We start from the raw sequence: 922,746 nt of genomic DNA, 5'->3' as shown, positions 1-922,746 counted from the left end.
GAGGCCGCGGTCGTCGCCGACGGCGCAGTCGTCCAGGGGCCGGTGGCCGAGGTGCTCGCCGACCGGGATCTGGTGTCCCGGGCCCGGCTGCGGCATCCCTGGCAGGTGCAGGCGACCGAGCTGCTCGCCCGGGCGGGGCTGCTCGACCCGGACGTCCGGGTGCGCAGCGTCGAGGAGCTGGTGGCAGCCCTGGCCGTGGCCCGGCAGGGGACCTGAGCTCTCAGCCGGTCATCGACTTGATGATGGTGATCGCCTGGGTCACCCGCTCCTGCCCGGCCGCTGCCCGGGCGGCGTGCCACGCGTTGTCCAGCTCGCGCAGCACCACCCAGCGGCGGGCACGCTCGGGGTCCACACCCATGGGCTCGCAGGCGTAGTCGACGCGGAACCGCAGGTGGTTGCGCAGGCTGTGCGCCCGGGTCGCCTCATCCCACCGGTTCCACAGCAGGGGAGCGACGGTGAGCGCTGGCTCTCCCGCGAGCGGCTTGGGGTCGATGGCCAGCCAGCCGCCGACCGCACCGGGTCGCTGCCCGGCCAGCACGTTCTCGTAGTGCAGGTCCGCGTGGACCAGACGGGCGTCCACCTGCGGGTCGGCCGCCAGCTCCCGCGCGAGGTGTCGTCCCTGGTTGACCAGTCGGCGGGGGAGAGACGGGGGAGCGTCCTGCAGCCGGGCGGCGATCCGGCCGCACCAGGCGGACGCGGTGCCGATCCGGGCGAGCGCAGGTCGGTCGAGGGCGGCGTGGAGCGCCCCGATCGCCTCGCAGGCGTCCAGCACCGGCTCGGTGGTCAGGTCGCGCTCGTGGTCGAGGCGTTCGAGCAGCATGGCCCAGCGCGCGGGGTCCGCGGCGAGGAGCCGCACCGCGCCCCGCCCGTCCCAGGCCCGCAGGGCCAGGTGCTCGTGGCGTGCTTCCTCGTGGGGCCAGGTGACCTTGAGGATCCCTCGGGTGCCGGGGCGGCTCACGGGCAGCACGAGCGCGCACCCGCCGTGCCGGGGCGGCCCGTCGACCCGCAGCCGCCAGTCGGCGAGCAACCCGGCCACCAGGGTGGGCAGCCGGTCCAGCCAGGCGTCGCCGTCCGGCAGCGGGCGCCCGTCACCGTCGCGGACGTCGTCGGCCGGTCGGCCGCGCACCGCCGCGACCAGTCCCGAGGGCAGCACGACGGGGCCGGGTGCCCCGGGCGAGGCCACGGCGCCGGCCTCTGAGGAGGTCACGGAGCCAGCCCCGGGAAGGCACGCAGCGGCACGCCCCAGGCGGCGCCCGCCACCACCGTGTCGTGGACCAGCCGACTCACCGACAGCACTGCCTCGCGAGAGCCTGCGGCGGAGGGCCAGCAGGCCCCCAGGCGCAGCTCCAGGGTGCGCAGCGCGTACGTGACCAGCCGGCGGCCGTCCGCCGCATCGGTGACCGGGAAGGGCAGGGGCCAAGCGGCGCGGATCCCCGGGACCGCAGCCGTTGTCGCGTCGCCGGACGGGGACGAGTCCTCGCGCGCCGCGCGGCCAGGTCCGAGGCCGTCGCCGTCGCCGTCGCCGTCGCCGCCGTCGCCGCCGTCGGGGGCGGCGGGGGCCGCAGGGTCGGTGCTCGCCGAGCTCGTGGGCGCGGCGCCGGGGGCCGCGGTGCTCGACGAATCGCCGGGAGGCCCCTCGTCGGCCGGCGCAGGGGCCGCGCTCGCGGCCCGGCCCTGGAGCAGCACGACCAGGGACGTCACCCGGTCCAGCTCGCGCTGCACCGGCGCCCGCGAGGCCTCTGGTGTCCGGGCCGCCGCGACCTCCAGGTAGAATCTCGCCTCCCGCAGGGCGGCGACCAGCGCCCCGTCGGCGGGCGAGGCGCCGACGCCCCAGGCCGGCCACGACACCGGGGCGCCTCCCAGCCCGGCGAGCCGGGCCCGGCAGACCGCGACGGACGCGAGGAGAGGCAGCTGCGGCGCCTGGGCGCGGGCGAGCGCGTCGACGGCGGCGGCCGACCAGGCGGCCCCTTCGGCAGCGGCGAGCCCGAGGGACGAGGGGGCCGTGGCGCTGCCTGCGCCGGCCGTCGTCGGCGCAGCGCTGCCTTCGGTCGTGGGAGACCCGTCCGTGGGAGACGCGGGAGCGGTGCCGGTCGTGGGGGACCCACCCGCGGTGGTCGTGGCGGCGACGGTCGCTCGGGTGCGGATGTCCTGCGGAACCCGTCGATCTCGCAGCACCTGGTCCAGGGCGGCGGCTTGGGCGGCGTGCAGCCTCGCCGCCGCCGCGCCGGAGGTGCCGGTCGCGGACGCCATACGACCCAGCTGCACCGCGTCCGCCCAGGCCCGCACCAGCAGCCCCTCGTCCGGCGTGGGCTCGCGGGTCGGCAGCAGCGGCAGGCGCGGGGCGTCGTCCTCCAGACGCACCCGACAGCTGCGCATCGTCCCGGTGAGGATGACGGTCCCCAGCGCAAGCGCACCGAGGCCCAGCACCCCTCGCCGAGGAATCCGTCGCTCCGGTGCGGGTGGCCCCATCGGGGCGGCGGCCGGTCGGGGCTCCTCGAGGATCTGCGGCTGGGACGCCGGTGTGGTGTCCGGGGTGGGGGTTCCTGCGTCGGGGGGTGCCTGGGTGGTCCTGCCCGCAGGGGTGTCGGGGGTGTCGTTCGTGGTGGGTGCGGCCGTCTCGGCCGTCGTGGTGGGTGGCTCGGTGGCTGGTGCTTCGGGTTCGGGGGTGTCTGCGGGGGAGGGCGCTTCCGGGGTGGGGGTGGGGGTCTCGGGGTGGGTGGTGTCGGTGCTCGGCGCGGTTCCACCGGTCTCGTGGGGTGCGGCGTCGGGGGCTGGTGTGGGTGCGGCGTCGGGGGGTGTCTGGGTGGTCTTGCCCGCAGGGGTGTCGGGGGTGTCGTTCGTGGTGGGTGCGGCCGTCTCGGCCGTCTCGGCCGGTGACCCGCCCGCCGGTGGCGCGGGAGTCGGGGCCGTCGTGGTGGGTGGCTCGGTGGCTGGTGCTTCGGGTTCGGGGGCGTCTGCGGGGGAGGGCGCTTCCGGGGCAGGGGCCGGTGCCGCGGCGCGCTCGTCGCCATCCGCGTCCGATGAGGTCGGACCGGCCTCCTCAGGCGTGGTCTTGGGGTCTGGGGCGGTCTCGGCGTTCCCCGTGCCCTCGGTCCTTCCCGCGTCCTCGGCGCCGGCGGTGGGCTCGGTTGCCGGGCGGGGAGCCGGACGACCGGGGCGCGGTGGCGTCGCGGGGTCAGGGTCGGCCATGCGGTGATCTTCCCACCCCGGTGCGGTAGATCGGTGGGACGGCCGCGCCGTGGCGCCCCGGTGGTGCCCGGATCCAGCCGATACTGTGGTGGCGCCGAGATGGCATAAGGTGTGGACTTTGCCGGGAGCCCAGCGCATTCCGGCGACGGCGCCCGACGACCAGGTCTCGGCGCCCGATCCGGCACGGGTGACCCGGCGCGACCGACTCCCGGGCACCCAGCCAGCGACACATCACGAGGCGGAGGCATTCCCATGGTCACCAAGGGCACCGAGCAGTCCCTGCGGGAGCTGCTCGCACCCGCGCTCGCCGATCTCGGCCTCATGGTCGAGCAGCTGACGGTCCAGCAGGTGGGTCGTCGGCGCCTCGTGCGGTTGACGGTCGACACCGACCTGGTCACCGCCCCGCCGGCCGACGACACCACCCCGATCGAACCGCTCAACCTCGACCTGGTGGCGGATGCGACCCGCGTCGTGGGCGACGTGCTGGACGAGTCCGAGGTGATGGGGGAGCAGCCCTACGTGCTGGAGGTGGGCTCGCCCGGCGTCGACCGCCAGTTCACCGAGCCGCGCCACTACCGGCGCAACGTCGGGCGTCTGCTCAAGGCCACCACGGGCGAGGGATCCGTGACCGGACGCATCGTCGCGGCCGGTCCGGCGACGGTCACCCTGGAGGTCACCACCAAGGGCACGACCACCACCCAGCAGCTGTCCTACGCCGACGTCACCCGCGCCCAGGTGCAGGTCGAGTTTGCCCGCACCACCGAGGAGAAGAACTGATGGACATCGACATCGCCGTGCTGCGGATGCTCGCCACCGAGCGCGAGATCCCCATCGACGTCCTCTTCAAGACCCTCGAGGACGCGATGCTGCTGGCCTACTCCAAGACCGAGGGCGCCGCGCGGCGTGCCCGCGTCGAGCTGGATCGCAAGACCGGCAAGGTCACCGTCTGGGCCACCGAGGACCTCGGTCCCGTGGTCGAGGGTGAGCCGCGCCCCGAGCCGAGGGAGTATGACGACACCCCGGCCGACTTCGGGCGGGTCGCGGCAGCCACGGCCCGCCAGGTGATCACCCAGCGGATGCGGGACCTGGAGGACGAGAGCGTCCTCGGCGACTTCGCGGGCAAGGAGGGCGACATCCTGTCGGGCGTGATCCAGCAGGACGCCAACCCGCGCGTCGTCAAGGTGCTCCTGACCGGCGGTGTCGAGGGTGAGCTGCACGTGTCGGAGCAGGTGCCCGGCGAGCGCTATGTCCACGGCGAGCGGATCCGCTGCTACTGCGTCTCGGTCAAGCGCGGCCCCCGCGGCCCGCAGATCATGCTGTCGCGCACCCACCCCAACCTGGTGCGCAAGCTGTTCGCCCTCGAGGTCCCCGAGATCGCGGACGGCACGGTCGAGATCGCCGCCCTGGCCCGCGAGGCCGGGCACCGCACCAAGATCGCCGTCGCGGCCAAGACCCCCGGGGTCAACGCGAAGGGTGCCTGCATCGGGCCGATGGGGGCCCGGGTGCGGGCGGTCATGGCCGAGCTGCACGGCGAGAAGATCGACATCGTCGACTACTCCGACATCCCCCAGGAGTTCGTGGCCGCGGCGCTGTCGCCGTCGCGGGTGGTCTCGGTGGAGGTCGTGGACCCCAAGGCCCGGGCGGCCCGGGTCGTGGTGCCCGACTACCAGCTGTCCCTGGCCATCGGCAAGGAGGGGCAGAACGCCCGGTTGGCGGCCAAGCTCACCGGGTGGCGCATCGACATCCACCCGGACACCGCCGCGGCGCCCGCCGCCGAGCACGACACGCAGGGGCAGGGTGACTGAGCCCGAGGCAGTGCGGCGACACGCCCGGGAGCGCGGTAGACTGTCTCGGTCCGGTCCTGCGACCGCGCCGACTCCGCGCACCTGTGTGGGCTGTCGGCAGGTGGCTGACCGGGCGGCTCTCCTGAGAGCGGTCGCCGTGGTCGGCGACGACGGGCGGCTGCTCGTCACCCCCGACCCGCGCAAGCGACTGCCGGGACGTGGTGCCTGGCTCCACCCCGACATCGCCTGCCTGGACCTCGCCCTGCGACGCAAGGCGTTCTCTCGTGCCCTCCGAGCGGAGGTGCACGTGGACGTCGAGCTGGTGCGGGCCTGGGTCCAGGGCGCCCGCGAGCAGCAGGAGGCGGGTCGGTGACCACCGGCGCGCGACAGCACCGTCCAAGAACCGAAAGCGGGTTTGACGCTATGAGCACCCGATGAGTACTCAGCGATGAACAGCCCCCAGCAGTAACGGCGGTCCGCGACCGGCGGAGGATCACCTCCGCGCCAGCCCGGACCGAGATCAAGGAGAATTGTGGCTAAGGTCCGGGTCTACGAGCTCGCGAAGGAGCTCGGAGTCGAGAGCAAGGTTCTGCTCGAGCACCTGAAGAACCAAGGAGAGTTCGTCCGCGCGGCGTCCTCGACGATCGAGGCGCCCGTCGTGCGTCGTATCCGGGAGTCCTTCCCGGCAGAGCTGGCCGACGGCAAGCAGCCGTCCGCGTCGGCCCCCTCCGGCGGCAAGCCCGCCCCCGCGCCGAGCACCTCCTCGTCGCGTCCCACCCCCGGTCCGGCCAGCAAGCCGGCCGCCCCGAGCGTCCCGGCCGCCGAGACGTCGGCGCCCGCCAAGCCGACCGCGCAGCCGAGCACGCCGGCCCCCGCCGTGGCGCCTACCGCCGCCCCCGCGGCGCCGGCGACCCCCGCGCAGCGACCGACTCCCGGCCCCCGGGCGACCCCGGCCGCCCCGTCGCCGGTCGTCCCCGCGGAGCCCGCTGCCGAGGCTGCCCCCGCTCCGGAGAAGGCTGCGCCGCAGAAGAAGGCCGCTCCGGTGTCGAAGGACGCCGCGCCTGCTGCTCCGGCAGCTGGGGCGGCCACCCCGCGCCCCGGCGCCACCCCCGGCCCGCGCCCCGCCGCCAAGAGCGCCCCGGCCGCTCCCGGGGCTCGTCCCCAGGCCGGCACGCCGCGCCCCGGCGCGCGTCCCGGTGCTCAGGGCGGGTCCCCGCGCCCCGGCAACAACCCCTTCGCCCCCTCCCAGGGCATGGGGCAGCGTCCCGAGCGGGGTGAGCGTCCCGCCCGCGAGGGTGGCGCCGCCCCCCGCCCGGGTGCCCCGCGTCCGGCCGGCGGTCAGGGGAACGCCCGTCCGGGCAACAATCCCTTCGCCCCCTCCCAGGGAATGCCCCGCCCGCAGGCGCCGCGTCCCGGCGGCTCTGCCGGTGCTGCGGGTGGTGCCGCCGGCGCCCCCGCAGCGCCGGGCGGCCCGCGTCCTGGCGGACCTCGTCCGGCCGCGCCGCGTCCCGGTGGCCCCCGCCCGACCCCCGGCGCGATGCCGAGCCGGTCGTCCGTCCCCCGTCCCGGCGAGCGTCCCGCCCGCGGTGGCGGTGGCGGTCATCCCGGCGGCGGTCCCGGTGGCGGTGGCTTCCGCCCCGGTGGCGGCGGTGCGCCTGGTGGCGGCTTCGGCCCGCGTCCCGGTGGCGGTCGCCCCGGCGGTGGCGCCGGTCGTGGCGGCACCCAGGGTGCCTTCGGTCGTGGCGGCAAGCCGGCCCGCGGTCGCAAGAGCAAGCGCGCGAAGCGCCAGGAGTTCGAGCAGATGCAGGCTCCGTCGCTGGGTGGCGTCTCCGTCCCCCGCGGCAACGGCACGACGGTCGTCCGCGTCCGTCGCGGCTCGTCCCTGACCGACTTCGCCGACAAGATCAACGCCAACCCGGCCTCGCTGGTCACGGTGCTGTTCCACCTCGGCGAGATGGCCACGGCCACCCAGTCCCTCGACGAGGACACCTTCAAGGTGCTCGGCGCCGAGCTCGGCTACGACATCCAGGTCGTCTCGCCGGAGGAGGAGGAGCAGGAGCTCTTCGCGTCGTTCAACATCGACCTCGAGCACGAGGAGGACGAGGACGACCTGCAGGCCCGGCCCCCGGTGGTGACGGTCATGGGTCACGTCGACCACGGAAAGACGAGGCTGCTGGACGCGATCCGCAACGCCAACGTCATCGCGACCGAGGCCGGCGGCATCACCCAGCACATCGGTGCCTACCAGGTGGCCGTCGAGCACGAGGGCGTGGACCGCAAACTCACCGTCATCGACACCCCCGGTCACGAGGCCTTCACGGCCATGCGTGCCCGCGGTGCCAAGGTCACCGACATCGCCATCCTCGTGGTCGCGGCCGACGACGGCGTCATGCCCCAGACGATCGAGGCGCTCAACCACGCCCAGGCGGCCGACGTGCCGATCGTGGTGGCCGTCAACAAGATCGACGTCGACGGCGCCAACCCGGCGAAGGTCCGCCAGCAGCTGACCGAGTACAACCTGATCGCCGAGGAGTACGGCGGCGAGACGATGTTCGTCGACATCTCGGCCAAGCAGGGGCAGAACATCGACGCCCTGCTCGAGGCCGTGCTGCTGACCGCCGACGCCGCCCTCGACCTGCGGGCCAACCCCGACACCGACGCCCGCGGCGTCGCCATCGAGGCCAACCTGGACCGCGGTCGCGGTGCCACCGCGACCGTCCTGGTCCAGCAGGGCACCCTGCGCGTCGGTGACGCGATCGTGGCGGGCTCCGCCCACGGGCGTGTCCGCGCGATGCTCGACGAGCACGGCAAGCAGGTCAAGGAGGCCACCCCCTCCCGACCCGTCCAGGTGCTTGGTCTGGCCTCCGTGCCGCGGGCCGGTGACACCTTCGTCGTCGCCCCCGACGACCGCACCGCCCGCCAGATCGCCGAGAAGCGTGAGGCCGCGGACCGCCAGGCCAGCCTGGCCAAGTCCCGCAAGCGCATCTCCCTCGAGGACCTCAACGAGGCCCTCGCGGCGGGCAAGGTCGAGACCCTCAACCTCATCCTCAAGGGTGACGCGAGCGGTTCGGTCGAGGCCCTGGAGGACGCCCTGCTGCAGATCGACGTGGGCGACGAGGTCGACCTGCGGATCATCGACCGCGGCGTCGGCGCGATCACGATGAACAACATCAACCTCGCCGTCGCGTCCAACGCCGTGATCATCGGCTTCAACGTGCGCGCCGAGGGCCAGAACGCCGAGTACGCCGACCGCGAAGGCGTGGAGATCCGGTACTACTCGGTGATCTACCAGGCCATCGAGGAGATCGAGGCCGCGCTCAAGGGCATGCTCAAGCCGGAGTTCGAGGAGGTGGAGCTCGGCACCGCCGAGATCCGCGAGATCTTCCGCTCCAGCAAGTTCGGCAACATCGCCGGATCCATCGTCCGCAGCGGCGAGATCAAGCGGGGTGCCAAGGCGCGGATCACCCGCAACGGCGTGGTCGTCGCCGAGAACGTCGAGGTCGCCGGCCTGCGGCGGTTCAAGGACGACGTCACCGAGGTCCGCGAGGGCTTCGAGTGCGGCATCAACCTGGGGTCCTACAACGACCTCCAGCTCGGCGACCTGATCGCCACGTACGAGATGCGCGAGAAGCCGCGCGACTGACGCGCACCGCGCCACGTGATCGAGGGGCCCGGACCTGCTACGGCCCGGGCCCCTCGGCCACCTCCACCCTGTCCCGCGCGCCCGCGGCCTTCCCGGGCGAGCCAGAAGGATCAGCATGTCGTCCTACCTCGCCCTCGTGTCGCCGTCGCACAACCGGGTCTACGCCGCCGACGCCCCGCGCATCATGGCGGCGGAGCTCACCTGCGTCGCCGACGCGCTCGTGCCCGGGATCGACGAGGTCGCGATCCGCACCCTCGCGGGGGTCGACTACCTCGGCTTCCGCACCCCGGAGCCCCTCTGCGGGACCGCGCTGCGAGCGGTCGGCGTGCTGTCCGGCATACAGGCGCTGTATGCCGTGGAAGCAGCAGAGCCGGACCCGCCCGCCGACGCCATGCCGCTGCTGCGGCCCGTCGCCCTGGACCGGCCGGACCGCTTCCCCTCCGACCTGGTGACCATCCAGAAGTACCAGGGCAAGACGAACGAGCAGTTCACCCGAACCCTCCTGACGGTCACCGCCATGGCCACCGCCTGGCCGGAGCGCCTCCTCGACGGCACCCTCACCGTCCTGGACCCGATGTGCGGACGAGGCACCACCCTCAACACCGCGATCACCCTCGGGCTCGACGTCACCGGCGTCGACGTGGACGCGAAGGACCTGGAGGCCTACCAGGCCTTCCTCACGACCTACCTGCGCCAGCACCGGCTCAAGCACAAGGCCACGGCCGGGCAGGTGCGGCGCCACGGCAAGACCCTCGGGCGCCGCCTGGACGTGGAGCTTGCCGCCAGCAAGGACGACCACCAGGCCGGATGCACCCAGCGGGTGACCTTCCTGGGCGTGGACACGACCCGTCTGGAGGGTCTGCTGCCCGCGGCGCAGACCAACGTCGTCGTCGCGGACACGCCCTACGGCGTCCAGCACGGCTCCCACGGCCCGCGGCTCGACCGCAGCCCGCTCGAGCTGCTCGACCGGGCCCTGCCCGGGTGGCTGCGCGCGCTGCGCACCGGCGGCGCGATCGGGCTGGCCGTCAACCGGCACGTCGCTCCGGTCGACGACACCCGCGCGCTGCTGGAGCGTCATGGTCTGACCGTGGTCGACCACGATGGCTACGGTGGACTGCGGCACCGCGTGGACGCATCCATCGACCGAGACATCGTGGTCGCCCGCAAGGGCTGACAGTCCTCTGCCCGGAGGCACCCACCTCCGGGCCCGACCCGACAACGAAGGGGCATCCCCATGGCCGACCCGGCACGCGCACGCAAGATCGCCGACCGCATCAAGGTGGTCGCTGCCGAGTACCTCGAGCACCGGCTCAAGGACGAGCGCCTCGGCTTCGTCACGCTCACCGACGTCCGCGTCACCGGTGACCTTCAGCACGCCTCGGTGTTCTACACCGTCTTCGGCAGCGACGAGGAGCGTGAGGCCACCGCCGAGGTGCTGCAGGAGAACCTCGGCCGGATCCGCTCGCACGTGGGCAAGGCGCTCGGCATCCGGCTGACGCCGACCCTGGAGTTCATCGCCGACGCCCTGCCCGAGACCTCCTCCCAGCTCGAGGAGGCTTTGCGCAAGGCTCGAGAGCGCGACGCCGAGCTCGCCCGGGCTCGGGAGGGCGCCATCCCCGCCGGTGACGCCGACCCCTATCGCAAGCCCGTCTCGGGCGACGAGGCCGGTGACGACCCGGCTGACCGGGTGGTGGAGATCGACGGCGAAGAGGACGAGCGCGCCTGATGGCCAAGAGTGCTCGCGAGGACGAACCGGACGGGCTGCTGGTCGTCGACAAGCCTGCCGGCGTCACGTCGCACGACGTGGTCGCCCAGGTGCGCCGGCTGGCCGGCACCCGCAAGGTCGGCCACGCGGGCACCCTGGACCCGATGGCCACCGGGGTGCTGCTGCTCGGGCTGGGGCGGGGGACCAAGCTGCTGACCTTCCTGGTCGGCTGCGACAAGACCTACGACGCCACCATCCGGCTCGGGCAGGCCACGGTGACCGACGACGCGGAGGGCGAGGTCGTCTCCTCGTCCCCGGTCGCCGAGCTCACCCCGGAGATCGTCTCGGCGGCCGTCGCCCGGCTCACCGGCGAGATCCAGCAGGTGCCGAGCGCCGTGTCGGCCATCAAGGTGGACGGGCAGCGGTCCTACGCCCGGGTCCGGGCCGGCGAGACCGTCGAGCTCCCGGCCCGGCCGGTGACCGTCTCCCGCTTCGAGATCCACGACCAGCGGGTCGCGGGCGAGGTCGCCTACGACCTGGACGTCTCCGTCGACGTCTCGTCCGGCACCTATGTCCGCGCGCTCGCCCGCGACCTCGGCGCCTCTCTCGGCGTGGGTGGCCACCTGACGGCGCTGCGGCGCACCCGGGTCGGCGGCTACGACCTCACCCGGGCGCTGGTGCCGGCCCCGGTGCTGCTGGAGCACGACGCCGCGCTGGCCCGGGTGCGCGAGAGCGACCCCGAGGTCCGCCGCCTGCCCCGGGAGCTGCTCCCGCCGCTGCCGCTGCTCGACCTGGCCACCGCGGCCCGGGCCCAGTTCCCGGTGCACGAGCTGACCGACGACGAGGTCCGCGCGGTCGGCCACGGGCAGCGGGTGCCGTCCGCGCTGGTGGGCACCCCGGTCGTGGCGGCCTTCGCGCCGGACGGGCGGCTCGTCGCGATCCTCGACGAGACGCGGGCCCAGGCGCGCAGCCACGTCGTGCTGGCGCCGGCCTGACCCGCGTCCCCTCCGGCGCCAGGGCCACCCGACCCCGGCGGCCCGCCAAGGCCAGCGAGGTCCCGTCTGACCTCGCAGGCCTTGCCCGGCATACCAGCGCCGCGAGGAAGGGTCCCGCTCAGTGGAAGTGCGCAGCCACCATGGCGCTCTCGGCCTGCACCAGGTGCTGGCGCATGACGGTCTCGGCGCGCTGTGGTTCGGCCGAGCGGATGGCGTCGAACACGTCCTGGTGAGCCGCGACCTCGGTGTCGGCGATGGCCGCGGCCAGGGGCGGCAGCAGGGCGTGCGCGCGCTCGCTCTCGGCAAACAGGCGGTCCAGCGTCGCCTGGGCGCGGTGGTTGCGGGCGGCCTGGGCGATCCGACGGTGGAAGGCCGCCGCGGCGCTGACCGCGCGGGCGTGGCTGGTGGCGGCGCGCTGACCGTCCAGGAGTCGCGCCAGGTCGTCGACCAGGTCACGGGTGACGGTGGCCGCGGCGCTGGCGGCCACCGTCGGCTCGATGGCGCGGCGCAGCTCCATCACCTCGCGGATGTCGTGGAACCCCATGTTGCTGACGGTGTAACCGCGACGGGGGATGACCTGCACCCACCCCTCGACGGCGAGCATCTGCAGGGCCTCCCGCACCGGCGTCTTGGAGACGGCGTGCTCCTCGGCGAGGACCTTCTCCAGCAGGACGGCCCCCGGGCGCAGCCGGGTGTCGACGATCCGCGACCGCAGCTCACCCCGCAACCGCTCGGCCAGGGACGGAGCGCTGCGATGTATGTCGGTCATGGGTGGATTGTCGCAGGTCGTAACGGGTTTCGGCCAATGCCCCGGGGGTGGGCGGCCGCCGCCGGGCGGGCCGCACGACGCCCGCGCCGACGCGATTCGGCATACGGGTGGATCTGCGCCCGCTGACACGGCTCGCCGGGCTCCTGGGCTGCGCCGACGGCGCGCACCAGGCACGATCCCGACACCGGCGCGGCGGCGCCCGATCCGCCCCTCCCCGTCGAGGAGAGCCCATGCCTGAGGACTGCGCCCGGGACGAGGCCGTCGACTGGCCGGTCATCGAGGGTCGCGCCGAGAGCATCGGCCACCTCCTCCGGGAGCCCGTGGCGAGCGACGCGAGCCGCCCGGCCCTCCAGCACGTCCGGGGGAGGAGCTGGTCACCCTCACCTGGCAGCAGAGCAGGTCGAGAACCGCGCCCGGGAGCTCGCGGCCGGCCTGCTCGACCGCGCTGGCAGCCGACGTGGCCTTCATCCTCGCTGACTCGGGCGCCAGAAGGACGTCTTCGAGACCCCCGGCGGCAGGTACGTCGCGCCGTCCCTCATCGAGACCCAGCTCGAGGGCCTGTGCCCCTGCACGAGCCAGTCCCTCGTGCTGGGTGCCGGGCGCAGCCGTGCGACCGCGCTGGTCGCCCTGGACCCGACCGCGATCCTGCCCTGGGCGTAGCGTCACGGTCTGCCGACGAGATCGAGGCCGACCACCGCACCTGAGGTGAGGTGGCGGGCGGGCGTGGTGGTGGGCCGGGTGCGTCGGCGTGCGGCCGGGCTGCCACGATGATCGGCATGTACGTTCCTGCTCACTTCGCCCTCTCCGACGACCAGGTCCGCGCGCTGCTCCACCGGCTGAGCTTCGGCGAGCTCGTGACCCAGGGGGACCAGGGTCTGGAGGCGACGCCGCTGCCGTGGCTCTACGACCCCGGGGCGGGGGAGCGCGGATCGCTCGTCGCCCACGTCGCGCGCACCAACACCCAGTGGCGGCACGCGGGTGCGGGTGAGGCGCTGGTGCTGCTCCGCGGCCCGGACCACTACGTCTCGCCGGCCTGGCTGCCGTCGGCGACCGAGCACGGGCGGGTGGTGCCGACCTGGGACTACCTCACGGTCCATGCGTACGGCGAGCTGGTCGCGCACGAGGACCCCGCCTGGCTGCGCGACGCCGTCGAGCGGCTCACCCGGCGTCACGAGGGCGGCCAGGAGCGGCCGTGGACCACGGACCGGGCGCCCCAGCGGTGGTTCGACGGGCAGCTGCGAGCCATCGTCGGGGTGGAGGTCCGTCTCACCCGGTGGGTCGCCAAGGCCAAGCTCTCCCAGAACAAGTCGCCCGCAGACGTCGAGGCCGAGATCGCGGCGCTGACGGCGCTGGGTCGCGCCGACTCCGCGGACCTCCTGCGCGAGCTGTCGCTGCCCGCCGCCACCCGCCGCGCGCAGGTGCTCGCCGACCTGGGTCGGCGGCACCGCGACGGCGACTAGAGTTGGCCCGTGCATCGATGGAGCTCCCTGTCCCAGATCCCCGCTGACCTCGGCCCGACCGTGGTCACCCTGGGCAACTTCGACGGGGTGCACCGCGGTCACCGTGCCGTGCTGCAGGCCGCCCTGGAGCTCGCCGCCGGGCGGGACGCGCAGACCGTCGCCGTGACCTTCGACCCGCACCCCGTCGCCGTCCTGCACCCGGACCGGGCCCCCGCGGCCGTCACCTCCCTGGACCACCGCCTCGACCTGCTCGAGGAGGTCGGCCTGGACGCGGTGCTCGTGCAGGAGTTCACCCGCGAGCTGGCAGCGATGGCCCCCGAGGAGTATGTCGAGACGGTGTTCGTCGACGCCCTGCACGCGTGCGCCGTGGTCGTGGGCGAGGACGTGCGCTTCGGCCGCCGCAACTCCGGCGACGCGGGCACCCTGCGCGAGCTGGGGGAGCGGCACGGCTTCGAGGTGGTCACCCTGTCCGACCGGGGCGACGATCGCCGCTGGTCGTCCAGCATGGTGCGGGAGCAGCTGCTCGCCGGGGACGTGGCGGGCGCCGCCGCGGTGCTCGGGCGGTCCCACCGGGTGGTCGGCACCGTGGTCCACGGCGACCACCGGGGCCGCGAGCTCGGCTATCCCACGGCCAACCTCAGCCCCGACGCCTACGGCCTGGTGCCCGCCGACGGGGTCTACGCCGGGTGGTTGGTGCGCCTGGACCGGGCCGCGGGCGACGTCGACCGGGCGCTGCCGGCCGCCGTGTCCGTGGGCACCAACCCGACCTTCGACGGCACCGAGCGCCGCGTCGAGGCCTACGTCCTGGACCGCACCGACCTGGACCTCTACGGCGAGCGCGTGGCCGTCGAGCTCGTCGAGCACCTGAGGCCCACGCTGCGCTTCGGCTCGGTCGACGAGCTGCTCGCGGTGATGGCCGACGACGTCGCCCGCTGCCGGGAGGTCCTCGCCCCGGTCGTGCCCGCCTGACGGGCGGTGCTGCGGGCCGTCATACGGCCTGGCTAGGGTCGGGACCATGCGCCTGCCCCGGAACTATGCCGACGTCGCGACCCTGGTCCAGGGTGCCGAGACGATGCGCCGGGTGATGAACCTCTGGCCGCCGTTCCTGTGCTCGGGCATCCACGTCACCGAGATCGGCGAGGACTTCCGGCACGTGCAGGTGCGGCTGCGCAAGCACCGGGTGACCGCCAACTACGTGGGGACGCAGTACGGCGGCTCGCTGTACTCGATGACCGATCCCTTCTGGATGATCATGGTGCTGCGCAACCTCGGCAGCGACTACGTGGTGTGGGACAAGGCCGCCGAGATCGAGTTCGTGTCACCCGGTCGCACCGAGGTGCGCGCCGAGTTCACGCTCACCGACGAGCACCTCGCCGAGATCCGCCGGCAGACCGAGGGCGGGCGCAAGGCGCTGGTGTGGTTCGACAACGACGTGGTGGCCCCGGACGGCGCCGTCGTGGCGCGGGTCCGCAAGCAGGTCTACGTCCGTCGCAAGCCCGGGCGCCGAGGGGTGCCGGGCCGATGACCCGCGCCCGGCTCAGGACAGGGCGCGGACGATCTGGTCGGCGATGAGCTGCTGCCCGGCCGGGCTGGGGTGGTCCCCGTCCTCGGCCAGCAGGGGCGTCGGATCCCCGCCGGCCTTGAACGGCGCGTAGAGGTCGACGCAGGTGGCGCCCTCCTTGGCGGCGGCCTGGCACAGGCGCTGGTTGACGGCGCGGGTGAGCCGGTCGGTCCAGGCGTACATCTGCGGGGTCTCGGCCTGGCGGGCGACCTGCCCGTCGAGGCCGACGTTCCAGTACGTCGTCACCACGGCGCGGGCGCCCGGGCGGCTCTGGAGCGAGCGCACCTCGTGCAGCGCCGCGGCGATGTGCTGCTGCACGCCCTGGGCCCCGCGGTCGATGCACGCGGCGCCGCAGTCCTGGTCCGCCGTCTCGCCGAACAGGTCCAGCACGTCGTTCGCCCCCGAGGTGATCACCACCAGGTCGGAGGTCGTCACGGCTCGACGGATCGCGGGGTTGCGGCGGACCATCTGGAGGAGGTCGGCCGCGGTCTGCCCGTCCACGCCCAGGTTGAGGGCCTTGACCGGGGGGCCACTGCGGGAGAGCCGGTCGGCCAGGCGCTGGGGGAACGCGGGGCTCTCCTGGCCCTCGCCGACGGTGACCGAGTCGCCGAGGGCCACGAGCGTGCGGCCTGTCGCCTCCGTGGTGACGGCGGACGGCGCGGGCCGGAGGGGGAACGACAGGGCGCCGGTCAGGGCCCCGGCGGGCAGGTGCGCGGGCACCACCCACGCGCCCACCGCGAGCAGGCCGGCGCCTGCGAGCAGGGGGGTCCGACGACGACGCACCCGGTCCAGGGCGAGGACCAACCCGGCCCGGGGACCGGTGGCTCCTGGGCGGCTCAGTCCACGCTCAGGTCCACGCCGTCGCGGTCCTCGAGGTCCTGCGGCTGCAGGGTCCGCAGCTGCTCGACGGTGGGCTCCTCCTCGTCGCGCAGCCGCCACGCGTGCCTCCCGATCGCCGCCTCCAGGGCGTTGCGGACGAACCTCCCGTTCCCGAAGGCCTCGCCCCTCGGGGTCGCGGCCAGGATCTCCCGGAACCTCGTCACGGCCGCCTCGCCCAGGTCGTAGTCGTTCTTGCACGCCAGCTCCTGCAGGATGCCGACGAGCTCGTCGTCGGTGTAGTCCTCGAACTCTACGGTGGTCGAGAACCGGCTCGCCAGACCGGGATTGGTGGCGATGAACCCGCGCATCGGCTCGGGGTAGCCCGCGACGATGACGACGAGGTCGCCCCGATTGTCCTCCATCTCCTTCACGAGCGTGTCCACGGCCTCGGTGCCGTACTGGTCGCCCCCGAGGGAGTAGGCCTCGTCGATGAACAGGACGCCGCCGAGGGCGCTGCGCACGACCTCCGCGGTCTTGGTGGCCGTCTGACCGAGGTAGCCCGCGACGAGCTCGGAGCGGTCCACCTCCACCAGCTGGCCCTTGCTGAGCAGGCCGAGGGCGCGATAGATCCCCCCGACCAGGCGGGCGACGGTGGTCTTGCCCGTGCCCGGGTTGCCCGTGAAGACCAGGTGGCGGGTGATGGTGGCGCTGCGCAGCCCGGCCTTCGCGCGCTTGGCCTCCATCTGCAGGATCGCGACCTGGCGGTGGACCTCACGCTTGACGGCGGCGAGCCCGACGAGGGCGTCGAGGTCGGCGAGCAGCTCGTCGAGGGACTTCTCCGGCTCCGCCGGAGCCGGGGGTATGCCGGCTGCGGTGGCCGGGTCGGTCCCGGGCGTGGCCGGAGCGGCGGGTGGAGCGGCACCCGGGTCGGCGGGTGGGGTACCGGGCAGGCCGGGGACTGCGGGAGGGCCCGGCAGCCCGGGAGGCGCCGCAGGCGGGAGGGGCCCGGCGCCCACGGGCTCGCCGAGGTGGGGGGCGGGGGATCCGGGAGCCCCTGGGTGGAGCCCGCCGGGCAGCCGCCGCAGGGCCTCCAGGGTGGCGTCCTCCAGCGAGCGCAGCTGCTCGCGCAGAGCGTCCGAGGTGGTGGCGGGAGCCGGTCCGGTGCCCGGGTCTGCGCCACCCACGGGGCCAGGCTGGCCCCGTGGCACGTTCGCAGCGGGGCCTGGACGTACCGATCGGGGCCAGCCTGGCCCTGGGAGGGCGGGCGAGGAGGGGTCGGGCGAGGAGGAGGCACCCGCCGCGGCGAGCTGCGCCTGACCGCTCGTCGTCGCCCGGCCGACCGCGGCGGCGTCCGCGCCGGGCACCGTGCACGCCGCCGCCGCGACCTCGGCGAGCGCGCGCGCATAGGCGCCCGCCTGCGGGTGAGCCTCCCGGCCCAGCCGGTCGAGCAGGGGGGTGGGGCTGACGGCATACCGCCGCCCGCGGGGCGCGAGGTCGAAGAAGTCGGCGGTGGTGCGCCCCGTGCTGCTCGCCCACGCGGTGTGGACCTGGCTGGGGGAGGCGGTCTGCAGGACGGCGGCGGACAGGGCGAGCGCCTCCTCACGGACCTGGCCCTCGTCCAGACCGGCCGTGCGGCCGACACCGACGAGGGCGTTGACCGCGGCGGCGAGGGAGGCGCCGGTCACCGGCCCAGCTCGAGGGAGCCGGAGGCGCGGCGCTCGTCGGTCTGCTTCACGCGGGCGAGGTACTCCTGGGACTTGGCGACCTCGCCCTCCAGGGTGCCGATGGTGGTGGCCATGGTGTCCAGCGCCTGGCTGCGGAAGGTGTCGATGGAGTCCATGGTGGCGTAGATGTTCTGGAAGGCCGCCTGCAGCTGGGGGAGCCCGATGGTGGCCGAGGCCGCCTGCTTCTGGATCTCCACGGAGTTGTCGCGCAGCAGCTCGGAGGTGCGCTCGATCATCATCGAGGTGGTCTGGTTGAGCGCCGTGATCTGCTCCAGGACGAGCTTCTGGTTGTTGAGCGCCTGAGCGACGATCACGGCGGTGCGCAGCGCGCTGACCGTGGTGGTGGACGCGCGGTCGACACCCTTGATGAGCTCGATGTTGTTCTTGATGACGATGTCGATGGCCAGGTAGTTCTGGATCGACACGGCGAGCTGGGTGAGCAGGTCCTGGTGCTTCTGCCGAACGTAGAACAGCACGTCCTCGCGCAGCGCCTTGGCCTTGTCGGGGTCGGACAGGTCCAGCTCGGCGATCTGGGCGGAGACCTTGGCGTCGAGGCGCTCGGCGACGTAGATGTACTGGTTGAGCATGCCCATGGTGGCCCAGAGCTGCTGCTTCTCCTGGTTGAGCGCGGCGTTGTCCTGCTGCAGCTCGGCCTGGCCGTTCTTGAGCGACTGCAGGATGCCGTCGAGGTGGCCCTGGGCGGACTCGTACTTGCGGAAGTAGTCGGTGACCTTGTCGCCGAAGGGGATCATCCCGAGGAACTTCTTGGGGCCCTTGGCCTGGCTGGGGTCCAGGTCCTCCACGGTGCGGCGCAGGTCCTGCAGGGTCTTGCCGACGCCGGACTCGGCGGACAGACCGCCCTCCTGCAGCGCCTTGACGGGCGTCTTGAGCAGGCGGTTGGAGGACTCGGCGGCCTGGCGGATCTCGGTGTCACCCATGGTGCGCACGTCGGCCGCCTTGGCCTCGAACTCCGGGCTCTTGGCCTGGGCGCTGGTCAGGGCGGCGAGGTAGTCCTCGACCTTGGCGTCGAGTCCGGGCATGGCCTCCTGCGGGACGGCGGGCGCCATCGTGGGGGCCTGGGTGGCCGGCACGGGGGCAGGGGCCGGGGGCGCCTCCAGACGCAGGGCCGGCTCGGGGGCGGTGGCAGGCGGCGGGGTGAGCGGCTCGGTCATCGGGATCTCCTCGCGTGCATGGCGGTTGCGGTCGGGCTCGGGCCTGTGACGTCCCCCTCGCCCCGTCGGCTCCCACCTTGTCAGACTCGTGCGGCTTCTGGGGAGTGTCCAGGAGTAGGTCGCCCTTACCCTGGAGGGCATGACCGTGACCCACATCGCACCCGGCGCCTCTTACTACGAGGCCCTCGAGCCGCTGCTGGAGCAGGTCAGCAAGCCGATCCAGTATGTCGGCGGCGAGCTCAACTCCCAGGTCAAGCACTGGCACTGCGGCGGCCACGGCCCCGACGGCGCCGAGCTGACCGTCCGCTGGGCGCTGATGTACCCCGACGCCTACGAGGTGGGCGTGCCCAACCAGGGGATGATGATCCTCTACGAGGTCCTCAACGAGCGCCCCGACGCCCTCGCCGAGCGCACCTACTCGGTGTGGCGCGACATGGAGGAGCGGCTGCGCGAGGCCGGCATACCGCAGCTGACCGTCGACGGGCACCGCGCGGTCCGCGACTTCGACCTCTTCGGTGTCTCCTTCTCCACGGAGCTGGGCTACACCAACCTGCTGGCGGCGCTGGAGCTCGCGGGCATCCCGCTGCACGCGGCGGACCGCACCATCGACGACCCGATCGTGGTCATGGGCGGGCACGCGTCCTTCAACCCCGAGCCGATGGCGGACTTCGTCGACTGCGCGATCGTCGGCGACGGCGAGGAGGCGGTCCTGCGCGTCACCGACCTGGTGTCGGCGTGGAAGGCTGCCGGCCGACCGGGTGGGCGCGAGGGGATCCTCCTGGAGCTGGCCCGGACCGGAGGGGTCTACGTGCCGAGCCTGTATGCCGTGAGCTACCTGCCGGACGGCCGCATCGAGGCGGTGACGCCCACCGCGCCGGGCGTGCCCGAGCGGGTCGCCAAGCACACCGTCATGGACCTGGACGCCTGGCCCTATCCCAAGAAGCCGCTCGTGCCTCTCGCCGAGTCGGTCCACGAGCGGATGAGCGTGGAGATCTTCCGCGGGTGCACGCGCGGGTGCCGCTTCTGCCAGGCGGGGATGATCACCCGCCCGGTGCGCGAGCGGTCCATCACCGGCATCGGCGAGATGGTCGAGCGGGGCCTGGCGGCGACGGGCTTCGAGGAGGTCGGGCTGCTGTCGCTGTCCTCGGCGGACCACACCGAGATCGGGGACATCACGCGGGGACTGGCGGACCGCTACGAGGGCACCAACACCTCGCTGTCGCTGCCGTCGACGCGCGTCGACGCCTTCAACATCGACCTGGCCAACGAGCTCACCCGCAACGGGCGCCGCTCGGGCCTGACCTTCGCCCCGGAGGGCGGCTCGGAGCGGATCCGCAAGGTCATCAACAAGATGGTGTCCGAGGAGGACCTCATCTCGACCGTGTCCGCCGCGTATGGCGCGGGCTGGCGCAACGTCAAGCTGTACTTCATGTGCGGTCTGCCGACCGAGACCGACGAGGACGTCCTGCAGATCGCCGAGCTCGCCAAGCGGGTCATCGAGACCGGGCGAGAGGCCAGCGGCCGCAAGGACATCCGCTGCACGGTGTCGATCGGCGGCTTCGTGCCGAAGGCGCACACGCCCTTCCAGTGGGCTCCCCAGCTGTCGCCGGAGGGCATCGACGACCGCCTGGCCAAGCTGCGCGAGGCGATCCGGTCCGACCGGCGCTACGGCTCGTCGATCGGGTTCCGCTACCACGACGGCCAGCCCGGCCAGGTCGAGGGTCTGCTGTCCCGGGGCGACCGGCGCGTCGGCGCGGTGATCGAGGCGGTCTACCGCGACGGCGGGCGGATGGACGGCTGGAGCGAGCACTTCTCCTACGACCGCTGGATGCGGTGCGCCGCCGAGGCGCTCGCGGGCACCGGCGTGGACGTGGAGTGGTACACCCAGCGCGAGCGGGACGAGGACGAGGTCCTGCCCTGGGACCACATCGACTCCGGGCTGGACAAGCAGTGGCTGTGGGACGACTGGCAGGACGCGCTCAGCCTCACCGAGGTCGAGGACTGCCGGTGGACGCCGTGCTTCGAGTGCGGGGTCTGCATGACCATGGGGACGGTGATCGAGACCGGTCCGACCGGGCGCAAGCTGCTGCCGCTGTCGGTGGCCAACCCGGCGACCCAGGCGCTGCGCGGCTGCGGCGACCCGCTCGCGGCGGCGGCGTCCGGCGCCCCGGCGCAGGTCGAGGCCGACGCGGTGTCGGCGACGAACGGACCCGGCGACCTCAACGACCCCGATCGCGAGTCCCCCACGCGCTGAGCGCGATCCGTGCCCGGGGCAGGCGGGCGCGGGCAGAGAGCCAGGGCCGGGGGAGCCGCCCGGGCGCTCAGTCGCCCGGCACGATCCCGAGCACCTCGGCCCCCAGGGGCGCCCCGGGCAGCGGCGTCCGGGGTCCGGTGGCGAGCGCGTCGAGCACCATCCCCTGGAGTCGCTCGCGCGCCCGATCCGCGTCCGGTCCCGGAGGCAGGACCCCGCGGCGGACCGAGCCGATCAGCAGGGACACGTCCGCGATGTCGACGTCGGGCCGCAGCGTCCCCTCGGTCTGGGCGGCTGCGACGACCCGGCCCAGGAGGACGACGAGGTCGGTTTGAAGCGCGCGGATCCGGTCGTCCGCACGCACCGCCTCGGCGAGGACGGGGTGCAGCGCGAGCTGCCGTCGCATCGTGAGGATCTGGGCGGGCCCGCCCAGGAGCGCCACCAGGGCCTCCCAGGCAGACGGCGCCTGGGCGACCGCGGTCCGGGCGGTCGCGACGACGGCACCGAGGTGGTGCTCCGTCACGGCGACGACCAGGGACGTGCGGTCGGGGAAGCGTCGGTAGAGCGTGCCGACCCCCACGCCGGCGGCTCGGGCGATCTGGTCCATCGGGACGTCCAGCCCCTGCTCGGTGAAGGCCTCGTAGGCCGCGTCGAGGATGGCGCGGCGGCGCCGCTCGGCGTCCGCGCGCAGCGGGTGGTCCTCGATGATGTCGCCCTCCCTGGTCGGTGCTGGTGGGGTCGTCCCGGCGGGACGACCCCACCAGCCTAGGCGGACGGGGCGACCCCTCGCCCGTGAAGTGGAAGGATTTCTTCCGGTGGGTGTACGGTTGTTCACGCCATACGGGCAGCCCTCGACGACGCGGGCCCCACCCTCGCCACGTCAGCAGGAAAGCGCAGGCCCCGTGACCCAGACCACCCGGTCCCAGACCCCCTCCCCGTCGGCGGCCCCGCCGTCGCCGCCCGCCGCCGCGCACCGGGCGACCCCCGCGCCGACCACCCTCGAGTCGGGCATGACCCACAAGGAGGTCCTGGAGGCGCTGAGCGGCCTGATGCTCGGCATGTTCGTCGCGATCCTGTCCTCCACGGTCGTCTCCAACGCGCTGCCCACCATCGTCACCGAGCTCCACGGCTCCCAGTCGGGCTACACCTGGGTCGTCACCGCCACCCTGCTCGCCACCACCATCTCCACCCCGATCTGGGGCAAGCTGTCCGACCTGGTCAGCAAGAAGCTGCTGGTGCAGCTCGCGCTCGTGCTGTTCGCGGCGGCCTCGATGGCCGCCGGCCTCTCGCAGAACATGGGCACCCTGATCACGATGCGCGTCTTCCAGGGCCTGGGGGCAGGCGGCCTCACCGCGCTCAGCCAGGTCATCCTCGCCATGATCGTGTCGCCGCGCGAGCGCGGCCGCTACTCCGGCTACCTCGGCGCGACCTTCGCCCTCGGCACTGTGGCCGGTCCCCTGATCGGCGGCGCGATCACCGAGCACCTGTCCTGGCGCTGGTGCTTCTACGTCGGGGTTCCCTTCGCCGTCCTCGCGATCCTCGTGCTGCAGAAGACGCTGCACCTACCCACCGTGCGGCGCCGGGTGCACATCGACTACCTGGGGGCGATCCTGCTCGCCGGGGGAGTCTCGTCGCTGCTCGTCTGGGTCACCCTCGCCGGCGACAGCTTCGACTGGTGGTCCTGGCAGACGGGCGCTATGGTCGGCGGCGGCATGGTGCTCCTCGCGCTGACCGTCATGGCCGAGCAGGTCGCTCCCGAGCCGATGATCCCGCTGCGGCTCTTCCGCAAGCCGACGATCGTCCTGTCGTCCCTCGCCAGCCTGTTCGTCGGCATCGGCATGTTTGCCGGCACGGTCTTCCTCGGGCAGTACTTCCAGCTCGCCCGGGCGCAGTCGCCCATGGAGGCCGGCATCGCGACGATGCCCATGATCCTCGGGCTGTTCCTGTCGTCCATGATCTCCGGCCAGGTCATCACCCGGACCGGGCGGTGGAAGGCCTGGCTGTGCGCGGGCGGCCTGCTGATGACCTCGGGCCTGGGGCTGCTCGGCCTGCTGGCCTACGACACGACCTACTGGATCGTCGCGGTGTGGATGTTCCTGCTCGGCACCGGTCTCGGCATGATGATGCAGAACCTCGTCCTGGCCGTGCAGAACGAGGTGCCCCCGAGCGACCTGGGGGCCGCCTCCTCCTTCGTGGCCTTCGCCCGGTCCATGGGCGGCGCCATCGGCGTCTCCGCGCTGGGCGCGTTGCTCGGCACCCGGCTCAAGGACCACCTCGTCGAGGGCTTCGCCGCGGCGCGGATCAACCCGGGCTCGGCGCTCGGCGGCGGCCTGCCGCACGTCTCGGCGCTACCCGTCCCCGTCCGGTCGATCGTGCAGGTGGCCTACGGCCAGGGGCTGTCCGAGGTCTTCCTCGCCGCGGCGCCGTTCGCGCTCGTCGCCTTCCTGATCACCCTGTTCATCCGCGAGACCGAGCTGCGGCGCACCCCGCTTCCCGAGGCAGGTCAGCAGGCGGCGGAGGAGTCCGGGGTGGAGCAGGTGTGGAACGCGCCGGCCGACCACGACCACGAGGAGCGGCTGACCCGCGCCGAGTGGCGCGAGCGCGAAGGCATGGCCGGGTCCTGGACCGCGGGTGCCACGCGGACCCTCGTCGAGGTGTCGTCCGCGGACGACACCGAGGAGGCGCCGTCCCCGGACTCGACCCTGGCGGCAGCCGGCGAGGACGCCGTCGCCGTGGTCGGACACGCACTGGTGGGTGTCGTGCGTCGGACGGGCGGACTCCCCGTCCCCGGCGCCTGGGTGACGGTCACGGACGCCTCCGGCGGCCAGGTCGGGCGCACCCGCACGGACGACGACGGTTCCTTCCACCTGGCGCTCGGGTCCGGTGGTGCCTACCTGGTGATCACGTCCGCCGACGGCATCGCGCCGACCGCCTCGCTGCGCGAGGTCGGGTCCCGTCCGGTGCAGCACGACGTGACGCTGCGGGGGACGGCCCGCCTGGCCGGTCGCGTCCTGCAGCGGGGCACCGAGGGCGACCACACCTGGGCGGTCCCCGACGCGCAGGTCATCCTCACCGACGCCACCGGCGAGGTCGTCGACCGCCAGGTCGCAGGGGCCCAGGGGGAGTACGCCTTCGGCGAGCTCGACGGCGGGTCCTACGTCCTGACCGTCCGCGCCGGGGCGCACCGGCCGGCCGCGCACGCGATCACGGTCGGCAGCTCGCAGGGCGCGGTCCACGACGTGGTCCTGGCGCCGCGGGGAACCCTCGAGGGCCGCGTGGTCGACGCCGCCGACGAGCGCCCCGTCGACCGGGCCGTCGTCACGCTCACCGACGGGTCCGGTGCGGTCGCCGCCCGCACCGAGACGGCGCCGGACGGGGGCTACCGGCTGGCCGACGTCCCGGCCGGTCGTTATCTGCTGACCGCGTCGGGCTACGCCCCGGTCAGCTGCGAGGTGACGTCGTCGACGGCGGCTCCGCCGAGCACACGATCCAGCTGGGCCAGGTCTCTCGGGCCTGAGCGTGTCCCGGAGGTCCCCGCCCGTCCGCGCCGGGCGGGTGGGGACCTCCGCCTGTCCCCGCGGTCCGGCGCGGCGGCATGCCGCAGCAGCCCCCCACGCACCGCGGCCCCGGACATGCGCCTCGCCTTCGGGGACCTTCTGCAGGTCAGGGCCTCATCGGGCGTCGTGGGGCCTATCGTGTCGGTGTCACCGCCACCCGGGAGGCCGCGCCCGGACCGTCCCCGAGGAGCACCCGTGCTGGGGTCCATCGCCACCGGATTCGAGATCGCCGGATCGGCTGTCCTGGTCGCGGGTCTGGTCCTCGCCACCCTCATCGCCGTCCGCGTCCTGCTCGTCGCCCGGGACGGTCGCCAGGCCTACCGGTTGTTCCGCGAGGCCTTCGGCGGGGGGATCCTCGTGGCCGCCGACCTGGTCCGCACGGTCGCCGTGGAGCCGACGCTGCGGTCCGTGGCCACCCTGGGGCTGATCGTGCTGATCCGCACCTTCCTGTCGTTCTCCCTGGAGATCGAGATCGACGGCGTCCCGCCGTGGAGGCGCGCGCTCGTCAGCGGCGCGGAGGTCGCCGGACGGGCCGTGCGCGAGGGTGCGGCCGTCCGTGCGCCCCAGCCCTGAGCGGGTGCCCCGCCCGGTCCGGCCCGATCCGGCGCAGCGGCGGCCCCGCCGCAGACGTCCGCCGCGCACCAGGACACGCAGGTCGTGTCGCCCTGCGTCCGACGACGGCCCGACATAACCTGCGGTCACCTCACGGCGACCGGACGGAGCACGGGACATGAGCACGGACAACTCTCACGGACGGGGCATCTGGCGCCGCAAGCGGGTCGACCAGCTCACCGAGGACACCGAGGCCGGCGGCCTGCGCCGCTCGATCGGGCTCTGGCAGCTCACGGCCATCGGGGTCGGGGGCATCATCGGGGCCGGCATCTTCACCCTCGCCGGCACCGTCGCCAGCGGGGCCGAGGGCGGCCTCGGGGTCGGCCCCGCGGTGCTGATCTCCTTCCTGATCGCCGGGGTCGCCTCGGCCGCCGCCGCCCTGTCCTACGCCGAGTTTGCCGGCCTGATCCCCCAGGCCGGCTCCGCCTACACCTACGGTTATGCGGTGCTGGGGGAGGTCGTCGGGTGGGCGATCGGGTGGGACCTGCTGCTCGAGTACACCGCGATCGTGGCGGTGGTCGCCATCGGCATCTCGGGCTACTTCAGCTACCTGCTCGCCCAGCTCCACCTCACCCTGCCTGCCTGGATGATGGGCGCCCCCGGCACCGGACCCGGTCACCGGGTGGACCTGTTCGCGATGCTCCTGTGCCTGTTCACGGCATACTTGCTGACCCGCGGGATGAAGAACGCCGCCCGCTTCGAGACCGTCGTCGTCGCCCTCAAGGTCGCGATCGTGCTGCTCGTGGTGGTCGTGGGCGCGTTCCAGATCCGGACCGCCAACTACACGCCCTTCGCGCCCGCCGGTCTGGGCGGTGCGATGACCGGCGCCGCCACGGTCTTCTTCGCGGTCTTCGGCTACGACGCGATGTCTACGGCCGCGGAGGAGTCTGTCGACGCCCGGCGCCACCTGCCCCGGGCGATCATCTACTCGCTCGCCATCTCGATGGTGCTCTACGTCCTCGCCTGCCTGGTGCTCACCGGCATCCAGAGCTACACCGAGATCGATCCCACGGCGGGCTTCTCCGCGGCCTTCGCCCATGCCGGGATGAGCGGGCTCGGCACCGTCGTCGCGGTCGGCGCGGTCGTCGGCATCCTCAGCGTGCTGTTCACCTTCATGCTCGGCGTCACCCGGGTGTGGTTTGCCATGAGCCGTGACGGGCTCCTGCCGGCGTGGTTCGCCAAGACCGACCCGGTGCGTCACGTCCCCGCCCGCGTCACCTGGATCGTCGGCGTCGCCTCCGCGCTCATCGCGGGGCTCATGCCGATCGCCGAGGCGGCCGAGCTCACCAACATCGGCATCCTGCTGGCCTTCGTGGTGGTCTGCTTCGCCGTCGTCCGGCTGCGGCGCACCCGGCCCGACCTGCCTCGCACCTTCCGCTGCCCGTGGGTGCCCGTGGTGCCGCTCGTGGGGATGGCCTTCAGCCTGTGGCTGATCACCTACCTGCAGTGGCAGACCTGGGTGCGGTTCGGCGTGTGGTTCCTGGTCGGCATGGCGATCTACCTCGCCTACGGCCGCACCCACTCGGTGCTGGCCCGTGACGACGGCTGAGCCGTCCTCGGGAGGTGAGCCGCCCACCGGACCGGTCCGTCGCCCGGGTGCCGGCTCCCCTCCTACGGGCCGATCCGGGAGGATGAGGGCATGACCGCCGTGCCCACCGCCGAGCTGCTGCAGGACCTCGCCCGGGCGGGGGTGCGTGACGTCCGGGCCGACGACCTCACCCGGGGGATCTACGCCACCGACGCGTCGCTCTACCGCGTGGCACCCCAGGTGGTCGTCCTGCCGCACGACGCCGCTGAGGTCGCAGCCGTCCTGGACGTATGCCGTCGCACGGCGACTCCCCTCACCAGCCGCGGGGCGGGCACCTCGTGCGCGGGCAACGCCGCGGGTCCTGGCGTGGTGCTGGACTTCTCGCGGCACATGGGGCGGGTCCTGTCCCTCGACCCGCAGGCCCGCACCGCGGTGGTGCAGCCGGGCGCCGTGCACGCCACCCTCCAGCGGGCGGCGCTGCCGCACGGCGTGAGGTTCGGTCCGGACCCGTCCAGCCACACCCGGTGCACGGTCGGCGGGATGATCGGCAACAACGCCTGCGGCAACCGGGCGCTGGGCTACGGCCGCACCTCGGACAACGTCGTCGGGCTGCGGGCGCTGCTCGCCTCCGGTGACGAGCTGCGCTGCACCACCGGGGTGCTCGGCGACCCGCCCACGGTCGCGGGCGCGCCCGACGTGGTCGCCGGCCTCCGGGAGGTGACCGGGCAGCACCTGGCCACGATCCGCACCGAGCTGGGGCGCTTCGGTCGGCAGGTGTCCGGCTATGCCTGCGAGCACCTGCTCCCCGAGCGGGGACTCGACGTGGGCCGGATGCTCGTGGGCTCGGAGGGGACCCTCGCCGTGGTCACCGAGGCGACCGTGCGGCTGGTGACCGACCCCGCGGCGCGGACGCTGGTGGTGCTGGGCTTCGACGACATCTACGCCGCGGGCGACGTGGCGCCGCTGATGCGTGAGCTGGGGGCCGTCGCCTCGGAGGGGATCGACCGGCGGATCGTGGACGTGGTGCGGGCCCGGCTCGGGGACCAGGCCGTGCCGGACCTGCCCGACGGCGACGCCTGGCTCTTCGTGGAGCCCGTGGGCGACAGCGCCGAGGAGGTCCGCGAGCGCGCGCTCGCCCTGGTCGCGCGGGTGGGAGCACGCTCCCACCGGATCGTCGACGACCCGCGAGAGGCTGCGGCCCTGTGGCGGATCCGCGAGGACGGCGCCGGGCTGGCAGGCCGCACCCCGCGCGACCGCCCGGGCCACGCCGGGTGGGAGGACGCGGCCGTGCCGCCGGAGTGCTTCGGGGCCTACCTGCGTGACGTCGACGCGCTGCTCGCCGAGCATGACCTGACCGGGCTGCCCTACGGCCACTTCGGCGACGGCTGCCTGCACGTCCGGCTCGACTTCCCGCTGGACCGCCCGGGCGGGACGGGGGCTTTCCGCGCGTTCCTCCTGGCCTCCGCGGATCTCGTCGCGCGGTATGGCGGCTCGGTGTCCGGCGAGCACGGCGACGGGCGGGCGCGCTCCGAGCTGCTGCCGCGGATGTACTCCCCGCAGGCCATCGACCTCTTCCGCGGCGTCAAGGCCGCGATGGACCCCACGGGACTGCTCAACCCGGGCGTGCTCGTCGACCCCGACCCGGTCGACGCGCACCTGCGAGTCCCTGCCGCCCAGGTGATCTCGACCCGGACCGAGCGACTCGCCTTCGGCTATGCCGCGGACGACGGGGACTTCACCCAGGCGGTCCACCGCTGCACCGGTGTGGGGCGGTGCCGGGCCGAGCACCCCGCCGGATCGGCGTCGGTGATGTGCCCGTCCTACCTCGCCACCCGGGAGGAGAAGGACTCCACCCGTGGGCGGGCGCGGGCGCTGCAGGAGATGCTGAGCCCCTTCTCCCAGATCCAGGACTGGCGCTCGCCCGCGCTGCACGAGGCGCTGGACCTGTGCCTGTCCTGCAAGGGCTGCGCGTCGGACTGCCCCACCGGCATCGACATGGCGACCTACAAGGCCGAGGTCCTGCACCAGACCTATCGTGGTCGCCTGCGGCCCCCCGCGCACTACGCCCTGGGGTGGCTGCCGGCCTGGAGCCGGATGGCGGCTCGCGCCCCGCGGCTGACCAACGCCCTGATGGCCGCGCCCGGGGTCGCCCGCGTCGGCACGAGGGCCGCGGGCGTGGACCCGCGCCGCTCCCTGCCGCGCTTCGCGACCCAGACCTTCCGGGCGTGGTTCGCCGAGCAGGAGCCACCCGCCGGTCCGGCGCCGCACGGGCAGGTCGTCGTCTTCGTGGACTCCTTCGTCGAGCACTTCGCGCCGCAGGTCGGGCAGGACGCGGTGGCGGTGCTGCGGGCGGCGGGATACGAGCCTGTGGTGACCGGCCGCCAGGTGTGCTGCGGGCTGACCTGGATCTCGACGGGTCAGCTCGACGCGGCGCGTCGCATCCTCGGCGGCTCGGTGGCCGAGCTGGAGCCGTGGGTGGCGCGCGGGGTGCCCGTGGTGGGCCTGGAGCCCTCGTGCACCGCCGCCCTGCGCCACGACGCCGTCGAGCTGCTCGGGACGGAGGCGGCCGCCCGCGTCGCCGGGGGAGTGCTCACCCTGGCCGAGCTGCTGCAGCGCACCGAGGGGTGGGCCGCGCCGGACCTGTCGGGCCTGGAGGTCGTCGCCCAGCCGCACTGCCACCACGCCTCGGTGCTCGGGTGGTCGCCGGACGCCGAGGTCCTGCGCAGCTCGGGGGCGCGGGTGACCCGGCTCGGAGGGTGCTGCGGGCTGGCGGGCAACTTCGGGGTCGAGCAGGGGCACTACGAGGTGTCCGTGGCGGTGGCCGAGCAGCAGCTGCTGCCCGCCCTACGGGCTGCCGCCCCGGGCGCGATCCTGCTCGCCGACGGGTTCTCCTGCCGCACCCAGGCCGCGGACCTCGCCGGGCGCGAGGGGGTGCACCTGGCGACCCTGCTCGCGGCGCACCTGCCCGACGCCTGACCCGCATCCGCTCGGCGCGCGGACCACGGGCAGCACGCCGCCGCTCCCGTACCCTTGGGCCTCATGGCTCGTCAGCGCACCCCCGAAGGCCCTCCTCCGCCGCCCGCGGTCCAGAAGATCCGGCTGCGCTACGCGAAGCGGGGACGGCTGCGGTTCAGCTCGACCCGGGACTTCCAGCGGGCCCTGGAGCGGGCGCTGCGCCGGGCGGGCGTGCCGATGGCCTACTCCGCGGGCTTCCACCCGCACCCCAAGATCAGCTATGCCAACGCCGCGCCGACGGGAACCGCGTCCGAGGCGGAGTACTTCGAGATCGCGGTGACCGAGCGTGTCGACCCGGACCGGGTCCGCGCCGCCCTGGACCTGGCCCTGCCCGAGGGGATCGACGTCCTGGAGGCCGCGGACGCGCTGCCCGGATCGCTCGCCGACCGGCTGCTGGCCTCGGAGTGGATCGTCGAGCTGCGTGGCCTGTCGGAGGAGCAGCGCGGGCAGGTCGAGCGCACCGTGGCGGCCTTCCGGTCGGCCGAGCAGGTGGAGATCAGCCGTATGACGAAGTCCGGGCTGCGGACCTTCGACGTGCGCTCCGCGGTCCTCGACCTGGACCTGGACACCGCCGCCGGCCGTGCCCGCAGCGCGGGGGTGGCCACGAGCGAGGGCGCGGTCCTGCTGCGGGCGATCGTCCGTCACACCACGCCCGCGGTGCGACCCGACGACCTCGTCACCGCCCTGCGGGCGACGGGGGAGGGGCTGCCCGAGGTGACCCCCCTGATGACGCGGCTGGTGCAGGGGCCCCTCGACGAGGCCGACCTGGCGATCGGAGATCCCCTCGTCTGAAGACCCGGGCGCCACGCCGAAGGTGACCGTGCGTGGTCGCCGACGGGCTGGACGGAGGTCGTTGTGCGATACTGACCGCGGTCACGATGCGTTCACCCCGCATCGCCGACCCGACGACATCACAACGGACGACGCGGTGATGCGGCCGCAGGCCGCCCGTCCCGCCGAGACCCAGCCACGTGGCGGTCTCGTGAGGCCCGTTGCGGATCGCCGGCACCGGAGGTGACGCGCCTGGCGCGAGCCATGCCGGTGTAGCAGACGACTTCCGTCGTCGGGGCAGCCGCCTCGTCGACGACGACGACCGCGCACCACGCGGTGGCGAGGCGCATCCTGCGCCACGGGTGGACGTCATCCGTGGTCGAGAAGGGATCGCCGCATGGCACCCGACCAGCAGGACGCACCCGACACCACCACCGAGGTGCACGAGGGGCTGCCCGTCGACCGGCAGCCCGGCCAGATCGCCGAGACGGGCACCAGCCCGGTCGTGCAGACGCAGGCGGCGCCCGAGTCCACCGGCGCCGAGCCGGGCACCGACCCGACCACCACCGGTGAGGACGGCGCCGCGGAGCCGGCAGCCGGCGAGGCCCCGGCGGCCGAGCCTGCCCCCGCCAAGCGCGCCACCCGCGCCCGCAAGACCACCGCCACCAAGCGCGCCCCGCGCAAGACCGCGGCCAAGAAGGCCGCGGCGGCCCCCGTGCCGGTCGAGCCCGACGCTGCCGAGGACTCCCTGGGCACCCCGGGCACCGAGGTCGACGGTGGCGACGCCCGGGCCACCGCCGCCACCCTCCCGGACGAGCAGCCGCCCGTCCGCAAGCGCGCCCGCCGGGCGACCAAGAAGGCCGCGGCCGTCACGAGCACCATGACCGACTCCCTCGCCGGGGCGGACTCCCCCGAGGCCCCGGTGCCCGGTCTGACCTCGGGGACCGCGACCGACGAGGTCGTGCCCGCCGCCGCGGACGAGGCCCGGCCCGCGGCTTCCGCCGAGCACGAGTCCCCCGCCGCGCCCGACGAGGCACAGCGGGTCGCGCAGATCGCCGTCGAGGTCGATGCGGAGGAGTCCGACGACGAGGTCGCGGATCTGGCCCTGACGGTCCTGGGCGACGACGAGCTCGACGACCTGATCGCCACGATCCCGGTCACCCCCGCCGGGGACGAGTCCCCGGCGCCGTCCTCGCCGTTCGGTTTGCTCTTCCAGGCTCCCGACACCACCGCCGTGCGTCGTCACCGCCGCGCCACCTCGCCGAGCGTCGACCCCTCGACGGTCCAGCGTGACGAGGTGGTCGAGCGTGCCGACCGCGACGCTCCCCGCGACGACGTGTCGCCGCAGACCGCGGCCGAGCCGGCCGTCGAGGACGGCGACGACGAGTCGACCCCCCGGCGCCGCCGTCGCGGGGGCAAGGGTCGCCGCCGTGGCGGCGAGGACGAGCTCGAGAGCTCGGGCACCGACGAGGCCGGTGACGAGTCGACCGACGACGTCGCCGAGCCTGAGGCGTCCGACGACGGGGACGACGACGAGACCGCCGGCGGGTCCCGCCGGGGCCGCCGGCGCCGGGGCCGCAAGGGCCGTGGCGACCGGGCCGGCGAGACGGACACCGACGAGACCGAGACCGAGACCTCCGAGGGTGACGAGGACGACGAGGGGACCAGCTCGAGCCGTCGTCGGCGCCGTCGTCGCCGCTCCGGGGCCGGTGGCGGCGACGAGGACCCGCCGGGCACCGTCACCAAGGTGCGGGACGCGCGCCGCGGGGAGGCCACCGGCATCAAGGGATCGACCCGCCTGGAGGCCAAGAAGCAGCGCCGCCGCGAGGGCCGCGAGGCCGGTCGTCGCCGCACGATCATCACCGAGGCGGAGTTCCTGGCGCGCCGCGAGAGCGTGGAGCGCACCATGGTGGTCCGGGACGCGGGCGACCGCACCCAGATCGCGGTGCTGGAGGACGGCGTCCTCGTCGAGCACTACGTCTCCCGTGAGCAGTCGGCGAGCTCGACCTCGATCGCGGGCAACATCTACCTCGGCCGGGTGCAGAACGTCCTGCCCTCGATGGAGGCGGCCTTCGTCGACATCGGCAAGGGGCGCAACGCGGTCCTGTATGCCGGCGAGGTCAACTGGGATGCCGCGGGCCTGGAGAACGGTCAGGCCCGCCGCATCGAGAACGCCCTGCGCTCCGGCGACACCGTGCTCGTCCAGGCCACCAAGGACCCGATGGGTCACAAGGGCGCGCGCCTGACCTCGCAGATCTCGCTGCCCGGCCGCTACCTCGTCTTCGTCCCCGGCAGCTCGATGACCGGGATCAGCCGCAAGCTGCCCGACAACGAGCGCGCCCGGCTCAAGAAGATCCTCAGGGAGGTCATGCCCGCCGACGCCGGCGTGATCGTCCGCACGGCGGCCGAGGGGGCGAGCGAGGAGGAGCTGCGCGCCGACGTCGCCCGCCTCACCCACACCTGGGACGAGATCCAGGCCAAGGCCAAGGCGCCCCGCACCAGCGCCCCGTCGCTGCTGCACGGCGAGCCGGACCTGACCGTCCGGGTCATCCGGGACGTCTTCAACGAGGACTTCTCCTCGCTGGTCGTCTCCGGCGAGCAGGTATGGCGGACGGTCTCGTCGTACGTCGAGTCCGTGGCCCCGGACCTGGCGCCGCGCCTGGAGCGCTGGACGGGGGAGAAGGACGTCTTCGCCGGGCACCGCATCGACGAGCAGCTGGCCAAGGCCATGGATCGCAAGGTCTGGCTGCCCTCGGGCGGCTCGCTGGTCATCGACCGCACCGAGGCGATGACGGTCATCGACGTCAACACCGGCAAGTTCGTCGGCCAGGGCGGCAACCTCGAGGAGACCGTCACCAAGAACAACATCGAGGCGGCCGAGGAGATCGTCCGTCAGCTGCGGCTGCGCGACATCGGCGGCATCATCGTCGTCGACTTCATCGACATGGTCCTGGAGTCCAACCGCGACCTCGTGGTGCGCCGCCTGGTCGAGTGCCTGGGCCGCGATCGCACCAAGCACCAGGTCGCCGAGGTCACCTCCCTCGGCCTGGTCCAGATGACCCGCAAGCGGGTGGGCACGGGGCTCATCGAGTCCTTCTCCACCACCTGCGAGCACTGCAACGGCCGCGGCATCCTCATCTCCTCGACCCCGGTCGCCCCCGGCACCGAGTCCGGTGTGGACCACGGCGAGGAGCGTGGTGGCCGCCGCGGGCGCAAGGGCAAGGGGCAGTCCGCGCAGGCTGCCCAGCCCGCGCGGTCCGAGGCGCGCCCGGAGTCCCGCTCCGAGTCGCGGAGCCGGGTGGAGGACGCGGGCCCGACGCCGGCGCAGATCGCGGCGGCGGCCCACGCCGCGGCGATGGCGGCCGCCCAGCCGGGAGCCGACGACGACGCGCCCGCCAGCGCCGACGAGGTCGCCCGCGCGATCGACGAGGCCATGTCCACCGCCCTTGGCACCCCCGCGGGCGGACAGCCCGACGTGACCCCCGTCGACGGCACGGAGGCGGCCGAGGTCTCCGGGCCGGACGCGCCCGGGGGGCCGACCGAGGACGAGGGGGTCGCCGTACCGGCGAGCCCACTCCTCGCCCAGGAGCCGGCCCCGGAGAAGCCGCGCCGTCGCAAGCGGGGCCGCGTGGTCGCCCCCGCCGGCCCTCCGAAGCCGCTCGCGACCGACGACTGAGCACGATCGACCACCCGTGGGGCCCCGGCCGGAGATTTGGCCGGGGCCCCACGGCGCGGGTACGCTAGATCTTCGGTGCGTCCACCGTCCCCCGCGCGACCTCGACACAGTGTCAGGTCCCGGCCGAGCCCCGCTCGGCCCTGCGATCGGGGGCCGGTCAACGAAGTGGCTGCCGTGCACATCCTCAACAGAAGCGAGTCTGCAACATGTATGCGATTGTTCGCGCAGGCGGGCGCCAGGAGAAGGTCTCCGTGGGCGACGTCCTCATCGTCGACAAGGTGACCACCAAGCCCGGCGAGTCCATCGAGCTCCAGCCCCTCCTCGTCGTCGACGGCGCCACCGTCACCAGCGACGCCGACGCGCTGGCCAAGGTCACGGTCAAGGCCGAGGTCGTCAAGGCGACCAAGGGCCCCAAGATCGTCATCCAGAAGTACAAGAACAAGACCGGCTACAAGAAGCGTCAGGGTCACCGTCAGCCGACGACCCAGATCAAGGTCACCGCGATCGAGGCCTGAGCCTCCTCGCCCACCCCAGCTCACACGGATTCGAAGGCAGGCTTACTCATGGCACACAAGAAGGGTGCTTCCAGCTCCAAGAACGGTCGCGACTCCAACGCGCAGCGCCTTGGCGTCAAGCGCTTCGGCGGCCAGCTCGTCAACGCCGGCGAGATCATCGTCCGCCAGCGCGGCACGCACTTCCACCCCGGCGCCAACGTCGGCCGGGGCAAGGACGACACGCTGTTCGCCCTCACCCCCGGTGCGGTCGAGTTCGGCACCAAGCGCGGCCGCAAGGTCGTCAACATCGTCGCCGGAGCGTGACGATCCCGGGCTGAGGCCCGCAGCGCAGACCCACGCGAGGGTGCAGGCCACGTGCCTGCACCCTCGCGGCCTGTCACGGGCGAGAAGCGTCCGTCGTTACCCTGGGAGCCGGACCGGCTGCCACCTGGAAGGACACACCTCATGGCGAGCTTCGTCGATCGCGTGACCCTGCACGTGCAGGCCGGCAACGGCGGGCACGGCGTCGCGTCCGTGCACCGCGAGAAGTTCAAGCCGCTGGGGGGCCCCGACGGGGGCAACGGCGGCCGCGGCGGCTCGGTCGTCCTGCGCGTCGACCCGCAGAAGACCACGCTGCTCGACTACCACCACGGCCCGCACCGCAAGGCCGGCAACGGCAAGCCCGGCGAGGGCGACGAGCGCAACGGCGCCGACGGCGAGGACCTGGTGCTCGGCGTCCCCGCCGGCACCGTCGTCAAGGACAAGGACGGCCGTCTGATCGCCGACCTGGTCGCCATGGGCGAGGAGTTCGTGCTCGCCCGCGGTGGCCGCGGCGGGCTCGGCAACAAGGCCCTCGCCTCGACCCGGCGCAAGGCCCCCGGATTCGCGCTGCTCGGCGAGCCGGGCGACGAGCTCGACGTCGTGTTGGAGCTCAAGACGCTCGCCGACGTGGCGCTGATCGGCTTCCCCTCCGCGGGCAAGTCCTCCCTCGTGTCCGTCCTGTCCAGCGCCCGGCCCAAGATCGCCGACTATCCCTTCACCACCCTCGTGCCCAACCTCGGTGTCGTCACGGCGGGCTCGGCGCGCTACACCATCGCCGACGTCCCCGGCCTGATCCCCGGCGCCCACGAGGGCAAGGGCCTGGGTCTGGAGTTCCTGCGGCACGTGGAGCGCTGCTCGGTGCTCGTGCACGTCGTGGACTGCGCCACCCTCGAGCCGGACCGCGACCCGATGAGCGACCTCGAGGCCATCGAGCGCGAGCTGTCGCTCTACGTCCCCGACGAGACGCTCGGCGGCCGCCCGCTGACCGAGCGCACCCGCATCATCGTGCTCAACAAGGCCGATGTCCCCGAGGCCGAGGAGCTCGCCGAGTTCGTGCGCCCGGACCTGGAGGCCCGCGGCCTGGAGGTGCACGTCGTCTCCGCGGTCGCCCGCACCGGGCTGAAGGACCTGACCTACTCCCTGGCGCGTCACGTCGAGGCCAGCCGGCGCGAGGTCGAGGCAGTCGTCCCGCAGCGGATCGTGCTGCGCCCCAAGGCCGTCGACGACCAGGGCTTCACCATCCGCAAGGAGAACACCTCCGACGGCGTGGTCTACCGCATCGTCGGCGAGCGACCGACCCGCTGGGTGCGGCAGACGGACTTCAGCAACGACGAGGCCGTCGGCTACCTCGCGGACCGGCTCGGGCGCCTCGGGGTCGAGGAGGAGCTCTACAAGGTCGGCGCGGTCGCCGGGGACACGGTGCTCATCGGTGCCGAGGACGACGCCGTCGTCTTCGACTGGGAGCCCACCGTCGCGTCGGGTGCCGAGCTGCTCGGCCGCCGCGGCACCGACCTGCGCCTCGAGCAGGCCGAGGGTGCCTACCGACCCACCCGCGCCGAGAAGCGCGAGGAGCTCGCCGACCTCAAGGCCGCCCGCCGCGCCACGGCCGCGGAGCTGGCCGCCGAGCGGCGCGCCGGCCACTGGGCCACGGTCCGGGACGACGAGGACGACTGAGCCGATGCCGCGGGAGCTGATCACGCGGGCGGGCCGGATCGTCGTCAAGGTCGGCTCGTCCTCGCTCACCGGGGCCGACGGCGACCTCGACCTGGCGGCCATCGACCGCCTGGTCGGGGCCATCGCCGCGCGCCGCGCCGCCGGCGCCCAGGTGGTCCTGGTCTCCTCGGGCGCCATCGCCGCCGGGCTCAACCCGCTCGGGCTCTCCCGGCGCCCCCGCGACCTGGCGACCCAGCAGGCGGCCGCCGCGGTGGGGCAGGGCGCCCTGGTGGCGGCCTACACCGCAGCCTTCGCCGATCACGGGGCCCGGGTCGGGCAGGTGCTGCTCACCGAGATGGACGTCACCCGGCGCTCGCACTACGTCAACGCCCGGCGGACCCTGGTGCGGCTGCTCCACCTCGGGGTGGTCCCCGTCGTCAACGAGAACGACTCGGTGGCCACCCAGGAGATCCGGTTCGGCGACAACGACCGGCTGGCCGCGCTGGTGGCGCACCTGGTCAAGGCCGACGCCCTGGTGCTGCTCTCCGACGTCGACGCGGTGTATGACGGACCGCCGACGCGGCCGGGCGCCCGCCGCATCCCCGTGGTGGCGTCGCCCGCCGACCTGGAGGGGATCGTGGTCGCCGGCTCCGGCAGCTCGGTCGGCACGGGCGGGATGACCACCAAGCTCGAGGCCGCCCGCATCGCCGCAGGCGCCGGCATACCCGCCGTCGTCACCTCGGCAGCCCTCGCGGGCGAGGTCCTGGCGGGCGAGGAGGTCGGGACCCTGTTCACCGCGGCCCCGGTGCGCCCGCGGGGGCGGCTGCTGTGGCTGCAGCACGCGTCCGACGCCAAGGGGCAGCTGGTCCTGGACGCGGGGGCCGTGGCGGCCGTCGTGCAGCGGCGCACCTCGCTGCTGCCGGCCGGGATCGTCGCCGTGTCGGGGTCCTTCGACGAGGGCGACGCCGTGGACGTGGCCGACGAGGCGGGGCGCGTCGTGGGTCGTGGGCTGGTCAACTACGCGTCGACGGAGCTCCCCGCCATGCTCGGCAAGAGCACCCGGCAGCTGGGGGAAGCCCTCGGCGAGCACTACCGCCGCGTGGTGATCCACCGCGACGACCTCGCCCTGCTCTGACGCCGACCGCGGACCTCCTGGGTCAGCGGCAGGGGTGGACGACGCGACCCCCGCGGGACCGACAGCCGTGCCACCACGGCCTGCTCCGGCCGTGAGCAGCGTGGGCGATCGGGCGCGGCATACGGTTGGATGGCCCTCATGACGACGCCCCTCGACCCCGCGGCCCGCGAGCTCGTCTCCGGGCTGGCCGCCCGTGCCCGCACCGCCGCCCGCGAGCTCGCCCTGCTGCCACGGGGCCGCAAGGACGCCGCGCTGCGCGCCATGGCCGACGCGCTGGAGGCTGCCACCGACGAGATCGTCGCCGCCAACGCCCAGGACGTGCGGCGCGAGTCGGCCGCCGGGATGCGCGCCAACCTCGTGGACCGGCTCACGCTCACGCCGGAGCGGGTCGCGGCGTGCGCCCAGGGCCTGCGCGACGTGGCCGGCCTGCCCGACCCGGTCGGTGACGTGGTCCGCGGGTCCACGACGCCCACCGGGTTGCAGGTCCGCCAGGTGCGGGTGCCGATGGGGGTGGTGGGCATGATCTACGAGGCCCGCCCCAACGTCACCGTCGACGCGGCCGGCCTGGCCCTCAAGTCCGGCAACGCCGCGATCCTGCGCGGCGGAAGCGCCGCCGAGCACAGCAACCGGATCCTCGTCCAGGTCCTGCGAGCAGCCTTGCGGGACCAGGGGATCGCCGAGGACGCGGTGCAGCTGCTCGACGCGCCCGGTCACGACCCGGTGCGGGCGCTGATGACGGCCCGCGGCGAGCTGGACCTGCTCATCCCGCGCGGCGGGGCCGGGCTCATCCAGACCGTGGTCACCGAGTCCACCGTGCCGACGATCGAGACGGGCGTGGGCAACTGCCATGTGTACGTCGATGCCGGCGCCGACCTGGACATGGCCGAGCGGATCGTCGTCAACGCCAAGACGCACCGCACCAGCGTGTGCAACGCCGCCGAGTCGCTGCTGGTCCACGAGGCCGTGGCGCCCCAGGCCCTGCCGCGGCTGCTGACGGCGCTCGCCCGGGCAGGCGTCACCATCCACGCGCCCGCCGAGCTGCGGGAGGTGACCGAGGCCGCCGGCGCCCCCTGGGTGGAGGCGACCGACGAGGACTGGGCCACCGAGTACCTCTCCCTCGATCTCGCCGTCCGGGTCGTTCCCTCGCTGGACGCGGCGTTGGAGCACGTGCGGCGGTGGTCGAGCGGGCACACCGACGCCATCGTCACCGAGGACCGCGCCGCCGCGCGTCGTTGGGTGCAGGAGGTCGACTCGGCGGCGGTGATGGTCAACGCGTCCACGCGGTTCACCGACGGCGGCGAGCTCGGCTTCGGCGCCGAGATCGGCATCTCCACCCAGAAGCTCCACGCCCGCGGCCCGATGGCGCTCGAGGAGCTCACGAGCACCAAGTGGGTCGTCGAGGGCGACGGCCAGGTGCGCGGCTGACGTGGACCGCAGCGAGGTCAGCAAGCTCACCAGGCTGGAGGAGCGGCACTGGTGGTATGCCGAGCGACGGCACATCCTGGCCCGGTTGATCGAGGGCCTCGCGCCGGGCCGGGCCCTGGACATCGGGGCCGCCGGTGGTGGCAACACCCGCGTGCTGCGTGACCGCGGCTGGCAGGCGGTGGCCCTGGAGTACACCCGCGACGGCGCCGCGGAGGCGGCGACCCGGGGGCTGCCGGTGACCCGTGCCGACGCCACGTCGCTGCCCTTCGCGACCGGGTCGCTGGACCTGGTGATGGCCTTCGACCTGCTCGAGCACCTGGGCGACGACGCCGCCTGCGTGCGCGAGGTGCACCGGCTGCTGCGGCCGCGGGGGACCTTCCTCGTGGCGGTGCCCGTCGACATGGCGCTGTGGTCCGAGCACGACGTCGCCGTGGGCCACGTGCGGCGCTACACCCGCGGGCAGATCCGGAACCTGCTGCAGGCCGGGGGCTTCCAGGTCGAGCGCAGGTTCGCCTGGAACGTCCTGCTGCGCCCCGTGGTGGCGATCCGGCGCCGCTCCAGCCGGGGCAGCGACCTGGAGGAGCTGCACCCGCTGGTCAACCTCGCGCTGCGGGCGGTCGTCGCCGTCGAGCGGCACCTGCCGGTGCGGGACCTGCCGGGCGTGACCGAGTTCCTGGTCGCCCGGCGCCGCTGACGGGGGCGGGTCGCGTCGGTCGCCAGAGCTCGGCAGGCCGGCTCCTCGGGAGACCGAGCCCTCAGGAAGCGGCGTCGGTGGGCACCTGACCGGGGACGCGGGTGTCCTCGACGACCGCGTGCTCCACGCGGGTGGCGCCCCCGGCCGACGTCGAGGCGGGGGGCAGGCTCCCGGTCGCCGCCCGGGCCGACCGGGGCAGCGCGAACCGGTGGTCGTCCGGGTCGTGACCCGAGTCGTAGGCGATGAAGTAGGTCGGGCGGTCCTGCATCTGCTGGTACATCCGCCCGAGGTACTCCCCGAGGATGCCGAGGCAGAGCAGCTGGAGGCCGCCGACGAGGGCGATGAGGGCCAGCGTCGAGGCCCACCCCGCGATCGCGTGGCCGCTGAGTCGGCCGATCACGGCATACAGGATGAAGAACAGCGAGAGCACGAAGCCGCCGAAGCCGAACCACGTGGCCAGGCGCAGGGGCTTGAGGCTGAAGCCGATGATCGAGTCGATCGACAGCATCACCATCTTCATCAAGGGGTACTTCGACTCGCCGGCCGCTCGCTCCTCCCGGCGGTAGGACACCGTGGTGGACGGGAAGTTCAGCGCCGGCACCACGAAGCGCAGCACCCGTCCGTGCTCGGGCAGCGCCTTGATCGCCTCCACGGTGGCGCGCGACATCATCCGGAAGTCGCCGGCGTTGCCCGCGGTCTGCATGCCGGTGAGGCGGGAGTGCACGGAGTAGAAGGCCTTGGCCGTCTCCCGCTTGAAGACCGTGTCCGTGGAGCGGTCCGCGCGCACGCCGTAGACCACGTCCACGCCCTCGTCACGGGCCGCGTGCAACATGTCCGCGATGGTCTCCGGCGGGTCCTGCAGGTCGGCGTCGAGGGTCACCACGTAGTCCCCGGCCGCCGACTCCAGACCCGCCGAGATCGCCGCCTGGTGGCCGGAGTTCGCGCGCAGCCGCACGACCCGCAGCTGCGGCCACTCGCGGCGGTAGCGCTGCAGCAGCACCGCCGTCTGGTCGCGCGAGCCGTCGTCGACGGCCACCACCTCGTAGCTCGCGCCGAGGCCGTCGAGCACCGGACGGAGCCGCTGCACCAGCAGGGGGAGCACCTGCTCCTCGTTGTACATGGGGATGACGACGGACAGCTCGGGCACCATGGCCCCAGCCTAGGCCCGGGCGCGTCCGCCCCCGCACAGCCCCCGCCCGAGCGGGTAGCATGCCCGCATGATCTCTGCCGCGCTCCTCGCCGAGGGTGAGTCCCACCACTCCGAGCACGCCTTGACGCTGCCCTTCGCCGACTTCTGGTTCGGGGTCGTGGCGCTCGTCCTCTTCCTGGCCCTGCTGGGCATCACCTACGCCTTCCGCAACACCGCGGCCAAGCTCGCCCCCGGCATCCCCACCGACGCCACGCACGGCAGCCACACCGGTCCCGGCGCGCAGGGCACGAGCCCCGGGACCGCGCACTGAGCCTGCGGATCGGGGTGATGGGTGGGACCTTCGACCCCATCCACCACGGGCACCTCGTCGCGGCCAGCGAGGTCCAGTCCCTCTTCGACCTGGACGAGGTCGTCTTCGTGCCCACCGGGCGTCCCTGGCAGAAGGACGCCGAGGAGGTGTCACCCGCCGAGCACCGCTACCTCATGACGGTGATCGCGACCGCGTCCAACCCCCGCTTCTCGGTGTCCCGCGTCGACGTCGACCGCGAGGGCCCGACATACACCATCGACACCCTGCGGGACCTGCGCCGGCTCAACCCCGACGCCGAGCTGTTCTTCATCACCGGAGCGGACGCGCTGTCCAAGATCTTGTCCTGGAAGGACGTCGACGAGCTCTGGGGGCTCGCGCACTTCATCGGCGTCACCCGACCCGGCTATGTCCTCAGCGAGTCCGGGTTGCCTCCCGAGCGGGTCACCCTCACCGAGGTGCCGGCCATGGCCATCAGCTCCACCGACTGTCGCGACCGCGTGGCGGCGGGCAAGCCGGTGTGGTACCTCGTGCCCGACGGGGTCGTGCAGCACATCAACAAGTACACCCTGTATGCCGCCGCGGCTCCCGCCGTGTCCGGCGACCTCGGCCTCGCCGCCGTGGTGACCGAGCCCGAGGCCGTCGAGCCCGACGCACCCGCCTCGTCCGAGGCCCAGCCTCGCCCCACCCACCTGGAGGACCCTGCGTGACCGCCACCCCGCGCGCCATCGAGCTGGCCAAGGCCGCCGCTCTCGCCGCCGACGACAAGCGCGCCCGCGACGTCGTCGCGCTCGACGTCAGCGACCAGCTGGCCCTGACCGACGTCTTCCTGCTCGCGTCCGCGCCCAACGACCGCCAGGTCCGGGCCATCGTCGACGAGATCGAGGACAAGCTGCGCCCGCTCGGCGCCAAGCCCGTCCGCCGCGAGGGCGAGAAGGACGGCCGCTGGGTCCTCATCGACTTCGTCGACATCGTCGTGCACGTGCAGCACACGCAGGAGCGCGAGTTCTACGGCCTGGAGCGGCTCTGGAAGGACTGCCCCGAGATCGACCTGGCGCTGCCCGACCCCGCGGGTCGCGAGGACGAGGACGACGCCTACGCCGACAACCCCACCCGCGTCACCGGCTGGCCGGGCCTGCGAGACTGACCCGGCGGGCGCGTCGTCGGGAGCCCGTGGTGGTGCGACCGCAGGAGTGGGACATGGGCAAGAGGATCATCGTGCTGCGTCACGGCGAGACCGGGCACAACGCGGCCGGGATCTGGCAGGGGCAGCTGGACGTCGAGCTGTCCGAGGTCGGTATGGCGCAGGCCCGTGCGGCCGCACCCGTGCTCGCCGCCCGGCGACCAGACCTGATCGTCTCCTCCGACCTGGCCCGCGCCGCCGCCACCGCCGACCTGGTCGGTGAGCTGCTCGGCGTCCAGGTCGAGCGGGACGAGCGTTTCCGCGAGATCCACGTGGGGGAGTGGCAGGGCCGCTCGGGCGCGGAGATCCGGGCCGAGTATCCCGAGGACGCGGACAAGCTGCTGACGGGCGAGGACTTCCGCCGGGGTCGGTCCGGCGAGTCCGTGGCCGACGTGGCCGCGCGCGCCCTGCAGGGCGCCCACGAGGTCATCGGCCGGCTCGGGGACGAGGGTCTCGCGGTGATCGTGTCGCACGGCGTCGCGGCGCGTGCCCTGGCGGCCGAGCTGGTCGGCATGCCCCAGCAGCAGGCCTGGCTCACCCTCTCGGGGCTGCGCAACTGCCACTGGACCGAGCTGGGGCAGGCGCGGTCGGGCTCCTGGCGCGTCGACACCTGGAACGTCGGGGCACCGGACGCCGTGGAGGGTGCGCCGTGGCCGACCGAGCGGTGATCTCGACCGGGGCCGGGGCGGGCGCCGTGGCCGATTTGGTTGCCGCGGTGAACTCTGGCTAAAGTAATCCAGTCGAACGGCGCAGACACGGCCGGGGAGACACCACGCGGAACGTGTTCCGTGAGGGGCTGTAGCGCAGTTGGTAGCGCACCTCCATGGCATGGAGGGGGTCAGGGGTTCGAATCCCCTCAGCTCCACCAAAGAAGGGCCAGGCACCGAGTGCCTGGCCCTTCGTCGTCTGCCGGAACGCCCGTGGTCCGCCTCGAGATGCCACTCGTGGCCACGACACGCCGCGTGGTCCCCGCCACGTGCCCCTAGCGGCGGGCGAGGAGGTGGGTGAGCACCTGCACCACGCCGTCCTCGTCGTAGGCCGGGGCGAGGTAGCGGGCGGCCGCGAGCAGGTCGGGGTGGGCGTTGGCCATCGCGAAGGAGTAGTCGCCGGCGTCGAGCATCTGCAGGTCGTTGAGGTAGTCGCCGAAGACGGCGGTCTGCGCGGGCGACACGCCCAGCCGCTCCTGCAGCGCCCGCACCCCCTGGCCCTTGTCCACGCCGCGGGCCATGACGTCGATCCAGTGCTTGCCGGACACGACCACCTGGTGGGTCTGCGCGACCGCGCCGAAGACCGGCTCGACGTGGCGCTCGGCGTCCACCATGTCGTAGGCCGCGAGCTTGAGCACCCCATCGTCCACGGCCGTCAGGTCCTCGACGACCTCCAGCCGGGCGTAGTAGGTGCGCACCTCGGCGAGGAAGGCCTCGTCCGTCCGCTCGACGTAGGCGCTGCGGACCCCGCACAGCACGAGCCCCAGGTCGGCGCCCTCGGCGACGGCGTCGCGCACGGTGCCGATGACCTCCCGCGCGACGTCCGCCGAGACGGTCGTGGTGGACACCACCTCGTCCTCGTGCACGACCAGGGTGCCGTTCTCCGCGACGTACGACAGCCGCGCCGGCGCCCGCTCGAAGACCCGCTGCAGCGTGGCCAGCTGCCGTCCGCTCGCGGGGACGAAGGTCACGCCCCGACGACCCATCTCGTCGAGGAGGGGCCAGAAACCCTCGGGCACCTCGCCGGCCGCGGTCAGCAGGGTGCCGTCCATGTCGGCGACGACGAGCCGGACGTCGTGCGGGCCGTCACCGACGGTGGTCCAGGGCTGGGCAGGCATGGGGCGCCTCTCGGGTAGGGGGTGGGGACAGGTCGATGCTACGGGGGGTGACGGCGCGGCCTGGCACACGCGCGCGGCGAAGGACGCAGGCCGTGCTGCGGTAGCCTGGGTGCGTGGCTTCCCAGCAGCAGCGCCTTATCGGGCCGCGCTGAACCAGTCGGACATCGGCGCGGCTGCCCCTCCCTGCGAGGGGCCTTTGTGTGTCCGGGCACGCTGCGAGACCACACGAGGACGAGGAGAGACATGAGCGACGCGGCCGAGGCCACCCGAGACGAGCACCCCCACCGCTACACCGCCATGCTGGCCGGGCAGATCGAGAGTGCCTGGCAGGACCGCTGGCAGGCCGAGGGCACCTACCACGCGCCCAACCCGGCGGGCCCCTGGGCGGAGCCGGACAACCCGCTGACCGCGGCCCGCAAGCTCCTGGTCCTCGACATGTTCCCCTACCCGAGCGGGGCGGGCCTGCACGTCGGGCACCCGCTGGGCTACATCGCGACCGACGTCTACGCGCGCTACCACCGGATGACCGGCAAGAACGTCCTGCACTGCCTGGGCTACGACGCCTTCGGCCTGCCGGCGGAGCAGTACGCCGTCCAGACCGGCCAGCACCCGCGCACCACCACCGAGGCCAACATCGAGATCATGGCCCGCCAGCTGCGGCGCCTGGGGCTCGGGCACGACGACCGGCGCGCGATCCGCACCATCGACCCGGACTACTACCGCTGGACCCAGTGGATCTTCCTGCAGATCTTCGACAGCTGGTACGACGAGTCCGCCGTGCGCCCCGACGGTGGCCTGGGTCGGGCCCGCCCGATCGCCGACCTCCTGCCGCAGCTGCAGGACGGGTCCCGCGCGCTGCCCGAGGCCTTCGCCGGGCGCACCTGGGACCAGCTGACCGTGGCCGAGCAGGCCACCGTGGTCGACGGCTACCGCCTGGCCTACGCCGACGAGGCACCGGTCAACTGGGCTCCTGGTCTGGGCACGGTCCTGTCCAACGAGGAGGTCACCAACGACGGCCGCTCCGAGCGCGGCAACTTCCCGGTCTTCCGCAAGAACCTGCGCCAGTGGAAGATGCGGATCACGGCGTATGCCGACCGGCTGGCCGACGACCTGGACCGCGTGGACTGGCCGGAGAAGGTCAAGGCCATGCAGCGCAACTGGGTAGGCCGCTCGCACGGCGCGCGGGTGACCTTCACCGGGCCGGGCGGCGAGGCCATCGACGTGTTCACCACGCGCCCCGACACGCTCTTCGGCGCGACGTTCATGGTTCTGGCGCCCGAGCACCCGCTGGTCGAGGCGCTCACCACCGACGAGTGGCCGCAGGCCATCCCGCTGCAGTGGACCGGCGGGGCCGAGTCCCCGCGGGCCGCCGTGTCGGCATACCAGCAGGCCGCCTCCCGCAAGTCCGACGTCGAGCGGCAGAGGGACGACAAGTCCAAGACGGGGGTCTTCACCGGCTCCTACGCCACGAATCCCGTGAACGGGCGCCAGGTGCCGGTGTTCGTCGCGGACTACGTGCTGATGGGCTACGGGACCGGCGCCATCATGGCCGTGCCCGCGCACGACACCCGCGACTTCGAGTTCGCCACCGAGCTGCGGATCCCGATCGTCGACGTGGTCGCGCCCGAGGGCGACGACTCCTGGCCGGGCTCGGTGACCACGGGCGAGGCCTACACCGCGCCGGGCGTGGCGATCGCGTCGAGCAACGACGAGATCTCCCTGGACGGGCTGCGCCTGGACGAGGCCAAGGCCGCGATGATCGCCTACCTCGAGCGCACCGGCAAGGGGCAGGGGACGGTGTCGTACCGCCTGCGCGACTGGCTGTTCAGCCGGCAGCGCTACTGGGGCGAGCCCTTCCCGATCGTCTTCGACGAGGACGGCGTGGCCCACGCTCTGCCCGAGTCGATGCTGCCGCTCGAGCTGCCGGACGTGCCGGACTACTCGCCGAAGACCTTCGATCCCGAGGACGACTCGTCCGCGCCGGAGCCGCCGCTGTCACGCGCCACCGAGTGGGTCGACGTCGAGCTGGACCTGGGCGACGGGCGCGGCCTGCGGCGCTTCCGCCGCGAGACCAACACCATGCCCAACTGGGCGGGGTCGTGCTGGTACTTCCTGCGCTACCTGGACCCCGCCAACGACCAGGCCCTGGTGGACCCCTCGGTCGAGCGCTACTGGATGGGTCCGCAGTCCGCGCCCGTCGCGGGCGCGCCCGAGGGAGCCAAGGACCCCGGCGGCGTCGACCTCTACGTCGGCGGCGTCGAGCACGCCGTGCTGCACCTGCTCTATGCGCGCTTCTGGGTCAAGGTGCTGCACGACCTGGGCCACCTGAGCTCGGACGAGCCCTTCCGCAGGTACTTCTCGCAGGGCTACATCCAGGCCTATGCCTATCGGGACGACCGTGGTCAGCCCGTGCCCGCGGCCGAGGTGGCGGAGAGCGCCGACGGCGTCTTCACCTGGCAGGGCAAGGTCGTCCACCGCGAGTACGGCAAGATCGGCAAGTCGCTCAAGAACGTCATCTCCCCGGACGAGATGTGCGACGAGTACGGCGCGGACACCTTCCGCGTCTACGAGATGGCCATGGGCCCGCTGGAGCTCAGCAAGCCCTGGGAGACGCGCGCGGTCGTGGGCTCGCAGCGCTTCCTGCAGCGGCTGTGGCGCGTCGTCGTGGACGAGGAGACCGGCGCCTGCCGGGTGTCCGAGGACCCGATGCCCGCCGACGTCGAGCGGCTGCTGCACCGGACCGTCGACCAGGTGGGCCGCGACTACGACGCACTGCGGTTCAACACCGCGATCGCGCGGCTGATCGAGCTCAACAACGCGCTGACCAAGCTCGACGTCGTGCCCCGCGCGGCCGCCGAGCCGCTGGTCCTGATGATCGCGCCGGTCGCGCCGCACCTGGCCGAGGAGCTGTGGCACCGGCTCGGGCACGCGGACTCCGTGGTGCACCAGCCCTTCCCGCAGGCCGACCCGGCGCTGCTGGTCGACGACACGGTCACCTGCGTGGTGCAGGTCCTGGGCAAGGTGCGGGACCGCCTCGAGGTCGCCGCAGACATCTCCGAGGCCGACCTGGAGGCCGCGGCGCTCGCGCTGCCCCGCATCCAGGAGCTGCTGGCCGGCAAGACCGTCCGCAAGGTGATCGTCCGGGCGCCCAAGCTGGTCAACGTGGTGGCCGGCTGACGACGATGCCTCTCCTCGTGCCCCGCGTGGGCCTGGTCACCGACTCGACGGGTTGCCTGCCCGCCGCGTCGCTGACCGAGCGCGGCATCGACGTGGTGCCGCTGGTCCTCGTCGCCGACGGGGTCGAACGTCCCGAGGGCGAGATCGCGGGGGAGGAGCTCACCGAGGTCCTCACCCGCGCCAAGAAGCTCGGCACCTCCCGCCCGTCGCCCGCGGCCTTCCTCGAGGCCTACCGCCGGGCGGCGGCGCAGGGCTGCGAGGAGATCCTGTCGATCCACCTGTCCGCGGACCTGTCCGGGACGACGGAGGCCGCGGTGCTCGCGGCGACCCGCTCCCCGATCCCGGTGGAGGTGGTCGACAGCCGGTCCATCGGCATGGGCCTGGGGTATGCCGTGGAGACGGCCGCCGAGGTCGTCGGGGAGGGCGGCAGCGCCGCCGAGGCGGGGGCGGCCGCCCTCGCCCGGGCGCAGGACACGACGCTGACCTTCTGCGTGCAGTCGCTGGACTACCTGCGCAAGGGTGGGCGGGTCGGGGGCGCCGCGGCCCTGCTCGGCACCGCGCTCGCGATCAAGCCGTTGCTGGCCCTGGAGGACGGGCGGATCGAGGCGGTCGCCAAGGTGCGCACGGCCACCCGTGCGGTCACGCAGATGGTGGACCGGTCGGTGCGGGCCGTGGAGTCCGCAGCCGCCGGCGCCGACGTGACCGTGCACCAGCTCGACGCCGAGCTGCGCGCTGACCAGGTGGTGGAGGCGCTGCAGGCCCGCTGCCCCGAGGGCACCTCCGTCCAGGCGGTCGAGCTCGGCGCGGTGACGGCCTGCCACGTCGGTCCGGGGACCACGGCGGTGGTCGTGGCCCCCCGCCGGGCCTGAGACGCGGGGCGGTTCCCGCCGGGCGCGGGATCGAGAACGCCCGCCCTTCGACATACCTCTGGGTGAGGTGCGGCGGCGCACGAGAGGCCCGCAGGAGCCTCGCAGGGCCCACAGAACACTCCTTCGGCTCAACCTGAGCGTACGACGGGTGAAGAGGGGGCTCTGGGTGAAGGCCCGTGACTACCGACGAGTAACCTGGATGGCGAGCGGGGTCGAGACGCCGGTCCCCATCGACGAGAGGTGCGAGATGTACTACAGCAGCGGCAACTACGAGTCCTTCGCCCGCCCGAGGCCGGTGCCCGGCGCAGAGCGCAAGCACGTGTGGTTCGTGGGTGCTGGTCTGGCGTCGCTGTCGTCGGCCGTGTTCATGATCCGCGACGCCGGAGTGCCCGGCAGCAACATCACTATCCTGGAGAAGCTGACCCTCGCCGGCGGTGCCCTCGACGGCATCAAGGAGCCCGAGCGGGGCTTCGTCATCCGCGGTGGTCGTGAGATGGAGGACCACTTCGAGTGCCTGTGGGACTGCTTCCGGTCGATCCCCTCGCTGGAGATCGAGGGTGCGTCGGTGCTCGACGAGTTCTACTGGCTGAACAAGGACGACCCCAACTACTCCCTGCAGCGGATGACCGAGCGCCGTGGCGAGGACACCGGCACGGAGGGGAAGTTCACGCTGTCCAAGAAGGCCCAGAAGGAGCTGCTCAAGGTCTTCCTCGCTCCTCGGGAGCGGATGGAGGGCAAGCGGATCGACGAGGTCTTCTCGCAGGAGTTCTTCGACTCCAACTTCTGGCTCTACTGGCGCACCATGTTCGCCTTCGAGACCTGGCACTCGGCCCTGGAGATGAAGCTCTACCTGCACCGCTTCATCCACCACATCGGTGGCCTTCCGGACTTCTCGGCGCTGAAGTTCACCAAGTACAACCAGTACGAGTCGCTGGTGATGCCGATGACCCGGTGGCTGATGAACCAGGGCGTGCGGTTCGAGTTCCAGACCGACGTCACCGACATCGCCTTCGACATCACCGCGCAGCGCAAGCGCGCCACCCGGATCGACTGGGTGCGGCGCGGCGAGGCGGGCGGGGTCGACCTGGGCGAGGACGACCTGGTCGTCACCACGATCGGCTCGTTGGTCGACAACTCCGACAACGGTGACCACCACACCCCGGCCAAGCTCGACCGCGGACCCGCGTCCGCCTGGGACCTGTGGAAGAAGATCGCCCGCAAGGATCCGAGCTTCGGCCGGCCCGAGGTCTTCTGCTCCTCCATCGACGAGACCAAGTGGGAGTCGGCGACCGTCACCACCCTGGACGAGCGGATCCCCGAGCACATCCGGCGCATCTGCAAGCGCGACCCGCTGAGCGGTCGGGTCGTCACCGGCGGGATCGTCACCTGCAAGGACTCGGCCTGGCTGCTGTCGTGGACCGTCAACCGCCAGCCGCACTTCAAGGCGCAGAAGCCCGGACAGGTCGTGGCCTGGGTCTACGCGCTGTTCGTGGACGTGCCGGGCGACTACGTCAAGAAGCCGATGTCCGAGTGCACCGGCGAGGAGATCACCGCCGAGTGGCTGTACCACATGGGGGTGCCGGTCGAGCAGATCCCCGAGCTGGCGGCGACCGGTGCCAAGACGGTGCCGTGCATGATGCCCTACGTCACGAGCTTCTTCATGCCCCGCAAGGCCGGCGACCGACCCCAGGTCGTGCCCGAGGGGGCCGAGAACTTCGCCTTCATCGGGCAGTTCGCCGAGACCGGGCGCGACTGCATCTTCACCACGGAGTACTCCGTGCGGACCGGCATGGAGGCGGCCTACCGGCTGCTCGGCGTCGAGCGGGGCGTCCCCGAGGTCTTCAACAGCACCTATGACGTCCGCACCCTGCTCAAGGCGTCGTCGGCGCTGCGCGAGGGCGAGAAGGTCGACCTGCCCGGCCCGGCCCGGGTGCGCGGGGCGATCCGGCGCCGTCTGGACTCGACCGTGGTGGGCGGGCTGCTGCGGGACGCCGGACTGATCTGACGCTCTCCCGCCGGCGCTGGCCAGTGGCGAGCGCCGGCGGCCGGAGCCGGCGGCGCTCAGGGGCCAGGCTGGCCCCGTGGCACGTTCAAAGGGGCGTCATACCGTGTCGTTCGGGGCCAGCCTGGCCCGGTATGGCGCGTCCGGTCGGGCCCTCGCGGTCCGCACGCCGGGTCCCCGGCTCCGGCCCTCACCCTGCTCGGGTGGGGGCCGGACCTCGTCCGGGGGTGGGCTTGTCCACAGCGCGCCGCGATCGCGTCGGCGTCGTCCACAGGCCGGCGCTCGCCGGCGGGGCTGCTTCGCCGCGCTCCCTAGCGTGGCGGCATGGCCCGTCGACCCGCTCCCCCGAGGACCAGCCCGTATGGCGGCTGGCCCTGCCCGAGCCGGACCCCGGCGTGGACACGCGCCCCGACAACGAGATCCGGTGGGCCGAGGGGCCCGAGGCGCTGGAGGCCCGCGGGCTGCGTTCCCCGCAGCCGCCCCGTCCGACGGCCTCGGCGCCTGGGCCCACCCTGTCGCGCCCGTCCGTCCTGGGGCGCGGACCTGCCTTGGGCCGAGGAGCGTCCGTGGGGCGCAGGGCGGCGCCAGGGCCCGATCGTCGGTCGTCGACCGATGCCGAGGGTCACCCCGAGTCCGCGAGGTCCGGTGAGGCCGGCGCCCGGTCGACGTCGGAGGCACCCCCGCTCCTCAGCCTGCCGGAGCGCCTCGTCGATGCCCGCTGGCAACCCCGCTGGACCGCCGTGCTCGCCGTGCTCCTGCTGCTGCTCGTGGCGGGGGCGACCTTCGGGGTGCGGGTGGCGCTCGCCCGCGGGGAGGCCGAGCCGCGCCCCGTGGAGCGGGTGACCGGCGCCGATCGCGAGGACGCGAGCGGGGCGGTCGCGCAGCGCGACTCGGGCGGTGGGCTCACGCGGGGGAGCGCCCCGGGCTCCGGGGTGAGGGCGACCGGATCGGGTGCTGTGGTGCCGGGGCCGGGGCCGGGTTCGGGTGCTGTGGGCCCGGGACCGGTGGCCGTGCCGTCCGGGGCGGGAGCTGGTGGCGTCGACGCAGCGGCCGGTGGGCCGGCAGCCGCCGGTGTCGTCGTGGACGTCCAGGGCCAGGTACGCCGCCGCGGGGTGGCCCGGCTGGGGCCGGGCGCCCGGGTGATCGACGCGCTCACGGCGGCCGGCGGACCCCTTCCGGCGGCGGACCTGTCGACCCTGAACCAGGCGCGGGTGCTGACGGACGGAGAGCTGGTCTACGTCCCCCGGCCGGGCGAGACCGCACCCCCTGCGGCTGCGGGCGGGACCGCGGTCGCAGGGGGTGCGGCCCCGCCCGGCTCCACCAGGGCCGCCCTCGGTGGCGGGGGAGCCGCTGCCGGTGCGGTCGTCGACCTCAACCGTGCCACGGTCGAGCAGCTCGACGCGTTGCCCGGCGTGGGTCCGGCCATCGCCGGACGGATCCTCGAGTGGCGTTCGCAGCACGGCAGGTTCAGCACGGCCGACGAGCTCGGCGAGATCCAGGGCATCGGCCCCAAGCTGCTCGAGCGGTTGCGACCGCTGGTGCGGGTGTGAGCAGGCGCGGGCCCGAGGACGGCGCATCCGTCTCCGGCGCTCCCGACGACCTGCCCGGCTCCGGTCCCCGCCGCGACCTGTCCCTCGGCGCGGCCGAGCTCGACGAGGTCGTGCGCCGGGAGCGGGTGGCGCGGGCGAGGCGGGCGGTCGGCCTGGGCGGTGGCGGCGCCGGGGGCGCGCGTCGTCCCTCGCACTGGTTGCACGACGTGCGGCCGACCCAGCGTGCCGACATACGGCTGCTCCTGCCCGCCTGCGTCGCCTGGGCGGTGCTGGCGTGGGCGCTGCCCCAGCCGGGTTGGGCGCTGACCTTGCTCGTCGTGGGCTCCGTCGCGTGGTGCCTCGCGGCGGCGAGGTGGGGCCGACGGCCGCGGCGCCCGGTCTGGGTGCAGCGGTGGGCGCCGAGCGTGGCGCTGTGCGGGGTGATCACCGCGCTGGTGGTCACGGCGCTCGCGGGCCACCGAGCGGTGCGCACCGCCGGGACCGTCGACGAGCTGGCCGCCCGACGAGCCGTGGTCCGCCTCGTCGCCGAGGTGGCCTCGGACCCGCAGGTGCTCGACGGCGGCAACGAGCGCGCCCCGTCCGTCATGCTGCGGCTGCAGGTGCGGTCCGTCGAGGGGCGCGGCAGGGCCAGCCGGGTGACCACCCCGGTGCTGGCCTTCGCGCGGGACCCGGCCTGGCGGCAGATGCGCTGGGGGCAGACGGTCGTCCTGTCCGGGCGCCTTGCCGCCGCCGCACCCGAGGACGAGGTCGTCGCCCTGGTGCAGGTCCGGGGGCACCCCGACCGACCGGCGAGCCGGATCCGGTGGCCCAGGTCGCCGAGCACGTCCGCGGAGCCTTCCGCGCCGCGGTCCGGGGGCTTCCCGCCGACGGTGCGGGGCTCGTGCCGGCCCTGGTCATCGGCGACACCAGCCTCACCCCACCGGACCTGACCCGCGACATGACCGCGGTCCAGATGAGTCACCTGTCCGCCGTCTCGGGGTCCAACGTCAGCGTGGTGCTGGCCGTCGTGGTGGGTCTGTGCGGTCTCGTGGGGCTGCCTCGGCGGCTGCGACCCGTGATCGCGCTCGTCGGGCTCGCCGGCTTCGTGGTCCTGGCGCGTCCCGAGCCGAGCGTCCTGCGCGCGGCGGTGATGGGCGGGGTCGGGCTCGTGGGCATCTCCGCCGACCGGGAGAGGGCGGCGTTCCCGGCGCTGGGAGCGGCCGTCGCGGGTCTGCTGGTCTGGGATCCCTGGCTGGCGCGGTCCTACGGCTTCGTGCTGTCGACGCTCGCGACGCTCGGGCTGCTGCTCTTCGCGACGCCCTGGGGCGAGGCCCTGGGGCGACGGCTGCCCGGCCGGGTCCGAGGCTGGGGGCCGGCGCTCGCCATACCGGTCGCCGCGCAGGTGATGTGCGGGCCGGTGACGGTGCTGCTGCAGCCTGCCGTCTCGCTCGTGGGCGTCCCGGCGAACCTGCTGGCCGCGCCCTTCGTCGGGCCGACGACGGTGCTGGGGATCGCCACGGCGCTGGTCGCCGCGGTGTCGGTGCCGCTCGCGCACCTGCTGGCGTGGCCCGCAGTCGTGCCGGCGTGGCTGATCGCCCGGGTGGCGCGGGTCGCGGCTGACGTGCCCTACGGCTCCATCCCCTGGGCCGAGGGCGCCGTCGGGGCCGGCCTGCTGACCGCCCTCACCGTGCTCCTCGTCCTCACCGGCCGACGCCTGGCCTGGTGGGCCCGGCTGCGACCGGTCCTCGCCGCTGCCGTCGTGGTGGCGCTCCTGGCCTGGTGCCTGCCGACGACCGGGGCCGCCTGGCCGGTGCCCGGTTGGTCGGCCGTCGTCTGCGACGTGGGCCAGGGCGACGGGATCGTGCTGTCCTCCGGACCCGGCCGGGGCGTGCTCGTCGACGTCGGACCACCTGGTCCGGCAGCCCGGGACTGCCTGTCCCGACTCGGGATCCACGAGCTGGACGCCGTCGTGGTCACCCACTTCCACAACGACCACAGCGGGGGTCTGGACGAGGTTCTCGACGCCTGTCCGACCGCCCGGTTGATGGTCACCGCCACCCGCGACCCCGAGGGCGAGGCCCGCCGGGTCGAGCGCTCGGCGGCCGCGCACCACCTGACCGCCCAGGTGGCCCGCGCCGGCGACCGCCTCGACGTGGGCGACGTCCACGCCCAGGTCCTCGGCCCGCGCCGGGAGATCCACGACGGGTCCGTGCCCAACAACGCCAGCCTGGTGCTGCTCGTCGAGGTGCGGGGGACCCGGCTGCTGCTCACCGGCGACATCGAGCCGGAAGCCGCCGCCGACGTGCGCCGCACGATGGGTGCACGCTGGCCCGACGTCGACGTGCTCAAGGTCGCCCACCACGGCTCGGCCAAGCAGGACCGGGCCCTGCTCCGGTCCGTGCACGCGCCCCTGGCTCTCATCAGCGTGGGGCAGGACAACGACTACGGCCAGCCGGCGCCGTCGGCGCTCACCGCGCTGCGGGAGGTGGGGAGCACGGTGGCTCGCACCGACCAGTCCGGCGACCTGGCCGTGCTCGGCCACGGCGCGGACCTGCGTCTGGCCCGGCGAGGGCGCTGACGGAGGTGGGACCCTCGGGCGAGGGAGGTCGGTGGAGCCGCGACGGCGAGGCCGACGCGAGCTCGACGGTCGGCTCGTCGTGGCGGCGCAGGTCGGTGTCGACGCGGATGGGTGTCGACACCGATCCGCGCGTCGGTCGTGACGCGCCGGTCCGCGTCAGCGGGAGGCCGGGCCCGGGCCGTGGGCGAACTCCTCGGCGCTGCTGCGCAGGGCGGCGATGGTGGCCGCGACCGCCGGAACCTTGTGCAGGTCGGGGGTCGTGACCGCCTGGATGTGGCGCCGGGAGGGGGGATCCAGGGGCCGGATCGCCACGCCCGGGTTGCTCGCCCGGCGCAGCATGAGGTCCGGGATCAGGGCGACGCCGAGCCCGGCGCCCACGAGCCCGAGCTGCGCCACGTAGTCCTCGGTCTCGAAGGACAGGCGCGGCATGAAGCCCGCGTCGGCCGCCATACCCAGCATGTGCACCCGGCAGCGGGGACAGCCTGCGATCCAGTCGTCCTCGGCCAGGTCGGCCAGGCGGACGACCTCCTCCTCGGCGAGCGGGTGGTCGACCGGGAGGGCGAGCCGCACCTCGTCGACCAGCAGGGGAGTGGTGCCCAGCTGCTCCAGGTCGGCGTCCTCGGTGGGAGTCCGGGTGCCCTCGTAGGTGAAACCGACCACCAGGTCGCAGTCGCCCCGGCGCAGCGCCGCGATCGCCTCCGGCGGTTCGTCCTCGCCGAAGGTCACCGTCAGACCGGGGTGCTGCCGGTGCACCTGGGCCAGCGCACCCGGCACGATCGTGGCGGTCGCGGACGGGAAGGACCGGATCCGGACCCGGCCCGCCCGCAGGCCCGCGATGGCGGCGACCTCCTCCTCGGCGGCGTCCAGAGCGGCCAGCACACCGTGGGCGTGGCGCGCCAGCACCTCGCCGGCCTCGGTCAGCCGCACCTGGCGGCCGATCCGCTCCACGAGGGCGGTGCCGGTGCGCTGCTCCAGCCGCCGCACCATCTGGGAGATCGCCGGTTGGGTGAAGCCCAGCGAGGACGCGGCCCCGGTGAAGCTGCCCTCGTCGGCGATGGCCTTCATGACTCGCAGACCTGCGGCGTCGATCATGGCGCTGATGCTATAACGGCTAGTTATCCAAGCGTTCCTTTGGCCTACCTGCGCCTATGGATGAAACGTTGTCGGGTCGGCGGCTCGGTGGCCTGGCGACCGCATACTGGAGCCGTGGAGCCGATGATCCTCGACCAGATCGCCCGCGCCGTGCACGGCGGCGGGGTCGTCGCCCTCACCGGGGCGGGGATGAGCACCGAGTCCGGCATCCCCGACTACCGCGGCCCGGACGGTCGGCGTCGCGTCCAGCCCATGACCTATGCCGAGTTCACGGCCACCCCCGACGCCCGCCGGCGGTACTGGGCACGCGCCTACGTCGGGTGGGAGCGCTTCGCCGCCGCTCGGCCCAATGCCGGCCACCGCGCCGTCGCCGCCCTCCAGGGGCACGGCATGATCACCGGGCTCGTGACCCAGAACGTCGACGGCCTGCACCAGGAGGCCGGGTCGACCGACGTGCTCGAGCTGCATGGCACCCTCGCCGTCGTGCGCTGCCTGACCTGCGAGGACCGCACCTCGCGGGAGGTGGTCCAGCGCCGGCTGGCCGAGGCCAACCCCGGCTTCGGCGCGACGACGGACGAGGTCCGCCCGGACGGCGACGTGGCGCTGCCGGACGAGGTGGTCGCGGGCTTCCACCTCGCGCGTTGCCTGGTCTGCGGGGCCGACACCCTCAAGCCTGACGTCGTCTACTTCGGCGAGTCGGTGCCCCGCGAGCGGGTCGACGAGGCCTACCGCCGGGTGGAGTCCGCGTCGGCGCTGCTGGTGCTGGGGTCCAGCCTGAAGGTGATGAGCGGCTACCGCTTCGTGCGCCGGGCCCACGCCCTCGACATACCCGTCGCGATCATCACCCGGGGACGCACCCGGGGCGACGACGAGGCCACCTGGCAGCTCGACGCCCCCCTCGGAGCGTCGCTGACGGCTCTCGCGCACCGCCTCGGGATCGAGGAGGACCTGGGGCCGGTCGTGGACGGGGAGTACGCCACCGGCCTGCCTCTCGGACTGACCTGAGCACCTGACGAGGCGGCCCCGCCGTCCATGACCGGCCCGCAGGCTCAGATGGAGCGCAGGACCGCGGTGACCTTGCCCAGCACGGTGGCGTGGTCTCCGTCGATGGGCTCGAAAGCAGGGTTGTGGGGGAGCAGCCACACGTGGCTGTCCTGGCGCTTGAAGGTCTTGACGGTGGCCTCGCCGTCCAGCATGGCCGCGACGATGTCGCCGTTGTCGGCGTCCGGCTGCTGGCGCACGACCACCCAGTCGCCGTCGCAGATCGCCGCCTCGATCATCGAGTCGCCGACCACCTTGAGCAGGAACAGCTGGCCCTCGCCGACGACCTGGCGGGGGAGGGGGAACACGTCCTCGACGGCCTCCTCGGCGGTGATGGGTATGCCGGCGGCGATCCGACCCAGGACGGGCACGTAGGACGCCGCAGGACGTCCCTCGCTGCCCTCACCCGCGTCGACGGAGCCGAGCGCCTCGGCGTGGAAGGTCTCCGGGGTCCACTCGGGGGCGACGACCTCGATGGCGCGGGGTCGGTTGGGGTCCCGGCGCAGGTAGCCCTTGCGCTCCAGCGTCAGCAGCTGGTGGGACACGCTGCTGACGCTGGCCAGTCCCACGGCGTCCCCGATCTCGCGGATGCTCGGCGGGTAGCCCCTGGTCTCCACGGTGCTGCGGATGTGCTCCAGGATCTTGCGCTGACGCATCGTCAGGGCCGGGCGGTCGTCCCGCTCGGGCAGGCTCGTGACCTTGGCCATGGTGGTCTTCCTCTGCTCTGTCGCGGGCGGTGACCTGCGTGGATGGCGGGCGATCGCGGCCCGGCCCAGGGGGTGTGTCGGTGCTCCCTGGTTGAGTCTCTCCCGTGGTCACGAGGCTACCGGGGTCGATCGGGTGTTTCAAACACGGATTCGACGCGAGTCCTTCCCTCTGCCACGACCATGCTGTAACTTCGTACATACGTTCTATCGAACACACGAGCGAGTCGCTTGGCTGGCTCGGAGAAGGAGGAGACGATGAGTGCAGCACCCGTGCGGGGTGGGGCGGTCACCACGACCGACGCGCCGACGCGTCCGCACCTGCGTCTCGTGCCCACGGGGGCAGCAGTCCCCGCCCCGCGGCGGCCGCTCCGGCTGACGCGTCGAGGCCGGCGGGTGCGGCTCGTCCTGATGGTCCTGCTGCTCGCGGCCGCGGCCCTCTCCACCTGGAGCGCCGTGGCTCACGCAGCACCGGCGGCCACCCATCGCCACACCGTGCAGGTCGCAGCCGGCGACTCCCTGTCGTCCGTGGCCGCCCGCGAGCTGCCCGGCATGCGCAACGACCTGGCCGTCCTGGAGATCGTGCGGGTCAACGGCCTGCCCACGGATCAGGTCATGGCCGGCCAGGAGCTCGTCATCCCCGGCCGCTGAGCCGGGCTCCCCGGCCGACAGGCCCCCTCGGCCGTTGCGGCCGCTCCACCATCCCGCGGTGCGGGCCCTCGAGGCGTGAGGGCGTGCCGGTCACGTGCTGCTGCAAGACCTGGAGGCGCGCACCTCGCCTGTCGCAGCAGGCGGCGGGAGCAGTGACTGCATCGTGGCGGCCCGGGTCAGGGGGCCTGGGCAGCCACGAGGCACACCGTGACGAGCCGCCTCTGCCAGGCGCCGGGCTCAACCGCCCTGGATCAGCTCGTTGCGGCTGGTCCGGACGTCGAGCGGCGTTCCCGGCCCAGGGATCGGGACGGTCGTGGCGACAGGCGTCCACGGCCCGCCGTCGACGGAGAACTCCCCGGTGTAGGTCGCCGTGATCCGGATCTGGTAGGTCCCGGCATGGCGGTAGGCGAAGGTGACGTCCCCCGTCGGGTAGGGACCACCCCTGCGTGTCGTCGGGCCCACGACCCGTCACCGAAGTCGTAGAGGTAGCTCGCCCCGACAGGTCGGATGGCGACGGCGTGCCCGAGCAGCTGGGTGGTCCTGGTCTCACCCGGCTCGTAGCCCTCGTCCTCCCACCCCAGGGAGACGTAGGTCGGCAGGGTGACCAGCGTGCGGCCGCCAACCGGTTGGACCTGGGCCGTGGGCTTGGCGAAGGGCGTGTTGACGAACGCGGCCAGGATCATCGGCAATGTCAGCTGGGGCTGCGGCGGAGGCGGCGCGCCGGGTGCCGGCGGTGCGGATGGTGCTGCCTCGGCGGGGGCCAGGGGAGCCGGATTGGCAAGCGGGGGCGGCACGAAGAGCGTGCGCACGAGGACGTCCGCATTCGCCTCAGAGGAACCCGCGATCCGGGAGGGGCCGTAGTAGCCGTGGCCGATGGCCTGACGGAAGATCGGACCAGCGGTGGAAGTGTCGTGTGGGGCTGCCTCTCGGGGTGCGGGGGCAGCGCTGATTGGTCGAGGCAGCGTTATCGCTGCGGGCGCCGGAAGGGGCAAACGGGCACGTTGGGAGGGCTGACCCAGCGCGCGCGGTGGTCGATTGAATCGGGCTCGAACGCGAATTCCACCGCTAGCAATCTGACCGCGAATGTCAATGGGTGCGGGGGCCTCCGAAACCAGGGTGAGGATCATCGGACCAAGTCAATTTCGCGCAACATCCAACGGTCTACCTTCCACTGGAGTACGAAGGCTCGCTCGTCTACCTGCACTCCTCGGGTTGGGGATACCTCCTGACCTTCCCGAACGTATCTTGCGGGCGTATCCACGATGTGGGCGGTGACCAACTCCGAATTATCGCCAGTATCGACTGCGTAGCTAACATTGAGGTTTTCTCACCAGGCGATCGAGACACCGCGCGGGCAGCGCCGTGACCTGGTGCAATAGCTCTCGGAACGGTTCGGGAGAGGTGCCGCGGACCAGGGTGATTCACAGCGGGGTTTCCATGTCGCATCCCAGCAGGTCAGGATCCTGCCCCGCTACCGGAGCCCCTCTCCTGGTGAGAAAACCTCATTCTTAAGGGTGAGCATCGGCTTGGCGTAGTGGGAGTCCGCGGCAGCCATGTCCGCGGCGCCCTTTTCGAGGTTGGTGCAGCTCTTGCAGGTGGGGAGGCTCAGGGAGGCGATCAGCCCGGTGCGTGGGGTGGTCCAGGCGACGTTGACCTGGTCGATGAAGTACCGCACGAAGGCCTCGGCGCCCTCGGGGGTGTGGGCCCTGGCGGCGGCGGGGATGCCGGCGGTGGCGTCCCCGCGGATGGGTGGCGCAGCGGAGGCGGGGGCCGTGCTCGTGGGCTGTGCGGGGGTCGACGGCGGCGCGGGGACCGTGGTGCCGCTGCTCAACGGCGGCGGCAGCTCCCGGGTGGCCGTGGGGGCGGCGACCGGCGTGGCCGAGCAGCCGGCGACGGCGAGGGTCAGGAGTGGTGCGGCCAGTCGGTGTCCACGCATGCTTCGACGCTAGCCACCGCGCGCGGTCGCGCGCGGAGCGTCATACGAGTGGCTGTGGACAAGGAGGCCGGCGGCCCGAGGGCGGGTCCGGTCAGCGGCGCGAGCGCGAGTAGGAGTAGACGCCGTAGACGACGAACGCGACCGCCGGGACCATCAGGACGGTGACCTTGGTCCACAAGGCCACCATGACCAGGAGAAGGCCGAGCAGGATGAGGGCGAGATCGCGGCGGTTCATGAGGGCCAGGGTACGGATGGCGGGGGATCCCCGGACCGGCGGCCCCGGGTCAACCGACAAGTAACTCTAAGTATCTGAAAAGACACGCATGGTTCAACACGCCGTGTGACCTGCGGTGACGCGTCACCGGGGTGAACGTTGTGGATCATTGGGGCGTCGCGGCCGTAGGATCACTACATCTAGTGGTTACATGGGTGTAAGTCATCCACATGTAGTCCACGGGCGGCACGCCTCTGTCAACAGGGGCGGCTGGGTTGACCACAGGTTGTCAACAAGATCGTCCACAGGCCCAGGGAGGAGGAGTCGTCGTGCACTGCCCGTTCTGCCGCAACACCGACTCCCGGGTGATCGACAGCCGCACCGCCGACGACGGCTCCGCGATCCGGCGCCGGCGCCAGTGCCCCGCCTGCCAGCGCCGCTTCACGACCGTGGAGTCCACCAGCCTGACGGTCATCAAGCGCTCCGGCGCGAGCGAGCCGTTCAGCCGGGCCAAGATCCAGGAGGGCGTCTCCAAGGCCTGCCAGGGTCGCCCGGTCGGCGAGGACGACCTGGCTCGCCTCGCGCAGAAGGTCGAGGAGCACATCCGCTCCCAGGGCCACGCCGAGATCGAGGCCCACGAGGTGGGTCTGGCCATCCTCGGTCCGCTGCGCGAGCTCGACGAGGTCGCCTACCTCCGCTTCGCCAGCGTCTACCAGGCCTTCGACTCCCTCGAGGACTTCGAGGCCGCCATCGCCGTGCTGCGCGCCGAGCGCGAGCCCACGGGCGCCGAGCCTGCGCGTGCAGGCTCCGACAGCCCGCCCACCACGCCCTGACGGGCCGGCGGGTCCGTCGGCGGCCGCCTGCACGACGGCCGGACGACGACGCGCCGTGCCCCACCCCCAACTCCATCACCCCCGCACGCCCGTGTGCCGGGGACCCACCCCCGCCATACGGCAGAAGACTCCCCATGGAAGGCAGGACCATGACCGAGACCGTCGGCGCCCGCTCCGGTTCGCGCAAGTCGGCCAAGAAGGGCCTCACGATCGAGCGCATCTTCACCACCCCCGGGGTACACCCCTACGAGCAGGTGACCTGGGAGAAGCGCGACGTCGTCCAGACCAACTGGAAGACCGGCGAGACGATCTTCGAGCAGCGCGGCGTGGAGTTCCCCGACTTCTGGTCGGTCAACGCCTCCACGATCGTGACCACCAAGTACTTCCGCGGCGCCTTGGGCACCGACCAGCGCGAGACCGGGCTCAAGCAGCTCGTCGACCGGGTCGTCCTGACGTACGTCAAGGCGGGCAAGGACCACGGCTACTTCGCGACGCCCGAGGACGCCGAGGTCTTCGAGCACGAGCTGACCCACGCGCTGGTCCACCAGGTCTTCAGCTTCAACTCCCCGGTGTGGTTCAACGTCGGCACCGCCAGCCCGCAGCAGGTCAGCGCCTGCTTCATCCTGTCCGTCGACGACTCGATGGACTCGATCCTGAACTGGTACAAGGAAGAGGGCTTCATCTTCAAGGGTGGCTCCGGCGCCGGCCTCAACCTCTCCCGCATCCGCTCCTCCAAGGAGCTGCTGTCCTCCGGCGGCACCGCGTCCGGCCCCGTGTCGTTCATGCGCGGCGCCGACGCCTCCGCCGGCACCATCAAGTCCGGCGGCGCCACCCGCCGCGCGGCCAAGATGGTCGTCCTGGACATCGACCACCCCGACATCGAGGAGTTCGTCGAGACCAAGGCCCGCGAGGAGGACAAGATCCGGGCCCTGCGCGACGCCGGCTTCGACATGGACCTCGGCGGCCGCGACATCGTGTCGGTGCAGTACCAGAACGCCAACAACTCCGTGCGCGTGTCCGACGAGTTCATGCGCGCCGTCGAGGAAGGCACCGACTTCGGGCTGCGCGCCCGCATGACCGGCGAGATCATCGAGCGGGTCGACGCCCGCGAGCTCATGCACAAGGTCGCCAAGGCCGCCTGGGAGTGCGCCGACCCGGGCATCCAGTACGACGACACGATCAACCACTGGCACACCAACCCCGAGACCGGCCGGATCACCGCGTCCAACCCCTGCTCGGAGTACATGTCGCTCGACAACTCCTCCTGCAACCTCGCCTCGCTCAACCTTCTGAAGTTCCTGCGCGACGACGACACCTTCGACGCCGAGACCTTCCGCAAGGTCGTCGAGCTGGTCATCACCGCGATGGACATCTCCATCTGCTTCGCGGACTTCCCCACCGACCCGATCGGCGAGACGACGCGCAACTACCGCCAGCTCGGCATCGGCTACGCCAACCTGGGTGCCCTGCTCATGGCCACCGGCCACGGCTACGACTCCGAGGGGGGCCGGGCGCTCGCCGCCACGATCACCTCGCTGCTCACCGGCGCGGCATACAAGCGCTCCGCGGAGCTGGCCGCCGTCGTCGGGCCGTATGCCGGCTACGCCCGCAACGCCGAGGCCCACAACCGGGTGATGCGCCAGCACCGCGACGCCAACGCCGCGGTCCGCACCCTCGACGAGATGGACGGCTCGATCCACGCCCTCGCCACCCAGGCCTGGGACCAGGTCATCTCCCTCGGCGACGCCAACGGCTTCCGCAACGCCCAGGCCTCGGTGCTCGCCCCCACCGGCACCATCGGCTTCATGATGGACTGCGACACCACCGGCATCGAGCCCGACTTCTCCCTGGTGAAGTTCAAGAAGCTCGTCGGCGGCGGCTCCATGCAGATCGTCAACCTGACCATCCCGCGCGCCCTGAAGAAGCTGGGCTACCAGGAGGAGTCGATCGAGGCGATCGTGGAGTACATCGCCGAGCACGGTCACGTCGTCGACGCCCCCGGCCTCAAGCCCGAGCACTACGAGGTCTTCGACTGCGCCATGGGTGCCCGCGCCATCTCGCCGATGGGCCACGTGCGGATGATGGCCGCCTGCCAGCCCTTCCTGTCCGGCGCGATCTCCAAGACCGTCAACCTCCCCGAGACCGCCACGGTCGAGGAGATCGAGGACGTCTACCTGCAGGGCTGGAAGCTCGGCCTCAAGGCGCTCGCGGTCTACCGCGACAACTGCAAGGTCGGCCAGCCGCTGTCGGTGCAGGAGACCAAGAAGCAGGCCGACGACCGGGCCGCCGACAAGGCCGAGTCCCTGGCCGACGCCGGCGAGGCCACGGTCCTGGAGAAGGTGGTCTACCGCCCGACCCGCCGCCGCCTGCCCAAGCGCCGTCAGTCCCAGACCACGTCGTTCACCGTGGGCGGCGCCGAGGGCTACCTCACCGCCGGGGCCTACCCGGACGGTGGGCTCGGCGAGGTCTTCCTGAAGTTCGGCAAGCAGGGCTCGACCCTCGCCGGGATGATGGACGCCTTCTCGATGGCGATCTCCGTCGGTCTGCAGTACGGCGTGCCGCTGTCCACCTATGTCGACAAGTTCACCAACCAGCGCTTCGAGCCGGCCGGTCTGACCGACGACCCGGACATCCGCATGGCGCAGTCGATGATGGACTACGTCTTCCGTCGCCTGGCGCTGGACTACCTCGACTTCGAGACCCGCTCCATGCTGGGGATCTACTCCGCGGAGGAGCGTGCCCGTCAGCTCGAGACCGGCTCCTACGAGCCCGTGACCGACGACGACGAGGAGGAGTACGACGACGAGATCCAGCAGGACGTCGCCACCTCCAAGACGCCCCAGGAGAAGGCCCGCGAGGCGGGGGAGAAGTTCGGCTCCCGCGCACCGGCCATCCGCCCCGACGACGTCAGGTCCGGCGCCGGTGCGGCCGACGCCCGTGAGGTCTCCCAGGAGATCCACTCCTCCGCCGAGCTGATGGAGAAGCTCCAGGGCATGGCCTCGGACGCGCCGATCTGCCTGACCTGCGGCACCAAGATGCGGCCCGCCGGCTCCTGCTACGTCTGCGAGGGCTGCGGCTCCACGAGCGGCTGCAGCTGATCGGTCCGTATGCCGAGGGGCCCCGCCGGGATTCGTCCTGGCGGGGCCCCTCGGGCGTTCCTGGGCGACGCGGGGCCGCGGTGCCAGGAAGCCCCAGCTCCAGGACGAGGAAGGCGTCCGGGTCTTCTCCGGCGAGCCGGAACATGCTCAGGTCGTGCGACCAGCACGGCGGCACCGGACGCACCTCGTAGGAGTCGTCGCTGGTCACCGCTCCCAGGCCACGCTCCACGCAGGCAACCGGGTCCAGACCCTCGGCGTCGAGCACGATCTGTGCGACGTCGTCGAGCTCCACCCTCGTCCGCAGGAGGCACTCGCGCTTCGGGCGACCGGTCGCCGCATCGGTCGTGTCCACCTCGACCTCGACGTGGATCCACTCCGACAGGTCGGGCGGCAGGGCGTCGAAGAGCTCGGAGAGGACGCGCAGACCCACGCCGGCGATGCAACGGCGGTAGAGCGACCTCCGCTCGGCGGCGGCCCGCAGGGTCTGCTTCAGTCCGGTGACCTGCGAGAAGGTGTAGCCCTTCTTCCCTGGGCACGGCGCTCGGGGGCAGGGCCGTGACGCGCGCCGGCACGGCAGAATCCACCGCGTGCGGGGTCACGGTCGGTCGGTGCAGGTCACCGGATCGCTCGGCGCACCGGTTGAGAGGGCTCTCGACGGCGACGCACGCCTCCACGAGGTCGGTGCCGGTGCGGATGGCGGCGCCGCGGGTGCGCCTGGCGAGGACCGCGGACATGGCGGGGACCTCATCCTCCAGGTCTCGGTCTCGGCCCCTTTCGCGGCGGCCAGCTCGGCGGCGCTGCTCCGCCTGGGCCTGGACAGCCTTGACCGATCGTCCGAGGACGTTGCTGTCGCTCATCAGGCCCGATCCCTTCTCCCTGGCGGTCGTGGGGCCGTCGCCTGGCGTCGTTCACTGCAGGCGTATGGCGTTGGTCCCGTTGCGCCGAAGAGAGCCCACGAGCTGGTTGTCGCCGGTGGGCCCGACGGCGCAGCGGTAGGTGCTGCCCTCGCGCAGCATCGTCGTGGTCACCGACCCCTGCCAGCTCTGGGCCGGAGCGGCGAGGCAACGCTCCGCCAGGTCCAGGCACTCCGCGTCGGAGGGGCGGGCTTCGTGCACGCCCGAGACCAGCTCCAGGTCGTGGCGCTGGGTGCAGGGGACGAAGCGGGTGCCGGACCTGTCCGTCAGGCAGGTGCGCAGCGACACCCCCTCGGAGCGACCCAGCGCGCCCGCCAGGGGCCCGGTCAGCGGCGTCACCCAGGCGACCGCGCACCCGTCCTCGGCGCCGCGGGTGTGCAGCTCCGGGGCAAGCGAGTCCAGGCTCGGGTCACCTCCGGCATACGTCAGGATGCCGGAGCGGTCGCAGCTGGTGACGGCGGTCGCGGGCAGGTCCTCGCGGGCGTGGGCAGACTCGCACGAGACGGGCTGGCCGTCCTGCCCGCAGACCGCCGCGGCGACGGCTGTGCTGGTGGTGGGAGGCGTGCTGGGGGAGGACCCGGTCTCGGACACCCGTGGCCGGGCCGTGGGGAGAGCCGCGGTCGATGGTGGTGCTGCCGGCTCCGGTCGCACCGTGACGTCGACGAGGACCGCGTCGGCTCTGGACGTGCAACCCTGGACCTTGTCGTCCAGGAAGAGGCGGATCGTGACGGCATGCGCGTCCTTGATCGGAACCTGGAACTCGTGCGTGTGGCTGAAGTCCACGGTGCTGATGTCCGCCTGCTTGCCGTCCACCACGACCTCGGCGGTGACGCGCTGGCCGGAGGACTCGGACGTCCTCCCGCTCTGCCCGGCGCCGAAGGACAGCTGGGAGAAGGCTGCGAGGAGCGGGGCGCCAGGTCAGGCGCCTGGAGGGGCCTGTCACCGGGATGGTCTACTTGGCAGTAGCATTCGGCTGACGGCCGACTTGTGGAGTGGGCCGTCGGGCGCGCTGCCGGGGGTTGGTAGCCGTCCACATCCCTCTCGTGATCCAGGAGATCTCGTGCGTCGTCGTCTTTCGTTCGCTCTCGCCGGTGGGCTCGTCGCCTGCGCGGTGCCTGTCCTTGCGCCCACGTCCCAGGCCGCGTCAGCCCTGGACGGTGAGCTCCTGAGCCGGACCCTGGCCGCCTCGGTCGTCACGCGTTACCAGGAGGAGCGCGTCGCCGGTGCCGTCGGGCTCCAGCGCGTCGGGCTCCCGCTGTCCAAGGACCGTTTCGCCCCCACGCTGCTCAAGAGCCTGGCCGCCGAGAAGGCCAAGATCGCCGAGACGCACCGCCGGGCCGGTTCCCCCCGTGCCTACGACCGGGGCATGGTCCTCGTCACGGTGGACAAGGTGAACCGCACCGGTGACACGGCCACGGTGACCACCAAGGACTCCACCCGGCTGCACCTGCGGGGCGCCGGCATCGGGCTGGAGGACTACGCCACCGACGTGGCTCCGCGGTCCTACACCTTCCGTCTGGTCGGCGGCCGGTGGCAGGTGCAGGGCGTCAAGGACCTGCAGGAGCTCACCCCCCAGCAGCGTCGTGACGCCGGTGCCGCGGCTGCCGACATCCTCACCCCGCTGCCGAGCGTCAAGGGCAAGGGCGCCTTCGCCGGGGTGACCGACTCGCCGGAGGTGACCGCCAAGCTCAAGGCGCGGCCTGCGGCCAACACCCTCACCGCCCCCTACAACCGCGACAAGGCGTCGGCGTACGCCTGGCGGCACGTGTTCTTCCACAACGACCAGAAGTACCCGACGTGGGGCGGCGCCGACTGCACCAACTTCGTCTCTCAGGTGCTCGCCGCCGGTGGGTGGACCAACGTCGGCAAGGGTGCGATGAAGCCCGGCGACCGACGCGCCTGGTACTACGCGGCGGGCGCCTACCCCAACACGCGCAACGCTGCCACCAGCATCAGCTGGATCAACGCCCAGAAGCTCGCCGACTTCTTCCGGGCCAACCCTCAGCGGGTCGTGGAGTACCGCAACCCCGCCAACGCCCGGGTGGGCGACATCGTGCAGTTCCAGTGGGGCGGGCAGAAGCGCATCAGCCACAGCGCCGTCGTCACCGGCGTGATGCCCTGGGGGCTGCACCTGACCTACCACACCACGGACAAGCTCAACGAGTCGCTCAACCTGATCATGCTGCGCGACCCGGGCGCCAAGGCCTACTTCTTCTCGCCGCGCTGACCTGACGCCGGCACGCCGACCGCTTTCGCGGGCCTGGAGGTTTGGGGATCTCCGGGCCCGCGAAAGCTCTGTCACGGCACGCGGATCAGGGCCTGGACGGGTGCGTGGTCGCTGGGTGCCTGCCCCGTGCGGGTCCAGGTGTTGACGGCAGCCGCGAGGACCGTCGCGCCGTCGACCAGGATCCAGTCGATGCGCTCGCCTCCGACCCGCGGGGCGCGGTAGTCCGTGAAGGTGCCGTAGGCCGGGGTGAGGCGCCGCTGCGCGGCCGACCACGCGTCGGTGAGCCCGCCCTCGGTGACCAGCGTGGTCCAGGCGACGGAGTCCCCTGCGGCCGAGTTGACGTCGCCGGTGACGACGACCGGCAGGCCGGGGTGCTCGGCGACGACCTGCAGCATCATCTCGGCGCCGCGGCGCCGGGACTCGTCCGACACGTTGTCCAGGTGGGTGTTGAGCCAGAGCAGGTCCCGGCCGGTCGCGGTGTCCGTCAGGGTGGCCCAGACGATGATGCGCGGCAGGGTGTTGCCGTATGTCGGCGACGGGACGTCGGGGGTGTCGCTGATCCAACGCTGCCGCCACTCGCCGACCGTGAAGCGCGCCGCGTCGTAGAACATCGCGGAGTACTCGCCCTCGGTGCCGTTCCCCAGCATCCGGTAGGTGTCGGGCAGCGCGTCCCGGATCGCGGGCAGCTGGTGGTCCAGCGCCTCCTGGGTCCCCAGCAGGTCGGGTTGCTCGGCGCGCAGCAGGTCCTGCAGCGCCGGGACGCGACGGGGCCAGTAGTCCGGGCTGGTGCGCCGGGTGCCGGCCTTGTCGTAGCGCACGTTGCAGGTCATGACGTGGACGTCGGGCCCGGTGGCGGGGCCGATCAGCGGGAGCGTGACCGCGGGCGTCGCCGCCTCGGCGGGGGAGGCGGCAGTGGTGAGGGTGAGCGCACCGGCGCCGGTGAGCAGGGCGCGACGGGAGACGGGGCGGCGGGGCGCCGGGCGTGGGGGCAGGGAGTCCATGCCTCGACCCCAGCAGGGCTGGTCCACCAGGGGCCGACGCGCTTGCGTCCGGCGGGTGAACGTCACCCGGCCGCACCGTGCCCCGACGCTGCCGGGGTCGGTGATGCCTTGCGGCTCAGGCGATCTCGCCGCAGAACTTCTCGGGGAGCGAGCGTCGTGGGGCGCCGGCGCGCAGGTCCCGGACGGCCTCGCGGGCCAGGGCGATCAGGTCCGTCTCGGCGAGCGCCGGCCCGCGCCAGGTGTCGTCCTCGCGGATCAGCTCGTGGACCACGATGATCGGCATCCCCGGTCCCTCGAGCTGTCCACGGACCGCGAGGACGGTCCCGGGCAGGTAGACGACCTCCTGCTCCTGCGGGTCCGTGGACACGGCGGTCAGGTCGCGACCGCTCTCGCCCACGACGAGGAAGACGCCGATCGCTCCGGGCTGCACGGCCAGGGCCAGGTCGCGGGTGGTGGCGGTCAGCCCGACCGTGCGCAGTGCCGCGAGCTCGGTGCCGAAGGGGGTGGAGCCGTCATACCCCCGCCAGGTGATCGCGGGGGTCGCGGGCAGCTGGGCGAGGGCGGCGGTGAGCACCTCGAAGCGGGTGCGCAGCTCGTCGGAGGTCATGGCCTCACCGTAGGGCCCGGTCGGGCTGGAGGCAGATCCGGCGGATCGCGTGGGTGTAGGCCACGCGGGCGACGGCGGCCGTCAGCGGGTCCGCCCAATGGGGGATGCCGATCACCGAGATGCTCTGGCGCCACACGAGATCCGTGACGGAGCCCGCCTCGGCAGGGGAGAGGACGGCGTCCACCGACCCGCGGATCACGGTGCCGATCTTGACGATCCGGTAGCGCCACGGACCGTCCTCGGGGCAGGACACGTCCAGGACGAGCATCCGGTCGTCGACGGCGAGGGGCCACCACCCGGTGCGGGCGAGGATCTCGGCCCCCACCTGGTCCAGGCGACCGTTCCCGGAGGTCGACACGGTGGTGAGGGGGATCTCCTCGGTGTGCCGGTCGGCGCACCACAGGCGCTCTCGGACGATCTCGCGCGGCAGGGGAATTCGCAGGGTGAGCACCAGATCGGCCATGCCCCGAGCCTAGGGCTCCGAGAGCACCGTCAGCGTCGGCCGCGCCAGCCGTGGTCGGGGTCGAGGGCGGCGCGCACCACCTTGCCGCCGAAGGCCGGAAGGTCGTAGTCGTCCAGCTGCTCGTCGGTGATGATCAGGTCGGCTCCGGCGACCTCGCTGATGAAGCCGACGCAGCGCACGCCGAAGGCGGCGGAGAGGGCGAGCACGCAGCGCCGCTGCCCGGCCGCGAGCATGGCTCGGGCGGTGGCGACCGACCACGGCGTGGAGGTGGTGAACCCGCCGAAGGGGTGGATGCCCTCCACCTCGACGAAGGACCAGTCCGCCTGCTGCTCGGCGAGATACGCTGCGGTGACCGGCCCGGAGGTGGTGGCTCGCCCGGGGGCGTCGCGCAGCTCGCCGCCGGCCGCGAGGACCGTGATCGTGGGGTGCTGGGCGAGCTGGTCGGCCGCCCGCAGGTCGTTGGTGACGACGGTGAGCGAGGGGACGTCGTACAGCAGCGGCACCAGCTGGTCGGTGATCGGTCCGCCGCCGATCAGGATGCGCTCGCCGCCCCGCAGCATCCGCCGGGTCGCCCCGGCGATCGCGAGGTACTCCTGGGCGCGGACCGCGCGGGGCACCGAGACCCGGTGCAGACGCACCCCGCCGTGCAGGCGCTCGACCAGGCCCTGCCGGGTGAGGGTCTGCAGGTCCCGGCGGATGGTGGAGACGTCCACGTCGAGCTGGGAGGCCAGGTCCTTGACCTCGACGTAGGTTCCTCCGCCGAGGGTGGACAGGATGAGCTGCTGGCGGCTGGTGAGCCCCATCGCACCTCCCTGCCTCGCGCCTGTCGGCCCGATCGTATGCCGCCCCCGCGGACCCGCCGTCCGCGGTGCGGGAGGGGGCGCCACCACCCTAGGGCGATCTCCGCCACATCCGTGCACGAATTCGTGCACCCTCTCGGGTGAATGCGTGCAGAACGGTTGACACCGCAGGAAGAGCGGGGTCAGGCTGCCGAGCAGGCGTTGCACGAATTCGTGCACGAGTCGACGTGGTCTCGTGCGCAGCAGTCGCCACCGGTAACTCGAAGGAGAGTGGATCAGATGCGCGCTCGTCGCACGATCACCATGGCGGCCGGGCTGAGCGTCCTCGCCCTCAGCGCCTGCGGCACGGTCAACAACACCTCGGCCCCCGCAGGAGGGGGCTCGACCGGCGCGTCCGCGGCCGGCAGCGCTGCCGGGGGCGCGCCGGGCGCCGCGGGCGGTGGCGCCGCCGTCGCCCAGGGCGCCTACGTCAACGTCGTCAAGCTCACCGGCATCGCGTGGTTCGACCGGATGAAGACCGGCGTCGAGGAGTTCGGCAAGGAGTCCGGCAAGTCCGCGACCCAGACCGGACCCGCGACCAACAGCCCCGAGCTGCAGGTCGGCATCATCCAGGGCCTGATCGCCAAGAAGCCGTCCGTGCTCGCGATCATCCCCTCCGACCCCGGCTCGCTGGACGCGGTCATCAAGCAGGCGACCGGCGCGGGCGTCAAGGTGATCACCCAGGAGGCCCCGGAGCTCTCGAGCCCCGACGCCGACATCGAGGCCTTCGAGAACGCGAAGTACGGCCAGGCGATCATGAAGGGCCTCGGCGGCTGCATGAAGGGCCAGGGGCAGTACGTCCAGTTCGTCGGCTCGCTCACCGCGGCGACCCACATGGAGTGGTCCAAGGCCGCCCTGGAGGAGCAGAAGAAGTCCTTCTCCGGCATGAGCCGCATCGGCACCGAGGTCGAGTCCAACAACAACGCGGACGTGGCCTACCAGAAGACCAAGCAGCTGCTGCAGGCCAACCCCAAGCTCACAGGCTTCGCGGGCGCCAGCTCCGAGGACGTCATCGGCATCGCGCGGGCCATCCGGGAGGCCGGCCTGCAGAACGACACCTGCGTCTACGGCACGGGCGTCCCGTCCCAGTCCAAGCAGTACCTCACGGACGGGTCGATCGACGAGATCTACTTCTGGGACCCCTCGGCCGCCGGCAAGGCCATGCTCAAGGCGGGCCAGCTGCTCGTCGACGGCAAGAAGATCGCGACGGGGACCGACCTGGGCGTGGAGGGCTACACCAAGCTCACCCAGTCGCCCACCAACCCCAAGATGTTCACGGCCGACGCGATGCTGACGGCGACCAAGGACACCGTCGACAAGTTCCCCTTCTGATCCGTCCGACGCTGCCGAACGAGTAGGTCCCATGCCCTCCACCACGCACCACCCCACGGCGGACGTCCCGGACGTCGTGCCCCTCGTGTCCGCCCGCGACGTCACCAAGTCCTTCGGCGGGGTCCACGCCCTGCGCGGGGCGTCGATCGACTTCTACCCGGGCGAGGTCCACTGCCTCGCCGGGGAGAACGGCTGCGGCAAGTCCACGCTGATGAAGGTCATCAGCGGCGCCCACGCCCCGACGTCGGGGCAGGTCGTGGTGGAGGGTCGGACCTACGACCACCTCACCCCGCGCACGGCATACGGCCTGGGCCTGGAGGTGATCTATCAGGACTTCTCCCTGCTCCCCAACCTCTCGGCCGCCGAGAACATCGCCCTGCCAGGACATCTCGTCACGGGCCGCCGCCTGATCCGCCGCAAGGAGGTGATGGCGACGGCGGAGGCCGCCGTCGCCCGCCTCGGGATCGACCTGGACCTGCGCACCCCCGTCGGCGAGCTCACGGTCGCCGAGCGCCAGCTCACCGCCGTGGCCCGGGCCCTGGCCCACAGCGCCCGGTTCATCGCCATGGACGAGCCGACGACCGCGCTCACCTGGCGCGAGGTCGACGCGCTCTTCGACGCGGTGCGGACCCTGCGCGCCGACGGCGTGGCCCTGGCGTTCATCAGCCACAAGATGCAGGAGGTCTTCGCGATCTCCGACCGGGTGAGCGTGATGCGCAACGGCCAGGTCGTGTCCACCGGGCGCCCGGACGAGCTCACCCACGCCTCCCTCGCGGAGCGGATGACCGGCCGCCGCTCCACCGAGAGCGAGCGCACCACCCCGATCGAGGTCACCGGGCCCCCGGCCCTGGAGGTGCGCGGGCTCACCCACGAGCCGTTGTTCGCCGACATCTCCTTCACCGTGCGCCAGGGGGAGATCGTCGGGTTGTCCGGCCTGCTCGGCTCCGGCCGCACCGAGATCGCCGAGGCCGTCGCCGGGATCAACCCCGCCCCCACCGGGGAGGTGCTCGTGCACGGCTCCCCGGTGCCGGTGCGCTCGATGCCCGACGCCGTGCGTGCCGGCATCGGCTACGTCCCCGAGGACCGGCTCACCCAGGGACTCTTCCTGGACCAGCCGATCGCCGACAACCTCGTCGCCGCGCACCTGGACCGGGGCTCCCGCCGCGGCCTGCTCAAGCGGGGCGCCCTGCGCCAGATGGTGGACGACTCGGTGCGCGACCTGCGGATCAAGGTCGGGTCGGTCGACGACCCGGTCCGCAGCCTGTCCGGCGGCAACGCCCAGCGGGTCCTGCTCGCCAAGTGGCTGCTCGGCGAGCCCAAGGTCCTCATCCTCAACGGGCCCACCGTCGGTGTCGACGTCGGCTCGAAGTTCGACATCCTGTCCGTCCTGCGGGTGCAGTCGCTCAAGGGCCTCGGCGTGGTCGTCATCTCCGACGACGTCCCCGAGCTCGTCTCGACCTGCCACCGCGTCCTCGTGGTCCGCAGCGGGCGCATCGTCGGCGAGCTCGCCGGCGATGCGCTCAGCGAGCCCGCCATCGTGAAGGCCATCTCCGCATGAGCGCCACCAGGTCCACCGTGCCGACCAGCCCCTCGGCCCACCCCGCCACCACCGCCCCGACAGCCCCGCGCGCGAGCCTGTCGCACCGGCTGCTCGCCAACTCCGAGCTGCTCCTCGTCGTCCTGATCCTCGCGATCCTGGCCGCCGTCGTCGTCAAGGTCCCCGACTTCCTCAACGTCGAGACCCTCTTCAACATCCTGCGCGCGTCGATGGTCAACGTCGTCTTCGCCCTCGGCGTCCTGCTCGTCCTGGTGGCGGGCGGCATCGACGTCTCCTTCCTCGCCATCGGCATCGTCGCGGCGTACGTCGCCTGCCGGGTGACCCCGCAGACGGGGTCGCTGGGGATGGCTGTCGTCCCCTTCGCCGTCGCCATCGGCATCGGCGTCGTCCTCGGGCTGGTCAACGCCGCCGTGGTCATCGGCGCCCGTGTCATCACCCTGATCGCCACGCTGGCGACCTCGGCGATCTTCACCGGGGCGCTGTTCGCCCTCGGCGGCGGCGACATCATCAACACCCTCCCCGAGCCGCTCCAGCAGCTGGCGACCACCAACCTGATCACCGCCAAGGGCGCCGTGCGCGGGACCACCCGGCTCAACGTGCTCGTCCTGCTGGTGCTGCTGGTGGCGCTGCTCGTGTGGGCCTTCCTGCGCTGGACCGTCGCCGGACGCAGCGTCCTGGCCCTCGGCGGCGGCGAGGAGGCCGCGGCCCGCGCAGCCGTGCCCGTCCGGCGGATCAGGGTGCTCGTCTTCTGCCTGGCCGGTGCGCTCGCCGGCCTGGCCGGGATCATGCACGTCACCCTCGCCGAGCGGGCCGACCCGACGACCTTCATCGGCCAGGAGCTCAACGTCATCGCCGCCGTCGTCCTCGGCGGGGCTGCGATCACCGGAGGCAAGGGCACCGTCCGCGGGACCGTCCTCGGCGTCGTGCTGATCTCGCTGATCCAGACCTCGCTGGTGCCCCTCGGCGTCCCCAGCATCTGGCAGCAGGCCGTCGTCGGGCTGCTCCTGCTCCTCGGCGTCACGCTGCAGGCCCTGTCGGCCCGCACCCGTCCCGCCCGCCCGATCCTCGACCACGGTCCCGTCGCGACCGCCGAGCCCACCACGGAAGGCGCCCACTGACATGGCGACCCTGACGTCCCCCCGAGACCTGCTGCGCGCCATGGGGACCCGCGCCAGCTTCACCCGACTCGTCCTGGTCACCCTGGCGATCTTCGTGACCTTCAGCCTGGTCAACCCCGGGGTCTTCCTCTCGGGCGCCAACTTCCAGTACATCTTCCTGTCCGCCCCCGAGCTGACCCTGCTGAGCCTGGCCATGTCCCTGGCCATGCTCACCGCGGGCATCGACCTGTCCGTCGTCGGCATCTCCAACGTCTCGGCGATCGTCGCCGCGCAGCTGATGCTCGGCGGCCGGCCCGTCGGCGTCGCGGTCCTCGCGGCGCTCGCCGTCGGGGCGCTGTGCGGGCTGGTCAACGCCGCGCTGGTGGCGGGTCTGGGGGTGCCCCCGATCCTCGCCACGCTCGGCACCCAGCAGCTCTTCAGCGGTATGGCGCTGGTCCTGTCCGGCGGCACCGTGCTCATGGGCCTGCCGCGGTCCTTCACGGACGTGGCGCTGACGACGGTCGCGGGGATCCCGCTGATCTTCGAGATCATGCTGCTGATGGCGGTGCTCGTGGCCGTCGTCGTCGGCCGGACCACGCTGGGGCTGCGGATGCGCCTGGTGGGAGCCAACCCGCGGGCGGCGGACTACAGCGGGATCCGTCGGGGCCGGGTCCTCACGCTGACCTACCTGCTGTCCGGCACCCTCGCGGGCGTGGCCGGTCTGATCATCAGCTCGCGCGCCAGCGGCGCCAACTCGCAGTACGGCACGTCGTACGTCCTGCTCGCGATCGTGGTGGCGGTGCTCGCCGGGGTCAACCCCGACGGCGGCTACATGACCGTCGCCGGCGTCGTCATCTCGGTGCTCGCGCTGCAGATGCTCGCCACCGGCCTGCTCTCGGTGCAGGACAGCCCGCACGTCGTGACCATCGCCCAGGGTGTGCTGCTGATCGTCATGGTGCTGTGGAACACCTGGGGCGCGGGCCTCGGGCGCTGGTGGCGCTCGCGCGCCGGGCGCCGCGAGGAGGTGGCGGCATGACCGCCCGCACCCCGGTCACCCTGGGCATCGACATCGGGACCGGCAGCGCCAAGGGCGTGCTGGCGACCGCCGACGGTGAGATCCTCGCGGACGCGCGCGTCGACCTGGCGATGCGGCTGCCGCGGCCCGGCTGGGCCGAGATGGACGCCGTCGACGACTGGTGGGGGAGCGTGGTCACCATCGCCCGCCGGCTCACCGACCGGCTCGCCGAGCTGGGCCGGCACGAGCTCGTCGCGATGTGCGTGTCCGGTCTCGGTCCGGCGCTCGTCGCCTGCACCGACGACCTGACCCCGGCGCACCCGGGGATCCTCTACGGCATCGACGCCCGCGCCGAGGTCGAGATCCAGGAGCAGACCGCCCAGCTCGGCGCCGACGCTGTCCTCGCCCGCTGCGGCAAGCACCTGTCCAGCCAGGCCGTGGGACCCAAGCTCGCCTGGTTGCGTCGCCACGTCCCGGCCTATGACCCGGCCATGCGGTGGTACTCCGCCCACAGCTACGTCGTCGCCCACCTCACCGGTCGCTGGGTCCTCGACCACCACACCGCCAGCCAGTGCGATCCCCTGTACGACGTCGCGCGGCAGGACTGGGCGCGGGACTGGGCCGAGCAGGTGCTGCCCGGGACGCCGCTGCCCGAGCTGCTGTGGCCGGGCGAGGAGGCCGGGCGGGTCACCGCCGCAGCCGCCGCGACGACCGGCCTGCCCGAGGGCCTGCCCGTCATGGCGGGCACGGTCGACGCGTGGGCGGAGGCCTTCAGCGTGGGCGTGCGACGGCCGGGCGACCTGATGCTCATGTACGGCTCCACGATGTTCCTCGTGCAGGTGCTGCCCGCCCCGACCGTCGACGCCCGCCTGTGGACCACCTCCGGGGTCGTGCCCGGGTCGCACACCCTCGCGGCCGGCATGTCCACGTCGGGGAGCCTGACCACCTGGCTGCGCACGCTCATGGGTGACCCCTCCTTCGAGGACCTCGTGGACGAGGCCCGCGCCGTGCCCGCCGGCAGCGACGGGCTGGTGCTGCTGCCCTATCTCGCGGGCGAGCGCAGCCCGCACTACGACCCCGACGCGCGCGGGGTGATCAGCGGCCTGACCCTGCGGCACACCCGCGGCCATCTCTTCCGGGCGGGCTACGAGGGGATCGGTTACGGCATACGGCAGGTCGTGGACGTGCTCTCCGAGGTCGCCGGGCCACCGGCCCGGGTCGTCGCCGTCGGCGGCGGCACCCAGGGCGGGCTGTGGACCCAGGTCGTGAGCGACATCTGCGGGATCGAGCAGCAGGTGCCTCGGGTGACCGTGGGGGCGAGCTACGGCGACGCGCTGCTGGCCGCCACCGGGGTGGGGCTGGTGCCCGTCGGCACCTCCTGGGCCCAGGTCGACCGGGTCGTCTGCCCCGATCCCGCGGTGCGGGCGACCTACGACCGGCTGTACGACGTCTACCGCGAGCTCTACCCGGCCACGCGGGACCTGGTGCACACCCTCGCCCGCCTGCAGGGGGACGCCGCGGCCGGGTGATGGCCCGCGGGCGAAGCCCGGACGGCGGCCCGGTGCGCGCGGGCCGCCGTCGAGGTGCTTCACTGATCCCGGTCATGCCCGTCCGTCGCGCCGAGGAGTCACCATGACGCAGACCGCTCGCCCCACCCTCGTCCGGACCCTGGTGGTCCTGGCCGCCCTGGCCGCCGCCCTGGTGGGCCTGGTGGCCTGGATCTACGCGCTCGCGCTGACCGCGACCCTCGACGAGGAGTTCCTCCCGCTGCCCAGCCACGTGCCGCTGCTCACCTGGGCCGGGATCGCGCTGATGCTGCTCGGTGGCGCGACGGCGCTCACCACGCTGCTGCTCCGCCGCCGGGCCCTGGCCGCCGCCTGACCCGGGTGACCCGCACCCGCACCCCCGTCGTCGTCCTGTCCGGACGCCTCGGCAGCGGCAAGACCACCCTGCTCAACCACCTCCTGCGTGCCGGCGCCGGTCGGATCGGCGTGATCATCAACGACTTCGGTGCGATCAACGTCGACGCGCTGTTCGTGGCCGGGCACGTCGACGCGGCCCGCTCCATCGCGGGCGGCTGCCTGTGCTGCCTGTCGGACACCAGCGAGCTCGACCGGGCGCTGCGCGGTCTGGGCGCGCTCGACCTGGACGCGATCGTGGTCGAGGCGAGCGGGCTGGCCGAGCCGCGCGAGCTCGCCCGCCTGGTCATCAGCAGCAGCGTGCGCGGCGTGCGGTTCGGTGGCGTCGTCGAGGTGATCGACACGGCGGCCTGGGCCGAGGAGGGCCGGTACGACGAACCGCCCGTGGCTCTCGACCACCTGCGGGTGGCGTCGCTGGGCGTCGTCCACAAGACCGACCGGGTCGCCCCCGACCAGGTGGACCGGCTCGAGGAGCTCCTCGCCCGGCTGGCGCCACCGCTTCCCCTCGTCCGGGCCGAGCACGGACAGGTGGACCCGGAGCTGTTGTACGACAAGGGCGCTCGCGGCCTGCGGGCTGGGCAGCTGAGCTTCGCGGAGGTCCTCGCGGACGTCCACGACCCGCACCGCTCGCACTCGCACGCGACCGCGATCGCCGTCGACGACCCGCGCCCGGTGGACCCGGGCCGGCTCCTGGCGTGGCTGGAGGCGCGACCGACCGGGGTCTGCCGTGTCAAGGGCACCACGTGGATCGACGCCCCGGGCCACCGCGGGCGCTGGGTCGTGCAGGCCGTGGGCGGCTGGGTGGCCTTCGAGCGGGGCCCGTGGCCCCGGGGGCAGGAGCCCGGCACCCGGCTGGTCGCCATCGGCACGGACGTGGACGCGGCGGCCGTCGAGCGGGAGGTGCGCGCGCTGCTCGACGACGAGGGGGAGCGGGGCGAGACGGACGTCCTGCCGCTGCTGCGCTACCTGCGCGCCTGACCGACCCTGCGCCGTGGCGATCCTCCGGCTGCCCGTGGGCCGCGCACCGGTGCCGGCGCGCCCGGCCGGCTCCTCTGTGCACCCGGTCGGCCGGGCTCCTGCGGGGCAGCACCGCGGGTGGCGCTCGGGTGAGCGGGGGTGTGGCAGGGTGCGGGCATGACCGAGGATCCCCCCGCCCCGCGCCGCGCCGTGCTGGTCGTCAACCCCGTCGCGGGCCGGGGGCGGGCCCTGCGCCTGAGCGCCCCCGTCGCCGACGTGCTGCGCGGTCACGGCTGGTCGGTGCAGGTCGTGGTCTCCCGCGACGAGGACCACGCCACCGCCACGGCCGCCGCGGCCGGTGCCGACCAGGTCGTCGTGTCGCTGGGCGGGGACGGGCTGCACCGGCTGCTCGCCCTCGGCTGCCTGGACGGGGGAGCCGCGCTGGCCCCGCTGCCCGGCGGCCGTGGCAACGACCTGGTGCGGGCGCTCGGGCTGCCCACCGACCCGCTGGCCGCCGCGCGGGCCCTCGGGCGGCCGGGCGAGCGGCGCCTCGACGTCGGGGAGGTGGATGGCCGGCCCTTCCTCGGGGTGGCGACCGTGGGCATCGAGGGGGCGGCCGGGCGACACGCGAACTCCGCTCGCCTGCTGCGCGGCTCGTCGGTCTACGTCTGGGGCGCGGTGCGCGCGCTGGTCGAGCACCGACCGGTCCCGCTGCGGGTCACGGTCGACGGCGTCGGGGCAGACCTGCTCCTGCACGGCCTGTCCGTCGGCCAGTCCGGTCGCCACGGAGGTGGGATCCGCGCCTGTCCGGACGCGGAGCTCGACGACGGGCTCCTCGACGTGACCGCGCTGCAGGCCTGCTCGGTGCCGCGGCTCGTCGCCCTCCTGCTGCGGGCCTTCGGGGGTGACCACGTGCGGGACCCCTGGGTGAGCACGGGCCGCGGCCGCGTCGTCCGCGTCGAGGGCCCACCCCTCACGGTGCACGCCGACGGCGAGCACGTGGGTGTCCTCCCGGCCACGGTGACGGTCCGTCCCGCCGCCCTGCGCGTCCTCGTCCCACGAGGGTGAGGCCACGGACCACCTGGCCCGACCGCGGCCGGGGACCACCTGGCCTGACCATTGGGGGCGACATGGCAGCATGTGGCCATGATGCGCAGCGAGACCGGCCCCGGACAGGTCCTGGCGGTGCTGCGCGAGCTCGGCCCCACCACCCGCAAGGACCTGGTCGACGCCCTGGGGTGGTCCCGGATGACGGTGGGCAAGCGCCTGGAGGAGCTGATCGGCGCCGGGCTCGTGATCAGCACCGGCACCGCCGCCTCCGAGGGCGGCCGGCCGGCCGAGATCTTCGGGCTGCACGAGGCGCACGGCCTGGTGCTGGGGCTCGACATCGGCGGGGCCTACACCCGGCTGGCGATCGCAGACCTGGGCGGCACCTTCCTGGCCGAGGACGCCGCCGCCATCGGGCTGGCCACCGGACCCCGAGACGTGGCCGCCTGGGCCGACGAGCGCTCCCTGCGGCTGCTCGCCCAGCTCGGGAAGGGGCCGGACGACGTGCTCGCCGTCGGCGTCGGCGTGCCCGGCCCGGTCGACATGCGAGCCGGTGTGATCGGGGCGCCGCTGCGCGAGTCGGCCTGGGAGGGCGTGCGGTTCAGCGACCTGCTCTGCGTGCGTGGTCAGGTCCAGGTCGTCGACCGCGACGTCAACCTCATGGCCGTCGCCGAGCACCGGGCCATCGACGGGGGCGAGCACACCGTCGTCCTGCGTGTCGGCATGGGCATCTCCTGCGCCTTCGTCCTGGACGGCCAGGTCTACCGCGGCGAGCGCGGCGGTGTCGGTGTCCTCTCCCTGCCGGGCCCCGACGGGCGGTGGCAGCGCCTGGACGAGGTCGTCAGCGGCTACACCATCCGGGAGCGGCTGGCCGCCGAGGGGGTCTCGGCGGGCACCAGCCTGGAGATCCTGGACCTGGTCCAGACCGGCCACCCGCTGGCCTGCGAGCTCGTGGGCGAGCTGGGGGAGAGCCTCGGCCGGGCGCTCGCGGAGGTCGTGCGCCTGCTCAATCCCTCGACCGTGGTGGTGGGCGGGGCGCTGTCGGACGCGGGGGAGGTGCTGCTCGCGCCGCTGCGGCGATCGGTCGCCGAGGGTGCGGGCACCTATGCCCTGCAGACCCTGACGATCCGGCTGTCGGCCCACGGGACGCGTGCCGGCACGACCGGCGCGGTGCGGCTCGCCGTGGACGCGCTGCTCGAGCCCGGCCGGGTCAACCGGCAGCTCGCGAGCGGGACCTGAGGCCGCACACCCACTTTAGTCTATCTGTAGACAAAAGCGGTGGATCGCCATACGGTGGGGACCGAGGTCGTCCCCCACTCACGGATGGAGCACAGCATGCGCACCGAAGCCGCCGTCATCCACGGCAAGGGCAAGATCAAGGTCGCCGAGGTGGAGCTTCCGCCGATCGGCCCGGACGAGATCCTGATGAAGGTCATGTCGGACAGCATCTGCATGTCCACCTACAAGGCCACGATCCTCGGGGAGGACCACAAGCGCGTGCCGCCGAACATCTCCGAGGTCCCGGTCATGGCCGGGCACGAGTTCGCGGGCGAGATCGTCGAGGTCGGTGCCGACCACGCGGGGGACTACCACGTCGGCCAGCGCATCGCCATCCAGCCCGCCATGGGCCTGGCCAACGGCTACTCGAGCGGCTACTCCTATCCCTACTTCGGCGGGGACACGCACTACACGATCATCCCCAAGATCGCGATCGACAAGGGCTGCGTCCTGCCCTACGACGGGACCTACTTCGCCAACGCCGGTCTCGCCGAGCCGATGTCGTGCATCATCGGCGCCTTCCACGCGCAGTACCACACCACGCCCTTCGTCTACGAGCACGTCATGGGCCCGGTCCGGGGCGGACGTATGGCGCTGCTCGGCTGCGCCGGCCCCATGGGCATCGGGGCGATCGACTACGCCGTCAACGGTCCCTACCACCCGGCCCAGGTCGTCGTCGTGGACATCGACCAGGCCCGCCTGGACCGCGCCGCGTCGCTGCTCACCGTCGAGGACGCCAGGGCCAAGGGCGTCGACCTGCGGTACGTCAACACCTCCGAGGGCGACCCGGTCCAGACGCTGCGCGCCCTGACCCCCGAGGGCAAGGGCTACGACGACGTCTTCGTCTACGCGCCCGTCAAGGCGCTCGTCGAGCTCGGCGACCGGATCCTCGGCTTCGACGGCTGCCTGAACTTCTTCGCCGGCCCCACCGACAAGAACTTCGTCGCGGACTTCAACTTCTACAACGTGCACTACGAGTCCACGCACATCGTCGGCACCTCGGGCGGCTCCACCGGCGACATGGTGGAGTCCCTGGAGATGTCCGCGCGCGGCGAGCTCAACCCGTCCTTCATGGTGACCCACGTCGGCGGCCTGGACGCGGTGCCGGAGACGGTGCTGACCTATCCCTCCATCCCCGGCGGCAAGAAGCTCATCTATCCCTGGGTGCGCATGCCGCTCACCGCGATCGACGACTTCGCCCGCCTCGGGGAGCAGGACGAGTTCTTCCGCGGCCTGGCCGAGATCTGCGGCCGCAACAACAACATCTGGAACGAGGAGGCCGAGCGCTTCCTGCTGCAGCACAAGGCCCCCGACCTCGATCTCTGAGCACCTCCGGCCCGTGCGACAGGGCGAGAGCCCGGTCGTCCCCCCCGAGGTACGACCGGGCTCTCGCCTGGTCGAGCGTGGAGCCGCTGCCGGCTCCACGCCGCGGGTCAGCGCTTGACGGGGGCCTTCGCCTGGGCGAGAGCCTTGGCCTTGGCCTGCGGGGCCTGGTTCAGCGGCATGAACTGCGACCGGGTGAGCCACTCACCGTCGTCGTCCCAGTCGCCCCAGTCCTCGTCACCCGGGTCCCAGGTGGGCTCGTCGGTCGGCTCGTCCGTCGGGTCGTCGGTCGGCTCGTCCGTCGGGTAGTCCGTCGGGTAGTCCGTGGGCTCGTCCGTCGGCGCGGGGGCCGGGCCGGTCGTCGGAGCGTCGGTCGGGGCGGGGGCCGGGCCGGTCGTCGGAGCGTCGGTCGGGGCGGGGGCCGGGCCGGTCGTCGGTCCGTTGGTGGGGGCCGTGGTCGGTCCGTTGGTCGGGCCGGGGGCGGGCGCGGCCTGGACGACGGAGTCGACCCAGGTGCGGGTGCCCTCCTCGCCCGCGAAGCCCTCGTAACGCTTGGCGTTCTTCATCTCGGCGCCCTTGGAGAAGGCGATCATCGTCGGGTAGCCCTTGGCCCCGAACTCCTTCTCGGCGCCGCCGGCCTTGTCGACGTCGATGATGGCGAGGACCCACTTGCCCTGGCCCTCGGCGTTGAGCTTGCGGATCACCGGGTCGAGCTTCTTGCAGTAGCCGCACCACGCGGGGGCGGTGACCAGGAACACGACAGGCTTGCTGTCGGACATCTTCTTGGCCTCGGCCAGGTTGGCTGCGGTCACGTCGATGACCGAGCCACCCGCGGTGACGGACTTGGGGGCCGGAGCGGGGGTGGCGTTGCCGGCGATGGCAGCGCCGGCGGGGGCGAGGGTCAGGGCCGCGGCCAGCGCGGAGGCGGCCAGGGCGCTGCGGTGCTTGTGACGGAGGTTCATGTGTGTCCTCGTTCGCAGATCGGGGATCGGATCCCACCACGGTCAGGTCCCTCGGACGACACTCCAGGTAACGAGACTTCGTCGTGGTTACCCGACGTGCCGCCTGACATCCACCTCCGGTGGAGGAGGTGCATTCACGGACCGTGCGGCAGGACCTGGCAGACGCTAGGACAATCGGGTGAGCCAAGGGAAGGGTCACAGGGAGGTCTCGGCCCGGTGTTCGACCGCTCGGGGCATCGGCGTGTCGGAGAGCGCATGCTCATGCGACTCAGGGTCATCGACCACCGGCCGGTTCAGCGGGGCGCCCCCGAGGCGGGGCGCAGCAGCCGCAGGTCGTACGGAGTGCGCTGGTAGACATGGTGGTTGAGCCAGTTCGCGTAGAGCAGGAAGGCGTGGCTGCGCCAGGTCACCCGCGGCTCGCGGGCCGGGTCGTCGTCGGGGTAGTAGCCCACCGGCACCTCGATCGGCAGTCCCCGCGCCAGGTCCCGGGTGTACTCCAGCGCCAGGGTGTCCGCGTCGTACTCCGGGTGGCCGGTGACGTAGACCTCGCGCCCGTCCCGCGACACCGCGAGGTAGAGCCCGGCCTCGTCCGACGTCGCGAGGACCCGCAGCGCCGGGCAGGCCTCGACCTGCTCCAGCGGCGTCCCCGTGTGCCGGGAGTGCGGCGCGGTGAAGCGCTCGTCGTACCCGCTCAGCAGTCGCGCCCGGGGGTCGTGCACCCGGTGGGTGAAGACGCCGAAGGTCTTGGCGGGCAGCTCGACCTTGTCGATCCCGTGGCGGTGGTGGAGCCCGGCCTGGGCGCCCCAGCACACGTGCATCGTCGACCAGACGTGGGTGCGGGACCAGTCCAGCAGGGCGCACAGCTCCGGCCAGTAGTCGACCTCCTCGAAGGGCAGGAGCTCCACCGACGCCCCGGTCACGACCAGGCCGTCGAAGTGGTCCTCGCGCACGTCGTCCCAGGTGCGGTAGAACGCGTCCAGGTGGTCCGCGCAGGTATGCCGGGCCGCGTGGCTCGCCATGTGCAGCAGCGTCACCTCGACCTGCAGCGGCGTGGCGCCGAGCACCCGCAGCAGCTGGGTCTCGGTGACCACCTTGGTCGGCATGAGGTTGAGGATCGCGATGCGCAGCGGCCGGATGTCCTGGCGGTCGGCCCGCTCGCTCGACATGACGAAGACGTTCTCGTCCTCGAGGGTGCGGCGGGCGGGCAGGGCGCGCGGGACGGTGACGGGCACGGGCGGGACCTCCTGGATCGGCCCTCCACGGTGCCACGACCTGCGGCGCGACCACCGGGCCGTCCGGCATCCGACCCGGGCGAGGAGCGCCCAGGCGGGCGACCCCGGGCGCGCGAAGCGCCTCCTGACGCGCCGGGCGAGGAGCTGAGCAGGACCCTGGCAGGTGCGGCCGCAGGCGAGGGCGGCGAGCCGGCACCACACGCTGAAGTGGTACCGGTCTGTGCCGGAAGGGCTAGGGACACTAGCCTGTTCACCCGGAGCCTCACGGCGTCCCCCGGTGGGGCGACGTGCGCCACACCTGGCGTCGGTCCCGTCGCCGTGCACCCGCGGCGCCCTTCCCTGATCCTAGGAGCAGAAATCGTGACCCCACCTCGTCGCGCCCTCGCCCTCACGCTCGGCGCCACCACGATGCTGTCCGGCATCGCCGTGTCGACCCCGGCGGGCGCCGCCACCACCCCCGACCAGGGACCCACCAGGCAGGTGCTCGTCCTCGCCAAGGACGGGGCCGCGGACAAGGCGGTCCGAGAGGCTGTGGCCACCGCCGGCGGCACGGTCACCTCGGCCACCCCGGCCGTCGGTCTCTACACCGTCACCACGACTCGTCCGGACTTCACGACGGCCGTGCGGGCGTCCGCCGTCGTGGACACCGCGGCCGCCGACCGTGTCGTCGGCCGGGCGCCCATGAGCACCAGGCCGGACCGGTACGCGATCGAGAGGTTCGTCGGCGCCCACGGTCTCGTCAAGGGCCGGGGCACGGTCGTCCCGTCGCGGAAGGCGACCCCCGCCGGCTCGGGCGTGGACCCGACCGGTGAGCCGCTGTGGGCCTCGCAGTGGGACATGGCGATGATCCACACCCCCGAGGCCCTGAAGGTCGCGACCGGCAAGGGCGTGCGCGTAGGCATCATGGACACCGGTGTGGACGCCTCGCACCCGGACATCAAGCCCAACTTCGACGTCGCGCTGTCGCGCAACTTCACCAAGGACATCCCCGAGATCGACGGCCCCTGCGCCGAGGACCCGGACGGCTCCTGCGACGACCCCGCCACCGTCGACGAGGGTGGTCACGGCACCCACGTCGCCTCCACGATCGCCTCCCCGGTCAACGGGCAGGGCATCGCCGGGGTGGCGCCCCAGGCGGACATCGTCAACCTGCGGGCGGGTCAGGACTCGGGCTACTTCTTCCTGGAGCCGACCGTCAAGGCGCTGGTGTATGCCGGTCTGAGCGGCATCGACGTCGTCAACATGAGCTTCTACATCGACCCGTGGGCCTTCAACTGCGCCGACAACCCGGCCGACAGCCCGGAGGAGAAGGCCCAGCAGCGTCTGACCATCGAGGCCACCAACCGCGCCCTGCGCTTCGCTCGCGGCCGTGGTGTCACCCTGATCGCCGCCGCCGGCAACTCCGCGACCGACCTGGACAACCCCACGGTCGACGACGCCTCGCCGGGCTACCCGGCCGGACGGGCGAAGAAGCGCACGATCGACAACTCCTGCCTGGACATGCCGACCGAGGGCGACCACGTCCTGACGATCACCTCCGTCGGCCCGTCCACCCGCAAGGCCTACTACTCGTCCTACGGCCTGACGAGCGTCGACGTGGCCGCTCCCGGCGGTGACCGCCACGACGCAGGCGATCCCCAGCACGCGAAGGCGCCCACCAACATGGTCCTCGCGGCCATGCCCAAGGTCGTCGGTCTCGCCGAGGGCGTCATCGACCCGAAGACCGGCGAGCCCACCAGCCCGGCCGTCGTCAAGCAGGGCGAGGGTTACTACCAGTACATGCAGGGCACGTCGATGGCCGCGCCGCACGCCACCGGCGTGGCTGCCCTGATCGTCGGTCGGTGGGGGAAGGCGGGCTCCACCGGACCCTCGCTGCCTCCGGCCCGCACCGAGGCCACCCTGCTGAGGTCGGCGACCCCGCACGCCTGCCCGAACCCGCCGACCATGGTCTACCCCGGCCTGGACGCGAAGTTCACCGCGACCTGCACCGGTACCACGGAGCACAACTCGTTCTACGGCGACGGGATCGTCGACGCCGCTCGTGCGGTGACCAAGCGCTGACGCGACACCACCGCTGCCCGCGAGCCGCCGGTCCCCGGACACGGGCCGGCGGCTCGCGGGCAGCACGCGCACGGCTCACCCGGGCCGGGGAGCGGCAGCGCTGGTGCTCTCGTGCCGGTCGGCAGGCAGGGTGACGGCCTCGGTCGGATGGCGGACGGCACCGTCACCCCTGGTCCCGGCACTGTCACGATGTGCCCATGAAGGCCCTGCTGCTCGAGAACGTCCACCCCATCGCCGTGTCCCTGCTGCGGGAGGCCGGGATCGAGGTCGACCACCGGCGGGGCGCCCTGGACGAGGACGAGCTGGCCGCGGCGCTGCGGGGGGTGCAGCTTCTCGGCATACGGTCCACGACCCAGGTCTCCGAGCGCGTCCTGGCGCAGGCCGAGGACCTGCTCGCCGTCGGGGCCTTCTGCATCGGCACCAACCAGGTCGACCTCGCCGCCGCCGCGCACCGGGCGGTCCCGACCTTCAACGCGCCCTACTCCAACACCCGCTCGGTCGTCGAGCTCGCCCTGGCCGAGATCATCGTGATGGCCCGTCGGCTCACCGAGAAGGACCGCGCCCTGCACGACGGCACCTGGCTCAAGGACGCCAAGGGCTCGCACGAGATCCGCGGCCGGCGTCTCGGCATCGTGGGCTACGGCAACATCGGCTCCCAGCTGTCCGTCGTCGCCGAGATGCTGGGCATGGAGGTCTACTACCACGACATCCAGGACCGGCTCGCCCTCGGCAACGCCCGCCGCTGCGACAGCCTGGAGGAGCTGCTCGACATCGCCGAGTGCGTCACCCTGCACGTCGACGGGCGCGAGAGCAACGCGGGCTTCTTCGGGCGGGAGCAGTTCGCGCGGATGCGGCCGAGGTCCTTGTTCCTCAACCTCGCTCGCGGCTTCCTGGTCGACGAGGCGGCGCTGCGGGAGGCCCTGGAGTCCGGGCACCTGGCGGGCGCGGCGGTCGACGTGTTCCCCACCGAGCCCAAGGTCTCCGGCGACCGCTTCACCTCGCCGCTGCAGGGTCTGCCCAACGTCGTCCTGACCCCGCACGTCGGCGGCTCGACCGAGGAGGCCCAGGAGGACATCGGCCGGTTCGTGGCGGGCAAGCTGCGGGACTTCGTCGAGCTCGGGACCACCACCCTCGCGGTCAACCTCCCGCAGCTCACCCTGCAGCACGTCCCCGGCGACCACCGGCTCACCCACTTCCACCGCAACACCCCGGGCGTGCTCGCCAAGGTCAACCAGATCCTGGCGACGCACGGGGTCAACATCGGCGGCCAGCTGCTCGGCACCCAGGGTGAGATCGGGTATGTCGTGACCGACGTCCAGTCCGAGCTCAACGAGCGGGCGCTCGCCGAGCTGCAGGCGCTCCCGGAGACGGTGCGGCTGCGCGTGGTCGACTGACCGACGCCGCCCCGCGCGTCCCCGTTCTTCCCGCCGTACCTGACTGATGGTGAAGCGAGCTCGACGGGCTCACGGGGTGATCGTGGGATCGCCGGGTCCGCTGCCTGGACCATCTGCTCGGGATCCCTCAGGCACCACCCTCCGGCTGGTTCGCCCGGCAGGTCAGACTGCCGATCGTCTGGACGATGGGAATTGTCGTGACGGTTATGTCGTCGGCCCTGGTCTCCGTCGTGACCTCGGCGGCGCCCGCCGTGTTGCTCGCCCCAGCAGCCACGCGCCGACAGCGCCTCGGCTGCGGGGCCCTCAGGGGCTGGCGTGCGTCGCTGGGTCGGCCTACCTCCACGCCCTCCTGGCTCGGACGGCCCAGCCAGGTGGGGGTCACGGTGGGTGAGGACGATCGGGCGGTATGGCGGGAAAGGCCCCGACTGATCACCCCCGAGGGTGACGGTCATTCGCGTGAAGCAGGCCGCCCGGCGTAACTAGTTGCTCGTTCAACGGGTTGTACCTCGTGACTGTCGGTCGATCGTCGACCACCCCGAGGAGGACTTCCTGTGAACGCCGCCCGCGCCACCGTCCGGACCCGCGCCGCCGCCGTCTGCCTGGCCGCCGTCACCCTGGTGACCGGCGCGAGCACCAGCGTCCACGCGATGCCGGCCCCGGCACCGACCGGCGCCGCCTCCTCCGCGGCCCAGACCGCCCGCCCCTGGCACGCCAAGGACGCCAGCCTTACCACCGACGCCGACACCCTGGTGCGGCGGGCGCCCCGCTCGGCCGTGGCCAAGGACGGCACCGTGCGGGTCACGGTCACCACGAACGTGGCCGGGCGGCCCGTGGTGTCCGCCCGCCGCGTCCCGCAGGGCCGTGCCGCGGCGCTGGTCCGCCAGGCCCAGGCCGACCCGGCGGCGGTCGCCGTGAGCATCGCCACGCCGGTGCACCTCGCCGCGACGTACGACGATCCCCTGCGCTACGCCCAGTGGCCGCTGGACACGCTGCACGGCGAGCAGCTGCGGGCCCAGGACCCTGCTCGCGGGATCACCGTCGCGGTCGTCGACACCGGTGTGTCCGGCACCCACCCCGACCTGGCCGGTCGCCTGCTGCCCGGGCTGGACCTGGTGGATCCCGCCAACGACGGCCGGGTCGACGCGAACGGCCACGGCACCCACGTCGCCGGCATCGTCGCGGCGGACGCAGGCAACGCCACCGGCGTCGCCGGGCTGGCCCCCGACGCGTCGATCCTGCCGGTGCGGGTGCTCGACGCCGACGGCAGCGGCTGGACCGACGACATCGCGAGCGGCATCGTCCAGGCCACCGACCGCGGCGCCACGGTCGTCAACCTGTCCCTCGGCGGGGAGTACGACGACCCCACCATGAGGTCCGCCGTCTCCTACGCCCAGTCCAAGGGCGTCACCGTGGTCGCCGCCGCGGGCAACGAGCGGGCGCAGGGCAGCCCGGTGGAGTACCCCGGCGCCTATCCCGGCGTTGTCGCCGTCGCCGCCACCACCAAGGCCAACACCTCGGCGAGCTTCTCCAACATCAACCCCTACGTCGCGCTGGCGGCCCCGGGGGAGGAGATCGCCTCCACCTACGCCGACTGGACCTCCGGCTCCCTGGTCAACAGCTACTGGTCCCTCTCGGGCACCTCCATGGCCACGCCCTACGTCGCGGCCGCCGTCGCGTCGCTGCGCGCGGCCTTCCCCGCCGCCACCTCCGGCCAGGTGGTCCAGGCCCTGGAGAGCACCGCCACCGACCTCGGCACGCCGGGCCTCGACCCGGAGTTCGGCCACGGCCTGATCAACCCGCTCAAGGCCTCCGACCAGCTGCGCCCGACGACCAGCCTCACCTGGTCGTCCACCACCTCGACCCGGATCTACGGCGTCTCCACGACCGTGTCGGCCACCCTCAAGACCGGCACCACGCCGGTCGCGGGCGTGCCCGTCACCGTGTGCGCCCAGGCCGTGGGGCTGAGCCGCTCCTGCGCCACCCGCACCACCGACGCCACCGGCCGCGCCGTCTGGTCCGGCGCGCTGTGGCGCACCACGGCCTTCTCCTGGTCGTATGCCGGGAGCACGCGCCTCAAGCCCGCGGCCCTGGCCTCGCGGACCATCCCGGTCGCGTCGCGGCTGACGGCGACCGGCGGCACCCGCGCCCTCAGCCTGACGATGGCCCCGCGGCAGGCGTCCGTGACGATCGACCGCTGGAACGGCTCCTCGTGGGTCGCCACCCGCACGGCCTACACCACCTCGACGGGCGCGGCCACGGTGACCGGGCTCTACCCGGGCTCCTACCGGGTGCGGTCCGCGCCCTACGTCTCCGGTGGGGTCACCCAGCTCGTCGCGGCCGCCAGCGGCGCCGTGACCGTCCGCTGACCCCGCCCACGCTGCTCGCCGCCGGTCGTGCCCTACGGGGCGCGGCCGGCGGCGCGGCACACCGCCGTCGTCGCCCGCTCCGGCACACGCCCGGCAGCCGGACCTCGGATGCACCCCGGCCCGGTCCCTCGCGTGGGGGCGGGACCGACGCCACCCTCGCGGCGCGGCCCGCAGCCTCGGGCGACGCCATGCCCACCACCGCTCCGTCGTCGCGCCCCCGCCCTGACCGGGGTGCGGCACGTCTGCTGCCGCGTCGTCGTCGGGCACGCCGGGGAAGAACCGCTCGCTCGCACCGGAGCCCTGGTGAGAGGATGTCGCGGTGCAGCCTCTGAGCGAGCAGCAGATCCGGGACTCCTTCGTCAACGCCACCCGCCGCGAGGTGAGCCAGGCGACGATCCCCGACCTGACGACCCTCGCCTGGGACCGGCTGGACTACCTCGGCTGGCGCGACGAGAAGCGCCCTGGCGCCTACGTCGTGCTGGAGACCGAGGACGGCCCGGTCGGGGTGCGCCTGCAGACCACTCCCGCCCAGGGCCGCCGCAAGGCGATGTGCGCCTGGTGCCAGGACATCACCGTCTCCGACCCGGCCCTGCTGTGGGTGGCCCGCCGGGGCGGCGCCGCCGGGCGGCGCGGTGACACCGTCGGCACCCTGATCTGCGCCGACCTGTCCTGCTCGCGCAACGTCCGGCGGGTCCCCACCGTGGAGGAGGCCGGCAGCAACGACCCGGCCGACCGGGCCGCCGTCGTGGAGCGACGCATCGGCGTCCTGCGGGAGCGGGCCCGCGCCTTCGCCCGCGAGGTGCTGCACGGCGATCTGCCCGACCAGGTCTGACCACGGGGCCCACCGGCCGGGCGGTGCTGCGGGCGTCGTCGCCGCGGCCTATCCCCACCCCGGCCGCAGGCCGGGCCCGGCCACCTAGCACGATGGCTCCTGTCAGCAGTCGCACAACGTCGTGGACAGCCATCAGGAGCACACCATGCCCGACATCTCGCTCACCCCTCACCTCCTCGTCCGGGAGATCGGCAAGCCGGCGGCGGAGTTCACCAAGTCCGACCTCGTCGAGCTCGTGGAGCGCCGGGGGATCCGGATGCTCAACTTCCGCTACGTCGCCGGTGACGGGCGGCTCAAGAAGCTCAACTTCACCATCAACTCCCGCGAGCACCTGGACCGGGTCCTCACCCTCGGCGAGCGGGTCGACGGGTCGAGCCTGTTCCCCTTCGTGGCGGCGAGCGCCAGCGACCTGTACGTCGTCCCGCGCTACCGCACGGCCTTCCTCAACCCCTTCGCCGAGGAGCCGACGCTGGACCTGATGTGCTCCTTCTACGACGTCGACGGCAACCCGCTCGCGTCCGCGCCGGAGCAGGTGCTGCGTCGGGCCCAGGCCTACCTGGAGGAGACCACGGGGGCCCGCCTCGAGGCCCTCGGCGAGCTGGAGTACTACCTGTTCAGCGAGGTCGACTCGATCTACCCGATCGTCGAGCAGCGCGGCTACCACGAGGCGCACCCCTACTCCAAGTGGGGCTCGGTGCGCCGGGAGACGATGATGCGGCTCGCCGAGATGGGCGCCCAGATCAAATACGGCCACGCCGAGGTCGGCAACATCGTCAGCGACAACCAGGAGATGGTGCAGCACGAGATCGAGTTCCTGCCGGTCCCGATCGAGGAGGCCGCGGACCAGATGGTGCTCGCCAAGTGGGTGCTGCGCGAGGTGGCCTACCGCCACGGGCTGCAGGTGTCCTACGCGCCCAAGATCATCGTGGGCCAGGCCGGCTCGGGCATGCACTTCCACACCCGGCTGTCCCGGGACGGGCGCTACACCTTCAGCGACGGGCAGGGCCTGACCGAGGACGCCCGCAAGGTCATCGCAGGCTACCTGCAGCGCGCGGCCTCGCTGACGGCGTGGGGCAACACCGTGCCCACGTCCTACCTGCGGCTCGTCCCGCACCAGGAGGCGCCCACGTCGATCTGCTGGGGCGACCGCAACCGCTCGGTGCTCGTGCGCGTCCCCCTCGGCTGGCGGGGCGTCGGTGACCGGATGGTCCACGACGCCAACCCGCTCGAGCCGCGGCAGGAGGTGGACGCCACGGCTGCCCAGACCGTCGAGGTCCGCTCGCCCGACGGCTCGGCGCAGGTGCACCTGCTGCTGGCCGGGCTCGCGGTCGCGGCACGCACCGGTCTGGTCGGTCAGGACTCCTTGGAGATCGCCGAGCGCCTCTATGTCGCCGAGGACGCCTCCGGGCGGGACGACCTGGCCCAGCTGCCGGCGTCGTGCACCGCGTCCGCCGAGGCCTTGCTCGCGGACCGTGCGGTCTACGAGGAGGGCGGGGTCTTCCCGCCCGGGCTGATCGACGCCCAGGCCCGGATGCTGCGCGGGTATGGCGACGACCAGCTGTCCGAGCGCCTCTTCGGCAACGCCGAGGCGCTGTCCGCGCTGGTCGCGGAGCACCTGCACGTCGGGTGACGAAACACCACCCGGACGCATCCGCTACCCCCGAGCGGGTGCGTCCGGGTGTCCGGGGCGACAGCCTGTCTCAGCCCGGTCTAAGGTCAGACCCGTGAGCACCAGGGGAACCGGCCGAAGCCGGACGGACGCGCTCGCGGCGACGAGCGGACATCCTTCGCACGAGGGCGCGCTGGGCACCTTCCGCGAGGAGCTGGGGGACATGTGGCCGGCCGTGCGACCGCTGTGTCGCGCGCTGGACGACGACGGAGTCGTCACCCTGAGCAGACGGCTCGAGCAGCACATGCTGGCCCACCCCGCCTGCCAGGACCGGGTCGGCGAGCTGGCGGCGGACCTGATGGCCCTGATGGCCGGGTGGCCCCACCTCGACCGGGACGCCCGAGCGGTGCTCGTGGCGGCCATGAGCTATCTCGCCGAGGGCGACGACTCCGTGCCGGACCACCTGCCCGGTGGCCTCGACGACGACGACCGGGTGGTCGGCGCGGCCGTGCGGGCCATCCTGCGAGCCCGTCGTAGCGCCGCCTGAGCGGCGACGCAGCGCAGCCGAACTGCGACTTTCCGCAGTCGCGCCCGCTGCGCCGCGTGACGGCTGTCCAAGACGTCCGTACTTGACACCCCCGACCGGATGAACCCGTCCGTCGTACCTCGATGCGCGCTCGCGCAGTTCGCGAAGATGACCTCTGGCGCGGTGGGCGACATCGCTCCGGCCGACCTCACCGGTCGACCCCCGGACCTGGTCCGGGACCCGGCAGCGGCCTCACGAGGGCCGCGGCGAAGGGGGCCTCGGCCCCGAGGAGAGACGATGAGCAGCGCACCCTGGTGGGCCGAGGACGCCGATGGCGCGTCCCCCGGCAGCCACGTGGAGGTGCTCCGGCCCCATGTCGAGCTCCACGTGCCGCAGGCCGAGCCCGAGGCCGGCACCACCCGAGGAGTCGTCGTCGGGGCAGGTGTCCTCACCACGGCCGTGCTGCTGACCGGGATCCTCGGCGCCGTCGCGGCCCGGGACCAGATGGCCCAGCTGCAGGCCGCCGGTCTCCCGGCCCGCACCAGCCCCCCCGTCGCACCGGCCGACCTCCCCGCCGTCGAGCCGACCGCCGAGATCGCCGGGGGGCGGGCGGCCACCCCCGCCCCGGTCGACGTCCCTACGGCCGCCACCCGGCAGGCCACCGTGGTCGTCGCCCCGCCCCGCCCGGCGCCGACCCGCCAGGCACCCAGCCACCGGGACTCCGACCACCCCGCACGCCGTCCCGCGACGTCGGGTGGCAAGACCCCTCGGCCCAGGCCCTCCGCCCCCGCGGAGCCGCCGGCCGAGACCGACGTCCCGCCGGTGATGGCCCTCTCCGGGCCGGCGTCCCCGCGTCCCCGCGCCACCACGCGCCGCACCACCGCGAAGCGCCCGCGCTCGGCCCCGGCCAAGGACGGGGTCCGGCGCAGGACCGGTGCCACCCGTCCGGCCACGAGCACGCGGTCCGGCGCCACGCGGCCGTGATGCCCGGGTGAGGGCGGCAGCGGACTTCGGCGAGCGGGCGAACGCCACCGGCCCGCACCCCGACGCCGGTCCGGACCCCGACGTGCCCTGGGCGATGCAGCTCGTCGTGCGCTACGACAAGCGGGCGCTGCCGGACGCCGACCTGGTGTGCGCGACCGCCGCCCGCGCCGTCGTGACCCTGCTCGCCGACCCGCGCTCGGCCGACGGGGAGTGGGCCGCGCCCGTGACCCACTGGCGGGACGGACGCATCCGCAAGCTGGTCCGCCGGGCCCGCGGCACCCGGTGGGACCGGGTCCAGTCCGTGCCGGGAGTCACCGTCGAGGAGGGACGCGCCGCCGTCCGCGCCTGCGTGCCCGGCCCCGCACGCCCACTGCCGCCCGAGCTGGACGTCCTGCAGGTGAGCGGCACGACCTTCCCCCAGCCGGAGCCGGAGGACGGCGACGTCAGGGAGGTGGGGCGGGTGGCGCCCGTGGTCACCCTGGCGACCAGCCCCCACGCCGACATGACGACCGGCAAGGCCGCCGCCCAGTGCGGGCACGGCGCCCAGCTCGTCCGCGAGGCGCTGCGGTCGGCCCCGGAGCTGGCGGCCGTCCTGCAGACCTGGGCGGCGGACGGCTACCGGGTGCAGGTGACCCACCCCGACGAGGCCGGGTGGGCCCGGCTCGCGGGCGCGCCGGTGAGCGTGACCGACGCCGGGTTCACCGAGCTCGACGGCCCCACCGAGACGATCCGCGCCTGGTGGTCCTGAGCGGACCAGGACCCTGCGGGCGGGGCGGTCAGCGTCAGCGGCGTCGGGCGCGCTCGATCGCGGCATAAATCCGGTCGAGCTGCTCGGCGCACCGCTCCTCGACCGCCCGGCGCCGGACCTTGAGCGTCGGGGTGAGCAGACCGTCCTCCATGGTCAGCTGCAGGTCGAGGGGCTCGACCGCGCGGATCTGCTCCTGACCGGGCAGGTCGGCGTTGAGCTCGTCGACGTGGGCGCGCACCTGCGTCAGCGCGTCGTCGCCGGCGCCGTCGGCCAGCTGCACCAGCACCACCAGGCAGGGGCGACGGTCGCCGATGACCACGGCGTGCTCCACGGCGGGGTGCTCGGCGATGCGCCCCTCGATCGGCGCAGGGGCGATGTTCTTGCCCTGCTGGGTGACCACCAGGTCCTTGAGCCGGTCGGTGATGGTGACGAAGCCGTCCTCGTCGATCTCGCCGACGTCGCCGGTGCGCAGCCACCCGTCGACGACGGTCTCGCGCGTCGCCTCCTCGTCGCGCCAGTAGCCGTCCATGACGTTCGGCCCGCGATAGAGCAGCTCGCCCTCGTCGCCCACCCGCATCTCGCCGCCCTCGATGACTCGCCCCACCGTCCCGAAGCGCGTCGCCCCGGGTGAGTTGAAGGTCATCAGCGGCCCGGTCTCGGTCATGCCGTAGCCCTGGGACACGAGCAGGCCGCCGGCCCAGAAGAACTCCTCGACCTCCTGGCGCAGCGGGGCACCGCCCGCGGCGAGGACGGACTTGGTGCCGCCCACCGCGTCCCGGATGTTGTGCAGCACCAGACGATCCGCGACGGCGAGCCGGGCCCGCAGCCCGTGGGGGAGGGGCTGCCGTGCCATCCGCAGCCGCCCGGCCTCGGCACCGACGCCCAGGGCCCAGTCGAACAGCCGGCGGCGGACCGGGGTGCGGGAGGCCATGGACTGGGCGGTGGCGTAGACCGTCTCGTAGAGCTTGGGGACGGCCACCAGCCCGGTCGGGCGCGCCTCGACGAGCTGGGTGGCGACGGTCTTGGGGTCGCGGACGTAGGTGTTGAGCGCGCCGTGGGAGAGCACGAAGAAGGTCCAGGCGCGCTCCAGGGCGTGGGACAGCGGCAGGAAGGCCAGGCTGCTGTCGTCGGGGCCGAAGGCGAAGAACGCGTCCACGGCGTGGATCTGGTGGATCATCGCGCGGTGGCTGAGGGCCACGCCCTTGGGGGTGCCGGTGGTGCCGGAGGTGTAGATGATCGTCGCCAGGTCCTCGGGGCGGCCCGCCGCGGTGCGCCGGTCGACCTCCGCGGACAGCGCCTCGTCCTCCGTGGCGAGCAGCGAGCGCCAGGGGACGTATGCCGGGCCCGGCCGGTCGGAGCGGGCTGTGCCGTCGGGATCGCCTGCGTCGTGGGGACGGGTGTCGTCGGCCGCGTCGAGGTCGGAGACCAGCCGGACGTCCGCGAGGTCGGCGGCCAGCTCCAGCGCGGTGGCGCGGGTCCGCTCGCCGCCGCCCACGACGATCGCGACGGCTCCGCTGTGCTCGACGACGTGGCGTGCCTGGCCGGCGGTGGCGGTGGGATAGATCGGGACGGGCACCGCGCCCACGGCGTGGCAGGCGAGGTCGACCACGGTCCACTGCGGGCAGTTCGGAGCCCACAGCGCCACACGGTCGCCGGCCCGCACGTCGTGGGCCACGAGAGCCTGGGCGAGCGCGCGGACCCGTCGGCCCAGCTCGGCATAGGTCCACACCATGGACCCCTCGCCGAGGACTCGCGCCGCGGGGCGGTCGGCGTGGTCACGCACGACCCGGGCGTAGACGCGAGCCAGGTGATCCTCGGACAGGCGTGGCGATGTCATTGCGGCACAGGCTCCCTGCGGGTCGGGGTCGGCACGGTCACGCTATCGGACTCGTGGTCGCGCTCATGGGTGCGACGGGTCCGTCGCCACGCTGGCATAGATCGCGTCGACGATGTCGGCGAACTCCCGCTCCAGCCGCTGCCGCCGCACGACGGACGAGGCCGTCCGCTGCCCGAGCGTGCGCAGCGAGGTGGGGGTGAGCCGGAAGGCCCGGACCTGGTGGTCGTGGGCCAGGCTTGCGTTGGCCGTGCGGACGGCGTCACCGACGGCGCGCACGACGAGCGGGTCGCCGAGGATCACGGCGTCGTCGGGGTCGTCGGGGAGCCCGCCCGCCGAGCGGATGGACCGGGCGACCGCCAGGTCCGGCTCGATGATCGCCGCGATGCACGGCCGCCCGTCACCGACCACCACCACGTCGGCGACGACGGGGTGCCCGCGCAGCCGGGACTCCACGAGGTGGGGCGCGACGTAGTGCAGGGACTCGGTGACGATCATGTCGTCCAGGCGGCTGGTCAGGTGCAGGTAACCCTCGGCGTCGACGCGCCCGATCTGACCGGTGTGCAGCCACCCGTCCTCCAGGACGCGCTGGGTCTCGAGCGGCATGCCGAAGTAGCCCCGCATCAGCCCCGGGCCCCGCAGCAGCACCTCGCCCTCGTCGTCCAGGCGCAGCTCGACGCACGGCAGCGGGCGGCCCACCGAGCCGGCGCGGGTGGCCTGGGGGACGTTGACCGTGGCGAGGACCCCGGCCTCCAGCGTGGTCCAGCCCCGATGCGCCGGTATGCCGGCCAGCTCCAGCAGGTGCATCAGGTCCGGCGGGGCGCCGGTGCCACCCACGACGAACAGGTCCTTGGGTCCGCCGAGGGCTCGGCGGACCCGGCGCGCCACCAGGGCGCGCGCCAGCGGGACCCGCAGGTGCTCGACCGTCGAGCGCGACCGACCGGCGCCGACGCGCTGCCCCTCGACGGTGGCGACCTCGCGCGCCCAGGCCACCCAGCCGCGTCCGAAGGTCACGGAGCGGGCCAGGTCCTCCAGGGCCCCCAGCACCAGGGACCGCAGCACCGGCATGGTGGTCATCAGCATCGTCGGCCGGGTGGTGCGCAGCACCTGGGGCACGTCCTCGAGGCGGGGGACCAGCGTGGTCGAGCCGCCCGACAGCAGGGCGAGGAGGGTGCTGCCGTGCTGGAGGCTGTGGTGCAGGGGAAGCGTCGCCACCTCGTGCAGGGGGTCGACGACCTCGAAGGCCGCGGCGATCGCCTTGACCGTCGCCAGCGTCGATCGGTGGCTCAGGACCACGCCGCGCAGCTCGCCGGCCCCGCCGACGGTGTAGTCGATGACGGCGATGTCCTCCGGGCTCCAGGTGTCGCACCGCCGCTGGGCCTCGGCCGCCGTCGCGATGTCGAAGGGCGCGGCCATGAGCCGGGCCCAGGAGAAGGTCCCCTGGGTGCCCACCTCCGCCCCCAGCTCGTCGACGGCGGTCCCCATGGTCAGCACGCCCAGGTCGTCGAGCAGCGGCACCACCGAGGGGTTCTCGTCGAAGCAGACCACGACGCGCAGCGACGGCAGCCGCTCTGACAGCTGGGCGAGCTGGTCGCCGAGCACCTCGCCGGACACGAAGGCCGCCCGCGTCTCGGTGGCCCGCAGGATGGCGGCGAGCTCCTCCACCGGGGTGCTCGGCCCGAGGTGCAGCGCCACCCCGGAGGCGGCCATGATCGCGAGCTCCGCGACGAGCCACTCGGCGCGGTTGTCGGACACGATGACCGCGGAGTCCCCAGGGTGCAGACCCGCCGCGATCAGCGCGTGACAGACATGACGGACCTGCGCCGCGAGGTCGGCATACGTCAGCTCGACCCACCCGTCGGTCACGCGCGACCGCACCGCCACGGCGTCCGGGTGCTCGGCGGCGCGGGCGAACACGTGCGCGGCGACGTGGTCGATCATGCCGCGGCCGGGGTTCCTGGGGTCACGCTGCCGCAGCGTAGTGCGTCGGGCCTGGTCACGCGGGCAAGACCCGGAGCACCTGCTCCCAGGCGCCTGCCGGGAGGAGGTGGCCGCAGCCGTCCACCACCACGACCCGGGCACTGGCCCGCCGCGCCACGGCGGCGGTGAGGGCGGCCGGGGGCGCGAGGACGTCGTCCTCGCCGACGGCGACGACCAGGGGCTTCTCCTCGATCCGGTCGAGGTAGTGCTGGGGCAGGGGGCGGGGGGTGCGGATCGTCTTGCACCCGCGTCCCACGAGGACGGTCCACGCGACGGCTCGGTCGGTGATCGGCTCCCCGGGAGCGTGGAGCTGGCGCAGCAGGGCCCGGGCGGCGGCGTCCGAGGCGTGCAGCGACCAGCGGGTGTGGTCCCGGGCCAGCGCGGGGGAGGCGGTGGGCGCGAGCAGCCCGCCGGGGGAGACGAGCAGCCGCGACCGGACCCGCCGGTGCGCCGTGGTCAGCGCGACCCGGGCGCCGAGCGAGGTGCCCACGAGCAGCACCTCGTCGTCGCCCTCGGTCAGGTCGAGCATCGCGTCGAGCCAGGCGGAGTACCACCCCGTGCTGTCGCGGCGCGGCCGGTAGTCGTGGGACAGTCCGGGCTGCCCGGGCAGGTCCAGGGCCCACACCGTGCCGCGCCGCGCGAGCGCCTCGAGCGGGCCGCGGGTGACCGCGGCGCACGCGCCCGTCCCCGGCAGCCACACGAACCGCGGCGGCCCCTCGCCCAGCACCGTGACGTGGGTGGGCACCGGCGTGCCCGCGACGATCGGCTCGACGACGAGGGTGCGGTGGGGGTGCTGCCAGTGGGCGAGAGCCTCGACGCACCACCGGGTCACGGCCTCGCGACCGGCGGGCGAGCGGTAGGCGTCCATCACGGGAGGGAACACTACCGGCGGCCGGGGGACCGGTCCGGACCGGTCCGGACCGGTCCGCGCCAGGTCCCCACTAGGCTGGTCACCTGCGCGCCCCCGTAGCGAACCCGAAGGAAGACCCATGGCTGTCGACAGCACCCCCACCACCCCGACGCCCCGCGAGGACAACCTCGCCCTCGCCCGGAGCGCCGGCACGATCGTGGCGGAGCTCATCGGCGCCATCGGCGAGGCGGACGCCCAGGCCTTCGGGCAGGCCCACGCCGACCTGGCCACCTGGTGCCAGTTCGAGCTGATCACCGCCGCGGTCGCCAAGGAGCAGGTGCTCTATCCCCTCGCGGCGCAGGCCCCCGATGCGGCGCTGCTGGTGCAGGCGCTCGTCGCCGACCACCGGGTCATCGCCGGTCTGGTCGACGCGATCAACGCCGCCCAGGACGCGGCCCGGCTCGCGGGCGACGCCCAGGCCCTGGCGGTCCTGCTGCGTGCGCACCTGGCCAAGGAGGACCAGCTGCTGCTGCCCGTCCTGCAGGCCCGGCCCGAGTTCCCCGAGGCTTATGCCGAGATGCGGCGCGCCGCCGACCAGCTCGCCCAGGACTACGCCGCGAACGTGGCCGCCGACGTCGAGGCCGCCCACGCCCGGCCGAGCAGCTGCGGCTCGGGCGGCGGCGGGTGCGGCGGCTGCGGGTGCGGCTCCGGCGGTGGGGGCTGCGGCTCCGCCGCCGACGACCGCAGCGAGGAGCAGCGCGCCGCGGACAAGGCCGCCGTCACGGTGACCAAGGTCGACTGATCCTGTTCCATCCCCTCGCCTCCTGGTGGGCCGCAGCGCCGGTCGTCCTGGCCTCGCTGGCCCTGCTGGTCCTGCCCGGCCTCGTCCTGCTGATCCCGGCCCGGGTCCCGGCCTGGCTCGCCGTCGGGGCCTCGCCCGCCGCGTCGGCCGGGGTCGCCGCCCTCGCGATCACCTCGACCTCGAGCCTCGGGATCGGCTGGGGCATCGGGCCTCTCGTGCTCACCGCGCTGGCCGGGGGAGGGGCGCTGTGGGCCCTCGGGCGCCGCTGGACCCGGCTGGCCAGACCGGCCCCGGCCGACGCCGGCCGGGTCGTGACGTACGCCCTGGTCACGGCGGGCACGGTCGCCGCCTCCTGGGTGATCCTCGCCGGCGCGGTCGGGCGCCCCGACGCGCTGCAGCAGTCCCACGACGCGGGCTTCCACGTCAACGCCCTCGCCCGGGTGCTGGCCACGGGCGACGCCGGATGGTTCACCGTCGGGGCGACCGCGGCTCCCGGGTCGACGCGCACGTTCTATCCCAGCGGGCTGCACGCCCTCGGTGCGCTCGTCGCCCAGTTCACCGGCGCCCACCCCGTGGTCGTCATGAACACCCTGGTCCTGGTGCTCGCCGCGACGGTCTGGCCGGTCGGGATGCTCACCCTGCTGCGCACCACCAGCCGAGACGCGCGGGCGGCGGTCGCCGTCGCCGCGCTGCTTCCCGTCACGCTGGTGTTCCCCACGCTGCTGCTCAACTTCGGCGTCCTGTGGTCCAACCTCGCCGGCCTCGCGCTCGCCCCCGCCCTGATGGCCCTCGCGGTGCGCGCCTGCCGCCCCGGCTACCTGCGCCCCCGGGCCGTCCTCGCGCTGGTGGTGGTCGTCTGCGGGCTCGGGGTCGGCGTCGTCCATCCCGCCGCCCTGCTCAGCGCGCTGCTGCTCGTCGCCCCCCTCGTCGTCGGCACCGTGTGGACCGGCACCGTGCGCTCCTTCGTCGGGCACCCCCGACGGCGGCGCCGGCTGCTGCAGGTGCTCGCCGTCGCCGCCGTCGGGCTGGTCGTCGGTGCCGCGCTGGTGGCCCGGACCCCGACGGTGCGCTCCCTGATGCGCAGCCGCTCGCGCACGGTGACCACCGCCGACGTCGCCGTGCGCGAGATCCTCACCCTCGGGACCCACCTCAGCCCCGGCTGGCTGGTCCTCGCCCTGCTGGTCCTCGCCGGCGTCGTCGTCAGCCTGTGGCGGGGACGACCCTGGCTGCCCGTCGGGCTGGTCCTGGTCGCCGCGTGCTACGTCTGCGCGGCGTCGATCGGCTCCGGCTGGGGGACGCTGGTCACCGCGCTGTGGGACCGCGAGCCCTACCGGGTGGCCGCCGCGATCGCCATACCGGCCCTGCTGCTCGCGGGCCAGGGGGCCGCGGGGCTGGTCGACCTCGGCCGGCGGCTCCCGGGCCTGGGCGGCCGCCCGCTCGTCGGGCAGGTCGCCGCCGCCGTCCTCGTCGCGACCCCGGTCCTGCTGGGCTGGCCCTCCGGCGTCGCCTCGGCCCAGCGGCTGGTCGGCCACAACTACGGCGACCACGAGTGGTGGCGCACGGTTGTCTCCCGGCGCGAGGCGCAGACCTATGCCGACGTGCTGGGCCCGCGGGCCGACGGGCGGGCCGTGGCGGGCGATCCCTTCGGCGGGGGTCAGTGGGCCGGGGTGCTCTCCGGGCACCCGGTCACCTTCGCCCACTTCGGCGGGAGGTACGACGGCGACCACGGCGTGCTGCGGATGCACCTGCGGGAGCTGACGCCGCAGGTCTGCGCGGCCGCCCGCCGCCTCGACGTGGGCTACGTCGTCGAGGACACCGACCTGGTGTGGGACGACGACCCGCGCCGCGCCCTGTTCACCGGGCTGCACGGGCTGGCCGGGGTGCCCGGGCTCACCCGCATCGGCGGCGCGGGCACCGTCTCGGTCTACGCGCTCACCGGCTGCTGACCGCGGGCCACGCGGGCGACCTATCCTGGAAGGCGTGCCCGAGCAGACCCCCTACCGTCGTCGCCCCCGCCGTGGCGGCGGACGCCCCCCACAGACCCCCGAGGAGCGCGAGGCGTCGCGGACCCGTCGGCTGGAGCGGCACGCGCGCCGCCGGGCGCTGGTCCCCGAGATCACCTATCCCGAGCACCTGCCCGTCGTCGCGCGCAAGGACGACATCGCCGCCGCGATCCGTGACCACCAGGTCGTCGTCATCGCCGGCGAGACCGGGTCGGGCAAGACCACCCAGATCCCCAAGATCTGCCTGGAGCTCGGCCGCGGGATCCACGGCACCATCGGCCATACCCAGCCCCGGCGGATCGCCGCCCGCAGCGTCGCCGAGCGCATCGCCGAGGAGCTCGGCCACCCGATCACCGGCGAGCGGCTCGACGGCGAGGAACGGCCGATCGGCTACCAGGTGCGTTTCGGCGACCACGCGACCCGGGACACCCTGGTCAAGGTGATGACCGACGGCATCCTGCTCGCGGAGATGCAGCACGACCGCGACCTGCGGCGCTACGACACGATCATCATCGACGAGGCCCACGAGCGATCCCTCAACATCGACTTCATCCTGGGCTACCTCAAGCAGCTGCTGCCGCGCCGCCCGGACCTGAAGGTGGTCGTCACGTCGGCGACCATCGACCCGCAGCGCTTCGCCGCGCACTTCGCCGCCGCCGACGGCACCCCGGCCCCGATCATCGAGGTCTCCGGCCGCACCTATCCCGTCGAGGTTCGCTACCGTCCGCTGGAGCGCGAGCTGCCCACGGGGCAGACCGAGTCCGTCGACCAGGTCACCGGCATCGTCGACGCGGTCACCGAGCTGTGGACCGAGGCCGGGGCCGGCGACGGCTCCGACCAGGACGTGCTCGTCTTCTGCTCCGGCGAGCGCGAGATCCGCGACGCCGCCGAGGCGCTGGAAGGACTGCGGCTGCCGGGCACCGAGATCCTCCCGCTGTACGCCCGCCTGTCCAGCGCCGAGCAGCACCGCGTCTTCTCCCGGCACCAGGGGCGCCGCGTGGTCCTCGCCACCAACGTCGCCGAGACCTCCCTCACCGTTCCCGGCATCCGGTACGTCGTGGACACCGGGGTCGCCCGCATCTCGCGCTACAGCCAGCGCACCAAGGTCCAGCGGCTGCCGATCGAGCCGATCTCCCAGGCGAGCGCCGCCCAGCGGGCGGGACGCTGCGGCCGCGTGAGCGACGGCATCTGCATCCGGCTCTACTCCGAGGAGGACCTCGCCGCCCGGCCGGAGTTCACCGACCCGGAGATCCTGCGCACCAACCTCGCCAGCGTCATCCTGCAGATGATCTCCCTCGGCCTGGGCGACGTCGCGCGGTTCCCCTTCGTCGACCCGCCGGACTCGCGCCAGGTCGCCGACGGGCTCAACCTGCTGCTGGAGATCGGCGCCATCGACGCCGCGTCGGCGGGGGCCGGGGCGGGCCGGGAGGGGCGCGGCGGGCGCCGGCTCACGGCATACGGCCGCCAGATCGCCGCCCTGCCGCTGGACCCGCGGCTGGCCCGGATGATCCTCGAGGCCCACGAGAACGGCTGTCTCGCCGAGGTCCTCGTGATCACCGCCGCCCTGTCGATCCAGGACCCCCGGGAGCGCCCGGTCGACAAGCAGGCCCAGGCCGACCAGCAGCACGCGCGGTTCAAGGACGAGCACAGCGACTTCATCACCTGGCTCAACCTGTGGGGCTACCTCAAGGACCGGCAGCGCGAGCTGTCCGGCTCGGCCTTCCGCCGCACCTGCAAGCAGGAGTACCTCCACTACCTGCGGATCCGGGAGTGGCAGGACCTGCACCTGCAGCTGCGGCAGGCCTGCAAGACCCTGCGCCTGGAGCCCAACAAGAGCCCCGCGTCGGCCGACGCGATCCACCAGGCCATGCTGTCCGGGCTGCTGTCGCACATCGGCCTGCGGGACGCCGAGAGGCGCGAGTACGCCGGGGCCCGCGGTGCCCGCTTCGCGATCCAGCCGGGGTCCGTGCTGCACCGCCAGCAGCCGGACTGGGTGATGTCGGCCGAGCTCGTCGAGACCACCCGGCTGTGGGCCCGCACCAACGCGCGCATCGACCCCGCCTGGGCCGAGCGGCTCGGCTCCCACCTGGTCAGGCGCTCGTACGCCGAGCCCCACTGGTCCCGCAAGCGCGCCTCCGGGGTCGCCCTGGAGCGGGTGACGCTCTACGGCGTGCCCCTGGTCGCCGGGCGCACCGTCGGGCTGGGCCGCGTCGACGCCGAGCTCGCCCGTGAGCTCTTCATCCGGCACGCCCTCGTCGAGGGCGACTGGGACACCCACCACGAGTTCTTCCACGCCAACCGCGCGCTGCTCGCCGAGGTGGCCGAGCTCGAGGAGCGGGCCCGCCGCCGCGACATCCTGGTCGACGACGACGAGCTGTTCGACTTCTACGACGCCCGGATCCCCGAGACCGTCGTCTCCGGGCGGCACTTCGACTCGTGGTGGAAGCAGGCGCGCCGCGAGCAGCCCGAGCTGCTGACCTTCACCGAGGACGTGGTCGTCGCCGAGGGCGCCGACACGAGCGTCTCGGCGGACTTCCCGCAGCAGTGGGTGCAGGGCGACCTGACGCTGCGGCTGACCTACCAGTTCGAGCCGGGCGCCGACGCCGACGGCGTGACCTGCCACATCCCGGTGGAGGTGCTCAACCAGGTCCGCGACGAGGGCTTCGACTGGCTGGTGCCCGGGATGCGCGAGGAGCTGGCGACCGCCCTGATCCGGGCGCTGCCCAAGGCCACCCGCAAGCACGTGGTCCCCGCCCCCGACCACGCCCGCGCCGCCCTGGCCGCGGCCGACCCCGCGGCCGGCGACCTGACCGACGAGCTGGCCCGGGTGCTGCGCGGGCGGGTGGGGATCGCCATACCGCCGGGGGAGTGGGACTGGGACAAGGTCCCGGACCACCTGCGGATGACCTTCCGCGTGGAGGACCGCCGGGATCGGACGCTGGGCGAGTCCAAGTCGCTGGAGGGCCTGCGTCGCCAGCTCGCGCCGAAGGTCCGCCAGACCATGGCGTCGGCGGCCGCGTCCATCGAGCGGACCGGGCTGACGACCTGGGACTTCGAGTCCCTGCCCGCGACGTTCGAGCAGCGGGTCAGGGGCGGGCGGACCCTCCACGGCTATCCCGCCCTCGTCGACCGCGGGACCTCGGTCTCCGTGCAGGTGCTGGCCACCGAGCGGGAGGCCGCCGTGGCCTCCCGGCTGGGGCTGCGTCGCCTCCTCCTGCTCGACATCACCCCGCCGTGGAAGCGCGTGCTCGCGGTCCTCAGCAACCAGCAGAAGATCGCCCTGGGTCACAACCCGCACGGCTCGGTCCCGGCGCTGCTCGACGACTGCCTCGCGGCCGCGGTCGACTCGATCGTCGCGGAGTCTCCCGAGCTGCGCGACCAGGCGACCGGCATCGTCCGGGACAAGGCGGCGTACGACGAGCTCCTGCGCCGGGTGCGCCAGCTCACGTCCGCCCGGGTCGTCGAGGTGATCGAGCTCGTCGAGCCGATCCTCGTCGCCGCCCGGGAGGCCCGGCTCGCCCTCGACCGGCTCTCGCCCGCGGCCCGGCCGATGCGGGACGACATGGCCGCCCAGCTGGACGCGCTGGTCCACCCGGGCTTCGTCGCCGAGATCGGCCGAGCCCGGCTGCGCCACGTCGCCCGCTACGTGCGGGCCATCTGCTGGCGGGCGCAGAAGGGCCCGGAGGACATGCGCCGGGACGCCGAGCGTCAGGCCGTCGTGGCCACCGTGGAGCGGGAGCGGCGGACCTTCGTCGAGGGCCTGCGCCCGGCGCGCGTGGACGACCCTGACGTGCGGGAGATCCGGTGGATGGTCGAGGAGCTGCGGGTGTCGCTGTTCGCCCAACCCCTGGGGACCGCCCACCCGGTCAGTGAGCAGCGCATCTACAAGGCCATGGATGCTGCGGAGGCCCGCCACCCAGGTGAGTGACGCAGAGTGTTGAGGTTGGTCCGAAGGCATGACTCTGACGGGGAAATCCTTGCCGGTTCCCACCCCCTGCGAGACCCATCTTCGCAGGTGAAGCCACCCAAGGTGGTCGATCCGACTCGCTGAGTGACACGGGTATGGCGTCCAGGGCGAGTCGTGGTGCCTGCCGAGGGGTGTCCTGCCTCGGATCATCACCCGTGGCACGTCGACGCGCACCGTCCGCTGTCATTGCGCTCCGCAGCGGCCCGTGCGCAGGGGCTTGCCGACCCAGTACCTTGCGGTCCGGCAGTGGCACCAGTGCACCCATCGCCCTGGACCTGACCTCGGAAGGTGGAAATGTGACGCAGCGCCGAACCTCTCAGGCAGCGCCCGCGACCCGTGCGGGACTCCGGGCCCAGCGCGGTCGCCGCCGAGACCGCCAGCGCAAGGTGGCCGGGATGGCCGCCCTGAGCATCGCGCTGGCCGGAGGCGCCGCGGCAGGGGCGCCTCACCTGATGCGCCTGGCGAAGTCCGGTGACAAGTCAGTCACCAGCCAGGTCGCCAGCGCCCAGACGGCCTGCGCCAGCATGACCTCCCTGGACGTGGCCGTGCCACCGGCCCTGTTCGCCGCCACCCAGGAGGCGGCCGACGAGGCGTCGGACCGCAAGGGCGGCTGCATCACCTATCGCCTTCGTCCCGTGACGGCGGCACTCGCCGCCCAGCGCGGCGGCACGGGCGGTGCCGGCGGTGCGCCCGCCCAGCCCGCCGCGGCAGCGACCTCCGCCGCACCCCCCGCGGGGGCACCTGCCACGGGTGCCGCTCCGGCACCCGGCGCGGCTGCTGCCGCGCAGGAGCCCGTGGTCGGCGCCGTCGACGCGTGGTTCACCGACTCCGAGGCCTGGGTGCCCGCCGCCGAGCGCAACCGCGTCTCCCGGCCCGTCGCCTACTCCCCGGTGGTCCTCGCGGTCCCGCAGGGCGTGGGCGCGTCCGGTCAGCTCACCCCGCAGCAGGTGGGGATGCTGGCGCAGGGCCCGATGCGCTTCGCCGAGCCCGCCGAGAGCACGCCCTCCCTGCTGTCCCTGCTGGCGCTGCGCCAGAGCAGCGACCCCACGGTCGGAGAAGCGGTGCGTGCCCTGAGCCGCCGGACCGTCTCGGAGTCCGAGCTCGAGTCCTCCCTGACGGCCCCGCCGACGCAGGCACTGGTCTTCCCCAGCACCGAGCAGCGCATCGCCCAGCTTGCCAAGCAGACCGGGCGGCAGATCACCGCGGCCTCGCTGCCCGGCGCGGTGCCCATGGAGAGCTACTCGCTGGTGACCCGCACCCAGGACCCCGCCCGCGTCGCGGCCCTGGACGCCCTCGTCGAGGCCTTCGCGGGAGACACGGTGCGCAAGTCATTGGTCGACCAGGGATTCCGGACAGCACCGCAGGCCGCGCCGGCCGGGGCGGCACCCGTCACCGGGGTGCCGGCCTCGCTCGCCCCGCCCGCCCCCGTCGACCCGGGCAAGATCGCCGGGACGATGGACGCGTGGGCCGGGGCTCGCCGGGACGGTCGCTACGTCATCGCCGTCGACACCTCCGGCTCGATGCAGGCTGCCGCCGAGGGGGGCAAGCGTCGCATCGAGCTGGCGACGGGCGCCCTCGCCGTCGCCCTGCGGTCGGTCCCCGTGACCAGCGAGGTGGGCCTGTGGTCCTTCGCCGCGGCCAGGTCCCAGGGCGGGCAGGACTGGAAGGAGCTCGTGCCGATGGGCTCGCTGGAGCTCCCCGCCACCCGGGACGCCCTCGCCAAGGCCGGGGCCACCCTGGTCGACCCGGCCACCCCGCCGCGAGGCGGGACGGGCCTGTACGACACGACCGTGGCGGCCTACCAGACGGTCCGGGACCGCTCCGACGCCAAGCACGAAGGCATCGCGCTCATCCTCACCGACGGCAAGAACGACGACGACAGCGGTGGTCGTACCATTGAGCAGGCGATCGCCGACCTCGGCCGACTGCAGGACCCCGCGCGCCCGGTGCGCCTGGTCCTCGTGGGCGTCGGCGAAGAGCCTGACAAGGCCACGCTCGACCGACTGGCGGCGAGCGTCGGGGGGCTGTCCTACACCAGCGAGACGGTGGAGGCACTGGGACAGATCCTGCCCAAGGCCCTCACCCTGCAGCTGACCGATGGGACGAAGTGATAGATCGATGACCGCCGCTACAGTGCCGGACCTCTCCCGGCGCACCTTCCTGCTGGGCCTTGCCGGCGCCGGACTCCTCACGGGGTGTGCCTCCGGTGGCGACAAGGACGCCGAGTCCGCCAAGGCCGCCAAGGGCGTGGTCGGCCTCTCCGTCTCCAGCCTCGCCAACCCCTTCTTCATGACCCTCGTCGACCGTGCCCAGGACGAGGCCGCCAGGCTCGGGATCCGGCTCAAGATCACCGACGCCCAGGACGACGCCTCCCGCCAGGCCTCCCAGCTCCAGGACCTGGCGGTCAAGGGCATCGGCCAGCTGGTCGTCAACCCGGTCGACTCCGACGCGCTCGCGACCCCGGTCAAGCGCCTGCGCGAGCGCGGGACCAAGATCGTCGCCATCGACCGGCGGATCACCGACGTCCAGGGTGTCACCTGCATCGCGAGCGACAACGTGCGCGGCGGGGCGATCGCGGCCCAGGCGCTCATCAAGGCGCTCGGGGGCAAGGGCGAGGTCGCGGTCCTGCAAGGCGTCGTCGCGACCTCCAGCTCGCGGGAGCGGCACAAGGGCTTCGTCGCCGAGCTCGCCAAGCACCCCGGCATGCGGGTCGTGGCCACCCAGCCCGCCGGCTTCCGTCGCGTGGAGGGCCTGGACGTCGCCACCAACGTGCTCCAGGCGCACCCCCACCTCAACGGGATCTTCGCCGAGAACGACGAGATGGCGCTCGGGGCGCTCCAGGCCCTCGGCGGCCGAGCCGGTCTCGGGGTCAAGGTCGTCGGTTTCGACGGGACCCGCGAGGCCATCGAGGCCGTCGCGCTCGGCCGGATGACCGCCACCATCGGTCAGGACGTCGCCGCCATGGGAACCCTCGCCCTGCGAGCCGCCGTGGAAGCCAAGGGCGCCCCCGCCGCCGGCAGCACCGTCGACCAGGCCGTGGTGGCCATCACCCGGGCCAACGCTCGCTCGCTGCTCGCCCACGCCTGACGTGGTGGCCTCGACCATCGCCCACCCGTCAGCCGGCATGCCGCCCCGGCTCGAGGTCGCGGGGCTGAGCCGGACCTTCGGCACGCTGCGCGCCCTGCAGGACGTCGACCTGGCCATCGCGCCCGGCGAGGCCCATGCCCTGCTCGGCGAGAACGGCGCCGGCAAGTCCACGCTGATCCGGATCATCTCCGGCGCCGAGCGGCCGACCGGGGGCGTCGTGCGGATCGACGGCCAGGAGGCGGTGCTGTCGGAGCCCTCCGCCGCCGTGCGGCGCGGCATACGCACCATCCACCAGCACCCGACCCTGATCGAGCAGCTGAGCGTCGAGGACAACCTCGCGCTGCCCCGACCCCCGGTGCGCCGGGGGCTGATCGACCGGGTCGCGGTGCGCCGGCAGGCCGAGGCGGCCCTGGCGATCCTGGGCCTGGACCTCGACCCGGCCACCCCCGTGGCCCGGCTGCGGGTGGACCTGCGACAGCGGGTGGAGATCGCCCGCGCCCTGGCCCGGGGAGCAGGGCTGCTGATCCTCGACGAGCCGACCGCGGTCCTGTCCGACGAGGAGACCGCGGCGTCCTGCAGACCTTGCGTGGCGTGACCGAGCAGGGTGTCTCCCTGCTCTACGTCACGCACCGGCTGGAGGAGATCGCCCAGCTGTGCGACCGGGTCAGCGTGCTGCGCTCCGGGCGCATGGTGGCCACCCTCCCGGCTGATGCTCCCGTGACCGACCTGGCCGCCGCCGTGACCGGACGTCCCTTCGCCGGCCTCTATCCCGCGATCCGCCCCCAGGCGCCCGCCGGGCAGGCGACGACCCGACCGCTCCTCGTGGCCGAGGGCCTGGCCGTCCCGGGCATCCTGGCGCCGACCACGGTCGAGGTGCGCGCGGGGGAGGTCGTCGGGGTCGAGGGCGGAACCCCGACGACGCGCAGCGCACTGCTGCGGGCCCTCGTCGGGGGGATTCCCCAGGCGCAGGGACGGGTGCAGATCGGCGAGTGCACGATCCGCCCCGGCCAGGTGCAGGAGGCGATCCGGGCGGGGGTGGGCTACGTGCCGGCCGACCGCCAGGGCGCAGGCCTGGTGCCCCAGGCCTCCGCGGCGGACAACCTCTGGTACGGCGTCCTCACGCGGGGCCGGACGGGGCCGAACGGCCCGTCGCGCACCGAGCAGATCGCGGTGGTGCGGGAGCGGCTCGCGATCGCCGCACCGTCGATGGATGACCCGGTCGCCCGACTGTCCGGGGGCAACCAGCAGAAGGTCGTCGTCGGCCGGTGGGTCGCCGCCCGGTCCCAGGTCCTCGTGCTCGACGAGCCCACGCGCGGCGTGGACGTCGGTGCGCGCGAGGTGATCTACCAGGTCGTCGCAGAGATCGTCGCCGGGGGTGGGGCGGTGGTCCTGGCCAGCAGCGACCGCCAGGAGATGGACGCCCTGTGCACCCGCACGATCAGCGTGCCCGCCCAGGAGCCTGGCGCCCTCATGGGCTCCGGGGCAGAGCTGAGGAGCAGCCCATGAAGGCGACCAAGGACGACACCGGTCGCGGCGATCTCGCCGCGACCGGCGCAGCCCCCGTACCCGCCGTCCCGCCCGAGGAGCGAGTGACCCAGACCGTGGCCAAGAAGTCGATGAGCAAGGCAGCCCGCAAGGCCGCCGCCAAGAAGGCAGCCGCCATCACGTCCACCGCGCGTCGCGTCGCGGTGCGTCCGGCAGGGGCGCTACCCGTCGTGACCGACGGACCGCCGGACGCCGTTCCGGCCCCGGCGCCGACCGGCACCCCGCAGACGCCGCCCGCCGCGGAGGGGACCGCACCTGCTGCGACGGGCACGGCGCCCGCCCCGAAGGAGGCTGCGTCGACCGCGGGGGGGCAGCCGCGAGTCGCGCGCACGCCCGGGGTTCCGCCAGGGCCGCCCCCGACCGCTCCCGCTGCGACCCCTCCTGCGGCGGCCCCGGCGAAGGCCGCGGCGAAGCCCGTCGCGACCCCGCCTGCGGCCCAGGATGTTCCGACCACTCCGGCCCCGAGTGCCCCTCCTGCGGCCCCGGCTCCTGCTGCCGCGCCGCAGACCCCGGGGGTCAAGGCTCCGGCTGCCTCGGCCAAGCCCGCGGCGACCCCTCCGGCGGCGACCCCGGCGAAGGCCACCCCGGCCCCTTCCTCATCGGCTTCGGGTCCGGCTGCGACGCCGAAGGCCGCGGCGAAGCCCGTCGCGACCCCTCCTGCGGCGAAGCCCGCCCCGGCCCCGAGCGCCCCTCCTGCGGCCCCGGCTCCTGCTGCCGCGCCGCAGACCCCGGGGGTCAAGGCTCCGGCTGCCTCGGCCAAGCCCGCGGCGACCCCTCCGGCGGCGACCCCGGCGAAGGCCACCCCGGCCCCTTCCTCATCGGCTTCGGGTCCGGCTGCGACGCCGAAGGCCGCGGCGAAGCCCGTCGCGACCCCGCCTGCGGCCCAGGATGTTCCGACCACTCCGGCCCCGAGTGCCCCTCCTGCGGCCCCGGCTCCTGCCGCCGCGCCGCAGACCCCGGCGCCTGGTGCCACGGCGGCGTCCTCTCCCTGGTCGCAGGGCGGGCGTCTCGCGGCCTGGGCGCGGGGCGCCGGGAGCCAGGTGCTCGCCGCCCCCGCCGGCCTGCTCGCACTGTGCCTGGTCCTGGCCGTGGTGTCCCCGGACTTCCGGACCCTCGGCAACCTGCTCAACGTCGCCGACCAGACCGCGACCACGGCGGCGCTGGCCCTGGGCCTGACCTTCGTGCTCGTGGTGGGCGGCATCGACCTGTCCGTCGGGGCGGTCGCCGGCCTGTCCGGGATCCTCGCGGCCCAGTGCGCCCTCGGCCTGGGCCTGCCGTCACCCTTCTGCGTGGTCGCGGCCCCGCTCGTCGGTCTGCTCGCCGGCCTGGTGACGGGCCTCGCGGTCACCAGGCTCGTCATACCTCCCTTCATCGCCACCCTCGCGGGCATGGCGATCTGGCGGGCGGTCGCCGAGATCGCCTGCGACTCGCAGACTCTCGTGGCTCCCGCCGCCATGGCCGGCGTGGGGGAGCGGGTCGCGGGCGTCCCGGTGACCTTCATGGTCATGGTGGCGCTCGCCGTCCTCACCCACGTGCTGCTGCGGCGCACCGTCCTGGGCCAGTGGCTGTATGCCGTGGGAGGCAACCCCGAGGCCGCCCGTCTGGTGGGCATCCCGGTCGAACGGACCCAGGTGGCGGCCTATGCCCTGTCGGGGCTGTGCGCCGGTGTCGGCGGACTGCTGATCGCCGGACGCCTGGCCTCCGTCCAGGCCGGTGCGGGGGCCGGGATGGAGCTCGATGCGGTGGCCGCCGCCGTCGTCGGTGGCGCCAGCCTGGCCGGCGGACGCGGGAGCGCGGTGGGGACGGTGGTCGGTGCCACGGTGCTCGCCGTCATGCACAACGGCCTCAACCTGCTGGACGTCCCCGCCATGTGGCAGCAGATGGCCCTGGGCGTGGTGATCGCCGCCGCGGCCTCCCTCGACGCGCGACGCCGCGCCCGGGCCGGCGATCGCGTGAGCGTGTGAGCACGGCCCCCACCGACGGGCAGCGGCTCGCGGTCTACGGCACCCTGCGCCCCGGCCGGTCCAACCACCACGAGGTCGCCGCCATCCCCGGCAGCTGGACGCAGGGGGTCGTCCACGGGCACCTGCTGCCCGAGGGCTGGGGAGCCGCGCTGGGCTATCCCGCGATCGAGCTGGACGAGGACGCGCCGGCGGTCCCGGTGCACCTGCTCACCAGCGACGCCCTGCCCCGGCACTGGGCGCGGCTGGACGAGTTCGAGGGGCCTGGCTACCGGCGGGTGGCCTGCACGGTCCGCACCGAGGCGGGGCCGGTCCAGGCGCAGATCTACGAGCTCGACCGCTGACCGGTCCCGCCTGACCAGGGCGACCTCAGCAGAGCTCGCCGTCCGTGGTGCTCCGGCTGTGGTGGGTCGGCCGGCGGTCTGCCCCCGGGCCGCTGCGGACGTCGGCCCCCGACCGTGCGTCAGCGGACCTCGACGATGCCGTGGGCGCCTCGCTCGGCGTCGCTCATCTGGTGGTCCACGAAGGGATAGTGCCCGGCCTCGGGGAAGGTCAGCTCCACGAAGCCGCCCTGCGCCGCGGTCAGGTCGAGCACCTGGGAGCCGCCGGGTGCGTCGGGCTCGCCGGGTCCGGCTCGCAGCAGCCAGCGGCCCTCCTTGTAGACCCGGTCGAACTGTCCGCCGACGACGTGGAAGCTCGTCCCGTCGTCCGGTCCGACGTCGAGCACCCAGATCCGCACCCGTTGCCCGGGGCGGGCGGTCAGCGGACGGGCGTCGTACTGCCCGACGACGCCGTTGAAGGTCACCCCGTCCGGGCGGCCCCGGGCCAGCTTGGCGCCGTCGACGGGGGCCGACCCGGCGCCGAGGTAGAGCTCGGACTGGACGAGGAGGTACTCCCGGTCCACGGGCGGCAGCCCGGGCGGGTCGATCACCACCGCCCCGGCCATCCCCGCGGCGATGTGCACGGACATCGGATGGGTGGAGCAGTGGTACACCCAGATGCCCGCACGGGTGGCGGTGAACCGGTAGACGAGCGACTCGCCCGGCCGGATGGTCCGCATCGGCTGGTCGGGCGCGAGGGCACCGGCGTGCAGGTCGAGCGAGTGACCCATCGACCCGTCGTTGACCAGGGTGATCTCGAAGCGGTCGCCGACGTGGCCACGCAGCGTGGGCCCGGGGGCGGTGCCGTTGAAGGTCCACCGCCGTCGGGTCTGGTCGGCGCCGACGGGCAGCTCGACCTCCTGGGCGCGCAGCGTCACCCGGTGCAGGGTCCCGGTGGGGGCGGGAGGCAGGGTCGCGTCGCGCGCGACGAACCCGGCCGGGAGATCGCCGTGCAGGTCGACCGGTGGGGCGGCGTCCCCGGACGCGGCGTGCTGGTGCCCGCCCGGGGTCGCGGAGGCCTGCCCGTCACCTCCGGTCGTGCGTATGCCGAAAGTCATCCCCATCTGCCGGTGGCCGACGACCGAGCACCAGCCCTCGATCGACCGTCCGACCACGCCGACGTCGAGGACGCCGGTCTCGCCGCCGCCGAGGCGGCCGGTGTCCTGCCCGGTCTCCAAAGTGAGGTCGTGGACGTCGGCGTCGGCGTTGGTGACCCGCAGGACCAGCCGGTCGCCGGGCGTGACGGTGGCGCTGCCGGGGGTGAACCTCATGCCGCGGGCGGTGACGTCGACGGTGACCGTGCGACCGGTGGGGGTGACGCCGGTGCCTGCGTCGCCGCGCCGGAGCGCGGTGGGGTCGACGGCGAGACCACCCGCGACGGCCAGCGCCACCAGCGCGCAGCCGGCCGCCGTGCCGGGAAGCCAGGGGCGCTCAGGGGGTGCCGGGCTCGCGGGGGCGGCGGTGGCCTCCCGGCGCAGCTGCCGGGCCACGAGCACGGCGCGGACGTCGAGCGCGGGGGCGGTGGCGAGCGCCCCGAGGACGAGCGCCGAGCAGGCCACCCGCACCCAGGAGGGGACGGGCAGCAGGCATACCAGCAGGGCGAGGTTGGTGACGGTGACCCGCAGGGCTCCCTGTGCCTGGGTGATCGCGGTGATGCGGCGCACGGCCGCCGGCCCGCCGCCGAGCATCACGGGCAGCAGGTAGGCCAGGGCCCCGAGCAGGACCTGGGCGACCCAGCCGACGGCGAGGGCGGTCACCACCTCGTCGAGGCGGGTGGGCACGTGGGCCAGCCTCGGAGTGGCGGCGAGGAGCCCGACGAGCAGGCCCAGGCCGAGCAGCAGCCAGGTGCTGCCCGCCGCGACGGACCAGGTGGCGAAGTCGGCAGGGGCTCGGCGCAGCGCGGTCCGGGCGAAGGGCACCGCGTGGGTCAGCGCAGCTGCGGCATACGTCAGCAGACCGAGGACGGCGACCCAGCGCAGCCCGAGCAGGGCTGCGCCGACGGTGACCAGGACGGCGCCGAGGAGCACGGGGAGCAGGCGTGCGGCGGTGCGCTCGGAGCCGTCCTCGAGCCGGGTGCGCAGCATCGTGGGCCACAGCGTCACGAGCGTGCCGAGGACGGTCAGGCCGACGAAGCCCAGCAGGTTGAGGGTGAGGTGGGCCAGGACCAGACGACCGTGCCACTCGGCGCTGCGGCCGGCCGCGAGGAGGGCGCCCAGGGTGGCGCCCACCGGCAGCAGCAGGCAGGCCGCGACGTAGTGGTCGACGGTGCGGCGGAAGCGGCCGCCGAGCGAGCCGCGGGTGCGCGCCGCCAGGGCCAGGCCGTGCCAGGCGAGGACCGACCCCACGACCAGCGCGCCGGCGACGGCCGTGGCGGGTCGGTGCCCCACGACACCGGCGACCACCGCGACGGCGCCCAGGTTGTGACCCACCTGCCGCAGGACCTGCGAGCGCATCTGCCCGGGCGAGGCCGGGCTGCGCACCAGCGCGCCGGTGAAGTGCCAGGACCAGGTGATGATCGCGTTGCCGACCCCGCCGAGCAGGAGCAGGTGGACCAGCAGCCAGCGGGCGTCGGGGAGCATCCGGTGGACCAGGGAGACCGCCGTCGCCGCGCCCAGCCAGGCCACCACGGGCAGGAAGGACCGGACGTGCCAGGCCGCACGGGCCGAGAAGGCTCCGGCGCCAGGGCCGGGGGGATGTTGTCGGCTGGGTGGTTCGAGCGGCACCTACGCACTGTAGTCGCCGGGCCGGTCGGGGGCCGGCCCGGCGAGCGGGTCGCCGTGACCTGGGTGGACGCCCGCGGGCGTCGTCACGCGGGCACGGCGACCCTGGGTGTCGGTCCTGTGGGCCGACCCGCTCGCCTCGGCGAGCACCGGGGCGGTGGAATGCCTCTGGCTACCCGTGCGTTGCCCAGGGCAGACCACTCCGACCGACCTGGAGGCAACCGTGCAGGACCCCACCGGGCTCTACCGCTTCGAGAGCGACACCGATCCGCACCACCTGCGGGCCTCCGCGCTGGTCGTGGCCATGGGCGCCTTCATCGACGCGGGTCACACCGGTCGCCTGCTCAGCGATCACCTGCTGGCCACCCTGGACCACTCGGTGGTGGCGACCTTCGACGTGGACCAGATGCTCGACTACCGCGGGCGCCGACCGGCGATGACCTTCGACCGGGACCGCTACACGGCCTACGACGACCCGGCGATCGTGCTCTACCGGGTGCTGGACGTCGACGGCACGCCCTTCCTGATGCTCACCGGGCCGGAGCCGGACTACCAGTGGGAGCGCATGGTCGAGGCCGTCCGCGGGCTCGTGCGAGCCTTCGGCGTCACCCTCACCGTGGGTGTGCACGGCATCCCGATGGGGGTGCCGCACACCCGCCCGATCGGGCTCACCCAACACGCCTCCAGCCCGGCCCTGATCCCGGACAACAACCCCGTCTTCGGCGAGGTGCAGGTGCCGTCGTCGTTCGCCTCGCTGCTGGAGCTGCGCCTGGGCGAGTCGGGCTACGACACGGTGGGGTTCAGCGTCCACGTCCCGCACTACCTCGCACAGACGGACTTCGCCGACGCCGCCCTGACGGGGTTGCGGGCCGTCGCCGGGGCGACCGGGCTGGCGTTGCCCACCGCCGAGCTGGCGGCGGTCGCGGGCGTCAACCGCGAGGCCGTCGATGCCGAGATCGGGGACAACGAGGAGGTCCTCACGGTCGTGCGGGCCCTCGAGGCGCAGTACGACCAGTGGACCCGGGGGCTCGACAAGCCCACCCTGCTCGCCCCTGCTCCGGACGAGCTGCCCACGGCCGACGAGATCGGCGCGGAGTTCGAGCAGTTCCTGCGCACCCACGACGGTCGCCCGGAGGACCGCGCCTGACCGCCGCGCGCCCGGCGCCGGGTCGTCACGCCTAGGCCTTGGCCTCCGACCAGCGGTGGACGACCGACACGTCGGCGACGAACCGCACCCGGTCGGTGCCCGTCCAGCGCCGCGCCGCCTCGTCCAGGCTCCGGTGCACCAGCGCCTCGGCGGCGGCGGCGTGCTCGGCCGGGACGTGCACCAGCAGCTCGTCGTGCAGGCACAGGACGATCTCGGCGTCGATGTCGCGCCCGCCGGCCCGGACGGTCGCGGCCCAGGCCTTGAACAGTTCTGCGGCTGCGCCCTGGATGACGGCGTTGCGGGCGAAGCGTCCCCGTCCGGCCCGCTGCGCCTCGGTCAGCTCGCCCTGCCACATGGGTACGAGCCGCCCGCCCCAGGTGACCACCGGGTCGCCGCGCACCCCGGCCTGGTGGGCCCGGTGCAGGTAGGCCATCGCCGTCGGATAGGCCCGGTCCAGCCGTTCGAGGGCCGCGCCGGCCGATCCCGAGGTCTGGCCGTACATCGCGGCGAGGACCGCGACCTTGGCGACGGGCCGGTCCACGCCGAGCTCGGCGCCGACGGGGGAGTAGAGGTCGTCCGCCCGGGTGGCCTGCGCGAACGCCGCGTCGCGGGCCACGGCAGCGAGTACCCGTGGCTCGATCTGGCCGAGGTCGGCGCGCACCAGGACCCGGCCCGGGTGGGCGGCCACCGCTGGGCGCAGCTCGGCCGGGAGGTTGTGGAGGCCGTTGGCGGCCGTCATCCGTCCTGCTCCGCCGTCGCAGGCCGTCCACTCGCCGCGGAGCCGGTCGTCCGGACCGACGTAGGTGTCCAGCCAGTGCCAGCCGTAGGTCGTGGCGACGCGCTCGGCCTTGCGCCACGCGAGCAGCGCCTCGACCACCGGGTGGGAGCTGCGGTGCGCGGCGAGGGTCCACTTGCGGGTGTCGTCCACGAGGATGCCGACGGAGGCGAGCAGCTCCTTGACCTGCAGGGGATTACGCAGGTCGGTGCGTTCACGGCCGGGCACGTGCCGGAGGACCTCCTGGTCGCGGCGAGCACGTATGCCGGCGGCCTGCGCCTCGTCCGTGGGGCGGGGACCGGCTGCGGCGGTGATCAGCTCCTCGGCGACCACCCGGTCGATGGGCAGGCCGGTCACCTCCAGCTCGGCGCACAGCAGGGCGGCTGCGGACTCGGAGGCCGCGGTGGCGCGCAGCCGGTCGGGGGTGCGTCGGGTGCCGCCCGCAGCCGCAGGGGAGGGCGCGGCGTCGACGTGGGCGCGCTGGCGCGCGGCGACCTCGAGGGCGGCCCGGGTCCAGGCGACGAGCCGCTCGGGGGTGCGCTGCCAGGTGCGGTCGGCGGCGTCCGGCCGCAGGTGCCCGTCCTGGGTGACGAGCGCCTCCGCGTCGGGCTCGGGGTCGCCCGGGCGTGCCTGGGCGGCGGCGAAGGCGAACAGGTCCGGCGGGCCCGGTCTCGGGGCGGAGCGGGGGTCCAGGTCGTGCATGACCGCCCAGACCGTCGCCGGGTCGGCCAGGTGACCGCCGCAGAGCACCCGGTGGACCTCGGCGAGGTCCCAGCACCGGGACAGGCGGGCGCCTCGCGCGACGAGCGGCCCGGCGTCCTCGCGGGCCTGCCACCAGACCCAGCGGGGCCGGTGCTCCTGCTCCAGGCGGGCGACGTCGGCCACGAGCCGGTCCACGGGGCAGGGCGCCACGAGCACCGAGCCGTCCTGCGCCAGCACCGTCCCGACCCCACCCGCAACGCCGAGCGCGTGGAGGGTGTCAGGAGCGCGCCCGTGGGGTAGGACTGTCACCGATCAAGTGTGCGTCACACCAGGAAGGAAACCCCTCATGGGTCTCATGGACAAGATGGCCGGGATGGCCATCGACAAGATCGCCGGCAAGAACACCGTCGACCAGCGCACCGGCCAGGTGGCCGGCAGCTCCGCCCTCAACGGTCCGGTCGAGGACCTCGTGCAGAAGCTCCTGGACTTCGGCATCGACGGGCTGGGCCCGCTCGAGGGTGCCGCGGCGTTCGCCGACAAGTCGGGCAGGGGCCGCTCGACCGAGCAGACCGTGGACGAGATCATCCGGGCGCACAAGAAGACCGCGGCCGCGGGTGGCTTCGTCACCGGGCTCGGCGGCTTCGCCACGATGCTGGTCGCGCTGCCGGCCAACGTCGTCGAGTTCTACATCGTCGCGACCCGCATGGTCGCCGGCATCGCCCGCGCCCGCGGCTACGACATCGACAAGCCCGAGACCCGCTCGGCGATCCTGCTGACCCTCGTCGGCGCCGACTCCGGCGAGGACCTGCTCCGCAAGGCCGGCGTCCTGACCACGGGTCGCATGTCCAGCCTGGCGTCGCAGCACCTGCCGGCCTCCGCCGTCATGATGATCAACAAGGGCGTGGGCTTCCGCCTCATCTCCACCCTGGGGGAGAAGGGCCTGGCCAAGATCGTCGGCAAGGGCCTGCCCGTGGTCGGCGGCTTCGTCGGCGGCGGCATGGACTACTACCTGCTCGGCAAGATCGCCGACAACGCCAGGCAGCAGTTCCCGGCCACCACCACGGGCGCGCTGCACGCCTGAGCCACTCCCGGTCGGGCGCCCCGACCTGACCGGCGCGGCGCCGGGGACCCTCCCGCGGGGAATCCTCCGGCGCCGCGCCGTGGTGCACCACGCGGGCGCGGCCCCGGGGGCCCGACCGCCGACCCTGGCGCGCAGAGACCCCGCTGCCGGTGAGCCCCGCGACACCGCGCCCGGCGATGTCGCGGCCGGCGCCGGCGGCACGAGAGCAGGGAGATCCTCATGATTCGCCGTCGCACCCGCGTGACCTCGCTGCGGGACGTCGCCCAGGCCGCCCGCGCCGCCCGCCGTCCGGGCTCCCCCGGCTGGCTCGAGCGGGTGCGGTCGATGCCGCGCCTGGTCCAGGCGATGAGCAGCGGGGAGTATGCCGGCGCCTCGATGGGGACGGTGGCGGCGATGGCCGGGGCGCTGGCCTACGTCGTCAGCCCGGTCGACCTCGTGCCGGAGGCCGTCGTACCGCTGCTGGGGATCGGGGACGACACCCTGGTCCTGGCCTGGCTGGCCGCCCAGCTGGTCTCGGTCACCGAGGACTTCCTCGGCTGGGAGAAGTCCCGCGACGACGGCCCCGGGGGCCCGGTGCCGGGTCACGTCATCCGCTGAGCTGCAGGTTCCCGGTCGTCCCCAGCCGCAGTCGGGCCGGCGCCAGGATCTGCGCGGCGCCGTCCACAGGCGACGGGTGCCCCCCTCGACCGCAGGTCGCCGCCGCGGCAGGGTCGGACGTATGTCGACCTCCGCCCCTCCTGCCGACCGTCCCGCCCTGACCGCCGTCGTCCGCGACGTCGGGCAGCTGGTGACCGTGGTGCCCTACGTGCTCGGGTTCACCCCCTCCGACAGCCTCGTGGTCCTCGGGCTGCGCTCCCGGCCGGGTGCCCGCCGCCCCACGATCGGCCCGGCCGTCCGGATCGACCTCCACGACCCCGCCGGCGACCCGCAGCCCCTCCGTGCAGGACCGGCCTGGGACGCCGTGGCCGTCCGGATGCTCCCGCACGTGGACGAGGTGGTCCTCGTGGCCTTCACCGACCGTGCCGGTCCCGGGGCGGGCAGGGGCGTGGCCCTGGGCGGGTCCCCGCGGGAGGCATCGTCGCCGGATCCCCTCTCGGTCGCCGAGGCCGAGCAGCTGCTCGCCGAGCTGCTCGCCCTGGCCACCGCCGCCGGGACCCAGGTCCGTGACGCGGTGATGGTCAGCGGCGGCACGTGGTGGCCGGTGACCTGTGACGATCCCGTGTGCTGCCCGCGGGACCCGGTGGCCCTGCCCCGGCCGGAGCAGGTCCCCGCCGTCACCGAGCTGGTGGTGGCGGGGGAGGCCCCGGCCGCGACGCGCGAGGCCCGCCTGGCCGGGACGCGTCCGGACCGGGATCACCCGGTGGCGCGTGCGGTGGCCCGGACGCTCGGGCGGGCACCCACGTCGGGCACCGCCCGGCCAGGGCCGCCGTCCCCCGAGGACGTCGAGGCCGGGCTGCGTGCCTGGCGGGTCCTGCTCGGGTTGGGCGGGAGCGCCTGCGTCGCCGTCGACGGCGGTGGCTCCGGCGACGTCGAGCAGGTCGCCGGGCTGGTGGCGGCGGCGGTGCACGCCATCGAGGACGTCCACGTGCGCGACGGGATCTACGCCTGGGTCGTGCCGGGTCTGTGCTCCCCGGACGACGTCCGGGCAGACGTGCGGGAGACGTGCCGGGCGGTCCTGGGATCACCGGTCCGTCGGGACCACCGAGAGCTGCGTCGCTCGCTGGGGCGGCGGCTCCTCGACGTGGCACGGGTGCTGCCGGACGACCATGCCGCGCCCACCCTGACCGCGGCCGCGGTGGTGGCCTGGTCCTTGGACGACCACATGGTCGCCACCGCGGCCTGCGAGCGGGCGCTGACCTGCGACCCGGGCTACGGCATGGCCCGGCTGACGATGTCCGCGCTGCGCGGGCTGGCGAGGTTCGACGAGGTGGTGGGGGGCTTCCGCCGCATGAGATAGGTTGCTGCCGTCCAGCGGGGGATCCCGCCGTCACCACCCCTTTCGAGGAGCACCATGACCGTCGTCGTCGGGCTCATGGCCACGCCCGAGGGGCGGGCCGCGCTGGAGCGCGCCGCGGACGAGGCCGTCGTCCGGTCCCTGCCCCTCGTCCTGGTCGAGACCGCCCGCCCCGCTCCGGACGAGGAGAGCCGGGCCGTGCTGGAGTCCCTCGTCGCCGAGCTCACGGCCACCGTGCAGGCCAGCGGGCTCGCCGTCGAGCGCCGCCGCCCCGAGGGCAAGGACCTGGCCGAGCAGCTCGTCGGCGTGGCCGAGGTCACCCAGGCCAGCTGCCTGGTGATCGGCCTGCGTCGTCGTTCACCGGTCGGCAAGCTCATCCTGGGGTCGAGCGCACAGCGCATCCTCCTGGACGCCACCTGCCCGGTCCTGACCGTCAAGCCGGTCCGCTGAGCGGCCGTGGAGCCCACTCGTGGGCTCCACGGCGTTATAATGGCGGGCACAGCGCATCGGAGGCTCCGGTCAGCCCCTCGCAGTCCCTGCCACGCCAGGCTGCACCAGCCCATCGCGCACCAGCCGTCTGTGGTCCCGTGCGTCCGTCGTCCGACGTCGTCCTGGGCCCCTCGTCATCGTCATACGACGAAAGGTTGTTGTGACCACCGTTCCCAACGCAGCCTCCCTGCCTCCTGAGTTCGCCCACCCTGCCCTCCAGGCCCTCCTGGAGATCGGCGCGAGCAAGGGGTCGATCGACTCCCAGCAGCTCGGTGCCGCCCTGAGCGAGGTGGCTCTGGAGCCACGGCGGATGAAGGCCGTGCTGCGCGCCATCGACGCCGCCGGCATCACCGTCACCCTGGACCCCGACCACGCCCGCGCCGTGGCGGCCACCACCGGCGCGCGGTCCACGTCCACCCGCAAGGCTGCCGCCAAGAAGTCTTCGGCCAGGAAGTCCGCGACCAAGGCCGCCCCAGGCGCGGACACGACGGACGAGAGCGCCCCGGCGACCAGGACCACCACCCGCAAGGCCCCGGCCAAGAAGGCCACGACCACCCGGGCGGCCGCCTCCGCGGCCGAGAAGCCCGCTCCGGTCAAGAAGGCCACGACCAAGAAGGCCGCCGCGAAGAAGGCCGCCGCGAAGGACGGTGACGCGGTCGCCGCCGGCGTGGCCAGCGGCGGCGACGACGTGCAGGACGTCGACCCCGAGGCGTTGGAGGAGGTCGACCTCGAGGCGGACCTCGTCGAGGTCGTCACCGAGAGCCCCGACGAGGGGTCCGCAGAGGCGCCCGAGGACGTCGAGGAGTCGGACGACGCCGACGAGGACCCGGCCGTCGGGGCCGGGGATCCCAAGGCCACCAAGGTTGCGGCCAAGGGCGGCAAGAAGGCCGAGGCCGAGGAGGAGACCACCGACGGTGGCTTCGTCTACCGCGAGGACGACGAGGACGACGCCCCGCCGCAGCAGGTCGTCACCGCGGGTGCCACCGCAGACCCGGTCAAGGACTACCTCAAGCAGATCGGCAAGGTGGCCCTCCTCAACGCCGAGCAGGAGGTCGAGCTCGCCAAGCGGATCGAGGCCGGCCTGTTCGCCGAGGAGCGGCTCAACTCCGGCGACAAGATCGACATGAAGCTCAAGCGCGAGCTGTGGTGGATCGCCCAGGACGGCAAGCGGGCCAAGAACCACCTGCTCGAGGCCAACCTTCGCCTCGTGGTCTCCCTGGCCAAGCGCTACACCGGGCGCGGCATGCTCTTCCTGGACCTGATCCAGGAGGGCAACCTCGGCCTGATCCGCGCGGTCGAGAAGTTCGACTACACCAAGGGCTACAAGTTCTCGACGTACGCCACCTGGTGGATCCGCCAGGCCATCACCCGCGCCATGGCCGACCAGGCCCGCACCATCCGCATCCCGGTGCACATGGTCGAGGTCATCAACAAGCTCGCCCGCGTCCAGCGGCAGATGCTCCAGGACCTCGGCCGCGAGCCCACCCCGGAGGAGCTCGCCAAGGAGCTCGACATGACCCCCGAGAAGGTCGTCGAGGTCCAGAAGTACGGCCGCGAGCCCATCTCGCTTCACACCCCCCTGGGCGAGGACGGCGACAGCGAGTTCGGTGACCTCATCGAGGACTCCGAGGCCGTCGTGCCTGCGGACGCGGTGAGCTTCACGCTGCTGCAGGAGCAGCTCCACTCGGTCCTCGACACCCTCTCCGAGCGGGAGGCCGGCGTGGTGTCCATGCGCTTCGGCCTCACCGACGGGCAGCCCAAGACGCTCGACGAGATCGGCAAGGTGTACGGCGTGACGCGCGAGCGCATCCGCCAGATCGAGTCCAAGACGATGTCCAAGCTGCGCCATCCCTCTCGCTCCCAGGTGCTCCGGGACTACCTGGACTGAGCAGCCCGACGCCGCCGAGAGTCCGGTCGACCCCCTGGGGACGGCCGGACTCTCGGCCTACCCGGGTCTGGCCCGGACCGGGCGCCTCGCCGGGGCCGCCCCCGCAGGCACGGGGGTCAGCGCAGTCGGCCCGCCCGGGGGAGCAGCACGGCACGGACCCGATCGCCGAGGGTCCGGGTGGCGCCGACGCCGCGCAGGACCGTCCGGGCGTCGCGCTCCACCTGGGTCGGTGACGCGCTCACCCCCGGCGGGGCATATCGGGCACGCTCCACCGCCCCGAGGACCCGGGACAGGGCCCGCTTGGTCTCGGGCGACAGCATGGGGTGCGCCTCGTAGTGCTCGCGCAGGGTCCGCGGGGTCGTCCCCGGCGGCGGAGGCATCCCGAGGTCGGCGAGCTGCTCGGCCAGGATCGCCCAGCGCACCTCCACCTCGGCGGGAGCCGTGCCCGCGGCCCGCAGGCGGCGCCGCCGCGAGGCCGCGGCCCGCACGGGGGTGGTCAGCAGGGCCGCAGCCACCAGAGCGAGCAGCCCCAGCGCGACGAGACGGTCGCGGGTGAACCACGCAAGCACCTGATCGGCCAGGCCCTGGCCGGTCCGGGAGGTCGCGGTCGGGGTGGCGGTCGGCCGGCGGTCGGGCCGGGTGGGTCGGGCCCGCGGCTCGTCGGCGGGCCCGGACGGAGCCGCCGTCTGCGGGGGGTTGGCCCAGGTCGGGGGCAGCCCCGCGCGCCCCCCCGGGGTGGGCTCGAAGCGGGTCCAGCCCACGCCCGGCAGCATCAGCTCGGGCCAGGCGTGGGCATCGGATGCCCGCACGAGGTGCGTCCCGTCGGGCAGCTGGCTGCCGGGCAGGAAACCGAGCACCACTCGCGCGGGGATGCCCTCGGTGCGCGCCATCAGCGCCATGGCCGTGGCGTACTGCACGCAGTAGCCGCGGCGGGTCCGCAGGAAGTGGGTGACCGCGTCGGGGGTGGTGCCCTGCGCGCGCTCCTGCGGGGTGACCGGCGGCAGCGTCAGGGTGTACGTGAAGGCGGGGGAGCGCAGGTACTGCTGGATGGCGATCGCCTTGGCGTAGGCGCTGTCCCGCGGCCCGTACGCGGCCGGGGCCGACTCCAGCACCCGGCGGGTGGCGTCGGAGACCGCCCTCTCGGACGCTTGGTCCACCGTCAGGTCGACCGGGTCGACTGTGGTCGCGAGCACGTCGGAGCTCGCGGCGACGCGGGTGCGCTCCTGGAGCTGCTTGGGGGTGAGCGTCGGGACGGCATAGCTGACGACATACCGGTCGGGGCGCCGCACGATGGCGACGAGGCCGGTGGCGTCGTCCCGGCGCCAGGGGACCTCGGTGTCGACGTGAAGCGGCAGCGCGGGGACCGCCAGCTGTGGCGGGTGCAGCGAGGTGTTGTCGAAGAGCTCGGACCGGGCGACGGTATGGGGCAGGGCCGGATCGACGCCGGTCGGCAGCGGCAGCAGCCCCCGCGGGGACGGGACCGCGGCAGACGTCGCCACGACCCGGGCGGTGCGCCAGTGGCCACCCGCGTACTCGCGCGCGACGGCCACGGCGAGCGGTGGCGGGTCCTGGTCCCCGGTCGTGCGGTAGCGCAGGATCGGACGCGGGTCGCGCGAGCCCAGGCTGCGGGCCACGTCGACGTCCGTGGCGAAGCTGATCGCGGGTCCTGCCTCCCGGACCTGCCGTCCGAGCTCCCGCCCGAGGAAGCGGGTCGGCACGGGCGGCAAGGACAGCTGCACCGCCACGGCGGCGGCGACGGCGAGCGCCGCGAGGACCCGGCCCGCGCGCGCGAAGCCGGCCTCGGGTCGGGCGGTGCCGACCGACCCTCGTGCCCGGCCCTCGAGCAGGCTGGGGGTCACCGTGCTCCAGTGCTCCAGCCGCGAGCGCTGCTGCTCGACCAGGAGCAGCAGCCAGGTCAGCGCGAGGGCGGCGAAGTAGCGCAGGGGCAGGGCACCCGCGGTGTTGACGATGGAGACGAGGGAGACGAGCAGGAGGGGGAAGCCTGCCAGCGTGGCGGCCCGGCGGGCGACGACCAGGTGGTCGACGACGACGGCGACCAGGCCCCCCAGGGCTCCGATGGTCATCACCAGACCCGGCGTGGCGGGGGCGGGAGCGGCATAGCTGCGGATCGTCGTGGCTGCCTGCGCGGCGCCGGCGACGAGCCGGGCGGGCAGGTCGGGGCCCGGCAGGCCGTAGGGCCCGGACCCCAGCCCGTGCAGCAGCGTCACCGCCACGACCAGCGCGAGGACCTGGGCCAGCACCACGATCCAGGCGGGGGTCCGCAGGGCCCGCGACGTCAGGCCGGTGACGGCCACCACGGCCAGGGCGACCAGCGTCGGGTTGATCCAGGCCGTGCCCCGCAGCAGCGTCTCGATCGGCCACAGGGCGACGGCCACCGTGAGCACCGCCAGGAGGGTCTCCAGCGGGCGGACGCGTCTCATCGCCGACCCCCGCAGGACGCAGCCTCGCGCCAGCACTCCCCGGGGGTGGCGCCGCGACCCGCGACGGCTGCCCGCCAGCCGTAGGCCCGCAGCCCGTCGGCCACCTGGGCCGCGGCCCCCGCCACGGGGGCCGGGCCCCCGCGCCGGCGGGCGGCCTCACCGCCCCGCTCCGCGGAGTCCACGACCAGCGCCACGGCGGTCGTGCCGGGGCGTCGCGCGACGGCGAGGGCGGCCAGGCCCTCGGGGTCGGCGCCCAGCACGGCCACCACGAGACCGGCCGTCCCACGCCCGACGGCCCGGGCGCCGTGCTCGAGCGGGACATCGCTCGTGGTCGCCCGGGCCAGGCGGTCCAGGGCCGCGTCCAGGGTGACCGGATGCTCCTGGTCGGCGGCGGGATCGGTGATCAGGCTGACGTCATACCCGTGCTGCTGGAGATGGGCCACGACCGACGCCGCCGCCACCACCGCCCACTCGAAGGACGCCTGCGGCCCCTCCCCGGCGTGGGCGGAGGGGCGTCGGTCGAGCAGCACGACGGCTCGGCGCCGCGAGGGCTGCTCCTCCTGCCGCACCATCAGCGAGCCCGTGTGGGCGCTCGCTGCCCAGTGGATCCGCCGCAGCTCGTCGCCCTGGCGGTAGGGACGGATCGTCACGTCGTCCTCGCCGTGCAGGGCCACGGTGTCGGCGACCTCCTCGTCCCGGCCCTGACCGGACCCGGGGACGCCCCCCTCGGCGAGGGGCAGCACCTGCGGGACGACCAGCACCCGGTGGGTCCCGGTGCCCCGGGTCAACCGGCTGGTCAGCCCGAAGGGATCGCGCGCCCGCACCGACAGCGGGCCGAGCTGGTGCTCGCCGCGCATGGACCCTCGGACGGGATAGACCACAACCCGCGAGGACCGGGGAGCCATCGGGGAGAGCACGAACCGCGGCCGGTCCCCGAGGGCATAGCCCAGCTGCTCCTGCGCGACGACGAAGGGCGACCGCCAACGGCCACCGTGGCGCACCGTCAACCGGACCGTGCCGTGCTCGCCGACGGTGAGCCGCGAGGGGGTGACCGTCCGCTCCACCTGCACCCACCCGGCGGGCCGGCGCACCAGCAGCCAGGCCACGAGGGTGAGCAGCCCGAGCAGCAGCCCCAGCCGCACCAGGTCCCCGAGCCCCAGGACCAGACCGGCAGCGAGCAGCACCACGCCGGCAGCCACGAAGGACTGCCCGCGCGTCGTCAGCACCCCGGCCCGGCGCACCGTCGTCCGCTCAGCGCCGGCGCCGGCTCGCGACGCCCGCCACGGGGACCGAGCGCAGGAGCTGGTCGATGGCGTCGGCCGCGGCGTCCGGCCCGGCGGCCGAACCACCGGTCGGCATGACCCGGTGCGCCAGCACGGGTATGGCGAGGGCCTGGACGTCGTCGGGCAGGACGTGGTCGCGCCCGTCGACGGCGGCGCTCGCCCGGGCGGCGCGCAGCAGGTGCAGGGCGGCGCGGGGCGAGGCACCCAGCCGCAGGGAGGAGGTCGTCCGGGTCGCCCGCACGAGGTCCACGACATACTGCTGGACCGGCTCGGCCGCGTGCAGGAGACGCACGGCCTCGACGCAGTCCTGCACGGTCCGGGCGTCGGTGACCGGCGCCAGCTCGCGCAGCGGCAGGTGCTCGCCGTGGGACCGCAGCATCGCCAGCTCGGCGTCCGCCGTCGGGTAGCCCATGGACAGGCGTGCCATGAACCGGTCGCGCTGCGCCTCGGGCAGGGGATAGGTCCCCTCCATCTCGATGGGGTTCTGCGTCGCGATGACCATGAACGGGCGCGGCAGCGGCATGGTCTCGCCGTCCGCCGTCACCTGGGCCTCCTCCATGGCCTCCAGGAGCGCGGACTGGGTCTTGGGGGAGGCGCGGTTGATCTCGTCGCCGATCACGACGTTGGCGAAGACCGCGCCCGGGCGGAACTCGAAGGTCCGGGTCTCCTGGTTGAACACCGAGACGCCGGTGATGTCGCTGGGGAGCAGGTCCGGGGTGAATTGCACCCGGCGGACCGCGGTGTCCATGGCCGCCGCGAGGGACTTGGCCAGCATCGTCTTGCCGACCCCGGGGACGTCCTCGAGCAGCAGGTGGCCACCGGCGAGCAGGACCGTCACGGCCGTGCGCACCTGCTGGTCCTTGCCCTCGATGACCGTGCCGACCGCCAGGTGGAGTCGGTGGGCGACGTCCGCCACGTCGTCGGGCTCCGGCCGCCACCCCTGGCTCGGACGGGTCACGCTGCCTCCTCGATCGAGCGTCCGGGCCCGGCCCCCGGGACGCGTCACCCCACTCTAGGGGCAGGGGCCGGACCGGGGAGCCGGAGACCGGTGACCGCCGCGGGGCCCTGGCGCACCCCGGCCGGCGGCACCGGACCGGACCCGACCGGCACGGGGGTCCGCCGTCCTCCCCACCGTTCCCCACCGAGGGTCCCCGGAGCTCCCCATCGTCCCCCACCACGGCCCGGTGAGGGGACCGCAGTGGGGTCGGGGGTCGTCCTGCGCCGTCGCATCTGGGCTCGTCGGGGGCATATGTCCTGGTCTGGGTCGATCCTGGGAGCAAACTGTGCATCTGCTCCCACCCCACTTCGCCCCACCGGCTCTGACCAGCAGAAATATCAGGAAGGCAACAGACTTTCCGGCAAATCTCCCCCGGGGTGGTGGAGGGTGGAGTAAAGTGGGGGATAGCAGAGGGTGATGGAGTGGCCACCGCGCGTGGGGGCCGCCGCCCATGGGCACGACCCGGACCGAGGGAGGGGAGATGAGCCGATGTTCCTCGGGACGCACACCCCTCGGATGGACGACAAGGGCCGCCTCTTCCTCCCCGCCAAGTTCCGCGAGCGGATGGCCGACGGGCTCGTCGTCACCCGAGGGCAGGAGCGCTGCCTCTACGTCTTTCCCATGGACGAGTTCGTCCGGGTCTCCCAGCAGCTGCGGACCGCGCCCATGACGAGCAAGGCGGCCCGTGACTACCTGCGCGTGTTCCTGTCCGGGGCCTCCGACGAGACGCCCGACAAGCAGGGACGCATCACCATCCCCGCCAACCTGCGCGAGTACGCCGGACTCAGCCGCGAGTGCACCGTCATCGGGGCGGGCGACCGCGTCGAGGTGTGGGACACCACGGCCTGGGACCGCTACCTCGCCGCGACCGAGCAGGCCTTCAGCGACCAGGCCGAGGAGGTGGTCCCCGGACTCCTGTGACCCCCTGCGGTTCGGCCTCCACCCGCTCCCCGTGCCCCGAGGCACCTTCCCCGGCAACGGGACACGTCGAGCGGAGCGGTTGGGGACCGGACCACAGGGTCCACACCCGAGGACCACCTCCCAGCGAGCCGGCACCCCACCACCACCCACCCGCACACCCACCCGAGAGGAGGCACCCGATGACCGAGCAGCAGCGCACCGGCGCCGAGGGACGGCACGTCCCGGTCCTGCGCGACCGCATCCTGGACCTGCTCGAGCCGGCGCTCACCGCCACCGCCGCGGTGCCGACCCCGGTCCACGTGGACGGGACCCTGGGGATGGGTGGCCATGCCGAGGCGGTCCTGGAGCGCTTCCCCGACGTCGTACTGGTCGGGATCGACCGGGACACCGAGGCGCTGCGCCTCGCGGGGGAGCGGCTGGCTCGCTTCGGCGAGCGCGTGCACCTCGTCCACGCGACCTACGACCAGGTCGGGGTGGTCCTGGCCGACCTCGGCCTGCCGGGCGCCCAGGGGATCCTGCTGGACCTGGGGGTCTCCTCCCTGCAGCTGGACGAGGAGGACCGGGGCTTCGCCTACCGGGTCGACGCCCCCCTGGACATGCGGATGGACCAGACGGAGGGCATCACCGCCGCCGAGGTCCTCAACACCTATGCCCACGGCGACCTCGCGCGCGTCCTGCGGGTGTATGGCGAGGAGCGCTTCGCCAAGCAGATCGCCTCCGCCGTGGTCCGGGAGCGGGAGAAGCAGGCGTTCACCACCTCCGGGCGTCTGGTGGAGCTGTTGCGCCGGGTCATCCCGATGGCCTCGCAGCGGCAGGGTGGTCACCCCGGCAAGCGGACCTTCCAGGCGCTGCGGATCGAGGTCAACGGCGAGCTCGAGTCGCTGGAGGCCGCGCTGCCCGCCGCCGTCGACGCGCTCGCGGTCGGTGGCCGGCTCGCCGTCCTGTCCTACCACTCGCTCGAGGACCGGCTCACCAAGCAGGTGCTGGCGGCCGGTGCCCGGAGCACGGCACCCCCGGGCCTGCCGGTCGAGCTGCCGGAGCACGCGCCATACCTGCGCCTGCTCACCCGAGGTGCCGAGGAGCCGAGCGAGCAGGAGACCGCCGCCAATCCTCGGGCCGCCTCCGCCAAGCTGCGCGCCGCCGAGCGGCTGCGCCCCAGTCCCGCCACCAGCCCCCACCAGCCCAGCCCGACTCGGAAGCCCCGCCGGAACGGAGTTCCCTCATGAGCCTCCTGCAGCCTCTCGCCCCTCGTCCGAGCGGGGCCCGGGTCGCCGAGAGCCCCCCGCAGCGCCCGCACCTGGAGGTCGTGCGCCAGGCCCGGCGACGCGCCACCCAGGTGCCCTTCGTGGTCCTGGGCGCGACCCTGCTGACCCTCGGGCTGCTGGCGCTGCTCGTGCTCAACCTCACCCTGTCCCAGGGCTCCTTCCAGCTGCACGACCTCCGGGAGCGCTCCGCGGCGCTCAAGGACACCTCGATCGCGCTGCGCCAGGACCTCAACGCCGTCTCCTCGCCGGGCACCCTCGCCACCAAGGCTGTGGAGCTCGGCATGGGCCCGGCGAACGCGCCGGCCTTCCTCGACCCTGCCACCGGCACCGTGTCCGGCGTGGCGGAGGCGGCGAGCCGGACCGGCGAACTTACGGTGGTGTCGGGCAGCCAGGCCGTCGCGCCGCAGCTGCGCCCGGAGGGATCCATGGCCGCCGCGGCCGAGCAGGTCGCCGGCCTCGCGCTCGGCAACGGGCTGCTCGGCGGTCTCGCCGCGTTGCCCGCCTCCCGCTGACCATCCGCCCCGGAGCCACGACCGCCGGAGCCCGGGCCCACCCGCCGGCGGCACCGGACCTGACCGCGCCGTCGACGCACCACGAAGCGAGGTGACCGCATGCCCGCCGCCGGAGGCCCTCGGGAGCCCGGTGACCGGACCCCGCCGCGTCCCCCGCGCCTCGCGCGACCGGGGCGCCGACCGCTGCGGGACCGCAGACCCGGCGGCAGCACCCGGGTCGCCGCCTCGGGCCTGGCCACCAACCGGGCCGCGATGCACCCCACCCGTCGGGTGCGGACGATGTTCCTCGTCACGCTGCTGGTGCTCACGATCTTCGCCGCCCAGCTGGTGCGGCTGCAGGGGCTGGACGCCTCTGCCATGTCCGCCAAGGCGCTCAAGCAGCGCAGCGTGGTCCGGGTGCTCCCGGCCGCCCGTGGTCAGATCACCGACGCCGACGGCCGGGTGCTCGCGGACTCCCTGGAGCGCTACACCCTGATCGTCGACCAGGTGGCCGTCGCGGAGTACACCAAGCGGGAGGGCAGGACCAGGGTCAAGGTGGGCGCCCAGGGCGCGGCCTCCGACATCGCCCCGATCCTCGGGCTCGCCGTCGGCGACGTGCTCGGCCGCCTGTCCGGGAAGCGCCGGTGGTATCCCGTGGCCACCGACGTCACCCCGGTGGCCTGGCGCAAGATCCGCGGGCTGGGGGTCCCCGGGCTCAGCACCGAGCTGACCTCCAAGCGGTTCTACCCGGCGGGGACCTCCACCGCCTCCGTCGTCGGGGCCATGACCAAGGCCGGGGCGCCCGCCGGTGGCGTCGAGCAGCTGATGAACGCCACCCTGGCCGGCAAGCCGGGGGAGCAGACCTACGAGCGCACCCCGGCCGGGCTGCAGATCCCCACCGGCATCCAGTCCCTGCGTCCGGCGGTGCCCGGCCGCAACGTCCAGCTCACCATCGACGCCGACCTGCAGTTCGTGGCGCAGAACGCGATCTCGCAGGCGGTGATCACCCGCGAGGCCACCAACGGCTACGTGGCGGTGATGGACGTCCAGACCGCCAAGCTGCTGGCGGTGGGCAACTACCCGACCTTCGACCCCAACGACCTGTCGACGCTGGGCAAGGGCGGGACGATGTCCAACAAGGCCTTCCAGGAGCTGTTCGAGCCTGGTTCGACCGCCAAGGTGATGACCATGGCGGCGGTGCTGCAGGAGGGCGTGGCCACCCCGTCGACCCCGGTGACCGTCCCCGCCGAGCTGCCGCGCGCCGACCGGGTCTTCCACGACTCCGAGGAGCACGGGGTCCAGCAGCTCACGCTCGCCGGGGTCCTCGCCACGTCCTCCAACATGGGCACGATCCTCGCGGGCGAGAAGATCCCGGTGGACCGGCTGATGGGCTACTTCCGATCCTTCGGCCTGGGGCGCCCGACGGGCATCGGCTACCCGGGCGAGCAGCCGGGAATCGTCCCGCCCGCCCCTACCGGGTCCCAGCGCTACACCGTGATGTTCGGCCAGGGCATGAACCTCGACCTGATCCAGTCGGCGGGGGTCTACCAGACCATCGCCAACGGGGGCGTCCGGATCCCGCCCTCGCTGGTCGCGGGCCAGACGGGCGCGGACGGCAGGTTCGTCCCGGCCAAGGCACCCGAGCCCCAGCAGGTCGTCAGCCCGGGGGTCGCCAAGCAGCTCACCGAGATGATGGAGGCCGTGGTCTCCGAGGAGGGCACCGGCAAGGTCGCGGCGATCCCCGGCTACCGCGTCGCGGGCAAGACCGGCACGGCCAACCGGTACGACGAGCAGGCCGGCACCTACAAGGGCTACACGGCCTCCTTCATCGGCTTCGCCCCTGCCGACAAGCCGCGCTTCGTGGTGGCGTGCACCCTGCAGAACCCGGTGCGCGGGCACTACGGCGGCCAGACCTGCGGCCCGGTCTTCACCGAGGTGATGAAGGCCGCGCTGTCGCGCTACCAGGTCGCGCCGAGCGGCACGGAGTCGCCGAACCTGCCGGTCACCTCGGACGGATCGAGCCTCAAGCCGGAGAAGAACCAGCGGACCCGGGGCCCCCGGACCCAGACCGCGTCCCCGGTTGCGGGCGCGACGCGATAGGTTCCTGGTCCGTGGTCACCTTCCCTCGCCCCGAGTCCGTCCTGCCGGTGCCCCTGCGCGACCTGGTCGCCGACCTGGAGGAGGCGTCGCTCGTCGCGGTGACGGCGTCCGGCCCCGGCCCGGAGGCGGACGACCGGTCCGTCACGGGCGTGACCCTGGACTCCCGTCAGGTCCGTGACGGCGACCTGTATGCCGCCCTGCCGGGAGCGAACGTCCACGGCGCCCGCTTTGTGGCGCAGGCCGTGGCCGCCGGAGCCGTGGCGGTGCTCACCGACCGGGTGGGCCTCGAGCTGGCCCGCCAGGCCGGCGGCGCGTCGGACCAGGTGCTCCCGGTGGTCGTGGTCCCGGACCCGCGGGCGGCGCTGGGCCGGGCGGCCGCGCGGATCTACCGCCCTTCGGCCGGGCAGGACGCCTCGATGGCGGTCTTCGGCATCACGGGCACCAACGGCAAGACCACGACGGCCTACCTGGTCGACGGTGGGCTTCAGGCGCTGGGGCGCACGACGGGCCTGATCGGCACCGTGGAGACCCGGATCGGCGACGAGCGGATCAAGAGCGCGCGGACCACGCCGGAGGCGAGCGACCTGCAGGCGCTGCTGGCCGTGATGGCCGAGCGCGGGGTGCAGCGGTGCACGATGGAGGTGTCCAGCCATGCCCTGGTGATGCACCGGGTGGACGGGCTGGTCTACGACGTGGCGGCGTTCACCAACCTCTCCCAGGACCACCTGGACTTCCACGGGACCATGGAGGATTACTTCCTGGCCAAGGCGTCGTTGTTCACGCCCGAGCGGTGCCGCCAGGGGGTCGTGGTCGTCGACGACGCGTGGGGCGTACGCCTCGCGGCCGAGGCGACGGTGCCGGTGGTGACGGTCGCGGCCCGGCTGCCCGACGCCGACTGGCAGGTGCGGGACCTGGGCGACCAGCGCTTCGAGCTCGTCGGGCAGGGTCGGACGCTGCAGCTGCGCAGCCCGCTACCCGGAGACTTCAACCAGCTCAACACTGCCGTGGCGGCGCTGGTGCTGCACCTGGGCGGCGTCGACCTCGAGGAAGCGGCCCGCGCCGTGTGCGCGGACCCGCGTGTGCCCGGGCGGATGGAGCGGGTGGACGCGGGTGGTGACGACCCGATGGCGGTCGTCGACTTCGCGCACACCCCGGACGCCGTCGAGGCCGCGCTGGCCGCGCTCCGGTCGCAGACCGCGGGCCGGCTCGTCGCCGTGGTCGGGGCGGGCGGGTCCCGCGACGCCGGCAAGCGACCCCTGATGGGTGCGGCCGCGGCCGCCGGGGCCGACCTGGTGGTCATCACCGACGACAACCCGCGCGACGAGGACCCCGCCGCGATCCGGCAGGCCGTGGCCGCAGGCGTGGGGGCGCAGGACCGGGAGCGGGTGCAGGTGGTCGCCGGCCGGGCGGACGGCATCGCCGCCGCCGTGGCGCTGACGACCGGCCCGCAGGACACCGTGGTGGTCCTCGGCAAGGGTCACGAGCAGGGGCAGGAGGTCGCGGGGGAGATCCATCCCTTCGACGACCGGGACGAGCTGCGTCGGGCGCTGGCCCGCCGGCATACGACGAACGACGAGAGAGCAGGTGCACCTCAGGTGGACGGTCAGACCGAGCGCGGGGAGGGTCGTCCGTGAAGGCCGTCCTGATCGCCGCCACGATCTCCCTGCTCGTCGCCCTCCTGGGCACCCCGAGCTACATCAAGCTCCTGGTCCGGCGACACTACGGCCAGTTCGTCCGCGACGACGGGCCCACCTCGCACCACACCAAGCGCGGCACGCCCACGATGGGCGGGGTGATGATCATCCTGGCCTCGGCCCTCGCCTACGCGCTGGCCCACCTGCTGACCTGGTGGCCGCCCACCGCGTCCGGCCTGCTCGTGATGTTCCTGATGCTCGGTCTGGGCCTGGTCGGCTTCCTCGACGACTACATCAAGATCTCCAAGCAGCGCAGCCTGGGCCTGCGCTCCTGGCAGAAGCTCCTCGGCCAGGGCATCGTCGGCCTGATCTTCACGGTGCTCGTGCTGCGCTTCCAGAACGATGCCGGGGTGACGCCCGCGTCGACGATCATCTCGACCGTCCGCGACACCCGCTTCGACCTGGACATCAGCCCGAGCATGCCGTGGATCGGCGTGCTGCTCTTCGTGATCTGGGCCAACCTGATGATCGCGGGCACGAGCAACGGCGTGAATCTCACCGACGGCCTGGACGGCCTGGCGACGGGCGCGAGCACCATGGTGATGGCGGCCTACGTGCTGATCGGCACCTGGCAGACCAACCAGAGCTGCGCGATCAACGCCGGCCCCAAGTGCTACGAGGTGCGCGACCCGCGGGACCTCGCCGTGGTCGCTGCCTGCGTGATGGGCTCGTGCTTCGGCTTCCTGTGGTGGAACGGCTCGCCCGCCAAGATCTTCATGGGGGACACCGGCTCCCTGGCCCTGGGCGGGGCGCTGGCCGGCCTGGCCATCTGCACCCGCACCGAGCTCCTGGTCGTCATCCTCGGCGGCCTGTTCGTCCTGGAGACCCTGTCGGTCATCATCCAGGTCGGGTCCTTCAAGGCGACCCGCAAGCGCGTCTTCCGGATGGCGCCCCTGCACCACCACTTCGAGCTCCTCGGCTGGCAGGAGATCACGGTGGTCATCCGGTTCTGGATCATCGCCGGGCTCTTCGTGGCCTTCGGCATCGGACTGTTCTACGCGGAGTGGGTGGTGGGCTGATGAGTGACGGCCGTACGACGGAAGACCCGGCCTTCGACCCGGCCTACGAGCCGCGGCCCGGGCTGACCCACTCCGGCGCCGACTGGGCGGGCCTGCGGGTGCTCGTGGTCGGCCTCGGTCGCTCGGGCTTCGCCGCCGCCGACGCGCTCAACGAGCGCCGCGCCCAGGTCACGGCCTGCAGCCCGGACGTCACGGACCAGATCCGGGAGCACGCGCGGATCCTGGACATCCTCGGCGTCGACTGCCGGCTCGGCGACGACGCCCCGGACGAGATCCCCGAGGGCACCGAGCTGGTCGTGACCTCGCCCGGCGTGCCCCCGCACAACCCCCTCCTGGTCAGGGCCGCCGAGGCGGGCATCCCGGTGTGGGGCGAGGTGGAGCTGGCCTGGCGGATGCGGCCCGCGACGGGCGCCGCGCCGTGGCTGGTGGTCACCGGCACCAACGGCAAGACCACGACCGTCACGATGCTCGAGTCGATCCTGCGCCACGGCGGGGCCCGGGCCGTCGCCGCCGGCAACGTCGGCACCCCGATCATGGAGGTGATGCTCGACCCGACGCCCTACGACGTCATCGCCGTCGAGCTGAGCTCCTTCCAGCTGCACTGGCAGCGCTCCGTGTCCCCGCTCGCGTCGGCCTGCCTCAACGTCGCCCCCGACCACATCGACTGGCACGGCTCCTACGACGACTACCTTCGCGCCAAGGGTGCCGTCTACGACAAGACCCAGGTCGCCTGCGTCTACAACGTCCAGGACCCGCAGACCGAGCTGCTCGTCATGGAGGCCGACGTCGTGGAGGGCTGCCGGGCGATCGGGTTCACCGTCGGCGTGCCCGCGGTCTCCATGGTCGGGCTGGTCGAGGACGTCCTCGCCGACCGGGCCTTCGTGGAGCAGCGGCACACCTCGGCCGTCGAGCTGGGGACCCTGGCCGACCTGCGCGGCGATGCCCCGGACGTGGCCCCGCACTACGTCGCCAACGCCCTGGCGGCGGCGGCCCTCGCCCGGGCCTACGGCGTGGGTCCGATCGCGGTGCGCGACGGCCTCAAGGCCTACCGCCCCGAGGCCCACCGCATCGCCCATGTCGGGGAGGTCGACGGCGTGCGCTACGTCGACGACTCCAAGGCCACCAACCCGCACGCCGCCTCGGCGTCGCTCGCGGCCTTCGAGCACGTCGTCTGGATCGCAGGTGGTCTGCTGAAGGGCGCCGACGTCGACCAGCTGGTCGCGGACCGTGCCGACCGGCTGCGGGGCGTGGTCCTGATGGGCCGGGACCGGGAACGCATCGCCCAGGCCCTGGCCCGACACGCGCCCGACGTCCCTGTGGTCGACGTGGACAGCACGGACACTGGGGCGATGGCGCGCGTCGTGCGGGAGGCGACGTCCCTGGCCCGCCCGGGGGACGTGGTCCTCCTCGCCCCGGCGGCCGCGTCCATGGATATGTTCGCCAACTACGGCGCCCGCGGCGAGGCTTTCGTCGAGGCGGTGCGCCAGCTCGGAGGGTTCACCGCATGACCACCCGCACCGGAGCCACCAGGTCGGGCGCCGACCGCTCCGGTCGGACCAGCCAGCGGTCGCCCGAGTCCGTGCCGGCCCGCCTCGAGGCCTTCCTCGAGCGGATCGACACGCCGCTGACGACCTTCCACCTGCTGGTCAGCACCACCACGGCGCTGACGATCTTCGGCCTGGTGATGTACCTCTCCGCGTCGAGCATCCGCAGCTACGACTACTTCCTCAAGCAGCTGATGTATGCCGCGATCGGGGCCGTCCTGTGCGTCGTCGCCTCCCGGATCCCGGTGCGCGCCTGGAAGCGGCTGGCCTGGCCCGGCATCGGGCTCGCCGTGGTGCTCCAGGCCCTGATCTTCGTCCCCGGGCTGGGCGACGACTTCCAGGGCAACCGCAACTGGCTGCTCATCGGCGGGCAGCGGCTGCAGCCGTCGGAGTTCGCCAAGCTGGCGATCGTGGTGTTCGGCGCGGGCATCCTGGACCGCAAGCGCCACAAGCTCGCCAACATCTGGCACGTGATCATCCCGCTGGTGCCGGTCACCGTGCTGCTGCTCGCGCTGCAGCTGGCCGGACAGGACCTCGGGACCGGCCTCGTGCTGCTGTCGATGGTGGCCGGCATCCTCTTCGCCGCCGGTGTCCCCAGCCGGCTCTTCGCCGCCGCGGGTGCCGTCGGCGCCCTCGCCGTCCTGCTGATGACGCTGACGAGCCGCAACCGGATGGGCCGCATCAGCACCTGGCTGGGCGGCTGCACCGACATGGTCGACGTCTGCCGGCAGGTCATCAACGGGCAGTACGCCCTGGCGGACGGCGGCTGGTGGGGGCGCGGGCCCGGCATGAGCGCCGAGAAGTGGGGCTGGCTGTCGGAGTCCCGCAACGACTTCATCTTCGCCATCATCGGCGAGGAGCTGGGCATCGCGGGCACCTTCATGGTGCTGGCCCTGCTCGCCGTGCTGGCCTATGCCTGCTACCGCCTGGTCTTCCGCACCCAGGACCTCTTCGTCCGGCTCGCGACCGCCGGTGTCATGACCTGGCTGATGGTCCAGTCCTTCATCAACATGGGGGCCGTGACGGGTCTGCTGCCCGTCATCGGCGTCCCGCTGCCGCTGGTCTCCGGCGGCGGTACTGCCATGATCTCCACCCTGCTCGCGCTGGGCATGCTCATGTCCTTCGCCCGCGAGGAGCCCGGCGCGCCCGAGGCCCGGGCGCTGTCCAGGCTGCGCGCGACCACCACCGACCCGAGGAGTTCCCGATGACCACGCCCCCGTCTCCCGCCCCCGCCACCGGACCTCGTGGTCCGCGCTCGGTGGTCCTCGCCGGAGGCGGCACGGCGGGCCACGTCTCGCCGCTGCTCGCCCTCGCCGACGAGCTGCGCCGCCGCGACCCCCAGGTCCGGATCACCGTCCTCGGCACCGCGGCGGGTCTGGAGGCCCGGCTCGTCCCCCAGCGCGGCTACGACCTGCGGACGATCCCCAAGGTCGTCTTCCCCCGCAAGCCGTCCACCGCGCTGCTGCGCCTGCCCGCCTCCCTCAAGGGCGCCGTCGACGCGGCCGGGGCGGTGCTCGACGAGGTCGGCGCCGACCTGGTGGTCGGGTTCGGCGGCTATGTCTCGAGCCCGGCCTACCTCGCCGCGCGGCGTCGCGGCCTGCCGATCGTCGTCCACGAGCAGAACGTCCGCCCGGGGCTGGCCAACCGCCTGGGCGCCGCGCTGACGCCCTACGTCGCCACGACCTTCGCCGCCACCACCCTGCGCGGGGCACGCCACCTGGGGATGCCGCTGCGCCGCGAGATCACCGGGCTGGACCGGGCCGCCCTGCGCGCCGAGGCGCTGTGCCACTTCGGGCTGCGGGAGGACCGGCCGGTCGTCCTGGTGACGGGCGGGTCGAGCGGGGCCAAGCGGCTCAACGACGCCTTCGCCGCGCGGGTGCGCGAGCTGTCCGCGGCCGGGGTGCAGGTCCTGCACGTCACCGGGCGGGGCAAGAGCTTCGACCCGGAGCCGCACGACGGGGCGGCCTATGTCGTCCAGGAGTACTGCGACCGGATGGACCTGGCCTTCGCTGCCGCCGACCTGGTGGTGTCGCGCGCCGGGGCCGGCATGGTGTGCGAGCTGACAGCCGTGGGCCTTCCGGCGGTCTACGTGCCCCTGCCCATCGGCAACGGCGAGCAGCGGTTCAACGTCGCCGAGGTCGTCGCCGCCGGCGGCGGGCTCGTCGTCCCCGACGAGCAGCTGCTCCCGGAGTGGGTCGACCAGACGCTGGTGCCGCTGGTGCGCGACGGGGACCGGCTGAGCCGTATAGCGGCTGCCGCCCAGGCCGTCGGCACCCGCGACGGTGACGGCCGGCTGGCCGACCTGGTCCTGGAGGCCGCCGGCGCCAGGACCGCCGGCGCCAGGACCGCCGGCGCCGGGACCGCCGCCGCCACCGAGGTCGACGTCACGGAGACCACCCGATGAGCGCCACCGACCGCTTCGACTTCCGCGCCCCCGTCGTCCCGCTGGGGGAGCTCGGCCGGGTCCACGTCACCAACGTCGCCGGCGCCGGGATGTCCGCGGTCGCCCGGGTGCTGCTCGACCGCGGGGTCGCCGTCAGCGGTTCCGACCCCAAGGACCTGCCGATCCTGCAGGCGCTGCGCGACCAGGGCGCCGCCGTCCACGCCGGCGCCCGGCCCGACTCCGTCGCGGACGTCGACACCGTGGTGGTGTCCTCGGCCACCCGGGAGACCGACCCCGAGCTGGCCCGCGCCCGCGAGCTCGGGCTGCGGGTGCTCCACCGCTCGCAGGCGCTGGCTTCCGCGGCCACCGGCCGCCGGGTCGCCGCGGTCGCGGGCGCCAACGGCAAGACGACGGCCACCTCGATGCTGACGGCCCTGCTGGTCGACGCGGGGGAGGATCCCTCCTTCGCGATCGGCGGCGAGCTGGCCGGGCTCGGCACCAACGCCCGGGCGGCCGGTGGTGCGGCGTTCGTCATCGAGGCCGACGAGTCGGACGGCTCCTTCCTCGTCTATCACCCCGAGGTGGCGGTGGTCACCAACGTGCAGCCCGACCACCTGGACCACTACGGCACCTACGAGGCGGTCCAGGCGGCCTACCTCGACTTCGCCCGCAGCATCCGGCCCGGCGGGTTGCTCGTGGCCTGCGCCGACGACGAGGGCTCGGCCCGGCTGGCCGGCCAGGCCGCGGCCGAGGGGACGCGGGTCCTGACCTACGGCACCGACGAGGACGCCGATGTCCGGGTGCTCGGCCACACGGCGGAGGGCTTCGGCACCGTCGCCCGGGTCCGGGACGTCGACGGGACCGAGCGCGAGCTGCGCATCGCCATACCCGGGCCGCACAACGTCCTCAACGCCACCGCCGCCTTCGCCGCCGCCCACCACGGGCTGGGCGTCGACGCGGACCGGGCCGCCGCGGGCGTGGGGGCCTACACGGGCACCCGTCGCCGGTTCGAGCTCAAGGGGATCGCCGGCGGCGTGACCGTCGTGGACGACTACGCCCACAACCCCGGCAAGGTGCATGCGGTGGTGGGCACGGCGGCCGCCCTGGTCGAGGCGCCCGCCCGCGTGGTCGTGGTCTTCCAGCCGCACCTGTACTCCCGGACCGCGGACTTCGCCACCGAGCTCGGCCGGGGCCTGCGCCCCGCCGACGTGGTGGTCGTCATGGACGTCTACGCCGCGCGGGAGGACCCGGTGCCCGGGGTCTCCGGCGCCCTGGTGGCCGACGCGGTGCGGGAGCTGGTCGCCCGGGACGGGGGACCGACGTGCGAGGTGCACTACGTGCCCGAGTGGGACCAGGCCGCTCCGACGGTCGCCGGCCTAGCGCGTCCGGGTGACCTGGTGCTCACCGTCGGGGCCGGGGACGTGACCCACCTCGGTCCGCAGGTGCTCGCGCTGCTCGAGTCGTCCGGGGACCGCGACCGGTGACCCCGGCAGGTCGGGGGCGGGGAGCACCGCCGTGCGGCCGGGCAAGGGCACGGCCCGCGAGACCAACCGCTTCGAGGAGCGAGCCCGCCGGGCCCGGCTCAACCGGCTACGCACCGTCCTGCTCGTCCTGCTCGCGCTCGCGCTGGTGGGGGGGCTCGGCTACCTCGTGTGGTTCAGCCCGGTCCTGACCGTCAAGAAGGTCGAGGTGCAGGGGGTCTCGGGCGCCCAGGCCGACGAGGTGCGGCGGGCGGCGGACATCCCCATGGGTGTCCCCCTGGCCCGGCTGGACCTCGAGGGCCCCGGCCGGCGGATCACCAGCTCGCCGTTGTATGCCGAGGCCGAGGTCGCCCGCAAGTGGCCCACGACCGTGGTGCTGGAGGTCGCCCCGCGCCGGCCGGTCCTCGCCCTGCGGACGGGTGAGTCCTACCAGCTGGTCGACGAGGACGGCGTGGCCTACCGGTCCGTCGACCGGGCCCCCTCGGGGGTCGCGGTGGCGGCCGGCCGGGGGCAGGTCCCCGCGCGGGGCCTGCGCGCCGCCGTCGCCATGATGCGTGCGCTGCCCGACGACCTGCGGGCGCAGGTGGGGTCCGTCGAGGTCGAGGGCCCGAGCATGGTGTCCTTCAAGGTGGGCCGGTCCCAGGTGCGGTGGGGCGATGAGTCTGAGCCTCGACTCAAGGTCAAGGTCATCAAGGCGCTGCTGCCGCGGGCGCCCGGCACCCTGGACGTGAGCGCCCCGCACGTGCCGGTCACGAGGTAGGGGGTGTCGCCGCTCTGCGGGCCCATCACCTGGGTACAGTCGCCTGGATGGACCTGAACGTGAAGGCGGAGGTCACCTTTCCGAACGCCTCGCAACACGCCGCGGCAAGGGTTGCTCCGTCCGTGGAGCACGACGTACGTTTTACCCAACGCTCGGTAACAGAACTATAACCCTGCAGTCCAACTTGAGGGTCTGACCTCCTCCAGGAGGGGGCCCGGACAGCCCTGCTGCATCCCTGAGGAGAGGCCCCCACCGTGGCAGCACCACAGAACTACCTCGCCGTCATCAAGGTCGTCGGCATCGGCGGCGGCGGTGTCAACGCGATCAACCGGATGATCGAGGTCGGCCTCAAGGGGGTCGAGTTCATCGCGATCAACACCGACGCCCAGGCCCTGCTCATGAGCGACGCGGACGTCAAGCTCGACGTGGGTCGCGAGCTCACCCGCGGCCTGGGCGCCGGCGCCGACCCCGAGGTCGGCAAGCGTGCCGCGGAGGACCACGCCGAGGAGATCGAGGAGGTCCTCCGCGGGGCCGACATGGTCTTCGTGACGGCGGGCGAGGGTGGCGGCACGGGCACCGGTGGTGCCCCCGTGGTCGCCAAGATCGCGCGGGGCCTCGGCGCCCTGACCATCGGTGTGGTCACGCGTCCGTTCACCTTCGAGGGGCGCCGACGGGCCAACCAGGCCGAGTCGGGCATCGGCAACCTGCGCGAGGAGGTCGACACCCTCATCGTCATCCCCAACGACCGGCTGCTCTCGATCAGCGACCGCAACGTCTCGATGCTGGACGCCTTCCGCAGCGCCGACCAGGTCCTGCTCTCCGGTGTCCAGGGCATCACCGACCTGATCACCACGCCCGGTCTGATCAACCTCGACTTCGCCGACGTCAAGTCGGTCATGCAGGGTGCGGGCTCCGCGCTCATGGGCATCGGCTCGGCGCGCGGCGAGGACCGGGCGGTCCAGGCCGCCGAGCTCGCGATCTCCAGCCCGCTGCTCGAGGCGAGCATCGACGGGGCCTACGGCGTGCTGCTGTCCATCCAGGGTGGTTCGGACCTCGGCCTCTTCGAGATCAACGAGGCTGCCCGACTGGTCCAGGAGGCCGCGCACCCGGAGGCCAACATCATCTTCGGGTCCGTGATCGACGACGCCCTCGGGGACGAGGTGCGCGTCACCGTCATCGCGGCCGGCTTCGACGGGGGTGACCCGCAGCCGCGTCGCGAGGAGCCGACCCCGGTCCAGCAGCGCGCCCCCCAGGCGCCCACCCAGCCCGCCCGTCCGGTCCAGGCAGCTCCTCAGCCGGCCCAGCCCCAGCCGCTCCGTCCGGTGCAGAGCCCGCCCCAGGGGCAGCCGCTGCGCCCGGTGCCGGCGGCCGAGCCGCAGCCGGCCCAGCCGGTGGTCCGTCCGGTCCAGCCCGGTCAGCTGCCGCAGCCGGCCGGGAGCCAGCCGGGTCAGCACGCCCCCGGTCAGGTGCCGACGCAGCCGCAGGGCCAGCCCCAGCAGGCCCCCGCCGCTCCGGGCCAGGTGCGCCCGACCGAGCAGCCCCAGCGTCCGCCGCGGCAGGTGACCTTCGACGACAACGCCGACCTGGACGTCCCGGACTTCCTGAAGTGACCGGTGCCGGCGCGAGCCGGCGACCGAGCGAGACGACGCCCCGACCTCCTGGTCGGGGCGTCGTCGTCGCCACGGGCGGCAGAGCGCCGGCGGTGTCGACGGTCCGGGGACCGTGAGCGCGCTAGCCTCTGAGACGTGTTCGTCCACCAGCATCACGAGGGCCCCGTCCGACTCGCCTTCACCGACGCCCTCGGCGGCGTGAGCGAGGGTCCGTATGCCGCGCCGGCGGGCGGGTCGGGTCTCAACCTGGGCTCCCACGTCGGCGACGACCCGGCCCACGTGGCCGCCAACCGTGCCCGGGTGGCCGAGGCGCTGGGGCTCGCCGCGGACCGGCTGGTCCTGCTCGACCAGGTGCACGGTGCCGACGTGGTCCGCGTCGACGGCCCCTGCTCGGGCCCGGCCGGCAGCGCCGACGGCCTGGTCACCACCACCCCTGGCCTGGGCCTGGTCGTCCTGGTCGCCGACTGCACGCCGGTCCTGCTGGCGGACCCGGCGGCCGGGGTCGTCGGGGCCGCCCACGCCGGCCGGCCCGGGATGCTCGCCGGGGTGGTGCCGGCCACCGTGGGGGCGATGCGCGACCTCGGGGCGCGCGAGATCACCGCGCACGTCGGCCCGTCCGTGTGCGGTCGGTGCTACGAGGTGCCGCTCCCGATGCAGCAGGACGCCCTGGCCCGGGTGCCGGAGAGCGGTGCGCGCACCTGGACCGGCACCCCCGCGATCGACGTGGCGGCGGGCGTGGTCGCTCAGCTCGCCGCCCTGGACGTCGCGGTGACCTGGGTCCCCGGGTGCACGCGCGAGGACGACCGCTTCTACTCCTACCGTCGCTCCGGCACGACGGGGCGCTTCGGCGGGGTCGTGGTCCTGCAGGAGCGTCCATGACTCCCGGCAGGTATGACGAGTCGCCGCCGCTCACCCCCCAGGGCGCGGTGGAGGACCGTCGCGCCGAGCTGGCGGCCCGCCTCGCCGCCGTCGAGGACCGGATCGGGCAGGCCTGCCGCACCGCGGGTCGCCCGCGCGCGGACGTCACCCTGATCACGGTGACGAAGTTCTTCCCCGCCCGCGACGTCGAGCTGCTCGCGGGCCTCGGGGTGGTCGACGTGGGGGAGAACAAGGCCCAGGAGGCCGCCGCGAAGGTCGCCGCGCTGGACCCGGCGCTGCGGGCCGGGCTGCGGGTCCACTTCGTCGGGCAGCTGCAGACCAACAAGGCCCGGCAGGTCGTGGGCCTCGCCGACCTGGTCCACGCCGTCGACCGGGACCGGCTCGTCACAGCGCTGGACCGCGCGGCCGCCGAGGCCGGGCGCCGCGTCGAGGTGCTGCTCCAGGTCGACCTGGACCCGGGCAGCGGCGCCGACGGGGGGAGCAGGCGTGGGGGTGCTCGTCCGGACGCCATACCCGCCCTGGCCGACCTGGTGGAGGACGCCGCGCACCTGGAGCTGCGGGGCCTGATGGCGGTCGCGCCGCTGGGCGCCGACCCCGACGAGGCCTTCGAGCGACTGGCTCGCACGGCCGAGCGGGTGCAGGCCGGGCACCCCCGCGCGACGTTGCTCTCGGCGGGCATGAGCGGCGACCTGGAGGCTGCGGTGCGTCACGGAGCGACACACCTGCGTGTCGGATCGGCAATCCTGGGAGCCCGTCCGGTGCCCCGGTAGCGTCGGTCCTGACCGCGATCCACCACAGATCAGGAGCACGCGATGGCTGGGGCGCTACGCCAGGCGATGGTCTACCTCGGGCTGGCCGAGGACGACGAGTACGACGACAGTTATCACGACGACCGGGACCCCGGGCGCGATCACCGCTCCGAGGTCGCACCGCGGGAGTCCCCGCGGCCGGAGTCGCACCTGGTCGACGCCTCTCGCGGCCCGGTCGGCCCCTCCCGCACCGAGGACGAGCCTCGAGGTGCCACCTCCGTGCGCGAGGAGCGTCATGCCTCCGTCGCACACCTGCCGCAGCGCACGCCCGTCGCGCGCGTCGTCCGTGACCCGGAGGTCGGTCAGATGAACCGCATCACCACGATCCACCCGCGCACCTACAACGAGGCGAAGACGATCGGTGAGGCCTTCCGTGAGGGCATCCCGGTCATCATGAACCTCAGCGACATGGCCGACGACGACGCCAAGCGTCTCGTCGACTTCGCCGCCGGTCTGGTCTTCGGGCTCAACGGCTCGATCGAGCGGGTCACGAGCAAGGTCTTCCTGCTCACCCCGCAGGACGTCGAGGTCTCGACCGAGGAGTCCGAGACGCCGACCGAGACCCGCGGCTTCTTCAACCAGAGCTGACGCGCAGCCCCAGCGTCGTCGCGCAGGCCCGTCGGGAACACCCGGCGGGCCTGCCCCGTTGTCCAGACCGAAATCGTTTCACCCGAAGGGACCCGGATGCCCGCCGTCAAGACCCTGATCCTCGACATCCTGTGGGTGTTCTGGGTCCTCCTCCTGGCCCGGATGGTGCTCGGGTACGTCGTGATGCTCGCCCGGGACTGGCGTCCCACCGGGGTGATCCTCCTGGTCGCAGAGGGCATCTGCACGGTCACCGATCCTCCGCTGCGAGCCTTACGCAAGGTAATTAAGCCACTACGCATAGGTGGGATCGCGCTCGACCTCGCGTTCCTGGTGCTGCTGTTAGTGGTAGTGGCTCTGATGCAGGCTGTCGCCAGGGTGTAGGTTGCTGGGCGACCGTCGCGCCCGCGCCCTCAAGCGGAAGCGACCTGGACGATCGCAAAGGAAGACTCATGGCGCTCACGCCTGATGACGTGCTGAAGAAGAGCTTCGGAGCCACCCAGTTCCGTCGGGGTTACGACGAGCGCGAGGTCGACGACTTCCTCGACGAGGTCGTGAGCGAGCTGCGCGACCTGATCGCCGAGCGGGACGACTACAAGCGCAAGTACGAGGAGTGCGCGCGCAGCAAGGGCCAGGCCCCGGTCGCCACCAAGGGTCGCCGCGAGAGTAGCGCCGAGGTCGCCAAGCTCCGCACCGAGCTCCAGGCCGCGCTCAAGCGCGCCGACGACGCCGACCGCCGGGCCGAGGCCGCCGAGCGCGGCGCCGCCGGGCACAGCGACCAGGCTCTCGTCGCCGCCCGTGACGACGCCTCTGCCGCCCGTGCCGAGGCCGGACAGCTGCGGGACCGCCTCATGCGGGTGGAGAACGAGCTGGCCGCAACCCGTTCCGAGCTGTCCAAGGCCCAGAGCGCTCCGCGCCAGGCGCTCGCCGCCCCGGCGTCCGTCCACGACGCCTCGGGCGCCGCCGGTCTCATCGAGCTGGCCCAGCGTCTGCACGACGAGCACGTCGCCAAGGGTCAGGCCGAGCAGGACCGCCTCGTCGCCGAAGGTCGCAACCAGCGCGAGGCGATGATCAACGAGGGCTCGCGCAAGCGGGACGAGCTGGTCGGCTCCGCCCAGCTGCGCCACGACGAGCTCATCGCCGAGGGCCAGCAGCGCCACAAGAAGCTCATCGCCGACGGCACGGCCCAGCACGAGACGCTGATCGCCGAGGCGACCAAGCAGCGCGAGGGCATCCTGCAGGGCCTCGCCGGCGAGAAGGCCCAGCTCGAGCAGGCCGTGGCTGCGCTGCGCGCCTTCGAGGCGACCTACCGCGACAACATCTCCACCTTCCTCAAGTCGCAGCTGCACGAGGTCGAGCGCACGCGCCTGGCCCCGAGCCACGCCTGACGACCGGCAGCGCCGGCTCCCTCCGGCGCCCCGGGAGCGGGAGGTCCACCTCACGGCGACCTCCCGCTCCGGCGTGCCAGAGGTCCTCGGCGTGTCACTCGCGGAGCGCCAGCTTTCCCGCGGGTGACGAAGGGGCTACCCTGTGCACACCTCGGCGCGGCTGTGCGCCGTCAGTCGTCCGGTGCGGGGGCACCCGACGGCCCGTTCGAACTCAGTGAGGGCAGCATGGCTGGCAAGTCCGCAGGGTGGTCCACGACGTCCGGCTCCATCGACGTCTCCGGCGACGACAGCGCCTGGTCGCCGGCGGAGGTGGCCGAGCTCAAGGAGACCCTGCGCTCCGAGATCGCCCGGTTGCGAGGCGACCTCGCCGCGGCCCAGGAGGACCTGGTCGACCTGGTCCAGGACACCCAGGACATCGTGGGCGACGACCAGGCCGACGTGGGCTCCAAGGCCATCGAGCGCGAGCACGAGGCCGCCATGGCCGCCAACACCCGCGACGTCCTCGCGCAGTACGAGCACGCCCTGGAGCGGGTCGAGTCCGACCTGCACGGCGTGTGCGAGGGCTGCGGGGGCACCATCCCCAAGCTGCGGGTCCAGGCCTTCCCGCGGGCGACCCTGTGCGTGACGTGCAAGGCCGCGCAGAAGCGTTGACCCCGACGACCCGGGCGCGCCGCACCTGGCCCCTCATCGCCCTGCTCACCACGCTCACCCTCGCCGCCGACCAGGGCAGCAAGGTGTGGGCGATCCGCACCCTGACGCCCGGCGACCCGCACCCGCTCGTCGGTGACTGGCTGCGGCTGCTGCTGATCCGCAACTCCGGCGCGGCCTTCTCCCTCGGGTCCGGCCAGACCTGGGTGCTGACACTCATCGCCGTCGTCATCGGGATCCTGGTCGTGTGGCACGCCCGACGCATCGTCTCGGTCAGCTGGGCCGTGGCCGGCGGCCTCGTCCTCGGGGGCCTCCTGGGCAACCTGTGGGACCGGCTGTTCCGCCCGCCGTCCTTCGGCCAGGGCCACGTCGTCGACTTCATCGACTACGGCGGCTGGTTCATCGGCAACGTGGCCGACATCGCCATCGTGGCGGCCGCCGCCCTGATCGCCCTGCTGTCCGTCCTCGGCATCACCCATGACGGATCGGTCCCCGAGGACCGTGACGCCGACCCGGCCGCCGCGCGACCGGACGGCGGACCGACGACCCCGACGAGCCCTGGAGCCACCCGTGCCTGACGTCCGTATGCTGCCCGTCCCCGACGGGCTCGAGGGGGAGCGGGTCGACGCCGCCGTGGCCCGGTTGTTCGGCGTGTCCCGGTCCAAGGCCGCCGACCTGGCGGGCGAGGGGCTGATCCAGGTCGACGGCGCCGCCGTGGCCAAGTCCGAGCGGGTCACCGCGGGCGCCTGGCTCGAGGTGTCCCTGCCCGACCCGGTGCGGGAGGACGCCCCCGCCGTCGAGCCGCGCGAGGCCCCCGGTCTGCGGATCGTGCACGACGACACCGAGATCGTGGTCGTCGACAAGCCGGCGGGTTGCGCCGCCCACCCCAGCGTGGGCTGGGACGGTCCCGACGTCGTGTCCGGACTCATGGCCGAGGGCTACCGCATCACCACGTCCGGCGCCGCCGAGCGCCAGGGCATCGTCCAGCGGCTCGACGTCGGGACGACCGGGCTGATGGTCGTGGCCAAGTCCGAGCGGGCCTACACCGTCCTCAAGCAGGCCTTCCGCGACCGGACGCCGGAGAAGGTCTACCACGCCGTGGTCCAGGGGCTGCCCGACCCGATGGAGGGCACAGTCGAGGCGCCGATCGGTCGGCACCCCCACCACGACTGGAAGTTCGCGGTGCGGCAGGAGGGGCGCCACTCGGTGACGCACTACGCCGTGCTGGAGGCGATGCGGCACGCGTCCCTGCTGGAGATCCACCTGGAGACCGGCCGCACCCACCAGATCCGGGTGCACTTCAGCGCCCTGCGTCATCCCTGCGTCGGCGACCCGCTCTACGGCGCCGACCCGGTGCTGGCGCGCAAGGTCGGCCTGGACCGGCAGTGGCTGCACGCGCACCGGCTGGGGTTCACCCACCCCGGCAGCGGCGAGTGGGTGAGCTTCGAGTCGCCATACCCGCCGGACCTGCAGCGCTCCCTGGACCTCCTGCGGGCGGGCTGAGCCCGGTCGCTCAGGGGCGCCCGGGCAGCCGTTCGACGGTTGTCGCCGGACGTGGCCCGGCTCGTCGCCCGGGGGCTGGCACCGGGCCGCCGTAGACTGCCGCCGATGTCCTCGCCAGCAGCCTCCAGCAGCTCCTTCGTCCACCTGCACAACCACACCGAGTACTCCATGCTCGACGGTGCGGCGCGGATCGACGACCTCTTCCAGCGGGCCTCCGAGATGGGGATGCCCGCCATCGCGACGACCGACCACGGCTTCATCTTCGGGGCCTACGAGTTCTGGAAGAAGTCGACGAGGTACGGCGTGAAGCCGGTGATCGGCATCGAGGCCTACCTCACGCCCGGCACCCACCGCACCGACAAGACCCGGGTAAAGTACGGCGACGGTGGCCGCGACGACGTGTCCGGCTCCGGCGCCTACACCCACATGACGATGTGGGCGCGCAACAACGAGGGCATGCACAACCTCTTCCGCATGTGCTCGCTGGCGTCGATCGAGGGCTACTACTTCAAGCCGCGCATGGACCGCGAGCTGCTGGAGACCTACGGCAAGGGGATCATCGCCACGACGGGTTGCCCGTCGGGCGAGATCCAGACCCGGCTGCGCCTGGGGCAGTATGCCGAGGCCAGGCAGGCGGCGAGCGACTTCCGGGACATCTTCGGGCGGGACAGCTTCTACTGCGAGCTGATGGACCACGGGCTCGACATCGAGCGGCGGGTGCAGAAGGACCTCTTCCGGCTGGCCAAGGAGCTGGACCTGCCGTTCGTCGCCACCAACGACCTGCACTACACCGACGCCGCCGACGCCAAGGCGCACGCGGCGCTGCTGTGCGTGCAGTCGGGGTCGACGCTGATGGACCCCAACCGGTTCAAGTTCGACGCCGACGACTTCTACCTCAAGTCCCCCGAGGAGATGCGCCACCTGTGGCGCGAGGTGCCCGAGGCCTGCGACAACACGCTGCGCATCGCCGAGATGTGCGACATCTCCTTCCACGAGGGGGAGGGGCAGTTCATGCCGCGCTTCCCCTGCCCGCCGGGGGAGGACGAGACCAGCTGGTTCGTCAAGGAGGTCGAGACGGGCCTGCACGCCCGTTTCCCGGAGGGGGTGCCGGACTACGCCCGCAAGCAGGCGGAGTACGAGTGCGAGGTCATCATCGGCAAGGGCTACCCCGGCTACTTCCTCGTCGTCGCCGACTTCATCAACTGGGCCAAGGAGAACGGCATCCGGGTGGGTCCGGGCCGTGGTTCCGGAGCCGGCTCGATGTGCGCCTACGCCATGCGGATCACCGACCTGGACCCGGTGCCGCACGGTCTCATCTTCGAGCGCTTCCTCAACCCTGAGCGCAAGTCGATGCCCGACTTCGACGTCGACTTCGACGAGCGTCGTCGCGGCGAGGTGATCAAGTACGTCACGGAGAAGTACGGTGCGGAGCGCGTCGCGCAGATCGTCACCTACGGCACCATCAAGGCCAAGCAGGCGGTCAAGGACGCCGGGCGGGTGCTCGGTCACCCCTTCGCCGTGGGCGAGAAGCTGACCAAGGCCATGCCCCCGGACGTCATGGGCAAGGGCATCCCGCTGTCCGGGATCTTCGACCCCGAGCACAAGAGGTATGCCGAGGCCGCGGACTTCCGGGCGCTGCACGACTCCGACCCGGTCGCCCAGGAGGTGGTGGGGACCGCCCGCGGGCTGGAGGGTCTGAAGCGGCAGTGGGGTGTGCACGCCGCCGGTGTGATCATGTCCAGCGAGCCGCTGATCGACGTCATCCCGATCATGCGGCGCGAGGCCGACGGGCAGATCATCACCCAGTTCGACTACCCGAGCTGCGAGTCGCTCGGCCTGGTCAAGATGGACTTCCTGGGGCTGCGCAACCTGACGATCCTCGACGACGCCATCACGAACGTCGAGATGAACCGCGGCGAGACCGTCGATCTGGACGCCCTGTCCAAGGACATGACCGACAAGGCGACCTACGACCTGCTCGCCCGCGGCGACACCCTCGGGGTCTTCCAGCTCGACGGCGGCGGCATGCGCTCGCTGCTGCGGCTCATGCAGCCGGACAACTTCGAGGACATCTCCGCCGCCCTCGCGCTCTACCGCCCGGGACCCATGGGCGCCAACGCCCACACCAACTTCGCGCTGCGCAAGAACGGCAAGCAGGAGGTGGACTACATCCACCCCGAGCTGACCGAGGCGCTCGAGCCGATCCTGAAGATGACCTACGGCCTGATCATCTATCAGGAGCAGGTCATGGAGATCGCCCAGAAGCTCGCGGGCTACACCCTTGGCAACGCCGACCTGCTGCGGCGTGCCATGGGCAAGAAGAAGAAGGAGGTCCTGGACGCCGAGTACGCCAACTTCGAGAAGGGCATGCTCGACAACGGCTTCTCCAAGGAGGCGGTCGAGAAGCTCTGGAGCATCCTGCTGCCCTTCTCGGACTACGCCTTCAACAAGGCGCACACCGCGGCGTACGGCGTCGTGTCGTACTGGACCGGTTATCTCAAGGCCAACTACCGCGCGGAGTACATGGCGGCGCTGCTGACGAGCGTCCGTGACGACAAGGACAAGTCCGCGCTCTACCTCAACGAGTGCCGGCACATGGGCATCCAGGTGCTGCCGCCCGACGTCAACGACTCGATCGGCTTCTTCGCCGCCGTCGGGGAGGACATCCGCTTCGGCCTGGAGGCGATCCGCAACGTCGGCGCCAACGTGGTGGTCGAGATCGTCAAGGCCCGTGAGGAGAAGGGCGCCTTCACGTCCTTCAAGGACTTCCTCAACAAGGTGCCCGCCGTCGTCTGCAACAAGCGCACCATCGAGTCGCTCATCAAGGCCGGGGCCTTCGACTCCTTGGGGGAGTCGCGCCGGGGCCTGGTCGAGGTGCACGAGGGGTACGTCGAGGCGCTCGTGGACGTCAAGCGTCGCGAGGCCGCCGGCCAGGACTCGCTGTTCGCGGCCTTCGGGATGCCCGGGGACGACGAGGACGCCGGCGGTGCGGACGCCTTCGCCGGCCTGCCGCCCGTGCCGACCCACGGCTGGGACAAGCAGGTGACCTTGCAGTACGAGCGGGAGATGCTGGGACTGTATGTCTCCGACCACCCGCTCTTCGGGATCGAGCACATCCTGCACCAGCACGCCGACACCTCGATCGCGGCCCTCAACACCGAGGACGGCAAGCCCGACGGGGCCACGGTCACCATCGCCGGGCTGATCACCGGCCTGCAGCTCAAGCGCACCAAGAAGGGTGATCTGTGGGCGATCGCCACCGTGGAGGACCTGGACGGTGCGATCGAGTGCCTGTTCTTCCCCTCGACCTACATGACGGTGTCGACGGTGCTGGCACCGGACGCGGTCGTCGTGGTCCGCGGCCGGGTCAACAGGCGTGACGAGTCCACGTCGATCTATGCCCAGGACCTGCACCTGCCGGACCTGGTCGAGGGCCCGCGCGGGCCGGTGCTGCTGACGCTGCCGATGGTGCGTGCCACCAACGGGATCGCCGAGCGGCTCAAGGACGTGCTGCTCAACCACCCCGGCACGACGGAAGTGCAGGTCAAGCTCACCCAGCCCGGCCGGGAGGTGGTGATGCGGCTGGAGCCGCACGTCGATCCCACCTCGGCGCTCTTCGGCGACCTCAAGGCCCTGCTCGGCCCGGCCTGCCTCAACGCCGGCTGAGTCGTGGGCGGGCCCGGGATGCTGGTCCAGGTGGTGCAGGGCACCGACGCCGACCGCGTCGCCACCCGGCTGCGCGAGCGCGCCGCGGCCGCGGCGCCGGGCGAGGGGATCACCGTCGAGGGACTGCTGCGCTGGGTGCAGGCTGCCGCGACGTCGGTGCCGCCGTCCCGGTGGTCCATCGACTAGCGTTCGTCCGTGACCTCCGCATCCTTGCCCGAGCCCCCGCGCGCCCGCCGGGTGGAGACGACCCGCATCCACCACGGGGAGAGCGTGTCCGACCCCTACGAGTGGCTGCGGGACAAGTCCGCGCCGGAGGTCATCGCCCATCTGGAGGCGGAGAACGCCTACACCGCCGCGATGACCGCCGACCAGGAGCCGCTGCGACAGGCGATCTTCGAGGAGCTGAAGGCGCGGGTCCAGGAGACCGACCTGTCGGTGCCGGTGGCCTACCGCGGCTGGTGGTACTACTCGCGCACCACCGAGGGCGAGCAGTACGCCCGCGAGTGCCGGGTCCTCGTGGCCGACACCCCCGGCGGGGTCCCGGGACCGCCCCCGCAGCTCGTCGACGGCACCCCGCCCGAGGGGGAGCAGGTGCTCCTGGACGGACCCGCTCTCGCGCAGGGCCACGAGTTCTTCGCCGTCGGGTCCACCGACGTCAGCCACGACGGCACCCGGTTCGCGTATGCCGTGGACACGACGGGCGACGAGCGCTACGACCTGGTCATCACCGAGGTGCCCACCGACCCCACGGTCACCGGGGTGGTCGGGCGGGTCATCGACAACCAGGTCACCGGGATCGGCTACGGCCTGGTCTTCTCCCTCGACGGTCGGCAGGTCTACTACACCCGCAACGACGACGCCTGGCGGCAGTTCCAGGTCTGGCGGCACGAGATCGGCACCCCCGTCGAGCAGGACGTGCTGGTCCACGACGAGACCGACGAGCGCTTCTGGGTGGGGGTCGGGTCCAGCCGCGACGACCGCTGGATCGTCATCGTCACCGGGTCCAAGACCACCTCGGAGACCTGGCTCGTCGACTCGGCCGACCCCGACGCGACCCCTCGGGTGGTCGCCCCCCGCGAGGAGGGCGTGGAGTACGACGTCGAGCCCGCCGGCGAGGTGCTGCTGATCACCCACAACGCCGCCCACCAGGACTTCGAGCTGGCCGTGGCACCCGCCGACGCCACGAGCCGGGACCGGTGGCGGACCGTCCTCACCCCGGGCGAGGGGGAGCGGGTGGTGGGGGTGGAGGCCTTCTCGGCATACGCCGTCGTCGTGATGCGCAAGGACGGGCTCACCGCCCTGTCCGTGCTGGACCGCCCCCGGCCCGACGAGCTGGCCGCGCCGCGGCCGTTGGAGTTCGACGAGCCGATCTACACCGTGCACCCCGGTGACAACCTCGACTACGACGCGACCTGGCTGCGGATCTCCTACCAGTCGCTGGTCACCCCGCCGTGCGTCTACGACGTGGACCTGGCCACCCTCGGGCGGACCCTGCGCAAGCGCACCGAGGTGCTCGGCGGGGTGGACCTGGACGACTACGAGCAGCGCCGCGAGTGGGCGACCGCGCCGGACGGCACCCGGGTGCCGATCTCGCTGGTCTACCGCAAGGGCACCCGGCCCGACGGCACGCACCCCGGGATGCTCTACGCCTACGGCTCCTACGAGGCCTGCACGGACCCGTGGTTCTCCTTCCTGCGGTTCAGCCTCCTCGACCGCGGCTTCGTCTGGGCCCTGGCGCACGTGCGCGGCGGCGGCGAGATGGGGCGGGCGTGGTACGACCAGGGCAAGACGCTCGCCAAGCGCAACACCTTCACCGACTTCGTCGCGTGCGGCGAGCACCTGGTGCAGACCGGGTGGGTGGCGCCGGACCGGCTCGTCGCCGAGGGCGGCTCGGCCGGCGGGCTGCTGATCGGGGCCGTCGCCAACATCGCCCCGGACCTGTTCCGCGCGCTGCACGCCCAGGTGCCCTTCGTGGACGCCCTGACCACCATCCTCGACCCCTCGTTGCCGCTGACGGTGGGCGAGTGGGAGGAGTGGGGCGACCCGCTGCACGACCCCGAGGTCTACCGCTACATGCGCGGCTACTCGCCCTACGAGAACATCGCCCCGCGCCGCTATCCCGCGATCCTGGCGACCACCTCGCTCAACGACACCCGGGTGTTCTACGTCGAGCCCGCCAAGTGGGTCGCCCGGCTGCGCGAGACCGTCACCAACGACCCGGCCGAGCGCCCCGTCCTGCTGCAGACCGAGATGGTGGCCGGGCACGGCGGCGTCTCCGGGCGCTACGACGCCTGGCGGCAGGCGGCCTTCGAGTGGGCCTGGCTGATGACCCAGGCGGGGGTGACCCGATGACCCCCACGCCCGACCCGCGGGTGACCGTGCGCGTCTCCCGCGACACCCAGCTGTGCGTCTCGCTGTCCGGGCGACCGTCCGACATCGGCACCCGGTTCCACAACTACCTGTATGCCGAGCTCGGGCTGGACTACGTCTACAAGGCCTTCACGGCGACCGACATCCGCGACGCCGTCGCCGGGGTGCGGGGCCTGGGGATCCGCGGCTGCGCGGTCTCGATGCCGTGGAAGGAGGACGTGATCGCGCTCGTCGACGAGATGACGCCGTCCGCCGCGGCCATCGAGTCGGTCAACACGATCGTCAACGACGACGGACGACTGGTGGCCTACAACACCGACTACCTCGCGATCCGCTCGCTGCTCGACTCCCACGAGGTGCCCCGGTCGCTGCCGTTCGCCGTGCTGGGCTCGGGCGGTATGGCGAAGGCCGCTGTCGCCGCGCTCACGGACGCGGGCTTCGCCTCCGGGCACGTCGTGGCCCGCAACCCCGAGACCGGCCCGGCGCTCGCGTCCCGCTACGGCCACGCCTGGGCGTCGTCGCTGGACGGGATCGCCCCCGGCCTGGTGCTCAACGCGACCCCGGTGGGCATGGCCGGCGGGGCCGGGGAGGGCGAGCTGTCCGCACCCCGGGAGGTCGTCGAGGGGGCCGAGGTGGTCTTCGACGTGGTGGCCTTCCCGTCCGAGACGCCGCTGGTGGCGCTCGCCCGCGAGCTCGGCCGCGAGGTGATCACCGGGGCGGAGGTGATCGCCCTGCAGGCGGCCGAGCAGTTCGTGCTCTACACCGGGGTCCGCCCCACCGACGAGCAGGTGCGCCGGGCCTCGGAGTTCTCCCGCGAGGCCTGACCTGCGCGCCCGGACGGGGCGTCCGAGGTGACCGGCGACCGGCCTGCTGCCTAGGGTGGCGCCATGCCTGAGCAGCCTGCCCTCGTCGCCCTCCTCGAAGGCGTCTCCGACGTCGCCGCCGTCCGCGCCGCCCTCACCACCGCCGGCGTCGACCTCACCAAGGTCGAGCTGGTCGACCTGCAGGGGGTCACCAACGTCGGCCGGGTCCTCGCCGAGATCCGCCAGCTGCGCCCGGAGGCGGAGGTCGTCGGGATGTGCGACGCGGGGGAGGTCCGGCACGTGATGACCGCGCTCGCGGCGGACGGCTGCCCGGCCACCGACGCGTCCGACCTGCCGGCCTACGGCTTCTTCGTCTGCGAGCCCGACCTGGAGGACGAGCTGCTGCGCGCCCTGGGGACCCCGCGGGCGGTCGAGGCGATCCGGCGGTCGCCGCTCGGCGGCAAGCTCCAGGCGCTGCAGGTCCAGCCGGCCTGGCGGGACCTGGAGCTGGACGAGCAGCTGCGGCGGTTCACGCGCACCCCGGCCGCGCGCAAGGAGCGGGTGGCGGGGGTGCTGGCCGAGGCGCTGACCCGCGAGGAGCTGCCCGAGCCGATCGCCATGCTGGTCGACCGGATCTCCTGGAGCGTCTGAGGTCTCGCCGCGCCGGGAGACCTTCCGGCCTGCCGGAGGGAACCGGCGGGCTCCCGCCCCCGTCAGAAAAGTGATATCAGTTAGATGTCACATTCTGACGCACCCCAGGGGGAGAGCATGAGCACGCAGCACACGCCCGGCGGATCGGCCGACCGCAGCGACGACACCGTGGACCCGATCCAGGCCCCGCCGTCCACGAGGCCCGTGGGTCACGAGGGAGCACGGGTCGGGGTCAACGAGCGACCGGCCTTCGCCATGGACGGCTTCCTGGCCCTCGCGCTGGCGCTCCTGCTGCTCGTCGGCGGCGTGGCGTGCGTCGCGCTGGGGGTCGACCAGGCCGCCAAGGCCGGCTCCGTGACGGCGACGCCCTTCGTCGTCGGGGTGCTGCTCATGCTCGTCGGGGCGATCGTCGCCAGCTCGGTGGTGGTCATCCAGCCCGGCCAGACAGCGGTGATCCAGTTCTTCGGGCGGTATGTCGGCACCGCCCGGCGCACCGGCCTGACGATGGTGCTGCCGTTCACCAGCAAGCGACGGGTGTCGGTGCGGGTCAACAACTTCGAGACCAACACGCTCAAGGTCAACGACGCCGACGGCAACCCCGTCGAGATCGCCGCCATCGTCGTCTGGCAGGTCGCGGACACCGCTCGGGCGTGCTTCTCGGTGGAGTCCTACGACAACTTCGTCCGGGTGCAGTCCGAGTCGGCGCTGCGCCACGTGGCGATCTCCCATCCCTACGACGCGCCCGACGAGGTCGAGAGCGCGGTCGAGTCGCTGCGCGGGTCCACCGACGTCGTGTCCGGGGAGCTGGCCCGCGAGGTGGCCGAGCGGGTCGCGGTCGCCGGCGTGGAGATCGTCGAGGTCCGCATCTCCCACCTTGCCTATGCCCCCGAGATCGCCCAGGCGATGCTGCAGCGCCAGCAGGCCTCGGCCATCGTCGCGGCCCGCGCGCGCATCGTCGAGGGCGCGGTCGGCATGGTCGACATGGCCCTCGCCCGCCTCGAGCAGCAGGACATCGTCGAGCTCGACGACGAGCGCAAGGCCGCCATGGTCTCCAACCTGCTCGTCGTGCTCTGCGGCGAGTCGCGGGCGACGCCCGTCGTCAACACGGGGTCGCTCTACCAGTGACGCCGCCACGCGAGCGTCGCGGCGGGGCCGAGCGCAGGCAGGTGCTCCTGCGCCTCGACCCCGCCGTCCACGACGCCCTCGCCCGGTGGGCGGCCGACGACCTGCGCAGCGTCAACGCGCAGGTCGAGATGGTGCTGCGGGAGGCCCTGCGCAGGGCGGGGCGGATGCCCCAGGACGCCGGGCCGCTCCCGCGGCGCGGGCGCCCTCCGGCCGAGGGCTGAGCGGCCGGAGGGGCAGGTCGGGGGACCGTCGAGATCGGCTGGTGACTCACGCCGCCCGTCGGCCGTGGTCGCCGACCCGCCCCCGGGCCACGAGCTCGACCGTCACGACGACGGCGAGCGCCTGGACGAGGAGCAGGGCCGCGAGGACGACGAGCTGCACCGCGGCCGCCTCGAGCGGGGACGCGCCGCCGAGGAGGGTGCCGACGAAGGCGCCCGGCAGCGTCACCAGCCCGACGGTGCGGGTCTGGTCCAACCCCGGGACCAGGGCGAGCGCGGCGTCGTCGCGGCCGACCAGCAGCGCGGCGTCCCGGTCGAGCAGCCCCAGCGACAGGGCCGCCTCGAACTCGCCGTGCCGTTGCCGCAGCGCGTCCAGGGTGCGCTTGCCGGCCAGGGTGGTCGCGGTCATCGCGTTGCCGATGAGGATGCCGAGGATCGGCACGACCGCGATGGGGCGCAGGGGGACCAGGCCGGACGCCGCGAGCGCCATACCGACCGGGACGGCTCCCGCGCAGACCGGCAGCACGGTCCACCAGGTGCCCCCGTCCGGTACGACGCGCCTGCCGGCGGTCAGCGAGGCCACACCGAGCATGAGGACGATGAAGGCCAGGGTCAGCCACCACGAGCGCAGCACCGCGGCGATCAGCATCCCGACGACCGCCAGCTGGAGGGTGGCCCGGGCGGCCGCGGTGACGGTGGCGCCCGTGTGGCCGAGGCGTCCCCAGTGGTGGACCGCGGCCGCGGCGAGGGAGAGGATCAGGACGACCGCCACCAGCCGGACGACGTCGGCGGTCGTGGCGACGGAGACGAGGGAGGAGCCGGTGGTCACGGGCTCCATCAGACCACGGTGGTGCGTTCGGGTGGCACGGGGCGCCAGACCTGTCCTTCCATCACTCTCCGATCAATGATGGTCGCAATGCGGTGACTACCTGTCACCGATCGTCCCTGGAGGGGTGCATGTCCTTCGTCGCCCGCACCATCGCTGCCGCCGTGGCCGTGGCCGTGGCCCTCCCCGCCACGGCCACGGCGTCCGGCAGCCCTGCCCGGCGAGCCGTCGCCCCGGAGGCGGCCGCCCGGCAGGCGGGGGCCACGCCCGCCCTCGCGGCGGTCGCCGGCCCGGTCCGCGAGACCCGCGTCATCGGCCGCACCCGCCGGGGCCGCCCCATCCATGCCTACCGGCTGGGGGAGCCCGGCAAGCCCGTGGTCGCCGTGATCGCCACGATGCACGGCAACGAGCGGCTGAACCACTGGGTCGTGAACGGCCTGCGCACCGGTCGCCCGGTCAGGGGCGTGGACCTGTGGGTCGTGGAGTACGTCAACCCTGACGGCTGGGCCCGGAGTTCGCGCTACAACGCCGCCGGCGTCGACCTCAACCGCAACTTCCCGACGGCCTGGAGCTCCCGGGTGCCGCGGGCGGGTCGCGGGCCGGCGTCCGAGCCGGAGACCCGCGCGCTGATGGCCTTCCTGGACCGCACCGACCCGCGCCACGTCGTCAGCCTGCACCAGCCCTTCGACGGCGTGGACACCTATGCCCTCAAGGACCGGGCCCTGGCCGCCCGCCTGTCCCGTCAGCTGGGGCTGGCCACGAAGTCCTTCGCCTGCTCGGGTGGTTGCCACGGCACGATGACGCAGTGGTTCAACGCCCGGCACCGCGGCGCGGCGATCACCGTGGAGTGGGGTCGCTCGCCGACGCGCGCACAGCTCGCGCGCGCCTGCGACGGGGTGCTCCGAGCGATCGGGGGCACCCGCTAGACCCGGGTGGGGCTCAGTCCCACCCGGTTCCCGTCGTCCGGCCCGGCCCTGCAGGGGGAGCGGGCGGGCCGGACGGCGGCGGAGGAGTCGTCCCCTGCGGGGGCACGTCGCCCCGCGAGGGCACGACCCCGGGCGAGGTGGGTGCAGGCGCCGTCGTCACGGGCGTCGTGGCCGGCAGCCAGACGACGGGCGGCGGGGGGATCTGCGGCTCGGTGCGACTCACGATGCCCGCCCGTCGCGCCTGCCAGGCGACGAGGGCGTAGGCGATCGGCATCATCACCAGCGAGGGGACCAGCGCGGCCGGAGAGCTCGTCGTGCCCTGGTCGATGAAGCCCTCGTCGAAGCCGCCGAGCACCAGCGAGATCCCCATGACCAGCATGTTGTTGGCGCAGTGCAGCGCAATGGCCGCCTCCAGGCCCCCGGTCCGCCAGGTCATCAGGCAGGCGGTGACGGCGAAGATCGACAGGTCGGCCATGACCCAGGGGTCCTTGCTGCCGTGGGCGAGACCGAAGAGCAGGCACGAGGCGACGGTCGGCAGGACCAGAGCGACCCAACGGTGCCGGGCCCAGGAGCCGAGGCTCTGCAGGATCCACCCGCGGAAGGCGAACTCCTCGCCCGCGCACTGCAACGGCGTGGTCAGCACCATGACGAGCAGGAGCACCACCCACTGCTGTGGGCGTCCGCTCGGCGGCGGGTCCAGGGCGGACCCCAGACCGACGTACAGCGCCCAGAGCGGCACGAGCACCAGCAGGCAGCGGGCGAACCACCGCCAGCGGAAGCGCCCGGTCACCGAGGACAGGTAGCGCCCGGGGACCCCGTGCCCCAGCCAGACGGCGAACGCCGCGCACGGCACCAGCGCCGCCAGCGTGAGGTTGGTGACCAGGAAGCCCCCCGGCTCGGAGGTGATCGATCCCGCGTCCTGGAGCCAGCGCTCCGGGTCGCCACCGGTCGCGGCCACCACCCCGAGGGCCGCGGCCCAGCCCACGATGTTGACGAGGACGAACGACAGCACCATCACCACGAGCGACGCGAGCGGCCGCCACTCCCGGTGGCGCGGGCCCCGCAGCACCTGCTGGTAGTCCACCGCCCGCGGGGGCAGGTCCGGGATCCGGGGTGGTCCGACCGGGGGTGGTGGGGGGCCGGGTGCCCAGCCGGGCGGCGGCGGAGGAGCGACGGAGGACATGGGGTCCATTGTGACCGAGAGGTCCGACAGACCGTCGGACGCCGCTGAGACGACCCAGGGGCCTGTCGGTGGTCGGACCTAGACTTCGCCCATGCTGTCGATCGAGGACCTGCGGGGGCGTGAGCTGAGCGCCCGTGCCCTGCGCGAGACCCTGCCCCGGGCCGAGCTGGACGTGGAGGCCGCGCTGGACGTGGTGCGCCCCATCTGCGAGGACGTGCGGCATCGCGGTGCCGCGGCCCTCCTGGAGCTGGGGGAGCGCCTCGACGGGGTGCGTCCCCCGAGCCTGCGGGTGCCGGTCGAGGTGCTGGCCCTCGCGGCCGAGCAGCTCGACCCCGACGTCCGGCGTGCCCTGGAGGTGGCCATCGAGCGCGCCCGCCTGGTCCACCGGGCCCAGCGGCGGCAGGACGTGACGGTCCAGGTCGTCCCGGGCGGCACCGTGACCGAGCGGTGGGTGCCCGTCGAGCGGGTGGGGCTCTACGTCCCCGGCGGACTGGCCGTCTATCCCTCGTCCGTGGTGATGAACGTCGTGCCCGCCCAGGAGGCCGGCGTCGGCTCCCTCGCCGTCGCGAGCCCGCCGCAGCGCGAGGGGATCGGCCGCTTCGCGGGGCTGCCGCACCCCACCATCCTCGCGGCCTGCCACCTGCTCGGCGTCCAGGAGGTGTATGCCGTCGGCGGCGCCCAGGCCGTCGCGATGTTCGCCTACGGCGCGGCCGCCGACGAGGCGCTGGACACCGAGGCCGTCGAGCCCGCCGCCCTGGTGACCGGCCCCGGCAACGTCTACGTCGCGTCCGCGAAGCGGCTGCTCCAGGGGGTCATCGGCATCGACGCGGAGGCCGGCCCGACCGAGATCGCCGTGCTCGCCGACGACTCCGCCGACCCCGAGCACGTCGCCGCCGACCTGATCAGCCAGGCCGAGCACGACCCGCTCGCGGGATCCGTGCTGGTCACCGACTCCGCGGAGCTCGCGCGGCAGGTGGTCGCGGCCGTCGAGCGGCGCGTCCCCGACACCAAGCACGCCGAGCGGGTCCGCACCGCCCTCACCGGCAGCCAGTCCGGGATCGTCCTCGTCGACGACCTGGACACCGGGCTGCGCGTCGTGGACGCCTACGCCGCCGAGCACCTGGAGATCCAGACCCGCGACGCCGCCGCCGTCGCCGCCCGCGTCCGCAACGCCGGGGCCGTCTTCGTCGGCTCCTACGCCCCGGTCTCGCTCGGCGACTACGCCGCCGGGTCCAACCACGTGCTGCCCACCGGCGGCTCGGCGGCCTACGCGAGCGGGCTGTCGGTGCAGTCCTTCCTGCGAGGCATCCACGTCGTCGACTACTCCCAGGACGCGCTGCGCGAGGTCGCGCACCACGTCGTCGCCCTCGCACAGTCCGAGGACCTGCCCGGACACAGCCAGGCGATCACCGCCCGCTTCGGCGACGAGGTGCCCGAGCCCGGACCGGCGGGGGAGCCGGCATGACCTCGCGAGCGGTTACCCAGGTCGAGGCGCTGCTGCGGCCGGACCTGCGCGGCCGGACGGCCTACGGCGCTCCCCAGCTGGACGTCCCCGTCCAGCTCAACACCAACGAGTCGTCATACCCGCTGCCGCCGGTCGTGGTGACCGCGACGACCGAGGCCGTGGCCGCGGTCGCTCCCCACCTCAACCGCTATCCCGACCGCGAGTTCTCGCAGCTGCGCGACCGGCTCGCGGGCTACCTCACCCGCACCGGCGGGGTCGACATCGCCCCCGAGCAGGTCTGGGCCGGCAACGGCTCGAACGAGGTGCTGCTGCACCTGGTCCAGGCCTTCGGCGGGGTGACGCGGCGGGCGCTGGGCTTCACGCCCGCCTACTCCATGCACCCGATCATCACCGAGACCACGGGCACGACCTTCGTGCACGGCTACCGCGGCGAGGGCTTCCACGACGAGGCGCACCGCTTCGACCTGTCGATCGAGTCCGCGGTCGCCCAGGTGCAGGAGCAGGACCCGCACCTGGTGTTCCTCTGCTCGCCCAACAACCCCACGGGCACGGCGCTGTCGCTGGACCTGGTCGAGGCGGTGCACGACGCCGCGCCGCACGCGGTGGTGATCGTGGACGAGGCCTACGCCGAGTTCGCCCGCCCCGGCACGCCGTCCGCGCTCACGCTGCTGGCCGGGCGCCCCAGGCTCGTCGTCACCCGCACCCTGAGCAAGGCCTTCGCCCTCGCCGGCGGTCGCCTCGGCTACCTCGCGGCCGACCCCGCCCTGGTGGACGCGTTGCGGCTGGTGCGCATGCCCTATCACCTGTCCTCGGTCACCCAGGCCGTCGCGGTGGCCGCGCTCGACCACGCCGACCTCATGCTCGCCACCGTCGAGGCGATCAAGGACCAGCGCGACCGCATCGTCGCCGAGCTGTCGACCCTGGGTCTGAGCCCGGTGGCCAGCGACGCCAACTTCGTCTTCTTCGGGGGTGTCGCCGACTCGCACGTGTTGTGGCAGGCCCTGCTCGACCAGGGTGTCCTGGTCCGTGACGTGGGCATTCCCCACTATCTTCGGGTGACGGCGGGGACGCCCGCCGAGACCGACCGCTTCCTGACCGCCCTGCGCGAGCTCGCCCCGACCCACCGACTGGAGCCTCGATGACCGACCGGCCCACACACCGCACCGCCACGGTCTCCCGCGCCACCTCCGAGTCCCGGATCGAGCTCACCCTCGACCTGGACGGCACGGGCCGAGCCCAGGTGTCCACGGGCGTCCGGTTCTACGACCACATGCTCGAGTCCTTCGCCAAGCACTCGCTGATGGACCTCACGGTCCAGGCCGACGGGGACATCGACGTGGACGCCCACCACACCGTGGAGGACGTCGCCATCTGCCTCGGGCAGGCGCTCCGGCAGGCCCTGGGCGACAAGCGCGGCATCTCCCGCTTCGGCGATGCCATGGTTCCGCTCGACGAGGCTCTGGCCCAGGCCGTGGTCGACGTGGCGGGCCGGGCCTACGTCGTCCACGAGGGCGAGCCCGAGGGGCAGGCGTATGTCCTCATCGGCGGGCAGTACGTCGGGTCGCTGACCCGACATGTCTTCGAGTCGATCGCCCACAACGCCCACATCGCCTTGCACGTGCGGGTCCTGTCCGGTCGCGACCCGCACCACCTGGTCGAGGCCCAGATCAAGGCCTTCGCCCGGGCCCTGCGCGCCGCCTGCGCGCTCGACCCCCGGGTCCAGGGCATCCCCAGCGCCAAGGGAGCGCTCTGACCGCCATGGATCGTGGGCTGCTGCTCGTCCGTGGTCGCCGCGACCGGGTGCTGCGCTGGGTGCGTCGCGGGACGCTTCCGGTCTACGTCGTGCCCGGCCGGCCGTGGACGACGCTGGTCCCTGCGGGGGACAGCCGGACCATGGCCCCCTACACCGGCGGCGTCACGATGCTGGCCGCTCACCCCTTGCGGGTCACCCTCCGGCCGGCGATCGGGCTGTGGCTGCACGACGGTCGGGCCGTCATCACCTGCTGGCGTCGACGGCTGCGCGGCGGCCAGCTGTGGGTGCAGTGGACGCCTGGTGTGGGAGCCGCGAGGGTCCCTGGCATGCCGCTGGCTCGCCCGTCCGACCTGGCCGCCGTGACCGGGTTCCGGCGCAACGGTGCAGCCCCCGGCGCGATCCGCGACCTGCTGGCCGACCCCGGGGGAACGGCCGAGGAGATGCTCACCGACCTGTGCCTGCTCCTCGGTCTCCCGCACGCCGAGATCATCGGCGGCACGTCCGGGGCGTCGCTGCCACGCGCGGAGCTGGTGGCCCCCGCGGACGCCTCCGTGGCGGGATTCGACAAGCTGGTGGCGGACGAGCATCGGCTCGCCACCGAGGTGGAGGAGGGGCTGTGAACGCGCCGGACGTGGTGGTGCTGGACTACGGCAGCGGCAACGTCCGCTCGGCGGTGCGAGCACTCGAGCACGTCGGTGCTCGAGTGACGCTGACGGCCGACGAGCACCGGGTGCTCGAGGCGGACGGGTTGTTCGTGCCGGGGGTCGGCAACTTCCACGCCTGCCTGCGTGGTCTGCGGGCGGTGGACGGCCACCGGCTGATCGACATCCGCCTGGCCGGGGCCCGCCCGGTGCTGGGCATCTGCGTCGGCATGCAGGCGATGTTCGAGGCCTCGGTGGAGCCGTCGACCCAGGGCGCGGTCCCGGGGCTCGACCAGTGGCCCGGCACGGTCGAGCGTCTGCCGGCGGCGGTCGTCCCGCACATGGGCTGGTCGAGGGTGCAGGCACCCGCTGACACCGCGCTGTTGGCGGGGGTGGCGGACGAGCGCTTCTACTTCGTCCACTCGTATGCCGTCCGTGAGTGGACCCTGCAGCCCCACGGTCCCTTCGAGGTGGTCACGCCGAAGGTCACCTGGGCCGAGCACGGGGTGCCGTTCGTCGCCGCGGTGGAGAACGGGCCGCTGTCCGCCACCCAGTTTCACCCCGAGAAGTCGGGTGAGGCCGGGCTCCACCTGGTCGAGAACTGGGTGCGCTCGCTGCGCTGAGGATCGGCCACGGGGGCGGTCTCCTTGGACCCGGTGACGAGATCAGGGTGGCTCCGGGGCGAGCGGGTCTACCACGAGCCCGGGTGGCGCCGGGAGGCATGCGCGGGCGGCAGGTCGCCGTCCCGTGACGTCGCCCGCCGCTGTGGTGTTTGGCTACGGACAGGGGATCACAGAACGTGCCCGAATCGCGGCGATTTGTCGCTACTGTCGCAACCAGCCATCACATTTCGTGTCTTTGGCTTTCTGAACGGGCGAACCTTGGCCCTGGTCACGAATTCGTCTCGTGCAGGGCTGTTGCGCTGTTCGGGCGATGATTAGGGTCGGCCACGACGACGACTTCTCCTGGAGGTGGACATGACCGCTCCGACCCGCTGGTGCATCCCCCTGACCCTGGCCCTGCTCCTGGCCGGCTGCTCCGGCGGCGACACGAGCACGACCACCGGCAGCGCCGCGAGCACCTCGCAGGTGGCGGCCCCATCCGCGACGGATGCCGCCGCCACCGGCCAGGCGGCGGCGCCGACGTCAGCCGCCGCTCCGGAGGCCATGAACACCTTCGTGCCCAAGGCCACCGCGGTCGACGACGCCGTCGCCGAGGTGCGCAAGGGTCCGGGCGGCGCCTCGCTCAAGCCTGACGTCGTCACCAAGAGCCTGAAGTCCGCCTGCGCGGCCCACCTGGCGGGGCTTCCCGCCTCCGACCTGCTCTCCGCCGTCCGCGGCGAGCTCGAGGCGGACAAGACCCCCGGCGCCGCGGCCGTCGCAGCGCGCATCGTGGCTGCCTCCCAGCGCCACATGTGCCCCTGACCGAACGCCCTCCACCCGACTCTTGCCCCACCCTCCAGGCAAGACGCCGCGCTCGTCGCGGTGCCCGATCGATCCCCGAAGGAAACCCACATGAAGCTGTCTCGCACGACGGCCCGCGCGCTCACCGCGGGCGCTCTGGTGGCCGCAGTCGGCAGCACCGGCCTGTCCGGTGTCGCCTCTGCCGCTACCTCCGCCCCCATCCGCACCACTTCGGTCTTCGCGACCGTCTCGGCCGAGTCCTCCGTCGTGGAGGTGAACATGAGCAACCTCGAGGCCGTGAAGAAGATGGCCGACACCCGGCCCGTGGTGTTCCTGGTCACCGCTCCCTCCTGGTGCGGTGCCTGCAAGCAGCTCGACCCCGTCATCCGGGCCATGAACGCCAAGGACGGCGGCTCCTGGGTCCTCGCCATCATGGACAGGGACAAGGACGGCGGTGCCGGCAAGAAGATGTTCACCGGCATCACCGGCCTTCCCACGGCCATCGCCTACGGTCGGGGCGCCGAGATGACCAACCCGAAGCGCATGATCGGGTGGGGCGGCGAGAGCACCACCCGCACCTGGATCGACAGCGTGGTCAAGGCCTACGGCCCGGTCACCCCCGCCCCCACCGGGACCCCGGCCCCGACCTCGACCCCGGCCCCCACCCAGACGACACCGGGTCCGCTGCCGACGAAGCCTGGCCCGACGGGTACGACCCCGGCCCCTGAGCCGACGAAGCCTGGCCCGACGGGTACCACCCCGGCTCCCGAGCCGACGAAGCCTGGCCCGACGGGTACCACCCCGGCCCCTGAGCCGACGAAGCCTGGCCCGACGGGTACCACCCCGGCTCCCGAGCCCACGACCACCACCCCGGCTCCGGACGGCGCGGTCGTCACCGTGGCCAGCGAGGAGGAGTGGAAGGCCGTCATCGAGCTGTCCAAGCAGCGTCCGGTGGTCGTTCGGGTCCACCTCGACGGCCAACTGCCCATGCTGTCCGGCCAGAACGGCAAGATGGCCGCCGCGGCGGTGGCCAAGGACGCGGGCCGGTGGACCCTGGCCAACGTCGACCTGGAGAAGCTGGGCATGGCCGGTCTCGCGAAGCTGGGGATCCCCATGAAGGGCATGCCCAGCATGACCGTGCTGAAGGACGGGAAGTTCGTCGGGGAGTCCCTCGCCGGGCACTCCACCGAGACCGAGATGCGCACCTGGATCGACGCGAACGTCGGTCGCTGACCGGTTCCTCTCTTCGACCGCCGCGGCGGGAGCCGTCCCTCACCGGGACGGTCTCCGCCGCGGCGGTCCGCGTCCCGGCGACCGGGTGCGACGCCATACCGGGGTCGTGGTCGCGATAGCGTCGTGGCGTGACTGACGCACCGCGCCTCGAGCTCCTGCCCGCCGTCGACGTCGTGGACGGCCGTGCCGTCCAGCTGGTGCAGGGGGTGGCGGGCTCCGGGGGCGAGTTCGGCGACCCCTGGGAGGCTGCCCGCACCTGGCAGGAGCAAGGGGCCGAGTGGCTGCACCTGGTCGACCTGGACGCGGCCTTCGGGCGGGGCTCCAACCACGAGCTGCTGCGCGACATCGTCGGTCGGCTGGACCTGCGGGTGGAGCTGAGCGGCGGCATCCGTGACCAGGACTCCCTGGTGCGGGCCCTGGCGACGGGATGTCGTCGCGTCAACATCGGCACCGCCGCCTTGGAGGACCCCGAGTGGACCCGTCGGGCCATCGCCGAGTTCGGTGACCGGGTGGCCGTGGGTCTCGACGTCCGGGGTACCACGCTGGCCGCTCGCGGGTGGACCCAGGAGGGCGGTGACCTGTGGGAGACGCTGGCGCGCCTGGACGCCGAGGGCTGCGCCCGGTATGTCGTGACTGACGTCAACAAGGACGGCATGATGTCCGGCGCCAACGTCGATCTCCTGCGCGAGGTGTGCGCCCGCACCGACCGGCCCGTGGTCGCCTCCGGGGGCGTCTCGACCCTCGACGACGTCCGGGCGATCCGCGGGCTCGTGCCCGAGGGGGTCGAGGGAGCCATCGTCGGGTCGGCGCTCTACCGCGGCGCCTTCACCCTGCCCGAGGCCCTCGAGGTCGCGGGCCGACCGGCCTGACCGCCATGCCGAGCCGACCGATCGATCCGCAGCTCCAGCGCCGTATGGCGGGTCACGACGCCGCCCACGGCCGCGACACCGGCGGCGTCCCCTGGCGCGGGCGCGACCTCGCCCCCAGCCCCTTCTCCCAGGACACCGGCGCCGTCGACCCGGCTCTCGCGGCGGCGCTGGCGACGGACGAGGTCGACGAGCGGGCCCTGCTGCGCGCCGTCGCGGGGGCCCGGACCTTCGTGCCGGTGGTCGCTGCGCCCGGGGAGGCGGCCGAGGCCGGCACCGACTCGGTGGCGGACATGGCGACGGTGGTGCTGACCGGACCGGACGGGCAGCGCGCGTTGCCGGCCTTCTCGAGCCTGCAGACCCTCGCGGCGTGGGACCCCTCGGCCCGCCCGGTCCCCGTCACCTCGGTGACGCTGGCGCAGGCAGCGGTCCAGGAGGGGTGCGACGCCATCCTGCTGGACCTTGGTGACGACCGCGGGAGGGTGCTGCGCGCCTCGATGGTCTATGCGCTCGCGCAGTCGCGGGAGTGGGTGCCCGCTCACGAGGACGCGGTCGTCCTCGGTGCCCTGCGACGGGCGCGGGTCGAGGTCGGCTCCGCCCGGTTGCACGACGTCCGGGCAGCGGGCCTGACACCGTCCGGCGCGCTGCGGGTCGACGTCGTCCTGGATCCCGGGCTGCCCGCGCCCGAGCTGGACGAGCTGCTCGGTCGCCTCGGTGCGCTGCTGGCCGAGGACGTGGAGCTGCGTGCCCGCCTGGACGGGCTGACCTTCACCCTCGTCCCCTTCGTCCCGCCCACGACCTGACGCCCGGCGCGCAGGCGGGGGAGGCCTCCGGCGTCCGCACGCGCGGTGGGCCCGCCCCCGCTAGAGTTGCCCGCACCGACAGGGGAGGGACGGCGTGGACAAGGTCATCGAGCTGGGTGCGGACATGGCGGCGGCGATCGCCGCGTCGACGGCGTCACCGGTCCCCTGGGAGGACGGGCGCGCGGGTATGCCGGGGCAGACCTCGGCCACCTGGCTGGACGTCGACGGTCGGGCCGTCCTCACCCGGATCCATCACCCGTCCGACGGCCGGGCCCGCGGCGCCGTGCTGGTCCTGCTCCCCGGTGGCATGGAGGAGCTGGTCACCCACCGGTTCGCCATGGCCCAGGCCGCCCGGCTCGTCCGGGAGGGCTTCGTCGTGGCCCGCATCGCGTGGTCGGGGGCGTCCGCCTCCGGGACCCCGGCCGTGGACGCGCCCCCGGCCCCGACGCGCTGGCGCCAGGAGATCCTGGCGGTCCTCGACCTGCTGGCCCAGGTCGTGCCCGGTTGCCCCCCTTCCGTCGTCGCCCTCGGGGTCACCGGGGCGCTGGCGGCGCAGGCCGTGGGCGAGGCCGGCCGGAGCCTGTCCTCCCTGGTCCTCGTGGCGCCCGTCGGGCGCGGACGCACCTACCTGCGGTCGCGGGCCGCGCTGCTGCGGGTATCCGCGCAGTCCGAGGGCGTGCCGGAGGTCGACCCGCTGGGCGCCCCGGGCTCGGTCGCCCTCCCCGGGGTGACCTTCGACGCGGCGGAGGTGGCGGACTGGGCCGCCGTGGACCTTGCCCGCTGCTGGTCCGACGGGCTGGCCGAGGACGTGGTCGTCGTCGCCGGTCCTGACGCACCCGCCGACAAGCCCACGCGCACCTTCCTCGAGGCGGCCGGCGGGCACACCTGGACCGCTGACCACCTGACCGTGCAGCTCGATCGCCCGAGCCTGTTCACGGTGGCGCGGCTGGACGTGGCCGACGCCGTCGCCGAGCACCTGGCCGGGCGTGCCGGTGAGCCGCGTGACGTGGTGCTGCCTGCGTTGCGGGGGCGTGCTGTCGTCATGACGGCGGACGGCGTCGAGGTCGAGGACGAGCTCGTGACCGTCGCGGGCCTGCCCGCCGTCGTCACCCACGCCGTGGGAGATCCCCGGCGCGTCCTGGTCTGGGCCACGAGCTCGACCGAGCCGCACTCGGGTGCGGGCGGGGTCTGGGCGCGGCTGGCCCGGGAGCTGGCCCTCCGGGGCGTGACGACCGTGCGCGTCGACATCCAGGGGTATGGCGAGCTGGTGCTCGTCGACGAGCCTCGGGACCCGGCCCCGCACGACATGCGCGCGGTGGAGCAGTACACCGCCGTGACGCGGTGGGCCGCCCAGGAGTTCGGCCTGGTCCCGGACGTCGGGGGCATGTGCAGCGGCTCCTGGATCGCCATGGGTGTGGCCTCCCGCGTCCCCTGCCGGTCGGTCGTGTCGGTGAGCCACGGCTCGTGGACCGACGACGCGGGCCTGATCGCGCCGGACACGCTCCCCGGTGCCGGCCCGATGGTCAACGAGGAGGCGACCGGGGCGGACGAGTCCGGTCGGCCGATGGTGTCCCGGGTCGTGGGCTCGGTGCGGTCGCGGGCGAAGTCCTCGCAGGCCCTGCGCCGCGTCCTGGCCGCCCGGGGGTTGGTGCAGAGCGTGGAGAAGTCGGTGTCGCAGGCTGCGGTCGGCGGCGCGGAGCTGCACTACCTGATGGGGGACGTGGACGCGGCGATCTACGACGAGCGGGGCGGCGACGCGGCCTGGCGCCGGCTGCAGGCGCGGGGGGTCACGATGTCCGTCGAGCGCGACCATCTGGTCGACCACGCCGTTCTCACGCCCTATGCCCGGTCCCGCAGCATCGCCTTCGTCGTGGGGCACCTCGGGGGCTGACCGGCACGGCAAGGTCGGGTCGCGGTCACGGCGGGTCGTGACAGGTTCGCGCAGAGTCTGCGGCTTCGACGCTGGGTGGCTGTCCGAGCACCCTCCGGGGCCAAGGGGTTTCACGCCACGCCGGAATGCGCGGTCGCCCTTGACCAGGGCAGATCCCCCGGCCTACGTTTCGACCATCCCCCTGCCTGGGGGACATCGCCCGGTCGCCACGGCCATCCCCCGCTCGAGGACCTCATGCCTGCCATCCCCTCTCGTCGTGCCCTCGTGGCCACGGCGACCGTCGCCGTCGCCGGTGCCGCCTTCGGGCTGCCCACCGGTGCCGCGACACCGACCGCCACGGCGGCCCCCTTCCAGCCCCGGACCACCCAGGACGCCCACCCGGTCCTGCACCTGCGCGGCGGCGACGTCGTCGTCGGCCGGTCGCGCTCCGTGGCTCCCGGTCTCGCCCCGCGTCCCCTCGCCGCGGGGGAGAAGGGCGCCTACGTGGTCCAGCTGTCCGGTCCGGTGACTCCCGCGGCCCGCAGCGCGCTCGAGTCCGCCGGGGCCCGCGTCCTCGGCTACCTGCCCGACTTCGCCTTCAAGGTCCGTCTGGCCGCCGACCGGGTCGAGGCCGTGCGCGGCCTGCCCGGTGTGGTGGGTGTCGAGCGCATGTCGCCGCAGTGGCGCCTGGCCAAGGACGCCCGGGCGGCGATCGACGCGGGCCGGCCCACGCTCTACACCGTGACGATCGACCCCGACATCACCCCGGCCGCCGGTCGCGCGGTCGTGGCCAAGACCGGGGCCGTGGCCACCGGCCGGGGCCGGGTGCTCACCGTCGCCGCCACCCCCGCGCAGCTGCGCGCCATCGCCCAGCGCGACGAGGTCGCCGACCTGACCGTGTGGGAGCTGCCGACGTCCCAGGTGCTGGCCCAGCAGCCGGCGGGCGCGCCCGGTGTGGCTTCTCGGCATACCTCCGCCGCCCTCGTCGCCAACGACAAGGGCGGCGGGGACGACATGTCGGCCAAGGTCGCGAACGGCCGTGGCTACGACGGTTCCTCCCAGACCGTCGCGGTCGCCGACACCGGTCTGGGGACCGGGGAGGCAGCCACCGCCTTCAAGGACCTGGCTCCCTCGCGGATCACCGCGATCCTGGACTACCCCAGCCCGGCACGCCCCGGCTGCATGACCCCGGAGAACGACGGTCCGCGCGACGTCGCCTCCGGTCACGGCACCCACACGGCGATCTCGGTCTCCGGCGGTGGCGATGCGTCCGGCGTGGGCAAGGCGCCGGCGCCGGCCGTGCACCTGGTGTTCCAGGCGGTCGAGAACTGGACCAACACCGAGGGCAACTGTGCGCTGGTGACCAAGTCCGGATACCTGCTGACCGGCATCCCGGAGGACATCGGCGAGCTCTTCCAGGCGGCCTACGACAAGGGGGCCCGGATCCACTCCAACTCCTGGGGCTCGGCCAAGCTGGGGGAGTACAACGACCAGTCGGTCGAGGTCGACACCTGGACCAGCAAGCACCGCGACATGCTGGTGACCTTCTCCGCGGGGAACAGCGGCAAGGACGCCGACAAGGACGGGGTCATCGACCCGGACTCCGTGGGCGCGCCCGCCACCGCCAAGAACGTCCTGTCGGTGGGTGCCTCCGAGAGCTCGCGCACCAGCTTCCCCTGCGACAAGGCGCTCACCTACGACGCGCAGACGCCCAAGGAGAAGTCCACGATCGGCGCCAACTGCGCGGCCATCAACGGCGCGCAGAAGCCACCCACCTGGGGGGCCTGGTGGCCGGACTCCTACCCGGCGGCGCCCGTCAAGGACCAGAACCAGACCGGGAACGCCGAGCAGATGGGCGCCTTCTCGGGCCGCGGCCCGACGGACGACGGCCGGATCAAGCCCGACGTCGTCGCCCCGGGCTCGTGGATCCTGTCGGGCTACTCGCCGTTGTTCCAGCAGGGCTACTCCTCGGGCCCCAACCCCAAGGGCGGCGAGTACCAGCACGACGGCTACGGCTTCCCGTACAACAGCTCGTACAAGTACCTCTCGGGCACCTCGATGTCCAACCCGCTCGCGGCCAGCGGCGCAGCCGTGGTCCGCGACTTCTACCACAAGAAGTGGGGCATCGACGCGTCGGCGGCGCTGGTCAAGGCCACGCTGATCAACTCCGCGCACGACATGCTCGACGAGGACGAGAACGGCAGCAACGACAACAAGCTGCCGATCCCCAACATCCACGAGGGCTGGGGCCGGGTCGACCTCGCCGCCGCCACCACCGGCACGGCGCGGTATGTCGACGAGGGGGCGGGCCTGACCACCGGGACCTCGGCCGAGCAGAGCGTGTCGGTGACCGCCGGCGCACCCTTCAAGGTGTCGATGGTGTGGACCGACGCGCCCGCGGCGGCCGCGGCGGCCACCACCCTGGTCAACGACCTCGACCTCGAGGTGACCTCGCCCAGCGGCAAGACCTACCGGGGTAACGTCTTCTCCGGCGGGTGGAGCCAGACGGACGGCTCGGCCGACCGCAAGAACAACGTGGAGAACGTCTACGTCCAGGCGCCCGAGGCGGGCACCTGGAAGGTCAAGGCCGTCGGTCACAACGTGCCGCAGGGTTCCCAGCCCTTCGCGCTGGTCATGAGCGGTGGCGTCGGCGACGGAGGCACCACCAACCACAATCCGGTGCTGACGGCGATCGGTCGGCAGTCCGTCGCCCCGGGAGCCCCGGCGTCGATCCAGGCCAAGGCCACGGACGCGGACGGCGACGCGATCACCTACTCCGCGACCGGTCTGCCCGCGGGCCTGACGATCGACCCGCGCACCGGTCTGATCACCGGATCGACGACGGCCGCGGGGTCCTCCCAGGTCACCGTCGTCGCGGCCGACGGCAAGGGCGGTGAGGCGCGCCAGACCTTCACCCTCGACGTCGGCTGGACGACCGCGGACAACCTGCTGACCAACCCCGGCTTCGAGCAGGGGGCGACCGGCTGGACCGGCACCACGTCCACGATCGGCGCTGTCGCCAAGACCCACGAGGGCACCAAGGCCGCCACCTTGAACGCCGGAGGTCAGACCCTGACCTCCGCCGCGGTCACCGTGCCGGCCTCGGGCACCGCACCCAAGGCCTGGGCCTGGATCGACGTGACCTCGACCGATGGCGCGGCGCGGGCCTACGACACCCTCAAGGCGGAGGTGGTCGACTCCTCCGGCGCGGTCGTGGCGACGATGGGCACCCTGTCCAACGTCGACCAGAAGAAGGGCTGGATCCAGGTCTCCGCCGACCTGTCCTCCCAGAAGGGCAGGTCGGTGGCGCTGCGGTTCACGTCCACGCAGGACAAGCCGCTACCCACGACCTTCGTGATCGATGACACCGCGGTGACGGCGGCTCCCGGCGCACCCGGCCCCGGGCCCGCGCCCACCGCGACGCCGACCGCGACGATGACGGCCACGCCTACTGCCACCGCGACGCCGACCGCGACGATGACGGCCACGCCTACTGCCACCGCGACGCCGACCGCGACGATGACGGCCACGCCTACTGCCACCGCGACGCCGACCGCGACCCCGACGGCGACCGCAACGGCCACCGCGACGATGACGGCCACGCCTACTGCCACCGCGACGCCGACCGCGACCCCGACGGCGACCGCAACGGCCACCGCGACCCCGCAGCCTGATGGGGTGCTGGTCAACGGCGGCTTCGAGGCCGGCCAGAAGGGTTGGACCGGTTCGCGCGGCCCGATCACCGACAACTCGGGTCGTCCGGCGCGCACCGGGAGCTGGAAGCTCTGGCTGGGAGGCAACGGCTACCCCACGAGCGAGCACGTCCAGCAGGCCGTCACCCTTCCCGCCGGGAAGAAGGCCACGCTGACCTACTGGATCGCGGTGGACACCGCCGAGCGGACCACGACGATCGGGTACGACACCCTGCGAGTCCAGGTGACCAGCAGGGGGGCAGGCAAGATCGTCGATACGGTGACCAACCGTGACAAGACCTCGGGCTACGTCAAGCGCACGGTGGACCTGTCGGCATACGCCGGCAAGGCCATCACCCTGCGCCTGCTCGCCACCGAGGACGTCAAGGCGCAGACCAGCTTCGTCGTGGACGACATGGACATCGCCCTGAGCTGAACGGCAGGGCAGCACGTCGGCTGGGCGGGTCGTCCCTCGGGACGACCCGCCCAGCCGTGTCTCGGGACGGGCGCGAGGACCGAGAGGGCCGAGAGGGGTATGTCGGACCCGGCTGGCATCCTGGTCAGGTGCTCACCGCTGCCGTCCACCGCTATCGCGAGGTTCTCGCGGTCCCTGCCACCCGTGACGTGACGGTGATCGGCACCCTGGTCCGGCTGCCGATCTTCGCGGCTGGTCTGGCCCTGACCTTTCACGCCGTCCTGACGCTGCACGTCTCGTGGTTCCAGGCGGGCCTGCTCACCACGGCGACCACGCTGGCGGGGGCGGTGAGCTCACCGATGCGAGGCCGCCTGCTCGACACGAGGGGTCTGCGCCGCACCCTCCTGCCGTGCGTGGTCGTGGGGGCCGTGTGCTGGTCCGTGGCTCCGTTCGTGGGCTACTGGACCTTGCTGGCGCTCGCCGTGCTGGCCGGGTTGTTCCAGGTGCCCGTCTTCTCCATCGTGCGCCAGGGCATCGTCGCGACGACGCCGCGCGACCTGCGCCAGACCGCCCTGGCGCTCGACGCCGTGCTGGTGGAGCTGGCCTTCATGGTGGGCCCGGTGGTCGGCACCTGGCTCGCCACGACACAGTCCACCCGGTGGACCGTCCTGGGCCTGCAGTGGTCCTGCCTGCTCGCCGTGGTGGCCCTGATGGTCTGGGACCCACCGCTGGTCGACGAGGAGACCACCGGACAGGGCCACGTGCCTCGGCGGCAGTGGTTCACCCCGGGCTTCGTGGTGATCCTCCTCGCGTCCTCGGCGACCACCATGACCCTGTCGGGCACCGACGTCGCCATCATCGCCATGCTGCGCGCCTGGGGGCAGACCCCGGCCACGGGTTGGGTGATGGCGTCGTGGGGGCTGGGGTCCCTGGTCGGCGGGCTGGTCTACGGCGGCCTCCGGCGCACGGTTCCGGTGCTGGGGATGCTGGGCGCCCTGGCGCTGGTCACCATCCCGGCCGCCTGGGCGACGGGCGTCCCGTCCCTGGCGGTCCTGGTCACGGCGGCCGGGCTGCTGTGCGCGCCCACCATCACGGCGTCCTCGCACAGCCTGGCCGAGGGAGTCCCCGGGCAGGCCCTGGGTGAGGCGATGGGCTGGCACGGCTCGGCGATGACGCTGGGCTCCGCGCTCGGTGCCCCGCTCGCGGGCCTGGTCATGGACCGGGCCGGTCCGGGGGCGGGCTTCCTGACGGTGGGGCTGCTGAGCCTCCTGGTGGCGGTGCTGGGCTCGCTGGCCGTCCGCGGACGCCGGGCGCGCTCCGCGGCGCAGGCGGCAGCATGAGCACCAGGCAGGGGTGTCGGATCGTCGGGGAGGACTGGTATGCCCGGGATCTCGCGCAGGAGACGTTCACCGACTGCGAGCTCGTGGACTGCGACCTGACCGAGGTGACGACCACCGACTGTGCCTTCGACCGCGTCGTCTTCCGCAACGTCCGCCTCAACGCCACCCGCCACGAGCGCACCCGCTTCGTCGGCTGCTCCTTCGAGGGGACCTCGCTGTTCGACGCCGCGCTGCTGGGGTGCAAGCTCACCGGGTCCAGGTTCGGCGGCTGCACCCTGCGGCCCCTCACCGTGGACGGCGGGGACTGGAGCTATGTCGAGCTGCGCGACGCCGACCTGCGCGGCCTGGAGCTCACGGGGGTGAGCCTGGAGGAGGCCGATCTGTCGGGCGCCGTGCTGGAGGGCGCGAGCCTGCTCTCCTGCCGTCTCGCCCGCGCCACCCTGGACCGGGCTCACCTGCGGGGCGCCACGCTCGTCGGCTCGGACCTGTCCGGGGTGGACCTGCGGGCGGTGGACCTGCGCGGGGTGACCATCGATGTCGCCCAGGCCGGGACCCTCGCCCAGTCCCTCGGCGCGATCGTCGTCCAGGTGCCCGGTCAGTAGCCGCCGAGCGAGTCGTGTCATGGACATCGCGCCCGCCACCCCAGCTCCTCCGCTGACCGTCGCGGCCGCGAGCCCACGCCTGGGACTCGCCGATCTGGCTCCCGGTCTCGCCGCCCGGATGATGGTGGTCGCGGTCCGTCTCGCGGGTGCCCGGCGAACTGCGTCGTCGCCCCAGGGGATCCCCCTGTGGCCGGCTGACGGGCAGGTGGCCGGGCCCCGAGGATTCCCGGCACGGCGGATCCGGCCTCTCGCGGGGACCCGGCCCGCTGGAATCCCGCGCAGCTGCTGGTCGCGGCTCCGGGGCAGGATCCCATGCTCGGATACCTCCACCTCGCTGCGACGGCGGGCGTGATCGTCAGCGGTGCCAGGACCCCGCTCATGGGTCTTGACGCAGGACCACACCGGCCGTGGTCGGTCCGAGTCGGTGACCCTGCATCCCCGCGTCGCCATCCGCGCGGGGAGCGACCCCGAGGCTGCGAGGCGACTCCACGCGAAGGCCTCCGAGGTCTGCTTCATCGCACGCTCGGTGACCTTCCCGGTCCGTCCCGAGCCGGCCACCCCGATCGCCGCGGACGAGACGCACGGCGACGCCGCCACCTGACGGGGACGCCGCCCCGCGCCAGCCCCGCGTCCGTGGCGGAGAGGTCACGTGGAGTCCACCCGCACGTCCACCCGCGGCGTCTGTGCCCGAAATCTCCCGTTTCCTGCCGGTTTTGGCAGGAGGCGTCCCTACTGTGGGCGCCAGCTCCCGCCGCGTGGCGGGACCGGAACTGAAGGAGATGCCCATGGGTTTCCTGGACAACATCAAGGACGCGCTGACCACCGACGACAAGGAGCGCGCGGACAAGAAGGCCGCCGAGGCCAAGCACAACGCGGAGGAGGCCCAGAAGCAGGCCGCTGAGGCGCAGGCCAAGCTCGACGCCGCCCGCAAGGACGAGGCCACCGCCGCCGAGGCCGCGATGAGCGACGAGGAGAAGGCCGCCCGCGCCAAGGCCGAGGCCGACAAGGCTGCCGCCGAGAAGGCTGCCGCGGACAAGGCTGCCGCGGACAAGACCGCTGCCGCCAAGGCCGCCGCCCCGGCGCCGCACGCCGCCGTGACCTACACCGTCAAGCCCGGCGACACCCTCTCCGGCATCGCGGCGAAGTACGGCGTCAGCTACATGGACATCGCGCGCGCCAACAACATCCCCAACCCTGACCTGATCTACCCCGGCCAGGTCTTCACGATCCCGGGCAAGTGACCCGCTGACGTGATCCGGGGCGGTCCGCGCGCCGCGGGCCGCCCCGCGCAGGTCCAGAGCGGCCCCTGGGACCGTCCCCAGGGCGGCCCGACGACCTCGGGTCAGCCCAGGGCGAGCGCGGCCACGCCGGCGCCGACGGCGAGGGGCGTCAGCATCAGGCCCTGCCGGGCGAACTCCCACGCGTCGACGCGGTGCCCCGCGGCCCGCACCCGGTCTCGCCACAGCAGCGTGGCGACCGAGCCCCACAGCAGGACCTGGGGTCCCGCCCCGACCCCGACCAGGACCGCGAGCAGGTGCGTCCGGTCCTGGGTGGAGCCCTCGATCAGCAGGTATGCCGGGAGGTTGTTGAGCAGGTTGCCCGCCAGGGCCGCCATACCGCCCGCAGCCAGCAGCGGGGTCAGCCCCTGGCCGTGGCCTCCGACGGCGGGGGCCACCAGCGGCCGCAGCAGGGGTCCGGCGGCCTCCACGGCGACGAAGAGCGCGGCCGTCTGCAGGATCGTCGCCCACGGCACCATGCGCACCAGCCGGCCCGGCCGCACGGCGTGAGGACGCCGCCACCCGAAGGCCACCACCAGCAGGCCGGTCGCGGCGGCCGCCGCCTGCCACGCCGCCAGTCCCGCCACGGTGCCCGCCGCGACGACGCCTGCGGCGACGGCTCCGACGCCGGTGAGCACCCGGTCGTGGGCCGGGGGCTCCACCGGCACCTGGTAACGACCGGCGAGGGACGCCCGGTGGCGCAGCACCAGGACGGCGAGGGTCACCACGAGCACCGCGAGCTGGGGCGCCCACATGCGGGCGGCGAACGCGGCGGACGACAGCCCGAGCCGGTCCTGGGCCAGCAGCCCGGTGAGGTTGGCGATCGGTAGCAGGAGGCTGGCCCCGTTGGCCAGCCACACGCAGGCGTAGGCGAAGGGAGCGAGGGGGAGGTCCAGGCCGGCCACCAGCGCGAGCGCCACCGGGGTCACCAGCACCACCGTGGTGTCCAGGGAGAGGCCGACGGTCGTGACCACGGCCAGGCCGCAGACCAGGCCGAGCAGCCCGAGCACCGAGCCGCGTGCGGCGCGGGCCGCGTGGTGCCCGGCCAGCTCGAAGATCCCGGCCTCCTGGCACAGCTCGGCGACCAGGGTCACCAGAGCGAGGAAGGCGAGGATCGCCCAGGTCCTGGCCAGAGCCGTGGTCGTGGCGTGCAGCAGGGCTGCGCAGAACGCGCTGAGGTGGGTCACGCGCCCAGGATGGCAGTCGGGTCCGCCTCCCGGGATTAGGGTCCAGCACCTCCTGCTGGTAGAGTTGACCCCTGACCGGTGACCCCACATGGGGGTCACGTGCAAGAGAAGCTCCGCTTCCACCCGCTACCGCCGACCGAGCTCGCTCGACAGGCAGTCGGGTCCTGAGGTCCCGTCGCGACGTGCGACGGTCGTCGTCGCCGTCCTGGACGGATGGTAGACGTCGATGTCGGCGCCCGCCTCGTGCGGGTCGGCGGCGTCCTCTGGTGGTGCAGGCTCCTCGCGCAGGTTGCGAGGAGCCTCTTTGCTTTTCCGGCCGGTCCACCACCTGTTCGACGAAGGAGCATCACATCAGCGAGCCTCGTATCAATGAGCGCATCCGGGTCCCCGAGGTGCGCCTTGTTGGACCTAACGGTGAGCAGGTCGGCATCGTCCGTGTGGAGGATGCCCTGCGTCTGGCCGCGGAGGCCGATCTCGACCTGGTCGAGGTGGCTCCGATGGCCAAGCCTCCCGTCGCCAAGCTCATGGACTTCGGCAAGTTCAAGTACGAAGCGGCGCAGAAGGCACGTGAAGCCCGCAAGAACCAGGTCAACACGGTCATCAAGGAGATCAAGCTCCGCCCCAAGATCGACCCGCACGACTACGGCACCAAGAAGGGCCACGTCGTCCGCTTCCTCAACGGCGGGGACAAGGTCAAGGTGACGATCATGTTCCGCGGTCGCGAGCAGTCCAAGCCCGAGCTGGGCTTCCGCCTGCTGCAGCGTCTCGCGGAGGACGTCGCCGAGCTGGGCTTCGTGGAGTCTGCGCCCAAGCAGGACGGGCGCAACATGGTCATGGTCCTGGGGCCCGTCAAGAAGAAGGCCGACGCCAAGGCCGAGCAGCGCAAGCGCCGCGAGGACGCTGCGCGTCCGGGCCTGGAGGACGAGGGTCCGGACGACGGCGACCCGGCCCACGCCGCCCCGGCGTCGGAGACCCCCGACGGTGTGGTCGCCGATGCCGAGACCCCGGCCGCGCAGGTCGCGGTCGTCGAGTGAGGCTCTCGCCTCCACCCACAGCTTTCCAGAGCCCGTCAACGAGCAAGAGGAGATCGGCACCATGCCGAAGAACAAGACGCACTCCGGTGCCAAGAAGCGGTTCCGCCTGACCGGCTCGGGCAAGGTCATGCGCGAGCGTGCGCACCACGTGCACAAGTTCGAGGAGCGCGCCAAGCGTCAGACGCGTCGCCTGGTGCCTGACGTCGTCGTGGCCAAGGCCGACGAGAAGAAGATCAAGCGCCTCCTGGGCAAGTGAGCCCCTTTCCCTTTCTGCAGCTTTCCCTGAAGGAGTAATCACGTGGCACGCGTGAAGCGGGCAGTCAATGCCCACAAGAAGCGCCGGGTCGTCCTCGAGCGCGCCAGCGGCTACCGCGGTCAGCGGTCCCGCCTGTACCGCAAGGCCAAGGAGCAGGTCACCCACTCGCTCGTCTACGCCTACCGCGACCGTCGCGCCCGCAAGGGTGACTTCCGTCGCCTGTGGATCCAGCGCATCAACGCTGCGGCCCGCGCCAACGGCATGACCTACAACCGTTTCATCCAGGGCCTCAAGGCCGCGGGTGTCGAGGTCGACCGTCGCATGCTCGCCGAGCTCGCCGTCAACGACGCGCCGGCCTTCGCCGCGCTGGTCGAGATCGCCCGGGCCAACGTCCCGGCGTCGACCACCGCCGCCTGACCGTCCGACCGGACGCACCGCTCCGTATGCCGCACCACGGCTCCCGCGAGCACCAGCCCTCGGGGGGCGACCAGCCTGCTGGTCGCCCCCCGAGGCATGCCCGTGGCCCCGTGCTCACCAACCCGCGCGCCGATCGGGTGCGCGCCGTGCACGCCCTCACCCGCCGGTCGGTCCGGGAGCGGGAGCAGGCCTTCCTGGCCGAAGGGCCCCAGGCGGTGTGGGAGGCGGTCGCGTTCCGCCCGGACCTGGTGCGGGAGATCTACGTCACCGCCTCCTCCTTCGAGCGGCACGAGCCGGTCCTCACCGCCGCCCGGGACGCCGGCCTCACGGTCCGCGAGGTAGGCGACGAGGCGCTGGCGGCCATGGGGGACACCCAGGCCCCCCAGGGCATGCTCGCGGTCTGCCGGCACGTGGACGTGGACCTCGGGACGGTCCTCGCGGCCCGGCCCCGCCTCGTGTGCGTGCTCACCCACGTCCGGGACCCGGGCAACGCCGGGACCGTGCTGCGGGGGGCCGATGCCGTCGGGGCCGACGCGGTCGTGGTCAGCGAGGCGAGCGTGGACGTCTACAACCCCAAGGTGGTTCGCTCCACCGTCGGGTCGCTGTTCCACCTGCCCGTCGTCACGGGGCTGCCGGTGGACGAGATCCTGGACCGGCTCCGCGCAGCCGGCATACGCCTGATCGCCGCGGACGGGCACGGCGACCTGCTGCTCACCGACCCGGCTGTGGAGGACCGGCTCGTCGAGCCGCACGCCTGGGTGATGGGCAACGAGGCCTGGGGGATGCCCGAGGAGACCCGACGCCGGTGCGACGATGTCGTGCGGGTACCGATCCACGGCCACGCGGAGTCGCTCAACCTCGCGATGGCGGCCACGGTGTGCCTCTACGCCTCGGCCCGGCGGATCCACATCTCGTGAGCGTCGGAATGTCCTCGTTCGGACGCGATGTCCGCTCCGCCGTCTATGGTTCTGCCATGACGACGGAGACGACCGGAGAGCGCACCTTGCCCCCGGCCGCGATCATGGCGCAGGACCCCGCGCCCCGGCCGGACCTCGATCTCCTCCCGGACGGTGTGGTCGTGGTGGGGGCCGGGGGCCGGATCACCTGGGCCAACCGTCGTGCTGCGCAGATCCTCGGCGCGCCGGCGGGGTCGCTCCCGGGTCAGGACGCCCGCCAGGCCATGCGGCTCCAGGACCTCGAAGGACGCTCCTGGTGGACGTGCGCCGACCCCCTGGGCGGGCTCCCGACCCGCGCCCGGCTGACCGAGGCGCATCTGGTCCTCCCTGGCGGCCACGAGGTCTTCGTCACGGCCACGATCGGGCGCGAGCGGCCGCGCGGGCCGGTGCAAGAGCTGGTGATCTGCCTGCGCGACGGGACCTCCCGGCGCCGGGCCGAGCAGAAGACCTCGGCCCTGATCTCCACCGTGGCGCACGAGCTGCGGTCCCCGCTGACGGGCATCAAGGGCTTCACCTCCACGCTGCTGCGGCGCTGGGATCGCTTCACCGACGACCAGAAGCGGCTGATGCTGGAGACCATCGAGGCGGACACGGATCGCGTCACCCGGTTGGTCGCCGAGCTCCTGGACGTCTCCCGCATCGACAGCGGCCGGCTCGAGATCCATCGCCAGCCGGTGGATCTCCCGCGGCTGGTCGAGCGTCACTTCGAGGGTCTGGTCGCCTCCGGCCACACCCCGGACCGCTTCCGGCTGCAGGTGCGTGGCGAGCTCCCCGAGGTGTGGGCCGACCCGGACCGCATCGACCAGGTCCTCGCCAACCTCGTGGAGAACGCCCTGCGTCACGGCGCGGGGACCGTCTACGTCGATCTGGAGGGCGACCCGGCGGGCGAGCACCTGGTCGCCTCGGTCTCCGACGAGGGCGAGGGCATCGCCGAGGAGAACTACGCGATGGTCTTCACGCGGTTCTGGCACTCCACCCGGCGCGGGGGCACGGGCCTGGGGCTGTATGTCGTCCGTGGCCTCGTCGAGGCGCACGGCGGCCGGATCACCGTCGGCCGGGCCGACTGCGGCGGGGCCCAGTTCCGGTTCACCCTGCCCGCGGGTGTGCCCGAGCACGTCGTCTGAGCGACCCCCGGGTCGGAGCGCCGCCTGCGGACGACCGGCGGGACTCGGCATACGCCCGCACTAGGATGGCTCACGATGCCGGCGCGAGGTGTGCGCGGCGTGACGAGCCGACGTGAGTGGGAGCGATGTCCGGACCCAACACCCAGTACGACCCGGTCGAGGTGTCTACCCTCGACCCGGCAGTGATCGAGGCGAACGTCGCCGACGCCCTGGCCGCGATCGAGGGGGCGCAGTCCCTGGACGAGCTCAAGGCCGTCCGGCTGGCGCACGCGGGCGACCGCTCGCCCCTCGCCCTGGCCAACCGGGAGATCGGTGCGCTGCCCCCGCAGGCCAAGGCCGACGCGGGCAAGCGGGTCGGTCAGGCCCGCGGCCGCGTCGGATCCGCCCTCAAGGCCCGCCAGCAGCTCCTGGAGGAGCAGCACGAGGAGCGGATGCTGGTCGAGGAGCGGGTGGACGTCACCGTCGTGCCGGAGCGCCGGCGGGTCGGTGCCCGCCACCCGATCTCGCTGACGATCGAGCGGATCGCCGAGATCTTCACCGGCCTGGGATGGGAGGTGGCCGAGGGGCCCGAGATCGAGGCGGAGTGGTTCAACTTCGACGCCCTCAACTTCGGGCCGGACCACCCGGCCCGGGCGATGCAGGACACCTTCTTCGTGGAGCCGGCCGACGCGGGCCTGGTGCTGCGCACCCACACCTCTCCGGTGCAGATGCGCGCCATGCTGACCCGGGAGCTGCCGCTGTTCATCGTCTGCCCCGGCAAGGTCTTCCGGACCGACGACCTGGACGCGACCCACACCCCCGTCTTCCACCAGATCGAGGGTCTGGCCGTGGCCGAGGGCCTGACGATGGCCCACCTCAAGGGCACCCTGGACCGTTTCGCCGCGGAGCTGTTCGGGCCGCAGGTGACGACCCGGCTGCGCCCGGCCTTCTTCCCGTTCACCGAGCCGAGCGCCGAGATGGACTTCCAGTGCCCGATCTGCCTGGGTCGCGACGACGCCTGCCGGGTCTGCGGCGGCACCGGGTGGATCGAGTGGGGTGGTTGCGGGATGGTCAACCGCAACGTCCTGTCCGCGGCGGGGATCGACCCCGACCGCTTCACCGGCTTCGCGTTCGGCATGGGCATCGAGCGGGCGATCATGCTGCGCCACGGCGTGCCGGACATGTTCGACATCGTCGAGGGTGATGTCCGCTTCAGCGAGCAGTTCGGGATGGAGATCTGATGCGCGCACCGGTTTCGTGGCTGCGGGAGCTCGTGGGGGAGCAGGCCGTCCCCCCGTCGATGACGGGTGCCGAGATCGCGGCCGCCCTGGTCAAGGTCGGCCTGGAGGAGGAGGGCCTGCACGGTGGTGACATCACCGGGCCGCTCGTCGTCGGCCAGGTCCTCGACTTCACCGAGGAGCCGCAGCGCAACGGCAAGGTGATCCGCTGGTGCTCGGTGGACGTCGGCGAGCACGGGCAGCGGGTCACCGAGGGCAAGCCTCAGGAGATCGTCTGCGGGGCCCACAACTTCGCCGTCGGCGACCTGGTCGTCGTGGTGCTGCCGGGCGCGACGCTGCCGGGCGGCTTCACCATCTCCGCGCGCAAGACCTACGGCCACGTGTCGCACGGGATGATGTGCGCGGTGGACGAGCTCGGGCTCGGGGAGGACCACAGCGGGATCATCCTGCTGCGCGACCACCTCGCGGACGACCCGGAGCGCCTGGCCCGGTGCGTCCCCGGGGCCGACGCGATCGAGCTGCTCGGTCTCGGCGACGAGGTCGTCGAGGTCAACGTCACCCCCGACCGCGGCTATGCCTTCAGCATGCGGGGGGTGGCGCGGGACCTCGCCCTGAGTCTTGGTGCGCCGTACGTCGATCCGGCGGCTGCGCCGGCAGCGGCGGCTCCCGCGGCCGACGACTCGGGCTACCCCGTGCGGCTCGCGGACGAGGCGCCACCGGCCGGCCGGCCGGGCTGCGACCGCTACGTGGCGCGGATGGTGCGGGGCATCGACGTCTCCGCGAGCACCCCCCGGTGGATGGCGACCCGGCTCACCCAGCTCGGCATGCGCCCGATCTCGCTGACCGTCGACGTCACCAACTACGTGATGCTGCTCCTCGGCCAGCCGCTGCACGCCTTCGACCTCGGCAAGCTGTCCGGGTCGATCGAGGTGCGTCGGGCCCGCCCGGGGGAGCGGCTGACCACGCTCGACGGGGTGGACCGTGCCCTCGACGCCGAGGACCTGCTGATCACCGACGGCGGCACGCGCCCCTTGGTCATCGCCGGGGTCATGGGCGGCGAGGACTGCGAGGTCGACGAGCGGACCACCGACGTGCTCGTGGAGGCTGCGCACTTCGACCCGGTCACGGTGGCCCGGTCGGCGCGGCGCCACAAGATCCCCAGCGAGGCGGCCAAGCGCTTCGAGCGCGGGGTCGACCCGGCACTGACCGCGGCGGCCGCCGAGCTGGCGGTGCAGCTGCTCGTCGAGCTCGGCGGCGGCACGGTGGACACCGGCGTCACCGACGTCGGCCAGGTGGCGGCGCTCGAGCCCTTCACCGTCGACGCCACCCTGCCGTCCCGGCTGGTGGGCCTGGACTTCCCGACCGACGAGGTCGTCCGCGTGCTCGGCGAGATCGGGTGCGAGGTCGAGCAGCTCGAGGGCGACACCCTCCGGGTGACGCCGCCCAGCTGGCGACCGGACCTGCGCTACGGTCCCGACCTGGTCGAGGAGGTCGCCCGGGTGCGCGGCTTCGACGCCATACCGTCGGTGCTCCCGCATGCCCCCGGCGGCCGTGGGCTCGGCCCCGAGCAGCGCGTCCGCCGCCTCGCCGCCCAGACCCTGGCCCAGCAGGGCCTGGTCGAGGTGCTGAGCACTCCCTTCGTGTCGCAGGCCCGGTTCGACGCGCTGCGCTACGACGCGACGGACGAGCGTCGGCGGACCGTCCGGCTGGCCAACCCGATCAACGACGAGCAGCCGCTGATGCGGACCGGCGTCCTGGACACCCTGCTGGACGTCCTGCGCCGCAACGTCTCCCGCGGCCGTCGCGACGTCGGGATCTACGAGCTGGGCCTGGTGACCCGCGCCGCCGCGGAGCCCACGCGCGCTCCCGTGCCCGGCCTCGGTGCGCGACCGACCCAGGAGGTGCTGGACGCCATCCACGACGCGGTGCCCGAGCAGCCCTGGCACGTCGGTCTGGCCCTGTGCGGGGACGCCGAGCCGGCCGGGCCCGGGGAGCAGGCCCGCCCGGTGGCCGCCGGCGACGCCATCGCGGTCGCCCGCGAGCTGGGGCGTGCCCTGGGGGTGCCGCTGCGGGTGGAGCAGGCGGAGGTCGCCCCCTGGCACCCCGGTCGCTGCGCCCGGCTGACGCTGGCGGACGGCTCGGTGGTCGGGCACGCCGGCGAGCTGCACCCCAAGGTCGTCGCGGCGCTCGAGCTGCCCGAGCGCACCTGCGCGGCCGAGCTCGACCTGTCCGTCCTCACCCGCGCGGCGGCCGGCACGGTCGCCGAGGCGCGCAAGCTGTCGACCTACCCGCTCGCGCACTCCGACGTCGCGCTGGTCGTGGCCGAGGCGGTGCCCGCCGCCGAGGTCGAGCAGGCCCTGCGCACCGGTGCGGGAGCGGATCTGGAGTCCGTGGCCCTGTTCGACGTCTTCCGCAGCGAGCAGGTGGGCGAGGGGCACAAGTCCCTGGCCTTCCGGCTCAGCGTCCGCGCGGCCGACCGCACCCTGACCACCGCCGAGGTGAGCGAGCTGCGCGACCGGGCCATCGAGGCGGCGCGCACGGCGACCGGCGCGGTGCAGCGATGACCGTCCCGACCCGCCCCGCAGGCGCGCCGGGCGCGAGGCCGGTCGCCCTGGTGACCGGGGCCTCTCGCGGGATCGGCGCCCACCTGGCACGGGGCTTCGCCCAGGCGGGGTATGCCGTCGAGCTGACCTCTCGCGACGGAATCGGTGCGCGCCGGGTGGCGGACGAGCTGTCGGCTGCCGGCCTGGACGCCACCGGCTCCCCGCTGGACGTCGTCCACCGGGACCAGGTCGAGGTGCTGCTCGCCGAGGTCCTGGAGCGGCACGGGCGCGTCGACGTCCTCGTCAACAACGCCGGCGTCATCGAGCCACCCCGACTGCTCTGGGAGGCCGACGTGGACGAGTGGTGGGCGGTGCAGCAGACCAACGTCCTCGGGCCCTTCCTGCTGTCCCGCGCCGTGGTCCCCGTGATGATCGCGGGCGGGGGTGGCCGGGTCATCGACGTTAACAGCGGCTCCGGCACCCGGGCCGACGGTCTGCAGAGCGCCTATCACGTCTCCAAGACCGCCCTGGCGCGGATCACCGGCGCGATCCACCTGGCAGGGGCCGAGCACGGCGTCCGGGCCTTCGACCTCGCCCCCGGGGTGGTGCGCACGGACATGACCGCGGCGATGCCCCAGCACGAGGGGCGCGAGGAGTGGACCGACCTGCAGGACGTCGTGGAGCTGGCCCTCGCGCTGGCGTCGGGCGAGCTGGACGCCTGGTCCGGCCGGATGGTCCGCGCGGGTGCCGACACCCCGCAGAGCCTGGCGGTCCGGGCCGCGCGTGGCCTGGACGACCGGGCCCGGACCATCGGCCTGATCGGTTACGGCGAGGGGGACCCGGTCACCGGCTGAGTCGCTGCGCGTCCCGGCTCGCATATTGAATCAATGAGTCGTATTATTATGCAATGACGTCGGTGGTCGTGGCAGGAGCCAGCGGGTATGCCGGAGGGGAGCTCCTCCGGCTCCTGCTCGGCCACCCCCGGATCGAGATCGGCGCCCTGTGCGCCGGCGCGCAGGTCGGGGCACGCCTCGGGGACGTCCACCCCCACCTGAGCCCCCTGGCCGACCGCATCCTCGAGCCGACCCGCCCCGAGGTCCTCGCCGGTCACGACGTGGTCCTCCTGGCACTGCCGCACGGGGCCTCCGCGGAGCTGACCGCCGCGCTGCCCGCGGACGCGGTCGTGGTGGACTGCGGGGCCGACTTCCGTCTCACCGACGCGCGCGCCTGGGCGGAGTTCTACGACTCGCCGCACGCCGGGACCTGGCCCTACGGCCTGCCCGAGCTGCCCCTCGCCACGGGCGGTCGGGGACGCGATGCGCTCCGGGGAGCCCGCCGGGTCGCCGTGCCCGGTTGCTATCCCACCGCCGTCGGTCTTGCTCTGGCGCCGGGCTTCTCGGCCGGGCTGCTGGAGCCGACCGACGTCGTGGTCGTGGCGGCGAGCGGCACGAGCGGAGCCGGCAAGGGGCTCCAGGCGCACCTGCTGGGGGCCGAGGTGATGGGCTCGCTGTCGCCCTACGCCGTCGGTGGGGTGCACCGGCACACCCCCGAGATCGAGCAGAACCTCACCGTGGCCGCGGGCGAGCCGGTCGCCGTCTCGTTCACCCCCACCCTCGCGCCGATGGCCCGAGGGATCCTCGCCACCGCCACCGCCCGCCTGCGCCCCGGCGTGGCGGCGAGCACGGTGCGGGACGCGTGGGAGCGCACCTACGCCGACGAGCCCTTCGTGCACCTGCTCCGCGAGGGTCGGTGGCCGCGCACCGCCGACGTGCTGGGCAGCAACCTCGTCCACGTCCAGGTGGCCGTGGACGAGCGGCTGGGCCGGGTCGTGGCGGTCGCCGCCATCGACAACCTCACCAAGGGCACCGCCGGCGCGGCCGTGCAGTGCCTCAACCTGGCCTTGGGTCTGGACGAGACCCTGGGCCTGCCGCGGACGGGGGTGGCGCCATGAGCGTGACGGCGGCACGGGGATTTCGGGCCTGCGGGGTCGCCGCCGGCCTCAAGGCGAGCGGGCGTCCCGACGTCGCCCTGGTCGTCGACGACGGCCCGGACCACCACGGTGCCGCCGTCTTCACCACCAACCGGGTCGAGGCGGCGCCGGTCACCTGGAGCCGACAGGTGGTCCGGGACGGGCGCGTCGACGCCGTGATCCTCAACTCCGGCGGAGCCAATGCGTGCACCGGGCCCGAGGGCTTCCTCGACACCCACCGCACCGCCGAGCAGGTCGCGGGGCTCCTGGGCATCAGCGCGAGCGATGTCGTCGTCGCCTCCACCGGCCTGATCGGCGAGCGCCTGCCCATGGATCGGCTGGGCGCCGGCGTGGCCGAGGCCTCGCGGCGGCTCGACCGGGCGGGTGGCGAGGACGCTGCCGTCGCGATCATGACGACCGACACCCGACCGAAGCAGGCGGTCCGCACGGGGGCGGGCTGGGTGGTCGGTGGGATGGCCAAGGGGGCCGGGATGCTGGCGCCCTCCCTCGCGACGATGCTCGTGGTGCTCACCACCGACGCGGTCGTCGACCCCGAGGTCCTCGACCGGGCGCTGCGACGGGCGACGGCACGGTCCTTCGACCGGGTCGACTCCGACGGCTGCCGGTCCACCAACGACATGGTGCTGCTGATGTCGAGCGGAGCGAGCGGCATACGGCCGTCGGAGGAGGAGCTGACCGCGCTGATGACCGACCTGTGCCTGGACCTGGCCCGCCAGCTCGTGGCCGATGCCGAGGGCGCGCACCACGACATCGCCGTGGAGGTCGTCGGGGCGGCCGGGGAGGACGACGCGCTCGAGGTCGCCCGCGCCGTCGCCCGCAACGCGTTGCTGAAGTGCGCGATCTTAGGTCAGGACCCCAACTGGGGGCGGGTGGTGGCCGCGGTCGGCACCACGGGCGCGACCTTCGACCCCCAGCGGATCGACGTGTCCGTCAACGGGATCCAGGTATGCCGTGCCACCGCGCCGGGCGACCCGCGCAAGCTGGTGGACCTGTCCGGACGGGAGGTGCACGTCCTGGTCGACCTGCACGCCGGCACCGACGCGGTCGTCGTCTGGACCAACGACCTCACCCACGACTACGTCCACGAGAACTCGGCCTACAGCACATGACCACGCACCCCGGCCCGCGCCGCCCGGCCCCGCCCCGGCTCCTGCACTCCCACCCCGAGCTCCTGGCCAAGGCCCGGGTGCTCACCGAGGCCCTGCCGTGGATGGAGCAGCTCCGCGGCGCCCTCGTCGTCGTCAAGTACGGCGGCAACGCGATGGTCGACCACGAGCTCAAGTCGGCCTTCGCCCAGGACGTCGCCTTCCTGCGCTACGCCGGGCTCCGACCGGTCGTGGTGCACGGGGGTGGCCCCGGCGAGGCCCCCGGCACCGTGCTCGTCGGCCGACCGGTCGTGGTGCACGGGGTGGCCCCCAGATCGGGGCGATGCTCGGCCGGCTGGGGATGTCCAGCGACTTCCGCGGGGGTCTGCGAGTCACGACGCCCGAGGTCATGGACGTGGTGCGGATGGTCCTCACCGGACAGGTCGGTCGCGAGCTCGTGGGCCTGCTCAACCAGCACGGTCCCTTGGCGGTCGGCCTGTCGGGGGAGGACGCCCACCTCCTGGGCGCACGCCGCCGCGGGACCGTCGTGGACGGCACCGAGGTCGACCTCGGCCTGGTGGGGGAGGTGGTGGAGGTGAGCCCGGCGGCGGTGGAGGACATCCTGGACGCCGGGCGGATCCCCGTCGTCTCCACGGTGGCGCCGGACCTGGACGGCGACGGTCGGGTGCTCAACGTCAACGCCGACACCGCGGCCGCGGCGCTGGCGGTCGCCCTCGGCGCCACCAAGCTCGTGGTGCTCACCGACGTCGAGGGGGTCTACCTCGACCACCCGGACCCGGACTCGCTCGTCGCCCACCTGGACGTCGACCAGGCCGCCGAGCTGGCCCGTCGGGTCGAGGCCGGGATGATCCCCAAGCTGGAGGCGTGCGTGGCGGCGGTCCGTGGTGGGGTGCCGCAGGCGCACCTGATCGACGGGCGGGTGGCGCACTCGTTGCTCCTCGAGGTCTTCACCAGCGAAGGCGTCGGCACGATGATCACCGCGGCTCGGCCGGAGGGGACCGCATGACCACCTCGCAGGGCACTCTCGACCGGTCCCAGGAGGTGCTGCTGGGCGTCTTCGGACGGCCCCGGCTCACGCTCGTGCGGGGCGCGGGCTGCCACGTCTGGGACGCGGACGGGCGACGCTACCTCGACCTGCTCGCCGGGATCGCGGTGAGCAGCCTGGGCCACGGCCACCCGGCGCTGGTGGCGGCGATCGAGCGTGCGGCGCGTGAGCTGGTGCACGTCTCGAACTTCTTCGTCACCCCGGACCAGGTGCGGCTGGGGGAGCGGCTGCTGACCCTGGCGCAGGCGCCTGCGGGTTCGCGGGTCTTCTTGTGCAACAGCGGGACCGAGGCCGTGGAGGCGGCCCTCAAGGTGGCCCTGCGGACCGGTCGGCGCCGCGTCGTCGCGATGGAGGGCGCCTTCCACGGCCGGACCCTCGGGGCGCTCGCGCTCACCCACCGGGTGGCCTACCGTGAGCCCTTCGTGCCGTTCGGCGTCGACGTCACGTTCGTGCCCTTCGGGGACGAGGCGGCCCTGCGCGCGACGGTCGACGACACGGTGGCCGCCGTCGTCGTCGAGCCGATCCAGGGCGAGGCCGGGGTCCTCCCGGCGCCGCCCGGCTTTCTGCGTGCCGTCCGGGAGACCTGTTCTGCCACGGACGCCTTGATGATCGTGGACGAGATCCAGACCGGTGTCGGGCGCACCGGCAGGTGGTTCGCCCACCAGGCGCACGGGGTGCAGCCGGACGTGATGACCCTGGCCAAGGGCCTCGCGGGCGGCGTGCCGATCGGGGCGGTCCTGACGTATGGCGACGCGGTCTCGGGCCTGCTCGGGGCGGGCCAGCACGGCACGACCTTCGGCGGCAACCCGCTGGCCTGCGCCGCTGCTCTGGCCGTGCTCGACACCGTGGCGGGCGAGGACCTCCTGGCACGGGCCACCGCGACCGGCGACCACCTCGGGCGCGCCCTGCTCGGCCTCGGCCACCCGGCCGTCACCGAGGTGCGCGGGGTCGGGCTGCTCCGGGCCGTCGGGCTGGCGGACGAGCGCTCGACCGAGGTCACGGCGGGGCTCCAGGGAGCAGGCGTTATCGTCAACCCCGTGCGGCCGGACGCCTTGCGTCTAGCGCCCCCGCTCATCCTGACCACCGACCAGGCCGACGAGCTCGTCCTCGCGCTGCCCCCGGTCCTCGACCAGACCACCGCCTTTCAGGGAGGACCCCGATGATCGCCCAGACCCGCGGCGCCCGGCACCAGCTGATCGCCGACATCCTCGCCCGGACCACCGTCCGGTCGCAGAACGAGCTGCTCGAGCTGCTCTCCGCAGAGGGGGTCGAGATCACCCAGGCGACGCTGTCCCGCGACCTGGTGGACCTCGGCGCCGTCAAGGTCCGCCAGGGCCGCACCCTCGTCTACGCCCTGCCGGGGCTGGGCGGCGACCAGACGCCGCGCATCGCGCCCGACGACGCCGAGGTGTCGGGTCGTCTGCGCAAGGTCTGCGAGGAGCTCCTGGTCTCGGCCCGCCCCTCCGCCAACCTCGTCATCGTGCGGACCCCGCCGGGTGCGGCCAACTTCCTCGCCAGCGCCATCGACATGGCCCGCGAGGGCGACATCGTGGGCACCATCGCCGGTGACGACACCATCCTGGTGATCGCCGCCGAGCCGGACGGCGGGCAGGCCGTGGCGGCCAGGCTCCTGCGGCTCGCAGGCGTCCACGAGGACTGACCCGGGCGGCCACGAGGGCCTGACCGGCCCTGGTCCCCAGGCCCGCCGCGGCCCGGCCCGAGGACCGACCCGGCACCCCACGAGGACCGCGCCGTCCTGACCGGACGGCGACGGGTCGCTCCGACCCCCTTCCCCCGACGCACGGCGGGCCCGGACCGGGCCCCTACCCCGAGGATCCACATGAGCTCCGAGCGCACCAGCCTGTGGGGCGGCCGCTTCGCCGGCGGCCCCGCCGACGCCCTGGCCGCCCTGTCGGTGTCCACCCACGTCGACTGGCGGCTGGCTCCTTACGACCTGGCCGGATCACGGGCCCATGCCCGGGTGCTGCACCGCGCCGGCCTGCTCGACGACGCCGCCCTGGAGACGATGCTGGGGGCGCTGCGGCAGCTCGGCGCCGACGTGGCGTCGGGTGCCTTCGTGCCCGCGCCGGAGGACGAGGACGTGCACACGGCGCTCGAGCGCGGGCTCATCGAGCGGGCCGGGGCCGACGTGGGTGGGCGGTTGCGGGCCGGTCGCTCCCGCAACGACCAGGTCGCCACCCTCGTCCGCATGTACCTGCGCGACCACGCCCGCACCATCGCCGGACTGGTCCTCGACGTCGTGGACGTCCTGGTCGCGCAGGCGGACTCGCACCCCGCGACGGCGATGCCTGGCCGCACCCACCTGCAGCACGCCCAGCCGGTCCTGCTGGCGCACCACCTGCTTGCCCACGCGTGGGCGCTGCTGCGCGACGTGGAGCGGCTCGTCGACTGGGACGCCCGCGCCGCCGTGTCTCCCTACGGGTCGGGGGCGCTGGCCGGGTCGTCGCTGGGTCTGGATCCCGAGGCCGTGGCCGCCGACCTGGGATTTGCCGCCGCCGTGGACAACTCGATCGACGGCACCGCCTCGCGGGACGTCGTCGCCGAGCTCGCCTTCGTCTGCGCGATGACCGCGGTCGACGTGTCCCGGCTCGCCGAGGAGGTCGTGCTGTGGGCGACGAAGGAGTTCGGCTTCGTCACCCTGGACGACGCCTACTCGACCGGGTCGAGCATCATGCCGCAGAAGAAGAACCCCGACGTCGCCGAGCTCGCCCGCGGCAAGGCCGGTCGCCTGGTGGGTGACCTGGCCGGCCTGCTGACCACCCTCAAGGGTCTCCCGCTCGCCTACAACCGCGACCTGCAGGAGGACAAGGAGCCGGTCTTCGACGCGGTGGACACCCTGGAGCTGCTCCTGCCGGCGTTCAGCGGCATGGTGGCGACCCTGGTCTTCCACGAGGACCGGCTGGAATCCCTTGCCCCGCAAGGTTTCTCGCTCGCGACGGATGTCGCCGAGTGGCTCGTGCGCGAGGGCGTGCCGTTCCGGGTGGCGCACGAGGTGGCGGGGGCCTGCGTGCGGGTCTGCGAGGAGCGTGGCTGCGAGCTGTGGGACCTCACCGACGCGGACCTGGCGGGCATCAGCGAGCACCTGACGCCCGGGGTGCGGTCGGTGCTGTCCGTGGCCGGCTCGCTCGCCTCTCGTGACGCCAAGGGCGGCACGGCCCCCGCGCGGGTGACCGAGCAGCGTGACCTCGTCCGCGAACGTGCCCTCCGGCTGCGGGAGTTCGCCGGCTCCACCCTGCCCCTGCGGGACTGACCCGATGGTCCTCGACCGCGCGTTCTACGCCCGTCCGGTGCTGGAGGTCGCCCCAGACCTCCTCGGCTGCGTGCTGCGGCACGGTCCGGTCGCGCTGCGTCTCACCGAGGTCGAGGCGTATGCCGGACCCCAGGACCCGGGGTCGCACGCCTTTCGGGGACCCACGCCGCGCACCGAGGTGATGTTCGGGGAGGCCGGTCACCTCTACGTCTACCTCTCCTACGGCATGCACCACGCGGTCAACGTCGTCACCGGACCGACGGGCGAGGCCTCGGCGGTGCTGCTGCGTGCGGGTGAGGTGGTGGGTGGGCACGAGGTCGTGGGCGAGCGGCGAGGGCCCGGCATACGGCCTCGGGACTGGGCTCGCGGGCCGGGGCGGCTGACCCGGGCGCTCGGGCTGGACCTCGGTCACGGCGGCCTCGACCTGGTCGCCGGGGGAGAGGTCACCCTCGAGCGAGGGGCCTCTCCGGCGGGGGAGATTCGCACCGGGCCACGGGTCGGGGTGTCCGGGCCCGGTGGCGACGGCGAGAGCTATCCGTGGCGCTTCTGGCTCGCGGACGAGCCCTGCGTGTCGACCTATCGGCCCGCGACGTCACGGCGGCGCCGCTCACGGACCGGGTGACGGCGCCACACGTGGGACGTGGATGACCGCGCGGCGACGGCGGATCGGCACCTACTCTTGAGTCGGCAGGGAGACGACGACGGGGTCATGGACGCCGAGTGGGAGCGCAGCAGGTGAGCAACGACAGGCCGGTGTCGGCCGTGAGCGAGGCCGTGGAGACGTCCCGGCTGCGGCTGCGGCCGTTCCAGGAGGACGACTTCAAGGCGGTGCGCAGCTATCTCGCGGACCCGCAGGTGATGCGCTTCGTCGACGACACCTACTCCGAGAAGCAGGTGCGCCGGTTCCTGTCCCGCTGGGTGGGGGACGACCCGCCGGTGCTCGCCCTCGTGCGCAAGTCCAAGGATCGGGTGGTGGGGCACGTGGTCTTCCACCGCTACGAGCACCCGGACGTCTACGAGTTCAGCTGTGTGCTGCACGCGAAGTACCACCGGCGCGGCTACGCCTCCGAGATCGGCCGGGCGCTGCTCGACCACGCCTTCCGCGACCTGCGCGCCCACCGGGTGTTCGCGATCACCCTGGAGGGCAACACCGCCGCCAGCCGCCTGGTGAGGTCCCTGGGCATGACCCAGGAGGCCGCTCTGCGCAAGGCCACCCAGCTCGACGGCACCTGGGTGGACGAGTACCACTTCGCGATGCTGGAGGGGGATCCGGCGGCGCCCCGGCGCTGACGTCCGGACGCGCCCCGGCCCAGCCACCTGGCACGATGGGCATGCCCCGGCGTGTGCCGGGGCGACGACGAGCAAGGAGACGAGACCTGTGAGCGCGATCCTCGACGAGCTGCAGTGGCGAGGCCTGGTGGCGCAGTCCACCGACGAGGCGGCCCTGCGTCAGGCCCTTGAGGACGGACCGATCACGGTCTATTGCGGTTTCGACCCCACGGCGCCCTCGCTCCACTTCGGCAACCTGGTCCAGCTGATCATGCTGCGGCACCTGCAGCGGGCGGGACACCGCGTCATCGCCCTGGTGGGCGGGTCGACCGGTCTGATCGGTGACCCCCGGCCCACCTCCGAGCGCGTGCTCAAGACCAAGGAGCAGACGGCCGAGTGGACCGCCGCCATCCAGCGCCAGGTCCGCCCCTTCCTGACCTTCGAGGGGGACAACCCCGCCCTGATGGTCAACAACCTGGACTGGACCGAGCAGATCACGGCGCTGGACTTCCTGCGGGACGTGGGCAAGCACTTCCGGGTCAACCAGATGATCAAGAAGGACGCGGTGGCCGCCCGCCTCGCCAGCGACGAGGGCATCAGCTTCACCGAGCTGAGCTACCAGATGCTCCAGGGCCTGGACTACCTCGAGCTCTACCGCCGCCACGGGTGCACCCTGCAGACGGGCGGGCAGGACCAGTGGGGCAACCTCACGGCCGGCTCCGACCTGATCCACCGGGTGGAGGGGGCGTCCGTGCACCTGCTGACGACACCCCTCGTCACCGACTCGGCCGGCAACAAGCTCGGCAAGTCCGAGGGGAACGCCGTCTGGCTGGACCCGGCGATGACCTCGCCCTACGCCTTCTACCAGTACTGGCTCAACGTCGAGGACGCCTCGGTGGTCACCCTGCTCAAGGTCTTCACCGACCGCACGAGGGAGGAGATCGCCGAGCTGGAGCGACAGGTGGCGGAGGAGCCCTTCCGGCGTACCGCCCAGAAGACCCTCGCGGCGGACGTCACCACCCTGGTGCACGGGGCCGCGGCCACGGCCTCGGTCCAGGCGGCCTCCGAGGCGCTGTTCGGCAAGGGGGACCTCGGCACTCTGGACGAGCAGACCCTCCTGGACGCCACGGCCGAGCTGCCCGGGGGAGAGGTGCGCCCCGGGGACACCGTGGTGGACGCCCTCGTGTCCTGCGGGCTGGTCGCGTCCCGCAACGAAGCGCGTCGCGCGCTCAAGGACGGTGGGGCGTCGGTCAACGGCGTCAAGGTCTGCGACCCGGAGGCCATCATCGGTGCGCCGGACTTCCTGCACGGCCGGGTGGTCCTGCTCCGCCGCGGGCGCAAGTCGATGGCAGCAGGTCGTATGCCGGCCTGAGCCCGTCCGGGTCGCCGAGGTGGCCCCGGTAGCCGCTCCCCTCGGGGGCCGCTACTGGGGCCACACCCGTTCTGACCAGGGGACTTGTACTCACCGGTCACCTTCCCGTAATGTTCTCGATGTCGCCCGGACAGGGAGCAACGGACACCACTGCTAGCAGGGAAACCTCGCAGCGAAGTAGGCCGGTCTCGCGGACGACAACACCTCGACTGGTTCAGGTCGATTCGTGATGCCAGATCGCAGCGGAAACGCTCGATTAGGAAGAACGAAGAAGGCCTGATAAAGTAGAGGAAGAGCAAGCCAAGCGCGCACCGCAGAGTGGAAACACTCTGGTCCGAGAAGCCCAAGATCTTGTTCGCAATCGAAGCCCTCATCAGCAAGGACTCGTCAGAGTCCCGACGGTGTTGCGCGTCCGATGTTTGAGAACTCAACAGCGTGCCTAAGTTTGATGCCAATTTTTTACCTCGTTTGAGGTTCCTTTGGTAGACGGACAGCAACGTCAGGTTGTTGTTCTGTTTGCTGGGATTGTACAAATTTTCTACGGAGAGTTTGATCCTGGCTCAGGACGAACGCTGGCGGCGTGCTTAACACATGCAAGTCGAACGATGAAGCCCAGCTTGCTGGGTGGATTAGTGGCGAACGGGTGAGTAACACGTGAGTAACCTGCCCTTCACTCTGGGATAACTCCGGGAAACCGGGGCTAATACTGGATACGACCCACGCAGGCATCTGCAGTGGGTGGAAAGCATTGTGGTGGAGGATGGACTCGCGGCCTATCAGCTTGTTGGTGAGGTAGTGGCTCACCAAGGCGACGACGGGTAGCCGGCCTGAGAGGGCGACCGGCCACACTGGGACTGAGACACGGCCCAGACTCCTACGGGAGGCAGCAGTGGGGAATATTGCACAATGGGCGAAAGCCTGATGCAGCGACGCCGCGTGAGGGATGAAGGCCTTCGGGTTGTAAACCTCTTTCAGCTCTGAAGAAGCGAAAGTGACGGTAGGAGCAGAAGAAGCACCGGCTAACTACGTGCCAGCAGCCGCGGTAATACGTAGGGTGCGAGCGTTGTCCGGAATTATTGGGCGTAAAGAGCTTGTAGGTGGTTTGTCGCGTCTGCGGTGAAAATCCAACGCTTAACGTTGGACTTGCCGTGGGTACGGGCAGACTAGAGTGTGGTAGGGGAGACTGGAATTCCTGGTGTAGCGGTGAAATGCGCAGATATCAGGAGGAACACCGATGGCGAAGGCAGGTCTCTGGGCCATAACTGACACTGAGAAGCGAAAGCATGGGGAGCGAACAGGATTAGATACCCTGGTAGTCCATGCCGTAAACGTTGGGCGCTAGGTGTGGGGCTCATTCCACGAGTTCCGTGCCGCAGCTAACGCATTAAGCGCCCCGCCTGGGGAGTACGGCCGCAAGGCTAAAACTCAAAGGAATTGACGGGGGCCCGCACAAGCGGCGGAGCATGCGGATTAATTCGATGCAACGCGAAGAACCTTACCAAGGCTTGACATACACCGGAAACATCCAGAGATGGGTGCCCCGCAAGGTCGGTGTACAGGTGGTGCATGGTTGTCGTCAGCTCGTGTCGTGAGATGTTGGGTTAAGTCCCGCAACGAGCGCAACCCTCGTTCTATGTTGCCAGCACGTGATGGTGGGGACTCATAGGAGACTGCCGGGGTCAACTCGGAGGAAGGTGGGGACGACGTCAAATCATCATGCCCCTTATGTCTTGGGCTTCACGCATGCTACAATGGCCGGTACAAAGGGCTGCGATACCGCGAGGTGGAGCGAATCCCAAAAAACCGGTCTCAGTTCGGATTGGGGTCTGCAACTCGACCCCATGAAGTCGGAGTCGCTAGTAATCGCAGATCAGCAACGCTGCGGTGAATACGTTCCCGGGCCTTGTACACACCGCCCGTCAAGTCACGAAAGTCGGTAACACCCGAAGCCGGTGGCCTAACCCTTGTGGGGGGAGCCGTCGAAGGTGGGACTGGCGATTGGGACTAAGTCGTAACAAGGTAGCCGTACCGGAAGGTGCGGCTGGATCACCTCCTTTCTAAGGAGCATATGCCTCTTCACCACCGAACGTGTGGTGGGGGTGCTCAAGGGTGGAACATCGAACGGATGGCGCCGGCTGGTGCTGGTGGCGAGTACGGCTCGGGACTCCTTTCGGGGGGTGTCGGGTGGGGAAAGTTGCTGGTGGTGGTGGGTGTCGTGGCGCGCTGTTGGGTCCTGAGACATCGGGCTGCCCCTGGTATGGCTGGGTCTTCCTGTGTGGAGGAGCTGGTCGGGGGTGTGTCGGGTTGTTTCTCCTGGACTGTCGAAGCCATGCCTGTGGGTGTGGTGATGTGGTGGTCACGGGTTTGTGTTTTGAGAACTACACAGTGGACGCGAGCATCTTTGTGGCCAAGTTTTTAAGGGCGCACGGTGGATGCCTTGGCACCAGGAACCGACGAAGGACGTAGGAATCTGCGATAAGCCTCGGGGAGTCGATAACCAGACTGTGATCCGAGGATTTCCGAATGGGGAAACCCGGCTGGAGGTATGTCCAGTCACCTGCACCTGAATATATAGGGTGTGTGGAGGGAACGTGGGGAAGTGAAACATCTCAGTACCCACAGGAAGAGAAAACAACAGTGATTCCGTCAGTAGTGGCGAGCGAACGCGGAAGAGGCTAAACCGGTCGTGTGTGATACCTGTCAGGGGTTGCACGGCCGGGGTTGTGGGACTTTCCTACCAGCACTGACATGCTGGTGAGCAGTAAGAAATCCATGATGTAGGCGAACGGTCTTGAAAGGCCGGGCACAGAGGGTGTTACCCCCGTAGCCGAAACGTCGTGGACTGCTGGAGAGCATCCCAAGTAGCACGGGGCCCGAGAAATCCCGTGTGAATCTGGCAGGACCACCTGCTAAGCCTAAATATTCCCTGGTGACCGATAGCGGACAAGTACCGTGAGGGAAAGGTGAAAAGTACCCCGGGAGGGGAGTGAAATAGATCCTGAAACCGTGCGCTTACAATCCGTCGGAGCCTCTTTGTGGGGTGACGGCGTGCCTTTTGAAGAATGAGCCTGCGAGTTAGTGCTCAGTGGCGAGGTTAACCCGTGTGGGGAAGCCGTAGCGAAAGCGAGTCCGAACAGGGCGATAGAGTCGCTGGGTCTAGACCCGAAGCGAAGTGATCTACCCATGGCCAGGTTGAAGCGCGGGTAAGACCGCGTGGAGGACCGAACCCACCTAGGTTGAAAACTGGGGGGATGAGCTGTGGGTAGGGGTGAAAGGCCAATCAAACTTCGTGATAGCTGGTTCTCCCCGAAATGCATTTAGGTGCAGCGTCACGTGTTTCTTGCCGGAGGTAGAGCTACTGGATGGCTGATGGGCCCCACCGGGTTACTGACGTCAACCAAACTCCGAATGCCGGTAAGTGAGAGCGTGGCAGTGAGACTGCGGGGGATAAGCTCCGTAGTCGAGAGGGAAACAGCCCAGATCACCAGCTAAGGCCCCTAAGCGTGTGCTAAGTGGAAAAGGATGTGAAGTTGCTGTGACAACCAGGAGGTTGGCTTAGAAGCAGCCACCCTTTAAAGAGTGCGTAATAGCTCACTGGTCAAGTGATTTTGCGCCGACAATGTAGCGGGGCTCAAGCACACCGCCGAAGCTGTGGCATTGACACATTGCTAAGCCCTTGTGGTTCAGGCGTGTTGATGGGTAGGGGAGCGTCGTGTGGCGAGTGAAGCGGCGGAGTGATCCAGTCGTGGACGCCACACGAGTGAGAATGCAGGCATGAGTAGCGAATGACGGGTGAGAAACCCGTCCGCCGAATAACCAAGGGTTCCAGGGTCAAGCTAATCTGCCCTGGGTAAGTCGGGACCTAAGGCGAGGCCGACAGGCGTAGTCGATGGACATCCGGTTGATATTCCGGAACCGGCGCAGTACCGCCCCTAGCGAGGCTGGTGATACTAAACCTGGTGAAGCGGCTCTAACCACCTTCGGGTGGGTGAGTCGTGGATGAGGTGACCTGAGCCAGTAGTAGTTAAGCGATGGAGTGACGCAGGAAGGTAGCCTCCGCGTGGCGATGGTTGTCCACGTCTAAGGATGTAGGCCGGCATGTAGGAAAATCCGCATGCCATGTGGCTGAGATCTGATAGTGACCGCGTATGCGGGAAGAGGGTGATCCTATGCTGCCTAGAAAAGCTTCTAGCGAGGGACTGAGCCGCCCGTACCCCAAACCGACTCAGGTGGTTAGGTAGAGAATACCAAGGCGATCGAGTGAATCGTGGTTAAGGAATTCGGCAAAATGCCCCCGTAACTTCGGGAGAAGGGGGGCCATGAGCGTGACGCACCTTGCGTGTAGAGCGTGAGTGGCCGCAGAGACCAGGGGGAAGCGACTGTTTACTAAAAACACAGGTCCGTGCGAAGAAGTAATTCGATGTATACGGACTGACGCCTGCCCGGTGCTGGAACGTTAAGGGGACCGGTTAGCCTCACGGCGAAGCTGAGAACTTAAGCGCCAGTAAACGGCGGTGGTAACTATAACCATCCTAAGGTAGCGAAATTCCTTGTCGGGTAAGTTCCGACCTGCACGAATGGCGTAACGACTTCCCTACTGTCTCAACCGCGAACTCGGCGAAATTGCACTACGAGTAAAGATGCTCGTTACGCGCAGCAGGACGGAAAGACCCCGGGACCTTTACTATAGCTTGGTATTGGTGTTCGGTACGGCTTGTGTAGGATAGGTGGGAGACTGTGAAGCATGCACGCCAGTGTGTGTGGAGTCAACGTTGAAATACCACTCTGGTCGTTCTGGATATCTAACCTCGGTCCGTGATCCGGATCAGGGACAGTGCCTGGTGGGTAGTTTAACTGGGGCGGTTGCCTCCTAAAGGGTAACGGAGGCGCCCAAAGGTTCCCTCAGCCTGGTTGGCAATCAGGTTTCGAGTGTAAGTGCACAAGGGAGCTTGACTGTGAGACAGACATGTCGAGCAGGGACGAAAGTCGGGACTAGTGACCCGGCGGTGGCTTGTGGAAGCGCCGTCGCTCAACGGATAAAAGGTACCCCGGGGATAACAGGCTGATCTTGCCCAAGAGTTCATATCGACGGCATGGTTTGGCACCTCGATGTCGGCTCGTCGCATCCTGGGGCTGGAGTAGGTCCCAAGGGTTGGGCTGTTCGCCCATTAAAGCGGTACGCGAGCTGGGTTTAGAACGTCGTGAGACAGTTCGGTCCCTATCCGCTGTGCGCGTAGGAAACTTGAGAAGGGCTGTCCCTAGTACGAGAGGACCGGGATGGACGAACCTCTGGTGTGTCAGTTGTTCTGCCAAGAGCACCGCTGATTAGCTACGTTCGGGAGTGATAACCGCTGAAAGCATCTAAGCGGGAAGCACGCTTCAAGATGAGGTTTCCATGCCCCTAGAGGGTGAGAGGCTCCCAGCTAGACTACTGGGTTGATAGGCCGGATGTGGAAGCACGGTAACGTGTGGAGCTGACCGGTACTAATAAGCCGATAACTTGACCCGAAGATTGCTCGCGTCCACTGTGTAGCTCCCGACACACAAACCTTCCTGGTTTGTTGACAAGTCGATAGAGTTACGGCGGTCATAGCGTAAGGGAAACGCCCGGTCTCATTCCGAACCCGGAAGCTAAGCCTTACAGCGCCGATGGTACTGCACTGGTGACGGTGTGGGAGAGTAGGACGCCGCCGGACAATCATTCACGTGTAGCCCCCAACCACAGGTTGGGGGCTACACGCATTTCTGTTTCTGCCCCGGACGCCGGCCCCTGGGCTGGCGGCTGGGGCATACTTGTGTCCAGACCCATGTGCATAGAGACCTACCGGCTTGCCTGGCCGGCGACGTGAGGAGAATCCGATGAACGACGACGCGCCCGAGAGCGAGTCCGGACAGCCACGTCGTGAGCCCAGGCGCGAGGAGCGACGGCCGTACGGTCGCGACCAACGGTCACCCCGCGGAGACAGGAGTGGGGACCGTGGGGAGCGGCGCCCCTACCAGCCACGCGATGGTCGCCCGTCGGACCACCGCGACGACCGGGGTGACCGTCGACCGTACGAGTCTCGTGACGACCGCGGTGGCCGGCCTCAGCACACCCGCGACGACCGCTCGCGAGGAGGGGATCGTCCGAGATTCGGGGAGCGCCGGGGGCACGCGCCTCGTGGCGGGCAGGGCCCCAGGGGGATGCGCTTCGCCGACCGGGACGAGCGCCGCGCCGGACCCCAGGACGAGGAACGCCACTCCGGCTCACGGCTGGTGCGTCTGGAGGGGCGCAAGCTCGAGCCGCTGATCGACGAGGACGTGACCGGCTTCGAGCTCGAGCGTCCGGTCAAGAACCAGCTCCGCACCCTGAGCAAGGAGAACGCCGAAGGCGTGGGCCAGCACCTGGTCATGGCCGCGCGGCTGCTCGGCGTCGACGACGACAAGGCCCTGGAGCATGCCGAGACCGCGGTTCGCCGGGCTGGTCGCGTCCCGGCGGTGCGCGAGGCCATGGGCCTGGTGCTCTACCGCCGGGAGGAGTGGGCCAAGGCCCTCGCCGAGTTCCGCACGGCCCGCCGGCTGTCGGGATCGCACCACCTGCTCCCCTTCATGGTGGACTGCGAGCGTGGTCTCGGTCGCCTGGACAAGGCGCTGGAGTTGGCGACTTCGCCGGACGCCCAGAGCCTGCCTCAGGAGGATCGGATCGAGCTCCTGATCGTCATCTCCGGCGTCAGGCGGGACCTGGGGCAGCTCGAGGCCGCCAAGGTCGAGCTCGAGGTACCGGCCCTGCGCCAGGGCATGAACCGGCCCTGGTACGCCCGCCTGGCCTACGCCTACGCGGACGCGCTGCTGGCCCTGGGGGACGAGGACGGCGCCGTCGAGTGGTTCCACCGGGCTGCCCAGAGCGACAAGGATGCCGAGACCGACGCGGACGAGCGTCTGGCCGAGCTCGAGGGCTTCACCTTCACCGACCTCCTGGAGGGCGAGGAGGACGACGAGGAGGCGGATGGCGCGGGTGCCCGCGAGGCCGAGGCCCCCCGCGAGACGCCCGCCGCCCAGCCGGAGACCGAGGCGGAGGGCCCCCACGGCGACACCGCTGCGAGCACCGACACCGCCGAGGCCCGCCACGACGCGTCGCGCGGAGGCGCCGCGGACCTGGGGGCCGAGTCCCCTGAGGCGCCGAAGACGACGCCAGTCCCGACCCCGCAGGAATCGACACCGACCGACGAGGCGACCGGGCCGCGTGAGGGAGGCCGCCGATGAGCGGCAGCTCGCTGCTGGACACCTGCGCCGGCCTCGTCGTCGATCTCGACGGCGTCGTCTACCGCGGGGCGGGTCCCGTGCAGCACGCCGTCGACGCGCTCAACCTCGCAGCCGAGCGGGGCCTACCCGTCATGTACGCCACCAACAACGCCAGCCGCCCGGCCGCGGAGGTCGCGTCCCACCTGACCGAGCTGGGTGTCCGCACGGATGCCGAGCACGTGGTCACCAGCGCCCAGGCCGGGGCGGTCCTGCTTGCCGAGCAGCTGGCACCGGGCGGTGTGGTGCTGGCCGTGGGCGGGCCGGGTGTCGCGCTGGCGTTGCGCGAGGTGGGGCTGTCCCCGGTCACGCCCCAGCAGCGGATCGACGATCCCGCGGTCGCCGAGCAGGTCGAGGCCGTGCTGCAGGGCTACGGCACCGAGCTGACCTGGACGGACCTCAAGGAGACGGCGTATGCCGTCAACGCCGGGGCCGCCTGGATGGCGACGAACGTGGACCTGACGATCCCCACCGACCGGGGCATCGCCCCGGGCAACGGCTCCGCGGTCGCCGCTGTCCGCAACGCCGTCGGCGAGGAGCCGCAGGTCGCGGGCAAGCCCTACCCGCCGCTGTACACCCGCTGCGCGGACCGCGTCGGCGGGGACGTGACCACGATGCTGGCCGTCGGGGACCGACTGGACACGGACATCGAGGGGGCGAACCGGACGGGCATGCCCAGCCTGCACGTGCTGACGGGCGTGGACGGGCCGGTGGCCCTCGCGGAGGCCGACCGCCTGCTCCGACCGACATACCTGGGCCTGGACCTGCGCGCCCTGCAGGAGCCGTATGTCGCACCGTCGGTGGACGGCACCGAGAGCGCCACCTGCGGTGAGGCGACGGCCCGGCTGGACGGCGACACCCTGGAGGTGTCCGGTGGCTCGCCGATCGAGCAGGTCCGCGCCGCGGTGACGCTCGTGTGGGTGGCGACCGACGCGCAGCGGCTGGAGGTGCCGCTGCCGGACGGCGTGCGCGCCACCCTGCAGCGGATCGACCCGCGCTGAGCCCCGCCGGCCGGTGCCCGGGGTGGTTCGTGCGCCGACCGGTCCCGCTGACGGGTGCGCCTGTCCACCAGGGGTCTGTCGGTCCCCGCGACTAGGGTGGTCGCGACAGGGGCACCCGTGGCGGCGCAGCGAGAGGCAGCGACATGACCGGTGAGATCGACGTCCCGACACCGGCGACCCTCGGTCCTGGTGGGGGACCCGATCCGGCCGTGGAGTCCGCCCTGCGGGAGCTCGAGCTCGCCGGTGAGCGCGAGGACGGACAGGCACAGATCGAGGCGGCCGCGCGGGTGCACCAGGTGCTGCAGGGACGGCTCTCCGGGGTCGCGGGCGCCTGAGGCCATGACGGGGTCAGCACCACGACGAGCAGGCAGGAGCGCGCGATGACGGACCAGGAGCCGACCACCGACGCCCCCGTGCGCCTGGACGTCGCCCTCGTCCGTCGCGGTCTGGCCCGCTCGCGTGGTCAGGCCCGGGAACTGGTCGACGCCGGGCGGGTGAGGCTGCGGGGCGCGACGTGCACCCGGCCCGCCTCGCCCGTGGCACCGCAGGACGACGTCACGGTGGAGGGCGAGCGGGACCCGTGGGTGAGCCGGGCGGCCCACAAGCTGCTCGCGGCGCTCGAGGACTTCCCCCAGGTGCGGGTCGAGGGCCGCCGCTGCATCGACGTGGGGGCCAGCACCGGTGGCTTCACCCAGGTGCTGCTCGCCCGAGGCGCCGCCGGCGTCTGCGCGCTCGACGTGGGCCACGGTCAGCTCGCGCCGACGGTCGCCGCCGACCCACGGGTGACCGAGCGGAGCGGGCTGTCGGTCCGCGACGCCGAGCCGGAAGCGCTCGGAGGCCCCTTCGAGCTGCTGGTCACCGACCTGAGCTTCATCTCGCTGACCCTGGTGGCCGAGCGGCTCGCCGACCTCCTGGTCCCTGGCGGGGACCTGGTGGCGCTCATCAAGCCGCAGTTCGAGGTGGGCCGGGGGCGGCTGGGCAAGGGTGGCATCGTCCACGACGCCGGCCACCGGCAGGAGGCCATCGAGTCGGTGCTCACCTCGCTCGCCGCCGCGGGGTTGCAGGTGCGTGATCTCGCGGGCAGCCCCATCCTCGGCACCGACGGCAACAGCGAATACCTTGTGTGGTGCGTGCGTTCCCCCGACGCGCGCCACGACCCGGCCGCGTGGACCGCGCGCGCCCGCCGACTCGCACAGCGAGGAGCCACCCCGTGAGCCGCAGGATCCTGCTCGTCGTCCACCACCGGCGGGCCGAGGCCCGCCTGCTCGCGCGCACGCTCGCCGAGCACCTCGCGGCGGCGGGGATCACTCCGGCGGTCGACGTGTCGGACCGTGCGGCGCTGGACCACGACCTCGGTGGCTTGGCCACCTGGGTCACGCCCGACCAGATGGGTGACTGCGAGCTGGTCTGCGTCCTCGGCGGGGACGGGACCATCCTGCGGGGCGCCGAGCTGGCCCGACCGTGGGCGACCCCCGTGCTGGGCGTCAACCTGGGGCACGTGGGCTTCCTGGCGGAGGCGGAGCGCGAGCACTTCGCCGACGTCGTCGAGCGCATCCTCGTCCGCGACTACGACGTCGAGGAGCGGCTGACGCTGGAGGTGGTGGCCCACGTCGGTGACCAGGAGCTGATCCGCACCTGGGCGCTGAACGAGGCCGCCGTGGAGAAGGCCTCGCGTCAGCGCATGCTCGAGTTGGTGCTGGGCATCGACGGCCGGCCGCTGTCGACGTGGGGCTGCGACGGCGTGGTGATGGCGACGCCGACCGGGTCCACCGCCTATGCCTTCTCCGCGGGCGGCCCGGTTGTGTGGCCTTCGGTGGCGGCCGTGCTCGTGGTGCCCCTGTCGGCCCACGCGTTGTTCGCCAGGCCCCTGGTGCTGTCGCCCGACGCCGAGGTGTCGGTGGAGCTGCTGCCCGACCAGGAGGGATCCGGGATCCTGTGGTGCGACGGGCGACGCTCGCTGGACCTGCCGCAGGGGGCCCGCGTCGAGGTGCATCGCAGCGCCACGCCCGTGCGGCTGGCGCGGCTGTCGGCGGCTCCCTTCACCGACCGCCTCGTCCGCAAGTTCGACCTGTCCGTCGCCGGCTGGCGCGGGCGCGGTCCCCAGCAGGGAGGCTGACCATGCTGCGCGACATCACGATCCGTGACCTCGGGATCATCGACGAGGCCGTCCTCGAACTGTCCCCGGGCCTCAACGTCGTCACCGGTGAGACCGGAGCGGGCAAGACGATGGTGGTGACCGGCCTGGGCCTGCTGCTCGGCGGGCGCGCCGCCGCGGACCTGGTGCGTGCCGGGTCGGACCGGCTGAGCGTCGAGGGGATCGCCGAGCTCGCCGTCGACCACCCGGCCGTGGTCCGCGCGGTCGAGGCGGGCGCCGAGGTGGACGAGGGTCTCGTCCTCGCCCGGACGGTCGCGGCCCAGGGACGGTCCCGCGCGCACCTCGGGGGCCGGACCGTCCCTGTCGGGGTGCTGGCCGAGGTGGGGGAGCGGCTCGTCGCGGTGCACGGCCAGGCCGACCAGTGGCGCCTGCGCTCCGCCGAGGAGCACCGCGTGGTGCTGGACGGCTTCGAGCCCCGCGTCGGCCAGCTGCTCGCGGCATACCAGCAGACCTATGACGAGCACCACCGCCTCGCCGCCGAGCTCCAGCAGCTGCGCACCGCCGCCCGCGAGCGGGTCCGCGAGGCCGACGCCCTGCGGGTCGCCCTGGAGGAGATCGAGGCCGTCGACCCGCAGCCGGGCGAGGACGAGGAGCTGCGCCTGGAGGACGACCGGCTCTCGCACGCCGACGCCCTGCGCGACGGCGCCTCCCGCGCCCACGTCCTGCTGTCCGGCGACGAGCAGGCCTGGGAGGCCGGCTCCCAGGGCGCCTTGGCCGCGATCGGGGAGGCCGTGACCGCCCTGGAGCCGTGGACGGCGCACGACCCGGCGCTGGCGGAGCTGCACCGGAGGCTCGCCGACCTGAGCTACCTCGCCTCCGACCTGACCACCGACCTCGCGGGCTACCTGGCGGACGTCGACGTCGATCCGGCGCGCCTCGCCCAGGTCCAGGAGCGCCGGGCGGCGCTCGGGCGGCTGCAGCGCAAGTACGGCGAGACGGTCGAGGACGTGCTCACCTGGGCGCAGGAGTCCAGCCGCACGCTGCTCACCCTCGAGGGCGCCGACGCCCGGATCGAGGAGATCGAGGCGCGCCTGGCCGAGCTCACGCCGCGGCTGGGCGCTCAGGGGGCCGAGCTGCACGACGCCCGGGCCGACGCCGCGCAGCGCCTCGGGTCGGCGGTCACGACCGAGCTCGGCCGGCTGGCCATGCCCCGGGCCCGGCTCGTCGTCGGCGTCACCACGCAGGCCCACGAGCACGGGCTGGAGCTGCCGTCGGGCGGGCGGGTGAGGTACTCCCGCAACGGGATCGACGAGGTGGAGATCGCCCTCGCGGCCAACGCCGGCGCCCCGCCCCGCAGCGTCACCAAGGCGGCTTCCGGCGGTGAGCTCTCCCGCGTCATGCTCGCGCTGGAGGTCGCCACCCACGGCGGCTCCACGGTGCCGACCTTCGTCTTCGACGAGGTCGACGCCGGCATCGGCGGCAAGGCCGGGGTCGAGGTGGGCGCCCGGCTCGCCGAGCTGGCCCGCACCGCCCAGGTGATCGTGGTGACGCACCTGGCGCAGGTCGCGGCATACGCCGATCGGCACCTCGTGGTCCGCAAGGCCGACGACGGGCAGGTCGCCGCCAGCGGCATCGTGGAGGTGACCGGGGATGAGCGGGTTCGAGAGCTCGCCCGGATGATGAGCGGCGACGACGGCCCCGCCGCCACGGAGCACGCCCAGCAACTGCTCGACAGCGCGCAGGGAACCGGGGCGGCGCGCCCGGGAGGTCGCCGCCGCTCGCGTTGAGACGCGCTGACGGGGCAGGTGGGTCCCGCCGGGGGGCTGCCCGCCGGCGGGACCGCGGCGTGGTCGGCGGGCCCCGCCGTGCCGACATGGCACCATGGGTGCCGATGTCCACCTACCAGGCCCGAGGCCGCGCCGCGCGCGACGGCTCCCAGCCGGTCGGGCGCCCGGTGCGGGTGGACCGGCGCACCAAGGACCTCACCAAGCGGCTGCGCCCCGGCGACCTGGCGGTCATCGACCACGCCGACATCGACCGGGTGAGCGCCGAGGCCCTGGTCGCCTGCCAGCCCGCAGCCGTGCTCAACGCCGCCCGCTCGACCACCGGTCGCTATCCCAACCTCGGACCGCAGATCCTCCACGACGCCGGCATCCTGCACGTCGACGACCTCGGCCCGGAGGTGATGGCCCTCACCGAGGGAACCCTGGCCGAGGTCCAGGACGGTGCCCTCGTCGTCGACGGCCGCCAGGTCGCCTCCGGCACGGTGCAGACCGCCCAGACCATCGAGGCCGACCAGACCCTCGCCCGCATCGGGCTGTCCCACCAGCTGGAGGCCTTCGCGGCCAACACCATGGAGTACCTCAAGAGGGAGCGGGCGCTCCTTCTCGACGGGGTCGGCATCCCGGACATCGTCACCCCCATCAAGGGGCGGCACGTGCTGGTGGTGGTCCGCGGCTACCACTACAAGGAGGACCTGCGGACGCTCCAGCACTACATCCGCGAGTACAAGCCCGTCCTCATCGGGGTGGACGGCGGTGCCGACGCGCTGCGCGAGATCGGCCGGCGGCCCGACCTGATCGTGGGCGACATGGACTCGGTGAGCGACGAAGCCCTGCGCTGCGGCGCCGAGGTCGTGGTCCACGCCTACCGCGACGGCCGCGCCCCCGGCCTGGACCGGGTGCGCTCGCTCGGGGTCGAGCCGGTCGTCTTCCCGGCCACCGGCACCAGCGAGGACATCGCCATGCTCCTGGCCGACGACGCCGGCGCCGAGCTCATCGTCGCGGTCGGCACCCACGCCACGCTCGTGGAGTTCCTGGACAAGGGGCGAGCCGGTATGGCGAGCACCTTCCTCACCCGCCTGCGCGTCGGCAGCAAGCTCGTCGACGCCAAGGGCGTGTCCCGGCTCTACCGGTCCCGGATCTCCGCGGCGTCGCTCGTCTTCCTCGTCCTCGCCGGCCTTCTCGCCCTGACCGCGGCGCTCGCCGCGACGCCGGGCGGCCAGGCCATGCTCCAGGCCGTCTGGGCACGCTGGGACGACTTCGTCTCGTGGCTCGGGAGGCTGCTCACGTGATCGACTTCCGTTATCACCTGGTCTCGATCATCGCCATCTTCATGGCGCTGGCCGTCGGGATCGTCCTGGGCGCCGGTCCCCTCAAGGAGGACATCGGGGCCACCCTGACCGCCGAGCTGACCAAGCTGCGCCAGGACAAGGTCGTGCTCAACGACCAGCTGGCCCAGAGCCGCAAGAACGTCGCTGCCGGCCAGACCTATGCCACGGCCACCCGGTCGGAGGTCCTCAAGGACCGGCTGTCCGGCCGCCGCGTCGACGTCGTCGTCGCCGCCGGTGCGGACGAGCCCACCGTCGGCGCCGTCCAGTCCGCCCTCGTCGACGCCGGGGCCACCGTCCCCGCGGTCGTGCGGCTCGACGAGCAGTGGACCCACCCCGAGGTCTCGGGTGACCTGGCCGCGACGGTCTCGGACCTCGCGCCCACCCTCGGGCTCAAGGTCGACTCCGTCCCCGCGGAGCAGCTGCCCGGGATGGTGCTCGGCCGGGCGCTGCTCACGAGCCCGGCCAAGGACGGCTGGAGCCGGCAGGGTCCGGCCGCGCAGGCCGCCCCGAACGCGCTCTCGGTGCTGCGCTCCAAGGGCCTGCTCAGCCTCCGGGGTGCCGCCGTCGAGCCCGCGACCCTCGTGGTCGCCGTGGCCGCGCCGATGACCCGCGCGGGCACCCAGCCCACCGACCCGCAGACCCAGGCCTATGCCGGGCTGGTCCAGGCCCTCGACCTGGTGGGGGAGGGGGCCACCCTGGTGTCCCCCAGCCGGCCCGCGGAGGACCCGGACAGCACCAGCGCCGCGGCGGTCGTCAGCGCGGTCCGCAACAACCGGGCCGTGGCGGCCGCCGTCACCACCGTCGACGACGCCGACCTCGCCATGGGCCAGGTCGCCACCGTCGTCGGGCTCCAGGGCCAGCTCACCGGCGAGGCGGGGCGGTACGGGATCGGGCCGGACGCCGAGGCCGTCGTGCCCGAGCTCACCCGCTGACCGGCCGGCCTGCCGACCCCGTGACCCGCCGACCCGTCCGAGCAGCCGCCGCCGCTTCCGGCAGCACACCTCGAAGGAGACCCGTCCGATGACCACCCGCGCCGCCTCCTCACCGGCATCCGCCCTGATCGCCGCCGGGTGCGCCCGGGCCGCGCTGGAGGGGCTGCGCCGCACCCAGCCGGGCGGCCGCGCGCTCTGGGACCGCACCAACCACGCCGGCCGGACCGTGAGCCTGCTCGAGGGCCCGGCCTGGGCGCTCGGGGCGATCGGAGGGCTGCTCGCCGGGGGCCGTGCCGGGACGGCCGGGGCCCTGGCGGTCGCCGGGGCCGCCGCGGTGGGGGCGCTGGACGACCACGTCGGGACCACGACGATCAAGGGCCTGCGGGGCCACCTCGGCGCCCTGCGGCAGGGACAGGTGACCACCGGCGTCCTCAAGATCGTCGGGCTCGCCGCCACAGGACTCGGCGCCGTCGCGGTCCTCGACGCGGCCGAGGGCCGCGGCCCCGGAGCGGGCACGCTCCTCGGCGGCGCGGTGGTCGCGGCTGCCGCCAACCTGGCCAACCTGTTCGACCTGCGGCCGGGCCGGGCCCTCAAGGTCGTCCTGCTCACCACCCCCGTCGCCGCGTGCGGGGGCACGCAGTCCTGCCGCCTGGCCGCGGTCACCGCCGGCGCCGGCGTCGCGCTGCTCCCCGAGGACCTGGCCGGCCGGACGATGCTCGGGGACACCGGCGCCAACGCCGCGGGAGCGCTCGCCGGGCTGGCCGCGGTGGCAGGGCGGGGGCCGCTCGGTCGCGCGGCCACCCTCGCGGTGCTCGGCGGACTGATCCTCGCCAGCGAGCGGGTGAGCTTTACCGCGGTCATCGCCCGGACCCCCTGGCTGGACGCGGCGGACCGGTGGGGCCGCAGCCGGTGACCGGCCGGGCCGCCCGCGGCCTCGCGGCCGCCGGGGCCGTCGTCGCCGTCCTGACCCTCCTGAGCCGGGTCGTCGGCTTCGGCCGGTGGCTGGTCTTCTCCCACGAGGTGGGGGCCGGGTGCGTGGGCAGCGCGTATGCCACGGCCAACACCGTCCCCAACGTGCTCTACGAGGTCGCCGCCGGAGGTGCCCTCGCCGCCGTCGCCGTCCCCCTCGTCGCCGGACACCTGGCCCGGGGGGACGACGCGTCGGCCGACCAGGTCGTCTCGGCGCTGCTCACCTGGGCGCTCGTCGTGCTCGTCCCCGCGGGCGTCGTCCTCGCGCTCCTGGCCGACCCGGTGGCGGGAGCCCTCACCGGGAGCGTCGGGTGCGCCGGGCAGCGCGAGCTGGTGGCCCGGATGCTGTGGTGGTTCGCGCCGCAGATCCCGCTCTACGGCATCGGCGTGGTCGCGGCCGGGGCGCTGCAGGCCCGGCGACGCTTCACCGGACCGGCCCTGGCCCCGCTGCTGTCCAGCCTGGTCGTGATCGCGGCCTACCTGACGTATGGCGCGCTGACGCGACCGGCCGAGCCGTCGCCTGCCTCCGGTGCCCTCGTCGCCCTGGCCGGCGGAACCACCCTCGGGGTCGTCGCCCTGAGCCTGCCGCTGCTCGTCCCGTTGGTGCGCGACGGGGTGCGGCTGCGGCCCACCCTGCAGCTCCCGGCCGGGGAGGCGGCCCGGGCCCGGGCCCTCGCGGGGGCCGGGCTCGTCGCGCTGCTCGCGCAGCAGGCCGCGGTCCTCGGCACCGTGTGGCTGGCCCAGCTCCGCGGCGGCGTCGGCGCGCTGAACGCCTACCAGTACCTCCAGGCGGTCTATGTCCTGCCCCATGCCGTGCTCGCGGTGCCCGTGGCCACGGCGATCTTCCCGGCGCTGTCGGGGGCATCTCGCGCGCCGGGGAACGTGGACGAGCCGGACGCCGCCGTGGCCGCCCGGCTGGCCGGGGCGCTGCGGGTGATCGTCGTCGCCGGGTCGCTGGGCGCGGCGGTCCTGGTGGGAGCCGGGCCGGCCGTCGGCCGGTTCTTCGCCGCGGTGGACGCGAGCCGCCACCAGGCTCGCGCCGACCGCGCCATCGACCTGGCCGCCGTCGTCGGACCGGGCCTGACGGCCTTCGCGCCCGGGCTCGTGGGCTTCGGGCTGCTGGCGCTGCTCACGCGGGCGACGTACGTCCGGGGGCGGGCCTGGACGGCGGCGGGCTGGAGCGCGGCGGGGTGGGCGCTCGCCCTCGTCGTGCCCCTGCTCGCGACCAGGACCGGCGCGGGCGCGACCCAGGTCCTCGTCGCGCTCGGCGTCGGGAGCTCGGTGGGGATGACGGTGGCCGCGCTGGGGCTGCTCGCCGCCGTCCGTGCCGCCTGGGGAGAAGCCGGCGTGCGCGGCGTCGGCCGCGGACTGGTGGCCGCCGTCCCGGTCGTGGCCCTGGGTGGTCTGGCCGGTCGGGCCCTGGGCTCCGCGCTGCCCGCCCCGACCGGCGCCTGGACCGCGGTGGCGATCGGGATCGCCTGCGCCGCAGCGGCGTCGGCCGTCTGGGCCACCATGGTCTGGCTGCTCGACCGGGAGGCGGCCCGGTCCCTCGTCCGTCGGGTGAGTCGAGCACGCGGCTGACCCCCGGCCCGTGATGGGATGACGCCATGCGCATCCTTCTCGTCATGGGCACCAGCTCCGGCGGCATGGGCCGTCACGTCCACGGTCTCGTGCAGGGCCTCGTCGCCCGCGACCACGAGGTCCTGGTCGCCTGCCCGCAGAGCGCGGACGAGCACTTCGACTACTCCGGGACCGGTGCCCGCGTCGTGCACCTGCCCATCTCCGACCGCCCCCACCCGGCCAACGACATGCGCGCCCACGCGACGCTGCGGACGCTCATCGAGGGTGCCGAGGTCGTGCACGCGCACGGGCTGCGCGCCGGTGCCCTGTGCTCCCTGTCGCGGGTTGGTCACCAGGCGCCCCTGATCGTCACCCTGCACAACGCCACCCCCGACAGCTCCTGGCTGGCCGGGGTCTACAACACCCTGGACCGGCTGGTGGCGAGCAAGGCCGACCTGGTGCTGACCGTCAGCCGGGACCTGGAGGAGCGCCAGCGACAGCTGGGGGCCCGCCGGGTCGAGCACGCGGTCATCCCGGCCCCGCCGTTCCCGGATCAGGTGGCGGACCGCCGCTCCGTGCGGGCCCGCCTGGGGGTCGCCGACGAGACCCGGCTGGCCGTGTGCATCGCCCGGCTGACCCGGCAGAAGGACCTGCCCGTCCTCCTCGACGCCGCCGCCCGGCTCAAGGACGACCCCGACGTGCGGTGGATGATCGCCGGCGACGGACCGCTGCGCCACGACCTGGAGACGGACATCGACGAGCGGTCCCTGCCCGTCGAGCTCCTCGGCGACCGCCGGGACGTGCCCGACCTGCTGGCGGCCGCCGACGTCGTCGTCTCCAGCGCCCAGTGGGAGGGCCAGCCGCTCGCCCTGCAGGAGGCCCTGGAGGCCGGCGCGGCGATCGTGGCCACCGACGCGGGCGGCACGGCGGCCGTCGTCGGCTCCGGCGGCATCCTCGTGCCCGTCGGCGACAGCGCCGCCCTCGCCCGCGAGGTGCGCCGCGTCCTGGACGACCCGGCGCTCGCCGAGGACCTGCGGACCCGGGCCCGGGCGCGCGCCGCGGCCCTGCCCACGGTGGACGACGCGGTCGACGCCGCGCTGGGGCAGTACGCCCTGTGCCTGGAGGACGTGCGCAGCCGCGACCGCGCCCAGGCGTGACGGCCCGGCCTGCGGAGGTACGACGGGTCTCGGTCCGTCCACGTGCCCGGCCCCGTCGGCGCGGCAGGCCCCGTCGGCGCGCCCGGGCCAGCCGGCCGCGCGCGGGCGTGGCCCCCGCTGCAGGGGGTCCGGGAACCGCCCGCAGGGCGCGGCATACCCCCGGAGAAGACCGAGGTCATGACGCCATGACGTAGGATCGAACTCCGTGGTGGACACCAAGCACATCTTCGTGACCGGAGGCGTTGCCTCTTCGCTCGGCAAGGGCCTCACGGCCTCCAGCCTCGGACATCTGCTCCGCGCACGAGGACTGCGCGTGACGATGCAGAAGCTCGACCCCTACATCAACGTCGACCCCGGCACGATGAATCCCTTCCAGCACGGCGAGGTCTTCGTCACCGAGGACGGGGCCGAGACCGACCTGGACATCGGCCACTACGAGCGCTTCCTGGACGTCAACCTCGTCGGCCGCGCCAACGTGACGACCGGGCAGGTCTACAACAACGTCCTGGCCAAGGAGCGGCGCGGGGAGTACCTCGGCGACACCGTCCAGGTCATCCCGCACATCACCAACGAGCTCAAGGACCGGATGCGCGAGCCGGCGACGCTCGGCAAGGACGCGCCCGACATCATCATCACCGAGATCGGTGGCACCGTCGGCGACATCGAGTCGCTGCCCTTCCTGGAGGCGGCCCGTCAGATCCGCCACGAGATCGGCCGGGACAACAGCTTCTTCCTCCACGTCTCGCTGGTGCCCTACCTCGCGCCGAGCGGGGAGCTCAAGACCAAACCGACCCAGCACTCGGTGGCCGCGCTGCGCCAGGCCGGCATCCAGCCCGACGGGCTGGTGCTGCGCGCCGACCGCGAGCTGCCCGAGGGGATCAAGAACAAGATCTCGATGATGTGCGACGTGGACCGCGAGGGCGTGTGCGCCTGCGTGGACGCGCCGTCGATCTACGACATCCCCAAGGTCATCCACCGCGAGCAGCTCGACGCCTACGTCATCCGCCGGCTGGGTCTGAAGTTCAAGGACGTCAACTGGCGCGACTGGGACCAGCTGCTGCAGCGCGTCCACAGCCCGGCCCACGAGGTCGAGATCGCCCTGGTGGGCAAGTACATCGACCTGCCGGACGCCTACCTGTCCGTCACCGAGGCGATGCGCGCCGGCGGCTTCCACCACGACGCCAAGGTCCGGATCCGCTGGGTGGCGTCGGACACCTGCCAGAGCCCCGCCGGTGCCGAGGCGGCGCTGCGCGGCGTGGACGCGGTGCTGGTGCCCGGCGGCTTCGGCGTGCGCGGCATCGAGGGCAAGCTCGGCGCCCTGCGCTGGGCCCGGGAGAAGCAGGTCCCGACCCTGGGCATCTGCCTGGGCCTGCAGTGCATGGTGATCGAGTACGCCCGGCACGTCGCCGGGATCGAGGGCGCGTCGTCCTCGGAGTTCGACCCCGGCACCCCGGCGCCGGTGATCGCGACCATGGCCGAGCAGAAGGCCTTCGTCGAGGGGGCGGGCGACCTGGGCGGGACCATGCGGCTCGGCGCCTACCCCGCCAAGCTGGTCAAGGACTCCGTCGTCGCCCAGACCTACGGCTCGGTCAAGGTCAGCGAGCGCCACCGCCACCGCTACGAGGTCAACAACGCCTACCGCGAGCAGCTGGAGAAGGCCGGGCTCGTCTTCTCCGGGACCTCCCCGGACGGGACGCTCGTCGAGCACGTGGAGCTGCCCCGCGAGGTGCACCCCTACTACGTCGCGACGCAGGCGCACCCGGAGTTCAGGTCCCGCCCCCACCGGGCCCACCCGCTCTTCGCCGGGCTGGTCGAGGCGGCGCTGCAGCGGCGCGGGGTCACCTCCACCGCCGCCAAGCCCGCGCGCAAGGCCTGAGCCGGTATGCCGGACCAGGACTTCCGGGGCACGACGGTCGCCCGGGGCGAGGACCTGCGCGACCGCATCGAGCCGCGCCCGGTGCTCGCCACGCGGACGATCCACGAGGGCAAGGTCTTCGACCTGGTCGCCGAGGACGTCGACCTCGGCGAGGCCGGTCGGGTGATGCGGGAGTTCCTGCGCCACCCGGGCGCGGTCGCGATCCTGGCGCTCGACGCCGACGAGCGGGTGTGCCTGATCCAGCAGTACCGTCACCCGGTCGGCGCCCTCGACTGGGAGATCCCCGCGGGCCTGCTCGACGTGGTGGGCGAGGACCCCGCCGCGGCGGCGGAGCGCGAGCTTCACGAGGAGGCCGACCTGCGCGCCGCCCGCTGGGACGTGCTCCTGGACTACTGGACCACGCCGGGCGGCAACGACGAGGCGATCCGGATCTTCCTGGCGCGTGACCTGTCACCCGTCCCCGAGGGGGAGCGGCACGAGCGCGAGGACGAGGAGCGCGGGATGCCCGTGGCCTGGCTCGACCTCGACGAGGCCCGGCAGGCGGTGCTCACCGGTCGGCTGCACAACCCCTCGGCCTGCCTGGGGATCCTCGCGGCCCACGCGGCGCGGGCAGGCGGGTGGACGACCCTGCGGCCGGCGGAGAGCCCCTGGCCCGAGCACCCGGCCTACCGGTGAGCGGGACGGCCTTCGGGATCGCCCGGCCGCCGGCGCCGGGGGAGTGCCCCTGCGGCAGCGGCTCCGCATACACCGACTGCTGTCGTCCGCTGCACCTCGGGCGCCGGGCCGCCGCGTCGCCGGAGCAGCTCATGCGCTCGCGGTACGCGGCCTTCGTGGTCGGTGACGCGGACTACCTGTTGCAGACCTGGGACCCGCTCACCCGGCCCGGCGACCTGCGCCTGGACGCCCGGGAGTGGCTGGGGCTGCGGGTGATCCGCGCCTCCGGCGACGTCGTGGAGTATGTCGCGAGCTCGTCCGTGGGCGGGCGCCGGCAGGAGCTGCACGAGGTCAGCCGCTTCCGGCAGGTGCTCGGCCGGTGGGTCTACGTGGACGGCGACTTCCTCGGCTGACCGCGCGCCGCCGTCCTGGCCGCCCTACGGGTGAGCACCTGTGCACCGCAAGCGTGTTCGGATCTGGCAGGATCGGCTCCGGCGTGGCGCAGGGCCACGCGTGGAGCAGACCGCCGGCAGTCGGCGGGCGAGGAGCGGTGCGTCGTGATGGGTTACAACCACGCCACCCTGGCCACCGGGCTGGGGATCCTGGCGTTGCCGGCCGTGCAGCTGCCCAGCATCACCTCCCAGGTGGCGTGGGTGCTGTGCTGCACGGGGATGGGGCTGTTCCCCGACTGGGACAAGGACGGGTCGCACGTCTCGCGGATGTGGGGCTGGCCCAGCCGGATGATCGCCCGGGCCATCAACGCGCTCTCCGGTGGCCACCGTTGGGGCACCCACGACGTGGTCCTGTGCCCGCTCGTCTGCGCGGCCCTGCTGACCCTGGCCGCCCGGCACCCGCTGTCCCAGATCGCGGCGATCGCCGTCTGCATCGGTCTGGCGGTCCGGGCCTGCATCGCCAAGCGGCTCTGGCGCGTCGGCGAGGTGATGACCGCCGCCATCTCGTGGGGCGGCGCCTGGCTCCTGGTGCGCGACGGGCACGGCGCCGTCGTCGACTGGCTGCCGGCGGCGGCCGCGGTCGGCATCGTGGCGCACGCGCTCGGTGACGTCCTCACCGAGGAGGGTGTGCCGGTCCCGGTCGTGTGGCTGTGGCGCAAGCAGCGCGTCCACCTGGAGCTCTTCGTCACCAACAGCGCCGTCGAGCGTCGGGTGGTCGCCCCGGTGCTGTCCGTCCTGGTGGTGCTCGCCGCCTACCAGGTCAGCGGGATCCGCTCCTGGGACGGGCTGTGGGACGCGCTGGCGCACCTGGGTCGGTCCCTGCCCGTGGCCTGAGCGCCGCTCGCCCTGAGGCTCGGTCTCCTCTCGCCCCGGCGGGTGCGGCCGTGCCGTTCGGGTCGCCCGGGAGGCGGGGGATCAGTCGCCGACGGGCTCGCCCGCCAGCGCCTTGGCGGCCACCCGCTCGTCCTCGGCGACCTCCCAGACCTCGTGGGCCGCCGTGAGGTTCAGCGCGATGATCAGGACGCCCAGGGCCAGGTCCGGCCACCCCGAGCGGGTCCAGGCCGTGACCGCACCCATGACGACGATCGCGGCGTTGACGATCATGTCGTTGCGCGCGGCCAACCAGGCGGCGGCGGTCAGCGACCCGCCGTGCGCCCGGTGGCGGACCAGGATCCCGGTGCACACGGCGTTGACCAGCAGCGCGCCGCCGGCGGTCAGGACCAGCGAGGTCACGTCCGGCGCCGTCGGGTGGCGGAACGTGTCGACGGCCTCCCAGGCCGCGGCGAGCGCAGGGACGCAGATGATCGCCGCCATGACCTTGCCGGCGACCGAGCGGGCCGGCAGCGACCACCCGAGGGCCAGCGCGATCAGCAGGTTGACGCTGGTGTCCTCCAGGAAGTCCACCGAGTCCGCCAGCAGCGAGACCGAGCCGATCGCGGCGGCCACGGCGGCCTCCACGACGAAGTAGGCGAGGTTGAGGCCGGCGACGAGGAGCACCACCCGGCGCAGGGCCGCCGCCGAGGGCGCCGCAGGGGAGGACGGGCTGGGGAGGGCATGGTCGGCATACCCGGAATTGTCGTGCAGGGGGACGGCAGGGAGTCCGTAGGATGGTCCGGTGCGCCACGACCGGCGCCCGCGTCACCCAAGAGAACAGGATCCATCGTGCTTCGTACCCACGAGGCAGGCACGCTGCGTGCCTCCCACGCCGGACAGACCGTCACGCTCACGGGCTGGGTCGCCCGTCGGCGCGATCACGGCGGGGTGGCCTTCCTGGACCTGCGGGACGCGAGCGGCGTCGCCCAGGTCGTGGTCCGCGACGAGGTCCTCGCGGCCGGTGACGCGCACGAGCTGCGCAACGAGTACGTCGTCAAGATCGTCGGCGAGGTCCGCGAGCGCCCCGAGGGCAATGCCAACACCGACCTGCCCACCGGCGAGGTCGAGGTCGTGGCGAGCGAGATCGAGGTGCTCAACCCGAGCGCCCCGCTGCCCTTCCAGATCGACGAGCGCGTGACCGTCGGCGAGGAGGCCCGCCTCAAGCACCGCTACCTGGACCTGCGTCGCCCGGGCAAGAGCGCCGGCGCGGCCCTGCGGCTGCGCTCCAAGGTCAGCGCCGCCGCCCGCAAGGTCCTCGGCGAGCGCGACTTCGTCGAGATCGAGACCCCGACCCTGACCCGCTCCACGCCCGAGGGCGCCCGCGACTTCCTCGTGCCCGCGCGCCTCGCGCCCGGCTCGTGGTACGCCCTGCCCCAGTCGCCGCAGCTGTTCAAGCAGCTGCTCATGGTCTCCGGCATGGAGCGCTACTACCAGATCGCCCGCTGCTACCGCGACGAGGACTTCCGCGCCGACCGCCAGCCGGAGTTCACCCAGCTCGACATCGAGATGAGCTTCGTCGAGGAGGACGACGTCCTCGAGCTCGGCGAGGCGCTGGCCAAGGAGATCTGGGCGCTGATCGGCGTCGATCTGCCCACCCCCTTCCCGCGGCTCACGTATGCCGAGGCGATGCGGCGCTTCGGCTCCGACAAGCCCGACATGCGCTTCGGCCACGAGCTGGTCGAGTGCACGGAGTTCTTCGATGACACCACCTTCCGCGTCTTCCAGGCGGAGTACGTCGGGGCCGTCGTCATGCCCGGCGGCGCCTCGCAGCCGCGCAAGCAGCTCGACGCCTGGCAGGAGTGGGCCAAGCAGCGCGGCGCCAAGGGCCTGGCCTATGTGCTGGTGCAGGACGGTGGCGAGCTGGGCGGCCCGGTCGCCAAGAACCTCACCGACGCCGAGAAGGCCGGCCTCGCCGACCACGTCGGCGCCCGGCCCGGCGACTGCATCTTCTTCGCCGCCGGCGCCACCAAGGCCTCCCGCGCCCTGCTCGGGGCCGCGCGCCTGGAGATCGGCAAGCGCTGCGACCTGATCGACGAGTCCGCCTGGTCCTTCCTGTGGGTCAACGACGCTCCGCTGTTCGAGCCCACCGCCGACGCGGAGGCCGCGGGCGACGTGGCCGTCGGCGGCGGCGCCTGGACCGCCGTGCACCACGCCTTCACCTCGCCCAAGCGGGAGTTCCTGGACACCTTCGACACCGACCCGGGTCCGGCGCTCGCCTATGCCTACGACATGGTGTGCAACGGCAACGAGATCGGTGGCGGCTCGATCCGTATCCACCGCCGCGACGTGCAGGAGCGCGTGTTCAAGGTCATGGGCCTGACGCAGGAGGAGGCGCAGGAGAAGTTCGGCTTCCTGCTCGACGCCTTCGCCTTCGGCGCCCCGCCGCACGGTGGCATCGCCTTCGGCTGGGACCGGATCGTCATGCTCCTCGGCGGCTACGACTCGATCCGCGACGTCATCGCCTTCCCCAAGTCCGGTGGCGGCTACGACCCGCTGACCGAGGCGCCCGCCCCGATCACGCCCGAGCAGCGCAAGGAGGCGGGCATCGACGCCAAGCCCGCCGCGCCCCAGGGCGAGCAGGCAGCCACCCTCGACACCGGCGCCGTCGCCCCGACGCGGTCGTGACCTCCCGGCGGCCGGGTCCGACCGGGCCCGGCCGCCGGCGCGTCCCGAGCCGCCCTCCCGCCATACCTCTGTCTGCCCAGGAGATGCCATGACGAGTCCCCTCCAGGTCCTGCTGCTGGACGCCGACGGGGTGCTGCAGTACCTCCCGACGTCCTGGGCCGAGCAGGTGCTCGCCGACCCGGCCTGGCCCGGCCTCGAGGCGCTCCTGAAGGTGGAGGCGCCGTTCCTGCGGGGCGAACGGCGCGACGGCTTCCCGGAGGCCGTCGCGCAGCTGCTGCACGAGCACGGCTGCGCGGTGACGCCGGAGGAGTTCTTCGCGCCCTGGTCGGACATCACCGCCGAGCCCCGCGCCCTCGACCTGGTGCGTCAGGTGCGGTCCCGGGGCGTGCGGGTCTACCTCGCCACCAACCAGCAGGCCATGCGGGCGGCCGTGATGCGCGAACGGCGGTTGTACGACGACCACCTGGACGGCGGGTACTACTCCTTCGAGCTCGGGGTGACCAAACCGAGCTGGGACTACTTCGACCACATCGTGCGTGACCTGCGGGTGGCTCGGGACCGGGTGCTCTTCGTGGACGACACCGCGGCCAACGTCGCGGGGGCGCGGGCGGCCGGGCTGCGGGCGGCGCACAAGCCGTATGCCGACGGGGTGGCCGGGCTGGAGCGGGTGCTCCGGTGGCACGGCCTCCTCTGACGTCCCGGATCTCCAGGGGTGGCCGGGCCCGTCGGGACGCCCGGATCGGTCGCCGTGGTCACGCCGCGGGCAGCAACGTGCAGCTGTGCCACCGCTTGTCCGCGACATAGCCGAGCGAGGTGTACAACGCGCGGGCGACGTCGTTGTCGGCATACATCCCGAGCGTGGCGACAGGCTCGTGCGCGAGGACGTCACGGGTCAGCGTCGCCGTCATCGCCCGCCCCAGTCCCTGACCGCGGTGGGTGGACGCGACGATGATCCCGGACAGGTGCGCGGTCCCGCTGGACAGCCGGTGCAGGGCCGCGCACGCCACGATCCGGCCCTCGTCCCGCACCCCGACCCAGCGCTCGCTGCGCCCGGTGCCGGGGTATCCCTCGGACAGCGGGTTCTCCCGGTCCGCGAGCGCGGTGAGCTCGGCGGCGTCGGCCTGGTCGTCCAGCTCCACCAGGCGGTCCTCGGCACTCGTCCGCGGCGGTACGACGTGCGTGGCGAACCAGTCCCACCCGTCGCCATCGGTCGTGGGGTGCCTGTCGGTCAGCAGGGCGGCGTGCTCCCGGGGGACGGTGACGTGGTCCAGGGCGGGGGAGAGCTCTCCGGCGTCGGCCAGACCGGCCAGCAGGACGGCGAGGTCCGGTGCCGGCCCCCAGGCCGTGAGGTTGGCCCTGCCGGAGCGGCTCTCGCGCAGGTAGCCCACGCGCGGCCCTCCGCCCAGGCCCGGTGCGGCCGATCCGGCACGGCGAACCGGGCGAAGACGTCGCCCGGCCCGACGACGGCGACGAGCGCGTTCCTGGAGGAGAGGGGACGCACGGCTGTGCTCCTTGCTGGTGCTGGCGGCGGGTGGGTGCGAGGCAGGTCTCGTCGTTCGGGGGCAGCCGCGTCCCGAGGCGCGGCGGGTGAGCCCTCGGGCGGCCTCGACGGACGTGAGGGCCCGGCCGCGCGTGGCGGTCCGGACCCTCACGGTCAGGCGTCGAGCAGGGGTAGGGTCACCAGCCCTGCTGCTTGTTGGCGTTGTCGGCGATGGCCCGGGCCTCGCGCACGTTGGACGCCTCGCCGCGGTCCGGGCGGAAGGGACGGGCGGCCTGGTGGTCCGGGTCGTCCTGCTCGTCGCCCAGCCCGACCTTCTCGGCCACCTTGTGGATCAGGTCGCCGACACGGGAGTGGTGCTCCACGGTCCGCGTCGCGCCGTCGGTGACGAGGGGGCCTTCGCCCGACAGGCCGGAGTCCACCTCGGCGCCGGTGGCCACGAGCACCTCGGGGAAGTGGCAGGCGCTGCGGTGGCCGTCGGAGCCGTCGGGTCGGGTGACGAAGTCCGGGGACTCGGTCGCGCAGATCTCCTGAGCCTTCCAGCACCGGGTGTGGAACCGGCACCCCGTCGGTGGGTTGGCGGGGGAGGGGACATCGCCCTGCAGGACGATCTGCTCCCGCTTGCCGCGCAGCGTCGGGTCCGGCACCGGCACGGCAGACATCAGCGCCTGCGTGTAGGGGTGCGTGGTCCGCTCGTAGATCTCGTCCTCCGTGCCCAGCTCGACCATCTTGCCGAGGTACATCACGCCGACCCGGTCGGAGATGTGACGAACGACCGACAGGTCGTGGGCGATGAAGATGTAGGACAGACCCAGCTCGTTCTGGAGCTTCTCCATGAGGTTGACGACCTGCGCCTGGACGGAGACGTCCAGCGCCGAGACCGGCTCGTCGCAGATCAGCACCTTGGGGTTGAGCGCGATGCCGCGAGCGATGCCGATGCGCTGCCGCTGCCCCCCGGAGAACTGGTGGGGATAGCGGTTGATGTGCTCCGGGTTGAGCCCCACCAGGTCGAGGAGCTCCTGGACCGCCTTGCGCCGGCCGCCCTTGGGCACCACGTCAGGATGGATCTCGAAGGGTTCCCCGACGATGTCGCCGACCGTCTTGCGCGGGTTGAGCGAGGTGTACGGGTCCTGGAACACGATCTGGATGTCGCGACGCAGCTTGCGCATCGCGGCACCGGACTGCTTGTAGACGTCGATGCCGTCGAAGTCGAGCGTGCCGGAGGTGGGCTCCTCGAGCCGCATGATGAGTCGGCCCAGGGTGGACTTGCCGCAGCCGGACTCGCCCACGATGCCCAGGGTCTCGCCCTTGAGCAGCTCGAAGGAGACTCCGTCGACGGCCTTGACGTGACCGGTGGTCGTCCGCAGCAGGCCCCCACGGATGGGGTAGTGCTTGACCAGGTCCTTGGCGACGAGGATCGGCTCAGCCATGGAGGACCTCCTGGGAGAAGTGGCAGGCGGACAGACGACCGGGGGCGACCTCGAGCAGCGGAGGGCGCTCCTGGCGGCAGATGTCCTGCGCGTAGCGGCAACGGGGGTTGAACGCGCAGCCGGAGGGGATGCGCATCAGGTTGGGCGGCAGACCGCCGATGGCGGAGAGGGTCTCGCCCTTCTGGTCCAGGCGCGGGATGGAGTCCAGCAGGCCCTTGGTGTAGGGATGGGCCGGCTTGCCGTAGAGCTGGTAGACGTCCGCCTGCTCGACGATCCGCCCGGCATACATCACCGCGATGCGGTCGGCGACGTCGGCCACGACGCCGAGGTCGTGCGTGATCAGGATGAGCCCCATCTGGCGCTCCTCCTGCAGCTCCTCGAGCAGGTGCATGATCTGCGCCTGCACGGTGACGTCCAGGGCCGTGGTCGGCTCGTCGGCGATCAGCACGGCCGGGTCCAGCGCGATGGCCATGGCGATCATGATGCGCTGACGCATACCCCGGAGAACTGGTGCGGGAAGGACTTCACCCGCTCCTTGGCGGCGGGGATCTGCACCCGCTCCATGAGTCGGACGGCGTTGGCGATCGCGTCGGACCGGTTCATGCCCCGGTGCTGCCGGAACATCTCGGCGATCTGCCAGCCCACGGGGAACACGGGGTTCAACGAGCTCAGCGCGTCCTGGAAGATCATCGAGATCTCCGGGCCGCGGACGTGCCGGCGCTTGTCCTCCGGCATCGTCAGCAGCTCCTGCCCGCAGTAGCGGACCGAGCCCTGGGGGATCGTGGCCGGGGGCATGTCCAGGATGCCCATGATGGCCTGGGCGGTGACGGACTTGCCGGAGCCGGACTCGCCGAGGATCGCCAGGGTCTCGCCCTGGTCCAGCGTGAAGTTCACGCCGTTGATGGCCTTGGCGACGCCGTCAGGCGTGTGGAACTCGACGTGGAGGTCCTCGACGTCGAGGAGACGCCCGTCGTGGGGCTGGTAGGCGGTGGTGCCCTCGGTGGGCGCCGGGCGCCGGTGGGAGGTGGTGGTCATGAAAGGTCAGCCCCTCATCGCGTCTTGGGGTCCAGGGCGTCACGGATGGCGTCACCCAGGAGGATGAAGGCCAGGACCGCGAGGCTCAGGAACAGGCTGGGGAAGAGCAGGAGGTGAGGCGCCGTCCGGACCATGTCGAGGGCGTCGGAGATCGCGACACCCCACGAGATGGTGGGCGACACGAGCCCGATACCGAGGAAGGACAGCGCCGCCTCGGTGGCGATGTAGGCGCCCAGGTTGATCGTGGCGACGACGATGACCGGGGCGACGGCGTTGGGGAGGATGTGCCCCAGGATGATGCGGCCAGGACGGGCACCGAGGGCGCGGGCCGCCTGCACGTACTCCAGGGACTTCACCTGCAGCACGGCCGACCGCATCAGCCGGGCGATGCTCGGCCAGCCGAAGACGGTCATCACGAGGACGACCTTGCCCACGACGGTCCAGTAGCCGGTGTTGGCGTCCGACGGGAAGGAGGCCATGAACAGGATGCCGCCGAGCAGCATCGGGATGGCGAAGAACACGTCGGTGACGCGCATGAGCAGCGCGTCCAGCCAGCCGCCGAGGTAGCCGGCCATGATGCCGAAGGTCGCGCCGACCAGGGTGGTGGCGATGGTGGTCAGGACGCCCACGATGATCGAGGCGCGGGCGCCGTAGATCGTACGGGCGTAGATGTCGCGGCCCTGCTTGTCGGTCCCGAACCAGTGCTCCGCGCTCGGCGCCTTGCGGACCTGGCGCAGCGACCCCGACTGGGGGTCGAGCTGGGTGAACAGCTGCGGCAGGATCGCCATGAGCAGGAACACGAGGATGAGCGCCAGCGAGATCCAGAAGACCGGGCTGCGCCGGAGCATGCGCCAGGCGTCGGACCACAGCGAGCGGGCCTCGCCGTCGGACCCCTGCTGGGGACCCGGTGCCACCTCGGCGGCGGCGACGGTGGCGGTGTTGGCGTCAGTCATGGCTGATCCTTGGGTCGAGCAGACCGTAGAGCAGGTCGATGAGCAGGTTGACGACGAGGAAGACGAGCACCAGCATCGTCACGGCGGAGACGACGGCGATGCCGTCGCGGTTGTGGATGCCCGTGAAGATGTAGCCACCGACCCCTCGGATGTTGAAGATGCGCTCGGTGATGATGGCGCCGCCGAGGAGGCCGCCGAAGTCGGCCCCCAGGCGGTGACGACCGGGATCATCGAGTTGCGCATCGCGTGCAGGCCGATGGCCCGCTGGCGGGTGAGGCCCTTGGCGATGGCCGTCCGCACGTAGTCGGCGCGGAGGTTCTCGACGAGGTTGGTGCGCATCAGGCGGGCGACGTAGGCGATCGACAGCGACCCCAGCACGAAGCCCGGCAGGATGAGGTCGTACAGCGTCGGGTCGTTGGCCGCCGTGACGGGGAACCACTTGAGCTTGACGCCCAGGAAGTACTGCAAGGTCGAGCCGATGACGAAGCTCGGGATCGAGATCGCGACGAGCGTGGACACCATGACCAACTGGTCGATGAACTTCCCCTTGCGGATGCCTGCGAGGACACCGGCGGTCAGACCGATGAGGATCTCGAAGACGATGGCGATGCCGGCGAGCTGGGCGGTCACCACGTAGCGCGTCGACAGGTCCTTGGCCACGGGGATGTTGTAGAAGTTCGTGCCGAGGTCGCCCTGGGCGAGCTTGCCCATGTACTTGCCGTACTGGACGACGAGCGGGTCGTCGAGGTTGTGCTCCGCCCGGAACTTCTCGATGTACGCGGGGGAGCAGGGGCGTTCGCCGCACTTGCCGGCGGTGGGATCGCCCGGCAGGGCGAACACCATGGCAAAGATCAGGAACGTCGCTCCGATGATCACCGGGATCATCTGCAGGAGCCGGCGAATGATGTATTTGGTCACGACACCTCCTCAGGTGGTCGTGCCTGCGGCTGGGCCGCAGACGGCCCGGAGCGTGGGGCTCCGGTCGTGGCTCGACGTCCTGCGGACGACAGGGGGATGCTGCCGCCTGGCCCCAGAGGCGTCGTTGCACGTGATGGCTGGGTCTGAGTCCCGCATGGGACCGATGGGAGAGCTGGGCCGCCCCGAGGCTAGCGCCCTTCCGAAGGGCATCGACCGGCGGGGTATGCCGAGTGGGGCATACCTACGCATCGACCGCGGGACAGGCATGGGTGCCCGGCTCCTGGAGCCGGGCACCCACGATCTGGTGCTCACGTCAGCGCCGAGGCGCCGAGGGTCACTTGAGGGTGACGCCCGCGTAGTCCGGCTTGCCGAAGGCCGTGATCTTGACGTTGGTGACCTTGTCCGACCAGCCGACGGTGGCCTTGGGGTACCACAGCGGGATCGCCGGCATGGTCTCCTTCAGCATGCCCTCGGCCTGCTGGTACAGCTCGTTGGCCTTGGCCGGATCGGTGGCCGCGGCGGCCTCCTTGAGCTTGGCGTCGAAAGCCGGGTCGGTGTAGTCGCCGTCGTTGGAGGACGCACCGGTCGCGAAGATCGGGGTGAGGAAGTTCTCGATCGACGGGTAGTCCATCTGCCAGCCGGTGCGGAACATGCCCTTCATCTCGCGGCTCTTGACCTGGGTGCGGAAGGTCTTGAAGTCCACCACCGGGGTGGCGACGCAGTCGATCTGCAGGGCGTCCTTGATGGACTGGCAGGTCGCCTCGGACCAGTCCTTGTGCGAGGCGTCGGCGTTGTAGGACAGCGTCAGCTTTCCCTTGAAGCCACCGGCCTCGGCGAGCTTGGCCTTGGCCTTGGCGGCGTCGAAGGTGCAGTACTCGCCGCATGCACCGGCCTTGTAGCCGTTGACGGTCGGGGAGACCCAGCCGGTGGCGACGGTGCGCGAGCCGTTGAACTGCGAGTCGATGATGGCCTGCCGGTCGATGGCCATCGAGATGGCCTGGCGGACCTTCGGGTTCTGGACCGAGGGGTCGGCCTTCGGGGAGGCGAAGGTGACCGAGGAGAAGCCGCCGTACTCCTTCTGCGCGTTGCGGTCCGGAAGGTCCTGCTTGTACTTGTCGCCGGCGAGGGCCGAGGTGGGGACCTCGTCCGTGACGTCCAGGTTGCCGGCCACCACGTCGTTGTAGGCGGCGGTCGAGTCCTGGTAGATCTTGAAGGTGATCTGGTCCACGCCGGGCTTGCGGGAGCCCTGGTAGTTGGGGTTCTTCTTCAGGACGATCGACTGGTTCTTGGTCCAGGTGTCCACCATGAAGGGACCGGCACCGATCGGCTTGTCGCCGAAGGCCTTGGGGTCCTTGAAGAACGCGTCCGGCAGCGGGGCGAAGGCCGAGTAGCCGAGGCGCTCGGGGAGGTTGGAGATCGGGTCGGTGGTGGTGACGGTGAAGGTGTAGTCGTCCACGACCTTCAGGCCCGACATGACCTTGGCCTTGGGGGTGGAACCCTTCTCCGCCTGCAGGTCGGCGTAGCCCGCGATGGGCTCCATGAAGTACGCCGCGCCCTGCGCGTTGGTCGACAGCGCGGTGTAGTTCCAGGCGTCGACGAAGTTCTTGGCCTTGACCTCGGTGCCGTCGGAGAACTTCGAGCCCTTCTTCAGCTTGACGGTGAAGAGCTTGTTGTCCTTGGTCTCGATGGACTCGGCCAGGTCGTTCTCGGGCTTGGCCGTGTCGACGTTGTAGTGCACGAGGCGCGAGGTGGTCGCGTCGATCACGTCGCCGCCGCAGGTCTCGGTGGTGGCGCCCGGGACGAGCGGGTTCTCCGGGTTGCAGCCGCGGACGGTGATCTGGCCGCCCTTGGCGCCGGATCCCGCGGCGCCGCTGCCGCCCGCCGACGAGGTGGACTCGCTGGAGCCACCGCCGCACGCCGTCAGGAGGACGGCGGTCGCGGACAGGGTCGCGGTGAGGGTGAGGCGAGTGGTGGCTCGCATGGTGGTTGACCTCCTCGATGGGCCCGGTGATGGGACGGGCCATGCTCTGGCCCTGGCTGATGGCGGCCAAGGCGGATCTCGGTCGGCCGGAGCGACGCTGCATCCGGAACCAGCCGAAACCTTGGGCGTCACTCTAGGGCCGGAAGTCCTCAGGTCCAGATCAGGAACGACGTCGATATCGTTTCGTGACCATGCGTGACGCATCGATACACACGTCCGCGATCTCCCAGGTTCGGTGCCGGTGGGGACCCCCGGCGACCTGCGCGTCTGGGATCATGACGAGGTGGACGAGCCCGATCTGTTCAGCGGAGCCCGCTCGGCGCAGGAGGCGGGCGACCGCGCGCCGGCGGCCGGACCCGAGCCTGCCCCGGCCGTCGCAGGTGACGGTGCGTCCGGGGCGCAGCCCCCGGCATACGCCGCGACGCTCGCGCCGCTCGCCGTGCGGATGCGCCCGCGCTCGCTTGCGGAGGTCCGGGGTCAGGGTGCCGCGCTGCGGCCGGGCAGCCCGCTGCGGCGCCTGATCGAGGGGCACTCCGGTGCGGTCGGACCCCTCTCGGCGATCCTGTGGGGTCCTCCGGGCACCGGCAAGACCACGCTCGCGCACCTGGTCGCCACGGCTGCCGGTCGCCGGTTCGTCGAGCTGTCGGCGATCACGGCCGGCGTCAAGGACGTCCGTCGCGTGGTGGAGGAGGCGGTGCGCGAGCGCGATCTCTACGACCGCACCACCGTGCTCTTCCTCGACGAGATCCACCGGTTCACCAAGGCTCAGCAGGACGCCCTGCTGCCCGCGGTGGAGAACCGTCTGGTCGTCCTGGTGGCGGCCACGACCGAGAACCCCTCCTTCTCCGTCGTCGCCCCGCTGCTGTCCCGGTCGGTGCTGGTGACGCTGACCTCCCTCTCGGACGCCGAGGTAGGCGAGGTCCTTGCTGCCGCACTCGTCGAGGAGCGCGGCCTGGCCGGGGAGTTCACGCTGGACGACGACGCGCGCGAGCACCTGGTGCGGACCAGCGGGGGAGACGCCCGGCGGGCCCTGACCGCCCTGGAGGGGGCCGCGGGAGTGGCGCTGGGCGACCAGCCGGCGGGTGCGGTCGAGGAGGGACCGGTCCTGATCACCGCGGCTCACGTGGAGCAGGCGGTCGAGCGGGCGCCGGTGCGCTACGACAAGACCGGTGACCAGCACTACGACGTGGCGTCCGCGCTGATCAAGTCGATGCGGGGGAGCGACGTCGACGCGTCCTTGCACTACCTCGCCCGGATGCTCGAGGCGGGGGAGGACCCGAGGTTCATCGCCCGGCGCATCGTCATCGCGGCCTCCGAGGAGGTCGGTATGGCGGACCCCACCGCCCTCCAGACCGCGGTCGCGGCGCTGCACGCCGTTGCCCAGATCGGCATGCCGGAGGCGCGGATCGTCCTGGCCCAGGCCGTGGTCCACGTCGCGCTGGCCCCCAAGTCGAACGCCGCCTACCTGGGGATCAACGCCGCGATCGCCGACGTCAGGGCCGGGCGCGGGGGTGCGGTGCCGGCTGCGCTGCGCGGGAGCGGCTACGCCGGGGCCACCCGGCTCGGTCACGGGGCGGGGTACGTCTATGCGCACGACCAGCCCGACGGGGTGGCGCCGCAGCAGTACCTCCCGGACGACCTCGACGGGACCGCCGACTACTACCACCCGACGCACCGCGGCTTCGAGGAACGACTGGCGCCGCGGTGGGAATGGTTGCGCAAGGTCCTGCACTCGCGTCGCTGAGTGACACCATAGCCCGGCTGTGGTCTCCAAATGGCTGCATGCCTGATCCGTTCATGCATCGTTCGTGACCGTCACGAAGCGTGCTACTAGGGTGACAGCACCATCGAGCCCTCACCGATGGTCCCCGTCTTCCCAGGAGTCCGTCATGCGAGTCCCTCTGCGCCGTCCCGGCCGCGCTGCCCTCGCGCTCGCAAGCCTGGCGACCGTCGTCGCCTGCTCGTCGCCCCTGACCGCGCTGTCCTCCGGGGAGAACGGCGCCCCCACGTCCTCCCAGACCAGCGCCTCCCAGCTGGACCCGCAGGCCAAGGGCCCGGCCGCCCCGATCGAGGGCGCCCGCCGCGGGGGTCACCTCACGGTCCGTAGCCAGGGAGTGCCGGAGACGCTCGATCCTACGCGTCAGTACTACGTGGACAGCCAGGCCATCCTCAAGCTCACCAACCGCACCCTCACCACCTTCGCCATCCGGGACGGCAAGCCGGTCCTGGTCCCCGACCTGGCGACCGACCTCGGCCGGGTCTCCGCCGACGGGCTGACCTGGACCTTCACCCTCAAGGAGGGCCTCGCCTACGAGGACGGGACCCCGGTCAAGGCGGCCGACGTGGTGTACGCGGTCCAGCGGTCCTTCGCGCAGCAGGAGCTGCCGGGCGGTCCGACGTACCAGATCGACCACCTCAAGGGCGGCTCGGCGTATCGGGGCCCGTACCAGGGCGGGACGTCCTTCCCGGGCGTGGAGGCCAAGGGCGACAAGGACGTCGTCTTCCACCTCTCCGCGCCGTGGTCCTCGCTGCCGTACTTCGGCACCTTCACCGTGACGTCGCCGATCCCGGCAGCCAAGGACACCCGGGACAAGTACGGACTGCACCCGCTGGCGACGGGGCCGTACAAGTTCGAGACGTACAAGGACAACAAGCTCACCCTCGTGCGCAACACCCAGTGGAAGGCGGAGACGGACCCCGCCCGGCGGGACCTGCTGGACTCCTTCACCTTCGAGTGGGGCGGCGAGCCCAAGGACACCCAGGGCCCCATCCTGGATGATCCCAACGCCAGCGGACTGCTGAGCTACGACCCGGTCGACTCGACGCTGGTCCTCAAGGCCACGGCCGCCAAGGGACAGCTCACCGCCGGCGACTCGCCCTGTGTCTCGCTCGTGACGATGGACACCCGGCAGATACCGCTGTCGGTGCGCAAGGCCATCGCGCGCGCCTATCCGTGGGACCAGGTGCGCGAGGCTGCCGACATTAACCAGGTGACGGTGCAGACGATGCGCTCGATCGCTCCTCCGCAGCTGCCGGGTGCGGTCGCCCACGACATCGCGGACCTGCCGGTGTCCGGCCGTGGCGACCCGGCCGCCGCGCGCAAGCTCCTGGAGCAGGCCGGGAAGCTCGGCTTCGAGCTGTCGTGGTACTTCGCGACGGACATGCCCACCTCGCGAGCAGTCTCCGAGGCCCGGGCCCGAGGGCTGCGCGCGGCCGGCTTCACGGTGCGCCCGCACGGGGTGCCCAGGAACAAGCTGCGCGAGATGGCCAGCAACCTGGACGCCCCCGTCAACATGCTCCAGGGACCCTCGGGCTGGTGCTACGACTGGCCGAGCGGGGACGCGATCTACCTGCCTCTGTTCAGCTCCACGGCAGCCCGGGAGACCATGAGCGCCGGAGGGTTGGCGGACCCCGACCTGGACGCGCGCATGAAGGCCATCGCGGCCAGGCCCCTCGCCGACCAGGCGTCGGAGTGGGCGGCGCTGGACAAGGACCTGCTCACGAACTACCTCCCGGTCCTCCCTGGAGGGATGGACCGAGCGATCTTCCTGTCCAGCAAGGACGTCGGTGGCGTGGTGGACGACCCCAACCTCGGGATGCCGGACTTCTCCTCGATCTATTTGCGCAACTGACTCGTCCTGGCCGCAGATCGCGCCAGCGTCCACCACGCAGCGTCAACCGTCCCACGGCCTCAAGGCCGTGGGACGGGCTGTTTTGTCGGCATACGGTGACGAACGGCAACTCGCCGCGACCTATTTGTCTCGGCAAGGTCACGATCTGCATCCGGTCAGGCGGTGGAGCACCCCGCCACTCGGCGCCGCGGCGCGGGATGCGTAGGCTGCTGCTCACGCCGAACCGTCCGCGGCAAGCCCTTTATCCGCGGACGCGGCGACCGACCGCCGCCCTCACCGTCGAGGGCGCCCAGCAAGGAAGATCGAGATGCCATCGACACTCCTGCAGGACCGGGCTGCTCACCCGTTCCTCGCGTGCAGCGGAGGAGAACCTCCATGCTGATCTACATCGTCCGGCGCCTGGCCAACTACCTCGTGCAGATCTTCGTGGCCACGACCATCGCGTACTTCGCGGCGGTCAGCTTCCTCAAGCCCGAGGTCCTCATGCTGCAGGCCACCCCTCGGCCCACCCGCCAGCAGGTCTACGACCGGCTCACGGCCAACCAGCTGGACCCGACGATGAGCTCGTTGGGGCGCTACCTCCAGTGGCTGCAGAACGTCGTGCTCCACTGGGACTGGGGCAAGAGCCCCAACGGCCAGCCGGTCAGCCAGGAGTTCATGAGCCGGGCGCTCATCTCCGGCCGGCTCGTCTTCCTCTCGATGATCCTGTCGATCATCGTGGGCGTCTCCCTCGGCATCTACACGGCCTCCCGGCAGTACAAGGCGGGTGACAAGGTCGTCACCTACCTGTCGTACTTCATCCAGACGATCCCGGCCCCGGTGATCTACCTGGTGGTGCAGATGACCGGCATCAAGATCAACGAGACCGCCGGGCAGCGCATCTTCTTCGTCGGTGGCATCGAGAACGCCGACGGTGTGGCCGACGGTTTCTTCCCCCACCTGGTCGACCAGCTGCAGCACCTGATCCTGCCGACGCTGGCCCTGACGATCCTGGGGTATGTCGGCTACCAGCTCCTGCAGCGCACCCTGCTGCTCGACAACATCAACGCGGACTACGTCCGGACGGCGCGGGCCAAGGGTCTGACCAAGGCCCAGGCGGTCCGCAAGCACGCGCTGCGGACGTCCTTCATCCCGGTGGCCCAGACGATCGCGTTCGCGGTGCCCGGCATCTTCGCCGGCACCTTCATCGTCGAGATGGTCTTCGCCTGGCCGGGCCTCGGTCGCTACACCCTGCAGGCCATCACCCTCACCCAGGACGTCAACGTGACCGTCGCCTCGATCGCCTTCGGCGGTCTGCTCTTCGCCATCGGCGCGATCATCGCCGACGTGTCCATCGCCGTGGTCGACCCCCGAGTGCGGGTGAGCTGACATGAGTGACCAGCACCGCGACCCGACGCTCGCGACCGACCACCCCGACCCGGCTGACGGGGACTACCGCGGGGCCCACGCCCGCGTCGAGGACCCCGCAGCCACGGAGCAGGCCGCTCCGGCCACGCACGGCCGCCTCGACGCGGACCCCACCGTGTCGGTGCGGGACGCGGCGGGCAAGGAGGACGTCCTGCGCGGCGACCCCGGCCAGTTCGGCGGCAACCCCGTCGGTCCGGCAGCACCCACCGTGGTGGAGACCGGCGCGACCGAGGGCGACGTGGCCATCACCGGCAAGACCGCCCTGATCGTCAAGCGCCTGCTGCGCAACAAGGGCGCCGTCATCGGCCTGGTGATGCTCGCGATCGCGATCCTCTTCGCGCTCCTGGGCAACCTGCCCAACAAGTGGTCCTACACCGACCAGGACTTCATGAACATCGGCTCCGGCCCCTCGTCCGAGCACTGGTTCGGCACGGACGTCGGCGGCGTGGACCTCTACTCGCTCATCGTCCGGGGCACCGGGAAGTCGCTCATGATCGCCTCGGTCGTGGGTGTCGTCGCCCCGATCATCGCGGCGATCTACGGCACCGCCATCGCCTTCTGGGGCGGCTGGCGCGAGAAGGCCGGCATGTGGCTGCTCGACATGCTGATCCTGATGCCGTACTTCCTGCTCATCGCCGTGTTCATGGGCCAGTTCGGCGGCAACGCCTTCATCCTGGCGCTGCTGCTCACGGCCTTCGGGTGGATGGGCATGGCCCGTGTCATCCGGGCCACCACGCAGTCGCTGCGTGAGCGTGAGTACGTCCAGGCCGCTCGCTACATGGGGGTGTCCGACCTGGGCATCATCCGCAAGCACATCATCCCCAACATCGGGTCCTACCTGATCCTGCAGATCGTGCTCGGCACCTTCGGCGCCATCATCTACGAGACCGCGCTGTCCTTCCTCGGCGTCGGTGTGCGCGCGCCCGACGTCTCGCTCGGCATGCTCATCGGACAGTCGGCCAACCAGCTCAGCGGCTACCCGTGGCTGTTCTGGATCCCGACGATCGCCCTGCAGTGGATCACGGTCTCGCTCGCGCTGATCGGTGACGGCATGCGCGACGCGCTCGACCCCAACTCGAAGTCAGGTGGCACGGCATGAGCCCGTCAACCAGCGCCAACGCCCTGGCGCACGAGACCAAGCCCGTCCTGTCGGTGCGCGACCTCCACGTGCGCTTCCCCTCCGAGGCGGGGTCGGTGCACGCCGTACGCGGGGTGAGCTTCGACCTGCATCCCGGCCGCGTCCTGGCCATCGTGGGTGAGTCCGGGTCCGGCAAGTCCGTGACCTCGCTCGCCGTGATGGGACTGCTCCCGGAGTACGCCAAGATCGACGGCTCCATCACGTACAACGGGGCCGAGCTGCTCGGCCTGTCGGACACGCAGATGACCAAGCACCGCGGCTCGGACATCGCGATGATCTTCCAGGACCCGCTGTCCTCGCTGACCCCGGTGTTCACGGTCGGCAACCAGATCATCGAGGCGCTCCAGGCGCACAGCGACATCAGCGACAAGGCCGCCCGCGAGCGGGCCATCGAGCTGCTGGACCTGGTCGGCATCCCCAGCCCCACGACGCGGGTGGACTCCTACCCGCACGAGTTCTCGGGAGGCATGCGCCAGCGCGTGGTGATCGCGATCGCGATCGCCAACAACCCGCGCGTGATCATCGCCGACGAGCCGACCACGGCGCTCGACGTGACCATCCAGGCGCAGATCCTGGACGTGCTCAAGGTCGCCCAGCAGGAGACGGGTGCCGCGGTCATCATGATCACGCACGACCTGGGCGTCGTCGCCGGCATCGCCGACGAGGTCATGGTGATGTATGCCGGGCGCCCGGTGGAGAAGGGCCCCGTCGACGAGGTCTACTTCCGCAGCCGGATGCCCTACACCATCGGCCTGCTCGGCTCGATCCCGCGGGTCAACCGCCGGGTCAAGACCGCTCTGGTGCCGATCGAGGGCAACCCGCCCAACCTGCTGCACGAGCCCACCGGGTGCGCCTTCGCCCCCCGGTGCCCGCTGGCGAGCCAGGAGTGCCTGGACGGGGAGCCGGCCCTGGAGATGGTGGGCCCGGCCCACGAGGCCGCCTGCCTCAAGAAGCACCGCTTCGGCGACGACGTGAGCGTCACCGACATCTACCCGGTGCCCGAGCTGCCGGTGTCGCCCTTCGACGCGGTGCCCCGCGAGGAGCGGCAGACGGTCCTGCAGGTGGCCGATCTCAAGAAGCACTTCCCGCTGATGAAGGGCGCGCTGATGAAGCGGCGCGTCGGCACCGTCAAGGCCGTCGACGGCCTGTCCTTCGACGTCCGTGAGGGCGAGTGCCTGGCCATCGTGGGCGAGTCGGGCTGTGGCAAGACGACCACCCTCCTCGAGATCATGGAGATGAATCCCAAGGCCGACGGCCGGGTCGAGATCTTCGGCCGGTCGCCCAAGGACGGGGGCTCCAAGGCCGACGTCAAGACGCTGCGGCGGGACATCCAGCTGGTCTTCCAGGACCCCATGGGTGCCCTGGACCCGCGGTTCACGGTCTACGAGGTCATCGCCGAGCCCCTGCTCACCCACGGGATGAAGGAGGAGGACGCCAAGGCGCGGGTGCGCGAGCTGATGCGGACCGTCGGGCTCATGCCCGACCACATCAACCGTTTCCCCGGGCAGTTCTCCGGCGGCCAGCGGCAGCGCATCGGCATCGCCCGGGCGCTCGCCCTCAACCCCAAGGTGCTCATCCTCGACGAGCCGGTCTCGGCCCTGGACGTGTCCATCCAGGCCGGCGTCATCAACCTGCTCGACAAGCTCAAGGCCGACCTGGGGATCTCCTATCTCTTCGTCGCCCACGACCTGTCCGTCGTCCGTCACATCAGCGACCGCGTCGCGGTGATGTACCTCGGGAAGATCGTCGAGATCGGGCACGTGGACCAGGTCTTCGACCACCCCACCCACCCCTACACGCGCGCGTTGCTGTCCGCGATCCCCATCCCGGACCCCGACGTGGAGCGCTCCCGCGAGCGGATCCTGCTCAAGGGAGACCTTCCCAGCCCGCTCGACCGACCGCAGGGGTGCGACTTCCAGACCCGCTGCCCGGTCTTCGCGCTGCTGGGTGAGGACAAGCGGCAGCGCTGCCGCACCGAGGAGCCGCCGCTCACCCTGGTGGGCGCGGCCGATCACCACCAGGCGTGCTTCTTCCCCGACGAGGAGCTCGCCACCACGCACGCCAGTGCGACCTCTCAGGAGCCGAGCGTCGACGCCGACCGGCTCTGACCCGAAAGGAAATTCCCATCATGAAGAACCGCACGTTCTACGGCGCACTGGCCGTGGCCCTCACCGCCTCCATCACGGTGTCGGGCTGCTCCGGCGGCTCGGGCGACAAGGGCTCCGGCCTGGAGAAGCAGGACTCCAGCTCGGCCGCCAAGATGGTCAGCACCAACAAGCAGGACCGGGCCAACCTGGAGCAGGGTGGCTCGTTCACCTCCTTCTTCGACTCCCTGCCGGTCGACTGGAACGCCTGGAACGGTGACGGCAACAACGTCGACAACAGGTCGGTGTCCACCGCCACCGACCCCAACTTCTACGACGTCACCCCCGACGGCACGGTGACCAACAACCCTGACTACCTCGAGGCCATGCCCAAGGTCGAGGACAAGGGCGGCAAGCAGGTCGCGACCTACACGGTCAACCCCAAGGCCAAGTTCAACGACGGCACGCCGATCGACTACCGCGCCTTCGAGGCCACCCGCAAGGCCATGAGCTCCACCATGCAGAAGGGCGGCTACAACACCGTCTCGACCGCGGGCTACGAGGACGTGGAGAAGGTCGAGAAGGGCGCCAAGGACAACGAGGTCGTCGTCACCTTCAAGAAGAAGTACAACCCGATCACCGAGATCTTCGGTGGCGTGATGCACCCGAGCGTCGGCAACGACCCCAAGGTCTTCAACGCCGGCTTCAAGAACAACCAGGTCCACAACGAGTGGCGCTCCGGAGCGTTCGTCATCGACAAGGTGGACGCCACCGGGAAGACCGCCACGCTGGTGCCCAACCCGAAGTGGTGGGGCCAGAAGCCGCTGCTGGACAAGATCATCTTCCGCGAGATGGAGGACTCGGCCACCATCCCGGCGTTCAAGAACGGCGAGCTGGACATGGTCCGGACGCAGAACAAGGCGCGCTACCAGCAGATCCAGGGCGCCAACCAGCTCGACATCCGGCGTGGTCAGCTGACCACGACCCGCGAGCTGATCTTCAACGGCAAGGACCCCTCGCTCAAGGACGTGAACCTGCGCAAGGCGATCTGGCAGGCCATCGACCGTGAGCAGTATCGGAAGATCGCCTTCGACGGACTGAACTGGACCGAGCCGGCCGCCGGCTCCAACCTCTTCTACAGCTTCCAGAAGGAGTACGAGGACAACTTCCCGGTGAAGTTCTCCAAGGAGGACGCGCAGAAGACGCTGACCGACGCGGGCTACACCAAGGGCGCCGACGGGATCTTCGCCAAGGGTGGGCAGAAGGCCACGGTCAAGATCACCTACTTCGGTGACGACCCGACCCGCGTGGCGCTGGCCCGCACCCTGCAGTCGATGATCAAGGCTGCCGGGATCGACGCGCAGCTCGACCAGCGGGCGAGCGGCGCGTTCAACGACGCCATGGTCAAGAAGGACTACGGCATCGTCTCCATGGCCTTCCAGTCCGGCAGCTCCTCGCCGCTGGTGTCGGTCTGCCAGTTCATGTGCTCGGACAACGAGAACAACCTCTCCTTCTCCGGCACCCCCGAGCTGGACGCCCGGATCAAGAAGGTCGGCGAGATCGCCGACCACGCCGCGCAGGCCAAGGAGATCAACGCGATCGAGAAGGACTGGTTCAAGGCCACCTACGGCATGATGCCGCTCTACAACGGCCCGCAGATCGAGGCCTACCGCAAGGGCATCGCCAACATCGGCCCGTCGCTGTTCCAGTCCCTCAACCCGCACTGGGAGAACGTCGGCTGGCAGAAGGGCATGAAGAAGGGCTGACCGCCCACCTGCCGACCTGACCAGCACCGTCACCGAGGCCCCCGTCGCACCCTGCGGCGGGGGCCTCGGCGTGCTCCCGGTCGCCCGGCACCAGGGGGTAGGGTGGGACGCCGACGAGACGACTTCCTGGAGGAGCTGTGGCGATCCGCGAGGCGGCCCACCTCAGGCCGGTGGGCCGAGAGCGAGCTATCTAGGGGCGCACGCCCCCGCCTCGCTGCGTCGCGCCCAGGCGCGCGGCCGGTCCCTCCCGCCATACCACCTCTGACCAAAGGACTGTCCCACCATGGAAACTGCCGAGATCCGTCGCCGCTGGCTCGCGTTCTTCGAGCGTCACGGCCACACCGTCGTCCCCAGTGCGCCGCTGCTCTACGACGACCCCAACCTGCTCTTCGTCAACGCGGGCATGGTGCCCTTCAAGCCGTACTTCCTCGGCCAGGAGACCCCGCCCTACGCCCGCGCCACCAGCGTGCAGAAGTGCGTGCGCACCGGGGACATCGAGGAGGTCGGCAAGACCACCCGTCACGGCACCTTCTTCCAGATGAACGGCAACTTCTCGTTCGGCGACTACTTCAAGAAGGGTGCCATCGAGTTCGCCTGGGAGTTCGTCACCGGCTCGCGCGAGGAGGGCAACCTCGGCTTCGACCCGGAGAAGGTCTGGGTGACCGTGCTGGGTCCCGGCTTCCACCCGGACTACCCCGACGGCGACGTCGAGGCGATGGAGCACTGGCGGGCGGTGGGCATGCCCGCCGAGCGGATCCAGGGCCGCAGCCTCAAGGACAACTACTGGCACATGGGCGTCGAGGGGCCGGGCGGCCCCTGCTCGGAGATCTACATCGACCGCGGCCCGCAGTACGGCGCCGACGGTGGCCCGGAGGCCGACGAGGACCGCTTCCTGGAGATCTGGAACCTCGTCTTCCAGACCGAGGAGATCACCGACGTCAAGGCGAAGGACGACTTCCGGGTCGTCACGCCGCTGCCCGCGAAGAACATCGACACCGGCATGGGGCTGGAGCGCGTCGCCTTCCTGCTCCAGGGCGTGGACAACCTCTACGAGATCGACGAGGTCTTCCCGGTGATCCGGGCCGCCGAGGAGCTGTCCGGCAAGAGGTATGGCGCCAGCCCCGCCGACGACGTGCGCTTCCGCGTGGTGGCCGACCACGTCCGCTCGTCGCTGATGCTCATCGGCGACGGCGTCACCCCGGGCAACGAGGGGCGCGGCTACGTCCTGCGTCGCCTGCTGCGCCGCGCGGTCCGCTCGATGCGACTGCTGGGCGTGCAGGACCCGGCGCTGCCGACGCTGCTGCCGGTGTCGATGGCGCAGATGAGCAAGTCCTATCCCGAGCTGGAGCGCGGCTTCTCCCGGATCAGCCAGATCGCGTACGCCGAGGAGGAGTCCTTCCGGCGCACCCTGTCCAGCGGCACCACCATGCTCGACTCCGCGGTGGCCGCCGCGAAGTCCGGGGGAGCGGGGATCCTGGGCGGCGACAAGGCCTTCCAGCTCCACGACACCTATGGCTTCCCGATCGACCTGACCCTGGAGATGGCGGCCGAGCAGGGCCTGACCGTCGACGAGGAGGGCTTCCGCCGCCTGATGGGCGAGCAGCGGGCCCGGGCCAAGGCCGACGCCAAGGCCAAGAAGCAGGGGCACGGCGACGCGCACGCCTACCGCGAGGTGGCCGACTCGATCGGGCACGGCGTGGAGTTCACGGGCTACGAGGAGGTCACCTCCGAGGTGCGCGTCGCCGGTCTGATCGTCGGCGGCGAGGTCGCCCGGACGGTCTGCGCCGGCGAGGACGTCGAGCTGGTGCTCGACCGCACACCGTTCTATCCCGAGGGCGGCGGGCAGCTCGCCGACGGCGGGCGCATCGAGCTCGACAACGGCGCCGTCGTCGAGGTCCGCGACGTGCAGAAGCCCATCAACGGACTGATCGTGCACAAGGCGACCGTCGTGTCCGGCGAGGTCACCCCCGGTGCCGCGGCGCACGCCCTGGTCGACCTGCAGCGTCGGCGGGCGATCTCCCGGGCGCACACCGCGACCCACATGGTGCACAAGGCGATCCGCGAGGCGCTGGGGGACACGGCGACCCAGGCCGGCTCGGAGAACGCCCCCGGGCGCTTCCGCTTCGACTTCAACGCGACCTCCGCGGTGCCGGTCTCGGTCCTGCGGGACGTCGAGGCCAAGGTCAACACCATGCTGCTGGAGGACCTCGAGGTCCGGGCCGACGTGATGAGCCAGGAGGAGGCCGTCGCGTCCGGTGCCATGGCGCTCTTCGGCGAGAAGTACGGCAAGGAGGTGCGGGTCGTGTCCGTCGGCGACTGGGCCCGCGAGCTGTGCGGCGGCACCCACGCCCAGCGCTCCGGCCAGCTCGGCGTGGTCAAGCTCCTCGGCGAGGCGTCCATCGGCTCGGGGGTCCGTCGCGTGGAGGCGCTGGTGGGCTCGGACGCCTACGACTTCCTGGCCCGTGAGTCCGCGATCGTGGGGCAGCTGACCGGGGACCTCAAGGTGCGCTCGGAGGAGCTGCCCGAGCGGATCTCCTCGATCCTCACCAAGCTCAAGGACGCCGAGCGCGAGATCACCCAGATGCGCCAGCAGCAGGCCCTCGCCATGGCCGGGCAGCTGGCGGGTGCGGCCAAGGACCTGGGCGGGGTGAGCCTGGTGGCCCACCACGCCGAGGGACTCACCGCCGACGACGCGCGCGCCCTGGTCCTGGACCTGCGCGGCCGGCTCGGCAACGAACGTCCCGCCGTCGTGGTCGTGGCGACCGTGGCCAAGGAGCGTCCGGTGGTCATCGTCGCCACCAACGAGCGCGCCCGCGAGCTCGGCATCAAGGCCGGAGCCCTGGTGCGCGTGGCGGCGCAGGCCCTCGGCGGCGGCGGTGGCGGCAAGGACGACCTCGCCCAGGGCGGTGGCCAGGACGCCGGCAAGATCGGTGAGGCCCTGGCCCAGGTCGAGGCGACCGTGTCCGCGCAGGGCCGCTGACGCCGAGCTGCGACCTACCGTGTCCGACATCGCCGCGGGGCAGCAACGCCCGCCCGACCCCGCCCGCGGGACCTCGGCGGGCGCCCGGCTGCCCCGCGGCGTGCGGCTCGGCGTCGACGTGGGGACGGTGCGGGTGGGGGTGGCCCGCAGCGACCCGGACGGACTTCTCGCCACGCCCGAGACGACGATCACGCACGTCCCGGGCCGCCACGACGACGTGGCCGCCGTCACCCGGCTCGCGGGGGAGCTCGGGGCGGACGTCGTCTACGTCGGGCTGCCCCGCACCCTGGCGGGCGGGGACAGCGGGTCCACGCGCCTGGCTCGGGAGTTCGCGCGGTCCCTGGCCGGTACGACGGGGGCCTGCGGCCCCGAGGTCCGGGTGGTGGACGAGAGACTCACCACCGTCGACGCGGCCCGACGGCTGCGCGAGAGCGGCCGCCGGGCCCGGTCCCAGCGCCAGGTCATCGACCAGGCCGCCGCCGTGCTGATCCTGCAGGTCGCGCTGGACCAGGAGAGTGCCACGGGCCGCCGCGCAGGCACCCCCGTGGCCGGGTCGGGGGAGCCCGGCGCCGACCCGGCGCAGCACCCGACGGCTGCTGGTGACCAGACGCGCGACGGCGAGCCGACCCCCCGCCGCAAGCCCAGGCACCGCAAGGTCACCTAGTCTCTCCTGCGAGATGTTCAGCCCCCACTGACGCGAAGGACCCCCCTGTGAGCGAGCCGCACCTGACTGACGCGATCCTCGGTGGCGACGCCGGGGGGCGAGGCGCCTGGGACGACGGCGCGACCCGAGTCAGCACCCGACGGGAGATGCGGGCCCGGCAACGGCCACCCCGGCGCAACCGCAAGGGCCCGATCCTCATCCTGCTGACCCTGCTGCTCGTCGTCGGCGCGCTCGCGGCCGCGGCGTTCGCCCTGATGCCCATGGTCAAGGGCCTGCAGGGCGAGGACGCCTCGGACTACGTCGCCGCCGACGCCACGGGCAAGAAGGTCCCCGTGGTCGTCCCCGAGGCCGCCAACGGTGCGACGATCGCCAAGGTCCTGCAGAAGGCCGGGGTGGTCAAGTCGGTCAAGGCCTTCACGGAGGCGGCCAAGAAGGACGCCCGCTCCCAGGGGATCCAGCCGGGCGACTACCTCGTCCCGGAGCGCATCCCGGCCGCCCAGGCCGTGACCTACCTCGCTGACCCGGCGCACCGCGTCGTCAAGCGCGTGACCATCCGCGAGGGCATGCGGGCGACGGAGGTCTACGCCGCCCTGGCCAAGGCGAGCGGTCGACCGGTCTCCGACTACACCGCCGCGGCCAAGGATCCCGCCGCGATCGGGCTGCCCGCCTACGCCAAGGGCAACGTCGAGGGCTATCTGTTCCCGGCGTCCTACGAGTTCGGGCCCAAGGTGACGCCCGCCGAGCAGCTCGCGCAGATGGTCGGCAAGACCAAGGACGTGCTGGACACGCTGGGCGTGTCCCCCGAGAAGGCCGAGCGCACCGTGATCCTGGCCAGCATCATCGAGTCCGAGGCCCGCCTGGACGCGGACCGGGGCAAGGTGGCCCAGGTGCTCGAGAACCGTCTCAAGCGTCCGATGCGGCTGCAGCTGGACTCCACCGTGGCCTACGCGACCGGCAAGCGGGTCATCACGACCACCGACAAGGAGCGTGCCCAGGTCAACGGCTACAACACCTACACCCGCGACGGGCTGCCCGTCGGGCCGATCGGCAACCCCGGCGAGGCCTCCCTCAAGGCCGCCGCGGAGCCGACGCCCGGCCCCTGGCTCTACTTCGTCACCATCGACCCGGCGACGGGCGAGACGGTCTTCACCACCAACCTGCAGGACCACAACAAGGCCGTCGAGAAGTTCCAGTCCTGGTGCCAGGCGCACAAGGGCCAGTGCTGAGCGACGGCAGCGGCGGCGCGGCCGAGCAGGGTGCCGGCGGCCGGGCAGGGGACCCGGTCGCGGGCGAGGTCCGGCGCGCCGCCGTCGTGGGCAGCCCGATCGGTCACTCGCTCTCCCCGGTGATGCACCGCGCCGCCTACGCCGGCCTCGGGCTCGACGACTGGTCCTACCACCGGGTCGAGGTGACCGAGGGCGGGCTGGGGGCCTTCGTCGCCGAGCTGGACCCCTCCTGGCAGGGGCTGTCGGTCACCATGCCCCTCAAGGAGGAGGCCCTCGCGCTGGCGGCGTGCGCCGACCCGGTCGCGCGGGTGGCCGGGGCCGCGAACACCCTGGTGCGCGCGGGAGACGGCTGGTCGGCATACAACACGGATGTCCCCGGGATCCGCGCCGCGCTGGGGGACCACGGCATCGACGGGGTCGGTCGCGTCGCCGTCCTGGGCGCGGGGGCGACCGCGCGCTCGGTCCTGCTGGCCGCGGCCGAGCTGGGGGCCCGCGAGGTGGTGGTGCTGGTGCGGTACGGCGTCCGTCCCGAGACCGAGCAGCTGGCCCGCACCCTGGGGCTCGGGTGGGCCACGGCCTCCCTGGGCGCCGCCGACGTGGCGCAGGTGGTGCCGGGCGTCGACCTCGTCGTCAACACCCTGCCGGGTGACGCGGGCGACGTCGTGGCCCCCGTCGTCGCCACGCTCGCCGCGACGGGCGCGCAGCCGCCGGGCGCACGGGTGCCGCCGCTGTTCGAGGTGGTCTACGAGGGGTGGCCGACCGCCCTGGCCCAGGCTTTCGCCGCCGCAGGAGCACCAGTGGTGTCCGGTCTGGAGATGCTCGCGCACCAGGCCGCCCGGCAGGTGACACTGATGACGACGCGCGAGATCCCGGCCCGGGTGCTCCTGGACGCAGCCCGCGCCGCCCTGGCCTGACGTGGGAGGATCGGCGCCATGCTGCGATGGTTGACCGCCGGTGAGTCCCACGGCCCCGCCCTGGCCGCCACCATCGAGGGCCTGCCCGCCGGGGTGCGGGTGACCGGCGAGGACATCGCCGTCGCGCTCGCGCGCCGCCGGCTCGGGCACGGGCGGGGCGCGCGCCAGACGTTCGAGCAGGACGTGGTCACCGTCCTCGGCGGCCTGCGCCACGGGGTGACCCTCGGCAGCCCGCTCGCCCTCACCATCGGCAACTCGGAGTGGCCGCGCTGGCAGATCGTGATGAGCCCGGACCCGGTGAGCGAGGACGCCTACGCCTCCAGCGACGACGTCAACGCGCCCAAGGAGCTGGCCCGCAACAAGCCGCTCACCCGGCCCCGCCCCGGGCACGCCGACCTGGTCGGGATGCAGAAGTACGCCTTCGACGACGCCCGTCCGGTGCTGGAGCGGGCCAGCGCTCGGGAGACGGCGGCGCGGGTGGCCCTGGGCGCGGTCGCCGCGGCCTTCCTCGAGCAGGCCTACGGCATCCGCCTGGTGTCGCACACGGTCGCCGTCGGGGCGGCCGCCTCGCCCGAGGAGGCTCCGGTCCCCACCCCCGACGACGTGGCCCGGCTGGACGCGGACCCGGTGCGGGCTCTCGACCCGCGCGCGAGCGCCGCGATGGTCGCGGAGATCGACGCGGCCCGCCGCGACGGCGACACCCTCGGTGGGGTCGTCGAGGTCGTGGCGACGGGGCTGCCCCCGGGGCTCGGGTCGCACGTGCACTGGGACCGACGCCTGGACGCGCGGCTGGCCGCGGCGCTCATGGGCATCCAGGCGATCAAGGGGGTCGAGGTGGGGGACGGCTTCCGGACCGCGGCCCGTCGCGGCAGCGTCGCCCACGACGAGCTCGAGCGCGACGCCCACGGCCGGATCGTGCGGCGCACCAACCGGGCCGGGGGCACCGAGGGCGGCATGAGCAACGGTGACGTCCTGCGGGTCCGCGCCGCGATGAAGCCCATCTCCACGGTCCCGCGCGCCCTGGACACGGTGGACGTGCGCGACCCGCAGGGCCAGGCCACCGCCATCCACCAACGGTCCGACGTGTGCGCGGTCCCGGCGGCGGGGGTCGTCGCCGAGGCGATGGTCGCCCTGGTGCTCGCCGAGGCCTGCCTGGAGAAGTTCGGCGGCGACTCGGTCGCCGAGACCGCCCGCAACCACCGGGCCTACCTCGACGCGATCCCGAAGGCGATGCGCTGATGCTCGTGCTGGTCGGTTTCATGGGCGCCGGGAAGTCCACCGTCGGGGCGCTGCTCGCCGAGCGCAGCGGGCTGCCCCTCGTCGACAGCGACGAGGTGCTGACCCGTCGGCTCGGGTGTGACATCCCGACCTACTTCCGCGAGCACGGCGAGGCGGCCTTCCGGGAGGCGGAGCGGGACACGATCGTGGAGCTGCTGCGCGGCCCGGACGGCGTGCTGGCCCTCGGCGGCGGCGCCCTCGGCTCGCCGGAGGTGCGGGCGGCCCTGGCCGGCCACGACGTGGTCCACCTCGACGTGGCGCTGGACGAGGCCCTGGGTCGTGCGGGCGACCCCTCCGTGCGGCCCATGCTGGCGCGCGACGACCTGCCCCAGCTGCACGCCCGGCGTCGACGGGTGTATGCCGAGGCAGCCGACCTGGACGTCCCCACGGCGGGACGCACCGCGGCCGAGGTGGCCGAGGCCGTGCTGGCGGCCGGGCTGCCCCGGGCGACCCAGGCCGCACGCCCCGCGGTGGTGCTCGTCGGTCCGCCCGGGGCCGGCAAGGCCGCCGTCGGCGCCCTGGTGGCCGACCGGCTCGGCATCGCCTGCGTCGAGACCGACCTCGAGGTCGAGCGGCTCGCCGGGGCACCCGCCGCCGAGGTCTTCGTCGACGCCGGCGAGGAGCGCTTCCGCGAGCTGGAGCGCACCGCCACCGTCGCCGCCCTGCGGGCCCCCGGGGTGGTCGTGGTCGGAGGCGGTGCGGTCACCGATCCCGCCGTGCGCGAGGCGTTGCGCGACCAGGTCGTGGTCTTCCTCGACGTCGGGATCGCGGACGCCGCCAAGCGGATCGGCTTCGACGCCAGCCCGTCCATGGTGACCCTGCTCCCGCGCCGCGCCTGGATCCGGCACATGGAGGCGCGGCGACCGCTCTACGCCGACGCCGCGACCTGGACCGTCGACACCGCCGGGCGCAGCGCGCAGGACGTCGCCGACCAGGTCCTCGAGCTCCTGCAGGGAGGCAGCGCATGACCGCGACCACCACCATCGCCGTGGGGAGGGCCTACGACGTCGTCATCGGGCACGGGGTCCTGGACCGGGTGCCCCGGCTGCTGCGCGAGGGAGTCCTGCGCGTGCTCGTCGTCTCGACCCCCGCGCTCGCGGCCTACGCCGACCGGGTCGCCGCCGGGCTCGACGAGGCCGGCCTGCAGGTCCATCGCGCCGACGTCCCCGACGCGGAGAGCGCCAAGACCGCCGACGTGCTCGTCGGCCTGTGGTCGCGGCTGGGGCAGGCGGGCTTCACCCGCTCCGACGCCGTGGTGTGCGTGGGCGGCGGGACCGTCACGGACCTGGGCGGGTTCGCGGCCGCCTCGTGGCTGCGCGGGGTCGACGTGGTGCACGTCCCCACGACGCTGCTGGCGATGGTGGACGCGGCGGTCGGCGGCAAGACCGGGATCAACACCGCCGAGGGCAAGAACCTCGTCGGCGCCTTCCACGAGCCCCGGGGCGTGCTGTGCGACTTGTCCACCTTGGCCTCCCTGCCCCGCGCGGACCTCGTCGCGGGTCTGGCCGAGGTGATCAAGGGTGGCTTCGTCGCCGACCCGCGCATCCTGGAGCTCGTCGAGACCGACCCGCAGGCTGCGCTGGACGCGACCGGGCCGGTGCTGCGCGAGCTGGTGGAGCGCAAGGTCGCGGTCAAGGCGCGGGTCGTCGGCGCGGACCTGAAGGAGTCCTCGTTGCGCGAGATCCTCAACTACGGGCACACCTTCGGCCACGCGATCGAGCAGGTGTCGGGCTACTCCTGGCGGCACGGCGACGCCGTGGCCGTCGGCATGGTGTATGCCGCGGAGCTGGCCCGGACGGCCGGGCTCCTCACCCCGGAGGTGGTGGAGCGGCACCGGAGCCTCCTGGCGTCGGTCGGCCTGCCGACGAGCTATCCCCTCGGGGGTCGCTCCACCGACGAGGCCTGGCCGCCGCTGCGGGCGGCGATGGGTCGGGACAAGAAGTCCCGCGGCGCCACCCTGCGCTTCGTCGCCCTGGAGGACGTCGCGCGCCCGACCCGGCTGGAGGGGCCCGACGAGGAGCGGCTGCGCGCGGCCTTCGAGGCCGTTGTCGGCTGACGGGCTGCTCGGCGCCCGGGCGATCAGACGAGACCGGCGTCGTGCATCCGGATCGCGATCTGCACCCGGTTGTCGGCCTCCAGCTTGACCAGCAGGTGGGTGACGTGGGACTTCACGGTCGCCACCGAGAGGTACATCGTCGCGGCGATGTCGGCGTTGGTGCGTCCTTGCGCGACCGCCAGGGCGATCTCGCGCTCGCGCGGCGTCAGGGTCCGCACCAGGTCCGTGGCGCGGGCCGCCCTCGGGTCGGTGGTCTGCTCGGCGACGGCGGCGATCAGCTGCTGGGTGACGCTGGGGGAGAGCATCGGCTCGCCAGCTCGCACCCGATGGATGGCCTGCACGATCTGGGCCGGCGGCGTGTCCTTGAGCAGGTAGCCGCCGGCGCCGGCGCGCAGGGCCCGCAGCACCAGCTCGTCGGCGTGGAAGGTCGTGAGCACGATGATCGCCGGGCGGTCCGGCTGGGTCGCCAGGTGCTCGGTGGTGACCAGACCGTCCTGGCGGGGCATGCGGATGTCCATGAGCACCACGTCGGGACGCAGGGCCCGCACCTGCTGCTCCGCGTCGACCCCGTCCCCGGCCTCACCGACGATCTCCAGGGTGGGGTCGCCGCCCAGCATGAGCCGCAGGCCGGCTCGCACGAGCGCGTCGTCGTCGACGAGCAGCAGCCGCACCGGCGGGAGCGGGGCGTTGCCGCCCGGGTCAGCAGCGGGCGCCTCGGGGGACGCAGGGTCGGGGGAGTCACGGGGCCTCCTCGGGCCAGGGGAGCGAGGCGACCAGACGATAGCCGCCCTCGGGGGTGGGGCCGTGCTCGATGGACCCGCCCACGATGTGGGCCCGCTCGGCGACCCCCACCAGGCCCAGCCCCGCGCCGGGCAGCGGGGCGCCGGGCGGGCGCCAGGCCGGGACGGCGGAGTTGACCACCTCCAGCCGCAGCTCCCTGCCGGGGGCGCCGGTGAGGTCGATGCGGGCGCGGGCACCGGGCGCGTGCTTGCGCACGTTGGTCAGGGCCTCCTGCAGGATGCGATAGGCATGGCGTCCGAGCTGCGGCGGCACCGACGCGACCCCGAGCTCGTCGCGCACCTCCACGCGGAGCCGGGCGGCGCGGGCGTCCTCGAGCAGCTCCGGAAAGTCGGCCAGGGTCGGCTGCGGCGTGTCGGTGGAGGCCTCGAGACCGGTCCCGCGCAGCACCCCCAGGATGCCCCGCAGCTCCTGCAGCGCCTCGGAGGAGGTCCGCTGGATGAGCTCGGCCTCGGCGCGGATCTCCTCGGTCGACAGGTCCTCGCGGTAGGCGAGCGCCCCGGCGTGCATCGAGACCAGGGAGATGCGGTGCGCCAGCACGTCGTGCATCTCCCTGGCGATGCGGGTCCGCTCGTCCTGCTGGGCGGCCAGGACCCGCTCGGCCTGCTCGCGCTCCGCGGTCTCCGCCCGCCACTGCCAGGTGGCGAACAGGTCGCGACGGGCCCCGATGTACATCCCCCAGCCGACGTTGATGGCCAGGATCAGTATCGCGGCGGCGGCCTCCACCCCCACGGGCAGCGGGTCGATGGAGGGGTAGAGCCCCCGGGACAGCCAGGAGGCCACGACGGCCACGACCAGGTTGACGACGAGCGGTCGCCACCGCCGCCGGGTGGCGACCGAGGCCAGGGCGACGGCCGCCGGTCCGACGGCCGACACCGAGACGGCGGTGGTCGCCTGCAGCACCACCGGGACGACCGGGTGCCGGCGGTGCAGCGGGAGCAGGAGCAGCGCGAGCACCCCTACGAGCAGGTCGCGGAGGTACACCTGCTCGCGGACCGGCAGGCTCACCGTCGGGTCGAGGGCCATCCCCAGCAGGACCACGCCGGTGCCCGCCGCCATCAGCGCACGCCAGAGGTGACCCCACGCCGTGATCGGGGGCCAACGATCCACCTGGCTGCTGCTCACCGCACCAGCCTAGGGATCCCGGTGCGCCCCGTCCTCCGTCCTTGGTCGATGTCGCCCTGGCCGATGGGCGGGCCCGGACCGGAGCTCCGCACGATGACGAGGGCCCGGAGCGGGCGCCAGGGTGGAGCCATGATCCAGATCGATCACCTGACCAAGAGATACGGGGCCTTCACCGCCCTGGACGATGTCTCCTTCTCCGCCCGGCCCGGTGTGGTCACCGGCTTCCTCGGACCGAACGGCGCCGGCAAGTCCACCGCCATGCGGATCCTGTGCGGACTCACCCCCGCCACCAGTGGCCAGGCCCGGCTCCTCGGCCGGCGGTATGCCGAGCTGCCCAACCCCGCAGCCCGTGTCGGTGCCCTGCTGGACGCCTCCGCACAGCACGGCGGCCGCAGCGGTCGGGAGATCCTCACCCTCGCCGCGATCGCCATCGGCGTCCCGCTCGGTCGCGTCGACGAGATGCTGTCCCTCGTCGGCCTGAGCCCCGACGAGTCCCGCCGTCGCCTGCGCGACTACTCGCTCGGGATGCGTCAGCGCCTCGGCATCGCCGGCGCCCTGCTCGGCGACCCGCAGGTGCTGATCCTCGACGAGCCCGCGAACGGTCTGGACCCGCAGGGGATCCACTGGATGCGCGAGCTGCTGCGGGGCTATGCCGCGCAGGGCCGCACCGTGCTGCTCTCCTCCCACCTGCTCCACGAGGTCGAGCAGACCGCCGACGAGATCATCATGATCGGCCGCGGCCGCATCGTGGCCCAGGGCAGCAAGGCCGAGCTGCTCGGCGCCCAGGGCGTGGTCGCCCGCTCCCTCGACGACGGTCGGCTGGGGGAGGCCCTGGAAAGGGCCGGGCTCACCGTGCGACGCTCCGGCGAGGACCTGCTCGTCGCGGGGACGACGGAGCAGGTCGGCCGGGTCGCCCTCGACAGCGGGGTCGTGCTCGTCGCCCTCCGGCCGGCGCAGGGGGCCGGCCTGGAGGAGCTCTTCCTGGAGCTGACGGCGGACGCGGACCGCGCCGGGCGCCCTGCGACCGGGACCGGGGCGGCGGCATGAGCACCGCTGCCCTCGCCCCGGACCGCCTCCCGCAGGACCGCACCGAGCCCTACGAGATGACCGGCGCTCCCGGCATACCGCTCGGTCGTCTGCTGCGGGTCGAGCTGCGCAAGCTGGTCGACACCCGCTCCGGCTGCTGGCTCCTCGTCGCCATCGCCCTGGTCACCCTGGCCGTGATCGCCCTCACCCTGACCTATGCCGACCGGGACAGCCTGTCCTTCGGCCTCTTCCTCGGGGCGACCACCACCCCGCAGATGCTCCTGCTCCCGGTCCTCGGGATCCTCACCGTCACCGGCGAGTTCAGCCAGCGGACCGGGCTCGTGACCTTCGTCCAAGAGCCACGCCGGGTGCGCGTGGTGCTGGCGAAGCTGATCGCCGCGAGCTTGGTGGGGCTGCTCGCCGTGGCGCTCGCGATCGTCCTCGCCGCGGTCGCCAACCTGATCGCGATCTCCGTGCGGGACGCCCCCGCCGTCTGGACCTGGTCGGGGGGCGCGGTCGGCGGAACTGCCCTGGCCGAGCTGTTGAGCGTGTGGCAGGGGGTGGCCTTCGGCCTGGTGCTGACCAGCCCCGGCGCGGCGATCGCGGCCTACTTCATCGTCCCGGTCGTCATGACCATCGCGCTGTCCACGGTCAGGTGGCTCGCCACGGTCGCCCCGTGGTTCGACCAGGCCGCGGCGTCCGCCCCGCTGCTCAAGGGCACCATGACCGGCACGGACTGGTCCCACCTGGCCGTCTCGCACGGGCTGTGGGTGCTGCTGCCCCTGCTGGTGGGGACCTGGCTGCTGCAGCGCCGCGAGATCAGGTAGCCCCGCGACGGACGTGGCTGCGCCCACCCGGGGGGCGCAGCCACGTCGTGGTGCCGGTCAGGCCGGCCGCTGCACGGTGATCGACCATCCCGCGGCGCCGTCCCGGTCGAAGGCCGTGACGGGATAGCCGTTCTCGGCGGCCCACCGGGGGAGGGCGTCGGTGGCCTGGGTGCAGTCGAAGTGGATGACCAGCTCGTCACCGGGATCGATCTGCTGGATCGCCTGCTTGGCCTCGACCAGCGGGAAGGGGCAGACCTGGCCCTCGGTCTCCAGGACGTACTTCATGTGGGCTCTCCTCGTGCTGTCGGGGATGTCGGGTGGGGGGTAGGTCGGTCAGGGCGCCGGGGTGAGCCGCAGCGGGCGCGCCGGGGCGGTGTCGTCGTCACCGGCGGGCGACCCGCCGGTGAGCGCATGGGCGTCGACGGCGGCTGCGCCGGTCAGGGCACCCTCGCGCCGGTGCGTGGTGACGAATGCGCGGGAGGCCAGGCCGACGCCGAGCACCATGGCCACCAGGGCCACCCAGCCCTGGTAGGTCAGCTGCGCGGTCTGCACCATGGCGTTGCCGATGGTGCACCCGCCGGCGAGGGAGGCGCCCACGCCCATGAGCGCCCCGCCGACGAGCGAGCGGGTCGCCTGGCGGGCGTCCGGCACCCGCACCCGGAACTCCCCGGACGCCTTGGCGGCGGCATACGACCCGACGAGGATCCCGAGCACCAGCCAGACGCCCCAGTCGATCGCGTCGGCACGGCCGGTGGCGAGGTAGCGCACCAGGTTGGCGGACGGCGTGGTGATGCCCAGACCGTCCTTGCGACCGGCGGCGAAGGACAGCGGCCAGGCCGCGATGGCGATGGCACCGATCACGAGGGCGGTGGCGAAGGCGTGCCAGGGCTTCTCGAGGAGCAGGTGGGCCAGGCCCCGGCGCGTCGGGGGAAGGGTGACCAGGGCGGGGCGACGGGCCTCCCGGGCGAGGTGCCGGGCTGCGAGCGCGCCGACGGCCGCGACGAGCACGAGGACGAGGACCCAGGGGGAGACGCCGAGGGTGGCGGGGATCGTCGTGACCGGGACGGTCCAGGACCGCACGGTGTCGTTGACCGGCTTGAGCGGGCCGTACTTCATGACGGCCGCGAGCAGGGCGTACGTGCCCAGGGCGATCCAGGAGCCCACCAGGCCCTCGCCGGCGCGGTAGTAGGTGCCGGTGGCGCACCCGCCGGCCAGGACGATGGCGACCCCGAAGACCAGGCCCCCGACGGCGGTCGCCACCAGGGGGAGGGGCTTGGCGACCAGCGTGATGACGCCGAGCGACTGGAGCGCGAGCACCCCCACGCTCTGGACCGCCACCACGATCATGAAGGCCGTGAACCAGCGGCTGTCACGGGCGACCCACAGGTCGCGGAAGGCGCCGGTGACGCAGAACCGGCCGCGTTGCAGCACGAGTCCGAGCAGGGCACCGAGCAGGAGGCCGGTGAGGGCCATGGCTTCTCCTTGGGTGAGTCTTGATGTTGGGAAAACCATAAGGCTCAATTATGTATGCCGGTGGCCCGTCCATTCCTCGGACGGCGCCCCCGCCGGCCACCTCCCAGGTCCGAGGGGAGCCGCCAGGGGGAGCGCCCGCCGGACAGGTGCTCCCTCTCGAGGTGGTCGGCCGGGCCGCCACCGGGTGAAGGTCCGGTCTCGGCGGAGCGGATAGACTGCCCCGGACAATCTCTGACCCTCGATCCGGAACGGACGGCCCTGTGGCAACGACGAACGACCTCAAGAACGGCATGGTGCTCAACCTGGAGGGCCAGCTGTGGTCCGTGGTGGAGTTCCAGCACGTCAAGCCGGGCAAGGGGCCGGCCTTCGTGCGGACCAAGCTCAAGTCGGTCCTGAGCGGCAAGGTCGTCGACAAGACCTTCAACGCGGGCACCAAGGTCGACACCGCCAACGTCGACAAGCGCACGATGCAGTACCTCTACAAGGACGGCTCGGAGTTCGTCTTCATGGACGGCAAGACCTTCGACCAGACGAATGTCTCCGAGGACGTCGTCGGGAAGGCCGCCGACTACATGCTGGAGAACCAAGAGGCCATCGTCGCCACCCACGACGGTGTCCCGCTGTACGTCGAGCTGCCCCCGTCGGTCGTCCTGGAGATCACCTACACCGAGCCTGGCCTGCAGGGCGACCGCTCCACCGGGGGCACCAAGCCCGCGACGCTGGAGACCGGCGCGCAGATCGCCGTCCCGCTGTTCCTCGAGACCGGCACCAAGGTCAAGGTCGACACCCGCGACGGCTCCTACCTCGGCCGCGTCAACTGACGTGTCCGCTCGTGCGAAGGCGCGCAAGCGCGCGCTCGACATCCTCTTCGAGGCGGAGTCCCGGCGCGTCAACGCCGCGGACCTGCTGACCGAACGGGTCGCCTCGCCCGTGCGGGCAGGGCAGGAGGACCACCCGGTGCCGGACTACACCCGCGTGCTCGTGCGCGGGGTGGTCGAGCACTGGGCCGCCATCGACGACGCCCTCGCCACCTATGCCCAGGGCTGGACGCTGGACCGGATGCCCGCGGTGGACCGTGCGATCCTGCGGCTCGGCGCGTTCGAGCTCCTGTACGGCGCGGACGTCCCCGAGGGCGTGGCCATCGCCGAGGCGGTCGGTCTGGCCACGGAGCTGTCGACGGACGAGTCGCCGGGCTTCGTCAACGGGCTGCTCGGCCGGCTGCAGCAGGTCAAGCCCAGCCTGGTCTGAGCAGGCCCGGCGCCTCCGGGCGCCTGCCCGGGGTCCGGCAGGGCATGACGAAGGGGCCACCACCCGCACGCGGGTGGTGGCCCCTTCGTCATGCCCTGGGCGGGCGGGTGAGGCTCAGCTCTCCGGGATGCCGCGGCGGGCGGCCGGGTCGAGCACGCCCCACCCGACGAGCTCGTCGGCGAGCTGCCCCGGGGAGGTGTCGTAGATGACGGCGAGGGTGCGCAGGTCCTCCTGCCGGATGGACAGCACCTTGCCGTTGTAATCGCCACGCTGGGACTGGATCGTGGCGGCGTAGCGGGCGAGGGGGCCCGCACGCTCGGCGGAGACCTGGGACAGGGCCTCCAGGTCGATGATGAGCTTGGCCGGCGCCTCGGTGGCCGGAGCGACCTCCGAGTCGGGCATCAGGGCCGAGACGGGTACGCCGTAGAAGTCGGCGAGCTCGGAGAGGCGCTGCACCGTGACGGCACGGTCCCCTCGCTCGTAGGAACCCACCACGACGGCCTTCCAGCGTCCCTGCGAGCGCTCCTCCACCGCGTGCAGGGACAGTCCCTGCTGGGTGCGGATGCTGCGCAGTCGGGCGCCGAGGGCCTTCGCGTAGTCGCTGGCCACGATTGACTCCGATCCACGTAACTGTCTGTAACACGAGAATGGTCACGCACCGTGATGCGGGCGGCAAGCATAATGGCGAATTGACCGTACGGATTCATTCGTATGGGCAAATTATTCACTCAGAGTGCGTATTTTGTCCGTGAGTGTGACGGGCCTGAGCGGCCCCACCCGCACCACCACATGGGGGACCCTAGCGCGGTCCGGGCACTGCTGAGAAACAGGCTAGGATCAGTCCGATCGGCATCCTTTAACCCCGTCCCGTGAGGCGAGAAGGAGGTCAGACGTCATGACGCCTGCCCCGGAACTTTCCCAGCCACCCACCGACCTGCCCCCCGCAGGCAGCGACGATCCCGGCACCGACGCCCGGATCGTCATGAGCGACACCGAGATCGCTCGGGCCCTGCGACGCATGGCCCACGAGGTGCTCGAGCGCAACAAGGGAGCCGAGGGCCTCGTCGTCCTCGGGATCCCCACGCGCGGAGTGCCTCTCGCCCGCCGGCTCGCGGCCATCCTGGCCGAGGTCGAGGGCGTCGACGTCCCGCTCGGGGCGATCGACATCACGATGTACCGAGACGACCTGCGCAGCCAGCCGATCCGTGCGGCAGAGCGTCTCGACATCCCCGCCGGCGGCATCGACGGCAAGACCGTCGTCCTGGTCGACGACGTGCTCTACTCCGGCCGGACGGTTCGCGCGGCTCTGGACGCGCTCACCGACCTCGGCCGCCCCCAGGCGGTGCGGCTCGCGGTCCTCGTCGACCGTGGCCACCGCGACCTGCCCATCCGTGCCGACCATGTCGGCAAGAACCTCCCCACCTCCGCCGCCGAGCGAGTCTCCGTGAAGCTCGCCGAGCGGGACGGCAGCGACGAGGTCGTCATCTCCGGAGGACACCGGTGAACAAGCACCTGCTCTCGATCGACGACCTCAGCCGCGAGGACGTCGTCCAGATCCTCGACACGGCCGTGCAGATGCACGAGGTCCAGCACCGCGACATCAAGAAGCTGCCCACGCTGCGCGGCCGCACCATCGTCAACTTCTTCTTCGAGGACTCGACCCGCACCCGCGGGTCCTTCGAGCTCGCCGAGAAGTGGTTGTCCGCGGACTCGCTCAACATGGCCGGCAAGGGCTCCTCGCTGTCCAAGGGCGAGTCGCTCAAGGACACCGTGCAGAACCTCCAGGCCATGGGCGTGGACGGCTTCGTCATCCGCCACATGGCCTCGGGCGCGCAGAAGCTCATCTCCGAGTGGGTCACGGGTGTGGTGATCAACGCCGGCGACGGCACCCACGAGCACCCCACCCAGGCGCTCCTGGACGCCTACACGATGCGGCGCGAGCTGGGCGACCTGGACGGTCGCCACGTGGTCATCTGCGGCGACCTGCGGCACAGCCGGGTCTTCCGGTCCAACGTCCTGTGCCTGAAGAAGCTCGGCGCCACGGTCACCGTCGTCGCCCCGCCCACGCTGATGCCGGACGGCATCCGCACCTGGGCCGAGCGCGACGGTTTCGGCTGGTCCTACGACTTCGACGCCGAGATCCCCCGGGCCGACGTGGTGATGATGCTGCGCGTGCAGAAGGAGCGGATGAGCGGCGGCTTCTTCCCCACCCCGCGGGAGTACACCGAGGGCTACGGCCTGACCCCGCGCCGGCTGGAACTCATGCGCGACGACGCGCTGATCTGCCACCCCGGGCCGATGAACCGCGGCCTGGAGATCTCCTCGGATGCCGCCGACGGCGCCCGGTCGGTCATCCTCGACCAGGTCTCCGGCGGCGTCGCCGTCCGCATGGCCGTGCTCTACCACCTGTTCGCCGGCGAAGGAGTCGACGCCTGATGTCCACCACCCTCATCACCGGTGCCAGCCTGCTCGGCGAGCGCTCCGCCGACGTCCTCGTCGTCGACGGCGTGATCCGCGAGATCGGCTCGATCGACACGGGCGCGGCCCAGGGCGCCGAGGTCCTCGACGCCGACGGCCTGGTCCTGCTGCCCGCCTTCGTCGACCTGCACACCCACCTGCGCGAGCCGGGCCGCGAGGACGCCGAGACGATCCGCACCGGCTCGGCCGCGGCGGCCGTCGGCGGCTACTCCGCGGTCTTCGCGATGGCCAACACCACCCCGGTCACCGACACCCCGGAGAAGGCCGTCGAGGTCTGGCGGCGCGGGCAGGAGGTCGGCCTGGTCGACGTCATGCCGGTCGGGTCCGTCACCAAGGCCCTGGCGGGCGAGGAGATCTCCGAGCTCGGCCTGATGGCGCGCTCGCAGGCGCGCGTGCGCGTCTTCTCCGACGACGGGCGCTGCGTCCACGACAGCCAGCTGATGCGCCGCGCGCTGGAGTACGTCACGGCCTTCGACGGCGTCATCTCCCAGCACAGCCAGGACCCGGCCCTCGCCGGTCCCGCGGCCTGCTGCCACGAGGGCGAGCTCTCGGGCCGCCTGGGGCTCCCTGGGTGGCCGGACGCGGCGGAGGAGGCGATCGTCGCCCGCGACGTCATGCTCGCCAAGGCCACCGGCGGCCGGGTCCACGTGGCGCACGTGTCCACGCCGGGGTCGCTGGAGGTCATCCGCTGGGCCAAGGCCAAGGGCCTGCCCGTGACGGCCGAGGTGACCCCGCACCACCTGGCGCTGACCACGGACCTGCTCGAGGGCTACGACACGGTCTACAAGGTCAACCCGCCGCTGCGCCCGAGCGAGTATGCCGAGGAGCTGCGGGCGGCCCTCGCCGACGGGACGATCGACGTCGTGGCCACCGACCACGCGCCGCACGTCTCGCACGACAAGGAGCACGCCTTCGCCGACGCGGCCTTCGGGATGCTCGGGCTGGAGACCGCCCTCGGCGTCGTCAGCGAGCTGATGGTGCAGTCGGGCCGGATGTCCTGGGCCGACGTCGCCCGCGTGATGTCCACCCGCCCGGCCGAGATCGCCCGCCTCGAGGGCCACGGCCGTCCGATCGAGGTGGGCGAGCCCGGCAACCTCGTGCTCGTCGACCCCAGCCGGTCTCTGACCGTGGACCGATCTGCGAGTCTGTCGCGATCGCGCAACAATCCGTGGCACGGGCGCACCTTCACCGGTGCGGTCCGCGCGACCCTCCTGCGGGGCCGCGTGACCGCGCGCGACGGCGTGCTCGCCTGATCTGCGGTCCGACGACGGGCCCCCGCTCCTCCGGGAGCGAGGGCCCGTCGGCATACGGCCGCAGGCCTGACCGCCAGCAGCCGACGAGCGGAGCCGCCCGTGAGCCAGTCATCTCCCAGCCAGCCGCGTCCGGTCGCCCCACCCGGCCCGCGTCGCCTCACCGACCGGCTCCCGGCCCTGCTGGTCCTGGAGGACGGTCGCACCTTCCGCGGGCGGTCCTACGGCGCGGTCGGACGCACGGTGGGGGAGGTGGTCTTCGCCACCGGCACGACCGGCTACCAGGAGACGCTGACCGACCCGTCGTACCACCGCCAGGTCGTGGTGATGACCGCACCGCACGTGGGCAACACCGGGGTCAACGGCGAGGACGACGAGTCGAGCCGGATCTGGGTGGCGGGGTTCGTGGTCCGCGACCCTGCGCCGCGGTCGTCGAGCTGGCGCGCCACGGGTGAGCTGGAGGACCGGCTGGAGCTCGAGGGCGTCGTCGGCATCTGCGACGTGGACACCCGCGCCCTGACCCGGCACCTGCGCGAGCGCGGCACCATGCGGGCGGGGATCGTCTCCGGCGCCGAGGCGGCCCGGCCCGAGGACGAGCTGCGCGCCGAGGTGGTGCGCCACCCGGCGATGGCCGGCTCCGCGCTGGCGGGCGAGGTGACCACGAGCGAGCCGTACGTCGTGCGGGCGCACGGCGATCCGATCGGCCGGGTCGCCGCGGTCGACCTGGGCATCAAGGGGACGACCCCGCGCCGTCTGGCCGAGCGGGGCCTGGAGGTGCACGTCCTGCCCGCCTCGTCGACCTTCGCGGACGTGCAGGCGGTGCGGCCCGACGCGGTGTTCCTGTCCAACGGGCCGGGCGACCCGGCGACCGCCGAGCACCAGGTGGCCCTGCTGCGCCAGGTGCTGGACGCGCGGATCCCCTTCTTCGGCATCTGCTTCGGCAACCAGATCCTCGGCCGAGCGCTGGGGCTGGGCACCTACAAGCTGCGCTACGGCCACCGGGGGATCAACCAGCCGGTGATGGACCTGAGCACCGGCAAGGTCGAGATCACCGCGCAGAACCACGGTTTCGCGGTGGACGCCCCGATCGGGGAGGAGCTGCGGACGCCCTACGGCCGGGCCCGCGTGTCCCACGTCGGGCTCAACGACCAGGTGGTCGAGGGGCTGGAGTGCCTGGACGTGCCGGCCTTCTCGGTGCAGTACCACCCCGAGGCCGCCGCCGGTCCGCACGACGCGGCCTACCTCTTCGACCGCTTCGTCGCGCTGATCCGTGACACCCAGACCGGCAAGGACGGTGCCCGCTGATGCCCCGCAACCCCGACATCACCAGCGTGCTGGTCATCGGCTCCGGGCCGATCGTCATCGGCCAGGCCTGCGAGTTCGACTACTCGGGCACCCAGGCCTGCCGGGTGCTGCGCGAGGAGGGGATCCGGGTGGTCCTGGTCAACTCCAACCCCGCGACGATCATGACCGACCCGGAGTTCGCGGACGCGACCTACGTCGAGCCGATCACCCCCGAGGTCGTCGAGGCGATCATCGCCAAGGAGCGACCCGACGCGATGCTCGCCACCCTCGGCGGGCAGACGGCGCTCACCTGCGCGATGGCCCTGCACGACCGCGGCGTCCTGGAGCGCTACGGCTGCCCGCTGATCGGCGCCGACGTCGAGGCGATCCGGCTGGGGGAGGACCGGGAGCGGTTCAAGGGCGTGGTGGCGCGCTGCGGCGCCGAGTCGGCACGCTCCACGATCTGCGGCTCGATGGACGAGTGTCTCGCCGCGGCAGCCGATCTCGGCTATCCGGTCGTGGTCCGCCCGTCGTTCACCATGGGCGGTCTCGGGTCCGGCTTCGCGTACGACGAGCAGGACCTGCGCCGCATCGCCGGGGCCGGGCTGTTCGCCTCGCCCACCAGCGAGGTGCTCCTGGAGGAGTCGATCCTGGGGTGGAAGGAGTACGAGCTGGAGGTGATGCGCGACCACGCCGACAACGTCGTGGTGGTCTGCTCGATCGAGAACCTCGACCCGATGGGCGTGCACACGGGCGACTCGATCACCGTGGCGCCGGCGCAGACGCTGACCGACCGGGAGTACCAGCGGCTGCGGGACATCGGCATCGCCGTCATCCGCGAGGTCGGCGTGGACACCGGCGGGTGCAACATCCAGTTCGCCGTCAACCCGCAGGACGGTCGGGTCATCGTCGTCGAGATGAATCCGCGCGTCTCGCGCTCCTCCGCCCTGGCGTCCAAGGCCACCGGCTTCCCGATCGCCAAGATCGCCGCCCGGATGGCGATCGGCTACACCCTGGACGAGGTGCCCAACGACATCACCCAGGTGACGCCGGCCGCCTTCGAACCGACCCTGGACTACGTCGTGGTCAAGGTGCCGCGCTTCGCCTTCGAGAAGTTCCCCGCGGCCGACCCGACCCTCACCACGACGATGAAGTCGGTGGGGGAGACCATGGCCATCGGCCGGTGCTTCACCGAGGCCCTGCAGAAGGCCCTGCGCTCCCTGGAGCGGGCCGACGCGGCCTTCCACTGGCGCGGGGAGCGGCCCGGGCGCGCCGAGGGCGCGGCCTGGCTGGAGCAGGCCCGGACGCCCACGGACGGGCGGATCCTGCTGGTCCAGCAGGCGATCCGTGCGGGCATGACGGTCGAGGAGGTGCATGAGGCGACCCGGATCGACCCGTGGTTCCTGGACCAGGTCGCCCTGATCGACGAGGTCGCGCGGGCGGTTGAGGGGGCGCAGACCCTCACCCCGGAGCTGTTGCGCCTGGCCAAGCGGCACGGCTTCGGCGACGCCCAGCTGGCGCAGCTCACGGGGATGAGCGAGCCCGTCGTGCGGGGGGTCCGGCAGGCCCTCGGGGTGCGGCCGGTCTACAAGACCGTGGACACCTGCGCCGCGGAGTTCGCGGCGAGCACGCCCTACTACTACTCGTCCTACGACGAGGAGACCGAGGTGCTCCCGCGCGAGCGTCCGGCGGTGCTCATCCTGGGCTCGGGGCCCAACCGGATCGGTCAGGGCGTGGAGTTCGACTACTCCTGCGTCCACGCGAGCTTCGCGCTGCGCGACCAGGGCTTCGACACGGTGATGGTCAACTGCAACCCGGAGACGGTCTCCACGGACTACGACACCAGCAGCCGGCTCTACGTCGAGCCGCTGACCCTCGAGGACGTGCTGGAGGTGTATGCCGCGGAGCGGGCGGCCGGTCCGGTCGCGGGTGTGGTGGTGCAGCTCGGCGGGCAGACGCCGCTCGGCCTGGCGCAGTCGCTCAAGGACGAGGGTCTCCCGGTGGTCGGCACCTCCCCCGAGGCGATCCACCTGGCCGAGGACCGCGGCGCCTTCGGGCGGGTGCTGCACGAGGCGGGGCTGCCGGCCCCGCGGTTCGGGACGGCCTGCTCCGCGCAGGAGGCGCTCGACGTCGCCCGCGAGATCGGCTACCCGGTGCTGGTCCGTCCGTCGTACGTGCTCGGCGGCCGGGGCATGCAGATCGTCTACGACGACCGGACCCTGACGGACTACGTCACCCAGGCCGCGCTCGCGGGACCGGACCGTCCGATCCTGGTGGACCGCTTCCTCGACGACGCCGTCGAGATCGACGTGGACGTGCTCCACGACGGCCAGGAGATGTACGTCGGCGCGATCATGGAGCACATCGAGGAGGCCGGCATCCACTCCGGGGACTCCGCGTGCGTGCTGCCGCCGATGACCCTGGGCCGCGCCGAGATCGACCGGGTCCGCGAGTCCACCCGTCGCCTGGCCGAGGGGATCGGGGTGCGGGGCTTGATGAACGTGCAGTTCGCGCTGGCCCAGGACATCCTCTACGTCCTGGAGGCCAACCCGCGGGCGTCCCGCACGGTGCCCTTCGTCGCCAAGGCGACGGGCGTCCCGATCGCCAAGGCCGCGGCGCGGATCATGCTGGGCGCCACCATCGCCGAGCTGCGGGCCGAGGGGCTGCTGCCGCGCGAGGGCGACGGGGCGACGCTGCCGATAGAGGCCGGCACCGCGGTCAAGGAGGCGGTGCTGCCGTTCAAGCGCTTCGTCACCCGCGAGGGGGAGTTCGTGGACACCATCCTCGGGCCGGAGATGCGCTCCACGGGTGAGGTCATGGGCCTGGCGGACGACTTCGGGACGGCCTTCGCCAAGGCCCAGCTGGGAGCCTTCGGCGGGCTGCCGGACTCCGGGACGGTGTTCGTCTCCGTCGCCGACCGGCACAAGCGGGCGATGATCTTCCCCTGCAAGCGGCTGTCGGACCTGGGATTCCGGATCCTCGCGACCGAGGGCACGGCGGACGTGCTGCGACGCAACGGGGTCCGGGCAGAGGCGGTGCGCAAGCACTCCGCGGGACCGGGGTCGCAGGGCGAGCCGACGGTCGTCGACCTGATCCTCGCCGGGCAGGTCGACATGGTCGTCAACACCCCCTCCGGCCAGAAGGCCCGGGCCGACGGCTACGCCATCCGCACCGCCACGACGGGGATGGACAAGCCGATCATCACCACGGTGCAGCAGCTGGCCGCGGCGGTCCAGGGCATCGAGTCGCTGCGGGCGGCCCCGCTCGCGGTGCTGTCGCTGCAGGAGCATGCGGCCCGGCTCGCCGAGCACGAGGCGCACGCGGCAGACTGAGCCGCCGCCTCGGACGGCATACCGCCGCCCGATCCCCACCCGCATCCCAGGAGACCTGATGACCGCGACCTTCGGAGCCCGGCTGCGCGCCGCCATGGACGAGCACGGACCCCTGTGCGTGGGCATCGACCCGCACCGGGCCCTGGTCGAGTCCTGGGGCCTGACCTACGACCTCGCCGGGGTCGAGCGCTTCGCGCTGACCTGCGTCGAGGCCTTCGGCGGGCAGGTCGCGGCGGTCAAGCCGCAGTCGGCCTTCTTCGAGGTCTTCGGCTCGCGCGGGGTGGCCCTGCTCGAGCGGGTGTGCGCCGGGCTGCGGGAGGCGGGCACCCTGACGGTGCTGGACGTCAAGCGTGGAGACATCGGCTCGACGATGACGGCGTACGCCGAGGCCTTCCTCGGCTCCGACGCGCCCGAGGCGGTCGACGCGATCACCGTGTCGCCCTACCTCGGCTACGGCTCGCTGCGACCGGTGCTGGACCTGGCCGCCCGGACCCGGCGCGGGGTCTTCGTCCTCGCGCTCACCTCCAACCCCGAGGGCGCCTCGGTCCAGCACGCCCGCACGACGGGAGCCGGCTCGGTGGCGGGGGAGATGGTGGCCGGGGCCGCGGCCGACAACGCCGAGGCTCGCGCCTGCGGCGAGCTCGGCTCCGTGGGGCTGGTCGTCGGCGCCACGGTGGGTTCGGCGGTGACCGACCTCGGTCTGGACCTGGCGGCCACGGGCGGTCCGTTGCTCGCCCCGGGGGTGGGCGCTCAGGGCGGCACAGCGCAGTCCCTGCGGGAGGTCTTCGGCCCCGCGCTGGGCCAGGTGCTGCCCTCGAGCTCGCGCGAGGTGCTGGCCTGTGGGCCGGACGCGGGAGCGCTGCGGCGCACGGTGACGATGACTGGTTCTCGTATGCGGGAGCTGCTGAGCAAGGATCACTGAACGTCGATGGCTATGCCCCGTACGGCGGTGATGACTAGTCTGTTATGACCCAATTCGTCCCAAGTGGAACCTTCAACGCACTAGGGTCGTCTGGACGCCCGGAGGGTGGCGGATCACCCGTTGCCCCCCGGTCGCGTCCCGTAGATACGTTGTCCGCACGCCTAGCCAGTCCGGCGCCCCCTCCTGGGTGCCGGCACTACCTCAAGGAGACCCCCGTGGCTCTGCCTACCCTCACCCCCGAGCAGCGAGCCGAGGCCCTGGAGAAGGCCGCCGTCGCACGCCGTGAGCGTGCCGCGGTCAAGAACCAGCTGAAGTACGGCCAGGGATCCCTGCGCTCCGTGCTCGACCAGGGCAAGACCAACGACGTGATCGGGAAGATGAAGGTCTACGTGCTCCTGGAGTCGCTGCCGGGAGTGGGTCAGGTCCGCGCCCGGCAGATCATGGAGGATGTGGGTATCTCGCGCACCCGCCGCGTCCGTGGTCTGGGCGCCAATCAGATCGCCGCGCTCCTCGCGCGCTTCGAGGGCTGATCGACATGGCGCAGGACACCAGCGCGGGCGTCGCCGGGCACCCTGCCGGACCGACGTCGCGGCTGGTGGTCCTCGCCGGGCCCACCGCGGTGGGCAAGGGCACGGTCGCGGCCTACGTTCGGGAGCACCACCCCGAGGTGTGGCTCTCGGTGTCGGCCACGACTCGCCCGCCCCGCCCGGGCGAGATCGACGGGGTGCACTACCACTTCATCACGCGCGAGGACTTCCTGCGACGCCGTGAGGCGGGGGACTTCCTGGAGTGGGCCACGGTGCACGGCACCAACGACTACGCCACCCCCGGGGTCCGGTGGAGCAGGTGCTGGCCGAGGGCCGTCCGGCGCTGCTGGAGATCGACCTGCAGGGCGCGCGGCAGGTGCGTCGGACCATGCCCGAGGCGCTGTTCGTCTTCCTGGCCCCACCCAGCTGGGAGGAGCTGGTCCGCCGGCTCGTCGGCAGGGGGACCGAGGACGAGGCCGAGCGGGCCCGACGCCTGACCACGGCCCGGGCCGAGCTGGCGGCGCAGGAGGAGTTCGACGTGACCATCGTCAACGACGATGTTCGCCGCGCGGCGGAGGAACTCGTATCATTGATGAGATCTGACCTCCAACCGAAGCGAGACTGACTGTGCCTGGCACCGTTGCTGCCCCCATCGGGATCACCAACCCCCCGATCGACGACCTCCTGGAGATCGCCGACTCGAAGTACGCGCTGGTCATCTACTCGGCCAAGCGCGCCCGGCAGATCAACGCCTACTACTCGCAGCTGTCCGAGGGCCTCCTGGAGTACGTTGGGCCCCTGGTCGAGACGCAGGTCCACGAGAAGCCCCTGTCGATCGCGCTCCGCGAGATCAACGAGGGTCTGCTGACCTCCGAGCCCACCGAGGGCTGATCCCCCGTGGCCCCCCAGGCCTCGCACCGCCCCCGTCACGTCGTCATCGGCGTCGGCGGGGGCATCGCTGCGTTCAAGGCCGCGTCCCTGGTGCGCCGGTTCACCGAGAGCGGGGACGACGTCACGGTGGTGCCGACCGAGGCAGCCCTGCGGTTCGTGGGCGAGCCGACCTGGTCGGCCCTGTCCGGCAAGCCGGTCACCGCCGAGGTCTTCGACGGGGTCGAGCAGGTCCGCCACGTCGCTCTCGGGCAGGGGGCCGACCTCGTCGTCGTCGCCCCGTGCACCGCCGACCTCCTGGCCAGGGCCGCGTGCGGGCTCGCCGACGACCTGCTCACCAACGTCCTGCTCACCGCCCGCTGCCCGGTCGTGCTCGCCCCCGCCATGCACACCGAGATGTGGCAGCACCCGGCCACCGTCGCCAACGTCGCCACCCTCCGGTCGCGCGGCGTCCACGTGATCGACCCCGCGTCCGGACGCCTGACCGGCAAGGACACCGGGCCGGGCCGGCTGCCCGAGCCCGAGCAGATCCACGCCGCGTGCCTGGAGGTGCTGACGTCCGCCCAGGGCGAGGCCCGCGCGGCTCGCCACGACCTCGCCGGCGTCCGCGTGCTCGTGACCGCGGGCGGCACCCGGGAGGCGCTCGACCCCGTGCGCTACCTCGGCAACCGGTCCAGCGGCAAGCAGGGCGTCGCCCTGGCCCGCGCCGCGGCCGACCGCGGGGCCCGGGTGACCCTCGTCGTCGGTGCCGTGGAGACGCCGCTGCCCGACGACCCGGCGATCGTCCTGCACCGCATCGAGTCCGCCCGCGAGCTGCAGGAGCGGGTCGACGTGCTCGCCGCGGAGGTGGACGTGGTGATCATGGCCGCCGCGGTCGCGGACTTCCGTCCGGCGAGCGTGGCGGACCACAAGATCAAGAAGTCGCACACCACCGCGGACGACGACACCGCCCCCACGATCGAGCTGGTGCGCAACCCCGACATCCTGCGCGGACTCGTGGAGGGACGCGACGCCGCCGGACGCACGCGACCGCTGCTGGTGGGCTTCGCCGCCGAGACCGGCGACGCCGAGCACGGCGTCCTGGAGCTCGGGCAGGACAAGCTGCGCCGCAAGGGCTGCGACCTGCTCGTCGTCAACCAGGTGGGGGTCGGCGTGACCTTCGGGCAGGACCACAACACCGTCACCGTCCTGCGTCGCGACGGCGGCGAGCCGCGCACCACCGGGCCGGCCGACAAGGGGATCGTCTCGCACGCCGTCCTGGACGCCGTGGTCGAGGCGCTGGCGATAGACTGAGCAACCCTGCCCGGGCCTCGGCTCGCAGGTCACTCGAGCCATCACCACAGCACAGGAGCACAGCCGTGTCGCGTCTGTTCACGTCCGAGTCCGTGACCGAGGGTCACCCCGACAAGATCTGCGACCAGATCTCCGACTCGATCCTGGACGCGATGCTCGCGCAGGACGCCCACTCCCGCGTGGCCGTGGAGACGATGGTCACGACCGGTCTGGTGCACGTCGCGGGCGAGGTGACGACCAGCGGCTACGTCGACATCCCGCACATCGTGCGCGAGACGGTGCTGGGGATCGGTTACGACAGCTCCACCAAGGGCTTCGACGGCGCGTCCTGCGGTGTGGAGATCTCCATCGGGCAGCAGAGCCCGGACATCGCGCAGGGCGTGGACACCGCCGTCGAGTCGCGCACCGGTGCCGTCGACGCGATGGACAAGCAGGGCGCCGGCGACCAGGGACTGATGTTCGGCTACGCCTGCGAGGACACCCCCGACCTGATGCCGCTGCCGATCCACCTGGCCCACCGCCTCGCCGAGCGGCTGACCGCGGTCCGCAAGGACGGGACGCTGCCCTACCTGCGTCCCGACGGCAAGACCCAGGTGACCATCGGCTACGACGGGGACCGGGCGGTCCGCCTGGACACCGTGGTCGTCTCCAGCCAGCACGCGGGCGACGTCTCCCTGAGCGGGTTGCTGGAGCCCGACGTGGTCGCCCACGTGATCACCCCCGTCCTCGCCGAGCACGCGCCGACGCTGGACTCGACGGACTTCCGGGTGCTGGTCAACCCCACCGGTCGCTTCGAGATCGGCGGGCCCATGGGCGACGCCGGCCTGACCGGCCGCAAGATCATCGTGGACACCTACGGCGGGATGGCCCGCCACGGCGGAGGCGCCTTCTCCGGCAAGGACCCCTCCAAGGTCGACCGGTCGGCGGCCTACGCCACCCGCTGGGTCGCCAAGAACCTCGTGGCCGCCGGTCTGGCCGGACGGTGCGAGATCCAGGTCGCCTATGCCATCGGCAAGGCCCAGCCGGTCGGGCTCTACCTCGAGACCTTCGGCACCGAGAAGGCCCCGCTGGACGTGCTGCAGCGTGCCATCGACGAGACCTTCGACCTGCGCCCGGCCGCGATCATCGAGGAGCTCGACCTGCTCCGTCCGATCTACGCCACCACCGCGGCCTACGGCCACTTCGGTCGCTCGGGTGCCGAGGGCACCTTCCCCTGGGAGCGCACCGACCGCGTGGAGCAGCTGCAGCGCGCGGCGCACCGCTGAGGGGCCGCTGCCCACGAGGCGGTATGCCGGTCGGCGCCCGGGGTCACCCCCGGGCGCCGACCGGCATACCGGGGCCGCTCAGGAGGGCTGACGCAGCATGCACCGGGCGTGCAGGTCGCCGTCGTGCAGATGCCCGACGACCTCGAAGCCGTGCCGGGCGTAGAACCGCACGTTCTCCTCGCGATGGGTCTCCAGGTAGCCGGGCGTGCTCGTCGCGTCGAGGCGGCCCAGACCGTCCCGGAGCAGGGCCGAGCCGACGCCCTGGCCCTGGACGCGAGGGAGGACCCCGAGGGCGTGCAGGTGGACGTGCCGCGCCGGCGCGAGCTCCTCGTGCAGCCGCTCGTGCCGGGCGTTCAGCCGGTGCAGCCGCACGATCGCGGGCAGCCCCACGGTCGGGACCAGCGGCGCCATGCCGGACCGGACCGCCAGCGGCACGGTGATCCGGTGGTGCGGCGCGGGCACCCAGGTCGCGATCCCCAGCAGCTCGCCCGTGCCGGGGTGCTGCGCGACCCGCACGGTGCCGTGGCGCCGGCCGTTGGCCAGGACCGTGGCGAAGACGTGGGGCAGACCTCGCAGGCGGCGCGCGCGGTGCCGCAGGGGATGGGCGAGGGAGGGATCGTCGGCGAAGGCCTCGGCGAGCAGCTGCCGCGCCGAAAGGGCTTGCGGGGTTTGCAGATCGGTGATGAGCACGTCCACGGACACCCAGTGTGCCAGGCGCGTCACCAGGGGTGTGTCGGGTGCCTGCGGTAGGAATGGGCCCCATGGAGGCGCAGGACGGGCAGGTCCCGGTGCAGGGCTCGGCGGCGGCGAGCACCGGTGAGCAGCTGTCCCTGCTGCGCGCCCACGTGCGGGGGGAGCGGACCCTGCCCGCGCGCGATGCCTCGCTGGCGCTGACGGACCCGGTGGCCGAGGTGCTCGTCGACGTGCCGCTGGCGCACCTGGACCGCCCGTTCGAGTACTCCGTGCCGGTCGAGATGGCCGACGCAGCGGTGCCGGGTGCGCGGGTGCGGGTGCGCTTCGCCGGGCAGGACGTCGACGGCTATGTCATCGCGCGCAAGGACCGGGCCGAGCACGCCGGGCGGCTGGCGTCGCTGCGGCGCGTCGTCAGCCCGGAGCCGGTGCTGACCCACGCGGTGCTGGCGACCTGCCGGGACGTGGCCCGGCGGTATGCCGGGACGGTGTCGGACGTCCTGCGGCTGGCGGTGCCCCCGCGGCACGCCGCCGCCGAGAAGGCCCTGACGGCCGCGCACCCGCAGGGGGCGGAGCCGGTGCGACCGCCCCGGCCCGAGCCCGGTGGGTGGGGCGCGCTGCGGGCGGGCGAGGCGCTGCTGCGGCACCTGGCCGAGGGAGGCACGCCCTTCGCCTGCTGGACGGCCACCCCGGCGGCGGCCGACCCGCTGCAGGACTGGCCGACGCTGCTCGCCGTCGCCGCCACCACCACCCTGTCGGCGGGGCGCGGGGTGATCCTCGTCGTCCCCGACCACCGGGACGTCGACCGGGTGGACGCGGCGCTGACGGCGGCGCTGGGCACGGGATCCCACGTCCGGCTGACCGCGGCCCAGGGTCCCCAGGCGAGGTACACGGCGTGGCTGAAGGTGCTGCGCGGGCACGTGCGCTGCGTGGTGGGGACGCGGGCGGCGATGTTCGCGCCCGTCCAGGACCTGGGGCTCGTGGCCTGGTGGGACGACGGCGACGACCTGCTCGTCGAGCCCCGAGCCCCCTACCCGCACGTGCGGGAGGTGCTGCTCGGGCGCGCGCGCCGGGAGGGGGCCGCCCTGGTCGCCGGGGCCTACGCCCGCTCCGCGGAGGTGCAGCAGCTCGTCGAGGACGGGGTCGTGGCGGTCGTGGCCGGGGACGGGCCGGCGCTGCGGCGGGCGGCGCCGCGGGTGCTCGTGGCCGGCGAGGGACCCGAGCCCGAGCGGGACCAGGCCGCCGCCGCGGCCCGGCTGCCGTCCGTGGCCTGGCGCACCGCCAAGACCGCGCTGGCCACCGGGCCGGTGCTGGTGCAGGTGCCGCGGCGCGGCTACGCGCCCTCGCTGGCCTGCCAGACCTGCCGGGCCCCCGCGCGCTGCCCGTCCTGCCACGGGCCCCTCGCCCTGGGGGGCCGGGACACCCCACCGCGGTGCCGCTGGTGCGGGACCGCGGTGACGGCCTTCGAGTGCCCCCGCTGCGAGGGGACCCGGCTGCGCGCGTCGGTGATCGGCGACCGGCGCACCGCCGACGAGCTGGGCCGGGCCTTCCCCGGGACGCGGGTGATCACGTCCGGGGCCGGCGAGGTGGTCGCGCGGGTCGAGGGTGGTCCGGCCCTGGTCGTCGCCACGCCCGGCGCCGAGCCGGTCGCCGAGGGCGGGTATGCCGCGGCACTGCTCCTCGACGCCTGGGCCAGCCTGGACCGCCCCGACCTGGACGCCCCGCTGGAGGCGCTGCGCCGGTGGCTCGGGGCGGCCGCCCTCGTGCGGGGGGCCGCTGCCGGTGGCGCCGTCGTCCTGTGCGGGGCGCCCACCGACGCGCCCCTCCCGCCCGTCGAGGCCCTGGTGCGCTGGGACCCCGGCTGGCTCGCCGCCCGCGAGCTGGCCGAGCGCCGGGAGCTGGCCCTGCCGCCCACCACCGTCATGGCCCGGGTCGACGCCGAGCGCCACGCTCTCGCCGACGCGATGACCGCGATCGGGCTGGGCGACGTGGTCGAGCGGCTCGGCCCGCTGCCTGCCCCGCCGCCGCCCGCCCGCGGGCCCCGCGCGCAGGAGCCGGCGCCACGGCACCGGATGCTGCTGCGCACCACCCCGGACCACGTGCTGGAGCTCACCGACGCGCTGCGGGCGATGCGCGCCACCCGGGCCGCGCGCAAGGAGCCCGAGCCGGTCCACGTCGTGGTCGACCCGCGCGACGGTCTCGTGTGAGAGCCCCGGACCGGCATACGGTGCAGGGGTGGACGAGCAGGTGAGGCGCAGGCGCACGAACGCGATGGTCTTCGACCTCGGGCAGGTCCTGGTGGCGCGGGACCCGCTGCCGGCGATCGCCGCCGGGGTGGGGGAGGAGCGCGCCCGGGCCTTCCTGGCCGACGGCGAGGTCTTCGCGACCTACCACCGCGACCTCGACCTGGGCGTGCCCGTCGAGCAGGCGCAGCAGCGCGCGATCAGCGCCCACCCGGGGTATGCCGACGAGATCCGTTCCTACGTCACGCACGTCGACCGGTCCCTGACCCACCAGATCGACGGCACGGTGCAGCTGCTGCGCGAGCTCTACGACGCGCGGGTGCCGCTGTTCGCCCTGACCAACTGGTCGGCCGAGCTGTTCGAGGCCCACGCCCGGCCCCGATTCCCCTTCCTGGCGGGCTTCCTCGACATCGTGGTGTCGGGCGCGGAGGGGGTCGTGAAGCCCGACCCCGCGATCTTCAGCGTGCTGGAGCAGCGGATGGGGATCCCGCTGACCGAGTGCTGCTACACCGACGACAGCCCGCGCAACGTCCTGGCCGGGCGGGCCTGCGGCCTGGACGCCATCACCTTCACCACGCCGGAGCGGCTGCGCGTCGATCTCGGCAGCCGCGGGGCGCCCGTCCGGCCCGCGTAGACTGACCCGAGCCAGCACCACCCCCCACCTCGAGGTCCCGCGCATCGTGTCAGTCATGGACATCCGCCTGTTCGGCGACCCGGTCCTGCGCACGCCCGCAGCCCCGGTCACCGACTTCGACGCCGAGCTGCGCGGTCTGGTCCAGGACCTGACCGACACCATGCTCGATGCCCCGGGCGCCGGGCTGGCCGCGCCCCAGCTGGGCGTGGGCCTGCGGGTGTTCACGTACGTCGTCGACGGGGTCGTCGGTCACCTCGTCAACCCCAGCCTGGACCTGTCCGAGGAGCAGCAGGAGGGCCCCGAGGGCTGCCTGTCGCTGCCCGGGCTGCAGCTTCCCACCCGCCGGGCGCTGCGCGTCGTCGACCGGGCAGGACATGCACGGGGAGCCGGTGCGGCTCGAGGGCAGCGAGCTGCTCGCGCGCATCGTCCAGCACGAGACCGACCACCTCGACGGCGTGCTCTTCATCGACCGGCTCGACCCCGAGCAGCGGCGTCTGGCGATGCGGGCGATCCGCGAGGCCGAGTGGTCCGGCCTCGCCACGCCCACCGTCAAGGTCAGCCCCCACCAGCAGCCCTCGCCGACCTCGCGGACCACCGCGGGCTCGGCCTTCGGACTCTAGGAGAGTCACCATGCGCGTCGTCTTCGCCGGCACCCCGGCCGTCGCCGTCCCGAGCCTGGAGGCGCTGCTGGGCTCGTCGCACGACGTGGTGGCCGTCCTCACCCGCCCCGACGCGCGGGCCGGACGCGGCCGCACGCTCGTGTCGTCCCCGGTGCGGCAGGCCGCCGAGGCGGCAGGCGTGCCCGTCCTCACGCCCACCTCGCTGCGCGCCCCCGAGGTCCAGCAGGCGCTGCGGGACCTCGCCCCCGACTGCTGCCCGGTCGTGGCCTACGGCACCCTCGTGCCACCCGAGGCGCTCGGCATACCGACCGCAGGGTGGGTCAACCTGCACTTCTCGCTGCTGCCCGCCTGGCGCGGCGCCGCCCCCGTGCAGCGCGCCGTCATGGCCGGCGACGAGATCACCGGCGCCACGACCTTCCTGCTCGAGGCGGGGCTGGACACCGGGCCCGTGCTCGGCCGGATGACCGAGGCCGTGCGCCCCGACGACACGAGCGGGGCGTTGCTGGAGAGGTTGGCCGTCGCCGGCTCCGGGCTGCTCGTGGAGACCCTCGACGCCATCGAGGCGCGCACCATCACGGCGGTGCCGCAGACCGAGGACGGCGTCTCCCACGCCCCCAAGATCACCGTCGACGACGCACGCGTGGACTGGGCACGACCGGCCTTCGCCGTGGACCGGCGGGTCCGCGGCTGCACGCCCGCGCCCGGCGCCTGGACGACCTTCCGCGGGGAGCGTCTCGGCCTCGGTGTCGTCTCCGTCGACCAGCGACCCGACCTGCGCGCCGGGGAGATCGAGGCCGGCAAGCGTGAGGTGTGGGTCGGCACCGCCACCGCCGCGGTGCGCCTGTCCACCGTGCGTCCCCAGGGCAAGAAGGAGATGGCCGCCGCCGACTGGGCACGGGGTGTGCGCATCACCGTCGAGGACGTGATGGGTCGATGAGCGGCGCACGTGACGACCGGGGCGGGCAGCGACCGCCGGAGCGAGGCGCGGACCGCCCGCGCGGGCCCCGAGGCCCACGGGCCCGCAGCGGCCAGCGCCCGGCGGAGCGCACCCGCACGGGCGACCCCGCACGGTTCACGGCATACACCGTCCTGCGCTCGGTCGACGAGGGCGGCTATGCCAACCTCGAGCTCCCGAGGCTGCTACGCGGCAGCGGCCTCCGGGGGCGCGACGCGGCCTTCGCCACGGAGCTGACGTATGGCGCGCTGCGCTGGCGCGGGCTCTACGACGCGATCGTCGTCGACGCCTCCGGTCGAGGCGTCGACGCGATCGACGCGCCCGTCCTGGACACCCTCCGCCTCGGAGCCCACCAGCTCCTCGGCATGCGGGTGCCCTCGCACGCCGCGGTGGGGGAGACCGTCGGCCTCGCCCGCGAGGTCAACGGTGCGGGCGCGGCGGGTTTCGTCAACGCCGTGCTGCGGCGGATCAGCGAGCGGACCCGTGAGGAGTGGCTCGCCCGGGTCGTGCCCCCGGGGGACGGACCGGACGCGCTGGCCGTGGCGCACTCGCACCCCGAGTGGGTCGTCCGCGGGCTGCGCAGCGCCCTCGTGGGTCACGGCGTCTGCGGGCCGGAGGACGTGGCCGGCGAGCTCGCCGCCCTGCTGCGCGCCGACAACGACCCGCCCGAGGTCACCCTCGTCGCCCGGCCGGGGCTCGTGTCGGTGGCCGATCTCGTCGACCTGGGCGCCCGCCCGGCTCCCGTCTCGCCCGTCGGGGCGGTGCTCCCCGCGGGCGACCCGGGCTCGTGGCACCGGTCCGGGACGGCCGGGCCGCGGTGCAGGACGAGGGATCCCAGCTGCTGGCGCTCGCCCTGGCGGCGGTGCCGGTGGACGGCGACGAGTACGACGAGGAGTGGCTCGACCTGTGCGCCGGCCCCGGCGGCAAGGCCGGGCTGCTGGCGGCGCTGTCGGTCGACCGAGCCTTCCTCACCGCCAACGAGATCAGTCCCCACCGCGCCGACCTGGTGGACCAGGCGCTGCGGGCTGCGCGGTCCGCCGGTGCCCGGGTCGAGGTGCGCGTCGGCGACGGGCGGGACGTGGGCGAGGACGAGCCGGGCCGCTACGACCGGGTCCTGGTCGACGCCCCGTGCACCGGCCTGGGGGCGCTGCGGCGGCGGCCGGACGCGCGCTGGCGACGCACCCCCGGCGACCTGGCCGACCTGGCCACCCTGCAGCGGCAGCTGCTCACGTCCGCGCTCGACGCCGCTCGACCGGGCGGGGTCGTCGGCTATGCGACCTGCAGCCCTCACGTCAACGAGACGGTGTATGCCGTGGCCGACGTCCTCAAGGGTCGCGACGACGTCGAGGTCCTCGACGCGCGCGACGCGGTCCAGGAGGTCGCGCCCGGCATCGAGCTGGCGGGGGAGGGGCCGCACGTGCAGCTGTGGCCGCACCGCAACGGCACCGACGGCATGTTCCTGGCCCTGCTGAGGCGACGCCCCTGAGGCCACCGGGCGGGGGTCTGGCTGCCGGGGCGGAAATTGACCCCCAACCAATCGCTAGGCATGCGGCGTCTCAGGGGTATGACAGCAGTTAGCCTCGCCCCCGAGTGCCGAACGTGGATGGGGGGTAGGACCGTGACGCTCCGCGGCGCCAGCGCGGCCGAGGTCGCGGTGCACGATGCCTACCGGGCGCACTACGGGATGCTCGCCGGCTGGGCGGCGCGGCTGGTGGACGATCCGGACCTGGGGCACGACCTCGCGACCGAGGCCTTCGTGCGGCTGCTGCACCACATCGACTCGGTGTCCGAGCCCCGGGCCTGGCTGTACACCACCACCGGCAACCTGGTCCGTGACCACTGGCGCAAGCGTGGCCGGGAGGCCGAGGCCTACGAGAAGATCCACCACGCCCCCGGGGCTCCGCAGCCGGACGGTGCCTGCGTGCTCACCGTCCGGGACGCCGTCCTGTCGCTGCCCGACCGCCTGCGCATGGTGGTCCTGCTGCACTACTTCGCCGACCTGCCCGTGGCCGTCGTCGCCCAGCAGCTCGGGAAGTCCACCGGTGCCGTCAAGCGTGATCTCTACGACGCCCGCGGCCGCCTGGCCCCTCTCCTGGACGGTGTGCGATGACGCGTGAGCCTGCCGGAAGCACCCCCGACCCCCGCTGCGACGACCCGATCGCGGCGTTCTTCCGCGAGGAGCGCGAGCAGGTTGCCCCGCTGCCGGGCGACGACCTGCGGTGGCGGCGGATCCTGGACGCCGGTCGCCGGGCCCGCCTCGGCCGGTGGAGCCCCTGGGCGGTCGCCGCGTCCACCGCGGCGGCCGTGGCGGTCGCGGTGACCGGCGGCGGGTTCCTGCACCGCGAGCCCCTGGAGACCGCTCGAACCGTCGCGGTCGCAGACCAGGCCCGGGTCGGGCAGCGACCACCCACCGACTTCGTCGTCACCTCGGTGAGCCGTCCTTCGGAGGGCACGACCTATGCCCTCGGTCATGCCGTGTGCTCGGACTCCGGTGCCCGTTGCCCCGTCGTGGCCGTGGGGTCCGAGGGCGGGTCGTGGCAGGTGCGGGCGGTCCTCGCCGGCCGTCCTGCGCCCTCGGCGGCGACGAGTGCCGACCGGTCCGCCGTCACCACCATCACCTTCGCCGACCCCCAGCACGGCTGGGTCTTCGGCGGCGATCTCCTCGGCACCACCGACGGGGGCAGGACGTGGCGATCGCTGGAGCATCCCGACGGGGTGGTGACGGATCTGTCGGTGACGCCCTCGGCGCCCGACCCGCTGGTCGTGGCCTCCCTGGACACCTCCGACGGCTCCGCGTCGCCGGTCGTCCGGCTGCGCCGGAGCGGCCTGGACGGTGCCCGCAGGACCTCCGACGTGGTGGTGCCCCTGGCCGCGAACGGCTCGCCCCTGACCTGGGCGCGGATCGTCCGGCGCGGCGACGAGGTCGTCGTGCTGCCCACTCCGGCAGCGAGCACCTCCGGCGTGGGTGGGGGTGTGATCGACGCCCAGGGACGCTATCGCTCCATCGCCCCCTCGGAGCAGGCCACGGGGTGCGGGCGCCCCACCGTCTGGGCGGCCTCGCCGACCGGGCAGCGGGTGTACGCCCGCTGCGGCCTGCCCGCCGGCGCCCGGCCCAGCGACCAGGTGGCGCTGATGGTCAGTGCCGACGGCGGTCGCACCTGGGACTTCAGTGGGATCCCCACCCCGCCCGCCGGTTCGGTCGCAGGCGAGCGCCGCCAGCTCATGGCTGCTCTCGACGACGGTCTGGTCCTCGTCGCGGCGAGCTCCTCCGGCCGCCTGCAGGTCCTGCGCCAGGCCCCGTCCGGGGTCACCGAGGTGCCCGGGGCGCCACGTTCGGCGAGCGGGTGGCAGGCGCTGCGCGCCGAGGGGTCTGTCCTGACCGCCGTCCCCGCGGACTCCGGAACCTTCCACCTGAGCACCGATCGTGGGCGCACCTGGCACGCGGTCACGGTGGCCGGGAGCAGCCCCTCACGCCCGCGGTCCTGATCGGCCCGCCTCCATCCTGTCCTATCCCTTCGCACAGCAAGGATCGTCCGAACACATGAGCTCCACACCTTCCCTCTCTCCGGCACGCACCCGCCGTCCTGGGCGCGCCATGGCCGTATCGGGCGTCGTGCTCGTCAGCCTCGGGCTGCTCCCGGGCGCCGTGGCCGCGCCTGCGCCCACGGCCGCGCCCACGGACGCACCTGCGGCTCCCTCCCCGCTCGCCAAGGGCCTGCCCTCGCTCTGGCCCGAGGCCGGTGCTCCGATCCCGGCAGTGCCGACCATCTCGTGGAAGCCGTGCGAGGAGGCCAGCCAGCAGAAGCTGGGGCTGCAGTGCGCCACGGCCAAGGTTCCCCTGGACTACGCCCACCCGAGCAAGGCCAGCATCCTGCTCAACCTGGTCCGGCACAAGGCCACGGCCCCGAAGTCCAAGGGTGCGGTCTTCGTCAACCCCGGTGGCCCGGGCAACGCCGCGACCGACAGCATGGGACGGTTCCTGGAGGTGCTGGGCAAGCCGGTCACCTCGCAGTACGACGTGATCGGGATGGATCCCCGCGGCATCGGGGTCGACAGCCTCGCCGCGTGCTGGAGCAGCAAGGAGGCACCGGACAAGCCTGCGGGCTTCCCCGTCACGCAGGCCGAGGCCAAGCAGCAGATCGCGCGCGACACCTTCGAGCGCAAGGCCTGCGACAAGGTCGGGCACCCCATCATCGACCACATGACCACCGGGGACGTCGCGCGGGACATGGACCTGGTGCGACAGGCCGTGGGGGACTCCAAGATGTCCTACTACGGCGTGTCGTACGGCACCGTCCTGGGGGCCACCTACGCAGCGATGTTCCCCACGAAGGTCCGTGGCCTGGTGCTGGACGGCGTGGTCAACCCGGTGGACTGGACCACCGGTCAGGGCGACCAGGGGACGCGGATCCCCAGCAGCATGCGCACCGGGTCCGGGGTCGGGGCGGACGAGTCCTTGAAGGCGGCCTTCGCGGCCTGTGCCGCGGCGGGCAAGTCCCGGTGCCGTCACGGGGCGACCATCGCCAAGGAGTGGGACCAGCTGATCGCCACGCTGTCGAAGGGGCCGGTGACCTCCGGGGGGGCGACATACACCAAGGCCGACACGATCACCTCGGTGATGCCGAGCCTGTATGACGCGGCCGCCATCCCGGCCCTGCTGGACTGGATCCACGACGAGTACCTCGCCGTGGTCAAGAAGTCGGCGCGCAAGGTCAACAAGCCGCGCGTCGAGGGCCTGGTGCCGCCGGGGCTGGGCACCCCGAAGCCGGGGCCCGCGAAGCCGGGGCCGGTGGTCAGCCCGACCACGGGCAACAGCGACGACTCGGTATGGCGGGATACCTTCAAGCAGGCCGGGGTGATCTGCTCCGACGCCGTCAACCCCAAGGACCCGATGGTCTGGCACCAGACGGCGACGGCCGCCGCCAAGACGTCGTGGTTCGCCCCCCTGTGGGTCTGGCAGAGCTCCCTGTGCGCGGGGTGGCCGGGATCGCACGCGGACGCCTACTGGGGTCCCTTCGACGTGAAGCCGGCTCACCCGCTCCTCGTGGTGGGCAACATCCACGACCCCGCCACGCCCTATGCCAACGCCAAGGCGGTAGCGGCGATGTCGCCCGGGGCGCGCCTGCTGACCGTCGACACCTTCGGCCACGCCGCAGGGGACCAGAGCCCGTGCGCGACCAAGGCGATGCAGGACTACCTGCTCACCGGAGCGCTGCCGGCGCCGGGGACGGTCTGCAAGCCCGCCAAGCCGTTGTTCTGATCCCGTCCTCGATCCATCGGTCGGGCCTGAGGTCCTCAGGCCCGAGACCCCTTCGACAGGAGCCTCTTCCATGGTCCGACCCCGTCCTGCAGCACTTCTCGCGGCTGTGGCCCTCTCCCTCGGCGTCGCGGGCATCGCCGGGTGCGACGTGCCGTCCAGGGCGAGCGCTCCTGCCCGGACCACCACGGGCCCGGCGGTGCGCACGACCGTGGCCAGGGGCCCAGGGTCCGCGGACGCGGTGGGGGTCCTCGCCACCACGGCCGGCTGGGAGAGCGGGCCCCGCATCCCCGCGCTCGCGGTTCCGGGGGTCGTATACCACCAGGACTCCAGCGAGAGCACGGACCACCCCTATGCCATGCGGTGGCCGCAGGTCCCGTCGGCGACCGCTCTCAACCAGGCAGTCCAGGCGCGGGTGGACGCGCTGCGCAAGGAGCACCTGGACCTGGAGGACGGTGAGGCGGAGCTGCACGTCAACGGCGCTGTCGTCGCCTGGTCCGCCCAGGTCGTCGCGGTGCGGCTGACCGCCCTGGTCCCGCAGGGGGCCAAGGCGGCGGTCACGCACACGACGACCTATGGCGACCGTGGCGGCTCGTGGGTGGCGTCCTCCCAGGACCTGATCGCCCCGTCGCAGCGCGACACCCTGCTGTCCGTCGTGCGGCGGCAGCTCGCGCTGACCGACGAGCTGAAGGACACCACGGCGCAGGACGCGCTCACCGACATCACCGTGACCCCTCAGGGCGGACTGCGGGTGGTCCTGGACGAGGGAGCCGTGGCCTCGCTGGACCGCGGGATCCTCACGACCGAGATCCCTGCGGCGCAGGCGGCCCCGATGCTGTCCGACCGGGGCCGGGAGGTCGTCGCCGCCGTGCGGACCGCCCCCGCGCCGGTGACGACCACCGCGGCGGACACCACCACCTCGGCACCGGAGCAGCCCTCGAGCCCGGTCGTCCCGGCGCCCGCTGCGAGCGCGGTCGACTGTCGGCAGCTCTCCTGCGTGGCGCTGACCTTCGACGACGGTCCGGGACCGTACACCGCCCAGCTGCTGGACGAGCTGTCGGCCGCGGGGGTCCGAGCCACCTTCTTCGCCCTCGGCCAGAACGTGCAGGCCCAACCCGACGTCGTCCGCCGGGCCGTGTCGATGGGGATGGTTGTCGGCAACCACACGTGGGACCACCGGGACATGCGTCGCCTCGGCGAGCCCCAGCAGAGGCGGGAGATCGAGGACACCGACCGGGTGCTGGGTGCGATCACGGGGGCGCCCGGTCCCACCCTGGTCCGTCCGCCCTACGGCTCCTTCGACGCCACCACCAAGGCCCTCGGTCATCCCCTCGTCCTGTGGGACGTGGACACGGAGGACTGGAAGAACCGGGACGTGGCCGAGACGACGCGGCGGGCGGTCGAGGGCGCTCGGGCAGGGTCGATCGTGCTGATGCACGACATCCATCCCAGCACCGTCAAGGCCGTCCCGGGCATCGTGAAGGCGCTCAAGGAGAAGGGGCTGACCCTCGTCACCGTCCCTGAGCTGATGGGTCCCATGGCTCCCGGTTCCGTGATCTTCCGTCAGGCACGGGGGCACTGACCGGTGGCGGGCATCCCTGTCGGCGTACGGGGCTCGTCGGCCGCACCTCGGTAGGCTGAGGAGGTGCAGATCTCGCCCAGCATCCTGTCCGCCGACTTCGCCAACCTGCAGACCGAGCTCGACCGCATCAGCAGCGCGGACTGGGCACACGTCGATGTGATGGACGGCCACTTCGTGCCCAACCTCACCCTCGGGCTCCCGGTCGTGGAGGCGATCTGCCGGGTCAGCCCGGTGCCCGTCGACTGCCACCTGATGATCGAGGACCCCGACCGCTGGGCCCCCCGCTACGTCGAGGCGGGGGCGCGGTCGGCCACCTTCCACGTGGAGGCGGCGCGCGACCCGCGGGCCCTGGCCCGGGCGCTGCGGGCCGCGGGCGGGCGCGCCGGGATGGCGCTCAAGCCGGCCACCCCGTGGGCGCCCTACGCCGAGCTGCTGCCCGAGCTGGACATGGTGCTCGTGATGACCGTCGAGCCGGGCTTCGGGGGGCAGGCCTTCATGGCCGACCAGCTGCCCAAGGTGCGCCAGGTGCGCGAGGCGGTCCGGCGTCACGGCGGCGAGGTCTGGGTGCAGGTCGACGGCGGGGTTTCGGCCCGCACCATCGAGGAGTGCGCCGAGGCGGGGGCGGACGTCTTCGTGGCGGGTTCCGCGGTCTACGGCGCCGAGGACGCCGCGGCGGCGGTGGGGGAGCTGCGCGATCTCGTGGCGCAGCACCGGCACTGACCGCTGGACCGACCCCACCGATCTGTCACCCTGTGCGGTGGTATGCCTACTGTTGGTTGATATAGGCTTGACGTCCGGATCGTGCCGACCGACGAGGGGGCTCTGTGGGCAAGCGCGAGGAGGACCTGCGCCGCCTGCCGGTGCCGGTGCGCATCCCGAGGCCGGGCGAGGGACGCATCCCGCTGGTCCCGCCTCTCGGACGACGCCGCAACCGCGTGACGGTGAGCCGTAGGGTGTAGCGGATGAAGACCTTCGACCAGCTGTACGCCGAGCTCCTCGACAAGGCGGCCACCCGCCCGGAGGGCTCCGGGACGGTCGCGGAGCTGGACCGCGGGGTCCACTTCATCGGCAAGAAGATCGTCGAGGAGGCCGCCGAGGTGTGGATGGCCGCCGAGCACGAGGGCGACGCCCGGGCCGCCGAGGAGATCAGCCAGCTGCTCTACCACCTACAGGTGCTGATGGTGGCCAAGGGCATCACCCTCGACGACGTCTACGCCCACCTCTGATCCGGAGTCCTGATGCTGCGCGTTGCCATCCCCAACAAGGGGTCCCTGTCCGAGTCCGCGTCCACGATGATGCGCGAGGCCGGCTATGCCCAGCGGCGGGACACCAAGGAGCTCGTGCTCACCGACGCCGACAACGGCGTCGAGTTCTTCTACCTGCGTCCCCGCGACGTCGCCGTGTACGTCGGGGAGGGCACCGTCGACCTGGGCATCACCGGCCGCGACCTGCTCCGGGACTCCGGCTCCACGGCCGAGGAGGTGCTGCAGCTCGGCTTCGGGGGGTCGACCTTCCGGTTCGCCGCACCGGCGGGGACCATGACCTCGGTGCAGGACGTCGCGGGCCGGCGCGTCGCGACGTCGTACGCCGGGCTGGTGCAGTCCCACCTGAGCGAGCTGGGGGTCCAGGCCTCGGTCGTCCGGCTGGACGGTGCCGTCGAGACCGCTGTGACCCTCGGCGTCGCCGACCTGATCGCCGACGTCGTGGAGACCGGGACCACGCTGCGCAACGCCGGGCTCGAGGTCTTCGGCGAGCCGATCCTGCGCTCCGAGGCCGTGCTCGTGCGCCGCTGCCAGGGCGGCACCGCGGACCCCGGCGCCGTCGAGACGATGATTCGTCGGCTGCAGGGGGTCCTGGTGGCGCGGCAGTACGTGCTCGTGGACTACGACTGCCCCGCCGACCTCGTCGACGCCGCCACGGCGATCACCCCCGGCCTGGAGTCGCCCACCGTCTCCCCGCTGCGCGACCCTGCCTGGGTGGCCGTGCGGTCGATGGTCCCGCGCAGGCGCACCAACGCCGTCATGGACGAGCTCTATCGCATCGGCGCGCGCGCCATCCTGGTGACCGACATCGCCGCCTGTCGGCTCTGAACCCGACGGGCCGTGTGCGGCCCCAGGACCGCTGCGCCGCGTGGCGGCCCTAGGATCGAGGGGTGCCGAGCCTCGAGGACCCCGCCCCCTCGCCATACGATCCCTTCGTCCCGCGTGCGGGACGACTGATGGCCCTCGCGGCCGGTGCCGCCGGGCTGCTGCTGTTCTGCGTGCTCGCCGCGCTGGTGCCTGGCGGCCCCCGAGGCTTCGGCGTCATGGACCGGCTGCTGCTCGTCGCGTGCGGCCTGGGCATCGCGCTGCTCCTGGCGCGGTATGCCGCGATCCGCGCCGATCCGAGCGAGGAGGGGCTGCGGGTCCGCAACCTCTTCGCGGCCCGGGACATCCCCTGGAGCGACATCGAGCAGGTGCGCTTCGGGCACGGGGACCCCTGGGTGCGGGTGCTGCTGCACGACACCGAGGAGGTCGCGGTGATGGCCATCCAGCGCGCCGACGGCCTCGGATCCCGGTCCGAGGCAGCGCGACTCGCCGCCCTGGTCCAGGCCCACCAGGGTCGCGGCGACACCCTCTGAACGCCGTTCGCACCTTGGTCAAGTCGCCTCGCGCGCCTCGCGCTCGTGGATAGGGTGACCGCGTGGATCGTCTCGAAGCAGTAGTCCAGCCCTACGACTGGGGCTCCCGCTACGTCATCGCCGAGCTGCAGGGTCGCCAGACCCCCTCCCCGGGCCCCGAGGCGGAGCTCTGGGTGGGCGCGCATCCGGCCGCACCGGCGCTGCTGGAGCGGGAGGAGGGACTCACCACCCTCCACCGGGTGATCACGGCCGACGCACCCGGTGAGCTCGGCCCGCGCTGCCAGGAGCGGTTCGGCGACCGGCTGCCCTTCCTGCTCAAGATCCTCGCCGTCGAGAAGGCCCTGTCCATCCAGGTGCACCCCACCCGCGAGCAGGCCGCCGAGGGCTACGCCCGCGAGGAGGCCGCCGGGATCGCCCTCCGCGACGCCACCCGCAACTACAAGGACGACTGGCCCAAGCCGGAGATCCTGATGGCGCTCACCGCGTTCGAGGCGCTGGCGGGCTTCCGCCCTGCTCAGGAGAGCGCCCGGCTGCTGGCGCTCCTGGAGGTGCCCGAGCTCGACGAGGTCGTGCAGTTGCTGCGCGACGGCGGGCAGGACGGACGGGACGGCCGGTTGGAAGCCCTGACCCGACTCCTCCACTGGCCCGACGCCCAGCGCCAGCAGCTGACCGCCGACGTCGAGTGGCGGTGCGGCGAGCTCGTCGACGGCGAGGGCCTGGACGCCGAGGACCACGCCACCTTCGCCGCCGGGGTCCGGATCGCCCGGCAGTATCCCCGGGACATGGGGCTGGTCTGCGCGCTTCTCCTGCAGCACGTCACCCTGCAGCCGGGTGAAGCGGTCTACCTCGCGGCGGGCGGGCTGCACTGCTACCTGCAGGGGACCGGGGTCGAGCTGCTCGCCAACTCCGACAACGTCGTGCGCGCCGGCCTGACCAGCAAGCACATCGACGTCGACGAGCTGCTGCGCCTCCTCGACCCGGCCGTCGAGGTGCCGCGGCTGCAGCCGGTGCCGGTGGCCCCTGGCGTGATGCGCTACGAGACGCCGGCGCCGGAGTTCGAGCTCGACCGCTGCCTGGTCGACGGCGAGTGCGTGGTCCCCGGCGACGGCGGCCCGCGGCTGCTGCTGTGCCTGGCCGGCGACCTGGTCCTCGTCGACGACGACGGCGAGGAGCTGCACCTGTCCCGCGGGGACACGGCGTATGCCGGCGCGGCCGACGGCGGCTTGCGGCTGTGCGGCCGCGGCGACGTGGTCGTCGGCTCCATGGGCGCCTGACTCCCGGCATACCTGCTGCTCGTCGTCTCGGGGACCCGCTGCACCTGTGGACGGGCGCCGGGGTGGTGGTCCTGGCGTCGCTAGGATGACTCGGGCCGGAGGGACTGGCCGGCGAGGAGCATGCTGATGGCGCTGTGGACGCTGCACAACGACGGGGTTCTGGAGCCAGGGGCGGTGGTCGCTCCGCACGAGCGGCTCAGCTGGGGCAAGACCATCGGTCTGGGCGCCCAGCACGTCGTGGCGATGTTCGGCGCGACCTTCGTCTTCCCGATCCTGATGGGGCTCAACCCGCAGCTCGCGGTGATGATGAGTGGTGTCGCCACCCTGATCTTCCTGGCCGTGGTGCGCGGGCGGGTGCCGAGCTATCTCGGGTCGTCGGCTTCCTTCGTGGGGGTCGCGACCGCGATCTACGCCGCGGGCGGGTCGCCGGCGCACGTGTCCGGCGCGATGCTGTGGTGCGGCGTCGCCCTGCTCGTCGTGGGCCTGATCATCCACCTGGCCGGCGCCTCGGCGATCCACCGCACGCTGCCGCCCGCGGTGACCGGCGCGGTGGTCATGCTGATCGGCTTCAACCTCGCGCCCGTCGTCGCCCGGACCTACTGGCCGCAGGACCAGTGGGTGGCGCTCGTCGTCATGCTCGTGGTGGTGCTGCTCGACGTGGGTGTGCGGGGCTTCCTGTCGCGGATCGCGATCTTCCTGTCGCTCCTGGTCGGCTACCTGCTGTCGTGGGTGCTGGACCGGGTGAGCGGGCCGATCACGAGCTTCCAGCCCGGGGCCGTCTCGCCCAGGAGCCCGACCGGTGTCGTCGAGCACCTGCGCGTCGACTGGTCGGCGGTGTCGGCGGCGCCGTGGTTCGGCTTCCCGCCGCCCACGTCCGGCACGGTCGTCGGCTGGCACCTGCCCCAGCTGTCCTGGACCTACGCGCTGCTCGCGCTGCCCGTGGTCATCGCCCTCGTCGCCGAGAACACCGGGCACGTCAAGGCGGTCGCCGAGATGACCGGTGCCCCGCTCGACCGGGAGATGGGCCGCGCGATCATGGCCGACGGCCTGGGCTCCGTGCTCGCCACGGGGGTCGGCGCCGGTCCCACCACGACCTATGCCGAGAACATCGGTGTCATGGCCGCGACGCGTGTCTACTCCACCGCGGCGTACGTCGTGGCCGCGCTGGTGGCCATCGGGTTCGGCTTCTCCCCGAAGTTCGGCGCCGTCGTCTCCGCGACGCCCGGCGGGGTGCTCGGCGGGATCTGCGTCGTGCTCTACGGCATGATCGGCCTGCTGGGCGCCAAGATCTGGAAGGAGAACGGCGTCGACTTCGGCAACCCGGTCAACCTCGTGCCGGTCGCCGCGGGCATCATCATCGGCATCGGAGACACCTCGCTGCGGATCACCTCGGACTTCACCCTCGGCGGCATCGCCCTGGGCACCGTCGTCACCGTGGTCCTCTACCACCTCGCCCGCGCCGTCGCGCCGAGCGCGCTGCGGGAGCAGGCGGACCGGGCAGGCGGCACCAACCTGGTCCTGGACACCCCCGGCATGTATGTCGACGAGGACTACGTCGACGGCGCCGCGTCCGCCCGGGCCACCGGGGCCCCGCCACGGTCGTCCGCGGCAGGAGCCGACGACGCACGCTGACCGTCCGCGACCTCACTGCGGCAGCGGCGGCGCGGCGTCGTCGCCGAGATCGGTGACGAGCACCTGTCGGATGTGGTGCTGGGCGTCGTCGAAGCTCAGCCCCAGCACCTGCAGCAGGTCCACCACGATGGACCGCAGCTGGGCACGGATCACCTCGGCCGACAGGGTCGCGTCCGGGTCGGGCGTGCGGGTGAGCCGGCCGATCTCGAGCAGCTCGGGCTCCAGGGTGTCCGAGAGGCGGCCGGCGCTGAGGGCGTCGGCCATGTGGTCCACGGCGTCCGCGAGCCGGTCGATGGCGTCCACGTAGGGGTCGGGGACGTGCTCGCCGTTCTGCAGGGCGACGGTGGCCCGGCGGATCAGCACCCGCGCGTTGCGGATGGCCCGGTCCATGGGCTCCATGAGGTTGGCGACCTCCGCGACGGCCGGGCGGTGCTGCCGGTGGAAGGGCGTCACCCGCATCACCTCGAGGCTGTCCGCGGAGAAGCCGCGCAGGGCGGTGAGGTCCTTCTCCGTGGAGCGGGCAGCCCCGAGGGCGTCCTCGCAGGCCTCCAGGTCGTCGTCGCGCAGCGCGGTGGAGGTCTCGTGCAGCAGGTCGCCGAGCGCGTCGAGGATCTTGCTGGCCTGGCTGCGGGGACGTATCAACGAGGAGCTGGGCACGAACGACGCGAACACCAGCGCGACCACGGATCCGAGCAGCGCCTCGAACCACCGTCCGAAGGCCCCGCCGGGTGCCGCCGCGAGCAGGGCGACGATCATGCCCTGGATGCCGGCCTGGTTGGCCATGAGCTGCCCCGCCCCGAGCAGGGTGGCCGTCATCATCCCGACCGCCACGATCAGGAAGACCTGCAGCGGTCCGATGCCGAAGAGGTGCACGAAGCTCTCGCCGACGAAGGCCCCCACCGCCACGCCGATGGTGATCTCCACCGCGCGCCGCAGCCGCTGGCCGTAGGTCATGCCGAGGGCGACGATGGCGGCGACGGGGGCGAACAGCGGCGACCTGATGTGGAAGACGTAGTGCGCCAGGGAGTATGCCGTGGCGGCGCCCACGGAGCACTGGGCGATGAAGAACAGCCGCTGGCGCAGCCGCCGCCCGCTGCGCAGCAGGCCGTGGCGGGTCACGCGGGCGGAGGAGCGACCCACCCGGACGGCGCGGTCACCCCAGTCGGGTCTCAGGTCGCGCTGCATGGTCAGATCTGCTCCTGGGCGGTGCGCACGAGGGTCGCGAGGGTGTCGATCTGCCCGACGGGGGTGCCGGTCGCCCGGCCCGGCACCTGGAGGTCCGGGCCCTGGTCGGTCATGTCCTTCGGTTCGTCGCCCACCTGCTCAGTCTCGCGTATCCACCTGGACGTCGGCGTGATCGTGGACCGGGTCGCCGGCCAGCAGCGCGTCCTCCTGCCGGGCCCACCGCTCCCAGTGCGGGGCATAGCTCTCGCCGTCGCGGTCCAGACCTCGGCGTCGGCGCACCGGCGTGGGGGCCTCGAGCCACGCGAGCGCGCTCAGCCAGGGCCGGATCGGACGGGTGCCCGCACCCACCCCCTCGAGGACGAGCCAGGCCGTGTCGCGGGGGATCTCGACCAGGCCGCCCGGGCGGTCCGCGATCCAGTCCCACCGTCGGTAGCATCCGGCGCGGCCCCGACCGAGCGGCCGCAGCAGGCTCTCGGCGAGCGCCGGTGGGGTCTGGGACAGACCGTCCCAGCCCGGGTAGGCGTCGTCGAGGTGGAGGACGACCGGGTCCGTCCCGTCCGCCCGCAGCCGGTCCGTGACCACGGCGGCGAGGGTCGTCTTGCCGGACCCGCTACGGCCGTCGACGGCGAGGACGGTCACGGCGCCGCACCGGGGCCCGCGCGCACGGGCGAGGGCGAGCAGAGCGGTGACCGCCTCGGTGACGGGCTCGGCAGTCATGGTCGTCAGGCTAGTCGCGCCTCCTGGTCCGTGCCGGTCAGCAGCGCCTGCACGGGGTCCGCCCCCGCGCGGCGCCCACCTGGACGTACGACGTGCGAACGCGTCCTGCGAGCACCTGCCCCACGAAGCTCCCCTGTCCCACGACGGTCCGCCGTCGCCGGGGGCGACCCGCGACGACGCTGGGCGTGACCGGCGCCGCCGGAGGGTGTTCCCGAGACGGTGCCGAGGTCCGGTCGTCGACGACCTAGCATCGGACCATGAGCGTCGCGACCCGTGTCATCCCCTGCCTCGACGTCGACGCCGGCCGCGTCGTCAAGGGGATCAACTTCGACGACCTGCGGGACGCGGGCGACCCGGTCGAGCTCGCTCGCACCTATGACGCGCAGGGGGCGGACGAGCTGACCTTCCTCGACGTGACCGCGAGCAGCGGGGACCGGGCGACGACCTACGACATGGTCAGTCGCTGCGCCGAGCAGGTCTTCATCCCGCTGACCGTCGGCGGGGAGTGCGGACCGTCGACGACGTGGACCGGCTGCTGCGGGCGGGCGCGGACAAGGTGGGCATCAACACCGCCGCCATCGCCCGGCCCGAGGTGATCGCGCAGATCGCCGACCGTTTCGGCGACCAGGTGCTCGTCCTGTCGGCCGACGTCCGGCGGCGGCGCGACGAGCAGGACCGCGCGACGGGCGGGTTCGAGGTGACCACCCACGGCGGGCGGCGGGGCACCGGCCTCGACGCGGTCGAGTGGTGCGCGCGCGCCGCGGACCTGGGAGCCGGGGAGATCCTGCTCAACTCCATGGACGCCGACGGCACCAAGGACGGCTTCGACCTGGAGCTGGTGCGGCTGGTCCGCGAGGCGGTCACGGTCCCCCTGATCGCCAGCGGTGGGGCAGGCCGGCTGGGGCACTTCGCGCCGGCGGTGGACGCCGGGGCCGACGCGGTGCTGGCGGCCAGCGTCTTCCACTACGGCGAGCTGACGATCGGTCAGGTCAAGGCGGCGCTGCGCGAGGCGGGTCACCAGGTCCGCTGAGCGCCCGCGCGGGTGGTGCGACGAGCGGGTATGGCGCAGAAGGGCATCTGGCATACCCGCTCGTCGGCTCAGGTCACAGCCCGAGGGAGGTGGCGCGGTAGGCCGCGTCGGCGGCCGGTGGACCGGTGACCGCCACGTCGGCAGCCTCGCCCCGCCCGGACAGGTGGAGCAGCAGGTCGCCGGGGCGGCCGGTGAGGGTCACCGTGCCCGCGTCGGTGGGGGCGTGCAGCAGCTCCTCGCCGAAGCCCTCGCAGGCCAGCCGCACGCCGACCTTGGCCCGCATCAGGAGCAGCCGACCCATCACGGGCAGCAGCGCCCACAGTGCCCGCTCCAGCTCGGGGGTGACCGGCACCGACGACGCCGGGGTCTGGGCGCGCAGGACGTCCTCGTGGTGGATGTAGTACTCCGCCAGGTCGACCCGCTCGCCGACCGCGGGGATCCGGGTCACGGCATAGGCCGGCGGCCCGAACCGCACCAGGTCCACCAGCTCGGGCCAGGGGCGCGCGGCGTACTCCGCCTGCACCTTGCGGGTCCAGGAGGCGAGCAGGGGCAGGCCGATGCCGGGGACGGCGTCGGGGCGGCGGTCGCGGGTGGCGAGGTGGGCCGCCAGGTCGCGCGTCGTCCACCCCTCGTCGAGGGTGGGCGCGTCGGGCCCGAGCCGGTCGAAGGCGTCGCAGAGGGCCTGGCGCTGGGCGTGGGCGAGTCTCGTCATGCGTCCACTCTCGCACCGCGGGGACCACCCCGGCACGGTGAGCGATCGCGAGCGTCCCCGGGCACCCCCAGGGTCGGGCGTGATCCCCGTGAGCCACGACCACGAGGCGGCGACGGCACGAGACGATCACCGGCCCGGGGCGGGCGACTTGGCACAATGACGTTCGTGCACCCCGACCCGCAGCCCTCCGGCACACGTCCTGACGTCCTCCCGGCCGACCTCGCCGCCCGCCTCAGGCGTGACGACCACGGCCTGGTCGCCGCCGTCGTCCAGCAGCACGACACCGGCGAGGTGCTGATGCTCGGGTGGATGGACGACGAGGCGCTGCGCCGGACCCTGAGCGAGGGACGGGTGACCTTCTGGAGCCGCAGCCGCCAGGAGTACTGGCGCAAGGGCGACACCTCCGGGCACTCCCAGTGGGTGCGCAGCGTGGCCGTGGACTGCGACGGGGACGCGCTGCTGGTCCGCGTCGACCAGGTCGGCGCGGCCTGCCACACCGGGGACCGGACCTGCTTCTTCACCGACCTGGGCGCGGTCCAGGGCACCCGACCGGAGGCCACCGCATGAGCGCACCCACCCCCGACCTGTCCTTCGGCGTCACCTGGCCGGACCTGGCGACCTTCCGCGAGCTCGCCCGGGACCGCCGGGTCGTCCCGGTCGTGCGCCGGCTGCTCGCCGACGCCGAGACCCCGCTGTCGGTCTACCGCAAGCTCGCCCAGGACCGCCCCGGCTCCTTCCTGCTCGAGTCGGCCGAGCACGGCGGCGTGTGGAGCAGGTACTCCATCGTCGGCGCCCGCGCCCTCGCGACCTTGACCGAGCGCGCCGGCGAGGCCCGGTGGCTGGGGGACGTGCCCGCGGGGCTGCCCACCGAGGGGATCCCGGTCGAGGTGCTGCGCGACACCCTCGCCCTCCTCGGCACCGAGCCGCTGGCCGGGCTGCCGCCGCTCACCGGTGGGCTGGTCGGGTTCATCGGCTACGACGCCGTCCGCCGCTGGGAGCGCGTGCCCGACCGGGCGCCCGACGAGCTGCACCTGCCCGAGCTGGCCATGATGCTCGCGACCGACCTGGCGGTCCTCGACCACAGCGACGGCTCGATCCTGCTGGTGGCCGACGCGATCAACGTCGACGGCACCGACGAGCGGGTCGACGAGGCCCACGCCGGGGCCGTCGCCCGCCTGGACCAGATGGCCCGCGACCTGGCGCAGCCCGCGCCCTCCACGGTCGCCGTCGTCGAGCCGGTCCGGCCCGAGGCGACCAGCAACGTCGCCGAGGCGGACTTCCTGGCCATGGTCGAGGCCGGCCAGGAGGCGATCCGCGCCGGGGAGGTCTTCCAGGTCGTCCTGTCCCAGCGGTTCACCGTGCCCTGCCCGGCCGACGCCCTGGACGTCTACCGCGTGCTGCGCGCCTCCAACCCCAGCCCCTACATGTACCTCCTGCGCTGCCCCGACCCCGACGGCGGCAGCTACGACGTGGTCGGCTCCAGCCCCGAGGCGCTGGTCAAGGTCACCGGCCGCCGGGTCATCACCCACCCCATCGCCGGCTCCCGCCCCCGCGGCGCCACCCCGGAGGAGGACGTCCAGCACGAGCAGGACCTGCTCGCCGACCCCAAGGAGCGCTCCGAGCACGTCATGCTCGTCGACCTGTCCCGCAACGACCTCCAACGGGTCTGCGACGCGGGATCCGTCGACACGGTCGAGTTCATGCAGGTGCGCCGCTACAGCCACATCATGCACATCGAGTCCACCGTCGTCGGGACGCTCCGGGACGGGCTCGGGGCGTACGACGCGCTCGCCGCGACCTTCCCCGCCGGCACCCTGTCCGGGGCGCCGAAGCCGCGGGCGCTCGCCCTCATCGACGAGCTCGAGCCCAGCCGGCGCGGGCTGTACGGCGGCGTCGTCGGCTACCTCGACCTGCACGGCGACCTGGACATGGCGATCGCGATCCGCACCGCCCTCGTCCGCGACGGGGTCGCCCACGTCCAGGCCGGCGCCGGGATCGTCGCCGACTCGGTGCCCGAGACCGAGCGCCGCGAGACGGTGACCAAGGCCGCGGCAGCGCTGCGCGCGGTGGCGGCCGCGACCGGGCTGCGGGCACCGTGAGCGACCCGCAGCCCTCCACCCGGCCTGGCGGCCCGGGGCCCCGCGACGACGGCCCCGGGACCGCTTCTCCCGGCGCAGCCGGGCGGCATACGACCCGCTCAGTCCTGCTCCTCACCACCCTCGGCGCGGGCCTGGTGCTCGCGCTGATCACCCAGACCTGGGCCACCGGCAGCTCCCGCGAGGCCCTGGTGGCCGGGTCGGCGGTCAGCGCCACGGGCTCCGCGCTCGTCCCGCTGGCCGGGGCCCTCGGGCTCGCCGCCGCGGCCGCCGCGGTGGTCGCCGTCACCGCCGGCCCGGTCGTGCGCCGCCTCGCCGCCGCCCTCCTGCTGCTCGCCGGGCTCGGCTGCGCCGTCGCGCTGGGGTGGTTCCTGCGCGACCCGGCCGCCCCTCTGGCCGCCGACCTCGCCGCCCGCACCGGCCGCACCTCCCCGCCCCAGGTGAGCGCCCACCCGACCTGGGCGGCCTGGACCGCGCTCGCCGCCACCGCGCCGCTGCTCCTCGCGGGCGTCCTCGCCCTGACGCGGGCGGACCGGACCCGCGGGCTCTCCCGGCGCTACGACGCCCCCACCGCACGGGCGGTGAGCGACGCCACGGGCGCCGCGGCGGCCCGGGAGCTGTCGCTGTGGGATCGTGTGACCCAGGAGCACGACGACGAGCCACCCCCGCACGCGACCTGACACAATGACCCTCGGCGACGGCGACCGCGGAGGCGACGGCGGCCCGTCCGAGCAGCCCGCACCACCCAGCCCGCACCAGAACGCACGAGCAGGAGCCACGATGCCCGACCGTCCCGATTCCGTCCCGTCCGTCAACGAGCGGGTCACCCACGACAACCACGGTCAGTCGATGGCGTCCTGGGCGGCCGTCGGGGTCCTCCTGCTCGGCGCCGTGATCCTGGCGATCGCCGTGGTGCTGCTCAATTTCTGGCTGATGGGTCTGGGCGTGGTGCTGCTGGCCCTGGGCCCGGTCGTCGGCATCGCCATGGCCAAGGCGGGCTACGGCGCCGGCGGCGCCAAGGACTCCTTCACCAACAGCCCGCACCACCACTGACCGCGCCGCCCCGATCCTGGCAGGTATCCCCCCAGGTCGTGGGCCGGTCCGTGGAACGATTGGGTGTCCACCCGAGCGCGTGGCTAGCCTGACCCCGTGGCCTCCGTACTCGATGACATCATCGCCGGCGTCCGTGCCGACCTCGCCGGGCGGCGCGAGCGGATCCCGCTCGACGCCCTCCAGGAGCGCGTGGCCGGGCAGCCGTGCGCCAAGGACGCCCGGGCCGCGCTCGCGGTCGGCCGCACCGAGGGCGTGCGGGTCATCGCCGAGGTCAAGCGGTCCAGCCCGAGCAAGGGTGCGCTGGCGCTGATCGCGGACCCGGCCGGGCTCGCGGCGGACTACGAGGCCGGCGGCGCCACCGTGATCTCGGTGCTGACCGAGGAGCGCCGTTTCGGGGGCAGCCTGGCCGACCTGGACGCCGTCCGCGCCCGGGTCGACGTGCCGCTGCTGCGCAAGGACTTCATGGTCGACCCCTACCAGGTGTGGGAGGCGCGGGCCCACGGCGCCGACGTCGTCCTGCTCATCGTCGCCGCGCTCGACCAGGACGTGCTGGTCTCGCTGCGCGAGCGCGCCGAGTCGCTCGGCATGACGGTGCTGGTCGAGGTGCACGACGAGGAGGAGGCCCGCCGGGCCCTCGACGCCGGGGCCTCGGTCATCGGCGTCAACAACCGCAACCTGAAGACCCTGCAGGTCGAGCGGTCGACCTTCGGCCGGGTCGCACGCCTGCTGCCCGACACCGTCGTCCGGGTCGCCGAGTCCGGCGTCCGCGGCCCTCACGACGTGATGGACTTCGCGCGAGCGGGCGCCGACGCCGTCCTGGTGGGCGAGTCGCTCGTCACCGGCGGTCAGCCTCGCGAGGCCGTCGCCAACCTGCTGGCGGCCGGGGCCCATCCCGCGCTGCGTCACTGAGCCGGCGAGGAGGACCCCGCATGCCGCGCACCCACCGCTCCCCGAGCGACGCCGACCCCGGCGAGCCGATCGGCCGCTTCGACGAGTTCGGCGGACGCTATGTCCCCGAGGCGCTGATCGCCGCCCTGGAAGAGCTCGACGAGGAGCGCCGCAAGGCCTGGGCCGACCCCGAGTTCGTGGCCGAGCTGCAGCACCTGCAGCGCACCTACACCGGCCGCCCCAGCATCATCACCGAGGTGCCGCGCTTCGCCGAGCACTGCGGGGGAGCGCGCGTCCTCCTCAAGCGCGAGGACCTCAACCACACCGGCTCCCACAAGATCAACAACGTCCTCGGACAGGCCCTGCTCACCCGCCGGATGGGCAAGACCCGCGTCATCGCCGAGACGGGCGCCGGCCAGCACGGCGTCGCCACCGCCACGGCGGCCGCGCTCATGGGGCTCGAGTGCGTGGTCTACATGGGCGAGCGGGACACCGAGCGCCAGGCGCTCAACGTCGCCCGGATGAAGCTGCTCGGCGCGACCGTCATACCCGTCAAGCACGGCTCGCGCACCCTCAAGGACGCCGTCAACGAGGCCTTCCGCGACTGGGTCGCCCACGTCGACAGCACCCACTACGTCCTGGGCACCGTCACCGGGCCGCACCCCTTCCCCGAGATGGTGCGCGACTTCCACACGGTCATCGGCCAGGAGGCCCGCGCCCAGGTGCTCGAGCTCACCGGACGCCTGCCCGACGTGGTCTGCGCCTGCGTCGGCGGTGGGTCCAACGCCATGGGCATCTTCCACGCCTTCGTCCCCGACGAGGGGGTCCGGCTCGTCGGCCTGGAGGGCGGGGGAGAAGGCGTCGAGTCCGGCCGCCACGCCTCACGGTTCGCGACCGGCACCCCAGGCGTCCTGCACGGCGCGTTCACCTACCTGCTGCAGGACGACGAGGGGCAGACCATCGAGTCCCACTCGGTGTCCGCGGGCCTGGACTACCCCAGCGTCGGCCCGGAGCACGCGGCCCTGCACGCCTGCGGCCGGGCGACCTACCTGCCCGTGACCGACGAGGAGGCGATGGAGGCGTTCTCGCTGCTCGCGCGCACCGAGGGCATCCTGCCCGCCATCGAGTCCAGCCACGCCCTCGCCGGGGCGATGCGCCTGGGTCGCGAGCTCGGCCCCGAGGGGATCGTCCTGGTCAACCTGTCCGGACGCGGCGACAAGGACGTGGACAGCGCCGCGCGCTGGTTCGGGCTGATGGACGGCGACGACTTCGCCCGGGCCGAGGAGATCAAGGCCGCCGAGCCCGTCACCGACAACGAAGGGGTGGGCCAGTGACCAGTCACCTGAGCCAGGTCCTGCGGTCCTGCCGCGACGAGGGCCGCGCCGCGCTCGTCGGCTACTTGCCCGTCGGCTTTCCCGACGTGGAGCGTTCGATCGAGGCCATGGTGGCGCTCGTCGAGTCCGGCTGCGACGTGGTCGAGGTCGGCATCCCCTACAGCGACCCGGTCATGGACGGGCCCGTCATCCAGGATGCGGCCGTGACAGCGCTCGCCGGAGGCGTGCGACTCGCCGACGCCTTCCGCGCCGTGCGGGCGGTGCACGAGGCCGGGGCCGCCGCCGTCGCCATGACCTACTACAACCCCGTGCTGCGGTATGGCGTCGACCGCTTCGCGGCCGAGCTCGCCCAGGCGGGCGGATCCGGCCTGATCACTCCCGACCTGATCCCCGACGAGGCCGGCGACTGGCTGCGGGCGGCCGACGTCCACGGCCTGGACCCGATCTTCCTGGTCGCCCCCTCCACCACGCCCGCGCGGCTGACGAGCACCACGGCCGCCTGCCGCGGCTTCGTCTACGTCACCGCGGTCATGGGCGTCACCGGCGCCCGCGCCGCGGTGGGTCCGCAGGCCGCCGCCCTGATCGAGCGCACCCGTGCGGTGACCGACACGCCCCTGTGCGTGGGCCTCGGGGTGTCCACCCGGGCGCAGGCCGCCCAGGTCGCAGGCTACGCCGACGGCGTCATCGTCGGCTCGGCCCTGGTCCGCGCGCTCGGCGAGGGCCTGCCCCAGCTGTGCGAGCTCGTCGGCGAGCTCGCCCGAGGAGTACGAGAAGGACGGCGATGAGCACGATCTCCACCACCACCGACGCCGGCACGAGCGAGGACCCGGAGCCGCACCGGTCCTGGCAGTCCTGGGCGAGCCTCGTGGCCCGACTGGTCCTCGGCGGGGTCCTGGTGTGGTCCGGCCTGAGCAAGATCACCGCGCTGGAGACCTCCGCCGAGGCTGTCCGGGCCTACCAGATCCTGCCGTACGACGTCGCCAACGTCGTCGGCTACGTGCTGCCCGTCCTCGAGCTCGCCCTCGGCCTGCTCCTGCTGCTCGGCCTGTTCACCCGGCTGTCGGGGCTGGCCGGCGCGGTGCTGATGCTCGTCTTCGTCGGCGGCATCGCCAGCGTCTGGGCCCGCGGCATCTCCATCGACTGCGGCTGCTTCGGCGGCGGGGGGACCATCGACCCGGGCGCGGCCACCGCGAAGTACCCCTGGGAGATCGCCCGCGACCTGGCCCTCGCCGCCTGCGGCGTGTGGCTCGGGCTGCGCCCGGACAGCCCTGTCAGCATGGACCGGTGGCTGCACGGCGGCCCGCGCCGCTGATCGGTCCGACCTGCTTCATCCCCCCATCCCCACCGACGAGGAGCCCCAACGATGAGCACGAGCTACGAGGACCGCCGGGCCCAGGCCCAGGCAGCCGCCCCGAAGGACGGCAAGGGCAAGGTCGTCCTCGCCGCCTCCCTGGTCGCCCTGCTGGTCCTGGCCGCGGTCGCCTGGGCGGTGCTGTCCCAGCGCTCGCACCAGAGCGCCACCCAGGCCACGATCGCCGGCGCGACCAACCCGCCCCACGCCAACAAGGACGGATCCGGCATCGTCGTCAACCCGGGCAAGGCCAAGCCGGGCGCGCCGACCCTGGTGGTCTACCAGGACTTCCAGTGCCCGATCTGCAAGCACGTCGAGGACGTGGTCGGCCCCACCATCAACGAGATGGCCGACAAGGGTGAGATCTCGCTGGAGTACCGCATCCGCAGCTTCCTGGACGGCAACCTGGAGCGCGGTGGCCAGGTCCCCAACCCCAAGTCCTCGCTGCGCTCCGCCGCCGCCGCGAGCTGCGCGGACGCCGCGGGTGTCTTCGTGGCCTACCACGACCAGGTCTTCAAGGCGCAGCCCGCCAAGGAGGGCGACGGCTACACCGACCAGCAGCTGACCGAGACCTTCGCCAAGGGCGCCGGCCTGTCCGGCGACCAGCTCGCCGGCTTCCAGGCCTGCGTCAAGGAGAAGAAGATGGAGGGCTTCGCCACCAAGATGGAGGAGGCGGGGACCAAGGCCGGCAACACCGGGACCCCGCAGTTCCTCGTCAACGGCAAGGACCTCAAGGACACCCTGCTCATGCCGGCCATCCAGGCCGCCCAGGCCGACGGGAAGATGGACCCGGCCGTGATCCGCAAGGCGATCCTCGGCACGTGAGCCTCGTGACGATGCCCGCCAGGGTGATCGCCACCATCCCCAGCCCCGAGCAGGGGGTCTGGCACCTGGGCCCCTTCCCGCTGCGGGCCTACGCCCTGTGCATCCTGGCGGGCATCCTCACGGCGGTCTGGCTGACCCAGCGCCGGCTGGCCGCCCGCGGCGGCGACCCGGAGGCGGTCGTCGACGTCGCCATGTGGGCGGTCCCCTTCGGCATCGTCGGGGGCCGGCTCTACCACGTGGCGACCTCGTGGCAGCCGTACTTCGGGCCCGGCGGCAACCCCGCCAACGCCGTCAAGATCTGGGAGGGCGGGCTCGGCATCTGGGGAGCCGTGGCCCTCGGCGCCGTCGGGGTCTGGATCGGCTGCCGCCGCTGCGGCGTGAGCTTCCTGGACATGGGCGACGCGATCGCCCCCGGCCTGGCGCTGGCCCAGGCGATGGGTCGGTGGGGCAACTGGTTCAACAACGAGCTGTACGGCGGGCCGACGGACCTGCCCTGGGCCCTGGAGATCCACCGCTGGGACGCCGCCCAGGGCGCAGCGGTCCGGGACGCGGGCGGGCACGCGGTGGTGGCCGGGACCTATCACCCGACCTTCCTCTACGAGTCGCTGTGGTGCGTCGGGCTGGCGCTGCTGCTCATGGTGGTCGACCGCCGGGTGGTGCTCCGCCGGGGGCAGGTGTTCGCGCTCTACGTCGTGGGCTACACCGTCGGTCGCCTCTGGATCGAGCTGATGCGCATCGACACCGCCAACACCATCATGGGGCTGCGCCTCAACGTGTGGACCTCGATGATCGTCATGGCCTTCGGGGCCGGGTGGTTCCTGCTCGCCCGCCACGAGCGGTCCCGTCCGCGACCCCGAGACGTGCAATCTCATCCTGCGGACTGAATAGGTCTGCACTCTGACCCGTCCGCCACTCTGGACGCACGCACGCTGCAGGGCCACCGTCGTCCCCGCAGCGTGGCGACCCGACCGGACGGCGACCGTCGTCCGGCCAGCGTGCGAAGGACGGTGCCAGATGACAGCGATGCCCGACCCCACGGCGGTGATCCCGCCCACCTTTGCCCGGTTCGGGGCCCAGCCCGCCGACCAGGGCCTGTACCGCGGGGACCAGGAGCACGACGCGTGCGGCGTGGCCATGGTGGCCACCCTGCGCGGGCACGCCGGCCACGACATCGTCGACCAGGCCCTGCTCGCCCTCACCAACCTCGAGCACCGTGGTGCCACCGGTGCCGACCCGCTGGTCGGTGACGGTGCGGGCATCCTCACCCAGGTCCCGGACGAGTTCCTGCGGGCCGTGGCCGGGTTCGAGCTCCCGGCGGTGGGTCGGTATGCCGTCGGTACGGCATACCTCCCGATGGACCAGGACCAGCGCGCCGAGGCCGTCCGCACCATCGAGCGGATCGCCGCGGAGGAGCACCTGGAGGTGCTGGGGTGGCGCGAGGTGCCCGTGGAGCCGGGCTGCGTCGGCCAGGTCGCTCGCGACTGCATGCCCTCCTTCGCGCAGCTCTTCGTCGCCGATGCGGCGGGGGAGCGGTCGGGGATCGAGCTCGACCGGGTGGCCTTCTGCCTGCGCAAGCGGGCCGAGCACGAGGCGCACGTGTACTTCCCGTCGCTGAGCTCGCGGACGCTGGTCTACAAGGGGATGCTGACGACCGCGCAGGTCGAGCAGTTCTACCCCGACCTGTCCGACGAGCGCTTCGCCACCGAGCTGGCCGTCGTGCACTCGCGGTTCTCCACCAACACCTTCCCCAGCTGGCCCAAGTCGCACCCCTACCGCTACATCGCGCACAACGGGGAGATCAACACCGTCAAGGGCAACCGCAACTGGATGCGCACCCGCGAGTCCATGCTGGCCAGCGACCTGGTCCCCGGTGACCTCTCCCGGCTCTTCCCGATCTGCACCGAGGACGGCTCGGACTCGGCGTCCTTCGACGAGGTGCTCGAGCTGCTGCACCTGGCGGGGCGGTCGCTGCCGCACGCGGTGCTGATGATGATCCCCGAGGCGTGGGAGAACCACGCCGAGATGGACCCGGCCCGGCGCGCGTTCTACGAGTTCCACTCGATGTTCATGGAGCCGTGGGACGGCCCGGCCTGCGTGACCTTCACCGACGGCACGCTCGTCGGCGCGGTGCTCGACCGCAACGGCCTGCGCCCTGGGCGCTACTGGGTGACCGACGACGGGCTGGTCGTCCTGGCGTCGGAGTCGGGCGTGCTGCCGATCCCCGACGAGCGGGTCGTGCGTCGCGGGCGGCTGCAGCCGGGGCGGATGTTCCTCGTGGACACCGCAGCCGGTCGTCTGGTCGAGGACGAGGAGGTCAAGGGGAAGCTCGCGGCCGCGCAGCCGTACGCCGAGTGGCTGCGCGCCGGCGTGATCCGCCTGGCGGACCTGCCCGATCGCGAGCACATCGTGCACACCGCGGCGTCGGTGACCCGGCGCCAGCAGACCTTCGGCTACACCTTGGAGGAGCTGCGGGTCCTGCTGACCCCGATGGCGGTCGACGGCGCCGAGGCGCTCGGCTCGATGGGTACGGACACGCCGATCGCGGTGCTGAGCAGCCGGCCACGGATGCTCTTCGACTACTTCACCCAGCTGTTCGCCCAGGTCACCAACCCGCCCCTGGACGCCATCCGCGAGGAGCTGGTGACCAGCCTCGGCACGGCGGTCGGGCCGGAGGGCAACGCCCTGGTGCCCGACCCGGCCCAGGCCCGCCAGGTCGAGCTGTCCTTCCCGGTCATCGACAACGACGAGCTCGCCAAGATCGTCCACATCAACGCCGACGGCGACCTGCCGGGCTATGCCACGCACGTGGTGCGGGGGCTCTACGCCGTCGACGAGGGCGCCGAGGGGCTGCGGGCCCGCCTGAGCGAGATCTGCGCCGAGGTCGCCGAGGCGATCCGCGGGGAGCGCGGTTCGTCGTGCTGTCCGACCGGGACTCCGACCACGAGCTGGCCCCGATCCCTTCGCTGCTGCTCACCTCGGCCGTCCACCACCACCTGATCCGCGCGAAGCTGCGCACCGAGGTGGGTCTGGTCGTCGAGGCGGGCGACGTCCGCGAGGTGCACCACGTCGCCCTGCTCATCGGGTATGGCGCGGCGGCGGTCAACCCCTACCTGGCGATGGAGTCCGTGGAGGTGCTCGTCCGGCAGGGGATCGTCACGGGGGTCACCCCGGAGCAGGCGGTCCGCAACCTCATCAAGGCCCTCGGCAAGGGCGTCCTGAAGGTCATGTCCAAGATGGGCATCTCCACCGTCGCGTCCTACCGCGGCGCCCAGGTCTTCGAGGCCATCGGGCTCGCCCAGGAGCTGGTGGACGAGTACTTCGTCGGCACGGTCAGCCAGCTCGGCGGCGTCGGGCTGGACGTGGTGGCCCGGGAGGTCGCGGCACGCCACGCCACGGCCTATCCCGTCACTGGGGTGCAGCCCGCCCACCGCACCCTGCCCGTCGGCGGGGAGTACCAGTGGCGGCGGGAGGGCGAGCCGCACCTGTTCGACCCGGAGACGGTCTTCCGGCTGCAGCACTCCACCCGGCAGCGGCGCTACGACATCTTCAAGCAGTACACCCGCCGGGTCAACGACCAGGCCGAGCGGCTGATGACGCTGCGCGGGCTCTTCGAGCTGACGCCCGACCGGCCTGCCGTCCCGCTGGACGAGGTCGAGCCGGTGAGCGAGATCGTCAAGCGCTTCTCGACCGGGGCGATGAGCTATGGCTCGATCTCCCAGGAGGCCCACGAGACGCTGGCGATCGCCATGAACAACCTCGGCGCCCGTTCCAACACCGGCGAGGGCGGCGAGGACGTCGACCGGCTGCTGGACCCGGCCCGTCGCAGCGCCATCAAGCAGGTGGCCTCGGGCCGGTTCGGGGTGACCAGCCTCTACCTCACCCAGTCCGACGACATCCAGATCAAGATGGCCCAGGGCGCCAAGCCGGGCGAGGGCGGCCAGCTGCCCGGCCACAAGGTCTATCCCTGGGTCGCGAGGACGCGACACTCCACGCCCGGCGTCGGGCTCATCTCGCCGCCGCCGCACCACGACATCTACTCCATCGAGGACCTCGCCCAGCTGATCCACGACCTGAAGAACGCCAACCCGCAGGCCCGGGTCCACGTCAAGCTGGTCTCCGAGATCGGCGTGGGCACGGTCGCGGCCGGCGTCTCCAAGGCGCACGCCGACGTGGTGCTCGTCTCCGGCCACGACGGCGGCACGGGGGCCTCGCCGCTGACCAGCCTCAAGCACGCCGGAGCACCCTGGGAGCTGGGCCTGGCCGAGACCCAGCAGACCTTGGTGCTCAACGGACTTCGCGACCGGATCGTGGTGCAGACCGACGGCCAGCTCAAGACCGGCCGCGACGTGGTCGTCGCGGCGCTGCTGGGGGCCGAGGAGTTCGGCTTCGCCACCGCTCCGCTGGTGGTCAGCGGCTGCGTCATGATGCGTGTCTGCCACCTGGACACCTGCCCGGTCGGCGTGGCCACCCAGAACCCCGAGCTGCGCGAGCGCTTCTCGGGCCGGCCCGAGTTCGTGGAGACCTTCTTCGAGTACATCGCCGAGGAGGTGCGCGAGCTGCTCGCCGAGCTGGGCTTCCGCAGCCTGGACGAGGCGATCGGTCGGTCGTCGGTCATCAACGCCCGCAAGGCGATCGAGCACTGGAAGGCGTCGGGCCTGGACCTGTCGCCCGTCCTCGCCGAGGCCGTGCCCGAGGACGGTGGCGCCCGCCGCTGCACCCAGGCCCAGGACCACGGCCTGGAGCACGCGCTCGACAACACGTTGGTCGAGCAGGCGGCCCCGGCCCTGGAGCGCGGGGAGCGGGTGACCATCGACGCCGGCATACGCAACGTCAACCGCACGGTCGGCACCATGCTGGGGCACGCGGTCACCACGGCCCACCCGCACGGGCTGTCCGACGGCACCATCACGGTCCGGCTGCACGGCTCGGCCGGCCAGTCGCTGGGCGCCTTCCTCCCGGCGGGGGTGACCCTGGAGCTCTTCGGCGACGCGAACGACTATGTCGCCAAGGGGCTCTCCGGTGGTCGGGTCGTCGTCCGGCCGAGCGAGTCGTCCACCCTGACCGCGGCGGACAACGTCATCGCCGGCAACGTCATCGGGTATGGCGCCACGACCGGCGAGGTCTTCCTGCGCGGCACCGTCGGGGAGCGCTTCTGCGTCCGCAACTCCGGCATCACCGCCGTGGTCGAGGGCGTGGGCGACCACGGGTGCGAGTACATGACCGGCGGTATGGCGATGATCCTCGGCGAGGTGGGCCGCAACTTCGCGGCCGGCATGTCCGGCGGCGTGGCCTACCTGCTCGACGCCCGCGCCGACCGGGTCAACACCGAGCTCGTCGACGTGTCGCCGCTGCGCGACGTGGACCGTCCGGTGGTCGAGGGGTTGCTGCGCGACCACCTGCGCTGGACCGACTCCGACGTCGCCCGCGAGCTGCTCGCGGACCTCGACGCCGCCTACCCCCGCTTCACCCTGGTGCTGCCGCGGGACTACCAGCGCGTGCTGGACGTCCGGGCCCAGGCCGAGACCGACGGACTGGACCTCGACGGCACCGAGGTCTGGGAGCGCATCATGGAGGCTTCTCGTGGCTGACCCTCGTGGATTTCTCAAGCATCGTGAGCGGGAGCTGCCGCAGCGCCGGCCGGTCCCGGTCCGGATCCAGGACTGGCGCGAGGTCTACGAGGCCCAGCCGGTGGACCAGCTGCAGCGCCAGGCGAGCCGCTGCATGGACTGCGGCATCCCCTTCTGCCACTCCGGCTGCCCCCTGGGCAACCTCGTCCCCGAGTGGAACACGCTGGCCTGGCGCGGGGACTGGCGCGACGCCATCGACCGGCTGCACGCGACCAACAACTTCCCGGAGTTCACCGGGCGGCTGTGCCCGGCGCCGTGCGAGACGGCGTGCGTGCTCGGGATCAACTCCGAGCCGGTGACCATCAAGCAGGTCGAGGTCACGACCGTCGAGCGGGCCTTCGACGCGCAGCGGGTCGACCCGATGCCGCCCGAGCGGCTCACCGGCAAGCGGGTCGCGGTCGTGGGCTCGGGACCGGCCGGTCTCGCCGCCGCCCAGCAGCTGACCCGCGCGGGGCACACCGTCGCGGTCTACGAGCGGGCCGACAGGCTCGGCGGACTGCTGCGCTACGGCATCCCGGAGTTCAAGATGGAGAAGTCCGTCGTCGACCGCCGGCTCAACCAGATGACCCAGGAGGGCACGATCTTCCGCACCGGCGTGGACGTCGGGCGGGACCTCACCGGCGACCAGCTGCGCGAGCGCTTCGACGCCGTGGTCCTGGCGATCGGGGCGACCGTGCCCCGGGACCTGCAGGTGCCCGGGCGCGAGCTGGGCGGCATCCACCAGGCCATGGACTTCCTGCCGCCCGCCAACCGGGTGGCCGTGGGGGAGCGGGTGGCCGACCAGGTCACCGCGACGGGCAAGGACGTCGTGGTCATCGGCGGCGGCGACACCGGCGCCGACTGCATCGGCACATCCCTGCGCCAGGGTGCCCGCTCGGTCACCAGCCTGGAGATCATGCCGCAGCCTGGCGAGCACCGGCCTCCCCACCAGCCCTGGCCGACCTACCCCATGCTCTTCCGTGTCGCGTCCGCGCACGAGGAGGGCGGCGACCGGGTGTATGCCGTGTCCACCAAGGAGTTCCTCGGCGACACGGACGGCCAGGTCGCGGGGCTGCGGATCTCCGAGGTGGCGCTGCGCGAGGGCCGCTTCGAGGAGGTGGCGGGCACCGAGCGCGTCATACCCGCTCAGCTGGTGCTCCTCGCCATGGGCTTCCTGGGTCCCCGCCGCGAGGGTCTGCTCGAGCAGCTCGGGGTGGAGCTGGACGAGCGGTCCACCGTGCGCCGCGACGCGAGCTTCATGTCCTCGGTGCCTGGCGTCTTCGTCGCCGGCGACGCCGGACGGGGACAGTCCCTGATCGTGTGGGCGATCGCGGAGGGGCGCAGCGCCGCCCACGGCGTGGACGCCTACCTGAGCCAGGCCGGCTCCCGCCTGCCCCGCCCGATCCACCCGACCGACCGGCCACTCACGGTCTGAGACCCTCGGGGACTCTGGGAAACTCCCCCGAGGGTCCCCGAGGTGTGCGTGTGGCGTGCGCCACTCCCGATAGGATGGGGGCCATGCGCCGAGCCAAGATCGTCTGCACCATCGGGCCGGCCACCTCCTCCATCGAGCAGATGCGCAAGCTGGTCTCCGCCGGCATGGACGTGGCACGCCTGAACTTCTCCCACGGTGATCACGCCGACAAGAAGGAGGTCTACGACAACGTCCGTACCGCCTCCGACGAGGTGGGTCGTGCCGTCGGTGTCCTCGTGGACCTCCAGGGTCCCAAGATCCGCACCGGCCGCTTCGCCAACGGCCCCATCCTGCTGACCAAGGGTGACCGCTTCACCATCACCACCGACGACGTCCAGGGCGACCAGGAGCGCGTCGGGACCACCTACAAGGGTCTGCCCGGCGACGTCACGCCCGGTGACAAGCTGCTGATCGACGACGGCAAGGTGACCCTGCGAGCCGTCGAGGTGACGGCCACCGACGTGGTCACCGAGGTCGTCGAGGGCGGCTTCGTCTCCAACAACAAGGGCATCAACCTGCCCGGCGTCGCCGTGAGCGTCCCGGCCCTGTCCGAGAAGGACGAGGACGACCTGCGCTTCGCCCTGCGTCTCGGCTGCGACATGGTCGCCCTGTCCTTCGTGCGCTCGGCGGCCGACGTCGAGGACGTGCACAAGATCATGGACGAGGAGAACCGCCGCGTCCCGGTCATCGCCAAGATCGAGAAGCCCCAGGCGATCGAGAACCTCGAGGAGATCGTCCAGCGCTTCGACGCCATCATGGTCGCCCGCGGTGACCTCGGGGTGGAGCTGCCCTTCGAGGACGTGCCGATCGTGCAGAAGCAGGCGATCGAGCTGTGCCGCAAGTACGCCCGGCCGGTCATCGTCGCCACCCAGGTGCTCGAGTCGATGATCGAGAACTCCCGGCCGACCCGCGCCGAGGCCTCGGACTGTGCCAACGCCATCCTCGACGGCGCCGACGCGGTCATGCTGTCCGGTGAGACGTCGGTGGGCAAGTGGCCCATCGAGACCGTCCAGGCCATGGCCCGGATCATCGAGTCCACCGAGGAGCACGGCCTGTCCCGCGTGCTGCCGACCCCGGAGCCGCGCTGGCACATCGGTGACGCCGTCACCCAGGCCGCGGTGGACATCGCCCGTCACCTGGACGTGAAGTACCTCGTCACCTTCACCCAGTCCGGCAAGTCCGCCCGCCTGCTGTCCCGGCTGCGCTGCAACATCCCGGTGCTGGCCTTCAGCCCCGAGCAGGCCACCCGCTCGCGGCTGTCCCTGTCCTGGGGCGTCGAGACCTTCCTCGTCCCCGGTGCCACGCACACCGACGAGATGGTCAACCAGGTCGACCTGGCGCTGCTCGCCGCGGGCCGTGTCGAGGAGGGCGACTACGTCGTGATCGTCGCCGGCACGCCGCCGGGCGTGTCCGGATCGACCAACTCCGTGCGGGTCCACCGCATGGGCGACATGGTCCACCACCGACTGGGACGCACCGCCGACCACACCTTCGGCTGAGTCGACGAGCCCGCCCGTGCTGCCGCTAGCATGGGCGGGCTCACCCACGCCGGGGTGGTGGAACGGCAGACACAGAGCACTCAAAATGCTCCGTCCGCAAGGGCGTGCGGGTTCGAGTCCCGCCCTCGGCACCAGCAGCACGGGCCGCGATCCCTCAGGGATCGCGGCCCGTGCCGTGCCGTCTCGCGTCCGCTCGGCGTCGCGGTCTAGGGTAGGTCGGGTGACTGACCACTCTGCACCGACCGGCCGCCGCATCCTCGTCGCCGAAGACGAGGCCCTCATCCGCCTAGACCTCGTGGAGATGCTCCGCGACGCAGGGCACGAGATCGTCGGTCAGGCCAGCAACGGTGAGCAGGCGGTGGAGCTCGCCCAGGAGCACCGGCCCGATGTCGTCATCATGGACGTGAAGATGCCGGTGCTGGACGGCATCTCGGCCGCCGAGCAGATCGGCAACGCCAAGATCTGCCCCGTCGTCATGCTCACCGCGTTCAGCCAGACCGAGCTCGTGGAGCGAGCCCGGGACGCCGGGGTCATGGCCTACATCGTCAAGCCCTTCACCGCCGCCGACCTGGCCCCCGCCATCGACATCGCGGTGTCGCGCTGGGCGGAGTACCAGGCGCTCGAGTCCGAGATCGCGGACCTGTCCGACCGGCTCGAGACCCGCAAGGCCGTCGACCGGGCCAAGGGGGTGCTGATGGCCAAGCTCAAGCTCAGCGAGGCCGACGCCTTCCGCTGGATCCAGAAGACCGCGATGGACCGTCGGATGGGCATGCGGCAGGTCGCCGACGCCGTCATCACCGGCATGGGCGACGACAAGGCCAAGAAGTAGCCCCGGCCGGCGCATCTCGGCCGTCGGCGGGAGCCGGCGTCACCGCAGGGCGACGACCACCTGGGTCAGGAGCGGGGCGACCAGCAGAGCCGGGAGCAGGTCGCCCACCGGGATGTCCCGGATCCGCAGCAGCCGCAGCGAGATACCCACCAGGAGCAGCCCGCCCGTGGCCGTGAGCGCGGCGATGTGGGCTTCGGGCAGCACGGACCCCAGCAGCACCCCCACCAGCGTCAGCAGGCCCTGCACGAGCGCGATCGACGCGGCGGACGCCAGCACCCCCACCCCGAAGGTCGACGCGAAGGCGAGCGCCGCGAAGCCGTCCAGCGTGGCCTTGAGCACCAGCTGGTCGATGCCCCGCCCCAGGCCGTCGTTGAGCGAGCCCAGGATGGTCAGCGGTCCGACGCAGAACAGCAGCGAGGCGGTCAACCAGCCCTCGATGAAGCGCTCCCGCTCGGCGCCGGTGTCCCCGGCGGCGGTATGCCGGGCCACGAGGGCCTGCACCGAGCCCGCCAGGCCCTCCAGGCGCCGCTCGATCCCCAGGGCCGAGCCGATCAGCGCCCCGCCGACCAGCGAGCCCAGCACCACCAGCATGGGGGCGCCGGTGCCGACAGCGGACTGCAGCCGGGGGTTGGACACCTCCCAGGCGGACAGCAGCGCCATGATGACCGTCGTCAGGCCCAGGCAGTCCGTGACCAGCGATCGGGTGCGCTCCGGGAGCCGGTGTCCCACGAGCATCCCGAGACCCCCTCCGACCAGGACGGTGAGCACGTTGACGAGCGTTCCGAGTCCGGGGAAGGCAGCCTGCATGGGTGCAGCCTAGGGCGCGCCGGCAGGCTGCCGTCCCGCGGGCCGGGCCGGTCGCCGACCCGCGGGGGGTGGGGCTACCCAACCGGGGCGAGAAGTGCCATATTGGGGCGCGGAGAGCTTCGGGGGAGGCTTCGCCAACGGCCGGCGACGTTCGCTGTGTGAGCACCCTGGAGGTAGTGATGGCTCGGTCCTGGACCGGGGTTCGCCCCGTCGAGAGCTGCGACATCGACGAGCTCTACTCCCTGTGGAACGACGCCCTCGCCGAGGGCGGCCCGGGCTTCGAGCTCGGTGCCCGTCCCGTGTCCCTCGAGCGTCTCGCCCAGGTGCTGGGCCGCTCCTGCGTCCACGCCTACGCCAGCCACCAGGACGGCCACCTCGTGGGCTTCATGCTCGCGACGACCAATCCCCTCAGCCCGTTGACGGACTCCACCACGGTGACCGTGGAGGCCCTCTACGTCCACCCGGACTACCGCAACCGAGGCCTGGCCCGGGCCTTGCTCGCCCGCGCCGCCACCCTGTCCGAGCAGACGGGCGCCACCCAGGTCGTCTCCAACGTCCCGAGCCAGGCGCGGGACCTCAACCGCTTCTTCGCCCGGCTGGGCTTCACCGCCACCGTGACCCGGCGGATCAGCACCCCGGCCTCGCTGCGGCGCCGGCTGGCGGGCGAGGACGTGCGTCCCTTCGACCGGGTGCTGGCCCGGCGCCGCACCCAGCGGGCCCGCACCGGCCTGACCCAGCCGCTCGAGGTGCTCCCGGCCCACACCAACGTCGGCTGACCCACCGACCTGCGGGCCGGTCGGCTCAGGCCGGCCCGGACAGGTGGTCTGCGGCGGGCTCGGCGTCGCGCAGCGCGCAGGTGAGGCGCGAGGTGCACACGCGGCGGTCGCGCTCGTCGGTGATAACGATCTCGTAGCACGCGGTGGTCCGTCCCAGGTGCACGGCGGTGGCGACGCCGGTGACGACCCCCTCGCGGGTGGCGCGGTGGTGCGTGGCGCTGATGTCCACGCCCACGGCATACCGCCCTGGTCCCGCCGCCAGCATCGCCGCGACGCTGCCCAGGGTCTCCGCGAGGACGACCGATGCCCCGCCGTGCAGCAGGCCGTAGGGCTGGGTGTTGCCCGCCACCGGCATCGTCCCGACGCAGCGCTCGGGCGCGGCCTGGAAGATCTGCAGCCCCATCCGCTCGATGAGGGTGCCGTCGGCCATGGCGCGCAGCTCCTCCGGGCCCAGGGAGGGCCCGCTCCCCGGCTCCGGGTGGGCCTGCTCGGCGGCGGACTCGTGGGCGGCGGTGCGCCGGGCGGGAGGTGTGTCAGACATACGGCCTAGGCTGCCATGCGTGACCCGACTCCTGCTCCTCGACGGACACTCCCTGGCCTACCGCGCGTTCTTCGCCCTGCCCGCCGAGAACTTCTCGACGAGCACCGGACAGACCACCAACGCCGTCTACGGCTTCACGTCCATGCTCATCAACCTCCTGCGCGACGAGCAACCGACGCACGTGGCGGTGGCCTTCGACCTGTCGCGGCAGACCTTCCGCATGGCGGAGTACGCCGAGTACAAGGCCGGGCGTTCCGCGACGCCGGACGAGTTCAAGGGGCAGGTCTCGCTGGTGCAGGAGGTCCTGGACGCCCTGAGGATCCGGCACCTGTCGGTCGAGGGCTTCGAGGCGGACGACATCATCGCCACGCTCACCACCCAGGCCCGCGAGGCCGGCATCGACGAGGTGGTCATCTGCTCCGGGGACCGTGACGCCTTCCAGCTGGTGGACGACCGCACGACCTTGCTCTACCCCGTCCGGGGGGTGTCGGAGGTATGGCGGATGGACCCCGCCGCGGTGGAGACGAAGTACCTCGTGCCGCCGTCGCGCTACAGCGACCTGGCCGCCCTGGTGGGGGAGACCTCCGACAACCTGCCCGGCGTGCCTGGCGTAGGTCCCAAGACCGCCGCCAAGTGGATCACCGCGTACGGGGACCTCGCGGGCATCGTCGAGCATGTGCACGAGATCAAGGGCAAGGCCGGCGAGTCCCTGCGCACCCACCTGGACCAGGTCCTGCGCAACCGGCGCCTCAACCAGCTGGTCCGCGACGTCGAGCTCCCGATCACGATCGACGACCTCGCCCGCGCCAACTGGGAGCGCGACGAGGTGCACCGGGTCTTCGACGGCCTGGAGTTCCGGGTGCTGCGCGACCGCCTGTTCGCGACGGTCGAGTCGGCCGCGCCCGAGGCCGAGAGCGGCTTCGCGATCGACGGGGCGACCCTCGCCCCCGGGGAGCTGGGCGGCTGGCTCGCCGAGCATGCCGCCACCGGCCGCTGCGGCCTGGTCGTCGTGGGTCGGTGGGCGAGGGGGACCCGTGACGTCGACGGTCTGGCCCTCGCCGCGCCGGACGGCTCCGGGGCCTACGCCGCCGCCCAGGACCTCACGCCCGACGACGAGACCGCCCTGGGACGGTGGCTCGCCGACCCGGCCGCCACCCTGGTGCTGCACGAGGCCAAGGGCCAGCTGCAGGCCCTGTGGGCCAGAGGATTCCCCGAGGTGGCCGGGGTGGACGTGGACACCGCCCTGGCGGCCTACCTCGTGCGCCCCGACCAGCGTTCCTACGACCTGGCCGACCTGGCGCTGCGGCACCTGCACCGCGAGCTCACCGTGGACGGCACCGGCTCTGCGCAGGGCATGCTCGACTTCTCCGCCGACCAGGACGCCGAGGCGCAGACCGCCATGGTGCGGGCCCGTGCCGTGGTCGACCTCGCCGAGGTCCTCGAGGCCGAGCTGGAGCGCACCGGCCAGCGGGCGCTGCTCACGGACGTGGAGCTGCCCCTGCTGCGGGTCCTCGCCGAGATGGAGCGTGACGGGATCGGCGTGGACCAGGAGGGGCTCGCCACGCTCGAGAGCGAGTTCGGTGACCAGGTGCGCGCCGCCCAGCAGGACGCCCACGACGCCATCGGCGACGACACCGTCAACCTGGGCTCGCCCAAGCAGCTGCAGACGGTGCTGTTCGAGACCCTGGGCATGCCGCGCACCAAGAGGACCAAGACCGGCTACACCACCGATGCCGAGGCGCTCAAGGACCTGTACGAGCGCGAGCCGCACCCCTTCCTGGAGGCGCTGCTGCGGCACCGGGACGCCGCCAAGCTGCGCTCCACCATCGAGGGCCTGCGCAAGTCGGTGGCCGAGGACGGCCGCATCCACACGACCTACCTGCAGACCGTCGCGGCGACCGGCCGGCTCAGCTCCACCGAGCCCAACCTGCAGAACGTCCCCATCCGCACCGAGGAGGGCCGCCGGATCCGGTCGGTCTTCGTGGTGGGCCGGGGACGCGAGGGCGGGGAGCACGTCGAGTTCGAGTCCCTCATGTCGGCGGACTACAGCCAGATCGAGATGCGGATCATGGCGCACCTGTCCGGCGACGCCGGCCTCGTCGAGGCCTTCCGGTCGGGGGAGGACCTGCACCGTTTCGTCGGGTCGCGGGTCTTCCAGGTCGATCCGGGCGACGTGACGCCGGCGATGCGCGCCAAGGTCAAGGCCATGAGCTACGGCCTGGCCTACGGGCTGTCCGCCTTCGGGCTGTCCAAGCAGCTGCGGATCTCCACCGGCGAGGCGCAGGGGCTCATGGACGGCTACTTCGAGCGCTTCGGCGGGGTTCGCGACTACCTGCGCGAGATCGTGGCGGAGGCGCGCACCACGGGCTACACCGCCACCATCCTCGGGCGCCGGCGCTACCTGCCGGACCTGACCAGCGACAACCGCAACCGCCGCGAGATGGCCGAGCGGATGGCGCTGAACGCGCCGATCCAGGGCTCGGCGGCCGACATCGTCAAGCTCGCCATGCTCGGCATCGACCGGGCGCTGCGCGCCGAGGGCCTGCGCTCGCGGATGCTGCTGCAGGTCCACGACGAGCTGCTGCTCGAGGTGGCACCGGGCGAGCGGGAGACCGTGGAGGCCCTGGTGCGTCGGGAGATGGGCGCCGCCGTCGAGATGGACGTCCCCCTCGACGTGCACGTCGGCGTCGGGCGGTCCTGGCAGGACGCGGAGCACTGATCCGGTGACCGGTCGCGTCGATCCCCTTCTCACCCGTCGTCCCGAGGCCATGCGCGGGGTCGAGGAGCCGCTCCTGCCCGGCCTCGCCGACCTGGCCGAGCCCGCTCCCGAGCCCGCGCCCCTGCCCGAGGAACCGCCCGGTCCTCGCCCGCTCCTCGAGCTGTCACCGCCCTCGGCGCGGGCCAACCGGGTGTGCGCCTGCGTGGTCCGGGACGGACGTCTGCTGGTGGTGGAGCGCCGAGGCGGGGGATGGACCCTGCCCGGCGGCGGGGTGCAGCGCGGCGAGAGCCGGATGCGTGCCGCCGCCCGGGAGACCTACGAGGAGGCGGGCGCCGTCGTCGAGGTCGGTTCCCGCGGGGTGACCGTCACCGGCACCACCGGCACCCGCTCGTCGTGCTTCCCGGCGATCCTCACCCGGCAGCTCGACAGTCCTGAGGGCCGCGCCGTCCAGTGGGTCGACCCGGCCGCCGAGCCGTGGTGCGACGACCCGCAGGTGGAGCAGCTGCGGGAGCGGGGGCTGCTGCCGACCCTGCTCTTCTGAGCCGCGCCGCCGGCGCCCGTGGCCCCGCCCTCCGCCTGGCCTGGCCGGGGCTGGGGCGCCCGGTTCGGCCAGGTCGGGCCCTGGCCAGGACCCCGTGGCTGGCGAGGGCCCGACCGGGCCTCGACGGGGCTCCGGACGCCTCGCGGTACTGGTCGATCCCCTGGAAGACCCGACGGACGCCGAGTGCCCAGGACCGACGGGAGATCAGGGATTGGCAGCGAGGAAGACGTAGGCCGCGAGCAGCGCCAGGTGCACGCCGCCCTGCAGGCGGGTGGCCCGCCCAGGCACCACGGTGAGGACGGCGACGACCGCCGTGACGGCCAGCAGCGCCAGGTGCAGAGCCCCGAGGCCGAGGTGCAGCGGCCCGCCGGTCCAGATGGTGACCAGGGCGATGGCCGGGATCGTCAGGCCGATGCTCGCCATGGCCGACCCGAGGGCCAGATTGAGGGCGATCTGGGTGCGTCCACGGCGCGCGGCGTTGGCGGCCGCCAAGGTCTCCGGGGCCAGGACGAGCAGAGCGATCACCACGCCGGAGAACGACGCCGGGAGCCCGGCGGAGCGGATCCCGGTCTCGAGCGCGGGGGACTCGACCTTGGCCAGGCCGACGACGGCGACCAGGGCCGCGAGCAGCAGCCCCAGCGAGGTCCAGGCCGCTCGCGTCGACGGCGGTGCCGCATGCTCCTCCTCCTGCGCCTCGCCGTCGTCGTCGACCGGCAGGAAGAAGTCGCGGTGGCCCCGGGTCTGGGTGGCCACGAAGAGCAGGTAGAGCACCAGCGACGTGATGGCGGCGAAGGCCAGCTGTGGTCCGGTGAACTCCGGGCCGGGGGTGCTGGTGAAGGTAGGCACCACCAGCGAGAGCACGGCGAGGGTGAGGACCGTGGCCAGGGCCGCCCCGGTGCCCTCCGGGTGGAAGTTCGCGATGCCGTGCCGCACCGAGGCGGTGAGGAGGGAGAGCCCCAGGATGCCGTTGGTGCAGATCATCACGGCGGCGAAGACGGTGTCGCGGGCCAGGGTGCTGGTGCCCTTGCCTCCGGACGCCATCAGGGTGACGATCAGGGCCACCTCGATCACGGTCACCGCGACGGCGAGGACGAGCGAGCCGAAGGGCTCCCCGACCCGGTGGGCCACCACCTCGGCATGGTGCACGGCCGCGAGCACGGCGGCGCCGAGCAGGACCGCCACGATCGCCACCAGGACCGGGGTCGGCTCCCGCCCCCAGACGGCGGCCAGCGCGAGCAGGCCGAGCGGGGTGTGCCGGTGGTCCAGGAGAGTCTGCAGGAGCGGGGGGCGGCCATGGGCCCAGGCTCGCACATCCGGCCGGACCCCGGAGTGCTGCGGCGGGACGCGAGGTGGGTGCTCGGCCGACGCTGCGGGTGAGCACCGGGACAGGCCGCGCGCCCGTCCGCGGGGATCCGCGGACGGGCGCGCCGTCATACCTCTCGGGCCCAGACCCGGTGACCGGTCAGAACAGGCCGACCGTGTCGCCGTTCTCGTCGATGTCGATCCGCATGGCCGCGGGCGACTTGGACAGGCCGGGCATCGTCATCATGGAGCCGCAGATGGCATAGACGTAGCCGGCGCCGGCCGCGAGGCGCACCTCGCGCACCGGGAGGGTCCAACCCGTCGGCGCACCCTTGAGAGCGGCGTCGTGGGACAGCGACATCTGGGTCTTGGCGATGAGCACCGGCAGGTGGCCGTAGCCCTGGTCGGTGTACATCGCCAGCGCCTTGGCGGCCGCAGGCTCGAGCTTGATGTCGGCGGCGCCGTAGACCTTGGTGGCGATCTTGCGGATCTTGTCCTGCAGCGAGTCCTCGAACTCGTAGGTCGGGGTGAAGTTCACCTCGTCCTCGCAGGCCTCGATCAGCGTCCTGGCGAGCTCGACGGCGCCCTCGCCGCCGTCCTTGACGTGCGTCGAGACGGCGCACCGGGCGCCCATCTCCTCGGCGACCTCACGGATGACGTCGTGCTCGGAGGCGTGGTCGGTGGGGAAGGCGTTGATCGCCACGACCGGCTGCACGCCGAAGTCCCGGATGATCGAGATGTGCTTGCGCAGGTTGTCGCACCCGGCGCGTACGTCGTCCGGGGACTCCACGAGCATGCCCTCGGGCAGCGGCTTGCCTGCCTTGACCTCGTAGCGACCCGAGTGGGACTTCAGCGCCCGCACGGTGACGACCAGGACGGCCGCCTGCGGGGTCAGACCCGCCGCGCGGCACTTGACGTTGAAGAAGCGCTCGGCGCCCATGTCGGCGGCGAAGCCCGCCTCGGTCAGCAGGATGTCGCCCGCCTTGATGCCCACGCGGTCCGCGATGATCGAGGAGTTGCCCGTGGCGATGTTGCCGAAGGGGCCGGTGTGGATGAACGCCGGCGTGTGCTCCAGGGTCTGCATGAGGTTGGGCTTGAGCGCGTCCTTGAGGAGCACGCACATCGCGCCCGCGGCGCCGATCTGCTCGGCGGTGACGGGCTGCTTGTCCTTGGTGAAGCCGACCACGATGCGGCCGAGCCGCTCGCGCAGGTCCTTGAGCGAGGTGGCGAGGGCCAGGATGACCATGACCTCGGACGCGGCGGTGATGTCGAAGCCGGTCTGCCGCGTGACGCCGTCGGTCTTGGCGCCGCAGCCCTCGATGATGTTGCGCAGCGAGCGGTCGTTCATGTCCATCACACGACGCCACTGGATGTCGTCCAGACCCAGCTCGTTGCCGAAGTGCAGGTGGTTGGCCACCATGGCGGCGAGCAGGTTGTGCGCGGCGGTGACCGCGTGGAAGTCACCGGTGAGATGCAGGTTGAGCATCTCCATCGGGACGATCTGGCTGTAGCCGCCACCGGCGGCGCCACCCTTGACGCCGAAGACCGGGCCGAGGGAGGGCTGGCGCAGCGCGAGCACGGGCTTGCGGCCGATCTTGGCCAGGCCCTGGGCCAGACCGACGGCGGTCGTGGTCTTGCCCTCGCCGAGCGGGGTGGGGGTGATGGCGGTGACCACGACGTACTTTGCGTCGGGGCGGTCCTTCATCTCCTCGATGACGTCCAGCTCCACCTTGGCCACGTGCGGGCCGTAGGGAATCAGGTGCTTGGCGTCGATGCCGACCATCGCGGCGACGTCGGGGATCGGGGCGAGATCGGCGGCGCGCGCGATCTCGATGTCAGAGGGGAACGGCTTGGTGTCCACGTGGCGAGTATGCCGGACCGTGTCCCTCCGTCCGAGCCCGGGGCCAGGTGGGCCGGCCAGCAGGGCTGCGCCGGGCCTGCCGCGCCGGGCGTCAGCGCGTCGGTCGCTCGCAGACGAAGATCGCCGTCCCGGGCAGCAGGCGACCACGCAGGGGGCTCCACCCACCCCACGTCTGGTCGTGCCCCTCGGGCCACTCCGGCTCGACGAGGTCCACCAGGGTGAGGCCTGCGGCGACGATCTCGCGCACCCGGTCGCCGAGGGTGCGGTGGTGCTCGACGTAGAGCGCCTGCCCGGCCTCGTCCTCCTCCACGTAGGGGGAGCGGTCGAAGTAGGAGCTGGCGGCGGTGAGCCCGGCCTCGCCGGGCACGTCCGGGAAGGCCCACCGGATCGGGTGGGTGGTGGAGAAGACGAACCGCCCGCCCGGCCGCAGCACCCGGGCCGCCTCCCGCACCACGGCCGCGGAGTCCGCGACGAAGGGCACGGCGCCGTAAGCCGTCATGACCAGGTCGAAGCAGGTGTCCGCGAAGGGGAGCAGTGCCGCGTCGCACGCGGCGAGGGGGAGTGCCGTCGCCGGTGTCCGGCGCCCGTCGATCCTGCGGGCCTGCGCCAGCATCCCGGTGGACAGGTCGGTGGAGACGACGACGGCGCCCTGGTCCTGCAGCCAGCGGCCGCCCTGGCCGGCGCCGCCCCCGATCTCGAGCACCCGCAGCCCGGGGAGCGCCTCCGCGGGCCCGAGCAGGCGGGCGTCGACCTCGCGCAGGCGCTCGGGCCCCCAGACCAGGTCGGCGTCGCCGAGGAAGTCGCCGTGCTCGGCGTAGTAGTCGGTCGCCTCGGCGTCCCACCATCCCCGGTTGGCCCGGGCCGACTCGTCCTGGTCGCTGCCGCGTCGGGACACCCCCGCGAAGCTGCCACGCTCCGGTGCCGTCATACCGTCTCCTGACCCTGACCTGCTTTGACCGGCCCGTGACCGGACCGTTAGGGTAGACAGGCTTGCACGTGGGTGAACCGTGCCCGACGCGCAGGCGAGCACCATACCCACCTATTCACCCTGTCCATCATCGGAGTTCCTACTACATGACTGCCAGCCCGGTCGAAAAGACCGCTCCCCAGGTCGCGATCAACGACATCGGATCTGAGGAGGACTTCCTCGCCGCGATCGACGAGACCATCAAGTACTTCAACGACGGAGACATCGTCGAGGGTGTCATCGTCAAGGTCGACCGGGACGAGGTCCTGCTCGACATCGGTTACAAGACCGAGGGTGTCATCCCGAGCCGCGAGCTCTCGATCAAGCACGACGTCGACCCGTCCGAGGTCGTTACCGTGGGCGACGAGGTCGAGGCCCTTGTCCTTCAGAAGGAGGACAAGGAGGGGCGTCTGATCCTGTCCAAGAAGCGTGCGCAGTACGAGCGCGCCTGGGGGACGGTCGAGAAGGTCAAGGAGGAGGACGGCGTCGTCACCGGCACCGTCATCGAGGTCGTCAAGGGCGGCCTCATCCTCGACATCGGTCTGCGCGGATTCCTGCCCGCCTCCCTGGTCGAGATGCGTCGCGTCCGCGATCTCCAGCCGTACGTCGGCAAGGAGATCGAGGCCAAGATCATCGAGCTCGACAAGAACCGCAACAACGTGGTCCTGTCGCGCCGCGCCTGGCTGGAGCAGACTCAGTCCGAGGTCCGCACCACCTTCCTCAAGGAGCTCGGCAAGGGCCAGGTCCGGTCCGGTGTCGTGTCGTCGATCGTCAACTTCGGTGCTTTCGTCGACCTCGGTGGCGTCGACGGTCTGGTCCACGTCTCCGAGCTGTCCTGGAAGCACATCGACCACCCCTCCGAGGTCGTCGAGGTGGGCCAGGAGGTCACCGTCGAGGTGCTCGACGTGGACATGGACCGCGAGCGTGTCTCCCTGTCGCTGAAGGCGACGCAGGAGGACCCGTGGCAGCACTTCGCCCGCACCCACGCCATCGGCCAGGTCGTGCCGGGCAAGGTCACCAAGCTCGTTCCCTTCGGTGCGTTCGTCCGCGTCGAGGAGGGCATCGAGGGTCTGGTCCACATCTCCGAGCTGGCCGAGCGTCACGTGGAGCTCCCGGAGCAGGTCGTCAACGTGGGCGACGACATCTTCGTCCGCGTCATCGACATCGACCTGGAGCGTCGCCGCATCTCGCTGTCGCTCAAGCAGGCCAACGACCCCTCGGTCGTGTCCGACGAGTTCGACCCCACGCAGTACGGCATGGCGGCCGAGTACGACGAGGCCGGCAACTACAAGTACCCCGAGGGCTTCGACCCGGAGACCAACGAGTGGCTCGAGGGTTACGACAAGCAGCGCGAGGCCTGGGAGAAGCAGTACGCCGAGGCCCACGCCCTGTGGGAGGCCCACAAGACGCAGGTCGAGGAGGCCCAGAAGGCCGACGCCGAGGCGGCCGCCTCGGGCGACGTCGCCCCGACCACCTACTCCTCCGGGGGTGCCTCGGAGAGCGTCTCCTCGTCCACCGGTGAGGGCACCCTTGCCTCCGACGAGGCTCTGGCCGCGCTTCGCGAGAAGCTGACCGGCGCCAACTGAGCCCACCCCGCGGAGGGGATGATCCGGCGGGCTGAGAGCCCGCCCGGCCCACTGCGCGAGGCCCCGTCCACCAGCTGGTGGACGGGGCCTCGCGCGTTGGCGTGCCGGAGCCAGGTCGCGCCGTGCCGGGGATGACCCGACCAAGGTTCATGCCGACCCATGCGGGGTACGCCGCACATATCCATGGGGTTCACACGCCGTTCACCGGAGGCCGCGAAGGTCGGACCTCGTGCCCGCATCCCCCACCTCCCGCCCCGCCGAGCAGCGTCGCCCGGCCTCGCGACGCCCGGCAGCGCTCGACGGCCGCGAGGGTCTCCTCGCCGCCGCGCTGCTCCTGCCCAACCTGCTCCTGCTGGTGATCTTCACCTGGCGTCCCCTGATCGACAACATCAGGTTGTCGTTCACGGACTGGAACATCTCCTCGCCCATCGCCCATGGCGTGGGTCTGGCCAACTACCGCGAGTGGTTCGGTCGGGAGGACACCCGGACCATCGTGGGCAACACCCTGATCTTCACCGTCTCCACGGTCGTCGGCTCGCTGCTCATCGGCCTCGCGCTGGCCCTGCTCCTCGACCAGCAGCTCAAGGGACGCAACCTGGTGCGCTCGCTGGTCTTCGCGCCGTACGTGATCTCCGGGGCGGCGATCGGGGTGGCCTTCCAGTTCGTCTTCGACCCGACCTTCGGCCTGGTCCGCGACCTGCTGGCCCGGATCGGGGTGTCCTCGCCGAACTTCTACCAGGACGCCCCGTGGGCGTTGTTCATGGTCACGGTGACCTACATCTGGAAGAACATCGGCTACACCTTCGTGATCTACCTCGCTGCGCTCCAGGGCCGGCGCTCGGACCTGGACGAGGCCTCGGAGATCGACGGCGCCTCCCGCTGGACCCACCTGACCAAGGTGGTCCTGCCGCAGCTGCGCCCCACGACCTTCTTCCTGTCGATCACGGTGCTCCTCAACAGCGTCCAGGTCTTCGACATCATCAACGTGATGACCCGCGGGGGTCCGGTGGGCACCGGCACCACCACCCTGGTCTTCCAGGTCTACCAGGAGACCTTCGTCAACCAGCGCGCGGGCTACGGCGCCACCGTCGCCACGATCATGTTTCTCGTGCTGCTGCTCGTGACCATCGTGCAGGTCCGCGTCATGGACAAGGAGCACGTCTGATGCCTGCCACCACCAGCGACCACGCCGTCGGCACGCCCGACCTGGCCACCGACCGGCCCGCCCGCACACCACGGCGGCCCCGCCAGGCGGCGGGGGTCAACACCTCGAGCACGGGCATGAAGGCCCTGGGCTACCTCGGCATGCTGCTGGTGTTCCTGGTCATCGGGGTCCCGCTGTTCTGGATCGTCATCACGTCCCTGAAGGAGCGCGGCGACATCTACACCCGGCCGGCGATCTACTGGCCGAGCCCCGTGACGGGGGAGAGCTATCACGCCGCCGTGACCGAGATCCCCTTCGCGGACTACCTGCGCAACTCGCTGATCATCACGGCCGCGGTGTCCGTCGCCAAGATCGTCCTGGGGGTCCTGAGCGCCTATGCCCTGTCGCTGCTGCGCTTCCGCGGCCGCAACCTGGTCTTCCTCTTCGTGGTCGCGGCCCTGATGGTGCCCAACCAGATCACCGTCATCTCCAACTACGCCCTGGTCAGCCAGCTCGGCTGGCGCAACACCTACCTGGGCATCATCGTCCCCCTGGCAGGGGTGGCTTTCGGGACCTTCCTCATGCGCAACCACTTCCTGTCGTTGCCGACCGAGATCATCGAGGCCGCCCGCATGGACGGCGCCGGCCCGATGAAGCTGTTGTGGCGCGTCGTGCTCCCGCTGTCCTGGCCCACCCTCGTGGCCTTCTCGCTGATCACCGTGGTCAACGAGTGGAACGAGTACCTCTGGCCCTTCCTCATGTCCGACGACGAGCACACGGCACCGCTGCCGGTGGGGCTCACCTTCCTGCAGAACAACGAGGGACTCAACAACTGGGGGCCGGTGATGGCGGGCACCGTCCTCGCGGTCCTGCCCGTGCTGGTGCTCTTCCTGTTCCTGCAGCGGCACATGATCAAGGGCCTCACCTCCGGGGCGGTCAAGGGCTGACCCCTCCCACTACCGCTGGACCTCCCTTCCCTTCCCCCATCGTCGACGAGCACCCAGCAGCGCCGACCCATCCCCCAAGGAGCTACTCATGACGACCTTCCCCCGCCGGGGCTTCCTCGGCCTGACCACCGCCGTGACGGCGGCCGTCGCCCTCGCCGGCTGCGCGGGCACCGGCAGCTCCTCCGCGGGCAGCGCCGGTGGCACCACCACCATCGATTTCTGGAGCAACCACCCCGGCAAGTCCAAGGACACCGAGAAGAAGCTCATCGAGCAGTTCGAGAAGGCCAACCCGGGGATCAAGGTCAAGCTGACCGACGCCGGCAAGAGCTACGAAGAGGTGGCGCAGAAGTTCAACGCCGCCCTCGCCGGCGGCAACCTGCCGGACGCGGTCGTCGTCTCCGACGTCACGTGGTTCACCTTCGCGCTCAGCAAGCAGCTGGCGCCGATCGACGACCTCGTCAAGGAGGCCGGCCTGACCACCACGGACTACGTCGAGTCGCTGTACACCGACTACACGCTCATGGGCAAGCACTACGCGCTGCCGTACTCCCGATCGACCCCGCTCTTCTACTACAACAAGGACCTGTGGGCGAAGGCCGGCCTGCCCGACCGCGGCCCCAAGACCTGGGACGAGTTCGCCGCCTGGGCCGCCAAGCTGCAGCCCGTGATCGGGTCCGACAAGGTCGCCATCGACCTGGCCGACGGCTCGAACTATCTCGACTGGTACTTCCAGTCCATGGCGTGGGGCTACGGCGGCGGCTACTCCAAGGAGTGGACCCCCACCTTTACCGACCCGGGCACCATCAAGGCCGGGGAGTACCTCAAGATGCTCTTCGCCAAGAAGTACGCCCGCGCCTCCGCCGACCCGGCCACGAGCTTCGCCTCCGGCATGTCCGCCGCGCTGGTCGAGTCCACCGGCTCGCTCAAGGGCATCACGAAGGACGCCAAGTTCACCCTCGGCACGGCCTTCCTCCCCGCCCCCGACGGCATCAAGGCCTGCCCGACCGGCGGCGCCGGCATCGGCATCCCGGCCGGCATCTCCGCCGAGCGCAAGAAGGCCGCGGCGAAGTTCGTGGAGTTCATGACCAACGCGCAGAGCACGGTCACCTTCACCCAGGCCACGGGCTACATGCCCGTCCGCACCTCCGCCATGGACGTCCCCGAGGAGAAGGCCTACCTCCAGGGCAACCCCAACGCCAAGACCGCGGTGGAGCAGCTGCCGCACACCCGCTCCCAGGACAACGCCCGCGTCGGCGTCCCCGGTGGCGGCAAGCGCATCGGCACCGCTCTGGACCAGATCGCCCAGGGCGGCGACGTGAAGTCGATCTTCGAGGGCCTCCAGAAGGAGACCCAGTCCGTGATCGACGCCCAGGTCAAGTCCAAGCTGTGACCCCCGTGCGGCGCGCGGGCACCGTCCCGCGCGCCGCGACCGACCGGGACCGGCGGGTCCGCCCGCCGGTCCCGTCCCGCACCCCCCTTCACCTGCAGGAGAACCCCGTGGCCACCGTGGCTTTCGACGGCGCGAGCCGGATCTACGACGTCGGCGTCCGACCGGCCGTCGACGCACTGACCTTCGACATCGCCGACGGCGAGTTCCTCGTCCTCGTCGGTCCCTCCGGCTGCGGCAAGTCCACCTCGCTGCGCATGCTGGCCGGTCTGGAGCCGGTGGACGAGGGACGGGTCCTGATCGACGGCGCCGACATGACCGGGGTCCGCGCCCGCGACCGCGACGTCGCGATGGTGTTCCAGAGCTACGCCCTGTATCCCAACATGACGGTGGCCGACAACATGGGCTTCGCCCTGCGCAACGCCGGCGTCTCCAAGGCCGTGACCGCCGAGCGCGTCGCGGAGGCCGCCCGGATCCTGCAGCTCGAGGAGCTGCTCGACCGCAAGCCCGCCAAGCTGTCCGGCGGTCAGCGCCAGCGCGTCGCCATGGGCCGTGCGATCGTCCGCCGCCCCAAGGTCTTCTGCATGGACGAGCCGCTGTCCAACCTCGACGCCAAGCTGCGCGTGTCCACCCGCTCCCAGATCGCCTCGCTGCAGCGCCGGCTCGGGGTCACCACGGTCTACGTCACCCACGACCAGGTCGAGGCCATGACCATGGGCGACCGGGTCGCCGTCCTCAAGGACGGCATCCTGCAGCAGGTGGCGTCCCCCGAGGACCTGTACGAACGGCCCGTCAACACCTTCGTCGCGAGCTTCATCGGGTCGCCCGCGATCACCCTCCTCGACGCCCCGGTCCGCGAGGGAGTGGCCGACCTGCACGGCGTCCCCGTGCCCCTGCCGCGCCAGACCGCCGCCGGGATCACCGGCGGCCGGGTCACCGTCGGGATGCGTCCCGAGGGCTGGCGTCTCGCCGGCGAGGACCGCACCCACGCCCTCCCCGTCGCGGTCGAGCTCGTCGAGGCCCTGGGCAGCGAGTCCTTCGTCTACGGCCGCCCCCAGACCGGGCCCGGTGCGGACGAGGAGGCACCGCGGGTCGCCATACGGCTGGAGCGCGGGGTCCGGGCGCAGCCCGGTGAGGTCCTCCACGTCACGGCCCAGCCGGGGGAGGCGTACTTCTTCGACGCCGAGACCGGCCTGGCCCTCGGGGAGCGTTGACCCGGCCATGAGCGACCGCGACTGGCAGCCGCTCGCCCGGGGCCCCTGGGACTCGCCGGGCCTGGACGTCCAGGGGCACCGCGGCGCACGCGGGCTCATGGTCGAGAGCGTCGTCGAGGGCTTCCTGCTGGCCGGGTCCCTGGGCTGCCGGTCGGTGGAGCTCGACGTCCTGCTCACCGCGGACGGCGTGCCCGTCGTGTGGCACGACCCGGTACTCCTCGCCGACAAGGTGTCCGGCTCCGCCGAGCTCGTCGGCCGTCGGGTCGACGAGCTCGAGCTTGAGGAGCTGCAGGGCATCGACGTGGGCTCGCGCACCCTGGTGTGTTTCCCGGACCAGGAGGCCGTCCCGGGTTCCCGGATCAGCACCCTGGAGGACCTGCTGCTGACCGTCGGCGGGGCCTATCCGCGGCTGTGGTTCACGGTCGAGGTCAAGGTCGACGCCCGCGACGAGCGGATGACGGCCCGCCGCGAGGAGCTGGTCCGCGCGACGATCCTGGCGATCCGGCGGGCGGGGGTGGCGGAGCACGCCATCATCCACTCCTTCGACTGGGCCGTGCTGGACCTCGCCCGGCAGCTCGACCCGGAGCTGACCCGGTCGGCCCTGCTCGTGCAGGGCGAGACGTGCGTGCCCGGGAGCCCGTGGACGGGCCAGGTCGACCCCGCGAGGTATGGCGAGGACGTGGTGTCGGCGGCCCGCGAGGCCGGCGCGCACATGCTGGCACCCCACTACGCCAGGGCGGAGGACCCGACCCCGGACGCCGAGCTCTACCTCACCCGGGGGCTGGTCCAGGCCGCCCACGCCCAGGGCCTGGCCGTGGTGCCGTGGACCGTCAACCATCCCGAGCACCTGCGGGCCGTGGTCGCTGCCGGCGTGGACGGTGTGGTCACCGACTACCCGGACCGCGCCCTCGGGCTCGACCGGGCCGTCGGATAGCGTTCCCGCACCACAACCCGGTCCGTCAGGAGGTCGTCGTGCCCGCGCTGCCCGTCGTCGCCATCGGTGCCCTCGGGGGCACCATCGCCATGCGTCCCGCGGCGCCGGGGGAGCCCGTGGCACCCGGGCTGACCGCGGACGACCTCGTGGCCGCCGTCCCGCGGCTGGAGGAGATCGCCCGGATCCGCACCCACACGATCTGCAACGTGGGGTCGCCGTCGATCACCTTCGACCACCTGCTGGCGGCGCTGGAGTGGGCGGACGAGCAGGTCCGGGCGGGCGCGGCCGGGGTGGTGCTGACCCACGGCACCGACACCATGGAGGAGTCGGTCTACTTCCTGGACCTGCTGTGGCGCCACGAGGCACCCCTGGTCCTGACCGGGGCGATGCGGTCCGCGCAGGAGCCGGGCGCCGACGGACCGGCCAACATCGTGGCGGCCGCCATCGTCGCCGCGTCGCCCGGTGCCCGGGGGCTGGGCGCGCTCGTCGTCATGGACGACGAGGTGCACCTCGGAGACCGGGTGACCAAGACCCACGCGACCGCCCTGGCGCCGTTCGACAGCCCGTACGGCGCGCCCGTGGGGCGGGTGGAGGAGGGGCGGCTGCTCCTGGACTACCTCCCGGCCGAGACCCGGCCGCCGGCCCTCCCGACACCGGAGCGCCGAGACGTGCGGGTGGCCCTGCTGGAGGCCTTCGTCGACGACGACGGCCGGATGCTGCAGCTGGCCCTGGAGGACGGCTACGACGCCGTGGTGGTCGCGGGCGCCGGCTCGGGCCACGTCTCCCAGGAGGCCGCCGACGTGGTGGAGCGGGCGGCCCGTCGGATCCCCGTGGTGGTGGGCACCCGCAGCGGCGGCGGGCGGACGACCACGCGGCTCTACGGCTACCCCGGCTCGGAGTCCGACCTGATCCGCCGGGGCGCGGTCATGGCCGGCAGCCTCAACCCGCTCAAGGCCAGGCTGCTGCTGTGGGTGCTCCTCGCCACCGGGGCCGATCGGCAGGAGATCGCCGAGGCCTTCCTGGTCCGGGGGCGTCAGGCGCGCTGAGCGACCTGGGGGTAGCCTCAGGCCATGTTGCGCATCGGTCTGACTGGAGGCATCGGCTCGGGCAAGTCCACCGTGTCGCGGCGGCTCACCGAGCTGGGCGCCGCGGTGGTCGACGCGGACCTGGTCGCCCGCGAGGTGGTCGCGCCGGGCAGTCCCGGGCTGCAGGCGGTGGCGGACCGCTTCGGTGCGGCGGTGGTGCGTGCGGACGGCACCCTGGACCGGGCCGCGCTGGGGGCCGTGGTCTTCGACGACGAGCGGGCCCGCCGGGACCTCGAGGCGATCACCCACCCCCTGATCGCGGCGCGCACCGAGGCGCTGATGGGGCAGGCGGGTCCTGACGCGATCGTGGTGCACGACGTGCCGCTCCTGGTCGAGAAGCACCTCGGTCCGGCATACCACCTGGTCCTGGTGGTGGACACCCCCGCCGAGACCAGGGTGGGGCGCCTCGTCGAGCAGCGGGGGATGACCGTGGGCGAGGCCCGGGCCCGGATGGCGCACCAGGCCACGGACGAGCAGCGGCGGGTAGCCGCGGACGTGCTCCTGGACAACTCCGGCTCCACGCAGGAGCTGACCGACCAGGTGGACCGGCTGTGGCGGGACCGGATCCAGCCTTACGCCGATAACCTGCGCACGCGCACCCGGGCTCGCCGCGCCGACGTGCCGACCCTCGTGGACTACGACGACACCTGGCCGGAGCAGGCCCAGCGGCTGATCGAGCGGATCAGCCACGGGATGGGTGCGCTGGCGCCGGAGATCGAGCACATCGGCTCCACGGCGGTGCCCGGTCTGGCCGGCAAGGACGTCGTGGACCTGCAGATCGGCGTGGCCGACCTGCGCGACGCGGACGCGCCGGAGTTCCTGGAGCGGATGGAGGCCCTGGGCTTCCCTCGGTCGACGGGCAACACGATGGACCAGGTCAAGGACGAGGTGCCGGACCCCTCGATGTGGGTGAAGCGGTTCCACGGGACCTGTGATCCTGGCCGCATCGTCCACGTGCACGTCCGGGAGACCGAGGGCGCGGGCTGGCAGTACGCCCTGCTCTACCGCGACTGGTTGCGCGGCGACGCGACGGCGCGGGAGGACTACCTCGCCGAGAAGCGCCGCCTCGCGGGCTCGTGCGAGACCACCGACGCCTATGCCGTGGCCAAGGAGCCGTGGTTCAACGCCGTGTGGCCGCGCATGCAGGCCTGGGCCCAGCGCACCTCCTGGCACTCCTGAGTCCCGTCCTGCGCCGGCAGGGGTATGTCGGTGGTCGGTCCTAGGCTGGGTCCATGCGACCGACCACCGACATCCAGCGCCGGGTGGCACCCTTCGACGTGGTGTCCGAGTTCTCCCCGAGCGGGGACCAGCCCACGGCGATCGCCGAGCTGGCGCGGCGCATCGAGGCGGGCGAGCAGGACATCGTGCTGCTGGGCGCCACGGGCACCGGCAAGTCGGCGACCACGGCCTGGCTGATCGAGCAGGTGCAGCGCCCGACCCTGCTGATGGCGCCCAACAAGACGCTGGCGGCGCAGCTGGCGAGCGAGTTCCGGGACCTGCTGCCCAACAACGCGGTCGAGTACTTCGTGAGCTACTACGACTACTACCAGCCCGAGGCCTACATCGCGCAGACGGACACCTACATCGAGAAGGACTCGTCCATCAACGAGGAGGTCGAGCGGCTGCGGCACAGCGCGACGAACTCGCTGCTGACGCGGCGGGACACCGTGGTGGTCGCGTCGGTGTCCTGCATCTACGGCCTGGGCACCCCGCAGGAGTACGTCGACCGCATGGTGCGGCTCAAGGTCGGGCAGGAGATCGAGCGCGACGAGCTGCTGCGCCGGTTCGTCACGATGCAGTACACGCGCAACGACCTGGCCTTCACCCGCGGCACCTTCCGGGTGCGCGGCGACACGGTCGAGATCATCCCGCAGTACGAAGAGCTCGCCATCCGCATCGAGTTCTTCGGTGACGAGATCGAGCGGATCTACACCCTGCACCCGCTGACCGGCGAGGTCGTGCGCGAGGAGCAGGAGATGTACGTCTTCCCGGCCACGCACTACGTGGCCGGCGAGGAGCGGATGGAGCGGGCCATCACCGGGATCGAGCGCGAGCTGGAGGAGCAGCTGCGGACCTTCGAGCAGCAGGGCAAGCTGCTGGAAGCCCAGCGCCTGCGCATGCGCACCACCTACGATATCGAGATGATGCGTCAGGTCGGCACCTGCTCCGGCATCGAGAACTACTCGATGCACATCGACGGTCGCGCCCCGGGGACGGCGCCCAACACGCTGCTGGACTACTTCCCCGAGGACTTCCTCCTGGTCATCGACGAGTCCCACGTGACGGTCCCGCAGATCGGCGCGATGTACGAAGGTGACATGTCGCGCAAGCGGCAGCTCGTCGACCACGGCTTCCGGCTGCCGAGCGCCATGGACAACCGCCCGCTCAAGTGGGAGGAGTTCCTCGAGCGCATCGGCCAGACGGTCTACCTGTCCGCCACGCCGGGGGCGTACGAGCTCGCCAAGTCCGACGGCGTGGTGGAGCAGATCATCCGCCCGACCGGTCTGATCGACCCCGAGATCGTGCTCAAGCCCACCAAGGGGCAGATCGACGACCTGCTCCACGAGATCCGCGAGCGCACCGCGAAGGACGAGCGCGTCCTGGTCACCACGCTGACCAAGAAGATGGCGGAGGACCTCACCGACTACCTCCTCGACAAGGGCGTGCGGGTGCGTTACCTGCACTCCGAGGTCGACACCCTCCGCCGCGTGGAGCTCCTGCGCGAGCTGCGGATGGGGGAGTACGACGTGCTCGTCGGCATCAACCTGCTGCGCGAGGGCCTCGACCTGCCCGAGGTGTCGCTGGTGAGCATCCTGGACGCCGACAAGGAGGGTTTCCTGCGGTCGACGCGGTCGCTGATCCAGACCATCGGACGTGCGGCGCGCCATGTGTCCGGCCAGGTCCACATGTATGCCGACACGATCACCCCCTCGATGCAGGAGGCGATCGAGGAGACCAACCGCCGCCGGGAGCGGCAGGTCGCCTACAACACCGAGCGGGGGATCGACCCGCAGCCGCTGCGCAAGCGCATCGCCGACATCACCGACCTGATCGCCAAGGAGGAGGCGGACACCGAGGCCCTGCTGGGCAGCGCTCGTGGTCAGTCGCGGGGCAAGGCCAAGGGGCGGGGCGCAGCTGCGGCGGCCGGCGCCGACAAGGGCGCACTGCTCGACCAGGCTCGGTCGATGCCGGCCGCCGAGCTGGCCGAGCTCATCCAGGAGGTCACCCAGCAGATGCACCAGGCCGCGACCGAGCTCCACTTCGAGCTGGCGGCCCGGCTGCGCGACGAGCTCGGTGACCTCAAGAAGGAGCTGCGGCAGATGACGGAGGCCACTCGCTGACGGGGTCCGCGGCGGTCGTGACGGCGGGACCTCAGGGGCCTGAACCGGGTGCCTGTGTGGGACACTGGGCCTCATCACGGAGGGGAGTATCCCCACGCGGTGGCCTCGTCATCACGGAGGGCCGACCTGGTCGGCGCTCCCGGGGCGCCGGTCCGCCTCGGGCGGGAGAGACCTCCAGCACGCGCGGAGCCCGGCCCCGGCGCGAGCTCCGGTCTCTTCCCGCACCGCGAAAGGTCCCCCTGCCGTGAACGTTCCGCTGTGGGTCTGGGTTGCCTCCCTGGCCGTCACCATCGCCTTCCTGCTCGCCGACGTCGTCCACATGGTGCGCTCCCCGCACACCCCCACGATGCGGGAGTGCACCCGTCACCTGGCCTTCTTCGTCGGCGCGGCGGTGCTCTTCGGTCTGGGCGTGTGGTTCTTCGCCGGCCCGACCTACGGCCTGCAGTTCTTCGCCGGCTGGCTGACGGAGTACTCGCTGTCCGTCGACAACCTGTTCGTCTTCCTCATCATCATGGCGAAGTTCTCGGTGCCCGAGAAGCTCCAGCAGACGGCGCTGATGGTGGGCATCATGATCGCCCTCGTGCTCCGCGGGATCTTCATCGCCGTCGGCGCGGGCCTGATCAACCAGTTCTCGTGGGTGTTCTACCTCTTCGGCGCCTTCCTGATCTACACGGCCGTCAAGCTGGCGCTGGAGGGGGAGAGCGACGACGACGAGTACGAGGACAATGCCTTCACCCGTTGGGTGGCATCGCGGTTCCCGGCCACCCAGGAGTGGCATGGGCCGGCGATGTTCGCCCAGGTCGACGGCAAGAAGGTCATCACGCCGATGTTCCTCGTGATCCTGGCGCTGGGCACCACGGACCTGTTGTTCGCCCTGGACTCGATCCCGGCGATCTTCGGGCTCACCAAGGAGCCCTTCCTGGTGCTGATGGCCAACATCTTCGCGCTGATGGGTCTGCGCCAGCTGTACTTCCTCATCGGCGGCCTGCTCAAGAAGCTCGTCTACCTCGGCATCGGCCTGTCGATCCTGCTCGCCTTCATCGGCGTCAAGCTCATCCTGCACGCGATGCACGAGAACACGCTGCCCTTCGTCAACGGCGGTCACCACATCGGGTGGGCGCCGGAGATCCCGATCACGGTGTCGCTGGGCGTGATCGTGGGCATCCTGGGGTCACCACGGTGGCGAGCCTGTGGAAGTCCCGCCGGGACGAGCGCCTCGGCCTCGACGGCTGAGGATCGCGGCGGGGGTCAGGTCGGCGCCCCCGGTTCCGGTGCTGACCGCCCGCTCATGACGACCACGCTGGCGGCGACGACCAGCGCCATACCGGAGATCTGCAGCCGGTCGAGTCGCTGCCCCAGGACGAGCAGTCCGGCGGTCGCGGCCGCGGCCGGCTCCAGCGACAGGAGCACCCCGAAGACGCGGGCGTCCAGGTCGCGGAGCGCGAGCAGCTCGAGGGAGTAGGGGATCACGCTGGACAGCAGAGCGATCCCGAGGGCGGCGCCCCATCGTCCGGGCGTCAGCGCGGCGGGATCGGCCTGGGCCAGGCCGAGGGGTAGGACGAGCGTGGCGGCGACCAGCATCGCCAGGGTGAGACCGTCCACGGCGGGGAAGTTCCTGCCGACCTGCCGGCTGCACAGGATGTACGCCGCCCAGCAGGCCCCCGCCGCGAGCGCCAGGCCGATGCCCAGGTGGTCCAGCTCGGCCCAGGGGGCTGTCACCGCGCCCGAGACGAGGACGACGCCGACGAGCGCGGCGACGACGGACAGGGCGTCGACCAGCCGTCGCGACAGTGCGCCGGCGAGGGCCAGCGGGCCCAGGAACTCGATGGTGACGGCGACGCCGATCGGCAGTCGCGCCAGGCAGGCGTAGAACGTGGAGTTCATCAGCGCCAGCGCGACGCCGAAGGCCACGACGGCCAGCCATCCCGCACGGTCGTGGCCGCGCACCTGGGGCCGCGTGCCCAGCAGGAGGACGGCGGCGCCGAGGCCGAGCCGTAGAGCGACGGTGGGAAGCGCGCCGAGGACGGGGACCAGGGTGGCGGCCAGAGCCCCGCCGAGCTGGACCGAGACGATGGAAGTTACGACGAGTAGTAGTGGTGTTGCACGGCGTTGCAGTCCCATGGCGGTCATACTGCCTCACATGACCATGGACCCCACCCGTCAGCTCGAGCGGGACCTCAAGGACATCGTGCGTCACGCGCCGGGGCGGTTGTCGATCCAGGTGGTCGGTCCGCAGGGGATCCTCGCGGGGTGGGATGCCGACCGTCAGGTGCCGGCCGCCAGCCTGATCAAGGTCCTGGTGCTCCTGGCGACGCTGCACGAGGTGGACCGGGGCCGCCTGAGCCTGGACCAGCAGCTGCAGGTGCCCGCGCGGCGGGTCGGTGGCGCCGGGGCGCTCAGCCTGCTCCCCACGATCACCGAGCTGAGCGTCATCGAGCTGCTGCGGCTCATGATCACCCTGTCCGACAACGACGCGGCCAACCTGCTGCTCCAGCTCCTCGGCCACGAGCGGGTCACCCGCTGCGCCACCGATCTCGGGCTGACGCAGACGGTCGTGCAGCGCGACCTCATGGACCCCGCGGCCGCGGAGTCCGGCCGGGACAACCTCACCACCGCCGCGGACCAGGCAGGCCTGCTCGCGGTCCTGCGCAGCGGCCACGCCGTGGGGGAGTCCTCGACCCGGCTCGCGCTGGCGCTGCTGGGTGAGCAGCAGCATGCGTACGGCGTCACGGCTCTGCTCCCGGACCAGGTCGTCCGGGGCTCCAAGCCGGCCGACCTGCCGGGGCTGCGTCACGACGTCGCGCTGATCGAGGCGCACGGGTCCTGGCGCTGCGTGGCGGTGACGGCGACGGACATGTACGACCGCCGCCACGAGCAGGACTACTCGGTGAGCGTGCTGCCCGCTCTCGCCGCGGTGGGCGAGGCCGTGCTGAGCACGCTCGTGCCGCCGCCCCCGCCAGAGGAGTGAGCCTGCGTGGCGCGGGCGGCGGTACGAGCCAGCCGAGGTCTCGGTCAGGCGCCGGTGACCTGCTCCCGCGCGGCGACGAAGGCGTCCACGCAGGCGCGGACGTCGTCCTCGGAGTGCGCAGCCGACATCTGGACCCGGATCCGGGCCCGGCCCTGCGGGACCACGGGGTAGCTGAACGGGATGACGTAGACCCCCCGCTCGAGCATGGCGTCGGCGATCTGCCCGGCCTGGCGGGCGCCGTCCTCGCCGGGGAACATCACGGGGATGATGGCGTGCTCGCCCGGGAGCAGCTCGAAGCCGGCCTCGGTCATCAGGCGCCGGAAGAGCTCGGCGTTGCGGCGCAGCACCTGGCGGGGCTCGGCGGAGTCGCGGGCGATCTCCAGGGCCTTCAGGGAACCGGCGACCACCGAGGGGGCGACCGCGTTGCTGAACAGGTAGGGGCGGGACCGCTGGCGGAGCAGGTCGACGATCTCCTGGTGGGCGCTGATGTAGCCGCCGGAGGCGCCACCCAGTGCCTTGCCGAGGGTGCCCGAGATGATGTCGACCCGGTCCATGACCCCGAAGTGCTCGGGCGTGCCGCGACCGCCGTCGCCGACGAAGCCCACCGCGTGGGAGTCGTCGACCATGACCATGGCGCCGAACTCCTCCGCCAGGTCACAGATCTCGCGCAGGGGAGCGAGGTAGCCGTCCATCGAGAAGACGCCGTCGGTGACCACGACGACCCGCTTGGCGCCCGCCTCTCGGGCGGCCTCGAGCTGGGCCCGCAGGTCGGCCATGTCCGCGTTCTTGTAGCGGTACCGCTTGGCCTTGGACAGCCGGATCCCGTCGATGAGCGAGGCGTGGTTGAGCTCGTCGCTGATGATGGCGTCGTCGGTGCCGAAGAGCACCTCGAAGACCCCGCCGTTGGCATCGAAGCAGGAGGAGTACAGGATCGTGTCGTCGGTGTCCAGGAAGTCCGACAGGGCCTTCTCGAGCTGCTTGTGGGTGGTCTGGGTGCCGCAGATGAACCGCACCGAGGCCATGCCGAAGCCCCACTCGCGCAGCGCCGCGGCCGCGGCCTCCTCGACCTCGGGGCGGTCCGCGAGGCCGAGGTAGTTGTTGGCGCAGAAGTTCAGCGCGTCGGCGGTGGCGGTGGTGACGTGCGCGGACTGGGGGCTGGTGAGCTGGCGCTCGGCCTTCCACAGCCCGGCGTCCTTGATCTCCTGCAGCGTGGTGGTCAGCTCGTCCTTGATGGCGTACATGCGGATCTCCTTGGGTGGCAGGGCAGTCAGTCGGCGATCTCGAGGATGACCTTGCCGCACTCGCCGGAGCGGGCCGCGGCCCAGGCCTGCGGCCAGTCGTCGAGGCCGACCCGGTGGGTGATGACCGAGCGGACGGCGTCCCGCAGCTGGGGGCTGGACTGGAGCATGAAGCTCATGTGGTACCACGTCTCGAACATCTCGCGGCCGTAGATGCCCTTGATGGTGAGCATGTGGGTGATGATCTTGCCCCAGTCGACGGGGAAGCCCTCCTTGGGCAGCCCGAGCATCGAGATCTTGGCGCCGAAGGTGCAGTTGTCGATGAGCTGGCGCATGGCGGCAGGGGCGCCGGACATCTCCAGGCCGAGGTCGAAGCCTTCCGTCATACCGAGCTCGCGCTGGACCTCCCGCAGGTCCTCCTGCGCGACGTTGACGGTCCGGGTCGCCCCCGCACCCTGAGCCAGTCCGAGGCGGAAGTCGCTCATGTCGGTGACGACGACGTGCCGCGCCCCGGCGTGCCGGGCGATGGCGGCGGCCATGACCCCGATCGGACCGGCGCCGGTGATCAGGACGTCCTCGCCGACCATGGGGAACTGCAGGGCGGTGTGGGTGGCGTTGCCGAAGGGGTCGAACAGCGCGCCCAGCTCGGGGTCGATCCCCTCGGGCTGCGCCCAGACGTTGGTCGCCGGGACGACGACGTAGTCGGCGAAGGCGCCGTCGCGGTTGACCCCGATGGAGCTGGTGTTGGGGCACATGTGGCGGCGGCCGGCGCGGCAGTTGCGGCACATCCCGCAGACGATGTGTCCTTCGACCGAGCAGCGCTGTCCCACCTGGAGGTTCGCCGAGCCGGTGCCGGTGACCACGTCGTCGGCGAGGTCGACGATCTCGCCGTAGAACTCGTGCCCGATCGTCATCGGCGGGTGCACCATCGACGCCGCCCAGTCGTCCCACTGCTCCAGGTGCAGGTCGGTGCCGCACAGGCCCGCTCGCAGCACCCGGATCTTGACCTCGCCGGGCCCGACCTGGGGCTCCGGCACCTCCCTCAGCTCGAGACCGGGGCCGGCGTGAGGCTTGACGAGGGCGCGCATGGAACCACTTCCTGGGACTGCGGAGGATGAACCGATTCCCGCCCAACCTAGCGCCAGCGGTGCCACCGCTCGCAGGCGCCCCTCCTCACCAGCCGCGGGCGCGCCACTCGTCGAGGTTGGGTCGCTCGGCGCCGAGGGTGGTGTCTCCGCCGTGGCCGGGATAGACCCAGTCGGCGTCGTCGTACTCCCCGAAGATGCGCTCCTCGACGTCGTCGATGAGCTGCGGGAAGGACTGGCCGGGGTTCTTGGTGTTGCCGACGCCACCGGGGAAGAGGCTGTCTCCGGTGAACAGGTGCGAGTCCCCCTCGGGGTCGTCGTAGGCGAGCGCGATCCCCCCGGGGGTGTGGCCGCGCAGCTCGATGACCCGCAGGACGGACTCGCCGAGCTCGATGGTGTCGCCGTGGGCGAGCTCGCGGTCGGGGCGCACCGGCAGGGCCTTGCCGTCCACGGCACTGGCGGCGGTCGGGACGCCGGTGTCCGCGACGACGTCCTTGAGGGCGCGGGTGTGGTCCCAGTGCTGGTGGGTCGTCACCAGCAGGTCCAGGCGGCCGGTGCCCTCGCGGACCAGGCGGCCGATCCGGGCGGCGTCGTCGGCGGCGTCGACGAGCAGCTGTCGGCCGGTCGCCTTGTCCGTGAGGAGGTAGACGTTGTTGTGCATCGCCGACACCGCACACTTGCGGATGGTCAGGTGGGGCAGCTCGCGGACGTCGGACGGGCCGTCGGGGGCGACGTCACCGGTGTAGGTCACTGAGGGTCCTCCTCGTGGGTGGGGTTGGGGGTGGTGGGGCGGAGCCGGGGGAGCCGGTCCTGGGCCGGCGCGTCGATCTGGTCCGCCCGGTCGCGCAGGAGCCACCGGAGCATCCCGGCGCGGGAGGCGCTGACCGTGGGCCGTCCGTCGCCGAAGGACACGACGTCGCGCTCGTCCGTCCGCAGGCACATCGAGGGGGTGTCCGCGTCCGCGCGCAGCGCCGCGACCTCCTCCTCGAACCACCTCCCGACGAGCTCGGCGGGGGCGTCGGCGAAGGAGTAGCCGGCGTCGAGGTCCACGTGGTGCCAGGCGACCTCGCGCAACCGGTGCCAGGGCAGCTGCGCGCCCGTCAGGGTGTGGCCGCTGCCGACCTGCGCCGTGGCGGCCCGGGCGGCGTCGTCCAGCCCGGCCAGGACCTGGTCCAGCTCCTCCGCGGAGGTCCGCAGCTCGGCGAGCAGCTCGTCCCGGGACTGGCGGGCGCCCTGCTCGATGTCCGCGTCGCGAGCCTGCCGGGAGGGATACATCGGCGTCGGCGTGCCCTGGACGGTGGCGACCAGGTTGCGCATCGCGCGGGCGTTGCGGGTGACGTGGGCGAGGACGTGGGCCCGGGTCCACCCGGTGCACAGGGAGGGGCCGCGCAGCGCTTCGTCGTCCAGGCTGGACGCGGTGTCGAGGAGCCGGGCGGTCTGGGCGCGCAGCGCGCCGAGATCCGCGTCGAAGGTGGCGTCCGTCATACGGACGACCCTAGACGAGACCACCGGTTCGTGCCTCTCGGCAGCCGTCCGGGCACGCAGAGTGTCAGCAGGGGGTATGTCGGTAGGCGCCCCTACGATGACGCTCGTGTCTGACACCTCCCTCGCGTCCCGCTCGTCCGACCGCACCCCGCAGCCTCGCGCGCAGCACGACCGGCTCGTGGTCGGCGGGGCTCGGGAGCACAACCTGCGCGACATCTCGGTGGACCTGCCGCGCGACGGGCTGGTCGTGTTCACCGGTCTGTCAGGGTCGGGCAAGTCCTCCCTGGCGTTCGACACGATCTTCGCCGAGGGACAGCGGCGGTATGTCGAGAGCCTGTCCGCCTACGCCCGCCAGTTCCTGGGGCAGATGGACAAGCCCGACGTCGACTTCATCGAGGGCCTGTCGCCGGCGGTGTCGATCGACCAGAAGTCCACCAACCGGAACCCGCGGTCGACGGTGGGCACCATCACCGAGGTCTACGACTACCTGCGGCTGCTGTTCGCCCGCGCCGGCCGGCCGCACTGCCCGACCTGCGGGGAGCCGGTGGGGCGCCAGACGCCGCAGCAGATCGTGGACCAGCTGCTCGCGCTCCCCGACCGCACCCGCTTCCAGGTGCTCGCCCCGGTGGTGCAGGGTCGCAAGGGTGAGTTCGTGGACCTCTTCGCCGAGCTGCAGACCAAGGGCTTCTCCCGCGCGCGCGTGGACGGCGAGGTCGTCTCCCTCACCGAGCCGCCGACGCTGGAGAAGCAGCGCAAGCACACCATCGAGGTGGTCGTGGACCGGCTCGTGGCCAAGGGCGGGGACGCCACCGGCAAGCAGCGGCTCACCGACTCCGTGGAGACCGCGCTGGGTCTGACCGGCGGCATCCTCACCGTCGAGCTCGTCGACGTCCAGGAGGGCGACACCGACAAGGACGGGCGTCCCGTCGCACGCGAGCGCCGCTTCTCGGAGCGCATGGGCTGCCCCAACAACCACCCGCTCGCCATCGACGAGATCGAGCCGCGCACCTTCTCGTTCAACGCTCCCTACGGCGCCTGCCCCCACTGTTCCGGCATCGGCACCGAGCTGGAGGTCGACCCCGACCTGGTGATCCCGGACGAGGAGCTGAGCATCCGCGACGGGGCGATCGCCCCCTGGGCGCAGGGGAGCGGCTCCCAGGACTACTTCCTGCGCGTCGTCGGGGCACTGGCCAAGGACCTGTCGTTCAGCCTGGACGTGCCGTGGCGCTCGCTGCCGGACCGGGCCCGCGAGGCGCTGCTGCACGGTCAGGACCACAAGGTGCACGTGAAGTACCGCAACCGGTGGGGGCGGGAGCGGTCCTACTCGACCGGCTTCGAGGGGGTCCTGCCGTTCGTGCGACGTCGGCACTCGGAGACCGACTCGGAGTGGTCGCGCGAGCGCTACGAGGGCTACATGCGCGAGATCCCCTGCCCGGTCTGCGCCGGAGCCCGCCTCAAGCCGGAGGTCCTGTCGGTCCTGCTGGGCGGCAAGAACATCGCGGAGGTGTGCGGCCTGTCGATCGGCGACGCCGCGTCCTTCCTGCGCGGCGTGGAGTTCACCGAGCGCGAGCAGCAGATCGCCGAGCGAGTGGTCAAGGAGATCCACGCCCGCCTCGGCTTCCTGCTGGACGTCGGCCTGGACTACCTCTCCCTGGACCGTCCGGCCGGCACCCTGTCCGGCGGCGAGGCCCAGCGCATCCGGCTGGCCACCCAGATCGGGTCCGGTCTGGTGGGCGTGCTGTATGTCCTGGACGAGCCGTCGATCGGCCTGCACCAGCGGGACAACCACCGGCTCATCTCGACCCTGACCCGGTTGCGCGACCTGGGCAACACGCTCATCGTCGTGGAGCATGACGAGGACACCATCGCAGCCGCGGACTGGGTGGTCGACATCGGACCGGGGGCGGGCGAGCACGGTGGCAAGGTCGTCCACAGCGGCCCGGTCGCCGAGCTGCTGGCCAGCGAGTCCTCGCTCACCGGCGCCTATCTCGCGGGACGGCGGGAGATCCCGATGCCCGCGGTGCGGCGTCCTCAGGAGCCCGGCAGGGAGCTGACCGTCATCGGTGCGACCGAGCACAACCTGACCGGCGTGGACGTCACCTTCCCGCTCGGCAACCTCGTCGCCGTGACCGGGGTGTCCGGGTCCGGGAAGTCCACGCTGGTCAACGACATCCTCTACACCGTCCTGGCCAACAAGCTCAACGGCGCCCGGCAGGTGCCGGGTCGCCACCGCACCGTCACCGGCCTGGAGCACCTGGACAAGGTGGTCCACGTCGACCAGTCACCCATCGGCCGCACCCCCCGGTCCAACCCCGCGACCTACACCGGCGTCTTCGACCACATGCGCAAGCTCTTCGCGCAGACCACGGAGGCCAAGGTCCGTGGCTACCAGCCAGGTCGGTTCTCGTTCAACGTCAAGGGCGGTCGCTGCGACGCGTGCAACGGCGACGGCACCATCAAGATCGAGATGAACTTCCTCCCGGACGTCTACGTCCCCTGCGAGGTGTGCCACGGGGCGCGCTACAACCGCGAGACCCTCGAGGTGCACTACAAGGGCAAGACCATCGCCGACGTCCTGGACATGCCCATCGAGGAGGCGGCGACCTTCTTCGAGGCGGTCCCCGCCATCTCGCGCCACCTGAGCACGCTGGTCGAGGTGGGGCTGGGCTACGTCCGGCTCGGTCAGCCGGCCACGACGCTCTCGGGCGGTGAGGCCCAGCGGGTCAAGCTCGCCGCGGAGCTGCAGAAGCGCTCCACCGGGCGGACCATCTACGTCCTCGACGAGCCCACGACCGGGCTGCACTTCGAGGACATCCGCAAGCTGCTGCTCGTCCTGCAGGGCCTGGTCGACAAGGGCAACACCGTGCTCGTGATCGAGCACAACCTCGACGTCATCAAGAACGCCGACTGGATCGTGGACATGGGCCCGGAGGGGGGCTCGGGCGGCGGCACCGTCGTCGCCACCGGCACCCCGGAGGAGGTGGCGGCCAGCGAGGCCTCCCACACCGGTCGCTTCCTCGCCCCCGTGATCGCCAAGACGACGGAGACCTTCGACGCCAAGGTCGCCGTGCCGATCGACCGACCCGTGCGCGCGGGCATCCGCCGGGCGGCAGCCGCGGCGACGAAGTCCGCCGCCGCGGGCCGGGGCGACGCCGACTCGCCCGCGGGCCAGGCCACCACGAAGAAGGCAGCCGCCAAGGCCCCGGGCAAGAAGGCAGCCGCGAAGAAGGCGGCCTCGTCGAGGGCGGCGGGCAAGGCGGCCACGAAGAAGGCCGCGACCACCACCGCGAAGGGGTCCCCCGCGTAGGCCTCGCCCGGTCGGGGTGAGTACTCCTACTCTCACCAGCGGTCGGCCCGGCAGCCAGGCTGGGGCGATGGCCGCGATCACCCGCTCCTCGACCCCCGTCGCCCCACCACCGGTCGCGTACTTCGACCCCACGCACTGCCCCGTCTGCGGTTCTCCGCTCGCCACGGGTGCTCCTCGCTGCCAGGGGTGCACCCTGCAGCTCGATCACCCGCTCGTCGCCCGCCTCGCCGCCACGCTCCACGAGGCCGACCGCACCAAGGCCGCCCTGGTCACCGACCGGGCGGCCTTCGGCGTGCCGGTCGACCGGGCCGGTGCCGCGACCGCTGCCGTGGCAGGACGGTCCGCGCACCCCACCCGGCCCCGGGACGTGCCGCGGGCCGGGCTCGCAGCCGCGGGCCGAGGGCGCGCAGTCCTGCTCGCGGTCGGGGCCCTGTGCGTGACGGCGGCGGGCAGCGTCTTCGCCTTCGTGGGCTGGGCCCTGCTGGGCCGGGTCGGTCGAGCCGTCGTGCTCCTGCTCCTCGCGGGCGCCTCGATCGCCGGCGCCAGGGCCCTGGACCGACGCCGCCTCGTGGGCTCCGCGGAGACCCTCGGGGCACTGGCCGCCGCACTGGTCATGGTGGCCTGGCGCATCCTGGTGGCCGAGGTCGACCTCCCGGGCGAGGACGCCATCGGGTGGGCCGCGCTGGGCGTCGCGGGTGCGGTGGCGCAGCTGCGGACCACGCGCCGGTGGCTGGCGGCGGACGCGGTGACCGGACTCGGGACTGCCACCGCCCTCGTGATCGCGTGCGTCCAGCTGGGGGACTGGCAGCCGGTCACCCTCGTGGCTCTCCCGGTGGTGGCCGTCGTCGCGGCCTGGCGCCCGCGGCTGGTGCGCGCCACCCCCCTGGCGCTGACGGGCGCTGCTCTCGGCGGCGTGGCCTCGGTCCTCGTCGTGATCGCCGACGCGCTCACCGCGTCCTCGTGGGCCACGACGCCGACGGCTGCGCTCCGGGATGCCTGGCAGCTGCCGGCGGTCGCCGCCGCCCTGGCCCTGGCGGCCGTGACCACCTCCCGGGTGCCCTGGCCCCAGGACATCCGGTGGCTCCCGGCCGAGCTCGACCCGACGTCGCCCCAGCCCGAGAGGGCATGGCCTGACCACCCCGGTCCCGACCGGACCGGGCCCGGGGAGCAGCGGCACGACCGGACGAGTGCGGCGTCGTGCGCCGCGGCCGCCCCGACGCTGCTGCAGGCCGCGGCCGCCGCGGCGTTGGCCGCCTGGGTCGTCGGCGCGGTGCGGGTGCTCCCGGCCGGCCTCGGGCCGTGGACGTCGCTGGCCCTGGCGGGCTGCCTCGCGGGTGGCCTGACGCTGCGGTCGCGCCCGGCGCAGGAGGGCGCAGGAGCCGCACCACGCGTCCTCGCCACGGCCTCGGTGGTGCTGCCCGCCACCGCCGTCCTCGCCATACCGCTGCTCGGGGCCCTCGGGGACGGGCTGAGCCGCGCCGTGCTCTCCCAGGCCGTCGGTCTGACCGCAGGCGACCTGACCGGCCGCGGGTGGCACCGGCCCCCGCGACCCGGCGTCGCCTGGACCTGGCCGGCCACGGTGCTGGTGCTCGTCGCCTGCCGCACCCTGGCACGGAGGCGCCGGTCGTCCTGGATCGACGGCCTCGGCCCCGTCCTCGCCGCGGGCGCCGTGCCGTGGACCGCCCACCAGCCCGGACTGACGTCGGCCACGGCCACGGCCGTCGGCGTCACCGTCGCCGTGGCGATCGTCCTGGTCGGCGCGGCGGCCCCGCAGCCCCGGGGACGAGCCCTGTGGAGCCTGCCCTGGTGGGCCACCGCGGTCTCCACCGCCTCTCCCGACCTCCGGCTGCTCGCGGGCGTCCTCGCCGGCGCCACCCTGGTGAGCCTGGCGCGGGCCGGGACCGCCTCGGCCGCGGCCCGCCGCACCTGGGCCGTCCTCGCGACCGCCTGCGCGACGGGCACCGCCTGGTCGCTCCTCCTCGACCTGCGGGTGAGCATCCCGGAGGCCTACTCGTTGTCCGCCGCGGCCGCCCTCGCCCCCTGGGTCTGGCGCGAGCTGGTGACGTCGCGCGTGCCGTCCGCGCCCGCGCTCCCCGTGCTCGGGATCGCCCTGGGCACCAGCGCCCTGGTGTCCCTCGCCGACCTGTCCTCGGGGCGGGCGCTCGCCGTGGTCGTCGTCGCGGTGGGCCTGGTCGTGGTCGGGGCCGCCCGGCGGACCGCGGCGCACCTGCACGTCGGCGCGACGGTGCTGGCGGTGCTGGCGCTGGTCCGGGTGGCCCCGTGGGTGGGCTATCTCCCGCCCTGGCTGCCGCTCGGGGCCGGGGGAGGGGTGCTCCTGGCCCTCGGGATCACCTGGGAGGCGCGGCTGGAGGACCTGCGACACCTGCGCCGACGCGTGGCCGTGCTGCGCTGAACCGATCGCGGCTCCCGCCGGGCGGACCGGCCCGGCGGCCGGGAGGGCGGCGGCACGGCCCGGCATACGGGCTGGTCCTCCCCACCAGCACCGGCATGCCCGTGCCGTCCGTGACCCCTCTCCCTGTGGTTCGACGGCGACGCCCTCGACGTCGCCCGCCCGCGGACCTCGGTGGTCCCGAGCCTGCGGATCCTCACCGACGTCCCCCCGTCCCGACGGCGGCGACCGGGGCGAGCCCAGCGCGTTCACGGCGGTGGAGCTCGGGCGCGACGTGACCGCCCTGGAGGCCGCGACGCGCGGCTGACCAGGAGGTGTCGGCACCGGGACATACCCTGTCCCGGTGGCTGATCCCTCGACCTACCGACCGCGACCCGGAGAGATCCCGGTCGACCCGGGCGTCTATCGCTTCCGCGACAAGGAAGGGCGGGTCATCTACGTCGGCAAGGCGAAGTCCCTGCGCAGCCGCCTGAGCTCGTACTTCCAGGACATCTCGGCCCTGCACCCGCGCACCCGCCGCATGGTCACCACCGGCGCCTCCGTCGAGTGGACCGTCGTGCGCACCGAGGTCGAGGCCCTGCAGCTGGAGTACTCCTGGATCAAGGAGTTCGACCCCCGCTTCAACGTCAAGTACCGCGACGACAAGTCCTATCCCTACCTCGCCGTGACCATGGGGGAGGAGTTCCCCCGCGCCCAGGTCATGCGCGGCGCCAAGCGCAGGGGCACCCGCTACTTCGGCCCCTACGGCCACGCCTGGGCGATCCGCGAGACCCTGGACCTGCTGCTCAAGGTGTTCCCCGTCCGGACCTGCTCCTCAGGGGTCTTCCGGCGGGCCGCGCAGGTCGGCCGCCCCTGCCTGCTCGGCTACATCGACAAGTGCTCCGCCCCCTGCGTCGGCTCGGTGAGCGCGCAGGAGCACCGGGCCATCGCCGAGGACTTCTGCGACTTCATGGCCGGCTCGACGACGAAGTTCGTCAAGCGGGTCGAGCGCGAGATGCTCGCCGCGTCGGACGCGCTGGAGTTCGAGCGGGCGGCGATGCTGCGCGACGACCTCCAGGCGATGAGCAAGGCGCTGGAGAAGTCCGCGGTCGTCCTCGGCGACGCCACCGACGCCGACGTCTTCGCGGTCGCCGACGACGAGCTCGAGGCCGCCGTGCAGGTCTTCCACGTCCGCGGCGGCCGCATCCGCGGGCAGCGCGGCTGGGTCGTCGAGCGCGAGTCCGAGGACACGGCCACCCCCGCGCTGCTCGTCGCCCGACTCCTCCAGCAGGTGTATGGCGGGGAGAGCGGCGACGGGGTCCCCCGCGAGGTGCTGGTCCCGGTGCTGCCGGACGACCACGCCTCGGTGCAGGAGTGGCTCACCGACCTGCGCGGCTCGGGCGTGGAGGTGCGGGTCCCGCAGCGCGGCGACAAGCGCGAGCTGATGGCCACCGTCCGGCGCAACGCCGACCAGGCCCTCGCCCGCCACAAGGTCGCCCGCGCCGGGGACCTCACCGCCCGCAGCCAGGCCCTCCAGGAGCTGCAGGACGCCCTCGGCCTCACCGAGGCACCCCTGCGGATCGAGTGCTACGACGTCTCCCACGTCCAGGGCACCAACGTCGTCGCGTCCATGGTGGTCTTCGAGGACGGGCTGCCCCGCAAGGGGGAGTACCGCCGCTTCGTCGTCCGCGGCGACGCGCCCGAGGGCGAGGACCCGCAGGTCGACGACACCGCCGCCATGCGCGAGGTGCTGACCCGCCGGTTCCGGCGCCACCTCGCCCAGCAGGCCGACGCCGCGGAGGCGCTCGCGTCGGGCGACGCCGAGGCTGCCGCCGCCGTGGCCGCGGTCATCGACCCGCAGACCGGGAAGCCCCGGCGCTTCGCCTATGCGCCACAGCTCGTCGTGGTCGACGGCGGCCTGCCCCAGGTCAACGCCGCCCAGGCGGTGCTGGAGGAGCTGGGCGTCGACGACGTCGCGCTCGTCGGGCTGGCCAAGCGGCTGGAGGAGGTGTGGCTCCCGGGTGACGAGTTCCCGGTGATCCTGCCGCGGTCCAGCGAAGGGCTCTACCTGCTGCAGCGGGTCCGTGACGAGGCCCACCGCTTCGCGATCGCCTTCCACCGGCAGCGCCGCTCCAAGGCGATGACCGCGAGCGCCCTGGACGGCATACCCGGGCTGGGGGAGGCCCGGCAGAGGGCCCTGCTCAAGGCCTTCGGCTCGGTCAAGCGCCTGCGCGAGGCCGACGTGGCCGAGCTGCAGACCGTCAAGGGTGTCGGCCCGGCGCTGGCCCAGACGGTCCACGACCGCCTGCGTGGCGGGGCGGCCGCGGTCCAGCCGGACATCAACCTCACCACCGGCGAGGTGCTCGACTGACGGATCGCCCCACCGGGCATCATGACTGGCAAGGGCGCCACAGCGGGCGCGCCTAGACTGAGGCCCCCATCCCCCTGCCGAGGAGCCTGCACCGTGGCCGAGCCCACCGCCCCCCGTGCCGCGTCGTCCCCCGAGCCCCAGGGCGCCGAGCCCCGAGCCACCGAGCCCCCGACCGCCGACATGCCGGTGGTGACCGCCGGCCACGAGTTCGTCGTGGTCACCGGTCTGTCCGGGGCCGGGCGCTCCACCGCCTCCAACGTCCTGCAGGACAGCGGCTGGTTCGTCACCGACAACATCCCCCCGCAGATGCTCGCGCCGATGGCCACCATGCTGCGCGAGCAGCAGCCCGAGGTGATGCGCGTGGCCGCGGTCGTCGACGTCCGCACGCGCAACATGTTCGAGCAGCTGTCCGAGGCCATGCAGGAGCTGGGCGACCACGGCTGGAAGCCCCGCATCGTGTTCCTCGACGCCACCGACGAGACCCTCGTGCGTCGCTTCGAGAGCGTCCGGCGGCCTCACCCGCTGCAGGGCGACGGTGGCCTGCTCGAGGCGATCCAGGCCGAGCGGGAGCGGCTCGGCGACATCCGCTCGGTGGCCGACGTCATCGTGGACACCAGCGGCTTCAACGTGCACCAGTTCTCGGCCAAGATCGCCCAGATCTTCGACAGCGAGCGAGGCCCCCGCCTGCGGATCGCGGTGATGAGCTTCGGCTTCAAGTACGGCATACCCCTGGATGCCGACACCGTGCTGGACATGCGCTTCCTGCCCAATCCCTTCTGGGTGCCAGAGCTGCGCAGCAAGACCGGGCGCGACCCCGAGGTGTCCCGGTTCGTCTTCGACCAGCTCGGCGCCGACGAGTTCGTCGACCGGGTCGTGGCGATGATGGACGCGATGATCTCCGGCTACGTCCGCGAGGGGCGTCGCTATGTCACCCTCGCCGTGGGGTGCACCGGCGGCAAGCACCGCTCCGTGGCCGTCGCCGAGCGGCTGTCCCGCGAGCTGCAGGGCCCGGAGGTGGGCACCCTCACCGTCCACCGCGACCTGGGGCGCGAGTGAGGGGCCCCCTGGTCGTCGCGCTGGGAGGCGGGCACGGGCTGGCCGCCTCCCTGGCTGCTCTGCGTCTGGTCACCGACCGGATCACCGCGATCGTCACCGTGGCCGACGACGGTGGGTCCTCGGGTCGGTTGCGTCAGGAGTTCGACGTCCTGCCGCCGGGAGACCTGCGGATGGCGCTCGCCGCCCTCTGCAACGACGACGAGTGGGGGACCACCTGGGCGTCCGTGCTGCAGCACCGCTTCGCCGGGCAGGGACCGCTCGGGGGTCACAGCCTCGGCAACCTGCTGATCCTCGCCCTGTGGGAGCACTTCGGCGAGCCGGTCCAGGGCCTGGACATGGTGGGACGGCTGCTCAACGCCCGCGGCCGGGTGCTGCCCATGGCGGCGGTCCCGCTCACCATCGAGGCCGTCGTCCAGGGCCTGGACGACGCGGACCCGCAGCGCCCCCTCGTGGTCCGTGGCCAGGCCCGCGTCGCCACGACCCCCGGCGAGGTCCGGTCCGTGTCGGTGCTGCCCGCCGCGCCTCCCGCGCACCCCGAGGCGCTCCGGGCCGTGCGGGAGGCCGAGTGGGTGGTGCTGGGCCCGGGCTCGTGGTTCACCTCGGTGATGCCGCACCTGCTGGTGCCCGAGCTGCGCGAGGCGCTGCTGCAGACCCCCGCGCGTCGCCTGCTCAACCTCAACCTCGTGCTCAACACCGGGGAGACCAGCGGATTCTCGGCCGAGCGCCACCTCGAGGTGCTCGCGGACCATGCCCCGGGCCTGCGGCTGGACGTCGTGCTGGCCGACCCCTCGGTGGTCGGGGACGAGGCCGCGCTGCGGGCCGCAGCGCGAGCCCTGGGCGCCGAGCTGCTGCTGGCCCCCGTGGCCGAGCCGGGCCGCGACGGCCACCACGACTCCTTGCGCCTCGCTGCTGTCTACCGCGACATCATGACCTGACGCGATTGGCTACCCACCGTTGCCGATTTGGCACGATCTGTGGCACATTTGCCGAGATTACCCCGTTAGGGCCACCTTTGGTCTGCTCACTGTCAGGATGAATCGCATGTCGATGACGGCCATGGTCAAGGACGAGCTCAGCCGCCTTCCCATCACCAAGCCGAGCTGCCGCAAGGCCGAGGTCTCCGCGATCCTGCGCTTCACGGGTGGGCTGCACATCGTGGGTGGCCGCATCGTCGTGGAGGCCGAGGTCGACACCGGGTCCGTGGCCCGGCGACTCGTCAAGGACATCACCGACGTCTACGGCTACACCAGCGAGATCGGCGTGCTGTCCGGCGGCGGGCTGCGCAAGGGGAGTCGTTATCTCGTCCGCGTGGCCAAGGACGGCGAGGCCCTCGCGCGCCAGACCGGCCTGATCGACGGCCGTGGCCGCCCCGTCCGCGGGCTCCCGCCCAAGGTCGTCTCGGGCGCGGCCGAGGACGCGGTCGCCGCCTGGCGCGGGGCCTTCCTCGCGCACGGGTCGCTCACCGAGCCCGGCCGCTCCAGCGCGCTCGAGATCACCTGCCCGGGGCCGGAGTCCGCGCTCGCTCTGGTGGGCGCCGCCCGCCGGATCGGGATCCAAGCCAAGGCCCGCGAGGTGCGGGGGATCGACCGGGTCGTCATCCGCGACGGCGACGCGATCGGGGCGATGCTGACGCGGATGGGCGCGCACGACGCGGTCCTGGCCTGGGAGGAGCGGCGGATGCGCCGCGAGGTGCGGGCCACGGCCAACCGCCTCGCGAACTTCGACGACGCCAACCTGCGCCGGTCCGCCCGGGCCGCGGTCGCGGCCGGGGCCCGGGTCGAGCGCGCGCTGGAGATCCTCGGCGACGAGGTCCCGGACCACCTGCGCCAGGCGGGCACCCTGCGCCTGGAGCACAAGCAGGCGAGCCTGGAGGAGCTGGGGCAGCTCGCGCAGCCGCCGATGACCAAGGACGCCGTCGCCGGCCGGATCCGCCGGCTGCTCGCCATGGCGGACAAGCGAGCCCAGGACCTGGGGATCCCCGGCACCGAGGCCAACCTGACACCGGACATGCTCGACCTCTGAGCAGGGGCTTTCCGTATGCCGGGACGCCCGACCGGAGAGCAGGACGGGTCACGCCCCGGTAACGCAGGTCACTCTTGGCTGCACTAGGGTGGACAGCGCCAAGTTGAAGACCCTCTAGGAAGGCTCAAGACGTGACTGTTCGCGTTGGGATCAATGGCTTCGGCCGCATCGGCCGCAACTTCTTCCGTGCCGTGGTGGCCTCCGGTGCCGACATCGAGGTCGTTGCGGTCAACGACCTCACCGACAACAAGACGCTGGCCCACCTGCTGAAGTACGACTCGATCCTCGGCCGCTTCCCCGGTGAGGTGACCTACGACGACGAGTCCATCACCGTCGACGGCAAGAAGATCATGGCCTTCGCCGAGAAGGACCCGGCCGCGCTGCCGTGGAAGGACAACGACGTCGACATCGTCGTGGAGTCCACCGGCTTCTTCACCGACGCCACCAAGGCCAAGGCCCACCTCGACGCCGGCGCCAAGAAGGTCATCATCTCCGCGCCCGCCAAGAACGAGGACATCACGATCGTGATGGGCGTCAACGACGACAAGTACGACGCCGCCGCGCACAACATCATCTCCAACGCCTCCTGCACCACGAACTGCCTGGCCCCCATGGCCAAGGCGCTCAACGACGGACTGGGCATCGAGCGTGGTCTGATGACCACGATCCACGCCTACACCCAGGACCAGAACCTCCAGGACGGCCCGCACAAGGACCTGCGTCGCTCCCGCGCCGCGGCCCTCAACATGGTCCCCACCACCACCGGTGCGGCCAAGGCCGTCGCCCTCGTCCTGCCCGAGCTCAAGGGCAAGCTCGACGGCTACGCCATGCGCGTCCCGACCCCGACCGGCTCCGCCACCGACCTCACCTTCGAGGCCGGCCGCGAGACCACCGTCGAGGAGGTCAACGAGATCGTCAAGAAGGCCGCCGAGGGCGCCATGAAGGGCAAGCTCGTCTACACCGAGGACCCGATCGTCTCCAAGGACATCGAGACCGACCCGGCCTCCTGCATCTTCGACGCGCAGCTGACCAAGGTCATCGGCACCACGGTCAAGGTCGTCGGCTGGTACGACAACGAGTGGGGCTACTCCAACCGCCTCGTGGACCTGACCGCCCTGGTCGGCTCCAAGCTCTGAGCCTGACCTGCCTGCTGACCAACAGATTCGGAGATCACAGATGAAGACCATTGCCGACCTGGGTGACCTGCGCGGCAAGCGGGTCCTCGTCCGCTCGGACCTCAACGTGCCCCTCGACGGTGACCGCATCACCGACGACGGCCGGGTCCGTGCCTCAGTGCCCACCATCACGGAGCTGACCGGGGCGGGTGCGCGCGTCGTCGTGTGCGCCCACCTCGGCCGCCCCAAGGGCGCGCCCGAGGACAAGTACTCCCTCAAGCCGGTCGTCGGTCGCCTCGGCGAGCTGCTCGGCCAGGACGTCGCCTTCGCCACCGACACGGTGGGGGAGTCTGCCAAGGCCACGGTCGCGGGCCTGCAGGACGGCCAGGTGGCCCTCCTGGAGAACCTCCGCTTCAACGCCGGCGAGACCAGCAAGGACGACGCGGAGCGCAAGGCCTTCGCCGAGGAGCTCGCCTCCCTGGCGGACGCCTATGTCTCCGACGGCTTCGGTGTCGTGCACCGCAAGCAGGCCTCCGTCTACGACGTCGCGCAGATCCTGCCCGCCGCCATGGGCGGTCTGGTCAAGGCCGAGGTCGACGTCCTCGAGCGCCTCACCGAGGACCCCGAGCGGCCCTACGCCGTCGTCCTCGGCGGTGCCAAGGTCGCCGACAAGCTCGCGGTGATCGACAACCTCCTGGGCAAGGCGGACCGCCTCCTCATCGGCGGCGGCATGGTGTTCACCTTCCTCAAGGCCCAGGGCCACGAGGTCGGCAAGAGCCTGCTCGACGAGGACTCGATCGAGGCCTGCAAGGGCTACCTCGAGCGGGCCGAGAAGTCGGGCGTGGAGATCGTCCTGCCCGTGGACGTGGTCTGCAACGCGGAGTTCAGCGCCGAGGGTGACGTCACGACCGTCGCCGCCGATGCGATCCCCGCCGACCAGATGGGCCTGGACATCGGCCCCCGGAGCTCCGAGCTCTACGCGTCGAAGATCGCCGACGCCCGGACCGTCTTCTGGAACGGCCCCATGGGTGCCTTCGAGATGGCGCCCTTCGCGGCCGGCACCAAGGCCGTGGCGCAGGCTCTGGTCGACGCCACCGCCAAGGGTGCACTGACCGTCGTCGGTGGTGGCGACTCCGCCGCCGCCGTGCGTCAGCTCGGCTTCTCCGACGACCAGTTCGGCCACATCTCCACCGGTGGCGGCGCGAGCCTGGAGTACCTCGAGGGCAAGGACCTCCCGGGCATCTCCGTCCTCGACTGATCCCGGTCACGCAGCATCACGGGAGCGGCCCCGCGACCCACGTCTGGGACGCGGGGCCGCTTCTCGACGTACGACCCGAAACCTCGCGGCCACCCGCCACCCGGCGGCAAGCCGCTCAGCGACAAGGAGCCTCACATGGCCAACCGCACACCCCTCATGGCCGGCAACTGGAAGATGAACCAGGACCACCTGCAGGCCACCCACCTGGTGCAGAAGCTCGACTGGACCCTGCGCGACGCCAAGCACGACCACTCGGCCGTCGAGGTCGCCGTGCTCGTCCCCTTCACCGACATCCGCTCGGTGCAGACCCTCGTCGAGGGCGACAAGCTCGACCTGCGGTATGGCGCGCAGGACCTCTCCCAGCACGACTCCGGCGCCTACACCGGCGAGATCTCGGGCGCCTTCCTCGCCAAGCTCGGCTGCACCTACGTCGCCGTCGGGCACTCCGAGCGCCGTGAGTACCACCACGAGAGCGACGAGCTGCTCAACGCCAAGGTCAAGGCGGCCTACAAGCACGGCCTGACCCCGATCCTGTGCTGCGGCGAGCCGCTGGAGGTCCGCAAGGCCGGCAAGCAGGTCGAGCACGTCCTCGCCCAGATCGAGGCCGACCTGCAGGGTCTGCCCGAGGAGCAGGCCAAGAGCATCGTCATCGCCTACGAGCCCATCTGGGCCATCGGCACCGGCGAGGTCGCCACCCCCGAGGACGCCCAGGAGGTCTGCGAGGCCATCCGGGGCAAGCTCTCCGAGCTCTACTCCGCCGAGCTGGCCGACGGCGTCCGCATCCTGTACGGCGGCTCGGTGAAGTCGGGCAACGTCGCGGAGATCATGGCCAAGCCGGACGTGGACGGTGCCCTGGTGGGTGGTGCCTCGCTGGACGCCGAGGAGTTCGCCAAGATCGCCCGCTTCCAGGGCTGATCCGACGGGTCGGAGGCTCTCCCCGGCCGGACCGCGAGACCGGTCGCCCTCGTGGCGGCCGGTCTCGCGCGTCCTTCGGGCGGGGACACCGGTGGGATGATGGAGCCATGAGTCTCAAGCCGCAGCAGCACCACCGCCCCAGCCCCGCCGAGGTGCGGGCCATCAACGACTCGATCCGCTACACGATGTGGTCGGTGTTCCAGGTGACGGAGCCCCTGCCGGAGGAGCGCGAGGAGATCCTCGCCGAGACCCGGGCCTTCTTCGACGCCCTGGCGGCCGACGGCCTGGTGACCGTCCGCGGGATCTACGACGTCGCCGGCCTGCGGGGCGACGCGGACTTCATGGTGTGGTGGCACGGCGAGTCGGTCGAGGCCGTGCAGCGGGCCTACCACGGCTTCCGGCGCACGACGCTCGGACGGGCCTGCGACCCGGTGTGGTCCAACGTCGCCATCCATCGCCCGGCGGAGTTCAACAAGAGCCACATCCCGGCCTTCATGGCCGACGAGACCCCGCGCGCCTATGTCTGCGTCTACCCCTTCATCCGGTCGCTGGAGTGGTACCTCCTGCCTCACGAGGAGCGTCGCGACCTGCTGGTCGAGCACGGCCGGATGGCGCGGGACTATCCCGACGTGCGGGCCAACACGGTCGCCAGCTTCGCGCTGGGCGACTACGAGTGGCTGCTGGCCTTCGAGGCCGACGACCTGCACCGGATCGTGGACCTGATGCGCCACCTGCGCGGCGCCGCGGCCCGCCGGCACACCCGCGAGGAGGTCCCCTTCTTCACCGGGCCGCGGGTCGAGCTGGAGCAGCTGGTCGCCGACCTCCCCTGACCGCGGGAGAACGGGCGGCCGGAGTCGTCACACCGCCGGTGGAGCCGGGGCCGGGCACAGACCATCCTCGGGGTGGATCTGCGAACGGCCCCGGAGCGGCCGGGGACACCCTGCTCGGCGGAGACGGACCGGTGGGTCAGGGAGCCTCGGAGGTGCCGCGGAGTCCTGCGTCGTCGCGCGACGGTACGAGATCGAGCGCTCCTGACTCGCGCGGCGGGGTGCGGGCCGGTCGTCAGGCGCGGGGCTGCAGGCGCATCGAGATCGAGTTGATGCAGTAGCGCTGGTCGGTGGGGGTGGGATAGCCCTCGCCCTCGAAGACGTGCCCGAGGTGGGAGCCGCACCGGGCGCACCGCACCTCGGTGCGCGTCATACCCAGCGAACGGTCTTCGAGCAGCTCGACGTTCAAGGCCTCGGAGGGGGCGTAGAAGGACGGCCACCCGCAGTGGGAGGGGAACTTCTCGGTGTGGGTGAACAGCTCGGCACCGCAGGCGCGGCAGGAGTAGACGCCTTCGGTGGTGGTGTCGGTGTACTCCCCGACGAAGGGCCGCTCGGTGCCGGCCTGGCGGAGCACGGCATACTCCTGCGGGCTGAGCTCGGCCCGCCACTGCTCGTCGGACTTGGAGACGGGATAGGCGGACGCGTCCTGCTGCTCGGTCATAGTCTGGTCAACGACGGGGTCCGGCACGGGATTCCGCCCGCGCCGACAGGAGCTGACGTGGCGAGCAAAGCGATCCAGATCGAGGTGCCGGCCCCGGACGGCTCCAGCCGGCAGGTGCGCCTGTCCAGCCCGGACCGGGTGATGTGGCCGGACGAGGGGCTCACCAAGCAGGACCTGGCGGAGTACGTCGTCGCGGTCGGCGACCACCTGCTGGCGCGGCTGCGCGACCGGCCGGTCACGCTCCAGCGGTTCCCCGAGGGCATCACGGGGGAGGAGTTCTACTCCAAGAACCCGCCTCGCGGGGTCCCGGACCACGCGCGGACCACGCCGTGCACCTATCCGAGCGGGCGGTCCCACCCCCAGCTGGTCGTGGACGAGCTGGCGACGGCGGTGTGGGCGGTGCAGATGAACACCGTGACCTTCCACCCCTGGCCGGTGCGGACCGCGGACAACGACGACCCGGACGAGCTGCGCCTGGACCTGGACCCGCAGCCCGGGACCGGCCTCGCCGAGGCGGTGGCCGCCGCCGAGATGCTGCGCGAGGTGATGGCGCAGGCGGGTCTGACGGCATACGTGAAGACCAGCGGCAACCGCGGCCTGCACGTCTTCGCGCCCATCCGGCCCACCCACGAGTTCCTCGACGTGCGACACGCGGTGATCGCGATCGCCCGCGAGCTCGAGCGCCGTGTGCCGGACCTGGTGACCACGGCCTGGTGGAAGGAGCAGCGCGGCAGCCGGATCTTCGCGGACTTCAACCAGGCCTGCCGAGACCGCACGCTGGCGAGCGCCTACAGCCCTCGCCCGCTGCCGGGCGCGCCCGTGAGCATGCCCGTCACCTGGGAGGAGCTCGGCGACGTCCGGGCGGGGGACTTCACCGTCCGCACGGTCCCGGGGCTGCTCGCCGGGCGGCCGGACCCGTGGGCGGGGTTCGGCGACGAGCCGAGCACGGTCGACGTCGCGCTGCAGTGGTGGCAGCGGGACCTGGACGACGGGCTGGGCGAGCTGAGCTTTCCCCCGGACCACCCGAAGATGCCGGGGGAGCCACCGCGGGTGCAGCCCAGCCGCGCCCGTGCGACGGACTGACCGAGGACGGTCCAGCGGACCGCGCTGCGCTCAGCTCGCGATCCCGGCCTCGGCCTCGGCCTCGGCCTCGATCGTGAGCATGGTCGCGCCGATGGCGGTCAGGTGGGTGACCCGCAGGTCCTGCCCCGGGAGACCGGCCAGGTGGACCGCGCGCACACGCTCCAGCACGAGGAGGGCGGCGTCCGCGTCATCGACGGAGAGGCCGGCGCGCGCGGCTATGAGGTCGTCGGGGTGCGGGCCGTCCTGGACCAGGTCCAGCAGCTCGACGGCGCGCAGGACCCGGAGGTCACGTGTGGGCCAGGTGTCGGAGCGGGTCGGCATGACCCCAATCTCACACGCCGGTACTCGGAGGTAACAGGACCGCCACTCGGGTGCGTGCGGTATTCACCTGAGTGCGGTGTTGGAGGTTACGAAAGGTATGGAACAGGTCATCGAGCGTGGCGAAATGTGACCCATTCGCCGGGCGCGGCATACGACATGAATCATGCTGCGCTCACACGTCATACGAGAACGCGCGCCAGGTCGTAGGCCGGGGCCCGGTCCACCTGGCTCAGGGCGCAGGACTCCGGGTCGCGCTCCGGCCGCCAGCGCAGGAAGGTCACGGCGTGCCGGAAGCGGTGCTTCTCCAGCTGGTCGAAGGCCACCTCGACCACGCGCTCCGGCCGCAGCGGGACGTAGGACACGTCCTTGCCGGAGCTGAACCGGGACCGGTCGGTCTCGGCCGTGGTGACCTCGCCGGCCTCGTCTCGGACGACCAGCGGGGCCAGCTCCTCGACCAGCTCGAGCCGGCGGGCCGCCGTGAACGCCGCGATCCCCCCGACCCCCACGAGACGGCCGTCGTCCGTGAACAGCCCGAGCAGCAGCGAGCCCACCCCCTGCCCGGACTTGTGCACCCGGTAACCGATGACCACGGCCTCGGCGGTCCGCTTGTGCTTGACCTTGAGCATCGTCCGCCGACCGGGCTCGTAGGCCGCGGCCAGGGGCTTGGCCACCACCCCGTCCAGCCCGGCCCCCTCGAAGTCCTCGAACCAGCGATGCGCCTCCACCGGGTCCCGTGTCACCCGGGTCAGGTGGATGCCGGCGGCGCCGGGCACCGTGGCCAGGATCGACTCCAGCGCGGCCCGCCGCGTCTCGAAGGACTCGTCCAGGAAGGAGCGGTCCTCGAGGGCCAGCAGGTCGAAGGCCACGATCTCCGCCGGGGTCTCCCGGGCCAGCCGCTCCACCCGCGAGGCAGCCGGGTGGATGCGCTGCGACAGCAGGTCCCAGTCCAGGTGCTCGGCCCCGGGAGCGCCCGCGCGGACCACGATCTCCGTGTCCACGACGCACCGCCGTGGCAGGTGGGCGAGGACCCGCTCCACCAGCTCGGGAAAGTAGCGGGTCAGCGGCTTGGAGCCGCGCGAGTCCAGGTCCACGCGATCCCCGTCACGGACCACGAGGCAGCGGAAGCCGTCCCACTTCGGCTCGTACGACAGCCCGCCCGGGACCGAGTCGGCGGCGGGGACCGCGGCCACGGCCTTGGCCAGCATGGGGGAGACCGGGGTGGCGATCGGTAACGTCATACGGTCATTGTGTGGTCACCCTCTGCACGGAGGCGCGCCACGCGCCGTCTGCTGGCGGCAACCATCAGCAACCGGTGCCACGATGAGAACGTGAGCCCGACGCCCGTCCCGCCCTCGCTCTCGGCGATCCGCCGTCACCCCCGCGCCACGATCGCGATCGTCGCGACGGGGGCCCTGGCCGCGAGCGCGGCGACCGGGTGGCTCGGGGCCGCGGTCTACCTCGCCAAGAAGGTCGTGACCCCGGACCGGCGGCGGCCGGACGACACCGAGGTCGTGGCCTTCGACGACCGGTCGGTCACCCTGACGCGCACCCCGGAGACGGTCGTGCCGGGGCGTTACGGGCTGTTCCAGGACGGTGGGGCCACGCACGTGAGGTACGGGCGGATCCTGCGCGAGGACAACGCGCGCGGCACGGTGACCCGGCGTCTGCACGGCGTGGACTCGGGCTCGCTGCGCGTCGGTCCGGCGCGCTTCCACTCCTACTACTACGCGACGGACCCGCAGACCGCGCTGGGCATCCCGACGCACGAGGTGTCCGTCCCCAGCGCCATCGGGGACCTGCCGAGCTGGCTGGTGCCGCCGCCGTCGGGGGAGGCACGCGGCACCCGTTGGGCGGTGCTGGTGCACGGCCGGGGGGCCGGGCGCGAGGAGACCGTGCGCGCGGTCCCGGCGCTGCACGCCGCCGGTCTGACCTGCCTGATCCCGTCGTACCGCAACGACACCGTGGCTCCCGCCTCCGCCGACGGGCTCTACGGCCTCGGCCTGTCCGAGTGGCACGACGTCGACGCCGCCGTCGCGTACGCCGTGGCGAGGGGTGCGAGCGACGTGGTCCTCGTCGGCTGGTCCATGGGTGGTGCCATCGTGCTGCAGACGCTGGTCTGCTCCCCGTACGCCGATCGCGTGTCCCAGGTGATCCTGGACGGTCCCGTGGTCGACTGGCCGGACGTGCTGCACCACCACGCGCGCGCCATGCGGGTGCCCGGACAGCTGACCACCTTGAGCCTGCGGCTGCTGGGACTGCCGCACGGACGGCACCTCGTCGGGCACGCCGACACGCTGGACCTGAGCGCGACCGACATGGTGCACCGGGCTGGCGAGCTGCGGCACCCGATCCTGCTGATCCACTCGGTGGACGACGAGTTCGTGCCCTCGGGGCGGTCGGAGGCGCTGGCCGAGGCGCGCCCCGACCTGGTCCGCCTGGAGCGCTGGCGCACCGCCCGGCACTGCAAGGAGTGGAACGTCGACCGGGAGCGATGGGAGCGCTGCGTCGCAGAGTTCGTGACCGAAGGTATTCGTCCTGCCACCTAGTGGTGGCACGATGGGGCCATGGGAAAGACGAAGACGTCGTCCAAGGACGAGCCCGACCAGGGCAGGAAGGCCGCCAAGGGCGGCAAGGCGGGCCAGGACCCCACGCGCGACAAGGACGTCGCGGGTTCGAAGGCCGACAAGGCTGCGAAGAAGGGTGCCAAGGGCGCCAAGAAGGTAGGCAGGGCCGACAGGACGGTGGCTCCCGCCCAGGAGCACGAGGGCGCTGGCGCGCAGTTCGGTGACGAGGACTTCACCTTCTCCGCCGAGCTGCAGGTCGGGCGGGACACGGTGCTGACGCAGATCGACCCGCGCTCCACCCCGGGCTACCCCGGTGGCAAGAAGTCCGCCGTGCTCGACCTGGCCGCCGGTCAGGCCGAGCTGTCGGACCTGCAGGAGCGCCTCTTCGCCAACGGCAAGGACGGGCGCGGCCCCTCGATCCTGCTGATCGTCCAGGGCATGGACACCTCCGGCAAGGGTGGGATCATGCGCCACGTCGTCGGCTCGACCGATCCGGGCGGCGTGAAGTACACCGCCTTCAAGGCGCCGAGCGCCGAGGAGCGGCAGCACGACTTCCTCTGGCGCATCGAGCGAGCGCTGCCGGAGCCCGGTCAGATCGGCGTCTTCGACCGCTCGCACTACGAGGACGTGCTGGTGGTCCGGGTGCACGACCTGGTGCCGCAGGAGGAGTGGAGCAAGCGCTACTCGCTCATCAACGCCTTCGAGCGCAAGGCGGTCGCGCGGGGAATCACGATCGTCAAGGTGATGCTGCACATCTCCGCCGACGAGCAGCGGGAGCGGCTCGGCGAGCGGCTGGACCGTCCGGACAAGCACTACAAGTACAACCCGGGCGACATCGACGAGCGGGCCCGGTGGGACGACTACATGCAGGCCTACCAGGCGGTCCTGGACCGGACGAGCACCAAGGGTGCGCCCTGGCACGTCGTGCCCGCCGACCGCAAGTGGTATGCCCGGCTCGCCGTCCAGCAGATCCTGCTCGAGCACCTGCGCGGCCTGGACCTGCAGTGGCCGGAGGCGACCTTCGACGTCGCGGTCGAGAAGCAACGGCTGGCCGAGAGTTGAGCCTCGCCCTGGTCCACCGACCGTATGCCGCAGCCCCGCACCTTCTCGGGAAGGTGCGGGGCTGCTACCGCCCTCGTCGCCCGCGGGCCGGGTCGGTGGTCCTGCCGGACCCGGACCTCCGCGCCCTCGGTCAGGCGAGGGGGTCGGGCCGGGCGCCGGTGGGGGCGCCGGCCGAGGTGCCGCTCGCGCTGGGCATGCGCGGGTGGGTGGCCGGGTCGGGCGCGCCGGAGGCGGCGACGGACGGGCCGGAGGCGGCCGTCAGCGGGGTGGCGACGCCGGGGGAGGGCTCCTCGGTGGTGGCCGAGGAGCGCAGGACGACCACGGTGCGGCCAGGGACCGGGTTGACGCTCAAGGCCTCCCAGGTCCGGTGCTCGGCCGGGGTCGGCTGCGAGGTGTCGAGGACGACCTCCCACTCGACGGCATAGTCCTCGGGCGGCATCGTGAAGTCGATGACGTCGTGGTGGGCGTTGAACAGCAGCAGGAAGTCGTCGTCGACGACCATGCGCCCGCGCTGGTCGGGGGAGGCGATGGCGTGCCCGTTGAGGAAGACCGAGAGGGTCTTGGCATAGCCGGAGGCCCAGTCATCGTCGTCCATCACCGACCCGTGCGCGGTGAACCACTGGATGTCGCCGAGGTCCGAGGTGCCGCCGTGGCTGGCGTCGCCCTTGAAGAAACGACGCCGGCGGAACACCGGGTGGGCCGCGCGCAGGGCGGTCAACCGCGAGGTGAAGTCCAGCAGCTCGCGCTGGTCCGGCGTGAGCTGCCAGTCCACCCAGGTGATCTCGTTGTCCTGGCAGTAGCCGTTGTTGTTGCCGAGCTGGGTGCGGCCGAGCTCGTCACCGTGGGCGAGCATGGGCACCCCCTGGGAGATCAGCATGGTGGTGAGCATGTTGCGCTGCTGCCGGGCGCGCAGCTCGTTCACCGCCGTGTCGTCGGTGGGGCCCTCGACACCGCAATTCCAGGAGCGGTTGTGCGACTCGCCGTCGTTGTTGCCCTCGCCGTTGGCCTCGTTGTGCTTCTCGTTGTAGGACACCAGGTCCCGCAGGGTGAAGCCGTCGTGGGCGATGACGAAGTTGATCGAGGCGATCGGCTTGCGCGCCGAGTGGGCGTACAGGTCGCTGGACCCGGTCAGGCGGGAGGCGAACTCGCCGAGGGTCGCCGGCTCGCCGCGCCAGAAGTCCCGGACCGTGTCGCGGTACTTGCCGTTCCACTCGGTCCACAGGGGCGGGAAGTTGCCGACGTGGTAGCCGCCGTCGCCCACGTCCCAGGGCTCGGCGATCAACTTGACCTGGCTGACGATCGGGTCCTGCTGGATCAGGTCGAAGAAGGCCGACAGCTTGTCGACCTCGTGGAACTGCCGGGCGAGGGTGGCGGCGAGGTCGAAGCGGAATCCGTCGACGTGCATCTCGGTGACCCAGTACCGCAGCGAGTCCATGATCAGCTGCAGCACGTGCGGGTTGCGCATGAGCAGCGAGTTGCCGGTGCCCGTGGTGTCGTAGTAGCTCGCCAGGTCGTCGCTGACCAGGCGGTAGTAGGCGTTGTTGTCCAGGCCGCGGAAGGCGAGGGTCGGCCCCATGTGGTTGCCCTCGGCGGTGTGGTTGTAGACGACGTCGAGGATGACCTCGATGTCCGCCTCGTGCAGCGCCTTGACCATGGACTTGAACTCGGTGACCTGCTGGCCGCGGGTGCCGGAGGCGGAGTACTCGTTGTGGGGCGCGAGGAACCCGATGGTGTTGTATCCCCAGTAGTTCTTCAGGCCCTTCTCCTGCAGGGAGGTGTCCTGGATGAACTGGTGCACCGGCAGCAGCTCGATGGCGGTGACCCCGAGCTGCTTGAGGTGGGCGACGACCGCGGGGTGGGCGATGCCGGCATAGGTCCCGCGGATGCCCTCGGGCACCTCGGGGTGCGTCATCGTCAGGCCCTTGACGTGGGCCTCGTAGATGATCGTGTCGTGGTACTCCCGCCGCGGGGGACGGTCGTGACCCCAGTCGAAGTAGGGGTTGATGACGACCGAGAGCATGGTGGCGCCCAGCGAGTCCTCGTCGTTGAACTCCGAGGGGTCCTCGAAGCGGTAGGAGAACAGCGACTCGTCGTTGCGGATCTGCCCGTCGATGGCCTTGGCGTAGGGGTCGAGCAGCAGCTTCGCCGGGTTGCAGCGGTTGCCCGCAGCCGGGTCGTAGGGGCCGTGCACGCGGAAGCCGTAGCGCTGGCCGGGCTGCAGCTGGGGGATGTAGCAGTGCCACACGTAGCCGTCGACCTCGGTCATCGGGACGCGCTGCTCGCCCCCGTCGTCGTCGATCAGGCAGAGCTCCACCATCTCCGCAACCTCGGAGAACACGGCGAAGTTGACGCCACTCCCGTCGAAGGTGGAACCCAGGGGATAGGGCTTGCCGGGCCAGATTTCCATGAAGGATGTCGTCCTCGCTGTGGGGATCGGATCGCGCCCTCACTGTAGTGGGGCGCGAGTGCTCCCTGTGACGACGCCCCGCGCCGCAACCGGACACGATCGGACCGCTGAGACGCCCAGGTCATGGGTGTCTCGCGAGCCCAGCGCCCGCGAGCGCGTGGTCACCCGCGACCGGTCGGTCGCGCCGGTCGCGCCGACGGCGCGTTCTCCCTGGGGCCGGTCGCCGCCGGGCTCGGCCCGGCGGCGACGCGCGGTGCGGGGAGATTGGACTCCCTGCGCCGCCATCGGTTAATGTCATTCAGCACGCACGGGGCTTGAGGCGCACTGCTTCGGGCCACGGATTCACCAAGATCCCAGGCCAGTTCGGCCCGGTGTGGCACGCGGACATAGCTCAGTTGGTAGAGCGCAACCTTGCCAAGGTTGAGGTCGCCGGTTCGAGCCCGGTTGTCCGCTCCGAGACTGCTCCCGGCGGGAGCCGAGTCTCCGCAGATGCGTTTGTTAGTCTGGACGACGCATCGCACGGTGGAGTGGCCGAGAGGCGAGGCAACGGCCTGCAAAGCCGTGTACACGGGTTCAAATCCCGTCTCCACCTCGGGCGATTGGCGCAGCGGTAGCGCGCTTCCTTGACACGGAAGAGGTCACTGGTTCAAACCCAGTATCGCCCACCAGCAGCGGAGGGCCCCGACCACATGGTCGGGGCCCTCCGTCGTGCCGGGCGGCACGCGCTGCCGGCGCACTCGTCCCTGCTGCTCGTCCGCCCCCGGACCCATCCTCGGCCCCGGCCGTGCGCTGCGTGGTGGAGCGGCGGTCCGGCTCGATGCCGAGTCCCTCGGGCGTGCGGTCAGGCTCTCGTCGTCTCCCAGGTGCCTGGTCAGGCGTCGTGAGGGCAGTCGACGGGCACGTGCCTGCCCGGGCCTGGAGCACACCGCATCGGGTCGGAGGTCGGACGAGGGATGCCGCAGGTCATCATCCGGATGCCCCGGTCCGGCCCCGGTCGTGACGGTCGGTGATGACGCTCTGCGCCCGTCCTGATTGATAGCGTGACGTCACGCCGAACTCTGAGCCACTCGGGGGCTCGGCACGAGCTGTCAACACTGTGAGCGACATCTGGAGGTCTGCGCTGGCTGCCGACCGGCCCCGCCATACCGACGACGCCCGGCGCGCCGCCGGCCGCCGCCGCACGCCCTCGCGCTCCCGCGTGCCGTCACGGCGCGGTGGTTCGTCACGGCGCGGCGGACGGCGCAACGCTGCGTCCGCGACGAGCTCGGCCGTGGCGGCCCGGACCATCGCCGCCGCCTCCGTGGCGGGTGTCGTCGTCGGTTCCCTGGTGTGCGTGCTGCTCATCTCCCAGTTCTTCCCGGTGCTGCGGCTCACCGATCGTCGGCCCACCCCGACCACCACCGTGTCCCGGGTCGCGACGACCGCCCCCCAGCCCACGGCGGCCCGGGCACCGGCCGCGCCCGCGGCCGCCGTGGTGACCAAGCTCCTGCAGAGCGCGCCGGCCGGGCTGCCCCCGGGCCTGGACGACTCGGCCTCGGTGCCCGGCACCGTCGCGCCGGCCGTGGCACCGAGCTGCGACACCCCCGTCGCGCCCGTCCTGTCCCGCTCGCGGACCTGGGCGGCGCCGCCTGGCTCCCCGGGCGCTGGTGGCGGCGTGACGATCACGGCGACGGTCTACTCCGCCGGCGCAGGCGCCCCCGCCATGGACGCGATGCTTCTGGCCCGCAAGCAGTGCATCGGGGACGCCACCGTGACCAAGGCGCCGGGCCCCGGCGTGCAGGCGGTGCGTGCCTCGCGGACCAAGGGCAAGATCGACACGCGCTCGGTCGTCTTCCGGCGGGGGGACGTCGTCGTGTCGGTCTCCGGGACGGGCATGCCCGTGCCCGAGGACGTGGCCACCGACGTGGACGAGCGGCTGCAGCAGCTGCTCGGTGGCGGTGTCTGTGCCGACCCGGCCGCCACGACGGCGGACTTCAGTCGTTCCCCCCTCGTCGAGCGGCGGCGGTGGACCGGTCTGCAGGTGGCTGCGTCCGTCGACCTGCCGGGCCAGGGCACCCCCTTGCCGGAGCTTGCGGTGGCCCACGCCGCCACCCCGCTGCCCGCGCCCGTCACCCCGACCCCGCCGGCGGCGCCCTACTGGCCGGAGTCCGCGCCCGCACCGGTGCCGAGCCCCTCCGAGCCGACCGCGCCCGCGCCCTACCCCGTGCGCACGACCTATCCCTCGCCGGCACCGGACCGGACCGGCCCTGGGTGCGGGTGGGCGTTCACCGGGATGACACCGCCGACGTACGACGAGCAGGCCGCCGCCCGGACCGTGGCCGAGCGGCGCGACGCGGCCATCGCGGGCATGCGCGACGCGGTGGCGGCCTATCCCGCTGCCGTCCAGGCCTACGAGCAGGCGTGGACGGCCTACCAGGCGCAGGCCCAGGCGTGGACGACCTACGCCACGCAGGCGCAGCAGGTGGAGACGGCGTGGGCGGCCATCCGGACCCAGCAGGAGGCCTACCGCCAGGCCCTCGCGGACTACCAGAAGGCCGTGACGGCATACGACGAGGAGATCAAGCGGCGGACCGCCGCCCAGCAGGCGTACGACGCGGAGGTCCTGCGCTGCAGCCAGGGACCGACTGGCCTGCCCTGGCCGCCGGGACCCTTCCCCCCGCCGCTGCCCCCGGGCTGCCCGCCCCAGCGGGACCCGATCCTCGACGAGCCCATGCCGACCACGCCGACGTCGCCGGCGCCGCCTCCCGACCCCCGACCCACCCCGAGGCCGTGACATGAGCAGGAGCTCCACTCGCGCGCCGCTGCGGCGCACCCGCCGGCGCACCACCATGTCCCCGATCGCCGCAGGCCTGGCCATCCTCGGGCTCGCGACCACGGGTGGCCTGACGACCGCTGCCGCCCTGACGCCGGTCGTCGCCGTCGCGGGCGGCACCGCCAACGCGGTGGCGGACTACTGGGCCTCGCTGCCCTCGGCGATGCCGATCGAGCCGGTGCCCCAGCGGTCCACGATCCTGGCTGCGGACGGCTCGGTCATCGCCACGTTCTTCTCCGAGAACCGCGTCGAGGTGCCGCTCGCGGCGGTCTCGCCGATCGCCCGCAAGGCGGTGATCGCGGTGGAGGACGACCGGTTCTACCACCACGGCGGCGTCGACCCCCGGGGCATCCTGCGCGCCGCCCTGCACAACGCCGGGTCTGGCGGGACCCAGGGCGGCTCGACGCTGACCCAGCAGTACGTCAAGAACGTCCTGGTCAACAACGCCGACTCCGCCGAGGAGCGAGCCCGGGCGACGGCCTCGACCATCCCGCGCAAGGCGCAGGAGGCCAAGATCGCCGCCTCGCTCGAGCAGACCATGACCAAGGACCAGGTCCTGCAGGGCTACCTCAACATCGCCTACTACGGCGACGGGGCCTACGGCATCGGCACGGCGGCGCAGCACTTCTTCTCCGTGCCCGCGTCCCGGCTGTCCCTGCCCCAGGCCGCCATGCTCGCCGGGCTGGTCCAGAATCCCGTGGGCTACAACCCGATGCGCCACCCCAAGCAGGCGATGACCCGCCGCAACATCGTGCTGGCGCGGATGCGCGACACCGGAGCGATCACGGCGGACCAGGCGGCGCAGGCCCAGCGCCTGCCCCTGGGGCTGAAGCCCTCCGAGGCGGCCAACGGCTGCACGGCGAGCCGTTATCCCTTCTACTGCCAGTGGATCCGCCAGACCCTGGAGACCGACCCGGCCTTCGGGGCGACGGCCGACCAGCGTCGCCGGTTCATGAACTCGGGCCTGACGATCCGCACCGCGCTGGTGCCCTCGATCGCGGACGCCGCCCAGCGGGCGGTCGACGAGGCCCTGGGCCGGGACAACCCGTTCGCCGCCGGGGTCGCGGTCGTGCGGCCGGGGACGGGCGAGGTCGTGGCCTTCGCGCAGAACCGGTCCTTCGGCCTGGGGGAGGGGCGCACCAACCAGATCTACCCGGTGCTCCCGGCCTTCCAGCCGGGCTCGACCTTCAAGCCCATCACCTACGCGGCGGCGCTGGAGAGCGGCTTCCCCGTCGACGGGGTGCAGGACGCGCCCCCGCGGTACATCCCCTCCGCCCCGCCGTATCCGCCCGGGGGCTATCGCAACTCGATGCCCGAGGACGCGGGCCGGCTGACCGCCGGCCAGGCCCTCGCCCGCTCGTCGAACACGTGGTTCGTGATGCTCGAGGAGAAGATCGGCGTCAAGAAGGTCGTCCAGATGGCCAACCGGCTCGGCCTGTCCCTGCCCACGAGCATCGGGAAGCACGAGTGGTCGACCACGCTGGGCACCCGGGATGCCTCGCCGGTGCAGATGGCCTCGGTGTATGCCGCCTTCGCGGCTCACGGCAAGGTCTGTCGCCCGATCGGGATCGTGGGGATCGCCGGACCGGACCGCAAGCCGCGCAAGGCCCAGGACCCCGCCTGCCGTCAGGAGATCCGCCCGGGGATCGCCGACGCCGTCAGCCAGGGCCTGGCCGAGACGGTCGACGGCAAGGACCCCTTCCGCACGGGCAAGAAGCTCTCGATCGGCCGTCCGGTCGCCGGCAAGACGGGGACCATGGACGGCAACGCGGCGGTGTGGTTCGCGGGCTACACCCCCCAGCTGGCGACCGCCGTCTGGGTGGGTGACCCGCGCGGCGGTCAGCGGCACCCGATCAACTCGGTCCGGCTCTACGGTCGCCGGATCGGCTCGGTGTTCGGCGCCACGGCGGCCGGCCCGATCTGGCAGGCCACCATGAAGGCGGCGCACGAGGACCTGCCGGTGCAGCGGTTCGAGCCGGTCGGCCCCGCCGAGCTGTCGGGGCTGCGCTCGGTCATGCCGGACGTGCGCGGGCTGTCCCGCGACCAGGCGGTGCAGGTCGTCCAGGCGTCGGGCTTCGACGTCCGGCTCGCCCCGACCACCGCCACCGCAGACCCCTTGCTGCGCAAGGACGTCGTGGTGGCCCAGAGCCCGACGGCCGGGTCGTCGGTGGGCCTGTCGGGGACCGTCACGCTGACCCTGTCGGCGGGATCGGACCTCACGGTCCGGCTGCCGCCCCGGCGCTGAGTCCCGGCGGCGCCTGCCGGACACCTCGATTTGGGCTGCGCGTCATCTATCGGATAATATTTCCAAGCGCACCGCACGCGGTGCAGGCGGACATAGCTCAGTTGGTAGAGCGCAACCTTGCCAAGGTTGAGGTCGCCGGTTCGAGCCCGGTTGTCCGCTCCGACGAGGGGCGCGAGAGATCGCGCCCCTCGCTCTAGGGCGATTGGCGCAGCGGTAGCGCGCTTCCTTGACACGGAAGAGGTCACTGGTTCAAACCCAGTATCGCCCACCACCACGAAGGCCCCCGGGTTCCCCGGGGGCCTTCGTCGTCATGCCGGCCCCCGATCCCTCGGCTTGCCGGGGACGGGGGAGCGTGGCGACGGCGCCGCCGCCCGGAGGCAGCGGCGCCGTCGACGCGGGGCGGGGATGGGTCAGGCCACCGACTCCGAGGGGATGCGCAGCGCGCGCGTGGCCCCGGTGGGGGCGTTGATCGGGGTGACCGACGGGCGCTGGACCTCCAGCACGTTGCGCAGCTTGTTGAGGATCTGGGTCAGCAGCCGGGAGACCTGGACCTGGCTCACCCCGATCTCGTCGGCGATCTCCTGCTGGGTCATCTCCGAGAAGTAGCGCAGCTCCACGATGCGGCGCTGGCGCGGCGTCAGGCAGTCGAGGAGGGTGTGGACGGTCATCTCGTCGATGAGGTGCTCGAGGTCGTTGTCCTCGTCCGGGATGAGGTGGCCGAGCGTGGAGCTCGCGCCCTCGCCCGTGGGGTGCTCGAGGGAGAGCGGCTGGTAGCCGGTGGCCGCCTGCTCGACGTCCGCCAGCTCGCGCGGGGTCAGGCCCAGCGCGTCGGCCACCTCGGTGGAGGTGGGGACCCGGCCGTAGGCCTGCTCCAGCTCCTGCTGGACCTCCCGGACGCGTGGCCGCAGCTCCTGCAGCCGACGCGGCGGGCGGACGGACCAGCACTTGTCCCGGAAGTGCTTGCGCAGCTCCCCGATGATGGTGGGGGTGGCGAAGTCGACGAGACCGACGCCGTGGGAAGGGTCGTAGCGCAGCACGGCCATGACCAGGCCGAGGTTGGCGACCTGCTCCAGGTCGTCCTGGGGCTCGCCGCGGTTGCGATAGCGCGCGGCCAGGCGCTTGGCCAGACCGATGTTCATGGCGATGACCCGGTTGTAGACCTCCTGGCGCTCGCCCGCGGGAAGGTCCGCGATGCCGGCCAGGAGTCGCTCGGACTCTCCGTCCTCGGTCGGCCGGACGTGCGGCAGGCCGAAGACCACGTGATGCGAAGACGCGCTCAACGAGTACTCCATAGAGTTGTTGGTGGCTCAGGCCGTCTTCTAGACCCTGCGGCCCCTCATGGTGGAGGGGGCAGCCACCCTGCAGGGTGGCCCCGTGTCGGCGATATTACTCACGCCCGACCGGAGTTCCTGAGGTTTGCCGAAAACAACCGCGAGTAGCGGGGGGACGGGCACGAACGGGCCCTAACCAGACAAATGACGCCATCGCGCATGACTCACAGTGAGTAGGGTCGGGGGTCGGCCCACCGCCCATCGGGACCGGCCCGGGAGCGCCGGATTTCTCCTGCGGCCCTGGCTGCGGCTATCATTCACGAGTTGCCGCCGCGGACGACCGCGAGGCATAGCACGGACGTGTAGCTCAGTTGGTTAGAGCGTTCGCTTCACACGCGAGAGGTCAGGGGTTCGAGTCCCTTCACGTCCACCGGCAAGGGCCAGGAGTTCACCTCCTGGCCCTTCTTCGTGCCAGGTCCCTCATGCCTGGGCGATTGGTCCGGCGACGGGGGTGCAGGGCACCCTGGTCCCATGGCATCTTCCGACTCCGCGACCTGGCCGCTCACCGCCCTGTGGGTCTACCCCGTCAAGGGTGAGCCGGGACGCCCCCTGCGCCAGGGCGTCCTCACCGACAGCGGACTGGTCGGCGACCGGGTCAAGCGCCGCCCGCTCCTGGTCGCCACCACAGGCCAGTGCGCGGACGGGGAGCTGCGGGCCAACCTGGTGCTGGACATGCCCGACGAGACCCTCGACGCCCTCACCGGGCAGGAGCTGCAGGTGGGCGACGTCACGATCCGGCTCGGGCGTCGGCCGAGCTCGTGCGCCGGGCTGTATGCCGAGACGGTGCTCGGCGGTGACGTCCTCGTCGGCGACCGCGCCCACGTGGTGCGCTGCTGCGCCTCCTTCTGACCGGGCGGGCAGCCCCGCCGGCTGCGGGCGGTGGTCGACCTGAGCCGACCCGGTTGCGGCGACCGATAGCCTAGTCTCCGACCTCGCCACCGGTGGCGAGGTCGGATCCCGCGCCTGCGCGGCGGCATACGGCCCTCGTGCCGGACCGCCCGGGGTGCACCAGCCCAGACGAAGTGGAGACGACCGTGCCAGCCGACATCACCGTGAGAATCGCCGGGGACGAGCGATCGGTGGCGGCAGGCACCACTGCCGCCGACCTGTTCGCCGACGACAAGGGCATCGTCGTGGCCCGCGTGGGCGGCGAGCTCAAGGACCTCGCCTACGAGCTGCGCGAGGGCGACGAGGTCGAGGGCGTGCACGTCAGCAGCGAGGACGGGCTGAACGTCCTGCGCCACTCCTGCGCCCACGTGATGGCCCAGGCCGTCCAGCAGGTCAACCCCGACGCCAGGCTCGGCATCGGACCGCCCGTGCGCGACGGCTTCTACTACGACTTCCAGGTGTCCGAGCCCTTCACGCCCGAGGACCTCAAGGCCCTCGAGAAGGTCATGCAGCGGATCATCAACGAGGGCCAGACCTTCCGGCGCCGCGTGGTGTCCGAGACGGACGCGCTCGAGGAGCTCGCGGGCGAGCCCTTCAAGTGCGAGCTCGTGGGCCTCAAGGGCAACATGTCGCACGACGACGAGGAGGCCGGCGCCTCGGTCGAGGTCGGCGCGGGCGAGCTGACGATCTACGACAACGTCCGCCGCGACGGCTCCGTCGCCTGGGGCGACCTGTGCCGCGGCCCGCACCTGCCCAGCACCAAGATCATCGGCAACGCCTTCAAGCTGATGCGCTCCGCCGCGGCCTACTGGCGCGGGGACCAGGCCAACGAGCAGCTGCAGCGGCTCTACGGCACGGCCTGGCCGAGCAAGGACGAGCTCAAGGCCTACCTCGACCGCCTCGCGGAGGCCGAGAAACGCGACCACCGCAAGCTCGGCGTCGAGCTCGACCTGTTCTCCTTCCCCGACGAGATCGGTTCGGGGCTGCCGGTGTTCCACCCCAAGGGCGGGATCATCAAGCGGGAGATGGAGGACTACGTCCGTCGGCGGCACATCGAGGAGGGCTTCGAGTACGTCGGGACGCCGCACATCGCCCGCGACGGCCTCTTCCACACCTCGGGTCACCTGCCGTACTACGCCGACACGATGTTCCCGCCGCTGCACGTCGACGAGGTGCTCGGCGAGGACGGCGAGGTCGTCAGGCCCGGGCAGAACTACCGCCTCAAGGCGATGAACTGCCCGATGCACAACCTCATCTACCGTTCCCGCGGCCGGTCCTACCGCGAGCTGCCGCTGCGGCTCTTCGAGTTCGGCTCGGTCTACCGCTACGAGAAGTCCGGCGTCATCCACGGGCTGACCCGGGTGCGGGGCTTCGCCCAGGACGACTCGCACTCCTACGTCACCGAGGAGCAGGCGCCCGCCGAGATCAAGCACCTGCTCGACTTCGTCCTCGGGCTGCTGCGCGACTTCGGGCTGTCCGACTTCTACCTCGAGCTGTCCACGCGCGAGACCGAGGGCTCCAAGAAGGACAAGTTCATCGGGTCGGACGAGCAGTGGGAGGTCGCGACCCGCGTGCTCGAGGAGGTCTGCCTGGAGTCCGGGCTCGAGCTCGTCCCCGACCCGGGCGGCGCGGCGTACTACGGCCCCAAGGTGTCCGTGCAGGCGCGCGACGCCATCGGCCGCACCTGGCAGATGTCGACGATCCAGTACGACTTCAACCAGCCCGAGCGCTTCGGCCTGGAGTACCAGGCCAGCGACGGCAGCCGCAAGCGCCCGGTGATGATCCACTCGGCGAAGTTCGGCTCCATCGAGCGGTTCATGGGCGTCCTCGTCGAGCACTACGCCGGGGCCTTCCCGGTGTGGCTGTCGCCGGTGCAGGTGCTCGCGATCCCGGTCGCGGAGGACTTCGCAGACTACCTCGAGGACGTCGCCCGCCAGCTGCGCAGGCGCGGCGTGCGCGTCGAGGTCGACCACAGCGACGACCGCTTCCCCAAGAAGATCCGCAACGCCTCCAAGTCCAAGGTGCCGTTCACGCTCATCGCCGGTGGGGAGGACATGGAGGCCGGGGCCGTGTCCTTCCGCTACCGCGACGGGTCGCAGCGCAACGGCGTGCCCGTGGCCGACGCGATCGAGGAGATCGTCCACGCCATCGAGTCCCGCGCCCAGGTGACGACCGCCCCCGGAGCGGGTGTGGACGAGCCGGCCGGGTCCGAGGGCCTCGGCCACGCCTGATCCTTGGCCGTATGCCGAGAAAGGCGGCGCCCCACCCGCGCGGGTGGGGCGCCGCCCTTCGGCTTCTCGGCATACCGCCTCCCGGGCCAGGGCCGGAGGGGTTCTGGAAGACTGGCGGGGTGGACGTCATGCAGCGGATTCGTGCGTATCTCGGCCTGGAGAAGCAGCAGGCGCCGGAGGGTTATGCCTTCCCGGACGGGCCGTGGCCCAGCCTGCCCGTCTGCCTCACCTGCGGCGCGGGCGTGCCGCCCTCGGGGATCGCCCAGCACGACCGCTGGCACGCGGAGCACGAGACGCGCTGATCCGGTTGGGCAGGCCTGCCCCCAGCCCGGTCAGGGCGCGGGGAGGTCCTCGTCGGCCCTGGGCTGGGCGCGACCGCTCTGCCGGACCTCGAGTCGTCGACGCTCCCGCTCCACGACGACGTGATGGTGCGCAGGGTCGAAGGCTTCCAGGAGGGGCCCATCGCGGCGGGACGGTCGCCGGCGTCCTCCTGCGCGTCGCCGTCGTGGCCTTCCAGATGGATCGAGCCTCGAAGGGCTGAAGCGGCTCTCCTGCTGATCTCCGCCTGACGCGGCGCGGCGTCAGCCCCGCTCCACGACCTTCCCGGCCCCGCTCGGACCGGAGCCAGGGCGCTCCTGGTCCTGGTGGACGCCGGTTCGGGGGCGGACACGTGGGGCGGGGCGAGGGGGCGGTCAGATGCCGACGCGGGCAGCCGCCGCGAAGCCGCGGTCCAGGTCGGCGAGGATGTCGTCGACGTGCTCCAGCCCCACGGACAGGCGGATCAGGCCGGGGGTGACGCCCGCGCCGCGGCGGTCCTCGTCCGAGCCCTGGGAGTGGGTGGTCGAGGCGGGGTGGATCACCAGGGATCGCACGTCCCCGATGTTGGCGACGTGGGAGTGCAGCTCGAGCGCGTCCACGAACGCCCGTCCGGCCTCGATCCCGCCCTCGATCTCGAACGAGAAGACCGACCCGGTTCCCCTGGGGCAGTAGCGATCCGCGTTGGCCTTGCTCGGGCTGGAGTCGAGCGACGCGTAGTTGACCGAGGCCACCTGCGGGTGCCCGACCAGGTGGTCCACGACCGCCCGCGCGTTCGCGCCGTGCCGCTCGATCCGCAGGCTGAGCGTCTCCAGCCCGAGGCCGACGAGGAAGGCGTTGAACGGCGAGCAGGCGGCCCCGAGGTCGCGCAGCAGCTCGACCCGGGCCTTGAGGACGAAGGCCAGGTTGGCGCCGAGCGGGCAGCCGACGCCGAGGTCCCGGGCGTAGACCAGCCCGTGGTAGCTCTCCGAGGGGGTGTTGAGCTGCGGGAACCGCTCGGGGTCCGCCGCGTAGTCGAAGGTCCCCGCGTCCACCAGCGCCCCGACGACCGAGGTGCCGTGGCCGCCGAGGAACTTCGTCGCGGAGTGGATCACCACGTCGGCGCCGTGCTCGATCGGGCGCAGGAGGTAGGGCGTGGCGACGGTGTTGTCCACGAAGAGCGGCACCCCCGCCTCGTGAGCCACCCCGGCGACGCCCGCGACGTCCAGCACCCGCTGGTCGGGGTTGGAGATCGTCTCGCCGAAGAACAGCCGCGTCTCGGGGCGGACGGCAGCGCGCCACTGGTCCAGGTCGTCCTGGTCCTCGACGAAGGTCGTGGTGATGCCCAGCTTGGCCAGCGTGTACTTCAGCAGGTTGTAGGTGCCGCCGTACAGCGCGGGGGAGGCGACCACGTGGTCACCGGCCTGAGCCACGTTGAGGATGGCGAAGGTGGTCGCCGCCATACCGGATCCGAGCAGGAGGGCACCGACTCCGCCCTCCAGGGCCGCGATCCGCTCCTCGACGACGGTGTTGGTCGGGTTGCCGAGGCGGGAGTAGATCGGGCCGAGGTCGGACAGGGCGAACCGGTCGGCCGCGACCTGTGCGTCGTCGAAGACGAAGCTCGTGGACTGGTAGATCGGCAGCGCCCGGGCGCCGGTCTCGGCGTCAGGGGTCTGGCCGGCGTGGATCTGCTGGGTCTCGAAACGCCAGGTGGGGTCGCTCACGGGAAGGCTCCTTGCGAAGATCGCGCTTGCCGCGGGTCGGTCGACCGGCGGCCTGGTCGTCACCCGGGGCACCCCGCCGCGTGGGAGGGTTGCCGGTCAGCCGGCCGGGGCCGTGCAGCTGACACTCATGACCTGCCGAGCACGGTATGACGGTGGTCGGACCGTTCGCCCGGGCCTTCCGTCATCCGAGACGCCGCGCTCCACGTGACCGCCACGGCAGGCTCAGGCTGCTGGCCAGGAGGAGGGCGGCGGCGACGCCGATGGTGCCGCGGGTGCCGACGACCATGGCCAGCGCTCCGCCGATCAGGACGAACGCCGGCTGCACGACCTTGGCGGTGATCGACCAGGCGGCCGTCACCCGCGCGAGATGGTCGTCGCCGGTCTCCCGCAGGCGGCAGCTCACGAAGGTCGGGTTGAACACCCCGGCGCACAGCAGCAGGGCGGTGTCGGCGCATACCACGGTCACGACGCCTGCGGTGCCGGGCGGCGCGAGCGCGACGGGAGCCAGCCACAGGGTGCGGGCCACGCCGGCGCCCAGCAGGACGCGATGCTCGCCCAGGCGTGCCACGAGGTATGGCGCGAGCACGGCGCCCAGCAAGCCGCCGAGCCCGGGCAGTCCCAGGGCCAGGCCGTACTGCCACGGGGCGAAGCCCAGGTCCCGCAGCATCAGGACGGCCTGCAGGGGAGAGACCGCCGTGATCGCCCCGCCGAACATCATCGCGTTGACGAACAGCGCTCGCAGGCAAGGGTTCTCCCAGACGTGCCGCCAGCCGGCGAGGATCTCGGTCGCCCATCCCCGCCCGGCGTCCCGGGCGGGTGGCTCCGGCTCGGGGGGAGCGGATCGCGCCGATACCCACGGCCGAGGCGAGATAGCTGACGGCGTCGACCGCCATGGTGGCGGTGGCGCCCAGCCAGCTGATCAGCAGGCCGCCCAGCGGCGCGCCGAGAGTGGTCGCCGCCCAGCAGGTTCCGTCGAGGCGGGCGCTGGCGGTGACCCGCTGCTCGGCGGTCACCAGCGCCTTGAGGTGAGCCCCGGAGGCCGTCGTGAACGCGATCGTGGCCATGGTCGTCAGGATCCCCACCAGGCACAGGTGTGCGTAGGTGAGGACCCCCAGGCAGGTCGCCACGGGGACGCTGACCAGGGCGGCGGCGCGCACCAGGTCGGCGGCGACCATGACCGGGCGCTTGCGGCGGCGCTCGACGGCGGGCCCGAGGGGGAGGGCCAGGGCGGCCGCCGCCGCACCGGACAGCGCGGCCAGGAGGCTGACCTGCCAGGCCGAGGCGTGCAGCACGACCAGGGCGACCAGCGGCAGTGCCCCCGCGCCGACCGCGCTGCCCAGGTCGCTCGCCGCGCACGCGCCCCACCACCACCGGAAGTCCGGCTTCGGGGTGGCTGCGGTTCTCGGGGCGGATCTGCCTGAACGGCCGCCACCTGCGCCGTTCGGTGACGGTTCAGCCACAGGAGATGCCTCCACCCTCACGTGATGGTTGACTGTGGCCATGCCCGCTGCAGCCCACGTCCGCCGAGCACGACCGGACGACGCGTTCGCCGTCGCCGCGATGATGCTGCAGCTCGGCCGCGAGCAGGGCGCCGGGCCGGACCCGGAGTTCCTCGACGGCTTCGCCGACGCCTGGCTGCGGGACAGCGGGGACCGGCCCTTCTGGCTCGCCGAGGTCGACCGCCGGCCGCTGGGCGTGGCCGGCCTGACGCTGGTGGCCGGGCTGCCGGTGCTGGGCGGGTCGCGCCGGGCGCGGTGGGGCTGGCTCGACACGGTCTTCGTGACCAGCACCTTCCGCCGGTGCGGCATCGGCGGACAGCTGGCCCGCGAGGTGCGCGCCTGGTCCGCGGCGGAGGGGCTGACCCACCTGCGGGCCGACCTGAGCGCCCTGGGCCCGGCGGCGCCGGGGATCGCGCGCCGGCTGGCTGCGCGGCCCGCCCCGGACGGCACCTACGTGGCGAGCCTGCGGGCGCCGGCGGGCGTCACGAGCATCGCGGGCTGACTGCGCGCGTGGCCGGGCACCTAGTCGGCGAAGGGTGAGGGGTCCTGCGGCCTCGGGGGCGCCAGCTCGTCCATGAGGGACAGGTAGCGGTCGCCGACGGTGAGGCGGGTCAGGTCCCGCAGCCGCCAGGTGGACAGGGCCTCCCAGGCGGGCTCGGTGGTGAGCTCCTGCAGCATCAGGGTGCCGTCGGCGAGGAGCACCGGCGCCCCGACGAAGAGCTGCTCGGTGGCGCCCTCCACCTCCATCCCCAGCAGCGGGAAACGCTCGGCGAGGTCGGTGACCAGGCCCTCGGTGCGGTCCAGGTCGATGCCCTCGACCGGCAGGGGCGGCCAGGCTCCCTCCCGCTCGAAGGCGAACCGCTCGACGGCCTGGTGGTCCTCGTGCCGGATCCGCTCCAGGTCGCGCAGCCGGACGGCCACCAGCCCGTCGGGCCAGGGGGCAGCCACCCGCACCAGGGCCCAGCGCCGGCCGACGCCGATGCAGTAGCCCTTGGTGGTGTCGTCGCGCATGTCGAGGTTGAGGCAGATCTGCTCGGCCATCGCGTCCTGCAGCTTGGCCCGGACCCGATGGAGCCGCTCCTGGCGGGTCACGGGCGCTCGAGCAGGAAGAGAGGGATGGTGCGCCCGGCCTTCTCGGCATACTCCGCGTAAGGAGGGAAGGCCTCGACGCACCGCGGCCACCACTGCTCGCGCTCCTCGTCGGTGGCGAGGCGGGCGACCCGGCGGGTGGTCTCGGAGCCGTCCTGCAGCAGCAGCTGGGGGTGGGCGACGAGGTTGTGGTACCACGCCGGGTGCTCGGGCGCCCCGCCCTTGGAGGCGACCGCGACGTAGACGTCGTCGTGCTCGACCCGCATGAGCGGGACCTGGCGGACCTTGCCGGACGAGCGGCCGAGCATGGTCAGCACGACCACGGCACGACCCTGGACGCCGGCGACCGCGGTGGTGCCTGCGGCCTCGATGTCGGCGAGCTGCTGGCGCACCCACTCGGTGGGGTTGGGCTCGGCGGGCTGGTGGAGCGCGGTCCACACGTCGCCGGCGGGGGCGGGAGGTGGGGTGGCGGGCGTCGTCATGGCCCCGAGTCTAGGATCGTCGGGTGACCGACCACCAGGACCACGCCAGCGCGGAGCGTGCGCGGCCCGGCTCCCTCCAGGACGCGGGCGAGCTCGTCGGCGTGACCGACGGTTTCGAGCGGCTGTGGACCCCGCACCGGATGGCCTACATCACCGCCGAGCGCCCGAGCGCCGACGCGGGGGACGGGTGCCCCTTCTGCGCGGCCCCGGAAAAGGACGACGCGGCCGGCCTGGTCGTGCACCGCGGCGAGCTGTGCTTCGTGGTGCTCAACCTGTTCCCCTACAACCCCGGCCACCTGCTGATCTGTCCCTATCGCCATGTGCCGCTCTACCTCGACCTCACCGACGAGGAGACCGCGGAGTTCACGGCGCTGACCAAGCAGGCGATCCGCGCGCTGCAGGCGGCCAGCCGTCCGATGGGCTTCAACCTCGGCATGAACCAGGGGGCCGTCGCGGGTGCCGGCGTCGCGGCCCACCTGCACCAGCACGTCGTGCCCCGCTGGGGCGGCGACATGAACTTCCTGCCCATCGTGGGGCAGACCAAGGCCCTCCCGGTGCTGCTCGAGGACACCCGGCAGCAGCTCGTGGCCGCCTGGCCCCAGGCGTGAGCCGTATGCCGGAGGCAGGGACCGACCTCGTTCCGCTGCCCCTGCTGATCTTCGACGGCGACCGCGGCTTCTGCACGGTCGCCGCGCGCTGGACCTGGCGGTGGGTCTGCCGGGACCGGTACGAGATCCGCCCGTGGCAGCAGCTCGGCGGGGCGGTGCTCGCCCGCTGGGGGCTGACGGAGCAGGACTGCCAGGCCGAGGTGCAGCTCGTCGACCGGGAGGGGCGGGTGAGCTCCGGGCACCGCGCGGTCGTCGCCGCCGTCGAGCTGGGGCACCCCGTCCTGCGGCCGGTCGCCCGGGTCCTGAACGCCCCGGCGCTGGACGGTCCGCTGGCCGCGGCATACGGCTGGGTCGCCGAGCACCGGCACGCGCTGCCGGGCGGTGCCCCCGCCTGCAGGATCGACCCGCGGTGGCCGGACTGGCCTGGGCGCCCTGAGCAGACGGGTCCGACGACTGCCGGTAGGTCGTGAGCGCGGATAGGATCGTCGGTCGGCGCGTGCGCGCCGTCCCCCCTAGCCTCTGGAGCCCCCCGTGCTCGATGTCGGCATCGTCGCCACCGTCTTCGCCCTGATCTTCGTCGGGGAGCTGCCGGACAAGTCAGCCCTCGCCAGCCTCGTGCTGGGGACGCGCTACCCGTGGTTCTGGGCCTTCAGCGGGGTGGCCGCGGCCTTCGCGACGCACGTGGTCATCGCCGTGGCCGCGGGCTCGGTCATGACCCTGCTGCCCCAGACGCTGCTCAAGCTCCTGGTGGCCGGGCTCTTCCTGCTCGGGGCCGTCCTCATCTGGCGGGAGGGCGCCGAGGACGAGGCGGCCGAGCTCGCCGAGGAGGAAGCCGTCGTGGGCGCCACCGACGCCAAGGCCGGGTTCGCCAAGGTCGCGTCCATGGGCTACGGGATCATCTTCCTCGCGGAGTGGGGCGACCTGACCCAGATCATGACCGCCAACCTCGCCGCGAAGTACCACTCGCCGGTGTCCGTCGGTATCGGTGCCGTCCTGGGGCTGGGGTCGGTGGCGCTGCTCGCGATCCTCGGCGGCCAGGCGCTGCTCACGGTGATCCCCATGCGCGCCATCACCAGGATCGCCGCCGTGGTCATGGTGGCCCTGTCCGCACTGACCCTGTGGGAGGCCTTCGGCTGAGCGGGCCACCGGTCTGCCCAGGGATGCCAGGGGCCCCGCACCAGGTGTCGGTGCGGGGCCCCTGGCATCCCGAGAGGTCAGCCCGAGTAGGGGCTGCCCGACGGCGGCTGGTCGGCCGTGCCCGGCTGCGGCTGACCGTAGGCCGGGGGAGCGGGCGGCGTCTGACCGTACGACTGGCCCTGCGGCTGGCCGTAGGCCGCGCCCGGATAGCCACCAAGACCGGCGTCGTCGCCCACGCCCTTGGGGTTGGGGCCGTAGCTGTTGACGCCGGGCTGGGAGTCCTTGACCTCCCAGAACAGCAGGACCAGGCCACCGAGGATCGGGATGAGCGCCAGCAGCTGCCACCAGCCGGAGCGGCCGGTGTCGTGCAGACGACGGGCCGTCACGGCGATCGCCGGCAGGAAGAACGCCAGCGCCGCCAGGGTCTGGACCGGCGTCATGTCACCTGCCTCGCCGCGGAACCCGAGCAGGTGATCCAGCGCCGTGGCCAGGAGCGAGACCAGGACGGTGAAGAGCGTCCAGAACCAGAACTCCCGGCGGCGGGCGCGGCCGGAGAAGTCGACGTACTTGCGGAAGCAGGTCTTGACGGCGTCGCCGAAAGACATGAATCCCCCCTTGTCATCAGGCCCCGGACCGTCCGGGGCACCAGGTCTCACCCTAGGGAGCAAGGTCGGACCGGCCCAGGGGGAGGGCCGGTCCGACCTCCAGATCGTTGTGTCTCGTGTCCTGATGGTGACCTGGCCGGGCCCCGACCGGCTCCGGGATCGCCCGGGTCAGGCGTTGATCAGGTCGGTCTCCAGGTGGCGCACCCGGTTGACCCACAGGACCCGCCACTGCCCGTCCTCGTGGCGCAACGCGGTCACCGACGAGTTGGACAGCTCGAACTTGCGGCCGGCCTCGCCGATCCCCGCGACCTCGCCGACGAGCAGCTGGCCGAAGTGCTGGTGGGTGAGGATGCCGACCTTGGCGTCGTCGGCGTGCTGGGCGGCCAGGTCCGCCAGGACCGCAGCGGCGCGACGCTGGGCCTCGGCGTGCTCCTCCTCGAAACCGCCGTCCCACTCGCCGGCCTGCTCGACCTCGGCGGGGATCTGCAGCTCGGGGATCATGTCGCGCATCTCGCTCACCGGCAGGCCGGGGTAGTGACGACGGACGCCGGTGGCGGGGTGGGCGGCGTACAGCCCACCGACCTCACCCAGGTCGGTGCGACCCACGGGCGTCAGGCCCAGGGCCTCGCCGAGCGGGCCCGCGGTCTGCAGGCAGCGGTGGGTGAGCGCGGTGTAGAGGACGTCCACGTCGAGGTGGCTGCGGTCGCTGCGGACGGCGTCGGCCAGGCGTCGGGCCTGCTCGTGCCCGGTCTCGGAGAGCTCGGAGTCGGGGGTGCGTCCGACGCGGCTGCCGGTCTCGGCATACAGCTTGTTGTTCTCGGACTGACCGTGACGGATGACGTAGAGGTCCATGGGGTCAAGTCTGCCATCCCCGCGGTCCGACCACGGGGCGAGGGCGCCGCTGCGCAGACTCGGGAGCGGCACCCGAGCAGGCCGCAGGGCCGCCACTGCCTCGGTGACGGCCCCGCGGACCGCTGCCCTCGCGCGACGCCCGACGGGTGCCGGTCAGCCGGTGACGACCTGCTGGGCCAGGTGCTGCGGCAGCGGGTCGTAGCGCAGCACCTCACGGTGGAAGCGCCCGGTGCCGTGGGAGACCGACCGCAGGTCGATGGCATAGCGCGTGAGCTCCAGCGCGGGCACCTCGGCGTGGATGACCGTGCGTCCCTCCTCGGCCGGATCGGTGCCGACGACCCGGCCGCGCCGCGTGGACAGGTCGCTCATCGCGGCGCCCACGAACTCGTCGGCGACGGTGACGTCCACGGTGTCCACCGGCTCCAGCAGGGTGACCGTCGCCGAGCTCGTCGCCTCCTTCAGCGCGAGCGCCCCCGCGGTCTGGAAGGCCATGTCCGAGGAGTCGACCGAGTGGGCCTTGCCGTCGGTCAGGGTGACCCGGATGTCCACCATCGGGTAGCCCGCCAGCGTCCCCTTGGCCATCTGGGCGCGGATGCCCTTCTCCACCGAGGGGATGAACTGCCGCGGCACCGACCCGCCGACGACCTTGTCGACGAACTCGAAGCATGCCCCGCGCTCGAGCGGCTCGATCTCCACGTGGCACACCGCGAACTGCCCGTGCCCCCCGGACTGCTTGACGTGCCGGCCGACGGCCTTGGCCGGCGCGACGAAGGTCTCCCGCAGCCGCACCCGCAGCGGCTCCGCCTCCACGGCCACCTGGTAGCGCTCGGCCAGCCGCCCGAGGAGGAGGTCCACGTGCGCCTGGCCCATGGTCCACAGCACCGTCTGGTGCGTCTCGGCGTCGTGGTCCAGCCGCATCGTGACGTCCTCGGCGACCAGGCGCGCCAGGGCGCTCGCGAGCTTGTCCTCGTCGGCCTTGGCCACCGGGTGGATCGCGACGGGCAGCAGCGGCTCGGGCAGCAGCCAGGGCTCGACCACGACGGGTGAGTCCTTGGCGGACAGGGTGTCCCCGGTCTCGGCGTGCGCCAGCTTGGCGACCTCGACGACCTGGCCGGCCACGGCGGACCTGATCGCCGTGTGCGTCCCGTCGCTGCCGGGCAGGGACAGCGGCCCCACGCGCTCCTGGGAGTCGTGGTCCGGGTGGCCCTCCACGGTCTTTCCCGCGAAGGTCGACAGGTGCCCGGACACGTGGACCAGGTCGTCGGCGTGCAGGGTGCCGTTGAAGACCCGGACCAGCGAGATCCGCCCGACGTAGGGATCGGTCGAGGTCCGCACGACCTCCGCGACGAGCGGGCCGTCCGGGTCCCCGACGAGCGGCTCGACCGGGTCGCCGTCGACGGTCGTCACCATCGGCAGGGGATGGCGGCGCGGGTCCGGGAAGGCGTCGCTGACGATCTCCAGCAGCTCGGTGACGCCGGCGCCCGTGAGCGCGCTCAGGGGTATGGCGGGGAAGAAGGAGCCGGTCGCGATCGCGGCCAGCAGGTCCTCGCGCACCTGATCCACGGACACGTCCTCGCCGTCGAGGTAGCGGTCGAGCAGGGTATCGTCCTCGGACTCGGTGATGATCGTCTCGACCAGGTCCGGCCGGGCGGCGTCGATCTCGGCGAGCTGGTCGCCGGTGGCCGCGCGCAGCACGAGGGTGCCGGTGCTCAGGTCGTAGACGCGCCGGCTCAGCAGCGCCAGCGTCCCGGTGATCCGCTCGCCCTCCAGGACGGGCAGGTAGAGCGGCTGCACCGAGCCGAACACCCGCCGGCAGTCGGCCACGGTGTCCTCGAAGGAGGCACGACCGGTCTCCAGCTTGGTCACCACCAGCGCCCGTGGCATGCCCACCGCGGCGCACTCGTGCCACAGCAGCGCCGTCGCCGCGTCCACGCCGTCGGCCGCGCTCACCACGAACAGCGCGGCGTCGGCGGCGCGCAGGCCCGCGCGCACCTCGCCCACGAAGTCGGCATACCCGGGGCTGTCGAGCAGGGTGACCGTCGTCCCGTCGACCTCGAGGGTCGCCGCCTCCAGCCCCACGGACCGGGTGTCGGACCCCTTGGTCTGCTCCTTGGCCCGGTGCCCCGGGACGCGGGCCGCTATCAGGTGCTCGAAGATCGTCGACTTGCCCGACCCCGAGGGACCGACGAGGACCACGTTGCGGATGTCCTCGGGGCGGGCCGGGGCGGGGGAACCGGCTCTCTGACCGTTGGCGGTGTTGGCGGCCATGTCATCTCACCTGACCTCATCGTTGGTGGATCGTTCACCGCGCCGTTGCGGTGATCCCGACATCATCGACCCGCCGGGGCCGCACCTGCGAGTCGGGAAGCGCCTACCACTAGGGTGGAGCCACCATGCTGAACCGTTTCCGCGCCCTCGCCACCCGGATCTTCACTCCCGTCGCGCGGGTCCTGCTGAGCCTCGGCGTCAGCCCGGACGCCGTGACGGTCGTCGGCACCCTCGGCGTCGCCGCGAGCGCGCTGTGGTTCTTCCCCCGCGGCGAGTTCCTGTGGGGCACGCTGGCGATCGTGCTGTTCGTGTTCAGCGACACCATCGACGGGGTGATGGCCCGGCACAGCGGGCGCACCTCGAGCTTCGGGGCCTTCCTCGACTCCAGCCTCGACCGGGTCGGCGACGCCGCGATCTTCGGCGGGCTGGTCCTCTACTACTCCCGCGACGGGCGCCAGACCATGACCGCGGTGGCCCTCGCCGTCCTGGTCCTCGGCATGCTCGTGTCCTACGTGCGCGCCCGCGCCGAGGGCCTGGGGATGCGGGCCGACGTGGGCATCGCCGAGCGGGCCGACCGGCTCGTGCTCATCCTCGCGGCCACGGCCCTGGCCGGGGTCGGGGTCGGCGACCGCGCCGTCACCTGGGCGCTGTGGCTGCTCGCCGTCCTGTCCGCGGTCACCGTGCTGCAGCGCATCGTGGTGGTCCGTCGTCAGTCCCTCGGCTGACCCGACCCGAAGGAGCCGTCATGGGTGACCGGCTGACCCTGTGGGGCTTCCTCCTCGCGTGGCGCGTCGTCCGCCTGCTCCCCGCGCGGGTGGCCTACGCGCTGTTCGACCGCGCAGCGGTCGCGTCGTACCGCCGGGGTGGCCGCTCGATCGACCGGATGCGCGCCAACTATCGCCGGGTGCGCCCCGACCTCACGGACACCCAGCTCGAGCGGCTCGTCGAGGCCGGGAGCCGGTCCTACCTGAGGTACTGGTGCGACGCCTTCCGGCTGCCCGACCTGACCGCCGACACGGTGGTCACCTCCGTGCGGTGCGTCGGCGACGAGCCGGTCCGGGCCGCGCTCGTCGAGGGCCGCGGGGCCGTGGCCTTCCTCGGGCACCTCGGCAACTGGGACCTCGCCGGCGCCTGGTCAACCCACCAGCTCGCCCCCGTCACCACCGTCGCCGAGCGGCTGCGACCCGAGGGGCTGTACGACGCCTTCGTCGACTTCCGCGAGCAGCTCGGGATGACGATCCTGCCGCTGACCGGGGCAGGACCGGTGTTTCCCGCCCTGGTGCGGGCGGTGCGCGCCGGCGCCTTCGTGCCGCTGCTGGCCGACCGCGACCTCACCGACCAGGGCGTCACCGTGACCTTCTGCGGCCGCGACGCCCGGATGGCCGCCGGACCCGCCGCGCTGGCGGTCGCGACCGGGGCGCCGCTGCACCCGGTCTCGGTACACTACGAGCGCCGTACCGGCCCCGGCGGCACCGGCAGCGGCCACGACATCGTCATCACCTTCCACCCCGAGGTGCCCGTCCCCGCCACCGGCACCACCCGGCAGCGCGCCGAGACCATGAGCCAGGCCTGCGCCACCGCCCTCGAGGGGGCGATCCGGGAGCACACGCAGGACTGGCACATGATGCAGCGCGTCTTCGCCGAGGACGTGCGGTGAGCCTGCGCGTCGGGATCGTCTGCCCCTACTCCTTCGACGTGGCGGGCGGCGTGCAGCTGCACGTGCGCGACCTCGCCGAGTGGCTGATCGACCAGGGGCACGAGGTGTCGGTGCTCGCCCCCGCGGACGAGGACACCGCCCTGCCGCCCTACGTCGTGCCCGCCGGTCGAGCCGTGCCCGTGCGCTACAACGGCTCGGTGGCCCGCCTGAACTTCGGCCCCGTCACCGCCGCCCGCGTCGCCCGCTGGCTGGAGGACGGCGACCTGGACCTGGTGCACATCCACGAGCCGGTCACCCCCTCGATCGGCACCCTCGCCCTGTGGCAGGCCGAGTGCCCGATCGTCGCGACCTTCCACTCCTCCCAGGTGCGCTCGCGGGCCATGCAGACGGTCTACCCGGCGTTCCGTCCCTCCCTGGAGAAGATCCTCGCCCGCATCGCCGTCTCCGAGGACGCCCGCCGCACCGTCACCACCCACTACGGCGGCGACGCCGTGGTCATCCCCAACGGGGTGTATGTCGACCGCTTCGCGGCCACCGCGCCACGACCCGCCTGGCAGGGCGCCCCCGACGCGCCCACCATCGCCTTCCTCGGCCGCCTCGGCGAACCCCGCAAGGGGCTGCCGCTTCTCCTGGAGGCGCTGCCCGCCGTCACCCGCGCCGTCCCCGGCGTCCGCCTCCTGGTCGCCGGCCCCGGCGACCAGGAGGCGGTGCGCGCGCAGGTGCCCCCCGGGTGCCGGGTCGAGCTCCTCGGCGCCGTCTCCGACGAGGACAAGGCCGCGCTCCTCGCCTCCGCCGACCTCTACGTCGCCCCCAACACCGGCGGCGAGAGCTTCGGGATCATCCTGGTCGAGGCCATGGCTGCCGGCGCCTGCGTGCTCGCCTCGGACCTGCCCGCCTTCCGGCGGGTGCTCGACGGCGGGCGGGCGGGTGCGACCTTCACCAACGAGTCCGCCGGGGCCCTCGCCGACGCCGTCGTGGCGCTGCTGCGCGACCCGGCCCGCCGCGCCGCGCTCGCCGCCCGCGGCCGCGAGCGCGCCCGGGCCTTCGACTGGTCCGTGGTGGCCGAGCAGGTGCTCGCGGTCTACGAGACCGTCGTCGTCGGCGCGCCGGAGGTGCCGGCCGGGCGCATGGCGCGCCGGTGGGCGGCGCTGGGGGAGCGGCTGCGCGGTCGCGGCGGGTCGACCGGACCCGGCCGGAGCACCAGGTGACGGCGCAGGTGCCGGCATACGGCCGGGTGGTGGTGGGCTCTGGCCCGGACGTGCCGCTGGTGCTGGTGCTGGTCGGGCTGGCCCTGGTGCTCCTGGCCTGGCGGCTCACCTACCAGGCGGCGCGGCTCGACCGGCTCCACGCCCGGGTCGAGGGGGCCCTGGTCGCGGTCGACGCCCAGCTCGTCCGGCGGGCCGAGGCTGCCCAGGAGCTCGCGGCGAGCGGCCTGCTGGACCCGGCCACGTCGCTCTTCCTGGCCGCCGCGGCGGCGGAGTCCCTGGAGGCCGAGGACGAGCACGCCGTGGGCCGGGCGGACGTGGAGACCGATCTCACCCAGGCCCTGGACCTGGCCCTGCCGCCGGAGACCGTCGAGGCGCTGCGGCGCGACGAGGTGGGACGCGGGCTGCTGCTGCGGGTGCGGTCGGCGGGCTCGCGGGTGCAGCTCGCGCGGCGGTTCCACAACGACGCGGTGGTGGACGTGCAGCGGGTGCGGCGCACGCGGACCGTCCGCGTCTTCCACCTCGCGGGGCACGCGGAGCTGCCGCGGACCATCGAGTTCGACGACCGCCTGCCGACGGCGGTCGAGTGACGCCGATGACGGCCCGGCGGGGGGCTCGTCCTACAGTGGACGGGTCCCACACCGACGTTCGACAGGCACGCGCACGCACATGAGCACCAACGAGCCCACCAGCACCACGTCCACCACCGGCACCTCGCGCGTCAAGCGCGGCATGGCCGAGATGCTCAAGGGCGGCGTCATCATGGACGTCGTCACCCCCGAGCAGGCCAAGATCGCCGAGGACGCCGGCGCCGTGGCCGTCATGGCCCTCGAGCGGGTCCCCGCCGACATCCGCGCCCAGGGCGGCGTCTCTCGGATGAGCGACCCCGACATGATCCAGGGGATCATCGAGACCGTCTCCATCCCGGTCATGGCCAAGGCCCGCATCGGTCACTTCGTCGAGGCCCAGGTCCTGCAGTCCCTCGGCGTCGACTACATCGACGAGTCCGAGGTGCTGACCCCCGCGGACTACAGCAACCACATCGACAAGTGGCAGTTCACGGTGCCCTTCGTCTGCGGCGCCACCAACCTGGGCGAGGCCCTGCGTCGCATCACCGAGGGCGCGGCCATGATCCGCTCCAAGGGTGAGGCCGGCACCGGCGACGTCTCCAACGCCACCACCCACATGCGCACGATCCGTGCCGAGATCAACCGCCTGCGCTCGATGGCCCCCGACGAGCTGTACGTCGCGGCCAAGGAGCTGCAGGCGCCCTACGAGCTCGTCGCCGAGATCGCCGAGACCGGCAAGCTGCCCGTCGTGATGTTCACCGCGGGCGGCATCGCCACCCCCGCCGACGCCGCGATGATGATGCAGCTCGGTGCCGAGGGCGTCTTCGTCGGCTCCGGGATCTTCAAGTCCGGCAACCCCGCCCAGCGCGCCGAGGCCATCGTTAAGGCCACGACCTTCTACGACGACCCCGACACCATCGCCAAGGTCTCCCGCGGCCTGGGCGAGGCCATGGTCGGCATCAACGTCGACGACATCCCGGTCCCGCACCGTCTCGCCGAGCGCGGTTGGTGACCAGCGGATCTCGTCACCTCGCACCCCGAAGGCCCCGGGTCGCTCCCACCGAGCGGCTCGGGGTCTTCGCCGTACCGGCAGGTGCCGATGGAGATCCCCCAGGTCAGGTCGGCATGACCACCCGGTAGAGTGCATTGGTCCAACCACTTCACAGCAAGGATGCGCGATGACGCCTTCCAGCACCCCGGCGGACAAGGTGTCCGCAGCCCCGGCCGATCCCGGCGGGTTCGCCCTCACGGACGCAGGCGACGAGGGCTACCACCAGTCCCTGTCCAACCGTCAGGTCCAGATGATCGCCATCGGCGGCGCCATCGGTGTGGGGCTCTTCATGGGCGCCGGCGGCCGGATGGCCAAGGCCGGCCCCTCCCTGGTCCTCGCCTACGCCCTGTGCGGCGTCGTGGCCTACCTGCTGATGCGGGCCCTCGGCGAGCTGGTCATGCACCGGCCGTCCAGCGGGTCCTTCGTGTCCTACTCGCGCGAGTTCTTCGGCAACAAGTGGGCCTTCGTCGCCGGCTGGATGTACATGGTCAACTGGATGACCTCCGGCATCGCCGAGATCACCGCGATCGCGCAGTACGTCAACAAGTGGCTGCCCCACCTGCCCCAGTGGATCCCGGCGCTGGTCGCGCTGGCCGTGGTGCTGGCGATCAACCTCACCAGCGTCAAGGCCTTCGGCGAGTTCGAGTTCTGGGCCTCGCTGCTCAAGGTGCTCGCCCTGGTGACCTTCATCGTCGTCGGCATCGGCCTCGTCGCGATGCGCACCGAGGTCGTCCCCGGCCACCCGGCGGGGCTGGGCAACCTGGTGCAGGGCCCGGGCGGGTTCTTCCCCAAGGGGGTCCTGCCGCTGGTCATGGTGCTGCAGGGCGTGATCTTCGCCTACGCCACCATCGAGCTCGTCGGCACCGCGGCCGGGGAGACTCAGAACCCCCGCGAGGTGATCCCCAAGGCCATCCGCGCGGTCATCTTCCGGATCGCGTTCTTCTACGTCGGATCGGTGCTGCTGCTCGGCTGCCTCGTGCCCTACACGACCTACCACGCGGGCGAGAGCCCCTTCGTGACGGTCTTCTCCCGGCTCGGGCAGCCCTGGATCGGCGACGCGATGAACGTCATCGTCCTCACCGCCGCGCTGTCCTCCTGCAACTCCGGCCTCTACTCCACCGGCCGGGTGCTCAAGTCGCTCGCCGCCGAGGGCGAGGCGCCGGCCTTCACCGGGCGGATGAGCAGGCACCACGTGCCGTACGGCGGGATCCTGCTCACCGCGGCCGTGTACTTCCTCGGCGTCGTCCTGAACTACTTCGTGCCCGCCCAGGCCTTCGAGCTGGCGCTCAACATGGCCGCCATCGGCATCATCTGGACGTGGGGGACGATCTTCGCCTGCCAGATCGCGCTGCGCCGCAAGATCAACCGCGGCGAGCTGCCTGCCACCAGCTTCCCGATGCCGGGCGCGCCCTTCACCTCGTGGCTGGGGATGGCGGCGCTGGTCTTCGTGCTCGTCACGATGTGGTTCGACGCCGACGGTCGCAAGACCCTGCTCGCCACGCCGGTGATCGTGATCGCCCTCGTGCTCGGGTGGCTGGGGGTCCGGCGGCGGGCCACCCAGGCGGAGGCGCTGCGCCGGGGCTGAGGCAGCCCGGGGTGGTCGGTCGTCGTACCCACGTCGTCGGCGGGACTAGGGTGGACGCCCGTGACCACCTCCCCCCGCATCGGAGTCCTCGCCGTCCAGGGCGACGTCCGCGAGCACGTCCAGGCCCTGCACACCCTCGGCGTGGCGACCTCGACCGTCCGTCGCCCTGCCGAGCTGGAGGGGCTGGACGGGCTCGTCATCCCCGGCGGGGAGTCGACCGTCATGGACAAGCTGGTGCGGGCCTTCGACCTGCAGGGGCCGCTGCGCGAGCGGATCGCGGGCGGTATGCCGGTCTACGGCTCGTGCGCGGGCATGATCATGCTCGCCGACCGGGTCGCCGACGCGACGAGCGACCAGCAGACCCTGGGCGGGATGGACCTGCTCGTGCGCCGCAACGCCTTCGGGCGGCAGGTGGACTCCTTCGAGGTGGACCTGTCGATCCCGGCGGTGCGCGACGGCGAGTCCGAGCCGGTGCGAGCGGTCTTCATCCGGGCACCGTGGGTCGAGGAGGTCGGCGGGGCCGTCGAGGTGCTCGCCGAGGTGCCGGCCGACGGGTCGTCGGGGGAGCGGGGCGGCAAGGTCGTGATGGCCCGGCAGGACAACCTGCTGGTCACGAGCTTCCACCCCGAGGTCACCGGCGACCTGCGCGTCCACGAGTACTTCGTGGACCTCGTGCGGGGCGCATAGACTAGGGAAGTTGCCAGGGCAGAACCAGCGAGGAGACTCTCATGAGCGGCCACTCCAAGTGGGCCACCACCAAGCACAAGAAGGCTGCGATCGATGCCAAGCGTGGCAAGCTCTTTGCCAAGCTGATCAAGAACATCGAGGTCGCGTGCCGCAACGGTGGGGCTGACCCCGCGGGCAACCCGACGCTGTACGACGCGGTCCAGAAGGCCAAGAAGAACTCCGTCCCCAACGACAACATCGACCGCGCCCTCAAGCGCGGCTCCGGTGCGGAGTCCGGCGGCGCCGACTGGCAGACGATCATGTACGAGGGCTACGCCCCCAACGGTGTCGCCGTGCTGATCGAGTGCCTCACCGACAACCGCAACCGCGCCGCCACCGAGGTGCGCGTCGCCCTGACCCGCAACGGCGGCAACCTCGCCGACCCGGGCTCGGTGGCCTACAACTTCTCCCGCAAGGGCGTCGTCGTGGTCCCCAAGCAGCAGAAGGGCAAGGAGACGACTGAGGACGAGCTGCTCGAGATCGTGCTCGACGCCGGCGCCGAGGAGGTCAACGACGAGGGCGACACCTTCGAGATCATCTCCGAGGCCACGGACTTCGTGGGCGTCCGCAAGGCGATCGAGGAGGCCGGGCTGGAGTACGAGTCGGCCGAGGCGAGCTTCGTGCCCAACCTCAAGGTCGACCTGGACGCCACCGGCGCGACCAAGATGATGAAGGTCGTCGACGCCCTCGAGGACTCCGACGACGTGCAGAACGTCTGGACCAACGGCGACATCTCCGACGAGGTCGCCGAGGAGCTCGGTCTGAACGACGAGGACTGACCCGGTCCGGGCACCGTCCGGCGTGAGGCCGGCTGACGAGGGGCCGGTCACCTGAGGGTGACCGGCCCCTCGGGCTGCCCGGTTCACCGGCCGGTGGGCCGCGCGGCGCGCCGCAGCCCGGCGTGCCCCGAGGACGCTGCTACGGTGAGCGTGCGAACGTGTGTTCGTCCCAGCAGCAGGGCCGGCCGGGTCGGAAGGGGAGGGTGGCATGCGCGTCCTCGGGGTCGACCCCGGCCTGACCCGGTGCGGCATCGGCGTGGTCGAGGGGGTGCCGGGTCGGCCGCTGCGCATGGTCGCCGTCGGCGTCATCCGCACCCCCAGCACCGATCCCGTCCACCAGCGGTTGCTCACCCTGCAGGTCGAGCTGGACGAGTGGCTGCACGCGCACGACCCCGACGCGATCGCGGTGGAGCGGATGTTCGCCCGCGGCGACGTCGCCAACATCATGGGCACGGCCCAGGCGAGCGCGGTGCCGATGCTCGCCGCGGCACGGCGGGGACTCCCGCTCGCCCTGCACACCCCCAGCGAGGTCAAGGCCGCGGTGACCGGCAACGGCCGCGCCGACAAGGCCCAGGTCACCACCATGGTGATGCGGGTGCTCGGGCTGGACGAGCGGCCGACCCCGGCGGACGCGGCCGACGCGCTGGCCCTGGCGATCTGCCAGGTATGGCGAGGAGGCGCGGCGAGCCGGCTGGAGAGCGCGGTCGCCGACAGTCGGGTGGCCGAGGCCCTGGACGCCGCCCGCCGACGCCAGGGCGAGGCGCCCAACCGGTGGCAGCAGGCCGTGGCGCAGCACCGCGCGAGCGCGGGCGGGTCGGACCCGGCGCGGGCGGCCGCCGTGACCGCAGTCCGGCGACAGGGCGTCACGCGGGGGACCGGGTGAGGAGGACCGAGGGGGCCGCGGTGCGCGCCGTCGCAGGTGCGCCCACCCGGGGGCGGCAGCCCCGTCATACCAGAAGCATCGTGGTGGAGGAGAGCTCATGATCGCGTCGGTGTCCGGAACCGTCCTGGCCGCCCGCCTGGACGGCGTCGTCGTCGAGGTCGGCGGTGTCGGGATGCTGGTCCACACGACGCCCGCCACGGCGGCCTCGGTGCGCCCCGGGCAGGAGACCCGCCTGGCGACGACCCTGGTGGTGCGCGAGGACTCGCTGACGCTCTACGGCTTCGGCGACGAGGACGAGCGGGTGCTCTTCGAGCAGGTGCAGACCGTGTCCGGGGTCGGGCCGAAGGTCGCGCTCGCGATCCTGTCCGTCCTCGCACCCGACGCCGCCCGGCAGGCCGTCGCCACCGGCGACCTCACGACCTTGACCAAGGTGCCCGGCATCGGCCGCAAGGGCGCCGAGCGGATCGTCCTGGAGCTGCGGGACAAGGTGGGCGTGCCGTCGGGGGACACCGCGCCGAGCGAGAGCGCCACCGCGGCGCCGGCCGGTGCGCAGCCGCAGGTCGTCGAGGCGCTCGTCGGGCTGGGCTGGTCGGCCAAGCAGGCCGAGGACGCGGTCGGCCGGGTGCTCACGGCCGGGGGAGCGGGCACCACCAGCGAGATGCTGCGCGCGGCCCTGCGCGAGCTGGGGCGCTGACCCGTGGCAGAGAACCAGACCAGAGGAGACGAGCCGGGCCACGGCGAGGGGGCCTTCGACGACGCTGCCTGTGACGACTGGAGCTTCGACGCCACCGCGCGGGTGGTGGACGCGCGCGGCACCGACGACGAGCAACGGGTCGAGGCAGCGCTGCGACCCAAGCGGCTGAGCGAGTTCCCCGGCCAGCCGCGGGTGCGCGACCAGCTGTCCCTCGTGCTTGAGGCCGCCCGGCGCCGTGATGCGGTGCCCGACCACATCCTGCTGTCCGGCCCGCCCGGCCTGGGCAAGACCACGCTCGCGATGATCGTCGCCGCGGAGCTGGAGCGCCCGATCCGAGTGACCAGCGGGCCGGCGATCCAGCACGCCGGCGACCTGGCCGCGATCCTGTCCAGCCTGGCCGAGGGGGAGGTCCTCTTCCTCGACGAGATCCACCGGATGGCGCGTCCGGCCGAGGAGATGCTCTACCTCGCGATGGAGGACTTCCGGGTCGACGTCATCGTCGGCAAGGGGCCGGGAGCCACGGCGATCCCGCTGGAGCTGCCGCCCTTCACCGTCGTGGGGGCCACGACCCGGGCCGGGCTGCTCCCCGCGCCGCTGCGGGACCGTTTCGGCTTCACCGGGCACCTGGACTACTACGCGGCCGCCGACCTGGCCGCGATCCTGGGGCGGTCCGCCCGGCTGCTCGGGGTCGAGGCCGTGGATGACGGGATCGCCGAGATCGCCGGGCGGTCGCGGGGGACGCCGCGCATCGCCAACCGCCTGCTGCGCCGGGTCCGCGACTGGTCGCAGGTGCACGGGCGCGGTGTCGTCGACCTCGAGGCCGCGCAGGAGGCGCTGGCGCTGTTCGACGTCGACCCGCGAGGCCTGGACCGGCTCGACCGTGGCGTGCTCGAGCTGCTCTGCACCCGCTTCGGGGGCGGGCCGGTCGGGCTGTCCACGCTCGCCGTCGCGGTGGGGGAGGAGCCGGACACCGTGGAGACGGTCGCCGAGCCCTATCTCGTGCGGGAGGGCTTCATGGTGCGCACCCCGCGCGGGCGCGCCGCGACGGCCCTGGCCTGGGAGCACCTGGGCCTGCGGGCACCCGCGCAGGCTCCCGGAGCCGGTATGACGCAGCTGCCGCTGGAGGGTGGGGACGGCCGCTTCTCCTGACCGGCACGCTCCTGCCCGCTCCCCGAGACGCCGTGGGCGCGGGTCCGGACAGCTCGTCGTGGGCGGCTGCGGTGGCGGGACGGGCGGGCGTGGTGGTTGGCTGCAGGAGCGGCACGCCCCGTAGACTGCCGAAAAGGAACATGTACCGTCGCCCACAGTGTCCCCATCGTCACCCAAAGTGGCGACTGCGGGGGCTGCGGGCCGCCATACCGACCGAGAGCAGCCGATGACCCCACTGACTGTGCTCGCCGTGGCCACCGCCGCGGCGGACGACGGTGGCCTGCTGCCGATGCTGATGTTCCTGCTGTCCCTGCTGCTCCTGGCCTGGCTGTGGTTCGCCGCGCGCCGCCGGCAGCGGGCGGCCGAGGCCGAGTCCGCGGCGACCCTGGCCTCCTTGCACCCCGGCCGACAGGTGCTCACCACCTCCGGCCTCGTCGGCACCCTGAGGTCGCGCGAGGACGGGTTCGCCCGCCTCGAGGTGGCCTCGGGCGTCGTCCTGACCTTCGACGAGCGCGCCCTGCTGGGCGAGGCTCCGGAGAACGCCCCCCAGACGGGCGGCGTCCTGCCCGTCCCGACCGCATCACCCAAGGAAGCCGACTGATGGCCCGCAACCCCCGCACGAGAGGAGCGCGCCGGACCCTCACCTGGTTCTTCGTGCTCCTCCTCGGCCTCTATGCGCTGCTCGCCGGCGTGACCACCTGGAGCTCCGCCCAGTGGACCCCCAAGCTCGGTCTGGACCTCGCGGGAGGCACGCAGGTCGTGCTCGCCCCCCAGGTCCAGGGTGGGCAGGCCCTCGACGAGTCCCGGATGAACGAGGCCGTCAACATCATGCAGAAGCGTGTCGACGGCTCCGGAGTCGCCGAGGCCGAGGTGTCGACGCAGGGTGGCCGCAACATCGTGGTCAACCTGCCCAAGGGCACGCCGCAGGAGACCGTGGACTCGCTGAAGAAGTCCTCGATGATGCGCTTCCGTCCGGTCCTGATCGAGGCGGCCGGCACCGCCACGCCGCAGCCCACGGCCACGGCGAGCGGGGTGCCGGTGCCTGGCGCGACCGTCCCGGCGAAGCCCCCGGCCACCCCGGCCAAGCCCGCCGCGACCCCGGCCAAGCCCCCGGCCACCCCGGCCAAGCCGGCCAAGCCCGCCGCGACCCCGGCCAAGCCGGTGGTCACCCCGGCGAAGCCCACCGCGAAGCCCGCCAAACCGGCTGCCACCGCCACGCCGAGCGCGGCCGGTGCCCTCGTGCCCCCGGCCGCCGCCCAGCTCGCGCCCCAGGCGACGGTGACGGCCAAGGCGACCACCGTCACCCCGGTGACCCCGGCCACGACAGCCACGCCTGCCGCTCCCGCGGCCCCGACCCCGGCCGCCACCGCCCCTGCCGCCCCGGCTGCCACGGCCCCAGGAGCCACCCCCGGTGCGGCGCCCAAGGACGCGAGCGACCCGGCGTGGATCACCCCGGAGCTGCAGGCGCAGTTCGAGAAGCTCAACTGCACCGACAAGAACCTCGACCTGAAGATCAACGACGACCCCAAGAAGGCGATCGTCACCTGCTCCACAGACCGCACCGCCAAGTACATCCTCGGCCCGGCCGAGCTGGAGGGCGCCGACATAGCCGACGCGACCGCCGGCCTGCAGCCCACCCAGGGCGGCGGCACCGGCACGGAGTACGGCGTCAACCTCACGCTGACCGGTGACGGCGGCAAGAAGTTCGCCGACCTGTCCAAGCGGCTGCTCACCCTGCCCCAGCCGCGCAACCAGTTCGCCTCGGTGCTCGACGGCGAGGTCATCGTCGCCCCCCGCATCACGGTCCCGATCTACGACGGCAAGTCCTCCATCACCGGTGGCTTTACCGATGTCTCGTCCCAGTCGCTCGCGCAGCAGCTGAAGTTCGGTGCCCTGCCGATGTCCTTCCGGGTGGAGACCCAGGACACCGTCAGCCCCACCCTGGGCGCGGACCAGCTGCAGAAGGGCCTGCTCGCCGGGCTGGCGGGCTTCCTGCTCGTCTGTCTCTACGCGCTGTTCCAGTACCGCGCGCTGGGCCTGGTGACCATCGCCTCCCTGCTCATGGCCGCGGCGCTGACCTACGTCTCGATCACCCTGCTCGGGTGGTCCCAGAACTTCCGCCTCTCGATGGCGGGAGTCACCGGTCTGATCCTGTCGATCGGTATGACGGCCGACTCGTTCATCATCTACTTCGAGCGCGTGCGCGACGAGATCCGTGAGGGGCGCTCGATCCCCGCGGCCGTCGAGGCCGGCTGGCAGCGGGCCAAGGGCACGGTGATCATCTCCGACCTGGTCAACCTGATCGCCGCGGTGGTGCTCTACCTCCTCGCGTCGAGCAACGTGCGCGGCTTCGCGTACACCCTCGGCCTGACGACGCTCATCGACGTGGTCATCGTGTTCTTCTTCACTCACCCCATGCTGGCGCTGCTGTCCCGCACCCGCTTCTTCGGCGAGGGTCACCCGATGTCCGGCTTCGACCCGAAGGCGCTGGGGGCCAAGCCCGCTCGCTACCGCGGCCGTGGTCAGTTCCGTGACCCGGACGCGGAGCTGGCGGCCCTCGACGCCGAGCGCGAGGCGGCCCGCGGGCGCGACGCGAGCTACTCCAAGGAAGGCGGGGCCGTGCTGTGAGCAAGGTTTCCGATCTCGGCAACGACCTCTACACCGGTCGCCGCGGCCTCGACTACGTCGGCCGCCGCTGGCTGTGGTTCGCCATCTCCGGCCTCGTGCTGGCCCTGTGCGCGGGGTCGCTGGCGCTCAAGGGGCTCAACCTGGGCCTGGAGTTCCGCGGCGGCTCGGAGTTCCGGGTCGCCAGCATCTCCGACACCAGCAACTTCGAGACCCGGGCCAAGGACACCGTGGAGGCCGCGGCCGCCAAGGCCGGCTCGAAGGCCGGCAACGTCACGGTGACCAAGGTCGGCGGCAGCTCGATCCGGGTCCAGACCGAGAAGCTGGAGGAGGGCCCCACCCAGGCGGTGTCCAAGGCCCTCGCCGACCAGTTCAAGGTGGGCCGAGACGCCGTCTCCAGCACCTTCGTCGGCCCGTCGTGGGGGCAGACGGTCAGCCAGCAGGCGCTCCGGGCGCTGCTGATCTTCTTCCTCATCGTCTCGATCGTGCTGGCGTTGTACTTCCGCACCTGGAAGATGTCGTTGGCGGCGCTGATCGCCCTGCTGCACGACATGGTCATCACCGTCGGGCTCTACACGCTGCTCGGCTTCGAGATCACCCCGGCGACGATGATCGGCTTCCTCACCGTCCTGGCGTACTCGCTCTACGACACCGTGGTGGTCTTCGACAAGGTCAAGGAGAACGTCCGGGCGGCCGAGCACTCGGGCCGCCAGTCGTACAGCCAGGCCGCCAACCTCGCGGTCAACCAGACGCTGGTCCGCTCGATCAACACCTCGATGATGTCGGTCCTCCCGGTCACCGTGGTGCTCATCGTGGGTCTGCTGATCATCGGCCCGGGTGTCCTGCTCGACCTGGCGCTGGTGCTGCTGGTCGGCATCCTCGTGGGTGCCTACTCCTCGGTCTTCATCGCCACCCCGGTGCTCGCGCTGCTGCGTGAGCGCGAGCCGGGGATGCGTGATCAGGCCCGGCGGGCCCGCCGGTTCCAGGAGGCCCGGGGCGGCGCGAACTTCTCCGGCGTGCTCAGGTCCGACCTCGGCCGGCGCGACACCCACTCCACGACCCGCGACGAGGCGCAGCTCGTGTCCGCAGGTGCCGCCACCCGCTCGGCCGGTGGCGCCACCCGGGCCGGGGCGGAGGGCACGCGCGAGCGGCCGGTCCACCCGGCGGCCTCGGGCGGGCGCCGCCCGCTGCACCCGAGCGCCACCCAGACGGGCCCGCGCAACCAGCCCCGGCGGACGCCGCGGTCCAAGCGGTGACCCGAGCGGCCACGACGCGATAGGTTCTCCCGCGTGACCCACTCCGACACCGAGCCGCGCGACCAGGAGCTGCAGGAGACTGCGGCCCTGGTCGCGCGGCTCATGCGTGACATCCCCGACTTCCCCTCCCCGGGCGTGCTGTTCAAGGACTTCACGCCGCTGCTCGCCGACGGACCGGCGCTGCGGACCGTGGTCGACGACATCGCCCGCCGCCACCGCGGTGACTGCGAGGTGGTCGTCGGCATGGAGGCCCGCGGGTTCATCCTCGGCGCGGCCGTCGCCTACGCCCTGGGCGTGGGCTTCGTGCCGGTGCGCAAGGCCGGCAAGCTTCCCGGCGCGACGGTCGGTGCCGACTACACGCTGGAGTACGGCCAGGCCACCCTGGAGATGCACGTCGACGCGCTGACCCCCGGCCAGCGGGTGCTCGTCCTCGACGATGTGCTGGCGACGGGCGGGACCGCGGCCGCCACCTGCGGTCTGGTGGAGGACTGCGGCGGGATCGTCTCCGCGTGCGAGTTCGTGCTGGAGATCGACGCCCTCCGGGGACGCGAGCGCCTGGCTGGGCGTCGGGTGATCTCGCTCGTCCACGCCTGAGCACACCCTAGGATGACGGGATGACGAGCCCCGCCGAGGACGCCACCGCGCTGCGCCCCGAGCCCGACCCCTCGGTGGCGGGCCGTCGTCCGGCCACGTCGGCGACGAGCGCCGCGGTCGACGAACCGACCCAGCCACTCCCGGCGCCGGCGCGCATGCGGGCCCGGCTGGCCCGCCTCGGAGGCCGTTCCTCGGCGCACCCGGTGCTGGAGCCGATCCTGCGGTCGGTGCGGCTGACCCACCCCAAGGCCGACATCACCATCATCGACCGGGCCTACGTCGTCGCCGAGCGCTGCCATCGCGGGCAGATGCGCAAGTCCGGCGACCCTTACATCACCCACCCGCTCGCGGTGTCCACGATCCTCGCGGACCTCGGCATGCCGCCGACCACCATCGCCGCCGCGCTGCTGCACGACACGGTCGAGGACACGGCATACAGCCTGGACGAGCTGCGGCGGGAGTTCGGCGACGAGATAGCCCGCCTCGTCGACGGGGTGACCAAGCTCGACAAGGTGACCTACGGCGACGCCGCGCAGGCCGAGACGGTCCGGAAGATGGTCGTCGCCATGGCGCGCGACATCCGGGTCCTCGTCATCAAGCTCGCCGACCGCCTCCACAACGCCCGCACCTGGCGCTACGTACCCGCCTCCTCGGCCGCCAAGAAGGCCCGCGAGACGCTGGAGATCTATGCTCCGCTGGCGCACCGCCTGGGCATGAACACCATCAAGTGGGAGCTGGAGGACCTCGCCTTCGCCACGCTGTACCCCAAGGTCTACGAGGAGATCGAGCACCTGGTCGCCGAGCGCGCCCCGGCGCGCGAGGAATACCTCGCCAGCGTGCGCGAGCTGGTGCTGCACGACCTGGACGCAGCCAAGATCAAGGCGAAGGTGACCGGGCGGCCCAAGCACTACTACAGCGTCTACCAGAAGATGATCGTCCGGGGGAAGGAGTTCGACGAGATCTTCGACCTCGTCGGGGTCCGGGTCCTCGTGGAGTCGGTCCGCGACTGCTACGCCGCCCTCGGGGCGATGCACGCCCGCTGGACGCCGGTCCCGGGGCGGTTCAAGGACTACATCGCCACGCCGAAGTTCAACATGTACCAGTCGCTGCACACCACGGTGATCGGCCCCGGCGGCAACCCGGTGGAGATCCAGATCCGCACCCACGCCATGCACCGGCGGGCGGAGTTCGGCGTCGCGGCCCACTGGAAGTACAAGGAGGACGGTCCGCGCGGGGCCATGCCCACCGAGGACGGCCAGACCGACATGTCCTGGCTGCGCTCCCTGGTGGACTGGCAGTCCGAGACCAGCGACCCGGGGGAGTTCCTGGACTCGCTGCGCTTCGAGATCAACACCCAGGAGGTGTTCGTCTTCACCCCCAAGGGTGAGGTCATCGGGCTGCCGGCCGGGTCCACGCCGGTCGACTTCGCGTATGCCGTGCACACCGAGGTGGGTCACCGCTGCATCGGTGGTCGGGTCAACGGACGGCTCGTGCCGCTGGAGTCACGGCTGGAGAACGGCGACGTCGTGGAGGTGCTCACCTCCAAGGCGCCGGACGCCGGGCCCAGCCACGACTGGCTCAACTTCGTGCAGAGCCCTCGAGCGCGCAACAAGATCCGCGGCTGGTTCTCCAAGGAGCGGCGCGAGGAGACCGTGGAGGCGGGCAAGGACGCCCTCGCCAAGCAGCTGCGCAAGCAGGGGCTGCCCGTGCAGCGGCTCACCTCGGTCGAGTCGTTGACCGCCCTGGCCCGCGAGCTGCACCTGTCGGACATCGCGGGGCTGTATGCCGCGGTCGGCTCCGGCACCGTCTCCGCCCAGCACGTCGTCGGGCGCATGCTCGCCCAGGCCGGGGGCGAGGAGGGGCTGACGGAGGACGCCGCCGAGACGGTCTCGCCCGCCTCGCGACGCACCCGTCGCGTGCGCGCCACCGACCCCGGCGTGGTGGTCGTCGGGACTGACGACGTGTGGGTCAAGCTCGCCAAGTGCTGCACCCCGGTGCCGGGCGACGACATCATCGGCTTCGTCACCCGCGGCCACGGGGTCTCGGTGCACCTGCGCGACTGCACCAACGCCGCCGACCTGCTCACCGAGCCCGAGCGGCTCATCGACGTCCAGTGGTCGCCGACGGCATCCTCGGTCTTCCTCGTGCAGATGCAGGTCGAGGGCCTGGACCGCTCGCGGCTGCTGTCCGACGTGACCCGGGTCCTCGCCGACCTGCACGTCAACCTGCTGTCGAGCGCCTCCTCGACCACGACGAACCGGGTCGCGATCTTCAAGTTCACCTTCGAGATGGGTGATCCCGCTCACCTGGAGCACGTGATGCGGGCGGTGCGCAAGGTCGACGGCGTCTTCGAGGTGAGTCGCGTGGGTGGTTCGCGCAAGATGGAGCAGCAGTAGTCCGCGGAATCCTTCCGCCATACCCGCTCCGGCGCAGGCCGGTCGCGTGACAAGGAGTCGTCGTGCGCAGCAACGAGCGTGACCAGCCCATCGGGGACGACGTCTGGGGTTGGCACCCGGTCGTCCTCCCGCGCGGGGTCCGGCTCGTCGGGCACGAGGTCACCCTCGTGGACCTGACGGCGGACCACGTGCCCGACCTGTTCGAGCTGACGTGCGGCGAGGGCGACGAGGGGTTGTGGACGTACATGACGGCCGGGCCCTTCCGCACCACCACCGAGCTGGCGGCCCACCTGCGCACGCTGATGGACAACCCGACGCAGATCCCCCTGGCGATCGTCGGCAACGAGACGGGCCGGGTGGTCGGCACCGCGTCCTGGCAGCGGGCCAACGTGGTCGACGGGGTCATCGAGGTCGGCACCATCCTCTACTCGCCCGAGATGCAGCACCACCGTGGCGGCACCGAGGCGATGTACCTCATGGCGCGGCACGCCATCGACGAGCTCGGCTACCGGCGCTACGAGTGGAAGTGCGACGACCTCAACGCCGGATCCCGGGCGGCGGCGGAGCGCTACGGCTTCACCTACGAGGGCACCTTCCGCAAGCACATGGTCTACAAGGGCCGCAACCGCGACACCGCGTGGTACGCCATGACCGACGACGACTGGCGTCGCCTGCGGCCGGTCTACGAGCAGTGGCTGGCCGACGACAACTTCGACGAGCAGGGGCGCCAGCGGACACGGCTGTCCGAGCTCACGGCGGCGGCTCTGGGACGCTGAGGGACGCCGACCGTATGCCGGAGGGAGCGGCGCCTGGGCACCGCTCCCTCCGGTCTGTCTCCTGATGGATCAGTGGGCGCGAGCCGCCCGCGCGGAGTCGGCGGCCTCGCGGCGCATGTCCTCGACGTCCTTCATCTTGCGCTGGGTCCAGGGGACGAGCCCGAAGAGGATCAGCGAGCAGACGAGGGTCATCGCACCCAGGGTGTAGTAGAACGTCGCGTCGGAGAGCGTGGCCATGCCCTTGATGAGCAGGGCCGCGACGCCCTGACCGACGGCGGACGTCAGCAGCCACAGCGCCATGGCCTGGCTGGCGAAGGCCTTGGGAGCGAGCATCGTCGTGGCGGACAGGCCGACGGGGGACAGGAAGAGCTCGGCGACGGTCTGCACGACGAAGACCATGGCGAGGAAGTAGGCCGGCGAGAGACGGTCGCCGCCCGGCCACATGGTGTAGGCCCAGCCCATGAGCAGGGCGCTCAGGCCGATGAGGGTGACCGCGAGGGCGAACTTCGCCGGGGTCTGCGGGAAGCGGCCGGCGCGGCGGGTGAAGAACCACCCGACGAGGGGGGCCAGGATGACGATCGCGAAGGGGTTGACCGACTGGTACCACTCGGGGTTGATCTTCATGCCCCCCAGGGACAGCTGGGTGTTGTCCGAGGCGAAGGTCGCCATCTTGACCGAGGCCTGCTCGAAGATCATGAAGAACATCACGCCGCCGACCCACATCGGCAGGTAGGCCGCCAGGTGGCTGCGCTCGTTGGCGGTGACCTGCGGGCTGCGGAACATCATCCAGAAGTAGCCGATGCCGGCCAGGATCGACAGCGCCGCGACGGTGTCGACGATCGCGGAGGTGGTCTCTCCGCCCTCGAGGGCGGAGAACAGCAGGTACATCAGCCCGGTGCACACGACGACCGCGACGGTGACCAGGGCCAGGCGGGACCGGTCCTTGCCGGTCAGGGGATTCGGGACGGTCATCCCGATGCCGTGGAGGGTCTTGCGGCTCAGCAGGAAGGTGACCAGGGCGAAGGCCATGCCCACGGCGGCGGCGGAGAAGCCGACGTGGTAGCCCCACCGCTCCTTGAGCGCGGCCACGACCAGGGGGGAGAAGAACGCGCCGATGTTGACGGCCATGTAGAAGATCTGGAAGCCGCCGTCGCGACGGGGGTCGTCCTGGTCGTAGAGCTCACCGACCATGGTCGACAGGTTGGGCTTGATGAAGCCGGTGCCGAAGGCCACCAGGCAGATGCCCAGCCAGGCGGTCGCCGTGGCGGGCAGGGCCAGGCAGATGTGGCCGAGCATGATGATGACCCCGCCGTAGAACGTCGACCGCCAGGCGCCGAGGAGCCGGTCGGCCGCGAGCCCGCCGGGGATCGCGAGCAGGTAGACGGCCGCGCCGTACGTCGCCACCACGGCCTCGCCGGTGGACTTGGGGATCCCCAGGCCACCGTTGGCGATCGTGTCGACGATGAAGTACAGCAGGATCGCCTTCATGCCGTAGTAGGAGAAGCGCTCCCACAGCTCGATCTGGAAGATCCAGGCGAGGCCACCCGGGTGACCGAGGAAGCCTCGGTCCTCCCGGGACGAGCGGGTCGGTGGGCTGGCGGGGGATGGGTCGTGGACGGTGGCCATGGCTGGCTGCCTCTCCTCGGTGGCGTGCACCGCGCCCGGTCGGGCGGCGGGCGGCCGCCCGGGCCTCGGGCCCACGTCGATGGGGAGCCCGAGCTGCCGGTCCCCACGGGGGATCCGACGAGCGGGGGCGAGACGGCCGGGCTCGATCCTAAGGAGCGCCCCGGGGCCGTGGTGCGTGGGGGGCGGGCAAGGGCCGCCGGAGCCGTGCGGCACCGGTCCGGACATGGGCGTGTGCCGCACGCCGGACCCGGCATACGCCCAGCAGTCAGGACCGTGCGGTGAGGGCCTGCAGGAGCGAGGCGCCGGTCGCGGCGTCGTCGACCGTGATGGTGAGGCACCGGCCGGAGGTGGCCGTGACCCGCAGGGCCGCGCCGTTGCGGATGACCACCGCCGGGCCGCGAGCACCGATCCGGTAGCCCCAGCCGCCGTGCTCGCCGATGGTCACCTGGGTCGCCTCGGCCGAGGCGACCCGGTCGAGGGGCATCCGGCCCCGGGGCCAGCCGAGCGGGGTGTGCCAGGTGAGCCCGCGCCCGTCGACGGTGACCGTGACCGCGGAGGTCATCGCCCCGACGAGCAGGATGACGACGGGCGCCAGCGCGCTCTCCCAGCTGCGGGTGACGACCGGGGTGACCAGGCCGATGACGAAGGCGACGGCCAGGACGACCAGCAGCCAGCGCGGCGCCTCGGCGCGGGAGGTCCACACGGCCCGGGCGCCGGGACGCAACGTGGTGGGGCGGGCGGGCTGGAGGGTGTGGATGCCAGGCGCGCGGTCCGGGCACAGGCGCCAGACGGCCAGCCCGACCACGAGCGCGGGAAGGACCCACAGCAGGCCGCCGAGCATGGGGTTGCGGACGTCCTCGGCGTGGGCGACGTCCAGGTGGACGACGAGCTGGCGGACGAGCAGGGAGGCCATGACCAGGGTGAGGCCGACGACGGCGGCCACCAGGGAGCGGGAGGCGCCGCTCAGGCCCGGTCGACGACGCGCGAGGTGGGTCAGCAGCGTGAGCGCGGGGACGACGACGAAGGTCAGGAGCACGCCGGGGGAGAGGGGCCGGGGCTCGAAGCCGTTCGGGACGCCGTGGACGTCGAAGTGGTTGGCCATCCGGGCCGGCACCCGGCCCCACCACAGGGCGACGGCGCCGACGCTGCCGAGGACGGCGAGCAGGAGGGGTGGACCCGCGACGAGCAGCTGTCGACGGCGGGCGGCGTCGTCGGTGGTGCGGGTGGGCTGGACGGGCTCGGCGGGCGAGGCGCCGGCGTGGGCGGTGCTGGTGCTGTCGTGGCTGGTCATGACCGGGCCTCCTGATCGAGGAGATCGTGCAGCTGGGGGAGGGTGAGACCGTGCCGGCGCCCGGCCTCGAGGAAGGTGCGCGCCGACTGCTCGAGCTCGGCGGTGTCCAGGCCCTTGGTGGTGACGACCGCTCCGCGGCCGCGGCGCAGCTCGATGGCGCCGTCGTCGCGCAGGGTGTTGTAGGCCCGCAGGACGGTGTGCATGTTGACCCCGAGGCCGGCGGCGAGGTCCCGCGCGGCCGGGAGCTTGTCGCCGGGGCCGACCTCGCCGCGCAGGATCGCGCCGCGGATCGCGCCGACGAGCTGGCCGTAGAGCGGCTCGGCAGATTCCGGATCGATGGTGATGAGCACGGCACCATGGTAGTTGTTCTAGAGCAACTAGAACAATGTAGTTCGAGAACTTCTCTCTCGGGTCCGAGCAGCCCGGGGTGGGAGAGCATCCGTGGTGAGGGATCGACGGTCAGGAGTCGAGGAGCGCGGGCCGGCGGGCCACCCGGACGAGCGCCGCGCACAGGCGGCCCAGGTCCTGGGCAGGCACCAGGGCCGCCAGCTCGGGTGCGGTGGTCGGCAGGCCCGCCGCCGTCGCGCCTAGGCGCACCAGGGCGTCCACCTGGGGGCCGACCTGCGGCCACACCACCTGCACCTCGCGCAGGAAGATCGCGGCCGCCGTGGGTCCGATGCCGGCGAGCTCCTGCAGCAGCCGGGCGATCTCGCGCGGGTCGTCTCCGGCCTCGGCACGCAGCCGTCTCAGGTCCCCGCCCCACCGCTCGATCAGCAGCGCGGCGTTCTCGTCGAGGCGGGTCGCGGTGCTGACGTCGTAGCGCCGATAGCCCCCGCGCCCCAGCGCGTCGACGCGCCCGCGCCAGGTGCTCGCCCGCAAGCGCTCCGGAGCGGTCCACCCGGCGGCGTAGATCTCGCGGGCCGCCCGCACGGCCACCCTCGAGGCGATGCGGGTCGAGAGCAGCTGGGTGAGCACGAGCAGCTGCCACAACGGCTCCGGCTCGTCGGCCAGGACGATCCCGGCCTCCTCGGCGAAGGTCCGGCCGTGCCCGGCCACCAGGCGGCGAGCGACCTGCGTCTGCGTCATCGTGCCTCTCCGGTCGGGGCGGGTATGACGGCCGCGGCGCCCCCTCCGGGTGGGAGGAGGCCCCGCGGCTCGGCATGCACCTGGGGTCTGTCGGAGGGCTCGGGCCACTCGATCGCCGGGGGTGCGCGGACCCGCCTGTGCAGCGAGGCCCGGCGGACCCGACCACCGCCGGCAGGTCAGGACTGCGCGCGCTGCACCATCTCGAGGAGCTGGCGCCGCGCCGCGAGGTTCTCCTCGGCCTTCTTGATCCTGGTGGCGTCGCCGGTGGCCTTGGCCCGCTCGAGCGCCTTGTTCTCCTTCTCCAGAGCCTTCTCGATCTGCTCGGCAAAGGCGGAGGCGCGGTGGTTGACCTCCGGGTTGGACTTCTTCCAGCGCGCGTCCTCGGCGTCGCGGACGGCCTGCTCGACCTTGCGCAGCTCGCCCTCGATGCGACCCATCTCCGAGCGGGGGACCTTGCCCGCGGCGTCCCACCTGTCCTGGATGGTGCGCAGCGTGGACTTCGCGGCGGCCAGGTCGGTGATCGGCAGGAGCGCCCTGGCCTCGGCCAGCAACCCCTCCTTGACCTCGAGGTTGGCGCGGAACTCCTTGTCCTCCTCGGCCGACTGGGCGTCCTTGGCGTTGAAGAACGCGTCCTGCGCGGCCTTGAACCGGGCCCACAGCGCGTCGTCGTCCTTGCGGCCCGCGCGGCCGGCCTGGCGCCACTGGTCCATGAGGCGCTTGTAGGCGCCCGCCGTCTGGCCCCACTCGGTGGAGGTGGAGAGCTTCTCGGCCTCGGCGACGAGGCGCTCCTTGGTGGCCTTGGCCTCGGTCTGGGTGGACTCCAGCTCGGCGAAGTAGACGCGACGGGCCTTGTCGAAGGAGTTGCGGGCGTGCGAGAACCGCTGCCACAGAGCGTTCTCCGTCTCGCGGTCGAGCTTGGCGGAGGTGCGCTGGTGCTGCTTCCACTCGTCCAGCAGCTCGCGGATGCGGGTGCCCGAGGTCTTCCACTGGGTCTTGGCGGGGTCCTGGGCGGCGATCCGCTCGGCCTCGGCGACGATCGCCTCGCGCTCGGTGCGGGCCTGCTCCCGTGCCGCGGCGCGCTCGGTCGCCTCGACCTGCCTGCGGGCCTCGATGGCCGTCGCGATCGACTCGATCTTGGCGTCCAGCTGCGGCAGGTCACCCACGACGTTGGCCTCGCCGACGTGCTCGCGCAGCTTGGTCAGGTCGTCGGTGGCCTCCTTGGCGGACAGGCCGGTCTGCAGGACGCGGTGGTAGAGCAGCTCGGCGGCCGCCCACATCTCGTCGTACTTGCGCGCGAAGTAGGCGAGCGCGTCCTCGGCGGAGGCGCCGGGGTAGGACCCCACCGCGCGCTCACCGTCGGGGGTGCGGACGAAGACCGTGCCGTCCTCGGCCACCCGGCCGAAGGTCGCGGCGTTGCTCGGGGTGGTCGTCGGGGGAGCGGTGACCGTCGCCGGCGTGGCGGCGGCCGGACGCGGCATCGCGGCCGGGCTGGGCTTGATCGCCGCGGGCGAAGGGACGCCCGGGCGGGCGACCGAGGCCGACCGCGGCGCGGGCTTCGCCTCGGACGTGCTCTCGGCCTGCGCCTGGGAGCCGTCGGCGGTGGCGGACCCGTCGGGCGTCGTGGGCGAGCCGGCGGGCTGCGGGGACGTCTCGGCGGGCCTGGTCCCCGCGGGCTTGGCATCGCCCCGGGGCGCGGCCTCCTCGCTCGCGTCCTGGGTCGCGACGACGACCGGCTCGGCGCCCTCGGAGGACGCGACGCGCTCGGCCTCCTCCTGGGTGTCCGGGGAGATGTCGTCCGCGCCGCCGGCCACCGGCGCCGGAGCGTCCTCGGTCCTGTCACCGCCGGACACCAGACCTCCGAGGGCGCCGGTGAGCGCCCCGAGGACCGCGCCGCCGACCTTGGCGACCGTCTCGACGGGGCGAGCCTTGTCACCCTCGTCGGTGCCGACGGCCTCGGGGAGGCTCGAGTCGGCGGCCTCGGTGGCCGCGACCTCGGTCTCGGGGGCGCCCTGGACGGTCGTCCGGGCGTCGGTGGACGGCCGGCCGGCCTCCCCACCCGGGGCGGTGGCGGGCGTCTCCACGCCGACCTCCGCGGGTGCGGCCTCGGGCGAGGCGGCCGACACGGCGGCGTCGACCTGGGGGTCGGGGTGGGCGGAGGTCTGCTCGGGCTGGTTGGACACGGTCATGCCTTCTTCTCTGTGACGGAGACCTTGAGGATGGAGATCGCGGTCTTCGGATGGCCGTCGCCGGGACCCACGAAGTCGTCGACGCCGGTTGCGGCGATGCGGTCCACCATATCCAGCCCGGCAGTCACCCTGCCGAAGATGGAGTAGCCGCCGCCTGCGGTGGGCAGCTGCGTGTCCTTGTAGACCACGAAGAACTGCCCGCCGTTGCTCTGGGGGTCCTGGGTGCGTGCCATCGCCAGGGTGCCGCGGGGATAGGTGCTGTCGGCCGGCGCGTGCTCGACGCCGTAGCCGTAGCCCGGGCCGCCGTTGCCCTTGCCGGTGGGGTCACCGCACTGCAAGACGTAGATGCGGGACGTGGTCAGGCGGTGGCAGGGGCTCGGCGCCCAGTAGCCCTGCTGCGCGAGGAAGAGGAAGGACGCCACGGTCTGCGGGGCGACCTTGCCGTCCAGCTCGACGGTGATCGGGCCGCAGTTCGTCTCGATGGTCGCGACCCAGGTCTTGCCCGCGGCGGTGGCCGCGTCCGGGACCGAGGTCCAGGTCTTGGGGGTCGCCTGGGGCGGGGGCGGGGTGGAGCAGTCCAGCCCGGCCGCGGCAGCCCCGCTGCCGGAGCCCGTCGGGGCGACGGTGGCCTGCGGCGAGGGATCGATGGTGCGGGTGCCGCCGGTCGACGGGGCGGCGGAGGGAGCGCCCTCGCCCAGAGACATCGTCACCCCGACCACCATCGCGAGGACCAGCGCCACCGTGGCGAGCACCGCGAGCACCTGCCGTCGCCGGGCGGTCCGGGCGGCCTGCTGGGCCCGCTTGGCCTCGACCCGGGTGGCGCGTCGTCGCGCTCTGGCCTTCTCCTGCTCCTTCGTCACGCTGTGCAGTCTAGGGATGACGTATGGCGAGGTGCGCGGCGACAGGCCCGGCTTTCGCGGCCGGATGCGGCGCCCGACTAGGCTGGGTCGGTGCTCCTACTCGGATTCCCGGCGCAGGCCTATGCCACCAACTGCTACGTCGTCGCCCCGGCGGCGGGGGAGCAGTGCCTCGTGGTCGACCCCGGTTTCGGCGTCGTCGACCAGCTGGAGGCGCTGCTGCGAGAGCACCGGCTCAAGCCCGCCGCGGTGCTCCTCACCCACGGCCACCTGGACCACGTGTGGTCGGTGACGCCGGTCTGCACGACCGGGGACGACGCGGACCTCACGGCATACATCCATGCCGACGACGCCTATCGCCTCGCCGACCCGGCCAAGGACCTGGAGCCGCAGCTGGTGCGGATGTTCGAGCGGCAGTTCGGCGCGGCGATGACCTGGCGGGAGCCGAGCGCGGTGCAGACCGTCGCCGACCGCCAGCACCTCGACCTCGCCGGCCTCGGGGTGGACGTGCTCCACGCCCCCGGGCATACCGAGGGGTCGGTGATGTTCACGCTGCCCGGCGTGCCCGACGGGGTCCCCGTCGAGGCCCAGCAGACCCTGCTCGCGGGCGACGTGCTCTTCGCCGGCTCCATCGGCCGCACCGACCTGCCCGGCGGCAGCCACGACGCGATGATGCGCTCCCTGCGTGAGGTCGTGCTGCCCCTGGCCGACGACACCCTCGTCCTCCCCGGCCACGGCCCCGCCTCCACGATGGCGCGCGAGCGCGTGACCAACCCCTACCTCAAAGGACTCTGACCACCAGTGAGCACCAAGATCGCCCCGCTGTCCGGCTTCCCGGAGTGGCTGCCCGCCGAGCGCGTCGTCGAGCAGGCCTTCCTCGACGTGATCCGTGAGACCTTCGAGCTGCACGGCTTCGTCAGCGTCGAGACCCGCGCGGTCGAGCCCGTGTCGCGCCTGCTCGGCAAGGGCGGTGACGCCGACAAGGAGATCTACGGCGTGCACCGGCTCGCGGCCGACGCGGACGACAAGGACGCCGACGACCCGGACAAGGCGCTCGGCCTGCACTTCGACCTCACCGTGCCGTTCGCCCGCTATGTCCTGGAGAACGCCGGCAAGCTGACCTTCCCCTTCCGCCGCTACCAGATCCAGAAGGTCTGGCGTGGCGAGCGCCCGCAGGAGGGTCGCTTCCGCGAGTTCACCCAGTGCGACATCGACATCGTCGACGTGGGCGAGCTGGCCGCGCACTACGAGGCGGAGATGCCGCTGGTCATCGCCGACGTCTTCAGCCGGCTGCCCATCGGCGACTACCGGATCCAGGTCAACAACCGCAAGATCCCCGAGGGCTTCTACCTCGGGCTGGGGCTGACCGACGTCGTCGGCACCCTGCGGATCGTGGACAAGCTCGACAAGATCGGCCCGGAGGGCGTCACCGAGCTGCTGGCCGCCGCCGGCGCCACCGACGAGCAGATCTCGCAGTGCCTGCGGCTGGCCGAGATCTCCTCGCAGGACACGTCCTTCGCCGACCGGGTGCGCGCGCTCGGGGTCTGCCACCCCACCCTCGACGAGGGCCTCGCCGAGCTCACCGCCGTCATGGAGGCCGCGATCGCCGAGCGGCCCGGCGTCCTCGTCGCCGACCTGCGGGTCGCCCGCGGCCTGGACTACTACACGGGCACGGTCTACGAGACCCAGCTGGTCGGGCACGAGTCCTACGGCTCGATCTGCTCCGGCGGGCGGTACGACGCGCTGGCCTCCGACGGGCGGACCACCTATCCCGGCGTGGGCATCTCCATCGGCCTGTCCCGGCTGCTCGCGAAGCTGATCGCCGGGGGCCTGGTCACCGCCACCCGGCCGACGCCGACGTGCGTGGTCGTCGCCCTGGGCGTCGAGGAGGACCGGCCGCGTGCCCGGGCCGTCGCCGCCGAGCTGCGGTCCCGCGGCATACCCACCGAGATCGCTCCGAGCGCCGCGAAGTTCGGCAAGCAGATCAAGTTCGCCGACCGGCGGTCGATCCCCTTCGTGTGGTTCCTCGGGGCCGACGGCGCGTCCGACTCGGTCAAGGACATCCGCTCCGGCGAGCAGGTCGAGGCGAGCTCGGACACCTGGGTGCCCCCGGCCGAGGACCTGCACCCCACCCTGCAGCGCGTCGAGGCCTGACCCCGCCTCGCCCACCCGTCGTCCTGGATCGTGGGCGATGCCCGCCGGAATCCGGCTGAGGACGCACCCGATCCTGCGACGGTGAGAGGGCCGGGCGGCATACGCTCGGACGTATGACGCAGGTGGGGGAGACCTGGCAGGTGCGCGAGCGTCGCCGCGCCGAGGTGGCGCGCACGGCACGGGGGCTGCCGCGGGAGCCGATGGAGCCGCTGGCGCGGGTCCTGGCGATCCTGGCCGTCAGCGCCTGGGTCGGTGTCCTCGTCTGGTCCTGGCGGGTGCTGCCCGAGCGGGTGCCGCTGCACTGGGGTGACGGGTCGGGTCACCCGGACCGGTGGGGCAGCCGCACCGAGTCGCTCCTCGTGTCGCTGCTCGTCGGGCTCCTGGTGCTCTCGATGCCCTTCCTCTCGCGGCTGGCCCTCGTGTGGCCCGACGGGATCAACGTGCCGCACAAGGAGTGGTGGCTCGACGAACCCCGCAGGCTGGTGACCTTCGAGCGGCGGGTGCGCGAGGACCTGTGGCTGCTCACCGCGCTGACCCTGGCGTTCGTGACCGCGATGGAGCTGCTGACGGTGGTGTCGGTCCGACGCGGCGACGGCGTCCTCCCGGAGGGCTGGTTCTGGGGACTGCTCGGCGGCTACCTGCTGCTGGTGGGTCTGACGACGCTCCGGATGGCGCGGGGCTCGCGCTACCGCCCCACACCGGACCCGACCTGACCAGGCCTGAGTCGACCAGGATCGGGTGCGTCACCCGCCGGATTCCGGCGGGTGACGCACCCGATCCGCGGAAGGTGGGTCGGGGAGAGGTGGGGGGCGCTCAGGCCAGGGGGTTGACGAGCAGCAGCTCGGTGTTGCGATCGGCGGGGGTCCCCAGCTGGCCGAGGTCGGCGTGCAGGTCGTTGAACGACATCTCTCGATAGACCGAGGCGAGCGCCTGCGGCGATCCGTCGGTGTAGGACGCCTGGTAGGGCGCGTCCGACTCCACCAGCGTGGTGAAGATCGACAGCGTCCCGTCGGCGTTGTCCGCCACCTCGATCAGCCGGGCGTGCTGCGGGAAGTCGATGTGGCTGGCGGTGTTGATCTCCCAGAAGGAGTGCGCCGGCGTCCGACCCCGCTGCGCGGTGATCTTGTTGGCGTGGGTGTGGCCGTTCACCCAGGCCAGGACGTTGGGATAGTGCTTGAGCATCGTCACGAGCTCGACGCCGGCGTGCCGGATGCCCGTGCCGTCGAGGGGCAGCGCGAGGTTGCCCATCGTCCCGGACGTGTGGTGGCTGAAGAGAACGAACAGCTCGTCCTGCACCTGGTGCCGGCGCTCGACGCCCGCCCAGTCGTCGTACCGCGAGCTGCCGCGGGTGAGCACACCGGCCAGCCAGCGCCACTGCACGTCGTCGATGGAGCCGTCGGTCCAGCCGGCGCGGTTGGTGGAGTCCAGGCAGATGCCGGTGATGCCGGGCGCGAGCGGGAAGGTGTAGTAGCCGCGCCCCGAGTCCACCGACTCCTGGGTGAAGCCGTGACCGACGGGGCCGGGTCCGGTGGCGTCGGCTCGCAGGTGGGCGGCCATGAACTGCCCTGGCGTGAACGGCGCCCGGCGCGCGTCCGGCGTCACCCGCCAGCTGCTCGTGGGCTGGGTGTCCGCGGCGGCGGGGGCGGCCACCCCGGGGCGGGTGACCGCCGTCTGCAGGGCGGAGGCGGCCGCGGGGTCGGGGAAGCCGTTGAGCTTGAAGGAGCCGGTGTATGCCGCCGCGAGCGGAGAGGCGCTGGGCAGGACCCCGCAGACGGAGTCGTCGTGGTTGCCGAAGACGGCATACCAGGGCATCGACAGGCCGGGGGAGGAGTGCGTGGCCATGGCTCGGTCGAGGAACCCGGGCAGCTGTGGGAACCCGGCGGCCTTGTAGCGGTCGACGACGGGCAGCTCGGGGTTGTAGTAGCGCTTGTCGCCGCTGGCCTGGACGCCCTCCCAGCGGGTGGCCGAGCCGGTGTTGGGGGTGATCTCGCCGCCGGACAGCACGCGGATGAACCAGTCCAGCTCGACGTGCTCGTGGTTGTCGGTGTTGTCGCCGGTGGAGACGGCGCACGACAGCGGCAGCCCGGTCCAGGGGGCGGCGGTGATCGCGTTGAGCCGGCGCACCAGGCTGACGCCGCCCTGCGTGCCGAGGGCCTCCTGCGGCCGGAAGGCGCTGCCGTTGACGAGCGTGAGCCACTCGAAGCGGACCGGTGACTGGGCGTCCAGCATGTGCAGGTCGGTGAGGTGGGCGAAGGCCAGGCGACCGGTGCGGCGCTCGTCCCGGCCCGGCTGCGCGGCGGCCAGCTCCTCGCGCACGACGAGCGGATAGCCGGGTCCGGCGGTCAGTCGTCGATAGCCCGTCGCACCGACCGGGGCGGCGGCCGCCTCCAGGGTGGTCCCGGCGGTCGTGACCGCCCGGGCGGTCGTCAGCGAGAGGGCCGCGGCGCGGGCGGAGGGGGTGGTCGTGAGGCCCACGAGCGCGGCGGCGGTGCTGCCGAGGACGGCGCGGCGGGAGACGGGTCGGGACTGGTCGGGCATGCGGTCACGTCCTGGGCGGCAGGGTCGGGTCCTGTCCAGTGTGGGTCTCGGGGGTTCGTGACACGGCGCCGGGGCGCACCTCGTGACCCGGCCGCGGGTGGTGCGGTTACTCGGGGGTGTGACTCGTCACGCTGCGCACGGGATGAGCCGGTGCGTGGTCCGACGACGCGCCCGACTGGCCTACCCCCGCCGCCCCCGGCGTCCCCGTGGCCCGCGGCGGACGCAGCCCGTGCTCGCGCAGCTCCAGGGTCGCGAGCCGGCGGATCACGTCCAGGTCCCGCCGTCGCCAGGCCCCGGCCGGGTCGTCGGACACCCGGGCCAGCACCGGCAGCGGCTGGGCGGCCATCGCCCGCAGCGCGAACAGGTCCAGGTCGGCGTCCGCGTCCACGAACCGCTGCGCGGCGGCCGACTGCCGGACGAAGGAGAACCGCCGGGAGAGCCACCAGGCCGCGGCGAGCACCACGGGGATGGCGGTGACCACGATCCCGAGCATCGTGGCGACCTGGTGGATCTGGTCGACCAGCGCCGTCGAGGACTGGGCGATCCCGTCCCCGGTGCCGGACGCCTTGTCGAAGGGCACGCGCAGCTTGTCGCCCACCATGGGCACGTCCCCCACCGACGCGCTGGCGTCGTGCATCGACCGACTCAGGTCCCGGGCCCGGGTGCTGATGCCGACGACCGGCTCGGCGAGGGCGCCGACCATGTCCGTGACCAGGCGACCTGCCCACCACCACAAGGCGATCCAGAGCAGGAGACCCAGGTCGCCCAGGACCTGACGGGCACAGCGGGCGGGGGCGGCGGCATACAACCTCATGGGCACAGTCTGGCCCTGCCCACCCCGCCAGGACGCCCGACCCGGCCGTGCGTAGACTCGCAGCTGCGTCCGCCGCCCGCACCCCTGGCGGCACCGGGACGGGGACGACGAGGTCCCCGCGATGACAGGAGCAGTCATGAAGGTTGGCATCCCCCGCGAGATCAAGAACAACGAGTTCCGGGTGGCCATCACCCCCGCCGGTGTCCACGAGCTCGTCACCCACGGGCACGAGGTCGTCGTCGAGAAGGACGCCGGTCTGGGCTCCTCGATCACCGACGAGGAGTACACCTCTGCGGGCGCCACGATCATCGACTCCGCGGACGACGTGTGGGGCCAGGCCGACATGGTCCTCAAGGTCAAGGAGCCGATCGAGGCGGAGTACCACCGGATGCAGGAAGGCCAGACCCTCTTCACCTACCTGCACCTCGCCGCCGACCGCCCGCTGACCGAGGAGCTCAAGAAGCGCAAGATCACGGCCGTGGCCTACGAGACCGTGCAGCTGGCCGACCGCTCGCTGCCGCTGCTCGCCCCGATGTCCGAGGTCGCGGGCCGCCTGGCCACCCAGGTCGGCGCCTACTACCTGATGAAGACCAACGGCGGCCGCGGCGTGCTCATGGGCGGCGTCCCCGGCGTCCAGGGCGCCAACGTCGTCATCCTCGGTGCCGGTGTGGCCGGCCTCAACGCCGCGCAGATCGCCGTGGGGATGCACTCCCGGGTGACCCTGCTGGACATCAACATCGCCCGGCTGCGCTACCTCGACGCGATCTACCAGGGCCACATGCAGACGATCACGTCGAACTCCTTCGAGGTCGCCAAGGCCGTCCGCGAGGCCGACCTGGTCATCGGCTCGGTCCTCATCCCCGGCGCGAAGGCCCCCAAGCTCGTGTCCAACGAGCTGGTCTCGCAGATGAAGCCGGGCTCGGTGCTCGTCGACATCGCCATCGACCAGGGCGGCTGCTTCGAGGACTCGCGGCCCACCACGCACGCCGAGCCGACCTTCCAGGTGCACAACTCGACGATGTACTGCGTGGCCAACATGCCGGGCTCGGTGTCCATGACGTCGACCTACGCGCTCACCAACGCGACCCTGCCGTATGCCGTGGCCCTCGCGGACAAGGGCTGGCGCGACGCGCTCAAGGCCGACCACGCGCTGGCCCTCGGCCTGAACACCTACGACGGCGAGGTCACCTTCCAGGGTGTCGCCGACGCGTTCGACATGTCCTGCGTGGACCTCGACGAGGTCCTGCGCTGACGCCGGAGCGCGCGACCCGCGGGTGGCTGGACCACCTCGGCGTGGAGCGGGGCCACTCCCGCAACACGCTGGCGTCCTACGCCCGCGACATGCGCCGCTACCAGGACTTCCTGGCGGGGCGCGGCATCACCGACATCGCGCAGGTGCGCGAGGAGGACGTCTCGTCCTTCCTCGCGCACCTGCGCACGTCCGGGCCCGGCGTCGACGGCGCGCCGGGACGAGCGGCGCTGTCCGTCTCGTCCGCGGCCCGCACCCTGATCGCCGTGCGCGGCCTGCACAGGTGGCTCCTGGTCGAGGGGATCACCTCCCAGGACCCGGCCCGCGAGGTGCGTCCGCCCCAGCCGGCGCGGCGCCTGCCCAAGGCGATCGGGATCGGCGAGGTCGAGCGGCTGCTGGCGGCGGCGTCGCTGGGGGACACCCCGGTCTCGCTGCGGGACCGGGCGCTGCTCGAGGTGCTCTACGCCACCGGCGCGCGGATCAGCGAGGCCGTCGGGCTGGACCTGGACGACCTGCCCGGACCGGGCATCCCGGACGACCAGGCGGCCGTCCGGCTCCTCGGCAAGGGCGGCAAGGAGCGCCTCGTGCCGCTGGGCTCCTATGCCCGAGAAGCCTTGGCGGCGTATGTCGTCCGCGGCCGACCGGCCCTCGCGCAGGCGGGCTCGGGCGGGGCTGCGGTGTTCCTCAACCAGCGCGGTCGGCGCCTGTCCCGTCAGAGCGCGTGGGCCGTCATGCAGACAGCCGCGCAGCGGGCGGGGCTGACCGAGCACGTCTCCCCGCACACCCTGCGGCACTCCTTCGCCACCCACCTGCTCGAAGGCGGGGCGGACGTGCGCGTCGTGCAGGAGCTGCTCGGGCACGCCGACGTGACGACGACGCAGATCTACACCATGGTCACCGTGCAACGGCTGCGCGAGGTCTGGGCCGAGGCCCACCCGCGCGCCCGCTGACGCGAAACCGGCACGCGCACACACCAATCCTGGCGAGGTGCTGCCCTGACTGTGCGTAGTGACGGTATGGTCACGCTTGACCGATCTGCGCGAGGCAGACCGCAGCACCAGCGTGGGAGTTGATCGACCGGATGAGTCACCCGGAGCAGACCCAGCAGCAGCCGACCGCCTTCGAGTCGCCGCGCCACGACGTGCTTCCGGGCACGACGGGCGCCTTCGAGGGCACGCTCGGGCCGACGGGTCGGCCGATGCCGGAGTTTCCGCAGCCGCAGCCGCTAACCAGCCACGGTCCGGCCCGTGTCATCGCCATGTGCAACCAGAAGGGTGGCGTCGGCAAGACCACGACGACCATCAACCTGGGGGCGGCGCTGGCCGAGCTCGGGCGCAAGGTGCTGATGGTCGACTTCGACCCGCAGGGGGCGCTGTCGGTCGGTTTCGGGATCCGCCCCAACGACCTGGACACCACGATCTACAACCTGCTCGTGGACCGCCGGATCGACATCCGCGACGTCGTCCAGCCCACCCGCACCGACAACGTCGACGTGGTCCCGGCCAACATCGACCTGTCGGCCGCCGAGGTCCAGCTGGTCGGCGAGGTCGCCCGCGAGCAGATCCTGGCGCGGGTGCTGCGCCCGGTCCTGGACGACTACGACGTGATCCTCGTGGACTGCCAGCCCTCGCTGGGTCTGCTGACGGTCAACGCCCTCACCGCCGCGCACGGCGTGATCATCCCGCTGGAGTGCGAGTTCTTCGCGATGCGCGGCGTGGCGCTGCTCGTCGAGACGATCGAGAAGATCGTCGACCGGCTCAACCCGCGCCTGCAGATCGACGGCATCCTGGCGACGATGTACGACGGTCGCACGCTCCACTCCCGCGAGGTCGTCCGCTCGGTCGTGGACCACTTCGGCGACACGGTCTTCCACACCGTCATCTCCCGCACCGTGAAGTTCCCGGACGCGACGCTGGCCGCCGAGCCGATCACCTCCTACGCCTCCGCCCACTCCGGGGCCGAGGCCTATCGCCAGCTCGCGCGGGAGCTCATCGCCCGCGGTGGTGCCGCCTGAGCGTCATGACCGCGGACGTCCCGGGCGTGCTGCCCGAGGGTTCGGTCCCGGGAGGGGTGCTCACCCGGCGAGGGGCGCCCACGCCCTTCGAGGTGCACCTCGACGTCTTCGACGGCCCCTTCGACCTGCTCCTGGGTCTGATCAGCAAGCACAAGCTGGACATCACCGAGATCGCGCTGGCCCAGGTCACCGACGAGTTCGTGGCGCACATCCGGGCGGCGCAGCGGGCGGCCGACGAGGGTGGCGCCGAGTGGGACCTGTCCCAGGCGTCGGAGTTCCTGCTGGTCGCGGCCACCCTGCTGGACCTCAAGGCCGCCCGGCTGCTGCCGAGCGCGGGCCCGGACGACGAGGAGGACCTGGCGCTGATCGAGGCCCGGGACCTGTTGTTCGCCCGGCTGCTGCAGTACCGCGCCTACAAGCAGATCGCCGGTGCCTTCGCCGAGCGGATGGACGTGCACGGGCGGGCGCGGCCGCGGCAGGCGGGCCTGGAGCCGAGGTTCGCGGCGCTGCTGCCCGAGCTGGTGATGACGGTGACGCCGGAGCAGCTGGCGATGATCGCGGCGCGGGTCCTCACCCCGAAGGCGCCCCCGCAGGTGGGGCTCGCCCACCTGCACGCGCCCCAGGTGTCGGTGCGCGAGCAGGCGGCGCTGGTGGCTGCGCGACTGCGTGCCCGCGGCACCATGAGCTTCCGCGCGCTCGTGGCGGACGCCGACTCCACGCTGGTGATCGTGGCCCGCTTCCTCGCGCTGCTCGAGCTGTTCAAGGAGCGGGTGGTGGCCTTCGACCAGGCCGAGGCGCTGGGCGATCTGACCGTGCGGTGGACGGGGGAGGAGGGCCAGGAGGTGCAGATCTCCGGCGACTTCGACGAGCCGGCGCGCCCCGACGGTCCGGTGGTCGCTGGTGACCCTGTGACCGAGCGGGAGGGTGACCCCTCCGACGAGGAGCTCGCGACCCTCGCCCGGCAGCGCAGGCGGGCGGACGACATACCCCCTGGTCAGGAGGTCGATCAGTGACTGACGCTCAGGTCGATATCGAGGCCTCGGACCCGGCGTCCCGGCCGCCGGAGGAGGACGCCGTCGACGTGCGCGCCCTGCCCGGTGGTCTGCGCGCCGCGCTGGAGGCGGTCCTCATGGTGGTCGAGGAGCCGATCGACGAGCCGACGCTCGCCGCCGCCCTGGAGGTGTCCCTCGACGAGGTGCACCTGACCCTGCGGGGACTGGCGCGCGAGTACGACGAGCAGGGGCGGGGTTTCCAGCTGCGGGCGCTGGCCGGCGGGTGGCGCTACTACTCGCGGGCCGAGCACGCCCCGGCCGTGGAGAGGTTCCTCCTGGACGGGCAGCGGGCCCGCCTGACCCAGGCCTCGCTCGAGACCCTCGCCGTCATCGCCTATCGTCAACCGGTCTCCCGGGCGCGCGTCAGCGCGGTGCGCGGGGTCAGCGTGGACGGGGTGATCCGCACGTTGATGACCCGCGGCCTGATCACCGAGATCGGCCACGACGAGACGACCGGTGCGGTGCTCTACGGCACCACGCCATACTTCTTGCAGCGGATGGGCCTCACGAGCCTGGACGAGCTGCCGGCCCTGGCGCCGTACCTGCCAGACACCGACATCCTCGACGAGATCGCAGAACAGGGGCGCTGACCACATGAGTCCGCAGCAGAACAGCAGAGGTGGCTCCGGCCGGGGCCAGGGCGGCGCGCGCCGGGGGTCGGGCTACACCGGCGCCGGGGGCGGTCGCGCGGGCGGCCCGACCGGGGGCCCGCAGCGCAAGCCGGGGGCGCGTCGCGTCGCCGGTCAGCGCCCGGTGCGCGGCCAGGGTGGGCAGGGCTCCGGCGGCGCGGGCGGCCGGGGCCGGGGTCCGGCGCAGCCGTACGTCGACGTGCACGACCCGGACGGCACCCGCCTGCAGAAGCTCCTCGCCTCGGCCGGCATCGGCAGCCGCCGCACCTGCGAGAACCTCATCGCCGAGGGGCACGTCCAGGTGGACGGCCAGGTCGTCACCGACATGGGCGTGCGCGTCGACCCGGCCACCGCCCAGGTGCACGTCGACGGCGTGCGGGTGATCTTCGACGAGACCAAGGTCTACTACGCCTTCAACAAGCCGCTCAACGTCGTCACCTCGATGAACGACGAGCTCGGCCGCGTCGACATCGGCGACTACCTCGGCGAGGGCCGCAAGACGCGGCTCTTCCACGTCGGGCGCCTCGACCAGGACACCGAGGGGCTGCTGCTGCTCACCAATGACGGCGAGCTCGCCCACCGGCTGCAGCACCCGGCCTACGGCGTGACCAAGACCTACCTCGCCCAGGTGCCCGGACCGGTGCCGCGCGACCTCGGCCGCCAGCTGCGCGAGGGCGTGGAGCTGGAGGACGGGCCGGTGCGGGTCGACTCCTTCAAGGTGATCGACTCCTCGCCGGGCAAGGCCGTGCTGGAGATCGTCATCCACGAGGGTCGCAAGCACGTGGTCCGCCGCATGCTCGAGGCCGTCGGCCACCCGGTCATCAACCTGGTGCGGGTCAAGGTCGGCGAGGTCGGCCTCGGGCACCTCAAGGCCGGCAAGATGCGCCCGCTGACCCGGCAGGAGATCTCCTCGCTCTACGAGGCCGCCCAGCTGTGAGCGGCGCCGCTGGTGCACCGCGCGCCCGGATCGTCGGCACCGGCCTGATCGGCACCTCGATCGCGCTGGCGCTGCGGGCCGCGGGCTGGCCGGTGTCGCTGGAGGATCCCTCGCCGACCGCCGCGGCGCTGGCCCGGGACCTGGGGGCGGGCACGATCGACGAGCTCGCGCCCGACGTCCTCGCACCCGACGTAGTCGTGGTCGCCGCGCCCCCGGACGTGACCGGCGCCGTCGTCGCCACCCAGCTGGCGCGCTGGCCGTCGGCGGTCGTCACCGACGTGGCCTCGGTCAAGTCGTCGGTGCTGGCGACGGTGCGGTCGCTCGGCGGCGACCTGCGGCGGTATGTCGGCAGCCACCCCATGGCCGGGCGCGAGCGCTCCGGCGCCGTCGCGGCCCGACCGGACCTGTGCGCCGGGCGCCCCTGGGTGGTCGTGCCCTCGCCCGAGTCGTCCGCCGAGGCGGTGGCGCTCGTGGTCTCCCTCGCGCGGGCGGCCCGCGGCGAGGTCGTCACCCTCGGGCCGCAGGAGCACGACGCGGCCGTCGCCGCCGTCTCCCACCTGCCCCAGCTCATGGCCACGCTCACCGCCGCCCGCCTGCGCCACGAGCCCGACGACGCGGTCGCCCTGTGCGGCCAGGGGGTGCGCGACGTCACCCGGATCGCGGCGAGCGACCCCGGCCTGTGGACCCAGATCCTCGCCGGCAACGCGGCGGGCGTCGCGGCGCTGCTGCGGGCGGTGCGGACCGACCTGGACGACGCGGTGGGCGCGCTGGAGGCGCTGGCCGCGGGCGGCGACGCCCCCGGCGCGCGGGCGGTGCTGGCCCGGCTGCTCGACGACGGCAACCACGGTCGCGCCCGCGTGCCCGGCAAGCACGGTGGCGCTCCGACGCCATACACCGTCGTCACCGTGGTGGTGCCGGACGAGCCCGGGGCGCTGGGCAGGTTGTTCGCGGCGATGGGGGAGGCGGGCATCAACCTGGAAGACCTGCACCTCGAGCACGCCGTCGGACACCCCGTCGCCCTCGCCGAGGTGTCGGTGCTCCCGGGGGTGGCGGATCGGTTGCGCACCCACCTCGGAGCCGGTGGCTGGACCATCCACTAGGGTCTGCCCCATGACCGAGCCCAACCTGCTGCCGACCTCGCCCGAGGACCAGATGAACGGCCCCGACCTGGTGGCCGTCGCGATCGACGGCCCCTCGGGCTCAGGCAAGTCCACGGTCTCCCGGATGGCCGCCCAGCGGCTCGGTCACGGCTATCTCGACACGGGCGCGATGTATCGCGCGGCCACCTGGTGGTGCCTGCACGAGGGCATCGACCTGGCCGACCAGGCCCGCGTCGCCGAGGCCGTGCGCGCCCTCCCGCTGGAGATGGGCACCGACCCCGTCGCCCCCACCGTGCACGTCGACGGCACCGACGTCGCCGAGGCGATCCGCACCACCGAGATCGCCTCGGTCGTCTCCCAGGTCGCCACCAACCTCGACGTCCGCGCCGAGCTGCGCCGCCGCCAGCGGGAGATCATCGGCCGCGTCGGTCGCCGGCGCGGCGGGATCATCGCCGAGGGCCGTGACATCACCACCGTGGTCGCCCCCGACGCCGACGTGCGCATCCTGCTCGTGGCGTCGCAGGAGGCGCGGCTGCGCCGGCGCGCCACCGAGCTGCACGGTCAGGCGTCGGCCGAGTCCGTCGCCGCCACCCGCGACCAGATCGTGCGCCGCGACCGGGACGACTCCACGGTGTCGAGCTTCATGACCGCGGCGCCCGGCGTGATCACCATCGACACCTCCGACCTGACCCTGCAGGGGTCCGTGGAGGCCGTGCTCGACGAGATCGCCTCGGCCATGGGCCGCATCCGCGACTGAGGTCGGGTGGGCGAGGTCGCGCGGCCTCGTCAGGACGTGCCCGCCTGCCGGCCGTCACCTCACCTCGCCGAGGCAGGCCTCGCGCGGCTCGTGCGGCTCGTGGGGCAGCGTCCGGATCAGAAGCCTCCTTCATCTGGGGGTCTGCCCTGTGGTGATGAGGATCCAGACGGTAGTGGTGATGGTGCTCAGGCGGTGTGGGAAGCCGCGGTAGCGGCGGAGGGATCCCCGATGACGAGTAGCCGCCACAGGACGGCCGGCACGCTGATGGCGAGCTGGGGTCCCCCGCATCATGGACCCAAGCGATTGCGGGACGTCAGGGTGGAAGGCCAGGTCAAGAGCGCCGGTTGCCATGCCCACCGCATCTGATCCAGGGCAAGTCGATAGCCATTGAAGAGAGTTGTGACAATGAGTAGCAGAAGAGTCGCAGCAGGACTACTCGTGATGGCAGTGTGCTCGCTGGCGGGATGCGCCTCAGAGCCAAAAAAGAGAATTTCCTTACCCCTAATTCAGCAACCCCGCAAGTGGTTGCTGATACTTTCATAAAAGCCGTCTTGGCCGGTGACTGCGAAACTGTTGATGCGCTCTTTCCGAAGCGGGGAACGGATGGTTATACACAATGCTCAGACAAGGAGAAGTACAAGCAATACACGATAGGACACGTCTCCGCGGGTGTTCCGAAGTCCTATGCCAAAAATCCCAAGAACGAGTTGCGAAAGGTCTACATCACGCGCAATGGTCAGATCTGGGGATTTTTCCTCGAGCGATCTTCTAAAAATGATCCTTGGCGCATTACTGACGAGGGGGTTATTTGATGCGAGGCGCCCGTTGAGGTTTTCTCACGAGACTTAGTTGTTTGGCGATTCTGCGGGGGTGTGCCCTGCGGTGACGGTGTGTCGGACAGGTAGCAGAGGAGCCCGGTGGGCAAGGTCGGTTTCATCGCCGTCTCCTCGCCCGAACGGAGCCCCGCGTGCTGTCCTGACGTGGCGCCCTGCACCTCCCTCCTGCCATCGGGCGTAGCGTGTCGGCCAACCTGGTGCAGCCCACGACGAGTAGTGCTGGGCTGCGCCTGGGGCCCGGTCGGCAGGAGGGGACACCGGCTCCCTGATCCCGACGGGGGAGCCGGTTACCGCCATCGCCTCGCCATGGCGTCTTCGTCGTGGTCGGGATCACGCTGGGTCCTGGCGTCGGGGATCCTTCGTCCCGACGCCAGGACCGGCGCCGGTCCTGGCTGCGTCGTGGCATGGTCCAGAGGAGTCGGCGGTCGGCCGGTGGCGCGTGCGTCGCGAACAGGCTTCGGGGGCGCTGCCCAGGGAAACGACGTGTCGAGGCCAGCGGAGTCCTTGGGCATGGCGAACGGGCCGAGCGGAGTCATGAGGCCGATGCGGAGGCACGGCTCGGAGCGGGCAGGAGGGTAGCGCGGCTCGATGGGGGACAATGGGTGGTGGTGTGCCCGCTCCGCGGCATACCGGATGGCGTAGCGAAGGACCTCTCAGGTGAGCGATCACGACAACCAGCCCCTCGACCAGGTGGCGGCCGACGCGCCGCTGGACCTCGACGAGGGCGTGGAGCAGGCGCTGCGCGCCGGGCTCGAGGACTTCGAGCTGACCGACGAGGACCTCGCCCTCATCGACGCCGAGCCCGACAGCCAGTCCGACGAGGAGGGATCCGCCCCGCTGCCGGTCCTCGCCGTGGTGGGCCGGCCCAACGTCGGCAAGTCCACCCTCGTCAACCGCATCATCGGTCGCCGCGAGGCCGTCGTCGAGGACGTGCCCGGCGTGACCCGCGACCGCGTGGCGTATGCCGCGGAGTGGACGGGCCGCAAGTTCACGCTCGTCGACACCGGCGGCTGGGAGGTCGACGCGACCGGCATCCACCTGCGCGTCGCCGAGCAGGCCGAGGTGGCCGTCGAGCTAGCCGACGCGGTGCTCTTCGTCGTCGACGCGACCGTCGGCGCCACCGACACCGACGAGGCCGTCGTCAAGATGCTCCGCCGCTCCGGCAAGCCGGTCATCCTCGTCGCCAACAAGGTCGACGACCAGCGCGGCGAGGCCGACGCGGCGATGCTGTGGGGTCTCGGGCTCGGCCAGCCCTGGCCGGTGTCGGCGCTGCACGGCCGTGGCTCCGGCGACGTCCTCGACGAGGTGCTGCGGGTGCTGCCCGCGGTGTCCAAGGTGGGCGGCGCCTACGAGCGGGGCGGGCCGCGCCGGGTGGCGCTGCTCGGACGGCCCAACGTCGGCAAGTCCTCCCTGCTCAACCGGCTCGCGGGGGAGGAGCGCGTCGTCGTCGACAACGTCGCCGGCACCACCCGCGACCCCGTCGACGAGCTGATCCGCCTCGGGGACACCACCTGGCGCTTCGTCGACACCGCCGGCATCCGGCGGCGCGTCCACCAGACCCGCGGCGCCGACTTCTACGCCTCGCTGCGCACCCAGTCCGCCCTGGAGAAGGCCGAGGTCGCGATCGTCCTGATCGACGCGGGCGAGCCCATCAGCGAGCAGGACATCCGCGTCATCCAGCAGGTCGTCGACGCCGGCCGCGCCCTGATCGTCGCCTACAACAAGTGGGACCTCGTCGACGAGGAGCGCCGCTACTACCTCGAGCGCGAGATCGAGCGGGAGCTCGTGCAGATCCAGTGGGCGCCGCGCGTCAACGTCTCCGCCACCACCGGGCGCAACACCGGCAAGCTCGTGCCCTACCTCGAGACCGCCCTGGAGTCCTGGGACACCCGCATCCCGACGGGCAAGCTCAACTCCTTCTTCGGCGAGATCGTCGCGGCGCACCCGCACCCCGTCCGCGGCGGCAAGCAGCCCCGCATCCTGTTCGCCACGCAGGCGGCGACGCGCCCGCCGCGGTTCGTGATCTTCGCCAGCGGCTTCATCGAGGCGGGCTACCGGCGCTTCCTGGAGCGGCGGCTGCGCGAGGAGTTCGGCTTCGAGGGCACGCCGATCGAGATCTCGGTGCGAGTCCGCGAGAAGCGGCGCCGCCAGTCCCGCTGAGTCGGCGCTCCGGCAGCAGCCGGAGGCGACGGTATGCCGGACCGGGCCGCCCGGACCGGCATACCGTCGCGTCGGCAGCCGGGCAGCCACGACCACGGCAGATCCACATGCACGACGGCGCGGGGCCGCACCGGGGTGCGGCCCCGCGCCGGGTCTGCGGGGCGGAGGCGGTCAGTCGCCGGTCGGGGCCTCACGCCGGGGAGGCCGGGCGATGACGCCCCTCAGCTCTCCATGGGTCTGCTGGTGCTTGCGCAGCATGGTGCGGGCGTCGGTCCAGGCCTTCGTGCGACGAGTGTCCATCGGGTCCTCTCGTAGGGGTTCGTACCTGGTGCAACGTCCTTGAGGCCAGGGATGTTCCGGGGTCGACCACGCGGATTGGAAGATCGCGTCGTGAGTGCGCTAAGGTGACGTGTCGCTCACCGCGGTGGGCAACGGGCTGTAGCGCAGCTTGGTAGCGCACTTGACTGGGGGTCAAGGGGTCGCAGGTTCAAATCCTGTCAGCCCGACCGCACGAAGGGCCGGATCTGTCATCACAGATCCGGCCCTTTCGCGTATGCCGTGGACGGTGGGCGTCGGGCGATTTCGGGGCCCCTGCCCCCGTTACCTTCTTCGTGCCCTCGGTGATGGGGGTGCTGGTCACCAGGTCTGGTATGACTCTTTGCCCCTGTCGCGCATGATCCGGGGGGTGTTGTCGCCGGGCTTGGTGGCGTCGGTGTGACCGCTGATAGGGACACGGCCCCCGCGCTCGGGAGGTCTCTTCGTAACGTGGCTGCCGGCTGCTGACGCCCGACCTGTGGCCAGCGGATCATGAGTCCGTCGGTCAACGAGGAGGACAGGATGCACGGGCTACCCGACCGCACCTACGCGGTCTACCTGGGGTTGGACGTCGGCAAGGAAACTCACCACGCCACCGCCCTGGACCCGTCCGGAAAACGGCTGCACGACAAGGCGCTACCGCAAGACGAGACCAAGCTGCGCGCCCTCTACGAGCACCTGTCCACGCACGGCCCGGTCCTGGTCGTGGTGGACCAGCCCGCCTCGATCGGGGCCCTGCCGGTCGCGGTCGCCCGCGCCGTCGGGGTCGACGTGGCGTACCTGCCGGGCCTGGCGATGCGCCGCATCGCGGACCTACACCCCGGCGCAGCGAAGACCGACGCCCGCGACGCGTACGTCATCGCCGACGCGGCCCGCACCATGCCCCACACCCTGCGGCGCGTGGACATGAACGACGACGCCCTGGCCGACTTGGAAGTCATCGTCGGGTACGACGACGACCTGGCCGGTGAGGTCACCCGCGTCACCAACCGCCTGCACGGCCTGCTCACCCAGATCCACCCAGCCCTGGAACGAGCCCTCGGACCCCGACTGCACCACAAGGCTGTCCTCGAGCTCCTGACCAGGTTCGGCGGACCCGCCGGGCTACGCACGGCCGGTCGGCGGCGGCTGACGAGCGTGGCCAAGCCCCGCGCGCCGCGCTCCTACGATCGGATCGTCGACGAGGTCATGACCGCCCTGGACGCCCAGACCGTGACCGTGCCCGGCACCCGCGCGGCCGAGCTCGTCATCCCGAAGCTGGCTTCCCAGCTCGCCGACCTGCTCGAGCAACGCGCGACCGTCGCGGCGCAGGTCGAGGAGATCCTTGATGCCCACCCTCTTGCCCCGGTCCTGACCTCGATGCCCGGCGTCGGTGTCAGGACCGCCGCAAGGATCTTGCTCGAGGTCGGCGACGGCAGCGCCTTCCCCACAGCCGGGCACCTCGCCGCCTACGCAGGCCTCGCCCCCGTCACACGTCGATCCGGGTCCAGCATCCGCGGCGAGCACCCCTCCAGGTCAGGCAACAAGAACCTCAAACGCGCGCTGTTCCTGTCCGCCTTCGCAGCCCTGTCCGACCCCACCAGCCGCGCCTACTACGACCGCAAACGAGCCCAAGGCAAGAAGCACAACGCCGCCCTCATCTGCCTGGCCCGCCGACGCTGCGACGTTCTCTACGCCATGCTCAGAGACGGCACCACCTACCAAGCCCCGACGGCCGCCGCGGCTTGACGAACCCCATAGGGACACCCCACGAGCGTCGGGTGAGCGGACACCCCGCACCCCGCGGGCGGCTCCTTGAGGCCAGGCTGGCCCCGTGGCACGTTCAAAGAGGGGGCCAAACGTACCCTTCGGGGCCAGCCTGGCCTCGGTGGCCTCGGTGGCCTCGGTGGGGCGCGGGTGACCCGACCGTCGCCCCTGGGGCCTGGCCGCGGATCCCGGGCGGTGTCCCGGCATACCGATGATCAGCGGGGGAGCAGCCGCCCCACATCGCGGCGGTCGGCCTCGTCGCTCACCCAGCCGGCGAGGACGAGGTCGCAGGCGCCGCTGCCGAGGTTCTGGCAGACGAGGCGGCCTGCCGGGCGTGCCCCCTGGAGCGCGTCGCCCGTCCAGCCGGTGGCCGCGGGATAGTCGGGCGAGAGCTTGTCCGGCGCGACGGCGGTGAGCTGGTCGACGTCGTCGCTGACCACCGTGGCGGTGCGGGCGAGGTCCGCGCCCACGGTGCTGGCGTAGTCCAGGGGCAGGAGCAGCACGTCGTCGCGCACCCGGGCCGGGTCCAGCTCCTGGCCCTGCAGCCCGATCGGCAGGCCACTCACGACGGTGCCCGCGTCGGACACCGCGTCGTAGGGGTCGTCGACCAGGGTCACCGACAAGTCGGGGACGTGCTCGGCGCACCACCGGCCCAGCTCCTCGCGTGCCGTCGCCCGCCGACCGTAGACCCGCACCTGGGCAACCCCGAGGGCCGTGAGCACGGTCAGGTGGGAGCGGGCCTGCACCCCCGTCCCGAGGAAGGCGACCGGGGCGTCCAGGTCCGCGAGTCGCCGCACGCAGGCCCCGGTCACCGCGGCGGTCCGCAGGGCCGTCAGGGGACCGGCGTCCATGACGGCGCGGACCTGGCCGGTGCGGGCGTCGTTGACGATCATCAGGCCCTGGATCGCGGGGAGCCCGCAGGCGGGGTTGTCGGGCAGCACGGTCAGCCACTTGCACCCGACCAGGCCCTGGTCGGCCAGGCCGGCCGGCATGGCGTTGGCGAAGCCGTCGCCGGGCAGTGCGACGGCGGGCTTGGGCGGCACGTCCGCGCGTCGCCCGGCGAGAGCGACGAGGGCCTGCTCGGCCAGGTCGGTCGCGGTCACGGGGTCGGGCAGCAGGGCCGTGACCTCGTCGGCGGACAGGTGGCGCCAGGTCTGGTGAGGCATGGGGGTCAACCTATCGGCCGGCCCCGTCGGCGGGAGCGTGTCTTCCGCCACGTCCTGTCCTGTGCGACAGTACTTTCCTCGGAATCCGTTTAATGAGGAGTTCACATGAGCCACAGGGTGTCTCGACGCGACCGGCGATGGTGGGCAGCCCTCGTCGCGGTCGTGCTCGGGTCGTTCGCGGTGCTGCTGTGGATGGGCCAGCAGATCGACACCTCCAAGCCGCCGATCCCCGCCCGGGTCGTCGCCGACGGCACGGAGCTGTTCACCGGCGACGACATCGTCCACGGCCAGCAGGTCTGGCAGTCGCTGGGCGGCCAGGAGATCGGCTCGGTGTGGGGACACGGCGCCTACGTCGCGCCCGACTGGACCGCCGACTGGCTGCACCGCGAGGCCACCACCCTGCTCGACGGGTGGACCCGCGAGGAGGGCGGCACGACCTACGACCGGACCACCACGGAGCGCCAGGGAGCCCTCAAGGCCCGGCTCAAGCAGGAGCTGCGCACCAACACCTACGACCCGCGAACCGGCACCGTGGAGCTGTCCGCCGCCCGCGCCCACGCCTTCACGCTGAACGCCACCTACTACACCGCGATGTTCGCGGGCGGGCACGAGCACTACGCGATCCCCCGTGGCACCCTCACCGACGCGGCCGCGGCCCGCGACCTGACGGCGTTCTTCTGGTGGACCAGCTGGGCAGCCTCCACCAACGCGCCCGGCAGCGACGTGACCTACACCCAGAACTGGCCCCACGAGCCGCTGATCGACAACGTGCCGCCCCCGGACAACGTCCTGTGGAGCATCCTCAGCTTCGTCCTGCTCCTCGGCGGCATCGCGGGGATGGTCTTCTACCACTCCTCCCAGGACGCGGAGGACACCGAGCACCCTGAGCAGGTGCCGACCAAGGATCCCCTGCTCGGCTACCGGCCCACCCCCAGCCAGCGCGCCACGCTCAAGTACTTCTTCGTGGTGGGGTTGCTGTTCGTCCTGCAGATCGCCTGCGGCATCATCGGCGCCCACTACGGCGTCGAGGGCGGATCCCTGTTCGGCATACCGATCGACCGGGTCCTGCCGTATGCCGTGGTCCGGACCTGGCACACCCAGCTCGGCATCTTCTGGATCGCCAGGGAGTGTCAGAACAACGGTGGGTGGGGGTTCGGCCTGACGCGCTGAGCGGTGCTCGGCGGGAGAGCAGGCAGCATGACGAACACGATTGGGGTCGTGGACCTCAACGATGACGACAAGCAGGCGCTGGCGCAGCGTCTGGTGGACCAGGCCCGCGCTGAAGGAGTCGACCTGGTCGGCCCCGACGGTGTGCTGACGGGCCTGACCAAGCAGGTGCTGGAGACCGCTCTGGAGGAAGAGCTGACCGAGCACCTCGGCTACGAGCACTCGGATCGGCACGCGAAGCCGGCGCCGGTCGACGGGGGCGGGAACGAGCGGAACGGCACCCGATCCAAGACGGTGCTCACGCAGATCGGGCCGGTCACGATCGACGTTCCGCGGGACCGGGACGGCACATTCGACCCGAAGATCGTCCGGAAGCGGCAACGCCGTCTGGACGGCGTCGACCAGCTCGTCCTGTCCTTGTCGGCGCGCGGGTTGACCACCGGTGAGATCGCGGCGCACTTCGCCGAGGTGTATGGCGCGTCGGTGTCCAAGGACACGATCAGTCGGATCACCGAGAAGGTCGCCGCGGAGATGTCTGAGTGGCAGCACCGGCCCCTGGACCGCGTGTACCCGGTGATCTTCATCGACGCGCTCGTGGTGAAGGTCCGTGACGGGCAGGTCACCAACAAGCCCTTCTACATCGTCATCGGCGTGACGACCGCCGGGGAACGCGACATCCTCGGGATCTGGGCCGGCGACGGTGGGGAGGGCGCAAAGTTCTGGCTGGGCGTGCTCACCGAGATCAAGAACCGCGGTGTCGAGGACGTGTGCATCGCCGTGTGCGACGGGCTGAAAGGACTGCCCGAGGCGATCACCACGACATGGGAGCTCGCCGCCGTACAGACGTGCGTCGTGCACTTGATCCGGAACACGTTCCGGTACGCGGCCCGCCAGCACTGGGACGCGATGGCCAAGGACCTGCGGCCCGTGTACACGGCCGTCAACGCCGAGCAGGCCGCCGCACGGTTCGAGGACTTCGCCGCCACGTGGGAGCCCGTCTGTCCCGCCGCGATCCGCATGTGGCGAGGCGCGTGGAACGAGTTCGTGCCCTTCCTCGACTACGACGTCGAGATCCGCAAGGTCATCTGCACGACCAACGCGATCGAGTCGTTGAACGCCCGCTACCGGCGCGCCGTCCGTGCGCGAGGGCACTTCCCGAACGACGCCGCCGCGTTGAAGTGTCTCTACCTGGTGACCCGTTCCCTGGACCCCACCGGGAGAGGCAGGGCACGATGGGTCATCCGGTGGAAGGCACCCCTGAACGCCTTCGCCATCACCTTCGAGGGACGCATCACCCCCTCGACCACCTAAGAACGCTGGGCACCCCGCCCACCGATAATCCGACAGTCCCGCTGGCGGGTCCTAGCGCTTGGTGGAAGGTTTCGACGTGGAGATGTTGGTGCGGTGCGTGGACGTGGTTCACCGTGTGGGAGAAGGAGCAGGGGAGCGCCTCGTGCTCGATGAGGTGTCGTGTGCCCTGGCGCCGGGGAGGATGGTGGCGCTCATGGGTCCCTCGGGTTCGGGTAAGTCGACCTTGCTGAACATCATGGGTGGGTTGTTGCAGCCGTCGTCCGGGCGGGTTGTGGTCAACGGGACAGCCATCGAGGCGATGTCGGCCGACGAGCTGACGGAGTTCCGGGGAACCAACGTGGGGTTCGTCTTCCAGGAGTGGAACCTGGTGCGGGACCTCACCGTGATCGAGAACGTCGCTCTGCCGTTGCGGCTGGCGGGTGTCCCGCGACGACGGAGCAACCAGCTGGCCCTGGCCGCCCTGGAGCGAGTCGGGGTGGATCACCTGATGGGTGGCTTCCCCGACAAGATCTCCGGAGGAGAGCAGCAGCGGGTGGCCATCGCCCGGGCTGTGGTAGACGACCGTCGGCTGATCCTGGCCGATGAGCCCACGGGTGCGCTGGACCAGGCGAACGGTGCCCGGGTGCTGACGCTCCTGCGCTCCCTGGTGGACGGCGGTGAACGGGGATGCATCATCGCCACCCATGACTCCGCGGTCGCGGCCAGGTGCGACACGGTGTGGCGGATCGTCGACGGTCGTATCGAGCAGCGGGACGCCGCCCGATGAGGGCCCAGATGCGGTTGCTGGGGTGGCGCCTGGCGACGCGACATCGGGTGCGGACCGCGCTCCTGGTCCTGGCCGTCGCCCTACCTGTGCTGATTTGTTCCTGTCTGTCCAGCCTGGCGGCGACCGCAGCCGTCTCCGAGGACGAGGCTCGGGCCCTGATGGTCGGGCAGTCCGAGGGTCGTCTGACAGCCCTGTCACGAAGCGCCGATCCTCGCCCGGCGCTCCTGCCCGGCACGCACCTCGTGCCGGACGTCTCCTACCAGGACATGCCCATCACCTCGCCCGGCGGACGACGCACGGATGTCAAGGGGCGAGCCCTGGACCTGACAGACCCCGCGACCGCCGGCATGTTCGTGGTCGAGGAGGGCCGCCCCGGCGTCGACCCCGGGACGATCGGTCTGTCCCGAGCGCTGGCCGCCAGGCTGCAGGTGGGCGTGGGTGACCACGTCGGTGTCGGCCCGCAGGGCGTCCCTCGGCGGGTGAGTGCCCTGCTCGTCTATGCGCCCACCGCCGACGACGTGTTCTTCGTGAGCGCGTCGCCGATCCCCTTGGCCGGCCCGCGGGCCAAGGACATCGAGGGATCTCATCGCTGGCTCGTCGTCGGTGGGGTGGACAGCGGGCGCCTCGAGGCAGCTCGCCTGCTCTACGAACCACGACAGACCTTCGATGGGCACGTGTCCGGCACGCAGGAGATGCAGGCGTTGTCCCTCGGGGTGGGCGTCGGTCTGCTGGTGGAGTGCCTCCTCCTGGTCGGAGCCGCGATGACCATGGTGGTGCGTGCCGAGACCCGGTCCGCCGGTCTGCTGGCGGCCATGGGAGCAGGACCTAGGATCCGCTGGTCCTTCCTGCAGTGGTACGTCCGGGTGGTCACCGTCACGGGGATCCTCGTCGGATCCGGTCTCGGGATCGGACTCGCCTACGTCTTGCAAGGCCCGGTCCAGGACCGCGCCGCCGCGGACTGGGGACGGTTCACCCCTGCCTGGTGGGTTCTGGTGGCAGTGGCGGTGATCGCCTGGATCGGCGTGTCGGCCACCTGTGCTGCACCGCGGCGCAAGATGCGCCGAGCGCCCCTCCTCCACCTTCTCGGGCAGGCACCTCCCACCGTTCGGGAGGGGAGCAGAGGGGGCTGGGTGGTGGTGGTCGCGCTGCTCGTCCTCGGACTCCTGGTAGGAGCAGCCAGCGTGGTGTGGTCCTACTGGTCACCCCTCCTTGCTCTCGTCGCGGCCCCCCTGATCTGCGCCGGTCTGGTCCTGGCCTGCCTGCGACTCGTGGCGCGCCGGGGAGCGTCCCCGACCCTGCCGGGCCCCGCGGCCGCCGGAGTCGCGTTCCGTCACCTGGCGGCGGCCCCGGCCCGGGCTGCGCTGACCGCCATGGCGATCGCTCTCGTGGTGTGCATCGCGACATACCTTCAGATGGCGTCGCAGGCCTTCGTCGAGTCGGCGGAGCGCAACCCGGTCACCCCCGTCGTCCCGGGCTACGCGCTCGTCGAGACGCGCCGCCCCCTCACGGCGGGTGAGGTGCGAGACCTTGGCGGCACGGTGCGGTCGATCACCCCCGTCTCGTCTGCCGCCCAGGGCGAGGGCGAGGTCACGCTGGACACCGATCTGATGCGGTGTCTCTCGGCCACCGTGGTCTTCTCCACCTCCGGTGCCGGGGGCTTCGACGCCGTGCCGTGCGTGTCGCGCTCCACGGCCAAGGTGGTCTTTCCCTCCGTCGCGGTTGCGACGCCGGACGACGCCTCGGCGTTCGCTCGGCGTCCTTGGCTGCCCGGGGAGGCTGCTGCGTATGCCGAGGGACGGCTGGCGGTGGTGACCGACGACCCCGGCGTTCCGGGCCCGCTGACCCTGGCAGTCCAGTCGTTCACGGCCGGCGGCAGCCACCTCCAGCTGCATCCCCTCGGTCGAGTTCCCCGCCGGGTCGCTCCGGGGGGCGCCCGCTTCGGCCGGATGCCCGTGGCGTACCTGTCGCCCGCCGGTGCGAGGCGCCTCGGCCTCTCGCCGGGGGACCCGCAGTACCTCGTCGCGGCGGCCGGCCCGAGACAGATCCAGAGCCACCTGCCTGCCGACGTCCAGGCAGATGCACGCATCACCGTCAACGAAGAGTCCCCCCAGCTGGGGCCAGCCCGAGCCATGAAGGTCATAGCCACGGTGGGGGCCTGTCTCACGGCGGCCGCGATCTTGGCCGCCATGATGGCGCTGTGGAGCGACGACCTGCGCTCGTCCCGGCAGATGATGGCGGCTCTGGGAGCGTCGCGACGATGGCTGGGGAGCACCGGGGCCCTCCTGGGCGGATCGATCGCTCTGGTGGCCACCGCGCTCGGCGCCCTGTGCGGGGTGGCGGGTGGGGTCACCCTTGCCCGAGCGGCCCGACTGCCGATCCCCACGACCTGGACGCCGCTGCTGACCTTGTCGGTCAGCGTGGCTGTGGCCGTGCTCGTGGGTGCCCTGTCGGTGCCGAGGCGCTGGAAGGTCCTCCGTCGAGGGTGAGGAGAAACCCACTGACGGACCCTCCCGGTCGGTGCGCCCGAGGTGTCTCGGCTCCTGCGGTCGGTCTCGGGCTGAAGCCCGAGACCGACCGCAGGAGCCGTCCCGAGGGGCGGCGCCTGCCAGGGCCGGGTCACCCCAGGCGGTAGCGTCACCGGCGTGACGAGAGCGACCGGGATGGGATCGTGGCCGGGCACGGACGTGCGCGAGACGCAGCGGGCGGTGCGCTCGCTGCTGGCCGACGAGGGGTTGCCCTACCTGCCCGAGCTGCCCGACCGCGGTCCGGGCGCAGACCTGATCGGGCGGGCGGCGGCGCTGCTGGTGGACCTGCACGTCGACCTGCAGCCGCAGGGCTGGCGGTTCGTGGACCGGGCGGGTCGCGACGCCGAGCGGGCGGCCGCGTGGTGGCGCCAGGACCTGGACGAGCTGGCGGAGACCTTCGACGGCTACGAGGGCGAGCTCAAGGTCCAGGTCGCCGGGCCGCTCACCCTCGCCGGGTCGGTCTGGCTGCACCGCGGCGAGCGTGCGGTCGTCGACGAGGGCGCGCTGCGGGACCTGACCGGCAGCCTCGCCGAGGGGATCAGGAACCACGTCGCCGAGGTCGAGCGGCTCGTGCCCGGCGCCCGCGTGGTCGTCCAGCTCGACGAGCCCTCGCTGCCCGCCATCCTCGCGGGGCGGCTGCCCACCGCGAGCGGCTTCGGCCGGATCCGGGCGATCGACTCGTACGTCGGCGCCAACCTGGTCGGTGAGGTCCTGCGCGCCGCGGGCGAGGTGGGGGGACGAGCCGCAGGCGAGCGGCATACGGTCGTGCACTGCTGCGCCAAGGGTGCGCCGCTGCCCCTGCTGCGCGCCACGGGCGCCGGCGCCCTCGCGGTCGACGCGACCGTCCTCGGCCCCAAGGGCTGGGAGTCCCTCGCGACCACGCTGGAGGCGGGCACCGACGTGTGGCTCGGGGCCTATCCCTCGGCTGCCCCGCTGCCCGGGGTCGGCGCCGTCCGTGACACCGTCGTGCGCCGCTGGTCCGATCTCGGTCTGTCCGCGAGCACCCTGGCGGACGTGACGATCTCGCCCGCCTGCGGACTGGCCGGACTCGCTCCGGCCGACGCGGTCGCCGCCCAGCGGCTCGCGGGACAGGTCGCCGAGGCCGTCCGCGAGGCCACCGGCTGATGACCCGGCCGCGGTGGCCCTGGCAGGTCAGCTGGCTGGTCCTGGTGCTGGTGTGGGGGGCGAGCTTCCTGCTGATGAAGGTCGGCCTGGACGCCCTCGTCCCGCTGCAGATCTCGACCCTGCGGGTGCTCACCGGCTGCCTGGTCGTGGTGACGCTGCTGCGGCTCACGGGCGGCCGGCTGCCCCGCGGACGTCACGTCTGGGGTCACCTGATGGTCGTCGGACTCTTCCTCGCCACGGTGCCGTTCACCTTCTTCGCCCTGGGGGAGACCCGGGTCTCCTCGGCCCTGGCGGGGATCGGCAACGCGATCACGCCCATCGCCACCGTGGGCCTGACCATGGTCTTCGTGCGGGACGAGCACTTCTCCCGGCCCAAGCTCCTCGGCGTGCTGCTCGGCTTCCTCGGGGTCGTGGTGATCATGCAGCCCTGGGCGGCGGCCGAGCGACCGGACCTGCTCGGCTTCGCGATGACGCTGCTCGCGGGCTCCAGCTATGGCGTCGGGCGGACCTGGCACCGGCTGCACCTCAAGGAGCACGACCCCGGTGGGCTGGCCGTGCCGGCCGCCCAGCTGCTGTGCGCCTCGGGACAGCTGGTGGTGATCCTGGTGGGGGCGTGCGCCCTCGGTCTGGCCGGCGTCACCAGCCCCTGGGAGGTCCACCTGCGCCACGGATCCGGCTCGGTGCCCTGGTCGCTCGCGGCGGTGCTCGCCCTCGGGGCGGTGGGCACGGGCCTGGCGTTCTCCCTGCAGTTCCAGGTGGTCCGGGCCGCAGGCGCCACCGTGGCCACGACCGTCACCTACCTGATCCCCTGCGTGTCCATCCTGCTCGGGGTGCTCGTGCTGGGCGAGGCCATGGACGCGTGGACGCTCGTGGGCTTCGCGATCGTGCTGGCCGGCGCGGTGCTGGTCGGGATGGGCAACCGGTGGGCCGCCTCCTGGGCCGCACGTCGCCAGGGCCGGTCGTAGGTCAGGTCGCTGGCAGGATGACGGGCATGGAGCTCGCGCAGTGGCAGGACCGGATCGAGTACGTCTCGGCGGGCTACGCCGACCACTACGGCGTGGACCGCACCACCGAGTGGGTGCTGCTCAAGCTCGCCGAGGAGGTGGGCGAGCTCGTCCAGGCGCACCTGTCGTCGAGCGGCCAGGGGCGCGACCGCGGGCGCTCGCCGGACGAGCTGGCCGAGGCGGTGCGCGGCGAGGTCGACGACGTGCTCGCCATGACGCTCGTGGCGGCGCAGCGGCTGGGCGTCGACGTCGAGGAGGCCCTGGCCGACAAGTGGCTGCGCTACGAGTCCTTCCACCAGGAGCGGGGATTCGTGGCGGGCGGCGCGCCGGCTGCGGGCTGAGGGGCGCCTGAAGCAGCCGACATACGGCCTGGACGGCTCGGTGTCGTCGCCGAGGGTCTGTCGGCCCCGCGTGGCACCATGCGCGTATGCCGAGAAAGACCACCCCCCAGGCCCCCGCGGTGGCCGACGCCGACGGAGCCGAGGTCCCGACCAGCGACGCCGAGGTCGCCGACGCCTCCGTGGCGGCGCGGCACGAGTGGACCGAGGTCGCCGAGCGGGTGCGGGACGCGCAGGAGCGCTACTACGGCACGGACTCGTCGACGATGTCCGACGCGGAGTACGACCAGCTGATGCGCCGGCTGCAGGCGCTCGAGGACGAGTTCCCCGACCTACGGACGCCGGACAGCCCCACCCAGCAGGTCGGGGCGGCGCACCGGGCCACCGACTTCGCGCCGGTCCAGCACCGGGAGCGGATGCTGAGCCTGGACAACGTCTTCAGCCCGGACGAGCTCGCCGAGTGGCTGGCGCGCGTCGAGCGCGGTCTGGAGGGCGCGCCGCACTACCTGTGCGAGCTCAAGATCGACGGCCTGGCGATCGACCTGGTCTACGAGCACGGAGAGCTCGTGACGGCGGCGACCCGCGGCGACGGCCGGGTGGGGGAGGACGTCACCCCCAACGTCCGCACCATCGAGGGGATCCCGCACCGGATCACCGGTGACGACGTGCCCGCGCTGGTCGAGGTGCGCGGCGAGATCTTCTTCCCGATCGAGGCCTTCGGCGACCTCAACGCCCAGCTCGTCGAGCAGGGGCGGGCTCCCTTCGCCAACCCGCGCAACGCGGCAGCCGGATCCCTGCGGCAGAGGGACTCCCGCGTCACGGCGACCCGCCCGCTGCACATGCTGGTCCACGGCATCGGCGCGCGCGAGGGGCTCTCGCTCACCCGGCAGAGCGAGGCCTACGAGCTGCTGCGCGGGTGGGGCTTCCCGACCACCACGCACCACCGGGTGCTGCAGACGCCGCAGGAGGTGCTGGACTACGTCGCCCACCACGGCGAGCACCGCCACGACGTGGAGCACGAGATCGACGGCGTGGTGGTCAAGGTCGACGAGCTCGCGCTGCAGGGGCGGCTGGGCACCACCTCCCGCGCGCCCCGCTGGGCGATCGCCTACAAGTACCCGCCCGAGGAGGTCAACACCACGCTCCTCGACATCCGGGTCAACGTCGGCCGCACCGGCCGGGTGACGCCGTACGGCGTGATGGAGCCGGTCAAGGTCGCGGGCTCCACGGTCGAGATGGCCACGCTGCACAACGCCTTCGAGGTGCGGCGCAAGGGCGTGCTGATCGGCGACACCGTGGTGCTGCGCAAGGCCGGCGACGTGATCCCGGAGATCCTCGGCCCGGTCGTGGACCTGCGCGACGGCAGCGAGCGGGAGTTCGTGATGCCGACGCACTGCCCGGCGTGCGGGACGGCCCTGGCGTACGAGAAGGAGGGCGACAAGGACATCCGCTGCCCCAACGCCCGCTCCTGCCCCTCCCAGCTGCGCGAGCGACTCTTCGGGCTCGCCTCGCGGGGCGGCTTCGACATCGAGGCGCTCGGGTGGGAGGGCTCCCTCGCGCTGCTCGACTCGGGCGTGATCGCGGACGAGTCCACGCTGTTCGACCTCACGCCCGAGGCCGTCGCCCGGGTCCCGCTCTACACCCGGGCGGCCAGCCGCAAGGAGCAGGCCGACCCCGACGCCGTTCCCGCCCCCGGCATCGTCGACGGCCGGGTGCTGTCCGCCACGGGCCGCAAGCTGGTCGACAACCTCGCCAAGGCCAAGCACCAGCCGTTGTGGCGCGTCCTGGTGGCCCTGTCCATCCGCCACGTCGGCCCCACCGCCGCCCGGGCGCTCGCCACCCACTTCGGGTCGCTGGACGCCATCCGGGCCGCCTCGGTCGAGGAGCTCGCCGGGGTCGAGGGCGTCGGCGGGGTGATCGCCGAGTCCGTGATCCAGTGGTTCGAGGTCGACTGGCACCGCGAGATCGTCGACCGCTGGGCGGCGGCCGGCGTGCGGATGGCGGACGAGCGCGACGAGTCCGTCGAGCGGACCCTGGAGGGCCTGACCGTCGTGGTGACCGGCTCGCTGGAGGGCTTCACCCGCGACAGCGCCAAGGAGGCGATCATCGCCCGCGGTGGGAAGGCCTCCGGATCGGTGTCCAGGAAGACCGACTTCGTCGTCATCGGCGAGGGCGCGGGCACCAAGGCCGCCAAGGCCGAGGAGCTCGGGCGCCCCGTCCTGGACGAGGCCGGCTTCGTGCGGCTGCTCGCGGGCGGGGCCGCGGCCGTGCGCCCGGCCGACGAGACGGAGCCGACCGCGGACGAGCAACCGGACGGCGGAGAGCCGGGGGACGGGCAGCCGGACAGCACTCCGGCGTAGTCGCACGCTGCCGCCGGCCCCGCCCGGTCGCGGCCGCGATCGCGCCAGGCTGCGACCGGGCAGGGCCTGCGACGCCGGCGATCAGCCGAGCGCGTTGGCGACGGTGACCCGGCCCTGACTGTCGGCATACGTCATCCGGGCCACGTGGTAGATCCGGTTGGCGTAGGCGTAGCCGGTGGTGGACCTGTTCCAGGCGGCATACATCATCGCGATCTTGCCGCTCGGATCGACGAAGGCCGAGGCGCCGCCCGGCCCCCAGATCCCGAGGGTCGAGCTGGTCCTGAGGATCGGGTAGGTGAAGATCCGGCCGCACGTGGAGCGCGGGGACGCGCAGTGGGTCTCACCGGTCGCGTAGCTCGCCGTCTGCCACAGGTTGCCGGAGTGGAAGAGGAAGTAGCGGCCGCCCCAGAAGACCATCGAGGGGTTCTCGACCAGCGTCCCCTCCCAGGTCTGGGAGGTGCGCAGCAGCAGCGCCTGGCTCACCCCGGGCACATAGCTGGTCGCGGCGTCCCGGAAGGTGCCCGCGTCGTTGATCGGGATGCTGTAGATCTCGGTGGGCTTGCTGCCCGGAACACCCTCGTTCTTGAAGATCAGGTGCAGCTGGCCGGTCTTCGGGTCACGGAACAGGTCCGGGTCGATCGAGCCGTGGGGGTCCCCCGAGCACACGACCGGCTTGGTGGTCCGGTCGATGAAGGGGCCCTCGGGGGACGTGGCGGTCGCGAGCGAGATGCACTGGCGGCCGGTGGCATAGCTCTGCTGGGCGACGTAGGCCAGGAGGTAGCGGCCGTCCTTCAGCCGCTCCACGGAGGGGGCCCAGGCGCCGACGCACCACTTGTCCTCGGCAGCGGTGGTGCCGGGCGTGACCACCTTGCAGCGGCTGCGGTCGGCCCAGGCGGCCACGTCGGGCAGGGCGTCGTGCAGTAGTAGGGGTCGACCCGCAGCGTGCCGTTGTAGACCTTGCGCAGGCCGGGGTAGTAGGTGCCGGTGCGGGGGTTGATGCCCTTGTTGGGCAGCGGGTCGCCGACGGCGCCGTAGGCACGGCGGGCGATCCACGACTTCGTGTCGACCGAGTGCATCACGGGCAGGTAGGCCCCGCCGGTGTTGGTGCCGTAGGCGTAGTAGGTGCTGCCGACCTTGAGGACGTCGGGGTCGGCGAACTCGCCCACGTAGGTCGTCGCCGGCTTGAACCAGCCGGTGTCGGTGGCGGCCTGGGCGGTGGGCGCGGCGGGCTGGGACACCACCGAGCCGGCGGCGGCGCTGGCCGCGAGGACGGCGATAGCAGCCGCCCGCAGGAGGCGGTGTCGTCGGAGAGAGGTGGAAGTAGTCACGCCGCGTACTCAACGGTAGTTGAATCATCCACGGAGAGTTACCTTGACTCGTTACCTCGGGTGGCGGACCGAGGGGTGCGCCATCCGCGTGGAGTCACCGAACCGGTCGGAGCAAGGCCGTAACGCCCGGGGTCCGGCTCCTCCGGGCCCGCACCCCGGGCAGGCGACGTGGCGGATCACGCAGCGCCACTAGACTGCGGCGCATGTCTTCCCTGTCCCGCGACCAGGTCGCCCACCTGGCCAGCCTCGCGCGCATCGAGATGACCGATGCCGAGCTCGACACGACGGCCGGGGAGCTGGCCGTCATCCTCGACTCCGTCGCGCAGGTCGGCGAGGTCGCCGCCGACGACGTCCCGCCGATGTCGCACCCGATGCCCCTGACCAACGTGACCCGGCCCGACGAGGTCAAGCCCGGCCTCACCGCCGCGCAGGCCCTGTCCGCAGCGCCCGAGCAGGAGCTCGACCGCTTCCAGGTGCCCCGGATCCTGAGCGAGGACTGACCATGACGACCACCGACCTCACCCGGCTCACCGCCGCCCAGATGTCCGAGGGCCTCGCCGCCGGCGACTTCACCGCCGTCGAGCTGACCCAGGCCCACCTCGACCGGATCGCCGCCGTCGACGGCGCGGTCCACTCCTACCTCCACGTCGACGCCGAGGGCGCTCTCGCCACGGCCCGCGAGGTCGACGAGCTGCGAGCCCGGGGCGAGCAGCTGCACCCCCTCGCCGGCGTCCCGATCGCGGTCAAGGACGTGATGACCACGACGGGCATGCCCACCACGTGCGGCTCGAAGATGCTCGACGGCTGGGTGCCGCCCTACGACTCGACCGTCGTCGAGCACATCAAGGCCGCGCGGATGCCGATCCTGGGCAAGACCAACATGGACGAGTTCGCCATGGGCTCCTCCACCGAGCACTCGGCCTACGGCCCCTCTCACAACCCCTGGGACCTGGAGCGGATCCCCGGCGGCTCAGGCGGTGGCTCCTCCTCGGTCGTGGCGTCCTTCCAGGCCCCGCTCGCGACCGGCACCGACACCGGCGGCTCGATCCGTCAGCCCGCGGCCGTGACCGGCTCGGTCGGGACCAAGCCGACGTATGGCGGAGTCTCGCGCTACGGCCTCGTCGCACTCGCCTCCTCCCTCGACCAGGCGGGCCCGTGCGCGCGCACCGTCCTGGACACCGCCCTGCTCCACGAGCTCATGGGCGGGCACGACCCCCGCGACTCCACCTCGATCGACGCCCCGGTGCCGCCGGTCGTCGAGGCCGCCCGCAACGGCGACGTCCGTGGGATGCGGATCGGCGTGGTCAAGGAGCTGTCGGGCGAGGGCTACCAGGCCGGGGTGCAGCAGCGCTTCGACGAGACGGTCGCGCTGCTCGAGGCCGGGGGCGCCGAGATCGTCGAGGTCTCCTGCCCCCACTTCCGCTACGCCCTGGCGGCGTACTACCTGATCCTGCCGTCCGAGGCCTCCAGCAACCTCGCGAAGTTCGACGCCATGCGTTACGGCATGCGGGTGGCGCCCCAGGGCGTCGACGCCCCCAGCGCCGAGCAGGTCATGGCGGCCACGCGCGACGCAGGCTTCGGCCCGGAGGTCAAGCGCCGCATCATCCTCGGCACCTATGCCCTGTCCAGCGGCTACTACGACGCCTACTACGGCCAGGCTCAGAAGGTCCGCACCCTCATCGCGCGGGACTTCGAGGCGGCCTTCGAGCGGTGCGACGTGCTGATCAGCCCCACCGCGCCGACCACGGCGTTCAAGCTGGGCGACAAGATCGACGACCCGATGGCGATGTACCTCAACGACATCGCCACCATCCCGGCCAACCTCGCCGGCACCCCCGGCATGTCGGTCCCCACCGGCCTGGCCCCCGAGGACGGGCTGCCGGTCGGCATGCAGATCCTCGCCCCCGCGATGGCCGACGACCGGATGTACCGCGTCGCCGCCTACGTCGAGCGCGAGCTCGAGCAGACCTGGGGCGGGCCGCTGCTCGACCAGGCGCCGGCGCTGCCCGGCGACGAGACCCGGAAGGACCGCTGACATGGCCACGACCCACGTCGAGGAGGTCCTCGGCTACGACGAGGTCCTCGAGCGCTTCGACCCCGTGATGGGGCTCGAGGTGCACGTCGAGCTGAGCACCGCCACCAAGATGTTCTGCTCCTGCGCCACGACCTTCGGGGCCGAGCCCAACACCCAGGTGTGCCCGGTGTGCCTCGGCCTGCCCGGCGCCCTGCCGGTGGTCAACGCCAAGGGTGTGGAGTCCGCGATCCGGATCGGCCTGGCCCTCAACTGCGAGATAGCCGAGTGGTGCCGCTTCGCGCGGAAGAACTACTTCTACCCGGACATGCCCAAGAACTTCCAGACCTCGCAGTACGACGAGCCGATCGCCTACGGCGGCTATCTCGACGTGACGCTGGACGACGGCGAGGTCTTCCGGGTGGAGATCGAGCGCGCCCACATGGAGGAGGACACCGGCAAGTCGCTGCACATGGGCGGCGCCACCGGGCGCATCCACGGCGCCGACTACTCGCTGCTGGACTACAACCGGGCGGGCATCCCGCTTATCGAGATCGTCACCAAGCCGGTGACCGGCGCGGGCGAGCGGATGCCGGAGGTCGCCAAGGCGTACGTCTCCGCCATACGTGACCTGATGCGTGCGCTGGATGTCTCGGACGCGCGGATGGAGCAGGGCTCGATGCGCTGCGACGCCAACGTGTCGCTGATGCCCAAGGGCGCGGACCGCTTCGGCACCCGCACCGAGACCAAGAACGTCAACTCGCTGAGGTCGGTCGAGCGGGCGGTGCGCTACGAGATGCAGCGCCACGGCGCGATCCTCTCGTCGGGCGGGACGATCCTGCAGGAGACCCGGCACTGGCACGAGGACACCGGGGTGACGACCTCGGGTCGCGAGAAGTCCGACGCCGAGGACTACCGCTACTTCCCGGAGCCGGACCTGGTGCCGGTCGCCCCGAGTCGCGAGTGGGTCGAGCAGCTGCGGGCGACCCTGCCCGAGCCTCCCGGTGAGCGGCGCAAGCGGCTGCAGGGGGAGTGGGGCTACTCCGACCTGGAGATGCGCGACGTCGTCAACGCCGGCGCCGTCGAGCTCATCGAGGCCTCCGTCGCCGCCGGGGCGACCCCGCCCGCCGCCCGCAAGTGGTGGATGGGTGAGGTCTCCCGCCGCGCCAACGACCAGGCCAAGGACCTCGCCGACATGGGGGTCACCCCGGAGCACGTCGCCGAGCTGGACACCATGGTCCGCGACGGCCGCCTCAACGACTCCATGGCCCGTCAGGTCATGGACGGGGTGCTGGCCGGCGAGGGCTCGCCCCGTGAGGTCGCCGACGCCCGCGGGCTGGAGCTGGTGCAGGACGACTCCGCGCTGGAGGCCGCCGTCGACGAGGTGCTCGGCCGCAACGCCGACATCGTCGCCAAGATCAAGGACGGCAAGGTCCAGGCCGCGGGCGCCCTCATCGGCCAGGTCATGAAGGCCATGAAGGGTCAGGCCGACGCGGCCAAGGTGCGCGAGCTGATCCTGGCCAAGTGCCAGTGACCGGATGACGAACGACGGCGGCGCCCGTCGCGTCCGGGGACTGCCCCGGGTGCGGCGGGCGCTGCGGCGTCTCGGCGTCGGGGTGCTCGGGGTGGTCGCGGCCCTCACGGTCCTGGCGCTGGTGACCTGCTGGGCGATCTCGCCGCCGGACACGCTGGCCGCACCCGACGGGGCGGACGTGCAGGTGGCGGGCACCCGGGTGCACTTCCGCGAGTGGGGCGGCGGCCCGGGGCGGCCGATCCTGCTGATCCACGGCTTCGCCGAGCACACCGCCGTCTGGGAGACCAGCGCCCGCCTGCTCGCGGGCAGCCGGCGGGTGGTGGCGGTGGACCTGGAGGGGCACGGCTACACCGGGCGGACCGGGCGCCACGACCTGGACCACCAGGTGGCGCTGGTCGACGGCCTGATCGCGCGACTGGGCCTGGATCGCCCTGCGGTGGTGGGGCACTCGATGGGCGCCGCCGTCGCTGCCGGGCTCGCGCTGCAGCACCCCGACCACGTGGGCGGGATCGTCCTCGCCGACGGGGACGCGCTGCCCTTCCGACGCGAGGACGGCTCGGACGAGCCGCGCTCCGGCCCGCCCTCGTGGCTGCTGCACAGCCCCTGGGTCCTCGCGGCCTACCGCGTGGGCACCCGCTGGTCCTGGCTCGACGAGCGGATCGTCCGGCAGCAGTGCGGCTCTCGCTGCCTCGCCGTCACCCCCGAGCTGGTCGAGGCCTGGCTGCGACCCATGCGGCAGCGGTCGACGGAGCAGGCCCTGCCGGCGATGGCGGGGTCGGGGGTGCTGCACCTGACGCCGGACGAGCTGCGCCGGATCACGGTCCCACGCGCCATCGTCTGGGGCGCCGAGGACGCCACCTCCGGGGGTTCGCTCGCGCTGGCGCAGGACTACCTCGGCCGGCCCCGGACGATCGAGATCCCCGGCGCCGGGCACCTGGTGATGGTGGCCGATCCGGCGGCCTTCGCGCGCCGTCGAGCAGCTCGTCGCGGGCTTCTGACGGCCGTGGAGCGTCTCGGGTGCGCCGACGGGGACCCGGGCCTTCCTGAAGGCAGCCCACCCGGGGCTCGACCTGCTGACGCCGGACTCCTCCCGACAGGCCCTCGCCGGAGGCGAAGGAGTCCCCGAGGGCGACCACGCGGGGCGCGACGGTGGCCGCGACCGGCGACCGGTGGCGACGCCGCCGACCGAGGATGCCTGGGCAGCGGTGGTGGTCGGAGCGGTCGCGAGCGCGGCCACGGAGCAGACGACGGCGGCCATGACGGACGGGTGCCTCGGCATGGCGATCCCCCCTGGATCCACCGAAGGTGTCGGGGAGAGCCTCGGTTCCCCTGACCTGCGTGAACGGCGGTCCACCCGGACACCTACGTGGGAATGCCCGCAACGCCGAGGACGACTGCGCACGGTGCTGCGGCCGGTGCGGAGCGTGCCCGCGTAGGGCGCGGTCCGCGCCGGCCGCGTCGCGGGTGGGGCGCGACGGCACGTGGCGTCGCGTCCCACCCGCTCGACCGGGACGGTCCCGGGTCAGCGGCGGCCGCCGCCGAGCAGGCCGCCGAGCACCTCGGTGATGATCCGGCCGGTGTCCAGGCCCTGGCCGGACTGCGGCGGCAGGTCCTGCTGGACCGGGGCCTGCCCGGGGATCGTCTGGGTCTGCGGGGTCTGGGCGCCCTGACCGGTGGCGCGGCCGAGGACCGAGCCGAGGATGTCGGTGAGGATCGATCCGGCCGCGCCGCCCTGGCCGGTGGTCTGGCCCTGCGGCAGGCCCATGCTGCCGCCCGCGCCGGCCTGGCCGAGCACCTGGCGGGCGAGCCAGGCCATGACGATCGGGGCCAGGATCGGGATGAGGCGCTGCACCAGCGGGCCGGCGACGCCCTGCAGGCCGCCGAGCTGCTGGGCCACGGCGCCCTGCTGGTCACCGAAGATGTGCTGCGCGATCGCCTCGCCGTCGCGGGTGTCGACCTGCCCCAGCTCGACCGGGCCCTCGCCCAGCCGGCCCTCGTGCTGCGACAGGGCGTCGACGATGGACGCGGCGCCGGAGGGGTCGGCGGCGTTGGCCTGGAGGCCGCCGAGCAGGGCGGGCAGCGCGGCCGCGGCGGCCTGCTGGACCTCCTCGGGGCGGGCGTCGAGCTGGCGGGCCAGGTCGGCCACGGGAAGGGAGCGAAGGATCTCGTCGACAGCGGACATGGGGTCTCCTCGTGCGGGGATGGTGCTGGGTCGACCACAACCTAGCGCCCTCGTGGACGCACGGGTCCGGTTCGCGGACATCGCCATACGCTGACCCCATGGCTGTGATGACCGTCGCCGACCGGGAGTGGATCGAGCGCGTGGGGCAGGTGCCGGGCGTCGAGCTCGTGACCTGGGACCTCGCGGGGCCGTGCCCGCGCGCGGACGAGGTGGAGCTCGTCGTCGCGCCCTACCGGCTGAGCACCGAGGGCTTCGAGCACCTGGCTGACCTGCCGCGGCTGCGGGCCTTCCAGCTGCTGTCAGCGGGCTACGAGCACGCGATCCCCTTCGTCCCGCCGGGGGTGCAGCTGCTCAACGCCCGCGGCGTGCATGCCGCCGCCACCGCCGAGCTGGCGCTGGCGCTGACCCTGGCGATGCAGCGGGAGGTGCCGTGGTTCGTCCAGGGGCATCGCGAGCAGCGTTGGCAGGACAAGCACTTCACCCCGGGCCTGGCGGACCGGCGGGTGCTCGTCGTGGGGTATGGCGACATCGGGCGGGCGATCGTGCGTCGGCTGCTGCCCTTCGAGTGCGCGGTCACGGTGGTCGCCAGCCGCCCGCGCGCGGGGGACGACCTGGTCGCCGAGGTCCACGGCATCGACGAGCTGCCGCTGCTGCTGCCGGACCACGACGTGGTCGTCCTCGTCGTGCCGCACACCCCGCGGACGGACCGGCTGATGGACGCCGCCATGCTGGCCCGGATGCCGCAGGACGCTCTGCTGGTCAACGTCGCTCGCGGCAAGGTCGTCGACACCGAGGCCCTGCTCGAGGCCACCCGCGCGGGCAGGATCCGTGCGGCGCTGGACGTCGTGGACCCGGAGCCGCTGCCCGACGGGCACCCGCTGTGGTCGACGCCGGGGGTGCTGGTGGCGCCGCACGTGGGTGGTCTCGCGGAGGGCTTCTGGGCCCGGGCGGCCCGGCTGGTCCGGGCCCAGGCGGAGCACCTGCGGGCGGGCGAACCGTTCGACAACGTGGTGCAGCTCGCTCGCTGAGCGTGCGTGCCGCCCCAGTGGCAGACTCACGTCATGGCTGAGGACCCCATCGTCACGCGCAACGACCACCTGCACCGCTACGAGGTGCGCCACGACGGTGAGCTCGCGGGTTTCGCCGACGCCCACCTCGACGGCGAGGTGCTGGTGGTGCCGCACACGGAGGTCGACCCGGCCTTCGGCGGCATGGGCCTGGGCAGTGCTCTCGTCAGGGGCATGCTCGACGACGTCCGCGAGCGCGGGCTGCGGGTCGAGCCGGCCTGCTCCTTCGTCGCGTCCTGGCTGGACAAGCACCCGGAGTATGCCGACCTGCGGGCCTGATCAGCTCGGCTCGGCCACCGTGCCCGGCCGGGTGACCAGCGCGCTCTCCAGGAGGGTGACCAGGCTGTCGGACAGGTCGTCGGGGGCCACGTGCCCGGGGTCGAGGAGGTGCTGCAGCGCCCCGCCCTGGAAGGTCGCGTAGAGCAGCCGGGCCAGGCCCAGGCTGTCGATGGGCAGCCGGACCCCCTGGTGGCCGAGGTAGGCCTCGAGGATGGCCGCGATCTCGCGCAGGTTGTGGGTCACGACCTCGCGCCAGGCCGCGCCGGCCGCGGGCTCGCGGATCGCGTGCAGCATCAGCTCGGTCTGCAGCAGCAGCCACTGCTCGCGCTCGCCGGGCTGCTCGGTCCAGGTGGTGAGCACCTCGTGGAGCAGCTCGCTGGGCGTCAGGCCGGCGCGCCGGGTCAGCTCGGTGACCCGCTCGCGCAGCGCGGTGCTGCGCTCCTCGACCAGCGCGATCACCAGGTCGTCCCGCGAGGTGAAGTTGGAGTAGAACGCGCCCCGCGTGAATCCTGCTCGCTCGCAGACGTCCTCGACCGTCGTGCCGTGCAGCCCGCGCTCGGCGAAGGCCTCCGAGGCGGCGGCCAGCAGGCGTCGCCGGGTGGCCTCGCGACGGGCGGATCGCGGTGTCTCAGGGTGGGGCATGGCCATGGCTCCAGACTACTCGCGAGTTTTGGATACGGAGATGTATCTGCGTACGGTGGTGCATCGAAAGCCGGGAGGTCACCTCCCCACCGCGCGCAACGGGGCGAGCGGCCTACCGCACCCACGACCGGCCCCGGTCACCAAGGAGACACGCGCATGGCACTCGTCGCGCACGCAGCGCGGGTGGACGGACCCCACGGTCCGCTCCTGCTGCCCACCTCCCTCGAGGCCCGCAAGGGCGAGATCGGGCTGGTCGCGGGGGATCCCGGCCCGGCCCTCACCACCCTGGCCCTGGCCCTCGGTGGCCGGGTCGCCCTCGACGGGGGACAGATCACCTGCAACGCCGACCCCGACCCGGCGCTGCGCCGCCGGCGGGTCTGCCTCGTCGACGTCCCCGGCATCACCGAGCCCGAGCCGGCCCTGCCCGTGGAGGTGGTCGTGGGAGAGGAGCTCGCCCTCGCCGGTCTGCCGTCACGCCGCCAGGACATCCACGACTTCCTGGCCGAGCGGGACGCGGCCGGTCGCGGCTCGCAGCGCTGGGAGGCCCTCGACCCGGCCGAGCACGTGCGCTGGCTCGCCGACATCGCCTCCCGCCGTGCGGACGTCACCGCCGTGGTGCTCACCAGCCCCGACCGATGGGGCGGGGACCCGCACACCTGGATGACCACCGCCCGCGAGCTGGCCGACCGGGGGCTGATCGTCGTCGTCCTGGCCACCCACGCGAGCCTGCGCCTGCTGGGCGCCCACTCGCCCTACGAGGTCGGGGTCGTGTCGTGAGGGCCCACCGACTGGCCCTTGCCGAGCTGCGACGGCTCACCTCGGGGCGGCTCCTGCGCCTCGCCCTCACCGCGATGCTGCTCATCCCCTCGCTGTATGCCGGGCTGTACCTCTACGCCAACAAGGACCCCTACGCCAACCTCAAGAGCCTCCCCGTCGCCGTCGTCGACGAGGACCAGGGGACCACGCTCGCCGACGGCAAGCGGCTGCAGGTCGGGGACCAGGTGACCCGGACCCTCGTGGACCGGCACACCTTCGACTGGCACCGGGTGTCCCGGCAGGAGGCGACCAAGGGGGTCGACGAGGAGCGCTTCGACTTCGCGCTCATCGTGCCCAAGACCTTCTCCGCGGACCTGGCGAGCGCCGGGACCACCCACCCGCGGCGGGCGACGCTGGAGCAGTACACCAACGACACCAACGGCTACCTCGCCCGCACCATCTCCAACACCGTGGTCGGGGAGGTCACCCGCTCGGTCGCCCAGCAGGTCGCGAGCAGCGCCTCGGCGCAGATGCTCGACGGCTTCGCCACCATCCACACCAAGATGCAGCAGGCGGTCTCCGGCGCCACCACGCTCGCCGACGGCAACGGCCGGCTGGCCTCGGGGACCGCCGAGCTGGTGAGCGGCGTGACCCGGCTGCGCGACGGCACCACCCAGCTGCAGGCCGGCGCCACGAAGCTCGCGGCCGGCGCCGACCAGGCCCACACCGGCAGCACCCGCCTCGCCGCGGGCGCCCAGCAGCTCGACGGCGGGCTGGCGACCATGGACGCGAGGACGGCGGCGCTGCCGGGCCAGACCGCTCAGCTCGCGTCCGGCGCGCACCAGGTGGCGGACGGCAACACCCAGCTCGCGTCGGGAGCCCAGCAGCTCGCGACCGGCGCCACGGCGGCGTCCTCCGGCGCCGGCAAGCTGCGGGCCGGGGCCCAGAAGCTCAACGCCGGTGCCTCCGCCCTGGCCTCCGGCGCCCACCAGGTGGCCGACGGCAACGCCAAGATCGACGCGGCGGGCCGGCTGGCCGCCGACGCCGCGGTCCAGATCGACGCGACGCGCAGCCGGCAGCGGGCGGCCATCGAGGCCCGGCTCACCCGGCTGCAGCAGCGGATCGACCAGCTGGGGGCGCTGGCCGCCGACGTCCGGCCCACCAACCCGCAGCAGGCCGACCTGCTCGTGCGGGTCCAGCAGGACCTCGCCGTCCAGGTGGCCACCGCACGGGAGCAGCTCGCCTCGCTGGACGCGCAGCTCGACGGGGCCTCGGCCAAGGTGACGGGGGCCGCCAGCTCGCTCGGGAAGCTGGCGAGCGGCTCCCAGCAGGTGGCGGACGGCGCCGACAAGCTCGTGGCCGGGAGCGCGACCCTCGCCGACAAGCTGGGCGAGCTCCAGTCCGGCACCGCGCAGCTCGCGTCGGGCGCGACCCGGCTGGGCGCCGGTGCGACCAAGGCCGCCGGCGGTGCGTCGCAGGTGGCGGCCGGGGCCGACAAGCTCGCCGCGGGCAGCGCCCAGCTGCACGACGGGATCGTCCAGGCGCACACCGGGAGCACGAAGCTGACGGCCGGCGCCGCGCAGCTCGACGGCGGGGTGGCCCAGCTCGCCTCCGGCAGCCACACCCTGGCCACCAAGGAGCAGCAGGCCGTGGACGGCGCCGTCCAGCTCGTCACGGGCACGGCCAAGCTGCGTGACGGGGCGGCCCAGGCCCGGGACGGCGCCCGCCGGCTGCACGACGAGATGGCCAAGGGGGCCGGCCAGGTCCCGGCCTTCACCACCGAGCAGCGGACCGCCGCGGCCCAGACCGTCGGCAACCCGGTCACGGTGCACGCCACCAACGCCGCCAAGGCCGACAGCTACGGCGCGGGGCTCGCGCCGTTCTTCGTCAGCTTGGCCCTGTGGATCGGCGCCTACGTGCTCTTCCTGCTGGTCAAGGCGCTCTCCTCGCGGGCCCTCGCCGCCCAGCAGCCCGCCTGGCGGGTGGCCCTCAGCGGCTGGATGTCGCCGGCGCTGCTCGCGGCCGGGCAGAGCTTCCTGGCCTACTGGCTCGTGCTCAAGGGCCTGGACTACCACGTCGACCACCCCGTCGCGGCGATGGCCTTCATGGCCTTCGTGTCCCTCACCTACGCCGCGATCCTGCACGCCCTCGCCTCGCGGTTCGGCGCGGTCGGCAAGTTCCTCGGCCTGGTCCTGCTGGTCGTCCAGCTGGTCTCCGGCGGGGGCACCTTCCCGTGGCAGACCCTCCCGGACCCCCTGCAGGCGCTGCACCGGGTGCTGCCGATGAGCTATGCCATCGACGGCCTGCGGCACCTGATGTACGGCGGGCGGATGGCCTTCGTCGCCCTGGACGTCGCGGTGCTCGCCGGCTACCTGGCGGTGGCGCTGGTCGCCTCGACCTACGCGGCGCGCCGGGCCCGGGTCTGGACGCCGTCGCGGATCAAGCCCGACCTGGTGCTCTGACCCCCGTCCCCTGGCCCGGGGCGCCGAACGGGTGGCCGGTCCCGCGACTCCTCGGGCGGGGTCGGGGTGGCAGACCGCCGCGAGGCGTGCGGTCCTGAGAGGGTATGGCGCACGTCCTCGCGCCATACCGCCGCCGCACCAGCCGGGAGCTGACCATGACCGCATCGCCCTTCGTCGTCGCACCCTGGACCCTCGTCGAGGAAGCCGTGGACCTGGACCGGCTCGGCCTGACCGAGGCCCTGCTGGCGGTGTCCAACGGCCTGATCGGGCTGCGGGGCAACCTCGAGGAGGGGGACCCGGCCGCCGAGCCCGGGGTCTTCCTGGCGGGGGTGCACGAGACCTTCCCGATGAGCTATCCGGAGCGGGGCTACGGCGACCCGGAGATCGGTCAGGCCCTGGTCAACGTCCCGGACGGGCTCCGGGTGCGGCTGCTCGTGGACGACGCGCCCCTCGACGTGCGCGCCGGGCAGGTGCACGCCCACCGGCGGTGCCTGGACCTGCGTGACGGGGTGCTCGCCCGCGACCTGGACTGGACGGCTCCCGGGGGCGCGCGCCTGCGGGTGTCGACGGCCCGGCTGGCATCCTTGGTGGAGCGGTCGGTCGCGGCGCTGCGCTACGAGGTGCGCTGCGAGGAGGGGCCGGTCAGCCTGGTGCTCGAGTCCGACCTGGTCGCTAACGACAGCGACCCTGTCGTCGAGAATCCCGACCCCCAGGTCGACGCCGCCCTGGGCCGGCCCTACGACGACCGGCGGCAGGATCCGAGCCGGGGCGGCGGGGTGCTGGTGCACGCCACCCGCCACAGCGGGGTGGTCGTCGGCTCGGGGATCGACCACCGGGTCACGCTGGTGCGGGCCGACGGCCGCGAGGAGCCCGTGACCCCGCAGGTGGAGGTCACCGCCGACGAGGTGCGGGCCACGGTCGTGACCACCCTGGAGCCGGGAGAGCGGCTCGTCGTGGTCAAGCTGCTGGCCTACGTGCGCTCGGGGACCGCCCGGGACTCGGTCCTCGCCGACCACGTGCGGGCCCACCTGGCCGCGGCCCGGGCCCTGGGCTGGGCGGGGCTGCACGAGGCGAACCGCGCCCACCTGGACGACTTCTGGCAGGTGGCCCGCGTCGACGTGGCGGGGGACCCCGCCCTGGAGCAGGCGCTGCGCTACGCGATCTTCCAGACCTACCAGAGCGCCGCCCGGATCCAGGACGCGCCCGTCGGCGCCAAGGGTCTGACCGGCGGGGGCTACAGCGGCCACACCTTCTGGGACATCGAGGGTTTCGTCATCCCCACCCTGACCATGCTGGCGCCGGACGCGGCCCGCGAGCTGCTGCTGTGGCGGGCGTCGACCCTGGACGAGGCGCGGCGCCTGGCCCGCGAGCTGGGGCTGCAGGGTGCGGCCTTCCCGTGGCGGACCATCGACGGGCACGAGGCGTCGGGCTACTGGCCGGCGAGCACCGCGGCCATGCACGTCAACGCCGACGTCGCCCGGGCCATGGACCTGTTCCGCCATGTCCGCGGCGAGGACGAGTTCGAACGGGTGCACGGGCTCGTGGTCCTCGTCGAGACGGCCCGGCTGTGGGTCTCCCTCGGCCACCACGACCGACGCGGGGCCTGGCACCTGTTCGGCCTCACCGGCCCGGACGAGTACACCGCCGTCGTCGACGACAACGTCTTCACCCTGCTCATGGCGGCGCGCAACCTGCGGGCCGCGGCGCAGGCCTGCGCGCGGCACCCCGAGGTGGCCCAGGAGCTCGGGGTCACCCCCGAGGAGACCGCGCGCTGGCTGCGGGCGGCCGACGCCGCCCACGTGCCCTACGACGAGGAGCTCGGCGTCCACCCGGCCTGCGCGAGCTTCACGTGCTACGAGGAGTGGGACTTCGAGGGGTGGGGGGATCGCTACCCGGTGCAGGAGCATGCGCCATACATGGAGATCTATCGCCGTCAGGTGATCAAGCAGGCCGACCTGGTGCACGCGCTGTGGTGGTGCGGGGACTCGTTCACGGACGAGCAGGTGGCCCGGGACCTGGACTACTACGAGCGCCGCACGGTGCGCGACTCCTCCCTGTCGGCCGCCATCCAGGCCGTCGTCTGCGTGCAGGCCGGGCACGTCGGCCTCGGCCGGGACTACCTGCGCGAGGCAGCGCTCGTGGACCTGCAGGACCGCCAGGGCAACACCGAGCTGGGGCTGCACCTGGCGTCGCTCGCGGGAGCCTGGCTGGCGCTGACGGCCGGGCTGGGCGGGCTGCGCGAGGACGCCGAGGACCCCCGGCTGTCCCCGCGGCTGCCGGAGGGGATCGATGCCTACTCCTTCGGCTTCCGGTGGCGGGCGGGCTCGGTGCGGGTCACCGTCGGCGCCGAGGTGCGGATCGAGGTGACCGGGCTGCCCCAGCTCGCCGTCGTGGTCTACGGCGAGCGGCACGTGGCGAGCCCCGGGGAGCCGCTCGTCGTCGCGCTGCAGGAGGCGGCACCGCTGCTCGGCACTCCGACGCAGCCCCCCGGACGCTCGCCCCGCGAGCTCGCCGATGGGTGAAGATGGCCGTATGACGACCCCCACGCGCACCCTGGTCCTGATGCGTCACTCCGAGGCGGCCACCGGCGGCCCCGACCACGAGCGGCCGCTCACCGAGGAGGGACTCGCGCACTCGCGGGCCGCGGGGGAGTGGCTGGCCCAGCAGGTCGGGGAGATCGACCTGGTGGTGCTCTCCGACGCGGTGCGCACCCGGCAGACCTGGGAGGCGGCCGTCGAGGGCGGCGCGTCCGCGCGGGAGGTGCGGGCCACGGAGACGATCTACGAGGCGTCGCTGGACCACCTGCTCGCCGAGGTCACCCACCTGCCCGACGAGGCGACCACCGTCCTGATCCTCGGCCACGCGCCGGGGATGCCCATGCTCGCCAGCACCCTGGCCTCGTCGGACAGCCCGGTCGAGGTGGCCGAGGCGCTCGACCAGGGCTTCCCGACGTCGACGATCTGCGTGCTGGAGGCCGACCGCGAGTGGCTCGAGGTCGGCGCGGCGACCGCCGACCTGGTGGCGGTCGCGGTGCCGCGGGGCTGACCCGGGTGCGGCCCGGCCCGGAGACGACTCACAGTCCCAGGGACCGGTAGCGGTCGAGGCGCCGCCGCCGGCGCTCCTGCTCGTCCAGCGCCAGCACCGCCAGGATCTCCTCCCGCAGCGCCTCGCCCATGGCCCGGCAGAAGGCCACCGGCGCCTCCGCGGCCTCCGGGTCCTCCGGCACCACCCGGTCCACGATGCCCGCGGCCAGCAGGTCCCGGGAGCGGACCCCCTGGGCCTGCGCCATCTGCGGGGCCCGGCTGGTGTCGCGGTGCACGATGGCGCTCGCGCCCTCCGGCGGCAACGGCGACAGCCAGGCGTGCTGGGCGGCCAGCACCCGGTCGGCCGGCACGAGGGCCAGGGCGATCCCGCCGGTGCCCTCGCCGAGCAGCACGGACACCGTGGGGGAGGGCAGGGTCACCAGGTCGGCCAGGCAGCGGGCGATCTCGCCGGCGAGACCCCCCTCCTCGGCCTCCTTGGACAGCGCGGCACCGCGGGTGTCGATGACGGTGACGAGCGGCAGGTGCAGCTCGCTGGACAACCGCATCCCCCGGCGAGCCTCGCGCAGCGCGCCCGGCCCGAGCTGCTGGGACTCGGTCTGGCCGCGCCGGCACTGGCCGAGGACCACGCACGGCGCCCCGCCGAAGGTCGCGAGCGCCAGCTGCAGCCCCGGGTCGGACTCGCCCGCGCCGGTGCCGTTGAGGGGCACCACGTCCGAGGCGGCGTACTTCAGCAGCCGCCGCAGCCCGGGGCGGTCCCGCTTGCGGGACAGGGTGATCGAGTCCCAGGCCGGCAGGTCCGGCAGCTCCGGCTGCGGCTGGGGGTGCTGCTCGGGCAGGCCCTCGGTCTCGGCGAGCATCACCGTCAGCGTCCGGTCGGCGATGTCCGCGAGGTCCTCGGGGGCGAGCACCGCGTCGACGATGCCCTTGTCGTGGAGGTTCTCGGCGAGCTGCACACCCTCGGGGAAGCGCTCGCCGTGCAGCGCCTCGTAGACCCGCGGCCCGAGGAAGCCCACGAGGGAGCCGGGCTCGGCCACGGTGATGTGGCCGAGGGAGCCCCACGACGCGAGCACCCCGCCGGTCGTGGGGTGTCGCAGGTAGACGAGGTAGGGCAGGTGGGCGGCCTTGTGCGCCATGACGGCCGCGGTGATCTTGACCATCTGCAGGAAGGCCGTGGTGCCCTCCTGCATGCGGGTGCCGCCCGAGACCGGGGCGGCCAGCAGCGGCAGCCGCTCCCGCGTCGCCCGCTCGATGGCGAGCACCAGGCGCTCGGCGGCCGCCACGCCGATCGACCCACCCAGGAAGCCGAACTCGCACACCACCACGGCGACCCGGCGCCCGCGCAGCAGGCCCTCGCCGGTGACGACCGACTCGTCCAGCCCGGTCCGCTCGCGGGCGGCCCGCAGCTCCTCGGCATACTCCTCGGTCAGGGGGACGGGCACGGGCTCGACGTCCCAGCGGCTGAAGGTGCCGTCGTCCAGGACGAGGTCGACGAGCTCGAGGGCGGTGCGGCGGGTCTGGGTGGCCATGGGTCCTCCTGGGGTTCGCGCCCAGTCTCCCAAGGCGCGCCACGACCGTGCGGTCGGTGCGGTGCAGGTCACAGCGCGTGCGGGCGACCTTCCCTTCCGTGACCGTATGTCGAGACGACGCCGCCCGCCCTTTGACGGGAGGAGGGGTCCGGGGGACTGTTGTCCCGTGGCCACCCTCCTCGTACTTCCCTGAGCGCTCAGCCGACCCGCACCGCTGCGGCCGTCGACCGAGCGCCACCCCTGCGTCCCCTCCCCGGGGCAGGGGTTTTTTCGTGTCGGCGTCACCCGACGCCGTGCAGCCACGATCCAGACCGAGCCGAAAGAGGTGAACGACCGTGACCGACACCTCGTCGTCCGCTTCGCCCACCCGCCCGGGCGCGTCGCCCGCGCCCAGCCCGTCGAGTCTCGCCGCGTCGCTGCGGCAGCGCCACCCCGTCGAGGTCACCGGCGCCCAGGCGCTCGTCCTCGCGCTCGAGGCCCTCGACGTCGACACGGTCTTCGGCATCCCCGGCGGAGCGATCCTCCCGGCCTACGACCCGCTCCTCGACTCGGCCACGGTGCGCCACGTGCTGGTGCGGCACGAGCAGGGCGCCGGCCACGCCGCCCAGGGCTACGCGGTGGCCACCGGCAAGGTCGGGGTGTGCCTGGCGACCAGCGGCCCCGGCGCGACCAACCTGGTCACCGCGATCATGGACGCCCACATGGACTCGGTGCCGATCGTGGCGATCACCGGGCAGGTCGGCTCGGGGATGATCGGCACGGATGCCTTCCAGGAGGCCGACATCCGCGGGATCACCATGCCGATCACCAAGCACAACTACCTGGTGACCGACCCCGCCCGGATCCCGCAGTCCGTCGCCGAGGCCTTCCACATCGCGAGCACCGGCCGCCCCGGACCCGTCCTGGTCGACATCACCAAGGACGCCCTCCAGGCTCGGACCACCTTCTCCTGGCCCCCGACCTTCGAGCTGCCCGGCTACCACCCGGTGACCCACCCGCACCACAAGCAGATCCGCGAGGCCGCCCGCCTGATCCGCCGGAGCGAGCGCCCGGTGCTGTACGTCGGCGGCGGGGTCATCCGCGCCGAGGCCCACGAGGAGCTGCGCCGCCTGGTCGACCTCACCAGCATCCCCGTGGTCACCACGCTCATGGCACGTGGCGCCTTCCCCGACAGCCACCCCCTGCACCTGGGCATGCCCGGCATGCACGGCTCCGTCGCCGCGGTCACCGCGCTGCAGAAGGCCGACCTGCTCATCACCCTCGGCGCCCGCTTCGACGACCGGGTCACCGGGCAGCTGTCCACCTTCGCCCCCGGCGCCGCAGTCATCCATGCCGACATCGACCCCGCCGAGATCGGCAAGAACCGCCTGGCCGACGTCCCCATCGTCGGCGACTGCAAGGAGGTCATCACCGACCTGCTCACCGAGCTGCAGAGCACCGGCGACACCGGCGCCCCCGACGTGGGGGACCACGCCGCCTGGGTCGCGACCGCGCAGGGCTGGCAGGAGACCTACCCCGTCGGCTACGTCCACGAGGACGACACCACCATCGCCCCCCAGCGGGTCATCGAGCGTCTCGGCGCCCTCGTCGGCCCGGAGGCGATCTACTGCTCCGGCGTCGGGCAGCACCAGATGTGGGCCTCCCAGTTCATCGGCTACGAGCGCCCCCGCCAGTGGATCAACTCCGGCGGCGCCGGGACCATGGGCTTCGCCGTGCCGGCCGCCATGGGCGCCAAGGCCGGCGACCCCGCCCGCACCGTGTGGGCCATCGACGGCGACGGCTGCTTCCAGATGACCAACCAGGAGCTCGCGACCTGCCTGATCAACGACCTCCCGATCAAGGTCGCCGTCATCAACAACTCCTCGCTCGGCATGGTCCGCCAGTGGCAGACGCTGTTCTACGACGAGCGCTACTCCAACACCGACCTGCACACCAGCCACGACCAGGTGCGCATCCCCGACTTCGTCAAGCTCGCCGAGGCCTACGGCTGCGCCGGGCTGCGCTGCGAGGATCCCGCCCGCATCGACGAGACCATCGAGGCGGCCATGGCGATCCACGACCGGCCCGTCGTCGTCGACTTCGTGGTGAGCCGCGACGCCATGGTGTGGCCCATGGTCCCCGCCGGCGTCGGCAACGACCAGATCCAGATCGCCAAGGGCCTGGCCCCGCAGTGGAGTGATGACGAATGAGCAAGCACACCCTGTCCGTCCTGGTCGAGAACAAGCCCGGCGTCCTCACCCGGATCGCCGCGCTGTTCTCCCGCCGCGGCTACAACATCGAGGCGCTCGCGGTCGGCGAGACCGAGCACCCCGAGATCTCCCGCATGACGATCCGCGTCGACGTCGACATGCTCCCGCTCGAGCAGGTCACCAAGCAGCTCAACAAGCTCGTCGAGGTGCTCAAGGTCGTCGAGCTGCAGCCCGACCAGTCGGTCCAGCGGCACATCATCCTGGTCAAGGTGCGCGCCGACGCCGGCCACCGCGGCCAGGTCATGCAGGTCGTGGAGATGTTCCGCGCCAAGGTCGTCGACGTCGGCCCGGACACCATGGTGATCGAGGCGACCGGCAACGTCCTCAAGCTCGAGGCCCTCCTCGGCCTGCTCGAACCCTTCGGCGTCAAGGAGCTGGTCCAGTCCGGACTCGTCGCCATCGGGCGGGGTTCGCGCAGCATCACCGACCGCTCCGGACGCTGAGGCGCCGGCATACCGCCCGCGTGTCCGCGGCCCCGGACCGCCACCGACGGGACAATCGTCCTCGGACCTGACCCACCGCCTCCCCCGAGGCCCCACCCAGCGAAGGAGACCAGCCCCATGGCTGAGATGTTCTACGACGACGACGCCGACCTGTCCGTGATCCAGGGGCGCCGCGTCGCCGTCATCGGCTACGGCTCCCAGGGTCACGCCCACGCCCTCAACCTGCGCGACTCCGGCGTCGACGTGCGCATCGGCCTGGCCGAGGGCTCCCGCTCGCGCGCCAAGGCCGAGGCCGAGGGGCTGCGGGTGCTCACCGTCGCCGAGGCCGTCGCCGAGGCCGACGTGGTCGTCGTCCTCACCCCCGACCAGGTCCAGCGCACGGTGTATGCCGAGCAGATCAAGCCGCACCTGCGCGACGGCGCGGCCCTGGTCTTCGGCCACGGCTTCACCATCCGCTACGGCTACATCACCCCCGAGGCCGGCTCCGACGTGATCATGGTCGCGCCCAAGGGCCCCGGCCACCTGGTGCGCCGCGAGTACACCAACGGCCGCGGCGTCCCCGTGATCGTCGCCGTCGAGCAGGACGCCTCCGGCTCGGCCTGGGAGCTCGCGAAGTCCTACGCCAAGGCCATCGGGGGGCTGCGCGCGGGCGGGATCAGGACGACCTTCACCGAGGAGACCGAGACCGACCTCTTCGGCGAGCAGGCCGTCCTGTGCGGCGGCGCGTCGCAGCTCGTGATGTACGGCTTCGAGGTGCTCACCGAGGCCGGCTACCAGCCCGAGGTGGCGTACTTCGAGTGCCTGCACGAGCTCAAGCTGATCGTCGACCTCATGGTCGAGGGCGGCATCGCCAAGCAGCGCTGGTCGATCTCGGACACCGCGGAGTTCGGCGACTACGTGTCCGGGCCGCGCGTGATCTCCCCGGAGGTCAAGGAGAACATGCGGGCCGTGCTCAAGGACATCCAGGACGGCACCTTCGCCAAGCGCTTCATCGACGACCAGGACAAGGGGGCGCCGGAGTTCACCGCGCTGCGCGAGCGCGGCGCCCAGCACCCGATCGAGCGCACCGGCCGCGAGCTGCGGTCGCTGATGAGCTGGATCAAGGACGACGGCACCGCGGACTACGTCGAGGGCTCGGCCGCCCGCTGACCCCGCCGCGCCGGGCGGGCTCCCTGCAGGGGCCCGCCCGTCCGCGCCGTCCTCCTGCGTGCCCGCCCGGCGCTCCCTTGCCGCGCTCGCAGCGCCCACGGGGCACGAGAGCGAGCCCGTCACCGGTCGTTCTCGAGCGACGAGCGGTGACGGGTCCGCGGCGGCGACGGCCCGGTCTCGGCGGCGGTGGTCCGTCTCGGTGCAGGCCGAGGGACTTGCGTGCGGCGTGCCCGTCCGTGGCCGGGCCGCAGCCAGGTGCGGGGACACGAGACGGGCCCACCCGCAGCCCTGCCGGTCAGCCCCAGGTCAGCTCGTCGAGCACCTCGGCCACCAGCGCCCGCCCCGCCATGGTGGCCGGTTCGCCCCGCTCGCTGCCGCCCCGCTCGACCCCGCCCCGCCGGGCCAGGCACCGCTCGATGACGGCGGCGTGGTCCGGCAGCCGGGTCCGCGCCCACTCCCCGCCCTCGACCTTGCTCACCAGCTCCCTGGTCTCGGCGAATCGCCAGGCGCGGCAGGCATTCAGCACCGCACAGCACTCGTCCGCCTCGTCGACGGCCCACTGCAGCTCCTCGACGAGCTGGGCCACCACGGCGTCACGGTCGACCTCCCCGACGAGGGCGTCGGGGGAAGGGCCGAGCAGCGTGACCCCGTGCTGGCGGGTGACGGCGAGGTGCAGCAGGAGGTCGATGTCGCCGCGTCCGTCGTCCAGCACGACGCGCGAGTCTCGTTGCTGCCCGGGCTGGGTCGCCACGTGCACCGCGAACGACCAGGGCTCGCGCGGGGTCTCGGCCAGCGACCGGCGGATGATGCTGAGCTCCAAGGGGATCGACTCCCGGCCCCGGTCCGTCGCCGCCGCGGCGATGGCGCGACCGACCTCGCCCCAGTCCGCCTCGGCGTGGTCGGGGACGACGACCAGGACGTCGAGGTCGCTGCGCCCGAGGACGAACGCGCCCTGGGCCGCCGACCCGTGCACCCACACCGCCACCAGGTCCTCACCCAGGAGGTGGCGCAGCGTGGTCAGCACACGGTCGACGAGAGGCTGCCAGGGAGTCGTCATGCCGGACAGTCCATCACAGGTCGTGACCGCGGGGACGGGCGCAGGCGCACCTGCCGTCGAGGGGCAGCGATCAGGTGGTCGGGGGAGGACGGGTCCTGGCCCGGTCTCCTCCCACGGTGGGAGAGGACCGGGCCAGGATGCCGACCGCGCGGTGGCGGACGAGACCGGCCGCGCCGGCCGGACCGCGCGTGCGATGCGGCGCAGGAACCCCGCGCGGGCCGGCGGGGTCGTCAGCGGACGTCGTCGGTCGGCGCGACCACGGCCTGCGGCTGCGGGGCGAGCCCGAAGTAGGACGCGAGCCCCACGCCACCCGCCATGAACCCGCCGTTGCCGCAGACGAAGGTGTCCTTGAGCGACTCGCCGGCCGTCTCGTTGCCCTCCGGGGTGCCCTTGGGGGCCGCCGGGGTGGCGGGGGAGGTGGTCGTGGTGGCATCGACCTTCGCGGCCCCGTGCAGGCGCAGGTCCACGGCGCTGTCGCCGACGTGGACCGGGTAGCTTCCGGCGGACCGCACCCAGCGGTGCTGCGCCACGTCCCAGTGGGACAGGTCGCGGGTGGTCAGGGTCATCGTCACCTGGCGCGACTCGCCGGGAGCCAGCGCGACCTTGGCGAAGTCCTTGAGGGCTCGCGGGGTCGCCGGGGCGCCCGCCGGCTGGTCGACATACACCTGCGGGACGACGGATCCGGCCCGGGAGCCGGTGTTGCGGACCGTCACGGTCACCGGGAAGGACCCGTCGGCGGTCTCGGCCCCGACCTTGAGTCCGGAGTAGTCGAAGGTGGTGTAGGACAGGCCCGACCCGAAGGCGCCGAGCGGCGTCTTCTTCTCCTGGGCGTACCACCGGTACCCGACGGCCAGGCCCTCGGAGTGCTCGCCGCCGGGGAAGCGGTCCCGGGCGGCGGCCGGCAGCTGGTCCTGCGACGCGGGCCAGGTGACGGGCAGGCGGCCGGAGGGGTTGGTGCGGCCGTAGAGCACGTCGGCCAGGGTCACGCCGTAGGACTGGCCGGGGTACCACGCGGCAAGGACGGCCCGCGCCGTGGCGGCCGGTGAGAGGTCCACGGGCGCACCGGTGTTGACGACGACGACGGTGTTGGGGTTGGCCTTGGTGACCGCGTCCAGGATCGCCCGGTCGGTGGCGGAGAGCAGCAGGTCGCCCTCGTCCTTGGACTCGGACACGAGCTTGCTGACCACGACCACGGCCACGTCGGCGCCCCGGGCCTTGTCGGCGGCGGCCGCCGGGATGGCTCCGGTGTAGGACGAGAAGGTCGTGCCGTTGTGGGCGGCCTCGGCGGCGAGAGCCTCCAGGGGGGTGGACACCTTGTCCGCCACCACGTGGGCCGAACCGCCACCGGAGCCGAGGGTGTTGCGGCCGGCGGCGGAGCCGATCACGGCCATGCTGCGGGTGCGGGCAGGGTCCAGCGGCAGCAGGCCGTCGGTGTTGCGCATCAGCACCATGCCGGCGGCCGCCACGTCCTGGGCGACCTTGGCGTTCTTGTCGTTGGTCACCCGGGTGTCGGGCGTGCCGGTGACCTTGCGGTCGAAGAGTCCCCGCTCGAACATCTGCGTGGTGATCCGGCGGACCATGTCGTCCAGCCGCGCCTGCGGCACGAGCTTGTCGTTGATCGCCGCCCGCAGTCGCTTGTCGTAGTAGCAGGTGTCGGGCATCTGCAGGTCGAGCCCGGCGTTGGCCGACGCCGTGGACGCGTGCATCCCGAACCAGTCGCTGATGGTGAAGCCGCGGAAGCCGAGCTGGCCCTTGAGGACCTGCGTCATCGTGTAGGTGTCGTTGCAGGCGTGAACACCGTTGACCTTGTTGTAGGAGCACATGACCGAGTCCACGCCGCCGGCCACCAGCGGCTCGTAGGGCGCGAGGTAGAGCTCCTGGAGGGTGCGCTCGTCGACCTTGGCGTCGCCCTGGGCGGTGTTGCGACCGGTCTCCTGGGTGTATGCCGCCAGGTGCTTGGCCACGGACAGCGAGCCCTGGGACTGGATGCCCTGGGACTCCTGGAGGGCGAGCTGCCCGATCAGGTCGGGGTCCTCGCCGAGGTCCTCGAAGTGGCGGCCGGCGCGGGGGTCGCGGGCGATGTCCAGGCCCGGCCCGAGGGCGTAGTTGGCGCCCTTGCCCACGGTCTCGGCGCCGATGACCTCGCCGTACCGCCGGGCCAGGGCCCGGTCCCAGGTCGCGCCGAGGGCGATGGGGGCCGGCAGCTGGGTGACGCCGGTCTTGCCGTTGCCCACCCCGGCCGGCCCGTCGGTGGGGCTCAGGGCGGGGATGCACAGGCGGGGGTTGGCCTTGACCTGACCGGCATAGGTCGGGCCGTAGGGCTGCAGGATGCCGGCGGACCCGTGGACCATCTGCAGCTTGTCGTCCAAGGTCATCGCGGCGAGGAGCTGCGCGGCGCGCTCGGCGGCGGGGGCGTCGGACCCGACCCACGGACAGGCGGGCGCCGGATCCTCGGCCGCGGCCGCGGGGACGGACACCCCCGCGGCCAGGGCAGGCACGAGAGCCAGGAACAGAGCGGGACGCAGGCGCATGAGAACTCCTCGGCAGGAACGGTGGTACGGACCCTACCGAGCCCGCCTGCGCAGGTCGCCTGCGGCCGGCGTCGAGCAGCCCGAACGGGTGGTGGTCAGCTCTGGCAGCGTGCGGTGCTGTGCCGTGAGTAGCGACCGCGGTCCCTCGCGAGGCCGCACAGGACAGGCAGGTAGCGCTGGTCCTGGTCGACGTACAGCTTCAGCCAGGCCGTGGTCAGCTCGGTGAGACGCGGGTCCGGGAGCAGGGGCCGCAGGTGCCCGGCGCCGGTCAGCTCCACGTAGGCCTTGTCCGGTCCCAGGGGGAGGCTGTCGTACATCGGCACGGAGTGCCAGGCGTTCGGCGCGGTCAGGTCCAGCTGGGCCGCCAGCACCAGCGAGGGCACCCGGGTCCCGGGGAAGGCCTTGACGGTGTCCCACGGGAAGACGTCGACCTGCGCCTTGAGCTCCGGGTGATCCTGCGCCTCGCGCAGCGCCCCGCCCCCGGACATCGACCAGCCCCAGATCGCCAGCCGATCACGGTCGAGCGCACCCTCGACCCGGGGGGAGGTGCGCAGCCACCGCAGCGTGGCGTCGAACACCGTGGCCCGCCTGGCCACGTCGTCCAGGATGGTGGGGGTGTCCGCCAGCAGGACCACGAAGCCCTGGGAGGCGAGCTGCGGCGCCAGCCAGGAGAGGGTCGACCGGGTTCCGTTGAAGCCCGGCAGCAGGACCACGCCGCCGAAGGCGCCCTGGGAGCGGTCCTGGGGCAGGTAGAGATCGCCGCCCTTGAATCCCGGCGTCTCCGCGGCGGGGACCACCACCTTGTCCACGGCGAAGGCGCCCTGGCCCCGGGCCGAGGTCGCGGTGGGTGCCGGGCCTCGCTGGTAGGGGCTCGTCTGCTCGGCCCGGGCCGCGGGAGCGAGGCCCAGGCAGCCGATGGTGGCGAGCGCCAGGGCGGCGGCGAGCAGGGGGTGGCGGGACGCGGTGCGGGTCATGGGGGTCCTGGGAGGCGGGGGTGGGTGGACGCGAGGACGGTCGTGCTCAGGTTACTGATGGGTAACCCTCCGGTCCAGGGTGATGGCGCTCTCACCACAGCGGGAAGCTCCCGCGCTCGACATGCCGCGGTCGCCCGCCCGGTCCCTGCCCCAGGTGCGACTCCACGAGCTGCACCTCGGTCACGGTCCACGTCGCCGAGGTGAAGGTGTCCAGGACCTCCAGCCACCGGCGCACGTCCTTGGCCCGGCCCAGCCGAGCCAGGGTCAGGTGCGCCTGGAAGGGGCCGCCCTCGACCTGCGTGCCGGCGGCGTTGGCGGCATTCCGCACGCGCCGGGCCAGGGGGGCCAGCCCGGCCAGCGGGTCGTCGACGCCCAGCCACAGCACCCGGGCGTCCGCGGTCCCGGGGAAGGCCCCGCCCGCCCGCAGCGTCAGGTCGAAGGGCTCGGTGGTCAGGGCGACCTCGTCGAGCCGCTCCTCCAGGCGCTGGAGCGACCCCGGGCCCACCGACGGCAGGAAGGCCAGCGTCAGGTGCCACTGCTCGGGCCGCGCCCAGCGCAGGTCCGGGTCGGCGTCCAGCCGGGGCTCGAGGAAGGTCTCGACCTCGGCCAGCACCTCCGGCGGCGGTATGACGGCCACGAACATCCGGCTCCCACGCGACATGTGGCCCAGCATCGCAGACCCGGGTCGCACGGTCCCCGGCGCCGGAGGGGTCCCCGTCACCCGCGGATCCGTCGGGCTCGCTAGCGTCGTCCTCGTGAGCATCACGGCGTCCTGCGAGTCCTCCGCCACCACCGCGCAGCTCTGGGCCAAGGTCGGCGACTTCGCCCAGTGGGGCACGGTCCTGCCCACGGTCATGGCGGTGCGCCCCGTCGACAAGGCCCAGGGGGTCGGGGCGCACCTGCAGGTCATCCGCTACGGCAAGGCCCCCGACGTGCACGAGATCACCGCGTGGCAGGACGGTGCGTCCTTCACCTGGCGCCGCGGCGGCCGGCTGGCGACGACCACGACCTACCGGGTCGAGGCGGTGGGCCCGGGGTCGCGCCTGGAGATCACGAGGTCCTGGAGCGGGGACGGCGCGGCCCTGGTTGCCCTCGCGTCGGCGGGGTCGGCGAGGGCCGACCTCGAGGCTCAGGCCTTCGCCTTCGTCGCGGCCGCCACGGGGGCGTGAGCGACGCGCCGCGGCAGCAGGTCCGGTCCGTCGGCGGGGGCCGGGTCCGGTCGCGTAGGGTGACCTGCGTCGAAGGAGGACCGATGGACGCCAAGAAGACGTTCCTGTCGTGGCCGGTCGTGCGTCAGCTGACCGGTGGCGACCCGCTCGGACGCGGGCGCGCCGCCCGGTCCGCCACGACCGCCGCGCTGCAGCCCCGCACCGTCACCGCCGACTCGGTGGCCCACAGCGTGTGTCCCTACTGCGCGGTCGGTTGCGCGCAGAAGGCCTACGTCAAGGACGGCAGGATCGTCCAGGTCGAGGGCAACCCGGACTCGCCGATCTCCCGGGGCAAGCTGTGCCCCAAGGGATCGGCCACCGAGCAGCTCGTCAACGCGCCCAACCGGCAGACCCAGGTGCTCTACCGCCGACCCGGCGGCACCGAGTGGGAGCCGATGAAGCGCGAGCGCGCGATGGACCTGATCGTCGACCGCGTCCTGGACACCCGCCGGCGCACCTGGCAGGACCGCGACGAGCACGGTCGTCCGCTGCGCCGCACGATGGGGATCGCGAGCCTCGGAGGGGCCGCCCTCGACAACGAGGAGAACTACCTCATCAAGAAGCTCTTCACCGCGATGGGCGCCATCCAGATCGAGAACCAGGCGCGTATTTGACACTCCGCCACGGTTCCCAGTCTGGGAGCCTCGTTCGGTCGTGGCGGTGCCACGAACTTCGTGCAGGATCTCGCCAACTCTGACTGCATCGTCATCCAGGGTTCCAACATGGCCGAGGCCCACCCGGTCGCCTTCCAGTACGTCGTGGAGGCCAAGCGCCGGGGTGCCAAGGTCATCCACGTCGACCCACGCTTCAGCCGCACCTCGGCGCACGCCCACCGCCACGTGGGCATCCGCGCCGGCAGCGACATCGTCTTCCTCGGCGCGATCGTCAACCACATCCTGTCCAACGACCTCTACTTCGAGGAGTACGTCCGGGCCTACACCAACGGTCCGGTGATCCTGCGCGAGGACTTCCAGGACGTCGACGAGCTGGACGGCGTCTTCTCCGGCTACGACCCGCAGACGGCGACCTACAACTCCGAGACCTGGATGTATGCCGACGCGGGCGAGGGCCCCGGCGGGGACCAGGACGGGGACCAGGACGACGACGGCAGCACCGACGGCCACGAGGAGTCCCACGCGTCCAAGCACGAGCGCGCCGCCGGGGACGAGCACGGCTCGGGCGGACCGACGCTGCCCGGCGCCCACCGCGTCCGCCGGGACGACTCGATGCAGGACCCGCGCTGCGTGCTGCAGGTCCTCAAGCGGCACTTCGCGCGCTACACCCCGGAGATGGTGGAGGAGGTCTGCGGGGTCTCCCGCGAGGACCTCGCCTACGTCGCCGAGGCGATGACCAGCAACTCCGGTCGCGAGCGCACCACGGCCTTCTGCTACGCGGTCGGCTGGACCCAGCACTCGGTGGGGGCGCAGTACATCCGCACCGCCTGCATCATCCAGCTGCTGCTGGGCAACGTGGGACGACCGGGCGGCGGCGTCATGGCGCTGCGCGGCCACGCCTCGATCCAGGGCTCGACCGACATCCCGACGCTGTTCAACCTGCTGCCGGGCTACCTGCCGATGCCCAAGGCCGGGGTCCACGACACCTTCGAGGACTACCTCGGGACCATCTCCACCACGGACCAGAAGGGCTTCTGGACCAAGGCGGACACCTATGCCGTCAGCCTGCTCAAGTCCTGGTGGGGGGACGCCGCCACCAAGGACAACGACTGGGCCTTCGACTACCTGCCGCGGCTGACCGGTGACCACGGGACCTACCGCACGACGATGGACATGATCGACGGCAAGGTCGAGGGCTACTTCCTCCTCGGCCAGAACCCCGCCGTCGCCTCGGCCCACGGCAGGCTGCAGCGCGACGGACTCGCCCACCTGAAGTGGCTCGTGGTCCGCGACCTGCGCCTCATCGAGTCGGCGACCTTCTGGAAGGACTCGCCCGAGATCGAGACGGGGGAGCGCCGGCCCGAGGACATCGACACCGAGGTGTTCTTCCTGCCCGCCGCCTCGCACCTGGAGAAGGCCGGCACGTTCACCCAGACCCAGCGCATGGTGCAGTGGCGCGAGCAGGCGGTCCGGCCGCCGGGGGATGCCCAGAGCGAGCTCGACTTCTTCCACGAGCTGGGGGTGCGGCTGCGGGCGCGGCTCGCGGGCTCCACCGACGAGCGCGACCGGCCGCTGCTGGACCTGACCTGGGACTACCCGCTCGACGAGCACGGGGACGTCCAGGCGGAGGCCGTGCTGCAGGAGATCAACGGCCGCCACCTGACCGGCGACAAGGCCGGTCAGCCGCTGTCGCTGTTCACCGAGATGAAGGCCGACGGCTCCACGAGCGGCGGCTGCTGGATCTACACCGGCGTCTACAAGGACGGCGTCAACCAGGCCGCCCGCCGCAAGCCCAAGGAGGAGCAGGACGAGACCGCCTTGGAGTGGGGCTGGTGCTGGCCTGCCAACCGGCGGATCCTCTACAACCGCGCCTCCGCCGATCCCGACGGCAAGCCCTGGTCGGAGCGCAAGAAGCACCTGTGGTGGGACGAGTCGGCGGGCCGGTGGGCCGGACCCGACGTGCCGGACTTCCCGGCCGACCGCGCGCCGTCATACCGCCCCCCGGAGGGCGCGACGGGTCCCGACGCGATCGCGGGTGACGACCCCTTCATCATGCAGGCCGACGGCAAGGGCTGGCTGTTCGCTCCCAAGGGGCTGCTCGACGGGCCGCTGCCCAGCCACTACGAGCCGCAGGAGGGGCGCGTCCGCAATCCCTTCTACACCCAGCAGGCGAGCCCGACCCGCAAGGTCTACGAGCGCGAGGACAACCTCACCGCGCCGTCCGAGGGCCACCCGCCCGAGGACGACCACGCGGGCGAGCACCCCGAGGTCTATCCCTTCGTGTTCACGACCTATCGCCTGACCGAGCACCACACGGCGGGCGGGATGAGCCGCTGGCTGCCCTACCTCGCCGAGCTCCAGCCGGAGATGTTCTGCGAGGTCTCCCCGCAGCTCGCGGCCGAGCGCGGCCTGGTCAACGGCGGCTGGGCGACCATCGTGTCGCCGCGGTCGGCCATCGAGGCGCGGGTCCTGGTCACCGAGCGGATGAAGCCGCTGCTGGTGGAGGGCAAGGTCTTCCACCAGATCGGGCTGCCCTATCACTGGGCCCAGGGTGGCGGGGGAGCCGTCGTCGACGGCGACTCGGTCAACGACCTGATGGGCGTGGCCCTGGACCCCAACGTCCTGATCCAGGAGTCCAAGGTCGGGGCCTGCGACATCCGCGAGGGTCGCCGGCCGCGCGGCCCCGGGCTCGCCGACCTCGTCGAGGACTACCGCCGCCGGGCGGGCGTCACCGCCGAGACCGGCAACGACCTGCGCTCCGGCGCCGACGCCGGTGACGTCCAGCAGCACCGCGAGGTCGACGTCGAGGAGCGCGACGACGCAGGCGCCGACGTCGAGGGCGCGAGCGAGGCCGGCGGCGACGACGGCACGAAGGATGATGCCTGATGCCCAACTCCCTCTTCGGACCGCTCGACCCGGCGCCCGACGCCGGGTGGGTGGACGCCCCCGAGCGCAAGGGCTTCCTCACGGACACCTCGGTGTGCATCGGCTGCAAGGCCTGCGAGGTGGCCTGCAAGGAGTGGAACCGCGTCCCGGAGGACGGGTTGTCCCTGCTGGGCTCGTCGTTCGACAACTCCCGGTCGCTCGGGGCCAGCACCTGGCGGCACGTGAAGTTCATCGAGCAGCCGGGCCGGGCGGACGACGCGGTCCTGTCCCGCCAGCCCGTCGACCTCGGCATGCCGGGCCTGCGGCCGCAGGACGCCCCGACCGCCGGCGACGCGCCCCAGGCGGCGGACGCGCCTGCTCCGGAGGCCGTGCAGCCCGACTTCCGGTGGCTGATGAGCTCGGACGTGTGCAAGCACTGCACCCACGCCGGGTGCCTGGACGTGTGCCCGACCGGCGCGCTGTTCCGCACCGAGTTCGGCACGGTCGTGGTGCAGGACGACGTGTGCAACGGGTGCGGCTACTGCGTGGCCGGCTGCCCCTTCGGCGTGATCGAGCGTCGCGAGGGTGACAAGGGCACCGTCACCAACGCCGGGATCGCCCAGAAGTGCACGCTGTGCTACGACCGGCTCAAGGCCGACCAGACCCCGGCGTGCGCCAAGGCCTGCCCGACCGAGTCGATCCAGTTCGGGGACGTCGCCGAGCTGCGCGAGCGGGGCAAGGCCCGCGTGGCGCAGCTGCACGAGCAGGGCTACACCTCGGCCCGGATGTACGGCGACGACCCGCACGACGGGGTCGGTGGCACCGGCGCGATGTTCCTGCTCCTCGACGAGCCGGAGGTCTACGGCCTGCCGCCGGACCCGGTCGTCACCACCCGCGACCTCGCCGACATCTTCCGCAAGGGCGGGGTCGGCGGACTGACCCTGCTGGTCGGGGTCGCCCTGTCCTTCCTCGGAGGCCGTCGATGACCAACATCGCCCAGCAGGAGAGCCGCGAGGGCCTGTGGCCCGAGGAGGCGCGCGGGCCCCGCAAGCACCGCCGCGAGCGCGCCGGACGAGGCGGCGGATCGGGGCTGTTCGGCTTCCGCCGGTTTGCGGGCAACGGCGACCGTGGCGAGCAGACGATGGTCGGGGACGCGCAGTTCACGTCCTACTACGACCGCCCGATCGTCAAGCCGGCGCCGTGGAGCCACGACATCCCGGAGTACCTCTTCGTCGGCGGCCTGGCGGCCGGGTCCTCGCTGCTCGCCGCCGGCGCCGACCTGGCCGGCCTGCCGGGGCTGCGCCGCCAGGGCCGGATCACCGCGCTGGTGTCCATCGGCGCCGCGACCTACCTGCTCATCCACGACCTCGGCCGCCCCGAGCGCTTCCTCAACATGATGCGCGTCGTCAAGCTGACCTCACCGATGAGCGTCGGCTCGTGGATCCTCGCGGGCTACGGACCCTGCGCGGGCTTCGCGGCCGCGGCGGAGCTCGCCGAGGTGCTGACCCCGCACTCCCCGGAGGCGATCCAGCCCCTCGGGCGCCTGGTGACCTGGCTGGGACGTCCGGCGGGTCTGGCCGCGGCGTTCTTCTCCCCGCCGCTGGCGGCCTACACCGCGGTGCTCCTCGGCAACACCTCCACCCCGGGCTGGCACGCGGCCTACAAGGAGCTGCCGATGGTCTTCGCCGGCTCGGCGGGTGCCTCCGCCGCGGGGCTGGCGATGATCGCGGCACCGCACGAGCAGACCTGGCCCGCACGGCGGCTCGCCGTCGGCGGCGCCCTGTGGGAGATCGGCTCGGCGCGGCTCATGGAGCACTCGATGGGCCTGTCCGCCGAGACCCTCCACCAGGGGCGACCCCGCCGGTGGTACGACGCGAGCAAGGCCCTCACGCTCACCGGCGCGGCCCTGACCCTGCTGGGTGCCCGGCGCAGCAAGGCCGTCTCGGTCGCCGCCGGGCTCGCCCTCGCGGCCGGCTCCGTCTGCACCCGGTTCGCGGTCTTCGAGGCGGGCATCGCCTCGGCCGAGGACCCGAAGTACACCGTCGTCCCGCAGCGCGAGCGTCTCGAGCGTGGCCTGCGGACCCTGGGCTGAGGGGTGCGGCATGCTGGTCCGTGGCCGTCCGGCATACGCTCCGGCCTGTCCCACCTGATCCCACCCACCTGACCGTCGCGCCCGCAGCGCCGCGGCCGACCGACAAGGAGCCCTCCGATGAGCTCGTCCACCGCAGCCGGGGCTCCGGCGCTCGCCCACGACCGGGTGCCCAACCGTTGGTTGCTGCTGGTCGGCGCCGTCCTCGTGCAGCTCGCGCTCGGCGCGGTCTACGCCTGGAGCGTCTTCGGCAAGGCGCTGCAGGCGCCGGCCTCGGCGCTGCACCTGTCCAAGACCGAGGCGGCGGTCCCCTTCGAGACGGCGGTCGCGATGATCTTCGTCGCGTCCTTCCTCGCCGGCCGCCTGCAGGACAAGCGGGGGCCGCGCACCGTCGCCCTCGTCGGTGTCGTGCTCTACGGCCTCGGCATCATGCTCAGCTCCTTCGCCCGCGACGCCGGCCAGCTGTGGCTGCTCGTCCTCGGGTACGGCGTGATCGGCGGCTTCGGTCTCGGCATGGCCTACATCGTCCCGATCGCCATGCTGCAGAAGTGGTTCCCGGACAAGGCCGGCCTCATCACCGGCATCGCGGTCGGCGGCTTCGGCTTCGGCGCCGTGATCACCGCCCCGCTCGCCACCGCCATGATCGAGAAGGACCCGGCCCACCCCACCGCGCCCTTCCTGTGGCTCGGCCTGGCCTACCTCGTCGCCGGGCTGATCGGCGCCGCGATGTTCCGCAACCCGCCGCAGGGCTGGTCGCCGGTCGGCACCCCGGCCCGCTCGGTCGGCCTCCCGCAGGCCAGCACCGACCAGGTCACGCAGTTCACCCAGGCCGAGGCGCTGCGCACCCCGCAGTGGTATCTCCTGACGGCCATCCTCACCCTCGCCGTCGTCGCGGGCATCTCGCTGATCTCCGTGGCCGCCGCGAGCGCCACCGACATCGCGGGCTTCAGCAAGGCCGGCGCCGCCGCCCTCGTGGGGATGATGGGCCTGTTCAACGGCGCCGGCCGGATCCTGTGGGCCGCCGTCTCGGACAAGATCGGCAAGATGCCGGCCTTCATCGGGATCCTCGTCCTGGAGGGGCTGGCCCTCGTCGCGCTGCCGCACGCCACCAGCGCCGTGACCTTCGCGATCCTCGCCGCGATCGTCTACACCTGCTACGGCGGGGCCTTCGGCACCATGCCGTCCACCGCCGGGAAGTTCTTCGGCACCAAGTACGCCGGCGGGATCTACGGCCTGATGCTCGTCGCCTGGTCCATCGGCGGCGTCGTCGGTCCGCTGCTCGCCGCCCAGCTCATCGGGGACGGCAAGAACTACACGCTGGCCTACACCACGCTCGGCGTCGTCGCCCTCGTCGGCGCCGTGATCCCGCTGATCACCAAGGCGCCGCGCAAGGTCATGCCGCGCGCCTGATCCCGGCATACCGCTGCCGCGCGCAGCGCAGCGTCCCGACGGCCCCCGCCTGTCTCACCAGGTGCGGGGCCGCTGGCCTGCCTGCGGCCTAGAGTGGCGTCCATGTCCCCGTCACGGCCGATCGGACGCCGCAGCCTGCTCGTGCTCGCCGGTGTCGGCGCCCTGGCCGGATGCTCCCAGCGCGGGCCGGGCGCCCCTTCCTCGACGGGAGCAGGGGGCACCTTCGGCAGCTTCGGGGCGCCGGCGGCGACGACGGGTGCCGGGCTCGAGGGCACCGACGCGGCGGTGGCCCTGTCCAAGCAGGTCTTCGCAGCGCTGCGCACCGCGGACCGGGCGCTGCTGCTGCGCTCCTTCGCCCCGGCAGCGCAGCCGGTGGCCGGGCGGTGGTTCGACGCCGTCCGCAGCGTCCCGATGACGATGCACGGGGTGGTGCCGGTGTCGGGCGTGGACGGCGAGGAGCCACCGGCGCCGGGGAAGCCCTGGGTCTTCGCCTACCTGCACCAGGTCGAGGGACTGGACGGGGCCTTGTCCGAGGAGTGGTATGCCGCGCCCCTGGTGCGGCACGGCAGCGACACCGTCCTCGGTGCGTGGACGGGGGTGCAGGACGAGGACCCGCGCAGCCGGCAGCGATATCTCGGGGCCTATCCGCAGCTGTGGGACGAGGGCCCGGTGCGCTACACCCCCGGTCGGGGCATGGGGCTGCTCACGCCCGCCGCGTGGTCCGCCGCCCGCTGCCGCAAGGCCCTGCACGGCCTGGAGCCCGGGGTGCTGCGGACCACCCAGCTGCTGCGCGAGGGCGGGGTGCGGCTCCCGGCGGGGGAGGGGCTGCTCGTGGGGATCGTCGACGGTGCGCACGGCCGGTTCATGGACTACCTCGGTGGGGTGCGCACCACGCCCCAGGCCGACTTCGGGGCGGCGACGGTGCCGCTGCTGGCCCGGGACCAGCTCCACCGGCCGCTGGGCGACGGGCAGGTCTCGGCCAGCCGCATCCTCGTGCCTGCCGACGTGTTCGCCGAGGACGACGACGAGGCCCAGGCGACGATCCGGCACGAGTCCGTCCACGCCCTGCTGACGCGGCTGTGGGGAGCCTCCGACCCGACGGCCCGCTGGACGGTCGAGGGCATGAGCCAGTGGGCCGAGCTCGACGGGGACGCGGAGCTCGAGGAGGGGATCCTCGCCGACGCCGCGGACGCCTTCCCCGCCCGGATCAAGGCGGCCGACGACGTGGACTTCTGGACGGGGGACGACCCCGCGGTGCGGGACGCCTACGCCGTGGCCTACGCGGCCTTCGCCTTCGCCGTCGACCGCAAGGGACTGGCGGCGGCCCTGGAAGCCACCCACCGGGCCACATCCTCCGGTCATGGTGACGTCTACTCGCCGCTCGGTCTCGACAACGGTCCGGAGTTCGACAAGGCGCTGGCGGCCTGGCTGGCCGAGCGCACCTGACCCACGCCGGCGGCAGGACGACCCGGCTGCGGCGAGCCGCCGCCCGTCAGCGCACCTGCACGGTCACCCCGTCGACAGCGGGGACCACCTCGCCGATCACCGGGGCGCCTGGGACCTCGCCCACCACCAGCAGGCCGCCCGAGGTCTGGGCGTCGGCGAGCAGGAGCAGGGTGTCCTCGTCGACCGTGGCGTCCAGGGACGGACGCACCCAGTCCAGGTTGCGCCGGGTGCCCCCGCTGACGTAGCCGTCGCGCAGCGCCTCGCGCGCCCCTTCCAGGACCGGGACGCCGGCCGCGGACAGCCGCGCCGTGACGCCGGACGCGCGCATCATCTTGTGCAGGTGGCCCAGCAGGCCGAATCCCGTGACGTCCGTGGCAGCCTCGGCGCCCGCGGCGACCGCGGCCCGCCCGGCCTCGGCGTTGAGCGCCACCATGGAGGCGATCGCCTGCGGGAACACCTCCCCGGTGGTCTTGTGGCGGTTGTTGAGCAGGCCCACGCCGATGGGCTTGGTCAGGCTGAGGGGCAGGCCCGCCCGCGCCCGGTCGTTGCGCAGCAGGCGATCCGGGTCGACCAGCCCGGTGACCGCGAGGCCGTACTTCGGCTCGGGGTCGTCGATGGAGTGGCCGCCGCCGACGGGGCAGCCCGCCTCCCGGGCGATGTCGAGCCCGCCGCGCAGGACCTCGCGCAGCAGCTCAAGGGGGAGCGAGTCCCGGGGCCAGCCCACGAGGTTGACGGCGACGACCGGCCGCCCGCCCATGGCATAGACGTCCGACAGGGCGTTGGCAGCAGCGATCCGCCCCCAGTCGTAGGCGTCGTCGACCACCGGCGTGAAGAAGTCGGTCGTCACCACCACGGCCTGGCCGGGGCCGATCCGCACCACGGCCGCGTCGTCCCCGTCGTCCAGCCCCACCACCAGGTCCGGCGAGGTGACCCCGCGCAGACCCGCCACGACGTCCTCCAGCTCGCCCGGCGGGATCTTGCAGGCGCACCCCCCGCCGTGGGCGGTCTGGGTGAGGCGCACGGCGGCGCCGGAGGCGGGGTCGGAGGTGGTGTCGTCATACCGTCAATCTAACGACTGCAGCGGGTGACTCCGTGGTTGCGCACTGCGTCGACCAGCTCGGCCTCGGCCATCGAGGAGCGTCCCTCGACCTCCGGGGATGTCCGGCGTCGCTGCCCGCTCGTGGTCATCAGGTAGGTCTCGTAGGCCCGGTCCCCGTGCCGACGCGAGTACTCTCGGTGGTGGAGGCGTACAGGTGCCTGGTGGTCCTCGCGGTCTTCAAAACCGTTGTACGGCGGTATCCGTCGTAGGCGGGTTCGATTCCCGTCCGCCTCCGCCAGACCTGGCACCCGGCCCCGGACACCGCCTGGCAGCGGGTCCGGGGCCGGGTGGGTCAGGCCTTGACGACGATGACCGGGTGCCGGCGCGGGTCCAGCCACCGGACCGTCGCGGTGAGCTCGGCCATGTTGTCGATCCCCACGCAGCCGCCGGTGTAGCTGCGGGCGTGGTGCAGGAAGATCCCGGACCCCGAGCCGTAGCCGTACCGGCGCACGTTCCAGTAGTTGTAGCCGATGACCACGGCCTGGCGGTACAACCCCGAGGCGACGTAGGTGGCCAGGCGCTCGCTGTTGGCGGCGGTGGTCCGCGGCACCGCGCAGGACTGGCGCCAGCGGTTGTAGTCCCAGGCGTGCGGGTCCTGGATCCACCACGAGCAGGAGGTCACCGTGCGGTAGGCCATCCGCGTCCCGGGGTTCCCCTGGCCGAAGGCGCTCACCAGCGTGAACGCGCCGGCCGGGGTGGTGCTGGTGCCCTGTCGCCGCGCGGCCGCCGGCACGACCCCGCCGCGACCGAAGACCGCGGTGGCGGGCGCGTTGACCTTGATCCAGCGAGACCCGTTCCAGGAGTAGCGCGCCCAGGTGCCCTTGGTGCCGGCGACCCGGTCGGCGACGAGCACCTGGGTGGAGTCGAGCTGGCTGATCGAGGTGCCGGGGGCATAGACCCGCCGGACGGCGGCGGGTGTCGCGGCGGGCACTGCGGCAGGTGCCGTGGACCGGGCGACGGGCGAGCCGGGGGCGGGGCTCGCGGAGGCTGCGGGCGCAGAGCCCAGGGTGGTGAGCGTGGCCAGGGCGGCGGCCAGGAGGCGGGGGCGGGTCACGATCGTCCTTCGGGGGTCGGGGGTCGGGGGTCGGGGCAGGCGGGTGGGGGTCGGGTCGGCAGCGGCGGTGCGCCGCCGGTCGGGTCAGGGCAGCGAGCTCGCGGCCCTGGCGACGGCGTCGCGATAGCGCTCGTAGGCCTGGTGGTAGTCGGCCCACGCGGTGTCGAAGACGGTCTTGTCCCGGACGTACGCCGCCCGGGCGGTGGCCTCGGCGGCGAAGGCGCGCTCGAGGTCCTGGCAGCTGAGCCGGTAGCCGTAGCGCGCGTTGTCGGCGCCGTGGCAGCGGGCCCAGGTCGAGGCGGCCGCTTCGACGACCCGGTCGAAGTAGGGGCCCTCGTTCCACCCGGAGCGGGTGGTGCCCATCCGCCTGACCAGGACGTCGCCGCAGGCCCAGGTGGAGCAGCGCTGGCGCAGCTCCTGGTGCCCGCGCTCGTGCATCGCGACGAGGTAGGTGTCCAGCGAGCTCATGCCGCGCTGGACGTAGACCACCTGGTCGTCGTCGGTGAGGCCGACGGTGGACTCGCCGTCGACGGACAGGGCCTGCAGCGCGGGGTCGCCCGCGGCCAGGCAGCGGGCGGCGGCGCCGTTGACGGCCCGCACGACCCGGTCGCAGGACCAGGTGGCCACCTGACCGCGGGTGGGCCACTCGGGCAGCGGGGCGGGCGGCGCTGCCACCGTCGGCAGGGGAGCGGGCGGGGTCAGCGTGGGGCTGGCCGGGGCCTCGGGGATCGGCAGGGGGGTGACGGCGGCGGTGCGCCCGGCCTGGGCGGGGGGCGCCATGCCCTGCGTGGTGGACGTGGCGGCGCTCGTGGCGCACCCGCTCACCGCGACGGCGAGTGCGGCGAGTGCGGCGACGCCGGCGAGCGCGCCGGCGGCGCGTCGGGCGGGGGGCGTCGGGAGCATGCGGTCCTCTGCGGGGTGGTGGGCGGATCGCCCCCACGATAACTTCAGAGAGTAATTAGAGGTGACAGATTGTAGTAATCCGGCCGGATGTGGTGGTCACCGGGCCGGGAGCCCTGGGGCAAGGGCGACCGGCGCCCGACGCCATGCATCGATCCGGGCCGCAAGCCGCGGTCGGGCGACGACCACGTCGTAGGGTCTGACCATGAGCGCGGAATCCGAGGATCCCCGGCGTCGCATCCCGCGGACCGACACGCTGCTGGCCTCCCCGCTCCTCGCCGGGGCGCTCGCCCGCCACGCGCGGGACCACGTGCTCGCCGCCGTCCACGACGCCCAGGACCGGGCCCGGGCCGGGCAGGTCGCCCCCGACGCCGTCGCCGCCACGGCGGCCGCGCTGCTGACCGAGCGTGCTGCGCCCTCGGGCGTCCTCAACGCCACCGGAGTGGTGCTGCACACCAACCTCGGCCGCGCCCGGCTCGCCCCCGCGGCGGTCGACGCCGTCGTCACCGCGGCCGGGAGCACCGACGTCGAGCTCGACCTGCGGACCGGCACCCGCACCCGGCGCGGCCGGCGCACCGTTGACGCCCTGCTGCGAGCCGTCCCCGAGGCCGGCGGCGCCCTCGTGGTCAACAACGGAGCGGCGGCGCTCGCCCTCGCCGCGGTCGCTCTCGCCGGGGGTCGGGAGGTCCTCGTCAGCCGCGGGGAGATGGTCGAGATCGGCGACGGCTTCCGCATCCCCGAGCTCGTCGAGGCGACCGGCGTGCGCCTCGTCGAGGTCGGCACCACCAACCGCACGCGCCTCGGGGACTACGCCGCGGCGCTCACGGACCGGACCGCCGCGATCCTCAAGGTGCACCCCAGCAACTTCCGCGTCGAGGGCTTCACCAGCGAGGCGACCGTCTCCGAGCTCGCCACCCTGGGCCTGCCCGTCGTCGCCGACACCGGCAGCGGGCTGCTGCGGCCCGACCCGCTGCTGCCCGACGAGCCCGACGCGGCGGCCGCCCTGCGGGCCGGTGCCGCAGTCGCCACCTGCAGCGGGGACAAGCTGCTGGGCGGCCCCCAGGCCGGGATCGTCCTCGGTCCCGCGGAGGTCGTCGAGCGGCTGCGTCGTCACCCCCTCCACCGGGCGCTCCGGGCCGACAAGCTGACCCTCGCGGCCCTCGCCGCGACCCTCCAGGCGCCGCGGACTCCGACGTACGAGGACCTGCACGCGCCCTCGTCGACCCTGCGCGAGCGCGCCGAACGGCTCCGGACCCTCGTCGACCTGCCGACGGCCGAGGTGGTCCCCTCGGCCGGTCGCGTGGGCGGCGGGTCGGCGCCCGGGCTCGACCTGCCCGGCTGGGCGCTGCGCCTGCCCGAGCCGTATGCCGCTCGGCTGCGCCGAGGGCGAACCCCCGTGGTCGGCCGCGTCGAGGGCGGCCACACCCTGCTCGACGTGCGCTGCCTGCCCGACGACCGGCTCGACGTGGTGGCCGCCGCGGTCCGGGCCGTCGTGGCCGAGCTCGGGGACGCCGACCGGCCGGCCGAAGCCTCCGAGCTCGGGGAGGGTGCCCGATGAGGCACGTCGTCGCGACCGCGGGCCACGTCGACCACGGCAAGTCCACGCTGGTGCGCGCCCTGACCGGCATGGAGCCCGACCGCTGGGCCGAGGAGCGGCGCCGCGGGATGACCATCGACCTGGGCTTCGCGTGGGCGACGCTGGGGTCGGGGGATCGCCTGGCCTTCGTGGACGTGCCGGGGCACCAGCGGTTCATCGGCAACATGCTCGCGGGCCTGGGGCCGGCTCCGGCGGTGCTCATGGTGGTGGCCGCCGACGAGGGCTGGCGGCGCCAGAGCGAGGAGCACCTCGAGGCCGTGGATGCCCTCGGGCTGCGGCACGGCCTGCTCGCGGTGACCCGCAGCGACCTGGCCGACCCGACGTCAGCCCTGGCCGAGGCCCGGGAGCGGATCGCCCGGTCCAGCCTCGGCGCCGTGGAGGCCGTGGCGGTCTCGCCCGTCTCCGGCGAGGGACTGGACCCGCTGCGGGCGGCGCTGGAGCGCCTCGTGGCCCGGCTCCCCGCACCCGACCCGACCGGCCGGGTCCGGCTGTGGGTGGACCGGGCCTTCACCGTCGCCGGGGCGGGCACGGTGGTCACCGGCACCCTCGGCTCCGGGACGCTCTCCGTCGGCGACGAGCTCGAGCTGTGCGGCCGCAAGGTGCGGGTGCGCGGGCTGCAGTCGCTGGGCGAGGACCTCACCACCCTTCCGGCGCGGGGTCGGGTCGCCGTCAACCTGCGCGCGGTGGCCACCGCCGACGTGTCGCGCGGCAGCTATCTGCTGACCCCGGGCGCGTGGCGGCTGACCCGCGAGCTGGACGTGCAGCTGGGGACGGGCGCGGCCGAGGAGCTGCCCGGCGAGGTCATGGTGCACGTGGGCGCCGGCGCCTGGGCGGCCCGGGTCCGGCCGCTGGGGGACCGCTTCGTCCGGCTCCGGCTGCCCGAGGAGCTGCCGCTGCAGGCGGGCGACCGGCTCATCCTGCGCGACCCGGGTCGGCAGTCGGTCCTCGGCGGCGCCACCGTGCTCGACTCCGACCCGCCCGCCCTGCAGCGCCGTGGTGCTGCCCGGCGCCGGGCCGAGGTGCTGGTCGACGCCCGGGAGGGGGTCGACGTGGTCGCCGAGGTCCGCCGGCGCGGGCTGATGCACCCGGAGGACCTGGCGGTGCTGGGGGCCGACCCCGACGAGGTGCGCGGCGAGCTCGCCGGGGTCTTGCGGGTGGGGGACTGGCTGGTCCACGAGGACCGTTGGGCCGCAGGGGTGGCCGAGCTGCGGCGCCTGGCGATGGCCCGCGAGCGCGAGCACCCCATGGACCCCTGGCTCCCGCTGGAGCAGGCCCGGCGGCAGCTGGACCTGCCCGACCTGACGCTGGTGCGCTCGATGGCGGATGGTGCCGGGCTCGACAGCTCCGAGGGGCGGCTGGGCCGGCGCGGGCTGGTGCCGACCCTCGGGGACGCCGAGGCCGGGATGTGCGCGCTGGAGGCCCAGCTCGGCGCGGACCCCTTCGCCGCGCCGGAGCGGTGGCAGCTCGACGAGTGGGGGCTGGGCGCCCGGGAGCTGGCCGCCGCCGAGGCCGCCGGCCGGGTGGTGCGCCTCGTCGACGACATCGTGCTGCTCCCCAAGGCCCCGGCGCTGGCCATGCGGTCGCTGGCCGCTCTGCCGCAGCCGTTCACCACCAGCGCCGCCCGGCAGACGCTGGGGACCACCCGGCGGGTCGTCATACCGTTGCTGGAGCACCTGGACGCCCGGGGCTGGACCCGGCGGACGGACGAGAACCACCGTGAGGTCGCCCGGTGACCACCAGGTGAGACTGGTCGTCCATCAGGAGAGATGATCGCGCATCCTGGGGCCATGTCCGACGAGCAGAACGCCATCCGCCGTGCCCTCCAGGAGTCCATGGACCTGCGTGAGCAGGGCCGCACCGACGAGGGACGCTGACCCCGCCGTGCCCGCTCCCACCCCGCCGACCTCGCTCGATCTCGCGATCGTCCCCGGTGACGGCATCGGCCCCGAGGTGGTCGCCGAGGCCGTCCTGGTCCTGCAGGCCGTGGCCGCCGACGCCGGCGTGACGCTCGCCACGACCGAGCACGACCTCGGGGCCCGCCGGTGGCACGCCACCGGCGAGACGCTCACCGAGCACGACCTGGACGCGCTGCGCGCGCACGACGCCATCCTCCTCGGCGCGATCGGGGACCCCACCGTGCCGTCCGGGGTGCTGGAGCGGGGCGTCCTGCTGCCGCTGCGGTTCGCCCTGGACCACTGCGTCAACCTGCGGCCGTCCCGGCTGTTCCCGGGCGCCACGAGCCCGCTGGACCTGGACCGGGTGGCGCCCGAGGGCTTCGACCTGGTGGTGGTGCGCGAGGGGACCGAGGGGCCGTACGTCGGCAACGGCGGCGCCCTGCGCGTGGGGACCCCGCAGGAGATCGCCACCGAGGTCTCCGTCAACACGGCGTACGGCGTGGAGCGGGTGGTCCGGGCCGCCTTCGCCCACGCCGCCGAGCGCCCGCGCCGCCGGCTCACCCTGGTGCACAAGCACAACGTCCTCGTCCACGCCGGGGACCTGTGGCGGCGGATCGTGGAGGCCGTGGCCGGCGATCACCCCGACGTGACCGTGGACTACCTGCACGTGGACGCGGCGACGATCTTCCTCGTGACCGACCCGGGCCGCTTCGACGTGATCGTCACCGACAACCTCTTCGGCGACATCCTCACCGACCTGGCCGCGGCCGTGTCCGGCGGCATCGGGCTGGCCGCGTCGGCCAACATCGACCCCTCGCAGGCCAATCCGTCGATGTTCGAGCCGGTCCACGGGTCGGCCCCGGACATCGCCGGTCGCGGCATCGCCGACCCCACGGCGGCGATCCTGTCGGCGGCGCTGCTGCTCGACCACGTCGGGCTCCCCGACCAGGCGCACCGGGTGACCGAGGCCGTGGCCGCGGACCTGGCGAGCCGGGGGAGCGAGCCCCGTGGCACCAGCCAGGTGGGGGCCGCGATCCGTGCCCGCCTCTGAGCGCTCCTGCGGGCTCGGAGACCGGCCGTCGTCGCCGGCGGGCGCGAGGGGTAGCCTCGGACGCGAACCCCACCTCCCACCAGGAGCACCCATGACAACGTCGTCCCTGTCCTTCCCGGTCGAGCGGTCCACCTCCCCGGCCACGGAGGCCGAGCGCCGGCGGGTGCTCGCCGACCCCGGCTTCGGCAAGCACTTCACCGACCACATGGTCCTGGCCACGTGGACACGCGACGCCGGCTGGCACGACGCCAAGGTCGTGCCCTACGGCCCGTTCACGCTCGACCCCTCCACCGCGGTGTTCCACTACGGCCAGGAGATCTTCGAGGGCATGAAGGCCTACCGGCACGCCGACGGCTCGGTGTGGACCTTCCGCCCGGAGCAGAACGCCGCCCGTTTCGCCCGCTCCGCGCACCGCCTGGGCCTGCCCGAGCTGCCCGAGGCCGACTTCCTGGAGTCCATCCGTGCCATGGTCGACGTCGACCAGGTGTGGGTGCCCGAGCACGGCGGCGAGTCCTCGCTCTACCTGCGGCCGTTCATGATCGGCACGGAGTCCGGGCTGGGCGTCCGTCCCTCCATGCACGTGACCTACTGCGTCATCGCCTCCCCGGCGGGCGCGTACTTCGCCGGTGGGATCAAGCCCGTCTCGCTGTGGGTCACCCCGCAGTACACGCGGGCGGCTCCTGGTGGCACCGGCGCCGCCAAGTGCGGCGGCAACTACGCCGCGTCGCTGGCGGCCCAGCTCGAGGCCCAGTCCCAGGGATGCGACCAGGTCGTCTTCCTCGACGCGGTCGAGCGCCGCTACATCGAGGAGCTCGGCGGGATGAACCTCTTCTTCGTCAGGCGCGACGGCACCGTGATGACCCCGCAGCTCAGCGGCTCGATCCTCGAGGGCGTCACCCGCTCGTCGATCCTCGAGGTCGCCCGCGAGCTCGGCCACGAGGTCGAGGAGCGTCGCATCTCCCTCGACGAGTGGCGTGAGGGCGTCGGCTCCGGCGAGATCACCGAGGTCTTCGCCTGCGGCACCGCCGCCGTCGTCACCCCCGTCGGCCGCCTGGCGTGGCTCGACGGCGAGGTCGTCGGCAGCTCCGAGCCCGGCGAGGTCACCATGACCATCCGCAACCAGCTCCTCGACATCCAGACCGGCCGCGCCGAGGACACGCACGGCTGGCTGCACCGACTCGTCTGAGCGACAAGGGCTCTCGCGGCCCCGCCACCTCGACAGGTGGCGGGGCCGCGGTGTCTTCCGGACGTATGCCGACCAGCCCGGCGCCGGGACGCCGGCGCGTGAGGCCGCCGGTGCATCGGCACCAGTCCCTCGCCGCCTCCCAGCGGCGCGGTGCCGCCGTCAGCGGGCGGCGTCGATCAGGGCGTCGCACGCCGCGATCAGGCGCGCCCGCACCGGCGCCGCAGCCTCGGCGATCGCCCGCTGGCGGCGCACGTGCTCGGCCTTGCCCTCGGGCGTCTCCACGGCGATGTCCGGTACCCCGAGCGAGGCGGTGGCGTAGGGCGAGGAGGCCATGTCCAGGACCCGCGCCTCGCGGGCCACGTCGAAGCAGTCGAGGACCAGCTCGCCGGGGATGCCGGGAGCGAGCTTGAAGGCCCAGCGATAGAGGTCCATCGCCCCGCCGTGCAGGCAGCCGGGCTGCTCGTGGACCTGGATCGTCTCGCGGGTCGGGCGCAACGTGTTGCGGTCCACCGCGTCGGGGGTGAAGAAGCGGTAGGCGTCGAAGTGCGAGCACCGGATCTCGTGCGCCTCGACCACCTCGTCGGTGCCCCGCGCCCCGAGTCGCAGAGGGAGCGAGCGGTGCCGGACGTCGTCGGGGGAGAGGCGATAGACCATCGCCCACTCGTGCAGCCCGAAGCACCCGAAGGCCGGCGTCCGGCCGTGGATGCCGGCGAGGAGGTCCCGCACGAATCGCACGGTGGCGCCGCGCTTCTCGGCATACGCCTGGACGTCCAGCCGGGTGCGGCCCCCCTCGGTGCGGTAGTAGGGCCAGGCCTCGTGCGGGGCCGGACCCTCCAGGGTGACGCCGGGGCCCACGTGCCAGCGGGCGAGGTGGCCGGGGCGGAAGCCGTAGTACTCGAACAGGAAGTCCTCGAGCGGGTGCTTCTGCCCGCGCGCCCGTCGCTCCAGGTGCGCCGCGGTCGCCGCGGAGGCCCGCGCCCGGTGGGCGGCCTCGAGCGGCTCCCACTCGTCGCGGGCCAGCACGATCACCCGAGGATCTTAGGTCCGCCCGGGCCGGACCCGGCGCCATGATGGATGTCATGGCTGACGAGCAGACCGCTGGAGACCAGGGATCCCGCCGCGGGTGGCGCCCGCCGCCGACCTATGTCGAGTCCATCGCCGAGAAGCGCATCCGCGAGGCCCAGGAGCGCGGCGAGTTCGACAACCTCAAGGGTGCCGGCAAGCCGTTGCCGAGCCTGGACCGCCCTTACCGCGAGGACTGGTGGATCAACGGTCTCGTCGAGCGCGAGCAGCTGGACCTGACCGGGGCGATGAACCCGACGATGGCGCTGCGACGCGAGGCCCACGACATCCACGACACGGTGCGCGACGTGACCCGGGAGGAGGCGGTCCGCGAGATCGCCGAGGATCTCAACCATCGCGTCCGTCAGGACCGGCTGCGTCCGGCGAGCGGTCCGCAGATGCCACCCGTCGCACCGACGGTCGACGTCGACGAGGTCCTGGCCGTATGGCGCGAGCACCGGCGCCTGGCGGTGCGGGCGGCCGAGGAGTCGGCCGAGCGGGAGCGTGCCCGGTCCGCCAGGCTGGCCCAGGAGCGGAGGGAGAACGTCTGGTGGCGGAGGCTCGGCCGCCGGAGGTCCTGATGCCCCGCGCGCCCCGGCCCGGACCCGCCTCGGTCAGGGCGCCAGGTCGGTGACCATGGCCGCGATCTCCTCGTAGGCGCGGCGGGTGCCGGGGGCCAGCGCGCTGTAGGTGACCTGACGACCGTCGGCCACGTGCGGGTCGTGGGGCACGACCACCAGACCGCGGGTGTGCCGGCTGAGCCACCGGACGACGCGGTCCTTGGACAGCTGACCGGAGGTGCGGTCCTTGTCCGCGAGGGCGATGACCGCGTTGTCCGCGAGGTCCTCGTGCCCGTGGCGGCGCAGCCACTCGAGGGTGTCGATGGCGCGGCGGGCGCCGGTCAGGGAGTGGCTGGCGCAGACGACCGCGACGTCGGCGTTGGCGAGCACCCCGCTCATGATCGGCTGGGCGAAGCTCGTGCCGGCGTCCATCCCGATGACGGTGTAGTAGCGCTCGAGGGTGGCGACGGCAGCGTCCACGTCGTCGCGGGAGACCGTCCGTCGCGGGCTGGGATCCTCGTCGCCGGGCAGCACCGCGAGCCGCCCCTCGGTGACCACCCAGCGGCCCAGGTCGCCGCGGCGCTGCACCTCACGGCAGGACTTCGCGAAGTCGTAGATCCCCGAGAGCCGCTCGCCGAGGAGCCGCTCGGCGAGGTCTCCCGCGTCGGGGTTGAGGTCGGTGACGACGACGCCGTCGGCGCGGTTGTTGGCCATGGCGAGCATGACGCCGGCCGCGGTGGACGTCTTGCCGACACCGCCCTTGAAGCACAGGAAGGCGACGTGCAGGGGGCGGTCGAGGTGGCGCTGGATGCGGTGCACCCGCTCCAGGTCCTCGACCTCGGCGGCGCTCGGGCCGAGGTTGATCCGGCCACCGCTCAGCTCGAAGAGGAGCGCTCGCAGTCCGCTGCGGGGCGGGGCGGCGCTCTCGGCCTCCTCCACGCGCAGGGCCGGCTCGGCGAGGTCGAGGTCCTCGTCGCTGCTCTCGGGCTGCTCGTCGTGTCCCGGATGATCGCTGCCGGGCCCGTGCCGCCTGGTCCCCGGGCGTGGTCGGCTCTCCGGGCGTGGTCGGCTCTCCTGGTGCGGTCGGGGCTCCGGCCCGGGCTCGGGGGCCCGGCCCCAGGCACGCTCCCACGCGAGGTCGGGGTCGGTCTCGGGGCCGCGGCCCGGGTCCGGCTCGGTGGCGACCGGCTCGAGGGTGGGGTGCCCGTGGTCGGCGCCGGTGCGGCGCGTCAGGCGGGCGGTGGGGCGCCGCGGGTCCTCCTCGCGCTCGAAGCGGTCCTGGCGGTCGAAGCGGTCCTGGCGGTCGAAGCGGTCCTCGCGGCCGGGGCGGGAGTCCTCACGGCGGTCCACGCGGTGCTCGGCCCGCCGCTCCTCGCGGCGCCCCTCCTGCCGCCCGAAGCGATCGGCGTGCGGGAAGCGGTCGGCGCGGGTGTGGGCCTCGTGCTCCTCGGGCCGGTGCGCGGGCGCGTCCGCGGAGCGGTCCTCGTCGATCCCTTCCGGGGCGCCCCCGGCGAAGATGTCCCGGATGGAGACCGTCATGGGCTCGTCCTCGTCGGCGTCGACGGGTGACTGCTGCACCAGGTCCGTGGGGATAGGCTGGGGCGGTCCCTCGGGGGAGGGCACGGCGCGCACCGGGGTGGGCGCGCTGTATCGGCGGGTGGATGAGCTGGGCATGCTCGGACCTCCGGGGTCCATCCAGGGACGGGGGAATCGCAACGTAGCCCGACCGGGTCGAGGTCGTCACGGTATGAACCGTCCGGGCTGAGCCGGGCGGGTGGTATCAACACAGCCTGTTGCGAAGCAGGCGGTTTCCGCGTGCCCACCTTTACCCGCACGTCACGGCCTCCGAGCAGCGGAGGCCCGGACCACGGCGGTAGGTTGACACCGTGCGTATCGCGAGATTCACCCTTGGAGAAGACCCGGCCTACGGCGTCGTGGAGCGCGACGGGGACGACCTGGTGGTCGCCCAGATCGGCGGCGACCCGATCTACCAGCAGCTCGCCTTCGCTGGACCCCGCCATCCCCTCGAGGAGGTCCGGCTGCTCAGCCCGGTGATCCCGCGCAGCAAGGTCATCGGCATCGGCAAGAACTACGCCGACCACGCCGCCGAGATGGGCGGGGAGGCCCCGGCCGAGCCGCTGATGTTCCTGGTGCCCAACACCGCCGTCTCGGGCCCGGGCGACCCGGTGCCGATGCTGGCTGCCAGCAGCGACATCCACTACGAGGGCGAGCTCGCCGTCGTCATCGGCAAGATGGTGCGCAACGTCCCGCCCGAGCTCGCGCTCGCCACGGTGTTCGGCTACACCTGCGCCAACGACGTGACCGCTCGCGACCTGCAGCGGTCGGACGGGCAGTGGTCCCGGGCCAAGGGATTCGACGGGTCCAAGCCCTTGGGGCCGTGGATCGAGACCGAGCTCGACCCCTCCGACCTGCGGCTCACCACCCGGCTGGACGGCGAGGTCGTCCAGGACGGTCGCACCAGCGACATGATCCACGACGTCGCACGCCTGATCTCCTATGCCTCCCAGGCGTTCACGCTGCTGCCGGGGGACGTGATCCTCACCGGCACCCCCGCCGGGGTGGGCCAGGTCCAGGAGGGCCAGCGCGTGGAGGTCGAGGTCGAGGGCATCGGCACGCTGAGCAATCCCTTCGTCCGCTCCCGCTGACCCGGCCAGCCGGCGGCTGCTGCGTCCGTCCGGCGCCGGAGGGGTCCGCCCGTCAGGCGCCGGCGAGCGCCAGGCCGAGCAGCGCCGCCGCGAGCGACAGCACCAGGGTGGCCGCGGCGTGCAGCGTGGCCCGGCCGGGCCCGGCCGCGGGCACCAGCCGGGCGGTGTCCAGACTCGCCGTCGAGAAGGTCGTGAACCCTCCGCACAGTCCCGTGCCGAGCACGAGTCGCCAGGCGGGGTCCAGCAGCTCGCGCGACGCGAGTCCCACGACCAGGCCGAGGGCGAGCGACCCGGCGACGTTGATCAGCAGGGTGCCGAGGCCGTATGCCGACAGGCCGTATGCCGCGTCGCGGGCCGCCCGCTCGCGCACCCAGGTGTCCACGGTCAGCCGCAGGGCCGCGCCCAGCCCGCCCGCGAGGGCGACGCCGAGGAAGAGGCCAGGAGTCATGGCGCCTCCTCGGCCCCGGGGGCGTGGGGTTGCGGTGCACCCCGCCGGCCCGTTGGCCGGATGCCGAGCAGCCCCGTCCCGCAGCGGATCCCCAGGAGCGAGGCCGCGGCGCCGAGGCCCACGGTGAGGAGGGCGTAGCCGGCCGCCATACCGGCATCACCGCTGCGCAGCAGCATCGCCGTGTCCACGGCCAGGGTGGAGTAGGTCGTGAAGCCGCCCAGCACACCCGTGCCCAGCAGCAGCCGCGCGTCCCGGCGTCGGCCCTCGTCGGGGCCGGTCCCGGCCAGCCAGGTGAGCAGCACCGCCAGGGCGAAAGCGCCGACCACGTTGATCGTCAGCACGACGGCATCCCACCCGTGCGGCGGCCAGGCCAGCACCAGCGCCTGGCGCAGGCCCGCTCCGACCGCGCCGCCGAGCGCCACCGTCAGCAGGTGGCGAGGTGGGGGAGTCACCTGCTCATCGTGCCGGATCCGCCGAGCCGCCCCGACCAGGCGGGGCCGAGGGGTGGGGCCGATAGGCTGGCCCCACCATGACTGACGCCGCTCACACCCCTGCCTCCCTCACCCCGGCGCGCACCCGCGTCGCCCCCTCGCCGACCGGTGACCCGCACGTGGGGACCGCCTACATGGCGCTGTTCGACCTCGCCTGGGCCCGCAAGACGGGCGGCCGGTTCGTCCTGCGCATCGAGGACACCGACCAGGCGCGCTACGTCGAGGGCAGCGAGCAGCAGATCTTCGACACCCTGACGTGGCTCGGTCTGACCTACGACGAGGGCCCGGACGTGGGCGGCCAGCACGGTCCCTACCGCCAGTCCGAGCGGCTGGACACCTACAAGCCGTACGTCGAGCAGCTCATCGCCGACGGGCACGCGTACTACTGCTGGTGCTCCACCGAGCGCCTCGCGGCCATGCGCGAGCTGCAGCAGAAGACCAAGCAGCCCACCGGCTACGACCGCCTGTGCCACGGCAAGACCCGCGAGGAGCGTGCCCAGCTGCCGGGATTCACCGACAAGCCGGTGGTGCGCATGCTCATCCCCGACGACGTGGAGCTGCGCTTCCAGGACGTCATCCGCGGCTGGGTGAGCGCTCCCCGCCCGGACGACCAGGTGATCCTCAAGGCCGACGGCTTCCCGACCTACCACCTGGCCGTCGTGGTCGACGACCACCTGATGGGGATCACCACCGTGGTGCGTGGCGAGGAGTGGATCTCGTCCACCCCCAAGCACGTGCTGCTTCACCAGTGGCTGGGCTGGGAGCTCCCGCAGTTCGCGCACATGCCGCTGCTGCGCAACCCCGACAAGTCCAAGATCTCCAAGCGCAAGAACCCCGCCGCCCGCCTCACCTGGTTCCGCGAGGAGGGCTACCTGCCCGAGGCGCTGCTGAACTTCCTGCAGCTGGTGGGCTACCCGCCGGTGGCGGACGGCCAGGAGGTGTCCACCTTCGAGGAGTTCGTGGAGCGCTTCGACTGGACCAAGGTCAACACCGTCGGCCCGATCTTCGACATGGACAAGCTCAACTGGCTCAACGGCCACTACATCCGCGCCCTGTCGCCGGAGGACCTGGCCGGCCGGATCGTCGAGCACCTGGTGCGCCGCGGCGAGCTGCCGGGGCAGCCGACCGAGGAGCAGATGCGCCTGGTCACCGCGGCCACCCCGCTCGTGCAGGAGCGGATGCAGACCCTCGCCGAGGCGGGCCCGATGCTCGGCTTCCTGTTCGTCACCGACGACGAGCTGGCGTATGACGCCGACTCCGTGGCGGCGCTCAAGGAGGACGCCCCGCAGGTGCTGGACGCCTCCATCGAGGCGCTCACGGCCCTGGAGGACTTCACCGCCGCCCCGATCCAGGCCGCCCTGCGGGCCCGGCTGTGCGAGGACCTCGGGATCAAGCCGAAGTTCGCCTTCGCCCCCGCTCGCGTCGGGGTGACCGGGCGCCGGGTGTCGCCGCCGCTGTTCGAGTCGATGGAGATCCTGGGCAAGGACTCGACGCTGACGCGCCTGCGTCGTCTGCGCGCCCAGCTCTGAGCGCCTGACGCACGACGAGTCCCCGCCGCCCCCCCTCGAGCGGCGGGGACTCGTCGTCCTCTACCCGGTCCCGCCGAGCGCATCACCTCGCGCAGAGGTCGCGCACCCGCCCGGCCACCCATGCCAGGGACCCCAGGACCGCCACGTTGGCCGCCCACCCGACGACGGCGACGACGGTCATGTGCCCCCAGGCGGGCACCTCGCCCAGGCCCGGGATGCTCCGCAGCGGGGGGAGCAGCACGCTCCACGGCATCGTCGTCAGGAACAGGGGTACGAAGGCGAAGGATGCCCCCACCTGGTCCGGGTCGGGGAAGAGCTCGTCCCACACCCCGACGGCCCAGCACCCGGTGACGAGCAGGGTGTAGGCACCGACGAGAAGGCGGACGACGTGGCGTTCGCACCCGGGCCGGGCCGGGGGTGGCAGGTCGCTCATGGCCGGGAGCCTAGGCAGCGGCGGATGTCCGCACCTGAGTACTTCTCCTCGGTCCCTGCGCCGCGCGACCGGACGATTTGGGAGAGCGGGCGGGCTCCGGTAAAGTTCTTTCTCGGTTCGCCCACGCTTCACCGCCCCTCACCAGGCGGTCGATGAAGGGGTTGAATACCCTTGGGGTATGGTGTAATTGGCAGCACGACTGATTCTGGTTCAGTTAGTCTAGGTTCGAGTCCTGGTACCCCAGCAAGATCGTCGGTCTTCCCTCGTGGAGGGCCTCGATTTGGGAGAAGCCCACTGGTTCGAGTAAGGTTTCTCCTCGTTGCGAATCACCCGGGAGGGTGAGTGCGCATCAGTTTTGCCCCCGTTGTGTAGCGGCCTAGCACGCCGCCCTCTCACGGCGGTAGCGCCGGTTCGAATCCGGTCGGGGGTACAAACACCACGAAGGGCCCTTCCCGCGGGAAGGGCCCTTCGTGCGTCCGTGACCGGGAACACGCCCCCGGTGGTTGAAGCGTGAACGACCAGGTGCACAGTGGAAGGGTCGACCGATGCCGGTCGTCTCTCACCGCAAGGAGGCACCCCATGCGCCGCAAGACCCTCGACACCCTGCTGTCCTCCCTCGGGCTCCTGCTCGCCCTGCTGCTGCTCGTGGGGGGTGGCCTGCTGACCTGGGCCTCCTCCTTCGCCCAGGGTCAGGTCCACGACCAGCTGGCCGCCCAGAAGATCACCATGCCCTCCGGCAAGCAGCTCGAGGACCCGGCCATCAAGCCTTACCTCGAGAAGTACGCCGGCCAGGAGATGACGACCGGTGAGCAGGCCAAGGCCTTCGCCGACCACTACATCCAGGTCCACATGGACAAGCAGTCCGGCGGGCGCACCTACGAGGAGGTGTCCGGCGAGTTCATGAAGAAGTCCAAGGACCCCGCCGCGGACCAGACCGAGCTCAAGAAGCTCGGCGAGCTGCGCCAGAGCCTGTTCATGGGCAACTCGCTGCGCTCGATGCTGCTGACCGCCTACGCCTTCGCCACGATGGGCACCATCGCCAGGTTCGCCGCGATCGCGGCCTACGTCGGCTCCGCGCTGATGCTCCTGCTCGGCCTGCTCGGTCTGCGGCACGCCCGCCGGGCCGGCGACGCGACCGTCTGAGCGAGCGCACCAGCGGCACGAGCACCCTCGGCGGTCTCCGGGCCGCAGCGTCCCACCCTGGGCCCGCCTCGGCGGGCCCAGGGTGCTTGCGGGGTGACACCGGGGTGCGCTCCGACCCCGGGAGCATGAAGAGCCCACGGTCTGATCCGGCACCCGCTGGTCGTCGTGCGGGGGACTCGGGTGCGTGGTGGCGCTCCCGGCCTTCCGCCGGTGTCTGACAGGTCACATCGGCAACCAGGGGGGTCGCGTTGTCGGCTCCGCCCCGGGCCGGGAGGATGGAGCGACCCACCGGCCGCCTCGATGGAGAGTGACGATGACGACGAGCCTGACCGCCCAGGATGCTTACCGCCGCAAGCTGACGAGCGCGCACGACGCGGTCCGTCTCGTGCAGGACGGCGAGACGATCGTCGTCCCCACCGGGGTCGGTGAGCCGCCCTCGCTGCTGGAGGCCTTGTCCGAGCGGCGCCGAGAGCTCCACGGGGTCGCGGTGGAGCAGATCATCCCCTTCCGGACGTTCGACTACTACGACCCGGAGACCGTCGACCACGTGCGGCACACCGCCTACTTCTATGGCGGTCCCACGCGTCCTGGTGGGCAGGCCGGCTGGATCCCCTACCGCCCCAACTACTTCACCGAGATGCCCTCGCTGATCCGCGAGGGGCTCTTCCCCTGCGACGTGGTCTTCGCGATGGCCTCGGAGATGGACGAGCACGGCTACTTCTCCATCTCGCTCAGCACGGACTACACCATGGCCGCGATCGAGAAGGCCCGCTGCGTAGTGCTCGAGGTCAACCCGCGCGTGCCCTACGCCTACGGCGAGTGCCACGTGCACGTCGACCAGGTGGCCGCCGTCGTCGAGGACGACCGCCCGCTGACGACGGTGGGGCTGCCGGAGATCGGCCCGGTGCAGCAGGCGATCGGCGCGTACGTCGCCGACCTGATCCCCGACGGCGCCACCATCCAGATCGGCTTCGGCGCGATCCCCGACGCCGTGGTCATGCAGCTCACCGACCGCAAGGACCTGGGCGTGCACACCGAGATGATCGGCGACGGGATCCTGTCCCTGGTCGAGGCCGGCGTCGTCACCAACCGGCTCAAGAACCTCCTGCCCGGCCGCTCGGTCGCGACCTTCGCGCTCGGGTCGGAGCGGCTCTACTCCTGGATGCACCGCAACCGCGCCCTGGAGATGCACCCGGTCGACTTCACCAACGACCCCTACGTCGTCGGCGGCATCGACGACATGCACACGATCAACGCCACCGTCGAGATCGACTTCATCGGCCAGTGCTGCTCGGAGTCGATGGGGTGGATGCCCTACTCCGGCACCGGTGGCCAGAGCGACTTCGTGCGCGCGGCCAACCGCTCCAAGGGCGGCAAGTCCTTCATCGTCACCCCGTCCACGGCCAAGGGCGACACGATCTCGCGCATCGTGCCCACCCTCAAGCCGGGCGCGCACGTCTCCACCTCCAAGAACGACGTCAACTACGTCGTCACGGAGTATGGCGTGGCCCAGCTGCGCGGCAAGACCAACCAGGAGCGCTGCCGGGCGCTGATCGACATCGCCCACCCCAAGTTCCGCGAGGAGCTGGGGATCAAGGCCCAGGAGATGCGCATCCTGTGAGCCGCCCCGCCGACGGAGCCTCGCACCCGGTGTCCAGGCGCGAGGCTCCGTCGCGGGCGGGGGGTCCGGGGTGGGGCAGCCCTTGAGGTCCGGGAAGCCGTCCTCGTGCACGTCACCCGCAGGTCGGGCGCCCTCGCCCGCGTAGCCCTGCTGCTCGGCGTTGCGCAGCTCCCCCGGCGGATCTTGCCGGAGACGGTCATGGGCAGCTCTTGGCACCGGGCTCGACCGGCTGACCGGGGGAGCTGGACACCGCGAGGGTCGTCTCGGTCTGGCCGAGGCCGTCGCGCACGGTCGCGCCCCAGCCCCGCTCCACCTGCTCGATGACCGCGGGGTCGAGCGGCTCGCCGGCCCCGACGACCTTGGTCGGGGGCATGCTCGGCGAGGAGGGGTCGCCGCCACGAGCCGCGGGGTCGGGGTGGGTCAGGACGCGGAGCGCCGCAGGATCTCGGTGAGCTTGTTGGCGCCGGCGACCACGGTGGCGGCGTGGAGCCGGCCGGGCTGGCGGGAGATCCGCTCGATGGCGCCGGAGATCGACACGGCGGCGACGACCCGGCCGGAGGGACCCCGCACGGGGGCGGACACCGAGGCCACGCCGAGCTCGCGCTCGGACACCGACTGGGCCCAGCCCCGGCGCCGCACCCCGGACAAGGTGGTGGCGGTGAACTTCGCGCCCTGCAGGCCGCGGTGGAGCCGGTCGGGCTCCTCCCAGGCGAGCAGCACCTGGGCGGCCGAGCCGGCGAGCATGGACAGGGAGGCGCCGACCGGGATCGAGTCGCGCAGACCCATCGGGCGCTCGGCGGCGGCGACGCAGATGCGGTGGTCGCCCTGGCGCCGGAACAGCTGCGCGCTCTCGGAGGTGTGGTCGCGCAGGGCGTTGAGCACGGGGCCCGCCGCGGCCAGGAGCCGGTCCTCCCCGGCCGCGCTGGACAGCTCGGCGAGGCGGGGTCCGAGAACGAAGCGGCCCTGCATGTCGCGGGCCACGAGGCGGTGGTGCTCCAGGGCGACCGCGAGGCGGTGCGCGGTGGGCCGGGCCAGCCCCGTGGCGGAGACGAGCTGGGCGAGCGTGGCGGGTCCTGCCTCGAGGGCTCCGAGCACGATGGCGGCCTTGTCGAGGACGCCGACGCCCGATGTAGAGGTGTCCATAGCATGATACTGCCGTCTCGTAGCCTGAGACGCAAATCCGCTGCGTAGCCATCCTGCGACAGCCTGCCAGCAGAGAGGGCCAGCGGCCCGCCGACATACCCGACCAATCGCGCCCAGCCCATCGGAGGAGACCGTGAGCGTCAGCCCGAACCACGGCGGCACCCTTGCCGAGAAGGTGTGGGAGTCCCATGTCGTGCACCGCGCCGACGGCGAGCCCGACCTGCTCTACATCGACCTGCACCTGCTTCACGAGGTGACCAGCCCTCAGGCCTTCGACGGACTGCGCCTCGCGGGGCGCACCGTGCGCCGCCCGGACCTGACGCTCGCCACCGAGGACCACAACGTCCCCACCACACCGGGCCCGATCACCGACCCGGTGAGCCTGACCCAGGTGGAGACCTTACGCCGCAACTGCGCCGAGCTCGGCATCCCGTTGCGCCCGATGGGTGACCCCGAGCAGGGGATCGTGCACGTCGTGGGCCCGCAGCTCGGCCTCACCCAGCCGGGGATGACGGTCGTCTGCGGCGACTCCCACACCTCCACCCACGGCGCCTTCGGGGCGCTGGCCCTCGGCATCGGCACGTCCGAGGTCGAGCACGTCCTGGCCACCCAGACCCTGCCGCTCAGGCCCTTCCGGACCATGGCGGTCACCGTCGAGGGCGAGCTGCCGGCCGGGGTCACGGCCAAGGACCTGGTCCTCGCGGTCATCGCCCGGATCGGTACGGGCGGGGGGCAGGGCCACGTGATCGAGTACCGCGGCCCCGCCATCCGCTCGCTGTCGATGGAGGCGCGGATGACGGTCTGCAACATGTCGATCGAGGCCGGGGCCCGAGCGGGCATGATCGCCCCGGACCAGGTGACCTTCGACTACCTGCGGGGACGTCCGCACGCCCCCACCGGTGCGGACTGGGACGCCGCCGTCGCGGCCTGGTCGCGACTGCGCTCGGACGACGACGCGACCTTCGACCGCGAGGTCGTCATCGACGCGACGACGCTGTCCCCGCACGTCACCTGGGGCACGAACCCCGGCCAGGGGCTGCCCCTGTCGGCCGAGGTGCCGGATCCGGACGCGCTCGGGGACGACGACGCGGCGGCCGACGCGCGCCGCGCCCTCGACTACATGGGTCTGCGAGCAGGTATGCCGCTCAAGGACATCCCGGTCGACGCGGTCTTCGTCGGGTCGTGCACCAACGGCCGCATCGAGGACCTGCGGGAGGTCGCGGAGGTGCTGCGGGGCCGTGAGATCGCCGACGGGGTGCGGATGCTCGTCGTCCCCGGATCGGCCCGGGTGCAGCAGCAGGCCGAGTCCGAGGGCCTGCACGAGGTGTTCACCGCGGCCGGGGCCGAGTGGCGCCTGCCCGGGTGCTCGATGTGCCTGGCGATGAATCCGGACCGCCTCGGGCCGGGGGAGCGCTGCGCCTCCACCTCCAACCGCAACTTCGAGGGGCGGCAGGGGCCGGGCGGGCGCACCCACCTGGTCTCACCCGCCGTCGCCGCCGCCACCGCCGTGCGCGGCACGCTCGCCGGCCCGGCCGACCTGCCAGCCCGCCCTACCTCGACCGAAGGAGCGTGAGCCGTGGAGCCGTTCGTCGTCCACACCGGAGTCGGGGTGCCCCTGCGCCGCAGCAACGTCGACACCGACCAGATCATCCCGGCCGAATACCTCAAGCGGGTGTCGCGCACGGGCTTCCAGGACGGCCTGTTCGCGGGCTGGCGCTCGGACCCGGGCTTCGTGCTGGCCGATCCGGCGTATGCCGGCGGGACGATCCTCGTGGCCGGCCCCGACTTCGGCACCGGCTCCTCGCGCGAGCACGCGGTGTGGGCGCTGATGGATCACGGCTTCCGGGTGGTGATCTCGTCCCGCTTCGCCGACATCTTCCGGGGGAACTCCGGCAAGGCGGGCCTGCTGACGGCGGCCGTCGCCCAGTCCGACGTCGAGCTGCTCTGGAAGCTGCTGGAGCACGACCCGGGCACCGCGGTGACGGTGGACCTGCAGGAGCGGCAGGTCCGTTGCGGGGAGCTGGTCGCCCCCTTCGAGATCGACGACTACACCCGCTGGCGGCTCCTGGGGGGTCTGGACGACATCGGCCTGACCCTGCACCACGAGGCGGCGATCACGGCCTTCGAGGCGCGTCGGCCGGGCCGTCTCCCGAGCACGCTCACCCGATCGGCGTAGCAACACGCCGAGAGGCCGAAAGTTATTTTTCGGCGCCTCGACCCGACCTCTGGGAGCCGCCCCGAGATCCCCTGGCGCATCCGTTCGTTCGGCCCGACGGCCGGTTATCTATACGTGTTCATTCGACTACTCTGAGTGAAGTATGTTGTGTCGCAGTGCTTTCGGTCGGAGGGCCGAGAGGGGGCCCCGCCCGGACGGGATCTGCGCAGGCCAGGGGCCACGTGACCGAGGCTCGTCCCACCGGCTCCCCCCGCCCCCCAAAGTCCTTGTCGGGCAAGTGGTCCAACTTCCCGAATTCGTAGACGTGGCCCCGCCGATTACCTACCGTCGAGGACAGGTCGAGCCTTGGCAGGGCGCAGGGGTCCTTCCCTCGACCGACGCGGTGACGACCGGCAGCCTGCCGGACGCAACGGACATGTGGAGGGAATGTGAACAAGGCAGATCTGCTCGATGCCCTCGAGGGGCGCCTCGGCAGCCGCAGGGCCGCGTCGGAGGCCGTCGAGGCCATCGTCGACGTCATCATCCGCGAGGTCGCCGGCGGCGGCAGCGTGGGCATCACGGGGTTCGGCACCTTCGAGCGGGCCGCGCGCGCCGCTCGGACCGGTCGCAACCCCCGCACCGGTGAGACGGTCCGCATCGAGAAGACCAACGTGCCGAAGTTCCGCCCGGGCGCGCAGTTCAAGGACGTCGTCGCCGACCCCAGGAAGCTCCCGAAGTCGGGTATCGCCGGGGCGCGCGCCAACTCCGCCTCCGCGCTGGGCGCCCGCACCCCCGCCACCAAGGTCGCCTCGGCCGCGGTCAAGAAGGCCGCGGTCAAGAAGACCGCCGCGGCCCGGCCCGCCGCGGCCAAGACCCCGGCCCCGGTCACCAAGGCTGCCCCCAAGAAGGACGCGCCCGGCACCACGGGCACGAAGGCCGCCAAGGCCACGCCCAAGGCGTCGGGCAAGAAGAACGGCAAGAAGTAGGGCCCGCCTCGCGTCTGGATCGCCCGCCGTCTCCCTCGGAGGCGGCGGGCGATCCACGTCCCGCGGCGGTGCGGTCCGCGTCGACGCCCGCAAGGCGTGCGCCGGCCCCGCGCCGGCCTCAGTCCGGGGCGCCGAGGGACAGGACCATCGCGGTGTGCCGCCCCACCCCGAGCTGCGCGACCCGCGCCAGGTCGGCCCGGACGTCGACGTCCAGCCGCAGCCGCTCGGGAACCTCGACCAGCGTGGTGAGGTCGACCGCCTGCTCCCCGTGGCGCCCGGCGGACCCGGGCCCGAAGGCCGGGGCGAGCGCGAGACCGGGGGCGGCGGTGAGGAGCACGGTTCCCGTCCCGTCCCGGTCGGGCACGTAGCCGCGCGGCACCCCCGTCGCCGCCAGCAGCACCGATCGCAGGTCGTCCGGGTGCATCCCCGGCAGGTCGCCGAGCAGCGCGGCCACGCCGGGCTCCTCGTGCCCGGCCGTGCGGGCCGCCGTCACGGCATACGACGCACCGGCCCGCAGAGCCGCGTCCAGATCACCCCCCGGGTCGGGCAGGACCGGCACCCCCCACGAGCCCATGTGGGCCTGCAGCGCCTCGTCGCCGGTCACCACCACCAGGGCAGCGGCACCCAGGCAGTGCCGGGCGGCGTTGATGGTGTCCAGGGCGATGCTCATCGCCAGGAAGTTGCGGGAGATGCCCTCCGGGGGCACGAGACGGGACTTGCCCGTGACCGTGTCCTTGACGGGGATCACGACGCGCCAGGGGAAGGGCTGGGGTGCGGAGGAGTCGGACATCGGACCCATCCTCCCAGGTGCGCCACGCCGGGTCGCGCAGGTCGACAGGACGCAGGTGCTGCACGATCATGGCCCCTGCGGGTCAGCCGTCCGGGATCCTCCCGGCCGACCGCAGGGCGAAGGGATCACCGTGGGCCGAGCGCCGAGGATCAGGCTGCCGTGGGCATATCGGGCGTGCGTGGTGATCGCCAAGACTGCCGTGGTGCCCCTGACCCGGCGGGTATGGCGGGGGACCGAGCACCTGGACCGCCCCGGCGGGGTCGTCGTCTGCGCCAACCACCTCTCGCACGTGGACTTCCTGGTGCTCGCGCACTTCCTCTACGACAACGGGCGACCGCCGTTCTTCCTCGCCAAGGAGTCGGTGTTCCGCACACCCGTCCTCGGTCGTCTCGCCGCGCTGGCCGGCCAGATCCCCGTCTATCGCAACACCGGTCGCGCCGTCGAGGCCTATCGCGCCGCCGTGGGAGCGATCCGGGCGGGCAAGACGGTGCCGATCTACCCGGAGGGGACCATCACCCGGGACCCGCAGCTGTGGCCGATGACCGGCAAGACCGGTGCGGCCCGCATCGCCCTGGAGACCGGCTGCCCGGTGATCCCCGTGGCGCAGTGGGGACCGCAGGAGATCATGGCGCCCTACTCCGGCCGGCTGCGGCCGTTCCCACGCAAGACGGTGACCGTGCTCGCCGGCCCGCCGGTGGACCTCACGGACCTGCAGGGCCGGCCGGTCACGGGTGAGGTGGTGCGTGAGGCCACCGACCGGATCGTCGCCGACATCGTACGCCTGCTGGAGGAGCTGCGCGGTGAGCCGGCTCCCGTCGAGCGCTACGACCTGCGCCGTCAGGGCGACGGCCGCGGGCCCGGCGCCGTCGCGGGGGGTCGCGCGTGAGCCCGCGGGTGGCCGTGCTGGGCACCGGCAGCTGGGGCACGGCCTTCTCCACGGTCCTGGCGGACGCCGGGTGCACGGTGACCATGTGGGGCCGGCGCACCGAGGTCACCGACGAGATCCGCGAGCGCCACACCAACGCGCAGTACCTGCCGGGTCTGCCGCTCTCCGCGGCGATCTCGGCCACGTCCGACGTCGCCGAGGCCGTGGCCGGTGTCGAGGCCGTGGTGCTGGCGGTGCCGTCCCAGAGCCTGCGGGCCAACCTCGCCGGGTGGGCGGGCACCCTGCCGCGCGAGGCGACCTATGTCTCGCTCATGAAGGGGATCGAGCGCGGCACCGGCCGACGTATGACGGAGGTCATCAGCGAGGTCGGCGCCATCGACCCCGCGCGGGTGGCCGTCGTGACCGGTCCCAACCTCGCCAAGGAGATCGTGCGTCACGACCCCGCCGCGAGCGTCGTGGCCTCCGCCTCGCGCGAGACCGCCGAGCGGGTGGCCCACCTGTGCGCGACGCCCTACTTCCGTCCGTACACCGAGACCGACGTCGTCGGCTGCGAGCTGGGCGGGGCGACCAAGAACGTCGTGGCCCTCGCGGTCGGCATGGCCGAGGGGCTGGGGCTGGGTGACAACTCCAAGGCCTCGATCATCACGCGGGGCCTGGCCGAGACCACCCGGCTCGGGGTCCGGCTCGGGGCCGACCCGCTGACCTTCTCCGGGCTCGCGGGCGTGGGAGACCTCATCGCGACGTGCATGTCGCCGCTGTCCCGCAACCACTCCTTCGGGGTCAAGCTCGGCCAGGGCCTGTCCGTGGACGAGATCGTCGCGGAGACCCGCCAGGTTGCCGAGGGCGTGGAGTCGGCCGAGTCGATCCTGGCGCTCGCCCGTTCGGTGGCGGTGGACATGCCGATCGTCGAGCAGGTCGCGGCCGTCGTCCACGACGGGCGCGAACCGCAGGAGGTCGTGACCGCGCTGATGTCGCGGGCCCGCAAGTCCGAGCGGCGCTGACCCGACCGGACCGGCTGGCCCCGCCTGCCGTGCCCGGGTGGGCGCGGTTCAGCCGAGTCTGTCCAGGGCCTGCTCCAGGTCGCGCCACAGGTCCTCGACGTCCTCGATGCCCACGGAGAGACGCACCAGGTCCTCCGGCACCACGGTGGGCTCGTTGGCGTGCCGGCGGCGCCGCTCCAGCAGCGACTCCACCCCGCCCAGGCTGGTGGCATCGGTCCACAGCCGGGTGCCGCCCGCGAGCCGGTCGGCGGCCTCCGTGCCGCCGCGAACCTCGATCGACACGATCGCGCCGAGCCCCGGATAGCGCACCCGGGACACCGCCGGATGGGCCGCCAGCCGCTCGGCCAGCACCCGCGCCGAGGCCTGGGCCCGCTCGACCCGCAGCGCGAGCGTGCGCATCCCGCGCAGCGCGAGCCAGGTCTCGTGCGGCCCGGGCACGGCGCCGTGCAGCGTCCGGTGGGTGTGCAGCCGCTCGGTCAGGGCGGGGTCGCGGCTCACCGTGGCGCCCAGCAGCACGTCGGAGTGGCCGGCGAGGTACTTCGTGGCCGAGTGGACCACCACGTCGGCCCCGAGGTCGAGGGGTCGCTGCAGGATCGGCGTGGCGAAGGTGTTGTCGCACACCACCACCGCGTCCTGCGCCCGGGCCGCGGCGGCGATCTCGCCCAGGTCGGCGACCACGAGGAGGGGATTGGTCGGCGACTCCAGCCACACCAGGTCGGCGCCGTCCAGCGCCCGCCGCACGCTCCCGGTGTCGGCCGGGTCCACGCGCCGCACCTGTCCCAGCCGCCCTGACCGCTGGAAGGACTCGAGCAGCGACAAGGTGGTGTTGTAGGCCCCGTCCGGCACCACGACCACACCCGCGACCGGGGCCAGGTCGAGGGCCGCCGCGACAGCCGCCATACCGCTGGCGAAGGCGAGCGCCGAGCCTCCTTCGAGGGAGCCCAGGGTCTCCTCGAAGGCCGTCCAGGTGGTGTTCCCGGCTCGGGAGTAGGCGATCTCCCCACCCGTGACGAAGGTCGTGGACAGCTCCACGGGCACGTTGACGGGTGCTCCGGGTTCGCGCGGCGGGCGGCCGAGGGCGACGACGCGGGTGGCGGGGCTCCAGTCCATGACGACACGGTATGACGGGCCGCGCCCCTCACCTCGACGGGCGGCGCAGTGCGTGTCGGGCGCCGCGCGCCTCATGACCTCGGGGCCTCGCGGTAGTGGTAACGGTGGTGCACCTGCCACCCGAGAGAGGCGTAGAGCCCGCGGGCGACGGTGTTGTCCTCCAGCACCTGCAGGTAGCCGAATCGTCCGCCGCAGCGCCGGGTCTCGCGGACGGCCTCGTGGATCGCCGCGCGCCCCCACCCGCGCCCCCGCAGGTGCGGGGCGAGCACCAGGTCGGTCAGCCCGCCCCAGTCCACCACGAGCGCGACCCGGGCCCGGCCCACCGGCGTGCCCTCGTGCCCCAGCGTGAGGTAGCGCGCCCGGGAGGCCGCCATCACCGCCGCCTTCTGCGGATGGACCGGGTCGGACGCGGCCAGCCAGTCCGGATCCGGCCGGTCCGACCAGGTCACCGAGAGAGCCGCGGGCACCGGGGAGTCCGCATGCCGCCGCAGGTCGGTCACCAGCGTCAGCGAGGGCGCGCACCGGACGAGGCCTCGCTCGTCGAGGATCCGGTCCACCGGCCCGGACGAGTCGCTGTCCGGCGTCACCTGGAAGGTCGGGACGAGCCCGCGCTCGCGGTAGCGCTCCTGCGCCAGGTCGATCGCGGCCGCCACGTCGCATCCCGGATCACCCGCCACCAGGGCGGAGTTCGCCCGCCGGGTGTGCCCGCCGGCATACCGCAGCAGCCAGCCGCCCAGCCGCTCCTGCTCCAGGCCGGGCCAGCCCCGGGCCGCGAGGCGCTGCAGGTCGTCGGGGGAGGAGGTGGGGCGCACGGCGCGCGGCGGGACGGCCCGGGCGGCGCGCACCTGGCTCACCGGCACCAGGACCGGACCCCGGTCCTCGGGCAGCAGGGTCCACCGGTCCGCGTCCGCGGCGACGAGCAGGCCCACCACGTCCCGCACCTCGCCGTCCGAGTGCACGCGCACGGCATACCGCTGACCGATGACCATGGTGGGCAGGCTCATCCGTCGACCCTAGCGAGCGGGGTCGGGGCGCACCGGCCCAGGCCGGTCCGAAACAGGCCGGACCAGGCGCTCGTGCCGCCCGCGGGGGAGCGCCGCGCGCGGGGAGACCGACAGCGCCGAGGGCCCGGACCGCCGCCGCGGTCCGGGCCCTCGGGTGGGGTGCGCCGGCTCAGACGAGCGGGACCCGGACGTAGGACAGGACGTCCTGGTCGCCCAGGTGCGCCTTGGCGTTGACGGTCACCTTGAGGTAGTCGTCGGCCTTGTCGGACCCGTCCACGGTGATGCGGTGGAGCTTGGGGGCCGGGGTGGTCAGGCCGTAGCGCTGCAGCCACACCGAGCCTGCCGCGAGCGGGCTGTCGTCGTTGTAGACGTGCGAGTCGCCGTCGAACAGGTAGCTCGCACCCCGGAAGGAGTTGGACTCCTCGGTGAGGGCCTTGATGACGGGGACGAAGGAGGTGTTGTCCGTGAGCGTCCAGCCGTCGTAGCTGCCGTCGAACATGTCGGCCTGCATGGCGATCACGACGGCGTTGGCGCGCGAGGCCCGGGCCTGGGCAAAGGCCGCGTGGATCTCGGCGACGGCGGCGGCGGTGCGGTCGACGACCTCCGCGGCCTGCTCCGGCGTGGGAGCGGTCTTGCCGGTCCACGGCGCCATCGAGTTGTCGGAGCCGACCACGTGGGTGGTGGCGACGACGACGCCGGCCTGCTGCCGGCGCACGTTCTCCGGGAAGCCGATGCGGGTCTGGGCGTCGACGGCCAGCTTGCTCCTGCCCAGCGTCAGGCCCGGCTGGCCGAAGAAGGTCTTGCGGATGGTGGCCAGTCGCTCGAGGGGGTCGTAGCCGCCGTTGTTGGCCCGGTGGCAGTCGGTCCACTCGTTGTCGCCGGGGGTGTAGACGAGGGGGTCCTCGAAGCGGTCGAACTGGCCCTTGACCCACCGGAAGTACTCGTCGGAGCAGACCGTGGAGCCGTTCTTGATGTCGCCGACGTGGATGACCAGGCGGACGTCCTGGTCTGCGTTGATCTTCGCGACGTCCTGGGGGAAGCGGGCGATCTTGGCCGCGCCGTACGGCGTGTCGCCGATGACGGCGAAGGTGTAGCCCTGGTCGCGGCCCTTGTGGTGACCGTGGTCGGGACCGGCGGCGGATGCGGGGGCGGCGGTGAGAGCGAGGGCCAGGGCGGCGGAGCCGAGCCCGGCGAGGAGGCGGGTGCGCATGGGGGTTGACCTTCCGGTGGGGGTGCGCAATGTCCGGATCATCCCCCGCGCGGGTGTCTCGCGCTCGTCTCCCGGACGACGTCCAGACCAACAGGCCGTATGCCGACGCGCCTGGCCAGGGACCGGTGTCAGCGCGGCAGCAGGGCCGGCCGGTCCGGCGTCGCCAGCGTCAGCACGGCCTCCTCGACCATCTCGTGGGTCCGCAGCTCGGTGGCCAGGCGGTCCAGGACCAGGGCGACGTCGTGCTCCGCCTGGTCGCCGACGAGGTCGACGGCGGCCACGAGGAAGACCTTGTCCGGACCCACCCACTCCAGGTGCAGGTAGGTCACCCGCTCGATCTCGGGGTGCGCCAGCAGCGTTCGCAGCGCTCGGTCGCGGGTCTCGACCGACACGGCCTGCCCGGTGAGGAAGTCGCGGTTGCGGCCGATCAGGAAGACCGCGACGACACCGAGCAGCAGGCCGACGAGGATGGAGCCGATCGCGTCCCACACGGGGTTGCCCGTCAGCTGGTGCAGCAGGATCCCGGTCCCCGCGACGACCAGGCCGACCAGGGCGGCGGTGTCCTCGGCCACGACGGCCCGCAACGTCGGGTTGGGCGTCGTCCAGATGTAGCGGATGGGGGTGAGGCCGCGCTCGGCGGCCTCCCTGCGGGTCTGGCGCACGGCCTGGGCCCAGGAGACGGCCTCGAGGGCGAAGGACACCCCGAGCACGACGTAAGCCCAGAGGTAGTCGGCCTCTTCCTCCCCGTGCTGCAGGGAGGTGATGCCGTGCCAGATGGAGACCACGGCCCCGGCGGTGAACAGCCCGAAGGCCGCGAACATGGACCAGACGTAGGCCTCCCGGCCGTAGCCGAGCGGGTGCGACCTGTCCCGCGGCTGGGCGGACTTGCGCTCGGCGAGGACGAGGAAGACCTCGTTGCCGGCGTCCGCCCACGAGTGCGCGGCCTCGGCGACCATGGAGGCCGACCCGGTCATCATCGCGACCACGGACTTGGCGATCGCGATGAGGGTGTTGGCGCCGAGGGCCACCAGGACGGTGAGCATGCTCTCCCCGCCCTTGGCCTGCTCGGTGGCGGGGGAGCGTCCGTCGGTGTCGTTCACCGGCCCATTGTCACCCTGGCGCCGGGTCGGTCAGCGGCAGCGGTGCCCGTTGCCGGGCAACGTCCGCACGGCCGGCGCGAAGGCCCCCACCCGCAGCGGCGCCGGGGCGTAGCGGCGGGGGACGAGCACCTCGACGGCCGGGTCGGTCCCGTAGGACGTCAGCCGCTGGCCGTCGCTGAGGTCGCGGACCACCCAGTCCACGCCGTCGGCGGAGACGCACTGGTCCGTCGTCGGCGCGAGGGCCGGGACCCCGCACCGCGCGATCACGGCGGGCTCGCCCCAGGCCGCCGCCGCCCGGGCGCCGCCGCGGAGGTCGTCGCGCCGGGTCAGGCCGGCGACGACGTCCGGCCACCGGGCGGCGACCCGGGCGCAGGCCGCAGAGCCGTCGGCCGTGGCCGGAGCCACCTGCAGGGCGCGGGGGTGCAGCAGCCACAGCGTCACGGCCACCGCTGCGAGGGCGCAGACGGTGGCCGTGACGATCATGCGTCGGTCGACGCGAGCAGCCATGGGACGGTGCTCAGGCGTGCACGACCGTGCAGGTGAGGGTGCGGGTGATCCCCTGGATGTCCTGGATCCTGGCGATGACGAGCTGACCGAGCTCGTTGACGTTGTCGGCCTCGACGCGGGCGATCACGTCGTAGGGGCCGGTGACCTCCTCGGCCTTGACGACGCCGGGGATCGCGCCGACGGCCTCGGACACCGCGGACGACTTGCCGACCTCGGACTGGATCAGGATGTAGGCCTGGACCATGCGAATCCTCCACTCGTGCAGGGGTGCCCGCCGCGGCGTGCGGCGGGGGCGGGACCTCGGGCGGTGCCGCGTCCTCGTCACGGTAGCGTGCAGACCTCACTCGAGCGCCACGGAGGTCCGCATGTCAGATGGTCCGGTCCCGGTCGACGCGAGCCCGACGCGCCCGCTGCGGCTGCGGGACCTGTCCGAGGAGGACCTGCTCGCCCGCATCGTCCCGGTGTATGCCGCGGCCTGCGGCCGGGAGGGCGACGTGCTGCTCGGCCCCGGTGACGACGCCGCGGTGGTGGCCGCCCCCTCGGGGTCCGTCGTCGCCACCACCGACACGATGGTCCTCGGCCACGACTGGCGCGACGACTGGTCCTCGCCGCAGGACGTGGGCGACAAGCTGGTGACCCAGAACGTCGCCGACGTCGCCGCGATGGGTGCCCGCCCCACCGGGCTGCTCGTCACCCTGGCCGCGCACCAGGACCTGGAGGTCGCCTGGGTCGAGGGCTTCGCGCACGGGATCGCCCGGGCGGCCGCGGCCTACGACGTCGCCGTGGTCGGCGGGGACCTGTCGGGCGCGCCCGAGGGGGTGGTGATGGTGACCGTCACCGCGCTGGGCGACCTGGAGGGCCGGGAGCCGGTGCGCCGCAGCGGCGCCCGCCCGGGCGACCTGCTCGCGGTGCACGGCTCGCTGGGCGAGTCCGGTGCCGGGTGGTGGTTGTACGAGCACGGCTACCGTCCGGACCACGCCGGCCCGTGGTCCGGCGACGGCGAGCCGACGCCGCAGCGGCGTCGGGCGGGGGCGATGGACCACCTGATGTGGGTGCACCGGACTCCCGTCACCCATCCCGGGTCGGGTGCCCTGGCGGCCCGGGCCGGGGCCACGGCGATGATCGACCTGTCCGACGGGCTGGTGCGCGACGCCGGCCGGATCGCGCGGGCCTCGGGGGTGCGCATCGACCTGGACCGGGAGGCGCTGCAGCGCGACTTCGTGGCCGCGCTGCCGGTCTCGGTGCTGCCCGAGCAGGTCGCCTGGCAGCAGGTGCTGACGGGCGGGGAGGAGCACTCGCTGGTCGCGACCTTCCCGGCCGGATCTTCGCTGCTGCGTGACCAGGACGACCCGGACGGCCGCTGGTGGGTGATCGGCCGGGTGCTGCCCCGTGGGGAGGAGGAGCCGGCCGTCACCCTCGACGGCGCGGCGGTGTCGGGGCAGGGCTGGGACCACTTCGGCGGCTGATCACCCGCGTCGCCCACTCCAGCGGTCCCGCCGACGGCGGGTGGGGCAGCCACGCCCGCCAGGCGCCCAGGACGGCGGCGAGCACCACCACGTGCCCGGCATAGGTCGGCCACCCGGTCAGCTCGGGACGGGCTCGCAGGACCGTCTCGGTTCCCGGCAGCAGCAGGACGTGCAGGGTGTATGCCGACAGGGTCATCGACCCCAGCGCCGCCACCGACCGCACCGGCCACGACCCGCCCCACGCCGCGGAGCGACCGATCGCCAGGCACGCGGCGAGCACCAGCAGGGCGGCGCCCGCGCTGACGAGCAGGCTGGGCGTCGACGGCAGGTAGGGGCCGACCAGCAGCAGTCGCTCCGGCTCGTCCGGCAGCGGGGTGTGGTGGCGGGCCGCGGCGGCCTCCGCGTCGAGCAACCCGGGTCGTCCGGCCAGGAGCACCGCGAGGATGCCACCGACCCGGCCGACGAGCAGCAGCGTCATACCCGCCGCCAGGATCGGGCGGACGTCGGCGGGAGCGTCGGGGCGCAGCCAGGCCCGACCCGCGAGGACGCCGAGCAGGCCCAGGGCGGTCCAGGTCAGCGCCGGATAGCTGGTGGCGCACAGCAGCGTGACCAGGGCGCGACCCGGCTCGGCAAGCTCGGACCAGCCCACGTCGGGGGACCACGGCCGAGGGGCGAAGGGACGGCGGCCCAGGTGCGCCACCACCGGTCCGGCCAGGGCCAGGGCACCTCCGACGCCCGCCACCGCCGAGGTCCGGGCGCGGGCGGCCCAGGTCGCGGCGGCGCTCACCACGGCGAGAGGCACCAGGACGATTGCCGCGCGGGTGTCGAGCTGGGCCAGGGTCAGGCCCACGGCCGCCAGCACCAGGGCGCGCACGCCCCCGTCGCGGATGGTGGCACCGCGGGCGATCGCCAGCTGCGCGCCCACGCCCACCAGCACGGCGAAGAGCACCGCGTGGACGTCCCACAGCACCTGGCTGGGCAGGCCACCCACCAGGTGGTTCACCAGGATCCCCAGCAGGGCGACGCCGCGGGCGAGGTCGACCCCGACGAGGCGGGCAGGGGGCGGGGTGCCGGCCGACGAGCGTCCGCGACCGTCCCTGCCCTCGTGGGACCGGCGACGCGAGAGGGCGACACCCGTCATGGGTGCCGCCCTCTCGCGGTGGTTCGTGGGCGCGTCAGCGCTTGACCTTGCCCGCCTTGAGGCAGGAGGTGCACACGTTGAGGCGCTTGGGGGTCATGCCCGCCTCGCCGACCTTCGCCTTGACGCGCTGGATGTTAGGGGTCCAGGTGCGCTTGTTGCGACGGTGCGAGTGCGAGATGCTGTGCCCGAAGGACGGGCCCTTGCCGCAGACATCGCAGTTGGCAGCCACGGGAGTTCTCCTACGTTCGTCGACAGTCGGTTCGCGCCCCGTGGCCGCGCCGGAGGGCGCAGCTGTCCGGCGCAGGAAGGCGCCAGGCAGATGGGGCAACCGCTCTAGCGTATCCGACCTGCACCCCAGGGCCAAACCGCCTCGGCCGAGCCTCCCGACCCGGCGTCACCGGACCCCGCGACGCGGCCCGGTCCGGACGCGCCCTGCCGAGGGGTCGCCTTCCTCCCGTAGGCTCCGAGGACCTCGACCCCCCCACGGAGGTGCACGATGTCGCCACGCCGGCCCCCGGCCGCGCCCCTGGACGTGCTGGACGGGCACGCCCTCCGCCGCTGGGCCGTGCGGGCCCAGCACGCCCTGCGCGAGGAGCGCGAGGCCATCGACGCCCTCAACGTCTACCCGGTGCCCGACGGCGACACCGGCACCAACATGTTCCTCACCCTCGACTCGGCCGTCGCCCAGACCGCGGTCGCAGGCGAGGAGGAGCGACTCACGGTCTTCGCCCGGGCCGCGGTCCTGGGGGCGCGCGGCAACTCCGGGGTCATCGTGTCCCAGCTCGTGCGTGGGCTGCTCGACGTCCTCGAACGACCCGCCCGGTCCGGCGGCGCCGACGCGGGGGTGCTGGCCCGCGCCTTCCGACGCGCCTCCGACCTGGCCTACGCCGCCGTGGGCGAGCCCGCCGAGGGCACCATCCTGACCGTCGCCCGGTCCGCCGCAGAGGCCGCCGAGGCCCGGGCCCGGCAGGCCCAGGCCACCGTCGCCGCCGTGGTCGACGACGCGCTGCGCGCAGCCGAGGAGGCGTTGGAGCGCACCCCCGACCAGCTCACCCCGCTGCGCACCGCCGGCGTGGTCGACGCGGGCGCCTCGGGGCTGGTGGCCGTCCTGGGCGCGCTGCAGCAGGTCGTCCACGGCCACGCACCCCAGCAGCGACCGGGTCCCGGCGGGCCGGCGTCCGACCTGGACTACGGCGTCGCCCACGGGGAGGAGCTCCCCGCGGACTGCTCCGGGCCGCGCTACGAGGTCGTCCACGTCCTGCACGGCGGCACCGCCGACGAGCTGCGGGACCTGCGGGGCGCCCTGGGGCGTCTCGGCGACAGCGTCGTGGTGGCATCCGCGGGCGCCCTGGCCCGCGTCCACGCCCACGTCGACGACGTCGAGGAGGCCGTCCGCCTGGCCGGGGCGGTCGGGGTGGTCGGCGACCTGGTCGTCACCGACCTGCACGCCCAGGTCAGCGAGCAGCGGGGCGCGCGGCTGCGCGAGAGCGGTCCGGTCGTCCTCGTCCACGCCGAGGGTCGGGCGCTGCGCGAGCTGTATGCCGGGGAGGGCGCGGTCCTCACCGACGAGCCGCACGCCGCCGCGGCCGAGCACCCGGGCCGCGACCTGCTGCTGCTCACCGGATCTCACGAAGGGGTCGAGCCCCTGGCCGAGCTGCTGCGCCGCGAGGGCCGTCGCGCGGAGGCCGTGGACGCCGGCTCGGACCTGGCGGCGCTCGCCGCCCTGGCCGTGCTCGACCGGGAGGCGCCGCTCGCCGAGGCGGCCGAGGGCCTGCGCGAGGTGGTGGCCGCCATCCGCAGCGGCTCGGTGACGACGCGCGCCACGGACCCCGGCGCCCTCACCCCCGAGGGCGAGCTGCCCGCCCTGGTGGCGCGGGCCGAGGACGTCGAGATCGCCACGGGCGACGACCCGGTCGAGCTCGGTCTGGCCGTGATCGCGCACCTGCTGGCCTCCGGGGGCGAGCTGGTCTCGCTGCTGGGCGGCACCGTCGAGGCCGCCGCGCTGCGCACCCTCGCCGCCCGCGTCCAGGCCGAGCACCCGGGGGTCGAGGCCGTGGCCCACGAGGCTGGTTCTCCGGCATACCTCCTGCTCGTGGGGGTGGAGTAGGTGACGGGCCGGGTCAGCTGGTCCGACGGACCCGCCGAGCCGGGCGCCTCGCGCAGCACCCCCTTGCGGTCGCTGCTCGGCGACAAGACCGCGACCGTGCTGGCGCAGGTGGGGCTGGAGACGGCGGGCGACCTGCTCGGGTGGTTCCCCCGCACCTACCTCGAGCCACGCCTGTCCACGAGCCGGCTGGTCGAGGGGGAGCACCTGGTCGTCGTCGCCCGCGTGGTGCGCGCGTCGGTGCAGCCGATCCGCTCCAACCCGCGCAAGAAGCTGCTGCGCGCGACCATCACCGACGGCACCGCCGAGATCGACCTGACCTTCTTCAGCCACTGGGGGCCCGCCAAGGACCTGCAGCCCGGGGTGCTCGCGGTGTTCTCCGGCAAGGCCGGCACCTTCAACGGCCGCTGGCAGCTCGCGCACCCCGACTACCAGGTGATCGGGGAGGAGGGCGAGGCCCGCCTCGACGGGCTGCTGCCGGTCTATCGAGCTGTCGACAAGCTCAGCTCCTGGAACCTCGCCACCGCCATGGGGATCGTGCTCGACGCCGTGGGGGAGATCCCGGACCCGGTGCCGGCCGACCTGCTTGCCCGGCACGAGCTCGGCGACCTGACGAGCGCGCTGCGCGCCATCCACCAGCCCGCCGGCTGGCCCGACGTCGAGAGCGCCCGCCGCCGGCTGCGCTACGACGAGGCCCTGCTCCTGCAGACGGCCCTCGTGCAGCGCCGGCTGGCCGCCGTGGCCGACGAGGGCACCGCCCGACCCGGCCGCCCGGGTGGGCTGCTCGCGGCCTTCGACGCCGCGCTGCCGTTCGCCCTGACCGCGGGGCAGCGGCAGGTGGGGGAGGAGCTCGCCCGGGCGCTCGCCGAGCCGACGCCGATGCACCGGCTGCTGCAGGGCGACGTCGGCTCCGGCAAGACGGTGGTGGCGCTGCGGGCGATGCTGCAGGTCGTCGACTCCGGCGGCCAGGCGGCGCTGCTCGCCCCCACCGAGGTGCTCGCCGCCCAGCACGAGCGGTCGATCCGCGCCCTGCTGGGTCCGCTCGCGGAGGGCGGGTTGCTCGGCGGCGCCGAGGACGCCACCCGGGTGGTCCTGCTCACCGGGTCGATGTCCGCCGACGCCCGGCGCCGGGCGCTGTCGGAGGCGGCCTCCGGGCAGGCCGGGATCGTCATCGGCACGCATGCCCTCATCCAGGACGCCGTGTCCTTCGCCGACCTGGGTCTGGTCGTGGTCGACGAGCAGCACCGCTTCGGCGTCGAGCAGCGGGACGCCCTGCGGGCCAAGGCCGCCCGCCCACCCCACGTGCTGGTGATGACCGCGACGCCCATCCCGCGGTCGGTGGCGATGACGGTCTTCGGCGACATGGACACCGCCACCCTGCGCGAGCTTCCCGCGGGCCGCACCCCGATCACCACCCACGTCGTCAAGCAGCAGGCGGCGGCCTGGATGGACCGGGTGTGGCAGATCGTCGCCGACGAGGTGGCCGCGGGACGCCAGGCGTACGTCGTCTGCTCGCGGATCGGGGGCGACGACGCCGGGGTCGCCGACGACGCGCCGGAGGCGGCGTGGGACACGGAGGCCGACGAGGCCGGCGACTCCGAGCCGCGCCCGGTCGCCGTGAGCCTGCTGGACGCCCACCAGCGGCTCGTCGACGCCACGCCGCAGCTCGCGGACGTGCGGATCGGCCTGGTGCACGGCCGCCTGTCCGGGGAGGACAAGGACGCCGTGATGCGGCGCTTCGCGGCGGGCGAGATCGACGTGCTCGTGGCCACCACCGTCGTCGAGGTCGGGGTGGACGTGCCCAACGCCACCGTGATGGTGATCCTGGACGCCGACCGCTTCGGGATCAGCCAGCTGCACCAGCTGCGCGGCCGGGTGGGGCGGGGCGGACACCCCGGCACCTGCTTCCTCGCCACCCAGGTCGACCCGGACGCCGGGGGAGCCGCCCAGCTGCCCGGCGCACCCGCGGACGAGGGACAGCCGCTGGCCTGGCAGCGGCTGTCGGCGGTCGCCGGCACCACCGACGGCTTCGAGCTCGCCGAGCGCGACCTGGAGCTGCGCGGCGAGGGCGACGTGCTCGGCGCGGCCCAGAGCGGGCGGCGGCGCCGGGTGCGGCTGCTGCGGCTCACCCGCGACGCCGGCCTCGTCGCTCAGGCCCGGGAGGACGCCCAGGGTCTGCTGGGCGAGGATCCCGACCTCGGGGGCCACCCCGTGCTGGCGGCCTGGCTGCGGGAGACGCTCGACGACGAGAGCGCCGCCTATCTGGAGCGCGGCTGACCTAGGGTGCTGCCGTGACCCGCATCATCACCGGCAGCGCCGGAGGCCGCCGCCTCGCCACCCCCTCCGGTGCGGGCACCCGTCCGACCAGCGACCGGGTGCGCGAGGCCATCTTCAGCCGGCTCGACCACCTCGACGTCCTGCCCGGCGCCCACGTCCTCGACCTCTACGCCGGGTCCGGTGCCCTCGGGCTCGAGACCCTGTCCCGCGGCGCCGCGAGCGCCCTGCTCGTCGAGTCCGACCGCGCCGCCGCGCAGGTGATCTCGCGCAACGCCGCCGACCTCGGGCTGCGCGGTGCGACGGTGCGCCGCGACACCGTGTCCCGGGTGCTCGCCGCCGCGCCCCCGCAGCCGATGGACCTGGTGCTCGTCGACCCGCCGTACGCCGTGGACGACGACGCGCTCGCCGCCGTGCTCGCGGCACTCGTGGACCAGGGCTGGCTGGCGCCGGGTGCGGTCCTCGTCGTGGAGCGCTCCTCCCGGTCCGCGGCGCCGCGCTGGCCGGAGGGGATCGAGCCGCTGGCCGACAAGAAGTACGGCGAGACCACGATCCACTACGCCGAGCACCCCGACGACCCCGCCGCGTAGGGTCGTCCTCGTGACCACGCGACGCTGCATCTGCCCCGGGTCCTACGACCCCGTGACCCTGGGTCACGTGGACGTCGTCGAGCGCGCCAGCCGGCTCTACGACGAGGTCGTGGTGGGGGTGCTGTTCAACCCCGCCAAGGCGGACTCGGGGATGTTCCCGGTGCCGGAGCGCACCCGTCTGGTCGAGCAGTCCGTCGCGCACCTGCCCAACGTGACCGTCGGTGCCTACGGCGAGAGCCTGCTCGTCGACCTGTGCTCCCGCCTGGGGGTCACCGCGATCGTCAAGGGGCTGAGATCGGGCACCGACTTCGCCTACGAGCTGCCCATGGCGCTGATGAACAAGCACCTCACCGGGATCGAGACGGTCTTCCTGCCCGGCAACCCCGCCTTCGAGCACGTCTCGTCGTCGTTGGTCAAGGAGGTATGGCGGCTCGGCGGCTACGGGCTGGACCTGGTGCCGGAGCCGGTGGCCGCCGCGCTGCGGGAGCGCGGTCGCTGACGCATTTGGGCGGGACCACCGGGTCCGGTAGTCTTGTGCGTCGGTCTGCGTGTGTGCGTTCGCCCCGGTCTCGTGCGGGGCGCCCGGACGTGCGTCGACCGAGCAGCACGTCCTAGCCTCACCGCCATACCGTCCCTCAGACCGCCCGGTTGGAGCCATGTCCCCACTCGACCCCCGCTCGCCCTTGGTGTTCGACACCAGGGAGCTCGGGCGTCGGCCTGGGTCCATGCACACCGAGCACCGCGAGGTGCCGGCCCCCGAGGACCTCGGGACGGACGTCATCGCCGTCCCGACCGACAGCCCCGTCGACCTCGACCTGCGCTACGAGTCCGTCCTGGAGGGCGTGCTCGTGACCGGGAGCGTGACCACGACCGCGACCGGCGCGTGCGTGCGGTGCCTGGACGAGGTGAGTCTCCCCGTCGAGACCGCCTTCCAGGAGCTGTTCGCCTACGCCGACCGCGCTCGTCACCACGAGGAGGTCGCCGGTGAGGACGACGACGACCTGCGCGAGCTGGAGGGTGACCTCCTGGACCTCGAGCCGGTGCTGCGGGACGCGGTGGTGCCCACGCTGCCGTTCCAGCCGGTGTGCCGGGCCGACTGCCCGGGGCTGTGCTCCCAGTGCGGAGAGCGCCTCGCGGACGACCCGGACCACCAGCACGACGTGATCGACCCACGGTGGTCGGCACTGCAAGGCCTGACCATCAACGAAGAGAAGAGGAACTGACGTGGCTGTCCCGAAGCGGAAGATGTCGCGCTCCAACACGCGCTCGCGTCGCGCCAACTGGCGCACCACCGCCACCCCCCTCACCACGTGCCCCCAGTGCCGCTCGATGAAGCAGCCCCACGTGGCCTGCCCGTCCTGCGGCACCTACAACGGCCGGCACTACGCGGTCGCGGAGCGCACCGAGCTCCAGGGCTGAGCCGGGTCACCGAGCGCATGAGCAGCACGCCTCGCGCCGGGACCGGTTCCGACGGCACGCCGCAGCGGCCCGTCGGCGCCCTCGTCGACCACCTCGAGCAGGTGGTCGGAGAGCGCGTCGACGAGCCGCTGCTCGTGCGTGCCCTGACCCACCGGTCCTATGCCTACGAGCACGGCGGCCTCCCGCACAACGAGCGCCTGGAGTTCCTGGGCGACGCGGTGCTGGGGCTCGTCGTCACCGACACCCTCTACCGCGCCCACCCCGACGAGGCCGAGGGCCAGCTGGCCAAGCTGCGCGCCGCGGTCGTCAACATGCGGGCGCTCGCCGACGTGGCGCGCGGCCTCGACCTCGGCGCCTATCTCCTGCTCGGACGCGGGGAGGAGAGCACCGGAGGCCGGGACAAGACCTCGATCCTGGCCGACACCACGGAGGCCGTCATCGGTGCGGTCTACCTCTCCTGCGGGACGCGCCAGGCAGAGGCCCTCGTCCACCACCTGCTCGATCCCCTCATGGCCTCCAGCGCCCGCCTCGGCGCCGCGCTGGACTGGAAGACCTCCCTGCAGGAGATGACGTCGGCCCTCGGCATCGGTGTGCCGGAGTACGCGCTGACCGACGAGGGGCCCGACCACCTCAAGGTGTTCACCGCCCGTGCCGTCGTCGGCGAGGAAACCCTCGGCGAGGGCGTGGGCCGGTCCAAGAAGGAGGCCGAGCAGAAGGCCGCCGAGATCGCCTGGACCGCCCTCAGCGCCCGCGCCGTCCGACGCGGGCGAGGAGACGGCAACACCTCTCCCCAGCTCGACCAGGTGACGACCACCGACGCCGACGGCACGCCGTCCGGCGAGGTCCCCGACCGCGGCTGACCCCGTGCCCGAGCTGCCCGAGGTCGAGGTCGTCCGACGCGGACTCGCGGACCACGTCGTCGGGCGCACCCTGCAGGCCGTGGAGCTGCGGGGGACCCGGGTCGCACGTCGCCATGCGCCCGGCCCGCGGGACCTGGAGGACCGGCTCACCGGGCAAGGGGTCCTCGCGGCCGACCGCCGGGGCAAGTACCTCTGGCTGGTCGTGGGCGCCGGTGACCCCGTGCCCGAGCCCGCCGGGGCGCTCGTCATACACCTGGGGATGAGCGGGCAGCTGCTCGTGGAGCCCACCGACGCGCCGCCCGAGAAGCACCTGCACGCGACCTTCGACCTCGGGGGTGGTCGCCAGCTGCGGTTCGTCGACCAGCGGACCTTCGGCGGTCTGGCGTGGGCGGACCTGGTGCCCGACCCGGCCAGGAGCCCCACGGCGGTGCCCGGGCCGGACGGCGCGCCGACGGGGCCGGTCCATCCGCACGGGGTGCCGGGCTCGGTCGTCCACGTCGCTCCGGACCCCTTGGAGGGGGCCTACGACCAGGGGGAGGTCGTGCGCCGGCTGAAGGCCCGCCACGTCCCGGTCAAGCGCGCCCTGCTCGACCAGAGGATCGTCAGCGGGATCGGCAACATCTATGCCGACGAGGCGCTGTGGCGCGCGGAGGTCCACGGCATGCGGCTCACGTCCGCGCTGAGCAAGCCCGCCCTGGGACGGATCCTGGACCACGCCGCGACGGTGATGCGCGAGGCCCTGGCGCAGGGCGGCACGAGCTTCGACGCGTTGTACGTCAACGTGAACGGGGCGAGCGGCTACTTCGACCGGTCGCTGGCGGCCTACGGCCAGCAGGGGCGGCCCTGCCGACGGTGCGGCACCCTGATCCGCCGCGAGCCCTTCATGAACCGATCGAGCCACTACTGCCCGACGTGCCAGCCGCGACCGCGCGGCGGAACACGTCGATGAGAGCGATTCTCGCCAGACGGATGGTGGTCGCGCGGAGTTCATGCAGGGTTCAACGCGTGGGTCCTGGGGGTTGAAGGTGCAGGAGTTGGCTGGGGGCGCTGACCGGGACCGCCCCCGGCGACCCACCCCGCCCGTGCGGACGGGATGGTCCTGACACCACTGGAGGACACACCCTCATGGGTCACCACCACTCGCACGACCACTCGCACCCCCACACGCACAGCCACGACCACGACCTGCCGGTCGCCCCGGCCGAGGACCTGCGCGTCCCCGACACCGAGCTGGCGCCGGCCGACCTGGGCCGCCGCAACTTCCTGCGCGCCGCGGGGGTCCTCGGCGCCGGCGTGGCCGCCGCGGGCTTCGTCACCGAGAACGGCACCGGCACCGCAGCAGCCGCCGCGCACGAGCTGTGGCACCTCGGGCGTCCGCACGGCAAGGGCCAGCACTGGCTCGCCGGTGACCACCACATCCACACCCAGTTCTCCTCCGACGGCAAGTACCGCGTGATCGACCACGTGCAGCACGCCTCGGCATACGGCCTGGACTGGATGGTCATCACCGACCACGGCTCGGAGCAGCACGCCAAGATCGGTGTCGACAAGGTCAACCCGCTCATCAAGGCGGCCCGCCAGGAGTTCGACGACATGCTCGTCTTCCAGGGCCTGGAGTGGAACATCCCGGCAGCGGAGCACGGCACGGTCTTCGTCCACCCCGGCGCCAACGAGGTGGCGGTCCTCAAGGCCCTCGAGAACACCTTCGACGGTGCGGTCAAGAAGGCCACCGGCTCGACCCCCGCCAACGAGGCCCTGGCGCTGCAGGGCCTGGCCTACCTCGCCTCCGCGGTCGGCTCCCACCAGGTGCGCGACGCCCTGATGCTCGCCAACCACCCCGCCCGCAAGGGTCTGGACAGCCCCCACGAGATCCGCGGCTGGCGCGACGCCCCCGGCCGGATCGCGGTCGGCATGGAGGGTGCGCCCGGGCACCAGGCCGCCGGGCTGACCAAGCCGCTCGGGCCCGGCTCGGCTCGTGGCTACTACGACAACGCGCCGGGCAAGGACTCCTTCGCGGCCTACCCGCTGGAGTCCTACCGCACCTACGGCGGCTTCGACTGGATGACCGCCACCGTCGGCGGCCTCTGGGACAGCCTGCTCGCCGAGGGCAAGCCGTGGTGGATCACCGCCAACTCCGACAGCCACAGCATCTACCTCGACTCCGCGGTGCGCGGCGGTCCGGACGGCGACTTCGCCAAGCAGGGCTACTATGCCGACCCGGTCGTCGGCAAGCAGCCGGACACCGAGAGCGGCGACTACTGGCCCGGTTACTACAGCCGCACCCACGTCGGCGCGGACCGCCGCGACTACGCCTCGGTCATGCGGGACCTGCGCGACGGGCGGGTCTGGGTCGACCACGGCCGTCTCGTCAAGGACCTCGACGTCCGCGTCGCCGTCGACGGACACCAGGTGGGCCTCGGCGGTGTCATCACGGCCCGCCGCGGCGCCCGCGTCGACCTCTTCGTGCGCGTCCAGCAGCAGAACCTGCCGAGCTGGGGCGGTCTGCTGCCGCACGTCGCCAAGGTCGACCTGATCTCGGGCCCGGTCACCGGCCCCGCCAAGGACCGTGACTCCTTCGTCGCGCCGGACACCAAGGTCGTGCGCAGCTGGGACGTGTCCACCACGGCCGCCGGCCAGTGGGCCGTGCTGACCTGGACCACCACGGTGGGCGACCAGGGGCTCTACGTCCGCCTGCGCGGCTCCGACGGCAAGCGCGGGTCGCTCCCGGTCTGCGGGGGGCGGCCGTGGACCCGGCCGGACCCGCCCTCGACGTCGTCGGCGACGCCGACCCGTGGAACGACCTGTGGTTCTACACGAACCCGATCTGGGTCCTGCCGCGCGCGTGAGCGCGACGGACCCGACGGTCGAGCCCGACCCCGCCGGCGCGCCGGTGGTGGTCGGGCTCGACCCCGTGGTGGCCTCGGTGCGCGAGGCGGACCACCTCGCCGAGCTCCTGGCCGAGCGGCTCGACGCACTGCTCGGGGACCCCGCGCAGGCGGCGGTCGTGTCCACGCACCCGGTCCGGGGGCCCGTTCCGCACGTGGCGCTGGGCGTCCGGCTGGACCCGCCGATCGGCATACTGCTGCCGGACCTGCTGGACGCCCTCGCCGAGACCCTGCTGCCGCACTGCGGCGCCGAGGGGACTGGGGAGGTCGGCGTGGCGTGCGGGCCGCACCGCCGGGGGCTCGCGGCGCTCGCGTCCTGGGCCGCGGCGGTCGAGGAGGAGAGCCGCCGTGGGATGGGCGGCCGGGCCGTGGTGTATCCCGGGCGTGCCGCACTGGTGGGGACGCTGGCGGTGCGGGACCTGGTGCGGCTCAGCGCGATCGACGGGGTCGTGGGTCTGGCAGGCAGCGCCGCGGGGTCGCAGGACCAGGTGCGGACCCGGGACTTCGTCCGGCCGGTATGGCGCGACGGGCGGCTCCTGCTCCCCGTGCAGCCGGCCGACGGCGGGGTGCTCGTGCCCTACGAGACCCCCAGCCCGACGCCCTGCTGCGCCGACCACTGACGTCCTGCCGGGGGGCGGGCGGAACCGCCGGGCCTGGTCGCCCAGGCGAGTCCGCTCGCCCCGGCGGGTCTCAGGACTGCAGCCAGCGGCGGAAGGCGTCCTCGGACCGGGGCCGCTCGAGCAGGGTTTCGACCAGCTCGGCGGCGGGTCGGTGACCGCCTCGCTCGAGGACCCGCTCGCGGTAGCGCCGGGCCGGGCCGGCGGCCATCAGGTCCTGCTGCTCGAAGGAGCTGAACATGTCCTCGGCGATCACCAACGACCACATGTAGGTGTAGTAGCCCGACGAGTAGCCGTTGAGGTGACCGAAGCTCGTGTGGAAGTGCGTGTCCGCAGGGTGGGCCACCAGGTCGTAGCGCGCGGTGAGCTCGTCCTTCTGGGCGTCCAGGTCCTCCGCCGGTCGGGCGTGCATCCAGTAGGACATGGCGGCCAGGCTCATCTGCCGGCGCACGTGCAGGCCACGACCGAGGCCGTCGGCGTCGTGCATCCGCTCCACGAGCTCGCGCGGGATCGGCCTGCCCTCGTCGTCGGTGGCGAAGGTCGCGAGCACGTCCGGTTCCCAGGCCCAGTGCTCGAGCATCTGCGAGGGGGCCTCCACGAAGTCCCACTCGGTGGCCACCCCGGAGTGCCGGGCGAAGGGGCCGCGGCCGCCGAGGACGTGGTGCACGAGGTGCCCGAACTCGTGGAACAAGGTGGTCACCTGGGAGTGCTCGAGGTAGCCCTTGCTGAAGTTGCAGGCCAGGGCGCCCTGGGCCAGGGCGCCGCCGCGGACCCCCGCCACCAGCTCGAACATCGCGGCGTGGCCGAACTTGCCCTCCCGCGGGTGCAGGTCGAGGTAGATCCGTCCGATCAGGTCGCCGTCGACGTGCGCGTCGTACGTCAGCACCTCCTCGTGCCAGACCGGGGCGTCGGGCACCGGCGTCCAGTCGATGCCGAGCAGCCGGCTCGTGACGTCCAGGACGCCCGCGAGGGCCTTGTCGAAGGCGAGGTAGGAGCGCACCTCCTGCGCGTCGACGGCGTGCAGCTCCTGGGACAGCACCTGGGTGTAGTAGAGCGTGTCGGCCGTGGTGAGCCCGTCGGCGTGGGGTTCGTCCTGGCGCAGCCGCGTCAGCAGCTGCTCGCGATCGGCGAGGGCCCGGTCCTGGGCGAGCACGCTGATCCGGTCGATGAACTCGGGGATCGCGTCGCCGCGCCCGATCATCTTGACCTCGGCGTCGTACGACGGCCAGTCCGCGTAGCCCAACGTGCGCGCCAGCTCGTCCCGGGTGGACAGCAGGTCCGCCAGGGTGCGCTGGTTGTCGGGCCACCCGCGGCGCATCCAGGCCTGGGTGATGGCGGTGCGGGCGCCTCGGTCGCGGGCGAAGGTCCGCACGGGGACCAGGTCCGGGTAGTCCGTCGTCAGGGTGATCAGCCCGTCGGCGTCGGGGGTGTGCGCCTCGATCCAGTCCTGGGGCAGACCCTCGAGCTGGTCGGGACGCACCCGCACGGTGCGCACGTCGTCGCGGACCGTGCGGTCGAAGTCCTGCCCCAGCTCCACGGCCCGGCGGGCGAGCTCCTTGACCCGCTCGCGGGTCCGGTCGTCCCGGTCGACCGCGGCGCGGCGGAACTCGCGCAGCGCCCGGTCGAGCAGCACGAGGTGGTCCTCGTCGAGCCCCTCGCGGTCCAGGGCGCCGAGCAGGGCGTAGATCTCGCGGTCCTGACCGATCTCGGTGTCCAGCGCCACAACCCGGGCGGAGGCCTCCTCGCACCGGGCCCGGACCTCGGGGTCGGGGTGCACGTTGACGAAGAGCTCGGCGGGGGCGGCAGCGCCCCGCAGGTGCCCCCCGATCTCGTCCCAGAGACGCAGCACCCGGTCGCGGCCTGCGGTGTCGCCGGGGGCGGGAGCGGGCAGGGCACGCAGCTCCTCGCGCAGTCGGGCGGCATCGGTGAGATGGCCGTCGAGGAGATCTCGCACCCAGTCGGGCCAGGCGGTGGCGTCGGCGGGCAGGGTGAGGAGGGCGGAGGCGGCGATCACCCGCTCAGACTAACGGCGAGGTCGGGTAGGCCGTCGAGCCGTGAGGCTCCGTCCGGTCTTGGCGCCACGCGTGCTCGCACCTGGGACAGCGGTGGCGAGGTAGGCGGACCCGCATGATCGTCGGCCGCCGACCCAGGGGTGCGTGGGCCAGCTCACGCACGAGCGTGTCGCGCACGCGCCCTTCGCAGCCAAGACGCAGCTCGGTGAAGGTCGTCAGCTCAGGATCAGTGAGGGTAGCGCCAGGAACGTCGAGGTCTTCCAGATGGTGAGCGTCAGAACTTCCACCCTCGGAAGACCTCGACCCCCACCTCCCACCGACGCGCCGACGTCCCACCCAGTCAGGCCGAGCAGCGACCTACACCCTCATTCGGGAAGAGCCCGTCTATGCACATCTCACCCGGGCTTGAAGACCTGTCAAAATCTTGGCTAGACCTAGCACATGAGGAATTACCCAGATCGTCACGCCCTAGGTCGGATCGATGTCACCACCCTCGAAGACCTGCCTGCTCTGAGTCGAGACGTCCCCCTGGACCTTCCGAGCATCCAGGCAGGGTGGCCCGACTTCGAGCATGGCTTCGACTCTTTGAAGGGGCGGCGCATGATGGGCCTCATCTATGGCGGTTCGCAGATCTACCGTATGTGCTCGACGCGTCTGGAACGCGATGCCGACAACCCCCTCGGCCTCGACGAGACGGTGATCCCCGGTGGGGCATACCTGCGATTGCGCCTGCGAGGTGAGGCGCTGGAGGCATACGGACAAATCGGTGACGCTTTCGACGTCCTCTTCTCGCACGCGGAGCATGACTCCACGCGCCCCCAGATCGAGAGCTACCGGCGTGAAGGCGAGATCGACTGCCTCGTGCCGATCCTCGTGTAGCTCAAGCGGCCGTTTCCGTGCGACCCAGAGGCGCCCACCCACGGCGCGTGCACAGCCGACGTGCGCAACGGCGGCGCCGTGAGGTCACGCCCCCGGCGTCGTCTGCGAGACCGTCGTCGGGGCCGGGCGGCCACCTATGCTCGGCGCATGACCGAGGAGACGGTGCGCACGACCTACTTCGTGCGAGGGCGGGTGCAGGGTGTGGGTTTCCGGTGGTGGACCCGCTCGCGGGCGCTGGAGCTCGGGCTGGTCGGTCACGCCCGCAACATGGACGACGGGCGTGTGGAGGTCGTCGCCCAGGGCCCGGCCGACGCGGTCGCCGAGCTCGGACGCCGGTTGTCTCCGACCGCGGCGGTGGACCCCACGAGCCCGCGCCGCCGCCCCGGACGGGTGGAGGCGTGCGTGGCGCTGCCCGGTCAGGTGCGCCCGGACGTGACGGGCTTCGTCGAGAAGTAGTCGACGGTCCGCCCGATCCCGCAACGCGAGCCCGGCCGAGGCACCTCGGCATACCCCTGGTGGTATGCCGAGGTGCCCCGAGCAGACCCGCAAGCCTGGTTGCCTCACGATGAGTGTAATTGTCATACAAAGAATTTGATGCCGCTAGGCTGGTCAGGTGACATCGACTGACCTGGTCGAGGCCGTGCTGGCCTCGGAGCGTGCCCTCTTTCCCCGGACGACGATCCTGCAGGACCCCCATGCCGTCGGCAAGGCCCTCCTCGCCCTCGAGGAACCGGGCTGGACCCCCGCCACCACGGGCGAGCCCGGGACCCGGGTCCAGCTCACGCCGATCGTCTCCGGCGAGGACTGGGCGGCCTACTTCGACCGTCGGATGGGGGTCGCCACCGAGCTGGGCAAGGCGCAGCACCACGTCTTCTCGATGGTCGGTGTGCTGCACGAGCGCTGCACGCGGCTGGGCCTGCGGATGTACTTCGCCACGGTCGGCAGCACCCGGGTGGGAGCGGTCGGCATCTTCCGCGTCAAGGAGCAGGGGGTGACCTGTGCCCGGATCCAGGAGGTCGACATCTTCCCCGGGCACCGCGGCAAGGGGTATGGCGATCTGCTCATGGCGGGGGTGACCGCCCAGCTGCGTCAGGACGGGGTCGACACCGTGGCCGTCGGGGCCGACGAGGACGACTGGCCGGTCACGTGGTACGAGCGGCACGGCTTCCGACGCATCGCCCGGGTGGCGCTCACCCGCTGAGGCCGAGGGGCGACCTGGCCCCGGTCCGGCTCCCGCCGCCGAGCCGCGGCCGGGCGCCCCGGTGACCGAACGGGGATGGCGACTTCCGACATACGCACTCACCCAGCGTCACACGTCTGGCTGGATCGGGCCGATAGGGTGACCGCGTGTATGTCAAGCAGCTGACGATGAAGGGCTTCAAGTCCTTCGCGTCCGCGACGACCTTCCGGCTGGAGCCGGGGATCACCTGCGTGGTCGGCCCCAACGGCTCCGGCAAGTCGAACGTCGTCGACGCGCTCGCCTGGGTGATGGGGGAGCAGGGCGCCAAGACGCTGCGTGGCGGCAAGATGGAGGACGTCATCTTTGCGGGCACGGCCGGTCGGCCGCCCTTGGGGCGGGCCGAGGTCAGCCTCACCATCGACAACACCGACGGTGCCCTGCCGATCGACTACACCGAGGTGACGATCCGTCGGACGATGTTCCGCAACGGCGGGTCCGACTACGCCATCAACGGCACCCCCTGCCGGCTGCTCGACATCCAGGAGCTGCTGTCCGACAGCGGCATCGGCCGGGAGATGCACGTCATCGTCGGCCAGGGGCAGCTGGACGCGGTGCTTCGCGCGACCCCCGAGGAGCGACGCGGGTTCATCGAGGAGGCAGCAGGGGTCCTCAAGCACCGCAAGCGCAAGGAACGCGCGCTGCGCAAGCTTGACCAGATGCAGGGCAACCTCCAGCGGGTGCAGGACCTCACGGGCGAGATCCGGCGCCAGCTGGGGCCGCTCGGGCGTCAGGCCGAGACGGCCCGGCGCGCCGCGACCATCCAGGCGGATGCCCGGGACGCCCGGTTGCGGCTCCTGGCCGACGACCTCGTGCAGCTGACGAGCACGCTGGAGCAGGAGGTCGCCGACGAGACGGCGCTGCTGCGGCGGCGGTCCGAGGTCGAGGAGGCGCTCCGCCTGGCGCAGGCCGAGCTGACGACCCTCGAGGCGGGGGTCGCCGAGCTGGCGCCGCAGGTCGCCCGGGCGCAGCAGGAGTGGTTCGAGCTGAGCTCCTGGCGCGACCGGATCGGCGGGACCGGACAGCTCGCGGCCGAGCGTGCCCGGCTGCTCGCCGACGACCCCCACCAGGCGGCCCCGTCCGGACGGGACCCGCAGGCCCTGCGGGTCGAGGCCGCCGAGGCGCGTGCCACGGAGCAGGCCCTGGCCGCCGAGGTCACCCAGGCCAAGGCCGACCTCGACGAGGTCGTCGCCCGCCGAGGAGAGCTGGAGCAGCAGCACGCCCAGGAGGTGGATCGGCTCGCCCGGCTCGCGCGGGCCGCGGCCGATCGCCGCGAGGGGCTCGCCCGCCTGCAGGGGCAGGTCGCCGCTCGGCGGTCCCGGATCGAGGCGGCCGAGGGCGAGCTGTCGCGTCTGGACGAGGCCATCGCCGCCTCGCGGGCGCGGGCGGACGAGGCGGACGGGCAGTTCCGGGCCCTGGAGGTGTCCATCGCCGATGCGGAGGCGGGCGAGGAGGACCTCGACGAGGCCTACGAGCAGGCGGAGTCCGTGCGCGAGGCGGCCCAGGCCGAGGTGCGCCGGCTGCGGGAGCAGGCCCGGGCCGCCACCCAGGAGCGAGCGGCCCAGCAGGCGCGTCTGGGGGCGCTGGAGATGGGGCTGCGGCGCAAGGACGGAGCCGGGTCCCTCCTCGACGGTATGCCGGAAGGGGTCCTGGGGTCGCTCGCGTCCCTGGTGACCGTCCGGGCCGGCCGGGAGGCGCAGGTCGCCGCGGCGCTGGGCTGGGCGTCGGACGCCGTGGCCGTCGCGGGCCGGCCGCAGGCGGTGGCGGCGCTCGCCCGGCTGCGATCGCAGGACGCCGGGCAGGTCACCCTGCTCGTGGCGGACGCCGGCGCGCGGCCGAGGGCCGAGGCGGACGCCGGTGGCGACGCCGCTCTCAGCGCGGGCCCGGGCGTCGAGGTCGGCACCGAGATCGGGTCGGGCGCGGACTCCGGCGCCGCCGTGACGGGTCGACCGACCCTGCCGCCCGGCGTGGAGTGGGCCGTCGCCTGCGTCGAGCAGGTCCCTGCCGAGCTGCGGCCCGCCCTCGACCGTCTGCTCGACCGGGTGGCGCTGCTCCCGGACGACGCCTCCGACGCCCTGGTCACGCAGGTCCTGGCGCGGGGGGTCACGGCGGTCACGGCGGCGGGCGACGTGCACGGGCCGGGCTGGGCACGAGGGGGATCCGGCAGCGCCCCCAGCCAGCTGGAGATCCAGGCCGCCGTCGACGAGGCACGGGCTGCCGTGGCCACCGCGACCGCGGCAGGGGAGCGGGCGGCCTTCGCCCTCCAGGGGGCGACGGCTCGGCTGGAGCAGGCGGGTGCCGCCGTCGATGCCGCGCTGGACCGGCTCAACGACAACGACGCCCGGCTCGCCGCCGTCGCCGAGCAGCTCGGCTCGCTCGCGGCCACCGCACGCTCGGCGCGCGCCGAGGCGGAGCGCACTGCCCGCCGCGGCGGCGAGCTGCGGTCGGGCATCGAGCGGGACCAGGTCGAGCTCGCGGCGCTGGAGCAGCGGCTGGCCGACGCACGCAGCACCGCAGCCGAGGACGAGGCCGAGCCGAGCACGCACGAGCGGGACCGCCTCGCCGCCGAGGCCCAGGCCGCCCGCGCTCAGGAGACCGAGCTGCGGCTCACGCTGCGCACCACCGAGGAGCGGGTCCGGGCCCACGGCGGCCGCGCCGCCGGCCTGGAGCGGGCTGCCGCCCAGGAGGAGCTCGCCCGCCGCCAGGCTGCCGAGCGCCTGGCCCGACGTCGCCGGGAGGCCGCCGCCGCACGCGCCGTCCACGCGGGGGCGGAGCGGGCCGTGACGATCCTCGAGGGGCTCGTCGCTGCCGCGGCCGGGAGGCGACAGCAGGCGGAGCAGGCCAAGGCCGAGCGGGAGAGCGGGCTGGTCGCCATACGGGCCGACGTCGCCCGCCTCGCGGACGAGCTGCGCGTCCTCACCGACTCGGTGCACCGCGACGAGATGGCCCGCGCCCAGCAGCGGCTGCGGATCGAGCAGCTGGAGACCAAGGCGCTGGAGGAGCTGGGCGTCGACCCTGCGGTCCTGGTGGAGGAGTACGGTCCTCACCAGCCGATCCCGGTGCTCGCCCCGCCCGCCAAGGACGCCGACGACAGCACGCCCACCCAGACCCACACCGTGGCCTTCGTCCGGGAGGAGCAGGAGAAGCGCCTGCGCAAGGCCGAGCGCGGGCTCGCAGCCCTCGGCCGGGTCAATCCTCTCGCGCTGGAGGAGTTCGCGGCCCTGGAGGAGCGGCACACCTTCCTCACCGAGCAGCTGGACGACCTGCGCCGCTCCCGGCGCGACCTGCTCGACATCGTCAAGGAGGTCGACGAGCGGGTGGAGCGGGTCTTCGCCGAGGCCTTCGCGGACACCGCCCGGGAGTTCGTCGGGGTGTTCGCGCGGCTGTTCCCCGGCGGCGAGGGAAGGTTGCTGCTCACCGACCCGACCGACATGCTGACGACGGGCATCGAGGTCGAGGCCCGTCCGCCGGGCAAGAAGATCAAGCGGCTGTCGCTCCTGTCCGGAGGTGAGCGCTCGCTGGTGGCGGTGGCCCTGCTGGTGTCCATCTTCAAGGCCCGGCCGAGTCCCTTCTACATCATGGACGAGGTCGAGGCCGCGCTCGACGACGCCAACCTCGGCCGGCTGATCGCGATCTTCGAGGAGCTGCGGGACTCCTCCCAGCTGATCGTCATCACCCACCAGAAGCGCACCATGGAGGTGGCCGACGCCTTGTATGGCGTGACCATGCGTGGCGACGGAGTCACGACCGTTGTGTCGCAACGCATTCGAGATCTGGCCGATCGTGACGTCATGCCTGGTGACGACCTGATAGAGGAGACGAACGAGGCGCACCCGGTCGGAGCAATCTGATCACAGTCCTGTCGCGACGGCCGGGATCACATAGGTCTCGGGCGTCTCAACCGTCACACTGGACCCATGGTCGTCGTCATCCTCGGAATGCTCCTTGCCCTGTCCCTCGCCATCGTCATCCTCGCCCTGGTGGCCATCCCGGCCGCGCAGGACGGCGCCCTCGCCCTGACCGCCCAGGGCCAGGAGATCGCCCGGACCACACCCGCCTCCACGACCACCCTCTCCCGCCCCGCCGGCTCCGGTCGAGAGGCGATCGGCGCCAGCGCCTGACGCCCCGCCGGGCAGCGAGCCCGGCCCCAGCGACGCCGCCGAGCGGCCCTCTGCCCGTCCGGGCCGAGGGCCGCTCGGGTCGTCCCGCCGCTCTCCGGCCGGCCGCCGAGACCTCCGGACCACCCGTGCGAGGTGTGCCCGGCCCCGAGGTTTGCGAGGATGGCGACGTGCACACGCTCCAGGACTATCTGCTGCTGATCGTCGGCATCCTCGTCCTCGCCGTCGTCGCCGTCGTCGGACTCGTCCGCGGCCGCGGTGGGCGGACGAAGGAAGCCCCCAAGCCACCCGCTCCCGCACGCCCGGCGCCGCGTCGGGACGCGCCCGCCCCGACGTGGGGCGACGTGCTGGAGCCCAAGGCGCCCAGGCCTGCGCCGGCCGAGGACGCCCCCGCAGGGGCCGCGGCTGCCGGCACCGCGGACGTCACCACCGGCCCGGACACCGACGGGCAGGGGTCGGGCGGGGCCACCCGGGTGACCGGCGCCGACGCCGTGCCCGACGTGGACCCGGCAGGGCTGCGGAGCAGCACCGCAGCCACGACGGCCGGCGATCCCCTGGCCGCTGTCACCCCGCAGGCCGACGGCCTGGACGTGGGCACCGCCCGCCCGGAGTCGGCGCGCGGACGGCTCTACAAGCTCCGCAGCCGCCTGGCCCGGTCCAACACCGCCTTCGGACGCGCGCTGCTCAACCTCCTGGCGAGCGGCAAGCTCGACGAGGAGGCCTGGGAGGAGGTCGAGGACACGCTCCTCGCGTCCGACCTCGGGGTGCAGGCCACCACCGAGCTGGTGGCCCAGCTGCGCACCCACGTCAAGGTCGACGGCACCACGAGCGAGGCCGAGGCCCGCGAGTGGCTGCGCTCGGACCTGCTCACCCTCGTCGACCCGACCATGGACCGCCGCATCGCCTCGACCCGCCGCGGCGACCGCCCGGCCGTGATCATGGTCGTCGGCGTCAACGGCACCGGCAAGACCACGACCGTCGGCAAGCTCGCCCGGGTCCTCGTCGCCGAGGACCGCGAGGTGATCCTCGGCGCCGCCGACACCTTCCGCGCCGCGGCCGCCGACCAGCTCCAGACCTGGGGCGAGCGCGTCGGCGTCGCCACCGTGCGCTCCGACCGGGACGGGGCCGACCCCGCCGCGGTGGCCTTCGACGCGGTCAAGGCCGGCATCGAGCAGGAGGCCGACGTGGTCATCCTCGACACCGCCGGCCGGCTGCACAACAAGGTCGGCCTGATGGACGAGCTCGGCAAGATCAAGCGCGTGGTCGAGAAGACCTCCGAGGTCGACGAGGTCATCCTGGTCCTGGACGCCACCACCGGTCAGAACGGTCTGCGCCAGGCCGAGGCCTTCGCCCAGCAGGTCGCCATCACCGGCATCGCCCTCACCAAGCTCGACGGCACCGCCAAGGGCGGCATCGTCGTGGCCATCCAGCGCACCCTCGGCGTGCCGGTCAAGCTCGTCGGGCTCGGCGAAGGACCCGACGACCTGGCGCCCTTCGACCCGGTGGCTTTCGTCGACGCCATCGTCGCGTGAGGCCACCGCGCTGATGGTGTCCGAGCACCCCGAGCCCGCCGCCCGCCAGGGCGGTGGGCTCGCGGCATACGTCAGGGGCCGCAGGCCCACCGCCGCCGGGCTGGAGCAGGCCCGGGGGAGGGCCATCACCGACCTGCTCCCGGAGCACCTGGCCCTGCTGGTCGTCGGCATCAACCCCTCGCTGTGGTCCGCCGCCGTGGACGCGCACTACGCCCGGCCGGGCAACAGGTTCTGGCCGGCGCTGCACCGGGCCGGGCTGGCCAGACACGTCATCGACGTCAGCTGCGGGATGCGGACCGAGGACCGGGCGCTGGTCGAGGACCGCGGCATCGGTATGACGAACCTCGTGCCGCGGGCCACGGCCCGGGCCGACGAGCTGGACCCCGAGGAGCTGCGTGCCGGGGTGGAGCGCCTCGCCGCGCTCGTCGACGAGCGGCACCCTCGCGTGGTGGCCTTCGCCGGGATCTCGACCTATCGGATCGCGTTCGGCGTCAAGCAGGTCCATCGCGGCCGGCAGCCGGAGCCCTGGTACGGCGCGATCGTGCACGTGGTCCCCAACCCGAGCGGACTCAACGCGCACGACGACGTGGACTCCATCGGGCTGGCGCTGCGGGCCGCGGCCGCGGACGCCTGGCTCGTTCCCCCGATGGGCGGCCACTGGGGCTGACCTGACGGCGTCATCCAGGGTTTACGCGCGGTCGCCGGGGTTTACGCCACGGAAACACCGGGAGACCCGCCGGCGAAACACCCCTCCCGCAGGGTGGTGGCATGGACACGATCGACACCGGTGACACCGTCTGGGTGCTGGTCAGCGCCGCGCTGGTGCTGCTCATGACCCCCGCGCTCGCCTTCTTCTACGGCGGGATGGTCCGCGCCAAGAGCGTGCTCAACATGATCATGATGAGCGTCGCCGCCCTGGCGATCGTCGGGGTCCTGTGGGTGCTCGTGGGCTACTCCATGGCGTTCGGGGACTCCTTCGGCGGGCTGGTGGGCGATCCGCTGCAGTTCGCCGGGCTGCGGCACCTCCTCGACGCCTCCGCCCACGTCGGCCGCGTCCCGTCCCTGGCCTTCGCCGGCTACCAGGGGGCCTTCGCGGTCATCGCGGTCGCCCTCGTCTCCGGTGCGATCGCCGACCGCGCCCGGTTCGGGGCCTGGTGCGCCTTCGTCGCGGCGTGGTCGCTGCTCGTCTACTTCCTCGCCGCCCACTGGGTGTTCGCCGTCGACGGTCTCACCGCCACCCACGGGGGCTGGATCGTCAACGGCCTCAAGGCGGTCGACTTCGCGGGTGGCACGGCCATCCACATCGACGCCGGGGCCGCCGGACTGGCGCTCGCGCTCGTCCTCGGGCCCCGCGAGGGCTTCGGCCGGGACCCGATGCGGCCGCACAACCTGACCCTCGTGATGCTGGGCGCCGGCCTGCTGTGGTTCGGCTGGTTCGGCTTCGACGCCGGGTCGGCGCTGTCCGCCGGGCCGGTCGCCGCGCTCGCCTGGATCAACACCTTCGTGGCGCCGGCCGCCGGCATCGTCGGCTGGCTCGCCACCGAGCGGCTGCGCGACGGCCACGCGACCTCCCTGGGCGCTGCCTCAGGCATGGTCGCGGGGTTGGTGGCCATCACCCCGGCCTGCGCCGTCGTGACCCCGCTCGGCGCCGTCGTGGTCGGGCTCGTCGCGGGAGCCCTGTGTGCCCTTGCCGTCGGTCTGAAGTTCCTCGTCGGCGTGGACGACTCCCTGGACGTCGTCGGCGTGCACCTGGTCGGCGGGCTCTGGGGGACCCTGGCCGTGGGGCTCCTCGCCACCGACGAGGTCCCGGGCAGCACCGTGCGCGGGCTGCTGCACGGCGGCGGCCTGGACCAGCTGTGGCGCCAGGGGGTCGGTGCCCTCGCCGTCTTCGGCTACTCCCTGGTCGTGTCCTACGCGATCGCCCGGGTCCTCGCGGTCACCCTGGGCTTCCGGGCTCCGGCCGGCGACGAGCTGGAGGGTCTCGACCAGGCCGAGCACGCCGAGACGGCCTACGACCTCACCCCCGAGGCGGTGGGCAGCCGCACCGGCCGGCGCCCGCTGGCCGACGCGATCGGTGCCACGGCGCACTGGGGAGCGCGGACGCCCGACGAGACCACCGCGCAGCCCTCCGACCCGGCGGGGACGGACGATGTCCGGGGGCACGAGGGTCAGCCGGTAACCTTGTCCGGTGTTCACCAGCCTGTCTGACCGTCTGACCGACACCTTCAAGCACCTGCGCTCCAAGGGGCGCATCACCGAGAAGGACGTCAACTCCACGGTCCGCGACATCCGGGTCGCCCTGCTCGACGCCGACGTGGCGCTGCCCGTCGTGCGTCACTTCACCGCAGCCGTGCGCGAGCGGGCGCTCGGGGCGGAGGTGCACGAGGCGCTCAACCCCGCCCAGCAGGTCGTCAAGATCGTCAACGACGAGCTGGTCGAGATCCTCGGCGGCCAGACCCGCCGGATCGAGTTCGCCAAGCAGCCGCCGACGGTCATCATGCTGGCCGGTCTGCAGGGCGCGGGCAAGACCACGCTCGCGGGCAAGCTGGCCTACTGGCTCAAGGAGCAGGGGCACACCCCGATGCTCGTCGCGGCCGACCTCCAGCGCCCCAACGCCGTCACCCAGCTCCAGGTGGTCGGCGAGCGCGCCGGCGTGCCCGTCTATGCCCCCGAGCGGGGCAACGTCTCGGGCTACGACGCGGCGATCGAGACCGGCTCCGGCACCCGCGGCTACGGCGACCCGATCGGCGTGGCCCGCGACGGCGTCACCGAGGCCCGTCGTCAGCAGCGCGACGTGGTCATCGTCGACACCGCCGGACGCCTGGCCATCGACGAGGTGCTGATGCAGCAGGCCGCGGACATCCGGGCGGCCATCGACCCCGACGAGGTCCTCTTCGTCATCGACGCGATGATCGGCCAGGCCGCGGTCGAGACGGCCGAGGCCTTCCAGCGAGGCGTCAACTTCACCGGCGTGGTCCTGTCCAAGCTCGACGGCGACGCCCGTGGTGGCGCTGCGCTGTCCGTGGCCCACACGACCGGCAAGCCGATCATGTTCGCCTCCACGGGCGAGGGCGTGAAGGACTTCGAGGTCTTCCACCCCGACCGGATGGCCAGCCGGATCCTGGACATGGGTGACGTCCTCACCCTGATCGAGCAGGCCGAGAAGGCCTTCGACCGCCGCCAGGCCGACGAGATGGCCCGGAAGTTCCTGGCGGAGGAGGACTTCACCTTCGACGACTTCCTGCAGCAGATGTCCGCCATCAAGCGGATGGGCAACCTCAAGTCGATGCTCGGGATGATGCCGGGCATGAACCAGATGCGCGACGCCATCAACGCGCTGGACGAGCGTGAGTTCGACCGGGTCGAGGCGATCGTGCGGTCCATGACCCCCTTCGAGCGGACCCACCCCAAGCAGATCAACGGCTCTCGCCGCTCGCGCATCGCCAAGGGTTCCGGCGTCACGGTCAGCGAGGTCAACCAGCTGCTCGAGCGCTTCGGCGAGGCGCAGAAGATGATGCGTCAGCTGCGCCGCGGCGGCGGTATGCCGGGGATGCCCGGGGTCCCCGGCGGCAAGAAGGCCAAGCAGCAGCCCGCCCGCAAGAAGGCCAAGTCCGGCAACCCCGCCAAGCGCGCCGAGCAGGAGCGCGCCGCGGCCGAGAAGGCCAGAGTTGCCAAGGAGAACGCCTTCGGCTCGGCCTTCGGCGACGGGGCGATGCCCGACCCCTCCGAGCTAGACCTGTCCCAGCTGCCCAAGGGCTTCGGCGGCACGCTGGGCAGGTGAGCCCTCGACCGACCCGGCAGGTATGACGAGAGGCCCGGTGCACCCGGGCCTCTCGTCATACCTGCCGATCGCGAGGGCAGGGGACCGCGACACGGGTCAGCCGAGGCGCGGCTTGTAGATCGGGGAGCTGACTGCGGTGCGCAGCCCGCCGAGGGCCTCGGCCGAGCTCGCCACTCGCCAGTCGCGCTCCTTGTCGACGTCGAAGACCACCACAGCCTGGACGTTGCGGTAGCCGGTGCGCAGGTGGGCGAAGGTGTCCTGCCACCACAAGCCCTTGGTCTGCCCGGTCGGTGCGCTCGCCCGCACCGTCGAGACCCCCGCGCTGGCGGGGTCGGCCGAGGAGATCTCGCACAGCCAGACGGGCTTGGCGGGTGCGAGTCCCACGAGACGGGCGTACTGGGTGGCGTAGACGTCGTCGAAGGTGCGCCAGCCGAGGTTGGGGGTTGCGGTGGTGCCCCAGTTGTAGCCGTCCAGGCCGAGGACGTCGACGACGTCGTCGCCGGGGTAGAACGCCCGCACGTCGCTGGTGCCGGCGTAGGTGTCGGTGGTGGGGTTGAAGGCCCAGCGCACGTTGCTGGCCCCCTCGCGACGGAAGACGTCGACGGCGCGGCGCCAGGCGGCCCGGAACTGGTCGGGGGATCCGCCCGCGGGCTTCGGGGTGCCGGTGGTGACCTGGTGCGCCACCCAGTCGGCGTTCATCTCGGCCCAAGGGCGCAGCACCACGGGGCGTCCGTAGGCGCGCAACGTGCGGGCCTTGTCGCGCAGGACGGCGTCACCCTGGCCGGAGGCCCACCAGGCATAGCTGCCGTAGTCCTCCAGGGACCAGGCCACGAGGAGCGTCCGGCGAGTCCCGAGGGCCCGATCCGCGGGGTAGGGCCACCAGGCGTCGTCACCCTTGCCGCGGAAGACGCTCGCGATGGCCATGGGGCGGCCCAGGGCGGAGGCCGTCCGGTCCAGGACCGTGGGGTCCTTGTCCATCCCCTGGCTGTAGGCGCCCAGGGCGAGCGGAACCGAGGAGGGGGCCAGCGTGCGGGGAGCGGTCGTGGGCCGAGGTGCGGGGGAGATCGCCTCGGAGCTGCCCGCGGTGGCGGTCATCGCGGCGGCCCCGAGGGCGACGGACAGGAGGGCACGGCGGGGGAGACGCATCCCCTGACGGTACGAAGAGTGACCATCAACTACTCTCTGTATCTACATGGGTCTGCCCAGACGGACCAACGGCCGGCCCCGCGGAAGCGGGGCCGGCCGTCGACGCCGGCCGTCGACGCCGGGCGGTGAGGCCGGGAGCGCCCAGGATCAGGCGCTCTCGGAGATCATGGCAGCCCGGGCGCGGGCCGACCGGGTGCGGTAGACGGGCACCATGCGCTTGACCGCGGAGGCCGCGGCCACGAGCGCGAAGGCGCCCATCGCGTAGTAGAGGTTCTCGAACCCGGCGTAGGTCAGTCCACCGGTCACGCCGGCGGCGAAGACCGGAGCGGGGTTGTTGTACATGTCACCATTTCCTTTCGGTTCCGATGAGCGCGTCGGCGTAGGCCTTCGCGTGGGTGGCTTGCAGGAAGAAGTCGAACGGGAGCTCGTACATCGTGGCGCTGAGCGCCATCTGCCTGATCCCCTTGTCCCGGATCGTCACGAACCGTTCCAGGCAGAAGATCCCGGTCACCGCCGCCCAGAGGGGCTGGAGGGCGAAGTGGCCGAGCACGAGGGTGAGGGCGAGGTCGGACAGGTAGAGGATCGTGACTAGGACGCCCAGCATCGTCAGCAGCTGACGACCCCAGTAGGGCCGGGTCACGGCGGTGAGGCCGTACTGCACGCAGTTCTCGACGGCGCCGCGCTTCCAGCGCAGCCGCTGTTGCCACAGCTCGCGCCAGGTCGGCATCGCCTCGGTCGTCAGCAGGCAGTTCGGGGGCGCCAGGAGCTCGAAGCCCAGGTGCATGATCGCGAACGACAGCTCGTTGTCCTCGGTGAGGACCCGGGGGTCGTAGATCCCGCCCTTGCCGTCGCCTTCGGGGAGGCGGCCGTCGAGCCGCGCCCGGCTGAGGTCCTGCAGCATGGTGGCCTTGAACATGGCCGCGGTGCCGGTGACCACGAGGCACTTGCCGTCCAGGCGCCGCACGTCGCGGGCGTAGCGGGCGTACTCGTTGTCCTGCAGGTGCCGCAGGAAGCGTGAGTTGAGGTTCCAGGCCTGGCGCTGCCAGCGCTCGGTCGACGGCTCGCGGCGGCGGGTGCGCTCCCGCTGCAGGGCGGGCTGGGCGCGGAAGGTGCCGCCCACGGCGCCGAGATGGTCGTGCCGGGTGAGGTAGCGCGCGGCGTTGGCGAGGAAGTGCCGCTCCAGCGCCGAGTCCGCGTCCTGCACGAAGATGAGGTCCGACTCGCCCAGGGTCGGCAGCAGGGTGTCGAGCACCTGGTTGAGGGCGCCGGCCTTCTTGTGGGTGTTGCCGACGGTCTCGACGACCGTGACGCCCATCCCGCGGGCGATCTCGACCGTGCGGTCGCTGCAGTTGTCCGCGATGACCGTCACGGACCACGGCTGGTAGGTCTGCTCGCGCAGAGCCTCGAGGGTGTGGGCGATGCCCGCCTCCTCGTCGTGCGCCGGCACCAGGACGTGCACGCGGCCGTAGCCGGGCTCGGGGGGCAGGGGGCTCGGGGTCGCGGCGCCGTCCGGCTCATGGCCGAGGACGTCGAAGGACGTCGGCGCGAGGGTGGCTGGCATGGTGGACTCCGGGATGCGGGGGAAGGGTCGTGGGGTGGCGACGCTGCCGATGACCGGGCCTGTCGGACCCTCATGTCACATCCAGGAAACGGGCCGTCACCGGGCCTGGGGACGGCTCCGGACGCTTGTCTACCGCATCGGCCTGCCACTACTTCGTTGAGTGATTTGTCCTGGTCTCACAGTAATGAAGGAAGTGAGACTAAAATTACGAAGAGTTACAACACGCCACTGGGCCCGAACGTGATTCACGAACGGCCGCCGGGACGGTTCCGCCGCTAGGGTCGCCACCATGAGCGCCGCAGCCCTGCACCTGTCCGGTCCGGTCCTCGTCGGCCCCGAGGAGGTCCGGGACGAGCTGTGGGTGGTGGACGGCAGGGTGACCTTCCAGCGACCGACCGGCGACGTGGAGACCCTCGCCGGCTGGGTCCTGCCGGGGCTGGTCGACGCCCACTGCCACGTCGGGCTGGACGCCCATGGCGCGGTGGACGCCGAGACCGCCGAGCGCCAGATCCTGGGGGATCGCGCGGCCGGGACCCTGCTGATCCGGGACGCGGGCTCGCCTGCCGACACCCGCTGGATCGACGACCGGTCCGACCTGCCCGTGGTGATCCGCGCCGGGCGACACATCGCGCGCACCCGTCGATACCTCCGGGGCTATGCCGACGAGGTGGAGCCGGAGATGCTCGTCGCCGCCGTTCGCGAGCAGGCGGCGCGGGGAGACGGCTGGGTCAAGCTCGTCGGGGACTGGATCGACCGGGACACCGGCGACCTGGCACCCTGCTGGCCGGAGGAGGTCGTCGCCGCTGCCGTCGCCGCCGCGCACGAGGCCGGAGCCAGGGTCACCGCCCACTGCTTCGGCGAGGAGGTCCTGCCGCAGCTGGCCCGGGCCGGCATCGACTGCGTCGAGCACGCCACCGGGCTGCGCGGCTCGGTCGTCGACGACTTCGCCCGCCAGGGGATCGCGATCGTCCCGACCCTGGTCAACATCGCGACCTTCCCGCAGATCGCCGAGCCGGCCCGGACCAAGTTCCCGGCGTACCACCGGCACATGCTGGACCTGCACGCCGCCCGGCACGAGACGGTCCGGGCCGCGCACGAGGCCGGAGTGCCGGTGTACGTCGGCACCGACGCCGGGGGGGCGCTCCCGCACGGGCTCGTCGGGGCCGAGGCGAGGGAGCTGCGGGACGCCGGCCTGACGCCGCGCGAGGTGCTCGAGGCCATCAGCTGGGGCGCCCGTCGTTGGCTCGGGAGGCCTGGCCTGGAGGAGGGGGCGCCGGCGGACCTGTGCGTCTATGCCGCGGACCCGCGGGCGGATATCGACGTGCTGGCGTTCCCCCGAGCGGTGGTACTGCGCGGGAACATTCACTAGGTATGTAACTGTACGTACAAGTTGTGTTGACGCAAAACTACATTGTCTTCACTTCTTGACGACAGCGCCGCGGAGGGCCACAGTGGGCCCATGGTCAACGACGACACCTCGGTCCCCGGCCGAGCCCCGCGGGGCGCCGGGTCGCCCAGCGCACTACGAAGGGCCAACTACGAGAGGGTGATCGACGCCCTGAGGTCCCGGGGGGCGATGACCCAGGCGGCGCTCGCGAGGGCCACCGGCCTCTCGCCCGCCACCGTCTCCAACCTGGTCCGGGCGCTCGGCGACGAGGGTCTGGTGACGACGGGTCCCACCACCTCGTCCGGGCGTCGTGCGGTCCGGGTGGCCCTGGCCCGCAAGGAGCTCGCCGTCGCCGTCGGCGTCGACGTGGGGCGGCGGCACGTGCGCCTGCTCCTCGCCGCCGAGGACGGGTCGGTGCTCGCCGAGTCCTACGAAGGCATCGCGGCAGGTCATGGGCCCGAGCGCTGCATGGCGCTCGTGGATCTGATGCTCGATCGCACCCTGGCCGACGCCGGCGTGCGCAGGTCCGAGCTGGTCGGCGCGGGGGTCGGCATCCCCGGACCCATCGACTCGCGGACCGGCGTCGTGGGCCACGCCGCCGTCCTGCCGGAGTGGGTGGGGCTGGAGCTGCGTCCCGCGCTGGCCGAGCGCCTGGCCATGCCGGTCGTCGTGGACAACGACGCCAACCTCGGAGCCCTGGCCGAGCACCGCTGGGGCGCCCATGCCGGCGCCGAGCACCTGGTGTTTGTCAAGGTCGCGAGCGGGATCGGCGCCGGGCTCGTGCTCGGCGGGCAGGTGCATCGCGGACAGATCGGCATCACCGGCGAGCTCGGACACCTGCAGGTCCAGCCCTTCGGACCGGTGTGCCGCTGCGGCAACCGGGGGTGCCTGGAGACCGTCGCCGCCATACCGACGATGCTCTCCGCGCTGGCCGCCTCCAGCGGTCGCACCCCCCGGACCTCCGAGCTGCTGCAGCTCGTGCAGGCGCAGGACCTGGCTGCGCTGCGGGTGCTCGAGGACGCCGGCCTGGCCCTCGGGCAGGTCCTCGGCGGGCTGTGCAACCTGCTCAACCCCGAGGTCGTCCTGCTCGCCGGTCCGCTCACCGAGGTGGGAGGGCTGCTGCTCGCCGCCACCCGCCGGGGGCTGGAGCGCGCGACCCCTCCGGTGGTCGCGGCGTCGACCACGCTGGCCCTGGAGACCTTGGGTGCCCGGGCTGAGGCGCTGGGTGCCGCGGGGGCCGCCCACGAGGCGGCCCAGGTACCGCTGCGACACGCGGAGTAGTTGACGAATCCAGCAATCCAGAGTTCACTTCCTGAACATGAGACGGTGACGATGCCGTCAGGTCGCGAAGAAGGGACCACGATGAGCACGACCTTCAAGCCCCCGGAGGACCGGCCGGTTCTCCTGGAGATGGTCCGCATCACCAAGGAGTTTCCCGGCGTCAAGGCGCTGGACGAGGTCTCCATGTCCGTGCGCGCCGGCGAGGTCCACGCGATCTGCGGGGAGAACGGCGCCGGCAAGTCGACGCTGATGAAGGTGCTGTCCGGGGTCTACCCGCACGGCAGCTACGAGGGCCGGATCATGTATGGCGGCGCCGAGGTGGCCTTCCGGGACATCCGCGCCAGCGAGCGCGCCGGGATCGTGATCATCCACCAGGAGCTCGCCCTCATCCCCGAGCTGTCCATCGCGGAGAACATCTTCCTCGGCAACGAGGCCAGCCGCGGGGGCGTCATCGACTGGGTGCGCACCAACCAGCGGGCCCGCGAGCTGCTGGACATGGTGGGTCTGCGCGACGACCCCGAGACCCCGGTCAAGAACATCGGCGTCGGCAAGCAGCAGCTCGTCGAGATCGCCAAGGCGCTCAACAAGAACGTCCGGCTGCTGATCCTGGACGAGCCCACCGCCGCCCTCAACGAGGAGGACTCGGCCCACCTGCTCAACCTCATCCGCGGCCTGCGCGAGCGGGGCATCACGAGCATCATGATCAGCCACAAGCTCGGCGAGATCGCCGCGATCGCCGACTCGATCACCATCATCCGCGACGGTCGGTCGATCGAGACGCTCGACGTCCACGCAGGCGGGGTCGACGAGGACCGGATCATCCGTTCGATGGTCGGCCGCCCGCTGGACTCCCGCTTCCCCGAGTACACCCCGCAGATCGGCGAGACCCTGCTGGAGGTGCGCGGCTGGACCGTCGAGCACCCGCAGATCCCCGGCCGGCTCGTGTGCAAGCGCTCGAGCTTCACGGTCCGCCGGGGCGAGATCGTCGGCTTCGCCGGGCTCATGGGGGCCGGTCGGACCGAGCTGATGCGGTCGCTGTTCGGCCATTCCTACGGCATCTTCCGCGGGGGCGAGGCCTTCCTGGACGGGCGTCGGCTCAGCCTGACCAATGTCCCCACGGCCATCCGCGAGGGCCTGGGCTACGTCACCGAGGACCGCAAGTCGCTGGGGCTCAACCTGCTCGACGACATCAAGCGCACCACCGTCTCGGCCAAGCTCGGCAAGATCGCGCCCGCGGGCGTCGTCGACCGGGACAAGGAGTACGAGTGGGCCGACAGGTACCGCCTGTCGATGCGCACCAAGACCCCCTCGGTCGACGAGGGGGTGGACAAGCTGTCGGGCGGCAACCAGCAGAAGGTCGTCCTGGCCAAGTGGCTGTTCACCGACCCCGAGGTGCTTATCCTCGACGAGCCCACCCGCGGCATCGACGTCGGCGCCAAGTTCGAGATCTACGGGATCATCCAGCAGCTCGCGCTGGAGGGGAAGGGCGTCATCGTCGTCTCCTCCGAGCTGCCCGAGCTCCTCGGCCTGTCCGACCGCATCTACACCATCTGCGAGGGAGCCATCACCGGCTGCCTCGACCGTGAGGAGGCGACGCAGGAGAGTCTCATGCGTCTGATGACTCTCACGTCCTCCGTCCATGCACCGGCCGCCACGGCCTGACCTGGGAGCAGCAGCACCATGACCAAGCTCAAGAACGTCTTCGGGGGGGACCTGCGCCAGTTCGGGATGATCATCGCCCTGCTGGCCCTGATCGCCTTCTTCACCTGGCAGACCGACGGCCTGGCCCTCGACCCCACCAACGTCATCAACATCCTCCAGGGCAATGCCTATGTCCTGGTGCTCGCCATCGGCATGGTGCTGGTCATCATCGCCGGGCACATCGACCTGTCGGTGGGCTCGGTGGCCGCCGCGGTCGGCATCATCGTGGCGATCGCCATGCGGGACTGGCACCTGTCCTGGCCCCTGGCGATCCTCCTGGGCCTGGCCATCGGCGCCCTGATCGGCGCCTGGCAGGGCTTCTGGGTGGCCTACGTCGGGGTCCCGGCCTTCATCACCACGCTGGCGGGCATGCTCGTCTTCCGCGGCGTCAACCAGTGGATCGGCAAGTCGCTCACCATCCCGGTGCCCGAGGGCTTCCAGCAGATCGGCTCGGGCTACCTGCCCGAGGTCGGCCCCACGACCGGCTACAACAACCTCACCGTGCTCCTCGGCCTGCTCGCGTGCCTGGCCATCGTCGGGGGTGCCCTGCGCAACCGGGCCAACCAGCGGCGCATCGGCCTGCAGCGCGAGGACGCGCTGACCCTCGGGATCCGGCTGGCTCTCGTGTGCGCCGCCATCATGGGCGTGGCCATGCTCATGGCCTCCGGGCGCCGCGGAACGTCCTTCCCGGTCTCCGGTCTGATCCTCGTGGCGCTGGTGCTCCTCTACGGCTTCATCTCCAGCCGCACCGTCCTCGGTCGTCACGTGTATGCCGTCGGCGGCAACAAGCACGCCGCCGAGCTGTCCGGCGTCAAGGCCAAGAAGGTCAACTTCCTGGTCATGATGAACATGTCGATCCTTGCCGCCCTGGCCGGGATGATGTTCGTCGCCCGCTCCACCGCCTCCGGGCCGGCCGACGGCCTCGGCTGGGAGCTGGACGCCATCGCCGCCGTCTTCATCGGCGGGGCCGCGGTCAGCGGAGGCGTGGGCACCGTGGTCGGGTCGATCATCGGTGGTCTGGTCATGGCCGTCCTCAACAACGGACTGTCGCTGCTGGGCGTGACGGCCGAGATCACCGCCATCATCAAGGGGCTCGTCCTGCTCGCGGCCGTGGCCTTCGACGTGATCAACAAGATGCAGGGCCGCCCTTCGATCATCGGCCTGCTCACCAACCGCGCTGGTGGCGGCAACGCTGCCCCCACCACCGCGGAGCGCACCGAGACGACCGACGCCGTCGTCCGCTCCGAGGCCTGAGCCGGCGACGGCTCAGGACCCCCACCACGCGCGACGGCGACCCCGGCGTGCGCCATACGCCCCCAAGAATCAGCACAGACAGGAACACCCATGCGCAAGCTCACCACCTCCGTCGTCGCCCTCGCGGTCGTCGGCCTGGCCCTGACCGGCTGCGGTCGCGCCGAGGAGAAGACCACCACCTCGGCTACCACGTCGGCCCAGGCCTCCGGCGGTGCCGGCGCCTCGGGCTTCGCCAAGGACGCCCTGATCGGGGTCGCCCTGCCCAAGAAGACCTCGGAGAACTGGGTCCTCGCGGAGAACATCTTCAAGACCGACCTGGCCAAGGAAGGCTTCAAGGCCGACGTGCAGTTCGCCAACAACGGTGTGGCCGAGCAGCAGAACCAGATCCAGTCCATGGTCACCAAGGGCGCCAAGGTCCTGGTCGTCGGCGCCGTCGACGGCTCCCAGCTGGGCAGCCAGCTCAAGGCCGCCAAGCAGCAGGGCGTCACCGTGATCGCCTACGACCGCCTGCTGACCAACACCGACGCCGTCGACTACTACGTCGCCTTCGACAACTTCAAGGTCGGCGTGCTGCAGGGCACCGCCCTGCTCGACGGCCTCAAGGCCAAGAAGCCCAACGGTCCTTACGATGTCGAGCTCTTCGCCGGCTCGCCCGACGACGCCAACTCCAAGGTCTTCTTCGACGGCGCCATGAGCGTGCTGCAGCCCAAGATCAAGGACGGCACCCTCAAGGTCGTCTCCGGCCAGTCGACCTTCCAGCAGGCCGTCACCCAGGACTGGAAGGCCGAGAACGCCCAGAAGCGCATGGACAACCTGCTCGCGGCGAACTACGCCTCGGCCGCGCTGGACGGCGTCCTGTCGCCCAACGACACCCTGGCGCGCGCCGTCATGACCTCGGTCAAGCAGGCCGGCAAGCCGGTCCCGGTCGTCACCGGCCAGGACTCCGAGGTCGAGTCCGTCAAGTCGATCCTGGCGGGGGAGCAGTACTCCACCATCAACAAGGACACCCGCAAGCTGGTGGCTGCCGCGATCGAGATGACCAAGGCCCTGCAGGCCGGTCAGAAGCCCACCGTCAACGACGAGAAGTCATACAACAACGGTGTCAAGATCGTCCCGGCCAACCTCCTGGAGCCGGTCATCGTTACCAAGGCGAACGCCAAGGAGGCCTACGCCAACGACCCGACCCTCTCGGCCCTGGTGAAGTGACCTCGGTCTGAGCCGTCGCCGACGGCACGTGAACGCCTCCCCGCCTTGGCGGGGAGGCGTTCACGCTACTCCCGGTGACCGAGGGCGGCAGCACCCGAATATAACTACTAGTGACAATCCATCACTAGGAGTGCGCATCGTCGGGCATGATGTGCCCTGTGAGCCTGCACGATCCTCAGCAGAGCCGAGTCCGCGACGACTCGGCTCTCCTGCGTGTCGGGCTGGCGGCCAGCGACGCCGCGCTGCGGATCCGCCGGGCCGCCCGGGCGGCACGTCGCCTGGAGCGACTCACCCGCAACGACCCGGACCTCGCCCACGACGCCACGGTGCAGTGTGCCGTCGACCTCACCGCGGAGCTCGGCTACCTGGGGGAGAACGACCCAGGGTCCGCCCTCCAGGTCGCGGCGGGGGCGCTCCAGGTCGTCGACGACCTGCCCCCGGGCCCGTGGAGCCTGGTCGTGGAGGTCCAGGCCCAGGTCAGCCGCGGTGAGGCCCTGCTGGCCGTCGGGGACGTCGGCCGCGCCCGCGAGTGCGCCCAGGCCGCCCAGTCCTCGCTCGGACTGCCGCTGCCCGACCACCCGCTCGTCCGGCGCGCCCTCGCCGCGCACCATGCCCTCGAGGGACAGTGCGCAGCGACCGCGGGCGACGCCGAGGCGGCGATGCTGGCCTTCGGCGCCGGCCTGGACCTGGACCCCGACGGCGGCGTGCGCGGGCTGCTCCTCGCCCGCCTCGCCCAGCTGATGCTCACCCTGGGCAAGCCCGAGCTCGGCCTGCCCTATGTCGACCGCGCCCTCCAGACGGACGGACAACCGCGCTCCGACGCGGCCGACGCGCGCCTCCACGGCATTCGCGCCGAGCTGCTCCTCGCCGCGGGCCGCGGCGAGGAGGCCCTCGCCGAGAGCGAGCGGGCCGCGGGGCTCGGCGTCCGGGCCGGCCTCAACCCCAGCGAGCACCTGCGCCGGGTGGCCACCGTCAAGGCGACGATGGGTGACCCCGAGGCCCCCGACCAGCTGCGCCGTCTCGCCCACGACGAGGCCCGGACCGCGGGGGACCCCACCCTCGCCACCGTCCTCGCCCTGGCCACGGCCCACCTGCGCGCCGGGGACCCGCAGGCCGCCGTGCGCGCGCTCGCGCCGTACGCCCCCGCCCGGGCGCTGCCGAGCGCCCACCGCGAGGCGGTGTACGACGTGCTGACCGAGGCGGTCGAGCGCGCGGGTGACGAGCACGCCGCCCTGGCGCTGCTCAAGGAGCAGCGGGAGGCCAGGCGGGCGGAGCAGCGTGCGGAGTCTGCGGACCGGGCCCGCACGCTCGCCGAGCAGCACCAGGTCGACCTGCTGCGGGCCGACCTCGAGCGCTCCCGCCGCCGCGAGCAGGAGCTGCGGCTGCTCGTCCGCCAGCGCACCGCCGAGCTCACCTGGCGAGCCGCCCACGACGAGCTGACCGGGCTGTACTCGCGCGAGGCGCTGCTCGCCCGCCTGCGCATCCCCGTGGGCCCGGGCACCTGGCGGACCGTGCTCTACCTCGACCTGGACCGGTTCAAGGTGGTCAACGACGCGCACGGGCACGACGTCGGGGACGCGCTCCTGTCCGTGGTCGGGCGCCGGCTCGAGACGGCGGCCCTCGCCCTGTCCGGCAGCACCTGCGTGGCCCGCCTCGGAGGTGACGAGTTCTGCGTCCTGGTCGACAGCGAGGGCCAGCTCGACGCCGTCGCCCTGGCCCGCACCCTCGTCCTGGAGCTGGGCAGCCCCATCGACCTGCCCGGCGTGGGCGCGGTGCGCCCCGAGATCAGCATCGGGGTCGTCCAGACCGGCCCCGGCTCGCTGAGCAGCTCCGGGGGCACCGACCTCGACCTCCTGCGAGACGCCGACGTGGCGTTGCACCGCTCCAAGTCCGAGGGCGGGGGCGGGATCTACGTCTTCGGCCAGGCCGACCGCGAGCAGGCCCTGCGTCGCTTCGAGGTGGAGCACCGGGTCCGCCGCGGGCTGGAGGACGGGCGCATCCTCCCGGCATATGACCCGATCGTGGACCTGAGCACCGGACGGGTCGTCGGGGTCGAGGCCCTGTGCCGCCTGGAGGAGGACGGCCGGCGGGTGCGGGCCGCCGAGTTCATCGAGATCGCTGAGGAGTCCGGGCTGATCGACCAGCTCGGCCGGGTCGTCATGGCGGCGGCGATCCGCGACCTCGCGTCCAGCACACGCTCTCACTTCGTGGCCATCAACCTGGGGCCGCGCGAGCTGCGCCGTCCCGGGCTGCTGGCCGACCTGACCCGACGACTCGACGAGGCCGGCATCTCCCGGGAACGGCTGGTCGTCGAGGTGACCGAGCGGTCCTTCGTCGACGTGGCCTCCACCGAGGCCGAGGTGCTGCGCAGCCTCGCGGACGCCGGGGTGCGGCTGGCCATCGACGACTTCAGCACCGGCCACAGCTCGATGGTCCACCTGTCCTGGATGCCCGTGCAGCTGCTCAAGATCGACCGCTCCCTGGTCGTGCGCGCCGCCCGCAGCGACCCCGACCGCACCCTGGTCGCCGCCGTCATCGGCATGGCCCAGACGCTCGGCCTCCAGGTCGTGGCCGAGGGGATCGAGCAGGCCTGCGTCGGGCGGGTGCTGCGTGACCTGGGCTGCGACTACGCGCAGGGGCACCTCTTCGCCGAGTCCGAGACGATCGCGCAGATCCCCGAGTCGTTCGACCTCGAGCGGCTGCTGGCAGGACCCGACGACGGAGGTATGCCGGAGGGTGGGTGAACCCCGACGGCGGATGTCACGCCCCGGGCGCCGGTCTGGCATGATGGACCCTTGTATGCGTCGGGTGCGGACCCTCTCGCCGAGCCTGTCGTGTCCACCCGAGCCCGTCCGCGCCTGTCCCCACGGTGCCGTGAGCGGTCTCACCCACATCACATCCAAGGAGACACCACACTCGTGGCCGTCAAGATTCGCCTGAAGCGCATGGGCAAGATCCGTGCACCGTACTACCGCGTCGTCGTCATGGACTCGCGCGCCAAGCGCGACGGTCGTGCGATCGAGGAGATCGGTCTCTACCACCCGACCGAGCAGCCCTCCCGCATCGAGATCGACTCAGAGCGCGCGCAGTACTGGCTGGGCGTCGGCGCCCAGCCGACCGAGCAGGTCGCCGCGCTGCTGAAGATCACCGGTGACTGGCAGAAGTTCAAGGGCCTGCCGGGCGCCGAGGGCACCCTGCAGGTCAAGGAGCCCAAGCGGTCCAAGCAGGAGCTCTACAACGAGGCCCTCGCCAAGGCCGAGCTCGAGCCCAAGGAGGCTCCGAAGGCCAAGAAGGCCAAGGAGGAGCCCAAGGCCGAGGAGCCGAAGGCTGACGCCGCTCCGGCCAAGCCCACCACCGAGGCCCCCACCACGACCGACGCGACGGAGGCCGCCGAGGCCGCCGGTTCCGCGGAGGCCGAGGAGGTCCCGGCCGGCGAGTCCGTCGAGGGCGCGGCGACCGACGAGAAGGCCGAGGCCTGATCGTGCTCGAGGAGGCTCTCGAGCACCTCGTCAAGGGCATCGTCGACCACGATGACGACGTGGTGGTGCGCCGCAAGGAGCTCCGCCGCGGTGAGGTGCTCGAGATCCGCGTCCACCCGGACGACCTCGGGCGTGTCATCGGCCGATCGGGCCGCACGGCCAGCGCCCTGCGCACCGTGCTGGGCGCGCTGGCCGGTGGCAAGCAGGTCCGCGTCGACATCGTCGACACCGACCGCGTGCGCTGAGCACGCAACAGCACTGACGAGGGGCGTGTGCCGGTTCCGGCACACGCCCCTCGCGGTCTGTCCGCACCCGGGCAGGCCACAGCACCGACTGCAGGAGGACCCCATGGACGTCGTCGTCGCCCGCATCGGCAAGGCCCACGGCCTGCGCGGTGAGGTCACCGTGGAGAGCCGCACCGATGACCCGCGCTCGCGCTTCGTGCCCGGGGTGCGCTTCGCCACCGAGGCCCGTCCCGGCTCCGGGGTGCCGCGCGAGCTGACCCTGCGGTCGGCGCGCCTGCACAACGGCGTCTGGCTCCTGGCCTTCGAGGAGATCCCGGACCGCACCGGCGCCGAGTCCTTGCGCGGCACCCTGCTCGTGCTCTCCACCGACGCCATCGCGCCTGCGGACGACGAGGACGGCGAGGACGGCTACTACGAGAGCGATCTCGTGGGTCTGCGGGTCGAGGACCCGCAGGGACAGGTCGTCGGCGAGGTCGTCGGGCTCGACACCCGCGCGGTGCAGGACCTGCTGGAGGTCCGGCTGAGCGACGGGCGTGAGGCTCTGGTCCCCTTCGTCGAGGCCATCGTGCCCGTCGTCGACGTGCCGGGAGGCCGGATCGTCATGGATGCGCCGGCGGGGTTGTTCGACCTCGCGCAGGGGTGACCGTGCGCCTCGACGTCGTCTCGATCTTTCCCGACTACCTCACGCCCCTGGACCTGTCGTTGATCGGCAAGGCACGCCGGGAGGGCCTGCTGGACCTGCACGTCCACGACCTGCGGGGCTGGACGACCGACCGCCACCGCACCGTCGACGACACCCCCTACGGCGGGGGCGCCGGGATGGTCATGACGCCCGAGCCGTGGGCGCGCGCGATCGACCACCTCGCCGAGGTGGGGGACGAGAGCTATGCCGGGCGCCGGCCCCTGCTCGTCGTGCCCGGTCCTGGGGGACAGCGCTTCTCCCAGCCCATGGCCCACGAGCTCGCCGAGGAGCCCTGGCTCGCGTTCGCGTGCGGGCGGTACGAAGGGATCGACGAGCGCGTCTACGACTACGCGGCCGAGCGACTCGACGGGCGGGTGCGGATCGTCTCCCTGGGTGACTACGTCCTCAACGGCGGCGAGGTCGCGGTGCTGACCATCACCGAGGCGGTGGCCCGGCTGCTGCCGGGCGTGGTCGGCAATGCCGAGTCCCTCGTGGAGGAGTCCCACGAGGACGGCCTGCTCGAGTACCCGGTCTACACCAAGCCCGCCTCCTGGCGCGGCCGAGAGGTCCCCTCGGTGCTGCTGTCGGGCGACCACGGTGCCATCGCGTCGTGGCGGCACCAGCAGCGGCTGGAGCGGACTGCGGCCCGTCGCCCCGACCTGCTGCCGCCCGCCGCCGCGCTGACCGGCACCGACGCCGTCCCCGAGCCGGCCGTGGCAGCCGACGCGGCGGAGCTGTGGGTGCTCCGCGCCGCCGCCCGAGGGGCCCGCGACGGCGACCTGGCCGAGGGTGCCGCGTCGGCAGGTGAGCGGGCGCGGCTCGACGGCTGGCAGACCTGGGTGGTCCGCGTGGGGGGCCGCCTGGTGGCGTCGGTCGCGGGTCGCGCGCTCGACGCCGAGACCTGGCAGGTCGGCCGCCTGGTGGTCGCCCCCGACCTGACCGGACGCGGGCTCGGCCGGGCGCTGCTGGGGTATGCCGAGACCGCCGCTCCCACCGGGACCCGTCACCTCGTCGCAGACCTCGCCGACGCGGACGAGCGGGCCCGGCGCGTCGCCCGCAAGGCCGGCTATCGGCCGGCCCGGCGTCGGCGCCTGCCCGAGGGAGCCGACGAGCACGCCCATCCGGCGCCTGCAGCCCCACCGCGGACCGCCCCGGGCGGCCGCTGAGCGACCCGCTCCCCCCGGGCGGCGTGGGCCTGCCGGGGCCGCGTGCGACGACCTTTTGAGGTCAGCCCCTCGGGTCTGGCACAATTGCTCCTTGCGTTCCCGACAGACATCACGCCCCTGCCACAGGGGGAGTGGCCACCGCTGCGCGGTGGGCACGTGGCGGTCGGGGACGTCATACCGCCCACGCCCTCCTCGCCCCGGCGAGGCTGACGGCAGGACGACCTGTGGCGCCCTGCGAGAAATGGAACTCTCATGAAGAAGCTGGCCGAGTTCGACTCCGCGAGCCTGCGCTCCGACGTCCCCGACTTCCGCGCGGGGGACACCCTCAAGGTCCACGTCAAGGTCATCGAGGGCACCCGCTCGCGTGTCCAGGTCTTCCAGGGCGTCGTCATCCGCAAGTCCGGCGGCGGCATCGGCGAGACCTTCACGGTCCGCAAGATCTCCTTCGGCGTCGGTGTCGAGCGCACCTTCCCGCTGCACACCCCGGTCATCGACCGGATCGAGGTCATGACCCGTGGTGACGTCCGCCGCGCCAAGCTGTACTACCTGCGCAACCTGCGTGGCAAGGCCGCCAAGATCCGCGAGAAGCGCGAGAACATCCCCAGCAAGTGATCGCGGCCGCTGCTCCCAGGCGGGGCCGCTAGGCTTCCCTGGTGCAGCCCCAGGACCACGACAGGACCCCGGCCGACAGCACGTCGGCCGGGGTCCTGTCGTCCCGGCGCACCCGGCACCTCCTGGCGGCGGTCCTGGTCGCCTGGCTCGCCCTCGTGCTCGCCCGCACCCTCCTCGTCGACTGGTTCGCGGTGCCCAGCGCCTCCATGGAGCCCACCCTGCGGCCGGGCGAGGTGATCCTCGTCGACAAGCGGCCCGCCGCGGTCCGTCCGGGCGACGTGGTGGTCGTGGACGGCCAGAGCTTCGGCCTGGAGGACCGACGCCCCTGGGCGCGTCGGCTGCTGGGCCGGATCGCCGGGGAGTCACCGGGGCAGCACCTGGTCAAGAGAGTGATCGCCACGGCCGGGCAGCAGGTCCGGTGCTGCGACGCACAGGGGCGTCTGTTGCTGGACGGCGTCCCGCTGCGCGAGGAGTATGTCGCGAGGGGGGACACGCCCAGCGAGGTCGCGTTCTCCGTCACCGTCCCAACGGGCACACTGTGGCTGATGGGTGATCACCGCAGTCGTTCGGCCGATTCCCGGTCCCGGCTCGGCCGACCCGGCGGCGGCTTCCTGCCCGCGCGGGACGTCACCGGCCACGTGGTCCAGGTGATCTGGCCGCCCGGGCACCGCCGTGAGCTGTCCGCCCTACCCACCCCCACCCTCGGAGGAGATCGATGAGCGACGACCTGACGCCCCCGCGCAGGGACGCCGGTGAGCCGGACGAGGTCCGCAGCTCGCGAGAGCGCGGCCGGGTGACGGCCCCGGCACCCGACGAGGCGCGGCCGGGTGCCACTCGTGCCGAAGCCCAGGCCGGGCGCCGGCCAGGCCAGGACATCCTGCACGCCCTGCGGGAGTTCGTCGTCGTCGTGGTCCTCGCCATGGTGCTGTCGCTCGCGGTCAAGACCTGGCTGATGCAGGCCTTCTACATCCCCTCCGGCTCGATGGAGGACACGCTCGTGCGGGGCGACCGGGTCGTCGTGTCCAAGCTGACGCCCTCGCCCTTCTCCCTGGAGCGCGGCGACATCGTCGTCTTCGAGGACCCGGACCACTGGCTGTCGACGCTCCCCCCGACGGAACGCACCGGGATGTCCAAGGCCGTCCACGACACCCTGGTCTTCGTGGGCCTCATGCCCAACGACTCGGACAACCACCTGATCAAGCGGGTGATCGGGCTGCCCGGCGACAAGGTCAAGTGCTGCACCCCCGACGGCAAGCTCTCCATCAACGGCACTGCCGTCACCGAGCCCTACCTCAAGCCCGGCGACGCCCCCAGCAACCAGCCCTTCGACATCACGGTGCCCCCGGGCAGGCTGTGGCTGATGGGCGACCACCGCAGCGACTCGGGCGACTCCCGCCTGCACGACCCCCAGCACGACGGCTCGCAGGGCTCCGTGCCCGTCAGCAAGGTCGTCGGGCGCGCCGTGACCGTGGTCTGGCCGCTGTCGGACCTGACCTGGCTCGGTCAGCCCAGCGAGGTCTTCGCCTCGGTCCCCGACCCCAGGTGACCGGCACCGGCGCCGCTCCGCTCGCCCACCCGCCCCGTCGGGTCACGGCGGGAGCGACGACGACCCGGCCGACGCTGCGGCTGGAACGCTCTCTGCTGCGCGAGCTTCCCGAGGGGCGCCGGGTGATCGCCGCGGTGGACGAGGTGGGCCGGGGCGCGCTCGCCGGGCCCGTGAGCGTCGGGGTCGTCCTGGTCCACGAGCAGGTCGGCGCCGCGCCGACCGGCGTGCGGGACTCCAAGCTCCTGACGGCCGCCGCCCGCGAGCGCCTCGTGCCCCGGCTGCGGCGCTGGGCGCCGGCATACGGCGTGGGCCATGCCTCGCCGGCCGAGATCGACGAGCACGGGATCATGGCCGGGCTCCGCCTTGCTGCGAGGCGCGCGCTCGACCGCACCACGGCTGCGGGGCTGATACCCACGCTGGTCCTGCTGGACGGCAACCACGACTGGTTCACCGAGCCGGACCGGGTGGGCCTGCTGGGTGCCTGGGACGACGAGGTCCTCCCGGTCCGGACGATGGTCAAGGCGGACGTGCGGTGCTCGTCGGTGGCCGCCGCGAGTGTGCTGGCCAAGGTCGAGCGGGACGCGATCATGGTCGGTCTCGCGGCGTCCGGGGACGTGGCCGAGGACTACGGCTTCGCCGACAACAAGGGCTACGCCGCCCCCGGGCACCTGGACGCGCTGTCGCGGCTGGGGCCCACCGTGCACCACCGGCGCTCCTGGCGGCTGCCGGGCGTGCTGCCGCAGGGTGGTGTGATGGAGGATGATGGGGGGCCGGCCCGCGTGCCGGACGTCGACGACGAGGAAGAGCAGGGGCGATGAGCGCAGAGGACCTGGAGCGCTACGAGACCGAGATGGAGCTGGCGCTGTATCGCGAGTATCGCGACGTCGTCGGCCTCTTCTCGCACGTCGTGGAGACCGAGCGGCGGTTCTACCTGTGCAACTCGGTGGACGTGCGGGTCCGTTCGGACGGCGGCGAGGTCTACTTCGACGTCACCATGTCCGACGCCTGGGTGTGGGACGTCTACCGCCCGGCCCGGTTCGTCAAGAACGTGCGGGTCGTGACCTTCAAGGACGTCAACGTCGAGGAGCTCGCCAAGTCCGAGCTGGACCTCGCCAAGGACCCCGGCTTCCCGCGCTGAGCCCCGGAACCCCCCTCCGGCGGGGCTTTGTCCCCAGCTCGTCGCGGTCCCCCGGGACTGTCCACAGGCGCGATGGGACGTCCGTCCCGACGGTGCGGGCCGCGTCACCCTGGAGCCCCCGGTCATGGTGGCCGGGCGGAGGTCGAGGTGGACGATGGGTGCTGGGACGGGGCCTGCGCGGCATCGCGCGGTCGGTGAGTATGGCGAGAAGGTGGCGGCGCGCCACCTGGAGGCGTGCGGCCTGCGGGTGGTGGACCGCAACTGGCGGTGCGACCTGGGCGAGGTCGACATCGTGGCGGTGGCCCCCGGCGAGCCGCCGACCCTGGTGGTGTGCGAGGTCAAGACCCGCACGTCGACAGCCTTCGGCGGGCCGCTCGACCAGGTGACCCTGCGCAAGGCCGCCCGCCTGCGGCGGCTCGCCGTCCGCTGGCTGCAGGCGCATCCCGAGGTCACGTCTCCGCACGTGCGCGTGGACGTGGTCGGGGTGACGGTGCCTCGGACGGGTGCGGCGCAGGTCGAGCACCTCGAGGCGGTGCTGTCGTGAGCATCGGCCTGACCCGCGGAGTCACGCTGGACGGGCTGGAGGGGCTGGTCGTCGACGTCGAGGCGGACGCCAGCCCGGGGCTGCCCGCCCTGACGGTGACCGGGCTGGCCGACGCGACCGTCGGCGAGGCCAAGGACCGGATCCGCGCGGCCACCGCCAACGCCGGCGTGCCGCTCCCCAGCCGGCGGCTCACCGTCAACCTGTCTCCGGCCTGGCGACCGAAGGCCGGCTCCTCGCTCGACCTGCCCATGGCCATCGCCCTGCTGGCGGCCGACGGCCAGGTCCCGCGTCGGGTGACCGAGACCGTGCACCTGGGCGAGCTGTCGCTGGACGGCAGCATCAAGGCCGTCCGAGGCGTGCTGCCGGCGGTGCGGGCTGCGGTGTCCGAGGGCCGCACCCGGGTCGTCGTGCCGGCGGCGAACCTGAGGGAGGCGGCGCTCGTGGAGGGTGCCGACGTGCGTGGTGCCTGGCACCTGGCCGAGGTGGTGGCCTTCCACCGGGGGCAGGGGACCCTGACGACCGGGGCGGACGAGGAGGAGCCGATGCCGAACGAAGCGCCGGACCTCGCCGACGTCGTGGGGCAGACCCAGGCGCGGTTCGCCCTCGAGGTCGCAGCCGCCGGGGGTCATCACCTGCTCCTGTGCGGGCCGCCGGGAGCCGGGAAGACCATGCTCGCCGAGCGCCTCCCGGGGCTCCTGCCACTCCTCCCCGACGACCACGCCCTCGAGGTCACCGCCATCCAGTCGGTCATGAGCGCGGACGCGGCCCCGCTGGGGCTGGTGCGCCGGCCGCCCTACCGTGCCGTCCATCACGGAGCCTCGATGGCCTCGCTCGTGGGGGGCGGGATGGGGCACCCGGTGCCGGGGGCGGTCACGGCGGCGCACCGTGGGGTGCTCTTCCTGGACGAGGCCCCCGAGTTCGCGACCAATGTCCTCAACGGCCTGCGCCAGCCGCTGGAGGCGGGGTGCGTGACGGTGGGTCGGGCACGCCGCACCACCACCTTCCCGGCACGCTTCCAGCTCGTCCTCGCCGCCAATCCCTGCCCCTGCGGCCGGGCCGTCGGCAAGGGTCTGGCCTGCGACTGCACGCCGCTGCAGCGACGCACCTATCTGTCGCGCCTGTCCGGGCCCCTGCTGGACCGCATCGACCTGCGGCTCACGGTGCCGGCGGTGACCAGCCTGCACCGGGTCGACACCGAGCCGGAGCCGAGCGCCGCCGTCGCGGGGCGGGTCGCCCGGGCACGGGCGGCTGCCGCGGACCGCGCGGCCGGCGAGCCCTGGCGCACCAACGGCGAGGTGCCCGGGCGAGCCCTGCAGCACGGTGCCTGGCAGATCCCGGGGCCGGCGCTGCGCTCCCTGGACGCCGCCCTCGAGCGGGGGGCGCTGACCTTGCGGGGCTACGACCGGATGCGGCGCGTGGCGTGGACCATCGCGGACCTCGCCGGTCACGACGTGCCCACCCGCGACGACGTGGACCAGGCCCTGACCCTGCGCCAGGCCGAGGGGATGGCGGCATGACCCCGGGTCGGCTCCCGCAGGACGACCGGGCCGCGCGGGCGCTGTGGAGCCGCGTGGCCGAGCCCTGTGACCGCCGCGTGCTCGCGCTGCTCGACTCCTGCCGCGGGGATCACGCCGATGCGCTGGAGGCGCTGGCTGCCAGCCGGGACGCGCGCCACCAGCCCCTGCAGGCCAGGCTGCGCGACGCCGACCCGGCGCGCGACCTCGACCTCGCCGAGCGGTGCGGGGCCCGACTCGTCGTCCCCGGCGACGCCGAGTGGCCCTCGGGGCTGGACGACCTGGGGCGGCTCGCCCCCGCCTGCCTGTGGGTGCGGGGTCCCGCCCCGCTGCACCTGGCGCTGCGCCGGTCGGTGGCGCTCGTCGGGTCGCGGGCGGCCACGGCGTACGGCGAGCACGTGGCGCGCGAGCTGGCCGTGGGCCTGGTGGGGAGGGCCTTCGGCGTGGTGTCGGGTGCAGCCTTCGGCATCGACGCGGCGGCCCACCGCGGCGCCCTCGGGTCGGACGGGACGACGGTGGCGGTGCTGGCCGGCGGAGTCGACCGGCCCTATCCGGCGGCCCATGCCCGGCTGCTCGAGCTGGTGGCCGAGACCGGCGCGGTGGTCAGCGAGGTGCCCCCGGCGTGCGCCCCGACCCGCTCGCGGTTCTTGCAGCGCAACCGGCTCATCGCGGCCCTGACCGACGGCGCCGTCGTGATCGAGGCGGGTTATCGCAGCGGCGCCTTGAGCACCCTGCGCCACGCGGTCTCGCTGGGGCGACCCGTCGGTGCCGTGCCGGGCCCGGTCACCTCCGCGGCGAGCGCCGGGTGCCACCAGGCGATCCGGGACGGAGCCGCCCTGCTCGTGACCGACGCGGCCGAGGTCGCGGAGCTGTGCGGGCGGATGGGGGAGGACCTGGCTCCCGAGCCTCGCGGGCCGGAGTCCGAGCGGGACCAGCTGGCTCCTGTCGACCAGGCCCTCCTGGATGCCCTGCCGTACGCCCGGGGCAGGGCGCTGGAGGGCGTGGCCCGGCGAGCCGGTCTGCCGCTCGCCGAGGCTCGGGCCGCCTTCGGTCGGCTCGTGATGCGCGACCTCGCCGAGACCGACGAGGGCCTGTGCCGGCTGAGCGGCCGGGTGCGGTCCGAGCGGCTGCAGGCGGGCCGGCGCCGCCGTGAGCTCGTCGAGGCCCGGGCCGCGGACGGCGAGGTCGACGCGCCTCGCCTGGACCTCGCCCCCTGATCGAGGGGGCGACCCGGACCTGACGGACCAGCCGGCGGCGCGTCGGCGGCCGGGTGCGCGCGGGCCCCAGGCGGTCTTGGGAGGGTGGCTCCATGGCGCCCGACCCCCTGGACGAGTTCGCCCGGCACCTGCTCGTGGAGCGCGCCCGCTCGGAGCACACCGTGCGGGCCTATGTCGCAGACCTGCGGCACCTGGACGGCTATGCCCGGGAGGTGGGGGCCGGCGGTCTGCTCGCGCTCGCGCTGCCGGACCTGCGCGCCTGGCTCGCCCGGCACGCCGAGGCGGGCGCGGCGCGCTCCACGGTCGCCCGTCGTGCGGCGGCGGCGCGGTCCTTCTACGCCTGGGCCACCCGCCGCGGGCTCGTCACCGAGGACCCGGCCGCTCGGCTCGCGGCGCCTCGTCGTCGGCGAACCCTCCCGGAGGTGCTCGACCGGGGTCACGCGCAGGCCATGCTCGACGCGGCGGCCGCGCCCCGGGAGCAGCCCGACGACCCGCTCCGGCTCCGGGACCTGGCGATGCTGGAGCTGCTCTACGCCACCGGGGTCCGCGTGAGCGAGCTCGTCGGCCTGGACGTCGACGACGTCGACCCCGCGTCCCGGACCGCCCGGGTCCTGGGAAAGGGTGCCAAGGAGCGCACGGTGCCCTACGGGGTCCCCGCCGAGCGGTCGCTGGCGGCCTGGCTCGAGCGGGGCCGCCCACAGCTGGTGACTGACGCGAGCGGGCCGGCGTTGTTCCTCGGGCGCCGGGGCCGCCGGGTGGATCCGCGCCAGGTCCGGGAGGTGGTGCACCGGGCGGTCGCCCAGGTGGAAGGCGCGGGCGACCTGGGCCCGCACGGCCTGCGGCACAGCGCTGCCACCCACCTGCTCGACGGGGGGGCGGACCTGCGGGTCGTGCAGGAGCTGCTGGGCCATGCGAACCTGTCGACCACGCAGATCTACACGCACGTGTCCGTCGATCGGCTGCGACGGGCCTACCAGCAGGCGCACCCCCGCGCCTGAGGCCCTCACCGCAGGGGGAGCAGCACGATCTCCGGCGGCGCCAGCAGGCTCATCGGGTCGAGATAGTTCTCGCCCTGGAGCGCACCCCAGTGCAGGCACCCCTGCGGGCAGTGCCCGGGCCCGGCCAGCGTGCCGAGGAGCTCTCCGGCCGCCACGGTCCGTCCGACCGACACCACCGGCCGGACGGACTCGTAGGTCGTCCGGATCCCGGTGTGGTCCACCGCCACCACCGGACGGCCCGCCACCTTCCCCGCGAAGGCCACGACGCCGGCTCCCGCCGCACGCACCTGCCCGTCGACCGGCAGGGCCAGGTCGACGCCACGATGACCGGGCGACCACCGGTGCGCCGGGGCGACGAAGGGGTGGAGCACCACCGGCGGCGTCACCGGTGACACCCATCTCGTCCGAGCCACCGGGGGCGCGGGGGCGGTGGCGGCCACCGGCGGCGTCGGCAAGGAAGTGCCCGGGTCGGCGGTGCGGGCGGGCGCTACCAGCGGAGCCAGCCCGAGGACGAGGGGGAGGATCGTGAGCAGGGGAGCGGGGATCGGCATACCCCTGAGCCTGGACCCCGGACGCCGGGACCGTCCTGGTGCCGGCGCCTCCTGTGGACGAGCACGTCCGGACCGTGGGTGTTCCTTCTCGTCTGGGGACGAAGCCCCTTCCACCGGAGAGGAGTACGCAGGAGCGTCGCCTAGGGTGTGGGCGTGCGCGAGTCTCGACATCAGGTGCCCAGCCACGGCCGGCACGAGGGGCTCCCGCCGGTCCACCGGTCCGGTCGGCGGTGGAGCACCCGCCGGCGCCGCCGCTTCCTGCGAACCCTGGCGGTCACGCTCGTCCTGCTCGTCGGCGTGCTGGGGGCATGGACCCTGCGGCCTCGCCCGGCGAACCAGGCAGCCGCTCCCGCCCCGAGCACCTCGTCGCCCGTCCCCGCACCACCGTCTCCCACGACCGCGTCCTCCCGGGCCACCCCCGCTCCCTCGACCCCGACCCCGACCAAGGGCGCCGACGACGACCAGGGCGGCTCCCACGGGGTGTATGGCGACATCTCGCCCCACGTCCCGCAGCACGGCCGGGGCACGTTCACGACGCTGGCGAGCCGCAGCGCACCGTCGACCGCTCCGGGGCGCGTCGTGACCTACTCGATCGCCGTGGAGGACGGGCTGCCGCAGGACGCCGAGGCGTTCGCGACCGCGGTGGCCGCCACCCTGCTGGACCCGCGGGGATGGCAGGGGGCCGACCACGTGCGGTGGGTCGGTCTGTCCCCCCAGCAGGTGGCAGCCGGGATCCGGCCGCAGATCCGCGTGGCCCTCGCCAGCCCGGGGACCGTGGACGCGGGCTGTCGACCGCTGCGGACGAACAGCGTCGTCTCGTGCTTCAACGACGGAACGGCCTGGATCAACGCCCAGCGCTGGGTGACAGGGGCCTACACCTACGGCAAGGACCTCGCGCGCTACCGCATCTATCTCATCAACCACGAGGTGGGGCACGGCCTGGGCCACGGGCACGTCGGCTGTCCGGGCCCGGGACGGCCGGCGCCGGTGATGCTGCAGCAGACCAAGACCCTGCAGGGCTGCGTGGCCTGGCCCTATCCCTGAGCCGGCAGCAGCTCGCGGGCGCCCGGCCCTCGTCGGGTGAGGCGGCGCACCGCCTCCTGCAGGACCGGCTCCTGCTTGCAGAAGGCGAACCTGGCGAGGGTCCGGGCCTCGTGGTCGTCGCTGTGGAAGACCGCCACCGGGATGCCCACGACGCCGAGGTCCTGCGCCATCGTGCGGGCGTCCCGGGCGGCGTCGCGCCAGCCGAGCGGGGCGAGGTCGGCCACCACGAAGTAGGTCCCCGCAGGCATGCTGACGGGCAGGCCCGCGTCGCGCAGCCCGGTGACCAGCAGGTCCCGGCGCCGCTGCAGACGGGAGGCGACCTCCTGGACGCGCTCGTCGGGCAGGGCGAGGGCGGCGGCGACGCCCAGCTGGAAGGGCGCGGCGTGGGCGAAGGTGAGGAACTGCTTGACCTGGCGGATGCCGGCGACGGCGTCGGGGGGCCCGGTGAGCCAGCCGACCTTCCACCCGGTGGCGGAGAAGGTCTTGCCCGCCGACGAGATGGTGATGGTCCGTCGTGCCATGCCGGGCAGGGTGGTGATCGGGACGTGATCGACACCGTCGAAGGTGAGGTGCTCGTAGACCTCGTCGGAGACGACCCAGGCGTCGTGCTCCTGCGCGAGGTCGGCGATCGCCTGCAGCTCGGTGGTGTCCAGGACCCGCCCGGTGGGGTTGTGCGGGGAGTTCACGAGCACGACGCGGGTGCGGGACGTGAAGGCCGCGCGCAGCTCCTGCGGGTCCAGCCGGAAGTCGGGGAAGCGCAGCGTCACCGGGCGCGCCACCCCGCCGGCCAGGGCGATGCAGGCGGCGTAGGAGTCGTAGGCCGGCTCGATGACGACCACCTCGTCGCCCGGGCGGACCAGCGTGAGCAGGCAGACGGCGACCGCCTCGGTGGCCCCGACCGTGACCTGCACCTGGTCGGTCGGGTCGAGGTCCAGCCCGTACCACCGTCGTTGGTGCTCGGCGATCGCCTCCCGCAGCACCGGCAGACCGGCCGCGGGCGGGTACTGGTTGGCCCCCTCGTGGATGGCGCGGGCGGCGGCCTCGAGCATCTCGCCAGGACCGTCCTCGTCCCGGAAGCCCTGACCGAGGTTGACGGCGTCGTGCTCCTGGGCGAGGCCCGTCATCTCGGCGAAGATCGTGGTGCCGAAGGATGCGAGGGCCGGGTGCTGGGGGAGCGGCATACCGCGGAATGTAGCGCGGCGGCCGGCGAACGCCACCCATCCGTCCAGGGACGATCCGGTATGACGATTAGGAGGGCCCCGGTCGGAGCCGTACCATGGCAGGACGGGAGATGTGCCTGCGCGCACGCTCCCGAATTCGCGCGCCTTCTCGCCGGAGGTCACCCGTTGGGGTGAGCACCGGGGCGCACCACGGCAGTCCGGGGACACCCGGCGGGGTGCGTACGCAGGCGCCAGGCACGGCCGCGGCACCCGTCGTCGGTCGTGGGTAACTGACAACGACAAGAGAGCGAGACCTCGGCATGGCCGTCGTCACCATGCGCCAGCTCCTCGAGAGCGGCGTCCACTTCGGGCACCAGACCCGTCGCTGGAACCCCAAGATGAAGCGCTTCATCCTCACCGAGCGCAACGGCATCTACATCATCGACCTGCAGCAGTCGCTGACCTACATCAACGACGCCTTCGAGTTCGTCAAGGCCACCGTCGCCCACGGCGGCACGGTGCTCTTCGTCGGCACCAAGAAGCAGGCCCAGGAGCCGGTCGCCGAGCAGGCCACCCGCGTGGGGATGCCCTACGTCAACCACCGTTGGCTCGGCGGCATGCTGACCAACTTCCAGACGGTCTCCAAGCGCCTCACGCGCCTCAAGGAGCTCGAGGAGATCGACTTCGACGACGTGGCCGGCTCCGGTCGCACCAAGAAGGAGCTCCTCGTCCTCAAGCGCGAGAAGGACAAGCTCGAGAAGACCCTCGGCGGCATCCGGAACATGGCCAAGGTCCCCTCGGCCGTGTGGATCGTCGACACCAAGAAGGAGCACCTCGCCGTCGACGAGGCGCGCAAGCTGGGCCTGCCGGTCATCGCGATCCTGGACACCAACTGCGACCCCGACGAGGTCGACTACAAGATCCCGGGCAACGACGACGCCATCCGCTCGGTCACCCTGCTGACCCGCGTGATCGCCGACGCCGTCGCCGAGGGCCTGGTCGCCCGCTCCTCCGGCCGCTCGTCGAGCGAGGAGTCCACCGGCGCCGAGCCGCTGGCCGAGTGGGAGCGCGAGCTCTACGCCGAGGCCGCCGCCGAGCAGCCCGCAGCACCCGCCGAGGCCCCCGCCGAGCAGGCCACCACCGAGGCCGACGCGACTCCGGCCCCGCAGGCCTGAGCCCCAGCAGTCACCGCACGCGTACACCCACCACCTGCGTAGAAAGTAGCTACGAACATGGCTAACTACACCGCTGCTGACATCAAGGCGCTCCGCGAGAAGACCGGCGCCGGCATGCTCGACGTCAAGAAGGCCCTGGACGAGGCCGACGGCGACCAGGCTCGCGCCACCGAGATCCTGCGCGTCAAGGGCCTCAAGGGCGTCACCAAGCGCGAGGGTCGCGCGACCTCCAACGGTCTGGTCCGCGCCCACGTCGACGGTGGCGTCGGCACCCTGGTCGAGGTCCTCTGCGAGACCGACTTCGTCGCCAAGGGCGACAAGTTCGGCCAGCTGGCCGACACCGTCCTGCAGGCCGCCGTGGACGCCAAGGCCGCGGACGCCGCGACCCTGCTCGCCCACACCGTCGACGGCAAGACCGTCAAGGAGCTGCTGGACGAGGCCAACGCCACCATCGGCGAGAAGATCGAGGTCAAGCGGGTCGCCCGCCTCGAGGGCGAGAAGGTCACGTCCTACCTGCACAAGACCAGCCCCGACCTGCCCGCGCAGATCGGTGTCCTGCTGGTGACCGAGGGCGGCGACGAGTCCGTGGCCCACGACGTGGCGCTGCACATCGCCGCGTTCTCCCCGAACGTCCTGTCCCGCGAGGACATCGACGCCGAGACGGTCGCCAACGAGCGCCGCATCGCCGAGGAGACGGCGAAGGAGGAGGGCAAGCCCGAGGCGGCCCTGCCCAAGATCGTCGAGGGCCGCGTCAACGGCTTCTTCAAGGAAAACGTCCTGCTCGAGCAGGCCTTCGCCAAGGACGCCAAGAAGACCGTCGGCAAGGTCCTGGAGGAGGGCGGCGCCACGGCGAAGTCCTTCGTCCGCTACCGCGTCGGCAGCTGATCCACACCGGCGACCACCGTCGTCGAGCACCCCGGGCCCGGCCCACCCTCGTGGTGGGCCGGGCCCGGTCGCAGTATGAAACACTGAACCCTGGCCGACGATCCGGCCACGAGCCCGTGACGAGGAGCCGACATGACCGCAGCCACCACCCGCCCCGAGCCCCAGGCGCCCGACGGGAACCGCGGCTATCAGCGCGTCCTGCTCAAGCTCTCGGGCGAGGTCTTCGGCGGCGGCAAGGTCGGTCTGGACCCGGACGTCGTGCGTGGCATCGCCCGACAGATCGCCGAGGCCGTGCGCAGCGGCGTGCAGGTCTGCGTGGTCATCGGCGGCGGCAACTTCTTCCGCGGCGCCCAGCTGCAGGAGAAGGGCATGGACCGCTCCCGCGCCGACTACATCGGCATGCTGGGCACCGTGATGAACTGCCTGGCGCTGCAGGACTTCCTGGAGAAGGAAGGCATCGAGACGCGGGTCCAGAGCGCGATCGAGATGACCCAGGTCGCCGAGCCTTACATCCCGCGCCGCGCGATGCGACACCTGGACAAGGGCCGGGTCGTGATCTTCGGCGCCGGCGCCGGCATGCCGTACTTCTCCACCGACACGGTCAGCGCCCAGCGGGCCCTGGAGACCCGGTGCGACGCCGTCCTGATCGCCAAGAACGGCGTCGACGGGGTGTACGACGCCGACCCGCGCACCACGCCGACGGCCAAGCGCTATGACACGCTGTCCTACGCCGAGGCGCTCTCGCGCAACCTCAAGGTCGTCGACGCGGCGGCCTTCAGCCTGTGCATGGACAACAAGCTGCCGATGATCGTCTTCGGGATGGAGGGCGCGGGCAACGTCGCCGCCGCCGTCCGCGGGGACCGCATCGGCACGCTCGTCACCGCCTGAGACACCCGCGGGTCTGCGGGTGACCCCGTGCGGCCCGGAGCCAGATCTGCCCCGTATTTTTCTTCGCCATACCGAAAGACGCTGGAGGACACCATGATCGACGACATCATGCTCGAGGCCGAGGACAAGATGGACAAGGCCGTCGAGGTCGCCAAGGAGGACTTCGCGGCGATCCGCACCGGCCGGGCCAACCCCGCCCTGTTCCAGAAGATCATGGTCGACTACTACGGCGCCCCGACCCCGCTGCAGCAGCTCGCCTCGATCCAGGTCCCCGAGGCCCGCATGGTCCTGATCACCCCCTTCGACAAGGGTGCGGTCCGCGACGTGGAGAAGGCCCTGCGCGCGTCCAGCCTGGGGTTGAACCCCTCCGAGGACGGCGGTGTCCTGCGGATCAACCTCCCGGAGCTGACCCAGGAGCGCCGCAAGGAGTACATCAAGATCGCCCGCGAGAAGGGCGAGCACGCCAAGGTCTCGATCCGCAACGTGCGTCGTCACGCCAAGGACCAGCTCGACAAGCTCGTCAAGGACGGCGAGGTCGGCGAGGACGACGGCAGCCGCGCCGAGAAGGAGCTCGACGGCCTGACGAAGAAGTACACCGACCAGGTCGACGTGCTGCTCAAGGGCAAGGAGTCCGAGCTGCTCGAGGTCTGAGCCAGCTGGTGCGGACGACCATGACGACGCCCGACCTCCCGCACGCCCGCGAGGGCTCGCGCCTGCAGCGCAGGATCCAGCGAGCCCTCGCGGACGCGCGTCGAGCCCGCACGCCCGGCAAGGCGGGCCGAGACCTGCCCGCCGCCATCGGCGTCGGCGTGGCCCTGGCGGCCGCCATCGTGGGGACCCTGGTGTGGGACCCACGGGCCTTCCTGGCCCTGGTGGCCGTGGCCATCGTCATCGGCATGACCGAGGTCGTCCGGGCCGTGCGCAACGGCCACGTGCGGGTCCCGGTGATCCCCACCGTCGTGGGCGGGCTCGCGATGCTCCTCAGCGCGTATGCCGGTGGGCCCCGCGCCCTCACCCTCGCCTTCACCGTGACCCTGGCCGTGGTGGTCGTTTGGCGGACCCTGCTGGGAATCCGGGACGCGATGCGCGACGTCGGGGGAGCGGCGCTGACGCTGGCCTACGTCCCGCTCCTCGCGAGCTTCTGCATCATGCTGCTCGCCCAGCCCTCGGGCGAGCTCAAGGTGGTGACCTTCATCGCCGTGACGGTGTTCAGCGACATCGGCGGCTATGCCGTGGGCGTGCTCAAGGGAAGGCACCCGATGGCGCCGTCGGTCTCGCCGAAGAAGTCCTGGGAGGGCTTCGCCGGGTCCATGGTGACCTGCATGGTCGTGGGGGCCGTCTGCGTGGGGTGGCTGCTCCAGGCGCCCTGGTGGGCGGGACTGCTGCTCGGGGCGGGCGCCTGCGTGACGGCGACCGTGGGCGACCTGTGCGAGTCCGTCATCAAGCGCGACCTCGGCATCAAGGACATGGGAGACATCCTTCCCGGCCACGGCGGGATCATGGACCGGCTGGACTCGCTGCTGCTGACGGCGCCGATGTGCTGGCTGGTCATCACCTATCTGGTGTGAGGGCTGCGACAATGGGGGGGCGATGAGTGACTCCCAGCCGCAGGACCTGCCCACGCCGACGACCCGACCCGAGCCGGGCCGGCTGACTTTCGACGCCCCGCGCCGCGGCAAGCCTCCGGTCCACCTGGCCGACCTCGCCCCGGCCGACCGCAAGGCCTGGCTCACCGAGCTGGGGCACCAGGGCTTCCGGGCCCGGCAGCTGAGCGTGCACTACTTCGACCGGTTGGTGACCGACCCGGCGGACATGCCGGACCTGCCCAAGGCGCAGCGGGAGGACCTGGTCGCCCAGGCCCTGCCCCGGCTGCTCACCCCGGTGACGACCCGCGTCGCCGACGGCGGCCTGACCCACAAGAAGGTCTGGCGGCTGCACGACGGCGCGCTCGTGGAGTCCGTGGTCATGCGCTATCCGGGCCGGGCGACGATCTGCATCTCCAGCCAGGCCGGCTGCGGGATGAGCTGCCCCTTCTGCGCGACCGGCCAGGGCGGGCTGCAGCGCAACATGAGCACCGCGGAGATCGTCGAGCAGGTCGTCGGCGCCGCCCGGGCGCTGCGGGCGGGAGAGCTCGGACCGATGCCCGAGGGGGACGAGGGGCCCTTGCGGGTCTCCAACGTCGTGTTCATGGGGATGGGGGAGGCGCTGGCCAACTACCGGCCGGCGGTCGACGCCATCCGCCGTCTCGTCGACCCGACCCCGGACGGCCTGGGCATGAGCGCTCGGGGCATCACCATGTCGACGGTCGGGCTGGTCCCGGGCATCGACCGCCTGGCGGGGGAGGGGATCCCGGTCACCCTCGCGCTGTCGCTGCACGCCCCCGACGACGAGCTGCGCGACGAGCTGGTGCCGATCAACACCCGGTGGAAGGTCGACGAGGCCCTGGACGCGGCCCGGCGCTACTTCGAGGCCACCGGGCGACGCGTCTCGATCGAGTACGCCCTGATCAAGGACGTCAACGACCAGGCCTGGCGGGCCGAGCTGCTCGCCGACAAGCTCGTCGCCCTTGGCGGGACGGGCTGGGTGCACGTCAACCCGATCCCGCTCAACCCCACGCCGGGCAGCCGGTGGACGGCGAGCCGCAAGGGGGTCGAGCAGCAGTTCGTCGAGCGGCTGCGCGGGCGCGGCATCTCCACGACGGTCCGCGACACCCGGGGCCAGGACATCGACGGCGCCTGCGGGCAGCTCGCGGCCGCGACCGCCTGACGCGCACCACCGGGCCCGGGCCCGGGCCGCGCCGGACCGACAGGCGGCACCGGCCGCGGCGCCACGCTGCCGCGGTGGGTGGAGCGGAGCCCGCGCCAGGCGTCGCGTCAGGCGTCGCGTCGGTCTGCCCGTCGTGCCCCCAGCCGCTGCCAGACCCACCGAGCGACGAGGACGACGAAGAAGGCCACCAGGGCGTGCTGGAACCACCCCGCCCACCGCTCGATCCGAGACCACTGGGTGCCCAGGGCATAGCCCCCCACGATCAGCGCGGAGTTCCACACCAGCGAGCCGGCGGTCGTCAGCAGGCAGAACAGCACCAGCGGCATCCGCTCCACCCCGGCGGGGACGGAGACCATCGAGCGCACCATCGGCACCATCCGCCCGAAGAAGGTCACGGTGCGCCCGTGCCGCTCGAACCACGCGAAAGCCCGGTCGATGTCGTGCACGTCCACCAGCGGGATCCGTCGGGCGACCGAGGTCAGTCGGGCCCGGCCCAGCGCGGCGCCGGCCCAGTAGAGCAGCAGCGCGCCGATCAGCGACCCCAGCGTGCTCCAGCCGATCGCGGCCCACAGGGTCATCCCGCCGCGATGGGCGGTGAAGCCCGCGAGGGGCAGGATCAGCTCGCTCGGGATCGGTGGGAAGACGCTGTCCAGGACGGTGGCGATCATGGCCCCGGGCCCGCCCAGGGTCTCCATGAGCCCCACGGCCCAGTCGGTGACGGTCGACCCGCCGCCGGCTGCGGGGCCGGCTGCGGGGCCGGTGGCGGGTGCGCCGGCGAGGGTGGGTGCGCTCGGCAGGACGGTGGTGACGGTGGTCAGGGCGATCTCCTCGGGTCGTGGTCTCCCTGGGGTGACGTCCGGGGGACCCGGGATGTTCCGGATCCGGCCGGCGGCGGCTCCGGGGACGGCGCCAGCAGCGGGGCGACCTCGTCGACGTGGTCGACCAGGCGGATCTGCCCGCCCATCTCCCGGCCCGCGCCGAGGGCCTGCAGCAGCGGCCAGACGGGCAGCGTGTCGGTCCACTGCGCCCGGTCGACGAGCACCAGCGGCAGGGTGGCCCCGGCGGGGGCGTAGTAGAGCCGGGTCGACAGCTGGAAGACCTCCTGGACGGTGCCGGCGGCGCCCGGGAGCACCACGACGCCGTCGGTGCAGCGGGCGAGCAGCAGGTCCTCCCGCAGCGCGTTGGAGAAGAACTTCGCGACCTGCTGGGCGAAGACGTTGGGCGGCTCGTGCCCGTAGAACCAGGTGGGGATGCCTACGCTCGACATCACGGTCGCGGGTGGCCAGGACTGCCGTATGCCGAGAGCCAGGCGGGCCCAGTCGGACACGGACGGCTGGAAGCCCGGCACCCGGCCCAGCCGGCCCAGCGCCGCGTCGAGAGCCGCCGCGTCGGGGGCGGCCGCGCCGAGGTTGGCGGCCTCCATGGCCCCGGGGCCGCCACCGGTGAGGACCACCGTCCCGGACCGGGCCAGGGCGTGGCCGAGCCGCGCCGCGTCGGCATACTCCGGGGTGCCTCGCGAGACCCCGTGGCCGCCCATGACCCCGACGATCCGCCGATCCTCGAGCAGCTCGTCGAGGGCGTCCTCCATGGCGTCGTCGTGCAGCGAGCGCAGGACGGCGACGTAGGGGTCGCCCGCGAGCGCCGCGTCCTGGGACCAGGCATAGGCCAGGGCGTCGGGCGTCCGGTCGTAGCCCGCGTCGAGCCCGGCGTAGAGCTCCTCGGGGGTGTAGAGCGCGGAGCGGTAGACGTCGACGGGTGCATCGGCGACGGTGGGGAAGACCACCGCCCCGGCCCGGACGAGGTGCTCGGTGAGGGCCTCGGTGCGGGCGCCGCCGAGCACCACGAGCCCGCTGAGATCGTCGCGTCGCATGAGGGATTCGCTGCAGCGAGTAAGATCGACCGACTGCAGCCGGACACCCTGGAGCGGCAGGCCCTGGTCGAGGAGCATGGTCAGTCTGCGCGTATCAGAGATCTCCACCAGGTCATCATGTCCGACCACACGGGTGATGTTGCCGTCGGTCCTGCCACCCGGGGGCAGACGGATGCGCTCCCGCAGTGATGTAGTGGCTCCGTCGCCTCCTCGTCCGGTCTGCAAAGGAATATCTCTATGCCTCGTCGCTCCACCCTCGTGGCCGCCGCCGCTTCCTCGCTCCTCGCCATGAGCGTGGGCCTGTCCGGTCACGCCACTGCCTCGTCCGCCGCGCCGACCCGCACCGTCGCCGCCGTGCGCCAGGTTCCCGTCTCCCGCGCGACGGTGTCCAAGATCTACTGGGCCATCGCCACCGACCGCTCCATGCGTGGGTGGAAGCGCGCCGACTGGCGCGTGCAGCGCGTCCAGGTCGTCTCCGGCGGCTGGGCCCGCGCCACCGTCCACGCCACCAAGGGCCAGACCGACGACGCGGTCGTCGTGCTGCGCATGGTCAACGGCCGCTGGACCGTGGCCGACCTCGGCACCGCGCAGGTGGGCTGCGGCATCGCTCCCGCCGCGGTGCTCAAGGCTCTGCACCTGGGCGGCTGCTGACCGCTCGCCGCACCCAGCGGTCCGACGACCGCACCAACGCCGTGTCCCGGTGGCCCAGGCCACCGGGACACGTGTTGTATGTATCCATGAGCAAGGGTGCTTACGCAGCGGCGTACGACAAGAGCAGGCAGGACCCCACGGCCTTCTGGGCCGAGGCGGCCGCGGACATCGACTGGATCACCACACCGTCGGAGGTGCTGGACGACTCGAGGGCGCCGTTCTACACCTGGTTCCCGGACGGGCGCCTCAACGTCTGCTACAACGCGCTGGACCGTCACGTCGTCAAGGGCCGCGCGGACCAGCCTGCGCTGCACCACGACTCGCCCGTCACCGGGACGAGGCGCACCTACACCTACGCCGAGCTGCTCGACGAGGTCGCCCGCTTCGCGGGGGTGCTGCGGGACCTGGGCGTCACCAAGGGCGACCGGGTGGTGGTCTACATGCCGATGGTTCCGGAGGCGGTGATCGCCATGCTGGCGTGCGCGCGCATCGGCGCGATCCACTCGGTGGTCTTCGGCGGCTTCGCCCCGCAGGAGCTCGCCGCCCGCATCGACGACGCGGCGCCCAAGGTCGTCGTCAGCGCCAGCTGCGGCATCGAGCCCAAGCGCGTGGTGAAGTACAAGCCCTATCTCGACGAGGCCATCCGCCGGGCCGAGCACAAGCCCGAGCACTGCGTCATCCTGCAGCGCGAGCAGGAGCCCGCGCAGATGGGGGAGCGGGACCTGGACTGGGCCGAGGTGATGCGCCCGGGCGTGGTGCAGCCGGCCGAGTGCGTGCCCGTCGAGTCCGCGCACCCGCTCTACATCCTCTACACCTCCGGGACGACCGGGAAGCCCAAGGGCATCGTCCGCGACTCCGGCGGCTATGCCGTGGCACTGCGGTGGTCGATGCCCCACCTCTACGGCGTGAACCCGGGCGACACCATGTTCACCGCGTCCGACGTCGGGTGGGTGGTCGGCCACTCCTACATCGTCTATGCCCCGCTGCTGACCGGCGCCACGACGATCGTCTACGAGGGCAAGCCCGTGGGCACCCCCGACGCCGGGGCCTTCTGGCGGATCGTGCAGGACTATGGCGCGAGCGCGCTCTTCACGGCACCGACGGCCTTCCGGGCGATCAAGAAGGACGACCCGGAGGCGATGCTGCTCGCGGACTACGACATCTCCTCGCTGCGGACCGTCTTCCTGGCCGGCGAGCGGCTCGACCCGGACACCTACCACTGGGCCCACGACAAGACGGGCAAGCCGGTGGTGGACAACTGGTGGCAGACCGAGACCGGCTGGCCGATCGCGTCGAACCCGCGCGGCATCGAGGACCTGCCCGTGAAGCCGGGTTCGCCCTCGACCGCGGTGTGCGGCTACGACGTGCAGGTGCTCGACGACCAGGGCCGGCCGGTGCCGCCGGGCACCGAGGGCGCGATCGTCATCAAGCTGCCCATGCCGCCCGGCACGCTGCCGACGCTGTGGCAGGACGACGAGCGCTATGTGTCCAGCTACCTGTCGGCCTTCGACGGCTACTACCTCACCGGTGACGGCGGCTACATCGACGAGGACGGCTACATCTACGTCATGGGCCGCACCGACGACGTCCTCAACGTCGCCGGCCACCGCCTGTCCACGGGGGCCATCGAGGCGGCCCTGGCGGGCCACCCCTCGGTTGCCGAGTGCGCGGTCATCGGCGTCGCCGACTCCTTCAAGGGGCAGATCCCGCGGGCTCTGGTGATGCTCAAGTCCGGGGTGGACGCCTCGACCGAGCAGGCCCAGGAGCAGCTGCGCAAGGAGCTGGTGCAGCGGGTGCGCGAAGAGGTCGGCGCCGTGGCCGCGCTCAACCGCGTGGACATCGTGGACGGGCTGCCCAAGACGCGATCCGGCAAGATCCTGCGCAAGACCATGCGGCAGATCGCCGACGGCCAGGAGGCCCAGGTGCCCTCCACGATCGAGGACCGCGGCGTCCTCGACGCGCTCACGGCGGTGCTCCAGCGCAAGCAGTGACGCGGACCTGGGCCGTCACCAGCAGTCATCACCGATCGTGGAGAGACGTCACGATCAGGCGCGGGGCCGATCGCCATACGGGTGGTCGGCCCCGCCGCTGAGGCGACCCCGGGCGGACCGGCAGGCCAGGTCCGCGACACGCTGCTAGCCTCTGGCAGGTTGCCTGGCGGTCGGACCGACGACGGCCGGGCCGACGTGTCTTAGCCCGGCGCCCGCCCGGGCCCAGTCGGAGGTCCTTTATTGCGCGCTCGCCCCCACCCGGCCGTGGCCGGCAGCCCGACCCACCAGCACCGCACCCGCCCCTCGATCACCCGGCGGGGACTTCTGGGATCGGCCGCAGGGGCAGCCCTCCTCGCCGCGTGCGCCCCGCCAGAGCCGCCCGCGTCCGTCCGCACCACCCGGGCCCTGCCCGCCGACCGCTCGGCCACCGACCGGGTCGTGCGCTTCGCGAACTGGACGCAGTACCTCGACCAGGACGAACGGACCAGGCGTTTCCCGACCCTGGACGCCTTCGTCAGAGCCACCGGGATCCGCGCGACGTACGTGGAGGAGATCGACGACAACGACCTCTACGTCAACAAGATCGCCCCCCAGGTCCGCGCCGGCCAGGACATCGGCCGTGACCTGGTCGTGCTCTCGGACTGGATGGTCAACCGGGTGATCGCCCAGGACCTGGTCCAGCCGCTCGAGCTGATCCGGATGCCCCACGCCGGCAACGTCCTGCCCGCCCTGATGGACGCCCCCTTCGACCCCGGCCGCCAGCACTCGCTGCCGTGGCAGTCGGGTCTGACCGGCATCGGCTACGACGCCAGCAAGGTCCGGCCCCTCGAGGCGGTGGCCGACCTCTGGCGCCCCGACCTCAAGGGCAAGGTGGTCGCCCTGTCCGAGTGGCGCGACACCCTCGGGCTGATCATGCGGGCCCAAGGCGTCGACCCGGCCAAGGCCTTCGGCCACGACCAGGTCACCGCCGCCGTCGAGGTCGTCGACCGGCAGCTGAGCAGCGGCCAGATCCGCCGGGTCAAGGGCAACTCGTACGTCGAGGACCTCAAGAGCGGCAACGCCCTCGCCGGGATGGTGTGGAGCGGCGACATCGCCACCCTGCGCGCCGAGACCGGCAACGAGCACTGGACCTTCGTCGTGCCCGACTCGGGCGGGATGCTGTGGAGCGACAACGCCATCATCCCGGCCACCAGCCCGCACCGCCGCAACGCCCAGCGGCTCCTGGACTGGTACTACCAGCCGGAGATCGCCGCCCAGGTGGCCGCCTGGGTGAGCTACATCTGCCCCGTCGCAGGCGCCCAGAAGGCCATGGAGAAGGTCGACCCCGAGCTCGTGGCGGACCCGCTGATCTTCCCGACCGCGGACTTCCTCGCCACGCAGACCAGCGTGTTCCGCGCGCTGGACCCCCAGGAAGAGGCGGACTACGCCGCGATGTGGACCAAGGTGGTGGGCCAGTGATGCTCCGACGCACCCGACAGCCGGAGGCGGCCGCCCCCCGCGGCGAGGACGGCCCGACCGGCGACCTGCGCCTGGTGGGGCTGACCCGACGCTTCGGGCGGCACACCGCCGTCGACGGGCTGGACCTGGTCGTCCCGCAGGGCACCTTCTTCGCCCTCGTCGGCCCCTCCGGCTGCGGCAAGACCACCACCTTGCGCATGGTCGCGGGCCTGGAGCAGCCGGACGAGGGAAGGGTGCTCATCGGCGAGCGCGACGTCACCGCGCTGCGTCCCCACCGACGGCCCGTCAACACCGTCTTCCAGTCGTACGCGCTCTTCCCGCACCTGTCCGTCGCCGACAACGTGGCCTTCGGACCGCGCCGGCGCCGGCTGCCGCGCGAGGTCGTCGCCGAGCAGGTGCGCGAGGCCCTCGCCCTGGTCGAGATGGGTGGTATGGCGGACCGACGCCCCGCCCAGCTGTCCGGCGGCCAGCAGCAGCGGGTCGCCGTGGCCCGAGCCGTCGTCAACCGTCCCGAGGTGCTGCTCCTCGACGAGCCGCTCGGCGCGCTCGACCTCAAGCTGCGCCGCCAGATGCAGGTCGAGCTCAAACGGCTGCAGTCGGCCACCGGGCTGACCTTCGTCCACGTGACGCACGACCAGGAGGAGGCCATGAGCATGGCCGACTCGGTGGCGGTCATGCGCGACGGGCAGATCGAGCAGCTGGGCGCCCCCGCCGAGCTCTACGACCTGCCGCGGACGAGCTTCGTCGCCAACTTCCTCGGCCAGTCCAACCTCGCCCCGGCCAGGGTCGTCGGCGCCGAGGGCGACCTGCTCGTCCTCGAGCTCGCCGGCCAGCGGGTGCGGGTGCTGCGCTCGCGCACCGCGGCGCAGGACGCCCGTCGCGTGCTGCTCGGCGTCCGCCCGGAGAAGGTCCGCGTGGTGGCCGCGGGCGACAAGGTCCGCAAGAAGTCCGTCGCCAACGCCCTCACCCGCGCCACCGTCCGCGACGTGTCCTTCACCGGGGTCGCCACGCAGTACCTCGTCGACGTGCCCGGCGCCGGCGCGTGGACGGTCTACGAGCAGAACGTCGACGTCGAGAGCACCGCGCGACCCGGCGACCAGGTGACCATCGCGTGGGACCTGCGGCACAGCTTCACGCTGCCCGGGGACGACGACCCGCTGGCCGGCCTGTCCGCCGACGTCGTCGACCTCGCCGAGATCGCCGCCGAGGAACGAGCGTCGTCCGACCTCGGGGCCGGCCCCGGCGGGGCCACGGTGGGCGTCGCGCCGCGCGGCGCGGGGGACCCGCGCTCGTGAGCAGGCGCTCGGCATACCTGCTGGTCCTGCCCGGGATCCTGTGGCTGGCGGTGTTCTTCGTCGCCCCACTGGTCCAGCTCGCGAGCGTCAGCCTGCAGTCGGACTACCCGGGCCACCCGGGGTACTACTACCGGGACGTCAACGTGGGCAACTATGCCCACGCCCTGACGACCTTCGCCCCCCAGCTCGGCCGGTCCTTCCTGCACGCGGCGCTGGCGACCCTGCTGTGCCTGGTCCTGGCCTTCCCGCTCGCCTGGACCATGGTCTTCCGGGCCGGTCGGTGGCGGGGCCTGCTCATGGTGCTCGTGGTGGCGCCCTTCTTCACGTCGTTCATCCTGCGCACCGTGGCCTGGCGGCAGATCCTCGCCGACGACGCGCCGCTCGCCCGGGGACTGCGGGCGCTGCACCTGCTGCCCGGCGGGCACCTCACCGAGACCTGGGTGGCCGTCGTGCTGGGGCTGACCTACACCTTCCTGCCGTTCATGCTGCTGCCGCTCTACGCCTCCCTGGAGCGCGTCGACCCGGCCCTGATCGCCGCCGGGGGCGACCTCTACGCCACCCCGTGGCAGACCTTCCGGCTGGTCACGGTCCCGCTCGCGATGCCCGGCATCGTCGCCGGGACGCTGCTGACCTTCATCCCGGCGGCGGGCGACTACGTCAACGTCGACCTGCTCGGCGCGGATCGCGGCACCTCGATGGTCGGCAACGCCATCAACGCGGAGTTCTTCCGCGTCATCGGCGGCTATCCCACCGCCGCGGCACTGTCGTTCACGCTCATGGCGCTGATCCTGGCGCTCGTCACCGGCTACGTGCGGCGCTACGGCACCCAGGAGCTGGTATGAGCCCCGCGCCCCGCCCACGCCCGGGGAGCGCGACCCGCACCCCGCGCCGCGCCGCCGACCTGGTGGTGCCGGCCGTGGCCGGGCTGGTGCTCGCCTACCTCTTCCTGCCGATCGCCTACACCTTCGTGTTCTCGTTCAACTCCTACACGAAGTCCAACATCTCCTGGTCCGGTCGACCCACCCTCGACCACTGGCGCGACCCCTGCGGCGCACCGGGCGTGTGCGAGGCCCTCGGCACCTCGGTGCAGGTCGGGCTGGTCGCCACGGCCGTCGCCACCGTGCTCGGCACCATGCTCGCGCTCGCACTGGCCCGAGGCCGGTTCCGCGGGCGCGGGCTCGTCGAGCTGCTCGTGCTGCTGCCGATGGCCACGCCCGAGGTCGTGCTGGGGGCCTCGCTGCTGACGATCTTCGTCCAGGGCTTCGCGCGCGCGGGGCTCCAGCTGGGCTGGTGGACGGTGGTCCTCAGCCACGTGATGTTCTGCCTGAGCTTCGTGGTCGTCACGGTGCGGGCGCGGCTGCAGTCGCTCGACCCGCGGCTGGAGGAGGCGGCCGCCGACCTGTATGCCGGGCCGTGGGCGACCTTCGCCCGGGTGACGCTGCCGACGATCCTGCCCGGGGTCGCCGGGGCGGCGCTGCTGTCCTTCGCGCTGAGCTTCGACGACGTGATCATCACGACCTTCGTGTCGGGGGAGGTGCAGACCTTCCCCACGTACGTCTACACGGCCTACCTGCGCGGGATCCCCGCCGAGGCCAACGTCATCGGGATCGCGATGTTCCTGCTCGCCGTGGTCTGCGTGGTCGGGGCGCAGACGCTGGGGCGCCGCCGCGGCTGAGCCGACACGGCCTACCTCCGCCTCGCGGAGCGCCCCGGCCACGCGCCAGCCCCGATCGCTCGACACCCGCCCCGAGCCGCCCATCCGGTCACACCCCGGCCTCTTCCCGCCCCGCTCAGCTCGACCCCGCGCGGCTCGACCCCGCTCAGCTCCTCGGGGCCAGGCTGGCCCCGGAAGGTACGTTATGCGGCCTCTTTGAACGTGCCACGGGGCCTGCCTGGCCCCAGGTGGCCGGGTGGCCGGGTGAGGGGGGAGCCGGGTGGCCGGGTGGGGGGGGAGCCGGGTGGCCGGGTGACGGGGGAGCCGGGTGGGGTGGACGCCCGGCATACGACCGGCGGAGCTGGGGTAACCGGGAAGGCATGACCGACAACACCGCTCCCACCCTGACCGACGAGCAGCGCGAGCAGATCCGCAACGGCGCGTTCGGTGCCATCGCGCTGGTGTCCAAGGCCGACCCGGGCTTCCTGTCGATGTTCCGCGAGTCCATGGCGGGCTCCCAGGAGCTCGCCGCCGCTCCCGCCGACGTGCGCGAGCTGCTGGCCGGCACCGGCGGTCTGCCCAAGCCGCCCACCGGTTCCCCGGAGGAGGTCGAGGCCCGGGTGCTCGCCGACCTGCAGGCGGCGATGACCGCTCTGAGCACCGCCGCGCCGGCCCAGGCGCAGGGTTACCGCCAGGTCGTCCTCGCCGCCTGCGCCAAGGTCGCCGATGCCGCCGACGGCGTGGCCCCCGCGGAGCAGGCCGTGATCGACAAGATCGGCGCGGCGCTGCAGGCCTGACGCCCGGCCGCTGAACAAGCCGCTGCCGCCGGCACCACGGACGAACCCTGGGCGAGAGCCCGGTCGATCCTGGTGCCGGCGGCAGCAGTCGTGCGCGTGGCCGGCGGCGGCCCGTCGACGACCCGCGTCAGCCCTTGGGGGTGGTGCCGGCCGCCGCGTGCGCCGCGGCCACCTTGCGCCGGCGCTCCCTGATCAGGTTGTCCTTGGGGTCGTTGTCCGGGTCGAGCTGCGCGGGACCGAAGACCGACACCCCCAGGTAGCGAAGCTGCCACATGATGCGGTAACCGAGGCTGAGCCCGGTGTTGTCCTTGGCCATGGTCGGGAGGACCTTCTCTCTGGGTCGATGGCGTGCTCGTGAACCACGCACCACCCTAGTCCGCCCTGCTGTCCCGATGATGGACACTGGCCCCGTGACGCAGACCTCATCGAGCCCCCACGTCCTGCCCGAGGGCCACCGCACCGTGGCGCTGCTCGGCTCGACCGGCTCCATCGGCACCCAGGCGATCGACATCGTCACCCGCAACCCGGACCGCTTCACGGTGACCGCGCTCTCCGCGGGAGGCGGGCAGCTCGACCTGCTCGCCCGGCAGGCGGTGCTGCTGCGGGCCGAGCTGGTCGGCGTCGCCCGCGGGGACGCCGACCAGGTGCGGGCCGCGCTGCGGTCCGCGGCCGATGAGGCGGGCCTTCCGGCATACGACCCGCAGGTCGTGGTGGGCGAGCACGCCTCCACCGAGGTGGCCGCGCACGGCGCCGACGTGGTGCTGAACGGGATCACCGGCTCCATCGGGCTGCGGCCCACGCTGGCGGCCCTGGAGGCGGGCAGCACCCTGGCCCTGGCCAACAAGGAGTCGCTGATCGTCGGCGGCCCGGTCGTCACCCGGGCCGCGGCACCCGGCCAGATCGTGCCCGTCGACTCCGAGCACAGCGCCCTGGCCCAGTGCCTGCGCGGCGGGCGCGCCGAGGAGGCCCGGCGGCTCGTGGTGACGGCGAGCGGCGGTCCCTTCCGCGGTATGCCGAGGGCGGTGCTGGCGCAGGTCACGCCCGAGCAGGCCCTGGCCCACCCGACCTGGGACATGGGCCGCGTCGTCACCACCAACTCCGCCACCTTGGTCAACAAGGGGCTCGAGGTGATCGAGGCGCACCTGCTCTTCGGGATCGGCTTCGACCGGATCGAGGTCGTGGTGCACCCGACCAGCGACGTGCACTCCATGGTGGAGTTCACCGACGGGTCCACGCTGCTGCAGGCGAGCCCGCCCACCATGCTCATCCCGATCGCGCTGGGGCTCGCCTGGCCGGACCGGGTGCCCGGCGCCGCGCCGGCCTACGACTGGAGCGTGCCGCGAACCTTCGAGTTCCAGCCCCTGGACCGCGAGGCCTTCCGGGCCGTGCCGCTGGCCTACCGCGTGGGGGAGGCGGGGGGCACCTATCCCGCGGTCTACAACGCGGCCAACGAGGAGTGCGTGGAGGCCTTCCACGACCGGCGGATCGGCTTCCTGGACATCGTGGACACCGTGGAGCGGGTCGTGGACGAGCACAACGCGGGCGACGAGACGGTCGGCAATCTCGGGAACAACCCGGTCGATCTGGACGTTGTGGCTGTGCTGCGGGCCGAGCGCTGGGCGCGCACCCGCACCCGCGAGATCCTGGGGCTCGCGCCGCACCACGGCTGCCCCGACCCGACCGGCAAGGAAACCGCATGACCGTGCTCTCGACGATCCTCGGCATCCTCTTCGTCGCTGTCGGCGTCGGAGCCTCGATCGCCCTGCACGAGATCGGGCACCTGCTGCCTGCCAAGACCTTCGGCGTCAAGTGCCCGCAGTACATGATCGGCTTCGGGCCGACCGTGTGGGCCCGGCGGCGCGGCGAGACGGAGTACGGCCTCAAGGCGATCCCGCTCGGCGGCTACGTCAAGATGATCGGCATGTTCCCGCCCAAGCGAGCCGGGGAGGACGAGCGCCACCTGCGGCCCTCGGGCACCGGGCGGGTCGGCGCCCTCATCGACGACGCCCGCGCCCAGTCGATGGAGGAGATCCAGCCGGGCGACGAGAACCGCGTGTTCTACAAGCTGCGCACCTGGCAGAAGATCCTGGTGATGACCGGCGGCCCGCTGATGAACCTGCTGATCGCCACCGTCCTCGTCGGCGGGGTGATGGTGGGCTACGGCATCCCCGTGGACCGCGGCGCTCGCGTCGGGTCGATCCAGCAATGCGTGCGCCCGGCGGGTGCCGACACCACCACCCCGTGCACCGACCAGGACCGGCCGACCCCGGCGGTCCAGGCCGGCATCGAGCCCGGTGACCGGCTGCTCTCGGTGGCGGGCAGGCCGATCGAGCGCTCCACCGACGTGTCCGCGTCGCTGCGGCCCCGCGCCGGACAGGCCACGCCGGTCGTCGTCGAGCGCGACGGCCAGCAGCTCACCCTGACCGTCACCCCGATCACCCATGCCCTGCCCAAGCTCGACGCCGACGGCGCGGTGGTGGAGGGACCCGACGGCAAGCCCGTGCTGGAGCAGACCGGCTTCGTCGGTATCGCTCCCGCCCGGGTCTACCGGCGGGAGCGTCAGCCCGTCACCGCCGTCCCCGGGGCCGTCGGGGACGCCGTCGCCCAGACCGCGGGGGTCGTCGTGAAGATCCCGCAGAAGATGGTGGGCATCGCGCAGGCGGCCTTCGGCTCCGGCGAGCGCGACCCCAGCGGGCCGATCTCCGTCGTCGGCGTCGGACGCATCGGCGGCGAGGTCGCCAGCGGACAGATCGCCGGGCTCGGGGGCGTCGGGTCCCGCCTGATCACCCTGATCTCGCTGATCGCCTCGCTCAACGTGGCGCTGTTCGTCTTCAACCTCGTCCCGCTCATGCCGCTCGACGGCGGGCACGTGGCCGGCGCTGTGTGGGAGGGGCTGCGCCGGCAGGTCGCCAAGGTCGCGGGCCGCCCCGACCCCGGTTATGTCGACATCGCCAAGGGCCTGCCGATCGCCTACGCGATGTCGCTCGTCCTGATCGTCATGGGCGGTCTGCTGATCTACGCCGACATCGTGCGGCCGGTGAAGCTCGGCTGAAGCCGCCACCCGAGGCCGGCGCGGGGTGGGTCGAGCGCGGCTGGGCCGGGCGCCCAACGGTCCAGCACCGGCCGAACCCACCCCGTCCGTCCCGACCCACCACCCCGCTGGGAGATACTGACCACATGACCGTCTCGCTTGGCATGCCCTCCGGCCCGGCCCCCGTGCTGGCGCCCCGCCGCCCGACCCGCAAGATCACGGTCGGCAAGGTCGAGGTCGGCGGCGATGCCCCCGTCTCCGTGCAGTCGATGACGACGACGCTGACGTCCGACGTCAACGCCACCCTGCAGCAGATCGCCCAGCTCACCGCGGCCGGCTGCGACATCGTGCGCGTCGCGTGCCCCAGCCAGGACGACGCGGAAGCGCTGCCGCAGATCGCCCGGCACAGCCAGATCCCGGTGATCGCCGACATCCACTTCCAGCCGAAGTACGTCTTCGCCGCCATCGAGGCGGGCTGCGCCGCGGTGCGCGTCAACCCCGGCAACATCCGCAAGTTCGACGACCAGGTCAAGGAGATCGCCCAGGCTGCCAAGGACCACGGCACCTCGCTGCGCATCGGCGTCAACGCCGGCTCCCTGGACAAGCGGCTGCTGGAGAAGTACGGCAAGGCCACGCCCGAGGCCCTCGTCGAGTCGGCCGTGTGGGAGGCGAGCCTGTTCGAGGAGCACGACTTCCACGACTTCAAGATCTCGGTCAAGCACAACGACCCGGTCGTCATGGTCCGGGCCTATGAGCTGCTGTCCGAGCGGGGCGACTGGCCGCTGCACCTCGGCGTGACCGAGGCGGGGCCTGCCTTCCAGGGCACCATCAAGTCCGCCACGGCCTTCGGCGCCCTGCTGAGCAAGGGCATCGGCGACACCATCCGGGTCTCGCTGTCCGCGCCGCCGGTCGAGGAGGTCAAGGTCGGGATCGCCATCCTGCAGAGCCTCAACCTGCGCCCCCGCAAGCTCGAGATCGTCTCCTGCCCCTCCTGCGGGCGCGCCCAGGTCGACGTCTACACCCTCGCCGAGCAGGTCACCAAGGGCCTGGAGGGGATGACCGTCCCGCTGCGCGTCGCCGTGATGGGCTGCGTCGTCAACGGACCGGGCGAGGCCCGCGAGGCCGACCTCGGCGTCGCGTCCGGCAACGGCAAGGGCCAGATCTTCGTCAAGGGCGAGGTCATCAAGACCGTCCCCGAGGCGGCCATCGTGGAGACCCTGATCGAGGAGGCCATGCGCCTCGCCGAGGAGATGGGCGAGCCGGTGGACGAGGAGTCCGCGGGCGGCCCCACCGTCAGCGTGAGCTGAGCGGCGTCCCCCAGGCCGTAGGTCGAGAGGCCGTCCCACGCGGACGGCCTCTCGACCTACCTGCGCCTGGTCGCGGGTCCCCGCCGCCGCCTCTGCGCCACCGCCCCGCTCCGGCAGCCGCCGCCCTCCCCTGAGCCCGCCGCCGTTCCCACCTCTCCCCGTCCTGGGCTGCCGCCGCCCCGCGCTCGTGGCCCGCATCTGCGTTCGGAGCTGAGCTCGGCGCGCCCTGGCTCCCCGGACGCGCCTCGGCGGAGCTGCGAGCGCGGGAGCGGGCGGGGGGGCTGCGCGGTGCCGGGAAGGGATCCTGGGTAGGCAGGAGGGCGTCAGCGCGTGGAGCGAGGCGCGAGCCGCGGCCGCAGGACGGGCTTCGGCCGGGTGGTGGGCGCCGAGACAGGGTGCAGCGGTGCCACCGACGGCGGTCCGCTCACGATCTCGACCCCGGCGAGGACGGCGCCACCGACCCGGGGGACGAAGCCGAGGTCGAGGCGGCCGTCGGTCACGGTCACGGTGAAGGTCGGCTCGTAGGCGCGGTAGCGGCCGCCGGTGCGTGCCACCAGGTCCACCTGGCTCGCGACGACCCGCCCCTCCGCGGTGACGTCGAAGACCCGCTGCCCGGCTGCGGTGTAGTAGTCCTCGGCCTGGTAGAGCCGGACGGTGTACGTGCCGTCGGGCACCGGTCGGCTGTAGGACCGCACGTCGAAGGCCTGGGTGCGGTAGACCGAGTCGGACGTGGTGCCGAGCACGTCCTTGCCGGTCAGCTCCGTCGAGGTCGTGGTGGTGTCCACGTGGTGACGCGGCTCCCAGGCCCGGCCGGTCTCGTCGAGGAAGGATGACCAGGCCATCGCCTCCCGCGCCGTGGGGGTGCCCGCGGTGTCAGGCTGCGGGCCCGGGGTGGTCGTCTCCGGCGCGGAGTAGTTCATGGGTAGGACTTGGAGGAGCTCGAGGGGGAAGGCTCGTTCGCCCTTGGTGGGGTCGCCGAGCATCTCCTGCCAGTCCGCGCGGCCGCGGAAGAGGGTGGGGTAGGGGTTCGTGGCCAGGGCGAGGGGGTTCTCGGCGCGGAAGGACACGCTCCCGGCGGTGTCCCAGACGATGAGGCCGTACTCCTGGGCGGCCTTGGCGATGGTGCGGGCGGTGGGGGAGAGCTTCATCGCGTCGAGGTTGACGTTGGCCGGGATGCGCAGCATCTGTCCCTGGGCTGCGACGGGACGGCCGGTGGGGTTGTAGCCGTCGGTGCGGTTGGCGGGGGTGCTGATGGTGGGCCAGGGGGCGATGTTGGGTAGGGCGATGCCGACGACGTGGTCGATGTGTCCGGCGGCGAGCTCGCTGGCGCGGATGGTGCCGCCGGCGAAGGACAGGCCGGAGGCGGTGGTGCCGAAGGGGGCGGGGAAGACGCCGTTGGAGGAGGCGGCGCCGCGGATGGTGCCGCCCCAGCAGGCGGTCCACCGGCCGTTGGTCTTCTTGGTGATCCAGGTCTCGGTGAGCTCGCCGGTGTCGGCGTTGTAGATCGTCATCTCCTGGTCGGTGCCCTCGGCCGGGATCGCGCGGTCCGGGATGTGCAGGTTGGACAGGTGCCCGGAGATCAGGCCGGTGTCGCCGTACGTCTTGCCCTGGCAGTTGTCCCAGCTGAAGGACGTCACCGGGTCGCTGTTGCGCGCGACGTAGAGAGGGGAGGAGTACTGGGTGGTGTTGACGCCGATCGCGGGCTCACCGGGCTTGCCGTAGAACTCGATGGACTGGTCGTAGATGTTCTTGGCGATGGTGGCGCTGTTGGCGTCGGTGGGGGTGGTGGTCGGGAGCCGGCGGTACCAGAAGGAGTCGGGGGCGAACAGGCGCGTGGGGAAGGGCTCGGGGGCAGCCGTGACCGCCGCAGCCGCCGTCGGGAGGGGGGAGGAGCTGGCGACGGCCAGACCCGCCGTGAGCACCATGCCCAGCCTGCCGAGGGCGGTGGACCGCCGGGCGCCGGGGGCGCGGTCACGGGGGCGGCGGTGGAGAGGGCGGAGGCGCAGACGCATGGGAATCCTCGCAGGACGTGCCGACGGTGCGGCTGGGCTCGGGGAGGGCGAGCGGCGGCTACACCCGGTCACGAAGTGTTACCCGAATTGACTAGACCGGACCCTGCTCGGGGGCGGTCGGCACTCTTTCGGTGGACCCAAACCGGGCATCGGGCGCTCGACCGGCCGAGGCGGGCCAGGCACGCCGGCTCAGCCTTCGCCCAGGTGGGGCGGCTGCTGGGCGTCGTCGACCGGACGCGCTCGGTGAGGTCGGACCCCGTGTCATTTCGACGTCGAAGTCTCCGATATGATCGCGGTGCACGCGGGTCGGCAGATGGGGCCGATCGGGGGCATCAAGGCGAGATGGGCGCCGCTCCCTTCGCGAGCACCAGGTGGGGGACGAGCACCCCGCCACAGGCAGGAAGGGCCTCGTCGACACGTCGGCGGGGCCCTTTTCTGCGCTCGGCGCGGACGGCCGAGGGTAGGCCGCGACCAGCCCGGACGACGGGGACCCGCCGGCCACGAGGGCGGGCGGGTCCCCGTCGAGGTCGTCGCCGAGTCAGCGGGTGCGGGGCGCGATCGGGGTGGTGGCGCGGGTGCCGGTGTTGGTGGTCGTGGTGAGGCTGGTGGTCGCGCTGGGCGCGCTCAGGACCTCGACCGCGGCCAGCAGCGGGGAGTCGACCTTGCGCGGGAACCCGAGGTCCAGGCGGCCGTCGGTCACGGTCACGGTGAAGGTGGGTTCGAAGGCGCGGTAGCGGCCGCCGGTGCGGGCGAAGACGTCGACGTTGGCGGCGACGGTCCTGCCCTCGGCGGTGATGTCGAAGACGCGCTTGCCGGGGGCGGTGTGGTAGTCCTCGGCGGTGTAGAGTTTGACCGTGTACGTGCCGTTGGGCAGGTTGCGGCGGTAGCTCGTGAAGTTGTAGGCGGTGATGCGGTACAGCGCGTCGTCCTGGGTGCCGGCGACGTCCACGGAGGCCATCGCGGTGGAGGTGTTCAGGGAGTCGAGACCGGTGCGGGCCTTCCAGACCAGGCCACGGCGGTCGGTGACGGGGGAGAAGGCCGTGACCTCACGGGCGACACTCGTGCCGTTGGTGACCGGGGCGGGAGCCGGGGTCGGCGTGGTGGGCGCCGGGGCGGGAGCCGGGGTGGTCGTCTCCGGCGCGGAGTAGTTCATGGGTAGGACTTGGAGGAGCTCGAGGGGGAAGGCTCGTTCGCCCTTGGTGGGGTCGCCGAGCATCTCCTGCCAGTCCGCGCGGCCGCGGAAGAGGGTGGGGTAGGGGTTCGTGGCCAGGGCGAGGGGGTTCTCGGCGCGGAAGGACACGCTCCCGGCGGTGTCCCAGACGATGAGGCCGTACTCCTGGGCGGCCTTGGCGATGGTGCGGGCGGTGGGGGAGAGCTTCATCGCGTCGAGGTTGACGTTGGCCGGGATGCGCAGCATCTGTCCCTGGGCTGCGACGGGACGGCCGGTGGGGTTGTAGCCGTCGGTGCGGTTGGCGGGGGTGCTGATGGTGGGCCAGGGGGCGATGTTGGGTAGGGCGATGCCGACGACGTGGTCGATGTGTCCGGCGGCGAGCTCGCTGGCGCGGATGGTGCCGCCGGCGAAGGACAGGCCGGAGGCGGTGGTGCCGAAGGGGGCGGGGAAGACGCCGTTGGAGGAGGCGGCGCCGCGGATGGTGCCGCCCCAGCAGGCGGTCCACCGGCCGTTGGTCTTCTTGGTGATCCAGGTCTCGGTGAGCTCGCCGGTGTCGGCGTTGTAGATCGTCATCTCCTGGTCGGTGCCCTCGGCCGGGATCGCGCGGTCCGGGATGTGCAGGTTGGACAGGTGCCCGGAGATCAGGCCGGTGTCGCCGTACGTCTTGCCCTGGCAGTTGTCCCAGCTGAAGGACGTCACCGGGTCGCTGTTGCGCGCGACGTAGAGAGGGGAGGAGTACTGGGTGGTGTTGACGCCGATCGCGGGCTCACCGGGCTTGCCGTAGAACTCGATGGACTGGTCGTAGATGTTCTTGGCGATGGTGGCGCTGTTGGCGTCGGTGGGGGTGGTGGTCGGGAGCCGGCGGTACCAGAAGGAGTCGGGGGCGAACAGGCGCGTGGGGAAGGGCTCGGGGGCAGCCGTGACCGCCGCAGCCGCCGTCGGGAGGGGGGAGGAGCTGGCGACGGGGGTGGCGGCCACGAGAGCCGAGACGGTGCCGACCGCGAGCGCGGCGGCGGTGGCGCGAAGGGTGATGGCGACAGACATGTGGGTTTTCCTTGGATCACGTCGGGGATGGGGAGTCGGCGCTGAGCGACACCGGCAGCACTGGTCACCTGAATCGGCCGATCGGCCACTCTCAGTGATTGGCCTCACCATTTTTGACTAGTGAAAGAGGGCTAGATAGGCCCGTTCAGGCGTTGATACTCGACACAAAGTGACCAAATGCCGTGTCGCGCCCCGGCATGTGAGCGATCGAATGTCGGACTTCAAACCCACTGACCCAGATGTCCGAGCTCGCGCCTCCCCGACCACAGCGGCACTCGCCGCTGTGGCGACGTGACAACGGGCGAGCGAGCGGCCACAGTGTCTGCATGCTCCGATCCCGCTCGCCCGTGCTCCAGCTGGGGCCGGCCGACGCGGAGGCCGCCTTGGCCACCTGCGCCGAGGACCCCGACGCCAACGTCTTCGTGGCCGCCCGCATCCTCGACGGCGTGCTGGGCGGCGGTGGCGGGCTGCTGCTGGGGCACCCGGACGACGGCACCCCGGGACGGTGGCGGAGCCTGGTCTGGGCCGGCGCCAACGTCGTTCCCGTGCAGCTGGACCCGTCCGAGGCCCCGGCCTACCTGGCGCGGCTGCGCCGCCGGCAGCGATGGTCCTCGTCGGTCTTCGGCCCGGCCGCTGCCGTCCAGGCCTTGTGGGGCGACCTGTCCCACTGGTGGGGCCGGCCGCGGGCGGTCCGCGAGCGCCAGCCGGTCATGGCCACCACGACGCCGCCCAGCCTGCTCGGGTGCGCCTTGGACGAGCGGGTCCGGCTGGCCCGCCCCGAGGAGGTCGACGCGGTGGTCCCGGCCGCGGCGGCCATGTTCACCGAGGAGATCGGCTACCCGCCCTACGTCGGCTCGGTCGCGGCATACCGCCAGGCCGTGGCCCTGCTCGTGGAGCAGGGCCGGACGTATGTCGTCACCGAGGGCGACGAGGTGGTCTTCAAGGCCGACGTGGGCTCGGTGGCGCTCGGGGTCGCCCAGGTCCAGGGGGTGTGGCTGACGCCGCGGCTGCGGGGCCAGGGTCTCGCCGGTCCGGCCATGGCCTCCGTCGTCGAGGCCGTGCTCGCGACCACGGCGCCACGGGTCTCGCTCTACGTCAACGACTTCAACGCCCGGGCCCGGGCGACCTATGCCGGGATCGGGATGGAGCACGTCGGCGACTTCCGGACCGTCCTGCTCTGAGGGTCCCGCTCACCCGTCGGCGGAGCGCTCGGGGGAGGTGGTGCCATCGGTTCGTCGGTGCGACATACGGCCGATATCCTGCAGGGACCAGGGAGGGCCGCCCCGCCCTCCGCACCCCCGCCCCGAGGAGCCCCACCGTGTCAGGTGCCGTCATGCGCATGTCGTCCCTCTTCCTGCGGACCCTGCGCGAGGACCCGGCCGACGCCGAGCTGCCCGGCCACAAGCTGCTCGTGCGCGCCGGCTACATCCGTCGCGCCGCGCCCGGGGTCTACACCTGGCTCCCGCTCGGGCTCACGGTGCTGCGCCGCGTCGAGGGCATCGTCCGCGAGGAGATGGACCGGATCAGCCAGGAGCTGAGCTTCCCCGCGCTGCTGCCGCGCGAGCCCTACGAGGCGACCGGCCGGTGGACGGAGTACGGCGACAACCTCTTCCGGCTCAAGGACCGCAAGGGCGCCGACCTGCTGCTCGGCCCCACCCACGAGGAGATGTTCACCCTCGCCGTCAAGGATCTCTACAGCTCCTACAAGGACCTGCCGCTGTCGATCTACCAGATCCAGACGAAGTACCGCGACGAGGCTCGCCCCCGTGCCGGGCTGCTGCGTGGCCGCGAGTTCGTCATGAAGGACTCCTACTCCTTCGACGTCTCCGACGAAGGTCTGCAGAAGTCCTACGACGCCCACCGCGCGGCCTACGTCAGGATCTTCGACCGCCTCGGCTTCGACTACGTCATCGTCCAGGCGACGTCCGGCGCCATGGGCGGCTCCGCGTCGGAGGAGTTCCTGGCGGTCAGCGAGGTCGGCGAGGACACCTTCGTCCGCGACGAGGCCGGGTATGCCGCCAACGTCGAGGCCGTGCAGGTGGCCGAGGCCGCACCCGTGGACTTCGCCGAGGTGCCCGCTGCCCAGGTCGTCGCCACGCCGGACACCCCCACCATCGAGACCCTCGTGGAGGTGCTCAACGCCGAGCACCCCCGCCACGACGGCCGCCCCTGGACCGCCGCCGACACCCTCAAGAACGTCGTCGTCATGCTCCGTCAGCCCGACGGCACCCGCGAGCCCCTCGTCGTCGGTCTCCCCGGTGACCGCCAGGTCGACACCAAGCGGCTCGAGGCGCAGGTCGCCCCGGCCGAGGTCGAGGACTTCACCGAGGCCGACTTCGCGGCTCACCCGCAGCTGGTGCGCGGCTACATCGGGCCGGAGGTCCTGGGCCAGCGGGTCACCCGCGACGACGACGGCCAGGTGCTCTCCGTCGAGGGCATCCGCTACCTGCTCGACCCGCGGGTCGGCGTCGGCTCGTCCTGGGCGACCGGCGCCAACCGGGAGGGCCACCACGTGGTCAACCTGGTGCGTGGCCGCGACTTCGAGGCCGACGGGATCATCCAGGCCGCCGAGGTGCGCGACGGCGATCCCTCCCCGCAGGGTGAGGGCACGCTGAGCACCGCCCGCGGCATCGAGATGGGCCACATCTTCCAGCTCGGGCGCAAGTATGCCGAGGCCCTGGGCCTGAAGGTCCTGGACGAGAACGGCAAGCTGGTCACCGTGACCATGGGGTCCTACGGCATCGGTGTGTCACGTGCCGTGGCCGCGATCGCCGAGGCCAACCACGACGACCTCGGGCTGGTCTGGCCCCGCAACGTGGCCCCCGCCGACGTCCACGTGATCGCCGCCGGCAAGGGTGACGAGCTCTTCGCCGAGGGGGAGCGGATCGCGCGTGAGCTCGCCGACCAGGGCCTGACCGTGATCTACGACGACCGTGCCGGCAAGGTCAGCCCCGGCGTGAAGTTCAAGGACGCCGAGCTCGTCGGGGTGCCCACCATGGTGGTCGTGGGCAAGGGCCTGGCCCAGGGCTCCGTCGAGATCAAGGACCGTCGCTCGGGCGAGCGCCGCGAGGTCTCGCCCGCCGACGTCGTCGCCGAGGTGGTGCGCGAGGTCCGCGGCTGAGACCTGCGGCCGAGCCTTCGGTGGCCGCCCGGTCCGCGAGGTCCTGGACCCTGCCCGTCGGCCCCACCACCCCGACCGCGCCACGCCGCCCCTGGACGGGTCGTCCCCGCGGGGACGACCCGTCCTAGCATGCCACCCATGACGTCTTCCCCGGTCGAGAGCCCGCGACGACCCGTGGACGCGGTGATCTTCGACTGGGGTGGCACGCTGACCCCTTGGCACGACGTCGACCTGCGCCAGCAGTGGGTGGAGTTCGCGCGGGGCTACGGCACGATGGCCTGCTCCCTCAACGAGCTCACCGGCCGGCTCCTCACCGCGGAGGACGAGCTGTGGCGCCGCTCCCGCACCACCCACGAGTCGGGCCGGATCGCCGAGCTGCTGGCCGGGGTCGGTCTGGACCCGGACGGCGAGGCGACCCGCGCTGGCCTCGCGGCCTACGAACGCTTCTGGGAGCAGCACACCGTCACCGACCCCCAGGTGCTGCCGCTGTGGGAAGGGCTGCGGGAGCGGGGGATCAAGGTCGGGGTGCTGTCCAACACCATCTGGACCCGGGACTACCACCGCGCGGTCTTCGCCCGCGACGGTGTGGAGCACCTGCTGGACGGCGACGTCTACTCCAGCGAGATCGCCTGGGCCAAGCCGCACCCCGAGGCCTTCCTGGCGGCGGCCCGGGCGGTGGGGGTGGCGCCGGAGCGCTGCGTGTATGTCGGCGACCGGTCCTTCGAGGACGTCCACGGACCGCACCAGGTGGGGATGCGGGCGATCTGGGTGCCGCACTCGCGGATCCCGGTGGCGCAGCAGGTCGCCCACGACGCCGAGCCGGACGCCGTGGCGCGCGAGCTGCTCGACGTGCTCGCGATCGTCGACGCCTGGCGGGCGGGCCCGGCCCCCAGGCGGCGGGCCGATGGGTGACCTGTCGGCACCGGTGCTCGCGGGACTGGTGGCGGCGGCCTTCTGCGCGGGCTGGGTGGACGCCGTCGTCGGCGGCGGGGGACTGATCCAGCTGCCGGCGCTGCTCCTCGGCCTGCCCGGTGCCACGCCGGCGCAGGTGCTGGCCACCAACAAGCTGGCGTCCATCTGCGGCACCACGTCGAGCGCGGCGACCTACTACCGCCGGGTGCGCCCGGACCTGCGCACCGCCATACCGCTCGCGCTCGCGGCCTTCGCCGGGTCCCTGCTCGGGGCCGTCGTGGCCACCCGCATCCCCAAGGCGGCGTTCAACCCGATCATCCTGGTCGCGCTGGTCGTCGTGGGGACCTGCACGGTGCTCAAGCCGAGCCTGGGGTCGGCCACGCGGCTGCGGTGGTCCGGGCGCCGGCACCTGGCCGCCGCCCTGGCCGTCGGGGCGCTCATCGGGTGCTACGACGGGGCGCTGGGTCCCGGGACCGGCTCGTTCTTCGTCTTCGCCCTGGTGGGGCTGCTGGGCTATGCCTTCCTCGAGGCGAGCGCCAAGGCCAAGATCGCCAACCTGGCCACCAACCTCGCGGCCCTGGGGGTCTTCGTCCCCCGCGGCGCGGTGATCTGGCCGGTGGGGCTCGCCATGGGGGCCGCGAACGTCGCCGGCGGCTACCTCGGGGCTCGGACGGCCGTGGCCCGGGGGACCGGTTTCGTCCGGGTCGTCTTCGTCGTCGTGGTCGGCGGCTTCGTCATCCGCATCGGGGGTCAGCTGCTCGGTCTCTGGTGAGCCGGTGACCCCTCAGGGGCGGTCCCTCGGCGTGGGCCCTTCAGCGTCGGCGCCGCAGGCGCGGGAGCCGCAGCCGGACCCGGCGCCGGCGCTCGGCACGGACCACCGCCCAGCGGCCGGCCCCGGCGGCCAGCCCCAGGAGCATGCCGGGGACGAGCAGGAAGGTGCCGTCCATGGCGTCGGCCCCGAGGTCCCGGTGGTGGTCGGCCATCCCGGCCAGGATGCCGATCACCACCCCGGTGAGGAGCCCGAGCAGCGCCCCGCCCATGGTCAGCGGCCACACGTGGGCCCGGCTCGCGGGTCGCCCGGCGAGCCGGGCCGCCCGCTCCCGGGGCCTCAGCCGGCCGGCAGCCAGCCCCGCCGCGGCGAGCATGCCGGGCAGCAGGAGCAGCAGGACCATCCGGTTGCGCACGGCTCAGCCCCGCACCCGCTCGTAGGTCACGAACGCGAACGCCGGGTGGTCCGGTCCCGCGGGGCGCTCCTCGCGGGCGGTCTCGCGCCAGTCCGCGGGGTCCACCTCGGGGAAGAAGGCATCGGCCTGCGGTGAGTCGTCGACCTCGGTGAGCTCCAGCCGGTCGGCGTGGGGGAGGGCCAGGGCATAGATCTCACCGCCGCCGCCGCAGGTCACCTCGCCGGGTCCCGCGAGCGCCAGGGCCTGCTCGATGGACCCCGCGGTCTCGGCGTCGTCGCGGTGCCAGCCGTCGTCCCGGGTGACCACGATGGTCCGCCGCCCCGGCAGCGCCCGGCCGATCGCGTCGTAGGTCCGCCGGCCCTCGATCATCGGCCGGCCGATCGTGAGCGCCTTGAACCGCGGCAGATCGCCGGGCAGGTGCCAGATCAGGCCGCCGTCACGGCCGAGCGCGCCGTTGCGGCCGACGGCGGCGACCAGGGTCAGGGTCTGCCCCGGCACGGGCGAGGCAGGGGGAGGACCGGGGTTCGTCATACGGCGATCGGAGCCTTGATCGTGGGGTCCGCCTGGTAACCCTCGAGGGTGAAGTCCTCGATTTCGTAGGCGTCGATCGACTCGCGCCGGCGGATGTGCATGGTGGGCAGCGGCTTGGGCACCCGGGCGAGCTGGAGCCGGGCCTGGTCGAGGTGGTTGAGGTAGAGGTGCGCGTCGCCGAGGGTGTGCACGAAGTCACCGGGGACCAGGTCCGTCTGCTGGGCGACCATCATCGTGAGCAGCGCGTAGGACGCGATGTTGAACGGTACCCCGAGGAAGACATCGGCCGACCGCTGGTAGAGCTGGCAGGACAGCCGACCGTCCGCGACGTAGAACTGGAACATCGTGTGGCACGGCGGGAGCGCCATCCGGTCCACGTCCGCGACGTTCCACGCGGAGACCACGTGCCGGCGGGAGTCGGGATGGGTGCGCAGCTGCTCGAGGACCTGGGCGATCTGGTCCACGTGCCCGCCGCCGGGGGTGGGCCAGCTGCGCCACTGGTGGCCGTAGACCGGACCGAGGTCACCCTGCTCGTCCGCCCACTCGTCCCAGATGGTGATGCCGCGCTCCTGCAGCCAGCGCACGTTGGTGTCGCCGCGCAGGAACCACAGCAGCTCGCCGATGATCGAGCGCAGGTGCAGCCGCTTGGTCGTCAGGACGGGGAAGCCCGCGTCCAGGTCGAAGCGCATCTGGTGGCCGAAGACGCTGCGGGTGCCCGTGCCCGTGCGGTCGGTCTTGACGGCTCCCTCGTCGAGGATCCGCGCGAGGAGCTGGTGGTACTGCTGCATGGCCCCACGCTAACGGCCAGGACCGACCAGCCCCGGGCAGCGCCATACCGGCGTCCTCACGGACCGGCCATGGATGTGACGCAGGACACATCACCTTCCGCAGCTCCGGTGTAACGATCACCAGCGCTCGCCCGATGTCACTCCCGGATCGCGCAGCCACCCGGACCCCCGAGCGGGTGGCTGCGCGATCGCCATGTCCGCCCCACCGCTGCCCCCGCCGACGGCGGCCACCCTCGCCCGTCAACCTGTCCAGGTGTCTGTCGGTGGCAGGAGATACATTGACCGTATGACCACCGCCCCACCCTTCGGTCGGATCCTCTCGGCCCTGGTGACCCCGATGCTTCCCGACGGTTCTCTCGACCGCGAGGGGGTCCAGCAGGCGGCGCGACACCTGGCCGACCACGGCCACGACGGCATCGTCGTCAACGGTACGACCGGGGAGTCGCCGACCACCAGCGACGAGGAGAAGCTCGAGCTGCTGCGCCTCGTGCGCGAGGCCATCGGCCCGGACCTGCGCATCGTCGCGGGCGTGGGCTCCAACGACACCCACCACACCGTGGAGCTCGCCCGGCAGGCCGCCGGCTCCGGCGTCGTCGACGGGCTGCTCGTGGTGACGCCCTACTACAACAAGCCTCCGGTGGCCGGGCTCGAGCGGCACTTCACCACGGTGGCCGACGCGACGGACCTGCCCGTGATGCTCTACGACATCCCCGGCCGCTCGGGCGTCCCGATCCCCACGGAGCTGACGCTGCGCCTGGCCGAGCACCCCCGCATCGCGGCGGTCAAGGACGCCAAGGGCGACCTGTGGGCGGCCACGCGCCTCATGCGGGACACCGACCTGCTGTGGTACTCCGGCGACGATGCCGCCAACCTGGCGCACCTGGCGCTCGGCGCCGTGGGCATCGTCAGCGTCGTCGGCCACGTGGCCGGGTCCGACTACCGCGCGATGGTCGACGCCGTCGACGCCGGCGACCTCGCCGGCGCCCGGGAGATCCACCGACGCCTCGTCCCCGCCGTCGACGCGGTGATGAACGTGACCCAGGGCGCCATCATGACCAAGGCGGCCCTCGTCGAGCTGGGCGTCATCGCGCACCCCACGGTGCGACTGCCCCTCGTCGAGGCCACCCCCGACCAGGTCGAGATCCTCCGATCCGGCCTCCGCGACTCAGGACTGCTGTGACCGCCACTGACACCGAGCTGCCGACGGACACCGTCGCGGCTCTGCCCACCCTGCCCCCCGACGGCCTCCGTGTGGTGGCCCTCGGCGGCCTCGGCGAGGTCGGCCGGAACATGACGGTGCTGGAGCACCGCGGTCGGCTGCTGATCATCGACTGCGGCGTGCTCTTCCCCGAGGAGCACCACCCCGGCATCGACCTGATCCTGCCGGACTTCGACTACCTCGAGGGACGCTACGACGACATCGACGCCGTCGTGCTGACCCACGGCCACGAGGACCACATCGGGGCACTGCCCTACCTGCTGCGCCGCAAGCCCGACATCCCGCTCGTCGGCTCCCAGCTCACGCTTGCCCTGGTCGAGGCCAAGCTCAAGGAGCACCGGATCCAGCCGTTCACCCTCGGCGTCCGTGAGGGCGACGTGGAGCGCCTCGGCTCCTTCGAGTGCGAGTTCGTGGCGGTCAACCACTCGATCCCCGACGCGCTCGCCGTGATGGTCCGCACCGCCGCGGGCACCCTGCTGCACACCGGCGACTTCAAGATGGACCAGCTGCCGCTGGACCACCGACTCACCGACCTGCGGGCCTTCGCGCGGCTGGGGGAGGAGGGCGTGGACCTCTTCCTCACCGACTCCACCAATGCCGAGGTCCCCGGATTCACCACCCCCGAGCGGGAGATCGCCCCGGCGATCGACAAGGTCTTCCGGCACACCTCCGGCCGGATCATCGTGGCGTGCTTCTCCTCGCACGTGCACCGTGTCCAGCAGGTGCTGGACGCCGCGCACAAGGCCGGTCGCCGGGTCGCCATGGTCGGTCGCTCGATGGTGCGCAACATGACCATCGCGGCCGAGCTGGGCTACCTGCACGTCCCGGCCGGCGTGCTCATCGACGTCAAGAAGGTCGACTCGCTGCGCGACGACCAGCTGGTGCTGATCTGCACCGGCTCCCAGGGCGAGCCGATGGCAGCGCTGTCCCGGATGGCCAACCGCGACCACCGTATCGAGGTGGGTCCCGGGGACACCGTGCTGATGGCCTCCTCCCTGATCCCCGGCAACGAGAACGCCGTCTACCGCGTGATCAACGGCCTGATGCGCCTGGGCGCGGACGTGGTGCACAAGGGCAACGCCAAGGTCCACGTCTCGGGGCACGCGAGCGCCGGCGAGCTGCTCTACTGCTACAACATCGTCAAGCCTGGGCACGTCATGCCGGTCCACGGCGAGTGGCGTCACCTGGTGGCCAACGGCAAGCTCGCCGAGGCGACCGGGGTGCCGACCGACAGGGTGCTGCTCTGCCAGGACGGGACCGTGGTGGACCTCGTCCGGGGTCGGGCGCGCATCGTCGGGGAGGTTCCCTGCGGCTACGTGTATGTCGACGGCTCGGCCCTGGGCGGCGAGACCAGCGACGAGCTGCTGCGCGACCGTCGGATCCTGCGCGACGAGGGCTTCATCACCTGCATCGTCATCGTGGACACCTCCACGCGCGAGGTCGTCGCGGACCCGGAGGTCACGGCGCGTGGCGTCGCCGAGGGCCAGGAGGTCTTCGACCGGATCCGGCCGCAGGTCGAGCAGGCCGTCGTGGACGCCATGGCCAAGGGAACGCTCGACACCTACGCGCTGCAGCAGGTCGTCCGCCGCACCCTCGGCTCCTGGGTGGGGCAGAAGCTCCGCCGTCGCCCGATGATCATCCCGGTGGTCATCGACGCCTGAGCCGCTACCCGGCCCGACGACGTGGGCGGGGCCCCGACCGGGATCCGGTCGGGGCCCCGCCCACGTCGTCGGTGTGCGGCGTCGGGCGGCTTCGGGCGACGAGGCCGGAGAGACCGGGCAGAGGAGGGCAGGCGCGTGGTGATCGGACAGGGTTGATCAGGCCTGGGTGGCCGACGTGGCTCCGCCCTGCCGAGCTGTCCGGGCGTTCTCCGCCAGGGCTGCCTGGTCCTGCTCGTCCTGCTGGTGTCGCGCGGAGATGACGCTCAGGGCGAAGACCGAGCACAGCAGGATGGCCAGGCCGATCCCCTCCAGGAGCAGGTCCTTGGGGGCGCTGTGCAGCCGCTCGTCGTACACCGCCCGGCCGATGGCGAGGCTGAAGAGCGGGTCGAGGCTGGCGATGACGGGCAGGCTCGAGACGAGCGGCCCCGCCTGGAAGGCCATCTGGTTCAGGACCAGGCCCAGGCCGCCGACGACCAGCAGGGTCCACAGCTGCCAGGACATCATCAGGTCGGGGATGCCGCGCTCGACGATGTGGGTGCAGGTCTTGATCAGGGCCGCGGTGCAGGCGAAGACGGCGGCGACGGCCGTGCCGAGCAGGGCGGCCTTGCGGCGGGGACCCACCCGACGCGCGACGGCCACGCAGCCGGCGACCAGGACGGTGGCGACGACCCCGACGGCGATGGCCGGGATCTTGGCGCCCTTGGCGGCGGCGCCGTGCGGACCCACGGCGCCCGAGGCCCACAGGAAGAGCACCAGACCGGCGACGAGCGCCAGCGCCAGACCGATCTCGCGGCCCGACGGCCGCTGACGCAGGAGCAGGGCGTTGAGCACCAGGGAGAAGACGAGCGCCAGCGTGAGCATCGGCTGCACCACGGAGATGGCGCCCTTGTTGAGCGCCAGGACCTGCAGGACGATCGCGCCGCCGTCGCACAGCAGGCCGCCGAGCCACCAGGGGTTGCTCACCATCGCAGCGACATAGCTGCCGGCCCGGCGCACGCCTCGCCCCTCCGTGGCGGGAGCCATGGTCTCGGCGCTGCGGTGCTTGAGCACCGTGCTCGTCGCGAAGACGAAGGTCGCTGCCACGGCGAGCAGCACGACCGAGGTCATCGGCGCCCTCGAGCGCGACGCAGGGGGGCGTCGACCGTGCGGTCGTGGCGCACCTCGGCGAGCTCGTCCAGGTCGACGTCGGGGAGCAGCGACACCTCGGGGATGCCCGCCTCCTCGTAGACCGCGGCCATCAGCGTCAGCGTGTGCGGCCAGACGACGGAGGCCTCGTGGTTGCGGTTGTAGGCCTGCAGGTCGTGCAGCAGGTCGCGGTCGCGGGCCAGCCGCTCCAGCGCGACCGTCATGTCCCCGTCGGTCTCGCAGATCAGACCCTCGCGCCCGTGCGCGATGAACTCCGGCAGCCCCCCCGAGGCCTTGGCGACGATGGGCAGACCGGCGCAGCGCGCCTCCAGCGCGGCCAGGCCGAAGGACTCGAGGTTGGCGGGAGCCACGAAGGCGTCGCTCGCCTCGAGCATGGCGCGTACCCCGTCGCGGTCGAGCCGACCGTGCAGGGTGACCTGGTCGGCCAGGCCGTGGCGGCGCAGGTAGCGCTCCATGGCGCGCTGGCGCGGGCCGCACCCGGCGACCTGCAGGCGGATCAGGGTGCGGGAGCCGGCCCGGTCCTGGGCCTCGCGCAGCATCCGCAGCAGGGGCAGGGGGCGCTTGCGGGCGCTGAGCCGCATGACTGCCGCGACGGTGATCTCGCCGTCGCGGTCGGGATAGCCGGTGCGGCGCGTCCACCGACCCGGGTCGATGCCGTTGGGGACGACGTGCACGGTGGCCCCGTCCGGCAGGACGCGACGGACGTGACGAGCGGCGGTGTCGCTGACCGCGGTCCACACGATGGGCAGCTCGGTCCAGCGCCAGATCAGGTCGCAGAGACGGAAGATCCCGATCGCCCAGGCCCACAGCGAGTGCACGGTGACCACGGTGGGGATACCTGCGCGGGCCGCGGCGCGGGCGACGAGGAAGCCCAGGGGGCTGCCGACGCCGACGTGGCAGTGCACCAGGTCGAAGTCTCCGTCCAGCACCGCCCGGCAGCCGCGGGACCACGCAGCCGGATGGCTGGCGTCGTGGATGCGCAGGTCGTCGGTGAGCCGAACCACGCGGTCCGGGCCGAAGGGGATGCCCGGAGCCGTGTGAGTGGCCGAGTAGGGGTCACCCGAGTCGGGCCCGTCCTTGTCGGAGGGGGAGCTCGTGATGACCACGACCTCGTGCCCGGCCGCGCGCTGGCGTCCCGTGAGCTCAGCGACCTGCATCTCGATCCCGCCGAGGCGGGGAAGGTAGAAGTCGGTGACGTGAGCGATCTTCATCTCGTGTCCTTGTCCTGCCCGCCGTACCTTGCCGTGCCGTGACGGGGGCGGGTTTCCCGGGTGACGCCGAGGCGTCCGTTCGGCGATCATGCCGCACCCCCACGATACGTGCGGCTCCTGATGACGCGTGTCGTCTGACCCGTGTGGCCCTGTCACGGGGTCGTTCGGGTGACCGTGGCGCGGCGAGAACGTGCAGGTCGGTCACAGAGTGGTCACCTGCCCGCGTGTGCCGCAGGGCGTCGGCGAGTCGGTCCCGTACCGTGCGCAGCATGGCGACCCGTGGCTCTTCCAGCACCACTCGCTCGAGCTCGACGAGCCGAGGGGGTTCGACGCGGCCCGCGAAGTCCTCGGGCGGAGCCTCCCGGCGCCCGGCGCCCGCCAAGGCCCGCGACGGCGGTGTGCCGCTGCCCGTGCGAGCCATCCGCGGCACCTGGATGGGAGTCGCCCACGCGGTGGGGGGCGGGGTGCGCAGCGTCGCGGCCACCCCCGAGACCGTCGCGCCCGAGCACCGACGCGACGGCTCCGGGCTGCTGCTGGTCGCCCTCGCCGTCCTCGTCGCCGCCCGCGAGTGGTGGGGCCTGCCCGGCTGGGCGGGCCTGGCCGTCCACTCGGTCGTGGCCGGCACCTTCGGTTGCCTGGCGCTCGTCCTCCCGCTCCTGCTGCTGGCCTTCGGGGTGCGGTTGATGCGCGCGCCCGACCAGCCCCAGGCCACGAGCCGGATGGCCATCGGGACCGTGCTGCTCCTCGTCGCGGCGTGCGGCATCGCCCACGTCGTCAAGGGCCTGCCCGACCAGACCCGGACCGCCGCCCTGCAGGGCGCGGGTGGGATCTTCGGCTACCTGGCCGGCAACCCCCTCGCCGCGGCGATCGAGGGCGGCGGGGCCCTCGCCGTCCTCGGGGCCCTGGCCTTCCTCTCCCTGCTGATCATCACCGCCACCCCGCCGCACCTGCTCGGCAGCCGGCTGCGCGAGGGCTACCTGCGGCTCTTCCTGGGCCCCGACCGCGACGAGCAGGACAGCCCCGGCTCGCGCCGCCGGCGCCGGTTCGGGGTGGAGCTGGACGAGCGGGAGGGCGACGAGGCGTACAAGCAGGCCGCGGTCGTCGAGCCCACGGGCCGCGAGGCCGCCACCGGCCCGCGGCCCGGTCAGAAGCGGCCCGTGGGAGCCGAGGCCGCCGCGCTGCTGCGAGCCAAGGCCAACGCCGCCGCGCAGGGCGCCCGGCCCACGGGCGCGGAGCGCAGCGACCGGCATACGACCGGGTCGACCAAGGCCCTGCCCGCCGCCCAGGTGCCGTCCAAGCCGGTCCTGGAGGCCCCGCCCACCGAGCCGCTCCCGGCCCGCGTCGAGCAGCTGGCCCTGGCCGGGGACATCACCTATCACCTGCCCGAGGACTCGATCCTCAAGCCCGGACCGCCGCACAAGGAGCGGTCGGCCGCCAACGACCGGGTCGTCGAGGCGCTCACCGGGGTGCTGGAGCAGTTCGACATCGACGCCCAGGTCACGGGCTTCACCCGCGGCCCGACGGTCACGAGGTATGTCGTCGAGCTCGGCCCCGGCGTCAAGGTCGAGCGGATCACCGCGCTGTCCAAGAACATCGCGTATGCCGTGGCCAGCGCCGACGTCCGGATCCTGTCGCCGATCCCCGGCAAGTCCGCGATCGGGGTGGAGATCCCCAACACCGACCGCGAGAACGTCTGCCTCGGCGACGTCCTGCGCAGCCAGGTGGCCCGCAACAACACGCACCCGATGGTCATGGGCGTCGGCAAGGACGTCGAGGGCGGCTACGTCATCGCCAACCTCGCCAAGATGCCGCACCTGCTCGTCGCGGGGGCCACCGGTGCCGGCAAGTCCAGCTTCGTCAACTCGATGATCACCTCGATCCTGATGCGGTCCACGCCGGACGAGGTGCGGATGATCCTGGTCGACCCCAAGCGCGTGGAGCTCACGGCGTACGACGGCATCCCGCACCTGATCACCCCGATCATCACCAACCCCAAGAAGGCCGCCGAGGCCCTGCAGTGGGTGGTGCGGGAGATGGACCAGAGGTATGACGACCTGGCGAACTTCGGCTTCAAGCACGTCGACGACTTCAACAAGGCCGTCAAGGCCGGTCAGGTCAAGCCGATGGCGGGCTCGGAGCGGGTGCTGCAGCCCTATCCCTACCTGCTCGTGATCGTCGACGAGCTCGCCGACCTGATGATGGTCGCTCCGCGCGACGTCGAGGAGTCGATCGTCCGGATCACCCAGCTGGCCCGCGCCGCCGGCATCCACCTGGTCCTCGCCACGCAGCGGCCCTCCGTCGACGTGGTCACCGGCCTGATCAAGGCCAACGTCCCCTCGCGCATGGCCTTCGCGACGTCCTCGCTCTCCGACTCCCGCGTCGTCCTGGACCAGCCCGGCGCCGAGAAGCTCATCGGCCAGGGTGACGCGCTCTTCCTGCCGATGGGCGCGAGCAAGCCGATGCGTGTCCAGGGCGCCTGGGTCACCGAGTCCGAGATCCACGAGGTCGTCAAGCGGGTCACCGACCAGCTCAAGCCGTCCTACCGCGAGGACGTCACCGTCCAGGCCTCGCAGAAGCAGATCGACGACGACATCGGCGACGACCTGGAGCTGCTGCTGCAGGCGACCGAGCTGATCGTCACCTCGCAGTTCGGCTCCACCTCGATGCTGCAGCGCAAGCTGCGCGTCGGCTTCGCCAAGGCCGGGCGGCTCATGGACCTGCTCGAGTCCCGCGGCGTGGTCGGCCCGTCCGAGGGCTCCAAGGCCCGCGACGTGCTGATCAAGCCGGACGACCTGCCGGCCACGCTGGCGCTGATGCGCGGCGACGACCCGCCGCCGCCGGTGGCCGCCCCCGCTGGCGACCCCTACGCCGGGGCGAGCGGCGCGATGGCCGAGGGCTACGTCGCCGACGAGGCCGACGAGCCGGAGTCCGAGGATGCCTGGGAGCTCACCCAGCAGGGTCGCGCGGGCGGCGGGGGCCGCTGACGGCGACGTATGACGAAGGCCCCGGTCACCACCTCAGGCGGCGACCGGGGCCTTCGTCATGCGGAGCCCGCGGTCAGCTGACCGCGATCTGCCCGTGGGCGAGCTGCCAGACGCCGGCGAGCGCGGCGACCGTGACCACGGCGAAGAGGACCCACTCGACCCGGGAGAACAGCGCCAGGCCCCGCTCGCGCCGGCCCCAGACGTACAGGATCGTCCCGAGGAAGAACGCGAGGCACGCGACGAGCAGGTAGGGCAGCCCGGCCGCGAAGTAGATCAGGTAGACCGCGAAGATCACGGCCAGCACGCCGAGGGTGATCTCCCGGACGCGGGTGCCGGCGCTGTCGCCCCGGTGGTCGCGGACCGCGATGAGCACCTGGTAGGCCGCGGTCCAGAAGTACGGGAGGAGCACCATCGCTCCGGCCAGGAGCGTGAGCTTGGTGTAGGTGTTGCCCATCAGCAGCATCACCTGCATGCACAGGCTGGTCAGCCACAGGCCGGTGACGGGCACGCCGTGGGAGTTCTCCTTGCCGAAGACGCGGGGCAGGACGCCGTCGTGGGCGGGGTACAGGAGGATCTCCGAGCTCAGGAGCATCCAGGACATGTAGGCCCCGACGAGCGAGACGACGATGGCGGCGGCGATGAAGTGCTCGCCCCAGGGTCCGACCGCGTCACGCAGCACACCCGCCAGCGAGGGCTCGGGATAGCCGGCGAGCTCGGCCTGGCGCACGATGCCGTAGGACAGCACGTTGACGCCGACCAGCAGGGTCAGGACGGTGAGGAAGCCGATCATCGTGGCCTTGGCCGAGTCGGCGCGGTCGCGGGCGCGCGCGGCGTAGACCGAGGCGCCCTCGATGCCGAGGAAGTACCACACCGCCAGCAGCATCATGCCGTTGACCTGCGCGCCGACCGACCCCAGGCCGGCACCCTCGACCTGGACCCCGTGACCCCACACGTCCGCCGTGAAGACGTCCCGGCGCCAGGCGATCACGCCGAGGGCCAGGAAGGCGACGAGGGGGATGACCTTGCAGGCCGAGACGATGGCGTTGATGACGGTCGCCTGCCGGATGCCCGCGAGGATCAGGCCGTGGACCAGCCACAGCACGACGGAGGCGCCGAGGATGGCCTGCCAGGTCTGCCCGTCCTTGAACGGCGACAGGTAACGCCCGAGCGTGGAGAACAGCAGCACCAGGTAGCCCACCGACCCGGTCCACGTGGAGAACCAGTAGCCCCACGCCGAGGTGAAGCCGACGTAGTCGCCGAAGCCGTCCTTGGCGAAGCCGTAGACGCCGCCGTCGACGGTGGGGGCGCGACGCCCGAGGTTCTGGAACACCAGGGCCAGCACGAGCATGCCGGTGCCGAAGATGCCCCAGCCGATCAGGGTGGGGCCGGGCGCCGCGGTCCCGGCCATCTGGGCGGGCAGGTGGAAGATGCCGGCACCGATCATCGAGCCGATGATCAGACCCACCAGGGGCCACAGGCCCAGGTTGTGGTCGGCGTCGGCGACGCGGTCGGGGTCGGCGCCTGCGTAGGTGACGCGGTCGGCCGCGGGGCGGAAGGGTTCGCGGTCGGGGACCGCAGGGCTGGAGGGTGACATCGTCGGCACCACCTAGATCGGGTCTCGGGACGGCTCCACGATAGGGAGGCGGCCCGGCCCTCCCGGGGCCGCCCCGGTCCCAACGCCGGGTCGTTCGGCTCATCGGGTGTTGGCCGAGGGGACGTGGACCGACCAGAACTGCGCCCGCAGCCCGCCGCGCCGGGCCCCGGGCCGGTCGCTGCGCAGCCCGGGGGCCCCGGCGCTCAGGTCCGCGTCCACGTCGCCGTCCCACCGCTCGGCCGGCGGCCAGGCAGGTCGTCGTGGGTGCCGGGCACCGCGGGGTCACGCTCCGGAGTGGACATGACGTCATTCAACCGTGGGGCAACTAGGGTTGTCCGCATGACTTCACCGGCGACCGAGCACGCGCACCAGTCCCGCACCGTCGCCGTCGTCACGCTCGGCTGCGCCCGCAACGAGGTGGACTCCGAGGAGCTCGCCGGCCGGCTGGCCGACGGCGGCTGGACCCTGGTCGAGGACGCAGCCGACGCGGACGTGGCCGTGGTCAACACCTGCGGCTTCGTGGAGCAGGCCAAGAAGGACTCGATCGACGCCCTGCTGGAGGCCTCCGAGCTCAAGGAGCAGGGCCGCACGCAGAAGGTCGTCGCGGTGGGCTGCCTGGCCGAGCGCTACGGCAAGGACCTGGCGGCGCAGCTGCCCGAGGCCGACGCGGTGCTCGGCTTCGACTCCTACGCCGACATGTCGGGTCACCTGCGCGCCATCCTCGCGGGGGCGTCGCCCGAGGCGCACGTCCCCGGCGATCGGCGGCGCCTGCTGCCGCTGTCGCCCGCGGCCCGGCAGGACGCGGCCACGGGGGTCGCGCTGCCCGGCCATGGCGCTGGTGCCCCGGTCGGCGCTGCCCCGGTCGCACCCGCGTCGGTGGCCGAGGGGCTCCCGGACGCCGGGGTGCCCCAGGTGCCCGACCTGCCCGAGGGGATGGCGCCGCAGACCGGTCCGCGCGTGGTGCGCCGTCGCCTGGACGGACGCCCCTGGGCGCCGCTCAAGATCGCCTCGGGCTGCGACCGACGGTGCGCCTTCTGCGCGATCCCGGCCTTCCGCGGGTCCTTCGTCTCGCGGCGGCCGGCGGACGTGCTGGCCGAGGCCCGCTGGCTGGTCGACCAGGGCGTGCGGGAGGTCTTCCTGGTCTCGGAGAACTCCACGTCGTACGGCAAGGACCTGGGGGACCTGCGGCTGCTGGAGTCCCTCGTGGAGTCGCTCGGCGAGATCGACCGGCTGCCCCGCATCCGGGTGTCCTACCTGCAGCCCGCCGAGATCCGGCCCGGCCTGATCGAGACCCTGCTCGCCGTGCCCACCGTGGTGCCGTACTTCGACATCTCCTTCCAGCACGCCAGCGAGCCGCTCCTGCGCCGGATGCGAAGGTTCGGGTCGACCGAGTCCTTCCTCGCCCTGATCGAGCAGATCCGGGCGATCCGGCCCGACGCGGGCATCCGCTCCAACGTCATCGTCGGCTTCCCCAGCGAGACCGAGGAGGACGTGGCCGAGCTCGAGCGCTTCCTCACCGAGGCGCGCCTGGACGTGGTCGGGGTGTTCGGCTACTCCGACGAGGACGGCACCGAGGCCGAGACCTATGCCGACAAGGTCGACGAGGACGCCGTCGCCGAGCGGGTCGGCCGGGTGCAGGCCCTCGTCGACGAGCTCATGGCCCAGCGCGCCGAGGACCGCATCGGCGACACCGTGCAGGTGCTGGTGGAGGAGATCGACCGCGACGAGTCGCTGGGCGACGGGGCCGAGGTCGTGGGGCGGGCGCCCTTCCAAGGGCCGGACGTCGACGGGGTCACGCTGCTGACCTACGCGCAGGACGACGAGCTCCCGCGGGTGGGCGACATCGTCACGGCGGTCGTCGTGGCCACCGAGGGCGTCGACCTGGTGGCCGAGCCGACCGGCGCCGTGGACCCCGCGCCGGCGGGTGAGGCGCGATGAGCTTCCGGCATACGCCCACCGAGCAGCCGACCCGTCAGGTCAGCGCGTGGAACATCGCCAACGCCCTGACCGTGCTGCGGATCCTGCTCGTGCCCGTCTTCGTGTGGCTGCTGATGCGCCACCACGGCACGGACGTGCCCGACCGGTGGTGGGCCTTCGGGGTGTTCGTGCTCGCGTCCCTCACCGACAAGGTCGACGGGGACATCGCCCGGTCCCGCGGCCTGATCACGGACTTCGGCAAGCTCGCCGACCCGATCGCCGACAAGGCGCTCATGGGCGCGGGCCTGATCTGCCTGTCCCTGCTCGGCCTGCTGTGGTGGTGGGTGACGATCGTGATCCTGGTGCGCGAGCTCGGGATCACGGTGATGCGCTTCGTCGTCAAGCGGTACGGCGTGATGGCGGCCAGCCGCGGCGGCAAGCTCAAGACGACGCTCCAGGCGATCGCGCTGGGGATGTACCTCGTGCCCGGACCCACCTGGTGGCTGTGGCTCGCCGGGGCCGTCATGGCTGCGGCCCTCGCGGTCACCGTGGTGACCGGGGTCGACTACGTCCTCGCCGCGCGCCGGCTGCGGGCCGAGGGGCGGCGTGGCTGACCCCGCCCGCCTGCTGGGGGCGCTGGAGGCGCGGGACCTGTCCGTCGCGGCCGCCGAGTCGCTCACCGGGGGCCTGGTGTGCGCGGCGCTGGTCGACGTGCCCGGAGCCTCGCGGACCGTGCGCGGCGGCGTCGTGTCCTATGCGTATGCCGTGAAGACCGACCTGCTCGGCGTCCCGGCCGACCTGCTCGCCAAGCGGGGTGCCGTGTCCGAGGAGGTCGCCCATCTCATGGCGCTGGGGGTCCGGCGCGTCTGCTCCGCCGACGTGGGGCTGGCCACGACCGGGGTGGCGGGTCCTGATCCCGCCGACGGCCGGCGCGTCGGGACGGTGTGGATCGCCGTGGCGCTCGGTCCGCAGGTCACGACCCGCCGGCTGATGCTGCCCGGTGACCGGGCCGCCGTGCGGGCCGGTGCAGCGCGCGAGGTGATCGCGCTCGCCCACGCCGTGGTATCGGCGACCCCGACAGGTCCAGGTCCAGCCGGTCCACGGCCGACGGGCCCAGGTCGGTCATCGGCCGACCCGCGGAGGGCTCCGTCGAGGAGCGCCCCGCCCGGTCCGCCGGCCGGGTGAGCCTGGTCATCGGGTGCGTGCCTGCGCACCACCCGCGGGAGTCGCCCGCTATGGTGGAACCAGCCGTCGACCACGACCTGACGAGAGGGGCTTCTGGTGATCTTGCTGCGCCGTGAGCTGGGTCAGGTCCTGCGGGACCGGCGCCGCTACCTGGGCCGGACCCTGCGCGACGTGTCGGCCGATGCCAAGGTCTCCCTCGGCTATCTCTCCGAGGTGGAGCGCGGAGAGAAGGAAGCCTCCTCCGAGCTGCTCTTCTCCATCTGCGCGGCGCTCGGGCTGCCGCTGTCCGAGCTGCTGAGCCACCTGTCGGCCCGGGTCTGCGAGACCGAGCGGATGACCGCGCCGGTCACCCTCCCGGTGAGCCCCGCGGCCTGCGAGACGGTCATCGCCGACCGTCCGGCGGCCTGACCCGGGGCCCCTCGGCCGGGCCGTCTCACCGCCGCTCCCGGCCCCGCTCGCCCATGGGTCGCTGCCGTCGCCCGTCGTCCTCCGGCCCCAAGCCGCCCTGGCAGGTGGGGCAGTAGAACATCGCCCGGTCCTGGGGTGGCTCGCCGATCGTGCTGAGCCGGATCGTCCCGTTGCAGCGCCGACACTCGCGCCCGGCCCGCCCATGAGCCCACAGCTCCTGTCCCGGCGCGTCGATGCCGGTCGAGACCGACCAGCGCCGCTCCCTGCACCCGTCGACGAGCCGCTGCACGTGGGTGGCGATCTCCCGGAGTCGATCCGCGCCCAGCACCGCCACCGGCGTCCACGGCCACACCCGCTCCAGGAAGAGCACCTCGGCGTCCCACATCGTCCCGACCCCGGCCAGGTTGCGCTGGTCGAGCAGGGCGGCGCCGACGTGCCGGTCGGGATCGGCGAGCAGGTTGGCGACCACGCGGTCCGGGTCCCAGTCGGGGCCCAGCAGGTCCGGGCCCAGGTGGCCGACGAGGCGCGGCTCGTCACCGGTGCGGACCAGGTCCATCATCCCGAGGCGCAGGCCGAGCGCGGTCGCGGTGGCGCACCCCAGCACCGCCCGCACGTCCGGGTCGCGCAGCTGCCGCAGAGTCAGGGCGGCCGGGTCGTGGACCCGCCAGGAGCCCTCCATCCGCAGGTGGCTGTGCAGGGTGAGACCGCCATCCAGCCGGTGCAGCAGGTGCTTGCCCCGCGAGACCACCTCGATCGTGGTGCGTCCCCGCAGGTCGCAGGTGGCGAGGGAGGGCCAGCGCAGGTCGCAGTCGGTGACCACGTGGCCGGCCAGCCCGCGGTGCAGGCGGCGTGCGGTGCGCCATACGGCATCTCCCTCGGGCATGCGGCGATCCTGCCACGGGTGGTGGCCCCTGCCGCCTTCTGCGAGCCTGGCCGTACGACGACCCTCGCGCCGCAGGACGCCCTCGTGGCGGGGTGCTGCAGCTCGTCCACGACGTCCCCGCCCGCGGCAAGCTCGCGGAACCACCGGTGCGAGGTCTCCGCGTCACCGGCCCCCAGGAGGGCCGGCATCAGGCCCTCGGAGCGGACGGGGCGCTCGCCCTCGGCGACGGCGGCACCGTGGATCGTCGCGGGCCCGCGCAGCACCCCGTGACCGATCGCGTCGAGGGGCTCGTCGGTGCGCTGCATGTCGGCGCGGGTGCGCAGGACGAGCTCCCCGTCAAGATCCGGTGATAGGTCGTCATGGCCTCCCGGCAGGTGCCCGGGAAGAGGACGTAGGGCCTCGGTGCACTCGTGCGGACAGGGTCGACATGTCCCCGACGGCACCGCAAGGGGGACGCGTCCGGCCGGGACGGACCGACGCAGGCTGCCGCACCCCGGCAGACGTCAGCCGTCGGCGGAGCGGGCGAGGTAGACCCGCTCCTGACCGGGCCGGTCCGCGGCCTCCCGACACGCGACCACGCTCAGCCCGGCCTGCCGCAGCAGATGGCGGTTCTCCTCGTCGTCGCGGAAGCGCACGGTCGAGTCCGAGTCGATCCGCTCGCCCCCGGGGAGCTCGTAGCGCCAACGGAACCGCACGAGCGGCAGCGTCACGTCGAGGAGCTCGCGTCGCTGCCGCACCAGACCGACGCCGGCCACCGTCCAGCTCGCCTCGAAGGGAGCTGCCCACCCCTCCCAGGCGCGAGCCTCGGGCCGCCGGGTCTCGAAGGCGAACCGCCCGTGCGGGGCGAGCCGGTCCCGGACCGCAGCCAGGGTCGTCAGCCACTGTGCGTCGTCCAGGAAGACCTGCGCGACGTTCCCGGTCATCAGCGCCAGGTCGACGAGATCCGGCGGGGCCGTCGTGACCGGGCCGGCGTGCCAGGTGACCCGGTCGGCGCCCGGCTTGCCGCGGGCCACCTCGAGCGAGGCCACGGCGGGATCGACGCCCGTGACCCGGGCCCCGCCCGCGGCAGCCAGCACCGCGAAGGTCCCGGTCCCGCACCCGATGTCGAGCACGGTCCGGGCTCCCAGCTCGTGCATCAGCGCGAGGTAGGGCGCCAGGTCGGTCCGGTCGCCTTCGAAGGTGTCGTAGAGCGGGGCGAGACGCGGGTCCGCGAAGAGAGGATCGGGCACCCGCCGACGCTAGGACGCCGGCCGCCCCACGGCCACCGGGTTTCCGGCACGGGTGGGCGGTGGCTCACCGGCGCAGCCGCAGACCGCGCGGCGTGTGGTGGAAACCCGCGTCAGCGAGGGCCTGGACGAGCGGGTGACCCGAGCCGAGCAGGTCGGCCCCGTCGGCCTTCTCGACGCTGAGCCTGCCGAGCGCGCCGCGGTGGACCGCTGCCGCCAGGGCGCGGGCGGCGGCCCCCAGGTCGCCGGTGCCCTCGGTGAACGACAGGAGGGTCTTGCCGCCGCGCTCGACGTACAGCACCAACCGGCCCTCGACGAGGACCACGAGGGCACCGGCCTTGCGCGCCGGCCGGTGGCCGCCTGCGTCGTCGGCCCGCTCGGGCCAGGGCAGGGAGGCGCCGTAGACGTTGGCGGGGTCGGTCGCGGCGAGCACCAGACCCTCGGGCTCGGACGGCGGCCGGGACGCCGTCCCCCGCCGGGCCGACACCGACCACGAGTCGCCCAGGTGCGCCAGGGGACTCGCGGGAAGGGCCGCGGCGGCCTCCTCCAGGGGGTGGCTGGAGGCCCGCAGGCGGTCCACGGCACCGGTGGTCGCGAACTGCGAACCCCCCAGTCCCTCCACGAAGTAACCCCTCCGGACGCGGCCCGTCTCCTCGGCGGCGGCGAGCACCTTGTAGACCGCGGCGAAACCGCCGGTGACCTCCTCGGCGACGGCGCTGCCCCGGGTGACCACGCCGTAGCGGTCCAGCAGCAGCTCCGCGGTGGCCCAGGCGCGCACCGTGGGGTCCGGGTCGATCGCAGGCAGCAGGCTCCACCGCCCCACCCCGCGCGGGTGGGTGGGCGCCACGACGGCGCTCGCGGGCCGGGCCAGGCCGCTGCGGCCGCGGAGGGACCCCAGCGTGCCGCGCCGGGTCCGTCCGGTGGTGCGCGCGGCCGGCCGGGTCTTGTGCGCCGACCGGCCACCGGAGAGCAGTCCTCGCAGCGGGGCAAGGGTGTCGCCGCTGACGTGGCCCGCCCAGACCAGCGCCCACAGGTCGTCGACCAGGCCCGGAGCCACCGACCGCCCGGTCGCGCCGGCCAAGGAGGCGAGGAAGTGAGCGCCCCCGGCCTCCAGCACCGCCAGCAGCTCCTGCTGCTCGGGCGTGAGCGTGGCATCCGGGTCGGGTGGCGCCAGGGTGAGCGCGGCCGCGTCGGCGAGGTGCAGCGAGACCCAGCCGTCGTCGCCCGCCGTCGCGCCGTGGCCCTGCCACACCACCTCACCCGCGGCGGCCAGCTCGTCGAGCATGGCGGGGGCGTAGTCCGGCACGCGCGCGGGCAGCACCAGCGTCTCCAGCGCGCTCGCGGGCAGCAGCGCGCCGGTCAGCTGCTCGACCGCCCGGACCACGGCGTCGAGCCCGTGGCTCCGGTCGCCGATCCCGTGCCAGGCGGGGACGAAGCGGGCGAGGTCCTCGGGCGGCACCGGCTCCACCTCGGCCCGCAGCGCCGCCAGCGACCGTCGACGCAGCAGCCGCAGCACGCCGGCGTCGGCATACTCCTGCCCGTGTCCGCCGCCGAGCTGCTCGGGCAGCAGCTCGCCCTCGACCACCTGGCCGCTGCTCACGAGCCGTGCCAGGGCGTGCGACGCCACCGAGACGCCGAGGCCGAAGGTTTCGGCCAGGGCCTGGGCGGTGAACGGGCCGTGGGTGCGGGCATAGCGGTGGACGAGGCCGGCCAGGGGATCGTCCCCGCCGGCGAGCAGTGCGTCGGCGACCCCCACGGGGATGGCGCACCCCAGGGCATCCCGCAGCCGGCCGGCGTCCTCGACCACGGCCCAGCACTCGCGATCGGCGATCCGGACCGAGATCACCCGCCGGGCGTCGGCCAGCCCGCGCAACCAGGCGTCCGCCGTCGTCAGGCCCGGCTCGGCTCCCTCCGCGTGCTCGCAGCGGGCGGCCACCTCCGCGGTGGTGAGCGGGCCCACCACCCGCAGCAGGTCGGCGACGGCCTCGGCGTCGCGGCAGCGGCGGTCCGGCGAGAGCCGTTGCAGGTCGGCCTCGGTCGCGGCGATGACCTCAGGGTCCAGCAGGTCGCGCAGCGCGGCGCCCGCGTCGGTCCCCAGCAGGTCCGAGAGCAGCCCGGCGTCCAGCGACAGGGCCGCGGCGCGGCGCTCGGCGAGCGGCGAGTCACCCTCGTAGAGGTACTGCGCGACGTAGCCGAACAGCAGGCTCCGGGCGAACGGCGACGGCGAGGGCGTCTCCACGTCGAGCACCCGCACCTCCCGGGACCGGACCCGGGCCATCAGCTCGACCAGGCCGGGCACGTCGAAGACGTCCTGCAGGCACTCCCGCACCGCCTCCAGGACGATCGGGAAGCTCGGGTAGCGGCTCGCGACCTCCAGCAGCTGGGCCGAGCGCTGCCGCTGCTGCCACAGGGCCTGCCGCTTGCCGGGGTTGCGGCGGGGGAGGAGCAGGGCCCGTGCCGCGCACTCGCGGAAGCGCGCGGCGAAGACCGCCGACCCGCCGATCTCCTGGGTGACGATCTCGTGCACCTCGTCCGGGTCGAGCAGCACCAGCTCCTGCAGCTCGCGCGCCCAGTCCCGGCGCGCTCCCGACTCCTCGTCGTCGCCGTAGGGGTCCAGGTCAGGCACCCGCAGGATGATCCCGTCGTCGGCGTTCATCGCCTGCACGTCGTAGCCGTACCGCTCGCGGAAGCGGGCGGCGATCGCCAGGGCCCAGGGGGCGTGCACCTGCTGGCCGTACGGCGAGTGGACGGCGATCCGCCAGTCGCCGATCTCGTCCCGGAAGCGCTCCACCACGATGGTGCGGTCGTCAGGCACGGCCTGGGTCGCCTCGCGCTGCTCGCCGAGATACCCGAGCAGGTTGTCGGCGGCCCACTCGTCCAGCCCGTCGCCGGCGAGGCGGCGGTGCGCGTCGTCGGTGGGGAGCCCGACGAGCTCGCGCACGTAGGCGCCGACCGCGGCTCCCAGCTCGGCGGGGCGGCCCAGCTGGTCGCCCTTCCAGAACGGCAGCCGCCCGGGCTGGCCGGGCGCCGGCGTGACCAGGACCCGGTCGTGGGTGATGTCCTCGATCCGCCAGGCCGTGGACCCGAGGGTGAACACGTCACCCACCCGCGACTCGTAGACCATCTCCTCGTCGAGCTCGCCCACCCGCCGCCCCGGGCCGTCCCCGGTGGCGAGCATCACGGCGTACAACCCGCGGTCGGGGATGGTGCCGCCGCTCGTCACGGCGAGCCGCTGGGCCCCCGGCCGGCCGGTGAGCGTGTCGGTGGTGCGCTCCCACACGATCCGGGGCCGCAGCTCGGCGAAGTCGTCGCTCGGATAACGGCCGGACAGCATGTCCAGCGTGGCCTCGAGGACCGTGCGGGGCAGCGAGGCGTATGGCGCAGCCCGGCGCACCAGGGCCTCCAGGTCGTCGACCGTCCAGTCGTCGACCGAGCACATGGCGACCACCTGCTGGGCGAGCACGTCGACGGGGTTGGTCGGGATCCGCAGCGACTCGATGCCCCCGGAGCGCATCCGGTCGATGACCACGGCGGTCTGGACGAGGTCGCCGCGGTGCTTGGGGAAGAAGACGCCCCGGGACACCGCACCGACCTGGTGACCGGCGCGGCCGACACGCTGCAGGCCGCTCGCCACGGAAGGCGGTGACTCCACCTGCACCACCAGGTCGACGGCGCCCATGTCGATGCCCAGCTCCAGCGAGCTGGTGGCGACGACGGCGGGCAGCCTGCCGGCCTTGAGCGCCTCCTCGATCTCCGTGCGGTGCTCCTTGCTGACCGACCCGTGGTGGGCGCGGGCGAGGACGGGCGCGGCCCCGGAGCTGTGCCCGGCCTGGCCCATGAGGTGGGCGGGCGTGGTGCCGCCCGTGAGCCGGGAGGGCGCCGGGAGCCCGTCCGCGGCGGGGGCGGTCAGGTCCTTCGGCATCCGTCCGACGGGCTCGACCAGCGGCGCGAGCCGGTCCGGCGGGCCCGCGTCCGCGGACGTGCCCGACTCCTCGTCGAGACGCTCCTCCCACACCTCGTTGAGGCGCGCGGTCAGTCGCTCGGCCAGCCGCCGGGAGTTGGCGAAGACCAGCGTGGAGCGTTGCTGCGCCACCAGGTCGACGACGCGCTCCTCCACGTGCGGCCACACCGAGGAGGCTCGGCGGGGGTCCACCTCGCCGGGCCCGTCCAGGTCGACCTCGGCCGCCCCCAGGTCACCCAGGTCCGGCACGGGGACGACCACCTGCAGGTCCCACTCCTTGGTGGACGGCGGCTGCACGACGGTGACGGGTCGGCCGCCGGCGAGGAACCGGGCGACCTCCTCGACCGGCCGCACCGTGGCACTGAGCCCCACCCTCGTGGCGGGCCGGTCGAGGACCGCGTCGAGGCGCTCGAGGGTGAGGGCCAGGTGGGCGCCACGCTTGGTGCCGGCCACGGCGTGCACCTCGTCGAGGATGACCGTCTCCACCCCGCGCAAGGACTCCCTCGCCTGGGAGGTGAGCATCAGGAAGAGCGACTCGGGGGTGGTGATCAGCACGTCGGTCGGGCGGCGCTGGAAGGCGCGACGGTCGGCCGTGGGGGTGTCTCCGGACCGGACCGCGACGGTCACGTCCGGGCGGGGGAGACCGAGCCGGTCGGCGGCGTGCCCGATCCCCACGAGGGGGGAGCGCAGGTTGCGCTCGACGTCCACGGCGAGCGCCTTCATGGGTGAGACGTAGAGCACCCGGCAGCGGCGCAGGGGCTCCTCGGGCAGGGGCTGGGAGGCCACCTGGTCCAGGGCCCACAGGAAGGCGGAGAGAGTCTTGCCGGAGCCGGTGGGGGCGACCACCAGGGTGTGCTGCCCCCCGGACACGGCCTCCCACGCCCCGGCCTGCGCGGTGGTGGGCGCGGCGAAGCTGCTCCGGAACCACGCCTGGGTGGCGGGGGAGAAGCGGTCGAGGACGTCGGTGGTCATGATGCGCTCAGCCTGCCACCTGGGTCCGACATACCCCGGGAGCGACGGACCGCCCCGGCCTCCGGAAGGAGACGGGGCGGTCCGTCGAGGCGTGGTTCAGCTGCCCGGAGCTCAGATGCGGCGGTCGTTGTGTCCGTCGAGGTCGCCGTCGCGAAGGTCGTCGCGCAGACCGTTCGCACGGGTGGCGTCGGTGGTGCGGGCGTCGGTCGCGAGGTTCTCGTGCTCGGAGACGTGGCCGCGCGTGACCTTGGTGTCGTGGTCCGGCGCGATGCGCTCGGTGTGCGCGGAGCGGACGTCGTGGCGCTCGACCACGTGCTCCTCCTTGCGCTTCTTGGGCATGAGGCCGGCGAGACCGAGCAGACCCAGCAGGCCCCACAGGCCGGTCTTGTCGGACTCGGTCGTGGTGGTGGTGGTGGTCACCTTGGTGCTGGTGGTGGGGGTCGGCGTCGCGGTGTCGGCGTTGGCGGCGGCGGCGGGGGCCAGCACGAAGGTCGCGGCGATGGCGGTCGTGGACATGAGCTTGCGCATGAGGATTCCTCTCGTCGAGCTGAAGTCTGTGGGTGACTGGTGCAGTCAGGGTCAGTGGCGGGCGGTGGCGTTGGTGGCACCGCTGCGCGAGGTGGCGGTGTGGCGACGGTCGTCGACGGCCTTCTTGCCACGGACGAGACCGGCCAGGCCGAGGGCGCCGAGCAGACCGGCGAGACCCCAGTTGCCGGTGTCGTCGTCGGCCTCCTGGCTGTCCGGGACGTTGTCCTCGGCCACGACAGCGGCGGTGACGCTGTGTGCCGGGGCCATCGCCTGGGCAGAGGTAGCGCTCAGACCGAGGCCGGCGGCGCTGATCGCCGCGGCGGTGCCGACGCGGATCATGATGGGACGCATGGTGTTCCTTTCGCAGGACGTCGTTCGAGGAACGAGATGCCCCATGGTGTGCCTGTCTCAAACCCCCGAAGCGATGCAACACGATGTGACGCACATCACGGTATTTCAGGGGGCATTGTGGTTAGTCCCTACAAAAGCCCAGGTCAGCGGCGTATCCGATGGTCTCGGAGAGTGACCTCGCGGTTAGCCCGAAAGAGGGTCTCGTTGCAGGCTTGTGACCTGCTGGGAGAGGGTGTAGCGCATGCGGATCTCTGAGCTCCGGCGACTGATGGTGGACGAGTTCGGGGAGCGGTATGCCGGATCGGTCGCCGCCGACCACCACCTGGCGGCGCTGGGCGGCCGCACCGTCGACGAGGCGGTGGCGGCCGGCCAGGACCCCCGGACGGTGTGGCTGGCCCTGTGCGACAGCGTCGGCATCCCCGAGTCGCGCCGGCTGGGCAAGGACCGGCCGCTGCGGCGCGACGGCCGGATCGACTGAGGCGCCGGCGATGCACACCTCCAGGCCGGACTGGGACGAGTACTTCATGGGGATCGCGGCTGCGGTCTCGGTCCGTGCGGACTGCCGCCGGCGTCAGGTCGGCGCGGTCATCGTGTCGGGAGACCGGCGCGTCATCTCGACGGGCTACAACGGCGCCCCCTCGGGTCACCCGGGCTGCCTCGAGGGCCACTGCCCCCGCGGTCTGCTGTCGTATGACGAGGCGCGCGAGTTCACCGACTACGACAGCGGGCCCGGGCGGTGCGTCGCGGTGCACGCGGAGGCCAACGCGCTCCTCTACGCCCGCGCCGACTGCCGGGGCTCGACGGCCTACGTCACGGCGCGCCCCTGCCCGACCTGTCGCAAGCTGCTCGCCGGCGCCGGGGTGCTGCGCGCCCTGCACCCCGGGGCGGACGGCGCGCTGGTCGTCGACGACCTGTCCCGCCCGCTGTCCCTCTGACCGGGGCTCGCCGACGCACCCGCCGCCGGTGGTGGGCCCTCGCGACCCCGGACGGGTGGCGTGTCGAGGCACGCTCTCGAACGGATGTTCGGTAGCTTGGTCCACAGGTGCCGCACCCCGTGCAGCGCTCTCCACAGGCCCTCGGGCCCAGGGAGGGTCTGTCAGTGGTGGCGCCTAGCGTCTGACCCGAGACATTCCGTCGCGGGTTGCCGGTGGGCGCGACCCGATCACGAGACCCAAGGACACACCATGGCGACCACGACCCAGAGCAAGACCTCCAAGTCCGCGAGCGCGGACCCGCAGGACGCGAAGTTCCAGGCTTTGTCCGCGGTTCTCGGTCAGATCGAGAAGTCGCACGGCAAGGGCGCGGTCATGCGCCTGGGCGACGACCAGCGACCCCCGATCCAGGTGATCCCGACCGGGTCGATCGCCCTCGACGTGGCGCTCGGCGTGGGCGGCCTGCCGCGCGGGCGGGTCATCGAGGTCTACGGCCCCGAGTCCTCCGGAAAGACCACGGTGGCGCTGCACGCGGTGGCGAGCGCCCAGCGTGCGGGCGGCATCGCGGCGTTCATCGACGCCGAGCACGCCCTCGACCCGGACTACGCCAAGAAGCTCGGCGTCGACACCGACGCGCTCCTCGTGTCCCAGCCCGACACGGGCGAGCAGGCGCTGGAGATCGCCGACATGCTGATCCGCTCGGGTGCGCTGGACATCATCGTCATCGACTCCGTCGCCGCGCTCGTGCCCCGGGCCGAGATCGAGGGCGAGATGGGTGACAGCCACGTGGGTCTGCAGGCCCGCCTGATGAGCCAGGCCCTGCGCAAGATCACCGGTGCCCTCTCCCAGAGCGGCACGACCGCCATCTTCATCAACCAGCTCCGCGAGAAGATCGGCGTCATGTTCGGCTCGCCCGAGACGACCACGGGTGGAAAGGCGCTGAAGTTCTACGCCTCGGTGCGCCTGGACGTGCGGCGGATCGAGACCCTCAAGGACGGCTCCGACGCGGTCGGCAACCGCACCCGCGTCAAGGTGGTCAAGAACAAGGTGAGCCCGCCGTTCAAGCAGGCCGAGTTCGACATCATCTACGGCGAGGGCATCTCCCGCGAGGGCGGCCTGATCGACATGGGCGTCGAGCAGGGCTTCGTCCGCAAGGCGGGTGCCTGGTACACCTACGAGGGCGACCAGCTCGGCCAGGGCAAGGAGAACGCCCGGCAGCACCTCAAGGAGCACCCGCAGATCGCGGACGAGATCGAGCGCAAGATCAAGGAGAAGCTCGGCATCATCAAGCCGGCCGACGTCCCGGTCTCCGAGCTGGCCACGGCCGAGCCGCCCGTCGAGTTCTGAGCCGTATGCCGCACGACCACACCGGACCTCCTGGCAGGGGGCGGCGTCGTGGGACGACGACCCGCCCGCGGTGCGTCCGCGGGCGGGTTCGCCGTCCCCGGCATCGACAGGGTCGGCCGGATCCGAGCCGACGCCCGCGGCACCCGATCGGTTGGCGCGCGCTCGCGAGGCGCTGCGGCTGGCCGAGTCCGGGATCCCCCCGGAGCAGGCGCCCTGGGCCTGGTCGTCCCCGGGCGCCTCGCCGCCGGCCCCCGCCGCTGCCGGGCGGGCGTGGGCGGGGCCGGCGCCCGCTCCTGGGCCCGTCCCCACCTCGGGGTCGACGACGGCGCCCCACCCTGCGGACGCCTCGGCCCAGGAGGCCGAGGCGTCCGTCGGACCCGGTCGTGCCGGGGTGCCCGACTTCCTCCCGGCCGATGTCGCCCCCGCGACCTGGGAGGACCTCGGAGCCGCCGACGCACCCGACTCGCCCGCCCCCGGCACGGCCCGGGTCGGCGGGGGCGGAGGAGCGGACCGCCGTGGTGGGCGAGGGACCCGACGCGGGCGCCCGGCGCAGGAGCCGCCCCACACCGGCGCGGCCGCGGTCGACGCCGAGCCCGACCACGAGGACGTGGCCAGGCAGATCGTGCTGCGACAGCTCGCCATGGCCTCGCGCAGCCGGGCCCAGCTCGCGGCCAAGCTGCGGCAGCGGGACTGCCCCGAGGACGTCATCGAGCGGGTGCTGGACCGGATGACGGAGGTGGGGCTCGTGGATGACGAGGCGTACGCCGGCATGCTCGTGCGCACCCGGCAGGCGACCAAGGGTCTGGCCCGACGTGCCCTGGCCCACGAGCTGCGGACCAAGGGCATCGACCAGGAGCTGGCCGTGGCCGCCCTGGAGGAGATCGACCCGGACGAGGAGCGTCGGGTCGCACGCCGCCTCGTGGACAAGAAGCTCCGCACCATGGGCGGGCTCGGCGCCGACGTCCAGACGCGGCGGCTGGCGGGGATGCTCGCGCGCAAGGGCTACTCCGGGGACGTCGCCTACGCGGTCATCCGCGACGCCATCGCGGACGCTCCCGAGCACCGTCGCGACTGATCCTGGCGGCCCGGCCGGGCCCCTGTGGCCCGGGCGATCCCGCGTCGGACGGGGTGCGGGGTCCCGGGACCGGGCCGGTGCCGGCTACGGCACGTCCACGATCTCCTTGCCGTACGGGAAGAGGGTCACCGGGATGAGCTTGATGTTGGCGACAGCCAGGGGGATCCCGATGATCGTCAGGGCCTGGGCGACGGCGGTGATCAGGTGGCCCAGCGCCAGCCACCACCCGGCGATCAGGAACCATACGAGGTTGGCGACCCCGGAGACGGGACCGGCGTCCTCGGTCGGGACCACGGTGCGACCGAAGGGCCACAGCGCATAGCTCGCCATCCGGAAGGACGCGACCCCGATGGGGATCGTGATGATGAACAGGCAGGCGATCAGGCCTGCCAGCAGATACGTCGCCCACAGCCACACACCGCAGAAGACGAACCAGATCAGGTTGAGCAGGGTGCGCATGGGCTCCTCCGTGGGTCAGGGTCTGTTCCGCTGCGACGGCGCCCCCGGGGCGGAGGTTCCTGCCGCGGCCCGTCCCGTCGGTGTCGGACGGTCTCCCGCTCTCCTCGGCGCCTGCGCGAGCGCCACCACGCAGGTGACCAGGACTTCACCGAAAGTCCACGAAGCAGGCGGGACGAGGGACGCAACGGCCGTGGTGGGTGGGACGGTGCTGACATCTTCACCCGACCGGCCTATCGTCGGTCCATCGCACCCGTCTGCATCAACGGGTAACCCACCCCCTGTGAGGTATGAATGCGCACCCGACTTCTCGTGGCGGGCCTCGCCGCCGCCGCGGCCTTCTCCGGCGGCACGGCCACCGCGAGCCCCGCCGTCACGGACCCCACTCCCGTGAACCCGTCGATCGTCGGCGGTCGCGACGCCACGGAGACCTATCCCTGGAACGTCGTGTGGGGAGAGTTCTCCAACGAGTGCGGCGGTGCCCTGATCGCGCCCGGGTGGGTGCTCACCGCCAAGCACTGCACCGTCGGCGCCCGACTGGAGAAGTCCTGGGTCCGGATCGGTTCCAAGGACTGGTCGACCGGTGGCGAGACCGTCAAGCCTTCCTCCTGGATCAAGCACCCCACCTTGGACGTCGCGCTGATGAAGCTGCAGACCAACGCGTCCTCCGCCGTGGCACCGATCACTGCTCTGCCGCCCGTCGGCACGGATGCCCGTCTCGTCGGCTGGGGCGCCATGTCCGGCGCCGACCACAAGAGCCCCAAGCTCCTCCAGGAGCTGGACCTCAAGGTCGTCGACAACGCCCAGTGCTCGGACGGCGGCATCAAGGGCGACTCGGAGTTCTGCGTCGCCACCGCCGCCGGCATGAGCGGGGCCTGCGTGGGTGACTCCGGCAGCCCGGCCATGCAGAAGGTCGACGGTCGGTGGACGCTTCTGGGCGTCACCAGCCGCGGCCCGAGCGACTGCGCGCAGGGCGGATCGATCTACACCAGCGCCTCGGCGATCGCCCAGTGGATCAACGAGAACGCCGGCACCTCGATCCCGGTCCCCACGCCGGCGCCCACCCCCACCCCTACGGCCACGCCGACCAGCACCCCGACCGCGACGCCCACCTCCGCTCCTACGGTCACCCCGACGAGCTCCTCGACCGCGACGCCCACGGCCACGCCCACGGCCACGCCGACCAGCACCCCGACCGCGACCGCGACGCCGACCAGCACCCCGACCGCGACGCCGACCCCCACCAGCACCTCTGGCCCGGTCGTCATGCGGCCCGGTGACACCCGCGCCGGCCTGTCCGCTGCCCGCGGCGCGCGCACCGACGTCGTGGTCGAGATCCCGGCGGGCCGCCCCGTCACGATCGCGACCTCCGGCGGCACCGGCGACGCCGACCTCTACGTCAAGAAGGGCGACGTGTCCTTCCCGACCACGACCGACTACGACTGCCGCCCCTACCGCTACGGCAACGTGGAGCGGTGCACCTTCGCCTCCCAGCGCACCGTGGCGCGCTACCGGGTCTCCCTGCTCGGGTTCGCCGGCTTCAGCGGGGTCACCCTGCGGATCAGCTGACGGCTGCCGCCTCCCGGACCTGACGGCCGCGGCACCCCCACGAGGCGGGTGCCGCGGCCGTCGTCGTCCGGGTCTGCGGTCGTCCTGGCCACCCGGAGGCCGGCTGCTCGACCGCCCGCGGGCACGACCTAGTCGCCCTTGACGTTGACGACCTGACGCAGCGTGTGGCGCACCTCGACCAGCTCGCGCGAGTCGGCCATGACCTGGTCGATCGGCTTGTAGGCCGCCGGGATCTCGTCGATCAGCGCGGCGCTGTCGCGGAACTCGATGCCGGCCATGGCCTCCCGCAGCTGCTCCTGGGAGAACAGCTGCCGGGCACGGGTGCGCGAGTGCGCCCGGCCGGCCCCGTGCGGGCTGGAGTGGAGCGCCACCGGGTTGCCGAGCCCGCGCACGACGTACGACGCCGTCCCCATGGAGCCCGGGATCAGACCGGTCTCGCCCGCTCGCGCCGAGATGGCGCCCTTGCGCGAGACCCACACCTGCCGGCCGAAGTGGGTCTCCTGCTCGGTGTAGTTGTGGTGGGTGTTGACCAGCTCGCGCTGCTCCACCTCGCGGTCGAGCCACCGTGCGACGCACGCGACGACCCGGTCCATCATCTCCTCGCGGTTGAGCAGGGCGAAGGACTGCGCCCAGCGCATCGCGCGGATGTAGGCCCAGAACTCGTCGGTGCCCTCGACGAGGTAGGCCAGGTCGCGGTGGGGGAGCGAGACGTAGGCCCGCCGGCACCACTCCTGGGCGACCTTGATGTGGTGCTGGGCGATCTTGTTGCCGACGCCACGCGACCCCGAGTGCAGGAAGATCCAGACCTCGTCGGACTCGTCGAGGCACAGCTCGATGAAGTGGTTGCCCGAGCCGAGGGATCCGAGCTGCATCCGCCACTGTCCGGCGTAGGAGTCCGGGTCGACGTCGTCGCGCTCGGCCTGCGCCTCCAGCTGCGCGACCCGAGCCTGGGTGTGCTCGTGGGTGATCCGCTTGTTGATGCCGCCCTTGGACGCGGGCACGACGCGCTCGATGTCGAGCCGCAGCGGCCGCTTGTCCGCGGGGAGGTCGTCGGCGGTCAGCTGGGTGTGCAGGGCGATCATGCCGCACCCGATGTCCACGCCCACGGCGGCGGGCATGACCGCCCCGAGCGTGGGGATGACGGACCCGACCGTGGCGCCGAGGCCCAGGTGGGCGTCGGGCATGAGTGCGATGTGCGGGTGGATGAACGGCATCGTCGAGCTGACGATCGCCTGCTCGCGGGCGCCGTCGTCGAGCTGGGAGGCCCAGCTGACGAGCCGCTGGGTGATCTTCTCCACGGCCTCTCCCTTCTCTGCAGGGGCCGTCCGGATCGGCGACCGCCGCAGAGTCTGCCCGGCGACGAACCGGTTGCGCACCTGCGTTTCCAGGATGTGCGCCGCAGCGGCCGGGCTCGCTCGTGGGGTGGCGCCGACCCGGCTGCGATACTCGACACCATGCTGCTGATGCTGACGTCCACGGCCACGTCTGCCACCGACCTCGGCTTCCTGCTGCACAAGCACCCCGACCGGGTCCAGAGCACGACGTTGAGCGTGGGGCGGGCCACGGTCTACTACCCCGAGGCGACACCCGAGCGGTGCACCGTGGCTCTGCAGGTCGACGTCGACCCGATCGCCCTGGTGCGCCGACGCGGCATCAAGGCGCCGCCGGGAACGCTCGGGCAGTACATCAACGACCGGCCCTATGTCGCGGGCTCGATGATGTCGACGGCGATCGCCCAGGTCTTCAAGACCGCCATGAACGGCCGGTGCGACGCCTGCCCCGACCTGGTCGGGCAGGCGCTGCCGCTGACGGTGCGGGTGCCGGCCATGCCATGCGGTGGGTCGCGCGAGCGATCCGGACCGACGCTCGTGCGCGCGCTCTTCGAGCCCCTGGGGTGGCGCGTCGAGGCCACCACGACCCCGCTGGCCGGGGACGACGCGGCGCTCGACTGGGGTGATGCGCCCGCGGCCGACGTGACGCTCACCGGCGACCACCGCCTCGCCGACGCGCTCACCCACCTCTACGTCCTGCTGCCGGTGCTCGACGGCTCCAAGCACTACTGGACCACCTCCGACGAGGTCGACAAGCTGCTGCGTCGCGGCGAGCGCTGGCTGCCCGGCCACCCCGAGCGCGAGCTCATCACCCGCCGCTATCTCGGGCTGCGGGGTCTGGTGGACGACGCCACCGCGCGACTGACGGAGCTCGACGGCAGCCGGGACGACGCGGATGCACCCGAGGCGCCGCCGGTCGCTGCGCCGCTCAAGGAGATCCGCCGCACCACCGTCCTGGACCTGCTGCGGCGCCTGGGGGCGCGCACGGTGGCCGACGTCGGCTGCGGCGAAGGCTTCTACCTGCGCAGCCTGCTCGCCGACCCGACCTTCGCCCGCGTGATCGGCGTGGACGTGTCGGCCCGCGAGCTCGACCGCGCCGAGCGCCGGCTGCACCTGGACCGCATGCCCGACTCCGTCCGAGAGCGGCTGACCCTGCGCCAGTCGTCGGTGACCTATGTCGACGACGCGCTCGCGGGGCTCGACGCGATCCTGCTCGTCGAGGTGATCGAGCACGTCGACCCCGAGCGGCATCCCTCGCTGGAGGCCGCCGTGCTCGGCCAGGCTCGTCCCCGGCACGTCATCGTCACGACGCCCAACCGCGAGCACAACGCGGTCTACGGCCTCGGGGAGGGGGAGCTGCGCCACCCGGACCACAGGTTCTAGTGGACGCGCGCGGAGTTTCGCGCGTGGGCGCAGCGCGCGGCCGCTGGTCACGGCTACGCGGTCGAGCACCACGACGTGGGGGAGGCCGACCCGGTGGCGGGGCCACCGACCCAGCTCGCGCTGCTCACGCGTACCGCCGCACCGGCCGCCGCGGCTCCCACCACCACGGCTGCCGACCCCGCCGCCGTGACCGCCACCGCTCGCACCGAGGAGGCTCGCCGTGGCTGAGATCCACGTCCCCGAGCTGTCCCTCGTCGTGCTGATCGGCGTCTCCGGATCGGGCAAGTCCAGCTTCGCCCGCGAGAAGTTCGGGCCCTACGAGGCGGTCAGCTCCGACACCTGCCGGGCCCTGGTCTGCGGCGACGAGAACGACCAGTCCGCCTCCGCCGACGCCTTCGAGCTGCTCCACCACCTCGTCGGCACCCGTCTGCGCCGCGGGCTGCTCACCGTCGTGGACGCGACCAGCACCCGCAAGGAGGCCCGCGCCGACCTGGTCCGCGTGGCCCGCGAGCACGACGTCCTCCCGGTGGCGATCGTCCTCGACGTCGACCCGTCGGTGGCGATCGAGCGCAACCGCCACCGCCCGGAGCGCGACTTCGGCGAGGGGCCGGTGCGTCGCCAGCACCGCCAGCTCAAGAGCTCCCTGCGCGCGCTGCAGCGCGAGGGCTTCCGCCAGGTCACGGTCCTGTCCTCGGAGCAGGAGATCGCCGGTGCGAGGATCGTGCGGGATCGGCTGCTCAACGACCGCACCGACCTGCACGGGCCGTTCGACGTGGTGGGCGACGTCCACGGCTGCCTCGACGAGCTGCTCGACCTGCTCGACGTCCTCGGTTACGTCATCACCCGGGACGAGCGGGGCGGCCCGTCGACGCGACCCACCCCGACGGGCGCACCCTGGTGCTGCTCGGCGACCTGGTCGACCGGGGACCGGACTCGGTGGGCGTCCTGCGCCTGGCCATGGGCATGACGGCGGCGGGGCACGCGCTCGCCATACCGGGCAATCACGAGGCCAAGCTGGTGCGAGCCCTCGACGGGGCCAAGGTCACGGTCAGCCACGGCCTGGAGACGACCCTCGCCGAGATCGAGCGGGCCGGCGTGGACGACCCGGACCTGCGCCGCCGCATCCGCGACTGGTGCTACGGGCTCGTGTCGCACCTGGTGCTGGACGACGGGCGACTCGTGGTCGCGCACGCCGGGCTCAAGGAGGCCTACCACGGCCGTGCCTCAGGGCGGGTGCGCTCGTTCGCGCTCTACGGCGACACGACGGGCGAGACCGACGAGTTCGGCCTGCCCGTGCGCTACCCGTGGGCCGAGGACTACCGCGGCCGCGCCAGCGTGCTCTACGGCCACACCCCGACGACGCGACTGGAGTGGGTCAACGGCACGCTGTGCCTCGACACCGGCGCGGTCTTCGGCGGGCACCTGTCGGCGCTGCGCTGGCCCGAGCGCGAGACGGTGCAGGTGCCCGCGCGCGCCGTGCACTACGAGCCGGCCAGGCCCCTCGCGGCGTCCGGGCGCGCGGCCGACGAGCTGCGCCTGGAGGACGTGCTGGGCGTGCGCTCGATCGAGACCGAGGACCTCGGCCGGGTCACGATCTCCCCGCAGGACGCGGCCGGGGCGCTGGAGGTCATGAGCCGCTTCGCGCTGCCCCCGGTCCACCTGCCCTACCTGCCGCCCACGATGTCGCCCGTCGCGACCTCACCGCTGCCGGACGTGCTGGAGCACCCTGCCGAGGCCTTCGGGCAGTACCTCACCTGGGGCGCCGACCGGGTCGTCTGCGAGGAGAAGCACATGGGCTCGCGCGCCGTCGTGCTCCTGCACGAGGGCGGCGACGTGGTCTACACCCGCACCGGGCGCGCCTTCTTCGCCGCGGAGCAGCAGGTCGAGCTCACCCGCAGGATCCGTGTGGCGGCCCGCGCCGCCGGCCTCTTCGACGAGCTGGGCACCGACTGGCTCCTGCTCGACGCCGAGCTGCTGCCCTGGTCGGCCAAGTCGGAGCCGCTGCTGCGCGAGCAGTACGCCCCGGTGGGTGCTGCCGCGCGGCTGACCCTGCCGGTGGAGGTCGAGGCTCTCGAGGCGGCGCAGGCGCGCGGGCTCGACGTCGGCGAGGCGCTGGCCACGGCCCGGGCCCGCCGTGACGCCGCCGCGGCCTACGACCTGGCCTGGCGGCGCTACGTGTGGCCGACCGACGGCATGGCGGGGGTGCAGGTCGCGCCGTTCCAGGTGCTGGCCGCGCGCGGTGCGACCTTCGAGCGGCGAGATCACCTGTGGCACCTGGCGATCGCCGACCGGCTGGTCGAGGCCGACCCGGAGTTGTTCCGGTCGACGCGGCGCCTGGTGGTGGACGTCGCCGACCCGGACTCCGTCGCCGAGGGCACCGCCTGGTGGGAGGACCTGACCGCCGCGGGCGGGGAGGGGATGGTCGTCAAGCCTGTGGCCAACCTGTCCCGCACCGCCCGCGGGGCGCTCATGCAGCCGGGGCTCAAGGTCCGCGGCCGGGAGTACCTCCGGATCATCTACGGCCCTGACTACACCCGGCCCGAGCACCTCACCCGGCTCAAGGACCGCAGCCTCGGCACCAAGCGCTCCCTGGCCCAGCGCGAGTACGCCCTGGGGCTGGAGTCGGTGCGGCGGTTCGTGCGCGAGGAGCCGCTGTGGCGGGTGCACGAGGCGGTCTTCGCCGTGCTCGCACTGGAGTCCGAGCCCGTCGACCCGCGCCTGTGAGCGCGGGCGACGCAGGCACGCAGGGGCCGCGGGCCTCCGCGCTGCCGGGAAGCTGCGGAGGGGGCCAGACCACCACGCACGCTGGTCGTGGGGTCAGGCCCGGTCGCTCGGCTCGCCTATCCTGGTCCGCACGATGAAGACCTACGACGTGCGCACCCACGGGTGCCAGATGAACGTGCACGACTCCGAGCGCCTGGCGGGTCTGCTCGAGACCGCCGGCTACGTCGACCTCGCGAGCCTGCCCCTCGACCAGCGCCCCGAGACCGCGGACGTGGTGGTCTTCAACACCTGCGCGGTGCGGGAGAACGCCGACAACAAGCTCTACGGCAACCTCGGCCAGCTGCGCCCGGCCAAGCTGCGCAACCCGGACCTGCAGATCGCCGTCGGTGGCTGCATGGCCCAGAAGGACCGCGACACCATCGTTCGCAAGGCCCCCTGGGTCGACGTGGTCTTCGGCACCCACAACATCGGCTCGTTGCCCGCCCTGCTCGACCGGGCCCGGCACAACCAGCAGGCGCAGGTCGAGATCCTGGAGTCCCTGGAGACCTTCCCCTCGACGCTGCCGACGCGCCGTGACTCGGCCTATGCCGGCTGGGTGTCGATCTCGGTGGGCTGCAACAACACCTGCACCTTCTGCATCGTCCCGAGCCTGCGCGGCAAGGAGCAGGACCGACGCCCCGGCGACATCCTGGCCGAGGCCCGCGCGCTGGTGGAGCAGGGGGTCGTGGAGATCACCCTGCTGGGGCAGAACGTCAACTCCTACGGCGTGGAGTTCGGCGACCGCGGGGCCTTCGCCAAGCTGCTGCGGGCGATGGGCGAGGTCGAGGGTCTGGAGCGGGTGCGCTTCACCAGCCCGCACCCGGCGGCGTTCACCGACGACGTGATCGACGCGATGGCCGAGACGCCCAACGTCATGCCGAGCCTGCACATGCCGCTGCAGTCCGGCTCGGACCGGGTGCTCAAGGAGATGCGCCGGTCCTACCGCTCGGAGAGGTTCCTGGGCATCCTGGACCGGGTCCGGGCGCGGATCCCGCACGCCGCGATCACCACCGACATCATCGTGGGCTTCCCGGGGGAGACCGACGCGGACTTCGAGGAGACCTTGCGCGTCGTCCAGGCGTCACGTTTCTCGTCGGCGTTCACCTTCCAGTACTCCATCCGCCCCGGCACCCCCGCCGCGACGATGGCCGACCAGGTGCCCAAGGCCGTGGTGCAGGAGCGCTTCGACCGGCTCGTGCAGCTGCAGGACCAGATCTCCTGGGAGGAGAACCGGCTCCAGGAGGGGCGCACGGTCGAGGTGCTGATGGCTCCCTTCGAGGGCCGCAAGGACACCGAGACGGCCCGCATGTCGGGCCGGGCCAAGGACAATCGTCTGGTCCACCTCGCGGTGCCGGAGGGCGCCGAGCGCGGTCGTCCGGGCGACGTGGTCGAGGTCGACGTGACGTATGGCGCGCCGCACCACCTGGTCGCGGACGGCGCCCTGTCGGGCGGGACCTACCGGGTGCGCCGGACCAGGGGCGGCGATGCCTGGGCCGCGCTGCAGGACGCCCCCGTGCCGGGCAAGCCCGCCGTGGCGCTGGGCATGCCGTCGATCGGCCGGCCCGAGACCACGCAGGCCGCCGCGGGGGCCTGCGGCGCCGGCGGGTGCGCCTGACCGGCATACGGCCGAGAGAGGTCCAGTGGCCTCCCGCGAGAGGCCACTGCCGGCGGGCGCACGGGAGCCCGTTCGCCCGCAGCGATGGCCCCTGGTGCGTGGTGGGGGGTCGGCTCAGCCGGGCATCCCGCTGTCGGTCACGGCCCCCGTGCCGGTGCCGGCGTCCGTGGAGCCGGTGATCCCGGCCTCGCCCATCTGACCATGTGCGCCGTCGGCGGAGGCATGCTCCAGGTCGGTCTGGCCGGGAGCGGCCTCGGCGGCGGCCTCCTGCGCGGCGCGGGCGCCCTCGGGCCGCTGCTCGTCGGACACCTGGGTCATGTCGATCTCCTTCGTCGGTGCGGGTCAGGGCCTTCACCCCAGGCGGACGTCCCGGGGATCGAGGTGATGGGGCGAGGCCGCCGCCCCCGCAGGGACGACGGCCTCGGCCGGTCGGACGTCGGGGGAGGCGGTGGGCCTCATCCCACGATCGTCACTGGCTGTTGTCGCCGACTCGCTCGTCGGCGGCACGCTGCGCCATGTCGATCTTCTCGGAGTACTCGCCGCCGGTGCGCGAGTCGAGCACGTCGCCGGCCCGCTCGATGCCCTGGTCGGAGAGCTGCTCCACCTTGTCGGGGTGCCGCTCCATGGCCTCGGTGGCCTTGTCCTTCAGGTTGTCGAACATGCTCATGCGGCAACTCCTTCCGTGCGGGGACAGGTCGACCGCCGCAGCGGCCTCGGCACCACCATGACGCACTCGGCCCGGGTTTGCACATCCCTTCTGGGAGGATCGGCGTATGACGGACCCCGCAGCACCCCCCGTGGTGGCCGTCGTCGGCGCCACCGCCACCGGCAAGTCCGACGTCGGGGTCGAGCTCGCCCGGCGACTCGGCGGCGAGGTGGTCAACGCGGACGCCATGCAGCTCTACCGCGGGATGGACGTGGGCACCGCCAAGCTCACGCCGGCCGAGCGGCGCGGGGTCGCGCACCACCAGCTCGACGTCCTGGACCTGGTCGACGAGGCGAGCGTCGCGGCCTACCAGCGCGAGGCGCGCCGTGACATCGACGCCATCCGGGCTTGCGGGGGCGTCCCGGTCCTCGTGGGCGGCTCGGGGCTCTACGTGCGTGCGGCGCTGGACCTGCTCGACATACCGCCGACGGACCCGGCCGTCCGCGCCCGGCTGCAGCAGGAGGCCGAGCGGCGCGGGCTGCCCGTGCTGGTCGAGCGGCTGCGCGTCCTGGACCCGGTGGCCGCCGAGCGGATCCTGGCGACCAACGCCCGCCGCGTGGTGCGGGCCCTGGAGGTGATCGAGCTAACGGGCCGACCCTTCAGCGCCAGCATGCCCGAGCGCACCCACCGCCTCCCGACCGTGATGATCGGGCTGCGCGCCGACCGCGCGGTGCTGGACGAGCGGCTCGCCGCCCGGGTCGCGCGGATGTGGGAGCAGGGCCTGCTCGACGAGGTGCGGATGCTGGAGCCGCGGGGATTGCGCGAGGGGCGCACCGCGGCCAAGGCGATCGGCTATGCCCAGGCCCTCGGTCAGCTCGACGGGCGCCTGGACGAGCAGCAGGCCCAGGAGGAGACGACCGCGCTGACCCGCAGGCTCGCCCGGCGCCAGGAGGCGTGGTTCCGCCCCGACCCCCGGATCCGGTGGCACGACACGACCTCGGTGCTGACCGGCGATCGGGCGCCCGCGGAGCTGCACGAGCAGGTCCACGCGGACCTGCTCGACGGCATCGCGGCGCTCGGGGGAGACTGGGCACCATGACGACTCGCGCGCTGCGCTTCACCAAGGGCCACGGGACCGAGAACGACTTCGTCCTCCTCCCGGACCCGGACGGCTCGATCTCCCTGGCGCCCAGCGAGGTCGCGCGCCTCGCGGACCGGCGGGCGGGGCTCGGCGGCGACGGTGTGATCCGGGTGGTGCCGACCGCGCTGGCGGGTGTCCCCGAGGTGCTGGACCAGGCCGCGGAGGCGCACTGGTTCATGGACTACCGCAACGCCGACGGCTCGCTGGCGCAGATGTGCGGCAACGGCACCCGCGTCTTCGCGGCCTACCTGCGGCGCGAGGGTCTCGAGCGGGCAGGGGAGTTCGCGATCGCGACCCGGGCGGGGACCAAGCGGGTGCGGGTGTCGACCGGTCCGGACGGCGAGGAGCTGTATGCCGTCGACCTCGGCCCCTGGCGCCTCGCCGAGCCGGACGTCGCCGCGCGGGACGGCTCGGACGCCCTGGTCAAGGTGGACGACCACGAGGCGGTGCCGGCGCTGTCGCTCGACCTGGGCAACCCGCACACCGTGGTGGTGCTGCCGGACGGACGCGAGCTCGACGACCTGGACCTGACCCGGGCGCCGCACGTCCAGCCGGCGCCGCTGGAGGGCACCAACGTGGAGTTCGTCAGCCCGCTCGGCGACGGCCACCTGCGGATGCGGGTGCACGAGCGCGGGGTGGGGGAGACCCGCTCCTGCGGCACCGGTGCGGCGGCGGCGGCGCTGGCGGTGCGCTGGTGGGCCGGGGTGCGCGAGACCGGTGACGTATGGCGGGTGGACGTCCCGGGCGGCACCGTGCACGTACGTCCCCTGCCGGAGGGCCGGGTCGAGCTCAGCGGGCCGGCGGCGCTGGTCGCGGACGGGGTCGTCCGCCTCTGACGGGCGACCTTTTGGCGGCCCGACCAATGACTGAAGGTGATCGGGTTGCCGCGGGGAGTCCTGCTCCGGAGCATTCTCGTGCAGAGTGGGCGACCGGGGTCGAGTGCACATCCGCCATGCCCTACGGTAGGTCCGCTGCGCGCGCGACCTGTGCGCGTGGGAGAGAGCCGCATGGTGCTCTTTCCGGTTTGGATACTTGGAGGTTTGCGTGCCGGAGCAAGCTGCTCAGAGGCCGCCTTCGCGCCCTGAAGCCGTCATCGGCTCCACCGTCAAGCACGAGGTGGCTTTCTGCGGCCCCCTGGGAGTCGGCAAGACGACTGCCGTACGAGTGAGCTCGACCATCGACGCGGCCAGCACGGAGGTGCCGTGGAACGAGGCGCCGGCGATGCCGACGACTCCCAAGCGCACCACCACCGTCGGCATCGACTACGGCGAGTGGTCCAGCGAGGACCTGGGCTCGGTGGCCATCTACGGCACCCCCGGGCAGGCGAGGTTCGACCTGACGCGAAAGGGTGCTCTTCACGCCCGTTGTGCCGTGGTGCTGTGGCTCTACGGGCAGAATGACTACGCACTCGGCGAGGCCCGGGAGTGGATCGAGTACATCTCTCGCGGCGTCCCCGACGTGCTCCAGCGTCTGACCGTGGCGGTCACCAGGCTCGATCTGCCCGACAGTCCCTTCGAGCTGAAGGACTTCCGTGGTCTGCTGGACGAGTTCGACCCCGGCATCCGCCTGGTGGCCGCCGACCCTCGTAAGGCTGAGGACGTGCGCCAGGTGGTTCGCACCGCTCTGCTCAAGCTGGAGGAAGGATGACCCCGCAAGCGCAAGGAAGTCTGCCCGGCGTCGCCCCTGAGCTGCGGGAGGACTGGGATGCCTGGTCGCACCTGCTCGGCGCCGCCATCTCTCCTCGCCTCGAGCGCCTGTACGACTCCCTCCCCACGCTCATCGGGGCGATGGCGTGCACCGGCGACGGCCTCAACATCGCGGCGGTGGGGGTGGATGTCAGTCAGGTCGGCAAGGTCGCGGCGCTCAGCAGCTCGGTCTTCGCGGTCGCCGCGGCGCACCGGGAGGCGATGAGCCCGGGTGAGGACGTCAGCTCCACCATGGTCAACATCGGCGGTGCGGACTTCCAGTGCGTCCTGCAGCGCCTGGACGTCGCTCACCTCGGACAGCTCCTCTTGGTCGTTGCGGCTCGAGATGTCACTCTAGGGGTGCTCCTGGTCGCGACCCGATCGGTGGGCGAGGACATCAGGCGCTACCTGGAAGGTCACGCATGACACGAGCTTCAGGCCACGAGGGGGGCGAGACTGCTCCGCTTCGTGGCCGACTGGCACGTTGGTGGAACGCCGGCATCGCCCCCGCCCATCACCAGGCAACGCAGCCTGCCCGCACCCCCGGTCAGCTCGTTGCGCCACCCCCCGAACCGCCTGCCCGGCTCCACGGTCCTGGCCACGGCACGGCGTCGCCCGATCTGCGGGCACCAGGAGGAACAGGACCGGACAACCCGGAGCCGAAAGGCACGTCAGAGCCACCCGGCTCAGAAGGAGCAAACATGGCTGACTACAACGCCATCATCGATCAGGTCGCTGCGGACATCAATGGATTCATGGGTGCCTCGATCGTCGATCTGTCCAGCGGCATGACCCTGGCCGCTCGGAGCGACCGCCCCAACTTCGATCTCGAGGTTGCGAGCGCCTACAACTCCGAGATGGTCAAGGGCAAGTACAAGACCATGCGCGCCCTGGGCATCGAGAGCGAGCTCGAGGACATGCTCCTGACCCTGGGTGACCAGCTTCACCTGATCAAGACGATCAACGACGAGACCTTCCTGTACCTCGCCGCGGAGAAGGACAAGACCAACCTCGCCCTGATCCGCACCACGGTCAAGCAGGTGTTCGCCAAGAACGGAGTTCGATCGTAACCGGTATTCACCGGTATGGCTGCACCGCAGGGGATCTCGTCCGAGCAACGAGGTCCCCTGCGGTGCTCTTCCCGGGGGTGGCCAGGCCTGCCTCGGTGTCGGGGCGAGCGACCCGCAGCACGCGAAAGGCCTTGGCACTCGCGTGCCGACTCACCTGCAGGTCGGGCAGCTCGGCGGCGAGCCACCGCTGCAGCGAGTCCGAGCCGAGGTTGCGCTGCACCACGAGATAGGCCTCGCCACCGGGCAACAGCCGCGGCAGCCAGGTCCGCATCAGCTCGTGCAGCACCTGCTTGCCCACCCGGATCGGCGGGTTGGACCAGATCAGGTCGTAGCCCACGTCGGCGGGGACCTCCTCGGCGCGCAGGGCCTGGACGCCGTGGAGTCCCAGGGCGGCGGCGTTGCGGCGGGCGAGGTCCAGGGCGCGCTCGTTGACGTCGACGGCGTGGACGGTCGCGCCGGGGGCCAGGAGCCCCAGCGCCAGGCTCACCGGGCCCCAGCCGCAGCCCAGGTCGAGGAAGGTGCCGGTGGCGGGCGGCGTGGGGGCCTGCGCGAGCAGCACCGCCGTCCCCTTGTCCAGACCGTCGGGGGAGAAGGTGCCCCGAGCGGTCTCCACGTCCACGGTGTGCCCCACGAGGCGGATCCGGATCGAGCGGCGCTCGGCCTCGCCGGCCGGCGCGCTCGACGTGAAGTAGTGCTCCTGCTCGCTCATCGCACGAAGCGTAACCACCTCACGCAGCTCAGCCCAGCAGGCGGCTCGTGCGCCGGGCCGCTCGTCCTGCTTGACCGGTTCGCTCGTCGCACCACGCGCCCGGGAGCCTCAGCGCAGCGGCGAGCAGCTCGGCCTGCTTCTCGCCATACCGGCTGAGCAGCGGATCGGGCACCCGGCCGACGCGGGCGCCGGTGCGGGCGCAGAGGTCGTTGTCGGTGGACTCGGCATGCCGGACGAGGACGAGACGGCGCAGGGTGCCATCCTCGTGCCTTCGCGCGTTCACCCGTGCCCACCCCCCGTGTTCACGCGAGACCCGCACAGTGGCAGGCATGCCCACGGTCTCTCGTCGCTCCCTGCTGACCGGCGCCCTCGGCGGTGCCGGTCTCGTCGCCCTCGGCCAGTCCACCGCCTCCGCCACCGGCGCCCCGGCCCTCCTGCGTCCGCGCGGGGTCCTGCCGAGCGGCGTGCAGTCCGGGGACGTCACCTCCCGATCGGCCATGATCTGGTCGCGCTCGGACCGTCCCGGCCGCATGGTCGTGCGGGTCACCTCCGGTGGCCGACGCGGCTCCTGGCGCGAGGTCGCCGGGCCGTGGGCCACCCCCAAGACCGACCTGACCGCCAAGCTCGAGCTCAAGGGCCTGGCCCCGGGCCGCGACTTCGAGTACCGCGTGCAGTTCGAGGACCTCGACGGTCACCGCGGCGACGTGGGCGTCGGCCACTTCTCGACGGCCCCGGTGCACGACGCGCCGCAGTCCTTCGTGTGGACGGGCGACACGGCCGGCCAGGGCTGGGGCATCAACCCCGACCTCGGCGGCATGGTGGCCTACCGCGCGATGCACCGGCTGCGCCCCGACTTCCTGATCCACTCCGGCGACACCATCTATGCCGACGGACCGATCGCCGAGCGCGTCGTCGAGCCCGACGGCCAGGTGTGGCGCAACGTCGTCACCCCCCCAGGTCGCCAAGGTCGCCGAGACGCTCGACGAGTTCCGCGGGCGCTACCGCTACAACCTCATGGACGCCAACATCCGTGGGATGTATGCCGACGTGCCGGTCATCAGCCAGTGGGACGACCACGAGACCCACAACAACTGGTACCCCGGCCAGGTCCTCGACGACGCGCGGTACACCCAGGAGAAGCGCGTCGACGTCCTCGCCACCCGCGCCCGGCAGGCCTTCTTCGACTTCATGCCGATCGCCGACCGCCACGGCCGGGGCCTGCCCGACCTGGGCCGCGCGCCGCAGATGTACCGCACCGTCGAGCGCGGCTCCCACCTGGACGTCTTCTGCCTGGACATGCGCACCTACCGCCACGCCAACACCCCCGGCCTGGAGACGCACCGCACGGCCTTCCTCGGCACCCGGCAGGTGGAGTGGCTCCTCGACTCGCTGCAGCGCTCGCGGGCGACCTGGAAGGTCGTCGCGGCGGACATGCCGATCGGCATCATCGTCCCGGACGGCAAGAACATCGAGGCGATCGCCAACGGCGAGCAGGGTACGCCGCTGGGTCGCGAACTGGAGCTGGCCTACCTGCTGAGCGAGATCAAGCGTCGCAAGATCCGCAACGTCGTCTGGCTCACCGCGGACGTGCACTACTGCGCGGCGCACTACTACGACCCGGCCAGGGCGAGGTTCACCGACTTCGACGGCTTCTACGAGTTCGTCGCCGGCCCCATCTCGGCGGGCGCCTTCGGCCCCGGCACGATGGACGCGACCTTCGGCCCGCAGGTGCTCTTCCAGGGCGTCCCGCGGTACCAGAACCAGTCGCCCCGGGACCAGAAGGCGATGTTCTTCGGGTATGTCGAGATCGACCGCGCCGGCACCTTCTCGGTGAGCCTGCGCAACGGCCTCGGCGAGACCGTGTGGAGCAAGGACCTGCAGCCCGCACCCTGCTGACCCGTCAGGGGCTCTGCGTCACCCCGGCGCAGGTCTCCCGGGCGGCCTGCGCGCAGCGGGGAGCCACCGCTCTCGGGCGCGGTGGCCGGCACGGGGGACACCTGTGGGGGAGGCGGTCGTGCCGGACGGAGGCCCGACGATCGAGGTCGTGGACGTCCTGCTCGACGGCCGCACGCCGGACGAGCTGCTGGCCCGCCTGCTGGCGGAGAACCCGCGTGACGAGCGGATCGGCGTCAGCCCGCAGGATCTGCTCGCCGCCCTCCGTGGTGAGCCCGCGCAGGACGACGGCCGGGTGGCGATCCGGGAGTGCATCTGCACCTGCGAGGGCTGCGACCCCTTGCGGGTGTGGATCCGGGCCGGCACGGACGAGGTCGTGTGGGACGACCTGACCGAGGGCTGCCTCGACGACCCGGTCCCCGAGATCGCCTTCCGGTTCGACCGGGCCGAGCACGACCGGGCGATCGCCGCGCTCGTCGCCGACCTGGAGGGGTGACCGTCGGGGCCGTGCGGCGGCCGTGCGGCCGGCGGCGCCCGCGTCCGATGCCGACGAGACGTCGCTCCGGCATACGACGGGCGCCGCCGGCGTTGACGCAACAAATGGTTCGCCCGCCCGGGCGGGCGCGTGCGACCCTAGAGGGGATATGACTTCTACTTCACGCTTCGACCTCTTCCGCTCCCGCGCCGAGGCGCTCGCGGACGACCAGGTCGACTCCCCATGGCTCGACGACGAGCAGACGTATGACGGAGAGCAGCTCGACCGCGAGGAGCGCGCAGCCTTGCGCCGCGTCGGTGGGTTGTCCACCGAGCTCGAGGACGTCACCGAGGTCGAGTACCGCCAGCTCCGCCTGGAGCGCGTGGTGCTGGCCGGGGTGTGGACCGAGGGCTCGGCCGAGGACGCGGAGAACTCCATCCGCGAGCTCGCCGCCCTGGCCGAGACCGCCGGCTCGACGGTGCTCGACGGCGTCATCCAGCGCCGGATGCGCCCCGACCCGGGCACCTTCCTCGGGTCCGGGAAGGCCCAGGAGCTCGCCGAGATCGTCCGCGCCGAGGGTGCGGACACGGTGATCTGCGACGGCGAGCTGACCCCGAGCCAGCGCCGCGCGCTGGAGGACGTGGTCAAGGTCAAGGTCATCGACCGGACCGCCCTGATCCTGGACATCTTCGCCCAGCACGCCAAGTCCCGGGAGGGCAAGGCGCAGGTCGAGCTGGCCCAGCTGCAGTACCTCCTCCCGCGCCTGCGCGGCTGGGGCGAGTCGATGTCCCGGCAGGCCGGTGGCCAGGCCGCCGGTGGTGTCGGCATCGGCTCCCGCGGTCCCGGTGAGACCAAGATCGAGCTGGACCGGCGCCGGATCAACACCAAGATCAGCCAGCTCAAGCGCGACATCGTCAAGATGAAGACCGGCCGCGACGCCAAGCGGTCGAGCCGCCGGGCCAACGAGGTGCCCAGCGTCGCGATCGCCGGCTACACCAACGCCGGCAAGTCCTCCCTGCTCAACCGCCTGACCGGCGCGGGCGTCCTCGTCGAGAACCAGCTCTTCGCCACCCTGGACCCGACGGTCCGTCGCGCGCAGACGCCGGACGGGCACCCCTACACGCTGGCTGATACCGTCGGCTTCGTGCGGGCGCTGCCGCACCAGCTGGTCGAGGCCTTCCGCTCCACGCTGGAGGAGGTCGGAGACTCCGACCTGCTGCTCCACGTCGTGGACGGCTCCCACCCCGACCCCGAGGGCCAGATCTCCGCGGTCCGTCAGGTGCTCGCCGAGGTCGGGGGCGACCGGCTCAAGGAGATCGTGGTGGTCAACAAGGCCGACGCGGCCGACCCCGAGACCCTGATGCGGCTGCGCACCAACGAGAAGCACTCGATCGTGGTCTCCGCGCGCACGGGGGCGGGCATCGAGGAGCTGCGGCAGCTGATCGCCGACGAGCTCCCGCAGCCCGAGATCCCGGTCGCGGTGCTGCTGCCCTACGATCGGGGTGACCTGGTCAGCCGCCTCCACGCGGAGGGTGAGATCGAGGCCGAGGAGCACACCGGCGACGGCACCCTCGTCCACGCCCTTGTCCACCCCAAGCTGGCGGGCGAGCTCCAGGCGTATGCCGTGAGCCGCGCCTCCTCCTGACGCCGCCAGGCAGCGGGGCTCACGCGGCCGGTCAGCCCGGCCGCGTGAGCCCCTGCCGGGCGTCGTCCAGGCAGGGGGCCCGCCTGCCCCGCGGCGCCCCGAAGGACCGCAGGCAGGTGCACCGCCGGTCGTCCTTGACCGCGGACGGCAGCCGGGACCACACGAACCGCTCCATCGCGAGGTAGTCCCCGAAGTCCAGCACCGCGCCCGCCAGCATCGGCGCCAGCTCGGCGCTCACGGTCACCCGGGTGCTCTCGGGCCGCTCGGCCAGCGCCGCGAGCGCCTCCTCGGTCCACTCGCGGGCCTCCCAGTCGACGGTGTCCCACACCGACTCCTGCGGCAGCTCGCAGTCGATCGCGCCGCGCGGCTCGTCGGTGGTGAACGTCAACGACCGCGCCCGGCAGCCCTCGCCACCGACATACGCATGCAGGTGCCCGCCCAGGACGGCGATCATCTCCCAGGCCGCGTCGGTGATCTCGAAGGTCACCTCACCTGCGGGGAGGGGGACGCGGGCCGGTCGGGTCATGGGTCGGCATGCTAGTGCCATGACCTCGCGCCTCGTGCCTGCCGCCGCCCCGACCACCGTGCAGACGCGGCGGCTGCGGCTGCGACCACCGACCCTGCAGGACCGGGACTTCCACCACGCGCTGCACGGCGACCCGGCGACGTACGCCCATGCGCCGTGGGCGATCACGACCGATCGGACGGCCCACCTGGTGACCCTGCAGACCTGGGTCGAGGCCTGGCAGGACCTCGGCGTGCACTACTGGCTGGTCGAGGACCGGGAGTCCGGGCGCCCGCTCGGCTTCGCCGGGGTGCGGGTCACGGACGGCGGGAGGGCGAACCTCTACTACCGCCTCGTGCCGCAGGCCCAGGGCACCGGCCTGGGCCGCGAGGCCGCCCGGGCAGCCGTCGCCTGGGCCGCCGAGTGGCTGCCGACCCACCAGGTGCTCGCCGTCGCCCGCGACACCAACGCCGCCTCCCAGCGCACCGCGGAGGCGGCCGGGCTGGTGCGGGGCGAGCCCCACGAGGTCCCCTCCGACCCGCCGGGGGTCGGCCCGTCGCGGGCCTTCTGGCTGCCCCGGACCACCGTCGTGCGCGGCGCGGACCACGCGCCGACCTCCGCGCTGCGGGACGAGATGCTCGACCTGTGGTGCGCCGTCAACGCCGCGGGCGGCTCGGTGGGCTTCACCCGCGACTCACCGCGCCAGCAGGTCGCGGCGCTGCTCGACGACACCCTCGCGGGCACCGACGACGAGGTCCGCACCCTGGCGGTGCTGCGCGACCACGAGGAGCGGTTGCTCGGTTTCGGATGGTGGATCCGCCGGGAGGGCAGGCTCTTCCGGCACACGGCGACGCTCAAGAGATTCATGGTCGACCCCACCTGGCAGGGGCGCAACCTCGGCCGGGTGGCGCTCGCGGGGCTGCACGCGGTGGCCCGGGACCTGCCCGGGGTGGAGACCCTCGACCTCACCTACCGCAGCGGCTCGGGCCTGGGGCACTTCTACACCGCGATGGGGTGGGTCGAGGTGGGCCGGGTCCCCCGTGCCATCCGGGTCGGGGCGCAGGACTACCGTGACAGTGTCTGGATGGTGCGTGGCAACGACGCCCGCGCGGTCATACCCGAAGGATCCCTGTGAGCATCACCGACATCCGCGAGGCACGCGCCGACGAGCTCGCCCTGCTGCCTGCCCTGGACCAGTCCGGGTCGGCCCACTTCCGCCGCGCCGGGATGCACCTGGTCGCCGACATGCCCGCTCCGCCGCCGGAGGCCTACGCCGAGGACCAGGAGGCCGGACGGCTGCTCGTGGCCTGCGACGAGCACGACGAGCCTCTCGGATTCGTCCAGCTCGCCGTGGTCGACGGCGACGCGCACGTCGCCCAGCTGAGCGTCCACCCCCGCCACTCGGGCCAGCGCATCGGCGCCCGGCTGCTCGAGGCGGCCGAGCAGTGGGCCCGCCGCCAGGGCCTGCAGCGGCTCAGCCTGACGACCTACAGCGGCGTCCCGTGGAATGCGCCCTACTACGCGCGTCTCGGCTGGCGCACGCTGCCCGAGGCCGAGTGGGGCAGCGAGCTGCGGGCCGTGCGCGACCACGAGCGCGAGCTCGGGCTGGACGCCTGGCCTCGGGTCGCGATGGTCCGGGAGGTCCCTCCCGGCCGCGGCCGCCCGGTGCTGCGGACCGAGCGGATCGAGCTGCGCCCCATGACGATCGAGCACCTGCCGCTGCTGCACCGGCTGGACTCCGACCCCGAGGTGATGCGCCACCTGCTCGGTCGGGCGCGCACCCCGGAGGAGATCGACGCCTTCTGGGCGCCCCGGTGCACCGAGACCGTCGCCGACGCGGTGGGGCTCGGCTGGTGGGTGGGCTTCGCCGGTGACGACTTCCTCGGCTGGTGGGACCTCGGCCGCAGCGACCACGACCCCTGGGTGACCGTCGATCCCGACTCCGCCGAGATCGGCTGGCGGCTCGAGCGCCGCCACTGGCGGCAGGGGCTCGCGACGGAGGGGGCGCAGGCCCTCCTCCGGCACGGCTTCGAGACCGTGGGCCTGCAGCGGGTGTATGCCGAGACGATGGCCGTGAACGCCGCCTCCCGCGGGGTCATGCGCAAGCTCGGCATGAACCACGTCCGCACCGACGTCCGCGCCTTCGACGACCCGCTGCCTGGCGCCGACCAGGGCGAGGTGGTCTACGAGATCACCGCCGAGCAGTGGCGGGGCAGGTCCGCGACCGGTGCCGGCGCACGAGGCTGCGCACCCACCGTCCCTGAGCGGCCGCGGGCGCTCAGGCCAGGGCGAGCTTGAGCCCGTGGTGGCTGGTCTCGTAACCGAGCCGGTCGTAGAACCGGTGGGCGTCCTCGCGTCGGACGTCCGTGGTGAGCTGGGCCATGGTCGCGCCGTGGTGGCGGCCCCAGCGGTGCGCCCAGTCGAACAGCGCGGTCCCCACCCCGCTGGAGCGCAGGTGGGGTGCCACCCGCACCGCCTCGATCTGCAGCCGGGTGGCCCCCTGGCGGGCCAGGCCGGGCAGCAGGGTGAGCTGCAAGGTGGCGACGATGCGCTCCAGGTCGTCCAGGAGCACGGCCAGCATGTGGGCCGGGTCCGCGTCGATCCGCTCGAAGGCCTCGTAGTAGATCGTCAGGTCCTCGCTCTCGCGGGAGGATCCGACGGTGTCGTCGCGCAAGAGCTCCACGATGGTGGGCACGTCGCGCCGCTGGGCGCGCGCTACGACGTAGAGCTGGTCGTCGACCGCGAGCGTCGCCAGCTGCCGACGCTCCACCGGCGTCACGAAGACGCAGAAGGGGTGCCCCGCCGGGTCGCCGAAGACGTAGAGCGGCTCGTCCTCGGCGTCCGAGCGGTCCATGATCAGGGTCGCGCCGAGCGACTCCGCCCGCCGACGCGCCTCGGTCAGGGAGTCCAGGCAGGGGACGGTCATGTCGATGTGCAGCTGCATCGGGACCTCCGCCGACGGCCAGGTCGTGGGCGTCAGCTCGCAGACCTTCTGGAAGGCGAGAGCCGGTGCGCCCTCCGGGGTCCGCAGGACGAGCCAGTCGGCGTCGTCGGGGCCTCCGTCCATGGGCGGTTCGTCACCAGGGCGGTAGACGAGCCCCAGGAGCTCGCGGTAGAACTCTGCGAGGCCTCGAACATCGGTGGTGTCCAAGGCGGTCTGGCACAGGCGCGGACGCGGTGTCATGGCGCCAACCTAACTGGCTGTCGATCACTCGTCTCGTCATGCGGTCATGTCCTGGGCGTCGAGGAACCCCTCGGGGGGGCCGGTTCGGTCTGGTGGTCGTGCCAATGGCCTGATCAGGCCGCTGACGCCAGCCGCTGGTCCGGTCCGGAGGGGAGCATCGCGTCGAATCGCTCACCTGGACGGCCCCATCAAGTCGTGGACAGGGACCGGGGAGTTCACCCCAGATGGCGCCGCACGTGCTCGGCGACCTCCGCCGCCCAGGGTTCGCGCAGCAGCGTGAAGTGGTCGCCCGCGATCTCGACCTGCTCCCAGGGGCCCGTGAGGTGCGGCGCCCACCGGCTGCGCCGGTCCTTCTCGGGGGTCTGGGCGAGGACGACCAGGGTGGGACCGTGCCAGGGGGTGGGGGTGTAGGAGCGGGCCATGCTGTCCGCGTGCACCGCGAAGCGCCAGGCGTCGGTCGCGCCGGCGCTGTCCTTGAGCGAGGCCCGCAGGACCCGCACGAGAGACCGGACCCGGTCGACCGGGGAGGTGCCCTCGACGGGGGCGGGCTGCAACGCCGGGTCCGGGGGAAGGAGTCCAGGACCACCAGCCGGGACTCCTGCCCGGCGGCATGCAGCTGCTTGCACATCTCGTAGCCGAGGATCCCCCCGAAGGAATGCCCGGCCAGGTGGTAGGGCCCCTCCGGCTGGATCGTCCGCACGGCCTTGACGTAGCGCCGGGCCAGTCCCCGGACGCTCAGCGAGGGGAGCCCTCGGCCCTCGAGGACGGGGTTCTGCAGGGCGTAGGCCGGGCGCCCGTCCAGGCGCAGGGCGATGGGCCGCAGGGCGATCCCGATGCCGCCCGCGCCCGCGACGAAGAAGACAGGTCGCTTGCCGGTCCCGTCGTCCCGCACCAGGGTGATCACGCAGGGGTCCGGCTCGCTGCGCTCCTCGCGGATGGCGGCGGCGAACTCCCCCAGCGTGGGCGCCTGCGCGAGCACGGAGGTCTTGGCGCGGTCCGGGGCGATCCCGAGCTCGGACACCAGGCGGGCCATGAGCGCCTCCGCCGCCAGCGAGTCGCCGCCCAGGCCGAAGAAGTCGGACTCCGGCTCGACGACCACGTCCTGCTCCAGGGCCGCCGCCCACTGCTCGGCGACGAGCTGCTCCCAGCGGGAGGTCCGCTGGGGTCCGGGATCGACGGCGGGCACGGCGGGCAGCTCGGACCGGTCGAGCTTGCCCCGGTCGTTGCGGGGCAGCGCGGCCACGAGCACGAAGGCCTCGGGGACCATGTGCGCGGGCAGGTGGGCGCGCAGCGACTGCCGCCAGGTCGACGCGAGGTGCGGGTCGGGCACGATCGGCTCGTCCTGGGCCAAGGAGGGGTCCTGCGGGACGACGTAGGCAACCAGCCGGGGACGGCCGTCGGTCGGTCGAGGTCGGCTGACGACCACCGACTCGCGGATCGAGTCGATCGTGGACAGGGCGGCGTCCACCTCCCCGGGATCGACGAGGTAGCCGCGGACCTTGACGCTGTGGTCGGAGCGGCCGACGATCTCCAGGATCCCGTCGGCTCGCCGCCGGCCGAGGTCGCTGGTGAGGTAGGTCCGGGTGCCGTCGGGGTTGGTGGTGAAGGCCGCCTCGGTGGCCTCGGGCAGGCCCCAGTAGCCGAGCGCGACGTCCGGCGCGGTGACGCTCAGCCGCCCGACCGCCGGGTCGCCCTCGGGGTCCGGGACCACGGACAGGATGGTCCAGCCGACACCGCGTCCGATGGGGAGCGGCCCGTCCAGCGGCGGGTGGCCGGGGGTGACGACATACTCCGCGATGAGACCGGTCTCGGAGGAGCCGTAGCGGTTGCGGACGAAGCACTCGGCGGGGAGCAGGGGGCGGACCGCCTCGACGTCCCGGCCGTACGACGGCTCCCCGGCGACCGTCAGGTTGCGCAGGGTCCGCAGGTGGGCCGGGTCCGGCTCTGAGGCCACGAAGGCCCGCAGGATGGCCGGGCTGGTGATCATCAGCGTGCACCCGTGCTCGGCGATGAAGGCCGGCAGCGCCGCGATCCCGCGGCTGCGGGTGTCGTAGAGCCGCATCGGCGCCCCCACGAGCAGGCCGTGCACGGTGGTGGTCAGGCCCGCGTGGAAGGCGATCGGCAGGGTGTGCGCGATCGTGTCCTGGGAGGAGTAGCAGTGGGTGGCGACCGAGGAGTTCCAGGCGTCGCGGACGAGCAGGCGGTGGTCGTTGGCGACCGGCTTCGGGGCGCCCGTGGAGCCCGACGTGAAGGCGAGGCAGGCCACGGCCGAGGCCTCGGGCGGGTTCGCCCACAGGACGTCCGGGTCGGTCGGGCCACCCTCGCGCAGCGGCACCGCGACCGCGCCGACCTGGGAGACCAGGGTCTCGTTGTCGGCGTCGACCAGCACCAGGCGTGCACCCGCCCGCTCCACGAGCTGGGCGAGCCGGGGGCCGGGGGTCCGCGGGTCGAGGACCAGCACCGGGTGGCCGGAGGCGATCACGGCGACCAGGGTGGCGACGGCGTCGACGGTGTGACCGCAGCACATGGCGACCGGCTCCTGCCCGCCGAAGGCCTCCGGACCACGCGGGGTCGGCGCGGGGTCCAGGCCGGCGAGCCGGCGGCGCAGCAGGACCAGCGTCCCTGCGGCCCGGCGGGCGAGCTCGGCGTTGCAGAGCTGCTCCTGCTCGTCGGACACGGCCAGCGCGTCCGGTCGGGCGCGCACCACCTGCCGCAGCCGGGGGATCACGCCCTCGGTGATGTCGGCCTCGGCCAGCTCCGTCCACGCGCCACCGTCGGTGGCGGGCGAGTTGTCCTGCACCTGCGTCATCGGCCAGATCCCCCCGGGCCTCAGGCGCCGACGATCGACGCACCTGGGTCATCACGCTACGGGCGCAGGAACGCCCCGTCAGGGGGCTTGCAGGGCGCGCGGTCCGATCGGAGTAGCCGAGCCCGGGGAGTCCTGTTCCGAAAGTCACGGAACCTGACTCTCCGTGATATCCCTCAGTCGCCGAAGTCCATCCGCATCTGCGGGGGCGCATAGGCCGGGTCCACGCCGTCGAACAGGCTGGAGATCGAGGCGCCCGCGTGGATCCGGTCGATGGCCTCGGCGAAGAGCCCGGCCGTGGAGCAGACCTGCAGCCGGGGCCAGTCCTGCGGGGAGGGCACGGTGTCGGTGGTGACCACCTCGGTGACCATCGGGTGGTCCCGCAGCCGCTCCACGGCCTTGCCGGTGAACAGGCCGTGGGTGCAGGCCACGGCCGCGCGCTCGCACCCGGCCTCCTGGAGCCGGGCGAGCAGCTCGACGATGGACCCGCCCGTCGCGATCTCGTCGTCGAGCACGATCGCGGTGCGCCCGGCGACGTCGCCGACGATCATGTCGATGACCACCTTGTCGTCAGCCTTGCGCTGCTTGGAGCCTGCGGCCACGGGCAGTCCGAGGAGCCGGGCGAGCAGCGACGCGGTCTTGGCGTTGCCGAAGTCGGGGGAGACCACCACGTGGTCGGTCAGGTCCCGGCCGCGGAAGTGGTCGGCGAGCAGGCCGGTGGCGGTCAGGTGGTCGACCGGCACGCCGAAGAACCCGTGCACCTGCGGTGCGTGCAGGGTCATCGTCAGCACCCGGTGGGCGCCGGCGGTCTGGATCAGGTCGGCCACCATCCGACCGCCGAAGGAGATGCGGGACGCGTCCTTCTTGTCCGAGCGGGCGTACGCGTAGTGCGGCATCACCGCCGTGACGCTGGCCGCCGAGGCCCCGCGGGCCGCGTCGATCATCAGCAGCAGCTCGAACAGGTGCTCCTGGGTCGGCGGCACCAGTGGCTGGATCAGGTACACGTCCTTCTGCCGGCAGTTCTCGAGCAGCTGCACCTGCAGGCAGTCGTTGCTGAACCGGACGACGTCGACCCCGGAGAGCGGGACCCCCAGCTCGTCGCAGATCCGTCGGGCCAGGGCGGGATGGGCGCTGCCGGAGAAGACGACGATGTCGCGCACGGGTCACCTTCGCGGGTGGGGGGCGGGAGGCGGCACCAGTCTAGGCGGGACCCGCACGCCGACGGCGAGCGCGCTGCGCTCGAGAGGTATGTCGCAGGCGTGTCCTAGGGTGAGCGCGTGCCGCACCCAGACCTGGATCGCTATCTCACCGCCGCCGTCGGGGGAGTGGGTGGCAGCACCCGGCCCGGGCAGGTGGCCATGGCCCGGGCGGTCTCGGACGCCATCGAGCGCGACGAGCACCTGCTCGTCCAGGCAGGCACGGGCACCGGCAAGTCGCTCGCCTATCTCGTGCCCAGCCTGCTGCACGCCCTGGACAGCGACCACCCGGTGGTGGTGGCGACGGCAACCCTGGCGCTGCAGGCCCAGATCGTGGACCGGGACCTGCCCCGGCTCGCCGAGGCGGTGACCCCGCTGGCGGGTCGGCGCCCGACGTACGCGCTGGTCAAGGGTCGCCGCAACTATGTCTGCCGGCACAAGCTCGACGGCGGGATGCCTGACGACGACGAGAGCACGCTGCTCGGGGTCGGTGCCGTCGACGCGCAGGCCGGACGCCTCGGGCAGGAGGTGCTGCGGCTGCGCGGCTGGGCCGAGCAGACCGCCTCGGGCGACCGGGACGAGCTGGTGCCGGGCGTCTCCGAGCGGGCCTGGCGGCAGGTGAGCGTGAGTGCCCGCGAGTGCCTGGGGATGCGCTGCCCGCAGCGGGCCGAGTGCTTCGTGGAGCAGGCGCGCGAGGCGGCCAAGGAGGTCGACGTCGTCGTCACCAACCACTCGTTCATGGCGATCGACGCCTTCGAGGGACGGGTGATGCTGCCCGAGCACGACGTGCTGATCGTCGACGAGGCCCACGAGCTGGTCGACCGGGTGACGGCGACGGTCACCGACGAGCTGTCCGCCGGGATCGTGGCGACGGCCTCGCGACGCGCCAACCGGCTATCCGACGACGCCCCCGTGCTGGCGGAGGCGGGAGACCTCCTCGGCGAGGCGCTCGACGCCCTGGAGGAGGGCAAGATCGACGACCCGCCGCAGTCGCTCGTGCAGGCCCTGATGCGGGTGCGCGACGTGGCCCGCGCGGTGCAGTCCGACCTCAAGCCGGACAAGGGCGAGGAGGACGCCGACGCCGGTGCCCGCAAGGTCGCCCAGGCCGCGGTCGGCGAGGTCTTCGACACCGCCGAGCGGATCCTGGAGGGCCGCGAGCTCGACGTGGTGTGGCTGGGCAAGGATCCGCGCCGCGGGGGCGTGCTGCGGGTGGCTCCGATGAGCGTCGCCATGGACCTGCGCGAGCACGTCTTCGGCGAGCGGACCGTGGTGCTGACCTCGGCGACCCTGGAGCTGGGCGGCAGCTTCGACGCCGTCGCGGGGACGCTCGGGTTGCGCGGCAGCGGCGCGCCCGCCTACACCGGGCTCGACGTGGGCTCGCCGTTCGACTACCCCCGGCAGGCCATCGCCTACGTCGCCCGCCACCTGCCACCACCCGGCCGCGACGGGGCCGCGCCGGAGACGTTCGACGAGATCGAGGCGCTCGTGCGGGCCTCCGGCGGGCGGGCGCTGGGGCTCTTCTCCTCGATGCGGGCGGCGCAGGCGGCCACGGAGGCGCTGCGCGAGCGGTTCGCGGCGGACGGGACGCCGATCCAGGTCCTGTGCCAGGGGGAGGACCAGATCACCACGCTGGTGCGACAGTTCGCCCGTGAGCCGCACACCGCGCTGCTCGGCACGCTGACGCTGTGGCAGGGCGTCGACGTGCCCGGGTCCTCCTGCCAGCTGGTCATCATCGACCGGATCCCCTTCCCGCGGCCGGACGACCCGCTCGCGTCGGCGCGCACGCAGGCGATCGGGCGGATGGGCGGCAACGGCTTCATGGCCGTCTCGGCGACCCACGCCGCGCTGCGGCTCGCCCAGGGCGCAGGGCGGCTGATCCGGCGGGCCGACGACCGTGGCGTGGTGGCCTTCCTCGATCCCCGGATGATGACCGCGAGGTATGCCGGTTTCCTGCAGAAGTCCTTGCCGCCCTTCTGGCCCACCACCGACCGCGAGCTGGTGCTCCAGGCACTGCGCCGCCTCGACGAGACCGCCGCACCGGTGACCCCTGTCCTGGAGCCCGGGCTGCGCTCGCTGACCGGTGAGGTGACGACCGACGCCGTGGCCGCGACGCCGCGCCCGTCGGCCGACCCGCACCCGGCCCCGCCGTCGACCCGGTCGGCCGTGACCTCCGGCCACCCGTGGACCGACGACGAGGACGAGGAGCTGCGCGAGGGCGTCGACGCGGGCCTGGGCCTCGACGAGCTCGCCGACCACTTCGAGCTGGAGCCCGAGGTGGTCGAGGCGCGGCTGGCCGCGCTGCGCCTGTCGCTGCAGCCGCAGGCCGGCTTCGACCTGGGGTGACGCGACCGAGGCGCTCGGCCCCGGTCGAACGCCCCACGACCGGCGGACGTCCCGGGGGTCCGTCGGTGGCTCGTGGCAAGGTGTATGCCGTGACCGCCGCCCCCGCCTCGCGCATCCCGCCGTACGTGCTGATCGCCGGCCCGGAGACCGTGCTCGCGGACCGGGCGGTGCGGGCCACGCTCGACGAGGTCAAGGGGCTGCACCCGGACCTGGAGACGATCACGCTGCGGGGCGGGGCCTACGAGGGCGGCGAGATCGCGATGCACGCGAGCCCCAGCCTGTTCGGCAACGCCAAGGCCATCGTGGTCCGCGACCTGGAGGAGGCCACCGACGAGCTGCAGACCGACCTGCTCGCCCACCTCGGCGCCCCGCCCGTCGAGGACGTGTGGCTCGTGGTCACCCACCGGGCCGGCAACCGCGGCAGGAAGGTGCTGGACACCCTCAAGAAGGCCAGGGCGCGGGTGATCGACTGCCCGGCCATCAAGACCGACGCGGACAAGGCGGCCTTCGTCACCAACGAGTTCCGCGCGGCCCGGCGCAAGGCCACCCCGGACGCGGTGCGGGCCCTGGTGGAGGCCGTCGGCAAGGACACCGGCGAGCTCGCGTCCGCGTGCGCCCAGCTGGTGCAGGACACCACCGGCACGATCGACGAGGACGTCGTCGGGACCTACTACGCGGGTCGGGTGGAGGCGACGGGCTTCAAGGTGGCCGACGCGGCCGTGGCGGGCAACGCCCCGGAGGCGCTGCGGCTGCTGCGGCACGCCATCGCCGGCGGGGACAACCCGGTCCCGATCGTCGCGGTCCTGGCCCTCAAGCTGCGCCAGCTCGTCAAGGTCGGGTCCGCCGGGCGGGGGCCGTCCGGTCAGCTCGCGTCCGCGCTCGGGATGGCGCCCTGGCAGATCGACCGCGCCCGCCGAGACCTGGCCGGGTGGGACGCGGAGGCGCTGGGGCGGTGCATCCAGGCGGTCGCGCAGGCGGACCACGACGTCAAGGGCGGGGGTCGCGACCCGGTGTATGCCGTGGAGCGGGTGATCCTCACCATCGCGCGCGAGCACGGCTGACGCTCGCCCTGGCCGCGGGGCGGGCGACGGGACGCTGTCAGTCGACCCGCTCGAGCAGCTCCACGACCCGCTGCACCATCAGGTCGGTCGCCTCGGCGTCGTACTCCTCGGCGAGGTCCTTGTCGTTGAAGAGGTGACCCTTCCCGGCATACGTGAAGACCTCGACCTCGGCGCCGCCTGCCCGCAGCGAGCCCGCCGCCTCCTCGCGCTCGTCGTCGGTCAGGAACTCGTCCTGCTCCTTGGCGTGGATCTGGACCGGGCAGTCGCCGGGCCAGGTCGTGTCCTCGCCCCACGTGCTCGTGGGCGAGGCGCCGGCGACGAGGATCGCGGCCCGCGCCTGCATCTGCAGCGCCACGTGCTGGGCCATCGCCGACCCCATGGAGAAGCCCGCCACCACCAGGCCGGTGGGCAGGTCGTCCTTGGCGAGGGCGAGGGCGTGGCCCATGACGGTCTGCCGGTCGTGCTCGTCGGCCTCGGCCAGCGCGGACTCGTAGTCGTCGAAGGTGCGGCCGTCGGTGTAGTCGACGATGCGGACGTCGTGGCCGGCTGCGCGCAGGCGGTCGGCGAAGTCGTAGATGCCGGCGCGGACGCCGAGGACGCTGGGGAACACTGCGACGGTGGCCATGCGCGGACGCTATCGCGGGGCCGCCGGGGCTGACCAGAGGTGTCTCCCGCTCTGGTAATGTTGACCCTTGCGTGCGCGCTCAGGTCGTGCGCGCATGCAGCACCACCCAGCCGCTCCTCATCCCACGGGTGCCCCACGCCCGGTCCCGAGGACGGCTGCCGCCCTCAACGGCAGATATTCGACCTTCCAGAAGGATTCTCGTGGCAAACATCAAGTCCCAGATCAAGCGGATCAAGACCAACAACGCCCGCACCGAGCGCAACAAGGCGTACAAGAGCGAGCTGCGTACCCACATCCGCAAGTTCCGTGCCGCGGTCGAGGCCGGCAACGTCGAGGAGACCACCACTGCGCTGCAGGCGGCCTCCCGCAAGCTGGACAAGGCCGTCAGCAAGGGCGTGATCCACAAGAACCAGGCCGCCAACAAGAAGTCGGCGATGGCCAAGGCTGCCGCGAAGCTCGGCTGAGCGACCGGCACCACGACGAAGGGCCGCCACCCCCTGGGGTGGCGGCCCTTCGCGCGTCCTGCGGCGGCAGGGCGGCGGGTCAGCGCGCGTGCGCTCGCACCTGGGCGGCGACCTGCTCGAAGCGGTCCTGGGGGAGCACGGCGCCGATCCGGCGCACGGTGCCCGGGTCGAGCTGGAGGATCCGGTCGACGCGCACCTCGCTGGGGCGCCCGCGCCCGTCCCAGGGCCCGCAGCCCACGTCGCACCAGTGCCGTCCGACGGAGGCCTCCTGGGCGTTGTCCCGGTCGTGGTCCTTGCTCGTCATCGGCAGCGCCAGGAGCAGGCCCTCGTGCCGGCCGATGACCAGGGCGGGACGGTCCTTGCCGCGGGAGTGGGCCTCCTCGTAGGGGATCCACGCCCAGACGACCTCGCCGGGGTCGGGTCGGTCGTCGGGGATCGGGGCGTAGCTCAGGGTCGGCACCCCGCGGAAGTCGCCGGCGTAGCTGCCGCGGCTCGTGGCGTGCGGGGTCGCGCCGCCGGGCTGGTGGGACTGCCCGGACCGGGGGAGCCGCCCTCGACCCGCGTCACCGGCCGGGGCGGCGGCGGGCGGCTCGGCCACGGGACTCCGCCCGGGCCCGTCCGTGTCGCGTCGGTGTCCCTCCGTGTCATGGGCGCGCCCGTCACGGAGCCGATCCAGCGCAGGAGCGAGCACGAGCCGTCGGAGCGCCCGCACGAGGCGCTGGGGGTGTGGTGCCATGATGGGACGCTACCGCCTGCCGACGTCGCCCGGCGACCGCACCCCGTCCCGCCGACGCCCAGGAGCCGCCCCATGCCGTCCCGCCGAGCCCATCACCCCGGTCTGGCGGTCGCCGCCCTTGCGGTGGGCGGGTTCGCCATCGGCACCACGGAGTTCGCGTCGATGGGGATGCTGCCCGAGGTCGCCCGCGGCATCGACGTCGACATCCCGACCGCCGGGCACCTGGTGTCGGCCTACGCCCTGGGAGTCGTCGTGGGCGCCCCGACGCTGGCGGTCCTGGGCTCGCGGCTGCCGCGCAAGCTGCTCCTCGTGGCGCTGATGGGCCTCTTCGCCGTGGCACACCTGGCGAGCCTGGCGGTGTCGACCTATCCCGCACTGATGGCGGTGCGCTTCGTGGCGGGGCTGCCGCACGGGGCGTACTTCGGGATCGCCTCCCTGGTCGCGGCCTCGCTCGTCGACGAGCGGCACCGGACCCAGGCGGTCTCCAACGTGCTCATGGGCCTCACCGTCGCCAACGTCGTGGGGGTGCCGGTGGCGACCTGGCTGGGGCAGCACGTCGGCTGGCAGACGGCGTATGCCGTGGTCGGCGCGCTCGGGCTGCTGACCATGGCCGCGGTGAGTCGGCTCGTCCCCCACCAGGAGGTGGACCCGGACACCTCGGTGCGGCGCGAGCTGGGGGCGCTGCGCCGCCCGCAGGTGTGGCTGGCGCTGCTCATCGGCACGGTCGGCTTCGGCGGCATGTTCTCGACCTATGCCTACATCTCGCCGACCCTGCAGACGGTCGGGCACTGGTCGGCGGGCGCGGTGCCGTGGATCCTGTCGCTCTACGGCATCGGGTCGACGGCGGGCGCCGCGGTGGCCGGGCGGGTGGCGCGGGTCGGCATCCTGCGCGGCATCGCGATCCTGCTGGTCCTCATCGCGCTGCTGCTGGCCGTGTGGGCACTGCTCCTGCCGTACGTCGTGGTCGGGCTGGCGGCGACCTTCCTGCTGGGGGCGCTGCCGAGCATGCTGGTGCCGCTGCTGCAGACCCGCCTGATGGACGTGGCCCACGAGGGTCAGTCGCTGGCCGCCGCCCTCAACCACTCCACCCTCAACGTCGCCAACGCGCTCGGTGCCTGGCTCGGGTCGGTCGTGCTCGCCGCGGGCTGGAGCTATGCCTGGCCGTCGCGGGTCGGCGTGGTCCTGGCCGTGCTCGGGCTCGGGGTCACCGCCTGGAGCGCGCTGCTGGGCAGGACGACGACCGGCCCTGGACCTACGAGGTAGGCGGAACCGGTCGTGACGACGTCACCCTGGCGCGCCCACCTCGGCCGCCGGTCGGGCGCGGGGGTGAGGGGCGTGCGGGTCGTCATACCGGCTGGTGCTCGTGTGGGAGACTGGGCCGCTGACGAGTCCGCCACCCCAGACGAGGTAACCGCATCGTGTCTCCCATGGCCCGCACCGCGCTCACGCCCCACGCGACGCCACCGGAGCTGATCCGCAACTTCTGCATCATCGCGCACATCGACCACGGCAAGTCGACGCTGGCCGACCGGATGCTGCAGAAGACCGGCGTCGTCGAGGAGCGTCTGATGCGCGCGCAGTACCTCGACCGGATGGACATCGAGCGCGAGCGCGGCATCACCATCAAGTCGCAGGCCGTGCGCATGCCCTGGGAGCTGGACGGGGCGACCTACTGCCTCAACATGATCGACACCCCCGGGCACGTGGACTTCACCTACGAGGTCTCCCGCTCGCTCGCGGCCTGCGAGGGTGCGGTCCTGCTGGTCGACGCGGCCCAGGGCATCGAGGCGCAGACCCTCGCCAATCTCTATCTCGCGATGGAGAACGACCTGACGATCATCCCGGTGCTCAACAAGATCGACCTGCCGGCCGCGCAGCCGGAGAAGTATGCCGCCGAGCTCGCCGGCCTGATCGGCTGCGACGAGTCCGACGTGCTCAAGGTGTCCGGCAAGACCGGTGTCGGCGTCGAGGAGCTCCTCGACCAGATCGTCCGGCTGCTGCCCGCTCCCGTGGGCGACGCCGACAAGCCCGCCCGCGCGATGATCTTCGACTCGGTCTACGACACCTACCGCGGCGTCGTCACCTATGTCCGGGTGGTCGACGGCAACCTCAACCCGCGCGAGCGGATCCAGATGATGTCGACGCGGGCGACCCACGAGCTGCTGGAGATCGGCGTCATCTCCCCGGAGCCGATGCCGTCCAAGGGTCTGGGCGTGGGCGAGGTCGGCTATCTCATCACCGGCGTGAAGGACGTGCGCCAGTCCCGCGTCGGCGACACGATCACCAACATGGCCAAGCCCGCCGAGGAGGCGCTCGGCGGCTACCGCGACCCGCGGCCGATGGTCTTCTCCGGGCTCTACCCGATCGACGGCACGGACTACCCGCTGCTGCGCGACGCGCTGGACAAGCTCAAGCTCAACGACGCGGCCCTGGTCTACGAGCCGGAGACCTCGGCGGCGCTGGGCTTCGGCTTCCGCGTCGGCTTCCTCGGCATGCTGCACCTGGAGATCGTGCGCGAGCGCCTGGAGCGCGAGTTCGGGCTGGACCTGATCTCGACGCTGCCCAACGTGGAGTACGACGTGACCCTCGACGACAAGCGCGTCGTGGAGGTCACCAACCCCAGCGAGTTCCCCGACGGCAAGATCGCGGAGGTCCGCGAGCCCGTGGTGCGGGCCACGATCCTCGCGCCGAGCGAGTTCATCGGCTCGATCATGGAGCTGTGCCAGGCCAAGCGTGGCACCCTGCGCGGGATGGACTACCTGTCCGAGGAGCGCGTCGAGATGCGCTACACCCTCCCGCTCGCCGAGATCGTCTTCGACTTCTTCGACCAGCTGAAGTCCAAGACCCGCGGCTACGCCTCGCTGGACTACGAGCCCGACGGCGACCAGGTGGCCGACCTGGTCAAGGTCGACATCCTGCTGCAGGGCGAGCAGGTCGACGCTTTCAGCTCCATCGTCCACAAGGACGCGGCCTACTCCTACGGCGTGATGATGGCGACCAAGCTGCGCGAGCTGATCCCGCGACAGCAGTTCGAGGTGCCGATCCAGGCCGCCATCGGGTCGCGCGTCATCGCCCGCGAGACCATCCGCGCGATCCGCAAGGACGTGCTCGCCAAGTGCTACGGCGGCGACATCAGCCGCAAGCGCAAGCTGCTGGAGAAGCAGAAGGAAGGCAAGAAGCGGATGAAGATGGTCGGCCGTGTCGAGGTGCCCCAGGAGGCCTTCATCGCGGCGCTGTCCAACGACGGCGAGAGCAAGGGCAAGGGCAAGAAGTGACCGACCAGCCCTCCCCGGACGGGACGGCGCCCGACCAGCCCGCGCGACGGACGACATACACCGTCGGCATCGCCGAGCCCGTCACCGGCGAGGGGGTGCGCCGGATGGTGAGCTTCGCGCGGGTCGACCAGCGGCTCCAGGACAAGGACGCGCGGGCGATCGAGCGGTACGGCGACCGCTGGCTGCTCGACCTCCCGCGGTCGACGAACCGCTCGGACGTGCACCCGGACGCGCGGCTGGACCCGGTCGCGGTCTTCGGACGGCGGGCGCCCCTGGTCGTCGAGGTGGGCGCCGGCTCCGGTGACGCCACGACGGCGGGCGGGGAGCAGCTGCCCGACCACGACCTGCTGTCGCTGGAGGTGTACCGGCCGGGGCTCTACGACATGCTCCGCAAGGTCGGCTCCCGCGACCTGCGCAACGTGCGGCTGCTGGAGGCCGACGCGGTGCCGGTCTTCGAGACCCTCCTGCCGGCGGGCTCGGTCCGCGAGGTGTGGACCTTCTTCCCCGACCCCTGGCCCAAGACGCGGCACCACAAGCGCCGCATCGTGCAGCCGGCCTTCGCGACCCTCGTCGCCCGCGTCCTGGAGCCGGGCGGCGTATGGCGCCTGGCCACCGACTGGCCCGACTACGCCGCCTGGATGCAGCAGGTGCTCGACGAGCACCCGGACTTCGAGGGCGGGCCGGACGAGCGCTTCGCCGTGCGGCCGATGACTCGCTTCGAGCGGCGCGGGGTCGCGGCCGGGCGGCCGATCACCGACCTCACCTATCGCCGCCGCTGACGCGGTGAGCCAGGGCGTGCCACCACGCCCGGAGGACCAGGAAGGTCAGGCAGGCCAGGGCGAGCCATGAGAAGACTCGGGCCGGCCAGGAGCGCGAGGCGTCCAGGAGCAGGTCGCTCGCCGGCCAGGCGCACAGGGCCAGCACGGCGGTCCGATGGATCGCCGACCGCCGGGACCGCACGATCGGGCGCGGGCAGACCTGCGCGGCATACGCCGCCGGGCTCCCGAACTCCTCCACGAGCGGGGCACCGGTCTGCTGGCCGTGGGCGCGGGCGTCCTCGAGGACGCGGCCGACCTGGGGCTCGGGGAGCTCGCCGCGGGTGCGCAGGATCCGGGCGAGGTCGTGGACCCACGCCTCGTCCGTGAGCGGGCGGGCCTGCTCGGGACCGGGATCAGGTATGACGCGCCCCAGGAGCCAGGCCAGGGCGGCATGGGCGGCGGCCAGGGGCAGGTGCCAGCCGATCGAGGCGTGGGCGAGCGGACGAGGATCGGTGACCGCGAAGAGCGCAGCGATGCCCAGCGACCCGGCCGCGATGACGACGAGGACGGCCGCGGCGCCCCAGGTGGTGGACCACCTCGTCACGACGCTCTCCCACGTCGTGATGGCGCCGAGGGCGACGACCGACCCCAGGAAGGGGAACAGCACCCAGGCCAGGGTCCAGTCGATCGACCACTCGGTCCGGAGCACGCACACGAGGGCGCAGACCAGGGTCACACCGACCGCCGCGACCGCGGCCACCTGCGGCAGGTCGCGCCAGCGGGTGGGCGGGTCCTGGATCGCGTCGGACCCCTCGGCCGCCCACCGCCGCAGCGTGTCCTCGGCCCACCGGTCGGGCGGCCCGTAGAGCTCCTCCGGCCCCTCCCCGCTGCTGCGGACGAGCTCCAGCACCTCGCCCAGGGCGTGCTCGGCGGCCGCCACCTCCACGTGGCCGCGCAGGACCAGCGCCAACCACGCCTCCGTTGCCCACTCCTCGTCCTCCGCACGGTCCCGTACCGCACGGAACCGGGCCGGCTGAGCGCCTGCCTCGGACCGGTCAGACACGCCCTGCTCCTCCTGGTCGCCCCTCATGGCTCTTCCTTCGCGTCTGGGTCCGGATCCCCCGTCGCGGACTCCCAGTGGTGCAGGACGTGGACCAGGGCGGTGAGCTCGGCCAGCTCCTGGGCTCGCCGGGCGCGCCCCTTGGCCGTGATGGCATAGGTCCGTCGTCCCGGACCCCCCGCACCCTCCTGCCAGGTCGTCGTCACGTCGCCGGCGTCCTCGAGGCGCGCGAGGACCGGATAGAGCGACCCTCCCCGCAACCGCCCGAAGCCGGCATCGGCCAGCGCCTCGGCCAGGGCGTAGCCGTGCGCCGGTCCGGTGGCGAGGACCGTCAGGAGGGCCGGCTCGAGCACTGCCCGGACCCAGGCCTGGGGCCACCTCGCATCGACGTCCTTCATGTATCTAAGTACGTCACGTATCTAGTGAGGCGTCAAGCGGCCGAGCCCGACACCGGGCGTGCCGCCGCCATGGCGGGCCGCGGTCGCTGCTCTAGCGGCGCCGCTGGGTCGTGGACCGCAGAGCCCCGCCGATCGAGCCCAGGGTGCCGCCGAGCGCCCCGCCGAGGCGGGTCGCGTCGGCCCGGGGTGGCTCGGCCGCGGGCGTCGGCTCGGTCGCGCGCACGGCCTCCAGCCGCAGCACGCAGGAGTCGCCGACCTTGCGGAAGCCGATGCGGTGGTAGAGCCGTGAGGATTCCGGGTGGTCCAGGTCGGTGTAGAGCAGGCACCGGTGGCCGGCGCGGCGCTGCCGCAGGCTCACCTCCGCGACGGTCGCCGCGGCATACCCGTGGCCGCGGTGCTCCGGCGGCGTGTAGACCCAGGACACCCGCGACACCCCGCCGTGCGGGCGGGACGCGTGGGCCATCGAGACCGGCTCGCCGTCGACCTCCCACAGCTGCATGCCCCCGCGCTCCACCCACTTCTCCAGCGGGAAGCGGGCCGGGGCCGGCGTGCGGGTGTCGTCGAGGTATGCCGCCGCCCAGGTCTGCAGCATCGGCAGGTCCGTGCCGGTGGCGGGACGCAGGGCACCGGGCACGCCGCTCGGCATACGGGGAAGGCCGGGCAGGTCGTGCATGCCCTCGCGCCGCACCACCCGGATGTGACTGCCGCGCTCGAAGGCCAGCGTCTCGGCGAAGGCCAATGCTCCCGGGATCAGCCCGCCCACCAGGGGAATCTCCAGCTGGTCGATCATCGCGCGCCGGGCCAGGGCTCGGGAGACATGGGGGTCGACGGTGGCGACGTGGAAGGGACGTGGCGGGGTGTGCATGGCCAGCGCCGTGACCCGCCCGTCGCGCCTGGCCCAGTACCACGACGCCTGGGGGTAGTCGTGCGGAGCCTCCAGGGCGTGCGCGAGGGTCGTCGCGATGACCGAGTGGATGACGGGGGCGGCGGAGATCCGCGTCGCGGACAGCTGCCGGAAGTCGTCGGCGACAGCGGTGCGGGAGACGGTGATTCCCTTGGCGGCGCTGCGCATGCGGCCCACTGTGCCACAGCCCGCCTGTGCAACCGCTCAGCAGGACGGCGGCCCCTCGAAGCGCAGCGTGACGCTGTCCCCGATCCGGCGGTAGCCGAGCGCCTGGTAGATCGCGTTGCTCGTCGGGTTGGCGAGGTCGGTGTAGAGCAGGCACCGGTGGCCGCGCTCCTGCTCGCGGCGCGACCAGCGGGCGACCACCGCGCTCGCGTAGCCGTGGCCGCGGTGCTCCGGCGGAGTCCACACCCAGGAGAGGCGCGTCACCCCGCCCGCGGGCACCGAGGACGCGCACATCGCCACGGGCACGTCGCCCGCGAGCCACAGCCCGATCCGGCCGTCCTCGAGGGGCTGTCGCGCGTCGACCTCGGGGCGGGCGTCGTCGACCGACACCTCGTCCCGGAAGTCCCGCATCCACCCCTCGACGAGCTCGCGGTCCTGCGGGTCGGCGACCCGCATCGACCCGTCGACCGGCCAGGGGAGCGCGGGCTCCACCGGCAGGTCGTAGATCCCGAGGTCGACCTGCACCCGTGCCTCGAGATCCCGCTCGGCGCACCAGCGGTCGGCGAAGGCCAGGGCGCCGTCGCGCAGGCCGCCGACCCCGGTGAGGGTCCGCCCTGTCGCGCCCGCGTGGTCGGCCAGGGCGACGGCGCACTCGGGATCCGTGAAGGCCAGGTGCGGCGGGTGGGGCGGGGTGTGCATCGCGGTGGCCACGAGACGGTCGTGCCGGTGCAGGAGGTAGAACCGCGCGTCGCCCGGGGCGGGGGCGCCAGCGAGCCGCAGCGCGTTGGTGGCGATCACCGAGTGGATCACCGGCTGCGTCTCGATCACGGTGGCGGCTGCCCGCAGGAAGGCGGCGGCGTCGGTGGTCTCGGTCACGGACACGTGGGGGTGCATGGCACCACTGTCCCAAGGGTGCAGGTGACGCCGCCAGCGCATCGGGTCACGCTCGCACCGGGCACGTCCTGAGCTGCGAGGTCGGGAAGGGCACGGAAGGGGGCCCGGAAGGTGCGTGAGCTGAGCTCCGAGCGCCGGTCAGCAGGAGGGGTGTGCCGGGGTCGCGGCGGGACGAGGGCGGTGGCGTGGGACCCTGGAGGGGTGAACGCCGACTCACCCGCTCAGCCCCGGTCCGGCCTGCTCAGCCGTACGGCGCCCGGCCTCCTGCTCGCCGCCTGCGCGGTCGCGGTCGCCATGGTGGTCAACCACCGGGTGGCGACCGCCTCGCCGCTGCTGATCGCCATACTCCTCGGGGCGGCACTGGCCAACCTGGTCACCCTGCCCGCCTCGACCGCACCCGGGCTGCAGGTCGCCTCCAAGAAGCTGCTGCGCCTCGGCATCGTGCTGCTCGGGCTGCAGGTGATGCTCCACGACATCGCCGGCCTGGGGCTCGGGATGATCGCGGTGGTGGTCGCCGTGGTCGTGGGTGGCATCCTCGCGACGCTCGCGATCGGCCGGGCGCTGGGCATCGGGCCCGGGCTGCGCCTGCTGGTCGCGTGCGGCTTCTCGATCTGCGGGGCCGCCGCGGTCGCCGCCGTGGACGGGGTGGTCGACGCCGAGGAGGAGGACGTCGCCACCGCGATCGCGCTCGTCGTGCTGTGCGGCACCCTGATGATCCCGCTGGTGCCGCTGCTGGTCACGCTGACGGGACTCGACCACCACACGGCCGGGCTGTTCGCCGGGGCGTCGATCCACGAGGTGGCCCAGGTCGTAGCCGCGGGCGGCGCGATCGGTGGGGGCGCCCTCACCGTCGCCGTGATCGTCAAGCTGGCCCGCGTCCTGATGCTCGCCCCCGTCATGGCCACCATCTCCTGGCAGCGCCGCCGGGCGCTCGCCGGGCAGGAGGTCACCGGGACGCTCCCGCCGCTGGTGCCCGCCTTCGTGCTCGGCTTCCTCGCGATGGTGCTGGTGCGCTCGTTCCTGCCGATCCCGGCCGACGTGCTGGGCGGGGCCAAGCTGCTGCAGACGATCCTGCTGACGGCGGCGATGTTCGCGCTCGGGTGCGGCGTGCGGCTGCGGACGATCGCCAGGGTGGGTGCGGCGCCGTTCTACCTCGCCGCCGCGTCGACCCTGTGCGTCGCGCTCATCGCCCTGGGCGGCGTGCTGCTCGTCCGCTGAGGACCGGGCGCCCGCGTCAGCGGGCCCGCCGCAGGACCGCCCACACCGCGAGGTGGTCGGTGCCCGGGATCGCCACGGTGCCCGACGCCACCGGCTCGAGGTCGCGGGCGATCACGTGGTCCAGCGCCACGAAGGGCGGGTAGGGCCGGCCCTCGTGCGGCCACGTGCGCAGCCACAGGTGATGGTCGTCCGGCAGGACGGTGGTGTCGCGCGTCAGCCGTCGGAAGACCGGGTGCACCCGCCCGGCGTTGAGGTCGCCCGCCATCACCCATGGTCCGGTATGCCGGTCGGCCCAGCCCACGAGCGCGCCGAGCTCGGAGCGCCACCGCCCGGTGGTCCCCGGCAGCGGGGCGAAGGGGTGCACGCCCGTGAGCACGACGCCGCCCGCCAGCCGCACGGTCGGCGCCTGCGCCGGGCCCGAGCCAGACCCCGGCGAGCGGGTGACCTGGCCGCAGACGGCGACCCCCTCGACGCAGTCGTGCGGCGCCCGGGTCGCGACCAGGGTTCCTCGGCTGCCGGGCTCGACCTGGCCGGAGGCGTGGGGGAGCAGCGCCCCGAGGCCGGCCCCGCGTAGCCGCTGCCACAGGGCGGGGGTGGCCTCGGTGAGCACGAGCGCGTCGGGGCCGGTCCGGCGGACGGCCGCGACCACCTGGGCCGCGTCGGCGGAGCCCAGCTCGGTGTTGAGCGCCAGGACCCGCAGGTCGCCGGGCTGCTCGGGGCGCTGCCGCGCGTGCGGCAGCAGCGGCTGGACGAGGGCGGCGGCGAGCGCGAGGCAGACCAGCGCCGAGACCCACCGACGATGCATCAGGGCGATCAGCGCCCACGCCACCCCGACGAGGCCGACCAGCGGCAGCACGGGCTGCACGATCGGCAGCGGCCCGGCCAGGTCGAGGTGCTCACCGACGAGGGCGACCGCCCCGAGCAGCGGCCCGATCAGGTGCAGGCGTCCACGTCCGGGGCAGAGCACGCGGTCACTGTAACCACCGTGCCCCGAGCACACGTGGAGCCTGGCACCCGACGTCCGGGTGCCAGGCTCCACGACGGTCGGAGCAGGGGCGGTCAGCGGGTGGTGGCTCCCCGGCCCACGTCGGACATCTTCGACTGGGTCCACGGCGCGATCAGGGCGAGCAGGACCGCCATCACCATGGTCACGGCACCGAGACCGTAGTAGTAGGTGGCGTCGCCCAGCTCGCGGGTCTGGTCGATGATCACCGCGGCGCAGCCCTGACCCGTCGCGGCCGCCAGCAGCCACAGGGTCATGGCCTGCGACGCGAACTGCCGGGGTGCCAACGAGGTCGTGGCCGCGAGGCCCACAGGGTTCATGAACAGCTCGGCCACGGTCTGCACGATGAACACCAGGCCCAGGTACCAGAACGGTGACAGGCGCTGCCCGCCCGGCCACTGCTGGAAGCCGTACCCCATCATCAGCGCGGAGAAGCCGATGATGGCGACCGCCATCGCGAACTTCATCGCCGTGCTCGGGAAGCGCCCGGCGCGACGCATGAAGAACCACCCCAGCACCGGCGCCATGATCAGCACCGCGGCGGGGTTGATCGACTGGTAGGCCTCCGGGCTGAGAGCCAGGGAGCCGATGCCGAGCGAGCCGTCGGTGTTGTCCTTGGCGAAGGTCGCCATCTTGCCCGAGGCCTGCTCGAAGATGATCGTGAACAGCACGTTGCCGAGCCACAGCGGCAGGAAGGCCCACAGGTGCTCGCGCTCGTGGGCGGTGACCTGGCTGCTGCGGAACATCATCAGGAAGTAGCTGATGGACGCCAGGGTGGCGACGGTGAAGACGACATACGCGATGGCCTCGGCCAGACCGCCGAAGATCGGCTGGTAGGCCAGGGTCAGCAGCACCACCAGCACCACGAAGCCGGCCGCCCCCAGGAGCAGCCGCCGCCCCTCGCCGGGGCCGAGCGGGTTGGGGACGTCGTAGGCGAACTGGGACAGCCGCCCGCGGCCGTACGCGAAGGCCGCGAGCCCGAAGGCCATCCCGACCGCGGCGGCGATGAAGCCGACGTGGTAGCCGTAGTGGTCCTTGAGGTAGCCGGTCACCAGCGGGGAGAACAGCGACCCGAAGTTGATCGACATGTAGAACAGCTGGAAGCCGGCCTCCCGGCGCGGGTCGTGCTCGTCGTAGAGCCCACCCACGATCGTGGACAGGTTGGGCTTGATGAAGCCCGTGCCGAAGGCGATCAGGAACAGGCCGGTCCACGACGTCGCGACGGTCGGAACCGCCAGCAGCACGTGGCCGGCCATGATCACCATCCCGCCGTAGAGCGTCGACCGCCAGGGGCCGGCGATGCGGTCGGCGAAGATGCCGCCGGGGATGGTCAGGAAGCACACGGCGGCCTGGTAGGTCGCCAGCACCACCTGACCGGTGTTCTTGTCCAGGCCCAGCCCGCCGTGGGCGAAGGTGTCGGTGATGAAGTAGAGCAGGATCGCCCTCATCCCGAACCAGCTGAACCGCTCCCACATCTCCACCTGGAGCATCCAGGGCAGACCTCGGGGCTGGCCCATCAGGCCGATGTCGTCGGCCGATGGCCCGGTCCGCACGCTGGCAGGCCGCCAGCGGTTCGGCGCGGGGGCAGGTGGCTCCTTGGTGCTGGTCACGTCGTCGTGTCCTCTCGGTGATGGCGGGACAGGTCGTGACCGTCCCGTCGACGGGGTGGTCTCGTGGACCAGCCCGACCCTAAAGGGTTGCTACTCGAAGGTATTCAGGGGTCCCGGTCGGAACGTGTCGGGTGCAGGTGTGCTGCCGCGACGCCGGGGCCGCCCGGGCCACCGGTGGCGGCTCGTCGGTGGCGGCGCGCCCGGGCGTCCAGCCGCGGGACCGGGTGGGCGCGCCCGTCATACACAATGAGCCCCATGCCGAGCGCACTGCCTGACGGACTGCCCGCCCCCGCCGACGGCTCCCTGCCGAGCGAGGCGCTCGACCGGCTCGGTCTCGGGCCCTTCGGCGTCTACGTGCACGTCCCCTTCTGCCGGACCCGGTGCGGCTACTGCGACTTCAACACCTACACGCTGCCCGAGCTGGGGGCCCCGGGCAGCACCGTGTCGTCCTATGCCGACACGGTGCTCACCGAGCTCGACCTGGCCCGACAGGTCCTCGGCAGCGACGCCCCCGCGGTGGAGACGGTGTTCATCGGCGGGGGGACGCCCACGATGCTCGCCGCCGAGGACCTCGCCCGGATCGTCGAGGGGATCGGCGAGCGCTTCGGCTACGCCGGCGAGGTCGAGATCACCACGGAGGCCAACCCGGACACCGTCGACGAGCACTACCTCGACTGGATCGCGGCGCGCGGGTTCACCCGGGTCAGCCTGGGGATGCAGTCGGCGGTGCCGCACGTCCTCGCCACCCTGGACCGCACCCACGACCCGCGCAACGTCGAGCGCGCCGTCCGCGGCGCTCGGCAGCACGGCCTGGACGTGTCCCTGGACCTGATCTACGGCACGCCGGGGGAGTCCCTGGCCGACTGGCGGACCTCGCTGGAGTCGGCGATCGAGCTCGCGCCCGACCACGTCTCGGCCTATGCGCTGGTGGTGGAGGACGGGACGAAGATGGCCGCCCAGGTGCGCCGCGGCGAGCTGGCGATGCCGAGCGACGACGACGAGGCGGAGAAGTACGAGCTCGCCGACCAGCTGCTCACCGCGGCCGGCTACGGGTGGTACGAGGTGTCCAACTGGGCCCGCTCGGAGGAGAAGCAGTGCCGTCACAACCTCGGCTACTGGGGCGACGGCGACTGGTGGGGCGCGGGTCCCGGGGCGCACAGCCACGTCGGCGGCGTGCGCTGGTGGAACGTCAAGCACCCCAGCGCCTATGCGGCCCGGCTCGCGGCGGGCGAGTCTCCCGCCGCGGCCCGGGAGGTCCTGACGGTCGAGCAGCGGTATGACGAGAGCGTGCTGCTGGGGATCCGGATCGCGGCCGGTCTGCCGGTCGACGAGCTGGACGACGAGGGGCAGCACGCGGTCGCGGGGCTGGTGGCCGACGGGCTGGTGGACGGCACCGCGGCGGTGCGCGACCGGACCCTGGTGCTGACCCGCCGCGGGAGGCTGCTCGCCGACACCGTGGTGCGGCGCCTGCTCGCCGTCTGACCGGTCTCGAGGGGCCGGTCGGCGTCGACGGGCGGCTCCGCGCCCGGGGCGCGTCACCGGGACGAGCCGCTCGCGTCTCAGGGGCGGATCAGGGGCGGGTCAGGGCTGCATCGGGCATCGCCGGGGGATCCGCGCCGGGCACGATGGCGTCGGAGCAGCGAACCCACTCACGAGCAGGAGCACGACATGAGCGACCACCGCGACCAGACCCCGATCCACGACCCGGCCTCCGGCGCCCCGCTGCACACGCCCGGCCCCACCCCCGCCGCGCCGGGGCACGGCGCCCCGGCCTACGGTCAGCCCGCGTCGGCATACGCCCCGCCGTCGTCCATGGACCCCCGGCTCGAGCGGCAGCTGACGGCTGCGGCGCACTGGAGCCCCCTGCTGGCAGTCTGGGCCGTGGGCATGACCTGGGTGGGCCCGCTGATCGTCCTCCTCGCGGGCGGTGGCCGCAGCCCTCGTGTCAAGAGGCACTGCTACGACGCGCTGAACTTCCAGATCACCGTGTGGCTGGCCACGATCGTCGCGACGCTGGTGAGCCTGCTGCTGATGGTGGTGCTCGTCGGCTTCCTGCTGATCTGGGCGGTCCCGGCGATCCCGCTGGTGGCGCTGGTGTTCCACGTGCTGGCGGCGATCAAGGTCGCGGGCGGCGAGGACTACCGCTACCCGATGACCATCCGTTTCCTGAAGTGACCTGAGCGGACGCGCCGGCCCTCGGGCCCCGCTCGACGTGTCGGCGCGTCAGCCGACGTGGTCCAGCCCGACGTCCAGGACCGCCGCGCTGTGCGTGAGCCGCCCGACCGAGATCAGGTCCACGCCCGCCTCGGCGATCGGCACGATCGTGGTCTCGTCCACGCGTCCGGACGCCTCGGTGATCATGCGGCCGTCGACGAGGGCCACGGCCTCGCGGAGCTCCTGGGGCGTCATGTTGTCGAGCAGCACCGCGTCGGCGCCGACCTCCAGCAGCTCGCGCAGCTGGTCGAGGGTGTCCACCTCGCACTCGATCTTGACCAGGTGGCCGACCTCGGCGCGCGCGAGCCGGACGGCGGCGGTCACCGACCCGGCGACGGCGACGTGGTTGTCCTTGACCAGGACCGCGTCGTCCAGCCCGAAGCGGTGGTTGCTGCCCCCGCCCGCCCGCACCGCTGCCTTCTCGACCGCGCGCAGCCCGGGGGTGGTCTTGCGGGTGCAGCAGACGCTCGCGGACGTGTGCGCGATGGCGTCGGCGAGGCGCGCGGTCGCGGTGGCGATGCCGGACAGGTGGCCGAGGAGGTTGAGGCCGACGCGCTCGCCGGTCAGGAGGGCGCGGGCCGGGCCGGTGGCCTCGCCGATCACCTCGCCGGGGGTGACGCGTGAGCCGTCCGGGCGGTCGATGCGCACCTGGACGCGCGGGTCGAGCAGGGTCCAGGCGAGGCGGGCCAGGTCGGTGCCGGCGACCACGCCGGGGTCGCGGGCGACGAGGCGGACGGTGGCGGTGGCGTCGGCGGGGATGATCGCGTCGGTCGTGAGGTCGCCCGCGCGGCCCAGGTCCTCGAGCAGCGCGGCCCGCACGAGCGGCTCGAGCATGACGTCGGGCAGGGCCCTCATGAGGCGATCCTCTCGGTGGTGGTGGCCAGGACGTCGTCCTGGGTCAGGTGGGTGTGGTGCGGCGCGGCCGTGGCAGGCGCGTCGGTGCGGGTGTGGCCTCCGCGGGACTCCTGCCGTCGCAGGGCCCCGGCGCAGAGCAGGGCTCCGACCAGGGCTGCGTCGTCGTGGCCGGCGAGCGGGGCGAGCAGGTCCAGCGCCGACTCCAGCCCGGTCGCGTCGCGCAGGACCCCGGCGGACCGCTCGACGGTATGCCGGACGAGCGTGAGGGTGGCCGGGTCGGGTGCGGTCGGCACCTCGGCCAGGGCGGCCGCCCGGGCCGTCAGGTCCTCCAGCGCCGGCATGGCGGGGAGATCCGCTGCTGCGCGGGCGAGCTCGTCGGCCACCCATCGGGAGCAGACGGCCGCCTCGAGCAGCGAGTTGCTGGCGAGCCGGTTGGCGCCGTGCAGCCCGGTGGAGGCGCACTCGCCGACGGCGTGCAGGCCGGGGACGGTGGTGCGGCCGGCGAGATCCACGGCGATCCCGCCCATGTGGTAGTGCGCGGCCGGCCGGACCGGCAGCAGGTCGCGGGCGGGGTCCAGGCCGGCGGCGCGGCAGTGCTCCGCGATGGCGGGGAAGCGCTGCGCGAAGCGGTCGCCCAGCGCGGCGCGGGCGTCGAGGAGCACCTGGTGCCCGTCGTCGAGGGCGGCCCACTCGGCGCGCGACACCACGTCGCGGGCGGCCAACGGGTCGTCGATCACCCGGGCGCCGGTCTCGTCGACGACGATCGCTCCCTCGCCGCGGACCGCCTCGGACACCAAGGGCATCGGGTCGAGCCCGACGTCGAGGGCGGTGGGGTGGAACTGCACCAGCTCGACGTCGCGCAGCGTCGCGCCGGCGCGCGCGGCGAGCGCCAGGCCCTGCCCGCGGGAGCCGAGCGGGTTGGTGGTGTGCGCGTAGAGGCCACCGATCCCGCCGGTCGCCAGCACCACCTGGCGGGTGGCGAGCACGCGCCGCCCGGCGGGCCCGTCGACGAGCACCCCGCAGACGCCGTGGGCATCGGTGAGCAGCCGCACCGCGCGGGCGCCCTCCAGCAGGGTCACCGACGGCAGCGCGCGGGCCGCGGCCAGCGCGGTGCGCTGCAGCTCGGCGCCGGTGCCGTCGCCGTGGGCGTGCACGATCCGGCGCCGGGAGTGCGCGCCCTCCAGGCCGAGGACCAGTCGGCCGTCGTCGTCGCGGTCCAGGCGGGCCCCGAGGTCGACCAGCTCGGCGACGGCCGCGGGGCCCGCCGCGGTGATCGCCCGCACCACACCGGGGTCGCAGAGCCCGGCGCCCGCGGCGAGGGTGTCCCGGGCGTGCCGCTGCGGGTCGTCGTCCGGGCCGACCGCGGCGGCCAGGCCACCCTGCGCCCACGCGGTGGAGGTCTGGGTGCCGAGGGGCACGGCGGACAGCACGATGACGGGGGAGGGGGCGAGCCGGACCGCGGTGAGCAGCCCGGCCAGCCCGGCCCCGACGACGACCGGGCTGCCGTCGTACGTGACGGGCGGCATGTCAGTGCACCGCCAGCATGCGCTCGACCGCGGCACGGGCCCGGTCCGCGACGTCCTCGGGGACCGTGACCTCGTGGGTCATCGTCTCCAGCGAGCGACGGATCGTGGCGAGGGTGTTGCGCTTCATGTGGGGGCACAGGTTGCAGGGCCGCACGAAGTCGACGTCGGGGTGGTCCGCGGCGACGTTGTCCGACATCGAGCACTCGGTGATCAGCGCCACCTGGCGGGGCCGCCGCTCGGCCACGAAGCGGCTCATGTCGGCCGTGGACCCGGCCAGGTCCGCCTCGTCCACGACCTCGGTCGGGCACTCCGGGTGCGCCATGACGACGACGCCGGGGTGGTCGGCGCGGATCTGGCGGATGTCCTCGGGGGTGAACCGCTCGTGCACCTCGCAGGCGCCGGGGTGGGTGATCACCTCGACCCCGGTGAGGCGGGCGACGTTGGCGGCGAGGTGGCGGTCCGGGATCATGATCACCCGGTCGGCACCGAGGGACTCGATGACCGTGACGGCGTTGCCGGAGGTGCAGCAGATGTCGGACTCTGCCTTGACCGCCGCCGAGGTGTTGACATAAGTCACGACCGGTATGCCGGGGTGCGCGGCGCGCAGGGCCCGCACGTCCGAGGCGGTGATCGACTCGGCCAGGGAGCAGCCCGCCCGCAGGTCGGGGACGAGCACCGTGCGCCCGGGGTTGAGCAGCTTGGCGGTCTCGGCCATGAAGTGCACGCCGGCGAGCACGACGACCTGGGCCTGGACGTCCTGCGCCTCACGGGCGAGCGCGAGGGAGTCGCCGGTGATGTCCGCGACCCCGCCGAAGATCTCGGGGGTCATGTAGTTGTGCGCGAGGACCACGGCGTCCCGCTCGGCCTTGAGACGCCAGATCGCCTCGACGTCGTCGGTCATCGCGGCCCACTCGACGGGCGGCACGTGGTGCCTGACCCGGTCGTACAGCGCGGCGGTGTCGGGCAGCTGGAGCGTCATGCGGATCCCCTAAGGATCAACGTGAGCATATCTAGATGCTGAACGTGAGCATAACCCTCGGGCAGGGCCTGTCAACCGCAGGACGGCACGGGGGTGAGTCAGCGGGGGGAGCGGGCCGGGAGCTTGGTGCCCGCCGCCTGACGCTCCAGGAGCACGCTGCGGCGGAAGCGGTAGGTCTTGGCCGGGCGACCGCCGGTCCCGGACGACATCGACCCGGTCTCCTCGACCAGGGCCTGCTGCTCCACGAGCCGGCGGAAGTTCTGCTTGTGCAGGTGCTGCCCGGCCAGGGACTCCACGCAGCCCTGCAGCTCCCCGAGCGTGAACTCCGGCGCCATCAGCTCGAAGACGACCGGGCGGTACTGGATCTTGGCGCGCAGCCGGGCCAGCCCGGTCGCGAGGATCCGCCGGTGGTCGCCGACCATCCGGGCGCCGGGCACGAGGTCGGCCGCGGGCAGCCGCCACGCGGGCCTCGACTCGGGCAGCAGCCCCACCTCGTAGAGCAGCTCGTAGCGTTGCAGGGTCCCCTCGGGCAGCCAGGCACGCCCGCCCCGGCCGAAGGCCGCGTCGCAGCGCTGCCGCCGCTCGGAGCGGGCGGCGTCGGTGCGGGCCGCTCCCACCCAGTGCGTCAGCTGCGGCGCCACCACCTCGTCGACCAGCCGGGTCCCCGCGCGCTGGTCCTCCCACGGCAGGTAGTCGTAGATCCCCACCCAGGTGCCTGCGTCGGTCGCCCTGTCGGCGCCCCGCCGCGCGCCCGGCTCGTCGCCCGCGGTGGTCAGCCCGAGGTAGGAGATGGAGATCCGGTGGATCGCGTCGTCGAGCCCGCGATCGGCGTCCGCGAAGGTGTAGAGCTGCTCGACATACCCCAGTCGTCGCCCGGTCCGGGAGGCCACCCAGCTGCGCAGACCCGCCTGCAGGGAGCGCTCGCCCGCCTCGAGCGGACCGGCAGGCAGGGCCGGCGCGGCGGTCCCGCCCTCGGCCCGGCCGTCCACCGTGAGCACGCACGGGCGCTCGGCGGCGACGGCGACCACCACGGCCACCAGCTCGGCGACGAGCCCGCCGGCAGCGGCCCCCGGGGCGCCGGCGGCGTCCCCCTCGGTCGTGGCGTTGACGCTCTGCTCCACCTGCTAGTCCTCCAGCGGCACGGTCACGAAGTCGATCAGCTCCTCCACGCTGGCCAGCAGCGTGGGCTCCAGGTCGGCGTAGCTGCGCACGGTACCCAGGATCTGCTTCCAGGCGCGGGCGATGTCGGCCTGCGACTCGTGCGGCCAGCCCAGGTGGGCGCAGATGCCGTGCTTCCAGGAGGTGCCGCGGGGGATCACCGGCCACCGCTCCAGCCCGAGGCGCGCGGGCTTGACCGACTGCCAGACGTCGACGTAGGGATGCCCCAGGATCTTGACGTATGGCGCATACCGCGGTGTGCGCCGGGCATCCTCGACGATCCGGGCCTCCTTGGTGCCGGGCACGAGGTGGTCGACGAGCACGCCCATCCGGCGGTCCCGGTCCGGCGCGAAGTCCTCGATCGCGGCACGCAGGTCGTCGACGCCGTCCAGCAGCTCCACGACCACGCCCTCGATGCGCAGGTCGTCGCCCCAGACCCGCTCGACCAGCTCGGCGTCGTGGCGGCCCTCGACGAAGATCCGAGACCCGCTGGCGACCTTGGCCGGCACGCCCTGCACGGCCCGGGAGCCGGAGGCGGTGCGGGAGGCGGCCTGCCGGACCTCGCGCAGCTGGGCCTGGGCCTTGCTCCTGTCCGGCACGAGCGTCACCGGGGCCCCGTCGACCCAGAAGCCCGGGCCCATCTCGAAGCCGCGCACCCGCCCGCCGCGGTCCTCCAGGTGGACGACGTGGACGCCGCCGGCCTTCTCCACCCGCACGACGGCGCCGCACCACCCCGACTGGACATCCTCGACCACCAGGCCGAGACAGGCGGGCACCTCCTGGGAGCGGCCGCGCGGCGGGGTGCGCCAGTCGCCGGCGAGCGGGTCGGTGCCGTAGCGGTCGGCCACGAGGTCCTCCTGCGGGTCGGTGCGTCCGGGCTTGTGCCGGGCTGCAGGCTAGCCCTCGGGGGGACGGGAGTTCGTGGGGGCGCGCGAGCGGGCGTAGAATTGGCACTCAGAGTGGGAGAGTGCCAGCCGAGGACGGGGTAGGAGGTGCGAGGCATGAGCCAGACCCGACGGCTGCAGGTGCTGCGCGCCATCGTGCAGGACTACGTGGCGACCTCCGAGCCGGTGGGCTCGCGGTCGTTGCTGGAGCGACACGCCCTGGGCGTCTCCGCCGCCACGGTCCGCAACGACATGGCGGCCCTGGAGGAGGAGGGCCTGATCGCCGCCCCGCACACCAGCGCCGGGCGGATCCCCACCGACGCGGGCTACCGACTCTTCGTGGACCAGCTCTCCGAGATCAAGCCCCTGTCGCCGGCCGAGCGCGCCGCGATCCGCGAGTTCCTCACCGGCGCGGTCGACCTCGACGACATCGTGGACCGCACCGTGCGGCTGCTGTCCGGGCTGACCCAGCAGGTCGCGGTCATGCAGTACCCCTCGCTCACCCGCTCCTGCGTGCGCCACATCGAGCTGGTCCCCATCGGTGGCCCCCGCCTCATGGTCGTGCTCATCGTCACCACCGGCCGGGTCGAGCAGCGCGTCGTGGACGCCGGGCGTGACCTCGACCAGGGGGAGGGCGAGGGGCTCGTCTTCACCCTGCGGGGCTCGCTCAACACCCTGGCCGCGGGGCGCCCCTTCGCCGAGGTGGCCGCCGGGCTGGGCTCCCTGTCCGACAGCTTCGCCCCCGCCGATCGCTCCGCCGTCGAGGCCGTGGCCCGGGCCCTGTCCGAGATGGTCGTCGAGGAGCGCGAGGAGCGGGTCGTGGTCGCCGGTACGAGCCACCTGGCCCGCGCGGGCGGCGACTTCCCCCTGACGCTCGGCCCCGTCCTGGAGGCCCTCGAGGAGCACGTCGTGCTGCTCGGGCTGCTCGACGCCCTGCACGGCGACCCGGTCCGGCCCTCCGACGCCGACGTGGTCAGCGTCCGGATCGGCCACGAGCTGTCCCACGCCGGGCTGGTGTCGACCTCGGTGGTCTCCACCGGGTACGGCGCGGGCCCGGACCACGTCGCCGGACTCGGCGTGGTGGGCCCGACCCGGATGGACTACCCCACGACGATGGCCGCGGTGCGCGCCGTCGCGGCCTACGTCAGCCGCCAGCTCGGCGGGTGAGCCCGTGAGCCCTTCCGGCATACCTGATCGTCTGCTCTGCCTGTCCCTCGACCACCCACGACGCCAAGGACATTCGTGAACGACTACTACGCCGACCTCGGGGTCGACCGCGGCGCCAGCGCCGAGGAGATCAAGAAGGCCTACCGCCGGCTCGCGCGCAAGCTGCACCCGGACGTCAATCCCGGCCCGGAGGCCGAGGAGGAGTTCAAGAAGGTCTCCCGCGCCTACGACGTGCTCGGCGACCCGGACAAGAAGCGCGCCTTCGACATGGGCGCCGACCCCTACGCCCAGGCAGGCTCGGCGGGCTACGGTCCGGGCTTCACCTTCAGCGACATCATGGACCAGTTCTTCGGCGCCGGTGCGGCCGGAGCCCCCGGCTCCCGCGGGCCCCGCAGCCGCACCCGCCGCGGCCAGGACGCGCTGGTCCGCGCCGACATCGACCTGCGGACCGCGGTCTTCGGCGACACCGAGGAGCTCACCCTCGACACCGCGGTGGAGTGCACCACCTGCCACGGGGAGTGCTGCCAGCCCGGCACCACCTCCGAGACCTGCTCGGCCTGCCAGGGACGCGGCGAGGTGCAGCAGGTCCAGCGCTCCTTCCTCGGCCAGATCATGACGACCCGCCCGTGCGGGGTCTGCCAGGGCTTCGGGACCGTCCTGCCGCACCCCTGCTTCGAGTGCTCCGGCGAGGGCCGGGTGCGCACCCGCCGCACGGTCACCATCAAGGTGCCCGGCGGCGTCGACACCGGCACGCGCATCCAGCTGCGCGGCGAGGGCGAGGTCGGCCCCGGCGGCGGCCTGCCCGGCGACGTCTACGTCGAGATCGTGGTGACGCCGCACCCGACCTTCCAGCGCCACGGCGACGACCTGCACTGCACCCTCGACGTCCCCATGACCGCGGCCGCCCTCGGCGCCACGATCGCCCTCGACACCTTCGACGGCACCCAGGACGTCGAGGTGCGCCGCGGCACCCAGTCCGCCGACACGGTGACCCTGGACGGCCTGGGCGTCACCCACCTGCGCGGCACCGGCCGCGGCGACCTGGTCGTCCACCTCAACGTCCTCACCCCGACCCGCCTGGACGCCCGCCAGGAGGAGCTGCTGCGCGAGCTCGCCGGCCTGCGCGGCGAGGAGGCCCCCGAGGCCCACCTCACCTCCATGGACAAGGGGCTGCTCGGCAAGCTCCGCGACGCCTTCCGCTGACATGACCGCGCCGCTCTTCCTGCTCGCGCCGGGCTCCCTCGACGGGATCACGGCGGGCGGCTCGGTGGTGGTCGACGGCGCCGAGGGGCGCCACGCCGCGGGCTCCCTGCGGCTGCAGCCGGGGGAGGATGTGCTGCTCTCCGACGGCAGCGGACTGCAGGTCCAGGGCACGGTGCACCAGGTCGGCTCCGGCGAGCTGACGGTGTCCGTCACGTCCGTATGCCGCACCGAGGCGCCCGACCCCCGCTTCGTCCTCATCCAGGCCCTGGCCAAGGGCGACCGCGACGACCAGGCCATCGAGGCCGCCACCGAGCTCGGTGTCGACGAGGTCGTGCCCTGGGGCGCCGCCCGCTCGATCGTCCAGTGGCGCGGCGATCGCGCCGCCAAGGCACACCGCAAGTGGCAGCAGGTCGTCACCGCCGCCACCAAGCAGTCCCGGCGCACGCGCACCCCGGTGGTGGGGGAGCACGTCACCAGCCGCCAGCTCGCCAGCCGGGTGGCCGCGGCGACGTGCGCGCTCGTGCTCCACGAGGACGCCACCACCTCCGTCAACGAGGTCGAGCTGCCGGCCGCGGGCGAGGTGCTGGTCGTCGTCGGCCCGGAGGGCGGCATCTCGCCGGACGAGCTCGCCACCCTCGCCGAGGCGGGCGCCCACGTGGTGCGCCTCGGGCCCCACGTGCTCCGCTCCTCGTCCGCAGGGCCGGCCGCGCTGGCCGTCCTGCTCGCCCGCGCCCGTTGGTGAGCGCCAGAGGCAGGACTGTCGCAGGAAACGGTGTAAGCGGCCCGTTGCCCGGTAGGGCAGGAAGGGGCCGATGGTGGCCGAGACACTGGTGGGCGTGAGCCTGATGGAGCCGCAGATGCTGGACCCGCAGGAGCCGGGACTGGACGCCGTCGCCGACAGCGAGGACGCCACTTCGCCTGACGAGCCGGCGCAGCCGGTGGCGCCGGTGTCGGGGCGCGCTCCGTCGAAGCAGGACCTGGCCGCGTTGCAGCGCCTGGTCCGTCAGGCGCAGGAGGACGGCGTCGCGTTGACCGGCCCGGACGGGTTGCTGAAGATGCTGACCAAGACGGTGATCGAGGTCGCTCTGGACGAGGAGATGTCCTCGCACCTGGGGTACGACAAGCACGCCGTCGAAGGACGCGGGAGCGGGAACTCGCGCAACGGGGTCCGCTCGAGGGAGTGTCAGAACAACGGTGGGTGGGGGTTCGGCCTGACGCGCTGAGCGGTGCTCGGCGGGAGAGCAGGCAGCATGACGAACACGATTGGGGTCGTGGACCTCAACGATGACGACAAGCAGGCGCTGGCGCAGCGTCTGGTGGACCAGGCCCGCGCTGAAGGAGTCGACCTGGTCGGCCCCGACGGTGTGCTGACGGGCCTGACCAAGCAGGTGCTGGAGACCGCTCTGGAGGAAGAGCTGACCGAGCACCTCGGCTACGAGCACTCGGATCGGCACGCGAAGCCGGCGCCGGTCGACGGGGGCGGGAACGAGCGGAACGGCACCCGATCCAAGACGGTGCTCACGCAGATCGGGCCGGTCACGATCGACGTTCCGCGGGACCGGGACGGCACATTCGACCCGAAGATCGTCCGGAAGCGGCAACGCCGTCTGGACGGCGTCGACCAGCTCGTCCTGTCCTTGTCGGCGCGCGGGTTGACCACCGGTGAGATCGCGGCGCACTTCGCCGAGGTGTATGGCGCGTCGGTGTCCAAGGACACGATCAGTCGGATCACCGAGAAGGTCGCCGCGGAGATGTCTGAGTGGCAGCACCGGCCCCTGGACCGCGTGTACCCGGTGATCTTCATCGACGCGCTCGTGGTGAAGGTCCGTGACGGGCAGGTCACCAACAAGCCCTTCTACATCGTCATCGGCGTGACGACCGCCGGGGAACGCGACATCCTCGGGATCTGGGCCGGCGACGGTGGGGAGGGCGCAAAGTTCTGGCTGGGCGTGCTCACCGAGATCAAGAACCGCGGTGTCGAGGACGTGTGCATCGCCGTGTGCGACGGGCTGAAAGGACTGCCCGAGGCGATCACCACGACATGGGAGCTCGCCGCCGTACAGACGTGCGTCGTGCACTTGATCCGGAACACGTTCCGGTACGCGGCCCGCCAGCACTGGGACGCGATGGCCAAGGACCTGCGGCCCGTGTACACGGCCGTCAACGCCGAGCAGGCCGCCGCACGGTTCGAGGACTTCGCCGCCACGTGGGAGCCCGTCTGTCCCGCCGCGATCCGCATGTGGCGAGGCGCGTGGAACGAGTTCGTGCCCTTCCTCGACTACGACGTCGAGATCCGCAAGGTCATCTGCACGACCAACGCGATCGAGTCGTTGAACGCCCGCTACCGGCGCGCCGTCCGTGCGCGAGGGCACTTCCCGAACGACGCCGCCGCGTTGAAGTGTCTCTACCTGGTGACCCGTTCCCTGGACCCCACCGGGAGAGGCAGGGCACGATGGGTCATCCGGTGGAAGGCACCCCTGAACGCCTTCGCCATCACCTTCGAGGGACGCATCACCCCCTCGACCACCTAAGAACGCTGGGCACCCCGCCCACCGATAATCCGACAGTCCCCGCACGGGCGACCAGGGCGTGTAGCGATTCCCGTAGGACCCCCGGCAGGGGCGGCATCCCGTCAGATCAAGGAAATTTACAGGATCCTGAGGGTAGTTATATGAATTTTCCCCAGCCCCCGGAATTGGGTCTATCCCCGTGAAGGATCCACGCCTCAAGTTATATAAACGCTTTCCCATGAGGGTCAGGCCGGCGGTGGCGGCGCTGGTGGAGCGTTGTTTGGCGCCGAGCCAGCCGTAGCCTGCGGTCCCGGTGATGGTGGTGGTGGTGGCGGGGTCGCGGGGTGTGCCGTACTCGGTGTAGTCGCTCCATCCGGTGATGGCGTTCGCGGGGGTGTTCTCGCCTTGGTCGGCGGGAATCTGCACGGTGGTGGTGATGTCGCCGTGCAGGTTGGCCAGGGTCAGGGTGGCGGCGCCGTCCTGGGCGAGCTCGACACCGAGGTCACCAGCCAACGATTCGGCATACCGCGTCGTGGTGGTGCCGGTGTGGGTGGTGGTGTCGATCCAGGCGGGGTTGTCGCTGGCGTCGGTGTAGTGCCGGACCAGGGTGCCCGCGACGGTGGTGTCCGGGCTGGTGGTCTTCTGGCTCAGGCGCCGACCGGTGATGTCCAGGGTGAACACGGTGTCGGTGAAGGTGCGGACCACGCGGCCGACGGGTGCCTGGCCCTCCCCGGAGCCCGGCGCCCACGCCCCGAAGCGGTAGGTACCCCTCGCCAGATTCCCGAGGCCGACGCGCCAGGATCCGCGGGTCGGGCACGCGATCGACGCCGTGGTGAAGCCGGTGCGCTCGCTCGTGCCGCGCGTCAACCGCCAGGCGACGTTCGCCTCGGGCGAGCAGGCGCTCCCGCTGACGGTGACGGGCTTGCTCGCGGGCACGACCTGGCCGGCGCCGGGGGAGTCCACCCACACGGCTGCGAGCTCCTTGGGCTGGGCCAGGCCGGAGGCGCGACGATGCATGCCGCCCGCCATCACCGCGCCCACGACCTTGCCGTCGCGCGAGCGGAAGGTCACCGGTAGGTCCTTGCCGACCGTCGCCGTCACCGTCCACACCACCGGCGCCACCGCGACCCGCGCCGTCTCGGCCTCCACGGCGCGCGTCGGCCCGTCGAGGGCGACCACGATGCGGTCCCGCTGCACCTGGACGTCGGTGACGACCCGCTCGCCCCAGGCGTTGACGTGGCCGCGACGCCCGGCCTCGATCGTCGCGGCGTTCGCGGCGGCCTCCGCCCGGGCCGCGACCGTGCGCAGGCCGGCCGGCGCGGCGACATACTCCCGGTAGAGACGCAGCGTCGGCACCGCGCGGCCGCGAGCGCTCGCCTCGTCGTCGTGATGTCCATGTCGCCCTCCACCCCAGGGGATCTCGCCGGTCGCCCCCTCCCGTCACCCGCTGTCCGCCCGGCGGCGCGCACCGGGGGAGAGGCGATGGAGGCCTCGGACGACTGGACGGCGCGGCCTCGCTAGGGTGAGGACATGAGCGATCACCGAAAGGCATCAAATCGTGACCCTGCGTGCCTCTTCTGCAAGATCGTGGCGGGCGAGATCCCGGGCGACGTCGTGCACGAGACCGAGACCACCCTCGCCTTCCGTGACATCCAGCCGCAGGCGCCGACCCACGTGCTGGTGATCCCCAAGGCCCACCACACCGACGCCGTCGCGGCCACCCGGGCCGACGCCGCCCTGATGGCCGACGTCGTGCTCGCCGCCGGCGAGGTCGCCCGGATCGAGGGGATCGCCGACAGCGGCTACCGCCTCGTGGCCAACACCGGCCGCGACGCCCAGCAGAGCGTCGGCCACCTGCACCTGCACGTGCTCGGCGGTCGCTCCCTGCAGTGGCCGCCCGGCTGACCGACGTCCTCCCGGCCGCCCCGCACCCCGCGTTACCTTGCTGGTGGCCCCGCGGTGCGGGGTCACGGTCGCCGGGCCCGGCATGACTTACCACCCCTGTCTCTTCCATGATCCGGGGGGTGTTGTCACCGGGCCTGGTGGCGTCGGTCTGACCGCTGATAGGGACACGGCCCAAGATGAGGTCTCTTCGTAACGTGGGTGCCGGCAGCTGACGCTTCACCACAGCCTGGCGACCGGTCCTGCGATGCAAGGATGGTCACCGTCATGAGCGAGGACATCGGCTACGACATCTGGTGCGGGCTGGACGTTGGCAAGCAAGACCACCACGCCTGCGCCCTGGACTGCGCGGGCAACAAGGTCTTCGACAAGGCCCTACCCCAGGACCAGGCACGGCTGGAAGAACTCTTCACGACCTTGACCGCCCGGGGTCGGGTCCTGGTGATCGTTGACCAGCCCAACACCATCGGCGCCCTGCCGATCGCAGTGGCCCGCTCGATGGGGATCGCGGTCGCGTACCTGCCTGGGCTGGCGATGCGCCGCATCGCCGACCTGCACCCGGGCAACGCCAAGACCGACGCCCGCGATGCGTTCATCATCGCCGACGCTGCCCGCACCATGCCCCACACCCTGCGCCGCGTGGACGTCGGCGAAGAGGCCCTGGCCGAGCTGAAGGTCCTGGTCGGCTTCGACGACGACCTCGCCGCCGAAGCCACCCGCCTCAGCAACCGGATCCGTGGCCTGCTCACCCAGTTCCACCCCGCCCTCGAACGAGTCCTCGGACCCAAGATCGCCACCAAGGCCGGCCTGGCCGTCCTGGAACACCTCGGCGGCCCGCAAGGCATCACCCGCGCCGGGCGCGCACGCCTGGCACGCGTCATCACCAAGGCCAACCCCCGTGGCGCGGGCGAGCTCACCGACGCGATCATGGCGGCCCTGTCCGAGCAGACCGTGGTCGTGGCCGGCACCACCGCCGGTGAGCAGGTCCTGCCACACCTGGCCGCGACGCTGCGCACAACCCTGGCCCAACGAGCCGATCTGGCCACCCAGGTCGAGAAAGTCCTCGATGCCCACCCTCTTGCCGAGGTCCTGACCTCGATGCCCGGCGTCGGAGTCAGGACAGCAGCCCGGATCCTGCTCGACGTCGGTGACAGCTCGGCCTTCCCCACCGCCGGACACCTCGCCGCGTACGCCGGCCTGGCCCCCGTCACGCGACGCTCCGGCACCAGCATCCGCAGGGAGTTCCCCGCCAGGTCAGGCAACAAGCACCTCAAGAGAGCCTTGTTCCTATCCGCGTTTGCGGCCCTGCGCTTCGACCCCGTCAGCCGCGCCTACTACGACCGCAAACGCGCCCAAGGCAAGAAGCACAACGCCGCACTCATCTGCCTCGCCCGACGACGCTGCGACGTCCTGCACGCCATGCTCCGCAACCACGAGACCTACCGCGCCCCAGCGCCCGCACCCACGCCCCTCACCGCTTGACGAAGAACATAGGGACACCCCCTAGACTGGTCGGACGATGACAGACCACACCCCAGCCCTGCGCCAGGCCCTGGCGGGTCTCGAGCCTGCCACCACCCCCCCGGACGCCTCCTCGCGCGAGGCCTGGCAGCACACCATCGTGATCCCGCCCTCGGTGCCGATGCTGAGCCTGCTCGGGCCCAACGACGAGCTGCTGCGCACCGTCGAGCGGGCCTTCCCGCAGCTGCAGATCCACGTGCGGGGCAACCAGATCCGTCTCGAGGGGCCGTCCTCGGACGCCGCGATCGTCGAGGACCTGGTCGGCGAGCTGCTGGCGGTGGTCGAGCAGGGCTCGCCGATCAACAAGGACGCCGTCGAGCGCTCGATCGCGATGATCCGCAGCCAGGCGAGCGTGCGCCCGGCCGACGTGCTGACCACCAACATCATCTCCGCCCGAGGCCGCACGATCCGACCCAAGACGCTGGGGCAGAAGCAGTACGTCGACGCCATCGACAGCCACACCATCGTCTTCGGCATCGGCCCGGCGGGCACCGGCAAGACCTACCTGGCCATGGCCAAGGCCGTCGCCGCGCTGCAGGCCAAGGAGGTCACCCGGATCATCCTGACGCGACCGGCCGTCGAGGCAGGGGAGCGGCTGGGCTTCCTGCCGGGGACGCTCACCGACAAGATCGACCCCTACCTGCGGCCGCTCTACGACGCGCTGCACGACATGCTCGACCCGGAGATGATCCCGCGCCTCATGGCGGGCGGGACGATCGAGGTGGCCCCGCTGGCCTACATGCGCGGGCGCACCCTCAACGACGCCTTCATCATCCTGGACGAGGCGCAGAACACCTCTCCCGAGCAGATGAAGATGTTCCTCACCCGGCTCGGCTTCGGGTCCCGGATCGTCGTCACCGGCGACGTCACCCAGGTCGACCTGCCCGGCGGCACCGAGTCCGGGCTGCGGGTCGTCCGCGACATCCTCGACGGGGTCGAGGACATCCACTTCGCCGAGCTCACCCCGCAGGACGTCGTCCGCCACCGCCTGGTCGGCGAGATCGTGGCGGCCTACGGCGAGTGGGACGAGGCGCAGCACGCACGCACCGAGGCCCGGGAGGGGCGGGGGTTGCCCCGACACCGGGACGAGCCGCGTCGCCATACCGACCAGGAGCAAGGGCGCCACCGATGAGCATCGACGTCCACAACGAGACCGACCACCGCGTCGACGAGCGCGCCCTGGTGTCGCTGGCGCAGTTCGTGTATGCCGCCATGCGCGTCCACCGCGGCGCCGACCTGGCGATCACCCTGGTCGACGAGGCCGCCATGGAGCGGCTGCACGTGCAGTGGATGGACCTGGAGGGCCCCACCGACGTGATGAGCTTCCCGATGGACGAGCTGCGGCCGGGCCGTGAAGGCGAGCGGCTGCAGGAGGGGGTCCTGGGCGACATCGTGCTGTGCCCCTCGGTCGCGGAGCGGCAGGCGGTCACGGCGGGCCACTCCACCCAGGAGGAGCTGCTGCTGCTGACCACCCACGGCCTGCTGCACCTGCTCGGCTACGACCACGCCGAGCCGGACGAGGAGCGGGAGATGTTCGAGCTGCAGAGCCGGCTGCTGCTCGACTATCTCGGCGGCCGGGCCGGGGCCTGAGGCCGTGACCACCCAGCTGATCGTCGGGGCCCTGCTCGCGCTGCTCCTGTCCTTCTGCCTGGCGCTGGTCGAGGCAGCCGTGCAGCGGCTGTCCCACCACACCAGCGAGGAGCTGGTCGCCGAGGGCCGCCCCGGGTCCCAGGCGCTGGCCGCGATCGCGGCCGACAAGCCCGGCTACATCTCGGCGGCGACCTTCCTGCGGGTGGTGGCCGAGTCCACCACGGCCGTGCTGATCACCGTCGCCATCGGCGAGCACGTCGACGGCCCGGTGCGCCCGCTCCTGCTCAGCATCGCGCTGATGGTGGTGGCGTCCTTCGTCCTCACCGGGGTCTCGCCGCGCACCCTCGGTCAGCAGCACGCCGCCACCGTGGCCCTCGTCGCCGCGCCGGCGCTGGTCTGGCTGCGCCGTGTCCTCGGGCCGATCACCCGCCTCATGGTCGTTCTCGGTAACGCCGTCACCCCTGGAAAGGGTTATCAGGACGGGCCCTTCGCCTCCGAGGCGGAGCTGCGTGACCTCGTGGACATCGCCACCGAGAGCGACGTGATCGAGCACGACGAGCGGGAGATGATCCACTCGGTCTTCGAGCTCGGCGACACCGTGGTCCGGGAGGTGATGGTGCCGCGCACCGACATGGTGACCCTCGAGCACGACAAGACGCTGGGCAAGGCGATGTCGCTCTTCCTGCGCTCGGGCTTCTCGCGGATCCCGGTGGTGGGCGAGGACTCCGACGACGTGCTGGGGCTGCTCTACTTCAAGGACGTCGCGCGCCGGGTCAACGACGACGACAGCGCGCGGGCGCTGCCCGTCGAGGAGGTCATGCGTCCTATGGCCTTCGTCCCCGACAGCAAGCCCATCGACGACCTGCTGCGCGAGATGCAGAAGGACCAGGTGCACCTGGCGGTCGTCGTGGACGAGTACGGCGGCACCGCGGGCCTGGTCACCATCGAGGACATCCTGGAGGAGATCGTCGGCGAGATCGCGGACGAGTACGACCGTGAGGCGCAGGGCGTCGAGGAGCTGGCGGACGGCAGGGTGCGGATCCCCGCGACGATGCACGTCGACGACTTCGCCACCGAGTTCGACGTCGCTCTGGAGGAGGACGACGTGGACACCGTCGGCGGCCTCATCGCCAAGCTCTCCGGGCGGGTACCGATCCCCGGCTCCACGGTGCAGCTCCTCGGCCTGGAGCTGATGGCGGAGAAGCCCGCCGGTCGGCGGCACCGGATCGCGACGGTCGTCGTGCGCCGGCTGCCGCAGACCACGTCGCCCGTCGAGGTGTGGGAGGCTGAGCGTTCGCGTGACCATGCCGATCCTGCGGGTGACGGTGCGGGTCACGAGCGCCACGGAGCAACCCGTCACGTCGAGGAGCACGCATGAGCACCCCCTTCCGCGCCGGGTTCGCCTGCCTGGTCGGTCGGCCCAACGCCGGCAAGTCCACGCTCACCAACGCGCTCGTCGGTCAGAAGGTCGCGATCACGAGCAGCAAGCCGCAGACCACCAGGCACACCATCCGCGGCATCGCCAACGTCGACGGGGGCCAGCTGGTCCTGGTCGACACCCCTGGCCTGCACAAGCCGCGCACCCTGCTCGGCCAGCGTCTCAACGACCTGGTCCGCGAGACCCTGCTGGACGTGGACGTGGTCGGCTTCTGCCTGCCCGCCGACCAGCGGCCCGGACCCGGCGACCAGTTCATCGCCGCCGAGCTCGCCGAGCTGCAGCGGGCGCGGCGGACACCCGTCGTCGCGCTGGTCACCAAGACCGACAAGGTCGACCGGCAGCGGCTCGCCGAGCACCTCATCGCGGTGGACCAGCTCGGGTCCTGGACCGAGATCGTGCCGTGCTCGGCGACCGCGGGCGACCAGGTCGACGACGTCGCCCGGATCCTGGTGTCCCACCTGCCCGAGTCGCCGCCGCTGTATCCCGAGGGGCACCTGTCCGACGAGTCCGACGAGGTGATGATCGCCGAGCTGGTCCGCGAGGCCGCCCTCGAGGGTGTGCGCGACGAGCTGCCGCACTCGCTGGCCGTCGTCGTCGAGGAGATGGTGCCCCGCGAGGACCGGCCCGACGACAAGCCGATGGTCGACGTGCGCGTCAACGTCTTCGTCGAGCGTCCCTCCCAGAAGGCCATCATCATCGGTCGCGGAGGCTCCCGGTTGCGCGAGGTGGGGACGACCGCCCGCACCCAGATCGAGGCGCTCCTGGGCCAGCGGGTCTACCTCGACCTGCACGTCAAGGTCGCCAAGGACTGGCAGCGCGACCCCAAGCAGCTGCAGCGCCTCGGCTTCTGACCGCTGCAGCGCACCCTCCCCGATCTGCCTCGCCCTGCAGCACGCGACAGGTCACGGACCCGCCTCCAGCAGCCGACGCTCACCCGCCACCGGTGGCGTCCTCATCGGCGGAGCCCAGCGCCCGGTGGCAGGTGCACCTCCGCCCCTGCCGCCGCAGCATGGTGTGCCGGGCCCACGACCCGATGCCCCACAGGGTCCCGCGCACACTCCGACGGCGGATCGGCGGGTAGTCCACGGTGACGCCGGGCAGCTCGGCGCGGACCTGCCGGGCCAGCTCGTGCCCCGCCCGTCCCCACGCCGCCCACTCGCGCCGCAGGGCGAGTCGTCCGCGCAGGTCCTCGGGCTCGGGCTGGTCCAGCCCGAAGTCCGCGAGGATCGTCCACCAGGTCTGCCACGCCTCCAGGCGAGCCACGAGCTCGGGGGACAGACCGAGCTCCTCCGGCTCGAGGGGGCCCATCAGGTCGATGTCGGTGCTGACTCCCCACACCGGGAAGCGAAGTCCCCACTCGGTCATCAGCTCCACGTGCCCGTGTCGTGTCACGTCGGCAGGCTGGCATGTGGGCCGCGCCGTGGCGAACGCGTTTCCGCGCGCCGTGCCTGTGGACGGTGCAAGAACTCTTGCACGGCCTGTGGATGGCCCGCGGGCGACCTCCTGAGGGCGGCCTAGCCTCGCTGTCACCGCCCCGTCGGAGGGCGCTGACCTGGGAGATGGCGATGACGGCGTATGGCGTGAGCACCGACGCGGTGGACGCGAGCGGGCGCACGGCACGGACCCTGGCCGACGAGTTCGTCGCTGCCCGCGTGGCCACCGTCCTCGACGAGGTCGCGGGCGCCCTGCCCGGCAGTCTCGCCGGTGTGGCTGCGAGCGACCTCGGGGCCCTGATCGACGCCCGGACCACCGCGGTGGCCGGGCGGGTCGGGTCCCTGGCGTCCGGCCTCTGCGTGGCGGCGGGCGGCTACGCGACGTGCGAGGCCGCGGCGACCGGCGCGCTGGGCGGGGGACGCTGATGGCCTCGCTGGAGCTGCTGCGCCGGTGGTCCCCGGACGGGCTGCGGCAGGTGGCGGCCGGGATCGCGGCCAGGGGTGAGCAGCTGACCGGCATACGGGATCGCCTGGGGACCCAGGTCACCGGCTGGCACGGCGGGGCCTCCGACGCCGCGGCCGAGGCGCTGGTCTCGGTCCGGGTGGCGATCGCCGAGCGGGCCGACGAGCTGCTGGCCGCCGGTGTCGCGCTGCACGCGGCTGCGGCCCGGGTCGACCAGGTGGCCGCGGACCTGCGACGCATCGAGACCGACCTGGCCGCAGCGGGTTTCGCCCTCGTGGGCGACGGCGAGGTGGCCGACCTGCGGACCGGCGCCGAGGCGGCGACCGATGCCTGGTCGCCCGCCGAGCGGGAGGCCACCCGGCAGCGGTTCGCCGGCGACCTGACGACCCTGCTCGCCCTGGCCGAGGACGTCGACCACCGCCTCGCGGTGGCGCTGCAGGGGATCGGCGAGGGCACCGTGCGGGCGCAGTGCGTCCCCGGCCTCGCCGCGACGACGACACCGGACCGGCTGCTCGGGGGCAGCCAGGCCCACGACGAGGACCTGCGCGTGCGGGCCCGGCAGGTGGTCGGCACCGTGGCCGAGCACGTGCGCAAGTGGGGCGTGGGGCCGGTCACCGAGAGCGCGCGGCGACGCTACGAGACGGACGACGCGTTCGCGGACGCCGTCGACGACTACGGCACCCACAACGACGCGGGCATGCTCGCCCGGAACGTCCTGCTGGCCACGCAGGACGGGGAGCTCGCCCGGTGGGTCTTCGAGCACCCCTACGAGTGGGCGCACGAGGCCGCGCCGATGGAGAGCCTGGACGGGACGCCATACGTCATGGACATCCCGGTGCAGCACTCGCCGGCCACCACCTGGGCCCGGCTCGCCACCGCCGTGAGCTATGGCTATCTCGACGGGGCCCGTCCCACCGGGCTCGGGGCCGGGTCGACCGTGATGAAGGACGCCCTCACCGCCAAGCGGGCCGCGCACGACATGTTCAGCAGCCTGGAGCGGCAGGCGGCGCGCGAGGAGGGCCAGCTCTGGCGGCGCATCGCCGAGGGTCATTCGTACGACAAGCACGTCCTCGGCCGGGACACCCGCAAGAACCGCTGGGTGATCCCGGACATGCCCGAGATCCGCTCCAGCGACGAGCTGCTGCGCCGCGTCGAGGACACCCGGCACACCCAGCCGACCGTGCACCTGGCCGAGGACCGGTCGATCACCGTCGAGCCCGCCGACGACCACCTGGTCATCACCAATCCCCGGGACAGCGACGGGGGCACGACCTTCCGGGTGACCAAGGAGCACTACCTGGAGAAGCTGGCGGCGGAGGACGTCACGAAGCGCGGGCCGGCCGACGGGCCACGCACCGCGACCCCCGCCCCGGCCGACCAGGAGGCCTTCTCCCTCGCCCGCAACGAGGCCTGGAACCGCTACGAGGCGGTCTATCGCCCCGAGCACCTCGTCGGCGCCCACGTCGCCCGGGCGGCCGACCACCCCCTGCTGAAGGCCATGGGCACGCCGCTGCCCGCACCGCACCCGCCCGCCGCGGCCGACCCGCCCGCCGGGCCGCCCACCCTCCAGATCCCCGACGCCTTGCGGCAGTCCGTCCTCGTGGCGCCGCTGCCGACCGACCACCTCCACGACAAGGACCACTGATGCAGCTGCTCACCCACCGCGACGACGACCTGGCCGTGACCCTGGACGGGCGCGAGCTGGAGACCCTCCTGGACGCGTGCGACGAGATCAACCACCTCGCCCTCGTCGACGGTCTGGGCACCCTCCCGCAGGTCGCGGCCGACCTGCACCGGGACCTGGAGGAGGTGCGGGTGCTCGCGAGCCACCTGCGACCATCCCACGTGGCCGAGCGCGAGCCCGGGATCCTCGGGATGCGGGGCGCCCCGCTGGTCACCGGTCTGCGCGAGCCCGACGGACGGCTCACCCGGGTCGTCGAGAGGTTCTCGCCCCGGCTCGACCGGGCGTATCCCGACCTCGTGCACCGCCACCGTGCCGAAGGCGCCTGGGCCGTGACCCTGCAGGTGCTGATCTGCGGGCTCGCCGCCGCGGGCGTGCAGCTGACCCGGGCGGAGGACGAGTCGCTGCTCGTGCTCGCCCGCGCCTGGCTGGGGGAGTCGAGCTATCTGGACGCCCTGCGGTCGTGCAGCAGCCGCCTGGCGCCCGCCACCCGCACCGAGCTGGCGGCGCGCGCCTGCCCGCCGCTGCTGACCGGACGGGTGGTGCAGCACCTGGAGGACGTCGACGGGTATGCCCACCTGCGGCTCGACCGGGCGTCCTTCGGGCAGGTCCGGCGGCTGGTGACCCAGGTGGCGGGGGTGGTGCCGCAGCGGGACGAGCGGTTCGCGGCGCACTACCGCGCGGGGCTGGCCCAGCTGGGCGCGGACCTCGACGACATCGCGCGGGAGCTGGACCGGGTGCCCGTCGGGCGCCGGGTGGGCCGGTGGCTCGGACGGGGCTGAGGGCGCTCAGGGACGGGCCGAGGTCACCTCCACCGTGCGCCAGGCCTCGGGGACCGCGTCGACCTCGCGCGAGCGCGCGCCATACCGCTCGGTCGCTGCCGTCAAGGTATGCCGGGCGAAGGTCGCGAAGTCGCAGTCCTTCGGCAGCGCAGGGCCGTTGACGCCGAGCAGGGTGTCCCACCAGATCTGGCCGGCGCGCTCCCAGGCGTGGCCGCCCAGCGCGTCCGCGACGAGGTAGAAAGCGCGGTGGGGGATGCCGGAGTTGATGTGGACGCCACCGTTGTCGCCCGCGTCGTCGTGCGAGAGGTCCTGGTAACCGGACATGCTCGCGGGCTGCCGGTCCTTCCCCAGGTGCGGGTCGTCGTAGGCCGTGCCGGGCGCCTTCATCGAGCGCAGGGCGATCCCCCTGACCTTGGCGGTGAACAGGCCCGCCCCGATCAGCCAGTCGGCCTCCGCCGCCGTCTGCCCGAGTGCGTGCTGCTTGGTGAGCACCCCGAAGGCGTCCGAGATCGACTCGTTGAGAGCCCCGGACCGGGCGACATAGGTCAGCCCGGCGGTGAGCTGCGTGAGCCCGTGGGTCAGCTCGTGGCCGACGACGTCCACGCAGTCGGTGAAGGACGCGAAGTAGACCCCGTCCCCGTCGCCGAAGACCATCTGCTGGCCGTCCCAGAAGGCGTTGTCGTAGTCCCGGTGCCGCGCCGGCGTGGTCGACGAGGCCGGGGAGGGGGCGGGTGCACCAGGGGTCCTCGGCGTATGCCGCCCCTCCCGCAGCCCCATCGCCCCGGGCACACTCCCGTCCCACCATGCGGGAAGCCCGCGTGGCAGATGGACTCGACGCACGCATCGCCATACGGTCGGTGACGTGGACATGCAGACCGGAGCGCTGCTCCTTCCCTGCCGCGGCGAGGCCCGCTGACGACGGCCGCTCCTCGCCGCGGAGGTCGTCCTGCCCGGTCGTCGCCCGATGACCCGCACCCAGCCCGACGAACCCAGAGGCGAGACAGCATGATCCACCCGCAGCAGCCCAGCCCGATGCCGGTCCGCAAGTACCGCCCCTTCCACGAGCAGATCCACATCGACTTGCCCGACCGCACCTGGCCGGACCGGGTGATGACCCAGGCGCCGCGGTGGTGCGCGGTCGACCTGCGCGACGGCAACCAGGCCCTGATCGATCCGATGAGCCCGGAGCGCAAGCTGCGGATGTTCCAGCTGCTGGTGGCCATGGGCTACAAGGAGATCGAGGTCGGGTTCCCCAGCGCGAGCCAGACCGACTTCGACTTCTGCCGTCAGCTGATCGAGGGCGGCCACATCCCGGACGACGTGACCATCCAGGTGCTCACCCAGTGCCGCGACCACCTCGTCGAGCGCACCTACGACGCGCTGCGGGGTGCGCGGCAGGCGATCGTGCACTTCTACAACTCCACGTCGGTGCTGCAGCGCAAGGTGGTCTTCGGGCTGGACCAGGACGGCATCGCGGACATCGCGCTGCAGGGCGCCCGGCTGTGCAAGAAGATCGAGGAGACCCTGCCCGGGACCACGATCTACTACGAGTACTCGCCGGAGTCCTACACCGGCACCGAGCTGGAGTTCGCGGCGCGGGTCTGCAACGAGGTCATCGCGGTCATCGACCCCAGCCCCGACCACAAGATGATCGTCAACCTGCCCGCGACGGTGGAGATGGCGACCCCCAACACCTATGCCGACTCGGTGGAGTGGATGTGCCGCCACCTGGATCGCCGTGAGTCCCTGGTGATCTCGCTGCACCCGCACAACGACCGCGGCAGCGGCGTCGCGGCGGCCGAGCTCGGCTACCTCGCGGGTGCCGACCGGATCGAGGGCTGCCTGTTCGGCAACGGCGAGCGCACCGGCAACGTCTGCCTGGTCACCCTGGGCATGAACCTCGCCAGCCAGGGCATCGACCCGCAGATCGACTTCACCGACATGGCGGGAATCCGGTCCGTGGTCGAGCACTGCAACCAGCTGCCGGTGCACGAGCGCCATCCGTACGGCGGGGACCTGGTCTTCACGGCCTTCTCCGGGTCGCACCAGGACGCGATCAAGAAGGGCTTCGAGTGGATGGCTCGCGAGGCGGCCGAGAAGTCCTGCCGCGTGGACGACCTCGTGTGGGGCGTGCCCTACCTGCCGATCGACCCGCACGACGTCGGGCGCTCCTACGAGGCCGTGGTGCGAGTGAACTCGCAGTCCGGCAAGGGCGGCGTGGCCTACGTCCTCAAGTCCGAGCGGGGGCTGGACCTGCCCCGTCGGCAGCAGGTGGAGTTCAGCGGGGTGGTGCAGCAGCGCACCGACGCCCAGGGCGGCGAGGTCACCCCGGACGCCCTGTGGGAGATCTTCACCGACGAGTACCTCCCGACCGAGCCGCGCTGGGGACGCTTCGTGCTCAAGGGGGTTCGTGGTGACGAGGGCGACGAGCAGGGGCGAGGCGTGTGGCGCTTCCGGCTCGACGACGCCGGCCACGAGGTCGTCCTCGAGGGTCGCGGCAACGGCCCGATCGCGGCGTTCGTGTCGGCGCTGGGGGACTACGGCGTGGACGTGCGGGTGCTGGACTACACCGAGCACGCGATGGGCTCGGGCGAGTCCGCCCGGGCGGCGTCGTTCGTCGAGTGCGCGGTCGGCGAGCGCGTGCTGTGGGGCGTGGGCCTGCACGAGAACATCGTCCGATCCTCGATCGAGGCGGTCGTGTCGGCGGTCAATCGCGCGCTGCGGTGACCTCGGCGGGCTGTGCGTCCTGCGGCGCGAAACTCATGTGGTGGTTCAGATCTGAGCTCTTAGCCGTTTCATCGGTTCAGATCTGAACCGTGGGCTAGGATGGGTGCATGACGACCCCCACGCCGCGACCTGTCCTGCGGGCGCTGGACCGGCTCGGTGGCTCGCTGCGCGGCTGGCGCACCCTGCAGGGCCTCACGATCGAGCAGGTGGCCGAGCGCGCGGGGGTGTCGACCAGCACCGTCAAGCGGATCGAGTCCGGGCAGGGCGCCGCGCTGGAGGCCACGCTCCGGGTCGCCCGCGCCCTCGGGGTGCTCGACGACCTCGTCGCCTCGGTCGACCCCCTGGGCAGCGACGTCGGTCGCCTGCGCGCCGAGGAGCTCCTGCCCACCCGAGGCCGTCGGCGGGCCTCGGCGTCATGAGCGTCGAGGTGTGGCTGTCCGCAGCCCAGGACACGCGGGTCGGCACCCTGCACGCGCACGCCGGCCGTGGGGCGCAGTCCTTCTCCTTCACGTACGCCGACGACTACCTCGCGCGGCCGGACGCCTACCCGATCGACCCGGCGCTGCCCCTGCGCGCCGGCGCCTTCCACTCTCACGGGCGGCTCTTCGGCGCGCTGGCGGACTCGGCCCCCGACCGGTGGGGCCGGACGCTGGTGCGACGCACCCTCGCCGAGGCGGCCCGGACCTGCGGCGAGACCCCGCGCCAACCGGGCGAGCTCGACTTCCTCCTCGGGGTGCGCGACGACCTGCGGCAGGGCGCTCTGCGCTACCGCTTGGGCGACGACGGCTTCCAGGCCGCCGCCGAGGAGGGGATCCCGGTCCTCACCGAGCTCGGCGTGCTGCTGTCCCTCGCGGACCGGGTGCTGGCCGACGAGGCCGACCTGTCCGACCTGCGACGGCTCGTCGGGGCGGGCTCGTCCCTCGGCGGGGCCCGCCCCAAGGCCCATGTCCGGCTGCCCGGCGGGGCGGTGGGCATCGCCAAGTTCCCGGCCGCGCTGCACGACGACTGGAACGTCATGGCCTGGGAGAAGGTCACCCTCGACCTGGCGGCCACGGCCGGCATCAGGGTGCCCCCCAGCCGGCTGATCCCCGTCGCCGGGCAGGACGTGCTCGTGGTCGAGCGTTTCGATCGGCGCGGCCACCTGCGGGTGGGCTATGTCTCGGCCATGACGATGCTGGAGGCCGCCGACGGCGACCGGGCCACCTGGCTCGACCTCGCCGAGGTGGTCGAGGAGGTGTCGCCCCGGCCCGTCCAGGACCTGCGCGAGCTGTGGCGGAGGTGCGCCTTCGGGATCCTCGTCGGCAACACCGACAACCACCTGCGCAACCACGGCTTCCTGCGGGACCGCACGGGCTGGGCGCTGGCTCCGGCCTTCGACCTCAACCCGACACCCTTCGCGTCCGATTTCGCGACGGACGTGGCCGACCCCGGGGACGGCGGGTCGACGCAGGCCGCGCTGGACGTCGCGGGCTACTTCCGGCTGGCACGCGACGAGGCCGAGGCGGTGCTCGCCGCGGTGCGGGACGCAGTGCTGGGGTGGGACCGCGCAGCGGCGGCATACGGCATCGGCGAGCGCGAGCGCGCCCGGATGGCAACGGCCTTCGCCAGGGCCCGCTGACCCGGGGCACGCAGCTGCCGCCCGGACGGGCAGCACCCGCTGACCCGCGTGCGCGATCTCGCCGGGGACTCGCGCGACGAGCGCTCAGCCCTGGCCGACCAGGCACACCGGATCTATACGTGACATCCGTGGACACCCCACTGCGCACCTTCCTCGACGACTTCCACCACGACTGCGTGGAGCACGACCAGGGCCGAGCGGTCGGCCCCCGAACAGCTCGCGCTGCACGAAGTCCCTGGCGAAGTCCGGGAGGTCGTTGGCGACGGCATGGGAGGACCAGTCCGAGATGCCCGCCCCGACGCCGACCGCGGCGAAGCGGTCCGGGTGCGTGCCGCGAAAGCCGAGATGTAGCCGCCCTGCGACCGACCCAGGCCCCCCGACCCGCCCGGTGTCCACGATCCCGAGGGCGTCGAGGTGGTCGACCGCGTTCTCCAGCGCCACAGGTCGCCGACGCCGAGGTTGCCGATGCAGGCCTGGGGAGCGCGGTCGCGCTCGGCGCGAGCCGCGCGACGCGACCGTCCCGGGTGTTGTGGAAGGGCTGGGCACCGTTGTCGCACCACAGGTCTGCGGTGCGGACGACCTCGTGACCGCCGCGCGCCGATGCGGGCCGACATGGGGCCAGGCTGGCCCCGAAAGGTACGGAATGAGCCCTCTTCGATCGATCCACGGGGCCAGCCTGGCCCGATCGACATGGCGGGGCGGGACTGACGACGCGGCGCGCACGGTACGTGCTCTGCAGCCGCAGCAACCTGGGGGAGGGGCTGGTGGCGGCCACCCTGCCGCCGACCCTGCGAGATCGAGACCGTATGGCGGGAGACGAACGCCCCCACGCTTCTCCCGCCATACGGCCTCAGCACCCGCCGGTGCGGGCTGCGCCCGCGATCAACGGGTGGTCTTGGTGCGCGTGATCGTCACACGCGCGTCCTTGGCGCCGGGCTCGAGGTGCAGCCGCACCACCGCGTCACCCGGCTTGGAGGTCACCTTCGCCCCGGTCGCCTCGACGGTGTAGCCCGCGGCCCGGATCCGCTCGGGCACCACCACGGTGGTCTCGTCGTCCGGTCCGGCGAGGCTCTCGTCGGGCCGCAGCGCCGACCAGGCCATCGTGAAGACCCCCTTGTCCCGGTCGTAGCCGTAGGCCGAGGGACGCCCGGCGACCCGGTCGGGGTGGACGACGGCGATGGCGTCGAGCTTCTTCCAGTCGACGTTGTCCCCGGTCGGGTCCTTGCGCGGGTCGAAGACGAGAGCCTGCTCGTTGCCCGGGCCTGCGGTGGTGGGGTCCCCGCCGGTGTAGGCCCAGTACTGCCAGCCGACGAGGTTCTTCGCCGCGAGGTCGGTCTGGGCCCGCAGCACGTCCTGCGCCGTGATCGCACCGAACTCGGTCATCAGGAGCCCGGACCCGGTCGTCCTGGCGTGGTCCTCGGCGTTCGCGAAGACCTTGGCGTCCGGCCCGGCGCACCCCGCGTAGCGGTGCATCGTGGCCTGGTTCACGCAGTAGTCGTGGAAGGACAGGGCCAGGTTGGTGCCCTTGAGCCGCACGTGGGTGGGCTTGGCGATGTTGAAGAACTGCATCGGCTCGTAGTAGACGGTGGTGCGCGGGTCGACGGCCCGGATCGCGTCGACCGCCTTCTGCTGCACCACGGACAGGCGCCCGTCGGCCTTGGGGCAACCGTTGGCCCCCAGGCACTCCAGGTAGCCGTGGCCCGGGAAGGGCTCGTTGTAGAGGTCGTAGCCCATGACCCCTGGGACGTCCTTGAAGTGAGCAGCCGTGTGGCCCCAGGCCTTGGCGTAGTGCGTGGCGATCCCGACCCCGTCGGAGGCAGGAGCATCGTCGTAGAACGAGTCGTAGGAGTTCTTGACCCCCTCGTTGAGGAAGTAGTTCCCGGGGAAGCCTGCCTTGACGATGTTGGGTGCGCCCTTGTCGAGCACGGCCCAGTCCGGCCACCCGTTGCCCTGGAACTTCGGGTTGACCATGTCCTGGTGGAAGTCGAGCAGGCTGCTGATGCCGTGCGCGTGCAGCAGGGCGACGGTGCGCTCGATCCGCTGCAGGTAGGCGTCGTCGTACTTCCCCGGCGACGGCTCGACGCCGGACCAGATCACGCCGAGGCGCACGCTCGTGAAGCCCTGCTGCTGCAGGAAGGCCGCGTCCTCCTCGCCGAAGCCGACCGCGTCGGGGGCATAGGGCGCGTTCTTCTCCACCTCGTTGACGCCGTGGGTGATGACCACGCGGCCCTGACCGTCGACGATCCAGCGGCCGTGGGACTGCCAGCGCTCCACCTCGCCGGCGCGGGTGGTGACCGTGGGCCTGGCGGTCCCGGTCGGGGTCTGCGGGGTGTGGGCCTGCGCGGGGGCGGCCAGGGCCGGGAGAGCCGGAGCAGCGAGTGCGAGGCCCAGGGCGAGGAGGGTTGCCGGGCGTGTCATAGGGGGACCCTACTCACAGGTATGCCGGGAGGAAAGTCGCGGGCGTCGGCCGATCTGCTTCGCGAGAGTGCAGTCGGCGCAGCGTGATTCGTGGTCGCTGGTCGTGTCTCCGGTTGTGAGGGGCGATGGCTTTGCGTCGTGCCGGGCATCCGGGTGACGGGCCGGCCTCAGCGCACACCGCGGGGCCGGAGCTGGATCGAGATGCGAGGCCCGACCGCCTGGGCCGTCTTGGGGATCGCGTGCTCCCAGGTGCGCTGGCAGGACCCGCCCATGACCACGAGGTCCCCGTGCCCGAGCGAGAACCGGTGCGCGGTGGGCCCACCGCCGCGGGGTCGCAGGGTCAGGGTGCGGGCGGCCCCCACCGAGACGATGGCCACGACGGTGTCCTGGGTCGACCCGCGCCCCACGGTGTCGCCGTGCCAGGCGACCGAGTCGGCGCCGTCGCGATAGAGGCACAGGCCGGCGCTGGTCAGCGGCTCGCCCAGCTCGGGCAGGTAGTGCTGCGAGAGACGGTCGCGCAGCTCCACCAGGATCGGATCGGGCAGCGGCTCGCCCGTCCCGTAGTGCTTGGTCAGGCGAGGGACGGCCACCTCCACGTCATACATCCGGCGGCGCTCGGCATGCCACGGCACGGACTCGACCAGCCGGTCGAAGAGCGCGTCGGACCCGCGCAGCCAGCCCGGCAGGTGGTCGACCCACGCCCCGTGGGCGAGGGCGGTGCGCGTCAGCCCGTCGAGCGGCCCGGGGGTGCACTCGTCGGCGAGATCGAGCAGCGAGCCCTGCATGCCGATCATGTGTTCGAAGATATCACCTGCGCCGGACCCGGCGGAACGGTCGAGATGCCACCAGGGTGCACGACACGCCGCCGGATCACGGCCACGTGCCCCTCCTGGTAGGGCCTGCGCGGGAGGGTCGGGCGGGGTCGGGGAGTCGGCGGCGCGGGAGGGTGGGGGTGGCGGGGTGAGGTGGGACCATGGGGTGATGGCGCTCTACCGGGATCAGGCGGTCGTCCTGCGCACCCACAAGCTGGGCGAGGCGGACCGGATCGTCACCATGCTCTCGCGGCGCCACGGCAAGATCCGCGGCGTCGCCAAGGGGGTCCGGCGCACCAAGTCCCGCTTCGGGGCTCGCCTGGAGCCCTTCATGGTGGTGGACGTCCAACTCTACCAGGGTCGTTCGCTGGACACCGTCACCCAGGTCGAGACGCTCGGGGCCTATGCCGAGACGATCATGCGCGACTACGACGCCTACACCGCGGCGAGCGCCATGGTGGAGACCGCCGACCAGCTGACGACCGAGGGCGAGGCCAACCCGCAGCAGTTCCTGCTCCTGGCGGGGGCGCTGCGCAGCCTGGCCAACGGCGAGCACGACCACGGCCTGCTGCTCGACGCCTATCTGCTGCGCGCGGTCGCCACGGCCGGGTGGGAGCCGAGCTTCGACGACTGCGCCCGGTGCGGCGCCGCGGGGCCGCACCGGGGCTTCAACCTGGCGGCGGGCGGTGCGGTGTGCCGCGAGTGCCGGCCGCCGGGGTCCGCCGCGCCGTCGCCGCGCACCATGGAGCTGCTCGCCGCGCTGCTGCACGGGGACTGGCAGCGGGCCGACGCGAGCGAGGTCCGGCACCGCCGCGAGGGGGCCGGGCTGGTCGCGGCCTTCGTCCAGTGGCACCTGGAGCGGGGCGTGCGTTCGTTGCGCCTGGTCCAGCGGGCATGATGGGCCCGCGACGGCCCGAACGAGGGTCTGGCACGACAGGACGAGCGAGGACGAGGAGCAGCACGTGGCACGCAGGCAGGTCGAGCCCTACCGAGGCGAGATCAAGGCTCCCCTCGCCCATCCGTCCGGGGCGCGGCCGCCCGTCATACCGCAGGCGCTCGTGCCGCAGCACGTCGCCGTGGTGATGGACGGCAACGGCCGCTGGGCCAACCAGCGTGGGCTGCCTCGCACCAAGGGGCACGAGGCGGGCGAGGCGAGCCTGCTCGACGTGGTCGCCGGGGCGATCGAGATGGGCATCCCCAACCTGTCGGCCTATGCCTTCTCCACCGAGAACTGGCGTCGCAGCCCGGACGAGGTGCGCTTCCTCATGGGCTTCAACCGGGACGTGATCCACCGTCGCCGTGACCAGCTCGCCGAGTGGGGGGTGCGGATGCGTTGGGTGGGGCGCCGGCCGCGGCTGTGGTCGAGCGTCATCAAGGAGCTCGAGCACGCCCAGGAGCTCACGCGCGACAACACCGTCCTGACGCTGTACTTCTGCGTCAACTACGGCGGGCGTGCCGAGATCGCCGACAGCGTGCGGCGCATCGCCGAGCTCGTCGAGCAGGGGCGCCTGTCCAGCAGGGGGATCGACGAGCGCACCATCGCCCGGCACCTGGACTACCCCGACATGCCCGACGTGGACCTCTTCCTGCGCAGCTCGGGGGAGCAGCGGACGAGCAACTTCCTGCTGTGGCAGAGCGCGTATGCCGAGATGGTCTTCCTGGACACCTTGTGGCCCGACTTCGACCGCCGTGACCTGTGGCGCGCGGTGCAGATCTATGCAGAGCGCGATCGACGGTATGGCGGTGCGGTGGATCAGGCCCGGGGGTCCTGAGCGGCAAGTTCCCGGTGGCCCAGGGCGACCCGCAGGTGCCCACCCGTGGATCGACATACGGACGATATGTATAGACATGCATTTATCTGTATGATGATCGCATGCCCAAGGTTCTGACCTCCCTCCCCGCCGGACAGCGCGTGGGACTGGCCTTCTCCGGCGGACTGGACACCTCGGTCGCCGTCGCGTGGATGCGCGAGAAGGGCGCGATCCCCTTCACCTACACCGCCGACATCGGCCAGCCCGACGAGCCCGACATCGCCGGGGTGCCCGGTCGCGCCATGGCCTACGGCGCCGAGGCCGCCCGCCTCGTCGACTGCCGGCCGCAGCTCGTGGAGGAGGGCCTGGCCGCTCTGACCTGCGGCGCCTTCCACATCCGCTCCGCCGGGCGCTACTACTTCAACACCACCCCGCTCGGTCGCGCCGTGACCGGAACCCTGCTGGTGCGGGCGATGCTCGAGGACGAGGTCAACGTCTGGGGCGACGGGTCGACCTTCAAGGGCAACGACATCGAGCGGTTCTACCGCTACGGCCTGCTCGCCAACCCGGCGCTGAAGATCTACAAGCCGTGGCTGGACGCGGCCTTCGTCGACGAGCTGGGCGGCCGGCACGAGATGTCCCAGTGGCTGGGAGCCCGCGACCTGCCTTACCGCGACCCGACGGAGAAGGCCTACTCCACCGACGCCAACATCTGGGGCGCGACCCACGAGGCCAAGACCCTCGAACACCTCGACATCGGGCTGGAGTCGGTCGAGCCGATCATGGGCGTGAAGTTCTGGGACCCGACGGTCGAGATCGACGCCGAGGACGTCACGGTGGCCTTCCGGCACGGGCGCCCGGTGGCCATCGACGGCGAGACCTTCGACAGCGACGTCGATCTGGTGCTCGCGGCCAATGCGATCGGGGGGCGCCACGGGCTCGGGATGTCCGACCAGATCGAGAACCGCATCATCGAGGCCAAGTCGCGCGGCATCTACGAGGCGCCCGGCATGGCGCTGCTCTACATCGCCTACGAGCGGCTGCTCAACGCGATCCACAACGAGGACACCCTGGAGACCTACCACGAGATCGGGCGCCGCCTCGGTCGCCTGATGTACGAAGGCCGCTGGCTCGACCCGCAGTCGCTGATGCTGCGCGAGTCGGTGCAGCGGTGGGTCGGGTCCGGGGTGTCCGGCGAGGTCACCGTCCGGCTGCGCCGCGGTGACGACTACTCCATCCTGCGCACCGACGGGGACTGCTTCTCCTACCACCCGGACAAGCTGTCGATGGAGCGGACCGAGGGGGCGGCCTTCGGGCCCGTCGACCGGATCGGCCAGCTGACGATGCGCAACCTGGACATCGCGGACTCGCGCGCCAGGCTCGAGCAGTATGCCGGGATGGGCCTGCTGGGGGTCGCCCCAGGACGCCTCATGGGGGAGCTGACCCCCGGGGGCGCCGAGCAGATCGCCAGCAACCGGGCCTATCTCGAGCCGGACGAGGACGTCGAGTCCCTCGACCACGCCGCCATCGAGCTGGGGGTCGACTGACGCGACAGACCGCCGGCGCGGGCCGACACGCTCCGGTGGTCGGACCGGCCGTGATCGGGCGATCGCGCTCCGTCTCTGCCATGGTGGGTCGGTGATCGAGTACAAGACCCCCGCCGAGGTGCAGGCCATGCGCCCGGCCGGCGCCTTCGTCGCGCAGGTGCTGCACACCCTGCGCTCCGAGGTGACGGTCGGCACCGACCTGCTCGACGTCGACGCGCGGGTGCGCGAGCTCGTCGAGGCGAGGGGCGGGGTCTCCTGCTACGTCGACTACCACCCGAGCTTCGGCGACTCGCCGTTCGGGCACTACATCTGCACCAGCGTCAACGACGCCGTCCTGCACGGGCTCCCGCACCGCTACCGGCTGCGCAACGGCGACCTGGTCTCGCTCGACCTGGCCGTCCAGGTCGACGGCTGGGTCGCCGACAGCGCCATCTCCTTCGTGGTGGGCCAGGCCGCACCGCAGGACCTGCTGCTGATCGAGACCTGCGAGCAGGCGCTCGCGGCCGCCATCGACGTCGCCGAGGTGGGCAACCGCATCGGTGACCTGTCCGCGGCCATCGGCCAGGTCGCGCAGGCGGCGGGGTATGCCGTCAACACCCAGTTCGGCGGGCACGGGGTAGGGCGCACCATGCACGGCGAGCCGCACGTCCCCAACGACGGGCGGGCGGGCCGCGGCCTGGTGCTGCGTCCCGGCCTGGTCATCGCCATCGAGCCCTGGCTGATGGCGACCACCGACCGGCTGGTCAAGGACCCGGACGGTTGGACCCTGCGCAGCGCCGACGGCAGCCGCACGGCTCACGCCGAGCACACGGTGGCGATCACCCCCGACGGCCCCCTGGTGCTGACCGACCGGTCGCACCTGGGCTGACGCCGTGGCGGCACGGGACGGACGTCCGGCGGTCTCAGACGCCGGGGCCGCCGAACAGCGGCATGCGGGCGATCCGGTCGAAGGCCTCGTCGGTCCGCTCGACCGACACCGTCATCGCCAGTCGTAGGTAGCCGTCGCAGGAGTCGCCGAAGGCCGTCCCCGGGATCGTCAGCACGTGCGCCTCCTCGAAGATCCGGTCGGCGACCTCGACGCTGCCCAGCCCCGTCGACGAGACGTCCACCCACAGGTAGATCGATCCGCGTGGCCGGACCGCGCTCATGCCCGGGATGGCGCCCACCCGTTCGTAGGCGCGAGCCATCCGCTCGGCATAGAGCGCCTTGATCGGCGGCTGGATCTCGTGGCGGCGGCGCAGCGCGTGCAGCGCCGCGCGCTGGGAGATGGCGGGGGCGGTGAAGACGGCGTTCTCGTTGACGTCCTTCATGGTGCGGACGACGTCGGGCGGGGCGATGGCGTAGCCGATCCGCCAGCCGGTCATCACGTAGTCCTTGCTGAACGATCCGAGCACGATCGTGCGCTCGGCCATGCCGGGCAGGGTCACGATCGGCAGGTGCGGCTCGTCGTAGGAGTACAGCGGGTAGATGTCGTCGGCGATGACCACCAGGTCGTGCCGGCGGGCGATCTCCGCGACCGCCTCGAGGGTCTCCCGGGTGAAGACCGCCCCGGTCGGGTTGGTGGGGGAGTTGAGGATCACCGCACGGGTCCGGGGGGTGACCAGGGCCTCGAACCGGTCCGGGGCGATCTGCCACTCCTCGTGCGCGTAGGTCGGCAGCGCGACCGGCACCCCACGGGCCAGCCGGATCTGGTGCGGGTATGGCGTGAAGTAGGGCTCGTGGATGACGACCTCGTCGCCGTCGTCGAGGACGGACTCCAGGGCGAGCCACATGCCGTGGCAGGCGCTCGTGGTGATCATCAGGTCGGTCAGGGGCCGCTCGTGAGCGTACTCCTCGGCATACATCTGCAGGACCGCCGCGCGCAGCTCGGGGTCGCCGTAGGTGTCGGTGTAGTGCGTGTGCCCGGCCTTGGCGTCGGCGGCCGCCGCGTCGATGACTCCCGCGTCCGTGGTCAGGTCGGGGTCACCGAGGCTGAACGAGATGACGTCGTCGTAGCGGTTCGCCAGGTCGACCGCCGAGCTCATCGGGGTGGACGCCGCCCCTCGGTAGCGCGAGGACAGCAGCCGCTGCGGGTCGGAGGCGGTCATGCGGGCAGTTCCTCGCCGTCGGCCAGGTCGGGGTCGACGTTGGGGACGATCTTGTCGTGGTCGAGGTGGTGGACGACGACGTAGCTGATCAGGCCGACCGCCATGCCCATCATGATCGGGTAGTTGCCGCCGATGGAGTAGTCCGGCTTGCCGCTGGTCGCTCCGTAGACCATGGTCGCCGACACGGCGAGGAAGCTGAGCGCCAGGCTCACGAGCCCGGCCCGCGGGCTCACCCGCTTGAGCACGAAGGCGGCGAAGACCGGGATGAACACGCACCCGGACAGGAAGCCGTAGGACAGGTCGAGCGCCTTGAAGATGTCCTCGATGACCACCGCCAGGGCGATGATGACGACGCCGATGCCCAGCGCGATCCCGCGGTTGATCCACACGTCGTGCGCGGCGTGGGTGTGGCCCTGCGCGTCGACGGTGGCTTCCTCGATCTCGGCGTGCTTCTGACCGCGGACGAACCGCAGGAAGAGGTCGTTGTAGACCACCGTCGAGGCGGCCAGGATGGTGCCGGACGCGACCGACATCGCGGCCGCCATCGCGGCCGCGAGGAGCAGGCCCGCGATGCCGGTCGGCAGGAAGCTCACCACGCCGGTCTCGAAGACGAGCCCCGGCTTGCTCACCTTGATGCCAGCTGCGAGGACGGCCATGCCGAGCAGGACGGCGGCGAAGGAGTACAGGACTGAGTAGATCCCCGCCGCCAGGGTGCCGGTGCGGGCGATCCGCTCGTTGCGGGCCGTGAAGACGCGCTGCCAGATGTCCTGCCCGATGACCAGGCCGGGGACGTAGAGCAGGATCCAGTAGAGCGTCCCGGTGAAGCCGTAGGACCCCAGGTCCCAGTGCGAGGCGGGCACCTTGTCGATCAGGCCGCCGAGGCCGCCCACGCGCGAGTCGGACAGGACGAAGAACGGTGCGATCAGCATGATGCCGAGGGTCTTGATGACGAACTGCACGATGTCGGTCATGGTCACCGACCACATCCCGCCGAGGAAGGTGTAGAAGACCACGACCAGGCCGGCGCACACCATGGCCAGCCGGGTGTCGACGCCGAGGATGCCTGCCAGGATGGAGCCCATGGCGACCACCTGCACGACGGACAGGGCGACGGTGTAGATGATCGTGAGCACCGCGCCGAAGACCCGGGCGGTGGGGCCGTAGTTGCGCTCGATGACCTCGTTGATCGACAGGGCGCGCAGCCGGTTGAGCTTGGAGCTGATGAGCATCCCGAGCAGGATCAGGCCCATCCCGAGCGAGCCGCCGACCCACATGCCGGCGATCCCGTCCTGGTAGCCCTTGCCCGTGCCGCCCACCGTGACGGCGCCGCCGACGGCCATCGCCGCCATGCACGCGAAGAACATCGGGAAGGACAGCCGTCGCCCGGCGACGAGGTAGTCCTCGCGGGTGTTGGCCATCCGCATCGACCAGACGCCGATCCCGATCATCACCAGGAAGTAGGCCGCGATGACCGCGTTGTCCAACGCCGGCAGGGACATGGGGAACTCCTCACTGAGTGCCACTCGGGTTCCCGCCAGCGTAGACCCAGGTGGTCGGACCACGCCGGTCGGGGTCGCCTGTCGGGACCGCGAAGGTCCTGGTCGGGCCCGTGCGGCGATCAGCGGGGGAGCAGTCGCGCCACCACGAGCGCGACGCCGAGCAGCAGCACGGCCACGCGAATCAGCTTGGCGTTCAAGGAGGCATAGGGCCATGCGAGGAACAGCAGCCAGGCCACGAAGGCGACCGCCAGGGCGAGGAGCACCCAGCCGATCGGGCCGCCCACGACCGCGGCGAGGACGAGCAGCACCACCCAGGCGGTGGTCGTCGCCCAGGACGGCAGGCCTGCCAGGGCATGGGCGGCGGGGGTGCTCGCCCGCTCGACGGACCGGCGCAGGACAGGGGGCTTCTCGGACACCCCGCGAGCCTACCGGGAGCGTGACCCCGCGCCCGGACAGGCAGCCTCAGACGGCGTTCAGGGATGGTCGGTTCCGGCGGATTGGCACTTTTTCGTGGGATTCGACCCTTTCGTGGGGATGCCTGTGCCAGTCTTGACACATGGTCAGACAACTTCGTGCCCTCCACGACGCGGAACTCGACTCCACGTCGCCCGAGGCCCGTGCTGCAGCGTTGCAGTACGTCCGGGTGGTCAGCGGGGCCGCGCGTCCGCCGGCCGAGCATCGCGAGCTCTTCGAGGCGACCGTGCTCCAGATCGCCCTCGCGACCCAGCGGCTCATGGACGAGCTGCAGGCGCCCGCGGTGGAGGTGCCCACCCCCCGGGTGCAGCCCGCGAGCGTCCGGGTCGTGCGGGCCGGCTGACGGATCGCACGCTCGATCGGCCCGTCCTGCACCGGCAGGACGGGCCGATCGAGCATCCGGGAATGCCGATGCACCCTCGCTAGTTAGACTAGTTGAACATTCAATCAACTGGTCAGGAGGCTACCGTGCAGATCGGCATCTTCACCGTCGGCGACGTGACCCGCGACCCGCTCACCGGACGCACCCCGAGCGAGCACGAGCGCATCGACGCCATCACGCAGATCGCGCTCAAGGCCGAGGAGGTGGGCCTGGACGTCTTCGCCACGGGCGAGCACCACAACCCGCCGTTCGTGCCGTCGAGCCCGACGACCCACCTGGCCTTCGTCGCCGCCCGCACCGAGCGGCTGCGCCTGTCCACCTCGACCACGCTGATCACCACCAACGACCCGGTGAAGATCGCCGAGGACTACGCCTTCCTGCAGCACCTGTCCGGCGGGCGGGTGGACCTGATGATGGGGCGCGGCAACACCGGCCCGGTCTACCCGTGGTTCGGCAAGGACATCCGCCAGGGGATCCCGCTGGCGGTCGAGAGCTATCACCTGCTGCGACGGCTGTGGCGCGAGCCGGTCGTGGACTGGCAGGGGCAGTTCCGGACCCCGCTGCACGGCTACACCTCCACGCCGGCCCCGCTGGACGGCACCCCGCCCTTCGTGTGGCACGGATCGATCCGCAGCCCCGAGATCGCCGAGCAGGCGGCGTACTACGGCGACGGCTTCTTCCACAACCACATCTTCTGGGGCCCCGAGCACACCGCCCAGATGGTGGCGCTCTACCGGCAGCGCTTCGAGCACTACGGCCACGGCTCGGCCGACCAGGCGATCGTCGGGCTGGGCGGGCAGGCCTTCATCGCCGGGACCGGAGCCGAGGCCAGGCGCAGGTTCCGGCCCTACTTCGACGTCGCTCCGGTCTACGGCCACGGCCCCTCGCTGGAGGAGTTCACCGCCACGACGCCCCTGGTCGTCGGCACCCCGGAGCAGGTGATCGAGCGCACCCTCGCCTCGGCGGACTACGCCGGCGACTACCAGCGCCAGCTCTTCCTGATGGACCACGCCGGGCTGCCTCTGGAGGTCGTGCTCGAGCAGGTCGAGATCCTCGGACGAGAGGTCGCCCCGGTGCTGCGCGCCGAGATGGACCGCCGTCGTCCCGCGCACGTCCCCAGCGACCCGCCCACCCACGAGTCCCTGGTCGCGGCCGGCCCGGACTCGCCCCACCACCAGGTGATCAACGCCCGCACCCAGGAGGAGCAGACCGTATGACGAGGAGGATCGCCGTCGTCACCGCAGGACTGTCCACCCCCTCGTCCACCCGGCTGCTCGCCGACCGGCTCGCCGCGGCCGTGCAGGCACAGGTGAGCGCGCGCGGCGAGGCCGCCGAGGTCCAGGTCGTCGAGGTCCGCGAGCTCGCGGGCGATCTCGCCCGCCTGATGACTACCGGGATGGCCACGCCCGCCCTGGACGCCGCCCGTGAGACGGTCTCCGCGGCGGACGGACTGATCGTGGTGACCCCGGTCTTCGCGGCGAGCTACTCCGGGCTGTTCAAGATGTTCCTGGACGCGCTGTCCACGGACGCGCTCGACGCGATGCCCACGATCGCGGCCGCGACCGCCGGGACACCGCGTCACTCGATGGTCCTGGACCACGCCATGCGTCCGCTGCTCACCCACCTGCGCGCCGTCGTGGTGCCGACGGGGGTCTTCGCCGCGACCGAGGACTTCGGCCGCGAGGCCGGTGCCGACCTGGCCCCCCGGATCCGGCGGGCCGCCTCCGAGCTCGCCGCCCTCGTGGTCGCCGAGTCCGGCTCGGTCGCGGGCTTCGCCGCGCGCGAGCAGGACCGTCCGTCCCCGCGCTCCTCGGGCGTCACGCTCGCACGGGTCACGCCCTTCGAGCAGCTGCTGGCCGGGCACGCCGGCCAGGGCTAGGTGTAACTCGGCAGGACGTTGTTGACGCTGGTTTTGGGGCGTGAGGCTGGGGGCTTGCCGCCAGCGGCTGTGTGGGGGCGATGGTAGTTGTAGTGGTTGACCCACCCGGCGATGCCGTTGCGACGTTGCTGCTCGCTGGTCCAGGGGCGGGCGTAAAGGACCTCGCTGCTCATCAGGCCTTGGTAGCGCTCGACCTTGCCGTTGTGCTTAGGCGTGTAGGGGCGGATCCGTTGATGGCGTGAGGCGAACGAGGCGGCGTGACGGGCGAAGTGCTTGGACGTGTAGGCGGGCCCGTTGTCGGTGACGATCCGCGTGTAGCGGGTGATGCCGTGGGCGCGGAAGAACACTCGGGCGCGGGACAGGAACGCGACCACGGTGGCGGCGGTCTCGTCGTCGTGGCACTCGGTGTAGGCCAGGCGGGAGAACCCGTCAACGGCGGAGTGGATGTACGTGTACCCGGCACGGGTGCCCTTCCTGCCGGTGGCGCGGGCGGCGCGGTCGGCTGCTTTGTCTTGCTCGCTGCCGCGTCCGTGGACCCGCCAGCCGCCACCGTCGGGGATGCGGGCGGCTTTCTTCACGTCGAGATGGATCATGTGTCCGGGGTAGCGGGCGGTGATCGTGCCGGGCGCGCGGAGGGGTTCGCCGTCGGCGTCGAGCCATGACAGGCGAGGCAGCCCGACTCGGTGCAGGATCCGGGAGACCGTGCACGCGGCGATCGTGACGCCCTCGGCGGCGAGGTCGGCGGCGATCCGCGTGGCCGAGCGCTTCTTCTTGCGCAGCTCGATGACCCGGTCCACGACGTTCTGAGGCGTCTGGGTGGGGCGCCGGTGGGGTGCGCTGGAGCGGTCGAGCAGTCCGGCCTGCCCGTACTCGCGGTAGCGGTTCACCCACCTCGACAGGCACTGGCGTGACACGCCTGCTTCCGCGGCGACGTGGGCGATGGGGCGGTGCTGACAACGCAGCACGAGCCGGTGACGACCCTCGGGTGTCAGGGGCGCGTTACGGTGGGGCACAGGGCAGGTCCTTCGAGATCGGCTATACGAGTTGCTTGGTCGCTACTCATGGTGCCGCCGACGGACCTGCCCGTCCTCAACCCCGGCCCCGCGTCAACAACCTCCTGCACCGCAACAGCTAGGGTCCAGGGCGTGAACCTCGCGCCGCTGCAGCCCTGGGTCCGTCACGTCGTGCTCCCCGGGGCGGCGATCACCGCGGTGATCGCCGCCTCCGGCCGGGTCATCCAGGGGCCGCTCGGCGGCTGGCCGCAGGAGGACGCCCTCAACCGCTGGTGCGTCGCCCACCGCACGTCCGCGCTGGACCGGGCCACCTGGGTCCCCTCGACCTATGCCGACACCCCCTGCACCATCGCGATGTCGCTGGTCTTCGGTGCCTGGCTGCGCCGCGAGACGAGCTCCTGGCACGAGGCGGCGGCCCCGCTCGCCGCGATCAGCGTGGAGACCGTCTGCTTCGTCGCGGCCGCGCACGTCGTCGGCCGCGACCGGCCGGACGTGCCCTGGCTGGACCGGCCGGCGCCGACGCCGAGCTATCCCTCCGGGCACACCGGAGCCACCACGGCGATGCACCTGACCGTCGCCCACGCCCTCGCCCGCCGCGACGTGCCCGGCTCCCGCGCGATCGGTCGCGCCGTCCGCTGGGGCCTGCCGATCTCGGTCGCCGCCAGCCGCGTCTACCGCGGGATGCACCATCCGAGCGACGTGGTCGTCGGCTCCCTGCTCGGCGCATGGACCGCCGGAGCCGTGCGCCGCGCCCTCGGCATACCGCGCCGGTGACCTCCTGATCACCTGAGATGATGGACGGCCTATGAGCGCTGTCCTCCCGCCGCTGCAGATCGGCCGCCACACCTACGAGTCGCCCGTCGTCCTCGCGCCCATGGCCGGGATCACCAACCGTGCCTTCCGCCGGCTGTGCCGCGAGCACGGCGCCGTCGGGCTCGCGGCCGCAGGCGCCACCGGTGCCACCCAGCTCTTCGTCTCCGAGATGATCACCACCCGGGCGCTCGTCGAGCGGGTCCCCCTGACGATGAAGCTCATCGAGATGGACGAGGGGGAGTCCCCGCGCGCGATCCAGCTGTATGGCGTGGACCCGGTCACCGTCGGCCAGGCCGCCCGGATCATCGCCACCGAGGACCGCGCCGACCACATCGACATGAACTTCGGCTGCCCGGTGCCCAAGGTCACCCGCAAGGGGGGCGGCGCGGCGCTGCCGTGGAAGTCCGAGTGGTTCCGCGCGATCGTGCGGGCCGCGGTGCGCGAGGCCGCGCCGCACGACATCCCGGTCACCGTGAAGATGCGGGTGGGCATCGACGCAGACCACACGACCTATCTGGACGCCGGCCGGATCGCCGAGCAGGAGGGCGCCGCCGCCGTCGCGCTGCACGGGCGCACCGCCGACCAGCACTACTCCGGCCAGGCCGACTGGTCCACCATCGCCCGGCTCAAGGAGCACGTCACCACCATCCCGGTGCTCGGCAACGGCGACATCTGGTCCGCCGAGGACGCCGTGCGGATGGTCCGCGAGACCGGCTGCGACGGGGTGGTCGTCGGCCGCGGCTGCCTGGGGCGGCCCGGGCTGTTCGCCGACCTGGCGGCGGCCTTCGCGGGCGTGACCTATCGCGCCACGCCGACCCTGGGCGAGGTGGGGGCGACGATGCGGCGGCACGCGAGCTATCTCGCGGAGTTCTACGGCGACGAGCGCAAGGCCTGCCGCGACATCCGCAAGCACGTCGCGTGGTACCTCAAGGGATTCCCCGCCGGGCACGACGTGCGGCACCGCCTCGCGCTCGTCGACTCCCTGGCCACGCTCGACGAGCTCGTCGCCACCCTCGACGCCACCCAGCCCTGGCCGGGCGCGGGCGCCGAGGGACCGCGCGGCCGGGCGGGCTCGCCCAAGCGGGTCGCGCTGCCGGACGGCTGGCTGGACTCGCCGGAGATGGACGAGCAGCAGCAGCGCCTGGTGGCGGAGGCCGAGCTCGACGTCAGCGGCGGCTGAGACCGGGGAGCCGCGCGCGTCGACCGGCTCCGCACCCCGGAGGTGGCCCCGGACGTCACGGCCCCGCGGGGTCAGGCGCCGGTTGCCACCGGTCGGCTCGGGTCGGTGATGTAGTCCGACCACGAACCGGCATACACCGCAAGGTCGTCCGAGATGCCGACCGCGGCGGCGGCCAGCGCCACGTGGCAGGCCTGGACCCCGGACCCGCAGTAGACCGCGGTGGTGCCGCCCTCGTGGACGTCGCGCCGGTGGAAGGCCGCGAGCAGCTCCTCGCGGGGCAGGAACCGGCCGTCCTCGCCGACGAGCTCCAGGGCGGGCAGCGAGACCGCCCCCGGGATGTGGCCCGCGACGGGGTCGACGGTCTCGTCCTCGCCGCGGAAGCGGTTGGCCGGGCGCGCGTCCACCAGGGTCCCGTTCTGGGCGTACCGCCGCGCGCCCTCGGCGTCGAGGACGGTCAGCGCCGGCTCGGCCACCGTGATGTCGCCCGGCTCCGGGGTGACCTCGCCGGTCTCGACCTCCAGCCCGGCGTCGTGCCAGGCCTGCCAGCCTCCGTCGAGGACGCTCACCGCGGGGTGACCGGAGTGTCGCAGCAGCCACCAGGCCCGTGCCGCCGCGATCGAGTGCCAGTCGTCGTAGACCACGACGGCGGCACCGGCGCGCACGCCCGCCGCGCGCAGCCCGGCCTGCAGCCGGTCGCGGCTCGGCAGCGGGTGGCGCCCGGTCGTGCCGGGCACGTGCGGGTCGGCGAGCACGTCGTCCAGGCAGAGGTAGACCGCGCCGGGCACGTGGCCGGCGCGGAACTGCTCGGGTCCGTCGGCACGCCCCAGCTGGTAGCGCACGTCCAGCACCGTGGGACGGTGCCCCTCGGGGGCGTGCAGCGCCTGGTCGAGCTCGTGGGCGGTGATCAGCGGGGGGTGGACGGCAGCCTGCTCGGTCATGGCTTCACCCTAGCCAGGGGGTCTGTCAGACCCCCTGGCTAGGGTCCGGACGAGACGGGAGAAGGGCGCCCATGAGCAGGGAGAGGGGCCAGGGATGAGCAGTGACGGGTATGCCGACGGCGACCGGCACCGCTGGGTGCGCGAGGACCCGGCCCAGAAGTCGGGGGACCGCGACGACTTCGCGCGTGACCGGGCCCGGCTCGTGCACTCGGCCTCGCTGCGGCGGCTGTCCGCCAAGACCCAGGTGGTGCGGCCGGGCAGCAGCGACTTCGTGCGCAACCGGCTGACCCATTCCCTGGAGGTCGCCCAGATCGGACGCGAGCTCGGGGGCGCGCTGGGGTGCAACGCCGACGTGGTCGACACCGCCTGCCTGGCTCACGACCTGGGGCACCCGCCCTTCGGGCACAACGGCGAGAGCGCGCTCGACGAGATCGCCGCGGACGTCGGGGGCTTCGAGGGCAATGCCCAGACCTTCCGGCTGCTGGTGCGGCTGGAGGCCAAGCGTTTCCACCCCGGCACCGACCGCTCGGCGGGCCTCAACCTCACCCGCGCCAGCCTGGACGCAGCCACGAAGTATCCCTGGTCCCGCGGCGACGGACCCGTGGTCACCCGCAAGTTCGGGGTCTACGCCGACGACCTCGACGCCTTCGCCTGGGTGCGTGAGGGCGCGCCCGTGGGACACCGCTGCCTGGAGGCGCAGACCATGGACTGGGCCGACGACGTGGCCTACTCCGTCCACGACGTGGAGGACGCGATCGCGTCGGGCGGCCTGGACGTGCGCGAGCTGCACGCGGGGCAGGCCGTCGGGCAGGTGCTGCCGATCGCCCGCGAGCGCTATGCCCCCGACCTGGAGACGGGCGTGCTGGAGGCGGCCTACTGGCGGCTGGTCACCCCGCACCTGGTCCCGGAGAGCTTCGACGGAGGCTCGCGGCGCGACCTCGCCCGGCTCAAGGACCTGACCTCTCGCCTGGTCGGCCGCTTCGCCGGAGCCGCCGAGCAGGCGACCCGGCAGCGCTACGGCGCCGGTCCGCTGACGCGCTACGCCGCGACCCTGGTGGTGCCCGAGGACGTGCGCGCCGAGGTCGCGGTGCTCAAGGCCGTGGCGGCCCACTTCGTGATGGAGACCCGGGCCCGCGTGGACCTGATGGCCGAGGAGCGCGAGATCGTGCACGGGCTGGTCCGGGCCTATCAGCAGGACCCCGAGGGCCGGCTCGACCGGGAGCTGTGGGCCGACCACCTCGCGGCCCGCGACGACGGGGAGCGGCTGCGCGTCGTGGTGGACCAGGTGGCCTCGCTCACCGACGCGCGGGCGGTGGCGTTGCACGCGGCATGGTGCTGAGCGTGGCGTGGTCCGGGCGTCCTGGGCCCTGTGCTGTCGACCTGGTGCCGTGGACCTAGGAGGTGCGCCGGGCCGGGCCGGGGCGGGCGGTGCGGCGGGCCGGGGCTTCGCGGCATACGCCCTAGACTCGGCCGCGACGAGGGGAGGTGCCGGTGGCGCTGATCAAGGCCGAGGACATCGCGCTGGTCAAGGAGCGGGCCTCGATCGAGGACGTGGTGCGCGAGCATGTCTCGCTGCGCAGCGCCGGACCCGGCTCGCTCAAGGGGCTGTGCCCCTTCCACGACGAGAAGACGCCGTCGTTCACCGTGCGTCCCGGGGTGGGGGCCTACCACTGCTTCGGATGCGGCGTGGGCGGGGACGTCATCAGGTTCGTCCAGGAGGTCGACCACCTGACCTTCGTCGAGGCGGTGGAGCGGCTCGCCGGGCAGGTCGGGGTGCAGCTGCGCCACGAGGACGGGGAGGCTCCCCAGCGCGAGCCGGCGGGCAGGCGGCAGCGGCTCGTCGAGGCCAACCGTGTCGCCGCCGAGCTGTATGCCGAGGCCCTGCTCTCCCTGCCCGAGGCGCGCCCTGCCCGGGACTTCCTGCGGGCCAAGGGCTTCGGCGGCAAGGACTGCGGGATCTTCGGCGTGGGCTATGCCCCGCGCGCGGGGGAGGCGGTGACCGGCCACCTGCGGTCCAAGGGCTTCACCGACGAGGAGATCGTCACGTCCGGGCTCGCGGTCGAGGGACGCCGCGGACCTTATGACCGCTTCCGCGGGCGCGTGGTGTGGCCGATCCGCGACGTCACGGGCGACACGGTGGGCTTCGGCGCCCGCCGGATCTTCGACGATGACCGGATCGAGGCGAAGTACCTCAACACCTCCGAGACCCCGATCTACAAGAAGACCCAGGTGCTCTACGGGCTCGACCTGGCGAAGCGGGCGATGGCGCGGGACCGGCAGGCGGTCGTGGTCGAGGGCTACACCGACGTGATGGCCTGTCACCTGGCCGGCATCCAGACCGCCGTCGCGACCTGCGGCACGTCCTTCGGCGTCGACCACATCAAGACGCTGCGCCGGATCCTGCGCGACGAGGCCGGTCGGTCGCCCGCCAAGGTGATCTTCACCTTCGACGGGGACGCCGCCGGCCAGAAGGCCGCCATGCGCGCCTTCGGCGAGGACCAGCGGTGGGCCTCGCAGTCCTTCGTGGCCGTGGCCGAGGCGGGCCAGGACCCCAACGAGCTGCGTCAGTCCGGCGGGGACGAGGCGGTGCGGCACCTGGTCGAGGACGCCGTGCCGATGTTCGAGTTCGCGGTGCGGACGACCATCGCCCGCTTCGACCTCGGCACCGCCGAGGGGCGGGTCATGGCGACCCGGACCGCCGCCCCGATCATCGCGAGCATCCGGGACCAGGGCCTGCGCCCGGAGTACATCCGCACCGTCGCCGGTTGGATCGGGCTGCCCGTCGAGCAGGTCGCCCACGAGGTGTCGATCGCGGGGACCGCCGCCGCCCAGGTGCCGGCCGAGCCGGTCCACCGCGAGCCCGCGGAGCCCACCGGTCCGAGCGGCACCGCCGTGCCGCCGCCGGACCTGCGTGACCCCGTCGTCGCGGCGGAGCAGCAGCTCCTGCAGTGCCTGCTGCAGCATCCCGGCCTCTTCGACGCCGCTGCGGTCGACGCGCTCGAGCCGGAGGCGATGGTGGCGCCCGCCTACCAGCTGGTCGTCGCCGGCCTCCAGGCCGCCGGGGGACTGGCGACCGCGGCCGGCCGCTCGGGCCAGGCCTGGACCTCGGCGGTCGCGGAGCACGTCGACGAGGAGGTGCGCCCGCTGGTGATCGAGCTCGCGGTCGCGCCCATCCCGAGCCGCCTGGATCCGCAGACCGGCGCCCCCTCCAGGAGGTATGCCGACGAGCTGATCCTGCGCGTCCGCGAGGTCAGCCTGCGTCGCCGGATCGCCGACGCCATCAGCGCGCTGCAGCGGATGGACCCCACCCAGGCCGAGGAGGCCCGCTCCCTCGGCATACGTCTCCAGGGCCTGCAGCGCGAGCTCGCGGCCCTGCGATCGGAGCTGAGCTGATGCGCCCGCTGCTGCGCCGCACCCGTCCCACCCTGACGCCCGCCGACCGCGAGCGCCTCGACCTGCGCCGAGGGGACGACCTGCTCAGCGAGCTGCCGCTGCCCGCGCTGCAGTCGCGGCTGGTGGTCACCACCTGGCACCTGGTGCTGCTCCCCGACGCCGGCACGCCCGTGCTGCGCCCCTGGCACCTCGTCGACGGCGCCGGGTGGTCCCGCGACGACTCGACCCTGCGGGTGTCCTGGGTCGACGGGGACGAGCCCTGGCGCCTGGCCGTCGCCGAGCCGGACGCCCGGGCGCTGCAGGCCCTGCGCGAGCGGGTGCAGGCGAGCGTGGTGGCGCACGACGACACGGCTGCGGGCGGGGGACGGGTGCGGGTGGTGATCCGCCAGGACCTGGCCACCCGCGAGCTGCTGGTCCAGACCTTGTATGCCGGGGGAGCGCGGCCCGACGACCCGGCCGTGCGGGCGGCGCGCGAGCAGATGGCCGCGCGGCTGCGGGACGCCGTGGGCCTCCCACCGCAGCCGGGCGGTTCGCCCGGGGCGTGAACGACGGGCGACGCCGGGGTGACGGCGGATTCGGTGTCGCGGCGCTGATGCTGCTACAGTCTCATTCGCGCCGGACGCGGCGCATTCCCCTGTAGCTCAATTGGCAGAGCAGCCGGCTGTTAACCGGCAGGTTATTGGTTCGAGTCCAATCGGGGGAGCTCGACGACCGAGACCCCTCTCCCCAGTCCGTGGGTGGAGGGGTCTTCGCGGATCTGGGGGAGGCGCCCAGGGCAGAGCCCAGGAGTGCTGCCCGGCATCGATCACCTCCAGGCATCCCGATCGTCAGGTGCGCTTCGGCGGTGCCGTCACCGGCAGCGCACGATCTGTGCGAGCTCGCCCTGGTGGACACGGTGACGCCCCTCCTCGCCCGGACCTCGCTGGTGGCACGCCACGAAGGTCCGGCCGGCTGCTGACCACGCCCCGCGTGGGGTGCTTCCCGGGACGGAGCGTGATCAGCCGCAGGGGTCGTCCCCGGTATTCCCCCTCGCGCCTGACGACGATGTCGGGCGCGATGACGCGATGAATATCTCCTCAACGATCACGGCCCCTCCGCCCCTCCATCCCGTTGCCGGTGGTCTGTCAGAGGTGCGGCGGCTGCATGGTCATGGCCGAGCACTCATAGCTCTCGAACGCGGGGCGACCAGTGCAGCGCCCTCGGTCTGCACGTGGTGGCGACGTCGATCAGGATGGTCCTGTCGACGCGACGAAATGCGTTGTAGCACAACAGGTGTCACCGTTACCTCGGTGGCGCCTGGCATCTGGCCCATCCCCACGAAGGAGAAGACCCATGCGTATCGCCATGACCACCCTTGCCCTGGCCGCCGCCCTGACCGCCGGCACGGCCCTGCCGTCGACCGCGGCCCCCGCACGGACCACCACCCCCGCCTCGATCGCCACGACGAGCGACGACGCACCGCAGGACGCCCCGGTCCGGTACGAGATCACCATCGTCACCACGGGGCTCAGCGACTACGAGCTCGCGCGCGACGAGGCCCTCGTCGCGCGCCGCGCCCAGCAGTACGGCCTGACCGTCCTGGACTGGCACACCGGACAGGGCATCGTGGTCGAGACCACCGACCACACGGTCCTGGCCGGACTGCTCGCCGACCCCCACGTCACCGGCATGCGCAAGGTCTCCTGACCGCGCCCCTGCACCGGGTGGGCCCACAGCCGGGGGGTGGGCCCACCCACGGGCGGGGCGGTGACGAGTCCGCACCACAGCCGCACAGGGGGCGGCACGTCGCGGCCCGCCGGCCAGGGGGCCACGTCGTCGCGGTGTGGTCGAGCATCAGCCCGCCACGACCGGTCAGCTGCTGCAGCCGGTGATCGTCGCCGGTGGTGCGGGGACGCTCCCGACCACGCCGGTGCGCACCAGCTGCTCGGCATACACCCGGGACCAGCTCCCGTCCCGCACCGCGGACCGCAGCGCGTCCCGGATCGAGCCGCACAGGCCGGGGATCCGCCGGGAGACAGCGATGTAGTAGTCGATCGACGGCAGCCGCAGGTCCACGACCTTGACGGCTCCCGAGAAAGGGGCGTTGGCGACGTAGCCGCGCAGGGCCAGGCCCTCGTCGGTGACCGCGTCGACCTGGCCGTGGCGCAGCTCGGTCAGGCAGGTGGAGACCGTCTCGCGGTAGGTGATGTGCGCTCCGGGGAAGGTCTTCGGGGAGGTGCGGCCCAGCTCGCTGCCGAGGACTGCGCACACCGTGCGGCCCGAGAGGGAGGCCGGGGTGACGGTGTCGCGGTCCGAGGCGCGCACCGCGACCTCCTGGTGCCCGCGCAGGTAGGGCCCGACGAGGTCGGCGCGGGCACGCAGGGCGGGGGTCGCGGGATAGGCCGCGACGAGGACGTCGTAGGGCAGATCCGTGGACTGCGGGGTCACCCTCCGCTCCGGCACCGCGACGTAGGCCAGGTCCTTGGGGCCGGGGTGCCCGAGGCGGGCCATGAGATCGCGGGCCAGGACGTAGTCGAAGCCGGACAGGTCGTAGGCCGCCCGGATCCCCAGGCCGGGACGGTCGTAGGACACACCCACCGACGGCTCCGGCTGGGCGCACCCGCCGAGCACGCTCGCGATCGCACCCAGCGCCACGAGCGCCGCCGCCCGCCGGCGTACCCCGCTGCTCGTCATACCTGTCCCTCCTCGCTCCGGTGCCTACCGTATCCGCCGTCCGCGATCACGCCGGGCAGCGGCGACAGCCTGTCCGAGGGGACTTGTCCCGCGCGGCGTCCCCACCGTGCATCATGTCCGCATGGACAACGGACGTTCGCGCGTGGTCAAGGCCGGTGACGGTGACCTGGAGGACCGGGTCGAGGGGATCGCCCAGCAGGCGGGGGACCACCCGGTCCTGGAGCTGGCTGCGCGGGTCGGGTATGCCGTCAACGGGCTGCTTCACCTGGTCATCGCCTGGATCTGCCTGCAGCTCGCCATGCTCAAGCCCACCGGCCAGGCAGACCAGTCCGGCGCCTTCGCCACGCTCGCCTCGTCCACCCCGGGCCTGATCGCCCTGTGGCTCGGCGTCGTCGGCTTCGGCGGCCTGGCGCTGTGGCAGCTCACCGAGGTGCTGGTTCCCGGCGTGTATGCCGAGTGGAAGGACCGGGCCAAGGACGCCGCCAAGGCCGTCGTCTTCGCCGTCCTGGCGTTCTCGTGCTTCGGCTTCGCGCGTGGACACGGCTCGTCCGGTGCCCGCACGACGCAGGACCTGACTCGCACGCTCATGGGGGGCTTCGGCGGGCGCTTCTTCGTGGCCCTGGTGGGCCTGACGATCCTCGGGGTCGGGGTCTACCACGTCGCCAAGGGAATCAGGAAGAAGTTCCTGCGCGACCTGGCCGACGACCCGGGCCCGGTCGCGGTGCGCGCCGGACAGATCGGCTACCCGACCCGCGGGGTGGCGCTCATGGTCGTGGGTCTGCTCTTCGTGCTCGGGGCGCTGAACAACTCGGTCGCCAAGGCCAACGGGCTGGACGCGGCCTTCAAGTTCGTGCTGGAGCAGCCCTTCGGGCGGGTCCTGATGGTGCTGATGACCCTCGGCTTCGCGGCCTTCGGGGTGTATCTCTTCTTCCGTGCGCGGCACGCCCGCGTCTGACGACGGGCAGGCGGCCGGCCGGCCTGCGGGGGAGTGGATGGTAGGACGGCTGGGGCTTGAACCCAGGACCGACGGATTATGAGTCCGCTGCTCTGACCGACTGAGCTACCGTCCCGCGGCGCCGGGGCGCCGATGGGCCAGCCTACCGCCCGCGAGCACCTGCGCCCTGCTCGGCCGCACGCGTGTGCCGGGATGACGGGCCAGGGCAGGATAGTCACCCGGGACTATTACTCTGTGCGATTGAATCAGGCTTCAGGTACGCCTGAACAGGTCAGATCCCCCTCGAACTTGGCCCAGATTGACTACACACTGTCGAGATATCGAATCGACAGTGAAGGTCTGGTCCCATGACTGCATCGCGCCTAGCGCCCCTCACCGCCCGGCACCCTGCCGTCCCCACCCCGCCCCGCCCGGGCGCGGCGGCGCCGCGCACCGTGGGCACGTCCCGCACCGCGACCCCCAGCGCACGCCTGACCCACACGGTGCCCGCGGTGGCCACCTCCGTCCACGCCACGTCGCTTCCCCTGCGCACCACCGCGGCCTGGCACCTGGCCCGGCGCTGCGCCCTCGCCCCCACCGCAGCGATCGCGGCAGACATCCAGCGGCTCGGCACCCGCGCCTGGCTCGACCAGCAGCTGAACCCGACCGCGCTCGCGGACCCCACCTGGGACCAGCTCGCGGCGCAGCACTTCCCCTGGCTCGCGCTCACGACGCGTCAGCTGGCAGATCGGGTCAACGGTCAGGCCTTCCGGGGGGACCCGTCATGGCTCACGCAGCCGCCGTCCGCCCCCTGTTCACCACACGGGTGCTCTGGGAGAACGTCGTGCAGCTGTTCGGCGACCTGCTCTACGTCCCCTACCGCAGCAAGGCGAGCTCCTTCGTGCTGGAGTACGACCAGTTCGTCCTGCGCCGACATGCCTTCGGGCGCTACGCCGACCTGCTGCACGCCGCGGTGACGCATCCCGCCTTGCTCAACCTGTTGGACAACGACGTGAGCTCGAAGGACAACCCCAACGAGAACCTGGGTCGCGAGATCATCGAGCTGTACTCCGTCGGGGTGGGGAGCTACACCGAGACGGACGTGCGACAGTCCGCCCTCATCCTCACCGGCCAGTCCATCGACTGGAACACCTTCGCTCCGTCTTATCAGTCCTGGGCGCACCACGTCGGTCCAGTGAGAGTGATGGGCTTCAGCCACGCCAACGCCACCCCCGAGGGCGGACCGGCGGTGGTCCGCGCCTACACCGACTACCTGGCCCGGCACCCCGCGACGGCCACCCGGATCGCCCGACGGATCGCCACGAGGTTCGTCTCCGACACCCCCTCCGCATCGTTGGTCCAGGCGTTGGCCTCGACCTACCTCGCGGCCGACACGGCCATCGTTCCGGTCCTGCGCAAGCTCTTCAACCACCCGGAGTTCTGGAGCTCTGTGGGAGCCAAGTGGACTCGGCCGTTCGAGCTCGTCTCGGGCTTGACCCGCGCCGCCAAGCCCACGGGGTACTCGTTCGCCCAATCCATCACGGTCAACCCCTTCGCCATGAGTAACTACTTCTGGCAGGTGGCCGGCACCGGGCATGGGCCGCGTGCGTGGCCCCGGGTGGACGGCTATCCCGACGTCGCCGCCGCGTGGCGCACCACGGGCGCCACCCTGGCCTCGTGGAACCTCAGCCACGCCCTGACCTGGGGCTGGGGCGACGGGCCGATGTACCCGAACCAGGTGGACCAGACCAGCGGTGACACCCGCCCCCGATGGGATCTGGCACTGGGGGTCAAGGAAGGCGACAACGTCCTGGCCACCGCTCGTCGCATCACCACCGACCTGACGGGCTACACCTGGCGCGAGGAGGACGTGGCAGCTATCGCGTCATGGCTCTGCAGCTACGGCGAGAGGCCCGCCACGAGCTCCGACACGCTCTCCTACGCCTCCGTGATCGGGTGGTTGCCGGAGGCCGTGCGCCTCGTCTTCGCCAGTCCCTACGCCTTCCTGCGCTGACGCGCCCCACCCGGCACGCCGCCCTCTCGTCATACCGGAGCAGACATGACCCGCCCAGACCCCTTCTCGCCGCTGCTGCACGAGGACCTCGTCACCCCGATGCACCACCACGACGAGTCCCGCAACCACCTCCTCGTCCGGACGCCGGACGGACCCCGGGTCATGAGCCCGCAGGCCGCCGCGGCCCACGTCGCCCGGGTCCGCCCGGAGCCCGACGCCGACGAGATCGCGGATCGGTGCGGCTGGCGCGGCCCGGTGCGACGCCGCACGGTGCTGCAGGGCGCCGCCCTCGGCGTCGGCGCCCTGCTCGCCGAGTCCGCTGCGCCGCGCTACGCCTTCGGGGCCACGGCGACCTCCCGCGACCTGCTCGTCGTGATCTTCATGCGCGGGGGCGCCGACGGCCTGTCCCTGGTCCCGCCGCTGACGGACGCGCAGTACCTCGCCAACCGCCCGGGCATCGGCATCAGGCCGGAGGCGGCCCTCCCGCTCGACGCGCGGTACGGGCTCAACCCGGCCATGCCCAAGGCCAAGGCGATGTATGACGCCGGCCAGCTCGCCGTCGTGGTCGGGGCGGGCAACCCGGCCGTCACCCGCTCCCACTTCGAGGACATGAACGCGATGGAGTGGGCCGCCCCCGCGAACATGCGCTCCGGCTGGCTCGCGCGCCACCTGGCGACGACCGGGGGCCTGCAGGGGACGGTGCGGGCGATCACCCGCGGCAGCCAGGTGGCGATGTCCCTGTCGAGCCCCGACTTCGAGACCACCGCGATCGCCCAGCTGGCGTCCTTCGGTCTGCACCCGACCTACAGCACCGACGGGGTCACCGTCCCCCGCATCACCTCCATCATCGACGGGTTCTACCGACGGGCCGGGGGAGAGGCCGCTGCCACCGCGGCCGCCACGCTGGCCTCCGTGGCCCGCCTGTCGGACCTGCGCAGCGCCGCCGCCAACCGCCCCAAGGCCCCGGACGGTTACTCCTCCCCGTTCTTCGACGGCATGCGGGACATCGCGGCGGTGGCCAGGTCCGGACGCGGGCTCGAGGTGGCCTGCATCGACCACGACGACTGGGACATGCACCGCGGCCTGGGCGCCTCCACCGACACGAACGCGTGGATCTGGAAGCGCGCCAACGACCTCGACCGGGGTCTGGACGTGCTGCGCACCGAGCTCGGGGACCTGTGGCAGCGGATCACCGTCGTCACGATGAGTGAGTTCGGTCGCCGCGTCCGGGAGAACGGCGACCAGGGGGTCGACCACGGCCACGGCAACGTCATGTTCGTCGCCGGCGGGGGGATCAACGGAGGCAAGGTCTACGGCTCGATCCCCACCCTGTCCGACGCCAACCTGGTGCAGGGGGACGTGCCGATCACCACGGACTACCGCGAGGTATTGTCCGAACTGATCTCCGCACGACTGCTCAACCGGGACGGGCTGGCGACGATCTTCCCGGGGTTCACCCCGGGTTCACCGCTCGGCATCGCCTGAGTCGGATCGGCGCGGCAGGCTCGGCACCACGCCGCGTGTCGCGTCGTCAGGGGGTGGTCAACGTGCCCCCCATGCGGCATAGTTGGCAACGCAGAGTGATTGCATGACTGGTCCTGGTCGAGGTCGTTGGGGAAGACGTCCCTCGCACACAGGAGGTTCCGGATGTCTCGTGCAACCGCACTGCAGCGTGGTGGCGACGTCGCCGCCCACACCAGGGGTGTTGTGTTCGTCCACAGCGCCTCCACCGCGTCATGCCCGCACGTCGAGTGGGCTCTCCAGGGTGTCCTCGGCACCCCGGTCTCGCTCGACTGGACGATCCAGCCTGCCGAGCGCCGCCTGATGCGCGCGGAGGTCAACTGGATCGGACCCGCCGGCACGGGCGCCGCTCTGGCGAGCGCGCTTCGTGGCTGGGAGTCCTTGCGCTACGAGATCACCGAGGAGCCCAGCCCCGGCTGCGACGGCTCCCGCTGGTCGCACACCCCCGAGCTCGGTCTGCACCACACGTGGATCTCCGCGAGCGGCGACGCGGTGGTCAACGAGGACCGGCTGCGGCACGCCGTCGCGCAGGCCCAGGGCGACCCACGGGCCTTCGCCGAGATCATGGACCAGCTGCTCGGCGAGCCCTGGGACCGGGAGCTGGAGGACTACCGCGAGGGTGGCGAGGGCGCTCCGGTGCGCTGGTTGCACAAGGTGGGCTGATCCTGGAGCCGGCCCCGCGGTGTGCACCGGCGCCGACCCCTCAGGTGTGCCGCAGGCCTGGTCCTTCCCCGGGTGGGGAGGGACCAGGCCTGCGCGCGCGGTCAGGCCGACCGCAGCACCAGCGCGACGTTGTGGCCGCCGAAGCCGAAGGAGTTGTTGAGGGCGGCGATCTGCCCGTCCGGCAGGGTGCGGTGCTCGCCCCGGACGACGTCCAGCCGGACCGCCTCGTCGAAGTCGTCGACGTTGATGGTGGCCGGGGCGACGCGGTCGCGGATGGACAGGACGGTCAGGATCGCCTCCAGGGCACCGGCGGCCCCGAGCAGGTGCCCCGTCATCGACTTGGTCGCCGAGACGCACATGCCGTCCGTGGCGTCGGCGAAGGCGCGACGGATGGCGCGTGACTCTGCCAGGTCACCGACCGGGGTGGAGGTGGCGTGCGCGTTGACGTGGCACAGGTCGCTGCCCGTCAGCCCGGCGGACGCGACCGCCTCGACCATCGCCCGCGAGGCACCGGCGCCCTCCGGCTCGGGGGCCGCGATGTGGTGGGCGTCCGCGGAGCAGCCCGCGCCCGCCAGCTCGGCGTGCACCCGCGCGCCACGCGCACGGGCGTGCTCCTCGGCCTCGAGCACGAACAGCCCGGCACCCTCGGCGAGCAGGAAGCCGTCCCGGGCCTTGTCGTAGGGCCGGGACGCCCGCGTCGGGTCGTCGTTGCGCGTGGACAGCGCCTGCATGGCGGCGAAGCCGGCGATCGGCAGCGGGTGCACGGCGGCCTCGGTGCCGCCGCAGACGACGACGTCGGCGCGACCCCAGCGGATCATCTCCAGCCCCACCGCCATGGCCTCGGCGCCGGAGGCGCAGGCGCTGACCGGGGTGTGGGCACCCAGCCGGGCCCCCAGCTCCAGGGAGACCGTGGCGGCGGGAGAGTTGGGCATGAGCATCGGCACCGACAGCGGGTAGACCCGGCGGGGGCCCTTCTCGCGCAGGTTGTCCCACTGGTCGAGCAGGGTCCACACGCCGCCGATGCCGGAGCCGACGACGCTCGCGAAGCGCTCCGGCTCGACATCGGGCGCGCCCGCGTCGGCCCAGGCCTCACGGGCGGCGACGAGGGCGGCCTGCGCGGAGGGGTCCAGGCGCTTGAACTCGACCTTGGTGAGCACGTCAGCGGTCGGCACGGCCAGCGTCGCGGCGAAGCGCACCGGCAGGTCGTACTCCTCCACCCAGTCGAAGGGCATGGTGCGGGCGCCCGAGCGTCCCGCGAGGACCGCCTCCCAGGTGTCGGCGACGGTGCCGCCCAGGGGGGTCGTGGCGCCGAGGCCGGTGATGACGACGCGGCGGGGGTTGGGGGTGGTCATCTGTGACTCCTCGTGACAGGGGCTGGGTGGGCGAGCGCGGGGTGGAGGGGCCACGACGACCCCTCCACCCCGCCGGGTGCGGTGCTCAGCCCTGCGCGCCGGCGATGAAGGTGACGGCGTCGCGGACGGTCTTGAGGTTCTTGACCTCGTCGTCGGGGATGCGGACGCCGAAGCGCTCCTCGGCCTGCACGACGATCGTCATCATCGACAGGGAGTCGATGTCCAGGTCCTCGGTGAAGGACTTGTCCATCTGGACCTCGCCGGCGTCGATGCCCGTCTCCTCGTTGACGATCTCGGCCAGGCCCTCGCGGATCTCGTTCTCGTTCGCCATGTCTGGCTCCTTCAGGTGCGCGCTCCGGGGAGCGGGGTGGGTGGTGCGGGTCAGCCCGAGGGGTCCCGTCGGGCAGCGGGGGGTATGCCGGTGCCGGCGTGGGTCCAGGGGACCTGGCCCGTGCCGGCCCGGGGACTAGGGGAGGACGACCACCTGGGCGGCGTAGACCAGGCCGGCGCCGAAGCCGATCTGCAGGGCCAGGCCGCCGTGGGGCGCGGTGCCGTCGGTGAGCATCCGGTCCATGGCCAGGGGCACGGAGGCCGAGCTGGTGTTGCCCTGGTGGCGGATGTCGTCGGCGACGGGGACGTGGGCCGGCAGGCGCAGCTGCTTGACGAGGGCGTCGACGATCCGCAGGTTGGCCTGGTGCGGGACGAAGGCGTCCAGGTCATCGGCCTGGATCCCCGCGGCGGCCAGGGCTTCTCGGCATACCGGGGCCATGGCGTAGACCGCCCACCGGAACACGCTCTGCCCGGCCATCGTGAGGTAGGACCAGGGCATGGCGTCGGCGGGGTGCTGCTCGTCGATGGCCCCGAGCCGGGCGTGCTCGCGCAGCTCGGTCCAGGAGTACTTGTTGCGGATGACGTCCCAGGACTCGCCCTTGGAGCCCCAGGCCACCGGACCGATGCCCGGGACGTCCGAGGGACCGACGACGGCCGCGCCCGCGCCGTCGCCGAAGATGAAGGCCGTGCCGCGGTCGTGGATGTCCAGGAAGTCCGAGAGCTTCTCCGCCCCGATCACGAGGACGAACTCGGCGGATCCGGACCGGATCATGTCGGCGGCCAGCGAGATCCCGTGGCAGTAGCCCGCGCACGCCGCGGCCAGGTCCATCGCGGCGGCCGGCTCGGCCCCGATGCGGTGGGCGACGGCGGTGGCCGCGCTCGGCGTCTGGAAGGGGTGGGTCACCGTGGCGACCAGCACGGCGCCCAGCTGGTCCGGCCGTACCCCGGCCTTGGCGAGGGCGTCCTCGGCCGCGGCGCAGGACATGTCGATCAGGGTCTCGTCGGGTCGGGCGAAGCGCCGCTCGACGACCCCCGACCGCGAGCGGATCCACTCGTCGCTCGACTCGATCCACTCGCAGACCTCGGCGTTGGTGACGACCCGCTCGGGGCGGTAGCTCCCGAGGCCCCACAGCCGGGCGTGCGGGGCGCCCGTGCGCTCCCGCAGCGTCGGACGGCTCATGCGACGACCTGCGCGGGGGCACCGGCGTGCTCGGTGAGGAGGCGGCGGGCGGACTCGAGGTCCTCGGGGGTGCGCAGGGCGCACAGCTCCACGCCCCGCATGGCGCGCTTGGCCAGACCGGTGAGGGTGCCGCCGGGGCAGACCTCGACCAGGGCGGTGACGCCGCGGTCGAGCATCGTCTGCAGGCACAGGTCCCAGCGCACCGGGCTGACGACCTGGGTGACGATCCGGCGCACCACCTCGCCGCCGTCCACGAGCACCTCCCCGTCCCGGTTGGAGACGAGGGGGATCGCCGCGTCGTGCGGGGTCAGCGTCGCGGCGACCTCGTCGAGCGGCGCGAGGGCCGGGGCCATGTGCTCGGTGTGGAAGGCCCCGGCGACCGGCAGCGGGACGACCCGCGCCCGGGCAGGAGGCTGCTCCTGCAGGGCCCGCAGCTGGTCGAGGGTGCCGGCGGCGACGGTCTGCCCGGCGCCGTTGACGTTGGCGGGGGTCAGGCCGTGCCGCTGGATGGCGTCGAGGACCTCCGCGGGGTCACCACCCAGCACGGCGCTCATGCCGGTCGGGGTCGCGGCGGCGGCCCGGGCCATCCCGAGACCCCGCTCGCGGACCAGGCCCATCGCGGCCTCGTCGGTGAGCACCCCGGCTGCCGCGGCCGCCGTCACCTCGCCGACCGAGTGACCACCGAGCAGGTCCGGGCGGGCGGCGGCACCCACGTCGTCGAGGAGCGCGGCGTAGGTCACCAGTCCGGCGGCCACGAGCAGGGGCTGGGCGACGGCGGTGTCCTTGATGGTGTCCATCGGTGACGTGGTCCCGTGGGTCACCAGGTCCAGGCCCGCGACCTCGCCGAGCGCACCGAGGCGGTCGGCGCAGGCGGGCAGCTCGAGCCAGGGGGCGAGGAAACCGGGGGTCTGGGCGCCCTGTCCGGGGCAGACGATCGCAAGCACCCGTCCACTGTGCCCGGTGACGGGGCTGACGGCGGTTGGCAGCACCGCCGAAGTACCCGGCAGTTCCTTGGAGGATTCCTCCAACACGCGCCGGTCTGGCGACGCTGCTCGGTCGCCTGCCCCTCGGCCTCCGGCGGTGGCCTGCCCGGTGGCCTGCCCGGTGGCGCTCGCGCAGCGGTCAGCGCCAGGTCTGGGAGGGGAGGCTCGCGAGCCGTCCGAGCGCCAGGCCGAGCCGCGCCGTGTGCGCCTCGCGCGGGACGGTCAGGTCCAGCCCGGTGACCTGGGCGACCCGGCCCAGGCGATAGCGCACGGTGTTGGGGTGGACGAACAACGCCCGCGCCGTCCCCTCCAGGCTCACGAGCGCCAGATAGGTCTCCGCCGTGAGCAGCAGGTCGCCACCGGCGTCCACGAGGGGCCGGTGCACCTGCTCGACGAGGGTCCGGCGGGCCTGAGGGTCCCCGGCGAGGGACCGCTCGGGCAGCAGGTCGTGGGCCTCCACGGGGCGCGGGGCGTCGGGCCGGGCGGGGGCCGCCACCAGCCCGGACAGCGCCGCGCGGGCCGAGCGGCCCGCGGCGAACAGGTGCGGCACGGTGGGCCCGATGACCACGGCGCCCTCGCCGAAGTGGTCCAGCAGCTGACGGGTGGTGCCGACCGCGTCCCGCGTGCCGCCCAGCACGACGACGAGCTGACGCCCCTGGATCGCGCTGAGCGCCGACACCCCGAGCCGAGAAGCGGCGCGGCGCAAGGCATCCACCGCCCGGGCGGTGTCCTGGTGCGGCGTCCGGCCGACGACCACGGTGACGTGCTCCAGCGAGCCCCACCCGAGCGCCGTCGCCCGGGACCGGAGCGAGTTGTCGGCCTCGCCGCGCACCACCGCGTCCACGACCAGCGACTCCAGCCGCGCGTCCCAGGCGCCGCGCTCCTCGGCGGCGGCGGCATACACCTGGGCGGCGGCGAAGGCCACCTCGCGGCTGAACCGCAGCGCCACCTCCCGCAGCGCGCCGTCGTCCCCCGGGGCGGCCAGCTCGTCGACCTGCTCCTCGACCACGTCGACGACGCTGCGGACCAGGTCCAAGGTCTGCCCGAGGGACACGGACCGGGTGAGCTCGCGCGGGGCGTTGCCGAAGACGTCCACCGTCACCACGGGCGCCGACCCAGGGTCGCGCAACCACGCCAGGAAGCTGCCGATGCCGGCCTGCGCCACCAGACCGACCCAGCTGCGCTCGTCGGCGGACAGGGCGCGATACCACCCGTGCTGGGACTCGATGCGGGAGATCGCTGCCGTGGCCAGGGCCCCGGCGGCGGCCTCCACCCGGTGCCGGGTCTGCGCCGAGGGGGTATGCCGAAGCGCGGTCATCGCCTCATCGTAGTTGTGGGCAGGCCACAAGGGCGGGCTCGCCGGTCGGTATCCCGCGGAGCCTCGGCGCACCTCGTCGTCGCCATACCACGCGGAGCTCAGGCGGTGCCCGGTGCGGTCGCCGCCGCCCACCCGCCACACGCAGCCGCGCCCCGGCACCCACGTGGGGTGCCGGGGCGCGGGATCGACTGCGGTCGGGTCAGCTCTCGCCGCCCGCGTTGCCGCTGGCGCCCGCCGTCACGTCGTGCAGGCGGTACTTCGCGATGGCCTCGCCGACGACCGAGCGGTCCACGACGCCCTGCTTGGCGAGCGCCTCCAGGGTGCGCACCACCATCGACGGGCCGTCGATGTGGTAGAAGCGGCGCGCCGCCTGCCGGGTGTCGGAGAAGCCGAAGCCGTCCGCGCCCAGCGTGTAGTAGTCGCCGGGCACCCACTCGCGGATCTGGTCCTGCACGGCCCGCATGTAGTCGGACGTGGCGACGACCGGACCGGGGCGGTCCTTGAGGCAGGTGGTGACGTAGGCTTCGGGGGCCTCCTCGTCGGGGTGGAGGAAGGCCCGCTCGTCGCAGGCCAGCCCGTCGCGGCGCAGCTCGCCCCAGGAGGTGACCGACCAGACGTCGGCGGCCACGCCCCAGTCCGTGGCGAGGAGCTCCTGGGCCTCCAGGGCCCACGGCACCCCGACGCCGGAGGCGAGCAGCTGCGCCCGCTTGTCGGCGGACTGGTCCTCGGCGGGCTTGTAGAGGTACATGCCCTTGACGATGCCCTCGGCGTCCACGTCCTCCGGCTCGGCCGGCATGACGATCGGCTCGTTGTAGAGCGTGATGTAGAAGATGACGTCCTCGGCGTTCTCGCCGTACATCCGCTCGAGGCCGGACTTCATGATGTGGGCGATCTCGTAGGAGAAGGCCGGGTCGTAGGCCACCAGCGCGGTGTTGGTGGACGCCAGCAGGTGGCTGTGGCCGTCCATGTGCTGGGTGCCCTCGCCGGTCAGGGTGGTGCGCCCGGCCGTGGCCCCGAGCAGGAAGCCGCGGGTCAGCTGGTCGGCGGCCGCCCAGATCGCGTCGCCGGTCCGCTGCAGGCCGAACATCGAGTAGAAGATGTACATCGGCACCATGGGCTCGTCGTGCGTGGAGTACGACGTGCCGGCCGCGGTGAACGCGGCCACGGACCCGGCCTCGTTGATGCCCAGGTGCAGGATCTGGCCGTTCTTGGCCTCGCGGTAGGCCAGCATCAGCTCGTGGTCGACCGGGGTGTAGTTCTGCCCGTGCGGGTTGTAGATCTTGATCGTCGGGAAGAACGAGTCCATGCCGAAGGTGCGCGCCTCGTCGGGGATGATCGGCACCACGCGGGGGCCGAACTCCTTGTCGCGCATCAGGTCCTTGAGCAGCCGCACCCACGCCATGGTCGTGGCGATCTGCTGCTTGCCGGAGCCCTTCTTGACCGTGGCGTAGGCCTTGTCGTCGGGCAGCTTGAGGGCCTTGCCCGTGGTGCGGCGCGAGGGGATGCCACCGCCGAGCTCCTTGCGCCGCTCCATCATGTAGCGGATGCGCTCGTCCTCCGGCCCGGGGTGGTAGTACGGCGGCTGGTAGGGGTCGGCCTCGAGGGTCTCGTCGGTGACCGGGATCTCCAGGCGGTCGCGCAGGTCCTTGAGGTCGTCCAGGGCGAACTTCTTCATCTGGTGGGTCGCGTTGCGCCCGGCGAAGTGCTGGCCGAGGAAGTAGCCCTTGATGGTGTGCGCCAGGATGACCGTCGGGACGCCGTGGGTGTCCAGCGCGCTCTTGTACGCCGCGTAGACCTTCTGGTAGTCGTGACCGCCGCGGGTGAGGCGCCAGACGTCCTCGTCGGACCAGCCCTCGACCATCTTGGCGGTGCGCGGGTCGCGGCCGAAGAAGTGCTTGCGCACGTAGGCCCCGTCGTTGGCCTTGAAGGTCTGGAAGTCGCCGTCGCTCGTGGTGTTCATCAGGTTGACGAGCGCGCCGTCGCGGTCGGCCGCGAGCAGCGGGTCCCAGCCGCGGCCCCACACGACCTTGATGACGTTCCAGCCGGCGCCGCGGAAGAAGCTCTCCAGCTCCTGCATGATCTTGCCGTTGCCGCGGACCGGGCCGTCGAGGCGCTGCAGGTTGCAGTTGACGACGAAGGTGAGGTTGTCGAGCTCCTCGTTGGCCGCCCACTGCAGCGCGCCGCGGGACTCGACCTCGTCCATCTCGCCGTCGCCGAGGAAGGCCCACACGTGCTGCTGCGAGGTGTCCTTGATGCCGCGGTGGTGGAGGTACTTGTCGAACTGCGCCTGGTAGATCGCGTTGATCGGGCCCAGGCCCATGGAGACCGTCGGGAACTCCCAGAAGTCCGGCATCTGCCGGGGGTGGGGGTATGACGGCAGTGCACGCACGGTGCCGTCGACCAGGTGCGACTTCTCCTGGCGGAAGCCGTCCAGGTCCTGCTCGTCGAGCCGACCCTCGAGGTAGGCGCGGGCGTACATGCCGGGGGAGGCGTGCCCCTGGAAGAAGATGTGGTCGCCGCCGCCGGGGTGGTCCTTGCCGCGCCAGAAGTGGTTGAGGCCGACCTCGTAGAGCGTCGCCGCGGAGGCGTAGGTGGAGATGTGGCCGCCGACGCCGATGCCGGGGCGCTGGGCGCGGTGCACCATCATCGCGGCGTTCCAGCGCAGCAGGCGGCGGTAGCCGCGCTCGATCCGCTCGTCGCCCGGGTACCACGGCTCGCGCTCGGGCGGGATCGTGTTGACGTAGTCGGTCGAGGTCAGCGAGGGCACCCCGACCTGACGCTCCCGGGCGCGCTCAAGGAGCTTGTGCATGACGTAGCGGGCCCGCTGTCGGCCCCCCTCGTCGATCATCCCGTCGAGGGACTCGAGCCACTCCTGCGTCTCGTCGGGGTCGATGTCGGGGAGCTGGTTGGGCAGTCCGTTGATGATCGGACCGACTCCGTCGCGTGCAACCACGCCACACGTCCTTTCGTTGGTGGACCTCCCGGCGGGCGCGAGCACGGCCGGGACGGCTGGTGACCAGTCTCCACCCAAAGGGGGTGCAGGTCACACCCGGGACACGACCGTGCCCCGCCGCCGAGCCTAGGTCCGGCTGTGTTTATCCGGCAAAAGGCGGTCAGGACGCGGCCGTCCCGAGCCGGTCCTCCCGGCTGTAGGCCGTCAGCCGCGGCGCCCGGACGAAGGCCACCAGCGTCAGCCCCACGTCCCGGGCCAGGCCGACGGCGAGCGACGAGGGAGCGGAGACGGCGGACAGGACCGGCAGCCCCGCCATCGCGGCCTTCTGGGTCAGCTCGAAGCTCGCGCGCCCGCTCACCTGCAGCACGTGCCCGGACAGGGGGAGCAGGCCCGCGCGCGCCGCGGCCCCGATCACCTTGTCCACGGCGTTGTGCCGCCCGACGTCCTCGCGGACCAGCAGCGGGCGGCCGTCCGGCGTGAAGATCCCGGCCGCGTGCACCCCGCCCGTCCGCTCGAAGGCCGCCTGGTGCTCGCGCAGCCGGTCCGGCAGCGTCACGAGCACGGCGGGGTCGACCCGGACCGGGTCGGCTGCCACGTCGTGGGGGAGCCGGGTGCGGATGGCGTCGATGCCCGCCTTGCCGCAGACCCCGCACGAGGACGTGGTGTACGTCGAGCGGGTCGCGCTCGCCAGGGCCTGCGCCGACCCGGCTCCGGGGCGCAGCGTCACGTCCACCACGTTGTACGTCGGAGAGCCGTCCTCGCCCTCGTCCAGGCAGTGCATCATCCCGAGGACGTCGTCCGCGCAGGCCACGACCCCCTCGGTGAGCAGGAAGCCGAGGGCGAGGTCGAAGTCGTCGCCCGGCGTGCGCATGGTCACCGCCACCACCTCGCCCGCGACCCGCACCTCCAGCGGCTCCTCGACGGCGAGCGTGTCGGGCCGCGGACGGGCGCTCGCGGCGCCGTCGTCCACGACATACCTGGTCGCCGGCACCCGCGTCGTCACCCTGCCCATGCCGGTCAGCCTAGGGGCCGGCGCGGGGCCGCAGGGGGCTGGTCGAGCGGGACTCGCGGCACGCTCCGTGGTCGTGCGCTTGCCAGATGCCCTCTTGTTGGGTGGACTAGGCCCACCACCACGAGGTGGACCCCCGTCGGCGACGACGGGACGAACGGAAGGAACAGGACGACAGTGACCTCGACCGCGGAAGCGGCCGCCCAGGCAGCCCACTTCACCAAGCTCGGCCTCGCGCAGGGCACGGTGGTGCAAGAGCTCGGCTACGACGACGACGTCGACCTCGACCTGCGCAGCCGGCTCATGGAACAGGTCGGGGGGGATCTGGTCGACGGCGACCACGGTGACGTCGTCGACGTCGCGCTGCTGTGGTTCCGCGACGGCGACGACGACCTCACCGACGCAGTGGTGGACGCGCTCACCGACCTCGACGACGCCGGCTTCGTCATGCTGATGACCCCGCGGGCCGGACGGCCGGGCACGGTGGACGCCGCCGAGATCGCCGAGGCGGCCACGACCGCCGGGCTGCACGTCTCGGGCCAGCTGACCGCCTCCAAGGACTGGGCCGGCACCCGCCTGGTGCCGCAGGGTGCCAAGAAGCGCTGACCCGCCCCGCCTGGGACACTGGGCCGCATGAGCCAGACCCAGAGCCCCGCCGTGGGCACCCAGGCCCCTGACCTGACCCTCAAGAACCAGTTCGGCGAGGACGTCACCCTGTCGTCCTTCCGCGGGACCAAGAACGTCCTCCTGGTCTTCTATCCCTTCGCCTTCTCCGGGATCTGCACCGGAGAGCTGTGCGAGATCCGCGACGACCTCGGGCGCTTCCAGGATGACGACGTCCAGGTGCTCGCCATCTCCTGCGACCCCATGTTCACCCTGCGGGCGTGGGCGCAGGACCAGGGTTACGAGTTCCCGCTGCTGTCGGACTTCTGGCCCCACGGCAAGGTGGCGCAGGACTACGGCGTCTTCCTCGAGGGCGGCGGGCTGGCCAAGCGCGGCACCTTCCTCGTGGACAAGGACGGCACCATCGCCTGGGCCCTGGTCAACGAGCCCGGCGAGCGCCGCGAGTTCGCGGGCTACCACGAGGCCCTCGCGGCGCTGCGCGGCTGACCCCGCCGGTCCTGGCACAATGAACCACCGCGCCGCGCGGCCCGATCCGGGTGCGCGGCGCGTCGGGCCTGTAGCTCAGCTGGTAGAGCTCTGCGTTTACACCGCAGCGGTCGTCGGTTCGATCCCGGCCGGGCCCACATGGAGACCACACCCGCCGAGCTGCGCCTGGCCGATGTGCTCGCCACGCTGCGCGACCTCTATCCCGAGGAGTCCGCGCAGTCGTGGGACCGCGTCGGCCTGGTGACCGGCGACCCCGACCAGCCGGTGCGCCGGGTCCTGCTCGCGGTCGACCCCACCCTCGCCGTGATCGACGAGGCCGTCGAGGGCGGATACGACCTGCTCGTCACCCACCACCCGCTGCTGCTGCGCGGCGTCCACTCGGTCGCGACGACCACCGCCAAGGGCGCCGCCGTCACCCGCCTGGTCGTGGGCGACGTGGCGCTGTACTGCTCGCACACTCCCGCGGACGTCGCCGACGCGGGGGTCTCCCAGGCCCTCGCCGACGCCCTCGACCTGCGGCAGGTCGAGCCGCTGGTCCACGAGGAGGGACAACCCCTCGGCCGGGTCGGCGAGCTGCCGCAGGAGGTCACGCTGGAGGACCTCGCACGACGCCTGGCGGAGGTGCTGCCCCCGGCGCCGGTCGGGATCCGGGTGAGCGGTCCCCGCGAGGCCCGGGTGCGGCGGGTGGCCGTGCTCGGCGGCGCCGGGGACAGCGCCTTCGACGCGGTGCGCGCCGACGGCGCCGACGTCTACGTCACCGCGGACCTGCGTCACCACCCGGCCCTCGAGGCCCGGGAGGAGGCCCGCGCCGGCACGCCATACCTCGTGGACGCCGGCCACTTCGCCACCGAGCAGCTGTGGCTGCCCGTGCTGCGGGACCGCCTGCTGGCCACCCACCCCGCCCTGGAGGTGGAGCTGTCCACCCTCGTCACCGATCCCTGGACCTTCCTGGTCCCGACCCAAGGAGACCGCCCGTGAAGGCCGACCCCTCTCGCCAGTGGCGCCTGCTCGACCTCGCCGAGATCGACACCCGCCTGGACCAGATCGCGCACCGGCTGCGGTCGAGCGACGAGCAGCGCGACCTGGACGCCGCGACCGCCCGCCGGGCGGAGATCCAGACCGACCTGGTGCTGGCCCGCACCGCGGTCAGCGACGTCCAGCGCGAGATCACGCGCTCCGAGGACGAGGTCCAGATGGTGCGGGACCGGATGGCGCGCAACCAGTCCCGGCTCGACTCGGGCCAGGGCACGCCCAAGGACCTGCAGGCGCTGCAGCACGAGATCGAGTCCCTGCAGCGGCGCCAGGCCACCCTCGAGGACGTCGAGCTGGAGGTCATGGAGCGCGCCGAGCAGCTGCAGGTCACCCTGGACGGTCTCGAGGGACGAGCCCGCGAGCTGGACGCGGCCGTGACCGCGGCGACCGAGGCCCGCGACGCCCTGGTGCGGTCGCTGGAGAGCGAGCGCGAGCAGGTCTCCCGCCGCCGGGACGACGTGGCCGGAGGCGTCGGCGAGGAGCTGCTGGCGCTCTACGTCAAGATCCGCGAGACCGTCGGCGGGGCCGGTGCCGCCGCGCTGCGCCAGCGTCGCTGCGAGGGCTGCCACATGGAGCTCGGGCAGGTGGAGCTCAGCCGGATCCGGTCCGCGGCCGCCGACGACGTCGTCCGCTGCGAGGACTGCCGTCGCATCCTGGTGCGCACCGCCGAGTCCGGGCTCTGAGGGTCATGGCCGGACGACTGGTCGTCGAGGCCGACGGCGGCTCGCGGGGCAACCCCGGGGTGGCGGGCTACGGCGCGCTGGTGCGCGACGCCGCCACCGGCCGGGTCCTCGCGGAGCGCGCCGCGCCGCTGGGCAAGGCGAGCAACAACGTCGCGGAGTACTCCGGGCTGATCGCCGGCCTGGAGTCCGCCGCCCTCCTCGACCCCGGCGCCGACGTCGAGGTGCGGATGGACTCCAAGCTCGTGGTCGAGCAGATGTCCGGCCGCTGGAAGGTCAAGCACGAGGACATGCGGCGACTGGCCCTGCAGGCCCGCGAGCTGTGCGCGGCCCGGTCGGCGGCGGGCGGGTCGGTGACCTTCACCTGGATCCCGCGGGTGGAGAACAAGGCGGCGGACAAGCTGTCCAACGACGGCATGGACGGACACGCCGTCGACCGGCGGTATGACGAACCGGCGCAGGACGACCCGGCGCCCGACGCCCCTGCCGGGTCCGGCACCGGGGGAGGGGCTGCCGCGGCGGGCGCAGGGGTGGGCGGGCCGCACAGCGAGCCGGCGGCCGACACCATCGCGGCCCCGGCTACCCAGGACGAGCCCGACCTCACCCCGCCCACCCGGGTGCTGCTGGTGCGCCACGGGGTCACCCCGTGGACCGAACGGGCCAAGCTCGACGGCCGCGGCGGGGAGGACCCGGGACTGAGCCCGCAGGGCGAGGACCAGGCCGCCGACTGCGCCCGCGCCGTGCGCGCCCTCGTCGGGCGGGACGCCCGGGTCGTGACGAGCGGGCTCTGTCGCGCCCGGCGGACCGGGGCGGTGGTCGCCGAGCGGCTGGGCGTCCAGGTGGTCCAGGACGACCGCTTCGACGAGCAGGGCTTCGGCGACTGGGACGGCAAGTCGCTGGGCCAGCTGGCCGCCCGCTGGCCGGACGAGCTCGCGGCGCTGCGCACCGACCCGGCCTACGCCCGGCCCGGGGAGAGAGCCACGACCAGGTGCGCGAGCGGGTGCTGGCCGGGTGGGCCGACCTGGTCGCGGCCGGGGGGACGACCGTGCTGGTCGCCCACCGCACGCCCTTCCTGGTGATCCTGGCCGAGGTCCTGGGGATCCCGCACGACCGGCTGCGGCGGCTCGCGCTCGCGCCGGGCTCCCTGACCGGGATCGAGGTCTGGCGGGACGGCAACGCCCAGGTCAGCTTCGTCAACCGCACGGACCATCTGTGACGACCAGGCGCTGGGCGGCGTGGCGGCGCCCGTGACCGGCCTCAGTGCCGGGCGGTGACGTCCAGCACCCACGGGCGGCCCGGACGCGCCGGCTCGGTGGCCGCCGTCCGGAAGGTCCCGGCCGCGCCGTCGCCTGCCAGCGCCCGCGCCAGGGCCGGCACCGTCCGCGGCGTCGTGCCCAGCTCGCAGATCGCCCGGGCCACCAGCCCCCGGGTGTGCTTGGCCTGGTGCGAGGCCCCCGGCACCCGCACCTGCACCCAGCCGCGGGCCTGCTCCCCGGCCGGGGACCACGCGGCGGCATACACCGCGGAGCGGCAGTCCACGACCAGGCCGGTGCCGACGGCCCTGCCCAGCACCGGGGCCAGGCGCGGCCGCCACCACGCGGCCAGGGGTCCGAGCTCCCCGAGACTGACGCCCATCGACAGGCGGTAGGGCGCGACCCGGTCGCCGAGCCGCAGCGCCCCGCGCAACGCCGACTGGACCACGACCCACCGGCGCGCCCGCCGCAGGCCGGCCGGGGACAGCGAGGGGAGGTCCAGCGCGTCGTAGAGCACGCCCGTGTAGAGCTCGGCCACGGGCAGCGCGGGCGCGGTGTCCAGCACCAGGTTGCGGGCGATCTCGTCGAGCAGCCCGGGGGACACGTCGAGGCGGGCGGGCGCGTCGGGGGACGCGCTGACCCGGGCCAGCTCGTCCGCCACCTCGCGTCGGGCGCCCGTGAGCTCGGGCCAGCTCAGCGCCTCGGGCCGGGCGGGTCGACCGCGTCGTCGGGTGGCCTTGGTCTCCGAGGGCGGCAGCAGGATCAGCACCGGGGCAGCCTAGGACCCCTAGAGTGACGCCCATGGCTGCGACCCGCATCACCCTGAGCACCTCGCCGTCCGAGGAGCTGGTCCGCGCGTTCGACGCGATCCGAGCCGAGCTGGAGGTGCCGGAGGACTTCTCCTCGCAGGCGCTGGCCGAGGCCGAGCAGGTCGCGGGGCAGGGGCGGTCGGTCACCGCTGACCTGACCGACGTGCCGTTCTTCACCATCGACCCGGTGGGCTCGATGGACCTCGACCAGGCGATGCACCTGGAGCGCGACGGCGCGGGCGTCCGGGTGCGCTATGCCATCGCCGACGTGCCGCTGTGGGTCGACCCGGGCGGCGCGATCGACGCCGAGGCGCGGCGCCGCGGCCAGACGATCTATGCGCCCGACCACCGGACCCCGCTGCACCCCGCCCGCCTGAGCGAGGACGCCGCGAGCCTGCTGCCCGGGGTCGCGCGGCCCGCCTTCGTGTGGGACCTGCGCCTGAGCGCGGACGGGCAGGTGCGTCTGGAGTCCCTGGACCGGGCGATGGTCCGGTCCACCGCCCGGCTCGACTACGAGGGCGTCCAGCGGGACCTGGACACGGGCGCGGCCGCCGAGCCGATCCTGCTGCTGCGTGAGGTCGGCCTCGCCCGTCAGGCCCAGGAGCGCGCCCGCGGCGGTGCGAGCCTGCCCATGCCGGAGCAGGAGGTCCACGGCGACCCCGAGCACGGCTACACCCTGGAGCTGCGGCCCCTGGCGCCGGTGGAGGACTGGAACGCCCAGATCTCCCTGATGACCGGCATGGCGGCCGCCGCGGTGATGCTCGAGGGCGGTGTCGGGATCCTGCGCACGATGCCCCCGGCCGACCCCCGGGACGTCGCGCGCCTGCGCCGCCAGTGCGCGGCCCTGGGCGTCCCGTGGGCCGAGGAGGAGCCGTACGGCGAGCTGCTGCGGCGCCTCGACCGGCGTGACCCCCGCCACCTGGCCGTGATCCACGCCGCGACCAGCCTGTTCCGGGGTGCGTCCTACACCCCCTTCGACGGGGTGCGCCCGGAGCGGACGCAGCACTCGGCGCTGGCCGCCGACTACGCCCACGTCACCGCCCCGCTGCGGCGCCTGGTCGATCGCTTCGGCCTGGTGGTGTGCGAGGCGCTGGTCCAGGGGCGGGAGGTCCCCGGCTGGGCCCGGGCCGCGCTCCCCGAGCTGCCGGAGCTCATGAGGTCCTCGGACCGGCGCGCCAAGGCCGTGGAGCGGGCGTGCACCGATGCCGTCGAGGCCGCGGTCCTGGCGCCCCACGTCGGGCAGAGCTTCACCGCCTCCGTCGTGGAGGCCGGTCCCCAGGGTCCGGCCCTGGTCCAGCTGGTCGACCAGCCGGTCCTCGCACCTTGCCGAGGCGAGGCGCCGCTCGGCGAGACCGTGCAGGTCCGGCTGGTGGAGGCCTCGGTGGAGCGGCGGCGGGTGACCTTCGAGGCGGTCCCGTCAGGCGCCGTGGGCCGGCCCACCCCCTGATCGGTCCCGGGTCGCGCCGGCGGGTCGCTAGACTGACCGGCGGATGAGTCGGTCGGGCGATCGCGTCACCGTCAGGTGCCGAGGAACGTCCGGGCTTCACAGGGCAGGGTGGTGGCTAACGGCCACCCGGGGTGACCCGCGGGACAGTGCCACAGAGAACAGACCGCCTCCTCGGCCCCGGCCGCAGAGGTAAGGGTGAAACGGTGGTGCAAGAGACCACCAGCGGTGCAGGTGACTGCGCCGGCTAGGTAAACCCCACCCGAAGCAAGCTCAGACAGTGCACGCCCGAGGGTTGCCCGCCCGAGTGCACGGGTAGAGCGCTAGAGGTGTCCGGCAACGGCCACCCGAGATGGATGATCGCCCATCCTCCGTGAGGAGGTGGACAGAACCCGGCGTACAGACCGGCTCATCCACCATCTCGTCCCGCCCCGAGCCTGTGCCCGGGGCGGGGCGCCGGCCGTGAAGAGGAACAGCACATGCGACGGTGGGTGGCCTGCGCGGCGGTGGGCGGCGCCTATCTCCTGCTCGTCCTGGTCCTCCTCGCCACCGAGGGCACCGGCTGGCTCGTCGACCGCCGGCACACGCTGCGCTTCTGGCTGTATGCCGCGGCCTACGCCGGGCTGATCACGACGTGCGTGCTCGCCTGGCGGCGCGAGCGGTCCCGCCGGGGCGGGCTGCTGGGTCTCACCCTGGTGTGCTGGGTGGTCTACACGATCGGTGACCTGGTCAGCGACCTGTCCGTCGACGGCTACTACGCCTCGCAGCCCCAGCTCGCCGATCCCGGTGACGCGCTGATGCTCGGCGCGTACGCGCTGGGCCTGGTCGGCCTGACCCGGGTCGGCTGGCGGTCCCGCTCGCGCCTGTCCGTGGACCACCTCATCGACGCCGGCGTGGTGGTCGTGGCGATCGGGACCCTGGTGTGGGTCGCCATGCTCGTCCCCGCCCGCACGTCACCGGTCTTCGCCCTGGCTCCGGGCTCGGCGGTCGTGTGCGCCGCGTTCCCCGCGACCGACCTGGTGCTGGTGGCCCTCGCCGTGCTGCACGCGGTCAACCAGCGGCCCCGGACCTGGGTGGGCGTCGGCCTGGTGGCGGTGCCGCTGCTGCTCCTGCTGGCGGACGCGCTGACCTTCGGCAACCTCGTGCACCAGCGTCAGGAGCCGTTGCTCGCGCACGTGTCGTGGTTCCTCGCCTACGGCTGCGCGGCGGTCACCCTGATGCTGCCCCGGGGTCGCCCGCTGGCGCGCGTGTCGTTCGACCGGCCGGTGACCCGCCCGGCGCGCTCCACGGGGATCTACCTGCTCGGGCTGGTGCCGGCGGGGTGCTACGCGGGCGACCTGGTCGCCTCGGCGGGCACGGTGGAGCCGCAGCAGGCCCTGGCGCTGTCCATCGCCATGCTGGCGATGTTCGCCCTGCTGGTGGCCCGGGCGGCCGCGACGATGCGCCGCGCCGACGAGCAGTCCGACGACCTGGAGGTCATGGCGCGCAGCGACCACCTGACCGGTCTGCCCAACCGGCGCACCGGCGACGCCGAGCTGGCCCGTGCGGTGCAGCGGGCGACCCGCACGGGCGAGCCGCTGTGCGTGGCGATCCTGGACCTCGACCGGTTCAAGGCGTTCAACGACACCTACGGCCACCACGCGGGCGACGAGCTGCTGCTGGGCTGCGCCCACCGCTGGACCGAGCTGCTGGGCACCGGCGAGACCCTCGCACGGTACGGGGGCGAGGAGTTCATCCTCATCGCCCCGACCATGCCCACCTCGGCGACCATCGACCTCGTCGACCGGCTGCGGGCCGTGACTCCGCGCGGCCAGAGCTTCTCGGCGGGGATCGCGACCTGGCGCAAGGGCGAGTCCCCGGGCGACGTCGTCAGCCGCGCCGACGAGGCGCTGTACGCCGCCAAGGCGAACGGGCGCGCGCGCACCTATCTGTGGGAGTCCGACGAGGCGGACCGGGCGGCCTCGACGCCCGCCGCGGGATGGGAGCCGTCATGACGGGAGAGCGCGACGCCGTCTTCCGGTGGGCGATGCGGGTGGGCGCGGTGCTGCTGGTGGCCTACCTGTGGTTGCCCCCCGAGCTCCGCACGGTCCTGCTCGGGCTGGGCGGTCTGCTGATGCCGGGGTCGGTGCTGGTGGGCATGCGCCTGCACCGGCCGGCCAAGTCGGCGGTCTGGATCTGCCTGGCGGTGTGCGGGATCATCTGGGGCGCGACCATCCCGCGGCTGTCCAGCCTGGAACGGCCCGTGACCGGTCCCACCACGGTCCACGACCTGATCGTCGCCCTCGGCTATGTCGTCCTCATCGGTGGTCTGATCGGGTCGAGTCGGCGGCTCACCAACGACCGCACCGCCCAGCTGGCGGTCGACCTGATGATCTTCGCGATCGGGGCCTTCTCGGTGATCTGGTCCTTCGCCCTCGGCATCGGGGCGCCGACGGGCGTGCCCGTTGCCTCGCTGTCGTCGCCGCTGTTCGACCTGCTGGCCCTGGTCGCCGCCACCCGGTTGGTCGCGGTGGCCGGGGGCTCGGTCGCGTCGACCCTGCTGGTCGCCGGGCTGGGGATGATGGGGGCCGGCGACATCGGCGGCCTCCTGGTCAGGATGCACGACCCGGCCAGCGCCCCGGTGAGCGTGGCGGGCGTGCTCTTCCTCGCGGCATACCTCCTGGTCGGTGCCGCCGCCCTGCACCCGAGCATGGCCCGCATCAACAACAACCCGACCACCAACCCCACGGACCTGGAGCGGGTGCACCTGCTGTCCCTGAGCATCGCGGCGGTGCTGCCCCCGGCGATGCTCGTCCGGGAGCACCCTCACGCCGCTCTGGGGACGGCCGGCCCGTTGCTGGTGGCCTCGATGGTGGCCTTCGTGCTCGTCATCGTCCGCATCGAGCGGATGAAGTCGGTCGTGGAGCTGCAGCGGGTCCAGCTGCAGTCCCTGGCCCGCACCGACCACCTGACCTCGTTGCCCAACCGGCGCACCGGCGAGGCGGAGATGGGGCGGATGCTCGACGAGGCCATCGTGCAGGGATCGCCCCTGGTCGCGGCCCTGCTCGACCTCGACCACTTCAAGGACTACAACGACCGGCACGGCCACCCCGCGGGCGACCGCCTCCTGGAGGCGATGGCCTCGACCTGGCGGCGGAGCCTGCCACCGGACGTCTTCCTCAGCCGGCACGGCGGCGAGGAGTTCCTGCTGCTCGCCAAGGGCCGGCACCCCGAGAACGTCCGGCTGCTGCTCGAGGGCCTGCGGGGGGCCTCGACGACGGGTCAGACCTTCTCCGCCGGCGCGGCCGTGTGGGACGGGGTGGAGACCCTCGTCAGCCTCCTGCAGCGGGCCGACACGGCGTTGTATGCCGCGAAGGACGGCGGGCGCGACCAGGTGAGGTTCGCCCGCACCGAGCCCGTGGTGCTCGCCACCGACCGGTGGGGTGCCCGCGCGTCCTAGGCTGGGCGCATGCGACTGACTCACCTGGGCCACGCCTGTCTGCTCGTGGAGATGGCCGACAGCCGGATCCTGCTCGACCCCGGCACCCTCGCCCCGGGATGGGAGGAGCTGCGGGACCTGGACGCCGTCGTGATCACCCACCAGCACCCGGACCATGTCGACCCCGACCGGCTGCCGGCCCTGCGGGCGACGAACCCGGACGCGGCCTTCTGGGTGGAGGCCCAGGCCCGCGACCTGGTCCAGCTCGACGGGGCCGAGCCCTTCGTCGCCGGCACCGAGGTGCGCATCGGCGACGTCACCCTGCGCGGGGTGGGGGAGCAGCACGCGGTGATCAACGAGTTCCTCCCGCGGATCCGCAACACCGGAGCGGTCCTGCGCGCCGCGGGAGAGCCCACGCTGTTCCACCCCGGAGACGCCTACGACGCCGACCCCGGGGAGGTGGACGTGCTGGCCTTCCCGCTCAACGCGCCCTCGTGCGCGAGCAAGGAGACCCTCGGCTTCCTGCGCCGGATCGCCCCGAGGGTGGCGGTGCCGATCCACGACGGGCTGCTCGCGCGGCCGGGCCGCGAGATCTACCTCGGCCACGCCCGGGACTTCTCCCTCGAGCAGACCGAGGTGGTCGACCTCGCCGGCCAGGGCCCCCACGAGCTGTCCTGACCCGCCGACGGGCCGGCCTGGTCAGCGGCGGGGCGCCGCCTCGGAGGCGAGCACGGCGGCGCCGACGATCCCGGCGCTGTTGCGCAGCGCGGCGGGGACGATGGGGGTGCGGATGTCGAGCAGCGGCAGGAACTTGTCGGCCTTCTTGGACACCCCGCCGCCGACGACGAACAGGTCCGGCCAGAGCAGGTCCTCCAGGTGGCGGTAGTACCGCTGGAGCCGCTCGGCCCACTCCTGCCAGGACAGGTCCTTGGCCTCGGCGACGCCGCGGGAGGCCCGGGTCTCGGCGTCGTGGCCGTCGATCTCCAGGTGACCGAGCTCGGCGTTGGGGATCAGCCGCCCGTCGTGGACCAGCGCCACGCCGATGCCGGTGCCCAGGGTGGTGAGGATGACGAAGCCGTCCTTGCCCTTGGCCGCGCCGTACCTCACCTCGGCCAGGCCGGCGGCGTCCGCGTCGTTGACCACGTGCACCGGACGCCCGAGCCGCTCGGCGAACAGAGCCTCGGCGTCGCAGTCCAGCCAGGCCTTGTCGATGTTGGCGGCGGACCGGACCACGCCGTGGGTGACCACGCCGGGCACCGTGATGCCCACCGGGGTGTCCGGCCCGACCTCGTCGAACGACGCGATGATCGAGGCAATCACGTCGGCGACGGCTTCGGGGGTGGACTTCTCCGGGGTGGGGATCCGCACCCGCTCGGCGGCGAAGTCACCGGTGGTCAGGTCCACGGGTGCGCCCTTGATGCCGCTGCCGCCGACGTCGATGCCCAGCGGGTGGCTCTTCTTCGCAGTCATGCAGGACAGGGTATGCCGGTGACGAGCGGTCAGGTGCGCCCACGCCCCGCTACCGCCGTCGCACCCCGTCACACCTGGGTGAGGATCTCTGCGCCCGTCTCGGTGATCACGACGGTGTGCTCGAACTGCGCCGACCGGCTGCCGTCGGCGGTGACCACGGTCCAGCCGTCGTCCCACAGCTCCCAGTCGTCGTCGCCGCCGAGGGTGAGCATCGGCTCGACGGTGAAGGTCATGCCCGGCTCGATGACGGTGTCGTAGCGAGGCGCAGCGTCGTAGTGGGGGACGATCAGGCCGGAGTGGAACTCGGTGCCGATCCCGTGGCCGGTGTAGTCGCGGACGACGCCGTACCCGAATCGCTTGGCGTAAGACTCGATCACGCGGCCGATGACGTTGACCTCCCGGCCCGGGCGGGCTGCCTTGATGCCGCGCATCATCGCCTCGTGGGTGCGCTCGACCAGCAGCCGCGACTCCTCGTCGACGTCGCCGACGAGGTAGGTGGCGTCGGTGTCGCCGTGCACGCCGTCGAGGTAGACCGTGACGTCGAGGTTGACGATGTCGCCGTCCTGGAGCGGGCGGTCGTCGGGGATGCCGTGGCAGATGACCTCGTTGACCGACGTGCACAGCGACTTGGGGAAGCCCTTGTAGCCCAGTGGGCTCGGGTAGGCCCCCGCGGCGACCACGAACTCGTGGACGGCACGGTCGATCTCGTCGGTCGTCACGCCGGGGGCGACCAGCGCGGCGCCCACCGCCATCGCCTCCGCGGCCAGCCGCCCGGCGGCGCGCATCCGCTCGATGGTGGCGGCGTCCTTGACCAGTGCGTCACCGTCCTCGCGGATGTCCTCCCCGCGATCGACGTAGTGCGGCCGGACGATGGTGTCCGGGACGGCGAGGCGGGGGGAGACGGTGCCGGCGGTCAGAGGTGCGGCAGGGCGGGGGGAGGTCGGCATAGGGTGCAGTCTAGGGACCCCGCCGCCGGGGTCCTGCATCTCGCGACAGCAGCAGCACCCCACCACCGCAGCCCGAGGAGGAGCCATGGCCTACTGGTTCAACGTGAAGACCCGTCAGGTCGAGACCGACGAGAACCGCTCCCGCGACGAGGACGTCATGGGCCCCTACGCCACCGAGTCCGAGGCGCAGGCCGCGCTGGCCACGGCGCACGCGCGCACGGAGGCCTGGGACGAGGAGGACGAGCGTCGCGAGGACGAGGACGGCCACCGCCCCAATGCGCTCGGCTTGTGAGCCGCCTCGGCCACTGAGTCGGTGCGGCCACCAGATCCTCTCGCTCGTGTCGGCGGACCACCGTGCGACAGCACGAGGCCCGGTGCTCCAGGTGGAGCACCGGGCCTCGTGGGCTGCGGCCGTGGGCCGACCGTCAGGACTCTCGGTCAGGGGGCGTCCTGGCCGATCCGCTCGAGGGCGGCCTCCCAGCGAGCGGTGAGCGCGTCGTGGTCGGCACCCGCCGGAAGCTGGCTGTGGGTGAGGTCGAGCCTGGTGCTGTCCTCACCCTCCTTGGCGAGGTCGAGCTCGACCACGCTGGCGGGGGAGTCGGCGGAGTCGTCGGGGTGCCAGGAGAACCGGATCTGCTCCATCGGGTGGAAGCTGCGGGCGACGCCGTGCGTGCCGTCCGCCGCGCGCCAGGGCTCGCCCTTGGTGCCCAGCTCGCCGCCCTCGCCCAGGAGGGCCTCGGCACCGTGGGGCTTCATGAGGACGCCCCAGACGCTCTCGACGGAGTGGGGGACGACGCGGGACACGCTCACCTGATCAGCGACGGTGGTCTCGCTGCTCTGCTCAGTCATGACAGACCTCGATCCTGTCCGATCCTCGTTGACCGGCCCGGTAGGAACCGGCGTGAAGACACCGTACTCCGCAGGTGTCGGACGCGCGACGCGAGGGTGAATCGCCGGGATCGGCGCGGCGTAACGCGGGCGAAACATCGGTGAGGGAGGCTGGTGGCATGAATCGCCAGGAGGAGTTCGTCCTGCGCTCGATCGAGGAGCGCGACATCCGTTTCGTGCGGCTGTGGTTCACCGACGTGCTGGGGACGCTGAAGTCCGTGGCGATCTCGCCGGCCGAGCTGGAGGCGGCCTTCTCCGAGGGCATCGGCTTCGACGGCTCGGTGATCGAGGGCATGGCTCGGGTCAACGAGGCCGACATGCTCGCCAAGCCGGACCCCACGACCTTCCAGGTGCTGCCCTGGCGCGGCGAGTCTCCCGGCACCGCGAGGATGTTCTGCGACCTGATGTCGACCGACGGGGTGCCCTCGCTGGCCGACCCGCGGCACGTCCTGCACCGTCAGCTGACCAAGGCCGCCGACCTCGGGTTCACGTTCTACGTCCACCCGGAGATCGAGTTCTTCCTCTTCGAGCAGTCCGCGCCGGACTCCCGGCGGGTGAGCAACCCGCCCCGGCCGGTCGACGAGGGCGGCTACTTCGACCACCTCCCGCAGGGCACGGCCCACGACTTCCGCCGCGCGGCGATCACCATGCTCGAGTCGATGGGGATCTCGGTGGAGTTCAGCCACCACGAGGGCGCCCCGGGCCAGAACGAGATCGACCTGCGGTATGCCGACGCGATGAGCATGGCCGACAACATCATGACCTTCCGCACGGTGGTCAAGGAGGTCGCCCTGGAGCACGGCGTCTACGCGTCGTTCATGCCCAAGCCGCTGGCGGACCACCCGGGATCCGGGATGCACACCCACGTGTCGCTCTTCGAGGGCGACAACAACGCCTTCTACGAGGCCGGCGCGCGCTACCAGCTCTCCCGGCTGGGGCGGCAGTTCGTCGCCGGGCTGATGCGCCACGCCCCCGAGATCACCGCGGTCACCAACCAGTGGGTCAACTCCTACAAGCGCCTCTGGGGCGGGGGAGAGGCACCGGCCTACGTCTGCTGGGGACACGCCAACCGCTCGGCCATGGTCCGCGTCCCGATGTACAAGCCCACCAAGGGCCAGGCCACCCGCGTCGAGATCCGCACCATCGACACGGCGTGCAATCCCTACCTCACCTACTCGGTGCTGCTCGCCGCCGGCCTCAAGGGGATCGAGGAGGGCTACGAGCTGCCCGAGGAGGCCGAGGACGACGTCTGGGCCCTCACCGACGCCGAGCGCGCGGCCCTCGGGATCGCCCCGCTGCCGCGGTCCCTCGGCCGGGCGCTGGAGGTCATGGAGCGCTCCGACCTGGTGGCCGAGGCCCTCGGCGAGCACGTCTTCGACTACTTCCTGCGCAACAAGCGCGAGGAGTGGGAGGCCTACCGCGCACAGGTCACGCCGTACGAGCTGGAGCGGCTGCTGCCGCGCCTGTGACGCGCCGACGAACGAGGTCGATGCCGTGAGCAGCTCCCGTCCCACCCCCGGCCACAGCCTGGCCCGCCAGGGCTTCTCCGACCCGGCCCGGGCCGAGCGGCTGCTGGCGGACCCCTCCCTGGCGGCCCTCGTGGCCGGTCGCCGGGAGGACCTGGTGGCCGAGCTCGCCGCCACTCCCGACCCGGACCTGGCCCTGCTGTCGCTCGTGCGGCTGCTCGAGGTGGCGGGCGGCGAGGCGGACGAGCTGGTGCGGACGCTGCGCGCGGACCGTATGGCGACCAGCCGGCTGCTCGCCGTGGTGGGTGCGTCCTCCGCGCTCGCCGACCACCTGGTCGCCCACCCCACCGACTGGCGCCGCGCCGCCCAGGCCCGCCACCGCTCGTCGCTGGACCTGGTCCGCGCGCTGGTGGCGGCCGTCGACGGGCTGCCCACGGCCGAGGCGCACGACGCCCTGCGGGTGGCCTACCGCGGAGAGCTGCTGTCGATCGCCGCGCTGGACCTGACCGGTCCCGACGCGCGCGAGGTCCTGCCCGGGACGGCCCGCGCGCTTGCCGACCTCGCGGCCGCCGCCCTCGAGGCCGCCCACCGGATCGCCGTCGCCGAGGTCGCGGGGGCCGACCAGGTGCGGCTGGCGGTCATCGGGATGGGCAAGTGCGGCGGGCGGGAGCTCAACTACGTCAGCGACGTCGACGTGATCTTCGTGTGCGAGCCCGCGGACGAGGCGATCGCGCCGGGCAGCGCGCACGAGCAGGAGGCGCTGCAGGTGGGGGCGCAGGTGGCGAGCGCCCTGATGCGGGCCTGCGCCACCTCGACCGGGGAGGGGACCTTGTGGCCGGTGGACGCGGCGCTGCGCCCCGAGGGCAAGAACGGCCCGCTCGTGCGCACGGTGGCGGGGCACCTCGGCTACTACCAGCGCTGGGCCAAGACCTGGGAGTTCCAGGCGCTGCTCAAGGCGCGGCACGTGGCCGGGGACCCGGAGCTCGCCCAGCGCTACCTCGACGCCGTGCGGCCCCTGGTCTGGCAGGCCTCGACGCGCGAGAACTTCGTCGAGGACGTGCAGGCCATGCGGCGGCGGGTCGAGCAGCACGTGCCGGCGCGCGAGGCGGATCGTCAGCTCAAGCTCGGGCCGGGCGGCCTGCGGGACGTCGAGTTCTCGGTCCAGCTGCTCCAGCTCGTGCACGGGCGGATGGACGAGTCCCTGCGCTCGGGGACGACGCTGGAGGCCCTGGAGGCCCTGGCCCACGGCGGCTACGTGGCCCGCGACGACGCGGCGGTGCTCGACGAGGCCTACCGCTTCCTGCGGGCGATGGAGCACCGGATCCAGCTCTTCCGCCTGCGGCGCACCCACCTGGTCCCGACGGGCGACGCCGAGCTGCGGCGGCTGGGGCGGGCGCTCGGGCTGGAGGGCGACCCGGGGGCGGAGGTCGTGCGCCAGTGGCGGCGCCGGGCGCTGGAGGTCCGCCGGCTGCACGAGCGGCTGTTCTACCGCCCGCTGCTCGCCGCGGTCGCCCGGCTCTCCGCAGCCGAGGCGCACCTGTCGCCGCAGGCCGCGGGGGAGCGGCTCGCGGCACTGGGCTTCCGCGACCCGCAGGGTGCCCTGCGCCACCTGGAGGCGCTCACCGAGGGCATCTCCCGCCGCGCCGCGATCCAGCGGACCCTGCTGCCGGCGATGCTCGGCTGGTTCGCCGACGGGGCCGACCCGGACGCGGGCCTGCTGGCCTTCCGCAAGATCAGCGACGAGCTGGGCACGACCCACTGGTACCTCAAGATGCTCCGCGACGAGGGCTCCGCCGCCGAGCGGCTCGCCCAGGTGCTCGCGACCAGCAGGTTCGCCGCGGAGCTGCTGGAGCGCACCCCCGCGGCCGTGGCCGTCCTCGGCGACGACGTCGGGCTGCGGCCGCGCAGCCGGGAGTCCCTGCTCACCGTCCTGCGCTCGGCCGCCGGCCGCAAGGACACCCCCGAGGACGCCATGCTCGCCGTTCGCGGGGTACGCCGCCACGAGCTCTTCCGGGTCGCGGTGGCCGACATCGCGGGCCTGCTCACGCCCACCGAGGTCGGCCGGGCGCTGACGACGATCGCCGAGGCCACCGTCGAGGTCGCCCTGGAGACCGCGACAGCCAAGGTCGAGATGGAGCTGCGCGAGCCCCTGGGCACTCGGCTGCTCGTGGTCGGGATGGGACGGCTCGGGGGCGCCGAGCTGGGCTACAGCAGCGACGCCGACGTGATGTTCGTGCACGAGCCGGTGGCCGCCGGGTCCGCGGACGACGGTGTCGGCGCGGACGACGGAGCCCGTGCGGACGAGGCCGAGCTGCAGCGCCGGGCGGTCGCCGTCGTCCAGGAGCTGCGCCGGCTCACCGCCTGGGGCGGCCCGGAGCCGGCCGTCGGCATCGACGCCGACCTGCGACCCGAGGGCCGCAACGGTCCGCTCGTGCGCACCCTCGACTCCTACCGCCGCTACTACGAGCGGTGGGCCGAGACCTGGGAGCGCCAGGCGCTGCTGCGGGCCCGTCCGGTGGCCGGGGACGCGGCGCTCGGGGAGCGGTTCGAGCAGCTGGTCGAGCCCTACCGCTATCCCGAGGGGGTCTGGACGCAGCGCAGCTGCGCGACATACGGCGGCTGAAGGCCCGGATGGAGAGCGAGAGGCTCCCGCGAGGTGCGGACCGGCGGACCCACCTCAAGCTGGGCACGGGCGGGCTGAGCGACGTCGAGTGGACGGTGCAGGTCCTCCAGCTGCAGCAGGCGTATGCCGAGCCGGGGCTGCGGGTCACCGGGACCCCGGAGGCCGTGGCAGCCGCCCGTGAGGCCGGCCTGCTGGCGGCCGACGAGGCGGGTCTGCTGGTCGACGCCTGGTCCTCGGCGACGCGGCTGCGCAACGCGGGGATGCTGTGGCGGGGGCGGCCGATGGAGTCGGTCCCGTCCGGGCACCGGGACGCCGAAGGGGTGGCCCGGCTCGTGGGCCGGGGTCCGGGGGAGGGCCAGCAGCTCATGGACGACTACCTGCGGGTGGCCCGGCGGGTGCGGGCCGTGGTGGAGCGCCGCTTCTACGGCCAGGGCGGGCACCCGGACACGGACGGTTAGTCCCGATCGCCCAGGTCTGGGGGTTTCACGGAGGGTTCACCCACGGTCCACCTCGGTCACCTGTGCGCGCGGCGACCGGCCGTTAGGTTCCTGCGAAGCGCGGGCTGCCCCGGCCCGCTGACGACCCGTCGACCCAGGGAGAGCCGATGAACTCCGAGCGCCCCATGCTGCCGATGGCGGGCATCACGCACGCCAACCGCAGCGCCGTCACCTGCCACCTGCGCTGCGGTGACGCCTGCTCCCAGACCATCCCCAACACCTCCGACAACGAGACCTTCGCCTCGATCGCCACCGCGGCGCTGTCGCGCCGCTCGGTCCTCGGTGCGGCCGGTGCCCTGGCCCTGGCCTTCGGCGCCACCACGGCCGGAGCCGACGACGCCGCCGCCCTCGACGCGCAGCGCGGTGACGGCAAGGGGAGCGGCAAGAAGCGTCCCGGGCGCGTCTCCGGCCTGGACTTCATGGGCATCGCGCCCGTCGCCGCCACGGTGGATCGCCTGACGGTCCCGGGCGGCTTCGAGTACCACCCGATCATCCGGTGGGGGGACCCGATCCTCAAGGGCGCGCCGGTCTTCGACCCCGAGCACCAGACGCCCGCCGCCCAGGCGATGCAGTTCGGCTACAACAACGACTACACCGACATCATCGTGACCGACAAGAAGGGCACCCAGGCCCTGCTCGTCTGCAACCACGAGTACACCAACGAGAACATCATGTTCCCGCCGACCATGGACAAGGCCGAGGCCATCAAGGTCGCCTGGGCCGCGCACGGCCTGTCCATCGTCGAGCTCACCCGGCCCCGCGCCGGCGAGCGCTGGTCCTACCGCCGCGCGGGCCGCCTGAACCGCCGCATCACCCTCGACACCCCCTTCGTGGTCGACGGCCCGGCGGCCGGCTCGACGCTGCTGTGCACCAAGGAGGACCCGACGGGTCGCCTGGTCCGCGGCACCATGAACAACTGCTCCGGCGGCACCACCCCGTGGGGCACCGTGGTCTCCGGCGAGGAGAACTTCAACCAGTACTTCAAGGCCGAGGGCACGTCCAAGGAGGAGAAGCGCTACGGCCTGGCACCCACGCAGGACACCCGCGGCTGGGCCGAGGTGGACCCCCGCTGGGACGCCCGCACGGCGGAGTTCAAGAACGAGCCCAACCGCTTCGGCTGGATCGTCGAGGTCGATCCGATGGACCCGCGGTCCACGCCGGTCAAGCACACCGCGATGGGCCGCTTCAAGCACGAGGGCGCCAACATCGTCATCGCCGACGACGGCCACGCCGTCGCCTACATGGGTGACGACGAGAAGTTCGACTACGTCTACAAGTTCGTCTCCAAGCGTCGCTACGACTCGCGCCCCGGCGAGGCCGCCCGCAAGCGCAACCTCCACCTGCTGTCCGAGGGCGACCTCTACGTCGCGCAGTTCACCGGTGACGGCCTCGAGGACGGCGTCAGCGACGGCAGCGGCGAGTGGATCCCGCTGACCAAGGACGGCCGCTCGATGGTCAAGGGCTTCACCCTGGAGCAGGTCCTGGTCTACACCCGCCTGGCCGCCGACGCCGCCGTCGGTTCCAACGGCAAGGGTCCGACCAAGATGGACCGCCCCGAGGACGTCCAGCCCAACACCATCACCGGTCGCATCTACGTCGTGTGCACCAACAACTCCGACCGCGGCAAGGAGGGCAAGGCGGGTCCGGACGAGGCCAACCCGCGCGCCCTCAACAAGGACGGCCACGTCGTCGAGATCACCGAGGTCGGCGGCCACCACACGGGCACGAAGTTCTCGTGGAACCTGGTCCTCGTCTGCGGCGACCCCAAGACCGCCGGCACCTACTTCGGCGGCTACCAGGGCCCGGTCGCCCCGATCTCCTGCCCCGACAACGTGGCCTTCGACAGCCGCGGTGACATGTGGCTCGCGACGGACGGCATGCCCAGCTCGCTGAAGTACGACGACGGTCTGTTCCACGTCGAGCTGAGCGGACCCGACCGCGGTCGCGTCACCCAGTTCCTCGCGGTCCCGACCGAGGCCGAGACCTGCGGCCCGGTCGTCCACGACCGGGACGGGTCGGTCTTCGTCGCCGTGCAGCACCCGGGCGAGGACGGCACCTGGGCCGACCAGCACTCGCACTTCCCGGACTACGTCAAGCAGTCCATGGGCGGCCGTTTCGCCGGTCCTCGTCCGACGATCGTGCAGGTCCGCCGCATCGGCTGACCCACGTCGCACCGCGGGCGGCCCCGCCCTGGCTCCGGCCAGGGCGGGGCCGCCCGGTCAGGTGGAGGGCAGCTCGGCGAGGAAGGCGGTCACGGCGAGCAGGTCGGCGCACCCACCGGGGCTCAGCCCCCGCGCGGTCAGGTCCTCGTCCAGCGCCGACAGCCGGTCGCGCACCCCGGGGGCCAGCGCGCCACCGGTCCCCAGGATCGACCGGGCCCCGGCCTGCACGTGCCGCAGCCCGTCCAGGCATCCGTCCTTGACCAGGGTGGTGTCGTCGGTGGTCGCCATGAGGACGAGCAGCGCCTGGGTGAGGGCGAGATCACGGTCCCCGGTGCGCTGCTCGACCAGGCGGTAGGCCGGCAGGGCCAGGTCGGTGACCGAGCGGTAGCCGTCGGCCGCCTGCCCCCGGGCACCGGTGAGCCCGTGGTCGACGTACGCCCGCTCCCCGTAGGTGCCCGGACGCTGCACGGGGGCGAGCTCGCGGGTCACCAGGCCGGCCGTCATGCGGGCGACCAGATGGCACAGGGTGGGCACCGACACCGGGTGGCCCCCGGCGGACAGGCGACCGGCGCAGCCCAGCAGCAGCCCGAAGGCGAAGACCGCGCCCTTGTGCGTGTTGACCCCACCGGTGGCGGCGAACATCGCCTCCTCGCAGGCGATCCCGGGGCCACGGAGCCGGGCGAGAAAGCTGGCGGGCCCGTCCCGGTGACCGGCCCGTCCGGTCTCGTGCAGCACCGGGAACCACGGGGCGATGGCCGCCACGCTCGTCCGGAAGGTCGTGATGTCCATGTCCTGGTGCGCGCCGGTGGTGCGTGCGTCGACCAGGCCGGGCTTGGGGGTGAGCTCGACCTCGGCGAGCAGCGCCCGCTCGGCGAACCGGGCCAGGTGGGCGGCGTGGGCGTGGTCGTGCAGCGCGAGGACGGTCTCGGGCCGGGGACGGGCGACCGGCAGGGCCCGCGGCTCAGCCTCGGGGACGGTCACGGATCACCTCCACCGCGGCCAGCACCTCGGTCAGGGGATGGGCTCGCGAGCGGGCGCAGGCGTGGGCGGGCCGGGGGCAGACCAGGCACCGCCGGGGGTGCGCCCCGAGCGCCGCGCGGGACAGCGGCATCTCCCCGACGTGCACGTCGAGGTCCCACAGCCGGCCCCAGGGGTGGCTGTCCTCCAGCTCGACCAGCGCGGACTTCAGCTCGCTCGGCTCGGCGCGCACCACCAGGACGGTCTCCGGACCGGTGGCGGCGTCGACCGACTCCCGGGCGTCGAGGGCCCAGCCGCGTCGCGCGCACAGCCGCAGGACGCTGCCCACCGCCTCCTCGCCCAGGTCGCACCATCCGGGCCCGTCCTTGTCCGGTCCGGGGATGACCAGGGTGACGACGACGACCGTGCCCGCCGGGTGCCGCCGCTGCAGCTCGCGGCGCCGCGTCGCGCGGGCGTCCCGCGCGTCGAGGATGGCCTGGAGCCGGTCGACGCCGGCGGGCACGGTCGGGGAGGTCATGGCGCGAGCACCTGCCGCACCACGTCGATGACGCTGCCGTCGCGATAGCGGATCACCCCGACGACCTTGTCGCCGAACTCGATCGCCCGCGGCACCCCGGTGATCGAGGTGGCCCGGCGATAGAGCTCCTCGATCGTCGTGACGGGCAGACCCGCGGCCCGCAGCCGCTCGGCGAGGTCCGGGCGGCGGGGGTTGACCGCGATGCCGTGGTCGGTGACGAGCACGCCGATGGTGTCGCCGGGCGTGACGAGGGTGGTCACCCGCTCGACGACGACCGGGACGCGGGAGCGGATGAGCGGCGCGACGACGATGGCGAGGTTGGCGCCCGCCGCGACGTCGCAGTGCCCGCCGGAGGCGCCCATCATCAGCCCGTCCGATCCGGTGATCACGTTGACGTTGAAGTCGAGGTCGATCTCCAGCGCGGACAGGATGACCACGTCCAGCCCGTCGGAGCACGCGCCCTTGGACAGGGGGTTGGCGTACTCGTCCGCGGAGATCTCCACGTGTCCGGGGTCGCTCGCCAGCGACTCCACCGCCACCGTGTCGAAGTCCTGCACGTCGACGACGCGACGGATCAGGCCGCGCCGGTGCAGGTCGACGATGCCGCCGGTGATGCCGCCGAGGGCCCACCCGGCGGTGATGCCCTTGCGCTCCATGCGCGGCCCGAGGAACTGCGTGACCGCGGTCGCCGAGGCCCCCGAGCCGGTCTGCATCGAGAAGCCGTCCTCGAAGTAGCCCGAGTTCTCGATGACGTCCGCGGCGTAGCGGGCGATGAGCAGCTCCTTGGGATCCTTGGTGAGGCGGGCGGCCCCGACCGAGATCTTGGAGGGGTCGCCGACCTCGTCCACGACGACGACGTGGTCGACCTGCGCCTGGCTGATCGACACCGGGGTGTTGGGATAGGGGACGATCTCCTCGGTCAGCATGATCACCTGGTCGGCCCGCTCGGCGTCGACCATGGCGTAGCCGAGGGAACCGCAGTGCGAGCGTCCGGTGATGCCGTTGGCGTTGCCCATGGCGTCGCATGCCGAGACGCCGAGGAAGGCCACGTCCAGGTGCAGCTCGCCGGAGTCCATCAGCGCGACCCGGCCGCCGTGGCTGTGGATGGTGATCGGGTGCTCCAGCAGGCCCTGGCTGATCTCCCGGGCCAGCTCGCCGCGCATGCCCGAGGTGTAGATCCGGGTGATCACGCCGTTGCGGATGTGCTCGACGAGCGGGGCGTGGCACTTGTTGAGGGAGGAGCTGGCGAGGGTCAGGTCCTTGAAGCCCATCCGGGCCAGGGTGTCCACGACCCGGTTGATGGACTTGTCACCCTCCCGGAAGTGGTGGTGGAAGGAGATCGTCATCCCGTCGCGCAGGCCGCTCGCGGTGATCGCCTCCTCCAGGGTGGGGCGGATCTTGCGCTCCAGCTTGTCCTCCCCGGCCAGGTGCGGGGTGGCCGCCGACCAGCCGGCATAGGGCCGCAGCCCGTCGAGCCCGGCCGAGGCGACGCGCTCGGCGGCCTCGCAGGTGCGGGTGGTGCTCAGGTCACTCATCTCGGGCTCCTCAACGGCGGACGCCCGAGGCGTCCGCGAAGGCGATGGTGCGGCGGGCGGCGACGATGATCGGGGCGTCGATCATCTTGCCGCCCAGGGAGACGACGCCCAGACCCTCGCGGGCGGCCCGGTCGGCCGCGGCGACGACCATCCGGGCGTGGGCGAGCTCGTCCTCGGTGGGGGCGTAGGCGTTGTGCAGCAGGTGGATCTGGCGGGGGTTGACCAGCGACTTGCCGTTGAAGCCGAGCCGCTTGACCAGCTCCACCTCCGCCAGGAAGCCCTCCTCGTCGTTGACGTCGGACCAGACCACGTCGTAGGCCGCGATCCCGGCGACCCGGGCGGCGTGCAGCACCGCGCAGCGGGCGTAGAACAGCTCCGTGCCCTCGGCCGAGCGGGTGGTCTGCATGTCGATGACGTAGTCGAAGCCCGCGAGCGCGATGGACACCATGCGCGGGCTGGCCTGGGCGATCTCCACCGCGTTGACGACCCCGCTCGCGGACTCGATGGCGGCCATGAGCCGGGTGGACCCGACCTCCCGGCCGCACTCGCGCTCGACCGCCTCGACCTCGGCCTCGAGCTCGTGGATGTCGTCGGCGCTGTCGGTCTTGGGCAGCCGCACCGTCTGCACCCCGGCCCGCACGACGGCGCGCAGGTCGTCCCGGCCGAAGGGCGTGTCGAGGGGATTGATCCGCACGACCGTCTCGACGTCGGCATACACCGGGGAGCGCAGGGCGTGGAAGACCATCAGCCGCGCCGAGTCCTTCTCGCGCAGGGCGACCGCGTCCTCGAGGTCGAACATGATGGCGTCGGCGCCGTAGACGTAGGAGTTCGCCATCATCGAGGCGTTGGACCCCGGGACGAACAGCATCGACCGGTGGGGGAGGGCCCCCGGGTCGCGCATGGTGGCCTCGGTGATCATGCTCCTGCCTCCTGCAGCATCGCCCAGTCCGGGTCGGCGTCGCAGCCGCGCACGAGCGCCGCCTGCAGCCGCGCCCGGATCGCCCAGTCGAGGGCGCCCTTGTCCTCCACGGTGACCTCGCCCGCGGTCACGTCCATCGACCGCAGCACCTCGTCGACGACGGCGCGGATCTGGTGCCCGAACTGCGCCATCACCGCGCTGGTGACGACCACGTCGAGCCCCCCGTCGTCACCTGGTGGTGGGGCGACCCTGACCATCACGTCGCTGCTCTCCAGCGTGCCTGCGATGGCCTCGTGGACGATGCGCATGGCGACCTCCTCGTCGTTGGTGCGGTGGGTGGTGCGGGGCCCGGGGTCAGCAGGCCTCGGACCGGTGATCAGGTATGTCGGGAAGGGCGAGCAGCTTGGCCGCGAGCAGCATCAGCGTGGGGCTGGGCACCAGCTCGGCGAGGGCCACCAGGTCCTTGTTGGCGAAGCGACGACGCACCTCGGTCGCGGAGATCGGCACGTCCCCGCGGGCGAGCCGCTCGATCTCGTGCACCTGGACCGGGGGCGCCACCATGGGCGCCTCCTCCAGCCAGCGGTGCATGTCGGCGTTGTAGGCGCGGGTGACGGCGCAGAAGGGCTCGGTCCCGACGTAGCGGTGCGTGATGCCGAGGGCCGGGGCGATGTGCTCGCGGAAGATCGTCAGGTCCAGGCCGGTGCCGGCCCGGTCCACGACCCCGGACTCCTTGAGGAAGTAGCTCGGGAAGGTCGCCTTGCTGACCATGTAGGCCGACCCCCGGTGGACGGCCACCCGGTCGCGCTCGGGCAGCTCGGCCACGCCGGCGGCCACCAGCCGGTAGCGCTCGTCGAAGGTGAACGTCGCCGACTCCTCGCTCACCACGAAGACGTGCAGGTAGTCGCAGTCCTGGGCGGCTCGCTGCACCAGGTGCCGGTGGCCGTTGGTGAAGGGATTGGCGTTGAGGACGATGGAGCCCACCCGGTCGCGGTAGCGCCGCAGGTGGGCCAGGTCCTCGACGTAGGCGTGCAGCCCGCGAGGGGTGTTCTCCAGCAGGGTCACCACGTCGGGCACGGTCGCCAGGTGGTGGAATCCGCACGCCTCGAAGTGCTGGCGGTACTCCGGCTTGGTGTAGATGAACAGGTGCCCGGCGCCGTGGTCCAGCGCGACGTAGGTCATCTCGGTCATCAGCGGCAGCAGCACGTCCCGGCCCTGCAGGCTCGGGTCGATGGCCACGCACTTGACGACGCTTCCCTGCAGCCCGGCGCAGGCCAGGACCCGGCCGTAGTGCTGGAAGGTCACGAAGACCTCGACGCCGTCGTCCAGAGCGAGCCCCTGGCTCGCGAGGAGGGCGGCGATGCGCTCCCTCGCGGCTGGCTCCAGCGCCGGGTCGACGGTGATGATGTCGAGGTCGTCCTCCACGTCGTCGACCCTAGCGAGCGGGGCCCGGGCGACGGTGCCGGGGGTGGCCCTAGGGCGTGTCTCCCAAAGGTGAGCGTGGTGACACGCGATTGTCGGTGTCATGTCGCGGATGCAGGTGCTCTCGGATAGCGAGTGGGTGCTGATCGAGCCGTTCATGCCGTGCGCGGATGGCAAGCGGGGCAGGCGATTTCGTGACCACCGGACCGTGGTCGAGCCGATCATCTACCGGTACCGGACCGGGATCGCGTGGCGGGACCTGCCGGGCGAGTTCGGGCCCTGGCAGACCGTGTGGAAGCGACACCGCCGGTTCGCCGGTGACGGGACCTGGGACCGGGTGCTGACGGCTCTGCTGGCCCGTGCGGACGCGGCGGGGGTCATCGACTGGGACGTCGCTGTCGACTCCACGATCAACCGCGCCCACCAGCACGCGACGAACACCACCCGCCTCGCGGGGGGATCTGTCGAATCACAAGAATCTGCTGTCCGAGCCGGCTGACCACGCCATCGGCAGGTCACGCGGCGGGTTGTCCACGAAGGTCCACCAGCTGTGCGACGGCCAGGGGCGACCGATCGCGGTGCTGCTCGGTCCTGGTCAGGGCAGCGACAGCCGGATGTTCACCAACCTGCTCGACGCCGTACGGGTCCCGCGCCCAGGCCCGGGCCGCCCACGCACGACCCCGGACGCGGTCATGGCCGACAAGGCCTGCTCCAGTCGAGCCCACCGCGCGCTGCTCCGGCGGCGCGGGATCACCACCGCGATCGCCGAGCCCCGCGACCAACGCGCCAACCGCAAACGCCGCGGCTCTGCCGGTGGGCGCCCCCGAAGACCGACCCTGGCCTGTACGCCAAACGCCACGTCGTCGAGAACGGTTTCGAACGCTTCAAGCAATGGCGCGCCATCGCGACCCGCTACGACAAGCTCGCCATCACCTACCGCGCCGGCATCCTCCTACACGCCATCACCCTCTGGCTACCAGCATTAAGAGACACGCCCTAGACGCCCTCCTCGGCGTAGGGCCCGTCGTCCTCCGGGCGCGGCCGGACCAGGTCGGCGAGCACCTTGACCCCGGCGGCCCACTCGCGCAGCTCGCCATACACCCAGGTGCTGAGCTCGGTGTCCTCGTGCCGGCGGACGCTGCGGTCGGCGACCCCCACCGCGTCCAGCCCGGCGGCGTCGGCCAGCGCCAGCGCCCGGGGGAGGTGATAGGCCTGGCTGACCAGGGCGATCCGGTGCAGCCCGAAGGTGCGCCGCGCCCGCAGGCAGGTGGCGTAGGTGTCGATGCCGGCCCGGTCCTCGACGACGACGGCCGGGTCGACGCCCCGCTCCTGCAGGTAGCGCCGCATCGCCGCCGGCTCGTCGGCGTGCGGGAGGGCCGCGCCGGACACGACGAGCAGGGGAGCACGTCCGAGCCGGTGCAGCTCCAGGGCCCGGTCGAGGCGGGCGGCGAGGTAGTCGCTCGGGCGCCCGTCCGGACGCAGGCCCGCCCCGAGGATCACCGCGGCCTCGGTCGCCGGGGCGTCCGTGGGATCGAGGATCCGCCCCCGGGACGCCAGCAGGGCCCAGGCCCGGGTCCCCACCACGGCGGTGAGCGCGCCCAGCCCGAGGGTGCCCACGACGATCCGGGCCGTATGCCGCGCCTGCCGGCGGTCCCGGCCGGTCACTGGTGCCTCAGCGCGTCGCGGACCGCGCTCTCGGGCGGCCCGAGCACCGGGTCCCGCCCGGACACCACGTCCCACGCGGCCTTGACCTTGGCGCCGATCTCCCGCCGCTCGCCCCACTCCCAGGCCGGGCGGTAGGCGCCCTGGGACATGGTCCAGTCGCCGACCCCGACGGCGTCCACGCCCTCGGCCCGGCACAGGGTGACCGCGCGCGGCAGGTGATAGGCCTGGCTGACCAGGGTCAGCGAGCCGACGCCGAAGATCCGCCGGGCGCGCGTGCAGGAGTCGTAGGAGTCGCGGCCGGCGAAATCGCGCACCACCTTGTCGATGGGCACGCCGTGCTGCACCAGGTAGCTGCGCATCACGGTGGGCTCGTCATGCGTGGGGGTGCGGTTGTCGCCGGAGACGATGATCACCCGCGTGCGGCCGGTGCGGTAGAGGTCCAGGGCCACGTCCAGCCGGGCCTGCAGGAAGGGCGTGGGCCGACCGTCGGGGGAGACGCCGGCGCCGAGCACCAGCGAGACGTCCCGGATCGGGGCCTGCTCGACGGTCAGGACGCGCCCCTCGGACTGGTCGGCGATCCACAGCGTCGTCCCGCCGAGCACCGCGGCTCCCGACAGCGCAGCGGCCGTGGGGACGCCGATCACCCAGGCCCACCGGATGCGCCTGCGGCGCCTGCCGGGGACGGCGGGCACGTCATCGGGACCGGTCGGGGGGGCCGTCATGCGGCAGATCCTGCCAGGAGTGGCTGGGCGCAGCCCGAGGAGGCGTCCCCTCGGGCCGAGGCAGGAGCGTGACACAGCGTGAGGATTGCCGGCGTCATGCGGGACATCGTGCCAGATCGGTGCGCGCCGTCGGGGTTCCCTGGGGCCCCGGCCGTGGTCCCCAGGTGCGCACCCGTGCGGGCCGGACGGCACCCGGTGGTGTCGGCCCGCAGCCTCGGCGAGTAGGCTCCGGGCGCTGCTCGCCGGACCGGGTGCGACCCGAGATCCGTTGTCTGGAGCGGCGTGTCGGGCGCGGATGGTCGCGCGAGCTGGGGGAGGGGTGCGGTGGCGAGCCTGGCCAGGAGGCCCGACGGACGCTGGCGCGCCCGTTACCGCGACGACGACGGGCGCGAGCACGCCCGCCACTTCCGCACCCGCGCCGAGGGGCGTCGCTGGCTGGACGAGATCACCGCGTCGCGGGTCATGGGCACGTACGTGGACCCCGACCTCGCGCGGATCACGGTGGGGCAGTGGGCCGACCGTTGGCTGGCGGGCTACCGGGGCAAGCGCGCGACGACGGTGCGCCAGGCCGAGGTGCACCTGAAGGTCATCCGGGCCGACTGGGACGGACGCACGCTGCGCTCCATCAAGCCCTCCGAGGTCCGGGTGTGGACCGCCCGGCTGTCCGAGCGCTACGCCCCCAGCACGACCTACGCGATCTACCGCCGCTTCCAGCAGCTGATGCTCGCCGCGATCGACGAGGGGATCATCACCCGCTCGCCGTGCCGCACGGCCGACGCACCACCCCAGGCCGCCCAGCGGTCCTACGTCCTCACCGGTGACCAGGTGTGGGCCCTGCACGACGCCATCGCTCCCCGGCTGCAGGTCGCCGTCCTGCTCGGGGCCTTCGCCGGCCTGCGGGTCGCGGAGGTGACCGGCCTGCGGGTCCAGGACGTCGACCTGGACCGGGGCGTGGTGCAGGTCCGGGTGCAGCATCCCTGCGAGCCCCTCAAGACCCGCCGGGCCCGGCGCGACGTGCCGATCCCGACGGAGCTCGTCGACCGGATCCGGGCAGACCTGGCCGCCCGCCCCGGACCCACGGTCGTCACGAACGCCTATGGGCGCCAGGCCTCCCCGGCGGTCGTCGAGCAGGCCTTCCGGGCGGCGCGGGACAGGGTGCCCGGCCTGCCGCCCGGGGTGCGCTTCCACGACTTGCGGCACCACTTCGCGTCATACCTCATCGGCGCCGGCCTGGACCTCAAGCTGGTGCAGCTCACCCTCGGCCACCAGAGCGCCACGACTACGCTTGACATCTACGGCCACCTGCTCGACGAGGCCGGTGACGCGACCCGGGCCGCCACCCGAGATCGGATGGCGGCCCGTGCGGACCAGGTGCGGACCGTGGGGGCTGCCCCACCGCCGTGACCTGGGGATGACTCTCAGATCGAGAAGTACATCTCGAACTCGTAAGGGTGCGGACGCAGCCGCAGCGGAGCGACCTCGTTCTCCCGCTTCCAGTCGATCCAGGTGCGGATCAGGTCCTCGGTGAAGACGTCGCCCGCGAGGAGGTACTCGTGGTCCTCCTCCAACGCGTCCAGCACCTGCTCGAGGGTGCACGGGACCTGCTCGATCTGGTCGTGCTCCTCCGGAGGCAGCTCGTAGAGGTCCTTGTCGATCGGCTCCGGCGGCTCGATCCGGTTGCGGATGCCGTCCAGGCCCGCCATCAGCTGCGCGGCGAAGGCCAGGTAGGGGTTGGCCGAGGGGTCCGGGATCCGGAACTCGATGCGCTTGGCCTTGGGGGAGGTGCCGGCGATCGGGATCCGGATGCACGCCGAGCGGTTGCGGGCGGAGTAGACCAGGTTGACCGGCGCCTCGAAGCCCGGCACCAGGCGGTGGTATGAGTTCGCCGAGGGGTTGGTGAACGCCAGCAGCGAGGGCGCGTGCCGGAGCAGGCCACCGATGTACCACCGGGCCAGGTCGGACAGACCGCCATACCCCTGCTCGTCGTAGAACAGCGGCTTGCCGTCCTTCCACAAGGACTGGTGGGTGTGCATGCCGGACCCGTTGTCCCCGAAGATCGGCTTGGGCATGAAGGTCGCGGTCTTGCCCTCCTCCCACACCGTGTTCTTGACGACGTACTTGAACTTCATCATGTCGTCGCCGCTGTGCAGCAGGGTGTTGAACCGGTAGTTGATCTCCTGCTGGCCGGCCGTGCCCACCTCGTGGTGGCTGCGCTCGACCTCCAGGCCGACCCGGGCCATGTTGAGGCAGATCCTGTCGCGGGTGTCGGCGAAGTGGTCGACCGGCGGGACGGGGAAGTAGCCGCCCTTGAAGGCCGTCTTGTAGCCGCGGTTGCCGCCGTCCTCCTCGCGCCCGGTGTTCCAGGCGGCCTCGACGGAGTCCAGCGAGTAGAAGGCCCCCTGCGGCTGGTTGGCGAAGCGCACGTCGTCGAAGACGTAGAACTCGGCCTCGGCGCCGAAGTAGGCCGTGTCGGCGATGCCCGTGCTCTGCAGGTAGGCCTCGGCCTTGGCCGCGATGTTGCGCGGGTCGCGCGAGTAGGGCTCGTCGGTGAAGGGGTCCACGATCGAGAAGTTCATGACCAGCGTCTTCTCGACCCGGAAGGGGTCGAGGTAGGCCGTCGTGACGTCCGGCAGCAGCTTCATGTCGGACTCGTGGATCGCCTGGAAACCACGGATCGACGAGCCGTCGAAGGCCTGCCCCTCCGTGAAGAAGTCCTCGTCCAGCGTCGCAGCGGGCACGTTGAAGTGCTGCATGACGCCGGGCAGGTCGCAGAACCGGATGTCGACGAACCTGACGTCCTCGTCCTTGATGAAGGTCAGGACCTCTTCAGGGGTGCTGAACACATCGTCCTCCTGGGTGTCGCCAGCCCTGGTGGCCGACCCGTTGCCCCCAGGCTAGGCGCTGCTCGTTACCCGACCATGACTCGAATGTTTCCCGCGTGTTACGGCGGGTAATCTTGCGCCGTGGTGGATCGCGAGCAGATCGGCAGCTGGCTGGACGGACCGGGCGGGCAGATGGCGCAGGGCGCCTACGCGGGCGAACGGCTCGGCCTGCCTCCGGCGGGCCCCGGCGCCATGGCGCCCCTGGGCAGGCGGGTGCTCGCGCTGCTCGTCGACTGGCTGCTGTGCCTGGCCATCGCGATCGGTCTGTTCCGTATGCCGATCGGCGCCACGGGAGCCCGGTCCTTCATCCCCCTCGCGGTGCTCTTCGTGGAGTACGTCCTGCTCGTCGGCACCGGCGGCGCCACCCTCGGCCACCGGCTGCTCGGGATGCAGGTGCGGATGGCTCACGGCGGCCCGATCGGCCTGATCGGTGCCGCGCTGCGCACCCTGCTGCTGCTCCTGGTGATCCCGCCCGTCGTGTGGGACGGCGACGGGCGCGGCCTGCACGACAAGGCGGTCGGCAGCGTCATCGTGCGCACCCGCTGAGCCGCCCGCACGCCATACCTGCGCCGCGCCGCAGGTCGGCATCCCACGGCGGCACCGGGCACGGACCTCCAGCACGACGAACGGCGAGCCTCGGCCGAGGCTCGCCGTTCGTCGTGCTGGAGGTGAAGGTGGGTCAGCGCGGACGCTGCCCGCGGATCCGGCTCGGGTCCATGCCGGCCGGGAGCCCGGTGTGCCGGATGCCGGTCATCGCCTTGAGGCGCTTGTTCACGACGCCGACCTCCTCCTTGGTGAGGACCGGCTTCATCCGCTGGAGCTTCATCGCGAGCTTGCGCACCGACACCACCTGCGGGTCGTCGGTCTCGGTCTCGTCCACGCGCCAGGTGTGCACCGGCGAGCCGGAGGCGAAGCGCTCGACCTTGCGGCGCTCCTCGACGAGCAGCTTCGTGGCCCGGGACGTCGGGCCCTCGGCGACGAGCACGACGCCGGGGCGGCCTATCGCGCGATAGACCGTGGCGACCTGGGAGTAGTCCTGGCCCTTGGGGCGGCCGTCGGCGGCGATCGGCTCCTGCTCGATGTACCACCCACCCCGGCGGACCGACTGCAGCGCGGCCAGGGTCGCGCCGGGCTTGCCGGCGATCATCGAGTAGGCACCCTTGTCGGTGCGACGGCTCATCACGATCATCGTGGCGAGGGCGGCCAGGGGTACACCGAGGATCAGGAAGTACCACGGGTGACCCACGAGCAGGCCGATGCCCACCATCACCAGCAGGGTCACCAGGAAGGTCCCGAGCATCCACCAGGTGATCCGCGGGTCGACCTGCTTGGCGAAGCCGTAGGCCTGCTTGACCTGGGCGACGCGCCCCGGCTTGCTCGGGTCGGCCGGGGCCTTCCCGCGACGGGCGAAGCGGGAGGCCTTGGTCGCGCCGCCGGTGGACGAGCTCTGCTCGGTGCCGGGGCGGGGGGGCCTGCTGCTGGTGGCCTTGGTGCTGCCGGAGGACTGACGTGCCATGGAGCGCATCTTACCGTTCTGTAGTGGTGACCATCTGTGGTCGCCGTGGCGGGTCAGGGGCGCGCGAGCAGCGACGACGCCTCCTGGCGGGTGGTCATCTCGGCGGCCCCCTCCAGGTGGGCGAGGTGCTCCGGGAGCGGCCGGCCGAAGGCCTGCATCGCCTGGGCGTAGAGCTTGCCGCTGCGGTAGGACGAGCGCACCAGGGGACCGGCCATGACGGCCTTCATGCCGCGCTCGAGCGCCAGGTCGCGCCAGTGCACGAACTCCTCGGGCTTGACCCACCGGTCGATGGGGTGGTGCAACGGCGACGGCCGGAGGTACTGCGTGATGGTCAGGACGTGGCAGCCCGCGTCGATCAGGTCGGTGATCGCCTGGTCGATCTCGGCCTCCTCCTCGCCCATCCCGAGGATGAGGTTGGACTTGGTGATCAGCCCGGCCTCGTCAGCCATGGTCAGGACCTTGAGCGACTTGTCGTAGGTGAACGCCGGCCGGATCCGCTTGAAGATGCGTGGCACCGTCTCCAGGTTGTGCGCGAACACCTCGGGCCGGGCGTCGAAGACCTGGGAGACCAGCTCGGGGCGGGCACCGAAGTCCGGCGGCAGGATCTCGACGCCGGTGGTGGGGTTGAGCCGGTGGATCTCGCGGATGGTCTCGGCATACAGCCAGGCGGCCCCGTCGGGCTGGTCGTCGCGCGCCACGCCCGTCACGGTCGCGTAGCGCAGCTGCATCGTGGCGATGGACTCGGCGACCTTGGTCGGCTCGGAGCGGTCCAGCCCGGTGGGACGGCCGGTCGCGATGTCGCAGAAGTCGCAGCGGCGGGTGCACACGTCACCGCCGATGAGGAAGGTCGCCTCGCGGTCCTCCCAGCACTCGAAGATGTTGGGGCAGGAGGCCTCCTGGCACACGGTGTGCAAGCCCTGGCCCTTGACCCGGGAGTTCATCTCCGTGTAGGCCGGGCCCATCTTGGCCGTCGTGCGGATCCACCCGGGCTTGCGCTCGATGGGCGTCTCGGCGTTGCGGGCCTCGACGCGCAGCAGGCGCCGTCCCTCCGGTGCGACGGTCATGGTGCTCCTCGCGGGTGTGTGCGTCAGGTCGTATGCCGACCCCTAGCTGCCTCCGACCCCGGGTGCGGGGCGGGCATCACCACAGGGTACGCCGCGGTGACGACACCACCTCCAACGCCCTCGGACCGCCGGGGCTTCCCGATCGCGCCCACGGACCTGCCGCCCGGGGTCACACGACCCGGCTTCGGCTTCGGGCTCTGATCAGTGCAGCGTCTCGGGCAGGGGAGTGGTGCCCGGCACCGTGCCCCGCTGCCGGGCCGCCGCGACGGCCTCGTCCGTGCTCATGTCGAAGACCCGCTCCAGGTGGTGCTCGGCCAGCGGGAGCACCTCCTGCACCGTGACGTCGCGGTCCAGCTCGCGGGACAGGCTCGTGACCCCGGCGTCGACGATCCCGCAGGGGACGATCACCTGGGCCCAGGACAGGTCGCAGTCGCAGTTGAGCGAGAAGCCGTGCATGGTCACGTCGCGGCTGACCCGGATCCCGATCGCGCCGATCTTGCGGTCACCGCCGTGCTCGTCGGCCATCACCCAGACCCCGCTGCGCCCGGCCACCCGCGCGGTCTCGACCCCGAGGTCGGCGCACACGCCCATCATCATGTCCTCGATGCGCCGCACGTGGGCGACGACGTCGCGGTTGCTCGGCAGGTGCACGATCGGGTAGCCCACCAGCTGCCCGGGACCGTGCCAGGTGATCTTGCCGCCGCGGTCGACGTCGACGACGGGGGTGCCGTCCCAGGGCCGCTCGTGCGGCTCGGTGCGCTTGCCCGCGGTGTAGACCCGCTCGTGCTCCAGCAGCATGGTCGTGTCGGGCAGCTCCCCGGCCACGACCTGCGCGTGGACCTCCCGCTGGTGGTCCCAGGCCTGCTGGTAGTCGACAAGGTCCGGGGCGAACCCGAGGTGCTCGAAACGCATGGGGACACCCTACGACCGCGGCGAAGGGGCGGTTGTCCACAGGGTTTGGATCGTTCATCACCGGCCCTGTGGATGACGGGAGGGGTGCCCGGCGCCGGGGTGCCACCGTGGGAGCACGCGCCGCGGGGGCGCCGTACGACCGGAGGAGAGCGCGATGAGCAGGCCGCAGGTGGCGGGCTACGAGGTGCAGGGCCTGCTGGGCGAGGGTGCCTCCGCGGTAGTGTGGCGCGCCGTGCGCCTGGAGGACGGCGCGCCTGTCGCCCTCAAGGTGAGCCGGCAGCCGCTGCGGGCCACCGACCCCTGGCTGTCCGGGTGGGCGGTCACGCCGCGGGACGCCGAGTCGGTGCTGGCCGAGCTGGCCTGGCTGCGCACGGCCAGGCTCGACGGCGTGGTGCCTCTGCACGACGCCCTGGTGCTGGACGACGACCGGCTGGTGCTGGTCCTCGGGCTCGCCGAGGGCGGCTCGCTCGCCGACCTCGTCCGGACCCGCGGCCATCTCGTCGCGCACGAGGCCACCACGATCCTGGCTGCCGTGGCGCGGACCATGCTGGGCCTGCACCGCCAGGGCATCGCGCACGGAGACCTGTCACCCGGCAACGTGCTGCTGGACGCGCAGGGACACGCCCTGGTCGCCGACCTGGGCACGGCCGCCGTGATCGGCGACCTGCTGGAGGACCCTTGGGGCACCGCAGGATTCGTGGCGCCGGAGCTGGACCTGCAGGAGGAGGTCACCGCCGCCGCGGACGTCTGGTCCTTGGGCGCGCTGGGGTGGCACATGCTGACGGGGGAGCCGAGGCGGACGGCCACCGACCTCGCCGAGCTGGCCGCCCGCGTCCCGGACGCACCGGCGACCCTCGTGGACCTGATCACCCGATGCCTCGCGCCTCGGCCCGAGGACCGGCCGCCGGTGCGGGACGTCTGGGAGGAGCTGGCTGCATCGGCCGATCCGCTCGACCAGCTGTCCGACCCGCGACAGACCGCCGACGCGGGCGCCGGGCAGACCACCGCCGAGACCACCCCAGCAGCGCCGACAGCCGCAGGGTCGACAACCGCGAGTCCGACGGGCGCGAGGCCGGCCCGTCCCCAGGACGTCCCGAGCCCACGGGCGCCCCGCGCCACGCTCCGGATCGGCGGCAGACCGACCGGGATCGTCGAGGCGCGGGGGAGCGACCGGGCAGCGACGGGCGGTCCGCCCCCGGCAGGCGCCGGGGCCTCGCGGAGCAGGCGGACCTCGCGGGACGTGAAGCCATCGGGGCGGGCCGCCTCGGGGAGCGGGGGATCGGTGCGGCCACCGGCACCGGCGCCTCCCGGAGCCGCCGCCCCCGCCGCGGCCGCCGGGCCCTTGGCGGCAGGTGGCGGATCCACGGCGCCGCGATCAAGCGGGACCACGCCCCAGCAGGCGGCCTCCGCGCCGGCTGGGGCCGGACTCCTGCAGGCCCCCGGCACCGTCGACGTCGGGCTGCAGCCGCGGCCCGAGGACGTGACCCGCCGGATCCGGGAGCAGGCGGCCGAGCAGCTGCGGGCCCTGGACGAGGCACGGGCCGCCGTGGAGCCCGAGGCACCCGTCCGTCGCCCCTTCCTGTCCGGCCGCACCCTCACCGGCTCCGTGGCCGCCGGGCTGGCCGTGGGCGTGGCAGGTGCGGCCTGGTGGCTCGACGAGCCCCGCACCACGCCTGCCGTGGTGGTGGACGCCGCGTCCGTCCGGTCTGCCTCAGGACCGCCGGTCACGGCCACGAGATCGGCGGCCCCACGGGGGTCGGACGCCTCCGGCCCCGGCCCGACGAGTCCGAGCACGAGCTCCCCGGGGGCCGTACCCTCCGGTCGACCGGTGCCCGGTCACGCGGCGGGCCCCGGCCCGGCGGGGACCCCGGTCGGCGTTCCTCCGGCGACCGCTCCCACGGCCACGGCGCCTGGTGCCACCTCGGCGGTCGCACCGTCGCCGGGACCGGCAGCCCCGTCCCCCGACCCCGGAGGCGCGGCTCTGTCCGCGGCGGCCACGGCCGTCGCGGTCGATCCCACGGGAGCCCTGCAGGAGCTGCTGGATGCTCGTGCGGCCGCGCTGGTCACGCAGGACCGGACCGTCCTGGCGCGCGCCGACGCCGCAGGCTCCTGGGCCTGGCGCTCCGACGCCGCCCGGATCGCGGAGCTGCGGCGCCGAGGGCAGACCCAGTCCGGGCTGCGCTTCGAGGTGACCGCGGCGCGGGCCGTCCGGGTCGGCGAGCAGGAGGTCGTGGTGCGGGCCGGCGTGGCCCTCGGTCCCTGGAGCTGGCTCGCCGGTGGGCGGCGCACCCAGGAGACCGGTCACCCGGCTGCCGAGGCGGACTACGTGCTCCGGCGTACCCCGGCGGGCTGGCGGTTGGCTGGGGTCGAGCAGCCCGCGCGGTGATCCCGCTCTGGTGGTCCAGGCGTCGACCGGCCCGTGTCCTTCCGGGGGCCGGACCCGCCGCCCCGACGCTGATCGGCCGCGACCCCCACCGGGGGTCGCGGCCGATCAGGCGTGCGTGGGCTCAGAGACCGAGCGAGGCCTGGAAGCGGCCCTCCTCGAGGCGAGCCTTGATCGCCGAGAGGAACTTGCCGGCCAGAGCGCCGTCGACGGCGCGGTGGTCGTAGGTCAGGACCAGGTAGCACATCGAGCGGATCGCGATCGCGTCGTTGCCCTCGGCGTCGGTGATCACGGCGGGACGCTTGACGATCGCCCCGGTGCCGAGGATGCCGACGTTGGGCTGGTTGATGATCGGGGTGTCCATCAGCGAGCCGTTGGACCCGATGTTGGTGATGGTGAAGGTCGCACCACCCAGCTCGTCCGGTCCGACCTTGTTGGTGCGGGTGCGGTCGGCCAGGTCGGCGATCTTGCGGGACAGGCCGGCGATGTTGAGGTCCCCGGCGTCCTTGACGACCGGGACGAGCAGGCCACGGTCGGTGTCGACCGCGATACCCATGTGCTCGGCGCCGTGGTAGACGATGGAGTCCCCGTCGATGCTGGAGTTGAGCTGCGGGAAGGCCTTGAGCGCCTCGATCGTCGCCAGCGTGATGAACGGCAGGTAGGTCAGCTTCGTGCCCTCACGCTGCAGGAACTCGTCCTTGGCGCGGGCGCGCAGCGCCACCACGCGCGTCATGTCGACCTCGACGACGGCGGTGAGCTGGGCGGAGGTGGCCAGGGACTCGACCATGCGCTGGGCGATCACCTTGCGCAGGCGGGGCATCTTCTCCGTCGTCCCGCGCTTGGCCGCGGCCGCGGCGTCGGGAGCCGGGACCTTGCTCGGCGCCTCCGACGGTGCGGGAGCACCGGCCGGGGCAGCCGCCGGGGAGGCGGAGGCCTGCGCGGGGGTCGGCTCGGCAGCCTTCTTGGCCGCGTCCAGGACGTCCTGCTTGCGGATGCGTCCGCCGACGCCGGTGCCGGTCACCGACGCCAGGTCGACGCCGTTGTCGGCGGCGAGCTTGCGCACGAGAGGGGTGACGTAGGCCGCGGCGTCGTCGCCTGCGGTGGCCTGGGGGGCGGCGGGAGCCTGCTTCTTGGCCTCCTGCGCCTTGGGCGCCTCGGTCTGGGGGGCCTCGGCCGGGGGCTGCTCGGCCTTCGTGGTCTCCGCGGGGGACTCGCCCTGGGGCTCGTCGGGAGCGGCCGCTGCGCCCTGCTCGGATGCCTTCTCCTGGCCACCGGAGGCCTCGCCACCGATGACGGCGAGGTTGGCTCCGACGGCGGCCGTCTCGTCCTCCTGGACCAGGATCGTGGTCAGCGTGCCCGCGAACGGCGAGGGGATCTCGGTGTCGACCTTGTCGGTGGACACCTCGAGGAGCGGCTCGTCGACGGCGACCTCGTCGCCCTCGGCCTTGAGCCACCGCGTCACGGTGCCCTCGGTCACCGACTCGCCCAGCGCAGGCATGGTGACGGTCTCGCCGCCGGACACCGACCCGGAGCCTGCCTGGGATCCGGATCCCTCGGCCTGCACGGGCTCGTCGCGCTCGTCGGAGGGAGTGGCGGAGGTGGTCTCCTCGACCGTCTCCTCGGTCTCCTGGACCGCGCCCTCGGTCTCCTTGGCCGCCTCGGCCACGGAGCCGTCCGAGTCCCCCTGCGCCGGGGCGTCGCCGTCGCCGATGACGGCGAGGTCGGCGCCCACGGGGACCGTCTCGTCCTCCTCGACGAGGATCTCCTGCAGCGTGCCGGCCACGGGCGACGGGATCTCGGTGTCGACCTTGTCGGTCGAGACCTCCAGCAACGGCTCGTCGACCTCGATGGTGTCGCCGACGGACTTGAGCCATCGGGTCACGGTCCCTTCGGTCACCGACTCGCCGAGAGCGGGCATCGTCACGCGTTCAGACATGTGGGAGGTACTCCTTCGATGAGCCGTTGACATTCGTACCTCACCCTACTGCGATCGGGGAGCGGGTGGCTCGACGGCGCCGGGGGTGGACGGACCAGGTCCGTCCACCCCCGGGCTCCCCGCCGGTATGCCGGATCCGCGGGTCACCCGTGGGCGTGCAGGGGCTTCCCGGCGAGGGCGAGGTGGGCCTCGCCGAGCGCCTCGTTCTGGGTCGGGTGGGCGTGGATCAGCGGGGCGACGTCCTCGGGCAGGGCCTCCCAGCCGTAGATGAGCTGAGCCTCGCCGACCTGCTCGCCCATCCGGGCACCGACCATGTGGATGCCGACGACGGGGCCGTCCTTGCGGCGCACCAGCTTGACGAAACCGGCGGTGGCGAGGATCTGGGACTTGCCGTTGCCGCCGAGGTTGTACTCGTAGGTCTCGACCTCGCCGAAGGCCTCCTTGGCCTGGGCCTCGGTGTAGCCGACGGAGGCGATCTCCGGGTCGCAGTAGGTCACGCGCGGGATGCCCTTCTCGTCGATGGAGGCGGGCTCGAGGCCGGCGATGGCCTCGGCGACGTAGATGCCCTGGGCGAAGCCGCGGTGCGCGAGCTGCAGGCCCGGGATGATGTCCCCGACCGCCCACACGCCGTCGACGGAGGTGCGGCAGTCGGTCGCCACGACATACCCGCGATCGATCTCGACGCCGATCTCCTCGTAGCCGAGGCCCTGGGTCACCGGACCGCGGCCGACGGCGACGAGCAGCAGGTCGGCCTCGAGCGTGGTGCCGCCCTCGAGGGTGACGGTGACGCCGTCGTCGGACTGCGTGGCGGACTCGAAGCGCACGCCGGTCTTGAAGGCGATCTTGCGCTTGCGGAAGGCCCGCTCGAGGGTCTTGGAGACCGCCTCGTCCTCCAGCGCCACGAGCCGGGGGAGCGCCTCGACGATGGTGACCTCGGCACCGAAGCTCTTGAAGACCGAGGCGAACTCGCAGCCGATGACGCCACCGCCGAGCACGACCACGCGCTCGGGGACGGTGTCCAGGCGCAGCGCCTGCTCGCTGGTCATGATGCGGCCGCCGATCTCCAGGCCCGGCAGCGTCTTGGCGTAGGACCCCGTGGCGAGGACGAGGTTGCGGCCCACGAGCCTGCGGTCGCCGACCTGCACGGTGTCCTTGGCGACGACCTTGCCCTCGCCCTCGACGTACGTGACCTTGGCGGCCTTGACCAGGCCCTGCAGGCCCTTGTGGAGCTTGGAGATCACGCCCTCCTTGTAGGCGTTGACCCCAGCCATGTCGATGCCCTCGAGGGAGGCCTTGACGCCGAAGGACGCGGACTCGCGGGCGCTGTCGGCGACCTCGGCCGCGTGGAGCAGGGCCTTGGTGGGCACGCACCCCATGTGCAGGCAGGTGCCGCCGAGCTTGCCCTTCTCGACGAGGGCGACGCTCAGGCCGAGCTGGGAGGCGCGCAGGGCGCAGGCATAACCGCCGCTGCCCCCTCCGAGGATGACGATGTCGAAGGTGTCCTGCTGCGGGCTCTGGTCAGCCATGGTGCGCTCCCTTGCGTCTCGGCCGGGTGATCGGTGAGTCCTGGACGGGCGCCGCTCGTGGCGAGGCCCGGCGGCGGTCATCCTCTCACCGGGGGTGCCCGCGACCGCAAGGCAGGGGTGGTCCGGCGCGGTCAGCGACGGGCGGTCAGGCCGCGCAGCGCCGAGCAGGAGGCGGCCATCCGGCCCGCGGCCACCTCGCGGTCGATGAAGGCCCGCTTGGCCAGACCCGCGGAGCGGCTGCCCTCGGTCGGCGCCTGGGTCGAGGTGCCCCACAGGCACCAGTAGGCATAGCTCTCGGCGAAGTCCTCGGTCGGGTGCGTCGCGGCGTAACGAGTGACGAAGTCGGCGGGGTGGTCGTCGTAGACCTGGCCCAGCTCGGTGGCGCTGGGGTGCCGGTGGTCGGCGTAGAGATCACGCACCCGGTCGCGCAGGGCGGGAGGATAGGTGCTCGCGTAGAACTCGCCCATCGGCGATCCGGCCGCGGCGCAGGTGCCGCGGTCGTCGATGATCCAGGGGCAGGTGTCGTCCTGGCGCGGGCGGGGGCGGTCGGGGTAGAGGCTCACCACGTGCCCGACCTCGTGGGCGATGGTCAGCAGCTCCTCCCTCGCGGGCAGGTCGGTGGAGAAGGCCAGGCGGTAGCGCGTGGGGTCCTGCGGGTTGGGCTCGAAGAAGCCGGTCCGCACCCCGCCGCGGCGGGAGGGATCCTCGAGGTAGGACCGCGGGTAGTCGTAGAGCACGACCTGGTCCAGCGCTGCGCGCTGCGCGGCGGGTATGGCGGCCTGGACGAGCGCCCACCGCGCCCGGTCGCACCGGTCGGGGTTGCCGGAGCCGTCGAGGGTGACCAGTCGGCCGTCGCGCAGGGCGAGCACCCGCCGCAGACGCGCTCCGGCACCGAGGCTGGCCGGGTCCACCGAGTAGCCCGTGTCGAGCGGCAGGTCGTGGCGCCCGGTGATCTCGTCGGCGGAGCAGGCCGCCGGCAGGGGCCAGGTGAGAGCGGCCGCGGCCGCGAGGTCGGCCGCCCGCACGGCCGTGGTGGGTTGGCTCACGGGGACCTGGACGGCGGGCCGGGACGGGACCTCGCGGGGGACGTCGGTCCGGGTGCGGTGCGCGCCGGTGCCACCGGCGAGGGCCCAGCCACCGCGCGCGGCCGAGCGACTGGTGCCCGGCCCGCGTCCGGCCAGGAGCCCGATCGCGGCGCCGGTGAGCAGCAGCAGCGCCAACGTGCATACGAACGCCAGGGTGGCGCGGTGGCGGCCCCGTCCGGGCCCGTGCCCGGGAGCACCCGGATGCCGTCCGGCAGGGGGGCGGGTCCGGAGCGAGGTGGGCACCGATCGATCCCACCCCGCATCGGCACGCCGTCAAAGGTGTACCGGGCCAGCGCCATCCGCGCTGGTGAGGACTACTTCGGAGAGGGACGACGCCCGTCACGAGCGTGAGCGGGCGCCGTCCATCCAGGTGACCACCGAATGGTCACCAGAACGTCACTTGGTGGTCATCCGCTCGGCCAGACGGACCATGGTCGCCACGCCGAAGCCGGTGCCGCCCTTGGGGGTGAAGCCACGGGGACCCTGCTCGTTGAACGACGGGCCGGCGATGTCGACGTGGGCCCAGGGGATGGGCTGCTCGTCGGTCACGGGGACGAACTCCTGCAGGAACAGGCCGGCTGTGAGCATCCCACCCGCCGGGCCGCCCTTGTGGGCGATGTCGGCGACCTCGGTGTCCAGGACCTTGCGGTAGGACCGGGGCAGCGGCATCCCCCACAGCTCCTCGCCCATGTCGGCGCCCGCGGCGACGACGTCGGAGCGGAAGGTCTCGTCGTTGCTCATCACACCGGCGATCTCCCCGCCCAGGGCGACGACCTGCGCGCCGGTCAAGGTGGCGATGTCGACCATGGCGGTCGCGCCCTTCTCCCCGGCCAGGGTCATCACGTCCGCCAGGACCATCCGGCCCTCGGCGTCGGTGTTGAGGATCTCCACGGTCATGCCGTTGTGCATCGTGACCACGTCCGAGGCGCGCTGCGCGGTGCCGGACGGCATGTTCTCGGCCAGGCCGAGCCAGCCGGTGACCTTGACGGGCAGACCGAGCTCGGCGATGGCGAGCACGGCACCCGCGACCGCGGCGGCGCCGGCCATGTCGGACTTCATGTTGGCCATGCCGTTGGCGGGCTTGATGTCCAGACCACCCGAGTCGAAGGTCATGCCCTTGCCCACCAGGGCGAGGTGCGGGACGTCCGTGCCGGCGCCCTCGGGGGAATAGGCCATCGACACGATCCGCGGCGCCTGGGCCGAGCCCTGGCCGACGCCCAGGATGCCGCCGAAGCCGCCCTCGGCCAGGGCCTTCTCGTCATACACCGTGATCTCGATGCGGGAGCCCTCGGAGCGCTCGGCGACGGACTCGGCGAAGGTCTGCGGGTAGAGCAGGTTGGGCGCGGTGTTGACCAGGTCGCGGGCATAGGCGACGCCCGCGCAGACGGCCCGGGCGCGGTCGACGGCCGCCGTGAGCTCGTCGCTCTCCTGGGCGACCAGGACGGTGACGGTCTCGGTGGGGGTGGGGGCCTCGCTGGTGCCGCGCTGCGCGGTGAAGCGATAGGCGCCGAGCAGCGCGCCCTCGCCGACCGCGGCGACGACCGCGGCGGTGGCCTCGGGGGCGACGACGGCGACGTGGCCCGCGTCCTTCAGACCCATCAGGGCCGCGCCCACCGAGCGCCGCAGGGCGGCCAGGTCGAGCGTCTGCTCGCCGGTCGGGGCCGCGCCCAGGCCGACGACGACGACGCGCGCGGCCCGCACGCCCGGGACGGCGGGCAGCACGACCGTGGAGTCCGCGGCAGCCGTGAAGCGCAGCGCCTCCAGCGCGGCGTCCAGGTGGCTGGTCGTCTCGGCGGACAGCTCGGCAGCGAAGGTGGGGCGCTCGTCGCCGCTGAAGGCGCCGAGGACGAGGACGTCCGCGGCGAGGTCGGCGGCGGAGCGGGCGGTGACGGTGAGCGTGGTCACGGGGGGCTCCTGCAAGATGGTCGGTGATGGCGCGCGACGACGTCGGTGGCGCCGCACCAGGACAACCTACTCGCCCCCCACGACAGCGGCCGGTCCACGGCTTGTAGGGTCGGGCCCATGACGGAACCTTCCCTGAAGAAGTCCCCCCTCCACGACCGCCACGTCGCGCTCGGCGCCAAGATGGCCGACTTCGGCGGTTGGGAGATGCCCATCGAGTACCCGGGCGGCGGCGTCCTGCGCGAGCACACCGCGGTGCGCGAGCGGGTCGGCATCTTCGACGTCTCCCACCTCGGCAAGGCCCTGGTCAAGGGCCCGGGTGCGGCGGACTTCGTCCTCCTGCTTCACCAACGACCTGCGCAAGGTCGAGCCCCCCAAGGCGCAGTACACGATGTGCTGCGACGAGGCGACCGGCGGCGTCGTCGACGACCTCATCCAGTACTTCCGCAGCGAGGACGAGGTCTTCCTGATCCCCAACTGCGCCAACACGACCGAGGTCGTGCGCCGCATGCAGGAGAAGTGCCCCGAGGGCATCGAGATCACCAACCTGCACGAGCAGCACGGCATCATCGCCGTCCAAGGCCCCAAGGTCGACGAGGTCATGCAGGCCCTCGGCCTCCCCTTCGGCCACGAGTACATGTCGTACGTCTCCACCGAGCTCGACGGCAAGCCCCTCACGGTGTGCCGCACCGGCTACACCGGCGAGCGCGGCTACGAGCTGGTCTGCGCCTGGGAGGACACCCCTGCGCTGTGGGACGCCCTGATCAAGGCCATGGAGCCCCTCGAGGGTCTGCCCTGCGGCCTCGGCGCCCGGGACACGCTGCGCACCGAGATGGGCTACGCCCTGCACGGCCACGAGCTGAGCATGGACATCACCCCCAACATGGCGCGCGCCGGCTGGGCCGTGGGCTGGGGCAAGGAAGACTTCTGGGGCAAGGACGTCCTCGCCGAGCAGAAGGCCGCGAAGGAGTGCCGGCTGTCCTGGGGCCTGCTCGTCACCGGCAAGGGCATCCCGCGCAAGGACTGCGTCGTCAAGGACTCCGAGGGCAAGGAGATCGGCGTCGTCACCTCCGGCACCATGTCCCCCTCGCTGAAGCAGGGCATCGCGCTCTGCCTGCTCGACCGGGGCGCCAAGGAGGGTGACGAGGTCGTGGTCGACGTCCGTGGTCGCGAGGTCACCGCGGTCGTCAAGAAGCCGCCGTTCGTCCAGGGTGGCGCGGCCAGCTGATCGCCCGTCGCACCTGACCCGAGGGGCCTTCCGGTCGTATGCCGGGAGGCCCCTCGGCGCGTCCCCGGCCGGCGTCGACGCCGTGAGCGAGGACCTCCGTCCACCCACGCAGGTGCCAGCCGCCCGCATCGTCGACGGCGACCCGGTGGGGTGGGACCTTCCCCGGCCGACGCGGCGCCTCGGGGCGAGAGCGACGCCCGTCGCCGACGCCACGGTGACGGGTCCGGCGCGAAGGGTCACCCGCAGGCGGTGGCGGCCACCAGCGCGAGGGTGAGGGCGACCTCGATCGTCGCGCCCAGCACGTCCCCGGTGATCCCGCCCAGCCGGCGCACCGCCCGCTCCACGACGAGCCACCCGCCGACGAGCCCGGCTGCGGCACACGGCAGCACGGCCCACCAGGAGCGCGCGGCGCCGATCGCGACGCACCCGGCAGCGCCCAGCGCCGTCACGAGGACGAGGACCGCGGCGGCACGCCATACGGGCACCGTCCCGGCGACCATGTCGCCCAGCCCGCCCGGCCGCGCGCTCGGGACGCCCCGGACGCAGGCCCACGCCAGCAGGTGGCGGCTGAGGAGCAGCGCGACGGCGCCGAGCACGACGCCGCGCGCGGAGCCGGCCAGGGAGGCGAGGCAGGCGGCCTGGACGAGCAGGCACGACGCGATGGCCGCGGCGCCGGAGGGGCCGACGTCGCCGGTCTTCATCACGGCGAGCGCCCGCTCCCGGTCGTAGGACGCCGACAGGCCGTCGGCGTAGTCCGCCAGCCCGTCCAGGTGCATGGCCCGGGTCATCAGGGTGAGCAGCGCCACGGCCAGACCGCCGACGACGAGGTCCGGCAGCGCCAGCGCGGTCCCGAGCCAGGCCCAGGCGGTCCAGGCGACGGCCAGGGGCAGGGCGGCCAGGGGGGCGAGGGTCATCGCGGCCCCGGCCACCTCCCGGTCGACCCGGCGCGGGGGCGGGACGGGTATGGCGGACAGGGTCCCCCAGGCCAGGCGCAGACCGTCGCCCCAGGTGCTGCTCACGACACCACCGGGGCGCCGCTGAGGTCGAGGACCCGGCCGCAGACGACGAGGTGGACCCGGTCGGCGACGGCCGAGACGGCGGCGTTGACGCGGCCTAGCTCGTCGCGGAACGTCCGCCCCGACCGATGCTCGGGGACCACGCCCCACCCGACCTCGTTGGTGACGAGGACGACGTCGACGGGCGCCAACCGCAGCGCCGTGACCAGGTCGGTGCGCGCTCGCATGACGGCCGCCGCCGCCTCGGCCGGCGCGTCCCACGCCCCGGCGTCGTCGATCAGGCGGGTGACCCAGGTGCCGAGGCAGTCGACGATCAGCGGGGTGGTGGCCGACCGGACGACCCCGGCGAGGTCGGCGCTCTCCACGGTGGTCCAGCAGCGGGGGCGGCGGGCCTGGTGGGCGCGCACCCGGCGGGTCCACTCCTCGTCACCGGCCAGGGGCACCAGGCCGGGCGCGACGTAGCCGGCAGGGGCGTCGTGGGGGACCAGCCCCTCGGCGTGCGTGCTCTTGCCCGAGCGGACGCCGCCCGTGACGAGCGTGATCATGGGCTGTCTCCTGCCTGGTCGGGCTCTCGTGGCACACCCCGGTCGCGCGCCCGGGACCCCGTCGCCGCGCGCGTCGGCGGGGCGTCGGGGGGGTGGTGCGAACGGCCGGCGAGGCGCCCGTCCCGCAGGTTACCAACCGAGCGGACCGGCCTCCGGCATACCCCTGAACGGACCCTGGAAAGGTTGCGGCAACTGCCATGGAACGCGGAAGGGGAGTAGTTTCGTCCTGAAAGCGAGTGCCCGTCCGGGCACGGACCGCTCGACAGGGGGAACCACTCATGCGCAAGCACACCACGATCGTCGCGGCCCTCGTCGCGGCCCCGCTGCTCCTCGGCTCGATCGCCGCCTGCGGCGACCAGAAGGCCGACACCACGAGCTCCGCGGCCAAGCTGGCCGGCAGCGACGGGAAGGACGCGCACGCTCGCTACAAGGCCGCGGTCGACAAGACCGCCGACACCACCAAGCAGCGCGTGACGATGCGCTTCGACACCTCGCCGGAGAACCTCGTCAAGATGGTCGGGGACCTCGCGACCAGCAAGAACGACAAGCCGCTCGACCCCAAGGTCGCCAAGCTCATCGCCTCCAGCCGGATCGTCGCGGACACCCAGTCCACCGGTGCCAGCCTCAAGGACGAGAAGGACCCGGCCAAGATCCGCACCCGGATGAGCTGGAAGACCGACTCCGACCTGGTCAACCTGGCCATGGCGGCCCAGAGCGTGTTCGTCAAGGTCGACCTGGCCAAGATCGCCGACCAGACCGGCGCCTTCACCATGAAGGACATCACCGCCTCCGCGAGCAGCATGCCCGGCTGGATGCAGGACGTCATCGCCGGCAAGTGGGTCGGCGTCGACAAGGCCACGATGGACAAGCTCGCCAAGTCCGCGCCCGGTGCTGCCGCCGCCGGTGGCCCCACGGACCTGTCGGCCCAGCAGCGTCAGCAGCTCACCGACGCGATGAACAAGAACATCGACACCAACGCGGCCTTCAGCGGCGAGGGCGACGACATCGCGATCACGCTCAAGGCCAAGCCCTTCGTCAACACCTTCCTCGCCGACGTGCAGCGGATCATGCCGCAGCAGTTCCCGGCCAAGAACATGACCGAGATGAAGGACATGGCCACCAAGATCAAGGCGGACAGCACCCTGGCGATGACCGCGACGCTGGCCGACGGCAAGATCAAGTCGACGAAGTTCGACCTGGGTCAGGTCATGGGCCTGATCGACGAGTCCACCGTCCCGGCGAAGGATCGCGCGAAGTTCACCGAGCTCAAGGCCAAGAACCTCTCCCTGCCGATGGTCCTGGAGTACTCCGACCTCGACGGTGACGTCGAGGCCCCCGCGGGCGCCCGGATGATCACCCAGGCCGACATCGACCAGATGATGGGTGGCATGCGCGGCGGGATGCCGACCACACCGGCCGCCAGCTGACCCGAGCACCACGACACCGGTGGAGCCCGCCCCCTCGGGGGTGGGCTCCACCGGTGTCGGGCGTCCGTGCGCACCTTCTCCGAGCCCCCGGCGTGCCTGGCGCGGCCCTGGACCAGGCATGATGGCCAGATGGACGAGCTGGTCGTGGGCGTGGGGACGCGGGCCGGCATCGACCCCGAGGTGGTGTGGGCCCTGGTCGACGACCTGCGTGACGGACGCGAGGTCACGGCCGTGGTGACGTCCGAGCGCAAGGCGACGGAGCCGGCGGTGCTCGCGCTGGCGGCATACCTGGGCGCGAGCCTGCAGGTGTATGCCGACGAGGAGCTGACGGGGCAGCCCGTGGCCGAGCCCAGCGAGCGGGTGACGCGGCTCGTGGGGGTGCCCAGCGTGGCGGAGGCCGCGGTGCTGGCCGCTGGGGCAGAGGTGCTCGCGCGGGGGCGGTGCCCGACGGCGACCGCGGTCCTGGGGCGCCGAGTCGTTTCGCTAGGGTGAGCCGGTGACGTTGCTGAGGTGTGCGGGACCACGCGCGACGGGGCTGGTGCTCGGATGGCTGCTCGACGCGGCGCTCGGGGATCCCCGCCGCGGCCATCCGGTGGCGGCCTTCGGGCAGGCGGCGTCGCGGCTGGAGCGGGTGACCTACCGACCCGCCCGCCTCGCGGGTGCTGGGCACGTGATCGCCCTGGTAGGACCGGTCGTGCTCCTCTCCGCCCTCGCCGAGCGGGGCCTGCGCGACCGCCCCGTCGCCCGGTGCGCCACGACGGCGGTCGCCACCTGGACGGTCTTGGGCGGCACCAGCCTGGCCCGCGAGGGCGCGCAGATGGCGCGGCTGCTGGAGACCGGGCACCTGCCCCGGGCCCGGGCGCGACTGTCCCACCTGTGCTCCCGCTCCGCGGACGGCCTCGGGCCGGACGAGCTGGCACGCGCCGCCACCGAGTCCCTCGGCGAGAACACCGCCGACGCGGTCGTCGCCCCGCTGCTGTGGGGCGCGGTCGCCGGGCTGCCGGGGCTGCTGGGCTACCGCGCCGTCAACACGCTCGACGCGATGGTGGGCTACCGCAACGACCGCTATCGCGAGTTCGGCTGGGCCGCGGCTCGGCTCGACGACCTGGCCAACCTCGCCCCGGCGCGGATGTGTGCGGCCGTCACCACCGCGCTGGCGTCCCGGCACGGAGGCGACCCCCGCGAGTGCCTGCGCGCCTGGCGCGAGGACGCCCCCCACCACCCGAGCCCCAACGCCGGGCCCGTCGAGGCGACCTTCGCCGGGGCGCTCGGGGTGCGGCTGGGGGGATCCAACAGCTACGACGGCGAGGTGGAGGACCGCGGCGTGCTCGGCCGCGGACGCCCGGTGGGGTCGGCCGACCTCGCCCGCGCCGTCCGGCTGTCCCGCGCCATCGGGGCGGTCACGCTGGTGGTGGCGTCCCTCGCGGCCGCCGTCGCCGAGCGCTCCCTGCCCGCCATCCCTCCGGTGCGGCGGCAGGGCTCGTCGTCACCGGGTCGCCGCTGCCTACCCGCACCTCACCGCCCCGCCACGACCTCGAGGAGAGGCGCATGACCCAGGGCCTGCTCGTCGCCGGCACCACCTCCGATGCCGGCAAGTCGCTCGTCACCGCCGGCATCTGTCGCTGGCTCGCACGCCAGGGCGTGCGGGTCGCGCCGTTCAAGGCGCAGAACATGTCCAACAACTCGATGGTCTGTCCCGACGGCGCCGAGATCGGTCGGGCCCAGTGGGTCCAGGCCCTGGCGTGCGGCGTCACCCCCGAGGCGGCGATGAATCCCGTGCTGCTCAAGCCCGGCTCGGACCGTCGCAGCCACGTCGTGCTGATGGGACAGCCCTGGGGCGAGCTGCAGGCGGGGGAGTGGGCGACCGGCCGGCGCGCGCTGGCGCAGGCGGCCTTCGAGGCCTTCCGCGACCTGCGGGCCCGCCACGACGTGGTCATCGCCGAGGGCGCAGGCTCCCCGGCCGAGATCAACCTGCGTCCCGGCGACTACGTCAACCTGGGGCTCGCGCGGGCCGTCGACCTGCCCGTCGTCGTGGTCGGCGACATCGACCGGGGCGGGGTGCTCGCGGCGTTCTACGGCACGCTCGGGATCCTCGACCCCGAGGACCAGGACTGCATCAAGGCCTGGATCGTCAACAAGTTCCGCGGCGACCTGGGCCTGCTCGAGCCGGGCCTGCGGATGCTGGAGGAGCGCACCGGCGGCCGGCCCGTGCTGGGCGTGCTGCCCTACCTGCAGGACGTGTGGCTGGACTCCGAGGACGCCCTGGCCATCTCCGGGTGGTCGGCGCGGGGTGCCCGCGGCGTCCGGAGCACGCGAGACCCCTTGCGGGTGGCGGTCGTCCGCTTCCCACGGGTCAGCAACGCCACCGACGTGGACGCGCTGGCGCTGGAGCCCGGCGTGCACGTCGAGATCACCACCGACCCGGTCGCGGTCGAGACCGCCGACCTGGCGGTGCTGCCCGGGTCGCGGGCCACCCGCAGCGACCTGGCCTGGCTGCGCGAGCGCGGGCTGGCCGACGCGGTGGTGCGGCGGGCCGGGGCCGGGCGGCCGGTGCTGGGCATCTGCGGCGGCTACCAGATGCTCGCCGAGGAGATCCTCGACCCGGAGGGCGTCGAGGGGCTGGGCGACGGCGGCGGCCTCGTGGCCGGTCTGGGGCTGCTGCCGACACGGGTGACCTTCGAGCGCGACAAGCACCTGGGAACCCCCACCGGCGAGTGGCACGGGCACCCCGTGACGGCATACCTCATCCATCACGGCGTGAGCGAGCGGGTCGACGACCCGACGAGCCATCGGTATGCCGAGACCGCCCCCTTCCTGGACGGCTGGCACCGCGGCGCCGTCTGGGGCACCACCTGGCACGGGGCCTTCGAGAGCGACGACTTCCGCCGGGCCTTCCTGCAGGTGGTGGCCGAGCGCACCCGACCGGGCTGGGCCTCCGACGGGCAGGCGGTGTCCTTCGCCGAGCAGCGGGCGATCATGCTCGACCGGCTCGCCGACGCGGTCGAGCAGCACCTGGACACGCGCGCCCTGAGGGAGCTGATCGGGCTGTGAGCAGGCACGTGACCGTCGTCGGGATCGGCGCGGACGGCTGGGCAGGACTCGGCGACCGGGCCCGGGAGGCCGTCGCCGGAGCCGGCACGATCGTCGGCAGCGAGCGCCAGACCTCCTTGGTCGCGGGGCGGCACCAGGCCGAGGTGCGGCCGCTGCCGGTGCCGCTGCGGGAGGGGCTGCGCCCGCTCGTCGACGACTGCGACCCGGACCGGCCCGTGGTGGTGCTCGCCAGCGGCGACCCCATGCACTTCGGCATCGGCCGGACCCTCGCCGAGGAGCTCGGCCGGGACCGGGTCGAGGTCATCGGCGCGCCGTCCTCGCTGTCCCTGGCCTGCGCCCGGATGGGCTGGGGCCTGGAGGACGTCGACGTGGTGTCGGCCGTCGGTCGCCCCCTGGAGACCCTCGCCCTGGTGGCTCACCCCGGCCGGCGGCTGCTGGTGCTGTCGCGCGACGGTCTCACCCCGGCCGGCGTCGCCCGGCTGCTGGACGAGCACGGCCTGGGCCGCAGCCTCATGTGGGTGCTCTCGGACCTCGATGGCCCGCAGGAACAGGTCGTCGAGGGCGTCGCCGGGAGCTGGCAGGAGGAGCCCGCCCCGACGCTCAACGTCGTCGCCGTCGAGTGCCTGGCCGAGGAGCCCACGCCGGTCGGGCTGGTGCCCGGTCTGCCCGAGGCGGCCTACGACACCGACGGTCAGATCACCAAGCAGCACGTGCGCGCCGCCACGCTGGCCGCGCTGCGGCCGCTGCCGGGCGAGCTGCTGTGGGACATCGGCGGGGGATCGGGCAGCATCGGCATCGAGTGGATGCGCGCCCACCGCACCTGCCGGGCGATCGCGATCGAGCCGCGGGGTGACCGGGCGGCCCGGATCGAGCGCAACGCCGCCCGGCTCGGGGTGCCCGGGCTGCGGGTCGTCCACGGCCGCGCCCCCGAGGACCTGGCCGGGCTGCCGCGTCCCGACGCGGTGTTCGTCGGGGGCGGGCTGACCGCCGACGACCTGGTGCCGACCGTGCTGCAGGCGCTGCGCCCGGGCGGGCGGCTGGTGGCCAACACCGTGACGCTCGACTCGGAGTCCCTGCTGTTCAGCATGTTTCGCACCTATGGCGGGTCGCTCACCCGCCTCGAGACCAGCCACGCCGACGCGGTCGGCGGCTTCACCTCCTGGAAGCCTGCCCGCCCCGTCACCCAGTGGTGCGTCGTCCGACCGGAGGAGCTGCCCTCGTGACCGTCCACTTCATCGGCGCCGGACCCGGCGCCCCCGACCTGATCACCGTGCGCGGGCTGCGGCTGCTGCAGCGGTGCTCGGTGGTGCTGTATGCCGGGGCCCTGATCCCCGACGGGCTGCTCGCCGAGTGCGATCCCGAGGCGAGGATGGTGGACACCGCCCACCTGGACCTGGACCAGATCATGGCGGAGATCCAGGCCGCCCACGACGCCGGCCACGACGTCGCCCGGCTCCAGTCGGGCGACCTGTCGGTGTTCTCCGCGGTGGCCGAGCAGGTGCGACGGCTCGAGGCCGCCGGCATCGACTACGAGATGGTGCCGGGGGTGCCGGCCTTCGCGGCGGCGGCCGCCGCCCTCGGCCGCGAGCTCACCGTCCCCACCGTGGGGCAGACGATCATCCTGACCAGGCTGTCCCGCAACGCGTCCGCGATGCCCGAGCACGAGACGATCGCCAACCTGGGTCGCTCCCGGGCCCTGCTGTGCCTGCACCTGGCGACCCACCTCGCCGACGAGGCGGTCGAGGAGCTGGCGCCGCACTACGGTCGGGACTGCCCGGCCGCGGTGGTGGCGATGGCCTCCCGCCCGGAGGAGGTCGTCTGGCGCGGCACCCTCGGCGAGCTCGGTGACGCGGTGCGGACCCACGGGCTGCGGCGCACCGCGCTGATCCTGGTGGGCCAGGTGCTGGCGGCGTCGGAGTTCCGCGACTCGCACCTGTACTCCACCGAGCGCGACCGCCACGACTGCGTGCTGCCGCCGCCCATCTCCTGAGCCGCCCGAGCCGCGCGTCGCCACACCCCGTCGGGCCGGTCCCTCACGTGGAGGGACCGGCCCGACGGGGTGTGGCGACGGTCAGCGGTGCAGGTAGGGCAGGACGTTCTTGCCGATCGCCTCACCGAGCTTGCGGCCCCCGACGTCGTTGGGGTGGCACCCGTCGAGGGTGTCGTCGGTGGTGATGGAGCCGGCGACGTCGGAGAGCACGACCGGTCGGCGCAGCCGCTGCTGGCGGGCGACGACACCGGGCAGGGCGCGGTTGAACGCCGTGACCTGGTCGGCGGGGGCCCAGGTGTCCGGCGGCAGGGTGTTGACGACGACGCGGGTGCCGGGCTTGGCCCGGGCGATGGTGTCGAGCAGGGTGTTCATCCGGGTGGTGGCGGTGCTCGCACCGTGGCCCTGCTCCAGGTCGTTGCTGCCGGCGAGCAGCACCACGACGTCGGGGCGGTAGTACCGCACCGAGGTGTAGGAGCGCGGGGTCAGCTGGTCCAGACGCCAGCCCGGGTGACCCTCGTGCTGGTTGTCGCGGTAGTACCAGCCCGGCTGGGCGACCGAGCCCACGAGGTCGACGGGGCGCCGGTTGGCCGAGAACAGGTGCAGCATCCAGCCGCGGTAGCCGATGCGGGGGCCCTGGTCGGTCAGCGAGTCGCCGATGGGCATGACACGGGTGGGTGCGGCCAGGCTCGCCGCGGGGGCGGTGGCCGGCTGCGGGGCGGCGAGAGGGGCTGCGGGGGCGGCCGGCGCGGGGGCCGCCCCGGCGGGGGCGACGGAGGCGCCGAGGGCGGCGACGGCCGCGAGGGAAGCCGCGGTCACACGGGCACGGGACACGGGGGACTCCTGGGGGAGGGGAAAACCGGGGGCGGCACGAAGAGTAACCGCAAGGACGCCTTCCGTGTGGGACCAGGGCTCACACGGATGGCGTAGGGCGGGCCTCCTCAGGCCTTGCCCACGATGGTGCCAGATCGGTCGATGCAGATGACCTCGATCGCCACAGGAGCCTCGTCGACAACACGGAGCGCGACCTCTCGTGCCGCGTGAGCGACGGCGTTCCCCAGGGGAACTCCTGCCTCCTGACACAGCGTGAGCGCCTCCAGGCCGGTGTTGACCTGCAGCAACCGGTCCACCAGTCCCGGGTGGGCGCCGGCCCCGGCAGCGGCGGCCAGCGAGGCCAGATGGGTCTTGTCGACCTGAGAGCGACCTGAGTGCAGGTCCAGGTGCCCGTTCGCGAGCTTGGAGATCTTCGCGAAGCCGCCGCAGATGGTCAGCCGGGGCCGGGGATGGTGCTTGAGGTACTTCAGCACGGCCCCGACGAAGTCACCCATGTCGAGCAGGGCCGGGGTCGGCAGGTCGTACAGCTCGGACACCACCCGCTCGCTCGTGGAGCCGGTGCAGCCGGCGACGTGCTCCAGGCCGAGCGCCTCGGAGACGTCGATGCCGCGGCGGATCGAGTCGATCCACGCCGAGCAGGAGTAGGGCACCACCACACCGGTGGTGCCGAGGATCGACAGCCCGTCCAGGATCCCGATGCGGGGATTCCAGGTGTGCCGGGCCATCTCCACGCCCTGGTCGACGCTGATCTCCACCACCACGTCGGGATCGGCGGCGCCCTCGGGCACCTCGTCGACCCGGCGCAGCGCGTCGCGCATCATCTGGCGGGGGACCGGGTTGATGGCAGGCTCGCCCACCGCGAGCGGGAGGCCGGGCAGCGTCACCCGGCCGACGCCGTGGCCCCCGACGAAGGTCACCCCCGAGCCGGGCTCGCCGGCGCGGACGCGGGACCGCACCACCGCGCAGTGGGTCACGTCGGGGTCGTCGCCTGCGTCCTTGGTCACCGCAGCCTGCGCCCAGCCGTCGCCGCGGTCGTGGGCGGTGAGCGCGAAGGCAGGCGTCTGGCCCTTGGGCAGGGTGATGGTGACCGGATCCGGGAACTCGCCGTGCCGGAGAGCGGCATACGCCGCCGCCGTCGCCGCGGTCGCGCAGGCTCCCGTGGTCCATCCGGGCCGCAGCCCGGTGTGCTCGAGCTGGCCCTCGCGACCTCCGGTGACCTCTGCCATGAGGAGCATCATCCCACTGTGGTGGGATGGACCGGTGACCACCCGAGTGCTGCTCCTGGGCGGGACCGTCGAGGCCCGTCGGCTGGCCGGGTTGCTGGCGCAGCGACCTGAGTCGTATGCCGTGACCTACTCCCTCGCGGGGGTGACCTCCGCACCGCGGCTGCCCACCGTGGCGGTGCGCGTGGGCGGCTTCGGCGGGGTCGACGGGCTGGCCCGCCACCTGCGCGACGAGCAGGTCGACGTGGTGGTCGACGCGACGCACCCCTTCGCCGCCCGGATGAGCCACCACGCCGCCGCGGCCGGCGCCGCCACCGGGGTCCCCGTGGTCGCGCTGCGCCGCCCCGGCTGGATCGAGCAGCCCGGCGACGACTGGCACCGGGTCACCACCCTGGCCGAGGCCGCCCACGTGGCTGCGGCCCTCGGGCGGCGGATCTTCCTGACCACCGGCAGGCAGGAGGTGGACGAGTTCTGCAGGCTGCGCGACACCTTCTGCCTGGTCCGGGCCGTGGACCCGCCCGACGCGCTCCCGCCGTACGCCGAGCTGGTGCTCGCCAAGGGCCCCTTCACGGTCGCCGACGAGCTGGCGCTGATCCGCGAGCACGCCCTCGACGTGATCGTCACCAAGGACAGCGGCGGGGACGCCACCAGCGCCAAGCTCGAGGCCGCGCGCCGGTTGCGGCTGCCCGTCGTGATGGTCGACCGGCCCGCGGTGCCCGACGTCCCCGAGGTCGGGACCCCCGAGGCGGCACTCGCCTGGCTGGACGCGCGATGAGCGCCGTCACCCGGGAGCAGGCCCGGGAGATCGTGCGCCGGCAGGGGATGCGCGGCTGGTGGCTCGGGGCAGCCGCCGCGGTCGCGGTGACGGTCGTCGCCGCCCTGACCACCCGCGACCTCGACGCCCGCGACCCCGGATCTGCGGCGCTGTGGCCCTGGATGACGGTCTACCTGGTCGTCGCTCTCGCCTGCGTCGTCCCCGGGACCCGCCGCAAGCGGGCCCGGGCCGTCGCCGGGGCGGCCGACCTCTCGCTGCTCACCGTCGTCCGCGAGCCGCAGGACGGCAAGCCCTCGCTGCGGGACGAGCAGGGGCACCGCTGGCTGCCGGAAGGAGGCCGGCTCGGGGCGGCCGGCAGCCAGGTGTGGGCGACCCCGCTCGCTGCCGGGGAGTCCTACCTGACGCTTCCGGCCGACGGCACCGGCCGCCTGCGCTACGCGCCTCGCCCCGCCACGCCGGTCCGGGGCCGGGACGACGACCCGCCCCTGGACGGCACCTCGGCCACGGCCCTGGTGCGGGTCGTCGGCGCCAACCCGAACGGCAGGGTCCTGCTCGGCATGCTCACCGGGATCTGCTGCGGCACGGTCCCGGCCACCCTGCGCAGCCTCGCGCGCCCCCACGACTCCCTCGCCGACGTCCTGCTGGCGGCGGCATGGATCGTCGTGCTGGTGAGCGCGCTCTGCTGGGGCTGGCGGTGGCACGCCCGCCGCGGACGGGCCGCCCGATCGGTGCCGGAGGCGGTGCCGGCCACGGTCGTCGAGGTCGCCGACGACGGCACCCACACCCTCGTCGTCTCGGACGGGAGAACCTGGCGGGCCCGCTGGCGACGGCCGTACGCCGTCCCGGGCGCCCGGGTCTGGCTAGGGCGGCCGACGCAGGGACGCGGAGCCTTCGTGCTCGTGCCGGGCGTGGTCGACGAGGTGGCCTATGCCAAGGACGGTCTCGTCCCCGGGGAGGTGGAGGCATGAGCGGTCACCAGCTCAGCCACGACGAGGCGCTCACGCGGCTGCGGTGCCACCGGGACCGGGGCGCGCTCGGTCAGCTGATCGTCTGGGCGGTCGTGTGCCCGGCCCATGCCTGGCACCTCGCGGCCGGTTGGAGCGGTGCGCCGGACCGGCGGACGGAACGGATCGTCTTCGTCGCGACCAGCGTGTTCTTCCTCCTGTGGGCGGCCCACGAGGTGCTGGCCCGCCGCCGGCTCCGCGGCCGGACGACCCGGCTGGTGGCGGGCGTGGCGGCCGCCGGGCGGACCGACCGGTCGGTGCGGGGATGGCTCCGGCCGCCCCGACTCGTCGACCGCGACGGCGTGCTCTGCTGGCAGGGCTGGCGAGCCTGGCCCGGCCGGTGGGCGCGGGCCGGTGACACCGTGTGGGTGACTCCCGGCAAGCCCGGGCGACGGTGCTACGCCGTCCTCCCCGGCGAGCGTCCCGTGGTGCGCCACCTGACCGTCGGGAGCGGCGCAGCCGTGGGAGCCTGGCCTGCGCCTGCCGACCCCGAGTCCTAGGGTGGGCCGAACCCCACCGAGGAGAGCGCCATGCCCGCGACCCGCAGCACCCTGAGCACCCACGACGGCGTCCCGGTGACCCTGCACGAGTGGGCGCCGCAGGGGCGGCGTCCCCGAGGCACGGTCGTCGTCGCCCACGGGATGGCCGAGCACGCGGCGCGCTACGACCGGCTGGCGTCCGAGCTGGTCGAGGCGGGCTGGGCCGTCCTCGCGCCCGACCACCGTGGGCACGGGCTGACCACGGCCGTCGAGGAGCACGGCTACCTCGGTGACCACGACGGGTGGGGGAGCGTCGTGCAGGACCTGCGAGCCGTCGTCGCCCGGGCCCGGGCGACCCACGAGGGGCTTCCCGTCATACTCCTCGGGCACTCGATGGGGTCCCTGCTCGCCCGCACGCTGGTGCTCGACGCCTCCGCGGAGGTCGACGGGCTGGTCCTGTCCGGCACCGCCGGGGACCCAGGCCTGCTGGGGTGGGTGGGCTTGCGGATCGCGCGGGCGGAGAAGGCGATCCGGGGCCCACGCCACCGCAGCACGCTGATGGACCGGCTGACCTTCGCGGGCTGCAACAAGGCCTTCGCGCCCACGAGGACCACCTCGGACTGGCTCAGCCGTGACCCCGCCGTCGTGGACGCCTACGTCGCGGACCCCGCGTGCGGGGCGGTCTTCACCACGAGCTTCTTCACCGACCTGCTCGGCGCCGTGCCCGCCATCAACGACCCGCGCCGGATCGCCGGTGTCCGACCCGACCTGCCCGTGCTGCTGGTCGCGGGGGACGCGGACCCGGTCGGGGGCAACGGCAAGGGGGTCCGCGAGGTCGGGGAGCGCTACACCGAGGCCGGGGTGCGTGACGTGACGGTGATCCTCTATCCGCAGGCTCGGCACGAGATCTTCAACGAGACCAACCGGGACGAGGTCGTCGCCGACCTGACCGGCTGGCTCGCCGAGAGATTCGCCGAGCCGCAGGACTGAGGCCGTGGACCTGGAGCTGCCCCTGCCGTGGCCGCAGGTCCCGCCGCAGGCGGGGGACGTGGTGCTGCGCCGGTTCGCGCCGCGGGACGTGCCGATGCTGCGCGACCTCTCGACCGATCCCTATGTCGCTGCGACCACGTCGCTCCCGCGGCACGCCACCCAGCTGGACGCGCTGCGCTTCGTGGAGCGGCAGCTGACCCGGCCCGCCACCGGGCGCGGGTGGTCCTTCTGCGTGGCCCGGGCGGCGGACGACGAGGCGGTCGGTCAGATCGGGTTGTGGACCGCGGGGATCGGGCAGGGGCGGTGCACCGCGGGCTACGCCATCGCCCCCTCGGCGCGCAGGCAGGGGTATGCCGGGCAGGCGTTGCGCACACTCACCGCCTTCGCCTGGACGATCGCCCTGGTCCACCGGGTGGAGCTCTACGTCGAGCCCGGCAACACCGCGTCCCTGCGCACGGCCAGGACTGCGGGCTACATCCGGGAGGGGTTGCTGCACAGCCACCAGGAGATCGACGGCAGGAGGGTCGACATGGTGCTGCTCGCCGCGATCCGTACGGGCGGATCTCGCTGACTCGTCAACCGGCTCGATGCCCACCCCGTCCGTAGAGATGTGATCACCGACCTGGCGACCCACGAGGCCGCCGATGCCCGAGCCCCCGGTCGTCCCACCGGACCGCCGGACTTCGCGGCCTTCTACGCCGAGCAGTCCGACGGGCTGGTGCGCCTCGCCTATCTCCTCCTCGGCGACGCGGAGGCAGCCCGGGACTGCGCGCAGGACGCCCTGACCGGGGTCTACGGCCGCTGGCGGCGCTTCGGCGGCTACGGGCAGGCCCTGGCCTACACCCGCGCCAGCGTCGTCAACCGCTCCCGCGACCAGCTGCGGCGCCGGCAGACCGAGAGCCGGCACGCACCCACCCTGCAGACCGACGCGCTGCGGACCGCGGTGGGAGGCGATCCGAGCGGCCAGGTCGCCGAACGCAGCTCGCTGTGGCCGCTGCTGCGCCGACTGCCCGACCGGCAGCGCGAGGTGCTCGTCCTGCGCTACTGGCTCGACCTGCCCGAGCGCGAGATCGCCGAGACCCTCGGCGTGCGCCCCGGCACCGTCAAGGCCTCCGCCTCCCGCGGCCTGGCCACCCTGAACCGCCTCGTCCAGCAAGGAGAGTCGCGATGACTGATCTCCTCGAGCAGCAGCTGCGCACCGACCTGCGCGACGCCGCCGACAGCCTGCCCCCGGAGGCCACGCGCCTCGTCCACCCCGCCCTCCTCGGCCCCGAGGCCGACCTCGACCAGGAGTGGGGCGTCGAGGAGCTGCCGTGGCGCGCGCGGCTGCGGCGACCGCTCGCCGTCGCGGCCTCCGTGGCAGCTGCGGCCGGGCTGACCGCGGGCGTCGTCGTCACCGGCCCACGGCTCACCGAGGCGCCCCCGGCAGCGGTCACCCCGGCGCGCGTCCAGCAGGCGATCACCGACCTGCGCGCGATCGAGAGAGGCCTGCCCCGGCTGCGCGCGCTCGAGGCCGAGGCCGAGGCGAGATGTATGGCGGCCCGGGGATTTCCGACGTACCTCCCCACCCGGTGGGGCTCCTACTCCTTGACCAGCCCGGTCTCGGGCCGGCGCAGCGTGGCCGAGGCACGGCGCGACGGCTACTTCTTCGCGCTCGATCGTGCGGGCAGGCTCGCCGAGCAGATCACCACCGAGGACTATCGGCGTCGGTACTACGAGGCCTACGACCCGCCGCCCTCGCCCTGGCAGGACCGGCTGGAGCGAGCCCACCTCGGGTGGCTCGCTGCGCGCGTCGTTCCCGAGGCGGGGTGCCGCACGCACGCTCGGGACGAGGTGTGGGGCCCGGACGCCGAGGCCGGTGCCACGCTTGAGGGCAGGCTGCGCGGAACCCTGACAGATGCCCGGGGGGACAATGTGGACCGCGAGGACGTGGCGACCGAGGGCGCCGATCCCGCCACGCTGGCCTGGCGCCGGTGCATGGCCGCCGACCCGGCCGTCCTGCCCCGCACGGTCCGGCTGGCACCAGGCACTTCCTTGGTGTGGTGGTTGCACGACTCGCTGGAGCAGGCGTGGGGCCTGCCTGACCACTTCATGGGGAAGGTCAGGCCCCTGACCCCGCAGGCCCTCGCCCGAGCGGCTTCCCAGGAGCGAGCCGTCGCGGTCCGGGACGTCGTCTGCAGCGCCCGGCCCGAGGCCCGCGGTGCGGGCGAGTTCTCCGAACGTTTCCAGATGGAGTTCGCCCTGAAGTCTGCGCCGCCCGACACGGTGGACCTGCTCCCACGGTGGCGGGCGGCGCTGGAGCGCGTCCTGGCTCGGCACCGATGAGGTCGGACGATCACCGGCGGAACGCCGGGATCCTTCGCATCCCTCTGGAAGACGTCCTGAGTGCGTGGCACAGGACCGTGAAATGTTCAGGAAGAGAGCGTCATGCTCAGGACGCCTGAGGGAGCGCGGCTCGGGGAGCCGGCGCCCGAGGGGCCGGGGGGACCCATGACCATGCTCGACCTGGCACCGAGATGCACCACCTCACCGAGCCCGGCCCAGCCGCAGGGTGAGGGGGCGCCGAGCCACCGCAGTCGGGGCTCGCACGACGGGGCGGACCGTGATCTGCCGGTGGTGATACCGGCAGCCGTGGCGGCGCTCGCGCTCGTGGCGCTGCGGGTGCTCCTCGCGGCCCGGCTGCCCGGTCACGGTTTCGACATGTGGTGCTTCCAGGACTGGGGGCGGCTGCTGGCGCGCGGGGACTGGCTGCAGTTCTACGACCGGGCCAGGTCCGGCGACCACCTGCCGGGCGACCTCGTCCTCCATGGCCTCCTCGCGAGCGCCTGGGCGGGGGCGGGCGGGGTGATCCCGTCGTGGGGCTACGGCGTCGCGATCAAGATGGTCGCCATCCTCGGTGACCTCGGCGTGGCGGCGGCGGGCGGCGCGCTCGTCGCCCGCCGCCGCGGGCCCCGAGCGGGATGGTGGACGTCCGTCGTGCTCCTCGGCATACCGCTGCCCATCCTCGTGAGCTCCTGGTGGGGCCAGTGGGACGCCGGCTCGCTCGCCCTGGTCCTCGCGGCCGCGTTGCTCCTCGACACGCCCCGGCGCTCGACCCTGGCAGCAGGTGTCGCCCTGCTGGCCTGGGCGATGCTGATCAAGCCCCCGCTGGCCCTGGTCGTCCTGCCCCTCGTCGTGTGGCGCTGCGCGCGGGGCGGACTGCCGCGCTCGCTGGCCCGCCTGGTGGGCTGCGGCCTGGTGGGGGCCCTGACCGTGTCGCTGCTGGGGGTCTTCTTCGGGGTCGGTCTGGTCGCGGTCGGCACCCGGTGGTCGGTGCTGGACCGATTGAGCTCGGCGGCAGGGGAGTTCGACGCCACCACGCTGGGTGCGGTCAACGTCTGGATGTGGCTCGCGAGCCCCAACGGCAGCGACGCACAGCTGCTGCTCGGCGTCCCGGTGCGCGCCTGGGGGCTGGCGGGAGTCGCGCTGTGGTGCGCGGTGAGCGGGGTGCTGGCGGTCCGCGCGCGGGTGTGGCTGCAGGGGGTGACGCTGCCGCTGGCGCTCGGCGCGAGCTGCCTGGCCGGCTGGCACCTGCTGGCCACGCGCTGCCACGAGCGCTACGTCGTCCCGGCCGCCGTCCTGGCGGTCGTGGTGGCGGCCCTGGACGGACGCCGGGTGGCCTGGGGCGCCGCGGCGGGCCTGGTCGCCGGGGGCTCGACGGCGGTCTGGCTGGGCCTGACCGCCGTGGTCACCGGACCGGACGAGCTCGCCCTCAACCGCGCGCTCGCTATCCTCGTGCTCGTCGCGACAGATGCCGCTCTCGCCGCTCTTCAGCCCGCGCCAAGCCGGGAGTGCTTGGCTGGGGAGGCTCAGGCGCGGGGGAGCCGGTCACCCTCACCTCCGAGCGCGACCACGGACCTGCTGACCAGAGAGCTGCATGAGCACCCGAGCCACACCCTCCGACCTCGCCCGCACGAGCCGGCTCCCGCGCATCGCCGGTGACGTCGTCACCTGGGGTGCGGTCTGGTCGGCCATCTCCCTGGTCCTGCCCCGAGCCACCGGGCCGCGGGTGGTGGACGAGGTCTTCGGGCTGGTGGGGGTGCCGGTCGCACCCAACCTGTTCATCGCCGCGCTGCTGCTCATCGTCGGGGAGGCCCTGCGACGCGGGCTGCGGCTGGCCTGGGGCCTGGTGCTGGCGGTCGAGGCGGTCGGCATCGCCGCCTACGCCACGAGCGTGGTGGTCCTCAGCCAGCAGCTCGAGGCGCGGATCCCCGGGCACGGGCTGTGGGGTGACGTCCCCACCTCGGTCGCCATGGCCGACACCGTCGCCGGAGCCGTGATCAGCCTGGTCATCATCGCGTTGTTCTGGCGGGCCCGGCGAGCCTTTCCCGCCCATACCCGCCCGGGGGCGTTGCAGACCGGCCTGGCCACCCTGGTGGGTGGGCTGTCCGTGGTGGTGCTCGCGGTGTTCTGCCTCACCTGGGTGACCCCCGGCAACCTGGCCACCAGCGGCGAGCGGCTGTGGTGGTCGCTGCGCCGGACGCTCGGCTTCTCCCTGCCGATCGGGCTGGAGCCCACCACCCACCACGGCAGCCACACCCTGGCCACCCTCGCCGGCGTCTTCGCGGCGGGCGTCCTGCTGCTCGCGATCTGGCTCTTCCTCAACGGTGCACGCCAGGCCTCCCTGATGACCGCCGACGACGAGCTGCGGGTGCGCGCCCTCCTCGCTCGCGGCGGGGACGCTGACTCCCTCGGCTACTTCAGCACCCGGCGGGACAAGTCCGTCGTGTTCGCGCAGGACGGATCGGCGGCCGTGGCCTACCGCGTGATCGGCCCGGTGTGCCTGGCCTCCGGTGACCCGGTGGGTCCCGTCGAGGCCTGGCCGCGGGCCGTGGAGGCCTGGCTGGACATGGTCCGGGACCATGCCTGGCACCCCGGTGTCCTGTCCGCGTCGGAGGCGGGGGCGACGGCGTATGTCGCATCAGGCCTGCGCGCCCGACCGCTCGGTGACGAGGCCGTCATCGACGTGGAGTCGTACACCCTCGAGGGGCGCCTGATGCGCCCGGTCAAGCGCGCCGTCGCCCGGGTCCGCGGCGCCGGCTGCACGATCACCGTGGAGCGGCACCAGGACCTCGCGCCGGAGACCCTGGCCGAGGTGATCCGTCTCGCGGACGAGTGGCGCGGCGACGAGCCCGACCGCGGCTTCTCGATGGCGCTCAACCGCCTCGGCGACCGCAGCGACAGGCGCAACGTCGCCGTGCTCGTGCGTGACGCCGACGGGCACCTGGTCGCCCTCCAGTCCTTCGTGCCGTGGGGGACCCGTGGGCTGTCCCTCGACGTGATGCGCCGCGCGCCCCAGGCCGTCAACGGCGTGAACGAGGCCATGGTGACCGCGCTCGTGGAGGCTGCGCCCGAGCTCGGGATCCGTCGTGTCTCGCTGAACTTCGCGATGTTCCGCAGCGTCTTCACCGGGGCGGACAAGGTCGGTGCGGGCATCGGCGTGCGGCTCGCCGACCGCGTCCTCGCCGTCGCCAGCCGCTACTGGCAGCTGGAGTCGCTCTACCTCGCCAACGCGAAGTACCTCCCGCGCTGGGAGCCGCGCTTCGTGTGCTTCCAGACCGCAGCGGTCCTGCCGCAGATCGGGCTGGCCGCCGGCGTGGCCGAGGGCTTCCTGCCAGGTCGCGCGGTGACCGTCACCCGCACCGGCGAGGACCTGGTCTCCCTGGACGGCGCCGAGCCCCGCCCCTTCGCGGACCTGGTGATCGAGCAGGACGCCGCCCTGCTCACCCCCAAGCGCCCCGACCGGCGGATCAGCGAGCAGCAGCAGGTGCGGCTCACCAAGCTGGCCCGGCTCGCCGACGCCGGCATGGAGGGCTACCCCGTCCGGGTGCCGCGGACCTGCGAGCTCGCTGACGCGAGGGCCGCCGCCGAGGGCACCGGGCCGGCCGCGCAGGACGCGTCCCGGCAGCCAGACCCGGTCGCACCCCGCGAGGTCTCGGTGACCGGGCGGGTGCGGGCGCTGCGCGACCACGGTGGCGTGGTGTTCTGCGAGATCGAGGAGCGCGGCACGAGGTTGCAGGGCGTGCTGGAGCGCTCCCGCCTCGACACCGGGCAGCTGGCGCTGTGGCGCCGGGCCGTCGACGCGGGCGACCACGTGTCCCTCACCGGCATACCCGGTCGCAGCCTGCGTGGAGAACCCTCCCTGCTCGTCACCCGGTGGATGATGGCCGCCAAGTGCCTGCGGCCGATCCCGACCCGCCCGGGCAGCTTCACCAACCCCGAGGCGCGGATGCGCCAGCGCTACCTGGACCTGATCGTCAACCCCGAGGCGTCGTGGATGATGCACGCCCGCTCCCGGGCGGTCGCCGCGATCCGGCACTCGTTCACCCAGCGCGGCTACATGGAGGTCGAGACGCCCATGCTGCAGGCGGTGCACGGCGGGGCGAGTGCCCGGCCCTTCCGGACCCACATCAACGCCTACGACGCCGACCTCTACCTGCGCATCGCGCCGGAGCTCTTCCTCAAGCACCTGTGCGTCGGCGGGCTGGACCGGATCTTCGAGCTCAACCGCAACTTCCGCAACGAAGGCGCCGACGCGACGCACAACCCCGAGTTCACCTCCGTCGAGGCCTACGCCGCGCACGGGGACTACACCACCATGCGCGAGCTGACCCGCGAGCTGATCATCGAGGTCGCCGAGGCCGTCCACGGCGAGCCGGTCGCCGTGCGGCCCACCGCGGACGGCCACGGCGAGCGGATCCGCCTCGACGGCCCCTGGCCGGTGATCACCGTGCACGAGGGCGTGTCCCGGGCCGCCGGCGTCACCCTCACCTCGAGGTCGTCGCGGGAGGAGGTCGTCGAGGTGGCCCGGCAGCACGGCATCCACGTCACCTCCGCCATGACGGCTGGCGAGCTGGTGGTGGAGCTGTACGACGAGCTGGTCGAGAGGCAGACCACCTTCCCCACCTTCTACACCGACTTCCCGCTGGAGACCTCGCCGCTCACCCGCACCCACCGCAGCGACCCGACCCTGTCCGAGCGCTGGGACCTCGTGGCCTTCGGGGCGGAGATCGGCACGGCCTACAGCGAGCTCGTGGATCCGGTCGACCAGCGCCAGCGCCTCACCGACCAGTCGTTCAAGGCGGCGGCGGGAGACCCGGAGGCGATGGAGATCGACGAGGGCTTCCTCACCGCGCTGGAGCACGCCATGCCGCCCACCGGCGGACTCGGGATCGGCGTGGACCGCCTGGTGATGATGCTGACCGGCACCAACATCCGATCCACGCTGGCGTTCCCGTTCACCAAGCCGCTGGAGCAGCGCTGACCATGGCGACCCTGACCCTGACCCAGGAACAAGCGCTCGAGGTGCTGCGCCGCCGGCCGCCGCGCGCCCGCCGAGGAGCCGATCTGCTGTGGGCCGCCTGGGGCGGTTTCATCGTCTCCCGGGCCGTCGCCGACCTGGTCCGGGGCGAACGTGAGGCCTATGTCGCCGTCGCGCTGCTCGTCGGTCTGGGTCTGCTGGGTCTGGGCCTGGCCGCGTGGTTCGAGGTGCTGCCGCGTCGGCGCAGGCTGCGCGGCGTGCCCCTCGACCAGGTCGTCCCCGTGACGTACCAGCAGCTCGTGCCCTCGGGCAAGAGGATCCTGCGCGACGAGGACGGGCGGGTCTGGCTCCCCGGCCACCTGCCACGTGGGGTGTCCTTCGGCGACCAGCTGTGGGTCACCCCGCTGGAAGACGGGCACCCCTTCGCCGCGGTGGTCCCCGACGGCACGCGCGCCGCCGTGGTCCCCGTCGTTCGCCGCTGGGACGACGCGCCGCTGCGCTGAGCGGCGCTCCCAGGTCAGCGGCGCCGGGCCCGCAGGACCAGGTCCCAGGCGTGCCCCGCGCCGGCGCCCGTGGTGACATGGCGAGCTCGTCGCTCGTCGACCAGCACCTCGAAGGAGCCGTCCAGGACGGCCGCCACGTCGGCGGGCATCACGTAGTCGCCCGGGTCCGAAGGGCCGCTGCCCGTCCGCGCCGTCGGCGGCCGGGCCGTGGCCGTGCCCGTGCCCCTCGGCCTCCGACAGGTCGTGGTGCACCACCAGCAGGGTGCCGCCCGGCGCCACCAGGTCGACCAGCCTCCGCTCGGCCACCCGACCGGCGGCCCGGACGAGCACCGGGTACATCGCGCTGACCAGGTCGAAGGAGCCCGGCGCCAGGTCCGCCTCGACGAAGGGCGCCACGACCCCGGTGATCTGGTGCCCCTCCCGCGCAGCGGACTCGCACGTCCGGGCCACGGCGTGCCGGAAGATGTCCAGCGCCGTGACCCGCCAGCCGCGGGCGGCCAGCCAGCAGGCGTCGGCCCCCTCGCCGCACCCCACGTCGAGCGCCCGGCCGGGAGGAAGGTCCGCGACCTCGGCCACGACGGCCTCGTTGGGGGCGCCGCTCCACACCTGGCCGCCGGAATACCTCTCGTCCCAGTGCTCGGCCGACGTCGGGGGCCAGGGCGTGTCGTGGTTCGTCATGAGCCCATCCTGTCCTCCGTCGACGGTCCGCCCCTCGACCGCCTCGCTGGTGGCTCGGGTGGTCTCCGGCAGCGACCGGCAGGCGGCACCATCTCGTGCGCGGTCCGCGCGGCTGCTGTCCGGGTGTGCTCGGCCGCGCCACGCGGCGCCGGTGCACAGGTCTGCGCCCTGCCCCTCCCCGACCGGGTCGAGGAGGGGCGGGAGGCAGCTGCTCAGTCGGGGTAGCGGCGCGGGGTCCAGGCCACGACCTGGGGCTCCCCGCCGGGACGGCGCTCCACCAGCTGGGTCTGCGAGGACCCGATGAGCAGCAGCGTGCGCATGTCGACCTCGTCCGTCGGGAGGTCGGCGAGCCGCATCACACGCACCTGCTCGGTGGGGCCGCCCACGTCCCGGGCCACCACGACGGGCGTGGACGCCGGGCGCAGCGACAGGGCGAGCTCCTTGAGCCGGACCACCTGGTCGCGGCGCGAGCGGGAGGCGGGGTTGTAGATCGCCACGACCAGGTCGGCCGCGAGGGCGGCCCGCACGCGCTCGGAGATGATCGACCAGGGCTTCAGCCGGTCGGACAAGGAGATGGTGGCGTAGTCGTGCCCGAGCGGAGCGCCCGCGCGAGCCGCCGCCGCGTGAGCGGCCGTCATACCGGGGCAGACGCGGACCGGGATGTCCTGGTAGCCCTCCTCGGAGGCGACCTCCAGGACGGCGGTGGCCATCGCGAAGACGCCGGGGTCGCCGGAGGAGACCACGACGACGCGGCGACCGCGCCGGGCCAGGTCCAGGGCGAAGGCCGCCCGCTCGGACTCGACCTTGTTGTCGGAGTTGTGGCGCACCTGCCAGGGCCGCACCGGCACCCGGTCGACGTACGTGACGTAGCCGACGAGGTCCGTCGCGGTGGCGAGCACACCGCGCACCTCGGGGGTCTGCCAGGGGGCTCCGGCCGGGCCGGTGCCGACCACGGTGACCGAGCCGAGCGGCACGTCCGCGCCGACGGGGGGCAGGGGAGCGGGCCGGCGTCCCATCCGGGAGGGGAGCAGCACGACCGAGAAGTACGGCACCTGCTCGGGGTCCACGTCCCGCGCGGGGAGGTGACGCTCCCGCTCCATGGTGGCCCGCTCGACGTAGACCGCGTCGTCGAGGCGGCCGCACCGCTCCAGGGCGGCGCGCACCCCGGCGAAGGTGCGGCCGAGCTTCATGATCACCGCGGTGTCGGTGCCCGCGATCGCGGCGTCGAGCTCGTCCGCCGACAGGGTGCCGGGGATGACGGTGAGCAGCTCGGTGTCCTCCACCAGGGGCACCCCGGCCGCGGCGGCGGCGGCCGTGATCGAGGTGACGCCAGGGATGACCGTCGTGTCGTAGGACCCGGCCAGCCGTTGGTGCAGGTGCTGGTAGGAGGAGTAGGTCATCGGGTCGCCGAGCGAGATGACGGCCACGGTGCGTCCGGCGTCCAGGTGGGCCGCGAGCCGGTCGCGGCACTGCTCGTAGAAAGCATCCAGCAGCGCGTCGTAGTCGCTGACGTCCTCGGTGGTCGCGGGATAGACGAGCAGCTCCTCGAGCACACCCTCGCGCAGGTAGGGGTCCGCGATCTTGCGGGCGGTGGACCGCCCGTGCCGGGCCGCGTGGTAGGCCACCACGTCGGCCGCCTCGATCGCGCGGATCGCCTTGAGCGTCAGCAGCTCCGGGTCACCGGGGCCGAGGCCGACGCCGATCAGCCGGCCGGTCATCACTCGACCTCGCTGGCGATCGCGTTGAGCGCGCCGCAGGTGATGGCCGAGCCGCCGCGTCGGCCGTGGACCACGAGGTAGTCCAGGCCGAGGGTGTTGTCGGCCAGGGCGACCTTGGACTCGGCGGCACCGATGAAGCCGACCGGTATGCCGACGACCGCGGCGGGGCGCGCCGAGGTCTGCTCCAGCAGGTCCAGCAGGTGGAACAGGGCGGTCGGGGCGTTGCCGATGGCGACGACCGCGCCGTCCAGCCGGTCGCCCCACAGGTCGAGGGCGGCGGCGGAGCGGGTGTTGCCGATCTGCCTGGCCAGCGCGGGGACCCGCTCGTCGCGCAGCAGGCAGATCACCTCGTTGTCGGCGGGCAGGCGGGTGCGGGTGACCCCGGAGGCGACCATGTGGGCGTCGCACAGGATCGGGGCGCCGGCCTGCAGCGCGGCACGGGCCCTGCGGACCACGTCGGGGGAGTAGGCCAGGTCGTCCACCAGGTCGATCTGCCCGCACGCGTGGACCATCCGGGCCGCGACGTAGGCGATGTCGTCGGGCAGGCCGGACAGGTCGGCCTCGCGGCGGATGGTCGCGAAGGACTGCCGATAGATCTCGGCGCCGTCCTTGATGTAGTCCTGCGTCACGCGTTGCTCCCGGTGGTGGTGATCAGGGCGTGGATCTGCCCGGGGGAGACCATCTCACGCACGGGCGACTCCTGGGGCTCGTGCGACCCGTCGTGCAGGAAGGCCGAGTAGTCCTCGGTCCCCTGCGCGACGAAGGCGTGGTGCGGGGTCGAGGGGTGGCCGCACTGGCGCCCGCAGCCGGACAGCATGACGGGCAGCCCGGGCAGGGCGCCGTGCTGGGCGTCGACGAGGGCGCGGGCGTGCTCCTGCACGTCGGCGTGGGAGCGGACGCACTGCGGCAGGCCGGTGCAGGCGTGCACGTCCAGCCACGGCGACGCGGGATCGACCGCCCAGCCCGCCTCGCCCAGGGCGGTCAGCACCTCGGCGGCGCGGTCGGCCGGGACCCCGGGGACGACGATCGCGTGCCAGGGGGTGACCCTGATCTGGTCGGCGGCGCCGCGGGCCACGGCCGCGGCGAGTCGCCAGCCCTGGGAGCCGATCGCCGCGAGCGGCGCCTTGGCTGCGACGGTGACGGTACCGTCGCCCTGCTCGGCGACGACCCCGGTGAGCCGGGGCTGGCGGGTGGCGCGCTCGACGCGTCCGTCGGCGCGAGCGGTCAGCCGGCCCACCCGCTCGTGCAGCTCGGTCCGCCCGGCCGCGGACAGGTCGTCGACGTTCCAGACCTCCTCGCCGCGGGCGGCCTTGACCTCCAGCCAGGTCTCGCAGATCCGGGCCAGGAGCCCGGCGACGGCCGTGGGCTCGGCGAGCGCGCCCACGGCATACACCTGGTCGTCCTCGTGGGTGCCGAGCGCGCAGACGACCTGGTCGCCGCGGACCTGCGCGGTGAGGTCCAGGGGCAGGGCGGCGAGGAAGCCGTCGCCGTCGTCCAGGCCGACCAGGAAGCGGCCGGCCAGCCCGGCGAGCGCCGGGGAGGCCTGGATCGCGGCGTCCAGCGCATGGGCCACCGGGGTCACGTCGGGGTGCTCGTCCCCGAGCCCGGTCAGGGGACTGACGACGACGTTGCGCGTCCGCTCGTGGGTCGCGGAGGGCAGCAGCCCGAGCTCGGTCACCCGCGTGGCGAAGGTCTGCGCCGCCTCCTCGGTCAGGCCCCGCAGCTGCACGTTGGCACGGGTGGTGAAGAGCACGTGGCCGTCACCCAGCGTGTCCGCCATCTCGCCGATCGCCTCGGCCTGCCCTGCCGTCAGCGGGCTGCCCGCCAGACGCACCCGGGCGATCTTGCCGTCCGACGCCTCGAACATGCGCAGGGCGCCTGGACACTTGTCGGGGACGGCGTGACGCTCGAGGACCGGGGGGACGAAGGTGGCAGGCGTGGTCATGGCTCCGAGCCTAGTGACGCGGTGTGACAGGCCTGCGCTCGGGGGCGGGTCAACCGGAGGCCTGACCACGACCCCTGGGACGTCGCAGGTGGCTGCTAGAGTCCGCTCGGTCGGGGCACCCGCCTCGACCATCGCTGACGGCCTCAGCGGAGGAAGCCGGTGCAAGTCCGGCGCGGTCCCGCCACTGTGTGCGAGCTCCCGGCTCGCGAGCCAGGAACTCCCGCCGTCGACGCCACCCACGGGCGAGGACACCCGGGAGAGGACCATGACGTGACCCTGGCTCTGCTGTCGACGTCGGACACCGACCTGCGCAGCGCGCGCGCCGCCGAGGGCCCCGTGGACTGGCGGCACGCCAACCCGGCCCGCCTGCCCCTGGACGAGCTCGACGCCTTCGTCGAGGGCACCGACCTGGTCGTGGTGCGGCTGCTCGGTGGGCGGCGCGCCTGGGAGGACGGCCTGCACCGGCTCCTGGCCGGCCCCCGCCCGGTCGTCGTGCTCACCGGCGAGCAGGCCCCGGACGCCGAGCTCATGTCCATCTCCACGGTCCCCGCCGGGGTGGCGGCCCAGGCGCACGCCTACCTCGCGCACGGCGGCGCCACCAACCTCGCCGAGCTCGCGGCCTTCCTGTCCGACACCGTGCTCCTCACCGGTCACGGTTTCGCCCAGCCTGCCGCGGCCCCCGCCTGGGGCTCCCTGGGCTGCACCGGTGCCTGCGCGGCGATCCCGGCCGCCGACCGCTCCCAGTGCGGGGTCTCGACCTGCCGGGCCTGGGGGTATGCCGAGACCGACGACCGCCCGTGCGTGGCGGTGCTGTACTACCGCGCCCACCACATGAGCGGGAACACGCAGTTCGTCACCGACCTGTGCGACGCCCTCGACGCCGCCGGCGCCCGGCCGCTGCCGCTCTACGTCGCGTCCCTGCGCACCCCCGAGCCCGAGCTGATGGCCACGCTGCGCCAGGCCGACGCCGTGATCACCACCGTGCTCGCCGCGGGCGGCTCGACCCCGGCGGCCGCGCAGGCCGGTGGCGACGAGGGCGCCTGGGACGCCGGTGCCCTCGCCGACCTCGACGTCCCGATCATCCAGGGCCTGTGCCTGACCTCCTCCCGGGAGGAGTGGCTCGCCAACGACGACGGCACGACGCCGCTGGACTCGGCGACCCAGGTGGCGGTGCCGGAGTTCGACGGCCGCCTGATCTCGGTGCCCTTCTCCTTCAAGGAGATCGACGAGGACGGGCTGCCCGTCTACGTCGCGGACGCCGAGCGCTGCCGCCGGGTCGCGGGGATCGCCCACGCCCACGCCCGGCTGCGGCACGTCCCGGTGGGCGAGCGGCGGATCGCGCTGGTCCTGTCGGCATACCCCACGAAGCACGCCCGGATCGGCAACGCCGTCGGCCTGGACACGCCCGCGTCGACCCTGGCGATGCTGCGGGCGCTGCACGAGGCGGGCTACGACGTGGGCCCGACGTCCGGGGAGGGCGCGCTGCCCGGCCTGGAGTCCGGAGACGGCGACGAGCTGATCCACGCGATCATCGCCCGCGGCGGCTACGACCAGGCCTGGCTCACCGAGGACGAGCTCGCGGCCAATCCCTTGCGGGTCAAGGGCGCCGACTACGTCCGGTGGTTCGAGAAGGTCGACCCGGCGCTGCGCGCCGAGATCGAGGAGAAGTGGGGTCCGGCCCCCGGCGAGATGTACCTCGACGGCTCGCGGGCGGGCCGCGGCGAGACCGGCGACCTGGTGTATGCCGGGCTCCAGGCCGGCAACGTCGTGATCCTCGTGCAGCCGCCCCGCGGCTTCGGGGAGAACCCGATCGCGATCTACCACGACCCCGACCTCGCGCCCTCCCACCACTACGTCGGGGCCTACCGCTGGCTCGAGGCGGACCGCGAGGACGGCGGCTTCGGGGCGCACGCGATCGTGCACGTCGGCAAGCACGGCAACCTGGAGTGGCTGCCCGGCAAGGGCGCCGCGATGGCCGCGGACTGCGCCCCCGACGCGATCCTCGGCAACCTGCCGCTGGTCTATCCCTTCCTGGTCAACGACCCGGGCGAGGGCACCCAGGCCAAGCGCCGGGCCCACGCCACCCTCGTCGACCACCTGGTGCCGCCGATGACCCGGGCGGACTCCTACGGCGACATCGCGCGTCTGGAGCAGCTGCTCGACGAGTACGCCATGGTCAGCGCCATGGACCCGGCCAAGGCTCCCGCGGTGCGCCAGCAGATCTGGACCCTGCTGCAGGCCGCCCGGCTGGACCACGACCTCGGCCTGACAGGTCGCGTGGACCTGGACGACGACGAGGCCTTCGACGACCTGGTCCTGCACATCGACGGCTGGCTGTGCGAGATCAAGGACGTGCAGATCCGCGGCGGCCTGCACGTGCTGGGCCTGGAGCCCACCGGCGAGGCGCGGGTGTCGCTGGTGCTCGCGATGCTGCAGGCCACCCAGATCTGGGGCGGCGACCGGGCCCTGCCTGGCCTGCGCACCGCCCTCGGGCTCGACGAGGGCGCCCGCAAGCGCGGCGAGACCGACGCCGTGGAGGCCCACGCCCGGGTCCTGGTGGAGGCGCTCGAGGAGCGCGGCTGGGACCGGGACCAGGTCGACGAGGTCATCGCCCGGACCGAGCTGCCCCCGGACGCCGACCTCGAGGCCCTGCGGTCCGTGCTGGCCTTCGCCTGCGCGGAGGTCGTCCCGCGCCTGGCCGGCACCGCCCACGAGGTCGACGCCGTGCTCCGGGCCCTGGACGGGCGGTTCATCCCCTCCGGCCCCTCCGGGTCGCCCCTGCGCGGCCTGGTCAACGTGCTGCCGACGGGGCGCAACTTCTACTCCGTCGACCCGCGCGCCATCCCGAGCCGGCTGGCCTACGAGACCGGCGTGGGTCTGGCCGAGTCCCTGGTGCGCCGCTACCAGGAGGACAAGGGCGAGTTCCCGGCCAGCGTCGGACTGTCGCTGTGGGGGACCTCGGCGATGCGCACCTCCGGAGACGACATCGGCGAGGCCCTGGCGCTCATGGGGATCCGCCCGGTGTGGGACGACGCGTCCCGCCGGATCACCTCCCTGGAGCCGGTGCCGCTGACCGAGCTCGGGCGGCCGCGCGTGGACGTGACCCTGCGCATCTCCGGCTTCTTCCGCGACGCCTTCCCGCACGCCACCGCCCTGCTCGACGACGCGGTCCGGCTGGCCGCCTCCCTCGACGAGCCCGCCGACCAGAACTTCGTCCGCGCCCACGTGCAGGCCGACCTGGCCGAGGGCACCGAGGAGCGCAAGGCCACCACACGCATCTTCGGGTCCCGCCCCGGGACCTACGGCGCGGGCCTGCTGCAGCTCATCGACTCCCGCGACTGGCGCACCGACGCCGACCTCGCCGAGGTCTACGAGGTGTGGGGCGGCTATGCCTACGGTCGTGACCTGGCCGGGGTGCCCGCCCGCGACGAGATGCGCACGGCCTACCGCCGGATCCGGGTGGCGGCCAAGAACATCGACACCCGCGAGCACGACATCGCCGACAGCGACGACTACTTCCAGTACCACGGCGGGATGGTGGCCGCGGTGCGCTCGCTCACGGGGGAGGCACCGGAGGCCTACATCGGCGACTCGACCCGGCCGGACCACGTCGCGACCCGCACGCTCGTCGAGGAGACCTCCCGGGTCTTCCGCGCCCGCGTGGTCAACCCCAAGTGGATGTCGGCGATGCGGCAGCACGGCTACAAGGGCGCCTTCGAGATGGCGGCGACGGTGGACTACCTCTTCGGCTACGACGCCACCACCGGGGTGGTCGCCGACTGGATGTACGACCGGCTCACCAAGGAGTACGTCCTCGACGAGACCAACCGCGAGTTCCTGGCGCAGGCCAACCCCTGGGCCTTGCACGGCATGGCCGAGCGGCTGCTGGAGGCGGTCGAGCGCGGGATGTGGGCCGAGCCCGACCCGGAGGTGCTCGCCGAGCTGCGCGCGGCCTACCTCGACGCCGAGGGCGACCTGGAGGGCGACGATGACTGAGCCGACCACCTGGGGCCCGGCCGCGGGGGGCGACGCGGGGACGACCGTCGTCGACCGCCCGGGGGCGCCCGTGGAGTTCCCCTTCACCGCGATCGTCGGTATGGACGACATGGGCCTGGCGCTGTGCCTGTCCGCGGTCTCTCCGGCCATCGGCGGCGTGCTCGTCCGCGGCGAGAAGGGCACCGCCAAGTCCACCATGGTCCGGGCCCTGGCCACGGTGCTGCCGCCGGTGGCCGTGGTCGCGGGCGACCGCTTCTCCTGCGACCCGGCGTCCCCGGACCCGACCTGCCCCGACGCCGCCCGGCACACCGCCGCGGCCGCCACCCGGCCGGTCCGCCTCGTCGAGCTGCCCGTCGGGGCCTCCGAGGACCGCGTCGTCGGGTCGCTGCACCTGGACCGGCTGCTGTCGAGCGGCCAGGTGGCCTTCGACCCGGGTCTGCTCGCGCAGGCGCACCGCGGGGTGCTCTACGTCGACGAGGTCAACCTGCTGCCCGACCACCTGGTCGACACCCTGCTGGACTCCGCGGCGATGGGCCGGGCCCGGATCGAGCGCGAGGGCGTCTCGGTGCAGCACGCCGCCCGCTTCGTGCTGGTCGGCACCATGAACCCCGAGGAGGGCGAGCTGCGCCCGCAGCTGCTCGACCGCTTCGGCCTGGCCGTGGACGTGACCGCCTCGCGCGACCCGCAGGTGCGGGTCGAGGTCGTGCGGCGCCGGATGGCCTACGAGGACTCGCCGGAGGCCTTCCGGCAGCGGTATGCCGAGCCGGAGAACGCCCTGGCCGCCCGCATCGCCGCCGCCCAGGAGCGGCTGCCGCGGGTCGTGCTTACCGACGCGGGGATCGAGCAGATCGCCACGATCTGTGCGGCCTTCGACGTGGACGGGATGCGCGGGGACCTGGTGACCGCCCGGACCGCCGTGGCGCACGCCGCCTGGTCCGGCCGCGAGCAGGTCACCGCCGAGGACGTGCGCGTGGCCGCCCGGCTCGCGCTGCCGCACCGCAAGCGGCGCAATCCCTTCGACGACGCGGCCGACCACGACCTCGAGGACATCATCGAGGAGACCCTGCCGAAGGACCAGGGGTCCGACGAGCGCGGCCCGGACGACCCCGACGACGACCCCACCCCGCCGCAGGGCCCGGACGGGCCGCAGGGCGGGGGCAGCGACGCCCCGGCACCGCAGGAGACCCCTGACCCGGACGGGGAGGGGGAGACCCCGACCGAGCCGCCGCAGCCCGATCAGCCGGAGCAGCCCCCGGTCCAGGCTCCCGCCCGCGGCACGACGGGGGAGCGGGCGGGGGGCGCCTATCGCACCCGGCTGCTGTCCCTGCCCACCGCCGGCACCGGCGTGGCCGGGCGCCGCTCCACCGCCGACACCAGCACCGGCCGCCACGTCCGCGCGGTGCTGCCCGACGACCCGCGGGGCCAGGGCCTGTCCGCGACCGCCACCGTGCTCGCCGCGGCCCGGCGCGCCGCGGGCGACGAGGCCGACCACGCCCACCGCACCCCCGGCCGCGACCTGCGGGTCACCGCCCAGGACCTGCGCCGCAGCGTCCGCCGCGGCAAGGAGGGCAACCTCGTCGTCTTCGTCGTGGACACGTCCGGCTCCATGGGCGCCCGCGAGCGCGTCCGCGAGGTCAAGACCGCCTGCGTCTCGCTGCTCCTCGACGCCTACCAGCGCCGGGACAAGGTCGCCGTCGTGACCTTCGCCGGCAAGCGGGCGACCCTCGTGCTGCCGCCCACCACCAGCGTCGAGCTCGCCGAGCGACTGCTCGCCCAGGTGCCCACCGGTGGCCGCACTCCGCTCGCCGAGGGCCTGCAGAGCGCCTACGACGTGGTGCTGCGCGAGCGCGCCAAGGACCCGCACCGCCGGGCCCTGCTCGTCGTGCTCACCGATGGCCGCGCCAGCGCCGGCGGCCGCCAGGCCCTCCCGCGCGCCCACCGGGTCGCCGAGGGCATCGCCCACACCGGGGTGGCGAGCGTGGTCGTCGACTGCGAGCAGTCCCGCGCGGGCTTCCGGCTCGGGCTCGCCCGCGACCTCGCGGCTCACCTCGGGGCCGAGCTGCTCGACCTGGGCGGCCTCGCCGCCGAGCAGCTGTCCGGGGCTGTCCGCTCCCGCACCGAGCCCACCCGCACCGACCGCCCTACCCGGACCTCACCGCAGACAAGGAGCGTGGCCTGATGCCTCAGGGAGTCCCCGCGTCCGTTCCCGACGACGGTCTCACCACCCGGCAGCGCCGCAACCGGCCGCTCGTGATCGTCCACACCGGGGTCAACAAGGGCAAGTCCACCGCCGCCTTCGGGCTGGCCCTGCGCGGCTGGAACCAGGGCTGGCGCATCGGGGTCTTCCAGTTCGTCAAGAGCGCCAAGTGGAAGGTCGGTGAGGAGACCGCGTTCAAGACCCTGGGCCGGCTGCACGAGGAGACCGGCGAGGGGGGCCCGGTCGAGTGGCACAAGATGGGCGAGGGCTGGTCCTGGTCCCGCAAGGCAGGCTCCGAGGAGGACCACGCCCGCGACGCCCTCGACGGCTGGCGCGAGATCCAGCGCCGCCTCGCCGCCGAGGAGCACGACCTCTACGTCCTCGACGAGTTCACCTATCCCCTGAAGTGGGGCTGGGTGGACGTCGACGAGGTCGTCGAGACCCTGCGGACCCGTCCTGGGCGCCAGCACGTGATCATCACCGGCCGCGACGCCGACCCGCGCCTGATCGAGGTGGCCGACCTGGTCACCGAGATGACCAAGATCAAGCACCCCATGGACACCGGCCAGAAGGGTCAGCGAGGGATCGAGTGGTGACCGGCCGATGACCACCCTGCCCCGCCTGGTGATCGCCGCCCCCGGATCGGGGAGCGGCAAGACCATGCTGACCACCGGCATCCTCGCCGCGCTCGCGCGACGGGGCGTGCAGGTGTCGCCGCACAAGGTGGGGCCGGACTACATCGACCCCGGCTACCACGCGGCCGCCTGCGGCCGCGTGGGGCGCAACCTCGACCCCCACCTGCAGGGCGTCGACCGGGTCGTCCCGCTGCTGCTGCACGGCGCCCTCACGCCGAGCCCCGCCGACGTCGCGGTGATCGAGGGCGTCATGGGGCTCTTCGACGGGCAGCTGGGCGGGCGCGGCTTCGCCTCCACCGCGCACATCGCCACCCTCACCGCCTCACCCGTGGTGCTGGTCGTGGACGGCGCGCACACCTCCCGCTCGGTCGGCGCGACCGTGCTGGGCTTCAGCCGTTTCGACCCCCAGGTGCGGATCGCCGGGGTCATCCTCAACAACATCGCCTCCCCCCGCCACGAGGCCGAGGCCCGCCAGGGGATCGAGGAGACCGGCATCCCCGTGGTCGGCTGCGTGCCCCGGGTGCCCTCGGTCGTCGTGCCCTCCCGCCACCTCGGGCTCGTCCCCGCCGCCGAGCGCTCGCCCGAGGCCCAGGCCGCCGTGGACGCCCTCGCCGACATGGTCGAGGCCCACGTCGACCTCGACGAGCTGCTCGCCGTCGCCCGGCAGGCGCCAGACCTGGCCGGCGAGCCCTGGTCGCCGGAGGCCGAGCTCGGCGACCTGGCCTGCGCGCAGCCCGGGGCCCGCGGTCGCGTCGCCGTCGCGGGTGGTCGGGCCTTCACCTTCGCGTATGCCGAGACGACCGAGCTGCTGGCCGCCGCGGGCCTGGAGCCCGTCGTCGTGGACCCCCTGCTCGACCCCGAGCTGCCCGAGGGCGTGGGCGGCCTCGTCGTGGGCGGCGGCTTCCCCGAGGTGCACGCGACCGAGCTGGCGGCCAACACCTCCCTGCTCACGTCCATCCGGGAGCTCGCCGAGGCGGGCGCACCGGTCAGCGGCGAGTGCGCCGGGCTCCTCTACCTCGGGCAGACCCTCGACGGCCACCGCATGGCCGGGGTCCTGCCCACCCACGCGGAGTTCGGGTCGCGCCTCTCTCTGGGCTACCGCTCGGCGGTGGCGCTCAGCGACTCGGTGCTGGCACCCGCGGGCACCCGCGTGACCGGCCACGAGTTCCACCGCACCCGCATCACCCGCGTCGACGGGGACCACCAGCCCGCCTGGGCGTGGACCTCCCGGGACGGCGGGTCCGTCGCGGAGGGCGTGGTCCAGGGGCAGGTGCACGCGAGCTACCTGCACGTGCACTGGGCCGGTCAGCCCGCGCTGGCCCGGGCCTTCGTGTCGGCGGTGACCGGACGATGACGACGGCCCGGACCGAGCAGGCGGCGCTCGCCCACCACGGTGACGTGGACGCGCGCGGCGCCCGGCTCGACCTGGCCGTCAACGTCGCGGTGCCGGAGCCGCCGGCCTTCGTCGCGGAGGCGATCGGGCGTGAGGTCGCCCGCCTGTCGGCATACCCGGACCCGGCCTCGGCCAACGCGGCGCTGGCCGAGGACCTCGGGGTCCCCGCGGAGTGCCTGCTGCTGACCAACGGCTCGGCCGAGGCCTTCCAGCTCGTGGCGCGGCTGCGCCGCTGGCGCAGGCCGGTCGTGGTGGAGCCGCAGTTCACCGAGCCCGGGCTCGAGCTGGTGGCTGCGGGCGCGGCCCCCGCCTGGCACGCGCTGGACGAGGGCACCGGGTGGACCCTGGACGCCGCCCTGCTGGGCGACCGGCACCCCGACGCCGACCTGGTCGTCGTCGGCAACCCCACCAACCCCACCTCGCGGTTGCACCCGCGCGCCGAGCTGCTCGGCCTCGTCGACCCGGCCACCACGCCGGACGACCGGGTGCTGCTCGTCGACGAGGCCTTCCTCGACGTGTCCACCGACCCGGCCCAGACCGTGGTGGCCGAGGCCGTCGCGGACCGGCCGGGGGAGCGGGCCGTGCTGGTCACCGGCAGCCTCACCAAGACCTACGGCCTCGCCGGGGTGCGGGCGGGCTGTCTCGTGGGGCCCGCGCCCCTGGTGGCCCTCCTCGCCGAGCGGCAGGTGCACTGGTCGGTCAACTCCCTGGCGCTGGCCGCCGTCCTCGCCGTGTGCACGCCGCAGGGGCGCGCCTTCCGCGAGGCCCAGCGGGAGCGGCTGGGCCGCAACGCCGCCCACCTCGCCGCGACGCTGCGCGAGCTCGGGCTGCGCGTCCCCGTCGACCCCGACGGGCCCTTCGTCCTCGCCCACCATCCCCACGCCGAGCAGCTCCGGGAGCGTCTGCGCGACGAGCACGGCATCGCCGTCCGCCGGGCCGACACCTTCCGGGGCCTCGACCCGACCTGGATCCGGATCGCCGCCCGCGACCCGGAGCAGGTCGCGGAGCTGGCGGACGGCATCCGCACGATCCTGCAGGAGCCCCGGCCATGAGCCTCGACCACCCGACCACCGCACCGTCCGACGCCGCGGACCGCCCCGACCGGCATACCCCTGCCGCGCAAGGGGCCCCCGGCCAGGCCAGGGACCGGCACGCCTTCGACGAGGACCGCCGCGCCGCGGTCTACGACGTCATCCGCGAGCGGCGCGACATCCGCTCGACGTTCACCATGGACCCGATCGACGACGAGGTGCTGACCCGGGTGCTCGCCGCGGCGCACCAGGCGCCGAGCGTGGGCTTCAGCCAGCCGTGGGACTTCCTGCTGGTGCGCGACGAGGAGACCCGGCGCCGCGTGCAGCGGCTGGCCGCCCGTCAGCGGGACGAGTTCGCGGCGAGCCTGCCGAGCCCGCGGCAGCGGATGTTCGACGGCCTCAAGATCGAGGCGATCCTGCAGACCCCGCTCAACGTGGTCATCACCTGCGACCCCACGCGCGGGGGCCCGCACACCATCGGTCGGCACGCCGACCCCCGCATGACGAGCTTCTCCACGGCGACCGCCGTGCAGAACCTCTGGCTCGCCGCCCGTGCCGAGGGGCTCGGCGTCGGCTGGGTGAGCTTCTTCGACCCCACCGAGCTGGCCCGCGAGCTGGGCCTGCCCGAGCACCTCGAGGTCGTGGCCTACCTGTGCGTCGGCCACGTCAGCGAGTTCCCGCCCGCGCCCGAGCTGCAGACCTCGGGGTGGGCTCGTCGCCGCCCGCTGTCCTGGGCCGTGCACGACGAGACCTGGTCCACCCGCACGCTCCCAGGAGGAGTCACCGTGTCCCTGCTCGACGAGACCGTCGCCGCCGTCCGACCCGCCTCCGCCGAGGTGCTGGCCCAGGCCCAGGCCCACCAGGCCCAGCTGGTCAAGCCGGCCGGGGCGATGGGTCTGCTCGAGTCCACGGGCGAGCGCCTGGCGGCGGCGTATGCCGAGTGGCCCCCGCCGGTGCCGTCGCCCGTCGCGGTCGCGGTCTTCGCCGGTGACCACGGGGTCCACGCCCAGGGCGTGTCGCCGTGGCCGCAGGAGGTATCCGTGCAGATGGCGGCCGGCATCGCCATGGGTGGCGCCGTCGTCAACGCCGCCGCCCGCCAGGTGGGCGCGGAGGTCGACGTGGTCGACGTGGGTCTCGTCGCGGACCTGCCGCCCACCAAGGGTCTGCTGGTCCGCAAGGTCGCTCGCGGCACCGCCGACCTGACCGAGGGTCCCGCGATGACCCGCGAGCAGTGCCTGGCGGCGCTGGAGGTCGGCATCGACGTCGCCCGTGACCTGGTCGCCCAGGGCAACCGGCTCCTCGTCGCCGGGGAGGTCGGCATCGCCAACACGACCCCGGCCGCCGCCCTGATCTCGGTCTTCACCGGCCGCACCCCCGACGAGGTGACCGGCACCGGCGCGGGCCTGGACGAGGCCGGGCGCTCGGCCAAGGCCGCCGTGATCGACCGGGCCCTCGCCCGCTCCGGCGCCTGCGCCGAGGACCCGCTGCGCACCCTCGCCGAGGTGGGTGGCCTGGAGCACGCCGCCATGGTCGGCTTCCTGCTCGCGGCCGCAGCCCAGCAGACCCCCGTCGTCCTCGACGGCGTCATCGCCTGCTCCGCCGCGCTCGTCGCCCAGGCCCTGTGCCCGGCCGTGGTGGACTACCTTGTCGCCGGCCACGCCGGGGTCGAGCCCGGCATCCTGGCTGCTCTGTCCACCCTCGGTCTCGATGCCCTGGTCGACCTCGACCTGCGCCTCGGCGAGGGTTCTGGCGCGGTCCTGGCGGTCCCGCTCGTGCAGATGTCGGTGCGGATGCTGCGGGAGGTCGCGACCTTCGAGTCGGCCGCGGTGAGCGGCAAGCTCGACGAGGACGCCGCGGGCGAGCACGACGCGGCTGCGTCGGACCCGGCTTCGCAGGATGAGTCTTCGCAGGTCGCGGCCCGGCAGGATGCGGAGGCCCGGGCATGACCGGCGCCTGGCGCCTGGACGGTGTCCCCGCTCTCGTCGCCGGCGGGGGTGCCGAGGCCCTCGCCGAGGTCGTCGCGCTGCGCGAGCGCGGGGCCGTCGTCACCGTCCTGGCCACCGAGCTGGTGCCCGCCCTGGAGGACCTCGTCGACCGGGGGTTGGTGGCTCGCGGCGCCGACGTGACCGAGCCCGAGCTCGTGGCGTCGGCCCGGCTGGTCGTCGACGCCCGCACCCCGCAGCTGCGCGCCGCCGGGCCGGACCTGCTGCACCTGGCCCGGGAGGCAGGGGTTCCGGCCCGCACCGTGGACACCGGCTCGGGCGGGGGAGGGACGAGGGGCTCCGGGGACGGCTCGGTCGTGCTGGTGGGCGGCGGCCCGGGTGATCCCGGCCTGCTCACCCGGCAGGGCTATGCCGAGCTGCTGGCCGCCGACGTGGTGGTCACCGACCGGCTCGCCCCCGTGGGACTGCTCGCCGAGCTGCCCGGTCACGTCGAGGTCGTCGACGTCGCCAAGATCCCGCGCGGGCGGTTCACCCCGCAGGAGGAGATCAACGCGATCCTCGTGCGCGAGGCGCGGGCCGGACGGCGGGTGGTGCGCTTCAAGGGCGGCGACTCGTTCGTGTTCGGGCGCGGCTACGAGGAGGTCGAGGCCTGCCGGGCCGCGGGCGTTCCCGTCACGGTCGTGCCGGGCGTGACCTCGGGGGTGTCCGTCCCCGAGCTGGCCGGCATCCCGGTGACCAACCGCGGGACCGTCCAGGGCTTCACCGTCGTCAGCGGTCACGCCGCCCCCGAGGACCCCCGGTCCACGGTCGACTGGGAGGCGCTGGCCCGCACCGGGACCACGATCGTCGTGCTGATGGGCGTGCAGACCCTGCCGTCGATAGCCCGGACCCTGCTCGACGCCGGGCGCGCCGACCAGACCCCGGTCGCCTGCGTGATGGACGGCGGGCTGCCGTCGATGCGCACGGTGCGCACCACGCTCGGAGCCCTGGTCTCCGAGGGGCTGCCCGAGGGGCTTGTGCCCCCGGCCGTCACGGTGATCGGGGACGTCGCGGCGCTGGGGTGACCCTGCCCCGGCAGGATGTCGGTGGACGCGGCTAGGGTGGCGTCCATGAGCGACGACGCCTACACCTGGACCTATCTCGACGCGGCCGGTGCGCCCCTCGCCGAGGCGAGCAGCCCGAGCTTCCCGTCCCAGGCCGAGGCGGAGGCGTGGTTCGCCGAGGAGTGGCAGGTCGTCAAGGACGGCGGCGCCGACTCGGTCACCCTGATGCGTGGCACCGAGGTCGTCTACGGCCCGATGTCCCTGCAGTCGATGGCGGGCTGAGCCGTGGTCGCACAGCTGCCCGAGGAGCTGCGGCTGCGGCTCGACCACGCCGTCGCCGAGGCCCAGCACGAGTGGCGCTCGCCCGCCGTGAGCGCCGGGGTGGTGCGCGACGGCGAGCTGGTGTGGTCGGCGCACGTCGGCGCGGCCCGGCTCGGTCCGACGCGACCCGCCGACGACGACACGCAGTTCCTGATCGGCTCGGTGACCAAGACCTTCACCGCGGTCTGCCTGTTGGCCCTGCGCGACCGCGGCGAGCTGTCGCTGGACGATGCGCTCGGCGACGTCATCACCGGGACGCCGCTGGCCGACCTGACCTTGCGCCAGCTGCTGTCGCACTCGTCCGGCCTGCAGCGGGAGCCCGCGGGTCACCTGTGGGAGACCTTCGACGCGCCCGACCTGGACGGGCTGCTCGCCGGGCTGGACCAGGTCGAGCGGGTGCTCCCGCCGCACCGGGCCTTCCACTACTCCAACCTCGCCTATGCCCTCCTCGGCCAGGTGCTCGCCCAGGTCGCGGAGCAGCCGTGGGAGTCCGCCGTCCGCGCGCTGGTCCTCGAGCCGCTCGGGATGACGCGGACCGGGCTCACCCCGGACGAGGACACCCGCGCCCACGGCTACCAGATCCACCCCTACGCCCGGACCGCCACGGCCGAGCCGGTCATCGACCTGCGGGCCACCGCCCCCCTCGGGGGACTGTGGTCCACCGTCGCCGACCTGGGACGTTATGCCGCCTTCTGCTCCGACCCCGGGCGCTTCGACGTGCTGGCCCCGGAGACCGTGCACGAGATGACCATGCCGGTCGTCATGGCCGACCCCGACGACTGGACCCAGGGACAAGGTCTCGGTTTCGGCCTCGTCCGCCGGGGAGAGCGCGTGTATGCCGGGCACGGCGGCGCGATGCCGGGCTTCCTCACCGGGCTGCGGTTCCGCGGGCGGGACCGGCTCGGGGCGGTGGTGTTCGCCAACGCCACGTCCGGCCCGGCGCCGCTGGCCCTGGCCACCGACCTGCTGTCCACGGTGGTCGCCCACGCTCCGACCACCCCGCCGGTGTGGACGCCCGCCACGCGCGACGCCGAGCTCGAGCCCCTGCTCGGCCGCTGGTGGTCCGAGGGCTCCCCGCTGGACTTCGAGGTGCGCGGCGACCAGCTGTGGTCGACGATGCCCGGCTCTCGCGGCCTGCTCGACGACACGAGGTACGAGCAGGTCGACCGCGACCTGTGGCGTGCGGTGGAGGGCCGCGAGCAGGGGGAGCGTCTAGAGCTCGTCCGCGACGGGGACGACCGCGTCGTCAAGATGTACTTCGCGACCTATGCCGTCACCCGGGAGCCGCTGGCCTTTGCCGACCTGTGAGCGGGTGCGCGCGTGGCTCGGGCGGTGCCCCCGGCGAGGCGCCGGCCGGCGCGTGGTCGTGACGGTGCCGACCCCGGTCGCGGGGCGCGGCCGGGGTCGGTCAGAGCTGGGGACCGCGGCCCTCGCCGCGACGTCCGACCAGGTGCAGCAGCGTGCCCAGGCGGCGGTAGGGCTCGGTGCGGCCGAGTCGCTCCTCCAGGTCGAGCACGGCGGCCAGCTCTGTCGGGTCCTCGGGGACGGCCGTGTCGACCGGCACCCCGTCGGTGACGATCCGCACGCCGTACCAGTGCTCCAAGGAGCAGCGGATGCCGCCGAGGTAGGCGCCGAGCCGCTCGAGGTTGTCCGCGCGACACTCGACGCCCAGCTCGTTGGTGTAGCGCGCGTCCCGGCGCTCCCACCTGGCACGGTCCGCCTCGTCGAGCAGCTCGTGGGCCGCCGTCAGGTCGCCTCGCAGGACATAGCGCCAGGCGAGCGCGCCGTCGTTGCGGGTCACGAGGGAGACGAGCCCCCCCACCGCGACCCGTCGGCCGAGGGCCCGGATCGGTTGGTTGGGGTCGTCGAGATACATCAGCACGCCGTGGCACAGGACCGCGTCGAAGGTCTCACCCGCGATCTGCGGCAGCGAGTCCAGGCTCTCCAGGGCGCCGTCAACGACCCGCACGTGGGCCCGCACGTCGTCGGGCTCGGCGTCCAGGGCCGATCGGCAGGCCGTCCGCGTCTGCTCGTCGGGCTCCACCGCGACGACCTGGTAACCGGCGCGGGCGAGATGGATGGCCTGCGTGCCCTGCCCGGCACCGACGTCGAGCACCGTGGCGGGCGGCAGCGGGAGGTGGACCTCCAGCTGGCGGCGCACGACCTCCTGCCTGACGACATCGCGCAGGAGGTTCCTACGCCCGAGCCAGGTCGCCCGACCTTCGGTGAAGGGCACGTCAGGTCACCGGGGGTACTGCCCGCGGCGCACGCGGGGTCGCGGCACCCGGGTCGGTCGCAGCTGGAAGGCCCGCATCCCGGAGTAGAAGCCCGCGCGCGCGGGCCACTCCTCGTCGGGGTGGTGGGTCCGGAACTGCCGCTTGATGCGCCGGTAGACGATGGTCTGCTCGACCAGGCCGAGGATCATGACCCCGTAGGTGAGGAACATGACGGCCTGCACCAGATAGGGGCTCTTGACCCAGGAGACGAGCAGCGACATCAGCATCGCCACGATCAGCGCGGGCATCGTGAACTCGGCGATGTTCCATCGGGCGTCGACGTGGTCGCGGATGAACGCCCGGGCCGCACCCCGGTCGCGGGGAAGCAGCGCCCACTCCTCGCCGGCCATCATCGCCTGGTGCTGGCGGGCGCGCTCCTGGCGGGCGTGCTCCCGGTCGCGGGCGGCGGCGGCCTTGCGGTCGGTCTCGATGAGCGGGCGGCGCTTCGCGGCCTCGGCCTCGCGACGCTTGGGGGTGGGGCGGTTCTTGGCCCCCGGTCGCGGGGACCGATTCTCGGCCTCGAGCTGCTCGTTCGACGAGGGCTCGTGCTTCGTGGCACCGCCGGTCTTGTTACGTCCTAGCACCGGCACAGCCTATCCGCCCTGGTGCGGGCCTGGACGGCAGCGCGCGGCCGGGGGTCCCGCGGCGGGTAGGCTCTCCTGGCCGTCATACCGCCTGAAGGAGCCACCATGACCGTCCGTCCCGTCGTCATCCATGGCGAACCCGTGCTGCACCGGCGGGCCGAGCCGGTGACCGACTTCGGGACCGGGCTGCGCGAGCTGGTGCAGGACATGTACGACACGATGGACGCGGCCAACGGCGTCGGCCTGGCCGCTCCGCAGATCGGGGTGGGGCTGCGGATCTTCACCTATGTCATGCAGAACGACGACGGGGTCCCGCCACGGGGCGTCGTCATCAACCCCGTGGTGACCACCTCCGGCCGCCCCTCGGGCGAGCCGGACCCCCGCGACGACAGCGAGGGCTGCCTGTCCGTCCCCGGTGAGGCCTTCCCGCTGCTGCGCCCGCTGCGCGCCCACGTGATCGGCCAGGACCTCGACGGCAACCGGCTGGAGTTCGACGCCACCGGGTGGTTCGCCCGCTGCATGCAGCACGAGTACGACCACCTCAACGGCTCGCTCTACGTCGACCGGCTCGAGGGGCGCTGGGCCCGCAAGGCCAAGAAGGTGCTGCGCGCCCGGGGCTGGAACGTCCCCGGCCTGACCTGGATGCCGGGCGTCGACCGCGATCCCTTCGGGCACGACGAGGTCGAGGACGAGGTGGGCGGCTCGGAGCTCGAGCACGGCGACCGCGACTGACTCGTGCGCGTCCTCGTCGCCCCGGGTGCCTACCGCGGCACCCTCACCGCCCGGGAGGCGGCCGACGCCCTCGCCAAGGGCTGGCTGCGCGCCGCCCCGGCCGACCAGGTGACGACCCTGCCGCTCAGCGACGGCGGCGAGGGCTTCGTCGCGGCGCTGTCCGGCCTGCCCGGAGCCCGCACCGCCCTCGTCAGCCTGCCGGGCCCCCTGGGCGGGCAGGTGCCCGCCGAGGTCCTGCTGGTGCCGGGGGAGCGCGGGACGCCGGCGTACGTCGAGGCGGCCCAGGCCTGCGGTCCGCACCTGGTCGAGCCGGGTCGCCGGGACATCTCCGTCACGACGTCGTACGCCGTGGGAGCCCTCGTGGCCGCCGCGGTCGACGCCGGGGCTCGCCGCGTGGTGGTGGGCGTCCGCGAGCTGCTCTGCCACGACGCCGGTCTCGGGCTGTGGCGGGCGTTGGCGGGAGAGCCGGACGAGCGGGCTCACCCGGCGGTCGAGACCGGGTCGCTGGACCTGCTCCGAGAGGCGGCGCGACGTCTGGTGGACGTCGAGGTTCACGTCGCGACGCCCGAGGAGCTGCCCCTTCTGGGGTTGCAGGGGGCTGCTGCCCGGCAGGCCGAGGAGCACGGGGCGACGCCGGATCAGGCGCAGGCCCTGGAGTCGTGGACCGGTGCGCTCGTGGCCGAGGCGGGTCGGGTGCTGCCACCGCGCACCGACCTCCTCACCGGGCGACCGGTTCGCGTGGACAAGACGCCCGGCGCCGGAGCCGGTGGTGGGGTCGCCTGGGCCCTGACCCTGCTCGGTGCGCGCCTGGTGCCGGCCGGAGCCCTCGTCGGGAGCCTGCTCGACCTGCCGGCGGCCGCGGCGAGCCACGATCTCCTGGTCACCGGCGAGGGCCGGCTGGACTGGGCCAGCCTGCGGGGTCGGGTCGTCGCGACGGTGGGGGAGGCGGCGATCGCCGCGGCCCGGCCTGCGGTCGTCGTACCCGGCCAGAGCCTCGTGGGCAGGCGCGAGACCGCCGCCGTCGGGATCAGCGGGATCTATCCCGTCGCCGACGGTCTGCGCGAGGTGCCGCGGGCGTTGGCGGACCCGGCGGGCACCCTGGCCGCCCGCGCGGAGCGCGTCGCCCGCACCTGGTCACGGGCGTAGTCGCCGGCCGTCCGCGCTGGTGGATGCCTCGCCGTCGCGCGCAGGGCTCGCCCGCGTGGCGGCTGCGCCCGGCCCGGCCGGGGTCGCCCCGTGCGCAGCCGCCGGGAACTCCCGGGAACACCCAGGGGTGTGCGAAGGTTGACCTTCGTAGCCGACCGCCCGCGCGGCAAGCTCCCGAACCACGAAGGACATCGCCATGAGCCTGCAGGACTCCACCACCGAGACCGCGACCACCCCCACGGCCGAGGGCACGCACGGCGTGCATCTCACGGACGTGGCGGCCACCAAGGTCAAGAGCCTTCTCGCGCAGGAGGGGCGTGACGACCTCCGGCTGCGCGTCGGCGTGCAGCCCGGCGGCTGCTCCGGCCTGATCTACCAGCTCTACTTCGACGAGCGCAGCCTCGACGGCGACCTGGTGCGCGACTTCGACGGCGTCGAGGTCGTCGTCGACCGGATGAGCGCGCCCTACCTCGACGGTGCGACCATCGACTTCGCCGACACCATCGAGAAGCAGGGCTTCACGATCGACAACCCCAACGCCGGCAGCAGCTGCGCCTGCGGCGACTCCTTCAGCTGAGCCGTCGGCAGGCCGGGTCTCCGGCCCGCAGGGCCCGTCATACCTCCGCCAGGAGCAGGTATGACGGGCCCTGCGCACGCCTGGGTGTCCTCTAGGCTGTCGCGGTGCGCATCCTCGTGACCGGTTCCGTGGCCACCGACCACCTGCTGACCTTCCAGGGGCGGTTCGCCGACTCCCTGCTCGTCGACCAGCTCGACAAGATCTCGGTGAGCTTCCTCGCCGACAGCCTGGACATCCGCCGCGGCGGGGTGGCGGCCAACATCTGCTTCGGCCTGGCGTGCCTCGGGCAGCGGCCGGTGCTGTGCGACGCCGTCGGACGCGACTTCGACCAGGACTACCGCGGCTGGCTCACCGATCACGGGGTGGACTGCGAGCAGGTGCACGTGTCGGCCGACAAGCACACGGCGCGGTTCATCTGCACCACGGACACGGACCTGGCCCAGATGGCCACGTTCTACGCCGGGGCCATGACCGAGGGTCGCCACATCGACCTCGGTGCCGTGATCGAGCGGCTCGGAGGCGTCGACCTGGTCGTCATCGCGCCGAGCGACCCGAAGCGCATGGTCGCGCACACCGCCTGGTGCCGGGAGCACCGGGTCCCCTTCGTGAGCGACCCCTCCCAGCAGCTCGCGTTCATGGGGGGCCCGGCGATCCGTTCCCTCGTGGACGGTGCTGCCTATCTGTTCACCAACGAGTACGAGCTGCACATGGCCGCGCAGAAGACCGGCTGGACCGTCGACGGGATCACCGACCGGGTCCAGGTGCGGGTCACCACCCGTGGCAAGGACGGCGCCGAGGTCGTGGCCCGCGGGACGGCGCCGGTCCGGGTCCCCGCCGTGCTCACCGACACCGTCGTGGACCCGACCGGCGTGGGCGATGCTTTCCGGGCCGGCTTCCTGGCCGGGATCTGCGGCGGGCTCGGGCACGAGCGGGCGGCCCAGCTGGGCTCGATGCTCGCCACCCACGTGCTGGAGACCACGGGCACCCAGGAGTACCGCCTGGACCGCGAGCGGTTCTCCCGGCGGCTGGCGCAGGCCTACGGCGCGGAGGCGGCCGCGGAGATCACGGCTGCCGTCGACCTGGCGTGACACCGGTCGAGCCCCTCCCCACGGTCTGGGAGCTGGGAGTCGGGCAGGCCGCGCCGGGCGAGGACCTCGTGGGCTACGGCGCCGACCTGAGCCCCGGGACGGTGCTGGCGGCCTATCGCGTCGGACTGTTCCCGATGGGGCTCGGCGAGGGCGGGGGGCCTCCGCTCGGGTGGTGGTCGCCGGACCCGCGAGGGGTGCTGGAGCTCGACGCCCTGCGCGTCTCCCGGTCGCTGCGTCGGTCCTGCCGGACCTTCGAGGTACGGGTGGACACGGCCTTCGAGGAGGTCGTGGCCGCGTGCGGCGACCCCTCCCGCGAGGGCGCCTGGATCACCTCGGACATCAGGCGCGGGTATGCCGAGCTGCACCGGCTCGGCTGGGCGCACAGCGTCGAGACCTGGCGCGACGGCGAGCTCGTCGGAGGCCTGTACGGCATCGCGGTGGGCGGGTTGTTCGCGGGCGAGTCGATGTTCCATCGCGTGACCGACGCGTCCAAGGCCGCGCTCGTCGCGCTGGTCGACCTGCTCGCCCAGGACCTGGCGGACGTGCGGACCGGTGGCGGGGATCGGCTCGTGGACGTGCAGTGGGCGACGGGCCACCTCGCCAGCCTCGGCGTGACCACCCTTTCCCGGGAGGACTACCTCGGGCGCCTGCCTCGGTTGCTGGCGACCCCGCTGCCGGAGGAATGGCGCTGACCGGCCGAAGGACGGTGCCGATCCCGACGTCGTCCTCGTCACACTGCGTTCCGCACCTGCGCGCGCGTGGGGGAGTCATCCGGGTTCGGTTCAGGGTAGGGTGCCCATGTCTGTCCCATGTATCTGTCAGCCTTGTAGTTAGCCTCATGTCGGAAGGTGCGTCTGTTGCGCAGGCACGATGACTCATCCCGAGCGGCCTCCCGGGTCCGCGCCGTCGTCGGCGCCGGGACCTTGCTGGTCCTCACCCCCTTGCTCGGCGGATGCAGCGAGGCCGTCACCCGCGGCTTCCTCCCGCGGGGAGCCACCACGTCGACCGAGCGCATCGAGAACCTCTGGGTGTGGTCCTGGATCGCGGCCCTCGTGGTCGGCTGCATCGTGTGGGGTCTGACCATCTACTGCATGGTCGCCTTCCGCCGGAAGAAGTCCGACACGGGCTACCCGGCGCAGCTGCGCTACAACGTGCCGATCGAGATCTTCTACACCGTCGTCCCGATCCTCATGGTGGGCGTGCTGTTCTACTACACCGCTCGCGACGAGGCCGCGCTGCTCGACACCTCCGCCAAGCCCGACGTGCGGGTCAACGTCGTGGGCAAGCAGTGGAGCTGGGACTTCAACTACGTCGACGCCAACACCTACGTGGACGGTGTCCAGGGCAACCTCAACGGCAAGCCCGGGGCCGAGGCAGCCCTGCCGACCCTCGTCCTGCCGGTGCACAAGCGCGTCGAGTTCATCCTGACGACCCGCGACGTCATCCACTCCTTCTGGGTGCCGGCCTTCCAGCAGAAACTCGACATGATCCCGGGCCGGGTCAACAAGTTCCAGGTCAAGACCGACCGCGAGGGCACCTACAAGGGCAAGTGCGCCGAGCTCTGTGGCGCCTACCACTCCCAGATGCTGTTCAACGTCAAGGTCGTGTCCCAGGCGGAGTACGACAAGTTCATCGCCGACCAGAAGGCGCGAGGCAAGGTCGGCCAGCTCGCCAACGGCCTCAACCGCGAGAAGATCGAGCCTGCCCAGCAGACCCTCATCCCGACCAGCCAGGGGAGCAACTGATGGCTACAGCCACCGCGCAAGCGCTGCCTGGGACTGAGCGCAAGCACTCGCTCGGGACCCAGATCGCCAAGGTCCTGACGACGACCGACCACAAGGTCATCGGCAACCTGTACTTCGTCACGTCGTTCATCTTCTTCCTCATCGGTGGCCTGCTGGCGGTCTTCATCCGCCTCGAGCTGTTCCAGCCGGGTCTGCAGGTCGTGGACAACCCGGAGCAGTTCAACCAGCTGTTCACGATGCACGGCACGATCATGCTGCTGCTGTTCGCGACACCGCTGTTCGCCGGCTTCGCCAACGCGCTGGTCCCGATCCAGATCGGTGCCCCCGACGTCGCCTTCCCGCGGTTGAACGCGCTGGCCTACTGGATGTACCTCTTCGGGGGTCTGGTGGCGGCCTTCGGCTTCCTCACCCCGGCCGGCGCCGCCTCCTTCGGCTGGTTCGCCTACGCGCCCCTGTCCGACGCCACCTACAGCCCCGGTCTCGGGGGTGACCTGTGGGTCTTCGGTCTGACCCTCGGTGGTTTCGGCACCATCCTGGGCTCGGTCAACTTCATCACCACGATCCTGTGCATGCGGGCGCCGGGCATGACCATGTTCCGCATGTCGGTCTTCACCTGGACCATCCTGGTCACCTCGATCCTGGTGATCATGGTGTTCCCGGTGCTGGCCGCCGCCCTGTTCGCGCTCGGCGCGGACCGCAAGTTCGGCGCCCACGTCTACGACCCGGCCAACGGCGGGCCCGTGCTGTGGCAGCACCTCTTCTGGTTCTTCGGGCACCCCGAGGTCTACATCATCGCGCTGCCGTTCTTCGGCATCATCAGCGAGGTCATCCCGGTCTTCTCCCGCAAGCCGATCTTCGGTTACAAGACCCTGATCTTCGCCACGGTCGCGATCGCTGCCCTGTCGATGTCGGTGTGGGCCCATCACATGTACGTCACCGGCCAGGTCCTGCTGCCGTTCTTCTCCGTCATGACCATGCTCATCGCGGTCCCGACCGGCGTGAAGTTCTTCAACTGGATCGGCACGATGTGGGGTGGCTCGCTCACCTTCGAGACGCCGATGATCTGGGCGATCGGCTTCATCGTCACCTTCTGCTTCGGCGGTCTGACCGGTGTCATCCTGGCCAGCCCGGCCATGGACTTCCACCTGTCCGACTCCTACTTCGTGGTGGCGCACTTCCACTACACGATCTTCGGCACCGTGGTCTTCGCGATGTTCTCCGGCTTCTACTTCTGGTGGCCCAAGTTCACCGGCAAGATGCTGGACGAGCGGTGGGGCAAGATCCACTTCTGGCTGCTCTTCGTGGGCTTCCACGGCACCTTCCTGATCCAGCACTGGCTCGGCGTGGACGGTATGCCCCGCCGCTACGCGGACTACCTGCCCGAGGACGGCTTCCAGCTGTTCAACCAGATCTCCACGGTCTTCTCGCTGCTGCTGTCGCTGTCGATGCTGCCGTTCCTGTGGAACGTCTGGATCACGCACCGCAAGGCGCCCAAGGTCCTCGTCGACGACCCGTGGGGCTACGGCGGCTCGCTCGAGTGGGCGACCTCCTGCCCGCCCCCGCGTCACAACTTCGACAGCATCCCGCGGATCCGCTCCGAGCGGCCCGCATGGGACCTGCACCACCCGGACGCCGAGGGTGCTCACCCCGTTGCCGACCCGGCCACCATGGAGCGCCTCGGTGCCCGCACGGCCGAGCGTGACGGTGCCACCTCCACCACCCGAGAGGACGTGCGCTGATCATGAACGCTGCCATCAAGCTGTTCAGCGTCCTGGGCACCTTCTTCATCCCCGTGGGTCTGGTCTACGGGTTCGTCACCGGCTTTCACGAGCCGGTCGGCGTGGTCGCGCTGCTGCTCCTCGTTCCCATGATGTGGATGGTGGCGTTCTACCTCCGGGCGACCGTCAAGCGTCTGCCCGGGCTCGGCCCCGAGGACAACCCTCGTGGCGAGATCGCGGACGCCGAGGGCGACTACGGCTTCTTCGCGCCGCAGTCCTGGTGGCCCATCGTGGCCGCCGGCGCCGCCGCCATGGTCTTCATGGGACTCGCCGTCGGCTGGTGGTTCTTCCTGCTGGCCCTCATCCTGGGCGTCATCGGCCTGCTGGGTTGGGTGTTCGAGTTCTTCCAGGGACCCCATCACGTCTGATTGCCCGTGCAACCATCGAGGCCCCGCTGACGTCCGGTCAGCGGGGCCTCAGCACGATCGAGGCTTTCCCGGCAGGGGCGATAACGATTCGTGGTGGCCTTGGTGCGGCGTGTCAGGCACCCCGCGCCGTACGAGAGTGACCCCGGTACCCTGAACCGGAACACCGAGGGGAGACGAACACGATGACGTCCAGGACGACCACTGTGGGACTGGCGATGGCGCTGGTGCTGGCCGGGGGCCTGAGCGCCTGCAGCGGCGACAAGCAGGCCGCACAGGGGACCCAGACGGTGCGACCGGCAGGAGCGACCGGAAGCGACGACGGCGAGGTGCCGTCCCCCTCGTCGACCCCGCCTGCACCGCCCGCCAAGGTCGTGATGACCCCTGCCGACGGCGCCAAGGGCATCGCGCCGAACACGCCGATCAAGGTCGCGGTGACCGGGGGAGAGGTCTCCGACGTCAAGGTGGTGGCCCGGGAGGGGGAGCCCGTCGAGGGCGCCTTCGCCGACGGCACCTGGACGCCCAGGCGCAACCTCAAGCTCGGCACGACATACGACGTCACCGGCACGATCACCCGCACCGACGGGACCACGCAGCCGCTCAAGAGCTCCTTCGCCACCCTGCGTCCGGACACCGTCGCCAAGTACGCCCTGACCCCCATGGACGACACCGTGGGCGTGGGCATGCCGGCGATGGTGTCCTTCTCCTCGGCGGTCAAGGACCCGAAGTTCAAGGCCGAGGTGGAGAAGCACCTGAAGGTCACGACCACCCCGGTGGTCGCGGGGTCGTGGGGTTGGGTCGACGACCGACGCGTCATGTGGCGGCCGGCGAGCTACTGGAAGCCGGGCACCAAGGTGACCGTCGAGGCGCTCCTGGACGGGGTCCAGACCGGCGAGGACAAGTGGGTGACGCGGGACGACAAGGAGCAGTTCACCATCGCCCGCTCGCAGGTCGCCAAGGTGGACATGAAGGCCCACCAGATGTCGGTCTTCCGGGACGGCAAGCTCGTCAAGACGATCCCGGTCACCACCGGCAAGCCGGGCTTCACGACCCGGTCGGGCATCAAGGTCATCATGGAGAAGGTCGGCCACATGACCATGGACTCCGAGACGGTCGGCATCCCCAAGGGTGACCCGAACTACTACAAGCTCGACACCGAGTGGAACATGCGGCTCACGACCACCGGAGAGTTCCTCCACGCGGCCCCCTGGTCGCAGTGGGCCCAAGGCAAGCGGAACGTGTCCCACGGCTGCACGAACATGAGCATGGCCAACGCCAAGTGGATGTTCGACAACGGGATGGTCGGTGACCCGGTGGAGTTCACGGGCACCAACAAGCCCTTCCTGGACGAGGAGGGCATCACCGTGTGGCAGTACACCTGGACCGACTGGCAGAAGAAGAGCGCCCTCCGGCGCTGAGCAGCCCGCAGCGGGCCATCGCAGAGGCCGTAGGTGGACGTAGGCGTCGGGGGTGACCCGGACTTCCGTCGACCGTGGGCAGGCACCGCCATCAGCCAGCTCGGCTCGACGGTGGGCGGGGTGGTGCTTCCCCTGATCGCGCTGGGGCCGCTGGCGGGGACTCCTCGGTCGCGCTGCCCGCGCTGCTACGGAGCGGCCAACGTCGCGTTCTCGTCTGCGTCGCAGGCGCTGCTGCGCCGACCTGAGTCCCGCCCGCAGGTCACGGCGAGGGGTGTGGGAGAGCGGCGGCACCTGATCACCGACGGGATGGCGCTGGTATGGCGCGACGCACGCCTGCGCGCCCTGGTGGTGTCCTGGACCGCGTTCGCCGGTCTGGCGGGCGCCTTCTCCCCGGTCAGCCAGGTGTTCTACCTGCGCGAGCTCGGCGTCACGCCCCCCGAGTACGCGCTGGTCCTCGGCCTGCCGTCGATCGGTGGCCTCGCCGGCTCGTGGGTCACCCGGCACGGGGCGGAGCGGCTCGGCCTCGACCGGACGCTGCGGCTCGCGTCGTGGGCCCGCTCGGCCCCCTACATCCTGTACCCGCTCCTGATCGGCGGCACGCCCGGTGTGGTCCTGACCGCGGTGCTGTTCGCGGCGACCCTGTTCACCACCAGCCTGGCGAACTCGTCCATGGGTGCGATCCGCGTCCGAGCCACCCCAGGCACGCACCAGGCCCGTGCGGCGGCGCGGTGGTCCTTCACCGGTATGGCGGCCGGGCCCGTCCTCATCGCCGCGACGATCCCGGCCCTGCAGGCCTTCTCGGTCCCCGGCCCGTCCTCGGCGGCATCTGGGTGGCCGTCGCGCTCACCCCGCTCCTCCTGCTACGCGCCGCGGGCGGCTCCGTGGCGAGGGGCACCTGCTGACACCGGGCCAGGCTGCCGGGCCTCAGCGGGCGACGAAGACGGCGTTGCAGCCCTGGAACTCCCTGCGGCCGGGGTAGGGCTCCAGGCGGACCGCAGCGGCGGGGGAGAGGGTGGCGAGGTAGGTCCGGGCCGCCTCGTGGTCCGCGACGGCGACACCTCCGCCGGGATGCCACGTCGTCGGGACGCCCGCACCATGGTCTCGGAGCGGTCCGTGGCGACGACGTCGGCCCCCACCTCCTCTCGCATGCGCTGGGCGAAGCCACTCAGCCGCACCCGATCTCCAGGACCCGACGGGCCCGAGCGGCCTCCAGGGCCGCGATCGCCCTGTCCATGGGCGAGTCGCCGGGTGGGCTCGGCTCCCCGAAGCTCGACCGGGTCTGCAGGTCGTCCGTCGTGCCGTACTGGTGATCCATGGCCTGGGCGTTGTTGCCCGGCATCGTCGACGTCATATCCGGCCTCGCCGACCGCGGCGGACGGAGACCGCCAGGTTGAGCAGCGCCACCCGGACAGACGTGCGGAGGCCCTCCCCGAGGGGGAGGGCCTCCGCAGCGGACCAGGGACGGTCAGTGGTGTCGCTCGACGGCTCCACCCTGCTCGTGAGCTCCCTCGATGGCCTCGTGGTCGGGGCCGTCGTGGTGGGCGGCAGCCAGCTCGGCCGGGGTGACGGCCGGGATGTCGTCCTTGAAGAACCAGCGCGAGAGCCGCGCGCGACGCTTCTCCGAGGCCGTGCCGGGGCGCGGGATGCCGTTGGCGTCCGTCGCGGAGCCGAGCTCCAGCGGGCGATCCTGCTCGTGCTGCACGAGGTTCCAGCGGGTGTACTCGTCCAGGGGCTCGTGCTTCTCGTAGAACCGACCCTCGGCGGTGCGGATGATCCGACCGGTCTCGCGGCCGTGCAGGACCATGTCCCGGTCGCGCCGCTGCAGCGCCAGGCAGATGCGCTTGGTGACGGCGAAGACGATGAACGGCAGGGTGAGGAACGCGAGCTGGAAGGTCCGCGTGATGTCGTTGATCGACAGGTGCAGGTGCGTGGCGATCAGGTCGTTGCCCGCCGCGGCCCACAGGATCGTGTAGGCCGTGATGGCGGCCAGACCCAGGGCGGTGCGGGTGGGGGCGTTGCGCGGGCGCTGCAGCAGGTGGTGCTCACGGACGTCCCCGGTGATCCAGCGCTCGAAGAAGGGGTAGGCCCCCAGGATGACGTAGACGAGGGGGAGGAGCAGCAGCGAACCGATGAGGATGCCGTAGGTGAAGGTGAAGCCGCCGATGGTGAACTCGGTCCAGCCAGGCATCAGACGCAGGGCGCCGTCGGCGAAGCCCATGTACCAGTCCGGCTGCGAGCCGGCGGTGACCTGGGTCGGCTCGTAGGGGCCGTAGTTCCAGATCGCGTTGATCGTGAACAGGCTGGAGATCAGCGCGATGATGCCGAAGACGATGAAGAAGAAGCCACCGGCCTTGGCCATGTAGACCGGCATCAGGGGGTAGCCGACGACGTTCTCGTTGGTGCGACCCGGCCCGGGGTACTGGGTGTGCTTGTGGACCACCAGCAGCACCAGGTGGGCGGCCAGCAGGCCGACCATGATGGCGGGCAGGAGCAGCACGTGCGCCGCGAAGAGGCGCGGGATGATCGCCTCGCCGGGGAAGGTGCCGCCGAACAGGAAGTACACGAAGTACGACCCGATGACCGGGATCGTCAGCATGAAGCCTTGGGCCGCACGCAGACCGGTGCCGGAGAGCAGGTCGTCCGGGAGGGAGTAGCCGGCGAAGCCCTCGACGAGGGCGAGCATGGCGAGGACGGAGCCGATGACCCAGTTGATCTCACGCGGCTTGCGGAAGGCACCGGTGAAGAAGACGCGGAACATGTGGCACACGACGGCGACCACGAAGAGCAGCGCGGCCCAGTGGTGGATCTGCCGGATCAGCAGACCGCCGCGCACGTCGAAGCTGATGTTCAGCGTGGAGCGGTAGGCCTCGGACATGTGGATGCCCTTGAGCGGCACATAGCTGCCGTCGTACTGCACGTGGCCGGCGCTCGGCACGAACCACATGGTGAGGAAGACGCCCGTGATCAGGCAGATGATCATCGAGTACATCGCGACCTCGCCGAGCATGAACGACCAGTGGTCCGGGAAGACCTTGCCGAGCATGTGGCTCAGACCCTTGGCGGCGCCCGTGCGGTCGTCGACCCAGGTGCCCACGCCAGCGGCGCCCCCCGGCTTGCGGGCGGTGCGCACCTCGCGGATGTCGTCGGCGCGCAGAGCGTCGGGGGTGCGGGTGGATCGGGTGCTCGTGCTCATCAGCCACGCTCCCAGAAGCTCGGGCCGACGGCCTCGGCGAAACCGGACTCGGCGACGAGGTAGCCCTCGTCGTCCACGTTGATCTTCAGCTGGGGCAGCGGACGGTGCGCTGGCCCGAAGATGACCTTGCAGTCCTGCGTGACGTCGAAGGTCGACTGGTGGCAGGGGCACAGCAGGTGGTGCGTCTGCTGCTCGTAGAGGCCCACCGGGCAGCCCACGTGCGTGCAGATCTTGGAATAGGCCACGATGCCCTGATAACCCCAGTCACGGGCCTTCTTGACCTTGATGTCCTGGGGGTTGAGGCGCATCAGCAGGACGGAGGCCTTGCCCTTCTCGTCCAGCGGGTGCTCGGCCTTGTCGATGCCCTCGGGCAGGACGTGGAAGACGGAGCCGATGGTGACCTCGTCGGCCCGGATCGGAAGCATCTCGGGGTCACGCATCAGGCGGGGGCGACGGCCCTTCGGCCAGTACTTCTCGTCCCAGAAGGTGGTCGACAGCGCGTTGCCGGGCACCGGGCCCAGGCCACCGAGGAGGGGCAGGACGAGCGGGAGGGAGAACAGGCCCAGGGCGCCGCCGAGGGTCATCTTGATGAGCGGGCGCCGGTTGAGCTGGGCCGCCTCGGCACCACCGGAGACGACCCTGGCGAACTCGGCCCGCTCCTCGTCGGTGCTGCGCAGCGGGTGGCGCTCCTCGACGACCTCGTGGTCAGGCATCAGGGTCTTGGCCCAGTGGACCGCGCCGGCGCCGATGAAGAACAGGCTGATGGCGAGGGTCAGGCCGAGCACGAGGTGCATGAGGTTGCCCTGCCCGATGAAGGGCACCCCGAGGTACTTGTCACGGGGGATGGCGAAGTAGGCCACGACAAACGCGAGCGTGCCCAGCATGGACAGGATGAACATGGTGGCGACCTGAAGCTCGGCGCGCTTGGCCGCGGCCGGGTCGATGTCCGCCAGGCGCTGCACGTGCGGCGGCAGGCCGGGGTTCTGAAAGCGCTCGGGGATACCGCCGTCACCGACGACGTGGCCCTGGTCGAGGCGCACGGCGCCCTTGCCGAACTCGCTGGATTCAGTCATGCGGTGTGAGCCCTCATCAGGAACGGGGTGGGAGGGGTGGTCGGTCATCAGGCGGCCTTCTTGCCCAGCCAGACGGCGGCCAGGACCATCAGGCCGATGCCCAGGGTCCAGGCCACCAGGCCTTCGGAGACCGGGCCGAGCGCCCCGAGGGAGATGCCGCCGGGGTTGCGCTCCTTGTCCATCTCGTCGAGGTAGGTGATGACATCGCGCTTGGCCTCGGGGGACAGGTTGGCGTCGGAGAAGACGGGCATCGACTGCGGGCCGGTCAGCATGGCCTCGTAGATGTGCTTGCCGTGCACCCCGCGCAGGGTGGGAGCGTACTTGCCCCGGGTCAGGGCACCACCGGCGCCGACGGCGTTGTGGCACATGGCGCAGTTGACGCGGTAGATCTCGCCGCCCTTGGCGGCGTCGCCGCCACCCTCGGTGAACTCGGCGGCCGGGACCGCAGGTCCCTCGCCCAAGGTCGCGACGTAGGCGCCGACCTGCTCGATCTCCTTGTCGGAGAACTGCTTCTTGTTGCGGGGGGCCTGCACGTTGGGCGCGGCGAGCGGCATCCGCCCGGTGCCCATCTGGAAGTCCACCGAGGCCGCTCCCACACCGGCGAGCGTGGGGGCGTCGGGGCCACCCTGGGCGTTGGCGCCGTGGCAGCTGGCGCAGTTGGCGAGGAAGATCTGCTTGCCGGCCTTGACATCCTCGTCCGAGCTGGCGGTGGCGCGGGCCGTGGCGACCTGCGGCTTGGCAACGGCATACGCGGTGCCGATCGTGAAGAGCATCACGAGGAGGAGTACGAACAGCGTGGCGGGGTGCCTGCGCCGGGCTGCCAACCGGTTCACGGGATGGTCCTGTCGTCGACGGTCAAGGATGGGGGTGCTGCGATGGTCTGTGTCGCTCTGCGGAGCGGAGGGGCCGTCCGTCACTGCATGATGTAGATGACGAAGAACAGGCCGATCCACACCACGTCGACGAAGTGCCAGTAGTACGACGTCACGATGGCGCCGGCCGCCTGGGCGTGGGTGTACCGCCGGGTCGTGAAGCTGCGGGCGATGATCAGCAGGAAGGTGATCAGACCGCCGGTGACGTGGATGGCGTGGAAGCCCGTGGTCATGTAGAAGACCGAGCCGTAGCCGTTGGAGGAGAGCGTGACGCCCTCGCTGCACAGCTTGGCGTACTCCCAGGCCTGACCGGAGACGAAGACCGCGCCGAAGAGGTAGGTGAGCGTGTACCACTCGCGCATGCCCCACGTGCGGAACTCCAGCAGCTTGCCCGTGCGGCCGGGGCGGCCGTGCTCGGCAGCCATCACGCCCAGCTGGCACCACACCGAGGAGACCACCAGGATCAGCGTGTTCGCGAAGGCGAAGGGCACGTTGAGCTTCTGGGTCTCCGAGGCCCACTGCTCCGGGACCACGCCGCGGATCGTGAAGTACATCGCGAACAGACCCGCGAAGAACATGAGCTCGCTCGAGAGCCAGACGATGGTCCCCACGGCCACGAGGTTGGGGCGCGTGGCCGGGCCGAGCGAGGCGTGATGGGAGCTGGGTTGCACAGCGGATGCAGTCGACACGCGGTCATCTTGCCCCATAACGAGGGCTCTTGCCCAACAGACACGGCAGGGGAATCCCAGGTAGACGTGGGACGCTGACGGGTGGGCAGCGTCGTGAGGGCTAGGATCAGCGCCATGACCGCGAGCCACACCGCCAGCTCCAGTGCCTCCAGCGCCCCCCGCGGACTGCGGGTCCTGCTCTACTCCGACGACGTGACGACCCGGGACAAGGTGCGCCTCGCGGTCGGCAAGCGCCCGGCCCCGGACGTCTTCATCGAGGCATGGCACGAGGTGGCCACGGGCGAGATGGCGATCCGCGACACGGAGAACGGCGCCTTCGATCTGCTCATCCTTGACGGCGAGGCCGGCAAGGTGGGCGGCATGGGCCTGGCCCGCCAGCTCAAGAACGAGATCTACGACTGCCCGCCGATCGTGGTCCTCACCGGCCGGCCTCAGGACAGCTGGCTGGCCGCCTGGTCGCAGGCGGACCTCGCGGTCCCGCACCCGCTCGACCCCCTGGCCCTGGCGACCGGCGTCTGCGCCCTGGTGCGGCGCCACCACGCCGCGGTCTGACCCCCGCGTGACCAAGATCATGGGCTCGCCCACCTGGCCCACGGTCCTCAGCACGCTGGTGGCGGGGCAGGACCTCACCGTCGGGCAGGCACGATGGGCGATGGCCCAGATCATGGGCGGACTGGCGAGCCCCGCCCAGGTAGCCGGCTTCCTCATGGCCCTGCGGGTCAAGGGAGAGACCACCGACGAGATGCGCGGGCTGGCGGACCAGATGCTCGCCGAGGCGAGGCCGATCGAGGTCCCGGGCCCGACGCTGGACATCGTGGGCACCGGCGGTGACCGGGCCAACACGGTCAATATCTCGACCATGTCCGCGCTCGTCGTCGCCGGTGCGGGCATCCGGGTCGTCAAGCACGGCAACCGCGCAGCCTCCTCCAGCTCCGGCTCCGCCGACGTGCTCGAGGCCCTCGGCGTGTCGCTGGGACTGCCGCCCGCTCGGGTGGCGCAGGTCGCGTCCGAGGCAGGGATCACCTTCTGCTTCGCCCAGACCTTCCACCCCTCCATGGCGAATGCGGCGGTGCCGCGGCGCGAGCTCGGGGTCGGCACGGCCTTCAACTTCCTCGGGCCGCTCACCAACCCGGCGCGCCCGACCTTCGCGGCCGTCGGCTGCGCCGATGCACGTATGGCGCCCCTCATGGCCGGTGTCTTCGCCGAGCGCGGCGGGCGGGCCGCGGTGTTCCGCGGGGACGACGGGCTCGACGAGGTCACGGTGTCCACGACGACCACGGTGTGGTGGGTGGCGGACGACCAGGTGACGCTGCGGTCGCTCGATCCGGGGGACCTCGGCCTCGAGCGGCACGAGCTGTCCACCCTGGTGGGCGGGGATGCGGCCCACAACGCCGAGGTGGTGCGCGCGCTCGTGGACGGGGCCCTCGGGCCTGTGCGGGACGCGGTGCTGCTCAACGCCGGCCTGGCGCTGGCGGTGGCCTCGGAGCACGCGGCCGCTGCGACGGACGACGCGGCCTGGCTCGCCCTGGTGCGGGAAGGAGTCGCGCAGGCAGCTCTCTCGATCGACGAGGGACACACCGCTCGGGTGCTGGAGCGCTGGGTGGCGGCGACCGCGGGCTGACGGGGGTCCGGCTGTGGACGTCCCGCCGACCGTCAGCCCTCCAGCCCCAGGCTGAAGGCGGCCTCGAGGTCGCTGCGGGAGTAGGTGCGGAAGGCGATGTGCGTCTGGGTGCTCCGGACGCCGGCGACCTTGTTGAGCCGGTCGGCGATCACGTCGGCGAAGTCCTCGTGCCGCTCCACCCGGACCATCGCGATGAGGTCCACGTCGCCGGTGACGGACCAGACCTCGGTGACGCCGTCGATGGCGGTGATCGCCTCGGCGACCTCGGGGATGCGGTCGACATCGGCGGTGATCAGGACGATGGCGGAGATCATGGCGACAGCCTAGCCGCGGGCCATCCCGGAAAAGGCCAGGGCCGGTCCCGATCCGGGTCGCGCAGCGCGGCCACCAGGGGCTCCAGCCGGGCGTGCTCACGCTCGGCGCCCCGGGCCGGGCAGGTCCACTCGCCGTCCAGATCGACCAGCCGCACCCCCTCGGCCTCGAGCCAGCGCAGGACCAGCTCCATCTCCTCGACGGTGGCGGCAAGCCGCCCGGGTGGCGGGGTCGGCACGTCCTCGGCGGTCCGTCGCAGGGCCTCGAGATGGGGGACGGGGCCTGCGCCGGGTGGGGTGGTGGCCGCACCGGCGAGCCGCCCGTGTCGGACGCAGACGAGCTCCCACCCGCCACCAGGCAGCCGCCGGGCGGCCAGGATCTCGCGGATGCGGGTCAGCGGGAGCAACCGCTGGGCCCGGCTGGCGCCGCGGACGAGGGCGAGCATCCGATCCCGCACGTGCCCGGCCTCCTCGAACCGCTCGTCCTGCGACAACAGCGCCATCCGGCCCTGCAGCCCGTCGACGACCTCCGTGCAGTCGTGGACGAGCGCGGCGCGCACGCGGGCCGTGACCTCGGCATACGCCTCGGGGCCCTGGGCCCCGGTGCAGGGGGCGCCGCACCGTCCCATCTCGGCGAGCACGCAGGCGGTCCCACGGGGACGAGCGGGCAGTCGGCTCGTGCACTGCCGGACCGGCAGCACCTCGTGGAGGGCGGCCAGCGCGGCCTCGGCGGCGACCCGGGAGGTGAACGGCCCGCAGGACACCGCCTCCGCGTGCCGCACCTCCCGGACGATCGACAGCCGCGGGAAGGCCTCGCGGGTCAACGTGATCCACACCACCTTGTCCGGGTGACGCGACTGCCGGTTGTAGCGCGGCTGGTGCTCGGCGATGAGGCGCAGCTCGCGGACCTGGGCCTCGAGGCGGGTCGCGCACACCACGGGCGTGATCGACTCGGCGAGGGCCACCATCTCGGCCATCCGGGAACGGCGCTCGGCGGCCGTGAAGTAGGTGCGCGCCCGGGACCGGATGTCGTGCGAGGTCCCGACGTAGAGCGCACGGCCCTGGGCGTCCTTGAAGATGTAGACCCCCGGGCGGGAAGGCAGCCCGTCGGCGAGGTGCCGCTTGCGGCGCTGGGCCGAGGGGACCCGCGAGGTGAAGGTGCGCAGCTCGTCGAGGGTGACGACGCCCTGGTTGCCCACCCGCTCGATCAGGGCGTGGAGGACGTCGACCGTGGCCTTGGCGTCGTGCAGGGCCCGGTGGTCGGGGATGGTGCGGGTCGAGAAGAGCGCCGCGAGGGTGCCGAGCTTGTGGTTGGGCGCCTCGTCACGAGGGACGAGCTGGCGGGCCAGGTGCACCGTGTCGACGACCGGGGGATCCGGCCACTCCAGGCCCTCCTCCTCGCACGCGGCTCGCAGGAAACCGACGTCGAAGCGAGCGTTGTGCGCCACCACGACCGCGCCGCGCGCGAACTCCAGGAACGCGGGCAGGACCTGGCCGATGCGTGGTGCGTCGGCGACCATCTGGTCGGTGATCCCGGTCAGTACCGAGATGAAGGCGGGGATGGGGGAGCCTGGGTCGACGAGGGTCTGGAACTCGCCGAGCTCGACGCCGCCGCGCACCTTGACCGCCCCGATCTCGGTGATCGCCGACGTCGCGGGGCTGCCACCGGTGGTCTCCAGGTCGACCACGACGAAGGTCGTCTCGGCCAGGGTGGGGCCGAGCTCGTCGAAGGTGCCCTGCACGCCGACCGGGACCCCGGTGTCCGCGCCGCCGGGCGCGGGGGGCCACGAACCGCCGACACCACGGTCGAGGGGCATGGTGCTCATGGTGCAGACCCTAGGGCGAAGCACCGACAGACCTCGGGCAGAGCCCGTGAGCAGGGGGTATGTCGGTGGCAGCACCTAACGTCGTCCACGACGGCTCGCCGAGCCGCTGCCCGGCTCACCGGGCCCCCGGGCACCACGGGTGTCCTGGACAAGGAGACGCCATGCTGCTGGAGTGCCGCACCTGCCCCGCCTGCGGGGACGCCTGCCGCGACTGCCTCGTCAGCGCGCTCGTCGACGGGCCGCCGGTGGCCCTGGACCCGCGGGAGTCGGGGGTCGTCGCGCAGTTCCTGGCGGCAGGCCTGGTCGCGCCCGAGCACGCCGCCGGGCTGCGGGCCCGGCTCGCCCCGGTCGGTCCGCCAGGCCGGGTTCCCCTGGCCGTGGGCCGAGCGGGCTGATCGCGGCACCCGGGAGGCGGCACCGCAGACCACGGCGGACGGGAGACGCGCGGCCTGCGCCCGGGCGACGACCGCCGGCCTAGAGTGCCCGGCATGGATCAGGCCGGTCGTGACCGTGGGAGCTCGCTGCGCCCCTTCGTCGTCGGCGCGCTGGTGGCCTGCCTCGTCGTCCTGCTGGGCGCTGCCGGGCTGTCCTGGTGGGCACCCGGCGACGACCACCCGGGCTCCGGATCGTCCACCGGCCCGCAGGCCACCACCCCCTCGGCGTCCGCCCCGACTGGCCTCGGAAGTCCGCAGACCGGGAGTCCGCAGACCGGGGCGAGCACCGGACCCGGTGCCGCAGCCCGGATCGAGCTCCAGGAGCTCCTCGACCGGCGCGCCGCCGCGGTGCGCAGCGGAGACGAGGCCGGCTGGCTCGCCCCGCTCGACCGCTCCCGCCCTGAGCTGATCGCCCGCCAGCGCTCGTGGTGGCAGGGGCTCAGACTCCTGCCGATGTCGACCTTCACGCTGCGGCCGGCTGGGGGACAACCCTCCGCCGGTGCCCTGCCGGGCCGGACGTCGGTGGGGCCGGTGGAGGTCACCGTCGTGGGGGAGTGGGGGCTCACCGGCCATGACGCCAGACCCGCCCACCTGCTGCGCACCCTCGTGGTGCGCCGGACGGACGACGGGTGGCAGGTGCTGGACGACAGGCCGGCCACCGACGTGCGGTCCCCGCTCGACCTCGACGGGCTCGCCGCCCGGACCACGCCGGCCGGGGCCGTGCTGGGCAACGCCTCCGCGACTAGGATGGACGAGGTGGCCGCACTGCTGCCCGAGGCCCAGAGGATCGTCGACGGGGTGTGGGGGCCGTCGACGACCCGACCGGTCGTCGTGCTCCCCGCCACCGAGGGGGAGTTCGCCGCCCTCGCCGGTCGCGCGGGCACCCCGGTGCGCGGGGTCGCCGCCGTGACCTACGGCGAGCTCGAGAGGGGCCAGGTCTCCCGGGGCGACAAGGTGATCATCAACCCCGTCGCCTGGGAGCGGCTCGGCGAGCAGGGCCGCCGCATCGTGCTCACCCACGAGCTCGTCCACCGGGCCATCCGGACCACCACCACCCACCCGGTGCCGCAGTGGCTCTCCGAGGGCTACGCGGTCTGGGTGGGCTACCACGGGCTGCACGTCGACCGCCGCGCCGCCACCCCCGAGCTGCTCGCCCGGGTCCGGTCCCAGGGCCCGCCGACCGACCTGCCGGAGGACGCGGCCTTCGACCGGGCGGACCCGGGCACGGCCTACGACGAGTCCTGGCTCGCCGTGGAGCGGCTGGTGCAGGACCGCGGCGAGGCCGCGGTGACGGGCTTCTACCGGGCGCTGGCTGCCGGCGCCGCGGACGAGCAGGCCTGGAGGCGTCTCGGGACCACCCGCGCCGCCCTCGTCGCGGACTGGCGGCGCGACCTGGAGCAGCTCTCCCGACCGGGCTGAGCCGCCGGCGCTGCTGACGTCGAGGGGGAGGTGGGCCCGGCCCACCTCCCCCTCGACGTCCGACTCAGCCCCGGGCGCCGGACCCGCCGTACAGGTCGTCGATCTGCGCGGCGAAGTCCTTGACGACGAGGTGCCGCTTCACCTTCAGCGAGGGCGTGAGGTAGCCGTTGGCCTCGGTGAAGTCGTCCTCCAGGATCGCGACCTTGCGGATCGACTCGGCCCGGGAGACGGCCTCGTTGGCATGGGCCATCGCCGCGTCGATCTCCTTGAGCACCCGCGGATGGGTGCGAGCCTCCTCCAGGCTGACACCCTCCAGCCCGTGCCGCTGCGCCCAGCTGGGCCACATCTCCGGGTCCAGGGTGACCAGGGCACCGATGAACGGCCGCTGGTCGCCCACCACCACGCACTGGGACACGATGGGGTTGGAGCGCAACCGGTCCTCCAGCACGGCGGGCGCGACGTTCTTGCCCCCGGCGGTGACGATGATCTCCTTCTTGCGACCGGTGATCCGGATGTGCCCGGTGTCGTCGATCGAGCCCAGGTCACCCGTGCGGAACCACCCGTCGACGAAGGCGTCAGCCGTTGCCGCGTCGTTGTTGTGGTAGGCGCGGAAGACGTTGATGCCGCGGGTCTGCAGCTCCCCGTCCTCGCCCACGCGCACCTCGACCCCGGGCATCGGGTGCCCCACGGTGCCGATCTTGAGGTCGCTGACGGCGTTGACGGCCATCGGCGCGGTGGTCTCGGTGAGCCCGTAGCCCTCGAGCACGGTGACCCCGAGCCCGCGGAAGAAGTGGGCCAGGCGAGAACCGAGAGGAGCACCGCCGGACACGGCATACTGCACCCGCCCGCCCATGGCGTCCCGCAGCTTGGAGTAGACGAGCCGGTCGTAGAGCGCGTGCTCGGCGCGCAGCCGCAGGGGGACACGGCCCTCGTCCAGGGCCCGGCTGTAGGTGATGGCGACGCGCGCCGCGGCGTGGAAGATCTTGTTGGTGCGGCCGGCCTCGGCCTTCTGCTCGGCCCCGACGTAGATCTTCTCCAGGACGCGGGGGACGACCAGCAGGAAGGTGGGGCGGAACTCCGCGAGGTCGGGCAGGAGATTCTTGATCGAGGGGGAATGGCCGAAGCGCAGGCCGTAGTCGACCACCAGGACCTGGATCATGCGGGCGAAGACGTGGGCGAGGGGCAGGAACATCAGGGTCGACGCGTCGGCCACGACCTCGGGCAGGTAGTGCCGCGTGTTGTCGGACAGGCACATGAAGTTGGCGTGGGTGAGCTCCACGCCCTTGGGGCGCCCGGTCGTGCCGGAGGTGTAGATGATGGTGGCCAGGTCGTCCGGCCCGGCGAGGGAGGCGCGCTCGCGCACCGCGTCCTCCGGCACCTCTCGTCCGGCCTCGACGAGTCGGTCCAGGTCACCGCCCTCGATGCTCCACACCTGGGCCAGGCGCGGCACCCGGTCGCGGACGGCAGCCACCCGCGCCGCGTGGTCGGGGCCCTCGAGCACCACGCCGACCGCGTCGGAGTCCTCCAGGATCCACGCCACCTGCTCGGGGGAGCTGCTCTCGTAGATCGGGACCCCGACGGCTCCGGCGGTCCACAGCGCGAAGTCCGTCAGGGTCCACTCGTAGCGCGTGGCCGCGAAGATGGCGACCCGGTCGCCGGGCTCCACCCCGGACGCGACGAACCCGCGGGCCAGCGCCCACACCTCGTCCCGCCAGCCGGCCGACGTCACGTCGCGCCAGACTCCGTCCACGCGGCGGCCGAAGACCACGCGGTCGGGGTGCCGGGCCGCGTTGCGAGTCACCAGGCCGGCGAGGTTTCCCTCGGTCGGCGGGGGGACGATGATCGGCGTGCTGGTCGCGTCCACGCGAGCTCCTGTCGGTTGGCAATGCTGGTCTTGGTCTGGCCAATGCCGGTGTGACGTGCCGGGATGAGAGTCGGGAGGCGCCTCGCAGGCTATCGGCAACTCGTGGTTACCGGAGAGTAGTCGCCCCGGAGCGGATCGGCAGGTCGAGGTGGTGCTCCCCACATCGACCGCGCTGGCTAGGCTGGGGCCATGGCAGACCGCACCGAGTCCAGCATCGTCATCGCCGCCCCGCCCGCCGCGGTCCTGGATGTCATCGCCGACGTCGAGGCCTACCCCCGGTGGAACTCCGAGTTCACCTCCGTGGAGGTCCTCACCGAGGACGAGGGGTGGGCCGAGCAGGTGCGCTTTGCGCTCGAGGCCGGGCCGATCAAGGACCGCTACGTGCTGGCCTACGACTGGGACGTGGACGAGGACGCGCTCGGTGTCGTCTCCTGGCACCTGGTCGAGGCGGGTGTGCTCAAGGCCATGGACGGGTCCTACACCCTGGTCGAGACCGACGGCGGCACCCGGGTGACCTATGCCCTGACCGTCGACGCGAAGATCCCCATGCTCGGCGCGATGCGGCGCAAGGCCGAGCAACGCATCGTCGAGGGGGCGCTGCAGGGCCTCAAGGCGCGCGCCGAGGGCTGATGGCCGCCGACACGCCTACCGGCAGCACCTCCGTCGCGGAGGAGGCGGCCCGGCTCAAGGCGGCACTGCGAGAGCGTATGCCGGCCCCCACGGACGACCCCGTCCCCGGCGGCGGGCGACCTGGGCCCGGCCCCGCCGACCCCGAGCGCGCCGAGCCCGACTGCCCCCTGTGCCGCGTCAACCGGTTCGCCCACGACCTGGCCGAGGCCCTCACCCCCGACCTGATCGAGCAGGTCGGGCGCGGCCTGGGCACGCTGGGACGCACCCTGACCGACTGCGCCGACGCCCTGCGCCGGCATACCCCTGACCGATCCGAGACCACCGACCACGCCGAGCCGCCTGCCGCGCAGGCCGGTCCCCACCCTCACGAGGAGCCCGCATGACCCTGACCATCGGCCTGGACGTCGGCGGCACCAAGATCGCCGGGGCCGTCGTGGACGACGGCCGGGTGGTGGCGCGGGCCCGCCGCGAGACCGGCATCCCGAGCGCGGAGTCCGTGGCCGCGGGCTGCGCGGACCTGGTGCGCGAGCTGGCCCAGCACCACCGGGTCGAGGCGGTCGGCATGGCGGTGGCGGGCTTCGTCGACAAGGCCGGCGCCAACGTCGTCTACGGCACCAACCTCGGCATGCAGGACGAGCCGATGAAGCAGCGCATGGAGTCGCTGGTGGACCTGCCCGTGCTGCTCGACAACGACGCCAACGCGGCGGCGTGGGGGGAGTTCCGCTACGGCGCAGGGCGCGGCAGCGACGACATGCTCCTCGTCACCGTGGGCACCGGCATCGGCGGCGGGATCGTCGTGGACCGCCGGCTGCTGCGCGGGGCCTACGGCTTCGCGGCGGAGATCGGCCACGTCCAGATGGTGGCGGACGGGCCGGTCTGCGGCTGCGGCAACCGCGGCTGCTGGGAGATGTACGCCAGCGGCAGCGCCCTGCTGCGCTCGGCCAAGGAGCTCGTCGCGTCGGGCACCCCCCACGCCGCCCGGCTGCGCGCCGCCGCGGGCGGCCGCGCCAAGGACCTCAAGGGCCAGGCCATCACCGAGCTGGCCCGCCAGGGCGACCTGGCCAGCCAGGAGCTGCTGGAGGACCTGGGCGGCTGGCTGGGGCGGGGCTGCGCGAGCATGACCGCCGTCCTCGACCCGGAGCTGATCGTCATCGGCGGCGGCGTCGTCGACGCCGGCGACCTGCTGCTCGACCCGGCCCGTCGGGCCTACCTGCGGCACCTGACCGCACGCGGTCATCGCCCCACCCCCCGCCTCATCGCGGCGACGCTCGGCAACGACGCGGGGATGATCGGCGCGGCCTCCATCGCGGCGGAGTTCGGCGCCGGGGCGGGCCGCGGCGAGAGCGACGACCGCGGCGTCGACGGCACTCGGGCGGGCGACGAGGAGCAGCCCGCGTGAGCGGCCTGGCCATCGGCATCGACATCGGGGGCACCAAGGTCGCGGGCGGGGTCCTGGACCAGGACGGCGCCATCGTGCACCGCGCCCGCCGGGACACGCCCCACCGCAGCAAGGCCCCCGAGGTCGTCGAGGACACCATCGTCGGTGTCGTCGACGACCTCCTGGCCCAGGTCGGTGCCCCCGTCGTGGCGGTCGGCATCGGGGCGGCGGGCTGGGTCTCCGCGGACCGGGCGACGGTGCTCTTCGCCCCGCACCTGTCGTGGCGCAACGAGCCGCTGCGCGAGCGTCTGGCAGCCCGGATCGACGCCCCGGTGTACGTCGACAACGACGCCAACGCCGCCGGATGGGCCGAGCACCGCTTCGGCGCCGGCCGGGGCGAGACCCACCTGATGATGATCACGCTCGGCACCGGGATCGGCGGCGCCCTCGTGCTCGACGGCGCCGTGCAGCGTGGCCGCTTCGGGGTGGCGGGGGAGTACGGCCACATGATGGTGGTGCCCGGCGGCCACCGCTGCGAGTGCGGCAACCGCGGTTGCTGGGAGCAGTACGCCTCCGGCAACGCACTGGTCCGCGAGGCCCGCAGCCTGCTGCTCGCGAACTCCCCGCTCGCCCACGACCTGCTGCAGCGTCTCGGTGGCGAGCCGCAGGACCTCACCGGCCCGGTCATCACCGAGTCCGCGCAGGCGGGTGACCGCACCTGCGTGGAGCTCATCGCGGACGTCGGGCGCTGGCTGGGCACCGGCCTGGCCAACCTCGCGGCCGCCATCGACCCGGGGACCTTCGTGATCGGCGGCGGGGTGAGCGCGGCAGGCGACCTGCTGCTCGAGCCCGCCCGGGAGACCTTCGCCCGCGAGCTGACCGGCCGTGGCTACCGCCCGATGGCCCGGATCGTGCAGGCCCGCCTGGGCAACGAGGCCGGCCTGATCGGGGCCGCCGACCTGGCCCGGTCCGCCGTCCTGGCCGGGTGACCTCCCCGGATCGGCCGGTGCGGGTCGCGAGCTACAACCTGCGGGACTTCCTCGACGACCGGCGGGCCGCCGCGACGGTGGTGCGGGCGATCGACCCCGACGTGCTGCTCCTGCAGGAGGTGCCGCGCCGGGCCTGGCCCGCCCCGCGGGTGCGGTCCTGGGCCTCGGCCGCCGGCCTGCGCTGGCCCGGCGGCCACCTGGGAGCGGGCGGGACCACGGTGATGCTCTCCGACCGTGTGGTCGTCGAGTCGTGCGTGCACCGCGGGCTGCCCGTCCCGCCCGGCCAGCGCACGCGAGGGTATGCCGAGGCGACGGTGCGCCTGCCCGCGGGCGTGCGGCTCACCGCGGCGAGCGTCCACCTCGGCCTCTTCGAGGGCCAGCGGCTGCGGCACGTCCGACAGGTCCTGGCGACGCTGCCCGCCACGGGTCCGCTCGTCCTGGCGGGCGACCTCAACGAGGGGGAGGGTGCACCGAGCTGGACGACGCTGGCCTCGCGGCTGACCGAGCTGTCGCCGCCCGGACCGACATACCCCTCCTGGGACCCGGTCGCGCGCCTGGACGTGGTGTGGGGCCGGGACGTGGACCGCGTCGCCGGACCCGAGCCGCGCCTGGACCCGGGCCTGCTGTCCCGGGCCACGGATCACCTGCCGGTGTGGGTGGACCTGCGGGTCGGCTAGAGCCGGGCGCCGTCGTCGAAGGGATCGTCCTCGCGCCGGTCCCGGGGGAGGCGCACGACCAGCCCGACGAAGGCCGCGACGGTGGCCAGGCCCAGCAGCCACATCAGGATCCGGGGGCTGGTGCGCCCGGTCAGCGTCATCACGACCAGCAGCAGGGGGCACACCGCCAGGCCCACGGCGATGGCCCACCAGGCGGGATCGCGCTCCAGGGACGGCATCGGGGCCGGCGGGGGCGGGGTGAAGGTCTCGTCGTCCGGATCCGGGTCGGGGGACCAGGTGCGGTGGTCCGAGGCCATCGACAGGCCCTTGCCGTCGCGATAGACGAGCCAGCGGTCGGTCGCCCGCTGCTGCTGGGCGGTCGGTGCGTCGGGGCCAGGGGGGACCGGGCCGGCCGGGGGCTTCGCGGTCGCCGGCGGTGTCGTCTCGGCCGGCGGTAGGGACATCCGCGACGCCGGGCCGGCCGCGGGAGCCGGGGTCGGGGGCGGCCCGGCAGGGGTGGGCGGGGGTGTCACGGCCGGACCGGTCGGCTGCGCCCCGTCCTGGTCCGTCGCGTGGCGGTCACCGCCGGGGCGACGGTCGATGCCGGGGCGGTCCGGAAGGTCCGCCTCCTCGTCCCAGCCCGCCATGATCTGCGCGAAGCGCGCGTCGATGTCATCGGGGTCGGTCGTCGCCATGGAGCTCTCCTGGGTGCGCCGCTCGTCCACCGGCGCCGCTGCCTCGCGTCCGCTGCCCCCCGTCGCTGGAGGCGCCCGCCCAGCCTAGCCGCGCCTGGGCTAGAGTGCGGCTCACGCGCTCAGAACGAGGGGTCCACGTTGCTCTACTGGTTCTTCAAGTCCCTGGCCCTCGGCCCGGTGCTCAAGCTGCTCTTCCGCCCGTGGGTCGAGGGGGAGGAGCACGTGCCGACGCGAGGTGGCGCCATCATCGCGAGCAACCACCTGTCCTTCTCGGACTCCTTCTTCCTGCCGCTCGTGCTGAGCCGGCGGATCACCTTCCCCGCCAAGATGGAGTACTTCACCGGACGCGGGCTCAAGGGCCGGCTGACCGCGGCGTTCTTCCGCGGGGTGGGTCAGATCCCGATCGACCGGTCCGGAGGCAAGGCCAGCCAGGCGGCGTTGCGGTCCGGGCTCGAGGTGCTGCGCCGCGGTGAGCTCTTCGGGATCTATCCCGAGGGCACGCGTTCGCCCGACGGTCGTCTGTACCGCGGCAAGACCGGCGTCGCGCGCCTGGCCCTCGAGGCCGGCGTGCCGATCATCCCGGTCGCTATGATCGGCACCGACAAGGCCCAGCCGACCGGCCAGATCATCCCCAAGGTCATGCGCATCGGCATCCGGTTCGGCGAGCCCGTCGACGTGAGCCGGTATGCCGGGATGCAGGAGGACCGCCACGTGCTCCGGGCCGTCACCGACGAGGTCATGTACTCCCTCATGGAGCTGTCGGGGCAGGAGTACGTCGACGAGTACGCCGCCACCCGCAAGCAGCGGATGCTCGAGGCGGCCAAGGCCCGCGCCGAGGACGCCCGGACCAAGGCGCGCGAGCTGCAGGACCAGACCCGGGTGCGCACCGACGAAGCCCTCCTGCGCGCCAAGGAGCTCCAGGAGCAGACCAAGGTCCGCGCCAAGGAGCTGGGTGACCCGGCCCGGCTGCGCGAGCTGGGCGACGAGGCCTTCCTGCGTGCCAAGGAGCTCGGCGACCCGGCCCGGCTCAAGGAGCTCGGCGACCACACGCGCGCCAAGGCCGAGGGTGCCCTGGCCCGGGCGACCAGCCGCGAGGGATCCCCGGCGGCGGGCGAGGACGTCCGCGAGGGCCGACACCGGAGCGACGAGGGCTGACCCGTGCCCGGGGCGAGCCCGGTCGGTCCGGTCGAGCACGGGGTCTGGCGGGGCATCGAGCTCGCCCGCCCGGTCGCGCTGACCTACGCCGTCGTCATGGTGGCGCTCCACCAGGAGGACATGCGTCGCCCGTGGGTGGCGTGGACCGTGCTGGCCGTCCTCGGCTGCTGGGCCACGCTCGCCGGCCTGCGCCGCTGGCGCGGCCGCGAGGCCGTCCTCGTCGAGCTCGGTCTCGTCTGCGTCGCGATCCTGCTCACGACCCTGGTGCACACCGGTGAGTCCATCACCGCCGGCGCCACCACGATCCCGGCGATGTATGCCGCCATCCCCGTCGTGGCGGCCGCCGCCGTGGACGGTGCCCGCGGGGGCCTGCCGGCCGCCGTCGCCGTGACCTGCGCCAACCTCTGGGAGGTCGGCCGGCCCAACGGCGGCACGATCTACAACACGCTGCTGCTCTTCCTGCTGGCCGCAGCGACGGGCGTGGGCGTCGAGCTGGGCCGTCGGCACCAGGGCGCCCTGGCCGAGGCCACCCGGCTGCGGGCCGAGGCCGCCGAGCGCGAGCGCCTGGCCCGGGTGGTCCACGACGGGGTCCTGCAGCACCTGGCCTTCATCCACCGGCGTGGGCTGCAGCTGGGAGGCGAGGCCACCGAGCTGGGCGACCTGGCTGCCCGCTCGGAGGCGGACCTGCGCCGGTTGATGGCGACCGGCGGCCAGGCGGGCGGCTCAGCCTCCGCCGGGGGGTCCGACCCCGCGCAGTCGGCCGTGCCGGTCGACATACGACCTGCGCTGCAGGCGCTCGGCGGACCCGGCACCCAGGTCGTCGTGCCCGCCACCCCCGTGACCCTCACCAACCACCGGGCGGCCGAGCTCGTCGCCGCGGTCGCCGCCTGTCTGGACAACGTGGCGCGGCACGCGGGCGACGACGCCCGCGCCTGGGTGCTCCTGGAGGACCTCGGCGACAGGGTGGAGCTCACCGTGCGCGACGACGGCCGGGGGATCGAGCCGGGGCGCCTGGAGGCTGCTGCCGCGCAGGGACGGCTCGGGGTGGCCACCTCGATCCTGGGAAGGGTGCGCGACCTGGGCGGCCGGGCGAGCTATCGCGGTGGACCTGGTCGTGGCACCGTGGTGCACCTGTCCGTCCCCCGCACCCCTGAGGATGTCCGATGAGCGAAGCCCGCCCGGTCACCGTGCTGGTCGCCGACGACCACCCCATCTGGCTGGACGCCGTGGCCCGCGACCTGGGGCAGAGCGGCTTCCAGGTGGTCGGCACCGCTGCGGACGGCCCGGCGGCGGTCCGGCGAACCGCCGTGGTGCGACCCGACGTGCTGGTCCTCGACCTCAACCTGCCCGGCTGCTCCGGCGCAGACGTGTGTCGTCGGCTCTCCGAGGCCGAGGTCCCCACGCAGGTGCTCATCCTGTCGGCGAGCGGGGAGCAGGAGGACGTGCTGGAGGCGGTCAAGGCCGGGGCACGGGGATATCTGCTGAAGTCCGCGGGCCGTGACGAGCTCGTCGCGGCCGTGACCGCGACGGCGCAGGGGCGGGCGGTCTTCACGCCGGGCCTGGCGGGGCTGGTGCTGGGGGAGTACCGACGCCTGGCGGCGGAGCCGCAGCCCGAGCCCGCGGGTGACCCCGTGCCCGAGCTGACCGCCCGGGAGGTCGAGGTGCTGCGGCTGGTCGCCACCGGGCTGTCGTCCAAGGCGATCGCCGCGGAGCTGGAGATCAGCCACCGCACGGTCCAGAACCACGTGCAGAACACGCTCGTGAAGCTGCAGCTGCACAACCGGGTCGAGCTGACGAGGTTCGCGATCGACCGGGGACTGGCCGAGTCGGACCGAGCACCTGGCCGAACGGCTGGGACCGGCGCATGACGTCGAGGTCGTCGGGCGCCCCTGGCCGCGTGTCGCCGCGGAGTCAGAAGGTCGGGAAACGCTCGCTCGTCTGCTCCGGCGGCAGCGTCTGCTCGCGCAGGACCTGCAGGAGCCGGGCGTCCACGCCCCCGTCGACGAGGCGCATCTCGAGGTTCTCGATGCCGGCCCAGGTGGCCAGGTCGGCGGCCGGGTCGCCGGTGTAGCCGAGCCGCTCCAGGCGGCCGCGGACGTCCTCCAGCAAGGCGCCCTCGAGGGGCAGGACCCGGGTCGGACGACCGAGGTGCAGCTCGTTGAGCACCGCCAGACGCTGCAGCTCCTGCAGGGGCTGCGGGTGGTCGTCGACCCGCAGGTCGGCCAGGACCCCGCAGCTGTCGTAGCCCGCGCCGGGCGAGGTAGCGTAGACGCCCGCGCTCTGCCGACCCCGGCGGTCGCCGCCGGCCCGGTCGCCGGCCACGAGCGTCTCGACGAGCCGGTCGACGAAGGGCAGGTGGGAGCCCTCGAGCCAGGCCCGCTCCATCGCCTCGACCACCTCGGGGCCGGTCAGCAGGTTGCCCTGGATCGCGTAGCCCCCGCTCTGGTCCCGGCCGCACACCCCGCCGCTCCAGGGGAGGCACTCGTCGCCGGTCCACGTCGCCTGGGTGCCGGCCCCGACGAGCCCGACCTGGCGGGTCTGCGCCCGCGGGTCCTCCAGGGTGATCCGGGACAGGGCCTCGGGTGCCTCCAGGCCCTCCTCCAGCCGGTCCAGCGCCGCGACGCGGTATCCGGCGTTGGCGAGCGCCTGGCTGGCGACGGCCCCCGCCCCGGGCCGCACCATCCCCACCGTGCTGATGGCCGCGAGTGACTTGCTCGCGACGGCCACTCCATAGGTCTGTGCGACGTTCGCCACGATCGAGAAGGTCATGCCAGCGACCCTAGCCTGTTGCCCGTTTCGCGGACGGCCCGGAAGCGACCGTCCTCGCCCACTACCCTGAGTTCGTGACGACGACGGCGACCACGACGGCGACCACCGACCCGACCACGGCCCTGGACACCTGGCGTGACCTGCCGGCGGCCCAGCAGCCGACCTATCCCGAGGGTGCGGACGTGCAGCAGGTGGTGGACACGTTGAGCGCCATGCCGCCGCTGGTCTTCGCGGGGGAGTGCGACCAGCTCACCGAGCGGCTGGCGGCCGCGTCGCGGGGCGAGGCCTTCGTGATGCAGGGCGGCGACTGCGCCGAGACCTTCGCCTACGCCACGGCGGACAACATCCGGGACCGGGTCAAGACGCTGCTGCAGATGGCGGCGGTGCTGACCTACGGCGCGAGCGTGCCCGTGGTCAAGATCGGGCGTATGGCGGGGCAGTACACCAAGCCTCGCTCGTCCGACGTCGAGACGCGGGGCGACGTGACGCTGCCCGCCTACCGCGGCGACATGGTCAACGACTTCGAGTTCACCGAGCAGTCGCGCACGCCGGACCCGCAGCGGATGCTGCGCGGGTACCACGCGAGCGCCGCGACCCTCAACCTGGTGCGGGCCTTCACGGCCGGCGGGTTCGCCGACCTGCGGCACGTCCACTCCTGGAACCGCGGTTTCGCCGCCAACGCGCAGTACGCGCGCTACGAGTCGATGGCCCGGGACATCGACAAGGCCATGCGGTTCATGACGGCCTGCGGCGCCGACTTCGAGGCGATGCGGTCCGTGGAGTTCTACGCCAGCCACGAGGCGCTGCTGCTGGAGTACGAGCGGGCGCTGACCCGCATCGACCACCGCACGGGCCGGGCCTACGACACCAGCGGGCACATGGTGTGGGTGGGCGAGCGCACCCGCCAGCTGGACGGCGCCCACCTGGAGTTCGTGTCGCGGATCAGCAACCCGGTGGGCGTCAAGCTCGGCCCCAAGGTCACCGGTGACGACGTCATGCGCCTCGTCGACAAGGTCGACCCCGACCGGCGCCCGGGCCGGCTGACCTTCATCACGCGGATGGGCACCAGGACCATCCGTGACGCCCTCCCCGCGATCGTCGAGCGGGTCCGTTCCGAGGGCGTGCCCGTGGTGTGGGTCACCGACCCGATGCATGGGAACACGCACACCAGCAGCACCGGCTACAAGACGCGCGACTTCGACGACGTCGTGGACGAGGTGCGGGGCTTCTTCGAGGTCCACCGCTCGCTGGGCACCGTGCCGGGCGGCATGCACGTGGAGCTGACCGGCAACGACGTGACCGAGTGCACGGGCGGTGCCAACCGGATCGACGACGCCGGTCTGGCCGAGCGCTACGAGACGGTCTGCGACCCGCGGCTCAACCACCAGCAGAGCCTGGAGCTGGCCTTCCTCGTGGCCCAGATGCTGTCCGACCGAGCCGCGTCCGAGCCGACGCGAGGCTGACGACCGTCCTGCGCGGGGGCTGTGAGAGAGTTCCCCCATGCACAGCCGCAGCGAGCCGAGACCGGTGCCCCCGGGCCAGCGGCTCGTGGCCGAGCTGCCCGTCCAGCACTACGGCCGGGTGCCGACCCTCGACGAGGTGACCTGGACCCTGACGCTGTGCGGGGCGACTGGGTCGGGGGGTCGGCGGGTGCTCACCTGGGCGGACCTGATGGCTCTGCCGCAGGTGGAGCTGGTGGCCGATCAGCACTGCGTGTCCAAGCTGACCCAGCAGGACGTGTCCTGGCGCGGCGTCCGCGTGCGGGACGTGGTGGAGCTCGAGCCACCGGTGGACGGGGCGGAGCACACGCTGGTCTCCGCGGAGTACGGCTATGCCAGCTCGGTGGCCCTGGCCGACCTCCTCTCCCCGCGGACCCTGCTCGCCACGCACCGCGGCGGTGAGGCGCTGACGCCGGAGCGGGGCGGTCCGGTGCGCCTGGTGATCCCGCACCTCTACGGCTGGAAGGGCCCGAAGTGGGTCCGTGAGATCGAGTACCACCACGACCCGGTCCGCGGATTCTGGGAGCAGCGTGGCTATCACCTCGTCGGTGACGCGTGGCGGCAGGAGCGCTACTCCTACCAGGGCTGAGCCGACCCGGGTCCGGTGGGCAGTCGGCGGCGCCAGCCCGTATGCCGAGACGCGGTGCGCCGGCGCGGTGGGCGGGCGCCGTGCCCGGTCAGGGCTCGTGGTGCAGCGCCTCCGCGGGCGGGTCGACCAGGGCCGGGATGTCGCCGCGGCGCCCCGCCAGCTCCACGACGTACATCGCGGTCATGATCAGCCCGCCGCCGACGACCATCCGCCACCCCACCTGCTCCCCGCCGAGGAGCACCGCGAAGACTGCGGCGAAGACCGGCTCGAGCGTCATGACGATCGCGGCGCGGGCGGCCGACAGGTGAGCCTGCCCCCAGGTCTGGGCCCACAGCGCGACGGCCCCGGCGAAGACCGCCATGTAGACCACCGCCCACCACTGACCGCCACCCAGGGGCAGCCGGATCCCGTCGACGGAGGCCGCCACGACGCTGGTCGCGGCGATCGCGAGCATCTGCACCGTCGACAGGGCGGTGGCCAGAGCGGCGCTCGTGGCGCGGCCGACCCCGAGGATGTGCAACGCATAGACCACGGCGCAGCCGAGCGTGAGCAGCTCGCCGGTCCCGAGGCCCACGCCGTCGCCGCCCAGCGACAGCGCCGTCAGCCCGCCGACGGACAGCAGGGCGGCGACCCAGGTCTCGCGCGTGACCTCGTCGCGCAGCAGGAGCGCGCCGAGGAAGGGCGTCAGCACGACGTACAACCCGGTGATGAAGCCGGAGCGGGACGCGGAGGTGTGCGCCAGGCCGACCGTCTGCAGGATCTGGGCGGCGGCATAGACCAGCCCGAGCAGCAGACCGGCGACCCAGCCCCGGCGGTCGAGCGCTCGCAGGCTGCGGCCGAAGACCGCGAGGAGCAGCACCGCGGCGATGGTGAACCGCACGGCGAGGAAGTCGAGCGGGTCCATGCTGTCGAGCAGGTCGTGGATGAGGTAGAACGTCGATCCCCACACGGCGGTGACCCCCACCAGGACCAGCGTCGCCAGGCGGGTGCGGGAGGCCGCCATCTCAGACCACCACGATGGTGACGGTGCTGCCGCGCGGCATGCGGGTGGGCCCCGGGCTCTGCCGGGAGACGAGCCCGAAGACCTCGCCGAGGGGGCTGGTCACCTTGACCGTGAAGCCCGCCGCCTCCAGCGCCTGACGGGCGTCGTCCTTGCTGCGGCCGACGACACCGGGCACGAGGACCATCTCGGGTCCCTTCGACAGGGTCACGGTGACCGACTGCCCGGCGTGCAGGGTGCCGGTGGCCGGGGACTGCGTCACGATCGACCCGTCCGGGACGGTGCTGGAGAAGGCCCGAGCGGGGTTCTCGGCATAGCCCAGACCCACCTCGCTCAGCACCTTCCGGGCGCTGGTCGGCGTGCGGCCGAGGACCGACGGCACCGGGATCGGGCGCGGCCCCCTGCTGACGGCGAGGGCGACCTTGGTGAAGGGCCTGAGGGAGGTGCCGGGCGCGGGGTCGGTCCCGATGACCGCCCCCGCGGGCACCTGCTCGTGATAGCTCGTGCGGATCGTCCCCGGGGCGAGGCGGGCATCCCGCAAAGCCCGCTCGGCATCGGCCTGGGAGCGCCCGGCGAGCGCAGGCACGGGGTGGCGCTCAGGGCCTCGGGACACGACGAGGGACACGTCGTCGGTGCGGTGCAGAGGCGTGCCCTGGTCGGGCGAGGAACGCACCACCATGCCCACGGGCACGGTCTCGTCGTACACCTCCTCCACGGCCGCCTCGAGGTGGGCGCGCTGCAGCCGGGAACGGGCCTCGTCGACGTGGATGCGTCCCAGCGGGGGGACCTTGGTCATGGCCCCGGGTCCGGTGACCAACCACCAGCCACCACCGGTCCCACCCAGGGCGAGCAGCGCGACGAGCGAGACGACGACCTTGGCGGGGACCCGCCGTCGGGGACGCTCGATCTCGTCGCCGTCGATGGGACGGCCGAGCACGAGCGGATCGGGCAGCGGGGCCTTGCCCGCCGGGGCTTCCTGGGTGATGGCAACCGTCTCGGCCCGCCGTGACACCTCGGCGGTGCGTGAGGCCGATCCGTGGTCGGTGGCCGAGCCGGCGGCGGAGCCGGCCGTGTCAGGGAGGCTGGCTCCGGGTGCGCAGGAGGCCCTGTCGTCGCCGTCCGTCCCGGCCTCGGCCCCAGGGACCGGCTCCACCACGCGGGCCCCGGTGAGATCCGTCCCCGAGGTCAGGGCAACCGTGGGGTCGTCGACCCCGGGCGCCTGCGCGGAGGGCCGACCGTCCAGCTGCGCCGAGGTCAGGGCAGCACGCACCTGACGCAACCGGGCGGCGAGCTGGGTCCCGTCGCCGGACCGCCGGGAGGGGTCACGGTGCGCGGCCACCGCGACCAGCTCGTCGAGCTCCTCGGGAATGCCCGGGACGATCGAGCTGGGGGCAGGCACCTGGGTGTGGACATGCTGGTAGGCCACGTGGATCGGCGACTCGCCCTGGAAGGCCTTGCGGCCCGTGAGCAGCTCGAAGAGGATCAGGCCCGCGGCGTAGACGTCGCTGCGGGCGTCCGCGGTGCCGTGCTCGACCTGCTCGGGCGACAGGTAGGAGACGGTCCCCAGGATGGTGCTGCTCGCCGCGGTCGCCGTCTGCGTGGTCAGCGCGCGGGCGAGCCCGAAGTCGGCCACCTTGACCTGACCGTCCTCGCGGATGATGACGTTCTCCGGCTTGACGTCCCGGTGCACGATGCCGGCCCTGTGGGCCAGGCCCAGCGCCTCGGCGACCGGGATCAGCAGGTCCAGCGCGGCACGCGGGGTGAGCGGTGCCTCGGCCTGGACGACCTCGCGCAGCGTGCGACCGCGCACCAGCTCCATGACGAGGAACATGTCCACCCCGTCGGCGCCCTGGTCGTAGACCGCGACGACGCGAGGGTCGTTGAGGCGGGCCGCGGCTCGCGCCTCACGTCGGAAACGGTCCGCGAAGGCCTGGTTGTCGGCGAGCCCGGGCCGCAGCAGCTTGACCGCCACCGAGCGCTCCAGCCGCTCGTCGAGCGCCTCCCACACCGTGGCCATCCCGCCGTCGGCGACATGACGCACCAGCCGGTAGCGTCCGTCGAGGACACGCCCGGGCTCGGCGCGGGGGGTGGGGGTGGGCACCAGGTGATCCTAGGTGGGGACCGTGCCCGCCCTCACATCCGTGCGCGGTGTGCCTTGACCTGGGCGACGTAGCGGCGGGTCTCGGCATACATCCCGCGCTGCCGGATCGACGGCAGACCCTGGTAGTAGCCACCGATCGCGGTGTCGTCGTCGCCCGCCGCCGTCCGCAGCTGCTTGAGGATGACGACGCCCGCGGTGACGTTGTCCCGAGGCTTGGCCAGGTCGAGGGGGCGCCCGGCAAGGCGCGAGGCCCAGGCGGCGTTGGCGGGCATGACCTGCATGATCCCGCGCGCGCCGACGGGCGAGGTGACGTCCTGGCGCCAGCTGGACTCCTGGAGGGCGAGCGCCTGGGCCAGGCGAGGATCCACCCCGTGCTCGGCGGCGACCCGGGCGACGAGGGCTCGCACCTGGGCCTGGCCGGCAGGGGTGGGACGCCGGGAGGTCGCGGGACGGGGAGCAGCCGGGCGGTGGGCCGCAGGACGGGCCGCGGCGGAGCGATGGGCGGTGACCGGACGGGCGGTGGTGGGCGAGGCCGCCCGCCCAGGGATGACCAGGCGGGCCCCGGGAACCAGGTGCCTGCCGCCGAGGGGGAGGGCGTTGGCGGCGACCAGGTCGCCCAGGGGGACTCCCGCCCGGCGGGCGATGTCATAGCTCGTGTCCCCGCGGCGGACGGTGTGGGTCCGAGGGGCGGGGGGCAGGGGCGAGGCCGGGGCGATCGTCTGAGCGAGAACGGCAGCGGCAAGGCCGGCGACGAGAGGCATGCAGGTCCTTCGATGGGGATCAGGATCGACACATCCGTAATGAATGGTGTCGAATCAGTGAAGCACAGTCACCCACACGGCGCAGAGTTGTCCGGCGTTGCCGGCCAACCGGGGGCGGTCGGTTCCGCCGGGGCTCGTCGGCGGAACGCCAGGTGGAGGCGCGGCGCCGGGACGTGTCGCGGGAGGTCGCCGAGGTCGTGAGCCGGGCGGTGCAGATCGGGCCAGGCCGGCCGCGAGTCGTACGGAATGGACCCTCTTTGATCGATCTATGGGGCCAGCCTGGCCCGAGGTGGGTGGGGGCGCAGGTCGATCCCCTAGGTGCGCGCCCCTCGCAGGCCCCGGTGGCTGGGTGGACGCCCGGTCGGAGGCGTCCCGGGGCCGAGTCCCAGGGCAGTGCGTCCGTGCCGCCTGCCCTCGACGAGCGCCCAGGTCATGGCACCCTGGTCCCCGTGAGTCGATCCAACGCTGCCCCCACCCCTGAGCTGCTCGCCTCGATCGAGGACGTCGTCCCCGGCTGGCTGACCGTGCCGGACCTCGCCGAGCAGGCCGGCGTCCCCCTGTCGCAGGTGCGTTCATGGCTCGCGGAAGGCGACCTGGCGTCGGTGCGGCGCGGTGAGCGCAAGGTCGTCAGCGTGCCCGAGGGCTTCGTGCAGGACGGGCTGCCGCTGGAATCCCTGCGGGGCACCCTGTCCGTGCTGTATGACGCGGGCCTGAGCGAGGCCGAGGCCGTCGAGTGGCTGCACCTGCCCGACGAGACGCTGCGCGAGGGCACCCCGATCGCCGACCTGCGGGCCGGTCACAAGACCGAGATCCGGCGCCGGGCGCAGGAGATGGCCTTCTGACCGCGTGAGCGCACGGGACCTGCGGCCGCGCAGCGTCGATCGCGAGGACGTCCTCGATCGGCGCCCTTGGACCGGCCGCGCGGGCGCTGTCAGCTGCTGCGGCGGGTGGCGTAGGCCGCGAGGTCGGCGAGCACCTCGCGGCCCTCGTCCAGCAGGTGACGGGTCTGGCCGAGCGCGTCCATGCCCTCGGCGACCAGCCGCTCGATGTCCCGCTCGACCGCCTCGACGGCGCCCGCCCGAACCATCTGGTCGCGCATCTGCGCGACCGCGGCGTCGTCGAGCGCGGGATCGCCCAGCCGGTCCTCGAACTCCTGCGCCGCCCCGGCGTCCAGCCCGGCCAGCGTGTGGGCGACCAGGATCGTGTGCTTGCCCTCGCGCAGGTCGTCGCCCGCGGGCTTGCCGGTCGCCTCCGGATCGCCATACACCCCGAGCAGGTCGTCGCGCAGCTGGAAGGCCTGGCCGATCGCCAGCCCGAAGGTGCCGAGCCGGGCCAGGTCCGTGGAGCGCGCCCCGGCGGCCGCGGCGCCGATGAGCAGGGGGTGCTCGACGGAGTACTTCGCAGACTTGTAGGTGATCACGCGGGTGGCGCGTCGCAGCCGCTGGTCGTGGCTCAGCTCGCCCCACCCGCGGGCCGCCTCGATGACGTCGAGGAACTGCCCGCCCATCAGCTGGGTCCGCATCTCGTCGAAGACCGGTCGTGCGCCGTGCATCTCCTGACGGGAGAGTCCCGAGGTCGCGAACATCGCGTCGGTCCAGGTCAGGCACAGGTCGCCGGCGAGGATCGCCCCGGCCAGCCCGAAGCGCTCGGACAGCCCCTCCCAGCCCTGCTCGTCGTGGTGGGAGGCCAGGCGGCGGTGCGCCGCGGGCAGGCCGCGACGGGTGTCGCTGTCGTCCATCACGTCGTCGTGGATCAGCGCGGCGGCCTGGAAGAGCTCCATCGAGGTCGCAGCCCGCACGATCGCGTCGTTGTCGACCCCGCCGGCGGCGCGATAGCCCCAGTAGCAGAAGGCCGCCCGCAGTCGCTTGCCCCCGCGCAGCAGCTCCGCGACCGCGTCGACGAGGAGCCGGGCGTCCCGCCCGACGGGGGCGAGCTGGGCCGAGCGCAGCGCGATCTCGTCGTCGATCTCGGCCTGGACCCGCTGGCGCAGGTGGGCGCGGTCGACGATCTCGGTCCCGACTGTGGTCATCCCGGCTGCCTCCCTCTCTCGACACGCGGTGTGCCCACATGTCGGTGGGGCCGAGCCTACGCGGTCAGGCTCGCCTAGAGTGCCGCGCATGTCGTCCGGTGCGCCCTTCCTGAGCCCGCGCGAGGACCTCGCCACCACCTCGATCCCGCAGATGCTGGCGGAGGCCGGGACGAGCTTCTCGTTCGAGTTCTTCCCGCCCAGCAGCGACGACGCCGAGCAGGTGCTGTGGGACGCGGTGCGCCGGCTGGAGAAGAAGCGCCCCAGCTTCGTGTCGGTGACCTATGGCGCGGGCGGGTCGACACGGGACCGGACGGTTCGCGTCACCCGGCGGATCGCCGACGAGACCACCCTCGTGCCCATGGCGCACCTGACGTGCGTCGGCTCCTCGATCGCCGAGCTGCGCGGCGTCGTCGGGGAGTATGCCGGCGCGGGCATCCGCAACGTCATGGTCCTGCGCGGCGACCCCGCGGGCGGGCTGGGGACGCCGTGGACGCCGCACCCCGAGGGCCTGGACCACGCCGTGCAGCTCGTCGAGCTGGTGCGCTCCCTGGGCGACTTCACCGTCGGTGTCGCGGCCTTCCCCGACAAGCACCCCGAGTCCGCCTCGCTGGAGCAGGACGCCGACGTGCTCGTCGCCAAGCAGCGGGCGGGCGCAGACTTCGCCGTGACCCAGATGGTCTTCGACGTCGACAACTACCTGCGGCTGCGGGACCTGGTGTCCGCCCGCGGTGGCTCGTTGCCGATCATCCCGGGTCTGATGCCGGTCACCAACCTGCGCCAGATCGCGCGGATGGCCCAGCTGTCGGGGGCCGCGCTGCCGTCGGCGGTGACCTCCCGGCTGGAGGCCGTCGCCGACGACGAGGACGCCGTCCGGGCGGTGGGGGTCGAGATCGCCACCGAGCACGCCTCGCGGCTGGTGCACGAGGGCGCCCCCGGGCTGCACTTCTACACGATGAACCGCTCCACGGCGACGCTCGAGGTCTTCGCCAACCTCGGCCACTGACACCACGGTCCGGGTGGGGGTACGTCCGGCCGGACCGTGGTGCAGGCGCCGGACCGGGGTCCGGCGGGCCGTCATACCTCTCGGTCGTCCCGGTGGACCGGGTGCACCGAGCGCTCCTCGCGGCTGCTGCCGCCGAGCCCGATGCCGGCGCGGGCGTCGGCGATCAGGCCGGTGCCCCAGCGGTCGTAGCGTCGCTTGGCGCCGACGATGCGGCGCAGCAGGAAGCCGATCGCGACGATCCCGGCCAGGAGCAGGATGCCGGCGATGATCGCGGCGGCCCAGGGGTGGTCGGTGGCGAGGGTCATCACGCCGACGACGGCGACGTCCTCGGCCGTGGAGACGGCGACGTTGCTCACCGGCTCGGGGGAGGAGTTGACGCCGGCGCGCAGGCCCGCCTTGACGCCGTGGCTGGCCAGCGCGGTGAAGCCGCCGGTCGCGGCCGCGAAGGCCTGCTCCAGCCCCGAGCTGCCGTGCCCGGCCAGGAGATAGCCGAGGGTGGCGCCGACGGCGGGCCGGACCGCGGTGTGCACGCTGTCCCAGACCGAGTCCACGTAGGGGATCTTGTCGGCGAACATCTCGAGCAGGAAGAGCACCCCGGCCGCGATCATCACGTCCGGCCGGGTGAGGACGGCGGGCACCTGGTCGATGGCGAAGAACCTCCCCGCCAGGCCGAGCACCAGCACGACGGCGTAGGCGTTGATGCCGCTCGCCCATCCGCTGGTGAAGACCATCGGCAGCAGCTCGGTACCCATTCGTTCTCCTCGGTCGGGGGATGTGGCATCACGGTAAGGGCGGGGGTGGAGCCGTGCTTCCCGGTCGCCGGGACTCGCCGGTCTCGATCCGGTCACGGAGGCTCTGACCTGCGGCGATACGCACGTGAGCGACAACGGGGTGGGGTCTGTCGGTGGTGGCGCCTAGAGTTCTTCTTGTCGAACACGTGTTCGGCTTGGGTGTTCGAGCGCCCGATCTTCCGACTTCTGAGGAGGGGCCATGCGCCGTTGTGACGAGGTGATCGAGGTCCGCCACGAGGACCGTCCGCTGCAGTTCATCTGGCGGGGTCGGCTCTACGACGTGCGGGACGTCGTCGACCACTGGCGCGAGCGTCGCCCGTGGTGGCACGAGGTCCCGGACACCCGCTCGGTCACCGCGGCCGACCTCGAGGAGGAGGTATGGCGGGTCGAGGCGGCTCCGGGCCGCTGCGGCGTCCCGGGGGTCTACGACCTGGCGGTGCGGGGGGCGCGATGGCAGCTCGTCGGGCTCTCCGACTGAGTCCCCCCGTGAGGACCCGACCGAGGGACGAGGGAGGCCCGGAGCGGGGTCGGACTCGGTCGGCAACAGATCGACTGAGTCCCCCCGTGAGGACCCGACCGAGGGACGGGCTCACCACCCCGGCATACGACCACGACCGACGACCGAGAGCAGGTGCCCGACATGACCATCGCCGAGACCCGACCCCCGCTGGCGAGCGCGAGCCTGGACCTGCTGGACCGGGCCTACGCGGCGCTGGGCGAGGCGATCACCGCGACGAGCCCCGCCGACCGCTACGTGGCGGCGCACCTGGCGGGCCTGCGCGCGGCGGCGGCTCTGCTCGCCACCCGGGGTCGTCCCACGGCCAAGGGACGACCTCGCAGCGTCTGGGAGCTGCTGCCGCCGGCGGCGCCGGAGCTGACGGAGTGGGCGGCGTTCTACACCGCCTCGGCGCGGCGGCGGGCGGTCGCGGAGCGGGGCGGCCCGGTGCCGGTCCGCGCCGCCGACGACCTGGTCCGGGCCTCGGAGACCTTCCTGGGGCTGGTGGAGTCCTCGTTGGGGGTGGCGCCGCACGCCCCCTTGCCGTCGTTGCAGGTGGCCACCGGTGTCTGCTGACTTCGTCCACCTGCACGTCGCGTCGGGGCACTCGCTGCGCTACGGCACGACGACCCCCGCCGACCTGGTCGCCCTGGCCGCGGGGCACGGTCAGCGGGCGCTGGCCCTGACCGACCGCGACGGGCTCTACGGCGCGGTGAAGTTCGCGCAGGCCTGCCTGGCCGCGCAGGTCGCCCCGATCCTGGGCGTCGACCTGGCGGTGGGGGAGCACGCCGGTCAGGTGGTGCGCCCCGCGGGGCGCACCCCGGTGCGGGCGGCGCCGTGGTGGATCCGCGCCTGCCGCGGGTGACGGTGCTCGCCCGCGGGCAGGCCCGCGTGGGGCGGGGCCAGGGCTGGGCGCGACTGTGCCGGCTGGTCACGGCCACCCATCTCGCGGGGGAGCGGGGCGAGCCCGTGACCAGCCTGGACCTGGTGGCCGAGCACGTCCGGCTGCTCGCCGAGGGGAGCCGGGGCGCGGGTCCGGGCCGGACGGCGGACGAGGCCGCGCTGACCGTCCTGGTGGGTCCCGACTCCGATGTCGGACGGGCCCTGCTGCGGGGCCGCTCCGACCTGGCCCGCACCCTGTTGGAGCGCTGGCGCCGGGCGCTGCCGCAGGGGTCGCTGGTCGTCGAGGTCTTCTGCCACCAGGGCCCGCCGGGGTCGGTCGGCAGCCGCCGCCAGGCCGCCGGGCTGCTGGCCCTCGCCGACGAGACCGGGGTGCCGGACGTGCTCACCGCTGCCGTCCGGCACGGCCGCCCGGAGGAGGCGATCACCGCTGACGTCCTGGACGCCGCACGGCGCCTCGTGGTGCTCGACACCCGCCACCTGGACCGGGTCACCACCCTGGGGCACCTGGCCTCGACCGGTGACATGCTCGAGCGGGCCCGGCTGGTGTGCGGTGACGACGGTGCCCGGGCCGCCGAGCTGGTGCGGGCGACCCTGCGGGTGGCCGGGGACTGCGTGCTGGACCCGCGCACCGACCTGGGGCTCGGCTCGGTGCAGCTGCCCGAGCCGGGGATCCTCGACCTACGCCCTGGTCGGACCCCGCAGGCGGAGCTCACCGAGCGGTGCCGCTCGACCCTGCACCGGCGCTATCCGGACGCCACGGCCCCCGAGCTCGCCCGGGTCGAGGCGCGGCTCGACGACGAGCTGCAGGTGGTGGGGGCGCTCGGCTACCCGACGTACTTCCTCACCGTGGCCACCGTCTGCGACCTGATCCGGGAGATGGACGGTCGGGTCGCGGCGCGCGGGTCCGGCGCGGGCAGCCTGATCAACTACCTGCTCGGCATCAGCGGGGTCGATCCCATCCGCTACGACCTGCTCATGGAGCGCTTCTGCTCGCCGCTGCGGGCCCAGCTGCCCGACATCGACGTCGACGTGGAGTCCGACCGGCGCACCGCGATCTACGAGCGGATCCTGGACCGCTTCGGCGGGGACCGGGTGACCTGCGTGTCGATGATGGACACCTATCGCGTGCGCCATGCCGTGCGCGACGTCGGTGCGGCGCTGGGAATGCCCCCGATCGAGGTCGACGCGATCGCCAAGGCCTTCCCCCACGTGCGGGCCCGCGACGCCCGGTCCGCGATCGCCGACCTGCCCGAGCTGCGGGCGAGCGGTCTGGATGCGCCCCGGCTGCAGACCTTCTTCGACCTCGTCGAGCGGGTCGACGGGCTGCCGCGCCACGTCGCGCTGCACCCCTGCGGGGTGGTGCTGTCCAACTCCGAGCTGCTCGACCGCACCCCCGTGGAGGCGAGCTGGCTGGGCTTCCCGATGAGCCACTTCGACAAGGACGACGTGGAGGCCGTCGGCTTCCTCAAGCTCGATGTCCTCGGCATCCGGATGCAGTCGGCGATGGCTCATGCGGTGGCCGAGGTGGAGCGGGTGGACGGGATCCGCATCGACCTCGACGACCGCTCGCAGGTCCCTCTGGACGACGAGGCGACCTTCCGCCTGATCCGGTCCACCCACACCCTGGGGTGCTTCCAGATCGAGTCGCCCGGGCAGCGCGAGCTGATCGGCAAGTTCGGGCCGGAGTCCTTCGAGGACATCGTGATCGACATCTCGCTGTTCCGTCCCGGGCCGGTGAAGTCGGACATGATCACCCCCTTCCTGCGGGCCCGTCAGGGCTGGGCGGAGCCGGACTACCTGCACGAGACCCTCGTCCCGGCGCTGCGCGAGACCGCGGGCGTGGTGGTCTTCCACGAGCAGGTGCTGCGCATCGTCGCCGAGACGGCGGGGGTGTCCCTGGCGCAGGCCGACGAGGTGCGACGCGCCATGGGATCGCCTGACGGTCAGGCGGAGGTCGAGGCTTGGTGGCGCCCGGCGGCGGCCGCGCGGGGGTATGCCGAGGCGGACGTGGACCGGATCTGGGAGGTACTGCGCGCCTTCGCGTCGTTCGGCTTCTGCAAGGCTCATGCCGCGGCCTTCGCCCTGCCGACCTATCAGTCCGCGTGGCTCAAGGCCCACCACCCGGCGGCCTTCCTGGCCGGGGTCCTGACCCACGACCCGGGCATGTATCCCAAGCGCCTCGTCCTCGACGACGCCCGCAGCCTGGGGATCGCGGTCCTCGGCCTGGACGTCAATGCCTCCGGTGCCGACTACCGGATCGAGCGGGTGGCTCCCCGGGAGGAGCCCCCGCCGCCGATCCTGGACCGGCCGACCCGACCCGGTCCGCCCCACCCCGACCTGCCCGACGGGCGGGCCTACGGCATTCGGCTGTCCCTCGCCGACGTCAAGGGGATCAGCGAGGCCGAGGTGCACGCCCTCGTCGCCGGACAGCCCTACGCGACCCTCGCCGACGTCTGGAACCGGGCCCGCCCCTCCCGACCGACCCTGGAGCGGCTCGTCGTGGCGGGAGCGCTCGACTCGCTCTACGGACTCGGCGGTCACCGGGCTGCCGCCGGGCTCGGCCGCCGGGGCAAGGTCACCCGCCGCGACCTGCTGCTGCACGTCGCCGAGCTGGAGCGTTGGACCCGGGCCACGACCCGGGGACCCGGCGGGCGGGGCAACCGCGCCCGACGGACGACGTCCGGCTCGACCACCGGCGCCCGCGAGGCCACGGCCCGCCGGCTGCGTCAGGACCACGCGACGCGCAGCAGCACCCAGCAGGAGCCCTCGCCGTATGCCGGCCGGACCAGGCAGACCCCCTCCGGCCCGCGGGTGGCCGGGCGCGCGACCTCCGGGGGCTGGGCTCCTGAGCGACAGGCGGTCACGTCAGCGGGCGCCGGCACGGACGTGCGCTCGGCCGCGGCCTGGCAGTCCCGGCAGCACGCCCCCGTCGTCGCCGCCGAGGAGCAGGCCGTCCAGCTCACCCTGGACCTGGGGGATGCGCCCGAGCTGACCCTCGGGTCCGGCCTGCCGGAGATGACCCAGGTGGAGCGGGTGCGCGCCGAGCTGGACGTGCTCGGCCTGGACGCGTCCGCCCACGTCCTCGAGCCCTATGCACCCCTGCTGGACGCGCTGGGCGTGGTGCGCTCCGCCGAGCTGCTCCGGCAGCGCAGCCGGGCCTCGGTGCTCGTCGCGGGGATCAAGGTCGCCACCCAGACCCCGCCGGTGCGGTCCGGGCGGCGGGTCGTCTTCCTCACCCTGGACGACACCACAGGTCCGGTCGACGCGACCTTCTTCGAGGACGTGCAGGGGGCCTACGCCACCACGGTGTTCCACTCGTGGATGCTCGTGGTGCGTGGCGAGGTCCGGCGCACCGGCCCGCGCGGCATCTCCCTGCGCGCCACGGGCGCCTGGGAGCTCGGGGGGCTGTGGGAGCAGTGGCTGCGCGGCGGCCTGGACGCCGTGCACGAGCACCTCGCCCGGGTCGAGGCGGACACGATCGAGGAGGCCGAGGCCCTGCGCGCCGCGACCGCCACCGAGGGTGCGCGACCGCGGCGGGTGCTGCGCCACGCCTCCGGCTTCGAGCAGTCCCCGTATGCCGACATCAAGCCGGCCGGAGGTGACGCGCGTGAGGCACCCCGCAAGCTGTGGCACTCCAGCCCGGGCAGCTCGGGTCACTGAGGTGGCCCGACCCGAGGTGCTACGACACCAGCCTGCAGGAACCGGGGTAGCAGCACCCGGGACGGGTGGAGCAGGGTCTGCTCGACCCGAGGCGGGACGCCTGGTGGTCGCTGCCCACCTCCGGTGCCCAGGTCGCACTAGGGTGGCCGGGTCGGCACCCCGCGTGCCGCAGCCCGCCCGCCCGGTCCCCGCGCCCTCGGCGCCCGCCCAAGGAGCCCCGCGATGCCCGACCCCACGGACCGCACCACGCGCCGCTCCCGCAGCCTGGAGACCAACCTGCGCACCGCCGCCGTCTGGGAGTCCGTCCGGGACGTGGCCGACGACCTCCACGCCCGGCAGGGCCGGGCGCTGCGGGTGCTCGATCTCGGCGGCGGCACGGGCGGCATCGCCGTCGCCCTCGCGGCCCGGGGGCACCAGGTCACCGTGGTCGACCCCAGCCCCGACGCCCTCGCGGCCTTCGACCGGCGCGCGCACGAGGCCGGGGTCGCCGGGCGGGTGCGCGGGGTGCAGGGCGACGCCGCCTCCCTCGTCGACGTCCACGAGCCCGGGACGGCCGACCTGGTCTGCTGCCACGGGGTGCTCGAGGTCGTGGACGACCCCGCGGGCAGCATGGCGGCGATCGCGACGGCCCTCGCTCCGCACGGTGCCCTCAGCCTCGTCGTCGCCCAGCGCCTCGCCGTGGTGCTGGCGCGGGCCCTCGCCGGACAGTTCAGCCAGGCCCAGCACGCCCTCACGACGCCCGAGGCCCGCTGGGGCACCGGCGACCCGCTGCCGCGCCGCTTCGACGTCGCCACGGTCTCCGCTCTCGTCGAGTCCGCCGGCCTGGAGGTCACCGACACCCACGGGGTGCGGATCTTCAGCGACCTGGTGCCGTCCGCGCTCGTCGACTCCGAGGCCGATCGGATGGCGTTGCTCGACCTGGAGCGCGCGGCGGCGAGCCATCCCGAGTTCGCCGTCCTCGGCCAGCTCGGCTCGGCCCTGCACGTCCTCGCCGTCCGGGACTGAGACGGTGGCCCGGTGAGCCGCCGGCAGTTCCACCTCGACGCACCAGGCCCGGAGAGTCTCGACGACACCGGGTGCCACGTCCTGCACGTGGACATGGATGCGTTCTATGCCTCGGTGACCCTGCTGGAGCACCCGGACCTGGTCGGGACCCCCGTCATCGTCGGCGGCGGCAACCGCGGCGTGGTCCTCTCGGCGACCTACGAGGCCCGCCGGTTCGGCGTCGCCTCCGCCATGCCCATGGCCCGGGCCCGCCGGCTCTGCCCGCAGGCGACGGTCCTGCGCCCCGACCACGAGCGCTATGCCGAGGTCTCCCGGGCGGTGATGGCGGTCTTCCGCGCGGTCACCCCCGTCGTCGAGCCGCTCTCGGTGGACGAGGCCTTCCTCGACGTGTCCGGCTCGGTGCGCAGCCACGGCCGTCCGGTCCACATCGCCCGCCAGATCCGGGACGCGGTCACCGACGAGCAGGGGATCACCTGCTCGGTGGGCGTCGCCGCCACCATGTTCGTGGCCAAGCTCGCGTCCGGGCTGGCCAAGCCGGACGGGCTGCGGGTCGTGCCGGTGGACCAGGTCGTCCCCACCCTGCACCAGCTGCCGGTCGGAGCGCTGTGGGGGGTGGGGGACCGCACCGAGGAGCAGCTGCTGCGGCTCGGGCTGCGCACCGTCGCCGACATCGCCCACACCCCCCTGCCCACCCTGCAGCGGGCCATGGGGCGGGCGTTGGGCGCGTCGCTGCACGAGCTCTCGTGGGGCCGCGACCCGCGCCGGGTGACCCCCACCCACGTCGAGAAGTCCGTCGGCGCGGACGAGACCTTCGGCCAGGACATCGACGACCCCGTGGAGATCCACCGGCACCTGCTCGAGCTCGCCGATCGCGCCACGGCCCGGCTGCGCGCCCAGGGGATGGTCGCCCGCACCGTGTCGATCAAGGTGCGCTTCGCCGACTTCACCACCGTCACCCGGTCCCGCACCATGCGGGAGCACACCGACGTGGGCCAGGAGGTCTATCGCGTCGCCAGGGAGCTGTATGACGCGCTGGGGCTGCAGCGTGCCCGCGTGCGTCTGGTCGGGGTGCGGCTGGAGAACCTCGCCGACGCCGACCTGGTGCCCCGCCAGGCGACGCTGGACGAGCGCGAGCACGGGTGGCGGGACGCCGAGCTGGCCGTGGACCGGGCCAGCGCGCGGTTCGGCGCGGGGGCGGTCCGGGCGGCGTCACTCATCCGGCCGCGTCCAGGTGCTGCCGCAAGCCCCCCGCGGGATCTATCCTGACCCTATCCTCGTTGTGCCCGGTGACCCGACCGCGCACCCACGTGCCGCACCCCAGAGAGGGGGACCCGAGATGCCACTCTCCGAGCGCGAGCAGGCCCTGCTCGAGCAGATGGAGCAGGCCCTGATGGCCGAGGACCCGCAGCTCGCCGCACAGCTGGCCAACGCCTCTCGTCCGCGCGCGAGCCGCACCCGCGTGGTCCTCGGACTCCTGGGGGTCCTCGCGGGTCTGGGCGTCGTGCTCCTCGGGGTGGTTCAGCAACAGGTCGCCCTCGGCATCCTCGGGTTCCTGATCATGGTGGCCTGCGCCGTCTACGCCTTCGCCGCCCCGCGCCGCCCGGCCCTGGGCACGGTGCAGGAGGACGGCACGGTGGCCGCCGCCCGCCCCCGTCGCACCGGCGCGGGTCGTTCCCCGGGTCGCGGAGGTGCTGCGATCCCTCGCCGCCAGGGCACCTTCATGCAGCGGATGGAGCAGCGGTGGGAGGCACGCCGCGAGCGCGGCGAGATCTGAGTCGCCCGGCACATCCAGGATCCCGGCGCCCCGCAGGGTGGTGGCCGGGATCAGCCGTGGGGCGAGACGCCCCACGGGCGTCCCTGATCCTGTCGTGGCACCACGCCGGCAGCAGCGCCCCGGCGACGAGGCCCGCGCGCCGGGTCAGGAGCCGGTGGGCAGGAGCAGCGCCAGGACCCACGCCGCGGCGATCAGGAAGCCGGTGCTCAGCTCGATGGCCATCGACAGACCGACCGCGCGCACCGCGTGCGTCGTCGCCGCCCAGGCCGTGCGGGCGACCTTGAGGCGGGCGAGCTCCCCGACGAAGACGCCGAGGACGAAGCCGGGCAGCGCCCCGATCACCGGGATGACGAAGCCCCCGACGATGGCGACCACGACCCCGACGACCAGGGATGAGGTGGGGACGCCGGCGGCCTTGAGCCGGCGGCCCGGCAGGACGTACTGGAGGGTGAGGCCCACGGCATACAGGATCGTCGCCGTGATCGCGAGCCACCACACGTGACTGGCCGCCGCCCAGCCGGCGACCGCCAGCCACACGATCAGCAGACCGGGCAGGACGGGCACGACGATCCCGATCAGGCCGACGACGACGGCGAGCGCGACGAGCATCACGAGAAGGGCCACTGGCCGATCCTACGGGCTGGGCGTGGGGGATCCGGGACAGCGCGAGACCCCGTCACGCCGGGGCGTGACGGGGTCTCGGGGTCGGGTGGGGTCAGCCGGCGGGCGTCGGGTTGAGCCGCTCGGTCTGGTCGTCGATGTCGACGGCGATGGGACGCAGGCTGTCCAGGTGCTGGCGCCCGTGGTGGGCGCAGAAGAGCAGCTCGCCGCCGGAGGCGAGTCGGGCTCGGATGTAGGCCTGCGCGCCACAGCGGTCGCAGCGGTCCGCGGCGGTGAGCTCACTCGTTGCCAGTGCAGTGGTCACGGAAGGGCCTCTCTCTCGTCGGTCGGGGTCGCGACCCGGGGGTGAGCGGTCATGACCTCGGCGGTGTCAACAGTCAAGCACGCCGGATCCTTCCCGTCGGACCTATTCTCCACATGTTGGCGCGCTGTCCCACCTGGCGAGCCTGCGAGGGCCTGTCGGTGACCGCGGGTAACCTGCTCGCCGTGCCAGAGACCACCACCCAAGACACCTATTCCGCACGCCACCTGCAGGTCCTCGAGGGCCTGGAGGCGGTGCGCAAGCGACCCGGGATGTACATCGGTTCCACCGACAGCCGCGGTCTGACGCACTGCCTGTGGGAGATCATCGACAATGCCGTCGACGAGGCCCTGGGCGGCCACTGCAGCCGCATCGAGGTGGTGCTGGGGAGCGATGGTTCGGTCACCGTCCGTGACAACGGGCGCGGTATGCCGGTGGACATCGAGCCCCGCACCGGGCTCTCCGGCGTCGAGGTGATCTTCACCAAGCTGCACGCCGGCGGGAAGTTCGGCGGCGGCTCCTACGCCGCGTCCGGCGGTCTGCACGGGGTGGGCGCCAGCGTCGTCAACGCCCTGTCCGCGCGGCTGGACGTGCAGGTCGACCGTGGCGGCAAGACCTACCAGATGAGCTTCCGGCGGGGGGAGCCCGGCACCTATGCCGACGGCGAGGGCACCGGCCCCGACAGCCCCTTCCTGCCCTTCGAGAGCACCTCCGAGCTCGCCGTCGTGGGCAAGGTCAAGCGGGGGGTCACCGGCTCCGTGCGCTACTGGGCGGACCACCAGATCTTCCTGCGCAACGCCACGCTGGACCGCGCCGACCTGGTCGCCCGCGCCCGGCAGACCGCCTTCCTCGTCCCCGGGCTGGAGATCGTCGTCCGGGACGAGCGCGAGGTCGACGAGGCAGGGGCCTACGAGGAGACCTTCAAGAACGACGGCGGCATCAGCGAGTTCGCCGAGTTCCTGGCGCCGGACCCGGCCGTGACGGGCGTATGGCGCCTGCAGGGCGCGGGCAGCTTCACCGAGACGGTGCCGCAGCTGGACGCCCGTGGCCACATGGTCTCCACCGAGATGAGCCGCGAGTGCGTCGTGGACATCGCGGTCCGCTGGGGCACGGGCTACGAGACCCGCACCGAGTCCTTCGTCAACATCATCCACACCCACAAGGGCGGCACCCACGTCAGCGGCTTCGAGCAGGCGCTGCTCAAGGTCTTCCGCAAGCAGCTCGAGGTCAACGCCCGCCGCCTCAAGGTCGGCACCGACAAGGTGGAGAAGGACGACATCCTCGCCGGCCTGACCGCGGTGGTCACGGTGCGCCTGGCCGAGCCGCAGTTCGAGGGGCAGACCAAGGAGGTCCTCGGCACCAGCGCCGTACGTGCCATCGTCGCGCGCACGGTGGAGCAGCAGCTCACGGCGCTGCTCACCAGCACCAGGCGGGACGAGAAGGCCCAGGCGACCCTGCTGCTGGAGAAGGTCGTCGCCGAGATGAAGTCGCGCATCTCGGCGCGGCAGCACAAGGAGACCCAGCGCCGCAAGAACGCCCTGGAGACCAGCACCCTGCCGAGCAAGCTCGCCGACTGCCGCAGCAGCGACGTCGACCGCTCCGAGCTGTTCATCGTCGAGGGCGACAGCGCCCTCGGCACCGCCAAGCTGGCCCGTGACTCGGACCACCAGGCACTGCTGCCCATCCGCGGCAAGATCCTCAACGTCCAGAAGGCCTCGGTCGGCGACATGCTCAAGAACGCCGAGTGCGCGGCGATCATCCAGGTGATCGGGGCGGGCTCGGGGCGCAGCTTCGACGTGGACGCCGCGCGCTACGGCAAGGTCATCATCATGACCGACGCCGACGTCGACGGCGCCCACATCCGGACGCTGCTGCTGACGCTGTTCTTCCGTTACATGCGCCCCCTCGTCGAGGCGGGGCGCGTCTATGCCGCCGTGCCGCCGCTGCACCGCATCGAGGTGATCAACGCCGGCTCCCGCAAGAACGAGCTCATCTACACCTACAACGAGTCCCAGATGCGCACCACGGTGGCCAAGCTCGAGCGCAAGGGCAAGAAGATCAAGCAGCCGATGCAGCGCTACAAGGGCCTGGGCGAGATGGACGCCGACCAGCTCGCGGAGACCACCATGGACCCGCGCCAGCGGACCCTGCGCCGGGTGACGCTGGCCGACGCCGAGGCCGCCGAGCGGGTCTTCGACCTGCTCATGGGCAACGAGGTCGCCCCGCGCAAGGAGTTCATCATCGATTCCGCCCACGCCCTGGACTCCGAGCGCATCGACGCCTGAGGACGTGTCTGTCCCGCGAGGTGGCTGCCGGGGCGAGAGGGTGTCGGCCGGGGGTCTTCCCGCGGGAGCCCGGATCTGCGGGGCCGGACCACCAGACCCAGGCTCTCGGGCCCGGCGGTCACTGACCGGGACGCACGTCCGGGGCGTCGGGCACCGGCGCCGCGAGCAGCGCGTCCCAGCGGGCGTCGGGCAGGTGCAGCAGCTCGGGCAGCTCCTCGACCACCAGCGCGGCGCCGGAGGCCCGCAGCTCGTCCACGCCGAAGCCGCCGGTGCGGGTGACCACGCAGGGCAGGTCGGCGCGGGCCGCGGCCGTCACGTCGTAGGTCGTATCCCCGATCACCAGGCCACGCCCGCCGCCGGCGCGCTCGTGAGCGATCCGGAAGATGTCGGGCTCAGGCTTGGACGCGTCGGCGTCGCCGGCGCTGGTGACCGCGGCGAAGTCGTCGGCGCAGAAGCCGAGGATCGACAGGGCCGCCTCGGTGAGCGACTCCTCGCCGGAGGAGGCGATGGCCACCGCGTCGCCACGGCCGAGGAGCATCCGCACCAGCTCGACGGCACCGGGCAGGGGCCGGATCTCGGGGAGCATCAGCTGGTAGTGGTGCTGCCAGCGCTCGCGCAGGTGGTCACCCAGCCGCTCCTCGGCGGCCGCACCGGCGACGGAGGTGACGAGCTGGTCGCCGCCCATGCCGATGGCACGGTGGACGCGCCACAGCGGCGGGTGGATCCCCACCTCCGCGAAGGCGCGCAGCCAGGCCAGACCGTGGTGATAGGTGGAGTCGATCAGGGTGCCGTCGACGTCGAGCAGGAGGCAGCGGTCAGCGCTCATGGCCTCAGTCTCGCCCAGGCGACCCGGCGGGTGTGGCTTCGCCCGGGCCGCGCTCGTCCACGACGAAGGCATGGGCCGGGCGGGGACCGCCGCCGCACGAGTCGACCAGCTGCTCACCGGTGGGCTCCTTGTGCACGTGCAGCCGCCAGACGCGGCCGTCGACGTGGGTGACCGTGACCTCGTCGTCCCAGTCGTCGCCGGAGGAGAAGCAGGTCAGGGCGGTCAGCGAGGTCTCGCCCGTCGCGCCGCGCACCCAGCCCTCGGCGGCCTGGTGGGTGAGCGGCAGGTGGCTGCGCCCCCGGTCGTGGGCCAGGTCGAGCAGCTCGGGGGCGAGCTCGCGACGGCCCTCCGCCTCGACGAGGCGGACCGCGAGCTCGGGTGTCAGACGCGCGGCGGTGTGGCCGCTGGGCAGGCCGATCCCGGTGGCGGCGAAACGGTGGCCGCCGGTGTGGGTGCACTCCCACACCTGGCCGGGACGGGCCCGGGAGGCCTCGAGCGCCACCGGTCGACCGCGGACGGCGCAACACACGTCGCGCTTGCCGTTGGTGCAGACCAGGACGATGCCCCCGTCGGTGAGCCGGGTGCCCGGCAGGGCCGCGAGCACCGGCTGCGGGTCCGGGCCGGCCAGCAGGTCCAGGGGCAGGCCCTGCAGCTCGGCCGGGTCGACGACGGCACCGGTGACCAGCCACGGACGGTCGGCGAGGCCGCCCGCGACGAACACTTGGCGGGGGGCGCGGTCCGCGCGGCTGCGCCGGTCGCCGACGGAGCGCACCAGGACCAGGCGGCCCCCGGCGTCCTGGCAGGCCCGCTGCAGCTCGACTCCCAGCGTGGGATCCAGCCACGACTCCGTGAACGCGTCGCGACCCCACGGACCCGGCTGCTCCAGCGCCACCCAGAAGCGGGCGATCGCCGCGGTGCCCCACACCGGGTGACCGGCGTCCTCCCAGGAGCGGGAGCAGGCGTCCGGGCCGAGCCTGGGGGTGGGCGTACGGGGCTGGTCGATCACGCGCCCCACCCTACAAAGCGAGACGGCCCCGCCCCCTCCCCAGCGCGCCGGCGGTCGTCGGGGCAAGGAGGTGGCGGGGCCGTGGGGTCAGTCGGCCGGGCGCTCCACCTGCACCACGTCCTCCAGGCTGTCCGGGTCGTAGTCGTCGCGCAGCACCACCACCCGCTCCCGGGTGGGGCCGGTGTTGGGCGGCAGCTCGCCTGCGGCGTCCGCGGCGTCGCCCTGCGTGGACGCCGACGCGGCGGCAGCCGCGGCAGACACCGCCGCGGCCTCCGGCAGTGCGCCGCCGATGGCGGCGACCACCGCCTTGGCCGCCACCCCGGAGCCGTCCCGCCGGTCGGTGGGCTCGGGCAGGGTCACGGCCGCGCCGTTGGCCTGGGCAGCCCGGACCGGCTGCGCACCCACCCACGCGAGGACGAGCCGGTCCTCGCCGTGCAGGAAGCGCTGGCAGCGCACGCCACCGGTCGCGCGGCCCTTGGCGGGGTACTCGTCGAAGGGCGTCACCTTGAGCGACGGCACCTGGGTGCCCGGCAGGGCGTCCGACGCGCCCGCGCCGGTCACCACGACGGCGTCCGCGGCCGGGTCGACCGCCCCGAAGAACACGACGCAGGCCTGGGGGGAGAGGCGGACCCCCGCCATACCTCCGGCCGTCCGACCTTGCGGGCGCACCGCCGCCGCCGGGAAGTGCAGCAGCTGGGCGTCGCTCGTCACGAAGACCAGGTGCTCCTCACCCGTGCGCAGCTCCACGGCACCCACGACCCGGTCACCGGGCTTGAGCGTCACGGTCTCCCACCGGTCCTTGGCGGGATAGTCGGTCTGGACCCGCTTGACCACGCCCTGCGCCGTGCCCAGGGCCAGCCCCGGCGAGTCGGGCGCCAACGACATGATCGTCAGGGGGGTCTCGTCCGCGGCGAGCTCGAGGTACGACGCGACCGGCGCCCCGCCGGAGAGGTTCGGTGCGCCATGGGTGGGGGGCAGGGTCGGCAGCTCCAGCGCCCCCAGCCGGATCACCCGCCCCGCGGACGTGACCAGCCCGAAGTCGCCGCGCGCCGTCGTCGCCACCGTCGCCACGATCGCGTCGTGCCGGGCGCGTCCGCCCTCGTTGGACAGCGGCGACGCGTCGGCCGTGCGGGCGAGCAGCCCCGTCGTCGAGAGCAGCACGTGGCAGGGGTCGTCACCCACCTCCAGCGGGGTCGCCGTCGCCGACTGACCGCTGGACTCGAGCAGCACCGTGCGCCGCGGCGTCCCGTGGGCCTTGGCGATCTCGGCCAGCTCCTTCGACACCAGCTTGAGCAGCTTGGTCTCGTCCGCGAGCAGCTCGCGCAGCGCAGCGATCTCGGTCTGCAGCTGGTCGCGCTCGGACTCCAGCTCCATCCGGCTGAACTTCGTCAGGCGGCGCAGCTGCAGGTCCAGGATGTAGGTCGCCTGGGCCTCGCTCAGCTCGAAGACCTGCATCAACCGCTCGCGCGCGACGGCCGCGTCGTCGGACGAGCGGATGACCGCGATGACCTCGTCGATGTCTAGGATCGCGATCAGCAGACCTTCGACCAGGTGCAGCCGCTCCTCGCGCTTGCCCAGGCGGTGGGCCGACCGGCGGCGGACCACGTCGGTGCGGAAGTCGACATACACCCGCAGCAGGTCCTTGAGCCCGAGCGTCCGCGGCTGACCGTCGACGAGCGCGACGTTGTTGATCCCGAAGGAGTCCTCCATCGGCGTCAGCTTGTAGAGCTGCTCCAGCACCGCCTCGGGGTTGAAGCCGTTCTTGACTTCGATGACGAGCCGCAGCCCGTGCTTGCGGTCGGTGAGGTCCTTGAAGTCCGAGATCCCCTGCAGCTTCTTGGACTGCACCAGGTCCTTGATCTTGTCGCGGACCTTCTCCGGACCCACGAGATAGGGCAGCTCGGTGACGACGATGCCCTTCTTGCGCGGCGTGACGTTCTCGATCCGGGCGGTCGCCCGGGTCTTGAAGCTGCCCCGCCCGGTGAGATAGGCATCCCGGATGCCCTCCAGCCCGATGACCTTGCCGCCGCACGGCAGGTCCGGGCCGGGGACGAACTTCATCAGGTCGTCCAGGGAGCAGTCCGGGTGGGCGATCAGGTGGCGGGCGGCCCCGATCACCTCGACGAGGTTGTGCGGCGGCATGTTCGTCGCCATGCCGACGGCGATGCCCGAGGCGCCGTTGACGAGGAGGTTCGGGAAGGCCGCGGGCAGCACGCCGGGCTGGGTGAGCTGGTCGTCGTACGTCGGGACGAAGTCGACCGTGTCCTCGTCCAGGCTCGCCAGCATCGCCAGCGCCGCCGGCGCCATCCGGGCCTCGGTGTAGCGCGGGGCCGCCGGGCCGTCGTCCAGCGAGCCGAAGTTGCCGTGCCCGTCGACCAGGGGGAGCCGCATGGTGAAGGGCTGGGCCATCCGGACGAGGGCGTCGTAGATCGCGGTGTCGCCATGGGGGTGGTACTTGCCCATGACCTCGCCGACGATGCGCGCCGACTTCACATGACCACGGTCCGGGCGCAGGCCCTGCTCGTGCATCGCGTAGAGGATGCGCCGCTGCACCGGCTTGAGGCCGTCACGGGCGTCGGGCAGGGCCCGGCTGAAGATGACCGAGTAGGAGTACTCCAGGAAGGCCTGCTGCATCTCGTCGGAGACGTCGATGTCGATGATGTTCTCGACGAAGTCGTCGTCCTGGGGCGGTGCGGTCGTGCGGCGTGCCATCGGTCTCCTCGTGCGTGGAATCGCTTCATCCTGCCCTGGTGGGCCCCTGCAGACGGTATGGCGCGCCGGGCCCGCGCGACACGCCGGGGGTCGCACAGGTGTTCACCTCGTCGGGGGCAGGGCAGCGGGCCCGGCGAGGAGCCGCGGACCGCCCGCCCGGGGGCGGACCCCAGGCCCTCGTCGTCAGGCTCGGTGTCGCGTCGCTGGGCCCGCGGCCGACGTCGGCCGGACAGGCGTCGGGCCCGGCCACCGAGGGGGTGGCCGGGCCCGACGGTGGGACTCAGAGCAGGTCGAGCATGATCGGGTCGGCCAGGTCCAGCACGGCCTGCCGCGCCTGGGTGGCGGTCCTGGCCGCCAGGGCCGCGGTCGCCATCCGCTGGCAGACCCCCAGCTCGTGCAGGCTGAGCGCGGTGCGCACCGCGGGGAGCTTGGGCGGCGCCATCGACAGGGACGAGACGCCCAGGCCGACGAGGACGAGCGCCAGCAGCGGATCACCTCCGGCCTCGCCGCACACACCGATCGGCTTGCCGGTCGCCCGGCCGCCCTCGCAGGAGAGGGCGATGAGGTCGAGCAGCGGCGGCTGCCAGGCCGAGAGCAGGTGCGCCAGGGAGCCCTGCATGCGGTCGGCGGCCATGGTGTACTGCGACAGGTCGTTGGTGCCGAGCGAGGCGAAGTCGCAGACCTCGAGGATGTCCTTGGCGCGCAGCGCCGCACCAGGCACCTCGATCATGGTGCCGGCCTTGGGCAGGCCGACGGCCTTGACCTGCTGGGCGAACCACTCGGCCTCCTCCCGGGTGCCCACCATGGGGGCCATCACGCGCACGTCCGCGCCCGTGGCCCGGTAGGCCGCGGCGAGCGCCTGCAGCTGGGTGTCGAGCAGGTCCTTGCGCACCTGCTGCAGCCGCAGGCCACGCACGCCGAGGGCGGGGTTCTCCTCCTCGCCGAGGTCGGCGAAGGCGAGCGGCTTGTCCGCGCCCGCGTCCAGGGTGCGGACGACCACGCGACGGTCGCCGAAGGCCTCGAGGACGTCGGTGTACGTCCGGGTCTGCTCCTCCAGCGTCGGCGCGGTCTCCCGCTCCAGGAAGAGGAACTCCGTGCGGAACAGCCCGACGCCCTCGCAGTCGATCGCGGCGGCCTTGACGGCGTTCTCGGGGGTGCCGATGTTGGCCAGGAGCGCGACCTTGGTGCCGTCCTTGGTGACGCCCACGCCGGAGACGTTGGACAGGGCGGCGGCGCGGCGGCGGGACCGCTCGGCCAGCTGCTCGCGCTCGGTGTCGGTGGGGCTGACGATGACCTCGCCCACGCCCCCGTCGAGGGCGACGAGGGTGCCGGCGGGGATGTCGAGGGCGCCGGGGCACTGCACGACGGCCGGGATCCCGAGCTGCGCGGCGAGGATGGCGGTGTGGCTGGTCGCGCCGCCGGCGGAGGTCACGATGCCGAGGACCTTCCGCACGTCCAGCGTCGCCGTCTCGGCGGGGGCGAGGTCCGTCGCGACGAGCACGCTGGGCTCGTCGAACTCGGGCACGCCGGGCTCCGGCTCGCCGAGCAGACGGGCCACGGTGCGGTCGCGCACGTCCCGCAGGTCGGTGACGCGCTCGGCCATGTAGCCGCCGAGGGACTCGAACATCTGGCAGAACTCCTCGACCGCCGCGGTGACCGCGGTGGCCGGGCCCTTGCCGGCGGCGAGGTGCTTGTCGATGCCGCTGATCAGCCCTGGGTCGCGGGACATCATGATCGTGGCCTCGAGGATGGTGCGGGCCTTGGGGTCGGCCTTGGCGGCACGGGCCTCCAGACCGGTGGCGACCTGCTCCATCGTCTCGCGGACGTGCGCGCCGGTGGCGGCCGCGTCGGTGGTGGGCTGCTCGTCGGTCGGGGCGGTGGGCGCGGGCCGGACCTGCACGGCAGGTCCGGCCGCGGTGCCCACGCTCACCCCGATGCCGTGGAGCTGGCGGTGGGTGGCGTCAGACATCGATCGTCACTCGGCGTCGAGGTCGCGGGACAGCAGCGCGACGAGCTCGTCGAGCTTGCTCTCTGCGCCCTCGCCCTCGGCGGACAGGGTGACGACGTCGCCGTGCTTGGCGCCGAGGGCCATCACGGCGAGGATGGAGCGGGCGTCGACCGGGTCGCCGCCCTCCTTGGCGATGGTGACGGGAAGCCCGGTCGCCGTCGCGGCCTGGACGAACATCGAGGCCGGCCGGGCGTGCAGGCCGACGGACGAGGCGATGGTGACGTTCTTGGAGGCCATGGTGATCTCTTCCTAACTGGGTGGTGGAGCGGGACTCCGGTGGTGAGGTGACGACCCGGGAGCGGGGCGTCGGCTGCCGGACGCGGTCGGCGCCCAGCGAGTGGATCGGGCGGGTGGCTCAGCCGGCGACAGCACCCGCGGTGGCGGGCGTCTCGACCTTCGCCGTGCGGGCTGCGCCCTTGAGAGCGATGACCAGCCCCGCCGTCACGGCAGCGCCGGCCACGACGGCCAGCAGGAACATCAGCCAGTTGCCGATGAGGGGCGTGACCCACAGGCCTCCGTGCGGGGCCCGGCTGGTGCAGCCGAAGGCCATGATCATGCCACCGGCGAGGCCGGACCCGACCATGGAGGCCGGGATGATGCGGCCCGGGTCCGCGGCGGCGAAGGGGATGGCCCCCTCGGAGATGAAAGACGCACCGAGCAGCCAGCAGGCCCTGCCGTTCTCCTGCTCGGCCTTGGTGAACAGGCGCGGGCGCAGGGCGGTGGCGAGGGCGAGGCCCCAGGGCGCCACCATGCCGGCGCCCATGACGGCCGCCATGATCTTGAGCTGCGGCGCGTCCATCGCGGCCCCGGCCGTCGCCAGGCCGGTGGTGCCGAAGGTGTAGGCGACCTTGTTGACCGGACCGCCCAGGTCGAAGCCCATCATCAGACCCAGGATGAGGCCGAGCAGCACGGCGTTGGAGCCGGTCATGCCGTTGAGCGCGTCGGTGAGCGCGTCCATCAGCGCCTTGATCGGGCGTCCCAGCAGCAGGACCATCGCCGCCCCGGTGATCAGGGTGGACAGCAGCGGGACGACCATCACGGGCATGACGCCGCGCAGGCCCTTGGGGACCTGCCAGCCCGCGATCCAGCGGGCGACGAAGCCGGCGAGGAATCCGGTGACGATGCCGCCGAGGAAGCCCGCGCCCATGGACATGGCGATGGCGCCGCCGGCGAAGCCGGGCACCAGGCCCGGTCGGTCCGCGATGCCGTAGGCGATGTAGCCGGACAGGACCGGGACGAGGAACGCGAAGGCGGCCTTGCCGATCCAGAACAGCAGCGCGGCCCAGTGCATCAGCGACCCGGGCTCGAAGACGTTCTGCAGGACGGGGGTCTTCGGGTCGCCCACGTCGAAGGTGAAGGCGGTGACGTCGATCACCCCGCTCTTGCCCGCGGCCACGGTCGCGAGCATGAAGCCGAGGGCGATGAGGATGCCACCGGCGGCGACGAAGGGGATCATGTACGACACGCCGGTCATCAGCCACTGGCGGACCTTGGTGCCCGTCCCGACCCGGTCGGGCTCGCGGGCACCCGCCACGGTCGCCCCGACGGCGGGCGTGGCGGCGGGTGTGGTCCCGCTCGCGGGTGTGCCTGCCGCGGCCTCGGCCCGGCGCTCGGCGACGAGCCGCTCGATCTCGGCGACGAGGGCGGGGGAGTCGGAGACGGCGCGCTTGACGCCGACGTCGATGGTCGGCTTGCCGGCGAACCGGGCCGCGTCCTTGACCTCGAGGTCGTGGGCGAGGATCACGCCGTCGGCGGCCGCGATGACCGCCGGGTCGAGCGGGTCGGAGCCCGCGGAGCCCTGGGTCTCTACCACCATCTTGTGGCCGGCGGCCTTGGCGGCCTGCTCCAACGCCTCGGCCGCCATGTAGGTGTGCGCGATGCCCGTCGGGCAGCTCGTCACACCGACGAACCTCACTGCTCGACCTCCGTGCGGACGATCTGGACGACCTCCGCCGGGGTCTGGGCGCGCCGCAGGGACTCCTTGAACTCGGCGCGCATCAGCTTGCGGGCGAGCAGGGCCAGGATCTTGAGGTGGTCCTCGCCGCCGCCCTCCGGGGCCGCGATCATGAACATCAGCGTGGCCGGGCCGTCCTCGGCGCCCCAGTCGATGCCCTCGCGGGAACGACCGAAGACCAGGGACGGCTCGGTGACGTGGGCGGAACGGCAGTGGGGGATGGCGATGCCGCCGGGCAGACCGGTGGCCATCTGTTCCTCGCGGCGACGGACGTCCTCCAGGAAGCCGTCCAGGTCGGTGACCCGGCCCTCGGCGACGAGGGTCTGGCCGAGGATGCGGGTGGCCTCGGCGCGGTCGGTGCCGGTGAGGTCCAGGACGACCTGCTTCTCGGTGATGAGGGACATGGGATCTCCTTGGGGGCGAGACGGTGATCAGAGAGGGAGGGCGAGGTCGACGGGCTCGACGACCTCGACGTGCATGGCGCGGACCTGGTCCGGTCCGGGCACCTCGGTGCCGGGCAGGCAGACCGCGGCGGAGCCGAACGCCACGGCGGTCCGCAGGGCGGTGGCCGGGGTGTCCCCGTGGGACAGCGCGTGCAGGTAGCCCGCCAGCAGCGAGTCACCCGCTCCGACGGTCGAGAGGGGGTCGGTGATGGTGGCCCGGGCGTGGGCGACCTCGTCGGCGGTGACCAGCAGGGCGCCCTTGCTCCCGAGGCTGACCACGACCGAGCCGACGCCGCCCGCGATCAGGTCGCGACACGCCTCGACGACGTCGCCGACGGTGGGCAGACGGCGGCCCACGAGCTCCTCCAGCTCCTCGTCGTTGGGCTTGATCAGGTCGGGTCCGGCCGCGACGGCCGCGACCATGGCCGGTCCGCTGGAGTCGATGGCGACCCGGGCGCCGGCGGCGTGCCCGCGGCGGACCAGGTCGGCGTAGAAGTCGCCATCCAGGCCGGGGGGCAAGGACCCGCACCCGACGAGCCAGGTGAGCCTGCGGTCGGCGTGGCGGTCCACCGCGGCCAGCAGGCCGGCGACCTCCTCGGGGCTCAGGTGCGGACCCTGCTCGTTGACCTTGGTGGTGGTGCCGTCCGGCTCGACGACGCCGACGTTGGCCCGGATGCCCTCGGCGACCGGGACGGTCTCGACGGACAGGTCGATCTCGCGCAGCAGGTCGGTCATGATCACGCCGTGGGGCCCGCCGACGGGCAGGACGGCCACGGTCTCGGTGCCGTGGGCAGCCAGCGCCCGGGAGACGTTGATGCCCTTGCCGCCCGGGTCCATCCGGGAGTCCGAGGCGCGCTGGACGGCGCCGCGCTCGAGGCGGGCGACCGTGATCGTGCGGTCGACGCTGGGGTTGGGGGTGAGGGTCAGGATCATGTGCGGACCACCTCGGGGCCGTGGGCGGAGATCTCGGCGGCCGTGTCGGGATCGAGGCCGCCGTCGGTGATGAAGGTGTCGATGTCGCCGAGCCGGCCGAAGCGGGAGAAGTGGGCGACGCCGACCTTGGTGTGGTCGGCGAGCACGACGACCCGCTGGGCGACGCCGATCATGGCGCGCTTGACCGCGGCCTCGGAGGGATCCGGGGTGGTCAGGCCCTCGTCGATGGTCAGGCCGTTGGTGCCGATGAAGGCGACGTCCACGTGCACGTCCCGCAGTGCGTCCACGGCCCAGGCGCCCACCGCGGCCAGCGTCTTGGCCCGGACCCGTCCGCCGAGCAGGTAGAGCGCCACGTCCTCACGGCTGCTGAGGGCCTGGGCGATGGACAAGGAGCTGGTGACCACGGTCAGCTCGCCGCCGGTGGGGAGCAGGTGCGCCAGGGCCAGGGTGGAGGTGCCGGCGTCCAGCAGCACGACCCCGCTCTCGGGGACCAGCTCGCGGGCCCGCTGGGCGATCGCGGACTTCTCCGCGGTCCGCTGCTCGGCCCGCATCTGGGTCGTGGGCTCGAAGGCGAGCTTCTCGACGGCGATGGCCCCGCCGTGGACCCGGCGCACGAGGCCGTGCCGCTCGAGGACGGTGAGATCGCGTCGGATCGTCTCCGGGGTCACGTCGAGCTCGTCCGCCAGCCCGGCCACCTCGACCCGCGACTGGGACCGGGCCCGCTCCACGATGAGCTGGTGTCGCTCGTGCTGGTGCACTGGATGTCTCCTATCCACGTCCTCGTCGGACAGGTGTCACCTTAGACCCGGATGTGTCCGTTTGTCAGGACGGAAACGATCGGACGTGGGGCCCTGCTGCGATTACCGGTCATCTCGGATGTTGGAACAGACTTTGCGGATCCGGCCCGGTGGTCGCGGCGGTCCTAGGCACCGGACGCGACCCCCGCCGCCCAGGGCCGTCCGAAGCATCCGTCGTGAGCCACCTCGGCCAGCGGCCGCCGGCCACGACGGCGGCTCCCTCGGACGCCCCGGGACCCGTCGGTGGGCGGGTGACCCAGCGCGAGGAGGCCGACCAGACGGCGCTGCGCAGGGATGCCGAAGGCCCGGCGCACCGCGTCCTGCCGATCGGCCGGGATGCCGCACAGCAGCCCGCCCAGGCCGGCGTCGTGCACGGACAGCAGCGCGAGCAACGCCGCCATACCGGCATCGACGTCCCACCAGGGGACCGGCCACCGGGCGAGGTCCCGGTCGGTCCAGCCCTTGTCCGGCTCGGCGTAGCGGTCGAGGTAGCGCTCGGGGTCGCTGCACACGATCACCAGGCAGGGCGCGGTCATCACCCCGCGGGCCCAGGTGTCGGGCGGTCCCGGCCGCCGGGTCGCCTCCCAGTAGCGCGCGACGTCCCCGGGCCGACGCAGCACCACGAAGTCCCACCCCTGGGACCACCCGGCGCTGGGGGCGCGGGTCGCCGCCTGCAGCGCCCGGGTGATCGTCGCCTCGTCGACCGGCCGGCCGGGGTCGAAGCGGCGCAGCATCCGGCGTCCCCGGACCAGCTCCTCGTGCTCCATGGCGCGAGCCTGGCACGACCTGCCGACAGACCCCTGCCGACATACCTGCCGGACGCGCCCCAGGCCCCGCCGGACCGGGCGCGCCCCACCGCGCCCAGGACCGAGGCCCGTGCCACGCTAGGCCCCATGAGCGAGCAGCGCGGCAGCCTCGGACCTGGTCGGCTGGGGGTCTCCGACCCCTCCGCGTGGGAGGCGGACGTGGTGCTGCGGGACGGCTCCGTGTGCCACCTGCGCCCGATCCGGCCGCAGGACCGCGCGGGGATCCAGGCCTTCCACGCGCGACAGTCGGCGGAGTCGATCTACCTGCGCTTCTTCGCCCCCGTCAAGGAGATCAGCGACAAGGACCTGACCCGCTTCACCGAGGTGGACCAGCTGAGCCGGGTGGCCCTGGTCGCCACGGTGCGCGAGGAGATCATCGGGATCGGTCGCTACGACGTGGTGACGCCGGGCGTGGCCGAGGTGGCCTTCAACATCTCCGACCACGCGCAGGGCAAGGGCATCGGGTCGGTGCTGCTGGAGCACCTGGCCGCGATCGGGCAGGAGCTGGGCGTCGAGGAGTTCGTCGCCGACGTGCTTCCGCAGAACCGCAGGATGATGCGGGTCTTCACCGACGCGGGCTACGAGGTCAGGCACCACTTCGACGACGGCGTCATCGCGGTGTCCTTCCAGATCCGCCCCACCGAGCGTTCCGAGCTGGTGCGGCTGTCCCGCGAGCACCGCGCCGAGGCCGAGAGCATCAAGGCGGTCGTGGAGCCGGCGTCGGTCGTGGTGGTGGGGGCGAGCCCGCGGGTCGAGGCCCTCGGGCACCTGGTGCTGGACGACATCCTGCAGGGGTCCTACGCCGGCCGCCTCCACGCGGTGCACCCCACCGCCACCCAGGTGCTCGGCGTCCCCTGCCACCCCACGGTGACGGCGATCGGCGAGCCGGTCGACCTGGCCGTGGTGTGCGTGCCCGCGGACGCGGTGCTGGACGTCGTGGACGACTGCGTCGCCGCCGGGGTCCGGGCGCTGGTCGTCGCGTCCGACGGCTTCGCCGAGGCGGGCCCCGAGGGGCTGGAGCGGCAGCGGGAGCTGCTGCGGCGGGCCCACGCCGGCGGGATGCGCGTGGTCGGGCCCAACACCATCGGCATCGCCAACACCGACCTCGGGCTCAACGCCACGGTGACGCAGCACCTGCCGCGGGCCGGCGGGCTGGGGCTCTTCGCCCAGAGCGGGGCCCTCGGGGTCGCGCTGCTCGCGGCCGTGGACGGCCGTGGGCTCGGGATGTCGGTGTTCGCGTCGGCGGGCAACCGCGCGGACGTCTCCGGCAACGACCTGATGCAGTACTTCATCGACCACGAGGGCACCCGGGCCGTCGGCATGCACCTGGAGTCGGTCGGCAACCCGCGCAAGTTCTCCCGGATCGCCCGCCAGCTCGCCGCCGTCAAGCCCGTCGTCGTGGTCAAGGCCGGGCACTCCGGGTATGCCGTCCCGCCGGGTCACACGGTCCGCCAGGCGCGGGTGCCGCGGGGGGCCTTCGACTCGATGATGGCCCAGGCCGGCGTGATGCGGGTGGAGTCCATCGCCGAGCTGTGCGACGTCGCCGCACTGGTCGCGGCCCAGCCGCTGCCGCAAGGACGGCGGGTGGCCGTCGTCGGCAACGCGCACGCCCTGGGCGCGCTCACCGCGGACGCCTGCCTCGCCCGCGGCCTCGAGGTCACCCACGGCCCGGTCTCCCTGGCTCCCGAGGCCACCGCCGAGGAGTTCGGCCAGGCGCTGCACGCGGCCCTGGACGACGAGGACGTCGACGCCGTCCTCACGAGCTTCATCCCCCCGCTGGTCACGGCGGACGAGACCGTCGTCGAGGCGGTGGCCGCCATCGCGACCGATGCCCCCAAGCCGGTCCTCAGCACCTTCCTGGGGATGCGGCTCGGCGACGCCGCCAGCCGCGCCGCCCCCGGGCTCGCGGGCGGCTTCCCGATCTATGCCATGCCCGAGGACGCGGTGCGGGCGCTCGACCAGGTCAGCCGGTATGCCGCCTGGCGGCAGGCCGACAAGGGGGAGCGGCTCACCTACGACGACGTCGACCGGCACGCGGCCTTCGCGGTCGTCGACGCGGTGCTCCAGGACTGTCCCGAGGGCCGGGCCCTCACCGACGACGAGGCAGCCCGCCTGCTCGCGGCATACGGCATCGACGTCTGGCGCCGGATCCGCGTCCGCACGCCCGAGGAGGCCGTCGCCGCCGCCGACCTGGTCGGCCGCCCGGTGGTCGTGAAGTCCGTCTCCCAGGTGCTGCGCCACACCCCGGGGCTCGGGGCCCTGCGCCTGGACCTGGACGACGACGAGGACGTGGTGGAGGCGGTGGAGCACCTGGAGGCGCGGTTCGCCTCGGTGGGGGACCCGGCACTCGTGGTCCAGCGGATGGCCGAGCCCGGCGTGGCCTGCGTGGTCGGCTCGGTGGAGGACCCGCTGTTCGGACCCGTCGTGAGCTTCTCGGTGGCGGGCACCCCCACCGACCTGCTGGAGGACGTGGCGCACCGGATCCCACCGCTCACCGACGTCGACGTGGCCGACCTGGTGCGCTCGGTGCGGGCCTCGCCCTTGCTGGCCGGGCACCGCGGCGCCCAGCCCGTCGACCTGGACGCGCTGCACGAGGTCGTCGGGCGGGTCAGCCTGCTGGCCGACGACTTCCCGGAGGTGGCCGCGCTCGAGCTCAACCCGGTGAGCGCCCGCGCCGGTGGGGTGGACGTGCTGGGCGCCGACGTGACCGTGGCACCGCCCGCCCTGCGGACCGACGCGGACCGCCGCGCCATGCCCACCTGACCCCGTGACCACCTGGGCCCAGGACCACCTGAGCCCCCGTAGCGGCGACCGTGCACGCCGCCAGGGCGAGGACGAGGTGGCGCGCGCCAGCGGTCCGACCACCGTCCGGGGTGCCAGAATGGCCGCCATGCCCAGAGCCTCCGTCAGCCCAGCCGACCTGCTGCCGCACAGCCTCCGCCGGGACATCGAGCGTGCCGGCTACTACCCCGCGCTGGTGGCCGACGTCGTGGCCGAGGCCGTGGCGGGGGAGGACGTCGTCGAGCACCTCGTGCACCAGGAGACGACCTTCGACCACGAGGAGATCCTGCGACACCTGACCGTGCTCGTCCTCACCCGCTCCCGGCTCGTGGTCGGGCACGTCGACGACCACCTGGAGATGCACGCCGAGCCCGGCGTGCCCCGCACCGGCCGGGCCGGGGAGCGCCCGCCCGGCGCCGGGGATCCCGTGGTCATGGCGACCTCCGAGTCGGTGCCGCTGGCCAGCGTCCGCGGCGTGATGCTCACCCACGTCGTCGGCTCCGCCGCGGCCTACCGCCCGGGCACGCTCGGGTCGGAGGTGACCGTGACCCTCGGTTGGGGCGCGGTCAGCCGCATCGACCTGCCGCCCGCCTCGTGCGCGGACCCCGCCTGCGAGGGCGACCACGGCTACGACGGCACCGTCACCAGCGACGACATCTCCTTCCGGGTCAGCGCCGACGCCGACGGCCCCGAGGCGGTCCAGCAGGCGCGGGCCTTCGCCCGGGCCCTGTCGCTGGCCACCGGGCGGTGAGCGTGCGCAGCAAGGGCGGGCTCCTCGGCCGGGCCTACACCGGGCTCGGCCTGGCCGACGTGCTGCCGGGCGTGGCCCGCTCCCTCGGGGTCGACCTCGGCCCCGCCGAGGTCGCCAAGGTGCGGCTCCCGCCCTCGCGCCGCGCCGTCGTGGTGCTGGTCGACGGCATGGGCCGCCGGCTCCTGGACGCCCGACGAGGCCACGCGCCCTTCCTGCGCCAGGCCCTGGACGGCTCGCCCGCCCTGCAGTCCGGCTTCCCGTCGACGACGGCCACGAGCATGGGCACCTTCGGCACCGGCCTGCCCCCGGGGGCGCACGGTCTCGTGGGCTACCAGGTCCTCGTGCCCGGCGAGGACCGCACCTTCAACGAGCTGGCCTGGGACGAGGGCGTCGACCCCTTCGCCTGGCAGCCGCACGAGACGGTCTTCGAGCGCTGCGTGGCCGCCGGCGTGGCGGTGACCCGGATCGGCCCGCACTTCTTCGACGGCTCCGGGCTCACCAACGCCGCCCTGCGCGGCGGCCGCTTCCAGGGCGCGATGGACCTCGACGCCCGGGTCGAGGTCGCCTCCCGAGCCGCCGCGGCCGACCCGCGCACCCTCGTCTACCTCTACTGGGGCGACCTCGACAAGGCCGGCCACGTGCACGGCTGGCAGTCCCCGCAGTGGACCGCCGAGCTGGAGCACGTCGACGACCAGCTCGCCCGGCTGCACCGGATGCTCCCGCCCGACTGCGCCCTGCACGTCACCGCCGACCACGGCATGGTCGACGTGCCCGTGGACGCCCGCACCGACCTGGCCCGGGTGCCGGACCTGGCGGCCGACGTCCGGCACGTCGGGGGCGAGCCCCGCGCGCTGATGCTGTATGCCGAGCCCGGCGTCGCCGCCGCCACCATCGCCAGCCGCTGGGCCGCCCACCTGGGCGACCAGGCCCTCGTGCTGACCCGCGAGGAGGTGCTAGAGCGCCGGCTGATGGGTGTCGTCGCCGACCGGGTCGCCCCCCGCATCGGCGACGTGGTCGTGGCCATGACCGGCGACATCACGGTCGTCGACTCGCGATCCATGCGCCCCGAGCTGATGGCTCTGGTGGGCGTGCACGGCTCGGTGACCGACGCCGAGACCGCCATACCCCTGCTCTCCTGGACGCCGAGGAGCGGCGCGTGACCGACGCCGCCCGCGAGACCCGCCCCGCCCCGGACCAGAACCCGCTCTTCGGCATCTGCCACCTCGCACCCGCGGTCGGCCGGCTGCGGTTCCACGCCGGGCTGATGGGCGCGGGCAAGTCCGCGCTCGCCATCCAGGTCGGCTTCCACCGGCGCCAGGCCGGGCGGCCGGGACTCATCTTCACCTCCGCCGACCGCGCGGGCGGGGGCACCCTGTCCTCCCGGCTCGGGATGTCGGTCAGCGCTCGCGAGTTCGACCCGGCCACGGACTTCGTGGACACCCTCGGGGAGGCGCTCCCGCCGCGCGGCTTCGTCATCGTCGACGAGGCGCAGTTCCTCACCCCCGGGCAGGTGGAGCAGCTGGCCCGGGTCGTCGACGAGATGGCCGTCGACGTGGACTGCTTCGGGCTCCTCACGGCCTTCGACTCACGGACCTTCCCCGGGTCGCAGCGGCTCGTCGAGCTCGCGGACGACATCCTCGACCTGGTCGAGGTGCTGTGCTGGTGCGGGCAGGCCGGCCGGGTCAACGCCCGGATCGAGGGCGGCCGGGTCATCCGCTCGGGCTCGCAGGTGGCGGTCGGTGACCTCGCCGGCGGGGGAGCGGGGGCGACCTACCGGGTGCTGTGCCGCCGGCACTGGCGCGAGGGGGACCTCGGCCGGGCTCTCCTCGGATGACCGGTCCTGACCTGGAGGTATGCCGTCGCCGAGCCCCTGACGGGCGGCTCGGCCGGGGCAAAGGCGACCCCCGCGTCGGCGGTCCCGGGCGCGGTTCGTTAGGTTGGTCGCACAAGGACGAGCCTCTCGGCCCGCGGGCCACAAGATTGTCAAGGGAGACGATCGATGACGCAGTACGTCTACGACTTCGAGCACGGTGACAAGGACCAGAAGGACCTGCTCGGAGGCAAGGGTGCCAACCTCGCGGAGATGACGAAGCTCGGGCTTCCCGTCCCGCCCGGGTTCACCATCACCACCGAGGCGTGCCGGGCCTACCTCGCCCAGGGCCAGGCTCCCGCCGAGCTCGGCGTGCAGGTCACCAAGGAGCTGCGACTGCTGGAGCAGAAGATGGGCCGTCGCCTCGGCAACTCCGAGGACCCGCTGCTCGTGTCGGTCCGCTCCGGCGCCAAGTTCTCCATGCCCGGCATGATGGAGACCGTCCTCAACATCGGCCTCAACGACGACTCCGTCGAGGGCCTCGCCCGCGTGGGCGGCGACGACCGCTTCGCGTGGGACTCCTACCGCCGCCTGATCCAGATGTTCGGCGCCACGGTCATGCACATCGACTCGAGCAAGTTCGCCGAGGCGCTCGACCGCAAGAAGCAGGAGCACGGCGCCAAGACCGACCCGGAGCTGTCCGTCGACGGGCTCAAGGAGCTCGTGGACGAGTACAAGGAGATCGTCCGCGAGGAGACCGGCCGCGACTTCCCGCAGTGGCCGCGCGAGCAGCTCGACATGGCGATCATCGCCGTCTTCAAGTCGTGGAACACCGAGCGCGCCCGCCTCTACCGTCGCCGGGAGCGCATCCCCCACGACCTGGGCACCGCCGTCAACGTCTGCACCATGGTGTTCGGCAACATGGGCGAGTCCTCCGGCACCGGCGTCGCCTTCACCCGTGACCCCTCCACCGGGCACGCGGGCCACTACGGCGACTACCTCATCAACGCCCAGGGCGAGGACGTCGTGGCCGGCATCCGCAACACCATGTCCCTGGCGGACATGGGCGACCACCACCCCGAGCCGTTCAAGCAGCTCGAGGCCAACCTGCGCCTGCTGGAGACCCACTACCGCGACCTGTGCGACGTCGAGTTCACCGTCGAGCGCGGCAAGCTGTGGATGCTGCAGACCCGCGTCGGCAAGCGCACGGCCAACGCCGCCTTCCGCATCGCCGGCCAGCTCGTCGACGAGCAGCTGATCACCATGGACGAGGCCCTGGAGCGTGTCACCGGCGAGCAGCTCGTCCAGCTCATGTTCCCCCAGCTCGACCCCAACGGCGAGCGCACCCTCGTCACCAAGGGCATGGCCGCCTCCCCGGGCGCCGCGGTCGGCAAGGTCGTCTTCGACTCCGCCGCCGCCGTCGAGCAGGCCGCGCAGGGCGAGGACGTGCTCCTGGTCCGTCGCGAGACCAACCCCGACGACCTGTCCGGCATGATCGCCTCCCGCGGCATCCTCACCGCCCGCGGCGGCAAGACCTCCCACGCGGCCGTCGTGGCCCGCGGCATGGGCCGCACCTGCGTCTGCGGCGCCGAGGAGCTCACCATCGACCCGGTCGCCAAGACCATCACGGTGGGCGGCAAGACCTACGGCGAGGGCGACTGGATGTCCATCGACGGGGCCACCGGCGAGGTCTTCGAGGGTCGCCTCGAGGTCGTGCCCAGCCCGGTCATGCGCTACCTCGAGGAGGGCCTGGAGGCCGGCATCGAGGGTCAGGACGACGAGACCGTCGAGCTCGTCCGCGCCGTGGACCGCATCCTCACGCACGCCGACTCCGTCCGCCGCCTGCAGGTGCGCACCAACGCCGACACCGCCGAGGACTCCCAGCGCGCCCGCCAGCTCGGTGCCCAGGGCATCGGCCTGTGCCGCACGGAGCACATGTTCCTGGGCGACCGCCGCGTCCTCATCGAGCGGATGATCCTCGCCAAGGAGGAGGGCGAGAAGCAGGCTGCGCTCGACGCTCTGCTGCCGCTGCAGCGCCAGGACTTCGTGGAGATGCTCGAGGCGATGGACGGTCTGCCCATGACCGTGCGTCTGCTCGACCCGCCGCTGCACGAGTTCCTGCCCGACCTGACCGAGCTGTCGGTCAAGGTCGCCGTGGCCGAGGCCAAGGGCGAGTCCGACCAGCACGACACCGAGCTCCTCGAGGCCGTCCGCAAGCAGCACGAGTCCAACCCGATGCTGGGTCTGCGCGGCGTGCGTCTCGGTCTGACCGTCAAGGGCCTGTTCGCCCTGCAGGTGCGGGCGCTGGCCGAGGCCGCCGCCATCCGCAAGCAGGCGGGCGGCGACCCTCGCCCCGAGGTGATGGTCCCGCTGGTCGGCTCCATCAACGAGCTCGACCTGATCCGCGACGAGTCCGAGCAGATCATCCGCACGGTGGCCGAGGAGAAGGGCGTGGAGCTGTCCATGCCCATCGGCACCATGATCGAGCTGCCTCGCGCCGCCCTCACGTCCGAGCGCATCGCGGAGTCGGCCGACTTCTTCTCCTTCGGCACCAACGACCTGACGCAGACCACGTGGGGCTTCTCGCGCGACGACGTCGAGGCCGCGTTCTTCAACAACTACATGGACAAGGGCGTCTTCACGGTCAGCCCCTTCGAGACCCTGGACCAGACCGGCGTCGGCCGTCTGGTGAAGCTGGGTGCGGAGGGCGGTCGCAAGGGCAACCCGGACATCCACCTCGGTGTGTGCGGTGAGCACGGCGGCGACCCGCAGTCGATCCACTTCTTCCACGGTGTGGGTCTGGACTACGTGTCCTGCTCGCCGTTCCGCGTCCCGGTGGCCCGCCTCGAGGCCGGCCGCGCGACCGTGGGCGACAGCAACGCCACCGCCTGATCCCATCGGCAGCCGCAGGGCGCCTCCCCCGACGTGGGGGAGGCGCCCTGCGTCGTCCCCGTCGGGTGACGAGGTGCCTGGCCCAGGGCCGACGTGCGCGGGCGCGACGACCCGCCGGGAGCACGGCAGGCAGGGCCGTGGCAGCAGCGCAGGCCGCGCGCCGGGGGACCGGCCCCGGCGCGGACGAGGACTACTTGCCGTCCTTCTTGGCGGAGCCGAACATGATGTCGTCCCAGCTGGGGACCGACGGCCGTCCCGCCCTGCGGCGCTGCTGGGCACGTCGCTGTCCGCCCGTCCGCGCCGTGGGCTCGTTCACCGACGCCTGCAGCCCGGGGACGGACGCCGGCGCAGGCGCAGGCTCCTGCTGGGGCGGGGCCTCGGCCGCCGGTGCCTGCGCCCTCGGGGGCGCGGGGCGGGGTGCAGACGGTTCGGGCTTCGACGGCGCCGGGGTGGGCCGCTCGTCCGGAGGGGTCGACCCCGGGACCGGCGTGGCCGCTCGCGAGCCGGTGCCCCGGGTGCGGTTGGCGAGGGCGATGGCATCGTCGGCCGGGTCGAGGTCCCGTCGACGGCGGACGGGCTCCACGGGTACGATGCGGGGCTCGGTCCGCTCGACCTCGACCGCGGGGGAGTCCTGCTCGCGGTCGGTCGCGGGCGCCTGGGGGACGGTGGCCGCCGCGGGCTCGTCGACGGCAGCATGAGGGGCAGGTCGGCCCGCCCGTTCGCCAGGTCGGGGACCCTCGTCCTCCGCGCGGGCGGCGCCGCAGGGGGCCGGAGGCTCCGGGCGGTCGGCCGACCGGGCCGCGCCGCTCACCCGACCGCGTGGGGACGAGAGCGGTGCCGCTGCGTCCGGCGGGGCCTCGACCGGGGTCGAGCCGTCGGCCTGGTCGGTGCGATCCGACCCTGGGCCCGTGGGGCCGGCGAGCGGGGGAGCTGGGGCCGGGGCCGAGGATGCCTGGGGGGTCGCTTCCGACATACCGGAGCCGCGCCGAGAGGCGGGGGGCTCGGCCCGCTCCGCCGGCGCCGGGTCGTCGCCCGGGCTGGGGGCGACGGCCTCCACCGCGGCGTCCAGCCCGGACACCGGGGTGGGGCCCGTCGCAGCCGGGGTGATCGGAGGCCGGCCCAGGACCCCGCCCGCCGGCTGACCCAGGTCTGCCGGGGGCTGTTCGCTCTCCTCGTCGCTGCGGCCGGGGCCCGCGGCGTCCGACCGCTGGGTGCCGGGGGGGCGGGTGCCGGTGCCACGCGTCGTCGCCCTGCGCGACCGGCGCCGACCGGCGGCGCTGCGCTGGCGCATGGAGGCGACCAGCTCGGCCTCCTCGTCGTCCTGCCGTCGTCGGCCGGCGATCACCGGCGGAGGGGTCTGGGCGAGGCGACGCTCGTCCGGTGGTGCGGTGTGCGGCAGGTCGGCCGGAGGCTGAAGCGCTCGCCGGGGCGGTGTCGCGTTGAGGGGCACCAGTGGCTCGGGGCCCTGCCCCTCGGCGTCGCCGCTGAGCCAGCGCGCCTCGTCGTCCACGGCGGTGACCCCGCGGGTGCCGAGGTCGAAGTGCCAGCGTGCCTCGCGCAGGCGCCCGCCCGCGGCGAAGGTGAGGGCCAGCGTCCACGGGGATCCCTCGGTGCGCCAGGCATCCCAGGAGGCGGTGGCCGCGTCGACTCCGCGCTCGTCGAGACGTTCGGCCACTCGGGTGGCGAGCATCTCGGCCCCGCCGGCCGCGTTGCGCAGCCGCACGGCCGTCGCCAGCCCCGCGACGTGCTCACGCTCGGCGATGATGGGTCCCTCGAACTTCGCGATCTTGTCCCTGGACCAGCCGGTCAGCTCGGCGACCTCGTCCGCCGAGGCGCCGCCCCGGATGAGGGCCTGGACCTGACGTGGGCTGATCGTCGGCGGCTCGGAGAACCGCTGGTCAGGACGGGGCCGCTCGTGGCGGATCAAGGAGCGCAGCGCCGGGTCCAGGACGAGGCGGTAGCGGGCACCCGCCTCGTCCACGAGGAGCAGGTGCACGCCGTCGTCGGCGAGTCCCACCAGCCGCAGGTCCTGCACGCTCATGCGATCTCCATCCTCGGCCGACACGTCCTCGCCTAGGTTTCCACGAATACGGCTGGTCACCAACCGTGGCGCGCCGTACCACTAGGCTGGTGAGCCATGCTCGCCTCCCACCCCGCGGTCCTTCTCGGGCTCGATCTGCTCGGGGTCTTCGCGTTCGCCCTCTCGGGTGGTCTGGTGGCGGTCCGCAAGGGCCTGGACGTCTTCGGCGTGCAGGTCCTCGCCTGCGTCACGGCGCTCGGCGGCGGTGTCGCCCGCGACGTCGTCCTCGACGTCCGCCCCGTGGGTCTGAGCGACTGGCGGCTCGTCCTGACCGCGGTCCTGGCCGGTTTCGTGGCGTTCGGCTATGCCCACGGGGTGCAGCGTTTCGCCAAGGTGGTGCTGACCATGGACGCGCTCGGGCTGGCGACCTTCATGACGGCGGGGACCCTGAAGGCGCTCGAGCTGGGTGCCCCCGCCCTCGAGGCGGTCCTCGTCGGACTCATGACGGCCGTGGGTGGGGGCATGATGCGGGACGTGCTCGCCGGCGTGGTCCCCGAGGTGCTCCGCACCCAGCTCTACGCCATACCTGCCCTGGCCGGCGGAGCGATGCTCGCTGCTGCGCACACCGCCGGGGTGCACAGCGTCGCGGTCACGCTCGGCTGCGCGGCCTTCGTCTTCGGGGTGCGTATGGCGGCCCTGCGCTGGCGCTGGCAGGCACCCCACCCCCTCGACCCTCCAGGAGTCCGTCATGACCCACCAGCCCGACGCCGCCGAGAGCGCCGCCGCCCCCTACGACGCCGTGCTCGTCCTGTCCTTCGGCGGGCCCGAGCGGGCCGAGGACGTGCTGCCCTTCCTGCGCCAGGTGACCGCGGGGCGGGGCATCCCCGACGAGCGGCTGCGGATCGTGGGGCAGCACTACTACGACCGCGGGGGACGCAGCCCGGTCAACGACCTCGGGCGGGCCCTGGCAGCGGCTCTGCGCGACGAGCTCGGGGCGCGCGGCTGCCCGCTGCCCGTCGCGCTCGGCAACCGCAACTGGGAGCCCTGGCTGGTCGACGCCCTGCGCGAGCTGCACGACCAGGGTGCCCGTCGGGTGGTGACGGTGGTGACGAGCGCCTACTCGTCCTACTCCTCCTGCCGGCAGTACCGGGAGAACCTCGCCGACGCCGTCGCCGCGCTGCACGCCGAGGGTCGCGACCTGGCCGTCGACAAGGTCCGGGTCTACGCGACGCTGCCGGGCTTCGCGGGGACCATGGCCGAGCTGACGGCGGACGTCGTGGCCGGGCTGCCGGGCGAGCGACTGGGGACCACCCGCGTCGCTCACGTCACCCACTCGATCCCGACGCCGATGCAGACCGGCTCCGGGCCGGTGGGCGACGACGAGGAGGGCTACGTGCAGCAGCACCTGCGGGTGGCCCGGCTCGCCGACGAGGCCGTCACCGCGCGGACCGGGCACGAGGTGCCGAGCGCACTGGTCTGCTGCTCGCGCTCCGGGGCGCCGGGTCAGCCCTGGCTGGAGCCGGACGTCAACGACCACCTCGAGCAGCTCGCGGGCGAGGGGGTCACCGACGTCGTCGTCGCCCCGATCGGCTTCGTGTCCGACCACATGGAGGTGGTCTACGACCTGGACACCGAGGCGGCGGCCACGGCCGAGCGGCTCGGGCTGCGCCTGCACCGGGTGCCGACCGTGGGCACCCACCCGGACTTCGTGGCGGGCCTGGCCGACCTGGTGCTCGAGCGGGCCGCGCAGGCCCGGGGCGAGGAGGTGCAGGCGGCGTCCGTCGCGGGTCCGGCCCTGTGGAGCGTCTGCCCTCCCGGATGCTGCCGCGGGCGGACGGAGCGCCCCGCCCTGTGCGGCGGCTGACCGTTCCCGCGGTGTCAGGATGGGCGTCATGACCGACCCGCTGATGCCCCCCGCCGGCACCGACCTGCCCGCCCTCGAACGTCTCGCCCTCCACGTCGCCCGCCGCTGCGGCCGGCTGGTCGTCGACGAGCGGCCCGACGACCTCGGGGTCGCGGCCACCAAGACGAGCCGCACCGACGTCGTCACCGTGATGGACCAGCGCTCGGAGGCGCTGGCCCGCGAGCTGCTGGCGACCGCGCGCCCCGAGGACGGCTTCCACGGCGAGGAGGCCGGACGGGTGACCACCCGGTCCGGGATCACCTGGGTCGTCGACCCCATCGACGGCACGGTCAACTATCTCTACGGCATCCCGGCGTATGCCGTGTCCGTGGCGGCCGTCGTCGGTGACCCGGACGTCCCGGGGGCCTGGCGCCCGGTCGCCGGGGCCGTCGTCGAGCCGGTCACCGGCGAGGCCCACGTCGCCCACCTCGGGGGCGGCGCGCGCCTGGTCACCGCCGCGGGCGAGCGGTCTCTCGTCATACCCGCCGCCGAGGACCTCGGCGCCGCCCTGCTGGCGACGGGCTTCGGCTACGAGGCGCAGGTGCGCGCCGAGCAGGGACGGGTGATCGCGCAGGTGCTGCCCTGCGTCCGGGACATCCGCCGGCGGGGGAGCGCGGCCCTGGACCTGTGCTGGGTCGCCGACGGCCGGGTCGACGCGTACTTCGAGCGGGGCCTGCACGAGTGGGACCTCGCGGGCGGCTGGATCGTGGTCACCGAGGCGGGCGGCACGGTGCGCGGGCTGGGGGACCGTGCCCCGGCGGATCCGGTCACCATCGCCGGTCCGGCGGGCCTGGCGGACGCCCTGGACGCGCTGCTCAGGCGTGTCGTCGACCAAACGTGACGGAGGCGCCACCGATCGGGCATGATTCGCCCGACGACCGGGGCACGAACTCGACCTCCGAGGTAGTGGACCGGGTCGAAGACGGGGGCGGTCCCCGCCAGGGCTGGATTCGAGAGGGCCGAGATGGCAACTGATTACGACGCACCGCGCAAGACCGACGACGACATCTCCGAGGACTCGATCGAGGAGCTGAAGGCCCGCCGCGGCGACGTCTCGTCCTCCAGCGTCGACGTCGACGAGACCGAGCAGGCCGAGGGCTTCGAGCTGCCCGGCGCGGACCTGTCCGGCGAGGAGCTGTCGGTGCGCGTGCTGCCGCGTCAGGCCGACGAGTTCACGTGCGGTCGCTGCTTCCTCGTGCACCACCGCAGCCAGCTCGCCAAGGAGGTCGGTGGCCAGCCGATCTGCCGCGAGTGCGCCTGACGTGACCAGCGGGTATGCCGGTCCGGGTGGGGTCGAGGTGCTCCTGCTGCGTCTCGACGACGGGTTGCCGGACCCGGCCTACGCCCGGGACGGGGACGCGGGTGCCGACCTGCGCGCCCGTGAGGACGTCGCCCTGGCCCCGGGCGAGCGTCGGCTGGTGCCCACCGGCGTGGCGATCGCGCTGCCCGAGGGCTACGCGGGTTTCGTCCACCCGCGGTCGGGCCTGGCGCACCGGCACGGGCTGACCGTCGTCAACGCCCCCGGCACCGTGGACGCGGGCTACCGGGGGGAGATCTTCGTCAACCTGATGAACACCGACCGGGTCACCCCGGTCGAGCTGAGTCGTGGGGACCGCATCGCCCAGCTGGTGGTGCAGCCCGTGTCTCGCGCGGAGTTCGTCCGCGTAGACTCCCTGCCTGGATCCGTGCGTGGCGCGACCGGGCACGGGGCCAGCGGGACGGCCTGACCGGGCTGTCCCGCGATGACGACGACACCGACGATTGCCGAGGACCCCGTGGCCTTCTTCCGCCGAGACAAGTCCCAGTCCGCCGACGCCGCCGGGCCGCGGCCCGAGGAGCAGGTGGCCCTCCGGGAGCACGGGCCCTACGACCGCTCCGAGGTGTCCGACGTGACCGACCGCCTCGACCTCGGCGGGCTCCTGGTCCCCGGTGTCGACGGCATGGAGATGCGCCTGGAGCTCGACCAGTCGACCGGCGACGTCGTGGCCGTGACCTGTCACCTGGGTGAGTCCGTCCTCCAGCTGCAGGCCTTCGCCGCGCCCCGCACGCTCGGGATCTGGGACGACATCCGCGACGAGATCGCCGCGGGCATCGAGAACGCCGGCGGCTCCGCGCAGGTCTTCGACGGGCCGCACGGGACCGAGCTCGCGGTCATGATGCCGTCGGGCCCGGGGCAGTACACCCCGGCCCGCTTCGTCGGCGTGGACGGACCGCGCTGGTTCCTGCGCGGCTTCCTCACCGGCCCGGCGGCCACCGACTCGACCGCGGCCGCTCCGCTGCTGCACCTCTTCAGCGAGGTCGTCGTGGTCCGCGGCGACCACGCGATGGCGCCGCGCGAGATGCTCCCCCTGCGGCTGCCGGAGATCGCCCAGCAGCAGGGTGAGCTGGTGGAGGAGGACCGGGGTCCTCGCGGCCTGGACGACCTGCAGCCCTTCGAGCGGGGCCCCGAGATCACCGAGATCCACTGATGGCGGTCGGCCGTCCCGGTCTGGTGCGCCGCCTCGTCGAGCGGATGACCACGCCCGTGGAGGAGCTGGAGGCCGACGAGCTGCGCTCGGACGCCGATCGGCTCGGTGCCACGTCCATCGCCGAGCTGGTGGACCGTCAGATCGCTACCGTGTCCGGCGCGGTCCGCTCCACCACCCTCAGCCCCGAGGGTCGCGTGCCGGCGCTCAGGGCCGAGATCTACGACGGCAGCCAGCCCCTGCAGCTGGTCTGGCTGGGGCGGCGTCGGATCGCCGGCATCCGGCCCGGCGTCTCGCTGACCGCCCACGGCCGCGTGTGCCGGGCCGAGGGCTATCCCACGATCTACAACCCGCGCTACGAGCTGCTCCCCGGCCGTGGTGCGACGCCGACCGCGCCCGCCGCACCGGCCGAGGAGACCCGCCCGTGACCCGGGCGGCGGCCCCGGCGGCCACCACGGTCGAGGAGGTCATCCGCGCCCGCCTCACCGCCGCGATGGGCGGGTGGCGCGGCTCGATCGAGGCGGCGCTGCCCACGGTCGCGTTCGTCGTCGTGTGGCTGGTCCGCCACGACGTCCGTGAGGCCGTCGTCGTGTCCGCCATACCGGTGCTGGTCCTGCTGGTGGCCCGACTGGTCCAGCGACAGACCGTGCAGTTCGTCCTCACCAGCCTGGTCGCCACCGCCTTCGCGGCGTTCTTCGCGCTGCGCTCGGGACGGGCGGAGGACGCCTTCCTTCCCGGCATGCTGGTCAGCGGGGCCTATCTCGTCGCCACCGTCACGTCCATCCTCGTCGGGTGGCCGCTCATCGGCTTCCTCGTCGGCATCGGCGACCCCGGCTTCAAGGAGGACCCGATCGCCTGGCGCCGGGACCGGCCGCTGGTGCGGGTGGCGAGCCGGCTCACCTGGATCCTCGCGGGACTCTTCGCGGTGCGCCTGCTCGTGATGCTGCCGCTCTACCTCACCCACCAGGTGGCGGCGCTCGGCATCGCCAAGGTCGCCCTCGGCTGGCCGGCCTACGTCGCAGCCATCGCGATCATGGGCGTCGTGCTCGTGCGCGGAGCGACCCCCATGGAGCAGCAGGCCGCCCGGGCGGCCACGCACGCCGACGACCTCGCCTGACAGAGCCTCGTCCGACGGCGCTGCCCGAGGCTCCCGCCGCCGCGAGCACCCCCGCGCCGGACGGCGTCGCGAGGGCCGGCCCTGTCAGAGGTCGTCCTCGTCCTCCGCGCCGGGGTCGACCTCGGCGCGGGGCTTGCGGGGGCCGGGGGAGAGCAGCGACTCCAGCTCGTCCTCCACGTCCTCCACGGTGAGGAAGAGCAGCTCGTCGCCGATCTCCAGGGAGTCGTCCCGGGTGGGGGCGATGGGCAGGCCGTCGCGGATGATGCCGACCAGGACGGTGTCCCGGGGCAGCGGCACGTCGGCGACGCGCGCGGCGGCATAGGGGCTCTCGGACGGCAGGGTCAGCTCCACCATCGTGGCGCCACCCTTGTTGAAGGTGAAGATCTGCACCAGGTCGCCGACGCTCACGGCCTCCTCGACCAGGGCGGTCATCAGCCGCGGGGTCGAGACGGCGACGTCCACTCCCCAGGACTCGTCGAACATCCACTCGTTGCGCGGGTTGTTGACGCGGGCGACGGTCCGCGGGACGCCGAACTCGGTCTTGGCGAGCAGGGAGACGACCAGGTTGGCCTTGTCGTCGCCGGTGGCCGCGACGACCACGTCGCAGTCGGCGAGCCCGGCCTCGGTCAGGGCCGTGATCTCGCACGCGTCCGCGAGCAGCCAGGCCGCCTCGGGCACCCGGCTGGCCTGGACGTCGTCGGCGTCCTTGTCGACGAGGAGGACCTGGTGCCCGTTGTGCAGCAGCTCGCGGGCGATGGACCGACCGACCGAGCCGGCTCCGGCGATGACGACACGCATGGCACTCTCACTCGTGGACGGGCGGGGCGGCGAGGACCCGCTCGATGTGGGGGATCTGGTCGGTCGTCGACAGGAAGCGCACGATGTCGCCCTCCTGCATGACGGTGTCGGGCCCGGGCAGCAGGCCCTGGCCGAAGCGGGTGAGGTAGGCGACGCGGGCCCCCGCGGCGGCCTCCATCGCGGTCAGCCGGTGGCCCACCCAGGCCGTGTCCACGGCGACCTCGCTCAGCGCGACCTGCCCGCTGGGGTCGATGAGCTCGGGCACGGAGCCCTGCGGCATCAGCCGGCGCACCACGCGGTCGACGGTCCACTGCACCGTGGCCACGGTCGTGATGCCGAGGCGCTGGTAGATCTCGGCGCGGCGGGGGTCGTAGATCCGGGCGACGACGTGCTCGACGCCGAAGGTCTCCCGGGCGACGCGCGCCGCGAGGATGTTGGAGTTGTCGCCGTTGCTGACCGCGGCGAAGGCGTAGGCCTGCTCGATGCCGGCCTCGCGCAGCGTGTCCCGGTCGAAGCCGATGCCCTTGACCCGGCGACCCTCGAAGCCACGCCCGAGGCGCCGGAAGGCCGAGGCGTTCTGGTCGACGACGGCGACCTCGTGCCCCGCCGCCTCCATCTTGAGCGCAAGGGTGGACCCCACGCGTCCGCAGCCCATGATCACGATGTGCACCCCGCCACGCTACACCGGTGGGGACTCAGGGCCGGTGCCACGTGGGACCGTCGGTGCCCGGCCCTACAGTGGTGGCGTGGCAGAGCTCGGACGTGCGATCAAACGTGTGGTGGTGGGCCCGGCCATGCGGTCGGACAAGCTGGGGGAGACGCTGCTCCCCAAGCGGCTGGCCCTGCCGATCTTCGCCAGCGACGCCCTGTCGTCGGTGGCCTACGCCCCGGACGAGATCTTCCTGACCCTCGCCCTGGCCGGAGGCGCCATGGCGACGACGCACTCCTGGCAGATAGGCCTGGGCGTCGTCTTCGTCATGGTCGTCGTGGTGCTGTCCTACCGGCAGAACGTCCACGCCTATCCCTCGGGCGGCGGGGACTACGAGGTGGCGACCGAGAACCTCGGGCCCTGGGCCGGTCTCGGCGTGGCGTCGGCGCTGCTCGTGGACTACGTCCTCACCGTCGCGGTGTCCATCTCCTCGGGCGTGCAGAACGCCACGGCCGCCATACCCGCCCTCGACGGTCACGAGATGCCCGTCGCGGTCATGCTCATCGTGCTGCTGACCGCCATGAACCTGCGCGGGGTGCGGGAGTCGGGCAAGGCCTTCGCGGTGCCGGTCTACGCCTTCATGGTCGCGATCATCGGCATGGCGCTGTTCGGGCTCTTCCGCGACCTGACCGGCACGCTGCCCCCGGCGGAGAGCGCCAAGTTCACGCTGCTGCCGGAGCCCGGCTACGAGGGGCTCGTGGGCCTGGCCTTCGTCTTCCTCATGCTGCGGGCCTTCAGCTCGGGCTGCGCCGCCCTGACCGGTGTCGAGGCCATCTCCAACGGCGTCCCGGCCTTCCGGAAGCCCAAGTCCGCGAACGCCGCGACCACCCTGCTGCTCATGGGCACCATCTCCGTGACCATGCTGATGTCGATCATCTACCTGGCCATCCGCACGGGGGTCAAGTATGCCGAGAGCCCCGGCGAGCAGCTCCTCCTCGACGGTCACCACGTCGGTGCGGGATACGTCCAGCACACGATCATCGGCCAGCTCGCGCTCGCGGTGTTCGACGGCTTCCCGACGGGCGTCATGCTCGTGTCGACCGTCACCGGCGTCATCCTGATCCTGGCCGCCAACACCGCCTTCAACGGCTTCCCGGTGCTCGGGTCGATCCTGGCGCGCGACGGCTACCTGCCCCGGCAGCTGCACAACCGGGGCGACCGACTGGCCTACTCCAACGGCATCCTCATCCTGGCCGCTGCGGCCGTGGTTCTCGTGGTGATCTTCGACGCCGAGGTCACCAAGCTGATCCAGCTCTACATCGTCGGCGTGTTCGTGTCCTTCACCCTCAGCCAGATCGGCATGATCCGGCACTGGAACCGCCTGCTGCGCACCGAGGCCGCCCCCGCCGAGCGCCGCCGGCACCGGACCAGCCGGGCGATCAACTACGTCGGCGCCACCATGTCCGGCAGCGTGCTGGTCATCGTGCTGATCACCAAGTTCGCCGCGGGCGCGAAGTACGCCATCCTCGCGATGGCGGTGCTGTTCGTGCTCATGAAGGCCATCCACCGGCACTACGACCGGGTCTCGGCGGAGCTCATGGTGCCCGAGGACGACACCACCGAGGGTCGCCTGCCCTCGCGGGTGCACGCCATAGTCCTGGTCTCCAAGATCCACAAGCCGACGCTGCGTGCGCTGGCCTACGCCCGGGCCGCCCGGCCGTCCACGCTGGAGGCCATCACGGTGGCCGTGGATCCACAGGACGGGGAGCGCCTGCAGGAGGAGTGGCTGCGCCGGGGGATCCCGGTGCCGCTCAAGGTGCTCGACTCGCCCTACCGCGAGATCACCCGACCGGTCGTGTCCTACGTCGCGTCCGTGCGTCGCACCTCGCCGCGCGACCTGGTCATGGTGTTCGTGCCGGAGTACGTCCTCGGGCGGTGGTGGGAGTCGATCCTGCATAACCAGAGCGCCTTCCGCATCAAGAGCCGGCTGCTCTTCATGCCCGGGGTGATGATGACGAGCGTCCCCTACCAGCTGCGCTCCAGCGACGTGGTGCGCGACGAGCTGCGGGCCGAGACCGCGGCCGGGGACCGCGGCCGAGGTGCGGTCGTCAGCCATGACGGGGCCTCTGCGCCGGATAGCCTGTCCGGCGACGTCACCGAGAGGAGCACCAGCTGATGGCGGAGCGAGAGCGTCCCGGACGACCGGGCGGGCAGCGCGCAGGAGGTCGCCGCGGCGGCCAGGGGCGGCCAGGTGGTCGCGCCACCCGCGAGCGCCAGGTCAAGGGCGAGCCGCTCGTCGGCCAGGAGGCCGAGGTGATCGTCGGCAACGTGGCCCACGGTGGCTTCTGCGTCGCCCGCCTGGACGGTCGCGTCGTCTTCGTGCGGCACACCCTGCCCGGGGAGCGGGTGCGGATCCGCGTCACCGAGGGGGGCACCGGCGACCGCTTCCTGCGCGCCGACGCCGTCGAGGTGCTGGAGCCCTCCGAGCACCGGGTCACCCCGCCGTGCCGGTGGGCCGGCCCCGGCCGCTGCGGCGGCTGCGACTGGCAGCATGTGGCCCTGGACCACCAGCGCGAGCTCAAGGCCCAGGTGATCGCCGAGCAGCTCGACCGGCTCGCCGGCATCGAGCTCGAGGGGCTGCGGGTGCTTCCCCTGACCGAGGACGAGACCGGCCTGGACTGGCGGACCCGGGTGGAGTTCGCCGTGGACGCGTCCGGCCGACCCGGGCTGCGGCGCCACCGGTCCCACGAGATCGAGCCGGTCGACGACTGCCTGATCGCCACCCGCCCGGTCATCGGGTCCGGGGTGCTGGCCACCACCTGGGAGGGCTGCGAGGGCATCGACGTGATCAACGCGTCGGGCTTGGAGGAGGCCGTGCAGATCCCGATCCACCGGGACGGCACCACGGGCTCGGACCCGGGCGTGCTGGAGACCGTCGGGTTCGAGGACTGGGCGCACGCCTTCGAGGTGTCCGCCCGTGGCTTCTGGCAGGTGCACCCGGCCGCGGCCACGACCTTCCTCGGCGACGTGGTCGAGATGCTGAACCCGCAGGAGGGTGAGCACGCGCTCGACCTCTACTGCGGGGTGGGTCTGTTCGCCGCCGGGCTCGCCGACGCGGTGGGGGAGTCCGGACACGTCCTGGCGGTCGAGGCCGACGCCGCTGCGGTCGACCACGCCCTGGACAACCTCGAGGAGCACCCCCACGTCGAGGTCCGTCAGGGTCGCGTCGACCACGTGCTCGCGCAGGCGGCCCGCGGCGGGCTGCGCGCGGACGTCGTGGTCCTGGACCCGCCCCGCTCCGGCGCCGGGCGCCAGGTCGTCGAGCAGCTCGCCCAGCTCGGACCGCGGGCGATCGCGTATGTCGCCTGCGACCCCTCCGCGCTCGCCCGCGACCTCGCCGTCGCCGAGGAGCTGGGGTATCTGCTGACCGACCTGGTGGCCTACGACGCCTTCCCCATGACCCAGCACGTGGAGTGCATCGCGCTGCTCGAGCCGGGTGACCCCGAGGACGGGACGCGCGACGCGGGGGACCGCTGATCCCCGCGGGCGCCATACCCCCTCCCGGGGTCGCAGGCCCCGCACCCGTGGGAGACAATCGCCAGGCAGCAGGACCACGACGACGTGCCCTCCGGCCACGCCCTCGTGCAGCGCACAACCAGATGTCTTGACGTCAAGAGATAGCCGTGGGAGGCTTGTCTTGACATCAACACAAGAATCTCCGTGGAAGGAACAGGCGTGAGCCAAGAGAGTGTGAACAGCTTCGGAGCCAAGGACACGCTGAAGGTCGGTGACGCCTCCTACGAGGTGTTCCGCGTGGACACGGTCGAGGGCAGCAAGACCCTGCCCTACTCCCTGAAGGTCCTGCTCGAGTGCCTCCTGCGCACCGAGGACGGCGCCAACATCACCGCGGACCACATCCGCGCCCTGGGCGGCTGGGACCAGGACGCCCAGCCCGACACCGAGATCCAGTTCACCCCCGCCCGCGTGATCATGCAGGACTTCACCGGCGTCCCCTGCGTCGTCGACCTGGCCACCATGCGCGAGGCTGTCGCCGAGCTGGGCGGTGACCCCGCCCGCATCAACCCCTTGGCTCCCGCCGAGCTGGTCATCGACCACTCGGTCCAGATCGACTCCGCCGGCTCGCCGACGTCCTTCCAGATCAACCAGGACTTCGAGTACGAGCGCAACAACGAGCGCTACCAGTTCCTGCGCTGGGGCCAGACGGCCTTCGACGACTTCAAGGTCGTCCCGCCGGGCACCGGCATCGTCCACCAGGTCAACATCGAGCGCCTCGCCCGCGTGACGATGAGCCGGGACGGCCAGGCCTACCCCGACACCTGCGTCGGCACCGACTCCCACACCACGATGGTCAACGGCCTCGGGGTGCTGGGCTGGGGCGTCGGCGGCATCGAGGCCGAGGCGGCCATGCTCGGTCAGCCGGTCTCGATGCTCATCCCGCGCGTCGTCGGCTTCAAGCTCACCGGCACCATGAAGCCCGGCGTCACCGCCACCGACGTGGTCCTCACCATCACCGAGATGCTGCGCAAGCACGGTGTCGTCGGCAAGTTCGTCGAGTTCTACGGCGAGGGTGTCGCGGCGCTGCCGCTGGCCAACCGCGCCACCATCGGCAACATGAGCCCCGAGTTCGGCTCGACCTGCGCGATCTTCCCGATCGACGAGGTCACCCTGGACTACCTGCGCCTGACCGGTCGCGACGACGAGCAGGTCGCCCTCGTCGAGGCCTACGCCAAGATGCAGGGCATGTGGCTCGACCCCTCCGTCGAGGCGCGCTACTCCGAGCTGGTCGAGCTGGACCTCGGCGACGTGGTTCCGTCCATCGCCGGCCCGAAGCGCCCGCAGGACCGCATCGTCCTGGCCGAGGCCAAGGAGTCCTTCCGCAAGGTCCTGCCGACGTACGTCGCGGGCCGCGAGGGCGACGGCGTCGAGGGCGAGTCCTTCCCGGCCTCCGACGCCCCCGCGCAGATGAGCGACCCCGAGCACGGCGGCGAGGCCCCGGCCGAGACCGGCTCCGGCTCCACCCGTCCGTCCCGCAAGGTGGAGGTGACCACTGACAAAGGCACCTTCCAGCTCGACCACGGCCACGTCGCGATCGCCTCGATCACCTCGTGCACCAACACCTCCAACCCCTCGGTGATGATGGCCGCCGCCATGCTGGCCAAGAACGCCCACGAGCGCGGCCTGCAGACCAAGCCGTGGGTCAAGACCTCCATGGCCCCGGGCTCGCAGGTCGTCACCGGCTACTACGAGCGTGCGGGCATGTGGGAGCACCTGGACGCCCTGGGCTTCAACCTCGTGGGCTACGGCTGCGCCACCTGCATCGGCAACTCCGGTCCGCTGGACGAGGCGATCTCCGCGGCGATCAACGACAACGACCTCTCGGTGACCGCGGTCCTGTCGGGCAACCGCAACTTCGAGGGCCGGATCAGCCCGGACGTCAAGATGAACTACCTGGCGTCCCCGCCGCTGGTCATCGCCTACGCCCTGGCCGGGACGATGGACTTCGACTTCGACAAGCAGCCGCTCGGCCAGGACAAGGAAGGCAAGGACGTCTTCCTCACGGACATCTGGCCCTCCCCGCAGGACGTCGAGGCGACCATCGCCGAGGCGATCACCCGCGACATCTTCGTCGAGGACTACAAGGACGTCTTCGCCGGCGACGCCCGCTGGCAGGGTCTGGACACCCCCGAGGGCAAGACCTTCGAGTGGGACGCCGAGTCCACCTACGTCCGCAAGCCCACGTACTTCGAGGGCATGACCATGGAGCTGACCCCGGTCGAGGACATCACGGGTGCCCGCGTCCTCGCCAAGCTGGGCGACTCCGTCACCACCGACCACATCTCGCCCGCCGGCTCGATCAAGGCCGACAGCCCGGCCGGTCGTTACCTCGCCGAGCACGGGGTGGACCGCAAGGACTTCAACTCCTACGGCTCGCGCCGCGGCAACCACGAGGTCATGGTCCGGGGCACCTTCGCCAACATCCGTCTCAAGAACCTCCTGCTCGACGGGGTCGAGGGCGGCTACACCCGCAACTTCCTGGCCGGTGGCGAGCAGACGACGATCTACGACGCCGCCGAGGCCTACCGGTCCGCGGGCATCCCGCTCGTCGTGCTCGGGGGCAAGGAGTACGGCTCCGGCTCCTCGCGCGACTGGGCGGCCAAGGGCACGCGCCTGCTGGGCGTCAAGGCCGTCATCGCCGAGTCCTACGAGCGCATCCACCGCTCCAACCTGATCGGCATGGGCGTGCTCCCGCTGCAGTTCCCCCAGGGGCAGTCCGCGGACTCCCTGGGCCTGGACGGCACCGAGACCTTCGAGATCACCGGGGTCGCGGAGCTCAACGAGGGCCGCACGCCCCAGACCGTGCACGTCACGGCGGTCAAGGACGGCGGCGCGGCCGTGGAGTTCGACGCGGACGTCCGCATCGACACCCCCGGTGAGCGCGAGTACTACCTCAACGACGGCATCCTGCAGTACGTCCTGCGCTCGCTCGTCACGCGCTGACCCCTGCTGCTCTCGCTGCGGCTCGTCCTCCTCGGAGGGCGGGCCGCAGCGCCATGTCCACACGGTATGCCGCTGCGACGCGCGCGGTCGGGCGAGAGCGGACCCGCCCTGGCACGGCATAGCCTCCCGCGAGGCCGTCCTGACCCGCAGGTGCGGCGCGGGCGGTCAGCCGGGGACCTGGCCGCAGCCGCCCGCCGAGGCCGGGTCGCCGCTGCGTGCCGAGCGACACGCTCGCGCCAACCGGTCGTGGCTGGCGGGGGTCGCGGCGACGGCGACGGCGTCCCCGGGGGCCAACGGCGCCGTCGTGGGCGGCCAGGTCCACACAGGGGCCCCGGAGGCGTCGTCGCCCGCCCGCCGACGGACCGCGAGCACCCGCGCCTCGCCCGCGAGGTCCAGCGTAGCGGGGAGGCACGCCACGATCTCGGAGCCGGGCTCGACGAGGAGCTCAGCCAGGAGCGCCGCCGGCTCGGCGCGGACGGGGACGGGCACCTGCGGCACCGGCAGTCCCAGGGCGCGGGCCACGATCCGGGGCGCCGAGAGCATGGACACCGACAGGCTCACCCCGGGGGCCAGCCGGCGCTGGACCCGTCTGGCGAGCTCGTCGTCGAACAGCCGGGTCACGAGCCGCACGTCGTCCCGGGCGCTGCGGGCGCTGCGGGCGCTGCGGGCGATCTCGAGGTTGACCGCGTCGTCGTCGGTGAGGGCCATCACCGTGTCGCAGTCTTGGATGCCCGCCGCCTCCAGCGTCGAGGGATCACTGGCCTGGCCGATGATCACGGGCACCTTGAGCCGGCGGATCCGGTTGACGCCGTAGGCATCCTCGTTGCGCTCCACCGCCACCACCGGGATCCCCTCCTCCCGCAGGAGGACGACGACCTGGGTGCCGATCCGGCCCAGCCCGCACACCACCACGTGCCGGCGCGAGTGGCCGCGGACCCCGCCGGTGATGGCCTGCAGCCGCGAGCCTGTGAGGGCATCGGTCATGACGGCGGTCAGACCGGAGGCGAGCAGGAGGCCGAGGGACTGGAAGACCACCGCGGTGACCTTCACCCGCAGGTCGGCGACGTCCGGGTCGCCGTACCCGGTGCCGGTCGCCATGGTCACGGCGAGGTAGGCCGCGGTGAGCCAGTCCTTCTCCGCGTCGTGGTGGAAGTAGACCGTGCTGGCGGCGATGACCGGCGCCAGCAGGACGAGCACGACCCGCTGGCGCCGGTCCACCAGCTGACGCCAGCCTCCGAGCAGGCCACGGGTCCGCACCCTGCGCCGCCGCCCCGTGGAGCGGAAACCCATCGCGACCCGCTCCATCCCGGGCGCGGCGTCCTGCTCGGAGCCGGGGAGCAGCCGGTCCTCCTCGTGGGCCGTCCCCGGTGCCGTCTGGTGCTCTGCGGACAGGCGCACCGGGACGAGCTTCTCGTCGGAGTGGCGCAACAGCTCCTCGGGGCTGACGACGACGTCGCGACCGGCGACCGGTCGGCGCTCGAGCTCGCCCCGCGCCGCCGCCACGAACGTCGGTGCGGCGACGGCCGCGGGGCACACCGTCTCGCAGTCCTGCAGGATCTCCCGGAGCCGGTTGCCGAAGTCGTCGTTGACGACCTCCAGGACCAGGCGCACCGCGGAGGTGATCTCGGCGACGGCCAGCGCGACGCGGGTGACCTCGACCTCGTCGCGTCCGAGGACCACGACCGCCCGGGCGTGAGGAGCACCGGCCTCGCGGAGCACGTCGTCCCGGACCCGGGGCACCTCGTGCAGCTCCACCCCGGGCAGTCCGCGCAGGTCGGCCACCAGATCCCGGTCGGCCGCCGACGTGCCGACGACCACCACCGGGGTGCCATCCCGTGCCAGCTCCTCGGCCACGCGGATCGTCGTGGTCTCGACCCCGACGACGAGCACGTGCCCCACCCGGTCCGGCCCTCGGCCCCCCTCAGCCTCCGTCACCATGGCTGCACTCTAGGTGGCGTCCTCCCGTCCCGCCCGTGGAGGCGAGCCGGTGCGCGCAACGCGGCCCACCCCGCGGTCGAGACCCGGTCAGACTCGTGACGGCGACCGATGGTCAGCGGTGGCGGTCGAGGTGGGTGAGGTAGCGCTGGGAAGCCACCACCACGACGACCACGGGGACGGTCGTCAGCAGGGCGGTGGCCATCTTCAGGGGCCGCTGGGTGCCGGACCCGAGGCTGCCGGCCGTCAGGTCGGCGAGGCCGGTGACCAGCGTCTTGTGCTCGACGCTGCTGGTGGCCGCCAGGTAGTGGCTGAGGTCGTTCCAGGAGGCCTGGAAGGCCAGCACGCCCACGGTGACCAGCGCCGGTCGGGCGAGCGGGAGCAGCACGTGCCACAGGATCTGCAGCTCGCCCGCCCCGTCGAGCCGCGCGGCCTCGGCATACGACGTCGGGACCGACTCGAAGAACTGCTTCATCAGCAGGATCCCGGCGGCGTCCACGAGCATGGGCAGGATCATGGCGGCGTAGGTGTCGTAGATCCCCAGGTAGGTCACGACCAGGAAGGTCGGGATGAGCAGGGCCACGCCCGGCACGGCCATCACCACGACCAGCAGTCCGAGCACCCCGCGCCGGCCACGGAATCGCAGCCGCGCCAAGGCATACCCGGCGAGCGCGTCCAGCGGCACCCGGCCGACGGTGACGGCGAGCGAGACGCCGACGGAGTTGAGCGCCCACCGCCCCACGGGGTTGGTGTCGTCCTGGGTGCCGAGCGCCTGGCGCCAGGCCTGCAGGGTCGGTGGCCGGGGGAGAAGCCGCAGCGGGTGGGAGAGGGCGTCGGGGTCGGTCTTGAAGCTCGTCGACAGCTGCACGAGCGCGGGCAGGGCATAGGCCACGGCGACCACGGCCAGCAGGAGCGTCAGCAGCGGGCGGCGTCTCACGGGCGACCCGCGACGAGCCGGACGACGGCGCGGTGCCCGGCGGTGAAGGCGAGCGTGAGCAGGCACACCAGGAAGGCCACGGCGGCCCCCGCGCCGAACTCTCCCTGCCCGAAGGACAGGGAGTAGGCGAGGTAGGCCGGGGTGAGCAGGGTCTTGCCGGGCGCTCCGCCGCCCGTGGCGTACACCTGGTCGAAGACCTGCCAGGTGCCGATCAGGCCGAGCATCGTCACGAGGGTGATCGTGCCGCGCAGCTGCGGGATCGTGATCCACAGCAGGCACCGCCAGCCGGTGGCCCCGTCGACGGCCGCGGCCTCGAGCACCTCCCCGGGCAGGTCCTGCAGCGCAGCCAGGAAGACCAGCATGAAGGTCCCGCTGGTCGTCCACACGGCGAGCAGCACGAGCACGCACATCGCGATCGACGGGCCCGCGAGCCAGTCCCACAGGGGACGACCGAGCAGCTCGCGACCGCCCCACCCGGGCTCGCCCACCCCGACCGCTCCGAGGGCCAGGTGCAGCAGTCCGCGCGGATCGAGCAGCCAGCTGGGGCCCTCGATGCCGGCGGCCCCCAGCAGGGCGTTGACGACCCCCTGGGAGGAGAACAGCAGGGCGAACACCGCGGTCACCGCCACGGCGCTGGTCACCGAGGGAAGGTAGAGCAGGGTCCGCCATACGGCTCGATGGCGCAGCCCGGGGAGTGCACGGCGAGCGCCAGGCCCAGGGCCAGAGCCGTCTGCAGGGGGACGACGAGCAGGACGTACCACGCGGTGTTGCCGACGGCGGTCATGAAGTCCGCCCCGATCAGACCGGATCCGGTGAGCAGCATCCGGTAGTGCTCGAGCCCGACCGGTGCGGCGTCCGCCGCGACGAAGGGGCTGCCGGTCCCGTCCCAGCCGGTGGTGGAGACGCGCAGGGCCATCAGGATCGGTATGACGAGGAAGACGACCACGAGTGCGAGGGCGGGCGCCGTCATCAGCCAGCCCGCCTGCGTGGTCGCCCGCCCGTGCGTGCGTCCTCGCGCGGCCCGCATCGTGCCGGCGGTCACTCCTGCAGCGCCGGCTCGGCCACCCGCTGGGCGTCGCGCAGGAGCACGCCGGCCTCGGTGGTGGGCAGGGTCTGCAGGTGCGCGTTGAGCTCGTCCACGACCGCGGAGAAGCCCGGCAGGTTGGGCATGCCCCGGCCGTAGGACGCGCCCTTGACGAAGGCCGCGTCCTGCGGGGCCTGTCGGGCGTAGCTGCGCATCGCGCTGGTCGTGGACGGCATGACGCCGAAGGCCTTGGCCGCGGCGAGCTGCTCGGTGTCGCTGCCGAGGTGGCGGACCAGGTCGACGGCGGCGTCCCGGTGCGGGGAGGCCGCCGCGATGCCCCAGCAGGTGGTGAACATCAAGGTTCCGCGGCCGACCGGGCCGGCGGGCAGCTCGGCGACGGTGATCCGGCGCCCGGGCGCGTCCTTGGCGAGCGCGCCCCGGACCCAGTTGCCCTCGATGACCATGGCGGCGCGGCGGTCGACGAGCGCCTGCCCGGCCCAGCCGGCGTCGACCTGGGTGGTGAGCCGGGCGTGGCCGGTGTCGAGCAGGCGCCGGATCTCCTGCAGAGCATGGACGTTGGCGGGGCTGCTGATCGTGAGGGTGCCACCGTCGGGGGACAGGACCCACCCGCCCGCCTGGGTCATGAAGGCCCCGACGCGCTGCAGCTCTGGGGCCAGGACCAGCCCGACCGCGCCGTCGCGGGTCAGGCGGGCGGCGACGGTGCGCAGCTGCGCCCAGTCGCGGGGCAGGTCGGACGCGGTGAGTCCCGCTGCCTCCCAACGCTCCTGGTCGATGACCAGGGCGAGGGTGGAGAAGTCCTTGGGGGCGCACTGCAGCCGCCCGCGGTAGGTGAAGGTGCGGGTGAGGGCGGGCAGGTAGGGCACGTCGGCGACCTGGTCGCCGTAGGCGTAGAGGTTGCCGGCCTTGGCGTAGGTGCCCAGCATGGCCGGCTCGACGTAGAACAGGTCGGGTGGTGAGCCCCCGGCGAAGCCCTTGGCGAGCTCTTCGGTGAGCCGGGCCGCGGCCGACACCTCCACGGTGCTGCCGGTGCGGGTGGCCCACCCGGCCACGGACCGACGCACGGCGGCGAGCTCGACGTCGGAGGACGCCGCGACGAGCACCCGGAGCCTGGTCGGTCCGGTGCTGGTGGTCTGCTCCTCGGCGAAGCCTCCGGTGCACGCGCCGAGCGCGAGCGCCGAGGTCGTGAGCGCAGCGACCGCCGTGCGGCGAAGGGTGGGTGACGTCACGGCACCTCCCCCCTGAACCCTGGCCCTGCCAAGCCAGGTGAATCGCGTTGAGTGGTCCCCACTGCACCCAGCGTATGTCGTTGAGCGAGAAACGACACCCATGCGTCGGTGCTGGGTTGCGGGCCCCGAGCCGGGCTGGGCAGTCGGGAGATTCGTGGAGAGGGCTGATCGCCGAGGCCAGGTCCTGGAGGGTGGAGAGGGTACGGCGGACGCTGCCCCGGCCGGCGGCGCGGCTCAGCGCAGGGTGCTCGAGTCCGAGCGCAGGCAAGGCGCGAGGAGCGTGCCCTCGACCGGGGCGTCCCGGCCCTCCAGCAGGTCGTCGAGCGTGCTGAGCAGGCACTCGACGATCTCGGCGAGCGGCTGCTCCACCGTGGTGAGGCCGAACATCGCCGCCGTGGGGGTGCCGTCGAAGCCGACGACGCCCACGTCTCGCCCGGGGGTCAGCCCTGCGGCGCTGATCGCGTCCTGGGCGCCGACCGCCACGACGTCGGAGACGCAGACAAGCGCGTCGCCGGGGCGCAGCCGCGCCGTGATGGCGGCGATGGCCCGCTGGGCCTCCTGCAGGTCCTGCCGGGTGCGCACGAGCAGGTCCTCGTCGAGCACCCCGAGCTCCTCGGCGGTGGCCCGCCATCCCTCCAACCGGTCGTCCCCGGTCTCGCTGCCCTCCGGCCAGCCGACGAAGCCGACGCGCTCGTAGCCACGCTCGACCAGGTGCCGGACCGCGGCCGCGGTGCCGGCCCGCCCGTCGACGTCGGCCCAGGCGGTGAACTCCGGCTCGTCCCAGACCTGCCCGAAGGTCACGTAGGGGATGCCCCGCTCGGTCAGCCACCGCGGGCGGGGGTCGCCGTGGTGGGTGTTGAAGAGCACGAAGGCGTCGACCAGGTGCGCCCGCACCATGGACTCGTACCCGCTCGTCGTCAGCGCGGGTGCCTCGTTGCCGAAGGTCACCACGTGGCAGCGGTGCTGACGGGCTGCCAGGGACAGCTGGGCCAGGAAGGGGAAGGAGATCTCGGCGCCTGCGGCTCCGGGCCGGGCATCCAGCTCCAGGCCGACGGCCCCGGCCCGCTGCTCGCGCAGCGACTTGGCCGCCGAGCTCGGCCGATAACCGAGCCGGTCGATCTCGGCCTGCACCCGCGCCAGCGTCTGGGGGGCGACCCGGTCGGGCCGGTTGACCACGTTGCTCACGGTCTGCCGGGAGACGTTGGCGGCGCGGGCCACGTCGTTGATGGTCGCGCGTCTGCCCCCGAGACTGCTGCTCACGACTCTCTCCCTCTTGCCACCCGGACCCTGGCGGGTAGCATGACCGGTTGAACGATCATCCCCACCCCCTCAGTTCATCATCCTCTGGGTGCGGGCAGGTGTCCACACGAGCGCTCGCCCGCATCACCCCGCGACCAGGGGACTTACCGCCGGCGAGAGGTGGACACGTGGTGAGGCGCAGCAGCGGACCTGCTCGGCAGCCGTGGCTGCACGACCTCCAGGTCGCCGTCCACGGCGCCGTGACGGCCCTGTCGGATCGCGCCGGGACCATGGGGGCACCGGGCACCGGGCTGCTGGTCGACGACCGGCGGGCCCTCGCGTTGCGGCACGTGCGCGTCGACGGCGAGGCCCCTGACGTGCTCACTTCCTCCGACGCCGGCGAGCAGACCCGGATCGTCGCCGCGCTGCGGCACCTCGGCGACCCCGGCCCCGACCCGACCGTCCAGCTGCACGTGCACCGGGTCCTCGACGCGGGCGGCATGACGGAACGACTCACGCTGCGCTCGCGGGCCACGGAGCCGGTCCGCACCCGTCTGGAGATCGCCCTCGCCGGGGACGACGCCTGCCTGCCGGAGATCAAGGACGGGCGCGATCCGGGCACCCTGCTGGCCGCCCGCTCGCTCCTGCGCCCGTCGGCCGGGGAGGACCCGGCGCGGTCGGAGACGGAGCACCCGGACGCGATCCTCACCTGGTCGGGCGACCGGCACCGCACCACCGTCGGCGTCTCGCCGCCCCCCGCCGAGGTCCGCCCGGGTGAGGGTGGCGCGCCGTCATACCTGCTGCTGGTCCTGACGGTGCCCCCTGGTGGCACCGCGGAGGTGACGCTGCGCGTCGACGTCGCCCGCACCCGGGCCTCGGCCCTGGACGCCGATCCCGGGGCGGACGCCGTCGACTGGTCGCTGCGCGTCACCGCGGGAGACGGCCGGGTGGCGCCCCTCGTCGAGCGCTCGCTGCGGGACCTGCGCGGCCTGCTGCTGCGCGATCCCCTGGACCGGGAGGACCTCTTCGCGGCGGCGGGATCACCTTGGTACCTCACGTTGTTCGGACGGGACTCCTTGTGGACCGCGCGCCTGCTCCTGCCGGTGGGCACCGACCTGGCGCGCGGGACGCTGCGGGCGCTGGCGCGCCGGCAGGGCCGGGTCGACGACCCGGCGACCGGGGAGGAGCCGGGCAAGATCCTGCACGAGGTGCGCCGGGAGCAGGTCCAGGACGCGCAGGGCCGGCCGGTCCCGCTGGTCTACTACGGCAGCATCGACGCGACCGCGCTGTGGGCGCTGCTGCTGCACGACGCGTGGCGTCACGGGCTCGCCGAGGCGGACGTCCGGGAGCTGGCCCCCGCCCTGGGCGCCGCGGTCGGCTGGCTGGTGCGCCGGCTGCGGAGGAGCCCGGACGGGCTGCTGCGCTACGTCGACGCCTCGGGCACGGGCCTGGCCAACCAGGGGTGGAAGGACTCGGGCGACTCGATGCGCCGCGCCGACGGGACGCTCGCGCCACCGCCGATCGCGCTGGTGGAGGCCCAGGCGTATGCCGTCGCGGCGCTGCGCGGGGGAGCGACCCTGGCCCGCGCGCTCGACCTGCCGCTGCGGCCGGGGTCCGGCCCGGAGGTCGACTCGGACGTCTTCGACCCGGCAGAGCTCGACCGGCTGGCCGACGACCTCGCCGAGCGGGTGCGGCGGCGTTACACCGCCCACGACGAGCGCGGCACCTATCTGGTGATGGCCCTCGACGGGCAGGACCGCCCGGTCGACGGGGTGGGCTCCAACATGGGTCATGTCCTCGGCACCGGGGTCCTGCCCCCGGACGGGGCCGCCGCCGTCGCCGCCCGGCTGGTCGCCCCCGACCTGCTCATGCCCTTCGGGATCGCGACCCTCTCCCGGGACAACCCCGGCTTCAACCCGCTGGGCTACCACAGCGGCTCGGTGTGGACGCACGACACGGCGATCGTCCTGGTCGGCCTGGTGCGGGAGGGCCGCACCGCGGAGGCGGCGGCGGTGGCCCGGGCGCTCGTCACCTCCGGGTGCGGCAACGCCGGACGCTGGCCGGAGCTGCTCGCCCCGGATCCGGTGCTGGGGCGCCCGGTGCCCTATCCCGCGTCCTGCCGCCCGCAGGCCTGGTCGGCGGCCGCAGCCGGGGCGCTGGTGACCGGGCTCCTCGGTCTGCAGGTCGACGTGCCCGCCGGCCGGGTGCGCCTGCGGCCGCTGCCCGGCCTGCCCTGCGGACCCCTCGTGGTCGACGGCCTGTCGTACGCCGGCAGGCCGTTCTCGGTGCAGGTGCGCGGCGACGGCACGGTGCAGGTGACGGGGCTTCCGGCGGGCGTCGCCGTCGACCTCCCCGGCGCCTGACCGCGCAACCCGGGGGTCTGTCGGACCTTGGCGGCACACTGGGGGGCATGACTGCGCACGCCCCTCCCGGCTGGCCGGCGGAGGTCCCGCCGCCCGGCGTCGACGGCTGGCGCGAGCAGGCCGTGCCGTGGCTGCTCGACCAGTGCCCGGCGGACTTCCGCGGCTACGACTCCTGGCGCCGGCACCCCGCCGCGCTCGCCTGGGTCGCCGTCCAGCACGTCGAGGCGCAGCTCGCGGGCATGCGGGCGGCCTACCGCCAGGTGCGGGTGGCGCTGGGGGAGACGTTGATGCCCGAGGCGCTGCGCGACGTCATGACCGACCTGGAGGCGGAGGGGGTGCGGCTGCGCGGCACGGCCCGCGCGGTGCACCTGGTGCACGAGGCGATGCAGGGCGCGACCTTCGTCCCGCGCCTCTGACGCGCGGACCGCTGGTCTAGACTCGGGCGTCCCGTTCTGTCCTCGAAGGAGTCGGTGTCCACCGTGGGTCTGCTCTCGACCATCACCAGCCCGACCGCGCTGCGGCGCCTGCCCGCCGAGCGGCTGCCCGAGCTGGCCACGGAGGTCCGCGACTTCCTGGTGCGGGAGGTGGCCAAGACGGGTGGCCACCTGGGCCCCAACCTCGGCGTCGTCGAGCTGACCATGGCGCTGCACCGGGTCTTCGAGTCCCCGCACGACACGATCGTCTTCGACACCGGCCACATCAGCTATGTGCACAAGCTGCTGACCGGCCGGCAGGACTTCTCCCGGCTGCGCACCCGCGGCGGGCTGTCCGGCTATCCCTCGCGCGCCGAGTCCGAGCACGACGTGAGCGAGAACTCCCACGCCTCGACCTCCCTGTCCTGGGCCCACGGCATCGCCGTCGCGCGGTCCCTGAGCGGCGAGCACGACCGGCACACGGTCGCGGTCATCGGGGACGGCGCCCTGACCGGGGGCATGGCCTGGGAGGCGCTCAACAACATCGCCGCCCGCAAGGACCTGCCGCTGGTCATCGTGATCAACGACAACGAGCGGTCCTACGCCCCGACCATCGGCGGCATGGCCGAGCACCTGGCCGCGCTGCGCACCCACCAGGGCTACGAGAAGGTGCTGCGGCTCGGCAAGCGGGCGATCGCCGGTGCCCCCGTCGTCGGTCGCCCCGCCTTCGAGACCCTGCACGGGATCAAGAAGGGGCTCAAGGACATCATGGCGCCGCAGGGCCTGTTCGAGGACCTCGGCCTGAAGTACGTCGGGCCCGTCGACGGCCACGACCACCAGGCGCTGGAGACGGCGCTGCGCCAGGCCAAGCAGTACGGCGCGCCGGTGCTCGTGCACGTGCTGACCAAGAAGGGCAAGGGCTACCGCCCGGCCCGGCAGAACGCCGACGACCAGTTCCACGCCGTCGGGGTCATCAACCCCGAGACCGGGCTCCCGCTGGAGGTGTCCGGCCGCTCCTGGACCGACGACTTCTCCGACTCGCTGGTCGCGCTCGGCGCCGAGCGCGAGGACCTCGTGGCGATCACCGCGGCCATGCTGATCCCCGTCGGCCTGCGGGACTTCGCGATCAAGTTCCCCGAGCGGGTCCTCGACGTCGGCATCGCCGAGCAGCATGCCGTCGCCATGGCGGCCGGTCTGGCGTATGCCGGCAAGCATCCCGTGGTCGCCGTCTACTCGACCTTCCTCAACCGCGCGTTCGACCAGCTGCTGATGGACTGCGCCCTGCACCACGCGGGCGTGACCTTCGTGCTCGACCGCGCCGGGGTCACCGGCTCCGACGGCGCCTCGCACAACGGCATGTGGGACATGACCCTCGCCAACGTCGTCCCCGGCCTGCACCTGGCCGCTCCCCGCGACGGCGAGCAGGTCGAGCTCGCCCTGCGCCGGTCGCTCGACATCGCCGACGCCCCCTCGGTCGTCCGCTTCGCCAAGGGCAACCCGCCCGCCACGATCCCCGCCGTCGAGCAGCACGGCGCCGTCGACGTCCTCGCCGGCCCCGGCCCCGACCGCGTCGACACCCTGGTCATCGGCCTGGGCTCGCTCGTGCCGACCGCGCTGGCCGTGGGGGCCCGCCTGGAGGAGGCCGGGCGCACCGTGCGCGTCGTCGACCCGGTGTGGGCCCTGCCGGTCTCGGAGGACCTGATCGACGAGTGCCGCCTCGCCGGCGAGGTCGTCGTCATCGAGGACAACCTCGTGTCGGGCGGGATCGGGTCGGCCGTGAGCACCGCGCTGCAGCTCGCCGACGTCGACGTGCGCGTGCGGCCCTTCGGCATCCCCAAGGAGTTCCTCGACCACGCCTCCCGCGGCCAGGTGCTCGCGTCGATCGGGCTGACCCCCGACGCGATCGCCGAGGCGGTCCTGCGCCGCCGCGGCCCCCGGCGGGTCGTCGACGCCAGCTGAGCGGCGGCGCCGACATACCTGCTCCGATCTCCCGGACCACCCGGCAGCCCGGGCCCGTTCCCGCCGGCTGACGCCCCGGTGCTGGGGTATGAACGAGGCATGACCCGCTTCGGCTACACCCTGATGACCGAGCAGGCCGGTCCCAAGGACCTGGTCCGCCACGCCCGCAAGGCCGAGGAGGTCGGCTTCGACCTCGAGGTCGCCAGCGACCACTACTTCCCGTGGCTGTCCGCGCAGGGCCACGCGCCCTTCGTGTGGAGCGTCCTCGGCGCCGTCGCGCACGCCACCGAGCGCGTCGACCTGATGACCTACGTCACCTGCCCGATCCTGCGCTACCACCCGGCCGTCGTCGCGCAGATGGCGGCGACCGTCCAGGTCATGGCCGACGGCCGGTTCACCCTGGGCCTCGGCTCCGGCGAGAACCTCAACGAGCACGTCGTCGGCGCCGGCTGGCCCACGATCGCCGCCCGCCAGGACATGCTGGCGGAGGCCATGGAGATCATCCGCGAGCTGCACACCGGCGAGCTCGTGACGTATGACGGCGAGTACTACCGCGTCGACTCCGGCCGGATCTGGGAACTGCCGGAGCAGGGGGTCGAGATCGCCCTGGCCGCGGGCGGTCCGAAGGTCCTCGAGCGGTGCGGGATGCTCGCCGACCACCTGGTCGCCGTCGAGCCGAGCGAGGAGCTGGTGACGGCGTGGAACGACCTGCCCGACCAGCCGCAGATCGGCTCCGGTGCCCGCGCCATCGGTCAGATCCCGATCTGCTGGGACCGCGACGAGGACACCGCGGTCCAGCGGGCGCACGACCAGTTCCGCTGGTTCGCGGGTGGTTTCGCCGTCAACGCGGACCTGCCCACGACGGCCGGGTTCGCCGCGGCGACGCAGTACGTGCGGCCCGAGGACGTGGCCGAGGCGATCCCCTGCGGCCCCGACCTGGACGCGATCGTCGAGGCGGTGCGGCCCTACTGGGAGGCGGGCTACACCGACGTGGCGCTGGTGCAGGTCGGTGGCGAGCACCAGGACGAGTTCCTGGAGACGGCCGCCGGTCCGCTGCTCGACAAGCTCCGCGCCGCCGCGCGCTGACCCCGGGGACGCCGCAGGGAGCACCCGCTCGTGCGGGTGCTCCCTGCGTGGGGCGCTGTGGTCAGGCCAGGCCGTGGCGGTCGAGCAGGTGCTGCACGTCCGGGTCGGCGCCGCGGAAGTCGCGGTAGACCTCGCGCACGTCCAGCGACCCGCCGCGAGCCAGCAGCCGGCGCCGGAACCGCTCACCGGTCTCCCGCGAGAGCCCGCCGTTGTCCTCGAACCACGCCACGGTGTCGGCGTCGAAGACCTCGGACCACATGTAGGAGTAGTAGCTCGCGGCATACCCGCCGCCGAAGATGTGCGAGAAGTAGCCCGTCCGGTAGCGCGGCGGCACGAGCGGGAAGCTCATCCCGGTGCTGCTCAGGGCCCGCTGCTCGAAGGCCTCGACCTCCTCCGGGGAGGACGGCAGCTCCGCGACCGGCGTCTGGTGCCAGACCTGGTCGAGCAGCATCGCGGCGTAGGACTCGGTCATCGCGTAGCCCTGGTCGAAGTGCCGCGCGTCGAGCAGGGTCTGGATCCACTCGCGCGGCATCGGCTCGCCGGTCTCGTGGTGGACGGCGTACCGCTCGAGCAGGGTCGGCTCCCAGGCCCACATCTCGTTGACCTGCGAGGGGAACTCGACGAAGTCCTGCGGGGTGCGGGTGCCGGACCGCGAGACGTAGCGGACGTCGGACAGCAGTCCGTGCAGGTCGTGCCCGAACTCGTGGAACAGCGTGATGACGTTGTCCCAGGACATCAGGCTGGGCCTGCCGGGCGCGGGCTTGGGCAGGTTGCAGGTGTTGGTGACCACCGGACGTTGGTCGAGCAGGGTGGACTGCTCGACCAGGGAGGTCATCCAGGCACCGCCCTGCTTGGTGGGCCGGGTGTAGGGGTCCAGGACGACGGCGCCGAGCGCCTCGCCGCTCTCCTCGTGGATCTCGTAGACCGTCGCGTCGGGGGTGTAGCCGACCAGGTCGGTGCGCTCGTGGAAGGTGATGCCGTAGAGCGCGGTCGCCGCCGCGAACACGCCGTCGTGCAGGACGCGCGAGTACTCCAGGTAGGGCCGCAGCAGGCCCTCGTCCAGCGAGTAGCGCTCGGCGCGCACGAGGTTGGCGAGGTACTGCCAGTCCCAGGGCTCCAGGGTGGCGCCGGGGGAGAGCTGCTCGAGCCGCTCCTGCAGCACGGCCGCCTCGGCGCGGGCGTTGCGCACCGCGGCCGGGCCGACCTTGGTGAGGACCTGCATGACGGCCTCGGTGGAGCCGGCGCACCCCTCGGAGGCCACGGCCGCCGCGAAGTGCGGGTGCCCGAGGAGCTCGGCCTTCTCCGCACGCAGCCGCACCATCTGCAGGACCAGGTCCCGGGTGTCGTGCTCGCCTCCGAGCCCGCGCGCCACGCTCGCCTCGAAGATCCGCTGCCGCAGCCCGCGGTCGGCGAGCTCGGCGAGCACCGGCTGGCCGGTGGTGTTGACCAGCTCGATCAGCCATCCGTCCTCGCCCCGGTTGGCGGCCGCGGCCCGGGCCCGCTCCACGTCCTCCTCGGACAGGCCGGCCAGCTCCTCGCGGTCGGTCACCAGGACGGCGGCGGCGTTGCGCCCGGCCAGGGCCTGCTCGGCGAACCGCGTCTGCAGCGTGGCCAGCTCGGCGTTGACGGCCCGCAGCCGCTCCTGCGCCTCGCCGGACAGCGCGATGCCGCCGCGCTCGAACTCGCGGATGGTGTCGTCGAGCAACCACCGGCTCTCGGGGTCCAGCTCCACCTCTGCGGCATCCGCGCGCTCGCGCAGCGCCACGAAGCGGTCGTAGAGGCGTCGGTCCAGCAGCACCGCGTCGGTGTGCTCGGCGAACTTGGGGGCCATCTCGGCGCGGATCGCCTCCCGGGCCGCCGTGCCGTCGGCGGCGCACAGGGGATAGAACGCGTCGGAGGCGCGCTCCAGCAGGCGACCGGACCGGTCCCAGCGCTCCAGCACGTTCTCGACGGTGGCGGGGGACTGGTCGGCGGCCAGGGCATCCAGCTCTCGACGGTGCTCGGCCATGCCCTCGAGCATCGCGGCCCGGTAGTCCTCGTCGGTGAGGGTTGCGTAGTCGGGCAGGGCGTGCGGCAGCGTCGACGGTGCCAGCAGTGAGTTGGTGGGGTTGCTCATGCCCCCATCCAACCCCAGCGGCGCGCGCCGGGCCGCAGGCGGCCCCGCTAGCGTGACGGTCGGCGACGGCATAGCCGGGGCCTATCCATCGCATGCACACAAACGATCGACGTTGGCTTTCAATCCATCGACGATCCATATAGATTTCTTATCGGAAGTTCCCACCAGCGACAACGCCAAGGAGCGCACCGCATGAACCTCATGAACACCAAGATCCTCCCCTTCGCCACGACCGCCTTCAAGGACGGCGAGTTCGTCGAGGTCACCGAGAAGGACGTCCTGGGCAAGTGGGCGATCTTCTTCTTCTACCCGGCCGACTTCACCTTCGTCTGCCCCACCGAGCTCGGTGACATGGCCGACCACTACGAGGAGCTCCAGCAGCTCGGCGTCGAGGTCTTCTCGGTCTCCACCGACACCCACTTCGTGCACAAGGCCTGGCACGACGCCTCCGAGACCATCGGCAAGATCAAGTACTACATGCTGGGCGACGCCAACGGCGTCATCACCAACAACTTCCAGAACATGCGTGAGGGCGCCGGCCTCGCCGACCGCGCCACCTTCCTGATCGACCCCGAGGGCACCATCCAGTTCATGGAGGTCACCTGCGAGGGCGTCGGCCGCAACGCCGCCGAGCTCATGCGCAAGGTCAAGGCCGCGCAGTACATCGCCGCCCACCCGGGCGAGGTCTGCCCCGCCAAGTGGGAGCAGGAGGGCGAGACCCTCAAGCCGGGTCTGGACCTCGTCGGCAAGATCTGATCCAGCTCTCCTGACCCGCATCGGGTCTCGGCGTACGGCGGAAGACAGACCGCCGCATCGCCACCTCGCGTCGCGGCGGGTGGCCGGACTCTCGAGCCCCGGCCACCCGCCGTCGCCATACCCCCGCCTGACCTCGAACCCCGCATCCCGCGCCACCCAGCACACCCACGTCACCGCACCAGAAGGAGCCCCACCGTGCCCGTCCTCGACGCCGACCTCACCACCCAGGTCAAGACCCTCCTGGAGAACGTCAAGGAGCCCATCGAGCTGGTGGCCTCCCTCGACGACCGCCCCAAGTCCGAGGAGATGCGTTCGCTGCTCGAGGAGATCGCCGCGCAGTCGGACCGGGTGACCGCACGCTTCGACGGGGACGCCGAACGCCGTCCGTCCTTCCGGATCGAGCGGACCGGGACCGACCACGCGGTCGAGTTCGCGGGCCTGCCCATGGGGCACGAGTTCACCTCGCTGGTGCTGGCGCTGCTGCAGGTCGGCGGCCACCCGGTCAAGGAGGACGCCGAGCTCGTCGAGCAGGTCAAGGGCATCGACCGCGACCTGCACTTCGTCACCTACATGTCGCTCAGCTGCCAGAACTGCCCCACGGTCGTCCAGGCGCTCAACGCCATGGCCGCGCTGAACCCCCGCATCCGCCACACCGCGGTCGAGGGCAGCCTGTTCCAGGACGAGATCGAGGAGCACGGCATCAAGGCCGTCCCCACGGTCTACCTCGACGGCGAGCTGTTCGAGTCGGGCCGGATGACCATGGCCGACATCCTCGGCCGCATCGACTCCGGCGCCGCCGACCGCGCCGCCCAGCGCCTCGCCGAGAAGGAGCCCTACGAGGTGCTCGTCGTCGGCCAGGGCCCCGCCGGCGCGACCGCCGCGATCTACACCGCCCGCAAGGGAATCCGCACCGGCCTGGTGGGGGAGCGCTTCGGCGGCCAGGTCCTGGACACCATGGCGATCGAGAACTTCGCCTCCGTCCCCTACACCGAGGGTCCGCGCTTCGCCGACGGCCTCAAGGAGCACGTCGGTCAGTACGACGTCGACGTGGTCTCCGGGCCGCTGGCCACCGAGCTGGTCCCCGCACAGTCCGAGGGTGGCTACCACGTCGTGAAGTTCGGCGACGCCGAGCTCAAGGCCCGCTCCGTCGTGCTCGCCACCGGCGCCCGCTGGCGCCACATGGGCGTCCCGGGCGAGGAGGAGTACCGCAACAAGGGCGTGACCTTCTGCCCCCACTGCGATGGACCGCTGTTCAAGGGCAAGCGGATCGCCGTCATCGGCGGCGGCAACTCCGGCGTGGAGGCCGCGATCGACCTGGCCGGCGTCGTCGGGCACGTCACGGTGCTGGAGTTCATGCCCCAGATGCGTGCCGACCAGGTGCTGCAGGACAAGCTCCGCTCGCTGCCCAACGTCGACGTGCTGCTCAACGTCGCGACCACCGAGGTGGTCGGTGACGGCAAGGCGGTGACCGGCCTGCGGTACGACGAGCGAGAGTCCGGGGAGTCCAAGAAGCTCGAGCTCGAAGGGATCTTCGTCCAGATCGGCCTGCTGCCCAACACCGAGTGGCTCAAGGGCTCGGTCGAGCTGTCCGAGCGCGGCGAGATCGTCGTCGACGGCCACGGGCGCACCTCGATCCCCGGCGTCCTCGGCGCCGGTGACTGCACCACGGTCCCCTACAAGCAGATCGTGGTCGCGGAGGGCGCCGGAGCCACCGCCGCCCTGTCGGCCTTCGACCACCTGATCCGCACCTCGGCGCCGGCCACCACGTGAACCTGCGCGACCTGGAGTACCTCGTCGCGCTCGCCGACGAGCGGCACTTCGGCCGGGCCGCGGCCCGGGCCTATGTCTCCCAGCCGACGCTCTCCACGCAGATCCGCAAGCTGGAGTCCGAGCTCGGCGTGGACCTGGTGGAGCGGGGCTCCCGACAGGTGCTGCTCACGGCGGCGGGGGAGCAGGTCGTGGCCCGGGCCCGGGCGATCCTGGCCCAGGCCGACGACATCCGCGACATCGCCCGCTCGGCCCGCGACCCGCGGGCCGGGCGGCTGCGCCTGGGCGTCTTCCCGACCCTCGGCCCCTACCTGCTGCCGCACGTGGTCCCCGGGCTGCGGCGCCGGTTCCCCGACCTCGAGCTGCTGCTGACCGAGGCCAAGACCGGCGAGCTGGTCGCCCAGGTCCACGCGGGTGCGCTCGACGCGGCGCTCATCGCCCTGCCGGTCCCCGACGAGGCCCTGCACGCGGAGCTGCTGTGGCGGGAAGACTTCCTGCTCGCCGTCCCGGAGTCCCACCGGCTCGCCGATCCTGCGACCCCGGTCACCTCCGCCTCGCTGGCCGGCGAGGAGCTGCTGCTCCTCGCCGAGGGCCACTGCCTGCGCGACCAGGCGCTCGACGTGTGCCGGGCCACCGGCGCGGGCGTGCAGTCGGGATTCCAGGCGACCTCCTTGGAGACCTTGCGGCACATGGTCGCCGCGGGCGTGGGCACGACCCTGCTGCCCCGGCTCGCCGTCTCGCCCCCGACGACCAATCCTGAGGGTGTCGCCCTGCGCGAGCTCGGCGGGGAGACCCCTCACCGGGACATCGCCCTGGTCTGGCGCCGCACCACCGTCCACGGTGCGCTGCTGACCGAGCTCGCGGAGGAGCTGCGGGCGGTCCCGACGGACCTCGTCTCGCCGGTCCCCGCCGGATCGGTCGCCGAGTGCCCGGCGCACCCGCGCAGCAGGGCGGTTCCCGGCCGAGCATGACGCTGCCCCGGGGCCGGGGGAGCGGTCCCGGGGCAGCGAGCTGCGGTGCGGCCCAGGCGAGCTTGCCGATCGAGACGACGTACGTGTCGTCGAAGACGGGCGCGACGGCGGCCAGGGTGGGGGCGGCCGTCTCGTCGGCCAGGGCCAGGGCCAGGGCCAGGGAGAGGGCGATGACGGGGATGGCAGAGCGCAGAGCAGACCTGACGAGGGTCCTCACGGGGTGCGGTGGGGTCTGTCCAGAGAGACCTCGGTGGCGTCGAGATCTCTCGTGCCGCGGGCGATCTCGCCCTGCGACAGCAGCATCCTGGCAGCGCCTCCGCCTGGCCTGCAAGCTCCCCGCGATCGATTCACTACATGCTGCAACCGAGGAGTAATGGGCTCTGACCTGGGGTGACGGGATCACCGACCCCCGGCAGGACCACTCGCCGTGGCCCACCGTTGGCCCAGGGTTGCCCAGGACGTCACCCCGCGCATGCGCCCAGCGCAGACTCATGCACCGACGAACCGGTGGACGGGCCGGACGGTCGAGGCGACTCAGTGGTGGTGGACCTCGTCGCCGCCGTCCCGGCGCACGAGGTGCATGATCGCGACGACCACGGCGCCCACGAGGATCCCGGCGATGGCCGAGCCGATGGTGTTGGTCAGCCAGCCGAGGACGCCGCCCAGGGGGCCGGTCGCGTGGACGACGGCCTCCTCCGCGTGGTGGACCAGGCCGTATGGCGCGTGCCACCCCAGCTCGTCCAGCCCGGCCAGCAGGATGTGACCACCCACCCACAGCATCGCCACCGTCCCGACGAGTGCGAGCGCCCGCAGCAAGGCCGGCATCCCACGCACCAGGCCGTTGCCCACCGCGCGCGCGGCGCCGGAGTCCCGGCGCGCCAGCGCCAGGCCGATGTCGTCCATCTTGACGATGAGCGCCACCACGCCATACACCCCGAAGGTGATCAGGAAGGCCACCGCGACGAGCGACAGCGCCCGGTTGAGCAGCGGCTCCTGGGCGACCTCGTTCAGCGCGATCACCATGATCTCCGAGGAGAGGATGAAGTCGGTGCGGATGGCGCTGGCGGTCATCTCCTTCTCGGCGTCGTCGCCCATGTCCACGGCCGTGTGCTCGTCCGCGTCGTGGCCATGGCCGGAGAGCTTCTCCCACACCTTCTCGGCGCCCTCGAAGGACAGGTAGAGACCGCCCAGCATGAGCAGGGGGGTGAGCGCCCAGGAGGCGAACTGGCTCAGCAGCAGGGCAGCCGGGAGGATGAAGAGCAGCTTGTTGCGCAGCGAGCCGATCGCGATGCGCCGGATCATCGGCAGCTCCCGGTCCGGGGTGAATCCCGTGACGTAGCGCGGGGTCACCGCGGTGTCGTCGACGACGACGCCTGCCGCCTTGACGCTGGCGCGGGTGGCCGCCACGCCCACGTCGTCGACCGAGGCGGCGGCGAGCTTGGCCATGGTGGCGATGTCGTCGAGCAGGGCAGCGAGTCCGCCGGCCATGAGGGATCCTCCGAGGGGTGTGCAGACAGGGGGTCATCGAGCAGACGTGTCGGGGGTGGTGCGCGTTCCGCACCACCCCCGACACGATCCTGCCCGATCCGGACTCTCGACGGTCAGATGTCCCGGAAGGTGCTGACCCCGGCGCCCAGCGCGGTGAGGCGCTCGGCGAGCTCCTCGTAGCCGCGATTGATGACGTAGACGTTGCGCAGCACCGAGGTGCCCGGCGCGGCCAGCATGGCGAGCAGCACCACGACGGCCGGGCGCAGCGCCGGCGGGCACACGACCTCGGCCGGACGCCACCGGGTCGGACCGCTGATCATGACGCGGTGGGGGTCGAGGAGCTGGACGTGGCCGCCCACCCGGGTCAGCTCGGTGAGATAGATCGCGCGGTTCTCGTAGACCCAGTCGTGAATCATCGTCGTGCCCTCGGCCGTCGCCGCGATGAGCGCGAAGAAGGGGAGGTTGTCGATGTTCAGACCAGGAAGGGCAGGGGGTGGATCTTGTCCCGCGGGGCCACCAGCGGCCCGGGGATGTGCGTCAGGTCCACCAGGCGGGTCTTCCCGTTGGCCGAGAGGTACTCCTCGGACAGGGAGTACTGCATGCCCATCGTCTCCAGGGTGGCGAGCTCGATCTCCATGAACTCGATCGGCACCCGGCGGATGGTGATCTCCGAGCCGGTGACCACACCCGCCGCGAGCAGCGACATCGCCTCGATCGGGTCCTCGGAGGGGAAGTACTCCACCTCGCGGTCGATGGCGCGCACGCCCCGGACGGTCAGCGTCGTGGTGCCGATCCCGTCGATCTGCACCCCCAGCTCCTGCAGGAAGAAGCACAGGTCCTGGACCATGTAGTTGGGGGAGGCGTTGCGGATCACGGTGGTGCCCTCGTAGCGGGCGGCCGCCATGAGGACGTTCTCGGTGACGGTGTCGCCGCGCTCGGTCAGCACGATGGCCTTGGTGGGCCACTGGTCGGCGGTGACGCGGGCCTGGTAGGCCCCGGCCGTCGCCTCCACGTCCAGGCCGAAGTGGCGCAGGGCGATCAGGTGGGGCTCGACGGTGCGGGTGCCGAGGTCGCAGCCGCCGGCATACGGGAGGGAGAAGCCATCGAACTCGTGCAGCAGCGGGCCGAGGAACATGATGATCGTGCGGGTGCGCTTGGCCGCGGCCTCGTCCATCGCGTCCAGCGCGAGCCGCGCCGGGGGGGTGATGCGCAGGTCGTTGCCGCCGTCGATCCACTCGGTCTGCACGCCGATGGAGTTGAGCACCTCCAGGATGCGGGCGACCTCCTCGATCTTGGCGAGGTTGCGCAGGGTGGTCGTGCCCTTGTTGAGCAGGGCGGCGCACAGGGTGGCGACGGCGGCGTTCTTGGAGGTGCGGACCTCGATCGAGCCGCTGAGGCGGCGTCCGCCCTCGATCCGCAGGTGCTGCGGGCCGGAGTGACCCATCGACACGAACTCGGCCTCCAGCTCCTTGCCCAGCGCCGCGAGCACCTCGAGGCTGAGGTCGTGCTGACCACTCTCGATCTGCTCGATGTCCTGCTCGGTCATCCCGACCTTGCTCGCCAGCTCGCGAGTGGTCAGACCACGTCGGACGCGGGCCTCGTGGACGAGCGTGCCGATACGGCGGAGGTAGCCATCAGTCATGTGGCCCATCGTAGGTCAGCCCGAGGGCGACTCCGGGCGGTGACATGCGACGGGCCCCGCGTCTGCCTAAAGGAGTACGCGGGGCCTATCGTTGACTACTCTGAGTCGATAATTGGCACTACTCAGTGCGAGGCTTCGGCCACTCCGAGCGGCAGAAAGCGCTTGCCGGCGACGCGCTCGGCGATCCCGGTGCGGTCGAGCAGGGGCGTGAGCCCGCCGTTCCAGAACTGGAAGCCGGCCCCGGTGATCATCGCCAGGTCCAGGTCCATCGGCGCCGTCACCACGCCGTCGTCCAGCATGGTCCGTGCCTCCTCGGCCAGACCGGACAGCACCCGCTCGCGCACCTGCTCGGGGGTGAGGACGACCGGCTCGGCGGGCAGCTCGTGCAGTGCCACCACCTCGGGGTCGAGGACGGTGCGGCCGTCGACCTTGGTGTAGTAGCTCCGCTTGCCCGCCGCGACCACGCGCTGCAGGTTGGGCGAGACGTAGAAGCGGTCCGGGAAGGCCTTGCCCAGCGTCTCGTTGTTGTGCAGGGCGATCGCCGGACCCACCAGCCCCATGAGGACGAAGGGCGGCATCGGGGCGATGCCCGCGAAACCCTGGTCCGCCACGTCGATCGGGGTGCCCTCGTCCACGATCCGGGCCATGTCGGACATGAAGCGCCCGAGCAGACGGTTGACGATGAACGACGGGGAGTCGGTGCACAGCACGGTGGTCTTGCGCAGGCCCTTGCCGACCGCGAAGGCCGTGGCCAGGGCCGCGTCGTCGGTGCGCTCGCCCTTGATCACCTCGAGCAGCGGCATGACCGCGACGGGGTTGAAGAAGTGCAGGCCGACGACCCGCTCGGGGTGCTGCAGGTCCGCGGCCATCTGCGTGATCGACAGCGAGGAGGTGTTGGACGCCAGCACGCACTCCGGGGAGACGACCGCCTCCACCTCCGCCCAGACCTGCTTCTTGACGCCCATCTCCTCGAAGACGGCCTCGATGACCAGGTCGGCGTCGGCCATCTCGTCCTTGGCGGTGTCGCCGGTGACGAGCGCCTTGAGCCGGTTGACCTGGTCGGCGCCGATCCGCCCCTTGGCGGCGAGGGCGTCGAGCTCACCGTGGACCCAGGCCACACCCTGGTCGACGCGCTGCTGGTCGAGGTCGGTCATCACCACGGGCACCTTGAGCTGACGCACGATCAGCAGCACCAGCTGGCTGGCCATCAGGCCGGCGCCCACGACACCCACCTTGGTGACCTTGCGGGCCAGGGCCTTGTCGGGGGCCCCGGCAGGGCGCTTCGCGCGCTTCTGCACCAGGTCGAAGGCGTAGAGGCCGGCCCGCAGCTCGTCGCTCGTCAGCAGGTCGCCGAGGGCCTGGTCCTCGGCGGCGAAGCCCTCCTCGCGGCTGCTGGTGCGCGCCGCGGAGAGCAGGTCGAGCGCGGTCGCGGCCGAGCGCGAGCTGCCCCCGGTGCGCTTGGCGACGGCCTTGCGGGCGGCGGTGATCCCTGCCTCCCAGCGCTGCTCGTCACGGTCGACCTCCGGGCGCTGCACGGTCGTCGATCCGGCGAGCACCGACGCGGCCCAGCGGATCGACTCGGCGAGGAAGTCGGCGTCGTCCAGGACGGCGTCGAAGATCCCGAGTCGGGCGGCCTCGACGCCCCTGAGCATGGTGTTGTTGCTCAGGGGATTGTCGACGACGACCTTGAGGGCCCCCTCCAGGCCGATCAGGTTGGGGAGCAGCCAGCAGCCGCCCCAGCCGGGGACCAGCCCGAGGAAGACCTCGGGGAGGGCGACGGCCGGCACCGAGCGGGCCACGGTGCGGTAGTCGCAGGACAGGGCGATCTCCACGCCGCCGCCCATGGCCGCGCCGTTGACGAAGGCGAAGGACGGCACCCCCAGTCGGCCGAGGCGACCGAAGACCTCGTGCCCCAGCGCGCCGATGGCCACGGCCTGCTCGCGCTGCTGCACCTTGGCGACCCCGGTGAGGTCCGCGCCCACGGCGAAGACGAAGGGCTTGCCGGTCACGGCGACGGCGGCGATCTCGCCGGCCCGGGCACGCTCGGCGCACCGGTCCAGCGCCTCGTGCAGCTCCAGCAGCCCGCGGGGGCCCATGGTGCTGGGCCGGGTGTGGTCGTGGCCGTTGTCCAGGGTGATCAGGACCAGGGTACCGGCGTCCCCGGGCAGGGTGACGTCGCGGGCCAGGGCGTGCGTGACGACTTCGTCCTCGAAGGCCGTCAGCAGCTGGTCGATGGTGGTCTGGTCGCTCATCGGGCGGTCTCCTCGCCGTCGGAGGTGGACGGGGTGTAGTCGGCGTGGTGGGGGTTCTCCCAGATCATGGCCACGCCCATGCCGATGCCGATGCACATGGCGGTCATGCCGTAGCGCACGTCCGGGCGGGCGGCGAAGTGCGCCGCCAGCTGGTTCATCAGGCGTATGCCGGAGGAGGCGAGCGGGTGGCCGGTCGCGATCGCGCCGCCCCAAGGGTTGACCCGCTCGTCGTCGTCGGCGATCCCGAAGTGCTCGAGGAAGGCCAGCACCTGGACGGCGAAGGCCTCGTTGAGCTCGAACAGGCCGATGTCGTCGACGGACAGCCCGGCCTGGGCGAGGGCCTTCTCCGCGGCGGGGACCGGGCCGTATCCCATGACCTCGGGCTCCACCCCCACGAAGGAGTAGGTCACCAGGCGCATCTTCACGGGCAGACCGAGCTCGGTCGCGGCGGCCTCGGAGGCCAGCAGGCAGGCGGTGGCGCCGTCGTTGAGGCCGGCGGCGTTGCCGGGGGTGACCTTGCCGTGCGGGCGGAAGGGGGTCTTCAGGGTGGCCAGGTCCGCCGTCGTGACGCCGGGTCGCGGGGGCTCGTCGACCGTGGCCAGGCCCCAGCCCTGCTCGGCCGAGCGGATGGCGACGGGCACCAGGTCGGGCTGCACCTGGCCGGCCTCGTAGGCCGCCGCGAGCTTGCGCTGCGACCCGACCGCGAAGGCGTCGCTGCGCTCCTTGGTCAGCGAGGGGAAGCGGTCGTGGAGGTTCTCCGCCGTCTGCCCCATGACCAGGGCGGACTCGTCGACGAGGCGCTCGGACACGATGCGCGGGTTGGGGTCGACCCCCTCACCCATCGGATGACGCCCCATGTGCTCGACGCCGGCCGCGACCACGACGTCGTTGACGCCCATCGCGATCGAGCCCGCGGACGAGGCGACCGCGGTCAGGGCGCCGGCGCACATCCGGTCCACGGAGTAGCCGGGGACGGTGGTGGGCAGGCCGGACAGGAGCGCGGCCATGCGGCCCAGCGTCAGGCCCTGGTCGCCGATCTGGGTGGTGGCGGCCACGGCGACGTCGCCGATGCGCTCGGTGGGCAGGTCGGGGTTGCGGCGGACCAGCTCGCGGATGCAGGCCACGACCAGGTCGTCGGCGCGGGTCTGGGCATAGATGCCCTTCTCGCCGGCCCGTCCGAAGGGGGTGCGGACGCCGTCGACGAAGACGACCTCGTGCAGGGTGCGGGGCACAGGAGCCTCCCGGTGGGTGGGGTGGGGACGTGGCGAGGTTACCGGTCGGTAATCAGGCTGTCAGCCCGTGACCGGACGAGCACCCTGTGGTGTGCCGGACGTCACCGCAGGACCGGGTCACCGGTGCGGGTAGGGATGCTCCTGCGCGACGCGAGCGACGACGGGGGAGACGAGGGACGCCTGCCAGGGGCGGGCTCCGAGGTCGAGCATGATCTCGGCGAAGCCCTCGGCCGACTCGTCGACCGGCGGCGCCCACAGGACGCGGCGCAGGGTGTCGGGGGTGAGGAGGTTCTCGGCCGGGACGCGGACCTGCTCGCCGAGGGCGGTCACCTGCTCCTTGGCGGCGACGAGCCGCGCGGCCGCCACGGGATCCTTGTCGGCCCAGGCACGCTGGGGCGGCGGCCCCTCCGCCGGCAGGTGGTATGCCGGGAGGTCCTCCTCCGGGATCGTCATGGCCCGGTCGATGGCCGCCAGCCAGGGCTGGGGGTTGCGGGCGACCGAGCGCGGCTGGCGGGGCCGGTCGCCGGAGGGGAGGGCGAGCTCGAGCAGCGAGGAGTCGGGCAGGACCCGGCCGGGGGAGCAGTCGCGATCCTGGGCGATGGCGTCCCGCGTCAGCCACAGCTCGCGCACCACGGCCAGGCCCCGTCGCGTGCGCACCTTGTGCAGGCCCGAGGTCTTGCGCCAGGGATCCACCTTGGCCTGAGGGCCGCGGAAGTGGGTGAGGGCCTCGAACTCCTGGGCGGCCCACGCCGCCTTGCCCTGCTCGGCCAGGTCCGCGGCCACCGCGTCGCGCAGCTCCACGAGGAGCTCCACGTCGAGCGCGGCATACAGCAGCCAGGGACGCGGGAGCGGCCTGGTCGACCAGTCCTGGGCGCTGTGCTCCTTGGCGAGGGTGACGCCGAGGTAGTGCTCCATCGCCGCCGCGAGCCCCACGCGCGGACGACCGGCCAGACGGGACCCCAGCTCGGTGTCGAAGAGGGTGCGCGGGTGCAGCCCGAGCTCCGCCAGGCAGGGCAGGTCCTGGGAGGCCGCGTGCAGGACCCACTCGACGTCGGCGACGACCTCCTGCAGCTCGGACAGGTCGGGGCACATGACCGGGTCGATCAGCCAGGTGCCCGAGCCGGCGCGGCGCAGCTGGACGAGGTAGGCCTTCTGGCCGTAGCGGAAGCCCGACGCGCGCTCGGCGTCCAGGGCGACGGGACCGGAGCCGGCCGCCACGGAGGCGACGACCTCCCGCAGCGTCCGCTCGTCCTCGACGACCGGCCGCAGCGGCTCCGCCGGGGCGTCGACCAGCCGGGGCTCGGGCGCGTCGGTGGGAGCGTGCGGGGTCTCGGGGTCGGCGCTGGTCAGGTCAGTCACGGCGACCAACCTATCCCTCCCGCGTCAGGAGATCAGTCCGCGGCGCAGCGCGGTGTACGTCATCGCGGCGCGGTCGCCCGTGCCGAGCTTGCGCGCGATGCGTGCCAGGTGGCTCTTGACCGTGAGGGCGGACAGACCGAGCGACGCGCCGACCTCCTTGTTGGTCTTGCCCTGCGACACCAGTTGGAGCACCTCCACCTCGCGGGCGGAGAACTGCTCGTTGCCCGCGCCGCGGGTGCCCGGGCCGGAGGGGGCCTGGCCGCCGGTGCGGATGTAGGCGCGGACGCCGGTCTTCAGCGCGCCCCGGACGTAGATCGGGTCCTCGGAGTCCGACAGCACGATCGTGCGGCGCCAGCCGCGCGCCCGCAGCTCGTGCAGCAGCGGGATGCCGGAGCCGTCGGGCAGGGTGAGGTCCGCGATGCAGAACTCGCCCGCCGGCACCTCGCGGGCCACGATCCGGGCGCGCTCGATGGTGGGCGCCTCGATGATGTGTCCCTCGGTGATCCGGCCCAGCGCGCGGCGCACCATGGCGCCGGTGTGCGGGCCGGCGGAGATCACCATCGCGCTGATGGGCTGCGGCCGCTGCAGACGAGCGTTCTTGGGCAGCACAGTCATGGCCTCTCCTCCGATGTCAGGCGGTCGGAGAACGTCTCACGACCAGCAAGAGAACTGTAGAGCAAGGCTAGTGCCGAACGGGTGAGATTGATCGAAGTTGGGTGACCCTTAGCGACGCGACGCGAGCGGGGCTACACCCTCCGGGAGCGGGGGCAGCCCGCCGAGCGTGCAGAGCACCTCGCACCAGGCCGACAGGTGGGCTCCGAGGTCCCCCTCGACGGCGGTCCAGGAGGCCCGGATCTCCATCTCCACGGCGGCCCCGTCCTCGGCCAGGTCGCCGAACTTCTCGCTGACGATGCGGGTGACCGTGCCCGCGAGGGCCGTGACCTCCACGCCCGCCCGCTCGAGCCCGTCCTGCAGCCAGGACCACCCGGCGCCGCCCAGGGCCGGGTCGGCGGCCACCTCCGGCTCCATCGCCGCCCGGGCGTAGGTCACGACCCGCCAGCACCCGCCCCAGGGATCCGGCGCCGCGGGGTCGAAGAGCACGACGAAGCGACCGCTCGCCAGCTCGTCGTCGTCCCGGGGGTCGGCCATCACGTCGGCGGCCAGCGCCAGGGAGTGGGGAGCGAGGCGTCCGGGAGCCGGGACCTCCTCCAGCACGATCTCCGGACGACGGCGCACGGCGCGGACCGAGACGAGGGCCTCCTCGAACTGCCTGGAGCTGTCGTCGGTCACACGTCGGTCGGCCACCTGCCGAGGCTATGCAACGGTGCGGCGCCGTTCCGCGCGGCGCGCCGACGGCCCGGTCCGACATGGGAGGATCGGCCCCGTGAACGCCAGCCCGCTCGCCGACAGCCTCCTCGTCCGCGCCGCCCGCCGTCAGCCCGTGCCGCGCCCGCCCGTGTGGTTCATGCGCCAGGCGGGCCGCTCCCTGCCGGAGTACCGCGCGGTCCGCGAGGGGACCACGATGTTCGAGGCCTGTCGCGACCCTGAGCTGACGACCGAGATCACCCTGCAGCCCGTGCGCCGTCACGGCGTCGACGCGGCGATCTTCTTCAGCGACATCGTCGTCCCGCTGGCCGCCGTGGGGGTCGACGTCGACCTCGTCGCGGGCGTCGGGCCCGTCGTCGCCGAGCCCTTCCGCACCCGCGCCGACCTGGACCGGCTCCCGGCGCTGACCGCCGAGCACGTGCCCTACGTCGTCGAGGCGGTGCGCCAGACCGTCGCCGAGCTGGGCGACACCCCTCTCATCGGCTTCGCGGGAGCGCCGTTCACCCTGGCGTCCTACCTCGTCGAGGGCGGGCCCTCGAAGTCGCACGAGCGCACCAAGGCGATGATGTACGGCGACCCGCAGCTGTGGCACGACCTGTGCGACCGGCTGGCGCAGATCGCCGGGACCTACATGACCGTCCAGGCCCAGGCCGGGGCGAGCGCGGTGCAGCTGTTCGACTCCTGGGTGGGCGCCCTGCCGCGCCGCGTCTACGAGTCCTGCGTCCAGGAGCACTCGCGGCGGGCGCTGGGGATGGTCGCCGAGGCCACCGACGTTCCGCGCATCCACTTCGGCGTGGGCACAGGCGAGCTGCTGCACCTGATGGGGGAGGCGGGGGCCGACGTCGTGGGCGTCGACTACCGCGTGAGCCTGCTCGACGCCGTGGACCGCCTCGGCCCGTCGTACGCCGTGCAGGGAAACCTCGACCCGGCACTGCTGTTCGCCCCCTGGGAGGTGCTGGAGCGCGAGGTGCGCCGGATCGTCGACGAGGGGCGGCAGGCGCCCGGGCACGTCTTCAACCTGGGTCACGGGGTGCTGCCCGCCACCGACCCGTCGGTGCTGACCCGCGTGGTCGAGCTGGTGCACTCCCTGGGGCAGTAGACTGCTCATCTGCGCCGCGCCGCGCGTGGACGCCCACCCGCCCCCGGCGGCCCAGCCGCCTCGACAGATGGCGTCACATGTCCGTTGTCAAGATCGTCCTCGAGGTCCTGCTCGTCCTCGGCAGCCTGTTCCTGACCCTGCTCATCCTGCTCCACAAGGGCAAGGGCGGCGGCATGTCCGACATGTTCGGCGGCGGCGTCTCCAACACCCTGGGTGGTTCCAGCGTCGCCGAGCGCAACCTCGACCGGTTCACCATCGCGGTCGCCGTGGTCTGGTTCGTCTGCGTCGTGGCCCTCGGGCTGCTGCAGCGCTTCGGCGCCTGAGGCGGGCGTCCTCGACCGGGGACGCCCGCCCTCCACGAGCCCCGGGGGGACTCGTCACGTCACGCGGGCATCACCGCCCGCCCCGGACCTGCAGAAGGTCGGGTCCGGTAGCCAGAGGAGAAGTCATGTCTGCGGGTGGGAGTGCCATCAAGGGCACCCGGATCGGGTCCGGTCCGATGGGGGAGACCGAGCGGGGTGAGTCGGCGCCGCGCCTGGTCATGAGCTACTGGTGCGCCCACGGTCACGAGACGACGAGGGCCTTCGCGGAGGAGGCGCGCTCGGACGTCCCGGTCGAGTGGGAGTGCCGACGCTGCGGTCTGCCCGCGGGGGTGGACCGGGACGACCCGCCGGCGGCGCGACGCACCGAGCCCTACAAGACGCACCTGGCCTACGTGAAGGAGCGGCGCAGCGAGGCCGAGGGCGAGGCGCTGCTCGAGGAGGCGCTGCAGGCGCTGCGCGAGGGGCGCCGGCTCTTCCGCTGAGGCGGGCCCCTGCGAGCTGCGGGCCCCGCGAGCTGCAGGTCCGTCCCAGGAGACCGCGAACCACCACGACGCGGGGCCGGCCACCGGCTGCACAGCGCTGGCCGGCCCCGCGTCGTCACCCTGCCCAGGGGTGGGGCCGAGTCAGACCAGCCGGCTCGCCGCCTCCTCGTCGAGCAGCCACAAGGTGCGACGCCGACCCGTGACCCCGGCGGCGGGGGCCTCGACGACGTCGGTGCCCCCGAGCGCGGTGGCCACCGCGTCGGCCTTGTCCTCGCCGGCCACCAGCAGCCACACCTCGTCCGCCGTGCACAGGGCGCGCAGCGACAGCGAGAGACGCGCGGGCGGGGGCTTGGGCGAGTCGGGCTCGGCGACGACCGTCCGGTCGGCGACGTCGAGCGAGGCGTGCCCGGGGAACAGGCTCGCCACGTGGGCGTCCGGACCGACGCCCAGCATCACCACGTCGAAGGCCGGCAGGCCGTCGCTGCCCGGGCGGCCGAGGGACAGACCGTCCTCGTCCGACGTCGCCGACTCTTGGGCGACCCGGGCCAGCTCCTCGGCATACCGCTGCGCCGCAGGCTCGAGGTCCAGACCGTCGTCGAGGGCCGGCAGCTCGTGGACATTGCCCTCGGGCAGCCCCAGCTCGTGCAGTCGGCCGAGTCCCGCCCGGCGAGCCTGCTCGGCGTTGCGGTCCGCCGACGCACGCTCGACGAAACGCTCGTCCCCCCACCACAGGTGCACCAGCTCCCAGGCGACCGCGGCGACCGCGGGCGAGGCCACCAGCGCCTCCAGGGACGCGGTGCCCATGGACCCGCCGGTCAGCACCACGTGGACCTCCCCGTGCCGGGACTGCGCGTCGGCGAGGGTGGTGACGAGACGAGCCGCGACGGCCGCGGCGAGGATCGACCTGTCCGGGTGGACGACGACCTGCGCGGCGGTCATGAGGTCCCCTTGGGCGAGGACGTCGCCGAGGTGGACGGGCCGGTAGCCTTGCGGGCCGACCCCTCCTTGGTCCTGCCGTCCGCGCCCTTGGCGGCGCCGGGCCTGCGCTGGGCGTCCTCGGCGTGGACCACCTCGACGGTCGCCACGTCGTCGCTGATCTTGGTGCCCAGGCGCTTCTGCTGCTGGGCCCGCCGGGCGGTGTGCGGGTCCGGTGCCTTGTCGGTGGCATGCACGGTCGCGGCCTCCTCGTCCACCGTCACCATCTCGCTGGAGGTGGTGCGCGTCCGGCCGATCTCCGCAGCCAGCCGGCGGGACTCCTCGGGGGAGGGCGCCTTGCCGGCCTTGATCAGCCGGCTGGAGGTCGAATCCCGGCTGTGGACCTTCGCCAGGCCCTCGACCAGGGCCTCCTCGTAGACCTCGTCGGCGTCCAGGCGACGCAGCTCGTCGGTGAGGCAGTCGGCGTCGGAGCGCCGCTTGAGCTCGATGCGGCGCACCGGCTGCAGCGGGTGGGACAGGGTGGCCAGCGTGGTCCCCTCGGGGCGCACCAGGTCCAGCGGGCCGCTCGGCCGCTCGAGGCGCACCGAGATGAGTCCCGACCCGGCGGGGGTGCGGGCCCGGGTCACCGGGACGTCCAGCGCCTGCGCCAGCCACGCGGCCAGCAGGTCGGTCGCCGAGGAGTCCACCCCGCCCGACACGACGGCGCCGGTGATGGTCTCGTAGGGCCGCACGTCCAGCGCCGCGGCCAGCAGGGCTCGCCAGGAGGTGATCCGCGACCAGGCCAGGTCGGTGTCGCCGTCGGAGTAGTTCTCGGCCCGCCGCTCGAGCTCGGCATAGGGATCCTTGGCCACGGCGGAGTCGTTGATCCGGCGGTGGCACAGCTCACCGACCGGGTCCGCGGCCAGGTCCTCGGGGGCGATGCCAGGCCACCAGCCGACGACCGGGGAGTCGGCGAGCAGCAGCGGCAGCACCAGGGCGTGCCCCTGGGCGTTCACCTCGCCGTGCAGCCGCAGGACGATGACCTCGGAGGCCGCCGCGTCGCCGCCGACGCGGATCTGACCGTCGACCCGCGAGGATCCCCGCTCGTCGACGTGCACCAGCGCCACGATCCGGCAGGGGTGCTCGTGGGAGGCGGTGATCGCGGAGGCGATCGCGTCCTCCGCCCGGCCCTCGTCGACGTCGATGACCAGCGTCAGCACGCGGGACAGGGCGATCGCGCCGCCCTCCTCCCGCAGCGAGATCAGCCTCTTGTTGAGCGCCGAGGTCGAGGTGTTGGGCAGGTCGATGATCACGGCATCCTCCACTCGCGGCCGTCGCGGGCCATCATCTCGTCAGCGCTCGCGGGTCCCCAGGACCCGCTGGTGTAGGGCTCCGGGGCGCCCTTCTGGGCCCAGTGCCGCTCCACCGGGTCCAGGATCTGCCAGGACAGCTCCACCTCCCGCGTGCGGGGGAACATCGACGGCGCGCCGAGGAGCACGTCGAGGATGAGCCGCTCGTAGGCCTCGGGCGACTTCTCGGTGAAGGCCGACCCGTAGGCGAAGTCCATGGTGACGTCCCGGACCTCCATGCGGCCGCCGGGCACCTTGGACCCGAAGCGCAGGGTGACGCCCTCGTCGGGCTGGACCCGGATCACGATGGCGTTCTGCCCGAGCTCCTCGGTCTGGCTCTCGGTGAACGGCAGGTGCGGGGCCCGCTTGAAGACCACGGCGATCTCCGACACCCGCTTGCCGAGCCGCTTGCCGGTGCGCAGGTAGAACGGCACCCCCGCCCAGCGCCGGGTGTCCACGTGCACCTTGACGGCGGCGTAGGTCTCGGTGGTGGAGCCGGGCTTCATCCCGTCCTCCTCGAGGAAGCCCGTGACCTTCTCCGAGCCCTGCCAGCCGGCGGCATACTGCCCGCGCGCGGTCGTGGCGTCCAGGTCCTCGCACAGGGCGACCGACGCCAGGACCTTCTCCTTCTCGGCGCGCAGCTGCTCCGCGGTGAACGAGATCGGCTCCTCCATCGCGGTGAGGGCGAGCAGCTGGAGCAGGTGGTTCTGGATGACGTCGCGGGCGGCGCCGATCCCGTCGTAGTAGCTCGCCCGACCGGCCACGCCGATGTCCTCGGCCATGGTGATCTGCACGTGGTCGATGTGGTTGGCGTTCCAGATCGGCTCGAACATCTCGTTGGCGAAGCGCAGCGCCAGGAGGTTCTGGACGGTCTCCTTGCCGAGGTAGTGGTCGATGCGGAAGACGGACTCCTCGGGGAAGACGCCCTCGACGATGGCGTTGAGCTCCTGGGCGGACTCCAGGTCGTGGCCGAAGGGCTTCTCGATCACCACGCGGCGCCACTCGCCGTCGCCGGCGTGCGCGAGGCCGCAGCGCTCCAGCTGCTGGCAGACGGTGCCGAAGAAGCCCGGGGGGATCGACAGGTAGAACGCGACGTTGCCGCCGGTGCCGCGGTCGCGGTGCAGCTCCTCGACGGTCGCGGCGAGCAGGTCGAAGGCCTCGTCGTCGTCGAAGGTGCCCGGCACGAAGCGGAAGCCCTCGGCGAGCTGCTGCCACGTCGACTCCCGGAAGGGGGTGCGGGCGTGCTCCTTGACCGCGTCGTGCACGATCTGACCGAAGTCCTGGTCCGCCCAGTCGCGGCGCGCGAAACCGACGAGCGAGAAGCCCGGGGGCAGCAGCCCGCGGTTGGCGAGGTCGTAGATCGCGGGCATGACTTTCTTGCGGGACAGGTCACCGGTGACGCCGAAGAGCACGAGGGCGCAGGGGCCGGCGATCTGGGGGAGACGCTTGTCCCGTGGATCGCGCAGGGGATTGTGCTCGGCCGTGACTCGGGTGGGGCTCAACTCGTTCTCCATTCGACGCGGCGGATCCGGCACCAAGGTAGCCGAGCCCATACCCCGCGGCCCCGGTCCGACACCGGGCGTCCCGGAGCGTGACCGAGGCCCGGCCGTCCGCGGGTGCGGGCGACCGGGCCTCGGCAGGAGGTATGGCGGGGGTCAGTGCTTGTCGAGCTCGCCCTGGACGGTGGCCAGGAGCTCCTGCCAGGACGTCTCGAACTTCTCGACGCCCTCGCGCTCCAGCAGGTCGACGACCTCGTCGTAGGAGATGCCCTGGCGCTCCAGGGCGTCCATGACCGCCTCGGACTCCTCGATGTGCCCGGTGATGGTGTCCCCGGTGATCCGGCCGTGGTCGGCCGTCGCCTCGAGGGTCTTCTCCGGCATGGTGTTGACGACCTGCGGGGCGACGAGCTGGTCGACATACATCGTGTCGGGGTAGGCCGGGTCCTTGACGCCGGTGGAGGCCCACAGCGGGCGCTGGGCGTTGGCGCCGTCGTCGGCGAGGTTGGCCCAGCGCGGGGTCGCGAACTGCTCCTGCCAGGCGTGGTAGGCCAGGCGCGCGTTGGCGATGCCGGCCTGGCCCTTGAGGGCCTTGGCCTCGTCGGTGCCGAGGGCGTCCAGGCGCTCGTCGATCTCCGTGTCCACGCGCGAGACGAAGAAGGACGCGACCGAGTGGATGGTGGAGAGGTCCTTGCCGGCCTCGCGGGCCTGCTCGATGCCGGTCATGAAGGCGTTCATGACGGCGCGGTAGCGGTCCAGGCTGAAGATCAGCGTGACGTTGACCGAGATGCCCTCCGCGAGAACGCGGCTGATGGCGGGCAGCGCCTCGACGGTGGCGGGGATCTTGATCATGACGTTGGGCCGGTCGACGGTGGCGACGAGCTCCTGGGCGACCTCCACGGTGCGCTCGGCGTCGCGGGCGAGCCGGGGGTCGACCTCGATCGACACGCGGCCGTCGACCCCCTTGGTCAGCTCGTAGACCGGCATCATCACGTCGCAGGCCCGCTGCACGTCGGTGGTGGTGAGCGCGAAGACCGCCCGCTCCACGTCCGCGCCCTGGTCCTTGAGCTCGACGACCTGGTCGGTGTAGCGCTCGCCTCGGGCGAGGGCCGCGGCGAAGATCGACGGGTTGGTCGTGACGCCGACGACGCCGTGGTCCTGGACCATCTCGGCGAGGTTGCCGGACTCGAGCCGCTCGCGGGACAGGTCGTCCAGCCAGACGGAGACCCCGGCGGCGGCCAGGTCCTGGATGCTCGTGGTGGTCATCGGTCGTTCTCCTCACGCTCGGCCGGTGCCGAGCTCTCGAAGCCGGGGTCGGAGGTGGCGTGGGCCGGGGCGGTGTTGCCGGGGGCGACGTGCCCACGGGCGGCGGCCAGGGACTCCTCCGCGGCCTCGACGACCCTCTCCGTGGTGAAGCCGAACTCGCGGAACAGCGTCTTGGCGTCGGCCGAGGCGCCGAAGTGGTCGATGCCGATGATCCGTCCGGCGTCGCCGACGTAGTCGCGCCAGCCCATGGACGAGCCGGCCTCGATGCTCACGCGGGCCTTGACCGCGGCGGGGAGCACCGACTCGCGGTAGGCCGCGTCCTGGCGAGCGAACCACTCCAGGCAGGGCATGGACACGACGCGGGTGGCGATGCCCTTGCCCTCGAGCTCCTGGGCGGACTCGACGGCCAGCGCGACCTCCGAGCCGGTGGCCATCAGGATCACCTGGGGGGTGGGCGAGGAGCTCTCGACAAGGACGTAGGCGCCCTTGGCCACCTGCTCGGCCGTGACCGTGCCGGGGTCGAGGATCGGCAGGGCCTGGCGGGACAGCGCCAGGCCGGTGGGCGTGCTGTGGCCCTCGAGGATGCGCTTCCAGGCGTGGGCGGTCTCGTTGGCGTCCGCCGGGCGCACCACGTCGAGGTTGGGCATGGCGCGCAGCGAGGCGAGGTGCTCGATGGGCTGGTGGGTGGGGCCGTCCTCGCCGAGACCGATCGAGTCGTGCGTCCACACGAAGATCGAGTCGACCTCCTGGATCGCCGCGAGGCGGACCGCGGGCCGCATGTAGTCGGAGAACACGAGGAAGGTGCCGCCGTACGCCCGGGTCAGACCCTCCAGGCAGATGCCGTTGAGGGCCATGCCCATGGCGTTCTCGCGGACGCCGAAGTGCAGGGTCCGGCCGTAGGGGCCGCCCTGCCACTCGGGCGTCTGCCGGTCGTCCGGCAGGAAGGACGGCTGGCCGGACATGGTCGTGTTGTTGGACTCGGCCAGGTCGGCGGAGCCGCCCCACAGCTCGGGCATGACCTCGGCCAGCGCGGCGAGCACCGTGCCGGAGGCGGCGCGGGTGGCCAGACCCTTGTCGTCGGGGGCGAACGTCGGGAAGGCCTCGGCGAATCCCTCCGGCAGCTCGCGCGCGGTGAGACGGTCCAGCAGGGCGCTCTTGTCGGGGTTGGCGGTGCGCCAGACGGTGAGACGCTCGTCCCACGCCCGGTGCGCCTCGGCGCCGCGGTCGCGGACCCGACGCACGTGCTGCTCGACCTCGGGGGCGACCTCGAAGGTCTGCTCGGGGTCGAGACCGAGGAGCTCCTTGAGGCCCTTGATCTCGTCGTCGCCGAGGGCGGCCCCGTGGGACTTGCCGGAGCCCTGCTTGGTGGGGCACGGCCAGGCGATGACGGTCCGGACCATGACCAGGGTGGGCCGGTCGGTGACCTTCTTGCCCTCCTCGATCGCGGCCAGCAGCGCGTCGACGTCCTCGACGTAGCCCTCGTCGCGCACGCCGTGGTGGCGGCGCCACTCGACGACGCGCACGTCCCAGCCGTAGGCCTCGTAGCGCCTGGCCACGTCCTCGGAGAAGGAGATGTCGGTGTCGTCCTCGATGGAGATCTGGTTCTGGTCGTAGACCAGCGTGAGGTTGCCGAGGCGCTGGGTGCCGGCCAGGGAGCAGGCCTCGCTGGCGACGCCCTCCATGAGGCAGCCGTCTCCGGCGACGACGTAGACGTGGTGGTCGAAGACGCTCTCGCCGGGGGCGGCGTCGGGGTCGAGGAGCCCGCGCTGACGGCGCTGGGCCATCGCCATGCCGACGGCCGTCGCGACGCCGGAGCCCAGCGGACCGGTCGTCAGGTCGATGCCGTCGGTGTGGTGGACCTCGGGGTGGCCGGGCGTCTTGGAGCCCCAGGTGCGCAGGGCCTTGATGTCGTCCAGCTCGAGCAGGCCGGAGTAGTACAGCTGGATGTACTGCGTCAGGCTCGAGTGGCCCGCGGACAGCACGAAACGGTCCCGGCCCAGCCAGTGCGGGTCGGCCGGGTCGTGCTGCATGACGTTCTGGTAGAGCAGGTAGGCGACGGGAGCCAGGCTGATCGCCGTCCCCGGGTGGCCGTTGCCGGTCTTCTGCACGGCGTCGGCCGCGAGGCAGCGCGCGGTGTCCACCGCGCGGACGTCGAGATCGGTCCAGCCTGCCCGGTCCGCGATCATGTCGGAGACCTGGCGGCCGTTGGCCTGGGGGGTGATGCTCACGTGGTCACACTTCCTAACGTGGTCGGAGTCACATGGAGCCTATTCCACGCCCTACCCACCCTCCGGGCCGGCGAACCGGTGCCTCCGGCATCCGGACGGACCTGACCGGCATCCGGACCGGGCCGCTCGGACCGATCGCCGTCGAGTCGTCTCCGCAGGAACACTCGGCGTGCTCGCCACGTCGCTGCGGGCATGGCGAAGGGATAGGATCGACACACCCTCTCGGGCGCCTGCCCCACGTCGATCGAAGGACACCGTGACAGCTACGCAGCCGAGCACCGCTCGCCGTGACCGGACCGGTGTGCCCTCCTCGCGCTTCTCCTACACCGTCAAGAACTACATGGCGCTGACGAAGCCGCGGATCATCGAGCTGCTGCTGGTGACCACCTTCCCGGTGATGTTCCTGGCCCAGCGCGGGCTGCCCGACCTGTGGCTCGTCGTCAACACCCTCGTCGGTGGCTCCCTGTCGGCCGGGGCGGCCAACACGCTCAACTGCTACCTCGACCGGGACATCGACCGGCTCATGGCCCGCACCGAGAACCGTCCGCTGGTGACCGGGGAGATCAGCCCGTCCGCGGCGATGCGCTTCGGGATCGTGCTGACGATCGTGTCGACGCTGTGGCTGGGGCTGCTGGTCAACTGGCTGTCCGCGGTCCTGTCGGTCAGCGCGATCCTGCTGTATGTCGTGTTCTACACCCTCGTGCTCAAGCGCCGGACCTCGCAGAACATCGTGTGGGGCGGCATCGCCGGCTGCATGCCCGTCCTCATCGGGTGGGCCGCCGTGACCGAGTCGGTGTCCTGGGTGCCGTTCGTGCTCTTCCTGTGGATCTTCTTCTGGACGCCGCCGCACTACTGGCCGCTGTCGATGCGCTTCAAGGACCAGTACGCCGCGGCCGGCATCCCCATGCTCCCGGTGCTCAAGCAGGACACCGCGGTCGCCCGACAGATCGTGGGTTACGCCTGGGCGACGGCCGTGATCTCGCTGGTGCTCGTGCCGGTCGCCGACATGGGCTGGATCTATCTGCTCACCGCGATCGTGTCCGGCGGGCTCTTCCTGCTGGAGTCCTACAAGCTCCTGGCCCGCGCCAAGGACCCGGCCAACGCGACGACGGCGTCGCTGAAGCCGATGCGGCTCTTCCACTACTCGATCACCTACGTCACCCTGCTCTTCATGGCCGTGGCGATCGACCCGCTGCTGCACTACCCGCTGCTGGGCTCCTGACCCGCCGCGGGCCTGCCCGTCGAGCCGCCACCTCGGGCGAGGTGGCGGCTCGACGCGTCAGCGGGTGACCCGCGCGGGCGCGGCCCAGGTGGGCCGTGGGCGCCTCGGTCGGGCCGCGCCGTCCAGGGGCAGCGGCGGGCACCGCGCAGTCCGCCGTCGCCACGCCCGCGGCGCGATCACCAGGGCCGCGGCGCGACCTGGCTCCTCCGGCCTCGACCCGAGACCCGAGCCCCAAGACCCGAGGGCCCGAGGCCAGGGGTTCAGGGGTTCAGAGCCAGGGGTTCGGAGGTCAGGGGTTCGGAGGTCAGCGGCGGCGGGCGGTCAGGATCCCCTGGGTGAGCAGGGCGGTGAAGATCGCCGAGACGAGCAGGTGGAGGGCGACCACGCCGATCGGGCGGCCGGTGAAGTACTGCACGTAGCCGATGACGCCTTGCAGCAGCGAGACGCCGAGGATGGTGTCCCACACCCGACGGAAGGGCGCCGGCACGTCCACGAGGCGCGACGCGACCACC

The 922,746-nt window shown here is 72.9% G+C and carries 784 protein-coding genes, 15 tRNA genes, 3 rRNA genes, 1 other RNA gene, 19 pseudogenes and 2 riboswitches (2 of these 824 cut by a window edge); of the genes and pseudogenes, 568 read left to right on the top strand and 254 right to left on the bottom strand.

All coding sequences use genetic code 11. From position 1 onward, the window contains the following. A protein-coding gene (locus MM438_RS09950) for an energy-coupling factor ABC transporter ATP-binding protein (protein ID WP_241452313.1) crosses the window boundary here: on the top strand, nucleotides 1-216 show its 3' end. It extends 669 nt beyond the left edge of the window; only the last 216 of its 885 coding nucleotides appear in the window; its start codon lies off the left edge, out of view; its stop codon occupies nucleotides 214-216. 4 nt (nucleotides 217-220) lie between these two features. Here MM438_RS09950 and MM438_RS09945 read toward each other — a convergent pair whose 3' ends face one another. Next, a complete protein-coding gene (locus tag MM438_RS09945) occupies nucleotides 221-1,207 on the bottom strand; it encodes an aminoglycoside phosphotransferase family protein (RefSeq protein WP_241452312.1) in 987 nt (328 codons plus the stop codon). Next, nucleotides 1,204-3,189: a hypothetical protein gene (locus tag MM438_RS09940; protein WP_241452311.1), complete on the bottom strand. Its 1,986-nt coding sequence runs from the start codon at nucleotides 3,187-3,189 to the stop codon at nucleotides 1,204-1,206. The genes MM438_RS09945 and MM438_RS09940 overlap by 4 nt, the downstream gene beginning before the upstream one ends. Before the next feature lie 252 nt (nucleotides 3,190-3,441). Between MM438_RS09940 and rimP the strand changes: the two genes are divergently transcribed. From rimP to truB, 7 genes are all read left to right on the top strand, one after another. Then, nucleotides 3,442-3,966 carry a ribosome maturation factor RimP gene (gene rimP, locus MM438_RS09935; RefSeq protein ID WP_241452310.1) on the top strand — a complete coding sequence of 175 codons (525 nt, stop codon included), beginning with the start codon at nucleotides 3,442-3,444 and terminating at the stop codon, nucleotides 3,964-3,966. Then, nucleotides 3,966-4,994, top strand: coding sequence for a transcription termination factor NusA (gene nusA, locus MM438_RS09930; RefSeq protein WP_241452309.1), 1,029 nt, complete (start codon nucleotides 3,966-3,968; stop codon nucleotides 4,992-4,994). The genes rimP and nusA overlap by 1 nt, the downstream gene beginning before the upstream one ends. A gap of 136 nt (nucleotides 4,995-5,130) precedes the next feature. Beyond that, nucleotides 5,131-5,346 (top strand): YlxR family protein, encoded by a 216-nt coding sequence (locus MM438_RS16930; RefSeq protein WP_241452308.1) that lies wholly within the window; start codon nucleotides 5,131-5,133, stop codon nucleotides 5,344-5,346. Between the two features lie 159 nt (nucleotides 5,347-5,505). Beyond that, a complete protein-coding gene (gene infB / locus MM438_RS09920) occupies nucleotides 5,506-8,616 on the top strand; it encodes a translation initiation factor IF-2 (RefSeq protein WP_241452307.1) in 3,111 nt (1,036 codons plus the stop codon). 115 nt (nucleotides 8,617-8,731) lie between these two features. Then, nucleotides 8,732-9,790 (top strand): TRM11 family SAM-dependent methyltransferase, encoded by a 1,059-nt coding sequence (locus MM438_RS09915; RefSeq protein WP_241452306.1) that lies wholly within the window; start codon nucleotides 8,732-8,734, stop codon nucleotides 9,788-9,790. 60 nt (nucleotides 9,791-9,850) lie between these two features. Next, the gene (gene rbfA / locus MM438_RS09910) at nucleotides 9,851-10,342 is read left to right on the top strand and encodes a 30S ribosome-binding factor RbfA (RefSeq protein WP_241452304.1); all 492 of its coding nucleotides are present in this window, start codon (nucleotides 9,851-9,853) and stop codon (nucleotides 10,340-10,342) included. Continuing rightward, complete coding sequence (gene truB / locus MM438_RS09905; RefSeq protein WP_241452303.1) at nucleotides 10,342-11,316, top strand: tRNA pseudouridine(55) synthase TruB; 975 nt, start codon at nucleotides 10,342-10,344, stop codon at nucleotides 11,314-11,316. Before rbfA ends, truB begins: the two co-directional genes overlap by 1 nt. 118 nt (nucleotides 11,317-11,434) lie before the next feature. On the opposite strand, the gene MM438_RS09900 is transcribed toward truB, so the two are convergent. Next, nucleotides 11,435-12,085 carry a GntR family transcriptional regulator gene (locus MM438_RS09900; protein ID WP_241452302.1) on the bottom strand — a complete coding sequence of 217 codons (651 nt, stop codon included), beginning with the start codon at nucleotides 12,083-12,085 and terminating at the stop codon, nucleotides 11,435-11,437. 776 nt (nucleotides 12,086-12,861) lie between these two features. Here MM438_RS09900 and MM438_RS09895 point away from each other — a divergent pair. Genes MM438_RS09895 through MM438_RS09885 form a run of 3 tightly spaced genes read left to right on the top strand, consistent with a single transcriptional unit; the run spans nucleotide 12,862 to nucleotide 15,070 of the window. Continuing rightward, entirely contained in the window at nucleotides 12,862-13,545 is a 684-nt protein-coding gene (locus MM438_RS09895; protein ID WP_241452301.1) for an FMN-binding negative transcriptional regulator, read from the top strand. Nucleotides 13,546-13,554: 9 nt separating this feature from the next. Continuing rightward, the gene (locus tag MM438_RS09890; protein WP_241452300.1) at nucleotides 13,555-14,514 is read left to right on the top strand and encodes a bifunctional riboflavin kinase/FAD synthetase; all 960 of its coding nucleotides are present in this window, start codon (nucleotides 13,555-13,557) and stop codon (nucleotides 14,512-14,514) included. Between the two features lie 46 nt (nucleotides 14,515-14,560). Next, nucleotides 14,561-15,070 (top strand): DUF4442 domain-containing protein, encoded by a 510-nt coding sequence (locus MM438_RS09885; RefSeq protein WP_241452299.1) that lies wholly within the window; start codon nucleotides 14,561-14,563, stop codon nucleotides 15,068-15,070. Between the two features lie 12 nt (nucleotides 15,071-15,082). Here the strand turns inward: MM438_RS09885 and MM438_RS09880 are convergent, their stop codons facing one another. From MM438_RS09880 to MM438_RS09870, 3 genes are read right to left on the bottom strand one after another with little or no spacing between them, the layout of a single operon-like run. Continuing rightward, nucleotides 15,083-15,889 (bottom strand): SGNH/GDSL hydrolase family protein, encoded by an 807-nt coding sequence (locus tag MM438_RS09880; protein ID WP_241452298.1) that lies wholly within the window; start codon nucleotides 15,887-15,889, stop codon nucleotides 15,083-15,085. A 53-nt stretch (nucleotides 15,890-15,942) separates the two neighbouring features. Further along, the gene (locus MM438_RS09875; protein WP_241452297.1) at nucleotides 15,943-17,610 is read right to left on the bottom strand and encodes an AAA family ATPase; all 1,668 of its coding nucleotides are present in this window, start codon (nucleotides 17,608-17,610) and stop codon (nucleotides 15,943-15,945) included. After that, on the bottom strand, nucleotides 17,607-18,821 hold the full coding sequence (locus tag MM438_RS09870; protein WP_241452296.1) for a toxic anion resistance protein: 1,215 nt from the start codon (nucleotides 18,819-18,821) through the stop codon (nucleotides 17,607-17,609). The genes MM438_RS09875 and MM438_RS09870 overlap by 4 nt, the downstream gene beginning before the upstream one ends. A gap of 139 nt (nucleotides 18,822-18,960) precedes the next feature. Between MM438_RS09870 and MM438_RS09865 the strand changes: the two genes are divergently transcribed. Continuing rightward, nucleotides 18,961-21,075 carry a TIGR03960 family B12-binding radical SAM protein gene (locus tag MM438_RS09865; RefSeq protein WP_241452295.1) on the top strand — a complete coding sequence of 705 codons (2,115 nt, stop codon included), beginning with the start codon at nucleotides 18,961-18,963 and terminating at the stop codon, nucleotides 21,073-21,075. 67 nt (nucleotides 21,076-21,142) lie between these two features. Here the strand turns inward: MM438_RS09865 and MM438_RS09860 are convergent, their stop codons facing one another. Beyond that, nucleotides 21,143-21,907, bottom strand: coding sequence for a TetR/AcrR family transcriptional regulator (locus MM438_RS09860; RefSeq protein ID WP_241452294.1), 765 nt, complete (start codon nucleotides 21,905-21,907; stop codon nucleotides 21,143-21,145). Between the two features lie 67 nt (nucleotides 21,908-21,974). Here MM438_RS09860 and MM438_RS09855 point away from each other — a divergent pair, with 67 nt between their 5' ends. From MM438_RS09855 to MM438_RS09805, 11 genes are all read left to right on the top strand, one after another. Next, a complete protein-coding gene (locus tag MM438_RS09855; RefSeq protein ID WP_241452293.1) occupies nucleotides 21,975-25,202 on the top strand; it encodes an MFS transporter in 3,228 nt (1,075 codons plus the stop codon). A 157-nt stretch (nucleotides 25,203-25,359) separates the two neighbouring features. Next, on the top strand, nucleotides 25,360-26,790 hold the full coding sequence (locus MM438_RS09850) for an amino acid permease (protein WP_241452292.1): 1,431 nt from the start codon (nucleotides 25,360-25,362) through the stop codon (nucleotides 26,788-26,790). Between the two features lie 90 nt (nucleotides 26,791-26,880). Then, complete coding sequence (locus tag MM438_RS09845) at nucleotides 26,881-29,745, top strand: FAD-binding and (Fe-S)-binding domain-containing protein (RefSeq protein WP_241452291.1); 2,865 nt, start codon at nucleotides 26,881-26,883, stop codon at nucleotides 29,743-29,745. Nucleotides 29,746-29,808: 63 nt separating this feature from the next. Further along, nucleotides 29,809-30,576, top strand: a complete 768-nt coding sequence (locus tag MM438_RS09840) for a TIGR03936 family radical SAM-associated protein (protein WP_241452290.1) — start codon at nucleotides 29,809-29,811, stop codon at nucleotides 30,574-30,576. 376 nt (nucleotides 30,577-30,952) lie between these two features. Beyond that, on the top strand, nucleotides 30,953-34,231 hold the full coding sequence (locus MM438_RS09835; RefSeq protein WP_241452289.1) for an Rne/Rng family ribonuclease: 3,279 nt from the start codon (nucleotides 30,953-30,955) through the stop codon (nucleotides 34,229-34,231). Between the two features lie 206 nt (nucleotides 34,232-34,437). Beyond that, nucleotides 34,438-34,746, top strand: coding sequence for a 50S ribosomal protein L21 (gene rplU, locus MM438_RS09830; protein WP_241452288.1), 309 nt, complete (start codon nucleotides 34,438-34,440; stop codon nucleotides 34,744-34,746). 48 nt (nucleotides 34,747-34,794) lie between these two features. Beyond that, a complete protein-coding gene (gene rpmA, locus MM438_RS09825; protein WP_241452286.1) occupies nucleotides 34,795-35,049 on the top strand; it encodes a 50S ribosomal protein L27 in 255 nt (84 codons plus the stop codon). Nucleotides 35,050-35,190: 141 nt separating this feature from the next. Further along, nucleotides 35,191-36,720, top strand: a complete 1,530-nt coding sequence (obgE, locus tag MM438_RS09820; protein WP_241452285.1) for a GTPase ObgE — start codon at nucleotides 35,191-35,193, stop codon at nucleotides 36,718-36,720. Between the two features lie 4 nt (nucleotides 36,721-36,724). Next, nucleotides 36,725-37,834 carry a glutamate 5-kinase gene (proB, locus tag MM438_RS09815; RefSeq protein ID WP_241452284.1) on the top strand — a complete coding sequence of 370 codons (1,110 nt, stop codon included), beginning with the start codon at nucleotides 36,725-36,727 and terminating at the stop codon, nucleotides 37,832-37,834. Between the two features lie 138 nt (nucleotides 37,835-37,972). Next, nucleotides 37,973-39,259, top strand: coding sequence for a glutamate-5-semialdehyde dehydrogenase (locus MM438_RS09810; RefSeq protein ID WP_241452283.1), 1,287 nt, complete (start codon nucleotides 37,973-37,975; stop codon nucleotides 39,257-39,259). 1 nt (nucleotide 39,260) lies between these two features. Then, a complete protein-coding gene (locus MM438_RS09805) occupies nucleotides 39,261-39,953 on the top strand; it encodes a class I SAM-dependent methyltransferase (protein ID WP_241452282.1) in 693 nt (230 codons plus the stop codon). Between the two features lie 61 nt (nucleotides 39,954-40,014). Here the strand turns inward: MM438_RS09805 and MM438_RS09800 are convergent, their stop codons facing one another. Further along, on the bottom strand, nucleotides 40,015-41,103 hold the full coding sequence (locus tag MM438_RS09800) for a glycosyltransferase family 2 protein (protein WP_241452281.1): 1,089 nt from the start codon (nucleotides 41,101-41,103) through the stop codon (nucleotides 40,015-40,017). Between the two features lie 67 nt (nucleotides 41,104-41,170). Between MM438_RS09800 and MM438_RS09795 the strand changes: the two genes are divergently transcribed. The 5 genes from MM438_RS09795 (at nucleotide 41,171) to MM438_RS09775 (ending at nucleotide 43,461) form a co-directional block, all read left to right on the top strand. Beyond that, nucleotides 41,171-41,413: a hypothetical protein gene (locus MM438_RS09795; protein ID WP_241452280.1), complete on the top strand. Its 243-nt coding sequence runs from the start codon at nucleotides 41,171-41,173 to the stop codon at nucleotides 41,411-41,413. A gap of 17 nt (nucleotides 41,414-41,430) precedes the next feature. Then, nucleotides 41,431-42,120, top strand: coding sequence for a nicotinate-nucleotide adenylyltransferase (gene nadD / locus MM438_RS09790; protein WP_241452279.1), 690 nt, complete (start codon nucleotides 41,431-41,433; stop codon nucleotides 42,118-42,120). Further along, entirely contained in the window at nucleotides 42,117-42,557 is a 441-nt protein-coding gene (rsfS, locus tag MM438_RS09785) for a ribosome silencing factor (RefSeq protein ID WP_241452277.1), read from the top strand. The genes nadD and rsfS overlap by 4 nt, the downstream gene beginning before the upstream one ends. A gap of 53 nt (nucleotides 42,558-42,610) precedes the next feature. Next, nucleotides 42,611-43,261: a histidine phosphatase family protein gene (locus tag MM438_RS09780; RefSeq protein ID WP_241452275.1), complete on the top strand. Its 651-nt coding sequence runs from the start codon at nucleotides 42,611-42,613 to the stop codon at nucleotides 43,259-43,261. A 124-nt stretch (nucleotides 43,262-43,385) separates the two neighbouring features. Beyond that, nucleotides 43,386-43,461, top strand: a tRNA-Ala gene (locus tag MM438_RS09775). 114 nt (nucleotides 43,462-43,575) lie between these two features. Here the strand turns inward: MM438_RS09775 and MM438_RS09770 are convergent. Continuing rightward, nucleotides 43,576-44,418, bottom strand: a complete 843-nt coding sequence (locus MM438_RS09770; RefSeq protein ID WP_241452274.1) for a Cof-type HAD-IIB family hydrolase — start codon at nucleotides 44,416-44,418, stop codon at nucleotides 43,576-43,578. A 243-nt stretch (nucleotides 44,419-44,661) separates the two neighbouring features. On the opposite strand from MM438_RS09770, the gene leuS reads away from it, so the two are divergent. From leuS to MM438_RS09740, 6 genes are all read left to right on the top strand, one after another. Next, entirely contained in the window at nucleotides 44,662-47,595 is a 2,934-nt protein-coding gene (gene leuS / locus MM438_RS09765) for a leucine--tRNA ligase (RefSeq protein ID WP_241452273.1), read from the top strand. A 5-nt stretch (nucleotides 47,596-47,600) separates the two neighbouring features. Further along, nucleotides 47,601-48,464, top strand: a complete 864-nt coding sequence (locus MM438_RS09760; protein WP_241452272.1) for a DegV family protein — start codon at nucleotides 47,601-47,603, stop codon at nucleotides 48,462-48,464. 247 nt (nucleotides 48,465-48,711) lie between these two features. Next, nucleotides 48,712-50,469, top strand: a complete 1,758-nt coding sequence (locus MM438_RS09755; RefSeq protein WP_241453422.1) for an oleate hydratase — start codon at nucleotides 48,712-48,714, stop codon at nucleotides 50,467-50,469. 737 nt (nucleotides 50,470-51,206) lie between these two features. Continuing rightward, nucleotides 51,207-52,016: a helix-hairpin-helix domain-containing protein gene (locus MM438_RS16755; RefSeq protein ID WP_241452271.1), complete on the top strand. Its 810-nt coding sequence runs from the start codon at nucleotides 51,207-51,209 to the stop codon at nucleotides 52,014-52,016. Beyond that, nucleotides 52,013-52,945 carry a hypothetical protein gene (locus tag MM438_RS16750; protein ID WP_241452270.1) on the top strand — a complete coding sequence of 311 codons (933 nt, stop codon included), beginning with the start codon at nucleotides 52,013-52,015 and terminating at the stop codon, nucleotides 52,943-52,945. Before MM438_RS16755 ends, MM438_RS16750 begins: the two co-directional genes overlap by 4 nt. Then, a complete protein-coding gene (locus MM438_RS09740) occupies nucleotides 52,897-54,573 on the top strand; it encodes a DNA internalization-related competence protein ComEC/Rec2 (protein WP_241453420.1) in 1,677 nt (558 codons plus the stop codon). The genes MM438_RS16750 and MM438_RS09740 overlap by 49 nt, the downstream gene beginning before the upstream one ends. A 156-nt stretch (nucleotides 54,574-54,729) precedes the next feature. On the opposite strand, the gene MM438_RS09735 is transcribed toward MM438_RS09740, so the two are convergent. Beyond that, nucleotides 54,730-55,665 (bottom strand): LysR family transcriptional regulator, encoded by a 936-nt coding sequence (locus tag MM438_RS09735; RefSeq protein ID WP_241452269.1) that lies wholly within the window; start codon nucleotides 55,663-55,665, stop codon nucleotides 54,730-54,732. 123 nt (nucleotides 55,666-55,788) lie between these two features. Here MM438_RS09735 and MM438_RS09730 point away from each other — a divergent pair, with 123 nt between their 5' ends. Further along, the gene (locus MM438_RS09730) at nucleotides 55,789-56,670 is read left to right on the top strand and encodes an NAD-dependent protein deacetylase (RefSeq protein WP_241453418.1); all 882 of its coding nucleotides are present in this window, start codon (nucleotides 55,789-55,791) and stop codon (nucleotides 56,668-56,670) included. Nucleotides 56,671-56,714: 44 nt separating this feature from the next. On the opposite strand, the gene lexA is transcribed toward MM438_RS09730, so the two are convergent. Continuing rightward, entirely contained in the window at nucleotides 56,715-57,413 is a 699-nt protein-coding gene (gene lexA, locus MM438_RS09725) for a transcriptional repressor LexA (RefSeq protein WP_241452268.1), read from the bottom strand. Between the two features lie 255 nt (nucleotides 57,414-57,668). Here lexA and MM438_RS09720 point away from each other — a divergent pair, with 255 nt between their 5' ends. Next, nucleotides 57,669-58,061 (top strand): LysM peptidoglycan-binding domain-containing protein, encoded by a 393-nt coding sequence (locus MM438_RS09720; protein ID WP_241452266.1) that lies wholly within the window; start codon nucleotides 57,669-57,671, stop codon nucleotides 58,059-58,061. Between the two features lie 237 nt (nucleotides 58,062-58,298). Here the strand turns inward: MM438_RS09720 and MM438_RS09715 are convergent, their stop codons facing one another. The 3 genes from MM438_RS09715 to MM438_RS09705 all read right to left on the bottom strand — a co-directional run bounded on the left by MM438_RS09715 (nucleotide 58,299) and on the right by MM438_RS09705 (nucleotide 60,232). Then, on the bottom strand, nucleotides 58,299-58,523 hold the full coding sequence (locus MM438_RS09715) for a hypothetical protein (protein WP_241452265.1): 225 nt from the start codon (nucleotides 58,521-58,523) through the stop codon (nucleotides 58,299-58,301). A 1,009-nt stretch (nucleotides 58,524-59,532) separates the two neighbouring features. Then, nucleotides 59,533-59,997, bottom strand: a complete 465-nt coding sequence (locus tag MM438_RS09710) for a DUF6318 family protein (RefSeq protein WP_241452264.1) — start codon at nucleotides 59,995-59,997, stop codon at nucleotides 59,533-59,535. Nucleotides 59,998-60,088: 91 nt separating this feature from the next. Continuing rightward, nucleotides 60,089-60,232, bottom strand: a complete 144-nt coding sequence (locus MM438_RS09705) for a hypothetical protein (RefSeq protein ID WP_241452263.1) — start codon at nucleotides 60,230-60,232, stop codon at nucleotides 60,089-60,091. Between the two features lie 308 nt (nucleotides 60,233-60,540). On the opposite strand from MM438_RS09705, the gene nrdR reads away from it, so the two are divergent. After that, entirely contained in the window at nucleotides 60,541-61,044 is a 504-nt protein-coding gene (nrdR, locus tag MM438_RS09700) for a transcriptional regulator NrdR (protein WP_241452262.1), read from the top strand. Nucleotides 61,045-61,193: 149 nt separating this feature from the next. Next, on the top strand, nucleotides 61,194-64,142 hold the full coding sequence (locus tag MM438_RS09695; RefSeq protein ID WP_241452261.1) for a vitamin B12-dependent ribonucleotide reductase: 2,949 nt from the start codon (nucleotides 61,194-61,196) through the stop codon (nucleotides 64,140-64,142). Between the two features lie 908 nt (nucleotides 64,143-65,050). On the opposite strand, the gene MM438_RS09690 is transcribed toward MM438_RS09695, so the two are convergent. Next, nucleotides 65,051-65,869, bottom strand: coding sequence for a hypothetical protein (locus tag MM438_RS09690; RefSeq protein ID WP_241452260.1), 819 nt, complete (start codon nucleotides 65,867-65,869; stop codon nucleotides 65,051-65,053). A gap of 247 nt (nucleotides 65,870-66,116) precedes the next feature. Between MM438_RS09690 and MM438_RS09685 the strand changes: the two genes are divergently transcribed. Further along, nucleotides 66,117-67,283, top strand: a complete 1,167-nt coding sequence (locus MM438_RS09685; protein WP_241452259.1) for an amidase domain-containing protein — start codon at nucleotides 66,117-66,119, stop codon at nucleotides 67,281-67,283. Between the two features lie 71 nt (nucleotides 67,284-67,354). Here MM438_RS09685 and MM438_RS09680 read toward each other — a convergent pair whose 3' ends face one another. The 4 genes from MM438_RS09680 to MM438_RS09665 form a co-directional block, all read right to left on the bottom strand. Next, nucleotides 67,355-68,284: an endonuclease/exonuclease/phosphatase family protein gene (locus tag MM438_RS09680; RefSeq protein WP_241452257.1), complete on the bottom strand. Its 930-nt coding sequence runs from the start codon at nucleotides 68,282-68,284 to the stop codon at nucleotides 67,355-67,357. Between the two features lie 115 nt (nucleotides 68,285-68,399). After that, nucleotides 68,400-68,891, bottom strand: a complete 492-nt coding sequence (locus MM438_RS09675) for a hypothetical protein (RefSeq protein WP_241452256.1) — start codon at nucleotides 68,889-68,891, stop codon at nucleotides 68,400-68,402. A gap of 4 nt (nucleotides 68,892-68,895) precedes the next feature. Beyond that, on the bottom strand, nucleotides 68,896-69,354 hold the full coding sequence (locus MM438_RS09670) for a hypothetical protein (protein ID WP_241452255.1): 459 nt from the start codon (nucleotides 69,352-69,354) through the stop codon (nucleotides 68,896-68,898). 29 nt (nucleotides 69,355-69,383) lie between these two features. Then, on the bottom strand, nucleotides 69,384-70,157 hold the full coding sequence (locus MM438_RS09665; RefSeq protein WP_241452254.1) for a DeoR/GlpR family DNA-binding transcription regulator: 774 nt from the start codon (nucleotides 70,155-70,157) through the stop codon (nucleotides 69,384-69,386). A gap of 276 nt (nucleotides 70,158-70,433) precedes the next feature. Between MM438_RS09665 and MM438_RS09660 the strand changes: the two genes are divergently transcribed. The 10 genes from MM438_RS09660 to MM438_RS09615 all read left to right on the top strand — a co-directional run bounded on the left by MM438_RS09660 (nucleotide 70,434) and on the right by MM438_RS09615 (nucleotide 81,722). Continuing rightward, nucleotides 70,434-71,525, top strand: coding sequence for a substrate-binding domain-containing protein (locus tag MM438_RS09660; RefSeq protein ID WP_241452253.1), 1,092 nt, complete (start codon nucleotides 70,434-70,436; stop codon nucleotides 71,523-71,525). 31 nt (nucleotides 71,526-71,556) lie between these two features. Further along, nucleotides 71,557-73,083, top strand: a complete 1,527-nt coding sequence (locus MM438_RS09655) for a sugar ABC transporter ATP-binding protein (RefSeq protein WP_241452252.1) — start codon at nucleotides 71,557-71,559, stop codon at nucleotides 73,081-73,083. Then, on the top strand, nucleotides 73,080-74,201 hold the full coding sequence (locus MM438_RS09650) for an ABC transporter permease (RefSeq protein WP_241452251.1): 1,122 nt from the start codon (nucleotides 73,080-73,082) through the stop codon (nucleotides 74,199-74,201). The genes MM438_RS09655 and MM438_RS09650 overlap by 4 nt, the downstream gene beginning before the upstream one ends. A 1-nt stretch (nucleotide 74,202) precedes the next feature. Continuing rightward, nucleotides 74,203-75,216, top strand: coding sequence for an ABC transporter permease (locus MM438_RS09645; RefSeq protein WP_241452250.1), 1,014 nt, complete (start codon nucleotides 74,203-74,205; stop codon nucleotides 75,214-75,216). After that, on the top strand, nucleotides 75,213-76,724 hold the full coding sequence (locus tag MM438_RS09640) for an FGGY-family carbohydrate kinase (RefSeq protein ID WP_241452249.1): 1,512 nt from the start codon (nucleotides 75,213-75,215) through the stop codon (nucleotides 76,722-76,724). Before MM438_RS09645 ends, MM438_RS09640 begins: the two co-directional genes overlap by 4 nt. Before the next feature lie 103 nt (nucleotides 76,725-76,827). Continuing rightward, a complete protein-coding gene (locus MM438_RS09635; protein WP_241452248.1) occupies nucleotides 76,828-77,076 on the top strand; it encodes a hypothetical protein in 249 nt (82 codons plus the stop codon). Nucleotides 77,077-77,081: 5 nt separating this feature from the next. Then, nucleotides 77,082-78,092 (top strand): CobW family GTP-binding protein, encoded by a 1,011-nt coding sequence (locus MM438_RS09630; RefSeq protein WP_241452247.1) that lies wholly within the window; start codon nucleotides 77,082-77,084, stop codon nucleotides 78,090-78,092. 156 nt (nucleotides 78,093-78,248) lie between these two features. Further along, entirely contained in the window at nucleotides 78,249-79,139 is an 891-nt protein-coding gene (locus MM438_RS09625; protein ID WP_241452246.1) for a diacylglycerol/lipid kinase family protein, read from the top strand. Nucleotides 79,140-79,217: 78 nt separating this feature from the next. Beyond that, the gene (locus MM438_RS09620) at nucleotides 79,218-80,357 is read left to right on the top strand and encodes an ROK family transcriptional regulator (RefSeq protein ID WP_241452245.1); all 1,140 of its coding nucleotides are present in this window, start codon (nucleotides 79,218-79,220) and stop codon (nucleotides 80,355-80,357) included. A 96-nt stretch (nucleotides 80,358-80,453) separates the two neighbouring features. Beyond that, nucleotides 80,454-81,722, top strand: a complete 1,269-nt coding sequence (locus MM438_RS09615) for a zinc-binding dehydrogenase (RefSeq protein WP_241452244.1) — start codon at nucleotides 80,454-80,456, stop codon at nucleotides 81,720-81,722. A 107-nt stretch (nucleotides 81,723-81,829) separates the two neighbouring features. Here the strand turns inward: MM438_RS09615 and MM438_RS09610 are convergent, their stop codons facing one another. Further along, nucleotides 81,830-82,681: a thioredoxin family protein gene (locus MM438_RS09610; RefSeq protein WP_277627952.1), complete on the bottom strand. Its 852-nt coding sequence runs from the start codon at nucleotides 82,679-82,681 to the stop codon at nucleotides 81,830-81,832. 293 nt (nucleotides 82,682-82,974) lie between these two features. Continuing rightward, a complete protein-coding gene (locus MM438_RS09605) occupies nucleotides 82,975-83,913 on the bottom strand; it encodes a homoserine O-succinyltransferase (RefSeq protein ID WP_241452243.1) in 939 nt (312 codons plus the stop codon). Nucleotides 83,914-84,273: 360 nt separating this feature from the next. Between MM438_RS09605 and MM438_RS09600 the strand changes: the two genes are divergently transcribed. From MM438_RS09600 to MM438_RS09565, 8 genes are all read left to right on the top strand, one after another. Next, nucleotides 84,274-85,974, top strand: a complete 1,701-nt coding sequence (locus MM438_RS09600; protein WP_241452241.1) for a S8 family peptidase — start codon at nucleotides 84,274-84,276, stop codon at nucleotides 85,972-85,974. Between the two features lie 197 nt (nucleotides 85,975-86,171). Then, nucleotides 86,172-87,368 (top strand): phosphoglycerate dehydrogenase, encoded by a 1,197-nt coding sequence (gene serA, locus MM438_RS09595; protein ID WP_241452240.1) that lies wholly within the window; start codon nucleotides 86,172-86,174, stop codon nucleotides 87,366-87,368. Between the two features lie 551 nt (nucleotides 87,369-87,919). Next, nucleotides 87,920-89,734, top strand: a complete 1,815-nt coding sequence (locus MM438_RS09590; RefSeq protein WP_241452239.1) for a S8 family serine peptidase — start codon at nucleotides 87,920-87,922, stop codon at nucleotides 89,732-89,734. 319 nt (nucleotides 89,735-90,053) lie between these two features. Next, complete coding sequence (locus tag MM438_RS09585) at nucleotides 90,054-90,566, top strand: FBP domain-containing protein (RefSeq protein WP_241452238.1); 513 nt, start codon at nucleotides 90,054-90,056, stop codon at nucleotides 90,564-90,566. Between the two features lie 145 nt (nucleotides 90,567-90,711). Further along, nucleotides 90,712-92,196 (top strand): glutamine synthetase family protein, encoded by a 1,485-nt coding sequence (locus MM438_RS09580; protein ID WP_241452237.1) that lies wholly within the window; start codon nucleotides 90,712-90,714, stop codon nucleotides 92,194-92,196. 94 nt (nucleotides 92,197-92,290) lie between these two features. Then, nucleotides 92,291-92,722, top strand: coding sequence for a hypothetical protein (locus tag MM438_RS09575; protein ID WP_241452236.1), 432 nt, complete (start codon nucleotides 92,291-92,293; stop codon nucleotides 92,720-92,722). Nucleotides 92,723-92,998: 276 nt separating this feature from the next. Then, a complete protein-coding gene (locus tag MM438_RS09570; protein WP_241452235.1) occupies nucleotides 92,999-93,685 on the top strand; it encodes a hypothetical protein in 687 nt (228 codons plus the stop codon). Nucleotides 93,686-93,692: 7 nt separating this feature from the next. After that, entirely contained in the window at nucleotides 93,693-94,433 is a 741-nt protein-coding gene (locus MM438_RS09565) for an aminoacyl-tRNA hydrolase (protein ID WP_241452234.1), read from the top strand. A 34-nt stretch (nucleotides 94,434-94,467) separates the two neighbouring features. Here the strand turns inward: MM438_RS09565 and MM438_RS09560 are convergent, their stop codons facing one another. The 3 genes from MM438_RS09560 to MM438_RS09550 all read right to left on the bottom strand — a co-directional run bounded on the left by MM438_RS09560 (nucleotide 94,468) and on the right by MM438_RS09550 (nucleotide 99,115). After that, nucleotides 94,468-96,270 (bottom strand): AMP-dependent synthetase/ligase, encoded by a 1,803-nt coding sequence (locus MM438_RS09560; protein ID WP_241452233.1) that lies wholly within the window; start codon nucleotides 96,268-96,270, stop codon nucleotides 94,468-94,470. Nucleotides 96,271-96,333: 63 nt separating this feature from the next. Next, complete coding sequence (locus tag MM438_RS09555) at nucleotides 96,334-98,208, bottom strand: AMP-dependent synthetase/ligase (RefSeq protein ID WP_241452232.1); 1,875 nt, start codon at nucleotides 98,206-98,208, stop codon at nucleotides 96,334-96,336. 55 nt (nucleotides 98,209-98,263) lie between these two features. Then, nucleotides 98,264-99,115: an alpha/beta fold hydrolase gene (locus MM438_RS09550; protein ID WP_241452231.1), complete on the bottom strand. Its 852-nt coding sequence runs from the start codon at nucleotides 99,113-99,115 to the stop codon at nucleotides 98,264-98,266. A 121-nt stretch (nucleotides 99,116-99,236) separates the two neighbouring features. Here MM438_RS09550 and MM438_RS09545 point away from each other — a divergent pair, with 121 nt between their 5' ends. From MM438_RS09545 to MM438_RS09505, 9 genes are all read left to right on the top strand, one after another. Beyond that, nucleotides 99,237-99,899 carry a hemerythrin domain-containing protein gene (locus tag MM438_RS09545; RefSeq protein ID WP_241452230.1) on the top strand — a complete coding sequence of 221 codons (663 nt, stop codon included), beginning with the start codon at nucleotides 99,237-99,239 and terminating at the stop codon, nucleotides 99,897-99,899. Beyond that, entirely contained in the window at nucleotides 99,797-101,845 is a 2,049-nt protein-coding gene (locus MM438_RS09540) for a DUF6541 family protein (protein ID WP_241452229.1), read from the top strand. Before MM438_RS09545 ends, MM438_RS09540 begins: the two co-directional genes overlap by 103 nt. A 34-nt stretch (nucleotides 101,846-101,879) precedes the next feature. Next, nucleotides 101,880-105,830: an ATP-dependent RNA helicase HrpA gene (gene hrpA / locus MM438_RS09535; RefSeq protein WP_241452228.1), complete on the top strand. Its 3,951-nt coding sequence runs from the start codon at nucleotides 101,880-101,882 to the stop codon at nucleotides 105,828-105,830. Between the two features lie 434 nt (nucleotides 105,831-106,264). Further along, nucleotides 106,265-107,980, top strand: a complete 1,716-nt coding sequence (locus tag MM438_RS09530; protein ID WP_241452227.1) for a vWA domain-containing protein — start codon at nucleotides 106,265-106,267, stop codon at nucleotides 107,978-107,980. A 7-nt stretch (nucleotides 107,981-107,987) separates the two neighbouring features. Next, on the top strand, nucleotides 107,988-108,956 hold the full coding sequence (locus tag MM438_RS09525; RefSeq protein WP_241452225.1) for a substrate-binding domain-containing protein: 969 nt from the start codon (nucleotides 107,988-107,990) through the stop codon (nucleotides 108,954-108,956). A 4-nt stretch (nucleotides 108,957-108,960) separates the two neighbouring features. Further along, on the top strand, nucleotides 108,961-109,551 hold the full coding sequence (locus MM438_RS09520; RefSeq protein WP_241452223.1) for an ATP-binding cassette domain-containing protein: 591 nt from the start codon (nucleotides 108,961-108,963) through the stop codon (nucleotides 109,549-109,551). Continuing rightward, nucleotides 109,548-110,462 carry an ATP-binding cassette domain-containing protein gene (locus tag MM438_RS09515; protein WP_241452222.1) on the top strand — a complete coding sequence of 305 codons (915 nt, stop codon included), beginning with the start codon at nucleotides 109,548-109,550 and terminating at the stop codon, nucleotides 110,460-110,462. Before MM438_RS09520 ends, MM438_RS09515 begins: the two co-directional genes overlap by 4 nt. 1,079 nt (nucleotides 110,463-111,541) lie before the next feature. Then, on the top strand, nucleotides 111,542-112,465 hold the full coding sequence (locus MM438_RS09510) for an ABC transporter permease (protein WP_241452221.1): 924 nt from the start codon (nucleotides 111,542-111,544) through the stop codon (nucleotides 112,463-112,465). Next, a complete protein-coding gene (locus tag MM438_RS09505) occupies nucleotides 112,462-112,806 on the top strand; it encodes a gamma-glutamylcyclotransferase family protein (RefSeq protein ID WP_241452220.1) in 345 nt (114 codons plus the stop codon). The genes MM438_RS09510 and MM438_RS09505 overlap by 4 nt, the downstream gene beginning before the upstream one ends. Nucleotides 112,807-112,925: 119 nt before the next feature. On the opposite strand, the gene MM438_RS09500 is transcribed toward MM438_RS09505, so the two are convergent. Continuing rightward, complete coding sequence (locus tag MM438_RS09500) at nucleotides 112,926-115,565, bottom strand: multicopper oxidase domain-containing protein (RefSeq protein ID WP_241452219.1); 2,640 nt, start codon at nucleotides 115,563-115,565, stop codon at nucleotides 112,926-112,928. 220 nt (nucleotides 115,566-115,785) lie between these two features. On the opposite strand from MM438_RS09500, the gene MM438_RS09495 reads away from it, so the two are divergent. Continuing rightward, nucleotides 115,786-116,709 carry a PAC2 family protein gene (locus MM438_RS09495; protein ID WP_241452218.1) on the top strand — a complete coding sequence of 308 codons (924 nt, stop codon included), beginning with the start codon at nucleotides 115,786-115,788 and terminating at the stop codon, nucleotides 116,707-116,709. Nucleotides 116,710-116,740: 31 nt separating this feature from the next. Here the strand turns inward: MM438_RS09495 and MM438_RS09490 are convergent, their stop codons facing one another. Continuing rightward, on the bottom strand, nucleotides 116,741-118,495 hold the full coding sequence (locus tag MM438_RS09490; protein ID WP_241452217.1) for a DNA polymerase: 1,755 nt from the start codon (nucleotides 118,493-118,495) through the stop codon (nucleotides 116,741-116,743). A 37-nt stretch (nucleotides 118,496-118,532) separates the two neighbouring features. On the opposite strand from MM438_RS09490, the gene MM438_RS09485 reads away from it, so the two are divergent. From MM438_RS09485 to MM438_RS09465, 5 genes are all read left to right on the top strand, one after another. Further along, nucleotides 118,533-119,267 carry an EcsC family protein gene (locus MM438_RS09485; protein ID WP_241452216.1) on the top strand — a complete coding sequence of 245 codons (735 nt, stop codon included), beginning with the start codon at nucleotides 118,533-118,535 and terminating at the stop codon, nucleotides 119,265-119,267. A gap of 219 nt (nucleotides 119,268-119,486) precedes the next feature. Then, a complete protein-coding gene (locus MM438_RS09480) occupies nucleotides 119,487-119,864 on the top strand; it encodes a YkvA family protein (RefSeq protein WP_241452214.1) in 378 nt (125 codons plus the stop codon). Nucleotides 119,865-119,985: 121 nt separating this feature from the next. Then, the gene (locus tag MM438_RS09475; RefSeq protein WP_241452213.1) at nucleotides 119,986-121,224 is read left to right on the top strand and encodes a DUF4192 domain-containing protein; all 1,239 of its coding nucleotides are present in this window, start codon (nucleotides 119,986-119,988) and stop codon (nucleotides 121,222-121,224) included. Nucleotides 121,225-121,278: 54 nt separating this feature from the next. Further along, entirely contained in the window at nucleotides 121,279-121,671 is a 393-nt protein-coding gene (locus MM438_RS09470; RefSeq protein ID WP_241452212.1) for a universal stress protein, read from the top strand. Nucleotides 121,672-121,870: 199 nt separating this feature from the next. Beyond that, entirely contained in the window at nucleotides 121,871-123,598 is a 1,728-nt protein-coding gene (locus MM438_RS09465; RefSeq protein ID WP_241452211.1) for an RNA polymerase sigma factor, read from the top strand. 116 nt (nucleotides 123,599-123,714) lie between these two features. On the opposite strand, the gene MM438_RS09460 is transcribed toward MM438_RS09465, so the two are convergent. The 3 genes from MM438_RS09460 to MM438_RS09450 are packed head-to-tail and all read right to left on the bottom strand — an operon-like array spanning nucleotide 123,715 to nucleotide 128,280. After that, nucleotides 123,715-126,039: a transglutaminase TgpA family protein gene (locus MM438_RS09460; RefSeq protein WP_241452210.1), complete on the bottom strand. Its 2,325-nt coding sequence runs from the start codon at nucleotides 126,037-126,039 to the stop codon at nucleotides 123,715-123,717. Continuing rightward, on the bottom strand, nucleotides 126,036-127,280 hold the full coding sequence (locus MM438_RS09455; protein WP_241452209.1) for a DUF58 domain-containing protein: 1,245 nt from the start codon (nucleotides 127,278-127,280) through the stop codon (nucleotides 126,036-126,038). Before MM438_RS09455 ends, MM438_RS09460 begins: the two co-directional genes overlap by 4 nt. Before the next feature lie 10 nt (nucleotides 127,281-127,290). After that, nucleotides 127,291-128,280 carry an AAA family ATPase gene (locus tag MM438_RS09450; RefSeq protein WP_241452208.1) on the bottom strand — a complete coding sequence of 330 codons (990 nt, stop codon included), beginning with the start codon at nucleotides 128,278-128,280 and terminating at the stop codon, nucleotides 127,291-127,293. Nucleotides 128,281-128,808: 528 nt separating this feature from the next. On the opposite strand from MM438_RS09450, the gene mraZ reads away from it, so the two are divergent. The 27 genes from mraZ (at nucleotide 128,809) to MM438_RS09315 (ending at nucleotide 158,235) form a co-directional block, all read left to right on the top strand. Next, nucleotides 128,809-129,240: a division/cell wall cluster transcriptional repressor MraZ gene (mraZ, locus tag MM438_RS09445; protein ID WP_241452207.1), complete on the top strand. Its 432-nt coding sequence runs from the start codon at nucleotides 128,809-128,811 to the stop codon at nucleotides 129,238-129,240. Between the two features lie 179 nt (nucleotides 129,241-129,419). Further along, a complete protein-coding gene (gene rsmH / locus MM438_RS09440) occupies nucleotides 129,420-130,466 on the top strand; it encodes a 16S rRNA (cytosine(1402)-N(4))-methyltransferase RsmH (RefSeq protein ID WP_241452206.1) in 1,047 nt (348 codons plus the stop codon). After that, nucleotides 130,463-131,017, top strand: coding sequence for a cell division protein FtsL (gene ftsL / locus MM438_RS09435; protein WP_241452205.1), 555 nt, complete (start codon nucleotides 130,463-130,465; stop codon nucleotides 131,015-131,017). The genes rsmH and ftsL overlap by 4 nt, the downstream gene beginning before the upstream one ends. A gap of 99 nt (nucleotides 131,018-131,116) precedes the next feature. After that, nucleotides 131,117-133,096, top strand: a complete 1,980-nt coding sequence (locus MM438_RS09430) for a peptidoglycan D,D-transpeptidase FtsI family protein (RefSeq protein ID WP_241452204.1) — start codon at nucleotides 131,117-131,119, stop codon at nucleotides 133,094-133,096. Nucleotides 133,097-133,107: 11 nt separating this feature from the next. Further along, a complete protein-coding gene (locus MM438_RS09425; protein WP_241452203.1) occupies nucleotides 133,108-134,730 on the top strand; it encodes a UDP-N-acetylmuramoyl-L-alanyl-D-glutamate--2,6-diaminopimelate ligase in 1,623 nt (540 codons plus the stop codon). After that, a complete protein-coding gene (gene mraY / locus MM438_RS09420) occupies nucleotides 134,727-135,809 on the top strand; it encodes a phospho-N-acetylmuramoyl-pentapeptide-transferase (protein WP_241452202.1) in 1,083 nt (360 codons plus the stop codon). The genes MM438_RS09425 and mraY overlap by 4 nt, the downstream gene beginning before the upstream one ends. Then, nucleotides 135,809-137,317: a UDP-N-acetylmuramoyl-L-alanine--D-glutamate ligase gene (gene murD, locus MM438_RS09415; protein ID WP_241452201.1), complete on the top strand. Its 1,509-nt coding sequence runs from the start codon at nucleotides 135,809-135,811 to the stop codon at nucleotides 137,315-137,317. Before mraY ends, murD begins: the two co-directional genes overlap by 1 nt. Then, nucleotides 137,314-138,561 (top strand): peptidoglycan glycosyltransferase FtsW, encoded by a 1,248-nt coding sequence (locus MM438_RS09410; RefSeq protein ID WP_241452200.1) that lies wholly within the window; start codon nucleotides 137,314-137,316, stop codon nucleotides 138,559-138,561. The genes murD and MM438_RS09410 overlap by 4 nt, the downstream gene beginning before the upstream one ends. Continuing rightward, the gene (gene murG, locus MM438_RS09405; protein WP_241452199.1) at nucleotides 138,558-139,757 is read left to right on the top strand and encodes an undecaprenyldiphospho-muramoylpentapeptide beta-N-acetylglucosaminyltransferase; all 1,200 of its coding nucleotides are present in this window, start codon (nucleotides 138,558-138,560) and stop codon (nucleotides 139,755-139,757) included. Before MM438_RS09410 ends, murG begins: the two co-directional genes overlap by 4 nt. Continuing rightward, the gene (gene murC / locus MM438_RS09400) at nucleotides 139,754-141,220 is read left to right on the top strand and encodes a UDP-N-acetylmuramate--L-alanine ligase (RefSeq protein WP_241452198.1); all 1,467 of its coding nucleotides are present in this window, start codon (nucleotides 139,754-139,756) and stop codon (nucleotides 141,218-141,220) included. The genes murG and murC overlap by 4 nt, the downstream gene beginning before the upstream one ends. A gap of 31 nt (nucleotides 141,221-141,251) precedes the next feature. Beyond that, the gene (locus MM438_RS09395) at nucleotides 141,252-141,977 is read left to right on the top strand and encodes a cell division protein FtsQ/DivIB (RefSeq protein ID WP_241452197.1); all 726 of its coding nucleotides are present in this window, start codon (nucleotides 141,252-141,254) and stop codon (nucleotides 141,975-141,977) included. A gap of 254 nt (nucleotides 141,978-142,231) precedes the next feature. After that, on the top strand, nucleotides 142,232-143,587 hold the full coding sequence (gene ftsZ / locus MM438_RS09390; RefSeq protein ID WP_241452196.1) for a cell division protein FtsZ: 1,356 nt from the start codon (nucleotides 142,232-142,234) through the stop codon (nucleotides 143,585-143,587). A 135-nt stretch (nucleotides 143,588-143,722) separates the two neighbouring features. Next, nucleotides 143,723-144,466 (top strand): peptidoglycan editing factor PgeF, encoded by a 744-nt coding sequence (pgeF, locus tag MM438_RS09385; RefSeq protein ID WP_241452195.1) that lies wholly within the window; start codon nucleotides 143,723-143,725, stop codon nucleotides 144,464-144,466. After that, complete coding sequence (locus tag MM438_RS09380; protein ID WP_241452194.1) at nucleotides 144,463-145,236, top strand: YggS family pyridoxal phosphate-dependent enzyme; 774 nt, start codon at nucleotides 144,463-144,465, stop codon at nucleotides 145,234-145,236. The genes pgeF and MM438_RS09380 overlap by 4 nt, the downstream gene beginning before the upstream one ends. Nucleotides 145,237-145,278: 42 nt before the next feature. Continuing rightward, the gene (locus tag MM438_RS09375) at nucleotides 145,279-145,863 is read left to right on the top strand and encodes a cell division protein SepF (protein WP_241452193.1); all 585 of its coding nucleotides are present in this window, start codon (nucleotides 145,279-145,281) and stop codon (nucleotides 145,861-145,863) included. 96 nt (nucleotides 145,864-145,959) lie between these two features. Next, entirely contained in the window at nucleotides 145,960-146,244 is a 285-nt protein-coding gene (locus MM438_RS09370) for a YggT family protein (RefSeq protein WP_241452192.1), read from the top strand. Between the two features lie 68 nt (nucleotides 146,245-146,312). Beyond that, on the top strand, nucleotides 146,313-147,248 hold the full coding sequence (locus tag MM438_RS09365; protein WP_241452191.1) for a DivIVA domain-containing protein: 936 nt from the start codon (nucleotides 146,313-146,315) through the stop codon (nucleotides 147,246-147,248). 225 nt (nucleotides 147,249-147,473) lie between these two features. Further along, complete coding sequence (locus tag MM438_RS09360) at nucleotides 147,474-147,899, top strand: TraR/DksA family transcriptional regulator (RefSeq protein WP_241452190.1); 426 nt, start codon at nucleotides 147,474-147,476, stop codon at nucleotides 147,897-147,899. Next, the gene (gene lspA / locus MM438_RS09355; RefSeq protein WP_241452189.1) at nucleotides 147,896-148,474 is read left to right on the top strand and encodes a signal peptidase II; all 579 of its coding nucleotides are present in this window, start codon (nucleotides 147,896-147,898) and stop codon (nucleotides 148,472-148,474) included. Before MM438_RS09360 ends, lspA begins: the two co-directional genes overlap by 4 nt. Next, the gene (locus MM438_RS09350) at nucleotides 148,467-149,399 is read left to right on the top strand and encodes an RluA family pseudouridine synthase (protein ID WP_241452188.1); all 933 of its coding nucleotides are present in this window, start codon (nucleotides 148,467-148,469) and stop codon (nucleotides 149,397-149,399) included. Before lspA ends, MM438_RS09350 begins: the two co-directional genes overlap by 8 nt. A gap of 105 nt (nucleotides 149,400-149,504) precedes the next feature. After that, nucleotides 149,505-153,065, top strand: coding sequence for a DNA polymerase III subunit alpha (gene dnaE, locus MM438_RS09345; protein WP_241452187.1), 3,561 nt, complete (start codon nucleotides 149,505-149,507; stop codon nucleotides 153,063-153,065). Nucleotides 153,066-153,095: 30 nt separating this feature from the next. Beyond that, nucleotides 153,096-153,251, top strand: coding sequence for a hypothetical protein (locus MM438_RS09340; protein ID WP_241452186.1), 156 nt, complete (start codon nucleotides 153,096-153,098; stop codon nucleotides 153,249-153,251). A gap of 9 nt (nucleotides 153,252-153,260) precedes the next feature. Next, complete coding sequence (locus MM438_RS09335) at nucleotides 153,261-155,417, top strand: S9 family peptidase (RefSeq protein WP_241452185.1); 2,157 nt, start codon at nucleotides 153,261-153,263, stop codon at nucleotides 155,415-155,417. After that, on the top strand, nucleotides 155,414-156,259 hold the full coding sequence (locus MM438_RS09330; RefSeq protein ID WP_241452184.1) for a shikimate 5-dehydrogenase: 846 nt from the start codon (nucleotides 155,414-155,416) through the stop codon (nucleotides 156,257-156,259). Before MM438_RS09335 ends, MM438_RS09330 begins: the two co-directional genes overlap by 4 nt. Nucleotides 156,260-156,322: 63 nt before the next feature. Continuing rightward, nucleotides 156,323-156,889 carry a hypothetical protein gene (locus MM438_RS09325; protein WP_241452183.1) on the top strand — a complete coding sequence of 189 codons (567 nt, stop codon included), beginning with the start codon at nucleotides 156,323-156,325 and terminating at the stop codon, nucleotides 156,887-156,889. 117 nt (nucleotides 156,890-157,006) lie between these two features. Then, nucleotides 157,007-158,014: an SPFH domain-containing protein gene (locus MM438_RS09320; protein ID WP_241452182.1), complete on the top strand. Its 1,008-nt coding sequence runs from the start codon at nucleotides 157,007-157,009 to the stop codon at nucleotides 158,012-158,014. Then, complete coding sequence (locus MM438_RS09315; RefSeq protein ID WP_241452181.1) at nucleotides 158,011-158,235, top strand: type II toxin-antitoxin system antitoxin; 225 nt, start codon at nucleotides 158,011-158,013, stop codon at nucleotides 158,233-158,235. The genes MM438_RS09320 and MM438_RS09315 overlap by 4 nt, the downstream gene beginning before the upstream one ends. Before the next feature lie 46 nt (nucleotides 158,236-158,281). On the opposite strand, the gene MM438_RS09310 is transcribed toward MM438_RS09315, so the two are convergent. Beyond that, the gene (locus MM438_RS09310; protein ID WP_241452180.1) at nucleotides 158,282-159,070 is read right to left on the bottom strand and encodes an ABC transporter permease; all 789 of its coding nucleotides are present in this window, start codon (nucleotides 159,068-159,070) and stop codon (nucleotides 158,282-158,284) included. Between the two features lie 119 nt (nucleotides 159,071-159,189). Here MM438_RS09310 and MM438_RS09305 point away from each other — a divergent pair, with 119 nt between their 5' ends. Next, on the top strand, nucleotides 159,190-159,984 hold the full coding sequence (locus tag MM438_RS09305; protein ID WP_241452179.1) for a M14 family zinc carboxypeptidase: 795 nt from the start codon (nucleotides 159,190-159,192) through the stop codon (nucleotides 159,982-159,984). A 13-nt stretch (nucleotides 159,985-159,997) separates the two neighbouring features. On the opposite strand, the gene MM438_RS09300 is transcribed toward MM438_RS09305, so the two are convergent. Beyond that, a complete protein-coding gene (locus MM438_RS09300) occupies nucleotides 159,998-161,167 on the bottom strand; it encodes a CPBP family intramembrane glutamic endopeptidase (RefSeq protein WP_241452178.1) in 1,170 nt (389 codons plus the stop codon). Nucleotides 161,168-161,258: 91 nt separating this feature from the next. Here MM438_RS09300 and hisD point away from each other — a divergent pair, with 91 nt between their 5' ends. The 15 genes from hisD to MM438_RS16335 all read left to right on the top strand — a co-directional run bounded on the left by hisD (nucleotide 161,259) and on the right by MM438_RS16335 (nucleotide 178,491). Next, entirely contained in the window at nucleotides 161,259-162,632 is a 1,374-nt protein-coding gene (gene hisD, locus MM438_RS09295) for a histidinol dehydrogenase (protein WP_241452177.1), read from the top strand. After that, on the top strand, nucleotides 162,629-163,774 hold the full coding sequence (locus tag MM438_RS09290; RefSeq protein ID WP_241452176.1) for a histidinol-phosphate transaminase: 1,146 nt from the start codon (nucleotides 162,629-162,631) through the stop codon (nucleotides 163,772-163,774). The genes hisD and MM438_RS09290 overlap by 4 nt, the downstream gene beginning before the upstream one ends. Beyond that, on the top strand, nucleotides 163,771-164,385 hold the full coding sequence (hisB, locus tag MM438_RS09285; protein WP_241452175.1) for an imidazoleglycerol-phosphate dehydratase HisB: 615 nt from the start codon (nucleotides 163,771-163,773) through the stop codon (nucleotides 164,383-164,385). The genes MM438_RS09290 and hisB overlap by 4 nt, the downstream gene beginning before the upstream one ends. 5 nt (nucleotides 164,386-164,390) lie before the next feature. Next, complete coding sequence (locus MM438_RS09280; RefSeq protein WP_241452174.1) at nucleotides 164,391-165,005, top strand: hypothetical protein; 615 nt, start codon at nucleotides 164,391-164,393, stop codon at nucleotides 165,003-165,005. Further along, nucleotides 165,002-165,649 carry an imidazole glycerol phosphate synthase subunit HisH gene (hisH, locus tag MM438_RS09275; RefSeq protein ID WP_241452173.1) on the top strand — a complete coding sequence of 216 codons (648 nt, stop codon included), beginning with the start codon at nucleotides 165,002-165,004 and terminating at the stop codon, nucleotides 165,647-165,649. Before MM438_RS09280 ends, hisH begins: the two co-directional genes overlap by 4 nt. Before the next feature lie 354 nt (nucleotides 165,650-166,003). Beyond that, on the top strand, nucleotides 166,004-166,450 hold the full coding sequence (locus MM438_RS09270) for a hypothetical protein (RefSeq protein WP_241452172.1): 447 nt from the start codon (nucleotides 166,004-166,006) through the stop codon (nucleotides 166,448-166,450). 90 nt (nucleotides 166,451-166,540) lie between these two features. Beyond that, on the top strand, nucleotides 166,541-167,662 hold the full coding sequence (locus MM438_RS09265) for a thioredoxin family protein (RefSeq protein ID WP_241452171.1): 1,122 nt from the start codon (nucleotides 166,541-166,543) through the stop codon (nucleotides 167,660-167,662). Nucleotides 167,663-167,790: 128 nt separating this feature from the next. Next, nucleotides 167,791-168,531, top strand: coding sequence for a bifunctional 1-(5-phosphoribosyl)-5-((5-phosphoribosylamino)methylideneamino)imidazole-4-carboxamide isomerase/phosphoribosylanthranilate isomerase PriA (gene priA / locus MM438_RS09260; RefSeq protein WP_241452170.1), 741 nt, complete (start codon nucleotides 167,791-167,793; stop codon nucleotides 168,529-168,531). A 5-nt stretch (nucleotides 168,532-168,536) separates the two neighbouring features. Beyond that, nucleotides 168,537-169,331, top strand: a complete 795-nt coding sequence (locus tag MM438_RS09255) for an SseB family protein (protein ID WP_241452169.1) — start codon at nucleotides 168,537-168,539, stop codon at nucleotides 169,329-169,331. A gap of 94 nt (nucleotides 169,332-169,425) precedes the next feature. Then, a complete protein-coding gene (locus MM438_RS09250; RefSeq protein ID WP_241452168.1) occupies nucleotides 169,426-171,222 on the top strand; it encodes a lysophospholipase in 1,797 nt (598 codons plus the stop codon). A gap of 234 nt (nucleotides 171,223-171,456) precedes the next feature. Continuing rightward, entirely contained in the window at nucleotides 171,457-175,329 is a 3,873-nt protein-coding gene (locus tag MM438_RS09245) for a S8 family serine peptidase (RefSeq protein WP_241452167.1), read from the top strand. A gap of 128 nt (nucleotides 175,330-175,457) precedes the next feature. Further along, nucleotides 175,458-176,648: an MFS transporter gene (locus MM438_RS09240; RefSeq protein WP_241452166.1), complete on the top strand. Its 1,191-nt coding sequence runs from the start codon at nucleotides 175,458-175,460 to the stop codon at nucleotides 176,646-176,648. After that, nucleotides 176,645-177,250, top strand: a complete 606-nt coding sequence (locus MM438_RS09235) for a pentapeptide repeat-containing protein (protein ID WP_241452165.1) — start codon at nucleotides 176,645-176,647, stop codon at nucleotides 177,248-177,250. The genes MM438_RS09240 and MM438_RS09235 overlap by 4 nt, the downstream gene beginning before the upstream one ends. Nucleotides 177,251-177,674: 424 nt before the next feature. Continuing rightward, on the top strand, nucleotides 177,675-177,851 hold the full coding sequence (locus tag MM438_RS09230; RefSeq protein WP_241452164.1) for a hypothetical protein: 177 nt from the start codon (nucleotides 177,675-177,677) through the stop codon (nucleotides 177,849-177,851). Nucleotides 177,852-178,035: 184 nt separating this feature from the next. Beyond that, the gene (locus tag MM438_RS16335) at nucleotides 178,036-178,491 is read left to right on the top strand and encodes a LysM peptidoglycan-binding domain-containing protein (RefSeq protein ID WP_277627951.1); all 456 of its coding nucleotides are present in this window, start codon (nucleotides 178,036-178,038) and stop codon (nucleotides 178,489-178,491) included. Between the two features lie 101 nt (nucleotides 178,492-178,592). On the opposite strand, the gene MM438_RS09220 is transcribed toward MM438_RS16335, so the two are convergent. Then, a complete protein-coding gene (locus MM438_RS09220; RefSeq protein ID WP_241452163.1) occupies nucleotides 178,593-179,714 on the bottom strand; it encodes an SLC13 family permease in 1,122 nt (373 codons plus the stop codon). 350 nt (nucleotides 179,715-180,064) lie between these two features. On the opposite strand from MM438_RS09220, the gene infC reads away from it, so the two are divergent. The 35 genes and pseudogenes from infC (at nucleotide 180,065) to MM438_RS09045 (ending at nucleotide 219,234) form a co-directional block, all read left to right on the top strand. Beyond that, nucleotides 180,065-180,748 carry a translation initiation factor IF-3 gene (gene infC, locus MM438_RS09215; protein WP_241453413.1) on the top strand — a complete coding sequence of 228 codons (684 nt, stop codon included), beginning with the start codon at nucleotides 180,065-180,067 and terminating at the stop codon, nucleotides 180,746-180,748. A gap of 61 nt (nucleotides 180,749-180,809) precedes the next feature. Next, nucleotides 180,810-181,004: a 50S ribosomal protein L35 gene (gene rpmI / locus MM438_RS09210; protein WP_019287233.1), complete on the top strand. Its 195-nt coding sequence runs from the start codon at nucleotides 180,810-180,812 to the stop codon at nucleotides 181,002-181,004. A 42-nt stretch (nucleotides 181,005-181,046) separates the two neighbouring features. Further along, nucleotides 181,047-181,421 carry a 50S ribosomal protein L20 gene (rplT, locus tag MM438_RS09205; protein WP_241452162.1) on the top strand — a complete coding sequence of 125 codons (375 nt, stop codon included), beginning with the start codon at nucleotides 181,047-181,049 and terminating at the stop codon, nucleotides 181,419-181,421. 110 nt (nucleotides 181,422-181,531) lie between these two features. Next, nucleotides 181,532-182,338, top strand: a complete 807-nt coding sequence (locus MM438_RS09200) for a TrmH family RNA methyltransferase (protein ID WP_241452161.1) — start codon at nucleotides 181,532-181,534, stop codon at nucleotides 182,336-182,338. A gap of 56 nt (nucleotides 182,339-182,394) precedes the next feature. Further along, entirely contained in the window at nucleotides 182,395-183,501 is a 1,107-nt protein-coding gene (locus MM438_RS09195) for a PAS domain-containing sensor histidine kinase (protein WP_241452160.1), read from the top strand. Between the two features lie 125 nt (nucleotides 183,502-183,626). Next, on the top strand, nucleotides 183,627-184,721 hold the full coding sequence (gene pheS, locus MM438_RS09190; protein ID WP_241452159.1) for a phenylalanine--tRNA ligase subunit alpha: 1,095 nt from the start codon (nucleotides 183,627-183,629) through the stop codon (nucleotides 184,719-184,721). Continuing rightward, nucleotides 184,721-187,282, top strand: coding sequence for a phenylalanine--tRNA ligase subunit beta (pheT, locus tag MM438_RS09185; protein WP_241452158.1), 2,562 nt, complete (start codon nucleotides 184,721-184,723; stop codon nucleotides 187,280-187,282). The genes pheS and pheT overlap by 1 nt, the downstream gene beginning before the upstream one ends. Beyond that, nucleotides 187,279-188,115 carry an SDR family NAD(P)-dependent oxidoreductase gene (locus tag MM438_RS09180; protein ID WP_241452157.1) on the top strand — a complete coding sequence of 279 codons (837 nt, stop codon included), beginning with the start codon at nucleotides 187,279-187,281 and terminating at the stop codon, nucleotides 188,113-188,115. Before pheT ends, MM438_RS09180 begins: the two co-directional genes overlap by 4 nt. Nucleotides 188,116-188,168: 53 nt before the next feature. After that, nucleotides 188,169-189,212, top strand: coding sequence for an N-acetyl-gamma-glutamyl-phosphate reductase (gene argC / locus MM438_RS09175; protein WP_241452156.1), 1,044 nt, complete (start codon nucleotides 188,169-188,171; stop codon nucleotides 189,210-189,212). Next, a complete protein-coding gene (argJ, locus tag MM438_RS09170; protein WP_241452155.1) occupies nucleotides 189,209-190,360 on the top strand; it encodes a bifunctional glutamate N-acetyltransferase/amino-acid acetyltransferase ArgJ in 1,152 nt (383 codons plus the stop codon). The genes argC and argJ overlap by 4 nt, the downstream gene beginning before the upstream one ends. Nucleotides 190,361-190,461: 101 nt before the next feature. After that, a pseudogene (gene argB / locus MM438_RS09165) lies at nucleotides 190,462-191,363 on the top strand (acetylglutamate kinase). Beyond that, nucleotides 191,360-192,565, top strand: a complete 1,206-nt coding sequence (locus MM438_RS09160; protein WP_241452154.1) for an acetylornithine transaminase — start codon at nucleotides 191,360-191,362, stop codon at nucleotides 192,563-192,565. The pseudogene argB and the gene MM438_RS09160 overlap by 4 nt, the downstream one beginning before the upstream one ends. Continuing rightward, nucleotides 192,562-193,062, top strand: coding sequence for an arginine repressor (locus MM438_RS09155; RefSeq protein WP_241452153.1), 501 nt, complete (start codon nucleotides 192,562-192,564; stop codon nucleotides 193,060-193,062). Before MM438_RS09160 ends, MM438_RS09155 begins: the two co-directional genes overlap by 4 nt. A gap of 180 nt (nucleotides 193,063-193,242) precedes the next feature. After that, a complete protein-coding gene (gene argH / locus MM438_RS09150) occupies nucleotides 193,243-194,673 on the top strand; it encodes an argininosuccinate lyase (protein ID WP_241452152.1) in 1,431 nt (476 codons plus the stop codon). Nucleotides 194,674-194,677: 4 nt separating this feature from the next. Next, nucleotides 194,678-195,295 (top strand): DNA-3-methyladenine glycosylase, encoded by a 618-nt coding sequence (locus MM438_RS09145; RefSeq protein ID WP_241452151.1) that lies wholly within the window; start codon nucleotides 194,678-194,680, stop codon nucleotides 195,293-195,295. A 113-nt stretch (nucleotides 195,296-195,408) separates the two neighbouring features. After that, nucleotides 195,409-195,963 (top strand): GNAT family N-acetyltransferase, encoded by a 555-nt coding sequence (locus MM438_RS09140; RefSeq protein WP_241452150.1) that lies wholly within the window; start codon nucleotides 195,409-195,411, stop codon nucleotides 195,961-195,963. Between the two features lie 88 nt (nucleotides 195,964-196,051). Next, nucleotides 196,052-197,314, top strand: coding sequence for a tyrosine--tRNA ligase (gene tyrS / locus MM438_RS09135; protein ID WP_241452149.1), 1,263 nt, complete (start codon nucleotides 196,052-196,054; stop codon nucleotides 197,312-197,314). Nucleotides 197,315-197,851: 537 nt separating this feature from the next. Then, nucleotides 197,852-199,371, top strand: a 16S ribosomal RNA gene (locus MM438_RS09130). A 348-nt stretch (nucleotides 199,372-199,719) separates the two neighbouring features. Then, nucleotides 199,720-202,822, top strand: a 23S ribosomal RNA gene (locus MM438_RS09125). 71 nt (nucleotides 202,823-202,893) lie between these two features. Beyond that, nucleotides 202,894-203,010, top strand: a 5S ribosomal RNA gene (gene rrf, locus MM438_RS09120). Together the 16S, 23S and 5S rRNA genes form the textbook arrangement of a ribosomal RNA operon. 487 nt (nucleotides 203,011-203,497) lie before the next feature. Beyond that, nucleotides 203,498-204,556, top strand: a complete 1,059-nt coding sequence (locus MM438_RS09115) for a tetratricopeptide repeat protein (RefSeq protein ID WP_241452148.1) — start codon at nucleotides 203,498-203,500, stop codon at nucleotides 204,554-204,556. Beyond that, entirely contained in the window at nucleotides 204,553-205,593 is a 1,041-nt protein-coding gene (locus tag MM438_RS09110; RefSeq protein ID WP_241452147.1) for an HAD-IIA family hydrolase, read from the top strand. The genes MM438_RS09115 and MM438_RS09110 overlap by 4 nt, the downstream gene beginning before the upstream one ends. Before the next feature lie 143 nt (nucleotides 205,594-205,736). After that, entirely contained in the window at nucleotides 205,737-205,928 is a 192-nt protein-coding gene (locus tag MM438_RS09105; protein ID WP_241452146.1) for a hypothetical protein, read from the top strand. 45 nt (nucleotides 205,929-205,973) lie between these two features. Next, entirely contained in the window at nucleotides 205,974-206,807 is an 834-nt protein-coding gene (locus tag MM438_RS09100; RefSeq protein ID WP_241452145.1) for a TlyA family RNA methyltransferase, read from the top strand. Beyond that, the gene (locus tag MM438_RS09095) at nucleotides 206,804-207,709 is read left to right on the top strand and encodes an NAD kinase (RefSeq protein ID WP_241452144.1); all 906 of its coding nucleotides are present in this window, start codon (nucleotides 206,804-206,806) and stop codon (nucleotides 207,707-207,709) included. The genes MM438_RS09100 and MM438_RS09095 overlap by 4 nt, the downstream gene beginning before the upstream one ends. Nucleotides 207,710-207,711: 2 nt before the next feature. Beyond that, nucleotides 207,712-209,475, top strand: a complete 1,764-nt coding sequence (gene recN, locus MM438_RS09090; RefSeq protein ID WP_241452143.1) for a DNA repair protein RecN — start codon at nucleotides 207,712-207,714, stop codon at nucleotides 209,473-209,475. Between the two features lie 104 nt (nucleotides 209,476-209,579). Then, on the top strand, nucleotides 209,580-210,761 hold the full coding sequence (gene steA / locus MM438_RS09085) for a putative cytokinetic ring protein SteA (protein WP_241452142.1): 1,182 nt from the start codon (nucleotides 209,580-209,582) through the stop codon (nucleotides 210,759-210,761). After that, on the top strand, nucleotides 210,758-211,732 hold the full coding sequence (locus MM438_RS09080; protein ID WP_241452141.1) for a copper transporter: 975 nt from the start codon (nucleotides 210,758-210,760) through the stop codon (nucleotides 211,730-211,732). Before steA ends, MM438_RS09080 begins: the two co-directional genes overlap by 4 nt. Before the next feature lie 88 nt (nucleotides 211,733-211,820). Next, a complete protein-coding gene (locus MM438_RS09075) occupies nucleotides 211,821-212,645 on the top strand; it encodes a hypothetical protein (RefSeq protein WP_241452140.1) in 825 nt (274 codons plus the stop codon). Continuing rightward, the gene (gene murJ, locus MM438_RS09070; RefSeq protein ID WP_241452139.1) at nucleotides 212,627-214,282 is read left to right on the top strand and encodes a murein biosynthesis integral membrane protein MurJ; all 1,656 of its coding nucleotides are present in this window, start codon (nucleotides 212,627-212,629) and stop codon (nucleotides 214,280-214,282) included. The genes MM438_RS09075 and murJ overlap by 19 nt, the downstream gene beginning before the upstream one ends. A gap of 26 nt (nucleotides 214,283-214,308) precedes the next feature. Next, on the top strand, nucleotides 214,309-215,418 hold the full coding sequence (locus tag MM438_RS09065; protein WP_241452138.1) for a glycosyltransferase family 4 protein: 1,110 nt from the start codon (nucleotides 214,309-214,311) through the stop codon (nucleotides 215,416-215,418). Between the two features lie 205 nt (nucleotides 215,419-215,623). Then, nucleotides 215,624-217,294, top strand: coding sequence for a CTP synthase (locus MM438_RS09060; protein WP_241452137.1), 1,671 nt, complete (start codon nucleotides 215,624-215,626; stop codon nucleotides 217,292-217,294). Between the two features lie 6 nt (nucleotides 217,295-217,300). Next, nucleotides 217,301-217,969, top strand: a complete 669-nt coding sequence (locus MM438_RS09055; RefSeq protein ID WP_241452136.1) for an NUDIX domain-containing protein — start codon at nucleotides 217,301-217,303, stop codon at nucleotides 217,967-217,969. After that, nucleotides 217,966-218,361, top strand: a complete 396-nt coding sequence (locus MM438_RS09050) for a YchJ family protein (RefSeq protein ID WP_241452135.1) — start codon at nucleotides 217,966-217,968, stop codon at nucleotides 218,359-218,361. Before MM438_RS09055 ends, MM438_RS09050 begins: the two co-directional genes overlap by 4 nt. A 147-nt stretch (nucleotides 218,362-218,508) precedes the next feature. Further along, complete coding sequence (locus MM438_RS09045; RefSeq protein WP_241452134.1) at nucleotides 218,509-219,234, top strand: metal-dependent hydrolase; 726 nt, start codon at nucleotides 218,509-218,511, stop codon at nucleotides 219,232-219,234. Between the two features lie 81 nt (nucleotides 219,235-219,315). Here MM438_RS09045 and MM438_RS09040 read toward each other — a convergent pair whose 3' ends face one another. Next, nucleotides 219,316-219,900: a cation efflux transmembrane domain-containing protein gene (locus MM438_RS09040; RefSeq protein ID WP_241452133.1), complete on the bottom strand. Its 585-nt coding sequence runs from the start codon at nucleotides 219,898-219,900 to the stop codon at nucleotides 219,316-219,318. Between the two features lie 162 nt (nucleotides 219,901-220,062). On the opposite strand from MM438_RS09040, the gene aspS reads away from it, so the two are divergent. Together aspS and MM438_RS09030 are read left to right on the top strand one after the other, a co-directional pair. Next, nucleotides 220,063-221,898, top strand: coding sequence for an aspartate--tRNA ligase (gene aspS, locus MM438_RS09035; protein WP_241452132.1), 1,836 nt, complete (start codon nucleotides 220,063-220,065; stop codon nucleotides 221,896-221,898). An 88-nt stretch (nucleotides 221,899-221,986) separates the two neighbouring features. Next, nucleotides 221,987-222,592, top strand: a complete 606-nt coding sequence (locus tag MM438_RS09030) for an HAD-IA family hydrolase (protein ID WP_241452131.1) — start codon at nucleotides 221,987-221,989, stop codon at nucleotides 222,590-222,592. Nucleotides 222,593-222,650: 58 nt separating this feature from the next. Here MM438_RS09030 and MM438_RS09025 read toward each other — a convergent pair whose 3' ends face one another. The 6 genes and pseudogenes from MM438_RS09025 to MM438_RS09000 form a co-directional block, all read right to left on the bottom strand. Beyond that, a complete protein-coding gene (locus MM438_RS09025; protein WP_241452130.1) occupies nucleotides 222,651-223,286 on the bottom strand; it encodes a GNAT family N-acetyltransferase in 636 nt (211 codons plus the stop codon). A 289-nt stretch (nucleotides 223,287-223,575) separates the two neighbouring features. Beyond that, on the bottom strand, nucleotides 223,576-224,826 hold the full coding sequence (locus tag MM438_RS09020; protein ID WP_241452129.1) for an ABC transporter ATP-binding protein: 1,251 nt from the start codon (nucleotides 224,824-224,826) through the stop codon (nucleotides 223,576-223,578). Beyond that, nucleotides 224,819-225,861, bottom strand: a pseudogene (locus tag MM438_RS09015) (ABC transporter ATP-binding protein). The gene MM438_RS09020 and the pseudogene MM438_RS09015 overlap by 8 nt, the downstream one beginning before the upstream one ends. Nucleotides 225,862-225,875: 14 nt before the next feature. Beyond that, a complete protein-coding gene (locus tag MM438_RS09010; RefSeq protein WP_241452128.1) occupies nucleotides 225,876-226,814 on the bottom strand; it encodes an ABC transporter permease in 939 nt (312 codons plus the stop codon). Then, nucleotides 226,807-227,732, bottom strand: a pseudogene (locus tag MM438_RS09005) (ABC transporter permease). The gene MM438_RS09010 and the pseudogene MM438_RS09005 overlap by 8 nt, the downstream one beginning before the upstream one ends. A gap of 334 nt (nucleotides 227,733-228,066) precedes the next feature. After that, nucleotides 228,067-229,713, bottom strand: coding sequence for a peptide ABC transporter substrate-binding protein (locus MM438_RS09000; RefSeq protein ID WP_241452127.1), 1,647 nt, complete (start codon nucleotides 229,711-229,713; stop codon nucleotides 228,067-228,069). Nucleotides 229,714-230,158: 445 nt separating this feature from the next. Between MM438_RS09000 and MM438_RS08995 the strand changes: the two genes are divergently transcribed. The 13 genes from MM438_RS08995 (at nucleotide 230,159) to aroB (ending at nucleotide 248,858) form a co-directional block, all read left to right on the top strand. Continuing rightward, entirely contained in the window at nucleotides 230,159-231,457 is a 1,299-nt protein-coding gene (locus MM438_RS08995; RefSeq protein ID WP_407568316.1) for a replication-associated recombination protein A, read from the top strand. A 145-nt stretch (nucleotides 231,458-231,602) separates the two neighbouring features. Beyond that, nucleotides 231,603-233,345: an ABC transporter substrate-binding protein gene (locus MM438_RS08990; RefSeq protein ID WP_241452125.1), complete on the top strand. Its 1,743-nt coding sequence runs from the start codon at nucleotides 231,603-231,605 to the stop codon at nucleotides 233,343-233,345. A gap of 375 nt (nucleotides 233,346-233,720) precedes the next feature. Further along, the gene (locus MM438_RS08985) at nucleotides 233,721-234,713 is read left to right on the top strand and encodes an ABC transporter permease (protein WP_241452124.1); all 993 of its coding nucleotides are present in this window, start codon (nucleotides 233,721-233,723) and stop codon (nucleotides 234,711-234,713) included. A gap of 1 nt (nucleotide 234,714) precedes the next feature. Continuing rightward, on the top strand, nucleotides 234,715-235,851 hold the full coding sequence (locus tag MM438_RS08980) for an ABC transporter permease (protein ID WP_241452123.1): 1,137 nt from the start codon (nucleotides 234,715-234,717) through the stop codon (nucleotides 235,849-235,851). Further along, nucleotides 235,848-237,998 carry a dipeptide ABC transporter ATP-binding protein gene (locus MM438_RS08975; protein ID WP_241452122.1) on the top strand — a complete coding sequence of 717 codons (2,151 nt, stop codon included), beginning with the start codon at nucleotides 235,848-235,850 and terminating at the stop codon, nucleotides 237,996-237,998. Before MM438_RS08980 ends, MM438_RS08975 begins: the two co-directional genes overlap by 4 nt. A 20-nt stretch (nucleotides 237,999-238,018) precedes the next feature. Further along, on the top strand, nucleotides 238,019-239,740 hold the full coding sequence (locus MM438_RS08970) for an ABC transporter family substrate-binding protein (protein WP_241452121.1): 1,722 nt from the start codon (nucleotides 238,019-238,021) through the stop codon (nucleotides 239,738-239,740). A gap of 283 nt (nucleotides 239,741-240,023) precedes the next feature. Continuing rightward, a complete protein-coding gene (gene alaS, locus MM438_RS08965; protein WP_241452120.1) occupies nucleotides 240,024-242,720 on the top strand; it encodes an alanine--tRNA ligase in 2,697 nt (898 codons plus the stop codon). Between the two features lie 19 nt (nucleotides 242,721-242,739). Then, nucleotides 242,740-243,384 carry a Holliday junction resolvase RuvX gene (ruvX, locus tag MM438_RS08960; RefSeq protein ID WP_241452119.1) on the top strand — a complete coding sequence of 215 codons (645 nt, stop codon included), beginning with the start codon at nucleotides 242,740-242,742 and terminating at the stop codon, nucleotides 243,382-243,384. A 47-nt stretch (nucleotides 243,385-243,431) separates the two neighbouring features. Then, nucleotides 243,432-244,610 (top strand): endolytic transglycosylase MltG, encoded by a 1,179-nt coding sequence (gene mltG, locus MM438_RS08955; RefSeq protein ID WP_241452118.1) that lies wholly within the window; start codon nucleotides 243,432-243,434, stop codon nucleotides 244,608-244,610. Then, nucleotides 244,604-245,524, top strand: coding sequence for a shikimate dehydrogenase (locus tag MM438_RS08950; RefSeq protein WP_241452117.1), 921 nt, complete (start codon nucleotides 244,604-244,606; stop codon nucleotides 245,522-245,524). The genes mltG and MM438_RS08950 overlap by 7 nt, the downstream gene beginning before the upstream one ends. A gap of 18 nt (nucleotides 245,525-245,542) precedes the next feature. Continuing rightward, entirely contained in the window at nucleotides 245,543-246,763 is a 1,221-nt protein-coding gene (aroC, locus tag MM438_RS08945) for a chorismate synthase (protein WP_241452116.1), read from the top strand. Further along, nucleotides 246,763-247,770, top strand: a complete 1,008-nt coding sequence (locus tag MM438_RS08940) for a shikimate kinase (RefSeq protein WP_241452115.1) — start codon at nucleotides 246,763-246,765, stop codon at nucleotides 247,768-247,770. Before aroC ends, MM438_RS08940 begins: the two co-directional genes overlap by 1 nt. Further along, nucleotides 247,767-248,858: a 3-dehydroquinate synthase gene (aroB, locus tag MM438_RS08935; protein WP_241452114.1), complete on the top strand. Its 1,092-nt coding sequence runs from the start codon at nucleotides 247,767-247,769 to the stop codon at nucleotides 248,856-248,858. Before MM438_RS08940 ends, aroB begins: the two co-directional genes overlap by 4 nt. A gap of 23 nt (nucleotides 248,859-248,881) precedes the next feature. Here the strand turns inward: aroB and MM438_RS08930 are convergent, their stop codons facing one another. Together MM438_RS08930 and MM438_RS16745 are read right to left on the bottom strand one after the other, a co-directional pair. Then, nucleotides 248,882-249,529 carry a response regulator gene (locus MM438_RS08930; protein ID WP_338155533.1) on the bottom strand — a complete coding sequence of 216 codons (648 nt, stop codon included), beginning with the start codon at nucleotides 249,527-249,529 and terminating at the stop codon, nucleotides 248,882-248,884. Between the two features lie 67 nt (nucleotides 249,530-249,596). Further along, a complete protein-coding gene (locus MM438_RS16745; protein WP_241452113.1) occupies nucleotides 249,597-250,781 on the bottom strand; it encodes a sensor histidine kinase in 1,185 nt (394 codons plus the stop codon). A gap of 129 nt (nucleotides 250,782-250,910) precedes the next feature. Between MM438_RS16745 and MM438_RS08920 the strand changes: the two genes are divergently transcribed. Further along, a complete protein-coding gene (locus MM438_RS08920; protein ID WP_241452112.1) occupies nucleotides 250,911-251,828 on the top strand; it encodes an ABC transporter ATP-binding protein in 918 nt (305 codons plus the stop codon). Continuing rightward, nucleotides 251,825-252,634 carry an ABC transporter permease gene (locus tag MM438_RS08915; protein ID WP_241452111.1) on the top strand — a complete coding sequence of 270 codons (810 nt, stop codon included), beginning with the start codon at nucleotides 251,825-251,827 and terminating at the stop codon, nucleotides 252,632-252,634. Before MM438_RS08920 ends, MM438_RS08915 begins: the two co-directional genes overlap by 4 nt. A gap of 57 nt (nucleotides 252,635-252,691) precedes the next feature. Here MM438_RS08915 and MM438_RS08910 read toward each other — a convergent pair whose 3' ends face one another. After that, complete coding sequence (locus MM438_RS08910; RefSeq protein WP_241452110.1) at nucleotides 252,692-252,919, bottom strand: sulfurtransferase TusA family protein; 228 nt, start codon at nucleotides 252,917-252,919, stop codon at nucleotides 252,692-252,694. Between the two features lie 48 nt (nucleotides 252,920-252,967). Beyond that, complete coding sequence (locus MM438_RS08905) at nucleotides 252,968-254,107, bottom strand: YeeE/YedE family protein (RefSeq protein ID WP_241452109.1); 1,140 nt, start codon at nucleotides 254,105-254,107, stop codon at nucleotides 252,968-252,970. A gap of 260 nt (nucleotides 254,108-254,367) precedes the next feature. On the opposite strand from MM438_RS08905, the gene efp reads away from it, so the two are divergent. Both efp and nusB read left to right on the top strand, forming a co-directional pair. After that, entirely contained in the window at nucleotides 254,368-254,928 is a 561-nt protein-coding gene (gene efp, locus MM438_RS08900) for an elongation factor P (protein ID WP_241452108.1), read from the top strand. A 1-nt stretch (nucleotide 254,929) separates the two neighbouring features. Beyond that, complete coding sequence (gene nusB, locus MM438_RS08895) at nucleotides 254,930-255,355, top strand: transcription antitermination factor NusB (protein WP_241452107.1); 426 nt, start codon at nucleotides 254,930-254,932, stop codon at nucleotides 255,353-255,355. Nucleotides 255,356-255,469: 114 nt separating this feature from the next. Here the strand turns inward: nusB and bldD are convergent, their stop codons facing one another. Then, nucleotides 255,470-255,964 carry a transcriptional regulator BldD gene (gene bldD / locus MM438_RS08890; protein WP_241452106.1) on the bottom strand — a complete coding sequence of 165 codons (495 nt, stop codon included), beginning with the start codon at nucleotides 255,962-255,964 and terminating at the stop codon, nucleotides 255,470-255,472. A 286-nt stretch (nucleotides 255,965-256,250) separates the two neighbouring features. Between bldD and pyrR the strand changes: the two genes are divergently transcribed. From pyrR to metK, 11 genes and pseudogenes are all read left to right on the top strand, one after another. Then, on the top strand, nucleotides 256,251-256,859 hold the full coding sequence (gene pyrR, locus MM438_RS08885; protein WP_277627949.1) for a bifunctional pyr operon transcriptional regulator/uracil phosphoribosyltransferase PyrR: 609 nt from the start codon (nucleotides 256,251-256,253) through the stop codon (nucleotides 256,857-256,859). Further along, nucleotides 256,856-257,791 (top strand): aspartate carbamoyltransferase catalytic subunit, encoded by a 936-nt coding sequence (locus tag MM438_RS08880; protein WP_241452105.1) that lies wholly within the window; start codon nucleotides 256,856-256,858, stop codon nucleotides 257,789-257,791. Before pyrR ends, MM438_RS08880 begins: the two co-directional genes overlap by 4 nt. Continuing rightward, nucleotides 257,791-259,086, top strand: coding sequence for a dihydroorotase (locus MM438_RS08875; protein WP_241452104.1), 1,296 nt, complete (start codon nucleotides 257,791-257,793; stop codon nucleotides 259,084-259,086). The genes MM438_RS08880 and MM438_RS08875 overlap by 1 nt, the downstream gene beginning before the upstream one ends. Before the next feature lie 177 nt (nucleotides 259,087-259,263). Then, entirely contained in the window at nucleotides 259,264-260,388 is a 1,125-nt protein-coding gene (carA, locus tag MM438_RS08870; protein ID WP_241453407.1) for a glutamine-hydrolyzing carbamoyl-phosphate synthase small subunit, read from the top strand. Further along, a complete protein-coding gene (gene carB, locus MM438_RS08865) occupies nucleotides 260,388-263,699 on the top strand; it encodes a carbamoyl-phosphate synthase large subunit (protein WP_241452103.1) in 3,312 nt (1,103 codons plus the stop codon). Before carA ends, carB begins: the two co-directional genes overlap by 1 nt. A 58-nt stretch (nucleotides 263,700-263,757) precedes the next feature. After that, nucleotides 263,758-264,621: an orotidine-5'-phosphate decarboxylase gene (gene pyrF, locus MM438_RS08860; RefSeq protein ID WP_241452102.1), complete on the top strand. Its 864-nt coding sequence runs from the start codon at nucleotides 263,758-263,760 to the stop codon at nucleotides 264,619-264,621. Nucleotides 264,622-264,836: 215 nt separating this feature from the next. Continuing rightward, complete coding sequence (gene mihF / locus MM438_RS08855; protein WP_241452101.1) at nucleotides 264,837-265,151, top strand: integration host factor, actinobacterial type; 315 nt, start codon at nucleotides 264,837-264,839, stop codon at nucleotides 265,149-265,151. 5 nt (nucleotides 265,152-265,156) lie between these two features. After that, a pseudogene (gene gmk / locus MM438_RS08850) lies at nucleotides 265,157-265,773 on the top strand (guanylate kinase). A 2-nt stretch (nucleotides 265,774-265,775) separates the two neighbouring features. Next, complete coding sequence (gene rpoZ, locus MM438_RS08845; RefSeq protein WP_241452100.1) at nucleotides 265,776-266,039, top strand: DNA-directed RNA polymerase subunit omega; 264 nt, start codon at nucleotides 265,776-265,778, stop codon at nucleotides 266,037-266,039. 6 nt (nucleotides 266,040-266,045) lie between these two features. Then, nucleotides 266,046-267,329, top strand: a complete 1,284-nt coding sequence (coaBC, locus tag MM438_RS08840; protein WP_241452099.1) for a bifunctional phosphopantothenoylcysteine decarboxylase/phosphopantothenate--cysteine ligase CoaBC — start codon at nucleotides 266,046-266,048, stop codon at nucleotides 267,327-267,329. Between the two features lie 65 nt (nucleotides 267,330-267,394). Further along, complete coding sequence (gene metK, locus MM438_RS08835) at nucleotides 267,395-268,594, top strand: methionine adenosyltransferase (RefSeq protein ID WP_241452098.1); 1,200 nt, start codon at nucleotides 267,395-267,397, stop codon at nucleotides 268,592-268,594. A 78-nt stretch (nucleotides 268,595-268,672) separates the two neighbouring features. Here the strand turns inward: metK and MM438_RS08830 are convergent, their stop codons facing one another. Beyond that, entirely contained in the window at nucleotides 268,673-269,317 is a 645-nt protein-coding gene (locus MM438_RS08830) for a GNAT family N-acetyltransferase (RefSeq protein ID WP_241452097.1), read from the bottom strand. A gap of 38 nt (nucleotides 269,318-269,355) precedes the next feature. On the opposite strand from MM438_RS08830, the gene MM438_RS08825 reads away from it, so the two are divergent. The 15 genes and pseudogenes from MM438_RS08825 (at nucleotide 269,356) to MM438_RS08755 (ending at nucleotide 286,101) form a co-directional block, all read left to right on the top strand. Further along, nucleotides 269,356-271,491: a primosomal protein N' family DNA-binding protein gene (locus MM438_RS08825; RefSeq protein WP_241452096.1), complete on the top strand. Its 2,136-nt coding sequence runs from the start codon at nucleotides 269,356-269,358 to the stop codon at nucleotides 271,489-271,491. 28 nt (nucleotides 271,492-271,519) lie between these two features. Continuing rightward, nucleotides 271,520-272,161 (top strand): HAD-IA family hydrolase, encoded by a 642-nt coding sequence (locus tag MM438_RS08820; RefSeq protein ID WP_241452095.1) that lies wholly within the window; start codon nucleotides 271,520-271,522, stop codon nucleotides 272,159-272,161. A gap of 46 nt (nucleotides 272,162-272,207) precedes the next feature. Beyond that, a pseudogene (gene def / locus MM438_RS16925) lies at nucleotides 272,208-272,781 on the top strand (peptide deformylase). A gap of 10 nt (nucleotides 272,782-272,791) precedes the next feature. Next, nucleotides 272,792-273,718: a methionyl-tRNA formyltransferase gene (gene fmt, locus MM438_RS08810; RefSeq protein ID WP_241452094.1), complete on the top strand. Its 927-nt coding sequence runs from the start codon at nucleotides 272,792-272,794 to the stop codon at nucleotides 273,716-273,718. Further along, nucleotides 273,715-275,222: pseudogene (locus tag MM438_RS08805) on the top strand (RsmB/NOP family class I SAM-dependent RNA methyltransferase). Before fmt ends, MM438_RS08805 begins: the two are co-directional and overlap by 4 nt. Before the next feature lie 132 nt (nucleotides 275,223-275,354). After that, complete coding sequence (locus tag MM438_RS08800) at nucleotides 275,355-275,846, top strand: RNA polymerase sigma factor (protein WP_241452093.1); 492 nt, start codon at nucleotides 275,355-275,357, stop codon at nucleotides 275,844-275,846. Next, the gene (locus tag MM438_RS08795) at nucleotides 275,843-277,222 is read left to right on the top strand and encodes a beta propeller repeat protein (protein WP_241452092.1); all 1,380 of its coding nucleotides are present in this window, start codon (nucleotides 275,843-275,845) and stop codon (nucleotides 277,220-277,222) included. Before MM438_RS08800 ends, MM438_RS08795 begins: the two co-directional genes overlap by 4 nt. A gap of 55 nt (nucleotides 277,223-277,277) precedes the next feature. Next, on the top strand, nucleotides 277,278-278,996 hold the full coding sequence (locus tag MM438_RS08790; RefSeq protein WP_241452091.1) for an alpha/beta hydrolase: 1,719 nt from the start codon (nucleotides 277,278-277,280) through the stop codon (nucleotides 278,994-278,996). 70 nt (nucleotides 278,997-279,066) lie between these two features. Further along, nucleotides 279,067-280,575, top strand: coding sequence for a polysaccharide deacetylase family protein (locus tag MM438_RS08785; protein WP_241452090.1), 1,509 nt, complete (start codon nucleotides 279,067-279,069; stop codon nucleotides 280,573-280,575). 63 nt (nucleotides 280,576-280,638) lie between these two features. Beyond that, on the top strand, nucleotides 280,639-281,295 hold the full coding sequence (gene rpe / locus MM438_RS08780; protein ID WP_241452089.1) for a ribulose-phosphate 3-epimerase: 657 nt from the start codon (nucleotides 280,639-280,641) through the stop codon (nucleotides 281,293-281,295). Between the two features lie 242 nt (nucleotides 281,296-281,537). Continuing rightward, a complete protein-coding gene (locus tag MM438_RS08775; protein WP_241452088.1) occupies nucleotides 281,538-281,801 on the top strand; it encodes a phosphoribosyl-ATP diphosphatase in 264 nt (87 codons plus the stop codon). A 12-nt stretch (nucleotides 281,802-281,813) separates the two neighbouring features. After that, nucleotides 281,814-282,665 (top strand): ATP phosphoribosyltransferase, encoded by an 852-nt coding sequence (hisG, locus tag MM438_RS08770; protein ID WP_241452087.1) that lies wholly within the window; start codon nucleotides 281,814-281,816, stop codon nucleotides 282,663-282,665. Nucleotides 282,666-282,727: 62 nt separating this feature from the next. Beyond that, the gene (locus tag MM438_RS08765) at nucleotides 282,728-283,195 is read left to right on the top strand and encodes a PH domain-containing protein (protein ID WP_241452086.1); all 468 of its coding nucleotides are present in this window, start codon (nucleotides 282,728-282,730) and stop codon (nucleotides 283,193-283,195) included. 62 nt (nucleotides 283,196-283,257) lie between these two features. Continuing rightward, nucleotides 283,258-284,469, top strand: a complete 1,212-nt coding sequence (gene manA / locus MM438_RS08760; RefSeq protein ID WP_241452085.1) for a mannose-6-phosphate isomerase, class I — start codon at nucleotides 283,258-283,260, stop codon at nucleotides 284,467-284,469. Between the two features lie 126 nt (nucleotides 284,470-284,595). After that, complete coding sequence (locus tag MM438_RS08755; RefSeq protein ID WP_241452084.1) at nucleotides 284,596-286,101, top strand: uracil-xanthine permease family protein; 1,506 nt, start codon at nucleotides 284,596-284,598, stop codon at nucleotides 286,099-286,101. Between the two features lie 12 nt (nucleotides 286,102-286,113). Here MM438_RS08755 and MM438_RS08750 read toward each other — a convergent pair whose 3' ends face one another. From MM438_RS08750 to MM438_RS08745, 3 genes are read right to left on the bottom strand one after another with little or no spacing between them, the layout of a single operon-like run. Further along, nucleotides 286,114-287,286 carry an FUSC family protein gene (locus tag MM438_RS08750; protein ID WP_241452083.1) on the bottom strand — a complete coding sequence of 391 codons (1,173 nt, stop codon included), beginning with the start codon at nucleotides 287,284-287,286 and terminating at the stop codon, nucleotides 286,114-286,116. Nucleotides 287,287-287,288: 2 nt separating this feature from the next. Next, nucleotides 287,289-287,420, bottom strand: coding sequence for a hypothetical protein (locus MM438_RS16315; RefSeq protein ID WP_277627946.1), 132 nt, complete (start codon nucleotides 287,418-287,420; stop codon nucleotides 287,289-287,291). Between the two features lie 4 nt (nucleotides 287,421-287,424). Then, the gene (locus MM438_RS08745) at nucleotides 287,425-288,003 is read right to left on the bottom strand and encodes a nucleoside/nucleotide kinase family protein (RefSeq protein ID WP_241452082.1); all 579 of its coding nucleotides are present in this window, start codon (nucleotides 288,001-288,003) and stop codon (nucleotides 287,425-287,427) included. 257 nt (nucleotides 288,004-288,260) lie between these two features. Between MM438_RS08745 and hisF the strand changes: the two are divergent. Further along, nucleotides 288,261-289,033: pseudogene (gene hisF / locus MM438_RS08740) on the top strand (imidazole glycerol phosphate synthase subunit HisF). A gap of 73 nt (nucleotides 289,034-289,106) precedes the next feature. Here the strand turns inward: hisF and MM438_RS08735 are convergent. After that, the gene (locus MM438_RS08735; protein ID WP_241452081.1) at nucleotides 289,107-289,745 is read right to left on the bottom strand and encodes a TIGR03085 family metal-binding protein; all 639 of its coding nucleotides are present in this window, start codon (nucleotides 289,743-289,745) and stop codon (nucleotides 289,107-289,109) included. A gap of 156 nt (nucleotides 289,746-289,901) precedes the next feature. Between MM438_RS08735 and hisI the strand changes: the two genes are divergently transcribed. The 15 genes and pseudogenes from hisI (at nucleotide 289,902) to MM438_RS08660 (ending at nucleotide 306,700) form a co-directional block, all read left to right on the top strand. Continuing rightward, on the top strand, nucleotides 289,902-290,312 hold the full coding sequence (hisI, locus tag MM438_RS08730; protein ID WP_241452080.1) for a phosphoribosyl-AMP cyclohydrolase: 411 nt from the start codon (nucleotides 289,902-289,904) through the stop codon (nucleotides 290,310-290,312). Then, the gene (locus tag MM438_RS08725; RefSeq protein ID WP_241452079.1) at nucleotides 290,309-291,844 is read left to right on the top strand and encodes an anthranilate synthase component I; all 1,536 of its coding nucleotides are present in this window, start codon (nucleotides 290,309-290,311) and stop codon (nucleotides 291,842-291,844) included. The genes hisI and MM438_RS08725 overlap by 4 nt, the downstream gene beginning before the upstream one ends. Then, complete coding sequence (locus MM438_RS08720) at nucleotides 291,841-292,521, top strand: Trp biosynthesis-associated membrane protein (RefSeq protein WP_241452078.1); 681 nt, start codon at nucleotides 291,841-291,843, stop codon at nucleotides 292,519-292,521. Before MM438_RS08725 ends, MM438_RS08720 begins: the two co-directional genes overlap by 4 nt. 100 nt (nucleotides 292,522-292,621) lie before the next feature. Beyond that, complete coding sequence (locus MM438_RS08715) at nucleotides 292,622-292,894, top strand: HGxxPAAW family protein (RefSeq protein WP_241452077.1); 273 nt, start codon at nucleotides 292,622-292,624, stop codon at nucleotides 292,892-292,894. Between the two features lie 96 nt (nucleotides 292,895-292,990). Next, nucleotides 292,991-293,803, top strand: a complete 813-nt coding sequence (gene trpC, locus MM438_RS08710) for an indole-3-glycerol phosphate synthase TrpC (protein ID WP_241452076.1) — start codon at nucleotides 292,991-292,993, stop codon at nucleotides 293,801-293,803. A 20-nt stretch (nucleotides 293,804-293,823) separates the two neighbouring features. Further along, nucleotides 293,824-295,116, top strand: coding sequence for a tryptophan synthase subunit beta (gene trpB / locus MM438_RS08705; protein WP_241452075.1), 1,293 nt, complete (start codon nucleotides 293,824-293,826; stop codon nucleotides 295,114-295,116). Beyond that, nucleotides 295,113-295,901, top strand: coding sequence for a tryptophan synthase subunit alpha (gene trpA / locus MM438_RS08700; RefSeq protein WP_241452074.1), 789 nt, complete (start codon nucleotides 295,113-295,115; stop codon nucleotides 295,899-295,901). The genes trpB and trpA overlap by 4 nt, the downstream gene beginning before the upstream one ends. Then, nucleotides 295,898-296,428 carry a MauE/DoxX family redox-associated membrane protein gene (locus MM438_RS08695; RefSeq protein WP_241452073.1) on the top strand — a complete coding sequence of 177 codons (531 nt, stop codon included), beginning with the start codon at nucleotides 295,898-295,900 and terminating at the stop codon, nucleotides 296,426-296,428. Before trpA ends, MM438_RS08695 begins: the two co-directional genes overlap by 4 nt. Nucleotides 296,429-296,479: 51 nt before the next feature. Next, nucleotides 296,480-297,292 (top strand): DsbA family protein, encoded by an 813-nt coding sequence (locus MM438_RS08690; RefSeq protein WP_241452072.1) that lies wholly within the window; start codon nucleotides 296,480-296,482, stop codon nucleotides 297,290-297,292. A gap of 11 nt (nucleotides 297,293-297,303) precedes the next feature. Next, nucleotides 297,304-298,176 carry a prolipoprotein diacylglyceryl transferase gene (gene lgt, locus MM438_RS08685; protein ID WP_241453405.1) on the top strand — a complete coding sequence of 291 codons (873 nt, stop codon included), beginning with the start codon at nucleotides 297,304-297,306 and terminating at the stop codon, nucleotides 298,174-298,176. A 139-nt stretch (nucleotides 298,177-298,315) separates the two neighbouring features. Then, nucleotides 298,316-302,880, top strand: a pseudogene (gene gltB / locus MM438_RS08680) (glutamate synthase large subunit). Next, on the top strand, nucleotides 302,873-304,333 hold the full coding sequence (locus tag MM438_RS08675; protein WP_241452071.1) for a glutamate synthase subunit beta: 1,461 nt from the start codon (nucleotides 302,873-302,875) through the stop codon (nucleotides 304,331-304,333). The pseudogene gltB and the gene MM438_RS08675 overlap by 8 nt, the downstream one beginning before the upstream one ends. 83 nt (nucleotides 304,334-304,416) lie before the next feature. Then, the gene (pyk, locus tag MM438_RS08670) at nucleotides 304,417-305,871 is read left to right on the top strand and encodes a pyruvate kinase (RefSeq protein WP_241452070.1); all 1,455 of its coding nucleotides are present in this window, start codon (nucleotides 304,417-304,419) and stop codon (nucleotides 305,869-305,871) included. 48 nt (nucleotides 305,872-305,919) lie between these two features. Then, nucleotides 305,920-306,005: transfer RNA gene (locus tag MM438_RS08665), tRNA-Leu, on the top strand. 86 nt (nucleotides 306,006-306,091) lie between these two features. Further along, the gene (locus tag MM438_RS08660; RefSeq protein ID WP_241452069.1) at nucleotides 306,092-306,700 is read left to right on the top strand and encodes an ANTAR domain-containing response regulator; all 609 of its coding nucleotides are present in this window, start codon (nucleotides 306,092-306,094) and stop codon (nucleotides 306,698-306,700) included. 39 nt (nucleotides 306,701-306,739) lie between these two features. Here the strand turns inward: MM438_RS08660 and MM438_RS08655 are convergent, their stop codons facing one another. Next, complete coding sequence (locus MM438_RS08655) at nucleotides 306,740-307,507, bottom strand: DUF554 domain-containing protein (protein ID WP_241452068.1); 768 nt, start codon at nucleotides 307,505-307,507, stop codon at nucleotides 306,740-306,742. Nucleotides 307,508-307,665: 158 nt separating this feature from the next. Here MM438_RS08655 and MM438_RS08650 point away from each other — a divergent pair, with 158 nt between their 5' ends. Further along, nucleotides 307,666-308,283, top strand: a complete 618-nt coding sequence (locus MM438_RS08650; protein ID WP_241452067.1) for a GNAT family N-acetyltransferase — start codon at nucleotides 307,666-307,668, stop codon at nucleotides 308,281-308,283. Nucleotides 308,284-308,308: 25 nt separating this feature from the next. Here the strand turns inward: MM438_RS08650 and MM438_RS08645 are convergent, their stop codons facing one another. Then, on the bottom strand, nucleotides 308,309-308,824 hold the full coding sequence (locus tag MM438_RS08645) for a hotdog fold thioesterase (RefSeq protein WP_407568130.1): 516 nt from the start codon (nucleotides 308,822-308,824) through the stop codon (nucleotides 308,309-308,311). A 19-nt stretch (nucleotides 308,825-308,843) separates the two neighbouring features. Between MM438_RS08645 and polA the strand changes: the two genes are divergently transcribed. Both polA and MM438_RS08635 read left to right on the top strand, forming a co-directional pair. Next, nucleotides 308,844-311,543 (top strand): DNA polymerase I, encoded by a 2,700-nt coding sequence (polA, locus tag MM438_RS08640; RefSeq protein WP_241452066.1) that lies wholly within the window; start codon nucleotides 308,844-308,846, stop codon nucleotides 311,541-311,543. Between the two features lie 4 nt (nucleotides 311,544-311,547). Beyond that, the gene (locus MM438_RS08635) at nucleotides 311,548-312,084 is read left to right on the top strand and encodes an NUDIX hydrolase (RefSeq protein WP_241452065.1); all 537 of its coding nucleotides are present in this window, start codon (nucleotides 311,548-311,550) and stop codon (nucleotides 312,082-312,084) included. Nucleotides 312,085-312,288: 204 nt separating this feature from the next. Here the strand turns inward: MM438_RS08635 and MM438_RS08630 are convergent, their stop codons facing one another. The 3 genes from MM438_RS08630 to MM438_RS08620 all read right to left on the bottom strand — a co-directional run bounded on the left by MM438_RS08630 (nucleotide 312,289) and on the right by MM438_RS08620 (nucleotide 316,175). Further along, the gene (locus tag MM438_RS08630; protein ID WP_420914031.1) at nucleotides 312,289-313,395 is read right to left on the bottom strand and encodes a calcium:cation antiporter; all 1,107 of its coding nucleotides are present in this window, start codon (nucleotides 313,393-313,395) and stop codon (nucleotides 312,289-312,291) included. A 151-nt stretch (nucleotides 313,396-313,546) separates the two neighbouring features. After that, nucleotides 313,547-315,247, bottom strand: coding sequence for a formate--tetrahydrofolate ligase (locus tag MM438_RS08625; protein WP_241452064.1), 1,701 nt, complete (start codon nucleotides 315,245-315,247; stop codon nucleotides 313,547-313,549). A gap of 91 nt (nucleotides 315,248-315,338) precedes the next feature. Then, complete coding sequence (locus MM438_RS08620) at nucleotides 315,339-316,175, bottom strand: class I SAM-dependent methyltransferase (protein WP_241452063.1); 837 nt, start codon at nucleotides 316,173-316,175, stop codon at nucleotides 315,339-315,341. Between the two features lie 146 nt (nucleotides 316,176-316,321). Between MM438_RS08620 and rpsA the strand changes: the two genes are divergently transcribed. The 10 genes and pseudogenes from rpsA to MM438_RS08570 all read left to right on the top strand — a co-directional run bounded on the left by rpsA (nucleotide 316,322) and on the right by MM438_RS08570 (nucleotide 329,085). Beyond that, on the top strand, nucleotides 316,322-317,800 hold the full coding sequence (gene rpsA / locus MM438_RS08615; protein ID WP_241452062.1) for a 30S ribosomal protein S1: 1,479 nt from the start codon (nucleotides 316,322-316,324) through the stop codon (nucleotides 317,798-317,800). Between the two features lie 229 nt (nucleotides 317,801-318,029). Beyond that, nucleotides 318,030-318,965 (top strand): carbohydrate ABC transporter permease, encoded by a 936-nt coding sequence (locus tag MM438_RS08610; RefSeq protein ID WP_241452061.1) that lies wholly within the window; start codon nucleotides 318,030-318,032, stop codon nucleotides 318,963-318,965. Further along, a complete protein-coding gene (locus MM438_RS08605) occupies nucleotides 318,965-319,891 on the top strand; it encodes a carbohydrate ABC transporter permease (protein WP_338155532.1) in 927 nt (308 codons plus the stop codon). Before MM438_RS08610 ends, MM438_RS08605 begins: the two co-directional genes overlap by 1 nt. 88 nt (nucleotides 319,892-319,979) lie before the next feature. Beyond that, nucleotides 319,980-321,281 (top strand): ABC transporter substrate-binding protein, encoded by a 1,302-nt coding sequence (locus tag MM438_RS08600; protein ID WP_241452060.1) that lies wholly within the window; start codon nucleotides 319,980-319,982, stop codon nucleotides 321,279-321,281. A 107-nt stretch (nucleotides 321,282-321,388) separates the two neighbouring features. After that, entirely contained in the window at nucleotides 321,389-322,492 is a 1,104-nt protein-coding gene (locus tag MM438_RS08595) for an ABC transporter ATP-binding protein (RefSeq protein ID WP_241452059.1), read from the top strand. 7 nt (nucleotides 322,493-322,499) lie between these two features. Further along, nucleotides 322,500-323,426 carry a glycerophosphodiester phosphodiesterase family protein gene (locus MM438_RS08590; RefSeq protein ID WP_241452058.1) on the top strand — a complete coding sequence of 309 codons (927 nt, stop codon included), beginning with the start codon at nucleotides 322,500-322,502 and terminating at the stop codon, nucleotides 323,424-323,426. Nucleotides 323,427-323,464: 38 nt separating this feature from the next. After that, on the top strand, nucleotides 323,465-324,472 hold the full coding sequence (locus MM438_RS08585) for an asparaginase (protein ID WP_241452057.1): 1,008 nt from the start codon (nucleotides 323,465-323,467) through the stop codon (nucleotides 324,470-324,472). Nucleotides 324,473-324,496: 24 nt separating this feature from the next. Then, a complete protein-coding gene (gene coaE, locus MM438_RS08580) occupies nucleotides 324,497-325,690 on the top strand; it encodes a dephospho-CoA kinase (RefSeq protein WP_241452056.1) in 1,194 nt (397 codons plus the stop codon). Between the two features lie 53 nt (nucleotides 325,691-325,743). After that, entirely contained in the window at nucleotides 325,744-327,852 is a 2,109-nt protein-coding gene (uvrB, locus tag MM438_RS08575) for an excinuclease ABC subunit UvrB (RefSeq protein WP_277627945.1), read from the top strand. A 244-nt stretch (nucleotides 327,853-328,096) separates the two neighbouring features. Further along, a pseudogene (locus tag MM438_RS08570) lies at nucleotides 328,097-329,085 on the top strand (TerC family protein). Between the two features lie 15 nt (nucleotides 329,086-329,100). Here the strand turns inward: MM438_RS08570 and MM438_RS08565 are convergent. Next, entirely contained in the window at nucleotides 329,101-329,973 is an 873-nt protein-coding gene (locus tag MM438_RS08565) for an EamA family transporter (protein ID WP_241452055.1), read from the bottom strand. A gap of 19 nt (nucleotides 329,974-329,992) precedes the next feature. Between MM438_RS08565 and MM438_RS08560 the strand changes: the two genes are divergently transcribed. Next, nucleotides 329,993-330,820, top strand: coding sequence for a serine hydrolase (locus MM438_RS08560; RefSeq protein ID WP_241452054.1), 828 nt, complete (start codon nucleotides 329,993-329,995; stop codon nucleotides 330,818-330,820). A gap of 44 nt (nucleotides 330,821-330,864) precedes the next feature. On the opposite strand, the gene MM438_RS08555 is transcribed toward MM438_RS08560, so the two are convergent. The 4 genes from MM438_RS08555 to MM438_RS08540 form a co-directional block, all read right to left on the bottom strand. Continuing rightward, nucleotides 330,865-332,061, bottom strand: a complete 1,197-nt coding sequence (locus MM438_RS08555) for a glycine C-acetyltransferase (protein WP_241452053.1) — start codon at nucleotides 332,059-332,061, stop codon at nucleotides 330,865-330,867. Between the two features lie 26 nt (nucleotides 332,062-332,087). After that, nucleotides 332,088-333,146 (bottom strand): L-threonine 3-dehydrogenase, encoded by a 1,059-nt coding sequence (gene tdh / locus MM438_RS08550; RefSeq protein ID WP_241452052.1) that lies wholly within the window; start codon nucleotides 333,144-333,146, stop codon nucleotides 332,088-332,090. Between the two features lie 85 nt (nucleotides 333,147-333,231). Then, a complete protein-coding gene (locus MM438_RS08545) occupies nucleotides 333,232-333,894 on the bottom strand; it encodes an MBL fold metallo-hydrolase (protein WP_241452051.1) in 663 nt (220 codons plus the stop codon). Beyond that, on the bottom strand, nucleotides 333,891-334,628 hold the full coding sequence (locus MM438_RS08540; protein WP_241452050.1) for a maleylpyruvate isomerase family mycothiol-dependent enzyme: 738 nt from the start codon (nucleotides 334,626-334,628) through the stop codon (nucleotides 333,891-333,893). The genes MM438_RS08545 and MM438_RS08540 overlap by 4 nt, the downstream gene beginning before the upstream one ends. A 97-nt stretch (nucleotides 334,629-334,725) precedes the next feature. Between MM438_RS08540 and uvrA the strand changes: the two genes are divergently transcribed. The 10 genes from uvrA (at nucleotide 334,726) to hemQ (ending at nucleotide 349,891) form a co-directional block, all read left to right on the top strand. Further along, nucleotides 334,726-337,935, top strand: a complete 3,210-nt coding sequence (gene uvrA, locus MM438_RS08535) for an excinuclease ABC subunit UvrA (protein ID WP_241452049.1) — start codon at nucleotides 334,726-334,728, stop codon at nucleotides 337,933-337,935. Between the two features lie 67 nt (nucleotides 337,936-338,002). Beyond that, nucleotides 338,003-340,348: an SCO7613 C-terminal domain-containing membrane protein gene (locus MM438_RS08530; RefSeq protein WP_241452048.1), complete on the top strand. Its 2,346-nt coding sequence runs from the start codon at nucleotides 338,003-338,005 to the stop codon at nucleotides 340,346-340,348. 340 nt (nucleotides 340,349-340,688) lie between these two features. After that, nucleotides 340,689-342,695, top strand: coding sequence for an excinuclease ABC subunit UvrC (gene uvrC, locus MM438_RS08525; protein WP_241452047.1), 2,007 nt, complete (start codon nucleotides 340,689-340,691; stop codon nucleotides 342,693-342,695). A 180-nt stretch (nucleotides 342,696-342,875) separates the two neighbouring features. Further along, nucleotides 342,876-343,751: an RNase adapter RapZ gene (rapZ, locus tag MM438_RS08520; RefSeq protein WP_241453395.1), complete on the top strand. Its 876-nt coding sequence runs from the start codon at nucleotides 342,876-342,878 to the stop codon at nucleotides 343,749-343,751. Further along, nucleotides 343,748-344,686 carry a gluconeogenesis factor YvcK family protein gene (locus tag MM438_RS08515; RefSeq protein WP_241452046.1) on the top strand — a complete coding sequence of 313 codons (939 nt, stop codon included), beginning with the start codon at nucleotides 343,748-343,750 and terminating at the stop codon, nucleotides 344,684-344,686. Before rapZ ends, MM438_RS08515 begins: the two co-directional genes overlap by 4 nt. Before the next feature lie 106 nt (nucleotides 344,687-344,792). Beyond that, nucleotides 344,793-345,773, top strand: coding sequence for a DNA-binding protein WhiA (gene whiA, locus MM438_RS08510; protein WP_241452045.1), 981 nt, complete (start codon nucleotides 344,793-344,795; stop codon nucleotides 345,771-345,773). Between the two features lie 131 nt (nucleotides 345,774-345,904). After that, nucleotides 345,905-346,909 (top strand): type I glyceraldehyde-3-phosphate dehydrogenase, encoded by a 1,005-nt coding sequence (gene gap / locus MM438_RS08505; protein ID WP_241452044.1) that lies wholly within the window; start codon nucleotides 345,905-345,907, stop codon nucleotides 346,907-346,909. 40 nt (nucleotides 346,910-346,949) lie between these two features. Then, a complete protein-coding gene (locus tag MM438_RS08500; RefSeq protein ID WP_241452043.1) occupies nucleotides 346,950-348,146 on the top strand; it encodes a phosphoglycerate kinase in 1,197 nt (398 codons plus the stop codon). Between the two features lie 135 nt (nucleotides 348,147-348,281). Then, nucleotides 348,282-349,061 (top strand): triose-phosphate isomerase, encoded by a 780-nt coding sequence (gene tpiA / locus MM438_RS08495; protein ID WP_241452042.1) that lies wholly within the window; start codon nucleotides 348,282-348,284, stop codon nucleotides 349,059-349,061. 107 nt (nucleotides 349,062-349,168) lie between these two features. Next, the gene (gene hemQ, locus MM438_RS08490) at nucleotides 349,169-349,891 is read left to right on the top strand and encodes a hydrogen peroxide-dependent heme synthase (protein ID WP_241452041.1); all 723 of its coding nucleotides are present in this window, start codon (nucleotides 349,169-349,171) and stop codon (nucleotides 349,889-349,891) included. 232 nt (nucleotides 349,892-350,123) lie between these two features. On the opposite strand, the gene msrB is transcribed toward hemQ, so the two are convergent. Then, on the bottom strand, nucleotides 350,124-350,549 hold the full coding sequence (gene msrB / locus MM438_RS08485) for a peptide-methionine (R)-S-oxide reductase MsrB (RefSeq protein ID WP_241452040.1): 426 nt from the start codon (nucleotides 350,547-350,549) through the stop codon (nucleotides 350,124-350,126). 57 nt (nucleotides 350,550-350,606) lie between these two features. Between msrB and ligD the strand changes: the two genes are divergently transcribed. After that, the gene (gene ligD, locus MM438_RS08480; RefSeq protein ID WP_241452039.1) at nucleotides 350,607-351,632 is read left to right on the top strand and encodes a non-homologous end-joining DNA ligase; all 1,026 of its coding nucleotides are present in this window, start codon (nucleotides 350,607-350,609) and stop codon (nucleotides 351,630-351,632) included. 30 nt (nucleotides 351,633-351,662) lie between these two features. On the opposite strand, the gene MM438_RS08475 is transcribed toward ligD, so the two are convergent. Continuing rightward, the gene (locus tag MM438_RS08475; protein ID WP_241452038.1) at nucleotides 351,663-351,953 is read right to left on the bottom strand and encodes a hypothetical protein; all 291 of its coding nucleotides are present in this window, start codon (nucleotides 351,951-351,953) and stop codon (nucleotides 351,663-351,665) included. Nucleotides 351,954-352,132: 179 nt separating this feature from the next. Further along, nucleotides 352,133-353,191 (bottom strand): ATP-dependent DNA ligase, encoded by a 1,059-nt coding sequence (locus MM438_RS08470; protein ID WP_241452037.1) that lies wholly within the window; start codon nucleotides 353,189-353,191, stop codon nucleotides 352,133-352,135. Nucleotides 353,192-353,281: 90 nt separating this feature from the next. Between MM438_RS08470 and MM438_RS08465 the strand changes: the two genes are divergently transcribed. Next, nucleotides 353,282-354,499: an alpha/beta hydrolase family protein gene (locus MM438_RS08465; protein ID WP_241452036.1), complete on the top strand. Its 1,218-nt coding sequence runs from the start codon at nucleotides 353,282-353,284 to the stop codon at nucleotides 354,497-354,499. Nucleotides 354,500-354,517: 18 nt separating this feature from the next. Further along, entirely contained in the window at nucleotides 354,518-355,579 is a 1,062-nt protein-coding gene (locus tag MM438_RS08460) for a polyphosphate kinase 2 family protein (RefSeq protein WP_241452035.1), read from the top strand. A 130-nt stretch (nucleotides 355,580-355,709) separates the two neighbouring features. Here the strand turns inward: MM438_RS08460 and glgX are convergent, their stop codons facing one another. Further along, the gene (glgX, locus tag MM438_RS08455) at nucleotides 355,710-357,986 is read right to left on the bottom strand and encodes a glycogen debranching protein GlgX (RefSeq protein ID WP_241452034.1); all 2,277 of its coding nucleotides are present in this window, start codon (nucleotides 357,984-357,986) and stop codon (nucleotides 355,710-355,712) included. Nucleotides 357,987-358,366: 380 nt separating this feature from the next. On the opposite strand from glgX, the gene MM438_RS08450 reads away from it, so the two are divergent. From MM438_RS08450 to MM438_RS08420, 7 genes are all read left to right on the top strand, one after another. Beyond that, nucleotides 358,367-358,439: transfer RNA gene (locus MM438_RS08450), tRNA-Gly, on the top strand. A 68-nt stretch (nucleotides 358,440-358,507) separates the two neighbouring features. Next, nucleotides 358,508-358,578: transfer RNA gene (locus MM438_RS08445), tRNA-Cys, on the top strand. Nucleotide 358,579: 1 nt separating this feature from the next. Beyond that, a tRNA-Val gene (locus MM438_RS08440) sits at nucleotides 358,580-358,654 on the top strand. Between the two features lie 602 nt (nucleotides 358,655-359,256). Next, entirely contained in the window at nucleotides 359,257-360,759 is a 1,503-nt protein-coding gene (locus tag MM438_RS08435; protein WP_241452033.1) for a hypothetical protein, read from the top strand. Nucleotide 360,760: 1 nt separating this feature from the next. After that, nucleotides 360,761-363,043: a transglycosylase domain-containing protein gene (locus MM438_RS08430; protein WP_241452032.1), complete on the top strand. Its 2,283-nt coding sequence runs from the start codon at nucleotides 360,761-360,763 to the stop codon at nucleotides 363,041-363,043. 86 nt (nucleotides 363,044-363,129) lie between these two features. Next, nucleotides 363,130-363,202, top strand: a tRNA-Gly gene (locus tag MM438_RS08425). 37 nt (nucleotides 363,203-363,239) lie between these two features. After that, nucleotides 363,240-363,314 (top strand) — tRNA-Val (locus MM438_RS08420). A gap of 139 nt (nucleotides 363,315-363,453) precedes the next feature. On the opposite strand, the gene MM438_RS08415 is transcribed toward MM438_RS08420, so the two are convergent. After that, the gene (locus MM438_RS08415; RefSeq protein ID WP_241452031.1) at nucleotides 363,454-364,323 is read right to left on the bottom strand and encodes a SigB/SigF/SigG family RNA polymerase sigma factor; all 870 of its coding nucleotides are present in this window, start codon (nucleotides 364,321-364,323) and stop codon (nucleotides 363,454-363,456) included. 347 nt (nucleotides 364,324-364,670) lie between these two features. On the opposite strand from MM438_RS08415, the gene MM438_RS08410 reads away from it, so the two are divergent. From MM438_RS08410 to MM438_RS08395, 4 genes are all read left to right on the top strand, one after another. After that, a tRNA-Val gene (locus MM438_RS08410) sits at nucleotides 364,671-364,744 on the top strand. Nucleotides 364,745-364,845: 101 nt separating this feature from the next. After that, nucleotides 364,846-365,223, top strand: coding sequence for a hypothetical protein (locus MM438_RS08405; RefSeq protein ID WP_241452030.1), 378 nt, complete (start codon nucleotides 364,846-364,848; stop codon nucleotides 365,221-365,223). Between the two features lie 185 nt (nucleotides 365,224-365,408). Further along, nucleotides 365,409-367,493: a threonine--tRNA ligase gene (gene thrS / locus MM438_RS08400; protein ID WP_241452029.1), complete on the top strand. Its 2,085-nt coding sequence runs from the start codon at nucleotides 365,409-365,411 to the stop codon at nucleotides 367,491-367,493. 119 nt (nucleotides 367,494-367,612) lie between these two features. After that, nucleotides 367,613-367,795, top strand: a complete 183-nt coding sequence (locus MM438_RS08395) for a hypothetical protein (protein ID WP_241452028.1) — start codon at nucleotides 367,613-367,615, stop codon at nucleotides 367,793-367,795. Nucleotides 367,796-368,185: 390 nt separating this feature from the next. On the opposite strand, the gene MM438_RS08390 is transcribed toward MM438_RS08395, so the two are convergent. Next, nucleotides 368,186-369,511 carry a bifunctional o-acetylhomoserine/o-acetylserine sulfhydrylase gene (locus MM438_RS08390; protein ID WP_241452027.1) on the bottom strand — a complete coding sequence of 442 codons (1,326 nt, stop codon included), beginning with the start codon at nucleotides 369,509-369,511 and terminating at the stop codon, nucleotides 368,186-368,188. A gap of 17 nt (nucleotides 369,512-369,528) precedes the next feature. Beyond that, nucleotides 369,529-369,644: riboswitch (SAM riboswitch) on the bottom strand. A 48-nt stretch (nucleotides 369,645-369,692) separates the two neighbouring features. Further along, nucleotides 369,693-371,013: pseudogene (locus MM438_RS16740) on the bottom strand (MFS transporter). Between MM438_RS16740 and MM438_RS08380 the strand changes: the two are divergent. After that, nucleotides 371,012-371,512, top strand: a complete 501-nt coding sequence (locus MM438_RS08380; RefSeq protein WP_241452026.1) for a GNAT family N-acetyltransferase — start codon at nucleotides 371,012-371,014, stop codon at nucleotides 371,510-371,512. The pseudogene MM438_RS16740 and the gene MM438_RS08380 overlap by 2 nt on opposite strands. Before the next feature lie 20 nt (nucleotides 371,513-371,532). Here MM438_RS08380 and MM438_RS08375 read toward each other — a convergent pair whose 3' ends face one another. Both MM438_RS08375 and MM438_RS08370 read right to left on the bottom strand, forming a co-directional pair. Next, complete coding sequence (locus MM438_RS08375; RefSeq protein ID WP_241452025.1) at nucleotides 371,533-372,102, bottom strand: hypothetical protein; 570 nt, start codon at nucleotides 372,100-372,102, stop codon at nucleotides 371,533-371,535. Beyond that, nucleotides 372,099-372,581 (bottom strand): nitroreductase family deazaflavin-dependent oxidoreductase, encoded by a 483-nt coding sequence (locus MM438_RS08370; RefSeq protein WP_241452024.1) that lies wholly within the window; start codon nucleotides 372,579-372,581, stop codon nucleotides 372,099-372,101. The genes MM438_RS08375 and MM438_RS08370 overlap by 4 nt, the downstream gene beginning before the upstream one ends. 101 nt (nucleotides 372,582-372,682) lie before the next feature. Here MM438_RS08370 and MM438_RS08365 point away from each other — a divergent pair, with 101 nt between their 5' ends. The 3 genes from MM438_RS08365 to MM438_RS08355 all read left to right on the top strand — a co-directional run bounded on the left by MM438_RS08365 (nucleotide 372,683) and on the right by MM438_RS08355 (nucleotide 374,326). Further along, a complete protein-coding gene (locus tag MM438_RS08365; protein WP_241453393.1) occupies nucleotides 372,683-373,189 on the top strand; it encodes an HIT family protein in 507 nt (168 codons plus the stop codon). A gap of 5 nt (nucleotides 373,190-373,194) precedes the next feature. Beyond that, nucleotides 373,195-373,659, top strand: a complete 465-nt coding sequence (locus MM438_RS08360; RefSeq protein WP_241452023.1) for a thiol-disulfide oxidoreductase DCC family protein — start codon at nucleotides 373,195-373,197, stop codon at nucleotides 373,657-373,659. A gap of 61 nt (nucleotides 373,660-373,720) precedes the next feature. Next, entirely contained in the window at nucleotides 373,721-374,326 is a 606-nt protein-coding gene (locus tag MM438_RS08355; RefSeq protein ID WP_241452022.1) for a TMEM165/GDT1 family protein, read from the top strand. A gap of 77 nt (nucleotides 374,327-374,403) precedes the next feature. On the opposite strand, the gene MM438_RS08350 is transcribed toward MM438_RS08355, so the two are convergent. The 3 genes from MM438_RS08350 to MM438_RS08340 form a co-directional block, all read right to left on the bottom strand. Further along, complete coding sequence (locus tag MM438_RS08350; RefSeq protein ID WP_241452021.1) at nucleotides 374,404-374,931, bottom strand: DUF805 domain-containing protein; 528 nt, start codon at nucleotides 374,929-374,931, stop codon at nucleotides 374,404-374,406. A gap of 168 nt (nucleotides 374,932-375,099) precedes the next feature. Then, nucleotides 375,100-375,783, bottom strand: coding sequence for a histidine phosphatase family protein (locus MM438_RS08345; RefSeq protein ID WP_241452020.1), 684 nt, complete (start codon nucleotides 375,781-375,783; stop codon nucleotides 375,100-375,102). Nucleotides 375,784-375,936: 153 nt separating this feature from the next. Further along, nucleotides 375,937-378,051 carry an elongation factor G-like protein EF-G2 gene (locus tag MM438_RS08340; protein ID WP_241452019.1) on the bottom strand — a complete coding sequence of 705 codons (2,115 nt, stop codon included), beginning with the start codon at nucleotides 378,049-378,051 and terminating at the stop codon, nucleotides 375,937-375,939. Nucleotides 378,052-378,176: 125 nt separating this feature from the next. Between MM438_RS08340 and pgsA (MM438_RS08335) the strand changes: the two genes are divergently transcribed. The 17 genes from pgsA (MM438_RS08335) to MM438_RS08255 all read left to right on the top strand — a co-directional run bounded on the left by pgsA (MM438_RS08335) (nucleotide 378,177) and on the right by MM438_RS08255 (nucleotide 395,996). Further along, nucleotides 378,177-378,776 carry a phosphatidylinositol phosphate synthase gene (pgsA, locus tag MM438_RS08335; protein ID WP_241452018.1) on the top strand — a complete coding sequence of 200 codons (600 nt, stop codon included), beginning with the start codon at nucleotides 378,177-378,179 and terminating at the stop codon, nucleotides 378,774-378,776. 20 nt (nucleotides 378,777-378,796) lie between these two features. Further along, a complete protein-coding gene (locus tag MM438_RS08330; protein WP_241452017.1) occupies nucleotides 378,797-379,708 on the top strand; it encodes a phosphatidylinositol mannoside acyltransferase in 912 nt (303 codons plus the stop codon). A gap of 2 nt (nucleotides 379,709-379,710) precedes the next feature. Next, a complete protein-coding gene (locus MM438_RS08325) occupies nucleotides 379,711-380,916 on the top strand; it encodes a glycosyltransferase family 4 protein (protein ID WP_241453390.1) in 1,206 nt (401 codons plus the stop codon). Beyond that, entirely contained in the window at nucleotides 380,913-381,503 is a 591-nt protein-coding gene (locus MM438_RS08320; RefSeq protein ID WP_241452016.1) for a hypothetical protein, read from the top strand. The genes MM438_RS08325 and MM438_RS08320 overlap by 4 nt, the downstream gene beginning before the upstream one ends. Nucleotides 381,504-381,582: 79 nt before the next feature. Continuing rightward, on the top strand, nucleotides 381,583-382,494 hold the full coding sequence (gene pdxS, locus MM438_RS08315) for a pyridoxal 5'-phosphate synthase lyase subunit PdxS (protein ID WP_241452015.1): 912 nt from the start codon (nucleotides 381,583-381,585) through the stop codon (nucleotides 382,492-382,494). A 166-nt stretch (nucleotides 382,495-382,660) separates the two neighbouring features. Continuing rightward, complete coding sequence (locus MM438_RS08310) at nucleotides 382,661-384,118, top strand: amino acid permease (protein ID WP_241452014.1); 1,458 nt, start codon at nucleotides 382,661-382,663, stop codon at nucleotides 384,116-384,118. Between the two features lie 60 nt (nucleotides 384,119-384,178). Beyond that, complete coding sequence (gene pdxT / locus MM438_RS08305) at nucleotides 384,179-384,805, top strand: pyridoxal 5'-phosphate synthase glutaminase subunit PdxT (RefSeq protein WP_241452013.1); 627 nt, start codon at nucleotides 384,179-384,181, stop codon at nucleotides 384,803-384,805. Between the two features lie 41 nt (nucleotides 384,806-384,846). After that, a complete protein-coding gene (locus MM438_RS08300) occupies nucleotides 384,847-385,623 on the top strand; it encodes a YebC/PmpR family DNA-binding transcriptional regulator (protein ID WP_241452012.1) in 777 nt (258 codons plus the stop codon). A 208-nt stretch (nucleotides 385,624-385,831) separates the two neighbouring features. Then, complete coding sequence (locus MM438_RS08295; protein WP_241452011.1) at nucleotides 385,832-386,506, top strand: crossover junction endodeoxyribonuclease RuvC; 675 nt, start codon at nucleotides 385,832-385,834, stop codon at nucleotides 386,504-386,506. Nucleotides 386,507-386,603: 97 nt separating this feature from the next. Next, the gene (gene ruvA / locus MM438_RS08290) at nucleotides 386,604-387,200 is read left to right on the top strand and encodes a Holliday junction branch migration protein RuvA (protein WP_241452010.1); all 597 of its coding nucleotides are present in this window, start codon (nucleotides 386,604-386,606) and stop codon (nucleotides 387,198-387,200) included. Nucleotides 387,201-387,203: 3 nt separating this feature from the next. Next, entirely contained in the window at nucleotides 387,204-388,349 is a 1,146-nt protein-coding gene (gene ruvB, locus MM438_RS08285; RefSeq protein WP_407568127.1) for a Holliday junction branch migration DNA helicase RuvB, read from the top strand. Nucleotides 388,350-388,575: 226 nt separating this feature from the next. Beyond that, nucleotides 388,576-388,950: a preprotein translocase subunit YajC gene (locus MM438_RS08280; protein WP_241452009.1), complete on the top strand. Its 375-nt coding sequence runs from the start codon at nucleotides 388,576-388,578 to the stop codon at nucleotides 388,948-388,950. After that, a complete protein-coding gene (gene secD, locus MM438_RS08275) occupies nucleotides 388,950-390,977 on the top strand; it encodes a protein translocase subunit SecD (RefSeq protein WP_241452008.1) in 2,028 nt (675 codons plus the stop codon). The genes MM438_RS08280 and secD overlap by 1 nt, the downstream gene beginning before the upstream one ends. Continuing rightward, a complete protein-coding gene (secF, locus tag MM438_RS08270; RefSeq protein ID WP_241452007.1) occupies nucleotides 390,974-392,230 on the top strand; it encodes a protein translocase subunit SecF in 1,257 nt (418 codons plus the stop codon). Before secD ends, secF begins: the two co-directional genes overlap by 4 nt. A gap of 33 nt (nucleotides 392,231-392,263) precedes the next feature. Next, nucleotides 392,264-392,824 carry an adenine phosphoribosyltransferase gene (locus MM438_RS08265; protein WP_338155530.1) on the top strand — a complete coding sequence of 187 codons (561 nt, stop codon included), beginning with the start codon at nucleotides 392,264-392,266 and terminating at the stop codon, nucleotides 392,822-392,824. Between the two features lie 155 nt (nucleotides 392,825-392,979). Continuing rightward, the gene (locus tag MM438_RS08260) at nucleotides 392,980-395,220 is read left to right on the top strand and encodes a RelA/SpoT family protein (RefSeq protein ID WP_241453384.1); all 2,241 of its coding nucleotides are present in this window, start codon (nucleotides 392,980-392,982) and stop codon (nucleotides 395,218-395,220) included. Between the two features lie 62 nt (nucleotides 395,221-395,282). Next, complete coding sequence (locus MM438_RS08255) at nucleotides 395,283-395,996, top strand: GNAT family N-acetyltransferase (protein WP_241452006.1); 714 nt, start codon at nucleotides 395,283-395,285, stop codon at nucleotides 395,994-395,996. Nucleotides 395,997-396,065: 69 nt separating this feature from the next. Here MM438_RS08255 and MM438_RS08250 read toward each other — a convergent pair whose 3' ends face one another. The 6 genes from MM438_RS08250 to MM438_RS08225 form a co-directional block, all read right to left on the bottom strand. After that, nucleotides 396,066-397,622 carry a peptide MFS transporter gene (locus MM438_RS08250; protein WP_241452005.1) on the bottom strand — a complete coding sequence of 519 codons (1,557 nt, stop codon included), beginning with the start codon at nucleotides 397,620-397,622 and terminating at the stop codon, nucleotides 396,066-396,068. 265 nt (nucleotides 397,623-397,887) lie between these two features. Further along, nucleotides 397,888-398,913 (bottom strand): DUF1648 domain-containing protein, encoded by a 1,026-nt coding sequence (locus tag MM438_RS08245; RefSeq protein ID WP_241452004.1) that lies wholly within the window; start codon nucleotides 398,911-398,913, stop codon nucleotides 397,888-397,890. Beyond that, nucleotides 398,910-399,263, bottom strand: coding sequence for a GntR family transcriptional regulator (locus MM438_RS08240; RefSeq protein WP_241452003.1), 354 nt, complete (start codon nucleotides 399,261-399,263; stop codon nucleotides 398,910-398,912). The genes MM438_RS08245 and MM438_RS08240 overlap by 4 nt, the downstream gene beginning before the upstream one ends. A gap of 109 nt (nucleotides 399,264-399,372) precedes the next feature. After that, on the bottom strand, nucleotides 399,373-399,999 hold the full coding sequence (locus tag MM438_RS08235; protein ID WP_241452002.1) for an endonuclease: 627 nt from the start codon (nucleotides 399,997-399,999) through the stop codon (nucleotides 399,373-399,375). 176 nt (nucleotides 400,000-400,175) lie between these two features. Continuing rightward, nucleotides 400,176-402,185, bottom strand: a complete 2,010-nt coding sequence (locus MM438_RS08230) for a DUF349 domain-containing protein (RefSeq protein ID WP_241452001.1) — start codon at nucleotides 402,183-402,185, stop codon at nucleotides 400,176-400,178. Next, a complete protein-coding gene (locus MM438_RS08225; protein WP_241452000.1) occupies nucleotides 402,182-403,045 on the bottom strand; it encodes a peptidylprolyl isomerase in 864 nt (287 codons plus the stop codon). Before MM438_RS08225 ends, MM438_RS08230 begins: the two co-directional genes overlap by 4 nt. Before the next feature lie 90 nt (nucleotides 403,046-403,135). On the opposite strand from MM438_RS08225, the gene MM438_RS08220 reads away from it, so the two are divergent. The 3 genes from MM438_RS08220 to MM438_RS08210 all read left to right on the top strand — a co-directional run bounded on the left by MM438_RS08220 (nucleotide 403,136) and on the right by MM438_RS08210 (nucleotide 405,909). Then, nucleotides 403,136-403,837, top strand: a complete 702-nt coding sequence (locus MM438_RS08220; RefSeq protein WP_241451999.1) for an MBL fold metallo-hydrolase — start codon at nucleotides 403,136-403,138, stop codon at nucleotides 403,835-403,837. Nucleotides 403,838-403,843: 6 nt separating this feature from the next. Continuing rightward, the gene (hisS, locus tag MM438_RS08215) at nucleotides 403,844-405,196 is read left to right on the top strand and encodes a histidine--tRNA ligase (protein ID WP_241451998.1); all 1,353 of its coding nucleotides are present in this window, start codon (nucleotides 403,844-403,846) and stop codon (nucleotides 405,194-405,196) included. Nucleotides 405,197-405,309: 113 nt separating this feature from the next. Next, nucleotides 405,310-405,909 carry a DUF1648 domain-containing protein gene (locus MM438_RS08210; protein WP_241451997.1) on the top strand — a complete coding sequence of 200 codons (600 nt, stop codon included), beginning with the start codon at nucleotides 405,310-405,312 and terminating at the stop codon, nucleotides 405,907-405,909. A 100-nt stretch (nucleotides 405,910-406,009) separates the two neighbouring features. Here MM438_RS08210 and MM438_RS08205 read toward each other — a convergent pair whose 3' ends face one another. Together MM438_RS08205 and MM438_RS08200 are read right to left on the bottom strand one after the other, a co-directional pair. Next, nucleotides 406,010-407,734 carry a TIGR03767 family metallophosphoesterase gene (locus tag MM438_RS08205; RefSeq protein ID WP_241451996.1) on the bottom strand — a complete coding sequence of 575 codons (1,725 nt, stop codon included), beginning with the start codon at nucleotides 407,732-407,734 and terminating at the stop codon, nucleotides 406,010-406,012. Nucleotides 407,735-407,840: 106 nt separating this feature from the next. Then, nucleotides 407,841-408,548: a hypothetical protein gene (locus tag MM438_RS08200; RefSeq protein WP_241451995.1), complete on the bottom strand. Its 708-nt coding sequence runs from the start codon at nucleotides 408,546-408,548 to the stop codon at nucleotides 407,841-407,843. A 136-nt stretch (nucleotides 408,549-408,684) separates the two neighbouring features. On the opposite strand from MM438_RS08200, the gene ald reads away from it, so the two are divergent. The 10 genes from ald (at nucleotide 408,685) to der (ending at nucleotide 419,282) form a co-directional block, all read left to right on the top strand. Beyond that, on the top strand, nucleotides 408,685-409,800 hold the full coding sequence (gene ald / locus MM438_RS08195) for an alanine dehydrogenase (RefSeq protein ID WP_241451994.1): 1,116 nt from the start codon (nucleotides 408,685-408,687) through the stop codon (nucleotides 409,798-409,800). After that, a complete protein-coding gene (gene xerD / locus MM438_RS08190) occupies nucleotides 409,797-410,747 on the top strand; it encodes a site-specific tyrosine recombinase XerD (RefSeq protein WP_241453383.1) in 951 nt (316 codons plus the stop codon). Before ald ends, xerD begins: the two co-directional genes overlap by 4 nt. Before the next feature lie 131 nt (nucleotides 410,748-410,878). Beyond that, on the top strand, nucleotides 410,879-411,811 hold the full coding sequence (locus MM438_RS08185) for a ParA family protein (RefSeq protein ID WP_407568126.1): 933 nt from the start codon (nucleotides 410,879-410,881) through the stop codon (nucleotides 411,809-411,811). A gap of 5 nt (nucleotides 411,812-411,816) precedes the next feature. Next, complete coding sequence (locus MM438_RS08180) at nucleotides 411,817-412,824, top strand: segregation and condensation protein A (RefSeq protein ID WP_241451993.1); 1,008 nt, start codon at nucleotides 411,817-411,819, stop codon at nucleotides 412,822-412,824. After that, complete coding sequence (gene scpB, locus MM438_RS08175) at nucleotides 412,821-413,453, top strand: SMC-Scp complex subunit ScpB (RefSeq protein ID WP_241451992.1); 633 nt, start codon at nucleotides 412,821-412,823, stop codon at nucleotides 413,451-413,453. The genes MM438_RS08180 and scpB overlap by 4 nt, the downstream gene beginning before the upstream one ends. Nucleotides 413,454-413,457: 4 nt before the next feature. After that, the gene (locus tag MM438_RS08170) at nucleotides 413,458-414,429 is read left to right on the top strand and encodes a pseudouridine synthase (RefSeq protein WP_241451991.1); all 972 of its coding nucleotides are present in this window, start codon (nucleotides 413,458-413,460) and stop codon (nucleotides 414,427-414,429) included. Continuing rightward, nucleotides 414,426-415,529, top strand: coding sequence for a prephenate dehydrogenase (locus MM438_RS08165; protein WP_241451990.1), 1,104 nt, complete (start codon nucleotides 414,426-414,428; stop codon nucleotides 415,527-415,529). The genes MM438_RS08170 and MM438_RS08165 overlap by 4 nt, the downstream gene beginning before the upstream one ends. A gap of 10 nt (nucleotides 415,530-415,539) precedes the next feature. Next, complete coding sequence (gene cmk, locus MM438_RS08160; protein ID WP_241451989.1) at nucleotides 415,540-416,286, top strand: (d)CMP kinase; 747 nt, start codon at nucleotides 415,540-415,542, stop codon at nucleotides 416,284-416,286. A gap of 449 nt (nucleotides 416,287-416,735) precedes the next feature. Next, nucleotides 416,736-417,098, top strand: a complete 363-nt coding sequence (locus tag MM438_RS08155; protein ID WP_241451988.1) for a hypothetical protein — start codon at nucleotides 416,736-416,738, stop codon at nucleotides 417,096-417,098. Between the two features lie 681 nt (nucleotides 417,099-417,779). After that, nucleotides 417,780-419,282: a ribosome biogenesis GTPase Der gene (gene der, locus MM438_RS08150; protein ID WP_407568123.1), complete on the top strand. Its 1,503-nt coding sequence runs from the start codon at nucleotides 417,780-417,782 to the stop codon at nucleotides 419,280-419,282. Between the two features lie 171 nt (nucleotides 419,283-419,453). Here the strand turns inward: der and MM438_RS16305 are convergent, their stop codons facing one another. After that, a complete protein-coding gene (locus MM438_RS16305; protein WP_277627944.1) occupies nucleotides 419,454-419,582 on the bottom strand; it encodes a hypothetical protein in 129 nt (42 codons plus the stop codon). A gap of 132 nt (nucleotides 419,583-419,714) precedes the next feature. Between MM438_RS16305 and MM438_RS08145 the strand changes: the two genes are divergently transcribed. Together MM438_RS08145 and MM438_RS08140 are read left to right on the top strand one after the other, a co-directional pair. Beyond that, nucleotides 419,715-419,788 (top strand) — tRNA-Pro (locus MM438_RS08145). A gap of 331 nt (nucleotides 419,789-420,119) precedes the next feature. Further along, nucleotides 420,120-421,325, top strand: a complete 1,206-nt coding sequence (locus MM438_RS08140; protein WP_241453376.1) for an IS110 family RNA-guided transposase — start codon at nucleotides 420,120-420,122, stop codon at nucleotides 421,323-421,325. 233 nt (nucleotides 421,326-421,558) lie between these two features. On the opposite strand, the gene MM438_RS08135 is transcribed toward MM438_RS08140, so the two are convergent. Further along, nucleotides 421,559-422,509: an ornithine cyclodeaminase family protein gene (locus MM438_RS08135; protein WP_241451987.1), complete on the bottom strand. Its 951-nt coding sequence runs from the start codon at nucleotides 422,507-422,509 to the stop codon at nucleotides 421,559-421,561. A gap of 105 nt (nucleotides 422,510-422,614) precedes the next feature. On the opposite strand from MM438_RS08135, the gene MM438_RS08130 reads away from it, so the two are divergent. From MM438_RS08130 to ligA, 8 genes are all read left to right on the top strand, one after another. Further along, the gene (locus MM438_RS08130) at nucleotides 422,615-423,679 is read left to right on the top strand and encodes a hypothetical protein (RefSeq protein ID WP_241451986.1); all 1,065 of its coding nucleotides are present in this window, start codon (nucleotides 422,615-422,617) and stop codon (nucleotides 423,677-423,679) included. A 27-nt stretch (nucleotides 423,680-423,706) separates the two neighbouring features. Continuing rightward, on the top strand, nucleotides 423,707-424,987 hold the full coding sequence (locus tag MM438_RS08125; protein WP_241449384.1) for an IS256 family transposase: 1,281 nt from the start codon (nucleotides 423,707-423,709) through the stop codon (nucleotides 424,985-424,987). 82 nt (nucleotides 424,988-425,069) lie between these two features. Further along, on the top strand, nucleotides 425,070-425,753 hold the full coding sequence (locus MM438_RS08120; protein ID WP_277628247.1) for an ABC transporter ATP-binding protein: 684 nt from the start codon (nucleotides 425,070-425,072) through the stop codon (nucleotides 425,751-425,753). 8 nt (nucleotides 425,754-425,761) lie between these two features. Next, nucleotides 425,762-428,239 carry an FtsX-like permease family protein gene (locus tag MM438_RS08115; protein ID WP_241451984.1) on the top strand — a complete coding sequence of 826 codons (2,478 nt, stop codon included), beginning with the start codon at nucleotides 425,762-425,764 and terminating at the stop codon, nucleotides 428,237-428,239. Between the two features lie 156 nt (nucleotides 428,240-428,395). Next, nucleotides 428,396-429,403, top strand: coding sequence for a uroporphyrinogen decarboxylase/cobalamine-independent methonine synthase family protein (locus tag MM438_RS08110; protein WP_241451983.1), 1,008 nt, complete (start codon nucleotides 428,396-428,398; stop codon nucleotides 429,401-429,403). After that, on the top strand, nucleotides 429,403-430,368 hold the full coding sequence (locus MM438_RS08105) for a DMT family transporter (protein ID WP_241451982.1): 966 nt from the start codon (nucleotides 429,403-429,405) through the stop codon (nucleotides 430,366-430,368). The genes MM438_RS08110 and MM438_RS08105 overlap by 1 nt, the downstream gene beginning before the upstream one ends. Nucleotides 430,369-430,394: 26 nt before the next feature. Further along, entirely contained in the window at nucleotides 430,395-430,748 is a 354-nt protein-coding gene (locus MM438_RS08100) for a nucleoside triphosphate pyrophosphohydrolase family protein (RefSeq protein ID WP_241451981.1), read from the top strand. A gap of 86 nt (nucleotides 430,749-430,834) precedes the next feature. Further along, nucleotides 430,835-433,105, top strand: coding sequence for an NAD-dependent DNA ligase LigA (gene ligA / locus MM438_RS08095; RefSeq protein ID WP_241451980.1), 2,271 nt, complete (start codon nucleotides 430,835-430,837; stop codon nucleotides 433,103-433,105). Between the two features lie 81 nt (nucleotides 433,106-433,186). Here ligA and MM438_RS16735 read toward each other — a convergent pair whose 3' ends face one another. Further along, nucleotides 433,187-434,005, bottom strand: coding sequence for a family 43 glycosylhydrolase (locus tag MM438_RS16735; RefSeq protein WP_241451979.1), 819 nt, complete (start codon nucleotides 434,003-434,005; stop codon nucleotides 433,187-433,189). Further along, the gene (locus tag MM438_RS16730) at nucleotides 433,897-434,433 is read right to left on the bottom strand and encodes a hypothetical protein (RefSeq protein ID WP_241451978.1); all 537 of its coding nucleotides are present in this window, start codon (nucleotides 434,431-434,433) and stop codon (nucleotides 433,897-433,899) included. Before MM438_RS16730 ends, MM438_RS16735 begins: the two co-directional genes overlap by 109 nt. A gap of 203 nt (nucleotides 434,434-434,636) precedes the next feature. Between MM438_RS16730 and gatC the strand changes: the two genes are divergently transcribed. From gatC to MM438_RS08065, 4 genes are read left to right on the top strand one after another with little or no spacing between them, the layout of a single operon-like run. Next, entirely contained in the window at nucleotides 434,637-434,933 is a 297-nt protein-coding gene (gene gatC / locus MM438_RS08080) for an Asp-tRNA(Asn)/Glu-tRNA(Gln) amidotransferase subunit GatC (protein WP_241451977.1), read from the top strand. A gap of 2 nt (nucleotides 434,934-434,935) precedes the next feature. After that, nucleotides 434,936-436,468 (top strand): Asp-tRNA(Asn)/Glu-tRNA(Gln) amidotransferase subunit GatA, encoded by a 1,533-nt coding sequence (gatA, locus tag MM438_RS08075; RefSeq protein ID WP_241451976.1) that lies wholly within the window; start codon nucleotides 434,936-434,938, stop codon nucleotides 436,466-436,468. A 1-nt stretch (nucleotide 436,469) separates the two neighbouring features. Then, entirely contained in the window at nucleotides 436,470-437,978 is a 1,509-nt protein-coding gene (gatB, locus tag MM438_RS08070) for an Asp-tRNA(Asn)/Glu-tRNA(Gln) amidotransferase subunit GatB (protein ID WP_241451975.1), read from the top strand. Between the two features lie 4 nt (nucleotides 437,979-437,982). After that, nucleotides 437,983-439,311, top strand: coding sequence for an alpha/beta fold hydrolase (locus MM438_RS08065; protein WP_241451974.1), 1,329 nt, complete (start codon nucleotides 437,983-437,985; stop codon nucleotides 439,309-439,311). 189 nt (nucleotides 439,312-439,500) lie between these two features. Here the strand turns inward: MM438_RS08065 and MM438_RS08060 are convergent, their stop codons facing one another. Continuing rightward, a complete protein-coding gene (locus MM438_RS08060; RefSeq protein WP_241451973.1) occupies nucleotides 439,501-440,160 on the bottom strand; it encodes a DUF937 domain-containing protein in 660 nt (219 codons plus the stop codon). Nucleotides 440,161-440,258: 98 nt separating this feature from the next. Here MM438_RS08060 and MM438_RS08055 point away from each other — a divergent pair, with 98 nt between their 5' ends. Together MM438_RS08055 and MM438_RS08050 are read left to right on the top strand one after the other, a co-directional pair. After that, complete coding sequence (locus tag MM438_RS08055) at nucleotides 440,259-441,188, top strand: 2-hydroxyacid dehydrogenase (RefSeq protein ID WP_241451972.1); 930 nt, start codon at nucleotides 440,259-440,261, stop codon at nucleotides 441,186-441,188. Nucleotides 441,189-441,194: 6 nt separating this feature from the next. Next, on the top strand, nucleotides 441,195-441,506 hold the full coding sequence (locus tag MM438_RS08050; protein WP_338155529.1) for a GNAT family N-acetyltransferase: 312 nt from the start codon (nucleotides 441,195-441,197) through the stop codon (nucleotides 441,504-441,506). Here the strand turns inward: MM438_RS08050 and MM438_RS08045 are convergent, their stop codons facing one another. Beyond that, complete coding sequence (locus MM438_RS08045) at nucleotides 441,507-442,154, bottom strand: TetR/AcrR family transcriptional regulator (RefSeq protein WP_241451970.1); 648 nt, start codon at nucleotides 442,152-442,154, stop codon at nucleotides 441,507-441,509. It abuts the gene before it with no gap. A gap of 150 nt (nucleotides 442,155-442,304) precedes the next feature. On the opposite strand from MM438_RS08045, the gene MM438_RS08040 reads away from it, so the two are divergent. The 4 genes from MM438_RS08040 to MM438_RS08025 all read left to right on the top strand — a co-directional run bounded on the left by MM438_RS08040 (nucleotide 442,305) and on the right by MM438_RS08025 (nucleotide 448,411). Next, nucleotides 442,305-442,925 (top strand): recombinase family protein, encoded by a 621-nt coding sequence (locus MM438_RS08040; RefSeq protein ID WP_241451969.1) that lies wholly within the window; start codon nucleotides 442,305-442,307, stop codon nucleotides 442,923-442,925. Beyond that, a complete protein-coding gene (locus MM438_RS08035; RefSeq protein WP_241451968.1) occupies nucleotides 442,922-445,366 on the top strand; it encodes a YhgE/Pip family protein in 2,445 nt (814 codons plus the stop codon). Before MM438_RS08040 ends, MM438_RS08035 begins: the two co-directional genes overlap by 4 nt. Nucleotides 445,367-445,470: 104 nt before the next feature. Further along, on the top strand, nucleotides 445,471-447,888 hold the full coding sequence (locus MM438_RS08030; protein ID WP_241451967.1) for a glycoside hydrolase family 65 protein: 2,418 nt from the start codon (nucleotides 445,471-445,473) through the stop codon (nucleotides 447,886-447,888). A 10-nt stretch (nucleotides 447,889-447,898) separates the two neighbouring features. Continuing rightward, the gene (locus MM438_RS08025) at nucleotides 447,899-448,411 is read left to right on the top strand and encodes a SixA phosphatase family protein (RefSeq protein WP_241451966.1); all 513 of its coding nucleotides are present in this window, start codon (nucleotides 447,899-447,901) and stop codon (nucleotides 448,409-448,411) included. A 28-nt stretch (nucleotides 448,412-448,439) separates the two neighbouring features. On the opposite strand, the gene MM438_RS08020 is transcribed toward MM438_RS08025, so the two are convergent. Further along, entirely contained in the window at nucleotides 448,440-449,936 is a 1,497-nt protein-coding gene (locus tag MM438_RS08020; RefSeq protein ID WP_241451965.1) for an acetyl-CoA carboxylase carboxyltransferase subunit alpha/beta, read from the bottom strand. A 335-nt stretch (nucleotides 449,937-450,271) separates the two neighbouring features. Between MM438_RS08020 and MM438_RS08015 the strand changes: the two genes are divergently transcribed. The 3 genes from MM438_RS08015 (at nucleotide 450,272) to ilvC (ending at nucleotide 453,777) form a co-directional block, all read left to right on the top strand. Further along, on the top strand, nucleotides 450,272-452,125 hold the full coding sequence (locus MM438_RS08015; RefSeq protein WP_407568121.1) for an acetolactate synthase large subunit: 1,854 nt from the start codon (nucleotides 450,272-450,274) through the stop codon (nucleotides 452,123-452,125). Beyond that, nucleotides 452,122-452,628 (top strand): acetolactate synthase small subunit, encoded by a 507-nt coding sequence (ilvN, locus tag MM438_RS08010; protein WP_241451964.1) that lies wholly within the window; start codon nucleotides 452,122-452,124, stop codon nucleotides 452,626-452,628. The genes MM438_RS08015 and ilvN overlap by 4 nt, the downstream gene beginning before the upstream one ends. A gap of 117 nt (nucleotides 452,629-452,745) precedes the next feature. Further along, nucleotides 452,746-453,777 (top strand): ketol-acid reductoisomerase, encoded by a 1,032-nt coding sequence (gene ilvC / locus MM438_RS08005; protein ID WP_241451963.1) that lies wholly within the window; start codon nucleotides 452,746-452,748, stop codon nucleotides 453,775-453,777. 295 nt (nucleotides 453,778-454,072) lie between these two features. Here the strand turns inward: ilvC and MM438_RS08000 are convergent, their stop codons facing one another. The 4 genes from MM438_RS08000 to thpR form a co-directional block, all read right to left on the bottom strand. Then, nucleotides 454,073-454,834, bottom strand: a complete 762-nt coding sequence (locus MM438_RS08000; RefSeq protein ID WP_241451962.1) for an aminoglycoside adenylyltransferase domain-containing protein — start codon at nucleotides 454,832-454,834, stop codon at nucleotides 454,073-454,075. A gap of 230 nt (nucleotides 454,835-455,064) precedes the next feature. Next, nucleotides 455,065-457,365: a beta-glucosidase gene (locus MM438_RS07995; protein ID WP_241451961.1), complete on the bottom strand. Its 2,301-nt coding sequence runs from the start codon at nucleotides 457,363-457,365 to the stop codon at nucleotides 455,065-455,067. A 95-nt stretch (nucleotides 457,366-457,460) separates the two neighbouring features. Then, nucleotides 457,461-458,339 carry a poly(ethylene terephthalate) hydrolase family protein gene (locus tag MM438_RS07990; RefSeq protein WP_241451960.1) on the bottom strand — a complete coding sequence of 293 codons (879 nt, stop codon included), beginning with the start codon at nucleotides 458,337-458,339 and terminating at the stop codon, nucleotides 457,461-457,463. Nucleotides 458,340-458,430: 91 nt separating this feature from the next. Beyond that, complete coding sequence (gene thpR, locus MM438_RS07985; protein ID WP_241451959.1) at nucleotides 458,431-459,000, bottom strand: RNA 2',3'-cyclic phosphodiesterase; 570 nt, start codon at nucleotides 458,998-459,000, stop codon at nucleotides 458,431-458,433. Nucleotides 459,001-459,094: 94 nt separating this feature from the next. On the opposite strand from thpR, the gene MM438_RS07980 reads away from it, so the two are divergent. The 6 genes from MM438_RS07980 to MM438_RS07955 all read left to right on the top strand — a co-directional run bounded on the left by MM438_RS07980 (nucleotide 459,095) and on the right by MM438_RS07955 (nucleotide 467,971). Next, nucleotides 459,095-459,508: an SRPBCC family protein gene (locus MM438_RS07980; RefSeq protein WP_241451958.1), complete on the top strand. Its 414-nt coding sequence runs from the start codon at nucleotides 459,095-459,097 to the stop codon at nucleotides 459,506-459,508. 83 nt (nucleotides 459,509-459,591) lie between these two features. Next, entirely contained in the window at nucleotides 459,592-463,047 is a 3,456-nt protein-coding gene (gene fdh / locus MM438_RS07975; protein ID WP_241451957.1) for a formate dehydrogenase, read from the top strand. Continuing rightward, nucleotides 463,047-464,012, top strand: coding sequence for a 4Fe-4S dicluster domain-containing protein (locus MM438_RS07970; RefSeq protein ID WP_241451956.1), 966 nt, complete (start codon nucleotides 463,047-463,049; stop codon nucleotides 464,010-464,012). Before fdh ends, MM438_RS07970 begins: the two co-directional genes overlap by 1 nt. After that, nucleotides 464,009-465,118, top strand: a complete 1,110-nt coding sequence (gene nrfD, locus MM438_RS07965) for an NrfD/PsrC family molybdoenzyme membrane anchor subunit (protein WP_241451955.1) — start codon at nucleotides 464,009-464,011, stop codon at nucleotides 465,116-465,118. Before MM438_RS07970 ends, nrfD begins: the two co-directional genes overlap by 4 nt. Nucleotides 465,119-465,235: 117 nt before the next feature. Continuing rightward, nucleotides 465,236-466,525: an L-lactate MFS transporter gene (locus MM438_RS07960; RefSeq protein ID WP_241451954.1), complete on the top strand. Its 1,290-nt coding sequence runs from the start codon at nucleotides 465,236-465,238 to the stop codon at nucleotides 466,523-466,525. Nucleotides 466,526-466,627: 102 nt separating this feature from the next. After that, nucleotides 466,628-467,971: a hypothetical protein gene (locus MM438_RS07955; protein WP_241451953.1), complete on the top strand. Its 1,344-nt coding sequence runs from the start codon at nucleotides 466,628-466,630 to the stop codon at nucleotides 467,969-467,971. A 46-nt stretch (nucleotides 467,972-468,017) separates the two neighbouring features. Here MM438_RS07955 and selD read toward each other — a convergent pair whose 3' ends face one another. Next, complete coding sequence (selD, locus tag MM438_RS07950; RefSeq protein WP_241451952.1) at nucleotides 468,018-468,992, bottom strand: selenide, water dikinase SelD; 975 nt, start codon at nucleotides 468,990-468,992, stop codon at nucleotides 468,018-468,020. A gap of 220 nt (nucleotides 468,993-469,212) precedes the next feature. Between selD and MM438_RS07945 the strand changes: the two genes are divergently transcribed. Beyond that, nucleotides 469,213-469,308: transfer RNA gene (locus MM438_RS07945), tRNA-Sec, on the top strand. Between the two features lie 54 nt (nucleotides 469,309-469,362). On the opposite strand, the gene MM438_RS07940 is transcribed toward MM438_RS07945, so the two are convergent. Together MM438_RS07940 and MM438_RS16295 are read right to left on the bottom strand one after the other, a co-directional pair. Then, nucleotides 469,363-470,124, bottom strand: coding sequence for a L,D-transpeptidase family protein (locus MM438_RS07940; protein WP_241451951.1), 762 nt, complete (start codon nucleotides 470,122-470,124; stop codon nucleotides 469,363-469,365). 84 nt (nucleotides 470,125-470,208) lie between these two features. After that, nucleotides 470,209-471,027 (bottom strand): hypothetical protein, encoded by an 819-nt coding sequence (locus MM438_RS16295; protein WP_277627941.1) that lies wholly within the window; start codon nucleotides 471,025-471,027, stop codon nucleotides 470,209-470,211. A gap of 202 nt (nucleotides 471,028-471,229) precedes the next feature. Between MM438_RS16295 and selA the strand changes: the two genes are divergently transcribed. From selA to MM438_RS07910, 5 genes are all read left to right on the top strand, one after another. Next, nucleotides 471,230-472,582 (top strand): L-seryl-tRNA(Sec) selenium transferase, encoded by a 1,353-nt coding sequence (gene selA / locus MM438_RS07930; protein WP_241451950.1) that lies wholly within the window; start codon nucleotides 471,230-471,232, stop codon nucleotides 472,580-472,582. Further along, a complete protein-coding gene (gene selB, locus MM438_RS07925; RefSeq protein WP_241451949.1) occupies nucleotides 472,579-474,354 on the top strand; it encodes a selenocysteine-specific translation elongation factor in 1,776 nt (591 codons plus the stop codon). Before selA ends, selB begins: the two co-directional genes overlap by 4 nt. Before the next feature lie 33 nt (nucleotides 474,355-474,387). Beyond that, nucleotides 474,388-474,495, top strand: a complete 108-nt coding sequence (locus MM438_RS07920; RefSeq protein WP_241451948.1) for a 3-isopropylmalate dehydrogenase — start codon at nucleotides 474,388-474,390, stop codon at nucleotides 474,493-474,495. A gap of 7 nt (nucleotides 474,496-474,502) precedes the next feature. Next, entirely contained in the window at nucleotides 474,503-475,567 is a 1,065-nt protein-coding gene (locus tag MM438_RS07915) for a 3-isopropylmalate dehydrogenase (RefSeq protein ID WP_241451947.1), read from the top strand. A 91-nt stretch (nucleotides 475,568-475,658) separates the two neighbouring features. Continuing rightward, a complete protein-coding gene (locus tag MM438_RS07910; protein WP_241451946.1) occupies nucleotides 475,659-476,753 on the top strand; it encodes a branched-chain amino acid aminotransferase in 1,095 nt (364 codons plus the stop codon). A gap of 159 nt (nucleotides 476,754-476,912) precedes the next feature. Here the strand turns inward: MM438_RS07910 and MM438_RS07905 are convergent, their stop codons facing one another. Continuing rightward, on the bottom strand, nucleotides 476,913-477,782 hold the full coding sequence (locus tag MM438_RS07905; RefSeq protein ID WP_241451945.1) for a 3-methyladenine DNA glycosylase: 870 nt from the start codon (nucleotides 477,780-477,782) through the stop codon (nucleotides 476,913-476,915). 50 nt (nucleotides 477,783-477,832) lie between these two features. On the opposite strand from MM438_RS07905, the gene MM438_RS07900 reads away from it, so the two are divergent. Continuing rightward, complete coding sequence (locus MM438_RS07900) at nucleotides 477,833-478,396, top strand: DnaJ family domain-containing protein (RefSeq protein WP_241451944.1); 564 nt, start codon at nucleotides 477,833-477,835, stop codon at nucleotides 478,394-478,396. A gap of 33 nt (nucleotides 478,397-478,429) precedes the next feature. Here the strand turns inward: MM438_RS07900 and MM438_RS07895 are convergent, their stop codons facing one another. Next, nucleotides 478,430-480,049: a MinD/ParA family ATP-binding protein gene (locus MM438_RS07895; RefSeq protein ID WP_241451943.1), complete on the bottom strand. Its 1,620-nt coding sequence runs from the start codon at nucleotides 480,047-480,049 to the stop codon at nucleotides 478,430-478,432. A gap of 212 nt (nucleotides 480,050-480,261) precedes the next feature. On the opposite strand from MM438_RS07895, the gene MM438_RS07890 reads away from it, so the two are divergent. Then, nucleotides 480,262-481,041: a fumarylacetoacetate hydrolase family protein gene (locus tag MM438_RS07890; protein WP_241451942.1), complete on the top strand. Its 780-nt coding sequence runs from the start codon at nucleotides 480,262-480,264 to the stop codon at nucleotides 481,039-481,041. 52 nt (nucleotides 481,042-481,093) lie between these two features. Here MM438_RS07890 and MM438_RS07885 read toward each other — a convergent pair whose 3' ends face one another. Continuing rightward, nucleotides 481,094-481,489: a fluoride efflux transporter FluC gene (locus MM438_RS07885; RefSeq protein ID WP_241451941.1), complete on the bottom strand. Its 396-nt coding sequence runs from the start codon at nucleotides 481,487-481,489 to the stop codon at nucleotides 481,094-481,096. Further along, a complete protein-coding gene (locus tag MM438_RS07880; RefSeq protein ID WP_241451940.1) occupies nucleotides 481,486-481,941 on the bottom strand; it encodes a fluoride efflux transporter FluC in 456 nt (151 codons plus the stop codon). Before MM438_RS07880 ends, MM438_RS07885 begins: the two co-directional genes overlap by 4 nt. Before the next feature lie 77 nt (nucleotides 481,942-482,018). On the opposite strand from MM438_RS07880, the gene gltX reads away from it, so the two are divergent. Further along, nucleotides 482,019-483,509, top strand: a complete 1,491-nt coding sequence (gene gltX / locus MM438_RS07875) for a glutamate--tRNA ligase (protein ID WP_241451939.1) — start codon at nucleotides 482,019-482,021, stop codon at nucleotides 483,507-483,509. 82 nt (nucleotides 483,510-483,591) lie between these two features. On the opposite strand, the gene MM438_RS07870 is transcribed toward gltX, so the two are convergent. Further along, nucleotides 483,592-483,942: an SCO4225 family membrane protein gene (locus MM438_RS07870; protein ID WP_241451938.1), complete on the bottom strand. Its 351-nt coding sequence runs from the start codon at nucleotides 483,940-483,942 to the stop codon at nucleotides 483,592-483,594. A gap of 172 nt (nucleotides 483,943-484,114) precedes the next feature. On the opposite strand from MM438_RS07870, the gene MM438_RS07865 reads away from it, so the two are divergent. The 4 genes from MM438_RS07865 to MM438_RS07850 all read left to right on the top strand — a co-directional run bounded on the left by MM438_RS07865 (nucleotide 484,115) and on the right by MM438_RS07850 (nucleotide 486,706). After that, nucleotides 484,115-484,186 (top strand) — tRNA-Gln (locus tag MM438_RS07865). Between the two features lie 113 nt (nucleotides 484,187-484,299). Beyond that, nucleotides 484,300-484,372, top strand: a tRNA-Glu gene (locus MM438_RS07860). Between the two features lie 149 nt (nucleotides 484,373-484,521). Beyond that, complete coding sequence (locus tag MM438_RS07855; RefSeq protein ID WP_241451937.1) at nucleotides 484,522-485,085, top strand: hypothetical protein; 564 nt, start codon at nucleotides 484,522-484,524, stop codon at nucleotides 485,083-485,085. 313 nt (nucleotides 485,086-485,398) lie between these two features. After that, nucleotides 485,399-486,706: an acetyl-CoA hydrolase/transferase family protein gene (locus MM438_RS07850; protein ID WP_241451936.1), complete on the top strand. Its 1,308-nt coding sequence runs from the start codon at nucleotides 485,399-485,401 to the stop codon at nucleotides 486,704-486,706. Between the two features lie 196 nt (nucleotides 486,707-486,902). Here the strand turns inward: MM438_RS07850 and MM438_RS07845 are convergent, their stop codons facing one another. Together MM438_RS07845 and MM438_RS07840 are read right to left on the bottom strand one after the other, a co-directional pair. Further along, a complete protein-coding gene (locus MM438_RS07845; RefSeq protein ID WP_338155528.1) occupies nucleotides 486,903-487,079 on the bottom strand; it encodes a hypothetical protein in 177 nt (58 codons plus the stop codon). Nucleotides 487,080-487,126: 47 nt separating this feature from the next. Then, a complete protein-coding gene (locus MM438_RS07840; RefSeq protein ID WP_241451935.1) occupies nucleotides 487,127-487,849 on the bottom strand; it encodes an IclR family transcriptional regulator in 723 nt (240 codons plus the stop codon). A gap of 133 nt (nucleotides 487,850-487,982) precedes the next feature. Between MM438_RS07840 and leuC the strand changes: the two genes are divergently transcribed. The 3 genes from leuC (at nucleotide 487,983) to MM438_RS07825 (ending at nucleotide 490,990) form a co-directional block, all read left to right on the top strand. After that, on the top strand, nucleotides 487,983-489,422 hold the full coding sequence (gene leuC, locus MM438_RS07835; protein ID WP_241451934.1) for a 3-isopropylmalate dehydratase large subunit: 1,440 nt from the start codon (nucleotides 487,983-487,985) through the stop codon (nucleotides 489,420-489,422). A 3-nt stretch (nucleotides 489,423-489,425) separates the two neighbouring features. Further along, nucleotides 489,426-490,025, top strand: coding sequence for a 3-isopropylmalate dehydratase small subunit (gene leuD, locus MM438_RS07830; RefSeq protein ID WP_241451933.1), 600 nt, complete (start codon nucleotides 489,426-489,428; stop codon nucleotides 490,023-490,025). A gap of 428 nt (nucleotides 490,026-490,453) precedes the next feature. Next, complete coding sequence (locus MM438_RS07825; RefSeq protein ID WP_241451932.1) at nucleotides 490,454-490,990, top strand: HU family DNA-binding protein; 537 nt, start codon at nucleotides 490,454-490,456, stop codon at nucleotides 490,988-490,990. 118 nt (nucleotides 490,991-491,108) lie between these two features. On the opposite strand, the gene cofC is transcribed toward MM438_RS07825, so the two are convergent. Then, entirely contained in the window at nucleotides 491,109-491,780 is a 672-nt protein-coding gene (gene cofC, locus MM438_RS07820; protein ID WP_241451931.1) for a 2-phospho-L-lactate guanylyltransferase, read from the bottom strand. A gap of 181 nt (nucleotides 491,781-491,961) precedes the next feature. Here cofC and MM438_RS07815 point away from each other — a divergent pair, with 181 nt between their 5' ends. Together MM438_RS07815 and MM438_RS07810 are read left to right on the top strand one after the other, a co-directional pair. After that, nucleotides 491,962-492,666, top strand: a complete 705-nt coding sequence (locus MM438_RS07815; protein WP_241451930.1) for a lysophospholipid acyltransferase family protein — start codon at nucleotides 491,962-491,964, stop codon at nucleotides 492,664-492,666. After that, a complete protein-coding gene (locus MM438_RS07810) occupies nucleotides 492,663-493,667 on the top strand; it encodes an NAD(P)H-dependent glycerol-3-phosphate dehydrogenase (RefSeq protein WP_241451929.1) in 1,005 nt (334 codons plus the stop codon). Before MM438_RS07815 ends, MM438_RS07810 begins: the two co-directional genes overlap by 4 nt. Nucleotides 493,668-493,715: 48 nt before the next feature. On the opposite strand, the gene MM438_RS07805 is transcribed toward MM438_RS07810, so the two are convergent. The 6 genes from MM438_RS07805 to MM438_RS07780 form a co-directional block, all read right to left on the bottom strand. Next, entirely contained in the window at nucleotides 493,716-494,777 is a 1,062-nt protein-coding gene (locus tag MM438_RS07805) for a trans-sulfuration enzyme family protein (protein ID WP_241451928.1), read from the bottom strand. 71 nt (nucleotides 494,778-494,848) lie between these two features. Further along, on the bottom strand, nucleotides 494,849-495,781 hold the full coding sequence (locus MM438_RS07800) for a GNAT family N-acetyltransferase (protein WP_241451927.1): 933 nt from the start codon (nucleotides 495,779-495,781) through the stop codon (nucleotides 494,849-494,851). Between the two features lie 169 nt (nucleotides 495,782-495,950). Continuing rightward, nucleotides 495,951-496,991 (bottom strand): metallophosphoesterase, encoded by a 1,041-nt coding sequence (locus MM438_RS07795; RefSeq protein ID WP_241451926.1) that lies wholly within the window; start codon nucleotides 496,989-496,991, stop codon nucleotides 495,951-495,953. Between the two features lie 128 nt (nucleotides 496,992-497,119). Then, entirely contained in the window at nucleotides 497,120-498,034 is a 915-nt protein-coding gene (locus MM438_RS07790) for a cation diffusion facilitator family transporter (RefSeq protein ID WP_241453360.1), read from the bottom strand. An 87-nt stretch (nucleotides 498,035-498,121) separates the two neighbouring features. Further along, nucleotides 498,122-498,598 (bottom strand): DUF3515 family protein, encoded by a 477-nt coding sequence (locus MM438_RS07785; protein ID WP_241451925.1) that lies wholly within the window; start codon nucleotides 498,596-498,598, stop codon nucleotides 498,122-498,124. Between the two features lie 10 nt (nucleotides 498,599-498,608). Next, nucleotides 498,609-498,842, bottom strand: coding sequence for an Lrp/AsnC family transcriptional regulator (locus MM438_RS07780; protein WP_241451924.1), 234 nt, complete (start codon nucleotides 498,840-498,842; stop codon nucleotides 498,609-498,611). Nucleotides 498,843-498,963: 121 nt separating this feature from the next. On the opposite strand from MM438_RS07780, the gene thiL reads away from it, so the two are divergent. Continuing rightward, nucleotides 498,964-500,064 carry a thiamine-phosphate kinase gene (thiL, locus tag MM438_RS07775; RefSeq protein WP_241451923.1) on the top strand — a complete coding sequence of 367 codons (1,101 nt, stop codon included), beginning with the start codon at nucleotides 498,964-498,966 and terminating at the stop codon, nucleotides 500,062-500,064. Here the strand turns inward: thiL and MM438_RS07770 are convergent. Further along, a complete protein-coding gene (locus MM438_RS07770) occupies nucleotides 500,009-501,205 on the bottom strand; it encodes a DUF418 domain-containing protein (protein WP_241451922.1) in 1,197 nt (398 codons plus the stop codon). The two genes, thiL and MM438_RS07770, sit on opposite strands and share 56 nt — an antisense overlap. A gap of 34 nt (nucleotides 501,206-501,239) precedes the next feature. Next, entirely contained in the window at nucleotides 501,240-501,434 is a 195-nt protein-coding gene (gene rpmB / locus MM438_RS07765; RefSeq protein ID WP_241451921.1) for a 50S ribosomal protein L28, read from the bottom strand. 267 nt (nucleotides 501,435-501,701) lie between these two features. Between rpmB and MM438_RS07760 the strand changes: the two genes are divergently transcribed. From MM438_RS07760 to MM438_RS07720, 9 genes are all read left to right on the top strand, one after another. Further along, a complete protein-coding gene (locus MM438_RS07760) occupies nucleotides 501,702-503,312 on the top strand; it encodes a DAK2 domain-containing protein (protein ID WP_241451920.1) in 1,611 nt (536 codons plus the stop codon). Next, nucleotides 503,313-505,586: an ATP-dependent DNA helicase RecG gene (locus tag MM438_RS07755; protein ID WP_241451919.1), complete on the top strand. Its 2,274-nt coding sequence runs from the start codon at nucleotides 503,313-503,315 to the stop codon at nucleotides 505,584-505,586. Between the two features lie 14 nt (nucleotides 505,587-505,600). Next, the gene (gene rsmD / locus MM438_RS07750; RefSeq protein ID WP_241451918.1) at nucleotides 505,601-506,173 is read left to right on the top strand and encodes a 16S rRNA (guanine(966)-N(2))-methyltransferase RsmD; all 573 of its coding nucleotides are present in this window, start codon (nucleotides 505,601-505,603) and stop codon (nucleotides 506,171-506,173) included. Between the two features lie 10 nt (nucleotides 506,174-506,183). Further along, on the top strand, nucleotides 506,184-506,672 hold the full coding sequence (gene coaD, locus MM438_RS07745; protein WP_241451917.1) for a pantetheine-phosphate adenylyltransferase: 489 nt from the start codon (nucleotides 506,184-506,186) through the stop codon (nucleotides 506,670-506,672). Nucleotides 506,673-506,829: 157 nt separating this feature from the next. Next, nucleotides 506,830-507,396: a YceD family protein gene (locus MM438_RS07740; RefSeq protein ID WP_241451916.1), complete on the top strand. Its 567-nt coding sequence runs from the start codon at nucleotides 506,830-506,832 to the stop codon at nucleotides 507,394-507,396. A 1-nt stretch (nucleotide 507,397) separates the two neighbouring features. Further along, the gene (gene rpmF / locus MM438_RS07735; protein WP_241451915.1) at nucleotides 507,398-507,592 is read left to right on the top strand and encodes a 50S ribosomal protein L32; all 195 of its coding nucleotides are present in this window, start codon (nucleotides 507,398-507,400) and stop codon (nucleotides 507,590-507,592) included. Between the two features lie 17 nt (nucleotides 507,593-507,609). Continuing rightward, nucleotides 507,610-508,452, top strand: a complete 843-nt coding sequence (rnc, locus tag MM438_RS07730; protein WP_241451914.1) for a ribonuclease III — start codon at nucleotides 507,610-507,612, stop codon at nucleotides 508,450-508,452. A 4-nt stretch (nucleotides 508,453-508,456) separates the two neighbouring features. After that, the gene (gene mutM / locus MM438_RS07725) at nucleotides 508,457-509,401 is read left to right on the top strand and encodes a bifunctional DNA-formamidopyrimidine glycosylase/DNA-(apurinic or apyrimidinic site) lyase (RefSeq protein WP_241451913.1); all 945 of its coding nucleotides are present in this window, start codon (nucleotides 508,457-508,459) and stop codon (nucleotides 509,399-509,401) included. Nucleotides 509,402-509,577: 176 nt separating this feature from the next. Continuing rightward, the gene (locus MM438_RS07720) at nucleotides 509,578-512,112 is read left to right on the top strand and encodes a PHP domain-containing protein (protein ID WP_241451912.1); all 2,535 of its coding nucleotides are present in this window, start codon (nucleotides 509,578-509,580) and stop codon (nucleotides 512,110-512,112) included. On the opposite strand, the gene MM438_RS07715 is transcribed toward MM438_RS07720, so the two are convergent. Beyond that, nucleotides 512,028-513,968 carry a M3 family metallopeptidase gene (locus tag MM438_RS07715; RefSeq protein WP_241451911.1) on the bottom strand — a complete coding sequence of 647 codons (1,941 nt, stop codon included), beginning with the start codon at nucleotides 513,966-513,968 and terminating at the stop codon, nucleotides 512,028-512,030. The genes MM438_RS07720 and MM438_RS07715 overlap by 85 nt on opposite strands. A 598-nt stretch (nucleotides 513,969-514,566) precedes the next feature. Between MM438_RS07715 and MM438_RS07705 the strand changes: the two genes are divergently transcribed. The 9 genes from MM438_RS07705 (at nucleotide 514,567) to ffh (ending at nucleotide 525,513) form a co-directional block, all read left to right on the top strand. Next, a complete protein-coding gene (locus MM438_RS07705; protein WP_241451910.1) occupies nucleotides 514,567-514,845 on the top strand; it encodes a hypothetical protein in 279 nt (92 codons plus the stop codon). 147 nt (nucleotides 514,846-514,992) lie between these two features. Continuing rightward, nucleotides 514,993-515,301 (top strand): acylphosphatase, encoded by a 309-nt coding sequence (locus tag MM438_RS07700; RefSeq protein WP_241451909.1) that lies wholly within the window; start codon nucleotides 514,993-514,995, stop codon nucleotides 515,299-515,301. A 157-nt stretch (nucleotides 515,302-515,458) separates the two neighbouring features. After that, nucleotides 515,459-516,046, top strand: a complete 588-nt coding sequence (locus tag MM438_RS16725; protein WP_241451908.1) for a GNAT family N-acetyltransferase — start codon at nucleotides 515,459-515,461, stop codon at nucleotides 516,044-516,046. Nucleotides 516,047-516,192: 146 nt separating this feature from the next. Then, on the top strand, nucleotides 516,193-519,933 hold the full coding sequence (locus MM438_RS07690) for an AAA family ATPase (RefSeq protein WP_241451907.1): 3,741 nt from the start codon (nucleotides 516,193-516,195) through the stop codon (nucleotides 519,931-519,933). Nucleotides 519,934-519,999: 66 nt separating this feature from the next. Further along, nucleotides 520,000-520,203, top strand: coding sequence for a hypothetical protein (locus MM438_RS07685; RefSeq protein WP_241451906.1), 204 nt, complete (start codon nucleotides 520,000-520,002; stop codon nucleotides 520,201-520,203). A 167-nt stretch (nucleotides 520,204-520,370) separates the two neighbouring features. After that, entirely contained in the window at nucleotides 520,371-521,732 is a 1,362-nt protein-coding gene (gene ftsY, locus MM438_RS07680) for a signal recognition particle-docking protein FtsY (RefSeq protein WP_241451905.1), read from the top strand. Between the two features lie 13 nt (nucleotides 521,733-521,745). Further along, entirely contained in the window at nucleotides 521,746-522,399 is a 654-nt protein-coding gene (locus MM438_RS07675; RefSeq protein WP_241451904.1) for a mismatch-specific DNA-glycosylase, read from the top strand. A gap of 101 nt (nucleotides 522,400-522,500) precedes the next feature. Continuing rightward, complete coding sequence (locus MM438_RS07670) at nucleotides 522,501-523,940, top strand: ammonium transporter (protein ID WP_241451903.1); 1,440 nt, start codon at nucleotides 522,501-522,503, stop codon at nucleotides 523,938-523,940. Continuing rightward, a complete protein-coding gene (gene ffh / locus MM438_RS07665) occupies nucleotides 523,921-525,513 on the top strand; it encodes a signal recognition particle protein (protein WP_241451902.1) in 1,593 nt (530 codons plus the stop codon). Before MM438_RS07670 ends, ffh begins: the two co-directional genes overlap by 20 nt. 96 nt (nucleotides 525,514-525,609) lie before the next feature. Here the strand turns inward: ffh and MM438_RS07660 are convergent, their stop codons facing one another. The 3 genes from MM438_RS07660 to MM438_RS07650 form a co-directional block, all read right to left on the bottom strand. Continuing rightward, complete coding sequence (locus MM438_RS07660; protein ID WP_241451901.1) at nucleotides 525,610-526,659, bottom strand: glycoside hydrolase family 26 protein; 1,050 nt, start codon at nucleotides 526,657-526,659, stop codon at nucleotides 525,610-525,612. 147 nt (nucleotides 526,660-526,806) lie between these two features. Continuing rightward, nucleotides 526,807-527,001: a hypothetical protein gene (locus MM438_RS07655; protein WP_241451900.1), complete on the bottom strand. Its 195-nt coding sequence runs from the start codon at nucleotides 526,999-527,001 to the stop codon at nucleotides 526,807-526,809. Nucleotide 527,002: 1 nt separating this feature from the next. Then, nucleotides 527,003-528,220: a glycosyltransferase family 2 protein gene (locus MM438_RS07650; protein WP_241451899.1), complete on the bottom strand. Its 1,218-nt coding sequence runs from the start codon at nucleotides 528,218-528,220 to the stop codon at nucleotides 527,003-527,005. Nucleotides 528,221-528,509: 289 nt separating this feature from the next. Here MM438_RS07650 and MM438_RS07645 point away from each other — a divergent pair, with 289 nt between their 5' ends. The 19 genes from MM438_RS07645 (at nucleotide 528,510) to MM438_RS07555 (ending at nucleotide 548,190) form a co-directional block, all read left to right on the top strand. Further along, a complete protein-coding gene (locus MM438_RS07645; protein ID WP_241451898.1) occupies nucleotides 528,510-529,589 on the top strand; it encodes an amidohydrolase family protein in 1,080 nt (359 codons plus the stop codon). Between the two features lie 90 nt (nucleotides 529,590-529,679). Next, the gene (locus MM438_RS07640; RefSeq protein WP_241451897.1) at nucleotides 529,680-530,888 is read left to right on the top strand and encodes an ROK family transcriptional regulator; all 1,209 of its coding nucleotides are present in this window, start codon (nucleotides 529,680-529,682) and stop codon (nucleotides 530,886-530,888) included. 81 nt (nucleotides 530,889-530,969) lie between these two features. Then, nucleotides 530,970-532,550 carry a multiple monosaccharide ABC transporter ATP-binding protein gene (gene mmsA, locus MM438_RS07635; RefSeq protein WP_241451896.1) on the top strand — a complete coding sequence of 527 codons (1,581 nt, stop codon included), beginning with the start codon at nucleotides 530,970-530,972 and terminating at the stop codon, nucleotides 532,548-532,550. A gap of 18 nt (nucleotides 532,551-532,568) precedes the next feature. Continuing rightward, on the top strand, nucleotides 532,569-533,843 hold the full coding sequence (mmsB, locus tag MM438_RS07630; protein ID WP_241451895.1) for a multiple monosaccharide ABC transporter permease: 1,275 nt from the start codon (nucleotides 532,569-532,571) through the stop codon (nucleotides 533,841-533,843). A 90-nt stretch (nucleotides 533,844-533,933) separates the two neighbouring features. Next, a complete protein-coding gene (locus tag MM438_RS07625; protein WP_241451894.1) occupies nucleotides 533,934-535,049 on the top strand; it encodes a substrate-binding domain-containing protein in 1,116 nt (371 codons plus the stop codon). Between the two features lie 158 nt (nucleotides 535,050-535,207). After that, nucleotides 535,208-537,793, top strand: coding sequence for a putative bifunctional diguanylate cyclase/phosphodiesterase (locus MM438_RS07620; protein ID WP_241451893.1), 2,586 nt, complete (start codon nucleotides 535,208-535,210; stop codon nucleotides 537,791-537,793). 174 nt (nucleotides 537,794-537,967) lie between these two features. Beyond that, on the top strand, nucleotides 537,968-538,528 hold the full coding sequence (rpsP, locus tag MM438_RS07615) for a 30S ribosomal protein S16 (protein WP_241451892.1): 561 nt from the start codon (nucleotides 537,968-537,970) through the stop codon (nucleotides 538,526-538,528). Between the two features lie 2 nt (nucleotides 538,529-538,530). Continuing rightward, complete coding sequence (locus MM438_RS07610) at nucleotides 538,531-538,773, top strand: RNA-binding protein (protein WP_241451891.1); 243 nt, start codon at nucleotides 538,531-538,533, stop codon at nucleotides 538,771-538,773. Between the two features lie 103 nt (nucleotides 538,774-538,876). Then, entirely contained in the window at nucleotides 538,877-539,416 is a 540-nt protein-coding gene (gene rimM, locus MM438_RS07605) for a ribosome maturation factor RimM (RefSeq protein WP_241451890.1), read from the top strand. A 2-nt stretch (nucleotides 539,417-539,418) separates the two neighbouring features. Next, nucleotides 539,419-540,621, top strand: coding sequence for a tRNA (guanosine(37)-N1)-methyltransferase TrmD (gene trmD, locus MM438_RS07600; protein ID WP_241451889.1), 1,203 nt, complete (start codon nucleotides 539,419-539,421; stop codon nucleotides 540,619-540,621). Nucleotides 540,622-540,873: 252 nt separating this feature from the next. Next, nucleotides 540,874-541,233 (top strand): 50S ribosomal protein L19, encoded by a 360-nt coding sequence (rplS, locus tag MM438_RS07595; protein WP_241451888.1) that lies wholly within the window; start codon nucleotides 540,874-540,876, stop codon nucleotides 541,231-541,233. Nucleotides 541,234-541,274: 41 nt separating this feature from the next. Then, on the top strand, nucleotides 541,275-541,952 hold the full coding sequence (gene lepB / locus MM438_RS07590) for a signal peptidase I (protein WP_241451887.1): 678 nt from the start codon (nucleotides 541,275-541,277) through the stop codon (nucleotides 541,950-541,952). After that, nucleotides 541,949-542,779 (top strand): signal peptidase I, encoded by an 831-nt coding sequence (lepB, locus tag MM438_RS07585; protein WP_241451886.1) that lies wholly within the window; start codon nucleotides 541,949-541,951, stop codon nucleotides 542,777-542,779. The genes lepB (MM438_RS07590) and lepB (MM438_RS07585) overlap by 4 nt, the downstream gene beginning before the upstream one ends. Beyond that, nucleotides 542,776-543,597, top strand: coding sequence for a ribonuclease HII (locus MM438_RS07580; protein WP_241451885.1), 822 nt, complete (start codon nucleotides 542,776-542,778; stop codon nucleotides 543,595-543,597). Before lepB (MM438_RS07585) ends, MM438_RS07580 begins: the two co-directional genes overlap by 4 nt. Further along, nucleotides 543,594-543,917: a DUF2469 domain-containing protein gene (locus tag MM438_RS07575; RefSeq protein ID WP_241451884.1), complete on the top strand. Its 324-nt coding sequence runs from the start codon at nucleotides 543,594-543,596 to the stop codon at nucleotides 543,915-543,917. Before MM438_RS07580 ends, MM438_RS07575 begins: the two co-directional genes overlap by 4 nt. 154 nt (nucleotides 543,918-544,071) lie before the next feature. Then, nucleotides 544,072-544,461 carry a YraN family protein gene (locus MM438_RS07570; protein WP_241451883.1) on the top strand — a complete coding sequence of 130 codons (390 nt, stop codon included), beginning with the start codon at nucleotides 544,072-544,074 and terminating at the stop codon, nucleotides 544,459-544,461. Beyond that, the gene (locus MM438_RS07565) at nucleotides 544,458-545,978 is read left to right on the top strand and encodes a YifB family Mg chelatase-like AAA ATPase (RefSeq protein WP_241451882.1); all 1,521 of its coding nucleotides are present in this window, start codon (nucleotides 544,458-544,460) and stop codon (nucleotides 545,976-545,978) included. The genes MM438_RS07570 and MM438_RS07565 overlap by 4 nt, the downstream gene beginning before the upstream one ends. Then, nucleotides 545,975-547,192, top strand: a complete 1,218-nt coding sequence (dprA, locus tag MM438_RS07560) for a DNA-processing protein DprA (RefSeq protein ID WP_241451881.1) — start codon at nucleotides 545,975-545,977, stop codon at nucleotides 547,190-547,192. Before MM438_RS07565 ends, dprA begins: the two co-directional genes overlap by 4 nt. A 92-nt stretch (nucleotides 547,193-547,284) precedes the next feature. Continuing rightward, entirely contained in the window at nucleotides 547,285-548,190 is a 906-nt protein-coding gene (locus tag MM438_RS07555; protein ID WP_241451880.1) for a tyrosine recombinase XerC, read from the top strand. 5 nt (nucleotides 548,191-548,195) lie between these two features. Here the strand turns inward: MM438_RS07555 and MM438_RS07550 are convergent, their stop codons facing one another. Then, nucleotides 548,196-548,741, bottom strand: a complete 546-nt coding sequence (locus MM438_RS07550; protein ID WP_241451879.1) for a peptidoglycan DD-metalloendopeptidase family protein — start codon at nucleotides 548,739-548,741, stop codon at nucleotides 548,196-548,198. A 153-nt stretch (nucleotides 548,742-548,894) separates the two neighbouring features. Here MM438_RS07550 and MM438_RS07545 point away from each other — a divergent pair, with 153 nt between their 5' ends. Next, nucleotides 548,895-549,785 (top strand): DUF3152 domain-containing protein, encoded by an 891-nt coding sequence (locus tag MM438_RS07545; RefSeq protein WP_241451878.1) that lies wholly within the window; start codon nucleotides 548,895-548,897, stop codon nucleotides 549,783-549,785. Here the strand turns inward: MM438_RS07545 and MM438_RS07540 are convergent. Beyond that, a complete protein-coding gene (locus tag MM438_RS07540) occupies nucleotides 549,776-550,966 on the bottom strand; it encodes an aminotransferase class I/II-fold pyridoxal phosphate-dependent enzyme (protein ID WP_241451877.1) in 1,191 nt (396 codons plus the stop codon). The genes MM438_RS07545 and MM438_RS07540 overlap by 10 nt on opposite strands. 299 nt (nucleotides 550,967-551,265) lie before the next feature. On the opposite strand from MM438_RS07540, the gene rpsB reads away from it, so the two are divergent. From rpsB to rlmN, 6 genes are all read left to right on the top strand, one after another. Then, complete coding sequence (rpsB, locus tag MM438_RS07535; RefSeq protein ID WP_241451876.1) at nucleotides 551,266-552,120, top strand: 30S ribosomal protein S2; 855 nt, start codon at nucleotides 551,266-551,268, stop codon at nucleotides 552,118-552,120. Nucleotides 552,121-552,177: 57 nt separating this feature from the next. Further along, a complete protein-coding gene (gene tsf / locus MM438_RS07530; protein WP_241451875.1) occupies nucleotides 552,178-553,005 on the top strand; it encodes a translation elongation factor Ts in 828 nt (275 codons plus the stop codon). A gap of 132 nt (nucleotides 553,006-553,137) precedes the next feature. After that, nucleotides 553,138-553,893: a UMP kinase gene (pyrH, locus tag MM438_RS07525; RefSeq protein WP_241451874.1), complete on the top strand. Its 756-nt coding sequence runs from the start codon at nucleotides 553,138-553,140 to the stop codon at nucleotides 553,891-553,893. 93 nt (nucleotides 553,894-553,986) lie between these two features. Then, a complete protein-coding gene (gene frr / locus MM438_RS07520; protein ID WP_241451873.1) occupies nucleotides 553,987-554,544 on the top strand; it encodes a ribosome recycling factor in 558 nt (185 codons plus the stop codon). 20 nt (nucleotides 554,545-554,564) lie between these two features. Continuing rightward, nucleotides 554,565-555,461, top strand: a complete 897-nt coding sequence (locus tag MM438_RS07515; protein ID WP_241451872.1) for a phosphatidate cytidylyltransferase — start codon at nucleotides 554,565-554,567, stop codon at nucleotides 555,459-555,461. A gap of 22 nt (nucleotides 555,462-555,483) precedes the next feature. After that, nucleotides 555,484-556,659: a dual-specificity RNA methyltransferase RlmN gene (gene rlmN, locus MM438_RS07510; protein WP_241451871.1), complete on the top strand. Its 1,176-nt coding sequence runs from the start codon at nucleotides 555,484-555,486 to the stop codon at nucleotides 556,657-556,659. Between the two features lie 107 nt (nucleotides 556,660-556,766). Here rlmN and MM438_RS07505 read toward each other — a convergent pair whose 3' ends face one another. Both MM438_RS07505 and MM438_RS07500 read right to left on the bottom strand, forming a co-directional pair. Further along, complete coding sequence (locus MM438_RS07505) at nucleotides 556,767-557,354, bottom strand: DedA family protein (protein ID WP_241453355.1); 588 nt, start codon at nucleotides 557,352-557,354, stop codon at nucleotides 556,767-556,769. Between the two features lie 119 nt (nucleotides 557,355-557,473). Continuing rightward, complete coding sequence (locus tag MM438_RS07500) at nucleotides 557,474-558,529, bottom strand: LOG family protein (RefSeq protein ID WP_241451870.1); 1,056 nt, start codon at nucleotides 558,527-558,529, stop codon at nucleotides 557,474-557,476. Between the two features lie 237 nt (nucleotides 558,530-558,766). Between MM438_RS07500 and MM438_RS07495 the strand changes: the two genes are divergently transcribed. The 7 genes from MM438_RS07495 to MM438_RS07465 all read left to right on the top strand — a co-directional run bounded on the left by MM438_RS07495 (nucleotide 558,767) and on the right by MM438_RS07465 (nucleotide 566,375). Further along, entirely contained in the window at nucleotides 558,767-559,180 is a 414-nt protein-coding gene (locus MM438_RS07495) for a hypothetical protein (RefSeq protein ID WP_241451869.1), read from the top strand. A gap of 86 nt (nucleotides 559,181-559,266) precedes the next feature. Then, the gene (locus MM438_RS07490; protein ID WP_241451868.1) at nucleotides 559,267-561,171 is read left to right on the top strand and encodes a propionyl-CoA synthetase; all 1,905 of its coding nucleotides are present in this window, start codon (nucleotides 559,267-559,269) and stop codon (nucleotides 561,169-561,171) included. Between the two features lie 240 nt (nucleotides 561,172-561,411). Beyond that, on the top strand, nucleotides 561,412-562,629 hold the full coding sequence (locus MM438_RS07485) for a polyamine ABC transporter substrate-binding protein (RefSeq protein ID WP_241451867.1): 1,218 nt from the start codon (nucleotides 561,412-561,414) through the stop codon (nucleotides 562,627-562,629). Next, nucleotides 562,629-563,924: an ABC transporter ATP-binding protein gene (locus MM438_RS07480; RefSeq protein ID WP_241451866.1), complete on the top strand. Its 1,296-nt coding sequence runs from the start codon at nucleotides 562,629-562,631 to the stop codon at nucleotides 563,922-563,924. The genes MM438_RS07485 and MM438_RS07480 overlap by 1 nt, the downstream gene beginning before the upstream one ends. Next, complete coding sequence (locus MM438_RS07475) at nucleotides 563,921-564,766, top strand: ABC transporter permease (RefSeq protein ID WP_241451865.1); 846 nt, start codon at nucleotides 563,921-563,923, stop codon at nucleotides 564,764-564,766. Before MM438_RS07480 ends, MM438_RS07475 begins: the two co-directional genes overlap by 4 nt. Further along, nucleotides 564,763-565,599, top strand: a complete 837-nt coding sequence (locus MM438_RS07470) for an ABC transporter permease (protein ID WP_241451864.1) — start codon at nucleotides 564,763-564,765, stop codon at nucleotides 565,597-565,599. The genes MM438_RS07475 and MM438_RS07470 overlap by 4 nt, the downstream gene beginning before the upstream one ends. 359 nt (nucleotides 565,600-565,958) lie before the next feature. Then, nucleotides 565,959-566,375, top strand: a complete 417-nt coding sequence (locus MM438_RS07465) for a hypothetical protein (RefSeq protein ID WP_241451863.1) — start codon at nucleotides 565,959-565,961, stop codon at nucleotides 566,373-566,375. A gap of 127 nt (nucleotides 566,376-566,502) precedes the next feature. On the opposite strand, the gene MM438_RS07460 is transcribed toward MM438_RS07465, so the two are convergent. After that, nucleotides 566,503-566,691, bottom strand: coding sequence for a hypothetical protein (locus MM438_RS07460; protein WP_241451862.1), 189 nt, complete (start codon nucleotides 566,689-566,691; stop codon nucleotides 566,503-566,505). Between the two features lie 79 nt (nucleotides 566,692-566,770). Between MM438_RS07460 and dxr the strand changes: the two genes are divergently transcribed. The 3 genes from dxr (at nucleotide 566,771) to ispG (ending at nucleotide 570,713) form a co-directional block, all read left to right on the top strand. After that, nucleotides 566,771-568,075 carry a 1-deoxy-D-xylulose-5-phosphate reductoisomerase gene (dxr, locus tag MM438_RS07455; RefSeq protein WP_241451861.1) on the top strand — a complete coding sequence of 435 codons (1,305 nt, stop codon included), beginning with the start codon at nucleotides 566,771-566,773 and terminating at the stop codon, nucleotides 568,073-568,075. After that, on the top strand, nucleotides 568,072-569,427 hold the full coding sequence (locus tag MM438_RS07450; RefSeq protein ID WP_241451860.1) for a M50 family metallopeptidase: 1,356 nt from the start codon (nucleotides 568,072-568,074) through the stop codon (nucleotides 569,425-569,427). Before dxr ends, MM438_RS07450 begins: the two co-directional genes overlap by 4 nt. A 125-nt stretch (nucleotides 569,428-569,552) precedes the next feature. Continuing rightward, nucleotides 569,553-570,713, top strand: a complete 1,161-nt coding sequence (gene ispG, locus MM438_RS07445) for a flavodoxin-dependent (E)-4-hydroxy-3-methylbut-2-enyl-diphosphate synthase (RefSeq protein ID WP_241451859.1) — start codon at nucleotides 569,553-569,555, stop codon at nucleotides 570,711-570,713. Between the two features lie 323 nt (nucleotides 570,714-571,036). Here ispG and MM438_RS16285 read toward each other — a convergent pair whose 3' ends face one another. Both MM438_RS16285 and MM438_RS16280 read right to left on the bottom strand, forming a co-directional pair. Continuing rightward, the gene (locus MM438_RS16285) at nucleotides 571,037-572,725 is read right to left on the bottom strand and encodes a malectin domain-containing carbohydrate-binding protein (protein WP_277627939.1); all 1,689 of its coding nucleotides are present in this window, start codon (nucleotides 572,723-572,725) and stop codon (nucleotides 571,037-571,039) included. A 538-nt stretch (nucleotides 572,726-573,263) separates the two neighbouring features. Then, nucleotides 573,264-574,940 carry a malectin domain-containing carbohydrate-binding protein gene (locus MM438_RS16280; protein ID WP_277627938.1) on the bottom strand — a complete coding sequence of 559 codons (1,677 nt, stop codon included), beginning with the start codon at nucleotides 574,938-574,940 and terminating at the stop codon, nucleotides 573,264-573,266. 326 nt (nucleotides 574,941-575,266) lie between these two features. Here MM438_RS16280 and MM438_RS07420 point away from each other — a divergent pair, with 326 nt between their 5' ends. The 4 genes from MM438_RS07420 (at nucleotide 575,267) to MM438_RS07405 (ending at nucleotide 579,745) form a co-directional block, all read left to right on the top strand. After that, on the top strand, nucleotides 575,267-576,121 hold the full coding sequence (locus tag MM438_RS07420) for a GNAT family N-acetyltransferase (RefSeq protein ID WP_241451858.1): 855 nt from the start codon (nucleotides 575,267-575,269) through the stop codon (nucleotides 576,119-576,121). Between the two features lie 152 nt (nucleotides 576,122-576,273). Further along, the gene (locus MM438_RS07415; RefSeq protein ID WP_241451857.1) at nucleotides 576,274-578,061 is read left to right on the top strand and encodes a proline--tRNA ligase; all 1,788 of its coding nucleotides are present in this window, start codon (nucleotides 576,274-576,276) and stop codon (nucleotides 578,059-578,061) included. A 138-nt stretch (nucleotides 578,062-578,199) separates the two neighbouring features. After that, complete coding sequence (locus MM438_RS07410) at nucleotides 578,200-578,973, top strand: HAD family hydrolase (RefSeq protein ID WP_241451856.1); 774 nt, start codon at nucleotides 578,200-578,202, stop codon at nucleotides 578,971-578,973. Then, nucleotides 578,966-579,745, top strand: a complete 780-nt coding sequence (locus MM438_RS07405) for a sulfite exporter TauE/SafE family protein (protein ID WP_241451855.1) — start codon at nucleotides 578,966-578,968, stop codon at nucleotides 579,743-579,745. Before MM438_RS07410 ends, MM438_RS07405 begins: the two co-directional genes overlap by 8 nt. A 40-nt stretch (nucleotides 579,746-579,785) precedes the next feature. On the opposite strand, the gene MM438_RS07400 is transcribed toward MM438_RS07405, so the two are convergent. From MM438_RS07400 to MM438_RS07390, 3 genes are read right to left on the bottom strand one after another with little or no spacing between them, the layout of a single operon-like run. After that, a complete protein-coding gene (locus MM438_RS07400) occupies nucleotides 579,786-580,157 on the bottom strand; it encodes a hypothetical protein (RefSeq protein ID WP_241451854.1) in 372 nt (123 codons plus the stop codon). 3 nt (nucleotides 580,158-580,160) lie between these two features. Continuing rightward, complete coding sequence (locus MM438_RS07395) at nucleotides 580,161-580,688, bottom strand: dihydrofolate reductase (protein WP_241451853.1); 528 nt, start codon at nucleotides 580,686-580,688, stop codon at nucleotides 580,161-580,163. Beyond that, nucleotides 580,685-581,476 carry a thymidylate synthase gene (locus MM438_RS07390; protein WP_241451852.1) on the bottom strand — a complete coding sequence of 264 codons (792 nt, stop codon included), beginning with the start codon at nucleotides 581,474-581,476 and terminating at the stop codon, nucleotides 580,685-580,687. The genes MM438_RS07395 and MM438_RS07390 overlap by 4 nt, the downstream gene beginning before the upstream one ends. Nucleotides 581,477-581,762: 286 nt before the next feature. Between MM438_RS07390 and dapA the strand changes: the two genes are divergently transcribed. Together dapA and MM438_RS07380 are read left to right on the top strand one after the other, a co-directional pair. After that, nucleotides 581,763-582,656: a 4-hydroxy-tetrahydrodipicolinate synthase gene (gene dapA / locus MM438_RS07385; RefSeq protein ID WP_241451851.1), complete on the top strand. Its 894-nt coding sequence runs from the start codon at nucleotides 581,763-581,765 to the stop codon at nucleotides 582,654-582,656. Beyond that, on the top strand, nucleotides 582,653-584,356 hold the full coding sequence (locus MM438_RS07380; RefSeq protein WP_407568116.1) for a ribonuclease J: 1,704 nt from the start codon (nucleotides 582,653-582,655) through the stop codon (nucleotides 584,354-584,356). The genes dapA and MM438_RS07380 overlap by 4 nt, the downstream gene beginning before the upstream one ends. 156 nt (nucleotides 584,357-584,512) lie before the next feature. On the opposite strand, the gene MM438_RS07375 is transcribed toward MM438_RS07380, so the two are convergent. Further along, nucleotides 584,513-585,463, bottom strand: a complete 951-nt coding sequence (locus MM438_RS07375; protein ID WP_241451850.1) for a DMT family transporter — start codon at nucleotides 585,461-585,463, stop codon at nucleotides 584,513-584,515. Then, nucleotides 585,460-586,713 carry a glycosyltransferase family 4 protein gene (locus MM438_RS07370; protein WP_241451849.1) on the bottom strand — a complete coding sequence of 418 codons (1,254 nt, stop codon included), beginning with the start codon at nucleotides 586,711-586,713 and terminating at the stop codon, nucleotides 585,460-585,462. Before MM438_RS07370 ends, MM438_RS07375 begins: the two co-directional genes overlap by 4 nt. Before the next feature lie 269 nt (nucleotides 586,714-586,982). Between MM438_RS07370 and MM438_RS07365 the strand changes: the two genes are divergently transcribed. Beyond that, the gene (locus MM438_RS07365) at nucleotides 586,983-589,697 is read left to right on the top strand and encodes an FtsK/SpoIIIE family DNA translocase (RefSeq protein ID WP_241451848.1); all 2,715 of its coding nucleotides are present in this window, start codon (nucleotides 586,983-586,985) and stop codon (nucleotides 589,695-589,697) included. Nucleotides 589,698-589,770: 73 nt separating this feature from the next. Here MM438_RS07365 and MM438_RS07360 read toward each other — a convergent pair whose 3' ends face one another. After that, a complete protein-coding gene (locus MM438_RS07360; RefSeq protein WP_241451847.1) occupies nucleotides 589,771-591,291 on the bottom strand; it encodes a basic amino acid/polyamine antiporter in 1,521 nt (506 codons plus the stop codon). A 339-nt stretch (nucleotides 591,292-591,630) separates the two neighbouring features. On the opposite strand from MM438_RS07360, the gene rimO reads away from it, so the two are divergent. The 4 genes from rimO to MM438_RS07340 all read left to right on the top strand — a co-directional run bounded on the left by rimO (nucleotide 591,631) and on the right by MM438_RS07340 (nucleotide 594,801). Next, nucleotides 591,631-593,229 (top strand): 30S ribosomal protein S12 methylthiotransferase RimO, encoded by a 1,599-nt coding sequence (gene rimO / locus MM438_RS07355; protein WP_241451846.1) that lies wholly within the window; start codon nucleotides 591,631-591,633, stop codon nucleotides 593,227-593,229. After that, nucleotides 593,226-593,822 (top strand): CDP-diacylglycerol--glycerol-3-phosphate 3-phosphatidyltransferase, encoded by a 597-nt coding sequence (gene pgsA, locus MM438_RS07350; protein WP_241451845.1) that lies wholly within the window; start codon nucleotides 593,226-593,228, stop codon nucleotides 593,820-593,822. The genes rimO and pgsA (MM438_RS07350) overlap by 4 nt, the downstream gene beginning before the upstream one ends. Next, the gene (locus MM438_RS07345) at nucleotides 593,815-594,393 is read left to right on the top strand and encodes a CinA family protein (protein ID WP_338155526.1); all 579 of its coding nucleotides are present in this window, start codon (nucleotides 593,815-593,817) and stop codon (nucleotides 594,391-594,393) included. The genes pgsA (MM438_RS07350) and MM438_RS07345 overlap by 8 nt, the downstream gene beginning before the upstream one ends. Nucleotides 594,394-594,489: 96 nt before the next feature. Beyond that, nucleotides 594,490-594,801 carry a helix-turn-helix domain-containing protein gene (locus tag MM438_RS07340; RefSeq protein WP_338155525.1) on the top strand — a complete coding sequence of 104 codons (312 nt, stop codon included), beginning with the start codon at nucleotides 594,490-594,492 and terminating at the stop codon, nucleotides 594,799-594,801. A gap of 25 nt (nucleotides 594,802-594,826) precedes the next feature. On the opposite strand, the gene MM438_RS07335 is transcribed toward MM438_RS07340, so the two are convergent. Beyond that, entirely contained in the window at nucleotides 594,827-595,684 is an 858-nt protein-coding gene (locus tag MM438_RS07335) for a DNA-formamidopyrimidine glycosylase family protein (protein WP_241451844.1), read from the bottom strand. 92 nt (nucleotides 595,685-595,776) lie between these two features. Between MM438_RS07335 and MM438_RS07330 the strand changes: the two genes are divergently transcribed. Beyond that, nucleotides 595,777-596,034, top strand: a complete 258-nt coding sequence (locus MM438_RS07330) for a hypothetical protein (RefSeq protein WP_241451843.1) — start codon at nucleotides 595,777-595,779, stop codon at nucleotides 596,032-596,034. Between the two features lie 153 nt (nucleotides 596,035-596,187). Here the strand turns inward: MM438_RS07330 and MM438_RS07325 are convergent, their stop codons facing one another. From MM438_RS07325 to MM438_RS07310, 4 genes are all read right to left on the bottom strand, one after another. Beyond that, nucleotides 596,188-596,913: a class I SAM-dependent methyltransferase gene (locus tag MM438_RS07325; protein WP_241451842.1), complete on the bottom strand. Its 726-nt coding sequence runs from the start codon at nucleotides 596,911-596,913 to the stop codon at nucleotides 596,188-596,190. Nucleotides 596,914-596,977: 64 nt separating this feature from the next. Further along, nucleotides 596,978-601,843 (bottom strand): ATP-dependent helicase, encoded by a 4,866-nt coding sequence (locus tag MM438_RS07320; RefSeq protein WP_241451841.1) that lies wholly within the window; start codon nucleotides 601,841-601,843, stop codon nucleotides 596,978-596,980. Between the two features lie 111 nt (nucleotides 601,844-601,954). Further along, entirely contained in the window at nucleotides 601,955-602,371 is a 417-nt protein-coding gene (locus tag MM438_RS07315; RefSeq protein ID WP_241451840.1) for a WGxxGxxG family protein, read from the bottom strand. Nucleotides 602,372-602,422: 51 nt separating this feature from the next. Further along, on the bottom strand, nucleotides 602,423-602,722 hold the full coding sequence (locus MM438_RS07310; protein ID WP_241451839.1) for a WGxxGxxG family protein: 300 nt from the start codon (nucleotides 602,720-602,722) through the stop codon (nucleotides 602,423-602,425). 241 nt (nucleotides 602,723-602,963) lie between these two features. Between MM438_RS07310 and MM438_RS07305 the strand changes: the two genes are divergently transcribed. From MM438_RS07305 to MM438_RS16720, 4 genes are all read left to right on the top strand, one after another. Further along, nucleotides 602,964-603,200: a DUF3046 domain-containing protein gene (locus MM438_RS07305; protein WP_241451838.1), complete on the top strand. Its 237-nt coding sequence runs from the start codon at nucleotides 602,964-602,966 to the stop codon at nucleotides 603,198-603,200. A 10-nt stretch (nucleotides 603,201-603,210) separates the two neighbouring features. Further along, nucleotides 603,211-603,657 (top strand): deoxycytidylate deaminase, encoded by a 447-nt coding sequence (locus tag MM438_RS07300; RefSeq protein ID WP_241451837.1) that lies wholly within the window; start codon nucleotides 603,211-603,213, stop codon nucleotides 603,655-603,657. An 84-nt stretch (nucleotides 603,658-603,741) separates the two neighbouring features. Continuing rightward, the gene (recA, locus tag MM438_RS07295) at nucleotides 603,742-605,001 is read left to right on the top strand and encodes a recombinase RecA (RefSeq protein ID WP_407568115.1); all 1,260 of its coding nucleotides are present in this window, start codon (nucleotides 603,742-603,744) and stop codon (nucleotides 604,999-605,001) included. 151 nt (nucleotides 605,002-605,152) lie between these two features. After that, nucleotides 605,153-606,076, top strand: coding sequence for a regulatory protein RecX (locus MM438_RS16720; RefSeq protein ID WP_338155524.1), 924 nt, complete (start codon nucleotides 605,153-605,155; stop codon nucleotides 606,074-606,076). A gap of 84 nt (nucleotides 606,077-606,160) precedes the next feature. Here MM438_RS16720 and MM438_RS07285 read toward each other — a convergent pair whose 3' ends face one another. After that, on the bottom strand, nucleotides 606,161-606,535 hold the full coding sequence (locus MM438_RS07285) for a YccF domain-containing protein (protein ID WP_241451835.1): 375 nt from the start codon (nucleotides 606,533-606,535) through the stop codon (nucleotides 606,161-606,163). Between the two features lie 291 nt (nucleotides 606,536-606,826). Between MM438_RS07285 and MM438_RS16275 the strand changes: the two genes are divergently transcribed. Then, nucleotides 606,827-608,101, top strand: a complete 1,275-nt coding sequence (locus MM438_RS16275; protein WP_277627937.1) for a trypsin-like serine protease — start codon at nucleotides 606,827-606,829, stop codon at nucleotides 608,099-608,101. Between the two features lie 128 nt (nucleotides 608,102-608,229). Here the strand turns inward: MM438_RS16275 and MM438_RS07270 are convergent, their stop codons facing one another. Further along, nucleotides 608,230-609,399 (bottom strand): RtcB family protein, encoded by a 1,170-nt coding sequence (locus MM438_RS07270; protein ID WP_241451834.1) that lies wholly within the window; start codon nucleotides 609,397-609,399, stop codon nucleotides 608,230-608,232. A gap of 156 nt (nucleotides 609,400-609,555) precedes the next feature. On the opposite strand from MM438_RS07270, the gene MM438_RS07265 reads away from it, so the two are divergent. The 5 genes from MM438_RS07265 (at nucleotide 609,556) to miaB (ending at nucleotide 615,193) form a co-directional block, all read left to right on the top strand. Next, a complete protein-coding gene (locus tag MM438_RS07265; protein ID WP_338155523.1) occupies nucleotides 609,556-610,815 on the top strand; it encodes a 3' terminal RNA ribose 2'-O-methyltransferase Hen1 in 1,260 nt (419 codons plus the stop codon). A gap of 75 nt (nucleotides 610,816-610,890) precedes the next feature. Beyond that, complete coding sequence (locus tag MM438_RS16715) at nucleotides 610,891-611,043, top strand: hypothetical protein (protein WP_338155522.1); 153 nt, start codon at nucleotides 610,891-610,893, stop codon at nucleotides 611,041-611,043. After that, complete coding sequence (locus tag MM438_RS16710; RefSeq protein ID WP_338155521.1) at nucleotides 611,036-611,782, top strand: AAA family ATPase; 747 nt, start codon at nucleotides 611,036-611,038, stop codon at nucleotides 611,780-611,782. Before MM438_RS16715 ends, MM438_RS16710 begins: the two co-directional genes overlap by 8 nt. Further along, nucleotides 611,713-613,539, top strand: coding sequence for a polynucleotide kinase-phosphatase (locus tag MM438_RS07260; RefSeq protein WP_338155520.1), 1,827 nt, complete (start codon nucleotides 611,713-611,715; stop codon nucleotides 613,537-613,539). The genes MM438_RS16710 and MM438_RS07260 overlap by 70 nt, the downstream gene beginning before the upstream one ends. A gap of 133 nt (nucleotides 613,540-613,672) precedes the next feature. After that, on the top strand, nucleotides 613,673-615,193 hold the full coding sequence (gene miaB, locus MM438_RS07255; protein ID WP_241451833.1) for a tRNA (N6-isopentenyl adenosine(37)-C2)-methylthiotransferase MiaB: 1,521 nt from the start codon (nucleotides 613,673-613,675) through the stop codon (nucleotides 615,191-615,193). 114 nt (nucleotides 615,194-615,307) lie between these two features. On the opposite strand, the gene MM438_RS07250 is transcribed toward miaB, so the two are convergent. Beyond that, on the bottom strand, nucleotides 615,308-615,511 hold the full coding sequence (locus tag MM438_RS07250) for a hypothetical protein (RefSeq protein WP_241451832.1): 204 nt from the start codon (nucleotides 615,509-615,511) through the stop codon (nucleotides 615,308-615,310). Nucleotides 615,512-615,662: 151 nt separating this feature from the next. Next, nucleotides 615,663-615,860 (bottom strand): antitoxin, encoded by a 198-nt coding sequence (locus tag MM438_RS07245; protein WP_241451831.1) that lies wholly within the window; start codon nucleotides 615,858-615,860, stop codon nucleotides 615,663-615,665. 106 nt (nucleotides 615,861-615,966) lie between these two features. On the opposite strand from MM438_RS07245, the gene miaA reads away from it, so the two are divergent. The 5 genes from miaA to MM438_RS07220 all read left to right on the top strand — a co-directional run bounded on the left by miaA (nucleotide 615,967) and on the right by MM438_RS07220 (nucleotide 619,735). Then, nucleotides 615,967-616,938, top strand: coding sequence for a tRNA (adenosine(37)-N6)-dimethylallyltransferase MiaA (miaA, locus tag MM438_RS07240; protein ID WP_241451830.1), 972 nt, complete (start codon nucleotides 615,967-615,969; stop codon nucleotides 616,936-616,938). Continuing rightward, nucleotides 616,935-617,816 (top strand): diaminopimelate epimerase, encoded by an 882-nt coding sequence (gene dapF / locus MM438_RS07235; protein ID WP_241451829.1) that lies wholly within the window; start codon nucleotides 616,935-616,937, stop codon nucleotides 617,814-617,816. The genes miaA and dapF overlap by 4 nt, the downstream gene beginning before the upstream one ends. A gap of 328 nt (nucleotides 617,817-618,144) precedes the next feature. Next, entirely contained in the window at nucleotides 618,145-618,627 is a 483-nt protein-coding gene (locus MM438_RS07230) for a hypothetical protein (RefSeq protein WP_241451828.1), read from the top strand. Continuing rightward, nucleotides 618,624-619,091: a roadblock/LC7 domain-containing protein gene (locus MM438_RS07225; protein ID WP_241451827.1), complete on the top strand. Its 468-nt coding sequence runs from the start codon at nucleotides 618,624-618,626 to the stop codon at nucleotides 619,089-619,091. Before MM438_RS07230 ends, MM438_RS07225 begins: the two co-directional genes overlap by 4 nt. A 275-nt stretch (nucleotides 619,092-619,366) precedes the next feature. Continuing rightward, nucleotides 619,367-619,735 carry a hypothetical protein gene (locus tag MM438_RS07220; protein WP_241451826.1) on the top strand — a complete coding sequence of 123 codons (369 nt, stop codon included), beginning with the start codon at nucleotides 619,367-619,369 and terminating at the stop codon, nucleotides 619,733-619,735. A 7-nt stretch (nucleotides 619,736-619,742) separates the two neighbouring features. Here the strand turns inward: MM438_RS07220 and MM438_RS07215 are convergent, their stop codons facing one another. Both MM438_RS07215 and MM438_RS07210 read right to left on the bottom strand, forming a co-directional pair. Then, a complete protein-coding gene (locus tag MM438_RS07215) occupies nucleotides 619,743-620,444 on the bottom strand; it encodes a class I SAM-dependent methyltransferase (protein ID WP_241451825.1) in 702 nt (233 codons plus the stop codon). Between the two features lie 28 nt (nucleotides 620,445-620,472). After that, nucleotides 620,473-620,727: a histidine phosphatase family protein gene (locus tag MM438_RS07210; protein WP_241451824.1), complete on the bottom strand. Its 255-nt coding sequence runs from the start codon at nucleotides 620,725-620,727 to the stop codon at nucleotides 620,473-620,475. Nucleotides 620,728-620,773: 46 nt separating this feature from the next. On the opposite strand from MM438_RS07210, the pseudogene MM438_RS16705 reads away from it, so the two are divergent. From MM438_RS16705 to hflX, 4 genes and pseudogenes are all read left to right on the top strand, one after another. Continuing rightward, a pseudogene (locus tag MM438_RS16705) lies at nucleotides 620,774-621,337 on the top strand (alkaline phosphatase D family protein); the annotation flags it as partial. Beyond that, nucleotides 621,327-622,340 (top strand): alkaline phosphatase D family protein, encoded by a 1,014-nt coding sequence (locus MM438_RS16700; RefSeq protein ID WP_338155519.1) that lies wholly within the window; start codon nucleotides 621,327-621,329, stop codon nucleotides 622,338-622,340. The pseudogene MM438_RS16705 and the gene MM438_RS16700, both read left to right, overlap by 11 nt. Before the next feature lie 118 nt (nucleotides 622,341-622,458). Further along, on the top strand, nucleotides 622,459-622,833 hold the full coding sequence (locus MM438_RS07200; RefSeq protein WP_241451823.1) for a hypothetical protein: 375 nt from the start codon (nucleotides 622,459-622,461) through the stop codon (nucleotides 622,831-622,833). 148 nt (nucleotides 622,834-622,981) lie between these two features. After that, nucleotides 622,982-624,457, top strand: coding sequence for a GTPase HflX (gene hflX, locus MM438_RS07195; protein ID WP_241451822.1), 1,476 nt, complete (start codon nucleotides 622,982-622,984; stop codon nucleotides 624,455-624,457). Between the two features lie 31 nt (nucleotides 624,458-624,488). Here the strand turns inward: hflX and MM438_RS07190 are convergent, their stop codons facing one another. Next, nucleotides 624,489-624,983 (bottom strand): peptidase, encoded by a 495-nt coding sequence (locus tag MM438_RS07190; protein WP_241451821.1) that lies wholly within the window; start codon nucleotides 624,981-624,983, stop codon nucleotides 624,489-624,491. A 19-nt stretch (nucleotides 624,984-625,002) separates the two neighbouring features. Here MM438_RS07190 and MM438_RS07185 point away from each other — a divergent pair, with 19 nt between their 5' ends. Both MM438_RS07185 and MM438_RS07180 read left to right on the top strand, forming a co-directional pair. Continuing rightward, a complete protein-coding gene (locus tag MM438_RS07185; RefSeq protein ID WP_241451820.1) occupies nucleotides 625,003-626,097 on the top strand; it encodes a GNAT family N-acetyltransferase in 1,095 nt (364 codons plus the stop codon). Then, on the top strand, nucleotides 626,094-627,260 hold the full coding sequence (locus MM438_RS07180) for a GNAT family N-acetyltransferase (protein ID WP_241451819.1): 1,167 nt from the start codon (nucleotides 626,094-626,096) through the stop codon (nucleotides 627,258-627,260). The genes MM438_RS07185 and MM438_RS07180 overlap by 4 nt, the downstream gene beginning before the upstream one ends. On the opposite strand, the gene MM438_RS16920 is transcribed toward MM438_RS07180, so the two are convergent. The 3 genes from MM438_RS16920 to MM438_RS07160 all read right to left on the bottom strand — a co-directional run bounded on the left by MM438_RS16920 (nucleotide 627,241) and on the right by MM438_RS07160 (nucleotide 632,112). After that, entirely contained in the window at nucleotides 627,241-628,146 is a 906-nt protein-coding gene (locus MM438_RS16920) for a GNAT family N-acetyltransferase (protein WP_407568113.1), read from the bottom strand. The genes MM438_RS07180 and MM438_RS16920 overlap by 20 nt on opposite strands. Continuing rightward, nucleotides 628,040-630,955, bottom strand: coding sequence for an AMP-binding protein (locus MM438_RS07165; RefSeq protein WP_241451818.1), 2,916 nt, complete (start codon nucleotides 630,953-630,955; stop codon nucleotides 628,040-628,042). The genes MM438_RS16920 and MM438_RS07165 overlap by 107 nt, the downstream gene beginning before the upstream one ends. 173 nt (nucleotides 630,956-631,128) lie before the next feature. Continuing rightward, nucleotides 631,129-632,112 carry a ribose-phosphate diphosphokinase gene (locus MM438_RS07160; protein WP_241451817.1) on the bottom strand — a complete coding sequence of 328 codons (984 nt, stop codon included), beginning with the start codon at nucleotides 632,110-632,112 and terminating at the stop codon, nucleotides 631,129-631,131. A gap of 117 nt (nucleotides 632,113-632,229) precedes the next feature. Here MM438_RS07160 and MM438_RS07155 point away from each other — a divergent pair, with 117 nt between their 5' ends. Both MM438_RS07155 and holA read left to right on the top strand, forming a co-directional pair. Continuing rightward, nucleotides 632,230-634,491, top strand: a complete 2,262-nt coding sequence (locus MM438_RS07155) for an ATP-dependent DNA helicase (RefSeq protein ID WP_338155518.1) — start codon at nucleotides 632,230-632,232, stop codon at nucleotides 634,489-634,491. Between the two features lie 65 nt (nucleotides 634,492-634,556). Further along, entirely contained in the window at nucleotides 634,557-635,552 is a 996-nt protein-coding gene (gene holA, locus MM438_RS07150; protein WP_241451816.1) for a DNA polymerase III subunit delta, read from the top strand. A gap of 37 nt (nucleotides 635,553-635,589) precedes the next feature. Here holA and MM438_RS07145 read toward each other — a convergent pair whose 3' ends face one another. Next, nucleotides 635,590-636,177 carry a dienelactone hydrolase family protein gene (locus tag MM438_RS07145; protein ID WP_241451815.1) on the bottom strand — a complete coding sequence of 196 codons (588 nt, stop codon included), beginning with the start codon at nucleotides 636,175-636,177 and terminating at the stop codon, nucleotides 635,590-635,592. A 200-nt stretch (nucleotides 636,178-636,377) separates the two neighbouring features. On the opposite strand from MM438_RS07145, the gene rpsT reads away from it, so the two are divergent. Further along, nucleotides 636,378-636,641 (top strand): 30S ribosomal protein S20, encoded by a 264-nt coding sequence (rpsT, locus tag MM438_RS07140; RefSeq protein WP_241451814.1) that lies wholly within the window; start codon nucleotides 636,378-636,380, stop codon nucleotides 636,639-636,641. Between the two features lie 79 nt (nucleotides 636,642-636,720). On the opposite strand, the gene MM438_RS07135 is transcribed toward rpsT, so the two are convergent. Beyond that, nucleotides 636,721-637,377, bottom strand: a complete 657-nt coding sequence (locus MM438_RS07135) for a type II toxin-antitoxin system PemK/MazF family toxin (RefSeq protein ID WP_241451813.1) — start codon at nucleotides 637,375-637,377, stop codon at nucleotides 636,721-636,723. 72 nt (nucleotides 637,378-637,449) lie between these two features. Between MM438_RS07135 and MM438_RS07130 the strand changes: the two genes are divergently transcribed. The 3 genes from MM438_RS07130 (at nucleotide 637,450) to trmB (ending at nucleotide 641,431) form a co-directional block, all read left to right on the top strand. Further along, on the top strand, nucleotides 637,450-638,640 hold the full coding sequence (locus tag MM438_RS07130) for an MFS transporter (protein ID WP_241451812.1): 1,191 nt from the start codon (nucleotides 637,450-637,452) through the stop codon (nucleotides 638,638-638,640). A 164-nt stretch (nucleotides 638,641-638,804) separates the two neighbouring features. Continuing rightward, complete coding sequence (lepA, locus tag MM438_RS07125; RefSeq protein ID WP_241451811.1) at nucleotides 638,805-640,652, top strand: translation elongation factor 4; 1,848 nt, start codon at nucleotides 638,805-638,807, stop codon at nucleotides 640,650-640,652. After that, entirely contained in the window at nucleotides 640,649-641,431 is a 783-nt protein-coding gene (gene trmB / locus MM438_RS07120; RefSeq protein WP_241451810.1) for a tRNA (guanosine(46)-N7)-methyltransferase TrmB, read from the top strand. Before lepA ends, trmB begins: the two co-directional genes overlap by 4 nt. On the opposite strand, the gene MM438_RS07115 is transcribed toward trmB, so the two are convergent. From MM438_RS07115 to MM438_RS07100, 4 genes are all read right to left on the bottom strand, one after another. After that, nucleotides 641,412-642,500, bottom strand: a complete 1,089-nt coding sequence (locus tag MM438_RS07115; RefSeq protein ID WP_241451809.1) for a hypothetical protein — start codon at nucleotides 642,498-642,500, stop codon at nucleotides 641,412-641,414. The genes trmB and MM438_RS07115 overlap by 20 nt on opposite strands. Further along, nucleotides 642,497-642,868, bottom strand: a complete 372-nt coding sequence (locus MM438_RS07110; protein WP_241451808.1) for a PadR family transcriptional regulator — start codon at nucleotides 642,866-642,868, stop codon at nucleotides 642,497-642,499. Before MM438_RS07110 ends, MM438_RS07115 begins: the two co-directional genes overlap by 4 nt. Before the next feature lie 91 nt (nucleotides 642,869-642,959). Further along, nucleotides 642,960-643,940, bottom strand: a complete 981-nt coding sequence (locus MM438_RS07105) for a GNAT family N-acetyltransferase (RefSeq protein WP_241451807.1) — start codon at nucleotides 643,938-643,940, stop codon at nucleotides 642,960-642,962. 36 nt (nucleotides 643,941-643,976) lie between these two features. Next, a complete protein-coding gene (locus MM438_RS07100) occupies nucleotides 643,977-644,831 on the bottom strand; it encodes a GNAT family N-acetyltransferase (protein ID WP_241451806.1) in 855 nt (284 codons plus the stop codon). 201 nt (nucleotides 644,832-645,032) lie between these two features. Between MM438_RS07100 and MM438_RS07095 the strand changes: the two genes are divergently transcribed. Further along, entirely contained in the window at nucleotides 645,033-646,049 is a 1,017-nt protein-coding gene (locus tag MM438_RS07095) for a YeiH family protein (RefSeq protein WP_241451805.1), read from the top strand. 16 nt (nucleotides 646,050-646,065) lie between these two features. Here MM438_RS07095 and MM438_RS07090 read toward each other — a convergent pair whose 3' ends face one another. Then, the gene (locus tag MM438_RS07090; protein WP_241451804.1) at nucleotides 646,066-647,016 is read right to left on the bottom strand and encodes an endonuclease/exonuclease/phosphatase family protein; all 951 of its coding nucleotides are present in this window, start codon (nucleotides 647,014-647,016) and stop codon (nucleotides 646,066-646,068) included. Between the two features lie 92 nt (nucleotides 647,017-647,108). Further along, the gene (locus MM438_RS07085; RefSeq protein ID WP_241451803.1) at nucleotides 647,109-648,662 is read right to left on the bottom strand and encodes a peptide MFS transporter; all 1,554 of its coding nucleotides are present in this window, start codon (nucleotides 648,660-648,662) and stop codon (nucleotides 647,109-647,111) included. A 255-nt stretch (nucleotides 648,663-648,917) separates the two neighbouring features. Between MM438_RS07085 and hemW the strand changes: the two genes are divergently transcribed. Next, nucleotides 648,918-650,144 carry a radical SAM family heme chaperone HemW gene (gene hemW / locus MM438_RS07080; protein WP_241451802.1) on the top strand — a complete coding sequence of 409 codons (1,227 nt, stop codon included), beginning with the start codon at nucleotides 648,918-648,920 and terminating at the stop codon, nucleotides 650,142-650,144. A 186-nt stretch (nucleotides 650,145-650,330) separates the two neighbouring features. Continuing rightward, a complete protein-coding gene (locus MM438_RS07075; RefSeq protein ID WP_241451801.1) occupies nucleotides 650,331-650,837 on the top strand; it encodes a DUF4870 domain-containing protein in 507 nt (168 codons plus the stop codon). Nucleotides 650,838-650,885: 48 nt separating this feature from the next. On the opposite strand, the gene nadC is transcribed toward MM438_RS07075, so the two are convergent. The 5 genes from nadC to MM438_RS07050 form a co-directional block, all read right to left on the bottom strand. Beyond that, nucleotides 650,886-651,731, bottom strand: coding sequence for a carboxylating nicotinate-nucleotide diphosphorylase (gene nadC / locus MM438_RS07070; RefSeq protein ID WP_241451800.1), 846 nt, complete (start codon nucleotides 651,729-651,731; stop codon nucleotides 650,886-650,888). Continuing rightward, a complete protein-coding gene (locus MM438_RS07065) occupies nucleotides 651,728-653,257 on the bottom strand; it encodes an L-aspartate oxidase (protein WP_241451799.1) in 1,530 nt (509 codons plus the stop codon). The genes nadC and MM438_RS07065 overlap by 4 nt, the downstream gene beginning before the upstream one ends. Nucleotide 653,258: 1 nt before the next feature. Next, nucleotides 653,259-654,236, bottom strand: coding sequence for a quinolinate synthase NadA (gene nadA / locus MM438_RS07060; RefSeq protein WP_241451798.1), 978 nt, complete (start codon nucleotides 654,234-654,236; stop codon nucleotides 653,259-653,261). Nucleotides 654,237-654,334: 98 nt separating this feature from the next. Further along, nucleotides 654,335-655,357 carry an NUDIX hydrolase gene (locus MM438_RS07055; protein WP_241451797.1) on the bottom strand — a complete coding sequence of 341 codons (1,023 nt, stop codon included), beginning with the start codon at nucleotides 655,355-655,357 and terminating at the stop codon, nucleotides 654,335-654,337. A 3-nt stretch (nucleotides 655,358-655,360) separates the two neighbouring features. After that, nucleotides 655,361-656,242 carry a DUF3097 domain-containing protein gene (locus MM438_RS07050; protein WP_241451796.1) on the bottom strand — a complete coding sequence of 294 codons (882 nt, stop codon included), beginning with the start codon at nucleotides 656,240-656,242 and terminating at the stop codon, nucleotides 655,361-655,363. Nucleotides 656,243-656,395: 153 nt separating this feature from the next. Here MM438_RS07050 and hrcA point away from each other — a divergent pair, with 153 nt between their 5' ends. The 5 genes and pseudogenes from hrcA to MM438_RS07025 all read left to right on the top strand — a co-directional run bounded on the left by hrcA (nucleotide 656,396) and on the right by MM438_RS07025 (nucleotide 661,179). Beyond that, nucleotides 656,396-657,445, top strand: coding sequence for a heat-inducible transcriptional repressor HrcA (hrcA, locus tag MM438_RS07045; RefSeq protein ID WP_241451795.1), 1,050 nt, complete (start codon nucleotides 656,396-656,398; stop codon nucleotides 657,443-657,445). 75 nt (nucleotides 657,446-657,520) lie between these two features. Beyond that, nucleotides 657,521-658,648 (top strand): molecular chaperone DnaJ, encoded by a 1,128-nt coding sequence (gene dnaJ, locus MM438_RS07040; RefSeq protein WP_241451794.1) that lies wholly within the window; start codon nucleotides 657,521-657,523, stop codon nucleotides 658,646-658,648. Nucleotide 658,649: 1 nt separating this feature from the next. Then, complete coding sequence (locus tag MM438_RS07035) at nucleotides 658,650-659,390, top strand: 16S rRNA (uracil(1498)-N(3))-methyltransferase (protein ID WP_241451793.1); 741 nt, start codon at nucleotides 658,650-658,652, stop codon at nucleotides 659,388-659,390. A 247-nt stretch (nucleotides 659,391-659,637) separates the two neighbouring features. Further along, nucleotides 659,638-659,826 (top strand): annotated as a pseudogene (locus tag MM438_RS07030) (transposase); the annotation flags it as partial. Nucleotides 659,827-659,898: 72 nt separating this feature from the next. Beyond that, entirely contained in the window at nucleotides 659,899-661,179 is a 1,281-nt protein-coding gene (locus MM438_RS07025) for an IS256 family transposase (RefSeq protein ID WP_241449384.1), read from the top strand. A gap of 828 nt (nucleotides 661,180-662,007) precedes the next feature. On the opposite strand, the pseudogene MM438_RS16915 reads toward MM438_RS07025, so the two are convergent. Continuing rightward, nucleotides 662,008-662,175, bottom strand: a pseudogene (locus MM438_RS16915) (Gmad2 immunoglobulin-like domain-containing protein); the annotation flags it as partial. Nucleotides 662,176-662,688: 513 nt separating this feature from the next. Between MM438_RS16915 and MM438_RS07015 the strand changes: the two are divergent. The 6 genes from MM438_RS07015 to era all read left to right on the top strand — a co-directional run bounded on the left by MM438_RS07015 (nucleotide 662,689) and on the right by era (nucleotide 668,460). Further along, complete coding sequence (locus MM438_RS07015) at nucleotides 662,689-663,063, top strand: histidine triad nucleotide-binding protein (RefSeq protein ID WP_241451791.1); 375 nt, start codon at nucleotides 662,689-662,691, stop codon at nucleotides 663,061-663,063. Between the two features lie 264 nt (nucleotides 663,064-663,327). Further along, nucleotides 663,328-664,542 (top strand): IS110 family RNA-guided transposase, encoded by a 1,215-nt coding sequence (locus MM438_RS07010; protein WP_241451790.1) that lies wholly within the window; start codon nucleotides 663,328-663,330, stop codon nucleotides 664,540-664,542. A gap of 37 nt (nucleotides 664,543-664,579) precedes the next feature. Next, nucleotides 664,580-665,713 carry a PhoH family protein gene (locus tag MM438_RS07005; protein WP_241451789.1) on the top strand — a complete coding sequence of 378 codons (1,134 nt, stop codon included), beginning with the start codon at nucleotides 664,580-664,582 and terminating at the stop codon, nucleotides 665,711-665,713. Further along, nucleotides 665,710-666,171, top strand: coding sequence for an rRNA maturation RNase YbeY (ybeY, locus tag MM438_RS07000; RefSeq protein ID WP_241451788.1), 462 nt, complete (start codon nucleotides 665,710-665,712; stop codon nucleotides 666,169-666,171). The genes MM438_RS07005 and ybeY overlap by 4 nt, the downstream gene beginning before the upstream one ends. Before the next feature lie 4 nt (nucleotides 666,172-666,175). Next, nucleotides 666,176-667,549, top strand: a complete 1,374-nt coding sequence (locus tag MM438_RS06995; RefSeq protein WP_241451787.1) for a hemolysin family protein — start codon at nucleotides 666,176-666,178, stop codon at nucleotides 667,547-667,549. After that, a complete protein-coding gene (gene era, locus MM438_RS06990) occupies nucleotides 667,546-668,460 on the top strand; it encodes a GTPase Era (protein WP_241451786.1) in 915 nt (304 codons plus the stop codon). Before MM438_RS06995 ends, era begins: the two co-directional genes overlap by 4 nt. Before the next feature lie 79 nt (nucleotides 668,461-668,539). On the opposite strand, the gene MM438_RS06985 is transcribed toward era, so the two are convergent. Further along, nucleotides 668,540-669,001 carry a hypothetical protein gene (locus MM438_RS06985; RefSeq protein WP_241451785.1) on the bottom strand — a complete coding sequence of 154 codons (462 nt, stop codon included), beginning with the start codon at nucleotides 668,999-669,001 and terminating at the stop codon, nucleotides 668,540-668,542. A gap of 173 nt (nucleotides 669,002-669,174) precedes the next feature. Between MM438_RS06985 and MM438_RS06980 the strand changes: the two genes are divergently transcribed. From MM438_RS06980 to MM438_RS06970, 3 genes are read left to right on the top strand one after another with little or no spacing between them, the layout of a single operon-like run. Next, entirely contained in the window at nucleotides 669,175-669,468 is a 294-nt protein-coding gene (locus MM438_RS06980) for a hypothetical protein (RefSeq protein WP_241451784.1), read from the top strand. Next, nucleotides 669,468-671,150, top strand: a complete 1,683-nt coding sequence (locus tag MM438_RS06975) for a hypothetical protein (RefSeq protein ID WP_241451783.1) — start codon at nucleotides 669,468-669,470, stop codon at nucleotides 671,148-671,150. Before MM438_RS06980 ends, MM438_RS06975 begins: the two co-directional genes overlap by 1 nt. Next, nucleotides 671,150-671,968, top strand: coding sequence for a hypothetical protein (locus tag MM438_RS06970; RefSeq protein ID WP_241451782.1), 819 nt, complete (start codon nucleotides 671,150-671,152; stop codon nucleotides 671,966-671,968). The genes MM438_RS06975 and MM438_RS06970 overlap by 1 nt, the downstream gene beginning before the upstream one ends. 6 nt (nucleotides 671,969-671,974) lie before the next feature. Here the strand turns inward: MM438_RS06970 and MM438_RS06965 are convergent, their stop codons facing one another. Next, entirely contained in the window at nucleotides 671,975-672,757 is a 783-nt protein-coding gene (locus tag MM438_RS06965) for a M4 family metallopeptidase (protein ID WP_407568110.1), read from the bottom strand. A 216-nt stretch (nucleotides 672,758-672,973) separates the two neighbouring features. Here MM438_RS06965 and leuA point away from each other — a divergent pair, with 216 nt between their 5' ends. From leuA to MM438_RS06950, 3 genes are all read left to right on the top strand, one after another. Further along, nucleotides 672,974-674,695, top strand: a complete 1,722-nt coding sequence (leuA, locus tag MM438_RS06960; protein WP_241451781.1) for a 2-isopropylmalate synthase — start codon at nucleotides 672,974-672,976, stop codon at nucleotides 674,693-674,695. A gap of 107 nt (nucleotides 674,696-674,802) precedes the next feature. Then, complete coding sequence (locus MM438_RS06955; RefSeq protein ID WP_241451780.1) at nucleotides 674,803-675,114, top strand: helix-turn-helix domain-containing protein; 312 nt, start codon at nucleotides 674,803-674,805, stop codon at nucleotides 675,112-675,114. Then, nucleotides 675,111-676,313, top strand: a complete 1,203-nt coding sequence (locus MM438_RS06950) for a type II toxin-antitoxin system HipA family toxin (RefSeq protein ID WP_241451779.1) — start codon at nucleotides 675,111-675,113, stop codon at nucleotides 676,311-676,313. The genes MM438_RS06955 and MM438_RS06950 overlap by 4 nt, the downstream gene beginning before the upstream one ends. 882 nt (nucleotides 676,314-677,195) lie before the next feature. Here MM438_RS06950 and MM438_RS06945 read toward each other — a convergent pair. Further along, nucleotides 677,196-678,731 carry a cellulase family glycosylhydrolase gene (locus MM438_RS06945; RefSeq protein ID WP_241451778.1) on the bottom strand — a complete coding sequence of 512 codons (1,536 nt, stop codon included), beginning with the start codon at nucleotides 678,729-678,731 and terminating at the stop codon, nucleotides 677,196-677,198. A gap of 167 nt (nucleotides 678,732-678,898) precedes the next feature. Next, nucleotides 678,899-679,525, bottom strand: a complete 627-nt coding sequence (locus MM438_RS06940; RefSeq protein ID WP_241451777.1) for an alpha-ketoglutarate-dependent dioxygenase AlkB — start codon at nucleotides 679,523-679,525, stop codon at nucleotides 678,899-678,901. Nucleotides 679,526-679,712: 187 nt separating this feature from the next. Here MM438_RS06940 and recO point away from each other — a divergent pair, with 187 nt between their 5' ends. The 4 genes from recO (at nucleotide 679,713) to map (MM438_RS06920) (ending at nucleotide 683,709) form a co-directional block, all read left to right on the top strand. After that, on the top strand, nucleotides 679,713-680,441 hold the full coding sequence (gene recO / locus MM438_RS06935; protein WP_241451776.1) for a DNA repair protein RecO: 729 nt from the start codon (nucleotides 679,713-679,715) through the stop codon (nucleotides 680,439-680,441). A gap of 64 nt (nucleotides 680,442-680,505) precedes the next feature. Continuing rightward, nucleotides 680,506-681,315: an isoprenyl transferase gene (locus MM438_RS06930; protein ID WP_241451775.1), complete on the top strand. Its 810-nt coding sequence runs from the start codon at nucleotides 680,506-680,508 to the stop codon at nucleotides 681,313-681,315. 101 nt (nucleotides 681,316-681,416) lie between these two features. Then, a complete protein-coding gene (gene argG / locus MM438_RS06925) occupies nucleotides 681,417-682,841 on the top strand; it encodes an argininosuccinate synthase (protein WP_241451774.1) in 1,425 nt (474 codons plus the stop codon). 91 nt (nucleotides 682,842-682,932) lie between these two features. After that, entirely contained in the window at nucleotides 682,933-683,709 is a 777-nt protein-coding gene (map, locus tag MM438_RS06920; protein ID WP_241451773.1) for a type I methionyl aminopeptidase, read from the top strand. A gap of 34 nt (nucleotides 683,710-683,743) precedes the next feature. On the opposite strand, the gene MM438_RS06915 is transcribed toward map (MM438_RS06920), so the two are convergent. The 3 genes from MM438_RS06915 to MM438_RS06905 form a co-directional block, all read right to left on the bottom strand. Then, nucleotides 683,744-684,928, bottom strand: a complete 1,185-nt coding sequence (locus MM438_RS06915) for an aminotransferase class I/II-fold pyridoxal phosphate-dependent enzyme (RefSeq protein WP_241451772.1) — start codon at nucleotides 684,926-684,928, stop codon at nucleotides 683,744-683,746. Continuing rightward, entirely contained in the window at nucleotides 684,925-686,427 is a 1,503-nt protein-coding gene (locus tag MM438_RS06910; protein ID WP_241451771.1) for a sodium:solute symporter family transporter, read from the bottom strand. Before MM438_RS06910 ends, MM438_RS06915 begins: the two co-directional genes overlap by 4 nt. Before the next feature lie 119 nt (nucleotides 686,428-686,546). Then, nucleotides 686,547-686,843: a DUF6703 family protein gene (locus MM438_RS06905; protein ID WP_241451770.1), complete on the bottom strand. Its 297-nt coding sequence runs from the start codon at nucleotides 686,841-686,843 to the stop codon at nucleotides 686,547-686,549. Between the two features lie 140 nt (nucleotides 686,844-686,983). Here MM438_RS06905 and MM438_RS06900 point away from each other — a divergent pair, with 140 nt between their 5' ends. The 3 genes from MM438_RS06900 to MM438_RS06890 all read left to right on the top strand — a co-directional run bounded on the left by MM438_RS06900 (nucleotide 686,984) and on the right by MM438_RS06890 (nucleotide 689,162). Further along, entirely contained in the window at nucleotides 686,984-687,244 is a 261-nt protein-coding gene (locus tag MM438_RS06900; RefSeq protein WP_241451769.1) for a DUF2277 family protein, read from the top strand. A 125-nt stretch (nucleotides 687,245-687,369) separates the two neighbouring features. Continuing rightward, the gene (locus MM438_RS06895) at nucleotides 687,370-688,500 is read left to right on the top strand and encodes an LLM class flavin-dependent oxidoreductase (protein WP_241451768.1); all 1,131 of its coding nucleotides are present in this window, start codon (nucleotides 687,370-687,372) and stop codon (nucleotides 688,498-688,500) included. Further along, a complete protein-coding gene (locus tag MM438_RS06890) occupies nucleotides 688,497-689,162 on the top strand; it encodes a CE1759 family FMN reductase (protein ID WP_241451767.1) in 666 nt (221 codons plus the stop codon). Before MM438_RS06895 ends, MM438_RS06890 begins: the two co-directional genes overlap by 4 nt. Here MM438_RS06890 and MM438_RS06885 read toward each other — a convergent pair. Beyond that, complete coding sequence (locus MM438_RS06885; protein WP_241450101.1) at nucleotides 689,159-690,175, bottom strand: IS481 family transposase; 1,017 nt, start codon at nucleotides 690,173-690,175, stop codon at nucleotides 689,159-689,161. The two genes, MM438_RS06890 and MM438_RS06885, sit on opposite strands and share 4 nt — an antisense overlap. A gap of 132 nt (nucleotides 690,176-690,307) precedes the next feature. Here MM438_RS06885 and MM438_RS06880 point away from each other — a divergent pair, with 132 nt between their 5' ends. Both MM438_RS06880 and dusB read left to right on the top strand, forming a co-directional pair. Further along, the gene (locus tag MM438_RS06880; protein ID WP_241451766.1) at nucleotides 690,308-690,949 is read left to right on the top strand and encodes a phosphatase PAP2 family protein; all 642 of its coding nucleotides are present in this window, start codon (nucleotides 690,308-690,310) and stop codon (nucleotides 690,947-690,949) included. Between the two features lie 31 nt (nucleotides 690,950-690,980). Next, on the top strand, nucleotides 690,981-692,168 hold the full coding sequence (gene dusB / locus MM438_RS06875) for a tRNA dihydrouridine synthase DusB (RefSeq protein ID WP_241451765.1): 1,188 nt from the start codon (nucleotides 690,981-690,983) through the stop codon (nucleotides 692,166-692,168). A gap of 71 nt (nucleotides 692,169-692,239) precedes the next feature. Here dusB and MM438_RS06870 read toward each other — a convergent pair whose 3' ends face one another. Next, on the bottom strand, nucleotides 692,240-693,106 hold the full coding sequence (locus tag MM438_RS06870) for a sulfurtransferase (protein WP_241451764.1): 867 nt from the start codon (nucleotides 693,104-693,106) through the stop codon (nucleotides 692,240-692,242). A gap of 94 nt (nucleotides 693,107-693,200) precedes the next feature. On the opposite strand from MM438_RS06870, the gene MM438_RS06865 reads away from it, so the two are divergent. The 5 genes from MM438_RS06865 to MM438_RS06845 all read left to right on the top strand — a co-directional run bounded on the left by MM438_RS06865 (nucleotide 693,201) and on the right by MM438_RS06845 (nucleotide 698,185). After that, nucleotides 693,201-694,445, top strand: a complete 1,245-nt coding sequence (locus MM438_RS06865; RefSeq protein WP_241451763.1) for a deoxyguanosinetriphosphate triphosphohydrolase — start codon at nucleotides 693,201-693,203, stop codon at nucleotides 694,443-694,445. Between the two features lie 152 nt (nucleotides 694,446-694,597). Further along, entirely contained in the window at nucleotides 694,598-696,499 is a 1,902-nt protein-coding gene (gene dnaG, locus MM438_RS06860) for a DNA primase (RefSeq protein WP_241451762.1), read from the top strand. Further along, nucleotides 696,499-697,044 carry a hypothetical protein gene (locus tag MM438_RS06855; RefSeq protein ID WP_241451761.1) on the top strand — a complete coding sequence of 182 codons (546 nt, stop codon included), beginning with the start codon at nucleotides 696,499-696,501 and terminating at the stop codon, nucleotides 697,042-697,044. Before dnaG ends, MM438_RS06855 begins: the two co-directional genes overlap by 1 nt. Nucleotides 697,045-697,129: 85 nt before the next feature. Then, nucleotides 697,130-697,202: transfer RNA gene (locus tag MM438_RS06850), tRNA-Asn, on the top strand. Between the two features lie 629 nt (nucleotides 697,203-697,831). Beyond that, nucleotides 697,832-698,185, top strand: a complete 354-nt coding sequence (locus tag MM438_RS06845; RefSeq protein ID WP_241451760.1) for a hypothetical protein — start codon at nucleotides 697,832-697,834, stop codon at nucleotides 698,183-698,185. 165 nt (nucleotides 698,186-698,350) lie between these two features. Here MM438_RS06845 and MM438_RS06840 read toward each other — a convergent pair whose 3' ends face one another. Beyond that, nucleotides 698,351-699,172: a transporter substrate-binding domain-containing protein gene (locus tag MM438_RS06840; RefSeq protein ID WP_241451759.1), complete on the bottom strand. Its 822-nt coding sequence runs from the start codon at nucleotides 699,170-699,172 to the stop codon at nucleotides 698,351-698,353. 121 nt (nucleotides 699,173-699,293) lie between these two features. Here MM438_RS06840 and MM438_RS06835 point away from each other — a divergent pair, with 121 nt between their 5' ends. Beyond that, nucleotides 699,294-700,127 carry a DUF1206 domain-containing protein gene (locus tag MM438_RS06835; RefSeq protein WP_241451758.1) on the top strand — a complete coding sequence of 278 codons (834 nt, stop codon included), beginning with the start codon at nucleotides 699,294-699,296 and terminating at the stop codon, nucleotides 700,125-700,127. A 38-nt stretch (nucleotides 700,128-700,165) separates the two neighbouring features. Here the strand turns inward: MM438_RS06835 and MM438_RS06830 are convergent. Beyond that, nucleotides 700,166-700,242: transfer RNA gene (locus MM438_RS06830), tRNA-Ile, on the bottom strand. A 648-nt stretch (nucleotides 700,243-700,890) separates the two neighbouring features. Between MM438_RS06830 and MM438_RS06825 the strand changes: the two genes are divergently transcribed. The 3 genes from MM438_RS06825 (at nucleotide 700,891) to MM438_RS06815 (ending at nucleotide 704,304) form a co-directional block, all read left to right on the top strand. Further along, nucleotides 700,891-702,120 carry a DUF1800 family protein gene (locus tag MM438_RS06825; protein WP_241451757.1) on the top strand — a complete coding sequence of 410 codons (1,230 nt, stop codon included), beginning with the start codon at nucleotides 700,891-700,893 and terminating at the stop codon, nucleotides 702,118-702,120. A gap of 45 nt (nucleotides 702,121-702,165) precedes the next feature. Next, a complete protein-coding gene (locus MM438_RS06820; protein ID WP_241451756.1) occupies nucleotides 702,166-703,605 on the top strand; it encodes a DUF1501 domain-containing protein in 1,440 nt (479 codons plus the stop codon). A gap of 162 nt (nucleotides 703,606-703,767) precedes the next feature. Beyond that, nucleotides 703,768-704,304 (top strand): DUF3145 domain-containing protein, encoded by a 537-nt coding sequence (locus MM438_RS06815; RefSeq protein ID WP_241451755.1) that lies wholly within the window; start codon nucleotides 703,768-703,770, stop codon nucleotides 704,302-704,304. 101 nt (nucleotides 704,305-704,405) lie between these two features. Here MM438_RS06815 and MM438_RS06810 read toward each other — a convergent pair whose 3' ends face one another. The 7 genes from MM438_RS06810 to fdhD form a co-directional block, all read right to left on the bottom strand. Further along, nucleotides 704,406-705,656 (bottom strand): beta-ketoacyl-[acyl-carrier-protein] synthase family protein, encoded by a 1,251-nt coding sequence (locus MM438_RS06810; protein ID WP_241451754.1) that lies wholly within the window; start codon nucleotides 705,654-705,656, stop codon nucleotides 704,406-704,408. An 85-nt stretch (nucleotides 705,657-705,741) separates the two neighbouring features. Beyond that, entirely contained in the window at nucleotides 705,742-705,987 is a 246-nt protein-coding gene (locus tag MM438_RS06805) for an acyl carrier protein (RefSeq protein WP_241451753.1), read from the bottom strand. A 135-nt stretch (nucleotides 705,988-706,122) separates the two neighbouring features. After that, nucleotides 706,123-707,166: a beta-ketoacyl-ACP synthase III gene (locus MM438_RS06800; RefSeq protein ID WP_241451752.1), complete on the bottom strand. Its 1,044-nt coding sequence runs from the start codon at nucleotides 707,164-707,166 to the stop codon at nucleotides 706,123-706,125. Next, complete coding sequence (locus tag MM438_RS06795; protein WP_241451751.1) at nucleotides 707,163-708,110, bottom strand: ACP S-malonyltransferase; 948 nt, start codon at nucleotides 708,108-708,110, stop codon at nucleotides 707,163-707,165. The genes MM438_RS06800 and MM438_RS06795 overlap by 4 nt, the downstream gene beginning before the upstream one ends. A gap of 178 nt (nucleotides 708,111-708,288) precedes the next feature. Beyond that, complete coding sequence (locus MM438_RS06790) at nucleotides 708,289-709,467, bottom strand: PucR family transcriptional regulator (RefSeq protein WP_241451750.1); 1,179 nt, start codon at nucleotides 709,465-709,467, stop codon at nucleotides 708,289-708,291. A gap of 199 nt (nucleotides 709,468-709,666) precedes the next feature. After that, nucleotides 709,667-712,420: a pyruvate dehydrogenase (acetyl-transferring), homodimeric type gene (gene aceE / locus MM438_RS06785; protein ID WP_241451749.1), complete on the bottom strand. Its 2,754-nt coding sequence runs from the start codon at nucleotides 712,418-712,420 to the stop codon at nucleotides 709,667-709,669. A gap of 160 nt (nucleotides 712,421-712,580) precedes the next feature. Further along, the gene (fdhD, locus tag MM438_RS06780) at nucleotides 712,581-713,432 is read right to left on the bottom strand and encodes a formate dehydrogenase accessory sulfurtransferase FdhD (RefSeq protein ID WP_241451748.1); all 852 of its coding nucleotides are present in this window, start codon (nucleotides 713,430-713,432) and stop codon (nucleotides 712,581-712,583) included. Between the two features lie 174 nt (nucleotides 713,433-713,606). On the opposite strand from fdhD, the gene MM438_RS06775 reads away from it, so the two are divergent. The 7 genes from MM438_RS06775 to MM438_RS06745 all read left to right on the top strand — a co-directional run bounded on the left by MM438_RS06775 (nucleotide 713,607) and on the right by MM438_RS06745 (nucleotide 717,467). After that, nucleotides 713,607-714,035, top strand: a complete 429-nt coding sequence (locus MM438_RS06775) for a DUF3052 domain-containing protein (RefSeq protein WP_241451747.1) — start codon at nucleotides 713,607-713,609, stop codon at nucleotides 714,033-714,035. A 27-nt stretch (nucleotides 714,036-714,062) separates the two neighbouring features. Then, nucleotides 714,063-714,539, top strand: coding sequence for a peroxiredoxin (locus tag MM438_RS06770; RefSeq protein WP_241451746.1), 477 nt, complete (start codon nucleotides 714,063-714,065; stop codon nucleotides 714,537-714,539). A gap of 64 nt (nucleotides 714,540-714,603) precedes the next feature. Continuing rightward, a tRNA-Val gene (locus tag MM438_RS06765) sits at nucleotides 714,604-714,676 on the top strand. A 1-nt stretch (nucleotide 714,677) separates the two neighbouring features. Beyond that, on the top strand, nucleotides 714,678-715,517 hold the full coding sequence (locus tag MM438_RS06760) for a Nif3-like dinuclear metal center hexameric protein (RefSeq protein WP_241451745.1): 840 nt from the start codon (nucleotides 714,678-714,680) through the stop codon (nucleotides 715,515-715,517). Next, a complete protein-coding gene (locus MM438_RS06755; protein WP_241451744.1) occupies nucleotides 715,514-716,254 on the top strand; it encodes a zinc ribbon domain-containing protein in 741 nt (246 codons plus the stop codon). The genes MM438_RS06760 and MM438_RS06755 overlap by 4 nt, the downstream gene beginning before the upstream one ends. Nucleotides 716,255-716,259: 5 nt before the next feature. Next, a complete protein-coding gene (locus tag MM438_RS06750; protein ID WP_241451743.1) occupies nucleotides 716,260-717,330 on the top strand; it encodes a histidine phosphatase family protein in 1,071 nt (356 codons plus the stop codon). Next, entirely contained in the window at nucleotides 717,240-717,467 is a 228-nt protein-coding gene (locus MM438_RS06745) for a histidine phosphatase family protein (RefSeq protein ID WP_338155517.1), read from the top strand. The genes MM438_RS06750 and MM438_RS06745 overlap by 91 nt, the downstream gene beginning before the upstream one ends. A gap of 41 nt (nucleotides 717,468-717,508) precedes the next feature. Here MM438_RS06745 and MM438_RS06740 read toward each other — a convergent pair whose 3' ends face one another. Continuing rightward, complete coding sequence (locus tag MM438_RS06740) at nucleotides 717,509-718,273, bottom strand: YaaA family protein (RefSeq protein WP_241451742.1); 765 nt, start codon at nucleotides 718,271-718,273, stop codon at nucleotides 717,509-717,511. 32 nt (nucleotides 718,274-718,305) lie between these two features. Between MM438_RS06740 and MM438_RS06735 the strand changes: the two genes are divergently transcribed. The 5 genes from MM438_RS06735 to MM438_RS06715 all read left to right on the top strand — a co-directional run bounded on the left by MM438_RS06735 (nucleotide 718,306) and on the right by MM438_RS06715 (nucleotide 723,853). Further along, entirely contained in the window at nucleotides 718,306-719,760 is a 1,455-nt protein-coding gene (locus MM438_RS06735) for an RNB domain-containing ribonuclease (protein ID WP_241451741.1), read from the top strand. A 44-nt stretch (nucleotides 719,761-719,804) separates the two neighbouring features. Next, nucleotides 719,805-720,173, top strand: an RNA gene (gene rnpB / locus MM438_RS06730) — RNase P RNA component class A. A gap of 63 nt (nucleotides 720,174-720,236) precedes the next feature. Beyond that, complete coding sequence (locus MM438_RS16270) at nucleotides 720,237-721,751, top strand: GGDEF domain-containing protein (protein ID WP_277627935.1); 1,515 nt, start codon at nucleotides 720,237-720,239, stop codon at nucleotides 721,749-721,751. Beyond that, on the top strand, nucleotides 721,748-723,196 hold the full coding sequence (locus MM438_RS06720) for a GGDEF domain-containing protein (RefSeq protein ID WP_241451740.1): 1,449 nt from the start codon (nucleotides 721,748-721,750) through the stop codon (nucleotides 723,194-723,196). The genes MM438_RS16270 and MM438_RS06720 overlap by 4 nt, the downstream gene beginning before the upstream one ends. A gap of 9 nt (nucleotides 723,197-723,205) precedes the next feature. After that, complete coding sequence (locus MM438_RS06715) at nucleotides 723,206-723,853, top strand: MBL fold metallo-hydrolase (RefSeq protein WP_241451739.1); 648 nt, start codon at nucleotides 723,206-723,208, stop codon at nucleotides 723,851-723,853. 21 nt (nucleotides 723,854-723,874) lie between these two features. Here the strand turns inward: MM438_RS06715 and ppgK are convergent, their stop codons facing one another. Together ppgK and map (MM438_RS06705) are read right to left on the bottom strand one after the other, a co-directional pair. Continuing rightward, nucleotides 723,875-724,645 (bottom strand): polyphosphate--glucose phosphotransferase, encoded by a 771-nt coding sequence (ppgK, locus tag MM438_RS06710; RefSeq protein WP_241451738.1) that lies wholly within the window; start codon nucleotides 724,643-724,645, stop codon nucleotides 723,875-723,877. Nucleotides 724,646-724,713: 68 nt separating this feature from the next. Next, complete coding sequence (gene map, locus MM438_RS06705; RefSeq protein WP_241451737.1) at nucleotides 724,714-725,592, bottom strand: type I methionyl aminopeptidase; 879 nt, start codon at nucleotides 725,590-725,592, stop codon at nucleotides 724,714-724,716. A gap of 85 nt (nucleotides 725,593-725,677) precedes the next feature. Between map (MM438_RS06705) and MM438_RS06700 the strand changes: the two genes are divergently transcribed. Further along, nucleotides 725,678-725,884 carry a methionine aminopeptidase gene (locus MM438_RS06700; protein ID WP_241451736.1) on the top strand — a complete coding sequence of 69 codons (207 nt, stop codon included), beginning with the start codon at nucleotides 725,678-725,680 and terminating at the stop codon, nucleotides 725,882-725,884. 146 nt (nucleotides 725,885-726,030) lie between these two features. Here the strand turns inward: MM438_RS06700 and MM438_RS06695 are convergent, their stop codons facing one another. Next, nucleotides 726,031-726,441 (bottom strand): SRPBCC family protein, encoded by a 411-nt coding sequence (locus MM438_RS06695; protein ID WP_241451735.1) that lies wholly within the window; start codon nucleotides 726,439-726,441, stop codon nucleotides 726,031-726,033. A 158-nt stretch (nucleotides 726,442-726,599) separates the two neighbouring features. Here MM438_RS06695 and glnA (MM438_RS06690) point away from each other — a divergent pair, with 158 nt between their 5' ends. From glnA (MM438_RS06690) to MM438_RS06680, 3 genes and pseudogenes are all read left to right on the top strand, one after another. Then, entirely contained in the window at nucleotides 726,600-727,949 is a 1,350-nt protein-coding gene (glnA, locus tag MM438_RS06690) for a type I glutamate--ammonia ligase (RefSeq protein ID WP_241451734.1), read from the top strand. Nucleotides 727,950-727,974: 25 nt separating this feature from the next. Further along, nucleotides 727,975-731,027: pseudogene (locus MM438_RS06685) on the top strand (bifunctional [glutamine synthetase] adenylyltransferase/[glutamine synthetase]-adenylyl-L-tyrosine phosphorylase). Between the two features lie 146 nt (nucleotides 731,028-731,173). Next, on the top strand, nucleotides 731,174-733,228 hold the full coding sequence (locus MM438_RS06680; RefSeq protein ID WP_241451733.1) for a PhoX family protein: 2,055 nt from the start codon (nucleotides 731,174-731,176) through the stop codon (nucleotides 733,226-733,228). A 57-nt stretch (nucleotides 733,229-733,285) separates the two neighbouring features. Here MM438_RS06680 and citG read toward each other — a convergent pair whose 3' ends face one another. Genes citG through citC form a run of 6 tightly spaced genes read right to left on the bottom strand, consistent with a single transcriptional unit; the run spans nucleotide 733,286 to nucleotide 738,599 of the window. Next, nucleotides 733,286-734,209, bottom strand: coding sequence for a triphosphoribosyl-dephospho-CoA synthase CitG (gene citG, locus MM438_RS06675; RefSeq protein ID WP_241451732.1), 924 nt, complete (start codon nucleotides 734,207-734,209; stop codon nucleotides 733,286-733,288). Continuing rightward, a complete protein-coding gene (citX, locus tag MM438_RS06670) occupies nucleotides 734,190-734,723 on the bottom strand; it encodes a citrate lyase holo-[acyl-carrier protein] synthase (RefSeq protein WP_241451731.1) in 534 nt (177 codons plus the stop codon). Before citX ends, citG begins: the two co-directional genes overlap by 20 nt. Continuing rightward, a complete protein-coding gene (gene citF, locus MM438_RS06665; protein WP_241451730.1) occupies nucleotides 734,720-736,258 on the bottom strand; it encodes a citrate lyase subunit alpha in 1,539 nt (512 codons plus the stop codon). Before citF ends, citX begins: the two co-directional genes overlap by 4 nt. 10 nt (nucleotides 736,259-736,268) lie before the next feature. Then, nucleotides 736,269-737,177, bottom strand: a complete 909-nt coding sequence (gene citE, locus MM438_RS06660; RefSeq protein WP_241451729.1) for a citrate (pro-3S)-lyase subunit beta — start codon at nucleotides 737,175-737,177, stop codon at nucleotides 736,269-736,271. Beyond that, nucleotides 737,174-737,485, bottom strand: coding sequence for a citrate lyase acyl carrier protein (citD, locus tag MM438_RS06655; protein ID WP_241451728.1), 312 nt, complete (start codon nucleotides 737,483-737,485; stop codon nucleotides 737,174-737,176). The genes citE and citD overlap by 4 nt, the downstream gene beginning before the upstream one ends. Before the next feature lie 46 nt (nucleotides 737,486-737,531). Next, entirely contained in the window at nucleotides 737,532-738,599 is a 1,068-nt protein-coding gene (citC, locus tag MM438_RS06650) for a [citrate (pro-3S)-lyase] ligase (RefSeq protein ID WP_241451727.1), read from the bottom strand. Nucleotides 738,600-738,699: 100 nt separating this feature from the next. Here citC and MM438_RS16690 point away from each other — a divergent pair. Further along, a pseudogene (locus MM438_RS16690) lies at nucleotides 738,700-739,596 on the top strand (IS5 family transposase). Here the strand turns inward: MM438_RS16690 and MM438_RS06640 are convergent. Together MM438_RS06640 and MM438_RS06635 are read right to left on the bottom strand one after the other, a co-directional pair. Then, nucleotides 739,593-740,261: a SanA/YdcF family protein gene (locus MM438_RS06640; protein ID WP_241451726.1), complete on the bottom strand. Its 669-nt coding sequence runs from the start codon at nucleotides 740,259-740,261 to the stop codon at nucleotides 739,593-739,595. The pseudogene MM438_RS16690 and the gene MM438_RS06640 sit on opposite strands and share 4 nt — an antisense overlap. After that, a complete protein-coding gene (locus tag MM438_RS06635) occupies nucleotides 740,258-740,983 on the bottom strand; it encodes a SanA/YdcF family protein (RefSeq protein ID WP_241451725.1) in 726 nt (241 codons plus the stop codon). The genes MM438_RS06640 and MM438_RS06635 overlap by 4 nt, the downstream gene beginning before the upstream one ends. A 324-nt stretch (nucleotides 740,984-741,307) precedes the next feature. Here MM438_RS06635 and MM438_RS06630 point away from each other — a divergent pair, with 324 nt between their 5' ends. Beyond that, nucleotides 741,308-742,387 carry a tyrosine-type recombinase/integrase gene (locus MM438_RS06630; protein WP_241451724.1) on the top strand — a complete coding sequence of 360 codons (1,080 nt, stop codon included), beginning with the start codon at nucleotides 741,308-741,310 and terminating at the stop codon, nucleotides 742,385-742,387. Nucleotides 742,388-742,401: 14 nt separating this feature from the next. On the opposite strand, the gene glnA (MM438_RS06625) is transcribed toward MM438_RS06630, so the two are convergent. Continuing rightward, on the bottom strand, nucleotides 742,402-743,826 hold the full coding sequence (gene glnA / locus MM438_RS06625) for a type I glutamate--ammonia ligase (protein ID WP_241451723.1): 1,425 nt from the start codon (nucleotides 743,824-743,826) through the stop codon (nucleotides 742,402-742,404). A gap of 120 nt (nucleotides 743,827-743,946) precedes the next feature. On the opposite strand from glnA (MM438_RS06625), the gene MM438_RS06620 reads away from it, so the two are divergent. Beyond that, on the top strand, nucleotides 743,947-744,411 hold the full coding sequence (locus MM438_RS06620; RefSeq protein WP_241451722.1) for an RDD family protein: 465 nt from the start codon (nucleotides 743,947-743,949) through the stop codon (nucleotides 744,409-744,411). A 133-nt stretch (nucleotides 744,412-744,544) separates the two neighbouring features. Here MM438_RS06620 and MM438_RS06615 read toward each other — a convergent pair whose 3' ends face one another. From MM438_RS06615 to lipB, 3 genes are all read right to left on the bottom strand, one after another. Further along, nucleotides 744,545-745,381, bottom strand: coding sequence for a DUF4191 domain-containing protein (locus tag MM438_RS06615; protein ID WP_241451721.1), 837 nt, complete (start codon nucleotides 745,379-745,381; stop codon nucleotides 744,545-744,547). 53 nt (nucleotides 745,382-745,434) lie between these two features. Next, nucleotides 745,435-746,445, bottom strand: a complete 1,011-nt coding sequence (gene lipA / locus MM438_RS06610; protein ID WP_241451720.1) for a lipoyl synthase — start codon at nucleotides 746,443-746,445, stop codon at nucleotides 745,435-745,437. A 201-nt stretch (nucleotides 746,446-746,646) separates the two neighbouring features. Then, nucleotides 746,647-747,357, bottom strand: a complete 711-nt coding sequence (lipB, locus tag MM438_RS06605) for a lipoyl(octanoyl) transferase LipB (RefSeq protein WP_241451719.1) — start codon at nucleotides 747,355-747,357, stop codon at nucleotides 746,647-746,649. A 154-nt stretch (nucleotides 747,358-747,511) separates the two neighbouring features. Here lipB and MM438_RS06600 point away from each other — a divergent pair, with 154 nt between their 5' ends. Then, nucleotides 747,512-749,743 (top strand): serine/threonine protein kinase, encoded by a 2,232-nt coding sequence (locus MM438_RS06600; RefSeq protein WP_241451718.1) that lies wholly within the window; start codon nucleotides 747,512-747,514, stop codon nucleotides 749,741-749,743. 121 nt (nucleotides 749,744-749,864) lie between these two features. On the opposite strand, the gene sucB is transcribed toward MM438_RS06600, so the two are convergent. The 4 genes from sucB to MM438_RS06580 all read right to left on the bottom strand — a co-directional run bounded on the left by sucB (nucleotide 749,865) and on the right by MM438_RS06580 (nucleotide 756,192). Beyond that, on the bottom strand, nucleotides 749,865-751,676 hold the full coding sequence (gene sucB, locus MM438_RS06595; protein WP_241451717.1) for a 2-oxoglutarate dehydrogenase, E2 component, dihydrolipoamide succinyltransferase: 1,812 nt from the start codon (nucleotides 751,674-751,676) through the stop codon (nucleotides 749,865-749,867). Between the two features lie 143 nt (nucleotides 751,677-751,819). Continuing rightward, the gene (lpdA, locus tag MM438_RS06590) at nucleotides 751,820-753,202 is read right to left on the bottom strand and encodes a dihydrolipoyl dehydrogenase (protein ID WP_241451716.1); all 1,383 of its coding nucleotides are present in this window, start codon (nucleotides 753,200-753,202) and stop codon (nucleotides 751,820-751,822) included. A gap of 131 nt (nucleotides 753,203-753,333) precedes the next feature. Beyond that, on the bottom strand, nucleotides 753,334-754,422 hold the full coding sequence (locus MM438_RS06585) for a hypothetical protein (RefSeq protein ID WP_241451715.1): 1,089 nt from the start codon (nucleotides 754,420-754,422) through the stop codon (nucleotides 753,334-753,336). A 261-nt stretch (nucleotides 754,423-754,683) separates the two neighbouring features. Beyond that, complete coding sequence (locus tag MM438_RS06580; protein ID WP_241451714.1) at nucleotides 754,684-756,192, bottom strand: leucyl aminopeptidase; 1,509 nt, start codon at nucleotides 756,190-756,192, stop codon at nucleotides 754,684-754,686. Between the two features lie 117 nt (nucleotides 756,193-756,309). On the opposite strand from MM438_RS06580, the pseudogene gcvT reads away from it, so the two are divergent. Then, a pseudogene (gene gcvT / locus MM438_RS06575) lies at nucleotides 756,310-757,417 on the top strand (glycine cleavage system aminomethyltransferase GcvT). Nucleotides 757,418-757,653: 236 nt separating this feature from the next. Here gcvT and MM438_RS06570 read toward each other — a convergent pair. Next, nucleotides 757,654-758,436 (bottom strand): adenosylcobinamide-GDP ribazoletransferase, encoded by a 783-nt coding sequence (locus MM438_RS06570; RefSeq protein WP_241451713.1) that lies wholly within the window; start codon nucleotides 758,434-758,436, stop codon nucleotides 757,654-757,656. Continuing rightward, a complete protein-coding gene (locus MM438_RS06565) occupies nucleotides 758,433-758,978 on the bottom strand; it encodes a bifunctional adenosylcobinamide kinase/adenosylcobinamide-phosphate guanylyltransferase (RefSeq protein WP_241451712.1) in 546 nt (181 codons plus the stop codon). Before MM438_RS06565 ends, MM438_RS06570 begins: the two co-directional genes overlap by 4 nt. A 278-nt stretch (nucleotides 758,979-759,256) precedes the next feature. Between MM438_RS06565 and MM438_RS06560 the strand changes: the two genes are divergently transcribed. The 6 genes from MM438_RS06560 (at nucleotide 759,257) to cobM (ending at nucleotide 765,446) form a co-directional block, all read left to right on the top strand. Beyond that, nucleotides 759,257-760,405 (top strand): hypothetical protein, encoded by a 1,149-nt coding sequence (locus MM438_RS06560; protein ID WP_241451711.1) that lies wholly within the window; start codon nucleotides 759,257-759,259, stop codon nucleotides 760,403-760,405. A 129-nt stretch (nucleotides 760,406-760,534) separates the two neighbouring features. Next, complete coding sequence (locus MM438_RS06555; RefSeq protein WP_241451710.1) at nucleotides 760,535-760,897, top strand: cobalamin biosynthesis protein; 363 nt, start codon at nucleotides 760,535-760,537, stop codon at nucleotides 760,895-760,897. Between the two features lie 4 nt (nucleotides 760,898-760,901). Continuing rightward, nucleotides 760,902-761,957 (top strand): cobalamin biosynthesis protein, encoded by a 1,056-nt coding sequence (locus MM438_RS06550; RefSeq protein ID WP_241451709.1) that lies wholly within the window; start codon nucleotides 760,902-760,904, stop codon nucleotides 761,955-761,957. Continuing rightward, entirely contained in the window at nucleotides 761,954-763,456 is a 1,503-nt protein-coding gene (locus tag MM438_RS06545; RefSeq protein WP_241451708.1) for a cobyric acid synthase, read from the top strand. The genes MM438_RS06550 and MM438_RS06545 overlap by 4 nt, the downstream gene beginning before the upstream one ends. After that, entirely contained in the window at nucleotides 763,453-764,679 is a 1,227-nt protein-coding gene (gene cbiE, locus MM438_RS16685) for a precorrin-6y C5,15-methyltransferase (decarboxylating) subunit CbiE (protein WP_241451707.1), read from the top strand. The genes MM438_RS06545 and cbiE overlap by 4 nt, the downstream gene beginning before the upstream one ends. Further along, nucleotides 764,676-765,446, top strand: a complete 771-nt coding sequence (gene cobM / locus MM438_RS06535) for a precorrin-4 C(11)-methyltransferase (protein WP_241451706.1) — start codon at nucleotides 764,676-764,678, stop codon at nucleotides 765,444-765,446. Before cbiE ends, cobM begins: the two co-directional genes overlap by 4 nt. Nucleotides 765,447-765,527: 81 nt before the next feature. On the opposite strand, the gene MM438_RS06530 is transcribed toward cobM, so the two are convergent. Together MM438_RS06530 and MM438_RS06525 are read right to left on the bottom strand one after the other, a co-directional pair. After that, complete coding sequence (locus MM438_RS06530; protein ID WP_241451705.1) at nucleotides 765,528-766,277, bottom strand: SGNH/GDSL hydrolase family protein; 750 nt, start codon at nucleotides 766,275-766,277, stop codon at nucleotides 765,528-765,530. 107 nt (nucleotides 766,278-766,384) lie between these two features. Beyond that, entirely contained in the window at nucleotides 766,385-767,503 is a 1,119-nt protein-coding gene (locus MM438_RS06525) for a cobalt-precorrin-5B (C(1))-methyltransferase (RefSeq protein ID WP_241451704.1), read from the bottom strand. A 34-nt stretch (nucleotides 767,504-767,537) separates the two neighbouring features. On the opposite strand from MM438_RS06525, the gene MM438_RS06520 reads away from it, so the two are divergent. The 10 genes from MM438_RS06520 (at nucleotide 767,538) to MM438_RS06475 (ending at nucleotide 778,551) form a co-directional block, all read left to right on the top strand. After that, the gene (locus tag MM438_RS06520; RefSeq protein ID WP_241451703.1) at nucleotides 767,538-768,275 is read left to right on the top strand and encodes a cobalt-precorrin-6A reductase; all 738 of its coding nucleotides are present in this window, start codon (nucleotides 767,538-767,540) and stop codon (nucleotides 768,273-768,275) included. Further along, the gene (locus MM438_RS06515) at nucleotides 768,272-769,243 is read left to right on the top strand and encodes a hypothetical protein (RefSeq protein ID WP_241451702.1); all 972 of its coding nucleotides are present in this window, start codon (nucleotides 768,272-768,274) and stop codon (nucleotides 769,241-769,243) included. Before MM438_RS06520 ends, MM438_RS06515 begins: the two co-directional genes overlap by 4 nt. After that, nucleotides 769,240-769,779: a hypothetical protein gene (locus tag MM438_RS06510; protein ID WP_241451701.1), complete on the top strand. Its 540-nt coding sequence runs from the start codon at nucleotides 769,240-769,242 to the stop codon at nucleotides 769,777-769,779. The genes MM438_RS06515 and MM438_RS06510 overlap by 4 nt, the downstream gene beginning before the upstream one ends. A gap of 30 nt (nucleotides 769,780-769,809) precedes the next feature. After that, the gene (locus MM438_RS06505; protein ID WP_241451700.1) at nucleotides 769,810-770,748 is read left to right on the top strand and encodes an alpha/beta hydrolase; all 939 of its coding nucleotides are present in this window, start codon (nucleotides 769,810-769,812) and stop codon (nucleotides 770,746-770,748) included. A gap of 4 nt (nucleotides 770,749-770,752) precedes the next feature. Then, on the top strand, nucleotides 770,753-771,319 hold the full coding sequence (locus MM438_RS06500) for a GNAT family N-acetyltransferase (protein ID WP_241451699.1): 567 nt from the start codon (nucleotides 770,753-770,755) through the stop codon (nucleotides 771,317-771,319). A gap of 39 nt (nucleotides 771,320-771,358) precedes the next feature. Then, nucleotides 771,359-771,919: a SigE family RNA polymerase sigma factor gene (locus tag MM438_RS06495; RefSeq protein WP_241451698.1), complete on the top strand. Its 561-nt coding sequence runs from the start codon at nucleotides 771,359-771,361 to the stop codon at nucleotides 771,917-771,919. Further along, nucleotides 771,916-773,073: a hypothetical protein gene (locus MM438_RS06490; protein WP_241451697.1), complete on the top strand. Its 1,158-nt coding sequence runs from the start codon at nucleotides 771,916-771,918 to the stop codon at nucleotides 773,071-773,073. Before MM438_RS06495 ends, MM438_RS06490 begins: the two co-directional genes overlap by 4 nt. A gap of 306 nt (nucleotides 773,074-773,379) precedes the next feature. Further along, complete coding sequence (locus MM438_RS06485) at nucleotides 773,380-774,729, top strand: hypothetical protein (RefSeq protein WP_241451696.1); 1,350 nt, start codon at nucleotides 773,380-773,382, stop codon at nucleotides 774,727-774,729. After that, on the top strand, nucleotides 774,665-778,051 hold the full coding sequence (lysX, locus tag MM438_RS06480) for a bifunctional lysylphosphatidylglycerol synthetase/lysine--tRNA ligase LysX (RefSeq protein WP_241451695.1): 3,387 nt from the start codon (nucleotides 774,665-774,667) through the stop codon (nucleotides 778,049-778,051). Before MM438_RS06485 ends, lysX begins: the two co-directional genes overlap by 65 nt. 2 nt (nucleotides 778,052-778,053) lie before the next feature. Continuing rightward, entirely contained in the window at nucleotides 778,054-778,551 is a 498-nt protein-coding gene (locus MM438_RS06475) for a hypothetical protein (protein WP_241453518.1), read from the top strand. Between the two features lie 14 nt (nucleotides 778,552-778,565). Here the strand turns inward: MM438_RS06475 and MM438_RS16245 are convergent, their stop codons facing one another. The 5 genes and pseudogenes from MM438_RS16245 to MM438_RS06455 all read right to left on the bottom strand — a co-directional run bounded on the left by MM438_RS16245 (nucleotide 778,566) and on the right by MM438_RS06455 (nucleotide 782,892). Beyond that, nucleotides 778,566-778,700: a hypothetical protein gene (locus tag MM438_RS16245; protein ID WP_277628420.1), complete on the bottom strand. Its 135-nt coding sequence runs from the start codon at nucleotides 778,698-778,700 to the stop codon at nucleotides 778,566-778,568. 154 nt (nucleotides 778,701-778,854) lie between these two features. Next, nucleotides 778,855-779,229, bottom strand: a pseudogene (locus MM438_RS06470) (class I SAM-dependent methyltransferase); the annotation flags it as partial. A gap of 212 nt (nucleotides 779,230-779,441) precedes the next feature. Further along, entirely contained in the window at nucleotides 779,442-780,947 is a 1,506-nt protein-coding gene (gene cobJ, locus MM438_RS06465; RefSeq protein WP_241451694.1) for a precorrin-3B C(17)-methyltransferase, read from the bottom strand. Then, nucleotides 780,947-781,576: a precorrin-8X methylmutase gene (locus tag MM438_RS06460; RefSeq protein WP_241451693.1), complete on the bottom strand. Its 630-nt coding sequence runs from the start codon at nucleotides 781,574-781,576 to the stop codon at nucleotides 780,947-780,949. The genes cobJ and MM438_RS06460 overlap by 1 nt, the downstream gene beginning before the upstream one ends. After that, nucleotides 781,573-782,892 carry a hypothetical protein gene (locus tag MM438_RS06455; protein WP_241451692.1) on the bottom strand — a complete coding sequence of 440 codons (1,320 nt, stop codon included), beginning with the start codon at nucleotides 782,890-782,892 and terminating at the stop codon, nucleotides 781,573-781,575. The genes MM438_RS06460 and MM438_RS06455 overlap by 4 nt, the downstream gene beginning before the upstream one ends. 149 nt (nucleotides 782,893-783,041) lie before the next feature. Continuing rightward, nucleotides 783,042-783,112, top strand: a riboswitch (cobalamin riboswitch). A gap of 50 nt (nucleotides 783,113-783,162) precedes the next feature. Between MM438_RS06455 and cobN the strand changes: the two genes are divergently transcribed. Genes cobN through MM438_RS06410 form a run of 9 tightly spaced genes read left to right on the top strand, consistent with a single transcriptional unit; the run spans nucleotide 783,163 to nucleotide 796,759 of the window. Next, nucleotides 783,163-786,888 (top strand): cobaltochelatase subunit CobN, encoded by a 3,726-nt coding sequence (cobN, locus tag MM438_RS06450; RefSeq protein ID WP_241451691.1) that lies wholly within the window; start codon nucleotides 783,163-783,165, stop codon nucleotides 786,886-786,888. Next, a complete protein-coding gene (locus MM438_RS06445; protein WP_241451690.1) occupies nucleotides 786,881-789,067 on the top strand; it encodes a magnesium chelatase subunit D family protein in 2,187 nt (728 codons plus the stop codon). The genes cobN and MM438_RS06445 overlap by 8 nt, the downstream gene beginning before the upstream one ends. Continuing rightward, on the top strand, nucleotides 789,067-789,681 hold the full coding sequence (gene cobO / locus MM438_RS06440; protein ID WP_241451689.1) for a cob(I)yrinic acid a,c-diamide adenosyltransferase: 615 nt from the start codon (nucleotides 789,067-789,069) through the stop codon (nucleotides 789,679-789,681). Before MM438_RS06445 ends, cobO begins: the two co-directional genes overlap by 1 nt. 7 nt (nucleotides 789,682-789,688) lie before the next feature. Beyond that, nucleotides 789,689-791,074, top strand: a complete 1,386-nt coding sequence (locus tag MM438_RS06435) for a cobyrinic acid a,c-diamide synthase CobB (protein WP_241451688.1) — start codon at nucleotides 789,689-789,691, stop codon at nucleotides 791,072-791,074. Further along, the gene (locus MM438_RS06430) at nucleotides 791,071-792,165 is read left to right on the top strand and encodes an aminotransferase class I/II-fold pyridoxal phosphate-dependent enzyme (protein ID WP_241451687.1); all 1,095 of its coding nucleotides are present in this window, start codon (nucleotides 791,071-791,073) and stop codon (nucleotides 792,163-792,165) included. Before MM438_RS06435 ends, MM438_RS06430 begins: the two co-directional genes overlap by 4 nt. Further along, nucleotides 792,162-794,090, top strand: coding sequence for a nicotinate-nucleotide--dimethylbenzimidazole phosphoribosyltransferase (gene cobT, locus MM438_RS06425; protein ID WP_241451686.1), 1,929 nt, complete (start codon nucleotides 792,162-792,164; stop codon nucleotides 794,088-794,090). Before MM438_RS06430 ends, cobT begins: the two co-directional genes overlap by 4 nt. Further along, nucleotides 794,087-795,151: a uroporphyrinogen-III C-methyltransferase gene (gene cobA, locus MM438_RS06420; protein WP_241451685.1), complete on the top strand. Its 1,065-nt coding sequence runs from the start codon at nucleotides 794,087-794,089 to the stop codon at nucleotides 795,149-795,151. The genes cobT and cobA overlap by 4 nt, the downstream gene beginning before the upstream one ends. Nucleotides 795,152-795,196: 45 nt before the next feature. After that, complete coding sequence (locus tag MM438_RS06415) at nucleotides 795,197-795,412, top strand: hypothetical protein (RefSeq protein WP_241451684.1); 216 nt, start codon at nucleotides 795,197-795,199, stop codon at nucleotides 795,410-795,412. A gap of 3 nt (nucleotides 795,413-795,415) precedes the next feature. Then, on the top strand, nucleotides 795,416-796,759 hold the full coding sequence (locus MM438_RS06410; RefSeq protein WP_241451683.1) for a serine hydrolase domain-containing protein: 1,344 nt from the start codon (nucleotides 795,416-795,418) through the stop codon (nucleotides 796,757-796,759). A gap of 100 nt (nucleotides 796,760-796,859) precedes the next feature. Here the strand turns inward: MM438_RS06410 and MM438_RS06405 are convergent, their stop codons facing one another. Further along, nucleotides 796,860-797,612: a class I SAM-dependent methyltransferase gene (locus MM438_RS06405; RefSeq protein WP_241451682.1), complete on the bottom strand. Its 753-nt coding sequence runs from the start codon at nucleotides 797,610-797,612 to the stop codon at nucleotides 796,860-796,862. An 81-nt stretch (nucleotides 797,613-797,693) separates the two neighbouring features. Beyond that, entirely contained in the window at nucleotides 797,694-798,311 is a 618-nt protein-coding gene (locus MM438_RS06400) for a DUF3043 domain-containing protein (RefSeq protein WP_241451681.1), read from the bottom strand. 105 nt (nucleotides 798,312-798,416) lie between these two features. Here MM438_RS06400 and def (MM438_RS06395) point away from each other — a divergent pair, with 105 nt between their 5' ends. The 9 genes from def (MM438_RS06395) to MM438_RS06355 all read left to right on the top strand — a co-directional run bounded on the left by def (MM438_RS06395) (nucleotide 798,417) and on the right by MM438_RS06355 (nucleotide 807,160). After that, nucleotides 798,417-799,043: a peptide deformylase gene (def, locus tag MM438_RS06395; protein ID WP_241451680.1), complete on the top strand. Its 627-nt coding sequence runs from the start codon at nucleotides 798,417-798,419 to the stop codon at nucleotides 799,041-799,043. Nucleotides 799,044-799,046: 3 nt separating this feature from the next. After that, nucleotides 799,047-800,189: a glycerate kinase gene (locus MM438_RS06390; RefSeq protein WP_241451679.1), complete on the top strand. Its 1,143-nt coding sequence runs from the start codon at nucleotides 799,047-799,049 to the stop codon at nucleotides 800,187-800,189. Between the two features lie 196 nt (nucleotides 800,190-800,385). Next, nucleotides 800,386-800,766, top strand: a complete 381-nt coding sequence (locus tag MM438_RS06385) for a HesB/IscA family protein (RefSeq protein ID WP_241451678.1) — start codon at nucleotides 800,386-800,388, stop codon at nucleotides 800,764-800,766. Between the two features lie 104 nt (nucleotides 800,767-800,870). Then, nucleotides 800,871-801,854 carry a carbohydrate kinase family protein gene (locus MM438_RS06380; protein WP_241451677.1) on the top strand — a complete coding sequence of 328 codons (984 nt, stop codon included), beginning with the start codon at nucleotides 800,871-800,873 and terminating at the stop codon, nucleotides 801,852-801,854. Continuing rightward, nucleotides 801,851-802,546, top strand: a complete 696-nt coding sequence (gene aat / locus MM438_RS06375) for a leucyl/phenylalanyl-tRNA--protein transferase (protein ID WP_241451676.1) — start codon at nucleotides 801,851-801,853, stop codon at nucleotides 802,544-802,546. Before MM438_RS06380 ends, aat begins: the two co-directional genes overlap by 4 nt. Before the next feature lie 156 nt (nucleotides 802,547-802,702). Further along, nucleotides 802,703-803,599, top strand: coding sequence for an aa3-type cytochrome oxidase subunit II (ctaC, locus tag MM438_RS06370; protein WP_455769215.1), 897 nt, complete (start codon nucleotides 802,703-802,705; stop codon nucleotides 803,597-803,599). Continuing rightward, entirely contained in the window at nucleotides 803,599-805,338 is a 1,740-nt protein-coding gene (gene ctaD / locus MM438_RS06365) for an aa3-type cytochrome oxidase subunit I (protein ID WP_241451674.1), read from the top strand. The genes ctaC and ctaD overlap by 1 nt, the downstream gene beginning before the upstream one ends. A gap of 2 nt (nucleotides 805,339-805,340) precedes the next feature. Next, entirely contained in the window at nucleotides 805,341-805,745 is a 405-nt protein-coding gene (locus MM438_RS06360; protein ID WP_241451673.1) for a cytochrome c oxidase subunit 4, read from the top strand. Nucleotides 805,746-805,927: 182 nt separating this feature from the next. After that, nucleotides 805,928-807,160, top strand: a complete 1,233-nt coding sequence (locus tag MM438_RS06355) for a L,D-transpeptidase (RefSeq protein ID WP_241451672.1) — start codon at nucleotides 805,928-805,930, stop codon at nucleotides 807,158-807,160. Nucleotides 807,161-808,325: 1,165 nt separating this feature from the next. Here the strand turns inward: MM438_RS06355 and MM438_RS06350 are convergent. From MM438_RS06350 to ctaE, 5 genes are all read right to left on the bottom strand, one after another. After that, the gene (locus MM438_RS06350; protein ID WP_241451671.1) at nucleotides 808,326-808,499 is read right to left on the bottom strand and encodes a hypothetical protein; all 174 of its coding nucleotides are present in this window, start codon (nucleotides 808,497-808,499) and stop codon (nucleotides 808,326-808,328) included. A 126-nt stretch (nucleotides 808,500-808,625) separates the two neighbouring features. Next, nucleotides 808,626-810,353 (bottom strand): cytochrome bc1 complex cytochrome b subunit, encoded by a 1,728-nt coding sequence (gene qcrB, locus MM438_RS06345; RefSeq protein WP_241451670.1) that lies wholly within the window; start codon nucleotides 810,351-810,353, stop codon nucleotides 808,626-808,628. Further along, on the bottom strand, nucleotides 810,353-811,426 hold the full coding sequence (gene qcrA / locus MM438_RS06340) for a cytochrome bc1 complex Rieske iron-sulfur subunit (protein ID WP_241451669.1): 1,074 nt from the start codon (nucleotides 811,424-811,426) through the stop codon (nucleotides 810,353-810,355). The genes qcrB and qcrA overlap by 1 nt, the downstream gene beginning before the upstream one ends. Before the next feature lie 47 nt (nucleotides 811,427-811,473). Next, complete coding sequence (gene qcrC / locus MM438_RS06335; RefSeq protein WP_241451668.1) at nucleotides 811,474-812,259, bottom strand: cytochrome bc1 complex diheme cytochrome c subunit; 786 nt, start codon at nucleotides 812,257-812,259, stop codon at nucleotides 811,474-811,476. Between the two features lie 80 nt (nucleotides 812,260-812,339). Further along, nucleotides 812,340-813,005, bottom strand: a complete 666-nt coding sequence (gene ctaE, locus MM438_RS06330; protein ID WP_241451667.1) for an aa3-type cytochrome oxidase subunit III — start codon at nucleotides 813,003-813,005, stop codon at nucleotides 812,340-812,342. A gap of 96 nt (nucleotides 813,006-813,101) precedes the next feature. Between ctaE and MM438_RS06325 the strand changes: the two genes are divergently transcribed. Next, a complete protein-coding gene (locus MM438_RS06325) occupies nucleotides 813,102-813,539 on the top strand; it encodes a response regulator transcription factor (protein ID WP_241451666.1) in 438 nt (145 codons plus the stop codon). A 19-nt stretch (nucleotides 813,540-813,558) separates the two neighbouring features. Further along, entirely contained in the window at nucleotides 813,559-814,608 is a 1,050-nt protein-coding gene (gene trpD / locus MM438_RS06320) for an anthranilate phosphoribosyltransferase (RefSeq protein WP_241453334.1), read from the top strand. Between the two features lie 32 nt (nucleotides 814,609-814,640). On the opposite strand, the gene MM438_RS06315 is transcribed toward trpD, so the two are convergent. Beyond that, entirely contained in the window at nucleotides 814,641-814,922 is a 282-nt protein-coding gene (locus MM438_RS06315; RefSeq protein WP_241451665.1) for an Lrp/AsnC family transcriptional regulator, read from the bottom strand. After that, nucleotides 814,919-816,736 (bottom strand): DEDD exonuclease domain-containing protein, encoded by a 1,818-nt coding sequence (locus MM438_RS06310; protein WP_407568315.1) that lies wholly within the window; start codon nucleotides 816,734-816,736, stop codon nucleotides 814,919-814,921. Before MM438_RS06310 ends, MM438_RS06315 begins: the two co-directional genes overlap by 4 nt. Before the next feature lie 170 nt (nucleotides 816,737-816,906). Here MM438_RS06310 and MM438_RS06305 point away from each other — a divergent pair, with 170 nt between their 5' ends. Both MM438_RS06305 and MM438_RS06300 read left to right on the top strand, forming a co-directional pair. After that, a complete protein-coding gene (locus MM438_RS06305; protein ID WP_241451663.1) occupies nucleotides 816,907-817,140 on the top strand; it encodes a hypothetical protein in 234 nt (77 codons plus the stop codon). A 93-nt stretch (nucleotides 817,141-817,233) separates the two neighbouring features. Then, nucleotides 817,234-818,598 carry a hypothetical protein gene (locus MM438_RS06300; protein ID WP_241451662.1) on the top strand — a complete coding sequence of 455 codons (1,365 nt, stop codon included), beginning with the start codon at nucleotides 817,234-817,236 and terminating at the stop codon, nucleotides 818,596-818,598. Nucleotides 818,599-818,662: 64 nt separating this feature from the next. Here MM438_RS06300 and MM438_RS06295 read toward each other — a convergent pair whose 3' ends face one another. Next, on the bottom strand, nucleotides 818,663-820,462 hold the full coding sequence (locus tag MM438_RS06295) for an AMP-dependent synthetase/ligase (RefSeq protein WP_241451661.1): 1,800 nt from the start codon (nucleotides 820,460-820,462) through the stop codon (nucleotides 818,663-818,665). 189 nt (nucleotides 820,463-820,651) lie between these two features. Here MM438_RS06295 and MM438_RS06290 point away from each other — a divergent pair, with 189 nt between their 5' ends. From MM438_RS06290 to MM438_RS06270, 5 genes are read left to right on the top strand one after another with little or no spacing between them, the layout of a single operon-like run. Continuing rightward, nucleotides 820,652-821,092 carry an SRPBCC family protein gene (locus MM438_RS06290; protein ID WP_241451660.1) on the top strand — a complete coding sequence of 147 codons (441 nt, stop codon included), beginning with the start codon at nucleotides 820,652-820,654 and terminating at the stop codon, nucleotides 821,090-821,092. Beyond that, complete coding sequence (locus tag MM438_RS06285) at nucleotides 821,092-821,475, top strand: hypothetical protein (RefSeq protein ID WP_241451659.1); 384 nt, start codon at nucleotides 821,092-821,094, stop codon at nucleotides 821,473-821,475. Before MM438_RS06290 ends, MM438_RS06285 begins: the two co-directional genes overlap by 1 nt. Next, a complete protein-coding gene (locus MM438_RS06280) occupies nucleotides 821,472-822,491 on the top strand; it encodes an ROK family glucokinase (protein ID WP_241451658.1) in 1,020 nt (339 codons plus the stop codon). The genes MM438_RS06285 and MM438_RS06280 overlap by 4 nt, the downstream gene beginning before the upstream one ends. Beyond that, nucleotides 822,488-823,459 carry an ROK family glucokinase gene (locus tag MM438_RS06275; protein ID WP_241451657.1) on the top strand — a complete coding sequence of 324 codons (972 nt, stop codon included), beginning with the start codon at nucleotides 822,488-822,490 and terminating at the stop codon, nucleotides 823,457-823,459. Before MM438_RS06280 ends, MM438_RS06275 begins: the two co-directional genes overlap by 4 nt. Beyond that, a complete protein-coding gene (locus MM438_RS06270) occupies nucleotides 823,456-824,136 on the top strand; it encodes an endonuclease/exonuclease/phosphatase family protein (protein ID WP_241451656.1) in 681 nt (226 codons plus the stop codon). Before MM438_RS06275 ends, MM438_RS06270 begins: the two co-directional genes overlap by 4 nt. Here MM438_RS06270 and MM438_RS06265 read toward each other — a convergent pair. Beyond that, complete coding sequence (locus tag MM438_RS06265) at nucleotides 824,133-824,810, bottom strand: hypothetical protein (protein WP_241451655.1); 678 nt, start codon at nucleotides 824,808-824,810, stop codon at nucleotides 824,133-824,135. The genes MM438_RS06270 and MM438_RS06265 overlap by 4 nt on opposite strands. Before the next feature lie 138 nt (nucleotides 824,811-824,948). On the opposite strand from MM438_RS06265, the gene MM438_RS06260 reads away from it, so the two are divergent. From MM438_RS06260 to MM438_RS06250, 3 genes are read left to right on the top strand one after another with little or no spacing between them, the layout of a single operon-like run. Further along, entirely contained in the window at nucleotides 824,949-825,965 is a 1,017-nt protein-coding gene (locus MM438_RS06260) for a lysophospholipid acyltransferase family protein (RefSeq protein WP_241451654.1), read from the top strand. 3 nt (nucleotides 825,966-825,968) lie between these two features. Then, complete coding sequence (macS, locus tag MM438_RS06255; RefSeq protein WP_241451653.1) at nucleotides 825,969-827,132, top strand: MacS family sensor histidine kinase; 1,164 nt, start codon at nucleotides 825,969-825,971, stop codon at nucleotides 827,130-827,132. Next, entirely contained in the window at nucleotides 827,129-827,833 is a 705-nt protein-coding gene (locus MM438_RS06250; RefSeq protein WP_241451652.1) for a response regulator, read from the top strand. Before macS ends, MM438_RS06250 begins: the two co-directional genes overlap by 4 nt. A gap of 43 nt (nucleotides 827,834-827,876) precedes the next feature. On the opposite strand, the gene MM438_RS06245 is transcribed toward MM438_RS06250, so the two are convergent. Next, nucleotides 827,877-828,734 (bottom strand): DUF1028 domain-containing protein, encoded by an 858-nt coding sequence (locus MM438_RS06245; protein WP_241451651.1) that lies wholly within the window; start codon nucleotides 828,732-828,734, stop codon nucleotides 827,877-827,879. A 74-nt stretch (nucleotides 828,735-828,808) separates the two neighbouring features. Between MM438_RS06245 and MM438_RS06240 the strand changes: the two genes are divergently transcribed. Together MM438_RS06240 and MM438_RS06235 are read left to right on the top strand one after the other, a co-directional pair. Further along, entirely contained in the window at nucleotides 828,809-830,197 is a 1,389-nt protein-coding gene (locus tag MM438_RS06240; protein ID WP_241451650.1) for a class II 3-deoxy-7-phosphoheptulonate synthase, read from the top strand. A 37-nt stretch (nucleotides 830,198-830,234) separates the two neighbouring features. Beyond that, nucleotides 830,235-830,822, top strand: a complete 588-nt coding sequence (locus tag MM438_RS06235; protein ID WP_241451649.1) for a molybdopterin-dependent oxidoreductase — start codon at nucleotides 830,235-830,237, stop codon at nucleotides 830,820-830,822. A gap of 88 nt (nucleotides 830,823-830,910) precedes the next feature. On the opposite strand, the gene MM438_RS06230 is transcribed toward MM438_RS06235, so the two are convergent. From MM438_RS06230 to MM438_RS06220, 3 genes are read right to left on the bottom strand one after another with little or no spacing between them, the layout of a single operon-like run. Then, the gene (locus MM438_RS06230) at nucleotides 830,911-831,825 is read right to left on the bottom strand and encodes a DMT family transporter (RefSeq protein WP_241451648.1); all 915 of its coding nucleotides are present in this window, start codon (nucleotides 831,823-831,825) and stop codon (nucleotides 830,911-830,913) included. A 1-nt stretch (nucleotide 831,826) separates the two neighbouring features. Next, the gene (gene pknB / locus MM438_RS06225) at nucleotides 831,827-833,923 is read right to left on the bottom strand and encodes a Stk1 family PASTA domain-containing Ser/Thr kinase (protein ID WP_241451647.1); all 2,097 of its coding nucleotides are present in this window, start codon (nucleotides 833,921-833,923) and stop codon (nucleotides 831,827-831,829) included. Nucleotides 833,924-833,955: 32 nt separating this feature from the next. Continuing rightward, nucleotides 833,956-834,684 carry a lytic transglycosylase domain-containing protein gene (locus tag MM438_RS06220; RefSeq protein ID WP_241451646.1) on the bottom strand — a complete coding sequence of 243 codons (729 nt, stop codon included), beginning with the start codon at nucleotides 834,682-834,684 and terminating at the stop codon, nucleotides 833,956-833,958. A 449-nt stretch (nucleotides 834,685-835,133) separates the two neighbouring features. Here MM438_RS06220 and MM438_RS06215 point away from each other — a divergent pair, with 449 nt between their 5' ends. Continuing rightward, a complete protein-coding gene (locus MM438_RS06215; protein ID WP_241451645.1) occupies nucleotides 835,134-835,526 on the top strand; it encodes an Rv2175c family DNA-binding protein in 393 nt (130 codons plus the stop codon). A gap of 89 nt (nucleotides 835,527-835,615) precedes the next feature. Here the strand turns inward: MM438_RS06215 and MM438_RS06210 are convergent, their stop codons facing one another. Further along, on the bottom strand, nucleotides 835,616-836,713 hold the full coding sequence (locus tag MM438_RS06210) for a polyprenyl synthetase family protein (RefSeq protein WP_241451644.1): 1,098 nt from the start codon (nucleotides 836,711-836,713) through the stop codon (nucleotides 835,616-835,618). A gap of 88 nt (nucleotides 836,714-836,801) precedes the next feature. Here MM438_RS06210 and metF point away from each other — a divergent pair, with 88 nt between their 5' ends. After that, nucleotides 836,802-837,716: a methylenetetrahydrofolate reductase [NAD(P)H] gene (metF, locus tag MM438_RS06205; protein WP_241451643.1), complete on the top strand. Its 915-nt coding sequence runs from the start codon at nucleotides 836,802-836,804 to the stop codon at nucleotides 837,714-837,716. Nucleotides 837,717-837,787: 71 nt separating this feature from the next. Here the strand turns inward: metF and MM438_RS06200 are convergent, their stop codons facing one another. Next, nucleotides 837,788-838,468 (bottom strand): DUF4126 domain-containing protein, encoded by a 681-nt coding sequence (locus MM438_RS06200; protein ID WP_241451642.1) that lies wholly within the window; start codon nucleotides 838,466-838,468, stop codon nucleotides 837,788-837,790. Nucleotides 838,469-838,706: 238 nt separating this feature from the next. On the opposite strand from MM438_RS06200, the gene MM438_RS06195 reads away from it, so the two are divergent. From MM438_RS06195 to MM438_RS06170, 7 genes are all read left to right on the top strand, one after another. Beyond that, entirely contained in the window at nucleotides 838,707-838,985 is a 279-nt protein-coding gene (locus tag MM438_RS06195; protein WP_241451641.1) for a DUF6504 family protein, read from the top strand. A 162-nt stretch (nucleotides 838,986-839,147) separates the two neighbouring features. Then, the gene (locus MM438_RS06190) at nucleotides 839,148-839,579 is read left to right on the top strand and encodes an SAV_6107 family HEPN domain-containing protein (RefSeq protein ID WP_241451640.1); all 432 of its coding nucleotides are present in this window, start codon (nucleotides 839,148-839,150) and stop codon (nucleotides 839,577-839,579) included. Further along, nucleotides 839,569-839,868: a PHP domain-containing protein gene (locus MM438_RS16680; protein WP_338155514.1), complete on the top strand. Its 300-nt coding sequence runs from the start codon at nucleotides 839,569-839,571 to the stop codon at nucleotides 839,866-839,868. The genes MM438_RS06190 and MM438_RS16680 overlap by 11 nt, the downstream gene beginning before the upstream one ends. After that, complete coding sequence (gene dnaE, locus MM438_RS06185; protein ID WP_338155513.1) at nucleotides 839,841-843,566, top strand: DNA polymerase III subunit alpha; 3,726 nt, start codon at nucleotides 839,841-839,843, stop codon at nucleotides 843,564-843,566. Before MM438_RS16680 ends, dnaE (MM438_RS06185) begins: the two co-directional genes overlap by 28 nt. A 222-nt stretch (nucleotides 843,567-843,788) precedes the next feature. Beyond that, the gene (locus tag MM438_RS06180; RefSeq protein ID WP_241451639.1) at nucleotides 843,789-844,571 is read left to right on the top strand and encodes a methyltransferase domain-containing protein; all 783 of its coding nucleotides are present in this window, start codon (nucleotides 843,789-843,791) and stop codon (nucleotides 844,569-844,571) included. Nucleotides 844,572-844,583: 12 nt separating this feature from the next. Further along, nucleotides 844,584-845,837: a DNA polymerase IV gene (dinB, locus tag MM438_RS06175; protein ID WP_241451638.1), complete on the top strand. Its 1,254-nt coding sequence runs from the start codon at nucleotides 844,584-844,586 to the stop codon at nucleotides 845,835-845,837. Nucleotides 845,838-845,907: 70 nt separating this feature from the next. Then, the gene (locus tag MM438_RS06170; RefSeq protein WP_241451637.1) at nucleotides 845,908-846,345 is read left to right on the top strand and encodes a DUF3040 domain-containing protein; all 438 of its coding nucleotides are present in this window, start codon (nucleotides 845,908-845,910) and stop codon (nucleotides 846,343-846,345) included. Nucleotides 846,346-846,489: 144 nt separating this feature from the next. On the opposite strand, the gene MM438_RS06165 is transcribed toward MM438_RS06170, so the two are convergent. Both MM438_RS06165 and MM438_RS06160 read right to left on the bottom strand, forming a co-directional pair. Next, nucleotides 846,490-846,969 (bottom strand): DUF456 domain-containing protein, encoded by a 480-nt coding sequence (locus MM438_RS06165; protein WP_241451636.1) that lies wholly within the window; start codon nucleotides 846,967-846,969, stop codon nucleotides 846,490-846,492. 91 nt (nucleotides 846,970-847,060) lie between these two features. Further along, nucleotides 847,061-847,270 carry a DUF7455 domain-containing protein gene (locus MM438_RS06160; RefSeq protein WP_241451635.1) on the bottom strand — a complete coding sequence of 70 codons (210 nt, stop codon included), beginning with the start codon at nucleotides 847,268-847,270 and terminating at the stop codon, nucleotides 847,061-847,063. Between the two features lie 182 nt (nucleotides 847,271-847,452). Here MM438_RS06160 and MM438_RS06155 point away from each other — a divergent pair, with 182 nt between their 5' ends. Continuing rightward, nucleotides 847,453-849,552 carry a DNA gyrase/topoisomerase IV subunit B gene (locus MM438_RS06155; protein WP_241451634.1) on the top strand — a complete coding sequence of 700 codons (2,100 nt, stop codon included), beginning with the start codon at nucleotides 847,453-847,455 and terminating at the stop codon, nucleotides 849,550-849,552. 118 nt (nucleotides 849,553-849,670) lie between these two features. Here the strand turns inward: MM438_RS06155 and MM438_RS06150 are convergent, their stop codons facing one another. The 10 genes from MM438_RS06150 to MM438_RS06105 form a co-directional block, all read right to left on the bottom strand. Further along, on the bottom strand, nucleotides 849,671-850,378 hold the full coding sequence (locus tag MM438_RS06150; RefSeq protein ID WP_241451633.1) for an HAD family hydrolase: 708 nt from the start codon (nucleotides 850,376-850,378) through the stop codon (nucleotides 849,671-849,673). A gap of 4 nt (nucleotides 850,379-850,382) precedes the next feature. After that, on the bottom strand, nucleotides 850,383-851,384 hold the full coding sequence (locus MM438_RS06145; RefSeq protein WP_241451632.1) for a sucrase ferredoxin: 1,002 nt from the start codon (nucleotides 851,382-851,384) through the stop codon (nucleotides 850,383-850,385). 87 nt (nucleotides 851,385-851,471) lie between these two features. Next, a complete protein-coding gene (locus tag MM438_RS06140; protein ID WP_241451631.1) occupies nucleotides 851,472-854,096 on the bottom strand; it encodes a DNA gyrase/topoisomerase IV subunit A in 2,625 nt (874 codons plus the stop codon). A gap of 280 nt (nucleotides 854,097-854,376) precedes the next feature. After that, a complete protein-coding gene (ptsP, locus tag MM438_RS06135) occupies nucleotides 854,377-856,065 on the bottom strand; it encodes a phosphoenolpyruvate--protein phosphotransferase (protein ID WP_241451630.1) in 1,689 nt (562 codons plus the stop codon). A gap of 6 nt (nucleotides 856,066-856,071) precedes the next feature. Next, a complete protein-coding gene (locus tag MM438_RS06130) occupies nucleotides 856,072-856,341 on the bottom strand; it encodes an HPr family phosphocarrier protein (RefSeq protein WP_241451629.1) in 270 nt (89 codons plus the stop codon). 118 nt (nucleotides 856,342-856,459) lie between these two features. Continuing rightward, complete coding sequence (locus MM438_RS06125; protein ID WP_407568307.1) at nucleotides 856,460-858,019, bottom strand: PTS fructose transporter subunit IIC; 1,560 nt, start codon at nucleotides 858,017-858,019, stop codon at nucleotides 856,460-856,462. Continuing rightward, nucleotides 858,016-858,462 (bottom strand): PTS sugar transporter subunit IIA, encoded by a 447-nt coding sequence (locus MM438_RS06120; RefSeq protein ID WP_241451627.1) that lies wholly within the window; start codon nucleotides 858,460-858,462, stop codon nucleotides 858,016-858,018. The genes MM438_RS06125 and MM438_RS06120 overlap by 4 nt, the downstream gene beginning before the upstream one ends. 27 nt (nucleotides 858,463-858,489) lie before the next feature. Beyond that, the gene (gene pfkB / locus MM438_RS06115) at nucleotides 858,490-859,434 is read right to left on the bottom strand and encodes a 1-phosphofructokinase (RefSeq protein WP_241451626.1); all 945 of its coding nucleotides are present in this window, start codon (nucleotides 859,432-859,434) and stop codon (nucleotides 858,490-858,492) included. Continuing rightward, nucleotides 859,431-860,192, bottom strand: a complete 762-nt coding sequence (locus MM438_RS06110; protein WP_241451625.1) for a DeoR/GlpR family DNA-binding transcription regulator — start codon at nucleotides 860,190-860,192, stop codon at nucleotides 859,431-859,433. Before MM438_RS06110 ends, pfkB begins: the two co-directional genes overlap by 4 nt. A gap of 164 nt (nucleotides 860,193-860,356) precedes the next feature. Continuing rightward, a complete protein-coding gene (locus MM438_RS06105; protein ID WP_241451624.1) occupies nucleotides 860,357-860,998 on the bottom strand; it encodes a nitroreductase family protein in 642 nt (213 codons plus the stop codon). A gap of 126 nt (nucleotides 860,999-861,124) precedes the next feature. Here MM438_RS06105 and MM438_RS06100 point away from each other — a divergent pair, with 126 nt between their 5' ends. The 5 genes from MM438_RS06100 to ppdK all read left to right on the top strand — a co-directional run bounded on the left by MM438_RS06100 (nucleotide 861,125) and on the right by ppdK (nucleotide 869,271). Continuing rightward, nucleotides 861,125-863,800, top strand: a complete 2,676-nt coding sequence (locus MM438_RS06100) for a bifunctional acetate--CoA ligase family protein/GNAT family N-acetyltransferase (RefSeq protein WP_241451623.1) — start codon at nucleotides 861,125-861,127, stop codon at nucleotides 863,798-863,800. Between the two features lie 118 nt (nucleotides 863,801-863,918). After that, nucleotides 863,919-864,569: a DUF5998 family protein gene (locus MM438_RS06095; protein WP_407568306.1), complete on the top strand. Its 651-nt coding sequence runs from the start codon at nucleotides 863,919-863,921 to the stop codon at nucleotides 864,567-864,569. After that, a complete protein-coding gene (locus tag MM438_RS06090) occupies nucleotides 864,566-865,729 on the top strand; it encodes an alkaline phosphatase family protein (RefSeq protein ID WP_338155512.1) in 1,164 nt (387 codons plus the stop codon). The genes MM438_RS06095 and MM438_RS06090 overlap by 4 nt, the downstream gene beginning before the upstream one ends. Next, nucleotides 865,726-866,403 (top strand): thymidine kinase, encoded by a 678-nt coding sequence (locus MM438_RS06085; protein WP_241451621.1) that lies wholly within the window; start codon nucleotides 865,726-865,728, stop codon nucleotides 866,401-866,403. Before MM438_RS06090 ends, MM438_RS06085 begins: the two co-directional genes overlap by 4 nt. Nucleotides 866,404-866,568: 165 nt before the next feature. Next, nucleotides 866,569-869,271 carry a pyruvate, phosphate dikinase gene (ppdK, locus tag MM438_RS06080; RefSeq protein WP_241451620.1) on the top strand — a complete coding sequence of 901 codons (2,703 nt, stop codon included), beginning with the start codon at nucleotides 866,569-866,571 and terminating at the stop codon, nucleotides 869,269-869,271. A 190-nt stretch (nucleotides 869,272-869,461) separates the two neighbouring features. Here the strand turns inward: ppdK and sepH are convergent, their stop codons facing one another. Next, nucleotides 869,462-871,312 carry a septation protein SepH gene (gene sepH / locus MM438_RS06075; RefSeq protein ID WP_241451619.1) on the bottom strand — a complete coding sequence of 617 codons (1,851 nt, stop codon included), beginning with the start codon at nucleotides 871,310-871,312 and terminating at the stop codon, nucleotides 869,462-869,464. A 96-nt stretch (nucleotides 871,313-871,408) separates the two neighbouring features. Here sepH and MM438_RS06070 point away from each other — a divergent pair. From MM438_RS06070 to MM438_RS06035, 8 genes and pseudogenes are all read left to right on the top strand, one after another. Next, nucleotides 871,409-871,852, top strand: a pseudogene (locus MM438_RS06070) (trimeric intracellular cation channel family protein); the annotation flags it as partial. A 187-nt stretch (nucleotides 871,853-872,039) separates the two neighbouring features. Continuing rightward, nucleotides 872,040-873,155, top strand: a complete 1,116-nt coding sequence (locus tag MM438_RS06065) for a ferrochelatase (protein WP_241451618.1) — start codon at nucleotides 872,040-872,042, stop codon at nucleotides 873,153-873,155. 28 nt (nucleotides 873,156-873,183) lie between these two features. Next, nucleotides 873,184-874,035, top strand: a complete 852-nt coding sequence (locus tag MM438_RS06060) for an inositol monophosphatase family protein (protein ID WP_241451617.1) — start codon at nucleotides 873,184-873,186, stop codon at nucleotides 874,033-874,035. A 123-nt stretch (nucleotides 874,036-874,158) separates the two neighbouring features. Beyond that, the gene (locus MM438_RS06055; protein ID WP_241451616.1) at nucleotides 874,159-874,455 is read left to right on the top strand and encodes a DUF4193 domain-containing protein; all 297 of its coding nucleotides are present in this window, start codon (nucleotides 874,159-874,161) and stop codon (nucleotides 874,453-874,455) included. Beyond that, a complete protein-coding gene (dut, locus tag MM438_RS06050; protein ID WP_407568304.1) occupies nucleotides 874,424-874,921 on the top strand; it encodes a dUTP diphosphatase in 498 nt (165 codons plus the stop codon). Before MM438_RS06055 ends, dut begins: the two co-directional genes overlap by 32 nt. A 15-nt stretch (nucleotides 874,922-874,936) precedes the next feature. Then, nucleotides 874,937-875,662: a DUF3710 domain-containing protein gene (locus tag MM438_RS06045; protein ID WP_241451615.1), complete on the top strand. Its 726-nt coding sequence runs from the start codon at nucleotides 874,937-874,939 to the stop codon at nucleotides 875,660-875,662. Then, the gene (locus MM438_RS06040) at nucleotides 875,662-876,087 is read left to right on the top strand and encodes an OB-fold nucleic acid binding domain-containing protein (protein ID WP_241451614.1); all 426 of its coding nucleotides are present in this window, start codon (nucleotides 875,662-875,664) and stop codon (nucleotides 876,085-876,087) included. The genes MM438_RS06045 and MM438_RS06040 overlap by 1 nt, the downstream gene beginning before the upstream one ends. Further along, entirely contained in the window at nucleotides 876,084-876,776 is a 693-nt protein-coding gene (locus MM438_RS06035) for a DUF3159 domain-containing protein (protein WP_241451613.1), read from the top strand. The genes MM438_RS06040 and MM438_RS06035 overlap by 4 nt, the downstream gene beginning before the upstream one ends. A gap of 84 nt (nucleotides 876,777-876,860) precedes the next feature. Here the strand turns inward: MM438_RS06035 and MM438_RS06030 are convergent, their stop codons facing one another. Then, on the bottom strand, nucleotides 876,861-877,574 hold the full coding sequence (locus tag MM438_RS06030; protein WP_241451612.1) for a potassium channel family protein: 714 nt from the start codon (nucleotides 877,572-877,574) through the stop codon (nucleotides 876,861-876,863). Nucleotides 877,575-877,581: 7 nt separating this feature from the next. Next, complete coding sequence (locus tag MM438_RS06025; protein ID WP_241451611.1) at nucleotides 877,582-878,244, bottom strand: potassium channel family protein; 663 nt, start codon at nucleotides 878,242-878,244, stop codon at nucleotides 877,582-877,584. Between the two features lie 76 nt (nucleotides 878,245-878,320). On the opposite strand from MM438_RS06025, the gene MM438_RS06020 reads away from it, so the two are divergent. From MM438_RS06020 to acnA, 3 genes are all read left to right on the top strand, one after another. Then, entirely contained in the window at nucleotides 878,321-880,399 is a 2,079-nt protein-coding gene (locus MM438_RS06020) for an APC family permease (RefSeq protein WP_241451610.1), read from the top strand. After that, entirely contained in the window at nucleotides 880,399-881,760 is a 1,362-nt protein-coding gene (locus tag MM438_RS06015) for a class I SAM-dependent RNA methyltransferase (RefSeq protein ID WP_241451609.1), read from the top strand. Before MM438_RS06020 ends, MM438_RS06015 begins: the two co-directional genes overlap by 1 nt. 213 nt (nucleotides 881,761-881,973) lie before the next feature. After that, complete coding sequence (acnA, locus tag MM438_RS06010) at nucleotides 881,974-884,742, top strand: aconitate hydratase AcnA (protein ID WP_338155511.1); 2,769 nt, start codon at nucleotides 881,974-881,976, stop codon at nucleotides 884,740-884,742. A 165-nt stretch (nucleotides 884,743-884,907) separates the two neighbouring features. On the opposite strand, the gene MM438_RS06005 is transcribed toward acnA, so the two are convergent. The 6 genes from MM438_RS06005 to MM438_RS05980 all read right to left on the bottom strand — a co-directional run bounded on the left by MM438_RS06005 (nucleotide 884,908) and on the right by MM438_RS05980 (nucleotide 891,145). Further along, nucleotides 884,908-886,680 (bottom strand): NAD-binding protein, encoded by a 1,773-nt coding sequence (locus tag MM438_RS06005; RefSeq protein WP_241451607.1) that lies wholly within the window; start codon nucleotides 886,678-886,680, stop codon nucleotides 884,908-884,910. Between the two features lie 112 nt (nucleotides 886,681-886,792). Beyond that, the gene (locus MM438_RS06000; RefSeq protein WP_241451606.1) at nucleotides 886,793-887,614 is read right to left on the bottom strand and encodes a carbohydrate ABC transporter permease; all 822 of its coding nucleotides are present in this window, start codon (nucleotides 887,612-887,614) and stop codon (nucleotides 886,793-886,795) included. Then, nucleotides 887,611-888,255: a carbohydrate ABC transporter permease gene (locus MM438_RS05995; protein WP_241451605.1), complete on the bottom strand. Its 645-nt coding sequence runs from the start codon at nucleotides 888,253-888,255 to the stop codon at nucleotides 887,611-887,613. Before MM438_RS05995 ends, MM438_RS06000 begins: the two co-directional genes overlap by 4 nt. Next, on the bottom strand, nucleotides 888,252-888,584 hold the full coding sequence (locus MM438_RS05990) for a hypothetical protein (protein ID WP_241451604.1): 333 nt from the start codon (nucleotides 888,582-888,584) through the stop codon (nucleotides 888,252-888,254). Before MM438_RS05990 ends, MM438_RS05995 begins: the two co-directional genes overlap by 4 nt. 68 nt (nucleotides 888,585-888,652) lie before the next feature. After that, complete coding sequence (locus MM438_RS05985) at nucleotides 888,653-889,885, bottom strand: sugar ABC transporter substrate-binding protein (RefSeq protein WP_241451603.1); 1,233 nt, start codon at nucleotides 889,883-889,885, stop codon at nucleotides 888,653-888,655. Between the two features lie 234 nt (nucleotides 889,886-890,119). After that, a complete protein-coding gene (locus MM438_RS05980) occupies nucleotides 890,120-891,145 on the bottom strand; it encodes a LacI family DNA-binding transcriptional regulator (RefSeq protein ID WP_241451602.1) in 1,026 nt (341 codons plus the stop codon). Nucleotides 891,146-891,315: 170 nt separating this feature from the next. On the opposite strand from MM438_RS05980, the gene MM438_RS05975 reads away from it, so the two are divergent. From MM438_RS05975 to MM438_RS05960, 4 genes are all read left to right on the top strand, one after another. After that, nucleotides 891,316-893,487 carry a glycogen debranching N-terminal domain-containing protein gene (locus MM438_RS05975; protein ID WP_241451601.1) on the top strand — a complete coding sequence of 724 codons (2,172 nt, stop codon included), beginning with the start codon at nucleotides 891,316-891,318 and terminating at the stop codon, nucleotides 893,485-893,487. A 47-nt stretch (nucleotides 893,488-893,534) separates the two neighbouring features. After that, the gene (locus MM438_RS05970) at nucleotides 893,535-893,903 is read left to right on the top strand and encodes a hypothetical protein (RefSeq protein ID WP_241451600.1); all 369 of its coding nucleotides are present in this window, start codon (nucleotides 893,535-893,537) and stop codon (nucleotides 893,901-893,903) included. 63 nt (nucleotides 893,904-893,966) lie between these two features. After that, nucleotides 893,967-895,859, top strand: coding sequence for a 1-deoxy-D-xylulose-5-phosphate synthase (gene dxs, locus MM438_RS05965; protein ID WP_241453329.1), 1,893 nt, complete (start codon nucleotides 893,967-893,969; stop codon nucleotides 895,857-895,859). 99 nt (nucleotides 895,860-895,958) lie between these two features. Further along, complete coding sequence (locus tag MM438_RS05960) at nucleotides 895,959-896,945, top strand: TIGR03557 family F420-dependent LLM class oxidoreductase (RefSeq protein ID WP_241451599.1); 987 nt, start codon at nucleotides 895,959-895,961, stop codon at nucleotides 896,943-896,945. Between the two features lie 61 nt (nucleotides 896,946-897,006). Here the strand turns inward: MM438_RS05960 and MM438_RS05955 are convergent, their stop codons facing one another. Then, nucleotides 897,007-899,061, bottom strand: coding sequence for a M3 family metallopeptidase (locus tag MM438_RS05955; protein ID WP_241451598.1), 2,055 nt, complete (start codon nucleotides 899,059-899,061; stop codon nucleotides 897,007-897,009). Between the two features lie 192 nt (nucleotides 899,062-899,253). Here MM438_RS05955 and ahpC point away from each other — a divergent pair, with 192 nt between their 5' ends. The 3 genes from ahpC to MM438_RS05940 all read left to right on the top strand — a co-directional run bounded on the left by ahpC (nucleotide 899,254) and on the right by MM438_RS05940 (nucleotide 902,555). After that, entirely contained in the window at nucleotides 899,254-899,817 is a 564-nt protein-coding gene (gene ahpC / locus MM438_RS05950) for an alkyl hydroperoxide reductase subunit C (protein ID WP_241451597.1), read from the top strand. Nucleotides 899,818-900,012: 195 nt separating this feature from the next. Next, complete coding sequence (ahpF, locus tag MM438_RS05945) at nucleotides 900,013-901,587, top strand: alkyl hydroperoxide reductase subunit F (protein ID WP_241451596.1); 1,575 nt, start codon at nucleotides 900,013-900,015, stop codon at nucleotides 901,585-901,587. Next, nucleotides 901,584-902,555 (top strand): LysR substrate-binding domain-containing protein, encoded by a 972-nt coding sequence (locus MM438_RS05940; RefSeq protein ID WP_241451595.1) that lies wholly within the window; start codon nucleotides 901,584-901,586, stop codon nucleotides 902,553-902,555. Before ahpF ends, MM438_RS05940 begins: the two co-directional genes overlap by 4 nt. Nucleotides 902,556-903,089: 534 nt before the next feature. On the opposite strand, the gene MM438_RS05935 is transcribed toward MM438_RS05940, so the two are convergent. The 7 genes and pseudogenes from MM438_RS05935 to MM438_RS05905 all read right to left on the bottom strand — a co-directional run bounded on the left by MM438_RS05935 (nucleotide 903,090) and on the right by MM438_RS05905 (nucleotide 911,833). Then, nucleotides 903,090-904,043, bottom strand: coding sequence for a DUF808 domain-containing protein (locus tag MM438_RS05935; RefSeq protein WP_241451594.1), 954 nt, complete (start codon nucleotides 904,041-904,043; stop codon nucleotides 903,090-903,092). A gap of 113 nt (nucleotides 904,044-904,156) precedes the next feature. Then, nucleotides 904,157-905,685: pseudogene (locus MM438_RS05930) on the bottom strand (UDP-N-acetylglucosamine 1-carboxyvinyltransferase). Nucleotides 905,686-905,807: 122 nt separating this feature from the next. Then, the gene (locus MM438_RS05925) at nucleotides 905,808-907,937 is read right to left on the bottom strand and encodes a 3-hydroxyacyl-CoA dehydrogenase NAD-binding domain-containing protein (protein WP_241451593.1); all 2,130 of its coding nucleotides are present in this window, start codon (nucleotides 907,935-907,937) and stop codon (nucleotides 905,808-905,810) included. Then, nucleotides 907,934-909,169, bottom strand: a complete 1,236-nt coding sequence (locus MM438_RS05920; RefSeq protein WP_241451592.1) for a thiolase family protein — start codon at nucleotides 909,167-909,169, stop codon at nucleotides 907,934-907,936. The genes MM438_RS05925 and MM438_RS05920 overlap by 4 nt, the downstream gene beginning before the upstream one ends. A gap of 117 nt (nucleotides 909,170-909,286) precedes the next feature. Next, complete coding sequence (locus tag MM438_RS05915) at nucleotides 909,287-910,528, bottom strand: HRDC domain-containing protein (RefSeq protein WP_241451591.1); 1,242 nt, start codon at nucleotides 910,526-910,528, stop codon at nucleotides 909,287-909,289. Between the two features lie 24 nt (nucleotides 910,529-910,552). Beyond that, complete coding sequence (locus MM438_RS05910; protein WP_241451590.1) at nucleotides 910,553-911,143, bottom strand: response regulator transcription factor; 591 nt, start codon at nucleotides 911,141-911,143, stop codon at nucleotides 910,553-910,555. Nucleotides 911,144-911,251: 108 nt separating this feature from the next. Next, a complete protein-coding gene (locus MM438_RS05905; protein WP_241451589.1) occupies nucleotides 911,252-911,833 on the bottom strand; it encodes a DUF3000 domain-containing protein in 582 nt (193 codons plus the stop codon). Nucleotides 911,834-911,912: 79 nt separating this feature from the next. On the opposite strand from MM438_RS05905, the gene hemE reads away from it, so the two are divergent. From hemE to MM438_RS05890, 3 genes are all read left to right on the top strand, one after another. Beyond that, the gene (hemE, locus tag MM438_RS05900) at nucleotides 911,913-912,953 is read left to right on the top strand and encodes a uroporphyrinogen decarboxylase (protein WP_241451588.1); all 1,041 of its coding nucleotides are present in this window, start codon (nucleotides 911,913-911,915) and stop codon (nucleotides 912,951-912,953) included. A 77-nt stretch (nucleotides 912,954-913,030) separates the two neighbouring features. Next, nucleotides 913,031-913,276 (top strand): preprotein translocase subunit SecG, encoded by a 246-nt coding sequence (gene secG / locus MM438_RS05895; protein ID WP_241451587.1) that lies wholly within the window; start codon nucleotides 913,031-913,033, stop codon nucleotides 913,274-913,276. Nucleotides 913,277-913,401: 125 nt separating this feature from the next. Continuing rightward, on the top strand, nucleotides 913,402-913,758 hold the full coding sequence (locus MM438_RS05890) for an RNA polymerase-binding protein RbpA (protein WP_241451586.1): 357 nt from the start codon (nucleotides 913,402-913,404) through the stop codon (nucleotides 913,756-913,758). Between the two features lie 141 nt (nucleotides 913,759-913,899). On the opposite strand, the gene pgl is transcribed toward MM438_RS05890, so the two are convergent. The 5 genes from pgl to tkt form a co-directional block, all read right to left on the bottom strand. Further along, on the bottom strand, nucleotides 913,900-914,697 hold the full coding sequence (gene pgl / locus MM438_RS05885) for a 6-phosphogluconolactonase (protein WP_241451585.1): 798 nt from the start codon (nucleotides 914,695-914,697) through the stop codon (nucleotides 913,900-913,902). After that, nucleotides 914,694-915,986, bottom strand: coding sequence for a glucose-6-phosphate dehydrogenase assembly protein OpcA (locus tag MM438_RS05880; protein ID WP_241451584.1), 1,293 nt, complete (start codon nucleotides 915,984-915,986; stop codon nucleotides 914,694-914,696). The genes pgl and MM438_RS05880 overlap by 4 nt, the downstream gene beginning before the upstream one ends. Further along, nucleotides 915,983-917,524, bottom strand: a complete 1,542-nt coding sequence (gene zwf / locus MM438_RS05875; RefSeq protein ID WP_241451583.1) for a glucose-6-phosphate dehydrogenase — start codon at nucleotides 917,522-917,524, stop codon at nucleotides 915,983-915,985. Before zwf ends, MM438_RS05880 begins: the two co-directional genes overlap by 4 nt. Before the next feature lie 153 nt (nucleotides 917,525-917,677). Continuing rightward, entirely contained in the window at nucleotides 917,678-918,784 is a 1,107-nt protein-coding gene (gene tal / locus MM438_RS05870; RefSeq protein WP_241451582.1) for a transaldolase, read from the bottom strand. Then, nucleotides 918,781-920,970 (bottom strand): transketolase, encoded by a 2,190-nt coding sequence (gene tkt / locus MM438_RS05865; protein WP_241453326.1) that lies wholly within the window; start codon nucleotides 920,968-920,970, stop codon nucleotides 918,781-918,783. The genes tal and tkt overlap by 4 nt, the downstream gene beginning before the upstream one ends. A 298-nt stretch (nucleotides 920,971-921,268) precedes the next feature. Here tkt and MM438_RS05860 point away from each other — a divergent pair, with 298 nt between their 5' ends. Beyond that, complete coding sequence (locus tag MM438_RS05860; protein WP_338155510.1) at nucleotides 921,269-922,234, top strand: heme o synthase; 966 nt, start codon at nucleotides 921,269-921,271, stop codon at nucleotides 922,232-922,234. A 304-nt stretch (nucleotides 922,235-922,538) separates the two neighbouring features. Here the strand turns inward: MM438_RS05860 and MM438_RS05855 are convergent, their stop codons facing one another. Further along, nucleotides 922,539-922,746, bottom strand: the 3' portion of a protein-coding gene (locus tag MM438_RS05855) for a COX15/CtaA family protein (RefSeq protein ID WP_241451581.1). It continues 734 nt past the right edge of the window; only the last 208 of its 942 coding nucleotides appear in the window; the start codon falls outside the window, past its right edge — the gene reads right to left on this strand; it ends in the stop codon at nucleotides 922,539-922,541.

Origin of the sequence: Arsenicicoccus dermatophilus, from assembly GCF_022568795.1 — a bacterium.
Classification (GTDB): domain Bacteria; phylum Actinomycetota; class Actinomycetes; order Actinomycetales; family Dermatophilaceae; genus Arsenicicoccus; species Arsenicicoccus dermatophilus.
The sequence above is the reverse complement of the archived record's forward strand: the minus strand, read 5'-3'. Positions and strand labels throughout refer to the sequence as shown.

Coding starts and splice junctions, on each gene's coding strand:
- MM438_RS08330 (WP_241452017.1), top strand. CDS start 378,797: ATGGGTGACCGGCTGACCCTGTGGGGCTTCCTCCTCGCGTGGCGCGTC.
- MM438_RS06945 (WP_241451778.1), bottom strand. CDS start 678,731: ATGACACGCCCGGCAACCCTCCTCGCCCTGGGCCTCGCACTCGCTGCT.
- MM438_RS06060 (WP_241451617.1), top strand. CDS start 873,184: ATGACCGACCCGCTGATGCCCCCCGCCGGCACCGACCTGCCCGCCCTC.
- MM438_RS06190 (WP_241451640.1), top strand. CDS start 839,148: ATGACCATCGCCGAGACCCGACCCCCGCTGGCGAGCGCGAGCCTGGAC.
- murD (WP_241452201.1), top strand. CDS start 135,809: ATGAGTGACGGCCGTACGACGGAAGACCCGGCCTTCGACCCGGCCTAC.
- MM438_RS07315 (WP_241451840.1), bottom strand. CDS start 602,371: ATGCGCAAGCTCATGTCCACGACCGCCATCGCCGCGACCTTCGTGCTG.
- MM438_RS06805 (WP_241451753.1), bottom strand. CDS start 705,987: ATGGCGAACGAGAACGAGATCCGCGAGGGCCTGGCCGAGATCGTCAAC.
- metF (WP_241451643.1), top strand. CDS start 836,802: ATGTCGTCCGGTGCGCCCTTCCTGAGCCCGCGCGAGGACCTCGCCACC.
- MM438_RS06455 (WP_241451692.1), bottom strand. CDS start 782,892: ATGACCACGCCTGCCACCTTCGTCCCCCCGGTCCTCGAGCGTCACGCC.
- thiL (WP_241451923.1), top strand. CDS start 498,964: ATGTCAGATGGTCCGGTCCCGGTCGACGCGAGCCCGACGCGCCCGCTG.
- dusB (WP_241451765.1), top strand. CDS start 690,981: ATGAGCGCTGTCCTCCCGCCGCTGCAGATCGGCCGCCACACCTACGAG.
- MM438_RS09000 (WP_241452127.1), bottom strand. CDS start 229,713: ATGCGAGCCACCACTCGCCTCACCCTCACCGCGACCCTGTCCGCGACC.
- MM438_RS06310 (WP_407568315.1), bottom strand. CDS start 816,736: ATGCCCCTCGACCGTGGTGTCGGCGGTTCGTGGCCCCCCGCGCCCGGC.
- cobA (WP_241451685.1), top strand. CDS start 794,087: ATGACCGGCGCCTGGCGCCTGGACGGTGTCCCCGCTCTCGTCGCCGGC.
- MM438_RS06815 (WP_241451755.1), top strand. CDS start 703,768: ATGTCTCGTGCAACCGCACTGCAGCGTGGTGGCGACGTCGCCGCCCAC.
- MM438_RS08350 (WP_241452021.1), bottom strand. CDS start 374,931: ATGTCTTTCGGCGACGCCGTCAAGACCTGCTTCCGCAAGTACGTCGAC.
- MM438_RS09660 (WP_241452253.1), top strand. CDS start 70,434: ATGCGCGCTCGTCGCACGATCACCATGGCGGCCGGGCTGAGCGTCCTC.
- MM438_RS06030 (WP_241451612.1), bottom strand. CDS start 877,574: ATGCGTGTCGTCATCGCCGGAGCCGGCTCGGTCGGTCGGTCCATCGCC.
- glnA (WP_241451734.1), top strand. CDS start 726,600: ATGAATCGCCAGGAGGAGTTCGTCCTGCGCTCGATCGAGGAGCGCGAC.
- MM438_RS07100 (WP_241451806.1), bottom strand. CDS start 644,831: ATGCACCCCCACGTGTCCGTGACCGAGACCACCGACGCCGCCGCCTTC.
- MM438_RS08695 (WP_241452073.1), top strand. CDS start 295,898: ATGAGCACGATCTCCACCACCACCGACGCCGGCACGAGCGAGGACCCG.
- murG (WP_241452199.1), top strand. CDS start 138,558: ATGACCACGCCCCCGTCTCCCGCCCCCGCCACCGGACCTCGTGGTCCG.
- MM438_RS09475 (WP_241452213.1), top strand. CDS start 119,986: ATGTCGACCTCCGCCCCTCCTGCCGACCGTCCCGCCCTGACCGCCGTC.
- MM438_RS07500 (WP_241451870.1), bottom strand. CDS start 558,529: ATGCGACGCGACGATCTCAGCGGGCTCGTGGTGCTCGGCGGCGCCCGC.
- MM438_RS09840 (WP_241452290.1), top strand. CDS start 29,809: ATGGCTCGTCAGCGCACCCCCGAAGGCCCTCCTCCGCCGCCCGCGGTC.
- aroB (WP_241452114.1), top strand. CDS start 247,767: ATGACCGCGACCACCACCATCGCCGTGGGGAGGGCCTACGACGTCGTC.
- MM438_RS07900 (WP_241451944.1), top strand. CDS start 477,833: ATGGCTGACGAGCAGACCGCTGGAGACCAGGGATCCCGCCGCGGGTGG.
- MM438_RS08140 (WP_241453376.1), top strand. CDS start 420,120: ATGCACGGGCTACCCGACCGCACCTACGCGGTCTACCTGGGGTTGGAC.
- MM438_RS08280 (WP_241452009.1), top strand. CDS start 388,576: ATGACCCCACTGACTGTGCTCGCCGTGGCCACCGCCGCGGCGGACGAC.
- qcrA (WP_241451669.1), bottom strand. CDS start 811,426: ATGACTGAATCCAGCGAGTTCGGCAAGGGCGCCGTGCGCCTCGACCAG.
- MM438_RS09550 (WP_241452231.1), bottom strand. CDS start 99,115: ATGGACGCCTACCGCTCGCCCGCCGGTCGCGAGGCCGTGACCCGGTGG.
- leuA (WP_241451781.1), top strand. CDS start 672,974: ATGATCCACCCGCAGCAGCCCAGCCCGATGCCGGTCCGCAAGTACCGC.
- MM438_RS06105 (WP_241451624.1), bottom strand. CDS start 860,998: ATGGAGCACGAGGAGCTGGTCCGGGGACGCCGGATGCTGCGCCGCTTC.
- cofC (WP_241451931.1), bottom strand. CDS start 491,780: ATGTCCGACTCCTCCGCACCCCAGCCCTTCCCCTGGCGCGTCGTGATC.
- ptsP (WP_241451630.1), bottom strand. CDS start 856,065: ATGTCTGACGCCACCCACCGCCAGCTCCACGGCATCGGGGTGAGCGTG.
- MM438_RS06715 (WP_241451739.1), top strand. CDS start 723,206: ATGCGACTGACTCACCTGGGCCACGCCTGTCTGCTCGTGGAGATGGCC.
- serA (WP_241452240.1), top strand. CDS start 86,172: ATGAAGGCCCTGCTGCTCGAGAACGTCCACCCCATCGCCGTGTCCCTG.
- ppdK (WP_241451620.1), top strand. CDS start 866,569: ATGACGCAGTACGTCTACGACTTCGAGCACGGTGACAAGGACCAGAAG.
- MM438_RS09320 (WP_241452182.1), top strand. CDS start 157,007: ATGAGCACGCAGCACACGCCCGGCGGATCGGCCGACCGCAGCGACGAC.
- MM438_RS06300 (WP_241451662.1), top strand. CDS start 817,234: ATGGATCAGGCCGGTCGTGACCGTGGGAGCTCGCTGCGCCCCTTCGTC.
- whiA (WP_241452045.1), top strand. CDS start 344,793: ATGTCGATGACGGCCATGGTCAAGGACGAGCTCAGCCGCCTTCCCATC.
- MM438_RS08310 (WP_241452014.1), top strand. CDS start 382,661: ATGACGCCTTCCAGCACCCCGGCGGACAAGGTGTCCGCAGCCCCGGCC.
- MM438_RS16295 (WP_277627941.1), bottom strand. CDS start 471,027: ATGCTCCCGACGCCCCCCGCCCGACGCGCCGCCGGCGCGCTCGCCGGC.
- MM438_RS08745 (WP_241452082.1), bottom strand. CDS start 288,003: ATGACTGCCGAGCCCGTCACCGAGGCGGTCACCGCTCTGCTCGCCCTC.
- MM438_RS08915 (WP_241452111.1), top strand. CDS start 251,825: ATGAGCACCGCTGCCCTCGCCCCGGACCGCCTCCCGCAGGACCGCACC.
- MM438_RS09310 (WP_241452180.1), bottom strand. CDS start 159,070: ATGGAGCCCGTGACCACCGGCTCCTCCCTCGTCTCCGTCGCCACGACC.
- MM438_RS08120 (WP_277628247.1), top strand. CDS start 425,070: ATGTTGGTGCGGTGCGTGGACGTGGTTCACCGTGTGGGAGAAGGAGCA.
- MM438_RS09480 (WP_241452214.1), top strand. CDS start 119,487: ATGATTCGCCGTCGCACCCGCGTGACCTCGCTGCGGGACGTCGCCCAG.
- MM438_RS08600 (WP_241452060.1), top strand. CDS start 319,980: ATGACGACCTTCCCCCGCCGGGGCTTCCTCGGCCTGACCACCGCCGTG.
- rplU (WP_241452288.1), top strand. CDS start 34,438: ATGTATGCGATTGTTCGCGCAGGCGGGCGCCAGGAGAAGGTCTCCGTG.
- MM438_RS05910 (WP_241451590.1), bottom strand. CDS start 911,143: ATGACTGTGCTGCCCAAGAACGCTCGTCTGCAGCGGCCGCAGCCCATC.
- MM438_RS06230 (WP_241451648.1), bottom strand. CDS start 831,825: ATGGCGGCCTCCCGCACCCGCCTGGCGACGCTGGTCCTGGTGGGGGTC.
- MM438_RS06360 (WP_241451673.1), top strand. CDS start 805,341: ATGAACGCTGCCATCAAGCTGTTCAGCGTCCTGGGCACCTTCTTCATC.
- nadD (WP_241452279.1), top strand. CDS start 41,431: ATGGGTGGGACCTTCGACCCCATCCACCACGGGCACCTCGTCGCGGCC.
- MM438_RS09615 (WP_241452244.1), top strand. CDS start 80,454: ATGCGCACCGAAGCCGCCGTCATCCACGGCAAGGGCAAGATCAAGGTC.
- MM438_RS06700 (WP_241451736.1), top strand. CDS start 725,678: ATGGCCTACTGGTTCAACGTGAAGACCCGTCAGGTCGAGACCGACGAG.
- MM438_RS07495 (WP_241451869.1), top strand. CDS start 558,767: ATGCCTCGTCGCTCCACCCTCGTGGCCGCCGCCGCTTCCTCGCTCCTC.
- MM438_RS07505 (WP_241453355.1), bottom strand. CDS start 557,354: ATGGAGACCCTGGGCGGGCCCGGGGCCATGATCGCCACCGTCCTGGAC.
- citF (WP_241451730.1), bottom strand. CDS start 736,258: ATGAGTGACCTGAGCACCACCCGCACCTGCGAGGCCGCCGAGCGCGTC.
- MM438_RS09580 (WP_241452237.1), top strand. CDS start 90,712: ATGCCCGACATCTCGCTCACCCCTCACCTCCTCGTCCGGGAGATCGGC.
- qcrB (WP_241451670.1), bottom strand. CDS start 810,353: ATGAGCACGAGCACCCGATCCACCCGCACCCCCGACGCTCTGCGCGCC.
- MM438_RS09360 (WP_241452190.1), top strand. CDS start 147,474: ATGGCTGGCAAGTCCGCAGGGTGGTCCACGACGTCCGGCTCCATCGAC.
- MM438_RS09885 (WP_241452299.1), top strand. CDS start 14,561: ATGCGCCTGCCCCGGAACTATGCCGACGTCGCGACCCTGGTCCAGGGT.
- MM438_RS08560 (WP_241452054.1), top strand. CDS start 329,993: ATGACCATGGACCCCACCCGTCAGCTCGAGCGGGACCTCAAGGACATC.
- rimM (WP_241451890.1), top strand. CDS start 538,877: ATGGACGTCGTCGTCGCCCGCATCGGCAAGGCCCACGGCCTGCGCGGT.
- ahpC (WP_241451597.1), top strand. CDS start 899,254: ATGAACCTCATGAACACCAAGATCCTCCCCTTCGCCACGACCGCCTTC.
- MM438_RS09380 (WP_241452194.1), top strand. CDS start 144,463: ATGACTCCCGGCAGGTATGACGAGTCGCCGCCGCTCACCCCCCAGGGC.
- MM438_RS09650 (WP_241452251.1), top strand. CDS start 73,080: ATGAGCGCCACCAGGTCCACCGTGCCGACCAGCCCCTCGGCCCACCCC.
- uvrA (WP_241452049.1), top strand. CDS start 334,726: ATGACGCTCGTGTCTGACACCTCCCTCGCGTCCCGCTCGTCCGACCGC.
- MM438_RS08975 (WP_241452122.1), top strand. CDS start 235,848: ATGAGCCCGTCAACCAGCGCCAACGCCCTGGCGCACGAGACCAAGCCC.
- MM438_RS08775 (WP_241452088.1), top strand. CDS start 281,538: ATGAAGACCTTCGACCAGCTGTACGCCGAGCTCCTCGACAAGGCGGCC.
- dapA (WP_241451851.1), top strand. CDS start 581,763: ATGACCACCGCCCCACCCTTCGGTCGGATCCTCTCGGCCCTGGTGACC.
- lpdA (WP_241451716.1), bottom strand. CDS start 753,202: ATGGCTGACCAGAGCCCGCAGCAGGACACCTTCGACATCGTCATCCTC.
- pgl (WP_241451585.1), bottom strand. CDS start 914,697: ATGACCGCCGCGCAGGTCGTCGTCCACCCGGACAGGTCGATCCTCGCC.
- rapZ (WP_241453395.1), top strand. CDS start 342,876: ATGCCGGTGGTGACCGCCGGCCACGAGTTCGTCGTGGTCACCGGTCTG.
- MM438_RS06180 (WP_241451639.1), top strand. CDS start 843,789: ATGCCCGACCCCACGGACCGCACCACGCGCCGCTCCCGCAGCCTGGAG.
- MM438_RS06095 (WP_407568306.1), top strand. CDS start 863,919: ATGGCCGCCATGCCCAGAGCCTCCGTCAGCCCAGCCGACCTGCTGCCG.
- map (WP_241451737.1), bottom strand. CDS start 725,592: ATGCCGACCTCCCCCCGCCCTGCCGCACCTCTGACCGCCGGCACCGTC.
- MM438_RS08115 (WP_241451984.1), top strand. CDS start 425,762: ATGCGGTTGCTGGGGTGGCGCCTGGCGACGCGACATCGGGTGCGGACC.
- MM438_RS09160 (WP_241452154.1), top strand. CDS start 191,360: ATGACCACCTCGCAGGGCACTCTCGACCGGTCCCAGGAGGTGCTGCTG.
- nusA (WP_241452309.1), top strand. CDS start 3,966: ATGGACATCGACATCGCCGTGCTGCGGATGCTCGCCACCGAGCGCGAG.
- MM438_RS09370 (WP_241452192.1), top strand. CDS start 145,960: ATGCCCGCCGTCAAGACCCTGATCCTCGACATCCTGTGGGTGTTCTGG.
- MM438_RS07550 (WP_241451879.1), bottom strand. CDS start 548,741: ATGCCGATCCCCGCTCCCCTGCTCACGATCCTCCCCCTCGTCCTCGGG.
- MM438_RS06245 (WP_241451651.1), bottom strand. CDS start 828,734: ATGACCTTCTCGATCGTGGCGAACGTCGCACAGACCTATGGAGTGGCC.
- MM438_RS07720 (WP_241451912.1), top strand. CDS start 509,578: ATGGGTCACCACCACTCGCACGACCACTCGCACCCCCACACGCACAGC.
- rsmH (WP_241452206.1), top strand. CDS start 129,420: ATGACCGAGCAGCAGCGCACCGGCGCCGAGGGACGGCACGTCCCGGTC.
- MM438_RS06800 (WP_241451752.1), bottom strand. CDS start 707,166: ATGAGCCGTCCGACGCTGCGGGAGCGCACGGGCGCCCCGCACGCCCGG.
- MM438_RS06415 (WP_241451684.1), top strand. CDS start 795,197: ATGAGCGACGACGCCTACACCTGGACCTATCTCGACGCGGCCGGTGCG.
- MM438_RS06170 (WP_241451637.1), top strand. CDS start 845,908: ATGCCACTCTCCGAGCGCGAGCAGGCCCTGCTCGAGCAGATGGAGCAG.
- MM438_RS08245 (WP_241452004.1), bottom strand. CDS start 398,913: ATGACCAGCCACGACAGCACCAGCACCGCCCACGCCGGCGCCTCGCCC.
- MM438_RS09010 (WP_241452128.1), bottom strand. CDS start 226,814: ATGACTGACGCCAACACCGCCACCGTCGCCGCCGCCGAGGTGGCACCG.
- MM438_RS06220 (WP_241451646.1), bottom strand. CDS start 834,684: ATGCCTCTCGTCGCCGGCCTTGCCGCTGCCGTTCTCGCTCAGACGATC.
- MM438_RS06200 (WP_241451642.1), bottom strand. CDS start 838,468: ATGGGTACCGAGCTGCTGCCGATGGTCTTCACCAGCGGATGGGCGAGC.
- coaE (WP_241452056.1), top strand. CDS start 324,497: ATGTTGCGCATCGGTCTGACTGGAGGCATCGGCTCGGGCAAGTCCACC.
- MM438_RS09300 (WP_241452178.1), bottom strand. CDS start 161,167: ATGTCCTCCGTCGCTCCTCCGCCGCCGCCCGGCTGGGCACCCGGCCCC.
- lgt (WP_241453405.1), top strand. CDS start 297,304: ATGCCCGCCAGGGTGATCGCCACCATCCCCAGCCCCGAGCAGGGGGTC.
- MM438_RS07770 (WP_241451922.1), bottom strand. CDS start 501,205: ATGACGGGTGTCGCCCTCTCGCGTCGCCGGTCCCACGAGGGCAGGGAC.
- MM438_RS06900 (WP_241451769.1), top strand. CDS start 686,984: ATGGTCAGACAACTTCGTGCCCTCCACGACGCGGAACTCGACTCCACG.
- MM438_RS07300 (WP_241451837.1), top strand. CDS start 603,211: ATGCACACCTCCAGGCCGGACTGGGACGAGTACTTCATGGGGATCGCG.
- secD (WP_241452008.1), top strand. CDS start 388,950: ATGGCCCGCAACCCCCGCACGAGAGGAGCGCGCCGGACCCTCACCTGG.
- MM438_RS09055 (WP_241452136.1), top strand. CDS start 217,301: ATGCCGGACCAGGACTTCCGGGGCACGACGGTCGCCCGGGGCGAGGAC.
- MM438_RS08200 (WP_241451995.1), bottom strand. CDS start 408,548: ATGAGGTTGTATGCCGCCGCCCCCGCCCGCTGTGCCCGTCAGGTCCTG.
- MM438_RS07910 (WP_241451946.1), top strand. CDS start 475,659: ATGACAACGTCGTCCCTGTCCTTCCCGGTCGAGCGGTCCACCTCCCCG.
- MM438_RS07075 (WP_241451801.1), top strand. CDS start 650,331: ATGAGCGACCACCGCGACCAGACCCCGATCCACGACCCGGCCTCCGGC.
- MM438_RS09710 (WP_241452264.1), bottom strand. CDS start 59,997: ATGCGTGGACACCGACTGGCCGCACCACTCCTGACCCTCGCCGTCGCC.
- MM438_RS07675 (WP_241451904.1), top strand. CDS start 521,746: ATGGTGTCCGAGCACCCCGAGCCCGCCGCCCGCCAGGGCGGTGGGCTC.
- MM438_RS09075 (WP_241452140.1), top strand. CDS start 211,821: ATGACCACCCGCGCCGCCTCCTCACCGGCATCCGCCCTGATCGCCGCC.
- MM438_RS08345 (WP_241452020.1), bottom strand. CDS start 375,783: ATGGACCTCTACGTCATCCGTCACGGTCAGTCCGAGAACAACAAGCTG.
- pheT (WP_241452158.1), top strand. CDS start 184,721: ATGCGCGCACCGGTTTCGTGGCTGCGGGAGCTCGTGGGGGAGCAGGCC.
- gatA (WP_241451976.1), top strand. CDS start 434,936: ATGACGACCACCGACCTCACCCGGCTCACCGCCGCCCAGATGTCCGAG.
- lipB (WP_241451719.1), bottom strand. CDS start 747,357: ATGCGTTTCGAGCACCTCGGGTTCGCCCCGGACCTTGTCGACTACCAG.
- cobT (WP_241451686.1), top strand. CDS start 792,162: ATGAGCCTCGACCACCCGACCACCGCACCGTCCGACGCCGCGGACCGC.
- MM438_RS08725 (WP_241452079.1), top strand. CDS start 290,309: ATGAGCGCACCCACCCCCGACCTGTCCTTCGGCGTCACCTGGCCGGAC.
- MM438_RS08470 (WP_241452037.1), bottom strand. CDS start 353,191: ATGACGTTACCGATCGCCACCCCGGTCTCCCCCATGCTGGCCAAGGCC.
- MM438_RS09755 (WP_241453422.1), top strand. CDS start 48,712: ATGTACTACAGCAGCGGCAACTACGAGTCCTTCGCCCGCCCGAGGCCG.
- MM438_RS06065 (WP_241451618.1), top strand. CDS start 872,040: ATGACCCACCAGCCCGACGCCGCCGAGAGCGCCGCCGCCCCCTACGAC.
- MM438_RS09870 (WP_241452296.1), bottom strand. CDS start 18,821: ATGACCGAGCCGCTCACCCCGCCGCCTGCCACCGCCCCCGAGCCGGCC.
- MM438_RS09265 (WP_241452171.1), top strand. CDS start 166,541: ATGAAGCTGTCTCGCACGACGGCCCGCGCGCTCACCGCGGGCGCTCTG.
- MM438_RS08540 (WP_241452050.1), bottom strand. CDS start 334,628: ATGACGGACGCCACCTTCGACGCGGATCTCGGCGCGCTGCGCGCCCAG.
- murC (WP_241452198.1), top strand. CDS start 139,754: ATGAGCGCCACCGACCGCTTCGACTTCCGCGCCCCCGTCGTCCCGCTG.
- selA (WP_241451950.1), top strand. CDS start 471,230: ATGAGCGCGGAATCCGAGGATCCCCGGCGTCGCATCCCGCGGACCGAC.
- MM438_RS07480 (WP_241451866.1), top strand. CDS start 562,629: ATGCTCCGACGCACCCGACAGCCGGAGGCGGCCGCCCCCCGCGGCGAG.
- dxr (WP_241451861.1), top strand. CDS start 566,771: ATGGACACTGGCCCCGTGACGCAGACCTCATCGAGCCCCCACGTCCTG.
- MM438_RS06600 (WP_241451718.1), top strand. CDS start 747,512: ATGAGCAGGCCGCAGGTGGCGGGCTACGAGGTGCAGGGCCTGCTGGGC.
- MM438_RS08920 (WP_241452112.1), top strand. CDS start 250,911: ATGATCCAGATCGATCACCTGACCAAGAGATACGGGGCCTTCACCGCC.
- MM438_RS06955 (WP_241451780.1), top strand. CDS start 674,803: ATGACGACCCCCACGCCGCGACCTGTCCTGCGGGCGCTGGACCGGCTC.
- argH (WP_241452152.1), top strand. CDS start 193,243: ATGAGCTCCGAGCGCACCAGCCTGTGGGGCGGCCGCTTCGCCGGCGGC.
- MM438_RS09430 (WP_241452204.1), top strand. CDS start 131,117: ATGCCCGCCGCCGGAGGCCCTCGGGAGCCCGGTGACCGGACCCCGCCG.
- MM438_RS08555 (WP_241452053.1), bottom strand. CDS start 332,061: ATGTACGCCATCAAGGACGAGCTGACCACCACGCTGCAGGAGATCAAG.
- MM438_RS08235 (WP_241452002.1), bottom strand. CDS start 399,999: ATGACGCAGACGCAGGTCGCTCGCCGCCTGGTGGCCGGGCACGGCCGG.
- ctaE (WP_241451667.1), bottom strand. CDS start 813,005: ATGGGGCAAGATGACCGCGTGTCGACTGCATCCGCTGTGCAACCCAGC.
- MM438_RS09180 (WP_241452157.1), top strand. CDS start 187,279: ATGACCGTCCCGACCCGCCCCGCAGGCGCGCCGGGCGCGAGGCCGGTC.
- uvrB (WP_277627945.1), top strand. CDS start 325,744: ATGCGACCGACCACCGACATCCAGCGCCGGGTGGCACCCTTCGACGTG.
- pyrF (WP_241452102.1), top strand. CDS start 263,758: ATGACCGCGACCTTCGGAGCCCGGCTGCGCGCCGCCATGGACGAGCAC.
- hemW (WP_241451802.1), top strand. CDS start 648,918: ATGCCGAGCGCACTGCCTGACGGACTGCCCGCCCCCGCCGACGGCTCC.
- MM438_RS09410 (WP_241452200.1), top strand. CDS start 137,314: ATGACCACCCGCACCGGAGCCACCAGGTCGGGCGCCGACCGCTCCGGT.
- MM438_RS07375 (WP_241451850.1), bottom strand. CDS start 585,463: ATGACCTCGGTCGTGCTGCTCGCCGTGGCAGCGACCTTCGTCTTCGCG.
- MM438_RS09045 (WP_241452134.1), top strand. CDS start 218,509: ATGGGTTACAACCACGCCACCCTGGCCACCGGGCTGGGGATCCTGGCG.
- MM438_RS09280 (WP_241452174.1), top strand. CDS start 164,391: ATGGATCGTGGGCTGCTGCTCGTCCGTGGTCGCCGCGACCGGGTGCTG.
- MM438_RS08825 (WP_241452096.1), top strand. CDS start 269,356: ATGGAGGCGCAGGACGGGCAGGTCCCGGTGCAGGGCTCGGCGGCGGCG.
- MM438_RS07190 (WP_241451821.1), bottom strand. CDS start 624,983: ATGACCCGACCGGCCCGCGTCCCCCTCCCCGCAGGTGAGGTGACCTTC.
- MM438_RS16285 (WP_277627939.1), bottom strand. CDS start 572,725: ATGCGTCTGCGCCTCCGCCCTCTCCACCGCCGCCCCCGTGACCGCGCC.
- MM438_RS07780 (WP_241451924.1), bottom strand. CDS start 498,842: ATGGTCCAGGCCTACATCCTGATCCAGTCCGAGGTCGGCAAGTCGTCC.
- MM438_RS09865 (WP_241452295.1), top strand. CDS start 18,961: ATGACCGTGACCCACATCGCACCCGGCGCCTCTTACTACGAGGCCCTC.
- tpiA (WP_241452042.1), top strand. CDS start 348,282: ATGGCCAACCGCACACCCCTCATGGCCGGCAACTGGAAGATGAACCAG.
- MM438_RS09670 (WP_241452255.1), bottom strand. CDS start 69,354: ATGGCCGATCTGGTGCTCACCCTGCGAATTCCCCTGCCGCGCGAGATC.
- MM438_RS08230 (WP_241452001.1), bottom strand. CDS start 402,185: ATGACCGTGTCCAACCAGCCCGAGCAGACCTCCGCCCACCCCGACCCC.
- MM438_RS07250 (WP_241451832.1), bottom strand. CDS start 615,511: ATGACCCAGGTGTCCGACGAGCAGCGGCCCGAGGGCGCCCGCGCCGCG.
- pgsA (WP_241451845.1), top strand. CDS start 593,226: ATGAGCTTCCGGCATACGCCCACCGAGCAGCCGACCCGTCAGGTCAGC.
- MM438_RS08500 (WP_241452043.1), top strand. CDS start 346,950: ATGAAGACCATTGCCGACCTGGGTGACCTGCGCGGCAAGCGGGTCCTC.
- MM438_RS06210 (WP_241451644.1), bottom strand. CDS start 836,713: ATGACCACAGTCGGGACCGAGATCGTCGACCGCGCCCACCTGCGCCAG.
- MM438_RS07995 (WP_241451961.1), bottom strand. CDS start 457,365: ATGCGCCTGCGTCCCGCTCTGTTCCTGGCTCTCGTGCCTGCCCTGGCC.
- MM438_RS06615 (WP_241451721.1), bottom strand. CDS start 745,381: ATGGCACGTCAGTCCTCCGGCAGCACCAAGGCCACCAGCAGCAGGCCC.
- MM438_RS07760 (WP_241451920.1), top strand. CDS start 501,702: ATGTCGCCACGCCGGCCCCCGGCCGCGCCCCTGGACGTGCTGGACGGG.
- gatC (WP_241451977.1), top strand. CDS start 434,637: ATGTCTTCCCTGTCCCGCGACCAGGTCGCCCACCTGGCCAGCCTCGCG.
- MM438_RS07410 (WP_241451856.1), top strand. CDS start 578,200: ATGACGTCTTCCCCGGTCGAGAGCCCGCGACGACCCGTGGACGCGGTG.
- MM438_RS06285 (WP_241451659.1), top strand. CDS start 821,092: ATGGCCGCCGACACGCCTACCGGCAGCACCTCCGTCGCGGAGGAGGCG.
- MM438_RS09545 (WP_241452230.1), top strand. CDS start 99,237: ATGGCTGTCGACAGCACCCCCACCACCCCGACGCCCCGCGAGGACAAC.
- MM438_RS07145 (WP_241451815.1), bottom strand. CDS start 636,177: ATGGCCACCGTCGCAGTGTTCCCCAGCGTCCTCGGCGTCCGCGCCGGC.
- MM438_RS06750 (WP_241451743.1), top strand. CDS start 716,260: ATGGCCGGACGACTGGTCGTCGAGGCCGACGGCGGCTCGCGGGGCAAC.
- MM438_RS06505 (WP_241451700.1), top strand. CDS start 769,810: ATGCCCGCGACCCGCAGCACCCTGAGCACCCACGACGGCGTCCCGGTG.
- MM438_RS08795 (WP_241452092.1), top strand. CDS start 275,843: ATGACGCGTGAGCCTGCCGGAAGCACCCCCGACCCCCGCTGCGACGAC.
- MM438_RS07515 (WP_241451872.1), top strand. CDS start 554,565: ATGACGACGCCCGACCTCCCGCACGCCCGCGAGGGCTCGCGCCTGCAG.
- dapF (WP_241451829.1), top strand. CDS start 616,935: ATGACGACTCGCGCGCTGCGCTTCACCAAGGGCCACGGGACCGAGAAC.
- MM438_RS05970 (WP_241451600.1), top strand. CDS start 893,535: ATGACTGCGCACGCCCCTCCCGGCTGGCCGGCGGAGGTCCCGCCGCCC.
- recN (WP_241452143.1), top strand. CDS start 207,712: ATGCTGCGCGACATCACGATCCGTGACCTCGGGATCATCGACGAGGCC.
- MM438_RS09780 (WP_241452275.1), top strand. CDS start 42,611: ATGGGCAAGAGGATCATCGTGCTGCGTCACGGCGAGACCGGGCACAAC.
- MM438_RS09730 (WP_241453418.1), top strand. CDS start 55,789: ATGATCCTCGACCAGATCGCCCGCGCCGTGCACGGCGGCGGGGTCGTC.
- MM438_RS08250 (WP_241452005.1), bottom strand. CDS start 397,622: ATGGCCACCGTCCACGACCCATCCCCCGCCAGCCCACCGACCCGCTCG.
- rplS (WP_241451888.1), top strand. CDS start 540,874: ATGAAGAAGCTGGCCGAGTTCGACTCCGCGAGCCTGCGCTCCGACGTC.
- MM438_RS09115 (WP_241452148.1), top strand. CDS start 203,498: ATGCGCTTCGCCGACCGGGACGAGCGCCGCGCCGGACCCCAGGACGAG.
- MM438_RS16270 (WP_277627935.1), top strand. CDS start 720,237: ATGCGACGGTGGGTGGCCTGCGCGGCGGTGGGCGGCGCCTATCTCCTG.
- MM438_RS07870 (WP_241451938.1), bottom strand. CDS start 483,942: ATGAGCGACCTGCCACCCCCGGCCCGGCCCGGGTGCGAACGCCACGTC.
- MM438_RS07660 (WP_241451901.1), bottom strand. CDS start 526,659: ATGCGTCTCCCCCGCCGTGCCCTCCTGTCCGTCGCCCTCGGGGCCGCC.
- trpD (WP_241453334.1), top strand. CDS start 813,559: ATGGGCTCGCCCACCTGGCCCACGGTCCTCAGCACGCTGGTGGCGGGG.
- MM438_RS09635 (WP_241452248.1), top strand. CDS start 76,828: ATGACGCAGACCGCTCGCCCCACCCTCGTCCGGACCCTGGTGGTCCTG.
- MM438_RS07130 (WP_241451812.1), top strand. CDS start 637,450: ATGCCGTCCCGCCGAGCCCATCACCCCGGTCTGGCGGTCGCCGCCCTT.
- MM438_RS08030 (WP_241451967.1), top strand. CDS start 445,471: ATGGCGCACGTCCTCGCGCCATACCGCCGCCGCACCAGCCGGGAGCTG.
- MM438_RS08380 (WP_241452026.1), top strand. CDS start 371,012: ATGCCCGCTGCAGCCCACGTCCGCCGAGCACGACCGGACGACGCGTTC.
- MM438_RS07650 (WP_241451899.1), bottom strand. CDS start 528,220: ATGCCAGCCACCCTCGCGCCGACGTCCTTCGACGTCCTCGGCCATGAG.
- MM438_RS09255 (WP_241452169.1), top strand. CDS start 168,537: ATGCCGAGCCGACCGATCGATCCGCAGCTCCAGCGCCGTATGGCGGGT.
- hrcA (WP_241451795.1), top strand. CDS start 656,396: ATGAGCCAGACCCGACGGCTGCAGGTGCTGCGCGCCATCGTGCAGGAC.
- MM438_RS07655 (WP_241451900.1), bottom strand. CDS start 527,001: ATGTACAACAACCCCGCTCCGGTCTTCGCCGCCGGCGTGACCGGTGGA.
- gltX (WP_241451939.1), top strand. CDS start 482,019: ATGACTGACGCCGCTCACACCCCTGCCTCCCTCACCCCGGCGCGCACC.
- steA (WP_241452142.1), top strand. CDS start 209,580: ATGTCCACCTACCAGGCCCGAGGCCGCGCCGCGCGCGACGGCTCCCAG.
- MM438_RS08735 (WP_241452081.1), bottom strand. CDS start 289,745: ATGACGAGACTCGCCCACGCCCAGCGCCAGGCCCTCTGCGACGCCTTC.
- MM438_RS06870 (WP_241451764.1), bottom strand. CDS start 693,106: ATGACCGAGCAGGCTGCCGTCCACCCCCCGCTGATCACCGCCCACGAG.
- MM438_RS06840 (WP_241451759.1), bottom strand. CDS start 699,172: ATGACGAGCAGCGGGGTACGCCGGCGGGCGGCGGCGCTCGTGGCGCTG.
- MM438_RS07110 (WP_241451808.1), bottom strand. CDS start 642,868: ATGAAGGACGTCGATGCGAGGTGGCCCCAGGCCTGGGTCCGGGCAGTG.
- MM438_RS09895 (WP_241452301.1), top strand. CDS start 12,862: ATGTACGTTCCTGCTCACTTCGCCCTCTCCGACGACCAGGTCCGCGCG.
- MM438_RS08905 (WP_241452109.1), bottom strand. CDS start 254,107: ATGGCCCTCACCGGCCTCCTGCTCGGTGCCCTGCTCGGACTCGTGCTG.
- MM438_RS08055 (WP_241451972.1), top strand. CDS start 440,259: ATGGCTGTGATGACCGTCGCCGACCGGGAGTGGATCGAGCGCGTGGGG.
- MM438_RS06695 (WP_241451735.1), bottom strand. CDS start 726,441: ATGACTGAGCAGAGCAGCGAGACCACCGTCGCTGATCAGGTGAGCGTG.
- dprA (WP_241451881.1), top strand. CDS start 545,975: ATGACCCCGGGTCGGCTCCCGCAGGACGACCGGGCCGCGCGGGCGCTG.
- mraZ (WP_241452207.1), top strand. CDS start 128,809: ATGTTCCTCGGGACGCACACCCCTCGGATGGACGACAAGGGCCGCCTC.
- rpsA (WP_241452062.1), top strand. CDS start 316,322: ATGACTGCCAGCCCGGTCGAAAAGACCGCTCCCCAGGTCGCGATCAAC.
- lepA (WP_241451811.1), top strand. CDS start 638,805: ATGGCCCGCACCGCGCTCACGCCCCACGCGACGCCACCGGAGCTGATC.
- MM438_RS06720 (WP_241451740.1), top strand. CDS start 721,748: ATGACGGGAGAGCGCGACGCCGTCTTCCGGTGGGCGATGCGGGTGGGC.
- hisG (WP_241452087.1), top strand. CDS start 281,814: ATGCTGCGCGTTGCCATCCCCAACAAGGGGTCCCTGTCCGAGTCCGCG.
- MM438_RS08875 (WP_241452104.1), top strand. CDS start 257,791: ATGTCCACCACCCTCATCACCGGTGCCAGCCTGCTCGGCGAGCGCTCC.
- MM438_RS07465 (WP_241451863.1), top strand. CDS start 565,959: ATGACCGACAACACCGCTCCCACCCTGACCGACGAGCAGCGCGAGCAG.
- MM438_RS07990 (WP_241451960.1), bottom strand. CDS start 458,339: ATGACCCGCACCGCGTCCCGCCACCCCCTGCTCGCCGCCGCCCTGGCG.
- MM438_RS06855 (WP_241451761.1), top strand. CDS start 696,499: ATGCGCCCGCTGCTGCGCCGCACCCGTCCCACCCTGACGCCCGCCGAC.
- MM438_RS09290 (WP_241452176.1), top strand. CDS start 162,629: ATGACCTCGCGAGCGGTTACCCAGGTCGAGGCGCTGCTGCGGCCGGAC.
- MM438_RS08620 (WP_241452063.1), bottom strand. CDS start 316,175: ATGACGGCACCGGAGCGTGGCAGCTTCGCGGGGGTGTCCCGACGCGGC.
- MM438_RS06445 (WP_241451690.1), top strand. CDS start 786,881: ATGACTGAGCCGACCACCTGGGGCCCGGCCGCGGGGGGCGACGCGGGG.
- glgX (WP_241452034.1), bottom strand. CDS start 357,986: ATGGAAATCTGGCCCGGCAAGCCCTATCCCCTGGGTTCCACCTTCGAC.
- MM438_RS05960 (WP_241451599.1), top strand. CDS start 895,959: ATGACCCGCTTCGGCTACACCCTGATGACCGAGCAGGCCGGTCCCAAG.
- mmsA (WP_241451896.1), top strand. CDS start 530,970: ATGAGCACGACCTTCAAGCCCCCGGAGGACCGGCCGGTTCTCCTGGAG.
- dnaE (WP_241452187.1), top strand. CDS start 149,505: ATGTCCTCGCCAGCAGCCTCCAGCAGCTCCTTCGTCCACCTGCACAAC.
- MM438_RS08590 (WP_241452058.1), top strand. CDS start 322,500: ATGAGCGACCGCGACTGGCAGCCGCTCGCCCGGGGCCCCTGGGACTCG.
- MM438_RS07285 (WP_241451835.1), bottom strand. CDS start 606,535: ATGCGCACCCTGCTCAACCTGATCTGGTTCGTCTTCTGCGGTGTGTGG.
- MM438_RS06195 (WP_241451641.1), top strand. CDS start 838,707: ATGCGCCGTTGTGACGAGGTGATCGAGGTCCGCCACGAGGACCGTCCG.
- MM438_RS07885 (WP_241451941.1), bottom strand. CDS start 481,489: ATGACTCCTGGCCTCTTCCTCGGCGTCGCCCTCGCGGGCGGGCTGGGC.
- MM438_RS07245 (WP_241451831.1), bottom strand. CDS start 615,860: ATGAGCATGTTCGACAACCTGAAGGACAAGGCCACCGAGGCCATGGAG.
- alaS (WP_241452120.1), top strand. CDS start 240,024: ATGGAAACTGCCGAGATCCGTCGCCGCTGGCTCGCGTTCTTCGAGCGT.
- MM438_RS09655 (WP_241452252.1), top strand. CDS start 71,557: ATGCCCTCCACCACGCACCACCCCACGGCGGACGTCCCGGACGTCGTG.
- MM438_RS08295 (WP_241452011.1), top strand. CDS start 385,832: ATGCGCGTCCTCGGGGTCGACCCCGGCCTGACCCGGTGCGGCATCGGC.
- trpB (WP_241452075.1), top strand. CDS start 293,824: ATGCCGCGCACCCACCGCTCCCCGAGCGACGCCGACCCCGGCGAGCCG.
- MM438_RS07625 (WP_241451894.1), top strand. CDS start 533,934: ATGCGCAAGCTCACCACCTCCGTCGTCGCCCTCGCGGTCGTCGGCCTG.
- MM438_RS09065 (WP_241452138.1), top strand. CDS start 214,309: ATGCGCATCCTTCTCGTCATGGGCACCAGCTCCGGCGGCATGGGCCGT.
- hflX (WP_241451822.1), top strand. CDS start 622,982: ATGACTTCTACTTCACGCTTCGACCTCTTCCGCTCCCGCGCCGAGGCG.
- miaA (WP_241451830.1), top strand. CDS start 615,967: ATGACGGACCCCGCAGCACCCCCCGTGGTGGCCGTCGTCGGCGCCACC.
- MM438_RS07420 (WP_241451858.1), top strand. CDS start 575,267: ATGCTCCGATCCCGCTCGCCCGTGCTCCAGCTGGGGCCGGCCGACGCG.
- MM438_RS05990 (WP_241451604.1), bottom strand. CDS start 888,584: ATGACGGCGCCCGCCCTCGCACTCGTGGTCGTCTTCCTCGTCATACCG.
- rlmN (WP_241451871.1), top strand. CDS start 555,484: ATGAGTGACTCCCAGCCGCAGGACCTGCCCACGCCGACGACCCGACCC.
- MM438_RS16335 (WP_277627951.1), top strand. CDS start 178,036: ATGGGTTTCCTGGACAACATCAAGGACGCGCTGACCACCGACGACAAG.
- MM438_RS09525 (WP_241452225.1), top strand. CDS start 107,988: ATGACCGCCGCTACAGTGCCGGACCTCTCCCGGCGCACCTTCCTGCTG.
- MM438_RS08125 (WP_241449384.1), top strand. CDS start 423,707: ATGACGAACACGATTGGGGTCGTGGACCTCAACGATGACGACAAGCAG.
- tsf (WP_241451875.1), top strand. CDS start 552,178: ATGGCTAACTACACCGCTGCTGACATCAAGGCGCTCCGCGAGAAGACC.
- MM438_RS07305 (WP_241451838.1), top strand. CDS start 602,964: ATGCGGATCTCTGAGCTCCGGCGACTGATGGTGGACGAGTTCGGGGAG.
- MM438_RS09705 (WP_241452263.1), bottom strand. CDS start 60,232: ATGAACCGCCGCGATCTCGCCCTCATCCTGCTCGGCCTTCTCCTGGTC.
- def (WP_241451680.1), top strand. CDS start 798,417: ATGACCGTCCGTCCCGTCGTCATCCATGGCGAACCCGTGCTGCACCGG.
- MM438_RS07955 (WP_241451953.1), top strand. CDS start 466,628: ATGTCCCCGTCACGGCCGATCGGACGCCGCAGCCTGCTCGTGCTCGCC.
- MM438_RS08045 (WP_241451970.1), bottom strand. CDS start 442,154: ATGGCCATGCCCCACCCTGAGACACCGCGATCCGCCCGTCGCGAGGCC.
- MM438_RS07220 (WP_241451826.1), top strand. CDS start 619,367: ATGGCTGACTACAACGCCATCATCGATCAGGTCGCTGCGGACATCAAT.
- rbfA (WP_241452304.1), top strand. CDS start 9,851: ATGGCCGACCCGGCACGCGCACGCAAGATCGCCGACCGCATCAAGGTG.
- MM438_RS07335 (WP_241451844.1), bottom strand. CDS start 595,684: ATGCCCGAGGGAGATGCCGTATGGCGCACCGCACGCCGCCTGCACCGC.
- ppgK (WP_241451738.1), bottom strand. CDS start 724,645: ATGACTGCGAAGAAGAGCCACCCGCTGGGCATCGACGTCGGCGGCAGC.
- MM438_RS06435 (WP_241451688.1), top strand. CDS start 789,689: ATGACCACCCTGCCCCGCCTGGTGATCGCCGCCCCCGGATCGGGGAGC.
- MM438_RS09560 (WP_241452233.1), bottom strand. CDS start 96,270: ATGACATCGCCACGCCTGTCCGAGGATCACCTGGCTCGCGTCTACGCC.
- MM438_RS09570 (WP_241452235.1), top strand. CDS start 92,999: ATGAGCAGCGCACCCTGGTGGGCCGAGGACGCCGATGGCGCGTCCCCC.
- MM438_RS08655 (WP_241452068.1), bottom strand. CDS start 307,507: ATGCAGGCTGCCTTCCCCGGACTCGGAACGCTCGTCAACGTGCTCACC.
- obgE (WP_241452285.1), top strand. CDS start 35,191: ATGGCGAGCTTCGTCGATCGCGTGACCCTGCACGTGCAGGCCGGCAAC.
- MM438_RS09620 (WP_241452245.1), top strand. CDS start 79,218: ATGATGCGCAGCGAGACCGGCCCCGGACAGGTCCTGGCGGTGCTGCGC.
- MM438_RS07840 (WP_241451935.1), bottom strand. CDS start 487,849: ATGGACACCTCTACATCGGGCGTCGGCGTCCTCGACAAGGCCGCCATC.
- MM438_RS06825 (WP_241451757.1), top strand. CDS start 700,891: ATGGCTCACGCAGCCGCCGTCCGCCCCCTGTTCACCACACGGGTGCTC.
- MM438_RS07010 (WP_241451790.1), top strand. CDS start 663,328: ATGAGCGAGGACATCGGCTACGACATCTGGTGCGGGCTGGACGTTGGC.
- MM438_RS09940 (WP_241452311.1), bottom strand. CDS start 3,189: ATGGCCGACCCTGACCCCGCGACGCCACCGCGCCCCGGTCGTCCGGCT.
- MM438_RS09720 (WP_241452266.1), top strand. CDS start 57,669: ATGAGTGCAGCACCCGTGCGGGGTGGGGCGGTCACCACGACCGACGCG.
- MM438_RS09365 (WP_241452191.1), top strand. CDS start 146,313: ATGGCGCTCACGCCTGATGACGTGCTGAAGAAGAGCTTCGGAGCCACC.
- MM438_RS09760 (WP_241452272.1), top strand. CDS start 47,601: ATGCCTCTCCTCGTGCCCCGCGTGGGCCTGGTCACCGACTCGACGGGT.
- MM438_RS09485 (WP_241452216.1), top strand. CDS start 118,533: ATGGGTCTCATGGACAAGATGGCCGGGATGGCCATCGACAAGATCGCC.
- sucB (WP_241451717.1), bottom strand. CDS start 751,676: ATGTCTGAACGCGTGACGATGCCCGCTCTCGGCGAGTCGGTGACCGAA.
- MM438_RS06235 (WP_241451649.1), top strand. CDS start 830,235: ATGCACAGCCGCAGCGAGCCGAGACCGGTGCCCCCGGGCCAGCGGCTC.
- carB (WP_241452103.1), top strand. CDS start 260,388: ATGCCCCGCAACCCCGACATCACCAGCGTGCTGGTCATCGGCTCCGGG.
- msrB (WP_241452040.1), bottom strand. CDS start 350,549: ATGACCGAGCAGCAGGACGCGTCCGCCTATCCCGTCTCCAAGTCCGAC.
- MM438_RS06385 (WP_241451678.1), top strand. CDS start 800,386: ATGAGCCTGCAGGACTCCACCACCGAGACCGCGACCACCCCCACGGCC.
- MM438_RS09145 (WP_241452151.1), top strand. CDS start 194,678: ATGGTCCTCGACCGCGCGTTCTACGCCCGTCCGGTGCTGGAGGTCGCC.
- recO (WP_241451776.1), top strand. CDS start 679,713: ATGGCGCTCTACCGGGATCAGGCGGTCGTCCTGCGCACCCACAAGCTG.
- MM438_RS07310 (WP_241451839.1), bottom strand. CDS start 602,722: ATGCGTCCCATCATGATCCGCGTCGGCACCGCCGCGGCGATCAGCGCC.
- MM438_RS06790 (WP_241451750.1), bottom strand. CDS start 709,467: ATGACCGCGCTTCGGCATACCCCCTCGGCGCAGACCCGGCACCGGGTG.
- MM438_RS07405 (WP_241451855.1), top strand. CDS start 578,966: ATGGGTGACCTGTCGGCACCGGTGCTCGCGGGACTGGTGGCGGCGGCC.
- MM438_RS05955 (WP_241451598.1), bottom strand. CDS start 899,061: ATGAGCAACCCCACCAACTCACTGCTGGCACCGTCGACGCTGCCGCAC.
- MM438_RS16275 (WP_277627937.1), top strand. CDS start 606,827: ATGCGCACCCGACTTCTCGTGGCGGGCCTCGCCGCCGCCGCGGCCTTC.
- MM438_RS07065 (WP_241451799.1), bottom strand. CDS start 653,257: ATGCCGCCCGTCACGTACGACGGCAGCCCGGTCGTCGTCGGGGCCGGG.
- MM438_RS06130 (WP_241451629.1), bottom strand. CDS start 856,341: ATGGCCTCCAAGAACGTCACCATCGCCTCGTCCGTCGGCCTGCACGCC.
- MM438_RS09695 (WP_241452261.1), top strand. CDS start 61,194: ATGACCGAGACCGTCGGCGCCCGCTCCGGTTCGCGCAAGTCGGCCAAG.
- MM438_RS08130 (WP_241451986.1), top strand. CDS start 422,615: ATGAGCCACAGGGTGTCTCGACGCGACCGGCGATGGTGGGCAGCCCTC.
- ald (WP_241451994.1), top strand. CDS start 408,685: ATGAAGGTTGGCATCCCCCGCGAGATCAAGAACAACGAGTTCCGGGTG.
- MM438_RS09665 (WP_241452254.1), bottom strand. CDS start 70,157: ATGGGGCTCACCAGCCGCCAGCAGCTCATCCTGTCCACCCTCGGCGGA.
- MM438_RS06845 (WP_241451760.1), top strand. CDS start 697,832: ATGCGTATCGCCATGACCACCCTTGCCCTGGCCGCCGCCCTGACCGCC.
- MM438_RS07850 (WP_241451936.1), top strand. CDS start 485,399: ATGACGACGAGCCTGACCGCCCAGGATGCTTACCGCCGCAAGCTGACG.
- ctaD (WP_241451674.1), top strand. CDS start 803,599: ATGGCTACAGCCACCGCGCAAGCGCTGCCTGGGACTGAGCGCAAGCAC.
- MM438_RS06005 (WP_241451607.1), bottom strand. CDS start 886,680: ATGGTGACGGAGGCTGAGGGGGGCCGAGGGCCGGACCGGGTGGGGCAC.
- ybeY (WP_241451788.1), top strand. CDS start 665,710: ATGAGCATCGACGTCCACAACGAGACCGACCACCGCGTCGACGAGCGC.
- MM438_RS08785 (WP_241452090.1), top strand. CDS start 279,067: ATGGTCCGACCCCGTCCTGCAGCACTTCTCGCGGCTGTGGCCCTCTCC.
- MM438_RS06635 (WP_241451725.1), bottom strand. CDS start 740,983: ATGACGGCCCCCCCGACCGGTCCCGATGACGTGCCCGCCGTCCCCGGC.
- MM438_RS06250 (WP_241451652.1), top strand. CDS start 827,129: ATGAGCGAAGCCCGCCCGGTCACCGTGCTGGTCGCCGACGACCACCCC.
- MM438_RS08105 (WP_241451982.1), top strand. CDS start 429,403: ATGACCCGGCCGCGGTGGCCCTGGCAGGTCAGCTGGCTGGTCCTGGTG.
- MM438_RS06680 (WP_241451733.1), top strand. CDS start 731,174: ATGAACTCCGAGCGCCCCATGCTGCCGATGGCGGGCATCACGCACGCC.
- MM438_RS09375 (WP_241452193.1), top strand. CDS start 145,279: ATGGCTGGGGCGCTACGCCAGGCGATGGTCTACCTCGGGCTGGCCGAG.
- MM438_RS08210 (WP_241451997.1), top strand. CDS start 405,310: ATGACGCAGGTGGGGGAGACCTGGCAGGTGCGCGAGCGTCGCCGCGCC.
- MM438_RS08475 (WP_241452038.1), bottom strand. CDS start 351,953: ATGCCGACCCGCTCCGACACCTGGCCCACACGTGACCTCCGGGTCCTG.
- MM438_RS06915 (WP_241451772.1), bottom strand. CDS start 684,928: ATGACCGCCTCCGACCCGCAGCGGCTGCTGTCCTCGCGCTACCGAGGG.
- cmk (WP_241451989.1), top strand. CDS start 415,540: ATGACCGAGCCCAACCTGCTGCCGACCTCGCCCGAGGACCAGATGAAC.
- rpmI (WP_019287233.1), top strand. CDS start 180,810: ATGCCGAAGAACAAGACGCACTCCGGTGCCAAGAAGCGGTTCCGCCTG.
- hisB (WP_241452175.1), top strand. CDS start 163,771: ATGACCGACCGGCCCACACACCGCACCGCCACGGTCTCCCGCGCCACC.
- MM438_RS06510 (WP_241451701.1), top strand. CDS start 769,240: ATGAGCGGTCACCAGCTCAGCCACGACGAGGCGCTCACGCGGCTGCGG.
- MM438_RS06950 (WP_241451779.1), top strand. CDS start 675,111: ATGAGCGTCGAGGTGTGGCTGTCCGCAGCCCAGGACACGCGGGTCGGC.
- argJ (WP_241452155.1), top strand. CDS start 189,209: ATGAGCGTGACGGCGGCACGGGGATTTCGGGCCTGCGGGGTCGCCGCC.
- fdhD (WP_241451748.1), bottom strand. CDS start 713,432: ATGGGCAGGGTGACGACGCGGGTGCCGGCGACCAGGTATGTCGTGGAC.
- MM438_RS08000 (WP_241451962.1), bottom strand. CDS start 454,834: ATGACGACTCCCTGGCAGCCTCTCGTCGACCGTGTGCTGACCACGCTG.
- era (WP_241451786.1), top strand. CDS start 667,546: ATGAGCACCCCCTTCCGCGCCGGGTTCGCCTGCCTGGTCGGTCGGCCC.
- MM438_RS09100 (WP_241452145.1), top strand. CDS start 205,974: ATGACGGACCAGGAGCCGACCACCGACGCCCCCGTGCGCCTGGACGTC.
- truB (WP_241452303.1), top strand. CDS start 10,342: ATGGCCAAGAGTGCTCGCGAGGACGAACCGGACGGGCTGCTGGTCGTC.
- MM438_RS07920 (WP_241451948.1), top strand. CDS start 474,388: ATGATCGCGCATCCTGGGGCCATGTCCGACGAGCAGAACGCCATCCGC.
- MM438_RS09675 (WP_241452256.1), bottom strand. CDS start 68,891: ATGACCTCCGACGAGCTGCGCACCCGCTTCGAGGTGCTCACCGCCGCC.
- MM438_RS08340 (WP_241452019.1), bottom strand. CDS start 378,051: ATGGCCGCCAACACCGCCAACGGTCAGAGAGCCGGTTCCCCCGCCCCG.
- lysX (WP_241451695.1), top strand. CDS start 774,665: ATGAGCACCCGAGCCACACCCTCCGACCTCGCCCGCACGAGCCGGCTC.
- MM438_RS06325 (WP_241451666.1), top strand. CDS start 813,102: ATGACCGCGAGCCACACCGCCAGCTCCAGTGCCTCCAGCGCCCCCCGC.
- pyrH (WP_241451874.1), top strand. CDS start 553,138: ATGACCGCAGCCACCACCCGCCCCGAGCCCCAGGCGCCCGACGGGAAC.
- gatB (WP_241451975.1), top strand. CDS start 436,470: ATGGCCACGACCCACGTCGAGGAGGTCCTCGGCTACGACGAGGTCCTC.
- cobJ (WP_241451694.1), bottom strand. CDS start 780,947: ATGACCGGCCGGCTGATCGGCGTCGGCCTCGGCCCCGGTGACCCGGAG.
- MM438_RS06290 (WP_241451660.1), top strand. CDS start 820,652: ATGGCAGACCGCACCGAGTCCAGCATCGTCATCGCCGCCCCGCCCGCC.
- MM438_RS07320 (WP_241451841.1), bottom strand. CDS start 601,843: ATGACCACCGACGTCCTCGACCGCTTCTCCCCCGCCACCCAGGCGTGG.
- lexA (WP_241452268.1), bottom strand. CDS start 57,413: ATGGCCAAGGTCACGAGCCTGCCCGAGCGGGACGACCGCCCGGCCCTG.
- MM438_RS06490 (WP_241451697.1), top strand. CDS start 771,916: ATGACTGATCTCCTCGAGCAGCAGCTGCGCACCGACCTGCGCGACGCC.
- MM438_RS08060 (WP_241451973.1), bottom strand. CDS start 440,160: ATGTCCGCTGTCGACGAGATCCTTCGCTCCCTTCCCGTGGCCGACCTG.
- MM438_RS06910 (WP_241451771.1), bottom strand. CDS start 686,427: ATGTCCCTGCCGGCGTTGGACAACGCGGTCATCGCGGCCTACTTCCTG.
- MM438_RS09795 (WP_241452280.1), top strand. CDS start 41,171: ATGATCTCTGCCGCGCTCCTCGCCGAGGGTGAGTCCCACCACTCCGAG.
- pgsA (WP_241452018.1), top strand. CDS start 378,177: ATGCTGAACCGTTTCCGCGCCCTCGCCACCCGGATCTTCACTCCCGTC.
- MM438_RS06970 (WP_241451782.1), top strand. CDS start 671,150: ATGCAGCTGCTCACCCACCGCGACGACGACCTGGCCGTGACCCTGGAC.
- lepB (WP_241451886.1), top strand. CDS start 541,949: ATGAGCGACGACCTGACGCCCCCGCGCAGGGACGCCGGTGAGCCGGAC.
- MM438_RS07370 (WP_241451849.1), bottom strand. CDS start 586,713: ATGAAGATCGCTCACGTCACCGACTTCTACCTTCCCCGCCTCGGCGGG.
- MM438_RS07970 (WP_241451956.1), top strand. CDS start 463,047: ATGCCCAACTCCCTCTTCGGACCGCTCGACCCGGCGCCCGACGCCGGG.
- MM438_RS09325 (WP_241452183.1), top strand. CDS start 156,323: ATGCCTGAGCAGCCTGCCCTCGTCGCCCTCCTCGAAGGCGTCTCCGAC.
- MM438_RS07185 (WP_241451820.1), top strand. CDS start 625,003: ATGACCTCGCGCCTCGTGCCTGCCGCCGCCCCGACCACCGTGCAGACG.
- nadC (WP_241451800.1), bottom strand. CDS start 651,731: ATGAGGGCCCTGCCCGACGTCATGCTCGAGCCGCTCGTGCGGGCCGCG.
- MM438_RS06770 (WP_241451746.1), top strand. CDS start 714,063: ATGAGCCAGACCCAGAGCCCCGCCGTGGGCACCCAGGCCCCTGACCTG.
- MM438_RS06150 (WP_241451633.1), bottom strand. CDS start 850,378: ATGAGCGCTGACCGCTGCCTCCTGCTCGACGTCGACGGCACCCTGATC.
- tdh (WP_241452052.1), bottom strand. CDS start 333,146: ATGCGCGCCCTCGTCAAGCCTCACGCCGGCCCCGGTCTCGAGCTGAGG.
- MM438_RS09640 (WP_241452249.1), top strand. CDS start 75,213: ATGACCGCCCGCACCCCGGTCACCCTGGGCATCGACATCGGGACCGGC.
- MM438_RS08750 (WP_241452083.1), bottom strand. CDS start 287,286: ATGCAGCGCGACCTGAGACCCGACTGGGGTGACCGCGCCGTCCGGGTG.
- MM438_RS09915 (WP_241452306.1), top strand. CDS start 8,732: ATGTCGTCCTACCTCGCCCTCGTGTCGCCGTCGCACAACCGGGTCTAC.
- leuS (WP_241452273.1), top strand. CDS start 44,662: ATGAGCGACGCGGCCGAGGCCACCCGAGACGAGCACCCCCACCGCTAC.
- MM438_RS08910 (WP_241452110.1), bottom strand. CDS start 252,919: ATGAAGTACGTCCTGGAGACCGAGGGCCAGGTCTGCCCCTTCCCGCTG.
- pyrR (WP_277627949.1), top strand. CDS start 256,251: ATGACGCCTGCCCCGGAACTTTCCCAGCCACCCACCGACCTGCCCCCC.
- MM438_RS06315 (WP_241451665.1), bottom strand. CDS start 814,922: ATGATCTCCGCCATCGTCCTGATCACCGCCGATGTCGACCGCATCCCC.
- MM438_RS09110 (WP_241452147.1), top strand. CDS start 204,553: ATGAGCGGCAGCTCGCTGCTGGACACCTGCGCCGGCCTCGTCGTCGAT.
- ruvA (WP_241452010.1), top strand. CDS start 386,604: ATGATCGCGTCGGTGTCCGGAACCGTCCTGGCCGCCCGCCTGGACGGC.
- MM438_RS07685 (WP_241451906.1), top strand. CDS start 520,000: ATGGTCGTCGTCATCCTCGGAATGCTCCTTGCCCTGTCCCTCGCCATC.
- rimO (WP_241451846.1), top strand. CDS start 591,631: ATGACTTCACCGGCGACCGAGCACGCGCACCAGTCCCGCACCGTCGCC.
- MM438_RS06565 (WP_241451712.1), bottom strand. CDS start 758,978: ATGATCACGCTCGTCACGGGCGGCGTCCGCTCGGGCAAGAGCACGCAC.
- proB (WP_241452284.1), top strand. CDS start 36,725: ATGCCGCGGGAGCTGATCACGCGGGCGGGCCGGATCGTCGTCAAGGTC.
- MM438_RS09900 (WP_241452302.1), bottom strand. CDS start 12,085: ATGACCGACATACATCGCAGCGCTCCGTCCCTGGCCGAGCGGTTGCGG.
- MM438_RS07105 (WP_241451807.1), bottom strand. CDS start 643,940: ATGCGCAGCGCCGCCAAGGGAATCACCGTCTCCCGCACCGCTGTCGCC.
- MM438_RS06810 (WP_241451754.1), bottom strand. CDS start 705,656: ATGACCACCCCCAACCCCCGCCGCGTCGTCATCACCGGCCTCGGCGCC.
- MM438_RS07225 (WP_241451827.1), top strand. CDS start 618,624: ATGACCCCGCAAGCGCAAGGAAGTCTGCCCGGCGTCGCCCCTGAGCTG.
- MM438_RS06555 (WP_241451710.1), top strand. CDS start 760,535: ATGGACGAGCTGGTCGTGGGCGTGGGGACGCGGGCCGGCATCGACCCC.
- MM438_RS09845 (WP_241452291.1), top strand. CDS start 26,881: ATGACCGCCGTGCCCACCGCCGAGCTGCTGCAGGACCTCGCCCGGGCG.
- ilvN (WP_241451964.1), top strand. CDS start 452,122: ATGAGCAAGCACACCCTGTCCGTCCTGGTCGAGAACAAGCCCGGCGTC.
- MM438_RS09470 (WP_241452212.1), top strand. CDS start 121,279: ATGACCGTCGTCGTCGGGCTCATGGCCACGCCCGAGGGGCGGGCCGCG.
- MM438_RS06735 (WP_241451741.1), top strand. CDS start 718,306: ATGGCTGCGACCCGCATCACCCTGAGCACCTCGCCGTCCGAGGAGCTG.
- MM438_RS06515 (WP_241451702.1), top strand. CDS start 768,272: ATGAGCGCCGTCACCCGGGAGCAGGCCCGGGAGATCGTGCGCCGGCAG.
- MM438_RS06865 (WP_241451763.1), top strand. CDS start 693,201: ATGAGCAGTGACGGGTATGCCGACGGCGACCGGCACCGCTGGGTGCGC.
- MM438_RS09625 (WP_241452246.1), top strand. CDS start 78,249: ATGACCGAGGATCCCCCCGCCCCGCGCCGCGCCGTGCTGGTCGTCAAC.
- MM438_RS09610 (WP_277627952.1), bottom strand. CDS start 82,681: ATGAACCTCCGTCACAAGCACCGCAGCGCCCTGGCCGCCTCCGCGCTG.
- MM438_RS09245 (WP_241452167.1), top strand. CDS start 171,457: ATGCCTGCCATCCCCTCTCGTCGTGCCCTCGTGGCCACGGCGACCGTC.
- mmsB (WP_241451895.1), top strand. CDS start 532,569: ATGACCAAGCTCAAGAACGTCTTCGGGGGGGACCTGCGCCAGTTCGGG.
- MM438_RS06120 (WP_241451627.1), bottom strand. CDS start 858,462: ATGTCCCTCATCACCGAGAAGCAGGTCGTCCTGGACCTCACCGGCACC.
- MM438_RS07135 (WP_241451813.1), bottom strand. CDS start 637,377: ATGGCACCACACCCCCAGCGCCTCGTGCGGGCGCTCCGACGGCTCGTG.
- MM438_RS07490 (WP_241451868.1), top strand. CDS start 559,267: ATGAGCAAGGGTGCTTACGCAGCGGCGTACGACAAGAGCAGGCAGGAC.
- MM438_RS07025 (WP_241449384.1), top strand. CDS start 659,899: ATGACGAACACGATTGGGGTCGTGGACCTCAACGATGACGACAAGCAG.
- MM438_RS06045 (WP_241451615.1), top strand. CDS start 874,937: ATGACGACGACACCGACGATTGCCGAGGACCCCGTGGCCTTCTTCCGC.
- MM438_RS06760 (WP_241451745.1), top strand. CDS start 714,678: ATGGAGACCACACCCGCCGAGCTGCGCCTGGCCGATGTGCTCGCCACG.
- MM438_RS06525 (WP_241451704.1), bottom strand. CDS start 767,503: ATGGCAGAGGTCACCGGAGGTCGCGAGGGCCAGCTCGAGCACACCGGG.
- nrfD (WP_241451955.1), top strand. CDS start 464,009: ATGACCAACATCGCCCAGCAGGAGAGCCGCGAGGGCCTGTGGCCCGAG.
- pdxS (WP_241452015.1), top strand. CDS start 381,583: ATGAGCACCAACGAGCCCACCAGCACCACGTCCACCACCGGCACCTCG.
- MM438_RS08970 (WP_241452121.1), top strand. CDS start 238,019: ATGAAGAACCGCACGTTCTACGGCGCACTGGCCGTGGCCCTCACCGCC.
- MM438_RS08645 (WP_407568130.1), bottom strand. CDS start 308,824: ATGTCTGACACACCTCCCGCCCGGCGCACCGCCGCCCACGAGTCCGCC.
- hisI (WP_241452080.1), top strand. CDS start 289,902: ATGACGTTCGTGCACCCCGACCCGCAGCCCTCCGGCACACGTCCTGAC.
- cobO (WP_241451689.1), top strand. CDS start 789,067: ATGCCTCAGGGAGTCCCCGCGTCCGTTCCCGACGACGGTCTCACCACC.
- MM438_RS06890 (WP_241451767.1), top strand. CDS start 688,497: ATGACGAGGAGGATCGCCGTCGTCACCGCAGGACTGTCCACCCCCTCG.
- MM438_RS08170 (WP_241451991.1), top strand. CDS start 413,458: ATGAGTCCGCAGCAGAACAGCAGAGGTGGCTCCGGCCGGGGCCAGGGC.
- MM438_RS16245 (WP_277628420.1), bottom strand. CDS start 778,700: ATGCCCGCCGACGTGGCGGCCGTCCTGGACGGCTCCTTCGAGGTGCTG.
- MM438_RS09020 (WP_241452129.1), bottom strand. CDS start 224,826: ATGGCTGAGCCGATCCTCGTCGCCAAGGACCTGGTCAAGCACTACCCC.
- MM438_RS07365 (WP_241451848.1), top strand. CDS start 586,983: ATGGCGACCCGTGGCTCTTCCAGCACCACTCGCTCGAGCTCGACGAGC.
- MM438_RS07265 (WP_338155523.1), top strand. CDS start 609,556: ATGCTGCTGATGCTGACGTCCACGGCCACGTCTGCCACCGACCTCGGC.
- MM438_RS06355 (WP_241451672.1), top strand. CDS start 805,928: ATGACGTCCAGGACGACCACTGTGGGACTGGCGATGGCGCTGGTGCTG.
- MM438_RS09270 (WP_241452172.1), top strand. CDS start 166,004: ATGACCGCTCCGACCCGCTGGTGCATCCCCCTGACCCTGGCCCTGCTC.
- MM438_RS09645 (WP_241452250.1), top strand. CDS start 74,203: ATGGCGACCCTGACGTCCCCCCGAGACCTGCTGCGCGCCATGGGGACC.
- MM438_RS09735 (WP_241452269.1), bottom strand. CDS start 55,665: ATGATCGACGCCGCAGGTCTGCGAGTCATGAAGGCCATCGCCGACGAG.
- pheS (WP_241452159.1), top strand. CDS start 183,627: ATGTCCGGACCCAACACCCAGTACGACCCGGTCGAGGTGTCTACCCTC.
- MM438_RS06305 (WP_241451663.1), top strand. CDS start 816,907: ATGCTGCTGGAGTGCCGCACCTGCCCCGCCTGCGGGGACGCCTGCCGC.
- MM438_RS09235 (WP_241452165.1), top strand. CDS start 176,645: ATGAGCACCAGGCAGGGGTGTCGGATCGTCGGGGAGGACTGGTATGCC.
- MM438_RS08940 (WP_241452115.1), top strand. CDS start 246,763: ATGCTCGTGCTGGTCGGTTTCATGGGCGCCGGGAAGTCCACCGTCGGG.
- tal (WP_241451582.1), bottom strand. CDS start 918,784: ATGACCACCACGAGCATCCAGGACCTGGCCGCCGCCGGGGTCTCCGTC.
- MM438_RS07360 (WP_241451847.1), bottom strand. CDS start 591,291: ATGTCACCCTCCAGCCCTGCGGTCCCCGACCGCGAACCCTTCCGCCCC.
- MM438_RS09460 (WP_241452210.1), bottom strand. CDS start 126,039: ATGAGACGCGTCCGCCCGCTGGAGACCCTCCTGGCGGTGCTCACGGTG.
- MM438_RS07960 (WP_241451954.1), top strand. CDS start 465,236: ATGAGCTCGTCCACCGCAGCCGGGGCTCCGGCGCTCGCCCACGACCGG.
- citD (WP_241451728.1), bottom strand. CDS start 737,485: ATGCGCATCGTCCACGAGGCCATCGCAGGCACGCTGGAGAGCAGCGAC.
- MM438_RS07800 (WP_241451927.1), bottom strand. CDS start 495,781: ATGAGCCTGCCCACCATGGTCATCGGTCAGCGGTATGCCGTGCGCGTG.
- MM438_RS06100 (WP_241451623.1), top strand. CDS start 861,125: ATGAGCGAGCAGCGCGGCAGCCTCGGACCTGGTCGGCTGGGGGTCTCC.
- MM438_RS08985 (WP_241452124.1), top strand. CDS start 233,721: ATGCTGATCTACATCGTCCGGCGCCTGGCCAACTACCTCGTGCAGATC.
- MM438_RS06545 (WP_241451708.1), top strand. CDS start 761,954: ATGACCCAGGGCCTGCTCGTCGCCGGCACCACCTCCGATGCCGGCAAG.
- MM438_RS07470 (WP_241451864.1), top strand. CDS start 564,763: ATGAGCCCCGCGCCCCGCCCACGCCCGGGGAGCGCGACCCGCACCCCG.
- miaB (WP_241451833.1), top strand. CDS start 613,673: ATGAAGACCTACGACGTGCGCACCCACGGGTGCCAGATGAACGTGCAC.
- MM438_RS08460 (WP_241452035.1), top strand. CDS start 354,518: ATGGGAAAGACGAAGACGTCGTCCAAGGACGAGCCCGACCAGGGCAGG.
- MM438_RS16305 (WP_277627944.1), bottom strand. CDS start 419,582: ATGGACACTCGTCGCACGAAGGCCTGGACCGACGCCCGCACCATGCTG.
- MM438_RS07390 (WP_241451852.1), bottom strand. CDS start 581,476: ATGCAGCAGTACCACCAGCTCCTCGCGCGGATCCTCGACGAGGGAGCC.
- MM438_RS07165 (WP_241451818.1), bottom strand. CDS start 630,955: ATGACGCAGGTGCAGGACAACTCGCCCGCCACCGACGGTGGCGCGTGG.
- fmt (WP_241452094.1), top strand. CDS start 272,792: ATGCGCGTCGTCTTCGCCGGCACCCCGGCCGTCGCCGTCCCGAGCCTG.
- citX (WP_241451731.1), bottom strand. CDS start 734,723: ATGACCTCCCCGACCGTGCCCGCCGGCGTCGACCGGCTCCAGGCCATC.
- MM438_RS09330 (WP_241452184.1), top strand. CDS start 155,414: ATGACCCCCACGCCCGACCCGCGGGTGACCGTGCGCGTCTCCCGCGAC.
- MM438_RS08755 (WP_241452084.1), top strand. CDS start 284,596: ATGGCGCTGTGGACGCTGCACAACGACGGGGTTCTGGAGCCAGGGGCG.
- MM438_RS08040 (WP_241451969.1), top strand. CDS start 442,305: ATGGCACTCGTCGCGCACGCAGCGCGGGTGGACGGACCCCACGGTCCG.
- MM438_RS06140 (WP_241451631.1), bottom strand. CDS start 854,096: ATGGCACGCCGCACGACCGCACCGCCCCAGGACGACGACTTCGTCGAG.
- MM438_RS08990 (WP_241452125.1), top strand. CDS start 231,603: ATGCGAGTCCCTCTGCGCCGTCCCGGCCGCGCTGCCCTCGCGCTCGCA.
- MM438_RS07460 (WP_241451862.1), bottom strand. CDS start 566,691: ATGGCCAAGGACAACACCGGGCTCAGCCTCGGTTACCGCATCATGTGG.
- MM438_RS07570 (WP_241451883.1), top strand. CDS start 544,072: ATGGGTGCTGGGACGGGGCCTGCGCGGCATCGCGCGGTCGGTGAGTAT.
- MM438_RS08025 (WP_241451966.1), top strand. CDS start 447,899: ATGACGACCCCCACGCGCACCCTGGTCCTGATGCGTCACTCCGAGGCG.
- MM438_RS16920 (WP_407568113.1), bottom strand. CDS start 628,146: ATGACACCGCGTCCGCGCCTGTGCCAGACCGCCTTGGACACCACCGAT.
- MM438_RS09030 (WP_241452131.1), top strand. CDS start 221,987: ATGACGAGTCCCCTCCAGGTCCTGCTGCTGGACGCCGACGGGGTGCTG.
- MM438_RS08260 (WP_241453384.1), top strand. CDS start 392,980: ATGCGGGCCCGGCTGGCCCGCCTCGGAGGCCGTTCCTCGGCGCACCCG.
- MM438_RS06040 (WP_241451614.1), top strand. CDS start 875,662: ATGGCGGTCGGCCGTCCCGGTCTGGTGCGCCGCCTCGTCGAGCGGATG.
- MM438_RS07855 (WP_241451937.1), top strand. CDS start 484,522: ATGCGCCGCAAGACCCTCGACACCCTGCTGTCCTCCCTCGGGCTCCTG.
- MM438_RS07415 (WP_241451857.1), top strand. CDS start 576,274: ATGCGCATGTCGTCCCTCTTCCTGCGGACCCTGCGCGAGGACCCGGCC.
- MM438_RS07575 (WP_241451884.1), top strand. CDS start 543,594: ATGAGCGCAGAGGACCTGGAGCGCTACGAGACCGAGATGGAGCTGGCG.
- pyk (WP_241452070.1), top strand. CDS start 304,417: ATGCGCCGAGCCAAGATCGTCTGCACCATCGGGCCGGCCACCTCCTCC.
- argG (WP_241451774.1), top strand. CDS start 681,417: ATGCCCAAGGTTCTGACCTCCCTCCCCGCCGGACAGCGCGTGGGACTG.
- MM438_RS07705 (WP_241451910.1), top strand. CDS start 514,567: ATGATGGGCCTCATCTATGGCGGTTCGCAGATCTACCGTATGTGCTCG.
- MM438_RS06430 (WP_241451687.1), top strand. CDS start 791,071: ATGACGACGGCCCGGACCGAGCAGGCGGCGCTCGCCCACCACGGTGAC.
- MM438_RS07540 (WP_241451877.1), bottom strand. CDS start 550,966: ATGCCGCTCCCCCAGCACCCGGCCCTCGCATCCTTCGGCACCACGATC.
- MM438_RS09530 (WP_241452227.1), top strand. CDS start 106,265: ATGGCCGCCCTGAGCATCGCGCTGGCCGGAGGCGCCGCGGCAGGGGCG.
- MM438_RS07450 (WP_241451860.1), top strand. CDS start 568,072: ATGACCGTGCTCTCGACGATCCTCGGCATCCTCTTCGTCGCTGTCGGC.
- MM438_RS07740 (WP_241451916.1), top strand. CDS start 506,830: ATGTCCCCACTCGACCCCCGCTCGCCCTTGGTGTTCGACACCAGGGAG.
- MM438_RS08065 (WP_241451974.1), top strand. CDS start 437,983: ATGACGAACGACGGCGGCGCCCGTCGCGTCCGGGGACTGCCCCGGGTG.
- citE (WP_241451729.1), bottom strand. CDS start 737,177: ATGATCACCGAGGCCACCATGCGCGACCCGGGGGCCCTCCCCCACCGG.
- MM438_RS07215 (WP_241451825.1), bottom strand. CDS start 620,444: ATGAGCGAGCAGGAGCACTACTTCACGTCGAGCGCGCCGGCCGGCGAG.
- MM438_RS08405 (WP_241452030.1), top strand. CDS start 364,846: ATGGCATCTTCCGACTCCGCGACCTGGCCGCTCACCGCCCTGTGGGTC.
- MM438_RS08980 (WP_241452123.1), top strand. CDS start 234,715: ATGAGTGACCAGCACCGCGACCCGACGCTCGCGACCGACCACCCCGAC.
- MM438_RS06280 (WP_241451658.1), top strand. CDS start 821,472: ATGACCCTGACCATCGGCCTGGACGTCGGCGGCACCAAGATCGCCGGG.
- MM438_RS08995 (WP_407568316.1), top strand. CDS start 230,159: ATGCGCCCGCGCTCGCTTGCGGAGGTCCGGGGTCAGGGTGCCGCGCTG.
- MM438_RS08530 (WP_241452048.1), top strand. CDS start 338,003: ATGGCCGCGATCACCCGCTCCTCGACCCCCGTCGCCCCACCACCGGTC.
- MM438_RS16700 (WP_338155519.1), top strand. CDS start 621,327: ATGCCGACGGACCGATCGCCGAGCGCGTCGTCGAGCCCGACGGCCAGG.
- MM438_RS08430 (WP_241452032.1), top strand. CDS start 360,761: ATGAGCAGGAGCTCCACTCGCGCGCCGCTGCGGCGCACCCGCCGGCGC.
- MM438_RS07115 (WP_241451809.1), bottom strand. CDS start 642,500: ATGAGGGGCGACCAGGAGGAGCAGGGCGTGTCTGACCGGTCCGAGGCA.
- MM438_RS06820 (WP_241451756.1), top strand. CDS start 702,166: ATGACCCGCCCAGACCCCTTCTCGCCGCTGCTGCACGAGGACCTCGTC.
- tkt (WP_241453326.1), bottom strand. CDS start 920,970: ATGATCGCGGACCGGGCAGGCTGGACCGATCTCGACGTCCGCGCGGTG.
- MM438_RS05925 (WP_241451593.1), bottom strand. CDS start 907,937: ATGAGCGACCAGACCACCATCGACCAGCTGCTGACGGCCTTCGAGGAC.
- rpmA (WP_241452286.1), top strand. CDS start 34,795: ATGGCACACAAGAAGGGTGCTTCCAGCTCCAAGAACGGTCGCGACTCC.
- MM438_RS07895 (WP_241451943.1), bottom strand. CDS start 480,049: ATGCCCAGCTCATCCACCCGCCGATACAGCGCGCCCACCCCGGTGCGC.
- MM438_RS09305 (WP_241452179.1), top strand. CDS start 159,190: ATGTCCTTCGTCGCCCGCACCATCGCTGCCGCCGTGGCCGTGGCCGTG.
- MM438_RS08715 (WP_241452077.1), top strand. CDS start 292,622: ATGCCCGACCGTCCCGATTCCGTCCCGTCCGTCAACGAGCGGGTCACC.
- MM438_RS08180 (WP_241451993.1), top strand. CDS start 411,817: ATGACCGCGGACGTCCCGGGCGTGCTGCCCGAGGGTTCGGTCCCGGGA.
- MM438_RS08020 (WP_241451965.1), bottom strand. CDS start 449,936: ATGGCCACCCAGACCCGCCGCACCGCCCTCGAGCTCGTCGACCTCGTC.
- MM438_RS09555 (WP_241452232.1), bottom strand. CDS start 98,208: ATGATCGACCACGTCGCCGCGCACGTGTTCGCCCGCGCCGCCGAGCAC.
- ftsL (WP_241452205.1), top strand. CDS start 130,463: ATGAGCCTCCTGCAGCCTCTCGCCCCTCGTCCGAGCGGGGCCCGGGTC.
- MM438_RS08100 (WP_241451981.1), top strand. CDS start 430,395: ATGGAGCTCGCGCAGTGGCAGGACCGGATCGAGTACGTCTCGGCGGGC.
- MM438_RS08370 (WP_241452024.1), bottom strand. CDS start 372,581: ATGACGACGCCCGCCACCCCACCTCCCGCCCCCGCCGGCGACGTGTGG.
- MM438_RS05935 (WP_241451594.1), bottom strand. CDS start 904,043: ATGGCCGGCGGACTCGCTGCCCTGCTCGACGACATCGCCACCATGGCC.
- MM438_RS09155 (WP_241452153.1), top strand. CDS start 192,562: ATGATCGCCCAGACCCGCGGCGCCCGGCACCAGCTGATCGCCGACATC.
- MM438_RS07640 (WP_241451897.1), top strand. CDS start 529,680: ATGGTCAACGACGACACCTCGGTCCCCGGCCGAGCCCCGCGGGGCGCC.
- MM438_RS07805 (WP_241451928.1), bottom strand. CDS start 494,777: ATGGACTGGAGCCCCGCCACCCGCGTCGTCGCCCTCGGCCGCCCGCCG.
- MM438_RS06560 (WP_241451711.1), top strand. CDS start 759,257: ATGCGCAAGCACACCACGATCGTCGCGGCCCTCGTCGCGGCCCCGCTG.
- MM438_RS07005 (WP_241451789.1), top strand. CDS start 664,580: ATGACAGACCACACCCCAGCCCTGCGCCAGGCCCTGGCGGGTCTCGAG.
- MM438_RS06980 (WP_241451784.1), top strand. CDS start 669,175: ATGACGGCGTATGGCGTGAGCACCGACGCGGTGGACGCGAGCGGGCGC.
- MM438_RS07845 (WP_338155528.1), bottom strand. CDS start 487,079: ATGCCCCCGACCAAGGTCGTCGGGGCCGGCGAGCCGCTCGACCCCGCG.
- sepH (WP_241451619.1), bottom strand. CDS start 871,312: ATGAGCGTGCAGGACCTGCGGCTGGTGGGACTCGCCGACGACGGCGTG.
- MM438_RS07035 (WP_241451793.1), top strand. CDS start 658,650: ATGACCGCGCCGCTCTTCCTGCTCGCGCCGGGCTCCCTCGACGGGATC.
- MM438_RS09105 (WP_241452146.1), top strand. CDS start 205,737: ATGACCGGTGAGATCGACGTCCCGACACCGGCGACCCTCGGTCCTGGT.
- MM438_RS06015 (WP_241451609.1), top strand. CDS start 880,399: ATGGCGGAGCGAGAGCGTCCCGGACGACCGGGCGGGCAGCGCGCAGGA.
- MM438_RS07795 (WP_241451926.1), bottom strand. CDS start 496,991: ATGCGCACCCGCCTCCTCGCCGGGCTCGGCTCCGCCGCCCTGGCCCTC.
- MM438_RS09835 (WP_241452289.1), top strand. CDS start 30,953: ATGGCACCCGACCAGCAGGACGCACCCGACACCACCACCGAGGTGCAC.
- MM438_RS07645 (WP_241451898.1), top strand. CDS start 528,510: ATGAGCGCCGCAGCCCTGCACCTGTCCGGTCCGGTCCTCGTCGGCCCC.
- MM438_RS07785 (WP_241451925.1), bottom strand. CDS start 498,598: ATGGCTGCTCGCGTCGACCGACGCATGATCGTCACGGCCACCGTCTGC.
- MM438_RS08185 (WP_407568126.1), top strand. CDS start 410,879: ATGAGTCACCCGGAGCAGACCCAGCAGCAGCCGACCGCCTTCGAGTCG.
- MM438_RS06975 (WP_241451783.1), top strand. CDS start 669,468: ATGGCCTCGCTGGAGCTGCTGCGCCGGTGGTCCCCGGACGGGCTGCGG.
- MM438_RS08790 (WP_241452091.1), top strand. CDS start 277,278: ATGAGCTCCACACCTTCCCTCTCTCCGGCACGCACCCGCCGTCCTGGG.
- MM438_RS06350 (WP_241451671.1), bottom strand. CDS start 808,499: ATGCCGGGCAACAACGCCCAGGCCATGGATCACCAGTACGGCACGACG.
- MM438_RS08360 (WP_241452023.1), top strand. CDS start 373,195: ATGCCGGAGGCAGGGACCGACCTCGTTCCGCTGCCCCTGCTGATCTTC.
- MM438_RS07395 (WP_241451853.1), bottom strand. CDS start 580,688: ATGACGAACCCCGGTCCTCCCCCTGCCTCGCCCGTGCCGGGGCAGACC.
- MM438_RS08205 (WP_241451996.1), bottom strand. CDS start 407,734: ATGCCCGACCAGTCCCGACCCGTCTCCCGCCGCGCCGTCCTCGGCAGC.
- thpR (WP_241451959.1), bottom strand. CDS start 459,000: ATGTCGCGTGGGAGCCGGATGTTCGTGGCCGTCATACCGCCGCCGGAG.
- MM438_RS06055 (WP_241451616.1), top strand. CDS start 874,159: ATGGCAACTGATTACGACGCACCGCGCAAGACCGACGACGACATCTCC.
- secG (WP_241451587.1), top strand. CDS start 913,031: ATGTCCGTTGTCAAGATCGTCCTCGAGGTCCTGCTCGTCCTCGGCAGC.
- argC (WP_241452156.1), top strand. CDS start 188,169: ATGACGTCGGTGGTCGTGGCAGGAGCCAGCGGGTATGCCGGAGGGGAG.
- pfkB (WP_241451626.1), bottom strand. CDS start 859,434: ATGATCCTGACCCTCACCCCCAACCCCAGCGTCGACCGCACGATCACG.
- MM438_RS09680 (WP_241452257.1), bottom strand. CDS start 68,284: ATGGACTCCCTGCCCCCACGCCCGGCGCCCCGCCGCCCCGTCTCCCGT.
- MM438_RS09810 (WP_241452283.1), top strand. CDS start 37,973: ATGACGACGCCCCTCGACCCCGCGGCCCGCGAGCTCGTCTCCGGGCTG.
- MM438_RS16280 (WP_277627938.1), bottom strand. CDS start 574,940: ATGTCTGTCGCCATCACCCTTCGCGCCACCGCCGCCGCGCTCGCGGTC.
- MM438_RS07555 (WP_241451880.1), top strand. CDS start 547,285: ATGGCGCCCGACCCCCTGGACGAGTTCGCCCGGCACCTGCTCGTGGAG.
- MM438_RS08605 (WP_338155532.1), top strand. CDS start 318,965: ATGCCTGCCACCACCAGCGACCACGCCGTCGGCACGCCCGACCTGGCC.
- MM438_RS06265 (WP_241451655.1), bottom strand. CDS start 824,810: ATGGCGACGACCGACCCCGATGACATCGACGCGCGCTTCGCGCAGATC.
- ilvC (WP_241451963.1), top strand. CDS start 452,746: ATGGCTGAGATGTTCTACGACGACGACGCCGACCTGTCCGTGATCCAG.
- ligA (WP_241451980.1), top strand. CDS start 430,835: ATGCCGAGAAAGACCACCCCCCAGGCCCCCGCGGTGGCCGACGCCGAC.
- hisD (WP_241452177.1), top strand. CDS start 161,259: ATGCTGTCGATCGAGGACCTGCGGGGGCGTGAGCTGAGCGCCCGTGCC.
- recA (WP_407568115.1), top strand. CDS start 603,742: ATGTTCGGTAGCTTGGTCCACAGGTGCCGCACCCCGTGCAGCGCTCTC.
- selB (WP_241451949.1), top strand. CDS start 472,579: ATGAGGCACGTCGTCGCGACCGCGGGCCACGTCGACCACGGCAAGTCC.
- MM438_RS08690 (WP_241452072.1), top strand. CDS start 296,480: ATGAGCACGAGCTACGAGGACCGCCGGGCCCAGGCCCAGGCAGCCGCC.
- MM438_RS07015 (WP_241451791.1), top strand. CDS start 662,689: ATGAGCGATCACCGAAAGGCATCAAATCGTGACCCTGCGTGCCTCTTC.
- nadA (WP_241451798.1), bottom strand. CDS start 654,236: ATGACGCTCCAGCTGCCCGACACCGCCGCGCTGTACGACCGGGTCAGG.
- MM438_RS06940 (WP_241451777.1), bottom strand. CDS start 679,525: ATGATCGGCATGCAGGGCTCGCTGCTCGATCTCGCCGACGAGTGCACC.
- MM438_RS07670 (WP_241451903.1), top strand. CDS start 522,501: ATGGACACGATCGACACCGGTGACACCGTCTGGGTGCTGGTCAGCGCC.
- MM438_RS08565 (WP_241452055.1), bottom strand. CDS start 329,973: ATGGGACTGCAACGCCGTGCAACACCACTACTACTCGTCGTAACTTCC.
- MM438_RS06835 (WP_241451758.1), top strand. CDS start 699,294: ATGGACAACGGACGTTCGCGCGTGGTCAAGGCCGGTGACGGTGACCTG.
- MM438_RS06475 (WP_241453518.1), top strand. CDS start 778,054: ATGGCGACCCTGACCCTGACCCAGGAACAAGCGCTCGAGGTGCTGCGC.
- MM438_RS08300 (WP_241452012.1), top strand. CDS start 384,847: ATGAGCGGCCACTCCAAGTGGGCCACCACCAAGCACAAGAAGGCTGCG.
- rimP (WP_241452310.1), top strand. CDS start 3,442: ATGGTCACCAAGGGCACCGAGCAGTCCCTGCGGGAGCTGCTCGCACCC.
- MM438_RS09800 (WP_241452281.1), bottom strand. CDS start 41,103: ATGGTGCCCGAGCTGTCCGTCGTCATCCCCATGTACAACGAGGAGCAG.
- aroC (WP_241452116.1), top strand. CDS start 245,543: ATGCTGCGATGGTTGACCGCCGGTGAGTCCCACGGCCCCGCCCTGGCC.
- hemQ (WP_241452041.1), top strand. CDS start 349,169: ATGAGTCTCAAGCCGCAGCAGCACCACCGCCCCAGCCCCGCCGAGGTG.
- MM438_RS05890 (WP_241451586.1), top strand. CDS start 913,402: ATGTCTGCGGGTGGGAGTGCCATCAAGGGCACCCGGATCGGGTCCGGT.
- rnc (WP_241451914.1), top strand. CDS start 507,610: ATGAGCAGCACGCCTCGCGCCGGGACCGGTTCCGACGGCACGCCGCAG.
- ispG (WP_241451859.1), top strand. CDS start 569,553: ATGACCGTCTCGCTTGGCATGCCCTCCGGCCCGGCCCCCGTGCTGGCG.
- lipA (WP_241451720.1), bottom strand. CDS start 746,445: ATGACCGTCGCACCGGAGGGACGGCGCCTGCTGCGCGTCGAGGCCCGC.
- MM438_RS09770 (WP_241452274.1), bottom strand. CDS start 44,418: ATGCCTGCCCAGCCCTGGACCACCGTCGGTGACGGCCCGCACGACGTC.
- MM438_RS07700 (WP_241451909.1), top strand. CDS start 514,993: ATGACCGAGGAGACGGTGCGCACGACCTACTTCGTGCGAGGGCGGGTG.
- MM438_RS09195 (WP_241452160.1), top strand. CDS start 182,395: ATGACGACGGAGACGACCGGAGAGCGCACCTTGCCCCCGGCCGCGATC.
- MM438_RS09850 (WP_241452292.1), top strand. CDS start 25,360: ATGAGCACGGACAACTCTCACGGACGGGGCATCTGGCGCCGCAAGCGG.
- MM438_RS07790 (WP_241453360.1), bottom strand. CDS start 498,034: ATGCTCACCGTCCTGGTGGCCCTCGGCGCCAACACCCTCATCGCGATC.
- MM438_RS08135 (WP_241451987.1), bottom strand. CDS start 422,509: ATGCCTCACCAGACCTGGCGCCACCTGTCCGCCGACGAGGTCACGGCC.
- frr (WP_241451873.1), top strand. CDS start 553,987: ATGATCGACGACATCATGCTCGAGGCCGAGGACAAGATGGACAAGGCC.
- rpsB (WP_241451876.1), top strand. CDS start 551,266: ATGGCCGTCGTCACCATGCGCCAGCTCCTCGAGAGCGGCGTCCACTTC.